This window comes from Dongia sp. P2_B8, assembly GCF_056404715.1.
In genome coordinates this window covers 288,358-1,058,565 of record NZ_JBFUDM010000001.1, presented here as the reverse complement: position 1 = coordinate 1,058,565, position 770,208 = coordinate 288,358, and the positions used below count along the sequence as shown (strand labels likewise).

General features: G+C 60.4%; 712 protein-coding genes, 12 tRNA genes, 1 other RNA gene, 2 pseudogenes and 1 riboswitch (1 of these 728 only partly in view). Of the genes and pseudogenes, 317 read left to right on the top strand and 410 right to left on the bottom strand.

Annotated elements, in window-relative coordinates; all coding sequences use genetic code 11:
* The 3 genes from AC1DWZ_RS04890 to AC1DWZ_RS04880 all read right to left on the bottom strand — a co-directional run.
* The coding region (locus AC1DWZ_RS04890) for a GTP-binding protein (RefSeq protein WP_368413296.1) at positions 1-149 on the bottom strand (149 nt) is incomplete at its 3' end.
* Between the two features lie 89 nt (positions 150-238).
* Positions 239-312 (bottom strand) — tRNA-Gly (locus AC1DWZ_RS04885).
* 103 nt (positions 313-415) lie between these two features.
* Positions 416-501: transfer RNA gene (locus AC1DWZ_RS04880), tRNA-Tyr, on the bottom strand.
* Positions 502-662: 161 nt separating this feature from the next.
* Here AC1DWZ_RS04880 and rlmB point away from each other — a divergent pair.
* The 3 genes from rlmB (at position 663) to AC1DWZ_RS04865 (ending at position 3,191) form a co-directional block, all read left to right on the top strand.
* The gene (gene rlmB / locus AC1DWZ_RS04875) at positions 663-1,547 is read left to right on the top strand and encodes a 23S rRNA (guanosine(2251)-2'-O)-methyltransferase RlmB (RefSeq protein WP_477167732.1); all 885 of its coding nucleotides are present in this window, start codon (positions 663-665) and stop codon (positions 1,545-1,547) included.
* Between the two features lie 28 nt (positions 1,548-1,575).
* A complete protein-coding gene (locus AC1DWZ_RS04870; RefSeq protein WP_477167731.1) occupies positions 1,576-1,998 on the top strand; it encodes an EF-hand domain-containing protein in 423 nt (140 codons plus the stop codon).
* 128 nt (positions 1,999-2,126) lie between these two features.
* Positions 2,127-3,191 carry a Fe(3+) ABC transporter substrate-binding protein gene (locus AC1DWZ_RS04865; RefSeq protein ID WP_477167730.1) on the top strand — a complete coding sequence of 355 codons (1,065 nt, stop codon included), beginning with the start codon at positions 2,127-2,129 and terminating at the stop codon, positions 3,189-3,191.
* 102 nt (positions 3,192-3,293) lie between these two features.
* On the opposite strand, the gene AC1DWZ_RS04860 is transcribed toward AC1DWZ_RS04865, so the two are convergent.
* Entirely contained in the window at positions 3,294-3,515 is a 222-nt protein-coding gene (locus AC1DWZ_RS04860) for a hypothetical protein (protein WP_477167729.1), read from the bottom strand.
* Positions 3,516-3,722: 207 nt separating this feature from the next.
* On the opposite strand from AC1DWZ_RS04860, the gene AC1DWZ_RS04855 reads away from it, so the two are divergent.
* The 3 genes from AC1DWZ_RS04855 (at position 3,723) to AC1DWZ_RS04845 (ending at position 5,475) form a co-directional block, all read left to right on the top strand.
* Positions 3,723-4,616: a phytanoyl-CoA dioxygenase family protein gene (locus AC1DWZ_RS04855; RefSeq protein WP_477167728.1), complete on the top strand. Its 894-nt coding sequence runs from the start codon at positions 3,723-3,725 to the stop codon at positions 4,614-4,616.
* 27 nt (positions 4,617-4,643) lie between these two features.
* Entirely contained in the window at positions 4,644-5,102 is a 459-nt protein-coding gene (locus AC1DWZ_RS04850; protein ID WP_477167727.1) for a CoA-binding protein, read from the top strand.
* A gap of 109 nt (positions 5,103-5,211) precedes the next feature.
* Positions 5,212-5,475: a hypothetical protein gene (locus tag AC1DWZ_RS04845; RefSeq protein ID WP_477167726.1), complete on the top strand. Its 264-nt coding sequence runs from the start codon at positions 5,212-5,214 to the stop codon at positions 5,473-5,475.
* 6 nt (positions 5,476-5,481) lie between these two features.
* On the opposite strand, the gene AC1DWZ_RS04840 is transcribed toward AC1DWZ_RS04845, so the two are convergent.
* Complete coding sequence (locus AC1DWZ_RS04840) at positions 5,482-6,552, bottom strand: transglycosylase SLT domain-containing protein (RefSeq protein WP_477167725.1); 1,071 nt, start codon at positions 6,550-6,552, stop codon at positions 5,482-5,484.
* Positions 6,553-6,857: 305 nt separating this feature from the next.
* On the opposite strand from AC1DWZ_RS04840, the gene AC1DWZ_RS04835 reads away from it, so the two are divergent.
* Positions 6,858-8,411 carry a PAS domain-containing sensor histidine kinase gene (locus AC1DWZ_RS04835; protein ID WP_477167724.1) on the top strand — a complete coding sequence of 518 codons (1,554 nt, stop codon included), beginning with the start codon at positions 6,858-6,860 and terminating at the stop codon, positions 8,409-8,411.
* A 6-nt stretch (positions 8,412-8,417) separates the two neighbouring features.
* Here the strand turns inward: AC1DWZ_RS04835 and AC1DWZ_RS04830 are convergent, their stop codons facing one another.
* Positions 8,418-8,591: a hypothetical protein gene (locus AC1DWZ_RS04830; protein WP_477167723.1), complete on the bottom strand. Its 174-nt coding sequence runs from the start codon at positions 8,589-8,591 to the stop codon at positions 8,418-8,420.
* Positions 8,592-8,849: 258 nt separating this feature from the next.
* Between AC1DWZ_RS04830 and AC1DWZ_RS04825 the strand changes: the two genes are divergently transcribed.
* Entirely contained in the window at positions 8,850-9,329 is a 480-nt protein-coding gene (locus AC1DWZ_RS04825) for a PAS domain-containing protein (protein ID WP_477167722.1), read from the top strand.
* A gap of 63 nt (positions 9,330-9,392) precedes the next feature.
* Here the strand turns inward: AC1DWZ_RS04825 and AC1DWZ_RS04820 are convergent, their stop codons facing one another.
* From AC1DWZ_RS04820 to AC1DWZ_RS04790, 7 genes are all read right to left on the bottom strand, one after another.
* On the bottom strand, positions 9,393-9,824 hold the full coding sequence (locus AC1DWZ_RS04820) for a CBS domain-containing protein (RefSeq protein WP_477167748.1): 432 nt from the start codon (positions 9,822-9,824) through the stop codon (positions 9,393-9,395).
* 133 nt (positions 9,825-9,957) lie between these two features.
* Positions 9,958-10,965 carry an SMC-Scp complex subunit ScpB gene (gene scpB / locus AC1DWZ_RS04815; RefSeq protein ID WP_477167721.1) on the bottom strand — a complete coding sequence of 336 codons (1,008 nt, stop codon included), beginning with the start codon at positions 10,963-10,965 and terminating at the stop codon, positions 9,958-9,960.
* Positions 10,958-11,860 (bottom strand): segregation and condensation protein A, encoded by a 903-nt coding sequence (locus AC1DWZ_RS04810; RefSeq protein WP_477167720.1) that lies wholly within the window; start codon positions 11,858-11,860, stop codon positions 10,958-10,960. The genes scpB and AC1DWZ_RS04810 overlap by 8 nt, the downstream gene beginning before the upstream one ends.
* Positions 11,860-12,480, bottom strand: a complete 621-nt coding sequence (locus AC1DWZ_RS04805) for a site-2 protease family protein (RefSeq protein WP_477167719.1) — start codon at positions 12,478-12,480, stop codon at positions 11,860-11,862. The genes AC1DWZ_RS04810 and AC1DWZ_RS04805 overlap by 1 nt, the downstream gene beginning before the upstream one ends.
* A 75-nt stretch (positions 12,481-12,555) precedes the next feature.
* Positions 12,556-13,560: a beta-N-acetylhexosaminidase gene (gene nagZ / locus AC1DWZ_RS04800; RefSeq protein ID WP_477167718.1), complete on the bottom strand. Its 1,005-nt coding sequence runs from the start codon at positions 13,558-13,560 to the stop codon at positions 12,556-12,558.
* A 23-nt stretch (positions 13,561-13,583) separates the two neighbouring features.
* Positions 13,584-14,798, bottom strand: coding sequence for an SPOR domain-containing protein (locus tag AC1DWZ_RS04795; protein ID WP_477167717.1), 1,215 nt, complete (start codon positions 14,796-14,798; stop codon positions 13,584-13,586).
* Between the two features lie 129 nt (positions 14,799-14,927).
* Entirely contained in the window at positions 14,928-16,124 is a 1,197-nt protein-coding gene (locus AC1DWZ_RS04790) for a deoxyguanosinetriphosphate triphosphohydrolase (RefSeq protein ID WP_477167716.1), read from the bottom strand.
* Positions 16,125-16,355: 231 nt separating this feature from the next.
* Between AC1DWZ_RS04790 and erpA the strand changes: the two genes are divergently transcribed.
* Positions 16,356-16,697 carry an iron-sulfur cluster insertion protein ErpA gene (erpA, locus tag AC1DWZ_RS04785; protein ID WP_477167747.1) on the top strand — a complete coding sequence of 114 codons (342 nt, stop codon included), beginning with the start codon at positions 16,356-16,358 and terminating at the stop codon, positions 16,695-16,697.
* Between the two features lie 16 nt (positions 16,698-16,713).
* Positions 16,714-17,508 (top strand): exodeoxyribonuclease III, encoded by a 795-nt coding sequence (gene xth, locus AC1DWZ_RS04780; protein WP_477167715.1) that lies wholly within the window; start codon positions 16,714-16,716, stop codon positions 17,506-17,508.
* Positions 17,509-17,766: 258 nt separating this feature from the next.
* Here the strand turns inward: xth and AC1DWZ_RS04775 are convergent, their stop codons facing one another.
* Positions 17,767-18,492 (bottom strand): phosphocholine cytidylyltransferase family protein, encoded by a 726-nt coding sequence (locus tag AC1DWZ_RS04775; protein WP_477167714.1) that lies wholly within the window; start codon positions 18,490-18,492, stop codon positions 17,767-17,769.
* A gap of 250 nt (positions 18,493-18,742) precedes the next feature.
* Here AC1DWZ_RS04775 and AC1DWZ_RS04770 point away from each other — a divergent pair.
* Positions 18,743-18,818, top strand: a tRNA-Asn gene (locus AC1DWZ_RS04770).
* 135 nt (positions 18,819-18,953) lie between these two features.
* On the opposite strand, the gene AC1DWZ_RS04765 is transcribed toward AC1DWZ_RS04770, so the two are convergent.
* From AC1DWZ_RS04765 to AC1DWZ_RS04750, 4 genes are all read right to left on the bottom strand, one after another.
* Complete coding sequence (locus AC1DWZ_RS04765) at positions 18,954-19,631, bottom strand: glutathione S-transferase family protein (RefSeq protein ID WP_477167713.1); 678 nt, start codon at positions 19,629-19,631, stop codon at positions 18,954-18,956.
* A 95-nt stretch (positions 19,632-19,726) separates the two neighbouring features.
* On the bottom strand, positions 19,727-20,563 hold the full coding sequence (locus tag AC1DWZ_RS04760) for a MerR family transcriptional regulator (RefSeq protein WP_477167712.1): 837 nt from the start codon (positions 20,561-20,563) through the stop codon (positions 19,727-19,729).
* 128 nt (positions 20,564-20,691) lie between these two features.
* On the bottom strand, positions 20,692-21,465 hold the full coding sequence (locus AC1DWZ_RS04755) for a class II glutamine amidotransferase (RefSeq protein WP_477167711.1): 774 nt from the start codon (positions 21,463-21,465) through the stop codon (positions 20,692-20,694).
* Between the two features lie 16 nt (positions 21,466-21,481).
* On the bottom strand, positions 21,482-22,054 hold the full coding sequence (locus AC1DWZ_RS04750) for a cysteine dioxygenase family protein (protein WP_477167710.1): 573 nt from the start codon (positions 22,052-22,054) through the stop codon (positions 21,482-21,484).
* Positions 22,055-22,348: 294 nt separating this feature from the next.
* On the opposite strand from AC1DWZ_RS04750, the gene AC1DWZ_RS04745 reads away from it, so the two are divergent.
* On the top strand, positions 22,349-22,783 hold the full coding sequence (locus AC1DWZ_RS04745) for a hypothetical protein (protein ID WP_477167709.1): 435 nt from the start codon (positions 22,349-22,351) through the stop codon (positions 22,781-22,783).
* Between the two features lie 71 nt (positions 22,784-22,854).
* A complete protein-coding gene (locus AC1DWZ_RS04740; protein ID WP_477167708.1) occupies positions 22,855-23,211 on the top strand; it encodes a DMT family transporter in 357 nt (118 codons plus the stop codon).
* On the opposite strand, the gene AC1DWZ_RS04735 is transcribed toward AC1DWZ_RS04740, so the two are convergent.
* The 19 genes from AC1DWZ_RS04735 to AC1DWZ_RS04645 all read right to left on the bottom strand — a co-directional run bounded on the left by AC1DWZ_RS04735 (position 23,208) and on the right by AC1DWZ_RS04645 (position 42,594).
* On the bottom strand, positions 23,208-24,470 hold the full coding sequence (locus AC1DWZ_RS04735) for a type III PLP-dependent enzyme domain-containing protein (protein ID WP_477167707.1): 1,263 nt from the start codon (positions 24,468-24,470) through the stop codon (positions 23,208-23,210). The genes AC1DWZ_RS04740 and AC1DWZ_RS04735 overlap by 4 nt on opposite strands.
* 115 nt (positions 24,471-24,585) lie before the next feature.
* A complete protein-coding gene (locus AC1DWZ_RS04730; RefSeq protein WP_477167706.1) occupies positions 24,586-25,509 on the bottom strand; it encodes a phosphotransferase in 924 nt (307 codons plus the stop codon).
* 10 nt (positions 25,510-25,519) lie between these two features.
* Positions 25,520-27,940, bottom strand: coding sequence for a GcvT family protein (locus AC1DWZ_RS04725; protein ID WP_477167705.1), 2,421 nt, complete (start codon positions 27,938-27,940; stop codon positions 25,520-25,522).
* A gap of 37 nt (positions 27,941-27,977) precedes the next feature.
* Positions 27,978-28,775 carry a DeoR/GlpR family DNA-binding transcription regulator gene (locus tag AC1DWZ_RS04720; protein ID WP_477167704.1) on the bottom strand — a complete coding sequence of 266 codons (798 nt, stop codon included), beginning with the start codon at positions 28,773-28,775 and terminating at the stop codon, positions 27,978-27,980.
* Positions 28,776-28,791: 16 nt separating this feature from the next.
* Positions 28,792-30,762 (bottom strand): ABC transporter permease, encoded by a 1,971-nt coding sequence (locus AC1DWZ_RS04715; RefSeq protein ID WP_477167703.1) that lies wholly within the window; start codon positions 30,760-30,762, stop codon positions 28,792-28,794.
* 14 nt (positions 30,763-30,776) lie between these two features.
* Positions 30,777-31,856 (bottom strand): quaternary amine ABC transporter ATP-binding protein, encoded by a 1,080-nt coding sequence (locus AC1DWZ_RS04710; RefSeq protein ID WP_477167702.1) that lies wholly within the window; start codon positions 31,854-31,856, stop codon positions 30,777-30,779.
* 87 nt (positions 31,857-31,943) lie between these two features.
* Positions 31,944-32,924, bottom strand: coding sequence for an ABC transporter substrate-binding protein (locus AC1DWZ_RS04705; protein WP_477167701.1), 981 nt, complete (start codon positions 32,922-32,924; stop codon positions 31,944-31,946).
* A gap of 238 nt (positions 32,925-33,162) precedes the next feature.
* Positions 33,163-33,504 carry a Grx4 family monothiol glutaredoxin gene (gene grxD / locus AC1DWZ_RS04700; RefSeq protein ID WP_303983823.1) on the bottom strand — a complete coding sequence of 114 codons (342 nt, stop codon included), beginning with the start codon at positions 33,502-33,504 and terminating at the stop codon, positions 33,163-33,165.
* A 55-nt stretch (positions 33,505-33,559) separates the two neighbouring features.
* Positions 33,560-34,486, bottom strand: a complete 927-nt coding sequence (gene rarD / locus AC1DWZ_RS04695) for an EamA family transporter RarD (RefSeq protein WP_477167700.1) — start codon at positions 34,484-34,486, stop codon at positions 33,560-33,562.
* Positions 34,487-34,507: 21 nt separating this feature from the next.
* On the bottom strand, positions 34,508-34,744 hold the full coding sequence (locus AC1DWZ_RS04690) for a BolA family protein (protein WP_298684412.1): 237 nt from the start codon (positions 34,742-34,744) through the stop codon (positions 34,508-34,510).
* Positions 34,745-34,764: 20 nt separating this feature from the next.
* Positions 34,765-36,969 carry a phosphoribosylformylglycinamidine synthase subunit PurL gene (purL, locus tag AC1DWZ_RS04685; RefSeq protein WP_477167699.1) on the bottom strand — a complete coding sequence of 735 codons (2,205 nt, stop codon included), beginning with the start codon at positions 36,967-36,969 and terminating at the stop codon, positions 34,765-34,767.
* Positions 36,966-37,655: a phosphoribosylformylglycinamidine synthase subunit PurQ gene (gene purQ, locus AC1DWZ_RS04680; RefSeq protein WP_477167698.1), complete on the bottom strand. Its 690-nt coding sequence runs from the start codon at positions 37,653-37,655 to the stop codon at positions 36,966-36,968. The genes purL and purQ overlap by 4 nt, the downstream gene beginning before the upstream one ends.
* A gap of 3 nt (positions 37,656-37,658) precedes the next feature.
* Positions 37,659-37,901 carry a phosphoribosylformylglycinamidine synthase subunit PurS gene (gene purS, locus AC1DWZ_RS04675; protein ID WP_477167697.1) on the bottom strand — a complete coding sequence of 81 codons (243 nt, stop codon included), beginning with the start codon at positions 37,899-37,901 and terminating at the stop codon, positions 37,659-37,661.
* A gap of 116 nt (positions 37,902-38,017) precedes the next feature.
* A complete protein-coding gene (purC, locus tag AC1DWZ_RS04670) occupies positions 38,018-38,782 on the bottom strand; it encodes a phosphoribosylaminoimidazolesuccinocarboxamide synthase (protein ID WP_477167696.1) in 765 nt (254 codons plus the stop codon).
* Positions 38,783-38,944: 162 nt separating this feature from the next.
* Positions 38,945-39,913, bottom strand: coding sequence for a nickel/cobalt transporter (locus AC1DWZ_RS04665; RefSeq protein WP_477167695.1), 969 nt, complete (start codon positions 39,911-39,913; stop codon positions 38,945-38,947).
* Positions 39,910-40,500: a DUF1007 family protein gene (locus AC1DWZ_RS04660; RefSeq protein WP_477167694.1), complete on the bottom strand. Its 591-nt coding sequence runs from the start codon at positions 40,498-40,500 to the stop codon at positions 39,910-39,912. Before AC1DWZ_RS04660 ends, AC1DWZ_RS04665 begins: the two co-directional genes overlap by 4 nt.
* A gap of 6 nt (positions 40,501-40,506) precedes the next feature.
* Positions 40,507-40,797 carry a hypothetical protein gene (locus AC1DWZ_RS04655; protein ID WP_477167693.1) on the bottom strand — a complete coding sequence of 97 codons (291 nt, stop codon included), beginning with the start codon at positions 40,795-40,797 and terminating at the stop codon, positions 40,507-40,509.
* A gap of 38 nt (positions 40,798-40,835) precedes the next feature.
* Complete coding sequence (locus tag AC1DWZ_RS04650; protein WP_477167692.1) at positions 40,836-41,765, bottom strand: metal ABC transporter solute-binding protein, Zn/Mn family; 930 nt, start codon at positions 41,763-41,765, stop codon at positions 40,836-40,838.
* Positions 41,766-41,844: 79 nt separating this feature from the next.
* Positions 41,845-42,594: an NRDE family protein gene (locus AC1DWZ_RS04645; protein ID WP_477167691.1), complete on the bottom strand. Its 750-nt coding sequence runs from the start codon at positions 42,592-42,594 to the stop codon at positions 41,845-41,847.
* Positions 42,595-42,731: 137 nt separating this feature from the next.
* On the opposite strand from AC1DWZ_RS04645, the gene AC1DWZ_RS04640 reads away from it, so the two are divergent.
* On the top strand, positions 42,732-43,061 hold the full coding sequence (locus tag AC1DWZ_RS04640) for a DUF1476 domain-containing protein (protein ID WP_477167690.1): 330 nt from the start codon (positions 42,732-42,734) through the stop codon (positions 43,059-43,061).
* Positions 43,062-43,065: 4 nt separating this feature from the next.
* Here the strand turns inward: AC1DWZ_RS04640 and AC1DWZ_RS04635 are convergent, their stop codons facing one another.
* Together AC1DWZ_RS04635 and purB are read right to left on the bottom strand one after the other, a co-directional pair.
* Positions 43,066-43,920, bottom strand: a complete 855-nt coding sequence (locus AC1DWZ_RS04635) for a GNAT family N-acetyltransferase (protein ID WP_477167689.1) — start codon at positions 43,918-43,920, stop codon at positions 43,066-43,068.
* Positions 43,886-45,184, bottom strand: a complete 1,299-nt coding sequence (gene purB, locus AC1DWZ_RS04630; RefSeq protein WP_477167688.1) for an adenylosuccinate lyase — start codon at positions 45,182-45,184, stop codon at positions 43,886-43,888. Before purB ends, AC1DWZ_RS04635 begins: the two co-directional genes overlap by 35 nt.
* Before the next feature lie 183 nt (positions 45,185-45,367).
* On the opposite strand from purB, the gene AC1DWZ_RS04625 reads away from it, so the two are divergent.
* Together AC1DWZ_RS04625 and AC1DWZ_RS04620 are read left to right on the top strand one after the other, a co-directional pair.
* On the top strand, positions 45,368-47,332 hold the full coding sequence (locus AC1DWZ_RS04625) for an oxidoreductase (RefSeq protein WP_477167687.1): 1,965 nt from the start codon (positions 45,368-45,370) through the stop codon (positions 47,330-47,332).
* 6 nt (positions 47,333-47,338) lie between these two features.
* Positions 47,339-48,388, top strand: coding sequence for an AbrB family transcriptional regulator (locus AC1DWZ_RS04620; protein ID WP_477167686.1), 1,050 nt, complete (start codon positions 47,339-47,341; stop codon positions 48,386-48,388).
* Here the strand turns inward: AC1DWZ_RS04620 and AC1DWZ_RS04615 are convergent.
* Positions 48,368-51,769, bottom strand: coding sequence for an acyl-[ACP]--phospholipid O-acyltransferase (locus AC1DWZ_RS04615; protein ID WP_477167685.1), 3,402 nt, complete (start codon positions 51,767-51,769; stop codon positions 48,368-48,370). The genes AC1DWZ_RS04620 and AC1DWZ_RS04615 overlap by 21 nt on opposite strands.
* A 115-nt stretch (positions 51,770-51,884) precedes the next feature.
* Between AC1DWZ_RS04615 and AC1DWZ_RS04610 the strand changes: the two genes are divergently transcribed.
* Entirely contained in the window at positions 51,885-53,903 is a 2,019-nt protein-coding gene (locus AC1DWZ_RS04610; RefSeq protein ID WP_477167684.1) for a molybdopterin-containing oxidoreductase family protein, read from the top strand.
* Positions 53,904-53,965: 62 nt separating this feature from the next.
* Here AC1DWZ_RS04610 and AC1DWZ_RS04605 read toward each other — a convergent pair whose 3' ends face one another.
* The 3 genes from AC1DWZ_RS04605 to AC1DWZ_RS04595 all read right to left on the bottom strand — a co-directional run bounded on the left by AC1DWZ_RS04605 (position 53,966) and on the right by AC1DWZ_RS04595 (position 59,472).
* Positions 53,966-56,440: a GcvT family protein gene (locus AC1DWZ_RS04605; RefSeq protein WP_477167683.1), complete on the bottom strand. Its 2,475-nt coding sequence runs from the start codon at positions 56,438-56,440 to the stop codon at positions 53,966-53,968.
* 10 nt (positions 56,441-56,450) lie between these two features.
* Complete coding sequence (locus AC1DWZ_RS04600) at positions 56,451-57,314, bottom strand: phosphotransferase (RefSeq protein ID WP_477167682.1); 864 nt, start codon at positions 57,312-57,314, stop codon at positions 56,451-56,453.
* A 193-nt stretch (positions 57,315-57,507) separates the two neighbouring features.
* Positions 57,508-59,472 (bottom strand): methyl-accepting chemotaxis protein, encoded by a 1,965-nt coding sequence (locus AC1DWZ_RS04595; RefSeq protein WP_477167681.1) that lies wholly within the window; start codon positions 59,470-59,472, stop codon positions 57,508-57,510.
* A gap of 378 nt (positions 59,473-59,850) precedes the next feature.
* Between AC1DWZ_RS04595 and gcvA (AC1DWZ_RS04590) the strand changes: the two genes are divergently transcribed.
* Entirely contained in the window at positions 59,851-60,825 is a 975-nt protein-coding gene (gcvA, locus tag AC1DWZ_RS04590) for a transcriptional regulator GcvA (protein WP_477167680.1), read from the top strand.
* Between the two features lie 375 nt (positions 60,826-61,200).
* The gene (locus tag AC1DWZ_RS04585) at positions 61,201-61,431 is read left to right on the top strand and encodes a hypothetical protein (protein WP_477167679.1); all 231 of its coding nucleotides are present in this window, start codon (positions 61,201-61,203) and stop codon (positions 61,429-61,431) included.
* A 137-nt stretch (positions 61,432-61,568) separates the two neighbouring features.
* Here the strand turns inward: AC1DWZ_RS04585 and AC1DWZ_RS04580 are convergent, their stop codons facing one another.
* Positions 61,569-62,630 (bottom strand): alkene reductase, encoded by a 1,062-nt coding sequence (locus AC1DWZ_RS04580; RefSeq protein WP_477167678.1) that lies wholly within the window; start codon positions 62,628-62,630, stop codon positions 61,569-61,571.
* Between the two features lie 105 nt (positions 62,631-62,735).
* On the opposite strand from AC1DWZ_RS04580, the gene AC1DWZ_RS04575 reads away from it, so the two are divergent.
* Entirely contained in the window at positions 62,736-63,617 is an 882-nt protein-coding gene (locus AC1DWZ_RS04575; protein ID WP_477167677.1) for a LysR family transcriptional regulator, read from the top strand.
* 188 nt (positions 63,618-63,805) lie between these two features.
* Positions 63,806-64,735: a transcriptional regulator GcvA gene (gene gcvA / locus AC1DWZ_RS04570; protein WP_477167676.1), complete on the top strand. Its 930-nt coding sequence runs from the start codon at positions 63,806-63,808 to the stop codon at positions 64,733-64,735.
* Here the strand turns inward: gcvA (AC1DWZ_RS04570) and AC1DWZ_RS04565 are convergent.
* The 11 genes from AC1DWZ_RS04565 to AC1DWZ_RS04515 all read right to left on the bottom strand — a co-directional run bounded on the left by AC1DWZ_RS04565 (position 64,732) and on the right by AC1DWZ_RS04515 (position 77,279).
* A complete protein-coding gene (locus tag AC1DWZ_RS04565; RefSeq protein ID WP_477167675.1) occupies positions 64,732-65,646 on the bottom strand; it encodes a ferritin-like domain-containing protein in 915 nt (304 codons plus the stop codon). The genes gcvA (AC1DWZ_RS04570) and AC1DWZ_RS04565 overlap by 4 nt on opposite strands.
* A gap of 226 nt (positions 65,647-65,872) precedes the next feature.
* Complete coding sequence (locus AC1DWZ_RS04560; protein WP_477167674.1) at positions 65,873-67,480, bottom strand: GMC family oxidoreductase; 1,608 nt, start codon at positions 67,478-67,480, stop codon at positions 65,873-65,875.
* Positions 67,480-68,388, bottom strand: a complete 909-nt coding sequence (locus tag AC1DWZ_RS04555; RefSeq protein WP_477167673.1) for an NAD(P)-dependent oxidoreductase — start codon at positions 68,386-68,388, stop codon at positions 67,480-67,482. The genes AC1DWZ_RS04560 and AC1DWZ_RS04555 overlap by 1 nt, the downstream gene beginning before the upstream one ends.
* Before the next feature lie 31 nt (positions 68,389-68,419).
* Positions 68,420-69,619, bottom strand: coding sequence for a fumarylacetoacetate hydrolase family protein (locus tag AC1DWZ_RS04550; RefSeq protein WP_477167672.1), 1,200 nt, complete (start codon positions 69,617-69,619; stop codon positions 68,420-68,422).
* Between the two features lie 25 nt (positions 69,620-69,644).
* Positions 69,645-70,562 carry an SMP-30/gluconolactonase/LRE family protein gene (locus tag AC1DWZ_RS04545; RefSeq protein WP_477167671.1) on the bottom strand — a complete coding sequence of 306 codons (918 nt, stop codon included), beginning with the start codon at positions 70,560-70,562 and terminating at the stop codon, positions 69,645-69,647.
* Positions 70,563-70,588: 26 nt separating this feature from the next.
* Complete coding sequence (locus AC1DWZ_RS04540; RefSeq protein ID WP_477167670.1) at positions 70,589-71,548, bottom strand: ABC transporter permease; 960 nt, start codon at positions 71,546-71,548, stop codon at positions 70,589-70,591.
* Positions 71,545-72,483, bottom strand: coding sequence for an ABC transporter permease (locus tag AC1DWZ_RS04535; protein WP_477167669.1), 939 nt, complete (start codon positions 72,481-72,483; stop codon positions 71,545-71,547). Before AC1DWZ_RS04535 ends, AC1DWZ_RS04540 begins: the two co-directional genes overlap by 4 nt.
* A gap of 2 nt (positions 72,484-72,485) precedes the next feature.
* A complete protein-coding gene (locus tag AC1DWZ_RS04530; RefSeq protein ID WP_477167668.1) occupies positions 72,486-73,955 on the bottom strand; it encodes a sugar ABC transporter ATP-binding protein in 1,470 nt (489 codons plus the stop codon).
* Positions 73,956-73,973: 18 nt separating this feature from the next.
* Positions 73,974-74,987, bottom strand: coding sequence for a substrate-binding domain-containing protein (locus AC1DWZ_RS04525; RefSeq protein WP_477167667.1), 1,014 nt, complete (start codon positions 74,985-74,987; stop codon positions 73,974-73,976).
* 118 nt (positions 74,988-75,105) lie between these two features.
* Entirely contained in the window at positions 75,106-75,885 is a 780-nt protein-coding gene (locus tag AC1DWZ_RS04520; RefSeq protein WP_477167666.1) for a FadR/GntR family transcriptional regulator, read from the bottom strand.
* Between the two features lie 389 nt (positions 75,886-76,274).
* Positions 76,275-77,279: an NADP-dependent oxidoreductase gene (locus AC1DWZ_RS04515; protein WP_477167665.1), complete on the bottom strand. Its 1,005-nt coding sequence runs from the start codon at positions 77,277-77,279 to the stop codon at positions 76,275-76,277.
* A 196-nt stretch (positions 77,280-77,475) separates the two neighbouring features.
* Between AC1DWZ_RS04515 and AC1DWZ_RS04510 the strand changes: the two genes are divergently transcribed.
* Positions 77,476-78,363, top strand: a complete 888-nt coding sequence (locus AC1DWZ_RS04510) for a LysR family transcriptional regulator (protein WP_477167664.1) — start codon at positions 77,476-77,478, stop codon at positions 78,361-78,363.
* 74 nt (positions 78,364-78,437) lie between these two features.
* Here AC1DWZ_RS04510 and AC1DWZ_RS04505 read toward each other — a convergent pair whose 3' ends face one another.
* Together AC1DWZ_RS04505 and AC1DWZ_RS04500 are read right to left on the bottom strand one after the other, a co-directional pair.
* A complete protein-coding gene (locus AC1DWZ_RS04505; protein WP_477167663.1) occupies positions 78,438-80,573 on the bottom strand; it encodes a mechanosensitive ion channel family protein in 2,136 nt (711 codons plus the stop codon).
* Between the two features lie 41 nt (positions 80,574-80,614).
* Positions 80,615-81,532, bottom strand: a complete 918-nt coding sequence (locus AC1DWZ_RS04500; RefSeq protein ID WP_477167662.1) for a LysR family transcriptional regulator — start codon at positions 81,530-81,532, stop codon at positions 80,615-80,617.
* 123 nt (positions 81,533-81,655) lie between these two features.
* On the opposite strand from AC1DWZ_RS04500, the gene AC1DWZ_RS04495 reads away from it, so the two are divergent.
* The 9 genes from AC1DWZ_RS04495 (at position 81,656) to AC1DWZ_RS04455 (ending at position 91,372) form a co-directional block, all read left to right on the top strand.
* Positions 81,656-82,354 carry a pirin family protein gene (locus AC1DWZ_RS04495; RefSeq protein ID WP_477167661.1) on the top strand — a complete coding sequence of 233 codons (699 nt, stop codon included), beginning with the start codon at positions 81,656-81,658 and terminating at the stop codon, positions 82,352-82,354.
* 54 nt (positions 82,355-82,408) lie between these two features.
* Complete coding sequence (locus AC1DWZ_RS04490; protein ID WP_477167660.1) at positions 82,409-83,728, top strand: Nramp family divalent metal transporter; 1,320 nt, start codon at positions 82,409-82,411, stop codon at positions 83,726-83,728.
* A 120-nt stretch (positions 83,729-83,848) separates the two neighbouring features.
* Positions 83,849-85,240, top strand: coding sequence for a sigma-54-dependent transcriptional regulator (locus AC1DWZ_RS04485; protein ID WP_477167659.1), 1,392 nt, complete (start codon positions 83,849-83,851; stop codon positions 85,238-85,240).
* Positions 85,233-87,245 carry a sensor histidine kinase gene (locus AC1DWZ_RS04480; protein WP_477167658.1) on the top strand — a complete coding sequence of 671 codons (2,013 nt, stop codon included), beginning with the start codon at positions 85,233-85,235 and terminating at the stop codon, positions 87,243-87,245. Before AC1DWZ_RS04485 ends, AC1DWZ_RS04480 begins: the two co-directional genes overlap by 8 nt.
* 255 nt (positions 87,246-87,500) lie before the next feature.
* Positions 87,501-89,153: an OFA family MFS transporter gene (locus AC1DWZ_RS04475; RefSeq protein ID WP_477167657.1), complete on the top strand. Its 1,653-nt coding sequence runs from the start codon at positions 87,501-87,503 to the stop codon at positions 89,151-89,153.
* Between the two features lie 139 nt (positions 89,154-89,292).
* Positions 89,293-89,616 (top strand): hypothetical protein, encoded by a 324-nt coding sequence (locus AC1DWZ_RS04470; RefSeq protein ID WP_477167656.1) that lies wholly within the window; start codon positions 89,293-89,295, stop codon positions 89,614-89,616.
* Positions 89,617-89,807: 191 nt separating this feature from the next.
* A complete protein-coding gene (locus AC1DWZ_RS04465; protein WP_477167655.1) occupies positions 89,808-90,311 on the top strand; it encodes a hypothetical protein in 504 nt (167 codons plus the stop codon).
* A 228-nt stretch (positions 90,312-90,539) separates the two neighbouring features.
* Positions 90,540-91,004, top strand: a complete 465-nt coding sequence (locus AC1DWZ_RS04460) for a lipocalin-like domain-containing protein (protein ID WP_477167654.1) — start codon at positions 90,540-90,542, stop codon at positions 91,002-91,004.
* A 113-nt stretch (positions 91,005-91,117) separates the two neighbouring features.
* Positions 91,118-91,372, top strand: a complete 255-nt coding sequence (locus AC1DWZ_RS04455; protein WP_477167653.1) for a hypothetical protein — start codon at positions 91,118-91,120, stop codon at positions 91,370-91,372.
* A 146-nt stretch (positions 91,373-91,518) separates the two neighbouring features.
* Here the strand turns inward: AC1DWZ_RS04455 and AC1DWZ_RS04450 are convergent, their stop codons facing one another.
* Both AC1DWZ_RS04450 and AC1DWZ_RS04445 read right to left on the bottom strand, forming a co-directional pair.
* Positions 91,519-91,656, bottom strand: coding sequence for a hypothetical protein (locus AC1DWZ_RS04450; protein WP_477167652.1), 138 nt, complete (start codon positions 91,654-91,656; stop codon positions 91,519-91,521).
* A 190-nt stretch (positions 91,657-91,846) separates the two neighbouring features.
* Positions 91,847-100,762, bottom strand: a complete 8,916-nt coding sequence (locus AC1DWZ_RS04445; RefSeq protein WP_477167651.1) for a type I secretion C-terminal target domain-containing protein — start codon at positions 100,760-100,762, stop codon at positions 91,847-91,849.
* A gap of 354 nt (positions 100,763-101,116) precedes the next feature.
* On the opposite strand from AC1DWZ_RS04445, the gene AC1DWZ_RS04440 reads away from it, so the two are divergent.
* The 4 genes from AC1DWZ_RS04440 to AC1DWZ_RS04425 all read left to right on the top strand — a co-directional run bounded on the left by AC1DWZ_RS04440 (position 101,117) and on the right by AC1DWZ_RS04425 (position 104,178).
* Positions 101,117-102,043: an OmpA family protein gene (locus tag AC1DWZ_RS04440; RefSeq protein WP_477167650.1), complete on the top strand. Its 927-nt coding sequence runs from the start codon at positions 101,117-101,119 to the stop codon at positions 102,041-102,043.
* Positions 102,044-102,203: 160 nt separating this feature from the next.
* Positions 102,204-102,617 (top strand): response regulator, encoded by a 414-nt coding sequence (locus AC1DWZ_RS04435; RefSeq protein ID WP_477167649.1) that lies wholly within the window; start codon positions 102,204-102,206, stop codon positions 102,615-102,617.
* Between the two features lie 288 nt (positions 102,618-102,905).
* Positions 102,906-103,097 carry a hypothetical protein gene (locus AC1DWZ_RS04430; RefSeq protein WP_477167648.1) on the top strand — a complete coding sequence of 64 codons (192 nt, stop codon included), beginning with the start codon at positions 102,906-102,908 and terminating at the stop codon, positions 103,095-103,097.
* Between the two features lie 307 nt (positions 103,098-103,404).
* Positions 103,405-104,178, top strand: coding sequence for a hypothetical protein (locus AC1DWZ_RS04425; protein WP_477167647.1), 774 nt, complete (start codon positions 103,405-103,407; stop codon positions 104,176-104,178).
* A gap of 37 nt (positions 104,179-104,215) precedes the next feature.
* On the opposite strand, the gene AC1DWZ_RS04420 is transcribed toward AC1DWZ_RS04425, so the two are convergent.
* The 6 genes from AC1DWZ_RS04420 to AC1DWZ_RS04395 all read right to left on the bottom strand — a co-directional run bounded on the left by AC1DWZ_RS04420 (position 104,216) and on the right by AC1DWZ_RS04395 (position 109,832).
* Complete coding sequence (locus AC1DWZ_RS04420; protein WP_477167646.1) at positions 104,216-105,358, bottom strand: hypothetical protein; 1,143 nt, start codon at positions 105,356-105,358, stop codon at positions 104,216-104,218.
* The gene (locus AC1DWZ_RS04415; RefSeq protein ID WP_477167645.1) at positions 105,355-105,894 is read right to left on the bottom strand and encodes a DUF4365 domain-containing protein; all 540 of its coding nucleotides are present in this window, start codon (positions 105,892-105,894) and stop codon (positions 105,355-105,357) included. Before AC1DWZ_RS04415 ends, AC1DWZ_RS04420 begins: the two co-directional genes overlap by 4 nt.
* A gap of 301 nt (positions 105,895-106,195) precedes the next feature.
* Positions 106,196-106,271, bottom strand: a tRNA-Glu gene (locus tag AC1DWZ_RS04410).
* 161 nt (positions 106,272-106,432) lie between these two features.
* Positions 106,433-108,283, bottom strand: coding sequence for a dihydroxy-acid dehydratase (gene ilvD / locus AC1DWZ_RS04405; protein ID WP_477167644.1), 1,851 nt, complete (start codon positions 108,281-108,283; stop codon positions 106,433-106,435).
* A 147-nt stretch (positions 108,284-108,430) separates the two neighbouring features.
* Positions 108,431-109,471, bottom strand: a complete 1,041-nt coding sequence (locus tag AC1DWZ_RS04400) for a threonine aldolase family protein (protein WP_477167643.1) — start codon at positions 109,469-109,471, stop codon at positions 108,431-108,433.
* Positions 109,472-109,544: 73 nt separating this feature from the next.
* Positions 109,545-109,832: a hypothetical protein gene (locus AC1DWZ_RS04395; RefSeq protein ID WP_477167642.1), complete on the bottom strand. Its 288-nt coding sequence runs from the start codon at positions 109,830-109,832 to the stop codon at positions 109,545-109,547.
* 47 nt (positions 109,833-109,879) lie between these two features.
* On the opposite strand from AC1DWZ_RS04395, the gene AC1DWZ_RS04390 reads away from it, so the two are divergent.
* From AC1DWZ_RS04390 to AC1DWZ_RS04360, 7 genes are all read left to right on the top strand, one after another.
* Positions 109,880-110,860 (top strand): RluA family pseudouridine synthase, encoded by a 981-nt coding sequence (locus AC1DWZ_RS04390; RefSeq protein WP_477167641.1) that lies wholly within the window; start codon positions 109,880-109,882, stop codon positions 110,858-110,860.
* Between the two features lie 182 nt (positions 110,861-111,042).
* The gene (gene rpoH, locus AC1DWZ_RS04385; protein WP_477167640.1) at positions 111,043-111,939 is read left to right on the top strand and encodes an RNA polymerase sigma factor RpoH; all 897 of its coding nucleotides are present in this window, start codon (positions 111,043-111,045) and stop codon (positions 111,937-111,939) included.
* Between the two features lie 132 nt (positions 111,940-112,071).
* On the top strand, positions 112,072-113,388 hold the full coding sequence (locus AC1DWZ_RS04380) for an NAD(P)/FAD-dependent oxidoreductase (protein WP_477167639.1): 1,317 nt from the start codon (positions 112,072-112,074) through the stop codon (positions 113,386-113,388).
* A 263-nt stretch (positions 113,389-113,651) separates the two neighbouring features.
* The gene (locus AC1DWZ_RS04375; protein WP_477167638.1) at positions 113,652-114,731 is read left to right on the top strand and encodes an ABC transporter substrate-binding protein; all 1,080 of its coding nucleotides are present in this window, start codon (positions 113,652-113,654) and stop codon (positions 114,729-114,731) included.
* 36 nt (positions 114,732-114,767) lie between these two features.
* Positions 114,768-115,616 carry an ABC transporter permease gene (locus tag AC1DWZ_RS04370; RefSeq protein WP_477167637.1) on the top strand — a complete coding sequence of 283 codons (849 nt, stop codon included), beginning with the start codon at positions 114,768-114,770 and terminating at the stop codon, positions 115,614-115,616.
* Positions 115,613-116,437: an ABC transporter permease gene (locus AC1DWZ_RS04365; RefSeq protein ID WP_477167636.1), complete on the top strand. Its 825-nt coding sequence runs from the start codon at positions 115,613-115,615 to the stop codon at positions 116,435-116,437. Before AC1DWZ_RS04370 ends, AC1DWZ_RS04365 begins: the two co-directional genes overlap by 4 nt.
* Before the next feature lie 8 nt (positions 116,438-116,445).
* Positions 116,446-117,549, top strand: coding sequence for an ABC transporter ATP-binding protein (locus AC1DWZ_RS04360; protein ID WP_477167635.1), 1,104 nt, complete (start codon positions 116,446-116,448; stop codon positions 117,547-117,549).
* 13 nt (positions 117,550-117,562) lie between these two features.
* Here AC1DWZ_RS04360 and AC1DWZ_RS04355 read toward each other — a convergent pair whose 3' ends face one another.
* The 5 genes from AC1DWZ_RS04355 to AC1DWZ_RS04335 all read right to left on the bottom strand — a co-directional run bounded on the left by AC1DWZ_RS04355 (position 117,563) and on the right by AC1DWZ_RS04335 (position 122,551).
* Positions 117,563-118,060 (bottom strand): hypothetical protein, encoded by a 498-nt coding sequence (locus tag AC1DWZ_RS04355; RefSeq protein WP_477167634.1) that lies wholly within the window; start codon positions 118,058-118,060, stop codon positions 117,563-117,565.
* 17 nt (positions 118,061-118,077) lie between these two features.
* Positions 118,078-120,111, bottom strand: a complete 2,034-nt coding sequence (locus AC1DWZ_RS04350; protein ID WP_477167633.1) for a protein kinase family protein — start codon at positions 120,109-120,111, stop codon at positions 118,078-118,080.
* 163 nt (positions 120,112-120,274) lie between these two features.
* The gene (locus tag AC1DWZ_RS04345) at positions 120,275-120,862 is read right to left on the bottom strand and encodes an NAD(P)H-dependent oxidoreductase (RefSeq protein WP_477167632.1); all 588 of its coding nucleotides are present in this window, start codon (positions 120,860-120,862) and stop codon (positions 120,275-120,277) included.
* Positions 120,863-120,961: 99 nt separating this feature from the next.
* On the bottom strand, positions 120,962-122,002 hold the full coding sequence (locus tag AC1DWZ_RS04340; RefSeq protein WP_477167631.1) for an alpha/beta hydrolase: 1,041 nt from the start codon (positions 122,000-122,002) through the stop codon (positions 120,962-120,964).
* Between the two features lie 75 nt (positions 122,003-122,077).
* Positions 122,078-122,551, bottom strand: a complete 474-nt coding sequence (locus tag AC1DWZ_RS04335) for a DUF992 domain-containing protein (protein WP_477167630.1) — start codon at positions 122,549-122,551, stop codon at positions 122,078-122,080.
* A 194-nt stretch (positions 122,552-122,745) separates the two neighbouring features.
* Between AC1DWZ_RS04335 and AC1DWZ_RS04330 the strand changes: the two genes are divergently transcribed.
* Genes AC1DWZ_RS04330 through AC1DWZ_RS04320 form a run of 3 tightly spaced genes read left to right on the top strand, consistent with a single transcriptional unit; the run spans position 122,746 to position 125,889 of the window.
* Positions 122,746-124,179, top strand: coding sequence for an aromatic amino acid lyase (locus AC1DWZ_RS04330; protein ID WP_477167629.1), 1,434 nt, complete (start codon positions 122,746-122,748; stop codon positions 124,177-124,179).
* Positions 124,176-124,634, top strand: coding sequence for a MaoC family dehydratase (locus tag AC1DWZ_RS04325; protein WP_477167628.1), 459 nt, complete (start codon positions 124,176-124,178; stop codon positions 124,632-124,634). The genes AC1DWZ_RS04330 and AC1DWZ_RS04325 overlap by 4 nt, the downstream gene beginning before the upstream one ends.
* Positions 124,635-124,689: 55 nt before the next feature.
* On the top strand, positions 124,690-125,889 hold the full coding sequence (locus AC1DWZ_RS04320; protein ID WP_477167627.1) for an MFS transporter: 1,200 nt from the start codon (positions 124,690-124,692) through the stop codon (positions 125,887-125,889).
* Here the strand turns inward: AC1DWZ_RS04320 and AC1DWZ_RS04315 are convergent, their stop codons facing one another.
* From AC1DWZ_RS04315 to AC1DWZ_RS04300, 4 genes are all read right to left on the bottom strand, one after another.
* The gene (locus tag AC1DWZ_RS04315) at positions 125,890-127,185 is read right to left on the bottom strand and encodes an adenylosuccinate synthase (RefSeq protein ID WP_477167626.1); all 1,296 of its coding nucleotides are present in this window, start codon (positions 127,183-127,185) and stop codon (positions 125,890-125,892) included.
* Positions 127,186-127,201: 16 nt separating this feature from the next.
* Entirely contained in the window at positions 127,202-128,350 is a 1,149-nt protein-coding gene (locus AC1DWZ_RS04310; protein WP_477167625.1) for an ATP phosphoribosyltransferase regulatory subunit, read from the bottom strand.
* 177 nt (positions 128,351-128,527) lie between these two features.
* Complete coding sequence (locus AC1DWZ_RS04305) at positions 128,528-129,331, bottom strand: PhzF family phenazine biosynthesis protein (RefSeq protein WP_477167624.1); 804 nt, start codon at positions 129,329-129,331, stop codon at positions 128,528-128,530.
* A 36-nt stretch (positions 129,332-129,367) separates the two neighbouring features.
* Positions 129,368-129,595 (bottom strand): DUF1127 domain-containing protein, encoded by a 228-nt coding sequence (locus AC1DWZ_RS04300; protein ID WP_477167623.1) that lies wholly within the window; start codon positions 129,593-129,595, stop codon positions 129,368-129,370.
* Positions 129,596-129,707: 112 nt separating this feature from the next.
* Here AC1DWZ_RS04300 and AC1DWZ_RS04295 point away from each other — a divergent pair, with 112 nt between their 5' ends.
* Genes AC1DWZ_RS04295 through AC1DWZ_RS04285 form a run of 3 tightly spaced genes read left to right on the top strand, consistent with a single transcriptional unit; the run spans position 129,708 to position 132,206 of the window.
* Positions 129,708-131,105, top strand: coding sequence for an aminotransferase-like domain-containing protein (locus AC1DWZ_RS04295; RefSeq protein ID WP_477167622.1), 1,398 nt, complete (start codon positions 129,708-129,710; stop codon positions 131,103-131,105).
* Positions 131,106-131,109: 4 nt separating this feature from the next.
* On the top strand, positions 131,110-131,877 hold the full coding sequence (locus AC1DWZ_RS04290) for an AzlC family ABC transporter permease (RefSeq protein WP_477167621.1): 768 nt from the start codon (positions 131,110-131,112) through the stop codon (positions 131,875-131,877).
* Positions 131,874-132,206 (top strand): AzlD domain-containing protein, encoded by a 333-nt coding sequence (locus tag AC1DWZ_RS04285; protein ID WP_477167620.1) that lies wholly within the window; start codon positions 131,874-131,876, stop codon positions 132,204-132,206. The genes AC1DWZ_RS04290 and AC1DWZ_RS04285 overlap by 4 nt, the downstream gene beginning before the upstream one ends.
* 17 nt (positions 132,207-132,223) lie before the next feature.
* On the opposite strand, the gene fabZ is transcribed toward AC1DWZ_RS04285, so the two are convergent.
* From fabZ to rpsB, 11 genes are all read right to left on the bottom strand, one after another.
* Entirely contained in the window at positions 132,224-132,685 is a 462-nt protein-coding gene (fabZ, locus tag AC1DWZ_RS04280; RefSeq protein ID WP_477167619.1) for a 3-hydroxyacyl-ACP dehydratase FabZ, read from the bottom strand.
* 94 nt (positions 132,686-132,779) lie between these two features.
* The gene (locus AC1DWZ_RS04275) at positions 132,780-133,349 is read right to left on the bottom strand and encodes an OmpH/Skp family outer membrane protein (RefSeq protein WP_477167618.1); all 570 of its coding nucleotides are present in this window, start codon (positions 133,347-133,349) and stop codon (positions 132,780-132,782) included.
* 51 nt (positions 133,350-133,400) lie between these two features.
* Positions 133,401-135,644 (bottom strand): outer membrane protein assembly factor BamA, encoded by a 2,244-nt coding sequence (bamA, locus tag AC1DWZ_RS04270; RefSeq protein WP_477167617.1) that lies wholly within the window; start codon positions 135,642-135,644, stop codon positions 133,401-133,403.
* Between the two features lie 187 nt (positions 135,645-135,831).
* Positions 135,832-136,968, bottom strand: coding sequence for a M50 family metallopeptidase (locus tag AC1DWZ_RS04265; RefSeq protein WP_477167616.1), 1,137 nt, complete (start codon positions 136,966-136,968; stop codon positions 135,832-135,834).
* A gap of 65 nt (positions 136,969-137,033) precedes the next feature.
* On the bottom strand, positions 137,034-138,260 hold the full coding sequence (locus AC1DWZ_RS04260) for a 1-deoxy-D-xylulose-5-phosphate reductoisomerase (protein WP_477167746.1): 1,227 nt from the start codon (positions 138,258-138,260) through the stop codon (positions 137,034-137,036).
* A complete protein-coding gene (locus AC1DWZ_RS04255) occupies positions 138,257-139,156 on the bottom strand; it encodes a phosphatidate cytidylyltransferase (RefSeq protein WP_477167615.1) in 900 nt (299 codons plus the stop codon). Before AC1DWZ_RS04255 ends, AC1DWZ_RS04260 begins: the two co-directional genes overlap by 4 nt.
* The gene (gene uppS / locus AC1DWZ_RS04250; RefSeq protein WP_477167745.1) at positions 139,140-139,811 is read right to left on the bottom strand and encodes a polyprenyl diphosphate synthase; all 672 of its coding nucleotides are present in this window, start codon (positions 139,809-139,811) and stop codon (positions 139,140-139,142) included. Before uppS ends, AC1DWZ_RS04255 begins: the two co-directional genes overlap by 17 nt.
* Positions 139,812-139,908: 97 nt before the next feature.
* A complete protein-coding gene (frr, locus tag AC1DWZ_RS04245; RefSeq protein ID WP_477167614.1) occupies positions 139,909-140,466 on the bottom strand; it encodes a ribosome recycling factor in 558 nt (185 codons plus the stop codon).
* 26 nt (positions 140,467-140,492) lie between these two features.
* Positions 140,493-141,299, bottom strand: a complete 807-nt coding sequence (gene pyrH, locus AC1DWZ_RS04240) for a UMP kinase (RefSeq protein WP_477167613.1) — start codon at positions 141,297-141,299, stop codon at positions 140,493-140,495.
* A 184-nt stretch (positions 141,300-141,483) separates the two neighbouring features.
* Positions 141,484-142,404: a translation elongation factor Ts gene (gene tsf, locus AC1DWZ_RS04235; protein ID WP_477167612.1), complete on the bottom strand. Its 921-nt coding sequence runs from the start codon at positions 142,402-142,404 to the stop codon at positions 141,484-141,486.
* Between the two features lie 104 nt (positions 142,405-142,508).
* A complete protein-coding gene (gene rpsB / locus AC1DWZ_RS04230) occupies positions 142,509-143,291 on the bottom strand; it encodes a 30S ribosomal protein S2 (RefSeq protein WP_477167611.1) in 783 nt (260 codons plus the stop codon).
* 373 nt (positions 143,292-143,664) lie between these two features.
* Between rpsB and AC1DWZ_RS04225 the strand changes: the two genes are divergently transcribed.
* Both AC1DWZ_RS04225 and AC1DWZ_RS04220 read left to right on the top strand, forming a co-directional pair.
* Positions 143,665-144,189 carry a cytochrome P460 family protein gene (locus AC1DWZ_RS04225; RefSeq protein WP_477167610.1) on the top strand — a complete coding sequence of 175 codons (525 nt, stop codon included), beginning with the start codon at positions 143,665-143,667 and terminating at the stop codon, positions 144,187-144,189.
* 24 nt (positions 144,190-144,213) lie between these two features.
* Positions 144,214-144,720 (top strand): DUF6130 family protein, encoded by a 507-nt coding sequence (locus AC1DWZ_RS04220; protein ID WP_477167609.1) that lies wholly within the window; start codon positions 144,214-144,216, stop codon positions 144,718-144,720.
* Between the two features lie 134 nt (positions 144,721-144,854).
* Here the strand turns inward: AC1DWZ_RS04220 and AC1DWZ_RS04215 are convergent, their stop codons facing one another.
* The 8 genes from AC1DWZ_RS04215 to AC1DWZ_RS04180 form a co-directional block, all read right to left on the bottom strand.
* Positions 144,855-145,142: a GIY-YIG nuclease family protein gene (locus AC1DWZ_RS04215; RefSeq protein WP_477167608.1), complete on the bottom strand. Its 288-nt coding sequence runs from the start codon at positions 145,140-145,142 to the stop codon at positions 144,855-144,857.
* Between the two features lie 128 nt (positions 145,143-145,270).
* Positions 145,271-148,705 (bottom strand): DNA polymerase III subunit alpha, encoded by a 3,435-nt coding sequence (gene dnaE, locus AC1DWZ_RS04210; protein ID WP_477167607.1) that lies wholly within the window; start codon positions 148,703-148,705, stop codon positions 145,271-145,273.
* 210 nt (positions 148,706-148,915) lie between these two features.
* Positions 148,916-149,644 (bottom strand): hypothetical protein, encoded by a 729-nt coding sequence (locus AC1DWZ_RS04205; protein ID WP_477167606.1) that lies wholly within the window; start codon positions 149,642-149,644, stop codon positions 148,916-148,918.
* 197 nt (positions 149,645-149,841) lie between these two features.
* Positions 149,842-151,737 (bottom strand): PhoX family protein, encoded by a 1,896-nt coding sequence (locus tag AC1DWZ_RS04200; RefSeq protein WP_477167605.1) that lies wholly within the window; start codon positions 151,735-151,737, stop codon positions 149,842-149,844.
* Positions 151,738-151,844: 107 nt separating this feature from the next.
* Positions 151,845-152,546 (bottom strand): ABC transporter ATP-binding protein, encoded by a 702-nt coding sequence (locus tag AC1DWZ_RS04195; RefSeq protein ID WP_477167604.1) that lies wholly within the window; start codon positions 152,544-152,546, stop codon positions 151,845-151,847.
* A gap of 7 nt (positions 152,547-152,553) precedes the next feature.
* Positions 152,554-153,801, bottom strand: a complete 1,248-nt coding sequence (locus AC1DWZ_RS04190) for a lipoprotein-releasing ABC transporter permease subunit (protein ID WP_477167603.1) — start codon at positions 153,799-153,801, stop codon at positions 152,554-152,556.
* A complete protein-coding gene (proS, locus tag AC1DWZ_RS04185) occupies positions 153,798-155,114 on the bottom strand; it encodes a proline--tRNA ligase (protein ID WP_477167602.1) in 1,317 nt (438 codons plus the stop codon). The genes AC1DWZ_RS04190 and proS overlap by 4 nt, the downstream gene beginning before the upstream one ends.
* A gap of 120 nt (positions 155,115-155,234) precedes the next feature.
* The gene (locus tag AC1DWZ_RS04180) at positions 155,235-155,627 is read right to left on the bottom strand and encodes a hypothetical protein (protein ID WP_477167601.1); all 393 of its coding nucleotides are present in this window, start codon (positions 155,625-155,627) and stop codon (positions 155,235-155,237) included.
* Positions 155,628-155,842: 215 nt separating this feature from the next.
* On the opposite strand from AC1DWZ_RS04180, the gene AC1DWZ_RS04175 reads away from it, so the two are divergent.
* Complete coding sequence (locus AC1DWZ_RS04175) at positions 155,843-157,204, top strand: hypothetical protein (RefSeq protein WP_477167600.1); 1,362 nt, start codon at positions 155,843-155,845, stop codon at positions 157,202-157,204.
* Here the strand turns inward: AC1DWZ_RS04175 and AC1DWZ_RS04170 are convergent.
* The 18 genes from AC1DWZ_RS04170 to AC1DWZ_RS04085 all read right to left on the bottom strand — a co-directional run bounded on the left by AC1DWZ_RS04170 (position 157,191) and on the right by AC1DWZ_RS04085 (position 175,044).
* Complete coding sequence (locus tag AC1DWZ_RS04170) at positions 157,191-158,858, bottom strand: ribonuclease J (protein WP_477167599.1); 1,668 nt, start codon at positions 158,856-158,858, stop codon at positions 157,191-157,193. The genes AC1DWZ_RS04175 and AC1DWZ_RS04170 overlap by 14 nt on opposite strands.
* Positions 158,855-159,628 carry a type III pantothenate kinase gene (locus AC1DWZ_RS04165; RefSeq protein ID WP_477167598.1) on the bottom strand — a complete coding sequence of 258 codons (774 nt, stop codon included), beginning with the start codon at positions 159,626-159,628 and terminating at the stop codon, positions 158,855-158,857. The genes AC1DWZ_RS04170 and AC1DWZ_RS04165 overlap by 4 nt, the downstream gene beginning before the upstream one ends.
* 34 nt (positions 159,629-159,662) lie before the next feature.
* A complete protein-coding gene (locus tag AC1DWZ_RS04160; protein WP_477167597.1) occupies positions 159,663-160,400 on the bottom strand; it encodes a biotin--[acetyl-CoA-carboxylase] ligase in 738 nt (245 codons plus the stop codon).
* On the bottom strand, positions 160,397-161,836 hold the full coding sequence (gene nuoN, locus AC1DWZ_RS04155) for an NADH-quinone oxidoreductase subunit NuoN (protein ID WP_477167596.1): 1,440 nt from the start codon (positions 161,834-161,836) through the stop codon (positions 160,397-160,399). The genes AC1DWZ_RS04160 and nuoN overlap by 4 nt, the downstream gene beginning before the upstream one ends.
* Positions 161,837-161,854: 18 nt before the next feature.
* Positions 161,855-163,375 (bottom strand): NADH-quinone oxidoreductase subunit M, encoded by a 1,521-nt coding sequence (locus AC1DWZ_RS04150; RefSeq protein WP_477167595.1) that lies wholly within the window; start codon positions 163,373-163,375, stop codon positions 161,855-161,857.
* An 8-nt stretch (positions 163,376-163,383) separates the two neighbouring features.
* On the bottom strand, positions 163,384-165,339 hold the full coding sequence (nuoL, locus tag AC1DWZ_RS04145) for an NADH-quinone oxidoreductase subunit L (RefSeq protein ID WP_477167594.1): 1,956 nt from the start codon (positions 165,337-165,339) through the stop codon (positions 163,384-163,386).
* 1 nt (position 165,340) lies between these two features.
* On the bottom strand, positions 165,341-165,652 hold the full coding sequence (nuoK, locus tag AC1DWZ_RS04140; protein ID WP_477167593.1) for an NADH-quinone oxidoreductase subunit NuoK: 312 nt from the start codon (positions 165,650-165,652) through the stop codon (positions 165,341-165,343).
* Complete coding sequence (locus tag AC1DWZ_RS04135) at positions 165,649-166,266, bottom strand: NADH-quinone oxidoreductase subunit J (protein WP_477167592.1); 618 nt, start codon at positions 166,264-166,266, stop codon at positions 165,649-165,651. The genes nuoK and AC1DWZ_RS04135 overlap by 4 nt, the downstream gene beginning before the upstream one ends.
* Before the next feature lie 28 nt (positions 166,267-166,294).
* Positions 166,295-166,783 (bottom strand): NADH-quinone oxidoreductase subunit NuoI, encoded by a 489-nt coding sequence (nuoI, locus tag AC1DWZ_RS04130; RefSeq protein ID WP_298684211.1) that lies wholly within the window; start codon positions 166,781-166,783, stop codon positions 166,295-166,297.
* 12 nt (positions 166,784-166,795) lie between these two features.
* Entirely contained in the window at positions 166,796-167,875 is a 1,080-nt protein-coding gene (nuoH, locus tag AC1DWZ_RS04125; protein ID WP_477167591.1) for an NADH-quinone oxidoreductase subunit NuoH, read from the bottom strand.
* Positions 167,868-169,934 (bottom strand): NADH-quinone oxidoreductase subunit NuoG, encoded by a 2,067-nt coding sequence (gene nuoG / locus AC1DWZ_RS04120; RefSeq protein WP_477167590.1) that lies wholly within the window; start codon positions 169,932-169,934, stop codon positions 167,868-167,870. Before nuoG ends, nuoH begins: the two co-directional genes overlap by 8 nt.
* Before the next feature lie 12 nt (positions 169,935-169,946).
* Positions 169,947-171,230: an NADH-quinone oxidoreductase subunit NuoF gene (gene nuoF / locus AC1DWZ_RS04115; protein WP_477167589.1), complete on the bottom strand. Its 1,284-nt coding sequence runs from the start codon at positions 171,228-171,230 to the stop codon at positions 169,947-169,949.
* 4 nt (positions 171,231-171,234) lie between these two features.
* Positions 171,235-171,861, bottom strand: a complete 627-nt coding sequence (nuoE, locus tag AC1DWZ_RS04110; RefSeq protein ID WP_477167588.1) for an NADH-quinone oxidoreductase subunit NuoE — start codon at positions 171,859-171,861, stop codon at positions 171,235-171,237.
* Positions 171,858-173,036: an NADH-quinone oxidoreductase subunit D gene (locus AC1DWZ_RS04105; RefSeq protein ID WP_477167587.1), complete on the bottom strand. Its 1,179-nt coding sequence runs from the start codon at positions 173,034-173,036 to the stop codon at positions 171,858-171,860. The genes nuoE and AC1DWZ_RS04105 overlap by 4 nt, the downstream gene beginning before the upstream one ends.
* Positions 173,036-173,683, bottom strand: coding sequence for an NADH-quinone oxidoreductase subunit C (locus AC1DWZ_RS04100; RefSeq protein WP_477167586.1), 648 nt, complete (start codon positions 173,681-173,683; stop codon positions 173,036-173,038). The genes AC1DWZ_RS04105 and AC1DWZ_RS04100 overlap by 1 nt, the downstream gene beginning before the upstream one ends.
* 50 nt (positions 173,684-173,733) lie before the next feature.
* Positions 173,734-174,303 carry a NuoB/complex I 20 kDa subunit family protein gene (locus AC1DWZ_RS04095; RefSeq protein WP_477167585.1) on the bottom strand — a complete coding sequence of 190 codons (570 nt, stop codon included), beginning with the start codon at positions 174,301-174,303 and terminating at the stop codon, positions 173,734-173,736.
* 5 nt (positions 174,304-174,308) lie between these two features.
* Positions 174,309-174,674, bottom strand: a complete 366-nt coding sequence (locus tag AC1DWZ_RS04090; protein ID WP_477167584.1) for an NADH-quinone oxidoreductase subunit A — start codon at positions 174,672-174,674, stop codon at positions 174,309-174,311.
* Positions 174,675-174,967: 293 nt separating this feature from the next.
* Positions 174,968-175,044, bottom strand: a tRNA-Asp gene (locus AC1DWZ_RS04085).
* A 366-nt stretch (positions 175,045-175,410) separates the two neighbouring features.
* Here AC1DWZ_RS04085 and AC1DWZ_RS04080 point away from each other — a divergent pair.
* Together AC1DWZ_RS04080 and AC1DWZ_RS04075 are read left to right on the top strand one after the other, a co-directional pair.
* Positions 175,411-176,526: an efflux RND transporter periplasmic adaptor subunit gene (locus tag AC1DWZ_RS04080; RefSeq protein ID WP_477167583.1), complete on the top strand. Its 1,116-nt coding sequence runs from the start codon at positions 175,411-175,413 to the stop codon at positions 176,524-176,526.
* 11 nt (positions 176,527-176,537) lie between these two features.
* On the top strand, positions 176,538-179,642 hold the full coding sequence (locus tag AC1DWZ_RS04075; RefSeq protein WP_477167582.1) for an efflux RND transporter permease subunit: 3,105 nt from the start codon (positions 176,538-176,540) through the stop codon (positions 179,640-179,642).
* Here the strand turns inward: AC1DWZ_RS04075 and AC1DWZ_RS04070 are convergent.
* Complete coding sequence (locus AC1DWZ_RS04070) at positions 179,563-180,039, bottom strand: 2,4'-dihydroxyacetophenone dioxygenase family protein (protein ID WP_477167581.1); 477 nt, start codon at positions 180,037-180,039, stop codon at positions 179,563-179,565. The genes AC1DWZ_RS04075 and AC1DWZ_RS04070 overlap by 80 nt on opposite strands.
* A gap of 16 nt (positions 180,040-180,055) precedes the next feature.
* Positions 180,056-180,931, bottom strand: a complete 876-nt coding sequence (locus tag AC1DWZ_RS04065) for a DMT family transporter (protein WP_477167580.1) — start codon at positions 180,929-180,931, stop codon at positions 180,056-180,058.
* Positions 180,932-181,086: 155 nt separating this feature from the next.
* On the opposite strand from AC1DWZ_RS04065, the gene hutU reads away from it, so the two are divergent.
* The 7 genes from hutU (at position 181,087) to AC1DWZ_RS04030 (ending at position 188,184) form a co-directional block, all read left to right on the top strand.
* Positions 181,087-182,763, top strand: coding sequence for a urocanate hydratase (hutU, locus tag AC1DWZ_RS04060; RefSeq protein WP_477167579.1), 1,677 nt, complete (start codon positions 181,087-181,089; stop codon positions 182,761-182,763).
* A gap of 13 nt (positions 182,764-182,776) precedes the next feature.
* The gene (hutI, locus tag AC1DWZ_RS04055) at positions 182,777-184,000 is read left to right on the top strand and encodes an imidazolonepropionase (protein ID WP_477167578.1); all 1,224 of its coding nucleotides are present in this window, start codon (positions 182,777-182,779) and stop codon (positions 183,998-184,000) included.
* On the top strand, positions 183,979-184,599 hold the full coding sequence (locus AC1DWZ_RS04050; protein WP_477167577.1) for a HutD/Ves family protein: 621 nt from the start codon (positions 183,979-183,981) through the stop codon (positions 184,597-184,599). Before hutI ends, AC1DWZ_RS04050 begins: the two co-directional genes overlap by 22 nt.
* Entirely contained in the window at positions 184,596-185,387 is a 792-nt protein-coding gene (gene hutG / locus AC1DWZ_RS04045) for an N-formylglutamate deformylase (RefSeq protein ID WP_477167576.1), read from the top strand. The genes AC1DWZ_RS04050 and hutG overlap by 4 nt, the downstream gene beginning before the upstream one ends.
* Positions 185,388-185,689: 302 nt before the next feature.
* Positions 185,690-186,121 carry a hypothetical protein gene (locus AC1DWZ_RS04040; protein ID WP_477167575.1) on the top strand — a complete coding sequence of 144 codons (432 nt, stop codon included), beginning with the start codon at positions 185,690-185,692 and terminating at the stop codon, positions 186,119-186,121.
* A 64-nt stretch (positions 186,122-186,185) separates the two neighbouring features.
* Positions 186,186-187,559: a PepSY-associated TM helix domain-containing protein gene (locus tag AC1DWZ_RS04035; protein WP_477167574.1), complete on the top strand. Its 1,374-nt coding sequence runs from the start codon at positions 186,186-186,188 to the stop codon at positions 187,557-187,559.
* A gap of 175 nt (positions 187,560-187,734) precedes the next feature.
* Complete coding sequence (locus AC1DWZ_RS04030; RefSeq protein ID WP_477167573.1) at positions 187,735-188,184, top strand: PAS domain-containing protein; 450 nt, start codon at positions 187,735-187,737, stop codon at positions 188,182-188,184.
* Positions 188,185-188,260: 76 nt separating this feature from the next.
* On the opposite strand, the gene AC1DWZ_RS04025 is transcribed toward AC1DWZ_RS04030, so the two are convergent.
* Positions 188,261-189,622 (bottom strand): formimidoylglutamate deiminase, encoded by a 1,362-nt coding sequence (locus AC1DWZ_RS04025; RefSeq protein ID WP_477167572.1) that lies wholly within the window; start codon positions 189,620-189,622, stop codon positions 188,261-188,263.
* A gap of 93 nt (positions 189,623-189,715) precedes the next feature.
* On the opposite strand from AC1DWZ_RS04025, the gene hutC reads away from it, so the two are divergent.
* Positions 189,716-190,441, top strand: a complete 726-nt coding sequence (gene hutC, locus AC1DWZ_RS04020; protein WP_477167571.1) for a histidine utilization repressor — start codon at positions 189,716-189,718, stop codon at positions 190,439-190,441.
* Between the two features lies 1 nt (position 190,442).
* Here the strand turns inward: hutC and AC1DWZ_RS04015 are convergent, their stop codons facing one another.
* Positions 190,443-191,213 carry a hypothetical protein gene (locus AC1DWZ_RS04015; RefSeq protein ID WP_477167570.1) on the bottom strand — a complete coding sequence of 257 codons (771 nt, stop codon included), beginning with the start codon at positions 191,211-191,213 and terminating at the stop codon, positions 190,443-190,445.
* 341 nt (positions 191,214-191,554) lie between these two features.
* On the opposite strand from AC1DWZ_RS04015, the gene AC1DWZ_RS04010 reads away from it, so the two are divergent.
* Together AC1DWZ_RS04010 and AC1DWZ_RS04005 are read left to right on the top strand one after the other, a co-directional pair.
* Positions 191,555-191,629 (top strand) — tRNA-Thr (locus tag AC1DWZ_RS04010).
* Positions 191,630-191,739: 110 nt separating this feature from the next.
* Positions 191,740-193,008 carry a sugar-transfer associated ATP-grasp domain-containing protein gene (locus AC1DWZ_RS04005; protein WP_477167569.1) on the top strand — a complete coding sequence of 423 codons (1,269 nt, stop codon included), beginning with the start codon at positions 191,740-191,742 and terminating at the stop codon, positions 193,006-193,008.
* Positions 193,009-193,033: 25 nt separating this feature from the next.
* On the opposite strand, the gene AC1DWZ_RS04000 is transcribed toward AC1DWZ_RS04005, so the two are convergent.
* From AC1DWZ_RS04000 to AC1DWZ_RS03970, 7 genes are all read right to left on the bottom strand, one after another.
* Positions 193,034-193,774 (bottom strand): substrate-binding periplasmic protein, encoded by a 741-nt coding sequence (locus AC1DWZ_RS04000; RefSeq protein WP_477167568.1) that lies wholly within the window; start codon positions 193,772-193,774, stop codon positions 193,034-193,036.
* Positions 193,775-193,934: 160 nt separating this feature from the next.
* Positions 193,935-194,075, bottom strand: coding sequence for a DUF1127 domain-containing protein (locus AC1DWZ_RS03995; protein WP_477167567.1), 141 nt, complete (start codon positions 194,073-194,075; stop codon positions 193,935-193,937).
* A 337-nt stretch (positions 194,076-194,412) separates the two neighbouring features.
* A complete protein-coding gene (locus tag AC1DWZ_RS03990; protein ID WP_477167566.1) occupies positions 194,413-194,988 on the bottom strand; it encodes a biotin transporter BioY in 576 nt (191 codons plus the stop codon).
* Between the two features lie 148 nt (positions 194,989-195,136).
* Positions 195,137-195,211: transfer RNA gene (locus AC1DWZ_RS03985), tRNA-Lys, on the bottom strand.
* Between the two features lie 125 nt (positions 195,212-195,336).
* Positions 195,337-195,846: a pantetheine-phosphate adenylyltransferase gene (coaD, locus tag AC1DWZ_RS03980; protein WP_477167565.1), complete on the bottom strand. Its 510-nt coding sequence runs from the start codon at positions 195,844-195,846 to the stop codon at positions 195,337-195,339.
* Entirely contained in the window at positions 195,839-198,676 is a 2,838-nt protein-coding gene (gyrA, locus tag AC1DWZ_RS03975; protein ID WP_477167564.1) for a DNA gyrase subunit A, read from the bottom strand. Before gyrA ends, coaD begins: the two co-directional genes overlap by 8 nt.
* Positions 198,677-198,925: 249 nt before the next feature.
* Positions 198,926-199,132: a hypothetical protein gene (locus tag AC1DWZ_RS03970; protein WP_477167563.1), complete on the bottom strand. Its 207-nt coding sequence runs from the start codon at positions 199,130-199,132 to the stop codon at positions 198,926-198,928.
* 145 nt (positions 199,133-199,277) lie between these two features.
* Between AC1DWZ_RS03970 and AC1DWZ_RS03965 the strand changes: the two genes are divergently transcribed.
* Positions 199,278-200,213, top strand: a complete 936-nt coding sequence (locus AC1DWZ_RS03965; RefSeq protein WP_477167562.1) for a LysR substrate-binding domain-containing protein — start codon at positions 199,278-199,280, stop codon at positions 200,211-200,213.
* Here AC1DWZ_RS03965 and AC1DWZ_RS03960 read toward each other — a convergent pair.
* Both AC1DWZ_RS03960 and AC1DWZ_RS03955 read right to left on the bottom strand, forming a co-directional pair.
* Complete coding sequence (locus AC1DWZ_RS03960) at positions 200,210-201,286, bottom strand: hypothetical protein (protein WP_477167561.1); 1,077 nt, start codon at positions 201,284-201,286, stop codon at positions 200,210-200,212. The two genes, AC1DWZ_RS03965 and AC1DWZ_RS03960, sit on opposite strands and share 4 nt — an antisense overlap.
* Positions 201,287-201,481: 195 nt before the next feature.
* Positions 201,482-203,809, bottom strand: a complete 2,328-nt coding sequence (locus AC1DWZ_RS03955) for a Tex family protein (protein ID WP_477167560.1) — start codon at positions 203,807-203,809, stop codon at positions 201,482-201,484.
* A gap of 157 nt (positions 203,810-203,966) precedes the next feature.
* Here AC1DWZ_RS03955 and AC1DWZ_RS03950 point away from each other — a divergent pair, with 157 nt between their 5' ends.
* The 5 genes from AC1DWZ_RS03950 to rpmG all read left to right on the top strand — a co-directional run bounded on the left by AC1DWZ_RS03950 (position 203,967) and on the right by rpmG (position 209,452).
* Positions 203,967-204,278: a cupin domain-containing protein gene (locus AC1DWZ_RS03950; protein WP_477167559.1), complete on the top strand. Its 312-nt coding sequence runs from the start codon at positions 203,967-203,969 to the stop codon at positions 204,276-204,278.
* Positions 204,247-206,697, top strand: a complete 2,451-nt coding sequence (gene rnr, locus AC1DWZ_RS03945) for a ribonuclease R (protein WP_477167558.1) — start codon at positions 204,247-204,249, stop codon at positions 206,695-206,697. Before AC1DWZ_RS03950 ends, rnr begins: the two co-directional genes overlap by 32 nt.
* Before the next feature lie 166 nt (positions 206,698-206,863).
* Positions 206,864-208,465 (top strand): S41 family peptidase, encoded by a 1,602-nt coding sequence (locus AC1DWZ_RS03940; protein WP_477167557.1) that lies wholly within the window; start codon positions 206,864-206,866, stop codon positions 208,463-208,465.
* 2 nt (positions 208,466-208,467) lie between these two features.
* The gene (locus AC1DWZ_RS03935; protein WP_477167556.1) at positions 208,468-209,175 is read left to right on the top strand and encodes an NUDIX hydrolase; all 708 of its coding nucleotides are present in this window, start codon (positions 208,468-208,470) and stop codon (positions 209,173-209,175) included.
* Between the two features lie 109 nt (positions 209,176-209,284).
* Positions 209,285-209,452: a 50S ribosomal protein L33 gene (gene rpmG / locus AC1DWZ_RS03930; protein WP_298684146.1), complete on the top strand. Its 168-nt coding sequence runs from the start codon at positions 209,285-209,287 to the stop codon at positions 209,450-209,452.
* A 63-nt stretch (positions 209,453-209,515) separates the two neighbouring features.
* Here the strand turns inward: rpmG and AC1DWZ_RS03925 are convergent, their stop codons facing one another.
* Both AC1DWZ_RS03925 and AC1DWZ_RS03920 read right to left on the bottom strand, forming a co-directional pair.
* A complete protein-coding gene (locus AC1DWZ_RS03925; protein WP_477167555.1) occupies positions 209,516-210,346 on the bottom strand; it encodes a 3-oxoadipate:acetyl-CoA acetyltransferase in 831 nt (276 codons plus the stop codon).
* A gap of 23 nt (positions 210,347-210,369) precedes the next feature.
* Positions 210,370-211,233, bottom strand: coding sequence for a phytoene/squalene synthase family protein (locus AC1DWZ_RS03920; protein ID WP_477167554.1), 864 nt, complete (start codon positions 211,231-211,233; stop codon positions 210,370-210,372).
* A 110-nt stretch (positions 211,234-211,343) separates the two neighbouring features.
* On the opposite strand from AC1DWZ_RS03920, the gene AC1DWZ_RS03915 reads away from it, so the two are divergent.
* Complete coding sequence (locus AC1DWZ_RS03915) at positions 211,344-211,928, top strand: urate hydroxylase PuuD (RefSeq protein WP_477167553.1); 585 nt, start codon at positions 211,344-211,346, stop codon at positions 211,926-211,928.
* A gap of 199 nt (positions 211,929-212,127) precedes the next feature.
* Positions 212,128-212,748 (top strand): superoxide dismutase, encoded by a 621-nt coding sequence (locus tag AC1DWZ_RS03910; RefSeq protein ID WP_477167552.1) that lies wholly within the window; start codon positions 212,128-212,130, stop codon positions 212,746-212,748.
* A gap of 152 nt (positions 212,749-212,900) precedes the next feature.
* Here the strand turns inward: AC1DWZ_RS03910 and AC1DWZ_RS03905 are convergent, their stop codons facing one another.
* From AC1DWZ_RS03905 to AC1DWZ_RS03880, 6 genes are all read right to left on the bottom strand, one after another.
* On the bottom strand, positions 212,901-213,281 hold the full coding sequence (locus AC1DWZ_RS03905) for an Mth938-like domain-containing protein (RefSeq protein ID WP_477167551.1): 381 nt from the start codon (positions 213,279-213,281) through the stop codon (positions 212,901-212,903).
* A gap of 28 nt (positions 213,282-213,309) precedes the next feature.
* Positions 213,310-214,254 carry a protein translocase subunit SecF gene (gene secF / locus AC1DWZ_RS03900; protein ID WP_477167550.1) on the bottom strand — a complete coding sequence of 315 codons (945 nt, stop codon included), beginning with the start codon at positions 214,252-214,254 and terminating at the stop codon, positions 213,310-213,312.
* Positions 214,255-214,272: 18 nt separating this feature from the next.
* Positions 214,273-215,832: a protein translocase subunit SecD gene (gene secD, locus AC1DWZ_RS03895; RefSeq protein ID WP_477167549.1), complete on the bottom strand. Its 1,560-nt coding sequence runs from the start codon at positions 215,830-215,832 to the stop codon at positions 214,273-214,275.
* Positions 215,833-215,924: 92 nt separating this feature from the next.
* Positions 215,925-216,317, bottom strand: coding sequence for a preprotein translocase subunit YajC (gene yajC, locus AC1DWZ_RS03890; protein WP_477167548.1), 393 nt, complete (start codon positions 216,315-216,317; stop codon positions 215,925-215,927).
* 148 nt (positions 216,318-216,465) lie between these two features.
* Entirely contained in the window at positions 216,466-217,812 is a 1,347-nt protein-coding gene (locus AC1DWZ_RS03885) for a lytic murein transglycosylase (RefSeq protein WP_477167547.1), read from the bottom strand.
* An 89-nt stretch (positions 217,813-217,901) separates the two neighbouring features.
* On the bottom strand, positions 217,902-218,651 hold the full coding sequence (locus tag AC1DWZ_RS03880) for a TSUP family transporter (RefSeq protein WP_477167546.1): 750 nt from the start codon (positions 218,649-218,651) through the stop codon (positions 217,902-217,904).
* A gap of 115 nt (positions 218,652-218,766) precedes the next feature.
* Here AC1DWZ_RS03880 and AC1DWZ_RS03875 point away from each other — a divergent pair, with 115 nt between their 5' ends.
* From AC1DWZ_RS03875 to AC1DWZ_RS03865, 3 genes are all read left to right on the top strand, one after another.
* Positions 218,767-219,654 (top strand): LysR substrate-binding domain-containing protein, encoded by an 888-nt coding sequence (locus tag AC1DWZ_RS03875; protein WP_477167545.1) that lies wholly within the window; start codon positions 218,767-218,769, stop codon positions 219,652-219,654.
* Positions 219,655-219,746: 92 nt separating this feature from the next.
* Positions 219,747-220,643, top strand: coding sequence for a DMT family transporter (locus AC1DWZ_RS03870; RefSeq protein ID WP_477167544.1), 897 nt, complete (start codon positions 219,747-219,749; stop codon positions 220,641-220,643).
* A 3-nt stretch (positions 220,644-220,646) separates the two neighbouring features.
* Positions 220,647-221,888, top strand: a complete 1,242-nt coding sequence (locus tag AC1DWZ_RS03865) for an MFS transporter (protein ID WP_477167543.1) — start codon at positions 220,647-220,649, stop codon at positions 221,886-221,888.
* On the opposite strand, the gene AC1DWZ_RS03860 is transcribed toward AC1DWZ_RS03865, so the two are convergent.
* The 4 genes from AC1DWZ_RS03860 to AC1DWZ_RS03845 are packed head-to-tail and all read right to left on the bottom strand — an operon-like array spanning position 221,864 to position 224,264.
* A complete protein-coding gene (locus AC1DWZ_RS03860) occupies positions 221,864-222,307 on the bottom strand; it encodes a DoxX family protein (protein ID WP_477167542.1) in 444 nt (147 codons plus the stop codon). The genes AC1DWZ_RS03865 and AC1DWZ_RS03860 overlap by 25 nt on opposite strands.
* Positions 222,298-223,062: an HvfC/BufC N-terminal domain-containing protein gene (locus AC1DWZ_RS03855; protein WP_477167541.1), complete on the bottom strand. Its 765-nt coding sequence runs from the start codon at positions 223,060-223,062 to the stop codon at positions 222,298-222,300. The genes AC1DWZ_RS03860 and AC1DWZ_RS03855 overlap by 10 nt, the downstream gene beginning before the upstream one ends.
* 4 nt (positions 223,063-223,066) lie before the next feature.
* Positions 223,067-223,945, bottom strand: coding sequence for an MNIO family bufferin maturase (gene bufB / locus AC1DWZ_RS03850; protein WP_477167540.1), 879 nt, complete (start codon positions 223,943-223,945; stop codon positions 223,067-223,069).
* Between the two features lie 28 nt (positions 223,946-223,973).
* Positions 223,974-224,264: a BufA1 family periplasmic bufferin-type metallophore gene (locus AC1DWZ_RS03845; RefSeq protein WP_477167539.1), complete on the bottom strand. Its 291-nt coding sequence runs from the start codon at positions 224,262-224,264 to the stop codon at positions 223,974-223,976.
* Positions 224,265-224,462: 198 nt separating this feature from the next.
* Here AC1DWZ_RS03845 and AC1DWZ_RS03840 point away from each other — a divergent pair, with 198 nt between their 5' ends.
* From AC1DWZ_RS03840 to AC1DWZ_RS03830, 3 genes are all read left to right on the top strand, one after another.
* The gene (locus AC1DWZ_RS03840) at positions 224,463-225,014 is read left to right on the top strand and encodes a sigma-70 family RNA polymerase sigma factor (RefSeq protein ID WP_477167538.1); all 552 of its coding nucleotides are present in this window, start codon (positions 224,463-224,465) and stop codon (positions 225,012-225,014) included.
* Entirely contained in the window at positions 225,011-225,649 is a 639-nt protein-coding gene (locus tag AC1DWZ_RS03835; protein ID WP_477167537.1) for an NrsF family protein, read from the top strand. The genes AC1DWZ_RS03840 and AC1DWZ_RS03835 overlap by 4 nt, the downstream gene beginning before the upstream one ends.
* Positions 225,650-225,868: 219 nt before the next feature.
* Positions 225,869-226,528, top strand: a complete 660-nt coding sequence (locus tag AC1DWZ_RS03830; protein WP_477167536.1) for a Crp/Fnr family transcriptional regulator — start codon at positions 225,869-225,871, stop codon at positions 226,526-226,528.
* 4 nt (positions 226,529-226,532) lie between these two features.
* Here the strand turns inward: AC1DWZ_RS03830 and AC1DWZ_RS03825 are convergent, their stop codons facing one another.
* Genes AC1DWZ_RS03825 through AC1DWZ_RS03815 form a run of 3 tightly spaced genes read right to left on the bottom strand, consistent with a single transcriptional unit; the run spans position 226,533 to position 228,641 of the window.
* Positions 226,533-227,138: a CDP-alcohol phosphatidyltransferase family protein gene (locus tag AC1DWZ_RS03825; protein WP_477167535.1), complete on the bottom strand. Its 606-nt coding sequence runs from the start codon at positions 227,136-227,138 to the stop codon at positions 226,533-226,535.
* Complete coding sequence (gene pssA / locus AC1DWZ_RS03820) at positions 227,138-227,932, bottom strand: CDP-diacylglycerol--serine O-phosphatidyltransferase (RefSeq protein ID WP_477167534.1); 795 nt, start codon at positions 227,930-227,932, stop codon at positions 227,138-227,140. Before pssA ends, AC1DWZ_RS03825 begins: the two co-directional genes overlap by 1 nt.
* Before the next feature lie 22 nt (positions 227,933-227,954).
* The gene (locus tag AC1DWZ_RS03815) at positions 227,955-228,641 is read right to left on the bottom strand and encodes a phosphatidylserine decarboxylase (RefSeq protein WP_477167533.1); all 687 of its coding nucleotides are present in this window, start codon (positions 228,639-228,641) and stop codon (positions 227,955-227,957) included.
* Between the two features lie 208 nt (positions 228,642-228,849).
* On the opposite strand from AC1DWZ_RS03815, the gene AC1DWZ_RS03810 reads away from it, so the two are divergent.
* The gene (locus AC1DWZ_RS03810; protein WP_477167532.1) at positions 228,850-229,320 is read left to right on the top strand and encodes a hypothetical protein; all 471 of its coding nucleotides are present in this window, start codon (positions 228,850-228,852) and stop codon (positions 229,318-229,320) included.
* 22 nt (positions 229,321-229,342) lie between these two features.
* On the opposite strand, the gene AC1DWZ_RS03805 is transcribed toward AC1DWZ_RS03810, so the two are convergent.
* Positions 229,343-230,518, bottom strand: coding sequence for a LysM peptidoglycan-binding domain-containing protein (locus tag AC1DWZ_RS03805; protein WP_477167531.1), 1,176 nt, complete (start codon positions 230,516-230,518; stop codon positions 229,343-229,345).
* A gap of 354 nt (positions 230,519-230,872) precedes the next feature.
* On the opposite strand from AC1DWZ_RS03805, the gene AC1DWZ_RS03800 reads away from it, so the two are divergent.
* From AC1DWZ_RS03800 to AC1DWZ_RS03790, 3 genes are all read left to right on the top strand, one after another.
* Positions 230,873-231,457, top strand: coding sequence for an LOG family protein (locus AC1DWZ_RS03800; RefSeq protein ID WP_477167530.1), 585 nt, complete (start codon positions 230,873-230,875; stop codon positions 231,455-231,457).
* A 175-nt stretch (positions 231,458-231,632) separates the two neighbouring features.
* Positions 231,633-232,847: an NADP-dependent isocitrate dehydrogenase gene (locus AC1DWZ_RS03795; RefSeq protein ID WP_477167529.1), complete on the top strand. Its 1,215-nt coding sequence runs from the start codon at positions 231,633-231,635 to the stop codon at positions 232,845-232,847.
* Positions 232,848-232,851: 4 nt separating this feature from the next.
* Entirely contained in the window at positions 232,852-233,391 is a 540-nt protein-coding gene (locus tag AC1DWZ_RS03790; RefSeq protein ID WP_477167528.1) for a peptidylprolyl isomerase, read from the top strand.
* A 64-nt stretch (positions 233,392-233,455) separates the two neighbouring features.
* Here AC1DWZ_RS03790 and AC1DWZ_RS03785 read toward each other — a convergent pair whose 3' ends face one another.
* From AC1DWZ_RS03785 to alaS, 9 genes are all read right to left on the bottom strand, one after another.
* Positions 233,456-234,133 (bottom strand): TenA family protein, encoded by a 678-nt coding sequence (locus AC1DWZ_RS03785; protein WP_477167527.1) that lies wholly within the window; start codon positions 234,131-234,133, stop codon positions 233,456-233,458.
* Between the two features lie 3 nt (positions 234,134-234,136).
* The gene (thiD, locus tag AC1DWZ_RS03780) at positions 234,137-234,964 is read right to left on the bottom strand and encodes a bifunctional hydroxymethylpyrimidine kinase/phosphomethylpyrimidine kinase (RefSeq protein WP_477167526.1); all 828 of its coding nucleotides are present in this window, start codon (positions 234,962-234,964) and stop codon (positions 234,137-234,139) included.
* The gene (gene thiE / locus AC1DWZ_RS03775) at positions 234,961-235,605 is read right to left on the bottom strand and encodes a thiamine phosphate synthase (protein ID WP_477167525.1); all 645 of its coding nucleotides are present in this window, start codon (positions 235,603-235,605) and stop codon (positions 234,961-234,963) included. Before thiE ends, thiD begins: the two co-directional genes overlap by 4 nt.
* Positions 235,602-236,411, bottom strand: coding sequence for a hydroxyethylthiazole kinase (thiM, locus tag AC1DWZ_RS03770; protein ID WP_477167524.1), 810 nt, complete (start codon positions 236,409-236,411; stop codon positions 235,602-235,604). The genes thiE and thiM overlap by 4 nt, the downstream gene beginning before the upstream one ends.
* Before the next feature lie 76 nt (positions 236,412-236,487).
* Positions 236,488-236,588: riboswitch (TPP riboswitch) on the bottom strand.
* 78 nt (positions 236,589-236,666) lie between these two features.
* A complete protein-coding gene (locus AC1DWZ_RS03765) occupies positions 236,667-237,638 on the bottom strand; it encodes a PrsW family glutamic-type intramembrane protease (RefSeq protein WP_477167523.1) in 972 nt (323 codons plus the stop codon).
* Between the two features lie 2 nt (positions 237,639-237,640).
* Positions 237,641-238,132 (bottom strand): DUF2628 domain-containing protein, encoded by a 492-nt coding sequence (locus tag AC1DWZ_RS03760; RefSeq protein ID WP_477167522.1) that lies wholly within the window; start codon positions 238,130-238,132, stop codon positions 237,641-237,643.
* Positions 238,133-238,237: 105 nt separating this feature from the next.
* Positions 238,238-239,212, bottom strand: a complete 975-nt coding sequence (locus AC1DWZ_RS03755; protein ID WP_477167521.1) for a PrsW family glutamic-type intramembrane protease — start codon at positions 239,210-239,212, stop codon at positions 238,238-238,240.
* An 11-nt stretch (positions 239,213-239,223) separates the two neighbouring features.
* Complete coding sequence (locus AC1DWZ_RS03750) at positions 239,224-240,012, bottom strand: PrsW family glutamic-type intramembrane protease (protein ID WP_477167520.1); 789 nt, start codon at positions 240,010-240,012, stop codon at positions 239,224-239,226.
* 26 nt (positions 240,013-240,038) lie between these two features.
* The gene (gene alaS, locus AC1DWZ_RS03745; RefSeq protein WP_477167519.1) at positions 240,039-242,711 is read right to left on the bottom strand and encodes an alanine--tRNA ligase; all 2,673 of its coding nucleotides are present in this window, start codon (positions 242,709-242,711) and stop codon (positions 240,039-240,041) included.
* A 224-nt stretch (positions 242,712-242,935) separates the two neighbouring features.
* Between alaS and moaA the strand changes: the two genes are divergently transcribed.
* Positions 242,936-243,961, top strand: coding sequence for a GTP 3',8-cyclase MoaA (gene moaA / locus AC1DWZ_RS03740; RefSeq protein WP_477167518.1), 1,026 nt, complete (start codon positions 242,936-242,938; stop codon positions 243,959-243,961).
* Positions 243,962-243,964: 3 nt separating this feature from the next.
* Here moaA and AC1DWZ_RS03735 read toward each other — a convergent pair whose 3' ends face one another.
* Complete coding sequence (locus tag AC1DWZ_RS03735; RefSeq protein WP_477167517.1) at positions 243,965-244,528, bottom strand: molybdopterin-guanine dinucleotide biosynthesis protein A; 564 nt, start codon at positions 244,526-244,528, stop codon at positions 243,965-243,967.
* A gap of 113 nt (positions 244,529-244,641) precedes the next feature.
* Between AC1DWZ_RS03735 and AC1DWZ_RS03730 the strand changes: the two genes are divergently transcribed.
* Positions 244,642-245,421 (top strand): NAD kinase, encoded by a 780-nt coding sequence (locus tag AC1DWZ_RS03730; protein ID WP_477167516.1) that lies wholly within the window; start codon positions 244,642-244,644, stop codon positions 245,419-245,421.
* Between the two features lie 70 nt (positions 245,422-245,491).
* On the opposite strand, the gene AC1DWZ_RS03725 is transcribed toward AC1DWZ_RS03730, so the two are convergent.
* Positions 245,492-248,380, bottom strand: coding sequence for a beta strand repeat-containing protein (locus tag AC1DWZ_RS03725; RefSeq protein WP_477167515.1), 2,889 nt, complete (start codon positions 248,378-248,380; stop codon positions 245,492-245,494).
* Positions 248,381-248,780: 400 nt separating this feature from the next.
* On the opposite strand from AC1DWZ_RS03725, the gene AC1DWZ_RS03720 reads away from it, so the two are divergent.
* Together AC1DWZ_RS03720 and AC1DWZ_RS03715 are read left to right on the top strand one after the other, a co-directional pair.
* Entirely contained in the window at positions 248,781-249,548 is a 768-nt protein-coding gene (locus AC1DWZ_RS03720; protein WP_477167514.1) for a response regulator, read from the top strand.
* On the top strand, positions 249,545-251,548 hold the full coding sequence (locus AC1DWZ_RS03715; RefSeq protein WP_477167513.1) for a hybrid sensor histidine kinase/response regulator: 2,004 nt from the start codon (positions 249,545-249,547) through the stop codon (positions 251,546-251,548). The genes AC1DWZ_RS03720 and AC1DWZ_RS03715 overlap by 4 nt, the downstream gene beginning before the upstream one ends.
* A gap of 27 nt (positions 251,549-251,575) precedes the next feature.
* Here the strand turns inward: AC1DWZ_RS03715 and AC1DWZ_RS03710 are convergent, their stop codons facing one another.
* Positions 251,576-252,469, bottom strand: coding sequence for an N-formylglutamate amidohydrolase (locus AC1DWZ_RS03710; protein ID WP_477167512.1), 894 nt, complete (start codon positions 252,467-252,469; stop codon positions 251,576-251,578).
* Between the two features lie 109 nt (positions 252,470-252,578).
* Between AC1DWZ_RS03710 and argE the strand changes: the two genes are divergently transcribed.
* Positions 252,579-253,739 (top strand): acetylornithine deacetylase, encoded by a 1,161-nt coding sequence (gene argE / locus AC1DWZ_RS03705; protein ID WP_477167511.1) that lies wholly within the window; start codon positions 252,579-252,581, stop codon positions 253,737-253,739.
* A gap of 11 nt (positions 253,740-253,750) precedes the next feature.
* Here argE and AC1DWZ_RS03700 read toward each other — a convergent pair whose 3' ends face one another.
* The gene (locus AC1DWZ_RS03700) at positions 253,751-254,101 is read right to left on the bottom strand and encodes a hypothetical protein (RefSeq protein ID WP_477167510.1); all 351 of its coding nucleotides are present in this window, start codon (positions 254,099-254,101) and stop codon (positions 253,751-253,753) included.
* Positions 254,102-254,112: 11 nt separating this feature from the next.
* A complete protein-coding gene (locus AC1DWZ_RS03695; RefSeq protein WP_477167509.1) occupies positions 254,113-255,087 on the bottom strand; it encodes a DMT family transporter in 975 nt (324 codons plus the stop codon).
* A gap of 263 nt (positions 255,088-255,350) precedes the next feature.
* On the opposite strand from AC1DWZ_RS03695, the gene speB reads away from it, so the two are divergent.
* On the top strand, positions 255,351-256,337 hold the full coding sequence (gene speB, locus AC1DWZ_RS03690) for an agmatinase (RefSeq protein ID WP_477167508.1): 987 nt from the start codon (positions 255,351-255,353) through the stop codon (positions 256,335-256,337).
* A gap of 24 nt (positions 256,338-256,361) precedes the next feature.
* Here the strand turns inward: speB and AC1DWZ_RS03685 are convergent, their stop codons facing one another.
* Entirely contained in the window at positions 256,362-257,285 is a 924-nt protein-coding gene (locus tag AC1DWZ_RS03685; RefSeq protein ID WP_477167507.1) for a DMT family transporter, read from the bottom strand.
* A gap of 230 nt (positions 257,286-257,515) precedes the next feature.
* Between AC1DWZ_RS03685 and AC1DWZ_RS03680 the strand changes: the two genes are divergently transcribed.
* The 8 genes from AC1DWZ_RS03680 (at position 257,516) to AC1DWZ_RS03645 (ending at position 263,942) form a co-directional block, all read left to right on the top strand.
* Entirely contained in the window at positions 257,516-258,823 is a 1,308-nt protein-coding gene (locus tag AC1DWZ_RS03680) for an NAD(P)/FAD-dependent oxidoreductase (RefSeq protein ID WP_477167506.1), read from the top strand.
* Between the two features lie 10 nt (positions 258,824-258,833).
* Entirely contained in the window at positions 258,834-259,250 is a 417-nt protein-coding gene (gene hisI, locus AC1DWZ_RS03675; protein ID WP_477167505.1) for a phosphoribosyl-AMP cyclohydrolase, read from the top strand.
* A gap of 128 nt (positions 259,251-259,378) precedes the next feature.
* A complete protein-coding gene (locus tag AC1DWZ_RS03670) occupies positions 259,379-259,573 on the top strand; it encodes a hypothetical protein (RefSeq protein WP_477167504.1) in 195 nt (64 codons plus the stop codon).
* 64 nt (positions 259,574-259,637) lie between these two features.
* Positions 259,638-260,264 carry an arylformamidase gene (gene kynB, locus AC1DWZ_RS03665; RefSeq protein WP_477167503.1) on the top strand — a complete coding sequence of 209 codons (627 nt, stop codon included), beginning with the start codon at positions 259,638-259,640 and terminating at the stop codon, positions 260,262-260,264.
* Positions 260,261-261,502, top strand: coding sequence for a kynureninase (kynU, locus tag AC1DWZ_RS03660; RefSeq protein ID WP_477167502.1), 1,242 nt, complete (start codon positions 260,261-260,263; stop codon positions 261,500-261,502). The genes kynB and kynU overlap by 4 nt, the downstream gene beginning before the upstream one ends.
* Before the next feature lie 94 nt (positions 261,503-261,596).
* Positions 261,597-261,839 (top strand): Lrp/AsnC ligand binding domain-containing protein, encoded by a 243-nt coding sequence (locus AC1DWZ_RS03655; protein WP_477167501.1) that lies wholly within the window; start codon positions 261,597-261,599, stop codon positions 261,837-261,839.
* Between the two features lie 38 nt (positions 261,840-261,877).
* A complete protein-coding gene (locus AC1DWZ_RS03650) occupies positions 261,878-263,203 on the top strand; it encodes an ABC transporter substrate-binding protein (protein WP_477167500.1) in 1,326 nt (441 codons plus the stop codon).
* Between the two features lie 76 nt (positions 263,204-263,279).
* Positions 263,280-263,942 (top strand): haloacid dehalogenase type II, encoded by a 663-nt coding sequence (locus tag AC1DWZ_RS03645; protein WP_477167499.1) that lies wholly within the window; start codon positions 263,280-263,282, stop codon positions 263,940-263,942.
* Here AC1DWZ_RS03645 and AC1DWZ_RS03640 read toward each other — a convergent pair.
* The 6 genes from AC1DWZ_RS03640 to AC1DWZ_RS03615 are packed head-to-tail and all read right to left on the bottom strand — an operon-like array spanning position 263,939 to position 270,018.
* On the bottom strand, positions 263,939-264,886 hold the full coding sequence (locus AC1DWZ_RS03640; protein WP_477167498.1) for a branched-chain amino acid ABC transporter permease: 948 nt from the start codon (positions 264,884-264,886) through the stop codon (positions 263,939-263,941). The genes AC1DWZ_RS03645 and AC1DWZ_RS03640 overlap by 4 nt on opposite strands.
* Positions 264,886-265,776 carry a branched-chain amino acid ABC transporter permease gene (locus tag AC1DWZ_RS03635; protein ID WP_477167497.1) on the bottom strand — a complete coding sequence of 297 codons (891 nt, stop codon included), beginning with the start codon at positions 265,774-265,776 and terminating at the stop codon, positions 264,886-264,888. The genes AC1DWZ_RS03640 and AC1DWZ_RS03635 overlap by 1 nt, the downstream gene beginning before the upstream one ends.
* A gap of 10 nt (positions 265,777-265,786) precedes the next feature.
* Positions 265,787-266,491: an ABC transporter ATP-binding protein gene (locus tag AC1DWZ_RS03630; protein WP_477167496.1), complete on the bottom strand. Its 705-nt coding sequence runs from the start codon at positions 266,489-266,491 to the stop codon at positions 265,787-265,789.
* A complete protein-coding gene (locus AC1DWZ_RS03625; protein WP_477167495.1) occupies positions 266,478-267,254 on the bottom strand; it encodes an ABC transporter ATP-binding protein in 777 nt (258 codons plus the stop codon). Before AC1DWZ_RS03625 ends, AC1DWZ_RS03630 begins: the two co-directional genes overlap by 14 nt.
* Positions 267,255-267,273: 19 nt before the next feature.
* On the bottom strand, positions 267,274-268,773 hold the full coding sequence (locus AC1DWZ_RS03620) for an SDR family oxidoreductase (RefSeq protein ID WP_477167494.1): 1,500 nt from the start codon (positions 268,771-268,773) through the stop codon (positions 267,274-267,276).
* Between the two features lie 12 nt (positions 268,774-268,785).
* The gene (locus AC1DWZ_RS03615) at positions 268,786-270,018 is read right to left on the bottom strand and encodes a dienelactone hydrolase family protein (RefSeq protein WP_477167493.1); all 1,233 of its coding nucleotides are present in this window, start codon (positions 270,016-270,018) and stop codon (positions 268,786-268,788) included.
* A gap of 217 nt (positions 270,019-270,235) precedes the next feature.
* On the opposite strand from AC1DWZ_RS03615, the gene AC1DWZ_RS03610 reads away from it, so the two are divergent.
* A complete protein-coding gene (locus AC1DWZ_RS03610; RefSeq protein ID WP_477167492.1) occupies positions 270,236-270,502 on the top strand; it encodes a hypothetical protein in 267 nt (88 codons plus the stop codon).
* Between the two features lie 12 nt (positions 270,503-270,514).
* On the opposite strand, the gene AC1DWZ_RS03605 is transcribed toward AC1DWZ_RS03610, so the two are convergent.
* Positions 270,515-271,411 (bottom strand): LysR family transcriptional regulator, encoded by an 897-nt coding sequence (locus AC1DWZ_RS03605; RefSeq protein WP_477167491.1) that lies wholly within the window; start codon positions 271,409-271,411, stop codon positions 270,515-270,517.
* 117 nt (positions 271,412-271,528) lie between these two features.
* Between AC1DWZ_RS03605 and AC1DWZ_RS03600 the strand changes: the two genes are divergently transcribed.
* Positions 271,529-271,954: a DoxX family protein gene (locus AC1DWZ_RS03600; protein ID WP_477167490.1), complete on the top strand. Its 426-nt coding sequence runs from the start codon at positions 271,529-271,531 to the stop codon at positions 271,952-271,954.
* Between the two features lie 65 nt (positions 271,955-272,019).
* On the opposite strand, the gene AC1DWZ_RS03595 is transcribed toward AC1DWZ_RS03600, so the two are convergent.
* The 3 genes from AC1DWZ_RS03595 to AC1DWZ_RS03585 form a co-directional block, all read right to left on the bottom strand.
* A tRNA-Arg gene (locus AC1DWZ_RS03595) sits at positions 272,020-272,096 on the bottom strand.
* Positions 272,097-272,114: 18 nt separating this feature from the next.
* Positions 272,115-272,423 carry an ETC complex I subunit gene (locus tag AC1DWZ_RS03590; protein ID WP_477167489.1) on the bottom strand — a complete coding sequence of 103 codons (309 nt, stop codon included), beginning with the start codon at positions 272,421-272,423 and terminating at the stop codon, positions 272,115-272,117.
* Between the two features lie 178 nt (positions 272,424-272,601).
* Positions 272,602-272,678: transfer RNA gene (locus AC1DWZ_RS03585), tRNA-Pro, on the bottom strand.
* A gap of 269 nt (positions 272,679-272,947) precedes the next feature.
* Between AC1DWZ_RS03585 and AC1DWZ_RS03580 the strand changes: the two genes are divergently transcribed.
* A complete protein-coding gene (locus AC1DWZ_RS03580) occupies positions 272,948-273,241 on the top strand; it encodes an HU family DNA-binding protein (protein WP_477167488.1) in 294 nt (97 codons plus the stop codon).
* Between the two features lie 106 nt (positions 273,242-273,347).
* Here AC1DWZ_RS03580 and AC1DWZ_RS03575 read toward each other — a convergent pair whose 3' ends face one another.
* From AC1DWZ_RS03575 to AC1DWZ_RS03545, 7 genes are all read right to left on the bottom strand, one after another.
* Positions 273,348-275,795, bottom strand: a complete 2,448-nt coding sequence (locus AC1DWZ_RS03575) for a response regulator (RefSeq protein WP_477167487.1) — start codon at positions 275,793-275,795, stop codon at positions 273,348-273,350.
* Positions 275,796-275,911: 116 nt separating this feature from the next.
* On the bottom strand, positions 275,912-276,982 hold the full coding sequence (gene flhB, locus AC1DWZ_RS03570; RefSeq protein WP_477167486.1) for a flagellar biosynthesis protein FlhB: 1,071 nt from the start codon (positions 276,980-276,982) through the stop codon (positions 275,912-275,914).
* A 15-nt stretch (positions 276,983-276,997) separates the two neighbouring features.
* A complete protein-coding gene (locus tag AC1DWZ_RS03565; protein ID WP_477167485.1) occupies positions 276,998-277,759 on the bottom strand; it encodes a flagellar biosynthetic protein FliR in 762 nt (253 codons plus the stop codon).
* Between the two features lie 9 nt (positions 277,760-277,768).
* The gene (fliQ, locus tag AC1DWZ_RS03560; protein ID WP_477167484.1) at positions 277,769-278,029 is read right to left on the bottom strand and encodes a flagellar biosynthesis protein FliQ; all 261 of its coding nucleotides are present in this window, start codon (positions 278,027-278,029) and stop codon (positions 277,769-277,771) included.
* A 38-nt stretch (positions 278,030-278,067) separates the two neighbouring features.
* The gene (fliE, locus tag AC1DWZ_RS03555) at positions 278,068-278,379 is read right to left on the bottom strand and encodes a flagellar hook-basal body complex protein FliE (RefSeq protein WP_477167483.1); all 312 of its coding nucleotides are present in this window, start codon (positions 278,377-278,379) and stop codon (positions 278,068-278,070) included.
* Between the two features lie 19 nt (positions 278,380-278,398).
* On the bottom strand, positions 278,399-278,806 hold the full coding sequence (flgC, locus tag AC1DWZ_RS03550; protein ID WP_477167482.1) for a flagellar basal body rod protein FlgC: 408 nt from the start codon (positions 278,804-278,806) through the stop codon (positions 278,399-278,401).
* 42 nt (positions 278,807-278,848) lie between these two features.
* The gene (locus AC1DWZ_RS03545; RefSeq protein ID WP_477167481.1) at positions 278,849-279,256 is read right to left on the bottom strand and encodes a flagellar basal body rod protein FlgB; all 408 of its coding nucleotides are present in this window, start codon (positions 279,254-279,256) and stop codon (positions 278,849-278,851) included.
* Positions 279,257-279,612: 356 nt separating this feature from the next.
* On the opposite strand from AC1DWZ_RS03545, the gene AC1DWZ_RS03540 reads away from it, so the two are divergent.
* From AC1DWZ_RS03540 to fliP, 4 genes are read left to right on the top strand one after another with little or no spacing between them, the layout of a single operon-like run.
* The gene (locus AC1DWZ_RS03540) at positions 279,613-279,894 is read left to right on the top strand and encodes an EscU/YscU/HrcU family type III secretion system export apparatus switch protein (protein WP_477167480.1); all 282 of its coding nucleotides are present in this window, start codon (positions 279,613-279,615) and stop codon (positions 279,892-279,894) included.
* Positions 279,891-280,256, top strand: a complete 366-nt coding sequence (locus tag AC1DWZ_RS03535; RefSeq protein WP_477167479.1) for a hypothetical protein — start codon at positions 279,891-279,893, stop codon at positions 280,254-280,256. The genes AC1DWZ_RS03540 and AC1DWZ_RS03535 overlap by 4 nt, the downstream gene beginning before the upstream one ends.
* 51 nt (positions 280,257-280,307) lie before the next feature.
* Positions 280,308-280,703 carry a flagellar biosynthetic protein FliO gene (locus tag AC1DWZ_RS03530; protein WP_477167478.1) on the top strand — a complete coding sequence of 132 codons (396 nt, stop codon included), beginning with the start codon at positions 280,308-280,310 and terminating at the stop codon, positions 280,701-280,703.
* Positions 280,700-281,467, top strand: a complete 768-nt coding sequence (gene fliP, locus AC1DWZ_RS03525) for a flagellar type III secretion system pore protein FliP (RefSeq protein WP_477167477.1) — start codon at positions 280,700-280,702, stop codon at positions 281,465-281,467. Before AC1DWZ_RS03530 ends, fliP begins: the two co-directional genes overlap by 4 nt.
* Positions 281,468-281,483: 16 nt before the next feature.
* Here fliP and AC1DWZ_RS03520 read toward each other — a convergent pair whose 3' ends face one another.
* From AC1DWZ_RS03520 to AC1DWZ_RS03490, 7 genes are all read right to left on the bottom strand, one after another.
* Positions 281,484-285,200, bottom strand: coding sequence for a tetratricopeptide repeat protein (locus tag AC1DWZ_RS03520; RefSeq protein ID WP_477167476.1), 3,717 nt, complete (start codon positions 285,198-285,200; stop codon positions 281,484-281,486).
* A gap of 166 nt (positions 285,201-285,366) precedes the next feature.
* The gene (locus AC1DWZ_RS03515) at positions 285,367-286,029 is read right to left on the bottom strand and encodes a protein phosphatase CheZ (RefSeq protein WP_477167475.1); all 663 of its coding nucleotides are present in this window, start codon (positions 286,027-286,029) and stop codon (positions 285,367-285,369) included.
* Between the two features lie 39 nt (positions 286,030-286,068).
* The gene (locus AC1DWZ_RS03510; RefSeq protein WP_477167474.1) at positions 286,069-286,455 is read right to left on the bottom strand and encodes a response regulator; all 387 of its coding nucleotides are present in this window, start codon (positions 286,453-286,455) and stop codon (positions 286,069-286,071) included.
* A gap of 122 nt (positions 286,456-286,577) precedes the next feature.
* Complete coding sequence (locus tag AC1DWZ_RS03505) at positions 286,578-287,327, bottom strand: MotE family protein (RefSeq protein WP_477167473.1); 750 nt, start codon at positions 287,325-287,327, stop codon at positions 286,578-286,580.
* A gap of 9 nt (positions 287,328-287,336) precedes the next feature.
* Positions 287,337-287,813, bottom strand: coding sequence for a DUF6468 domain-containing protein (locus tag AC1DWZ_RS03500; protein ID WP_477167472.1), 477 nt, complete (start codon positions 287,811-287,813; stop codon positions 287,337-287,339).
* 23 nt (positions 287,814-287,836) lie between these two features.
* On the bottom strand, positions 287,837-288,916 hold the full coding sequence (gene fliM, locus AC1DWZ_RS03495; protein ID WP_477167471.1) for a flagellar motor switch protein FliM: 1,080 nt from the start codon (positions 288,914-288,916) through the stop codon (positions 287,837-287,839).
* A 53-nt stretch (positions 288,917-288,969) separates the two neighbouring features.
* Positions 288,970-289,503 (bottom strand): flagellar basal body-associated FliL family protein, encoded by a 534-nt coding sequence (locus tag AC1DWZ_RS03490; protein WP_477167470.1) that lies wholly within the window; start codon positions 289,501-289,503, stop codon positions 288,970-288,972.
* Between the two features lie 356 nt (positions 289,504-289,859).
* Between AC1DWZ_RS03490 and flgF the strand changes: the two genes are divergently transcribed.
* From flgF to AC1DWZ_RS03465, 5 genes are all read left to right on the top strand, one after another.
* Positions 289,860-290,603, top strand: a complete 744-nt coding sequence (gene flgF, locus AC1DWZ_RS03485; RefSeq protein WP_477167469.1) for a flagellar basal-body rod protein FlgF — start codon at positions 289,860-289,862, stop codon at positions 290,601-290,603.
* Between the two features lie 49 nt (positions 290,604-290,652).
* Positions 290,653-291,438 (top strand): flagellar basal-body rod protein FlgG, encoded by a 786-nt coding sequence (gene flgG / locus AC1DWZ_RS03480; protein ID WP_477167468.1) that lies wholly within the window; start codon positions 290,653-290,655, stop codon positions 291,436-291,438.
* Between the two features lie 11 nt (positions 291,439-291,449).
* The gene (flgA, locus tag AC1DWZ_RS03475; RefSeq protein WP_477167467.1) at positions 291,450-292,472 is read left to right on the top strand and encodes a flagellar basal body P-ring formation chaperone FlgA; all 1,023 of its coding nucleotides are present in this window, start codon (positions 291,450-291,452) and stop codon (positions 292,470-292,472) included.
* A gap of 11 nt (positions 292,473-292,483) precedes the next feature.
* Positions 292,484-293,263 carry a flagellar basal body L-ring protein FlgH gene (flgH, locus tag AC1DWZ_RS03470; RefSeq protein ID WP_477167466.1) on the top strand — a complete coding sequence of 260 codons (780 nt, stop codon included), beginning with the start codon at positions 292,484-292,486 and terminating at the stop codon, positions 293,261-293,263.
* A gap of 155 nt (positions 293,264-293,418) precedes the next feature.
* Positions 293,419-293,982, top strand: coding sequence for a nucleotidyltransferase family protein (locus AC1DWZ_RS03465; RefSeq protein ID WP_477167465.1), 564 nt, complete (start codon positions 293,419-293,421; stop codon positions 293,980-293,982).
* Positions 293,983-294,024: 42 nt separating this feature from the next.
* Here AC1DWZ_RS03465 and dksA read toward each other — a convergent pair whose 3' ends face one another.
* Both dksA and AC1DWZ_RS03455 read right to left on the bottom strand, forming a co-directional pair.
* The gene (gene dksA, locus AC1DWZ_RS03460) at positions 294,025-294,441 is read right to left on the bottom strand and encodes an RNA polymerase-binding protein DksA (RefSeq protein ID WP_298683957.1); all 417 of its coding nucleotides are present in this window, start codon (positions 294,439-294,441) and stop codon (positions 294,025-294,027) included.
* A gap of 166 nt (positions 294,442-294,607) precedes the next feature.
* Positions 294,608-295,039, bottom strand: coding sequence for a flagellar assembly protein FliX (locus AC1DWZ_RS03455; RefSeq protein WP_477167464.1), 432 nt, complete (start codon positions 295,037-295,039; stop codon positions 294,608-294,610).
* Positions 295,040-295,348: 309 nt separating this feature from the next.
* Between AC1DWZ_RS03455 and AC1DWZ_RS03450 the strand changes: the two genes are divergently transcribed.
* From AC1DWZ_RS03450 to AC1DWZ_RS03440, 3 genes are read left to right on the top strand one after another with little or no spacing between them, the layout of a single operon-like run.
* Positions 295,349-296,512 (top strand): flagellar basal body P-ring protein FlgI, encoded by a 1,164-nt coding sequence (locus tag AC1DWZ_RS03450; RefSeq protein WP_477167463.1) that lies wholly within the window; start codon positions 295,349-295,351, stop codon positions 296,510-296,512.
* Entirely contained in the window at positions 296,512-296,832 is a 321-nt protein-coding gene (locus tag AC1DWZ_RS03445) for a rod-binding protein (protein ID WP_477167462.1), read from the top strand. The genes AC1DWZ_RS03450 and AC1DWZ_RS03445 overlap by 1 nt, the downstream gene beginning before the upstream one ends.
* On the top strand, positions 296,832-297,269 hold the full coding sequence (locus tag AC1DWZ_RS03440; protein WP_477167461.1) for a hypothetical protein: 438 nt from the start codon (positions 296,832-296,834) through the stop codon (positions 297,267-297,269). Before AC1DWZ_RS03445 ends, AC1DWZ_RS03440 begins: the two co-directional genes overlap by 1 nt.
* A 67-nt stretch (positions 297,270-297,336) precedes the next feature.
* Here AC1DWZ_RS03440 and AC1DWZ_RS03435 read toward each other — a convergent pair whose 3' ends face one another.
* Positions 297,337-297,777: a hypothetical protein gene (locus AC1DWZ_RS03435; RefSeq protein ID WP_477167460.1), complete on the bottom strand. Its 441-nt coding sequence runs from the start codon at positions 297,775-297,777 to the stop codon at positions 297,337-297,339.
* Between the two features lie 623 nt (positions 297,778-298,400).
* Here AC1DWZ_RS03435 and AC1DWZ_RS03430 point away from each other — a divergent pair.
* Positions 298,401-300,635: a flagellin N-terminal helical domain-containing protein gene (locus AC1DWZ_RS03430; protein ID WP_477167459.1), complete on the top strand. Its 2,235-nt coding sequence runs from the start codon at positions 298,401-298,403 to the stop codon at positions 300,633-300,635.
* Between the two features lie 152 nt (positions 300,636-300,787).
* Here the strand turns inward: AC1DWZ_RS03430 and AC1DWZ_RS03425 are convergent, their stop codons facing one another.
* On the bottom strand, positions 300,788-301,957 hold the full coding sequence (locus tag AC1DWZ_RS03425) for a tetratricopeptide repeat protein (protein ID WP_477167458.1): 1,170 nt from the start codon (positions 301,955-301,957) through the stop codon (positions 300,788-300,790).
* Positions 301,958-301,997: 40 nt separating this feature from the next.
* Positions 301,998-305,420, bottom strand: coding sequence for a tetratricopeptide repeat protein (locus AC1DWZ_RS03420; RefSeq protein WP_477167457.1), 3,423 nt, complete (start codon positions 305,418-305,420; stop codon positions 301,998-302,000).
* 391 nt (positions 305,421-305,811) lie between these two features.
* Between AC1DWZ_RS03420 and AC1DWZ_RS03415 the strand changes: the two genes are divergently transcribed.
* The 5 genes from AC1DWZ_RS03415 (at position 305,812) to AC1DWZ_RS03395 (ending at position 310,631) form a co-directional block, all read left to right on the top strand.
* Positions 305,812-308,109 carry a flagellin N-terminal helical domain-containing protein gene (locus AC1DWZ_RS03415; protein WP_477167456.1) on the top strand — a complete coding sequence of 766 codons (2,298 nt, stop codon included), beginning with the start codon at positions 305,812-305,814 and terminating at the stop codon, positions 308,107-308,109.
* The gene (locus AC1DWZ_RS03410; protein WP_477167455.1) at positions 308,072-308,485 is read left to right on the top strand and encodes a flagellar biosynthesis repressor FlbT; all 414 of its coding nucleotides are present in this window, start codon (positions 308,072-308,074) and stop codon (positions 308,483-308,485) included. The genes AC1DWZ_RS03415 and AC1DWZ_RS03410 overlap by 38 nt, the downstream gene beginning before the upstream one ends.
* Positions 308,486-308,559: 74 nt before the next feature.
* Positions 308,560-309,021: a flagellar biosynthesis regulator FlaF gene (locus AC1DWZ_RS03405; RefSeq protein WP_477167454.1), complete on the top strand. Its 462-nt coding sequence runs from the start codon at positions 308,560-308,562 to the stop codon at positions 309,019-309,021.
* A gap of 23 nt (positions 309,022-309,044) precedes the next feature.
* Positions 309,045-309,890, top strand: coding sequence for a hypothetical protein (locus AC1DWZ_RS03400; RefSeq protein ID WP_477167453.1), 846 nt, complete (start codon positions 309,045-309,047; stop codon positions 309,888-309,890).
* 12 nt (positions 309,891-309,902) lie between these two features.
* Positions 309,903-310,631 (top strand): hypothetical protein, encoded by a 729-nt coding sequence (locus AC1DWZ_RS03395; protein ID WP_477167452.1) that lies wholly within the window; start codon positions 309,903-309,905, stop codon positions 310,629-310,631.
* Between the two features lie 69 nt (positions 310,632-310,700).
* Here AC1DWZ_RS03395 and AC1DWZ_RS03390 read toward each other — a convergent pair whose 3' ends face one another.
* A complete protein-coding gene (locus tag AC1DWZ_RS03390; RefSeq protein ID WP_477167451.1) occupies positions 310,701-311,279 on the bottom strand; it encodes a methyltransferase domain-containing protein in 579 nt (192 codons plus the stop codon).
* 208 nt (positions 311,280-311,487) lie between these two features.
* On the opposite strand from AC1DWZ_RS03390, the gene AC1DWZ_RS03385 reads away from it, so the two are divergent.
* The 18 genes from AC1DWZ_RS03385 to AC1DWZ_RS03300 all read left to right on the top strand — a co-directional run bounded on the left by AC1DWZ_RS03385 (position 311,488) and on the right by AC1DWZ_RS03300 (position 335,792).
* On the top strand, positions 311,488-312,270 hold the full coding sequence (locus tag AC1DWZ_RS03385) for an FkbM family methyltransferase (protein WP_477167450.1): 783 nt from the start codon (positions 311,488-311,490) through the stop codon (positions 312,268-312,270).
* Positions 312,254-312,985 (top strand): 2OG-Fe(II) oxygenase family protein, encoded by a 732-nt coding sequence (locus tag AC1DWZ_RS03380; RefSeq protein WP_477167449.1) that lies wholly within the window; start codon positions 312,254-312,256, stop codon positions 312,983-312,985. Before AC1DWZ_RS03385 ends, AC1DWZ_RS03380 begins: the two co-directional genes overlap by 17 nt.
* 251 nt (positions 312,986-313,236) lie before the next feature.
* Positions 313,237-315,510, top strand: coding sequence for a flagellar hook-basal body complex protein (locus tag AC1DWZ_RS03375; RefSeq protein WP_477167448.1), 2,274 nt, complete (start codon positions 313,237-313,239; stop codon positions 315,508-315,510).
* A gap of 27 nt (positions 315,511-315,537) precedes the next feature.
* On the top strand, positions 315,538-317,247 hold the full coding sequence (gene flgK, locus AC1DWZ_RS03370; RefSeq protein ID WP_477167447.1) for a flagellar hook-associated protein FlgK: 1,710 nt from the start codon (positions 315,538-315,540) through the stop codon (positions 317,245-317,247).
* Between the two features lie 16 nt (positions 317,248-317,263).
* Positions 317,264-319,816, top strand: coding sequence for a hypothetical protein (locus AC1DWZ_RS03365; protein WP_477167446.1), 2,553 nt, complete (start codon positions 317,264-317,266; stop codon positions 319,814-319,816).
* A 10-nt stretch (positions 319,817-319,826) separates the two neighbouring features.
* Complete coding sequence (locus AC1DWZ_RS03360) at positions 319,827-321,560, top strand: flagellar hook-length control protein FliK (RefSeq protein WP_477167445.1); 1,734 nt, start codon at positions 319,827-319,829, stop codon at positions 321,558-321,560.
* Positions 321,561-321,584: 24 nt separating this feature from the next.
* Positions 321,585-322,283, top strand: a complete 699-nt coding sequence (locus tag AC1DWZ_RS03355) for a flagellar hook assembly protein FlgD (protein ID WP_477167444.1) — start codon at positions 321,585-321,587, stop codon at positions 322,281-322,283.
* Between the two features lie 159 nt (positions 322,284-322,442).
* On the top strand, positions 322,443-322,754 hold the full coding sequence (sciP, locus tag AC1DWZ_RS03350; protein ID WP_477167443.1) for a CtrA inhibitor SciP: 312 nt from the start codon (positions 322,443-322,445) through the stop codon (positions 322,752-322,754).
* Positions 322,755-323,023: 269 nt separating this feature from the next.
* Positions 323,024-324,706, top strand: a complete 1,683-nt coding sequence (fliF, locus tag AC1DWZ_RS03345) for a flagellar basal-body MS-ring/collar protein FliF (RefSeq protein ID WP_477167442.1) — start codon at positions 323,024-323,026, stop codon at positions 324,704-324,706.
* Between the two features lies 1 nt (position 324,707).
* On the top strand, positions 324,708-325,724 hold the full coding sequence (gene fliG, locus AC1DWZ_RS03340; RefSeq protein ID WP_477167441.1) for a flagellar motor switch protein FliG: 1,017 nt from the start codon (positions 324,708-324,710) through the stop codon (positions 325,722-325,724).
* A gap of 16 nt (positions 325,725-325,740) precedes the next feature.
* The gene (locus AC1DWZ_RS03335) at positions 325,741-326,547 is read left to right on the top strand and encodes a FliH/SctL family protein (protein ID WP_477167440.1); all 807 of its coding nucleotides are present in this window, start codon (positions 325,741-325,743) and stop codon (positions 326,545-326,547) included.
* Positions 326,548-326,550: 3 nt separating this feature from the next.
* The gene (gene fliN / locus AC1DWZ_RS03330) at positions 326,551-326,892 is read left to right on the top strand and encodes a flagellar motor switch protein FliN (protein ID WP_477167439.1); all 342 of its coding nucleotides are present in this window, start codon (positions 326,551-326,553) and stop codon (positions 326,890-326,892) included.
* A 22-nt stretch (positions 326,893-326,914) separates the two neighbouring features.
* Entirely contained in the window at positions 326,915-327,766 is an 852-nt protein-coding gene (locus AC1DWZ_RS03325; protein WP_477167438.1) for a motility protein A, read from the top strand.
* A gap of 14 nt (positions 327,767-327,780) precedes the next feature.
* Positions 327,781-329,178 carry a sigma-54-dependent transcriptional regulator FlbD gene (flbD, locus tag AC1DWZ_RS03320; protein ID WP_477167437.1) on the top strand — a complete coding sequence of 466 codons (1,398 nt, stop codon included), beginning with the start codon at positions 327,781-327,783 and terminating at the stop codon, positions 329,176-329,178.
* 92 nt (positions 329,179-329,270) lie between these two features.
* Positions 329,271-331,388 carry a flagellar biosynthesis protein FlhA gene (flhA, locus tag AC1DWZ_RS03315; RefSeq protein ID WP_477167436.1) on the top strand — a complete coding sequence of 706 codons (2,118 nt, stop codon included), beginning with the start codon at positions 329,271-329,273 and terminating at the stop codon, positions 331,386-331,388.
* A gap of 144 nt (positions 331,389-331,532) precedes the next feature.
* On the top strand, positions 331,533-332,534 hold the full coding sequence (locus AC1DWZ_RS03310; protein ID WP_477167435.1) for a flagellar biosynthesis protein FlhF: 1,002 nt from the start codon (positions 331,533-331,535) through the stop codon (positions 332,532-332,534).
* Between the two features lie 10 nt (positions 332,535-332,544).
* A complete protein-coding gene (locus tag AC1DWZ_RS03305; RefSeq protein WP_477167434.1) occupies positions 332,545-333,363 on the top strand; it encodes a nucleotide-binding protein in 819 nt (272 codons plus the stop codon).
* A 2-nt stretch (positions 333,364-333,365) separates the two neighbouring features.
* The gene (locus AC1DWZ_RS03300) at positions 333,366-335,792 is read left to right on the top strand and encodes a hypothetical protein (RefSeq protein ID WP_477167433.1); all 2,427 of its coding nucleotides are present in this window, start codon (positions 333,366-333,368) and stop codon (positions 335,790-335,792) included.
* On the opposite strand, the gene AC1DWZ_RS03295 is transcribed toward AC1DWZ_RS03300, so the two are convergent.
* Positions 335,789-336,214, bottom strand: a complete 426-nt coding sequence (locus AC1DWZ_RS03295) for a hypothetical protein (protein WP_477167432.1) — start codon at positions 336,212-336,214, stop codon at positions 335,789-335,791. The two genes, AC1DWZ_RS03300 and AC1DWZ_RS03295, sit on opposite strands and share 4 nt — an antisense overlap.
* Positions 336,214-337,596, bottom strand: coding sequence for a flagellar protein export ATPase FliI (gene fliI, locus AC1DWZ_RS03290; RefSeq protein WP_477167431.1), 1,383 nt, complete (start codon positions 337,594-337,596; stop codon positions 336,214-336,216). The genes AC1DWZ_RS03295 and fliI overlap by 1 nt, the downstream gene beginning before the upstream one ends.
* 303 nt (positions 337,597-337,899) lie before the next feature.
* Here fliI and ctrA point away from each other — a divergent pair, with 303 nt between their 5' ends.
* Positions 337,900-338,613: a response regulator transcription factor CtrA gene (ctrA, locus tag AC1DWZ_RS03285; protein ID WP_298683855.1), complete on the top strand. Its 714-nt coding sequence runs from the start codon at positions 337,900-337,902 to the stop codon at positions 338,611-338,613.
* Positions 338,614-338,821: 208 nt separating this feature from the next.
* Here the strand turns inward: ctrA and AC1DWZ_RS03280 are convergent, their stop codons facing one another.
* The 6 genes from AC1DWZ_RS03280 to AC1DWZ_RS03255 form a co-directional block, all read right to left on the bottom strand.
* Positions 338,822-339,691: a CheR family methyltransferase gene (locus AC1DWZ_RS03280; protein ID WP_477167430.1), complete on the bottom strand. Its 870-nt coding sequence runs from the start codon at positions 339,689-339,691 to the stop codon at positions 338,822-338,824.
* Positions 339,692-339,702: 11 nt separating this feature from the next.
* Positions 339,703-340,875, bottom strand: coding sequence for a protein-glutamate methylesterase/protein-glutamine glutaminase (locus AC1DWZ_RS03275; protein ID WP_477167429.1), 1,173 nt, complete (start codon positions 340,873-340,875; stop codon positions 339,703-339,705).
* Between the two features lie 59 nt (positions 340,876-340,934).
* Positions 340,935-341,300: a response regulator gene (locus AC1DWZ_RS03270; RefSeq protein WP_477167428.1), complete on the bottom strand. Its 366-nt coding sequence runs from the start codon at positions 341,298-341,300 to the stop codon at positions 340,935-340,937.
* Positions 341,301-341,621: 321 nt separating this feature from the next.
* A complete protein-coding gene (locus AC1DWZ_RS03265) occupies positions 341,622-342,038 on the bottom strand; it encodes a chemotaxis protein CheW (protein WP_477167744.1) in 417 nt (138 codons plus the stop codon).
* A gap of 83 nt (positions 342,039-342,121) precedes the next feature.
* Positions 342,122-345,094, bottom strand: coding sequence for a chemotaxis protein CheW (locus tag AC1DWZ_RS03260; protein ID WP_477167427.1), 2,973 nt, complete (start codon positions 345,092-345,094; stop codon positions 342,122-342,124).
* A 174-nt stretch (positions 345,095-345,268) separates the two neighbouring features.
* The gene (locus AC1DWZ_RS03255; protein WP_477167426.1) at positions 345,269-345,907 is read right to left on the bottom strand and encodes a histidine phosphotransferase family protein; all 639 of its coding nucleotides are present in this window, start codon (positions 345,905-345,907) and stop codon (positions 345,269-345,271) included.
* A gap of 13 nt (positions 345,908-345,920) precedes the next feature.
* Here AC1DWZ_RS03255 and AC1DWZ_RS03250 point away from each other — a divergent pair, with 13 nt between their 5' ends.
* On the top strand, positions 345,921-346,109 hold the full coding sequence (locus tag AC1DWZ_RS03250; protein ID WP_477167425.1) for a DUF3553 domain-containing protein: 189 nt from the start codon (positions 345,921-345,923) through the stop codon (positions 346,107-346,109).
* Here the strand turns inward: AC1DWZ_RS03250 and arfB are convergent, their stop codons facing one another.
* The 4 genes from arfB to AC1DWZ_RS03230 all read right to left on the bottom strand — a co-directional run bounded on the left by arfB (position 346,110) and on the right by AC1DWZ_RS03230 (position 348,130).
* Positions 346,110-346,529, bottom strand: a complete 420-nt coding sequence (gene arfB, locus AC1DWZ_RS03245; RefSeq protein ID WP_477167424.1) for an alternative ribosome rescue aminoacyl-tRNA hydrolase ArfB — start codon at positions 346,527-346,529, stop codon at positions 346,110-346,112.
* Positions 346,530-346,603: 74 nt separating this feature from the next.
* Positions 346,604-347,485, bottom strand: coding sequence for a bifunctional methylenetetrahydrofolate dehydrogenase/methenyltetrahydrofolate cyclohydrolase FolD (folD, locus tag AC1DWZ_RS03240; RefSeq protein WP_477167423.1), 882 nt, complete (start codon positions 347,483-347,485; stop codon positions 346,604-346,606).
* On the bottom strand, positions 347,482-347,799 hold the full coding sequence (locus AC1DWZ_RS03235; protein ID WP_477167743.1) for a DUF167 domain-containing protein: 318 nt from the start codon (positions 347,797-347,799) through the stop codon (positions 347,482-347,484). The genes folD and AC1DWZ_RS03235 overlap by 4 nt, the downstream gene beginning before the upstream one ends.
* 37 nt (positions 347,800-347,836) lie before the next feature.
* The gene (locus AC1DWZ_RS03230; protein WP_477167422.1) at positions 347,837-348,130 is read right to left on the bottom strand and encodes a YggT family protein; all 294 of its coding nucleotides are present in this window, start codon (positions 348,128-348,130) and stop codon (positions 347,837-347,839) included.
* Between the two features lie 217 nt (positions 348,131-348,347).
* Between AC1DWZ_RS03230 and AC1DWZ_RS03225 the strand changes: the two genes are divergently transcribed.
* The 4 genes from AC1DWZ_RS03225 to AC1DWZ_RS03210 all read left to right on the top strand — a co-directional run bounded on the left by AC1DWZ_RS03225 (position 348,348) and on the right by AC1DWZ_RS03210 (position 352,210).
* Positions 348,348-348,423: transfer RNA gene (locus AC1DWZ_RS03225), tRNA-Ala, on the top strand.
* Between the two features lie 126 nt (positions 348,424-348,549).
* A complete protein-coding gene (locus AC1DWZ_RS03220; protein WP_477167421.1) occupies positions 348,550-349,986 on the top strand; it encodes a sensor histidine kinase in 1,437 nt (478 codons plus the stop codon).
* A 225-nt stretch (positions 349,987-350,211) separates the two neighbouring features.
* A complete protein-coding gene (locus AC1DWZ_RS03215; RefSeq protein ID WP_477167420.1) occupies positions 350,212-351,042 on the top strand; it encodes a type I restriction enzyme HsdR N-terminal domain-containing protein in 831 nt (276 codons plus the stop codon).
* A 91-nt stretch (positions 351,043-351,133) separates the two neighbouring features.
* Positions 351,134-352,210 (top strand): hypothetical protein, encoded by a 1,077-nt coding sequence (locus AC1DWZ_RS03210; protein WP_477167419.1) that lies wholly within the window; start codon positions 351,134-351,136, stop codon positions 352,208-352,210.
* A 186-nt stretch (positions 352,211-352,396) separates the two neighbouring features.
* Here the strand turns inward: AC1DWZ_RS03210 and AC1DWZ_RS03205 are convergent, their stop codons facing one another.
* On the bottom strand, positions 352,397-353,206 hold the full coding sequence (locus AC1DWZ_RS03205) for a tetratricopeptide repeat protein (RefSeq protein WP_477167418.1): 810 nt from the start codon (positions 353,204-353,206) through the stop codon (positions 352,397-352,399).
* Between the two features lie 425 nt (positions 353,207-353,631).
* Here AC1DWZ_RS03205 and AC1DWZ_RS03200 point away from each other — a divergent pair, with 425 nt between their 5' ends.
* From AC1DWZ_RS03200 to AC1DWZ_RS03190, 3 genes are all read left to right on the top strand, one after another.
* The gene (locus AC1DWZ_RS03200; RefSeq protein WP_477167417.1) at positions 353,632-354,312 is read left to right on the top strand and encodes a DUF1062 domain-containing protein; all 681 of its coding nucleotides are present in this window, start codon (positions 353,632-353,634) and stop codon (positions 354,310-354,312) included.
* Between the two features lie 83 nt (positions 354,313-354,395).
* Positions 354,396-354,734: a hypothetical protein gene (locus tag AC1DWZ_RS03195; protein ID WP_477167416.1), complete on the top strand. Its 339-nt coding sequence runs from the start codon at positions 354,396-354,398 to the stop codon at positions 354,732-354,734.
* Positions 354,735-354,775: 41 nt separating this feature from the next.
* Entirely contained in the window at positions 354,776-355,096 is a 321-nt protein-coding gene (locus tag AC1DWZ_RS03190) for a hypothetical protein (RefSeq protein ID WP_477167415.1), read from the top strand.
* Positions 355,097-355,122: 26 nt separating this feature from the next.
* On the opposite strand, the gene AC1DWZ_RS03185 is transcribed toward AC1DWZ_RS03190, so the two are convergent.
* Complete coding sequence (locus AC1DWZ_RS03185; RefSeq protein WP_477167414.1) at positions 355,123-355,797, bottom strand: gamma-glutamylcyclotransferase; 675 nt, start codon at positions 355,795-355,797, stop codon at positions 355,123-355,125.
* Positions 355,798-355,999: 202 nt separating this feature from the next.
* On the opposite strand from AC1DWZ_RS03185, the gene AC1DWZ_RS03180 reads away from it, so the two are divergent.
* Positions 356,000-356,662, top strand: a complete 663-nt coding sequence (locus tag AC1DWZ_RS03180) for an HAD family hydrolase (RefSeq protein ID WP_477167413.1) — start codon at positions 356,000-356,002, stop codon at positions 356,660-356,662.
* On the opposite strand, the gene AC1DWZ_RS03175 is transcribed toward AC1DWZ_RS03180, so the two are convergent.
* Both AC1DWZ_RS03175 and AC1DWZ_RS03170 read right to left on the bottom strand, forming a co-directional pair.
* Positions 356,659-357,186: a PAS domain-containing protein gene (locus AC1DWZ_RS03175; RefSeq protein WP_477167412.1), complete on the bottom strand. Its 528-nt coding sequence runs from the start codon at positions 357,184-357,186 to the stop codon at positions 356,659-356,661. The genes AC1DWZ_RS03180 and AC1DWZ_RS03175 overlap by 4 nt on opposite strands.
* Before the next feature lie 85 nt (positions 357,187-357,271).
* Complete coding sequence (locus tag AC1DWZ_RS03170; RefSeq protein WP_477167411.1) at positions 357,272-358,129, bottom strand: LysR substrate-binding domain-containing protein; 858 nt, start codon at positions 358,127-358,129, stop codon at positions 357,272-357,274.
* 105 nt (positions 358,130-358,234) lie between these two features.
* Here AC1DWZ_RS03170 and AC1DWZ_RS03165 point away from each other — a divergent pair, with 105 nt between their 5' ends.
* Positions 358,235-358,915: an ureidoglycolate lyase gene (locus AC1DWZ_RS03165; RefSeq protein ID WP_477167410.1), complete on the top strand. Its 681-nt coding sequence runs from the start codon at positions 358,235-358,237 to the stop codon at positions 358,913-358,915.
* A gap of 36 nt (positions 358,916-358,951) precedes the next feature.
* Here the strand turns inward: AC1DWZ_RS03165 and betC are convergent, their stop codons facing one another.
* Both betC and AC1DWZ_RS03155 read right to left on the bottom strand, forming a co-directional pair.
* Positions 358,952-360,481, bottom strand: a complete 1,530-nt coding sequence (betC, locus tag AC1DWZ_RS03160) for a choline-sulfatase (RefSeq protein ID WP_477167409.1) — start codon at positions 360,479-360,481, stop codon at positions 358,952-358,954.
* A gap of 64 nt (positions 360,482-360,545) precedes the next feature.
* Positions 360,546-360,794 carry a GlsB/YeaQ/YmgE family stress response membrane protein gene (locus AC1DWZ_RS03155; RefSeq protein ID WP_477167408.1) on the bottom strand — a complete coding sequence of 83 codons (249 nt, stop codon included), beginning with the start codon at positions 360,792-360,794 and terminating at the stop codon, positions 360,546-360,548.
* Positions 360,795-361,009: 215 nt separating this feature from the next.
* On the opposite strand from AC1DWZ_RS03155, the gene AC1DWZ_RS03150 reads away from it, so the two are divergent.
* Positions 361,010-361,591 (top strand): PRC-barrel domain-containing protein, encoded by a 582-nt coding sequence (locus AC1DWZ_RS03150; protein ID WP_477167407.1) that lies wholly within the window; start codon positions 361,010-361,012, stop codon positions 361,589-361,591.
* Positions 361,592-361,646: 55 nt separating this feature from the next.
* Here AC1DWZ_RS03150 and AC1DWZ_RS03145 read toward each other — a convergent pair whose 3' ends face one another.
* Both AC1DWZ_RS03145 and AC1DWZ_RS03140 read right to left on the bottom strand, forming a co-directional pair.
* Positions 361,647-362,948, bottom strand: coding sequence for a sensor histidine kinase (locus tag AC1DWZ_RS03145; RefSeq protein ID WP_477167406.1), 1,302 nt, complete (start codon positions 362,946-362,948; stop codon positions 361,647-361,649).
* A gap of 276 nt (positions 362,949-363,224) precedes the next feature.
* Complete coding sequence (locus AC1DWZ_RS03140) at positions 363,225-363,998, bottom strand: ABC transporter ATP-binding protein (RefSeq protein ID WP_477167405.1); 774 nt, start codon at positions 363,996-363,998, stop codon at positions 363,225-363,227.
* A 245-nt stretch (positions 363,999-364,243) separates the two neighbouring features.
* On the opposite strand from AC1DWZ_RS03140, the gene AC1DWZ_RS03135 reads away from it, so the two are divergent.
* Entirely contained in the window at positions 364,244-364,798 is a 555-nt protein-coding gene (locus AC1DWZ_RS03135) for a hypothetical protein (protein WP_477167404.1), read from the top strand.
* A 24-nt stretch (positions 364,799-364,822) separates the two neighbouring features.
* Positions 364,823-367,639, top strand: a complete 2,817-nt coding sequence (locus tag AC1DWZ_RS03130; RefSeq protein ID WP_477167403.1) for a [protein-PII] uridylyltransferase — start codon at positions 364,823-364,825, stop codon at positions 367,637-367,639.
* 6 nt (positions 367,640-367,645) lie between these two features.
* On the opposite strand, the gene AC1DWZ_RS03125 is transcribed toward AC1DWZ_RS03130, so the two are convergent.
* Positions 367,646-370,183 carry an ABC transporter permease gene (locus AC1DWZ_RS03125; RefSeq protein ID WP_477167402.1) on the bottom strand — a complete coding sequence of 846 codons (2,538 nt, stop codon included), beginning with the start codon at positions 370,181-370,183 and terminating at the stop codon, positions 367,646-367,648.
* A gap of 2 nt (positions 370,184-370,185) precedes the next feature.
* Positions 370,186-370,863 carry an ABC transporter ATP-binding protein gene (locus AC1DWZ_RS03120; RefSeq protein WP_477167401.1) on the bottom strand — a complete coding sequence of 226 codons (678 nt, stop codon included), beginning with the start codon at positions 370,861-370,863 and terminating at the stop codon, positions 370,186-370,188.
* A 22-nt stretch (positions 370,864-370,885) separates the two neighbouring features.
* On the opposite strand from AC1DWZ_RS03120, the gene AC1DWZ_RS03115 reads away from it, so the two are divergent.
* The 4 genes from AC1DWZ_RS03115 to thpR all read left to right on the top strand — a co-directional run bounded on the left by AC1DWZ_RS03115 (position 370,886) and on the right by thpR (position 374,425).
* Positions 370,886-371,521, top strand: coding sequence for an arylesterase (locus AC1DWZ_RS03115; protein ID WP_477167400.1), 636 nt, complete (start codon positions 370,886-370,888; stop codon positions 371,519-371,521).
* Positions 371,518-372,675, top strand: a complete 1,158-nt coding sequence (locus tag AC1DWZ_RS03110) for an FIST signal transduction protein (RefSeq protein ID WP_477167399.1) — start codon at positions 371,518-371,520, stop codon at positions 372,673-372,675. Before AC1DWZ_RS03115 ends, AC1DWZ_RS03110 begins: the two co-directional genes overlap by 4 nt.
* Positions 372,676-372,699: 24 nt before the next feature.
* Entirely contained in the window at positions 372,700-373,740 is a 1,041-nt protein-coding gene (locus tag AC1DWZ_RS03105) for an NADP(H)-dependent aldo-keto reductase (protein ID WP_477167398.1), read from the top strand.
* A 121-nt stretch (positions 373,741-373,861) separates the two neighbouring features.
* Positions 373,862-374,425, top strand: coding sequence for an RNA 2',3'-cyclic phosphodiesterase (gene thpR / locus AC1DWZ_RS03100; RefSeq protein ID WP_477167397.1), 564 nt, complete (start codon positions 373,862-373,864; stop codon positions 374,423-374,425).
* 25 nt (positions 374,426-374,450) lie between these two features.
* Here thpR and AC1DWZ_RS03095 read toward each other — a convergent pair whose 3' ends face one another.
* The 3 genes from AC1DWZ_RS03095 to AC1DWZ_RS03085 all read right to left on the bottom strand — a co-directional run bounded on the left by AC1DWZ_RS03095 (position 374,451) and on the right by AC1DWZ_RS03085 (position 377,702).
* The gene (locus AC1DWZ_RS03095; protein ID WP_477167396.1) at positions 374,451-375,680 is read right to left on the bottom strand and encodes a multidrug effflux MFS transporter; all 1,230 of its coding nucleotides are present in this window, start codon (positions 375,678-375,680) and stop codon (positions 374,451-374,453) included.
* A 162-nt stretch (positions 375,681-375,842) separates the two neighbouring features.
* Positions 375,843-376,331 (bottom strand): hypothetical protein, encoded by a 489-nt coding sequence (locus tag AC1DWZ_RS03090; protein WP_477167395.1) that lies wholly within the window; start codon positions 376,329-376,331, stop codon positions 375,843-375,845.
* Positions 376,332-376,463: 132 nt separating this feature from the next.
* Positions 376,464-377,702 (bottom strand): MFS transporter, encoded by a 1,239-nt coding sequence (locus AC1DWZ_RS03085; RefSeq protein ID WP_477167394.1) that lies wholly within the window; start codon positions 377,700-377,702, stop codon positions 376,464-376,466.
* 125 nt (positions 377,703-377,827) lie between these two features.
* Here AC1DWZ_RS03085 and AC1DWZ_RS03080 point away from each other — a divergent pair, with 125 nt between their 5' ends.
* Positions 377,828-378,607, top strand: coding sequence for an AraC family transcriptional regulator (locus AC1DWZ_RS03080; RefSeq protein ID WP_477167393.1), 780 nt, complete (start codon positions 377,828-377,830; stop codon positions 378,605-378,607).
* Here the strand turns inward: AC1DWZ_RS03080 and AC1DWZ_RS03075 are convergent.
* From AC1DWZ_RS03075 to AC1DWZ_RS03030, 10 genes are read right to left on the bottom strand one after another with little or no spacing between them, the layout of a single operon-like run.
* Positions 378,604-379,470, bottom strand: a complete 867-nt coding sequence (locus AC1DWZ_RS03075) for a phytanoyl-CoA dioxygenase family protein (protein WP_477167392.1) — start codon at positions 379,468-379,470, stop codon at positions 378,604-378,606. The two genes, AC1DWZ_RS03080 and AC1DWZ_RS03075, sit on opposite strands and share 4 nt — an antisense overlap.
* Positions 379,470-380,108 (bottom strand): hypothetical protein, encoded by a 639-nt coding sequence (locus tag AC1DWZ_RS03070; protein WP_477167391.1) that lies wholly within the window; start codon positions 380,106-380,108, stop codon positions 379,470-379,472. The genes AC1DWZ_RS03075 and AC1DWZ_RS03070 overlap by 1 nt, the downstream gene beginning before the upstream one ends.
* 21 nt (positions 380,109-380,129) lie before the next feature.
* Complete coding sequence (locus AC1DWZ_RS03065; RefSeq protein ID WP_477167390.1) at positions 380,130-381,350, bottom strand: phosphopentomutase; 1,221 nt, start codon at positions 381,348-381,350, stop codon at positions 380,130-380,132.
* 14 nt (positions 381,351-381,364) lie between these two features.
* A complete protein-coding gene (deoA, locus tag AC1DWZ_RS03060) occupies positions 381,365-382,684 on the bottom strand; it encodes a thymidine phosphorylase (RefSeq protein ID WP_477167389.1) in 1,320 nt (439 codons plus the stop codon).
* A complete protein-coding gene (locus AC1DWZ_RS03055) occupies positions 382,681-383,481 on the bottom strand; it encodes a purine-nucleoside phosphorylase (protein WP_477167388.1) in 801 nt (266 codons plus the stop codon). Before AC1DWZ_RS03055 ends, deoA begins: the two co-directional genes overlap by 4 nt.
* Positions 383,478-383,870, bottom strand: a complete 393-nt coding sequence (locus AC1DWZ_RS03050) for a cytidine deaminase (protein WP_477167387.1) — start codon at positions 383,868-383,870, stop codon at positions 383,478-383,480. Before AC1DWZ_RS03050 ends, AC1DWZ_RS03055 begins: the two co-directional genes overlap by 4 nt.
* A gap of 2 nt (positions 383,871-383,872) precedes the next feature.
* Positions 383,873-384,847: an ABC transporter permease gene (locus AC1DWZ_RS03045; protein WP_477167386.1), complete on the bottom strand. Its 975-nt coding sequence runs from the start codon at positions 384,845-384,847 to the stop codon at positions 383,873-383,875.
* On the bottom strand, positions 384,840-385,970 hold the full coding sequence (locus AC1DWZ_RS03040; RefSeq protein ID WP_477167385.1) for an ABC transporter permease: 1,131 nt from the start codon (positions 385,968-385,970) through the stop codon (positions 384,840-384,842). The genes AC1DWZ_RS03045 and AC1DWZ_RS03040 overlap by 8 nt, the downstream gene beginning before the upstream one ends.
* Positions 385,967-387,568: an ABC transporter ATP-binding protein gene (locus AC1DWZ_RS03035; protein ID WP_477167384.1), complete on the bottom strand. Its 1,602-nt coding sequence runs from the start codon at positions 387,566-387,568 to the stop codon at positions 385,967-385,969. Before AC1DWZ_RS03035 ends, AC1DWZ_RS03040 begins: the two co-directional genes overlap by 4 nt.
* Before the next feature lie 21 nt (positions 387,569-387,589).
* A complete protein-coding gene (locus AC1DWZ_RS03030) occupies positions 387,590-388,582 on the bottom strand; it encodes a BMP family lipoprotein (RefSeq protein ID WP_477167383.1) in 993 nt (330 codons plus the stop codon).
* Between the two features lie 273 nt (positions 388,583-388,855).
* Between AC1DWZ_RS03030 and puuE the strand changes: the two genes are divergently transcribed.
* Genes puuE through AC1DWZ_RS03015 form a run of 3 tightly spaced genes read left to right on the top strand, consistent with a single transcriptional unit; the run spans position 388,856 to position 391,271 of the window.
* The gene (gene puuE / locus AC1DWZ_RS03025) at positions 388,856-389,770 is read left to right on the top strand and encodes an allantoinase PuuE (protein ID WP_477167382.1); all 915 of its coding nucleotides are present in this window, start codon (positions 388,856-388,858) and stop codon (positions 389,768-389,770) included.
* 11 nt (positions 389,771-389,781) lie between these two features.
* Positions 389,782-390,783 (top strand): allantoicase, encoded by a 1,002-nt coding sequence (alc, locus tag AC1DWZ_RS03020; RefSeq protein WP_477167381.1) that lies wholly within the window; start codon positions 389,782-389,784, stop codon positions 390,781-390,783.
* On the top strand, positions 390,780-391,271 hold the full coding sequence (locus AC1DWZ_RS03015; protein WP_477167380.1) for an ureidoglycolate lyase: 492 nt from the start codon (positions 390,780-390,782) through the stop codon (positions 391,269-391,271). Before alc ends, AC1DWZ_RS03015 begins: the two co-directional genes overlap by 4 nt.
* Here the strand turns inward: AC1DWZ_RS03015 and AC1DWZ_RS03010 are convergent.
* From AC1DWZ_RS03010 to miaA, 15 genes are all read right to left on the bottom strand, one after another.
* On the bottom strand, positions 391,268-392,749 hold the full coding sequence (locus tag AC1DWZ_RS03010; RefSeq protein WP_477167379.1) for a sensor histidine kinase: 1,482 nt from the start codon (positions 392,747-392,749) through the stop codon (positions 391,268-391,270). The genes AC1DWZ_RS03015 and AC1DWZ_RS03010 overlap by 4 nt on opposite strands.
* A gap of 51 nt (positions 392,750-392,800) precedes the next feature.
* A complete protein-coding gene (locus tag AC1DWZ_RS03005) occupies positions 392,801-393,559 on the bottom strand; it encodes a response regulator transcription factor (protein WP_477167378.1) in 759 nt (252 codons plus the stop codon).
* A 17-nt stretch (positions 393,560-393,576) separates the two neighbouring features.
* Positions 393,577-394,257 (bottom strand): hypothetical protein, encoded by a 681-nt coding sequence (locus AC1DWZ_RS03000; protein ID WP_477167377.1) that lies wholly within the window; start codon positions 394,255-394,257, stop codon positions 393,577-393,579.
* Between the two features lie 303 nt (positions 394,258-394,560).
* Positions 394,561-395,079, bottom strand: a complete 519-nt coding sequence (locus tag AC1DWZ_RS02995; protein ID WP_477167376.1) for a PAS domain-containing protein — start codon at positions 395,077-395,079, stop codon at positions 394,561-394,563.
* Positions 395,080-395,198: 119 nt separating this feature from the next.
* Positions 395,199-395,274, bottom strand: a tRNA-Lys gene (locus AC1DWZ_RS02990).
* Positions 395,275-395,398: 124 nt separating this feature from the next.
* Positions 395,399-396,559, bottom strand: a complete 1,161-nt coding sequence (rodA, locus tag AC1DWZ_RS02985) for a rod shape-determining protein RodA (RefSeq protein WP_477167375.1) — start codon at positions 396,557-396,559, stop codon at positions 395,399-395,401.
* A gap of 45 nt (positions 396,560-396,604) precedes the next feature.
* A complete protein-coding gene (mrdA, locus tag AC1DWZ_RS02980) occupies positions 396,605-398,527 on the bottom strand; it encodes a penicillin-binding protein 2 (RefSeq protein WP_477167374.1) in 1,923 nt (640 codons plus the stop codon).
* Between the two features lie 9 nt (positions 398,528-398,536).
* The gene (locus AC1DWZ_RS02975; protein ID WP_477167373.1) at positions 398,537-399,055 is read right to left on the bottom strand and encodes a hypothetical protein; all 519 of its coding nucleotides are present in this window, start codon (positions 399,053-399,055) and stop codon (positions 398,537-398,539) included.
* Positions 399,052-399,969, bottom strand: a complete 918-nt coding sequence (mreC, locus tag AC1DWZ_RS02970; protein ID WP_477167372.1) for a rod shape-determining protein MreC — start codon at positions 399,967-399,969, stop codon at positions 399,052-399,054. Before mreC ends, AC1DWZ_RS02975 begins: the two co-directional genes overlap by 4 nt.
* A 146-nt stretch (positions 399,970-400,115) precedes the next feature.
* Positions 400,116-401,159, bottom strand: coding sequence for a rod shape-determining protein (locus AC1DWZ_RS02965; protein WP_298683713.1), 1,044 nt, complete (start codon positions 401,157-401,159; stop codon positions 400,116-400,118).
* Between the two features lie 349 nt (positions 401,160-401,508).
* A complete protein-coding gene (locus AC1DWZ_RS02960; protein ID WP_477167371.1) occupies positions 401,509-402,054 on the bottom strand; it encodes a PAS domain-containing protein in 546 nt (181 codons plus the stop codon).
* A 128-nt stretch (positions 402,055-402,182) separates the two neighbouring features.
* A complete protein-coding gene (gene ilvC, locus AC1DWZ_RS02955) occupies positions 402,183-403,202 on the bottom strand; it encodes a ketol-acid reductoisomerase (protein ID WP_477167370.1) in 1,020 nt (339 codons plus the stop codon).
* 51 nt (positions 403,203-403,253) lie between these two features.
* Positions 403,254-403,733 carry an acetolactate synthase small subunit gene (gene ilvN, locus AC1DWZ_RS02950; RefSeq protein WP_477167742.1) on the bottom strand — a complete coding sequence of 160 codons (480 nt, stop codon included), beginning with the start codon at positions 403,731-403,733 and terminating at the stop codon, positions 403,254-403,256.
* A gap of 125 nt (positions 403,734-403,858) precedes the next feature.
* Positions 403,859-405,619 carry an acetolactate synthase 3 large subunit gene (locus AC1DWZ_RS02945; protein WP_477167369.1) on the bottom strand — a complete coding sequence of 587 codons (1,761 nt, stop codon included), beginning with the start codon at positions 405,617-405,619 and terminating at the stop codon, positions 403,859-403,861.
* A 94-nt stretch (positions 405,620-405,713) separates the two neighbouring features.
* Entirely contained in the window at positions 405,714-406,682 is a 969-nt protein-coding gene (gene miaA, locus AC1DWZ_RS02940) for a tRNA (adenosine(37)-N6)-dimethylallyltransferase MiaA (RefSeq protein WP_477167368.1), read from the bottom strand.
* Positions 406,683-406,710: 28 nt separating this feature from the next.
* Between miaA and serB the strand changes: the two genes are divergently transcribed.
* A complete protein-coding gene (gene serB, locus AC1DWZ_RS02935; RefSeq protein WP_477167367.1) occupies positions 406,711-407,616 on the top strand; it encodes a phosphoserine phosphatase SerB in 906 nt (301 codons plus the stop codon).
* 41 nt (positions 407,617-407,657) lie between these two features.
* On the opposite strand, the gene AC1DWZ_RS02930 is transcribed toward serB, so the two are convergent.
* From AC1DWZ_RS02930 to hflK, 3 genes are all read right to left on the bottom strand, one after another.
* Positions 407,658-409,157: a DegQ family serine endoprotease gene (locus AC1DWZ_RS02930; protein WP_477167366.1), complete on the bottom strand. Its 1,500-nt coding sequence runs from the start codon at positions 409,155-409,157 to the stop codon at positions 407,658-407,660.
* 187 nt (positions 409,158-409,344) lie between these two features.
* Entirely contained in the window at positions 409,345-410,241 is an 897-nt protein-coding gene (gene hflC, locus AC1DWZ_RS02925) for a protease modulator HflC (protein ID WP_477167365.1), read from the bottom strand.
* On the bottom strand, positions 410,238-411,395 hold the full coding sequence (gene hflK, locus AC1DWZ_RS02920; protein WP_477167364.1) for an FtsH protease activity modulator HflK: 1,158 nt from the start codon (positions 411,393-411,395) through the stop codon (positions 410,238-410,240). Before hflK ends, hflC begins: the two co-directional genes overlap by 4 nt.
* Before the next feature lie 182 nt (positions 411,396-411,577).
* Here hflK and AC1DWZ_RS02915 point away from each other — a divergent pair, with 182 nt between their 5' ends.
* The 4 genes from AC1DWZ_RS02915 (at position 411,578) to AC1DWZ_RS02900 (ending at position 417,323) form a co-directional block, all read left to right on the top strand.
* Positions 411,578-412,699 carry an Mrp/NBP35 family ATP-binding protein gene (locus tag AC1DWZ_RS02915; RefSeq protein ID WP_477167363.1) on the top strand — a complete coding sequence of 374 codons (1,122 nt, stop codon included), beginning with the start codon at positions 411,578-411,580 and terminating at the stop codon, positions 412,697-412,699.
* A gap of 21 nt (positions 412,700-412,720) precedes the next feature.
* Positions 412,721-413,140, top strand: a complete 420-nt coding sequence (locus AC1DWZ_RS02910; protein WP_477167362.1) for an OsmC family protein — start codon at positions 412,721-412,723, stop codon at positions 413,138-413,140.
* Between the two features lie 120 nt (positions 413,141-413,260).
* Positions 413,261-415,225 carry a sensor histidine kinase gene (locus AC1DWZ_RS02905; protein ID WP_477167361.1) on the top strand — a complete coding sequence of 655 codons (1,965 nt, stop codon included), beginning with the start codon at positions 413,261-413,263 and terminating at the stop codon, positions 415,223-415,225.
* Between the two features lie 127 nt (positions 415,226-415,352).
* Positions 415,353-417,323 (top strand): sensor histidine kinase, encoded by a 1,971-nt coding sequence (locus AC1DWZ_RS02900; protein ID WP_477167360.1) that lies wholly within the window; start codon positions 415,353-415,355, stop codon positions 417,321-417,323.
* Here AC1DWZ_RS02900 and AC1DWZ_RS02895 read toward each other — a convergent pair.
* Positions 417,320-418,081 (bottom strand): tetratricopeptide repeat protein, encoded by a 762-nt coding sequence (locus AC1DWZ_RS02895; protein WP_477167359.1) that lies wholly within the window; start codon positions 418,079-418,081, stop codon positions 417,320-417,322. The two genes, AC1DWZ_RS02900 and AC1DWZ_RS02895, sit on opposite strands and share 4 nt — an antisense overlap.
* A gap of 175 nt (positions 418,082-418,256) precedes the next feature.
* Between AC1DWZ_RS02895 and AC1DWZ_RS02890 the strand changes: the two genes are divergently transcribed.
* Positions 418,257-418,652: a YkvA family protein gene (locus AC1DWZ_RS02890; RefSeq protein WP_477167358.1), complete on the top strand. Its 396-nt coding sequence runs from the start codon at positions 418,257-418,259 to the stop codon at positions 418,650-418,652.
* Here the strand turns inward: AC1DWZ_RS02890 and AC1DWZ_RS02885 are convergent.
* Together AC1DWZ_RS02885 and AC1DWZ_RS02880 are read right to left on the bottom strand one after the other, a co-directional pair.
* The gene (locus tag AC1DWZ_RS02885; RefSeq protein ID WP_477167357.1) at positions 418,649-419,551 is read right to left on the bottom strand and encodes a DMT family transporter; all 903 of its coding nucleotides are present in this window, start codon (positions 419,549-419,551) and stop codon (positions 418,649-418,651) included. The genes AC1DWZ_RS02890 and AC1DWZ_RS02885 overlap by 4 nt on opposite strands.
* The gene (locus AC1DWZ_RS02880; protein WP_477167356.1) at positions 419,548-420,570 is read right to left on the bottom strand and encodes a DMT family transporter; all 1,023 of its coding nucleotides are present in this window, start codon (positions 420,568-420,570) and stop codon (positions 419,548-419,550) included. Before AC1DWZ_RS02880 ends, AC1DWZ_RS02885 begins: the two co-directional genes overlap by 4 nt.
* A 132-nt stretch (positions 420,571-420,702) precedes the next feature.
* Here AC1DWZ_RS02880 and AC1DWZ_RS02875 point away from each other — a divergent pair, with 132 nt between their 5' ends.
* A complete protein-coding gene (locus AC1DWZ_RS02875) occupies positions 420,703-422,664 on the top strand; it encodes an acetoacetate--CoA ligase (RefSeq protein ID WP_477167355.1) in 1,962 nt (653 codons plus the stop codon).
* Entirely contained in the window at positions 422,661-423,860 is a 1,200-nt protein-coding gene (locus AC1DWZ_RS02870) for an aminotransferase (protein WP_477167354.1), read from the top strand. The genes AC1DWZ_RS02875 and AC1DWZ_RS02870 overlap by 4 nt, the downstream gene beginning before the upstream one ends.
* A gap of 182 nt (positions 423,861-424,042) precedes the next feature.
* On the opposite strand, the gene AC1DWZ_RS02865 is transcribed toward AC1DWZ_RS02870, so the two are convergent.
* On the bottom strand, positions 424,043-424,621 hold the full coding sequence (locus AC1DWZ_RS02865; protein WP_477167353.1) for a L,D-transpeptidase family protein: 579 nt from the start codon (positions 424,619-424,621) through the stop codon (positions 424,043-424,045).
* A complete protein-coding gene (gene thyX, locus AC1DWZ_RS02860) occupies positions 424,618-425,553 on the bottom strand; it encodes an FAD-dependent thymidylate synthase (protein ID WP_477167352.1) in 936 nt (311 codons plus the stop codon). The genes AC1DWZ_RS02865 and thyX overlap by 4 nt, the downstream gene beginning before the upstream one ends.
* 133 nt (positions 425,554-425,686) lie before the next feature.
* Between thyX and ssrA the strand changes: the two genes are divergently transcribed.
* The 6 genes from ssrA (at position 425,687) to AC1DWZ_RS02830 (ending at position 428,961) form a co-directional block, all read left to right on the top strand.
* Positions 425,687-426,054: a transfer-messenger RNA gene (gene ssrA / locus AC1DWZ_RS02855) on the top strand.
* A 77-nt stretch (positions 426,055-426,131) separates the two neighbouring features.
* On the top strand, positions 426,132-426,683 hold the full coding sequence (locus AC1DWZ_RS02850; protein WP_477167351.1) for an SspB family protein: 552 nt from the start codon (positions 426,132-426,134) through the stop codon (positions 426,681-426,683).
* Between the two features lie 496 nt (positions 426,684-427,179).
* The gene (locus tag AC1DWZ_RS02845; protein ID WP_477167350.1) at positions 427,180-427,395 is read left to right on the top strand and encodes a hypothetical protein; all 216 of its coding nucleotides are present in this window, start codon (positions 427,180-427,182) and stop codon (positions 427,393-427,395) included.
* Between the two features lie 149 nt (positions 427,396-427,544).
* Entirely contained in the window at positions 427,545-428,129 is a 585-nt protein-coding gene (locus AC1DWZ_RS02840; protein WP_477167349.1) for a TetR/AcrR family transcriptional regulator, read from the top strand.
* Positions 428,126-428,425, top strand: a complete 300-nt coding sequence (locus tag AC1DWZ_RS02835; protein WP_477167348.1) for a hypothetical protein — start codon at positions 428,126-428,128, stop codon at positions 428,423-428,425. The genes AC1DWZ_RS02840 and AC1DWZ_RS02835 overlap by 4 nt, the downstream gene beginning before the upstream one ends.
* Positions 428,422-428,961 carry an EamA family transporter gene (locus AC1DWZ_RS02830; RefSeq protein WP_477167741.1) on the top strand — a complete coding sequence of 180 codons (540 nt, stop codon included), beginning with the start codon at positions 428,422-428,424 and terminating at the stop codon, positions 428,959-428,961. Before AC1DWZ_RS02835 ends, AC1DWZ_RS02830 begins: the two co-directional genes overlap by 4 nt.
* Here the strand turns inward: AC1DWZ_RS02830 and AC1DWZ_RS02825 are convergent.
* The gene (locus tag AC1DWZ_RS02825; RefSeq protein WP_477167347.1) at positions 428,953-429,417 is read right to left on the bottom strand and encodes an MmcB family DNA repair protein; all 465 of its coding nucleotides are present in this window, start codon (positions 429,415-429,417) and stop codon (positions 428,953-428,955) included. The two genes, AC1DWZ_RS02830 and AC1DWZ_RS02825, sit on opposite strands and share 9 nt — an antisense overlap.
* Before the next feature lie 118 nt (positions 429,418-429,535).
* Between AC1DWZ_RS02825 and mtgA the strand changes: the two genes are divergently transcribed.
* A complete protein-coding gene (gene mtgA / locus AC1DWZ_RS02820) occupies positions 429,536-430,261 on the top strand; it encodes a monofunctional biosynthetic peptidoglycan transglycosylase (RefSeq protein ID WP_477167346.1) in 726 nt (241 codons plus the stop codon).
* Positions 430,262-430,290: 29 nt separating this feature from the next.
* Positions 430,291-430,890, top strand: coding sequence for a putative metalloprotease CJM1_0395 family protein (locus tag AC1DWZ_RS02815; RefSeq protein WP_477167345.1), 600 nt, complete (start codon positions 430,291-430,293; stop codon positions 430,888-430,890).
* Positions 430,891-430,897: 7 nt separating this feature from the next.
* On the opposite strand, the gene AC1DWZ_RS02810 is transcribed toward AC1DWZ_RS02815, so the two are convergent.
* The 5 genes from AC1DWZ_RS02810 to AC1DWZ_RS02790 are packed head-to-tail and all read right to left on the bottom strand — an operon-like array spanning position 430,898 to position 433,755.
* Entirely contained in the window at positions 430,898-431,164 is a 267-nt protein-coding gene (locus AC1DWZ_RS02810; protein ID WP_477167344.1) for a hypothetical protein, read from the bottom strand.
* 9 nt (positions 431,165-431,173) lie between these two features.
* Positions 431,174-431,410 (bottom strand): hypothetical protein, encoded by a 237-nt coding sequence (locus AC1DWZ_RS02805; RefSeq protein WP_477167343.1) that lies wholly within the window; start codon positions 431,408-431,410, stop codon positions 431,174-431,176.
* The gene (locus AC1DWZ_RS02800; RefSeq protein ID WP_477167342.1) at positions 431,407-432,822 is read right to left on the bottom strand and encodes a radical SAM protein; all 1,416 of its coding nucleotides are present in this window, start codon (positions 432,820-432,822) and stop codon (positions 431,407-431,409) included. Before AC1DWZ_RS02800 ends, AC1DWZ_RS02805 begins: the two co-directional genes overlap by 4 nt.
* The gene (locus AC1DWZ_RS02795; protein ID WP_477167341.1) at positions 432,731-433,546 is read right to left on the bottom strand and encodes a prolipoprotein diacylglyceryl transferase; all 816 of its coding nucleotides are present in this window, start codon (positions 433,544-433,546) and stop codon (positions 432,731-432,733) included. Before AC1DWZ_RS02795 ends, AC1DWZ_RS02800 begins: the two co-directional genes overlap by 92 nt.
* Positions 433,547-433,554: 8 nt before the next feature.
* A complete protein-coding gene (locus tag AC1DWZ_RS02790; protein ID WP_477167340.1) occupies positions 433,555-433,755 on the bottom strand; it encodes a heavy-metal-associated domain-containing protein in 201 nt (66 codons plus the stop codon).
* Positions 433,756-433,917: 162 nt separating this feature from the next.
* On the opposite strand from AC1DWZ_RS02790, the gene AC1DWZ_RS02785 reads away from it, so the two are divergent.
* Both AC1DWZ_RS02785 and AC1DWZ_RS02780 read left to right on the top strand, forming a co-directional pair.
* Entirely contained in the window at positions 433,918-434,499 is a 582-nt protein-coding gene (locus AC1DWZ_RS02785; protein WP_477167339.1) for a PadR family transcriptional regulator, read from the top strand.
* On the top strand, positions 434,496-434,822 hold the full coding sequence (locus AC1DWZ_RS02780; protein WP_477167338.1) for a DUF2218 domain-containing protein: 327 nt from the start codon (positions 434,496-434,498) through the stop codon (positions 434,820-434,822). The genes AC1DWZ_RS02785 and AC1DWZ_RS02780 overlap by 4 nt, the downstream gene beginning before the upstream one ends.
* 2 nt (positions 434,823-434,824) lie before the next feature.
* Here AC1DWZ_RS02780 and AC1DWZ_RS02775 read toward each other — a convergent pair whose 3' ends face one another.
* A complete protein-coding gene (locus AC1DWZ_RS02775; RefSeq protein WP_477167337.1) occupies positions 434,825-436,411 on the bottom strand; it encodes a peptide chain release factor 3 in 1,587 nt (528 codons plus the stop codon).
* A gap of 109 nt (positions 436,412-436,520) precedes the next feature.
* Positions 436,521-437,411 (bottom strand): DMT family transporter, encoded by an 891-nt coding sequence (locus tag AC1DWZ_RS02770; protein WP_477167336.1) that lies wholly within the window; start codon positions 437,409-437,411, stop codon positions 436,521-436,523.
* A gap of 276 nt (positions 437,412-437,687) precedes the next feature.
* Between AC1DWZ_RS02770 and ybaL the strand changes: the two genes are divergently transcribed.
* The gene (gene ybaL, locus AC1DWZ_RS02765; protein ID WP_477167335.1) at positions 437,688-439,382 is read left to right on the top strand and encodes a YbaL family putative K(+) efflux transporter; all 1,695 of its coding nucleotides are present in this window, start codon (positions 437,688-437,690) and stop codon (positions 439,380-439,382) included.
* 3 nt (positions 439,383-439,385) lie between these two features.
* On the opposite strand, the gene rsfS is transcribed toward ybaL, so the two are convergent.
* From rsfS to AC1DWZ_RS02720, 9 genes are all read right to left on the bottom strand, one after another.
* Positions 439,386-439,718 carry a ribosome silencing factor gene (rsfS, locus tag AC1DWZ_RS02760; RefSeq protein WP_477167334.1) on the bottom strand — a complete coding sequence of 111 codons (333 nt, stop codon included), beginning with the start codon at positions 439,716-439,718 and terminating at the stop codon, positions 439,386-439,388.
* A 322-nt stretch (positions 439,719-440,040) separates the two neighbouring features.
* On the bottom strand, positions 440,041-440,679 hold the full coding sequence (locus tag AC1DWZ_RS02755) for a nicotinate-nucleotide adenylyltransferase (protein ID WP_477167333.1): 639 nt from the start codon (positions 440,677-440,679) through the stop codon (positions 440,041-440,043).
* 2 nt (positions 440,680-440,681) lie between these two features.
* A complete protein-coding gene (locus tag AC1DWZ_RS02750; protein ID WP_477167332.1) occupies positions 440,682-441,965 on the bottom strand; it encodes a glutamate-5-semialdehyde dehydrogenase in 1,284 nt (427 codons plus the stop codon).
* A gap of 9 nt (positions 441,966-441,974) precedes the next feature.
* Positions 441,975-443,117, bottom strand: a complete 1,143-nt coding sequence (proB, locus tag AC1DWZ_RS02745) for a glutamate 5-kinase (RefSeq protein ID WP_477167331.1) — start codon at positions 443,115-443,117, stop codon at positions 441,975-441,977.
* A 31-nt stretch (positions 443,118-443,148) separates the two neighbouring features.
* The gene (gene obgE / locus AC1DWZ_RS02740; RefSeq protein WP_477167330.1) at positions 443,149-444,213 is read right to left on the bottom strand and encodes a GTPase ObgE; all 1,065 of its coding nucleotides are present in this window, start codon (positions 444,211-444,213) and stop codon (positions 443,149-443,151) included.
* Complete coding sequence (locus tag AC1DWZ_RS02735; RefSeq protein WP_477167329.1) at positions 444,210-444,644, bottom strand: bleomycin resistance protein; 435 nt, start codon at positions 444,642-444,644, stop codon at positions 444,210-444,212. The genes obgE and AC1DWZ_RS02735 overlap by 4 nt, the downstream gene beginning before the upstream one ends.
* Before the next feature lie 102 nt (positions 444,645-444,746).
* Positions 444,747-445,019, bottom strand: coding sequence for a 50S ribosomal protein L27 (gene rpmA / locus AC1DWZ_RS02730; protein WP_477167328.1), 273 nt, complete (start codon positions 445,017-445,019; stop codon positions 444,747-444,749).
* A 33-nt stretch (positions 445,020-445,052) separates the two neighbouring features.
* Positions 445,053-445,367 (bottom strand): 50S ribosomal protein L21, encoded by a 315-nt coding sequence (gene rplU / locus AC1DWZ_RS02725; RefSeq protein ID WP_477167327.1) that lies wholly within the window; start codon positions 445,365-445,367, stop codon positions 445,053-445,055.
* 185 nt (positions 445,368-445,552) lie between these two features.
* Positions 445,553-446,575: a C45 family peptidase gene (locus AC1DWZ_RS02720; RefSeq protein WP_477167326.1), complete on the bottom strand. Its 1,023-nt coding sequence runs from the start codon at positions 446,573-446,575 to the stop codon at positions 445,553-445,555.
* A gap of 140 nt (positions 446,576-446,715) precedes the next feature.
* Between AC1DWZ_RS02720 and AC1DWZ_RS02715 the strand changes: the two genes are divergently transcribed.
* Positions 446,716-446,805 (top strand) — tRNA-Ser (locus AC1DWZ_RS02715).
* Between the two features lie 20 nt (positions 446,806-446,825).
* On the opposite strand, the gene AC1DWZ_RS02710 is transcribed toward AC1DWZ_RS02715, so the two are convergent.
* Positions 446,826-447,842 (bottom strand): acyltransferase family protein, encoded by a 1,017-nt coding sequence (locus AC1DWZ_RS02710; RefSeq protein WP_477167325.1) that lies wholly within the window; start codon positions 447,840-447,842, stop codon positions 446,826-446,828.
* A 502-nt stretch (positions 447,843-448,344) separates the two neighbouring features.
* On the opposite strand from AC1DWZ_RS02710, the gene AC1DWZ_RS02705 reads away from it, so the two are divergent.
* Positions 448,345-450,450: a putative bifunctional diguanylate cyclase/phosphodiesterase gene (locus AC1DWZ_RS02705; protein WP_477167324.1), complete on the top strand. Its 2,106-nt coding sequence runs from the start codon at positions 448,345-448,347 to the stop codon at positions 450,448-450,450.
* Positions 450,451-450,563: 113 nt separating this feature from the next.
* Here the strand turns inward: AC1DWZ_RS02705 and AC1DWZ_RS02700 are convergent, their stop codons facing one another.
* The 11 genes from AC1DWZ_RS02700 to AC1DWZ_RS02650 form a co-directional block, all read right to left on the bottom strand.
* The gene (locus tag AC1DWZ_RS02700) at positions 450,564-451,265 is read right to left on the bottom strand and encodes a tetratricopeptide repeat protein (RefSeq protein WP_477167323.1); all 702 of its coding nucleotides are present in this window, start codon (positions 451,263-451,265) and stop codon (positions 450,564-450,566) included.
* A complete protein-coding gene (locus tag AC1DWZ_RS02695) occupies positions 451,201-452,046 on the bottom strand; it encodes an SDR family oxidoreductase (RefSeq protein WP_477167322.1) in 846 nt (281 codons plus the stop codon). Before AC1DWZ_RS02695 ends, AC1DWZ_RS02700 begins: the two co-directional genes overlap by 65 nt.
* Positions 452,043-452,696: a TenA family transcriptional regulator gene (locus tag AC1DWZ_RS02690; protein WP_477167321.1), complete on the bottom strand. Its 654-nt coding sequence runs from the start codon at positions 452,694-452,696 to the stop codon at positions 452,043-452,045. The genes AC1DWZ_RS02695 and AC1DWZ_RS02690 overlap by 4 nt, the downstream gene beginning before the upstream one ends.
* A complete protein-coding gene (locus tag AC1DWZ_RS02685) occupies positions 452,686-454,248 on the bottom strand; it encodes an AMP-binding protein (protein WP_477167320.1) in 1,563 nt (520 codons plus the stop codon). Before AC1DWZ_RS02685 ends, AC1DWZ_RS02690 begins: the two co-directional genes overlap by 11 nt.
* Positions 454,245-454,868: a thermostable hemolysin gene (locus tag AC1DWZ_RS02680; protein ID WP_477167319.1), complete on the bottom strand. Its 624-nt coding sequence runs from the start codon at positions 454,866-454,868 to the stop codon at positions 454,245-454,247. Before AC1DWZ_RS02680 ends, AC1DWZ_RS02685 begins: the two co-directional genes overlap by 4 nt.
* Positions 454,869-455,186: 318 nt before the next feature.
* Complete coding sequence (locus AC1DWZ_RS02675) at positions 455,187-455,633, bottom strand: periplasmic heavy metal sensor (RefSeq protein ID WP_477167318.1); 447 nt, start codon at positions 455,631-455,633, stop codon at positions 455,187-455,189.
* Positions 455,634-455,663: 30 nt separating this feature from the next.
* Positions 455,664-456,128: a hypothetical protein gene (locus AC1DWZ_RS02670; protein ID WP_477167317.1), complete on the bottom strand. Its 465-nt coding sequence runs from the start codon at positions 456,126-456,128 to the stop codon at positions 455,664-455,666.
* Positions 456,100-456,717, bottom strand: a complete 618-nt coding sequence (locus tag AC1DWZ_RS02665) for a sigma-70 family RNA polymerase sigma factor (RefSeq protein ID WP_477167316.1) — start codon at positions 456,715-456,717, stop codon at positions 456,100-456,102. Before AC1DWZ_RS02665 ends, AC1DWZ_RS02670 begins: the two co-directional genes overlap by 29 nt.
* Positions 456,718-456,754: 37 nt before the next feature.
* A complete protein-coding gene (locus tag AC1DWZ_RS02660; protein ID WP_477167315.1) occupies positions 456,755-457,201 on the bottom strand; it encodes a flagellar protein FliS in 447 nt (148 codons plus the stop codon).
* Positions 457,202-457,228: 27 nt separating this feature from the next.
* A complete protein-coding gene (gene fliD, locus AC1DWZ_RS02655) occupies positions 457,229-458,905 on the bottom strand; it encodes a flagellar filament capping protein FliD (RefSeq protein WP_477167314.1) in 1,677 nt (558 codons plus the stop codon).
* A 124-nt stretch (positions 458,906-459,029) separates the two neighbouring features.
* Positions 459,030-459,860 (bottom strand): flagellin, encoded by an 831-nt coding sequence (locus tag AC1DWZ_RS02650; RefSeq protein WP_477167313.1) that lies wholly within the window; start codon positions 459,858-459,860, stop codon positions 459,030-459,032.
* A gap of 275 nt (positions 459,861-460,135) precedes the next feature.
* Here AC1DWZ_RS02650 and AC1DWZ_RS02645 point away from each other — a divergent pair, with 275 nt between their 5' ends.
* The 6 genes from AC1DWZ_RS02645 to AC1DWZ_RS02620 are packed head-to-tail and all read left to right on the top strand — an operon-like array spanning position 460,136 to position 465,622.
* On the top strand, positions 460,136-460,846 hold the full coding sequence (locus AC1DWZ_RS02645) for a flagellar hook assembly protein FlgD (protein ID WP_477167312.1): 711 nt from the start codon (positions 460,136-460,138) through the stop codon (positions 460,844-460,846).
* Between the two features lie 33 nt (positions 460,847-460,879).
* Positions 460,880-462,154: a flagellar hook protein FlgE gene (gene flgE / locus AC1DWZ_RS02640; protein WP_477167311.1), complete on the top strand. Its 1,275-nt coding sequence runs from the start codon at positions 460,880-460,882 to the stop codon at positions 462,152-462,154.
* Between the two features lie 23 nt (positions 462,155-462,177).
* On the top strand, positions 462,178-462,477 hold the full coding sequence (locus tag AC1DWZ_RS02635; RefSeq protein WP_477167310.1) for a hypothetical protein: 300 nt from the start codon (positions 462,178-462,180) through the stop codon (positions 462,475-462,477).
* A gap of 16 nt (positions 462,478-462,493) precedes the next feature.
* The gene (locus AC1DWZ_RS02630; protein WP_477167309.1) at positions 462,494-462,931 is read left to right on the top strand and encodes a hypothetical protein; all 438 of its coding nucleotides are present in this window, start codon (positions 462,494-462,496) and stop codon (positions 462,929-462,931) included.
* 35 nt (positions 462,932-462,966) lie between these two features.
* Positions 462,967-464,703 carry a flagellar hook-associated protein FlgK gene (gene flgK / locus AC1DWZ_RS02625; RefSeq protein ID WP_477167308.1) on the top strand — a complete coding sequence of 579 codons (1,737 nt, stop codon included), beginning with the start codon at positions 462,967-462,969 and terminating at the stop codon, positions 464,701-464,703.
* 16 nt (positions 464,704-464,719) lie between these two features.
* Positions 464,720-465,622, top strand: a complete 903-nt coding sequence (locus AC1DWZ_RS02620; RefSeq protein ID WP_477167307.1) for a flagellin — start codon at positions 464,720-464,722, stop codon at positions 465,620-465,622.
* Here the strand turns inward: AC1DWZ_RS02620 and AC1DWZ_RS02615 are convergent.
* Genes AC1DWZ_RS02615 through AC1DWZ_RS02605 form a run of 3 tightly spaced genes read right to left on the bottom strand, consistent with a single transcriptional unit; the run spans position 465,600 to position 468,567 of the window.
* On the bottom strand, positions 465,600-466,742 hold the full coding sequence (locus AC1DWZ_RS02615; RefSeq protein ID WP_477167306.1) for an NAD(P)/FAD-dependent oxidoreductase: 1,143 nt from the start codon (positions 466,740-466,742) through the stop codon (positions 465,600-465,602). The genes AC1DWZ_RS02620 and AC1DWZ_RS02615 overlap by 23 nt on opposite strands.
* Positions 466,739-467,461 (bottom strand): methyltransferase domain-containing protein, encoded by a 723-nt coding sequence (locus AC1DWZ_RS02610; protein WP_477167305.1) that lies wholly within the window; start codon positions 467,459-467,461, stop codon positions 466,739-466,741. Before AC1DWZ_RS02610 ends, AC1DWZ_RS02615 begins: the two co-directional genes overlap by 4 nt.
* Before the next feature lie 5 nt (positions 467,462-467,466).
* Entirely contained in the window at positions 467,467-468,567 is a 1,101-nt protein-coding gene (locus AC1DWZ_RS02605; RefSeq protein ID WP_477167304.1) for a type III polyketide synthase, read from the bottom strand.
* Positions 468,568-468,808: 241 nt separating this feature from the next.
* On the opposite strand from AC1DWZ_RS02605, the gene AC1DWZ_RS02600 reads away from it, so the two are divergent.
* Positions 468,809-469,102 carry a DUF1330 domain-containing protein gene (locus tag AC1DWZ_RS02600; RefSeq protein ID WP_477167303.1) on the top strand — a complete coding sequence of 98 codons (294 nt, stop codon included), beginning with the start codon at positions 468,809-468,811 and terminating at the stop codon, positions 469,100-469,102.
* On the opposite strand, the gene AC1DWZ_RS02595 is transcribed toward AC1DWZ_RS02600, so the two are convergent.
* On the bottom strand, positions 469,092-470,276 hold the full coding sequence (locus AC1DWZ_RS02595) for an MFS transporter (RefSeq protein WP_477167302.1): 1,185 nt from the start codon (positions 470,274-470,276) through the stop codon (positions 469,092-469,094). The two genes, AC1DWZ_RS02600 and AC1DWZ_RS02595, sit on opposite strands and share 11 nt — an antisense overlap.
* 79 nt (positions 470,277-470,355) lie before the next feature.
* On the opposite strand from AC1DWZ_RS02595, the gene AC1DWZ_RS02590 reads away from it, so the two are divergent.
* Complete coding sequence (locus AC1DWZ_RS02590; protein ID WP_477167301.1) at positions 470,356-470,853, top strand: Lrp/AsnC family transcriptional regulator; 498 nt, start codon at positions 470,356-470,358, stop codon at positions 470,851-470,853.
* On the opposite strand, the gene AC1DWZ_RS02585 is transcribed toward AC1DWZ_RS02590, so the two are convergent.
* On the bottom strand, positions 470,825-471,610 hold the full coding sequence (locus AC1DWZ_RS02585) for an SDR family NAD(P)-dependent oxidoreductase (RefSeq protein WP_477167300.1): 786 nt from the start codon (positions 471,608-471,610) through the stop codon (positions 470,825-470,827). The two genes, AC1DWZ_RS02590 and AC1DWZ_RS02585, sit on opposite strands and share 29 nt — an antisense overlap.
* A 304-nt stretch (positions 471,611-471,914) precedes the next feature.
* Here AC1DWZ_RS02585 and AC1DWZ_RS02580 point away from each other — a divergent pair, with 304 nt between their 5' ends.
* Positions 471,915-472,997 carry a magnesium transporter CorA family protein gene (locus AC1DWZ_RS02580; protein WP_477167299.1) on the top strand — a complete coding sequence of 361 codons (1,083 nt, stop codon included), beginning with the start codon at positions 471,915-471,917 and terminating at the stop codon, positions 472,995-472,997.
* Between the two features lie 101 nt (positions 472,998-473,098).
* Here AC1DWZ_RS02580 and AC1DWZ_RS02575 read toward each other — a convergent pair whose 3' ends face one another.
* Positions 473,099-473,257 (bottom strand): hypothetical protein, encoded by a 159-nt coding sequence (locus AC1DWZ_RS02575; protein WP_477167298.1) that lies wholly within the window; start codon positions 473,255-473,257, stop codon positions 473,099-473,101.
* A gap of 101 nt (positions 473,258-473,358) precedes the next feature.
* Here AC1DWZ_RS02575 and AC1DWZ_RS02570 point away from each other — a divergent pair, with 101 nt between their 5' ends.
* From AC1DWZ_RS02570 to AC1DWZ_RS02555, 4 genes are all read left to right on the top strand, one after another.
* A complete protein-coding gene (locus AC1DWZ_RS02570) occupies positions 473,359-474,723 on the top strand; it encodes an aspartate aminotransferase family protein (RefSeq protein ID WP_477167297.1) in 1,365 nt (454 codons plus the stop codon).
* A 32-nt stretch (positions 474,724-474,755) separates the two neighbouring features.
* Positions 474,756-476,138 (top strand): glutamine synthetase family protein, encoded by a 1,383-nt coding sequence (locus AC1DWZ_RS02565; protein WP_477167296.1) that lies wholly within the window; start codon positions 474,756-474,758, stop codon positions 476,136-476,138.
* A gap of 208 nt (positions 476,139-476,346) precedes the next feature.
* Positions 476,347-476,544, top strand: a complete 198-nt coding sequence (locus AC1DWZ_RS02560) for a hypothetical protein (RefSeq protein WP_477167295.1) — start codon at positions 476,347-476,349, stop codon at positions 476,542-476,544.
* Positions 476,545-476,556: 12 nt separating this feature from the next.
* Positions 476,557-477,213: an O-methyltransferase gene (locus AC1DWZ_RS02555; protein WP_477167294.1), complete on the top strand. Its 657-nt coding sequence runs from the start codon at positions 476,557-476,559 to the stop codon at positions 477,211-477,213.
* A 7-nt stretch (positions 477,214-477,220) separates the two neighbouring features.
* Here the strand turns inward: AC1DWZ_RS02555 and AC1DWZ_RS02550 are convergent, their stop codons facing one another.
* Complete coding sequence (locus AC1DWZ_RS02550) at positions 477,221-477,685, bottom strand: DUF192 domain-containing protein (protein WP_477167293.1); 465 nt, start codon at positions 477,683-477,685, stop codon at positions 477,221-477,223.
* 152 nt (positions 477,686-477,837) lie between these two features.
* Here AC1DWZ_RS02550 and AC1DWZ_RS02545 point away from each other — a divergent pair, with 152 nt between their 5' ends.
* From AC1DWZ_RS02545 to AC1DWZ_RS02530, 4 genes are all read left to right on the top strand, one after another.
* On the top strand, positions 477,838-478,455 hold the full coding sequence (locus AC1DWZ_RS02545) for an SRPBCC family protein (protein WP_477167292.1): 618 nt from the start codon (positions 477,838-477,840) through the stop codon (positions 478,453-478,455).
* A 310-nt stretch (positions 478,456-478,765) separates the two neighbouring features.
* Positions 478,766-479,245, top strand: coding sequence for a (2Fe-2S)-binding protein (locus AC1DWZ_RS02540; protein ID WP_477167291.1), 480 nt, complete (start codon positions 478,766-478,768; stop codon positions 479,243-479,245).
* Between the two features lie 3 nt (positions 479,246-479,248).
* Positions 479,249-481,636: a xanthine dehydrogenase family protein molybdopterin-binding subunit gene (locus AC1DWZ_RS02535; protein WP_477167290.1), complete on the top strand. Its 2,388-nt coding sequence runs from the start codon at positions 479,249-479,251 to the stop codon at positions 481,634-481,636.
* Positions 481,637-481,648: 12 nt separating this feature from the next.
* Entirely contained in the window at positions 481,649-482,446 is a 798-nt protein-coding gene (locus AC1DWZ_RS02530) for an FAD binding domain-containing protein (protein ID WP_477167289.1), read from the top strand.
* A 60-nt stretch (positions 482,447-482,506) separates the two neighbouring features.
* Here the strand turns inward: AC1DWZ_RS02530 and AC1DWZ_RS02525 are convergent, their stop codons facing one another.
* The 3 genes from AC1DWZ_RS02525 to AC1DWZ_RS02515 all read right to left on the bottom strand — a co-directional run bounded on the left by AC1DWZ_RS02525 (position 482,507) and on the right by AC1DWZ_RS02515 (position 489,622).
* Positions 482,507-484,600 carry a methyl-accepting chemotaxis protein gene (locus AC1DWZ_RS02525; protein ID WP_477167288.1) on the bottom strand — a complete coding sequence of 698 codons (2,094 nt, stop codon included), beginning with the start codon at positions 484,598-484,600 and terminating at the stop codon, positions 482,507-482,509.
* A 76-nt stretch (positions 484,601-484,676) separates the two neighbouring features.
* Complete coding sequence (locus tag AC1DWZ_RS02520; RefSeq protein WP_477167287.1) at positions 484,677-486,350, bottom strand: bifunctional metallophosphatase/5'-nucleotidase; 1,674 nt, start codon at positions 486,348-486,350, stop codon at positions 484,677-484,679.
* 29 nt (positions 486,351-486,379) lie between these two features.
* On the bottom strand, positions 486,380-489,622 hold the full coding sequence (locus AC1DWZ_RS02515) for a YhdP family protein (RefSeq protein ID WP_477167286.1): 3,243 nt from the start codon (positions 489,620-489,622) through the stop codon (positions 486,380-486,382).
* 163 nt (positions 489,623-489,785) lie between these two features.
* Here AC1DWZ_RS02515 and AC1DWZ_RS02510 point away from each other — a divergent pair, with 163 nt between their 5' ends.
* From AC1DWZ_RS02510 to AC1DWZ_RS02500, 3 genes are read left to right on the top strand one after another with little or no spacing between them, the layout of a single operon-like run.
* Complete coding sequence (locus tag AC1DWZ_RS02510; protein ID WP_477167285.1) at positions 489,786-492,752, top strand: bifunctional [glutamine synthetase] adenylyltransferase/[glutamine synthetase]-adenylyl-L-tyrosine phosphorylase; 2,967 nt, start codon at positions 489,786-489,788, stop codon at positions 492,750-492,752.
* 11 nt (positions 492,753-492,763) lie between these two features.
* Complete coding sequence (bcp, locus tag AC1DWZ_RS02505; protein ID WP_477167284.1) at positions 492,764-493,231, top strand: thioredoxin-dependent thiol peroxidase; 468 nt, start codon at positions 492,764-492,766, stop codon at positions 493,229-493,231.
* Positions 493,231-494,028: a ferritin-like domain-containing protein gene (locus AC1DWZ_RS02500; protein WP_477167283.1), complete on the top strand. Its 798-nt coding sequence runs from the start codon at positions 493,231-493,233 to the stop codon at positions 494,026-494,028. The genes bcp and AC1DWZ_RS02500 overlap by 1 nt, the downstream gene beginning before the upstream one ends.
* On the opposite strand, the gene dapB is transcribed toward AC1DWZ_RS02500, so the two are convergent.
* The gene (gene dapB, locus AC1DWZ_RS02495; RefSeq protein WP_477167282.1) at positions 494,021-494,839 is read right to left on the bottom strand and encodes a 4-hydroxy-tetrahydrodipicolinate reductase; all 819 of its coding nucleotides are present in this window, start codon (positions 494,837-494,839) and stop codon (positions 494,021-494,023) included. The two genes, AC1DWZ_RS02500 and dapB, sit on opposite strands and share 8 nt — an antisense overlap.
* A gap of 196 nt (positions 494,840-495,035) precedes the next feature.
* Between dapB and AC1DWZ_RS02490 the strand changes: the two genes are divergently transcribed.
* The 6 genes from AC1DWZ_RS02490 (at position 495,036) to AC1DWZ_RS02465 (ending at position 502,391) form a co-directional block, all read left to right on the top strand.
* Positions 495,036-496,424: an aspartate aminotransferase family protein gene (locus tag AC1DWZ_RS02490; protein ID WP_477167281.1), complete on the top strand. Its 1,389-nt coding sequence runs from the start codon at positions 495,036-495,038 to the stop codon at positions 496,422-496,424.
* Positions 496,425-496,431: 7 nt separating this feature from the next.
* Complete coding sequence (gene hemA / locus AC1DWZ_RS02485) at positions 496,432-497,649, top strand: 5-aminolevulinate synthase (protein ID WP_477167740.1); 1,218 nt, start codon at positions 496,432-496,434, stop codon at positions 497,647-497,649.
* Between the two features lie 217 nt (positions 497,650-497,866).
* On the top strand, positions 497,867-498,961 hold the full coding sequence (locus AC1DWZ_RS02480) for an ABC transporter ATP-binding protein (RefSeq protein ID WP_477167280.1): 1,095 nt from the start codon (positions 497,867-497,869) through the stop codon (positions 498,959-498,961).
* Positions 498,962-499,145: 184 nt separating this feature from the next.
* Complete coding sequence (locus tag AC1DWZ_RS02475) at positions 499,146-500,195, top strand: ABC transporter substrate-binding protein (RefSeq protein ID WP_477167279.1); 1,050 nt, start codon at positions 499,146-499,148, stop codon at positions 500,193-500,195.
* 76 nt (positions 500,196-500,271) lie between these two features.
* On the top strand, positions 500,272-501,513 hold the full coding sequence (locus AC1DWZ_RS02470) for an ABC transporter permease (protein ID WP_477167278.1): 1,242 nt from the start codon (positions 500,272-500,274) through the stop codon (positions 501,511-501,513).
* Between the two features lie 5 nt (positions 501,514-501,518).
* A complete protein-coding gene (locus tag AC1DWZ_RS02465) occupies positions 501,519-502,391 on the top strand; it encodes an ABC transporter permease (protein ID WP_477167277.1) in 873 nt (290 codons plus the stop codon).
* Between the two features lie 13 nt (positions 502,392-502,404).
* On the opposite strand, the gene AC1DWZ_RS02460 is transcribed toward AC1DWZ_RS02465, so the two are convergent.
* Complete coding sequence (locus AC1DWZ_RS02460; protein WP_477167276.1) at positions 502,405-503,292, bottom strand: LysR substrate-binding domain-containing protein; 888 nt, start codon at positions 503,290-503,292, stop codon at positions 502,405-502,407.
* Between the two features lie 121 nt (positions 503,293-503,413).
* Here AC1DWZ_RS02460 and AC1DWZ_RS02455 point away from each other — a divergent pair, with 121 nt between their 5' ends.
* The 3 genes from AC1DWZ_RS02455 to AC1DWZ_RS02445 all read left to right on the top strand — a co-directional run bounded on the left by AC1DWZ_RS02455 (position 503,414) and on the right by AC1DWZ_RS02445 (position 507,734).
* On the top strand, positions 503,414-504,622 hold the full coding sequence (locus tag AC1DWZ_RS02455) for a M24 family metallopeptidase (protein ID WP_477167275.1): 1,209 nt from the start codon (positions 503,414-503,416) through the stop codon (positions 504,620-504,622).
* A gap of 92 nt (positions 504,623-504,714) precedes the next feature.
* The gene (gene ggt, locus AC1DWZ_RS02450) at positions 504,715-506,481 is read left to right on the top strand and encodes a gamma-glutamyltransferase (protein ID WP_477167274.1); all 1,767 of its coding nucleotides are present in this window, start codon (positions 504,715-504,717) and stop codon (positions 506,479-506,481) included.
* A gap of 65 nt (positions 506,482-506,546) precedes the next feature.
* Positions 506,547-507,734, top strand: a complete 1,188-nt coding sequence (locus AC1DWZ_RS02445; protein ID WP_477167273.1) for a class I SAM-dependent rRNA methyltransferase — start codon at positions 506,547-506,549, stop codon at positions 507,732-507,734.
* A 24-nt stretch (positions 507,735-507,758) separates the two neighbouring features.
* On the opposite strand, the gene AC1DWZ_RS02440 is transcribed toward AC1DWZ_RS02445, so the two are convergent.
* The 7 genes from AC1DWZ_RS02440 to AC1DWZ_RS02410 form a co-directional block, all read right to left on the bottom strand.
* Positions 507,759-507,941: a hypothetical protein gene (locus tag AC1DWZ_RS02440; RefSeq protein ID WP_477167272.1), complete on the bottom strand. Its 183-nt coding sequence runs from the start codon at positions 507,939-507,941 to the stop codon at positions 507,759-507,761.
* Positions 507,942-508,002: 61 nt separating this feature from the next.
* Positions 508,003-509,412 (bottom strand): sensor histidine kinase, encoded by a 1,410-nt coding sequence (locus AC1DWZ_RS02435; protein ID WP_477167271.1) that lies wholly within the window; start codon positions 509,410-509,412, stop codon positions 508,003-508,005.
* Positions 509,409-510,842 carry a dihydrolipoyl dehydrogenase family protein gene (locus AC1DWZ_RS02430; protein WP_477167270.1) on the bottom strand — a complete coding sequence of 478 codons (1,434 nt, stop codon included), beginning with the start codon at positions 510,840-510,842 and terminating at the stop codon, positions 509,409-509,411. The genes AC1DWZ_RS02435 and AC1DWZ_RS02430 overlap by 4 nt, the downstream gene beginning before the upstream one ends.
* Complete coding sequence (locus AC1DWZ_RS02425; protein ID WP_477167269.1) at positions 510,835-511,554, bottom strand: TVP38/TMEM64 family protein; 720 nt, start codon at positions 511,552-511,554, stop codon at positions 510,835-510,837. The genes AC1DWZ_RS02430 and AC1DWZ_RS02425 overlap by 8 nt, the downstream gene beginning before the upstream one ends.
* A complete protein-coding gene (locus tag AC1DWZ_RS02420; RefSeq protein ID WP_477167268.1) occupies positions 511,551-513,491 on the bottom strand; it encodes a CHASE2 domain-containing protein in 1,941 nt (646 codons plus the stop codon). The genes AC1DWZ_RS02425 and AC1DWZ_RS02420 overlap by 4 nt, the downstream gene beginning before the upstream one ends.
* Before the next feature lie 18 nt (positions 513,492-513,509).
* Positions 513,510-514,157, bottom strand: a complete 648-nt coding sequence (locus AC1DWZ_RS02415; protein ID WP_477167267.1) for a FecR family protein — start codon at positions 514,155-514,157, stop codon at positions 513,510-513,512.
* 179 nt (positions 514,158-514,336) lie between these two features.
* On the bottom strand, positions 514,337-514,873 hold the full coding sequence (locus tag AC1DWZ_RS02410) for a hypothetical protein (RefSeq protein ID WP_477167266.1): 537 nt from the start codon (positions 514,871-514,873) through the stop codon (positions 514,337-514,339).
* Positions 514,874-515,200: 327 nt separating this feature from the next.
* Between AC1DWZ_RS02410 and AC1DWZ_RS02405 the strand changes: the two genes are divergently transcribed.
* The 3 genes from AC1DWZ_RS02405 to AC1DWZ_RS02395 all read left to right on the top strand — a co-directional run bounded on the left by AC1DWZ_RS02405 (position 515,201) and on the right by AC1DWZ_RS02395 (position 516,943).
* Positions 515,201-515,809, top strand: coding sequence for a hypothetical protein (locus tag AC1DWZ_RS02405; RefSeq protein WP_477167265.1), 609 nt, complete (start codon positions 515,201-515,203; stop codon positions 515,807-515,809).
* A gap of 87 nt (positions 515,810-515,896) precedes the next feature.
* Entirely contained in the window at positions 515,897-516,280 is a 384-nt protein-coding gene (locus tag AC1DWZ_RS02400) for a helix-turn-helix transcriptional regulator (RefSeq protein ID WP_477167264.1), read from the top strand.
* A gap of 66 nt (positions 516,281-516,346) precedes the next feature.
* Positions 516,347-516,943, top strand: a complete 597-nt coding sequence (locus AC1DWZ_RS02395) for a hypothetical protein (protein ID WP_477167263.1) — start codon at positions 516,347-516,349, stop codon at positions 516,941-516,943.
* A 232-nt stretch (positions 516,944-517,175) separates the two neighbouring features.
* Here the strand turns inward: AC1DWZ_RS02395 and AC1DWZ_RS02390 are convergent, their stop codons facing one another.
* Positions 517,176-517,562: a hypothetical protein gene (locus AC1DWZ_RS02390; RefSeq protein ID WP_477167262.1), complete on the bottom strand. Its 387-nt coding sequence runs from the start codon at positions 517,560-517,562 to the stop codon at positions 517,176-517,178.
* A gap of 971 nt (positions 517,563-518,533) precedes the next feature.
* On the opposite strand from AC1DWZ_RS02390, the gene AC1DWZ_RS02385 reads away from it, so the two are divergent.
* Positions 518,534-518,785, top strand: coding sequence for a hypothetical protein (locus AC1DWZ_RS02385; protein ID WP_477167261.1), 252 nt, complete (start codon positions 518,534-518,536; stop codon positions 518,783-518,785).
* A 291-nt stretch (positions 518,786-519,076) separates the two neighbouring features.
* Here AC1DWZ_RS02385 and AC1DWZ_RS02380 read toward each other — a convergent pair whose 3' ends face one another.
* The gene (locus tag AC1DWZ_RS02380) at positions 519,077-520,024 is read right to left on the bottom strand and encodes a LysR substrate-binding domain-containing protein (protein ID WP_477167260.1); all 948 of its coding nucleotides are present in this window, start codon (positions 520,022-520,024) and stop codon (positions 519,077-519,079) included.
* Between the two features lie 120 nt (positions 520,025-520,144).
* On the opposite strand from AC1DWZ_RS02380, the gene AC1DWZ_RS02375 reads away from it, so the two are divergent.
* The 3 genes from AC1DWZ_RS02375 to AC1DWZ_RS02365 are packed head-to-tail and all read left to right on the top strand — an operon-like array spanning position 520,145 to position 523,636.
* Positions 520,145-521,497, top strand: a complete 1,353-nt coding sequence (locus AC1DWZ_RS02375) for an LLM class flavin-dependent oxidoreductase (protein WP_477167259.1) — start codon at positions 520,145-520,147, stop codon at positions 521,495-521,497.
* Between the two features lie 35 nt (positions 521,498-521,532).
* On the top strand, positions 521,533-522,162 hold the full coding sequence (ssuE, locus tag AC1DWZ_RS02370; protein WP_477167258.1) for an NADPH-dependent FMN reductase: 630 nt from the start codon (positions 521,533-521,535) through the stop codon (positions 522,160-522,162).
* Positions 522,163-522,175: 13 nt separating this feature from the next.
* Positions 522,176-523,636 carry an aromatic amino acid lyase gene (locus AC1DWZ_RS02365; RefSeq protein WP_477167257.1) on the top strand — a complete coding sequence of 487 codons (1,461 nt, stop codon included), beginning with the start codon at positions 522,176-522,178 and terminating at the stop codon, positions 523,634-523,636.
* A gap of 202 nt (positions 523,637-523,838) precedes the next feature.
* Here AC1DWZ_RS02365 and AC1DWZ_RS02360 read toward each other — a convergent pair whose 3' ends face one another.
* The 3 genes from AC1DWZ_RS02360 to AC1DWZ_RS02350 are packed head-to-tail and all read right to left on the bottom strand — an operon-like array spanning position 523,839 to position 526,271.
* Positions 523,839-524,441 carry a hypothetical protein gene (locus AC1DWZ_RS02360; protein WP_477167256.1) on the bottom strand — a complete coding sequence of 201 codons (603 nt, stop codon included), beginning with the start codon at positions 524,439-524,441 and terminating at the stop codon, positions 523,839-523,841.
* Positions 524,438-525,868: a hypothetical protein gene (locus tag AC1DWZ_RS02355; protein WP_477167255.1), complete on the bottom strand. Its 1,431-nt coding sequence runs from the start codon at positions 525,866-525,868 to the stop codon at positions 524,438-524,440. The genes AC1DWZ_RS02360 and AC1DWZ_RS02355 overlap by 4 nt, the downstream gene beginning before the upstream one ends.
* A 4-nt stretch (positions 525,869-525,872) precedes the next feature.
* Entirely contained in the window at positions 525,873-526,271 is a 399-nt protein-coding gene (locus tag AC1DWZ_RS02350; RefSeq protein WP_477167254.1) for a helix-turn-helix domain-containing protein, read from the bottom strand.
* Between the two features lie 48 nt (positions 526,272-526,319).
* Between AC1DWZ_RS02350 and AC1DWZ_RS02345 the strand changes: the two genes are divergently transcribed.
* Positions 526,320-526,838, top strand: a complete 519-nt coding sequence (locus AC1DWZ_RS02345; RefSeq protein WP_477167253.1) for an NADAR family protein — start codon at positions 526,320-526,322, stop codon at positions 526,836-526,838.
* A gap of 21 nt (positions 526,839-526,859) precedes the next feature.
* On the opposite strand, the gene AC1DWZ_RS02340 is transcribed toward AC1DWZ_RS02345, so the two are convergent.
* The 7 genes from AC1DWZ_RS02340 to AC1DWZ_RS02310 form a co-directional block, all read right to left on the bottom strand.
* A complete protein-coding gene (locus tag AC1DWZ_RS02340) occupies positions 526,860-527,897 on the bottom strand; it encodes a PfkB family carbohydrate kinase (RefSeq protein ID WP_477167252.1) in 1,038 nt (345 codons plus the stop codon).
* Positions 527,884-529,803: an HAD hydrolase family protein gene (locus AC1DWZ_RS02335; RefSeq protein ID WP_477167251.1), complete on the bottom strand. Its 1,920-nt coding sequence runs from the start codon at positions 529,801-529,803 to the stop codon at positions 527,884-527,886. Before AC1DWZ_RS02335 ends, AC1DWZ_RS02340 begins: the two co-directional genes overlap by 14 nt.
* Positions 529,804-529,912: 109 nt before the next feature.
* Positions 529,913-530,974 (bottom strand): hypothetical protein, encoded by a 1,062-nt coding sequence (locus tag AC1DWZ_RS02330; protein WP_477167250.1) that lies wholly within the window; start codon positions 530,972-530,974, stop codon positions 529,913-529,915.
* Entirely contained in the window at positions 530,967-532,916 is a 1,950-nt protein-coding gene (locus AC1DWZ_RS02325; protein WP_477167249.1) for an ORC-CDC6 family AAA ATPase, read from the bottom strand. Before AC1DWZ_RS02325 ends, AC1DWZ_RS02330 begins: the two co-directional genes overlap by 8 nt.
* 3 nt (positions 532,917-532,919) lie before the next feature.
* A complete protein-coding gene (locus tag AC1DWZ_RS02320) occupies positions 532,920-534,044 on the bottom strand; it encodes a phosphoribosyltransferase-like protein (RefSeq protein WP_477167248.1) in 1,125 nt (374 codons plus the stop codon).
* 121 nt (positions 534,045-534,165) lie between these two features.
* A complete protein-coding gene (mug, locus tag AC1DWZ_RS02315; protein ID WP_477167247.1) occupies positions 534,166-534,744 on the bottom strand; it encodes a G/U mismatch-specific DNA glycosylase in 579 nt (192 codons plus the stop codon).
* 195 nt (positions 534,745-534,939) lie between these two features.
* Positions 534,940-535,623 carry a glutathione S-transferase family protein gene (locus AC1DWZ_RS02310; RefSeq protein ID WP_477167246.1) on the bottom strand — a complete coding sequence of 228 codons (684 nt, stop codon included), beginning with the start codon at positions 535,621-535,623 and terminating at the stop codon, positions 534,940-534,942.
* Between the two features lie 106 nt (positions 535,624-535,729).
* Here AC1DWZ_RS02310 and AC1DWZ_RS02305 point away from each other — a divergent pair, with 106 nt between their 5' ends.
* Together AC1DWZ_RS02305 and AC1DWZ_RS02300 are read left to right on the top strand one after the other, a co-directional pair.
* Positions 535,730-536,356, top strand: a complete 627-nt coding sequence (locus AC1DWZ_RS02305; protein ID WP_477167245.1) for a DUF7002 family protein — start codon at positions 535,730-535,732, stop codon at positions 536,354-536,356.
* Between the two features lie 412 nt (positions 536,357-536,768).
* Positions 536,769-537,347 (top strand): TetR/AcrR family transcriptional regulator, encoded by a 579-nt coding sequence (locus AC1DWZ_RS02300; protein WP_477167244.1) that lies wholly within the window; start codon positions 536,769-536,771, stop codon positions 537,345-537,347.
* Between the two features lie 19 nt (positions 537,348-537,366).
* Here AC1DWZ_RS02300 and AC1DWZ_RS02295 read toward each other — a convergent pair whose 3' ends face one another.
* The 4 genes from AC1DWZ_RS02295 to AC1DWZ_RS02280 all read right to left on the bottom strand — a co-directional run bounded on the left by AC1DWZ_RS02295 (position 537,367) and on the right by AC1DWZ_RS02280 (position 540,956).
* Positions 537,367-537,867, bottom strand: coding sequence for a DUF1993 domain-containing protein (locus AC1DWZ_RS02295; RefSeq protein ID WP_477167243.1), 501 nt, complete (start codon positions 537,865-537,867; stop codon positions 537,367-537,369).
* A gap of 48 nt (positions 537,868-537,915) precedes the next feature.
* A complete protein-coding gene (locus AC1DWZ_RS02290; RefSeq protein ID WP_477167242.1) occupies positions 537,916-539,190 on the bottom strand; it encodes a thiolase family protein in 1,275 nt (424 codons plus the stop codon).
* A gap of 66 nt (positions 539,191-539,256) precedes the next feature.
* The gene (gene yghU, locus AC1DWZ_RS02285; protein WP_477167241.1) at positions 539,257-540,105 is read right to left on the bottom strand and encodes a glutathione-dependent disulfide-bond oxidoreductase; all 849 of its coding nucleotides are present in this window, start codon (positions 540,103-540,105) and stop codon (positions 539,257-539,259) included.
* 41 nt (positions 540,106-540,146) lie between these two features.
* Complete coding sequence (locus AC1DWZ_RS02280) at positions 540,147-540,956, bottom strand: isocitrate lyase/PEP mutase family protein (RefSeq protein ID WP_477167240.1); 810 nt, start codon at positions 540,954-540,956, stop codon at positions 540,147-540,149.
* 131 nt (positions 540,957-541,087) lie between these two features.
* On the opposite strand from AC1DWZ_RS02280, the gene AC1DWZ_RS02275 reads away from it, so the two are divergent.
* Complete coding sequence (locus AC1DWZ_RS02275) at positions 541,088-542,857, top strand: transposase (RefSeq protein ID WP_477167239.1); 1,770 nt, start codon at positions 541,088-541,090, stop codon at positions 542,855-542,857.
* 82 nt (positions 542,858-542,939) lie between these two features.
* On the opposite strand, the gene AC1DWZ_RS02270 is transcribed toward AC1DWZ_RS02275, so the two are convergent.
* From AC1DWZ_RS02270 to AC1DWZ_RS02255, 4 genes are all read right to left on the bottom strand, one after another.
* Positions 542,940-543,362: a growth inhibitor PemK gene (locus AC1DWZ_RS02270; RefSeq protein ID WP_477167238.1), complete on the bottom strand. Its 423-nt coding sequence runs from the start codon at positions 543,360-543,362 to the stop codon at positions 542,940-542,942.
* Positions 543,363-543,368: 6 nt separating this feature from the next.
* Complete coding sequence (locus tag AC1DWZ_RS02265) at positions 543,369-543,638, bottom strand: type II toxin-antitoxin system prevent-host-death family antitoxin (RefSeq protein WP_477167237.1); 270 nt, start codon at positions 543,636-543,638, stop codon at positions 543,369-543,371.
* Positions 543,639-544,066: 428 nt separating this feature from the next.
* Entirely contained in the window at positions 544,067-544,510 is a 444-nt protein-coding gene (locus AC1DWZ_RS02260) for a DUF411 domain-containing protein (protein ID WP_477167236.1), read from the bottom strand.
* Between the two features lie 15 nt (positions 544,511-544,525).
* Complete coding sequence (locus AC1DWZ_RS02255; protein WP_477167235.1) at positions 544,526-545,161, bottom strand: cation efflux transmembrane domain-containing protein; 636 nt, start codon at positions 545,159-545,161, stop codon at positions 544,526-544,528.
* A 72-nt stretch (positions 545,162-545,233) separates the two neighbouring features.
* Between AC1DWZ_RS02255 and AC1DWZ_RS02250 the strand changes: the two genes are divergently transcribed.
* Positions 545,234-545,656, top strand: coding sequence for a MerR family transcriptional regulator (locus AC1DWZ_RS02250; RefSeq protein WP_477167234.1), 423 nt, complete (start codon positions 545,234-545,236; stop codon positions 545,654-545,656).
* Positions 545,657-545,659: 3 nt separating this feature from the next.
* Here the strand turns inward: AC1DWZ_RS02250 and AC1DWZ_RS02245 are convergent, their stop codons facing one another.
* Complete coding sequence (locus tag AC1DWZ_RS02245; RefSeq protein ID WP_477167233.1) at positions 545,660-546,061, bottom strand: hypothetical protein; 402 nt, start codon at positions 546,059-546,061, stop codon at positions 545,660-545,662.
* A 149-nt stretch (positions 546,062-546,210) separates the two neighbouring features.
* Between AC1DWZ_RS02245 and AC1DWZ_RS02240 the strand changes: the two genes are divergently transcribed.
* Both AC1DWZ_RS02240 and AC1DWZ_RS02235 read left to right on the top strand, forming a co-directional pair.
* A complete protein-coding gene (locus AC1DWZ_RS02240) occupies positions 546,211-547,788 on the top strand; it encodes an efflux RND transporter periplasmic adaptor subunit (RefSeq protein WP_477167232.1) in 1,578 nt (525 codons plus the stop codon).
* Positions 547,785-550,907 (top strand): efflux RND transporter permease subunit, encoded by a 3,123-nt coding sequence (locus AC1DWZ_RS02235; RefSeq protein ID WP_477167231.1) that lies wholly within the window; start codon positions 547,785-547,787, stop codon positions 550,905-550,907. Before AC1DWZ_RS02240 ends, AC1DWZ_RS02235 begins: the two co-directional genes overlap by 4 nt.
* A 269-nt stretch (positions 550,908-551,176) precedes the next feature.
* On the opposite strand, the gene AC1DWZ_RS02230 is transcribed toward AC1DWZ_RS02235, so the two are convergent.
* From AC1DWZ_RS02230 to AC1DWZ_RS02215, 4 genes are all read right to left on the bottom strand, one after another.
* Complete coding sequence (locus AC1DWZ_RS02230) at positions 551,177-551,467, bottom strand: DUF1272 domain-containing protein (protein WP_477167739.1); 291 nt, start codon at positions 551,465-551,467, stop codon at positions 551,177-551,179.
* A 136-nt stretch (positions 551,468-551,603) separates the two neighbouring features.
* A complete protein-coding gene (locus AC1DWZ_RS02225; RefSeq protein WP_477167230.1) occupies positions 551,604-551,852 on the bottom strand; it encodes a DUF1272 domain-containing protein in 249 nt (82 codons plus the stop codon).
* A gap of 46 nt (positions 551,853-551,898) precedes the next feature.
* The gene (locus tag AC1DWZ_RS02220; RefSeq protein ID WP_477167229.1) at positions 551,899-555,033 is read right to left on the bottom strand and encodes an efflux RND transporter permease subunit; all 3,135 of its coding nucleotides are present in this window, start codon (positions 555,031-555,033) and stop codon (positions 551,899-551,901) included.
* A 5-nt stretch (positions 555,034-555,038) separates the two neighbouring features.
* On the bottom strand, positions 555,039-556,343 hold the full coding sequence (locus tag AC1DWZ_RS02215) for an efflux RND transporter periplasmic adaptor subunit (RefSeq protein ID WP_477167228.1): 1,305 nt from the start codon (positions 556,341-556,343) through the stop codon (positions 555,039-555,041).
* 309 nt (positions 556,344-556,652) lie between these two features.
* Here AC1DWZ_RS02215 and AC1DWZ_RS02210 point away from each other — a divergent pair, with 309 nt between their 5' ends.
* Both AC1DWZ_RS02210 and AC1DWZ_RS02205 read left to right on the top strand, forming a co-directional pair.
* Positions 556,653-557,174, top strand: coding sequence for a TetR/AcrR family transcriptional regulator (locus AC1DWZ_RS02210; protein ID WP_477167227.1), 522 nt, complete (start codon positions 556,653-556,655; stop codon positions 557,172-557,174).
* Positions 557,175-557,248: 74 nt separating this feature from the next.
* A complete protein-coding gene (locus AC1DWZ_RS02205) occupies positions 557,249-557,452 on the top strand; it encodes a hypothetical protein (RefSeq protein WP_477167226.1) in 204 nt (67 codons plus the stop codon).
* A 134-nt stretch (positions 557,453-557,586) separates the two neighbouring features.
* Here AC1DWZ_RS02205 and AC1DWZ_RS02200 read toward each other — a convergent pair whose 3' ends face one another.
* The 3 genes from AC1DWZ_RS02200 to AC1DWZ_RS02190 form a co-directional block, all read right to left on the bottom strand.
* On the bottom strand, positions 557,587-557,736 hold the full coding sequence (locus tag AC1DWZ_RS02200) for a hypothetical protein (RefSeq protein ID WP_477167225.1): 150 nt from the start codon (positions 557,734-557,736) through the stop codon (positions 557,587-557,589).
* 161 nt (positions 557,737-557,897) lie between these two features.
* Positions 557,898-559,079 carry an alkene reductase gene (locus AC1DWZ_RS02195; RefSeq protein ID WP_477167224.1) on the bottom strand — a complete coding sequence of 394 codons (1,182 nt, stop codon included), beginning with the start codon at positions 559,077-559,079 and terminating at the stop codon, positions 557,898-557,900.
* Positions 559,080-559,122: 43 nt separating this feature from the next.
* Entirely contained in the window at positions 559,123-559,896 is a 774-nt protein-coding gene (locus AC1DWZ_RS02190) for an SDR family NAD(P)-dependent oxidoreductase (RefSeq protein ID WP_477167223.1), read from the bottom strand.
* A 110-nt stretch (positions 559,897-560,006) separates the two neighbouring features.
* On the opposite strand from AC1DWZ_RS02190, the gene AC1DWZ_RS02185 reads away from it, so the two are divergent.
* The 8 genes from AC1DWZ_RS02185 to AC1DWZ_RS02150 all read left to right on the top strand — a co-directional run bounded on the left by AC1DWZ_RS02185 (position 560,007) and on the right by AC1DWZ_RS02150 (position 565,779).
* Positions 560,007-560,528: a TetR/AcrR family transcriptional regulator gene (locus AC1DWZ_RS02185; RefSeq protein ID WP_477167222.1), complete on the top strand. Its 522-nt coding sequence runs from the start codon at positions 560,007-560,009 to the stop codon at positions 560,526-560,528.
* A 32-nt stretch (positions 560,529-560,560) separates the two neighbouring features.
* Entirely contained in the window at positions 560,561-560,836 is a 276-nt protein-coding gene (locus tag AC1DWZ_RS02180; RefSeq protein WP_477167221.1) for a hypothetical protein, read from the top strand.
* 59 nt (positions 560,837-560,895) lie between these two features.
* On the top strand, positions 560,896-561,570 hold the full coding sequence (locus AC1DWZ_RS02175) for an antibiotic biosynthesis monooxygenase family protein (protein WP_477167220.1): 675 nt from the start codon (positions 560,896-560,898) through the stop codon (positions 561,568-561,570).
* A gap of 14 nt (positions 561,571-561,584) precedes the next feature.
* On the top strand, positions 561,585-562,793 hold the full coding sequence (locus AC1DWZ_RS02170; protein WP_477167219.1) for an MFS transporter: 1,209 nt from the start codon (positions 561,585-561,587) through the stop codon (positions 562,791-562,793).
* 306 nt (positions 562,794-563,099) lie between these two features.
* Positions 563,100-563,789, top strand: a complete 690-nt coding sequence (locus tag AC1DWZ_RS02165; protein WP_477167218.1) for an isochorismatase family protein — start codon at positions 563,100-563,102, stop codon at positions 563,787-563,789.
* Positions 563,790-563,929: 140 nt separating this feature from the next.
* Entirely contained in the window at positions 563,930-564,718 is a 789-nt protein-coding gene (locus AC1DWZ_RS02160; protein WP_477167217.1) for a type 1 glutamine amidotransferase domain-containing protein, read from the top strand.
* A gap of 39 nt (positions 564,719-564,757) precedes the next feature.
* On the top strand, positions 564,758-565,237 hold the full coding sequence (locus tag AC1DWZ_RS02155) for a DUF4437 domain-containing protein (RefSeq protein WP_477167216.1): 480 nt from the start codon (positions 564,758-564,760) through the stop codon (positions 565,235-565,237).
* Positions 565,238-565,386: 149 nt separating this feature from the next.
* The gene (locus AC1DWZ_RS02150) at positions 565,387-565,779 is read left to right on the top strand and encodes a nuclear transport factor 2 family protein (RefSeq protein ID WP_477167215.1); all 393 of its coding nucleotides are present in this window, start codon (positions 565,387-565,389) and stop codon (positions 565,777-565,779) included.
* A 223-nt stretch (positions 565,780-566,002) separates the two neighbouring features.
* Here AC1DWZ_RS02150 and AC1DWZ_RS02145 read toward each other — a convergent pair whose 3' ends face one another.
* The 5 genes from AC1DWZ_RS02145 to AC1DWZ_RS02125 all read right to left on the bottom strand — a co-directional run bounded on the left by AC1DWZ_RS02145 (position 566,003) and on the right by AC1DWZ_RS02125 (position 575,861).
* Complete coding sequence (locus AC1DWZ_RS02145; protein ID WP_477167214.1) at positions 566,003-569,263, bottom strand: error-prone DNA polymerase; 3,261 nt, start codon at positions 569,261-569,263, stop codon at positions 566,003-566,005.
* A 106-nt stretch (positions 569,264-569,369) separates the two neighbouring features.
* Positions 569,370-571,139 (bottom strand): UvrD-helicase domain-containing protein, encoded by a 1,770-nt coding sequence (locus AC1DWZ_RS02140; protein ID WP_477167213.1) that lies wholly within the window; start codon positions 571,137-571,139, stop codon positions 569,370-569,372.
* Positions 571,132-573,192, bottom strand: coding sequence for an ATP-dependent nuclease (locus AC1DWZ_RS02135; RefSeq protein ID WP_477167212.1), 2,061 nt, complete (start codon positions 573,190-573,192; stop codon positions 571,132-571,134). The genes AC1DWZ_RS02140 and AC1DWZ_RS02135 overlap by 8 nt, the downstream gene beginning before the upstream one ends.
* Positions 573,193-573,751: 559 nt before the next feature.
* A complete protein-coding gene (locus AC1DWZ_RS02130) occupies positions 573,752-575,272 on the bottom strand; it encodes a Y-family DNA polymerase (RefSeq protein ID WP_477167211.1) in 1,521 nt (506 codons plus the stop codon).
* Entirely contained in the window at positions 575,187-575,861 is a 675-nt protein-coding gene (locus tag AC1DWZ_RS02125) for an ImuA family protein (protein WP_477167210.1), read from the bottom strand. The genes AC1DWZ_RS02130 and AC1DWZ_RS02125 overlap by 86 nt, the downstream gene beginning before the upstream one ends.
* 289 nt (positions 575,862-576,150) lie before the next feature.
* Here AC1DWZ_RS02125 and AC1DWZ_RS02120 point away from each other — a divergent pair, with 289 nt between their 5' ends.
* The 3 genes from AC1DWZ_RS02120 to AC1DWZ_RS02110 all read left to right on the top strand — a co-directional run bounded on the left by AC1DWZ_RS02120 (position 576,151) and on the right by AC1DWZ_RS02110 (position 578,048).
* Entirely contained in the window at positions 576,151-576,567 is a 417-nt protein-coding gene (locus AC1DWZ_RS02120) for a hypothetical protein (RefSeq protein WP_477167209.1), read from the top strand.
* 263 nt (positions 576,568-576,830) lie between these two features.
* Complete coding sequence (locus AC1DWZ_RS02115) at positions 576,831-577,220, top strand: ABC transporter permease subunit (protein ID WP_477167208.1); 390 nt, start codon at positions 576,831-576,833, stop codon at positions 577,218-577,220.
* Between the two features lie 3 nt (positions 577,221-577,223).
* Positions 577,224-578,048 carry an ABC transporter permease gene (locus AC1DWZ_RS02110; protein WP_477167207.1) on the top strand — a complete coding sequence of 275 codons (825 nt, stop codon included), beginning with the start codon at positions 577,224-577,226 and terminating at the stop codon, positions 578,046-578,048.
* A gap of 42 nt (positions 578,049-578,090) precedes the next feature.
* Here AC1DWZ_RS02110 and AC1DWZ_RS02105 read toward each other — a convergent pair whose 3' ends face one another.
* The 7 genes from AC1DWZ_RS02105 to AC1DWZ_RS02075 are packed head-to-tail and all read right to left on the bottom strand — an operon-like array spanning position 578,091 to position 588,862.
* Positions 578,091-580,124: an oxidoreductase gene (locus AC1DWZ_RS02105; RefSeq protein WP_477167206.1), complete on the bottom strand. Its 2,034-nt coding sequence runs from the start codon at positions 580,122-580,124 to the stop codon at positions 578,091-578,093.
* The gene (locus AC1DWZ_RS02100; protein WP_477167205.1) at positions 580,121-581,368 is read right to left on the bottom strand and encodes a Tm-1-like ATP-binding domain-containing protein; all 1,248 of its coding nucleotides are present in this window, start codon (positions 581,366-581,368) and stop codon (positions 580,121-580,123) included. The genes AC1DWZ_RS02105 and AC1DWZ_RS02100 overlap by 4 nt, the downstream gene beginning before the upstream one ends.
* A gap of 6 nt (positions 581,369-581,374) precedes the next feature.
* Positions 581,375-583,843: an FAD-dependent oxidoreductase gene (locus AC1DWZ_RS02095; RefSeq protein WP_477167204.1), complete on the bottom strand. Its 2,469-nt coding sequence runs from the start codon at positions 583,841-583,843 to the stop codon at positions 581,375-581,377.
* Positions 583,844-583,862: 19 nt separating this feature from the next.
* A complete protein-coding gene (locus AC1DWZ_RS02090) occupies positions 583,863-585,158 on the bottom strand; it encodes an aromatic ring-hydroxylating oxygenase subunit alpha (protein WP_477167203.1) in 1,296 nt (431 codons plus the stop codon).
* Positions 585,159-585,204: 46 nt separating this feature from the next.
* Positions 585,205-586,215 carry an ABC transporter permease gene (locus tag AC1DWZ_RS02085; protein WP_477167202.1) on the bottom strand — a complete coding sequence of 337 codons (1,011 nt, stop codon included), beginning with the start codon at positions 586,213-586,215 and terminating at the stop codon, positions 585,205-585,207.
* Positions 586,212-587,729: a sugar ABC transporter ATP-binding protein gene (locus AC1DWZ_RS02080; RefSeq protein ID WP_477167201.1), complete on the bottom strand. Its 1,518-nt coding sequence runs from the start codon at positions 587,727-587,729 to the stop codon at positions 586,212-586,214. The genes AC1DWZ_RS02085 and AC1DWZ_RS02080 overlap by 4 nt, the downstream gene beginning before the upstream one ends.
* Positions 587,726-588,862 carry a sugar ABC transporter substrate-binding protein gene (locus AC1DWZ_RS02075; protein ID WP_477167200.1) on the bottom strand — a complete coding sequence of 379 codons (1,137 nt, stop codon included), beginning with the start codon at positions 588,860-588,862 and terminating at the stop codon, positions 587,726-587,728. The genes AC1DWZ_RS02080 and AC1DWZ_RS02075 overlap by 4 nt, the downstream gene beginning before the upstream one ends.
* Before the next feature lie 229 nt (positions 588,863-589,091).
* On the opposite strand from AC1DWZ_RS02075, the gene AC1DWZ_RS02070 reads away from it, so the two are divergent.
* The 4 genes from AC1DWZ_RS02070 to AC1DWZ_RS02055 all read left to right on the top strand — a co-directional run bounded on the left by AC1DWZ_RS02070 (position 589,092) and on the right by AC1DWZ_RS02055 (position 592,412).
* Positions 589,092-589,871: an IclR family transcriptional regulator gene (locus tag AC1DWZ_RS02070; RefSeq protein ID WP_477167199.1), complete on the top strand. Its 780-nt coding sequence runs from the start codon at positions 589,092-589,094 to the stop codon at positions 589,869-589,871.
* Between the two features lie 3 nt (positions 589,872-589,874).
* The gene (locus AC1DWZ_RS02065) at positions 589,875-590,531 is read left to right on the top strand and encodes an HAD-IA family hydrolase (RefSeq protein ID WP_477167198.1); all 657 of its coding nucleotides are present in this window, start codon (positions 589,875-589,877) and stop codon (positions 590,529-590,531) included.
* Positions 590,532-590,682: 151 nt separating this feature from the next.
* The gene (locus tag AC1DWZ_RS02060; protein WP_477167197.1) at positions 590,683-591,651 is read left to right on the top strand and encodes a GlxA family transcriptional regulator; all 969 of its coding nucleotides are present in this window, start codon (positions 590,683-590,685) and stop codon (positions 591,649-591,651) included.
* A 320-nt stretch (positions 591,652-591,971) separates the two neighbouring features.
* Positions 591,972-592,412, top strand: coding sequence for a hypothetical protein (locus AC1DWZ_RS02055; RefSeq protein ID WP_477167196.1), 441 nt, complete (start codon positions 591,972-591,974; stop codon positions 592,410-592,412).
* Positions 592,413-592,448: 36 nt separating this feature from the next.
* Here AC1DWZ_RS02055 and AC1DWZ_RS02050 read toward each other — a convergent pair whose 3' ends face one another.
* On the bottom strand, positions 592,449-592,757 hold the full coding sequence (locus AC1DWZ_RS02050; RefSeq protein WP_477167195.1) for a DUF433 domain-containing protein: 309 nt from the start codon (positions 592,755-592,757) through the stop codon (positions 592,449-592,451).
* A gap of 96 nt (positions 592,758-592,853) precedes the next feature.
* Here AC1DWZ_RS02050 and AC1DWZ_RS02045 point away from each other — a divergent pair, with 96 nt between their 5' ends.
* The 6 genes from AC1DWZ_RS02045 to AC1DWZ_RS02020 all read left to right on the top strand — a co-directional run bounded on the left by AC1DWZ_RS02045 (position 592,854) and on the right by AC1DWZ_RS02020 (position 598,806).
* Positions 592,854-593,621 (top strand): SOS response-associated peptidase, encoded by a 768-nt coding sequence (locus AC1DWZ_RS02045; RefSeq protein ID WP_477167194.1) that lies wholly within the window; start codon positions 592,854-592,856, stop codon positions 593,619-593,621.
* Positions 593,622-593,732: 111 nt separating this feature from the next.
* Positions 593,733-594,569, top strand: coding sequence for a metallophosphoesterase (locus tag AC1DWZ_RS02040; protein WP_477167193.1), 837 nt, complete (start codon positions 593,733-593,735; stop codon positions 594,567-594,569).
* A 122-nt stretch (positions 594,570-594,691) separates the two neighbouring features.
* Entirely contained in the window at positions 594,692-596,749 is a 2,058-nt protein-coding gene (locus AC1DWZ_RS02035; RefSeq protein WP_477167192.1) for an ATP-dependent helicase, read from the top strand.
* A 143-nt stretch (positions 596,750-596,892) separates the two neighbouring features.
* Positions 596,893-597,615, top strand: a complete 723-nt coding sequence (locus AC1DWZ_RS02030) for a hypothetical protein (protein WP_477167191.1) — start codon at positions 596,893-596,895, stop codon at positions 597,613-597,615.
* A gap of 3 nt (positions 597,616-597,618) precedes the next feature.
* On the top strand, positions 597,619-597,963 hold the full coding sequence (locus tag AC1DWZ_RS02025; protein WP_477167190.1) for a hypothetical protein: 345 nt from the start codon (positions 597,619-597,621) through the stop codon (positions 597,961-597,963).
* A gap of 141 nt (positions 597,964-598,104) precedes the next feature.
* Positions 598,105-598,806, top strand: coding sequence for a Tn7 transposase TnsA N-terminal domain-containing protein (locus AC1DWZ_RS02020; protein ID WP_477167189.1), 702 nt, complete (start codon positions 598,105-598,107; stop codon positions 598,804-598,806).
* Here the strand turns inward: AC1DWZ_RS02020 and AC1DWZ_RS02015 are convergent.
* Positions 598,787-598,999: a hypothetical protein gene (locus AC1DWZ_RS02015; protein ID WP_477167188.1), complete on the bottom strand. Its 213-nt coding sequence runs from the start codon at positions 598,997-598,999 to the stop codon at positions 598,787-598,789. The genes AC1DWZ_RS02020 and AC1DWZ_RS02015 overlap by 20 nt on opposite strands.
* Before the next feature lie 45 nt (positions 599,000-599,044).
* On the opposite strand from AC1DWZ_RS02015, the gene AC1DWZ_RS02010 reads away from it, so the two are divergent.
* The 5 genes and pseudogenes from AC1DWZ_RS02010 (at position 599,045) to AC1DWZ_RS01990 (ending at position 605,769) form a co-directional block, all read left to right on the top strand.
* The gene (locus AC1DWZ_RS02010) at positions 599,045-601,042 is read left to right on the top strand and encodes a transposase family protein (protein ID WP_477167187.1); all 1,998 of its coding nucleotides are present in this window, start codon (positions 599,045-599,047) and stop codon (positions 601,040-601,042) included.
* A gap of 1 nt (position 601,043) precedes the next feature.
* Positions 601,044-602,063 (top strand): TniB family NTP-binding protein, encoded by a 1,020-nt coding sequence (locus AC1DWZ_RS02005; protein WP_477167186.1) that lies wholly within the window; start codon positions 601,044-601,046, stop codon positions 602,061-602,063.
* Between the two features lie 245 nt (positions 602,064-602,308).
* Positions 602,309-602,677 (top strand): annotated as a pseudogene (locus tag AC1DWZ_RS02000) (TniQ family protein); the annotation flags it as partial.
* Positions 602,678-602,878: 201 nt separating this feature from the next.
* The gene (locus AC1DWZ_RS01995) at positions 602,879-604,150 is read left to right on the top strand and encodes a hypothetical protein (RefSeq protein WP_477167749.1); all 1,272 of its coding nucleotides are present in this window, start codon (positions 602,879-602,881) and stop codon (positions 604,148-604,150) included.
* Positions 604,151-604,263: 113 nt separating this feature from the next.
* A complete protein-coding gene (locus AC1DWZ_RS01990) occupies positions 604,264-605,769 on the top strand; it encodes a TniQ family protein (protein ID WP_477167185.1) in 1,506 nt (501 codons plus the stop codon).
* An 821-nt stretch (positions 605,770-606,590) separates the two neighbouring features.
* Here the strand turns inward: AC1DWZ_RS01990 and AC1DWZ_RS01985 are convergent.
* The 3 genes from AC1DWZ_RS01985 to AC1DWZ_RS01975 form a co-directional block, all read right to left on the bottom strand.
* Positions 606,591-607,409 carry an alpha/beta fold hydrolase gene (locus AC1DWZ_RS01985; protein ID WP_477167184.1) on the bottom strand — a complete coding sequence of 273 codons (819 nt, stop codon included), beginning with the start codon at positions 607,407-607,409 and terminating at the stop codon, positions 606,591-606,593.
* A 121-nt stretch (positions 607,410-607,530) separates the two neighbouring features.
* On the bottom strand, positions 607,531-607,827 hold the full coding sequence (locus AC1DWZ_RS01980) for a TetR family transcriptional regulator C-terminal domain-containing protein (protein WP_477167183.1): 297 nt from the start codon (positions 607,825-607,827) through the stop codon (positions 607,531-607,533).
* A gap of 96 nt (positions 607,828-607,923) precedes the next feature.
* Complete coding sequence (locus tag AC1DWZ_RS01975; protein WP_477167182.1) at positions 607,924-609,102, bottom strand: NADH:flavin oxidoreductase; 1,179 nt, start codon at positions 609,100-609,102, stop codon at positions 607,924-607,926.
* Between AC1DWZ_RS01975 and AC1DWZ_RS01970 the strand changes: the two genes are divergently transcribed.
* The gene (locus tag AC1DWZ_RS01970) at positions 609,092-609,484 is read left to right on the top strand and encodes an HTD2 family dehydratase (protein ID WP_477167181.1); all 393 of its coding nucleotides are present in this window, start codon (positions 609,092-609,094) and stop codon (positions 609,482-609,484) included. The genes AC1DWZ_RS01975 and AC1DWZ_RS01970 overlap by 11 nt on opposite strands.
* Positions 609,485-609,655: 171 nt before the next feature.
* On the opposite strand, the gene AC1DWZ_RS01965 is transcribed toward AC1DWZ_RS01970, so the two are convergent.
* Genes AC1DWZ_RS01965 through AC1DWZ_RS01935 form a run of 7 tightly spaced genes read right to left on the bottom strand, consistent with a single transcriptional unit; the run spans position 609,656 to position 616,398 of the window.
* Positions 609,656-610,711 (bottom strand): ABC transporter ATP-binding protein, encoded by a 1,056-nt coding sequence (locus AC1DWZ_RS01965; protein WP_477167180.1) that lies wholly within the window; start codon positions 610,709-610,711, stop codon positions 609,656-609,658.
* Between the two features lie 13 nt (positions 610,712-610,724).
* On the bottom strand, positions 610,725-611,669 hold the full coding sequence (locus AC1DWZ_RS01960; protein ID WP_477167179.1) for an SIS domain-containing protein: 945 nt from the start codon (positions 611,667-611,669) through the stop codon (positions 610,725-610,727).
* Positions 611,670-611,683: 14 nt separating this feature from the next.
* Positions 611,684-612,535, bottom strand: coding sequence for a carbohydrate ABC transporter permease (locus tag AC1DWZ_RS01955; protein ID WP_477167178.1), 852 nt, complete (start codon positions 612,533-612,535; stop codon positions 611,684-611,686).
* Positions 612,535-613,437, bottom strand: a complete 903-nt coding sequence (locus AC1DWZ_RS01950; RefSeq protein ID WP_477167177.1) for a carbohydrate ABC transporter permease — start codon at positions 613,435-613,437, stop codon at positions 612,535-612,537. The genes AC1DWZ_RS01955 and AC1DWZ_RS01950 overlap by 1 nt, the downstream gene beginning before the upstream one ends.
* Positions 613,437-614,681 carry an ABC transporter substrate-binding protein gene (locus AC1DWZ_RS01945; protein ID WP_477167176.1) on the bottom strand — a complete coding sequence of 415 codons (1,245 nt, stop codon included), beginning with the start codon at positions 614,679-614,681 and terminating at the stop codon, positions 613,437-613,439. Before AC1DWZ_RS01945 ends, AC1DWZ_RS01950 begins: the two co-directional genes overlap by 1 nt.
* On the bottom strand, positions 614,678-615,613 hold the full coding sequence (locus tag AC1DWZ_RS01940) for an N-acetylglucosamine kinase (RefSeq protein ID WP_477167175.1): 936 nt from the start codon (positions 615,611-615,613) through the stop codon (positions 614,678-614,680). Before AC1DWZ_RS01940 ends, AC1DWZ_RS01945 begins: the two co-directional genes overlap by 4 nt.
* Positions 615,613-616,398, bottom strand: a complete 786-nt coding sequence (locus AC1DWZ_RS01935) for a DeoR/GlpR family DNA-binding transcription regulator (RefSeq protein ID WP_477167174.1) — start codon at positions 616,396-616,398, stop codon at positions 615,613-615,615. The genes AC1DWZ_RS01940 and AC1DWZ_RS01935 overlap by 1 nt, the downstream gene beginning before the upstream one ends.
* A gap of 113 nt (positions 616,399-616,511) precedes the next feature.
* On the opposite strand from AC1DWZ_RS01935, the gene AC1DWZ_RS01930 reads away from it, so the two are divergent.
* From AC1DWZ_RS01930 to AC1DWZ_RS01905, 6 genes are all read left to right on the top strand, one after another.
* A complete protein-coding gene (locus AC1DWZ_RS01930) occupies positions 616,512-617,771 on the top strand; it encodes a D-tagatose-bisphosphate aldolase, class II, non-catalytic subunit (RefSeq protein ID WP_477167173.1) in 1,260 nt (419 codons plus the stop codon).
* Positions 617,772-617,925: 154 nt separating this feature from the next.
* Positions 617,926-618,456 carry an RNA polymerase sigma factor gene (locus tag AC1DWZ_RS01925; protein WP_477167172.1) on the top strand — a complete coding sequence of 177 codons (531 nt, stop codon included), beginning with the start codon at positions 617,926-617,928 and terminating at the stop codon, positions 618,454-618,456.
* A gap of 87 nt (positions 618,457-618,543) precedes the next feature.
* Entirely contained in the window at positions 618,544-619,551 is a 1,008-nt protein-coding gene (locus tag AC1DWZ_RS01920) for a FecR family protein (RefSeq protein WP_477167171.1), read from the top strand.
* A 161-nt stretch (positions 619,552-619,712) separates the two neighbouring features.
* Positions 619,713-622,136, top strand: a complete 2,424-nt coding sequence (locus AC1DWZ_RS01915; protein ID WP_477167170.1) for a TonB-dependent siderophore receptor — start codon at positions 619,713-619,715, stop codon at positions 622,134-622,136.
* Positions 622,137-622,154: 18 nt separating this feature from the next.
* Complete coding sequence (locus AC1DWZ_RS01910; RefSeq protein WP_477167169.1) at positions 622,155-623,282, top strand: PepSY-associated TM helix domain-containing protein; 1,128 nt, start codon at positions 622,155-622,157, stop codon at positions 623,280-623,282.
* Positions 623,279-623,452 carry a hypothetical protein gene (locus AC1DWZ_RS01905; protein WP_477167168.1) on the top strand — a complete coding sequence of 58 codons (174 nt, stop codon included), beginning with the start codon at positions 623,279-623,281 and terminating at the stop codon, positions 623,450-623,452. Before AC1DWZ_RS01910 ends, AC1DWZ_RS01905 begins: the two co-directional genes overlap by 4 nt.
* A gap of 40 nt (positions 623,453-623,492) precedes the next feature.
* Here AC1DWZ_RS01905 and AC1DWZ_RS01900 read toward each other — a convergent pair whose 3' ends face one another.
* A complete protein-coding gene (locus tag AC1DWZ_RS01900) occupies positions 623,493-624,257 on the bottom strand; it encodes an SDR family NAD(P)-dependent oxidoreductase (protein WP_477167167.1) in 765 nt (254 codons plus the stop codon).
* A gap of 108 nt (positions 624,258-624,365) precedes the next feature.
* Between AC1DWZ_RS01900 and AC1DWZ_RS01895 the strand changes: the two genes are divergently transcribed.
* Positions 624,366-625,253 carry a YicC/YloC family endoribonuclease gene (locus tag AC1DWZ_RS01895; RefSeq protein WP_477167166.1) on the top strand — a complete coding sequence of 296 codons (888 nt, stop codon included), beginning with the start codon at positions 624,366-624,368 and terminating at the stop codon, positions 625,251-625,253.
* 79 nt (positions 625,254-625,332) lie between these two features.
* The gene (gene gmk, locus AC1DWZ_RS01890; RefSeq protein ID WP_477167738.1) at positions 625,333-625,938 is read left to right on the top strand and encodes a guanylate kinase; all 606 of its coding nucleotides are present in this window, start codon (positions 625,333-625,335) and stop codon (positions 625,936-625,938) included.
* Here the strand turns inward: gmk and rsmA are convergent.
* From rsmA to AC1DWZ_RS01875, 3 genes are read right to left on the bottom strand one after another with little or no spacing between them, the layout of a single operon-like run.
* Positions 625,922-626,875 (bottom strand): 16S rRNA (adenine(1518)-N(6)/adenine(1519)-N(6))-dimethyltransferase RsmA, encoded by a 954-nt coding sequence (gene rsmA / locus AC1DWZ_RS01885; protein ID WP_477167165.1) that lies wholly within the window; start codon positions 626,873-626,875, stop codon positions 625,922-625,924. The two genes, gmk and rsmA, sit on opposite strands and share 17 nt — an antisense overlap.
* The gene (locus tag AC1DWZ_RS01880; RefSeq protein WP_477167164.1) at positions 626,872-628,143 is read right to left on the bottom strand and encodes a peptidylprolyl isomerase; all 1,272 of its coding nucleotides are present in this window, start codon (positions 628,141-628,143) and stop codon (positions 626,872-626,874) included. The genes rsmA and AC1DWZ_RS01880 overlap by 4 nt, the downstream gene beginning before the upstream one ends.
* A 58-nt stretch (positions 628,144-628,201) precedes the next feature.
* Positions 628,202-630,397 carry an LPS-assembly protein LptD gene (locus tag AC1DWZ_RS01875; protein ID WP_477167163.1) on the bottom strand — a complete coding sequence of 732 codons (2,196 nt, stop codon included), beginning with the start codon at positions 630,395-630,397 and terminating at the stop codon, positions 628,202-628,204.
* Between the two features lie 311 nt (positions 630,398-630,708).
* On the opposite strand from AC1DWZ_RS01875, the gene AC1DWZ_RS01870 reads away from it, so the two are divergent.
* From AC1DWZ_RS01870 to AC1DWZ_RS01855, 4 genes are all read left to right on the top strand, one after another.
* Positions 630,709-632,208: a leucyl aminopeptidase gene (locus AC1DWZ_RS01870; RefSeq protein ID WP_477167162.1), complete on the top strand. Its 1,500-nt coding sequence runs from the start codon at positions 630,709-630,711 to the stop codon at positions 632,206-632,208.
* An 8-nt stretch (positions 632,209-632,216) separates the two neighbouring features.
* The gene (locus AC1DWZ_RS01865; protein ID WP_477167161.1) at positions 632,217-632,687 is read left to right on the top strand and encodes a DNA polymerase III subunit chi; all 471 of its coding nucleotides are present in this window, start codon (positions 632,217-632,219) and stop codon (positions 632,685-632,687) included.
* Between the two features lie 177 nt (positions 632,688-632,864).
* Positions 632,865-633,518: a TadE/TadG family type IV pilus assembly protein gene (locus tag AC1DWZ_RS01860; RefSeq protein WP_477167160.1), complete on the top strand. Its 654-nt coding sequence runs from the start codon at positions 632,865-632,867 to the stop codon at positions 633,516-633,518.
* A gap of 44 nt (positions 633,519-633,562) precedes the next feature.
* Positions 633,563-634,117, top strand: coding sequence for a hypothetical protein (locus AC1DWZ_RS01855; RefSeq protein WP_477167159.1), 555 nt, complete (start codon positions 633,563-633,565; stop codon positions 634,115-634,117).
* A 104-nt stretch (positions 634,118-634,221) separates the two neighbouring features.
* Here the strand turns inward: AC1DWZ_RS01855 and AC1DWZ_RS01850 are convergent, their stop codons facing one another.
* Together AC1DWZ_RS01850 and AC1DWZ_RS01845 are read right to left on the bottom strand one after the other, a co-directional pair.
* Positions 634,222-636,003 carry a pilus assembly protein TadG-related protein gene (locus AC1DWZ_RS01850; protein ID WP_477167158.1) on the bottom strand — a complete coding sequence of 594 codons (1,782 nt, stop codon included), beginning with the start codon at positions 636,001-636,003 and terminating at the stop codon, positions 634,222-634,224.
* A gap of 141 nt (positions 636,004-636,144) precedes the next feature.
* Positions 636,145-636,720, bottom strand: coding sequence for a pilus assembly protein N-terminal domain-containing protein (locus AC1DWZ_RS01845; RefSeq protein ID WP_477167157.1), 576 nt, complete (start codon positions 636,718-636,720; stop codon positions 636,145-636,147).
* Between the two features lie 171 nt (positions 636,721-636,891).
* On the opposite strand from AC1DWZ_RS01845, the gene AC1DWZ_RS01840 reads away from it, so the two are divergent.
* Positions 636,892-637,710, top strand: coding sequence for a tetratricopeptide repeat protein (locus AC1DWZ_RS01840; RefSeq protein ID WP_477167156.1), 819 nt, complete (start codon positions 636,892-636,894; stop codon positions 637,708-637,710).
* A gap of 17 nt (positions 637,711-637,727) precedes the next feature.
* Here the strand turns inward: AC1DWZ_RS01840 and AC1DWZ_RS01835 are convergent, their stop codons facing one another.
* The 9 genes from AC1DWZ_RS01835 to AC1DWZ_RS01795 form a co-directional block, all read right to left on the bottom strand.
* On the bottom strand, positions 637,728-638,693 hold the full coding sequence (locus tag AC1DWZ_RS01835) for a type II secretion system F family protein (protein WP_477167155.1): 966 nt from the start codon (positions 638,691-638,693) through the stop codon (positions 637,728-637,730).
* Positions 638,694-638,702: 9 nt separating this feature from the next.
* The gene (locus tag AC1DWZ_RS01830) at positions 638,703-639,713 is read right to left on the bottom strand and encodes a type II secretion system F family protein (protein WP_477167154.1); all 1,011 of its coding nucleotides are present in this window, start codon (positions 639,711-639,713) and stop codon (positions 638,703-638,705) included.
* Positions 639,706-641,133 carry a CpaF family protein gene (locus tag AC1DWZ_RS01825; RefSeq protein ID WP_477167153.1) on the bottom strand — a complete coding sequence of 476 codons (1,428 nt, stop codon included), beginning with the start codon at positions 641,131-641,133 and terminating at the stop codon, positions 639,706-639,708. The genes AC1DWZ_RS01830 and AC1DWZ_RS01825 overlap by 8 nt, the downstream gene beginning before the upstream one ends.
* 44 nt (positions 641,134-641,177) lie before the next feature.
* On the bottom strand, positions 641,178-642,383 hold the full coding sequence (locus AC1DWZ_RS01820; RefSeq protein WP_477167152.1) for a CpaE/TadZ family protein: 1,206 nt from the start codon (positions 642,381-642,383) through the stop codon (positions 641,178-641,180).
* The gene (locus AC1DWZ_RS01815; protein WP_477167151.1) at positions 642,384-643,052 is read right to left on the bottom strand and encodes a CpaD family pilus assembly protein; all 669 of its coding nucleotides are present in this window, start codon (positions 643,050-643,052) and stop codon (positions 642,384-642,386) included.
* Positions 643,053-643,065: 13 nt separating this feature from the next.
* A complete protein-coding gene (locus AC1DWZ_RS01810) occupies positions 643,066-644,526 on the bottom strand; it encodes a type II and III secretion system protein family protein (RefSeq protein ID WP_477167150.1) in 1,461 nt (486 codons plus the stop codon).
* A 45-nt stretch (positions 644,527-644,571) separates the two neighbouring features.
* Positions 644,572-645,525: a Flp pilus assembly protein CpaB gene (gene cpaB / locus AC1DWZ_RS01805; RefSeq protein WP_477167149.1), complete on the bottom strand. Its 954-nt coding sequence runs from the start codon at positions 645,523-645,525 to the stop codon at positions 644,572-644,574.
* A 260-nt stretch (positions 645,526-645,785) separates the two neighbouring features.
* Complete coding sequence (locus AC1DWZ_RS01800; protein ID WP_477167148.1) at positions 645,786-646,280, bottom strand: A24 family peptidase; 495 nt, start codon at positions 646,278-646,280, stop codon at positions 645,786-645,788.
* 206 nt (positions 646,281-646,486) lie between these two features.
* Positions 646,487-646,678, bottom strand: coding sequence for a Flp family type IVb pilin (locus tag AC1DWZ_RS01795; protein ID WP_477167147.1), 192 nt, complete (start codon positions 646,676-646,678; stop codon positions 646,487-646,489).
* A gap of 299 nt (positions 646,679-646,977) precedes the next feature.
* On the opposite strand from AC1DWZ_RS01795, the gene AC1DWZ_RS01790 reads away from it, so the two are divergent.
* Positions 646,978-648,834 (top strand): hypothetical protein, encoded by a 1,857-nt coding sequence (locus AC1DWZ_RS01790; RefSeq protein ID WP_477167146.1) that lies wholly within the window; start codon positions 646,978-646,980, stop codon positions 648,832-648,834.
* Between the two features lie 141 nt (positions 648,835-648,975).
* Entirely contained in the window at positions 648,976-649,905 is a 930-nt protein-coding gene (locus tag AC1DWZ_RS01785) for a diguanylate cyclase domain-containing protein (RefSeq protein WP_477167145.1), read from the top strand.
* 25 nt (positions 649,906-649,930) lie between these two features.
* On the opposite strand, the gene AC1DWZ_RS01780 is transcribed toward AC1DWZ_RS01785, so the two are convergent.
* Positions 649,931-650,872, bottom strand: a complete 942-nt coding sequence (locus AC1DWZ_RS01780; RefSeq protein WP_477167144.1) for a LysR substrate-binding domain-containing protein — start codon at positions 650,870-650,872, stop codon at positions 649,931-649,933.
* A gap of 121 nt (positions 650,873-650,993) precedes the next feature.
* Here AC1DWZ_RS01780 and AC1DWZ_RS01775 point away from each other — a divergent pair, with 121 nt between their 5' ends.
* The 3 genes from AC1DWZ_RS01775 to AC1DWZ_RS01765 are packed head-to-tail and all read left to right on the top strand — an operon-like array spanning position 650,994 to position 657,034.
* Positions 650,994-652,532, top strand: coding sequence for a trimethylamine methyltransferase family protein (locus AC1DWZ_RS01775; protein ID WP_477167143.1), 1,539 nt, complete (start codon positions 650,994-650,996; stop codon positions 652,530-652,532).
* Positions 652,533-652,546: 14 nt separating this feature from the next.
* Entirely contained in the window at positions 652,547-654,961 is a 2,415-nt protein-coding gene (locus AC1DWZ_RS01770) for a GcvT family protein (protein ID WP_477167142.1), read from the top strand.
* 33 nt (positions 654,962-654,994) lie between these two features.
* On the top strand, positions 654,995-657,034 hold the full coding sequence (locus AC1DWZ_RS01765) for an oxidoreductase (RefSeq protein WP_477167141.1): 2,040 nt from the start codon (positions 654,995-654,997) through the stop codon (positions 657,032-657,034).
* A gap of 118 nt (positions 657,035-657,152) precedes the next feature.
* On the opposite strand, the gene AC1DWZ_RS01760 is transcribed toward AC1DWZ_RS01765, so the two are convergent.
* The 4 genes from AC1DWZ_RS01760 to AC1DWZ_RS01745 all read right to left on the bottom strand — a co-directional run bounded on the left by AC1DWZ_RS01760 (position 657,153) and on the right by AC1DWZ_RS01745 (position 661,975).
* Complete coding sequence (locus tag AC1DWZ_RS01760) at positions 657,153-657,425, bottom strand: hypothetical protein (RefSeq protein WP_477167140.1); 273 nt, start codon at positions 657,423-657,425, stop codon at positions 657,153-657,155.
* A gap of 187 nt (positions 657,426-657,612) precedes the next feature.
* Positions 657,613-660,015, bottom strand: a complete 2,403-nt coding sequence (locus AC1DWZ_RS01755) for a GcvT family protein (protein ID WP_477167139.1) — start codon at positions 660,013-660,015, stop codon at positions 657,613-657,615.
* A gap of 204 nt (positions 660,016-660,219) precedes the next feature.
* The gene (locus AC1DWZ_RS01750) at positions 660,220-661,290 is read right to left on the bottom strand and encodes an alkene reductase (RefSeq protein WP_477167138.1); all 1,071 of its coding nucleotides are present in this window, start codon (positions 661,288-661,290) and stop codon (positions 660,220-660,222) included.
* A gap of 187 nt (positions 661,291-661,477) precedes the next feature.
* On the bottom strand, positions 661,478-661,975 hold the full coding sequence (locus tag AC1DWZ_RS01745; RefSeq protein ID WP_477167137.1) for a hypothetical protein: 498 nt from the start codon (positions 661,973-661,975) through the stop codon (positions 661,478-661,480).
* A gap of 168 nt (positions 661,976-662,143) precedes the next feature.
* On the opposite strand from AC1DWZ_RS01745, the gene AC1DWZ_RS01740 reads away from it, so the two are divergent.
* The 9 genes from AC1DWZ_RS01740 (at position 662,144) to AC1DWZ_RS01700 (ending at position 669,774) form a co-directional block, all read left to right on the top strand.
* Complete coding sequence (locus tag AC1DWZ_RS01740; protein ID WP_477167136.1) at positions 662,144-662,497, top strand: DMT family protein; 354 nt, start codon at positions 662,144-662,146, stop codon at positions 662,495-662,497.
* 67 nt (positions 662,498-662,564) lie between these two features.
* The gene (locus tag AC1DWZ_RS01735) at positions 662,565-662,984 is read left to right on the top strand and encodes a cytidine deaminase (RefSeq protein WP_477167135.1); all 420 of its coding nucleotides are present in this window, start codon (positions 662,565-662,567) and stop codon (positions 662,982-662,984) included.
* Between the two features lie 94 nt (positions 662,985-663,078).
* On the top strand, positions 663,079-664,167 hold the full coding sequence (locus tag AC1DWZ_RS01730; protein WP_477167134.1) for a COX15/CtaA family protein: 1,089 nt from the start codon (positions 663,079-663,081) through the stop codon (positions 664,165-664,167).
* A gap of 10 nt (positions 664,168-664,177) precedes the next feature.
* Positions 664,178-665,314, top strand: coding sequence for a CobW family GTP-binding protein (locus tag AC1DWZ_RS01725; RefSeq protein WP_477167133.1), 1,137 nt, complete (start codon positions 664,178-664,180; stop codon positions 665,312-665,314).
* Between the two features lie 203 nt (positions 665,315-665,517).
* The gene (locus AC1DWZ_RS01720) at positions 665,518-666,681 is read left to right on the top strand and encodes an ABC transporter substrate-binding protein (protein ID WP_477167132.1); all 1,164 of its coding nucleotides are present in this window, start codon (positions 665,518-665,520) and stop codon (positions 666,679-666,681) included.
* A gap of 72 nt (positions 666,682-666,753) precedes the next feature.
* Positions 666,754-667,785: an ABC transporter ATP-binding protein gene (locus AC1DWZ_RS01715; protein WP_477167131.1), complete on the top strand. Its 1,032-nt coding sequence runs from the start codon at positions 666,754-666,756 to the stop codon at positions 667,783-667,785.
* 10 nt (positions 667,786-667,795) lie between these two features.
* Positions 667,796-668,737 carry an ABC transporter permease gene (locus AC1DWZ_RS01710; RefSeq protein ID WP_477167130.1) on the top strand — a complete coding sequence of 314 codons (942 nt, stop codon included), beginning with the start codon at positions 667,796-667,798 and terminating at the stop codon, positions 668,735-668,737.
* Positions 668,727-669,563 carry an ABC transporter permease gene (locus AC1DWZ_RS01705; protein WP_477167129.1) on the top strand — a complete coding sequence of 279 codons (837 nt, stop codon included), beginning with the start codon at positions 668,727-668,729 and terminating at the stop codon, positions 669,561-669,563. The genes AC1DWZ_RS01710 and AC1DWZ_RS01705 overlap by 11 nt, the downstream gene beginning before the upstream one ends.
* Positions 669,538-669,774 (top strand): cold-shock protein, encoded by a 237-nt coding sequence (locus AC1DWZ_RS01700; protein WP_477167128.1) that lies wholly within the window; start codon positions 669,538-669,540, stop codon positions 669,772-669,774. Before AC1DWZ_RS01705 ends, AC1DWZ_RS01700 begins: the two co-directional genes overlap by 26 nt.
* 217 nt (positions 669,775-669,991) lie before the next feature.
* On the opposite strand, the gene AC1DWZ_RS01695 is transcribed toward AC1DWZ_RS01700, so the two are convergent.
* Positions 669,992-671,686: an ABC transporter substrate-binding protein gene (locus AC1DWZ_RS01695; RefSeq protein WP_477167127.1), complete on the bottom strand. Its 1,695-nt coding sequence runs from the start codon at positions 671,684-671,686 to the stop codon at positions 669,992-669,994.
* Between the two features lie 355 nt (positions 671,687-672,041).
* Here AC1DWZ_RS01695 and ribB point away from each other — a divergent pair, with 355 nt between their 5' ends.
* From ribB to uvrC, 4 genes are all read left to right on the top strand, one after another.
* The gene (gene ribB, locus AC1DWZ_RS01690) at positions 672,042-673,121 is read left to right on the top strand and encodes a 3,4-dihydroxy-2-butanone-4-phosphate synthase (protein ID WP_477167126.1); all 1,080 of its coding nucleotides are present in this window, start codon (positions 672,042-672,044) and stop codon (positions 673,119-673,121) included.
* A gap of 4 nt (positions 673,122-673,125) precedes the next feature.
* The gene (locus AC1DWZ_RS01685) at positions 673,126-673,899 is read left to right on the top strand and encodes an SDR family oxidoreductase (protein WP_477167125.1); all 774 of its coding nucleotides are present in this window, start codon (positions 673,126-673,128) and stop codon (positions 673,897-673,899) included.
* A gap of 167 nt (positions 673,900-674,066) precedes the next feature.
* A complete protein-coding gene (gene folB, locus AC1DWZ_RS01680; protein ID WP_477167124.1) occupies positions 674,067-674,474 on the top strand; it encodes a dihydroneopterin aldolase in 408 nt (135 codons plus the stop codon).
* 545 nt (positions 674,475-675,019) lie between these two features.
* Positions 675,020-676,891 (top strand): excinuclease ABC subunit UvrC, encoded by a 1,872-nt coding sequence (gene uvrC / locus AC1DWZ_RS01675; protein ID WP_477167737.1) that lies wholly within the window; start codon positions 675,020-675,022, stop codon positions 676,889-676,891.
* A gap of 13 nt (positions 676,892-676,904) precedes the next feature.
* Here the strand turns inward: uvrC and AC1DWZ_RS01670 are convergent, their stop codons facing one another.
* Positions 676,905-677,411, bottom strand: coding sequence for a PAS domain-containing protein (locus AC1DWZ_RS01670; RefSeq protein ID WP_477167123.1), 507 nt, complete (start codon positions 677,409-677,411; stop codon positions 676,905-676,907).
* A gap of 447 nt (positions 677,412-677,858) precedes the next feature.
* On the opposite strand from AC1DWZ_RS01670, the gene pgsA reads away from it, so the two are divergent.
* The 6 genes from pgsA to AC1DWZ_RS01640 all read left to right on the top strand — a co-directional run bounded on the left by pgsA (position 677,859) and on the right by AC1DWZ_RS01640 (position 682,368).
* A complete protein-coding gene (gene pgsA / locus AC1DWZ_RS01665; protein ID WP_477167122.1) occupies positions 677,859-678,422 on the top strand; it encodes a CDP-diacylglycerol--glycerol-3-phosphate 3-phosphatidyltransferase in 564 nt (187 codons plus the stop codon).
* A 5-nt stretch (positions 678,423-678,427) separates the two neighbouring features.
* Positions 678,428-678,940, top strand: a complete 513-nt coding sequence (mobB, locus tag AC1DWZ_RS01660) for a molybdopterin-guanine dinucleotide biosynthesis protein B (RefSeq protein WP_477167121.1) — start codon at positions 678,428-678,430, stop codon at positions 678,938-678,940.
* 2 nt (positions 678,941-678,942) lie between these two features.
* Positions 678,943-679,341 (top strand): TfoX/Sxy family protein, encoded by a 399-nt coding sequence (locus tag AC1DWZ_RS01655; RefSeq protein ID WP_477167120.1) that lies wholly within the window; start codon positions 678,943-678,945, stop codon positions 679,339-679,341.
* Positions 679,338-680,543 carry an MFS transporter gene (locus tag AC1DWZ_RS01650; protein ID WP_477167119.1) on the top strand — a complete coding sequence of 402 codons (1,206 nt, stop codon included), beginning with the start codon at positions 679,338-679,340 and terminating at the stop codon, positions 680,541-680,543. The genes AC1DWZ_RS01655 and AC1DWZ_RS01650 overlap by 4 nt, the downstream gene beginning before the upstream one ends.
* A gap of 57 nt (positions 680,544-680,600) precedes the next feature.
* On the top strand, positions 680,601-682,001 hold the full coding sequence (fumC, locus tag AC1DWZ_RS01645; protein WP_477167118.1) for a class II fumarate hydratase: 1,401 nt from the start codon (positions 680,601-680,603) through the stop codon (positions 681,999-682,001).
* A 133-nt stretch (positions 682,002-682,134) separates the two neighbouring features.
* The gene (locus AC1DWZ_RS01640) at positions 682,135-682,368 is read left to right on the top strand and encodes a ribbon-helix-helix domain-containing protein (RefSeq protein ID WP_477167117.1); all 234 of its coding nucleotides are present in this window, start codon (positions 682,135-682,137) and stop codon (positions 682,366-682,368) included.
* 9 nt (positions 682,369-682,377) lie between these two features.
* On the opposite strand, the gene AC1DWZ_RS01635 is transcribed toward AC1DWZ_RS01640, so the two are convergent.
* Positions 682,378-686,646 (bottom strand): AsmA family protein, encoded by a 4,269-nt coding sequence (locus AC1DWZ_RS01635; protein WP_477167116.1) that lies wholly within the window; start codon positions 686,644-686,646, stop codon positions 682,378-682,380.
* A 176-nt stretch (positions 686,647-686,822) separates the two neighbouring features.
* On the opposite strand from AC1DWZ_RS01635, the gene AC1DWZ_RS01630 reads away from it, so the two are divergent.
* Positions 686,823-687,011 (top strand): DUF4169 family protein, encoded by a 189-nt coding sequence (locus tag AC1DWZ_RS01630; protein ID WP_477167115.1) that lies wholly within the window; start codon positions 686,823-686,825, stop codon positions 687,009-687,011.
* A gap of 63 nt (positions 687,012-687,074) precedes the next feature.
* Here AC1DWZ_RS01630 and AC1DWZ_RS01625 read toward each other — a convergent pair whose 3' ends face one another.
* Together AC1DWZ_RS01625 and AC1DWZ_RS01620 are read right to left on the bottom strand one after the other, a co-directional pair.
* A complete protein-coding gene (locus AC1DWZ_RS01625; protein ID WP_477167114.1) occupies positions 687,075-688,382 on the bottom strand; it encodes an MgtC/SapB family protein in 1,308 nt (435 codons plus the stop codon).
* A gap of 4 nt (positions 688,383-688,386) precedes the next feature.
* Complete coding sequence (locus tag AC1DWZ_RS01620; RefSeq protein WP_477167113.1) at positions 688,387-689,133, bottom strand: COQ9 family protein; 747 nt, start codon at positions 689,131-689,133, stop codon at positions 688,387-688,389.
* A 247-nt stretch (positions 689,134-689,380) separates the two neighbouring features.
* Here AC1DWZ_RS01620 and AC1DWZ_RS01615 point away from each other — a divergent pair, with 247 nt between their 5' ends.
* Together AC1DWZ_RS01615 and AC1DWZ_RS01610 are read left to right on the top strand one after the other, a co-directional pair.
* Complete coding sequence (locus tag AC1DWZ_RS01615) at positions 689,381-689,701, top strand: hypothetical protein (RefSeq protein WP_477167112.1); 321 nt, start codon at positions 689,381-689,383, stop codon at positions 689,699-689,701.
* 192 nt (positions 689,702-689,893) lie between these two features.
* Positions 689,894-690,220, top strand: a complete 327-nt coding sequence (locus tag AC1DWZ_RS01610) for a hypothetical protein (RefSeq protein WP_477167111.1) — start codon at positions 689,894-689,896, stop codon at positions 690,218-690,220.
* Positions 690,221-690,286: 66 nt separating this feature from the next.
* On the opposite strand, the gene AC1DWZ_RS01605 is transcribed toward AC1DWZ_RS01610, so the two are convergent.
* Entirely contained in the window at positions 690,287-690,844 is a 558-nt protein-coding gene (locus AC1DWZ_RS01605; protein ID WP_477167110.1) for a peptide deformylase, read from the bottom strand.
* Positions 690,845-691,050: 206 nt separating this feature from the next.
* Here AC1DWZ_RS01605 and rpsU point away from each other — a divergent pair, with 206 nt between their 5' ends.
* From rpsU to AC1DWZ_RS01580, 5 genes are all read left to right on the top strand, one after another.
* Positions 691,051-691,254, top strand: a complete 204-nt coding sequence (gene rpsU / locus AC1DWZ_RS01600; protein ID WP_298685845.1) for a 30S ribosomal protein S21 — start codon at positions 691,051-691,053, stop codon at positions 691,252-691,254.
* Positions 691,255-691,499: 245 nt separating this feature from the next.
* Complete coding sequence (locus AC1DWZ_RS01595; RefSeq protein WP_477167109.1) at positions 691,500-692,276, top strand: hypothetical protein; 777 nt, start codon at positions 691,500-691,502, stop codon at positions 692,274-692,276.
* Positions 692,263-692,430 (top strand): hypothetical protein, encoded by a 168-nt coding sequence (locus tag AC1DWZ_RS01590; RefSeq protein ID WP_477167108.1) that lies wholly within the window; start codon positions 692,263-692,265, stop codon positions 692,428-692,430. Before AC1DWZ_RS01595 ends, AC1DWZ_RS01590 begins: the two co-directional genes overlap by 14 nt.
* Before the next feature lie 112 nt (positions 692,431-692,542).
* Positions 692,543-693,061, top strand: a complete 519-nt coding sequence (locus tag AC1DWZ_RS01585; RefSeq protein WP_477167107.1) for a Panacea domain-containing protein — start codon at positions 692,543-692,545, stop codon at positions 693,059-693,061.
* Complete coding sequence (locus AC1DWZ_RS01580) at positions 693,024-693,443, top strand: hypothetical protein (RefSeq protein WP_477167106.1); 420 nt, start codon at positions 693,024-693,026, stop codon at positions 693,441-693,443. Before AC1DWZ_RS01585 ends, AC1DWZ_RS01580 begins: the two co-directional genes overlap by 38 nt.
* On the opposite strand, the gene AC1DWZ_RS01575 is transcribed toward AC1DWZ_RS01580, so the two are convergent.
* A complete protein-coding gene (locus AC1DWZ_RS01575; RefSeq protein WP_477167105.1) occupies positions 693,440-694,300 on the bottom strand; it encodes an IS1595 family transposase in 861 nt (286 codons plus the stop codon). The genes AC1DWZ_RS01580 and AC1DWZ_RS01575 overlap by 4 nt on opposite strands.
* Before the next feature lie 124 nt (positions 694,301-694,424).
* On the opposite strand from AC1DWZ_RS01575, the gene AC1DWZ_RS01570 reads away from it, so the two are divergent.
* Positions 694,425-694,871 carry a PAS domain-containing protein gene (locus AC1DWZ_RS01570; protein WP_477167104.1) on the top strand — a complete coding sequence of 149 codons (447 nt, stop codon included), beginning with the start codon at positions 694,425-694,427 and terminating at the stop codon, positions 694,869-694,871.
* Between the two features lie 66 nt (positions 694,872-694,937).
* Positions 694,938-695,477 carry a PAS domain-containing protein gene (locus tag AC1DWZ_RS01565; protein WP_477167103.1) on the top strand — a complete coding sequence of 180 codons (540 nt, stop codon included), beginning with the start codon at positions 694,938-694,940 and terminating at the stop codon, positions 695,475-695,477.
* Here AC1DWZ_RS01565 and AC1DWZ_RS01560 read toward each other — a convergent pair.
* The 6 genes and pseudogenes from AC1DWZ_RS01560 to AC1DWZ_RS01535 form a co-directional block, all read right to left on the bottom strand.
* Positions 695,474-696,508: a S66 family peptidase gene (locus AC1DWZ_RS01560; RefSeq protein ID WP_477167102.1), complete on the bottom strand. Its 1,035-nt coding sequence runs from the start codon at positions 696,506-696,508 to the stop codon at positions 695,474-695,476. The genes AC1DWZ_RS01565 and AC1DWZ_RS01560 overlap by 4 nt on opposite strands.
* Complete coding sequence (locus tag AC1DWZ_RS01555; RefSeq protein WP_477167101.1) at positions 696,505-697,722, bottom strand: FAD-dependent oxidoreductase; 1,218 nt, start codon at positions 697,720-697,722, stop codon at positions 696,505-696,507. The genes AC1DWZ_RS01560 and AC1DWZ_RS01555 overlap by 4 nt, the downstream gene beginning before the upstream one ends.
* A gap of 8 nt (positions 697,723-697,730) precedes the next feature.
* On the bottom strand, positions 697,731-699,086 hold the full coding sequence (locus AC1DWZ_RS01550) for an NAD(P)(+) transhydrogenase (Re/Si-specific) subunit beta (protein ID WP_477167736.1): 1,356 nt from the start codon (positions 699,084-699,086) through the stop codon (positions 697,731-697,733).
* Between the two features lie 54 nt (positions 699,087-699,140).
* Positions 699,141-699,500, bottom strand: a pseudogene (locus AC1DWZ_RS01545) (NAD(P) transhydrogenase subunit alpha part 2); the annotation flags it as partial.
* A gap of 9 nt (positions 699,501-699,509) precedes the next feature.
* Positions 699,510-700,655, bottom strand: a complete 1,146-nt coding sequence (locus tag AC1DWZ_RS01540) for a Re/Si-specific NAD(P)(+) transhydrogenase subunit alpha (RefSeq protein ID WP_477167100.1) — start codon at positions 700,653-700,655, stop codon at positions 699,510-699,512.
* 161 nt (positions 700,656-700,816) lie between these two features.
* On the bottom strand, positions 700,817-702,175 hold the full coding sequence (locus AC1DWZ_RS01535; protein ID WP_477167099.1) for an ABC1 kinase family protein: 1,359 nt from the start codon (positions 702,173-702,175) through the stop codon (positions 700,817-700,819).
* 174 nt (positions 702,176-702,349) lie between these two features.
* Between AC1DWZ_RS01535 and AC1DWZ_RS01530 the strand changes: the two genes are divergently transcribed.
* Positions 702,350-704,326, top strand: a complete 1,977-nt coding sequence (locus AC1DWZ_RS01530; RefSeq protein ID WP_477167098.1) for a methyl-accepting chemotaxis protein — start codon at positions 702,350-702,352, stop codon at positions 704,324-704,326.
* Here the strand turns inward: AC1DWZ_RS01530 and AC1DWZ_RS01525 are convergent.
* The 5 genes from AC1DWZ_RS01525 to AC1DWZ_RS01505 all read right to left on the bottom strand — a co-directional run bounded on the left by AC1DWZ_RS01525 (position 704,323) and on the right by AC1DWZ_RS01505 (position 710,288).
* Positions 704,323-705,849: a trimethylamine methyltransferase family protein gene (locus AC1DWZ_RS01525; protein ID WP_477167097.1), complete on the bottom strand. Its 1,527-nt coding sequence runs from the start codon at positions 705,847-705,849 to the stop codon at positions 704,323-704,325. The genes AC1DWZ_RS01530 and AC1DWZ_RS01525 overlap by 4 nt on opposite strands.
* Positions 705,850-705,862: 13 nt before the next feature.
* Positions 705,863-707,929: an oxidoreductase gene (locus tag AC1DWZ_RS01520; RefSeq protein WP_477167096.1), complete on the bottom strand. Its 2,067-nt coding sequence runs from the start codon at positions 707,927-707,929 to the stop codon at positions 705,863-705,865.
* A gap of 104 nt (positions 707,930-708,033) precedes the next feature.
* A complete protein-coding gene (locus AC1DWZ_RS01515; RefSeq protein WP_477167095.1) occupies positions 708,034-708,930 on the bottom strand; it encodes a trypsin-like serine peptidase in 897 nt (298 codons plus the stop codon).
* A gap of 3 nt (positions 708,931-708,933) precedes the next feature.
* Complete coding sequence (locus AC1DWZ_RS01510) at positions 708,934-709,752, bottom strand: trypsin-like serine peptidase (protein WP_477167094.1); 819 nt, start codon at positions 709,750-709,752, stop codon at positions 708,934-708,936.
* A gap of 62 nt (positions 709,753-709,814) precedes the next feature.
* Positions 709,815-710,288, bottom strand: a complete 474-nt coding sequence (locus AC1DWZ_RS01505) for an RrF2 family transcriptional regulator (RefSeq protein WP_477167093.1) — start codon at positions 710,286-710,288, stop codon at positions 709,815-709,817.
* Positions 710,289-710,498: 210 nt separating this feature from the next.
* On the opposite strand from AC1DWZ_RS01505, the gene pyrF reads away from it, so the two are divergent.
* The 7 genes from pyrF (at position 710,499) to AC1DWZ_RS01470 (ending at position 717,115) form a co-directional block, all read left to right on the top strand.
* A complete protein-coding gene (gene pyrF / locus AC1DWZ_RS01500; protein ID WP_477167092.1) occupies positions 710,499-711,245 on the top strand; it encodes an orotidine-5'-phosphate decarboxylase in 747 nt (248 codons plus the stop codon).
* A gap of 41 nt (positions 711,246-711,286) precedes the next feature.
* The gene (locus AC1DWZ_RS01495) at positions 711,287-712,081 is read left to right on the top strand and encodes a hypothetical protein (RefSeq protein ID WP_477167091.1); all 795 of its coding nucleotides are present in this window, start codon (positions 711,287-711,289) and stop codon (positions 712,079-712,081) included.
* Positions 712,081-712,728, top strand: a complete 648-nt coding sequence (locus AC1DWZ_RS01490; RefSeq protein WP_477167090.1) for a phosphoribosylanthranilate isomerase — start codon at positions 712,081-712,083, stop codon at positions 712,726-712,728. Before AC1DWZ_RS01495 ends, AC1DWZ_RS01490 begins: the two co-directional genes overlap by 1 nt.
* A gap of 119 nt (positions 712,729-712,847) precedes the next feature.
* Entirely contained in the window at positions 712,848-714,074 is a 1,227-nt protein-coding gene (trpB, locus tag AC1DWZ_RS01485; RefSeq protein ID WP_477167089.1) for a tryptophan synthase subunit beta, read from the top strand.
* Positions 714,071-714,898, top strand: a complete 828-nt coding sequence (gene trpA, locus AC1DWZ_RS01480) for a tryptophan synthase subunit alpha (RefSeq protein ID WP_477167088.1) — start codon at positions 714,071-714,073, stop codon at positions 714,896-714,898. Before trpB ends, trpA begins: the two co-directional genes overlap by 4 nt.
* 31 nt (positions 714,899-714,929) lie before the next feature.
* Complete coding sequence (gene accD, locus AC1DWZ_RS01475; protein WP_477167087.1) at positions 714,930-715,790, top strand: acetyl-CoA carboxylase, carboxyltransferase subunit beta; 861 nt, start codon at positions 714,930-714,932, stop codon at positions 715,788-715,790.
* 5 nt (positions 715,791-715,795) lie between these two features.
* Entirely contained in the window at positions 715,796-717,115 is a 1,320-nt protein-coding gene (locus AC1DWZ_RS01470; protein ID WP_477167086.1) for a bifunctional folylpolyglutamate synthase/dihydrofolate synthase, read from the top strand.
* A gap of 3 nt (positions 717,116-717,118) precedes the next feature.
* On the opposite strand, the gene AC1DWZ_RS01465 is transcribed toward AC1DWZ_RS01470, so the two are convergent.
* From AC1DWZ_RS01465 to tsaE, 7 genes are all read right to left on the bottom strand, one after another.
* The gene (locus AC1DWZ_RS01465; RefSeq protein ID WP_477167085.1) at positions 717,119-720,286 is read right to left on the bottom strand and encodes an adenylate/guanylate cyclase domain-containing protein; all 3,168 of its coding nucleotides are present in this window, start codon (positions 720,284-720,286) and stop codon (positions 717,119-717,121) included.
* 131 nt (positions 720,287-720,417) lie between these two features.
* Positions 720,418-720,738 (bottom strand): thioredoxin TrxA, encoded by a 321-nt coding sequence (trxA, locus tag AC1DWZ_RS01460; protein WP_477167084.1) that lies wholly within the window; start codon positions 720,736-720,738, stop codon positions 720,418-720,420.
* Positions 720,739-720,890: 152 nt separating this feature from the next.
* Positions 720,891-724,472 carry a double-strand break repair helicase AddA gene (addA, locus tag AC1DWZ_RS01455; RefSeq protein ID WP_477167083.1) on the bottom strand — a complete coding sequence of 1,194 codons (3,582 nt, stop codon included), beginning with the start codon at positions 724,470-724,472 and terminating at the stop codon, positions 720,891-720,893.
* Positions 724,469-727,531, bottom strand: a complete 3,063-nt coding sequence (addB, locus tag AC1DWZ_RS01450; RefSeq protein ID WP_477167082.1) for a double-strand break repair protein AddB — start codon at positions 727,529-727,531, stop codon at positions 724,469-724,471. Before addB ends, addA begins: the two co-directional genes overlap by 4 nt.
* A 31-nt stretch (positions 727,532-727,562) precedes the next feature.
* Positions 727,563-728,309: a nucleotidyltransferase family protein gene (locus tag AC1DWZ_RS01445; protein WP_477167081.1), complete on the bottom strand. Its 747-nt coding sequence runs from the start codon at positions 728,307-728,309 to the stop codon at positions 727,563-727,565.
* A 3-nt stretch (positions 728,310-728,312) separates the two neighbouring features.
* Positions 728,313-729,341, bottom strand: coding sequence for an aminoglycoside phosphotransferase family protein (locus tag AC1DWZ_RS01440; RefSeq protein WP_477167080.1), 1,029 nt, complete (start codon positions 729,339-729,341; stop codon positions 728,313-728,315).
* Positions 729,338-729,859 (bottom strand): tRNA (adenosine(37)-N6)-threonylcarbamoyltransferase complex ATPase subunit type 1 TsaE, encoded by a 522-nt coding sequence (gene tsaE, locus AC1DWZ_RS01435; RefSeq protein ID WP_477167079.1) that lies wholly within the window; start codon positions 729,857-729,859, stop codon positions 729,338-729,340. The genes AC1DWZ_RS01440 and tsaE overlap by 4 nt, the downstream gene beginning before the upstream one ends.
* A gap of 124 nt (positions 729,860-729,983) precedes the next feature.
* Between tsaE and AC1DWZ_RS01430 the strand changes: the two genes are divergently transcribed.
* The 4 genes from AC1DWZ_RS01430 to AC1DWZ_RS01415 all read left to right on the top strand — a co-directional run bounded on the left by AC1DWZ_RS01430 (position 729,984) and on the right by AC1DWZ_RS01415 (position 736,409).
* A complete protein-coding gene (locus AC1DWZ_RS01430) occupies positions 729,984-730,997 on the top strand; it encodes an NAD(P)/FAD-dependent oxidoreductase (RefSeq protein WP_477167078.1) in 1,014 nt (337 codons plus the stop codon).
* A gap of 161 nt (positions 730,998-731,158) precedes the next feature.
* Positions 731,159-732,433 carry an ATP-binding response regulator gene (locus AC1DWZ_RS01425; RefSeq protein WP_477167077.1) on the top strand — a complete coding sequence of 425 codons (1,275 nt, stop codon included), beginning with the start codon at positions 731,159-731,161 and terminating at the stop codon, positions 732,431-732,433.
* An 8-nt stretch (positions 732,434-732,441) separates the two neighbouring features.
* Positions 732,442-735,858 carry a PAS domain S-box protein gene (locus tag AC1DWZ_RS01420; RefSeq protein ID WP_477167076.1) on the top strand — a complete coding sequence of 1,139 codons (3,417 nt, stop codon included), beginning with the start codon at positions 732,442-732,444 and terminating at the stop codon, positions 735,856-735,858.
* Entirely contained in the window at positions 735,855-736,409 is a 555-nt protein-coding gene (locus AC1DWZ_RS01415) for a response regulator (protein ID WP_477167075.1), read from the top strand. The genes AC1DWZ_RS01420 and AC1DWZ_RS01415 overlap by 4 nt, the downstream gene beginning before the upstream one ends.
* Positions 736,410-736,418: 9 nt before the next feature.
* Here the strand turns inward: AC1DWZ_RS01415 and AC1DWZ_RS01410 are convergent, their stop codons facing one another.
* From AC1DWZ_RS01410 to AC1DWZ_RS01370, 9 genes are all read right to left on the bottom strand, one after another.
* Positions 736,419-738,740, bottom strand: coding sequence for a sensor histidine kinase (locus AC1DWZ_RS01410; RefSeq protein WP_477167074.1), 2,322 nt, complete (start codon positions 738,738-738,740; stop codon positions 736,419-736,421).
* A gap of 136 nt (positions 738,741-738,876) precedes the next feature.
* Positions 738,877-740,172, bottom strand: a complete 1,296-nt coding sequence (gene ahcY / locus AC1DWZ_RS01405; protein ID WP_477167073.1) for an adenosylhomocysteinase — start codon at positions 740,170-740,172, stop codon at positions 738,877-738,879.
* Between the two features lie 210 nt (positions 740,173-740,382).
* Positions 740,383-742,212 carry a phosphoenolpyruvate--protein phosphotransferase gene (ptsP, locus tag AC1DWZ_RS01400; RefSeq protein ID WP_477167072.1) on the bottom strand — a complete coding sequence of 610 codons (1,830 nt, stop codon included), beginning with the start codon at positions 742,210-742,212 and terminating at the stop codon, positions 740,383-740,385.
* Complete coding sequence (locus AC1DWZ_RS01395; protein ID WP_477167735.1) at positions 742,202-742,483, bottom strand: HPr family phosphocarrier protein; 282 nt, start codon at positions 742,481-742,483, stop codon at positions 742,202-742,204. Before AC1DWZ_RS01395 ends, ptsP begins: the two co-directional genes overlap by 11 nt.
* A 12-nt stretch (positions 742,484-742,495) precedes the next feature.
* Positions 742,496-742,918 carry a PTS sugar transporter subunit IIA gene (locus tag AC1DWZ_RS01390; protein WP_477167071.1) on the bottom strand — a complete coding sequence of 141 codons (423 nt, stop codon included), beginning with the start codon at positions 742,916-742,918 and terminating at the stop codon, positions 742,496-742,498.
* A gap of 108 nt (positions 742,919-743,026) precedes the next feature.
* A complete protein-coding gene (gene rapZ, locus AC1DWZ_RS01385) occupies positions 743,027-743,992 on the bottom strand; it encodes an RNase adapter RapZ (RefSeq protein WP_477167070.1) in 966 nt (321 codons plus the stop codon).
* A complete protein-coding gene (locus AC1DWZ_RS01380) occupies positions 743,989-744,474 on the bottom strand; it encodes an HPr kinase/phosphorylase (protein ID WP_477167069.1) in 486 nt (161 codons plus the stop codon). The genes rapZ and AC1DWZ_RS01380 overlap by 4 nt, the downstream gene beginning before the upstream one ends.
* 11 nt (positions 744,475-744,485) lie before the next feature.
* The gene (locus tag AC1DWZ_RS01375) at positions 744,486-746,324 is read right to left on the bottom strand and encodes a stimulus-sensing domain-containing protein (RefSeq protein WP_477167068.1); all 1,839 of its coding nucleotides are present in this window, start codon (positions 746,322-746,324) and stop codon (positions 744,486-744,488) included.
* A gap of 24 nt (positions 746,325-746,348) precedes the next feature.
* Positions 746,349-747,044, bottom strand: a complete 696-nt coding sequence (locus AC1DWZ_RS01370) for a response regulator transcription factor (protein ID WP_477167067.1) — start codon at positions 747,042-747,044, stop codon at positions 746,349-746,351.
* 166 nt (positions 747,045-747,210) lie between these two features.
* Here AC1DWZ_RS01370 and AC1DWZ_RS01365 point away from each other — a divergent pair, with 166 nt between their 5' ends.
* The gene (locus AC1DWZ_RS01365) at positions 747,211-747,660 is read left to right on the top strand and encodes a pyridoxamine 5'-phosphate oxidase family protein (RefSeq protein WP_477167066.1); all 450 of its coding nucleotides are present in this window, start codon (positions 747,211-747,213) and stop codon (positions 747,658-747,660) included.
* A gap of 67 nt (positions 747,661-747,727) precedes the next feature.
* On the opposite strand, the gene AC1DWZ_RS01360 is transcribed toward AC1DWZ_RS01365, so the two are convergent.
* The gene (locus AC1DWZ_RS01360) at positions 747,728-748,465 is read right to left on the bottom strand and encodes a corrinoid protein (RefSeq protein WP_477167065.1); all 738 of its coding nucleotides are present in this window, start codon (positions 748,463-748,465) and stop codon (positions 747,728-747,730) included.
* Between the two features lie 367 nt (positions 748,466-748,832).
* Here AC1DWZ_RS01360 and hutH point away from each other — a divergent pair, with 367 nt between their 5' ends.
* Entirely contained in the window at positions 748,833-750,359 is a 1,527-nt protein-coding gene (hutH, locus tag AC1DWZ_RS01355; RefSeq protein WP_477167064.1) for a histidine ammonia-lyase, read from the top strand.
* 4 nt (positions 750,360-750,363) lie between these two features.
* Here hutH and AC1DWZ_RS01350 read toward each other — a convergent pair whose 3' ends face one another.
* Positions 750,364-750,870 (bottom strand): PAS domain-containing protein, encoded by a 507-nt coding sequence (locus AC1DWZ_RS01350; protein ID WP_477167063.1) that lies wholly within the window; start codon positions 750,868-750,870, stop codon positions 750,364-750,366.
* Between the two features lie 204 nt (positions 750,871-751,074).
* Here AC1DWZ_RS01350 and AC1DWZ_RS01345 point away from each other — a divergent pair, with 204 nt between their 5' ends.
* Complete coding sequence (locus AC1DWZ_RS01345; protein ID WP_477167062.1) at positions 751,075-751,662, top strand: TMEM165/GDT1 family protein; 588 nt, start codon at positions 751,075-751,077, stop codon at positions 751,660-751,662.
* On the opposite strand, the gene AC1DWZ_RS01340 is transcribed toward AC1DWZ_RS01345, so the two are convergent.
* The 6 genes from AC1DWZ_RS01340 to AC1DWZ_RS01315 form a co-directional block, all read right to left on the bottom strand.
* Complete coding sequence (locus tag AC1DWZ_RS01340; protein WP_477167061.1) at positions 751,659-752,144, bottom strand: PAS domain-containing protein; 486 nt, start codon at positions 752,142-752,144, stop codon at positions 751,659-751,661. The genes AC1DWZ_RS01345 and AC1DWZ_RS01340 overlap by 4 nt on opposite strands.
* 28 nt (positions 752,145-752,172) lie before the next feature.
* On the bottom strand, positions 752,173-752,781 hold the full coding sequence (locus AC1DWZ_RS01335) for a DsbA family protein (protein WP_477167060.1): 609 nt from the start codon (positions 752,779-752,781) through the stop codon (positions 752,173-752,175).
* A gap of 95 nt (positions 752,782-752,876) precedes the next feature.
* On the bottom strand, positions 752,877-753,680 hold the full coding sequence (locus AC1DWZ_RS01330; protein ID WP_477167059.1) for a 2-keto-4-pentenoate hydratase: 804 nt from the start codon (positions 753,678-753,680) through the stop codon (positions 752,877-752,879).
* A gap of 233 nt (positions 753,681-753,913) precedes the next feature.
* Complete coding sequence (locus tag AC1DWZ_RS01325) at positions 753,914-754,372, bottom strand: hypothetical protein (protein WP_477167058.1); 459 nt, start codon at positions 754,370-754,372, stop codon at positions 753,914-753,916.
* Between the two features lie 720 nt (positions 754,373-755,092).
* A complete protein-coding gene (locus tag AC1DWZ_RS01320) occupies positions 755,093-755,767 on the bottom strand; it encodes a hypothetical protein (RefSeq protein ID WP_477167057.1) in 675 nt (224 codons plus the stop codon).
* Positions 755,764-756,633: a hypothetical protein gene (locus tag AC1DWZ_RS01315; protein ID WP_477167056.1), complete on the bottom strand. Its 870-nt coding sequence runs from the start codon at positions 756,631-756,633 to the stop codon at positions 755,764-755,766. The genes AC1DWZ_RS01320 and AC1DWZ_RS01315 overlap by 4 nt, the downstream gene beginning before the upstream one ends.
* A 309-nt stretch (positions 756,634-756,942) precedes the next feature.
* Here AC1DWZ_RS01315 and AC1DWZ_RS01310 point away from each other — a divergent pair, with 309 nt between their 5' ends.
* The 4 genes from AC1DWZ_RS01310 to msrA all read left to right on the top strand — a co-directional run bounded on the left by AC1DWZ_RS01310 (position 756,943) and on the right by msrA (position 763,334).
* Positions 756,943-757,755 carry an ImuA family protein gene (locus AC1DWZ_RS01310; protein WP_477167055.1) on the top strand — a complete coding sequence of 271 codons (813 nt, stop codon included), beginning with the start codon at positions 756,943-756,945 and terminating at the stop codon, positions 757,753-757,755.
* Positions 757,637-759,217 carry a Y-family DNA polymerase gene (locus AC1DWZ_RS01305; protein ID WP_477167054.1) on the top strand — a complete coding sequence of 527 codons (1,581 nt, stop codon included), beginning with the start codon at positions 757,637-757,639 and terminating at the stop codon, positions 759,215-759,217. Before AC1DWZ_RS01310 ends, AC1DWZ_RS01305 begins: the two co-directional genes overlap by 119 nt.
* Positions 759,218-759,227: 10 nt before the next feature.
* The gene (locus tag AC1DWZ_RS01300) at positions 759,228-762,575 is read left to right on the top strand and encodes an error-prone DNA polymerase (protein ID WP_477167053.1); all 3,348 of its coding nucleotides are present in this window, start codon (positions 759,228-759,230) and stop codon (positions 762,573-762,575) included.
* Between the two features lie 99 nt (positions 762,576-762,674).
* Complete coding sequence (gene msrA, locus AC1DWZ_RS01295) at positions 762,675-763,334, top strand: peptide-methionine (S)-S-oxide reductase MsrA (RefSeq protein ID WP_477167052.1); 660 nt, start codon at positions 762,675-762,677, stop codon at positions 763,332-763,334.
* On the opposite strand, the gene AC1DWZ_RS01290 is transcribed toward msrA, so the two are convergent.
* The 3 genes from AC1DWZ_RS01290 to otsB are packed head-to-tail and all read right to left on the bottom strand — an operon-like array spanning position 763,331 to position 767,271.
* Entirely contained in the window at positions 763,331-764,695 is a 1,365-nt protein-coding gene (locus AC1DWZ_RS01290) for an alpha,alpha-trehalose-phosphate synthase (UDP-forming) (protein WP_477167051.1), read from the bottom strand. The genes msrA and AC1DWZ_RS01290 overlap by 4 nt on opposite strands.
* A complete protein-coding gene (locus tag AC1DWZ_RS01285; protein ID WP_477167050.1) occupies positions 764,680-766,473 on the bottom strand; it encodes a glycoside hydrolase family 15 protein in 1,794 nt (597 codons plus the stop codon). Before AC1DWZ_RS01285 ends, AC1DWZ_RS01290 begins: the two co-directional genes overlap by 16 nt.
* 30 nt (positions 766,474-766,503) lie before the next feature.
* Positions 766,504-767,271 carry a trehalose-phosphatase gene (gene otsB / locus AC1DWZ_RS01280; RefSeq protein WP_477167049.1) on the bottom strand — a complete coding sequence of 256 codons (768 nt, stop codon included), beginning with the start codon at positions 767,269-767,271 and terminating at the stop codon, positions 766,504-766,506.
* 223 nt (positions 767,272-767,494) lie between these two features.
* On the opposite strand from otsB, the gene AC1DWZ_RS01275 reads away from it, so the two are divergent.
* The gene (locus AC1DWZ_RS01275; protein WP_477167048.1) at positions 767,495-767,998 is read left to right on the top strand and encodes a PAS domain-containing protein; all 504 of its coding nucleotides are present in this window, start codon (positions 767,495-767,497) and stop codon (positions 767,996-767,998) included.
* Between the two features lie 5 nt (positions 767,999-768,003).
* Here AC1DWZ_RS01275 and gloB read toward each other — a convergent pair whose 3' ends face one another.
* Positions 768,004-768,807, bottom strand: coding sequence for a hydroxyacylglutathione hydrolase (gloB, locus tag AC1DWZ_RS01270; RefSeq protein WP_477167047.1), 804 nt, complete (start codon positions 768,805-768,807; stop codon positions 768,004-768,006).
* Between the two features lie 104 nt (positions 768,808-768,911).
* On the opposite strand from gloB, the gene AC1DWZ_RS01265 reads away from it, so the two are divergent.
* Positions 768,912-769,664: a class I SAM-dependent methyltransferase gene (locus tag AC1DWZ_RS01265; RefSeq protein ID WP_477167046.1), complete on the top strand. Its 753-nt coding sequence runs from the start codon at positions 768,912-768,914 to the stop codon at positions 769,662-769,664.
* Between the two features lie 26 nt (positions 769,665-769,690).
* On the opposite strand, the gene AC1DWZ_RS01260 is transcribed toward AC1DWZ_RS01265, so the two are convergent.
* On the bottom strand, positions 769,691-770,208 hold the 3' portion of the coding sequence (locus AC1DWZ_RS01260; RefSeq protein ID WP_477167045.1) for a LysR substrate-binding domain-containing protein. Its footprint extends 388 nt past the window's final position; only the last 518 of its 906 coding nucleotides appear in the window; its start codon lies off the right edge, out of view; its stop codon occupies positions 769,691-769,693.

The following is a 770,208-nucleotide window of genomic DNA, read 5'->3' as shown; positions in this document are numbered from 1 at the left end:
ATCTGGTCATAGGCCGTGAACGTCGCACCGCCCGTCTCCGCCAGAACCTTCGTGATCGCCGCCGTCAGCGACGTCTTGCCGTGGTCAACGTGGCCAATCGTGCCAACGTTGCAGTGCGGCTTGTTACGCTCAAATTTAGCCTTCGCCATGTCCGTACAATCCTAAAAACCAGAATTGAAATCGTTTCTTTAACTACTTTGCCGTAAACCGGTCACAGACCGATCCACCGCGAAACTTTTGGAGCGGGTGACGGGAATCGAACCCGCGTAGCCAGCTTGGAAGGCTGGAGCTCTACCATTGAGCTACACCCGCCCGCTCACTAGCGAGTTCACACCCGCCAACACCTCGCAACACCGTCCTCGCGCCACCACCCGTAAGCACATGCCAGAACTGGCAAAATGCCTGAAGGGCAGCTTGGTGGAAGGGGTAGGATTCGAACCTACGTAGGCCGAAGCCAACGGGTTTACAGCCCGTCCCCTTTAGCCACTCGGGCACCCTTCCATCGCGCTCGACTCCGCTCAGCGGAGACGCGGACTTATGAGCATTTAACCAACCGTGTCAACTTGAAATCACAGCAAAAACTCCCGTTCGCGCCGATTTCGATTCCGGCCCGAAGGGAGTTAGGGTAAAGCTCTTGTGTCATTCAGATCATAGAGTCCGCCATGTCCCCGCGCAAGCCGCCAAAGACCCCAAAATTCACCTCAGATAAGTCCGAAGGCCGGCGGTCCGGGAATTTCCCAGGAAGTGCGTCCCGAGGAGGTCGGAATCGCGAAGATCAACCGCGCCGCGGTGAAACAAAATTACCGCCTGAACCGTCCGGGAATAACACCGGCGGGCCGGGGGGCTATTGGATCTTTGGCCATCATGCTGTCGAGGAAGCACTTAAGAACCCGAAGCGCCGAATCCATCGCCTGGTCGCCGCCGGCGACGCCGCTGCGGCGTTAGGACGCGGCGCCGGAGCCCCCGCCACCGAGACGGTCGAGCGTGACCTGATCGACAAGCTGGTCGGCCGCGATGTCGTCCATCAGGGCATTGCCGCCCGGGTTTCGCCCCTGCCAGAGACCTATATCGACGAAATCTGCGATCTGGGCCGCGACCGCGAGAACGCCTGCGTGGTGATCCTCGACCAGGTCACAGACCCACACAATGTCGGCGCCATCCTGCGTTCGGCCGCCGCATTTGGCGCGCTGGCGATCATCCTCACGGAGCGCCACGCTGCGCCCGAAAGCGGGATTCTCGCCAAATCCGCTTCCGGCGCTTTGGAACATGTGCCGCTGGTGCGCGTTACCAACCTCGCCCGTGCCATGGAAGAGCTGAAAGCGGCCGGCTTCTGGTGCATCGGCCTCGCCGCGGAAGCCAAGCAGACCCTTTCCAGCATCAAATCGGGTGGTCGCGTGGCGCTTTGCCTCGGTGCCGAAGGTGCCGGCTTGCGCCGCCTGACCCGTGAAAACTGCGATCTGCTCGTGCGCCTGCCGACCGCGGGGCCGATCGATCACCTCAACGTGTCGAACGCCGCTGCGATTTCGCTCTATGAATTAGCGCGCTGACCGACGCCTCTTGTTCAAGGAATTTGGGATGAAGACTTCATGGCTCCTCGCCGTCCTTGTGGCGATGATCGCTGTCGGCCCGGTGCTGACCAAAACGGCACAAGCACAGGCCCCGGATTTCCGCAGCGCCTATTTCAACCGCCTCGACCAGAAGAAGACCGGCGGCTTTACCCTGGCCGATCTGCAGCGCATCTCGGCCAAGGAATTTAAGCGGATCGACGACAACAAGGATGGCGGCCTGTCCCTCGACGAATACATCTTCGGCATCCCCTCATCCCGCCAGGATGCCATCGACTTCTTCACCGCCCGCTTCCATCGTTCCGACTACAATGGCGACGGCAAGGTCGACTTCACCGAAGACCAGGCCTATTGCGTCGACCTCGTCACCGCGGCCGACGCCAACAAGGACGGCATTGTGACCAAGGACGAATTCCTGGCCGCCCTGCAATAGCCCCCTCGCCTCAAGTTTTATTGTCCCGCCCTTGCAGCCCTCGAAGGGCCGGACTATATCATCTGCGCATGCGAGTTATTCTTACTTGCATCAGATCCTAGCCGCCTCCCATCGCGAAAGGTTCCCCCATGGTGACGCCCCGCCTCCGCGCATTGTCCCGCCGACAGTTTGCCGCCGCTTCCCTGGGGACGCTGGCGATGCCGCTGATCGGCCGCGGGATCGGCGCGGCAAGGGCTGATGGTGGCGAGGTCAACATCTACAGCGCCCGGCACTACCCCGCCGACGAGACGCTTTACGGCCTGTTCACACAAGAGACCGGCATCAAGATAAACGTCATCCAAGGCACCGCCGAGGAACTGATGGAGCGGGTCAAGCTGGAAGGCGAGAGTTCACCGGCCGACGTCTTCGTCACGGTCGACGCCGGCAATCTGTGGCGCGCGCAGGAAGCCGGTGTGTTCCAACCAACCAAGTCCGCATTGCTCGATGAGAAGATCCCGGCGCATTACCATGAGCCGGAAGGCCACTGGTTCGGTTTCTCGACCCGCGCCCGTGTCGCCGTCTATGACAAGCGCAAGGTGCAGCCGACGGATCTGAGCACCTATGAAGATCTGGCCGATCCAAAATGGAAGGGCCGCCTCCTCATCCGCTCCTCCAACAACATCTACAACCAGTCCCTGCTAGCTTCGATCATCGAACATGACGGCAAGGAAAAGGCCGAAGCCTGGGCCAAGGGCCTGGTGGCGAACTTTGCGCGCAAGCCCGAAGGTGGTGATATCGATCAGATCAAGGCGCTGGTCGCCGGCGAAGGCGAGGTCGCCATCAGCAATACCTATTACTTCGCCCGCATGTTGTCCGACCCGGACGAGTCAGCGAAGAAAGGCCTGGAAAACCTGGCTGTCTTCTTCCCCAACCAGCAGGATCGCGGCACCCACGTCAACGTCTCGGGCGCCGGTGTCGCGACCTATGCTCCCAATCAGAAGAATGCCATCGCCTATCTCGAATTCATGGCGAAGCCGGAAGCACAGGCCATCTTCTCCGGTGCCAATTTCGAATATCCGGTGGTCGCCGGCTCGAAGGTCTCGGATGTCGTCGCAGCGTGGGGCGATTTCAAACGCGATGAAGTGAATGTAGCGGCCCTCGGCCGCAACAATGCTGAAGCTGTGATGATCATGGACCGCGCGGGCTGGCGCTGAGCCGGAACATCACAACGAAAGACGCCGCCGGCATTACCGGCGGCGTCTTTTCATTTTCTGAACCACGCTGCCAATGCAGCGCAGGCTATCGGACAATGGGATTTAGACCGTGATGTCGAGACGGCGCTCGCCGGTGGTGCTCACCGGATCACGCTCGCCACTCTCTTCGACCACTTCGGTCTTCTTCAGATCGGCTTCTTCGGCGACGCGGTTGTTCTGGCGCTGCACGGCATTGCTGCTGGCAGTCTGACTGGATTGCTGAACGCCGGTAAATCTGGCTGCTTCAACGCCGGCAGCGACGGACCCGATTTGGGTGATGCTCATCGCCCACCCTCCTTGGCAAAGTTATACATGCCCCTAAGATGGGCCCTTCAGCGGCGAGCGCAAGCACTATCGATTACGAATTTAATCGAAGTTTAAGTAATTTCATTGCGCCGCATCCCACGGGCGGTCGTCTCGACGGCGCGGGCCAGATGATTATATGCTGGCGGACTGCCGTTCTTAACCATCGCTTCAGCGAGTGTCCAAACCATGTCCCTTGCGCATGCCAAGCCATTGACGGAATTAACTGAAATAGAGCGGCAGGCATTTTGGCGCGATGGCTGCCTGGTGGTGAAAAATGCCCTGAGTGCCAGCGAACTTGCAGCGCTTCAGACCGAGTTCAACGGATGGGTCGCCGAGAGCCGGGCCCATGAAAAACCCTGGGGTGAAATCTCCGACGGCCGGCCGCGCTTCGATCTTGAGCCCGGTCACACGTCCGCCCACCCTGCCCTGCGGCGGGTAAATTCTCCGACCGAGATCTCGACCAACTATGAGCAGGTCATGGCTGCCAGCCGCATACCGGCCCTGGTCGCCGACCTCATCGGCCCCAACGTCAAATTCCATCACGCCAAGATCAATTCGAAATTGCCGGCTGCCGCCACGCAGGTGAAGTGGCACCAGGATTTCCCCTTCACGCCCCACAGCAATGACGATCTGGTGACGGCGCTCTTCTTCGTCGACGATGTGACACCGGAGAACGGGCCGCTCGAAGTGCTGCCCGGCTCGCACAAGGGCCCGCTCTTTGACCTATGGCATGATGGCCGCTTTACCGGCGCCGTCGAAGCCAAGCTTGAAGCTGAGATGATGGCACGCTCGATCCAATGTGTGGGACCAGCCGGCAGCGTCTGCTTCATGCACACAAGGCTGCTGCACGGATCAGCGCCCAACCGGTCGCAGCAGGCGCGGACGCTCTTCATCTGCGTCTATTCCGCCGAGGATGCCGTTCCGCTCTCGCCCAATCCGCTGCCCAGTTCCCATGAAGGTCGCATCGTGCACGGGGAACGCACTGGGCGCGTGCGTTGCGTGGCCAATGAGCTGCCTTTGCCGCAATTGCCTAAGACGGCCTCTTTCTTTGGGCAGCAAGCCGCCACATATGATGGTTGACACTCAATAACCAGAATTGTGGACATAATGACAAAGCCCGCCACGGACAACATTGTCAGCGACGATCTGCTGCGCCGCATCCTGACCGAGACCAAAATCATCGCGTTGGTCGGTGCCAGTCCCAAGGCGGAACGCCCCAGCCACGGGGTGATGCGTTTCCTCCAGCGCCAGGGCTACCGTGTCATTCCGGTCAATCCAGGGCTGGAAGGCCAGACATTGAATGGCGAGCGGGTCTACGCACGCGTCGCCGACATTCCCGAAGCCAAGTTGGGACAGATCGACATGGTCGACATCTTCCGCAATTCGGAAAGCGCGCTGGAACCGTCGCGCGAGGCGATTGCGGTCGGTGCCAAGACTGTCTGGATGCAGCTCGACGTCATCAATGAAACCGCAGCAGCGGAGGCACGCGCCGCCGGGCTCAATGTGGTGATGGATCATTGCCCGGCGATCGAGATTCCGCGTTTGCAAATCGCACGGCGCGCCTGACGTGTCCCGATAAGATTGCGTTCCTCGCATCCGTCCTGCTGCAAAACTTGGCGCTGGTCACCGATTACGTTATTGTGGCGCCATTCGGGGATGAGTTCTGAGGGAAGTAATGACGCGGGTAACAAGTACCGCCAGTGCCAGCGAGCGGCCGACTGAGGCTGAACTTGGCTGGCTTTCAAAAGGCTTGAAGCAGCCGGGCGGCAAGCTGCCGCTGTTCGATGAATGGGGGCAGAAGATCAATGAGCGCACGATTCGCGCTTGTATCGATCACGGCTGGGCGGAACCCTGGTTTACCAACCCGCTGAAGCCGGATTGGCTGGTCTGCAAATTGACCGACGCCGGCCGCCGCGCCCTGGAGACCAAGCACCACTAATCAGCGCTAGATCGCGTAGGCGGACCGAAGCAAATCGAGATGCAACGGATCGTCAGTGCGGTTGAAGAGGCTGCCATCACGGGCCGCGCCCATTTTGGCGGCTTTGGCGAGCCCCTGCCCGTCTGACAGTTCGACTTGGCTGGCATTCTTGTCGCGCTGCTCGTCTTCTTCACGGCTCACAGGCAGTGCTGCCAAGGTCACCAGCATCAGCGGCGATAGCAGGCTGCCGACTTTGCTGAAACCGTTGGTCTCTTTGGTGGAGGTGCCGCTGGTCGTGGTCGCTGCTGTCCGGAACGCCGCCAGATACGCGGCATTCGGGCTGGCCGGCAATGATGTTCCAGTATCGGCAAGCGCCACCAGCGCAGAACCCGCTGACATTGCAACGTCACTGGATGTTGCACCGGCTGGCGCACCTTCCAGCGATGCGTAGGCTTGCATGTCGGCATTCATCGACGCCGCAAACCGGTCATAGATCTCCGAGGCCGTGCGGGCGCGGCCGGTATCGGTATAGAAGACATCCTGATTGGCTGCCGCAGCCTTGGGGAACATGCTGGCGCCGGTCTTGTCCGGGCTGTCTTCCATGTTGCGCAGGAATTTGAGCGCGCCGCTGATTCCGAGGAAATGCGCCATATAGAGATCAGTGCCGTTGATCTCGCGCCCGAGTTTCTCCTGCAGCTTCGCTTCGTTGTCGGCCGCATGTTCGGCCGCCATCGCCGAAGCGAAGCTGGGGTCGCGCCGCAGCTCCAGAATCTCGTTGCGTGTCTTGGAATCTGTGACTGTAAAATGCCCATCCGAACGCCGGCTGATCTTGTCGGCCAGATCGCCCTCGCCGTACTCGGCGCCATGATTTTTGACCACGCCGAGCCAGGTCTGTTCGACGAATTGATAGAGGCCGGCGGCGGACGAGGTCCTGGCCTGTGCTGCCGGGTCGAAGCTGCTTTCGCGATTGGCCTGGGCCATCAGGTAGGAGAAGTCGATGCCGGTCGACTGACTGGCCTGCCTGATCCCGGCTAGGACGTCAGATCGAATGGCCAGATCCTGGCCGTTGACTGTGCTCAGGGTGACCGGTGGGGTCATGCCAATGCCCTCCCTACCGGCAGCCAGCAAAAGCACGGCCTGGGCGTTGCCGGGGACATCATTGGGCGCGTTTCAACCAAGCATGCCTCTGCGACGGCATTTTTTGCCCGGCTAAATCCTGCGATGGTCCCGATCACGACCATGGAAATGCTGCTTTCCGCCTAAGTAATCGTTGATGAACAGTCCATAATGGCAAGCTATGAGCAATCGGCATGCCAGATACCGGATAGCGGCAAATCGTTGTCCATTTTCGCGGTGTGGATGTACCATTGGCAGATAATTAAGAACTTAATCTCAGAGGCGCCGTGACCCCCGAAGACTTCCACCGCATCGTCTTTGAGAGCGTCGATATCGGCATCTATATGACAGCCGACGCCGGTCGCCTGCTGACTGTCAATAATGCGCTGGCAACCATGATGGGCTTCGGATCGCCGGCAGACATGCTGGCGGAGGAGGACGCAGCCCGCCTTTACGCCGATCCGGCACAGCGCGGCCGGTTGCTGCGGGCGATCGCCAAGACCGGACGTCTGGCCAATGAAGTCAGCGAAATGATCCGGGTCGATGGGCGGCGATTGTGGATCTCGGAATCCGCCTCCATGCACCCGACGACAGACGGCCGGTCGGTCCTGATCGGCACCGTCATCGACATAACCGCTTTGGTTGAATCTCAGCAAGCACTGCGCGGTGCCGAGGAACGCTATCGCAGCCTGTTCGAAAATGCGATCGACGGCACGTATATTTCCAGCCTTGACGGTCGCATGATCAACGCCAACCAGGCGCTGGCCCGCATCAATGGCTACGAGACGCCTGAAGAGTTGATTGAGGCGGTCAACGACATTGCGGTCGAATGGTATGTCGACCCAAAGCGCCGCGCCCAATTTGCCGAACGTGTCGAGCGTGATGGCACGGTTCGCAATTTCGAATCTGAAATATACCGCCATAAGACACGTGAACGGATCTGGATCTCAGAGAATGCGCGCCTTGTGCGCGACGCCATTGGTCAGCCGAAGCACTATGAGGGCACGGTCGAGGACATCACGGAGCGCAAGAGCTTCGAACGGCAGCTGATGATTGCACGGCGCGAGGCGGAAACGTCTAACAGGGCGAAGACGGAATTCTTGGCCAGCATGAGTCATGAATTACGCACGCCGCTCAATGCCATCATGGGCTTTTCCGAGTTGATCGGGCTGATGACGCGCCAGGAATCAGGGGCGAACCGCGTCAATGAATATGCCAACGACATCCATGCCAGCGCCGGCATCCTGTTTCGTCTGATTGAAGAAATCCTCGATTATTCGAAGCTGGAATCAGGCAAGGCGCATATCGAAGAGAACCAGGTGGACTTCGCCGAGATCATCAAGCAATGCATCACCATGGTTTCGGCGCGGGCGCAGAAAGGCGAAATCGATCTCACGACGGCGCTGGCCGCCGACCTTCCTCTCGTCCGCGGCGATTACCGCCGTCTTTTGCAGATCGTGCTCAACCTGCTGACCAACGCCGTCAAGTTCACGCCACCCCAGGGATCGATCACGGTCAAAGCCGGATTGGAACCGGACGGTAGTCTGGCGCTCTCTGTCGCTGACACGGGTATCGGCATCCCGACAAAGGACATCGACCGCGTCTTTGAGCCCTTCGTGCAGGTCAATCGATCAGCATTCCACCAGCGCGAGGGCACCGGTCTGGGCCTCGCCATCTGCCGCAGCCTCATTGAACTGCATCAGGGCCGAATTGAGATTTCCAGCCGCCCGGGCCAGGGCACGACTGTGCGCGTCATGCTGCCGCCAACCCGAATCCTGGGGCGCGCAACGGCGATAAGTCAGCCGGACACATTCCGACAGAATGTGCCGACTGACCGGTAGATGGATTTACTTGCCGTGGGTGCCCCAGGGGCCGGCATAAGGATGCAAGGTATCCGTGCAATAGCCTGCGTTCGTGATCATCCCATTGCCACTGCAATTCGTATCGAAAATACGGCTTTCGGCGCATGCTGTGAGCAACAGCAAGCCCGCCACAAGAATCAGGTGCGAACGCTTAATCATTTAATCCTCCAAAATAGACTTTGACGCCCCCTACTCATCAACCGCGCTGACCGCGCAGATGCCGCCAAGGGCGCCGGCCGTATGATTGGCGAGAACATGGGTAACAACGTGCTTTACTTTGGAAAGTTGCGTCCCGGATGAAATTGTTCGGGGAGCATGGTACAATAGGAATATTTATTGTTGGGTTTTGTTAATTAAGCGTGAGGGATTTGCGGCGATAGTTTAGATTCGTTCCGAGCTAAAGGCGCCGATGGCTGCATGACTGAGATCGATACCGACCTGCCCTTTGATATTCCCGAGCCGCGCTTGCGCTCGCTTTACAGTTATTGGCACAGCAAGATGCATGGCGAAGCTTTGCCGGCGCGGACCGATATCGACCCGCTGGAAATGAAGCAGTGGCTCGGCAATCTGATGCTGATCGAATTCCATGGCGACGTGGAGAGCTACCAGATCCGTTTGGATGGCACCAATCTCGAGCATTATTACGGAACGCGGCGCACGGGGTTCGGCGTAGAGAAGCTGACATCGGACGATGAGCGGGAATTGCTCATGTCACAATACAGCACCGTTCTCCACGACAAGCGCCCGGCCTATTACGAAGCCGACTTCACCAACAGTGATGGTGTCTTCTCGCGGCAGGCCAAACTGATTCTGCCGCTCTCGGCGGACAAGGAACGGGTCGACATGGTTCTGGTCGGCATTTACTTCCGCGCCACGGACCAGTCAGACTCTCTCTAAGCTCTAAGGGCCGGTCACGTCCGAGATCGACCGCAAGGTCACCCCCCAGAAGCAACCTCAGGGCTAACCTCTGGCAATGTAGTCGCGCAGTGACTCGGCTTCGCGCTCCGCGTCCTCGACCCGCCGCTTCACCACGTCGCCGATCGAAATCATGCCGATGATGCGTCCATTGCTGCGCACCGGCAGATGCCGGAAGCGCCGCTTTGTCATGACGGCCATTGTGCTCTCCACCGAATCCTCTGGCGCGCAGCACAGAACGGTGGTCGTCATCATGGTACTGACTTGGCGCATAAGCACGGTTGCACCTTCGCGGGCAATTTGGCGGACGATATCGCGTTCCGACACGATGCCGATCATCTCGCCTTTTGTATCGAGGACAGGAACAGCGCCGATATTCTCGCGTGTCAAGATTCCGGCCACATCGTTCAGGCTGTCAGTCTCTTTGACAGAAATGAGCCGATCCGGCTTTTGCTTGAGGATGCTCGCAACAGTCATCGCAGCCACCTCTTTTCTGCGGCTGATTTGTCAGCCGTCAGCTCAGAGCGTAGCGCGCTTTCTGACTAACGCAATGTTTTTGCAGTTGCGAAGAGATGTGATTGAGAGACTGTCGTGCGAAAAGCCAGCAAACTCAGGTGTTTCTCACCGTGCGGCCAGCACCCTGCTCATCATCCGACTCCTCGTCGGACTCGCCATCCGGGTCGGCATCTTCGGCCCCGTCTTCGCCAGCATCCCCGTCTTCCCCAGCGTCCCCGTCTTCCCCATCGTCGTCTTCGTCGAGGTCATCGTCCTCGTCACCGGAATCATCTTCATCAGAATCATCCGTCCCCGACTCATCGCCGGTATCGGTCGTCTCTTCTGCGGGGGCAAAGATGCCGGCAGCAGCTTCCTCTTCAACCCGCGCCAGCAGCTCGGCTTCATATGCGTCGTCCGCCACAGCCTCGCCTTCGGGGTTAAGCTTGGCAACAGTGGCGCCTTCTTCATCGAGTTCCAAAGCCGGTTCACCGCGCAACTCGATCGCAGCAGCAGCCTCGTCCTCTTCGCTGCCGTCGCCGCGCAGCATCTGGCTGGCAGAGCCACCCTGGGTGCCAAGCGTCGAGATAGCCGAGCGCGCATCGAGGAGGCCCGAGGCCCGCAATTCCTCGACGCCGGGCAACGCCTCGCAGCTCTCCAGGCCAAAATGTTCCAGGAAGCCCGTCGTGGTCCCCCAGGTGACCGGCCGGCCAGGTGTCTCGCGGCGCCCCTTCGGCTTGATCCAATCCGCTTCAAGGAGCGAATCCAGGGTGCCTTTGGAGATCGCCACGCCGCGGATCTCTTCGATCTCGGCGCGGGTGACGGGCTGGTGATAGGCGATGATGGCAAGCGTCTCGACCGCGGCACGGGTCAGTTTGCGCACGACCTTGCGTTCGATCGACATGCGGTGCGAGAGGTCGGGCGAGGTGCGGAACGCCCAACGGTCCTCGAATTGCATCAGCATCACGCCCCGGTTGGCGTAATGCTCTTTGAGCTCCGAGAGCAGACCCTTGACGTCGGCATCTTCCGGCAAGCGATGCGCCAGGACCTTTTCGGTCAAGGGCTCGGCGGCTGCGAACAGCACGGCTTCCAGGAACCGCAGGGTTTCGAATCTCTCTTCACTCATGATTGGTCACTTCACTCGCAGGGGCGTCCAGGCGCGGGTCGGCCCGCTTCATGTAGATCGGGCCGAACAGCCCGTCCTGGCGCAAATTGATGATGCCCGATCGCGCCAGCTCCAAAGAGGCGGCGAAGGTCGCCGCCACGGCGGCCCGGCGCTGCAGGGGCTGGCGCAGGCCTTCCGGCAGGAAGTTCTGCAGGATGGTCCAGTCCAGCGTGCGGCCGATAATGTCGCCGATGCGCTTCAGGGCATCGTCCATAGAAAACAGGTTAAGCGGTTGAATTTGCAGCATTCCATCCCGCTTGCGGCCAGGATGCGTGCCATAGGCCTTCAAGAGCTCATAAAGCGACAGCTCGAAGACCGGGATATCCACCACCTTCAACGGCTCGGGGGCACCACGCAAGAAAGTGTCCCGGCCAAGCTGCGGCAGGTTGAGCATCGCCTGCCCCGCCTTCTGCATCGCCTCCAGGCGCTGCAGCTGGAAGGCCAGGGCAGCTGCCAGCTCGACGCCGGTGGGCTCGCCATCGGCCGGCGGCTCCGGCAGCAACAGGCGTGACTTCAGGTAAGCCAGCCACGCCGCCATGACCAGATAATCGGCAGCCAGTTCCAGGCGCAGCTTACGGGCATGGTTGATGAACGACAGATATTGGTCGGCCAGTTCCAGGATCGAGATCTTCTTCAGATCGACCTTCTGGTCCCGCGCAAGCGCCAGCAGGATGTCGATCGGCCCTTCATAGCCATCGAGGTCCAGCCGCAGCTCGGCATCGTCATTGGCCGCCACCGGCTGCTCAGCCTCGCCGGCAGCGTCCGCCATCGGCTCGTCCGCAGGCGCACCTGTCTCATCGGGGACAATTGGTGTCTCCGGCGCTTCCGTATCGTCGTCGGCGATCCAAGACGCCATCAGCTATTCAGCCCCGCTAGGTTTGCAACAAGTCGCACGAGATAGTCGGAAGCCGGCCCCAAAATCCAGCCCAAAATATTGAGGTTCATGCCGAATTGCCGGCCGACATAGGGTAGCAGGATGATCAGCCCCAGCAGAATCGGCRTGCCATACCGCTCCGTCCGGTAGTAGGGGCGCGCCAGGGACGGCGGCAGCAATCCGGCCAGCACCCGCCCGCCATCGAGCGGCAGCAAAGGCAGCATGTTAAAGACGGCCACATGGAGCAGCAGCGCCGAGATGATCGCCAGCGCCAGGTTCGTGCCCGGGCCAGCGGCCGCCACCAGCATGGTGTCGCGGCGGAAATTCTTCAGACGCCGAAAATTGACCGGAACAGGCTTTGCATAGCCGAACATGAACGGGGCATGGAAGAAGAACAGCGCCGCCGGCAGCAGGACAGTGCCAATCGGGTCGACATGCTTCAGCGGGTTCATCGTCACCCGGCCCTGCAGATAGGCGGTATCGTCGCCCAGCTTCCAGGCAGCAAAGCCGTGCGCTGCTTCATGCAGGGTAATGGCGAGCAACACAGGCAGAATCCATGTGGAGGCCACCTGGATCATGCTGCCGAAATCGGCTTCGTTCACAATGAAACTCCTAGAATGAGCGGTCCCGCCGATATGGGCATCAGCCCGCGTCAGATCCAGGCTAATCGTTGAATATCAAGCCATTAAGCTGGAGAGTTCTTCCGCGAGGTCAGCCCGGTCGAAGTCCGGGTCAGCGTTCAACCGCCGCTGCCCCTGTTCATATCGGGCGAGTCCGACCGCTGACAAGGGCTTTGCCCCACGGACCACCCGCTCCATCTCAGCCATATCGCCATTGCAGTGGAGGACTACGTCGCAGCCGGCTTCCAGGCTGGCCTGCGCCAACTCATCGAGCCCGCCCTTGAGCGCCTTCATGGAAAGGTCGTCCGAGAGCAGCAGGCCGGCGAAGCCGATCTCGCCGCGGATCACCTCGGCGATCACTGTGGGGCTGAGCGTCGCCGGCAGGTTGGCATCCAAACTTGTATAGACAATGTGCGCAGTCATCGCCCAGGGGATGTCGTTAAGTGCCCGGAAAGGCACGAAATCCGTTTCCGCCAAAATATCGAAATCCGTGTCCACACGCGGCAGGTCGAAATGGCTGTCGACCGATGATCTGCCATGCCCCGGGATGTGCTTGATGATCGGCATGACGCCGCCAGCCATCAGCCCTTCCGCCGCCGCGCGGCCAAGATCGGCCACCAGATAGGGATCAGTGCCATAGGCGCGGTCACCAATGATATCGTGGGCCCCTACCGCACGCACATCCACCAAAGGCGCACAATCGACATTTAGCCCAAGTTCCCGGAGCTCGCCGGCCATCAGTTCGTGGTTGAGGCGGACTGCCTGCGCCGCCCGCGCCCGGTCCTGGGTGGCGATCAGGCCGAACCGGTCAGCAGCCGGCGGGTGCCGCCAATGGGGGGCCTTCAGCCGCGCGACGCGCCCACCTTCCTGGTCCACCAGGATCGGTGCATCGGGCCGGCCGATTGAGGCGCGCAAATCCGCCGTCAGCTTCTTGACCTGCGCCGGCTCCACCAGATTGCGGGCGAAGACGATGAAGCCCAGCGGATCATGCGCCTTAAAGAAGGCCGCCTCCGCCGCCGACAGCTCAGGACCGGCGCAGCCCAAAATCGCTGCCAAAGGCATGAAACTCTCCCCGATGTACCGCTTTAATTAGCGACGATACACGCCTGATTTTCTTGTTTTAATTTGGCACAAACCTGCTTGGCGCTGGCCTTGTCCTGCAACGGCCCTGCCTGGATCCGATAGAATGTCTCGTTAGCCGATTTGTTGAATTTTTCAACATGAAGCGTGAGGGCGCCGAGGACATCGGGATGTGCCTTCTGGATGCGCGCCCATTCCTTCTGGGCAGCCGCTTCAGTCTTGACCGCCGCCAGCTGGACACGCGCCGATCCACCAGCAGCAGGTTGAACGGATGCTGTCTGTGCTGGCGCCGCTTCAGTGGCAGGTGCCGCCGGTTCGGCTGGCGCTTCAGATGTAGCCGCAGGTGCTGCGTCCGTGCTGGCGGCCGGTGCCGTGTCGGTGCTGGCCGCAGGTGCGGCTGAAGCATCGGCCGTCGGTTCGGTCGGCGCAGGCACCGCTGGGATGGCGTCAACCGCAGGTGCCGGCACGGATGGGATGACATTGCCGGTATCGCTGGTTGCCGTCGTCGCATCCGGACTGGGGGCTGCGACGGCGGGCGCCGGTTCCGGCACCACTGGCGGGGTGGCCGGTTGCTCGGGCGCCGGCAAAACGGTCTCACCCTGCGTGGGGGCGGTCGAGTTCTCGCCGTTCAGAATGGCGACATCCTGGTTGGGGACCTCAAGGCCGCCTTCGTCGGCTGGCTTCACCTTTTCCGGAGCGCTGTCGGCAGTGATCACCGGCACCGGCTGGTTGCCGGAATCGCCACCGCTCAGCAGCCAGAAGGCGCCAAGAGCAATGACCAGGACGCCGCCGGCCAGCAGCCGATTGCGCAGCCGGCGTCGGCGATGAGCTGCTTCGGCATCCGCATCCGGCAGGTCGGCCAAAGGCGGCGGCGTGGTGCCGATGCCGGAAAGAAGGTCCGGCTGGTCGGCAGGCTTGAGGCCCGTCATGCGCGCAAACGGCGTCTCGGCGCCCCCTTCACTGCCGCCATTCTGATTGAGTGCCATGCTGGGATCGGGCGCCTCCAAGCCGGGACCAATCTCAAATAGAGCTTCTGGCGAGGTCAGGATCGGATCGGCAGCGCGACCGGTCTGATTGGGGGCCGTCGCATTGGGAATCGGCACAAACGGCGGTTGCTGCGATCCGGTAGGTGGTGTTGGCGCCAGCTCACCCCGCAGGCGGCTGAGGGCAGCCGCAACATTGGCCTGTATCTGATCTGGGCGGGGTGGTTCCGTCGTCATCTAACGCTATCCTTGACGCCATATCTTGGCCGACGGCGAAACGCCGCCGCAAGGCTGAATCAAACCAGTTCCAAGCCGAGTCGGTCAAGACAAAGCCCTGTGATGAGCTGGGTTAAAGCCAAGATTCGCTTAGGATTTTTCTGAAACAACCGGGTCGGGACCGAGCAGCCTGACATGGGCTTCCAGGGCAAATTTGTCGGTCATGCCGGCGATATAGTCCGCCACCACCCGCGCCTGCTGCCAGCGGTCGGCGTGGCCGGCCTCCTTCGACCATTCCGGTGGCAGCAAATCCGGCTGATCGAGATGCAGCCGAAAGAGGTCCGTCACCACTTCCTTGGCATGGGCCATGGTGCGGTTGATGCGGTCGTGCCGGTACATGCGCTGAAACAGGAACTTCTTGAGGCCGATATCATGGCCACGCATCTCCGCCGAAAAAGCGATGATAGGTTCGTCGCGATTGCGGACATCGGCCGGAACCCGCAGGTCGGCAGCAGCAATCCGACGCTGACTTTCCGCAAGCACATCGCTCACCATGACATTGATCATGCGGCGCACCGCTTCATGGATGAGGCGCGTCGTCTCCAGGCCGGGATAGAGCTTGGCCACATCGGCAAAGACCGGTCCGGCCAAGGGCACATCCTTCAGATCCTCGACGGCAAAGAGCCCGGCCCTGAGCCCGTCATCGATATCGTGGTTGTTGTAGGCGATGTCGTCAGCCAGCGCGGCAACTTGGGCCTCGGCACTTGCGAAGCCATCCAATTCCAGCGGCCATTGCTTGTCGAAATCGGCGATGGTCTGCGGAACACCATGGGCAAGACTGCGCGCCCCTGCCCGACTGCCCTTCAACGGCCCATTATGCTTGACGATGCCTTCCAGCATTTCCCAGGTGAGGTTCAAGCCATCGAACTGGGCATAGCGCCGCTCGAGCGAGGTCAGCACCCGGAACGTCTGTTCATTGTGATCGAACAGTCCGCCGAGTTCGACCAGGCAAGCATTGAGCGCCTCTTCGCCGGCATGGCCGAAGGGCGGATGGCCGAGATCGTGGGCCAGTGCCAAGGCTTCGGCCAGATCCTCGTTGAGCCCGAGGACGCGGGCGATGGTGCGGGCGATCTGCGCCACTTCCAGACTGTGGGTGAGCCGGGTCCGGTAATGGTCGCCTTCGTGATACACAAAGACCTGGGTCTTGTGCTTCAGACGCCGGAAGGCGGCCGAGTGGACCACCCGGTCGCGGTCGCGCTGATAAACCGAGCGCATGGGGCTTTCGGCCTCGGCGATGAGCCGGCCGCGACTCTGATCCGGGTCTGAGGCGTAAGAGGCAGTATGCATGCGGCGACCGTATCAGGCGTGTTCCGGCCAAGCCACTAGGATTGGATGCGGCCGTCCCGGACCGGCCGTGGCCCTTGTTCGTCCAAGGAAATTTGCCAATCGGACGGAAAAACACAATTGGTGTAAGGGCATAGATGACAGCCATGCGCTTCCGGCGTTTGACTTTCCGGCATAACGCCCTAAATACTGCCCTAACGACTTAAACCAGCCGAAGTGACGTCCATGGGCAATATGATCGACGCGCCGCAWCAGGTGACTGTCAGCGAGAATGCCGCCAAGCGGATCGCCACCCTCATCCAGATGGAGGGCGATGCCGATTTGATGCTGCGCCTGTCTGTGTCGGGCGGTGGCTGCTCGGGCTTTCAATATGGCTTCTCGTTCGACAAATCCCAGCAGCAGGACGATCGGATCTTCGAGCGCAATGGCGTGAAGGTCGTGATCGACGATACCTCGCTTGAATTGCTGGCCGGCGCCGAGATCGACTTCGTCGAAGACCTCGTCGGCGCCTCGTTCCAGATCAAGAATCCGAACGCCTCATCGAGCTGCGGCTGCGGCAATTCCTTCTCCGTCTGATCCCGATTAGCTCCCTGTGAAGATCGCGACCTTCAACGTCAACTCGCTGCGTGCGCGCATCGCGAATGTGTTGGAGTGGTTACGCGACGAAAAGCCGGACGTTGCCTTGCTGCAGGAAATCAAATGCAGCGACACTGAGTTCCCGCGGCTCGAGATCGAAGCGCTCGGCTATCACGCAGCGGTGCTCGGGCAAAAGAGCTATAACGGCGTCGCCATCCTGTCGCGGACACCTCTCACCGTGGAACATAAGGGTTTGCCGGGTGACGAGACCGATGAACAGGCGCGCTACATTCAAGCAATCGTCGACGTGCCGGATGGCAAGCGCTGGAAGAAAGTGCGTGTCGCCACCATCTACCTGCCCAACGGCAATCCGGTCGAGAGCGAGAAATATCCCTATAAGCTGGCCTGGATGGAGCGACTGCGCCATCACGCCGCTGAACTATTGAAGCTCGAAGAGCCCACCGTGCTGGGCGGCGATTATAACGTCATCCCGACCGACAAGGATGTCTACGATCCGATCGGCTGGGCGGGCGACGCGCTGGCCCTGCCCCAGACCCGCGCCAAGTTCCGCGAAATCCTCAATCTCGGCTACACCGAGGCCTTCAAACTGCTGCACCCCGAAGGCCATCGCTATACCTTCTGGGATTATCAGGCCGGTGCTTGGCAGCGCGATCATGGCCTACGCATCGATCATCTGCTGCTTTCGCCGCAAGCTGCCGACTGCCTGGAAGCGTGCGACATCGACAAGAAGCCGCGCGCCAAAGACAAACCCAGCGACCACACGCCGATCTGGTGCGAACTGACGCTGTAGGCGCTTCTGTCGGGAACGGGATATCACCGTCATGGTCGGCGAAGGTCGACCATCTCCGAATTTCCAGCCGTCACCACGACGAGCGAGGATGTGGCCCTGGTATCATTCCATTTAAATCGTCATCCCCGGGCTTGACCCGGGGATCAGGTGCGACGAGATGCGCTGTTCATCGGTTGCTCGCAGATCCCCGGATCAAGTCCGGGGATGACGCATCTTGTTAGGACAGATTGGATGTGCCGGTGATGCCGAAACGATGTGTTAGAACTCCGTCACCAGCTGCGAGACGCGTTCGTGGTCGGCGGGGAAATCGACTTCGCCCCAGAGTTTGCCTTCGATGCTGCAGGTTTCGACCTGGTGATGTTCGGCGATCTGGCCAATGGCGCGGAGGTACCACCACTTCACGCCTTCCGGCGTGTACATCAGCGTGTCCAGCGTGTCGGTGAAGAGCTTGGGGCCGTCGCCGCGAAACAGCAGCATGCCGATCGATTCACCGTTGGTGCGGTCGGCTGCCAAAGTCTTACCGATCTCAAGCAGGCGCGTACCCTTGAGATGCACCTTCATATCGTCGGAATCGTAGGATTCTTTCTTGTCGATGGTGACGGTGATCGGCGCCTTGGGGCTCGCCATCAAAGTCTGGAAGATCGTCGGTTCAATGACGGTGTCGCCATTGAGGATGACGAAATCGCCCTGCATTTCATGACGCGCCATCCAGCAGCTCGCGAGATTGTCGGCGAGTTTGTAGAACGGGTTGTAGATGGTGCGGATCTTGAGTTTCGGGCTTTCCAGCTTTTTGAGGAGCGCCACGACATCCTGCGCATGGTAGCCGACCACAACCGCGATCTCGTCGACGCCGCCCTGGGTCAGCGCCCAGATCTGCCATTCGATCAGCGTCTTGTCGCCCAACTGGAGGAGGCATTTCGGGCGGCCTTCGGTCAATGGCAACAGACGCGAACCCTGGCCCGCGCTCAAAATGACGGCCTTCATGGAAACTCCGATGGCTAGCTGTGCCCGTACCGGTCGCCCGGGCATCTGGATGGCGCCGGAGAATCGTGAATGTCAGGGCCGCTGTCAACCCCCGCGACCCCTGGATGTGACAATTCGCTGCGCCAAAAAGGACTGCCGAATCAGGCCCTTGAGGATATTGCAGCGGATGAAGAAAGCTGTTTGCAGCCGGCCGAACCTTCTGCTATATGCTGGCCCAACGCGCCGGGCTGTGAGGTTCAGGCAGTGTTATTCCTCGATAGCTCAGCTGGTAGAGCGTCGGACTGTTAATCCGCAGGTCGCTGGTTCGAGTCCAGCTCGAGGAGCCAATTCGGAACGAAGCTGCGAAAGCGCATCGGTCCACACGAAAGACGCCCCCGGCCGCGCATAGCGTCCGGGGGTGTTTTGTTTCGGCGGTTGGCGTTGCAAGCGGTCGTCGGGGGGGGGAACCAGTCGAGCCCCGCTCAGTTCAGGAAGCTGCGATCCAGGCCCATCTGTTCAACGAACGGCCTCTCCTGCGCTACCGCCCGCTGAAAAATCTCCAGATCAACAATGCCTGCCAGATAGCGTGACAGTTTCGGATAGTTGTCCGCTGGAATCGAAAGGCCGAGATAGCGGTAGGTCAGCAGATTCGAGGCCACCGCCAGATCCGCTAGCGTCAACGAAGAGCCGACAAGAAAGGCACCCTCGATCTGTGCTTCCAGATAGCTGAAGATCTTCGGCCGCACCTCGTTCAAGACCGTGTCGACGAGCGCCTGGTCGGTCGCGACCTTCTTGATACGGGGCGCCACCACTATCTGGTGAAATAGCGGGCGCACGACGTCCCGGAACATGGTCCCGCCAGCATAGGCATCGAACCACAGAGCTCGACCGCAACGTTGGGGGTCCGCCGGCAGGATCGGCGCCGACGGATGCTTGCGCTCAAGATAGAGGCAAATCGCCGTTGAGTCGGCCAGGGTGAATTCGCCGTCCTGCATTGCCGGAATGAGCCCGGTCGGACTGAGCGTATGCCAATTGGCCGGCGGATTGTCGGGAATGACCGGAATCACGGCCTCGAATTTGTGATCGAGACCCTTATGCATCGCGGTGACAAGTGTCTTGCGCGTATGCACCGACAGGGGCACACCATAGATCGTCAGCATGTCGTCTCCTTGTGAAATCACGGAAAAATGCGCGAGCGCGACCTCACAGGCGCGCCGTGTCGCGCCCGGTTGGATGATCAAATTGTGTTGGGGAGTTACGCGGCCGGTCGAACCGGAAACTGGATCTCGACCAAGGCACCCTCGAACCCGGGCGGCCCCGTCACGGACTCCAGAAACACTTCACGGCAGGGTCCGGCGATCTCGAAATGATTGGCCTCTATCCATGTGCCGATCGCACTGAAGGAGGTGTGGCTCTGGGCGTTCGTTCCCTGGCGAACGATCGTCGCCATCATGTCCACCGCCGGCAATTCGCCCGCCCGCAGCACAAGATCACCGCCGACCCTGACGTTGGCGTTCGTTGGGCGGGTCAGCGAATAGCCAATCTCCAGATCGAGCAGATCCGCGTCGTTCTCGCTTCGCGATACCACAATAAGCTTGTCGCGCAAGGCGGGCCGGATCTGCCTGGCGCCATCCTCGGCAACGCACCGTACCATCCGCACGGCCTCATCCATGCCGTTGCAGCTGTATCGCACCGACAGGAATGGGATCGCAGAGACGGATTTGGTCACGACGTCATATCCGTCGATACCACCGTCCTTGTCGATTTGGGCGATCCGCGATTCGATATGTCGCAGGCGATTCTCATCTTCGCGCAGGGCTCTCTCGACCTCGGCCCGCTTCAGGGTGAGCATGCCGCGCAGCGCCGATGGTGAAATATCGTCCTTCAGCAGCGGCCCGATCTGCTCCAGAGACAGACCCAGTTCCTTGAGCGCCAAGATACTGTTGAGCCGCGGCAACTGCCGAATGCTGTAGTATCGGTAGCCGGTCTGGTCGTCAATATGCGCCGGTTGCAATAGCCCAAGCTGGTCATAGAACCGGAGCTGCCGGCTCGACACCTGGGCGATCTGCGCGAATTCACCGATCCGAAACATTTCCTCTCTCCCGCTTGAAACCCTGCCTCATCCGGGCATCGGCCCGTCGGGAAGTGGTGTACAGGCTTGACGCAGCGTCAAGGTCAAGGGGAAAAGTTCTAACTGTGGCCGGTCTGCGTCAGATGGAGTCAGAGCGGCCTGAACGGGACCATGTCGACGCGGACATTGCGTTCGGTCACCAGCATCTGCCCGGCCGGGACTTCGTGCCAACAGCGCTGATCGTCGTCGAGCGGTTCCGAGACGATCAGCAACTGGTCATCCTCATAGCGCCAATAGAGCGAAGGCGGCGTTTCGTCGGTGGCAAAGCGAATGGCATAGATCGCAGCACCATCCGTGACGACGGAGGTGAAACGCAAGGCATCGGATACGTCGGCCTGTTTCATGATCTCAACCACGGCGCCCAGCGTGCGCTGGATGGCGTTGACCGGATCCTTGTCGAGCCCCATCGAGAGCATCAGATAGAAGATAAGTTCGCTGTCGGTCGTGCCCAAGCGATGGACGTAGAAGCTGTCGTCCACCAGAGCTTCGATGCGCCGGCGGATGCGGTCATAGCCGCCGATCTGTCCGTTATGCATGAACAGCCATTTGCCATGGCTGAACGGATGGCAATTGGCGCGGGAGGTTGCAGTCCCGGTCGAGGCGCGCACATGTGCCAGGAACAGACCGGAGCGGATCTGATGCGCGATCGAACGCAGATTGGCATCGTTCCAGGCCGGCAGGATGTCGCGATAGGTGCCTGGCACAGCGCGTTCCGCATACCAGCCAATGCCAAATCCGTCGCCATTGGTGGTGACATGGCTTTGCCGGGCCCGCATACTTTGATGGATGAGCGAGTTTTCGGTCTCGAAGATCACGCGGTCGAGATAGATGGGATCGCCGCAATAGGTCAGCCAACGGCACATGGATTACTGTTCTCCCTCATCCGGCACTTTCATAATGCGGGACCTCGATCAGGCGCCGTGTGCCGGCGTCGACATCGTAGATATGAAATGAATCCATGTTGCGCCCATAGAGGTGAAGACTGACGCAGGTCTCCCGCTCGGTCGGCACGCCGGTCATGTGGATGTGATCAGGATTGGGCACAAAGCTTGAGATCGCCGACGGACACAGCAGGGTGACACCGCCGCGCTTCAGGCCGATACCGCTGTTGCCGTGTATCTCGCCCGCAACGGACATATAGGCGCGTTCCTCCAGCATGCCGCGGACGACACCAACGACACCCCAGCTGCCATGATCATGCACCGGCGTCCACTGCCCGGGCAGCCAGACGAGGGCGAAGAGCGACAGGTCCCCCTTTGGACAGAGGTAGATGGCATTGCGCGCGTAATGGTCTGGGTCCGATCTGAAATGCTCGTCCGACAGAAATTCGTCAGCGTCCGCGATCAACGCATGCATCAGCGGCGCGATGGCCGTGACCCTATCATGCGCCTGCCCCATTGAAGCGACCACGGCATTACACTGCTCGACGAACCTGCTCAGAGACTCATGCATCACATACCCCAGTTCAATACTGACCGACGCGCCTTGGTCTGCTTGGCCGGCCGGGCAATCCAGCCTCGATCCTTCGGATCTCCGCCCTCACCCAGGCGCCGTACCCAGGCCCATTCCGTGCCTAGCTCGCCATCTTTGCCGGGCAATTTGAAGAACCCGGCCGATTCACGCAAGCTTATATGTAAAATAGTTAACGCGATATCAAAGGGATAACGCGCCCCATCCCCTGGGCGATGTCTGGCATGGGACATGCTTCAGAGAACGGCAGAAACCCAATCTTTCGAGGCCACCGCCATGCGCTTAGCCCATCTACCCCTCCTGCTGCTGCTTGGCACGGCGGCCTGCACCTCGACCAGCCTGCTGGCCAAACCCGATATCACGGCCCGGCTCGACCAGACCCCGGATGTGATGGCCAATTGCCTTGCCGGCAGCCTTGCCAACGAGTTCCGCGGCACGGAGCCCGACCTGCTGTTCTTCGGCCCGAAAGCCGAAATCAGTGTCTATGCGCCGCGCGGTGGCCTCATTGCCTTTGTCACCGTGGAGCCGCATCCCAACAACAAGTCGATCGTGAAATTCTATAACGGCGATCTCTATTGGCCGACCCATCAGGTCAGCGGTGTCTTCCCGGACATGGCGCGCGACAATTGGCACCGGGCCGACGCCGCGATCAAAGCCTGCGTCCCCGTCTCGGCCCAGGGCCCCGGCGGCGCCACGACACCAGCCTCCTGACCCCGCTTATCTTGCAGCTTGCGCCCCGATCGGTCAGGATCGCGCGTCAAGCACAGTCGGGGGAGAGTGCCGTGATCGGCAAAGAGATGCTGGCCGCCTTGGGCCTTTACGTGGCGATCCTGTCTTCCGGCCAATTGCTGTTCAAGAAGGCGGCACTCAGCACCGGCACCATCAGCGGTCTGGGCGACGTGCGGCTGCTCATCGCCAATTACTGGCTTTGGGCAGCGCTCATTCTCTATGGTATTGCTACCGTGTTGTGGGTTGCCATCCTGCAGCGCGTACCGCTGTCGACGGCGGTGCTGTTCAATGCGCTCTGCTTCGTGCTGGTGCCGCTGGCAGCAGCCGCCTTCTTCGGCGAAGGGCTCGGCTGGCGTCACGCCGGCGGCATCGCCCTCATCGTCACGGGACTGGTCGTTGTCGCGCGCTAAATCAGCGCGTGGCCTTCCTGCATGACCGAAACATCAAGCCGATCGTCAGCCCCTGAAACGCCATAAACCGGGATGGCCGGCAGGCTGTTATAGACGAAGGGTGTCGAGAAATAATAGGCGGCGGTGTCGTGCAACATGACGAAATCGCCCGGCTCCAGCAGCGGCAAGGCGCGGGCATGGGCCACGATATCGCCGGCGAAACAGCAGGGGCCGGCAACATCCTGAACGACCTTGGGCCCCTTCTTCGGGCGCGCCTGACTGTCCAGAGCACTCACGCGGATCTTCCACAATTCCGGCATGAACACAGTGCGGGTCGCGACCTGCGCCCCGGCATGGGTGATGGCGATGGGATGCCCGCCCTGTTCCTTGGTGTACTCCACGCGCGCCAGAATGAACCCGGCCTTGGCGAGAACGGACCGGCCGAATTCCGTGACGATCTTAAACTCACCGGCAAAGAGACCTGGAACGCCGGTACGCAAAGCGGCCACATAATCGCCAAAACTGGGGGTCGCGATGTCGCTTGCGAAATTGACCGGCACGCCGCCACCAATGTCCAATGTCGTGATCTGCTTGCGACCGAGTGTTGAATTGATCTCCTGCGCCAGCGCGAACGTCTTGGCGATCCCAGCCGCGATGAGGTCGAGCGGGCAACCTTGCGAGCCCACATGGGTATGAAGGCAGGTGAGCCAGGGACGGCTGGCATAGGCATCGATGATCTGCTGGCGGTTGTCGCCATCTTCGAGGCCAATGCCGAACTTGGAGCTCAATGTCGCCGTGCTCATAGCGGCGATGCTGCCCGTCCCCACCTGCGGATTGATGCGCAGGCCGATGATCGAGCGCGATGTGCCCTTGGCGAGCCAGGCATCGACCCGCGCCAGTTCCTGGAAATTGTCGATGTTGAGAGTGGCACCTGCCTTAAGCGCAGCGTTGATCTCCCAGTTGGTCTTGGCCGGGCTGTCGAAGACGATTTCCGGCCCGCTGAATCCTGCCTTGACGGCTGCCTCAAACTCGCCGGGGCTCGCTACCTCACAGCTCATGCCCCAGTTGCGGATGAGATTGAGGACGGCAGGCATGGTGTTTGCCTTGGCGGCAAAGGCATGCTGGAAGAAATTGGGGAATGACGAGCGCAGATCGTCGATCGTCGCGCGCAAAGCATCTGTATCGATGATGCCGATCAAAGGGGCCTCTTCGACCAGCAAACCATCCTTGAAGGCGCGCGCCGCAATGGCGGCCTTGCGCGGTGAAACAGTGTCATCCATCCCGGGAATTCCTTGAGGCGCGTGTCTAGAACAGCGTCATAGAGACCGGAAAGACGGCGGAAAGGCAACCCTGTTGACGTAATCGCAGCCTTGCAGGGAGGGCATGGCAGCGGGCTTACCCGTCAATCGTGGCCTGGATGTAGCGACCGAAATCCGAGGCACCCATCAGCTTCTTGCAGCGCTCGAAGCGGCCTACGGCATAGGCCCAGAAATCGTCGGCCGGATTCTGGTTTACGTGCTGGATAATGCCCCACAGGGTCCAAAGGAGGTCGCACATGGCCTTATAGAGCACCATGCGGCCGCGATCGCCCGCCGGGACACGGCCATCGAAATAGGCTTCCAACAAGGCAGCGTCTTGATCGGACCCAAAACTGGCTTCGACTGACAAATCGCCCAGATCCCACATCGGATCGTTGTTGCCGGCATATTCCCAATCGATCACATAGACCATCTCGCCATTGTCGAGGAAGTTCTCGGCCAAGGGGTCGCAATGGCAGGGTGCTGACGGCAGCGGCCGGGCGGCCAGCGCCCGGCGCACGCTCTCGGCCTCGTGTTTCACATCATGATAGCCGTCCGGCAAAGGCGCATCCTTGCGCGCCAGAATCTCCAGATAGTCGTCGATCATGTGGAAGAGCTCGAACCGGTTGAGAAACGGCTTGCCCGACACATGAACCTTGCGCAGGGACTGCGCCGCCCGTCGGACCGATCCCAGATCCTTGAAGCGTTCGCTATTCATCGTCTGCGCGCCGTCGATATAGCCGGCAAGCTGCACCCCATCTGACTCATCGAAGAAGATGAGCGGGGCGTTGACGCCGATATCGGAGGTCACCCTCGCAGCATGTGCTTCGTTCTTGCGCGATATGTACTCGCCCGTTCCCTCGCCGGGAATGCGCAGGACAAACTTGCCCTTGGGAGTCCCTAGCAGATAGTTGCGGTTGGTAAGGCCACCCAGCCGTTCGGCACTGACCTCATTGACATCGAGGTCGGCCAATAACGGAATGCGCCGAAGCGTCTCGCCAATGATCGTCTCGTCCACCATCCATGCCCCCTCAGGCCTTCAATCGCTCATTCTTCGGATCGTAAAGCGGGCCGTCATGGCGTGTCGCTGGCGACTGCTCGGTAAACGATTCCACGACGAAGCCCTGCGCTGTGCTGAGCGTCGTCGATAGATAGGCATAGGCAACCGACTTCCCAAGCGTGTAGCTGAAATTGCCGCTGGTGGTGACGCCGACAACCTTTCCATCATGGATCACTGCCTCGCCGCCATAGAGTGGCAGCGGCTTATCAAGCGTGAAGGTACAGAGCTTTTGCTTGACGCCCTCGGCCTTCTGCGTTGCCAGCACGTCGCGACCGATGAATTCGCCCTTCTTCAGGTTGACCCGGAAACCGAGCCCGGACTCATAGGGCGAATAGTCCGGCGTGATATCGCTCGACCAATAGAGATAACCCTTCTCCATGCGCAGACTGTCGATGGCGCGGTAGCCGACATCGCGGATACCGAACGCCTCACCTGCTGCGCGCAACACGTCATAGATGTGTGCCGCATATTCCGTGGGCACATGCAGTTCCCAGCCCAATTCGCCGACATAACCGATGCGGATGGCCAGTACCGGCGCCGCCCCCACGGTAATCTGCCGGCAGGTCGAGAACGGAAAGGCCGCGTTCGAAACATCCTCCTCGACCACCAGCGCCAGAACGTCGCGCGCCTTCGGCCCACAGATATTGATGACGGCACGGCCGGATGTGACGTCGACGATCTGTACAGATCCGTCCCGCGGCAGATGACTCTCGATCCATTGCCGGTCGTGAAGGCCGAATGCACTGCCCGTCACGAAATAGAAGCGGTCCTGTGCAATGCGCGAGAAAGTCAGGTCGCATTCAATCCCACCCTTCGCGTTGCACAGCTGGGTGTAGATCGTGCTGCCGACCGGCTTGTCCATGTCGGAAACGGCGAGCTTCTGCAATGCAATGGCAGCACCCGGCCCGATGACCTCGAACTTGGCAAAGGAAGTCTGGTCGATGAGCGCCACCCCTTCTCGCACCACCTTGTGTTCGGCGCCGACATGAGCAAACCAATTGGTCTTGGCCCGATCGAAGGCGGGCTCGTCAGCCGGCTTCACGCCAGCCGATGCGAACCAGTTCGGCCGCTCCCAACCACCGCGGGACCCGAACACGGCACCCCTGCCCTTCAACGTCTCATAAAGCGGCGAGCGGCGGATGCCGCGCATCGTTTCATGCTCGTCACCCGGCCGGTGCAGTTTGTAGTGATGACCATAGAGCTCGACAGCGCGCGGATACATGAAATGGCGCGTGTTGTGATGGAAGTTGAAGCGACGCACGTCGAGCGGCCACAGGTTGAGGCTGGGCGCACCCTCGACGATCCATTCGGCCATCATGCGGCCGGCGCCACCACCGGCGGCGATGCCATAGAGAAAACCCGCCGATACGAAGAAATTGTCGAGCTCCGGCGACTTGCCCATGACGAAATCGGAATCAGCCGAATACGGAATTGGCCCATTGATCAACTGCCGGACGCCCACCGTGTTGATGATCGGCGTGCGCTTGCCGCCCAGCTTCGCCAATAATTCGAAGCGCTCAAAATTGCCGGGCAGCAGTTCCTGGGCGAAATGTTTCGGGATGCCACCCGGTGCAAAGGGCAAGGTGTCCGGCTCATAGCCGCCGATAACCAGGCCACGAACTTCCGGCTTATAGTAGACCAGATGATCGGGATCGCGCATGGTCGGCATGCGCTTAGGAACATCCGGCAAGGGATCGGTGATCAGATACTGATGTTCGACGGCGAAGCTGGGCACCCGGATGCCGGCCATCTCGCCGATCTCGTGGCCCCACATGCCGGCGCAATTCACCACCAGATCGCAGGTCCACTCGCCCTGATCGGTCTTGACGCCGACGACACGACGGTTTTCCACCGTCATGCCGGTTACGCGTTCGCCGACGATGATACGGGCACCTTTATCCTTGGCGCCCTTGGCAAGTGCCTGACAGATACCGGCCGGGTCGATATAGCCATCGGAGGGGATGTAAACCGCAGATCGCACATCCTCAAGGCTCATGATCGGGAACAGATCCTGTGCCTCCTGCGGCGACAGTTCCTGCATCTCAAGACCGAAGCTCTTGGCCATGGTGAGCGAACGCTTGTTCTCCATCTCACGTTCGGAGGAACAGGCCAAACGCAGGCTGCCATACTTCTTCCAGTCGATCGCCATGCCGGTTTCGGCTTCGAGCTTGTCATAGAGTTCGACCGAATGGCGCAGCATGCGCGTGACATTGCGGGACGAACGCAACTGGCCAACGAGCCCCGCCGCATGCCAGGTGGCACCGTGGGTAATGCCACTCTTCTCGAGGATCACCACATCCTTCTTGCCCATGCGGGTGAGATGATAAGCAATCGAACAGCCGATGATACCGGCACCAATGATCAAGATTTCCGCGTGTTGCCGCCCGGTCATCGTGCTACTGCGCTCCGCATTGGAAGGATATTTGGGTTCAGGTCGGGTCGGTCACAAGAATTTCAACGTCATGCTGCTCCAGCTCGTCGCCAAGCTCCCCGCTGGGCTTCTGGTCGGTCACCAGCAGATCGACGTCGGCAAAGCTGACGGCCGCCACCAGGCAGCGGCGGTTGAACTTGCTGCAATCCGCACCAACGATGACGCGTTCCGCGTGTCCGATGACTGACCGCGAGACATCCGCTTCGCACAGATGGTTGTCCATGACACCTAATTTGGCATCCAAACCGGCAGCGCTGATGATCGCGGTCTTGACCATGAATTGCTGCAAGAAGGCGATTGCCGCCGGTCCAAAGGCGGCGCTGTCATCGGCGCGCAGTTCGCCGCCGGCGAGATAGACGCGGTTGCCTTCGCCGGTGCTGAGATGCTGGGCAATCGGCGCCGAATTGGTGACCACGGTCAGATCACGTCGGCCTTTTAGAGCCTGCGCCACGTAGATGTTTGTGGACCCGGTATCGAGGAACACCGATTCTCCATCGCTGATCTCGTCGGCAATGGCCAGGGCAATACTCTGCTTGCCGCCCATATTGTCGAGCATGCGGCGCTGCAGCGGCTGGTCCTCGCTGCGGTCACGCCAACGCACATTGCCGTGACTCTTTTCGACGAGGCCCTTTGCCGAAAGAAGGCGCAGGTCGCGCCGGATCGTCTCGCCGGATACATCGAGTGCTTCGGCCAATTGCGTTACGGCCAATAGCTGGTCCCGACGCAAGACCTCCATAATCCGCGCCTGACGGCTGTTGAGCCGCAGATCCGATAGGCCTTCCAGTTCTTTTGACATGATCTAATCCCGATTCCTAACCATGATGAACGACGCTGCTCAGGCCCAGGCGCTGGCGCAGCCGCGTGGCTCCAGCAGCAACCAGACGATCGAGCACGATACCGAGAAAAGCCACGCAAAGGCCAGCAACGATGCCCCGGCCTGGGTCGGCTTTCGTAAGAGCAATATAGACTTCCTGGCCAAGATCACGCGTCCCGACCAGCGCGGTGATCACCAGCATGCTGAGTGCCAGCAGGATAACCTGGTTGATGCCCAGCATGATTTCCGGCAAGGCTAGCGGTACCTGTACCCGCCACATGATCTGGCGCGGCGTTGAACCCATGGCTCTGGCCGCCTCGATCACCTGGGGCGAGACATTGCGCAAGCCATGGGCCGTGTAGCGAATGGCCGGTGTCACAGCAAAAAGGATGATGGCAATCATGGCGGTAACATCGCCGACCCGGAACAGCATCACCACCGGGATCAAATAGACGAAGGTCGGCAGCGTCTGCAGCGTATCGACAAGAACGGTAATGACACGATTGGCCCAGTCGCTGCGCGACGCCCAGGCCCCGATCGGAATGCCGATAAGGGCGGCGATGACAGCAGAGATGGCACAGAGATAGATCGACACCATGGCCTTTTCCCATTGCCCGGCTACCAGAATGAAGGCAATGAGCAAGCCGACCAGGAGTGCGAGCTTGCGACCACCCAGTTGAAACCCTGCCAGTACCAGACCCACCAGGATGGCAATCCAGGGCGCCACCAGCAGAGCCTGCTTGACCGGATTCATCAGCTGCAACAGCAGCCACGTACGGACAGCCTCGATCGCATCGAAGAAATTGACATTGAGCCATTTGACGAATTCGCTGAGCGTGTCGCCAAGAGTGATCACCATCGACTTCGGCATGTCAGCGAATGCTGGAACAAAGAGGCTGAGCAATGTGGTCAACACCATCCAGGCGAAGGCAGCCAAGAGATATGGATGACGCTTGTGAAAGGGCAGCCCTGTGGAAGATGGCAGCGTGTGCCCGTCGGCAGCTGCCTGACTAATCCGGTCGAGTGTCACCGCAATCGCAACGATTGCCATGCCGGCTACGGCGCCGCGGCCGATATCGCCCTGGCGCAGAGCCATCAGCACATCGTAGCCGAGCCCGCCTGCGCCAATCATCGACGCGATGATCACCATATTGAGCGTCATCATGATGACCTGATTGACGCCGACCATCAGCAAGGGCCGGGAGGTCGGTAGCATGATCCGCCACAGCTTCTGGCGTGGCGAGCAGCCGGCCATGTCACCGAAATCAAGCACATCCTCGGCAACCGATTGCAGTGCAAGAACTGTCGCCCGCACCATCGGCGGCGTCGCGAAGATGACGGTTGCAACCAGCGCCGGTACTGGCCCCGAGCCGAACAGTAGCAGGATCGGCACGAGATAGGCAAAGGACGGCATGGTCTGCATGAGGTCAAGGCTCGGCTGCACGATCCAGATCGCAAACCGCCGATGCCGGAAAGCCAGAATGCCGAACGCCAATCCCAGGGCAACGGCGATCGGCACGCAAATGACGACGGCCGCCAAAGTCAGCATGGCGCCGTCCCATTGCCCGAACAGCGCGATATAGAGGAAGCAGCCAAAGGCCGTCAGCGCCGTGCGGTGGCCACCAAAGGCATAGCCAGCCAGTGTCACGGCCCCGATGATGCCGACCCAGGACAGACGCGGGAACAAGACAGCATCATTGGGTGCCAATACGCCTCTGGCGAGGATGGCGATGGCAGCTCTCAGTGGTACGTCAAGAATGGCGGCCAGAGCACGCGTCAGAAACTGGATATGCGCCACCAGCCACTTCGCCCCGATGCCAATCCATTTGGCGAAGTTGAGTTCTAGCTGGTCGGGATATTTGACCAGCGGCGCCAGACTGTCGCGCAGCAACCACAGGAGGACCGCTGCGACAAGAAATCCCAGCCAGATGAGCAGCCAGGGCGACCGCTGCTCTTTAGTACCTGCCATATCAGCGCTGACGCTCACTGCCGCGACCCACGCTCAAGCAAAATGTCGAGCACGGCCTGGGGAGTTATCTCGCCCACCACGACACCTTCCGTATCTACGACAGCAAATGGTTTCCCGGAGCCGATCACGCGCGGTGCGATGGCCACGATCTTCTCACGTAGACCGACTTGACCAGCGACCGCCTCCCCGCTGGGCGGTATCATGATACGCCCGGCACTGACCACCTTGGCGCGGTCGACGTCGCCGGTGAATTCGGCGACATAGTCGGTCGCCGGATTGAGGACCAGATCTTCCGGCGTCCCCAATTGCACGACCGCTCCATCCTTCATGATGGCGATCCGATCGGCCAGGCGGATGGCTTCGTCGAAATCGTGCGTGACAAAGACAATCGTCTTTTTCAGGACGCTTTGCAGGCGCTGCAATTCGGTCTGCATCTCACGGCGGATAAGTGGATCGAGCGCCGAGAAGGGTTCGTCGAGGAACCACAGTTCGGGGTTGGCGGCAAGGGAACGGGCGATGCCGACCCGCTGCTGCTGACCACCCGATAGCTGGCGCGGGAAGCTCAGTTCCTTGCCCTGGAGACCAACCAGTTCGAGCACTTCGCGCGCCCGCGCCTGGCGCGCCGATTTGCCGATTTTCTGCAGCGACAAAGGAAAGGCGACATTGTCCAGCACGGTGAGGTGCGGCAGCAGCGCAAAATGCTGGAACACCATCCCCATCTTGTGGCGGCGGAGTTCGATAAGTTCCTGCGGATTGGCCTCCAGCAGATTGCGGCCTTCAAACAGCACGGCGCCGGCGCTGGGTTCGATCAGACGCGACAGGCAGCGCAACAAGGTCGATTTGCCCGAACCGGAGAGACCCATCAGCACAAAGATCTCGCCCTCCAGCACATCGAGCGAAACATCGCGCACCGCGGCCATCAAGCCGCGTGCCGTCAGCTCTACCGGGGAGAGGTTTTGCAATGTTGCGATCTCGTTGTCTGAGAAACGACGCGGACCACCGCCGCCGAACATTTTCCAGACATGGCGGCAAGACAGCTTCACGGTCGCAGCCTCAGCCGCATCACCGGATTGCGACTTGCTCAACACATCCATGGGCGCCCCACCCTGCACCATATTGATCCCGGAAAATAAACGGCCGGGCCGCCTTGAGAGCGACCCGGCCAGTTTAGGGAATCGAGCCTACTGGGCCCACTGCTTGATCTTGTCCTGATTGGCTGCGATCCAGGCGTCCGCGACCTCATCCAACGATTTCTTGTCGAGATCGACCTGGCCAATGAGCGTGTTCATCTCGTCATCGGTGAAGATCATGTTCTTGGCGATCTTGTGCGCGACCGGCCATTTCTCGGCAAAACCCTTCCAACTATATTTGTAGATCTCCCCATGCGGCTTGCCGCAATCATAGGCCTTGTCCGGATTGATGCCCCAGGCCGGGTCGCTGTAGCATTCCGGTGTCCATTCCGGGAACTGCACCCACTCACCCTTGAACTTTGCCGGTGCCCAATGCGGCGTGTAGATCCACAGGATGATCGGCGCCTTGCGCTGATAGGCGGATTCAAGCTCAGCGAACATGGCGGCGTCCGTGCCCGCATGCACCACTTCGAAGGGCAGATCGAGGGCTTCGACACGTTCGTCGTCAAACCCGCCCCAGGTCACCGGGCCACCAAGATAGCGGCCTTTAGGTGCCGTTTCGGGGGTTGAGAACGCCTCGGCGCAGCCTTTCAAGGCTTCCCAGTTCGGCAGGCCCGGGCATTTTTCCTTCATATATTCCGGGAACCACCACTCTTCCTTGGCCTTGGGGCCGATCGGACCAAGGTTCTCAGTCTGGCCGCTTGCATCGGCATCGGCCATCGCCTCGCGGCCCGTGGTGTCCCAATATTCCATGCCGATGGTGAGGTCGCCGGTCCGCAAGCCGGTCTGGATGCTGGCGAGGTAATCCGACGTCACCAGTTCGGTGCTGTAGCCATAGGATTTCAGGATCTTCGACAGGATCGTCGCGTTGAGATTGACACTCGTCCAGTCGAACAGCGCGATCTTGATGGGGTCGCTGCTTTCCGGCACCTCGGCTGAGGCCGGCATTGTTCCAAAACCTATTGTCCCACCGGCGCCCAAGGCCAAAGCCAATGCGGCACCCATCGCCTTGCGGCGGAAGGTCGTAATCATTGCACGTCTCCCGGTCTGCCTCTGGGCCCCGTTTGGTCGGAGCGCTATGTATTGGTGCAAAAATTTAGCCACAGGCCCGAACGGGTCGCAAGTCAATTGTTCGAAATTCGTGGAATCTGTGTTGATTTGACCAAAAGATCAACATCCGCACATGAAAAAGCCGACCCGCAGGATTTCCCACGGGCCGGCTTCGAAATCAGCGTCACCCAACCGGGCTGCACGCTCTATGTCATCAGGATCAGGCAGCCTGGCTGGTGCTGACGCCCTTATCTTTCAGCAACTGCTGCAGTTCGCCCGATTCATACATCTCACGGATGATGTCGCAGCCGCCGACAAACTCGCCCTTCACATAGAGCTGGGGAATGGTCGGCCAGCTGGCGAATTCCTTGATGCCCTGACGCAGGCTGGGGTCTTGCAGAATGTCGATGCCTTTAAACTTCACGCCGACATGGCTCAACACCTGCACGACGGCGGCGGAGAAGCCACATTGCGGGAACACCGGGGTGCCCTTCATGTAGAGCACGACGTCATTGCTGCCGATATCGTCGCGAATCCGGTCAAAAACGGGGTTGTCACTCATGGGCGTCAGATCCTTTCTGCCTTTGCTCGCGATATGGCGGCAATCAGTTGGAAAGTCAATTGTCGAGGCCGAGAACTGGGTCAGCCGGCACCAGGGTATTTTGCCGCCGCCGGACCCAAGGCGCCAGTGAGAATACCGCGAGACCCAGCCAAATAGCTCCAAAAGTGACGGCGTGAACCGGGGTAAAAGCCTCGCCATAGACCAAAACCGCAAGGCTGACCTGCACGGTAGGATTGAGATATTGCATGAGGCCCATCAGCGTCAGGGGTAAGCGGTTCGCCGCCCCCGCAAAGAAGAGCAGCGGCACGGTGGTAATGAGGCCGAGGCCTGCCATGAGCAGTTGGCCGTGCCAGTCGGCCCCCAAGAAATGACCCTGCCCGCTTTGCTCAAGCCAGATCGCGTGCGCCAGCGCCAAAGGAAAGAGCAGCAGAGTTTCGGCAAAGAGGCCGAGCATGGCCGGCACTTTGAGAACCTTGCGGCAGAGACCATAGATCGCAAAGGTGCCGGCAAGGGATAAGGCAATCCAAGGCAGCCGCCCGAAGGCAAAGGTGGTCAGGCCGACGCCGATGCAGACGATAGCGAGGCCGGCGAACTGGATACGGCTCATCCGCTCCTTGAACAGCCAGACGCCGAGCGCCACGCTCAGCAGCGGACAGATGAAATAGCCGAGACCGGCTTCCAGGGCCTGACCATCGGCCACCGCCCAGATGAAGATCAGCCAGTTGGCAGCGAGAAAGATCGACGACAGGAACAATCCCGCCAACTTCCGGCGGTTGCCAAAGAGCGCTGCGATCTCACCGTGCGGAACCAGGATCGCGGTGCCCAAAGCCGTCAACGCCAGCGACCAAAGGATACGGTGATCGAGCACTTCCGGCGACGACATGAAGGACGTCTGCCGGAAGTAGAGCGACATCATGCCCCAGCAAAGATAGGCACCAGCAGCATAGGCAAGGCCGAGGCGATCAGCCTGTTGTCGTGGCATGATGAGCGCAGCTCAAACCTTTCAGGCGGCGGGCGCCGAGGTCTGCAGCGCCAGGGCATGCAACTCGTCACCCATCTTGCCCTTCAAGGCAGCGTAGACGATCTGATGCTGCTGCACGCGCGACTTGCCGACGAAGGCCGACGAGACGACTTGCGCGGCGTAATGATCACCATCGCCGCGCAGATCTTCGATCGTGACATCGGCATCCGGCAGGGCTTCCTTGATCAACCGGGCGATTTCGCTTGCTTCCATGGCCATGGCAAATAACTCCCGTGATCTTACGCCGCGCCCATCAGGGTCGGCAAAAAGGCTTCGTGCGACTGGCGGAGATCGCTGATTGGCATCTTGCGCCCGTCGAGTACCACGGCATCACCACCCGTCTCGCCGACGAGCGAGACGGGCACCCCAGCTGTCTTCGCCTTGGCTTCGATGGCTGCGGCATTGGCCGCGGGTACAGCAATGACGTAGCGCGCCTGATCCTCGCCGAACCAATACCCATGACTGGGTATATCGGTTTGCGGCGTCGTCAGTTTGATACCGACATTGCCAGCCATCGCCATTTCAGTGAGCGCCACCAGCAGGCCGCCATCCGACACGTCATGGCAGGTGACAACCTCACCCGCCGCGATCAATCCTCGGACGAAATCGCCATGACGGCGCTCGGCGGCAAGATCGACCGGCGGCGGTGCGCCCTCCTCGCGGCCCTGGGTTTCACGCAGGAAGATCGACTGGCCGAGCCAACCCTTGCTCTCACCCAGCACCAGCACAGTTTCGCCAGCCTGCTTGAAGGCCACCGTCGCCATGCGGTCGACATTCTTCATCAGGCCGACACCACCGATGGTCGGCGTTGGTAGAATGCCCTTGCCGTTAGTCTCGTTGTAGAGCGAGACATTCCCGGAGATGACCGGATAATCAAGTGCGCGGCAGGCATCCGCCATGCCTTCGATCGAGAGCGCGAACTGGCCCATGATCTCCGGCCGCTGCGGGTTGCCGAAATTCATATTGTCGGTGATGGCGAGCGGCGTCGCCCCTACCGCCGTGATATTACGCCAGCTTTCTGCCACCGCCTGCGCGCCGCCCTGTTTCGGATCGGCAAAGACATAACGCGGCGTGCAATCGGAACTCATGGCAAGCGCCTTGCCCGGCACACCCGGGACGCGCACGACGGCTGAATCGCCGCCAGGACGCTGCGCCGTCTGACCCATGACCAGATGATCATACTGTTCCCACACCCAGCGACGGCTGGCGAGATCAGGCGAGCCGATCATCGTCTTCAGCGCACCGAGAAGATCGTTCGGGGCCGGCACGTCCTTGGCATCGATCACCGACTGCGCCGGCGTCGGAATCCAGGGACGCTCATAGATCGGCGCCTTATCGACCAGCGGTGCTACCGGCATGTCGGCGGCAACCTGCCCGTCCTTCTTCAGGACCAGGTGGCCGGTATCGGTGAGGACGCCGATCACGGCAAAATCCAATTCCCATTTCGTGAAAATGGCCCGCGCCTTCTCCATTGCCGCCGGCTTCAGCACCATGAGCATACGCTCCTGGCTTTCCGACAGCATGATTTCATAGGCGGTCATGCGCGTTTCGCGCACCGGCACCTTGTCGAGATCGAGCTCGATGCCAAGACCGCCCTTCGACGACATTTCCACTGACGATGAGGTGAGGCCGGCAGCCCCCATATCCTGGATGGCGACGATGGCATCGGTCGCCATCAACTCAAGGCAGGCTTCCAGCAGCAGCTTCTCGGTGAACGGATCACCGACCTGCACGGTCGGGCGCTTCTCTTCCGAATCCTCGGTGAATTCGGCAGATGCCATGGTGGCACCGTGAATGCCGTCGCGCCCGGTCTTGGCGCCGACATAGATCACTGGATTGCCGATGCCGGCAGCAGCCGAATAAAAGATCTTGTCAGTATCCGCGAGACCGACGGTCATCGCATTGACCAGGATGTTGCCGTTATAGCTGGCGTGGAAATTGACCTCGCCGCCCACGGTTGGCACGCCCATGCAATTGCCATAGCCACCGATGCCGGCAACGACGCCGCTGATCAGATGGCGCGTCTTGGGATCATTGGGTTCACCGAAGCGCAAAGCATTGAGATTGGCAATCGGCCTGGCGCCCATGGTGAAGACGTCGCGCATGATGCCACCGACGCCGGTTGCCGCCCCCTGATAGGGTTCGATGAAGCTCGGATGGTTATGACTCTCCATCTTGAAGATCGCTGCCTGTCCGTCACCGATATCGATGACGCCGGCATTCTCGCCAGGGCCTTGGATGACCCAGGGCGCCTTGGTGGGCAGCTTCTTCAGATGCACACGGGATGATTTATAGGAGCAATGCTCCGACCACATGACCGAGAAAATGCCAAGCTCGGTCATGCTGGGCTCGCGGCCCATGATCTCCAGCACCAATTTGTATTCGTCGGCACTCAGGCCATGCTCGGCAACGATCTCCGGGGTGATTTTGGTCTGCACACTCACGACACGGTCTCCACGAGGCTGTGGAACAAGGCCTTGCCGTCGGTCGAGCCGTGCAGCGGTTCGATGGCGTTCTCAGGATGTGGCATCAGGCCCAGCACATTGCGCTTCTTGTTGAGGATGCCGGCAATGTGCCGGGTCGATCCATTGGGATTGTAGTTGCTGTCGAGACGGCCTTCCGGACCGCAATAGCGGAAGGCGATCCGGTCTTCGGCCTCTAGCTCATCGAGCGTCCGGGCATCGGCGAAGTAGTTGCCGTCATGATGTGCCACCGGGATCGACAGGACCTGGCCCTTTTTGTAACCGGAGGTAAACCGCGAATTGCTGGTCTCGACGCGCAGGCCGACATTGCGGCAGACGAATTTGAGATTGGCATTGCGCAGCAGCACGCCCGGCAACAGGCCGGCCTCGGTGATGATCTGGAAACCGTTGCACACGCCGATGACGGCCACGCCCTGCTCGGCCCGCGCCTTCACTTCGCGCAAGACCGGCGAGTTGGCGGCGATGGCGCCGCAGCGCAGATAGTCGCCATAGGAAAAGCCGCCAGGGACCAGCACCAGATCGACCTTGGGCAGCGAGGTGTCACGATGCCAGACCATGATCGGCTCGCTGCCAATGGCCTGGGTCAGTGCCGCCTTGGCATCGTTTTCGCGATTGGAACCGGGGAATACGACGATTGCCGCCTTCATGGCTCAATCCACCAGATCGATGGCGTAGTTCTCGATAACGGTGTTGGCCAGCAGCTTGCCGCACATCTGATCAACCGCCGCCTTGGCCTTACCCTTGTCGCTCTCCTTGAGATCGACCTCGATATACTTGCCTTGACGCACGTCATCGACATTGTTGAAGCCAAGGGCATGCAGAGCGCTGGCGATCGCGCGACCCTGCGGATCGAGGACACCGGATTTGAGGGTGATGTGGATGCGAGCCTTCATAACGATCCCTTTGTCGCAAGAAATTCAAAACAGAACCAAAAACACCTGTCGCGAATGCCAAGTGCCGCGAATGATTGGGGCGCCAAACAGGCGCCCCAGAAATCCGGGCCAAAGCCCTATTGCATCGTACTTGGGCCTTTCATGTCGCGCGGCCCACCCTCCGGCAAGATGCCAAGGCGGCGCGCGACTTCCTGATAGGCTTCCTCGACATTGCCGAGATCGCGGCGGAAACGATCCTTGTCCAGCTTCTCGCCGGTCTTGACGTCCCACAGGCGGCAATTGTCGGGGCTGATCTCGTCAGCAAGGACGATGCGCATTTCTTCATTCTCATAGAGCCGGCCGAATTCGAGCTTGAAGTCGACCAGACGCAGGCCGACACCCAGCAGCAGGCCGGTGAGGAAATCGTTGATACGGAGCGACAGCGCCAGCATCTCGTCGAGATCCTGGGGCATCGCCCAATTGAACGCGGTGATGTGTTCTTCCGACACCCACGGATCGCCGAGCTCGTCGGACTTATAGTAGTATTCGATGATCGAGCGCGGCAACTGCGTTCCCTCGGCGATGCCAAGGCGCTTGGCAAGGGATCCGGCCGCCACATTGCGGACCACGACCTCAAGCGGGATGATCTCAACTTCACGCACCAATTGTTCGCGCATGTTGAGGCGGCGCACGAAATGGGTCGGAATGCCGATCTCGCCCAGCTTCACCATCAGATATTCGGAGATGCGATTGTTCAGCACACCCTTGCCGGTGATGGTGCCCTTTTTCTGATTGTTAAAGGCGGTCGCGTCATCCTTGAAATATTGCACCAGCGTGCCCGGCTCCGGACCTTCAAACAGGACCTTGGCCTTGCCTTCATAAATGCGGCGGCGGCGCGACATTCGCGGGTTCTCCAATGCTACTCGCCGCGGACGGATCGACTCATGTCCGCCGCGCGATCGAGATTCGGCCTTCTTCTAGCAGCATGGGCCCGGCAATACAATGACAGCCGCCCCCTGGGACAACGCTACGCAGAACTTAAATTATTATTGTATATCAATATATTATAAAGAATTCTGCGTGACGAAGCTGGCCAGCAGCAGAATGCTGCCGATGCCGATGACGAAAACCGGCCCGGTGAGGGCCAGCCAATGACCTGCCCGCCCTCCTTCCGGCAACCGCAAAGCCACCTGCTGGCGCAAAAGGATGCTGATTACCCCTAGTCCGGCCAAGGTCAAACCCATGCCGAGCGCGATGGCAGCTGCCATGGCGATACCGGCCAGGATCAGGCCGTTTGCCACGGTGAATAGCAGGATCAGGATCGCCCCCGAGCAAGGCACAAACCCAGCCGCCATGGCGAGGACCCGCTGTTCCAGTGGCGCGCGCCGGTTCAGCCAACTGGTATCGCCTGCATGGCAGACATGCCCGTGTCCATGATCACGCCCATGATGGTGCTCCTCGTGGTCGTGGTCGTGGTCGTGGCTGTGCCCACCGCGCAACCAGTCCCGCAGCATCATCAACCCGATTAGAATGATGGCGCTGTAGCTTGCAACCCGCAGCCACAGGAATTCGTTGGTCGGCGATACCAGGCTCTTCGAGAGAATGAGATGGGCGACGCCGACAATGACGATGGCGCCCATGACATGGCTGACGGCGATCCAACTCGCCATCGCAACCCCACGCCAGGGTCGCGCCGCACGGCCCAGAAAATAGCCGATGACCACGGTCTTGCCATGGCCGGGCCCCAGCGCATGGAACACGCCGTAGAAGAACGCGACCATCAGGCCGCCCCAAAGTGCGCTTCTATCCTCGCCGCGCTTGATCGCCATCAGGCGGTCGTTGATGGCGCGGTTCACGGTCCGCTGCAGGCTGACGAAGGTACGGCCGATCGTCGTCACGATACCGCCGGATGCTGGTGTCTCCACGGACGCGCTCGGTGAGGTGGGCTTGGCGAAGGGCGAACCCGTCTCCTGTGCCAGTGCTGCTGTCGTCAGCGCCATGAACAGGAACAGGATGGCGGCAATGATTTTCATTTGCATGCGATCGTTACAGTTTGCGGGATGACGAAGCCACCGAAATAGGCATGGTCGGGATCGTCAGCGACCTGCGGCGCGCAGCCGGCATGGCCCTCGCCTTCCAGTGCCACCGGATCCTTTTCGGCCAGCAGAACTTCGACGTAATATTCATGATCATAGATGGACACTGTCACCTTCTGCTGATGGGGATCGACAGGTTCCGGCAGATGGTAGGTGAAGACAAATCGGGCAGCGCCATCGAGGATATCGGCTTTGAAATCGGCCGGTTCCAATTTGCCGAGATCCTTGCCGCCCACATAGGCATAGGTGAAATAGTGGAACTCGGTGAGGTTCGGCAGCGTGCCATCTTTCACCTGCTGACTCTCGGCGGCCGAGAACTGCTTGTCGCCATCGGTGTCGAACTGACTGAGCAGATCCTCGGTGAAGATCTCGTCAAAGCGCCAATCCGTGCGGAACCCGGTGACCTTGCCATCCGCAAAGAGAAACGTCAGGCGATTGTCGATAAAGACATGGGGATGCGCCTGCGCCGCCTGAGCCCCAGCGCACAGCAAGACCAACCCCGCCAGCCATGAAAAGCCACGCATCAAAAATCAGAAACTGATGTCGGGAGAAACCTGAAACGCGCAGCGGCAGAAAGGACAGACCACGGTCTCGGTATAATTGGCGGGCTTTGCACCACGTTTGATTTCATCATCCAGCAGCAACCTTGCGTCTGCAACCAATTGCGTGTGCGAGGACAGATTGCTGCAGGCCATCGATAAGGCTTTGAGGTCGGAAGGTGCCATGGGTTCGGTCGACAAGGCGACTGCTCGCACCGCGCCCAATCCCAGCAAGGACGTGGCGGCGGCGGCCCCCAGCAGAATGCCTCGTCTCGACAGCATGACCCGCTCCTCAGTCAAATCGACGCTGGAAAGCTATGTTACTTTAAGGCCTTGAGCAATTCACTTTGGTTATGGCGATAGAGCGACAAGAGGTCGCTGGCGGGGCCGTCCGGCCCCGACAAAGCGTCAGCGTAAAGATCCCCACCGACCGCAATCCCGGTATCGGCCGCGAGGCTTTCAATGAAGCGCGGATCGTTCATGTTTTCGATGAAGACGGCGTTGATCTTGCCCGCCTTGATCTGCTCGACAATGTTTTTCAGATCCTGCGCCGATGGCTCCGATTCCGTGCTGACGCCCTGCACCCCGATGAACTCGATGCCATAGGCGTGACCGAAATACTGAAACGCGTCATGGGACGTCAATATGCGCTTCTTATCTGCCGGCAGCGCCCCAATCGAGGCCGTGAGGTCGGCATCCAATGCACGGAATTGAAGCTTCAGGGCATCGGCATTCTGCTGGAACGTCGCCGCCTTGGCCGGGTCGACCTTGATAAGGCCAGCTGCAATATTGTCGATATAGGTGAGGACCAGTTTTGGGTCCTGGAAGGCATGCGGGTCGACCGAGTCGTGGTCGTGATCGCTGCCAGCTGCATCGGCAGCGTGCTCCTCTTCTTCTCCGGTCCAGGCCAGCGGTTCGATCCCCTTGGTCGCTTCGACCAGTTCGCCCTTGAAACCGGCGGCTTCGGTCAACCGCTGCAGCCACGGCTCGAAGCCAAGGCCGTTGGCCACCAGAAGCTTCGCCCCCGCCACAGCGCGCTGCGCATCAGCCGCGGGCTCGAACACATGCGCATCTTCATCGGGTCCGACCAGTGTGGTCAGCGAAATGGCATCGCCGCCAATGCGCTGGGTGAGGTCACCGACGATGCTGAAAGTGGCGACAACGGGAATCTTGTCTTCGGCCCAGGCGCTCATATGCGTCACCAAGGCAAAGGATAGGGCCAGAAGTCCAAATGGCAGGCCGCGGGGCATGTTTTGTCTCTATTTGTTATGTTATACTATAACAATACATATCCAAAGCATTCCGGCCGGGCAAGCGCAAAAGCACAGCTCAACTTAAATCGACGTCAATCCATTCCTTGCTTTCGGGCCGGCCGCCCAGGAACCGCCACCTCGCCCCACGGTCGGCATGATTGACCGATGGCACGGCCATCAAGGACGAGGAAACCGTGCCAAAGCCGGTATTGGACACGATGTGCATGGCGTCGAACACGTCCCCACCCGGCTCATATTCGCGCGATTGCAGCAAGGCGGCCCAGGAATCCCACTTTCCCGTTTCCGGCTCAGGAATCTCGGCCTGCTGCCAGCGGGGGAGATAATGCCGGGTACGGCGGCTGTTCGAATCATTGAGATCCATGGCGGTCAGCATGGAAATGCCCGGCGGCAGCGAGCTTGCCTCGATCTGGCTGCCCGTGTTGCGAAGCCAATAGGCGTGGGTGTTATCGGCCACCACCATGTTGAACGGCCGATAGGCTGTGGCATCCAGTTCCCGCAGCATGGCGACCGCCGCCTCGGCATCGGCAAAGTCGAGGGCGTCCAGAACTAGCTCGCCGCGGGAGCGCTTGCCGGCCTGTGGTCCCAGGGTATTGCGCCGGTTGAGGATGCCGGCGATCACCCCGAAATCATTGATTCCCAGCCAGGAACCGCCGGCCAGCTGATCCCGGCCGGCCACCACCTCAGGCCGGTCCGGCCAGTGGCGGGCCGGGGGAGTCCAGGGCCGCTCATGCATTTCGTCGCGGTTACTGGCGATGAGAATCGGCCAATCATGGTCCGGCCGGGAAAGGATTATGACACTGCACATGGGCCCAGCCGGGGGTAAGCGGTGAAGATCATGAACTGGCAAAGACAGTTCCTATTAGACTTGACTGTGGCGGCACGGCCAACCATTTTTCAGGCGAGTTGCCACCGCCAAAGAACCATTCAAGGGATTGCAAGGGTATGACCACTTTCGACGAGCGCGAAACCGCCTTCGAGAACAAGTTCAAGCATGACAAGGAGTTGGAGTTCCGAGTGACCAGTCGCCGTAACAAGCTGCTGGGCCTTTGGGCAGCTCAGCTCCTGGGCATCGACGGTGCCGATGCCGAAGTCTATGCCAAGAGCGTGGTGGCGTCGGATTTCGAGCAACCGGGCGACCATGATGTGCTGAAAAAGGTGCTGGCCGATTTCCACGCCAAGAATGTCGACATCAGCGAACACCGCCTGCGCAAGCATATGGACGAATTGCTGGCGACCGCCAAGCAGCAGATCATGACCGAAGTAAAGTCCTGATGTCTCAGAAGTGACGGATTAGCACCGTTACTTGCTTCTCGACGTCGAAATGACAGCGGCGATAGAGTTCTATCGCCGCTGTATTCGTATCCACCACCGTCAACGTCATTGGTGCGCCACCGGTGCCATGCGTCACCAGGCGACGCCGCGCCTCGTCCATGACAAGGCGCCCGATGCCACGGCCCTTCTGTTCACCTGACCGCACCACGGCGTTGATGTAATTGTCAGGCTCCGTGTAGCGCAGCAGGCCGATCCCCTGCCCGTCTTCGATCAAGATGCGGGCACGGATGCCGGATTGCTGCAGATAGCGCCTGATCTCCTCCGGCTTCGGCACGAAGGCGCCCGGCACATCCGCAAAGCCCGAGCTCAACACGCGGATATACTCCTCGACCCAATCAGGGGAGGCGTCGTGCCAGACAGCACCTGTCGGCAGCGGCGCGTCAGGCCCCCAATCGGCATTGTGGCAGATCATGTCGCAATCGCTGTAGAAATGCCGGTAGCCGAGTTCCTCAGCCAACGCCTTGTGTGGCAACCAGATGGGTGTCAACGCCAGTTCGTTGGCCCGGATACCCAGTGCCGTCGCGCGCAGAGCCAGTTCATGCAGGACATCTGAAGCAAGTACCGGCGTCATTTTGCCATCGGCAAGGCCGACGACCTCGAACGGAGCAACACCGTTCTCACCGACGATGGAATCAAGGAGAACCGCAACCAGGCCACGCTCGCGCCAGTCGATAATAGCCTGCGAGCCTGAACTCAGTCGGCTCAAGAACCGCGGTGCATCGGTGTCAGGGACTGGATGCGCCGCGCAAAAGCCGATCAGCGTTTCAAGAGCGGCCGAAGACGCGCTGGAAGATGTCATCGACATGCTTGAAATGGTAGTCGAGGTCGAAGCAAACCTCAATCTGCTTGGGGGTCATGCGTTTCATGACTTCGGCATCGGCCTTCAGCTCCGTCAGGAAGTCCTTGCCCTCCAGCCACACCTTCATCGCATTGCGCTGCACGGCCTGATAGGAATCTTCACGGCTCATGCCGGCCTGTGTCAACGCCAGCAGGACGCGTTGCGAATGCACCAGACCACTATAGCGGTCGAGATTGGCCTGCATCGTCTCCGGATAGATGATCCACTTCTCGACCAGGCCGACGAGCCGGTTGAGGGCAAAATCGAGCGTGATGGTGGCGTCCGGCCCAAACACGCGCTCGACCGAGGAATGGCTGATGTCGCGTTCGTGCCACAGTGCCACATTTTCCAAGGCCGGGTTTACGGCAGCCCGCACGACACGGGCAAGACCGGTGAGGTTTTCCGAGAGCACCGGGTTCCGCTTATGCGGCATGGCGCTGGAGCCCTTCTGGCCCGGCGAGAAAAATTCTTCCGCCTCGCGCACTTCGGAACGCTGCAGATGCCGTACCTCGATCGAGAGATTCTCGACTGAGCTCGCAATGACACCCAGCACCGCAAAGAACATGGCGTGGCGATCACGCGGGATGACCTGGGTCGAGACGGGCTCGACCTTCAGCTCCATCTTGCGCGCGACATGGGCTTCGACGCGGGGATCGATATTGGCAAATGTTCCGACCGCACCCGAGATGGCACAGGTCGAAATATCGTCACGGGCCGCCACCAGGCGCTGCTTGGCGCGAGCAAAGGCTGCGTAATGCGAGGCAAGCTTCAGGCCGAAAGTCGTCGGTTCGGCATGGATGCCGTGGCTGCGGCCGATGGTCGGTGTCATCTTGTGCTCAAAGGCGCGCTTTTCCAACGCCTTCAGCAGCCGATCGAGATCTTCCAGCAGAAGGTCCGCCGCCTGGCGCAGCTGCACGGCCAGGCAAGTGTCCAAGACGTCGGACGAGGTCATGCCCTGATGGACGAAGCGCGCCGACGGGCCGACATATTCCGCAAGATTGGTCAGAAAGGCGATGACGTCGTGCTTGGTTTCCCGCTCGATCTCGTCGATCCGCGCCACCTCCCATTTGCCCTTGGCCCAGATTTCAGCCGCGGCTTCCTTCGGGATAACCCCCAATTCCGCGAGTGCATCGCAGGCGTGCGCCTCGATCTCGAACCAGATGCGGAAGCGATTCTCCGGGTCCCAGATTTTGGTCATTTCGGGACGGGAATAGCGGGGGATCATGAGAACCTCATAAGGGAAGCGTGATTGGCGCCAAATCAGCGGCAAAGCTCCACAAAGTCAACCTCGTTTTGCCGCTTTCAGGCCAAATCCCGTCAAGATCGCCCTTCAAAGCTGTGTGCAGCCGGGATAGGTTCCCCAGGACAATCCCAGCCAGTTCCCGCCAGTTGAGCAAACGAGCCGAACATGACCGCCAATACCGCCCGCCTGTTCCAACCCTTCGACATCCGTGGCTGCCGCATCAAAAACCGGATCTTTTCCACCGGCCACGACACCACGATGCCGACCAAGGGCGTGCCCAACGAGCCACTGGTCGCCTATCACAAGGCGCGCGCCGAGGGCGGCGCCGGCCTCATCATCATGCAGGTGGCCGGTGTCCATGAGACGGCGCGTTATACCTCGCACCTCATCATGGCAACGACCGACGATTGCATCCCGGGCTACGAGGCCGTGGTCGCCGCCTGCAAGCCCTATGGCACCAAGATCTTCAGCCAGCTGTTCCATCCCGGCCGCGAGATCATGGAGAGCCAGGACGGAACGGCACCTGTGGCTTATGCGCCCTCCGCCGTCCCCAACGAGCGTTTTCATGTCATGCCGCGGCCGATGTCGAGGCGCATGATCAAGGAGATCATCGACGGTTATGCGTCCGCTGCCGACCGCCTGCACCGCGCCGGCCTCGACGGTGTCGAGATCGTCGCCAGCCACGGTTATCTGCCGGCACAATTCCTCAACGAACGCACCAATCTGCGCACCGACGAATATGGCGGCAGTTTCGAGAACCGCCTGCGCTTCGTCAAGGAAGTGGCGGAGGCGATCCGTGCCAAGGTCGGCCCCGACATGGTGATCGGCCTGCGTATCAGCGGGGACGATCATGACCATAACGGCCTGCAGGAAAGCGAAAGCCTTGCCGCCATCATGGCCCTCGATGGCGTGATGGACTTTTTCAACGTGATCGCCGGCTCATCCGCCACATTTGCGGGCGCCATTCATATCGCGCCACCGATGGCGTTTGCCAACGGCTATGTGGCACCCTTCGCCGCCACCGTGAAAGCCAAGGTGAAGGCCGCCGTTTTCGTCGCCGGTCGCATCAACCAGCCACAAGATGCAGAGAAGATTCTCGTCAGCGGTGCCGCCGACATGATCGGCATGACCCGCGCCATGATCTGCGATCCCGACATGCCGCGGAAGGCCGAGGCCGGCAAGCTCGACGATATCCGCGCCTGCATCGGCTGCAACCAGGCCTGCATCGGCCATTTCCATCTCGGCTATCCGATCTCCTGCATCCAGCATCCGGAGACCGGGCGCGAACTTACTTACGGCGCTAGGAAGCCGCTGCTCAAAAAGAAGAAGATCCTCATCGCCGGTGGTGGCCCCGGCGGCATGAAGGCTGCAGCCGTGGCCTCCGAGCGCGGCCATGAGGTGATCCTGTGCGAGGCCGCCGACCGCCTTGGCGGCCAGGCACTGCTGGCACAAATGCTGCCCTCCCGCGCCGAGTTCGGCGGCATCATCACCAACCTCACACGCGAAGTGCAGATCGGTGGCGCCGAAATCCGCACCCGCACCAAGGTGACGCGCGCCCTCGTCGAGGCGGAGAAACCGGATGCGGTCATCATCGCCACCGGCGCCCGGCCGCGCGGTGCACTGCAGGCCGGCATCGAAGGTGTCGAGAGCGGCCATGTGGTGAGTGCCTGGGCCGCGATCCGCGACGAGGTCAATATCGGCAGCTCCGTCATCATCGCCGATTGGCGCTGCGACTGGGTCGGCTTGGGCCTTGCCGAAAAGCTCGCCCGCTCCGGCTGTCGCGTGCGCCTCTGTGTCGACGGATACATGGCCGGCCAACGCATCCACCAATATGTCCGCGATCATTGGGTAGGCGAACTGCACAAGCTCAATGTCGAGATCATCCCCTATGCCAGGCTTTATGGCGTGGATGGCGACACTGCCTACTTCCAGCACGCGACCAGCGGCGAGCCGATCATTTTCGAAGGCGTTGATACGGTCGTGGCCTCGCTGGGCCATGACAGCCAAAGCGAACTGGAGGCTGAACTGGACGGATGGAACGGTGAACTCCACGTCATCGGCGATTGCCTGACCCCGCGCACGGCCGAGGAGGCCGTGCTCGAGGGACTGAAAGTCACGGCGGAGATCTGATCCCGGATGCAATTGCCCTTCTCGCCACCCACGCGCGCGCGCATCCTCTGCCTCCTCCTCGGTGCTGCCGGCGGCTTCGTGTTCCAGCTGCTACATCTGCCATTACCCTGGATGATGGGGGCAATGACCTTCACCACCGTCGCCGCCATGGCCGGTATCCGCATTGCCCTAATGCTGCGTGTCCGCATGGTCTTTGTTGCCGTGCTGGGGATTATGCTGGGAAGCGCCTTCACGCCGCAGATCATCGATCATCTGCAGTTCTGGGCGATCAGCTTTTTGTGGCTCGGCCTCTATGTGGTCGTGACCACCTTTGTTGTACGGCTCTATTACACCCGTGTTGCAGGCTATGACCCTGTCACGGCCTATTTCGCCGCGGCACCCGGTGGGCTTTCGGAAATGATCATGGCCGGCAGCGCCTTTGGCGGCGACGAGGCGCGAATTTCACTGGCCCATGGCGCCCGCATTCTGGTCGCGGTCTTCGTGCTTTCCTTTGGCTATCGCTGGTTCGGCGGCTATGCCCCGCCGGCAGGCGGCATCATAGCCAGCACAGCCCCGATCGACTGGCTGGATGTCCTGTGGCTGCTTGGCGCCGGCATCGTCGGATTCTTCGGGGCGCGCATGTTGCGGCTGCCGGCCTATGCTCTGGTCGGGCCAATGATCGTCAGCGCCGCGCTCCATGTCCTTGGCATCACTGCCTCGAAGCCACCGGCAGAGCTCGTGGCCGTGGCGCAGATCGTGGTCGGCTCAATGATCGGCGCGCGGTTCACCGGGTTGCCGCTGAGACTCGTGTTACGCGGGATCCTGCTGGCGATGGGCGCCACTTGCCTGTTGCTGCTGGTAGCTGTCGGCTTCGGCCTCGTGGTAGAGGCGACCGCCGAGATGCCGTTCGGCTCCGCCCTCCTCGCCTTCGCGCCGGGGGGGCTTGCGGAAATGAGCCTCATCGCATTCGCACTCGGCGTCGATGCCGCCTATGTCTCCAGCCACCATGTCGTGCGTATTTTCATGATTGTGGTCGCAGCTCCCCTGGTCTTCCGTCTATTGAGCCACAAGCGTTAGCGCCATCGTCTTCAGCCGTTTGAGATCGGTCTTGCCGGTGCCCAGCACCGGCAGTTCCTCGATGCGGTGGAGGTCCGCTGCTTTCGGCACCCAGATCTTCGGCAGGCCGGAACTGTTGAGGCCCTGCCAGACCAGCTCCGGCGCCATGCTTTCATCGGCGATATAGAAGCCGACCAGGCGTTCGCCCTTGGCCGCATCCGGCACGGCGGTCACATTGGCACCATTGATGCCAGGGATCTGCAGCATGGCTTCCTCGACCTTCAAATGCGGCACCATCTCGCCGCCGATCTTGGAGAAACGCGACAGGCGGTCGGTGATGCGGATGAAGCCGTCCTCGTCGATCACCGCGATATCGCCGGTGACATACCAGCCATCCTTGATGACCTCGGCCGTTTTTTCCGGATTGTTGAGGTAGCCCACCATGCGGCCCGGCCCCTTGAGCAGCAGCAGCCCCTCCGAACCTTCCTTGAGGTCGGCCAACGTGTCGGGATCGACGATCCGGGCGGCGACACCGGGGACCGGATGGCCGACCGTGCCCGGCTTGTGCCCGGTCTGGTTCTCGCCCCCTTCCATGACATTGGGTACGTTGACCGAGACCACCGGCCCCATTTCGGTAGCACCATACCCTTCGAGCATGTCGAGGCCGAACTTCTCCTTGAACGCCGCGGCGAAGTCAGGCCGCAGCCGTTCCGCTCCCACCACGACATGACGCAGGCTGGCAAAATCCTCCGCTGGACAAATGCGCAGATAGGCTTGGCAGAAGGTCGGCGTCGAGATGAGGATGGTGGCCTTGTATTTACGAATGAGGCCACCGATGGTTTTCGCATCCAGCGGATTGGCGTGATAAACGGCGCCGAGCCCAACCACCAGCGGCAGGCACAGTGTCCCGGTGAAGCCGAAGGAATGGAAGAACGGCAGTACGCCAATCACCCGGTCGTCCTTCTGCACCCACAGGATCTGGGCAATGGCTTCGAGGTTCGAAACAACATTGTGCTGCGAGAGCATGACGCCCTTAGGTTCGCCCGTTGAACCGGAACTGAACATCACCGTGCACAGATCGTCGACCGATTGCCCGCGCGGTCCGGCGAAGCGTACCAGCAAGGATGTCGGTGTCAGCAGCGTCGCCACATACATGATCATCTGTGCGGCCTTGCTCTGCTGCCCCAGCAGATCTTCGACGAAGATCATGTCTGGGCGCTCCGCAAGCTTCGCCTTGGCCAGGAAAGTGCGTGCCGACACGATCGTCTTGATGCCGCATTGCTTGATGGCTGAGTCCATCGCCTCGGCGCCGATGGAGAAGTTGAGGTTGACCGGCACCTTGCCGGCCAGCATCAGGCCCATGTTGACGAGCGCCGCCGCAACCGAACTCGGCAACAGGACACCAACCATCTTGTCCGCCGGCCGCTCGCGGGCAAACCAGCGGCCGAGCAGCCGCGATCCGGTCAGAGCCTGGCCGAAATTCAGCTCGCGGCCCAGCGAGTCAGCAAGGGCCATGCGGAACCAGCGCTTCTTGGCCGACTGGATGAAGCGGTTGGCAACAAGATCATCGGGCCTGCGGCGCACCCGAAAGGCATCGCCACCCAACTCCAGCAACTTCTGCCGAACCTGCCAGGCCTTGGTCGTGGATGGCAGCGGTTTGCCGAAGGTGATGGTCACCGGATAGAACAGGCGGCTCGGCCATTTCCAGAAGAACCTGCCGTCCTTGAAGCTGAAGATCGAGCCCCAGACCTGGTCGAGATGGACCGGGATCACGGGTGTCTCGATCCCATCGATGATGCGCTCGAAGCCCCGCTTGAAGGGCAGCATGTTGCCAGTGCGGCTGATCGCCCCTTCAGCAAAGATGCACACGACGTGACCGCCTTCCAGTTCGGTCCGCGCCTTCTTGATCGGCTCCAGCACCTTGCCGCCACCCGTCGGAATGGCCCGCATCATCTTCAGGAAGCGGCCGAGACCCGGAATGTTGAAGAAGGGCGCATAGACCATGAAGCGCACGAATCGCTGCACGCAGGAACCAACCAGCAGCCCGTCGACGAAGGAGAGATGGTTGCACACCAATAGGGCCGGGCCGTTCAACGGCACGTTCTCGGCGCCGACAATGCGGATACGATAGATCGAATGTGCCAGCAGCCACAACACGAAGCGGATGAAGAAATCCGGCAGCAGGAAGAAGATATAGCCAGTCACCAGGAAACTCAGCACACCGCCAACCATGATGACCTGGTCCGGCGTCAAGGCAAGCACGCTGCCCAGCACCAAATTTGTGCCGAACGCCAGGGCGATCGCGAGGAAGTTGAGGAAATTGTTGGCGCCGATGATGCGCCCACGGGATGCAAGGGCCGATTTCTGTTGTAGCATGGCATTGAGCGGTACGGTGTAGAAGCCGGCGAAAAAGCCAAGCGACGCGAGGCAGGCAACCGCCGACCATGTATGGTCCATGGTCAAGAGCAGGATCGCCGTGACGCCCATGCCGACCGATCCGATTGGCACCAGCCCGAATTCCACCTTGTGTCCAGAGAGCCGCCCGGCCACCAGGCTACCGATGCCAATGCCGATGGCGACGGCCGCCCACAGGCCACCAGTCGCACTCTCGCTGAGTCCCAGCACCGTGGTGCCATAGAGCGGGATAGAGATCTGGACCAATGCAGCCAGGAACCAGAACCATGAATTGCCGAGGACCGTCAGCATGAGGCGTCGATCGCCCAGCAGTTCCCGCATGCCCGACCCAATGCCGGCAAGCGGACTGGCGCTGAAGGTGGGTTTTTCCTGCGGCACCGGTGTCCGCCCGATGCCAAATGCGGCCATTGTGCCGACAACGGCAATCACCAGCGGCACGATGCCCATGATGAGCGGATCATGCCCAACCGTCTGATAGAGCGCACCGCCGGCCCAGGTACCAATGATGATGGCAAGGAAGGTGCTCATCTCAATCAGCGCATTGCCGCGCGACAGGTCGGACGGCGGCAGCAGTTCCGGCAAGGAGCCGTATTTTGCCGGACTGAAGAAGGTTGAATGCGTCGCGATCAGGAACATCACCACCATCATCAGGGTGAGGTCCTGCTGCAGGAAGGCATAGAGGCCAAGCAGCATGGCGACGATTTCGACCGACTTCGTGATGATCAGAACCGACCTCTTGGAATAGATGTCGGCCAGCTGGCCCGCATAACCTGAGAAGGCTAGAAAGGGCAGCACAAAGAGGACGCCGATGATCGTGATATAGGTGTTGGCGAGCATGCCCTCCGGCTGCTGCCGGGCGAGATCGATCGCGAAGAAGGTCACGACGTAGCGATAAAGATTATCGTTGAGGGCACCCAGAAACTGGGTCAACAGCATCCAGGCAAAGCCCGGATCGAGCACCAGACGCATATAAGAGCGGTCGTTCATACTTTTGCTTCCCCCAATTTCTCCTACAAAATCAGGGTTCGGGGACCTCAAAGTCAAGGTGCGCAACGCGAGTCTTGTTCACATTCGCCCGCTTCCACCCTAGACTGTGTGGATCATGACCCAGAAAACCATCATCAAGACCACCTGCCCGCGCGATTGCTACGACGCCTGCGGCATCGCCGTCGTCAAATCCGAGGATGGTCGCGTCAAGGTCCTGGGCGACCCTGACCATGCGGTGAGTCGCGGCGCGCTGTGTGGAAAATGCGCCATCGCCTATAACGGCGCCTATCTCGACCCAAAGGCGCGCCTCACCCAGCCCTTGCTGCGCAGCGGCCCCAAGGGCAGCGGTCAATATAAGCCGGTCAGCTGGGACCAGGCCGTCCAGATCATTGCAGAACAGCTGCAGCAGATCGTCGCCGAAAGCGGCCCGGAAACCATCTGGCACACCCATTATACCGGCACCTGCTCGGCCATCGCCGGCGGCTTTCCGCAGCGCTTCTTCCACAAGCTTGGCGCCAGTGAGGTCGATCCGGACAGTATCTGCAATGCCGCCGGGCACGCAGCCCTCAACTATCTCTACGGCACCTCCAGCGACGGCTTCGATCCGCGCATGGCCAAGGATGCCGCCTGCATCATGGTCTGGGGCGCCAATCCCTCAGCGTCTGCCCCCCATCGACATAAATACTGGCTCAAGGAAACGCCGGCCAAGGTGATTGTGATAGATCCCGTGCGGCATGAGACGGCGGACCAGGCCGATCTCCATCTGCAGCCCTTCCCCGGCTCCGATGCGGCCCTAGCCTTCGGTCTGCTGCATATCCTGGTGCGCGAGAAGCTGATCGATCAGGCCTTCGTCGCCGCCCATACGATCGGTTGGGAAGAACTGGCACCCACGATCGCCAGGGCCGATCCGGCCTGGACCGAAGCCGCAACGGGCGTGCCGGCCGCCGATATCATCGCCGCCGCCCGGATCTATGGCAGCGGTCCAGCCTTGCTGTGGCTGGGCCAAGGCCTGCAGCGCCAGCCCATGGGCGGCAACATCTTCCGCGCCATCGGCCTGCTGCCGGCAGCGACCGGCAACTTCGCCAAGCCCGGCGCCGGCCTCCTCTATCTCAACGGAGGTGCCCGGCGCGGCATTGATGGCGACTATCTCGAAGCACCGCATCTGCGCAGGAACGAGCGCCAGGTTGTCAGCCATATGGACCTGGTCGATCTGCTGCGCGACCGTAGGCGCGCCCGCGCTTTGTTCACCTGGAACATCAACATCGCCGCCTCCAACCCGCGTCAGGCGGATCTCCGCGACACGCTCAACAGCGACGATCTGTTCCATGTCGCCATCGATCTTTTTCCCACCGACACGGTTGACCATGCCGATCTCATTTTGCCGGCAGCCTCGTTCCTGGAATTCGACGATCTGGTCACGTCCTATTTCGACCTCACCGTCTCGCCCCAAGTTGCAGCGCAGGCGCCCATGGGCGATGCCTTGCCCAACCAGGACATCTTCCGCCGCCTCTCAAAGGCGATGGGCTACACCGATACAGAATTGTTTGAGCCCGATGCGGCGATCCTCGACAATCTTACCCAGCAGCTTGGTCAGAAGAATTTCGCGGCGCTGAAAGAAACCGGCACTGTGCAGCGGTGGGCCAAGCCGGTGACTCAGTTCCCCGATCTCAAATTCCCGACTGCGTCAGGCAAGATCGAAATCGCCAGCGATGCCGCCGAGGCTGCGGGCTTGCCGCGAGTCCCGACGGCACATGTCGACAAGAAGCCGGCCGGCACCAAGCTGCGGCTGCTCTCCCCAGCCTCGAAATGGCTGATGAACAGTTCCTATCACAACGATCCCAAGATCGGCGCCAAACTCGGCCTGCAGAACGTCACCATGCATCCGGATGACGCCGCCGCCCGCGGCCTCGCCGAGGGGCAGCATGTACGCGTTTCGAACGCTACCGGCGCCATCGACATGGTCGTTGAAATCGCGACCACCCTCCCCCGCGGCGTAGCACTCGCCGCCAAGAGCCGCTGGCCGAAACTCATCGCCGGGGGCTTAAGCGTCAACGCCCTCAACCCCGGCACCAAGAGCGACATGGCGGAAAGCTCGAGCGTGCACGGGATTGAAGTGGAAGTGCGTCCGCTCTAACACCACACCCGAACAAACGCCCCCTCACCCTGACCCTCTCCCGCGAGGGGAGAGGGGGCGGCTCAGGATTTAACCCGCGCCATCTTCGGGTCATAAAGCGGCTGCAGGCTGACCTTGGCCGGATAGCGCTGGCAGGCGATCTCCAGTTCATAGGTGCCACTGAGCACATCCTCGGCGCTGACGCCGTTCTCCTTGTCGCGCACATAGCCGATGCCGATATTGGTACCGAGCGTGTAACCATAGCCACCAGACGCCAGCCAGCCGACTTGGCGCCCGTTGCGGAAGATAGTCTCGCGGCCCAGCAGCACGACGCTCTGGTCATCGACCGTGAAGCAAGCCAGCAGCTTGGGCAGCTTCTTTTGCGCCCCACCTTTCTCCAACTGCGCCGTCAACGCCTCGCGGCCCAGGAACGGCGTGTTGTTCTTTAGCTTCACCGCCCAGCCCATGCCGGCTTCCAGCGGCGAATGATCCGGCGTGATGTCCGACGACCAGGCCCGGTAGAATTTCTCCAGGCGAAGACTTTCGATGGCACGGTAACCGGCATTGGCAATCCCATGCACCTGCCCCGCCGCCCACAGGGCGTCGTAGACGGCTACCATGGTTTCGACCGGAATATGCAGCTCCCAACCCAATTCGCCGACATAGGTCACGCGGAGCGCCCGCACATTGGCGCCGGCAATCGCAATCTCCTGTGCCGTGCCGAATGGGAACGCGGCATTGGAAACATCACTCGGCGTCACCGCCGCCAGCACGTCACGCGCCTTCGGCCCCATCAACGACAAGACGCCGTAGCCCGATGTCACATCGATCAGGCGCGCGTCCAATCCCGCGGGAATATGCGACGAGATCCAGTGGAAATCGTGGGTCGCATAGCCGGTCCCCGTCACGATATAGTAGGCATCCTCCGCCACACGCGTGACCGTGAGATCGCATTCGATGCCACCACGCTGGTTCAGCATCTGGGTATAGATGATCGTTCCCGGCTTCTTGGCGACATCGTTGCTGGCGATCCACGACAGAGCGGATTCGGCGTCGCGTCCGACCAGCATGAACTTTGCAAACGAGGTCTGGTCGATCAGTACCACCCGCTCGCGTGCAGCCTTGTGCTCATTCCCCACATGCTCGAACCAGTTCTGGCGTTCGTAGGAATAGGCATCCTTCGGCTCAACGCCCTTGGGGGCAAACCAGTTCGGCCGCTCCCAGCCGAGCTTCCAGCCAAAGACGGCACCCTGCTCCTTCAGCTTGGCGTAAAGCGGCGAGACGCGTACCGGCCGCACGCTTTCCAATTCCTCATGCGGCCAGGCCATCGAATAATGATGGGCATAGGCTTCGAGTGTGCGCGTCAGCACCCAGTTCTTGTCGCGATGCACCGACCCGAAGCGGCGGATATCGACCGGCCACAGATCCATCGGCGGCTCGCCACCGGCGACCCATTCGGCCAAAGCGCGCCCAGCACCGCCGCCAGACGCGATACCGAAGGCGTTGAAGCCCGCGCCGACATAGAAGTTCTTCACTTCCGGGGATTCACCGAGGATGAAGTTGCCGTCCGGCGTGAAACTCTCGGGTCCGTTGATCATCTGTTTGACGCCGGCGGTCTCCAGTGTGGGGACGCGCGCCAGGGCCTGTTCCATCAATTGCCCGAAATGATCCCAATCATTATCCAGCAGCTGGAACGCAAAATTGCCCGGCAGCGCAAAGCGGTCTTTCCCCGGCAGCCACGGGATCGGGTTATGCTCATAGCCGCCCATCACCAGCCCGCCCACCTCTTCCTTGAAATAGATCAGGCGGTCTGGGTCACGCAATGTTGGCAAATTCTTCGGCACGCCGGCCATGGCTTCAGTGACGATGTACTGATGCTGCACCGATTGCAGTGGGACATTGACGCCCGCGAGGGCCCCGATCTCCCGCGCCCACTGGCCGCCGCAATTGACGATGACGTCAGCGGCGATGCGACCCTTATCCGTCACCACCGCGACCGCGCGGCCCTTGACCACCTCGATGCCCGTGACGGCTGTTTCCTCAATGATCTTCACCCCGGCCAATCGCGCGCCCTTGGCCAAGGATTGCGCAATGTCAGCCGGATTGGCCTGGCCATCGGTCGGCAGGAAGGCAGCCCCTACCACATCGCCGATATCCATGATCGGCCACAGATCCTGCGCTTCCTTGGGCGACAGCAGATGCATCTCCAGCCCGAACGAATGCGCGGTTGTCGCCTGGCGTTTGATCTCCGTCATGCGCGCCTGGTTGCAGGCAAGGCGCAACCCACCATTCATCTTCCAGCCAGTGGCAAGGCCCGTCTCGGCCTCCAGCTTGTTGTAGAGCTCGACAGAATATTTGAGAAGCTGCGTGATGTTGGCTGAGGTCCGCAGCTGCCCCACCAGACCCGCCGCATGCCAGGTCGACCCGCTCGTCAGCTTGTGCCGCTCGACCAGCACCACGTCCTTCCAGCCGAGCTTGGCCAGATGATAGGCGGTCGAGCAGCCGATGATGCCGCCGCCAATGATAACGGCGCGCGCGGAAGTCGGCAAAACACTCATAAGATACTCCTCACATATTCCGGAAATCGCCGAGGGCGCGCTCGAAGCGCGCCAGATTCTCGGCTGTATAGGCCGCATAGTCGAAATCCAGCGTGGAATGGATTTCGGAAATCATGCTCCACATGGTTTCGCGCAGCAGCGATGCACATTTCATGGCGTGATAGCGCCGCAGCAGGTCGGCATCTGCCTTGCGCTCGAAATAAGCTTCCAGCAAGTGCGTCTCGTCGCCGGCCGGCACTTCATTGTTGGAGCAGAGATTGGCAAGATCGAAGAGTGGCGAATTGAAGCCTGCATAATCCCAGTCGATCAGCCACAGCTTCGATCCGGCATCGATGAAATTCGTCGGCAACAGGTCATTGTGGCCATAGACAATCTCGACCGCCCCCACCGCCTGTTCCAATTCTGCGGCAATTCCCAGCAAGCGCGGCAGCGTGGCGATATGACGGCTGTTCCCCGCTTCCAGCGAATGGCCATAGTCGCGCAGCACATGAAACACCCAGAAGATCAGCGCCGGACCGGTCACATGGAGCGGCATCTCGCGGTGGCATTTGCGGATGAGCGGCAGAATGCGCGCCAGCATCTCGGGCCGGCGGACGTCTTCGGCACTCAGCGTCTTGCCGTCGATGAACTCGAACACCAGGGCGCCGGGTGCTGCATGCACCACCTTGGGCGACAGGCCGCAGGCAGAGGCAGCTTGGCTCGCGGCCAGTTCGTTAAAGCGCATCACGCCATGGACGGGAATGTCGTCGCCGATGCGCACGAAATAGCGCCGGCCCGCATCATCGACGCGAAAATTGGCGTTGGTGATGCCGCCCTTGATGATTTCAGGCAGGACCTTGCCCGACCAACAGGTCAGGGCCTGAACCCGTGCCATCGCCTCCTGCATTGCCCGCCCCCTTGCATGCACTTTTGCCCATCATTCGCCACTGATCGACACAAATGTCAACAAGGAAGGCGCAACAATTGTTGATTCTATGTTGCAATTCCGCAAGAGCATACAAATTCGGCCGCCACCAGACTGAATTTGATCATCGTTTCAAACGGTTACACGCTGCAGCAAAAGACCCTCAGAGCACCTTAACGTTGCTGAGGAAGCCTTTCACCAGATGGTCGAGCTGCGCCGATTGCCGGGCCAGTTCGCCTGCCGATGCTCGCACATTGGTAGCGGCTTCATTGCTGGCCCGCGCCGCATCGCTGACCAGCGAGATATTCTGGGTCACCTCCTCCGTGCCTTTCGCCGCCTCCTCGACATTGCGGGCGATCTCGCGGGTCGCCGCCGTCTGTTCCTCGACGGCAGCCGCAATTGTCGCCGAAATCTCGTGACTGCGCTTGATAGTGTCTGAAATCTGGCGGATGGCTGTGACCGCGGTGCCGGTCGAACTCTGCACATCACCGATCTGCTGGCCGATTTCCTCCGTCGCACGGCCGGTTTGTTGCGCCAGATTCTTCACCTCGCTGGCAACGACAGCAAAGCCGCGGCCCGCCTCGCCAGCCCGCGCTGCCTCGATCGTCGCATTGAGCGCGAGGAGATTTGTCTGGTTGGCGATGTCCTGGATCAAGGTCACGACCTGGCCGATGCGGTCGGTGGCTGCCGCGAGGCCGGTTACGACACTGCTGGTCCGCTCCGCCTCCGCCACAGCTTCCTCCGCCACCTTGGTCGACATGGTGACCTGGTTCCCGATCTCGCCGATCGACGCGTTCAGTTCCTCCGTGGCTGCCGCCACCGTCTGCACATTGGTCGACGCTTCGGTGGCGCCAGATGAAACGGCCTGGGCGCCGGCACTCACCGATTGTGCGGATTCCGCCATGCTCTTGGCCGTTCGCTCCATTTCCTCGACCGCATGATTGACGGTCCCCAAAGCAGCCGCGACATCCCTGTCGAAGCTCCGCGTCAGTTCCTGCATCCGCTCGCCGCGTTCCACCTGCTGGCGTTGTGCGGCGGCCTGTTCCGCCGCAAGTCGCTGCGATTCCAGCATCGAGTTTTTGAACACCTCGACACTCTGCGCCATATGCCCGATCTCGTTGCTGTAGTCAGTTGCCGGGATCGCGACGTCCTGGCGGCCACCGGACAAGGCGAGCATCGCCTTGGTCATGGCAGAGATCGGGCTCACAATCCTGCCGCCGATCATGGCTGCCACAATGACAGCGATGATCGCCACGACCACGATCGCAATGGCGATCCAAAGGCGGGTCTTGGCACTCAGCTTTTCAGCTGCATCGCTGGCGGCCAGGAATTGCTCATTGATGCGACCGATCATGTCGGTCACAAGGGGATCAACCTTGGCAAAGGCTTCAGAAAGCTTCTTCTCGTCATCGATCAGTTTGAGCCGTGTCGCCGCCACCGACTTGAAGTCATTGGCATAGCCTTCCATCAACGACTTGATCTGGTCACGATCTGCCGCTGGAATCGATGTCGCTTGCAGGTCCGCGATGAAGCCTGCCGCGGTCTTGGCATGGGTATCGACATATTTTGGGTCCAGCCGCAGCAGGAAGTCCTTTTCTGCCCGGCGCAACATCAGCATTGTGATCGTCAGCTTGTCCTGCGACAGGGCTTTCAGCCGGTCCTCGACATCGTGCACGGATTTCCGCAATTGGCCGCGCAGACCCAGTTCATCATTGAGGCCGATGGCAATCCAGTCCGCGGTCGTCGCAGCAAATGCCTGCTGATACTCACCGACCCCAGCACGAACGGTTGCCACCGATTCCTTATAGCTACCTTCTGCGTCAGCCGCTTCGAGCTTGGCGAGATGCTCATCGATCGCCTGCATGACCTCCGCATGCTGCTTCACATATTTCTCGTCAAGCCGGAGCAGGAAATCCTTCTCGCGCCGCCTGGCGTTGAGGAATTCGTATCGCAGATCCTGCGCGACGACATAGATCTCCGTCGCATGGTTGGCGCGGGCCTGCTCGGCACCACGGGCACCGTCAGCGATCAGGTAGTAGACCAGTATGCCGAGGAACCCGATCAGCGCGACCAGGCTGACCAATTGAATCTGCCATGAGATTTTGAAGCTTTTGAAGACAGCGGCCATCCATCCCTCCTGCCCAACTCATTTCCCACCGCGCTATGCGGGTGATCTACGGTCGTGGTGTGGCTGGCGCCAATGCTTCGGCCCCCATTCTTCTACCGGGGCCGGATCGTCCAACGCCAGCAAGCGGTCGCACTGCGGCTGTGGATTGCTTGAGTATTTCAGTTAAATGCTGCCGAGGTGTTAACGGCTTGATCAGGCTTACTTTCCCAGCCTCGTTGCAATATGGGCAGGATGTCCTGTCTTAAGGTTACCTTGCGCCTCACTTAAGATACGCTCAATTGTCTATCTATCCGATAGAGATTAAATCTGCTTCTGCCGACGCGACTTTTCCACGGGCTGAGTCCTGGATCCAAGACGTGTTTCAGAGGGAGAGCAGATATGTCGCGACCAATTCGACGACTTCCATCATTGAATGCCTTGCGCGCCTTTTGGGCGGCTGCCCGGCATGGCAGCTTCGTGGCCGCGGCGGAAGAACTCCATGTCACCGCCTCGGCCGTCAGCCTGCAAGTGCGGCAGTTGGAGGATGAGCTGGGTCAGAAACTGTTCGACCGCACGCCACGGGGCCTCGCATTGACCGCCGATGGTGCGCAGATCCTGCCCGGCGTGAACGACGCCTTTGCGCGCCTGCAGGAAACGCTGATCGACGATCAGGCCGGCGCTGACCAGCAGATCCTGACCTTGTCGGTAGCCCCCTCCTTTGCCACCAAATGGCTGCTGCCGCGTCTCGACAGTTTCTGCACGCAATATCCAGCCTTCGATGTGCGCGTGATGGCGACGCATGAACTCACCGATTTCGCCAAGGAAACGATCGACCTCGCCATTCGCTATGGGCGCGGTGGCTATGCCGGTGTTGCCAGTGAACTGCTGATGCGCGAAACCGTTTTTCCCGTTTGCGCCCCGCGTCTGCTAGAAGCCCATGCAGATGCCGACCTTCATCATCTGCTGCGCACCCTGCCGCTCCTCCATGATGACAGCCCGGACCAGGACGACACCTGCCCCGATTGGAAGAGCTGGTTCAAGGCAGCCGGCATCCTCGATGTCGAAGCACAGCGCGGGTCACGCTTCAACCAGTCGATCTTTGCCCTGGAGGCAGCCGCCAACGGCTTAGGGGTCGCTCTCGCAAAATCGTCACTGGTGCAACAGGACCTGGCCACCAACCGCTTGGTGCGCCTGGGCCATGACGATGTGCCGATTGAATTCGCCTATTTCCTGGTCTATCCGCCGGAGCGCAGCAAGCGGCCGGCGATTGCCGCCTTCCGCAAATGGATTCAAGCTGAGATCAACGATCATCAAGGCAAGGCTACAAGCGCCCAGCGCAACCACCGAGGAATACTCGATCTGGCGCAGAGTTAATCTCGTTTGTGAGACTCACCTAGCACCTTCTACCATCCACTTACTGACAACGGACTAACAACATCCGGTCTAGTGAATAGACCCGCGGCATTTGACGGGAGCAGCTTGCACCGCGACATCAAAGCTAAAGCGCCACGACGCAAGTCGTGGGTTCCCCTTGTGAAAGGAGTACCCGATATGAGTCTGCAACGAACGCCAACCAAATCTCCGGCCATCTCTTCGGCCAAATCTCCGCATCGCATCAGCATGTGTTGCAGCACTGGAACCTGTTGTTGAACAGGCCGTTACCAGGTTCGCGAACCGAAGCATTTGCTTCATCTTGCTGTCATTGATCCCGGCTTAGAACTCGCGTTGAAGCCGGTGAGGAGGTTCCCCGTGTCCAACTTGTCTAGCGTTTCCATCAGCCGCTCGGCGGCCAACGAAAATATCCCCGCTTTTGCGATCGAAATTGGCGATGTCTCCGCAGGGCTCGCCCTCCGCGAACGCGGTGGTTTCAGCTTCGTCGCGGCCGATCCGCGCTTTCGCGTGCTGGATGGCAGCCGCTTTCGCCGCCTGGCGCAATTGGAAGAAGCCGCCCGCAACCTGGCCCGGGTCAGCGGCGTCTGAACCAATCTCGGTCAGCTACCTCATAGAGAAATAAAAGAGCGCAAGCCTTCCAGGTTTGCGCTCTTTTATTCATGACATCATGCGCCAAACAAGAGCATTGCTGATCGTCGGCAATTTATAATCAGGCCTGAAAAGACTTAAGCTGGGCTCAAGGCGGGGTAGTCAGTATAACCCTCCTCGCCCGCCGTGAAAAAGGTTGCCTTGTCGGGCACATTAAGTACCGCACCCCCACGAATGCGCTCGGGCAGGTCCGGGTTGGCAAGGAAAGCGCTACCAAATACCACCGCATCTGCACGCTTGCTATCCAGCAAGGCTTCGGCAGTCGTTTGATCGAGGCCACCACCGACCAGGTAGGCACCCTGGAAACGCGGCCGTAGTAGCGCGTGGTAGTCGACCTCGGTCCCAAAAAGTGCCACGTGCAGATAGGCCAGCTTGAAAGCCTTCAAATGGTCGACAAGATACGTATAGGTTTCCTGCGGTGTCGCGTCGGAAACGTCGTTGTAGTTCATCTCTGGCGATATCTTGATGCCGACACGATCACCGCCGGCCTCCGCCACCATCGCCGCCAGTACTTCCAGCACGAAGCGCGCACGATTGGCGATAGAACCGCCATATTCATCTCGGCGCTGGTTGCTGCCGGATGAGAGGAATTGTTCGGGCAGGTAGCCCGATGCTGCATGTAGCTCGACCCCGTCGAAGCCAGCGGCCAGGGCCCGTCGGGTGGCCGCGCGATATCCGGCGACAACTTCAGCGATCTCCGCAATGCTCAGCGGGCGCGGTGTGACGAAATCCTGCTGGCCGCTGGCTGTCCAGGTTTGACCAGCAGCTTTCACCGCCGACGGCGCCACCGGTAGCGCACCCTCCGGCAACAGCGACGGGTGCGAGATACGCCCACAGTGCATGAGCTGCATGAAGATACGGCCGCCCCGCGCATGGACGGCCTCCGTCACGCGCTTCCAGGCGACCACCTGGGCCTCGGTTTCGATACCCGGCGTACGTACATAGCCCTTGCCCATCGCCGTGGGATAGGTGCCCTCACTGATGATCAGCCCGGCGCCAGCGCGTTGGCGATAGTAGGTGGTAGCCAGATCGCTGGGCACACCAGCGTCGTCCGCGCGCGAGCGTGTCATGGGCGCCATGACGAGACGGTTGGAAAGTTCAGTGCCGCCGATGCGGACCGACGTGAATAAGCGACTCATCTGGTGGTTCCTCCTGGAGATGACTGGAACAGAAGGTAGGTCTTTCATATCATGGTATAAATATGTCAAAATGGAACTCATTAATCCATTAATGGCGCAATAAGCATGGAACTTTTGAACGACATGGCGTTGTTTGTCGAAGTCGTGAAGGCCCGGAGCTTCCGCAGGGCGGCCGAGGTAATTGGCATGCCGAACTCGACATTGTCCCGACGGATCAGTGTCCTTGAGAAGGCAATCGGGCTGCGCCTCCTGCACCGGACGACGCGCAGGATCGAATTGACCGAGGCCGGCCAGCTCTATTTCGACCGCAGCAAGCGCATCGTCGACGAAGCGCGCCTTGCACATGAACAGCTTGGCGAGATGCTGGCGCAACCGACCGGCATATTGCATGTTTCTTTGCCGGTGGATTTTGCGACGACTTTCCTGGCGCCCAAGATGGCCGAGTTTGCCCGGCGCTATCCCGGCATCAGCTTCGAATTCGACCTGACGCCCCGGCGGGTCGATCTGGTAGCCGAGCCATTCGATGTGGCGATCCGCATGGGCGAGCAGCCAGATTCGAACCTGATCGCGCGCCAGTTGGCCCGACTTCCACGCTATCTGTACGCCTCGCCGAGATATCTCGAACTTTCCGGTGAGCCGCGCGAGCCAGCCGATCTATCGCTGCATGAGTGCCTGCGCATGCGCACGGCGGGGGCCGACCGATGGACACTGCTTGGCGCAGCGGGAACGGTCGAGATTGCTGTCAGCGGCCGGTTCCTGCTCAACAACGTCGGCATGATCCGGCGCTTGGCGACACTCAGCCTGGGTATCGCTGTGCTGGCGGAAGAAATTGTCGCCGAAGATTTAGACGCTGGCCGGCTGCGTCGCGTGCTGCCGCAATGGCAGGCCGCACCAATCCCTGTCTATGCCGTCACCGAGACACGCCTGCTGCCGGCCAAGACCCAGCGCTTCATTGAGTTCTTGCGCGAGTGCTTGCAGCAACCTTAATAACGCCCGCCCCTCACCCTGCCCTCAATTCTCGACCTTAGAAGCCTGGAGCTTAAGTCTGGAGCATCGCAAATATGCTGCTCGCCCGGCCCTAAGGGCGCCCGTAGATCGTCTCTTGACAGGAATTTCAATACCGAACTAAATTGATAGGGTAAATAGATAATCAGACGGTGACATGAGAGGTTTTGATGTCGGAGAAGACCCGCCGCCTGCCGCCGTTGAACTCCTTGCGCGCCTTTGCCGCCGCCGCCGAACGCCTCAGCCTCGCGGCGGCCGCCGAAGATCTGCATGTCACGCCCTCTGCGGTCAGCCTGCAGATCCGCCAGCTCGAAGATCATCTGGGTATTCCCGTTTTCATCCGTACCGGCCGCGGCCTGCAGCTGACCAATGAAGGCAAGGCAATTCTGCCTGGCATCCTGGAGGGCTTCGATCAACTGCGCATGGCGCTGTCGCTGATCGGTCCGCAGGGCGAAGAGAATGTGCTGACATTGTCCGTCGCCCCCTCCTTCGCCGCGAAATGGTTGTCGCCGCGCCTCGACGCCTTCACCCAAGCCCATCCGAACATCGATATCCGCATTCTTGCGACCGACCAGTTGGTGGACTTTGCGGTCGATGATGTCGACATCGCCATACGCTATGGCAGCGGCGTCTATCCGGGCCTGACCTCGGAGCATCTGCTGGCCGAACGCGTGTTCCCGGTCTGCGCACCGCAATTGCTGGAAGGGGCCGCCGACCATCCACTCGACATCCTCCGCAGCCAGACACTGCTCCACGACGACAGCCCGGATCAGGACAAGACCTGCCCGGACTGGCGCATGTGGCTGCGCGCCGCGCGGATCAGCGGCGTCGATTGGCGGCGCGGCCCCAGGTTCAATCAATCGAGCATGGTGCTGGAAGCAGCGGTCGCCGGGCGCGGCGTGGCGCTGGCCAAGGCGACCCTGGCCGCGGCGGATCTTGCCGCCGGTCGCATCGTGAAATTGGCCGAAATCGATCAGCCGGTCGAATTCGCTTATTACCTGGTCTATCCGGCCGAACGCCGCCAAAGCGCCAAATGCACGGCCTTCCGCGAATGGGTCAGCACGCAGGCAAAGGCGGCTGCAGAAGGCGGCACGATTTAAGCCTTCATCAGCTTCAACATCAGGCCGATCAACCGCGGCATCATCATCGGCCGCAGCAGGCGCGGGTCGTAACCTTTCATGCGCCGGTCATTCTCTCGCAGGCACAGGTCGAAAAAGGCGCGCTTGGTAAAGCCGCGCGCAACACTCGTTGCCCCCGACGTCAGGAAGTTTGACTTCACATTGTTGCGCCGGTGCCGCGTTTCGATCGCCATACCGATGCGTGAGGCAAACTGTTCACCGATCGCGACCAGGCATTTGAGGTCGAACCACGTCCGCCGCACCACGTCCAGCTCCGCGCGGCGATAAGCGACATAATTGACGAAGAACATGATGTGCCGGGCTTCTTCCTGGATCACCGGCTCGAACGTCTCGACCAGTGCCGGTGGGAAGAAGCCTGAACTGCGCGCCATGTCGAAAAGGCCGAAGGCAAAGAACGAGTTGATGCACTCGCCGAAGCCCGTCCGCAGGAAGCCGAATTCAGGATTGCGCGGCGGCAGGTAGACCGGCTCCGGCCCCAGCTCGATCCTGTAGAAGGTCAGCATATTGTGAAGGACTTCCTTGTGCCGGCGCTCTTCCGCGGCATTCAAGGTCAGCGCTTTGGCGATCTGAGGGTCCTTGAGGATATTCGCCTGCCACTCCATGCGCAGCGAGGCGCGCCCTTCGATGGCGACAGCGGTGTCCCAGAACGGCAATCCGGCGAGCCGCGCCAGTTCCTCGTCCGACAGGTTGGGCCAAGGGATCACGGCCGGCTTATAGGGATTGTATGTGTCCGTCAGCAGTCGGCAGAACGCATCACGATGCGCGGGACTTCCCGGAACGAGGCCGCCTGTGTCCGGGTACGACCAATTGTAATATGGCGTCGGATCATATTGCGTCATGTCGAGCATGTTGGCTTCCAATTCCGTTCTCAACGGGACCGTCCGCACCCTGCCCGGCTTGTATCTCCCCTCGATACGCAGCCGGCGTCCACTTGGTTCGGTCTGACTTGCCGAGGCCGCTTATGCCACGGCGCCAAAGCCCGGACAAGAACCCGCAATGCCGCATGTGATGGTGCTCACGCAACGTGGCCCGGTCAGTTATGTGACAAACTGGCGCAGGCCATTTGCCAATACGAAACACAGGATATCAAAGATGAGGTCAGCCGGCTCTGATCATGTCGGCCGCCTTTTCCGCAATCATGATGACTGGGGAATTGGTGTTGCCGGAGGTGATGTTGGGCATGACTGAGGCATCGACCACCCGCAGCCCGGCCAGCCCATGGACCCGCAGGCGCGCATCGACCACGGCCTGGGAATCCGCCCCCATCCTCGCGGTGCCAACCGGGTGAAAGATGGTGGTGCCGATATCCCCTGCCAGTCGCGCCAAGGCCGCATCATCGACATGTTCGGCGCCCGGCTTGTATTCGCTTGGCACAAAGGCGGCCATGGCTTTGGTCGCCATCAGGCGGCGGGCATGACGAATAGACTCAGCCGCGACGAGCCGGTCAGCTTCCACAGATAGATAGTTGGGATCGATCGCCGGCATTGCCTGCGGATCGGGCGATGTGACCTTGACCGACCCGCGGCTGAGCGGCCGCAGATTGCAGACCGACATGGTGATGGCCGGAAAGCGGTGCAAGGGTTGGCCAAAAGCATCCAGTGACAGCGGCTGCACATGATATTCGAGATTGGCAGTGGCAAGGCTCGGATCGGATTTGGCGAAGATGCCAAGCTGGCTCGGCGCCATGGTCATTGGCCCGCGGCGGCGCAGAACATAGTCGGCCGCAATCTTCGCCTTGCCGAACAGATTGCCCGCCATCTGGTTGAGCGTGATGGCGCCTTGGATCTTGAAGATCGTGCGGATCTGCAGATGATCCTGAAGATTGGCGCCAACGCCGGGTAATTCATGCACGGTTTCGAGGCCCGCATCGCGCAGCACATCACCGGGACCGACACCGGACAGCTGCAAAATCTGTGGCGACCCGATGGCACCGGCTGACAAGAGTACCTCAGCCGCCGCACTGGCATAAGCTGCTTCGCCTTCGACCCGGCATTCGAGGCCCTGGACGCGGTGGTCTAATATCCGCAGGCGCTCGACCGTGACGCCGGTCATGACTTTGAGGTTGGGACGCGATAGCGCTGGCCGCAGAAAGGCTTTGGCCGTATTCCAGCGCACGCCGCGACGCTGGTTCACCTGAAAATAGGACGAGCCTTCATTGTCGCCGCGATTGAAATCATCAATCTTGGGAATGCCGATTTCGGCCGCTGCATCGCGCACGGCATCGAGAATGCTCCACTGAATACGTGGCTGCTCCACTCGCCATTCCCCGCCGCCATTGTGCATGCCAGGTTCAGGCGCATAGTGGTTTTCCGATTTGAGGAAGTAAGGCAGCACATCGTCCCAGGCCCAGCCGGTATTTCCCAGTTGCCGCCAGCCGTCATAATCCTGCGCCTGGCCTCGCATATAGATCATGCCGTTGATCGATGAACTGCCGCCCAGCACGCGGCCACGCGGGTAAGGCAGGATGCGCCCATTGAGACCAGGTTGCGGCACGGTCTTGAGGCCCCAATCCGTGCGCGGATTGTTCATGCAATAGAGATAGCCGACCGGGATGTGGATCCAGATGTAATCGTCTCGGCCGCCGGCCTCAAGCAGCAGGACACGCGTCTTCGGATCGGCCGACAGGCGGTTGGCAAGCACGCAGCCTGCCGAACCGGCGCCGACGATGATGTAGTCCCAGGTGCCGAGATCGCGGCGTTCCAACACTACTTGCCCTTGGACATCGCCTTGTCGCTGAGGTTTGTCAGCACATCGATTATTTCCGGCACGTAGTTCTGGCCGAAGCCGGCACCGCTCGCCATGGTGTAAGTCTGGTGAATGGCGGATGATACGAAGGCGGTCATCGGCAAGGCTTCCGCCATCTGCAGGAAGTACCGCACGTCCTTTTGCGCGTTGGCGATGGCGAACTGCAGCTGCGTGTTGTCGCCGTCGATCTGATAGGCCGCGAGGCGCTGAAACATGACGCTGTTGGCACCACCCGCCGTCACGATCTGCCGCAACGCGTTGAGATCGACCCCGGCCTTCTTCGCCGTGGCCAAGGCTTCCGCCGTCACCGCCGCGTAGCCCAGCGACAACATGTTGTTGATGAGCTTCGCCTTGTGACCGGCGCCGACACCACCACAATGCACGATCGTGTCGGCAAAACAATCCAGCACCGGCCTGACTTCCGCCAAGGTTGCGGCATCACCGCCGGTCATCAGGCCGAGCTTGCCGGCTTCGGCTTCCTTCGGCGTCCGGGTCATTGGGATGTCGACGAAGCGCCCACCCTTGGCCGTGATTTCCGCGGCCAGCGTCACCGTCGATTCCGGCTGCGCGGTGGTGCAATCGGCGATGATCGTCCCTGGCTTCAACCCGGCCAGCAAGCCATCGGCGCGGCGCACGATATCTTCCATCTGCACCGAATTGCCGACCACGGTGATGACCATGTCGCAACTGGCCGCCAGCTCCTTCGGGGTCTTGACCTCCTTGGCGCCCTTGGCCAGCAGATCATCGACCGGCCGGCGGTTGCGATGGGCCAGCACCGATAGCTTGAAACCCTTGGCAAGGATGTTCTTGCCGATGCCGTGCCCCATCAGGCCAACGCCGATCAGGCCGACATGTTCGATCTTCGCCATGCAATCCTCCTCGTTAAGCTGTCACATCGTCTTATGAGCTGCGGCGCCCCAGCAAGCCGCGCCGCGCCAGATTGTCCATCAAGGCCCCGGCACCGAAGGTCCAGGGGGGAATGTCGTTGGTATAGCGGACCCGGTTCACGAGAGCGCCGAGCTTTGGCGTCGCAATCGTCACGATGTCGCCGATCTTGTGCGTGAAGCCCATGCCCGGTGCGTTGCGATCCTTCACGGGCGCAAACATGGTACCGACATAAAGCACCAGGCCATCGGGATATTGATGGTTCTTGCTCAAGGTCTGGCCGGCAAGATCGGTGACGTCGCGGCTGATCTGCGCCATCGAGGATTTGTCGTCGAGCACGAACTGATCGAGCCCGGCAACCTTCACCGTCAGTTCGGCCTGACGCAGATCGTCGATCGTAAACGTCGCATCGAAGAGCCGGATGAACGGCCCCAGCGCCGCCGAGGCATTGTTGTCCTTGGCCCGCCCCAGCAGCAGCGCCGAACGGCCTTCGAAGTCGCGTAGATTGACGTCATTGCCAAGTGTGGCGCCGACGATCTGGCCGGCCGGACTGATCACCAGCACCACCTCCGGCTCCGGATTGTTCCAGCTCGATTCCGGATGAATGCCGACGTCGAACCCGGTGCCGACCGCCGACATCGGCTGCGATTTCGTGAACACCTCGGCATAGGGTCCGATACCCACTTCGAGATATTGCGACCACATCCCACGCTCGATGAGCGCCTGCTTCAGCTTCTCCGCCTCGGCCGAGCCCGGCTTGATGCGGCGGAGATCGCCGCCGATCTCCTTGGCGATCACCTGGCGGATGCCTTCGGCCGCAGTCGGATCACCCTTGGCGCGCTCCTCGATCACGCGCTCCAGCATGCTGGCAGCAAAGGTGACCCCGGCCGCCTTGATCGCCTGCAGATCGATCGGTGCCAGCAGGTAGGGCTGCCCAGGATCGCGCCCGTCCGGCGGCGTGTTGGCAAGGCATGCTTCCAGGCTGCACAGGATGGGTGCCTTCGCCGCCGCTTCCTGCGCCGCCTTGGTCACATCCGGCTGCGACAGCAGGCTGGCCATGGTCGGATAGACGGCGGACAGATCCTTGAGGTCCGCGCCACTTACCAGCACGACGCTGGGGCCGGCCGGATTGCCCGGGACCCAGGCGCGGCCGATCAACGTGCCGGCAGTACCATCGCTCGGCAGGACGTTGGCGGAAGTCAGTGCGATATCCATAACAATTCCTTATTGGCCGCGGCGCCTACGGCAGCTGTGCACCGCTGACGCCCACATAAACAGCATAAAGCGACGAGGTCGCCGTGATGAACAGGCGGTTCCGCTTCTCGCCCCCAAAGACGAGGTTGGAAACCATCTCGGGCAATTTGATCCGCCCCAGAAGATCGCCAGCAGCGCTATAGCACAAGACGCCATCCTGCGCGCTGGTCCAGACATTGCCCTCGGTATCGACACGGAATCCGTCCGGCACGCCATGTTCAATGACAGCGAAGACGCGCGATTTCCCCAGCTTGCCATCCGCCCCCACATCGAACGCCCGGATATGGTGCGGCCCGTTCTCGTCATGTGAGCGGCCGGAATCCGCAACATAGAGAATCTTCTCGTCGGCTGAGAAGGCAAGGCCATTGGGCTTCACGAAATCATTGGCAGCGATGGTGACAGCGCCGGTCTGGCCGTCGACCCGATAAACATGGCAGCCATCCTGCTCCGGATCGGCCTTCATGCCTTCGTAATCGCTGAGGATTCCATAGGTCGGGTCGCTGAACCAGATGCTGCCATCCGACTTCACCACAACGTCATTGGGTGAATTCAGCCGCTTGCCATTGTATTTGTCGGCCACCACGGTGATGCGGCCGTCCGCCTCGGTCCGCGTGACACGGCGCGTCAGATGCTCGCACGTTATCAAGCGCCCCTGACGATCGCGTGTATTGCCGTTGGAATTGTTGGAAGACGGGCGGAACACGCCGACCCCCAGGCCCGGTACCCAGCGCAGCATGCGGTTCTCGGCGACGTCACTCCAGATGAGGTAATTCCCATCATTGAACCAGACAGGCCCCTCCGCCCAACGGCAACCTTCATAGAGCCGCTCGACCTTGGCGATCGGCACCGTCAAAGAACGGAAGCGCTGATCGTAATATTCATAGGCGTCACTGACCATCGACATGATCGAATCCTTTCTCTATCGCTGCCCTATCGCTTCTGGTCGCCGCTACCCGCCATGGTAATGACGGCAATGATGATGAGCCCGGTCATGATGAGCCTGATACCGGCGCTGGCGCCAAAGGTGTTCAGCATGGTGACCAGCAGATACATGAACAGCGCAGCACCCCAGATGCCCGGCACATTGGCACGGCCACCAGCGACCGAGGTGCCGCCGATCACCACCACGGCGATTGAGGCCAGCAGATATTCCTCGCCCATGTTGAGCGACGAGCCGCCGGAGAAGCCCGAAAGCAGCAAGCCGCTCAAACCCGCCAGCACTGCGCTCAAGACATAGGTCGCCAACCGGGTCCGCTCGACCGGGATGCCAGCCAACCAGGCTGCGCGCATGTTCTGACCCACGGCGAGGACCGAGCGGCCATAGAATGTCCGTGCCAGCACAATCCCCATGACCGCGGTAAAGACCACGCCGCAGATGGAGAGGATCGGAATGCCGTAAATCTCCGCCGTGGTGAAATCGGCCAAGGCCGGCGGCGGCTTGATGCGCAGGCCCCTGCCATAGGCGATGGCCGTCGACTGCACCAGGAAGCTTGCCGACAGGGTGGCGATGATCGGCGGAATCCGCAGCAGGCGGATGAGCCCGTAGTTGAACAGCCCCACAGCAATGCCGACACCCAGCGCCACCGCAAAGCCTGTGAGGATCATGCCATCCTGGGTATCCATGATCTTGGTGGTGATGGCGCCTGACAGCGCCATGGTGGCCGGGATTGACAGATCGACATTGCCCGGCCCGGTGGTGATGACGAACATCTGCCCGATGCCGACGATGATGGTGAAGGTGGCAAAAGAGAGAGCCGCGGTCAGGATCTCGCCCCCACCATGGCCGCCGGTGAAGAGGATGGTCGCGATCCAAACTGCGGCCGTCGCCACGAAGGACCAGATCCAGGCCCGTGTGCGGAGATAATAGAAGATGCTGCCGACTGAGGTCATCGCCGTTCTCCCCGGCTGATAACCGCGCGCAACGCCAGCACGATGATGAGGATGGCTCCTTGCGCGCCGATCTGCCAATCCGGCGAGATGCGCAGGAAAATGAGGAACGACCCGGTAAGCGTCAAGGTCAGTGCACCCAGCACCGCCCCCATGGGCGACACCCGGCCGCCGACGAATTCCGCACCGCCCAGGATGGCCCCGGCGATCGAATAGAGCGTGTAGCGGTCGGCAATATGCGCATCGCCTGATGTCGTGAGACCGATCAGCGACAGGCCGGAAAGCACGCCGAAGAAGCCGGCCAGGGCGAACATCACCATCTTGATGCGCAGCATCGACCAGCCGGCGCGCGCCAGGGCCTTTGGGTTCCCGCCGGCTCCGCGCAGCACGGCGCCGTAGGAAGAATGCATGAGGCCGGCCTGGACGATGACCGCAATGACGATGGCCGCCACGATCGGAAACGGAATGCCGGGGATCTTCAGCGCCATCAGACCCTTGATCACATCCGGCGACTTGCCGCCCGGCGTCGGCAGAATGAGGACCGCGATCCCCAGCCAGACGAAGGACATGCCCAAGGTCACGACGATCGAGGGCAGATTGCGCAACTGGATGAGCGCCCCCATCGCCGCATAGATGGCAATGCAGCCAGCCAACAGCAACAGCCCCAGCACCGGCGCGTCATGCAGAAAAGTAGCACCGATACAGGCGACCAAGCCCACAAAGGCGCCGATCGACAGATCGAGATCATTGACCGTGATCACGAACATCTGCGCCAGAGTGGCAAGCGCGATCGGCACGGCATATTGCAGCATCAGATTGAGGCCGAAATAGCTCATCGCATTGGGTTGGATGGTGAAGATCGCTGCCAGCAGCACGCCCAGCGACAAGGCCGGCAGAGCGCCGCGCAACGTTTTGGCCGTCAAATATTGTCGCAGCATCGTTACGCCGCCTCATGGAACGAGGCACGCAAGACACGCTCTTCGGTCAGTTCGGATTGCGGAATATCGTCGACGATCTGGCCGTTGCGAAACACATAGACATGATCGCAATTGCTCAGTTCCTCGATCTCCGTCGTGTACCACAGGAAGGTACGGCCATCCCGCGCCTCCTGCTTGACCTGTTCATAGACCTCAAGCTTGGTGCCGACATCGACACCGCGCATCGGATCGTCCATCAGCACGATCTCTGCATCCGAGCCGAGCGCCCGGGCAAACAGCGCCTTCTGCTGGTTGCCGCCCGACAAGGACAGGATGTTGTGGTTCATGTCCGGTGTCTTAATGCGCATCCGCTTCTGCCAGCTCTCCGCCATCGCCCGTGTCGCCCCACCATCGATCAACAGATGCTTCACCAGACGGCCCAGGGAACCGACCGTGACGTTCTCGGCAATCGACCAGAGCGGGAAGATGCCGTCGCTCTGGCGGTCACCGGCGATGAGGGCCACCGGCGCCGACACCTTGGTCTCCGTATAGCGTTTGCCGGCATTGGCAAATATCTGCAACAGCATCCGCGTCTGGCCATGGCCGGCAAGGCCGGCGAGGCCGACAATCTCGCCCTTATGGGCCATCAGCTTGCGGTCGTCGATCTGCGCCGCCGGCCGCGCCTCGATCATGGCCGTTGTCGACACGCGGCGCACGGCGGTTGCGCCTCGGTGAGCGGCCTTGGCCTCCGTCACAGTACCCATGGCGGCAACCAGGGAATCGCGCGTGAATTCGCTGGCGGCGCGTGCCGCGACAACGCCACCATCCTTCATCACCACGATCCGGCTGGAACTTCCCAGCACCTCGCCCAGCATGTGCGAGATCAGAATGACGCTGAGCCCGCCTTGCACCTGCCGGCGCACGAAGCTCAGCAGCTGCTCGGCGGTAACGGCATCCAGCGACGATGTCGGCTCATCCAGGATGACCAGCCGCAGCGGCGCATCAGTTACCGTAAAGGCTCGGGCGATCTCGACCATCTGCCGGCGGCCGATCGGCAGATCGCCAACGATCTCGCCCGCCAGAATGTCATGGCCGGGAAAAATCTCATCGAGCTTGTCCTGGATCAGCGTTGCCGCCCGCTTCTTCCAGCCGGCGCCTTTGAGCGGCCGATGAAAGATCCGGGCATTCTCCGCCACGGTCAGATTGGGGCACAGCGACAATTCCTGGAACACGCAGCGGATGCCGTGATGATGCGCGATCGCCACGGAATATTCCTGCAGGCCGGTGCCGCCGACCGCAATCCGGCCGGTATCAGGTTCAAGCGTGCCGGCAAGCACGGCCATCAAGGTCGACTTGCCGGCACCATTGTGTCCTACCAACCCCAAGCACTCGCCTGTCGCTACCACCAGATCGACGCCTGCCAACGCGCGCACGGCGCCATAGCTTTTGGCCACACCCGTCAGGTTGACGATCTCTCCGGTAATATCGGTCATGCTTGTGCTCGAGATTTCTTATTTACCGGCGATGACCTTCTGGGCATCTTCCAGCGAGTATTCGACGTTGGCGACACCGCCCTTTTCCGTCGTCTCCAGGCTCTTCTCCAGATCGGCCTGGTTGATCTGCAGGAACGGCACGGTGAGATCCTTCGGCACGTCCTTGCCATCGAGGATCTGCTGGGCGACCCAGAAGGCCAGCGTCGAGACACCCGGCGCGATCGAGACCGACATGGTCTCATAGCCGTTGGCGTCCTTCTGTTCCTTCCACCAGGCGAGCTCATCCTGGCGGTTACCCATGATGATGAGCGGCGTCGGGCGGCCGGCAGCCTTGAACGCCTGGGCTGCGCCATAGCCGTCACCACCCTGAGTCACCACAGCCTTCACATCGGGGAGTGACGGCAGCACACCGGCGACGGCCTTCTGTGCCACTTCCTGCGCCCAATCGCCATGGACCGAGCCCACAACCTTGAAGTTGCTGTGCTTGGCGACACCGGCCTCGATGCCGGAATGGATGGCGTCGTCGACGAACACGCCGGCAAGGCCACGGATTTCAAGGAGATTGCCGCCGTCGGGAATGCGGCCGGCCAGATAGTCGAGCTGAATGGCGCCCATCTGCTTGAAGTCAACAGCGATCCGCCAGGCACAGGGCTCTGACACGATACCGTCGAACGACACGACGATGATGCCGGCATCGCAGGCCTGCTTCACGGCACCGTTGAGCGCATCGGGCGAGGCGGCGTTGATGACGATCGCGTTGTAACCCTGCAGGATCAGGTTCTGGATCTGCGCCGCCTGTTCGGTCACTTGGTTTTCCGAAGTGGTGAAGGCCGAGGCTTCGGCAACGACACCGTCCTTGACGGCCTGCCCGGCCACCTTCTCCCAGCTCTTCAACATCGCCTGGCGCCAGGAATTGCCAGCATAGTTGTTGGAAAGGGCGATTTTCGACGCGGCAGTATCGGCCATGGCGGCACCGGCACTCATCACGAGGCCCAGGGCAGCCACAGACAGCAGTTTCAATCGAAAGCTCATGTCGTTCCTCCAAGTCTTGCATTGTTGGCCATCTAGAACGCCCCACCGTCACGTCGGGGTATGCAGCCGGCGAGATGGCGACACCGGCCTCCAAAATATCGTCAGCGCCAAACGTCAGCTATTGCGGTCCCGCTCCCAGCGTTCTTTCCTGGCGCTTTGCCTTTGCGGCGTCGCGCTTTGCCATGAATTGTTCGATATCCGTCCAGGTCTCGTCGATCAACGCCGCCATCGCCCGGCGTGCGCCTGTCGCATCTTTCGCCTGAATGCGCTCCAGCACGTCGCGGTGTCGCGGCAGCGATTGGTTGCGCGCATTCTCAATCTGGTTGGAAAGCTTGAAGCTGAACAGCAGCGCAGATTCGATGACATGCCCGGTCGAGGCGATGAACGGGTTGCCGGTCGCCTCAAGAATGCTTTGATGGAACCGCAGATCGTGAACGATATGCTCAGGCGTATCCTCCGGGCAGGTTTCCATGCCGGCAAAGGCCGCGACGATCTTTGCAAGTTGTTCGGGGGTAGCACGCTCTGCCGCCATGGCGGCTGCTTCCGGCTCCAGGACCCGGCGCATTTCGGCAAGATGAATGGCGTATTGCTCGGCCTCGCGCGAGGCGAAGCTCCAGGTCAGGATATCTGGGTCGAGCATGTTCCATTGTTCACGCCCGCGCACGCGTGTGCCGATCTTCGGCCGCGCATCGACCAGGCCTTTGGCAGCCAGGACCTTGATCGCCTCGCGCATGACCGGACGGCTGACCTTGAACTCGTCCGACAGCGCATTTTCACTGGGCAGAATGTCGCCCGGCATAAAAACGCCGCACAGAATCCGTTCGCCGACTTCGTGGAGAATCTGATTGTGTATGCTGCGTCGCAAAAATGGACGCCGTGTGTCGCCCTTGGTGAGCACGCCATTCCCCTCCCTCAGAATGGCCGATCTGGCACCAAAAACCTCCCCGGCTCCTGGAAAATCGGCAGCGACCATCGTTCTTTTTGCATGCGCGAAGGCATCGCCACGCCTGCGCAATTTTTGTCATACAATATGCTTTATTGCCCTCGGCGGCAGCAGAGTCAAGACACCGCAGACGGACTTCCTGCGGTCATGCCTCGGCTGGTATCGCGCGTCGGATGATAAGGCCACGCGGCGCCATCATCGCGCCACAGACGGTAGAGCCATCAAAATGACTTTGGGTTCACGGATCGGCAGTAATGGATGCATGCCAGTGGTTTTTGACTGAGCAGCACGCAGTTGGGTGAAAGCCCCCAAACTCTCCCTGATAAGGCGCTGAGGAACCCTTCTTACAACCTTACCAACTGTTTGCCGAAGTTCTCGCCCTTCAACATGCGCACCAACGCCTGCGGAGCTGATTCAATTCCGTTTAGAACATCTTCCCGTGTTTCCAGCAGCCCCTGCTTGTACCAGTCGCCCAACTCGGCTCTGGCAATGGCATATTCGGCCTCAAAGTCATCCAACAAAAAGCCTTCTATTCTCGCGCGCAGAATAAGAATTCGGCGCAAATGCCTCAGGCCGATATCCGGTTGCCCAAATCGGTCTGCCAACGCAACAGTGCCAACAACGACAACGCGGCCAAAAGTATTCAGATGTGCCATTGCGGCATCATGGATGGGTCCCGCTGTGTTATCGATGAAGACGTCAACGCCATTCGGGCAAATTTCCAAAATCGACTTGGCCAGATCGACCGCCGTCCTATGATTGACTCCGGCACGATATCCCAACCCTTTGCACCACTCGACCTTTTCGTCAGTCCCGGCGACCGCAACCGGGTCATATCCCTTGATACGCGCGATTTGTCCCGCAATCTGGCCGACGGCGCCAGACGCTGCGGAGATCAACACCGTGTCGCCCGCTTTCGGTCGGGCTGTCCTTAGCAGTGCAAAGTAAGCTGTCAGTCCAGGCATTCCCAAGCACCCCAGCGAGGTCTGCACCGGTGCCAGACTTGAATCGAGCACAGTGGCGGTTCTTGCAGGAAGGACCGTTTGGCTCTGCCAAGCGAAGTAATCGGACTGAACAATATCACCGACGCGAAATCCCGGAGCCTCGGAGACAAGAACTTCACCGACACCACCGCCCAGCATGAGATCGCCAATTTTCAGCCCGGCGGCATAGTTCTTTGCCGGGCTGATTCGTCCACGCATATACGGATCAACCGACAGCCAAAGTGTCCTGACGAGAAGTTCACCCGGTCCCGGATTTGGGAACTGACGGTGTTCCAGGGCAAAATCGTCGACGCTCGGCATCCCTGATGGAAATCTTTTGAGTGACCAGCTTTGGTTTTCTGTCATGTCATGCCTCTAAATCGCCGCACATGTCTGGAGAAAGAATAATCCCGCTGTTGTATCCGATGCTATATTGCCGTTCCGGATTTACTGTCCGCTTCCGCGGACAATCATTTTTGGGAAGCAAGTTGCAGTCATCGATGAGCGACAGAGTGCCGACATAGTAAAAGCAGGTGGCAAGCATATGGGAAACCTAGATGACATGATTCTCCTGGCCGAGGTCGCGGAGAGCAACAGCTTCACCGAAGCAAGCGTCAGGCTTGGCGTGCCCAAATCGACAATCAGTCAGCGCATTGCGCAGCTTGAGAAGAGGCTTGGCTTGCGATTGCTGAATCGATCTACGCGCCGCGTCAGCCTCACCAGCAATGGACAGGTATTTGTCGAATATTGCCTTCGCGTCCGAGCAGAAGCGGCCTCCGCAAAGGTGGCGATGGTCAATCTGAAGGAAAGACCGTCTGGATCAATCAGAATCACGTGCCCGGAAGTCACGGCATCTTATTTCATGCCCCGATTTCTCCATGGCTTTGCCAAACAATTTCCTAATGTTGAAATCGATGTGATAGCAACTAATGAGAATCTGGATATCATACGCGAGCGTATCGACTTCGCGTTCAGGGTCGGGCCGGTCGCCAGTCGCGATCTCATTGTTCGCAAGATATCGCCGATCAAGCGCCTTCTCGTGGCGTCGCCCAGATATCTAAGATCCGGCGAACCTCTAACGCAGCCGGATCACCTCCCGAAGCATAAGTGCCTCGTTCACGAAGCTCACGCGACCTGGCTTTTCTCGAAGGGGATGAAGAGTTCCAAGATAACTCCACCTGTCTCTATGAAAAGCAATTCAATCGGTTTCCTGCTGCAGGCGAGCATAGCTGGGAATGGTCTGGCAGTATTACCTGCCTATGCGTGCGCACCATATATATCGGCTGGTATCCTTGTTGAATCATTGCCGCAATGGCGAATTCCGGCACATCAGATGATCATGGTCTCGTCCCACGTAAAAAATCTCTCAAGGGCGCTCGCGGCATTCCGCGGATATGTAGATACATATGATTTTTCACCCATGTCGTCGGGCACAGAGATGACGCAATAAGTATTGCATCGACTCTTCAGCTTGAACTGCTGAGCGATCGATGGGGTCAGCAAGCCGCCAGCCGCAACTATGACTTACGCTTCGTTTGGTGCCGGTGCTGCCAGATCGAGCACATGCTTGGCAGCTGCCGATGCAACATGTTCGCCGCCACCTGCCACCTGCACGGTCGGCTGCGCGAAATTGATGCCGTTCGCATTGAAGGTGGTACGGATCAACGCCAACGCCTTGCGCCGGATGACGAACTGCTCGCCCGGCTTGGTCATCATCTTCATGCGGATCTGGATGGCATAGTCGCCGAACTGCTCGACGCCCTGCATCTTCAGTGGTTCCATGATGTGCGGTGCGTATTCGGGATCGGCAGCAAGCTGCTTGCCCACTTCCTTGATCAGCTTGCGGGCCTTTTCCAGATCGGTGTCGTAGGTGACGCCGATGGTCATCTTGTCGATCACCCAGTCGCGGCTCATATTCTGCACGGCACCGAGTTCGCCGAACGGCACGGTATAGAGCGGCCCGCGATGGTGCCGCAGCTTGACCGAACGCAGGCTGAAGGATTCGACCGTGCCCTTATAGCTGCCGCTCTGGATGTACTCGCCGATGCGGAAGGCATCGTCGAGCAGGAAGAACATGCCGCTGATCACATCCTTGACCAATGTCTGCGCACCGAAGCCGACCGCGACGCCAACTACGCCGGCACCGGCGATAAGCGGCGCAATCTCGATCCCCATGGCGGAAAGCACCATCAGGGCAGCGATCACCAGGATGATGACGAAGAGGATATTGCGCAGGATCGGCAGCAGGGTCCGCAGCCGCGCCTGACGGCGAATCTCCTCGCTGTCGACATGGGCGCCATGCTGGGCAACGGTGAGCTTGGAATCGATCACGGCCCGCACGAAATACCAGATGAACTCTGCAACCAAGGCAATGACGATGGCACTCAACAAGCCACGCATGAGCCGCGTTGTGAGGTTGTCTCGCATGGTCATGGCCACGAGATCGATGTGCCAGGCTTTTGCCAGCAGCAGTGCCGCCGCAATGATCAGCAACGCGCGCAGGCCGCGCTCCAGGCAGACTTCAATGACGCCTGGCAAATTGCCCTGCGACGTCACGGCACCGGCTGGTCGCAGGACATGGTTCACCGCCCGCCTTTGGCCGCGGATCGCTGCTGGCAAGGCGACGGCCGCCACCAGAAGCCAGAATGTCGGCATGGCCGACGCTACCCAAAGCAGCCACAGGACAACAAAATAGGCGGTCAGCAGCCAGTTCGTGAGTCGTCGATGCTCATGGCCCGCATCCTCCGTCGGATGTAGGGATGCCGGCGGTCGCCGCCAGCAGGCCTCGATGCCGATCGCCAGCAGCATGAGGCCCAGCACATAGGCGATGAGAACGCGCGAGCTGAACGACAGGCCCAGCGTCCCCAGAAGACCGACCGTCACCCAGCCGATCGCCAGCCAGCCGACGGCAAGGCAGATGCGGCGATACCAGAACCAGGCAGCCGCAGTGTTCATGGGGACGAGACGGAACCGCTCGCCACCAGGTGCCAGGATGAAGCGGCCGAAAACCAGCGTGATGCGCAAGACCAGGAAAGCTGTCAGATAGCCAAGGACAATCTCGCGCAGCAAGGGCGGCCAGGTGAAAGCAAGGAAGGCGCCCACAGTGCCCACGGCAAAGACGATCACCAGCCCCAACCCGAAGCACATGCGGATGCCGGCCGCCCGCAGGCGATCGCCGACCGTGTTGAGCGGCACGGTGATGATCCAGCGCTGCAGCGGCCGCGTCGCGCGCCGAAAGATCCATTCGAGCAGCGAGCCGAGCGCCAGGAAACCGAAGATCAGCGAGAACACCTGCAAGATGCCCCGGTCCTCAAATTCCAGTATCAGGATGGTCCGCGCGCGGGCAAATTCGTCGGGCATGAGCGGCACGGTCGCAATCAGGCTGGTGATATGCCTGCGGATATCCAGCAGCCGCTGGTCCATATAGCTGCTGGGCGTCATGTCGGTGATGGCAGGTGCTGCTTCGGCCGGTGCGCGTTGTGCCGCCACCCAATCGCGAATGACAGGATCATCCAGCAACTTCAACAGTTCCTGCACCTGCGGCGGCGCCCCAGTCGCCGGCATTGTTGTTGCCGGCGTATCTGTCGACTGCGCAAAAGCGGGCGCTGCGCTTAGCAAACCTGCCAGCAGTCCGATCAGCAACATGAACCGGCGCAACATTCGCAATCCCCTATCGACTCTAGCAATCCATGCCAGTCAATTTACACATTATGCGCCCATGGCGCCTTGGCAAAACGCCGGCTCAGGAAATCCATCAGTACCTCGACACGGGCCGGCCGGATGCCGCTGGGTGGCGTCACCAGGTTGAGCGCAATCGGCCGCGGCGCCCAGTCAGGCATGGCGGTTTCCAGGCTGCCATTGGCCAGATCGCGCCAGACTAGGAATTCCGGCTGTAACGCAAGGCCGAGCCCGGCCCGCAGCACCGGCATCAACGCATCGGCATTGTTGACCCGCAAAGGTGAACGCACGCTGACGGCATAATCGCCCTGCTGCGGGTGGAAAAACTGCCAGGCATCGCGCGACCGGCCCAGTGTGTAGAACAGCGCCTGGTGCGCACTCAAATCCTGCGGATGCTGTGGGCGGCCATGCTGCTTGAAATAGTCCGGTGATCCCACCAGCAGGATCCGCACCTCGCACAAACGCTTGGCGATCAACGATGAATCGACCAGTGTCGCAATGCGCAAGGCGAGATCGTAATTCTCGCTCACCAGATCGATCTGGCTGTCGCTGAAATTGAGATCGATCGCAATCTCCGGGTAAAGCGCGAAGAAGTCCGGCAATGCCGGCGCCAGATGCGCGATGCCGAACGACATGGGGGCCGCCATCCGCACGAGGCCGGAGGGCAGCATCGACCGGGCCCCCATATCGGCTTCCAGCGCCAACCCCTCCGCCAACATCCGCTCCGCCCGCTCCATGGCGAGGCGCCCGCTGTCGGTCAAAGACAGCTTCCGGGAAGTGCGATGGAACAGCGGCGTGGTGAGCATCGCCTCCAGCCGCGAGATGGCTTTGGAGACGGTTGCCTTGGAGAGGCCCAGGTCCACGGCCGCCCGGGAGAAGGATCCCATATAGGCAACCTTGGCGAAAATCGCCCATGCTTCAAAGTCAGGAATGCGTCGCATTTGCACATTTTGGCTGTTTTAAGGATAGATCAATATCAGAAACAATTCGTTTCGTTAATTTCTATTTTAAAGCCACCGGCGATGCACCATCTTTTCGTCATCAGTCACGAAAGGACCCACATCATGATCGAACGCAGACCCTTTGACTCCCTTGGCGCCGCCAACCATGGCTGGCTCGATGCCAAGCATCATTTTTCCTTTGCCGACTATTACGAACCGGACCGCATGGCCTGGGGCGCGCTCCGGGTCTGGAATGATGACACCATCGCCGCCAACAGCGGCTTCCCGGCCCACGGACATGCCGACATGGAGATCATCACCTATGTGCGCGAAGGTGCCATCACGCATCAGGACAACCAGGGCAATCAGGGCCGCACGGTTGCGGGCGATGTCCAGGTGATGAGTGCCGGCACCGGCATCCGCCATTCGGAATACAATCTGGAAAGCAGCACCACGCGCATCTTCCAGATCTGGATCATGCCGAACCAGCGGGGTGCTGCACCAGCCTGGGGAGCCAAGCCGTTCCCGAAGGGCGACCGCTCTGGCCGTTTCGTCACCTTGGCCAGCGGCTATGAAGCCGATGTCGATGCCTTGCCGATCCGCACCGACGCCCGCGTCCTGGGCGCCACGCTGAAGGCCGGCGAGACGGCGGAATATGCGCTGGGTGATCAGCGCCACGGCTATCTCGTGCCGTCGAAAGGCGTCGTCGAGGTAAACGGCGTCAAGATCGGTACGCGGGACGGTGCTGCCATCCAGCACGAACCGGTCATCCGCGTCACCGCGTTGGAAGATGCGGAACTGGTGATGGTCGATTCTGTCTAAGGCGGCTATCGCCCGCGCTTGATATCGGAAGGGGGCTGGGTCAAATTGCCGGGGATGTTCAAACTCCCCACCACAGCGACCGCCCCCTTCTGCCCGTCTGAAGTCCGCGGCTCCATCTTCATCGCGCCCTCGCTGCCGTTCTGGCAGCGGGTGATGAAGTTCGCCGGGCCGGGATTACTGGTCTCGGTCGGTTACATGGATCCCGGCAATTGGGCGACCGATATCCAGGCCGGTTCGCAGTTCGGCTACGACCTGCTGTTCGTCGTCCTGCTCTCAAGCCTTGCCGCCATTGTCCTGCAAACGCTGGCCCTGCGATTGGGCGTCGTGACCGGCAAGGATCTCGCCCGCGCCACGCGCGATGCTTACTCCCCGATGGTCGCCAAATTCATGTGGATATGCGCAGAGATCGCGATCATCGCCTGCGATGTCGCGGAAGTGCTCGGCTGCGCGCTGGCGCTCAAGCTGCTGTTCGGCATTCCGCTCGAATGGGGCATCGTGCTCACCGGCCTCGATACGATCATCGTGCTGGGGTTGCAGGGGCGCGGGTTCCGGCGGTTGGAGGCGATCGTCCTTGGCCTCATTCTCACGATCGCGATCTGCTTCCTGGTGGAACTGGTCCTGGTCGGTCCGGATTTCGGCCTGATCCTCGGTGGCCTCGTTCCGTCGACGACGGTCGTCACCGACAGCGGCGCCCTCTATCTCGCCATCGGCATCCTTGGCGCGACGGTGATGCCGCACAATCTCTATCTGCATTCCTCGATCGTGCAGACGCGGCTGATGGGCGAGAGCGTGCCCGCCAAACGCGCCGCCATCAACCTCGCCACCCTCGACGTCGGCGTCTCGCTCTCCCTCGCCTTCCTGATCAATGCGTCGATCCTGATCCTGGCGGCGGCAGCTTTCCACCAGACCGGCGCCACCAATGTGGCCGATATCGACGATGCCTATCGCCTGTTGGAACCGATTGCCGGCACGGTGATGGCGAGTGTTCTGTTCGGCGTCGCCCTGTTCGCTTCCGGCCAAAGCTCGACATTCACCGGCACCATCGCCGGCCAGGTGATCCTGGAAGGCTTCCTCAACCTCAAGATCCCCTGCTACCAGCGGCGCCTGATCACCCGGGGCCTTGCCCTCGTCCCGGCGTTGGCAGGTGTGTTGTGGATGGGCGAGCATTCAGTCGGCAAGCTGCTGGTGTTCACGCAGGTGGTCTTGAGCGCGCAACTGCCCTTCGCGATCTACCCGCTGATCAGGTTCACCAGCAACAAGACGATGATGGGCCCTTTCGCCAGCAAGCTGCCGCTGCGGTTGCTGGCATGGCTGCTGTTCGTGGTGATTGTCGCGGCCAATCTGTGGCTGATGGTCCAGATATTCGGTGAATAATTTTCCGGTACCGAATTCCCTGGCTGCAGCACCCGGTATTGCGTTTGCTTCCCCGTCCGCCCATGATTGACGAAATAAGCAAGAAGCCGCGCATAAAAGCTGATCCGGGGATGGAAAGACGTGACCGCACAGGCACCACGCAAAACTCAAGATCCGCCGCATGATCCTGAATTCGGGCCATGGCTGGCCCAGGCGTCGATCCTGATCGTCGATGACGAGCCGGGCATGCGCAATTTTCTCAGCCGCACGCTAGGCCCGCGCTGCAAGCGGCTGGAGGAAGCTGCCGACACTGAGGAAGCCAGCCGCAAGCTGGATGCCCAGCATTTCGATGTGGTCATTCTTGACAATATCATGCCGGGCAAGACCGGCGTGGAATGGCTGGCAGAGCAGCGCGCCATCGGCTTCTTCGCCAATGCCATCCTGATGACCGCCTTTGCCGACCTGGAAACCGCGATCCAGGCCCTGCGCGCTGGTGCCGTTGACTTCGTCCTCAAACCCTTCCGCTCGAACCAGATTCTCAACGCCGTTGCGCGCTGCCTCGACCGGACCCGCCTGCAGCGGGAAAATTATGTCTTGCGGTATGAGCTGCGCTCGACCTCCGACCACATTCTGCTGCGCGAAAGACTGATCGGCCAATCACCGGCGATCAAGCAGGTGCGCGACACCATCGCCCGCGTGGCGCCGCTGCCGACGTCAGTGCTGCTCACCGGCCAGTCCGGCACCGGCAAGGAGGTCGCGGCGCGCTCTCTCCACGCTTTGTCGGACCGCGCCGAAAAACCGTTCGTTCCAATCAACTGCGCTGCCATTCCACCCGACATGATCGAAAGCGAATTGTTCGGCCACGTGAAGGGTGCCTTCACGGGCGCTGCCAATTCCCGCGAGGGGCTCTTGATGCATGCCCAGGGCGGCACCCTCTTCCTCGATGAAATCGGCGAATTGCCGCTCAACCTGCAGAGCAAGCTGCTGCGCGTGATCGAGGATCGCCGCGTGCGTCCGGTCGGAGCGGAGCGCGAAGTGCCGGTCGATTTGCGCTTCATCTTCGCCACCAATGCCGAGCTCGCGGCAGAAGTCGAGCGTGGCCGTTTCCGACCGGACCTCTTCTACCGCCTCAATGTCATGCAATTGCATCTGCCACCGCTCAAAGACCGCGGCGACGATGTGCAGGAGCTCGCCACTTTGTTCATGGGCAAGCTTTCGCAGCAGCTTGGCATGCCGCCCGTCGCGATCGATGCCGCGGTGCGCGCGGCGCTCGCCCGCTATGATTGGCCGGGCAATGTGCGTGAGCTGCGCAATCTTATTGAACGGTCCCTGATCCTGGGCGAGTTTCCGGATGAATTCAGCGGGCAACGCATCGGCAGCGCCGCCGCGACCCCGGAAAGCCTGCAGGATATCGAACGCAGGCACATCATGGCCGTATTGCAGGCAACCAACGGCAACCGGGTCGAAGCCGCACGTCGCCTGGGCGTGTCGAGGAAGACCATCGATCGCAAATGCGCGATGTGGAATGTCTGAGAAGACGCCGGCCCTATCACCCGTCCGTCCCGCGCGCTCCATTCGCTACCGCCTGCTTGCCATCGCCCTGCTGCCGACCCTGGTCATTCTGCCATTGCTGCTCGGCATCACCATCGTTCGTTGGAATGCCAAATTCGATTCCCTCCTGATCTCGAAGGTTCATGGTGACCTCACCATCGCCCATGAATATCTGGCGCGTATTCTGGAGAACACCGGCGATCATGTGCGAGCGCTCGGCAATTCAGCCCTCTTCCGCGACGTCATGGCCGGCAGCGATGCGGCTGCCATACCGGGTTTCCTCGAACAAAGCCGTCAGGAGCTCGGTCTCGACTTTCTGTATCTGATCGACGGAGACGGCCGTGTCATCGCGCCGGTACCGGCGGCATTCAAGGCTGACTGGCCCGTCATCAGGACCGCTTTGGCCGGCGCCTCTGCTACAGCTATCGACATCTTTAGTAACGCCGATCTCATGGCGATCTCGCCGGCCTTGGCACACCGCGCGCGGCTCGAACTGGTGCCAACGCCCAATGCCGTTCCGACGAACCGGCACGTGGAAGACCGCGGCATGGTGATCCAATCAGCAACACCTGTCAGCATCGGCAAGTCGCCCGGCGCGGTGCTGGTCGGCGGCACCTTGCTCAACCAGAACCTAGTCTTCATTGATACCATCAACGATCTGGTCTACCGCGAAGCGAGCCTGCCAGAGGACAGCCAGGGTACCGCCACACTCTTCCTGGACGATGTCCGGATCAGCACCAATGTCCGTTTGTTCGAAGATCGCCGCGCCCTTGGTACCCGCGTGTCCGCGGCGGTGCGCGACACGGTGCTGGGCACCGGCAAGGTCTGGCTCGACCGCGCCTTCGTCGTCAACGACTGGTACATCTCGGCCTATGAGCCGATCACCGACAGCTTCGGCCAGCGCGTCGGCATGCTCTATGTCGGCTTTCTGGAGACACCCTTCCGCGCCGCCAAATATGTGACGCTGGCCATCATCGCCGCAGCCTTCCTCGTAGTAACCGCCATCAGCGTACCGCTGTTCCTGCGCTGGGCACGCGGTATCTTCAAGCCGCTGGAACGCGTCACCGATACGATCAGCACGGTGGAGAGCGGCGATCTCGGTGCCCGCACCGGTCTCACCGATGCAAGCGACGAGATCGGCCGCGTCGCGGTCCATCTTGACGGCCTCCTGGACCTGGTCCAGGAGCGTGACCGGCAGCTACGCGCCTGGAACGAGGAACTGAACCACCGCGTTGAAGAGCGAACCAGTGAGCTGCAGCTTGCCAACCGCCAGCTGGAGGCCACCACCAAGCAGTTGATCATGTCGGAAAAGCTGGCCGCGATCGGCGAGATCACGGCCGGGGTCGCCCATGAGATCAACAACCCGATTGCCGTCATGCAGGGGAATCTCGAAGTGGTGCGCAATCTCATGGGCGACCGTGCCGACATCGCCCGGACCGAATTCCGCCTGCTGGACGAACAGATCCACCGCATCAGCCAGATCGTCACCCGCCTGCTGCAATTCGCCAAGCCCGAGGAATATGCGGGCTATGTCGAGCGGCATGCACCTGCCGACGTGATCTCCGATTGCCTGCCTCTGGTCCAGCATCTCCTCAACAAGGCAGCGATCAAGGTCGAGCGCACGCACCTAGCAACGCGCCTCCTCCTCATGAACCGCACCGAGCTGCAGCAAGTGCTGATCAACCTTATCGTCAATGCCATCCATGCCATGCCCGATGGCGGCACGCTGACGCTCCGTGATGTCGACCAGGACCGCGACGGCAAAGCCGGTCTCCTCATCGAGATTGCCGACACCGGCACCGGCATGGCACCTGACATCCTGGCAAAGGTGTTCGATCCCTTCTTCACCACCAAACGGCGCGAAGGCACTGGCCTCGGCCTCTCGATCAGCCAGACCCTGGTGACACGCCAGGGCGGCAGGATCGCGGCGGAGAGCACACTTGGCCGGGGCACCAGCTTTACCATCTGGCTGCCGGAAGCGCTCTGACCCGGACACGATGATCCCGCGGGACATCTTGTCCAAGCATCTTGGACAAGATGTCCATTCGCCGGATCGATGACGACATAACCCTCTGAAATCACGGCGCTTCCATTCTGGCACGGTGCTTGCGGTTAAAGCTTTGTCATCGTGGGGGAGGTCGATGGCCATCAGGGCAAAGGCACGCCCGCAATCCGTCTCAGCACGTCAAAAACATCAACATAAACCGGCCAGGCAACACCTGGCGGATGGGAGAGAAGCAACATGTCAACTGCCAGTGAACCATTTGCCGGCGGCTTCGGGGGACCAGGCATCCTCGACCGCGAACGCATCATCGCCAAGCCGGGCTTCAATCGCTGGCTGGTGCCGCCAGCCGCCCTCGCCATTCATCTTTGCATTGGCATGGCCTATGGCTTCAGCGTGTTCTGGCTGCCGCTTTCGAAAGCCATCGGCGTCACGCAACCCGTGGCCTGTACCGAGCTCACCCTTCTCACTGCCCTGTTCACCACGAGCTGCGATTGGCGCGTCGCCGATCTGGGGTGGATCTATACGCTGTTCTTCGTGCTGCTCGGCTCCTCGGCCGCCATCTGGGGTGGCTGGCTTGAACGTTCCGGCCCGCGCAAGGCCGGGGTCGTTTCGGCGATCTGCTGGTGCGGTGGCATCGCTCTTGCAGCGATCGGCGTGATGACACATCAGCTCTGGCTGATGTGGGTCGGGGCCGGCGTCATTGGCGGGATCGGGCTGGGTCTTGGCTATATTTCTCCGGTCTCGACCCTCATCAAATGGTTCCCTGACCGGCGCGGCATGGCGACCGGCATGGCGATCATGGGCTTCGGCGGCGGTGCCATGATCGGGGCACCCTTGGCCGACATGCTGATGACCCATTTCAAATCGGCGGAATCCGTCGGTGTCTGGCAGACTTTCTTCGTGATGGCCGCCATCTACATCGTGTTCATGATGGGTGGCGCCTTCAGCTATCGCCTGCCGCCTGCCGGCTGGAAGCCGGAAGGCTGGACAGCCCCCGCCGCCCAGAAGACCATGATCACCACCCGCCACGTCCATCTGCGCGATGCCCACAAGACCAAGCAGTTCTGGCTCATCTGGGCCGTGCTGTGCCTCAACGTCTCTGCCGGCATCGGCGTCATCGGCATGGCGTCCCCCATGTTGCAGGAGATTTTCGGCGGCCGGCTGATTGGCTTGCCCGACCTCACCTTCACGCAGCTCGATGACAGCCAGAAGACCGCCATCGCCGCGATCGCCGCGGGTTTTGCCGGACTTCTGTCCCTGTTCAACATCGGCGGGCGCTTCTTCTGGGCCTCGCTTTCCGACCGTATCGGACGCAAGAACACCTACTTCACCTTCTTCGTCCTCGGCATCATCCTCTATGCGCTGGCTCCCACAGCCGCGCATATGGGCAGCCAGGTGCTGTTCGTCGCCATCTTCTRCGTGATCCTGTCGATGTATGGCGGCGGTTTTGCCACCATCCCGGCCTATCTTGCAGATATCTTCGGGACCCAGTTCGTGGGGGCGATCCACGGCCGTCTGCTGACGGCCTGGGCCACGGCCGGCATCATCGGTCCGGTCGTCGTCAATTATATCCGCGAGTTCCAGATCAATGCCGGCATCCCACGCGAACAGGTCTATGACTTCACCATGTACATCCTGGTCGGCATGCTGGTCCTGGGTCTCGTTGCCAACGCCTTTGTTAAGCCACTGCCGGAGAAATGGTTCATGTCGGAGGCCGAGGTCGCGGCCCTGCAGGCCAAGTCTGCTACCCAGCAGAACGTGGCATCCGGCTCCTTCGGCATCGGCAGAGGTGGGCTTGATGGCAAAGCCGTCATCGCCTGGGCCGTGGTTGGTATCCCGATCCTGTGGGGCGTCTGGGTGACCCTGAAGAAGACCGCCGCCTTGTTCTAAAGAATGTGCCTGCTCCCCTCTCCGGTTTCCCCGCCGGGGAGGGGCTTTCCATGTCTCCGAAAATGCGCGGCATGTGGGAACCAAACCGCATCAGGTGACATACCCCCAGATCAAAAAAGACTCCTGGGGAGGATGCGTTATGGGAATCCGTCGCGCGCTGTGCGTCATGCCCGCCTTGATATGGGCAGCGAGTGCTCCGGCGCTGGCTGGCGAACGCCCCGAGCGACCCACCTTCCCCACCCCCGCCAATCCCGGCACCAGCAATGTGGCCGAAGCCACCGATGAGTCGGACGGCACATTCCCCGCCGAGACCGCCCGCGCCTACATCCTGGCCGCTGGCTATTCCAGCGTGACGGACCTCAAACCGGTTAACAATTTCGTCTGGCGCGGCACCGCCTATAAGGATGGCGCCACCTTCAATGTGGCTGTCGACTATACCGGGACCGTCGTCGGCGCCAACTGACACCGTCAATGCGCATCGGCATCCTCGAAAAATAGGGAGGATTCCCGATGTCCCCCTTATCTCCTGCCATTACTTTGCCGCTGGACTGGAAGCACCTGCAACAAGGCTGATCTTCACAGTGGGAGGAGCGCGCCGCATGGAGCGTGCGCGATCGTCCTTGCGCGTCAATGACCATCATCTGGAGAGAGACATTGAACACACTTTCATACGCTAAGCGTCTTGCGGCCATTTCGGCGCTTTTCATCGGCACAGCTTGTGCCGTGGCGGCGGGCGGCAAGACGCTGCCGGACAATGTGCGTGCGGCAAACGACCGGTTCAAGGACGTGGCGGTCGCGGTCAAGGAAGGCTATGCGCCGATCCCATGCGCCAGCGGCATCGAGGGCGGTGCGATGGGCATCCATTACGTCAATGCCAACCTCATCAACGATACTGTCGAACTCGCCAAGCCCGAAGCCGTGATGTACGAGCCGATGAAGGATGGCAAGCTCAAGCTGGTCGCCGTCGAATATATCGCCACCAAAGGCCCAGCGAGCCTCCAGGGGCAGCTCTTCAGCTTCACGAACACGCCCAACCGCTATGGCCTGCCCGCCTTCTATGAACTCCATGTCTGGGCCTGGAAGGACAATCCGACCGGCCCCTTTGCCGACATGAACCCGCACGTCTCCTGTGAGAACGCCATGGACATGGCACACTAGGGATCGGCGTCGCGGTCATCGGGCCGGGGCGTCGCTCCCAAGACGGCGTCCTGGCCTGACGCCCGCCTGCCGGTGTCCAGTTGCCCGGCAGGCGGGCCCAACGGCGCCGAGCCCCCAAATACTCGGCGCCGTTGCCATGTTTGTTTTGCCATGTTTGTTTTGCTGGCTTGCAGCACGTCAACGGCGCAAATTGCGGCCAAGGCAATACAGGTCACAGGATCGACCCTCATGACACCCACCAAAGCGACCGGCGGTGCGCCCCTCTCCACGGCGCTGCCAGGAACATGGCAGCTCCTGTCGCGTATTGACGTGACAGCCACCGGCGAGCGGCGACCCGAGCCCTCACTGGGTGAAGATCCTCAAGCCATGCTGATCTACGACCGCAGCGGTCACTTCGCCGCCCAGTTCATGCGGCGCGACCGATCCGGCGACGTGCCGGAGGGCCCGAGCACGGGCAAGAACAACAGCCGCGCCCAGGGCGGCTACGACGCCTATTTCGGGACCTACACGATCGATGACGAAACGGGCTCCGTGACACAGCATCTGCAAGGTGCCCTCTCACGCGAAAATGTCGGCCTCACCCTCACCCGCGCCATGGTGGTAGATGGCGACACATTGGTGATCAAGCTTGAAACGGCGGCAGCCGACGATACAGCCGTGACCCGCACGCTGACCTGGCGGCGGGTCGGTTAACGATCGGCCGCGGCTTGCTGATGGAAAGATGCGAAGGAATCATGGGAACCAAGCGCGCCTGGTGCGGTTTGCCTTCAGGATTATTTGACTGAGATCACCTGAAGGAGGCAAGCATGACCAAAGGTTTCGCGATCGGCTCGGCAATGGCGTGTCTGTTGATGGGCGCTTCCCCTGCCCTGGCCGACGGCTCCGCCCCGTCCGATACTTATCACGTTCGCGACCTGCATTGCGCCGTCGGTGGCGCCGCAGCCTGTGCCAGGCCCAGCAGCCCGGCGCCAGCGCAAGCCGTCTCTCTGCCCGCGACGCCATCGGAAACCGCCGGAGACATTCCGCCGGGCACCAACGGCACCTCGACCCTTGCCAACTAAATCGATGTGAGCGCCGGCGGCACCGCAGAAACAAGGCGGCGCTGCCGCGCTAAACCATTCGAGCCTGCCTCCCCATTAAAGGAAAGCATTTCAGGCGGGACACTGCGCCGCAGCATGGGCGCGTTCAAGAACCGCAGTCGGCCGCATCAGACCAGGTAATTGACCGCAGACGCCAGCAGGCAGGCGGCAGCAAAGAGCGATACGATGCTCCAGGCACCGCCAATCGCATGGTGGTCGGCTTTGGATTCATGAAGAACTTCATTGTAGCTGTCCGGGGTGAACATGGCGCCCTCCGAAGAATGAACCTGGGCTATCAATTGGGAACGCCAGCAAAAGGTTCAAGACCGGCCGCCAGTAATCGTCAGCAATGTGCGCCCCGTCACATGCCCCCGCCAACCGACTGATTTCATAGCATCTCAATGAGAATATTAATTAATTTGGCACCCTGCCGGCGCGAGACGCCGGCCCCCGACATTACGTTAGGACAAGGTTGCCATCATCGACATAGTTGCTGACCGTTGCGCCCCCGATGCTGGTGAGAGTGGCAATCGAGACGAAGTTGCTGCCGCCGATGGCGCCGTCCGCGTCGACTTGCAGGATGGTGTCGCCACCGCTGGTCACGAAACGAACAAAGTCGTTGGCATCCGAGGTCTCTTCATTAAAGCCCACCAGCAGGTCGCCAATATCCAGGCGATCGGCGCCAACCCCGCTCTGGAAGTCGGTGATCGTGTCACCTGCCTCATCCAGCTCGTTCCACAGGAACGTGTCAGCATCGACACCGCCGGACAGGATATCGCTGCCAAGGCCACCCAGCAGTGTATCTTCACCACTCCCGCCGGTCAGGTCATCATTACCCTTGCCACCGAGCAATGTATCGAATCCATCGCCGCCGGAGATCGTATCGTCGCCGTCAGCGCCATCCAGTTCATTGCCACCAATCGATCCGGTAATGTCATCTGCAAAGGCAGAACCGACGACATTCTCGATACTGCTGAAGCTATCGCCAGCCGCCTCACCACCAGCATTGTTGTTGTCATTGTTGAGATCAACCGTTACGGCCGCAGAATCAACATAGCTGGCCGTATCGGTACCGCCGCTGCCGTTCAGGTAATCGCCACCAAGGCCGCCGGTCAGGACATTGCTGCCGTTATTGCCGGTGAGCGAATCGCCATGAATTGAGCCGGACAGGTTCGCGATGCTGATCAGTATGTCGCCTTCGGCATCGCCACCGGAATTGTTCATGCCGTTGCCAAGATCGACCGTGACCGCCGAATTTGATGCCGCGTAGCTTGCCGTATCGCTGCCGCCGCTGCCATCGAGGATGTCGGCGCCAGCGCCGCCTTCCAGCACGTTGGCGCCGGCATTTCCGGTCAGCGTATCGTTGAAGGCGGAACCCGTCACATTCTCGATGCCCGACAGTATATCGCCCGACGGATCCCCTACGCCCGTCTGCACAACCTTGGACAGAATCACGCCGACACCGCGAGACGACGTGACGTAGCTCACCGTATCAAGGCCGTCGCCGCCCTCAAGGATATCCGCGCCGGTGCCACCGATCAGTATGTCGTTGCCCGCACCGCCCTGCAGCGTGTCGTTGCCGCCAGCGCCCAACAGGATATCGTTTCCACCGGCACCGTCGATCGTGTTGGCAAGGGCATTGCCGGCAAGTATGTCTATCTTGGCTGACCCAAGGAGGTTTTCGATGTTGGAAAGGATGTCACCGGAGGCCTCGCCGGCGCTGACTTGCGCACCGAGGTTGGCAAGATTGACCGTGACCCCGAGGGTCGAACTGGCATAGCTCGCCGTATCGATGCCATCGGAGCCGTTCAGCCTGTCCGCGCCAAGACCGCCGCTCAGAACATTGTCCGTACTGTTGCCGGTAAGATTATCGGCGTTGGCGGAACCGGTCAGGTTCTCGATTGCGCTCAGCACATCGCCCGCTGCGTCACCGGCGCTGATCTGGGCAGTCAGCACCGCGAGATTGACGGTGACGCCGACGGCGGAGCTGGCATAGCTTGCCGTGTCACTACCGTCGCCGCCGTTGATGACATCGGCGCCGGCACCGCCTTCCAGCACGTTGGCCAGGCCGTCACCGATCAGCCGGTCTTTAAGAGCCGTGCCGATCACGTTCTCGATGTCGACGAGCCTGTCGCCGGCAGCATCACCACCACTGCTTTGAACGCCGGTCAGCGTCAGATCCACCGTCACCGCAACGGCCGATCCGACATAGCTCGCCGTATCCGTGCCGCTGCCACCATTGACGACATCGCCGCCGCTCCCGCCCCGCAACACATCGTTGCCGGCGCCACCCAAAAGCGTGTCGTTGCCAGCCAGCGTGGTGAGCGTGTCATCGCCATTGCCGCCGGAGAGTATATTGACCGCATTGTCGCCTTTGAGATTGTCGTCGAAAGCCGACCCGGTCACGTTCTCGATGTTCGAGAGCAGGTCGCCCGCCGCGTCGCCGCCGGCATTATTGGCATTGTTGCCGAGATCGACCGTCACGCCTGCCAGCGACGCCGTGTAATCTGCCGTATCCATGCCGGCACCACCATCGAGCGTATCGGCATCGAGGCCGCCGGCCAGAGTGTTGGCTGTGGCATTGCCGATGAGCGTATCGGCATGGTCCGAGCCGATGATGTTTTCGATCCCCGACAGGATGTCGCCGGAAGCCTCGCCCGCACTGGCCTGGGCACCGATCAGGCTAAGATCGACCGTCACACCAGCTGTCGATTTAATGTAGCTCGCCGTATCGATACCACCGCCGCCAGTCAGAGTGTCGGCCCCGTCGCCGCCCTTGAGGAGATCGTTGCCACTGCCACCGATCAGGACATCGTCGCCGGCACCGCCGATGGCTGTGAGCGCGCTTGCCGTCTCCTGCGCACCGTTGAGGATCAGGATGTTGGCGCCGGTCAGGCTGCTACCATCTACGATCAGTCCCGCTGTGTTGGACGCATTGTTGAGTGTCAGCTGATAGGTGTTTCCATCGGTCAGCACGACTGCTTCGACATTCACCATGGTGTTCGTGCCGAACGCCATGCCACTGGCATAATCGCCAGCCAGCCGCATCGCGTCGTTGCCCGCACCGCCGTCAATGTGATCGGCCGAGGTCAGGAAGCCCGCCATCAACACGGTATCCGAATCTTCACCGCCCAACACCGTATCGAGGCCGGCCCCCGCCACCAACGTGTCGCTTCCGGTACCGCCGGAGAGCGTGTCATTGCCGAGCCCTCCCTCAAGGCGATCGCTATCCGCGTTGCCGGCCAGGGTGTCCGCGCCGCTACCGCCCATTAGGATATCGCGGCCGCCGCCACCGATCAGCGTGTCAGCCCCGGCGCCGCCGATAGCATTGAGTATCGCGTTGTTTTCGCTGGCACCGTTAACGATCAGCTTATTGGGCCCCGTAAGCGCACTGCCGTTGACGGTGAACGCGCCCGTATTGGTCGCATCATGCAGGGTGAAGTTGTAGCTGTTGCCATCGGCAACAACAATTTCCTCAACCTCGGTAAGTGTCGACGCATTGAACACTACGCCAAGTGAGTAATTGCCATCGAGCGTCAACTTATCAACGAGCGATCCACCACCGTTGATGTGATCCTGTGCGGTGAATCCGTCGGCAAGAACCAAGGTATCCTCGCCAGCGCCGCCCAGCAGCGTGTCGTTGCCACCACCAGCGACCAGGACATCGTTGCCGAGACCACCAGCAAGGACATTGGCGTTGCCATCGCCGATGAGCAAATCGTGATCGTTGGAGCCATTTATGTTTTCAATGCTGATGAGAATGTCACCATCAGCGTCGCCGCCGGCATTGTTCGCATTGTCCGTAAGGTCGACGGTAACCGCCGACGACGAACCCTCGTAATCCGCGGTGTCGTTACCAGCGCCACCATCCAGCGTATCGGCAGCCTCACCGCCGATCAGCAGATTGGCACCGGCATTGCCGATAAGCGTGTCGGCATTGTCCGAGCCACGCAGATTTTCGATTGTCGCCAGAATGTCGCCTGAAGCGTCACCCGCGCTGATCTGGGCCGTCGTAAGATTGAGATTCACCGTGACGCCGGCCGCCGACCCGGCGTAGCTCGCCATATCGGAACCACCGCCGCCGGTCAGCTTGTCCGCGCCAGCACCACCGGTCAGGACATCGCCGCCGCCGCCGCCGGTCAGGATATCCGCACCAGCCCCGCCGGTTGCCGTGAGCGAACTCTCCGTTTCGGCCGAGCCGATCAATGTCAGGCTGTTGGTCCCGGTGAGGGCGCTACCATCGACGGTCAGCCCACTATCACCGTTGCTGAGCTGGCCGAACGTATTTGTCGCATTGCTCAAGGTGAGCTTGTAGCTGTCGCCGTCCCCTAATTCGATGCTCTCCGTATTGATGAGGGTAGTCGCACCAAACGTGACGCCCTTCGTCCCATAGACAGCGCTCGCACTGAGTTTCAGCAGATCGAATCCGGCCCCGCCATCCAGTTTGTCCTGCGCGGTCAGATTGTCATTGAGCACCAGAGTGTCGCCACCGGCATCGCCGCGCAGGATATCGTTGCCAGCGCCGGCGATCAGCAAGTCGAAACCACTACCGCCGATCAGCGTATCGTTTCCGGCGGCACCATTGAGGTCGTCGTCGCCGGTGCCACCATTGAGCATGTTGCCATTGCCGTCGCCGGTCAGATCGTCGCCGAAATCCGTACCGATGACATTCTCGACATTGATAAGAGTATCACCGGCTGCCTCGCTGCCACTATTGTTGACATTGTTGCCAAGATCCACCGTAACGCCGGTCTTTGACTTGTCATAGTCGGCCGTATCGATTCCGCCCCCGCCGTCAAGCGTATCCGCGCCGAGCCCGCCAATCAGGACATTGGCGCCACCATTGCCGGTCAGGACGTCAGCATGGATCGATCCGCGCAGGTTCTCGATAGAAGCCAGAATATCGCCCGACGCGTCGCCGGCACTGACCTGGCCCGTGAGCAGAGAGAGGTCGACCGTCACGCCCACTGTCGAACTCTGATAGGTCGCGGTGTCGATCCCACCGCCACCCGTCAATTTGTCGGCACCAAGGCGGCCATCCAGCAGATCGTTGCCGCCGCCACCCGTCAATATGTCGCCACCGCCGCCGCCAATGGCATGAAGCGCGCTTTCGCTCTCGGCCGAGGCGATCAAGGTCAGGATGTTGGCGCCGCTCAGACCGCTGGCATTGACGGTCAGCCCGCCCTTCAGCTTGTCAGGCACATCTTCAGTGATTTCGCCAAATGTATTGGTCGCGTTGTTGAGAGTCAGCTTGTAACTATTGCCATCGCCCAGCAGGATATTTTCGGTGCCGACCAAGGTGGTCGCACCGAAGGTGATGCCGGTCGCGTAGGCAGCACTCGCGGAGAGGTTCAGTATATCGCCGTCTCCAAAGCCGCCATCCAGTTTATCGAGCGCCGTGAGATCACCGTTCAGGAACAATTTATCGTTGTCGCTACCACCATACAGTATGTCGTTCCCGCCGTCGGCGGTCAGCTCATCTTCACCGCTGCCGCCATATAGAGTGTCGTTGCCGCCACCGCCGTGCAGCACATCATTGGCGCCCCCACCATCAAGAATATTGTTGTTGCCATCACCGGTGAGACCGTCAATGAAAGCGGTCCCGATCAGGTTTTCGAAATTGCTCAGCAGATCAACATTGCTGGCAAGGTTGGCACTGACGCCCCCGATCGAGCCGGCAAAGCTCGCCGTATCAATACCGATGCCGCCATCCATCGTGTCGGCGAAATCCCCGATCAGCATATCGTTGCCGGTGCCGCCCAGCAGAATATTGTTGGCACCGTTGCCGTGCAAAACATCGTCGAAGTTGGAGCCGGTCAGATTGTCGACACCCGACAGCACGTCCCCCGCCGCATCGCCGGTGCTTCCTTGCTGGCCTGTCACGTTGAGGTCAACGCTGACACCCATAGTCGAGTTGGTATAGAGGACGGTATCGGTGCCAACGCCGCCGATCAGCATGTCGGCCCCGGCACCACCCTTGAGGATGTCATCGCCGATGCCGCCGTCCAGCCAATTGGCTTTGGCGTCACCGGTCAGGATGTCGTCGAAATCGCTGCCGAAGACGTTCTCGATGCCGGAGAGCTTGTCCCCGGACGCATCACCCGTGCTGACCTGTGCCGTCGTCAGGTTGAGGTCGATCTTGACACCGGCGCCGGAGCCAAAATAGGTGACAGTATCGCTGCCTTCACCGCCGGTCAGTATGTCCGCCCCAGCGCCCCCTTCGAAGATGTCGCTGCCACTGCCACCGATCAGCGTGTCGGCGGCGGCACCACCGATCGCCGTCAGGCCCGCCAACTTCTCGCTCGCGCCGCTTAGATAAAGCGAGTTGGTTCCGGTCAGCTGACTGCCGTCAACAAACAAGCCGTCGCTATTATTGGCATCGTTGAGGGTCAGCCGATATTTGTTGCCGTCGGCGAGGTCGATCTCTTCGACATTCACCAAGGTGGTCGCGCCAAAAGTTATCCCGCTGCTATAGGCGGCGCTGGCGGTCAGCGACAAGGTATCGGTGTCGGCCCCGCCGTCGATCTTGTCGGCTGCGGTGAGATTTCCTTGCAGCAGGAAAAAATCGTCGCCGGCGCTGCCCAGCAGCGTATCGACGCCGGCGCCGGCCGCGATCGTGTCGCTACCGACATTGCCATCAATCGTATTTGCATTGTCGTCGCCGGTCAGCAGATCAGCAAAGGTGGAGCCGATGATGCCCTCGATATCCGCCGCCAGCTTGTCGCCCGACGCCTCCCCGGCGCTGACCTGCGCCACGTTATCCAGTGTCAAATCGACCGTGACGCCAGCGACCGAGCCAGTGTAGCTAGCCAAGTCGATGCCGGCGCCACCTATTAATGTGTCGGCACCAAGGCCACCTGTCAGGACGTTGGCGCCACTGTTCCCGGTCAGCTTGTCGTCATGGTCGGAGCCGCGCAGATTCTCGATCGCCGACAGAATGTCACCGGACGCATCGCCGGTGCTCGTCTGGGCCGTGAGCAGCGCCAGATCGACCGTGACGCCTGCAGCCGATCCGGCATAGCTCGCCGTATCGATGCCACCACCGCCGGTCAGCTTGTCGGCAGCCGCGCCGCCCTCCAGCAAATCGTTGGCATTGCCGCCCGTCAGCACATCGGCGCCAGCGCCACCGGTTGCCGTGAGAGAGCTTTCAGTTTCGGCCGAGCCGATGAGAGTCAGCGCATTCCCGCCGGTGAGGGCACTGCCATCGACGGTCAGGCCGCCGGTGTTGGTCGCATTGTTAAGCGTCAGCTTGTAACTGTTGCCGTCGCCAAGCTCGATCGTCTCGGTGTTGATGAGCGTGGTGGCGCCGAAGACAAGGCCTGTGGCATAGGTCGCACTTGCACCGAGCTTGAGGATATCATCGCCGGTACCGCCATCGAGTTTGTCCAGCGCCGTGAGGGTCGCCCCTTCGGCAAAGGTGTCGTTGCCCGACCCACCGAGCAGGATGTCATTGCCGGTGCCACCCGTCAGCGTATCTTCGCCGAGGCCGCCGAGCAGCTGATTGGCAGCGCCATTGCCAACCAGTGTGTCGCCGTAATTCGACCCCAGGATGATTTCGATATTGCTGAGCTGATCGCCAGCCGCGTCCCCCGCATTGTTGGCCGGGTTGGTCAGGTCGACAGTTACTGCCGCCGTGGCATCGGCATAGCTCGCGGTATCGTTGCCGGCCCCGCCATTCATGGTGTCGGCACCCAAGCCGCCGATCAGCAAATCGGCACCGCCACCGCCCGTCAGCGTGTCGTCGCCGGCACCACCCAAAGCGGTCAAATTGCTGCTGGTCTCGGCCGAGCCATTCAGGATGACGGCGCTGCCGGCGCCAAGTGCGCTGGCATCCACTTTCAGGCCGGCATTGTTGGTCGCATTGTCGAGCGTCAGGCTGTAGTCATTGCCGTCGCTGAGGGCGATCGTTTCGACATTGGTAACCGTCTTCGCGCCGAACACGATGCCGCCGCTGTAATCACCATCGAGGCGCAGCACATCGACGCCGGTGCCGCCATCGACCTTGTCGGTCGCCGCAAGATTGCCTTGCAGCAGGAACAGATCATTGCCTGCATTGCCGAGCAGCGTATCGGTGCCGGCGCCAGCGGTCAGCGTATCGTTGCCGGCACCGCCGGTCAGTGCGTCATCGCCGGCGCCGCCGATGGCCACAAGCGGCATCAGCTTTTCCGCGGTACCAATCAAGAGGAGGTTGTCGCCGGCGCCGAGCGCGCTGCCGTCGACGGTGAAGCCGCTGATATTGGTCGCATCGGCGAGGGTCAGTTTGTAATCGAAGCCGGCGCCGAGCGTGATCTTTTCGATATTGTAATAGCCGACCGCCATGCCCGCGGCGTAATTGCCCTGCAGCGCCAGCGTATCCAACCCGTCGCCGCCATCGATCTTGTCGGCCGTCGTCCAGCTGGCGCCCATTTGCAGCGTATCGTCGCCGTCGCCACCGAACAGAACATCGTTGCCGGCACCGCTCACCAGCAGATCATCGCCGGCGCCACCTTCGAGCTTGTTTGCGCCGGCCGTGCCCGTGAGCGTGTCATCGAGAAGAGATCCAACGACATTCTCGATACCGGACAGGATATCGCCTGCAGCGTCACCAGCCCCGCCCTGAGCACCTGCCGCCGTGAGATCGACAGTGACGCCGACACCGGAATCAGCATAGCTCGCCGTATCGTTGCCAAGGCCGCCGGTCAGCGTGTCGGCACCGGCGCCACCGATCAGCAGATCATTGCCACCACCGCCGATCAGCGTGTCCGCCCCACCGCCCCCGATGGCCGTCAGGGCATTGGTCGTTTCGGCCGCGCCGTTGACGACAAGGCTGTCGCCGGCGCCAAGCACATTGCCGTCGATGGTGAGCGCCGTCGCATTGGTCGCGTTGTTGAGGGTGAGATCATAACTGCTGCCGGTCGCAAGCTCTATGCGCTCGACATTGAGCATCGTGGTGGCGCCGAAGGTGACACCTGCCGAATAGTCGCCATTGAGCCGCAGGGTATCGTTGCCGGCGCCGCCGTCCAGGCGATCGTCGGTCGTGAGATAGCTGTCAAAGACGAGAACGTCGTCGCCGGTACCACCCTTGACCGTGTCGATGCCGTCGCCGCTCACCAGCTTGTTGGGGCCGCCATTGCCGGTCAGGATGTTGTCGAGATTGTTACCGGTACCGTCGATCGCCGCAGTACCAGTCAGGGTCAGGTTCTCGACATCGGCCGAGAGGACGAAACTCAGCGAACTGTTGACGGTATCGGTCCCTTCGCCCGGCGCCTCGATCACCACATCGTCGCGATGATTGACGGTATAGGTGTCGTTGCCGGCGAGCCCGGACATCTTGTCCGCCAGGACCGTACCGGCCAATTTGTCATTGCCGGCGGTTCCGATAACCGTTGCCATCTATCCGCTTCCCTTTGCCGGGCTCGACGAGCCGCCAATTCGAGCAATTGTGTCGCGCAGAAATTGAAATTTAATGAAGTATTACCGTCGGCTGCCCCCCGGTCAAAGACTGAAAAGTTTCAATATTTTAGGAGAATCTTAGCTTTCCCCCGTTTCCGCCGTTTCTGCGCGCCAGATGCCGGCCGCGGGCTTGGTCGCGACTCGCTGTTGCCGTGGGCAGAGGGCGCCGGGCCGGCTCCCAAGGCAACAATAGCCCCGCCCCGTGGAACAAAGCCGATCCTGCCTGGTTTACACGGCCGGACAGCAATCGCCCCCGGCTGGCGGTATTGGCTTCACGAGACACAGGAGAATCCGATGAAACGCATCATGGCTTTGTGGGTGGTTGGCCTTATCGGATCGACGGGTGGCGCCATGGCGGAGGAAGCCGCCCTTAGCCAGGTCGCACAAGCTGACGCCGGCCGCTTTGTCGTCCATTTCCCGTTCAACAAGTCGACCCTGGATGCCGACGCACTTTCCGTGATTGCCGCCGCGGCGCAGGAATTCCAGCGCACCGGATCGGCGCGTATCTCGGTGCGCGGCCACACCGATACCTCGGGCAGCAGCGCCTACAACCAGGCACTCTCGGAGCGCCGCGAGCAGGCGGTGGCGGGCGAACTCATCCGCCAGGGTGTCCCGGCCGATGCCGTCACCAGCGAGGCCCTGGGCGAAACCGATCTTGCCGTGCAGACGCCTGACGGCGTGAAGGAAGCTGCCAACCGGCGTGTCGAAATCTCGGTCGAGCAGCCGCTGGCCCCGGTCGCCGCAGCACCTGCTCCGGCACCAGCCCCCGCCCCTGCGCCGGTCGAGGCCGCGGCACCCCTGCCGCAGAAACACAATCGGATCTTCAGCGTCGGCGGTTTCTACGGCTTCAACCTCGAGGACGAAGCCGGCCATACCAGCCAACTCGCCGGTCTCAACTTCGCCGTCGATGTCCCGGTCCTGCCATGGCTGTCAGTGGGTGCCGAGCAGGCCGGCTTCTATCATTTCGACACCCCGAATGACGGCTTCGGCGGCCGCACCGTCGCCAGCCTCGACTTCACCATGGGCGACGATGATTTCCGCCCCTATATCGGCGGCAATATCGGCTATCTCTACGGCTCGGGCTTCAACGATGATTTCATCGCCGGCCCGGAAGTAGGCCTCATGGCCGGCCCCTTCCTCGCCAAACTCGCCTACGACATTCCGTTCAACCGCGACATGGACGAAGGCATTATCAACACGACAATTGGGATCAGGTTCTGAGCAACTCAATATGTGATTTGCTGAGGCAATTCGCCGACACGTGGCCGAAATAGCACACCTCTCAACGGCGCTTCTAACCGGATTTGGCTGAGATCATTGTCGGAGGAATAAATCGCACCCCACGCGCGTTCTCGATCGTGAGCTATTTCTTCGGAACACCATGATGCGCGTGGATTTTCAGAACCCGGTCGAACAAACGGCACGCATCCTCGTCGTTGACGATGACGCGGTGATCCTCCAGCTGGTGAAACAGGTGCTGGACGGCGCGGGTTATCTTTGCACGACCTGCAGTGGCGTCGAAGACGGGCTTTCTGCCATGCAGAACACAACGTTCCATCTGGTGCTGACCGACATCCTTATGCCGGATCGCGAAGGTATCGAGTTTATCCGCGAAATCCGCGCGACTGCTCCAGCGCAACCCATTGTGGCGATGTCAGGCATCGACATCGCCAAATACGACGCGCTGAACATGGCTGGCCATCTCGGGGCAACGGCTACGCTTCCGAAACCGTTCCGGCAGCAAGAACTGCTCGATTTGATCGGGGGGCTTATAGGCCCGGCAGCCGCAGCCTAGCCATCTGGTTCCTGGCACCCAGCAGGACCGAAGGTACCTCCACGACGATGTCAACCGACCCTAAACTGCGTGGTGCCATGCAGATAGACGCGCTGTGCCGCGGGGGCTGCCGCGGCACAGCGCCTTATGGCGCCGGTTCAGATTGGGGGGACGATTCCGGCGCCTAATAATAGAACGAAGAAGCCCGGCAAATATTCCCAACTTTTTTCTAGCCGCCTCAAGCCATGAAGAATGCCACGGCGCGCTCGGCCAAGCCGCGGCTCAGCGCGCGGGCAGAAACCTAGGGGGATGACTCTCCGCGCCTATATCGGCGGCAATATCGGCTATCTCTACGGCCCGGGCTTCAACGGCGATTTCGTGGCCGGTCCGGAAGTAGGCCTCATGGCCAGCCCCTTCCGCGCCAAACTCGCTTACGACATCCCGTTCAATCGGGACATGGATGAGGGGACTATCAATACGACGTTTGGGATCAGGTTCTAAGCAACTCAATATGTGATTAGCGGAGACAATTCGCTGATACGGGGCGGGAATAGTTCCTCCTGTTAATGGCGTCCCCAACGGGAGTGTACCGCAGGGGAACATCCAACTCATTGATTCAATTCAACACATGATCGGCGAAGATGTACAGTAATGTGCACACTTTTGGAGCAGGATGTCCAACGCATCTGCGCGGGGGCGCACCTGTCTTTCGCTACTGTCCATATAGTTGTATAGAATGTGGCATTTCTCGCTGTTTAGATAGTCGAGTCAACACAAAGTCGCGCGCTGAGTTTTGGGGGCACTGAAGATGGGCATCAATACGAGCCGTGAATTCATTAGCGAATTGAAGGCCCGCCCTGAGAATTTCTACATCGTCCACTATTCTTGCCAGAGCCTCTACGACGACAACGAGGCTCTGTCTCCCCGCATCACATCTATTGCTGTCACGCATTTCCCCACAGAGCAGACGGTGAGTTTCTCAACCCACTCTATCGCGGAGGAACTCCATATCGCGCGCGAACAAGTTCGTGAACGCTTTGACGACGTTGAGCGGCAGTTGCTCCGTGAGTTTTATGCGTTCGTTCGCGATAGACGGGATAAATACTGGGTCCATTGGAACATGCGAAACCTCACCTACGGTTTCGAACATCTCGAGCATCGCCATCGAGTTCTAGGCGGGGCCGATGCACCCGTAATTCCAGTCGAGCGACGGCTCAATTTGAATGATTTGTTGACGAATCGATATGGCAGCGACTACGCGGCCCATCCGAAGCTAAAATCTCTTATGGAATTGAACGGAGGAAGTCACCGACACTTCTTGACAGGCGAGCAAGAGGTGCAAGCGTTTCAGAACAACGAGTTTATTCGTATGCATAACTCGACCCTCAGCAAGATCGGGTTCTTTCATCAAGTCATACGAAAACTCATTAGTGGAAAGCTTAAGACTGCGTCGCGTGGAATAGGCGTGACATTGGATCGGATATTCGAGGGTCGTACCGCCAAAGCGATTGGCTTGGTAGCGACAGTGATTAGCATCCCGATGGCCGCATGGCAGGGCTACTTATGGATTTCGGCAACCTAAGGTTCCTCGGCGTGCGGTGATTGGCCCACTTCAACACTCATTTCGTCAGGTCGCCGGGAGCTATAATGCCGAACTCCGTGACATCCATGAGCCGCCTCGGTTGGCGGCCAGGCTGCAATTTTCCCTTGAGGCGGATGAAAGCATTGGCGTCTTTGTGGGCTTGGTGGGCCCTATCGTACTTGTCGGCGTCAAGGGAAGTGCGAGCGCGCACCGTGTCATCGAACTCATTCGACATAAGTGAGAGAACTACCTCGCCCGATCGACGGCCATCTTCTCCCATATCTCCATTCAATTCTTCAACAGTACCAACAAAGACGCTCTCGAGAGGCTTCTCCGCTTTGCGAAGCTCCTGTTGTACCTCCGCGATCCTCGGGAAATACTCGCGCTTAATCTCTTGCACCTTCTTGAGATCATCGCTAACCGCGCGGGTTAGTGACCAGGACACAGAAAAGCGAACTGAGTTGTTGATGCTCTCATCGTGAAGATTCACCAAGGCTTCACAGAAGTTTGCCGAAATCTGCGGACTTTTATCTGCTTTGATACCTTCCACAAAATTTTGCAGCGCGTCTGTTTCAATAGCAAAAACTAGCTCGTCAATACTTCGCGCAATCGTCTCCGTGGTGCGACGAGCAAAGTTCGTGTCTGCAAAATCATCCCCCAGCGCCAATTGAGCGGACGGGTCATCAAGTGGACATGATACTTTAAAAACGAAACTTCCCTCTTCCGTATGGCCAAATCGTGACGCGGCCAGCAGGCTATGTGCCTCGGCTTTGGAAAGCCTCGGATGGTGTAACCGGGGTGTGATCACCGTACAAGCGGCCGATAAAAGCATCTGCTGAGCACTCGCCAGTGCGTCCGATGCATACGACAACGGAAGCACTACACTGTCATTCCGATTAGTCACAATCGAGAAACGGAGTGTATCCGATCTAAGGCCGATGATGCTCGCGACAAGCATCTGCACCTTAATTCTCTCAATATCAGCCACCTTAGTGAGTGCCAGCAATACGGTCTCATCAAAATCGATGGTGGTATTATCTATCGGAATTACGATCTGCCGCCGTTCGTATTCCGGATTTGAGAGAACATACAGGCGATCCAGAGCAACAGCTTTATCGAGTTGCTGCCACCCTCGATATCGAAGGTAATCACGTATCTCTGTAGGAGTCGGCAGGATCATGACGGAATCACGTAATCAGGGACGGAAGAGTTGGCGACTTGCCGGACGAACTCAGTCAAACTCTCAGGCGTAACAAGATTAACCTTGGGAAGGTATATAGTTTGACCTGACTTGTTGTCCGATTCAGGTGCCCCACGCAAGCTACACCAGTACGCGCACTTTTTCAGTGTCATTTGGTCAGGTGTCAGCTTGAGCCACTCTTCTGGCTTTCCGTCCAAGAATAGAACGACAAGAATACGGGGAGTGCTCGTCTGACTGCGGAGGTCATCGTATCGCTGCACCCCCGCCAAGAAGTAAGACCAGTGGTTGCTGCTCTCCCCCGGCGCTTTTACTGTCGCCTTCAGCTGGACTTTAAAATCCACTTCTGTCTTGTAACTCGGAGGGAAAGACCCCCACGCCGTGATCGTGGCATCAATGCCTGCATTGTCCAAATGTCTGGAGGCCTCGCTACAGCTCATGCCAGCCTTAGCGGCCACCGCCCGCAAATAGCAGTAGCTAAGATCCGCTTCGATATCGTTTTCGCTCAACGGCTTCACGATAGCCCATCTCCGATTCGTATACGGGTATGCCCTTATACTCTTTCTAACGAAAGATGAAAACGAACCATGAGCTTTCCGCCTGGGGGCGCAGGGAAAAGACCCGCAAGAGCGGGCCTCCCTGGTTTCACTCGGCGTTAAAAGGGGATGCCTCTATTTTTGGACAATAGGTTCAGAGCTTCAAACATAAGCTCGAGGATTTTTGCGTCCTCTTCCGCCGCCAACATATTCTGACGAACGCCACGCCGCGTCATCGCTGCAAGATGCAGCGCTAATCGACCAGTAGGATGCAAGTAAGATTTGGCGTCCCCAACGGGATTTGAACCCGTGTTACCAACGTGAGAGGCTGGTGTCCTAGGCCACTAGACGATGGGGACGCAGAGGCCGGCGACTTGTGGCTGTCGCGGCGGCCGAACTCTTAGAGGATCGGCGGGTTTCGATCAAGCCTGATCTAACGGACTGGTCCGATTGGGATATTTCGGGTACCGCCCAGCCCTGCGCCACCCTACCCTATCTCGCCCGCCTTATCCGCTTGGCCCTACCTCACCTGATCCACATCGCGGATGGCGCCCCGCGCCGCACTGGTGGTGAAGGCCGCATAGACCTTGAGCGCATCAGAGACCTTGCGGTTCCGCTTGTGCGCCGGCTTCCAGCCCGCGGCACCCTTGGCGTCCATCGCGGCGCGGCGGGCGGCCAAGATGGCTTCCGGCACGGCGAGGCTGATCGTGCGGTTGGGGATGTTGATCTCGATCCGGTCACCTTCCTCGACCAGTCCGATGAGGCCGCCTTCTGCGGCTTCCGGCGAGACATGGCCGATCGAGAGGCCCGAGGTGCCGCCGGAGAAGCGACCATCGGTAATGAGCGCGCATTCTTTGCCCAAACCCTTCGACTTCAGATAGCTCGTGGGATAGAGCATTTCCTGCATGCCGGGGCCACCGCGCGGTCCTTCATAGCGGATCACCACCACGTCGCCGCTCTTCACGGTGCCGAGCAGGATGCCGGAGACGGCATCGTCCTGGCTTTCGAACACGCGCGCGGGGCCTGCAAAGACATGGATGCTTTCATCGACGCCCGCGGTCTTCACGATGCAGCCTTCGAGGGCGAGGTTGCCCTTCAAGACCGCAAGGCCGCCATCTTTGGAGAAGGCGTGCTCGCTGTCGCGGATGACGCCCGTGCTGCGGTCGAGATCGAGTTCGTCCCAGCGCCGCGCCTGGCTGAACGCGGTCTGCGTCGGGACGCCACCCGGTGCTGCCATGAAAAAGCGCTGCACGGTCTCGCTGTTCGATTGACGGATATCCCAGCGTGCCAGTGCTTCGCGCATGGTGCCGGCATGGACCGTCGGCTCATCGCCATGCAGCAGGCCGGCGCGATCGAGTTCGCCCAGGATGCCCATGATGCCGCCGGCACGGTGCACATCTTCCATATGCACATCCGATTTCGCCGGCGCCACTTTGCACAAGCACGGCACCTTGCGCGATAGGCGGTCGATGTCCGCCATGGTGAATGCGACGCCCGCTTCGTGTGCCGCCGCCAGCAGATGCAGAACCGTGTTGGTCGATCCGCCCATGGCGATGTCGAGGCTCATCGCATTCTCGAACGCCTTGAAGCTCGCGACACTGCGCGGCAGCACGCTGTTGTCATTCTCTTCGTAATGGCGCCGCGTGATGTCGACGATGAGACGCCCGGCTTCGAGGAACAGGTTCTTGCGGTCGGCATGGGTGGCGAGCGTCGAGCCGTTGCCGGGCAGCGACAGGCCCAGCGCCTCGGTAAGGCAGTTCATCGAATTTGCGGTGAACATGCCGGAGCAGGACCCGCAGGTCGGGCATGCGGAGCGCTCGATAGATTGCACCTCGGCATCGGTGTATTTGTCGTCGGCTGCAGCCACCATGGCGTCGACCAGATCGAGCGCCACTTCCTTGCCTTTGAGCATGATCTTGCCGGCTTCCATCGGGCCACCGGAAACGAAGACCGCCGGCACGTTGATGCGGAGCGCCGCCATCAGCATGCCGGGGGTGATCTTGTCGCAATTGGAGATGCACACCATGGCGTCGGCGCAATGGGCATTCACCATATATTCGACGCTGTCGGCAATGAGCTCGCGCGACGGCAGGCTGTAGAGCATGCCGTCATGACCCATGGCGATGCCGTCATCGACCGCAATCGTGTTGAACTCCTTGGCGACGCCCCCCGCCGCCTCAATCTCGCGCGCGACCAGCTGCCCCAGATCCTTGAGGTGCACATGGCCGGGCACGAACTGGGTGAAGGAATTCACCACTGCGATGATCGGCTTGCCGAAATCGCCGTCCTTCATGCCCGTGGCGCGCCACAGGCCGCGGGCGCCGGCCATGTTGCGGCCGTGGGTGGTGGTGCGGGAACGATAAGCGGGCATGGCGTGGCACTCCTGGCAATAGATGGCGCGCGGGCTGAAGTTGCCCGGATTAATTCATAGGGAGAGATCGATCACAATTGCGGTTTCGCCATATGGACCGACGCTGGGTGCAGGTCTAGGCCACCCGGGTCAGGCGGCCCCCTCTAACTAAGCAGCTCGGGCAAGGCCACTCGCCGTCTGGATGAAGCTCTCCACATCCTTGGCTTGGGTGGCAAAGCTGGTGACCAGGCGGATGGTGCCAGGGGCCGCCCCCGGCCAATCATAGAAATCGAAACCGGCTTTGCGGAGCCCCGCCACAATGTCTAGCGGCAGGCGGATGAAGATCTCATTGGCCTCGACCGGGTGCAGCAGATGGACGCCGGGGAGCGTCTTGAGACCACCCACCAGGCGTTGCGCCATGCCGTTGGCGTGGCGTGCCAGCGTCAGCCACAGATCGTTCTCGAAATAGGCATCGAGCTGGGCCGAGACGAAGCGCATCTTGGAGATGAGGTGCCCTGCCCGCTTGCGGCGGAACTCGAAGCTCTCGGCCAGCGCCTTGTCGAAGAACACCACCACCTCAGCCGCCAGCGCCCCGTTCTTGGTGGCACCGAAGGAGAGGACATCGACACCGGCCTGCCAGGTCATCTGCGCCGGCGTCACGTTGAGATGCGCCACCGCATTGGCAAAGCGGGCGCCATCCATATGCAGCTTCACCTTGTGGCGCCTGGCGATCTCGCCGATGGCGCCGACCTCGGTCGCGGTATAGGCGGTGCCGCATTCGCTGGCCTGCGTCAGGCTGATGGCTGCGGGTTGCACATGATGCACATCGCCCGCCCGCGCATTGTCGAGCGCGTCCGAGACCGATTTGGCGGTGAGCTTGCCACCCGCGCCAGCAATCGGCACCAGCTTGGCGCCGCCGGTATAGAATTCCGGGGCGCCGCATTCATCGACCATGATATGCGCTTCCGGATGGCAATAGATCGCCCCGTAAGGCGGCGTCAGGGTGGAGAGGGCCAGCGAATTGGCGGAGGTGCCGGTGACGACCGGGAAGGCCCTGACCTCACGCTCGAAGATCTCCCCGAGGCGCTGCTCGACCCGGGCGGTGATCGCATCGGCGCCATAGGAGGGCATCGCCCCCGCATTGGCCTTGACCAGGGCTTCCATGATTTCGGGGGTGACGCCGGCCACATTGTCGCTGCAGAAGTTCATGCTTTTGCTCTCAGCTAATCGATTAGCTAATCGTTTAGCTAAACGATTAGCCCAGGGTCCCATTGGGGAGGAATCAGGGGTTTTTGAGTTCGAACCGACCGACCAATTTGCCGCTCTTCATATCCGCGATCAGCACCTGCCGGCAATCGTCCCCATCAGGCACCCCGGGGCCACCGATCGAGAGGATAAGGCGATCCCCCTCAGCCGCCATCTGCTCGACCCGGCAGCCGTCCGGGACCGGCAGGTTGGCGAGGTCGAAGCCGGATTTGCCGATCCTGTTGGCGCCAAAGGCGATCAGGATGACGGCCGCCGCCAACAGCAGAACGGCAAAGCCGATCACCAATGTCTTGAGTACCAGCATCTGCCGGGGTACTTCCCTGCTGACATGATCCATATGGCACCCAATCAATGACCGACCACCCCACCCCCCTCCAGCTCAGCATTCCCGAGGAAGCAGCCGGCGAACGCCTTGACCGGGCGTTGGCAGCGCTTGTCCCCGAGATGTCGCGGAGCCGCATCAAGGCCTTGATCGAAGGGGGTAATCTCCGCTTTGGCGAGACCGGCGCGACCATAGACGACGCCAGCTACCGGGTCAAACCGGGCCAGGCCTTTGCCCTGCATGTGCCCGACGCCACCCCGCCGGTGCCGATCGGGCAGCATATCGACCTCGACATCCATTATGAGGATGCCGACATCATCGTCATCGACAAGCCGGCCGGCATGGTGGTGCATCCCGCCCCCGGCAATCCGGACATGACCCTGGTCAACGCGCTCATCGCCCATTGCGGTGACAGTTTGTCGGGCATCGGCGGCGTCAAGCGGCCTGGCATCGTTCACAGAATAGATAAGGATACCAGCGGCTTGCTGATCGCCGCGAAGAACGATGCGGCGCACCACGCGCTCTCCGAGGCGTTTGCCGCCCATGACATCACCCGCGCCTATAAATGCGCCGTCTGGGGCCTGCCCAGCCCCAAGGCCGGCACCATCGAGACCATCATCGGCCGGCATCCCGTCCACCGCCAGCGCATGGCGGTCGTCGAGCGCAAAGGGAAAGAGGCCGTTACCCATTACCAGGTCGAGCAGGTCTACGGCCTCGGCGCCTCGCTGGTCGAATGCCGGCTGGAGACCGGCCGTACCCATCAGATCCGGGTGCATATGACCCATATCGGCCATCCGCTCATCGGCGACCAGACCTATGGCCGCGCCACCATCGCCCGGCGCGCACAGCTTTCCGACACCGCCCGCGCCGCCGCCAAAGCCTTCCCGCGCCAGGCACTGCACGCCGCCATTCTGGGTGTAACCCATCCCCGCACCGGTGCGTATATGGAGTGGGAGTCGGAGATTCCCGCCGATCTCGCCGCTTTGCTGGAGCAGCTGGGAACAAAGTAACCCTTTGATTTGTTATACAAATCAGCAGGACTTGAAACGCGAAATCGTTAACCTATCTTAATTATATCGATAACCGACTTGTCCAGTGGGACTTGGGATAGGCTTTAGGGACGCGAAACTGCCTTAAAGCCGCCAAGATTGGACTCCAGAGTCGGCGGATCGAATGGTGGATTGGGGATAAAATGGCAACTGCAACGACGACACTTCCCGCCCTTGTTGGCGAGAACAGCCTGGGCCGGTACCTCTCGGAGATCCGCAAGTTCCCGATGCTGGAACCGACGGAGGAGTTCATGCTGGCCAAACGCTGGCAGGAGCACCAGGACCCGGAAGCAGCGCACCGCATGGTCACCAGCCATCTGCGTCTCGTAGCGAAGATCGCCATGGGCTATCGCGGCTATGGCCTGCCCATGTCGGAAGTCATTTCCGAAGGCAATGTCGGCCTGATGCAGGCTGTGAAGCGCTTCGACCCCGACCGCGGCTTCCGCCTGGCGACCTATGCCATGTGGTGGATCCGCGCCGCCATCCAGGAATACATCCTGCATTCATGGTCGCTGGTGAAGATCGGCACGACCGCCTCGCAGAAGAAACTGTTCTTCAACCTGCGCCGCGTCAAAGGCCAGATCAAGGCGCTGGAAGAAGGCGACATGACGCCCGAGAACGTGACCGAAGTGGCAACCCGCCTCAAGGTCAGCGAGAGCGACGTCATCGACATGAACCGCCGCCTGATGGCGCCGGATCATTCGCTGAACGCCCCCTTGCGCATCGATGGCGAGGGCGAATGGCAGGATTGGCTGGTCGACGAGACCGAGAGCCAGGAGACCCGCGTTGCCGACGACCAGGAATTCGGGATGCGCAAGAAGCTGCTCGACAAGGCGATGCTCTCGCTCACCCCGCGCGAGCGCAAGATCCTGGTCGAGCGCCGCCTGAAGGATGAGCCGACGACACTCGAGGATCTCTCGACCGAGTTCGGCATCAGCCGTGAACGCGTCCGCCAGATCGAAGTCCGCGCCTTCGACAAGATCCAGCGCGCCATCCGCAAGCAAGCGATCGACCAGAAACTGATCGGCGAGATGGCGTAAGATCCGACGCCACATACGGAACGCAGAAAGGCGGGCAATAGCCCGCCTTTTTGTTTGTGCCGGTCATCTCTTGCGCGGCACCCTGCGTGCATGACAGGTTTCCAGCGCACATGATGTCGGGAGCTTTGTGCCGTGCCGAAGATCAACCTGCTGCCTGCTGACGATGAGACCAATGGGTGGCTCAAGCGATTGCCGGCGCGGCAACCGCAGCCTGCCCTGCAAGGAACGGTGAAGGCCGATTGGCTGGTCATCGGCGCTGGATATGCGGGGCTCGCCGCGGCGCGACGGCTGGCGGAGAACCGGCCGATTGATCATATCGTCGTCGTCGATGCGCGGTCTGTCGGCGATGGCGCATCCGGCCGGAATTCGGGTTTTGCCATCGACCTGCCGCATCATACGAGCGGCGATCTGCGGAATCTTGATGGCGCGCGGCGCGCCCTCCGGCTCAACCGCATGTCCATCGCCTATCTGGACCGCATCGTGACCGAGCATGGCATTGACTGCCAGTGGAGCCGTCGCGGGCAAATCATGGCCGCCAGCGCGCCGCTTGGCCAGCAACAGCTGCTGCATTTCAGGGAGATGCTGGAGGCGCTCGAGGAGCCTCATGAAATCCTCGATCAGGATGCCTTGGTGGGCCGACTTGGGACACGATTCTACAACAACGCCGTGCGGACGCCCGGCACGATCCTGATGCAGCCCGCAGCACTGGTTCGGGGCCTCGCCGACACCCTGCCAGCCAATGTGACGCTCCATGAGAACAGCGCCGTGCTGGCCATCGAGTATGGTCGTACGATTGTGGCGACCACGAGCGACGGCGAGGTGCGGGCGGACAGGCTGGTGCTCTGCGTCGATGGGTTCGCGCCACAATTCGGCATCTATCGTCGAAACTTGTTCGGCTTGCGCATCTTCGCCAGCATCACGCGCCCCTTGAGCGACATTGAACGGCAGAGCCTGGGCGGTGACCCAGAATGGGGAATCTTGCCAGCGGCACGCTTCGGGGGTGGCACGCTTCGGTATACGCAAGACGGCCGCCTTTTGCTGCGATCCTCCTATGCCTACCAACCCTCCATGAAGGCGGATTCCGAGACCAATGAAAAAGTCTCGGCCATCCATCGCCGGCAACTTGACGCGCGCTTTCCATTGCTGCGGGAGGTGCCTCTGGAAGCGACCTGGTCCGGATTTTTGTGCATGTCGCAGAACTTCGCGCCAGGCTTCGGCCAGCATGGCGAGAATGTTTTTTCGGCCGTGTGCCAGAATGGCGTTGGCGTCACCAAGGGAACGCAAGCGGGCATACTGATCGCCGATCTTGCTTGCGGGATCGACAATCCGATGATCGCCGATCTGGCCGCGCTCGGCCAACCCAGCACGTTGCCACCGGAACCGTTGCTGGGCCTGGGGGTGAGAGCGAACCTGCTTTGGCAGAGTTGGCTGTGCAGGACGGAACGGTGAGTTTACAGCCATAAGAACTGGGCACTGTCGACCATATGCTGCATGACGGTGGCGTCGGGAAGCGACTTACATCGACTGCAAGCGAACTAACATTAGGCAATTGGATATATACCGCCGCCGTCGTCGGGCCGAATGTTGCACGAGACAAGGTCGCAGCACTCGGCAGGGATCGCTGGCCATCGGCCGCTCCGTGCCCGGCCTATAAATGTTCCGGCCTATCAGCATCGTTCGTCTTAACACCAAAAATAAGAAGGGATGCCAATATGTTACATCTCACGCGCAGGCAGGCTTTGGCAGGAACGGCAGCGACGGCTGCTGTCACGATTCTGAGTGGTACCTTCGGCGCCGGGCGGCGTGCCGCCGCGGCCACGGACATTACGGCCGTCGAATGGGGCGGCGACGTCGTCAATGCAATGAAAGAGATCGAGGCGAAACAGGATAAGGTGAAGGTGAATTGGGTCCTGCACCAGGGCGGTTCCGGCGCCATCCTGCCCAAAATTAAGGCAACCTGGCCAAACGTCGAATATGATTATGTGGCCGGCTGGGAAGGCTCCTTCAGCGGCATGATGAAAGAGGATTGGCTGGTTCCGGTCAGCACCGACAATGTGCCGAACCTCGCCGACATCCCGCAGAAGATCATCGTCAAGAATGCCAAGGGCGAAGGCATGGCGGTGCCACGCGCCGTCGGCGGCATCTATTTCGCGTATCGCAAGGATATCAGCCCGATCGCGTTGAAGAGCATCGACGATCTGTTCGACCCGAGCCTCAAGGGCAAGATCTGCTGGCCAGGCCCTACGCAGAGCATGATGCTGCAGCTCGTCGCACTCGCCCTCCATGCCGGCGGCAACGAAAAGAACATGGAACCAGGCTGGGCGCTGATGAAGAAGCTGGCAGAGTCCGGCAATATCGGCCGCATCGCCGTCACGGATACCGACTTCACCACGTCGCTCACCAGCGGCGAAACCGCACTCGGCTTCTATTCCGAGCCGCAGCTGACGGCGGTCGCTAAATCCTTCCCGGTTGAGCGCCTGACCAAGCAGGAAGGCCTGCCGACCTTCCTCTATCAAAGCGGCTTTGCCGTCTTCAAGAACCGGCCGAACCTCGATGCTACGCTGGGCTTCATCAATCATTGCATCAGCCCGGAGATGAGCAGCCTCTATGCCGAGATTGCCGGCGAAGCGCCGCTCAACGTCAAGGCGAAGACACCCGACGCACTGAAGCATCTGGCCTTCACGCCGGAAGAAATGGACAAATACGTCTATGTCCCCGACTTCGACGTGGTGCTGTCGCAGCAGGATGCCTGGACCAAGCGCTGGGAAAACGACATTGCGCCGCTTCTCTAACAGCTCGCACGCATCTGGGTTGGAAGGCCGCGGTCCATGAAGCCGGACCGCGGCGCCCTTCCCCTGCTGCTGCCTGCTGGAATCGTCTTCCTGGCGTTCTTCTTCCTGCCCATGGCTGGCCTGTTCATCGAAAGCTTCCGGCTTTACATACCGGGCAGCATCGGCTCGTCAGCCAATGCACCTTTCACGCTGAACAATTACGCCGAATTGCTGACACCGTCTTTTGCCAGCTTCTTCTTCGAGACGCTGCGCATCAGCCTGCTTGCGTCCCTGGCGGGTCTGCTGTTCGCCTTCCCGCTTGCCTATTGGATGACGCGCATCCTGCCAACGCGCTGGCAGGCGCTCGCGATAGGTTTCTTCATCACCCTCATGTTCCTCAGCGTGCTGGTGCGCACCTATGCGCTGGAACTCACCTTCGGTGCCGTCGGGCCCTTGCGGCCAGCCTTGCTGGCACTCGGCATCTCGCCCAACGGCCGTACCTATATCGAGTTTCTGGTCGGCGGCGGCCTGCTGCATTACATCGTCCCCATGGCGACACTGACCTTGCTGGGGACGATCCAGAATGTCGACCCGCGCTTCCTGGAGGCGGCACAAGCGCTGGGTGCACCGGCCTGGCGGGCACATTTGGGAATCACGATACCGCTGTGCATGCGCGGCCTGCTGGCAGCCTTCCTCTTCGCCTTCACCTTTTCCATCAGCGCCTTCGTCATCCCGATGATTCTCGGCAAGGGCCGCGTCCTGTTCATCTCCAACCTGATCTATAGCCGCTTCAGCGAAATCGCCGACTATCCCAGCGGAGCAGCAATCTCCATGGTCCTCTTCTTCGTGGCCCTGGCCATCGTCTATGTGCTCTCGCAGCAGGTCGCCAAAAGGTGGAATACATGAGCGGCCGGCTGATCGACGACGGATTGCGGCTGGTCGGCCTGGTGCTGATCGGCGTCATCATCCTGTTCCTGCTGACGCCTATCGCCGTCACGATCATCATGGCCTTCGATGCCCGACCCTATCTTGGTCCGCTGCCACCGCCAGCTTTGTCCTTTCGCTGGTTCACGCAGTTCTTTTCCGACGACTATTTTTTGCGCGGGCTGGGTACCAGCGTGCAATTGGCAATCTTCTCCGTCGCGATATCGTTGTGCGTCGGTGTCGCAACCGCCTTTGCGGTCGAGCGTGTCGGCTTCCGCGGCAAAGAGATGTTGAAGTCGCTCTTCCTGTCGCCTCTTCTGGTGCCGCCGGTCGTCACCGGCTTCGCCCTGCTGCTGTTTCTGTCGCATCTGGGGCTGATCAACGGGTTTGCGCGCCTGCTCTGCGGCCATATCATCATGACGGTGCCTTATACGATCCGGGCGACGCTGGCTGGCCTGGCGGGGATCGATCGGTCGCTCACCGAAGCAGCGCTCATCCTTGGTGCCACGGAGCGTCGGGCGTTCTGGGACATCACCTTCCCGCTCGCCCGCACCAGCATCGTGAGCGGCGCCATCTTCGCTTTCGCCGTGTCCATGGACGATGTGGCGGTGTCGATCATGCTGACCGATGCCAAGACCTATACGCTGCCGGTCGCGTTGATCAGCAGCATGCGTGCCAATTTCGACCTCACCATCGCGGCGGCCTCGGTCATGCTGATGCTCCTCACGCTGGGGTTGATCGTCATTCTTGAAAAGTTCGTTGGCCTCAACCGGGTCATCGGCCAGGGCGTCTTTCGGTCATAGTGGAACCCATGCAGAAAGCAAACGACACGGTTATCTCGTTCAGCAATGTCATCAAACGGTTTGGTGCGACCGCTGCCGTCGACCGCGTCAGCTTTACGGTCGGAGCCGGCGAGACGGTTTCCCTGCTGGGCCCCAGCGGTTGTGGCAAGACGACAACCTTGCGCCTGGTCTCGGGCTTCGAGGAGCCGGACGAAGGCAGCATCGAGATTGCCGGTGAATCGATGATCGGCAAACGGCCCTATGAACGGAATGTCGGCCTGCTGTTCCAGCATTACGCCCTCTTCCCGCATATGACGGTGGCGGAGAATGTCGCCTATGGGTTGAAGCATCGGCGCTGGCCGAGGGCCGAGATCGGCGACCGGGTGAAGGAAATGCTGCGGCTTGTCCGGCTGCAAGGCTTTGAAGACCGCCGTCCCGGCCAGATGAGCGGCGGCCAGCAGCAGCGCGTAGCACTTGCCCGCGTGCTAGCGACGCGCCCCAAGCTGGTCCTGCTCGACGAGCCCTTGTCAGCGCTCGATGCCAAGTTGCGTGAAGAACTAGGTCTTGAGCTGAAACAGATCCTGACATCCGTCGGCTCGACGACGATCGTCGTCACCCATGACCAGGACGAGGCCATGAGCCTTGCCGACCGCATCATCGTGATGAACCGCGGCCGCATCGAGCAGCAGGGCACGCCGGACGAAATCTATATGCGGCCGCAGACGAATTTCGTGGCCTCGTTCATCGGGCGTACCAACTGGTTTCACGGCACGATGACGGCCGTGGAGAATGATGGCTTCGCGCGCCTTGCCACTGCTGCCGGTGCGTTGCTGGCCGTCAAGAACCCGAACCCTCTGGGTGACGGAAGGTGGAGCATCTGCGTTCGGCCGGAACGGATCCGCGTCACGCACGCGCCAGCCAATGCGGATAGTCCTGGTGACAACCGGCTGCAGGGCGATGTCGTCGACATCGTGAACATGGGTGCCGAGTTTCACTACATCATCGAGAGCCCGGAGGGTCGCATCATCGCGATCGAGCCCAACCGTGAGGGACCGCGCGTTCAAAAGGGTGATCGCGTCCATCTGCAGTTTCGGGCCGAAGATTGCGTCGTACTGGCGCAAGATCGCGCCTAGAGGGCAGAAGCGATCAGGTCTCGCTCTCTTCCGCCACCACTTCCTTCACACCGTAGACGCCGCGAACGGCTTCGCCCCATTCCTTGACCAGACGTTCCTGATCACCGGTGACACGGCGCGTGCGGATCGCGGTTTGAGTACGGGCCAGCTGGCCGACGATGACCGGCATCATACCGAAGATGACCCAACCCATGCCGGCGCCAAGCAAGGCGCACAGCCAGCCGAAGCTGTTGCTCAATACGATGGGTACGTCGCTGAGCATGTTACCCATTGCCATGATACGATTCAGGAAATAGAGACAGCCCACGAGATTCATGGCGCCGACGGTGATCGAGAGGCGTTTGCCATAAGAGGTATCGACGACCCGCGCAACAATGGTCGGCAGCATGGCGGCCGTCATGACGATGCTTGTCGGCAGGAAGAAAAGCGCCACAACCAGTATCGGCGCAACCAGAATCCAGGGCTTGAAGCCCAAGGAGGTGCCGGCATTGGCATTCGCGTTATCGCTCATCTCGGGTCCTCCTTTCCTTAAAATAGCGCCGCAATGACGCCATAGGCGGCAAGGCAGGCACTGCTGGTCAAGGTTGCGGTGATGGCCGCAGCGCGCTGGGCAATGCCACGCACGCGCGCCGTATCGGTCAGGCCGCCATTGGCAAGCCACGAACGACCGCGTTCGAGATTGGCATATTCCTGCATGGCGCGGGCAAAACCATCACTGTCGGCACGGCGCAGCTGGCCATCGCCATCCAGCAGCAGCAGCATCTCGTCGAAGCGACAGCCCTTGGCATGGGTGGCGATCTGCTCGCGGATATGATCGCGCATGGCGGTATTGTGGAAGGATGCAATGACCGGCTCCAGCATCTCGACGATCACCTGCGCCAGGCGTGGCAGATCGTAATTCTGGTGCACACGCTGCACGATGGCGATGAGGCGGAGAACCGCCGTGCGATAGCCGATCTCGTCGGCCTTATTGGCCAGGCCTACCAGTTCACTATCCATCGACCGCTTCATGCTGGTGGCGATGAAAGCGGCGATGTGCCGGTCCATGGGCAACGTGCCGTGCGGGGCACCAGGAATGGCGGCATCGATCGCCGGCAGCAAGTCAGCTGACGCCACCACGTAATAGTCGGCGATCAGCGCCGATTTGCAGGGCGTACCGCGGTCGAGCTCGTAGAGGACGCGTTCGATACCGTATCCTGGGCCCGGCCGGTCGATGACCTTGTCAATCATTTCCAGCGAGCGGCGCATCTGCATCTGCTCTGGCCGCAGGTTCGGCTGTTCCTCGACCCAGGCATGGGGCAGGCGCGCATGCATCATCTCGGCAATCTGCTGCACCTTTTCCGGCCGCTCGAAGTAATGCGACAGCATGGAGCCCATGCCCGTGAGACCGGTGCGGACGTCCTTGTAGCAAAGCGGCAGATTGCCACCCATCATGATAATGTAGCGCGAAACGGTACGGTCGCGGATGCCAGATTGCGGGCCGTAGGCGTTGGCAAGGCCGATGACACGCGCCATCTTGTCGGCCGCTTTCTCGTCGCCAAAGCCGCGCTTGAACCAATTGTCGAAATCCCCGCCGGCAATCAGCACCATCGCTTCGTTCCAATGCCGGGACATGGCATGGGCGAGCGCCGGTCGGTTGAGATACTCGCCACCACAGAATTTCAACGGCCGAGTTGAGCGCTGCGGGATGCTGGGCAGGACGGGACTGAAATGCGCACCGGTCATCCAGCCTTCGAGATGCTTGATGGTCCAGCGGTCGGAGACCTTGTCGCTCAACAGGCCACGAAACATCTCGGCCAGACCCGGCGCCAGCTTCTCGCCGCCAGCGAGCGTCGAGAACGAGCCCTGATTGATCTTGGCATTGATGATCTGCTCGTCAGAGAGATGGGCGACCGGATCCCGACCGAGAAACAGCATGAGCGCAGTGGCGCCGATGGCGTAGAGATCGTCGGCAACCGAGCCGATGCCGCGCCCGATGGGGTCGGAAACCGCGTTGTCCACCGTCTCACAGGATGCCGGCTGGCCGGTGCCGGGCGGTGAAGCCAGGCAATCGCCGAACATGATGTCACCGCCCTTGCCGCTTTGGTAATACATGTTCTGTGGGCGGATGGCGCGATGGGGACAGCCGATCAGGATAAGATCGCGCAGCAGATGGATGGCCGGCTGGATGAAGGATTTGATCAGCTGGGCTTCTGTCATTTGCGGAATCTGCCCATCGGTGCCGACCAGCCGCTCGCCGGCCGGGATCGAATAGATGAAGGCCGGGCGCCGGCCCCACAGCACATCGCCACCATCGATGCCGACCGGCCAGTCGACGATGGCCGCGGACAATGGCCACGTGAGGTAAGCGCCGGCAGGGTTGCGGGTGGGTGCAATGGAAAGCCCCCGGATCGCCAGATGCCCCGGCGAGATAAGGGCATAGACCTTGCGCGAGGTATCGACGCGATCGGTCGCGACATAGGCCTCGGCCATGCCGCTGTCATAGGCCGGCAGGCGCTGACTCGGCTGAATCTCAAACCGATCGCCCATCTCGACGGCTTCTTTGACACTCAACACAGCCACGCCCAATAGCTCCCCATCCAGGCAAAAACTGCCGCCCAGGACACGGATTCCCGGCGGGTCGATATCATCAATGCAGTTTTGATGCCGGAGTGGTTAATAAGGGGTTAGGGCGTGCCGAAACGTCCCTCTTTCGTGGGCCGTGGCCATAAAGAAAGACCCGCGGTTAAAGTTTGCTGCCGACCAATTCCCTCACCTCCCCCAACCACGCGGCACGCTGATCGGCGGAACTGCCAGCCATCGGGCCGTACATGCGGCGGGTGACGTCATGGACGCCGCAGAGGGGAAAGACGCAGCGAGTCCAGATATCTTGGAGCGGGTCGCCGAAAGCATCGCGTTCGCGATCCGATGGCGTGTTGGAGGTGTTGAAGACAAAGGCAGCGCGGGCCTTCAGCAGACCGATGGGAACGCCCTCATAGCCGGTGCCAGGTGTATAGCCATAGGCGGTATCGAGGCGCAGCACGCGGTCGATCCAGCCTTTGAGGATAGCCGGCGGCTGGCCCCACCAATTGGGATGGAAGATGAGGATAAGATCGGCTGCGACGAGATCGGCGCAATGCTGTTCGACCAACGGGTCCGTAGACCCGGTGTTGCCGGCCTCGCCTGTCGGCTGTATCGGGTTGAAGCTCTCGGCATAAAGATCATGGACCGTGATGGCAGCGCCTTTGGCCAACAGCGCCTCGCCTGCCGCAGCCGCCATGGCCTGGCTGAAGCTGGCGGTGCCGGGATGTGCGACGATGATGAGGGCCTGCACGATGGATCTCTCTCCCTGAGGTGGCGGGAGAAGATGGCGTGAGACGGACAACGGTGCAAGCGCTTCAGGCTATTTCACCCGGCCCGATTTCACTTGGCCTTATTTCGCGAGGTCGAGCCGGTAATAGTTCTGTGCCTGGCGGTAGGTGCGGTTGGGCAGCGCCGCCGTGTCAGCGCCCAGCATGACGGCGCAAAGATCATCGCGCACCTCCGGGACCAGGCGGTAGTATTGATGCCATTGCGGATCGAGGCGGGCGCGGTTCTTGAGTTCCGGGTTCGCCGCCGAACAATTGACGAAGCTGATATTGCGGTTGCGGAAGCTCGGCTTGTCGGCCGGCCCGTCGATGCCAAGGCGCCCCACGCCATGCACCGAGCGGCTGATGGTGGTGAGCGGCAGATCCTGGTTGTTGTAGTAGAGAGTGAGATGGCCGCTCAAATCCGGGAGCCAGCGCAGGCCGCCGGCACTTGAGAGCGCGTCGGCATCCTCGTCGGAGGCCACCAGCAGTGAGCAGTCGATGAGGCCGACGAAATCAGCGACACTCAACTGGCCGGGCGCCGTGCCGATCGCCGCCTGCAGCCCGGCATGAAGGAAGTGATTGCCCATGCTGTGCGCCATCAGGGTGACCCGGCGCTTGGTGGATTTGGCACGGTACGTCTTGATGAGCGGCAGCAGCGCCAGGAGGAAGCGGCGGAACGCGCCACCGGAAGCACCGGCATTGTGGTAGTCTGTGCGATAGGCGTCGAGACTGAGGCTGCCCAGCGATGGCCAACTGAAAGCGATCACAGTGCTGCGCAGCTTGGGCTTGCCGCGTCCATACCAGTCGCCGAGATAGCCAGCGCGCATGATGGCCTCACGGAAGCGGTAGTCGAAACCGTGCAAGGAGATGAGGAGATGATCGGCGCCGGTGTCGACGATCTCATCCTGCAGCGCGCTGGAGAAATCGTCCCTGGCGAGCGCGTCGATGGCGAGATTGGAATTGCCGAGCTCGCTCTCATCCTTGACCGACTGCAGGATCGCGCGGCCGAACATCAGGGCGCCGTCGGTGTTGAAATCGGTGCCGAAATTGTTCGGGACCGCACTGGCGATCACATTACGGTTGGTGGCGAAATAGACCGATACGGGCTTGATTGGCATGGCCATGATGGCCCCCTCTTCTGCACTTTCAGCCAGAAGCAATCATGCGCCCGCTTGGCGACCTTGCCCAGATACGCCCGATTACTTGCCGGGGGCCAGGGTTAGCTTGGCGACCCCGGCAGCGATGTTGACGCCGACACTGCCGCTGACGCTCACCGGCTGCAGCGCGATCTGGCTGTTGCCGCCACCGAAGAGGGCGTTGGCACCGACACCCAATCCCGCCGCCACATCGGCCCCGGCACCGCCATAGGTGCCGGCCAGCGCGCCGCGCGCGATATTGCCCGGCGCCACGACGCCCCAGAACATGCGGGTATCACGGGTAAAGCCGATATCGAGACCATAGCGCTTGATCTCGCCGTGATAGTTCTCGGACGAGCCGTCCGCGCGCTTGAAGACGCAGCTCATGGCCTTGTCGGAGCCGATAAGATAGCCGACGCTGCCGCTGACCTGGCAGTCGAGGACACCAAGATTGACCCCGCCCTCCGCCCAGGCAGGCGCCAGGGCCGGCAGTGACAGAGTTGCAGCCAGCAAGGCTGATATCAGGGTTCTGGTCATGGTCGGCAAATCCTTTGACGGGGCAGAATCGCGCACCCAACACCCATCCTGCCGGGAAGTTTCCACGCGTTCCTGTAATATTCCTGAATAGCCCAATTCCCTAGTCTTTGGAGGGGAATGATAGCGCGATCCAGCGCTGATTTCTTTAGCGGAATGACCTAAAAGAAATCGTTCCCATCAAAGAGGGTCTTGGAATGTCGCTGGAATTGAACGCGCGCGCCGATATCACCCTGGATACCTACCGGCGCGTGGCGTGGGAGAAACAGGCGGTACGCCTGGGGTCGGGTGCCATGGCCCAGATGACCAAGGCACGCCAGGCGTTCATGCACCTCCTCGACACCGATCCCAATGTCACGATCTATGGCGTGACCAGCGGCTATGGCCAGCATGCCAACAAACGCTATGAGGGCGAGGCGCGGCGCAAGCACGCCCAGCGGCCACCTCGCAGTGCGGCGGTTGCCTTCGGCCCGGCTGCGCCGGAACGCGTGGCGCGCGGTATCGTCCTGTCGCGCCTCGCCAATTTCATCGAAGGCCATGCCGCGGTGACACCCTCTCTCGCGGAAGCCGTTGCCGGCCTCCTCGACGGGGACCAATTGCCGAAAGTTTCCATCGCCGGACAAGGTGGGGCTGGCGAGATCCTGTGGATGGCCCCGCTCATCATCGACCTGGCCGAGAAATTCCCGCTGGGAGAGAAAGACGCACTGTCGCTGATCAACGGATCACCGGCAGCGAGCGCCCTCATCGCCGACGCCGCCATTGCCATGCGACGGCGGCTGGATCTTGCCGAGCGCGTGTTTGCGCTGTCGGCCGAGGCGATCAAGGCGCCGCTCGAAGCCTATGATGCGGCGTTCGAGGATCTGTGGGGCGATCCTTACGAAGCTGCAGCGCTGCAGCGCCTCCGCTCATTGCTGGCAGGTGGTGCCAAAGAACGCCGCCCATATCAGGCGCCGGTTTCCTATCGCATCCTGCCGCGTGTCCTCGGCCAGTTGCGGCGCGCCGTGGCGCAAGCTGAGGAAATTGCGCAATCCTCGCTGCAATCGGTGACCGACAATCCGGTGTTCCTGGCAGCGGATGCACAGCATCCGCTGGGCCGCGTCTACAGCAATGGCGGCTATCACAATGCGCGCGCCTATCCGGCACTCGATAATCTCGCCGCGGCCTGCGTCGATCTTTGTATTCTCGCGGAACGGCAGAACACCAAGCTCCTGGATGGGCGCTATTCGCTGCTGCCCGATCAGTTGCAGGCGGCGGAAGATGCTTATATCGGCATCGTCGGTTTCGTCCAGGTCGGTTATGCGGAGCAAGCGCGGCGCGCAGCACAGCGCACCTTCCTGCCCGGCAGCGAGGCCGGCGGCTTCGGCCAGAACGACGTGGCGCCGATGACCGGCCTCGCCTGGTCGGCGCAGGAACAGGTGGGCACTTGTCTGGAAGCAGCCCTCGCCATGCTGGGGGCCGTTGCCTCGCAGGCCTTCCACATGACCGATCGCACGGCGCCCCCCGCCTTGCAGGCAACGCTTGAGACGATCCGGGCGGACTTCCCCGTCGTCACTGCGTCGCGCGTGTTCGGGCCCGATCTGCAGAAACTTGCCGCCACCTTTCATGCCGATATCTATGCGGGGGCCCAATGACCGACGATACACTGCTCTATCTCGAAGACCTCACGGTCGGGCAACGCTTCACGAGCCCGACGCATGCCCTTGATGTCGCGCAGATCAAGGTCTTTGCCAGCCAGTTCGATCCGCAGCCCTTTCATCTCGACGAAGAGGCTGCCAAAAAGACGTTCTTCGGCGGCCTTGCTGCCAGCGGCTGGCATACTGCGGCACTCACCATGAAATTGCTGGCAGCGACCAAGCCCGGCATTGCTGGGGGATTGATCGGTGCTGGTGGCGAAATCTCCTGGCCGCAGGCGACACGGCCGGATGACGTGCTGCAGGTGACCAGCGAGATATTGGAGGTCAAGCCATCCCGCTCGCGGCCCGAGCGCGGCATGGCGACGATGCGCAGCGAGACCCGCAATCAGCGGGGCGAGGTCCTGCAGATTCTCGTCTCAAAACTGGTCGTGCCGAAAAGGCATGTTACTTGAGCACGCCCACAGCAAGCTGCTGACGCCATTTCTTAGCTTCAGGATCCAGAGAGCCATGTCCAGCACCAACCTCACCAAGGCCACCCAGCCCAGCCTCTGCTCGCAACGCGCCATGGCCCTGTTCGCGGGGTTGAGTCTTGCCGCCATCCTGGCCGGATCCAGTGCACCTACGCCGCTCTACCATCTCTACCAGGAGAGCTGGTCGCTCTCGCCGCTGATCCTGACGATCATCTTTTCGGTCTATGCATTCACCTTGCTGCTTTCGTTGCTCACCGTGGGATCGCTGTCCGATTACATCGGCCGGCGCCCCGTCATTTCTGCCGCCCTGCTGCTGAGCGCCGTCTGCATGATCTTGTTTATCGAGGCGCAGTCGGCGACGTGGCTGATCGCGGCACGCGCGGTGCAGGGCTTGGCCACCGGCGCCCTCACCAGCACGCTGAGTGCCACCGTCCTTGATACCAACCGCGACAAGGGCCCGCTGATCAACAGCATCACACCCTTCCTCGGCATGGCCGCAGGTGCCCTGGGATCGAGCGGTCTGGTGGCGTACGGCCCGGCGCCGATGCAACTGGTCTATATCGTCCTGCTGGTGCTCTTCATCACGCTTGCGCTCCTTGTCTGGCAGATGCCCGAAACGTCGAGCCCGATGCCTGGTGCCTGGGCCTCCTTGCGGCCACATGTGGCCGTGCCACCGCAAGCAAGGCGGCCGCTGCTGATGGCAACACCCGTCAATGTCGCATCCTGGGCGCTGGGTGGATTCTATCTCTCGCTGATGCCGTCGCTGTTTCGGGTCGCAACTGGCCTTACCTCACCGCTGCTCGGCGGCAGCATCGTCGCCGCACTGACGCTGAGCGGTGCCGTCTCCGTGCTGGTGGTGCGGCAATGGCCGGCACGGCGGATCGTCATCACGGCGGCGATCGCTCTTACCTTGGGCGTTGCAGTGACGTTGACGGGTGTCCACCTGCAACTGGCATCACTCATGATATTGGGCACGGTCCTGGCCGGGCTGGGGCTCGGCGCCGGATTCTTCGGCGCCTCGCGCAGCATCATGCCGCTTGCCGAGTTACATCAGCGCGCCGGCCTGCTCGCCGCCTTTTATGTGCAGAGCTATCTCGCCTTCAGCGTGCCCGTCATCCTGATCGGCCTTGCGGCACCACATCTGGGGCTGCCCGTCGCCACCTATCTCTATGGCGCGGTGATCATCGGGCTCGCCATCGCCTCACTGGCGGCAACACTGATGACGAAACCGCGCTGATCAATCCGCGAAGGGATCGGTGACCAGGATGGTGTCGTCGCGCTCCGGGCTGGTGGAGAGCAAGGCTACTGGCACTTCGATCAGTTCTTCGACACGGCGGACATATTTGATCGCTGTCGCCGGCAACTGCGCCCAGGAGCGGGCTCCCTGGGTCGATTCAGACCAGCCTTCCAGCGTCTCATAGACCGGCTTGGCGCGCGCCTGCAGATCGGATCCCGCCGGCAGATAGGGATAGGGCTTGCCGTCAATTTCGTAGCCGGTGCAGATCTTCAGTTCCTTCATGCCGTCGAGGACATCGAGCTTGGTGAGGGCGATACCGCTGATGCCGGCCACCTTGGCGGCGCGGCGCACGAGGGCGGCATCGAACCAGCCGCAGCGACGCTTGCGTCCAGTGACGGTGCCGAATTCACGGCCGCGCTCGCCGAGCAGCTGCCCGATCTCGTCAGTGAGTTCACTCGGGAACGGGCCAGAGCCGACGCGCGTTGTATAGGCCTTGGTGATGCCGAGCACATAGCCGATAGCCGAGGGACCGAGGCCAGAGCCAGTCGCCGCCTGCCCCGTCACCGTGTTCGACGAGGTGACGTAGGGATAGGTGCCATGGTCAACGTCGAGCATGACACCCTGGGCACCTTCAAACAGGATGCGGTCACCGCGGCGGCGCGCAGTGTCGAGCATTTCCCAGACGGGCTTCACGAAGGGGGCGATCTGCGGGGCGATCGCGCGAAGCTTCGCCAGCAATTCTGCACCATCGACGGGCTGGGCGCCCATACCCTTCAACAGCGCATTGTGATGGCGCAGGAGGATTTCGACCTTGGCATCGAGGCCCTTGCTGTCGGCGAGATCACAGACGCGAATGGCGCGGCGCGCCACCTTGTCTTCATAGGCCGGGCCGATGCCACGGCCGGTGGTGCCGATCTTGGCGGTACCTTCGGCAGCACCTTCGCGCAACATGTCGAGCTGGCTATGGAGCGGCAGGATGAGCGCGGCATTTTCCGCGACGACGAGATTGTCCGGCGAAATGGCGACGCCCTGACCGCGCAGGCCGTCGATTTCCTTCACCAGGTGCCAGGGATCGACCACGACACCATTGCCGATCACCGAGAGCTTGCCAGGACGCACAATACCCGAGGGCAGCAGCGACAGCTTATAGACGACGCCGCCGATGACCAGTGTGTGGCCGGCATTGTGGCCGCCCTGGAAGCGCACGACGACGTCAGCGCGCTCGGAGAGCCAGTCGACGATCTTGCCTTTGCCTTCGTCGCCCCATTGCGAGCCGATTACCGCTACATTGGCCATGATATTCCTCTAGAGATCAGTTGCCGGTGGCCACGGCGCGGCCATCCTGCAGAAAATGAGAGCAACGCAGACGCTTGGCTTCAGTCTTGGCGTCAGCAGCGTGGAGACCTTGTACCGTGACCCAGCCTTCTTCGCGCAGCTTCAGCGCTGCCTTGACATCGGCGTCCATCGGCATGAAGACGCGCTTCGGCTCGGCCGGCATCGGCAAGCTGGTAAGCAGCGTGTCGAGATAGAGCGAGAAGCCGGTCGCCGCCTCGCCCGCATGGTTGACATATCGGCCACCACGGCCGAACTCGCCGCGCACGCCACGACCAAGAAAAGTGAAGGCGATGCCACTGTGATATTCGAAACCGCGATGATCGGTAGCATCGATGGTGAGAGTAAGATCGGGGGCCGCTTTTCGAATCAACGCCACGGTTGCTGCAAGATTGGCCCGCACCTCAGCGCCCTGGCTGGGCAGGGTCAAGGCGGCCAGAACCGGCAGCGCGGTCTCGACCGGCCCCACGGCGCGCAACAGACCGAGGAGCATCGGCGCCTGATCACCGGCGAGTTCAGCCACCTTGGCCGTATCCTTGCGGTCGAGCGCGGCAATAAGGTCGGCGCGGCGCTGTGGGGTCAAATCACCCAGAATGCTCGGCGCCAGGCGCGGTACATTAAGATCAACAGCGAGACCGGGGACACCGAGGCTGGTCAGGGCTTCGACCGCCAGCAGGACAACTTCGGCATCTGCAGCGGCACCCTCGGCACCGATCAGTTCCACACCGACCTGGCCCAGTTGGCGTTCCGGGCGCATCTGTTCGCCCTTCAGGCGCAGCACCTGGCCAGCGTAAGAAAGGCGCAACGGACGCGGTGTGTTCTGAAGACGACTGGCGGCAATACGGCCGACCTGCGGCGTCATGTCGGCCCTGAGACCCATCATGCGCTGCGAGACCGGATCCATCAGGCGGAAGGTGTGGGCAGCCATCGCCTCGCCAGGCCCGGCCAGCAGCGAGTCTTCGAATTCAATGAGCGGCGGCTTGACCCGCTCATAGCCCCAGCGGGCGAAGCTTGCCACCAGGCGTTCGACCATGACGGCTTCGAATCCTGCTTCCGGCGGCAGACCGTCACCAAGGCCTGCGGGCAGCAAGAACTTTTCACCGGCGTTATTTGTGGGCGCGCTGGTCATGGGTGGCTCGGCTCGGCAAATCCGGGGGGCAAACCCCAAGCCGATACCGCGCGTGGTGGATGAGACCACATGGCATGACCGCTTGGGCAAGGGCTATTAGCGCAAAGCCTTCGGCGGTGCAAGAGCGACAGGTGTCGCGGCGCGGCCCAAACGGCCGCACCGCTATCTGCCAACCTATTAATTTACTTCGATTTCTCCGGATAGCACACAGACCGCATGGCCGGCGATTTTGAGCCGATCGCCAGCAAGATTGAGCCACAAATCGCCACCCCGCCGAGAGACCTGCCGGGCATGGAATCGCTGGCTGCCCGTTAGCTGCGCCCAATAGGGTGCCAGCACGCAATGCGACGAACCGGTGACCGGATCTTCCGGAATGCCATGCAGTGGTGCAAAGAAGCGGCTGACGAAATCGACCCCCTCCTCCTTGCCATCGGCAGTAATGATGAGATCCCGGCCAAGCGCCTCGATCGCTGCAAAATTGGGAACGGCAGCGCGTACCGCCGCAACATTGGCAAGGCGCGCGAGATAGGAATCATAGATTGGGCTGACCACGACATCGATCGGCGCCTGGCCAATGGCTTTGGCAATGCGATCAGGCATGGTCGTATCTTTATTGGCTTCAAAGCCAATGACCGGGAAATCCAGTTCCAGGCGATCGTCTCCGACGTTCACATGCAGCGGCCCCGACAGACTGTCGAAGCGCATTTGTGTGATCGTCGGGTCGATCAGCCGATTGAGGACAAAAGCTGAGGCCAAGGTGGCATGGCCGCACAGCTTTACCTCGACTGTCGGCGTGAACCAGCGCAGATGATAGCCACCCTCCTTCGGTACGAAAAAGGCGGTCTCAGCAAGATTCATCTCGGCGGCGATCGATTGGAGTTGCTGGTCAGGTAGCCAGGTTTTGAGCGGCATCACCCCAGCCGGATTCCCGGCGAATGGTTTGTCGGTGAAGGCATCTACCTGATAAATCGGATGTTTCATGTTCCAGCACTCCAATTTCTTGTCAGTTCCGTCGCCTCATCGCCAGAAAGGGCGCGAGACTTCCGCTTCGACATCGCAACGGGTCAAACCGATATCTTTCAGCATGTGGTCGTCCAGAGCGGCCAAGGCCTTGCGCTGACGGTAGTTCTCCAGGCAATCGAAGAGAAAGGTCACGACGAGGCGCAGAGCGGTGGCTTCGCCGTGGGACTTAGGTCGGCCGAAGATGGGGTCGCTGCCGATCGACGGCGATTTGTATCGAGACATTTCAGTCAATCCTTCTGTCATATTTGGTTGCGTCTTGTACATTGTTCAGCATTGTACCCGCGCCGCCATAATTGTTTTGACAATGCTTGAAGTCAATCGATACATTGTCACCATGACAAACTGGCAACCTGACATCACGACTTTTCCGGGCCCGCGCTATCTCGCGATCGCTGATGCGCTGTCCGAAGACATCCGCCAGCAACGCATGGCGCCAGGGACGCGCCTGCCGACCCATCGCGAACTTGCCTTCCGGCTGGGTGTCACGGTGGGGACGGTGACGCGGGCTTATGCCGAGGCCGAACGCCGCGGGCTCATCGGTGGCGAAGTCGGCCGCGGCACCTTCGTGCGGCCCGATGTACGCCGTCGGCCGGAAATGCCTGCTGAGCGCGAGGCTGAGATCGAAGCCGGCGGCTTCGTCGATCTCTCCATCAATTTCCCGACGCCGCGCGCCAATGACGCTCTGCTGTCCAATGCCCTGCAGCGCATCGCGGCACGCCCGGGCATCGATTCACTCCTCGATTACCACCATCATGTCGGTATGCCGCGCCATCGTGCGGCTGGTGCGCAATGGCTGAGCGAGCAGCGCTATCCAGTGCCGGCCGAGCGCGTGATCGTGACTGCCGGCGGCCAACATGCGATGACGGCGGCGCTCGGCGCCATCACCGAGCCGGGTGATGTGGTGGTGACTGAATGCGTCACCTATCCCGGCCTGCGGCGCCTCGCCGACTTTCTGCGCATTCGGCTCCATGGCGTGCAGATGGACCATGACGGGGTCGATGTCGATGCCTTCGAAGCGGCCTGCGTCAATCTGCGACCCAAGGCGTTCTATTGCGTGGTCAACATGCATAATCCGACCGGTATCGTCGTGTCGGTCGAACGTCGCCGGGCACTAGCTGAAGTAGCGCGCAAGCATGGCGTCAAAATCGTCGAAGACGATGTCTATGGTTTCCTCCTCGGCACACGCAATATCGAGCCTCTGTCCGCGCATGCGCCGGAACTCGGCCATTACTTCACCAGCGTCTCCAAATCCATGGCGCCGGGATTGCGCGTGGGATATCTCGCCATTCCGGAGGGCGCACTCGACAGCTTTGCACAAGTGGTGCGCTCGACCACCTGGATGGCAGCACCCCTTACCGCCGAGATCGCTGCCGATTGGGTGGAGGATGGCACCGGCATGGACCTCGCCGAAGCACACCGGATCGAGGCCATCGCACGACAGCGCATGGCACGGCGTATCCTGAGCGATGTCGAGATCTGCGGCGATGAATCCAGCTATCACATCTGGCTGAAACTACAGGAACCCTGGACCGCCGATGGCTTTGCGCTGCAGGCGCGCCTCAAAGGTGTCGGCGTCTCGCCCGCCACCATCTTCTCGCTGACACGCAATGCGCCCAATGGGGTGCGTCTGTGCCTCTGTGCACCGGCCGACCGGCGCATCCTGGAAAATGCGCTGCAGCGAATTGCGGACATCCTGCGGACGCGGCCCGGCGGCTCTTACGGAATCGTGTGATCTGATGAGCGATATGGTGAATACCCGCCGATCTCCAATCGGTGCGGAGTTCGGACGCGGCTTGCTTGCAACCTTGCCGCTGATGATCTCAGCCATTCCCTTTGGCGTCATCTTCGGCACGCTGGCGACCGGCGCCGGCCTGTCGCCGCTGGCCGTCATGTGCATGTCCCTCTTCGTTTTCTCTGGATCAGCGCAGTTCATCGCCATACTGCTGCTGGGAACTGGCTCGCCACTCGGCGTCATCTGGCTCGCGACCCTGATCCTAAATCTCCGGCATCTGCTTTATGCAGCGACCCTTGTCGATCATGTGCGCAAACTGAATCACGGCTGGCGGTTCTGCCTGGCTGCCTGGTTGACCGACGAGACCTTTGCCATCATGGAGCGGCGCTACCGCGTCGACAGCGATGGTCCACATGCACATTGGTACTATCTGGCCTCCTGCCTCGGCATGTATCTCAACTGGCAGTTCTGGACCTATATCGGCATCGTGCTCGCCACCGAGTTCGAAGAGATCAAGCATTGGGGTCTGGAATTTGCGATGGCGGTGACCTTCATCGGCATCGTCATGCCTGCCTTGCGCTCCCGCCCCTTCTGGGTGGCAGCGATCGTCGCGGGGTTGGTGGCAACCCTTGCCAACGGCCTGCCCTTCAAGCTGGGCCTGATGCTGGGCGGTTTCGCGGGGATCGCGGCCGGCCTTGGCGTGCAGGAATGGGCGCGGCACAAGAACAAGTCCGAAGCTGGCAATGTCGATATCGAACGGAGCGCATCATGAGCGAGCTTGAGATCGCGCTGATGATCGGCGGCATGGCACTGATCAACCTTGCCATCCGCTGGCCGGTCTATCTTTTTGCCGATCACGTCCGCTTTCCGCCGCTGGTCGAACGCGCCCTCGCCTTTGTGCCGGTAGCAGTGCTCACGGCAATCATCGTGCCGGCCGTCCTCTATCCCGGCCCTGGCGACATCCAGCTGAGCTGGCGCAACCCCCATCTGGTGGGAGCGATCGTCGCCGCGGCGGTGAGCTGGAAATGGAAGAAACTGATGCCGACGATCCTCATCGGCATGGCGGTTTTCTTCGTGGTGCGTTGGGTTGCTGGCGTCTAGCACCAGAAATTTGAGAACTAGCGGTCGCGGATCATCGCAGCGAAGGTCGCCTCAGCCACGACTTGGCCATCGACCTTGGCCACGCCGACGAAGCGCCAGACCGGACCACGGGCGCGATCCTTCTTCACTTCGAGACGCAGCTGATCGCCCGGCGTCACTGGACGGCGGAATCTGCAATCGTCGATGCTCATGAACAGGACGATCTTGCCCTCGGCTTCCGAGCCCAGGGCATGGACGGCAATGACTGCCGCAGTCTGCGCCATCGCCTCGACGATGAGCACGCCGGGCATGACCGGCGCCCCTGGAAAGTGGCCCGGGAAAAAGGGTTCGTTGACCGTCACATTCTTGATGCCCGTGGCGCTATCTCCCGACACGACATCAATCACGCGATCGATCAACAGGAACGGGTACCGATGCGGGATCATGCGCATGATCGCCGCGATATCGATAACCCCACCTGTCGGCAAATCCTCCGCCATCCCTATCCCTTTTTCCCGCAATTCCGCCAATTAGCCGCCGTCATGGCACGCTGGCGACCGGCCCGCGCGCCACCTCGTTCATATCAAGGTTCGCTTACATTTTGACGGCAGGCAGAACCTTGTTGAGCTGCGCCAGAGCTGAATCGCTGATATCCCAGGCCTGGGCACTGACGATGACGACAGATTTGTTAAGAACCAACGTCAGCCGCTTCTGTACGGCAATGTCGCCGATGACCTTCTGCAGGGTCTCGAAGATCTGCTTCTGAGCCGCGTTATAAGCCCCTTCGAAAGCCTTCTGCTTCTGTTCGGCGCCCTGGCGCCAGGCATTGAGCTTACCCTGGAAAGCCTGCGCCTTTTGCTGGAACTCGGCCGGCGCCATATTGGCCTTCTGCGCATTGAGCTGGTCGTTTTCAGCACGCAGCTTCTTTTCCTCGGCCAGGATGTCCGCCTGGTTCTGCTTGCGGCGCGCATCAGCCTGCTTCTTCAGCGACTGGCCCGCGGTCGACTTCGCAACCACCTGTTGAACATTGACGATGCCGATTGCGACCGGAATCTGGTTGGGGGCAGGAGCCGCTTCCTGAGCCATCGCCGGCTGGGCGCTGACAAACGTCATAGGTGTCAAGGCGATCATAGCCAGACCCAAGGCCGTCGCGGCCTTTGTCATCAATCGAATTTTAAACACGCGCATAACTCCACTGAACGAAACGATTAAGACCTAGAAGGATGTACCGACACTGAAACGGAACCATTCCGTCTTGTCGTAATGTTCCTTCAAGAGCGGATAGGCGAGATCGACGGCGATCGGTCCGAAGGGCGACACCCAGGTCACACCCACACCGGCTGACGCACGCAAGCTCGCGTCGTCCTCTATTCGAATGTCGATATCGTTGTCGAGATCGGTACCGGTCAGCATGCCGAAATCGGTAAAGGCGCGGCCACGAATGTTGAATTCTTCCGGCAGACCGAGAGGGAAGCTGGCCTGCAAAGTACCGTCGATAATGTACTGGCCGCCCAGCGAATCATTCTTTTCGCCGTCGCGCGGACCGACGCCCGAACTTTGGAAGCCACGCAGGTTCTGGCCACCCAGCGAGAAGGAGTCGGTCACACGCAAATGATCGCCAAACAGCGGCTGAATCTGACCGGCTTCGGCCGACAGCCCGATCGAGACATCGTCGTTGATCGGATAGAAATAACCGCCGCTGACGATGTTCTGCAGAGCTGTGACATCACCGCCGGCACCGACAAAATCAGTCGACAGGCTGAGGAAATAGCCGCTGCGCGGATCGTTCACATTGTCGCGGCGATCATAGATGAGATCCGAACTCAAGGTCGAGCGGATGGTATAGCCCTTCTCGTCCCGGATGGCTTCCGAGAGATCGTCATCGACGTCGGAGATCTTGTCGACGCTTAGGCGATAGCCAAGTGTCTGACGGAGATACTCGGTCAACTCGTAACCCATGCGCAGGCCAAAGCCGGATTGCGACAGATCGTAATTGTCGCCGCGCACGTCGTTGTAGCGGCGGTGGAAGAGATCGACACCGGCCGACAGATCCTTGTCGAGGAAATAGGGATCGGTGAAGCTGACGTCCACCTGGGAACGCTTGCCGGAGAGAGTGAAGTTGGCGCGCAGATCCTGGCCCTTGCCAAGCAGATTGCGTTCGCGCAGGCCAATATTGCCCAACGGACCGTCAGCGGTCGAGAAGCCGGCACCAAAGGTCAGTTCACCGGTGGATTGTTCGGCCACCTTCACCTTGACGATCGTCTTGTCAGGCGCACTGCCCGGCGTCGTCTGGATGTCGACCGCTTCGAAGAAGCCGAGATTACGCAGACGCTGCTCGGTGCGCTTCATCTTGGCGGTTGAAAAGGCATCACCCTCTGCCAAGCGGAATTCACGGCGGATCACCTTATCCTGGGTGCGCACATTGCCGGTGATCTCGATCCGCTCAACGTAGACCTTGGGGCCTTCCTGGATGTCATAGGTCAAGGTCAGGATATGGTTTTCGGCGTCGCGCTGGATCCGCGGGCGCACATCGACGAAGGCGTAACCCAGGCTGCCCACGCGATCGGCAATTGCCTGGACCGATTTGTCGACCAGACTCGCATCGTACCAATCGCCTTCATTGGTCAGCACATCACTCCACAGTGATTGCGGGTCCAGATCTTTCAGCGTGGATTTGATATCGACCTTGCCCAGCTTGTAGCGCTCGCCCTCTTCCACAGTGAAGGTGATGAAGAAAGCCTCCTGGTCCGGCGACAATTCCGCGACAGCAGAGACGACACGGAAGTCGGCATAACCTTCGGACAAATAGAATTTGCGCAGGTTTTCCTTGTCGACCGTCAGGCGATCGGGGTCATAGGTGTCGCTCGTCGAGAGGATGCGGTAGAAGGCGCTTTCGCGCGTGATGATGATGTCGCGCAGATCGTCATCGTCGAACACCTTGTTGCCGACGAAATCGATGCGTTCGATTTCCGTGGCATCGCCTTCATTGATTTCAAAGACGAGGTCGACGCGGTTCTGGTCGAGCTTGATGACCTTGGGATCAACCGTGGCGGCAAAGCGGCCATTGCGGCGATAGAGATCAAGCAGGCGCTTGACGTCGGCCTGGACACGCGCCTGGGTATAGACGACGCGCGGGCGCAGCTGAATTTCGGTTTGCAGCTGATCGTCTTCGAGCCTGTCATTCCCTTCGAAGGCGATCCGGTTGATGATCGGGTTTTCCGTGACCTGGACGATCAGCGACCCACCTTCACGGCGGAAATTCACGTCGGCAAAAAGGCCGGTCGCGAACAGATTCTTAAGCGCCCGGTCGATGGCCTTGGCGTCGAACGGGTCGCCGGGGTTGATCGCCATATAGCTGCGCACGGTATCGGGCTCGATACGCTGGCTGCCCTCGATGCGGATTTCCTGGATCGGGTCACCAGCACTGATCGACTGGGCTGCGGCCGGCCGGATACCCATGCCCGGCACCAATATGGCCGACAACAACAAGACGGCGCACAAAAGCAGCCGGGGTGTCGTTGGCTTGGAAGCTCCGGCCTGGGAAGCTCCGGGCTGGGAAGCCACGGGCTGGGAAATCACAGGCTTGGCAATCCCCGTCCGGGCGCAAAGCAGCGTACGCAAAAGAGCCATTTTACGCATCATCCGATCAGGTGAAAAGCCAACGGAAATAATCGACTACTTTCAGATAAACCAAGTCGTTCCATGTGGCAAATAACATGAGGCTAAGTACCATGGCGAGGCCGATTTTCAGGCCCCATTCCTGGGCTCCCTCGCTGAGCGGACGACCACGTACGGCTTCGACGGCATAATAGGCCAAATGCCCCCCATCCAGCATCGGCACCGGGAACAGGTTAATCAGACCCAGATTGACCGACAGCGTTACTGCCAGCATCACCAACGAAAAGAAGCCAAACTCGGCCATTGCCCCGGAAACCGTCGCAATTCGCAACACGCCGCCAATTTCACTAGCCGGTCGGACGCCCGACACCATCTGCCAGATACCTGTCAGCAAATTGACGGTCATATCGTAGATATCCACCGTCGCGTCAGACAGAGCCTCCAGCGGACCCAAGGCGATAACCGGCCCAGGCCGCTTCGAGATGATTCCCAAACGGGCCGTCCGCGCCTCTTTCCCCAGAAAATCCTTTTCGGTGATGATCTGCGGCGTCGCCGTAATGGCGATCTTGGCGCCATTGCGCTCGATAATCAGGGCCAGCGGCTGGTCGAGATTCATCAGGATGGTCTGTGCAACATCCTCGAATGTCTCGACCTTCGTGCCATTGGCCTCAACGACCCGGTCACCCGGCAGAATGCCCGCCTGGGCGGCCGCAGATCCCACCACCACCTCGTCAATGACGGGCGCACGATAGGTCTTGCCGTAGCTCACATACAAAATGCCAAGCACCAGGATCGCAAAGATGAAATTGGCGGCCGGGCCAGCAACAACGATGGCGGCGCGGCGGCCAACACTTTTGTGCATAAAAGAAACCGCCCGGTCTTCCGCCGACATCACGACCGGCTTTTCGCCACCCTCCAGCTCGTTGGGGGCCTGGCCGAACATGCGGACATAACCACCCAGCGGCAGCAGGCTGAACTTCCAGCGCGTCCCATGGCGGTCGGTAAAGCCAAACAGTTCGCGCCCAAAGCCGATCGAGAAGACCTCGACCCGGACACCGCACAGGCGAGCGACCAGGAAATGGCCGAGTTCGTGGATGAACACCAAAGGCGTCAACAGAACCAGAAACCAAAAGCCGTTGCGCGAGATGTCCGCGACGATATCCATGCCAGCTCCGCTTCCTATTCTTCCAGACCGTTTTCGGCCACAGCCAGTCGGTTAATGAGTGCCGGTTAATGAGTGCTGTTCTTGCGCCGGGCGGCGACCTGGGATTTCGCTGCAATGCGCGCTTCCCCATCGGTTTCCAGAACATCATCGATGCTGGCGAGCGAACCGGCTGGCAATTGTTCAAGCACCGCTTCGACCACGGCGGCGATATCGGTGAAACGGATACCACCTTCCAGGAACGCCGCCACTGCAATTTCATTGGCAGCGTTGAGAATGGTTGGGGCCCGGCCACCCGCCTTGAGTGCTGCCCGAGCCAGACGCAACGCCGGAAATCGCACAGGATCAGGGGCTTCGAAGGTAAATTGCGCAATCTTGGCGAAGTCGAGCCGGGCAGAAGGCGCTTCAATCCGATTCGGCCAGCCAAGTGCGAAGGCGATCGGCGTCCGCATATCCGGCGTGCCCAGCTGAGCCAGGACCGATCCGTCACGATAAGCGACCATGGAGTGGATGACCGATTGCGGATGCACCAGGATCTCGATCTGGTCTTCAGGCAGGCCGAACAGATGATAGGCCTCGATGAGCTCCAGGCCCTTGTTCATCATGCTGGCGGAATCGACTGAGATCTTGGCGCCCATCGACCAATTCGGATGCGCCACGGCCTGGGCCGGCGTCATGGCCGACATTTCCTCGGCCGTCTTGGTGCGGAACGGACCACCCGAGGCGGTGAGAATGATTTTCTCTATCGCCTCGATGCGATTGAAATCGAACACCTGGAAGATGGCGGAATGCTCGGAATCGACCGGCAGCATGGTGGCCTTGTGCTTGGCCACCTCCTTCATCATCAGGCTGCCGGCGCAAACCAGCGTTTCCTTGTTGGCAAGGCCAATGAGGGCACCACGGCGCACGGCGGCCAGTGTCGGCTCAAGGCCGGCGGCACCGACGATCGATGCCATGACCCATTCGGCAGGACGCTGGGCCGCTTCGATAACCGCAGCACGGCCGGCCGCCACTTCGATTCCCGTGCCGGCAAGGCCGGCCTTCAAGGCGTCGTAATTGTCCGGATTGCCGCTGACGACAAAGCGCGGCTTCAGACGCTTGGCCTGATCGATGAGGAGGTTGACGTTGTTGTGGGCGGTCAGCGCCTCGACCCGGTAGGCGCCGGGGTTGCGCTCGATCATGTCGATCGTGTTGCAGCCGACCGAGCCGGTGCAGCCTAGGACCGTGACACTGCGGGGTTCAATTGCCCGGGCTTCAACTGGGGGAGCGCGCAGCTCCGTGACCGTTCCGCTCATAACCATGAGAGCACACTACCTTCGCCAAAATAGTCCAACGCCGCCACGGCAACCGATACCGCGAGCAACCCATCCACCCGGTCAAGCACGCCCCCATGCCCCGGGATTATATGGCTGCTGTCCTTCATGCCAAAGCGCCGTTTGAAGGCGGATTCGAGAAGGTCGCCGACCTGCTCTATCACAGCCAGCGCACCGCTCAAAATCATTAATTTCCAAATGCTTGGCAGGTGCAACAAAAGCCCGAAAATGAGCCCGACCAGAGCTGCAGAGGCCATCCCGCCCAACAATCCCGCCCAGGTCTTGTTGGGTGAGATGCGCGGCGCCAGTTTAGGCCCGCCAATCGAGCGGCCGGCAGCATAGGCGCCGGTATCGGTGGCGATCACCAGGGCAAGGATCCAGGCCAGGAGCAGAATGCCCTGCCCGGTCACCGGATCATCGCGGACCCAAAGCATGGCCATGGCCGGCGTCGCGACATAGAGGATGCCGAGTCCGAACCAGAGCGACCTGCGCCCGTGGGCAGGCAAACTGACCAGAACCGCCAGCATGGTACCGACAAGAATCAAGGCCCAGCCGGGCACGTCCAGCGCAATCACTTCCGGAAAGCGATCCAAGCACAGGGTGATCACGACGATCGCGATCGACAGCAGGCCGGCAGGCGCCAGGTTGCTGACGGGGATACGGGCGGCGGGACTGGGGTCCGATGGACCACGCCGCCTGCCGGCAATGCGTGCCCATTCCCAGGCCATGACGCCGGCGAACAGGATCACGAACAGGTCGAACCAGGGATGCCCCAGATAGACGGCGATGAGAACCAGCGGGATCAGGACCAGGGCTGAAAGAACCCGGGTGGCAAGATTGCTGGCTTTTTTCGGCGGTGCGCTATTCGGCGGCGCCATAGCGCCGGCTCCGACCCAGGAACTCCGCAATGGCGGATTTCAGATCTTCCTGGCCGAAATCGGGCCAGTGCTTGTCGACGAAAACGAACTCGGCATAGGCGCATTGCCACAGCAGGAAGTTGCTGATGCGCTTCTCACCGCTGGTGCGGATGAGGAGATCCGGGTCAGGCATGCCAGCAGTCAGCAGGAAACCGCCGAAGCGCTCCTCATCGATCTCGCCAGGCTGGACATCGCCGCGCTGGACCGCTTCGGCGAGGCGCTTGGCGGCGAGCACGATTTCGGCCCGGGACCCGTAGCTCAGGGCAATGGTCAACGTCAGCTTCTGGTTGGCAAGAGTCCGAGCCTCGGCCGCTTCGATCAGCGCCACGACATCGGTGCCAAGGCGCGAGCGGTCGCCGATGATCTGCACGCGGACGCCATTCTGATGCAGCTCTTCGATCTCGCGCCGCAGATAAAGCTTCAGGAGCCCCATCAAATCGTCGATCTCAGCTGCTGGCCGCTTCCAGTTCTCCGACGAGAAGCCGAACAGCGTCAAATATTCGACACCGCAGGTGACCGCTCCCTTGACCGCCTGGCGCACGGCTTCGGCACCGCTGTTATGCCCCACTGTCCGCGGCAAGCCACGCGCCCGCGCCCAACGGCCGTTGCCATCCATGATGATGGCCACATGACGCGGCGGTCGCCCGGCGCCGTTGGCAGCGTGCAGCTCGGCTACCGGCAGGGGTTCAGTTATGAGGCGCGGCTGGCTCATGTCAGACCTGAAGGATTTCCTTTTCCTTGATAGCCAAGGTTTCGTCGACCTTCTTCACATGCTCGTCGGTCAGCTTCTGCATCAAGTCGGCGAGCTTTTTATGCTCGTCTTCCGTGATCTTATGGTCCTTTTCCTGCTTCTTCAGGAAATCCATGCCGTCACGGCGCACATTGCGAACAGCGACACGGCCCTGCTCGGCATATTTATGGGCGACCTTGGTGAGTTCCTGGCGGCGCTCCTGCGACAATTCGGGAAGCGGCACGCGGACGGTACTACCGTCGGCGGCTGGATTGAGGCCGAGACCGGCATCGCGGATCGCCTTTTCAACGGCGCCGACCATGCTCTTGTCCCAAACCTGGACCGAGATCATGCGCGGCTCAGGCACACTCACCGTACCGACCTGATTGAGCGGCATGTTGTTGCCATAAGCGCTGACCTGGACCGGATCCAGAAGGCTCGCCGAGGCGCGGCCGGTCCGCAATCCGCCGAATTCCTTGCGCAGCGCTTCAAGCGCCCCATCCATACGACGTCTGAAATCATCCAAGCGCGGATCACTCATAGGAAACCCTCTTCTCGCGTTTAGCCTTAAAGCTTCTCAAGCCTATTGCCGATCACGGTGAAACGGCCGCGGTCCTGCAGGACTTCGGCGAACATGCCCGGCGAATGGATCGAGAAGACGATGATCGGAATGCCGTTGTCTCGCGCCAGTGCGATCGCGGTCGCATCCATGACCTTGAGATCGCGCGCCAGAACTTCCTGATGGCTGAGCTGCTGGTAGCGCTCCGCATCCTTATGCAACTTGGGATCGGCACTGTAGACACCGTCGACCTTGGTCCCCTTAAGGAGCGCCTGGCAGCCCATTTCCGAGGCGCGCAAGGCAGCGGCCGTATCGGTGGTGAAATAAGGATTGCCGGTACCGGCGGCGAAAATCACGACACGGCGCTTTTCCAGATGGCGCACGGCACGACGGCGGATATAGGGCTCGCACACCGACTGCATCGGGATGGCGGAGAGGACCCGTGTGTCGACACCCAATTGTTCGAGGGCGTTCTGCATGGCGAGCGCATTCATGATGGTGGCCAGCATGCCCATATAGTCGGCCGAGGCGCGCTGCATGCCTTCGGAGGCGCCGGCGATGCCGCGGAAGATGTTGCCACCACCGATAACCAGGCAGCATTCGACGCCCAAATCATGGACCGCTTGCACTTCCTTGGCGACGCGGTTGACCGTGGCCGGTTCCAGGCCATAGTCACGCTGGCCCATCAGGGCCTCGCCGGAGATTTTCAGGAGAACGCGCTTGTAAAGCAGGCCGGATGGCGATGCCGATGGCGCATGTGCGACGTGGGGTGGCTCACCCTTTGCGCCCGTCGACGATGCACCTGCATTGGACATTCGCAATTCTCCCCCGCGGTGTTGACTGGGCATCTCTTGTGATCCTCGCCCCGCTTTCTGTCGAAAGTTGGGCGCCGGGCGGGCAATGCCAAGGTTCCCAAAGGAACGACATTGCCCGCCGAACTATACCCCGATTCGGCAATGCAGGAAGCACCCCCAAATCAAGATTGGTCGAAACGTAACCTTAGGCGCGGAGCTGGGCTGCAACCTCGGACGCGAAGTCCTTTTCTTCCTTTTCGATACCCTCGCCCAGCGCCATGCGGGCAAAGGCAGTGAGCTTCACCGGAGCGCCGATTTCCTTGGCGGCCTTCTCGATGACCTGCTTCACGCGGCTTTCGCCGTCGATGACGTAAAGCTGTTCAAGAAGGACGACATCTTCGTAATACTTGCGCAGACGACCTTCGACCATTTTGCCGATGATCTCTTCCGCCTTGCCCGAAGCCCGGGCCTGCTCGGCCAGGACCGAACGCTCGCGCTCCAGCAGGGCCGGGTCGACCTGGTCGATGCTCAGCGATTGCGGGTTGGCAGCGGCCACATGCATGGCGATCTGCTTGCCCAGCGCCTGCAGCTTGGCCGCGTCACCGGTCGATTCCAGCGCCACGAGGACGCCGATCTTGCCCATGCCGGGGGCGGCCGCATTGTGGACATAGGACGCCACGACACCGTTCGGCACCGACAGGCGGACCGAGCGGCGGACATTCATGTTCTCACCGATGGTGGCGACGAGATTGGTGACCTTCTCGGCGATGGTGCCGCCGTCCGGGTGCTTGGCGGCCTTCAGGGCCTCGACATCGCCATGGGCGAGTGCGGCCTTGGCAGCAGCTGACACCAAGCCCTGGAACTGCTCGTTGCGGGCCACGAAATCGGTTTCCGAGTTCACCTCGACCAGTGCGCCGGTCTTGCCATCGGCGACAGCACCGACCAGACCTTCGGCAGCGACACGACCGGCCTTCTTGGCGGCAGCGGCGAGGCCCTTCTTGCGCAACCAATCGATTGACGCTTCGACGTCACCATTGTTCTCGGCCAGCGCCTTCTTGCAATCCATCATGCCGGCGCCAGAGGCTTCGCGCAGCTCTTTCACGAGCGCAGCAGTAATCTCGGCCATGGTCTCTTCCTTCCGTCTAAATTCGGTATCTTCAGGGTGTTTAAATGTGGCAATGGGGTCCGGGGCATTCAAGCGCCCCGAACCCCATTCAACGCCAGAACGTCTTAGGCTGACGCGGTGTTTTCGGTGCCTTCGGCAACCGGCAGCTGTTCAACCGGCAGCTCTTCGGATTCGCCGATATCCTGGCCCGAAGAAATCGCTTCCTGCTGCAGACCGTCGAGCACTGCGCCCGAGAACAAGTCGCAATAGAGCGAGATCGCGCGGATCGCATCGTCATTGCCCGGAACCGGGAAATTGATGCCTTCCGGCGAGGAGTTGGAATCAAGGACGGCCACGATCGGAATGCCAAGCTTGTTGGCTTCCTTCACCGCGAGCGATTCCTTGTTGGTGTCGATGATCACCAGGATGTCGGGCTGACCGCCCATGTCCTTGATGCCGCCGAGCGCACGCTCAAGCTTGTCGCGATCGCGGGTCATCATAAGGAGCTCTTTCTTGGTCAGACCGACCGTGTTGGTCGAGAGCTTCTCTTCGATTTCGCGCAAGCGCTTGATCGACTGCGAGATGGTCTTCCAGTTGGAGAGCATGCCGCCCAGCCAACGATGGTTGACGTAATACTGACCGCAACGCTTGGCGGCTTCCGCGACCTTGTCGGCGGCAGCGCGCTTGGTGCCGACGAACAGCACGCGACCACCGGCCGCGGCGACGTCGCGCACGGTCTTGATCGCCTGCTCGAGCATCGGGGCGGTGAATTCGAGGTTGATGATATGAACGCCGTTACGAACGCCGAACAGATAGGGAGCCATCTGCGGATTCCAACGACGGGTGTGGTGACCAAAGTGAACGCCAGCTTCCAAGAGCTGACGCATGCTGAATTGTGGCAGCGCCATTATAAAAGTCCTTTTCCGGTTGAGCCTCTGCGGGTTTTGCGGCCCTTTTCGGGGGCCACCGGAGCGAAGTCTGACGGGATGTCTCCCCACCAGCGCGCAACCCGCATGCGGTTTTTAACGGGCGTGTCGTACAGGGTTGGGCCGGAAATGGCAATAGGCAGGTAATATTTATATATTGCAATATGTTATGCCTCACGCATCGACGTTTGGGTTGGGCTTAGGACAACGCGCCAAATAATTCTGTCAGAGCTGGTTGATTTCGACCGACGTACATTATATATATCGTATCCGATTTAAGCGCACACGATTATAAAATAACTGGCTCGTGGCGCGTCGCAGTTAGCTGGCGACGCCACTCTGAAGGAGGCACACGATGAAACAGCTTGCCGGCACAATCGCCATCATGATTGCACTCGCTGGTGCTGCGGCCTATCTCACGCCCGCCTCCGGCGAGGCGGAGGGCGAAGCCGCCCCGATCTTCGGCATCAAGATTCCTGACGGGTACCGGGACTGGCGGCTGATCTCGGTCGCCCATGAGGAAGGCAAGCTCAACGACCTCCGCGCCATCCTCGGCAATGACATCGCGATCGACGCTTATCGGGCGGGCAAGCTCCCCTTCCCGGATGGCACCATCCTTGCCCGGCTGGCCTGGGATTATGAGCCGTTGGCGGAAAGCAAGGAGGCGTTTGGCCAGGCCCAATCCTTCGTCGCCGTGCATCCTAAGAACGGCGTGCAGTTCATGGTGAAGGATTCAAAGAAATACGCCGCGACCGGCGGCTGGGGTTTCGCGCATTTCAACGAGGGCAAGCCGGCGGACGAGAAGGTTCACAACACCTGCTTTGCCTGCCATCAGGCCGTGACGTCGTGCGACTTTGTTTTCAACAGTTATGCCCCTTGATGGCGCCTCAGAGGAGAGAATCACATGACCAGGATCATCAGGACATTTGCCGCGGTCGCTCTCGGCGTTGTGATCGCCCTGGTTGCCCTTACAGAGGGCGCCTATCTCATTTCCTGCGCCTTTGCCGACACCCCGAGCGCTCAGAGTGCGAGCAGCACCGGTGCTGCTTCGTCATTGCTGCCCGTTGCGAACGAGCCGGCACCCAAGCTGACCGTGGAAGCACCATTGCCAGGCCCGCTGGCAAGGGGTGCTGTGCTGGTCCCCTACCGCGTGGAGAATCTGCACATCCTGCCGGTGCTGGGTGAAGCCGCCAGCGACGTCTCACCGCGGGTCGGTCATCTCCACGTCACCGTCGATGACCTGCCCTGGCGTTGGGCCGAGTTCGACAATGTCGGCACCATCGTTGTGGTCGGCCTGCCAAGCGGGCCACACAAATTGCTGATCGAATTGGCGGGGCCTGAACATCATGTCTACACAGGAAAGACGGTGGCGTTCACTGTGCCGGAGACGGCGGCACACATGCATTGCTGAAGGCCTCATTGTCATGCCCCGCGCAGGCGGGGCATCCGTGAGTTGCTGTCTTCAGGTGCCGACAAACTCGTGGATGGCCCGCCTGAAGCGGGCCATGACAATGGGGGGACGCAAGGGGCCGCGACGTGGGCGGTTCAGCCAAACAGGCTGTTGAACAAATCATCCCAGCCAGGATTGTTCTGCGCGATCAGCCGCACCTTCCAGGCGCGGGGCCATTTCTTGAAGCGCTTCTCACGCTGGATGGCAACTGTGATATCTTCGTGGGGCTCGAAGTAAACAAGGCACTTGAGATTGTAACGCTTGGTGAAGCCATCGATCTCGCCAGCCCGATGCTGCGCCACCCGACGGATGAGGTCCGTCGTCACGCCGACATAGAGCGTGCCGTTCGGGGCATCGGTCATGATGTAGACAGCGGCGTACATACCGTATTCCTCACTTGTCATGCCCCGCGAAGGCGGGGCATCCATGAGTTGCTTTCTTCATTCGCCGACAAACTCGTGGATGGTCCGCCTGAAGCGGGCCATGACACTGAGGAAATGGCGAGAGCAGCCTACGTATCCATCACCTCGGCCACACCTTGTATGGCGCGAATAGCGCCCCGCACGGCGGGTGAAACGGCAATCCGGTCCTTAAGGGTGATGTCGACTTCCCGCTTCTGTTCCGGGATATCGAGCACCAGTTCAATCTTGCCCTTGCCCCTGCCCGCTTTACCCAAGATCTGGCGGATCGATTCCACGGGGCCCGGGTCCTTGAGGAAGATTTTCAGGCCGGCGGCAGTTGCCGCCGCTGCCTGATCGAGGCTGGAGACCTCGTTCACCATGAGGCGCAGGCCACCCTCTTCGTCCTGGCGGCAATCGACATTAAGGAGGAGCGCCCTGCCCGGTTCCAGCATCTCGCGCGCCTGGTTGAGGCGTTCTGAGAAGATCGTCGCTTCATACATGCCGCTGGCGTCGGTCAGCTGGATGAAGGCAAAGCGATTGCCCTTAGCCGAGGTACGTTCCTGCTTGCCGACGACGAGGCCAGCCACACGGGCACGGCTCGCCCCACGCGCTTTCAGCCATTGTGGCAGATCGACAAACGACACGACATCGAGACGCTTCAGGCTGGCGCCGTAGGAATCGAGCGGGTGCGCCGAAAGATAAAAGCCGATCGCGCCAAATTCATGCTGCAGCCGTTCCATCGGCAGCCAATCGGGGATTGGCGGCAAGATCAGGCGCACCTGGGTGGTTTCTGCAAACATGCTCGATTGGTTGCTGCCGCGTGATTCATGGGCAGCCTGCGCCTGTCGCAGCATCTGCTCGACACTGTCATGCACCTGCCGGCGATTGGGATTGATGCTGTCGAAGGCGCCAGCGAGGACCAGGTTTTCGACCTGGCGCTTGTTGAGACCCTTGGGGTCGATGCGTTCGCAGAAATCCTCAAGGCTCTTGAACGGGCCACCTTCTTGCCGGGCTTTGACCATCGCCTCGACTGGCCCCACGCCGACATTCTTGACGGCACAGAGGGCATAACGCACGGCCAGGCTGCCATCGGGCTGCTGTTCGACGGCAAAAGTCGGTTCCGATTTATTGACGTCGGGTTGCAGCAGCTTGATGCCGAGCCGGTTGAGTTCCTGCCGGAAGACATTGAGCTTGTCGGTATTCCCCATGTCGTAGGTCATCGACGCCGCGAAGAACTCGACCGGGTAGTTCGCCTTCAGCCAAGCCGTTTGATAGGAGACCAGCGCATAGGCTGCGGCATGGCTCTTGTTGAAGCCGTAGCCGGCAAATTTGTTGACCTGGTCGAAGATCTCGGCGGCTTTGTCAGCCTTGACCTTGCGCTCGACGGCACCATCAACGAACAGTTTGCGCTGGGCTTCCATCTCCTCCTTGATCTTCTTGCCCATGGCACGGCGCAGAAGATCGGCGTTGCCGAGACTGTAGCCGGACAGGACTTGGGCGATCTGCATCACCTGTTCCTGGTAGATCATGATGCCGAAGGTTTCCTTGAGGATGCCTTCCAGCGACGGATGCAGGTAATCCGGCTCTTCGCGTCCGTGTTTGCAGTTGATGTATTTGGGGATGTTATCCATCGGGCCCGGGCGATAGAGCGCCACGACCGCGATGATATCTTCAAATCTGTCGGCCTTCAGCTTGCGCAGAACATCGCGCATGCCGGAACTTTCCAGCTGGAACACGCCGGTTGAATCACCCTTAGCCAGCATCTCGAACGTATTGGTATCATCGAGCGGCAGATGATCGATATCGAGCTCGATACCGCGCTTCCTGAGCAGGTGATCGGCCGTGCGCAGGACCGAGAGCGTCTTCAGACCGAGGAAGTCGAATTTGACCAGGCCGGCCTTTTCGACATCCTTCATGTTGAATTGGGTAACCGGCATGTCCGAGCGCGGATCGCGGTACATCGGCACCAGTTCATCCAGCGCCCGGTCGCCGATCACGACACCCGCTGCATGAGTCGAGGCATGCCGGTAGAGGCCTTCGAGCTTCTGTGCGATCTCCATCAGCCGCTTGACGCTCGGATCCTCATCCATCGCGTTGCGCAACTGCCGCTCGCCCTCGATCGCCTCCTTGAGCGTGATCGGGTTTGCCGGATTGTTGGGAATGAGCTTGGAGAGCCGGTCGATCTGGCCATAGGGCATTTGCAGCACGCGCCCCACGTCGCGCACCGCCGCACGGGCCTGCAGCTTACCAAAGGTGATGATCTGGCCGACCTTGTCGCGGCCATAGCGCTCCTGCACATGGCGGATCACTTCTTCGCGGCGGTCCTGGCAGAAGTCGATATCGAAGTCGGGCATCGAGACGCGTTCGGGATTGAGGAAGCGCTCGAACAGCAACCCCCAGCGCAGCGGATCGAGATCGGTAATGGTGAGCGCCCAGGCAACCACCGAACCGGCGCCGGAGCCACGACCTGGCCCCACCGGAATCCCCTGGGCCTTGGCCCATTGGATGAATTCGGCGACGATCAGGAAGTAGCCGGGAAAGCCCATCTGGATGATGACGTTGAGCTCGAAATCCAGGCGCTCGTAATAAGGTTTGGCGGCTTCGCCGGACAGGCTCATCACCGCCAGGCGTTCGTCCAGCCCTTTGCGTGCCATGTCGCGCAGGACGTCGTCTTCGCTTTTGCCATCGGAGAAAGCCGGCAGGATGGGCTTGCGCGCGGGCGGCATATAGGCACAACGCCGTGCAATCACCAGCGTGTTCGCGATGGCTTCGGGGAGATCGGCAAACAGGGCCACCATTTCCGACCCGGATTTGAAGCGATGCTCACGCGTCACTTTGCGGCGGTTAGTTTCCGCAACATAGGTGGCACCCGCGATGCACAGCAGCGCGTCATGGGCAAGATACATGCCCTCGTCGCTGAAATAGACGTCGTTGGTCGCGACCAGCGGCAGATTGTGGGTGTAGGCGAGATTGATCAAGCTTTCCTCAATGCGCGCCTCATCCTCCACACCATGGCGCATCAGCTCGATATAGAAGCGCCCTGGATAGAGGGCGGCGAGCCGCGTCAGCGCGGCCTCGGCGGCGGCATCTTGACCCTCCAGCAAGAGCCGGCCGATAAGTCCCCTGGGCCCGCCGGAGAGTGCAATCAGTCCATCCGTATGCTGCGCCAGGTCGGCAAAGGAAACCTGCGGCGATGTCCCCGGCTCATTCTTGAGGTAGGCGTCGCTGGAGAGCTTGGTGAGGTTGGCGTAGCCTACCTCGTTCTGCACCAAGAGGACCATCTGGTCGGGGGCTGGAATCTGCGTTTGATGAGGATCGCGATCCCGCGCCAAGCCCAGCTGGCAGCCGATGATCGGCTGAATGCCGGCATCCTTGGCAAGGCCGGAAAATTCCATCGCCCCGAACAGATTGCCGGTATCGGTGACTGCCACCGCCGGCATGTGGTTGCGGCGACACAGATCAACCAGCTGCTTGTTCTTGATGGCGCCTTCCGACAGCGAATAGGCGGAATGGACGCGCAAATGGACAAAGTCAGCGTGCGACATGTGGTTATCAGCGGAGTCGTGGGCGGGTCGCTGGGACTCTAAGCGAGGGACTCGGGTGGCGCAAAGAAAAAGCCCTCCGTTGACAGGACGGAGGGCCTAGTGAAGCCGAGGTACATCGTTCGGGGGACAACCTCGGCGTGACCCGGGCAGGTTTGCCGGGACGGGAAAGGAAAGAAGAAGCGCGTCAGAACAAGTTATTGGAGGCTTGCGTTACTGCCAGGGCTCAGAAAACAGAGCAGCAAGCCCGGTCGGCATCTGTTCAGCTGCCGGCGCCCCGAAGCCGTAGCTCATCGGCGCATCATGCTCGGCCCAAGCAAAGCGGCGCGATTGCGGGTAGCGGTGCTGGCCGATATTGGGCGGGGTCAAATCGAGGGCCAGCGGTTCGTTGCCGCCGGTCGACATCATGCGCAGACCGCCTTCCGCGCGGAGCGGCGACAAGGCGAATATCTGGCGCAGAGGTGTTGCACCGAGGCGCTGCGCTTCTGCGCGTACCTGGGCAACATCGGTTGCCGTGCGCACCGGGACCCATTCCAGGATGCCGTTGGCAGCAAAACGTGCTGCCGCCACTTCACCTGAAGCGATCAACGCGCCAAGGCTCAAATGGCGCTGCAACTCGCGTGCTGCGATGACGCGGTAGAGGAAAATCTGCGCGCCAACGTCGACGGCGTAGGCCAAGCCGTTAGGCATGTCGAACAAGGCCATGCCAATGCCCAGGCGCTGCCGCGCCAAACGCTGCCAGGCCAGATCGACATCATGGCCAAAAGAGGTATCGCCCATATTGTGGTCGAGGGAGGCCGGCAGCCCCGGTCCGTCCATCTCTGGTCCATCAAACCAGCGGTCGCGACGGAGAGCCACAATTTCCGGCAGATCGGGCGACAGGCCGATCGCCGGGCTGACCGATTTATTTTCAATCCCGATGACAGATGATTGAACAGTCATGGCGGCACCTCTTTGATCCTGCGATGCACCAGCCACCAGCGGTTCTCCGCCATCGGGCCGGGCATCCTCTCTGGAGAACAATCTCGCTGATTCCGGTTGCGTGCTGCTTGCAGCTAGATGACATATCGATGACGCCGAATTAAAAACGCCCGGCGGGAGGATCCGCCGGGCGCTCATCACGATCGGAGAGACGGCGATCAGCCGCCGATATCGCCGCCATCCTGCTTGGTGATGGCAACCACCGAGGGACGCGGCAGGCTGTCACCGAAATCCGGCCAGCGCGTGGTCAGCTTGTCGGTGTTCTCCGAATCCTCGGCCGGATGCTGAACGGAGACGAACAATGTCTTTCCATCCGGCGTGAAGGCCGGACCGCACATTTCGGCACCCGTTGGACAGGCGAAGAAGAAGCGCGGCAGCGCGCGGCCGTCACCCATCGTGTCAGCACCATAGAGACCGTCGGCGATGTCGAAATCTGTGGCACCGTCGCTGGCGATCCAGATACGGCCTTTGGGATCGAAGGCGATATTGTCGGGGGCGGCAAACCAGCCATTCGCGCTGATCCCCGGATTGTACTTGGCGCCCTCTTCCGGCTTCGCGGGATTGCCCGCCAGCAGGAACACGTCCCATTTGTAGCTGTCGGCGGCATGGTCGGCATCCTTGCCTTCGCCCGGCGGCAGCATCTCGAGAATGTGGCCGTATTTGTTTTCGGGCCGCGGGTTGGCGGCATCGACCTCGTCGGCCTTGCGATTCTTGTTCTTGGTCATCACCGCATAGACACGGCCATTGACCGGGTTGGGCTCCATATCCTCCGGACGGTCCATCTTGGTGGCCCCTACCTGATCGCCGGCGAAACGCGCCTTGATGAAGATTTCCGCTTGGTCGGCAAAACCGTTTTCCGCCGTGAGGCCGTTCTGGCCGTGGATCAGCGGGATCCAGGTCAACGTACCGTCATCGTTGAATTTCGCGGCGGAGAGCGTGCCCTCGTCGAGTAGCTTCTTGTTAGCGGCACGGTCGTCCGGGTTGAATTTGCCGGCGCTGACGAAGCGGTAGATATGCTCGTAGTAATCATCATCGCCGGTATAGACGACGACGCGGCCGTCCTTGTTGACGATCGAGGTCGCCGCTTCGTGGCCCATGCGGCCCAGCGCCGTGCGCTTCACCGGTGCTTCGTCCGGGGCGTAGGGATCGATCTCGACCACCCAATCGAAGCGATTGGGTTCATTGGGTTCCTTGTCGAGCACGAAACGGTCGTCGATGCGCGCGAAGCCGTAAAGGTCGCTGCCGTCATAGAGATAGCGCTCCAGCAGCTTCGGGTCACCGCCCTTGGCCGGGTCGCCACCGAAGGTATCGGAGAGGCCTTCCTCGCAGGTGAGGATCGTGCCCCAGGGGGTGACGCCACCGGAGCAGTTGTAGCCGGTGCCGAAGACCTTGGTGCCCGTCGGATCGGCCGAGGTCTGCAGCAGCTTATGCCCCGCGGCCGGACCCGAGATCGCGATCTCGGTCGTGCCGGTGATGCGGCGGTTATACTTGCTGTCCTTCACCACCTGCCACTTGCCGCTTTCCTTCTTGATCTCGACGATGGAATGCCCCCAGGCCTGTTGCACCGTCTTGATCTGTTCCGGCGTCATGTTCTTGCCAGCATCGTCTTCGGTGAGGCCCGGGAACATGATGTGCGGATCGGGATATTCGTTGTTGACGCACAGCAAACCATGATCGCTGCTGTTCGAGCCGAGCGGCAGCGGTAGATAGCCGATGAAGTCGCAATTGTAGCCGAACTGCTTCGCCTGGGTATCGGCGCTCTGGCCCGCGGCATCAAGTTCGGCGCCGCCGAAAAGGATCGCTTCGCCCCAGCGGACGAGAATGTCGGCGTTGTAACCTTCCGCGACATGATGGGTCTCGTCATAGATCTTGGTGAGCTCGGGGAATGTCAGCGTGGAGCCAGTCGTCGCTGCCAGGGCACCCGGCAGGCGCAGGGTGAAGGCCGATGCCGCCGCGGCGCCGGCAGCACCGAGCAACATCGCGCGGCGCGAAAAGCGCGCAGAGACCAGATCGGCATAAGTGGGTATCGACTGCGTGCGTGACGTCTCCGTCATCGAAGCCTCCTCTTTTTCTGAAATGAGAGGGCGGCTATAGCCACGGGCCATGACTGGCCTGCGGCGGTTCGGTGAAGGAATTGTGACGGCGAAATTGCGCTGCCAGATCAGCCTGCTACCAGTTCCCCATCGCGCAAGGTGACGACCCGGTCCATGCGTCCGGCAATCTCGAGATTGTGAGTCGCGATGAGAGCCGCGACCCCAAAATCGCGCACCAAATCCCCCAGCATGGCAAAGACATCTTCAGCCGTGTGATGGTCGAGATTGCCGGTGGGTTCATCCGCCAGGAGCAGTTTCGGCTCGTTGGCCAGCGCCCGGGCGATGGCAACGCGCTGCTGCTCGCCACCGGACAGTTTGCCCGGCCGATGGTCAAGACGCTTGCCGAGGCCCACGCGGGTCAGCAATTCCTTGGCGCGCGGCGTTGCCGCCGAGCGGGATTTGCCAGCAATCATCTGCGGGATGATGACATTCTCCAGCGCCGAAAATTCCGGCAGCAAATGATGATGCTGATAGACGAAGCCCATCGTGTCGCGGCGGATCGCCGTCTTGGCATCGTCGCCCAGCGCCGTCATGGTTTTCCCAGCGATCACGATCTCGCCGCCGATCGCCTTCTCCAACATGCCCGTAATGTGCAGCAAGGTGGACTTGCCCGATCCCGACGGGCCGATCAGCGCCACCATTTCGCCACGCCGTAAGGTGAGATCAGCATTGCGGATAACTTCCAGGACGCCTTCCGCCTGCGGGAAGCTCTGCCGGATACCCCGGAGTTCCAGAACGGTATCGCCATTGTTGGCGTGACCCCTACTCATAACGCCCCTACTCATAACGAAGGGCCTCCACCGGATCGAGACGTGCAGCCCGCCAGGCCGGATAGATCGAGGCCAGCAAGGTCAGGACCAGCGACATGGCGGAAATCAGCGCTACTTCCAGGGGATCGACGATTGCCGGCAGCTTGGAGAGGAAATAGATCGTAGCGTTGAATAGATTGGTGCCGGTGATGTTCTCCAACCCGCGCCGGATGGTCTCAATATTGTCAGCGAAGGCAACACCCAGCAGGCAGCCGAAGATCGTCCCCACGATACCGATGCTGGCGCCCGACAGCAGGAAGATGCGCAGGATCATGCCCTGCGTCGCCCCCATGGTGCGCATGATGGCGATGTTCCGCGCCTTGTCCTTCACCATCATGATCTGGCCGCTGATGATGTTGAAGGCGGCAACCACGATGATCAGGGTCAGTATCAGGAACATGACATTCCGCTCAACCTCCACGGCCGTGAAGAAATCGCGGTTGGCTTCCTGCCAGTCGCCGATATGATAACCGGGACCAATCGAGGCAATGATAGCGTCTTTGACGTCAGGTAGCTGATTGATGTTCTTGGCCATCACTTCGATATTGGTCGCCCCCTGCCGTACCTTGAAATAGATCTGCGCCATTTCCAGGTTCGAGAAGGCGATGGTGTTGTCATACTGATACATGCCGACATTGAAGATGCCGACGACCTTAAAGGTCTTCATGCGCGGAATGTTACCGCCGACCGTCACGTTGATGTCGGGTGAAATGGCGGTCACTTCCGTGCCGATACCGGCCCGCAGGGCGCGCGCCATGGCTTCGCCAATGATGATACCATCACGATCGCGCAATCCATCGATCGTGCCGGCGACCATGCTGTCGGCGATCAGCTTCTTCAGTTTCAGATCTTCCAGGCGGACGCCGCGCAGAACGGCACCAACGCCACCATCTGCACCGGTTAAAAACACCTGACCTTCGACAATCGGGGTGGCCGAGGCAACGCTCGGCAAGGCACGCAGGACGTTCGTCACCTTGGCGTAGTCCGTGACCGGCCCGCCATTGGCACTGATCGAGAGGTGAGCGTTGAATCCTAAAATCCGGTCAAGCAGTTCGGCTCGGAACCCGTTCATGACTGACATGACAACGATCAATGTAGCGACGCCAAGGCCGATGCCCAGAAGCGAAAACAAGGCGATGACCGAGACGAATCCTTCCTGGCGGCGCGCGCGCAAATAGCGCATCGCCACCAGGCGTTCGAAGGCCGAGAAGATCATGCGCCGAGCTTCTTCAGCGCCGCTTCGGCGGAAATCTCTTCGGTCGCGCCGGTCTTGCGGAGCTTGAACTCGACCTCGCCCTTGGCGGCGCCACGGGGACCGATCACGACCTGATAGGGAAGGCCGATCAGATCCATCTGCGCGAACTTCTCGCCCGCGCGAACGTCGCGGTCGTCATAGAGGACGTCGATGCCGGCCTTTTGCAGCTTGGCATAAAGGTCATCCGCCATCGGCGTGGTCACTGCGTCGCCGGCCTTCAAATTGATCAGGCCCACTTTGAACGGAGCGACACTCTCCGGCCAGATGATGCCCTTCTCGTCATGGCTGGCTTCGATGATGCCACCCACCAGACGCGAGACGCCGATGCCATAGGAGCCCATATGCACTGAGATGGTCTGGCCATCCTGCGTCTGGACCTGCGCCTTCAGCGGATCGGAATATTTCGTGCCGAAATAGAAGATATGGCCGACTTCGATGCCGCGCGCTTCGACTTGGCGATCCTTTGCCAGTGCGCCGAACTTGGCAGCATCATGCTTTTCGTCGGTGGCGGCGTAATCGGTTGTCCATTGCTGCACGATCGGTTCGAGATCGGCGTTGTAGTCGACATCCATGGAAAGGACATCGCGTTCGATGAAGCTCCGATCGCAGAACACCTGGCTTTCACCAGTATCAGCCAGGATGATGAATTCATGGCTGAGATCGCCACCGATGGGACCGGTGTCGGCCGCCATCGGAATGGCCTGCAGGCCCATGCGTGCGAACGTGCGCAGGTAAGCCACGAACATCTTGTTGTAGGCACGTTTGGCACCGGCCTTGTCGATGTCGAAGCTGTAGGCATCCTTCATCAGGAATTCGCGGCCGCGCATGACCCCGAAACGGGGGCGTACCTCGTCGCGGAACTTCCATTGGATGTGGTAGAGCATCTTCGGCACATCGCGGTAGCTCTTCGCGGAATTGCGGAAAATCTCGGTGATCAGTTCCTCATTGGTCGGGCCGTACAGCATCTCGCGATCATGGCGATCGGTGATGCGCAGCATTTCCTTGCCGTAATCGTCATAGCGGCCGCTTTCTCGCCACAGATCGGCCGATTGGATGGTCGGCATCAGGACTTCCTGGCAGCCAGCCCGGTCCTGCTCTTCGCGGACGATCCGCTCGATGTTTTTCAACACCTTGAAACCCATCGGCAACCAGGAGTATATTCCTGCACTCGCCTGTCGCACCATGCCGGCGCGGAGCATCAGGCGATGCGAGACGATCTGGGCTTCCGAGGGGTTTTCCCGGAGGGTCGGCATGAAAAACTGGCTGGAACGCATGGAAGGGCCTTGCTGAATAAAGGAGTGTTAGTGGGACCGCTGATTGGCGGGGGACTTTAGGCAAAGCGCCAGCACCTGTCCACAAGCCTGGGCCGCCCAGAAGGGTTGGGCCCGGCTAGGTCACTGGGATGGGAATTGCTCGCGGCAGAGCTGCTCGAGGGCTGCTGTTTCCGGGTCGCCCAGGAGCTGGCCTTCGTAATAGACCTGATTGCCTTTGACCGTGACCACGCCGACCTGCGCCTTGGCGTTCCAGAGTACGGAATTGGTCGGAATGTGGAAGCGGTCCTGGATCAGGATCTCTATTGGGATGACGATGGTTTCAGGCGGTTTGATCTGGTACCCGCCGCCGAGATCGGCCGGTGCCACGGGGTTGCCGCGCACGTCCACCCCAGGCTGGTACTCGACGCCAGGGGCCTGTCGATAGGTTACCAGTTGATCGCAGTCCCGGCGTGTAACGGCCACGTCGGCGGCTGCTGGAAAAGCCCCGACGAAGCAGGTAAGAATGATTAGCATCACGTAAATTTTCGCGAATCGGGATGGGGCGCGAAAACCGGCGTTGCCGCATCGATCGTTACCGGGGCGCTGGCTGGGTAGAGACGACATGGCCGCATCTTAGCAGTTTGGCAGTCGAACGGCGAATAACGCTCTGGTGAGAACGTCTATTCTATAATTTTCCGTCGTTTCGCGGGTGAATTTGGCCCCGGAGTGGCACAGCTGGAGACATCGGGATGGTGGGTCCCATATCGGACGAACCAGCGACCAATGCGATGATCCGCCTCCGCCAGATTGGGCTGGCGACGGTTGGCTTGGGTGTGATGATCGCCGACTGCTTGCCCATCTTGCGGCCGGAGCTCGCCCCGCAGCCAATCCCCGTTGCCATTGCCTGGCTGGCCCTGGCCTTCCCGCTCCTGGTTCCCGCCACGATTATCGACCGCCTGCCCCTCTTTCACGCGATCGCCCGGCGCGACCTGTTGGTCGGGCCTGGCATCATCTTGGCGCTGGTTCTGTTCCCGGCCTTCACGGCCATGGGATGGATCGGCATTGGCTTCGTTGCAGTGGTCACCGCCATCGCCCTGGTTGACCATCTGGTCGCCTGCATCGACCGCTATGGAATCGACCTGCTATGGCTCTGGATTCCGGCCATCGTGTTGGCAGGCATTGGCATCGCTCATTTTGTGGCACAGCCGACGATGGAATCAGCGTTCGGGATCTGGGTCGGCGTGCTGAATGCGCCGGGTTACGATACCGATCCCAACATCGTCACCCTGATTGTCGCCTTGCCGTTCCTGGTCGCATGCTTGGCCATGGCTGGGACGCTCATCGGCGGGACATTGCGCGAGCACAGCACGACCACGATCGTGCCGTTGCTGATGGCCCTGTTCCTGGCAATCACACTGCCAACGTTGGGCCTTGGTCCCAGCAGTCTCTTGAACGGGACCATGCTGCTGGCAGCCGCCGTGCTGGCCCTGGGTATTGCCCCACTCTTCGTCCTCGCCGCCGACGAAGGTGCCGAACCGCCAGCGCCGGAGGGCCTGATCTGGGGCTTTGCCTTGGCCCTCGTCCTTATCCTGTCGCTGCTGGATTCCGCCATGGGGCTGACCTGGGCCATTGTGTTGCTGTCCTGGATCAATCGGCACTATGGATTCCGGGCGCGGTTCTTCCAAATCATACTGGGTGCTTCCCTGCTGATCTGGGCCATCGTCGAGACCTTCATGGGCGGCTGGCAGATGCTCGCCGACGCATCACCCTTCAGCCTGCCCTTCGTCATGGCGCTCTGGGCGGAAGGACGGACGGCGGTCATCGTCGGCAGCCATTTGATCGTCATCGCCACCTTGATGCTGACGGCGATCGGCTTCCAGCGCGGCGCTGTCGACGTGCGCAAATACGCCATCCTGACGCTGCTGGTGGCTCTGGTCGCGATCGATTTCCTGGTGCTGATCCTGGGACTCCCCGAGACGCAGGCCCTACGTTTCCTGGCCGCCTCAGGCTGGCTCGCCATGCCCTTCCTGATGGCCGAGATGCTGGCACTGCTGCCGGCGGGGCCGATCGTCTATCTGTTTGGTGGGAAACGGTCCTTCACACGCGGATGACGTGGATCTTGGTCACCGGTTTCTTGTCGAAGGCCTTCTGATACCAGCGGCGGGCGGCCAGACGTGCCGTCTCACCTACCTCGGCATCATCGCCACGCTTCGAGGGCGGCATCGCGTCGATGGCGGAATCGATTGCATTGCTGATCTTGGCCATAGCAGCTTGCGCCTCATCGCCTTCCAGCAATCCATCGAGCGAGACCCGGGGCGGTGTCAGCAACCGGCCGCTTGGTTCGATGACCACTGACGCCATGATGACGCCATTGTAGCTCATGCGATGGCGATGGCGGATCGCCTCGCTGTCGGCAGAGACCAGAGCCTTGCCATCGAGCGCCAGACGCCCTGCCGGAACCCGTGCGATGATTTCAGCAGGTCCCGGTGCCAGGCGGATGAGCGTGCCATTTTCCGGTGCCAACGCTTCTGGCACCTGGCAGGCCCGGGCGAAGACGACATGTTCCTGAATATGGCGCGCTTCCCCATGGACCGGCAGCGCTATGCGCGGACGCACCATGTGATACATCTCGGCCAATTCATCGCGGGCGGGATGGCCGGAAACATGCACATCTTCGTCGCGATCGGTAATGATCTCGACACCTCGCCTGGTGAGGTCGTTATGCAGCCGGTTGATGGATTTTTCATTGCCTGGGATGACGCGCGAGGAAAAGATCGCCGCATCACCGGCTTCGAGCGAGACTTGCGGATGTTCGCCCCGCGCGATGCGGGTCAGCGCAGAACGCGGCTCACCCTGGCTGCCGGTGCAGATCATCAGGATGTTCTCGCGCGGGAAATAGCCGATATCATGTTCTGTCACGAATTTCGGCAGGTCCGTCAGATAGCCATTCTCCTGCGCCGATTCCAGCATGCGCCACAGCGACCGGCCGATAAGCGCACAATGGCGGCCATGCGCTTCCGCGACCCGGGCGATCGTTTCGACGCGGGCGAGATTGCTGGCAAAGCAGCCGACAGCGACACGGTTCTTAAGTCCCCCCACCACTTCCATCAACGAATCGCGCACATCGGCTTCCGAACCAGAAGTACCCTCGACAAAGACGTTGGTGGAATCGCATACCATGGCCAGAACGCCGCCGTCGCCGAGGCGGCGCAGCGCTGCCACATCGGTGGGTTCGCCCACCAGCGGCTCAGGATCGAGCTTCCAATCGCCCGTGTGGAGCACCGCGCCATGCTTGGTGCGGATGACGACGGCATTGGGTTCGGGAATCGAATGGGTGAGCGTGATCAGTTCGACGTTGAAGGGGCCGATATCACGGCTGCCCGACATTGGGATGATCGTGATCGGCGCCTGCACCTCCAGCCCGACCTCAACCAGCTTGCGCCGCAACACCGACGCCGTGAAAGGCGTTGCATAAAGTGGGCAGCGCAGCCGCGACCAGAGGTAGGGCACGGCACCGATATGATCTTCATGGGCATGGGTCAGCACGATGCCGACCAGATCGGCTGCGCGTTCGGTGATGAATTGCGGGTTCGGCATGACGACGTCAATGCCCGGCGTGCTGTCGTCGCCAAATGAGATGCCAAGATCCAGCATCAGCCATTTGCCGTCATGGCCATAGAGGTTGAGGTTCATGCCGATCTCGCCGGACCCGCCCAAGGGCAGGAACAGCAATTCGTCGGGACCTGGTTTGAACGGATCGCTCATGCGCGGTTGCGGCGATAGATTTCGACCAACCCGCGCATGGTGATGTCGGGGTCGAGATGCGTGATGACAGGTGTCTGACCGTGGAACAAGGGTGCCAGGCCACCTGTGGCCACGACATCCAGCGGGCCGCCGAATTCATCCGCGATGCGCTTCACCATTCCCTCCACCAGGCCGACATAGCCCCAGAAGATGCCGGATTGCATCGCCTCGGTCGTACTCTTGCCAATCACGCGCCCTGGCCGTTCGACCACGATCCTGGGCAGCATGGCCGTGGCACTGTGCAGTATCTCGACACTGAGCACGATGCCGGGCGCGATGGCGCCGCCGATATAGTTGCCGTCCTGGTCGACCACGTCGAAAGTCGTTGCCGTGCCGAAATCGACGACAATCAGCGGCTTCATATAGGTAAGATGGCCACCCACGGCATTGGCCAGGCGATCGGCCCCAACGGTCGACATCGGGATGTCCATCTTGACCTCGATGCCGAGCTTCACCGACGGGTCACCCACCACGAGCGGCTTGGTACCGAGATGCGTCTCGCACAGCATGTTGAGATGGAACAAGGATTGCGGCACCACGGTCGCAATGATCGCGGCATCGATCGACTTCAGCGACAGGCCCTTCATCGTCATCAACTGATTGAGCCAGACGATGTACTGGTCCGCCGTTCGGCCGGCCTCGGTCTTGATGCGCCAGTCGCCCACGGACTTGGCGCCGTCATAGACCGAGAACTTCACATTGGTGTTGTTGGCGTTGATCGCAAGCAGCATCGGATTATCCCCAGCACGTCCTAACGGGCGCATTCTAACGTTGAGGCACGAATATATCACCGGCGGCAATCCGGCGTTTGGTACCATCGGCCAATGCCATGATGAGCGTTCCGTCCGCCTCGATGTCGTCGAAGAGGCCGGATATTTCTTCCTGCTCCAACCGCGCCAGGACGGTTTCGCCGAGGCCCGTGCAATGCGCCAGCCACTCGGCGCGGAGAGCAGCAAACCCATCCCGTTGCCAGAGAATGAGAAGCGGTTGCAACTCAGCCAACAACAGATCCAGGGCCTGATCCGGCGTCAAGCCGGGACCTCCGGCAGCGACAAGATCCGTGGTCGGATAAAGGCTCTCCACCGGATGGTGGCGCAAATTGACGCCCATCCCCAGCACCAGCCAATCGACCTTGCCACCTGTGATCCCACCGGATTCCAGCAGAATGCCGGAGATCTTGCGGCCATCAACCAGCACGTCGTTCGGCCATTTGTGCAGCACCGGGACCGGCACGATGGCCCGCAACAGACGACCGAGAGCAATGGCAGCGACAAAGCCCAGCGTTGCGGCCTCAGCCGGCGACTTTCCCGGCCGCAGCAACAGCGACACATAGAGGTTGCCTGGCTCCGAGACCCATTGACGACCGCGCCGACCACGCCCAGCAGTCTGCAGATCGGATCGCAGCACCAACCCGGCCTCTGCCCCGATAAGCGCCCGGCGTTTCAGCTCTTCATTCGTGCTGTCGATCTCCGCAACCGTTTCGACGCGGAAGATCAGGTTCATTCGGCGAAGAGCACACTCGCGGCATTGGCCGAGAGGTCAAAGAACGGCGAGCCCGCCAGGAAGCCAAAGGTGATCACAAAGACGGTTGCGATCAGCACCAGGCGCAAGGTCGGAGAAATGCGATCGAAGGCCTCGGTCGGCTGGTCGAAGAACATCACCTTGATGATGCGGATATAATAGAAGGCCGACACCACGCTGGCCAGGACACCGATCACGGCCACCAGGTTGAGGCCGGCCTGGATCGCCGCCATGAACACAAACAGCTTGCCGAAGAACCCGGCGAAGGGCGGAATGCCAGCCATCGAGAACATGAAGATAGCAAGCGCATATGCGAGGCCCGGCTGCGACCGGCTGAGACCAGCCAGGTCGCTGATCTCCTCGACCGCTTCACCTTTGCGACGCATGGCAAGAATGACGGCAAAGGCGCCAATGGTCATGGCGACATAAATCGCCATATAGGTGAGCAAGCCGGAAATGCCCTCCTGCGTGCCGCTGGCCAGGCCGACCAGGGCATAGCCCACATTGCCGATCGACGAGTAAGCCATCAGGCGTTTGATATTCTTCTGGCCGATCGCAGCAACGGCACCGAGGATCATCGAAGCCACGGCAATGAAGATGATGATCTGCTGCCACTGGCCGACGAGATCACCAAACGGCCCCACCAGCACACGCGAGAACAGCGTGATTGCGGCGACCTTGGGCGCTGCGGCAAAGAAGGCTGTGATCGGTGTCGGCGCACCTTCATAAACGTCCGGCGTCCACATGTGGAATGGAACTGCCGAGACCTTGAAGGCAAGACCAGCACACAGGAAAACGATGCCGATGATAAGCCCCAGCGATGCCTCGCCGGTCAGGGATGCCGCGAGAACCGAAAAGCTGGTCGAGCCGGTAAAGCCATAGATCAGCGACGAACCGTAAAGCAGCATGCCGGAGCTCAAGGCACCGAGAACGAAATATTTGAGACCGGCTTCCGTCGACTTGATCGTGTCGCGCCGGATTGCTGCCACGACATAGAGCGCCAGCGACTGCAGCTCAAGGCCCACATAGAGCGAGATGAGGTCGTTGGCCGAGATCATCAACGCCATGCCGAGAGACGCCAGCAGCATCAGCAACGGCAACTCGAACCGAGCCATCCCTTCCCGCTCGGCATAGTCCAGCGACATGGTGATGGCCAATGCCGCAGCACCAAAGGACAGCACCTTGGCAAAGCGCGCGAAATCGTCAGCGATGAACAGGCCGTGGAACGCCAGACCGTCGGCCGAATCCGAAATAGTAAGGATAATCGCAACGACCAGGGCCACGATGCTGGCCCAGGCTATGAGGCGGGTATGCCGATCGCCGAGCGAGACGCCGATGACGAGCAAGGCCAGGGCCGCTATGGCAAGGAAGATCTCCGGCCGGGCGAGACCAAGATTGAGATCGATGAACGAATTCATGGCGGAACTGTCCTTGCCTTACTGATTTGTCGCAGCGGAATCCGCTGCCACCGCGTCCATGCGCGGGCCGTAATTCTGGATGAAATCGGTCACCGTCGGCCCGAAGATCGAGGTGAAGCTGATGGGATAGATACCCATCCAGAACACCAGCAGGAGCAACGGCGCGAAGATCGCCTTCTCGCGCAGCGAGAGATCAAGCATGTTCTTGAGGTCTTCCTTGACCAACTCGCCGAAAATGATGCGGCGATAGAGCCACAGCATGTAGGCAGCGCCCAGGATGACACCGGTCGCGATCAGCAACGCCACCCAGGTATTGTCCTTGAAGACACCGACCATCACCAGGAATTCGCCGATGAAGCCACTGGTACCGGGCAAGCCGACCGAGGCCATGGTGAAGATCATGAACACAGCCGCGTATTTCGGCATGCGATGTACGAGGCCGCCATAGCGCGCGATCTCGCGGGTGTGCAGCCGATCATAGATGACACCCACGCACAGGAAGAGTGCGCCCGAAACGATGCCGTGAGAGAGCATCTGGAACAACGCACCTTCAAGACCCTGCTGGGTCATCGAGAAGATACCAGCGGTCACGAAACCCATATGCGCCACGGATGAATAGGCGATGAGCTTCTTCATGTCCTCCTGCGCCAGGGCGATCAGCGACGTATAGATCACTGCCACCACGCTAAGGCCATAGACCAGAGGCGTGAAATAGGCGGAGGCCTCAGGCAGCATCGGAATCGAGAAGCGCAGGAAACCGTAAGCGCCCATCTTCAACAGCACGCCGGCCAGAATCACCGAACCGGCCGTCGGCGCTTCGACGTGGGCATCGGGCAACCAAGTGTGGACCGGCCACATCGGCACCTTGACCGCGAAGGATGCGAACAAGGCGAGCCACAACCATTTCTGGATCGAGGGATCGAAACTATAGGCCATCAGCAACGGAATATCAGAGGTGCCGGCGATGCTGTACATGGCCAGGATCGCCAACAGCATCAGCACCGAGCCCGCGAGCGTGAACAGGAAGAACTTGATCGACGCGTAGACGCGGCGCGGACCACCCCAGATACCGATGATCAGGTACATCGGGATGAGGACGCCTTCGAAGAAGATGTAAAAGGTGATGAAATCGAGCGCACAAAAAGTGCCGACCATCAGCGTCTCAAGGCCGAGGAACGCGATCATGTATTCCTTGACCCGCTTCTCGATCGCTTCCCAGGAAGCCAGAATGCAGATCGGCGTCAACAACGTCGAGAGCAGCACGAAGGTCATCGAGATACCATCGATGCCCATGTGATAATTGATGTTGAGCAACGGCAGCCAGTCGATCTTTTCCTCAAACTGAAAGCCGACGGTCGTGCGATCGAAGTTGAACCAGATCACCAGCGAAACGGCGAAGGTGATGAGCGAGGTCCACAGCGCGATATAGCGTGCGTTGCGGGCAACCGCCCCTTCATCACCCTTGAGGATGAGAATGAGTGCTGCGCCCACTAGCGGCAGGAACGTCGTCAGGCTGAGGATGGGCATGCTGCCGCTCATCACGTCTCTCACTTACCAAAGGCAAAAATGTACCAGCTGACCAAGGCAACGATGCCGATCAGCATGACGAAAGCGTAATGGTAGACATAGCCCGACTGGAGCGCGCTGGCGCGCTTGGCGAACCAGGTCCCGGTCAGCCAGGCGAAGCCATCGACAGCACCATCGACCACCGCGCCATCGCCCTTCTTCCACAGGAAGCGGCCGAGCGCCTTGATTGGGTTGACGAAGATCGCGTCATAGAGCTCGTCGAAATACCATTTGTTGAAGGACATCAGATACAGCGGCCGCAGTGCCGTGGCGATCGCCGATGGCAGGCCCTTCTGCACGAGATAGGCATAGGTCGCAAAAAGGATGCCGATGATACCCGCCGCCAGCGGCAGCAGTTTCACCCAGAGTGGGACATCATGGGCATGATGCGGCACTTCGTTGGTAGCGGCAAAGTGGATCGCCTGACCCCAGAAATGCTCCATGTCAGCGCCAACAAAGCCTTCATGCCAGATGAAGCCGGAGAAGATGGCGCCGGCCGCCAGTACGAAGAGCGGAATCAGCATCACCTTCGGGCTTTCATGAACGTGATGCATCACGTCATGGGAGGCGCGCGGCTTATTGTGGAAGGTCAGATAGATGAGGCGCCAGGAATAGAACGCGGTCATCACCGCACCGACGATGCCGAGCCAGAAGGCATACATGCCGACACTGCTATGCGCGGCGAAGGCCGATTCCAGGATGCTGTCCTTGGAATAGAAGCCGGCAAAACCGAACACGCCGGGGATACCAACACCAGCCAGCGCAATATTGCCGATCCACATCAAGGTATAGGTCGTGGGGATGAGCTTGTAGATGCCACCCATCTTGCGCATGTCCTGCTCGCCCGACATCGCGTGAATGACCGAGCCTGCGCACAGGAACAGCAGCGCCTTGAAGAAGGCGTGTGTGAACAGATGGAACATGGCGGCGCCATAGGCCCCGACGCCAGCAGCAAAGAACATGTAGCCCAGCTGCGAGCAGGTCGAATAGGCGATCACCCGCTTGATGTCGTTCTGGGTAAGCCCCACCGTCGCCGCAAAGAAGGCTGTCGAGGCACCAACCACAGCCACAACTTCCTTGGCATAGGGCGCGTATTCGAACATTGGCGACAGGCGGCAGACCATGAAGACGCCAGCTGTCACCATGGTAGCGGCGTGGATGAGGGCCGAAACCGGGGTCGGACCTTCCATGGCGTCCGGCAGCCAGGTGTGCAGGAACAGCTGCGCCGACTTGCCCATGGCGCCCACGAACAACAGCAGGCACAGCGCCGTCAGCGTGTCGACCTCATACCCTAAGAAGTTGAAGGTCGGCGGTGTCTGTCCAGCAATGACCGCATCGAAGATCGGCTTGAACTCGACCGTATTGAAGACGAGGAAGCAGCCCATGATCCCCAGCGCAAAACCGAAATCGCCGACGCGGTTGACCAGAAAGGCCTTGATGGCGGCCGCATTGGCGCTCGGCCGGTCGAACCAGAAGCCGATGAGGAGATACGAGCTGAGGCCCACCCCTTCCCAGCCGAAGAACATCTGAATGAAATTGTCGGCCGTCACCAGCATCAGCATGCAGAAGGTGAACAACGACAGATAGGCCATGAAGCGCGGCACCGATTTGTCGTGGTGCATGTAGCCGATGGAATAGATGTGGACCATGGTCGAAACGGTCGAGACCACGACCAGCATCACGGCCGACAGCTGGTCGATGCGCAGCGCCCAGGCAGCCTTGAAGGTCCCGGTCTCAAACCAGGTAAACAGTTCCGTGGTGCGCACGTTGCCGTTGCCGGTCACATCGAAGAAGGTGATCCAGGAAATGACCATGACGGCCAGCATCAGGCCGCAGGTGATCCATTGCGCGGCATGATCGCCGATGCGGCGATTGCCGATTCCGGCGATGAGTGCGCCCAGCAGCGGAAGGGCGACGATGGCGACGTCGAGATTCATGTCAGCCCTTCATCATGTTGACGTCCTCGACGGCAATCGAGCCGCGAGTCCGGAAGAAGACCACAAGGATGGCGAGGCCAATGGCAGCCTCAGCCGCGGCAACCGTCAGGACCAGCATCGCAAAGACCTGGCCGGTGAGGTCACCGAGGAAATGGGAGAACGCCACAAGGTTGACGTTGACCGAAAGCAGCATCAATTCGACCGACATCAGAATGATGATGACGTTCTTCCGGTTGAGGAAGATGCCAAAGATACCGATCGTGAACAGGATCGCCGAAAGGGTCAGGTAGTGCTGGATACCGATGGCACTCATTTGACACCTCCCGAGGCACCTTCGCCGGTCTTGACCTTGGTGAGCTGGACCGAGCTGCGATTGCGATCAACCTGATCGGCGATGCGCTGGCGGCGGACGCCGATGCGTTCGCGGTGCGTCAGCACGATGGCGCCTATCATGGCGACCAGCAGAATGAGGCCCGACACCTGGAACAGATAGAAATACTGGGTGTACATGATGTTGCCGAGAGCTTCGGTATTGGTGACCTGCTCGATGGCCGGCGTCGGCGCCGAAGGCGCCGCCGTGCCAAGAGCCGTACCGCCCACCACGAAGATCAGCTCGGCCGCCAGAATGACACCGACCACCGCGCCGATCGGCAGATAGCGCACGAATCCCTGGCGCAGCTCGACGAAATTGATGTCGAGCATCATGACGACGAACAGGAAGAGCACCGCGACGGCGCCGACATAGACGATGACCAGCATCATCGCCAGGAACTCGGCGCCGATGAGGACGAAAAGGCCGGCAACGTTGAAGAAGGTCAGAATCAGGAACAGCACCGAATAGACCGGATTGCGGTTACCGACCACCAGCAGCGCCGATACGACGGCGACCGCGGCAAAGACATAAAAGGCGATGGTCTCGACGATCATCTAGCTGTTCTCCCCCACCCTATCGCGATCAACGATAAGGCGCGTCGGCGGCGATATTGCCGGCAATTTCCGCTTCCCAGCGCTCGCCGTTCCGCAGCAGCTTGTCCTTGTTGTAGAACAGCTCCTCGCGGGTTTCGGTCGCAAACTCGAAATTCGGTCCCTCGACGATGGCATCGACCGGGCAGGCTTCCTGGCAGAAGCCGCAATAGATGCACTTCGTCATATCGATATCGTAGCGGGTCGTCCGGCGGCTGCCGTCATCGCGCGGTTCCGCCTCGATGGTGATGGCCTGCGCCGGGCAGATCGCTTCACAGAGCTTGCAAGCGATGCAGCGCTCTTCGCCATTGGCGTAGCGGCGCAAGGCGTGCTCACCACGGAAACGCGGACTGATTGGCCCCTTTTCATAGGGGTAGTTGATCGTGACCTTCTCCTTGAACAGGTAGCTGAAGGTCAAGACCATGCCTGAGAGCAGTTCCTTGAGGAGGAAGCTGTTGAGCGTGCGGCTAATGGCGGACATTTGGGCAGCTCCTCAATTGCTGGCCGGCGCGGTGGTATCCACCGCAGGGGCTGGCATCAACATCTCGCCTTTCCTCGGCAGGCGATCGGTCGCGAGCAGGAAGCCCGCGGTCAGGATCACCATGATGAGGGACAGCGGCAAAAAGACTTTCCAGCCCAGACGCATGAGCTGATCATAGCGATAACGCGGGAACGTGGCGCGCACCCAGACAAAACTGAAGGCGATGAAGCTGGCCTTGGCGGCAAACCAGATCCAGCCTGGGACCCAGGTGAACGGCGCAATATTGAAAGGCGCCTGCCAACCACCGAGGAACAGGATCGAGGTCATGGCGCTCATCATCCAGATATTGGCGTATTCGCCGAGGAAGAAGAGCGCGAAGGTGAAGGCTGAGTATTCCGAGAAGTAACCAGCGACCAGTTCCGATTCCGCTTCCGGGAGATCGAACGGTGGACGGTTGGTTTCGGCCAGACCCGAAATATAGAACACCACGAACATCGGCAGGAGCGGCAGACAGAACCACAGATTGGCCTGCGCCTTGACGATGTCGTTGAGGTTGAGCGACCCCACGCAAAGCAACACGGTCACCAGCACGAAGCCGATCGAGACTTCGTAGGAGACCATCTGCGCTGCGGAGCGCAGCGCGCCCAGGAACGGATATTTCGAGTTCGAGGCCCAGCCGGCCAGCACGATGCCATAGACGCCCAGCGACGAGATGGCGAAGAGATAGAGGATGCCGACATTGAGGTTGGCCAGCACCACGCCGTCATCGAACGGAATGACCGCCCAGGAAATGAGCGACAGCACGAAGGTGATCATCGGTGCCACGACGAAGGCCACGCGGTWGGCGCCCGACGGAATGATCGTTTCCTTGAACAGCAGCTTCACGCCATCGGCGATCGGCTGCAGCAGGCCGAAGGGGCCGACCACGTTCGGGCCGCGGCGGATCTGCATCGCCGCCATGATTTTGCGTTCGGCCAACGTGAGGTAGGCGACGGCCAGCAACAGCGGCAGGATGATGAGGACGATCTTCAGCACCGTGAAGATGGTGGTGCCGAGATAGAGCCCGAAGGTCGATGTAAAAAACTCAGCCATGGGTGCCCGTCTTTCCGCCCGCAGCCGGCTGCACGAAACGTTCGGTGCATTGCGCCATCGTCGCCGAGGCGCGGCTGATCGGATCGGTCATGTAATAGTTGCTGATGGTGGGTCGGAAATGATCGCGCCCGACTTCACCCTGGCTGCCAAAACTCGTCCAGGCCGCAGGTTCAACCACGCCCAGGCGCTGGAAACGCGGGAATGCCTGATAGAGCTTGCGGCGCAGCTGCTCGATCGTGTCGAAGCCGAGCTTCTTGCCAACCGATTCCGACAGCGCGCGCAGGATGCTCCAATCGGCCTTGGCATCGCCCGGTGGGAAGATTGCGAGGCGACCCAGCTGTGCACGACCCTCAGTATTCATATAGGTGCCGTCTTTTTCCGTATAGGCGGCACCGGGCAGCACGACATCAGCGCGATGCGCGCCACGGTCGCCATGATGGCCCTGGTAGATGACAAAAGCCGAACCCAGTCGGTTGGTATCGATCTCATCGGCGCCCAGCAGATAGACGATCTCGATCTCGCCCTTCTGCGCACCATCGAGGATGCTGTTGACGTCACGGCCACCTGCTTGCGGCACGAAGCCGAGCTCCAGACCCGCGACACGAGCGGCTGCCGTCTGCAGCACGTTGAAACCATTCCAGCCATCGCGCACGACATTGGCACTGTCGGCGATCTTACGGGCAAGGCCCAGGACTGCAGCACCATCGGCACGCGTCAGCACGCCTTGGCCGACGATGATCATCGGCGCCTTGGCGTTCTTCAGGGCTTCGGCAAAACTGCCGCTGCCACTCGCAATCTGGCTCAGCGTCTCGGCCCCGGCTCCCAGCATCTCGACCGGATAGGTGAGATCGCCGACCGCACCCACCGACGCGACCTTGAGGCCGCCCTTCAGGTGCCGCTTGCGGATGCGGGCGTTCAGCACCGGCGCTTCCCAGCGCGGGTTGGAGCCGACCAGCAAAATCACATCGGCCTTGTCGATGCCGGCGATGGTGCTGTTGAAAAGATAGGACGCGCGGTTGCTCGCATCGAGTGCTGCGCCATCCTGGCGACAATCGATATTGGGCGAGCCCAGTGAGACCATGAGTTCCTTCAACGCGAACATGCTTTCGGCATCGCACTGGTCGCCGGCGATGGCAGCCATGCGCTTGCCGTCAACACCTTTGGCGCGGGCGGCGATGGCGGCGAAGGCCTCACCCCAGCTCGCAGGTTTGAGCTTACCATTCTCGCGTACGAAGGGACGATCGAGGCGCTGGCGCTTCAACCCGTCGACCCAGAAGCGGCCCTTATCCGCCAGCCACTCTTCGTTCACATCTTCATTGAGGCGCGGGAGCACGCGCAGCACTTCGCGGCCGCGGGAGTCGATGCGCACATTGACGCCGACAGCATCCGATACGTCGACCGATTCCGTCTTGGTCAGTTCCCAGGGACGCGCCGTGAAGGCATAGGGCTTCGAGGTCAGCGCACCGACCGGGCAGAGATCGATCAGATTGCCGGACAGTTCCGAGGCAATGCCCTTTTCGACATAGGTTGTGACTTCCAGATGCTCGCCGCGCGAGACGCCGCCCAGCACTTCGACACCGGCGACTTCGGTCGCAAAGCGGATGCAGCGCGTGCATTGGATGCAGCGCGTCATCTCGGTCTTCACCAGAGGGCCGAAATCCTTGTCGGTAACAGCGCGCTTCTCTTCCTGGTAGCGCGAGAAACTCTTGCCGAAGGCCACGGCCTGATCCTGCAGATCGCACTCGCCACCCTGATCGCAGATCGGGCAATCGAGCGGATGGTTGATCAGCAGGAATTCCATGACGCCCTTGCGGGCCTTCTGCACCAGCGGACTGTCGGTCTTGATCACCATGCCCTCAGCAACCGGCATGGCGCAGCTGGCGACAGGCTTGGGCGCCTTCTCCTGCTCGACCAGGCACATGCGGCAATTGCCGGCGACCGAGAGGCGTTCATGGTAGCAGAAGCGCGGGATTTCCTTGCCGGCGAGCTCGCAGGCCTGCAGGACGGTAATGCCTGCTGGCACTTCGATCTCGATCCCGTCGACAGTCATCTTCGGCATAATCTTGGATCCCTATTCGGCCGCTTGACGGCCACGGAAGTCGCGCATGCGCTGCTCGACCACCGGGCGGAAGTGACGCATCAAACCTTGGATCGGCCACGCTGCGGCATCACCCAGCGCGCAAATCGTGTGGCCTTCGATCTGCTTGGAGATTTCCAGCAGCATGTCGATCTCGGAAGGATCGGCATCACCCTTCACGAAGCGGGTCATGATGCGGAACATCCAGCCGGTACCTTCGCGGCACGGCGTGCACTGGCCGCAGCTTTCATGCATGTAGAAATGTGCAAAGCGCGTGATCGCTTCGATGAGGTCGGTCGACTTGTCCATGACGATGACCGCCGCGGTGCCGAGGCCAGACTGCACCGCCCGCAGTGAGTCAAAATCCATCAGCACATCGTCGCAGATCGATTTGGGAAGCATCGGCACGGAAGAGCCGCCGGGGATGACAGCCAAGAGATTGTCCCAGCCGCCGCGCACGCCACCACAATGCTTGTCGATAAGTTCGCGCAGCGGAATACCCATCTCTTCTTCGACATTGCAGGGCTTGTTTACATGACCCGACACGCAGAAGAGCTTGGTCCCGACATTCTTCGGTCGGCCAAGGCCGGCAAACCAGGCTGGGCCACGGCGCAGAATGGTCGGCGTCACGGCAATGGTTTCGACATTGTTGACCGTGGAGGGGCAGCCATAGAGACCGACCGCCGCCGGGAATGGCGGCTTCAGGCGTGGCTGGCCCTTCTTGCCTTCAAGACTCTCGATGAGACCGGTTTCTTCACCGCAGATATAGGCGCCGGCACCGCGATGCAGGATGACATCGAAATCATAGCCTGACCCGCAGGCATTCTTGCCGATCAAACCGGCCGCATAGGCTTCGTCAATCGCATGCTGGAGGCGCATCGCCTCCTGGTAGAATTCGCCACGGATGTAAATGAAGGCCGCGGTGCAGCGCATCGCGAAACCGCCGACCAGGCAACCTTCGATCAGCATATGCGGATCAAAGCGCATGATCTCGCGGTCCTTGCAGGTCCCGGGCTCAGACTCGTCAGCATTGACGACGAGATAGGACGGACGCCCGTCGGACTGCTTGGGCATGAAGGACCATTTCATGCCGGTCGGGAAGCCGGCACCGCCACGGCCACGCAGTTCCGACGCCTTGATGTCATCGATGATCTTATCTGGCCCAACTTCCAAAAGTGCCTTGGTATTGTCCCAGATGCCGCGACGGCGCGCGCCGGCAAGGCGCCAATCGTCCTGGCAATAGATATTGCGGAAGATGCGATCCTGGTCCTTAAGCATCGCCTTACTCCTCCACGCCGACAAAGGTCAGCGGAATGTCCTTGAGCGTGGTCGGGCCACCTTCAGCCATCGAGCCGCGACGGCCATTCTGCGGACCCTTCTTCGGCTGGTGGCCGGCCGCGAGCTCGTCGAGCACATGGCCCAGCGTTTCCGGCGTCAGATCTTCATAGAAATCGTCGTTGATCTGCACCATCGGCGCATTGCAGCAAGCGCCCAGGCATTCGACTTCCATGACACTGAACAAACCGTCCTTGGTCACTTCCTTGAAGCCGACGCCAAGTTTCTTGTGAAGAAAATCCGACAGCCCATCCGATCCGCGCAGCCAGCACGGCGTCGTGCGACACACCTGGATCAAGTATTTGCCCACCGGCTTCAGGTTATACATCGTGTAGAAGGTCGCGACCTCGTAGACGCGAATGGGCGCCATGTCGAGGATGCGGGCGATCTCGTCCATCGCTGCGCGTGGAATCCAGCCATGCTGGCGCTGCGCCAGATCGAGGAGCGGCATCACCGCCGACGACTGGCGACCCGCCGGATATTTGGCGATGAAGGCGTTGGCCTTGGCCATATTCTCCGCGGTGAAGGCGAAGCTTTCCGGCTGGACCACATCCGTCTCTGTAGAAGCACTCATCTGTCGATCTCGCCGAACACAATGTCGAGGGAGCCGAGGATCGCCACTGAATCCGCCAGCATGTAACCCTTACACAGGAAATCCATGGCTTGCAGATGCGGGAAACCCGGCGCGCGGATTTTGCACCGATGCGGCTTATTGGTGCCGTCGGAAACCAGATAGACGCCGAACTCGCCCTTGGGGGCCTCGACGGCGGTATAGGTCTCACCGGCCGGCACGTGATAGCCTTCGGTATAAAGCTTGAAGTGATGGATCAGCGCTTCCATCGAATGTTTCATTTCGCCGCGGCTGGGCGGGGTCACTTTATGGTCGGTCGAGCTCGCCGGGCCGCCGGGCATCTGCTTGATGCACTGCTGCACGATCTTGAGGCTCTCGCGCATCTCGGCGACACGCACCAGGTAGCGATCGTAGCAATCGCCGTGCTTGCCGACCGGGATGTCGAATTCCATCCGGTCATAGACCATGTAGGGTTGCGATTTGCGCAAATCCCATGGCACGCCCGAGGCGCGCAGCACGGGTCCGGTAAAGCCCCAGGCGATGGCGTCTTCGGCCGACACCGGGCAGACATCGACCAGGCGCTGCTTGAAGATGCGGTTATTGGTGAGCAAGCCTTCCATGTCGTCAACGACCTTGGGGAACTTCTCGCTCCACGCCCAGAGATCATCGAGGAGGCCGGCCGGCAGATCCTGATGCACGCCACCCGGCCGGTAGTACGCCGCATGCAGGCGCGCGCCGGAAACACGCTCATAGAATTCCATCAGCAGTTCGCGCTGCTCGAACACCCACAGGAATGGCGTGATGGCACCAACATCCATGGCATAGGCCGGGATGTTGAGCAGGTGATTGAGGATGCGCGTAATTTCGTCGAACATGACGCGGATATACTGGCCGCGCAGCGGCACTTCGAGGCCCAGCAGCTTTTCGACGGCAAGCACGAAGGCGTGCTCCTGGCACATCGGGCTGACATAATCGAGGCGATCGAAGTAAGGAATGGCCTGGGTATAGGTTTTGTATTCGATCAGCTTCTCGGTGCCGCGATGCAGCAGACCGATATGCGGATCGACGCGGCGCACGACTTCGCCGTCCATCTCCATGACCATGCGCAACACGCCGTGGGCCGCGGGATGCTGCGGCCCGAAATTCATGGTCATTGGTTTGATATGCGTTTCGGCCATCAGTTTGTCTTCCCAGCCGGCGCTTCGCCAGCTTTAGCTTCGCCAGCCTTTTCATCACCCGGCAAGACGGGGCGCGGCTGCAACATGCCTTCCCAGGGCGACAGAAAATCGAACGAGCGGAATTCCTGAACCAGCTTCACCGGTTCATAAATGACCCGCTTCTGCGTTTCGTCGTAGCGGACTTCGACATAGCCGGTGAGCGGGAAGTCCTTGCGGAACGGATGCCCCTCGAAACCGTAATCGGTGAGGATGCGCCGCAGATCCGGGTTGCCGTCGAAGAAGATGCCGTAAAGGTCATATGCCTCGCGCTCGAACCAGCCGGCCGCCGGATAGATTGCGACTGCGCTGGGGATCGCATCATCCTCGCCCAGCGCCACTTTCACGCGGCAGCGGCGATTGAGGTTGAGGCTCAACAGATTGTAGACGACGTCAAAACGCGCTTCGCGGTCCGGATAGTCGACGCCGCAGACATCGACCAGCATCTTGAACTGGCATTTGCCGTCGTCGCGCAGAAAGCCCAGCACGCGCTCGATGCGCGCAGCCGGCACATAGACCATCAATTCACCGAGAACGACTTCCGTGCGCAGCACGGCGTCACCGAGGGCGGCTGCGATATAGTCGCCAAGCTCGCGATAGACATCTGTCATGATGGTATTGTCCCTACCCTTCCCCTAAGTACGACCCCACGTTCGGCGCGTCAGCGCGCGATCGTCGATGTACGTCGGATCTTCTTCTGCAGCTGCAGAATGCCATAAACGAGCGCCTCGGCCGTCGGCGGGCAGCCCGGAACATAGACATCGACCGGCACGATCCGGTCGCAGCCACGCACCACGGCGTAGGAATAGTGATAATAACCGCCGCCATTGGCGCAGGAGCCCATGGAAATGACCCAGCGCGGCTCGGCCATCTGGTCATAAACCTTGCGCAGGGCCGGGGCCATTTTGTTGGTGAGCGTACCGGCAACGATCATCACGTCCGATTGACGTGGGCTGCCGCGCGGCACGACGCCGAACCGGTCGAGATCATAGCGCGCCATATAGGCATGCATCATTTCAACCGCGCAGCAGGCCAGACCAAAGGTCATCGGCCACAGCGAACCGGTGCGCGCCCAGTTCACCAGCTTGTCCATCTGCGCGACGACAAAGCCCTTGTCCTGGAGCTCGTTTGTCACGTCGGTCAGAATCTGGTCCTGGGCTGGGCCGGGACGCAAGATACCACCGGAATTAGCTGGCACCGCGCCCATGACAGGCACTGAGGGCTGGCTCATTTGGTCTACTCCCATTCCAAGGCGCCCTTTTTCCACTCGTAGATGAACCCTACGGTGAGGACGCCGAGGAAGATGATCATCGACCAGAAACCGAACAACCCGATATTGCCGAGCGAAACAGCCCAGGGAAACAGGAAGGCGACTTCCAGATCGAAGATGATGAAGAGGATCGAGACGAGATAGAAACGAACATCGAATTGACGGCGGGCGTCGTCGAAAGCCTCGAAGCCGCATTCGTACGGCGACAGCTTTTCCGAATCAGGGTTCTGCTTACCGAGCACGAGGGACGCCGTGACCATCACCAGCGTCAGGGCCGAAGCAATGATCAGGAAGATCAGGATCGGCAGATATTCTTTGAGTAGGTCGTCCATCCCTAGATGCTTTCCTACGCTCCATCACCCAATTCGGTCCCAGGGTCGCCTTGGCCTTGTCGGCCGGAAGCTGCCCGGGTGCATCCGCGCACCGGATTTGCAGGCGTCCTTTACGCCAATTTTTCGCAGCGCAAAAGACCCTGATCGCGACMAAAATCACGACTCCGGTCTGGCCGCACTATAAAGAGGTTAATTCGGCCAAGGAAGGGCAAAAACCACCCTAAAACGCCGTGAATTGCCCGCGGAACGACGCGCAACCAGTTGATATTTCATTAATTTTCGGGAAAGGGAAATGGCGCGAGTGACGGGACTTGAACCCGCGGCCTCCGGCGTGACAGGCCGGCGCTCTAACCAACTGAGCTACACCCGCGCAAGACAGGATCGAAGTCCCTGATCGGGCTCGTCTGTTCGGCGGGGCAGCATGTACTGCAACCCTGCGGTAGCTGTCAACACGAATGACAATTTTATACCCCAGACGCGTCCGGAAGGGCCTGTTTGCCGTACCGCATGATGCGGCGCAGCACTTTGGCCCTTCGGCAGCGCGGCATTTTGGGCGTATGCTGTTTGTCGCGCAGGGTTTTGAGTTCATCGCCGTGTCATGGTTGGCGCCTATTTCGAGTCGCCCGCCAATATGCTGGTTTCGCCACCGATCCCGCCAAGGCACACCAGCATAGCCAATTCGCCTGCAAAGCTGATTCCTTTGGATAGCCAACCGATTTGGACGACTGATTACCCAATGAAAACGACCAAACGACGCTCACCCTGGCCACGATTGTTTGCCCTGCTGGCGCTCGGCGCGCTCGGGGCCGGCCTCTACTGGGGCCGCGACCATTTGCCGGCCGATCTCGTGCCGACCGGTCTCCTGCCCAGCTCAGCAGCGTCGCAAGCGCCTGGCGCACCGGCCAAATCGCCGCCTGTGTCCGTCTATGTGGCCAAAGCCACATCGGAGACCCTGGTGCGCCAATCGCGGTCCGTGGGCACCCTCACTGCCTCCGACACTGTCACCGTCAGCCCCGAGATCGCCGGGCGCATCGTCAGCGTATCCGCAGCTCAAGGCGACAAGGTCGCCAAGGGCGATGTGCTGGCTGAACTCGATACCGCCATTTACCGCGCTCAGGTGGCGGAAGCTGACGCCAAGACCAAGCTTTGGCGCGCCAATGCCGAACGCACCAACAATCTGATGTCCAAGGGCGCCGGCACGCAGAAATCCGTCGACGAGGCGACCTCGGAGCTCGGCATCGCCGAAGCTGCCCTCAACCTTGCCCAGGCCAATCTCGCCAAGACCAGGATCACTGCCCCTTTCAGCGGCACGCTCGGCCTGCGCATGGTCAGCGTCGGGGAATATATGAACCCCGGCCAGGCCATCTTCACCTTGAGCCGCATCGATCCACTTTATGTCGATTTCTCGGTGCCGCAGACGGAACTCGCCATCCTAAAACAGGGCACCCCCGTCAGCATCCGTACTGACGCCTTTCCTGACGAGGACTTTGCCGGCAGGATCCTTGCCATCGATCCCAAGCTCGACGACGCCTCCCGCGCCGTCTCGGTGCGTGCCGAGGTTGCCAACGCCGATGGCAGGCTGAAGCCCGGCCTTTTCATCGAGGTCGAAATCGATGCCGGCAAGATCGACAATGCCGTCGTCGTGCCCGAACAGGCCCTCGTGGCGCGCGGCGACCGCGTCTTCGTCTATGCGCTGGTCGACGGCAAGGCTGAAATGAAGCCCGTCAAGACCGGCCTGCGCCAGGCAGGCAAAGTACAGATCGTCGACGGCCTCGCGGTCGGCGAAACCGTCGTCACCGATGGCCAGTTGAAGCTGCGCCCCGGCGCCGCTGCCGTCCCGGTTCAGCCGTAAGGTCGCCTGGCATGCGCCTTCCCGAACTCTGTATCCGCCGTCCGGTCTTCGCCACCGTCATCAATCTTGTCATCCTGTTGATCGGCGTCATCGCCTATCAGCGCCTGACCGTGCGCGAATATCCGGACATTGACGAGCCGGTGGTCAGCGTATCGACCACCTTCCGCGGCGCCTCCGCGGAAATCATGGAACTGCAGGTGACGCAGGAGCTGGAAGAAAGCCTGTCCGGCATCGAAGGCATCGACTTCATCAAATCCGCCAGCCGGTCTGAATCGTCACGTATCAGCATCGTTTTCCGTCCCAGCCGCGATATCGATTCCGCTGCCGCCGATGTGCGCGACCGTGTCTCCCGCGCACGCGGCAAGCTGCCCGACGATATTGAAGAACCGGTCATCGCCAAGGTCGAAGCCGACGCCCAGCCGATCATCTGGATGGCCTTCACCAGCGATCTCGATTCGTCGTTACAGATTTCCGACTATGTCGACCGCTTCGTGAAGAACAAGCTGCAGACCTTGAGCGGCATTTCCGAAGTTCGCATCTTCGGCGAGCGCAAGCCGGCGATGCGGGTCTGGCTGAAGCCGGAACGCTTGGCCGCCTTTCGCCTGACGGTTCAGGACATCGAGGATGCGCTGCGCGCCCAGAATGTCGAAATGCCCGCCGGCACGATCGAAAGCCAGTCGCGCGAATTCTCGGTGCTCTCCGATACCGGGATCTCCACGCCCGAAGAATTTTCCGCCATCATCGTCAAGAAATCGGAGCGGGCCCTGGTCCGCTTGGGCGATGTGGCGGACATCGAGCTCGGCGCCTACGACGATACGATACGGACGCGCGTCAATGGCAAGGTCGGCGTCTCACTCGGCATCATCAAGCAGTCGACCGCCAATCCGCTCGACGTTTCTGCTGAAATCCGCGCCAATCTACCCGCCATCCAGGCGAGCCTCCCCAGCGGCATGAAGCTGGAGATGGCTTATGATTCCTCGACCTTCATCCAGACCTCGATCGACAATGTCTATCACGCTATTTTCGAAGCGGTGGTGCTGGTCCTCCTAGTCATCATCTTCTTCCTGCGCTCGATCCGTGCGACCTTCATCCCACTGGTCACCATCCCGCTCTCCCTGGTCGGTGCCTGCGCCGTCATGTATGCGCTGGGCTTCAGCCTCAACACGCTGACTATGCTGTCCTTCGTGCTGGCGATCGGCCTTGTCGTCGACGACGCCATCGTCATGCTGGAAAACATCCACCGCCATATCGAAGAAGGCGCCAGTCCCTTGCGCGCAGCGTTGGTCGGCAGCCGCGAGATCGCGTTTGCGGTACTCGCCATGACCATCACTTTGGCTGCCGTCTATGTGCCGGTGGCACTGCAGAGCGGTCGTACCGGCAAGCTGTTCACGGAATTTGCGCTGACCTTGGCTGGTGCTGTCCTGGTCTCCGGTTTCGTGGCGCTCACTTTGTCGCCGATGATGTGCGCCAAATTGCTGCCGGACCGCGAGCATGAAAAGCATGGCGTGATCTATGGCGCCATCGAATATCTGCTGACCAAGCTGACCGATGGCTATGCCGCGGCACTGCACCTCTGCATGGCGGCGCGCTGGCTGGTGGTCCTGTTGGCGCTGATCGTGGCTGGCTCCGCCTACTGGCTGTTCATGGGATTGAAGCAGGAACTCACGCCGGTCGAGGACCGCGGCATCCTCTTTGCCTCCGTGACCGGACCTGAAGGTGCGACGCTGGAATACACCACCAAATATGTCGAGAAGATGGAAAACATCTTTTCCAAGGTGCCCGAGCTCAACAGCTATTTCACCGTCGTCGGCAATCAAAGCCCGTCCCAGGCCATGGCGCCGCTGCGCCTCAAATCCTGGGAGGAGCGTGGGCGCACCTCCAAGGAAATCGCCGCATCCCTGCGCAAGCCATTGTCGGATCTGCCCGGCGTCAACGTCTTCGCCAACGTGCCGCCGTCGCTCGGCCAAAGTCCGAATTCCAAGGCTGCGGAACTGGTGGTGTTGAGTACCGGCAGCTATGAGGAGCTGGACGAAGTCGTGCAGGCGATGCTGAGTGCGGCACAGGACGATCCCCGCCTGCTCAACCCGGATTCCGATCTCAAACTATCCAAGCCGGAAATCCGCCTGACCGTCGACCGTGACAAGGCGGCTGATCTCGGCATCAATGTCGAACGCATCGGCACCACCATCGAATCGCTGCTGGCGGGGCGTGACGTCACCCGCTTCAAGCGCGACGGCCGGCAATATGACGTCGTGGTCAAGGTTGACGATCGTTCGCGCTCGACCCCCGATCAGGCGAAGCTGATCTATGTGCGCGCCGCCAGTGGCGCCATGGTGCCGCTCTCCAACCTTGTGACGCTGCGCGAGACGGTCTCACCCAAGGACCTCAACCGCTGGAACCAGTTGCGCTCTGCCACCATCACCGCCAATGCGGCACCCGGCTATACCTCAGGCGATACGCTGGCTGCCTTGCAGGCCATCGCTGACAAGATGCTGCCGACGAACATGCAAGTCGACTATTCCGGTCAGTCGCGAGAGCTGCGCGCTTCGAGCCAAAGCGGCTTTACCGTCTTTATCCTGGCGTTGGCCTTCATCTATCTGGTGCTTTCGGCGCAGTTCGAAAGCTTCCGCGACCCCTTCATCATCATGCTAACCGTCCCGCTCGCCATGACCGGTGCTTTGATCGCCATGCATCTCACCGGCGGCACACTCAACGTCTACAGCCAGATAGGCCTCGTGACCCTGATCGGCCTCATCACCAAGCATGGCATCCTGATCGTGGAATTCGCCAACCAACGCCGGGCGACCGGATTGGGTTTGGCAGAGTCGGTGATCAGCGCTGCCGTCCTGCGCCTGCGCCCGATTCTGATGACCACCGGCGCCATGGTGCTCGGCACCATTCCACTCGCCCTGGCCGAAGGTGCCGGTGCTGAATCGCGCCAGGCCATCGGCTGGGTGATCGTGGGCGGCCTCAGCTTCGGCAGCTTCTTCACCTTGTTCGTGGTGCCGGTCGCCTACACGCTGATTGCCGCCCGCTTCAGCGAATCAATTGATCAGCAATTGTCTGATCCAGCCCCGATTGCGCCAAATGCTCGCGAAAGCGCGCTAGCCGAGTGAACACGTCCTCGAAGCCGATCTGGTGGCCGGCAGCGTCGGTATAGACCAGCGATCCGCGTGTCACGAAGAAGGTGCTCATGCCGCGCTTGTCGTCGGCATAGAGCGTATGTACCTCGCCCGGCGGCTCGTAGATGAAGCTGCCGGTCTCGGCCACCCAATCATGTTCCAGATAGCGCCACGCCCCTTCCAGCACGAAGGCATGGACCGGCGCCGTGTGGTAGTGGCAGGCAAGGCTGCCGCCTGGGCTGACCTTCAGCACATTCGACCAGGCCCCGTTCGAGCAATCGAACATCAGCGGCCGGAACTGCACCTGGTCGGTGATCGGCACCCACAGCGGATCGTCCTCGGACACATGCTGCACGATCTCGGTCATTTCGTTGACGCTGCTGAACTTCATTGGCTTGCCTTCTTGATCAGGGCTGGCTGGTGGCGGGTGTGGCGCGGCGGATGGTGACGACGGCGATGGCGCCCAGGATGAGCGCACCGCCCCAGAATACACTCGCCACCGGCACTTCGCCATGGACCAGCCAGACCCAGAACGGATTGAGAAACGCGTCGGCGAGCGAAATCAACACCATCTGGACGGCCGGCACATAGCGCGCACCGCGCATATAGAGCACCAGCGGCAGCGCCAATTGCACCGTGCCCATGCAAGCGAGAATCAGAAAGTCATGGAGACTGATCGGCTGCAGGCCGACGGTGAGGCCCACCACCGCAAAGATTCCGAATCCACCCACGATCAGCGACGGCGCCATCTCGACCGAGTGATAGCGCCGCAAGGTGACGCTCTGCCCGGCAAAGCAGAGGGCGACCAGCAGGGCGATCAACGACCCATGCAGCCCACTGATCGAGACACCGCTTTCACCGAAGGCGACGATGGCGACACCGGCAAGCGCCACGAAGATCGCGATGAAGACCATGAGGCGCGTCCGCTCGCCGAGCCAGACCCACGCCAGCATGGCGGCAAAAAGCGGCGATGTGGCAGCGACGCAGGAAACCGCTGCAACACTGGTCAGCTGCATGGCGAGGATGTAGAGCGAGGAGCCGATGCCGAAGAAGCCAGCGGTAGCAATGAGAGCCAAAGGCTCTGCCTGCCTGAAATGCGAAACGGTGTCGCCTCGACACCGAACCAGCATCCACAGCAGCAGCGCACAGCTCATGCTGGCGCCGCGATAGGCGTTGAAGGTCCAGGGATCGACGGTCGGCACATAGCGGACGAAGACGCCGCTGAGGCTCCAGCCGATCGTGGCACCGATCGCCAGCAGCACGCCCTTCATTTCATTCGACATTTAGCCCCGCCCGCCCCTGTTAACCACCACTTTATACATCCGTTGTTCGAGTATCCAGCCTTGCCGGCAACCGCCCTCATGGCTGTTGTCGGGACAAATCCGCCATGCTATTGTCCATACATGTATATACAAGTTAACGCGACGGGGTGCTGACCATGAATACGACCACGCCAACCACCAACCAGCGGATCATCCGGGCCCCGCGCGGGACCAAGCTCAACGCCAAATCCTGGGCGACCGAAGCGCCCTTGCGCATGCTGATGAACAATCTCGACCCCGAGGTCGCCGAAAATCCCGGCGAGTTGGTGGTCTATGGCGGCATCGGCAAGGCCGCGCGCAACTGGGCCTGCTTCGACAAGATCGTCGAGACGCTGAAGAAGATGGAGGGCGACGAAACCCTCCTCATCCAATCCGGCAAGCCGGTCGGCGTGTTCCGCACCCATGAGAATGCCCCGCGCGTGCTGCTCGCCAATTCCAACCTCGTCCCGCATTGGGCGACCTGGGAGCATTTCCGCGAGCTGGATGCCAAGGGCCTGATGATGTACGGCCAGATGACGGCCGGCTCCTGGATCTATATCGGCAGCCAGGGCATCGTGCAGGGCACCTACGAGACCTTCGTCGAAGCTGGCCGCCAGCATTACGGTGGTGATCTCAAAGGGCGCTGGATCCTGACCGGCGGCCTCGGTGGCATGGGTGGTGCACAGACCTTGGCCGCCACCATGGCCGGCGCCTCGATGATCGCGGTCGAATGCGAACCCTCGCGCATCGAGAAGCGGCTTGAAACGCGTTATGTCGACGTCAAGGCGAACACCCTTGATGAGGCGCTGGCACTCCTTGAGAAAGCCAAGAAGGACGGCAAGGCCATTTCCATCGGCCTTCTCGGCAATGCCGCTGAAATTTTCCCGGAGATCTACAAGCGCGGCATCCGTCCCGACATGGTGACCGACCAGACCAGCGCGCATGATCCCTTGAACGGCTATCTCCCTGCCGGCTGGTCGCTGGCCAAGGCCGCCGAGATGCGCCAGAAGGATCCGGCCGCGGTCGTGAAAGCTGCCAAGGAATCGATGAAGATCCAGGTCCAGGCGATGCTCGACTTTCAGAAGATGGGCATCCCCACCTTCGACTACGGCAACAACATCCGCCAGATGGCGAAGGAAGTGGGGCTCGAGCACGCGTTCGATTTCCCGGGCTTCGTCCCGGCCTATATCCGCCCTCTCTTCTGCCGCGGCGTGGGACCCTTCCGCTGGGTGGCCTTGTCGGGCGAGGCCGAGGACATCTACAAGACCGATGCCAAGGTCAAGGAACTGATTGCCGACGACAAGCATCTCCACAATTGGCTCGACATGGCGGCAGCGCGCATCAAGTTCCAAGGCCTGCCAGCGCGCATCTGCTGGGTCGGCCTCGGCCAGCGCATGAAACTCGGCCTCGCCTTCAACGAAATGGTGCGCAAGGGCGAGCTGAAGGCGCCGATCGTCATCGGCCGCGATCATCTCGATTCCGGCTCGGTCTCCAGCCCCAACCGTGAGACCGAAGGCATGAAGGACGGGTCGGATGCCGTCTCCGATTGGCCGCTGCTGAACGCCCTCCTCAACACCGCCTCGGGTGCCACCTGGGTCAGTCTCCATCACGGCGGTGGTGTCGGCATGGGCTTCTCGCAGCATTCCGGCATGGTCGTCTTGTGCGATGGCTCGGAAGAAGCCGACCGGCGCCTCCGCAACGTGCTCACCAACGATCCCGGCACCGGCGTCATGCGTCATGCCGACGCTGGCTATGAAAGCGCCATTGAATGTGCCCACGAGCAGGGGCTAAATCTCCCCATGCTGAACAAGTAGAAAACGGCACCATATGACCTGGGACGTTCTGCTGACGGATTGCCGTGCCGCCACCATGGCGGTGACCGGCCAGCCCTATGGCGCCATCGACGATGCGGTGGTGGCGCTGTCCGGCGGCAAGATCGCCTGGATCGGCCGGCGTGCTGATCTGCCGGCGGGCGATGCCAAAGAGACCGTCAAGCTCGGCGGCCGCTGGGTGACGCCTGGCCTCATCGATTGCCATACCCATCTGGTCTATGGCGGCGACCGTGCGGCGGAATTCGAGCTGCGCCTCAAAGGTGCCACCTATGAGGAAATCGCCAAGGCCGGCGGCGGTATCGCCTCGACCGTGAAGGCAACGCGCGCGGCCAGCCTCGACGATCTCGTCGCCTCCGCCGGCAAGCGCCTCTCTGAGCTGACCACGGAAGGTGTGACGACCATCGAGGTCAAATCCGGCTATGGTCTCGATCTCGAAAACGAACGCAAGCAATTGGCGGCAGCGCGCAAACTGGGTGACACAAATCCGGTGACCGTCCGCACCACCTGCCTTGCCGCCCATGCCCTGCCACCGGAATTCGCCGGCAACAGCGACGGCTATATCGACCGCGTCTGCAACGAGATCCTGCCGGCGATCGCCAAAGACTCTCTCGCCGATGCGGTCGATGCCTTCTGCGAAAAGATCGCCTTTTCGACCGCCCAGACGCGCCGTGTCTTTGAAACAGCGCGGCGGCTTGGCTTGCCGGTGAAGCTGCATGCCGAACAGCTTTCCGACCAGGGCGGCACGCAACTGGCGACCGAATTCAATGCCTTCTCCTGCGACCATCTGGAATATGTGAGCGAGGCTGGCATCGAGGCGATGGCCAAGGCCGGCACGATCGCCGTCCTGCTGCCTGGCGCCTTCTATGCCTTGCGCGAAACCAAACTCCCGCCCATCGACGGCTTCCGCAAAGCCGGCGTGCCGATTGCCATTTCCACCGACCATAATCCCGGTACGTCACCCACCTTGTCGCTGCTGCTGATGCTGAGCATGGCCACGACCTTCTTCCGCATGACGCCGGAAGAAGTCTTGCTCGGCGCCACGCGCCATGCCGCCAAGGCGCTGGGCCTGCAGGACAGCCATGGCATGCTGAAGCCGGGCATGGCAGCCGACCTTGCCGTCTGGTCGGTCGAACGGCCGGCGGAACTCAGCTACTGGTTCGGCGGCAATCCCTGCGCCGGCATCTTGAAATCCGGCACATGGGTCAAGCGATGCGCCTGAAACTGTTCGGTCCCGCGGATTATCGCCGCATGCCGTGGAAAAACGGCGGCGGCTCGACTCTCGAACTGCTGCAGGATCCAGCGCCCGACGGTGGTTTCAACTGGCGCCTCAGCATTGCCGACGTCGCAACGCCTGGCCCCTTCTCGACCTTTGATGGCGTCGACCGCCAGATCATGCTGGTGAGTGGTCACGGCATGGTGCTGAGCTTCGATCAGGAAGCGCCGCCGGTCGTCATCTCCAAGCCTCTGCGGCCACAGGCCTTCAAAGGCGAGTGGAAGACGGATTGCCGCCTGATCGATGGTGCCATCCAGGATTTCAACGTGATGGTAAGCCGCGATTGGGGCCATGCCGCCGTCAACGGCTTTGATCTCGTCAAGGATCAACGCCTGACGCTGGCGGTGGCGCCCATGACCCTCCTCCATCTGCTGACCGGTTCCGCCGAGTGCAATGGGCACAAACTGCAGGACGGCCATACAATCCGCCTCGACAGCGAGACGACGGAAACCGTGGCACTCACCGTGACCAGCCCCAAGGCACGGCTGATCGTCGTTTCCCTGAAGGCGCATGGACCGCAAGCGCATGGACCAGAAGCCGCATGATCATCCAGGCCTACGACTTCATCCCCGGCCCCTCGCCGCTTCTCATCAGCATGCCCCATGTTGGCATCGAGCTGATGCCGGAAGTGGCAGCCGGCCTTGCGGATCCGGCCAAGGGCTTGTGCGACACGGATTGGCATCTGCCGATCCTTTATGATTTTGCCCGCGAGATGGGGGCCAGCCTGCTGATCGCGCGCTGGTCGCGCTTCAACATCGACCTCAACCGCCCTTCCGACGACAAGCCGCTTTATGCGACTGCGACCACCGGCCTTTATCCGGACGTGCTGTTCGATGGCCAGCCACTCTTCCGACAAGGCAAGGCTCCCGACGCCACCGTTCGCGCGCAGGCCCTCGACGAGATCTGGCATCCCTATCACAACCGTATCGGTGCGGAACTCGCCCGCATCCGCGCCGAGCACGGCCATGCCGTCCTCTTCGATGCCCATTCGATCAAGGGGTTTGTGCCGCGCCTGTTCGAGGGCGAGTTGCCGGACTTCAACATCGGTACCAATGCCGGCGCCAGCTGCGCACCGGAACTGACGGCCCAACTTGCGCAAGCCTGCGACGCCCCCGGTTACACCCACGTGGTCAACGGCCGCTTCAAGGGCGGTCACATCACGCGCTTCTACGGTCGCCCGCAGGAAGGCATCCACGCCATCCAGCTGGAACTCGCCCAACGCACCTATATGCGCGAAGAGCCACCCTTCGACTATCAGCCCGGCCTCGCCGTCCGCGTACAACCGGTCCTCGCCCGCTTCGTCAAGACAATGGTGAATTGGCGACCGGCTTGATTTTCGGCCACCCATATTTCCCAATTTCATACCATCATATTCATGCCGTCATCCTCGGGCTTGACCCGAGGATGACGAATTGAAAAACGGCTTATCCATAACGCTCTCCGGCCGAGCGCGCGGAAACACCCCCTCACCCTGACCCTCTCCCGCAAGGGGAGAGGGAATGAGACCCGCTGGCAAATCTAGCCTGGCCTAGAGATCTTGGTGAAAATGCGTGGCACAAGCCCCTCTCCCCTCGCGGGAGAGGGGTTGGGGTGAGGGGGCTTGCAGCGCTCGATGTGGCCGCGTAAAAACCCACCATGCGCGCATCCAACTTCCTATCAGCTCTGCGCCGCCGGTCGCTTTGGCCGGTGCTGGCGCTGGCTTATGCGCTGCTTGCCCAGTCGATCCTGGGCAATGCGGCGGCCAACAGCCATGCCTTCGCCATGGCGCAGCACGAGGCCCTGGGGCTTGGCATGCTGTGCCTGGAAGATGGGCGCATTGTCGTTGCCGATCCCGGCAAGACCGCGCCACAGGACCAGGCACCGGAGGGCGATTGCCTTGCGTGCAAGATCGCCTGCGCAGCCGCTGTCGGCATGCCGGTCCTGCCGCAGCCCGACGCCGTGGCTGCGTTCATCATCTATCCGACGCAATCCATCGTATTTTCTCCACGGCCCGACACGATTCTCGCGCGGCCGGCCCGCTTCCAATCCGACCTCGCCACCCGTGCACCCCCAGCTGTCCTGATCTGAGCCATCTCGCATCTCGGTCAATCGCGCATGCTTTGCTGCGCGCTCTCAGCTATGGGAATTTGTCATGTCCAATACCAATGCTGCGGCACCATCGCCGCTCTATCGCGCCGTCTGGCGCTGGCATTTTTATGCCGGCCTGCTGGTTATTCCGTTTCTGCTCAATCTTGCCATCACCGGTGGGCTCTACCTCTTCAAGGATGAACTGAACGACCTCATCTATGGCCACTACCTGAACATCGCGCCCCAGAACACGCCTCCATTGGCGCCGTCGGCCATCGTTGCCAAGGCGTTGGCGGCCGTCCCCGGTACGATGAAAAGCTACTTACCGCCGGATACCGCGCATGCCGCGGCAATTGTCGGCATCAAAAGCGCAACGGATGGCAGCGTGCGGGTCTACGTCAATCCCTATACCGGCGATGTCCTCGGCCATTTCGCAGATGGTGGTGCCGCCAAGTCGCCGATCATGCAGCTCATCCGAAAGATCCACAGTCTCGACTATTTCGGTTGGGTCGCGAACCGGCTTGTCGAGCTGGCCGCCGGCTGGTCCATCGTCCTGGTGGTGAGCGGCATCTATCTCTGGTGGCCGCGCAACAAGGGTGTGGGCGTGTTTAAGATCCGCGCTGGTTCCACCAAGCGCCCGTTCTGGCGCGACCTCCATGCCGTGACGGGGATCTATACCGGCGCCTTCATCCTGTTCCTGGCTTTGACCGGCCTGCCCTGGTCGGGCTTCTGGGGTGCCAAGCTGAACCTCTATGCCGATGCAGCCGGCCTTGGCTATCCGCCCCAGTTCTGGAACGAAGTGCCGCCGTCGACGGTGCCGATGAAAGATGCCATGACACAGACGTCGTGGAGTCTTGAAAACGTGCCGATGCCAGAATCATCTCCAACATCATCTCCAACATCGACGCCAGGCGTGGGTGCCAATATCGGGCTCGACAAGGCCGTAGCCTTGTTCGACGGTTTGGGTATCCGCAAAGGCTACGCCGTGGACCTGCCCGCCGGTACGACGGGCGTCTATTCAGCCTCGGTCTTTCCGGATCAGGTCGGTTTCGAACGTGTCATTCACCTCGACCAATATACGGGCAAGGTCCTGTTCGATGGCGGCTTCAAGGAATTGGGGCCGGTCGGCAAGACCGTCGAATGGGGTGTCAGTGTCCATATGGGCCAGGAATACGGTCGCCCCAACCAGCTCCTGATGGCGGCTGCGTGCCTTGCGATCGTGGCCATGTGCCTCTCCGCCATCGTCATGTGGTGGAAGCGCCGTCCGCAAGGATCGCTGGGGGCGCCGCGCTATCCCAGCGACTATCGCGTCGCCCGGGGCGCCGTCGCCATCCTGGCGGTCCTGGGTATCGCGTTTCCCTTGGTCGGCCTGTCGATCATCGTCGCTTTGGCGATCGACTTCATGATGCCAAAGGCTTTGGGAATTAAAGGCGCTTGATACGTCTTGGCGGGACCGGCAGTTGCGCTCGCGATTGCCGGTCCCGCTGCAACGGGGCTGGTTTCCCGCAGCACGGGGAACAATCGCCAACGGTGTTCGTTAACTGCGGAGGATGCCCTTCATATTTGCTCAAGGATTCGCTCCGTATCGTGTAGATTGAGGAGTGACTGAAAATATGAACCCTGTCTTGCGTCGCATTGCCGACTATATGGCGGACCGCAAGGATCGATCGGCCATCGACCCGGTTGAGATCGGCCGCGATCTCCTGCCCCATCTTTATATATTGGAAATCGACCGAAACGGTGCTGCTGGGCCTGTGCGGCTGCATATCCGTTTGTCAGGCACAGCACTTGACCATGCATTTGGCCGCAGCGTGCGCGGCCATTATCTGGAAGATTTCCTCCACGGCGCCCACAGCGCGGAGGTTCTCAAAGGATTCCACGATTGCGCTCAGGATCTGGCGCCGCGCTGGATGCGCCAAGTCGTCGAAATTGCCAATCGGCCACCCCGTTATGTCGAAGGCGTCGCCTTCTACGTCACGCCGGAGCTGATTTATGGTGGTTTGATCCTCGGCGAAGTCTCGGGTCAGAGCAGCGCCGCCAGTTTTGAAAGCCGCAGGCTCTAGGCCGCGGGCTCGCACCGCCAGCAACGACGGTATGGCCGTTCCCCAGATGCACGCGTCACGCTGAAGCTGCCATCGCCTAGATCGCGGCCTTGACCGCCGCTGCGAAAGCCCTGCCCGCCTCGATCTCGTCGGCATGACGGCCATCCTGGATGACCCATTCGCCGCCGACCATGACGTCCTTCACTATGCGGTTGAAGCCGGCGAACAGCCAGCGGCCCAGGATATCATCGCCGCTGACATGAGCCAGCAGCGGATGCTGGCCGTCGAGCACCACGAGATCGGCCCTGTTGCCAACCGCAATGGCGCCCATCTTCTGACCCAGCGCCTGAGCGCCGCCTTGCAGCGATGCACGGTAGAGATGCCCTGCGACATGCTTGTTGGGGCCATAGAGCCGATTGCGGCGCTCATGCTTCAGGCGTTGGCCATATTCCAGCCAGCGCAATTCTTCAACCACGCTCAAGGACACATGGCTGTCCGACCCGATACCAAGCCGCCCGCCTTCGGCCAGGAAATCGACCGCCGGAAACAGACCGTCACCAAGATTGGCTTCTGTCGTCGGGCACAGACCAGCTACTGCGCGGCTCTTCGCCATTGCCGTTACTTCATCGGCCTCCGCATGGGTCGCGTGGATGAGGCACCAGCGATCGTCGACCGCGACCTTGTCATAGAGCCATTGGATCGGCCGCCGCCCGCTCCAGGCGACGCAATCGTCGACCTCTTTCTGCTGCTCGGCGATATGGACATGGACTGGTCGGCCATCGCGGCTGCTGTCCATGACCGCCTGGATTTCGTCCAACGTCACCGCGCGCAGCGAATGAAAGCAGAAGCCCAATCGCCTGCCGGGCGCAGCGCAATCCTTGGCCAGGATGTCCTGCAGCTTCAGATACTGATCGATCGAATTGATGAAGCGGCGCTGACCATCGCTGGGCGCCTTGCCACCGAAGCCGCCATGCGCATAGAGCACCGGCAGCAGGGTGATGCCGATCCCGACACTGTCGGCGGCACTCAGGACCCGGCGCGACATTTCGGCCAAGTCCGCATAGGGTTTGCCGTCCAACCCATGATGCAGATAGTGGAACTCGGCGACTGCCGTGTACCCACCTTTCAGCATGTCGATATAGAGGTAGCGGGCAATGTCTTCGACCTGTTCCGGCGTCAGGCGCCCGACCAGCCGATACATCAGGTCCCGCCAGGTCCAGAAACTGTCTTCCGGGTTGAGCGCTACTTCCGCCAGCCCCGCCATCGCCCGCTGGAATGCATGGGAATGGAGATTGGGCATGCCTGCCAGAACCGGCCCCTGGGCCCGGTCAATGCCTGCCACCGGGGCGACACCCGGTTTGACCGCCGTTACCGTTCCGGCGGCGTCGAATTCAATGAGGACCTGCTCGGCCCAGCCTTCGGGCAGCATGGCAAGGGGGGCAAAAACCGCTTTCGGCATTGGGGCTTCCCGACTGGCTGTCTATACATGTATATATATCTTGGATTTTGGCGCGCATGTCGAGTCCAGGAACCGTTTAATATCAAGGGCCCGATGAACCAGGAAATCGTTCCGCATTACCAGCGCGTGAAGCGCATGATCGCCGACCGGATCAAGGCTGGAAGCTGGAATCCGGGCGACCGTATTTCGTCGGAAGCCGAGCTGGTGAAGGCACTTGGCGTCAGCCGCATGACCATCAACCGGGCCTTGCGCGAGCTCACTCTGGAAGGCGTTCTGACCCGGGTCCAGGGTGTCGGCACCTTCGTCGCCATGGCCAAGCCCCAGGCGGCCTTGTTCGAGGTGCGCAACATCGCTGAGGAGATTGCCGAGCGCGGCCATCAGCACCGCGCCGAGGTGCTCGGCCTCAAAGCCGTCGAGGCGCCGGACGAGATCGCCGCTGCCTTCGGCCTCAAGCCCGGCCACCCGGTCTTCCATTCCATCATCCTGCACCGGGAGAACGAGCTGCCGGTCCAGCTGGAAGACCGCTATGTCGACCCGCGCTATGCTGCCGACTATCTGATCCAGAACTTCGAGAAGCGGACGCCCTTCGTCTATCTCACTGAAATTGCGCCAATTTCGGAGGCCGAGCATACGATCGAGGCCGTGCTGGCCACCGCCTGGGAGCGCAAACTGCTGAAGATCGACGCAGGCGAGCCCTGCCTGCAGCTGATCCGCCGCACCTGGTCGGCGAGCCGGCCGATCAGCCATGTCCGGCTGATCTATCCGGGCAGCCGCTATCGCCTGTCGGGCCGCATCTCGCCGCCCAAACGAGACAGTTAAGTTAGGCCCTGATCACCAAGAGGGTCTGGCGGATCCCGTCGATCTCCCCCTCCACCAGCGCTTCGAAGCTGATCTGAGCGGTCGGCGCGTGTTGACGCGCGATCTTCTCAAGGAGTGCCCGCGGGCTGGCCCAGGCGAGGCCGGAGAGCTGACGACGCTCCGCCGTTTCCGGAAAATGCACAAGGGCGATGCTGCCGGGCGACATCAGCGACACGATATTGCCGATATACCCATCGAGGCGCGCTTCCGGCACCTTCGAACAGACATGCCAGGAGCCGATCAGGCGCGGCTTGTCAGCACGCACCTTGGCCAGCGTTTCGGGGTTGATGACACCGAGCCTGGGGGCTTTCTGCTGCACCCAGGCTGGATCCATCGCTTTAAGGCCGAGCTTGTAGAATTCGTCAGTGATATCGACGCCCCAGAACTTGCCCGGCTCAAGATAGTCGATAACACTGCGCCCGAGACGCAGAGAGCCACAGCCATAATCTACTGCAACATCATTCGGTTGCAGGCCGAACTTCTGCAAAAACGCGAGCAATTCGCCATGCTCGCGCACAGGCCGCGACGTCGATCCGATGGCCGGATGGCCGCTGCCCGCGTTGATCTTCTTCATCACCGCGTGGACGTAATAATCCTCATATGGCGCAAAGGGATGCGCGAGGCGCCATTTGAGATAGCGCTTGAAATTGCGCCATGATCGCTTGGCGGTGAACTCGTGTGCCACGTCGGAAACCCCGTATTTCTCTATCGCAGCCCAAATCGGCTGCTTCATCAGGGCCGGGAACCTAACGAGATTCCCCAACGGCGCCAATGCTGGAATGCCGTCAGGCGATATCGCACCAACCTGTCATTTAGCTGACAGCCGGGTTCGGGAGGGGGCGCGGGGCGGCCAGGGCGGGCCGGGGGCAGGACTGTGACCCCCATCACAGACGCCCTGCCCCGATCCACCCTATGTCTGATGCATGAAGCGGGGCTCACCCAACCGTCCCCATCTCCGCTTCAGATCGCGGGCGCCCGATGCCATCCCCATCGGGCGCCCGCACTCGTTTTGCCGCCCGAAACACTTGCTCTCGACCGCCTGCCGAGGTTAAAGAAGCCGGTCTTTGCGGCCGTGCCGGCGTAGCACAGTGGTAGTGCAGCGGTTTTGTAAACCGAAGGTCGGGGGTTCAAGTCCCTCCGCCGGCACCATTTTCGCCCCTCAACTGGCTGCAGATCGCCGCTGCTCAAGGCCCTCGCCGATTATACGAATCTGATAGCGTAGCCAGCAAAGCTGCCTTGCGGATTGGAATGGTGGGGTCATGAAGTACAAGGGCGTCAAAATTACCGTCCAGAAATATCCGCCGCCTCTGCCGCTTGCCTGGGCGTTCCTGTCCATCGGCCAGGGCCGCGCGGCGCAACTGCACCGGGCGCATTTCAAGGCCATTTGGCGCAGCTGCACCTTCCTTGGCGCCTGCCAGATGGCCGGACTGCTTCTCCTCTGGCCGATTCTCATGGCGCCAAAGATCATCGCGGCGACGCAGCGCAATGGGGAGATGGTCCGCAAACGCACCGGCAAGAGCAAGCTGCGCCAAGCATGTGAGCAGCTCTGGTTGACCGCCAGGTACGGTTTCCGGCCTCATTATTATTATATTTTCGAACTCTTCCTGCCCGAAAACCGGCGCAACGCCGGGGACTATGTCCATCGCTATGTCGTGAAGGACAGTCTCTATCGGATGCTGAAGCAATCCATCGTCTCGCCGCTCACCGACAAGCTGGGCTTTGCGGCGTACTGCAAGGAGCGCGGCCTGTCCGTGGCCGGCATCGTCGCGTCTCTGGTGGATGGCAAGATTGAAGGCGGCACCTTTGCCGGATTGCCGGCGAAGGATCTGTTCATCAAGCGCACACGTGGCCGCGGCGGCGCGCGTGCCGAGCTATGGCACTATGAAGATGGCGTCTATCGTCAGCAATCCGCGGCGAATGCGCCGGGCAACGGCCTGGACGGCGATGCCCTGATGGCGCGTCTCCTCGACCTTTCGCACCGCGAGCCATTTCTTGTTCAGGAGCGGCAGGTCAACCATCCCGACATTAGCGACCTTTCACCCAGCGCCCTTGCAACGGTCCGCTTGCTGACCTTTGTCGATGAAAATGGCGGCATCGAGCCGGTCCGAGCACTGTTCCGCATGGGCCGATCCGCCGACAGCATCGTGGACAATTTTCACGCCGGCGGTGTCGCGGCGCCCGTCGATCTCGGCAGCGGAGCCCTGGGGCCGGCCACCGATTTCGGCCTGTCGCCCAGTATCGGCTGGATCGACCGGCATCCGGCCACCGGCGCACAGATCACCGGCCGGCGCCTGCCGCAATGGGATGCCGTGCTGGCTCTGGCCAAGGACGCCCACCGTCATTTTCGGGACCGGGCGATTGTCGGCTGGGACATCGCCATCACCGCCGATGGCCTGTCGATCGTTGAAGGGAATGGCGCGCCCGATGTGGACAATATCCAGCGCCCCCACAAGACCCCGCTGGGGCAGTCACGGTTTGCCGAGCTGATGATGTGGCACGTGAACAGATTTGAGCAGATGGCTAAATGAAAGCGGTGCCGCCAATTTTCGAAGGCTATTGCTGCCAATCCGATAAACCGTAGTGGCCGAGGATTTCTGCCAATTGTCCGGATTTGCGCAGATCGCCAACCTCGTCGCGCAAGGCACCGACCAGGGCCTGGGCATCGGCGCGTTTGGGTGAAATGGCCAGATAGAGCGGCAGTGAGCCCAGGCAGCCGGCGTTGACCAGTTCATCCGCATGACCGAGCTTCGCCGCCTCCATCAACAGCACCGCGCGGCTGTCCAGAACCGCATCCACACGGCCGACAAACAGCAGCCGGAGATTGCGCGAGGAAGCTGTGTCCCCGGCCGTCGTCATGACGCGTCCATTGGGGGCATCATTGGCGGCGATGTAGGCGTCGATCTCACCCTCGTCATGCGTGTAGCCGGAGACGGCACCCAGCAGGACATGCGGCAGCGAGGCAACGCCCGTATAGCGCCATGGATTGCCCGCCGTCACAAAAAAGCAATCGGCATCGACCCCCAATATGTCGGACAGGATCAAGCCATCGGATTCAAGCGTGGTGGCACCGACGGCCACATCGACGCTGCCCGCCCGCACTTCGGACATCGTGCGATCCCAGGGCATCAGCTGATAGTCGACCGTCAACCCCAGCCGCGCCAATGCGCGCTGCGCGATTTCGATCATGTAGCCGGGATACTGTTCCGTGGGATCGCAATTGTAGGGACACCAGTAATCAGCGCGGAACCGAACGGGATCAGCGGTGGCGATCCGTGGCAGCACGACCAACAGCATGCACAAGACCATGCCGAGCCGCATTTGGCGTGATGGAGAACAGCGCATCGCCAATCTCGCCTTCGATGCCGCGCCGGGCCCATCTGAGCCCAGCCAATGCCTGAGCACAGTGTACCCGAAAACCGCTAACACAAGACTAATTGCGGGAATTGGTGGGATGTCAGTTTCGCCAGAAGGGTTTGGCAACCTCAAGCTCGGCATCAGCGCGGGAAAGCCCGATATCTGCCAGCATGCGATCGTCGAGACGACCCAAATCCGCGCGCCTTGCGCGGCGCTCGCGCCAGATGGCAAGCCGGATCATTAAAAGTGTTGCCCCGGCCAGAATCCGGGCCAGGAATCGTGCCGCGACATTCCGGGAACGGGATCTGGTTCTGACCCGGCTGCGGGTCATGAAAAAGGAAGAACTCGCCATCATTATCCTCATGCTCTCACGCGCTGGCGTTCGCATGTGGGGCGGCTGTTGGAGCCGCCTGCTATGCCAGCTTGATCATCTGAAGATAGAAGCCGGTTTATCCGCCGACGATGAACCGGATCACAGGCGCATTCACAGGGGCGATTGAAAAAAGCCGGGGCCGCTTTTCAGGGCGGCCCCGGCCATACAGATCGGATTCTGGATCGGACTTCAGATCGATTGGGACCTACCCCCGGCGGGCAAAGCGCCACAGCACCGGCAGGGTCGCGCATGCGAGCGCAACCTTGATGCCCTCGCCCGGCAGGAACGGCAGGAGGCCGGCGCTCACCGCCTTTTCGGGGCCGAACAGGATGGCGAGCCAGCCGGCACCCAGGGTGAGGATGACAGCCTCACCCACCAGGAAGGCCATCAGCGTGGTGAGGACCGAGCGGCCATGGCCGCGATCGGCAAACCAGCCGACGATAGCGGCAGCAAACAGGAAGCCGGTGAGATAGCCCGCGGTCGGCCCGGCCATATAGGCAAGGCCGGCACCGGTCGCAAAGACCGGCAGGCCCAGCGCCCCTTCGATGAGGTACGCAAGGATCGTCGCACTGGCCAGGCGCGCGCCAAAGGCGGCACCGATCATCAGCACGACGAAGGTCTGCATGGTCATCGGCACGGGCCAAAAGGGCACCTTGAGATGGGCGGAGATGGCGAGGAGAACGGTGCCGGCCAGAACCAGAGCGGCCTTGCGCGCGTTGCTGCCGGCAAAGCCGGACCAGAGCGTTTCGACCAATGTCGGGTTCATCGGTGTCACGTTCATCTCAGGAACTCCTTGATAGGAAAGCTTGGGGAATGGAAAAGCCGGCGGCCCTGGCAATGCACGCATGCAGCGGTGGGCGAGTGGCTCGTCACAGCGGGGGCACGTCAAAGCGGGCGGCACGACAAAGCGGAGAACATCAAAATAGAAGTGGTGAGCCGGGCGGGGTTCGAACCCGCGACCCTCTGATTAAAAGTCAGATGCTCTACCGCTGAGCTACCGGCCCTCACCATATCTGCGGCGGCGATGAAATCCCATTATCCGGGGTAAAAAGCAAGCTTCCATCGCGGCGCGGCAAATGGCTGGCCGCCGTGGCAAATCTTGAAAATAACTTACTTTAAAATCAGTTAGTTATCGGCCTGACTGAAATATCCGCTTGAGATGCTCATTGACCCGCGGCGAGACGAATTCATCGATTCGACCGCCCAGACGTCCAATCTCCTTGATAAAGCGGGAGGAGATAAATTGCTGCCGCTCCGACGCCATGAGGAACACCGTCTCGACATCGGGGTCGAGGCGCGCATTCATCCCGGCCATCTGGAACTCATATTCGAAGTCAGAGACGGCCCGCAGGCCACGAATGATGAAATGGGCACCCATCTGCTCGACGAAATGCATGAGCAGATTGTCAAAGGCGCGGACCTCGATCTTGGCCTGGTCGAGCCCGTTCTTGGCGTCGGCCACTTCCGCCCGCATCAGGTCCATCCGCTCCTCGATCGAAAGCAGCGGGCCTTTGCCGGCATTGGTCGAGACGGCGATGATCAGCCGGTCCGCAAGCAGGCTGGCACGGCGGATAATGTCCACATGTCCATTGGTCACGGGGTCGAAGGTGCCGGGATAGACCCCGATCCGGTTAGCCATTCTCATTCTCCCCATCGCCCGTTTCGGGCTCCGCTACTTGGGCGCCTTGGTCGACGCCGTTGGCTTCTGTGGATTCCGCGTCAGTGGCACCTTCCGCGTCATCGCCCTCATCCTCGATATCGGGCATGTGAGCGACGGCAACGACCTGCTCGTCACCGGCGACCTTGAACACCGTGACACCCTGGGTCTGGCGGCGGGCAACACGGATGTCATGGACCGGGCAGCGGATCATCTGGCCGCCATCGGTCACCAGCATGATCTGGTCGCGCTCGCTCACCGGGAAGGATGCCGCCACGGTGCCATTGCGGGGCGAGGTTTCGATATTGGCGATCCCCTGCCCGCCGCGGCCCGTCACCCGGTATTCATAGGCCGAGGTGCGCTTGCCGAAGCCCTTGGCCGTAATGGTCAGGATGAGCTCGTCCTTGCTCTCCAGCTCGGCCAGCCGTTCCGGCGTCAGGGTGACGGCGTCCGTTGCCGGCGCCTCGGCTGCGATCGCATCTGCTGCGACCTCGGCTGCCGTGTCGGGAGCCCCCTCCTCGGCCTCGGCACCCTCGCGGCGCTTCTGGGCGGCGTAGCGCAGATAGGCGTCACGTTCCTCGGTCTCGACCTCGATATGATTGAGGACGGACATGGAGACGACATTGTCGCTGGCTTCCAGCTTGATGCCACGCACGCCGACGGAATCGCGGCCGGCAAAGACGCGAACGTCGGTCACCGGGAAGCGGATCGCCTTGCCGCTGCGGGCGGCCAACAGGATGTCGTAATCGTCGGTGCAGACGGCGACGCCGATCAGCTTGTCGCCCTCTTCCAGCTTCATCGCAATCTTGCCATTGGCCTTCACGTCGACGAAATCGCTGAGCTCGTTCCGCCGCACATAGCCGCTGGCGGTGGCGAACATGACATGGCTGTTGCGCCAGCTTGCCTCGTCCTCGGGCAGCGGCATGAGGGTCGAGATAGTTTCGCCCTCGCCCAGCGGCAGCATGTTGACCAGCGCCTTGCCGCGCGCCTGCGGGTTGCCCAAAGGCAGGCGGTAGACCTTGGTCTTGTAGACCATGCCCTTGGTGGAGAAGAACAGGACCGGGGTGTGCGTGTCGGCCACGAACACCTGGCTGACGAAATCCTCGTCCCGCGTCGACATGCCGGAGCGGCCTTTGCCGCCGCGACGCTGCGCCCGATAGGCCGAGAGCGGCACGCGCTTTATATAGCCGCCATGAGTGACGGTGACGACCATGTCCTCGCGCTGGATCAAGTCTTCGATGTCGTGCTCGAATTCGGATTCTTCGATCGTCGTCTTGCGGGGCGAGCCGAACTGTTCCTTGATCAGCAGCAGATCGTCGCGCAGGATCTTGAGGCGCTTGGGGCGGCTTTCCAGCGTTTCCAGATGGTCGACGATCTCCTTCGCCAGCTCGTTGAGTTCATCGGCGATCTTGTCGCGCTCAAGCCCCGTGAGGCGCTGCAGGCGCAGATCGAGGATGGCCTTGGCCTGGGCTTCGCTGAGGACGTAGGTATCGCCCTCACCCATCGGATGCTCGGGATCGTCGATGAGGCGGATGAGCGCCCCCACGTCGGCGGCCGGCCAGGCGCGCGACATCAGGCGCTCCTTGGCGACGGTCGGATCGGGTGCCGTGCGGATCGCCTGGATGACTTCATCGATATTGGCAACGGCGATGGCGAGACCGACCAAGACATGGGCGCGTTCGCGCGCCTTGCGAAGTTCGAAAATCGTGCGGCGCGTGATCACTTCTTCGCGGAAGGCCACGAAGGCCACCAGGATGCCCTTCAGCGACAGCATCTCCGGCTTGCCGCCATTGAGCGCCAGCATGTTGACACCGAAGGAGGATTGCAGCGGCGTGAAGCGGAACAGCTGGTTGAGGACGACCTCGGCCATAGCGTCGCGCTTCAGCTCAACGACAACGCGAACGCCATCGCGGTCGCTCTCGTCGCGGAGATCCGAGATGCCCTCGATGATCTTTTCGCGGACGCATTCCGCCATGCGCTCGATCATGCGCGCCTTGTTCACCTGATAGGGAATCTCGGTGATGACGATGGCGTCGCGATCCTTGCGGATTTCCTCGATATGGGTGCGGCCGCGCATGACCACCGAGCCACGCCCCAGATGATAGGCCTCGCGGATGCCGTTGCGCCCCAGGATGGTGCCGCCGGTCGGAAAGTCGGGACCCGGCACATGGGCCATCAATTCGTCGATGGTGATGTCGTTATTGTCGATATAGGCGCAGGTGGCGTCGATGACTTCCGAGAGATTGTGTGTCGGAATGTTGGTCGCCATGCCCACCGCGATGCCGCCGGCGCCATTGACCAGCAGGTTGGGATAGCGGGCCGGCAGAACCACCGGTTCCTTTTCGCGGCCGTCGTAATTGTCCTGGAAGTCGACGGTTTCCTTGTCGATATCCTCCAGCAGCGCCTCACCGGCCTTGGAGAGGCGGGATTCCGTGTATCGCATGGCGGCGGGCATATCGCCGTCCATGGAGCCGAAATTGCCCTGGCCATCGACCAGCAGCACGCGGAGTGAGAAGTCCTGCGCCATGCGGACCATGGCGAAATAGATCGATTGGTCACCGTGGGGATGGTACTTGGCCATCACCTCGCCGACCGCGCGGGCGGACTTCTTGAAGCCGGCGGAGGAGGAGAAGCCCCCCTCGGACATGCCATAGAGGATGCGCCGATGCACCGGCTTCAGGCCGTCGCGCACGTCAGGCAGCGCGCGGCTGACGATCACGCTCATCGCGTAGTCGAGATAGGAGCGTTTCATCTCCTCTTCGATGTTGATCGTCGAGATATCGAATCCGGGTGTCGTCGGCGTCTCAGTCACTTTGAATTATGCCTTATAGGTCAATACTTTATCTTGAGTCGCGGGATCCCCCGAAACCGCGTCGCGAAGATAGCAGATCGGCCCCCCGGTCACAACAAATGCCGGGCGCGGAATGTTGTAAAAAATCCAATAAAAACAAAGGCCCGCCGCGATCTTGCGAAAGCGGCAGGCCGGAGTCAGGGATGTTAGGGAGATTCAGGGTCGGATCGGGGGCGATCCGGCCCGTTCGGGAGGTCCTTTCGGCAGCCGTCAGGCGGCCTTGGGGCCCCCAAAATCACGGCCGAACTTGTTCGTGTCGTAGGCGTAAAATTCAGCCGGAGCGCGCATCAGGAAGTTCGCCGGGGTGCGCAACAAGCCCATGTCCTGCAGCAGATGGTCGTCGCAATCCGACAGGACCACTTCCAAGCTCGGCGCGATCGCCTTGGCACGGCTGCGGAGGAACAAACGGGTCAACATGGTAGGTCTCCAATTGTTTAGCTGCTCTCTGTCGCAAGGACCGGCCATCCGGTTCATGCCGCTCTGCAGCATCGATCTCATTTCCCTAAAATAGGGCGTTTATGGCCGCTTGACACGCGATATGTATTAACGATTATGTTTAGCTATGCTAAATCCTCCCCTCCCCAGCTTCACCCGCAGGATGGTCGCCCTGCCCGGCCTGCGCGCCTTCGAGGCCGTGGCGCGCCTGGGCAGCGTCCGTCAGGCCGCAGCAGAGCTCAACGTGACGCCGGGCGCCGTCAGCCAGCAGGTGAAGGCCCTGGAGGCTGAGATCGGCCGGGCGCTGGTGCAGCGCCAGGGGACCGGCATCGTGCTCACCCGCATGGGCCAGGAGGTGAAGGACGACCTCACCGCCGCCTTCCGCCTGCTGGGGCGCGTTTCCGATCGCATGCGGCAGGGGCTGAAAGGCCTCTCGCTTCGCCTGCGGATCGAGGATCCGGCCCTTGCCGCCAACTGGCTGCTCACCCGCCTGCAGCGCTATCGCGCGCGGCCGGACAGTGTCGACGTGGTGCTGGAAACAGCGACCCATTGGGCACAGCTGGAACCGGACGCATTCGATTTCGATATCCGCTTCGGCCTAGGCGACTGGCCGGACGTGACGGCGCACCGGCTCTTCGCCGATGAAGTGTTTCCGGTCTGCAGCCCCCGCATCCTGGAGAAGCATCCCCTCCACGAGCCGCGTGATTTGCAGCACCACACGCTTCTGCATCTCGATTGGACCGGGCAAGCGGTCATCTGGCCGGATTGGCCGGCCTGGCTGCGCGCGGCAGGCGTGCCGGATGTCGACACGTCGCGCGGCATTCATTTCACCGATTTCGCGCTGTGCCTGCAGGCTGCAGCTGCGGGACAGGGTGTGGCACTCGGCACCACCGGCGCGGTCGCCGATCTGCTGACGGACGGGCGGCTGGTCTCACCGTTCGAGAAGAGCATTGTCACACCGTTTGCCTACTACCTGGTGCACAGCCCGGATGTGTTGAAACGCCCGGAGGCACAGGGATTGCTCGACTGGATTTTGGAGGAAGCGCGGGCGACGGAGATTTAGAGCTGTGCCATCAGTTTTGCCGCAAGCGGTGCCGCACTTTCAGGCTGCAATTTCGGCCAATCTTCATTCAGCAACGCTTTCAGGGCGGCCGCCGTCTTCTCAGTGAAGATCACCGTGCCGTCCTTCTCAATGGCGGTAATGCCGTCAAAGGCAAGCGCTGCCGCGTTGATGCTGAGCGCATGTTCCAGGGTCCATTCCGGCGGCAAATCGATGATGGCGCCCTTGCGGCTGATGGTAACCGGATAGCCACCCACAAGGCCATTCGGCGATGGCGCGTGCAGTGAATAGGGCTCTTCGCTGAGAAGTGCCGCCAGCACGTCAAGACTGGCCGACGCGGTGATGCGGTTGACGTCGAGGTCATGAACGACCGGCATCTTCACGCTGCGCAGCTTGTCCTTCACGGCCAGCGAAATATCGTGGCCATGCCACAACACCTGCAGCAGGAACGGTGGCAGTTCCTTGACCGCCTCGTCCCGGTAGAACAACGACGAAAGCGCGTGCGCGCCCACCAGCTTGATGGTGAGTTCGGAGATCGGCGCGTTGGTATGCTGGGCGGCGAGGAAGCGGATCTTTGGCAGGCATTCGCTGATGTTGCCGATGCCGATCGTGGGACCAGCACCGGTCATGTGCAGGATGGCGTTGACCACGTCGGGATAGGTGCCGGTGACCCAGGGGCAGTGCAATTCCGACTTCTCCCAGGCCGCGCGCAGACTGAGCATGGGTGCCAGATGGCAGGCGAGCCAGCCGGCGAAGGGCAATGATTTCAGCTTCGCGTTGCCGCTGGCAGCGACCTTCCACCAGGGCAGCAAGGTGGGTGCGGCAAACATCAAATCCGGCTGGATCTTGCGCAAGATGTCGGCAGCATTGGGTGCGTTGAAGTCGAACGCAACGACGTCGATGCGCGGATACTCACCTTCGAGCGCAGCGCCGATCCGCGCCGCATTCGCCTTGGCGCGGGCATGCGCCACATCGCGGGTCGCCAGGATGATATGCGGGAATCGGCCGTCTCGGGCCGCAGCTTCCAGCACAGCCCCGGTCAGTTTCCCCAGCGATATCAGCAGCAGCTTGCTCAACCGACCTCCGACTCCGCCAGAAAGGGCGGCCGGTCGGAGCGTAACGAGTCAATGTTACGTTGGCGAGAGGAAGGCCCCTCACCCCAACCCCTCTCCCCAGAGGGGCGAGGGGCTTTGTGGCAAACTCGCTCGAAACTCCCTCGCCCCGCCCGCCGACGAAGGTCGGCATTCGCCTCCGGGTGGGGAGATAGAGTCTTACTTCTTATTGATCCCAGCTTTTGCAAGCGCCGCTGCCATGGCGCCGCCGAACGGGGAGTCTGGTTTGGCGGCCGGCTTGTTGTCCTGCATGAACTTGCGTTCACCCCGGGCCATCGGGCGGTCCTTGGGTGCTTCGGTCTGCTGGCGGGCGGCGGGTGTGTCGCCGGAGCGCATGGTGAGCGAGATGCGCTTCCGTTTGATATCCACTTCCAGCACGCGGACGCGCACCACATCGCCGGGCTTTACCACCTCGCGCGGGTCCTTGACGAAGCGGTCGGCGAGGGCCGAGACGTGGATCAGTCCGTCCTGATGGACGCCGATATCGACGAAGGCGCCGAAGGCCGCGACATTGGTCACGACACCTTCCAACTGCATGCCGGGTTGCAGATCCTTCATCTCCTCGACGCCTTCCTTGAAGGTCGCCGTCTTGAATTCCGGCCGGGGATCACGGCCCGGCTTTTCCAGTTCCTTGATGATGTCGGTGACAGTGGGAACACCGAAGGTCTCATCGGTGAACTCCTCCGGCTTCAGCTTGCGCAGCAAGGTGCTGTCGCCGATGACGGCGCTCATCTCACGGCCCGTCACCGCCATGATGCGGCGTACGACCGGATAGGCTTCAGGATGCACCGACGACCGGTCAAGCGGGTCCTCGCCGTCGCGAATGCGCAGGAAGCCGGCAGCCTGTTCGAACGCTTTCGGCCCCAGGCGCGGCACGCTCAGCAGCTGCTTCCTTGAGGCGAACGGTCCGTTGGCATCACGGAAGGCGACGATGTTCTGAGCGAGGCTTTCCCCCAAGCCGGAGACACGCGCCAGCAACTTGGCCGAAGCGGTGTTGATCTCGACGCCAACGGCGTTCACGCAATCCTCGACCACAGCATCCAGTGCCTTGGAGAGCCGGAATTCCGCAATGTCATGCTGGTACTGGCCAACGCCGATCGATTTCGGATCGATCTTCACCAGTTCGGCCAGCGGATCCTGCAGGCGGCGGGCGATCGACACCGCGCCGCGGATGGTCACATCGAGTTCCGGCAGTTCCTTGGAGGCATATTCCGAGGCGGAATAAACCGAGGCGCCGGCTTCCGACACCATCACCTTGGTGAGCTTCAGTTCCGGATGCCGCTTCATCAGATCGTCGGCAAGCTTGTCGGTTTCACGGCTGGCTGTTCCGTTGCCGATGGCAACCAGTTCGAGCTTGTGGCGCAGACAGAGGGCCGCGAGGATGGCGATCGATTCATCCCATTTGCGCATCGGTTCGTGCGGATAGATGGTGGCGAATTCCAGCACCTTGCCGGTGGCAGCGATGACCGCGACCTTGCAACCCGTGCGGAGCCCCGGATCGAGGCCGAGTGTCGCACGGCCGCCGGCCGGCGCCGACATCAGCACGTCCTTGAGGTTGGAGGCGAAGACCCGCACGGCCTCGTCTTCCGCCGCCTGGCGCAGCCGGCCCATGAGGTCGAGTTCCAGGCTGAGCTTCAGCTTCACGCGCCAGCACCAATGCACGACGTCGACCAGCCAAGAATCCGCCGCGCGGCCTTGGTCGGCGATGCCGGCACTTGCAGCGATGGCACGCTCCGCCTCGTTCAGGGCCTTGCGATCTTCCGGTTCATCGATGGCGAGATTGAGTGCGAGGATTTCTTCCTTCTGCCCGCGGAACATCGCGAGCGCCCGGTGCGACGGCACCTTGTTGATCGGCTCCGCGGCATCGAAGTAATCGGAGAACTTGGCGCCCGACTCCTGCTTGCCTTCCATGACCTTGGAGACGAGACGCGCCTTGTCCCACATGAAATCACGCAGGCGACCGAGGAGGTCGGCGCTTTCGGCAAACCGCTCGGCGAGAATATCGCGCGCACCTTCAAGGGCCGCCTTCACATCGGCCACGCCCTTTTCGGCATTTACATAAGCGGCAGCCTCTTCCTGAGGATTGCGTTTGGGCTCGGCCAGCAGCAGGTCGGCCAATGGCTCCAAGCCGGCTTCGCGGGCAATGTGCGCCTTGGTGCGGCGCTTCACCTTGTATGGCAGATAAAGATCTTCCAACCGCGCCTTGGTGTCGGCCACCGCGATCTCACGCGACAGCTCGTCTGTCATCTTGCCCTGTTCGTCGATGCTCTTGAAGATCGCAGCCCGCCGATCTTCAAGTTCGCGCAAATAGGAAAGCCGCTCTTCCAGCTTGCGCAGCTGGATATCGTCGAGGCCGCCGGTGATTTCCTTGCGGTAACGGGCGATGAAGGGAACGGTGGCGCCACCATCGAGCAGTTCAACCGCGGCCCGGACCTGCACATCGCGTGCGTTCAGTTCCTCGGCGATTCTTGCCTCGATGGATTTCATGCGGTCTCTCCCGAATCGGTCTTGGGTGGCCCCGGAGTCTAGGCGGGGGCGAAAGGCGGGCCTTGTAGCGGAGGCATGAGTAGGGTTCAATGGCTTGACTTGACGATAAGCCTTGCTCTAGCCCGCCAGCCAGTTGATTCTACGGAAAGATCACATAATGCCAGCAAACGCCACCTCCTCTCGCCCCGCAGCCGTCGGGACGGTCCAGGTCGATAATGAGCGAGTCCTCGTCACCGAATGGCGCTTTGCACCAGGAGCCGAGACGACCTGGCACCGGCACGGCTATGATTATGTCGTCGTGCCGATGAAAAACGGCCGCCTGCAGATCGACGATGGCAAGGAGCAGCGCATCGTCGAACTCGTCACCGGGAAGTCCTATTACCGCCCGGTTGGCGTCGAACACAATGTCATCAACGCCAACGATTACGAGTACGTCTTTGTCGAAATCGAATTCAAAGCCCCCCAGTAGCGGTGCTGAGGGCAAGCCTGCAAAACCCAAACCGTCGCGCGGTCCACGCAAGGATTCGCGCGCGGCGCGGAAAGACAAGGCGCGCGCCGCCGAAATCGGCGGTGGCAAGGCGGTGCCCTTCCCGACCAAGGAACAGGTACTGGAATTCATTCGCAGCTCGCCCGTGCCGGTCGGCAAGCGTGAGATCGCGCGCGCCTTTCATCTGCGCGGACAAGACCGCATACCCTTAAAAGCGCTGCTGAAGGAATTGGAGCAAGGCGGGTCCGTCGATCGCGGCAAGGCACGACGCCTGGCGGCGCCGGGGGCCCTGCCGGAAATAGCCACGGTGCAGGTGATCGGCCCAGATGCCGATGGCGATATCTGGGCGCGGCCGATCGATTTTCCGGAAGACGACGCCGAACCGCAGATCATCATCATTGAGGACAAGAAGCTCGACCGGCCTTTGGCGGCCGGTGACCGCGTGCTGGTGCGCCTGGCACGGACCGACGCCGATATCTATGAAGCACGGCCGATCCGGCGCCTGCAAAGCCGCGCCGAGCGCGTGGTGGGCGTGTTCGAGAAAGGCCCGCACGGCAGCGGTCGCCTTATTCCCACCAGCAAGCGGGTCAAGACCGAGTTCACCGTCGATCCCAAGGACACCGGCGGCGCCAGGCCCGATGAGATCGTGGTCGCGGAGGTCGAGCCGGCGCGCCGCTTGGGGACTCCCAAGGCACGCATCGTCGAGCGCATTGGCAAGATCGGTGAAGCGAAGTCGGTCAGCATCATTTCGATTGCCGAGCATCATATCCCGTTCCAGTTCCCGCCCGCTGCCTTGGAGCAGGCGGAAACCGCAACTGCCGCACCGCTTGGCAAGCGCACCGATTTGCGCCAAGTGCCGCTCGTCACCATCGACGGTGACGATGCTCGCGATTTCGATGACGCCGTCTGGGCAGCCCCTGACGACCATGCAGATAATCCCGGCGGCTGGCGCATCATGGTCGCCATCGCCGATGTTGCCTGGTATGTGCGGCCGGACGATCCGCTCGACCGCTCCGCGCGCGATCGCGGCAATTCGGTCTACTTCCCCGACCGTGTCGTGCCCATGCTGCCGGAAGAACTCAGCAACGGCTGGTGTTCACTGCGGCCCCATGAAGACCGCCCGGTGATGGCGGTCGAAATGGTGATCGATGCCAACGGCAAAAAGCTTCGGCACCAGTTCATGCGCGGCTTGATGCGCTCGGCAGCACGGCTCACCTATGAGCAGGCGCAAGCCGCCATGGATGGGCAACCCAATGACCTCACCGGCCCGTTGCTCGATCCCGTGATCAAGCCGCTCTATGGTGCGTTCCAGTCCCTGCTGAAGGCGCGCGAAGCCCGCGGTACCCTGGAACTCGATCTGCCGGAACGGCGCGTCTTCATCAGCAAGGAGGGTCAGATCGATCGGATCGAAGCCCGCCAGCGGCTCGACAGCCACCGCCTGATCGAAGAATTCATGATCGCCGCCAACGTCGCGGCGGCAGAAGCGCTGGAGAAAAAACACTGGCCCTGCATGTACCGCGTCCATGACCAGCCGGATGCGACGCGGATCGAAGCGCTGCGCGAATTCCTGGCCTCGCTGGACTTCAACCTCGCACGCGGCCAGGTGTTGCTGCCCAAGCATTTCACGCAGCTGCTGCAGAAGGCCAAGGACACGCCCTACGCCGAGATGATCAGCACGCTGGTGCTGCGCTCCCAGGCACAGGCGGTCTATGCCCCGGACAATCTCGGCCATTTCGGCCTGGCGCTCGCCCGCTACGCGCATTTCACCTCGCCTATCCGGCGCTATGCGGATCTGCTGGTGCATCGTGCCCTCATCGGCGCCTTCGATTTCGGCGAGGGTGCCCTCGATAAATCGGCGCTCGTTGAGTTTGCAGAGACCGGCGTCCATATCTCCGGCACCGAGCGGCGTGCGGCAGCGGCGGAACGCGACGCTGTCGACCGCTACGTCGCGGCCTTTCTTGCCGACAAGGTTGATTCGGAATTTGCCGGGCGCATTTCCGGCGTGGCGCGCTTTGGCCTTTTCATCAATCTTCGGGAGACCGGTGCGGATGGCATCATTCCCATCTCCACTCTGCCGCAGGATTTCTACGATCACGACGAGCAGCATCATGCGCTGGTCGGGCGCCGGTCGGGTCGCGTTTTCCAACTGGGCCAGTCCGTGACAGTGCGGCTGGTGAGCGCCGATGCGCTCACGGGCGGAATCACGCTGGAGATGCTCTCGGCAGAACCCTTGACCGAAAGGTTAGATCGTTTCGCCGGCCAGACGTCCAAGCGCCAGGCGTTCAAGAGTGGCGGACAAAAGCGGCCGCAACAGGGTCGCCCAAAGAACTTGCGCCTGGGAAAGAAAGGACCCGGGTCGGGCAAAAAAGGAAAAAAGCCCGCAAATAAAGGTAAGAAGTGACCCCGATTGTCATAGAATCGGGTGTCGCAGCCCCTAGCCTAGGACAGGAATTCTGCTAGATTGGCGCAGAACAAGGGGTTACCGGGCGACGCGATCGGGGCAGCGTGTCGGCACTGGAAAAGTAGCGGATACCAACTGATTGAGTGCGTTTCGTCCTGAAGGTGGAGTGACCGGGTGGCCTGGCAAGCAGGTGGCACGCCGGCTAGCGTTTATACCGCTTCTCCTGGGGCTTTACGCCTGTGCGAGCCCCTCCAGCAGATCACCGGAAGATGCGACCGCGGCCCTCGACCGGGACATGCTGGAAACTGGCCTTTCCGATATCGAATCGATCTATATCACCAAACAGGACATCCCGAAGCTGACCCTCACGGGCATGCAGCAACTGTCCAGTCTTGATCCGGACCTCACGGTTGATGGCGACAGCAACGATTTGAGGCTGCTGCTGAAGAAAACCGTGATCGAGACGGAGACGCTGGAAGACGGCGAAGATGCCACCGGCAAGCAATGGGGTAAGGCCGCAGCCAAGATCCTGCGCGAGGCGCGGGAAAAGTCACCCAAGATCGCCGCCGCCGGCAATGAAAAGATCTATGAAACCGTCTTTACCGGCATCGTCGGCAAACTCGACGGTTTCTCGCGCTATTCCGGCACAGATGCGGCGCGGGAAGACAAGGCCTCGCGCGATGGATTCGGTGGGATCGGCATCCGCATTTCCGTCGAAGACGGCGAAGTGCGCATTACCGCCATCATGCATTACACGCCTGCGGAACGGCTTGGCCTCAAAAGCGACGACGTTATCCTGAAGATCGACGGCAAATCGGTCGAAGGCCTGACGCAGCAGCAGGTCGTCAATGAACTGCGTGGTGAAGTCGACAGCCGGGTCGTGCTGACCATCCTGCGCGACGGCAAGGACGAACCTTTTGACATCGGCATCAAGCGCGCCCACGTCGTGCCGGAAACCGTGAGCTATCGCCGCGAAGGCGACACCGCCTATTTCCGCATCTTCAGTTTCAATTCGGAAACCGCCAACAGCCTGAAGCGCGAGATCAACGACGCCAAGGATGAGATCGGCAAGAAGATCAAAGGCTATGTGATCGATCTGCGGAACAATCCGGGTGGCTACGTCCCGCAATCGGTGGCGACAGCCAACCTGTTCCTGGATGAAGGCCGCATCGTGTCGATCCATGGCCGCCATCCCGACAGCCATCAATATTTTGAAGCGACCGATGGCGATATCACTGGCGGCAAGCCGATCGCTGTCTTGATCGACGGCAATTCCGCCTCGGCGGCCGAGATCGTCGCGGCGGCGTTGCAGGATAATGGCCGCGCGGTGCTGATCGGTTCCAATTCCTACGGCAAGGGCACGGTCCAGAACATCAAGCCGCTGCCCAATCAAGGCGAGATCAAGCTGACCTGGGCACGTTTCCATGCGCCCTCCGGCTATACTCTCCATCATCTGGGCGTGTTGCCGACCATCTGCACGTCGGGCAAGCACAATTCAGACGATCTGCTGACCGAGCTGCGCATGGGCGAACTGCCCAAGGTGCCGACGGTGAAGCGCAATGCCGCGAAGCCCGACGATACCAAGGCCTTGGACGCGTTGCGCCAGACCTGCCCTGCCCGCAAAAGCGAAGATCCGATCGATCTGGAACTGGCGCTGAAGCTGATCGAGCAGCCGAGCCTTTATGCCAATGCCGTCGAACTTGCCGATCCGCCGGAAGGCGCACAGGTCGACGACGCCGCGGAAGCCCAGCTTCCCTTCGTTCCCTGAACTTGGCCGATCGACCGGCCATAGCGCGACGGCATCCGGTAAAGCCGGCGGACGCTGCGGGCCTGGTTCTTATCCGCGCCCCCAAATCCGGCGAGGCTGAAATCCTGATCGGCCGCCGGCCGTCCCGGATGGGCTTCCTGCCGGGTATCCATGTCATGCCGGGTGGCCGCGTCGATCCGCCCGACGCGTTGCCGAGCGGATTTCCCGGCGCCCCCCATCCCGCCGTCGCCGCAGCACTCAGCGGCAAACGTCCCCCGATTGCCTTCCTCAACGCGGCCTTGCGGGAGACTTACGAGGAGACGGGGCTTTTGGCTGGCCGGCCTTACGGCGGACCATCGGCCGAGCATCCAACCCCCTTCTGGCAGGCATACCGGTCGGGGGGCCTGGCGCCGGACTATGCCGGGCTGGATTATCTGTGCCGGGCGATCACCCCGGTAACCTCGAAGCGGCGCTTCAACACCCGATTCTTCCTGGGCGACGGGAATCACGTCGCCGGGACCCTGGCCGGCAATGGGGAGTTGGAGGATCTGGCTTGGCGAAAGGTGAGCGAATTGGCCGATCTCACCCTGGTTGACGTCACCCAATATGCTCTGGAAACTGCCTTGGCTCGTTGGAGGGCCCGGACGGCAGTTGGCATGGAGGCAGCTAAGCTATTGAATTATCGAAATGATGTCATGACGCTGCGTAACCAGCGGGCAAAGTGCCGTTAACCAAACCTGCTTTGTCCAGAATGGGCGCCCCATTAACTTGACATTCGGCGTTTCCCCGCTATTTTGCGCCATCCTTTTGCAGCGACACGCATTTTATTGAGAGACGGCCATGGCCAAGTCAGCAACCATCCTCGTGAAACTCGTCAGCACAGCTGACACCGGTTTCTACTACGTGACCAAGAAGAACCCGCGCTCGACCACCGAGAAGCTTGAATTCCGCAAGTATGATCCGGTTGTGAAGAAGCACGTGGCCTTCAAGGAAGCCAAGATTAAGTAATCTGGCTTTTCCACGACGCTATTTGAACGGGGCGCTTCCCATCGGAAGCGCCCCGTTTGCATTTCAGGCCGCTTTCAAGCCCAGCAGCGCCCGCGCTTCGGCCGGGGTCGCCGGATGGCGATCATACTTCCCGCAAAGATCGGCGACACGCTTGACCAGTTCGGCATTGCTGGCAGCGAGGCGGCCCTTCTCGAAATAGATATTGTCCTCAAGCCCGGTCCGCACATGGCCACCGCGCTTCAAGGCCCAGTGATTGGCGTCGAGTTGGAGACGGCCGATGGCCGCTGCCGTCCAAGTGGCGCTCGGCATCATTTCCGTCAGCTCTTCCAGCATAAAGTCGACGATCTTCTCCCGCGCCGGCAAGGCGCCGGGAATGCCGAGCACGAACTGCACATGGGCCGGGCCCTTCAGCAAACCGCGATCGACCAGCACCTTGGCGTTGTAGAGCATGGCGAGATCGAACAATTCGCATTCCGGCTTCACATCATATTTCAGCATGTCATTGGCGAGCTCGTCGATCAGCTGCGGCGGGTTCTCATAGATGATGGTCGCAAAATTGACCGAGCCGGTGGCAAGCGATCCCATGTCGGGCTTCAGCGCCAAGGCAGCTCCCCGCTCCGAGGCTTCTCGGCCACGGCCGCCGGTCGAGAATTGGATGATCATGCCGGGGCAATGCTTGGCGATGCCCAGCTGCACCTGCCGGAACTTCTCGATGTCCGACGACGATTTGTCCTGATCATCGCGCACATGGATATGAACGAGGCTGGCCCCCGCCTCATACGCCTCATGCGTGCTTTCGATCTGCTCGGCCGGCTGTGTCGGCAAGGCGGGATTCTGTGCCTTCGAGGGTTGGCTGCCGGTGATGGCGACGGTGATGATCGCAGGTGTGCTCATGATCTTTTGTCTATTCCCGCTTGCTAGATGCGCCCCAGCCAGCGCGCCGACATGAGGCGCCAGATATTGAGGCCGGAAGGCGCCGTACTGCCCGCCGCGAAAGGATCGTAGCTGTGCCGGCGCAACCGCTCAAGCTGTGCCACCGCAAGACGTCCGGGAAAGAGTGCTGGCGTCGTCGATCGTGGCAGTCGCTGCTTTCGCGCTGCAGCAAGAAGCTCACCAGCGCGCAAGACGAGCCCCTCGATCACGGGTTGAATGGCAACACCTGGCTTCAACTCCAGCAGCAGATCGGGCGACAGACCAGCCGCCGCCATCTCGGATGCTGGCAGGAGGATGCGGCGATGGTGGGCAAGATAAGGCGTCGCCCGCGCAATGCCGATGAGGCCATAGGCCGTGCCAGCCGACCGTGCCGCCTGGCGCCAGGGCGCGTGCGGTTCCTGGACACAGGTTTCCAGCGCCAATTCGCACAGGGTCCCGGCCGTAGCCGCGGCGTAGGTTTCCAACTCGGCCAGGTCCGCAGGCTGCTTCGCCTCGACATCGCGCTCACGCGCATCGATGAGACCATTCAGAAGATCGAGACTGAGCCCACGTCGGTTGACGATACCAGCCAGATCCTGCACCAGATGATGGCGATGATCGCGGCCAGCCGCCACGTCACCCAAGGCATCGCGCCACCATTGCAGGCGAATGAGACCCAGCATCGCTTCCGAGACCTTGTCAGCAATCCCGGCAAGTTCCGCATTGAAGGCGTAGAGGGTGACCAGATCCGGGCGCAACTGCGCCGGTGCCGCCAGCGCACAGAGGTAGCGGTCCCGATCGGCGCGCTGCAGCGCTTCGAGTTCGCGGGCGAGGTTGCCTTCGGGGCGTGTTTCCCTTATCGGTTCCACAGTATTCCCATAATTTTCCAATGGATTAGGGGGAATCAGTTTCTATGGCCAGGGCCATCCTATAGAATGCGTCCCATAGCCACACCGCTTTTGCTTTGGAGGGGTTAGCAATGAGCAAAATTCTCGAGAATCTACATAGGACGTTGGCGGCCGGCGTGGTGCTGGCCATCGTCGTCTTCGTCATCGTCAATCTGAGCGGCTTTGATGCCGGTCCCTATTTCGCCTTCCTGTTCCGCCTGATCCATGTCTGGTTCGGCATCCTGTGGATCGGCCTGCTCTATTACTTCAACTTCGTGCAGATTCCGTCGATGCCGAAGATTCCTGACGAGCAGAAGCCGGCCATCGGCAAGGTGATCGCCCCCACGGCGCTCTATTATTTCCGCTGGGCGGCACTGGGCACGATCGTGTTCGGCCTGACCACAGCCGGCCATAACGGCTATCTGGTCGAAGCGCTGAGCTTCCAGACCGGCTTCCGGACCATCGGCATCGGCATGTGGCTGGCGCTGATCATGGGCTTCAACGTCTGGTTCATCATCTGGCCGAACCAGAAGCGCGCCCTCGGCCTTGTCGAAGCCGACGCCGACACCAAGAAGAAGTCAGCCCGCATGGCGATGTTGACCTCGCGCGTCAACACGATGCTCTCGATCCCCATGCTCTATTGCATGGTGGCGCAGCAGCAGGCGATCGGCGTCTGATAAACGCGGCTTAGCTTTCTGATAAGACTTGCCAATGAAGCGGGGTCCTTCGGGACCCCGCTTTTGTTTTGCGCGCTATTTGGCCGCAGGCGATTTGGGAACCATGGGCCAAGGGAGCGGTTAGGTTTGGACCAGCAGCCAGTGCCGTCGAGATGGCGGCCAGCCGTGCTGCCTATTCCTGCAGCAGAAAGGTCCCATCATGGCCCAGATCACGCTTCCCGAACTTCCCTACGCCATGGACGCGCTCGCGCCGCATATCTCGAAAGAGACGCTTGAGTTCCACTATGGCAAGCATCACAAGACCTATGTCGAGACCCTCAACAAGCTGATCGCCGGCACCGAGTTCGAAGGCAAGTCCCTTGAGGAGATCGTCAAGAAATCCTCCGGCAAGATCTTCAACAATGCCGCCCAGGTGTGGAACCACACCTTCTATTGGAGCAGCCTGGCGCCAAAGGCCGGCGGCGAGCCGGATGGTGTGCTCGGTGACGCCCTGAAGCAAAAATGGGGTCCGTTCGACACTTTCAAGGCCGAGTTCGGCAAGGTCGCCGCGGACACGTTCGGGTCCGGCTGGGTCTGGCTGGTGCAGACACCGGATGGCTCACTCGATCTCAAGAACACCAGCAACGCGCAGACGCCGCTTACGACCCAGGACAAGCCGCTTCTCACCTGCGACGTGTGGGAGCATGCCTATTACATCGACTACCGCAACAAGCGCCCCGACTATGTCGGCGCCTTCTGGAACATCGTGAACTGGAAGTTCGCCGCCGAGAATATGGGCAAGGGTGCCGCCGATACAGCCGGCATTCGCAAGGCGAGTTAAAAATAGACTCTCGCGCACCATTTAAAAAATCCGTCATGCCCGGACCCACTTTTGAATCAAGAATGGCCGGGCATCCACGCTCTCAACTGCACCAGCGGATCCCCGGGTCTTCGCCCGGGGATGACGCGTGAAGAAGCAAGTGATTGCTGGGCTTAAACCGCGATCAAGGCTGCCGCAACCCGGCGGCCTTCGGCCATCAGTACGTTGAATGTGCGCGCCGCAGCGCCGGTATCCATAGGTTCGATCACGATACCCTCTGCCCGCAGGGTCGCGCGCAGATCGCGTGGGATCATGGCGAGGCGCGGGCCGCAACCGACCAGCAGCAATTCAACCTCGCCGGACTTGGCGGCCTGGGAGATCGGCGCCAATGCGGCGACCGTCAGGCCGGCCATATCCGTCACCCGCCAGGGCAGCGTCTGTCCTGGAAACACCAGCACCGAGCCTTCATGCAAGATGTTGGCAATGCGAAAGCGACCATCACCATAGGTCTCGATGATCTGGCGACCGGCTGGTATCAGGGGCGTCACATCCATGAAGCCCTCCTTCAGAAATCGATCGGCGTTACGCCTTCTGCACCGTGGCTTCGGCCGGCTTGCCCTTATCCGACCCGATATTGCGCAGGTTCATATAAAGCAGCATCGGCGACGCCACCCAGATGGTCGAATAAGTGCCAATGATGATGCCCCAGATCATCGCGATCGAAAAGCCGCGCATCGCCTCACCGCCCCAGATCGCCAGAGCCACAACGGAAAGCAGCGTGAGGCCCGAGGTGACGGTGGTACGCGCCAGCGTCTCGTTGAGTGCCTGGTTAATCAGTTGGGCAAGCGGCATGGTCTTGTAGCGACGCAGGTCATAGCGGATGCGGTCATAGATGACGACCGTGTCGTTGACCGAATAGCCGGCGATGGTGAGGACCGCGGCAACCGTGGTGAGGTTGAACTCCAAGCCTGTGAGTGCAAAGAAGCCAACCGTGGTCACGCAATCATGGAACAGCGCCATGACGGCATTCAGGCCGAACTGCCATTCATAGCGGAACCAGATATAGGCCATGATGCCGAGCAACGCGAAGATCGAGGCCCACACGGCGCTGCTCTTTAGCTCGTCGCCGACCTTGGGGCCGACCGATTCCGTGCGGCGGTACTGCCAGTCACTGCCCAACGTATCCTTGACCTTGGCGACAGCCGCCTGGGTTCCGACTTCGCCACCGTCCTGTTGCGGAATGCGAATAAGCACGATGTCGGGAGCGCCGAATTCCTGCAGGGAAATTTCGCCGAGATCGAGATTGTCGAGCTCGCTGCGCATGCTGGCAAGATCGGCCACAGGGGTCGAGCTCTTCACTTCCATGATCACGCCGCCGGCAAAGTCGATGCCGAAGTTGAGACCCTTGGTGAAGACCAAGGCGAAGGACCCCAGCACCATGATCACCGAGATGATGAAGGCAATCTTGTGCGGGCGCATGAAGTTGATGCGCGTGCCGGAGGGAATGAGGTGGAGCGGTTTGAACATTTTTCTAATCCCTTGGCTCTACAACGGCAGCGCTTTGGGGCGCGCCTGGCGCAGCCAGATCGACGTCATCAACCGCGTCACGACGACGGCGGTGAAGACCGAGCTGACGATGCCGATGAGCAGCGTGATGGCGAAGCCCTTGATCGGCCCGGAGCCGAAGGCGAACAGGAACATGGTCGAAATGCCGTGCGTCACGTTGGCATCGAAAATGGTCGCCTGCGCCTCGCGGTAGCCGGCTTCCATCGCATTGACCGGCGACCGGCCGTTGCGCATTTCCTCACGCACGCGTTCCAGGATCAGCACGTTGGCGTCGACCGCCATGCCGAGCGTCAGAACCATGCCGGCAATGCCCGGGAAAGTCAGCGTGGCGCCGATGGCCGAAAGGAAGCCCAGCATCAGCACGCCGTTGAGCACCATGGCGACATTGGCAAAGACGCCGAACAGGCCATAGAGCACGACCATGGCGACGGCGATGAAAGCGATGGCAATGAGGCAGGCGCGCTTGCCGGCTTCGATCGAATCCGCGCCGAGATCGGCACCGACCGTGCGTTCTTCCAGCACCGTGAGCGGCGCCGGCAAGGCGCCGGCGCGCAGCAGGATGGAAAGATCGCGTGCTGACTCGGTGGTAAAGTTCCCGCTGATGATGCCGCTGCCGCCGAGGATCGCATCGCGGATGACCGGCGCGCTGATGATCTGGTTGTCGAGCACGATGGCAAAGCGCTTGCCGACATTGGCCTTGGTCGCATCGCCGAATTTGCGGGCGCCAACCGAGTCAAACTTGAACTGCACCACCGGCATGCCGCCTTCGAAGCCCTGTTGGGCATCAGTGAGGCTTTCGCCAGACACCATTACGGGCTTCTTGATCCACAATTTTTGTCCGGGGCTGCCGTCTTTTTCTATGAGAGGCAATTGCACCGACGTCGGCGGCGCAGTGCCCGTCGATTCAGCAACCTCGTCCACCATCTTGAATTCCATCTTGGCGGTAGGACCGATAACAGCCTTCAAATGCTGGGCATCCGTGACACCTGGCACCTGGACCACAATGCGATCTTCGCCTTGGCGGATGACGGTGGGCTCTTTGGTGCCTGTTGCATCAATACGCTTGCTGATGATTTCGATCGACTGCTCAACTGCGCGCTTCTTGATATCGCCGCGTTCTGCATCACTGAAATATACGCTAACACTTCCATCATCAGCGATGTCCAGTTGCATGCCAGTACTGGCTTTCAGGAGTGCCGTGCGCGCAGCATCAAGCGCACTGAGATCACGCAATTTGAAGGTAACGCGATCATCCCTCACACTGAGATCGGTATAGCCCAGCTTCGCGCTGCGCAGATTGCTGCGAATCTCGTCTTCCACAGCCTCAAGCTTGGATTTGATCAGGGCTTCGGTGTCGACTTCATAAAGCAGATGCGAGCCGCCCTGCAAATCGAGGCCGAGGCTGACCGTGCGCGCCGGCAGCCAGGATGGCAGGTTGGCGATATGAGTCGCGCTGAACACGTTGGGCAGCGCGGTATAGAGACCGAGCAGCAACACCGCCAGGATCAGCGTGATTTTGAATTTTGAGAACTGCAGCATATCGCCCTATGTCCTTGACGTGGCTCGGTGTGGCCCGGCCGCTTTAACAAGCAGATGGCCCGCCAATGCCTGGCAGGCCATCATGCATATGTTCAGGCGTCGTTGGCGCCTTCGCTCTTGGCTTCCGCCTTGGTTTCGACAGCCTTGCCGCCCTTGCCAGCCGGCAGTGTGCGGTTGAGCACATCCTGGATGGCCGAGCGCAGCACGCGCACTTTGACACCGCTGGCGATTTCGACTTCGACGTCATTCTCGCCATCGGACGCCTTGGTGATGACGCCGAGGATGCCGCCATTGGTGACGACCTTGTCGCCCTTCTTCGCAGCACTCACGAGTGCCTTATGTTCCTTCATGCGCTTCTGCTGCGGGCGGATCATCAGAAACCAGAACACGACGAAAATGAGGACCAGCGGCAAAAAGCTGGTCAGCATGTCAGCACCACCCGGCGCGGCACCCGCCGCCTGAGCGTAAGCTTCTGAAATGAACATGAAATCTCTCCCTGCAAATTTTGACCGTCAGGGTACGGCAAACCGCCCCAACCTTCCCGAAAGGCGGGACTATAACCATCGGGGACGGAAAAGCAATCGAGCGCTTTTCCTTGTTTTATAGATGGTTAGCCAGAAACTTTGGTGGGTATCAACTGCCCGCGCGGCGGCGCAGTTCCTCAAGCAAAGCCTTGGTGGCGAATCCATCAGCCGGGAGACCGACCTTTAACTGGAAGACGCGGATCGCCTTGCGACTTTTCAACCCGATGACGCCATCGACATTGCCGGCCAGCAAGCCGCGATCGACCAGACGTTGCTGCAACTCCTCCCGCTCGTCGAGGGAGAGCAGCGGTTCGTCCACCGGCCATGTGCCTTTGATAGCCGGGCCGCCCATGACGCGCTGGCCAAGATAAGCAACCGCGAGCGCATAGGAGGTCGAGTAATTGTATTTGAGGATGGTCTTGTAATTCTTGGTCACCAGGAAGGCCGGGCCGTTATAGCCGGCAAGGACCAGGATGGACGTGCCACCTGGCAGAGCCGGCAAAGGCTGGCCATCGATGGTCTTCACCCCGCGCTGCTGCCAGTGGCTGACCGGCTTGTCGATGTCGAGTTCGGCTTCCTGATAGGGGAAGCCCTTGGGCAGCTTCACCTCGAAGCCCCAGGTGAGGCCGCGCTGCCAGCCATCGCGCACCAGATGATTGGCGGTCGAGGCGAACACGTCAGGCATCGATGTCCACAGATCCGGTGCCCCCGACCCGTCACGATCGACGGCGATGGTCAGGTAGTTGGATGGCAGGAACTGGCTGTGGCCCATGGCACCGGCCCAGGAGCCGATCATCTGTTTGGACTGCACCTTGCCGCTCGCCACAATTTTGAGCGCCGACATCAGTTCCGTGCAGGCGAAGTCCTTGCGGCTGGTGCCATAGCCGACATTGCTCAACGCCTCGAATACATTGACGTCGCCAAAATTGTTGCCGAAATCGGTTTCGATGCCCCAGATGCCCATCAAGGTTGCGGCGCTGACGCCGTAGTCGCGCTCGATGTCAGAGATCAGCCCGCGCACTTCGGGCAGCTTGTCCTGGCCACGCTGGACCCGTTCGGCTGAGACAGCACGATCGAGATAGGTCCAGACCGGTGTCACGAATTCCGCCTGCTTGCCGGCGCGGTCGCGGATCTTGGGGTTTTCGGTGACGTCGGCAAAGGCGGTGCGGATGACCGGCTCCGGTTCGCCCTGATGCAGCGCGTAGGCGCCGAAACGTGCTACCCATTCCGCATAACTCGGCGTCGTTCCGGGGCAATTCGTCTGCGTGATCTGGGTGAAATCGGGCACGGCGGGTGCGGTCGCCGCAGGTGCTGGTGCCGGTGCGGCCGGTGCCGTCGCAACGGGCGGCTGTGTGGGCTGAGCGGCGCAGCCGGACAGAAAGGCCGTCAACAAGGCGGCCGAAACCACCCTGCCAGCCCGCCCCTTTGCTTTCGCCTTGCCTGACGCCGCGTTCATGAACTGCCCTCGCACCTTTCGAATCATGGCGTGAGGATACGGGGCAATCGTTAAAATGTCACCGCCAGACAGCTGCATCAGGAAGGCGACTACATCAACAAGACGACACCACGCGCCAGGTAAACGCAGCCAACCGTGACGCCCAGCCGGCGTGTCCACATCAGGAACGCCTTGTTGGTCAGGCGCTCGAGCGCCAGCCGCGCCAAACTCGTGCCGGCAACGGCGCTGACAACGGAGACACCGAATACCCAGATGGGAATTTCGGTGTTCACATCGGACCGGGTCGCGACCAGGGTGAAATAGGCCAGCCTGAAGACATGGCCGATCAGCTGCGAAACGGCCTTGGTGGCGACGATCTGGCGCCGGTCGAGATCGGTGCGGAAGAAGAAGATGTCGACCAGCACGCCGGCGACACCTGAGAGCAGTTGGATGCTCATCACCAGGAACCCAAGAATGGTCGAGGCATAAGGGCGGCGGATATCCGGGGCGATGCTGGGCGGCACCATGACGGCCAGGATCGGCACGATTCCAAGGCCGACATAGACCCAGGCTGTCGGCGGCTGGAAGCTGATCCATGCGAAAATGCCAAAGGCAACGCCCGACCCGAAGATGTAGCCCGGCATCACCCGCCACAGAATGAGGCGGTGCCACAACAAGGCGCGCCAGCCGTTCGAGGTCATTTGCGTCACGGCATGAAGGCTCATCGCCGCCGGCACCGGCAGCACGATGAGCAGCAAGCCCATGAGGATGAGGCCACCCAGCATACCGAAGATGCCGGACAGGAAGGATGTGCTGACAACCGCGAGAATGACGGCCATCAAGGTGGCGGCGACGGACACGGGTCTGGTTCCCCCAAGGGCCGATATGGCTCGCCTCTATTTGCCGTCCAGCCCACTTTCCCCGCCATCAGCAATATGACAGACTAGCCCAACTTTTTATTGGGCTAGTCTGGACATGATGCCGTCACTCAAAGGATTAAAGGCCGTCGAGGCTGCGTTGCGCTTGGGCAGCTTTGTTGCTGCCGCTGGCGAACTCAACGTCACGCAAACCGCCATCAGCCGCCTGGTGCGGCTGGTCGAGGGCCAAATCGGCCAGACCCTGTTCGAGCGCCATGCCAATTCGCTGATCCCGACACCGGCCGGGCGCAGCCTGGCGCCCTTGCTGGATGATGCCTTCCGGCGCCTGGAAGCAGCGGTCGACAGCGTTCAGCGCAACACCCTGCCCGGCTTGTCCGTGGCCGCGGGGCCGACCTTTGCCATGCGCTGGCTGATCCCGCGCCTGCAGCATTTCCAGCGCCAGCATCCCGGCATCGAAGTCCGGCTGGTGACGGCGATCGACGATCATGTGACGTTGCGGCCGGATTGGGCGGCAACCATTCGCCTCAGCACCGCCCCCCTGCCCGGCCTCATTGCCGAGCCGCTGTTCAGCGCCTCGTTGTTTCCGGTCGCGGCCCCTGCCCTGGCCGAGAACATCAAAAAGTATGCCGACCTGCAGCACCATACGCTTTTGGAAGTTGCGCATGCGCCAAAGGAATGGCCGCGCTGGCTTGCGGAAAGCGGGCTTGATCCGGCACGGTTCCGGCGCCGTCTGTCCTTCGATTACTCAACCTATGCCATTCAGGCGGCTTTGGATGGGCTCGGCATCGCCTTGGTGCGCGCGCCCTATGTGCAGGACGATCTCGACGCGGGCCGTCTCGTTCGGCTGTTCGACCTCGCCTTGGTCGACCCCGGCAAGGCCTGGCACCTGATCTACCGGGCGGAAACATTGAATGACATCCCATTCACGGCCTTCCGCAGCTGGCTCCTTGCCGAGGTGCAACGCAGCACGCGTGCCGGCAGCTAAGCTTGCTGCATATCAGCCATGAGGGTGCGCACCCTTGCCGCCCGTGTGGCGCCCACTATGCTGCGGATCGATCTTTCGGGGGATAGAGTTTCATGTCGGAGAACGCGGCTTCCTTGCATCGCAAGGGAACCTTCCTGGTGGTTGCAGCAGCGGTGTGCTGGAGTCTGGGCGGCCTGATCGCGCGACAGATCACGACCGAGCCTTGGGTCACCGTCGGCTGGCGTGGTGCCATCGCCGCTGTGGCATTGCTGCTGTTCCTGCTGATCCGTGACGGGCGTCAGACCTGGGGCCATTTCCGCAATATGGGGCCGGGCGGTATTGGTGTGGGCATCTGTTTTGCAACCGCGTCGATCTCCTTCGTCATTGCACTTCAGCATGCGACGGTCGCCCTCATTTTGGTGGTGCAATCGACGGCACCGCTCATCGCCGGCCTGCTGGCCTGGGTCTGGATGCGCGAAAGCCTTGGCTGGCCGCGTATCCTCGCCATGTCCGTGGCACTCAGCGGCATCGTGCTGATGGTCTCCAAGGCGGAAGGTCATGCCGATATGCTCGGCATGACCCTGTCCGGTGTCATCGCGGTGAGCTTCGCAGTCGCCACCGTGCTCACGCGGCGCTACAGCCATGTGCGCATGACACCGGCCACCTGCCTTGGCACTGCCATCATGGGCATCATCGGCTTCAGCATTGCCGGTGCCGAGGCACTTGCCGTTTCCACGAGTGATCTCTTCTATCTGTTCCTGTTCGGTGCCGTGCAGTTGGCGATCGGGCTCATTCTTTTCACCTTCGGCGCGCGCCTGATCCCGGCTGCGGAAGCAGCACTCATCTCCCTCGTGGAAACGGTGCTCGGCGCCTTCTGGGTATTCCTGTTTCTCGATGAGAATCCCGGCGTCTATGCGCTCTATGGCGGCGCCCTGGTGCTGACTGCCGTTGCCGGTAATACGCTCTACGACCAGCGCCGTGCCGCCCGCCAGCCGTTGAACGTTGCCTAGATCATGACTCCTGTCACCCGCGGCATCCTGCTCCGCGCCCTTGGTCCCTTCGCTGCCGGTTATTTCACCTCCTATCTCTTTCGCGTAGTGAATGCCGCCATCTCCGATGACCTCATCGCCGAGCTTGCGCTCAGCAAGACCGATCTCGGCGTGATGACGTCGATGTATCTCTATGGCTTCGTGCTGTTTCAATTGCCGCTGGGCCTGCTGCTCGACCGGTTCGGCCCACGCCTGGTGCAATCCTGCCTGCTGCTGCTGGCGGCCTTGGGCGCCGCCTGGTTCGGCCTTGGCGAGAGTACCGCGAGCCTAGCCGGCGCGCGCCTGCTGATCGGCATCGGTCTCGGCGGCAGTCTCATGTCGGCCTTCAAGGCCAATGCGGTGTGGCTACCCCCAGAACGCCTGGCGCTTGCCAATTCCACGGTCGTTACCTTCGGCGGCCTCGGCTTTCTGGCCGGGACCTACCCCGCCAATCTCGCGGCCGATCTCATTGGCTGGCGCGCCTTGTTCGGCGTGCTGGTGGTATTCACGCTCGCTGTCGCCGCGGCGATCTTCTTCCTCGTGCCAAAGCGCGATGACGATCACCGGCCGGTTGCCTTGGGTACGCAGCTGCGCGGCTATGCAGGTGTGTTCAAGGATCCGATCTTCTGGCGTGTCGTCCCGATGGTGGCCACCATTTCCGGCACCTTCATCGCGACCCAGACGCTGTGGGCGACCCGCTGGATGACTGACGTGCTCGGCTTCGACCGACACGCAGCCGGCCAGCAGCTGATGATCCTGGGGCTGGCCTTTGCCATCGGCTCGCTGTCGACCGGAATCATTGCCGACAAGGTGCAGCGGCGCGGCATCGGCACTAAAGTCGTCCTGGCAACGGCGTTTGGCCTTTTTGCGGCTGCTCAGCTTGCAATGATCTTTGCCCTGCCCGTGCCCTTGCCGCTGATCTGGATCGTCTATGGTTTCACCGGCCAGGCTGCCAATCTCGGCTATGCGACGCTCGGTGCGCATTTTGGCCGTGACCTTGCTGGGCGCGCGCAATCCGCCGCCAATTTGATGCTGTTCCTCGCTTCGGCTTTTTTCCAGTCTTCGATCGGCTGGGCCCTAGACCATTTGGCAACCGATCCCGCGACGACAACGAGCGGCAATTACGCCATCGCCTTCGGTGTCCTGCTGATCCTGCAACTCGTGGCCTTTGGCTGGTATGTGGCCGGCCGCTACGCGGTACCTCAACGCAGCATGCCGGTACTCTGAGCCGAATAGGTCTTCAGCACATAGTCGGCCGAGAAGCTGCCGGCACCATATTTGATCAGGAAAACGAGCGACGCGGCCCAGACCGCGTGAGTATCGAACGCACCTGGATAGACAAAGATCTCAATCACCAGGGTCATACCGAGCAATGCCAAGGCCGCAAAGCGCGTGCCAAGGCCAATGAAGAGAAACAGCGGCATGGAAAGCTCCATCCCCATCGCCAACGGAGCGGCGAGTTCCGGTGGAAGGAGCGGCAGGCGATATTCGTCCTGAAATAGAAATAGAGTGTTGCCGTTGCTCCAGCCGTCCAGCTTGAGCAGGCCCGAGCGCAGAAAGACGGCGCCAATGCCGACGCGGGCCAAGAGACTGATCAGGTCATTGGGTGTCCGCGTGAAGATATCAATGACGCGCCTTAACAGCATGGTGATTGTCCGTTGATGGCTGGCATGAGACGGAAGCCGGAGAAAACGCTGGCGCGAAACAGCATCGCCAGCGTGGCGGCAAGATCGAACTGCCGGTGACCGGCATGCGCTTGCGCCGTGGCATGGCCGAGCGTGGCGCCTTGCTGAAGCTGTGCCATGAAGATATCGGCACCGTTCACCAATGGCACGCACACGACGTGATCATATGGCCGAACGAGCAGGACGGTTTCGCCTGGGGCGTCGGCCGGAACTGCCTTGGTCACGGCATCGAACGTATTGGTGCGCCAGATCGAGAATATGGGAAAGGGTGACGCCATAATATGGCACGTCGGATGCAAGTTGAAAGAGAGTCGATCCATGTCCGCCACGTCAAGTAAACGTAGCTCAGCCGCATCCAGCGGCTGAGCGTCGGCGCCGTGCTGCGCCAGATGACGTTGCCATTCCACCTCCGCCACCGGGCCAAGATATGGCAGATGACGGGCCGGTTCGAATGCCGAAATGAAGTCCGGAAATTCGGCCCCATATTGCAGCAATACCGGCGACCGCGGCGGCGACAGTTCCACAAAGATGCGGGCGCATTGCGCAAAGAAGTCATCTCCAACCAAGCGCCGGACCACGGGAAAGCGTGCCTCCAAACTCTTGATCAGGCCGGCATAAACATTGTTCCGGTAGATCCTGAAGTTGCGCGGCGGCAAGATACCTTGCGGCACATCGCGTCCAGTCGCCCAAATCGCTCCGGCAAATGCTGCTTCCATCTGGTCAGGCAACGGCACGATTGCACTCCTGCTGCAGAATCCGGTCGGCCGATTGCGCCTCGGCCAGCAGATCCGTCCAAGCTGGCATGTCCTGATCCCACTCGATCAAGGTTGGCACCGGGCCTATTTGCCGGATCATCCGGTGGTAAAGTTCCCAGACGGCATCACAAACAGGACTGTTGTGCGCGTCGATCAGCAGCACCTGTCCACATTCATCCGACTCCGCGAGATGACCCGCCAGATGTATTTCCTGAACATGCTGCCAAGGAAATGTATCAAGATAGCTCATCGGATCACGTCCGAAATTGATGCCGGAAACATAGGCGTTGTTGATGTCGAGCAGCAGGCCGCAGCCGGTCCGATTCGCCAATGCCCGCAGAAACTCGGTTTCAGTCATGTCACTGCTGGAAAACTGCACATAGAGAGATGGATTTTCGATCAGGATCTGCCGCCCCAACTTCTCCTGCGTTTCGTCGACGTGATCGGCCAGCCGGTCAAGCGTCAGCTGCGTATAGGGCAACGGCAGCAGGTCATTGAGAAACCGGCCGCCATGGCTCGACCAAGCGAGATGCTCTGAGAACAAGGCCGGCTGATAGCGATCGATGAGCGCACGCAGGCGTACGAGATGTTCAGTATCCGGCCGCGCCTCCCCGCCCAATGACAGGCCGACGCCGTGAAACGAGAGCGGATATTGCGCACGAATCTGCGTGAGAATCCGGTGCTGCGGTCCGCCCGCACACATATAGTTCTCGGGATGCGCCTCAAACCACCCAAGCGGTGCTGGCGCAGCGAGAATGTCGGCATAGTGCTCCGGTCGCAATCCGACCCCGGCAGATGCCGGGATCGGGTGCTTGCCGTCCACGCTAAGGGAACGAAGTGTCATCACAGCTGACAAACTGCGATGGCGTCGGTCACGAGCCCATCGGCATCAAGCTGCCGGCGCGCTCCGTGCCGTCGGGCAACTTCACCATCGTGGTTTCGCAGGTGCCCTTGGGAACAGCCATCCAGGCGTCCTTCTCATAATCGGCCTTGGATTGGCCAGCGCAGGAATTGTTGCCAGCAGAAGCGCAGTCATTCTTCCCCGCCATGGCGATGCCGAAGCACTTTTCCTTCGCGTCATCGGCAGCCGCGGGCGCGGCAGACAAGGCCAGCGCGGTCAACAGGGAACCAGCAATGGCAAGACTGATAGTACGACGATCCATAGTCATTTCCTCCTGATGTCATGGGCCTTCATTGGCCCTACCGAGACCCATTCGGCACCTTCGCCAAGGTTGTTACAGTCGACATGACGGGCCAGCCCGGTTTACCGTTGGCGTAGCCTTCTTCATGATGCTGTCCCGGCCCGTAACAGTTCCGGCGTGTAACAATGAAGACCGGTCGCCGTATGAGGGGATACAGGTGTGAGTGAATTGGAAGACGATCTGGCCAGCTTGATGCGCGCGGCCCAAGCGGGCGACGCGGCGGCCTATCGCCGTTTGCTTACCGACCTGGCCGACATGCTGCGCCGCTGGGTCAGGCGGGAGCTTTCGCGCCAGGGGTACGAGGTTACGGAAGCCGAGGATATCGTGCAGGAGACGTTGCTGGCCATCCATTTGAAGCGGGCGACCTGGGATGCCGACCGGGCCATCCTGCCTTGGCTGCGGGCGGTGACGCGCCACAAGCTGATCGACAATTTGCGCCGCCGGGGACGCCGGATCATGGTGCCGGTCGACGACATGCTGGAGATCCTGGCCGCCCCCGAGCCCGAAGAGACCCTTTCCAGCGAGGCGCTGGACCGGCACCTCGCCACCCTGCCGCCGGGTCAGTCCCAGGTCGTGCGGGCCATTTCAATCGATGGACTGTCACCAGCGGAGACTGCAAAGCGGCTGATGCTCAGCGAGGGCGCCGTGCGCGTCGCCTTGCATCGCGGCCTTGCCGCCTTGGCAGCAGCGGCGAGAAGGAGCCAGTCGTGAAGACCGATGATCTCATTGGCAGCCTCGTTGCTGACCAGGACCAAGCCTCCATATCGGTGCGCGGCATGTTGTTCTTGGCGCTGCCCGTGGCGCTCGTGGCTGCCGTATGCCTGTTCAGCGCGATTCTCGACATGCGGCAGGATTTTGTCGCCGCCCTCGCCAGCTGGCGCTACCTGCTCAAGATAGCGACCGCAGCATGTGTCGCGTTCTTTGGCCTTTGGCTGCTGTTCCGCATGACCCGTCCGCAGCACGCCCCACGAGACGACATCAAGCTTGTGCTTCTCGCACTACTGCCATTGGCCCTTGGCCTGATCGCTGAGTTGGCGGCATTGCCGGCGGATCAATGGTCGGCGAGCGCCATGGGCTTCCGGCCGCTCTATTGCCTTGGCCTGGTGCCACTTATTGCCGCCATCCCGTTGGGGGCGACCTTGCTGGCGCTGCGGCGCGGCGCACCGCAATCACCGATGGCGGCGGGTGCCGCGTCGGGTTTTGCCGCCGGCGGCATCGGCGCCTTGATCTACGCCTTCCATTGCAACAACGATTCGCCCTTCTATGTGGCGATCTGGTACCTGTCGGCCATCGGGATCGTCACGCTGATCGGCGCCGGAATCGGCCGGACCTGGCTGCGCTGGTAGGCCGCTCCTCGTTCACGATGAGTTCCAGGCAGCACTCTTATCCACCACCCTTATTCCGCTGCTGCCGTTATCTGGTGCCGGCGGGCAGGATTTCATGGTCGTCCTGTCTTGCACGGCCGGTTGGCGGAATGACGCCTTTCGACTATGCTGCCGACCATGGGAACGACTCAGACACAATCCGTTGAACGCACCTTACGCGCTTTTGCGCTGCTGGAGGGCATGCCCGAGGCCGAGCTGAAGACATTGGAAGCCCGGTGTCGCTGGCGCAGCTGTGACAAGGGCCAGACCGTGCTCGACAAGGGTGCGACCTCAAAGGATGTCTTTTTTGTCCTCCGGGGATCGGTCGCCGTCGTCACCTTCTCGCCATCCGGCAAGGAAGTGACACTTGCTACTGTAAAACCCAGTGAATCTTTCGGTGAGCTGGCCGCCATCGACGATCAACCACGATCCGCCAGCGTGACCGCGATTGAGAAGTCGGAACTGTGCATCATGCCGCCGGAAGTCTTCATGGACCTGGTGCGTACCAATGCCCTGGTATCCTTCCGGCTGCTGCAGCGCATGGCGCGCATGGTCCGTCAAAGCGGTCTGCGCATCATGGAATTGTCCACCCTCCAGGCGGCGCAGCGTGTCTATGCCGAACTGCTCCGTATGGCCCAGCCGGAAGCTGCCGTCCCGGGCCTTTGGGTGGTACGGCCTCTGCCGCCAATGCATGAGATTGCCGGCATCACCAGCACCACGCGCGAGACCGTCAACCGCGCTGTAAGCCAGCTCTATCCCAGCGGCCTGCTAAAGCGCAAAGGTCGCAACCTCTATCTGATGGATAAGGGAAAGCTCGAAGAGCTGGTGCAGACCTTGCAGGCTCACCACAGTCACAAATAGGCATTCACGATCGCAGCGCTCGCAGGGTTGTCGCCATCCGGGTGACGGTGGTTAGCCAGCACAGGGCACCGAAAATCCAGGCCAACGACGCAAAACTCTCTGGCCAGACCAGCATCGCCGCAAAGATCAGAATAGTCTCCGTGCCCTCGGTCAACCCGCCGAGATGCGCGAAACCTTTTCTTTGCGCGGCATCCGGCGTCCAGCGCCGCTGCGCGGCGACAATGGCGTGAGCCAGGAAACTGGAGCCCGTGCCCACGAAGCTGAAGATCAAGAAAGCACCGGCGACGGCATCCATCGGCCGCGCCACGGTGAAGGCAAAGACGAAGCCTGCGTAAAAGAGAAAATCCAGGACGATATCAAGATAGGCGCCACGATCGGTCCCAATCATGGCGCGCGCCACGGCGCCGTCCAGGCCGTCACACAGTCGATTGAGCAGAAGCAGGATCAAGCCGGCAATGTAGCTACCGGTGGCCACCGCCACCATGGCGGCAAGACCGATGGCAAAGCCGGTCCAGGTGACCTGATCAGCGCCGATCCCGCGCCGCACCGCGTGAGCAGCCAGTTGATCAAGGAAGGGGTCGATGCGCCGGCGAACGACGCGATCGAACATCAGTCCTGGTCCGTTTCAACCGGCGCGGTGACAGGTGCCACGATGGGACGCTGTGCCTGCAGGCGGCGCTGCGACCGATACGCCACCGGCAGCGTGCAGAGATAGGCCAGCAGGGTGAAAAACAAGGTCGCCCAGGGAACGCTCACCAGCAATGAGGCATAGACCCCGACGAAGATCATGGTCGGCAGGACCCATGCCTGCGTCACACGTACCCGCTTGAACGAGAAGGTGGGCAGGCGGCTGACCAGCAGACCGGCAACGCCGATCAGGAAGATGCCGACGAAGGCCGGGGCACGCAGGAAGTCGGCGCCATATTCCAACCAGGCGATAAGCGGCATGAGGACCAGGCCGGCACCGGCGGGGGCCGGCACACCGGTGAAGAAGCGGCTGGTCCAGGCCGGCAAATCGGCATTGTCGAGCTTGGTGTTGAAGCGAGCGAGACGCAGCGCCATGCAGGCACTGAAGGCCAGTGTCAGGGCCCAGCCGAAGCCCTTTACTTCCTGCGTGCTCCACAGGAACATGATCATCGCGGGTGCAACGCCGAAGCTCACAAAGTCGCTCAAAGAATCAAGTTCAGCGCCAAACTTGCTGGAAGAATCCAGCAGGCGCGCGATACGGCCATCGAGCGCATCAAAGATGGCCGCGATCAGAATGGCGAGGACCGCCAGTTCCCAATGCCCGAGCAAAGCCTGGCGAATACCGGTCAGTCCCGCACATAGCGCGGTGATCGTCAGCATGTTGGGGATGAGCCGGTTGATCGAATGGTCGCGCAACCTGTTGCGTCTGATCCTCACCGCATCCTCCTCACAAATGGTTTCAGCGCATCTCGCCGAGGCGGGCCGCTTCTTCCGACCGCAGGTCGGCAAGGACGGTTTCGCCAGCGACAGCAATCTGGCCGACGGCAACCAGCGGCTGCACACCGTCCGGCAGATAGACGTCAACGCGGCTGCCGAACCTGATCATACCGTAACGCTCACCGGCCCGCAGCTTTTGTCCCGGCCTGGTCCAGCACAGGATGCGCCGCGCCACCAGACCGGCGATCTGCACCACGCAGATATCCTGGCCGTCCGGTGTGCGCAGGTGAAGCGAACTCCGCTCATTCTCATCACTCGCCTTGTCGAGCGCCGCGTTCAGGAATTTGCCGGCGCGATAAGCGCTGCCGATCACGTCGGCATCGACGGGCGCGCGGTTCACATGAACATTAAAGACGTTCATGAAGACACTGATGCGGGTCCGGGGCCGTTGGTCGAGCCCCAGTTCCGCGGGTGGCACGGCGGGCTGGATCATCTGCACAACGCCATCGGCCGGGCTGATTACCAGACCAACGCGGTTCGGTGTCACACGATCAGGGTCACGGAAGAAATAGACACACCATAGAGTGAGGACCACGCCAATCAGTCCCAACGGCTCCGCGAGCCACCACAACAAGGCTGTCACAACCGCAAATCCGGCAATAAAAGGCCAGCCGGCGCGATGAATGGGGCAGAGAACTTTGGGCGTCAAAATTGTCCCTCACTGGATCCGTGCCGGGAACCCGCCCAAATGCGCATTCCGTCGGCTAATCTCCTGATTTGCCATATAATGACGAACACGTCACGGATCAAATCCCGCGTCACAATGGCACTTTTTCTGCACCGGCTGGTTCAGTTTTTACACATCGTTAAGCGGAACGACCTAGCATCGCGCTCTAAGACAGAGAGGATTCGCGATCGTGACCCTGGATACCCTGCCGATGTTGGCTACCAACACGCTGCCAGCCGGTGTGGACCAATTGCATTTTGATGCTGCCGGCGCCGTGCGCATCGGCCGTGGCGGCGGTTTGGTCGAATTTGCGTTCCGCTTCATGGATGTACGTTTCGTCGCCATTACCCGCCAGATTCAGTCCGGCCCGATCGTCCAGATTTCCGGCGAGATCGCGCCCCTGCCTTATTCCGCCGAAGGCGTTGCGGTCCGGCGCTCAACCATCGCTATCATCGATGCCAGCCAGGATTTGGCGCACACCCGCCTGGCTGTCAGCAAGCAGAAGACCATCCTGTGCGTCGGCAAGGCGCCAATCGTATCACCCTCGACACCCATTGATCTGATCGCCGCAACAGCCAGCGTCATGCTCGAAGTGAAGCCGTTCCTGCAGATCCTCGCCGAAATCCTGCCGAGTTGGCCGAAGTCGCCAAGTCAGGAATAACGGCCAGCGATGACGGGCTGCCCTATTGCGGCAGTTTCAAGACCTGCCCGGGATAGATCAGGTCCGGGTCGCGCACCCGTTCTTTGTTCGCCTCATAAATGACGCTGTAACGCAGTCCCTCGCCATAGGTACGGCGGGCAAGGCGCCATAGCGAATTGCCCGGTTGCACGACGACCTGCGCACCCTCCGGCGTCAATGTGGCAAAATCCGGCTGTTCGATCGGTTGAACGATACGCGCAATGACCTTGCCCGCCGCATCAACCTGGTCGACCCGCAATTCATGACGGCCGATCGGCAGATTCTCGCGAGGTACGAAGCCCCAGCGCCCCTGGGCGTCGACATCCGCGGATCCCAGCAGCCGATCGTCGAGATAGAGCGCTATTTTACTGTTAGCCGGCGCGCGGCCAGCCAAGGTCATACGGCCTTCCTTGTCGAAATCGATGATGTCGAGCGTCGGTTCATTGGTGGCACCAACCGGCGCATCCTTCGCCGAACCGGTGCTCGGCATATTGAGGATTTGGCTGGGACCATCGCCGTTCTGCGGCACCGACAGTGCCAGTGCGCCAGCCGGCGCGGTAACCGCATTCCCAGCAATATCCTTGGCCGGTGCCGGTACGACAACGATCACCATGCGCTCGGACAAAAGCGGTGCTGCCCCTTCGCGGTCCATCTTCAAGGTGAATTTGTGCTCGCCCGGGGCCACGGAGCTGTTGGGTAACAGGACCCAATCACCGCGGTCATCAGCCATGGCTTCGCCGATGGGCTGGCCGTCATCCAGCAGGGTAATCTTGGCGCCAGGAGCCGCGCGGCCGGCAATGACGGCATCCCCGTTCGGGTTGATTCTGACAACATCAAAACTTGGCGCCGCCACTTTACTTGCTACGTCAGGGGTCGCGGCCGTATTGGCGACTACCGTCGCTGTGGTGTTGGTTCCTGGTGCAGTCGTTTGCGTCGCAGCCGTCGCCGGCGCTGTGGTGGCACCGGCATTGGTTGCCCCAGCGTTTGCGGCCCCAGTGGTTGCTTCCGGGGTCGCTTGGTTATTGGCCGCAGGCGCCCCCTGCTCCGTCGCGGCAGGGGTACCAGGCGTGTCGGAATCGGTCGCGTCGTCACCCTCCTGCTGGGCGACCGCATATATTAAACCGGCTGCGACCACCACCACCGCGGCGCCCGTGACACCGATCAAAGCCAGTCTAGACATCTACCTTCCCCGTTTTGCCACCCGAAGCCCGACCCCTCAGGCCATTCCCGACCCAAGCTAAACCCATGTCCTGCCTCAAGCAATCGCCCCGCAGGCCGCAGGCGCGCAGGAGGCCGGGCAGGATCCAGGCCCCAATGGTCATTGAACTGTCGTCAAAGCTGGCTCATATTAGGTGTTAATGATCATCTGTTTTCCCGCCTACCGCTTGGGCGTTCCTGCCCGACGTACCCTCCCTTCCAGCGAAACCGCGGATTGTCGCGGCCAGTCTAGAGATTGGCTGGCTAGAGATTGTCTGGTCGATTGTTTGCTGGCCAAATATCTACCAAGTGAAATTAACAGGAGTAACAAATCGGAATGACTCCGATCTCATCCCTTTGTGTCTATTGCGGATCGTCCCGAGGGACCAATCCGACTTTCATCCCTCTTGCTAAGGAACTTGGCCGCGAGCTGGCAGAGCGCAATATCCGCCTCGTCTATGGCGGTGGCCGGGTTGGCCTGATGGGCGCCTGCGCCGATGGTGTCATGGCGCATGGCGGCAAAGTTGTCGGCATCATCCCGCAACATCTGCAGGATCGCGAAATCGGCCATAGCGGCCTGACCGAGCTCAAGGTCGTCGACAATATGCACACGCGCAAGCGCATGATGTTCGACCTGTCGGACGCCTTCTGTGTGTTGCCCGGTGGCCTCGGCACGCTCGAAGAATTGTTCGAGGTCGTCACCTGGCGGCAACTTGGCATGCATGACAAGCCGATCATCGTCCTTAATCTGGACGGTTATTGGGACAATCTCATCGGCATGATCGACGGCATCATCGACGACGGTTTCGCGCAGCCTGCTGCCCGGCAGTATTTCTCGGTGGTGAACTCGATCGGCCGCCTGTTCGACATGCTGGCCGCCCCGGCCGACACCCAGGAACCAGATCACCCAGAACGGATCTGAATCTGGCCGGATCCAACCCCTCGGCGAACTGGATTTAGCGTATTCATACGCCTGACGCTGTTATGGCGGCGGCGGCTGGCGCCAAATTCCTTCAAATACGCCACCTTACCCACTAGACTGCGGCCCGAATTGCGCCCCGCGCGCTGGTCGTGCCCTGCAGAAGGAAATCCGCCACATGGCAAAGATTAAGGTCAAGAACCCGATCGTCGAACTCGACGGCGACGAGATGACCCGCATCATCTGGTCGTTCATCCGCGACAAGCTGATCACGCCCTATCTCGATGTCGACTTGAAATATTATGACCTCAGCGTCGAGATGCGCGACAAGACCGACGACAAGATCACGATCGACTCCGCCAATGCGATCAAGCAATACGGGGTCGGCGTCAAATGCGCGACCATCACGCCGGACGAAGCCCGGGTGAAGGAATTCAACCTGAAGCAGATGTGGAAGTCGCCCAACGGCACGATCCGCAACATCCTGGACGGCACCGTGTTCCGGCAGCCGATCATCTGCAAGAACGTGCCCCGCCTGGTACCCGGGTGGACACAACCCATCGTCGTCGGCCGTCATGCCTTTGGCGACCAGTACCGCGCCACCGATTTCGTCGTGCCCGGCAAGGGCAAGCTCACCATCAAGTTCGAGCCGGCAGATGGCAGCGCGCCCATCGAAAAGGAAGTGTTCCAGTTCCCCGGCGGCGGCGTCGCCATGGCGATGTACAATCTGGATGAATCGATCCGCGGCTTCGCCCGCTCGTCGTTCAATTATGGCCTGACGCTGAAGTGGCCGGTCTATCTCTCGACCAAGAATACGATCCTCAAGGCCTATGACGGTCGCTTCAAAGACATCTTCCAGGAGATCTTTGACGCCGAATTCAAAGAGTCCTTTGCCAAGGCCGGCATTACTTATGATCATCGCCTGATCGACGACATGGTAGCGTCTGCGTTGAAATGGTCCGGCGGTTTCGTCTGGGCCTGCAAGAATTATGACGGCGACGTGCAGTCCGACACCGTGGCCCAGGGCTTCGGTTCGCTGGGCCTGATGACCTCGGTCCTCCTCTCGCCTGACGGCAAGACGGTGGAAGCGGAAGCCGCACACGGAACAGTCACGCGTCACTACCGCGAACATCAGAAGGGCAAGGAGACATCGACCAACCCGATCGCCTCGATCTATGCCTGGACCCGTGGCCTCTGGTATCGCGGCAAGTTCGATGGCACCCCGGAAGTGCAGAAGTTCGCCGAGAATTTGGAGAAAGTCTGCGTCGATACGGTCGAATCCGGTTTCATGACCAAGGATCTGGCGCTGCTCATCAGCCCGGACCAGAAGTGGCTCTCCACCACCCAGTTCCTCGACAAACTCGACGAGAACCTCAAGAAAGTGATGGGCTGATACAATGTTGAAACGACTTCTGCTCGCGCTGGCGCTCATTGTCGGCATCAGCGCACCGGCTCTCGCCCTCGACCCGGAAAACACGCTCTATCTCGATCTGCAGGGCGGGCGCGTCACGATTGAACTGCTGCCACAGGTAGCGCCGAAGACGGTGGCACGTATGAAGGAACTGGTGCGCCAGGGCTTCTTCGACGGAACGCCGATCCACCGCGTCATTCCGGGCTTCATGGCACAGATGGGTGACCCGACCGGTACCGGCACCGGCGGTTCCGGCCAGAACCTGCCCGCCGAGTTGAGCACGTTGAAGCATGAACGCGGGACCGTTTCCATGGCCCGCGCTCAGAGCCTCAACAGTGCCGATAGCCAGTTCTTCATCTGCTTTGCCCCGGCCCCCAATCTCGATGGGAATTACACCATCTGGGGCCGCGTGGTTGACGGCATGCAATTCGTCGACCGCATCAAGGCGGGTACGGAGGAAGAAAACGGCATCGTCATGATGCCTGACCATATCAAGAAAATGCAGGTCGCCGCCGACGCGCAGTAGGTGATCGCGATACGTCGCCACAAAGGCGGTGTGTGGCATGACCACGCACCGCCTTTTTCTTTGCCTATCGAAATCGCCGTGCCGGCCAGTCTTCCAGGCGATAGGCAGCATCCCAGAACATCCATTCGAATTCGACCGAGCGCTGGAACAGAAGCAGCATGCGTTGCCGCAGACCGGCGCCGGCATCGGCCGCTGCCACTTCCGCGGCCGCTTCAGCCGCCGCTACACTTGCCTGGAATTCGGGCGCGGCGTAGGTATCGATCCATCCCTGGAACGGGTTGTTGGCAGCTGCCCACGCCGCGATGTGGAGCCCAACCTCAGCATAGATGCTGAAGCAGGGCAGGATCGCGGCCAACAATGTTTCATAGGAACCCGTCTGTGCTTCGGCCAGCATGAAGCTGGTATAGCCAAGGCAAGTCGGCGAAGCTTCGGCCCGTATCATGGCATCCTCAACGACACCGAACGTGGCAAGATAGTCGCGCTGCATCACCTGCTCGAACAGAACGGCGCCGGTTGCGGCCTGGTTGAACTGGACGATTGCCGCCGCATTGGGCGCCTTCGCAGCCAGCGCCGACAGCGCGCGTGCGTAGGCGGTGAGATAAAGCGAATCTTGAATGAGGTAATACTGAAAGCGATCCTGACGCAGGGTCCCTTGTGTCAGTTCCTGGTTGAACGGCAGATCCTGGATGGCCCGGCGCAGTGAGGCCGTCATCGCGCGCGCCTCTTCAAGGAACGATGGCATGATCTATTCTCCCGACCGGCGGCCGTCATGGGGCTGCCATAGATGATGAAAGTGATGAACCGGGCCGTGCCCATGCCCGACGTCGAGCATCGCACTCGCGGCGATGGCCGCTGTCACATAGGCCTTCGCTGCCTGCACAGAAGCGACGACATCGCCCCGTTGCGGCAACAGGGCCGCAATGGCAGCCGACAGGGTACAGCCCGTGCCGTGGGTGTTCGCCGTGTCGATCCGTGCCGCATCCAGCCGCGTTGCGACATTCCCTGCGAGCAACAGATCCGGACTGAATGCACCCGGCAGATGACCGCCTTTGAGAAGCACGCCGGCCATGCCGGCGGCGGCAAAGCGGTTGGCCGTTTCCGTCATCTCGGCCCAGTTCGTCGCAACGGGCCGACCCAGCAAGGCAGCAGCCTCCGGCAAATTTGGTGTGACGATGCTGGCGAGCGGCATCAAATCATCGCGCAAGGCCGTGACGGCGGCTTCGTCCAGCAGGCGATGGCCACCCTTGGCAACCATGACCGGATCGAGCACGATCCAGCGCGGCTGCCAGAATGCCAATCGCGCGGCGACGACTTCAATGATCTCGGCATTGGCCAACATGCCGATCTTGACGGCATCGATCCGGATATCCTCGAACACCGCGTCGATCTGTTGCGCCACAAAACTGGGCGCCACCCATTCGACGGCCCGGACGCCGCGCGTATTCTGTGCCGTCAAAGCTGTTATCACGGATGCACCATAGGCTCCCAAGGCCGAGAAGGTCTTGAGATCCGCCTGGATTCCGGCGCCGCCGCCGGAATCGCTGCCGGCAATGGTCAGGACGTTGTGAATCATTTTTGCGCCTCCGTCACCAGGTGCCGAAGGTGGCGGGCCGCTTGTTCCGGATCGAGTGCAGTACAAATCGCCGAGACGACCGCCACCCCGTCCGCACCCGCCCGTACAACAGCGTCGGCATTTGTTTGGTTGAGACCGCCGATGGCAACGACCGGCTGATCGATCTGCTGACGCAGATCGCGAAACCCTTCAATGCCAAGAGCTGGTGCCGCATCAACCTTGGTGCTGGTTGGAAAGACCGGTCCCAGGCCGACATAGTCGACGGTGGCTGGATCGATGCTGGCCAGTTCGGTTGCGCAGGTCACGGAGAGACCGATGATCTTGTCATTGCCCAGCAGGCGCCGCGCAACAGGCACCGGCATATCAGCTTGACCGACATGGACACCATCAGCCTTGGCAGCCAACGCAATGTCGACATGATCGTTGATGACAAAGGGAATACGGTGATGCCGCGCCATCTCGCACAGGGCGAGCGCATCTTCCAGAAGCTGTCGCAGATGCGTCCGCTGGCCGCGCAATTGCAGCATCGAGACAGGCCCCTTGAGCGCTGTCTTTACCGTCGCCACAAGGCCTCTGGCCCCACATTGCGTGGCGTCCGCCACCAGATAAAGCGACAGATCGAACTTCCTCTGCGCGCTCATGTCAGTTTCACCAGGGCAGCGATCATCGCGCCGTCCAGATGGTAGAGCGCGTCCAGAAAGGCCGTTTGAAAGGAGCCCGGACCAATTTTCGCACCACCATTCGCCATAACAATATCGCCAGCAACACCCATGGCCGCCATCGCTTGGACCGCCGCATCAAACGGGTCCTCAAGGACCGCGAGATAGGCACCGGTGAGTGCACTGGCGGTGCAGCCCATGCCGGTCACTCGGCTCATGATCGGGTGGCCGTTGCCGATCCCGGTCAGGCGCGTGCCATCGGTGACATAGTCGACAGCGCCACTCACCGTCACGACGGTAGCGTAGCGATGGGCCAACTCCTTGGCCGCATCGATCGCGGCGTCCGATGCGGCCAAACTGTCGACACCTTTGCCGCCTGCGGATTGGCCCGCCAGGGCCATGATTTCGGAGGCATTGCCCCGAATGACGGCGGGATGGGCCTCCAGCAATTCCACCGCGAGCCTGGTGCGGTAGCCAAGCGCGCCTACTGCAACGGGATCCAGTGCCCAGGGCGTCCCCGCCTGCTGCGCACTGAGGGCCGCAAGGCGCATGGCCGCCGCCCAGCTCGATGACATGGTGCCCAGATTGATGACGACCGCACCGGCGACGGCGGCAATTTCGGCCACTTCCTCGGCGTTTTCGACCATCGCCGGCGACGCACCCAGGGCCAGCAGAGCGTTGGCGGTCACGTTGGTCACGACCAGATTGGCGATATTGTGGATAAGCGGCGCCGTGGCACGGATATCGTGCAATGCCGTACTGAATTGATGGGATGATTTGCTTGCCATTGATGTCTTAGCTCCCTTGTTCAGCAAAGGGGGAAAGACACCAACTGACAAATAACCGCTTCACGGAGAGGTCGCTTGCCGGGCGGTGCAACGATCCCTTCGCTGGCATGATCCAGATCAGGTTCTTCGGGTATGATCTCAGCCCGTCACATTTGACGGACACCCCGCGTTACAACGTCGGCCAGTCTATGGAAAAGTGGCGCCCTGTCAAATCGGCAGTCGACGGGCCTTACCAGCCCTAGAGCAAGTACGAGATCAAATGCCGGCCCGCGCTCTCTGTATGTCGCGCAGCACAATGATACCAAAGGCCAAGGGCAGTAGACCGAAGGTGGTCAGGGCGAGCGGCGCATCGAATCCGATGACGTCGCCAAGGGGCGCCATCAGAGCAACCAACCCGCCAACGATGACCAGCAAGCCCCCCACCAGCCCGAAGAGCATGCTGGTGCCCTGCGCGACAAAACGAATCCGCCGGGAGACAGTGACGCCTGACTGCCAAAGGTCGGGAACGGTCGCGCCACCATGCCTCGCTGCCAGTATCGCCGATATAGAGACGATGGTAACTGCCGCCAGCAGGGCAAGATTGGCCAACAGCACCGTGGGATCATCTGCCGGCAGCCCCTCCTCCAACCAATCAATGTAGAACAGCGGCCAATCGTAGATACCATGAAGAAAGATCGACGCGACGACACCGCAGGTGAGCAGCCATCTCTTCCTCGCTGCATAAGCTTCAGCCTGAGCCAGAAAGCGGCCCATCACGATGCCGCAGGTGGTGTGCATCGGCACAGCCATCATTGCCCGCGTAATGCCAACCGAGAGCCAATCGTCGCTGCCGTCGAAGACATAGGCGATGTTCTCGATGGCGGCGAAGCCGAGCCCGACGATGATGGAAGTCGCGAAGATGCTCTGTGGTTGCTCACAGTCTTCATGCCGGCGAATGATCATCCAGACCAGGATGAATTTCGCGACTTCCTCCGGAATGGCGGCACCGAGAAAAGCCTCGCCAAAGGAAATGAGGACACTGCTGCCGAAATGACCGGCAATAGCCATGCCGATCAGACCAAATCCGGAGGCGAGCAATGTTGCGATGACGCCGAGCCCAAGCGCTTCTGCGAGGAGTTCGACACTCAGATAATGCCGAAACCGCCAGAAGAAATAGGCACTCAGAACGATCGCAGGCGACAACGCGACGGCCAGGAGAATGAGACTGCCGACCGCGCTGTCCGCCATTGTCAGCCGTTCGGCAGGAACAGAGCAACCAATGGAAGGGCCGTGATAAGACTGCCAATGACCGCGCCGGTAACACTGGTGCCACCAGCCTTTTCAATCAGTCTTAAACGCTGCGCTTCGTCGGTCGCTCGCTTGTTGATCTTGTTGATCTTGCGCTGGGCGAATGCCAGATAGAGCGGCTTCCCGCTCATGGCGAAGGCTACTGCAAATGCCCCCGCACCGCCGGAACCCTTAAATGGAACCATGGTGACGATCACCGTCACAATCGCCAGAACAACGGCGATGTAAAGATGCATGCGCCTGTACATGAACCAGGCAACGGGAACGAAGAAAGCTGGCCAGCAAAAAGCTATGCCGCGTCGCTTCTCCTGTTGTCGATCGAACAGTGCGAGATAGGGTCCCGCATTCTTGCCGATGAAGAGTTCCAAATCGTCGCGATATGTGCGCTCGACGATCGCCTCGACCGCCACCGGTTCGCCACCAACGTCCGTCATTCCCCCAGTTCCACTATCTGTGCATTGCAATCCCAGACAAACTACCTAGACGAGTGACGAGCGCCAGGCAACCTGTGTCCTGCCGGCATCCCCCACTATTATGTGCTACCGCCGTGGCGCGCGCGGCCAGCGGGTCGCACGTTCATAGGCTTGGTCTGGCACTTTCCGAGCCATCACGATGCCAAAGGCCGCGGGAAATGTCGCGATGACCACGAGCCAGGCGCCATCCATCAGATCGACGGACAATCCCTTGGCAACGCCGAGGGCAGCAAGTGCTGCGGCACAGAAGATCAACGTTCGGCCGATCCAGCGCCACGGCCGCAGGCTGGCGACATCAGGTGGATAAAGATCGATGTCGGGCTGCGAGCGAAGAAACACTTCGATCATCTCCATGCGGCCAGCCCAGATTGCCGCAGCAGCGGAAATCAGCATGGTGGCGACATAGAGACCGACCAGGATGTGGCGCACGGCAAGCGGGTTGGCGAAATTCAGTTCCCAAACCGCGTCCAACGCCATGAGCGGGAAATCATAGAAGCCATGCGCCAGGATCGGCAGGCCGAGTGCCAGGACCAAGGCAGCCGGCGCCAGAATATCCTTGCGCCACCACCAAGCCAGGAACACACCCATCATCATGCCGTCGATCGTATGGCCGGGAACCGCGAGCGCTGCCCGCAGCAAACCGGTCGTCATCCAATCGGTCGCATTGGCCAGGTAGAGAAGATTCTCGAGCATGGCAAAGCCGAGGCCCACAAGCGCCGCACCGCAGAAAAGGTCGCCACCGGAATCGCAGTCCGGATGCCGGCGGATGTAGAACCAGACGATCAGGAACTTCGCCACCTCTTCCGGGATGGCGGCACCGATCCAGGCCTTGGTCACAACTGCCCAGACTCCTTCGGTGGGGAAGCCCAGACGCTGCAGCAGGATCGAGAAACCGAGCGCCAGCGGAGCCGAGATCATGCCACCGATCACGGCTTTGACACCCAGTCCGAGCCCAAAGCGATGACGGAAATGCGTGAGGAAGAAAGCGATCAGGAACAATGGCGGCACGACAGCCGCTGCGATCGTCAGAAAGAAATCCATGCTGCCCCTCGCTAGTGTCGCAGCCGGCGGCGCATGACGAAGATGCTGACGACGGCCACACCGATGACGGTCGGGATCAGCAGCAGCGCCAGGATGAAATGTGGCAACAGGTTTTCGATTTCGGCCGGCCCCAAATCCTTGCCCCGATCGAGCATCGTCAGGACCGGCACGATCAATCCCCAATCGACGGCAGTATGCCCCAGAACAGCTGCAGCGAAGCCGGCCAGGGCAGCAGCCCAGTTCAGCCGCGGGGTGTCAGCCATCCTTGCAAAGAAGAACCCCATCAGGCAGCCGAGCGAGGCATGCAGCAGGCTGGCAGCGATGGACCGTACCAGCGGCACAATGAGAGGATGGCCGATCTCGTTGACAACCATTGTCGTCACGGCGGTATTGAGACTATAGCCGATATTCTCGACCGCGGCGAAGGCAAGCCCGCACAGGATGGGCAGCCGGAACATGGTCGCCCGGTCGACCTGCTGGTGAAAAACCGAGAAGTGACGCAGGAGGAAGAAAGCGCCTAGGACGGCGAGCGACTTCACGAATTCCTCCGGCAGACCTGCCATCGTCAAGCTGATGACGAACGCATCCCCCAGCCCGGCATTTTCCGGCAGCTGGAGCTGATCCTTGATGCCATTGATGCGATAGAGCAGAAACAAGGGCACCGGCGACAAGGCACCAAGACCCAGCGCAAGGACCACGACGCGCCACGTCATCCTGAACGGCAACAAACGCTGCGCGATCCAGACCCAAAGCGCCGTGATCAGCAGGATGATGACAATGGCGGCGATGTTCAGGCCCATGATGACATCGCCGCCTTTGATTTTGCTTAAGCTGCTTTGACGCGGTCGCGCAGCAGGTTTTCAATAGCGCTCAAAGCTTCCTTGGCGCGCGCGCCATCGGGACCGCCGGCCTGGGCCATGTCTGGGCGGCCACCGCCACCCTGCCCGCCAATCGCCGCTGCGGCGGCCTTTACCAGATCGACTGCGCTGAAGCGGCTGGTGAGGTCGTCGGTGACGGCCACGACGATCGACGCCTTGCCTTCAGCCGTCGCCACCAACGCAACCACGCCGGAGCCCAACTGTTTTTTGAACGCGTCCGCCATGCTTTTGAGTTCCTTGGCCGGGACACCGTCGAGAACACGCGCCGACAGTTTCACGCCTCCGACATCCAGGACCTCGGAGGCACCACCGCTGCCACCGGTCGCAATCTGCTTGCGTGCTTCGGCCAGGTCCCGCTCCAGCTTCTTGCGTTCCTCAATGAGGCTCACGATGCGGGCCGGCAGCTCCTGCGGCATGGCCTTGATCGCCGCCGCCGCTTCCAGCAACTGCTTCTGCTGCTCTGCCACAAAATTTTCCGCCGCCGCACCAGTCACGGCCTCGATCCGGCGCAGGCCGGCGCCGACGGCACCTTCCGACACGATCTTGATGAAGCCGATATCGCCCGTGCGATGCACATGCGTGCCACCGCACAGTTCGGTCGAAAATTCCTTCGCTTCTTCCTCAGCGCGGCCACCCATCGAAACGACGCGCACTTCTTCGCCGTACTTTTCACCGAACAGCGCCATGGCGCCTGCTTTGATCGCGTCGTCGGGGGTCATCAGATGCGTCGCCACGTCGGCATTGGCGCGGATGCGACGGTTCACTTCATGCTCGACCCAGGCGACATCCTCAGACGTCATGCCCTTGGTATGGGAGAAGTCGAACCGCAAGCGGTCCGGCGCCACCAGCGAACCTTTCTGGGTCACGTGTGTGCCGAGGCGGCGGCGCAGCGCCTCATGCAGCAGATGCGTCGCGGAATGATGCGCGCGCAGGCCAGACCGGCGCGCATGGTCGACTTTCATCTCAACCGCATCGCCGTTCTTCAGAGCACCCTTGGTGACCTTGCCCAGATGGACATGGAGGTCGCCGAGCTTCTTCTGCGTATCGGCAATCTCGATTTCGGCACCACCCGCTGAAATCAGCTTGCCGCCATCGCCCATCTGGCCACCCGATTCGCCATAGAATGGCGTCTGGTTGGTAATGATCGCGACCTCGTCACCAGCTTTCGCCTCAACGACTTCGGCACCGTTCTTCACGATGGTCAGGACCTGGCCTTCGGCTTTCTCGGTCGAATAGCCGAGGAAATCCGTGGCACCCAGGCGCTGCCGGATCTCGAACCAGATCTTCTCCGTCGCCGCTTCGCCGGAACCGCCCCAGGCAGCACGGCTACGCTCGCGCTGCTTTTCAAGTTCGACATTGAAACCATCGATATCGACCTCGATCCCACGATCACGCAGGATCGACTGCGTAAGATCGAGCGGGAAACCGCGGCTGTCAGAGAGCGCGAAGGCCACACTGCCGGACAGCTTGCCGTCCTGGGTGAGGCCGGCTTTGGAGCCGATAGCGTTTTCCAGTTCTTTAAGACCAGTATCGAGCGTCTGCTTGAAACGCGATTCTTCCAGTTTCAGGGTTTCGGTGATGGCGCTCTCGGCACGACCCAGCTCTGGATAGGCAAGGCCCATCTCGGTCACAAGGGCCGGCACCAGCTTCCACATCAGCGGATCCTTGCAGCCCAGGATATGCGCATGACGCATCGCCCGGCGCATGATCCTTCGCAGCACATAGCCACGGCCCTCGTTCGAGGGCATGACACCGTCGGCAATCAGGAACGCGCTGGAGCGCAGATGATCAGCAATGACCCGGTGGCTGACATTCATCGGGCCATCAGGTTCGGTATTCGAGGCATGGGCCGACGCCTCGATGAGCGTCCGCATAAGGTCGATGTCGTAATTGTCGTGCTTGCCTTGGAGCACCGCCGCTAGGCGCTCCAGCCCCATGCCGGTATCGATCGAGGGGCGCGGCAGACCGACACGCTCGGTCTTCGTCACCTGCTCGAACTGCATGAACACCAGGTTCCAGATCTCGATGAACCGGTCGCCATCGGCATCCGGCGAGCCCGGAGGGCCACCAGCGACCTTGTCGCCATGGTCATAGAAGATCTCCGAGCACGGACCGCAGGGGCCGGTATCGCCCATCGCCCAGAAATTGTCCGAGGTTGGGATGCGGATGATCTTCGAATCCGACAGGCCCGCAATGCGCTTCCACAGACCATGGGCCTCATCATCATCGACATAGACGGTGACGGTCAGCTTGTCCTTGGACAGACCGTATTCCTTGGTAATCAGGTTCCAGGCGAGCTCGATCGCGCGTTCCTTGAAATAGTCGCCGAAGCTGAAATTCCCCAGCATTTCAAAGAAGGTATGATGCCGGGCGGTATAACCGACATTCTCCAGATCATTATGCTTGCCACCTGCCCGGACACATTTCTGAGCGGTCGAGGCGCGGACATAGTCCCGCTTTTCCTGGCCGGTGAACACGTTCTTGAACTGGACCATGCCCGAGTTCACAAACATCAAGGTTGGGTCGTTCCGCGGCACCAGGGGTGACGAGGGCACGATTTCATGTCCTTCCCGGCGGAAGTAATCGAGGAAAACGCGGCGAATATCGTTGGCGGTCTGCATCGTCTGGGTCCGGAACTCTTACCTGGGCGCAAAAGGGGCCGCTTTTGCTGCGGCGCGAGGGGCGATTATTTAGAGTTTTTCCAGTCTAAACAAGGCATTTGAGGTCGCCAGACCCCGGTTTCCCGCGGTTTCGACGGGCGCCCGGCGCATGGCTGGACCAGCATGGTTAAATCCCTGTCGGTTTTGAGGAGGAAATATCCCGAGGAGCACCCTATATTCGATGCATGAACAGCCCGCTCGCCAGTTCCAGTGCCCCGATGATCGACCCCTTCGGTCGCAAGATCAGCTATCTGCGCGTCTCAGTGACGGATCGCTGCGACTTCCGCTGCGTCTATTGCATGGCCGAGGACATGACCTTCCTGCCCAAGGCAGAAGTCTTGAGCCTTGAGGAACTAGACCGGCTGTGCAGCGCCTTTGTCGGCCTGGGGGTCAAAAAGCTCCGCCTGACAGGTGGCGAGCCGCTGGTCCGCAAGGGGATTATGCAACTCATTCGCAACCTTTCGCGGCACCTGGAAACAGGTGTTTTGGAGGAGCTGACCCTTACCACCAACGGCAGCCAGCTCGGGAAATACGCCCAGGAACTGGCCGACTGTGGCGTCCGCCGGGTCAATGTCTCGGTGGATTCCCTCGATGCCGACAAGTTCACCCGCATCACCCGCTGGGGCAAGCTGGAGCCGGTGCTGGACGGCATCGCCGCTGCCAAAGCGGCCGGCATCAAGGTCAAGCTCAACACGGTCGCCCTCAAAGGCGTCAACGACGATGAGTTCTATCGCCTGGTCGAATGGTGCGGCGAGAACGGCCACGAGATCACCTTCATCGAAGTGATGCCCATGGGCGATATCGGTGGCGAGAACCGGGTCGACCAGTTCTATCCGATCTCGCTCCTGCGCAGCCATCTGGCCAAACGCTGGACCCTGCAGGAGAGCGGCCATAACAGCGGCGGCCCAGCGCGGTATGTGACGCTGGGCGAGACCGGCCAGCGGGTCGGTTTCATCACCCCGCTCACCCACAATTTCTGCGAATCATGCAACCGCGTGCGGCTCACTTGCACAGGTACGCTCTATATGTGCCTGGGCCAGGACGATGCCGCCGATCTGCGGGCACCGTTGCGCCAGAGCGAATCAGACGAGCTGTTGCTGGCCTCGATCCGCGAGGCGATCAATCGCAAGCCGAAAGGCCATGATTTTATCATCGACCGGCGGCATAACGGCCCGGCGGTTGAACGCCATATGAGCGTTACGGGCGGTTGATCTTCAGTCGATGATGACCTGATGGCAGAATTTCTTGCCGTCGGAAATGGTCACCTGGTTGAACCCCAGCAATTTCAGCAGATCGAAGAACGTCGCCTCTTCCGGCTGGGTATTCTGCTGGAAGAAGGGGGTCGACCGGGCGATCAAGGTCATGCTCGCGAACAAGGCGCGGGCGCGGTAGATGGTGTCGAGCGAGCCATCATGGAGACCGGTGATGATCAGCTTCTGCGCATCGTCGCCCTTGGCAAAAATCGCATAGTCCGGGGCATATTGGCCGGAGACCAGTTGCCGTGCCATGCCGATGACGAAGCCTTGCCGCCGGATCTTGTCGCTATCGGGCAGCGTCACAACCCGGCTGGTGTAATGCTCCACTGTCTCCGGCGTCGGGTAATAATAGCCTTCATGATGATCGCCGACCTCATCCTCGCCGGTGATCTCAAGGGCGATGGGCTGCTGTCCGGGATCTTCCTGCACGACCTGCGCATGGGCCGGCAGCGCCACCAGGGCCGAACCCGTCTGGACCGCAGCAACGATCCCACAAAACAATGCCAAGTCGACCCAACGCATCGCAGCCCCCAATCGCCCCAATTTGTGGCCTAGACTGCAATTTGCGAGCGGCTTTGGCAAGCGCCGCCACCCTCGCTATACTGCCGCCGCCCGCAGACCGGAGCCAGAATACCTTGAACAAGATCAATACCGTCCCGAGCATCGCCTTCGTCGCCGCCGAATCGCCCGATGCCAGGGCCGCTTTCGCCGACCTTTCGTCCCGATACGGTGCCGGCGACCCGACCCAGGCGGATGTTGTCGTGGTTCTAGGTGGCGATGGCACCATGCTACGCGCACTCCACGACACCATGAACCGCCGTGTGCGCATCTTCGGCATGAATTGCGGCACGGTCGGGTTCCTGATGAACCGCTACGACACCAACGGCCTGGTCGAGCGCATCCAGCGAGCGGAACAAGTCATTCTCCATCCATTGCAATTGACCGCGAAGACCAGCGACGGCCGCGAACAGCGCCTGGTGGCGATCAACGAAATTTCGCTGCTGCGCGAAACGGCACAAGCCGCCAAGATCAGCATTGAGATCGATGGCCGCGAGCGGATGAACGAGCTGGTGTGCGATGGTGTGCTGGTGGCAACGCCTGCTGGCAGCACGGCTTATAATCTGTCGGCCCACGGTCCTATCCTGCCGTTGGCGTCCGGCGTCCTCGCCTTGACACCGATCAGCGCATTCCGGCCGCGCCGTTGGCGCGGCGCCATCCTGCCACAGCGCGCGAAACTCCGCTTCATCATCCGCGAACCGGATCGCCGCCCCGTGAGTGCCACCGCCGACTTCAACGAGATCCGCGAAGTGACCGAGGTGACGGTCTGCCAGGACCAGAACACTGCGCTCTCATTGCTGTTCGACCCAGAACATCATTTGGAAGAGCGCATCCTGCAGGAGCAGTTCCAGGCGTAACGCGGAAACAGCCCTGCCGGTTGGCAGATTGACGCCAACCGGCAGGGCTGCGTTCCATCCGTTTAGATCCTTAGGTATGCGTGATTTGGGTCATGGGATCGGAAACCAGATCCGAGAGGCTGTCGATGGCCCCGGTCCCGATGCCCGTAAAGGTGACCGTGCCACCATTCATCAGATATAGCACAATATCCTTTCCTGCGCCGTAATCGACGACGCCGGCAGCGATGTCCTCAAACTCGCCCCAATTACCATCGCCATCACCATCCCCAGACATGCTGAAATCAAGCTTGTCCATGGTCCCGTCAAAGTCGGTGATGATATCGTTGGCCAAAAGAGCGCTGCCACTCGTGCCTCCAACAAAGCCGAACGTGTCAGCACCGGCGCCACCCGTCAGTATGTCATTTCCGTCTCCACCCGCCAGATAATCGTCTCCCCCGTTTCCAACAAGAATGTCGTTACCACCGTTACCGGAAAGAATGTCCTTACCTGAATTGCCTGTAAGGGCGTTGATCCCTTCGTTGCCGTGTATGAAGTTCCCGGACGCATCAGCTGTAGCATTCAAATTTGCTGTCCCAAGGAGATAGAGTCCTTCAACATTGTCCCATATATTCGCGACGGAGAAATTTACATAAGCAACGTCATTACCTTCGCCGGACGCTTCAACGATGCTGTCGCCAGCATTATTTAAGTGATAATAGTCGCTGCCCTTGCCACCTGCAAAAGTGTCGTTGAACGCACTCGACCAGATCTGATTGTTGTCGTCGGTACCCGTGAAGTTCACGACTGACGCAGCCTTGCTGAAATCATAGTCTTCGACATTTGCGAAACCGTGCGACAGCGCGATCGTCGAAATAACCTTGTCAATTCCCTGACTCGAATTTTCCACCGCGACGTCGCCAACATTATCAACATAGAAGATGTCGTGGCCGTCTCCGCCCGTCATCGTGTCGGCACCCAGGCCACCATCGATAATGTTGTTGTTGGCATTTCCAAAGATCATATTGTTGAGCGCGTTGCCCGTGGCCTTGACCACCATTCCGGCCAGATACAAATCTTCGACATTAAGGAGCGTCGCCAGGCTGAAATCAGTGGTGGCAATGACCTTGTCATGCGTACCTTCACCGGCGAGCTCGGTGATCTTGTCGCCGGCATTATCGACATAATAGGCGTCGTTACCGGCGCCGCCCTTCAAAGTATCGGCACCGGCCATGCCATCCAGCGCATTGTCCAATGCATTGCCGATGATGATATTGTTCAGATCATTCCCGGTACCGGCCATGACGCCGGACTGAATGGTCAGGTTTTCGATATTGTCCGCCAGAGTGTAGTTTACACCGGCAAACACTGTGTCGATGCCTTCGTTATCTTTCTCCACCACCTTGTCGCCGGGATTGTCCACGAAATAGGTGTCGTTACCTTTGCCACCCTGCATGGTATCGGTGCCGCCTTTACCGTCGAGAATATTGGCACCATCATTGCCGGTAAGCGTGTTGCTGACGGCGTTGCCGGTGGCATTCAGCGCGGTGGTTCCGGCCAAACGAATATTTTCAATATAGGCGCCGTAATTGGCAAGGTCGGCACTGAAGGTCGTGACGATCGTGTCCGTGCCTTCCCCGGTATTCTCGATAACGACATCCTGCACACTGTTGAAGTAGTAGGTGTCGTCGCCCTTGCCGCCGGCCAGCTTGTCAATGCCCGTGCCGCCTTTGATCACATTGGCGAGATCGTTGCCTGTGAAATTAATGGCAACCGCCAATTTGCTGAAGTCATAATTTTCGACATCGCCGAACGCAGTGGCGAGAGCGATCGAGCTGACGATCGTGTCAGTTCCCTGACCGCTCGATTCTGCGACCGTATCAGCGAGATTGTCGACATAGTAGGTATCGTCGCCAAGACCGCCCGCCATCTTGTCAGCACCAGCGCCGCCGTCGATGATATTGTTCTGACTGTTGCCGTTGATCGTGTTGCCCTGGGCATTCCCGGTCGCCTTGATCGCTGAACCCGTCAAGGCAACGTGTTCTACATTGGCGAGTGCTGCCAGGCTGAAGTCGATCGAGCTATAGACCACATCCGCGCCTTCACCGGCGTACTCGACCACTTTGTCGCCGATATTGTCGACATAATAGATGTCGTCGCCAGCGCCACCCTTCATGGTATCGGCGCCCGCCCCGCCATCAAGCTCATTCTTTCCTTCATTGCCGATAAGGATATTTTTGAGCTCGTTTCCCCAACCGATGATGTCGCCAGCGCCAGCAGCGAGCGTCAGGTTCTCGACATTGCTGGACAGGGCGTAGTTGGTCGTGCTGATGACCGTGTCGACCCCTTCATTGGCTTTCTCGATAACGCCATCGAAGAAATTGTCGGCAAAATAGGTGTCGTTGCCCTTGCCCCCGGCCATGGAGTCGACACCACCCTTACCGTCCAGGATATTGGCGCCGTCATTACCCGTCAGGGTGTTGCTGACCGAATTGCCGGTGGCATTCAGTGCGCCGGTACCGAGCAGGTGGATATGTTCCACATTGGCGTAATTGGCGAGATCCGCGCTGAAGGTGACGGCGATCGTATCCGAGCCGCTGGCAGCATTCTCGAGCACCACGTCGTTCGCGCTGTTCAGGTAATAGGTATCGTGCCCTGTGCCGCCTGCCAGCGTGTCGACTTTGGCCGTACCAATGATCACATTGTTGAGGCTGTTGCCGGTGAAATTGACCGGCCCGACCACTTTGCTAAAATCGTAGTTCTCGACATTGGCAAACCCGCTTGAGAGAGCGATCGTCGAGATGATCGTGTCGGTGCCGGCGGCGCCCGCTTCGGTGACCGCATCGCCGAGATTGTCGACGTAATAGACGTCGTCGCCAAGGCCGCCTGCCATGATGTCGGCTCCGGCGAGACCGTTGATCGTGTCATTGAGAGCGCCGCCCGTGAGAAAATCGGTACCGCTAGAACCGAGAATGCTGGCCACTTTATCCTCCAAAACCGGACCGCCCGAGAGGCGGGCCCTTGCTGTTTCCGTTGAGCTGGAAACTAGGAGGGTGATGTTTCTGTCGGATTTCGCCGGAAGCGGTTTTCCGTTTCAATTGTTTCAAAAAGTGGATTTTTTGTGGAATTTGGATGATCGAACGTGATTTTCATCACATGTTTCGTCCAATCGCACCGCTTTCTTGTGGTTTTTTGAAGCCTGCAGGATGGTCGAGGCAGCGCGGCGGTCATAATCGCGATCGTCGCAAGGCGAATTCAGCCTTCAGTATTTCTCCATATTATCAATAGGTTATCAGGATTTCGGACGATGCTGTCATGATGATGGAATCTCCGTTTATCCGACTGTATCTTCGGTGCGGGGGGACTCGTGGCTGTGGGGATTTATGCGTGAAATCGCCGGGACTGTGTTCCGTCAGATCATCGTCGTCGATGACGAACCCGGTCTGCGCGACATGGTCGGGGAATATCTATCGAAACATGGATTTGCCGTCCGCACTGCGGAAAGCGGCAAAGCGTTGGACGAGCTCCTCACCGAGCTGTCGGCGGATCTGGTATTGCTGGATGTAAATCTGGGCGCGGAAGATGGTTTTGCGATCGCCAGGCGGTTGCGCGCCAGCGAGCCGGACATCTCGATTATCATGCTGACTGCGATGGGAGAAGTCATCGACCGAGTGGTCGGCCTCGAGCTTGGCGCCGATGACTATGTGACCAAGCCCTTCGACTTAAGAGAATTGCGCGCTCGCATACAAAGCGTCCTTCGGCGCAGCGAAGGTGCAAGAAGATCTCAGTCCCTTGAAGGCGCGCCAACTGAAGAAAAGGCCTCTCAAGGCATTCCTTTCGGCGCCAAGTGCCTCGACCTGGCCAAGCGCTGCCTTGTCGATCGCCATGGCAAGGAAGAAAAGCTGACAGCAATGGAGTTTGACTTGTTGCAGGCCTTTGCCCGCAATCCCAACCGTGTCCTGACCCGGGAACAATTACTGGATCTCGCCCATCAGCGCGGCTTGGATCCATTCGACCGCAGCATCGATATCCGCGTGACTCGTATCCGCCGCAAAATCGAAGAACAACCCGACAAGCCTCAAATTATCAAGACCGTCCGCGGTAGCGGCTACATCTTCCTTCCGCTCAAGACCACGGGAACCAGCGCATGACTGAAAAGCTCGATCAGGTCACGGCCGGCACTCTCCAGGCCGACGATGTGCCGTTTCGCGCGCTTCTCGACGCCATTCCCGCCCGCGTTTATTTCGTAGGGCCAGATGGTCGCCATCTCTATGCCAACCAGGAATACGCCAATTTTCTTGGGCGACCGATGTCGGACATTCTCGATCACACTGGCCAAGAGGTTTTCGGTGAACCCGCCTGGCGGCAGTTAGGCCCCTTGGCCGACAGGGCCATGGCGGGTGAAACCGTCCGCTGGGAGGGCTGGTTGACCTTCCCGGCAGGCGAGCGATATACGCAGCGGGTCTATTCGCCGCATTGCCGGCCCGATGGTTCAGTTTCCGGCTATTTCGTATTTGTACGCGACATCACCGAGTTGAAGGCTCAAGAACGCGAGCTGACAAAAAGTCTCGAAGAGCTCCGTAAAAGCGAAGCCATCAAGGCCGCGATAGTCGATTCGGCGCTCGATTGCGTGGTCGTGATTGACGAAGACGCGAATGTCGTCAGCTTCAATCCGATGGCGGAAAAGACTTTCGGCTACGCAAAAGCCGAAGCGATTGGCCGGCCAATCGCCGAACTCATTATTCCACCGCATTTGCGGGACCGGCACGCTGCCGGCATCGCCCGGTACCTGAAGACCGGTGAAGCCACCGTCCTCGGTCGCCGCGTGGAGATCGAGGCCATGCGCGCTGATGGCAGCATTTTTCCGGTCGAGTTGGCGATCTCCGACGTCAAGACGGCGGGTGCCCGCCTGTTCACAGCCTATCTGCGCGACTTGACGCAAGTGCGCCAGGCAGCAGAAGAAATCGAGCGCCAGCGCGAAGCGTTGCATCAAAGCGAGAAGCTCGCAGCCCTCGGCTCGATGTTGGCCGGCATYGCACATGAATTGAACAATCCATTGTCCATCGTCATCGGGCATGCCCTGATGCTGGATGAAGAAGCAAGCCAGGAGGGCTCCAGCGTCCCCCTGGCCAAGATCGCCGAGCGCGCAGCAAAGATACAAGACGCCGCCGAGCGTTGCGGCCGGATCGTGCGCACCTTCCTGTCCATGGCGCGTCAGCACAAGGCACAGCGACAAGAAACACATCTGGCTTCGCTGATCGAGGGCGCTGTCGAACTTCTTGCCTACGGCTTGCGCACGGGCGGCATCGAGACGACCTGCGACATTCCCAAGGACCTGCCACCGCTCGTCGCCGACGGCGATCAGCTTCATCAGGTCTTCGTCAATCTCGTCATCAATGCCCAGCAGGCTTTGCATGATGCGCCCATGCCGCGGCTGCTGACCGTGAAAGCGCGACACGACGAACGCAGGCGAGAGCTTGTCACCACGATCACCGACAATGGACCGGGCATACCAGACGCCATCCGCAATCGAATCTTCGATCCGTTCTTCACGACCAAGCCGGTTGGCGTTGGCACCGGCGTCGGACTTGCCATTTCGCGCGGCATCGTCGAGGCGCATGGTGGCACGCTGACCTTGCTCACCGCGGAAGGCAGGGGCGCCACATTTGAAATACGTCTGCCTCTCGGGGAAGTCGGCAGTCATGTTGCCGGAACAAATGGCACCGGCGGTATCAAAGACGATCCGAAGGAGCCACTTATTCGCCGCCGCGCACTGGTTGTGGATGACGAAGAGGGCATCGCCTCGGTACTTTCGGAAATCCTTTTGCGTGATGGCTTCCATTGTGACATCGCAGGAAACGGCCGTGAGGCACGGGCCCTGCTGACGAAATCACCGTCAGGTTCGACCTCTTACGATGCGGTGCTTTGCGACCTGCGCATGGCAGAGGAAGATGGGCCGACATTTTTCAGCTGGCTGCAGCGGGAACGTCCTGAACTCGTCAATCGTATCGCTTTCGTGACCGGCGACACCCTTGGCCCGGCCGCCAGCCGTTTCATCGCGGAATGTGGACGGCCGGTCGTCGACAAACCTTTCCAACCGTCCGAGATCCGGCGGCTGGCAGCTGCACTAGCCGCAACGACAGATATCTAACCTGTCCGGCGGCGGTCGGCGCGAGGCTCAGCCCGGTAACGTCGCAGCATCAGGGTTGCCAACCTGCTCGTTCGCGAAGGCGCAGATGTCGGCAATGAGCTTGTCGATATTGGCTTTCAGCGCGCTGAATCCATGATGCTTTTCAATCCGGTCCTCATCCATATAGAGGCCACGATTGACTTCGATCTGTAGGGAATGGCGACCTTCCAAGGGGCGCCCGAAACGCTCGATCAATTCGGCGCCCTTGAAGGGGTGATTGATCTGCACGGAATAGCCCATGCCCTTGAGCCGCACCGCCACGAAGTCGGTGAAGGCGGGATCGCAGCTCTCTCCTTCCCGATCGCCGAGCACAAAATCGTCGCGTGGAATGCTCTTGCCTTGTTGGCGACCGGTAGTGCGCATGGAATGGCAGTTCACATGCCAAACCGCGCCATAGGTTGCAACCCGCGCGTCCAGCATAGCTTCCAATTCGGCATAGTAAGGGCGGTGATAGCTTTCGATCCGCCCCATGATTTCCATCACGGTCAGGGGTCGATCGTAAATATGCACGCGGCCCTTGATGAGCCGGCGGATGAGGCCCAACCCCATCTCCGACTTTTCGCTGGCTCGGACCGGCCGCGGCCATGGCTCGCTCAGCATGTCGATATCGATCTCGTCCTCATGCCGGTTGGGATCGATATAGGCGCGTGGGAACAAGGCCTTCAGGAACCCGGCGCCGGCGCCGGGTGCGTCTTCATAGAGATCGTCGACAAAGGCGTCCTCAGCGCGCCGCAACATTTCCCGCGGCACGACATGGTCGAAATCGCCGGGATAGTCGTAACCGCTATGAGGTGAATCGAACACCACAGGAGCGGGTTTGACACCCTCCTCTGGCTCATAGCGGACAAGAATGCCCGGCAAATGTGTGGTGCCTTGCGCCAAAACGATCCCCAGTCATCCTTGCCATTCTGTGCTTCCCCGGTATGCTTTCCCTATCGGTTCGTCAATACTGCTTTGAAATCGACCGTCGGTTATCCTTGGGAGTTCTATCTTGGCGCCACGCCCGCAAAGCCTCGACCTCATCCGCCGTTTGGTGGCGTTCGACACGACCAGTCGCAATTCGAACCTGGAACTGATCGATTTCCTGCGCAATTACCTCGACGATCACGGCATCAAGAGTGAACTCATCGCCGATGTGACCGGCCAGAAGGCCAATCTTTATGCCACCATCGGCCCGGACGACCGTGCTGGCTACGCCTTGTCCGGTCACACCGATGTCGTGCCGATCGATGGCCAGGATTGGTCGAGCGATCCATGGACGGTGAAGGAAACCGACGAACGCCTCTATGGGCGCGGCACCACCGACATGAAGGGCTTCCTCGGCGTCGTTCTCGCGGCAGTCCCGGAGCTTGCCAAGCGCAAGCTCACAACGCCTGTTCATTTACTTTTCTCCTACGACGAGGAGGTCGGTTGCCTCGGCGTTCGCCGCGCGCTTGAGGTGATCAAGGATATGCCGGTGAAACCGAAGGGTTGCGTCATCGGCGAACCGACCTCGATGAAGGTCGCCATCGCCCATAAGGGCAAGACCAGCCTGCGCTGCCATGTGCACGGCCTGGAATGCCATTCATCGCTCGCCCCTAAAGGCGTCAATGCGGTGGAATATGCGGCCGAACTTATCAGCTATCTTAAACGCATGGGTCGACGCTTTGCCGCACAAGGCCCCTATGACCACGATTACGACGTGCCCCATACCACCGTCCACACCGGCATCGTCAAAGGCGGGACGGCGCTCAACATTGTGCCCAAGGATTGCAGTTTCGATTTCGAGTTCCGTTATCTCCCCGTCCAAAACCCGGCCGATCTGGTGGCCGAGGTAAAGCGCTTCGCCGATGAGGAGCTGGCTAAGGAGATGCGCGCTATCAACGGCGAGTGCGGCTTTTCCTGGCAACCGATCTCTGCCTTTCCCGGCCTCGATACGGCGGAAGATGCCGACATCACGGTGCTGGCCAAGGCGCTGACCCAGGCCAATGGCACGATCAAGATCGCGTTTGGCACGGAAGGTGGCCTCATTCAGCAGATCGATATCCCGACGGTCATCTGCGGCCCGGGGTCAATCGAACAGGCCCACAAGCCCAATGAATGGGTCGCACTCGACCAGATCGCGCAATGTGAGGCGTTTCTGGAACGGTTTGTTGCAAGAGTGAGCGCCTAAACGCCCTCTCCCTACAGGCTATGTTTCTTGCGCCAATCGACCGGATAAAGCGCATAGCAGACGATCGCCTTTTCACCTTCATAGGTGATCGGCGTCTTTTCCGGCAGCCAGATGACATCGCCGGGGCCAGCTTCAATGACGCCACCCGGATGCTTCAAGCGAAACCAGCCTTCGATGACGATGATCATTTCGTCATAAAGCACTGTCCAATCGATCGAGCAGCCATCGAACTTGGCAATGCCGACGCCCATCGTGCTGGAAAGATCTGGTCCGACGAGGCGGCTGATTTCCGCCGTGCCCGGCGGTCCGCCATAGGCTTCGAACCTCATCTCGGCGCGCTTATAGTGTTTCACGTCCGCCATATCGCTCTCCTTCAGGTCAGGTGGGCAGATTGCAGCGCAGGATCCGGTTTCTTCGATTTCAGCATCTGCAGTTCGGACATCACGATACCGGCGATGACGAGAATGCCGCCGATGATCTGCATGAAGGTCGGCTGCGTGCCGGTGATCGCGAATATGCCGATGGACACAACCGGCACCAGATTGAGATAGAGGCTCGCAACCACGACGCCCGTGCGTTTCACGCCGAAGTTCCATAGATAGACACCAAACGCAACCAGAACGATGGTCATCCAGGCCAGGACAAACCAGTCCGTGACCGTTGCCGGCAAGGGTGGCGGGAAATGTGCGAGGCCCAGCATCGCAGCAACGGTAAAGATGACAACCAAGCCTACGCCACCGGTACTCATCGTGACGGTGGTGATGCGCAGTTGCGACCAACCGAGGCACCATTTCTGCGCAGCGCTCGAGTACCATGACCAGCAGCCAAAGGCGGCGACCATCAGAACTTCACCGCCGCGGAAATCAAACATGGCTCCCGCCCCGAAATGCACCGTGGCCAGGGCGCTGCCGACAATAGCCAATGCAATGGCCGGCAACATGCGCCGATCGACGGGGGCCCTGAACACAAGGCGATCCACGACAGCGGCAATGGCCGGTGAGGTCGCGCTCAAAATCGCGGCGGTAATCGGGTTGCAATGATAGACGCCGATCGTAAAGAGCGTCGCATAACAGCCAATGCCGATGATTCCCAGCGGCCAAATTCGCCAATCCCCACCTTCCCCGGCCCCACCTTCCCCGGCCCTACCTTCCCCCGCGCCGTCCACCGAAGGTTGGCGACGCTCCAGCAGCGATAGAGCCGCCCACATGACCGGCAAGGCACCGATATAGCGGAAGGCTGCGAGAAAATAGGGATCCCAACGCTGCAGCAGATGGGCCACCGCGGGCACCATCGTGCCCCAGAGCAATGCAAGCAAAGCCAAGCCGAAATAGCCGATCCATTTCGCCATGATTTGGTAACAATCCGACTCGAGGTTGCTGGGAAAGCGCTGTCAAAATCATGGCTCGACACTATCTGAAAGCTTGCTTATGGTCGTCACGCTTGTGATGCGGAGCGACCAATTCATGAGCTGGGCCATGCGAGACAGAACCACATAAGAGACCACCCGCATAGACGACCACTGGGGGAGACCCCCAGCACGCCGGAAGCGAACCTAGGCGACCATTAGGGGAGACCCCTAAATGATGAAACCCCAGGATACGGATTTTTTCCATGCATGAAGATGCAATCGACGACAGCGATATCAAGATCGATGGTGCGATATCGCGCAAGAGCCCCTATGGCCTCGCCTACGAACCGACCTTTGCCGGCGTGCTGTCTTTCATGCGCCGCAACTACAGCAAGAACCTGAAGGGTGCGGACCTGGTGATCAGCGGTGTTCCCTTGGATCTTGCCGTCACCCATCGGCCCGGCGCGCGCCTAGGACCGCAAGGCATTCGCCTGGCATCAGCCGAAGTTGCCAGCCTGAAGCCATATCCTTGGGGATTCGATCCGTTCGAGAATCTTGCCGTGATCGACTATGGCGATTGTTATCTCGACGTTCACAATCCGATGACGATCCATGATGCGATCGTCGACCATGCCCGCCATATCTTGAAATCCGGCGCACGCATGCTGACCTTCGGCGGCGATCATTACGTCACCTATCCGCTGCTGAAAGCCCACGCCGAGAAATTCGGCAAGCCGCTGTCGCTCATTCACTTCGACGCTCATTGCGACACCTGGGCCGATGACGCGCCGGACTCGCTCAACCATGGTTCGATGTTCTACAAGGCTGTGAAAGACGGCCTCATCGACCCCAAGCATTCGGTCCAGATCGGCATCCGCACCTGGAACGACGATTTCATGGGCATCAATATCCTCGATGCCGCCTGGGTGCACCGCCATGGCACGGACGCGGTCATTGCGGAAGTGAACCGGATCGTCGGCGATCGGCCCGCCTACTTTACCTTCGACATCGACTGTCTCGACCCGGCCTTTGCGCCTGGCACGGGGACGCCGGTGTCAGGCGGCTTGTCCGCCGCGCAAGGACTGGCCATCATTCGCGGCTTCACCGACCTCAATCTGGTCGGGATGGACGTGGTTGAAGTCGCACCCGTCTATGACCAGAGCCAGATCACGGCGTTGGCAGCAGCCCACATTGCCTGCGATCTCATCTGTCTGTTCGCCAAGCGCAAGGCCGACGGCAAGTTGAAATAGGCAGCAGACTGCAAGCGCGGCCCTTTACGTCAAGACCAGCGGGCGCCGTGCTTGCAGGATGCGCCATTCGGAATAGACGATGCCCACCAGTACCAGGACCCCGCCCATGAGTTGCTGTGTGGTCGGGTGCGCACCTTGCAGCAGCACCAGGATGGCAATCGCCACCACAGGCGTGAGATTGATGTAGAGCGACGCGGTCACCACGCCTACGGCGCGGACGCCAGCATTCCACAGTATAACGCCCATCACCATCACGGTGACGATATACCAAAGCAGGCTGAAGCCTTCGATCGGTGCCTGTGGCCAAGCAGGCGGGAACGTGGCGCTCCCGGTCATCGACAGCACCAGATAGAGCGCCGTCATAGCCAGGCCTGAAGTCGCCATCGTCACAAACGTGATGCGGACCTGCGACCAGTCCGGACACCAGCGCTGCGCCACTGTCGAATACCAGGACCAACAGATCACTGAGAGCAGGATCAACACTTCGCCACCGCCAAAGCTGACGCCATTTCCTCCGGCGCCGGGATCAACCGATGCCAAGGCGCAACCGGCCGCACTGGCAATGAGGCCTGGCACCATCAGCCGGTTGAATGGCAGCCGGAAAAAGACGCGATCGGTGACGGCTGCAACAGCGGGCCCGGTCGCCGTGACGATAGCAGCCAATACCGGGTCGCTGAACTGGACACCGACCGTGTAGAGCACGGCAAAGCCGCCATTGCCTAAAATACCAAAGGTCCATATCCGCCAGGCAGCAACATGTGTCGGCTTTGGCCGACGCCGGTCCGTCCACTGCATCAGAAGCCACAAAAGCGGTGCCGCGCCCAACGAACGCACCGCGACCAGGAAATAGGGATCCCAACGCACCAGCTGGTATTTGGTCAACGGGATCATGCCGCCCCAGAAGAGGGCAACCAGCAGCAGCCCACCGACACCCATCCAGCGCCCCATTATGCCCCCAAAAGCCCACAACCGCCCCAGCTTGGGGTGCGGCACTGTCCCAGAGACACCGCAAGCCCGTCAATCGCTACCGCCGCATGCCGACTGTGTTTCCCTGGCATGGCCACCAAGAACGGGCATGGCCCCCAAGAATGGCCATTTCGGACATGGCGGCAATTGACAGGCTCGGCCGCAGGCTCGACATTCGCTGCCACTGCGAAGCCGCACCCTAGGAGATAGTCTTGGATCAACCGAACGCCCTCCCCGCCTCTGCCGACGTCGTGATCATCGGCGCCGGTATCCAGGGTTGCGCCAGCGCCTATTACATGGCCCAAGCGGGCATGAAGGTTGTGCTGATCGATAAATCCCGTGTCGCCGGCCAGCAGAGCTCGCGCGCCTGGGGGTTCGTGCGGGTGCAGATGCGCGACCCCGATGAGATCCCATTGATGGTTGCCGGCAAAAAGCTATGGCGTGGCCTTGAGGCAGAACTCAACACGGACCTCGAATGGAATGAAGGCGGCGCCCTCTATGCCAGCGGGTCGGCCGCCATCATGGCCTATCGCGAGAAATGGTTCGAGACGGCACGGCCGTTCGGCCTCGATACGCGGTTGTTGAGCGCCGCCGAGATCGCCAAGCGGCTGCCAGGCCTCGCCACACCCGTTGTCGGCGGCCTCCATACGGAAAGCGATGGCCACGCCGAGCCACGCAAGGCGGCCCCTGCCTTTGCCCAGCGCGCGCGTGAACTGGGTGCTATCATCCTCGAAGGCTGCGGCGCGCTGGAAATCGAAACTGCCGGCGGACAGGTCACCGGTGTCGCGACGGAATGGGGCCAGGTGAAGGCCAAGACCGTCCTACTTTGCGCCGGGGCCAGTTCGTGGCGTCTGCTGAAGAAACTGGGTGTGCTGCTACCGCAATCCTATGTCCGGGGTTCCGTCGCTCGCACCAACATCCTGCCGCATGTCACCGAGGCCGCTTTTGTCGGCGACGGCATCGCCTTCCGCAAGCGGCGCGATGGTTCCTTCAACATCGCTTCCAGCATGCATGGCGATGTCGACGTCAGCCTGGATCACTTGCGCCTTACCTCCTGGTACTGGAGCGCCTATCTGGACAGCGCCAAGGGCCTCACGCTGCATGTGCCGGGCCCGTTTCTCAAAGATATCTGCCAACGGATGCCCTGGCGCGCGGAAGCACGCCATTTTGCGATCCATGAGCGCGAACCAATGATTCATCCGCAACAGGAGCGGCTGCAAAATGCCGCGCGCTTGCTGGAGCGTGCCTTTCCCGGCATCGGTCGCGTCGGCATCGCCGAGCAATGGGCCGGCAATATCGACACGTTGCCGGACGGTATTCCGGTGCTCGATACGCCGCCGGCGATCCCTGGGCTGATCGTGGCGACGGGTTTCTGCGGCCATGGTTTTGCACTGGGGCCGATCGTCGGTAAGACCATGACAGCCTTGGCACAAGGGACCCAGTCAGAATTCAACCTGCGGCCCTTCCGCCTGTCGCGCTTTGCCGAGGGTGATGTGAAGCAACCTCTCTCGATCTGGTGAGGAAATAGTCGTGACAGAATCGATCGCCGAATTGACCACCGCAACCGCGACCTTCATCGATGGTTTGACCTTCGATGCCGACGGACTGATCCCCGCCATCGCCCAGCAGCATGACAGCGGCGAAGTCCTGATGATGGCGTGGATGAACCGGGACAGTATCCGCGAAACGCTCCTCGGCGGTCGCGTGGTCTATTGGTCGCGCTCAAGGAAGGCGCTTTGGCGGAAGGGCGATACATCGGGCCAGGTGCAGCGGTTGATCGAGCTACGCGTCGATTGCGACCAGGACTGCTTGCTGCTGCTGGTCGACCAGATCGGCGTGGCCTGCCATACCGGCCGCCGGAACTGCTTTTTCACCGCCATACGGGACAACAATCCCATTGTGGTCGCAGATGTCGTCGTCGATCCGGCAAAACTCTATAAAGCTTGAGCTCAATGCATCAGGCTTAACAGGTTGTTAAACGCTTGGGGCTAGATCATAAAACGACGGCAACAGGTTGATGTTGCACAGGTTGACGTACCGCAGTTTGACGTTTCACTGGCCGTCGGAGAAGGACAATGTCCCGCAAGGAGAATGAGCAGCGCGCGCTCGATATCGTCGCCGGTCGTGGTGACGCTCCCGACGCTGGCGGTTCCAAACCAGGAAAATCCGGCCTCGGCATGATAGAGCTTGCTGGTATCGCCCTATGGCTGCTGGTCTTGGTCGGCGGCGCCTTGATTGCGGTCTATCATTTCGTGCTGGCGCCAAAATAGGCTGACTTGCCGACACGCGTTCCCTCGCCTAGGCTCTCCTGCCTATCACAAGCCCTGGCGACGCATGCTCTACGACATTTCCCAGACACTCCGTAACGACCTGCCCGTTTGGCCCGGCGATACAAAATTCGATCTTCGCCGCACCTGGGCCATGGGCCCCGGTGTCCCGGTGAACGTGTCGGCCTTCACCCTTTCGACTCACAGCGGCAGCCATGCCGACGCGCCGTTTCATTACGATGCCGATGGCATCGCCATTGATGCCGTTGATCCGTCCATCTATCTCGGTCCGGCGCAAGTGGTCGACGCGCGCCGTGCTGAGGGTGTTGTTACCAGCGACCATGTCCTGCCGCAGCTGCAGCCTGGCATCACGCGCATCCTCATCCGTACCTACAATCAAGCGCCACAGCAGACATGGGACGAATCCTTTGCCGCCATTGCAGCAGCCTTGGTGGAAGATGTCGCCGCAAAGGGCGTGCGGCTGATCGGTGTCGATACACCGTCGCTCGACCCGCAGACGTCAAAGACGATGGAGGCACATTTGGCGGTGGCGCGCCATGGCCTAGCCATCTTGGAGGGGTTGGTGCTCGATGCCGTTCCCTTCGGGATCTATGAACTGATTGCCCTGCCCTTGAAGATCGCCGGTGCAGATTCAAGCCCGGTTCGCGCCGTTCTCCGGAGTCTTTCAAGATGAGTTTGATCGATCGCGCCCACTGTCTGGCGCTGGATGCCCAGGATCCGCTGGCCTTCACCCGCGCCCGTTTCGATTTGCCCGACGGGACCGTCTATCTGGATGGCAATTCACTTGGCGCACTGCCGAGAGCAACCGCCGGCCGCATCAACGACGTCATTCGTACGCAATGGGGCCGCGACCTCATCACTGGCTGGAACAAGCATGGCTGGGTCGACCTGCCGCGCCGCCTCGGGGCGAAACTTGCCAAACTCATCGGCGCCGCGGCGGATGAAGTGGTCATTTGCGATTCCACCTCGCTCAACGTGTTCAAGCTGCTAAGTGCCGCCTTGTCCCTGCGCCCGGACCGGCAGGTCATTCTCTCCGATACCGGCAATTTCCCGACTGACCTCTACATGGCGCAGGGATTGGCACAGCTGCTGGGCAAAGCGCATCGGCTGGAGCTGGCAGCGCCAGAGCATGTCATTGATCGGATCACACCCGACGTTGCCGTGGTGATGCTGACCGAAGTCGACTACCGCACCGGCCGCAAGCATGACATGGCGGCGATCAACGCCAAGGCCCGTGCGGCCGGTGTGCTGACATTGTGGGATCTCGCCCATTCCGCCGGCGCCCTGCCGGTCGACCTCAACGGCACCGGCGCGGATTTTGCGATCGGCTGCGGCTATAAATATCTTAATGGCGGACCAGGTGCGCCGGCCTTTCTGTTCGTGGCCTCGCGCTGGCTCGATGCCACTCAACAGCCCCTGTTCGGTTGGTTCGGCCACGCGGCACCTTTCGCTTTTGAAACGACTTACCAACCGAAGACCGGCATCGACCGCTTTCTGGTGGGCACCCCACCCGTCCTCAGCATGGCGGCGCTGGAATGCGGCCTTGCCACCTTCGACGATGTCGACCTCACCCTCCTTCGCCGCAAATCTATCGCCCTGGGCGATCTGATGATCCAGCTCGTGGCACAGGAATGCGCGGGCCTCGGCCTGACCCTTGCCAGTCCGGCAGATGGCACCCAGCGCGGCAGCCAGGTCAGCTATGCCCACCCCGAAGGATATGCCGTGATGCAGGCCCTGATCAGCCACCGGGTGATCGGGGATTTCCGCGCGCCGGACCTGATCCGCTTCGGCTTCACCCCGCTCTATACCCGCTACCAGGATGTCTGGGACGCCGTTGCGACCCTGAAAACCGTACTGTCGACCGCAGAATGGCAGGAACCGGCCTTTAGCCGCCGCGCTGCCGTCACCTGAGCCACGCGCACCCATCTGACTTGCGGGGCTGGATTTTGGCCGCCGGGCGGGGCAACATGCGCCAGGATCGACCAGGATATGGGAGTTAAGCTTCATGCGGCCAATTTTCGTCATGGTGAAATGCGATCCAGGCAAGTCCTATGACGTCGCCGAAAAGGCGCTCGATTCCGTCCAGCAGATTGCCGAGCTCTATTCCATTTCCGGCCAGTATGATCTGCTGGTGAAATGCTATCTGCCCAGCGACATGGATGTCGGCCGCTTCGTGACGTCGGAGCTGCAGACCCTGCCCCATGTCAAGGATACGCTCACCATCATCACCTTCAACGCTTTTACGTAATCCAGAACAATCGCCACAAGGACAGGGGGAACTTTGACATGACCACCAGGATCTCGCTCATGAAGCGGGTAAGCATCGCGGCACTTTTGGCGTCGGGTCTCACCCTCGCCGCCTGCGGCGAGAAAAAGGAAGAACAGGCAGCCGCCGGCAACGAGACAGCAACGGCACCCGCCGCGGCTACCAATGAAGCTGCCACGACAGCGGCGGCACCAGCTGCAGCACCGGCCGGCGACACCAAGGTGGGTATCCTGTTCGATGTGACTGGGCCCATCGCCAGCTTCATCCCGCCGATGATGGATTCCGTGAAGCTCGCGGAAAAGGAAATCAATGACGGTGGCGGATTGCTGGGCGGCAAGATGGTGACCGTGATCGGCGACACCACCGGTTCCACCCAGGGTGCCGTTGACGCCGCGACCAAGCTGGTCAATGTCGAGAATGTCCCCGTCGTGGTGGGCGCCCTGATGTCCGGTACGACGCTGGCAGCCGCCAATGCCGTCACCATTCCGTCGGGCGTGCTGCAGATTTCGCCGACCGCGACGTCGCCCGACTTCACGACCTTGGACGACAAAGACTATGTCTTCCGCATCGTGCCGTCGGACGCTTATCAGGGTGTCGTGCTGGCGAAACTGGTGCTCGATCAGGGTATCAAGAAAGTAGCCCTCACCTATGCCAACAACGACTACGCGACACCTTTGGCGACCGGGTTTGCCGCGGCTTACAAGGCTGGCGGCGGGACTATCACCGCCGAGGTTAAGCATGAAGAGAAGCAGCAGAGCTATGCGGCTGAACTCGGCACGCTTGCCAAGGACAAGCCCGAAGCCTTGGTGCTGATCGCTTATGCTGGCGATTCCGGCACCACCATCGTCAAGGAAGCGCTGGAGAACGGTCTCTTCACCCGCTTCATCGGCACCGACGGCCTGCGCGATAACAAGCTCATTGAGCAGATCGGTGCCGACAACCTCAAGACCTCCTTCTTCACATCGCCGTCCGCACCGGAAAGCGATGCGTCGAAAAAATTCGAGGAACTCTATACCGCTGCCTATCAAAGCTCGAAGGACAAGATCTTCATCGGCCAGACCTATGATTCCGTCATGCTGGCCGCCCTTGCCGTTGAGAAGGCCGGCTCAACCGATCGCGTCAAGGTTCGTGATGCGCTCCGCGAAGTCGCCAACGCACCGGGCGAGAAGATCCTGCCCGGTGAATGGAAGAAGGCCAAGGAGTTGATCGATGCCGGCAAGGATGTCGATTATTCCGGCGCCACGGGCGAAATGGAATTCGACGCCAATGGCGACATTCCAGGCGTCATCGGCCATTTCGTGGTTGATGGTACCGGCTACAAGCAGGTCGGGTTGGTGACGCCGTAAATCGCAAGGCACTGAATACGTTATGGCCCGTGGTGATCTGATCGATCGTCGCGGGCCATTTTCTTGAGGAACATCGATGGCGCTCAAGGCAATCCTGTTCGACGCTTACGGAACCCTCCTCGACATCCATTCGAGCGTTGCGCGCCATAGCGGCAGGGTCGGTCCTGCGGCTGCGACGGTGTCGGCTTTGTGGCGGCAGAAGCAGCTGGAATATACCTGGACGCTAACGCTTGCCGGTCACTATCGCCCCTTCGATGAGCTAACTGCCGAGGCGCTCGATTTCGCGCTGGCGCAGCATGGTCACACCGATCCAGCCCTGCGTCAGGCTCTGTTGGCGAGCTACCAGGAATTGGTGCCGTTCCCTGACGTGGCGACGGCATTGGTTGAACTGAAGGCGACGGGCCGCGCTTTAGGCATCCTCTCGAATGGCACATCCAGCATGCTGCAGGCAGCCCTCACTGCCGCCGGCATTGCCGATCTGCTGGACCCAGTGCTATCGGTTGACGTGCTTCGCCTCTACAAGCCGGATCCGCGTGTTTACGCCATGGCCGCCAAGAGTCTGAATCTGCTGCCGCACGAGATCGGTTTTGTCTCGTCCAATGCCTGGGATGCGATGGGCGCGGAAAGCTTTGGCTTCCAGGTGTTCCAACTCCGGCGGCAGGTGACCCCGGAGGAGTATCGCTTATCGGACAAGACAATAGAAATCGGATCCCTCGCGGAACTCATCGGCAGGGTCTAGCTATCGATCCGGCGCGGTGGCCTTTCCGGCAACACGCCCTTGGCGAAGCGCTGCAACACCACGATCAACATCACGCCGATGAGCAAAGCCCGCATATAGGACGAACGCGTGATCCATTCTGCCGGCAGCCGGTTGGTCAACAACTCGGTGCCCGACCAGATCAGCCAAACGAGGCAGGCACCCAGCAAGGCGCCCCGATTGTTGCCGCTGCCGCCGATGATCAGCATGACCCAGACCAGGAACGTGGTGAGCAGCGGTTCCGTGGCGCTGGAGCCGATGAACTTGAAATACATGGCAGAGAGTGCGCCACCCAATCCCATAACCATGGCACCAATGACGAAGGCTTCGAGACGAAAACGCACAACGTCCTTGCCAATCGCGGCAGCTGCCAATTCGTTGTCGCGGATTGCCCGCATTACACGTCCCCATGGGGACGCCCAGGCACGCTCGGCAGCGAAATAAAGGACCAAGACTACGCCCAGGACAAAGGCAAGGAAGACCAGATTTCCCCAGGGCTGACCCAGGCTTTCAAACGGCCGCGGCACGGTGGAGATTCCCATCGTGCCATTGGCCAGCCAATCCTCGTTCTTCAGCACCAGGCGAATGATCTCGGAAATGCCGATCGTCGCCATGGCAAGATAATCGCCTTTGAGGCCGAGGCAGATCCGCCCGATCGGCCAGGCAATGAGGCCCGACAGCAGCATCGCAATCGGCAAAGCCAGCAATGGCGACCACCCGAACCCACCCAGATAGTGCGGGCTATCCGGCGAGGTAAGAATGGCGGTGGTATAGGCACCGACCGCGAAGAAACCGGCAATGCCGGCATTGAACAGGCCGCCAAATCCCCATTGCAGATTGAGCCCCAGGCACAACACACCGTAGATACCGATCATCGTTGCCAGCGAGATGGCATACATCAGGAGACCGAAGAACTGCATGTCCATCACAGCACCCGGCCCTTGAAGATGCCCGTCGGTCGCCAGACCAGCATGCAAACCATGACAAAAAATGCAACCGCGTTCTTATAGGCCGGCGCCACCAGCGGGTCGTCACCGATCCAGGGATACGTTGCCACTTCCTGCGCCACGCCGATCGCCAGTCCACCGAGGATGGCGCCATAAGGCTTGCCGATACCGCCCAGGATCGCCGCAGCAAATAGCGGCAGGAGCAGATCCCAGCCGACACTGGGATGCAGTTTTGAATTAATCCCGGCAAAGACACCCGCCGCTGCCGCGAGCCCGCCACCGATGAGCCAGGTCCAGCGCACGACTCTCTCTGTATCGATACCGGAGATCCGCGCGAGATCAGCATCGTCGCTCATGGCCCGCATCGCCTTGCCCATGCGGCTGTGGCTGAGGAACCCATGCAGGGACGCGGCAATGGCGATCGACACAGCAATGATGATGATATGCTTTTGCGCCATGCGGAAATCGCCGATCAGCTGAATCGGCTTGCGAATACCTGTTTCGTAGTTCTGAACATCGACGCCCCAGAACAACTGAATGAGCGAACGGACGACCAGCATGACGCCGAAGGAGGCGATCACGATGATGATGCCGGGGCTGCGCCGGAACGGCTTATAGACCACCCGGTCGATCGCCACGCTGGCAAGCGCACCGCCGACGGCCGCCATCGGCAAGGCGAGATAGACCGACCAGCCAAAACTGGCGACCAGGCTATAGGCGAGATAGGCCCCCAAGGTCATCACGTCGCCATGGGCAAAATGGGCAAAACGCAGAATGGCGAAGATCAGCGAAATTCCAACGGCCCCCAGCGCATAGATGCAGCCTACGGCTATGCCGGGGAAGAAATAGAGATTGCAGAAATCAGCCAAGGCTTCCAACTCAACCACCCAAAAATGACTGACCGATTTCGGGATTGGCGAGCAGAGTGTCGGCCGTCCCGGTAAATCGGTTGCGCCCCGTCGCCAGCACATAGCCACGATGGGCAATGGCGAGGGCCTGCCGCGCGTTCTGTTCCACCAGCAGAATGCCGATACCGGCCTTGTTCACAGCGATAATCCGATCGAAGATCTGCTCCATTACCAGTGGCGACAGACCCGCCGTCGGTTCGTCCAGCAGCAGCAGTTTGGGTTCTGTCATCAAGGCGCGGCCGACCGCCACCATCTGGCGCTGCCCACCTGAGAGCTCACCCGCCGGCTGGCCGGCCTTTTCCTTGAGGATCGGGAACAGCGTGAATACCTGTTCCATCACTCGCGCCTGTGCCGCGGGCTTCAGGAACGCGCCCATTTCCAGATTCTCGCGCACTGTCAGCGTACGGAAGACATTGCGCTCCTGTGGCACGTAACCCATGCCATACGCCACCAGATCGTTGGGTGCGGCGCCGGTGATATCCGTGCCATCCAGGATGACTTTCCCGGCGCGCAGATTGACGAGGCCGAAAAGCGCCTTCATCGCCGTCGATTTGCCGGCACCGTTCGCCCCAATGATGACCACAATCTCATGCGCCTCGACGACAAGATCTATCCCGTTGAGGATGTCCATGCCGCCATAGCCGCCGACCATGCCGGTTGCATCAAGCAGCGCCATGACCGACCTTTCCGCCACCGAGATAGGCTTCGATGACGTCGGCGTTCGCCCTGATTTCCTGCATTGAGCCCTGCATGAGTACGCGGCCCTCCGCCATCACGATCACCGGTGAACACAGGCGCGCGATCAGGTCCATATCATGCTCGATGACGAAGAAGGTATAATCGTGATCGCGATTGAGCCGTTCGATTTCGCCGGCGATCTCGGAGAGCAAGGCACGATTGACCCCGGCGCCGATTTCATCGAGCAGCACGACCTTCGGCTGCCACATCATGGTGCGCGCGAGCTCGACCAATTTCTTCTGGCCGCCGGAAAGATTGCCGGCCAGTTCATGTTTCACATGATCGATCCGCAGCTGGGTCAGCACCTCTTCCGCGCGGGCGCGGATCTTGCCCTCCTCCGCCCGGACAGCGGACCAGCGCAGCCAGGCATTGAAGACACGCTCGCCGGACTGCCCGGCCGGCACTGCCATCAGATTTTCCAGCACGGTCATGCGGCCGAATTCATGGGCGATCTGGAAAGTGCGCGCGAGCCCCTTGCCGAACAGCCGATGCGCTGGCCAGCCGGTGACGTCCTCGCCATCGAGCTTGACCGTTCCCTGATCGGGGGACAGCAGCCCGGCGATAATGTTGAATAGAGTCGATTTGCCAGCGCCATTCGGCCCGATCAGGCCCGTGATCGAACCCCTGGCGACCTGCAAGCTGCAGCCATCGACGGCACGAATCCCGCCGAAGCGCTTGACGATGTTGTCTACGATGATCATGCCCGTTGCTTGAAGCAGCTCATGCCTTCTTGCGGGCTGAGGATTCCGCCGGCAGATAATTGGCAAAATCATCTTCGATCGCCTTTGCGTCGAAGGCGATGCCGTTGAAAACGCCCGACGCCATGCCGCCCGGATAAACCTGCTCCATCCGCGCATGCAGTCCTTGGATGAGGGCTTCGGCCACCTGCAGCGGCCGCATCTTCATGCCTTCAAAGCCGGGCGTCATCGGCGTATCGACTGCCCCCGGCAGCACCCCCATGACGTGGGTTCCTTGTTGGCGCAATTCGGCGCGCAACCCTTGCGTCAGCGAAAGCAAGGCTGCCTTTGAGGCAGCATAAGTCGACATCACCGGCAAGTTGCTGTGAGCGATGACGGTAATGAGATTGACCAGGCCGCCACCGCCATTCTTGGCGAGAACGGGCTGGAAGGCACGCGAGACAGCGAGCGTGCCGAGATAGTTGGTTTCCATCTCACGCCGCGCATTGTCGAGGGCATCGCTGCTGAACAAGCCTTCATTCGAGTTCCAGCCGGCATTGTTGATCAGCAGCGTCACGTCCTTGCATGCGGCCGCCGCTTTGGCGACACTGGCTGAGTCGGTTACATCGAGTTGAACCGGTATCAATTTATCCGGCGCCACCGAGGTCAGCGTGCGCAGGCTATCAAGCTGCCGCGCACCGCAGTAGATCTTGGTGGCACCCGCACGGAGCAAAGCGCGCACCGTCTCGCTGCCGATACCGCCGTTGGYGCCGGTCACCAAGGCGACCGCGTCTTTGACAAGGTCCGGCCCTGAACCCATGCGCGCCTGCTTCACCGCGCCCTTCGCAGGTTCCTGGATCAGGCTCTGGTCATAGGCCAGCACCACCCATTGGAATCCCTGCGCACGCCGGTCGACAGCAAAGCTAGCATAGGGCGTGAAGATGCCGCAGGTTTTGCCGGCCCCTTTGGCCGCCGCCAACACGGACTGCACGGCCGCTTCATGCTTCGGGCCGAACTCGGGAAACGTGCCGATCGACATCGCCAGGTCGAAAGGACCGATGAACAGCATGTCGATGCCCGGTACCGCCGCAATCTCGGCAGCATTGGCGACAGCTGTCGCCGTCTCAATCATGACCGCCACGATGATCTCGTCATTGGCGCCGGCCATGTAGGATTTGTAATCCAGCATCGGCCGCGTGCCGCCGCCGGAACGCCCGCCTTGTGGCGGATATTTCGCGGCCCGCACCACAGCGCGCGCCTGCTCAGCGGTATCAACCATGGGGACGATCAGCGCCCGCGCGCCAGCATCCAGCACCATGCCGATGGCATGATCACTGCTATCAACGCTGCGCACTGCCGGGATCGTACGATGGCGGACCAGGCCAATGGCATATTCCAGGCTGAGCCGATCCCACAGCCCGTGCTGCATATCGAAGACAATGCAATCCGGTCCGGATTCCGCCAGCAACTCAGCGACCGATGGCGAGCCAAGTGTCGCCCAGTGGCAGGTGATGCAACCGCCGGCGGCAAGCTTGTCTTTCATGGGATTACTCATTTACTTGCCCGCACTTTCGGCCCAGCGTTTCATCAAGGTATTCGACGGCAGCGTTTCATCGACCAGTTTCCTAGCCGTCTCGACACCCGCAGTCGGCAAATTCTTCGGATCGATCAAGCCGATTTGAACCAGCACCGATGCCTGGTCCCAATAAATATGCTCGTTATAAAGCTTGTCGCCGCGGAAGCAGATGATGGCGACCAGCGGAATCTCGACATATTTGCCGGTCGGTTTTACACCCGGTAACATCCAGTCGATCTCGGTATCATGGGTGAAGCAGAACAGCATCTCGTCAACCAGCCGATCGGCACCGACCGTGCGCGAGATGGGGATGAGCTTCGTGTCCTTCGGGTTGCCGTTGACGAAATGGTGCTGGTAGAAACGCGCCAGTTCCTTCTGCCCGACACCACCGGTCATTGTGGGCACGTGATTCACATAAGGCTCGTCGACCATGGTCTTCATGGTCGCTGCCACATCACGGGCTGCGAACTCATGATAGCAATGAGCATCCCACAGCGCGGAGAGATCGTAGCGTGGGCCAATGGCCTTGCGGAACAAGGCAATCGAGCGTGAATGCGCAAGAGTTGCGGCTGGCTTGTTGTAGTGATCGCCCATGGTGCGCGCGAAGGCATGATCGACGCCGGGATAGGTATAGATCTCGATCTCCGCGCGGTCCTTCAGCGCGGTTGTGATCTGCTCGCGGGCTTCGGCGCCGCAATACTGATCTAGCTCGGCGAAATGCAGGACGGTCGGACATTTGATGTTCTTCGCTTCCCCCAGCGCGCCCTCGATGCCAACGCCGTAATAGCCGACGGCCGCATCCACATCGACCCGGCACGCGGTGAGATAGGCGAGCTTGCCGCCCAGGCAATGACCAAGCACACCGACCTTGCCGGTGCATTCCGCGCGCGCGCGCAGAGCCTTCACCGTGGCTCCGACATCCTTGATTCCCTGGTCGACATCGAACTTCTGAAAAAAGCCAAAGGCCTTCTGCCATTCTTCAGGCGAGTAGCCCATGTCGACATTGGGCTCCATGCGCCAGAAAAGGTCGGGGGCCAGGACCACATAGCCTTCCTCGGCGTAATAATCGGCTGTTTCGCGCACATAGGCATTGATGCCGAAGATTTCCTGACACAGCACAATGCCAGGCCCCTTGCCCGATTTCGGCACTGCAAGATAGGCACGGAACTGACCGCCATCTGCTGCGTTAACGGTGATGTAGGTGCCGGCCATGATGTTGTCCCCTTCGGTCTACCTTGGCGATTGCTGCACGAAAACTGCCCGATCAGCCACATCTTGGCAACTATATGTACGATTTTAGCTGCTCAATAAGAGTCAGGACGGTTTCGCGCGCAACCAGCAGTCTGTGACGCCTTGTCGCTGCTGCGCTGCAGCGTAGAAACCCCATATATGACGCCTGGAATCATGGCTCATTGGACGGAATGAGAAATTGAACAAGTCGCCTATCTATGCGGCCGGCATTGATGGCCGTGCCAACAATGGCGCGGGCAATGCCCAGGAAACTGGTCTGCAAGATGGCCTGCTGCGCCCGGAACCCAAGCTTGAAGAACCCGGCTCGACCCAGGGCGGGTTGGCGCTGCTCGGCTTGACCTTTGCTGGCCTCGCCCTCATCGCGATCTATATCAGCACGCCGATCGATTCCCCCGAATGGCCGGATTGCCCGATTCAGGCGCTGGGCAGCTGCGGCGAGAAATAGGCCGCGTACTCCTTAGACCCCCGCCAACAACCGCCGCCTCTTGCGCAATGCCGCCGACATGAAATCGATGAACGCCTTGATCCGGGCGGCCCGTTTGAGATCCGGATGCGTCAATATCCAAAGATTGGTCGAAAAGAGCGGATCGATCGGCTCCAATCGCCGCAGTGCAGGGCTGCTGTCGCCGGCAAAGCAGGGCAACAGCGCGACACCTATCCCTGCTTCGGCTGCGGAAACCTGCGCCAGCAGTGAATTACTGCGATAGGCAAAGATCGGCTGCAATCCACGGAGACGATAGAAGCCGCCAAAGCGGAGCGTCTCCGCCCCATCCTCCCAGCCGATCCACGGCAGGCTACCGACCGTCTGGCCCGCCGCCACGAGCGCTGCCAGCGGCGCGGCCCCATAGAGCGTCATGCCAAGGGGACCGATATTGATTCCGGTCATTGCCTCGGGTGCTGCAGCTGTCGGGCGCAAGGCGATATCCGCTTCGCGCCGCGACAGATTGAGAAAGCGGTTATCGACAATCACCTCGAGCTCGATCTTGGCATAGCGTTCCCGGAACGCGGCGAACATCGGCAATAGCAGCCGCTGCACCATGTCGTCAGGTGCTGTCACGCGGATCGTGCCGGTGAGGTTGAGATCACCACCAGCCATCCTGCGCTCTGCTGCCAGCGCCTGGGTCTCCATCGCTTCCGCGGCCGCCAGCGCCACTTCCCCCACCGCCGTCAACCCATAGCCACTGCGGTGCCGGTCAAAAAGACGCGCGCCCAGCCGGGCCTCCATCGCATTCACCTGGCGGAAGACCGTGGCGTGATTGACGCCCAGTGACCTCGCCGCCGGCGCCAATCCCCCAGTTCGGTGGATGGCCAAGACGACCCTGTAATCGTTCCATTCCAGCGTATTAGCGGACATATCTGTGCATTTTTGCAATACTATCTGGCCAATCATGCGGAGTTTATATCTGCAATTCAACAGCAGATATTGGTTTCACACCACCATGCCCCCTTCGCACCCATAAGGAACACAACCATGATTGATCAAAAATACGCGCCACTCGCGGCTTTCCTCCTCCGCGTCTCTCTCGGAATCATGTACTTCGCCCATGGCTTCATCATGAAGTACCTGACCTTCACACCGGCCGGCACCGCACAGTTTTTTGAATCCCTGGGCCTCCCCTCGGCTCTCGCTTATCTCACCATCGCTGGCGAGACCTTCGGCGGCATCGCCCTCATCCTCGGCATCAAGTCGCGCATCGTTTCGGTCGCGCTGCTCCCGATCCTGCTCGGTGCCATCTGGGTCCACAGCGGCAATGGCTGGATCTTCAGCAATGCCAATGGCGGTTGGGAATACCCGCTGTTCCTGATCGTCATTTCCGGTGTCGTGGCCCTGTTGGGCAGCGGCGCCTATGCGGTCGACAATCTGATCGGCAAAGCGGCCCAGCCCGCCCGCGCCTGATCGCACATCACGCGAAAGGGCGGCAGCGAGAAACTCGCTGCCGCCCTTTTTCATGTCCAAAATCCTGGCGACCCCGGCGTGACTCGAACACGCAACATCCTGCTTAGAAGGCAGGTGCTCTATCCGGTTGAGCTACGGGGTCCAACTCGTACTGCCGACTTCAATGCGTCCAGCGGCCGATGCGGTCGAAGCGGAAATTGTCGGCATATGCCTTTGGCATCACGTTGCGCTGCTGCGGCTTTTCGATCTCATAGGCAATGCCTTCGCGCATCGCATAGGCCACAGCTTCTTCCTGCGTGGCAAAGGTGAGGCGCAACTGACGGCGCGTATCGTTGCTTGAGGTCCAGCCCATCAAGGGATCAGCCTCGCGCCGAGACTCCGGTGCGTATTCCAGCACCCAATCGCTGCTGCGACCCGACCGACCTGATTGCATCGCCGACTTCGCCGGCTGATAGATTCTCGCGACCATCGCCTGACCTCGCTCCTCAGTTCACCCCATCTCGCCAGCCGTCGATTCGGCCCGGGGCAACATATCCAGGCCATAAAACCACTGCCTGGCTCCACAATTCCTATGTCGACTGTCCGGTAAGTTCGGTGACGACAATCTCATTAAAGCTTGAAAGATACCGTTAAAACGGTCCGCGGAATGGTCGGGGTGAGAGGATTCGAACCTCCGACACCCTGCTCCCAAAGCAGGTACTCTACCAGGCTGAGCTACACCCCGATCCCGCAAAATCAAGCATTTCCAGCCGTTTTATCAAAGCCCACAGAAACTGCAACGGGCGTTTTTATGACGAGCTGGACCGATACCCAACGGGGCCGGCAGCACATCTTAATGCGGCACCAGCCCGTTTGGCAGCCCGTCATTGCGCTGCAGAAAGGCCCGCGTCAAGCGGATTTCTGTCGTGCCAGCCCTGCTTTCTTCATTTGCGACTCATTCCCACCGTCGTTATGCTCCCGCCTTGGGAATCACCCGTGACAGAGGGGCTTACAATGGCGACCGCACCACAAAAGACCATAACGTTGAAGCAGCTCGGTACCGACCTGGCCGAAAAGCATGAACTCTCGAAGAAGCTGGCGAATGAGGTCCTTGGCGATCTCGTTGGCTTGATTGGCAAGCATCTGAAGAAGGGCGACAAGATCCGCATTCCGGCTCTTGGCATCTTCCAGGTGCGCAAGCGCCCGGCGCGCATGGGCCGCAATCCGGCGACCGGCGAAGCCATCAAGATCAAGGCCAGCAAAAAGATCGCCTTCCGTGCTGCGAAGGAACTGAAGGAATCGATCTAATCGATTTCTGAAAAGGTCTGATGGCTTGCGATAACGCCGCGCCCCACCCGGGCGCGGCGTTCTCATTTTGGGCACTCAATCCAGTATCTCTTTCAAGTCCAAGCGGTCAGTCGAGCACCTCTTTCACCTTGGTCGCCAGCTGTTTCAAGGTGAACGGCTTCATCAGAAAATGCGCTTCCTCGCCAGCATCGATCTTGCGGCGAAAATCGTCTTCGGCATAACCGGAGATGAAAATGACCTTCAAATCCGCGCGCCGTTGCCGCACTTCCTTGATCAAGGTCGGACCGTCCATCCGCGGCATCACGACATCGCTGATGATGAGGTCGATGTCCTGGAGCTGTTCGTTGATAAGTTCCAGCGCGGCTTCGCCACTGCGGGCTTCCAGCACCTTGTAGCCCTTGTTGCGCAGGGCCCGGGCCGAGAACAGGCGCACCGCATCCTCATCTTCGACCAGCAGAACGGTGCCGATGCCAGTGAGATCCCGGGGCTGGTCTTCGGCATGGTCGGCGCGGGCCGCCTGGTCGGACAGGGCCGCATGCTGGGGCAGATAGATGCGGAAATTGGTACCCTTGCCCATGGTGCTGTCGACAAAGACAAAACCGCCGGTCTGGCGAACGATGCCGTAGACGGTGGAGAGACCGAGGCCAGTACCCGACCCCACCGCCTTTGTCGAAAAGAAAGGCTCGAAGATACGGTCCAGGATGTCGGCCGGAATGCCGGACCCGGTGTCGGCGATTTCGATGAGCACGTAGGAACCGGGCGGCATGACCTCAACGCCGCGGCTGATCGGCTCGGCCGTCGTCACGTTGCGCGTGCGGATCAGCAGCCTGCCACCCTCGAGCATGGCATCGCGGGCGTTGACGGCCAGATTGATGATCACCTGCTCCAATTGGCCGGCATCGACGCGCACGAATTTGAGATCGCGCCCATGCTCCATCATCAGCTCGATATTCTCGCCAATGAGGCGCCGCAGCAGGTGCGAAAGCTCGGCCAACACGTCGGTCACGTCGAGCACGCGCGGCTGCAGCGTCTGCTGACGTGAAAAAGCCAGCAGCTGGCGCACCAGATTGGCAGCACGATTGGCGTTCTGCTTGATTTGCATGATGTCGGCAAAGGATTGGTCGCCGGCCCTGTGGCGCAGCAGCAGCAGATCGCAGAAGCCGATCATGGCGGTGAGCAGATTATTGAAATCGTGAGCGATGCCGCCCGCCAGCAGGCCGACCGCCTGCATTTTCTGCGATTGGGCGAACTGCGCTTCCAGGCGCTTTTGTTCGGTCGCATCGATGAGATGAACGATGAGGCCGATGGCCCGCCCCCGATCCTCCCGCCGCGACGCGTAGATGGTGACCGAACGCTGCTTTTCACCGATGAGGCGCACGGTCAAGGGCTGGCCCGCTCGCCCCTCGGCCATTACCTGGCCCAGATGTGCCTCGGCCGCCGCACGCTCTTCAGGCTGCACCAGATCGACAAAGCGAGCCTGGGCCCATGCGGCGCCGATCAGCAAATGCTGAAAGGCCGGGTTGGCCTGCTCCACCCGCCCCTTGTCGTCGAGGAGCAGGATGCTGGCTGGCGCTTCCTCAAAGAAACGTTGGAAATACTGTTCCGATACCTGCAGGGCGCTTTCCAGTTCACGCTCGCGGCTAAGATCGTGCACCACCGAGCGCGTGCGTAGTTTTGGCCCATCCCCTTTGGGTGATTGCACGACCGCGATATCGTGGCGGATGAAGGCCTGGAACGATCGTTCATTGGGTCCACGCAAGGTCACTTCACCACTGCGCGCCTGGGAATCGCGGAACGGGCTATAGGGCAATCCGCCCTGCGGCAATTGATCGGCCACCAGGTCATGGAGATTCTGGCGATAGCCACCTTCATTGTCGGGCAGCAACCCCAACCAGCTCGCGAGTGTCGAATTGACAAACAGGAAGCGCCCATTCTCGTCGACCGAATAGAAGCCGATCGGCGCGTGTTCGATGAGGTCAGCAAATTTTTCGTGGTCAGAGCGGATGAAATCCTCGATCTGGCGCTGCGCCGTCACCATTTCGGCGCCCCACAAGACGAAGCCCGGGAAGCCATCGACGCGGCGACCGGAGACATCAAACCAGTCGGTCGTACCGTCGCTCAGTGGGATTTCGATTTCGGTCCGCCCGCGGCCTCCTTCCGCCACGGTCAAAATCAGCTGGCGCAGGATTTCGGCCGCATCCGAACCAGGACTGACCCGTGCCAGGAGCAGTTCGGCGAGCGGCACCTTGGCCCCATCGAACAGGCGGTCGAAGGCGTCATTGGAAAGGACTACACGACCCTGCGGATCAACCAGCTGCCGGGCGCGCGTCGTTGCATTGAGGCTCCCCAGCAACAGATTGCGGCGGCCGATCGCCTTGAACCACAGGGTACCCAGAACGGCAATGCCAGCCAGCAGAGCGATGATGAGAACAATGGCCCAGGCCGGCAACGACGCGCCCGCATCTGCGGCGCCCGCCTGGGCAAAGGCCGGCCCGCAGGATATCAGCGACCCGGCAAAGAAGATGCCGACTGCCCAATTTCTCCGAAAAACCATGCCCCACCCCAAAAACCGCCACCCGCTACCTGAAGTGACGGCAGAGTGTAGCCGATCCACCCTCTAAATCCAGCGGCCGGCTCAATCGAGCAGCGAGGCCAACGCTGTTTCATCCGTCAGAAACGGCGTTTCTTCAGCTTGAAGATATAAGAAATCAGTTCTGCCACGGCCTTGTAGTATTCCGGCGGGATTTCCTGGTCGATATCGACCGCGGCATAGAGGCCGCGCGCCAGCGGCGGATTCTCGATGATCGGGACTTCGGCCTCTTCCGCCACCTCGCGGATGCGCTGGGCGACCTTGTCGGTGCCCTTGGCCACCACCTTCGGTGCCGCCATGGCGTTCTGGTCGTACTTCAGTGCAACAGCGTAATGGGTCGGGTTGGTCACGACCACGTCCGCATTGGGCACCTCGCCCATCATGCGGCGACGCGCGCGTTCCATGCGCAACTGCCGCAACCGGCCCTTCACCAGCGGATCACCTTCGGTCTGCTTGTATTCATCCCGCAGATCCTGCCGCGACATGCGCAACGTCTTCATATACTCGTAGCGCTGATAAAGAATGTCGGCGGCAGCGATCACCCCCATCACGGAAAAAACGCCGATAAGGACGATCTTCACTTCCTTGTTGATGGCTGCCACCAGCTGCCCCATGTCCATGCCGATCAGCTGATGCAGGTCACCGACACTCGGCATGACGAAATAGCCGACCGCTGTCGCAACCAGCGCGATCTTCATGACGCCCTTCAGCAACTCGGTGACCGAGCGCAACGAGAAGATCCGCTTGAAGCCGGCCAAAGGCGAAATCTTGTCAAGGCGCGGCATCAGATTGTCGGCCGACCATAAGAGACCGAACTGCAGATAGCTGGCGCCGAACGCTGCCATGAAAGCCAGAACCAATGGGGCGATGCCAGCCAGCAGGACCAGCCCCAGCAGCCGCCAAGCTGTATGTACAAGATGCCCGAGGTCAGCCGGAATCTGGTCCGGCGATTCGAGGAATGGCGTCGACATGTTGGCGATTTCACGGGCGGCGTGACCGCCGAACAGCAACACGGCCAGGGTGAAGGCCAGAATCATCAGGAGATGGTTGAATTCCTGCGATTTCGGGACATTGCCTTCATTGCGCGCTTCATCCAGTCGCTTGGATGTCGGGTCCTCGGTTTTTTGTGAGTCATCATTGTCTTCTGACATCGCGGATCCCCTGCCCTATTCCGTAAAACCGGAAAGATGGTCGCGATAGACTTCGAGAAACCAGATCATGGCGGCCGAGATCGTCACGGCCATCAAGCCGAAGCCGACCAGCAACTGCAGGGGCATGACGACGAAGAAGACTTGCAAGGTCGGCATCAACCTCGCGATCAGGCCCATCCCGACAACAAGCACGATGCCATAAACCAGGAACGGCGCTGCCATCTGCAGGGCGAGCAAGAAGGAATCAGCAGCGACGCGGGCGATCATGTTCGCCATATCTTCGAGCTGCGGCAGTTCGCCGGGATGGAACAGGCCATAGGTGCCTGCCAGTGCACGCAGGGTCATATGGTCGAGATCGGTAGCAAAGATGAGTACCACTGCGGTCGCTATCATGAAATTACCGGTGACAGCGCCCTGTTGCGCTGTCGTGGGATCGCTGGCAAGGGCGTTGGCGATGCCGATCTGCAGGGCGATCACCATACCGGCCGACAATGCCGCCATCAGGATCAGGCGACAAATGACCCCGAAAAAGAGCCCGATCGTCACCTCACCCACGACCAGGACCGCCATGGCAGCCGGCTGCGGCGGCAGGACCGGGATGAGGTCCTTGATCATCGGCATCAGGACCAGCGACAACAGCAGCGCAAATGAGAGACGAGAACGGACCGCGACATAGACTTCGCCAAAGCCCGGCAGCAGGGATACTGCGGCACCGATCCGCGCGAAAATCAGCAAGTACTGAAAGAGTGATCCGGTCAGGAATTCTTGGATCGACATCGACCGGCCCTAACCGCCGGCCCGCGCCATGACCTGCTCGGTAAAGTCGGTCAACGCATGCAACATGAACGGTGCCAGTAGCAGCAGCGACACGAACACGACGATAATCTTCGGGACGAAGGTCAGCGTCGCTTCCTGGATCTGGGTCAGTGCCTGGAAAAGGGAGATGAGCAGGCCGACGATCAAGGAGATCAGCATGATCGGCGCGCCGACCTTGAGGGTCACGATCACGGCGTCACGGGTAATTTCGAGAAGCGCTGCCTCATCCATGGCAGGATCCTAGCACAGAAACCGTTGGATCTGATGGATCAGATCGGCATCCGCATGATTTCCTGATAGGCGGAAATAACGCGATCGCGCACCGCCGTTACGGCCTGCAGGGTGACTTCGGCCGCCGAGACGGCCGTCACCACGTCGGTCACATTGGCCTGACCGGCAGCCGCCAGCATGGTCTGCTTTTCGTCGCTTTTGCCAGCCTGGATAGAATCCGTCTTGATGTTCTGCAGCAGCTCGCCAAAGCTGGGGCCGGCGGTATCGCGCGCCTCAAGCCCGCTGCCGCCCAGGGCCTTGGTGGCAGCATTATAGGCATTGACGGCATTGCTGATAATCGGATCGGCCATGGTCTAAATCCCTTTATCGCTAGCGCAGGACGTCGATGGTGCGCGATAGCATGCTGCGCGACGCCTCGATGACCTTGAGGTTGGCTTCATAGGATCGCTGCGCTTCCCGCATGTCGGTCATTTCGACCAGCGAATTCACATTCGGCAGACTGACGTAACCGTCCTTGTCCGCGGCCGGATTGCCAGGCTCATATTTCTTGCGGAAATCGCTGGGATCGGTGCCGACCTTCGATACCTTCACCCGGTCAAAGCCCATCTCGCGATCAAGCTGGTTCTTGAAGGTGATGACCTTACGGCGATAGGGGTCCGCACCCGGCGTTTCACCCACTGAATCGACGTTGGCAAGGTTTTCCGCGATGACCCGCAACCGTTCGCCCTGCACACGCATGCCAGCGCCCGAGATGAACATCGTATCAAACAGTTCCATAAGACGCTCCTAGCACACTATTCGCCCGGCCCATCGCCGGAATCAGCCGCCGCTGCGGCCAATGGCGGTTTTGAAAAGATCGAGGTGCTTGCGGTATAGGTTAACCACCATGTTGTAATTCATCTGGGTGTCCGAGACCTTGATCATCTGTTCTTCGATCACCACGGAATTGCCGACCGGTGCCGATTCATAGGTCTTCTTGGTCTTCTTGGCGTCGAACTCGCCGGCCGGTGCCACGGTGCCGACCAGATGTTTCTTGCTGGTCCGAACCGGCTCGACCGGTGCCAGCTTGCGCATCTCCGCCTCGAAATCGATCGGCTTGAGATCCTTTGGCTGATAGCTCGGCGTATCGGCATTGGCGATGTTCTGCGACAGGACACGGGTTCGCTCAGCGAGCCACCCCATGCGCTCAGTCAACCGTTCGAACAATGGGATGTTGGTGAAATCCATCCGCTCCGCTCCCTCGCCCGCTGCGCCAAAAGTCTGCTCAAATCTCTGGCCGTGCAGGATTAACGCGATTCTCGGCCGCAGGCCTTAAGATCCCGTTAAATTACCTAAAATGCTACGAAAAATCTCGGCAAATTGGGTGCATCCACCCTATAGCCGTGTGAGCATGGAAGAACGTATTGATTTCGCATCATATTGGGCATCAGTTAAGGGCTCGTTAAGCAAACTGCCACATAGTATAAAAAATGTAGCGCCATCCCGGGGACCCCAGAATCACCCCGAAGGAGCAAAGAATGGGCCCCAGCGACGAGGACGAGATCGGCCCCCGCCGCCCCCGATGGCAAAAGCCAAAGGATCGGGTGCCTGTTGCCGTTGCTCTCGACCATAAACCCAAGCAAGGCGGTCAACCCAATAGCCGCGCCCCTCGCGTGGTTGCTACCGGCCGTGGCAGTGTTGCGGAACAGATTTTGGAAATCGCCTTTGCCAAGGGCATCCCGGTCCGCGAAGACCCGGACCTGGTCGAACTGCTGGCGGCCGTCGAGCTCGAAGCGGAAATCCCCGTCGATGCCATTGCGGCCGTGGCCGAGATCCTCAGCTATATTTACCGCGCCAACGGCCACGCCCAGGACGACACACCGTGAGCAAACCAACCGCCCTGCACGAACATGAAGATCTGGCCACGGCGATTGCCGAACTATCGGCCATGATCAACGATACCCGCGTCATGGCCGAAGCAGGTCAGCTGGTTGAACTCGACCTTCTCGCCATGCGCATCGCCGTGCTGTGCGATGCGGTGGCGTCGCTCTCCGTTGATGTGGCGAAGCCGCTGCGCCCGGCCCTTGAGACCTTGATGGGCGAATTGGACCGCCTGGACTATTCCCTGCGCCGGCAGAATGTCGACCTTTCACTGGACCTCGAGCAAGCCGACCGGCGCCTGCGCGCGCAGCTTGCTTATGGCGCTTCCCCGCGCAAGGATCCCGGCAATACTTCCGGCCGCAGCTGATTCTCAGAGAACAAGGTTGAACCGGGCCAGCAGGACGAGACAGGACCATACATGACGTTCGATTCCTATCTGCAGTTCGTCTTGGCGCTCCTGCTTGTTCTCGGCCTTATCGCCCTTCTGGCATGGGCCCTGCGCCGCTTCGGCCTTGGTGGCGCCATGCGCGCGGGCTCCCAGCGGCGCGTGCAAATCGTCGAGGCAACGCCCATTGGGCCGCGCCACCGGCTTCTGCTGGTGCGGCGCGACCGGGTCGAGCATCTGCTGCTGTTGGGGCCACAAGGCGACATCGTGGTCGAAAGTGGCATCACGCGGGCTGACTTTGATCAGGAACTGGCGCGCAAGGATGCTGCCGGAAAACCACCTATCCGCGATGTGATCCGGCAGGAACCGCCACCCTTGCGCGGCCCCGCCGATCTTTCGCTGCCCCAGAAAGACGATCGCAGATCATGACCCAGCGCCCCTATAGACGGTTCCTGCACCTGAGCGGCTTGGCGCTGCCTATCCTGTTGCTGATGGCAGCACCCGCTGCCGCGCAAAGCCTCAATCTTGACCTCGGTGGCGACGGGCCGAATGGCGGCACGACGGGTCGGATCATTCAACTCCTGGCCCTCATGACAGTGCTGTCGCTGGCGCCGGGCATCCTGGTCATGGTGACCAGCTTCACCCGCGTCATTATTGTGCTGTCCCTCCTGCGCTCGGCCCTGGGTGCGCAGCAGACGCCGCCCAACATGGTGCTGACCAGCCTCGCCTTGTTCCTGACTGTGTTCATCATGGCCCCTACCTTCCAGAAGGCCTATGACGATGGCGTTGCCCCTCTGATCGCCGAAAAGATCACTGAAGAGCAGGCCTTGCCGCTGGCGGTGGCACCCTTCCGCACCTTTATGCTGTCGCAGGTGCGCGAAAAGGACTTGGCCTTGTTCATGGACATGGCCCAGGTCGACGAAGTGGCGACCCCGGAAGAAACGCCGCTCAAAGTGCTGGTGCCAGCCTTCATGATTTCCGAACTGCGGCGCGCCTTCGAGATCGGCTTTCTGATCTTCCTGCCCTTCCTCATCATCGACATGGTGGTGGCATCGGTCCTGATGTCGATGGGCATGATGATGCTGCCGCCGGTGATGATCGCGCTGCCGTTCAAGCTGATCTTTTTCGTGATGGTCGACGGCTGGTATCTGGTGGCTGGCAGCTTGGTGCGCAGTTTTGGCACCGGCGGATGATTAGCGCGGCAGATGGTCAGGGGGCCGCTGGGCCGGGCGGTGACGACGTATCCGGTTCCGTCTCTGGAGCGCTCAGGCTTTCTTTCTTCAATCGCTCACGATAGTCGTCGACGAAAGCTCCCAGTTGATCGACGCTCTTCATCGCTGCACCGATGCTGTCGGCGAGGCTGCTGGACGGCGATGTCAGCGTGGCAAAAGCTGTCGCATAGGGGCCCTTCGCCATCGCTTCGCCATGCGCCTTGCCCAACATGCGCAATCCGGCGCGATCATTGGCCTGCGACAAGGCAACCGCCTGGTTGAGGATGAGCGGTGCCAGGACGGTGGTAAATTGCTGGTCCCGCTTGGCCGCAGCGGCGCCGTCATCCGCTACCTCTGCCAAGGCGGCGGCGGGATCTGCCGTCAGGTCCGGCGGCGGCCTTAGTGACGGATCTTCTTCCTGCAGGCGTGCCGTTTCGCCGGCCACCAGATTACCGAGGGCGGTGGCCGCGGCTGGCCATTCACGCATGCGCCAACTGAGATCCGCCTTCAGCCGCAGGCCATCTAGGCTATTGTCGTCGCGGATCAGCGCCATGCCCTTCAACGTGTCGCCAGTCTCGAACAGCGCCCGCCCCTGCAGGCGGCGACGCTGGGCGACGAGCTCCGGCGGTATGTCCGGCACCTCGCTGGCCTTAATGGCATCGAGCGCATCGTCCGGTTTGCCGTCCAGCAATTCAATGGCCGCGAGCCGCGTGCCTGCCTTGGCCTTGTCCAGGCCGCTCAGCCGCTTGGCGACCTGATTCTGCAGCAACCGTGCAGCACCATCCAGCAGATCGACCTTCACCAGACGGTCGGCCAAGGCCGTGACCATCCTGTCACCGTCTGGCCCGCTCGGCGTCAATTCGCGGAACTCGTCATAAAGTGCCACCGCCGTCAGCGGCGCCAGGCGATCGGCCTTGTCGCCGAGATAGAGATCGTGGAACGCCTTGGCCATCGCTTCGGTGGCAAGCTGCGCCTTCGGATTCCTCGGGAAGTTCGTTGCCGCCTGGCGCAAGGTCACCAGCCCTTTTCGGGGCTGGTCGGAATCGACATAGAGCTGGCCCAGGCGCTGCAGCAGATCGAACTCGAAATCGGTGCCGCGCCAGACGAAGCGCAGTGCCTCCAGCTGTTTGGCGGCTTGCTTCGTATCGATCTTCTTCTCGGCAAGTTGCAGTTCCGTCATGTCGAACTGCGAACGGGCATGGACTTCATCGACCGGGCTGTCGGCCAGGGCAGCCCAGGCCTTGATCGCCTCATCTTTCTTGCCACCCTGGACCAATTGGAGCCCGGTGAGATAATCGGAATAGGTCCGCTCTTCCGCATTCGGCATATCGACCTTGATCGTATCCAGGAAGGCCTGCGCCCCTATGGCATTGCCCTCGCGGATCAACGCTTCGGCGGCAGCACGGCGGATCAACATGCGCGCTGGTTTCGGGTAATCGTCGAGCGATGGAATGGCGCCGCCAAACACTTTGGCCGCAGTTGGCCAATCCCGTTCCAGGGCGGCGACATAACCGCGGAACAAGCCAGCCTCGGGGACATCGCGCAGTTCCGGCCGTTCCAGATCGACCAGCGCCTCCGCAGGGCGGTCTGCCAACGCCAGGGCAGCACCGCGCAATGTCAGCACATCCTTGTCACCGTCCTCGGCGCGCTTATCCAGCATCGCCAAATCATCGAGGGTCTCCGGGTAGCGGCCATGGGCGAAGTGAAACTGGGCGAGCGCCAGCCGGGCCAGCGGCTTGTCGCTGTTCGATGCTTCATCGACGGCTTCGCGCAAGGCCACTTCATCGCTGCCGAAATTGGCCTCGCCACCGCGGCGCCAAGCTGGCTGGTCGAAGATGCCGACCACGGTTGATTCCATCGCCGGCGCACCGGTGTGCGCGGCCTCGGATGCCGGCGCCCCTGGCGTTGGCGCGGTCGCTGCCTGCTGTGTCGCCGGCGCCCCCGGCTCCGCAGGCGGCGGCTCCGTTTCGGAAATCGGCTTCGGGACCACAGGGCTGGCACCACCACCAGGCACTCCGTCAGTGGTGACAACGACACCGTTGGGCAGGGCTTCTACCCGGGTGCGATCGCTGATCGGCACCACCACAACCCCCTGGAAGCTGGGCAGGACGCGGAAATCCGGCCATGCGGCACCATCGGCGATGCCGGCACCCGCCGCCAGCAGCGGCACCACCGAAATCATGTCGCCAGCCTCCGGGTCGCGCAGGTTGATGACCGGTCCCGGGCGTGTCGCCTGCAGCAGCAATGAGGCACCGCCATTGGCAAGCGATTCACGGCGCTGGTCGATGCCCTTGGCCGGACGCAGATCACGCCCGCTGCCAAGACTGATCTGCCAATGCCGCCCGTCGCCGGTGATCTTGGCGCCCACGTCACCGCCATCGCCGAGCTTGTCGAGCGATGGCAGGCGCAAGACGGTCGCGTAAGGCGTCTCCACCCGCGCCAGGCCCGTGAGTATAGGCGCCGCTTTGACGAGCGCCGGCAGGTCGACCGGTCCGGGCCGGTCGAAGGCCAGCCACAGCGCATCACCGCGTTTGAAGACGGCAAGGCCCGTCGCCTTGGGAAAGGTGAAGTCCAGGGTGGCCCCATTTTGTGCAGGCGCCGCCAGCGCCGCGATCTCGACCGGTGCCGGGGGCTGTGCTGGCTTGGTCACCGCTGGTTCTTTGGTGATTATGACGGGCGGCGCAATCTCAACCGCCGGCGGTGTTGATGGAACCGGCGCGGTATCAGCAATCGGTGGCGCGGATTGCAAGGCCGGTACTGATGCGCTGGGGCGCGGCGCGGGTGCGGGTTCAGCCTCCAGCTCGGGCGCCGGTGCGGCTGCAGTTGCAACTGGCGCAGGTTCAGGCTGCGGTTGCGGTGCTGGCGCTTCGGCAGCTACAGGTGCCGCGGCAGCGGCCTGCGGCTTGCCGTCCACCAGATCGACCACGATCGTGCTGCCGTTGCGGAAGGCGTTGAGCCCGACATTGGGCAGCAACCGCATCTCCAAGGCGAGATTGCCCTGCGCTGTCGACATCGCCGTGACGCCGCGCAAGCGCGGCGGCAGGCGCGTTGAAACATCCAGCCGACCTGGCTTGGCAAAGCTGAGGATGGCCCTGTCACCTTCCTGGCGCAGCGTGAAGTCAACGCCGGGCCAATCGATGGCGAGGCGCGAATAGCCGCTATGTTCGCCACCGCGCAGCTTCAGCTTGGGCCCGGTCGTGGGCGCTGCAGGCGCCAGCGGCCCCGCGTCAGCGGCGACAGCAGGCGCCTCGATGTTGGCCGGTGCCTCGTCTTTTGCCGGAGCCTCGGCCTTCGCGGGTGCTACTTCCGGTAGCTTGGATGCGGCCTTATTGGGCAATACCGCTTCCCCCGGCTGCGCCAGATCCAGCAGCAGGCGGCTGCCGGCCCGGTCGAGGCGATAGGTAACCGGCTTCTTCAAGGTCAGCGTGAGGGTCTTGCCATCGGCACTCAGCGCAGCTGCGCGGATATAGGCTTTGAGATTGCGCCGGGTTGCTTCTGGGTCGAGTGCCACGGCCCGGTCGAAACGCAAGGTCATCGCCTTGTCGTCGAGGACGATGTCGACCTGCGGTGGCTTGGCCTTGGCCCAGTCCAGGGTCAGGCGGCCAAAATCATCGAACAGCTGCCCCGTCGCGCCAATAGCGTCGGTGGCCGTATCCTGGGCAACGTCCTGCGCCGCCGCCGGACCGGCCATGACGGCCAGGGACAGAGCGACCAAGTACAGGAGCCGCCTTAGCATGGCGGCCGACTCCGAGAGGACCCTAAACATCCACAGAAGATAATCGGGATTGGCAGCATTCGCCACCCAAGCGCCATACCGGTATCGAGGGGGCAAGGTCTTGCGCCACTTGGCATTCCTGGCCCGGCAGCAGCTGGCCGAAAGGTCAGTCGAAGCTGGCGAGCAGCGCGTCGATTTCCGCCTGCTTGGAGGCATCGTCCGGCAATTGCGGACCGTTAAGGAGATCGGCGTCCGTGGGCGCCTTCTTCACTTCCTCAGCCGATTCATCCGATTCCGGATGCGCCTGCTTGTATTTCGCGATTTCGTCGCCGAATGCCGACACCAGGGCTTCGACCTTTTCCTCGATATGCTTCAGCGTATTCACCACCTTGGTGATGCGCTGTCCGGTGATGTCCTGGAAATTGCACGCCTCATAGACCTGCGTCACAGCTTCATTCACCTTGTCGCCGAATTCGCCGGGCAATTCACCGGCAATGGATTCAAGGCTTTCCATGGCGCCAAGGATCGAATTGGTGGCTTCTTCCGTGGCGCCAACGATGGCATCGAGCTCATCGGTCGCTTTAGGCAAATGCCGCGCGGTGATTTCGTCCGGACGCAAGGCGGCGATTTCCGACTTGGCCGAATGGATGTATTTGGAGAGAGATTCCAGCTCCGTGAAGAGCTTGAGATTGCCGTCGGAAAGGTCGCCTTCCATGGTCGCCAGCAGGCTGGAAACGACATCCGCGATCTCATCGCGGCTGACCGTCTGCATGCGCCCTTTGAGAGCGCTCAGGCGATGGACAAGCTCTGGTGGAACTGTTGCAGTCATACCGGCCCCCATAGTAACTGGCCCCCTTTTCAAATCGGCTCAGAAATTGCCGAGAACGGTAACCAGTTTGGTCTTCAGCGTGGCGGCGTTGAACGGCTTGACGATGTAGTTGTTAACACCCGCTTCCTTGGCAGCGATCACGTTCTCGGTCTTGCTCTCGGCCGTGATCATGATGAAGGGCAAATTCTTCAAACGGGAATCTGCGCGCACTTCGCGCAGCAGCTGGATGCCGGTCATCGGCTCCATGTTCCAATCGGAAATGACCATGCCGTAATCCTTGTCGCGCAGTTTCTGCAGCGCCATGGACCCGTCAGTGGCTTCGTCCACGTTATTGAAACCCAATTGCTTCAATAGGTTACGGATGATGCGGAGCATCGTCTTATAATCATCGACGATGAGGACTTGCATATTCAGATCGACCGACATCAGTTCCCTCTCACTCCAACTCTTTTCCGTTTATGAAGCAGATTTGCCCCGTCAGCGGCTTGAATCTGCAGGAAATAGGTTAAACCGGGGTTAAGCGCCAGAAACAAATTGGGGCGCCTAAATCACGGTGTAAATGGCAGCGTTTTCTGCTGCGCGAGCTCAAAAGTCAGTTCCTTGACCTTGGTCGGGGAGACCAAGGCGAGGATAGGTGCTGCGCGGCTGGTTTTCATCCGGCTGACCAGGTCCGCCAGAAGGTCCATGTCCATCTCTTCGAACACCTGCGCGGCATCCTTCGGCTTCATTTTTTCGTAGGTCTGGACCAGCGTCTGGAGCTGCTGTTCCTCCGCATCGGAGCGCTTCTTCAGCAGGTCTTCGACCGTCGACTGCAGGGCTTTGAGCTCGGCCATCTTCTGGTCCATGCGCTGCTCGGCCGCGACCACCATGGCTTCGCGCTCATCCAGCTGGCGGGATTTCAGTTCCAGCTCCTCGCGCCGCTTGGCCAGCTGCTGGAGGACCTCAACCTCCTCATCGGTATATTCGAGCGGATCCTTGGTCGGTGCTGGCGTTGCCGCGGCACCCTCCGGCGCAACACCGCCTTCCGGGGCAGCTGCTGGCTCGGTCGCGGTCGCATTGGCCGCAGTGGCGGGGGTCGGAGGCTGGGTTGCCGCGGCATTCTGTGCGGGTGCCGCTGGCTGAGCCGGTGCCGACTGCGCCTGGGTCTCTGTCCCGAGACCGACCGAGATGGTCTGCCACATGTCGCCCACGCGAATGGTGATGACAAGTGCCATCACGCCGACGAGCACGGGCAAGAGACGCAGCCGCCTGCCGCCTTGGCGACCAATCGTTGGCTGAGGTGCGGGTTGCACGGACATCAAGAGTTCCTAACGAATGCGGCCAAGGGCAGACAGCAAAGCCTGCGTCTGCGCATCCTGCGCGACGCGGGGGTCACTGTCGGCGCGCGGGCGCGCTTCCTGCGCGGGTGCCGTTGACGGCGATGGGTTCGATGCAGGCTGGCGCGATGCACCCAGCTGCCCTTCAAGCTTGTCGGCTGCGTTCTCAGCGCGCGCGATCAGCATCTTCAAATCGTCGCTGCTGCGCTGCAATTCGCCGACCACGCTTTGCGCCCGCTCGATGCGTGTCGCGAGATCCTTGGCGACGCCATCGGCCGTGCCGCGCAAATCGGCGAGCGACCGGTCGGCATTGGTGGTCGCTGTGGAGAATTCCTGGATCAGTTTCTGAAAGCTATCGCGGTCGTTGCGCAGATCGCCGAGGCGGCGGAGCAGCCGCAGCACATAGACCAGCGTCACCACCAACAGGGCGACCAAGATAAAATCGGTGATGAGGCCGAGCGACATCATAGGGTTTGCGCCTGCCTACCCAACTATTTGATCAATCGATCCTGGAGCTTGACCGCAATATGCTGACCCTTGCGGCCCATCTGGCCACGGAATAAGCGTACATCGCCGCAGCGCAGCTCGATCATCGAATCCGGAGTCACCTCAAGGTCGAGGCGGCTGCCCGGTTTCCAGTTCAGGACTTCGTTGAGCGGCACTGACACTTCGTCAAGCACCGCGTTGATATTGACGTCTGTCTGCCACAATTCGCCAGAAAGATGGGTTTCCCAGATGGAATCGCGGCCGAATTTTTCGCCCATGAACATCTGCAGCAACAGCTCGCGCACCGGTTCAAGGGTGGCGTAGGGGAGCATCAGTTCCAGCCGGCCGCCGCGATCTTCCATGTCGACGCGCAGCCGCGCCAGAATGGCGGCGTTGGCTGGACGGGCAATGGCGGCAAAGCGCGGATTGGTCTCCAATCGTTCAAAGCGGAAGGTCACGGGCGATAGCGGATCGAAGGTCGCCGTGAGGTCGTTCAGCACGACATTCACCAGCCGCTCGACCAGATTGCGTTCGATCGTGGTATAGGGCCGGCCTTCGATACGCATCGCCGCCGTACCGCGACGGCCGCCCAGCAGCACGTCGACGATCGAATAGGTAAGCGAAGAATCGACCATCAGCAGGCCGTAATTGTCCCATTCCTCGGCCTTGAACACACCCAGCATGGCTGGGAGCGGGATCGAATTCAGATAGTCGCCGAAGCGGATGGCCGTGATGTTGTCGAGGCTGACCTCGACATTGTCCGAGGTGAAGTTGCGCAAGCTGGTGGACAGCATGCGCACCAGACGATCGAACACGATCTCCAGCATCGGCAGGCGTTCATAGGATACCAGCGCGCTGTTGAGCATCGCCTGGATGCCCGATGTCTTTTCCTCGCCCGCCTCGCCTTTGGCGATGCCGAGCAGGCTGTCGATTTCATCCTGATCGAGGACGCGGTTGGACATCGGCCCCGTCGGGGCCGCTCCGTCCGCAGCAGCAGCGTCGTCGTCGCCATCGGCCATGTCGCCCCAGGCGGCAGCCGCTGCTTTCTCTTCCTCGGACAGTTCTTCTTCAGGATCGTCGATCATTCTCTACCTCGATCCGCGCCGGGACTCCGCAATGTCGGCGCTGATTGTCCATCTTATTGCTGAACCAGCATTTCCTTAAAGAGGATATCTTTAACCTTGGCCGGTTTGGCGGCTTCTTTGACCCGCAACAGCAATTCTTCACGCAGTCTTTGAAGGCCGGCAGCACCCTGCACATCCTCGGGCCGCAGGCTGCGCAGATAGGTCACGATCTCGTTCTCGATTCGCGGTTGAATCTCTTCAACCACTTTCTGCTCTTCCGGCGATCCAACTTCCAGGACCATCGTGGTCACCATGAAAGGCTGCTTTTTGCCGGTCATGATCAAGTTGGCCTGCATCTTGGGCAACTCGACGAAGACCGGCACATGGCCCTCTTCCTCGGTGGCTTCCTCTTCAGCCGGCGCTTCGCCCTCAGCAGCGTGGGCGTCTTCCTTCTTCGGCTCTTCCTTATTGAACATCAGGAAAGCCGCCGCCCCACCGCCGCCCAGAAGCAGCAGGGGCAGGACGATGAACAGCACCAACTTTTTGCCGCTCATCTTCTTGGATTTGGCTGCGCCCGCTGCGCCGTCGTCTTCGGCCTTTTCCGCCATCGTCCCTCAACATCCCGTTGAGCCGATCTGCGCCGGTGAAGGCTGCCGATCCGGCTTCCATTGCAATGGCCCATGACGTCCAAACGCACCCCAACGGGGCATCGCAAGGATTTTGGTCCGGCCGCTCACCGATAAACTAGGGGTTGATGGTTAACATCCAGTGAACCGCAAGAGAAGCCAGGAACGCAGATCGTGCCGGGCGCTGGCCCCTTTTCCGCCCGGCATTTTATGCACAGGGCTACCCAATATCCAATTAATGCATTGAAATACCTACATTTTTTTATTGGCACAAAGTCTGCATTAAGGAAATCACCAGCCGCAGAGCTGGAAGTAACTGACCCTTTGAGGGCACCGTCATGGAAACACCGACTTACATCGTGCTGTCACGACAGCTCGGTTTGGAGCGACAGCTGAATATCGTGGCCAACAATCTGGCCAATACCAACACCCCCGGCTTCAAATCCGAGGGCATGGTGTTCAGCGAGTATCTGATCAAGGCCGAAAAGCCAACCAAGCTGTCCTATGTGCAGGATCTCGCCAGCTACCGGGACCTCACGGAGGGCAWTCTGCAGGCCACTGGAAACGACCTCGATGTCGCGATCCAGGGCAAGGGCTATTTTGTGGTGCAGACCCCCGATGGCCCCCGCTACACACGCAACGGCCGCTTCCAGCTGAACGCCGCCGGCGAAGTCGTCAATAGCGAGGGCTTTCAGGTGATGGCGGGCGGCGCGCCGCTCATCGTCAACACCGATGACGGCCCGATCAATATCGCCGGCGACGGCACCGTTTCGGCGGATCGCACCCAAGGCGGCAACACACCCGTCATCTACGGCAAACTCGATGTCGTGGCTTTTGCCGACAACAGCGCCTTGAAGCCCGGCAGCGGGACCCTGTTCGAAAGCGACCAGGCCCCGGCGGCAGTCGACGTCGCCGATTTCAAAGTGCAGCAGCGCATGATCGAAGGATCGAATGTCCAGTCGATCCGCGAGATGACCAACATGATCTGGGTGCAGCGCAATTATCAGTCTGCGCAGAAATTCCTGGAAGGCGAGCATGAACGCATGCGGCGCGCCGTCAACTACATCATCCCCAGTTCTTAAAGCCCAGTTCTTAAAGCCCAGTTCTTAAAGACGGGCGGGAGAGACAGTCATGAGATCCTTGACCACAGCCGCGACCGGCATGTTCGCCCAGCAGATGAACATCGACGTCATCGCCAACAATATCGCCAACGTCACCACGACGGGCTTCAAGCGTAGCCGCTCGGAATTTGCCGATCTGCTCTATCAGGACTATCGTCGCGTGGGCACGCAGTCTTCGGATACGGCGACGATCGTGCCCGCGGGTGTCCAGATCGGCGTCGGCGTGAAGGCCGTTGCTGTTTACCGGGTCAACGAACAGGGATCGCTGGTCCCCACCGACAACCCGCTCGACATCGCCATCAAGGGTCGCGGCTACCTGCAGGTGACCCTGCCGGACGGCACTACCGCCTATACCCGGGATGGCACGCTGCGCCTTTCCAATGATGGTACGCTGGTGACACAGGACGGCTTTGACATCGTGCCCAACATCACGGTGCCCAACAATGCGACCGACATCACCATCAACGGCAATGGCCAGGTCGAAGTGACGATCCCCGGCCAGATTACGCCGACACTGCTCGGCCAGATTCAGATGGCGACCTTCATCAACGATGCCGGCCTGAAGCAAAGCGGCGACAATCTGCTGCTGGAAACCGAAGCCTCAGGCGGGCCTACCACAGGCAATCCGGGTGCCGTCGGCTTCGGCCTGCTGCAGCAGAATTTCCTGGAACAATCCAACGTGAACATGGTGAGCGAGATGACCGATCTCATTGCCGCACAGCGCGCTTACGAGATCAACTCCAAGGTGATTCAGGCCTCGGACGACATGATGGCGACTGTCAGCAACATCCGTTGAGGAGGCGTGCCATGACCTACCGATCACTGACCCGCCGTTCGCGATTGCGCTCATCCCTTCTCGCGTCGGGGCTCCTCGCCTTTGGCCTCATCGCCGGCAGCCTGCCCGCCGGGGCCGACAGTCTCGACGGCACGGAAGCCAGCACCGAAGGCCTGAGCCTGCGCAGCAATATCATGGTGGATGACGACGTCGTGCGCCTTGGCGACCTGTTCATGGAATCGCTGTCGGTTGGCGACACGCCGATCGCACAGGCTCCCGGACCCGGCCAGACACTGTCCTTCGACGCCCGTTTCCTCAGCCAACTGGCGCGCGCCTATCATCTTGATTGGCGGCCCGATTCAAAGTTCGAAAAAGTGCTGGTCGGTCGCATCAGCCACAAGGTCGAAGCCAGCACTGTGGTTGAAGCCCTGTCGGCCGCCATTAGCGCTCGTGCCGCCAATGATGCGCGGATGGAATTGGTGATCGATGGCGGCGATGTCGAATTCACCTTGCCGACAGATATCACCGCGTCGGTCGGCGTGCAGAGCCTGCAATATGATCCGAACAGCCAGCGTTTTGCCGCCCTTCTGGTGGTGCCGGCCGATGGGCCTACGGCATTGCAGCGGCGGGTTTCCGGCTCGATCTTCGAAACCATCGACATCCCGGTCCTCAACCACGCCGTGGGCGCTGGCACGACGGTCCAGGATGCCGACCTGCAATGGATTTCAGTCCGCACGGACCGGCTGATCGGCAATGTCATCACCGACGCACGGCAAATGGTCGGCATGACCACCAAGCGCCCCTTGCGCACGGGCCAGATGCTGCGCGGCAGCGACCTGGTGATGACACCTGCCGTCCGCAAGAACAGCCTGGTGACACTCGCCCTGCAATCCGGGCAGATGAGCCTCACCGTCACCGGCAAAGCCCTGGAAGACGCGGCCGTCGGCCAGGCCATCCGCGTCGTCAACGTCAACAGCAAGAAAGAGCTGATGGGCATCGTCCAGGATTCGAGCACGATCCTGATCCCGGTCGCCGGCCAGCTCACTTTGAATTGAAGGAGGCCACCATGGCCCGTTCTAGATTGAGATTGCAACGCAGCCTCACCATCACCCTGACGATCGCCACCTTGCTGAGCGCCGGGATGTTGAGTGGTTGTGGCAACATGATCGACCGCGTCGCCGGCATCGGCAACGAGCCCAAGATGGATCCGATCGAGAACCCGACCAAGGACCCAAACTATCAGCCGGTCAGCCTGCCCATGCCGTCCCCGATGGCCGACGTGCGGCAACCGAATTCGCTGTGGCGCCAGGGCAGCCGCGCCTTCTTCAAGGATCAGCGCGCCGGCAAGGTGGGCGATATTCTCACCGTGGTGATCGAAATCGACGACGAGGCGAAGCTTGCCAACAAGACCGATCAGGCACGTGACGGCAGCAACAGCGCCGGTCTCGACAATCTGCTCGGCTACGAAACGATGCTGGCCGACATCTTTCCCGACGGCATCGATGCTGGCAATCTGGTCAACTCCGACAGCGCCTCCACGACCACCGGCTCCGGTGCGGTCGACCGGTCGGAGGCCATCAAATTGCGGGTGGCCGCAGTCATCACCCAGGTCATGCCAAACGGCAATATGGTGCTGGCCGGAACCCAGCAGGTGCGGGTCAATTACGAGCTGCGCGAGCTCACGGTGGGTGGTGTGATCCGCCCCGAGGACATCTCCAACGTCAACGAAATCCCCTATGACAAAATCGCCGAGGCCCGTATCGCTTATGGCGGCAAGGGCACGCTCTCGGATCAGCAACAGCCGCGCTACGGACAGCAGGTCTACGACATCTTCTTCCCGTTCTAAGCAATCGATCCCACAGGCCATCGATCCCCTGGCTTTTGCGACGTCGGCGCATCCGGCAACGGCCGCACCGACGCAGAGTTCATGACGGCAACTTTCCCTTCCATCCACCAGGATGGAAGGGTTCTTTTTTCCTGCAGCGCCGTTATTGTTCCGGCATGACCGATCTCGTCACCGCTGCCCTTGCCAATCCGATCAATCGCGCCATCCTGACGCGCTTGCCGATGCTGGGGATTCCGGATGCCTGGCTGGTCGCAGGCAGCCTTTATCAATCCTATTGGAATGCGCTGAGCGATCGGCCGGTCACGGCCGGCATCAAGGATTACGATATCTTCTATTGCGACCCCACTGACCTCTCCTACGAAGCGGAGGATAAGGTGGTGCGCCGGGCGGCTCTGGTGTTCGGTGACCTCGATGCGCTCATCGACATCAAGAATCAGGCGCGGGTTCATCTCTGGTATCGGAGCCGCTTCGGCAGCGACTACCCGGCGGTTACATCTTCACGGGAAGCGATCGGCCGGTTTCAGGTGCGATGTACCTGTGTCGGCCTGCAGCCGCGGACCGAGGGCAGTTTGGATCTGCACGTGCCCTATGGGACCGACGAACTCACCCGCGGTGCGTTGCGCGCCAATGCCAATTGTCCGGACCAGCGCGGGATTCGCGCCAAGGCCGAGAGCTACCAGCAAAGATGGCCCTGGCTGACGATCGAAGATGGTGGCTGAAAACGGAAAACTGATCGACCGATGGATTAATCAGAGGGTCGATCAATCGTCGCGATGTGTGCGCTCCATGCGCTCGTGGCGCTCTTGCGCCTCAAGCGACAGGGTGGCGATCGGGCGGGCTTCCAGGCGCTTCAGGGAAATCGGCTCACCGGTCTCCTCGCAATAGCCATAGGAACCATCTTCGATGCGCCCCAGCGCTTCGTCGATCTTGGAGATCAACTTGCGCTCGCGATCACGGGTGCGGAGCTCCAGCGAACGGTCCGTCTCCAGCGAGGCCCGGTCGGCCAGATCCGGCTCGGACAGGCTTTCTTCCTGAAGATGGCTCAGCGTTTCACCGGATTCCCGCAGCAACTCGCCCTTCCAGGCCAGAAGCTTCTGCCGGAAGTATTCGAGCTGCACCGGATTCATGAAGGATTCTTTGTCGGTAGGCCGGTAATCGGGCGACAGCAATGGCTTCATGCGTGGTCTCGACTTGTCGTTGCCACTTCGCCCCGAAGACGTGTGAATCGGGAGCGAATTTGGCGCGGAGTATAGGCAAAAGGCCGTTCCCCGCAAGCGCGATTTATCATGCGAGCGCAGTCACAACACATTGAAATAATTATATTCTTGAGAAGAGGCCCGAGGATCAGCGACTGAGCTTGGCCAGTTCGACCGCTGCACGTAGCTCGATCTCGTCGAGAATCGCGGTGAGCTGCGGATCGTCAATCTGCTCGCGCTTGGCCCTGACCATCTGGGCCAGCTGCTCGAGCCGGTCTTTCGGAATGGCCCCCATGAGAAGGCCGATCCGGATCTCCTCCAGGAAGTCGAGCATCTTGATGCCGCGATCGCGGGCGCGCTGTTTGGCCTTGCCCTTGGCGGCATCGGGCGTTTCCTGGACGGCGAGGACCACCGAGAGCGAACTTACGCTCAGCGCCATCGAGACATGCTGGCCCTGGCCGGCATGGCTTTCCCCCAACGCCTTGGCGAAGTCCCCGCCGGAGGCAGTCGAAGACGGTCCACCAACACGACGATTGGCGGCGACCGGCTTGGGGGAAACTGGATCGATCTTTATGGCCACAAACTCACCTGGATCGGGACGTCCGATTCACCTTCATATAGTAGCATGTAGGACTAACAAAAGATTAAAGGAATTAACAACTTGGCATGAAATTGGCTCCCTGCTCCGGCGGCAATTTCTGCCGCCTTTGTACCAACCGGCAGGGTTGGCAGCCGGGTTTGCCGGAAAGATCTCGACGACATGGGCCACGTCCATCACAGCGTCAAGTTCAATGCATTGATTTGAAAAGATAATTTTATAGAACCTGGATGGCACGGAACTCGCATTAACCGGCTTGGACAAAGTTCCAACCCTGGATTCAAGCGAGCGATGACGAAAAATCTTCATATCCGCCCCGCTTCATGGCGCCGCCAGCTGACGAGCCTGGTCACGGTTTGCGCTCTGGTACTGACAGCACTCATCCCGGCCGGCCCTGCCGTCGCCCTATCCCGAATCAAGGATATCGCCGAATTCGAAGGCGTCCGTGAAAACCAGCTGGTGGGCTACGGCCTGGTGGTCGGCCTCGACGGCACCGGCGACGACGTCAAAAAGAAGTCGCCGTTTACCCGTGAAAGCCTGATCGGCATGCTCGAGCGCTTGGGCGTCAAGGTCAACCAGGCCAACGCCGACCTCGAAACCAAGAATGTGGCCGCCGTCATGGTGACCGCCACCCTGCCCGCCTTTGCGCGCCAGGGATCGGAAATCGACGTGACCGTCTCGTCACTGGGTGACGCATCGAGCCTCCAGGGCGGGACCCTGCTGGCAACGCCGATGCTGGGCGCCGATGGCGAAATCTATGCTGTAAGCCAAGGTCAATTGACCATTGGCGGCTTCAAGGTAACCGGCGCAGCCGAAACCGTCGTGCGTGGCGTGCCCACTTCTGGACGCATCACACGCGGCGGCATCGTGGAGCGCGAAGTTCCGTTTGATTTCTCGCAATTGCAGTCGCTTAAGATCGCTTTGCGCAACCCGGACTTCACCACCGCGCGGCGCGTCACCGACGCGATCAACGAGTTCGTCGGTGCCGGCACTGCCTTCGCACTCGATTCCGGCACCGTACAGCTGAACGTCGCGCAATATGGCGGCGAACCGACGGCACTCCTCACCGATATCGAACAATTGCCCATCGAACCGGACCAGCAGGCGCGCGTCGTGATCGACGAAAATACCGGTGTCGTGGTGATCGGCCAGAATGTGCGCATCAGCAAGGTGGCGATCGCACAGGGCAATCTCACAATCCGCGTCACGGAAACGCCGCAAGTCTCTCAGCCGTCACCATTTTCGTCGACCGGCGTCACCACTGTCGTGCCCCGGACCAACATCGACATTCAAGACGATCCCAATCGCAAGCTGGCCGTGCTGAATGACGGTGTCACGCTGGAAGAATTGGTAGCCGGTCTCAACTCACTGGGCGTCGGCCCTCGCGATCTCATCTCGATCCTGCAATCGATCAAGACCGCCGGCGCGATGCAAGCCGACATGGTGGTGCAGTGATGGCCGATCTCAGCACCGCACCTTTGATGCTCGACCCCAGCCTGACAGCAGGAACAGGCCCAGCTCTTAAGCCGGCATCGCGCGATGCCGCCGGCATCTCCAAGGTGGCCGAGGATTTCGAAGCCTTCTTTGCCGGCCTGGTATTCGACCAGATGTCCTCGGACATCGAGCCGGATCCTGTCGTCGGCGGTGGTGAAGGCGAATCCATGTTCAAGTCGCTTCTCAATCAGGAATTCGGCAAGAGCGTCGCGCGCACTCATTCCCTTGGCATTGCCGACATTGTGCAACGTCAATTGCTGCAAATTCAGGAGGTTCAGTGATGGACAAGACAACGCGGATGACGGAACTGCTGGCCATCACCTCGCAGCTGATCGGCTGCATGGAGCGCGAACTGGAACTGATGCGCAGCCTGAAGCCGACCGAGCTCAAGCAGTTGCAGATGGACAAGGTCGCCCTGGCCGATGCCTATCAAGCCTTCACCATGGCCTTAAAGGAACCAGGTGAAGATGTCAGCGCGGTGAATGCAGCCCTGCGTGACGAACTCACCGAGGCAACGGAACGCTTCCAGACCTCTGTGCAGGATAATCTGCGCGCCCTCAAAGCGATGCGCGATGTCAATGAGCGCGTCATGCGAGCGGTCGTTCAGTCCCTGGACGATAAGCGCGCAGCCGTCACAGGCTATAATAACCGTGGCACCATCACGAAATCCCGGCGCCAGACCCCGGCCTGCCCAGTCGCTGTCCAGCAGCGGGCTTGATCAACAGACAAGCAAACGGCGCCGCACACATCGTTGCGGCGCCGTTATCATTTCATAGAAGCGGAAGTCAGATCGTGAGATCGACCCGGCTGGTCCCCGAACCGCCACCGGGCAGGGCTGGGGCTGATGGCACGGACGGCGCGGTCGCCACGACCGCCACCGTAGGCGTACTGGCACCATTGTTGGTCGGTGCCGGCGACGCCGGCAAATCGATTCCTGTCGCAACGTCAGCCTTCGCAGGCGCTACTACCTTCGCAACACCGCTATCGGCAGCATTCTTGGCCACGCGCTCGCTATCAGCGTATTTGCGCAAATAATATTCAGACGGGAACTGCTGGACGACCTCGCCAGTATCCGGCTTCTGCCGCAGCAGAACAATCTTGCCGAAATCCTGGCGGTAGGAAAATTCGAAACTGTTATAGCGGAAGGCCTGCAAGGTCTCCGGAACAACCTGATCCGCCGGCAAACTGGCCGCAACGTCAGGCGTCCCAGCGGATTCTGCAGACAAGACAGCGGCAGCCGACGACGCCCGCACAAAAAGCGGGGCGCCACCACTTACCGAACTGACTGTCTGCGATCCATTTACCATTCAGCAATAACCCTCAACTATGGTCCCCCTGCTCGTGTAGCGATCGGGTTAATCGCCAATGGGGGTCTGCCAAATATGAGGTTTTAAGTTCACGTCGGGCTGCAAAAGACTGACAGACCGCGACCAACTTAAAGTTACCCAGATTCCAGGATATGTTTTACTGGCAAAATATGCAATAGGCATAACGGCCTATACACACTCCCATGCACGCCTTTGGGACTCCTGTCGCCCAACGATCAAAGCATCGCCAATATTCGAACAACAGCAATATTGCGCACCGGCAATATTGGCCCGCACGGCCAGCGCCGCAGGCCGAATGCCGCGCATCCATGCAGAAAATTCCGCCTTTGGCAGACCGATCTTGCCACACTCGGCAGACCTTACATAGCGTGACCACACTCAAAAACTCTATTTTATTCATATAAATCAATAAATTATCAACTGGCACAATAGCTGCATAAACCCTCCCGAGACGTGGCGAATGGCGCCGCAGGTGGTCAAAACGACCGCCGAAGTCGCAATACACATTCGGGAGAACCCAGATGGCGACCAACGACATTCAATTAACCGGCGGTATCCGCAGCAATCTTCTCTTGTTGCAGCAGCTCTCCGGCAAATTGGACAGAACCCAGCAGCGGCTGGCGACCGGCAACAAGATCAATGGTGCGATCGACGGGCCAGTAGCCTATTTCGCCTCAAAGGGTCTCAATCGCCGTGCCGATGACCTCGCCACGTTGAAGGACTCGATCAACCAGTCGGTTTCGACCATCAAGGCAGCCGACACCGGTATGACCAAGATCGAGACCCTGATCGAACAGGCAAAGGGTCTCGTAACTTCGGCCTATCAAAATCTCGGCAGCGACGCCAATTCGGTGGCGCTCCGCAAATCTCTCGCTGAGCAATACAACACGCTGCTGCGTCAGATCGACAAGCTTGCAGAAGACTCCAGCTATCAGGGCAAGAACCTGCTGCTCGGCAGCGGCCTCCGCCTCGATGCGACGTCCTCTTCCAAGAGTGCTACGAACGCGCTCCCCGGCGTCACCGCCTCACGTGTCACCAACGTGACCAAGGTCGATGACTATGTCATCGATGTCGAGGGCAATGGCCAGATCACGGCCAATGCCAGTGACATCGCCGACACCGAGCGCGACCGTGGTATCAGCAACCTGGTGGTCAGTGGCTTCCAGAGCAAGACCTCCGGCAATCTCGATGAAATCACGATCCGCTATACCGGCGGCAAAGGCAAAGCCAAGACCTTCACCATCACCGAAGGTGATGTTGCGGTCACCAAGACCTTTAGCTTGCAGCAGTGGCAGGACGCAAAGTCCACCGGCCAGGTGCTCAACTTCGACCACCAGTTCGCCAGTGGCACGCATGTCAATTTCGACATTGATTTCGACCAGATCGACGATGTTGCCGATACCAACGGTCTTGGCACCTCGACCATCGAAAAGCTGGTCGATCTCGGAGTCGACGTCGCCAACTTCAATGGCGTCGGCCAGACCATCACCCGCTCGGCCAACAATCTCCTTGGCCAGCAGAAATTGGCAGACGGCGAAAACAGCTGGAATTTCGACACCGGCACCCCGCGTCTGACAATCGACGAGCGCACAATCCTGCAATCCTCAGCCTATAGCGCGGCAATCGGTGAATCCTATGGCCGTGCCGCCAGTGGCATCGTCGGAACGCCCGTTATCTCGGCAACCGGCATTTCCAACGACTTCACGTACAACATCACGGCGGCGGGCGACCCGACGAACTTCAACTTCACGACGGGCCACTTCGACATCTATACCGTCACGGCAACGGGACCGTTTTCAACGGTCGCCCTGTCGGTCAGTGCCGATGGTGTGGTCACGTTCAGCTCGATCGCCGACAACGGCCAGAGCGTCGATATAAATCTGCTGCGCAGCGGTCTCAATGGCATTACCGTCGCCTCGGCGTCGGATGCAGCCCAAGCCAATGGCACCGAGAATGTCACTGGTGGTGCAGTTTCAGCCGGCAATATCGCGCTGACCAGCATTTCCGGCATGGCCGACAACCTGGCGCACAAGATCACCGTCAACGTCAAGACCGACGGCTCGGCGTCCACCTTCATCCTGGACGACGGCTATGGCGGCAAGGCACTGATCACGGGCGATCTCAACGCCGCCCAGGTGCTGAGCTTTGTCATCAGCGGTGGCGTCAACAGTGGTGCCATCGTCCAACTGACGGTCGGCGGCACGTCGTTGCGTGCCGACGCCGAGGCGACGCTCACCTACAACGCGATTGGCGCCTTCACAGCACCGGATGAACTGCGTTTCGACGTGCGTGTGGCGCAGACCGGATTTACCGCGGCCCTCAACACGATCCAGGTCACGGACGGTACCGAGCAGAACAACCTTACGGTTCAGCTCAATGAGACCAACACCAACCAGGTGACAGTGGTCAGTCGCAACGTCAAGACGGACGGACAGGGATTGGCGGTCGATTTTGCCCAGAACGACTGGCTCGATCGAGCGGACATCGACAATGCCGCGGCCATGATCGACGCGGCCAAGATCAGGCTGCGATCTACCGCCTCAGCGCTCAACAACAACCTCGATGTCATCACGACCAGGCTTGAATACACCAAGGAATTCATCGACGTGCTGGCGGAGGGCGCCAACAAGCTGGTGCAGGCCGACCAGAACGAAGAAGGCGCCAACATGCTGCAGCTCCAAACGCGACAGCAGCTCGGCACCATCTCGCTCAGTCTTGCCAATCAGGCGCAGCAGGCCATCCTGCGCCTGTTCTGAGGGCCGATCCCCCGATCGGCGCTTAGCAAAGCCGGCCCAGCGATTCGCTCCCGCTGGGCCGGCATTACTTCGACGGCCAGAGTTCGCAGACAAAAACGGCGCCCTGCTTCCGCAGGGCGCCGTTTTTCATATCTCCAATGAACGCGTGATGCTCAGCCGATCTTCAGCACCGTCAGATCGACGATTCCGGTCGCCGGATCTGCTTTGACAGGTTTCTGGGCCGGCTTCGCACCTTTTGCAGCCGTGCCATTGAGCGGCTCGTCATCAAAGGTGACCATCAACTCGGCAGTCGGCACCTCTGTGGGCGTAGCACCATCGCCCAGATGAAAGTCCCACATGACGGGTGATTGTTTTGCCGCCGGCGCAATCGTGGCGCCGGCGGCCGGGGCCTGCGCTTGTTCGACACGGCGGAGGAGATCAGCAGCGCCACCATGGCCTGGCGCCATGTCGACGGCACGTCTTGCCGCGACCTTTGCTTCTACAAGATCGCCCTTCTCCAGGAGCAACTCACCCAAATGCTGCCACGGGCCCATCGCCCGATGATCGATCGACGTCGCCCGACGCAGCCAGCGCAACGCTTTCTCGATCTCACCCGTTGCTGCCAGGGCACGGCCGTAGTTATGGGCGACCGTCAAATTATTCGCATGGCTCTCGGCCGCGATCTCCAGATGCCGCAAAGCATCCGTGGCTCGACCTTGCGTCAACAGCACTGCACCCAGATTGGAATGCACTTCACTGTCATCCGGCGCCTTGTCGAGAATCTCGGTCAGTCGCTTTTCGGCGGCATCGAGACTGCCGGCATTCATCAAACAGTTGGAAAGTCGCTTCAACGTGACGACATCATCTCCCTTGAGCTTCAGAGAGCGTTCGTATGCCTCCTGAGCCCCGACGAAATCCTTTGATTCCATCAAAGCATCGCCAAGACTGTCCCACGCAATTCCGTAGCCAGGATCGATTTCTACCGCGTGCCGTGCTGCATCCGCAGCCTTCTGGTACTGCGCAGCTGCGTTATAGCAAACTGCAAGATTCTGCCAATAGAGGGCCTCGCGCGGCTTGAGTTGAACCGCCTTGCATAGAGAGTCGATGCCTTCCACGGCACGCCCAGCCCGCGCCAGCGTCATGCCCAACTGATGGCAGGCTTCGGCATGCGCCGGATTGGTTTCCAGAATCTGCCGGAGGGCCATCTCCGCCTGAGGCCATTTCTTAGCCTCGGCATCCGCCATGGCACGGGCGATGATCATGTCGATGGTCTTGTCCGAGGCGCCCGAGATATCGGCGGTCCGGATCTGTTTGGCGGCGGTGCGCCGTTCCTTACGATTCATTTTGTCACCTCGCGGCACGCCCAAACGATGGCGCCGATTTCTACGTACGCACGGCCTTGATCGCCGCAGCAACCAATTCGTCGACCGTACCGTCCGCGCCCTGGAAGACAGTACGCAGCTTTTCATACCACATTTGCCGGTTGGTGTCCGATCCCCAGCACCAATGGTCGATCACCGAAACCACCTTGATGACTGGCTTTCCGAGCAGGGCGGCCAGATGCGCCGTGACGTCATCCACGGCAACCACGGCATCGAGTGCCGCCAGCTGGGCAAGATAGGCCGAAAGATCTCCCTTGGCCCGCGGGTCGATGATCATGTCGCGACCGGCAGCGGCGAATTCGTTAAGCTCGTCATCTTTGGCATCACGCTGGACGTTGACGACACCGAGGTTCTCCAAGTCGAACAGCGGGAGCCAATCCTGCAGCGCCGTCTTCGCTGCACCCTCGCCGCCCCGCCAGGACAGGCCGATCAGTTTCTTTTCCGGCATTACGGCCCGATAATCTGCCTGGAACTGGTTGGCCAAGTTCAGGTCCGGCTTCAGAAGAGGCACGGCGCCGACAGGGAATTTGCCCGCATCCGCCCGGTAACGTGCGGCAAGATCTCCGAGACTGCTGACAATCTGGGCACGCTCGTCAATCAACCCCTGCGGGGTCGAGAAGCCCGCAGGCACCAGCTTGATCTTTGGATAGGCCGCCTGCAGCAACGGCAACGCAGTGGGTTCGCATTCGACCAACAGGCTGCGCGCTTCCTCGGCAGCTTCGGCCAGGAGGGGGGCGAACAGCAATTGTTCGGCCAGCGACCGTTCAGCCCGCAGGAACACACGCGTCCGCCGCAAATGCCCGCCTTCCCAGGATTTCGGATATTTCGCTGGGTCGATGGTTTCGAGATGCCGTGGCAGCAGGCCCGGCCTGACGCCGAACCGCCAGCCCCAATGTGGCCAACCCTTCGCATAGTCGCCGCTGCGCAGATTGGCCTCTGCCAAGCCGACATGCGCGATGGCTGACGTCGGCGCAAAGGCCAAGGCCTTTTCGAAATTGCTGCGCGCCAGATCCCATTCGCCCTGGGCGGCCTGGAGCCGCGCCAACTGAATGCGCGAGAAAATATGATCCGGCTTCTGGCGTAGAACGCGCGCGTAGAAATCGGTGGCCTCGCCCAGCCGGTTCTGGCTGGCAAGAACGCGTGCCAGGCTGATCAGCGCACCTTCATTCTCCGGATGTTGCCGCACGGTATCGCGCGCGAGCTTTTCCGCCTGCCGCGTTTGGCCGACGGCGTCGAGAGCAACGGCCAGATCCGCCTGCAATTGCCCGCGTTCCGTTGCCAATTCGACACCCCGCGCCAGAATGCCGACGGCTTCCTCGGCCCGACCGACCGCGAGGGCCGCAAGGCCGATGCCGCGCAAGGCGATATCCTTATGCACGCCCGCCTCCAGCAGCATGCGGCAATAATCTTCGGCCTCGTTAAGGCGGCCATAGCGAAGCAAGGTCTCGGCACAGCGCTTGAGCATGGCGACATGAGCGGTCGCCAGATCTGCTCTGTCGACGTCGCGCAGCTGTGCCGCCATCTTGTCGATCAGCGTTTCCCAGACGTCGCCCTTTTTCTGCCGGTAGAGATTGAGGCTGTCATACCAGACAGACTTCATGCCCTCCGTCATCCAGCGCCAGTCGGAATTGATCGGCAGCATTGCCCAGACCGGTTTGCCGAGCGCAGCGGCATAATGAATGGCACTGTTGTCGACGGAGATGATCAGATCCATGGCCCCGACCTGGGCCGTAAACGGATCCATATTGCCCATCGGATTGATGGTGTTGTCGACCAGCACCTCAATGCCATACTGCTCCTTCATCTCGGTGACGTCGGTCGTGACGTCACCATATTGCAGATTGATGAAAGCAGCGTTCTGATTATTGAGGATTGGCAACCAGTTGAAGAGCTCGAGGGAGCGCGCTGCAGCACTGTCGCGGTTGCCGGAGCGCCAGGAAATGCCAACCAGCAATTTGCCCGGGAACCGCGCCTGATACTTCTTGCGCAGTTTGCCAAGCCAGTCTGGGCTGGGAATGAGAAAACCCTCGCGGCCAGGTAAATCGCGATAATCCAGCTTCATGGCCGGCACCAAATCGGCGGCAGCAACCTTTGCTTTGACCTCATTGCTGCGCCAACCAGCAGGAAGCGTGTTGCGCTCCAGCACCTCAAAATCCGGGAAGCTGCGCTGAAACAGCGACACCTGCCGGCTGTTCACCTCAAATACAATATGCCGGCAATGATCACGGAGGGGCAGCATCTGCCCGCCATACATCACATGGTCACCAACGCCCTGCTCGGCATAAACCGCCAGCTTGCCGTCGCGGATCGGCTCGCCCTGCCAATCCGGCACAGGCAATTCCCATCTGTCGCCAGCCCCCTTGCGCCCCCAACGACTGTCCATTTCGGCGGAAGCCGCAGCGAAATGACCCAGTCGGAAATTATTGAGGCAGCGAGACATGCGCAGATTCTGATTATCCGGCAGGCGTTTTGTCATTTTGTCGAGAATGAGCTGCGCGGCATGGAAATCGCCGTCACTCATGATCGTCTGCAGCAGCAAGCCTTCCGCATCCCCATCGCTGGGATAGGCCTGGAGATATTCCTGGATCATCTGGGCCGCGACCTCATAGCCGTCGGCCAAAAGGTAGATCTCCGTCAGCTTCTTCAGATCTTCCAGATTGCCGGCAACCACCATTCCCGTCAGTTTCGTACGCGTCCGCGCAGCCAGATCGCCGTCGCCCTGAATGGCAGCCAGCCGCTCCAGCACCACATTGGCCTTGATGGAATCGGGGTCGAGTTCCAGCGCCCTGTTAACGGCGGCATTGGCCTTGTCCAGCTTTGAACCCTGCTTCATGCAGCTCCAAGCCAGATAGCAGTACATGTCGGCTTCAGTGTCCGAGATGGCGAGGATGCGTTCGCACAGTGCCTCAACCTCGCGCAGCTGCCGCATCATGATCCGGCAGCGCAGCAGATTTGCCAGGATGGCCAAGCGGTGGGGTGCCTTCAGCAGCGCTCTCTCGTAAATCTTAATGGCTGAAAGCGCATGCTTGGCATTGAACAGCATATCGCCAAGGCCTTGATAAGCGTCCATATTTTCTGGATTTGCTTCGATCGCACGCCGGAACAGAAGCTCCGCTGGGCCCCGCTTGTCGTCATCGCGTTCGATGACGGCCAGATTGTAGAGAGCCGTCGCGTGCCGCGGATCGAGCGCCAGTATTTCTTCGAGCGCCGTGCGCAGCTTTTTGCGCTTGCCATGTTCATGGGCCGAGGTCGCGACGAGGAGGAGCTTGTTGATTTTCTCCTGGACCTCCGGGCTTGGTCCGGGCTTTCCAGCAGCCTGCCCGCCGAGCTCGGTAGTCGGAATCGGCCCCCCGCTATGAGAGAGGGCACCTTTGGGCATGGCACCACTGCCGGTAAAATCCAGCAGATCAATCAAGCCGGTCATAACGCTGCGCTCCTGGGCGGACATCAATCCCTGCCTTCATGCATGTTTTGTACCATTTTCCATCCATTCCAGGGCTCAGATGTTAACATCTTGTTAATCCTAAGTCTTTGATGAATCGGCAGTATTTTCCGTCCAGCCATTCTTGCCTAGGCAACAAATGCCGAGCCGGGCACTTTTTGCCGAGCAACCCCAGGCCTCACCCCCTGCAAAACGGCCAAATTGCTGGATTTACGAAAAAATTGCCGACTGGCAGGGAAATTGCTTCCCATTACGAGCCGCCTGCAATCCGCAGTGGCCGACGAAACAAAGTTTCGCCGCTTACATAGGTCTCCAAAGGAGCACTTAAATGGCTAACGAAGTCCAACTTAATGCTGGTATCCGCAGCAACCTCTTGCTGCTGCAGAACACCACCGTGAGCTTGGAGCGTACTCAGCTCCGCCTCGCGACCGGCAACAAGATCAACAGCGCCCTCGACGGCCCGGCGAGCTTCTTCGCCGCGAAGGGTCTCAACCAGCGCGCTGGCGATTTGAACGGCCTCAAGGACGGTATCGGCCAGGCGATCAGCACGATCAAATCCGCCGACACCGGTATTACGAACATTGAAAAGCTGGTCGAACAGGCCCGCGGTCTCACCACCCAGGCCCTGGGCCAGTTGGGCAATGACTCCTCGTCGGTGTCCCTGCGCAACAGCCTTGCCAGCCAATACAACAGCATCCTTCGTCAGATCGATCGTCTGGCCGCGGACTCTGGCTATCAGGGCAAAAACCTGCTGGTCGGTTCCGGCCTCTCCATCGATGCGACGGCCTCCTCGAAGGTCAATGTCAATGCGCTCGCCGGTATCAGCGGCGCGCGCGCGACCAATGTCGTTTCGGCCGACAACTACAATATCGAAGTGACTGGCGACGGTGCCATCTCCGGGTCGTCGAACGATATCGCGGAAGCTGAACGGGATCGCGGTATCTCCAATCTTCAGATCGCCGGCTTCGCCTCGACCAATGCCGCCAACTTTGACGACATCCGGATCAAGGTCAGCGGTGGTCAGGGTAAGGACAAGACCATTACCGTGACGGAAGGTTCGGCGACGGTTACGCAGACCTTCACGAACTCGGAATGGGACATTGCTCAGGCGAACGGCACGACGCTGAAGTTCTCGCATTCGTTCCAGAGCGGCACGAATGTCTCCTTCGACATCGACTTCGACGCGATTGAAGACACCCCCGACACCGCCGGCGTCGGCACGTCGATCATCGAAAAGAACGTCAATCTCCAGGTGGCAATTACCAACGAGAATGGCGAGAAGATCACTCGTGACGGCCTCAGCCTCCTCGGTCAGGGCAAGGTCTCTGATGGTGAAAACGCCTATGCCTTTGATTCGGGCACGGCGCGCGTTACCGTTGATGAACGCCAGATCCTGTTGTCGTCGAAATTCTCGGCGGCGGTCGGTACGGCATACGGCACCGGTGGCGGCACCATCGTCGGCACGCCGACGATCGGCACGGCAACTCCGGTTAGCGTGGACGAAACCTTCGCGCTGACGGGTTCTGCGACATCGTTTGACTACGCCACCAACAACTTCCAAACGTTCACGCTGGCCCTCGCCGGTGATAACGGGACGTCGGTGGCCGGTACCAGCACGATCGTTGCCACCGATACTGAAACCTCGTTCGACGGCGTCGGTGCTCAGGCCCTGAACTTCACCCTCAATATCAACCTGGGCGAAGTTAAATACGCAGTCACGGCGGCCTCGGCCACCGCGGCTGAAACTTCGGGCACCGTCGTGGGAACGGACATCTCGTTCGGTACCACGAATATCGCCTTCGGCGGCGCCGGCAGCTTTGCCGACGACACCGTCACCAGCGTGAACATCAAGATCATTGCCGCCAACAGCACGTCCGCGACCTTCCAATACACGGACGAGTTCGGTGGTACGGCTTCGGTCACCATCACGCTCGACGGCTCGCAGCACATTGTTGCGGCTACCTCTCAGATCGCCTTCAGCATCACCGGCGGCATCAACAGCGGCGCTGTTATCAGCTTCGCTGCGGCGGCTTCGTTGACTGAGGTAAATCTGGGTGCAACTCTGGACGTCAAAGTTCGCGGTGCGTTTACCGCGACCCGTGATGTTCAATTCGACGTTCGTGCCGCTAATACCGGCTCCAGCGCCGTGCTCACCACCAAGCAGGTGACCGATGCATCTGATGCCAACAATCTGGCGGTGCAGCTGAACGAGACCAACACCAGCAACGTGACGGTCGTCAGCCAGAACGTCCAGACCAACGGTCAAGGCCTGAAGCTCGACTTTGCACAAAACGGGTGGAACGACAGAACGGATATCGATGCTGCGGTTAAACAGCTCGATGCCGCCAAACTGTCACTCCGCGCGGCATCGTCGAACCTCAGCACCAACCTCAACGTCATTCAGACTCGAGAAACCTATACTGCTGAGTTCTCGAACGTTCTGATTGAGGGTGGCAATAAGCTGGTCCAGGCGGACCAGAACGAAGAAGGTGCGAACATCCTCACGCTGCAGACAAGGCAGCAGTTGGGTACCATCTCGCTTTCTCTCGCCAACCAGGCGCAACAGGCCATCTTGCGATTGTTCGGCGCCCCGTCCGTCCCCAAGGATCGATTGACCACCGGAGAGCTGCCGGATGTTCGATGGGATCTTAAGTGGCGTACAGGTACCTGAAGTCATTGGGAGGCCTGAATTGCCGCTTAAATTTACCCTTCGCCCCGGCGAAAAAGTGATCGTTAACGGTGCCGTCATCGGGCGTGGTGAAGAGCCGGGCAGTTTCTATCTCTTTAATAAGGCGAATTTCCTGCGTGGCCGCGAGGTCATGAAAGATGGTGCCGCCGACACGATCGAGAAGAAGCTCTATCTTGTTATCCAGCTTATTTACCTCTTCCCGGAGAATGCCCCCGAAAATCTTGTGAAATTCGAGGCCATTCTGGCGGAAACCATGCGACACCGGTCCGACGATTTGGAAGCCTTAACGGAAGTGGCACGCTTGGTGCATAGCGGTGACTACTACCGGGCTCTCAAGGCGACGGCGAAGCTCTTCTAGGGTATATTAGAAGAACCGAGCAGTCGGCACTTCCCGCTGAATAGCCGGCAGGAAGGGGCCACGGAGGGAAAGTAATGAAACCGGCGACTGGTTACGCAAGTCAACCGAAGGCAATGGATCCGCGCAGCACCGAAGCTTGGGCGCTGGCGGAAGCGTCGCGGCGCCTCATATTGGCAGCGCGCGTGACCGACGATAAGGGCGAAGCCATGCGAACGGCTTTAGTGCTCAATCAGCGCCTGTGGTCGATTTTCCAGGCTTCCTTGATCGATCCGGCCTCCGAGCTGCCCAAGGAAATACGTGACAACGTCTTGGCACTGTCCGTTATGGTCGACCGTCATCTGATGGCGCGCCTCGGCGACCTCGATGGCAGCAAGATTCAGCCCATCATCGATATCAACCGGTCGATTGCTGAAGGATTGTCGATGACGCCGGAACTGGCGGCTGACGCCAATCCGGCACCCGTCGTCCCGGCGCAGGCAACACCGGCACCAGCGACTGGCAAGCATGCGCAGCCTTTCATGAATTTGACGGCGTAAGGCCGTCCGCGGAGACTGAGGCTATGGCTACAACACCTATCAGCGCAAGTGCGGCAGCCGCCAAGGCACAGGCAGAGCTGGTGGCAAAGAATGCAGCCATCTTAAAGCAGGCTACCGCCGATACCGCGGCCGCCATTGCCGCAAGCAATGAAAAGGCGTCAGGGTCGGATACCGATCTCGCTGCTCTCAATGCCCAGATCACGGCCGAGGTCGACCAGATCAAGCTGCAGCAGTCGATCACGCCCCAGGAATTCGAGAAGCAGACCAACGACGTCAAGATCGATAACAATATGACGGCGCGGGACATCGGCGTCCTGCGCAAGAATGACAGCCGGCTCAATCTCTTCAGTGCCTTATCAACTGGCGATGCCGTCGATGTCTTCCGTTTCAAGGTGGCGACAACCGGCAATGTCAAATTGGGTACGTTGATCGCCGACCCGACAGATAAGGAGCTGTTCCGCGTCCAGCTTTTTTCCAAAAGCAGCGGCCAGTTGATTGCTGATCAGGATCCGTCGTCCGGTGATGCCTACGCTGCATATCAGAAGCTGGAAGCTGGTACGCTGGAGCTCAACCAGGGCGACTATGTCATGCGACTCTCGCGCCTGGGTGGCCAGGACCCGCAGTCCAAGAACGAAATTCAGTATGCGGTGCAGTTGACGCAGGGCGTTTACAAGAACGACTACGATACGATCGAACAGGGCACTTCGACTTCCCAGGATGCCTATGGCTTTGCCACCAGCCTGGGTGTCGCCACAGACAATTTGGTCAGCAGCCTCAGCTCTGGCTATTCCTTCATCTCCAATCTGCCGGCCATCGGCACCTCAGCCACCAGCAAGCTTAACGGCGTCCTCTACGACTCTTTGTTCTAATTGGATAATTTGATGTCAGGCCAGACTTACGAACAACCGTTGCGCATTTTCATCGGCTACGATCACCGTCAGGCGGTCTCTTATAACGTCCTGCAGTTCAGCATCCTGCGCCGTTGTTCAAAGCCCATTGCGATCACGCCGCTGGTGCTGCCGACCTTGCCAATGACTCGCCAAGGGCTCACCCCCTTCACATTCAGCCGTTTCCTGACACCATGGCTGTGCGGCTATCAGGGCTGGGGCATGTTCATGGATATCGACTATCTGTGCCTTGCCGATATGGCCGAGCTCTTCGCCCTCTGCGACGACCGCTATGCCGCCATGGTCTCGAAGAACGTCAAGAAATTCGAATGGGCATCGATGATCATGTTCAATTGTGGTCATCCCGCCAATCGGATCCTGACGCCGGAATATGTCGAGGATCCGAAACAGGCGCGCGCACCCCATGGCCTTGACTGGCTGCCCGACAATCTGGTTGGCGATCTGCCGCGGGAATGGAATCACCTGGTCGGCTACGATCCGCCGCGGACGGACGCCAAGCTGGTGCATTACACCCAGGGCATGCCGATCTTCGAGGAAACCAAGGGCAGCGAATACACCGCCGAATGGCTGGCCGAGCATCAGGCTTCCAACCAGACCAAGACCTGGCAGGAACTGATGGCTCATTCCGTACATGCCGCCAAGACAGCCAGCGGCCGCAAGGTCGCGAAATTGCATCACGAGGCGATCCTGCCGCCTGCTTGAGGATATCAAAGACACAAACGAAAAAGGCCCGAGATCTTCTCGGGCCTTTTTCTTTGTTGTAACAAATAGTTAGACTGGCTCAACCAGAACCGGCTTCTCCGGCTTGCGCTCGACCAGCACCCAGAAGCCCTGCGGCATCTTCTGGAACACCGTGAGGTCGAAGCGCTCCATGAATTTCGGCAGCCACCAGCTCGGCGGCTCCTGGATGAGATGCGCATTGCGGCCGTCGGGCAGTACTTTGATCGCCGGCCCGGTATGGACGGTGAAGAACCCCCGCTTCATGACCAGCCGCTTCAAATGATCGAGCACGTTGTCGAGATAGTTTGGCTCGATATGCTCCAGCACATCAATGCAGCAGACAAAACCGCAGGGCGCCGGCTCGGCTGCCCATTCCGGTCGCGCCGGATCGTAATGATGGATATTGAGCGGCGTGCTGAACATCGGCCGCAAGGTTTCGCCAAGGCGTCCCTTGCCGGCGCCGTAATCGAGGAGCTCGGTAGTGCCTACCTGCTGCATGATTTTGGCAACCACCGGCGCATACTGCACTGATGCGACACCATAATGGGGATTCTCATGCAGCTTTTCCTGCATGCGGCGATATTCTTCGCTGATCTGCCCGCCGGGATTAGCCGCGCCTGGGGTTGCCATGATTTCGCTCCATCTCACTGGCCATCTTAGTTGTGCACAAGATTAGCAGTTTCCATGCCATCCTGCGCCCAATCGGGCCGGAATGCACCATTAACCGTCTATGGCACGGATTATGCTCACAGTTTCTGGACATTTCCTTAATGGCCACCTACCGTCAGGAACTGGGATGATACCGATGCTTGCAGATGCGGACACGAGGCCGACCACCATGCAAATCGATCCGCGCGTCATCGACGCCGTGAAAAGATACGACGCCGGCATGCCGGTGATTGCCATTCCCTATAAAGGCAAGAAGCTGCGCTATGCCTTGCCCGGCAAGACACCGCTGTGGCGCGTGCAGACCTTGTTCACCAAGGAACCTTCCACCATCGAATGGCTGGAGGCAATCGAACCTGGCGCGGTCCTGCTCGATGTCGGCGCCAATGTCGGCATGTATACGGTTTTCGCCGCAGTCATGCGCGACGCCAAGGTCTTTGCCTTTGAGCCGGAATCGCAGAATTACGCCCTGCTCTGCCGCAACCTGGTCGCCAACAATCTTTCCGACCGGGTCACCGCATTTTGCTGCGCCCTCTCCGACGAAGCCAAATTCAGCACCATCCATTTGTCCGATTTCACCATTGGCGGGTCTTGCCACAGCTTCGACGCCTCGGTCGACTTCAAGCTGGAAGAGCGCAAGTCGCCCTTCGTGCAGGGTTGCTTCTCGGCTAAGATCGACCAGTTGATCGCCGACGGGCTGATGCCGGTCCCCAATCACATCAAGCTCGATGTCGACGGTTTCGAACACAAGGTCATTGCCGGTGCTGCTGCGACGTTGCGCCATCCTGACGTACGTTCGCTCATCATCGAAATTAATCCGCATCTGCCTGAGCACCGCCAGATTCTGGATGACCTCGCGGTGCTGGGATTCCATTACGACCCGGCACAAGTTGCGATCGCGGCTCGGACCGAGGGGGCGTTTACGGGAGTGGGCGAGTATGTTTTCCGACGTTAAGCTCCATCTGATCTACAAGATCGCCAACACTCAGATCCGCAGCTATCCGTTCCCGCACATCTACGTCGAGGACATTTTCCCGAAAGAATTCTTTGCGGAATTGCAGCGAAATCTGCCGGACAATGACGGTTATACCGTCCTGGTTGACAGCGGGCGGGTCGGAACCGGCTATTCGCGGGCACGCCTGTCACTGTTCCCGTCCGACCTCGACAAAGCCAATCTAAGCGCCGCGCAGCGCGATTTCTGGCGCCGCGTTTTTGACACGCTGGGGGATGGCGAGTTCGTGAACTGCGTCTTCGACCGCTTCCGGCCGCAGATCGAGCAGCGCTTCGCCAGTGCCGGCGGTACCAAGCGCGGCCTCAAAGTCTGGCATGAAACGTTCCTGATGCGCGATCTCGACACCTACTCGCTAGGGCCACACACTGATAATCCCAGCAAGCTGGTCTCGATGCTGTTCTATCTGCCCAAGGACAATGCCGCCGAAGAACTCGGCACCGCTCTCTACATTCCCAAGGAGCGCGGCTTTACCAATGAAGGCGGGCCGCATCTCGACTTCAAGAACTTCGATCACGTCATAACAGTGCCCTATGCGACCAACGTGGTCGCCGCCTTCCCCAAGACGGCGGCATGCTTTCATGGCGTCGAGCCGGTCAAAGGCGCCAACAAGCAGCGCGACATTCTGTTCTTCGACCTCAAGGGCAAATTCAAGGACTGAGCACGCGACAAGACGCGTCGATATTCTGGCGGCGGCAATCCAACGATGCCGCCGCCATTTTTGTATCTAGGAAAATCTCGTCCTAGCACCCCGGCAAGCCTTGCGTGCGGCACGACGTCAATTGCCGCCCTCCGCTTCTCACCATTCCCTATACCTCTGATACATATCAATAAAAATGCCTCGCAGTTGTTGGCCCGCAACTTGCTTTAACAGCTCAACGAACAGCTTTATCAGCGACAAGAGGCAGCAAGATGAGCATCCTTGGGGCAATGTTTACGGCGGTTAGTGGTGTAAACGCCCAGTCCAAATCTCTCGGACATATCTCGGACAACATCGCCAATTCCCAGACAACCGGTTACAAGAAGGTCGATACGCGCTTCGAGACGCTGATCACCGTCTCCAACGCCAACCTGCATCAGCCAGGTGGCGTCGTGGCCTCCCCCTACTTTGCCAATTCGCTGCAGGGTAACGTCAATCAGACGCAGACCCTCACCAACATGGCTATCAGCGGCCAGGGCTTCTTCGTGGTGAGCCGTCCTGAATCACAAACGGCCAATCAGACGCTGTTCAACGATCTGCCTTATTACACCCGCGCCGGCGACTTCGAAGTGAACCGCGACGGCTATCTGGTCAACAACGGCAATTACTATCTCAATGGCTGGGCGGTCGACGAGACCACCGGCATCGCCGACACGGCGACACTGGCGCCGATCCAGATTACGCAGACGATCGACGAACCAACGGCCACCACCGAATTGGAATTCGTCGGCAACCTGCCGGCCAGTTCTGTCGTGAACCCGACGCCTGCCCTCGCGCCTACCAATATCAAGGTCTATGATGCACTCGGCAATCCGCATACCGTGTCGCTGGTCTGGGCCAAGCGCGCCGACAATCTGTGGAAGCTCGACATCGTCGCCGCGGACAGCACGCTCGATCCGGTGTCCGGCACCCTCGTCGGTGTCAACGATCAGGCCATGGCGGTCGCCAATACCACGGCCAACGTGCCGGCGGTCTCACAGGTTGATACCGTCACACTGCCGTCCGACGGCCTCGCTTTCGGCCAGTCGCTAACCTTCACCATCGGCTCCAATTCCGTCACCGTGACGGCACCGGTCGGCGGCTACAGCCAGTCGACCGTGGGCTCTGCGCTGATTGCCGCCATCAATGGCAATCCAGGCCTTTCGGCACAGGTAACCGCCGGCAACCTCACTGCTACCACCTTCGACGTTTCAGCGGATGTTGGCGGCACACCCTTCACGCTGACCCTGGGGGGCAGCGGTTCCGGCCAGACCGATACTGTCACCATCCCAGTGACTGGTCTCGCCGCCGGCGACACCATCAGCGCCACCATCAACGGCACGCTGATCACCTATACTGCGGTCGGCGTCGAGACCGCGCAGACCGCACGCGACGGCCTCATCGCCTTGATCAACGCCAACGTGACCGTCAATGGGCAGGTCACGGCGTCACCTGGCGCCAGCAACACGATCCTGATCGACGCCGATGCCGCGCAGGGCACCTTTACCAACGTTGTCTCCGACACCCTGACGGTAGGCGCCCTGACTCTCGCCACGGCAACCGGCGCTTCCTCCGTGAACACCACGGCCAACGGCCTGCCGACCGCCCAGGTCGATACGGTCACGCTGAGCGGCACCGTGGGCCCGGGCGAAATCGGTGATACCTGGACCGTCAACGTCGGCGCGCAAACCGTCTCCTATATCGCCAACGGCACCGAAACCAGTCTCAACGACGTTGCCATCGGCCTTGCGGCACTGATCAATGCCAATTCCTCGCTCGGCGTCAGTGCCACTGCCCTCGGCGGCACGGTGCAATTGACCGCCATCAACGCCGGCACGGCCTTCAGCTCGACGGTGAGCGCTTCCAATGGATCGACCAATTCCTTCATCGACGTGCAGTTCGGCACGACGGCGGCCACGGCCGGCAAGCTGGTGGGCATCAGCAACGCCTACAACATCAACGGCAACGCCACCACGCCGACGGCACAGAGCGCCAATGACGATGCCATCATCACCTTCCAGGTCGACTATGGCGTTGGCCCGCAGGTGATCGAGCTCAATCTCGGCAAGTTCCAAACCACCGAAGGGGCAACGCAGTTCGCTGGTCAGACGATCGATGTGCGCCGCTTCACCCAGGACGGTGTACCGCAAGGCATCTTCAAGGACCTCAACATCCGCGACAATGGCGATGTCGAACTCAACTACGACAACGGCCGCAGCCGGATCTTCTTCAAAATTCCAATCGCCCAGTTCTACGACGGCAACACCCTGAAGCGCGAAGGTGCACAGGCCTTCACCGAAACATTCGACAGCGGCTCGGCACGCCTCTCGGGTGCCGGTGAGAACGGCTCAGGCACATTACGCGGCTCGGCCGTCGAAGGTTCCAATGTCGATATTGCCGAAGAATTCTCAAAGATGATCGTCACGCAACGCTCTTATTCCGCCAATACACGCGTCATCACCACAGCGGACGAGATGTTGCAGGACATTATCAATATCAAGCGGTAAATAAAGAACAGATCGGGATAGGCAGTCATGTCACTGACAGGCGCCCTCAACGCCGCGGTCTCCAGCCTGCGGGTCAATCAGGCCAGCATCCAGGTGCTGTCGGCCAACATTGCCCATGTCAACGACCCCAACTACACCAAGAAGACGCTCAACCGCGAATCCCTGGTGTTTGGCGAATCGCAGATCGGCAGTGTCGGCGTCGCCTCCTATTCGTCCGCCGTCAACGAAAGCCTGCGCAAGCAGATGGAAAGCCTGATCGCGCGCAACGGCACCAGCGGCGCGCAGGACGACTATATGACCCGGATCCAGCAGCTGCTGGGGACGAGTTCCGACCAGGCCGCCCTGCCCAATCTGTTGTCGCAGTTCACCGCGGCCTGGCAGACCTTGCAGGCGACCCCGGAATCAAAGGCGGCACAGACGGCGGTGATCCGCTATGGCGAGCAGCTGACCGAGGAGATCAACCGGGTTGCCGCCGGTATCGATTCCATCGACGGCGCTGCCAAGGACGATGTCACGCAATCGGTCGGCCAGCTCAACAGCCTGCTGGAGCAGGTGTTCGAGCTCAATGTTAAACTGCGCTCCACCGCCGAGGGCGGCACCGAACAGGCCGAGCTCATTGACCAGCGCGACCAGCTGGTGCGTGAAGTGGCGAAATATGTCGACGTGCGCACGATCGAGCGCGACAACGGCGCCATCGCCTTGTTTACGCCGGCTGGCCTCAGCCTGGTCGACGGCCCACCCTCCAATTTCATTTATGACGGCACCAACATCTTCCGCAGCGAGGACACGACCACCCCGGTCGATACCCTGCTGCGCGACGGCAAGATCCGCGCCCTTCTCGACTTCCGTCTCGACAACAGCGGCAAGGCCCTGCCGGTCAGCTCGGATCCGGCGACCGAAGTCATCCGCAAGATGCGCTCGCAGCTTGACGCCGTGGTCAAGGCGCTGACTTCGACAGTGGGCTCGACATTCAGTTCCGCCTATGATGCTGCCGGCCAGTCCTTGCGTATCGAAGCCTCGTTCCAGACCACGGTCCAGGCGCAACCCAATTCAGCACAATATTCGACCGTCAACCTGACTGGTGACCTGCGCGCCGGCGACGTTTTTGAGGTCGAGATCAACGGCCGTATCTTCAGCTATACCGCGCAGGCCACTGACGCCACCCTTGATGCCATCGCCAGCAAGCTCGCGGCCCTGGTCAATGGCGATACGACATTGGGTGTCACCGCCATTGCCGGTGCCTCCAAGTTCCAGCTGGTGGGCAGTGCGGCCGACACACCGTTCTCTGTCACCACACGGGTCAATGGCGAATTGCCTGAACTCAAAAGCGGCTTTTTCACCGGCACCGACCGCTTCAGTTTCCAGGTCAATCAGTCCCTGCTCGACGGCACTCAGCAGCTGAAGAAGAATTCCGCCTCGGACGTGGTCAATGCCCTCAACAGCACAGACCGCACCTATGTGGCAGCGGGTCTCACGATCAGCGGTGTCTCCTATAAGGGCATGCTGGTGGGCCTGACCGGCACCGCTATCGCCAACGCCAAATCGATTGCCGACCAGGCAAAATTCGATACTGAGAGCCTGTCCCAGACCGAGCAGCGCTATCAGGCCGAAGTCGGCGTCAATCTTGATGACGAACTCGCCAATCTGCAGGTCCTGCAGAATGCCTACGCCGCATCGGCAAGGTTGCTGACCGTGATCCAGACATTGTTCGACACGTTACAGGCCGCGGTCAGATAGGGTTGAGGATTAGAAGATGAGCATCAACGCCTATAGTTCCTACGCCGCCTATCTCGGCAACGCAGCCGGCTTCAAGAGCCTGCAAAGCTCGCTTGCCCTGCTCACGCAGCAGCTCAATACCGGCAAGAAGTCGACCAATCTGGTGACTTATGGCGTTCAGGGTTCGCGTCTGCTCGATCTTCGTGCCGAAATTCAGCGTCGCGAAGGCTATCTCGACGCGATCAAGGCCGCCACTCCCGACGTCAAAGCCTATGACAAGGTCTTTGATAGCATGGAGAAGATGGCCAGCAACATGTACAGCGCGTTCCTGAGCCCGCTCACGGACCCGCCGACGACGCAGCAGAACAAGATTACATTCGGCAACGATGTCGGTGATATCGGCGATGTCGGCGACATCTATAAGGTGACGGTGGACGGCAAGCTCTACTCCTATGTCACCAGCGGCCTGGAGGGCAGCCTCGACGATATCGCCGGCAATCTCACCGATCAGATCAATGCCGAGCCCAATACCAGAGTCGTCGCCAAGGTGGTCAACAGCCAGATCATCATCACGGCCAAAGAAATCGGCATTTCGTATAACGTCGCGGCCAGTGTCACCAACGTGACGGGTGGCGCCGACAACGAGGTGACCGCGGAACAGACCCGAGCCGGCAAGATATCCCCGATCGTCGGCCAGATCGACAGCGCCATGAGCCAGTTGCAGGCGCTGCTCAACGAACAAGTCAACGACCGCTTTCTGTTTGGCGGGGTGACCTCCAACGACAAGCTGCCGGTGGTTGATCTCGACCGTCTCCCGGATCCCTCGGGCAGCGCCAATTCGGCAACTTCGTCCACCGTTCAGCAATTGGCGGCGGGTACGACGGTGCAGCAGGTCCGCATCAGCACCGATTATCTCGGCGCGCTGCAGTCGGAAACCTTCACGATCAACGCCCAGAACTTTACATTCAATGGTCCGCTAACGGCTCAGGAACTGGCCGACCAGCTCCGCACGGCAATCAATGCCTCGGTCCCGTTGACCGGCGTCGTGACCGTGAGCGACGTTGATGCCAAGGGTCTGACCATCACGGCAACGACCCCTGGTACGGCCTTCAGCACGACCATTACCGGCACCGATCCGACGCCGTCCAAGGCGACGACGGTCCAGCCGAATATTCCGATCGGTGCGACGCAGGTCGACCTCATCCAGTTGGCAGGCCCCGTGGGCACGATCAACGAGACCTATAGCGTCACCATCATGGACCCGCCGACTAATACCTTGCCGGTGACCATTTCCTATAAAACGACCGGCGACGAGACCAGCCTCGACGACATCGTCAATAAGCTCATTGACAAGATTACGGCCTATCAGCCGCCCTTCTCCGTCACCGTGACGGCGCCGGGCAATGGCCAGATCCAGATCGCCTCGAGCACCGCCTTCGAGTCTCATGGCGCGGTGCAGGATGCGGCGACGATCAAGACCACCCAGCGCACGGTGGTGCCTGTGGCGCAGGAAGACCAGATCGCGCTTCCCGGGCCGTTCGGCGATGCCGGCGACATCTACACCATCAACTTTACGGCGCCCGTGGGCGGCCCGTTCAGCGTCACGACGACGTCCGCTGACGATGAAAAGTCAGTGGCACAGAAATTCGCTGGCTTGATCAATGCCGGCGGGTTCGGTGTCACGGCTTCCATCAAGAACAATAAGCTGGTGGTCGAATCCGACACGCCGGGCACCGCCATGACCTATACCGCCGTGCTGACGACCGACGTCGGCCAGGTCAGTGCCGCCCCCGTCATCACCACGAATGTGGCCAATATTCCCGCCGGCCCCTTGCCGCAGATCGACACGGTCAGCCTGTCCGGTCCCGTTGGCCGCAAGGGTGATGCCTTTGAGCTGACGATCAATGGCCGTACCGTCCGCTATACCACCACGGGCAGCGAACGCGACATGGACGCTATCGCCATCAATCTGGTGGCTCTGGTCAACGCTGCGGTGCCCAGCATGGGCGTGACCGCAAACGCCGGGGCCACGGGCACAGGCGCCTTCACGATCACATCGAACACGCCGGGCGTTGAACTGACCACGGCCCTTGAGGTCATTCAGCCGACTGTCGTCACAAATCCGGTGGCGCCGATCTACAACGAGCATCAGGAAACATTCGATTCGGCCAATGCCTGGGAACGCGGCAAGCTCACGATCGCCGACCAATTGACCATTCGCAGCAGCTTTTCGGCCAACGAGGCGGCTTTCCAGAAGCTGCAGCTGGCGCTGCGCTATGCGAAGTCGGCGGTCGAGGATATCGACAATTACCAGGCTAAGATCGAAATCGCCCGCGGGCTCACCAATGATGCACTGACGGGGATCCGCGCGCTGCATGCCGATAACACGGTGAATGATGCGCTCATCTCGGCCACGACCTTGTCGCATCAAACGTCGATCAACCTCTATACCGACGGCACTGCCCAGATAGAAGAGGTCGACAAGAACGAGGTTGCCGCCAAGATCGACGTGGCGCAGACCCAATTGCAGGCGATCTTTGCCGTGATGGGCACCACCAACCAGATCTCTCTCGTGAATTTCCTGGCTTGAGGACCGTTGCATGGACACCAATCGGATCGACAATCTTTTCGGCCTCACCAGCAAGACTGCAACCGCCAGATTGGCGGATAAGGATGTTGGCGCAAAAACCGGTGGCTTCGCCGATCTTTTGTTCGGCGTTATGAGCCAGCGCGCCGACAACCTGGCGCTAGATCAGATCAAGGCAGCCACCAACACAACGACCGCCTCATTGCGCAGCGGCCGCGGCCTGCCCAGCAGCAGCCCGAACGCGGGCCAGCGCAACGATCTGACGGCGCCGCTGTCGCGTCAGGACCGTCACATCGACCGCGATCGTGTCGCCAGCGGCAAGAGCGACGATTCCGCAGTAAAGACCAGTCAATCGCTGGACGACCGCCCCGCCACCCCCGTTCGCACAGACCGCAAGCAAGACGCCATCACCAAGCGCGGCTGTGATGACCAACAGGTTGACGACGTCGCTGAAGGCGAAATGCTCGACACCGGCAGTCAGGTCGACGCTGCGACCGAAACTGATCTGCCTGATGACTCGCAGGATGCGGGCCTCGGCACTGATGGTGGCGATACCGGCGCCGACGGCGGCAAGCGTGACGAACCCGATCAAAGCGCAGAGCCGCAGGCTGGACTCGCCCTGGTCGCCAGTGCTGTACCCGTCGACGAAACGGTCGTGACGCGCGAGATCGGCACGGACGTTGTCCCACAGGTAAACCCCACCACCCCGGATACGGCGACGAAGCCGTCGGCTGATATCGGTGAAGCTGCAGCACTTGCTGCCACTGCCTCCCTGCCCGACATCGCCGATATCGCCAGCAGCGGCCAAGATGCTGCGCCAGAATCCTCGATTGGTGCATCCGCCAAAACGGATGAGGCGGCAGATACGGCCAAGCCCGCGGTTACATTTGCAGCCACGGTCGCCTTGGCAACGTCTGGCGATCTCGATGCCACCGACGCTGAGGCCCAGAAAGTCGCCCTCACCGCCGATAACGAGCGCCAGCTCGAAGATCCGGGCAATCTTTTTCGCCGCAATAACAATGGTGGCCGCAAAACCGCATCCGTCGGCCAGGGGGCCACCCAGGGAACCAATGGTGGTGCGCATCCCGGCGCCCAGAACAATGCGCAGGCAACACCCGATCTTCACGCCGCAGTAACCCAGGCCAGTGCCGGCAGTACTGCCGGCAGCGCAGCAACTCTCAGTACGGTCGCGCCGATTGGCTTCGATTCTGGCCTTGGCACCTCCACGGGCCTCCCCGGATGGAACCTCCATCTGGCCCAGGGCAGCGCGATCAGGCGCGGCGACTTCGTGGCCAGCCTGCGCCAGCACCTGCAGAATTTGCCGGTCCACGATCAAGTGGCGCTCAGCATTCAGCGCTCGCTCCGCGACGGAAACGGCAGCATCACGTTGCAGCTTTCACCGACCGAGCTCGGCCGGATCCACGTAAAGCTCGATATTGACGAGGAAAACAACGTCCAGGCCTCCGTCATGGTCGAACGGCCGGCCACGCTCGATCTTTTGCAACGCGACATGAAGGCGTTGGAACGGGCCTTGCAAGAGGCTGGTCTGAAAGCTGGCCCGGGTGACCTTTCCTTCAGTCTCCAGGGTGGCGATCCGGAAGCTTTTGCCCGTGACTTCGGTTCCGGCAACGGAACTGGTTCAGGGGGCAGCGGTCTGGCGGCGGACAATGGCGCCGATGACCTGCCTGCCACCACAGCAGCTCCGGTGATCGCGACCGGCGACGGTTGGGTTGACGTTCAGGTCTAGAATTGAGCATTGGAGAGTAGCGCGATGGATATCCCCAGCATCAGCCAAACATTGGCTGACAACACGGCAGCCGCTGCAGCCAACGCCAGTACCACCCCGGACGCGCTCGGCGGCCTTTCCGATACCTACGACAATTTCCTGACCCTGCTGACCACGCAGCTCCAGAACCAGGATCCGCTCTCACCCATGGACACCGCCCAGTTCACCCAGCAGCTGGTTGCCTTCTCCTCGGTCGAGCAGCAGATCAAGTCGAACAAGAATCTGGAAAAGCTGATCAACCTGCAGGGTGCGACCAACGCCTATTCAGCGGTCAGCTTCATCGGCACCGACGTCGCGATCGACAGCGACAAGGTCATGTTGCAGGACAAGCACGCCCGCTTCGATTACACGCTCGATAAATCCGCGACCAAGGCAACCCTCACCATCCGCGATAAGAACAACCAGGTCGTCATGATCACCGAGGCGGACCACAGTGTCGGCACGCACCCGGCGCAGTGGGATGGTACCGACGTCTTCGGCAATCAGCTGCCAGATGGCCAATATACGGTCGCCGTCAGCTACGAGGATGCCGCCGGCAAGCAGTACACGGCACCTATCACCAGCTACGGCACGGTTGATTCGGCCGACATCGTGGATGGGGCCGTTTATCTCAATGTCGGCACCATTCGTGTGCCGCTGGACAAGGTCCAACACATCACCAAGCCGGTGGCCGACGACGCCTAAGGCGATCAAACTATTGTATTTTCAATGGATTTTATCGGTTTTGCCGACATCTAATGAGCGCGATCGATAGCCTGTTTAGGACTTTTTTAAATGGCCTTGGCGTATGAATGGTCCGAACCGAGACCAGACAAACGGGAGATCCCCCCCAGGATGCCCAGCATGGCCATGGCAGAATTGAGACCAGCACAGAACAGCCTGATTGATGCTCAACCCAAGAGCATCGACGATTTGCCCCCACCAGGCACCCGCCGGTGGGTGATCCGTCGCAAGGCGGAGGTGGTCGCTGGCGTCCGCGCCGGCCTGATCAGCATCGAAGAAGCCTGCAAACGCTACTCACTCTCAGTCGAAGAGTTCCTTTCCTGGCAGCGCGCGATCGATCGCCATGGGCTTCGCGGCCTGCGGACGACGCGCATTCAGGATTATCGTACTATCGATCGTGTCGAGCCTGAGGATGAATCCCCACACTCGTGAGTGCTTGAGGTAATATTCCTTAATGCCTGTGGATTGCTGAAGAAATATTAACCATATCAAATAGCTAGCTAGGCAGAATCTTCTCAGGTTCTAGGCAATTTTTTCCGCCGTTAATCTCTCTTTAAACCCTGGTTCCTATTCTGACACTCGTTTCCGACATGGTTTGGAGCCGAACTCAAGCAATTCGACGAAAATTTTAGTATATAAAATTTTAGTCGAATTCGTGCGGCCGAGTCGGCAAAAGCTGCCTACAGGAGCGAGTGGCTAACGTGAATCCCTTTATGCAGACGTTGCGCAATCTTGGCCCTGTGCGACTTGCAAGTCTCGCCGCGGTGGCGCTGGCGCTGATTGCCTTTTTCGCCTTTATCGGCACGAGACTCACCACGCCGGGCATGTCCTTGCTCTATGGCGGGCTGGACGCGACGGATTCTGCCGCCGTCGCTGCCAAGCTCGAAGAGACCAAGGTGCCTTTCGAGGTGAAGGGCGACGGCGCCCAGATTTATGTGCCAGACGATCAAGTCGGCCGTGTCCGCCTCGCCATGGCGGGCGAAGGGCTGCCCAATGGCGGATCGATCGGCTACGAGATCTTCGATCGCGCAGACTCCCTCGGCACCACGAATTTTGTCCAACAGATCAATCAGTTGCGTGCATTAGAGGGTGAACTTGCGCGAACCGTCCGCTCGCTGCGCCAAGTAAAGGGTGCCCGCGTCCATCTGGTGATGCCCAAGCGCGAACTGTTTTCCCGCGACAAGGCCGAGCCGACGGCGTCGGTGGTGGTAACCCTGCAGGGCACGCTGGAAAAGGAACAGGTTGCCGCGATCCAGCATTTGGTCGCCTCCTCCGTCCCCGGCATGAAGACCGCCAATGTGTCGGTCATCGACGATAAGGGCCATCTGTTGGCCAAGGGTGGTTCCGAAGACGAACTGACCTCGGCAAACGCCGACGAGATGCGCCGCGCCTTCGAACTGCGCATGACCCAGGCGATCGAGGAATTGCTGGCCCAGACACTGGGCGCCGGCAAGGTGCGCGCCGAGGTCACCACCGATCTCGACTTCAATCAGGTTACCACCAACACCGAAAGCTTCGATCCGGATGGCCAGGTCGTCCGCTCCACCCAGACAGTGGACGAGAACGAGCAGAGCAACGAAAAGACCGCCAACAACAACGTCTCAGTTGCCAACAATGTGCCCAACCCGCCGGCTGCAGCAGGTGGCGGCGCCGGCGATACCAGCAACAGCACCACTCAGCGTACCGAGGAGACCGTCAATTACGAGATCTCCAAGAAGGTGCAGACCGAAATCAAGCATAGCGGCGACGTGAAGAAGCTGTCGGTCGCCGTGCTGGTCGACGGCACCTACACCATCGCCCCCGACGGGACCCGCGCCTACGCGGCCCGGCCGCAGGCCGAGCTCGATCAGATTTCTGCCCTGGTGAAATCCACGGTCGGCTTCGACGCCCAGCGCGGCGATGTCGTCGAAGTCATCAACATGCAATTCGCCGAGCCGGAAGTGACCGACGAAGGCGTCAATATCCTTGGCCTCGACAAGGCCGATCTGATGCGCATCGCCGAACTGGTGGTGCTCTCGCTGGTCGCCGTCCTGGTTCTGCTGCTGGTCGTGCGTCCGCTCCTCAACCGCCTGCTGGCGATCCCGGGAGCCGCTCCCGAACAGTTTGCGATCGCGGGTCCGGGTGGCGCTGCCCTGCCGCCGGGTGCTGCGGCCGCCTTGGCCCTCCCCGGTTCGGTACCGGATTTGGCGGCGCTGACCAGTGGCCAGCCGACCAGCATGGGTGAAATCACCAACATCGCCAATGAGATCGAACAAATGATCGACATCAACCAGGTGGAAGGCCGCGTGCGTGCCTCGTCTCTCAAGAGGATCGCCGACCTGGTTGACCAGCACCCGGAACAGGCAGTGAATATCATGCGTCAGTGGATGTACCAGGAAGCCTGACATGCGCAGCAAGGATGATTATAGGTCCCTGACCGGAACGCAAAAGGCCGCCCTCCTGCTGATGTCGGTGGGTGAAGAGAGTGCGTCCAAGCTCTTTGCCATGATGCACGACGACGAGATCCGCGAGATCTCGCAGACCATGGCCAATCTGGGCACGGTCAGCGCCACCGTGGTCGAGCGTCTGTTCGTCGAATTTGCCGATGGCATCTCCTCGACCGGCTCGCTCACCGGTACCTTCGAATCGACCGAACGCCTGCTGATGAAGGTGCTCGACAAGTCGAAGGTCGACCAGATCATGGAAGAAATCCGTGGTCCGGCCGGTCGCACGATGTGGGACAAGCTTTCCAACGTCAACGAAAGCGTGCTCGCCAACTATCTGAAGAACGAGTATCCGCAGACGGTTGCCGTCGTTCTCTCGAAGATCAAGTCGGATCACGCCTCGCGCGTCGTTGCCCTGTTGCCGGAAGCCTTCGCCATGGAAGTCATCATGCGCATGCTGCGCATGGAATCCATCCAGAAGGACGTGATCGACGACGTCGAGCGCACGCTGCGCAACGAGTTCCTCTCCAACCTTGCCCGCTCGTCGAAGCGCGATGCCCACGAACTGATCGCCGAGATCTTCAACAATCTCGATCGCAACACCGAACAGCGCTTTGTCACCGCCCTCGAAGAACGCAACCGCGATTCCGCCGAGAAGGTGAAGTCGCTGATGTTCACCTTCGAAGATCTCTCCAAGCTCGATCCGGGCGGCGTGCAGACTTTGATGCGCGGCGTCGACAAGACCAAGCTGCCGATCGCCCTCAAAGGCGCGTCCGAAGGCCTGCGAGACCTGTTCCTGTCCAACATGTCGGAACGCGCCTCGAAGATGCTGCGGGAAGACATGGCCGCGATGGGACCGGTGCGCCTCAAGGATGTCGAAGAAGCGCAGATGACGATGGTCAACCTCGCCAAGGAACTGGCGGCCAAGGGCGAACTGATCCTGGCCGACAGCAAGGGCGAAGACGAACTGATCTATTGATCTGGGGAACAGTGGTTTGAAAACGGTGCGCAAATTTCTCTTCGAGACCGACTTCGACGATGCCGACCCGGCGACGTTGCGGACGCTTGCGCGCAAGGCGAAGAGCGAAGCAGCGGCTGTCGTCGAACCCCCGCCCCCGCCGCCACCGCCGCCGGAACCGACTTTCAGCGAAGCGGAGATGGCCGAAGCCCGCACTACAGCGCATGCCAAGGGCCTGAAGGAAGGCATTGCCAAGGGCCGTACGGAAGCCCAGGCCCAGATCGAAGCGCAGATCGGCGCGGTTCTCGCAACGCTCAACGCGCAGATTGCCGCAATGAAGAGCGACCTCTCCCAGGACCGTGCCGCGATCCTCGGCGAAGCAGCGACGCTGGCGCTGGCCATGACCGGCAAGATGCTGCCGGAATTCACGCGCCGCGGTGGTCTTGCCGAGGTCGAGGCGGTGATCGAACGCTGCCTTGTGGATCTGCGCCGCGAACCGCGCCTGACTGCGCGCGTGCCGGCCGGCCTGCTGCCGGATCTCGAAGCCAAGATCGCATCGCTGGCGGCTGGCAAGCATTTCGAAGGCCGCATCAATCTGATTGGCGATGACAGCCTGGCCGACGCCTCCTGCAGCATTGAATGGGCCGATGGCGGCCTTGAGCGCCATAGCGATGCCATTTGGCAGCTGGTCTCGGCGGCGCTCGATCGCTGCCTGACCCTGCAGGACATCACCCCTGCCCCCGCGCCGACATTGGCAGTGGCGGCGGATACCGCAATTCCGGCTGACCAGGCCGGGTCTGAAAATGTCGGCAGCGACCAAAGCAACCGACCGACCGAGGAGTGAGTCATGGGCGACGAAGAGAACCTGCAATTGCAGGAATTCGATGAGCAGGCTGCCGGCAGCCCTGATACCACTGCCGAAGGCAACCGCGTTCCGACCAACGCCAAGGAACTGGATGCCGTCTATGACGTGCCGGTCCAGGTCTCGGCCGTGCTCGGCCGTGCCACCATGCAGGTAAGCCAGCTCCTGAAGCTCGGCCGCGGTGCCGTGGTCGAGCTCGATCGCAAGGTCGGCGAGGCCGTCGACATCTATGTCAACAACCGCCTGGTCGCGCGCGGCGAGGTCGTCGTCGTGGAAGACCGGCTCGGCGTGACCATGACCGAAATCATCAAATCCGATCGCGGCTGATTAGGCAGCAGGAACAGCAAGCATGTCCGACACAGCCAACGAGCCGATCCAGAACTTCACCGCCAAGAGCGACCAGCCCTTGCGGCTGGAGCCGGTGCGCCAGGGTCTTGATATGGCGACCGTGATGGGCCTGCTGGGTGCCCTGGCGCTGATCGGCATCGCGATCGTGCTCGGCGGCAACTGGCTGGCCTTCGTCGACGTGCCGTCGATCCTGATTGTCGTGGCTGGCACCTTTGCCATCACCACCGTCTCCTACTCCTGGTCGGAAGTCATACAGGCACAGCCGCTGATGGCGCGTACCCTGCTGAAGCGCAGCCAGACCCCCAATGAAGCGGCCGCCAAAACGCTGCAGCTTGCCGAACGGGCACGGCGGCGCGGCCTCCTCGCCATGCAGAACGAACTTTATGGCCTGAAGACCGATCCCCTGCTGTTGCGCGGCATGACCATGCTGGTCGACGGCATGCCGATCGAGGAAATCGAGCGCAACCTCACCTTCGAAACCCATGCCATGGCGCAGCGCCATCAGCGTTCGACCGGCATCCTGCGCCGTGCGGCTGAAGTTTCACCAGCCATGGGCTTGATCGGCACCCTGATCGGTCTGGTGCAGATGCTGGGCTCGCTCAATCAGCCGGAAGGCATCGGCCCGGCCATGGCGGTTGCCTTGCTCACCACCTTCTACGGTGCCGTGCTGGCCAATGTCATCTTCCTGCCGATTGCCAGCAAGCTCGAACGCAATTCAGCCATCGAATTGCTGATCAACCAGATCTTCATCCTGGGCGCCCTGTCGATCGGGCGGCAGGAAAATCCGCGGCGACTGGAACTGGTGCTGAACACCATTCTGCCAGCCAGCCAACGCGTCAAATATTTCGATTGAACGGAGACTAACCGATGCGACTTCTCATCGTCGGATCCCTTGATGGCCACATCACCCTGGCTGGCAAGATTGCCATCAGCCGGGGCGCCAAGGTGGCGCATGTCGACGATGTCGACCAGGCCATGACCGCCTTGCGCAACGGCCAGGGTGCCGAGCTGATCATGTTCGATGTCAGCCTCGACATTCACCGCATGATCGACAGCCTGAAACGCGAGCGCATCAGCATTCCGGTGGTGGCCTGCGGCATCGGCACCTCGGCTGAAATCGCCGTCCGCGCCATCAAGGCCGGCGCCAAGGAATACATCCCCCTACCGCCGGATGCCGAACTGATCGCCGCCGTCCTTGCTGCCGTCACCGAAGAGAGCTCGGCCTTCATCTTCAGCGACCCCATCATGAAGGCCACGCTGAAGCTTGCGGACCAGGTAGCACCGTCCGATGCCAGCATTCTCGTCACCGGCGAAAGCGGTACCGGCAAGGAAGTGATGGCGCGCTATATCCACACCCATTCCAAGCGCTCCAACAAGCCGTTCGTGTCGGTCAATTGCGCCGCCATCCCGGAGAACCTGCTGGAATCCGAATTGTTCGGTCACGAAAAGGGCGCCTTTACCGGCGCCATTGCGCGCCGCATCGGCAAGTTCGAGGAAGCGACCGGCGGCACCCTGCTGCTCGACGAAATCAGCGAGATGCATCCGCGCCTGCAGGCAAAGCTGCTGCGCGCCGTCCAGGAACGGGTCATCGACCGTGTCGGCGGTTCGCAGCCGGTCCGGGTCGATATCCGCCTGATCGCTACCTCCAACCGTGACATGCAGGAAGAAGTGCGCAAAGGTACCTTCCGCGAAGATCTTTATTTCCGCCTCAACGTCATGTCGCTGGAACTGCCGCCACTCCGCGAACGGCCCGGCGATATCGCCCTGCTGGCCGAGCATTTTGCCCATAAGTATGCAGCCGCCAACGGCGTGCAGATCGACTCCATCGCACCGGATGTTCTCGACACGCTGCGTGCCCACGAATGGCGCGGCAATGTGCGCGAGCTTGAGAACACCATGCACCGCGCAGTCCTGCTGACCCACTCGCCGATCATCGAGCAGGACGCCATCATGCTGACCGGCGGCCGGGGCCTGCCCGCGGTGGGTGCCGGCATGATTGCCGCCAGTTCACCCACCGACAGTGCTGTCGCCAAGGCTGCCGCCGTAGCGGCTGCGGGTACCACGGCGCTGGTCGGCCGTACCGTGGCCGCGGTCGAGCGCGATCTCATCATCGACACGCTCAGCCATTGCCTCGGCAACCGGACCCATGCCGCCAACATCCTCGGTATTTCGATCCGGACGCTGCGCAACAAGCTCAAGCAATATAATGACGAGGGTTTTGCCGTACCGCCCGCCCATGGCGAAAGCGAAGCTGCCAGTGCCTGATCGTGCTGTGCCTTATCGTGCTAGGACTATGGATTTCCACGCCTGATTGCCCGCTATTGTTTGAATAAGTTGTGATGAAGGGGTAGCGGTCGATGACCGACACGACGACGGGGAATAACAACGCGGGCGGCGCCGGCATGGGCGCGCTCGGCCAGGCCATCAAGTTCATGAAGCGCGGCGAGATTGCGCTCGCCCTGGGCTTGGTCTCCGTTCTCTCGGTGCTGATCTTCCCGATGCCGGCCTGGCTGCTGGACATCTCCCTCGCCTTCTCCATCACCGTCTCCATCCTCATCCTCATGACGGTGCTGTTCATCGAGAAGCCGCTCGACTTCTCGAGCTTTCCCACGGTCCTGCTGCTGGTGACGATGCTGCGCCTGGCGCTGAACCTTGCTTCCACCCGCCTCATCCTGACCCATGGCCATGAAGGCACTGACGCTGCCGGCCACGTGATCCAGGCCTTTGGCGGCTTCATCATGAGCGGCAATTACGTCATCGGCATCATTGTCTTTGCCATTCTCGTGCTGGTGAACTTCGTCGTCATCACCAAGGGTTCCGGCCGCATCGCCGAAGTGTCTGCGCGCTTCAGCTTGGACGCCATGCCCGGCAAGCAGATGGCGGTCGACGCCGACCTCTCGGCCGGCCTCATCGATGAAAAGGAAGCCAAGCAGCGCCGCAAGACGCTGGAAGACGAAAGCAACTTCTTCGGTTCCATGGACGGTGCCGCCAAGTTCGTCCGCGGTGACGCCATCGCCGGCCTGATCATCGTCTTCATCAACGTCATCGGCGGCATCATCATCGGCGTGGCGCAAGAAGGCCTCTCGATGAGCGAAGCGGCCTCGACCTACACGCTGCTCACCGTCGGTGACGGCCTCGTCTCGCAGATCCCGGCCCTGATCGTGTCGACCGGCGCCGGCATGCTGGTGACCAAGGCCGGCGTCTCCGGGTCGACCGACAAAGCGCTCTTCAAACAGCTGTCCGGCTATCCGGCAGCGCTTGGCCTTGCCGCCTTCCTGATGTCGCTCCTCTCTCTGATGCCTGGCATCCCGACCGTCCCGTTCATGAGCCTTGCCGCTATCACCGGCACCATGGCGTTCCTGGTCATGCGCCATCAGCACAAGGTGGTGGCCGAAGCGGCGCAGGCGGTGGTGACCGAACAATCCCATGTACCCGTGGCAGAAGAGCCGATTTCGACCGCCCTGCAGCTGGACGCGATCCGGCTCGAGCTCGGCTACGGCTTGCTTGGTCTCATCAACACCGAACGCGGCCATCGCCTGACCGACCAGGTGAAGGCGCTGCGCCGGCAATTGGCGGGCGAGATGGGCTTCGTGCTGCCGGCCGTCCGCATTCAGGACAATCTGCAGATCAACGCCAACTCCTATGTCATCCGCATCAAGGAGATCGAGGCGGGCCGCGGCGATCTCCGCCCCAACATGATCCTGGTCATGGATCCGCGCGGCGACAAGATCAACATGACCGGTGAGGAAACCACCGAGCCGACCTTTGGCCTCCCCGCCATGTGGGTCGATCCCAGCGCCCGCGAGGAAGCCCTGTTCCGCGGCTACACCGTGGTCGATCCGGCAACGGTCATCACCACGCATCTCACCGAGCTGGTGAAGGACAACATGCAGGAACTGTTGTCCCACGCCGAAACGCAGAAGCTGCTCGATGAGCTGCCCAAGGAGCACCAGAAGCTGGTGGCCGACATGATCCCCGGCCAGATTTCCGTGGGCGCCGTGCAGCGCGTGCTGCAGGCACTGCTCACCGAACGTATCTCGATCCGCGATCTCGCCAACATCCTGGAAGGCGTCGCGGAGGCCGTCGGCTATTCGCGCAATGTGAACGCCATCGTCGAACATGTCCGTGCGCGGCTCGCGCGCCAGATATCCGATGCCGCCACAGACAATTCGGGTGTCATCCCGCTGGTGACCTTGTCGCCGGAATGGGAACAGGCCTTTGCCAATGCCGTGCGCGGCGATGGCGAGGAACGTCAGTTGGTGATGGCGCCCAGCGAATTGCAGCAATTCATCCAAAGTGTCCGGCAGACCTTCGAGCGCTTCGCCATCATGGGCGATAGCCCGGTCCTGCTGACCAGCCCCGGCATCCGCCCCTTCGTACGCTCGATCGTGGAGCGTTTCCGGCCGGCGACGACCGTCATGTCGCAGAACGAGATTCACCCGAAGGCAAAGATCCGCACGCTCGGCCAGATTTGACCATGCGCAGACTCGTTCAGGCCTCATCTAGATCGTCATCCCCGGACTTGATCCGGGGATCTGCCGGCAACATTTCGGCAACAGAAGCTGATCCCCGGGTCAAGCCCGGGGATGACGATTCTTTAACGACAAGACACACCTGACATGCGTCTCAGGACCTTCAACGCACCCAGCATCAAGGACGCCATGGCGCTGGTGAAAGCAGAGCTTGGCCCCGATGCCGTCATCCTGAACACCGAGCAGATCGGCAAGGCTTTCAAGATCACGGCCGCCTTGGACCGCGAGGCGATCCTGGCCCAGCCACGCGGTGTCCAGGCGAGCGGATCCGGGGCCCTCGATCCTCTCGATGCCATCGCCCAGGCGCTTGAATTTCACCGCGTGCCGGCGGCTCTTGCCGAACGCCTGACCCATCAGGCGGCGACCGTGCTGATGGAAAATCCCCACCAGGCACTGGCCGCCGCGTTGCGGTTGCGCTTTCCGAGCCAGCCACTGACCGAGCGCAAGCCTGCACGACCGGTAATGCTGGTGGGCCTGCCAGGTGCCGGCAAAACTGCGACGCTTGCCAAATTGCTGGCGCGCGCCAGATTGCGCGACTGGCCAGCCATCGCCATCACCTGCGACGTGGTGAAGGCCGGCGCTATCGAACAATTAGGCACCTATACCAAGGCCTTGCAGGTGCCGGCCTATCGCGCCAAGGATGCCGCGACCTTGAAGCGCGCGGTCGAGCAGGCACCAGCCGGTGCCTTCGTGATCATCGACACCGTGGGCAGCAATCCGTTGGACAGTGGCGACCTTGCCCATGTCAGCGAGCTCGCCGAAACGGTCAAGGCCGAAATGGTTCTGGTCATGGCCGCCGGCGGCTGCCCGGTCGAATCCGGTGAACTGGGCCAGCTCTTTGCCGAAGCGGGGGCCGTCCGGCTCATCCCCACGCGGATTGACGCGGCGCGGCGCTACGGTGGTATTCTGGCGGCTGCGGAAGCAGGCAGGCTGTCCTTGGCGGAATTCGGTGTTTCGCCGGAAATCGCCAGCGGCCTGGAAATCGCCGGTGCCGAACGCCTCGCCGAATGGCTGCTCCAGACGGTGATGGCCGTACCTAAATCGTCGGCACGCGACCTGCCTTTGCAAGCAAATGGAATTCGATCATGAGTGAATCGGCATGAGTGAACAGGGTCAATCCGCCACCAAGCCAGTCAACCTCGCCAAGGAGGCGGCGACGATTGGCGGCGCCATCGCCATCGCCTCGGGCAAGGGTGGCGTCGGCAAGACCTGGCTTGCCATTTCGCTGGCCCAGGCCCTGGCGCGCGGTGGTGACCGCGTCGTGCTGTTCGATGGCGATCTTGGCCTTGCCAACGTGGATATCCAACTGGGCTTGACCCCGGCCATCGACCTCGGCACAGCACTGGACAGGCAATTGCCCCTGGCACGGGCAGCAACGCGCAGCTCCGCCGGTTTTGATGTGATCGCCGGCCGCTCCGGTTCCGGTAGCCTTGCCAACATGCCGCTGCACAGGCTCAACATACTCGGCGCCGGCTTGCGCGATGTCGCCACAAACTATGACCGGGTGGTTGTCGATCTGGGCGCTGGCATCGACCGGCCGGTGCGCCTGCTGGCGGCCCTGTGCGCCACCATCATCGTGGTCGCCAACGACGAGCCGACCACGCTCACCGACGCCTATGCCTTGATCAAGATGCTGACGGCCGACCAGGCGACCTCCAAGATCGGCATCGTCGTCAACAGTGCCCAGGATGTCATCCAGGGCGAACAGACCTATGCGACCCTGTCCAAGGCCTGCCAGAACTTCCTCAAGATCAACCCGCCCCTGTTCGGCATCATCCGCCGTGATCCCAAGGTGAAGGACGCGATCCGCGCGCAGACACCGTTGCTCACGCGCCATCCCGGCACCATCGCCGCGCAGGATGTCGAAGCGCTGGCTGGCTATATCGTGGCCAGCCGGGCGCGCAACGCTCCCAACTAGATATGAGCGACTTCCTCAACCCGCTTGGTGGCCGCTTCCTCGGACCTTCCGGTCCGGTGGCTACCAGTTCGGTGCTGGGGACGGTGCCGGATCCACCGCGCGGCTTTCGCCAGCTCGATCCGGGGACCATTATCAAGGGCGTCGTGCTGGGCCGTGAAAGCGATGGCCTGACCGCCATCGCCACGGACAAGGGCACAGTCCGCGTCGCCAGCAATGTGCCGCTGCAAGCTGGTGCCCAGGTCACCCTTGAAGTGCGCCCGGCCGGCGATCGGCTGCAGGTGCTGATCCTTGCCAACGATACGCCGCAGCGCGGTGCATCGAGCAACACCACGGTTGCCGCCAGTGCGGCGGGGGCGCAGGCGGCACAAACCGCCGCCAGCCAGCCGCATGCCACAACGGCAGCCCAGACCGCGCAGCCGCCTGCCCTGCCGCCAACCTCGGCACCCGGCCCGGATGCGCGCGGCCCAGACCCCCGACCCGCGGACGCCAAGGGGCAGGCGCCTAACGTGCCGGCCGCGACGCAGGCGCGGCCGGATCAGCCGAGCATCCAGTTCGTTGGCTCGAGCCTCCGTGCCGTCGTAGTGCAGGCTTCGCCTTTGCCCGCTGATACACCTGCGCCACAGCAGGCACAGCCGCCTGTGCCGCAGGTCGCGCTGTCCCCCTTGCCGCCTATACCGCAGCCGCTGCCGCCTCAGCAGCAGGCAGCGCCTCAGCCGATCCCGGAACAGCCGACACAGCCACCAGCACAAGGTCCGCAGATTCCGGCGCCACAAAATCCCGTGCCCCCAATTGCCAGCCAGGCGCAGCCACCACAACCGGCACCGCCCGCGGCGCTTCCAACGACCGCCCTTCCACCGGTGTCCGCCCCCACGACGACGCAGCCCACCGGGGCAATTCCCACGGGGGCAATTCCCACGGGAGCAATTCCGACTGGAATAGTTCCCACGGGCACTTTGCCGACTGCCCCAGCGCCGACGGCTCCCGTGTCATCGACACCTGTCACAGCCACGTCGTTGCCGACGTCGTCGCCAGGAATCCCGATCCCCGCCAACGTCGTAACACCGGCACCCTCATCGGCCGCGACTCTGCAGGCAGCGTTGCTGGGGGTGGGAGCCGAGAAGAAGGTGACCAGCGGCCCACCGATCACAACCGCCTATGCACCCTCGACCGTGGCACCCGCGCTGGCCGCCCAGGAATATGCCGGCCACGATACGCCACTGCCGCGGACGCCAGGCCAGCCTGCCACCGCGCCGGAGACATCTCAGCCCAGCGGGCTGAGCGGTCAGATCCCCGCCAGCACAGCCTTCGGCACTGACGCAAAGCAGCGCATTCTGGCACTCTTTGCCAGTGCTGCTGCGACACCCGGCGAAAAGCCCTCGCCCATTACAGGGCCGGAGAACTTGCTTGGCAAGGCGGCGCCGTTGCCGTTGGGCGCCGAACTCAAGCTGCGCGTGCTCGCCGTCCAGATGCAGCTCGACCAGGAAATCGAATTCGATCCCATCGCGACCGATCCGCATGATGCGAAGGGCCAGGTGATCTTCGGTCGCGTTGTCTCGATCACACCGGCAGGGCACGCCGTCATCCATACGCCTTTGGGCGATATCATGCTGCAGAACCGTTCCAGCCTTGCCGTGGGCGCGCGGCTCGCGCTGGCGATCGACACGTTGGACGTGGCCCCGCCGCCGTCCGGCGTCGCAATGCCGGTGGTACAGACACCGCAGCAGGCGCTCCTCACTCTGGCACAAAGCTGGCCGACGCTGGCGGATCTCATTGCGATTTTCCAAGGTGCCGGCAACGGCCAGACCAGGGCTGACAATCTCGATCCCGATATGGCTCGGCAGGCATTGGCGATGCTGCCCCATGCCGGCAACAAGCTCGGCACCGGCATGATGAATGCCATGGCAGCATTGCGGGCGGGCGATATCGGCAAGCTGCTGGGACCACTCTTCGCAGCAAAGGGCGCCGGCGCCGAGCGCGAGGAAATGGTGCGGCGTTTGCGCGGTGAATTTTCGCAGCTCTCGGCGCTTGCCCAGGATCGGCCCGAGGTCGACTGGCGTGCCTTGTTCCTGCCGGTGATCGACGATCAGGGTCGCGTCACCCAGGTCAACCTCTTCTATCGCCGCCCGAAAAAAGGCGAAGCCGAAGACCGGCCCGGCGGCGGCACCGGGACGCGTTTCGTGGTCGAGGCGGATTTTTCACGACTTGGTCCGTTTCAACTCGATGGCTTGATGCGCAAGCAGCGCTTCGACCTGATGATCCGCAGCCGCGCCCGGCTCAATGACCGCATGCGCCTCGATATCGAGGCGATCTATGAAGAAGCGCGTGGCCTCACCGGCTTTACCGGCAGCATCGCCTTCCAGACGGTGGATGAGTTCCCCGTGATCCCGCTCGATGACCTCAAGCGCAGCACACCGACCGTAACGGTCTAGCTGTCCCGTTTTGCTTTGCGGCGGTGCTGCTGCAATCCCATCTCGTCGGTCTCGATCTGCTCACGCCGCGCCACCGCCTGGCGCTTGCGTTCCTGCCGGTTCTGGATGGTCTGCTCGGTTTTCTTGATATCGCCGAAGGTTTCGGCAATTTCCTCACGCACCCGGTCAAGTTCCAGGGTGACGTCAGCGACCGACTGCTCCAGCCGGTCGCGGCGCTTGGCCATCATATCGCGATAGGGCGGCAGATGGCGACTGGCTTCGAGGTCGGTCCGCGCCACCTCGATTTCCCGCGCCACCTCGTCATCCAGTTTGGCGATATCACCCTGCAGCCGATCGATGAGCCCCACGAGATCGGAGGCCTGGCGCCGTTTTTCGTCGAGCGTCCATTTCTGCAGCCGCAGGAGTTGATTGAGACCGTTCATCAGCCGTCAGCCTCGACCGTGGCGGTATCGAGCGGTGGCGTGTCGTTCACCACACCCACGATCTGGCCGAGTTGCGCATAACCATGGGCAAGGTCCGAGCGTTCCTCACGCCTTTGGCCGAGGAACTTCTCGATCTCCGGATAGAGCTGGATCGCGGCATCAACCGCTGCATCGGTGCCACGGCGATAGGCACCCAGGCGAATTAGTTCCGCCATGTCCTCATATACCGACATGTGGCGCCGCGCCTCACGCACGACGGCATTTTCGAATTCGTTGTTGCAGCCCGGCATGGTGCGCGAGAGCGACCGCAGGATATTGACGGCCGGATAGCGCCCGCGCTCGGCGATCGAGCGTTCCAGCACGATATGCCCATCGAGAATGCCGCGACAGGCGTCGGCAATCGGTTCGTTGTGATCGTCGCCTTCGACCAGCACAGTGAACAGTCCGGTGATCGAGCCCGACCCCACCACGCCAGGGCCAGCACGCTCCAGAAGCCGCGGCAGCTCGGCAAAGACCGATGGCGTATAACCTTTCGAGGCCGGCGGTTCGCCGACCGACAATCCGATCTCGCGCATCGCCATGGCAAAACGGGTGACTGAATCCATCAGGCACAGTACGTCTTCGCCCTGGTCGCGGAAATATTCCGCAAGTGCCAGGGTCATCTGCGCCGCCTGCCGCCGCAGCAACGGCGATTCATCGGAGGTCGCCACCACCACCACGCTGCGCGCCAACCCCTCCGGCCCCAGCTCGTCCTCGATAAATTCCTGCACCTCGCGGCCGCGTTCGCCGATGAGGCCGATGACATTGATGTCGAGCGAGGTATAGCGCGCCATCATCGACATCAGTACCGACTTGCCGATGCCCGACGCCGCGAAGATGCCAAGCCGCTGTCCCTTGCAGACACTGGCGAAGGTGTTGATGGCCTTGATGCCGAGATCGATCTTGCCGCCAACGCGGGCGCGGGTATGGGCAGGTGGCGGCTGGTTGCGGATGCGGCAAGGCTCGATGCCCTGCGGCAATGGCCCTTTGCCGTCAATGGGTTCGCCGAAGGCATTCACAACGCGCCCCAGCCAGGCGCGTGTCGGCCGCACCACCGGTTCGCCATCGACCAGCAGCACCTTGCTGCCCAGGCCGACACCTTCCAGCGAGCCATAGGTCATGGCGAGCGCGCGGCCGTCGCGGAAGCCGACGATCTCGCACGGCACGTGGCGCGCATTGCGGTCGATGAGCGCACAGCGCGCGCCGATCGAGAGCGCGCTCTCCATGCCGCTGATCTCCACCAGCATGCCAACCACCGCGGATACGCGCCCATAGATGCGCGTCTCGGGCACACGCTCGAGCTCGCGATAGAAGGCGTCAAATCCCTGTACGGTTGAGCTCATCCCGAACAATTCGCTCCGCTTGTGCGCCGGACCCTGGAACTGCGCTTCGCTGGTCCCGATCAGCCGCCCCCACACTACCGTCCCGTCATTAAATAAGTGGTTAAGACAGTCTTTATGCCTCTCCACCCCTCGAAATTTCGGTTAACGCGCTGTTCCTACAGTATAATAGGTTGAAATTCCTGAAGCAACTTCCTTCACAAACCACCTTCAAAGTTAACGCCAAGCGCTTTACATAAGCTGTAATTAATGGTTAAGATTCACATATCAATCGGCTTAGGTCGAGAACCGAATGAGGTCCTTGCCATGCGCGTGCTAGTCGTCGAAGACGATTCCAACACCGCCCAAAGCATCGAGCTGATGCTGAAAGCCGAGGGCTATATTGTCGACACCACCAATCTCGGCGAAGACGGATTGGAAATCGGCAAGCTCTATGATTACGACATCATCATCCTCGATTTGATGTTGCCGGACATCGACGGCTATGAAGTGCTGCGCCGCCTCAGGGCCGCGCGCATTAACACCCCCATCCTGATCCTCTCCGGTCTGTCCGAGCTCGATAGCAAGATCAAGGGGTTGGGCTTCGGCGCTGATGATTACCTGACCAAGCCTTTCGATCGCCGCGAACTCATTGCCCGGCTTCAGGCGATCGTCCGCCGTTCCAAGGGCCATTCGGATTCCGTCATCAAGACCGGCCGCCTGACCGTTAACCTCGACACCCGTACCGTCGAGGTCGAAAGCCAGCCGCTGCATTTGACCGGTAAGGAATATGGCATCCTGGAACTTCTCTCCCTGCGCAAGGGCACGACCCTTACCAAGGAAATGTTCCTCAACCATCTCTATGGTGGGATGGACGAACCGGAACTGAAGATCATCGACGTCTTTGTCTGCAAGCTCAGGAAGAAACTCAGCACCGCGACCGGCGGCGACAATTACATCGAAACCGTCTGGGGTCGTGGCTATGTCCTGCGCGATCCGGAAGACAGCACCCTCCCCGCCAAGACGGCCGAGAGCGCTTAAAGCGTTCCCTGATTCATAAAGTCAAACGACGCGATCCCCGGGCTCAGTCCCGGGGATTTGTTTTTGTGGAAACCGAATTGGTCACGGCAGACCGGGCGTAGTTCCCTCCCCCAACCTGGAGGAAGGTTAGGGGTTGAGAGAGCAGGAACGCATAGACGCGCGCAATCACGCTCGCCACTTCAGTCCACAATGAAAGAAAAGAACTTGCTTACCGCGGCGCTGCCGGCGCCACGCCTGGCGTACCGAACGCGGTCGGCGCCTTGATGCCACCGGTGAGGCCGTAGATACCGCGCTGGCCGGGCAGCAATTGGAACTTGTCGGAAATCCCGAGCACGGTTTCGGCACCGCCCAGGAACAAATAGCCATCTTCCGGCATTTGCTTGGCGATGCCAGCCAGCACCTTGGTCTTGGTTGGCTGGTCGAAATAGATGAGCACGTTGCGGCAGAACACGATGTCGAACTTGCCGAGTGGCGCCGGGTCGTTGAGCAGGTTCCATTCGCGGAACTGCACCTTGTTACGGATCGCGTCGGAGATTTTCCAACGATCGCCGGTTTGCTGGAAATACTTCACCAGCAAGGTAATGGGCAGGCCGCGCTGAACTTCGAACTGCGAATAGAGCCCCTCTTTCGCGCGCTGCAGGATTTCACCGGAGAGATCCGTGCCCAGGATCTCAATCTTCCAGCCCGCAAACTGCGCACCCATTTCCGAGAGGATCATGGCCAGGGAATAGCCTTCCTGCCCCGAGGAGCAGGCGGCCGACCAGATGCGGATGGTCTTGGCACCGGCGCGCGACTTGAGGAGTGCCGGCAGGCAGATTTGCTTGAACTGGTCGAACGGCTTGGTATCGCGGAAGAAGAAGGATTCATTGGTGGTCATCGCTTCGACCACATCGCGAATGACTGCTTCGTCATTCTTGGTGCGAATGAGGCGCACGAGATCGTCGAATGTGGCCAGCTTCCACTTGCGCGCGACCGGCAGCAAGCGGCTTTCCAGCAGATATGCCTTGTCGTTGGTCAGCAGCAGGCCTGACCGCGTTTTCAAGATCTGGCAGATGAAGTCGAAGTCCGTAATCGTCATCGACGTTCGCCTCATGCCACGCTGCGGGTGATGGCCTTCTTGACGAAAGCCCCGATATCCGTGAGCGGCAAGACAGCCGAACACAACCCAGCGGTCGCAACCGCCCCGGGCATGCCCCAGACAACGGAACTAGGTTCGTCTTGAGCGATCACCGTTCCCCCGACATTGGTTAGTTCCTGCGCCCCCTTAAGTCCATCCTGCCCCATTCCCGTAAGCATGACAAACAAAGTCTTGTTGCCATAAGCCTTTGCGATGGAGCGCAACATAGGATCGACAGCCGGGCGGCAAAAATTCTCAGGCGGATTCTTATTCAGGCGCACGACGCGTTGCGCAGAATTTCCCTCGATCACCATGTGGAAGTCGCCCGGAGCGACATAGATTCGGCCAGGGACGACCGGTTCGCCATCTTTCGCCTCGGCCGACGGCATGCCCGCGGCCTGACCCAGATGTTCGGCGAGAATGGTGGTAAAGGTTGCCGGCATATGCTGCGTCACGAACACCGGCAGATGTGTGATCTTGCCGATCGCCTGGAACACCTTGAACAGGGCTTGCGGCCCGCCCGTCGACGAACCGATCGCCAAGCAATCCGGCTTCAGCAAGGGCGGCATGTCGCGCAACTTGATCGGCTGACCGCCATAAAGGCGCTTGGGCGCTGTAGCGGCAGCAGCACCGGGCTCGGCCGTGGGCGACGGGGCAGCAATGCCGCGTTTGCGGCGGCCGGCCTGCGCCCAGGACTTCACCTTCTCGACCAGATCTGTCTTGAAATCCGTGGCAGCAGAAATAGCGCCGGTGGTCGTGGGCTTCGGCACATAGTCCGACGCCCCCAGCGACATCGCCTTCATCGACACCGAGGCGCCCTTCAAGGTCAGCGTCGAGGCCATAATGACCGCAACGCCCGGCTTGGTCTGAAGCAGGCGCGGCAGCGCTGTGATGCCATCCATCACCGGCATTTCGATGTCGAGCACGATCACTTCGATATCGGTATCGGGCCGGCCCAGCGCATCGATCGCCAATTGGCCGTTGCCGACAGTGGTGACGACCTTGATGGTAGGGTCGGTTTCCAGTGCGCGCGTGAGCAGCCCGCGGATGACCGCGGAATCATCCACCACCATGACGCGGTAAGGACCGGCTTGTTTGCCGCCATTTGTGCTCGTGCTGGCTGCTGCCGCCTTGAATGGTGTCATTACGCGAACCTACCCCAATCTGCCTTCACAGCCCGTCAGTCTTCGCAGTTTGGGCGCAATCACAACAACCCGACCTGGGAGAACTTCGACTCGATAATCTCGCTGTCGAACGGCTTCATGATGTATTCGTTGGCGCCGGCTGTGATCGCTTCTTGGATATGCTGGATATCATTTTCGGTGGTGCAGAACACGACGATGGGAATCTGACCGCCATCCGACTTGCGCAACAGGCGGAGAAATTCGATGCCACTCATGACGGGCATGTTCCAGTCGAGCAAGATGGCGTCCGGCATGACCTTGACGCACTCATCCATGGCCAGCTTACCATTCTCGGCTTCGACCACCTGAAAGTTGAGACCCTCCAAAATCTTTCGGGCCACCATGCGGACGACCTTCGAATCGTCAACGACCAGACAAGACTTCATTCAGATACTCCGTTCGTCGAACGCAGGCCGTTAAGTTGATCACAACCAGGCCTTACAACTTGCAAGCACTCTCATCTCTATCAATAGTCAGCCCCGACGGGGTCCGTCAATCGTTGTACAGGGTTTTTTAGCTGAATTCGGGTTATCGAAGGGGAATCCCCTCTCATACCCACGCTTTCCGCCCCAGTACATTTGCCCGATATTTTTACCTTGGCACTTTTACCTAGTACCTAGGCCCCTAGCCCCGGTCAGTTGCAATCAGGCCCGCCGGGCCTGATTGGTCGCGATCCCCGATTGGTCTCAATCTCTGACACGCGCCGTCTAAGCTACGTCGGCGCGGTTGAAGTCAAGCAGCGAGCCCACGCTGAGCACGACCAGCAACGACCCGTTGAGGCGATAGATGCCGTCTGAAAACTCGCGCAGGCGCGCGCTCAGGGTCGGCGGGTTGCGCTGGTAATCGCGCGAGTTGAGACTCAATACTTCGCCGACACTGTCGACCAGCAGGCTGTAAAGTTCGTTTTCGTGTTCGACCACGACCGACATCGCCGCCTTGCCACCTTCGCGGGTCGGCAGGCCCAGGCGTGGGCGGACATCGATCGCCGTCACAATGCGACCGCGCAGATTGAGGCTGCCGGCAACTTCCGGCGGCGCCAACGGCACGCGGGCAATATTCTGCGGGCCCAGCACGTCCTGCACGGTGAGGACCGGAATACCAAACATCTGGTCGCCGATCGACATGGTCACATAGTCGCGCTGCTCGCCGCTGTTGGTGGCGCTGCTCGATGTGCCGAAATCGCTATCGACACCATTCTTTACACCGCTCATGCGGCACCTCGCACTTCAGAAAGAGCTTCGTTGAGGGTATGCACCAGGCCTTCACGGTCATACTTGGCGACATAATCGTCGAACCCGACCTGGCGGCCCTTGGCCAATTCCTTCGGGCTGGCGTGAGACGACAGCGCAATGATTGGTGTCGTCTGCCAGCGGCCGCTCTTCTTGACCGCTTCGCAGAAGGCAAAACCATCCATGCCCGGCATCTCGATATCCGAGATGATGAGATCGAACTCCTCGCCGGCTTCAGCCAGAGCCAGGGCCTTGTCGCCGCTATCGACCGCGGTGACCGAGAACCCGGCCGCCGACAATTGCGGCGCCAGCAAATTGCGGAAGAAGGCACTGTCATCGACCATCAGCACGCGCTTGGTCGCATCGCCCGTCGCGTCGGCGCGGCTGGAGCCGAACCAATCGGAGAAGGCCTGCGACAGGAAGAAGCCGGTATCGATGATGTCGGTCGCCTGCCCCGCGATGATGGCACTGCCGATACGGCCCGGCGTGTCCGCGGCCAGATCGACATTGAGCTTGGCTTCGACGATATCGACGATCTCGTCGACCATCAGGCCCATTGAATGTTCCCGATCCGAGAATACCAGCACCGGCTGGCGACCTTCGGTCGCGGTCAGGTCCGGATAGCCTTCGAGCGGCACCAGCGGCATCAACTGCCCGCGATACTGCACGACGAGGCGATCGTTCGAGCGCTCGATGGATTTCCGTTCGATTTCTTCGAGACGCGCGACCAGCGCCAGCGGAACGGCCTTCGGCGCACCGGTACCGGCACGGAACAGCAGCAGCGGGACGGCTTCGTCGCCATGAGCACGGCTGCGGAGCGCCTGCTTCTCGGCGGCATCGGCGTCGCCCATGCTGATCTGGCCCGAGGTCGCTGCAATGCCGTTGGGATCCAGGATCATGATGACCGACCCGTCGCCCAGAATGGTATTGCCCGAGAAGACCTCGATATGGCGCAGGATCGGCGCCACCGGCTTCACAACGATTTCTTCGGTGTCGAACACGCGGTCGACCATGATGCCGAACTGATAGGTGCCGACCTGCGTCACGACGATGAAGGTATCGTCGCTGCTACGGTCGGATTTGGCTTCCAGCTTCAGCTTCTCGCGCAAGGAGACCAGCGGCAGCAATTTGTTGCGCAAGCGCAGGACCGGAGTGTCGTTGATGCGCTCGACCTTCAACTCGCCGGTCGGGCTCGCCCGCACCAGCTCGACGACGCTGATCTGCGGAATGGCGAAACGCTCTTCAGCGCATTCGACGACCAGGGCCGAGACGATGGCGAGGGTCAGCGGGATCTTGATCGAGAAGCTGGTGCCCTTGCCCTCGACCGAGCGCAGTTCGATGGTGCCGCCGATCTTTTCGATATTGGTGCGTACCACGTCCATGCCGACACCGCGGCCGGAGACCGAGGTGACCTTGGCGGCGGTCGAGAAGCCGGCCTTGAAGATGTACTGCTGGATCTGCTGATCCGACATGTTCTCCAGCTCGCCTTCGGTGGCGAGGTTGTTCTGAAGAATCTTCGCCTTGATCTTGTCAAGAGCGAGGCCCTTACCGTCATCGTTCACTTCGATGATGATGTGGCCGCCTTCGTGATAGGCGTTGAGGGTGATCTTGCCCGTTTCCGCCTTGCCGGCACGGCGACGTTCCTCGGGGATCTCGATGGCATGATCGGCCGAGTTCCGCACCATGTGGGTGAGCGGATCCTTGATCATCTCAAGGACCTGGCGATCAAGCTCGGTATCCTGACCGATCATGATCAGATCGATCTTCTTCTTCAATTCGTGGCTAAGATCGCGAATGATACGCGGCAGCTTGGCCCAGGCATTGCCGATCGGCTGCATACGCGTCTTCATGACGCCTTCCTGCAGTTCCGACGTAACATGGTTCAGGCGCTGCAAGGGGGCGGCGAATTCGCTGTCCTTGTGCTTGCGCAGAATCTGCAGGACCTGGTTGCGGGTCAGCACCAATTCGCTGACCATGGTCATCAGGTTCTCAAGCAACTCGACATTGACGCGAATGCTCTGGTTGGCGATGGCCGATTCCTTGGTGTCGCCATCGACCGGGGCTTCCTTCTTCGCCGGCGCCGCTTTGGCGGGCTTCACTTCAGCGACGACCGGTGCAGCTTCGACGATTTCAGCAGCAGGTGCCGCCGAGCCGGTCGCTTCTTCCCGGCCGGCATAGATCATGCCCATGACCATCGCAGCAATCTGCTGCGGGACTTCAAGGGTGTTGAGCGCCGCCTGCAAGTGACCGCAGAAGGCGTCGAATTGCGCATCCGACATGGCACGGCCGGCCAGCGGATTGGGGGTATTGGAATCCGGACCACCGCACAGCTTCGCGAGATACTCGCGCATATGGCCTTGCAGGTGGTCGATGCTTTCGCCGTCGAACACGCTCTTGACCCGGAGATCGCCTGTGATGCGCATGAACATCACTTCGACCACGGCGTCGACCGTGCCCATGCCACCGATCTGTTCGTAGATCGTGGCACCTGCCTTGGCAGCAGGTGCTGCAGGAGCGCTTGCCGCGGGGGCCGGTGCAGCAGCAGCGGCGGCTGGTGCCGGAGCAACCGCCTTGCCGCCGTCGGCGAAGGCGTTGAGGCTCTTGATGAGTTCCGAATCGTCGCCTTGCGGCTCAGTACCGGTCGCTTCCAGATCGCCCATGATGGTGCGGATCCGGTCGAGACAAGCCAAAATCAGGGTGACTGCCTGGGCCGTGACCTCAAGCTCGCCGTCGCGCACTTTGCCGAGCACGTTTTCGCCGGCATGGGCGACCGATTCGAGCCGCGGCAATCCGAGGAAGCCGCAGGTGCCCTTCACCGTGTGAACCAATCGGAAAATGTTCGACAACAGATCGATGTCGTTCGGGTTCTGCTCGAGCTTGACCAGCTCGACATCCAATACGGCGAGGTTCTCGTTGGTTTCGGTCAGAAACTCGCTCAACAGATCGTCCATGGCGCCTGCCCCACTCCGTTTGCCAAATTGGCCAGCGATACACCAGCCGGAAGGCCGATTTCGCGTCCCAATCCTTGGCGAAAAGGATTAATATTGCGTGAAGCTGCACGGCCTTAAGTAAAAGTCTGATATTTTTAGCGAATCCACCCCTGCTAGCGTGTCTTTGAATATTTTTTAGGCAGCCGGCGTCGCCAGAAATTCAAGCCGGCCAGCATTGCTCTGGCCAATCTCGATCTTCATCCCGATACGCCGCGCCAGGAGGCCGGTGAGATAGGCCAGCACGTTGCGGGCATCCAGGTTTCCCGTGCCGGCATCTGCCGCCAGCAGGGCCTTGTATTCCTCAGCCAAAACAATCTGCTGCCCTTCGGCAATCAGCCTGAAACTGGCCCCCGGCCCCTCGCCATCCAGCACCAAGAGCAGGTCGCCCCCCCGGGCCAGAGTCTCCGACATCAGGATGACCGCGATGAGCAGCAATTTGGGAAAGCCGGTCGCCAGGGCGTCGGGCGACATGGCCGGCACCCCGCCCAGGGCCACCCGTCCGCCTTCCAGGAAATCCCGCGCCAGCTTGATCGCCTCGCCGAAGCCGAAACTGGCTTGGTTGCCGGCATTGCCCAGCGCGCAGCGATAGGCCTGGAGGAGGATGCTGGCACGCCTTGCCGAGCGGGCGGCAAGCGCCCTCGCTTCGACCACCAGATCCGGGTCCTGCTCGTCCTCCAGCAGTTCGAGCCCGTTATTGACCGCGCCGATGGGGCTGATCAGATCGTGGCACAGGCGCGAGCAGGTCAGTTCCAGGACGGCGAGATCAATTTTCATGTAGGCTCTCTATATGGCCGAATCTCTGATGCCGACTACTCTCGCCCCTGGCGGCTTCGTACGCAACCCGAACCATTTGGAATGGGGTCTCGGGCGCATACAAACCGTGCTGGGCGCACGCGTCACGGTGAATTTTGAACATTTGGGCAAGGTCGTGCTCGACCTCAAAACCGTCGCCCTGATCGCGGCTGAGCCAGAATAGTTAGTCGTCAGAACGCGACGTGCGCAGGCGCTTCACATCGCCGCGCTTGGCCTTGCTGTTCATCCGCTTCTCTTGCGAGGATTTGGTGGGCTTGGTCTTGCGCCGGGCCTTGGGGACAATGGTCGCCGCCCGGATGAGCTCGAGCAGCTTTTCCAGGGCGTCGGCCCGGTTCATTTCCTGGCTGCGATGGCTCTGGGCGGTAATGACGATCTCGCCACCCAGGGTCAGGCGCCGGCCAGCCAGTTTCATCAGCCGCTCGCGCACCCCTTCCGGCAGCGAGGGTGAGTTCCTGGCGTCGAACCGGAGTTCGACCGCCGACGAGACCTTGTTAACATTCTGCCCGCCCGGCCCGGAGGCGCGGATGAAGCTTTCTTTGATCTCGCGCTCGTCGAGACGTATGCGGCTGGTGACGTCGATCATGATGGGCCGCAAACTAGCAAAAAACGCCCAGCTAATCGATTAGCTAATCGTTTAGCTAAACGATTAGCTGACCCTTATTCCGGGATTTTGACCCCGTGCTGGCGGCAGGCAGCAGTGAGCGTGCTGTGCAGCAGCATGGCGATGGTCATTGGCCCCACCCCGCCCGGGACCGGGGTGATGGCACCGGCGCGGCCGATGCAGGATTGGAAATCCACGTCGCCCACCAGGCGGCCTTTGCCGTCCTTCTCGACCCGGTTGATGCCGACATCGATGACCACGGCACCTTCCTTCAGCCAGTCGCCCTTGACCATTTCCGGCCGGCCGACGGCGGCGATGACGATATCGGCGCGGCGCACCTCGGCCGGCAGATCCTTGGTCTTGGAATGGGCGATGGTGACGGTGCAGCTCTCGTTGAGGAGGAGCTGTGCCATGGGCTTCCCCACGATATTGGAGCGGCCGATGACAACGGCATGCTTGCCGGCAAGATCCCCCAGCCGGTCTTTGAGCAGCAGCAGGCAGCCATAGGGGGTGCATGGGACAAGGCCCTGGCCGCCGGTCGCAAGGCGGCCGGCATTCACCACATGGAAGCCGTCCACATCCTTATCGGGATCGATGGCGTTGATGACGGACTGGGCATCGATCTGCTTCGGGAGCGGCAGTTGCACCAGGATGCCGTTGACCTTCGGGTCTTTGTTCAACTGGTCAATGAGCGACAGCAAGGTCGCCTGTGAGGTGCTGGCATCGAGCTTATGCTCGAAGCTTGCCATGCCGGAGGCCTTGGTCTGCTCGCCCTTGTTGCGCACATAGACCTTGCTGGCCGGGTCCTCGCCCACCAGCACGACCGCAAGACCCGGCGTGAAGCCATTGTTCTTCTGCAGGCTCGCCACCTGGGCCGCGATCTTGGTGCGGATCTTTTCGGCGAAGGCCTTGCCGTCGATGATCTTCTGGTCGCTCATGGTGCAATCGCCCCGTCTTCAATGATGTCGTCTTTGATGGCCGCCGCCAGCCACGCGTCAAGTGCTCGGGCCAGGGTTTCCGGATGGCCCCGAATGTCCACCAGCTTGCGCCGGTCTTTTGCCCCCGCGGCGACCGAAATGGCCGCTTTTGCGACAGGGAGGTGTTTCGCCAGCAAGGCAATGACCGCCGCGTTGGCCTTGCCATCCTCCGGCGCCGCATTGATGCCGAACTTCAGGGCGACACCACCTTCCGGCAGATCGACAAAGCCCTGAGGCCCCGCGCGGCGGGATTTGGGCGTCACCTTGAGCCGCAGGCGGATACCGTCCGCCAGCGGCTCATAGCAGCGGGCATCAGTAATAGGCGTAGCCCACGATCAGCTTCTGGATGAAGCCCAGCAGCAGGATGGCAACCAGCGGCGACAGATCGAAGCCGCCAAAACTGGGCAGGATCTTGCGAATCGGCGCCAGCACCGGTTCGGTCACCGCAAAGCCGAAGCGCATCAAGATGCTGACCAGCTGGTTGCGCGGATTGACGACGTTGAAGCTGACCAGCAGGCTCAACACGCAATAGACCACCAGGATGAAGATGTAGATGCTGATCACCTGGAGGAGGAGCCAGATCAGACTGCTGAAAAGCGGTTCCATCGAATTCTCGCTATAGAGGGCCAATTGGCTGGCCCGATGGTTGGGTCTTGGGGTTGGTTTGGGCCGGAAAAGGACCCTAAATATGGCGATCCACCCCCGGCAAGGCAAATATGCGGCAAAGCGCCTTATTTTCAAGCCGTTAACCCAGGCTTGACAGCGCCCCTCCCCCCAACCATATTCCCGCCCGTTCCGGCCCCGCGCCGGAATCCCAGCGGGTGGGCCCGTAGCTCAGTTGGGAGAGCGCCTCGTTCGCAATGAGGAGGTCGTCAGTTCGATTCTGATCGGGTCCACCAATTAAACTGAATTCCTAACCCCACATCTATTTTCCGCCTCGCGCCGCGCCGTCAGCTGCGAGCCCTTGGCACTTGGCGAACCATTGCACTAGCATCCAGCCTTGGCCATGGATCGCAGGCAATCGGATGCCTCTTCCGCTCGAAGCCTTTCTGCCGCTGAGTTCCGGCATCTCGGTTGCAGTTGTCGCTGCGACGTTCTTTATCCTATGGCGGCTGCAGAGCCAGTTTCATCTGGCTAGCTTCGGCATCTCCTTCCTGTGCGTCGCGACCGTGCAGATGATGCGCGGCATCGATACCGGCATCGTGCATCTGCCCTGGCGCGGCATCGTCGCGGATGCCGTGTTCATTGCCGGCGTGGTGTTCCTGCTGGCCGGCTGCCTGGTGCTTGCCAGGCGTGCCGTGCCGTGGCCGCTTCTGCTCTGTGCCAGCATGGCGCTCTATGCCACGACCCAGATCGTGGCGCTCACGCTCCACATTCCCGGCGTCGTCTACGTCCCGTCCCTGACAGCACTTGCCTATCTGCTGATCACCTATCTGTTCCTGACGCGGCGCGTCGATATCGGCAATACCACGCTCGGCCTTTTGTTCGCGTTGCGCGGGCTGGTCAACATACCCTGGCTGGTGGTCAAGGATCCGGTCCATTTCCTGATCCACGCCGCCGATCTCATCCTCATTCTGGCGACCGGCCTTGCCTTGATCGTCACCGAACTCGTCCGTGCCCGCCAGCTGGTCGAAGCCGGCAACGCGCGGCTGCGCCGCCAGGCCGACGATCTCTATGCCCTCAATGCACGTCTCAAGGAGGAGCACGCCCATGCCGTCAGCGCCAATCTCGCCAAGTCCGAGTTCCTGGCCAATATGAGCCATGAACTGCGCACGCCCTTGAACGCCGTCATCGGCTTTTCCGACGTGATCGCCGAACAACGCTTTGGCGCGATGGCCGAGCGCTATGCGGAATACGGCCGCGATATCCGCAGCGCCGGCCAGCATCTCCTTGGTATCATCGACAACCTCCTCGAAATGTCACGCATCGAGGCCGGCAAGACCGAGGTGAAACTGCGGCCCGTCAGCATCAAGGATGTGACACGGAGCGCGCTCACCATGACCCAGCACAAAGCCGTGGCGCGCGACATTGACGTCGCCGTCCACATCGACGATGCCGCAGACCGGATCGTGGCAGATGAACAGCTCTTGAAGCAGATCCTGATCAACCTGCTCTCCAACGCCATCAAGTATAACAAGCCAGGCGGCAGCGTGCGGCTGCGCGTCACAGCGGGCAGTCCTATCGCAGACGCCAGCCAGATGAATGGTCAGAAGATCGGCGATAGCGTCGAGATCAGCGTCGAGGACACCGGCATCGGCATCAATTCGGACGACCTCCACACAATCTTCGAACCCTTCGCCTTCGCCGGCTCAAGCGCCACCAGGTCACATGGTGGCATCGGCCTCGGCCTCTCCATCACCAAACGCCTGGTGGAGCTACACCGCGGCGAGGTCACCATCGACAGCGAAGAAGACCGCGGCACGAATGTCCGCGTGTGGTTGCCGGTGGGTGGGGTGGGGTGACGGAGTTGCTGCGCTCGATACCTTCGCTCGCTACATCGCCAGAGTTATGAGGTGGGTCGAGAGCGAGCTGATTGGCGACAGCATCGGAAATAGAGAGTATCATATTCAATAAACAACTAACCGTTGACTAATATCCTTCTTCGGGAGCAGGCTCTTTCCTGGGAGCCACTGCGACACCACGCGTCTCATGCTGGCCGCCGCAGGACGAAAATGGGGGAGATAGCCATGGCGGTACCAAAGAAGGCACTCGACCGTATTGCCGGTCAGTTGAAGCGTTATCAGAACGTACTCGCCGCCGCGAAAGCGCGCGATATCAGTGAATCCGATACCGTCGTCATTATCGCCGACATGCTGTCGGACATCTTTGGCTATGCCAAATACACTGAGGTCACGACCGAGTTCGCCATCCGTGGCACTTATGTCGACCTTGCCGTCAAAGTCGGCTCAGAAGTGAGGTTCTTGATCGAGGCCAAGGCCATCGGTGTCGATCTCAAAGACAATCACGTTAAACAAGCCATCGACTACGGCGCCAATCACGGCGTTGAGTGGGTCATCCTGACGAACGGTATTGTTTGGCGCGTCTATAAGATTCACTTCAAGCAGCCGATCGATAAATCAGTCGTTTTCGACCTCAATCTGCTCGATGTGACCGGTCGCAGTCCATCGCTATTGGACTGCTTCGGTAACCTAAGTCGCGAAGGCTTCACCGCTAGTTCCATGGCTGCGGTCTTTCAGCAGCAGCAGGCCACCAGCAAATTTTCGCTGGCAGCGGCACTGATGACTGAAACGATGATTTCTGCTTTGCGCCGCGAACTGCGCCGAGCTTTTCCTGGTCTCAAGGTCGAAGAAGAGCAACTGCTCTGGGTTCTGCAGAACGACGTTCTCAAACGCGAGGTTGTTGATAGCGACGAAGCAAAATTGGCAGTCACGGCATTAAAGAAGGCCATGCGATCGGCTGAACGCGGGAGAGAGAAGAGTTTGTCCGCCGCAGCAACGGACCGAGATGAATCCAGCGCAATGGCATCTGTAACGGGGCTCTCAACCACTCCAGCGTAAGTCTCGCCTAAGATTTCAGCATCGAATTCCGCAATATTGTTTATTCCGCATTAATTTGACGACACATACTCCATGTTAGGAATAGCTGGAAATGTCGCCCCTATCGCGCGCTGCGCAGGAGTTTGCTAAGCGATTTGCGGCAGATCATGCGACGCCCGTTGGAACCGCCGGCTTTAAGTTGAGTCGAGAAGGCTTGTTTGACCATATGGCGCCAGGTCAAGTTATTCTGGAGGCCAGCAGCGGCGGCCAAGTAATCAGAGTCGAACGAGAGGACATACCTGCCTTAAGTTATTATCACTGGTCACCAGGAACAGGCAGTCGCGTCGCAAAAATCGACCTGAGAAAAACTTCAGCGTCTGTGTTCCAGATTGTGATGAAATGGCATCCGAAGAGAACACAACTATGCGTGATCCCTATTGGCTTGCCCGACGCAGAGGAATTGACTCAAGAAGGCCGACCTACGACTCGATCGTATCGCGTGAATAGGCAAAATGAGATTTTCCAAATAGGCGATGACAATGTCCAAGTGATCGAATTCGAACTCGAAATTGACGGAGCGCTGGTATTTCTTCCCACGGCACTAGAGAAATGGAATGCAACCAAATCAGCTTGCGAAACGCTTCAGAAAGGAAAGTCGGACGAGGGATATATTTTTGACAATATAATGCGCAACTCAATCGTTACAAAGCTCGTCACAGGATTTGAAGTCTATTGTAAAACGCGCTTTGTGGARCTTGAGCAAGAAGGCATTTCCCCCAACATCAGTGCATTGGCCAAAGCCATACGGTTCAGCTCAGAGAGCGATCAAACATTTATTGGCGAAAGCGAAAATATTGCGCGCGCGCAGAACATGTCCATTCTTGATCTTTGGATCAATGAGCAGCGCCGGATAAATTTCCAGAACTTCGCCAAAGTGAGTAACGCATTCAACCGAGCATATGACTTGAAGTTCTCAAGCATGGGAATTGGCAACGACGTTGTTTCCGACCTCAAGATCCTATTCAACCACAGACACCGCGTTGTTCACGCCTCGCCTCAAACTACACTGAAACCGCAAAATGACCCTACAGTGGGCCTGGCGCTTCACAACCGCGCAATATCAACATTTGAAAAATTCATCGAAGCCTTGCACAAGGCAACTCTCGATCTCGGGGTTCGTCCCGAATAGCATCAGAAAATGCTCTAAGTACTTCAGTTCAACTATGCAGCATAGAGCCGCCAGAACCAAAGAAACCTGCGCTGGATACGAAGACACTGACTGCTCTTCTTGAAACCATACCTCACCAGATATCCAACTGATTTCGGCGAACGCCAGATTTTTCTCAATGTCTGACTATCCGTAACATCAACTCCTTCACTCCCCACCCCTCACCCGCCACTCCGCCGCCAGCCGCTTGGCCTCCGCAACCTGTGACGGTGTCATCAGCCGCGCCGCGAGGTCGCTGCTCAGCACCGCGTCCTGGTCACCACCTTTTGCTGCCAGCGTGAACCACATCAGTGCCTGCACGTAATCCTGGGGCACACCTTGGCCGTCGGCGTACATGGCGCCGAGATTGTTCTGGGCGGTGGGGTGGCCTTGGTCGGCGGCGAGGCGGTACCAGTGGAGGGCATCGGCATCGCTTTGCGCAGTGCCGCGGCCGAAATCGTACATGGCACCGAGTTTGAACTGGGCCTTGGCATAACCTTGCTCCGCTGCCAGCCGGTACCAGGTGACGGCAGCCGCGTTGTCTTGAGGCACGCCATTACCGTTGGCGTACATGATGCCGAGGTTGAACTGGGCCGCGGGATAGCCCTGGTCGGCGGCCAGGCGATACCATTTGCCAGCCATGGCGTAATCCTGCGGCACGCCCTGGCCCAGCCGGTAGAGCTGGCCGAGATTGAACTGGGCCGCGGCATAGCCCTGGTCGCTGGCAAGACGGTACCATTTCCGCGCCTCGGCATAATCCTGGGGGACGCCATTGCCGCTGCCATACATGACGCCGAGATTGTTCTGGGCACGGGCATTGCCCGCCTCGGCAAGCGGCTGGAACAGTTTGAGGGCGGTTGCGAAGTCGCCGCTGGTATAGGCGGCGAAGCCGTCTTCGATCTGATCCGCGGATACGCTGCCGGCCATCCCCCAACACAGCACCAGCGCAAGAGCCGCACCCTTGATCGCCTGATTCATCCCTCACCCCACCGCGCGAATATGTTGCCGACTCTTGAAGATCGGCACACCTCCATTCGGCCCCTTACTTTCTGGTTGCCAGCCCCGACTGGCGCCTCTTATATTTGCACCTGCGACGCTCTTGTCGAACCTTTTCTTGAGGCCACTTTGCCTAAGATCTGACCGATCTCAGTGAACCCCGCGCTCTTCAGCGCCCTGACCTCATGTGTCGGGTGCTGGGGTTTTTGTGCTGGTGGCGGTGGGCTGGGATCGGTTGTGGCAAGATTGCGCCTCTACCCAAGGGGCGAAGCGGCACCCCACGCACCCTTGATCCAGTTGGCACCCGCTTCGCCCCATAACCCTCCTCCGCCAAACCGACTTCCATCATCTAGAGTCTTTCTAGGCATCGCTCTCCAGCACTTCCGGATCGGAAGGCTGCCTGCGTTATGTCCTTTGAAACCTGCGACCCCGTCGCCCATCTGCACCTCGCCCATCTTCAAGTCCATGTTGCCCCCGCTACCGAGCCGCATATCCGGCGCTATTGCGCGCGGTGCAAGGGTCAGCAGCCCTTCCGGAGCAGCGGCAAGTTCCGCGTCAATGCCAATGGCAAGGCGCTGGATGCCTGGCTCATCTATCGCTGCGATGCCTGTGACGCGGTCTGGAACTATCCCATCCACGAACGGCGCACCGCGCGGAGCTTCGATGTCGCCGAACTTGAGGCCTTGATGCAGAACGATGCGGCGATGGTCCGCCGCCATGCCAGCGATGCGCAGGGGCTGCGTGCAGCGGGCGCCGAGATCGTGCCAGTGCGCGAGGTTGCTCTCGTCCGCACACTCCTGCGGCCGGTGACACAGGAGAGCGTTGCCATCCTGCTCTCGGTCGATGTGGCCCCTACGTGTCAGGTGAGGCTTGACCGTCTCATTGCCTGGGCTTTGTCGGTGCGCCGCCAAGAAGTCCTGGCGCTTCACGCGCGCGGCATGCTGCAGCTTCGGCCATCCTTGCCCAGAGCTTTCAAGCGACCGGCCAGCGACGGGCAGCAGGCGTGGCTTACCTTGAGCGGCTTTGAGACAAGCGTCGACCATTTGCAGGAGAACGGCCATAAGTCGGAGATTCTCCGCGCTGAGTGACGAGATATCCGGTTTATCGCGGGTGTTTCGGCGGAACATCCCCACCCCAGCCCCGTTGGTATGGGAAGAAGTGGAGACTCATCATGCGACGACAGAAGAGCCTATCTGCGGCGGCACTGGCAATCCTGCTCGGTGTCAACCTGCTTGGCGCGGGTGCCGCAGTGGCGCAAAGTTCAACCGTGCAATCCAACCCGAGTGCCGGGTGCGCAGCCGGATCGAGTGCGTCTTGCACGCAGCAATCCGACCCAACGCCTGTTGACGACCGGTCGGGCACGCTCAAGCCCAATACCGGTACAGAAACCACGGAGCCGGACAACAGCTCCGGCGGCGGTGAGGATTCTGCCCCGTTGCCGTCAGGCGGCAACAATGGCGACGCAGTCGTTCCTCTGACGGGCACGAGTTCGGGCGCCAGCGGCAATTAGTTCGTTGCTGTTCCCGACGCGATTCTTGAAGGAGACGTGCAATGAAGATCAGATATGGACTTTCCGTCATGGCGCTTGCAGCGCTGGTGGGCGGTAGTGCCCCAGCGCTGGCGCAGCAGGACAACACACCGACCGACCCCACGGCACCGTCAGGTGCTGGGTGTACCGGCTTTCCGGGCGACCCGATTTCCTGTCCACGGAACCAGCAGAACACGACCATTCCGGAAGAGCCGAGCGCGCCGGACGTCGATACGCAGTCCGGGCAGCCGGAAATTCAAGGAACGCCGGATGCCGATGATCAGCAGCAATTGCCGAACGGTGCCAGCCCCGACAACGGAGCCAGTAATCCGACAACGCCGTAGCGGCGTTGGTCGGCGGCGCGCGTCGGTTAGCTGCGCCGGCTGATCCGTTCCGCTACCAGTTCCTGCAGGTCCCAAAGGTGGCGGTCATGGATACCCTTGGCCTCGAGATGCGCCACCGTGTTGTAGAGATATTCAGCGCAGGTTCCCCAATGCCCGCAGGAGCGACTGACGATGTCCGCAACCTCGTCCGGCGTCAGCTTGCCTGTATAGGCCTTGGCCTGGCGATTCATGACGAAGGCGATGGCGCGCACCGGGCCATCTTCGGTGGTGACCGTGATCCAGCGCGGTTGGCAGTTGGGCGGCTTCACGGTAAATTCACGGCGGAACAGTTTGTCGACCTGCGCGGGGAGATCTTCGCCAGGCAGCTGATAGAGCATGCCACTGCATTGGCCGCCGCGGTCGAGGGCCATCATCAGGCCGGGCGCTGCCCGTGTCGCGCGGAAGCGGTGGATGCGGAAGCAGAACGAGCGGTGCCAGCCGCGCGCCGTCCCGCGCTTTTCCGCAACGTGCGGAACTTCCGGCTTCCAGATCAGCGAGCCATAGGCGAAGAGCCAGCAGGGTGTGCCCGTATCATGCGACGAGAGCATGTGCTCGACGATCGCCGCATAGTCTTCGTCGCTGTGATAGACGAGGCCGGGATCAGGCCCCTCATCCGCCAGCACGCGGTGCACCCGCGACACTAACTCCGGCGTGAGGCTCATATGGCGTACAGGCTTCAGGACCAACCCCAATCGACGCGAAATGTGGGCGGAGCCTAATCGGCCGGTCTGCGTCTGGCAACAAGCAGACTGCATAAAATGCACAAGACGCGCGTTTCCCGGCCGGGTTATGAGTGAAGGTGATGAAATCTCACGCCAGACGTGAGGTTAACCACGGCATTCCCTTACTCTTCAGGATATTTTGATGACGACCGCCTTGCTGTTCGACCTCGATGGGACCCTGGTAGATACCGATCATATCCATCTTGAGGCCTTCAACCTGCTGTTCGCCGAACATGGCATCAATGTCGATCGCCCGACCTATACCGCCAAGATCATGGGCAAGCCCAACAGCGGCATCGCCGAGACCTTCCTGCCGCATCTGCCGGCCGCGGAATCAGCAGCTCTCCTCGCGCGCAAGGAAGCGACCTACCGGTCGATGGTGGGTGCTATCGATCCCATTCCCGGCCTGATCGAACTTCTCGACTGGGCTGCCGGCCGTAAGATCGCCTGTGGCGTCGTCACCAACGCGCCGCGCGCCAATGCCGAGCTGGTGCTGAATGCGCTGGGCATCGCGGCGCGGTTCCAGGCCGTGGTGATCGGCGACGAGCTGGCGCAGGCAAAGCCGCATCCCCTGCCCTATCTCACGGGCCTTGAGCGGCTGGGGGCCACGGCGGCCCGCTCGATCGCCTTCGAAGACTCACCGTCGGGCCTGCGCGCCGCCTATGACGCCAATATCCCGGTCGTGGGCATGATGACGTCGCTCGGTGAAGCGGCATTCCTGGAGATGGGGGCGACACTGGCTGTGAAGGACTATCGCGACGCGCGGGTGCGAGCGCTCATAGAACGGCAGATGGTGCCGGCTTAACGCTTCTCAACCGGCACGATGGATTCGCGCTCCAGGAGATTGAGCGGTTCATAATCTTCCGTGGCGATGCATTGCGTGACCAGTTGATCATCATTGGCCAGCGGGCAGATGATGAATTCGATCCAGCGCACCGAATTGCCATGCACCAGCCAATGCGAGAGGCCGATGCCGGGCGCCTTCGCCGCCGCGACCTTGGCATAGCAACCGGCATAGTCGAAGTTGTCCTCATCCTGGAATTGCAGCTCGTCGGCATACTGGCCGGTGAAATCGAATTTCGCGAATTCGGCAATGGCCGTGCCCACCAGCCGATAGCGCACGCGAAACGGTGCGTAGCTGATATCTGTCATCATGATGTGCGGCAACAGGGTCGGAATGTCCGCCGGGTCGATATCCGCCCGCCGCGGCATGCGCCGCCCGCGCAGCCGTGTCAGCCAGTAATCGAGCATATCCCGGTTCCGCGGGGCGCGGCAGCGAAGATCCGCCATTTCTGTGCGGCCCAACAGGCGAAACCTTGATTCCGGCATGGCATTCCTGTTCCAGAGCGGGACGCGGTTCGCACACCGCAGTTGCAAATAAGGTAATTAGTCGCAGTCCTTATGGCAATGGACCCTATCCTGCCGCAAGGTCGATGAGCGCCTGCACCGTGCGGCGGCGGCGGCGCGGCTTGAGATAGACCAGCATGTTCCGGTTGGAGGCACGCAGCTCGCGGAGCGGCACCACGACGCTGCGCGGATCCTCGTTCTTTTCCCGCGCGAAGATGAACCCGATGCCGATCTTGCGCGATACCGCCTCGATCATCGCCTCGCGGCTGCCGACCGTGAGGATCGGATGAAGTGTCAGCCGCAGCTTCTTCAAGCGACGCTCCAGCGTGCGCTGGGTGTTCGACCCATGTTCGCGGAAAATGACTTTTTCAGAGATTATGTCCTTGAGCCCGATATCCGGACGCTTGGCCAAGGCGTGGCCGCGCGGCACCAGCAGCATCATGTCCTGCTCCGCCACCGGGACATAACCCACCCGTACATCCTCAGGCGGGTTGGCCAGCATCGCCACATCGACCGCCGATTGCTGCAAGGCATTCCAGGTCTCGGTGGCATTGCCCAGCACCAGCTCCAGGGTAATGCCGGGATAGAGCTTGCGGAAACCGGCCACCAGGTCGAGGGCGAGATGTGGCCCATCGGCACCAAAGCGCAAATGCCCGCGCTGCAGTTTCAAGGAAGCGGTCAGGAAATCCTCGATCTCGGCCTCGACGCTGAACATCTGGCGGGTGAGAGCAAACAGCGCCTGCCCCTCCTGTGTCAGGCCCAGTGCGGCGCCGGCGCGCTGGACGAGGTCGGTGCGATAGGCACGCTCGAGGGCTGCCACCTGAAGCGAGACGGCGGGCTGGGTAACCCCCAGCATCTGGGCGGCACGGGAGAAGCTGCCCGCCCGCGCCACCGCATCGAAGGCGCGCAATTGGCTGTAGCTCATGATTGAGGTATAAGTTTCATGATAATTTAAAGTCATGATTTCAAATTGGATTAATGTCAAGGATGGGCCGAAAGTGAGCCTCCCATTCTGCCGGAGGAGTCTGCCATGACCGCGCTCGTTGCCCCCAACCTGAAGCCACTGGCCTCCACCATGCCGGACATGCCGGTACACAAGATCCCCCTGGTGCTGGSAACGCCTGAGAATTTGAAGGGTTACGGCGAGATCATCGAGCATCCCGATGCGCGGGCGGTCGAGATCGTGCGCTGGCCGTCGCTGGGCTGGCGCCAGGTGGAACCCGGCACCGGCGATCAGGGCGGCACGACCGAGGGGGAGTTCGCCTTCAAATGGCATGGCGACGTGCTGCGCGCCCGCAACGAGGCCGTGAATGACGATTACGTCCTGGGTTGGAGCTGCCTGCCATCCCAGGCGCGGGAGGATCGCCAAACGGCACCGCGCGAGGATCTGCTGTTGTGGCGCTGCAACTATCACCCGGACGGCGGACAGCTGTTCTTTCCGTTGGAACCCGGCCCCTTCGTCACGACATTGGCCTTGCCGGGCGACGACATCACGCCAGAAAGCTTCGTCGCCTTCTGGTCCGATGGTGGCACCGGGCTTTATATCCACCCCAATGTCTGGCACGAGGCGCTGTGCCCGGTGAACGACAGCTTCCGCTTCTTCGGCCGTCAGGGAAAGGTGCATGCCCGCGTGGGATCAAACTTCCCCAAGGAATTTGGCTGCTACCTTTCCGTTCCCCTACGCAAGGATGCCGCGCGGGCAAAGCTCTAGACTTCCCCGTCTCATGGTTGACGTCAGGGCCTATGCTTATGAGCGCTTCGGCCGCCGCAGGATCGCGTCGGGATCGGGGAGATCGGCGCCGTAATTGCGGTAATAGGCTTGGGAAGCGTCCTGGCGCGGTTCAAAGTCCCAGGGCGCAATGCGACCCTTCACCAACGCATCATGCACCAGCCGGCGGCGGCGCTGGCTTTCCAGTACGCGGGTCTTGAGATCGTCAAAATCCCAACGCGTTTCAGCTTCGCTGATGAAGCTCGCAACCTCGGCAGAGCATGAGGGGTCACGCACGAGATTGTTCTCTTCCAGCGGGTCGGCCTTGAGATCGAACAGCATCGCCCCATCATCGCGGGCGTAGGTGAATTTGCGGTCACCGCGCCGGATCATGATGGCCGGTTGTTCATAGCCTTCGCCCATATATTCGCCGCGGACCTCGCCCATTGGCGGCGCCTTGCCGGTGAGGCTCGGCCACAGGCTGTGCCCGTCGCCGGTGAGATCGGTGAAGGGACTGGCGGCAAGATCGGCAAAGGTCGGCAGCAGATCGAGATGCGAAACCGGCGGAGCAACGCGCCGGCCCTTGCCGATGCCGGGGCCGGCAAAGACCAGCGGCACGCGGACAGCGCGCTCGAAGAAGGTCATCTTGTACCAGAGGCCGCGCTCGCCCAGCATGTCGCCATGGTCCGACGTGACGATGACAATCGTGTTGTCGAGCGCCTCCAGCGTTTTCAGCGTCTCGACGAGACGCCCCAGAAGATCGTCGCAATAGCTGACCATGGCATAATAGGCATGGCGCGCGCGGCGAATTTGCGCGTCCGAGAGCGGGATCTCACCGCGGTCATAGAGCTGGTACAGGCGCTTGCCCACAGCATCGCGTTCCTGCACCGGCTTAGGCTTCACCGCCGGCATGTCGATGGCGGATTCATCATAGAGGTCCCAGAATTTGCGCAAGCCCTGATAGGGATCATGGGGATGCATGATCGAGAGTGTCAGCATGAACGGCCGGCCGTCAGGGCGATCGGCATTCTGGTGCAGCCATTGCTTCGCCTTGAAGGCCGCATCCTCGTCATATTGTAGCGAGAGCGAATAGTCGCATGGGCCCGCCTCGGCCACCGATTGCAGCGTGTGATACCAGGGCTGCACCGCATCCGGATGGTCCCAGTCCGGCGTCCAGCCGAGATCGGAAGGCGAAAGATCGGTGGTGAGGCGCTCTTCATAGCCATGCAGCTGGTCGGCGCCGGTAAAATCCATCTTGCCGGAAAGACAGGTGCGATAGCCGGCGCGCCGTAGCAGATGCAGGAAAGTCGGGATGCTGGAGGGCAATTCGCTGGCATTGTCGAAAGCACCAAAGCGCGATGGCAACTGCCCGGTCAGCATGCCGAAGCGCGATGGTGAGCAAAGTGGCGCCGCGCAGTAGGCGTTTTCATACAAGGTGCCGCGGGCAGCCAGCGCATCGAGATGCGGCGTCTTGACCAGTCTGTGACCATAGGCCGGCAATGATAGTGCTGCCAACTGGTCGAACATGACGAAGAGGATGTTGGGTTTCTTGGAACCAGACTCAGTCATGATGCTCACATGACGCGGCGGCAGCGCCCGCGTCTTTCAAAATGTTAAGACGCGGGCGCAACAATCAGGCGCGGAAGCGGCGATAGATAAAGAGCAGGATCATGGAACCGATCACGGCAATGATGAAGCTCCTGATATCAAAGCCCGTGACGCCACCGAAGCCGAACTGCGAGGCGAGCCAGCCGCCCAGGAGCGCCCCGACAATGCCGATCAGGATGGTCACGATGAGACCGCCAGGGTCGCGTCCCGGCATGATGAATTTAGCGACGATACCGGCGACCAGGCCAAACACGATCCACGCTAACCAGCCCATGTGAATTCTCCCCGCTTTTTGTAAATGTTGCCTGCAGACACTAACGAATATTCGGATATTTCGCCACTCGTTGCTGCCGGATTTCGTCTTTCACGGGATTGTCACGGCTATTTCGCCCATCCATGGGAACGATGCCCCAGGCGGACCATTTCCTTTAGGAGCTGAGCGGCCCCGAACCGCCCGTTCGTGACTAAAATCAGTGAAGGAGAAACGTCATGATGAAGCGCATCGCCTTGCTAACAACCGTCGCCGCTTTGGCGTTCGGTCCGGGCGCCTTGTCGAGCGCTCAGGCGGAGGATGCCACGACTGTGACACCGCCCGCGACGACCGACACAGCCCCCGCCACGTCCAGCGATAGCGTGGGCACGGTGGCGGTGGAAGCACCGGTGACACCACCACCCAGCGAGGCCGTCATTCCGGCGCAGCGTGCTAACGAAGTCCGTGCCGAAACCCTGATCGGCGCCACCGTCTTCAGTCCGGAAGGCGACAAAGTCGGCACGGTGAAGGACATCCTGTTCGATACCAACGGCAAGGCCACTGGCTTGGTCCTGTCGGTTGGCGGGATCATGGGGTTGGGTGCTAAATCGGTCGGCCTCACCTGGGACGAGGTCGACGTGCAGCCAGAACCGAAACTGCTGCAGATCAAATATACCGAGGATCAGCTGGAGGCCGCACCGACCTTCAAGACCCAGGAAGCGCAGCAGGCTGAGGCCGACGCGGCACGGATGCAATCGCAGCAGCCGGCGGCGCCACTTACCCCGGCACCGGCGCCAGCAGCACCAGCCACGACTGAATAAAGATATCCACACGATACTGCCACAGCTCCGGCGAAGATTCTTCGCCGGAGCTTTTTTATTGCTTCAGTGTTCGCTGCGGTGGGAATGAGACGGTAACCGTCGTGCCCTCGTTGGGCACGCTGGTGACGGCGATCTGACCACCATGGGCCTCGACCAATTTCTTGGTGATGGCAAGACCCAGTCCCGTACCGCCATAGCGGCGCGATACCTTGGCATCGACCTGATAGAAGGGCTGGAACAGCTTTTCGAGCGAATGCGGCGGAATGCCGATGCCGCTGTCGCTGATCAGAATCTCGATACCACCTTGTGCATTGAGCTTGGCCACGACCTTGGCTTCGCCACCGGGCGGGGTGAATTTGACGGCATTCGAGAGCAGATTGAGGACAATCTGCTTCAATGCCCGCTCACCACCCAGCAGCGGCGGCAAGTCGGGGGCAATATCCATGGTGATATGTACAGAACCTTCGGCGGCGCGTTGCTCAACCAGACGCTGGCTGAGCGCCACGACGGCTGGAACATCGATCTCGTGCTCTTCAAGATCGATGCGGCCGGATTCCAGCTTGGCCATATCGAGAATGTCGTTGATGAGTTGGAGTAACAACTGGCCGCTGTCATAAATGTCGACAGCATAGTTCCGATACGTGTCGAGATCGGCGCCGACGCGTTGATCCCTTATGACTTCGGAGAAGCCGAGAATCGCGTTTAACGGGGTGCGCAATTCATGGCTCATATTGGCCAGGAATTCGGATTTGGCACGATTGGCAAGTTCGGCATCGTTCTTTGCAGTAATGAGATCTGCCTCGAAGCGTCGCTGTTCCGTGATGTCGAAGCCGATGCAGACCACAAGTGAAATCCGACCTTTGGGATCCTTCAGGGCAACGTTCGACCAACGCAGCAGGCGGCGTTCGCCAGTGCGGCTCACCCAGTAATTCTCGTTGATGATCGGATACTCGTCAGCGCGCCGGCCGCTGGTAATGGTACCGATGCGCTCGAATTCAGCACCTGGTAGGATCGTGCGCCAGACTTCCGGATCAAGCAGTTCCACCTGGCTAAAGCCGGAGAGCTTCTCTGCCGCCTTGTTCGCACGCAGCAGCTTGCCGGAAGATTCGTAGACCGTGATCACGGCATCGACGGAGTCGAGGATCAAGGAGACAAAGGCCTCCTCATAGACGGGTGCGTTCTTCCTGAGGCTGACCGCCCAACCGCAAATACCGACATTGACCGAAAGAACGGCGCCAACAACAACGGTCAAAACCCACACGCTGCCAGGCGTCTCAGCATGATCGGCAATTCCCAGCCAGGCAGCGAAGGCCACGAAACCGGACAGGTTGGCCACCAGCATGATGGATGCAATCATTCCCCGGCGCCGCAGGAGCATTCCTCCCGTGTTTGCTGCCCGCCTCGCCCTCACGCGGTCAGCCGCCCGTCTAATTTCTCAGCCCTGTCCAATCTCTTGCTTTGGGATAGATCACACATAGCTGGGGAGCCCCGTTCCTGGATTGGAAAGAAGTGTCCGTCACAGTGGTTAACAAACTGTTCACCAACCGGAAAATCCCGCGCCGATCTCAGCAGTTAGGGCAAAGAAAAGGCGGGCACCATGGCCCGCCTGACACGTCCGCAATCTGTCCGCCAATCACTTGTGATGGGCGGTCTGCAGAAAACCCTTCAAGCGGTCAGAACGCGGATTGGCGAAAACCTCTTTCGGGTTCCCCTCCTCCTCGATGCGCCCCTGATGCAGGAAGATGACCTTGTTGGCAACTTCGCGGGCAAAGCCCATTTCGTGGGTCACGACCAGCATGGTGCGGCCTTCTTCGGCCAGCTGACGCATGACGCGCAGCACTTCGCCGACCAGTTCCGGATCAAGCGCCGAGGTCGGTTCGTCGAACAGCATCACCTTGGGCTCCATCGCCAGCGCCCGCGCGATGGCAGCGCGCTGCTGCTGTCCGCCGGAAAGATGATTCGGATAGTGATTGCGCTTGTCTACAATGCCGACCTTGGCCAGCAATTTCTCCGCCCGTTCGATGGCGTCCTTGCGCGGCAGCTTCAAGACATGGATCGGCGCTTCGATGACATTCTCCAGGATCGTCATATGCGACCACAGGTTGAAGCTTTGAAAGACCATGCCGAGGCTGGAGCGGATGCGGTCGACCTGCTTCCAGTCTTCCGGGGTGGCATGCCCGTTCTTGAGCGGACGCATGCGGATGAGCTCGCCGCTCACCGTGACCTTGCCGGAATCGGGTGTTTCCAAAAGATTGATACAGCGCAGAAGCGTACTCTTGCCGGACCCGGACGAACCGATCATGGCAATGACGTCACCAGTATGTGCCGTTACCGAGACGCCCTTCAATACCTCCAACTCGCCGAATCGCTTGTGCAGATCTTCGACTTCGAGCGCAGATTGCGCCATTTAAGCCCCCTTGCCTGTCCCTGTTCTGGGTCGCGTCATTTTTGACGGAGCCGCGTTACCCAGCCCCTGGGGAAAGATAAACCCACTTTCCCAGGCGCCGCCAAGGAAAAATCAACTTTTCCACTGCATTCTTGCCCTGATCATCCGGTCGAATCCGGCGCGAGGGCGCCATTTGACTTGGAAAGTTGAGTTCGCCAAAGTCGCTGGGCGATCGAACTTAAGCAACTGAATCGGGAAAAACAGGAATGAATGCACTGAGCACACCCCGCCATCTGCCCATCTGCCGGCTGTTATCGATCGCCATCCTTGCCCTGGGTGTGCTGCTGTTCGGCCAATTGCGGCAAGCTGACGCCGACGAAGTTGAATGCAGCTCGATCCGCCTTAACCTCTCTGGAGACGGCTACGATCTCACCTGCGAAACGGATAATGGCGCCGATGTGACCTTTGAGTCGCTGGAAGCCAGCGCCGCGGATGGCACCCATTTTCTGGTGATCGGCGATCTCAAAACGAATTTCCGCTACATCTTCCCGGGCGGCAGCAGCCTGCGCAAGAATCTCACCGATGCATTCGAATCCCTGGATGTCGAAGACTGGCACACAGGCAAGTCGATCGCCGGCCTGACAACATCGGAGTTCAACAGCGACTACAAGACCATCCCATCAGCCTGTGTCGGATTCCAAGGCTATTACGGCCATGAACGAGGCGGCTGGCGCCGCCATGTCATCGGCTTCGGCTGCAGCCGGATCGGCAATCGGGATCAGGTTTATGACGCCCTGAAGCGCGTTAACTTTCCTGAGTAAGTCTCTTCCTGCTACATTGCGTACATGACTGACATCGACACCCAACGCGCCATCATCGACCGCCGCAAGCTCATGGCGGAGCTGGAGGCGCTTGCCGACCGTTCGCCGGACCGGACCAATCCCGGGCCAGATCTGGTCGACATCCTGAAGCGCCATCTGCAGGCCGGCCGCGACGAGATCCAGAAACGGTTCTTCGAAAACGGCCGCGGCGCCCAGGCCGGCCTCACCAGTGCCCATGAGGCAAGCTTCCTGGTCGATCAGCTGTTGCGCGCGTTGTTCGATTTCACGACGCTCAAAGCCTTTCCTCTCGGCAACCCGACGGTGGCCGAGAAACTGACGCTGATCGCGGTCGGCGGCTACGGCCGCGGCGAACTTGCCCCCTATTCCGACATCGATCTCCTGTTCCTGCTGCCCTACAAAATGTCGCCCTACTGCGAACAGGTGGTCGAGTTCATGCTCTACCGCCTATGGGACCTCGGCCTCAAGGTCGGGCAGGCGACACGCTCGGTCGAGGAATGCGTGCGGCAGGCGGAAGCCGACCTCACCATCCGCACCAACCTCCTTGAAGCGCGTTATGTCTGGGGTGACCAGGATCTTTACGAGCAGTTCAAGACGCGCTTCCAAAAGCAGGTCGTGAAGGGCCACGGCGAGGCTTTCTACCAGGGCAAGCTTGCCGAGCGGAACATGCGGCATCAGCGCAATGGCGGATCACGCTATACGTTGGAACCCAATATCAAGGAAGGCAAAGGCGGCCTCCGCGACCTACAAACCCTTTTGTGGCTGGCACGGTTCGTGTGCGGCGTCGACAGCATGCAGGCGCTGGTCGACCAGGGCATGCTGACGGCGGCCGAGCGCGCCACCTTCGACAAGGCGCAGAACTTCCTGTGGACCTTGCGCTACCACCTCCATTATCTCACCGGACGTGGCGAAGAGCGCGTGACCTTCGACCTGCAGCCGGAGATCGCGCGACGGCTCGGCTATACCGATCATGCCGGCACCAAAGGTGTCGAGCGGTTAATGAAGCACTATTTCCTGATCGCCAAGTCGGTGGGTGGCCTCACCCGCTATGTCTGCGCGGCGATTGAGGCAAAACTGTTCAAGAAGCCGATGCTGCGCATGCCGGCCTTGGGTATCCTGCGGAAGGAATTGGGCGGATTCCCGATCGAGGGCGGCCGCCTGACCATTCCACGCGCTGATCATTTCGCAACCCATCCGATCGACCTGCTGCGCATCTTCTCCATCTCGCAAAAGCATGATGTCGAGATTCATCCGACCGCCATGACTGCGATGTCGCATTCGCTGCGCCTGGTCGACCGGCTGCGCGACGACCCTGCCGCCAATGCCCAGTTCATCGAGATGCTGATTTCGGAAAAAGGGCCCGAGCTCACGCTGCGGCGGCTGAGCGAAGTTGGCATCCTGGGACGTTTCATCCCCGATTTCGGCCGCGTCGTCGCCCAGATGCAGTACGACATGTATCACTCCTATACGGTCGACGAGCACACCATCTTTGCCATCGGCATCCTTGCGCGCATCGAACAAGGCGAGCTCAAGGACGAGGCGCCGATCGCCAGCAAGGTGGTCAAGGAGGTGCTGTCGCGCCGTGTCCTCTATCTGGCTGTCCTGCTGCATGACATCGCCAAGGGCCGCGCCGGCGACCATTCGGTACTGGGTGGGGATGTCGCCGAGAAACTGTGTCCGCGCCTTGGCCTCAGTGCCGAAGAGACGGAACAGGTGGCCTGGCTGGTGCGCTATCACCTGCTGATGAGCAACACCGCCTTCCGCCGTGACATCGACGACCCGAAGACGATCGCCGATTTTGTCGACCTCGTTCAGTCGCCCGAACGCTTGCGACTGCTTCTTGTTCTCACTGTAGCAGACATCCGTGCAGTGGGTCCCAAGACCTGGAATGGCTGGAAGGCGCAGCTGCTGCGCGAGCTCTATCACCGCGCGGTCAATCTGATGCTGGGCGGCCTCAACACGGCCGAAGAAGACCGCGCGGCCTCAGCCATCACGATCCTGAAGCAGGAACTGACCGACTGGTCGGAAGCAGACCTGGAACTGCATGCAGCACGCGGGCATCCGGCCTATTGGCTGGCTTTCCCGCCGGCGGCACTTGGCCGCCAGGCGCGCATGATCCGGGCGGCCGAGGTCGACCAGCGGCCCTTGTCGGTCGAATTCAATGTCGACCGATGGCGCTCGATGACCGAGGTCACGATCTACACGGCCGATAGACAGGGCCTGTTCTCGCATCTCGCTGGAGCGATGGCCTTGTGCGGCGCCAGCATCGTCGATGCACGCATCTTCACGCTGCGCAACGGCAAGGCGCTCGACACCTTCTTCGTGCAGGACAGCGAGGGCGGGCCGTTCGACCGGCCAGCGCGCCTTGCCAAGCTGTCATCAACCATCACCCGTGTGCTCGAGGCCCCGGAGCAGACCCTGGCGCAGTTGCAGGAACTGCCACCGCTTGCCAACCCGGCGGCGCGCAATTTCCCGGTCATTCCGCGCGTGCTGATCGACAATCGAGCGAGCGCCACACATACGGTGGTCGAGGTCAACGGGCGCGACCGCCGTGGTTTGCTTTATTACCTCACGGCAGCGCTCACCAAGCTCAACCTGCAGATCTCCAGCGCCAAGGTCTCAACCTTCGGCCATCGCGCGGTCGACGTGTTCTATGTGAAGGATCAATACGGCCTGAAGGCGGAGAATGAAGGCCGCATCAAGGTCCTGCATACCGCGCTGATGGCCGTGCTGGCGGAAGCGGAACCGGAGACCGCCTTGGAATCGCGTGCGATCACGGTCGATTCCTGGCCGCCCGTCGCCCCCTCCTCCGCCGCGCAGTAGACCGTTCTATTCGTTGCGCAGGTAGGGTGCCGCCCTGGCACCCAAGGCCCGCCATGATCCCGCAAAGCCGAGACCCAAGGCCAGAATCAGGCTGAGGGCGATGATGCCAAGGATCAGCGGCAGGTCGAAGGTCCAGCCGCTTTCCATCACCTTGGTGAGGAAGAAATAGGCACCGACACTGCCCACGCCCAAGGCGAAGATGGCACTGAGGCCCGCCAGTACCGTGAATTCGGTGAGATAGCCCAGCGCCACATCGCGCCTTGTGCCCCCCAGCATCTTCAGCAGGACAGCTTCGTAGATGCGGCGCTGCTGGCCTGTCGCCATGGCACCAGCCAGCACCAAGGCACCGACGACGAGGGCGATGCCAGCCGCGGCACGCACGGCCCAGCCGACGGCATCGAGGATGCGAGTCGCGGTCGAGATCGCATCCTTGACGCGGATCGCCGAGATGTTGGGATAGCGCGCCGCCAGTTCCGTCACCAGGGCGCTTTCCTTGTCGGGATCGACACGGACCGTTGCAATGTGGGTCTGCGGTGCCCCGGAAATCATGCCGGGCGAGAACACCATGACGAAATTGATGTCGAGCCTGGCCCAGTCGATCTCGCGCAGATTGGCGATCCGGCCGGTGAGCTCCCGCCCCAGGATATTGACCGTGAGATGATCGCCGATCTTGAGGCCGAGGCCGCGTGCGGTTTCAGCGTCGAGCGAGATGAGGGGATCACCGCTGTAATCCGCCGGCCACCACTCCCCTTCGACGATTTTGCTGCCCTCGGGCGGCAGGGCAGACCAGGTGATGCCCCGATCACCGCGCAGGACCCAGGCGATGTCGGCCGGCGCCTGTACTTGTTCCGAGGGCGTGTCGTTGATCTTGACGATACGACCGCGCAGCATCGGCACATGTTCAAGGCCACTGGCACTGGGATAGTTGGTGATTTCCCGGGCGAAGCTGTCCAGCTGATTAGGTTGGATATCGATGAAGTAGAAGCTTGGCGCCTGGGCTGGCAGCGTCTCCTCGATATCGCGGGTGAGGCCGCGCTGGATGAGGCCGACCGCTACCAGGACCGTGAGTCCCAGGCCCAGTGAAATGACGATGCCCGCAGCCGGCGCCTGCGGCCGCACCATGGCCCCGAGCGCGAAGCGGATCGCCTGCGGCCAGGCATTGCGCTGGGCCCGTTCGCGCAAGACACCCGCGAGCTTCCGAATGCCGATCGCCAGCAACCGGAACAGGGCCAAGGCTATGAGCGAGGCAATGATGAACCACATGCCAAGCATGCGGTCTTCGCTGCCAAGCAGCACCAGCCCGGCCAGCACCACGCCGATGAGCCCCAATGGCACGGCATCGATCCGCCGGACGGCGCCGAGTTCCAGCGCCAGGGCCCGAAACAACTGGGCCGGCCGGATGCGCTGGGCGCGTAGCAGCGGCAGCAAGGAAAAGCAGGCAGCGGTCAGCAGTCCGACAGCGGCCGCAAAGACCAGCGGCACGGCATAAAGGCCGGGCAGGATGCGCAGGCCATAGGAGCTCAAGGCCGATTGGGCGGCAAATGGCAGCATGATTCCGATGCCAAGGCCGATGACGATGCCGATCCCGGCCATGACCAGGATCTGCAGGCCGTAAATCGCGAACAGCAGGTTCGACGTGGCACCGAGGCAGCGCAGGATGGCAAGAGACTGCGCACGACTTTCGAGATAGGCGCGGACGGCATTGGCAATGCCGATACCGCCGATCAGCAAGGCCGCGAAACCCAGGACATTGAGGAACTGCGCCGTACGGTCGATGAAACGGTTGGCACCGGACGCAGCGTCGCTGAGGTCACGGATCCGCCAGCCGGCTTTGGGCAGATCGGCGCGCAATTTGTCGAGAAAGGCCGGGCCATCGAGACCCGGCGCATAGGCGACGCGATAGAGATGATAGACCAGGGCACCCGGCTGCAGCAGGCCGCTGCCATCGAGGGCAGTGGGCGCCACCATCAAGCGCGGTCCCAGCGAGAAGCCACGGAGGCCTCGATCAGGTTCGAATTGCAGCAAGGCGGTCAGGCGATATTGCGCCGTGCCGATGGTGAGCGTGTCGCCGATCTTTAAGCCCAACCGATCTGCCAGTGTCGGCTCGGCAATGGCACCGTAGAGACCGTCGCTGCCCTTGGCCAAGGCATCTGCCAGGGGAATGGCTGGGACCAGTTCGGGAGCACCATAGAGCGGGTAGGCACTATCCACGGCCTTCACCTCAGCCAAGGTCGGCGCCACATCGGCTTTTGCCACCTTGACCATGGCGCGGAGTTCCATGGCATGGGAGACACGACCCCCTGCCGACAGAGCCGCCTGCTCGGCCGGATCCGCTTCGCGGTAGGCGAGACGGAATTCGGCATCGCCACCGAGGATCGCCCGCGCATCGGCCGAGAAACCTGCTTCGATCGCGGCCGACAAAGAGCCCACGCCAGCGATGATGCCGACACCCAAAGCGAGACTGGCAATGACGATGCCGAAACGCTGGAAGCCACCGCGCAGTTCGCGCCGCGCGAGATTCATCGCGAGTTTGAAGGTCGCCATGTTCAGGCCGCGAGCCTTTCATCGCTGACGATGCGACCGTCGGCCATGCGTACGGTGCGGTCGCAGCGCTTTGCCAGCAGCGGGTCATGGGTGATCAGCAGCAGAGTCGCCCCCACCTGTTCCCGCAGGCGGAACAGCAATTCAATGATGCGGCCACCGGTCTCAAGATCGAGATTGCCGGTGGGTTCGTCCGCCAGCAGCAATTGCGGGCGCGGCGCGATGGCCCTGGCAAGTGCCACGCGCTGCTGTTCGCCACCCGACAGCTGAGAGGGGTAGTGAGTGAGGCGGTGGCCCAGGCCGACCTCTTCCAACGCTTCCGACGCGATGCCGAACGCGTCCGGAACACCGGCCAGTTCCAGTGGGATAGCCACGTTTTCCGTGGCCGTCATGGTGGGAATGAGATGGAAGGATTGGAAGACGATACCGATCTGGCGGCGGCGGAACAGCGCTAAAGCGTCCTCGCTCATGCCCGAAATATCGGCATTGTTGATGCGGATTCGGCCGGAACTGGCACTCTCCAGCCCTGCCAGAAGCAGCATCAGGCTGGTCTTGCCGGAGCCGGATGGGCCTACCAAACCGACGGTTTCTCCCGCCGCGATAGATAAATCTATGCCGTTAAGGATATTGACCTCGCCGGCCGCGCTACCCAGTTTAAGGGCAACCTGAGATAATTCGATCATGCCTTCCTGTTCCGGATTCCCCATGTACCGACGCTTTGCTGTCGCCCTTGCCCTTGCTGTCACGCTTATCGCCACCATTTCCGGCGCTGCCTGGGCAGAACCGGTACGAATTTTGGCCTTTGGCGACAGCCTGACGGCCGGTTACGGGCTGCCTGAGGGGGATGGATTTGTCCCCCAATTGCAGCAAGCCCTGGAGAAGATGGGGCGTGAGGTCACGGTAATCAATGGCGGCCTGTCCGGCGATACCACCGCAGGCGGCCTGTCGCGCCTCGACTGGATGCTGGCCGAGAAGCCGGATGCTGTGATTCTAGAGCTCGGCGCCAATGATATGCTGCGCGGCCTCAGCCCGGACGAAGCCCGGGCTAATCTGGATGCCACCATCGGGCGCATCAAGGCGAGTGGCGCCAAACTGCTCCTGGCCGGCATGCTCGCACCACACAATTTGGGGGCCGATTACCAGGCGCGTTTCGATGCCATCTATCCCGATCTTGCCAAGGCCCATGGAGTGGCGCTCTACCCCTTCTTTCTCGAAGGTGTGGCTGCCCGGCCGGAGCTCAACCAGCAGGATGGCCTGCATCCGACCAAGGAAGGGGTAGCAGTGATCGTCGGCAATATCCTGCCCTATGTCGCCAAGCTGCTGGACGCCCCGCATTCATGAGCGCAAGCCTTCCCGCCTTTGCGAGTGCCCACGCCAGCGGTGCGCATTGGGCTGACATCACGCGCGCTTGCGTCACCCAATTGGGACCGATGCCGCGTGAGGGTGCACAGGATCACACCCACCTGGGATTTGTGTACGTCACCGACCATCTCGCCAACGACCTTAGCGCGATTGTCGACCAGCTGCGCCTGTCGACGGGCGTCGAGCACTGGGTCGGTACCGTGGGCATCGCCATCACGGGACAGACGGCTACTGCAGCGGCTGAGGAATATCTCGATGAGCCGGCCATCAGCCTGATGGTGGGCAGTTTTGGGCCCGACAGTTTCCGCCTGCTGGAGCCGGAGCTAGGCGGCGCCGGCAGCCGTCTCCGCGCCTTGCAGCCCTGGACCAAGGCCCGGCATCCTGCCGTGGCTCTGGTTCATGGCGATCCGCGCAACCCGCAGATGATCAATCTGGTCCGCCAACTGACCGGCGATTCCGGCCTGTTCCTGCTGGGGGGCCTCACTTCCTCGCGCGGTGGCATGGCTCAAGCCGCCGGCACGGTTGGCGAAAGCAGCCTCTCGGGCGCGCTTCTTGCCGGCGATGTGGCGCTGGTCACCGGCCTCAGCCAGGGCTGCTCGCCCATCGGGCCGCAGCATGTCATCACCAAGGCGCAGGATAATATCATCATGGAGATTGACGGGCGCCCGGCGCTCGATGTCTTCAAGGAGGAAATCGGGGAAGTCCTGGCGCGCGATCTACGTAAGATTGTCGGCTTCATCTTTGCTGCCCTGCCCGTCGCCGGATCCGATACCGGCGATTATCTGGTGCGAAACTTGACGGGTATCGACAGCAACAGCGGCTGGATCGCGATTGGTGCCGAAGTCGCTGACAATGATCCCATCATGTTCACGCGCCGTGACCGCAATTCCGCCCTCGCCGATCTCGAACGCATGCTGGAGCGCTTGAAGCAGCGCATCGACCGGCCGATCCGTGGCGGTCTCTATGTGTCCTGCATCGCGCGCGGCCCCAATCTGTTCGGCCCGGATGCAACCGAGACCAGACTCATCGCCCAGCATCTGGGGCACTTTCCATTGACCGGCTTCTTCGCCAATGGCGAGATCAGCCATGATCGCATCTATGCCTATACAGGCGTACTCACGCTGTTTCTTTGATCCATTTCGTTTAGGGGAATTTCCATGGAATACCGTCGTCTTGGCCGCAGCGATGTCGAGGTCAGCGTCATTTGCCTCGGCACCATGACCTGGGGCCAGCAGAATACGGAAGCGGACGGCCATCAGCAGATGGATCTGGCGCTCGATCGTGGTGTCAATTTCTGGGACACTGCAGAGATGTACGCCGTGCCGCCGCGCCAGGAGACATACGGCGCCACGGAAACCATCATCGGCAGCTGGCTGAAATCGCGCGGCAAGCGTGACAAGATCGTGCTGGCCAGCAAGATCGCCGGTCCCGACAAGCGGTTTCCCTACATCCGCGACGGCCAGCTACGGTTCGACGCCAAGAATGTCACCGCTGCGGTGGACGGAAGCTTGAAGCGTCTGCAGACCGACTATATCGATCTCTATCAACTGCATTGGACGGAGCGGACGACCAACGGTGCCGCGCGCTTGGGCTATGTACACCATCCGGAGGAGACGTTCACGCCCTTTGCAGAGACATTGCTGGCCCTGCAGGACCAGGTGAAGGCCGGCAAGATCCGCATGATCGGCCTTTCCAACGAAACGGCCTGGGGTGCGATGCGCTGGTTCTCTGAATCGGAACGCTTGAACCTGCCGCGCATGCAGTCGATCCAGAATGCCTATTCGCTGCTCAACCGCAGCTTCGAGGTCGGCCTGGCCGAAGTGGCATTGCGCGAGGATTGCGGATTGCTCGCTTATTCGCCGCTCGGCATGGGGATCCTGTCGGGGAAATATATCGGCGGGGCGGCGCCGGCCAGTGCGCGGCTTAATCAGTTTCAGCAGTTCGTGCGCTATCGTGGGCCGATCACCGAAGCGGCGGTCGAGAAATATGTCGGCATCGCCCGCAAGCACGGCCTCGACCCGGCACAGATGGCGCTGGCTTTCGTCAATTCGCGGCCCTTCGTCACCGCCAACATCATCGGCGCCACGACTTTGGCGCAGCTGGAATCAAATATCGCCAGCATCGACATCAAGCTGTCACCAGAAGTGATTAACGAAATCGAGGCGGTTAACAAAGAGCACACCTATCCCTGCCCCTGATCGACTCCGCATAGGCAGAATCCTCATATCTAAGGGTGCGGGTGATGGCATGGCCAGGGCCGGAGATCGCTGGTATGATTATTCTACGTTCGATTCGGCCGTTTTTTCCGGCAGGTGAGTGATGCGCCTTTTCGTGGCCATTTCGCTGCCCGACCAGGTGCGCTGGCAGTTGCGCCTGCTTTGCGGTGGCCTGCCCACGACCAAATGGGTGCCGCCGGAGAATTTCCATATCACCCTGCGTTTCCTGGGCGAGCTTGATGGCCGCGAGATCGATTATGTCGACGCGGCCCTGTCCGGCATTCGGGCACCAAGCTTCAATCTGCGTCTGGCTGAAGTCGGGCATTTCGCCAGCGGCGGTCGCGTCAAGACGGTTTGGGCGGGTGTCGCCAAGGAACCAGCGCTTGCGCATCTCCACGACAAGGTCGAGTCGGCGGTGGTGCGAGCTGGCGTCGATCCGGACGGGCAGAATTACCGACCGCATGTGACCCTCGCGCACCCCAAGGACCCACCGCCGCACAAGGTGCAGCAATATCTGGCAATGCATAACCTGTTCCGCTCGGAGAGCTTCGAGGTCACGCATTTCACGCTCTTTTCGAGCCACATCGGCGGTGAGACGCCGATCTACCACGCCGAGCGATCCTACGAGCTGTCGTCGAATCTGATCCGCTACGCCGCCCAGCGCTGAATGCCTGAGGGCAAGTGCCGAAAGATCAGTGCGGGGCCGTTTGAACGCGGCCGTAATCCGCCCAATATTTGGCGCCGAGCGACAGCACACCCAATATCGCAAACCCGATGCAGAGCGGCAGGACCGTGCCCTGATAGGCATGGCCGATGATGGCGCCGGTGCCCACGGAAATGAAAGTCGTGACGGCGCCGATCACCGCGGCACCGACGCCAGCGATGTGGCCAAGCGGCGCCATCGCCAGGGCGTTGAAATTGCCGAACAGCAGACCGACCATGAAGAACGTCGCCATCATATAGGCCATGAACAGCGCGAAAGGCGGCTGTCCGGCAAAGAAGATGGCGACCATGGCGAAGACCACCGACATCACCGTATGCGCCCACAGGGCACCGCCGGAGAGCCGGTGCATGCCAAAGCGCATGACAAGCTTGGCATTGACCAGCGAGGCTGCGCCCAGTGTCGCTGCCAACGTGCCAAAGCAGAGGGGAAACAATTTTCCCATGCCGTACATCTCCTGGAAGATCTGCTGGGACGAGGTGAGGTAACCGATAAAGGCGCCGAACACCAATCCTGTCGCCGACATGTAGCCGAAGGCCACACGGCTGCGGAAAGTTTCCGCCATGGCACGCAGGACACGCACGAAGGACAGTTCCCGGCGACGCTCGACAGGCAGCGTTTCTTCCTGGCGCAGGGCAAACCAGATCGTGGTGATCATACCGAGTGCCAGCAGCATCCAGAAAATTGCGCGCCAGTGTGCCACCAACAGGATGCCCTGGCCGATCGAAGGGGCCAGCACCGGCACCAGGATGAAGACCGATGTCACCAGCGACATGATCCGCGCCATCGCGCGCCCCTCATAGCGATCGCGCACGATCGCCACGATGACGGTACGCGGGCCGGCGGTGCCGAAGCCCTGGAGAAAACGTCCGACCAGCATGGTGTGGAAATCCTGCGACAGCAGGCAAATAACGCTGCCCAGGAGAAAGATCCCGAAACCGGCATAAATGACGGGCTTGCGGCCGACACTGTCCGAAATCGGGCCATAGAGAACCTGCGCGATCCCGAAACCGGCGAACAGGATCGTAATGACCATCTGCCGGTCATTGGCGTTGGTGACGCCCAGGTCGCGCCCAATGTCGGGCAAAGCCAGCAGCATCGTGTCGATCGACAGGGCGACGAGCGACATGGTCAACGCCATCAACACCACAAACTCTATCCGCGGGCGTTGCTGGTTGCTTTGGATCGATGCGTCGGTCACGGCAGTCTCGGCCCCATTCTGAAAAGCAGTGGGCCGCCGGACATGCCGGCGGCCCACAATTTCATCTTGCGATGCGCAAGCTATATCCCGGCAAATGGCCCGGTGCCAGCCGTGAGACCGAATAGGTGCTATGCAGCCAAGGATGTGGCCGGGTCGTTAACCCTACTCCGCCTTAACCCGCTTCATCGTGTAGATCATGTTGTCGAGGGCAAAGACGGCAACATTGGCATCGATGATGTCGAAATCCATGCTGATATCGGCGTCGTCCGCGATGCAGCCCATGCTGAGCTGAAGAATGTCGCCGCCCTTGAAGCCCAGGTCCGCAGCCTGGCGCACGGGATCTGTCAGCCCGCCTTGGAATAGATATTCCGGGGGCACTTTCGAAACCTCGTACTGCGCCTTGTCGCAATTGAGAAAGGCAGGGCCCTGCACGGAATCAGCCATGAAGGTGATACGACCCTTGGCGATCTCTTCGTTGATGAAGGGCTTGTCGGTACCGTTGACCCAGGGGGCCGGCTGAACGTCGACCACGTCCCAGGAGCCAGCGAAGGCTTCCTGCGCTTCCGCCGGTCCGGCCTTCAGAATGGCACCGGTTCCGGCAGCCGCGATCGCCGCCCCGATGAGGGCAATCGCTATCTGAACTCGCGTCATGTCTCAAATCTCCCGCCAGCCATCCAGCCGGCGCTCAGTTTCTTGTCCCCTGGGAGGTTTTTAGCGCGTGGTGGTACCGAGGGCAACGGCGCACTCTGTGCGCGCCGTCACGCGATAGTCACATTCACGGCATTATCGGCGGGATTTGGCCAGTGCGCGGCCGGATTTCAGATTCGGCAGGAAGGCCGCCATCAACCCCAAGGCCGGCAGGAAGGCACAGAGATTGTAGACATAAGTGATGCTGGTGAGATCCGCGAGCTTGCCCAGAACGGCAGCACCGATGCCGCCCATGCCGAAGGCGAACCCGAAGAAGAGGCCCGACACCATGCCGACCTTGCCCGGAATCAACTCCTGCCCGTAGACGATGATGGCGGAGAAGGCCGACGACAGGATCAGGCCGATCGGAATGGTGAGAATGATCGTCCAGGCGAGGTTGGCGTGCGGCAGCGCCAGCGTGAACGGCAGGACGCCGAGGATGGAGCCCCAGATCACGACCTTGCGGCCCAGGCGATCGCCGATCGGTCCGCCAAGAATGGTGCCCAGCGCAGCGGCACCCAGGAAGATGAACAGATAGATCTGGGCATGCTGCGTTTCGACGCTGAAATGGTTGATCAGATAGAAGGTGTAGTAGCTGCTGATGCTGGCCATGTAAAAATATTTGGAGAACAGCAGACCAAGCAGCACAGCGATGGCGACGCCGACCTGACGTCGCGACAGACCGGTCGGCACCGCTGCTTCGCGCGGTTTGTTGGCTCGTGCGGCGCGATGCGCCTTGTACCAGATACCGACACGTGCCAGCAGCACGACAGCGACAAGCGCTGCCAGCGAGAACCAGCCGACGCTGCCCTGGCCATAAGGTGCGATGGCATAAGCAGCCACCAGCGGACCGATGGCGGAACCGACATTGCCGCCGACCTGGAACAGCGATTGAGCGAAACCGTGGCGCCCGCCAGAGGCCAGCCGCGCGATGCGAGATGATTCCGGATGAAAGACTGACGAGCCCATGCCCACCATCGCGGCGGCAACCAGCACCAGTGCGTAGCTGTTAGCGAAGGCCAGCAGCAAAAGTCCCATCAGCGTGAAACTCATGCCGATCGACAGAGCAAAATTCTTCGGCCGCTTGTCGGTATAGATGCCGACCAGCGGCTGCAACAGCGAGGCCGTGATCTGGAAGGTCAGCGTAATGAAGCCGATCTGCGTGAAGCTCAGATCGAAATCCGCCTTCAGCATGGGATAGAGCGCCAGGATCAGCGACTGCATCATGTCGTTGAGCATGTGGCAGAAGCTGATGGTGAAAAGGACGACGGTCCCGGACCTATCCGAGGAATGGGCGGCAGGACGGGGTGTCATCGCAAGGGTCTCGGCGCTCACAATTCTTCTCCAAATGAGGTCCCGGAACGGGCTCCAGCATGGGCCTGGGGGCTGGACGATCTCAGAATACAGCGTAGGATGGGGCCTGCATTCCATAATGGGTCATTAACTTTCGAGATTGGGCCATGGTTCGTAATGTTCATGGGTGGGAGCTGGATACCGCCATCCGTCCGGTGATCGCCTCCGGCAACGATTATCCGGCGGATCACGAGATCGCACCGCATCACCATGCGCGCGGCCAGCTGCTCCACGGCGTTCCCGGGGTGATGACAGTCCGTACCGAGCACGGAGCGTGGGTGGTGCCACCCGATCAAGCGGTTTGGATCCCGCCCCATATCGAGCATTCCGTCCGCATGATGAGCGATGTGGAGACACGCTGCGTCTTCGTCGACCCGCTCCATGTCGATGGGCTCCCTGAGAAATGTCAGGTACTCAGCGTCTCGCCACTCATGCGCTGTCTGATCCAGGCTGCGGTCGATCTGCCGCTCGACTATGCGCTCGAAGGGCGCGAGGGCGAGATCATGGCGCTGCTGCTCTCCGAGCTCCGGTCCTTGCCCGTGCTGCCACTGTCCCTGCCCTTCCCGTCCGACCCGCGGCTTGGGCAGCGTTGCCAGGCGTTTCTCAGTCAGCCGCAAGCGCATCAGACAATCGATGCATGGGCCGAGGCGTTGGGTATGAGCCGCCGCACCTTTACGCGCTACTTCAAGCGGGAGTGCGGTGTCAGCTTCGCGGCCTGGCTGCGCCAAGCTTGCCTCTTTGCGGCACTCCCGCGCTTGGCTGAGGGCGAAGCGGTGACGACGATCGCGCTCGACCTTGGCTATGAGAGCCCGGCCGCCTTCACCACCATGTTCCGCAAGACCTTGGGCTTTCCGCCCAGCCGCTACCTCACGGCCGCCGCAGCCTAGAAGCCGCGCAACGGCAGATGAGGCGCACGCCGCAGCCAATTGTCGGCGGGATAGGCACTCGCCCCATCGATGACATGCAGCGTGTAGGCATGGCGCGACCGCGTCGAGCGGTTGGCCGAGCTGTAATGCGGGATGAGGCCGTGCAGGACGACCAGCGAGCCCTTCCTGGCATCGAGCTTAACTGCGGGCCTGTCCGGCCAAGGTGCCTCATCCAACGTGTCGGTGACCAGGCCATCATCCCCAACGCGCCGGAAGCGTTTGCGCAGCGGACCGCGATGGGCGCCAGGCATGGCCAGCATGCCGCCATTGCTGCTGTCGGCATCCTCGAGTGCGAACCAGAAGCCGATGCAGCTCATCGGGTCGGTATAGAGATAGGTGGAATCCTGATGCCAGGAGACCTCGCCACCAATCCCCGGCTGCTTGAAGATATACATCGACTGCAACAGCAGTGGGTCCTGGAACAGGCCCTTGGCCAAGGCCGCCAGTCGCGGCTGGCGGGAGAAGCTTGAGAAGACCGGATCGAGATCATGCATCGCATGGCCGATCTTGTTTACAGCAAGACGCTTGGGCCGCGTGAGATTGCCCTCGGCATCCACAGCCTCTTCCTCGAGGAAAAAGCGGATAGCATCGCCCGATTCCTGGAAATACCGATCGGCCGCATGTGCCACCGATTGGGTCGAGAACACCGTACGATGAGCACTGATGTCAAAATCGTCGACCAGCATATTGGCGCGGTCGATCAAGCGATCGCAGAGTTCGTTCGAGGCAAAATCCTCGATCAGCAGATAGCCATCCTCGGCAAAGGCCGCGCGCATCTCCACGCTAAGGCCAGCGTCGCTAGGCTTGAATCGGCGTGGCGACATCAGCTACCAAGCCTTTCCAATTGTCTGAGGACGTAGTCATTGTAGGAACGATCCCAGTAGCAAATGACCGCCAGCGTAGGATCTTTGCCTTCCGGGCAACCCTTCAGCGCCTCATCGTCTACCGACAACAATCGTTTCGCCTCGCGGTTGGCACAGGGATAAAAGACGTCATCGCTTGCATCGCCGGCAGGGTCACACGTGCCGTGGATTTTGGTGAACCAGGACACAAACAAGTCGTTTTCGTTCAACTCAAAAGTTGCCCAATTACCTCGTGGCGACCGTCCAGTCAGTTCACTGATATACGTCCAGTATCCAAAATCCAGCAGGCAAGCTGCGGTCAGGCGGCTGCCGGCAATGCCTGCACAGTCTTTGGCGCCGGCCTGCGTATCCGGCCAAACCGTCAGCAGCTTCCCATGCGCGCAGGCGCCAATTTGAAGGGCCGTGGCACCGTTTGCCACGCAGGCGTCGTTGATAGGGCGCAATGCGGCATTCGCCGCTTCGGTCGCGGCAGTGCTCCAAACATAGTTGACCTGGCTGGATTCCCGCACCTTGGTCGTCGCCGTACTGCCACTCGACCCACCTGACGTCGTACAACCCGCTAAAACCGACGCCACGATGATCAATAGCCCCCAATGCATCACACTTTCCTCACTCGACCGTTAAAAGCAGGCTCTGCCGTGAACCAAAGGCGGAATGCCAAGATGTCCCGCGATGGTCTGCCCCATATCGGCAAAGCTCGCGCGGCGACCGAGCGAGCCTTGGGGTGCTGCGGGACCGAAGAACAGCACCGGGACATATTCACGCGTATGATCGGTGCCGCCCGATGTGGGATCGCAGCCATGATCGGCCGAGATGAGGGCAAGATCACCGGGGCGCATGGCGGCCAGGAATTCCGGGATGCGCTGGTCGAACGCTTCCAATGCCGCCGCATAGCCAGCGACGTCGCGGCGATGGCCGAACAATGTGTCGAAATCGACGAAGTTGGCGAAGGTCAGGCTGCCATCCGGCGCCTCCTTCATCAGGTCCAGGGTGACGTCGACGAGAGCTGCATTGTCCTCGCCCTTCACCTTCCGCGAGATGCCGCGATGGGCAAAGATGTCAGCGATCTTACCGACCGAGATCACCTCGCGTCCCGCATCCGTCAGGCAATCGAGCAAGGTTGGCTCCGGCGGCGGCGTGGTGAGGTCGCGGCGATGCGAGGTGCGTTTGAACTGGCCGGATGTCTCACCCAGGAACGGCCGCGCGATGACACGGGCAATGCGCATGGGCTCCAGCAGGCGCTTTGCCACGGCGCAGATGTCCAGCAGGCGCTCAAGGCCGAAATGCTCTTCATGGGCTGCAATCTGGAACACGGAATCGGCTGACGTGTAGCAGATGGGCTTGCCTGTGCGGATATGCTCCTCACCCAACCGGTCGAGGACTTCGGTGCCTGAGGCATGGCAATTGCCGAGGATGCCGGGCAGCTCGCATTCCGCAACCAGCTGTGCCACAAAATCTGGCGGGAAACACGGCTCGGCCTTGGTGAAATAGCCCCAATCGACCGGCACGGGACAGCCGGCCATTTCCCAGTGACCGCTCGGTGTATCCTTGCCGGCGGAAAGCTCGGCCGCGGCGCCATAGGCGGCCGTGACCGTATCGATCTCCAGCCCGACGGGGACATTGCCCGTCGCCAGCTCTGCCGCGCGACCAAGACCAAGGCGAGCAAGATTCGGGAGCTTCAGCGACCCTTGTCGCAGCCCGGGCCGATCAGCCTTGCCGGCGGCGCAGAAGGCGGCGATATGACCCAGCGTATCGGCACCAACATCGCCAAAATGCGCGGCATCGGGTGCCGCCCCGATACCGAAGGAATCCATGACCAAGATGAAGGCGCGTTTGCTCATGCCGGCACTCTACTCTATCGCAGCTCTTCGATCACGATCGGACCGATCTTGGTCGCATGGCCGGTGGTGCGGACGGCGCGGCGAAGCACTTTCATGGCAGCTTCGGCTGCCTCGTCGCTTGCCGCATGTACCATGGCGATCGGTCGGTCCGCACCAATCTCCTCACCCAACCCAACAATGTCGGTCAGACCGACACGATGATCGATGCCGTCGCTGGGACGCGTCCGTCCACCGCCCAGCGCCACCACTGCCATGCCGATGGCGCGCGTATCCATGACGCGCACCTGCCCGGCGTCCTCCGGCAGGCAGGGCTTGATCACGGGGGCCACCGCCAGATGCCGTTCAGGATGGTCGAGGATATCGGCCGGACCACCGAGGCCAACCACCATGCGCTGGAAATGTTCCGCAGCCAGGCCGCTCTCAAGTGCACGTTCCGCAAGACGGCGGCCTTCGCGGGCGTCATGCGCCTTGCCACCAAGCACCAACAGCTCTGCCGAGAGTGCCTGCGTGACGTCAAGGAGGCGCGGTTCGGTCGTCTCGCCCTTAAGACAGCGGATCGATTCCAGCATCTCAACCGCATTGCCCGCCGTACGCCCCAGGACCTGATTCATGTCGGTGATAAGCGCGCTGGTCTTGACGCCGGCACCGTTGGAAACACGGACGATGGAATCTGCTAGCTCACGCGCCATTTCCAGCTCCGCAGCAAAGGCACCGGAGCCGGTCTTCACATCCATCACCAGACCCTGGAGGCCGGCCGCCAGTTTCTTGGAGAGGATTGACGCCGTGATGAGTGGCACAGATTCGACCGTCGCCGTCACGTCGCGGATGGCATAGAAGCGCCGATCGGCAGGCGCCAAATCGGCGGTCTGACCGATGATGGCGCAGCCCGCCTCCTTCACCACGCGACGAAAGGTATCGAGATCAGGTGCCGTCTGATAGCCCGGAATAGCGTCGAATTTATCGAGCGTACCGCCGGTATGACCGAGACCGCGGCCAGAAATCATCGGCACATAGCAGCCACAGGCGGCAACAATCGGGCCAAGGATAAGTGAAGTCTTGTCGCCCACGCCACCGGTCGAATGCTTGTCGACGATGGGCCCATCGAGCTTCAAGGCACTCCAGTCGAGCACGATGCCGGAATTCATCATGGCGCGGGTGAGCGCCACACGTTCGGTCATGTCCATGCCGCGGAAGAAAACGGCCATGGCAAAGGCCGCGATCTGACCTTCGCTGACGGCACCGGAACTTATGCCGGCAACAAAAAATTCAATCTCCTCCGGCTTCAGGCGCTGCTGGTCGCGCTTCTTGCGGATGATTTCCTGTGGCAGCATCATGATTGGGATTCCAAAAAAGCCAGCAGCAATCGAGTGAGCTTCTCGGCAGCTACCCCCATCTGCGCCATCGTATGTTCGTGGCTCAATTGTTCGTCGCTCATCCCGGCACCCATATTGGTAATGGCGCTGACAGCCAGGACCTTCATGCCAAAATAGCGGGCGAGAATGACATCCGGCACTGTCGACATGCCGACGGCCTGAATGCCAAGGGTGCGCAGCGTGCGGATTTCTGCCGGAGTTTCGAACTGAGGTCCGGCAAGCCAGGCATAGACGCCCTCATGCAGGGCAATGTCGAGCTTGTCAGCACACGCCATCAACTGCTGGCGCAGATCGGCATCGTACGCGCCGACCATGTCGACAAAGCGCCTGTTCGTCGCGATGCCAAAGAGCGGCGATTCCTGTACATAATTGACGTGATCGTTCAAGACCATCAGGCCGCCGGGCCCCACCTCCGGCATCAAGCTACCGGCAGCGTTGGTGAGGATGACACTGTCACAGCCCAAGCCGTGCAGCGTTTCAATGGGCGTCTTCATCGCCGCAGCGTCGCCGCGTTCGTAATAGTGAATGCGCCCCTGCAGCACGGCCACATTCACCTTGCCCAGCCGACCCAGCACCAGCCGCCCGGCATGTCCGCTGACCCCCGATTGTTCGAAGCCCGGCAGGTCGGCATAGGGTAACACGATCTGATCGCGCACCTTTTCGGCAAACTCGCCCATGCCGGAACCCAGCACCAGACCGGTCTGGGCACGGAACCCCGGTGCCTTGCGTGCAATGACATCTAACGCTGCATTACTCATCCAAGGTTTTCCTGGGCAAATGCCGCTGGCAGCAACTCACCAAGCTTGAAGCTCCGCCGCAAGCCTTCAGCACCACAGATGTGAACAGGCGTCTCGGCGGTAGCGAATTCGGCGATGCGCTGGCGGCATCCTCCGCAGGGTGTCGTCAGTTGATCCCCGGGGCCGATCACCGCGATTTCGCGAATCTTCGTCACGCCCGCAAGCACCATCGCCGCGATCGCCGAGGTTTCAGCGCACCAGCCTTCCGGATAAGACGCGTTTTCAACATTGCAACCGGCATAGATGACGCCATCGTCACCCAGAATGGCGGCACCGACTTTGAATTTGGAGTTGGGGACATATGCCTTGGCCATCGCCTGGCGCGCGGCATCGAACAAACGGGGATCCATATTCATCGTTCCTTGATATAGGGCAGGCCAATGGCCTTGGGTGCGATGGCCTTGCCGATGAAGCCGGCCAGCAGCACAACAGTGAAGAGATAAGGCAATGCCTGAATGAGCGGTACCGGTACCTGGCCGAGGCCCGGGACGGCGACACCCTGCAAGCGGATGGCAATGGCATCGAGGAAGCCGAACAGCAGGCAGGCAAAGAAGGCGGGCCATGGCCGCCATTTGCCGAAGATCATGGCGGCCAGTGCGATGAAGCCCCGCCCGGCCGTCATCTCCTTCTGGAAGGCGGCATTCTGCGAGATCGACAGGAAGGTGCCGGCAACACCGCATAGCAGGCCCGCCAGCATAACCGCCGAGTAACGCAAGCGCACGACCGAGATGCCGGCAGTGTCGACCACGGCTGGCGCCTCGCCCACCGCGCGCAACCGCAAGCCGAAGCGCGTGCGGTAAAGCGCAAACCAAACGATCGGCACCAATGCCACGGCAGCATAGGTGAGGATGCTGTGGCCGCTCAGAACGTGGAAGTAGATCGGGCCAATCACTGGCACATCACGCAGGGTATCGGCCCCAGGCAAGGTGATGGGCATGAAGCGCTGTCCCGGCGAGAGGTCCGGCGTATTGCCACCGCGGCCGAACCAGGCGTGCCCCAGCACGACAGTGAGACCCGCCGCGGTGATGTTGACGGCAACACCCGACACCACTTGATCTCCACGATGAGTGATGCAGGCAAAGCCATGCACCAAGGACAACATGACGGCGACAGCAATGGCTGCCAGCAGGGCGATGATTGGCGAGCCGGTTTCCGCGGCGACCGTGGCAGCGGCAAAGGCAGCCGCCAGCATCTTGCCTTCAAGGCCGATGTCGATGACGCCGGAGCGTTCCGAGAACAGGCCGGCCATGGCGCAGAAAATCAATGGCGTCGCCATGCGGATGGTGGCGGCGACGGTCGATAGAGCAAGAGCGAGCGTGTCATCCATGGGAAGACGCCTCCACCGGTCGCATAGCCATCAGCCACAGATAGAGGCGTTCGACCCAGGGCCGGTTCATATAGGCAAGCGCGCCTGAAAACAGGATGATCAGGCCCTGGATGGTGATGATCATCTCGCGCGTGATCGTGGGAATTTCAAACGCGAGTTCCGCACCACCCTGATAAAGTGCGCCAAACAGAATGCTGGCCAGAATGATCCCGAAGGGATGATTGCGGCCCATAAGCGCCACCGCGATGCCGGTAAAGCCGGCACCCGCCACGAATTCCAGCAGCAGGCGGTGCTGCACGCCGAGAATTTCGTTGACGCCGACCTGCCCGGCAAGCGCGCCAGAAATCGCCATCGCGATCAAGGTCACATGCGCCGGCTTGATACCGGCATAGATCGCGGCGCGTGGCGACAGGCCGGTCGCACGGATTTCATAGCCAAGACGCGAGCGCCAGATGAAGATCGTCACCAGACCGCAGCAAACCAGCGCCCAGATGAGCGAGAGGTTGAGTGGTGTCGAGGGAATCTTGATTCCGAACCAGCCGAACACAGCCGACATTTCCGGCAGCGTAGCAGCATCCGTGAAAATACGGCTTTGTGTCGACATCTGGCCAGGATCGCGAAATACGTCTACCAGCAGGTAGACCATCAAGGATGCCGCCAGGAAATTGAACATGATGGTGGTGATGACGATATGGCTGCCGCGATAGGCCTGCAGATAGGCTGGCACGATAGCCCAAGTGGCGCCGAACACACCGGACGCGATGATCGCCAGCGGCACCAGAACGGGCGCCGGCAGAACATGATCGAAGGCAAGGGCCACCACCCCGGCGCCGAGGCCGCCAATGACGGCCTGCCCTTCTCCACCGATGTTGAACAGGCCAGCATGAAAGGCCACAGCAACCGCAAGACCGGTGAAGATGAAACTAGTCGCGTAATAGAGCGTATATCCCCAGGCATAGCCGCTGCCGAAGGCGCCCTTCACCAGGAAGACGATGGCATCAAAGGGGTTGGCGCCGATCGTCCAGAGAATGAGACCGGCGACAATGAGCGCCAGCAGGACGTTGAGCACCGGCAGCAGGCCGATCTCGATCCAGCGCGGCAACTGGCTCGGGCGGGTACTCATGATGCCACCGCGGCTTGAGACTCGTGACTGCCGGTCATCATCAGGCCCAATTGGCGTTCGTCGGCCTTGTCACCGGCGATCTCGCCGACGATGCGGCCCTGGTTCATGACCAGGATACGGTCGGCGAGCGCCAGGATCTCATCGAGCTCGACAGAGACCAGCAGGACAGCAACGCCGCGGTCACGCAAGGTAACGATCTCCCGGTGGATGAACTCGATGGCACCGATGTCGACCCCGCGCGTCGGCTGGCCGACGATGAGGATGCGCGGCTGGCAGGCCATCTCACGCGCCAGAATCAGTTTCTGCTGATTGCCGCCGCTGAATTTGCTTGAGCCCAGTTGCGGCTGCGGTGGCCGGACGTCGAAATCCTGCATCATGTTCTGGCAGCGGGCGGTCATGGCTGCGCGGTTGAGCAGGAAGCGGCCACCGAGATCGGCATCGCGCTGATAGCCAAGTGCTGCGGATTCCCAAGCTGGGAATCCGGTAACCAGGCCCAGGCGGTGCCGGTCTTCCGGCACATGAGCCAGACCCAGTTGCCGCATGGTCGCAGGATCGCCGGGCCGGTCGGCCGAAATGATCACCTTGCCGAGCCGGATAATGCCGGAACTGGGCGCCCGGATCCCGGCCAGAACTTCGAGAAGCTCGCTCTGGCCGTTGCCGGAAACGCCGGCGATACCGACGATCTCGCCAGCCTGCAGGGAGAAATTGAGATCTTGCAGGCGCGTGACACCACGATCATCGACCAACGATAGATGCTCGACTGTGAGTTCCGCAGCCTGTGGATCGGCCGCCGTCTTTTCAAGCTCCAGCCGGACCTTGCGGCCGACCATCAGTTCGGCAAGTTCATTGGCGTTGGTGTCGGCCGTGCGGCGGTCGGCCACAACCTCTCCAGCCCGCATCACCGTGACATGGTCGGTCACTGCCAGCACTTCCTTAAGCTTGTGCGTGATGAGCAGCACTGTCACACCACGCGCGGTCAAGGCGCGCAGGATGCGGAACAGCTGATCGGTTTCCTGCGGCGTCAGCACGCCGGTCGGCTCATCGAGAATGAGAATGGAGCAATGCCGGAACAGGGCCTTCAGAATCTCGACGCGCTGCTGATCGCCGACCGGCAGGTCACCGATGCGCGCGTCCGGGTCGACGATGAGGCCGAACTCCTGGGCAAGGCGCATGAGTTCAGCCCGCGCCTTGTCGGCCCCCTCCTGCAGGAGCGCGCCGCCTTCGGCGCCCAGCATCACATTTTCAAGAACGGTAAAGCTGTCCACCAGCATGAAATGCTGATGGACCATGCCGATGCCAGCCGCAATGGCGTCAGCCGAACTGCGAATGGTGACGGGCTGTCCGTCAATCTGGATGGCGCCGCTATCAGCCTCATAGAAACCGTAGACGATCGACATCAAGGTCGATTTGCCGGCGCCATTCTCACCGATGATGCCGTGAATCTTGCCCTTTTCGATGCGCAAGCAGACATCGCGATTGGCCTGGACGGTGCCAAAACGCTTGTTGATGCCGATCAGCTCGATAGCAGGCGGCGGCGCCCCGTTGGACGCCGCCGCTGTCTCTATCGCCCGATCCGGCCCGGCCGGGGCTGGTGGCATGGATCTAAGACAATCTGAGGGTTAGTAGGTGCAGGCGTTGTCGGTCATGTAGTCATGCACCTTGATCTTGCCGGCAATGATGTCGGCCTTGGCGCCTTCGACCTTGGCGGACATGTCCGGCGTGATCAACGCCTTGTTGTTATCGTCGAGCGCCCAACCCACGCCATCGTGCGCGAGGTCCATGACGGTGACGCCAGCCTTCCAGCTGCCGTCCTTGGCGGCCTTGGCCGAATTGTAGACGGCAACGTCGACGCGCTTCACCATCGAGGTCAGCATGGTGCCCGGATGGATGTAGTTCTGGTTGCTGTCGACGCCGATGGCGAACTTGCCGGCATCCTTGGCAGCCTGATAGACGCCCGTCCCGGTGCCACCGGCGGCAGCGAAGATCACGTCGACACCCTGGTCGAACTGGCCCTTGGCCAATTCGGTTCCCTTGGTCGGATCATTCCAGGCCGCTGGCGTGGTACCGGTCATGTTCTCGGTGACGGCCACATCCTTGTTGGCGAATTTAGCACCCTGCTCATAGCCGCAGGCGAAGCGGCGGATGAGGGGAATGTCCATGCCGCCGATGAAGCCGACCTTGGCGGATTTGCTGGCCATCGATGCCAGAATGCCGACCAGGAACGAGCCTTCATGCTCGTTGAAGACGATCGACTGCACGTTGGGCAGCTCGACCACCATGTCGATGATGGCAAAGTGCTTGTCGGGGAATTCCTTGGCGACCTTGGTCAGCGCATCAGCCTGGCTGAAGCCAATGCCGATGATAGGATCCGCACCCTTCTCCGCCATGCGCCGGAAAGCCTGCTCGCGCTGGGCATCGGTCTGCACCTCGAATTCGAGATAGGCGTCGCCCGTCTCGGCCTTGTACTTCTCCATGCCATTGAAGGCGGCTTCGTTGAAGGATTTGTCGAATTTGCCGCCGGCGTCGTACACGACGGCCGGTTCAGCCGCGGCAGTGCCGGCCGCGAACATGAGGGCCATCGCGGTTGCGGCCTGCAACACGAACTTGTTCATTTCATATCTCCCAAAATTGGCCTTTTGGCCGTTTCTTTTAGCCAGTCCAGATAACCGCAATCGATTGGCCATCTGCCCTAGGGGGATAATGCTGACCCTTTGGACAGGAATCAACCTGGATATCCCCCGGATTGGTCAAAGATGAGCCACCCCAGCAGTATTTTCAAAGAAAGATTGGGAGAGTTTCGCCCGCCGGCCGCGCTCCCCAACAGGCGGGCGGGCCGGTGTAAGCTGGGCGTGGCGAAACAAGCATGGAATCGGGGGACGCGGCCGATGGCGGCAGGGAAATATCCACGGGATCTCATCGGCTATGGCAACCGGCCGCCCCGGGCCGACTGGCCCGGCGACGCCAGGGTCGCCGTGCAGTTCGTGCTGAATTACGAAGAAGGCGGCGAGAATAATATCCTGCACGGAGATGCCGCCTCGGAGGCGTTCCTGTCCGAAATCGTGGGCGCACAGCCCCTGCCCGACCAGCGCCATATCAGCATGGAATCGATTTATGAATATGGCAGCCGGGTCGGTGCCTGGCGGGTGCTCGACCTGTTTCACCGCCACAAGCTGCCGCTGACCGTCTTTGCCGTCGGCATGGCCGTCGAGCGCCACCCGGAGATCATCCGGGCGATGCACCAGGCCGGCCACGAGATCTGCAGCCATGGCTATCGCTGGATCAACTACCAGAATATCGATGAGGTGACGGAGCGCGATCATCTGCAGCGCGCCATCGGCGCCATCAAGGCCGTGACCGGCGAACGGCCGCTCGGCTGGTATACCGGCCGCACCGGCCCCAATACCCACCGCCTGGTCGCCGAAGAAGGTGGCTTTCTCTACAATGCCGACGATTACAGCGACGATCTGCCATTCTGGTCAACCTTGCACGGATCACCGCAATTGATGGTGCCCTATACGCTCGATGCCAACGATATGCGCTTTGCAACACCGCAGGGCTTCAACAGCGGCGATCAATTCTTCAGCTACCTGCGCGACAGTTTCGATGTGCTCTATGCGGAAGGTGCCAGGACCCCGCGCATGATGTCCATCGGCCTGCATGCGCGCCTCGTGGGCCGGCCAGGGCGATTGCTGTCCCTGGAGCGTTTCATCGAACATGCCGCCGGGCATGACAAGGTGTGGATCTGCCGGCGCCTCGACATCGCGCGTCATTGGCGCGAACATCACCCCTATCGCGGCTAGGAGCCCTCTTGATGAACAGTTCGGCCACAGACCAGCACCCGTTCGGCGCCTCCTTTATCAATCTTCTGGATCCGCGGCTGGGGGCAGCGGCGCTCTCTTCTAGCGACGATTTCTTTGCGCCCAAGGAGCGAATGCTCAACCCCGAGCCAGCCATATTCATTCCCGGCAAGTATGACGATAACGGCAAATGGATGGATGGATGGGAAAGCCGCCGCAAAAGACAGGAGGGCTATGACCATTGCATCTGTCAGCTCGGCCTGCCTGGCCGGATCAGCGGGTTCGACATCGATACCAGCCATTTCACCGGCAACTACCCGCCGGCGGCGTCGATCGATACCTGCAACATCAGCGGCACGCCGGATACGAAGACCATCTGGACGACGATCGTGCCGGCAACGTCCTTGAAGGGGGACAGCCATCACTTCGTCCCGGTGACCAATGACAATGTTTTCAGCCATATCCGGCTCAACATCTATCCCGATGGCGGTATCGCGCGCCTGCGCGCCTATGGCCGGCCGGCGGTGGATTGGCAGAAAATCGACCGCAAACAGCCGGTCAATCTGGCGGCGATCGAGCTTGGTGCCTATGCCATCGCCTGTTCCGATCAGCATTACGGCACACCAATGCGCCTTCTCTATCCTGGTCGCGGTGTAAACATGGGTGATGGTTGGGAAACGCGCCGGCGGCGCGAGCCGGGCAACGATTGGAGCATTATCGCCCTGGGCACGACCGGCCACATTTCAAAGATCGAGATCGATACCGCGCATTTCAAAGGCAACTATCCCGACCGCTGTTCCATCCAAGCGGCGCTGGTCACCACGTCAACCGACCAGTCGGTGGTTACGCAATCCATGTTCTGGCGTACGCTGCTGCCGGAACAGAAGATGGCGATGGACAAGCAACATCTCTTCACCAGCGAGATTGCCGATCTTGGCCCGATCAGCCATGTGCGTCTCAACGTCATCCCCGACGGCGGCGTATCGCGTCTGCGCCTGTGGGGGCAGCCTGCATGAATATCAGAATCGAGGCCCTGACACGTGTGGCCTTCACACCGTTCGGTGATGTCATCGATTGCGAAGGAGCCGCCAAGCATTACACGATCAATGAAGGCTATGCCGAGCGCTACCACGACCTCGCCAAGATCGACGTGGCGGTGGAAGACGGCAGGCCGCTACTCAATATTTTCCGCGCTAAGCCCCGCACGCTGCCTTTGCGAGTCACCATGATGGAGCGGCATCCGCTCTCGTCGCAGGCTTTCGTTCCGTTGAGCCCGCGCCCGTTCCTGGTGCTGGTCGCGAGGCCTGGCACAGCACCTGCAGCAGCTGATTTGCGCTGTTTCCGAACCCAAGGATCGCAGGGTGTCAATTATGCGAGGGGTACCTGGCATCACCCGTTGATCGCCGTCGACAACACGCAGGACTTCCTGGTCATCGACCGCGGTGGCTCTGGCGACAATTGCGACGAGATCGCCTTTACCGATGAGATCTTCGTGATCGGCTAGCTCGCCAACGGCAGGCTCAGCGTCACTTCGAAACCACCTTCCGGGCGATTGCGCGCCGAGACCCGGCCGCCCATCAGCTCGATATTCCGCCGCACGATGGCGAGGCCGAGACCAAAATGTGGACCGCCCGACGCACGTGCGTCGGCGCCATTGGTTTGTGGCCGGTGCGAGACATGGCGCTCAAAAATCGCCGGCAACAAATCGACCGGCACACCCGGTCCCTGATCGATCACCGCAAGGCGCGCGCGGCCGCCGCCCTGCTTCAGTTCCAGGCGCACGGTAGAACCCGGCGGCGCAAAGCTCACGGCATTGTCGACCAGATTCTCAATTGCCGTCTCCAGGGCTTCTTCGCTCGCTGCCACTTTGATGCCGGGCTCAACATTGGCGACGATCTTGACGTTGCTGCCATGGGCTTCGGCAAAGGCACGCGCCGTATTCTCGACCATCGAAGACAGCTTGATAGGCGCTGCCGGCGCATCGATCATTTCTGCGATCGCCTCGTCGATGCGCCGCGCTGAGGCCACGAGATCTTCCATCCGCTCCAGCGCGCGCTCGATTGTCTCCACAGCACGCTTGGCACGGTCGTCATTGGCGGAATTGGCGACGCGCCGGATCGGCTCGACCGCCTGCGCCATGGCGGCAATCGGCGCCTTCAAGGCATGAGCGTTTTCTTCCGCCGCTTCGCGGATCGACCGGGCCGATGTTTCCAGCGTGGTCACCAGGCTGTCGAATTCAACCGCCACCGGCTTCAGTTCCGGCACGGGTGTCGCGTTGGCAAAGCTGATCTGGCGCCGTCCAGGCGCACGACGGATGAGCCGTGCGAGGCGTGCAAAGCGCCGCAGTCCGAGGGCAACGGAGACAGCGACCGCCAGGATGAGCAACGCCATCATGGCGTAGAAGATGCCGGCCCAGCGCACTTCCGGCGCCGACGCGAAGGGACGGGCCAATGTGGTGCCGGCCGGATCGCTTTCGGCGTAGGCGGTGATCACCGCCCAGCAACCAACCTCGGTATGAAAAGGTGAGATGGATGTCAGGATTTCGATCGTGCCGGTGGGGCCTGTGAAACTTTGGCTCAAGCTGCGATTGCCGGCACAGCTTTCCTCGACCTTGCCCAGAATGCCCGTGGCGACCAGCGCCTGTCGCTCGGCATCGAGATAGGCAGCATCGATCGTCGGAAAGGCAGCGACATAGTAAAAACTCTGCTGCTCGCCCACGGGACGCATCAGCAGTTTGATACGCAGGCTGCTGGTCCCAAGCCGCGCCACCCAATCGGCCGCCGCCACCGGCGCCTTGGCGCCCTCGGCGCGCAGCGCCAGCTCCAGGCCCTGCGACAGCAAGTAACCCTGGTTCTGCAGGTTGCTGAGCAACAGCTGCTGGCGCTCTTCATCCACGGTCGCGAAACGGCCATAGAGAATCATCGGCACGCTCAGGAACACCAGCCCGAGCAGCACCAGTTTCACCAGAACCGATCCGAACAACGCCCGCAGAATCCCCTCCCCGATCAGGCCCCCAAAACTAACGTCGCAACCCTATGCGTCCCTGCCCGCCGCACGCCAGCGATAACCGAACCCCGGGAAATTCTCGATGGCATCGAAACTGGGATCGACGGCAATAAATTTTTGACGCACGCGTTTGATCAGCGCGCGCACATTGGCCCGGTACCCATCCGGGCCCTGACCAGCCGCAAAATTCTCACCGCGCAGCGCATCATAGATCTCGCGGTAGCTGACATCCCGGCCGGCCCGAACCATCAGGGCCACGGACTTGAATTCACCCAGAGTGAGACTGACCGGCCGCTCCTGCCAGGTGACGGCATGGGACCCGGCATCAAGGACCAGGGGACCCGTCTGCAGCAACCCATCGGGCGAGCCCTGCACATCGCCCTGTCCTTCGATCAACTCGGACCGGCTGAGCGCCAGTTCGATGCGGCGCTGCAGGATGGCAAAGCTGCGGGTCTTGCCGACGAAATCGATGGCGCCGGCCTTGAGGGCCGCTTCCTCATAAATGACATCGTCCAGTGAGGTCAGGAAAATGGCCGGTGTCATCAGGCCGATCTGCCGCAGGCGTTGCAGCAACTCAAGGCCGGTAAGACCGGGCATTTTCCAATCAAGGATCAACAGGTCGACCGTGGTTTCCGGCACCACGCTTTCAGCACTCAACGCTTCCAGGGCGACATCCGGTGCCGAATACTCGCGCACGGCAAAGCCAGCCTCGGACAGATTGCCGACCAGCATGGGGCGGAACAGATCGTCATCGTCGACGACGACAATGCGGGTGGCCTCAGGCATGGTTCTTCATCCGATCGTCATTGCACATGATGCGCCGCCTTCAACGCCTTGTAGCAGCTTTGGGTAGCATCGTCTTCCGTCCAGGGCGGCATCATCTCGTAGCTCAAGGCGCGCCGCTGATTGTCGGCGACATCGAGGAAGAAATAGACGTCGAGCGAACAGATGTCGGTGCGGTAGGTCCAGACCGTGCCAGTTCCCTCGCTACGCGTTGCAACCGGCTTGCCCAGAATCCTGACGATGTCGTTCTCGGCCTTGCTCTTGAGCTCGTCCGGCGAGGCGACGCCGACCGGCTCCGGTTCTGCCTGGATCACCTCAGGTACAGCGGGCAAGGCAGCGACGTCGCCGCTCGTTGCAGTTGCGTCGGCATCCTTGTCCGGCACCTCCGTACCCGGGGCCTGTTGCGTGATCGCCTGGAGATGCCCGTCCGGCGCCGTCAGGTCGGCATTGGTGTCGCCTGGCGCCGCGGCCGCTTCATCGGCGGTCTCCGGCTCCGACAATTTGGGCGACGCGGGGGCTTTTTTCTGGGTCTTCGGCTTGAGGCGCGGAAGGACGGGTTCTTCTGGAGGAATCGCTTTGACCACTGGTTTTGCCGCAACAATGACTGGTTGCTTATGATCCTGCCCGGCGCCGGCGCAGGCCGAAAGCAGCATTGCCGCGACAAATCCGTTAACAAGCTGCGAGATAAACCGTGATGTCATGCTTCTACTCTTGGCGCCGCTTGAAGTGTTTTTCTGGCGGATTAGGGTCTGCTGATAGCCGCCAATGCCTATCGATACAAGATAGTGATCATGGCGTGGCGGCAGGGCAACACTAGAATGTGGCGATTTGAGGGACCCCAGCCCTCGTTAATACATGACGGCCAGCTCAAGTTGACCAGATATCACAGAAATCACACCATGCAATGCCCTTGCCGGCAATAGGTTCCCCAGCATTAGGTTCCCAGGCCGTTTGGCTGGCGCATGAGGTACGGGCGCCTGGCCCCGCCTGTGGCCCCTGCCAGGCTATCTGTCGGGTGGCACCATTCTCAGGACCGGAGCGGACCAAGTGACCAACTGCGTCTCCGGGGTAATATCGGTGTAATCCTCAATCGACAGGCATTGGCGGATGACCCCGTTGACGCGCAAGGGAAACAGGCCAAAGCCGATCTGCTTCGTGTAGCCGGCATGGGATTTCCATTCGTAAAGGCCATGGAAGGGCATCCCCGTTCCGACACATTGGCGGTAGCAATCTTCCAGATAGCGGATCGCCGCTTCCCCATCGCCATGGCGGAATTCGTCGAGATAGCGGCCGGTGAGGTTGAGGCCCGTCTGTTCGTCAACTCGTGTTCCCGTCAACCGATAGCGGACACGAAACGGCACTTCGGTGAACTCAACAATCATCAGATAAGGCAGCAGCCGCTTGATCGCCGCCGGCTCGACCAGATGTCGTTCCGGCGCCACACCATCCGCCAGGCTCTGCCAATAGGCGAAGAGCTGCCGCATGTTCGGAAGCATGTCGATTTGGTCTCGGGCAAGCGACATGGGGTGAACCCTGCAATTCTGCTGCTCGAGACTAACAGAGTCGGCGCGCAACTGCATGGCACTGGAAAGCCGCCAATTGCGCGTCGGACGACATCTTCAGACTTATTTCGCGGAAAGAATGGTGGGCGCAGTAGGACTCGAACCTACGACCCGCTGATTAAGAGTCAGCTGCTCTACCAACTGAGCTATGCGCCCGCGCGGCCAGTCACGGCCTTCACCGGAAGGTCCGGTCGGCGCGCGGTATAGCAAACGCCCTGCGGCCTGTCGATAACAAAAATTCACCTGTCGGATCTGGCACTTACCCCACTGTAAGCAAGGCTTAATTTTCCTCGCGCCCAGTTCGGCCGATCTTGGCGTCGCGGTGCACATAGGCTGACATCATCAGGCCGAATCCGGCCAGCACCGTCATCATCGCCGTGCCGCCGTAGGAAATCAGCGGCAATGGGACGCCGACGACCGGAATCAGCCCCATGACCATGGCGGTATTGATGAAGAAATAGGTGAACAGGTTGAAGCTGAGCCCGAACGCCATCATCTTGCCGAACTGGCTGCGGCATCTGAGCGCAATCACGACACCATAAAGCACCAGCATCGAATAGAGCGTGAGGAGGACGATTCCACCGACCAATCCCCACTCTTCAGCAAACATGGTGAAGATGAAGTCAGTCTGCCGCTCCGGCAGAAAGTCGAGATGGCTCTGTGTCCCCTGCAGGAAGCCTTTGCCCCAGACACCGCCCGAACCCAGTGCAATCTTCGACTGGATGATGTGGTAGCCAGCCCCGCGCACATCCGATTCCGGGTCGAGGAACGTCAGAATGCGGGCCTTCTGATAGTCGTGCAGCAGATCGGAATTCCAGGCGAAATAGGCGCCCACAATGCCGACTGCAATGATGATGGCGAACTTCCACCACCGCACGCCGGCAGCAAAGAACATCGCTCCACCGACGATCATGAGAGTGACGGCGGTGCCGAGATCTGGCTGTTTCATGACCAACCCGGCGGGTGCTACCGCAAGCAGGGTCGGCGGGATCAGGACCCAGGGCTTGCCGACGGCCTCCCAATCCACACCGTGGAAATAGCGCGCAAGACTGAGCACCAGCGCGATCTTCATCATTTCCGACGGTTGCAGCTGGATGAAGCCGAGATTGATCCAGCGCTGCGCGCCCATGCCGATCTCGCCCAGAAATTCGACATAGACCAGGAGAATGAAGGCGACACCGTAGAACACATAGGCAAAGCGCATGTAATAGCGCATATCGATGAGCGCCAGGATCAACATGCCGACGATGCCAAGGGCGAAGCGCTTGATCTGCGCGTTCATCCAGGGTTCGGCGCTGCCATGGGCGGCGGAATAGAGCATGGCAAAGCCAATCGATGCCACGGCCGTTACCAGCAGCACCAGGCTCCAGTTCAATTGCAGCAGCTTCTCGCCGAGCGAGACCTTCTTCTGCTTGTTGCCCATTGGCGTCATGGCGAACATGTCAGACGCTCCCGCCCATTAGGCCCACTGAGATAGGATTGGGCATCATGGCATTTCCCGCCTGCCGCCTTCGTCATTGGGATTGCGGCGTGCCGGATCGCGGCGCTGGCATTCAATCAGAATGTCGCGGGCAATCGGCGCAGCAAAGGTCGACCCGCCACCGCCATGCTCAATGACGACCGAGATCGCGTAACGCGGCTGGTGCACAGGGGCAAAGGCAACGAACAGCGCATGGTCGCGCTGCGGCCAGGGCAAATCCTCGTTCTTGCGCACACCCGTCGCGCGTTCCGACATGGTGATGCGCCGCACCTGGCTGGTGCCTGTCTTGCCAGCCATCTCCATGCCAGGAATATCGATGCGGCGGCGATAGGCCGTGCCGCGCTGGTCATTGGTGACCAGATCCATCCCGCGCCGGACGATGGCGAGATGGTCTGGATTGACATCCATCTTGGGTGCCGCCGCATCGGCTATCTTGGCGTTAGCCGCCAGCACGTCCGGATCTGTAGAGCTGGCGCCGTTGGATGCGCCATAGCGCTTGAACAAACGCGGCGTCACAGCATAACCGCCATTGGCCACGCGTGCCGTCATGAGGCAGAGCTGCAAAGGCGACGCCTGAATGAAGCCTTGGCCGATACCAGCCACCAGCGTTTCGCCCGGATACCATTTCTCGCCCAACGTCCCGATCTTCCAGGCTTGATCCGGAATGGTTCCGGGATTTTCACCCGGCAGATCGACGCCGGTCAGTTTGCCGAGACCGAATTTCCGTGCCGTTTCGGCAATCGCATCGATACCCACGCGCTTGGAGATGTCGTAGAAATAGACGTCGCAGGAATGCTTCAGCGCATCGGCCATTGACACATGGCCGTGGCCTTCCTTCTTCCAGCAATGCAACCGCATCGGTCCGAACGTATAGAAGCCCGGGCAAAAGACGCTGAAATTGGGGCTGATCCCCGCTTCCTGCGCCGCGATCGCGGTTACCAGCTTGAAGGTCGAGCCCGGTGCGTAGCCGTCGGAGATCGTCTTGTTGGTCAGCGGACGAAACATGTCGGCATTCAAGGAACGCCATTCATCGCCGGAAATGCCCCGATAGAACGAGGCCGGATCAAAGCTCGGCGTCGACGCCATCGCCATGATCTCGCCGGTAAAAATATCCATCACCACGGTCGAGCATGATTGCTCGGCAGCGATGCGCTGCTGGGCAAATTCCTGCAAGCCGATATCGATTGTCGTGACCAGATCGGCACCAGCCTTGCCCTCGACCCGCGACAGCTGGCGAATGATGCGGCCAACCGAATTGACCTCGATCTCGCTCTTGCCGGCAGAACCACGCAGCGATTTGTCATAGGTTTTTTCAAGGCCGTTGCGACCGATCCGGAAGCCCGGCAAGGTCAGCAACGGATCGGGATCCGCAGCAACCTCCGGCTCCGATGCCGTCTGCACATAACCCAAAATGTGCGCGGTCAGGCCGGCAAAGGGATAGTAGCGCTTCTGATCTTCCTCGATCGAAATGCCCGGCAGTTCCGGCAGATTGAGCTCGACCTGACTCATCTGTTCCCAGGACAGATCTTCCTTGACCGGGATCGGCGTAAAGGCGCGGTTGCGCTTCAATTCGCGCATCACCTTCGTGCGCTCGCGTTCGGAAAGCGGCACCAGGCGCGCAAAATCGCCCAAGGTCTGTTCCAGATCCTTGGTCTGTTCAGCGACCAGGATGGCGCGATAATTTGGGAAGTTGGCCGCAAGCGGCACGCCGAAGCGATCGAGAATGAGACCACGGGACGGCGGGAGCAGCCGCAGATTGATGCGGTTCTCATCCGCCAGCAATCGATACTTCTCTGACTCAACGACCTGCAGATAATAAAGCCGCGCGATGAGCGTGCCGACGAGTGTTGCCTGCATGCCGCCCAGGATCATCGCCCGGCGCGAAAACACCTTCGCCTGATTCTGAGCCTGTTGCTTGTTACCAGCCATGACGCATTCTCAATCTGTCGGCAGCAAACGCCGCTCGATCCACGCAAAGACATAGGCCAGCGGCGGGTAGCACACGAATTCCAGCAGGAAGAGGTTGAAGGCCTGGCTGGGATTGACCAGCGTCTCTTGCAGGAACGAGACCAGGATCCATGTCAGCAAGGTAGCGCCGGCAGCGACCACGCCGAACAGGCCCCAGATCAGCAGAAACGGCATGCCGATAAGTGCCTTGCGCTGCCACGTTGCGACACCGTGGACGATCAGCAGAACGAGAAGGCCGACACCAAAGGGCGCCAGCGTCATCAAATCGTGAATGAGGCCGATCGACAGCACGCCCCACATGCTCATCAGGCCAGGCTGATGCAACGACCAGAAAAAAACCGAGATCAGAACCAGTGCTGAGGCGATCGTGCCGAGCCGGGGCATGTGCCAGGAGAGCAGCGCCACGAACAGCAAGAGCACCGTAAGACCAACCGGCAGAGCTGCACGCCAGGCAATATCGGCCTGTTGGCCAAGGGTCGGCCTGATCACTCCGCCGCCTCGGACGGGACCGATCCGGCCTTGCTCGGGTTGAGCGCTTTGGTCGTATCGACACCAAGGTCATTGAGCAGGATACCGGGCAGGCTGTAATCGATAAGGCGGATGTTTTCGAGCCGGCTGAAATCGACATAGGGCCGGACCTGCACATGGCCGCCCGTGGCCGAGATGACTTCCCCCACCGGCAGGCCCGCCGGAAAGACGCCACCCTGCCCAGACGTCACCAAGCGGTCGCCGACTTTGACGTCGCTGTCACGCGACAGATAGAGAAGCTCTGGAAGATCGGAGTTGCGCCCAGCAAGCACGGCCTGGTCGCGGCTGCGTTCCGCCACGACCGGTACGCGGGCGTTAATATCGGTGATCAACAGGATGCGGGCAGAACGGTCGCCCACCTCCAGCACACGCCCGGCAAGGCCAGCGCCAGTTACCGCGGCCTGCCCCTTGGCAACGCCAGCCTTGCTGCCGCCCAGGACGATCAGGGAGCGCACGAAGCTCGATGACGTATCGGCAACGACGCTGGCGGTGACAAAGCTGACCTTCGGCCCCGGCTGGAAGTTGAGGAGACCACGCAGGTTGGCGTTCTCGGCCTGCAATTCGCGTGCGACACGCTGCCATTCGAGCAATGTGTCGTTCTGCATCTTGAGAGCTTCGTTTTCGGCTTTGAGAGCGAAGTAGTCGCGCACGTCGCTTGCGGTTTCGCGGGCCGCATCGATCGGCCTGGAGACGGCGTTGATCATCGGCGCCGTAATGTCCATCATCATCATGCGAACGCGGCTGACCAGAACAGAGTCCGGCTTGCCGATCAGCATCAGACCGAAGGCAAAGGCGACCAAAAGAACAAAAGTGAAACGATGGGTCCATGAGCGGGTCGCTGCTGCGGCCCCGATCGATCCCATACGCTTGTTCACCTATGATTCCTCCCAGAACTAAGGAGATCGCCCGTGACTCCTTGGGCAATCAATCACTTAGGGCATTTTTCCACAGGCGGGGTTAAAGCGCAATTAATAAGCGGGTGTATTTCCGTGAGAAATCACTGAACTTCCCGTCATCAACCTCAATACATGTTTATGAGGACGTGCCGATGCGCCTTGATATCTTCAAGGCAACGGCCGGTGCCCAGTGCCACGCAGGAGAGCGCGTCGTCGGCGATCGAGACCGGCAGACCGGTCGCATGACGCAGGACGAAGTCGAGATTGGCCAGCAGCGCGCCACCGCCGGTGAGCACGATGCCTTTGTCGACGATGTCGGCAGCGAGTTCCGGGGCCGTGTGTTCGAGGGCCACTTTGACGGCCTCGATGATGGCACCAACCGGTTCGGCCAGGGCTTCCGCCACCTGCCGCTCGGTGATCACCAGTTCCTTGGGCACGCCGTTCATCAGATCGCGGCCCTTGATCTCCATGACGCGCCCTTCCCCGTCTTCCGGCGGGCAGGCGGAACCGATTTCCTTCTTGATACGCTCCGCCGAGCCTTCGCCGACCAGGAGGTTATGGTTGCGGCGGATATAGGCGATGATGGCTTCGTCCATCTTGTCGCCACCGACACGCACCGAACGCGAATAGACAATGCCGCCAAGGCTCAGAACCGCCACTTCCGTGGTGCCGCCGCCGATATCGACAACCATCGACCCAGTCGGTTCGGTCACGGGAAGGCCGGCGCCGATCGCGGCCGCCATCGGCTCTTCAATCAGGTAAACCTTGCTGGCGCCTGCGGATTCAGCGGATTCCTGAATGGCGCGGCGCTCGACCGCGGTCGAACCCGACGGCACACAGACAATGATCTGCGGACGGGCAAAGCTGCGGCGGTTGTTGTGCACTTTGCGGATGAAGTGCTTGATCATCTCTTCGGCCACTTCGAAATCGGCAATGACGCCGTCGCGCAGCGGCCGGATGGCCTGGATGTTGCCGGGCGTGCGACCCAGCATCAGCTTGGCTTCGTCACCGACTGCAAGGACATGCTTCTTGCCCTTCACATCGGCGATCGCCACCACGGACGGCTCGTTGAGCACGATGCCACGGCCTTTGACGTAAACCAGCGTGTTTGCAGTACCGAGGTCGATCGCCATATCGGCGGAGAACATGCCCATCAACTTCGAAAACATCAGTACCACCTGCTTGCCGCACGACACGGCGTTATTGTTCTTACCGCACGCCCGATCGGGCACGCCCTGGAGACAGACATATCCACATTCCCCTGGAGTCAATCGAAAGCTTGCAGCCGGTATTTTGGCGAAGCCCTGATTTAATGGGAATATTCCTTGGATTTATCATGCCTTAGCGGCCCAGAACACGCCCGACTCCGGAACCCTGCGGGGTCCGGTCCGGGCTTGCTTTTACCGCCCGACCGTAACCGGGACAAGAGGATTTGTAATGGAATTCCAAACGAGTGCCGGCCCTTTGTGTGTTTCCGCACACGAACAGCTGCTGGGTTTCAGCAAAATCACCCAGGCATCACAAGACGCAGCGGAGTTCATCAAGAGGCTCTGATCGGGTGTCGAAAGGTGTATCCGCCACCCCACCCGTCTCTGCCCGGGTCCTTGGCAAAAACGACGCCAGAATCATGTCAACAATCACTCCATCCTGGGCGAGCGGCAGGCCCAGTATTTTAACGTAATAATAGTCTTCGTTGACTTGGGTGAGCCGGCTGGCCAGAAAGACCGGCCGCCCGGTAAGCGCGATTTCCTCCAGCGCCGAGGCCACTGGCCCGGTCCGGTCCGGCGGCCCGAATTCATCGAAATACATACCCGTCACTTCGCGGCCAACCAGTTCAATGAAACCGGTGGCGGCCAGGCGAAACTTGAAGCGGATCCGGCCCCTCTGGCGCTCGACCTCGAACAGCAGCATGTGCTTCAAAATTGTCGGCGGCAGCTCGGTAGGGTCGAAATCGGCGCGTGAAGGCAGCCTGCCGTCACGCAGCTTCGCACGCCACAAATCATACATGGCGGTGAATTCCGGCTCCGCCGCCTCGGGTGGCAGTGGAGCAAAAGATGCAAACATGCGCCCCTCACCTCGGCATAGCTGGATATTGGCACATCAGTCTAGTTCGGATGTGGTCGCCAGAAAAAGCAAAAGGGCGGCACCCTGAGGCACCGCCCTTTGCCGATCTCGAGCCGTCTTGCGGCAGCTCAGTTCTTGGTCTTGTCGACCAGTCGGTTCTTGCCGATCCACGGCATCATCGCACGGAGCTTGGCGCCTACTTCTTCGATGCCGGCTTCGGCCTGGCGACGACGCGTCGCCTTGAAGCTCGGCTGGCCCGCTGCGTTCTCGAGCACGAAGTCGCGCACGAAACGGCCCGACTGAATGTCTTCGAGGACGCGCTTCATTTCCTTCTTGGTCTCGTCGGTGATGATACGGCCACCGGTCACATAGTCGCCATATTCGGCGGTGTTCGAGATCGAATAGCGCATGTTGGCGATGCCGCCCTCATAGATCAGGTCGACGATCAGCTTCACTTCGTGGAGGCACTCGAAATAGGCCATTTCCGGGGCATAACCGGCTTCAACCAGGGTTTCGTAACCGGCTTGGATGAGGGCCACGAGGCCACCGCACAGCACGACCTGCTCGCCGAACAGATCGGTTTCGCATTCTTCGCGGAAGTTGGTCTCGATGACGCCCGAACGGCCGCCGCCGATGGCGCTGGCATAGGAGATGGCGAGTTCAAGTGCATTGCCGCTGGGGTTCTGCGCCACGGCCACGAGGCACGGAACGCCGCCACCCTTCACATATTCGCCGCGCACGGTGTGACCCGGGCCCTTCGGCGCGATCATGACGACGTCGAGGTCGGGACGCGGCTCAATGAGCTTGAAATGGATGTTGAGCCCGTGTGCGAATGCCAGCGCCGCACCTTGGCGCATGTTCGGCGCCAGATCTTCGGCATAAAGCTTCGCCTGCAATTCGTCGGGCGTCAGGATCATGATGAGGTCGGCCCACTTCGCCGCCTCAACCGTGGTCATGACTTCCAGCCCTTGCGACGTTGCCTTGGCCGCTGAAGCCGAACCCTTGCGCAAAGCCACGCGCACGTCCTTGACGCCACTGTCTTTGAGGTTGAGCGCATGGGCATGGCCCTGGCTGCCGAACCCGACCACGGCAATCTTCTTGCCTTTGATCAGGTTCACATCGGCGTCACGATCGTAATAAACACGCATGGTCTTTCCCTTTCAGTAAAACAAGTCAGCTCCAGCTTTCAGGCTGGAGGATTAGTTGGCATCGCTGCCGCGCTTCATGGCGACGATCCCGGTGCGCGACACGTCAGCAAGCCCCAAAGGCTGCATCAGACCGATAAAGGCATTGAGCTTCTCGGTCGAACCGGTCATTTCGAAAACAAAGGATTCAATGGTCGCATCTACGACACGGGCGCGGAAGATGTCGGCGATGCGCAGCGCTTCGACGCGCTTGTCGCCAGTGCTTGCCACCTTCACCAGCGCCATTTCACGTTCCAGCGACGGGCCTTCGACGGTGAGGTCAGTCACACTGTGCACCGGCACCAGGCGCTGCAGCTGGTTCTTGATCTGCTCGATGATCATCGGGGTGCCGGAAGTCACCACGGTAATGCGCGAAACGTGTTGCGCCGCATCAACTTCGGCCACCGTCAGGCTCTCGATATTGTAGCCACGACCTGAAAAGAGACCGATGACGCGGGCGAGGACACCGGCTTCGTTGTCCACCAGCACCGACATCGTATGTCGTTCGATCGTTGTATCTTTCACGCTTCCAGACTCCCCGCCCAGCTTTGCGGTGCCGGCGACTTCAGCCGGCACGCCCGAGACAATTCCCAAACTACGACGCTTTGCATCACTCATGATCAGACCAGCACCATGCCCTCTTCCGAGACCGGCCGGGCAGACTGGTCATCGGGACCGAGCAGCATTTCATTATGCGGCGCACCCGACGGAATCATCGGGAAGCAGTTTTCCTTTTCATCGACGCAGACATCGACCATGACCGGTCCCTTGATGTCGATCATCTCCTTGATGACGCCATCGAGGTCGGCTGGCTTTTCCGCCCGCAAACCCGAGGCGCCGAAGGCTTCGGCGAGCTTCACAAAGTCCGGCAGCGCGTCGCTGTAGGATTCAGAATAGCGGCCACCGTGCAGCAATTCCTGCCACTGGCGGACCATGCCCATCCACTTATTGTTCATGATGAAGATCTTCACCGGCAGGCGATACTGCACCAGCGTCGCCATTTCCTGGATGTTCATCAGGATCGAGGCTTCACCGGCGACATCAATCACCAGCGATTCCGGATGCGCCACCTGCACGCCATAGGCTGCCGGCAGGCCATAGCCCATGGTGCCAAGGCCACCCGAGGTCATCCAGCGATTGGGCTTCTCGAATTTCAGGAATTGGGCGGCCCACATCTGGTGCTGCCCGACTTCCGTCGAGATGTAGAAATCCTTGTCCTTGATCGCGGCGTAGAGCCGCTCAAGGGCGAATTGCGGCTTGATGATGGTGTCGTGCGGCTTGTATTTCAAGCAGTTGCGACCGCGCCATTTGTTGATCTGGTCCCACCAGGCGGCCAAAGCCTTCTGGTCGGTCTTGATCTGGCGCGCTTTCCAAATGCGCATCATTTCTTCGACCACATGGCCGACGTCGCCCACCACTGGAATGTCGACGCGGACACTCTTGTTGATCGAGCTGGGGTCGATATCGACATGGATCTTCTTCGATCCCGGCGAGAAGGCATTCAAACGGCCGGTAACCCGGTCGTCGAAGCGCGCGCCAATATTGATCATGACGTCGCAATCATGCATCGCATGGTTGGACTCGAACATGCCATGCATGCCGACCATGCCGAGCGACAAGGGGTCGGATGCCGGGAAGGCGCCGAGGCCCATCAGGGTCTGCGTGCAGGGAAAGCCGGTCAAGCGCACGAAATCGACGAGCATCTTGCAGGCCAGCGGACCTGAATTGACGCAACCACCACCGATATAGAACAGCGGCCGCTTGGCCGTGGCCATCAGTTCGACGGCTTTTTCCACCTGCGACCGGTCCGGTTTCTGCACCGGGTTATAGGTGCGGTGGCGCTGGCCGGCATGGTTGACGTACTCGTACTTCGCCTGCTGCACATCCTTCGGCAGATCGAGCAGCACCGGACCGGGCCGGCCCGAACGCGCGACGTAGAACGCCTCATGCACCTTGCGCGACAAATCCTCGACCGACTTCACCAGGTAGTTATGCTTGGTGCAGGGCCGCGTGATGCCGGTCGTGTCGGCTTCCTGGAAGGCATCGTTGCCGATGAGATGTGTCGGCACCTGGCCCGTGAGGCAGACGAGCGGAATCGAATCCATCAGCGCGTCGGTCAGGCCGGTGACTGCATTGGTGGCGCCGGGGCCGGAGGTGACGAGCACAACGCCGACCTTGCCAGTCGACCGGGCATAACCTTCCGCCGCGTGAACCGCCGCCTGCTCGTGCCGCACAAGAATGTGTCGCACCTTGTTTTGCTTGAAGAGGGCGTCATAGAGCGGCAACACGGCCCCGCCTGGGTAGCCGAAAATTACCTCAACCCCTTGATCAATCAGTGCTTTGACGATGATTTCTGCACCGGTGATAGGTTCTGTCGCCATGATCTGATCCTCAGCCTGCGCCCCCTTGGGCACAAAGAATTCCAATCGCAGGGCGATTTTCGCGCTGCGGTGGCCGGACCTTAGTGTTTGATAACTAGAGGGTCAACAGGAAATCGCGAATTTTGTGGCGCGTTTCTGCCGTATAACTTTGCGAAAATTTCATAGCTGGCAAGTCAGGCGATATAAAATTTGCATTTGGCACTTGATGCCGAAACCAAGTCAGTTGGCGCTTGGCATACCGCCGGGTCGCCTGCTGCGCTGCGAGGATAGCGGTCTCGAGCGGTACCGTGCCACCCGCGGCGGCAGCCAGTTCCGGATAGCCCAGCGCCTTGCGCCCCCCGGCGACAGCCTTGCCCGGCAGGCGCTCCGCAGCAGCCACCTCATCCAAGGCGCCGCGCGCCACCATGGCCCGGAAGCGGCCATCGACGGCCTCATAGAGTGTGGCCCGATCCGGGTTGATGACCAGATTGAGAAAGCGATGGATTGTGGGCGCCACCGGTGGCTGTTCCTGCCACCAGGAAAGCGGCTGCCCAGTGGCTGCCAGCACCTCCCAGGCGCGGGCAACACGTTGCCGATCCGTGGGCTTCAGGCGTTCGGCACTGAGTGGATCCCGCTCGCCCAGGAGCGCATGGACCGCTGGAGCGCCCTTCTCGGCCACCAATGCCCGTGCGGTCTCGCGGATATCGGCCGGGATTTCCGGCATCGGACTGAACCCTGTGGTCAGCGCCCGCAGATAGAGCCCCGTGCCACCGACCAGGATCGGCACATCGCCGGCTGCCAAGATTGCGGCGATTTCGCCCGCAGCCAAGCCAGCCCAGCGCTGGGCATCGCAGGCATCGTCGAGATCGAGGAAACCATAGAGCCGGTGCGGCACGCGTGCCTTGTCGGCTGCATCCGGCTGGGCGGTCAGGATCGGCAAGTCACGATAAACCTGCATCGAATCCGCGTTGATGATGATGCCACCCAACGCTTCGGCAAGATCGACTCCCAAAGCTGATTTGCCGCTGGCCGTGGGGCCTGCGATGATGACGACCCGGCCCATGTCAGCCGGCTTGTCCTTCACAGCCCTTTCCTCTATACGCCCAACCGTCATGAATCTCGTACTTACCCTCATATCGGCGCCCGACGCTGCACGGCTTACCTCGGCCCTGCTGCAGCAGGTGTCCTCTGCCCTCACCCGTGCCGGCGCAAACGTCGGCGCGCCGGTCTGGCTCGACCCCGGCCTTGCCTGCGATCTCGGCTTTGCCGGTCTCGATCCCACCAGTGCCCAGAATATCGCCCATGCGATTATCGGTGGCGATGCCGTCGATTGTTATGCCCAAGCCGCGGCCGGGCGCAAGAAGCAGCTTCTGCTATGCGACATGGACGCCACGATCGTGACGGCCGAAACGCTCGACGACCTCTCGGTCTTTGCCACAGACAAGGCGGAGATCGATGCCCTTACCCAGAAATCGGTGAAGGGCGAGATCAATTTCACGCAGAGCCTGGTGGCGCGGGTGGCGCTCTTGGCCGGCCTCACCGAAGCCGAATTCGCTGCCGCCTACGCCAAGGTCGAGCTATCGCCGGGGGCCACGACGCTGATCCGCACCCTGCGCCGCGATGGCTGCTACACCGCGTTGGTCTCCGGGGGCTTCCGCTATTTCACCAGCCGGGTGGCTGCACGGGTCGGCTTTGACATCGACATCTCGAACGATTTCGAGTTCGCCGACGGCAAGACCACCGGCAAGCTCATCCCCCCCATCGTCGATCCGGACGGTGAGTTCGGCAAGCTTGGCCGCCTGCGCCATTTGACGACAGAGTTAAAGTTAACGCCCGAGCAGACCGCCGCCATCGGCGACGGGTCAAACGACATTCCGATGCTGAGTGCGGCGTCCCTGGGCTGCGGCTATCGCGGCAAGGCGAAGGTCAAGGCAACCATCGGCTGCCAACTCAACTACGCTGACCTCACCGGCCTGCTCTTCTATATGGGCTATCGCCGCGCCGAGTTTGTCGACTAGGGCAGCCGGCAGCACCCCGGTCGGGTGCCGCCGCATCCATCCTATTTCTTGCCGATTTTCACGGCGACCCATTGGAAATCGCCGCTGCGATTGATTAGCAAAGTCACCAGGCGATAGCCGTTTTCCTGGGCCGATTTTACGCGGTCGCGGACATCGGCTGGCGAGGTGACAGCCTTCTGATCGACCTCGGCAATGACGTCGCCTGGGCGCAGATCCTTTTCGGCCGCCGGGCCGTTTTCATCAACGGTGACGATCACGACACCCTCGGCATCCTTGGGCAGATCGAATTTGGTGCGCGCAGCATCGTCGAGGCTGCCCACGTCGACACCCAGAAGGTCGATATGATCGCCCTTCTCCGGCGCCTGTTCCGGTTCGCCTTCCGGCTGTGTGGTCTGGAGCGCAGCCTCGGCCTTTTCGTCAAGCTCACCGAGTTCGACCGTGACCGTCGTCTTGGCACCCTTGCGCCAGATGGCGACCGGCACCGATTTGCCGAATTGCGAATCAGCCACCAGGCGCGGCAGTGCCTTCATGTCCGCAACGTCGCGGCCGTTGAATTCGAGAATCACATCGCCTTGACGGATGCCGGCCTTGTCGGCGGGGCCACCGGTGGAAACGCTGGAGACCAGGGCACCCTTGGCCGTTGGCAGGCGCAAACCTTCGGCCAGTTCCGGGCTCACTGTCTGGATGCGGACCCCCAGCCAGCCGCGCCGCGGATGGCCGAATTCCTTGATCTGGGCGATGACGCCCTTGGCGAGATTGGAGGGGATCGAAAAGCCGATGCCGACCGACCCGCCGGAGGGCGAATAGATCGCCGAGTTGATGCCGACGACCTCGCCATCCATGTTGAACATCGGACCGCCAGAATTGCCGCGGTTGATGGAGGCGTCAGTCTGGATGAAATCGTCATAGGGACCGGCATTGATATCGCGCTGGCGTGCCGAGACGATGCCGGCCGTGACCGTCCCACCGAGGCCGAACGGATTGCCGATCGCCAGCACCCAATCGCCAATGCGCAATTCGTCGGAATCGCCCCAATTGACCGCCGGCAAGGGCGTCTTGCTTTCGACCTTCAGGAGGGCAAGGTCGGTTTTCTCGTCCCGCCCGACCAGTTTGGCTTTCAGTTCCTGATTGTCATGAGTGATGACCGTGATTTCCTCGGCACCCTCGATCACATGGTTGTTGGTGACGATATAGCCGCTGGCATCGATGATGAAGCCGGAGCCGAGCGAGGTGGCCTTGCGCGGCTTGGGCTTTTCGCCATCCTGCCGGTCCAGGAACTCGCGGAACATGTCGTCGAGATCCTGAATCTGGCTGTCGGGCGAGACCATCTGGGTGGTCGAGACGTTGACCACGGCCGGGAGCGACTTTTCAGCAAGATCGGCAAAGCTCTCCGGGGCCGACCGGGCAGAGGCAAGCTTCAAGCCAGCGAGCAGGGCCAGAAGCGCCACAAACAGGGCCAACCCGACCAGGCGGAATTCCTTGGCGCCCCATATCGGCCGTGCCGCTGCTACGGCCCGCGCGCGCGGCCTGTTCCGGTTCATATGCATCGCCCTGTTCATCCTCGTCATGCTTGCCGGCCCCTTCATGGCCCCGCCATCCTATTGCGGATTACGGTCAGCGGCCGGATTTGGTTACCCACTATAACGCAAAAACCGACCGGGCAAGCTGCCCGATCGGTCATTGCCGACACATCAACAATGCTGATGCGTGATGGTTTCCATTGCTTGTTTACTGGGCAGGCGCTTTCTTGGGCGCAACTCCTACCTCGCTGCCGAAAAAGCGGAAGAAATCGCCCGTCGGCGACCCGACATAGGTGGTTGTGTCGCCTTTGAGACCTTCCTGCATCGCCTGCATCGAGCGGTAGAAATCGAAGAACGCCGGATCGCGGCCAAAGGCCTCGTTATATATGCCGATCGCCGCCCCCTCGCCCTCGCCGCGCAGGATTTCGGATTTCTTGCGCGCGTCCGCAACAGCGACCACCCGCAACTTATCCGCTTCCGCACGCTTCTCACGGGCGGTACGAGCGCCTTCCGCGCGGATGAGCGCTGCTTCCTGCGCTCGCTGCTTGCGCATGCTGTTGAACACCGCTTCGCTGTTCTGGGCCGGCAAGTCGACACGCTTGAAGCGAACGTCGACGATCTTGATGCCGTAGGGTTCAGCCGCCTGGCGCGTGAGCTCGCTGCGAATCTGCCGCATGATGTCGGCTCGCTTGGGCGTCAATGTATCGACCAAGGCAACGTTACCGATCGTGCTGCGCAGGGTCGAGCCCAGCACGCTGCGGATCTGGCTTTCCGCATTCGTGTAGGTCCGGCCCACCTGATAGAATTTCAGGCTGTCGACGATCTGGTAGCGGACGAAGGCGGAAATGACGACGCGCTTCTGGTCGCGCGTCAGTAATTCCTGCGCCGGCGCATCGAAATTCAGCACACGGCGATCCAGAATGACGATCTGGTCGGCGACCGGGACTTTCAACTTCAAACCCGGTTGTTCGATCACGGCCTGCGGGTTGCCGAAGCGCAAAACGATCGCGCTTTCTGCCTGCTGCACGACGAAAGTCGAGCTGTAAGCAACTATCACTGCCAAAATGATAGCGATCACGCCCAGAATGAACTTGCCTTGGCTCATTGCGAAGCTCCCGTATTGCTACCGGAAGCCGGCGCGGATGGATCGGTATTGGCGTCGGGCGCCTGCGGACGCGTTTTCAGCAGTTGATCGAGCGGCAGATATGGCACTGCACCGCCGGTACCAGACTGATCGATCAGAACCTTATTCATGCCACCGAGAATGCCTGCCATCGTTTCCAGATAGAGACGACGCTCCGTGATATCCGGCGCCTGCTTGTACTCGTCATAAACCGAGATGAAGCGCTGCGCGTCACCCTGGGCGATGGCGACCTTCTCGGCCTTATAAGCTTCCGCCTGCTGAACGATCTGGTAGGACTGGCCTTTGGCCTCTTCCGTCACCTGGTTGACATAGGCCTGGGCATCGTTGATCGCCGCCTCGGCATCAGCCTTGGCCTTCTGCACGTCGCGGAAGGCGTCAATGACTTCACTTGGCGCATCGACCTTTTGCAGTGAGAGTTGCTCGATGGTGATGGCGCCGCCCGCTGCACCTGGCATGCGGTAGGAATCGATCATTTCCTGCGCCAGGTCGCGTGCCTTGAGCTCAATCTGGCCACGGCCTTCGGTGATGGCGAATTCGAAACTCGACTGACCGATGATCTCGCGCAAGGCGGCCTCGGCTGCGTTCTTGACGCTGTCTTCCGGATCGCCAAGGCCGAATAGATATTGTTCAACATTGTTGATGCGCCACAAGACGACGGCACGGACATCGATGATGTTCTCATTGCCGGTCAGCATCAGGCTTTCTTCCGGCACATCCCGGTCAGACCCGCTGGCGGTTTCGGCCCGAAAGCCGACTTCAACACGGTTACGCGTAGCCACATCCGGCGTGAAATGATCGCCAATCGGTACCGGCCAATTCCACCGAAGCCCCGGCGTGGTCTGGCTGACAAAGCTGCCGAACAGCATGTTAACGCCAACCTGGCCCGGATTGACGACGTAGAAGCCAGTGACCAGCCACAGCACCACGGCAGCGACACCAATCAGCGTCAAAGCCCGCCCGGAGCCGAAACCGCCCGGCAAGATCGATTTCATACGATCCTGACCGCGCTTGATCATTTCTTCGAAATCCGGGGGCTGATTGCCACCACCGCCGCTGCCGCGACCCCAAGGGCTTTGTCCGCCGCCCCAGGGACCGCCCTGATTATTCCACGCCATAAGGATCCTCAAGACTGGTCAAGATGAGACCGCTGCCGGCCAGCGCCCTTTTATTGGTCGCGTCAAAGCCTTATATGACAGCCGCCGCACCACCGCAATCAAAGGGCCATAAGAGAATCGGTCCTTTTCAACGATTGGATGGCGCGCGCATCATATCGGGGCGGGAAGAGGAAATTTCAAGCATGGCCAACACCACCGAAGCGGAAATTCGCTCGATTTTATCGACAATTACCGCCCCCGATGGCGGAAACATCGTCGCCCGCGGCATGGTTCAGGGCCTGGTCCTCCGCGAAGGCCATGTCGGGTTCACAATCGAGGTCGACCCCGCCCTGGGCGACAAACTGGAACCACTGCGCAAATCCGCCGAAGCGGCCGTCTTGAACCTGCCCGGAATCCTCTCGGTAACAGCCGTCCTCACAGCACATAAGGCGCCGGCAGCCGCGACCGCCCCCCAGCAGCGCCCGGCCGCACCTGGCCCGGGTCAAAAGCCCGGCGGCGCCAAGGCCCTGGTTCCTGGCGTCAAGCACATCATCGCCATCGCCAGCGGCAAGGGTGGCGTCGGCAAATCCACCACCGCCACCAACCTCGCCCTCGCCTTCACCACGCTCGGCCTCAAGGTCGGCCTGCTGGATGCCGACATCTACGGCCCGTCGCAGCCGCGCCTCATGGGTTTGAGCGGCCGGCCGGAAAGCAAGGACGGCAAGACGTTGGAGCCCAAGCAGAGCTTTGGCGTCAAAGTCATGTCAATGGGCTTCCTCATTGAGGAGGACACGCCGATGATCTGGCGCGGCCCGATGGTCATGAGTGCCATCACCCAGTTGCTGCGCGAAGTGAATTGGGGCGAACTCGACATCCTGGTCTGCGACCTGCCGCCGGGAACGGGCGATGCGCAATTGACCATGGCGCAGTCTGTGCCGCTCTCCGGTGCTGTGATCGTCTCGACGCCGCAGGATATCGCCTTGCTCGATGCCAAGAAGGGCCTCAACATGTTCCGCAAGGTCGATGTGCCGGTACTGGGCATCATCGAGAATATGAGCTATTTCAGCTGCCCCAATTGCGGCCATCGCACGGATATTTTCGCCCATGGCGGCGCCCAGCGGGAGGCGGTGAAGTTCGGCGTCGACTTCCTGGGCGAAATCCCGCTCGACATCAAGATCCGCGAAACATCGGATGCCGGTCAGCCGATCGTGGCCAGCGAACCGACCTCACCGCATTCCCTGGCCTATGGCGAGATCGCCGCGAAGGTCTGGAACAAACTTGAAAAAACACCGCAGCGCGCCGCACCGCGCATCGTGCTGCAATAGAAGAGCGAATGGGGATAAGGCATGAAAGCCCGCGTGAAATGGATCGAGAACAATACTTTTCTGGGCGAGAGCAATAGCGGCCACGCTGTCGTCATGAGCGCCTCTACGACGCCGGGCGGTGCCACCATCGCCCCGTCACCGATGGAATATCTGCTGCTGGGGACTGGCGGCTGCACGTCGGTCGACGTCATCATGATCCTGCAAAAAGGGCGCCAGGATGTGCGCGGCTGCGAATGCCGTCTGGAGGCAGAGCGTGCTGCCACGGACCCGAAGATTTTTACCAAGATCAACATGCATTTCGTGGTGACCGGCAAGGATCTGAAGCCCGATACCGTGCAGCGGGCCATCGACCTGTCGGCCGAGAAATATTGCTCCGCGTCGATCATGCTGGGCAAGATGGCCGACATCACCCACAGCTTCGAGATCGTTGCTGCCGCCTGATGTTCCGCACCCTACGCATCCGGGACAAGGTGCAGGGGCGTTTTACGCGCCACAGTTGACAGTCGCGAGTACCCCTGCGCCAATAAGAGCCTTGCCGAATGTCGCGGGGTCGATGGGGCGGTGGCGCGGCCAAAACTGAAATCCGTAGCGGTTCTTGCAGCCGCTGTCGCTGTTGCGGCGCTTGTCTTTGTCATAGGCGAATTTGCCTATCGGCAGGACCTTGCCCAGGCAGCGGAGGCGCGGACCCGGAATCAGTTGGAGGCGCTGGCCCACAGGTTCGCGACCGAGATCGCGGCCGGCACTGATCTTGGCCTCGGCCTTGCCGCCGTCGTGGCTGCAGAACCCGCCATCAGCGAGCGCAAGTTCAGCAGCATTTGCCATACCATCCTGACGGCGCAGCCCAAGGTGCGAAACATCGCCCTCATCGTCRGCACGACTGTCAAATACAACTGTCCCTATGGCGCCCCACCGATGGCGATCGATCGCAACCTGCGCAATTCGGAAGAACCGTGGGAATCATTCGAGCGCCTTGTCCGGTCGGAGGACGCCGTCGTCTCCGGACCATTGCATTTGCAATCCAGCGGCTGGCTGGTCGTGGTGCGGATACCCATCCGCATCAAGAATGACACCGGTTCACTCAAATATTGGGGCGCCATCAGCCTGCCCCTGCGGCTTGACGGCCTGCTCAGTCAAGCCGGCATCATTGATGCCACCAAGGACCTTGATCTTGCCATCCGCGGCAATCGGCAATCGATGCGGGCGCCTGAGGTCATTTTCGGCAACGAGCAGGTCTTCGCCAACGATCCGATCGAAGTTGCCATCCCCCTGCCGGAAGGGCAGTGGTATCTGGCAGCACCACCGACCGTCATGACCGCAAATGGCGAGCAGACATTGCAACGACTGTTCATGATCATTGCCGCGGTCTTTTGCGGCGGCATCGTTCTCGTTGCGGCACCCTATGTCGATCGGCGGCGACGGCTGGAGACGGAGGTCAACCGCAACCGTGATCTCCTGCGCGCATTGATGCGCAATTCGCCCATCGCCATGTATGTAAAGGACCTGCAAGGCCGATATCTCGACCTCAACGAAGAAGCATTCCGCGCCTATAGCATGAACGGGCGCGAATTTCGCGGCCGCACAGCCAAGGATTTCGTGAAGCCGGAACTCGCCGCTCAATTGGTGCAGGACGATGCGCGCGCACTGCAGGGCGAAGTCGTCCGGACAGAGCGGCGATCCGACGATTCCAGCAAATACATGTGGGAGCGCGAGATCAAATTCCCGGTCATCGACGCGAGCGGCAAGCCTATAGCCATTGCCGGCTACGTGCTCGACATCACCAATCAGAAGCAGGCGGAATCCCGCATGCTGGAGGCGCTGCGGCGCGCCGAATCCGCCAACCGCGAGAAGTCGCGCTTTCTTGCCACCATGAGCCATGAATTGCGGACACCACTCAATGCGATCATCGGCTTCTCGGACGTCTTGCGGCGCGAGATGTTCGGGCCGATCGGCAACGAAACCTATCAAACCTATGCGACGGACATCCACAAGAGCGGGCAATTGCTGTTCGACTTGCTGGGCGGCATCATCGATCTGTCCGCAGTCGAAGCTGGCCATCTCGACATCAAGTCGGAAGCACTGACTCCCGACCAGGTGATCGGCGATTGCCGGGCGATCCTCGAAGCTCTGGCACGAGAACGTGGGCACACTCTCATGCTCCAGGTCAACGCCAGCGAGGCATGCCGGGGCGACCGGCGCCTGATGCGACAGGTCATCATTAATCTGACCAGCAACGCCGCAAAGTACACCCGCAAAGGCGGCAAGATCGAGGTTTCTGTCGAGGCTTCAGGCGATGAGATATTGTTCCGCGTCAGCGACAATGGGATCGGCATGGCGGACGGCGATATCGAACGGGCGTTGCAGCCCTTTACCAGGTTGGGCGACCCGATGCGCGCAGAAGTGGGTGGTTCTGGCATCGGTCTCGCACTGGTGAAGCGCCTAGTCGAAGCCATGAACGGTACCCTGACCATCGACAGCACCCTTGAAATCGGCACGACTGTCGAGGTCCGCCTGCCCCGCGCGCTCTGACGCAAATCCGGATCTCGATGGCCCACCCAGCCTGCCGGGCGCGCCGCCTTTTGCACGGCTGGTTGACAGTCGTCCCGGCCCCTGCCCCAATGTGCTGTCAGTTTCATCCTGGGTCAGGATCGATCACGTGACACTTTCCGCCCATCGCAAGCATGTTCTGATCGCGCTCACCGCAATCGCCATTTCGGCCGCGGTATTTTTGGCCGGCGAGCTTCTCAATCATTATCAATCCACCAAAGCTGCGCGTACCGAGTTGGAGAGCCAGCTCGACAGGCTGGCAAACGGGCTGCGCACCGAGATTGATTCCAGTGTCGATTTGGGGCGTGGCCTTGCCGCCGTCATTGCCGCCCGTCATGGCATTTCTCAAGCTGAATTCATCGAAGCCTGCGAGACGTTGCTGGCGCAGGAGCCGGAAATCCGCAACATCGCCCTCGTGACCGGCTCGATCATCACAGCCAATTGCCCGATGCCGCAGAACAACGCCTCGCTCGGATTCGATCTGCGGCAGCGCGCAGACCAGTGGCCGTCTTTTGAGCGCATGCAGCGTTCCGGTGCTCCGGATATTTCCGGCCCCGTCAATCTGGTCCAGGGCGGCTGGACGATCATCGCCCGGGTGCCAATCTTCTTCAAGGAAGCCGGACAGAAATCCAGCTATTGGGGGGCACTCAGCCTGCCACTCAAGATCGAAGGATTGTTCACCCAAGCCGGCCTGGTCGAGGCGGCACGGAGTTTGGACATTGCGGTCCGCGGCAATCACAATGCGTCACTGGCACCGGAAATCCTGTTCGGGGAACCTTCGGTATTTGCAGGCGACCCGGTTGTCGTGGCGGTTCCCTTTCCCGACGGTGCCTGGCACCTTGCTGCACGCATGCCTACATTCAGCCGGATATTTCTGGCCAATCCGGCCGCGCACGTTGCAGCTGCCATCATCGCCCTTATGTGCGGTCTGCTGTTCTTTGTCGTAGCCCTCTATGCCGACCGGCGCCACCGGCTCGAAACCGAATCCAATCGCAACCGTGACCTGCTGCGTGCCTTCATGGAGAACTCGCCGATCGCGATGTATGTGAAGGATCTCGATGGTGGTTATATTGATCTCAACGCCGAGGCGCGCACTGCCTTCGCCATCGGCGACCGTCCCTACCATGGCCATACGGTGCGCGAATTTTTCGGCGAGGCCTTGTCCGGCGAACTGGCCGCGGAGGATGTCCGCGCCAAGTCCGGCGAAGTGGTGCGCAGCGAACATCATACCGGCCAGCGCCAGGCGTATCTCTGGGAACGCGAGATCAAGTTCCCCGTCCTTGACGCACACGGGAAAGTCATTGCCATCGGCGGCTACGTCTTCGATATCACGGCGGCCAAGGAGGCTGAGGCTCGCCTCATTAGGGCTCTCCGCGCCGCCGAAGAGGCCAACCGTGCCAAATCCGAGTTCCTGGCAACGATGAGCCATGAATTGCGTACACCGCTGAACGCCATCATTGGTTTTTCCGATGTCCTGCGGCAAGAATTGTTCGGCGCCATCGGCAATCCGACCTACCAGGCCTATGCCAAGGATATCCATACCAGCGGCCGGCAATTGCTGGATCTGCTGGGCGGCATCATCGATCTGTCAGCCGTCGAGTCCGGTCATATCGAGGTCAAGCGCGAATCCCTCTCGACCGGCGACCTCATCAACGATTGCCGTGCCATCGTTGAAGCCCTGGCGCATGAACGACAACACGCGCTCAGTTTTGTCGACAATGCCCGGCATGCCTGTTGGGCCGACCGGCGCCTGCTGCGGCAGGTGCTGCTGAACCTCGCCAGCAACGCCACCAAATATACCCGCAAGGGTGGGCGCATCGACATCTCGACCCGCGATGAAGAAGAGATGGTCATCTTTCGTGTCGAGGATAACGGCGTCGGCATGTCGCTGGAGGATATCGAGCGCGCGATGCAGCCCTTCACGCGCCTTGGTGATCCCATGCGCGCGGAAGTGGGCGGGTCCGGCATCGGCCTGGCACTGGTCAAGCGGCTGGTCGAAGCGATGCACGGCAGCCTCACCATCACCAGCGAGCCCGGCATCGGCACGGTCATCGATGTCGGCATGCCGAAAGCGCGTTAGGGCTGCTTGAAGAAGCCTTCGGGCAACTCGGAGATGTCCGGGGGCACAATCGGATCGGCCTTGAACTGCAACGAGCGTTTTTGCGCCGCTTCCAGCTGCGCCGTCGTCAGCTGCGCTGCCACCTTGTCGCGCAGTTCCACCATTTCGCGGCGCTGCTTGCCTTGGGGCAGCTGAGCTATGGCGATGTTGTACCACATATAGGCTTTGCCGAGATCGATCGCGGTTCCGTCGCCGCGCTCATACATCTGCGCGGTCGGCGCGTAGGCGGCAAAGCATCCTTGGTCTGCCGCCTTCTCGAACCACATCAGGGCCGTGCGATAGTCGAGCGGCACGCCCTGGCCAAAGAAGTAGACATTTCCCATCAGCCATTCGGCGACCGGGTGCCCCACTGCCGCGAGCTTGGCGAAGATCGGCACCGATTTCGGAAACTCGCCATTCATGTAGGCGGTCCAGGCTGTGTCGGTCCCCTTTTCGAGCGCGTCCCATTTGTAGGGAATGTCCTCGACCACCACGACATGCTTGCAGGCCAGCCGCTCGTCGGCTGGGAGGGCTGGTGTCGCAGCCGCAACGGAAGGATCTTTGATGACCGATGGCGGTGGCGCTGCCGGGGCAGTCCCCTGCGTTGTTTCTGGGGCAGCCACTGGACCATTGGCCGGCGGCAGGGGCGTGCCCTGCTGCGCATTTGCCAAGCCGACCAAGGCAGCGGCAGCCAACCACATGGAAAAGGGGGCAATGGTGATGATTCGTGTGAATTTCATGGCCAGGACGTTAACATTGCCGGGTTAAATTAGCATTATCCGGGCCAATTGGGCTCACAATCCGTTTATCGAGCCAAAATCGGACAGTGCCAAGCCGATATGGCCTTGCGAGGCCAGCCCACCCACCCCATTTCGAATTTTCCCCATTTTAACATCCGGGGATAGGGAGCGTGGCGTGGCAGATCTGCCAAAATCCGACGTTGAAGAGCTCGTGGAAGAACTCGACAGGACGATCGATTCCGACAAATTCGAACGGGACCGCGCGAAGGTCGAGCAGGGGTTCTGGCCAAAACTGCGCCGGATCGCCAAGCGGGTACCCTTCCTGAACGAACTCTTGGCAGCCTATTACTGCGCCCTGGATCCAGCCTCACCGCTGCAGGTGAAGGCAGTGCTGATGGGGGCGCTGGCCTATTTCGTCCTGCCGCTCGATKCCGTGCCCGACTTCCTCGCCTTCTTCGGCTTTGCCGACGATGCGGCTGTGGTCTATGGCGCGATCAAGATGGTAGCCAAGCACATCACGCCGGAGCACCGTGCCAAGGCCGAGAGCGCCATTGCCAAGCTGGACACCTAGGTCGGATTTGACCGGCTGCCCCCGCGCCCGACGCGGGCCTCGCGCTGGGCAATGTAGATCGTGCTGCCGATGATCAGGCCGGCCCCGATCAGGGTCCAATGGTCGGGCAGTTCGGCAAAGACGGCGAAGCCGATCATGCCGGCAAAAAGCAGCCGCAGATAATCGAAGGGAGCGACCACCGAGGCTTCTCCCGCTTTGAACGCCAGGATCCACCAATATTGCGACAGGGCGCCGGTGATGCCGATGATAATGAGATAGAACCATTCAACCGGTGCCGGCCATTCCCAGTAATAGATGGCGGGCGGCGCCACCAGCAACGTGCCGATGAGGCCGTAGTAAAACAGCATGACGAGCGGCGTTTCGCTGGCCGGCAGGCGTTTGAGGATGGTGATCAGGAGTGCGATCGATACGGCGTCGCCCAAGGCCAGCAGGGCCCAGGGGTTGAAGGTGTTGCTCCCTGGTTGCATCATCACCAGCACGCCGACGAAGCCGACGAGGGTCGCCGCCCAGCGCCGCCAGCGCACGTCCTCCTTGAGAATGATCACCGCCAGAATGACGGCAAACAGAGGCTTGGTGAAGCTGAGCGCGGTATAGGTCGCCAGCTCCAGCTTCGCGATACCGATATAGGCGCAGACCATGGCGACGAAGCCGAGCATCGCGCGCAACGTGTGCGCCTTGATGTATTGGGTGCGCAGCGAGCCCAAGCCCGCTTTAGCGACAAAGGGTGCCAAGGTCAGGAAACCGACGAGCACGCGGAAGAAGGTGATCTCGAAGATGCTGACATGCGCCTGGCCCGCTAGCTTCACAAAGGCTGCCATCACCGAGAAGCCGAGCCCGCACAGCGCCATCCAGATGCAGCCCCGCGCATTGCCAGAGAGATTGAGAAAGCCCGCCCTCATAGTTCGTCCCTGGATTTGGCTGCCTGGGTTGCAACCGCCTCGGTTGCCTTGGAACGGCGCAGGAGGGCTTCGCGCTGGGCGATGTAGAGACCGGCCGCGATGATCACTGCCGAGCCCACCCAGAACCAATGGTCCGGCTGCTCGCCGAACCAGACCATGCCGATGCCGGTGGTGAAAATCAGGCGCGAATAATCGTAGGGCACCACGGCCGAGGCATCGGCAATGGCAAAAGCGCGCGTCCAGCAAAGATGGCCCAGCGTCCCGAAGAAGCCCAGCGCAATCACAAAGGGCCAGGCTTCGAGGGTCGGCCAGGACCAGTAGAACAGGGCCGGCACCAGGGCCAGCGGGGTCGAGAGCAGCACCATATAGGTGACGATCGCCTGCGAGCTTTCGCTGCGCGACAGGGTTTTGACGATCACTGTGCCGGTGGCCGTCAGGGCCGCACCGATGATCGCCAGGATTTCGCCCAGGCCGATGCCCCCGGTCGACCCAGGCTGCAGCACGATCATGACACCGGCAAAGCCCAGCAGCGTCGCCGTCCAGCGCCGCCGCCGCACCTTCTCCTTCAGGATCAGCACGGCAAGGATCGTCGCAAACAAAGGCGCCGTGAAGCTGAGCGAGGTCGCATTGGCGATCGGCATATAGCCCAGCGCCGTAAACCCGCACATCATCGAAATGACGCTGATGCTGGAGCGAAGGAGATAGGCGCCCAGGCGCCCGGTCCGCAGGCGGCCGAAACCATGCCGCCACAGCCAGGGAACCATGAACACGAAGCCGAAGAAATTGCGCCAGAAAACGATGACGAAACCGTGCAATTCGCCCGACAGATGCTTCACCGTGGCGCTGAGGCAGGCAAAGAATACACAGGCCGCCAATGCCAAGAGAGCGACCAGCATATGTTCCGGCAGGCCGCTTCTCTTGTGGTCGGAACTTGTCATGTGTATGTCGGGAATCGTCTTGCCAGGAAGGGCGCGCCCCCAGAAGATGCGCAGCAGCACAGTACGGGTCGCATCGCGCAATAAAAAGGCTCGACAACGCGGCCAAGCCTTGCAATTTCCGCAGGTCGGGTCAGGTTAAGCCATGCTGCAGTGCGGCCGTGCCGAAATATGGCCTCGGATGTCAGCACCGGGCGCTTGGAAGAGGATTTGAGGATGGACGATCTATTGTGGCAGCCGAGCGATTCCGTCGTCGCTGCCGCCAACATAACCAAATTCCGCACCCAGGTGGCCCGCGACTGGCAGATCAGCCTCCATGACACTGCCGCCTTGTGGCAATGGTCGGTCGATGAAATCGAGAAATTCTGGATCTCGCTCTGGCGCTATTGCGAGGTGATCGGCGATGGGCCGGGCCAGGTGGCGCTGGTCGACGGCGACAAGATGCCGGGTGCCAAATTCTTCCCCGACGCCAAGATCAACATCGCCGAAAACCTGCTGCGCTTCTCCAAGGCCGGCAGCCAGCATGACGCCCTGGTCTTCTGGGGCGAGGACAAGGTCAAGCGGCGCTTGAGTCACGGCGATCTCCACGACCGGGTCGCGGCCCTCGCCGCCCATTTCCGGGGCATCGGCCTCAAATCCGGCGACCGGGTCGCGGGCTTCGTGCCCAACATGCCGGAAAGCATCATCGCCATGTTGGCGGCGGCGTCCCTGGGGTGCGTCTGGTCTTCCTGCTCCCCGGATTTCGGTGTCCAGGGTGTGCTCGACCGGTTCGGCCAGATCGAACCTCGCATCCTCATCACGGCCGACGGCTATTGGTACAATGGTAAGAGCCATGATTGCCTGGAGCGCGCGGCCGAATTCCTGAGCCAATTGCCAAGCGTCGAGGAAGTGCTGGTCATTCCCTATATCAGCGAGACACCAGACGTCTCGAAGCTGCCCAATGCCCGCAACATCGACGACGTGATCGCCGCCAATATCGGCGCGGCATTGCAGTTTGAGCGCGTGCCGTTCAATCATCCGCTCTACATCATGTTCTCCAGCGGCACCACGGGTGTGCCTAAATGCATCGTACACGGCCAGGGTGGCACGCTTCTCCAGCATCTCAAGGAACATCGCCTGCATTCCGACGTGAAACATGGCGACCGCGTGTTCTATTTCACCACCTGCGGCTGGATGATGTGGAACTGGCTGGTCTCCGGCCTCGGCTCCGGCGCTACACTGCTGCTTTACGATGGTTCGCCCTTCGCGCCCGATGGCAACATTCTCTTTGATTTTGCCCAGGCCGAGAAATGCACCTTCTTCGGCACCTCGGCCAAATATATCGATGCCTGCCTGAAAGCCGGCATCGACCCGATCAGGACCCATGACCTCTCCGCCATGCGCACGGTCGGCTCGACAGGTTCGCCGCTCGTACCGGAAAGCTTCGATTACGTTTATGAGCACATCAAGAAGGACGTCTGCCTGTCCTCGCTGTCCGGTGGCACGGACATCGTCTCCTGCTTCATGCTCGGCAATCCCGCCGGCCCCGTCTGGCGTGGCGAGATCCAGATGCGCGGCTTGGGGTTGAAGGTCGAAGTCTGGGACGAGAACGGCAAGCCGGTGAAGGGCGAAAAGGGCGAACTTGTCTGTACCCGCCCCTTCCCCTGCATGCCGATCGGTTTCTGGAACGATCCCGGCGACAAGCGCTACAAGGCCGCTTATTTCGAGCGCTATCCTAACATCTGGCACCATGGCGACTATGTCGAACTGACCGAGCATGACGGCATTGTCGTCTACGGCCGGTCGGATGCCGTCCTCAATCCAGGCGGTGTCCGCATCGGCACGGCAGAGATCTATCGTCAGGTCGAACAGCTGCCGGAGATCCTGGAAAGCATCGTCATCGGCCAGGATTGGCACGGCGACGTGCGCGTCGTGCTGTTCGTGCGCTTGCGCCCCGGCGTGATACTCGACGAGAAGCTGGAAAAGAAAATCAAGAACCAGATCCGTGCCAATACGACGCCGCGCCATGTGCCGGCAAAGATCATCGCGGTGACCGATATACCGCGCACCAAATCGGGCAAGATTGTGGAGCTTGCCGTGCGCGATGTCGTGCATGGCAATGCTGTGAAGAACAAGGAAGCGCTGGCCAATCCGGAAGCGCTCGATCTCTATGCCAATCTTGCGGAGTTAAAATCGTGAGCCTTGCCGCCAATCCCTGGCTCGCTGCCGTTGCCATTCCACCCATCGCAGAAGCGCAGGGCTGGATCGAAGGTCGCCAGTTCCCGGCTGAGAAGCCGCTCATCGACGTTTGCCAGGCGGTGCCGGGTTACGCGCCGCCCGACGTGCTGATCGCGCATATGGCCGAGGCGCTGAAATCACCATCGACCCATCGCTATACCGATATCAATGGTCTCGAAGATCTTCGGGCGACCCTCGCTGCAGATATCAATCGCGTTTAYGGCCCAGCCGACCGCGCAGTCGTGGCGGCCGACAATGTTATGATCACCGCCGGCTGCAACCAGGCTTATTGCCTGGCGACAGCGGGCCTCGCCAAAGCCGGTGACGAGATCATCCTGCCGCTGCCCTATTACTTTAACTACCAGATGTGGCTCGACATGATCGGTGTCACGGCGCGCCATGTCCGCTTCCGCCCGGAAGCAGGTGGCCTGCCGGATCTGATGGAAATCCGCGAGGCGATCAACGCAAAGACCCGCGCCCTCGTGCTCATATCGCCGAATAATCCGACCGGCTCCGTCTATCCGGCGGAGTTCCTGCAAGCCGCCCTGCAGCTATGCAAGGAAGCCGGGATCGCGCTCATCCTCGATGAGACATACCGCGATTTCATGCCGCATGATGAGGCGCCGCATAGCCTGTTCCGCACCCATTGCTGGGAATCGAACCTCATCCATCTCTACAGCTTCTCGAAAGTGTTCTGCCTCACTGGGCACCGCGTCGGCGCCATCGTTGGCGATCCGAAGCTGCTCGATCAAATCGGCAAAGCAATGGATTGCGTCGCCATCTGCGCCCCGCGCATCGGCCAGATTGCCGCAAAGCATGGCCTGGAAGCGCTGGGCGATTGGCGGCACGGCAATACCGGCCTCATGCGCGACCGCTTGGCAGCCCTGAAGACCGCCTTCGCGCGCAACGATCTTGGCTATGAGGTGGTGAGTGCCGGCGCCTATTTCGCCTATCTCAAGCACCCACATCGCGGAAAGCCTGCGACAGCCGTCGCCAAACGCCTTGCCGACAAGCAGAACCTGCTGGCTTTGCCAGGCTCCATGTTCGGCCCCGGCCAGGAAGATTTCCTGCGTGTGGCGTTCGCCAATGTCGATGCGAAGGCGATGCCGGAGATTGCCGCAAGGTTGGCAGCGGATGCTGCGGATAAGGCTTGGTAAGTTGAGCCCCCTCACCCTGACCCTCTCCCGCAAGGGGAGAGGGGATGAGATCTGCCGGCAATATGCGATATCGCTTTTAGATCTGCACGAGAGAGCGTGGCACTAGCCCCTCTCCCCTCGCGGGAGAGGGGTTGGGGTGAGGGGGCAAGCGACAGCTTCCGCCCATTCTGTTGTCGGAAAATTTACGGTCGAATCTCGATCGGCGTGCCGAGGGCCACTGCCGACCAGATAACATCCATGGCAAGATTGCTGACGCCAATGCAGCCGTTGGTGAGCGGCGAGCGGGTGAGCCAGCGCCACCAATAGCGCTGACCGTGGATCATGATGCCGCCGCCGGCATCCTGGCCGTTGGCCACGGCACGCGCCGCCTGTTTCTTGTTGGGATATGACACCAGCAATGACCGATGATGGGTCGAGGCATCGTTGCCCCAGATGAGCTTGTAGGTGCCTTCCGGTGTCCGTTGATCGCCTTCGCGACGCTTTTGGCCGACTGGATTCTTGCCCAACGAAACCGCCGTCGTCCAGACCGCCTTGCCGTCGCGCAGCAACGAGAGCGTCCGCGCGCTCTTATCGACCAGCACCTTGTCAACCGGGCCGATGAAAAGCGCCATGATTGGTCCCGGCAGCGTGTTGAGCGCCATCAGGACAAACGCCAGAATCATCGCGGCGAGCAGCGCCCGACGCCGCCAGCCGGCGCGCTTTGCACGCGCCCGCGCCGGAACGTCCCGCCAATCTGCTATGTCGAGAGCGATGTCCGTCATGCTTTGTCGAGCAGCGCCTGCAGTTCCGACCATTCGCGGCGCGCAAGGCCGCTGGTTTCCTGCGTGACGTTTTCGCCAGCGAGACGGCGCTTCACCACGGCGAGCGCATTCTTCGACAAGGTCACCGAATTCAGACGATGCTGGATGAAGGCCTCATAGGTCATCGGCACCCAACGCTTCAGCATGTCGAGCATGGCTTCGGCATAGACGCGGATTTCGTACTGCGCATGGGCATCGGCACGCAGCGACAGGAAATGCATGAAGTTGTTTAGGTCAATCTTCCAATACCATTGGGTATAGAAGTTGAGGCTGAGATTCATGCGCGCCAGTTCGCGCGCCAATCCAGGCCGGTTGGGATCGATCGGCTCGCCTGCTTCGGTCTCGTTCAGCATCTCGGCGTAATGATCGTAGACCTGGGTCGAATCCTGCTTCAGCAAATCGAGCACGCGCTGCGCTTCGGCACCTTCCAGGACGTCGCCGCGACCCTGGCGGTTGACCGAGGATTGCGCCGCCAGATGTTCCGGCGCCGGAATGTAGAATTCACGGTCGAGGATCGAATAGCGTGCCGAATATTCGTTCACATTGGCCGTGCGGTGACGGATCCATTGCCGCGCGACGAAGATCGGCATCTTCACATGGAACTTGATCTCGCACATTTCGAACGGCGTCGAATGCCGGTGGCGCATCAGATAGTGGATGAGACCCTGATCTTCGCTGACCTTCTTGGTGCCGCGGCCGTACGAGACGCGGGCCGCCTGCACCACCGCATTGTCATCACCCATATAGTCGATGACCCGGACGATGCCATGATCGAGCACCGGCACGGCCTGGTAGAGGATTTCCTCCAGAGCCGGCGAAACGGCCCGGCGCGTCGGAAAAGACTGCGCGCGCTGTTCGTCGATCGCCGCCAATTGCTCGGGTGATAAAGGCATGCCGGATCCCGCCTGCTGATAAATGCACCGGAAGGGCTGATTCGCCGCCCTCCCCCAGCCGAGGCCGGTCGCGCGTTTTACCGGGAACCGGTCTTGAGGACAAATCCGAACTTATTAACGATCCCTTGCCGCGGGACTTTCACATCCTGACGGGCACGCCTATATTAGGGATGTCGGGAAACCGACTATGGCGATAAACGCCTTGTGAAATAAGCGTTGCGGACCCGGGGGCGGTACCCGGCGCCTCCACCATAAACCCTTGCTGTTCAATCAGTTACAGATTGGCAGCCAGGTCTCATGGGGGCGAAACAGGATCGACGTGCGCGGTAAAGACATGGCTTTTGCTCGGTATGATACCCGCCGTTATCGGGTCAAACCTAGAGATGCCAACGACAACGTTGCATCCGATCTTCGTATGGCTGCCTAACATCCCTAACGGGCTGTAAGTAGCTTACAAAGAACGCGGTACCAGGGGGGCGCCGGGCAACAGAAAGCCCCCCACCTGATTTCCGGCGCCATTTGACGGCGTGGGGGCAGTATCGCCGGGTCAGGCTTTAGAGGGGAGATGGGACGGCGTTATGGCGAAAGATTGGCTGCGGTACGACCAGATGGTGGAAGACGCCCTGCGCGGCGTCGTGCGGCGGGCGTTGACCGAGGCTGCGGTAAGCGGCCTGCCCGGCGATCATCATTTTTATGTCACCTTCCGCACCGACAATCCGACCGTGCGCATTCCCCAGCACCTCAAGGCCCAGTATCCGCGCGAAATGACCATCGTGCTCCAGCACCAGTTCTGGGGCCTCGAAGTGACCGATGACAGCTTTACCGTCACGCTGAGCTTTGGCGGCAAGCACGAACCGCTGTTCATTCCCTATAACACCATCGTCAGCTTTGCCGACCCGTCGGTGAAGTTCGCACTGCAATTCGATTCCGGCGAAAACGGCGCCGAGGATGAATTGGAGAATGAGGATCTCGATTCGGGCGAGCCAACATTGGCCCTGACCAAGCCGGACATTAAGCCAGCCCTGCCCGACCAGCGGCCGACGGCCGCAAAGGCCGACGGCGATGCGGGCACCACACCTGCCGGCACCGGCACGGTCGTTGCCCTGGATGCCTTCCGCAAGAAGCAGTAGGCCGATAAGCCACACTTCCGCGATAAATTTGCATCGATACATTTTCACCGCTTGACGCGAGTCAATCGGCTGCGTATTTTCGCCGCACCTCTCGAACAAGGAGGAGGACCGTCGAATGAATTATGTCACCCGAAAGAGCTGCCAAGCAGCCTGAGATTCGATATCGGCCGGCGCGCCGGTGCCGTGTCCCTATTACCCTTGTTCCCCGGAAATCTCGTTCAACTCTAACCGCGTAACGTCGGACCTGATCCGTCGCTGATCGATTCCTCACCGTGAGGATGTTGTCAGCGCCAGAGCGTTTCCGTCACTTTCCGGATCCATCAAGGCAATAGCACGTCACTACCGCTCGATCTCTGAGCGGCGTCGAACTGACATCGAATCTCAACGTAGAAACCCCAGCCTTTGATGCCGGCCGTTCGCTTCCTTTTAGGTGCGTTCGACGGAACGGTGGAACTTTGCCTGCATCAAGGCGACATGAAGAAGAAGGAACTTCGTTATGCCGATCCAACTCAATCTCTGGTCCCTGATGCTCGGCCGTTGGCTGAACCGTTCGCGCGACAGCAATGGTGTGACCACCGTCGGTATAAACCCGGCGGCATGGGACCGCAGCGATGGCGACAAACCGAGACGCGGCCAGGCGCCGCCGCTTGATATCAAGTGGCTGTCGCCACACCTGCGTCGCGATATCGGTGTCGATTTCGATCGTGCCTAAAGCAAGGTATTCGGGGACGAGGGCGACCTCGTCCCCGGATCCTTGCCGGCCGGGACCGCATTTCCGGGCCTGGCTTTGGGTATTGACGGCAGACATCGTTGGGCGCAAAGTGATGATACAGACCTGTCTCATCACATCGAATTTTCCTCATGGCTCCAACCGACTCAGGTACCAGCAAGCGTCAACACATCATCGAAACGGCTTACGAGCTGTTCAAGCGGAGCGGCTATCACGCCACGGGGATCGACCGGATCATCGCCGACGCGAACGTCGCCAAGATGACGATGTACCGGAATTTCCCCAGCAAGGATGGCCTCATCGTCGAGGTGCTGCGCTATCGGGCAAAGCGGTTTGAGGCGCAACTTGATCGTCTCGCGGAAGCGGCGGCAACGCCCGGGCAGAAAATAGCAACAATCCTCGACTGGCATGAGCGTTGGTTTCAGCGGTCGGATTTTCATGGCTGCCTGTTTGTGCACGCCTTGGCGGAATTTAGCGATCCCGGCCATCCGGTGTTTGAAGCTGTTGCCGAACAGAAGAACGGCTTCAGGCGACGATTGCGCCATATTCTCGAAGCGATGCTGCCGCATGATCGCGCCGAGAGTGCAGCGGCGGCCCTGTTCATGCTCGTGGAAGGTGCCACCCTCCTTGCCCAGATGGGGCAAGGCGCCGATGCCATTGCGAATGTGCGAAAGGTGGCGTCCGGCATCCTCGACATGCCGCATGGCCTGCAGTGAGTGCCATCGTCATTTCTTTGGCACTCTTTGCCGCAATCCTGCACGCGACATGGAATGCTGTTCTGCGCACCGGCGCCGACAGGCTATGGACCGTCACCGTGATGACCTTTGCGATGACAATCGTCGCCATGCCGTTTGCGGTCATACTGCCCCTGCCACCTGCTTCAGCGTGGCTCTATCTCCTCCTGTCGTCATGCTTGCAGGTTGGCTACAGCGTCTTTCTGGTCGCTGCCTATCGGCATGGCGAGCTGGGGCAGGTCTATCCATCGTCAGGGGCAGTGTTCCTTTGCTCGTGACACTGGGCGGCTTTGCGCTGGCCGGCGAGCACCTCACCATCCTGCCGATATTGGGCATCGCTCTGGTCGCACTCGGCATCATGAGCCTTAGCTTTGGCAAGGGCCGCGCCACGACAACATCCATCCTGCTAGCACTCGCCACGGGCCTGTTGATCGCCAGCTACACGACGGTCGACGCGATCGGCGTGCGCGAGGCAGGCAATCCGGCTGTGTATGCGACCTGGATCTGCCTGATCTACGGCACTCTTTTGCCAACGACCTTTGTCGTCATGCGCGGCAGGATCATCGTGGATATCCGTTCGCCCGAGACGTTGAAGGCGATGGCAGGTGGCGTGGTTTCGCTGCTGGCCTATGGCGCCGTCATCGCGGCATTCGCACTTGGCCCCGTTGGCCCCATCACCGCGCTGCGGGAAACCAGCGTCGTCTTCGCGGCCCTGATCGGCCGGTTGTTTCTGGGCGAAACCCTGACACCCATGCGCGTTACCGCCTGTGCCGTCGTTACCCTGGGGGCCATATGCCTCGGCTATTCAAACTGAATCACCACTGACACGCGCCAGGCGCTGGCTCGCCGTCAAGGCAATCTGCAGAATCTGCGCGCGGCGGCGATTGCCGTTGAGAGGGGTCGGTTTTGATTCACGGACGATAGCGCCGCCATGCCGGTCGGCGATGATGAGGCCGTAATCCGCGGGCAGGATGTCCCGCGGGAAGTCCGGTGCTACGGCAAAGAAAAAACGGTCGCAGAAATCCAAATATTCCGGCCATTTCTGGTCGGATCTAAAATCGGCCCGGCCGGATTTGATCTCGACGATGATGATCTCGCCGGCATCATTGAGGGCCACGATGTCAGCTCGCCGCTTCACCCGCAGCGGAAATTCCTGCAAGGCCGCATAGCCCAGATCCGCAAACAGGCGCATGACACCCCGGGCGATGCCGGCGGCAATCAACGGATTCGTGGTGCTGTTGTCTGGGGCGGGAAACAGGCTGTCGGGCATGGCGAAATCTCCTGAAGGGTCGAGCTTGCCTTCATGTTCCCGTTTTGTCCAGACGCCCATTGGCTTGCCTGACACGGGTTAGCCAGATATCCAGGGCGGCGTGATATCGAGGGGCGGCATGATCCAGGCGGAACCTATAAAGCGACAAAGCTGGCTGCGCCGCGCCTGGCGTTTCCTGGTGCGCGCCATCGCCCTCTTTCTGCTGGCTTCCGTGCTGATGACGGCGATCTATCGCTGGGTTCCGCCACCGGTCACCTTGCTCATGCTGTGGCGCGTCGTTGAGGGCAATTGGATTCACAAGGATTGGGAATCCTACGACAACATCTCGCCCAATCTGGTGCGCGCCGTGATCGCCGCCGAGGATGCCAAATTCTGCGAGCATGACGGCTTCGACTGGGAATCCATCGAGAAAGCCTGGAAACGGAACCAAAAGGCCAAGCGCATCCGTGGCGGCTCCACCATCAGCAACCAGACAGCCAAGAACGTGTTCCTGTGGCCCGATCGAACCTATGTCCGCAAGGCGGCGGAGTTCTATTTCACCGGCCTCATCGAGCTCATGTGGACGAAGAAACGCATTCTAGAGGTCTATCTCAATGTGGTCGAATTCGGCCCCGGCATATATGGTGCCGAGGCTGCGGCGGAAGCCCATTTCGGCAAATCGGCGAAGGATCTCAGCCGCCGTGAAGCCGCCTTGCTGGCAGCCGTCCTGCCCAATCCCATTCGCTGGTCGGCTTCGAAGCCTTCGGGCTATATCCGCAGCCGCGCCGGCACGATCCAGGCCCGCATGAACGATGTGGCAGATCCGACCAATGATCCCTGCGCCTATATGATCCGCACCAATTAACCAAGACAGATCACGAGCAAGGTCGCAAAATGGCGGCCATGCCCACGATCGGCAGTGTCGTCAACAATGGCCAAGGCCAAGTAATCGCCAAGGTGCCGGGTGGCGCACCCGGAACCGAGAGCTATGTCGTCCGCAAATTGGACGCATTGGGCGAAACGACCACCCCTGCCAGTGCAAGCCAGTTATCGGAAGCTGACCGCCGCGTCATTGCGGAATTGCAGCAGCGCGACCGCGAAGTCCGCAATGAAGAACAGCGCCATGCCGCAACGGCGGGCCAGTTCGCCGGCGTGCCGCAATACACTTACAAACGCGGCCCCGACGGCAAACTCTATGCCGTCGAAGGCAGGGTGCCGATCAACGTCAATGTTACCGGCTCAAAGGAAGATCAGGCAAAGGCCCTGCGCCGCGTGCAGGCGGCGGCAGTGTCAGTGCAATCGCCGTCATCCGGAGATACGACGGCTGTGGCGGGTGCCGCCGCGGCACTCGTCGCACAACAAGACAGCACACAAACATCCGAAGCGGATCGCCGCAGGCAAGCGTTGAAGGCCTACCAGCAATCGCAAGAGACACAGAAGGCTGCAGCGCTTGCCGAAAAAATCTTCGGGGCGAATGCAGATCGACACATCTAGAAGGGCACTATTTTTTGTGGATGGCCTTCCACAGCCATTGGCAGAGCTTTAGCCCGGCAAGTGTGAGACCCAGCGGAATACCGACCAAGAACAAGATGAATATGAAAGTACCGACGCTGTAATGCCCGTCCCCAAAACCTAGAACACACCCACCGGCAAAGAGCAGGAACAGACCCGAAGTTCCGGTAACGACGACACTGATCACGAACATCAACCAGTAAAAGGCGTTGCCGCTGCCCGCGCCAATATGGCCCTGATGAGGGTCCTGTTCCATAAAGACCCTCTACTCTTTCAATCGCTTCAGTAGATTCCACGACACATAAACCGCACCCAAGCCAAACAGGAAGGGTGGCCCGCCGAGCAGCAGCGCCAGCGCTCCGTCGCTTCCCGCCGACAACAGGATGCAGCCGCCGGCGCCAAGCATGGCGATGCTGCCGGCGATAATCATGATCCAGCTGACGACCTTCAGGAAGCTGCTCGGGTCACTCGGCTTCTGCTCCCATTCTTGTTCTTGGCTCATAATGCCCCCTTCACCTTTGCCATGGCACGCCCCGCCGCCAGCCGCCCCTCTAATCCCGGGCGATAGAACAGATTGTAGGTGTCGAACGGAATGATCTTTCCATCCGGCGTCACGAAATGAATGCAGGAGCGCTTCACCTGGCCGGTGCAGAAATTGAACCGGTCGAGAAACTGGATGCCGAGGACGCGAAAGACGCGGTCATAGCCCAGCATTTGCGGCAGTTCGATGTCCGGCAGGCAGCACAAGAGTGATTGCAATGCTGGCCCGGCATTGATGCCCGCCGTCGATAGGGACATCAGGTCGAACAGCCGCTGCTTCAAGGCCGGATGCTTCTCATAGGCGATGGTGTTGGGTCCTTCGCGCAGGATTTCCTCGCGCGGCAGCAACCTGGTGATCGGCGTCAATTTCTCGCCGTCGCGCAAGGCATAACCAATGGTGATGGATTCCGGATTGCACGGCAGCGGAATGATATCGTCTGGTGCGAACTGATCAAACTGGGTGAGAATGCCGCTGCGGATATCCGACAGCACAATCCGGTTCTGCTTGGCGTCGAACCCTTCATTGCGCCCGGCATCCTGCACCGGCTGGAAGGTGACACCGCGCACGCAGCGGTATTTTAGCGCATGGCGGATGATGTCGCCGATCTCGCCATCATTGACACCCCGCTTCAACACCACGACCAAGGTGGTGGCGATGTTGTGCCGTTCGAGATTGTCCAGTGCCTGGGCCCTGATCGCCCTGAGATCGGCGCCGCGGATATCCATCAAGGCGTCGCGCTTCAAGGAATCGAATTGCAGATAGACTTCGAAGCCCGGTGCGAACTCAGCGAGCTGCGCCACGAAGTCCGGCTCCTTCGCGAGACGCAGGCCGTTGGTGTTGAGCATGATATGACGGATCGGCCGCTGCTTTGCAGCGCGAATGATGGCGAGAATGTCGGGATGCAAAGTGGGTTCGCCGCCACTGATCTGCAACAAATCCGGCTCGCCCTCACTGGCCACCAGCGCATCCAGCATTTTCTCGATCGTGGCGAGATCGAGCTGTTTCGATTTGTGCGGTGCCGAATCGGCAAAGCAGACCGGACAGGTCAGATTGCAATGCTCGTTGATCTCAATGAGAGCCAGGCAGGAATGCTGCTCGTGATCCGGACACAGGCCGCAGTCGAACGGACAGCCATATTCGGTGCGCGACTGGAAGGCTTGCGGAATGTCGCCTGGCTTCAGCCAATCCCGCTGCTGTCGAAAATAGGTTGCGTCGGTCGAAACCAGAGTCTTCTGCACACCATGCACATTGCAGCGCTTCTGGTAATAGACGAGGTCGCCTTCAATGAGGATCTTGGCCGGCACCGGCAGCAGGCAGGTCTCGCATAGCGAGGTCGTCTGGCCGAAGAATAGGTACGGTCTGAGGTCGCGCATGTTGCTGCCCTGTTGTTTTAACCGCCATGACTCGGCCCGTCCGCCAAAGCATGAAGGCAGCGTAGAGGATGAGAAAAACCGCGCCAATCTGAAATACGGTAAGAACGTTCACAATACGCCCATAGGGCTTCAGGAACTCCAGCAGGAAGCGGTCGACAGCAAACCAGAGCACAAAAACATAGAAACCATAGGCAGAAGCAGCCCGCGGCTGCCGTCGCGACCAAGCAAAGAAGGCAGCGGCGAAAACGAGCATCGCAGCACTTTCATAGAGCTGCACGGGGTGCCTTGGAATGCCATCGCCGAAATCCCAGGCCCAAGGCAGGCTCGTCGGCGTGCCGTAGGTAAAGTCTGCAATGCCGGCCAGGAAGCAGCCGATCCGCCCGACGGCGAGACCGAGCGTCAAGGGCAAGACAAAGACGGCGCCGGTCGAACCACGTATGCCGCGCAGTAGCTTGAAAATCTCAATCCCGAGGATACCGCCGAGCACTGCGCCGAACACGCTCCGGCCGATGCCCGGGGTGCCGGAAATGACCAGATTGAGCGTGCCCAGCCAATAGGCGCCAAGGGCGGCGGAGACGACCAGAACAGACCAATAGGATCGGCCGCGGCCCGTATCAACCGAGAGTCCGACCGGCCGCAGATAGTGGCGATAGAGCCACCAACCGGCAGCACTGCCCGCAAAGGCTGCCAGCAAATCCGTCAGCAGATGCAAACCTCCGGGCACGGAATCTGTCAGGCCGCGTCGCCCACGACGTCGTAGCCGGCATCCTCGATCGCCGCCACGACCTTGCTGCGGTCGGCAGCGCCGGTGACTTTTACAGCACCGGCCGTCACGTCCACTGCGACTTCGGCACCAGGCGCAACCTCAGCCAGCGCCTTCTTGATTGAACTGGCGCAACCGCCGCAATGAATGCCTTCAACCTTCAAATTCAACACAGGGATCTCTCCAGGTCTGATGCTTCGATAACCTCAATATGGATCTTCCCATCATAGGAAGGTCAAGGCTTAACGAAATTTTCTCCGCACCGGATCTTGAATCAGATCATATTCAGATATATCTGATGTCAGATATATCGAAATAGACGAGAGGTATTTATGTTTTTCAAACACTTAAAGGAATGTAGCGATAAGCGCTTCGCCCGGGACGAGTTTGGCGGAGGGCGGTTCTTCGGTCATCGCCATGGCTTTGGCGGCAGGTTCGGTCGCGGCAAGTTCGGCCGGATCTTCGATCATGGTGACCTGCGCTATGTGATCCTGCAGATGATCGCCGAGAAGCCGCGTTATGGCTATGAGGTCATCAAGGCGATTGAGGAGAAGCTCGCCGGCGCCTATACGCCCAGCCCCGGTGTCGTCTACCCTACCCTCACATTGCTCGAGGAAACGGGCTATGCGACCGTCAGCGAGGTGGAGGGCAATAAAAAGCTCTATGCCATCACCGACGCCGGCAAAGCGTTCCTTGCCGAGAACCATTCCATCATCGCCGCGATCTTCGACCGCATCAGTGAGACTCATGCCGCCCATGGCGGCGGCCCCGCGCCGCAGATTCTGCGCGCGATGGAAAATCTGAAAGTGGCCATCCGCCTGCGGCTGTCACGGGGCCCACTCAATGATGAGCAGACCCGCGCTATCGCCGCCGCCATCGACGCAGCAGCACATATGATCGAGAGCGTGAAATGATGGTGATGATGATGGCCGAATCCGTCGCGACCAAATTCACCGCAGTGGCCCGTGTGGCAACGACCTCGCCCGGGCGTTATCTGGGTCAATTGTGCAAGCATTTTGCCCACAAGCTGCCAGCCACACATGATGCCGAGACGGGCCGGATCGAATTCCCGTTCGGTGTCTGCGAATTGGCGACCGGCAAGGATTTGCTGTGCTTGTGCGTCTCCGCCATCGACCTCGAGTCACTGCAGCGCCTGGAAGACGTCATCGGCAGCCATCTGAGCCGTTTCGCCTTCCGCGAACCGCTTGAGATCAGCTGGACCCGTGACGAGATCTGATCTTACTGGGCCTGTTCCTTCACTTTGAGGAAACGCAGCTTCGGGTGATCCTTTTCCGCCCGATCCAGGTGCCAGGCGTTGCGCGCCAGGAACACATGATCGCCATTGTGATCGCGCCCCACGCTGGCCCGCGTCTCGTCGAGGAAGGTCTTTAGCGCCACCGGATCGTCGCTTTCGATCCAGCGGGCGGTATAGAGGCTGGTCGGCTCGAATCGCACAGGCAGACCGTATTCGGTACGGATACGGTCTGCGAGGATTTCGAACTGCAGCGCGCCTACCACACCGACGATATAGTCGGTGCCGATCTCCGGGCGGAACACGCGGGCAGCACCCTCTTCTGCCAATTGTTCCAACGCCTTGCCAAGATGCTTGGCGCGCAAAGGGTCATCGGCCCGCACTGCCTGCAGATGTTCCGGCGCGAAGCTGGGGATCCCCACGAATTGCAGCGGCTCACCCTCGGTCAGCGTGTCGCCGATCCGCAAATTACCGTGATTGGGGATGCCGAGAATATCGCCGGCATATCCCTCTTCCGCGATCTCGCGATCCTGGGCCAGGAACACCACCGGGTTGTGAAGGTTGATCTGCTTGCCCGAACGGACATGCAGCATCTTCATCCCGCGCTCGAATTTGCCGGAGCAAAGACGTGTGAATGCGATGCGGTCGCGATGCTTCGGGTCCATGTTCGCCTGGATCTTGAACACGAAGGCGGTGGTCTTTTCCTCGGTCGGCTCGACCATGCGCGTCGCCGTCTTCTGCGGACGCGGTGGCGGCGCCATCTCGGCAAGACCAGCCAGCAATTCGCCGACGCCGAAATTGTTGACGGCGGAGCCGAAATAGACCGGCGACAGATGACCCTCGCGATAGGCGGCAAGGTCGAACGGCTTCATCAGCCCGCGCGCCATCTCGATGTCGTCCCGCAAGCGCTGCACCTCGTCGGCCTTGAGATTGGCATCCAGCTTCGGGTCATCAATACCTTTAATTTCAACAACATCCTCGTCCTGCTTGCCACCACGCTCGAATAGAATGAGGCGATCCTTCATGAGATCGTAGCAGCCGCGGAACGTCTTCCCCATGCCGATCGGCCAAGAAGCCGGCGTCACGTCGAGCGCCAGCTGGTCCTCGATTTCGGACAGGAGATCGATCGGGTCGCGGCTTTCGCGGTCCATCTTGTTGATGAAAGTGACGATCGGCACGTCGCGCAGGCGGCAGGCAGCAAAGAGTTTCAGCGTCTGGGCTTCGATACCCTTGGCGGCATCGATCACCATGACGGCGCTGTCGACGGCGGTCAGCGTGCGATAGGTGTCTTCACTGAAATCCTCGTGGCCGGGCGTGTCCAGGAGGTTGAACGCGCAGTTCCGATACTCGAAGCTCATGACCGAGGCAGTGACCGAGATGCCCCGCTCGCGCTCGACCTTCATCCAGTCGGAGCGCGCGCGACGCTGTTCGCCACGCGCCTTGACGGCGCCGGCCAGCTGGATGGCACCACCGAACAGGAGCAGCTTTTCCGTGAGCGTGGTCTTGCCGGCGTCGGGATGCGCGATGATCGCAAAGGTCCGGCGCCGGGATACTTCATTCGGCAGGTTGGCCATAAGTCTCTCGGGGTGTCTCTCGATTGCTGATTTGTGCGCAATCTAAGCAATTCGGGCGGATTTTCCACCCAAATCAACGCCTCATGGTCGATTTGCAACCATTTGATTTTCAGGCTTTTTTCGAACTCACCAGCATGACACCGCCCAGGACGAACGCAGCACCGATCATCTGTTCGATCGAGACGTCTTCGCCCAGGATCAGCCAGCCGAAAAAGATGGTGGCGACAGGGCCGATCGACCCCACGATCGAGACCTTGGAGGCTCCTACCAGCTGGATGGCCTTGGCGGTCAGGAAGATCGGCAGGATCGTGGAAAGGCCCGCCATGCCCGCCGCATAGGCATAGACCTGCCAGGGCTGCTGGATGGCCTCAACCAGCGGGCTCGCGATCAAGAAATGAATCATGACGGAGATCGCCGCAACACTGGTGGCCAGGGCCGCAAAGCGTGTCGAGCCCATGCGGCCCATCATCTGGCCGCTGCCAACAAGATAGACGGCATAGCTGATCATGCACAGGAACACCAGGCCACCACCGATCAGGGTGGCACGGTGGTCGCCGGTGATCTCGATATCATGCAGGAACGCGATGCCGATGCCGAGATAGGACAATGCCATGGCAGCGAGCGCACGCTTGCTGATGCTCTTGCCGAACATGAAAACCGAGATCAGCACGACCACGGTTGGGTAGAGGAACAGGATCAGTCGCTCCAACCCCGCCGAAATATAGGCAAGCCCCAGGAAATCGAGCAGGCTGGAGAGGTAATAGCCGACGAAACCGAGGAAAATGATGTTGAGCCAGTCACGCGGTGTCAGCGCCAGTTCCGAATTGCGGCCAGTCCACCAGGCGGCTGCCAGCAGGACCGGCAGGGAAAACGCCATCCGCAACGCCAGAAGCAGCACGGCATCAACGCCATAGAGATAGGCCAGTTTGACGAAAATGGCTTTCATGGAGAAGGCGGCGGAGGCGAGAAACGCCAGCAAGACGCCGCGATTGGCGAGCATGATTTGGTCCGATGCGAAACGCGTGTGGTTGCACAAGAGCCTAACCAGCCGCACGAGTGCTGAGTAGCGCGAAACCATCGGCCCAGCGGCCGGAATTCGCATGGCGGGCGCCCATCACTTACCCCCTCTCCCGCAAAGGGGGAGGGGATTTCCTTGTTACCGACAAGCATTGGCAAGGGTTGATATCCGCCCCCTGAATCACCATATAGGTCAAGGGCTTGATATGGGAATCCGCCCCCCTCACCCTTCCTTGCAACGAACTCGCGACGTGAATCCATGCCCCACGCCACGCCGCTCATTGCCACCATTGTCGGCAGCCTCGCCCTGGCCTTTGTGTTCGGCACGCTGGCACATCGCTTACGTATCTCGCCGCTGGTCGGCTATCTGCTGGCAGGTGTCATCGTCGGGCCCTTCACGCCGGGCTATGTTGCCGACCAGGACCTGGCGCCCGAGCTCGCCGAAATCGGCGTCATCCTGCTGATGTTCGGCGTGGGTCTGCATTTTTCCCTGAAGGATCTGCTGTCGGTGAAGGCCATCGCCATTCCTGGCGCAATCCTGCAGATCGCTTTTGCGACATTGCTGGGCTGGGGTCTCGCTTGGGCGCTCGGCTGGCCGATGGCGGGTGGCCTGGTTTTCGGCCTCGCCCTCTCGGTTGCCAGTACGGTCGTCCTGCTCCGAGCTCTTCAGGAACGCCACGCCTTGGAAACGGACCGTGGCCGCATCGCCATCGGCTGGCTGATCGTCGAAGACCTCGTCATGGTGCTGGTCCTGGTCTTGCTGCCTCCCTTTGCCGCTGCTTTATCCGATGGTCAGACGGCCGGTGGCGGGGCCGATTTCCTGATGCCCCTGCTGATCACCCTGGGCAAGGTCACGGCCTTCATCGTGTTCATGCTGGTGGTTGGGCGCCGGGTCATTCCCTGGGTGCTGCACTACATTGCCCACACCGGCTCGCGCGAGCTGTTCCGCCTGGCGGTCCTGGCGATTGCGCTCGGCGTCGCCTTTGGTGCCGCGACCCTGTTCGGCGTGTCGTTCGCCCTCGGCGCCTTCTTCGCCGGCATGGTGCTGGCTGAATCTGAGCTCAGCCACCGTGCCGCCGAGGAATCGCTGCCGCTGCGCGACGCGTTCGCCGTTCTGTTCTTCGTGTCAGTGGGCATGTTGTTCGATCCCACGATCCTGCTCAGGAGCCCACTCCTGGTGGCCGCAACCTTTGCCATCATCGTGTTCGGAAAATCGCTCGCTGCTTTCGTCATCGTGCGGCTGTTCCGGCATCCGACCGGGACAGCCTTGATCATCTCGGCAAGCCTTGCGCAGATCGGTGAATTTTCTTTTATTCTTGCGGCCCTGGGTGTCGACCTGCAACTTCTGCCACAAGAAGGCCGCGACCTCATTCTGGCTGGCGCCATCCTTTCCATTCTGGCGAACCCACTCCTGTTCACCGCCATCGACTGGTTGAAGGGTAAGCGCCAAGCGGTGCCGGAAGCCGCCTTGAACGCAGACCAGCTTGTCAAAACGACGCTGGCCGATCACACCGTCATCGTGGGCGGTGGCCGCGTCGGCAATGCGCTCATCGCCTATTTGCGAGAGGCCAAGTTGCCGTTCCTGGTGATCGAAGACCGTGCAAATGCGCTGCGGCGCCTGCGCGCGGACGGTGTCGAAGTGATCGCTGCCAATGCGGCGGATCCCGATGCCATTGCCGCCGCCAACATGATCGGCGCGAGGCGGCTGTTCGTAGCCATCGACAATGCGTTCGAAGCCGGCCAAGCGGTCGAACAAGCGCGGGCGGCAAACGGGTCGCTCGAAATCATCGCGCGTGCTTTTTCCAGCGACGAGATCGAACACCTCAAGCTCCACGGCGCCGACCGCATCGTGGTCGGCGCGGAAGCCATCGCGCAGGGCATGCTGGGCAAAGCCTTCGGCGGTCAGGCCGGCGCTAGCTCACCCGCCCAGGCCCCAACTCAAACAGCTAGCTAAGCGTCAGCCGACAGCCTGCAGCGTTTCCGGTTCCGGCTGGTCGATGCCCCACATCTTTTCCAGGCTGTAGAGCTTTCGCACGTCCGGCCGGAACAAATGGATGATGATATCGTTGCCGTCCACCAGCACCCAATCGCCTTGGCTGATGCCTTCGATACCAATCGGCTTTGCGCCTGCCTTGCCGAGCTTTTCGGCAATATGGTGCGCCATGGCAGCCAATTGGCGTGTGTTGCGCCCGGTGGCAATCACCATGTAATCGGCAATAGCCGATTTGCCGGACAGATCGATCGTCACGACGTCCTCAGCCTTGTCGGCATCCAGCGACTTCTCAACCATCTTGAGAAGATTTCGCGACCACTGATCAATCGGCCTTGAGGCTGCGGGCGCAATCGACTTCGCGCCAACGGCCTTCACTGCGGGCTTCTTGCCAGCAGTTTTTGGCTTCGCAGTCTTGGATTTTGTGGCCACCTTGGACTTCGCGGTCGTCTTCTTGACCGCGGCCTTAGCTCCCTTGGGAGCGGTCGCCTTCTTCGGCGCGGCCTTCTTCGTGGCGGGTTTGCTGGTGCCGGTCGATTTAGCTGCGGTCTTCCGGCCAACCGCGGTGTTCTTTTCGGAAATGGCGTTAATCCTCCTAGAAGCCGGCGTTATAGATCAATTGTCATCGGGGCGTCGCCGGCTCTGCCACCCCGAGGCTTGGCACTCTTGGACCCATCTCGCCCCAAAGCCGCCTGCGGCGGATTTCGGTGGCAGATATCGGATTCAATCGATGATGCACAAACGTCCACGCCGGCGGTGGCGACGTAACCAGCGTTCGGGCTGCTTGCTCCCGCGCCCGAAAACAGGCGAATCGCCGTGCCGCTTTAGCGGCCAGTGCACGATAAGTATATGTCGGACGGTCAAAAACCGCAATTGGCACAAGATGAAAGATCTGTTGCCAGTCCTTCCATTGGTCCATGTTGCCAAGATTGTCGGCCCCCATCAGCCAGACGAAACGAAAATTCGCGAACTTGCGGGTCAGGTGCCGCAGCGTGTCCGCGGTATAGCGGGTCCCAAAATGACGCTCGATATCGGTCACCTTGATGCGTGGGTGATGCGCCACCCGTTTCGCTTCGGCCATCCGGGCGGCAAACGAAGCCATGCCGTTGGTGCTTTTGAGGGGATTCTGCGGCGCCACCATCCACCAGATCTCGTCGAGGCCAAGATACGCCAAGGCAGCGAGACTGATATCCCGGTGACCGTCATGGGCCGGATTGAACGAGCCGCCCAGGATGCCGATCTTGCGCGCGACCGTGCCCACGCTTAGGGCCGTACCTGGCCGTCGCCGCGCACGATGTATTTATAGGAGGTGAGCTGCTCGGCTCCCACAGGTCCTCGCGCGTGCAGTTTGCCGGTCGAGATGCCGATCTCGGCGCCCATGCCGAACTCACCACCATCGGCGAACTGGGTCGAGCTGTTCCAGATAACGATGCCGGAATCGATCTCGTTCAAGAAGCGCGCCGCAGTGGCGGCGTTCTTGGTGATGATCGCCTCAGTATGGTGCGAGGAGTGACGCTCGATATGCTCGATGGCGCCGCTCACGCCATCGACCACGCGGACTGACAGGATCGCGTCGAGATATTCCGTGTCCCAATCTTCCGGTGACGCGGCGCTGACGCGCTTGTCGAGCGCCTGGATTGCGGCATCGCCACGAAGTTCGCAGCCGGCCTTGATGAGGTCATCGAGGATCGGCTTCGCGAAGGTGAGCGCCGACCGGTCGATCAGCAATGTTTCCGTGGCGCCACAAATTCCGGTGCGGCGCATCTTGGCATTGACCGCGATCTTGCGCGCCATCTCAGGGTCCGCTTCGCCGTCGACATAGGTATGGCAGATGCCATCGAGATGTTTCAGCACCGGAATGCGGCTTTCATTGGCCACACGCTCGATGAGGCCCTTGCCACCGCGCGGAATGATGAGATCGATGCTTTCGGTCATGCCCAGCATGATGCCGACCGCAGCACGATCGGTGGTGGGCAGGCGCTGGATCGACGCCTTGGGCAGGCCGGCGGCGCAGAGCCCCTCTTGCAGGCAATCGAGAATGGCGGCGGCGCTGTGTGCGCTCTCCGAGCCACCGCGCAAGATGGCGGCATTGCCGGATTTGAGACACAGGCCAGCAGCATCCGCTGTCACATTGGGGCGGCTTTCATAGATGATACCGATGACGCCGAGCGGCACCGACATGCGTTCGATCTTGAGGCCATTGGGGCGGTCCCAGGCACCGAGCGAACGTCCAACCGGGTCCGGCAACTGGGCGACTTCTTCGAGGCCGGCAGCCATGCCTTCAATCCGCTTGGCATCGAGCAGCAGGCGATCGAGTAAGGCGCCGCTGAGGCCGCGCGAGCGCGCCGTATTCATGTCGCGCTCATTGGCAGCCAGGATCTTTGGCGCCTGCACGCGAATTTCCGCGGCCATGGCTTTGAGGGCCAAATCCTTCTTGTCACGGGGCGCCTGGGCGAGCTTGGCCGAAGCCACCTTGGCCGCACGGCCAAGCGCCAGCATCTCACCCATCAACGCATCGCCACCAACGTCTTTCTTGAGCGCGGTCATATCGTGTCCTTAGCTAACGACCAGATCATCCCGGTGGATCATCTCATCACGGCCGCGATAGCCGAGCAAGGCCGCAATCTCCTTCGATTTGTGGCCCATGATGAGCTTCGCGTCGGCAGCGTCATAGGCGGCAAGACCGCGGGCGATCTCGTTGCCCTGCCCGTCCACCACAAGTACCGCATCGCCGCGCTCGAAACGCCCTTCCACCCGGACGATCCCGGCTGGTAGCAAGGAACGCCCACCCTTGAGTGCCGCCAGGGCACCGTCATCGACCACCAGCTTGCCCTTGGCCTTCAGCGACCCGCCGATCCAGCTCTTGCGCGCGGTTTTGGGACCGCTCGCAGGCAGGAACCAGGAACAGGTGCCGCCATCGAGAATTGCCTGCAGCGGATTCATCTTCTTACCGCTGGCGATGACCATGCGGCAACCAGCCGACATGGCGATCCGGGCCGCAGCGATCTTGGTGACCATGCCACCCGAGGAATAACCGGCGGGTGCGACACCGGCCATAGCTTCGATGTCGGCAGTCACTTCCGTGATCTCACCAATGAATGCCGCCGATTTGTCCTTGCGCGGGTCGGCGGTATAGAGACCGTCGATGTCGGACAGCAGCACCAGCGTATCAGCGCTGATCATGGCACCGACACGGGCGGCCAAGCGGTCATTGTCGCCAAATCGGATCTCGCTGGTAGCAACTGTGTCGTTTTCATTGATGACGGGTACGGCACCCATCTGCAGCAAGGTCGCCAATGTGGAACGGGCGTTGAGATGCCGCCGTCGCTCTTCCGTATCGTCGAGGGTGAGCAGCACCTGGGCCACGGTGATGCTGTGGCGTGCCAGCGTTTCCTGATAGGCATGGGCAAGGCGAATTTGGCCAGTCGCTGCAGCTGCCTGTTTTTCCTCGAGCCGCAGGACGCCGTCGGTCAGGCCAAGATGACGACGGCCAACCGCAATGGCCCCCGATGATACCAGCAGCACTTCCTTGCCCTGCTCGCGCAAGGCCGCCACATCGTCAGCCAGCGCATCGAGCCATTTGCGGCGAATGCCGCCAGTCTCATCATCGACCAGCAGGGCGGAGCCGATCTTGACAACAATGCGCTTGGCGCTGGCGAGAGATCGTTCTTTCGACTGTGTCCGTTTCTTGTCGCTCATATCGGCGCACCCCTTACGCTCTACCAGCCCCTTACGCGTCGGCGTCGATTTCGATGCCCTGGCTCATATCTTTCTGCTCGGCTGCTTCACGTGTCTTGTCGGTGTCGATGATGCCCAGCATCGTGCGCATCAGTTCCTTCACGTTGATACCGGCAGCGCCCGACACACGGTAAACAACCTGTCCCTTCTTGAGCTTCGCCGCTTTCTTGAGAGCGGCAGCCTTTTCTTCGATTTCTTCCTCGGTCAAGGCATCGCATTTGTTGAGGGCAACCAGTTCCGGCTTCGCCGCCAGCACCGAACTATAGGCCTTCAGCTCCTTGCGGATCGTCTTATACGCGCCGGCCACGTCTTCCTGCGTCCCATCGATGAGATGGAGCAGCACGCGGCAGCGCTCGACATGGCCCAGGAACTTGGTGCCAAGGCCCGCACCTTCATGGGCGCCTTCAATGAGACCTGGAATGTCCGCGAGCACGAATTCGCGTTCGTCGGAATAGACGACACCCAACTGCGGCTTCAGCGTCGTGAACGGATAATCCGCGATCTTCGGCTTGGCGCGCGAAACGGCGGCCAGCATCGTCGACTTGCCGGCATTTGGCAGGCCGACAAGGCCGGCGTCGGCAATCAGCTTCAGGCGGAGCCAGATCCAGCGCTCTTCACCCGGCCAGCCTTGGCCAGCGAGGCGTGGCGCCTGATTTGTCGAGGTCTTGAAATGCGCGTTGCCGAAGCCGCCATCACCGCCACGGCATAGCACGATGCGCTGACCCGGCGTCACCAGATCGAACAGCAGCGTTTCCTTGTCTTCATCGAAAATCTGCGTGCCGACCGGCACCTTCATGACGATGGTATCGGAATCGGGACCGGTGCGATTCTTGCCACTGCCATGATAGCCGCGGCGCGCCTTGAAATGCTGCTGGTAGCGATAGTCGATGAGCGTGTTGAGGTTGGCCACGACCTCGACAATGATGTCGCCGCCGCGACCACCATTGCCGCCATCCGGGCCACCGAACTCGATGAACTTCTCGCGCCGGAACGAGACGCAGCCAGCGCCACCGTCACCGGACTTCACGAAAATCTTGGCCTCGTCGAGAAACTTCATTGTGTTGGTCTTTCACCAAGATGCTGGCAGAAGCGCAGCAAATATCCGTCAGGGTCCTGCACCAGGAATTGGCGCTGACCGGTCTCATACTCACCGACCCGGTACCAGCGATCGGTGGGCTCGCGAAAGAACGCGATGCCCGCGCCGCGCAGTTTGCTCGCCAGCACCTCGAGATCATCGATCTCGATCTGCAGGTTGATGCCACGGCCGAACGGCGGCTGCATGTCCCCGGTAAACCAGGAACCATCATCATCCATCTGCTCGATCATGATCTGGGCGCGCCCGCGCTGGAGATAGGCAAAGCCATGCTCCGGCCGATCATAAAGGCAGCCGAAACCCAGAAGATCGACATAGAACGCCCGGCTGCGCGCAAAATCACGGCAGATCAGCTCCGGCACCAGGGCGTTGTAATCGATGTCGCTCGGTTTCATGGTCGCTCGAAATCTTCAAAAACGAAAAAGGGGAATGGCGTTTCCGCCATTCCCCTTTTAACTCGTTCAGCGAATGGCCGCGCCCTTAGGGGCGCAAATGGCTCACTCGGCTGCCGGGAGAGCCACAGGCAGCACCGACACGAAGGTGCGGCCGCCAGTGCCGGTCTTGAACGTCACACGGCCCGCCGCGGTGGCGAACAGGGTGTGGTCCTTGCCGATACCGACGTTCTGGCCGGGGTGAACCTTGGTGCCGCGCTGACGGACGATGATGTTGCCCGACGCGATCACTTCGCCACCGGCCTTCTTCACGCCCAAGCGGCGGCCAGCACTATCGCGACCGTTGCGCGAGCTACCACCGGCTTTTTTATGTGCCATTTGGAGTTCTCCCTAATTCGATCAGGCGGGCCGTTAGGCCGCCTTGATGCCTTCAATCTTGAGCACCGTCACGAACTGACGATGGCCGCGCTTGCGGCGGTAGTTGTGGCGACGGTTCTTCTTGAAGATCAGAACCTTGTCGGCCTTGCGCTGCTCGAGCACCTTGGCCGTCACCGAAGCGCCAGCCACATTGGGCGCGCCAACAGTGATGTTGCCGCCTTCGCCGACCATCAGAACTTCACCCAGTGTAACGCTCGCACCTTCTTCGGCCTCGAGCTTCTCAACGAGGATGATGTCGTTGGTAGCGACCTTGTATTGCTTGCCGCCCGTCTTGATCACTGCAAACATAATTGCCGTCCTAGAGGCGGGTCGCGGGGGTTGCCCACGCAGCGCCATTTCATGCCAAAAGCTTCGGGCCGCCGAAGGGCGACCCGTTCGAGGTGGGAAATAGACGTTATCGCCCCCGCCTGTCAACCGGATTCGCGGCAGATAATGCGCGCGCCGGCCACTTTCGCCAGGGCGATCGGAAGACCTTAAGTCCTTGGTTTCAGGCCATCAAGTCGCAAAACCTGGGTAGCCGGCACAGCGCTTTGCCCGGCCTGCTCCAGGCCCAGCACGATAAAGGTGCCGGCCACACAATCCGCCATGGCCGCTAACCGGCTGAATTTATTAAGAATCGGATATTGCAGCCAGTCGAAACCATTGGGCAGGGCCGTCAACCCGGTCGCAATATTGCAGGCATCCCGGAAACGGCCAGCGCTATCCACTCCCCGCAACCAGCCCGCCGGCCAGTCCGGCGGCGAATCCGGCAGATTTGGCCAATGATTGGCGATCGCGACCGGACCGGGCCGCAGCCGGGCTCTCGTCTCAAGACGCTCGATCACAACGGACTGCCCATCTGCGCCGGCCAGACTGAACAAAGCCGGGATCGCCAGCTCCGTATCCCGCAACATTGTCAACGCCTCGTCAAAATTTTCCGCTTTTTCAAAGACCTGCCTTAAAAGATGGGTTGGCGGCAGAGCCGTCCGGCGATCGACGTCAAAGCGCTCCAATACCCAATCCAGGGGTTTAAGCCCGGTCCGCCGCCGGATCGGCGGCTGATTGTAGGAGGCAGCAAAGCGCCCAGGCGCCATGCCGGTCAAAACGCCCACGAATCCAGGCCATGTCGCCTGCCACCAGGCTCCGACATGTGCATTATGGCGCGTGACAGTCAGCGTCGGGCCCATGCCATGAAGCGGCCAATCCAAGGTTCGCATCAGCAGGCCGCCATGGATGATGCTGGAACAGGCCCATTCTGTGCTGATATTGAGCGCGTGAACGCCGGAAACCCCAGCCGCCGCCGCGATCCGGTCGACCTCTTCCCTATAAGGTGTCACATTCCGCGCGATCCAGGGCTTGGAGCGCCCATCCATCCAGGCCTGGACCGGCGCCGTGGTAAGTGCCCGCCCGGCAGCCGCCAGCAGCCGGACCTTTTCCGGTGCCAAGACCGCCAGATGGTCGAGGCCGTGGGATCCCAGGTCGATCACCGGAATCTGCGGCAAGGCACCTTGTTCCATGGTTTATACCCCTCCCCCGGGCGTTCCGACCGTGAGGATCGGCGTTAACCGTCAACCGGGTCAAGCCGGGCTTGCGAATACTGATTCACTTCGCTAGGTTCCGCGCGCATCAAACGGCCCGGATCTTCCGGATCCCTTGCGGAGGGGTGCCAGAGTGGCCGATTGGGACAGTCTCGAAAACTGTTGTACGTGCAAGCGTACCGTGGGTTCGAATCCCACCCCCTCCGCCACTAAACTTCTCATAAACTTCTCAGAGCCCAATCAGGGACTGCACTTGCCTTGAGAATAGGCCGAGAAATTTCGCCGCGATCGAACAAGCTGTGATCGCCGAGACGAGCAGTATCAATATGTAGAGCGCCTGCCTTTCGGAGAGATATGGAATGCCATCCAGCGCGGTGGTGATCGCTCCAAAAGCGAGCAGATGAGAAAAATAGATAAAGAACGATCGTCTGCCGAGGTCCGCCAACCACTCAAGCTGAACAGGATCATCGTCCCTGCTTCGCCACCAAAACAGCAAGAGCAATGACCCAAGGATACTTGAAGCCTTCAACTGCGATGAGGCAAACACCGGCAAGCCGACGCTGACCAACCACCACGCCTCAAGAAGTCCCAGCCCGATGCAGGCGAGCCATGCTGCGCAATACACCCAGTGGCTTGCTTTCAAAACCGTGGCCTGTCCGCGGGCGGCCAGAAATCCAAGATGATAAAATGGGTACCAAACAATAAACGGTATGGCGAAGTACGGGAATGTGGCGAGCTTAGGGCTGAATCCGCTGAACTGTATTGCATAGGTCAAAGAGAGACCGGCAAGGGTTCCCAGAAATATCACCCCGAGATGCATTCTGGCGCTTTGCAGGTGGGCTATAAACGGCGTCAGCAGGATCATCTGGGCGAGGACAATGATAAAGTACCCGATCCCGATCCCCTGTCCGAGGGCGATATCGAGGACGATTTTTTTCAAAGAGAAAAAGTCTTGGCGCTTCAGCAACAGCAGATAGATCAGCGTCCAGACGAGGTAGGGTACCAGGATCCGAAGGAGCCGCGGCCAAACGTAATGCCAATAGGATCCGATAGGTTTCGAACCGGCAAAATATCCGGCTATTGCCAGGAAGGCTGGGACAGCGAAGTCGACGAACTGGCGTAACACGGTCCCGACGACAAAGTTTTCGCTGCTCACAGGAAATGCTATCGCCGCGTTAGCGGCGTGGATGGCCACGACAGCAACAACAGCAAAGCCTCTTGCCTCGTCCCAATAGATATTCCGCATCGACGATTCCCTCGATGGCCGGATCTTCTCGCCAAAACGAGCATAATTATTTATTTTTCTATTTTTACATGCGATTTTTACAATACGAAGATGATCAAGAGAGGAACCAGCATCAGGAAATGGTAGGTGTCGGGAAATCGGCCGTAAGTATTACGAACGTCTAACCGGCGATCTGATATCGAGTTCCACCTTCGCCGCTATTTCTCCAGCTCTAAAAGAGACATGCCACTGATATCGATGGCGACTAGGTACTTTCCGAGCCTCGCTTTTAAAAATTTATAACTACATATTAGCTACTACTAATAATCACGACGCGGCAGGCGACTGAGCTTCGCTGGTCTCGTGCGATCTCGATCGGCTTGGCTTGGCCCTCCTCCGTGCCGGTTGACCCGACACGTCGATCGACCATTCCTTAGAACATACCCTGGTCGTTCGCCCCGAGAACTCGCTGCATCCTGCCGTCAAAGTCCGAGCTACGCGAAGCTCAACGGAGTGCGCCGATATGTTCAACCCAGTTCTCATCCTGACGGACCGTGCTGCCGATGCCACCCATCTCACCAGCGCCTTGGTAAATGCCGAGGACGGCGGTTTCGAAGTTGAATGGGAACGCAGCCTATCCGCAGGCCTCAAAAGAGTCGGCAAGGGTGGGCTCGACGCGATCATGGCGGACTTGTCTTTGTCCGATAGCGCTGGTGTCGCCACCTTCGATCGCTTACAAGCCGTTGCCTCCCAAACTCCCATCATGATCTTGAGCGCAACCGGTGACGAGAATTTGGCGAGAGAAGCAGTGCGGCGTGGCGCACAAGGCTATTTGTCGACAAGTCAATTCGATAGCAATCTGGTACCGCAAGCCATGCGCAGCGTCATTCAACGCAGCTTGATCGAACAGGATTTGTACAAGGAGCGCTCCCGCGCGGACATCGCGCTCAATTCAATCAGTGACGCCGTCATCTGTACCGATGTGTCGGGCAATGTCGACTACCTTAACATCGCGGGCGAACGCCTGACGGGCTGGTCGCGGGAAGACGCTCGCGGACACCCGATCAGCGAGGTCTTTCATATCATCAACGGGATCACCCGTGAACGGCAGCGGAATCCGGTCGAACGCGTACTGCAAAACGACGAACCTATGGGACTGGAAGCTGACACCGTGCTGGTTCGGCGCGATGGAAGCGAAGCCGCCATTGAAGATTCCGCCTCGCCCATCCATGATTGGAATGGCCGCCTGACCGGCGTGGTGATCGTGTTTCATGACGTCACGGCCACGCAGGCCATGACTATAAAGATGGCGCATCTAGCTCAACATGACTTCCTGACCAACTTGCCCAACCGTGTTTTGCTCAATGATCGCATTGCACAGGCAATTCAGTCGGCAAAACGGCGGAAAACGCAGCTTGCCCTTCTATTCGTTGATTTGGACAATCTGAAATACATCAATGACTCACTGGGGCATGCGACGGGTGATCGATTGCTGCAATCGGTCACGCAGCGCCTGATCAACTGTGTGCGCAGCTCGGACACTGTCAGCAGGCAAGGCGGCGACGAATTCGTCATCCTGTTGGCAGAAAGCAGGTATGAGAAGAATGCTGCGCTGACCGCTGAAAAGATCCTGGCAGCACTGGCTCTACCGCATGAGATTGCCTTGCGTGAACTGCATGTCACAGCCAGCATCGGCATCAGCGTCTATCCAGCGGATGGAAAGGATGCTGAGGCGTTGATCAAGGCCGCGGATACTGCGATGTACAGTGCTAAAGAAAAGGGGCGCAACAACTACCAATTCTTCAGAAATGACATGACCGTCCGTGCCGTCGAGCGGCAACTTATCGAGGCCGGGTTGCGGCACGCGCTGGAGAAGCAGGAGTTTGTCCTGCACTACCAGCCCAAGATCAATCTCGGCACCGGCGCAATCACCGGCGTCGAAGCCTTAGTGCGCTGGATGCATGCCGACTGGGGACCGGTATACCCTGCGCGCTTTGTGCCGATCGCCGAGGATTGCGGCCTGATCGTCCCGATCGGCCGCTGGATTCTGCGCGAAGCCTGCACGCAGGCAAAGCGGTGGCATGATACCGGGTTCGCGCCGATATCCATGGCTGTCAACATTTCTGCTCTGGAGTTTCGCCACAAGGCCTTCCTCGAAGGCTTGCGCACCATTCTCCATGAGACCGGCTTGGCACCGGGATATCTGCAACTCGAGATCACCGAAGGTGTCCTAATGCACGATGCCGAATATAGCACGGCGATACTTCAGGAACTGAAGGTAATGGGCGTGCAGTTGGCGGTGGATGATTTCGGCACTGGCTATTCCAGCTTGAGCTATCTTCGCCAATTTCCCCTGGATGTTCTGAAAATGGATCAGTCATTCGTTGGTGAGATAGAGTCGACCACACACAATGGCATCATCGCCAGTGCCGTGATCAGCATGGGGAACAGTCTCAAGTTGAAGGTCGTCGCTGAAGGCATCGAGAATCAAGTACAGCTGAGTTTCCTGAAGGATCGGCACTGCGAAGAAGGACAGGGTTTCCTATTCAGCCGCCCTGTAATTGCCGATGAGTTCACGGCATTGCTTGCCAGCGGCATTTCAAGTTACCGGCCGGGAGCCCAAGCCTGATGGCAGTTGACTACGGCGGCAAGCTACCGGCGCGGGCCGGTTCGACGCAATCTATGTCCTAATTGATCTTGCCCGCATGCGCCAACCTGGCAAGTTGCGCAGCCCATACGACGCTAGTCCACGAGCTTCGCCATCGCGACGGCAATGTCCTGGCGGCGGCCGGCATCTGCGTCGGGGCGATCAGGCCTCGGGGCGGCAGAAAGAGCCCTTTCCAGATATTGTTTTGCCTTGCCCTTCTCTCCCTGCTCGATCAGGTAGTCGGCATAGAAATAATTTTCGTCGATGCCGGTCGGATTGAGCGCCAGCCCCTTAGCGAGATAATCGGCAGCCTTGTCATCATCGCCAAAGCCAAGCGGCCAACCGGGCACCTTGTAGTAAAGCGCCCCAATGGAGGTATCGATGCCACCACCCAACGCCTTTTCATCGATCTTGGCGGCGGCTTCCAGCGATGTCAGTGCCTGCTTGGCCAAATCGAGCGCACCCAATCCACCTTTGGCGCCAGCATAAGTGCTAAGAATGATCCCACGCCAGGCGAGCAGCGACGCCGACTGCGGGTATTGCTTCACTGCATCCTCAGCAGCTGGCACGAGTGCCTTGAATGCAGCTTCCCGGTCCTTCTCCGGCACCTGGTAATTTGCAGTCGCCCATTTATGCTGCAGATCCAAAAGCAGGATGGCAGGATCCTGACCTGCTGATGCAGCCCCAGCTCCCGCGAGAAGCGGAACGACAAGTGCGAAGCACTGCGATAGATTACGGATGTTCATGTCGGGAAGTCTCCTCTTCAGATGAGTACCCGGCAGCGGTGCCGGGTGCATGAATCATGATCTGCCGGCTTGTGTCGATAAGGCTGCGGTCGACCAAGCGGGGCAGCAATGCATTAAGTTTGGCGAATATGCGCTCCGGCCAACCGATGATCGTTTCGGAGCGCTGTGCAAGAATCGCCTCCACGATGCGCCGTGCCACTACTTCCGGCGCGTCCATGGTCATCTTGGTCGCCCGCGCCATACGATCGACGGCGCCGTCGTTAAAGCCGGTTCGCGTGTAGCGCGGCGCCACGTAGACGATGCTGATGCCGCTGCCACGCAACTCGCGGCGCAGCGCCTCGGAAAAGCCACGCAGCGCAAATTTGCATGCGCTGTAAACCGGAAAACCAGCAAAACCGATGCTCCCGAAGACCGACCCGATATTGACGACAATGCCGCGATGGTTCTTTTGCATGCCGGGTAGCACGGCACGAGTCATACGGATCGGGACTCCGATGTTCGTCTCGATCAGACTCTCGATAGCCAGATCCGGCATGCCAGCAAAGTGCCCGAACCAGTTCACGGCGGCGTTGTTGACGAGAATATCGATCGGTCCGTTGCAATGCGATGCCCGGCGAATCAATTCATCGAAGTCCGTGCTGCGATCTAGAGAGACGGCGATTTGCGTCACCATCACACCCGACACACGCAATGCATCTCCCAACGCGGACAATCGCCCCGGATCGCGTGCGATCAGCGTCATGTCAAAGCCCAGCGCGGCTAGCTGGCGCGCAACCGCGGCGCCGATACCGCCGGTCGCGCCAGTCACCAGCACATGCATCCGATCCTTCACGCTGCCGCCCTATCGACACCGCGGAAGACGTCCGCATAGAGCCGGTAGAACGCCTTTGCCGCATGTACAACGGCATCTTGGTCTTCGCGCCGATCGAGGCGATTGATCAGACTGGCGAATACTTTCGTGTGCTCGATGTCGAGCGTGCCGTGAGAGGTCAGGTAGGTGAAGGCGTTGGCCGGCAGCTGCAGCGCGTTGCGCAACACGTCTGCGGCCCGGCTTGCCAGCTGCACGCTGGTCCCCTCGAGCACATGAGCCATGCCGAAGAAGATTACCGGATTCTGCCGCTGGATCCCGTCATAAGCATAGGAAACCATCACTTCGGTGGCGTGACTGGGTGCGCCATGTCGGACCTCGGCCGAACTTCCGCCGGCATGATCGATGTCAGCAAGGATCCATTCATCGTGACCTGCCTCTTCTTCGATATAGTCAACGATGGCATTCCGCAGCCAACTCAGATTGTCCGGCAAGCGCGATCCGCAAGTCATCAGGAGCGGCACAGTATGGCGCACATGATGATAGGCCTGAGCCAGAAACTCGAGATAGTTGGCGCGCGTAACATTGCCGTGCAGGGCGTTCTGAATCAGTGGAACAGCGAACAAGGCCTGTCGCTCGGTTTCGGTCTGGGCGATCAATTCTTCATGAAACATGGATAAGTTCCTCTTGGTACAAGCGGTCAAGGCGATCCTGATAGAGTTCGGCAATCTGCTGTCGGCGCAACCGGCCGTTCCAGGTCAGCAAGCCATTGCTGGGCAGAAAGGGCTGATCGGCCACCAGCCAGTCGCGGATGCGCGCGTAATCCGGCAGGCGAGCGTTCACCCGCTCGATATCGGCCGCCAGTATGTCTCTCCAGGTAGTGGCATCTTTGGCGATAACCTCGGGATGCGGCACGATGATTGCGGCATTCCACGGCCTCGCCTCACCAAAGACGGCGGCCTGCGCAATGGTCGGGGCTGCGCTCAATTCGCATTCAACCCAATCCGGCGCCACGTTACGGCCGAAAGCCGTGATAAACATGTTCTTCTTGCGGCCCGACAGATAGAGGTAGCCATCCTCGTCAAGGCGGCCGATGTCACCGGTAGCGATGGGCTCGACACCGAACATCGTCACACCACCGTCCGCCTCGAGATAGCCGGCCGCGCCTGCCCCGGCCACCATCACCTCGCCATCATCGGCCAGCGCGATACTGCAATGGGGCAAGACCCGACCAACGCTTCCCGGCCGACTATGTGTGCGAGTATTCAATGTCACGACAGAGCCGCATTCTGACAGGCCATAGCCCTCGAAGACCGGCAATCCCAGTGCCCGCGCCTGCAAAACGGTGCCATCCGCCAAGACGGCGCCGCCCACAGCGACATGGCGTAAATAGTCCGGCTGCCAACCGGCATTCCTTGCCACGGTGACGAGAACGTCAAGAATCTGCGGCACCGTCACGATACTGGAAGGCCGGTGCCGGTCGAGCGCCCCTATAAGCTGCATCGGGTTCAATCCCGACGAACCAGCGAAGCCCAAAGATGCCAGCGGCAGCGCACAGATTTCGGCGCCCGCCAGAAGCGACACGTCAATGCCGGCAATATTCTCCAGCAGGGCTGGGTACGGCAGAATGCTGAGATGCCGATCGTGGTCATCGCCTTCCGTGGCGCTCAACAATGATTGTGCAACTTGGTCAATGACTGTGTCGCTGAGGCAGACACCCTTCGGTCGGCCGGTCGTGCCGGACGTGAAGGTCAGCTTGCGGGATCCGGGTGGCAATGGCGGCCGGCCGATGCCGGCACTCTGCGCCAGTCCGAACAGATATACATTGTGCAGCTGGGACTCCTCGCCCAGAACCTGCCGCGCCGTCTGCAACATGGCACCTACACGTTCACCGAGCCGGTGCGGGGAATCGGTTATGACCAGGTCGACGCCGACACGGCGCAGCACATGCTCGATCTGCTCGTCGGAGAAATAGGCTGGCAGCGGGACGACGATGCACCCGGCTTGCCGTAGAGCAAGATCTGCCACAATCCAGGCAAGACCATTGTCCATGAAAAGGGCGCATCTTTGCGCGGTCGTCGCGGTGAGGATGGCAGCTGCATTGATGACCATCCGATGCAAATGACGATAGCTGACGCTGCCGTCCTCCGTGCGGACGGCTATATCCTCTGGGCGCTTCAGTGCCCAATGCGCCAAGGCGGCCAGTGCGTCTGGAAATGTCATCATGCGGACCGCCACGTAACGGGGCCAGCCTGAGTCGCTGTCTCCAGCATGCGATAGCCGTTGCGGATATCGCCGGCCATGACCTGCGGAGAGGCTGCAAAATAGTCACCCCATTTGGCAAGATCCGCGGGATCGAGCCGGCTTGGCTCCGCTGCGGCCAGGGTTACGGGCTGCAGGCCAAGCCGTAAGAATGCAGCACGTAAAGCAGCTACACCGGTGAAGACTACCCAATGAAAATCAGCGTAATAGAGATAGCGCGTCAACGTCACGATCATTGACCGGGCATTCCCCGGCATCGCAGCTAAATTTCCGACCTCGATAATGTGTGACCGCGCGACAGCTCTGCGTGAAAATGAAGCGATCGCATGCTCGACCGGTTGATCGAGATACTGTTCCATATACAAGCGTTCCTTCGCTGCCTCACGCAGCCCGAATGCACAGACCAAATCACCGCCAGCATCGGTCATCGTAAAAAGACGTGGCATCAATGTATGGAGATCGGCACCAAACGACTTCCGAAACCTGCTCCTGATCAGATTTTCAGTAGCGTGACGCTCCGGGCCCGTACATTCGTGAAGAACTGCGCCTTCAACGCTTTCCGGCCATCTCGGCAAAGCTGTCATTTCCCTGTCCTTATCTTTTCTTGACGGAGACACTGAGCATTACTCTCCGCACGACGCGACATCTGCAGATCGATGCTGATGGGCTTTGCTCGATGCACGTCGGCACTTAAACGCAACATGCTGACGACAGACTGTCGCCTATGCTGCGACGCAACGGCGCGTTCTGCGTAAATGCAGTGGCTCACGGAAAGGTGATCACAACGGCATCATGTGGTTGACGCGCGTCACCACCACATCAGCTACCTTGCAAATCCTTGACTGCATAGGGGCCGGCGGCTCGTTGAAGAGTCACTGCGCAAGAGAGGCCCGCGCGAGCGATCAGATGCGACCGCGTTCCGTAATGCGCCGCCGATCGTCAGCCGATAGCTTCCCGGCAGTCCGCAGAAAGAAATCTGACATGGCTGAGAAGAATTTGTCGGCAGCTGCCTTCCGACTATCGAGGGCCTGCCGATAGGCTGTTTCGTCAAGTGGGTCTGCGGCGAAGACTCGCATCAGGTCCCGTTGCGTGTTGTTGAATGCTTCAAACAATGCATCGAGCTGCGGTTCCGTCTCGTCATAGGCTTGCAGCAACTCATGTCGGCCGGCATCCGACAAAGATTCCGACAAGCGTTCGATCATGAAGCGCGGCGGTGGCGGCGTGAGAAGCGGCGGCGGTGGGGGTCGAAAGAAATGCGGCGCCACGGCAGCGCCCAGCAAGAACATATTGACCAGCACGGATGCCAGCAGCCACTTGGCCGCATTCTTGCCGCTGAAAAGATCATGCATGGGATCGACCTGGACGCAAAAGAACTGGGATCAGAGGTAGAAGACGTCGGTACACAGCATAAAGACACCGGACACGTCATAGACGGTTTGCGCCGGCATCACCAGCCAGCCCGATGCCAGCCCGACGATACCGACGGCCGCATAGAGGGCGACCTGCCGCAAGCCGAACGTCCAGACAGATGCCGCCCCACCCTGTACCTCGGTAGAGGCGGTGGCCGCATCCACCGCACGCTGGCGCGCGAAGATCCGCTCAGCGAGGCCATTGTCGCTGGGGGCGGATGGCCGGGCCGCCAGAAATTCGTCAACCAGCCGTGCATCGGCCAAAGCCTCTCGGGCAGCCGGCGACACCGCCATCAATTGCTCGGCACGCAGTCGCCTTTCCGATGGCCAGTGGCCTAGGTCGCCACCAAACTGGTCCAGATCGGCTTCAAATTCATCGAGTGTTGCGGTCTCATGAGTTGGCCCCTCATGAGTCGGGGAAGGCTTGCTGCACATTGAGGCGGTCCCGTTTTAATTGGTCCCTGAGGTTCTGTCGGCCCCTCTTTAGGAGCGACTCTGCGGCCTGTACCGAGATACCCATCGCCATAGCAGTATCCTTCACACTATAGCCTTCGTGATAACTCAGAAACAAGGCAACATATTGTGACCCTGGCAGCAAGGCCATGGCGTCTCTCAACCGACGCATGACATGACTGCGATAAATGCGGGTCACCGCATCGGCTTGGTCGTCGGCGGGCTCGTCGATGGTGTCCATGGCAACGTCCCGGCGCTTTCGCCGCACGTCCATGCATCGATTAAAAATCACACGGAACAGCCAAGACGTGAACTTGGCATGGGTTCGTTGCCATTTGGCACGCTTCACCCAGATCTGCAAAAAGACGTCCTGGACGATATCCTCGGCCAGCGAGGCTTCTCCCAGCAGCCGAACGGCCAGGCGCTGCGCCCGATAGACGTGTCGTGTGACCAGTAGCCGAAATGCCGGCTCGTCGTCCTGGCGCATCAAATCGAGCAAATCTTCATCGGGCATCGCATTGTCCGGCGCGCCAGCGCGATTGCTGGCCGTCAGCATGGTGTTGCCCGCCAATGTCGCGGTATCCACACCCAGGCGCGCATCAATGGACCTAGAGAACGACATTGATGTCTCTGGGCGCAGCAGCCAGGGACGTTGTCACCCCGCCTGCCGGCGTCGGCAGATGGGCCGAAACCTTGCGCCAAGCATCGCGCATGGCACGGATTTGGCGGAGTAACCGCGCCACGGCTGCTGCTGGGTCGTTTCGCCGCGGAACGGCCAGAATCTGAAAGTTCATGGTCAGATAGAAGCGCTGCAACGACGCTTTCAGAGCCGCGTCCTGGCGCGGATCGAGAGCTGCGTGCAGGCCAAGCGTCAGGCGCGATGCGTCCTGCAACAGTCTAAATTCAGCATCGAACCGACCAGCCGCCCGCGCTTCCTGTGCCTGCAGCAGGTCGACCACGATCGCGTCATAAACCGCAATAACCACGTCAAGGACACTCGAACCCGCATGCGCCGATCGATAGGCGCGCGCCGCTACACCCGACCCTAGCTTCATTCCCGCCCCCCAAGAGTCACTTCTCGCCTAATCGTCATTGTCGGCCAGCAGGATCGCCAATTGTTCCCGCAACCGGCTGGCGGCATTAATCTGTGCTTCAATGCGTGCGTAGTATTCCGTCAGCCACGCCCGGTAGTCTTCGGTTCGTTGCTGAATATTGCTGACCTCTGTTTCCATATCCGTAATGCTGTCATTCAAGCTATCAACCAGCGTCGTAATCCGTGATCCGTCGGCGCCAGCATAGGTCCCGGCATAGTCACCGATTATGTCTGAAAATTTCTGCGCCATTCCCCGCGTAATCGACACGTTTACTGATGCAGATTCCGCGCCAATGTAGGCAAAAACGATCCCCTCATATTCAGTTCCCTCGGCACCTTCTATCCGGTTGCCGGTAACGGTAAACAGGCTGGTATCACCGGCAATTCCAGCACTTGTGATGTTTCCATCCGCGTCAACCGTGATGTCGAGGGTAAATTCTGCCGACCCGCCGGTCGAACCGTTATCGATCACGGCGAGCTTGCTGGACGACGTCTCAGACTCAAATCGAAACAATGCCTCGACGGTATCGAGATCTGATGCCAGCGCATCAGCCAAGGCGGTGCTATCGATCGTCAACTTGTTTTCTTCATCCAAGGTGATGCCGATCATCGCCAGGACCGCACTGTCATCACCTGCACTGGCCGATAACAATGACGAGAGATCGTTGCTCAAGCTACGTACCAAGGCGTCGCCATATAGAACGGCAGTATCAGCTGCTTCACCATCCGACGTGACCTCCTGCTGCGTCAGGACAAAGTCGCGGACGGCGTTATAGGCGTCGACAAAATCCGAGATTGCCGTATTGATTCCGCTGAGATCGGCACCGATATCCAGCGTGATCGTTGTGTCTTCATCGCCGGCGTAGAGATAGAGCGTAACGTTATCGATAAGATCATCTATTTCGTTGCTGGATCGCGTCACAGAAACGCCATCGATTGTGATGACCGCCGCCTGAGCGACCTGCAATTCATTGCCGATCTCGCCGCTGCTGGTCACCAGCCCCAGAGATTCAAGGACGGTACCGTCAGTGTCGCCAAGCGAGATTGCCTTATTCGTTTCGCTTGCCGTCAGAACCAGCATATAGGAGGCGTCAGACAATTTGAGTATGGAGGCCGCCACGCCGGTATCGTCGCTCTCCGCGTTGATGGCTTCGGCAATCTCGTCCAGCGACATATCGCTGGCAATCTCAATCGACACGGCATCATTGTCACCGGCGGCCAAGCTGAACGTTCCTTCCAGGCCCAGCGCGTCTGATCGACTGGAGCTGTTGTCGGCCGCAATCTTGTGGGCGGTTGCGACCTGCTCGACAACAATGCTGTAGCTGGCAATTTCGGCATTGGCACTGACCGATGCGCCCATGACGTCGGTCGCATCCGATGCCCCGGTGGCGCTCAACGAGACCGATCGCTCTTCAAACGCATCCGTTTCCGATGACGAGGCAGGGTTGCGCAGGGCGTCCGCCGCGTCCGACAGCGTCAACAGCAGCGACTCCAATTCCTCATAGGCGCTGACCTTGGCTTCGGCGGCCGTGACCTTAAGCTCGATCGTATCCGACGCCGCCTCGCGGACGGCAACCGCATTCTCAATCAGCGTCTCGGTATCGAGGCTGGCGGTTGCCGACGTTACGGCAGAAACGCCGCTGGTGGCACCAGAAATGACCGTCATGATCGTACCTTCCTAGAGTGCCCTGCTACCAGTTTTCCACCAACGTGCGATCTGGATAGGCGAGCTACACGGACTGAAGATTGGAATTTCAACCTGCATCGCCCACCTATCCTGATCACTCGCTCTACTGCAGCAGCTTCGACAGTCTGGTTGACATGTCGTTGGCATGGCTCAGCGCCGAAATGCTGGCATCGGTCAGCACTTCGGAAGTCGTGAGGTTGGACTGCTCCTCGGCCACATCGGCATCCATGATGGCCGATTCAGCCGAGCTCAGATTTTCGATTGAAGTGTCGATCATCTGGCCGCGATAGTCGAAGCGCGACATCTGAGCACCGATGCTGGCTCGAGCGGACAGCACCAGATCAACCGCGGCATCGATGGCTGCCGCAGCGGTGGTGGCATTGGCTTGGCTCGTGACATCACCCGTCAAGCCCAGGGTCGTCGTATCCAGCGCATCAATGTTCACCGTCAGCACGTCAGTCGTGGCGTCCGTTCCCAGCAGGAAGGAGACGCCAGTGCCGTTGGAGAAATCCGATGTGCCATCGAGCAGTGATTCACCGTTGAACCGCGTACCGGTCGCGATACTGTCGACTTCGGAGACCAGTTCCTGGAATTCGGAGTCGATATAGGCGCGTTCGGTATCGGTGACCGCACCTGAAAGCGACTGCGCTGCCAACGTCTTCATACGCTGCAGAATATCCGAGATCCTGGCAGCGCCGCCGTCTGCGGTCTGCAGCACCGAGGCGCCGTGAGCCGCGTTGGTTGACGCCTGCTGCAGCACTGTAACGTCGGACTGCAGGCCGATGCCCACTGCAAGACCAGCAGCGTCATCGGACGCCTTGGTGATGCGTGAACCGCTCGACAATTTGGCGACTGAACTCGATTCCTGGGCTGAGTTCAGGTTGAGGTAACGTAAAGCGGTGTTGGCCGCTGTGTTGGTACCAATGACAGGCATGAGATATCTCCACCCGTTTGAGAGGGAACCTGCGCCGGCCGTTTAGCCGGTCGCGACCATCAGAACGCCCCGGTCTGAGCCACGGGCTCATTCAAAGTGCGGGCTGACTACAGATTGAACGCGGCATGGTGCGGAACCGGGCGCTCATAATTTAGACAGGCGCCAAATAGAAATGTGCCGGTAGAAATGTGTCTGAATAATTCGCAAGAAACTGCGCCCGATATTGCGCGGAGCCGCGTTTAACCTGCAGTCAATCCTGCAGCGGAGGCGTCGCAATGTCGGTCAGCAGCGTGGTTACATCGCTTACGAACGCAACAGCTGTCTCCAGCTCAAGCAGTTCCTCGTCCTCATCTTCATCGACGACCAGCACGACGTCGTCGGACTCGACCACGACACTTTTCGACAATTACGAGGCGTTCCTGACGCTGCTGACGACCCAGTTGCAGAACCAGGATCCGCTTGACCCGATGGATACATCGGAATTCACCAACCAGCTGGTGCAATATGCGGATGTCGAACAGTCCATCAAGACGAATGATACGCTTGAGAGCCTGCTCAGCCTGACATCCTGGAACACCAACACGCTGGCGCTGAGCTATGTCGGCAAGACCGTCGAATACAGCAGCGATTACAGCACACTGGAAGATGGCGCGGCGAACTGGAGCTACGATCTCGAGGACGATGCAAAATCGGTCTCGATCTCAGTGAAGGATCAGAACGGCAACACGGTCTACACCACGACCGGCGAAACGGGTGCTGGTGCCCACGAGTTCACCTGGGACGGCACCGACAGCGATGGCAATGCGCTGGACGACGGCACCTATTCACTCTCGGTCACGGCTGTCGGCGCGGATGGCGCTGAAGTTACAGCGGATATCACCAGCATCGGCACCGTGTCCCGGGTCGATACCTCCGGCGATGAGATCGAACTCTATATCGGCGATCTCGCCATTACGTCCGACATGATCACGGCCATCAAAAGCTAAAGACGCCCCCACAATCCGTCGCGGAGAAGCACCATGAGCCTAGGTAACGCCATCAACACCGCCGTCTCGGCTCTCAATGCCCAGAGCCAGGCCATTTCCATGATTTCCGACAATATTTCGAACAGCAGCACGGTCGGCTACAAGGCTACCAGCGCCAGCTTCAGCTCTCTGGTGACGCAGAATTACAGCAGCTCTTCCTATGCATCGGGCGGTGTATCGGTCACGGACAACCGCAATGTCGGCCTCCAGGGCCTCATCGAAAGCAGCACGGTGTCGACCAATCTGGCTCTGGATGGCGGCGGCTTCTTCGTGGTGGGCCAGGTAGGCAATAATGGCCAGGTAGATTATGCCTACACCCGAAATGGGGAATTTTCTGCCGACAAGAACGGCAATCTCTCCACCACCAGCGGCTACCAATTGATGGGATATCGCGTTGATTCGGAAGGGAATCCGATCAACGGCGACGTTTTCAGCGTCGATGACCTCTCCGCCATCGATGTCGACATCGTTTCCGGTTTGGCCCAGGCCAGCAGCACCATAACCCTGTCAGCCGGCCTGCCGGCGGACGCCGCGGTCGGCGATACGGTTTCGCTCGACGCGCAGTTCTTCGACAGCCTCGGCGTCGCCCATGAAACGACCCTGACCTATACCAAGACCGGCACGAACGAATGGCAGATGACTGTCGGCGATGCCGTGGACCCGGACGACGCCACATCGATTACCGGCACCGGCACCAGCGCCACCTATGACCTGGTCTTCGATACGTCCGGTACGCTCAGTTCTGTCTCGCCATCGCCGGTGGAGCTCACCTTCACCGGCATGACGTCGGGGGCTGCCGACGTCACCCTCACACTCGACATCCAGGATTCCGGCAGCCTCACGCAATATGCCGCCCAGGATGGCGATATCGACATCGAACTCTATTCCATGGACGTCGACGGTGCCAAATATGGTCTCTATACCAGCGTCGAGGTCGACGACGATGGCCTGGTGACGGCCAATTTCGACAATGGCCTTAGTCTTGCCATCTACAAGGTACCGGTCGCGACATTCGCCAATCCGAATGCCTTGCAAGCCTTGTCCAACAACGTTTTCCTGCCGACCGTTGATTCCGGCGGCTATGTCCTCAAGGATGCCGGCGAAGGCGATGCGGGGCTCGTCCGCTCATCCTCCGTGGAATCCTCCACCGTCGATATCGCTGATGAGTTCAGCCGCATGATCATCGCACAGCAGGCTTACTCCGCGGCATCAAAGGTCGTCACGACGGCCAACGACATGATTCAGACCCTCATGAGCGCCATTCGCTGATCGCGGCGGAAAGGATCCCTGACATGACGCGCGCCAGCACATCCCTGCCGGACAAGGCACGCCTCAACCGCCTGCTGGCGCAAGCCAAGCAGACCGAAGTGATGGTCATTGTCGAGACCCGTGAACTGCAGCGCCTGCGCGCTGAGCGATCGCCCTGGACACAGGCACGCGAAATCCGCGCCCGGAACCTGCTGGGCGAAATCGACGAATGCCTCAAATCATTGCGCGATGGCCGGCGTGACCTGCTGCTGCGCCTCAAAATGATGTCGCACGCTGTTGAGGCCGCTCGTGCCTACTCGAAAATCGGTCACGCCACACGCTGACGAAGGGAGATCCTCAATGGCCTTCTATGACAGGATTAACGAAACAGCTGATGCCTTGGACAGCTTGCAGCAGTTGCTGGTCCAGGATTTGGCGTGCCTGCAGGCAGGTTCGGCGGCCGCCATGCGGGATGGCCACCGCAAGAAAATGATCGCCACCACGATCGTGCGGGAAGAACTCACGAACCTGTTTCAGGCCATGTCCGAACAGGCAGAGAAAGACGAATTGCCCGACGTCCCGGGCCTGCGCGAGCGGCTGGGAGAACTCGTGACTCTGGCCGAACAGCACCGTCGTACGCTGGCAGGTGCCATCGATGCGACCAAGGAACGGATAAATGTCGTGGTCGACGCTCGTAGACGGGCGGCGGCCCCTCATGAAACCTATGGCCCCAATGCTGCCATCCGACCGGGGCCCGTCAGCCGTCATGCGCTGACCATGAGTTCACGCAAAGTCTAGCCGCCGGTATTCATGAGCAAAGACAGGCAATCGCCATGAGCTTGACCAGCGCACTCAACATCGCCGCTTCAGGCATGCGGGCAACGCAGACCGCCATTTCGGTGACGTCGAGCAATATCGCCAACGCCGATGTCGACGGCTATACCCGCAAGACAATCGTCTCGCAGACAGTTGTCGTCAGCGGTGTCGGCAGCGGTGTCACTCTTTCCGACATACAGCGGCAGGTCGATGCTGGGCTGGAGCGCCGCACCAACGCCGCGCGCAGCCAGAGCGGCCTCACGGACGTACTTTCGGACTATCTCGGACAATTATCCAATGCGCTAGGGACGACCACCGGTGATGATACCATCGCCAGCGCCATCACCGATCTTGCCACATCCTTGCAGAGCCTGTCGCTGACGCCTGACAGCGCCAGCGAGGCCCAAGCAGTCGTTTCCGATCTTACCGATCTGGTTGACCGCGCCAACGACCTCACTGATTCCATACAGGATCTGCGCAGCGACGCCGACAAGGCCATTGCCGACAGCGTGGATACGGTCAATGCGTCGTTGCAGCGTCTCGACGATCTCAACGACCAAATTCTGCGGGCGCAGGCGAGCGGCGCGTCGACAGCCGATCTTGTCGATCAGCAGATGCAGGAAGTGTCGATCCTGTCCGAACAGCTCAGCATTTCCTATTTCAGCGACGGCAATGGCGCCATCTCCATCTATGGGCCAGGCGGCAGCATCCTGCTTGACGACACGGTCCACGCCCTGGATTTCACGGCCGCCGCCAGTATTGATAGCAGCAGCTCCCTGTCGAACGGCACGCTTGCCGGCATTACCGTGGGTGGCAAGGACATCACCGGCTTCGTCACCAGCGGCAAGGTCGGCGGCCTCCTGGATGTTCGCGATGACGTCCTGCCCGCCCAACAGGATATTGTCGACACATTGACCGACGGCGTCATGACCGTCGTCAATCAAGCCCAGAACAGCGGCACCTCCCTACCCCCGCCCGACAGCCTGACCAGTTCTGATGCCATCGACGGCACCCAGGCACTTGGCGGTAGCGGCACATTGCGCGTTGCCGTGCTGGACGACGATGGCTTCGTCCAGTCCTTTACCGACCTCGACCTCTCGATCTATGCGACGGTCGACGATCTCATTGCTGCCGTTGACGGGATTGGCGGCGTTACCGCCGCCCTCGGTACCGACGGCAAACTGACGATATCAAGCGACGATGCCAGCCTTGGCATCGGCATCGCGCAAGTTTCCGGCGGGATCGGCACGGACAATACGAGCGTCTCGATGGCGCTTGGCCTCAACGATCTCATCAGCCAGGATGCGGCAGGTCATCTGTCGCTGCGTAGCGATATCGCCGCCGACCCCTCCCTGCTGGCGCGCGGCATTCTGTCGACAGATAGCGGCCTAGCCGTGGGCGATACCGGCGTCACCAGCAGCGATTCATCGGTTATCACCGCCATGACCGACGGTTTCAGCAACAATCAAAGCTTCGCCGCGACGGGTGGCCTCAGTGCGGTAAAGACGACGCTTGCTGGTTATGCCAGCGAATTCATCGCTCATGTTGCGGTGCTAAGCGACGAAGCTGCGGCCACGGCGGACATCAAGGCCGGCGCCCTCTCCAGCCTGTCCAGCAGCCTTGCCAACGGGTCCGGCGTCAATCTCGACGAAGAAGCGGCAGAACTCGAAATCCTGCAAACAAATTATCAAGCGGCGGCAAACGTCATCTCCGTCATCCAGGAGATGTACGACGTGCTGTTGAACATGGTCTAGAGACAGGGCTGCGGATATGGATCGGATTTCCACCTTCAACCAGCAACGCCAGTTCATCACCCAGACGCTGGAAGTGCAGAAGCGCTATGCGGTCGAACAGACGCAGGAATCGACCTCGGTGAAATCGCTGACGTATGACGGATTGGGCGCTGACTCACGCACGATCATCAGCCTGGAATCTGATGTGAAGCTGGCGGATCAATATGTCAGCAGCGGGACAATCGTCTCAACGCGCGTGCAGAGCGCCTACTCGGCCGTGACGTCGATCAGCGATATTACGACGCAGGCGCGAGCCTGGCTCTCTGCCCTGGTATCAGGTGCGACTGATGATATCAGCGGCGCCAATGTCCAGGCCCAAGCCTATCTCGACCAGGTCGGCTCCCTCCTCAACACCAAGGTGGACGGCTATTATGTCTTTGCCGGCACGGTTTCCAATGCTGCGCCGGTCGATCTTAGCGCCTATGTCGCTGCGGATGCCACGACCGTAGATACAAGTTACTATAACGGCGCACAGTCGTTCGCATCCTACGAAGCAGCTCCGGGCCTGACCATCGAATATGGCGCTCGGGCCGATTCGAGTGGCTTTGAAAAACTGCTGCGCGCCCTCAGCCTTGCGGCAAATGCCAGCGAGAATCCAGCTGATCTCGACACCATGCAGGACGCCTATGATCTGCTTGATTCGGCCATTGACGATATCTCTGTCGAACAATCACGCCTTTCGGGCATCGCCAACAGCGTCGACGACGCGATGGATCGCAACGTCGATTTTCAGCTTTATGCGGAATCCCTGGTGGATGATCTGAAGAACGTCGATGTGGCAGAGATCACGGCCAAATTGGCTGCCACGGAACTGCAGCTTGAATCGTCCTATGCGGTCTTGAAGACACTGCAGTCGATCAACCTGCTCGACTATCTCTGAACTGCGGGGGCCGAGCCGCACTTGGCAGGCGTGTGATCGCAGCAGCGCCCCGCAGAAGAGATGGAACCGCCCCTGCCAAGGCCATGGCGACAGCCTGCCCACCAACATTCAGCATGCCGGCCGATATCAGGCCGGCGTGACGAATTTGCGGGCCGATTTCCTGGCGCATGCGATGGTGATAGGCGTGAGCGTCGCCGCCGGCGAGATAGATTTCGACCGCCGCATATGCCGTGTGCAAGGCAATCGACATGCCGTCCCCGGAAAAGGATGGTGTCACTGCCATCTGGTCGCCGAGCCGGAAAAGGCGGGCCGGGTCGTCTGATTTTGGTTCATGCACGAAGCCATAGGGAATTCGGGCTATGGCCAGGGGCCGCTCCAGCTGATCGATGGCGCCGTCCAGGCGTGTATGCAGATGCACGTTCTCCGCCATCAACTCGGCCAACAGGCGCTGCCAGTCATGATCGGCAGACGCGAAACGTTCGCGTCGCACGAGGAGGCAGAGATTTGCGAGATTGCCGTCGACCATCTGCAGGCCGGCATAGCCACCGCGGAACAGGGCGATTTCGACAACCTGCTTCAAGGCATGCTGCTGCAATGACGTCAGATGGTAGTAGCTCTTCAAGCCGATGAGATCATTGGGGCGCGGCGGCATTTCGCGTGATGCCCCGCGCACGTCATGCTTGCCGCTGGCAAGGAAAAGTGTGTGCGACCTGATCTCGCCAATCCCATCGACAAGCAGGCAAAGCTTGTCGGCCACATTGATTTCGCGAATTGCATGGCCACGCCGCACGTCGACACCGAGCGCCGCCGCGCGGCTCAGCAAGGCTTCGTCCAAGACATGCCGCGACAGGCCGTAGCCAAGAAACGGCAGTTCCGCTGCCGCCGCCTTGGTCCGCCGCGTCAACCGCATATGCGTGACGGGCACCGCCCCCAGGGCAACAAGGTCTATCCCGAGGTCGGACAGAAACCCCTGTGCCTCGCAACTCAGAAACTCGCCGCAGACCTTATGCTTCCCCTGGCTTTCACGCTCGATCAGCAGAACCGGTCGCCCCGCACGCGCCAGCAGGCAGGCCGCAACGGATCCAGCCAACCCGCCACCCGCGATGACGACCGGAATCATGGAACCGTCCCCGCCCCGGGCGGCCGCACATGGCCCACGCAGTATCGGAATGGCATATGCCATTTGATGTCGCCAGAAACGCCGGCCTCGATCAACAGATGCTCCCAGTCTTGGCGCTGGAAACTGCGGGCGATCGAGACCGGTCCGTCGTGCCGTACGAACCGGTGCCAACCCATCAAAGCCGAGAACGCGCGAAAGAGATGATAGGGCAAGGGATGCCGGTGGAGATCGTTGACAAACCAGCCGCGGCGCGCCTGCTGTTCCATCCAGCGCAGGAATACGACGATCTGCGCGTCAGTCATGTGATGCGTGACCAGCGAACTGATGATGAAGTCGAAACGTTGATCCTTGGCGATGTCGAAGATATCGCCTGTCTGGAAATCAATTTTCATCTGCACCGGTGTTGCCTGCCTGGCTGCGACGGCGCTCAGGGGATTGAGGTCCATGCCATGCAAGTTGACGGTCAATCCACGCCGCCGGCTCCATCGCCAGATGGCGCGCAACATGTCGCCGTGGCCAAAACCCACATCCAGGACCGATATCGTGCTGCCGGGCGGCGAATGGCGCGTGGCCCTGGCAAGCCACGCCAAGGTGGGCGGCCGCGCCATGGTCAGGGTATTGACCACTGACAGATCAGCGAGGCATCGCGCGAAATCCTCTGCCGTGACGGTTTCTGTATCCATCAGTTCGGTGGCGCGGCTGCGTTGGGTAAAGTCCATGGTACTCACCCGGCGACCGAGAATCGCGCGGTCTCAGCCACCATGCCAGGACCGAATGCCATAATCATGCCGCGGGCGCGCTGCAGGCCAGCGCGCATCATGCGTGCAAGCACGAACATGACTGTGGCCGACGACATGTTGCCATAGTCATGCAGCACGGCACGGGAATGCGAAAGCGCATCGGCCGGTAGCGACAGGCCGGATTCGACAGCATCGAGAATGGTTCGGCCACCTGCATGCACAGCCCAGAGATCAATGGCCTGCGTCCCCTCGCCCCGGAGAATGCCCGTCGTATCCGACCGGCCCAACTCCTGGCGCAATGCCTGACTGATTCGGTTCGGCACCTGGCCGGAGAGATGCATATCGAACCCCTGATCACCGACCTTCCAGGTAATGAGATCCTCGGATTTGGGAATGATGACGGACCTGAAATCCTCCAATGCGATGCCCACGTCGTCGGCCGTTATCAGCGTGGCGGCACAGCCGTCGCCAAACAGCAGGAAGGACAGCACTGATTCCAGATCCGTCGTTTCCTGGAGATGCAGGGAGCTAAGCTCAAGGTTGATGACCAGAACACGTGCGGCAGGTTCCGACCGCACGATATGATGAGCGGCGCGCAGGGCTGGAATGGCTGCAGAGCAACCCATGAAGCCGATCATGGTTCGCTCAACCGTCGACGCGAGGCCGAGCCGCTCCGCCAAGAGCAAATCGAGCCCCGGCGCGCTGAAGCCGGTGCAAGAGGCGATGATCAAATGGGTGATGCTGGCTATATCCGCCGCGATATCCAGCTGCTCAATGGCCTGCAGCGACAGCTTCAAGGCTTCCGGCGCATAGAGCGCCATGCGCTGCGCCGTGGTTGGAAACGACCCCCACGGATAGAAACCGACAGCATCCACCGCGCCACTTTCGGGCGACCCTATGGGCAAAAAGGAGAACCGATGCGCGATACCGCTGCGCCGCGCTGCACGATCGAACAGCCGCCTTTTGACATCGTCCCCCAGCATGGCGCTGGCATGCCCCACAAATCCGGCATGGATATCGTGGGGTGGTGTGGCGAGGCCAATGCGGTTGATATACGCCTTGGCAATTGAGGGGTTGATCGTCACTTAAAATGTACCTCTCGATCGTTTATGCCCGCACCACCCGATCATTCATACGCAGCTACAGGACAAACCTTTCAGCCTTGGGACAAAATAGCGCGGCAACGGCACGGCCCGGCGATTCCAGGCCCGGTATTAGAGGTTGGACATAGTCTAATGTTGCCACCGAGAAAGCGAAGTGGTTCACAATTCCTGTCAAATCACAAACTGTTGTGCCACCCGGCAATCACCCCCGATGGAGACAGAAATGCCAGCTTATTGCATCGTTTACGAACATATCGACGACCCGGAAATGTTCGAAACCTACCGCTCCCAGGTTATGCCAACGATTAACGCTTATGGCGGGCGCTTTGTCATTCGGGGCGGGAAATTTACCGTTCTGGAAGGCGAGATGCCCTTTGAGCGGATCGCCATGCTGGAATTTCCAACGCGCAAGGCGGCAGAAGACTGGTACCACTCGCCGGAATATCAGCGGATTCTGCCCTATCGCCTGAAGTCGACGCGCTGCCAGTTCCTGATCGTCGACGGGTTTACCGGCTGACGGCGACCTGCCGCTTCAGCAGCAGCGCCACCAGAAGAGCAGCGATCCATAATGTCGCCGCCGCCGCAAAGGAGACGGTGGCAAAACCCGCCTGTGCATAGACGGTGCCAAAGACGGCGCCGCCAAGGCCGACGGCTACATAGGTGATGAAGGAGAACAGCCCCATGGCCGTGCTGCGCGTGGCGGCTGGAGCAGAGCCGATGAAGGACACCAACACGTTCATGCACACATGATTGGCGAGGCCCCAGGCAAAGGGGAACATGATGACTGACCAGAAGGACTGCATGGCGAATGGCAACAGGACATAGTTGACGCCGACCGCGAACAGCGAGAACGCCATGATCCTTACCGGCCCCATGCGATCCAGCCAGCCATTGCACAGGATCGCCGCACCAAACCCGACACCATAGGAACAGGCGACGACACCGCCCAGCCAGGCTCCCGCTTGATGCAGGTGACGGACATGATCGCCGATGAAGGTATAGGTCTGATAGAAACCGATCATGTAGGCAAAGGTGGCGACCAGGCACAGCTTCATGCCCGGCACTTGAAAGACGTGCGCATAAGCAACGCGCTCGGTGGCGATTGTGCCGCTGCTGCGCGGGATCATGCCGACCAGCGCCACCATGCCTGCCGTGATGGCGGCAATCAGCGCAAAGGTACTGCGCCAATCGATGAGGTCGGCCAGGAACGCAGCCAGCGGGATGCCGCCCACCATCGCGATCGACCAGCCGAAAATGACCCGCCCCACGGCGCGCGAGCGCATCTCGGGCGGCGACAATTCCGCAGCCAGCCCATAGGTGGCTGGCAGAATGATGCCGGCGGCAAGGCCGGTGACGAACTGGCCGACCACCAGCACCCGCCAATCCCAAGCGGTCCCGCACAGGGCCAGGCTGAGGGCCATGGTGGCGAACGCGCATTGCATGGCCCGCGCCTTCCGCCATTGGCCAAGGCGCGGGGCGGCCAGCAGGGCAGCCAGCGCCACACCCACGCCATAGCCGCCCGTGGCGAAGCCGATCTCCCGCGGCGAGGCCTGCAAATCAGACGCAATATCAGGCAAAAGGGGCGACAGCATCAGCGCTTGGATGCCCACCGCTGCGATGGCGCACATCAAAATGGTCAGGCTGGCACTGGCCGATACGGGCGCCTTGGACATCATCGTCACATCAGACATTCTACCGAACCATGTAATATTTATATCGCCAAACTCGGTATCAGGTTAGATAATAGAGCGCAATCGACGAATTTTACGCATGAACCTTGTTCGAAAAGCCGACAAAATGGATGCAACCGACCGAAAACTGTTAGCCCTGCTGGCCGACGACGCCACCATCGCCTATCGCGACCTTGGGGAAAGACTCAGTCTCTCCGCCCCCTCGATCTTCGAACGTGTCAAAAAGCTGAAGGCGCAGGGGATCATCAAGCAGACCACGATCGCGATCGATGGTGGGGCCATCGGCCGGCCGCTCATGGCCTTCGTCCACGTGATGACCGAAGGGTGGGGCAAGACGCCGGAAATGATGGCGCTTGAGGACGATCCGAGGGTCGAGGAAATCCATGCCGTCGCGGGCGACACCTGCATGATCCTGAAAGTGCGCTGCGAAAGCACCCGCGCGCTGGAGGAACTGCTGAAGCGGATCTACGACATTCCCGGCACCAAGGGCACGCGCTCCTACATTGCCCTCAACACCTATCTTGAGCGCAATGTGCGGGCGGAGCTGGTCAGTAATAGCCTTCCGACGGTCCCTTGAATTCCTGGAGCGAATTGCCGCCATCGACCACGATCATCTGGCCCGTGATATAGGACGCACCTTCGCTGGCCAGGAAGGCTGCCGTGGCAGCGATTTCCGCCGGGCGGCCGGGCCTGCGGGCGGGGGTATGATTGCCGGCGACGATCTCCTCCTTCGAGGAAGAGCCGGTCTCGATCCAGCCCGGTGCCACCGCATTCACCGTGATGCCCTTGTCGGCAACCTCGATCGCCAGGGACCGTGTCAGGCCGACCATGGCGGCCTTGGCCGTGGAATATCGGGTGCTGCGCGGATTGGTGACAAGCGGGCCTGTGACCGAGGCGATGTTGACGATGCGGCCATATTGCCGGCGCAGCATCTGCGGCAGGATGGCCCGGCTGACGTGGAAGCAGGTGTTGAGGTTGATGTCCATCGAACGCAGCCATTCGTCAGGCGAGATCTTGTGAAAGAGCTTGGACTTTTCCGGCTTGCCGGTCTGGACCATGCCGGCATTGTTGACCAGGATATCGATCTTGCCGAGGGCCGCATTGACCTCGGCGACCAAATTCTCGGCCGCGGCGGGATCGGTCAAATCGGCGATCAGGGCAATATGCTGCCTCTTGTCCCCAAGATCCCGCAATCTTTCGTGGATGCGCTTGGTCGTTGACGTGATGGCAACCCGGGCGCCTGCGGCCGCCAGGGCCCGGGCCGTCGCAAAGCCGATCCCATCAGCACTGCCTGCTCCTGTTACCAGGGCGATCCGCCCTTTCAATGTCGTCATGGTAATCCCCCATCCCCCTGCGACATCGCTGCCGCACCTTTTCAATTGACAGCCTCAAGGACCAGTCCTACCACACCAAGGATTGGTGGGCACTATCCCCGGCCTGCCAAAACAAGGAATTGTCACATGAACCGGGCACAATCCACTGCCGCAGAGCCTCCTAGTACGCGCTCAAGCTGTGCGGCAAGGACCATCATCGACCCGGTCTCATCCGCAAGCACAGGTCCGCGCTAAGCGCCATCGCCTGTCCTTGCCGATGCCTTCGGGTTGAACGTCGTAATTCGTTTTACCCTCGGAGGCAGGAATGATCACCGCCTATGTCCACCAAGAAGGCTCCCTGAACAAGATTGTCGTGAGCGGTCTTGCAGCACGCCCTGTCGTGACCGATTTGCCGGCAGCCGACATGCTGCCCAGCCGCCTGCAGGAAGCTGCCGACCATGCTGTCGAGACGCTGCCGCGCGACGCCGTCTGGGTCGATCTGCTGGAGCCGACACCCACTGAAATTCATGCGGTCGAAACGGCCTTCGCGATCGAAGTACCGACGCGCGAGGAAATGCATGAAATCGAGGCCAGCAGCCGTCTCTATAGTGAAGGCGATAGCGTGGTGATGACGGTCCCGGTCCTCCATAAGGCCGCCACGGATCATCCGGAGAGCGGTGCTGTCACCTTCATCCTGACGCCAACCACCCTGATCACGGTACGGTTCGTCGATCCCCTGCCCTTCCCCGTCTTTGCCCGGCGCGCCTTGCGGCATCCCAACATCGCCGCCGGATCACAGCCGATCCTGCTTGGCCTGCTGGAAGGCATCGCCGATCGACTGGCCGACGTGCTGGAACTGGCGGCAGCCGACATGGAGCAGGTCTCGCGGGAAATTTTCTCCAAGCAGACCGGTGCCATGGGCGCAAGATCGCGCAGCAAGGGGACCAGCCCGCAGAAGAGCAGCAGCCTGCAGGAAGTCTTGCGACGCATTGGCCGCAATGGCGATCTCGCCACCAAGGCGCGGGACAGCTTGCTCGGCCTTAGCCGCGTGGTGCTCTTTCTCAATGCCCAGAACAATATGAAGAAGGACGCCAAGACGCGTCTCAAGACTTTGTCGCGCGATGTCGCCTCGATCGCCGATCACGCCACGTTCCTCGCCGGCAAGATCAACTTCCTACTCGACGCAACGCTAGGCCTGATCAACATCGAGCAGAACGCCATCATCAAGATCTTCACGGTGGCAGCCGTGGCTTTTCTGCCGCCGACCTTGATCGCAAGCATTTACGGCATGAATTTCGAAGACATGCCGGAACTGCATTGGCAACACGGCTATCTGGTCGCCATCGGCATGATGGTGCTCTCAGCGGTACTCCCCTTCTGGTATTTCCGCAAACGCGGCTGGTTGTGAGCCAAGCCGCGTTCGCGGCATTCTGAGCAATCACCGCCTTCGCGGTATTACGGGCGTTTACCGCCTTCGCGGTATTGCGGGCGTTTGCCGCCTTCGCGGTATTACGGGCGTTTACCGCCTTCGCGGTATTGCGGGCGTTTGCCGCCTTCGCGGTATTGCGGGCGTTTGCCGCCTTCGCGGTATTGCGGGCGTTTGCCGCCTTCGCGGTATTGCGGGCGTTTGCCGCCTTCGCGGCGGTGCAACAGCTCGTTTAGCCTCAAGGACTTAGGTCCGCCCCTTGCTATTCCCCCTGGGCAGTCGCTATCAATGGCGCCTCTTTGGCCCGGTCGTGGCCGCAGCAGAAGGACAGAGTGCACGCATCATGGAATTATCGGAAGCCGGCTTGCCGAAAGCGCAAGTCGAGGCAATGACAAAGCGAGAAACCGACCGCTACATCCAATCCAACCCGATTTCGCAACAGCTGGGCCAAGATGCCCGCGCTAATTGGATCAAGGGTGTACCGCATCATTGGATGCTGGATTGGTCGACTCCCTTTCCTCTCTTTGTCGCCGATGCCAAGGGTGCAACGCTCACCGACGCCGACGGTCATTTGTATGACGATTTCTGCCTGGGTGATACCGGATCGATGTTCGGCCACTCGCCGGAACCGGTGGCAAAGGCCATCGCAGCGCAGGCATCACACGGCCTCACCTATATGCTGCCGACCGAGGACATCGTCGCTGTCGGCAAGCTGCTCGAGCAGATGTTTGGTCTACCACTTTGGCAGGTGACGACGACCGCGACGGATGCCAATCGCTTCGTTATCCGCTGGTGCCGCGCCATCACCAGGCGCACCAAGGTGCTGGTCTTCCACGGCGCCTATCATGGTGCTGTCGACGACACGTTCGTACGCCTGAAGAACGGCAAAGCCATTCATCGACCCGGCCTCATCGGACAGGTCTATGACCTCACGACCCATACCAAGGTGGTCGAGTTCAATGATGTGGCGGCGCTGGAAGCGGCCCTCAAGGATCGCGACGTCGCCTGCGTCATTACGGAACCGGCGCTCACCAACATCGGCATGGTGCTGCCGCAACCGGGTTTCCTCGACGCACTGCAGGATCTTTGCCGCAGGACCGAAACCTTGCTGGTGATCGATGAGACGCACACGATTTCGACCGGTTATGGCGGCTATACCCGCACGCATAATCTGAAGCCGGACTTCCTCACGCTGGGCAAGCCCGTGGCCGGTGGATTGCCGACCGCCGTTTTCGGCTGCACTGCCGCGATTGCGGCTCGCATGCGCGCAGCAGAGCAGGAAGCAGGACCGGGCTATAGCGGCATGGGCACGACGCTCTCGGCCAACGCCCTGCAGTTCAAGGCGATGCGTGCCAATCTCGAACATGTCATGACACCGGCGGCTTACGACCATATGCTGCCGCTGTCGGAGAAACTTGCCCACGGCATCGAAGCGGAGATCCGCAAGCGCAATATCCCCTGGCATGTCTCCAATGTAGGTGCCCGCGCCGAGTTTGTCTGCGCACCCAACCGGCCGCGCAACGGGACCGAAGCGCAGGCCGCCATGCATGGTCCGGTGGAACTTGCAGTCCACCTCTATCTGCTCAATCGCGGCCTGTTGATCGCCCCGTTCCATAACATGACGCTGGTCAGTCCCGTGACGACGCCGGCGCAAGTGGAGCGGCTGATCGCGACGATTGGCCAATGTCTTGATGAACTGGCTGCCTGAATAGGCGCCGCTTTCCGTTTTTGGGGGTTACCATGGATATCAATGTCAACAGCATCGCCGAATGCGATGCCTTCCTTGCCGCGCATCCTGAGGTGAAGTTCGTCCAGATCTTCTTCACCAACCAGTCCGGCGTGCCGCGCGGCAAGAATCTGCTGCGCCAGGACATCCGGCCAATCTATGAATTTGCGCGCTTCCTGCCCGGCACCATGCTGGCGCTGGACATCACCGGCGAGGATGTCGAGGAATCCGGCCTGGTCTGGGCCGATGGCGACGCGGACCGGCTGGGTAAGCCCGCACCGGGCGGCCTCACCTTGGCCCCGTGGCTGGGTGATGATTTTGCCCAGATGATGCTGTCGGTCTATGAACTGGACGGGACACCTTGCGATGTCGACCCGCGCCACGTGCTGAAATCGGTAATCGACCGGTTCAAGGAGTTCAACCTTACGCCGGTCGTTGCCTGCGAGATGGAGTTCTATCCGATCGACCGGCAGCGCCGCGCCGACGGCACGCTGCAGCCACCGGCCTCCGCCGTGACTGGCAACCGGTCCTGGGACATCCAGGCCTATGGCCTGCGGGAGCTCGACGATTTCGAGCCCTTCTTCCGTGATGTCTACGCCATGGGCGAGACGATCGGCCTGCCGCTGGAATCCGCCATTTCGGAATATGCGCCGGGCCAGATGGAGCTGGGCCTCCGGCACCGCGCCGACGCGCTGCAGGCCTGCGACGAGGCGGTCAAATACAAGCGGCTGGTCAAGGGTGTCGCCGTCCGCCATGGCTTTGAAGCAACCTTCATGGCGAAGCCCAACAGCGACATCGCCGGATCAGGCATGCATCTGCATGTGAGCCTTGCCAATCCAGACGGCAGCAATGCCTTTGCCAGCGACGACCCGGCCGGTACGCCGCTCCTCCGCCAGGCAGTTGCCGGCATGCAGGCCATGTTGAACGAGTCGATGGCGATCTTCGCTCCGAACGCCAACTCCTATCGTCGTTTTCGGGCCAATTCCTATGCGCCGGTCGCCCCCACCTGGGGTATCAATAATAGAACGGTGAGCTTCCGCGTGCCCGCCGGTCCGGCAAAATCGCGCCATATCGAGCACCGGATCTGCGGCGCCGATGCCAACCCCTATCTGGCCGTCGCAGCCATGCTGGCCGCGATCCATTGGGGCCTGAAGCAGAAGCTCGATCCCGGTGCGCCGGTTGAGGGGAATGGCTACGCCAAGGCCCAGGAAATGGGCCTAACCATCCCCACCAACTGGCAGGCGGCGATCGACCTCTTCACCCAATCGTCCCGCATGAAGAGCTATTTCGGCGACCGTTTCCATCATGTTTTCGGAGCGGTCAAACAGGCTGAATATGACCGCTTCAACGCCCGGGTGACGGAACTCGATTACGCGTGGTATTTGCGCAACGCTTGAGCGGCTGCGAATTAAGGTCACAGCCGAGGCTCCACGCGACCTTGTTCGGGTCGGGTTCAGATGCTACGTTCCCGCCCGAATCAAGGTCATAGCTGCTAAGATCCCGGTGAGTCGGGGGGCCAAATCGGCCAGTGGCCGGCCACATCACGATCGCTGCCAGACGAGCGCTAAAGATATGGGCCTGTTCAGTTCTAAAAAAGACAATCGGGTGACGGTCGGCGCACGCTACAAGTCGGCCGATACAAACCTGATCACCTGGGAAGTGGCTTCGATCTTCAATGGCATCGACGGCACGCCCTATGCGCATATCTTTTGCATCCAGGATCAGTCGCGCCGCAAGACGGTGGCGCAGAGTTCACTGGAATCCGGCGTCCAATACGTCCGCTTGCCCAATCGCGTACCTTAAGCGCCCACACCCATGGGCAAGCAGCTTCAGGTCACTGAACGCCTTTATGACTATATCTTGCAGTTCGGCTTCAGGGACGATCCCCTGCTGAAGGCATTGCGCGAGGAAACGGGCAAATTGCCCGCCAGCATGATGCAGATTTCGCCCGAACAGGGCCAGTTCATGGCCCTGCTGGCCCAATTGATGGGCGTCCGCAAGGCAATCGAGATCGGCACCTTTACCGGCTATTCCAGCCTGTCAGTCGCCCGGGTGCTGCCCGCGGACGGGAAACTGGTGTGCTGCGACATCAGCGGGGCATACACCGCCGTCGCCCGGCGCTATTGGGCCAAGGCGGGGGTTGCCGACAAGATCGAGCTGCGCCTGGCACCGGCCCTGGAGACTTTGGCCGGCCTCAAGCAGACCGATGGTGCCAGCTTCGACATGGCCTTCATCGACGCGGACAAGACCAATTACCCGCATTATTACGAGGCGATCCTGGAGCTGCTGCGCCCGGGCGGCGTCCTTCTCATCGACAATGTGCTGTGGGGTGGCGATGTGGCCGACCCGGCAGCCAAGGACGCCGAAACCTTGGCGCTGCGCGAGCTGAACAGCTTTGTGGCCACGGACAGCCGCGTCGATTTCTGCCTGCTGCCGATCGCCGACGGGCTGACCATCGCCCGGAAGCGTTAACCCAAAGTCAGGGCGTCGGCGCGACCGGTTGCGGCGGCCATTCGACCAGATCGCCGGCTTTGATCCCGAGCTGCCCCGCCGACCCGCCCAGAATTTCCAGAACCGCCATCGCAGCCCCTTCCGAGCTGATTGGACTGGTATCGAAGGGCTTCGCCATCGCCGCGACATTCAGGATGCGGCCCTTCCCGTCGATGAAGATCATGTCGAGCGGCAAGGGCGTGTTCTTCATCCAGAACGCCACCGGCTTCTCGACCGGATACAGGAACAGCATGCCTTCATTGGCACCAAGATGTTCGCGAAACATCAACCCCTGGGCCCGCTCATCCGCCGTGTCGGCGATCTCGGCTTCGAATTTATAGGTGCTGCCACCGGCATGGATCAGTACCGGCACCTGGTCGGCGGCAAAAGCCGGCCAGCCAACAAGCACCAGCAAGCCGATCAGAATTATTCGCAACTGAAGAAAACGCCGCACGCGATCCTCACTGGCAGAGAGCTATTATGGAAGCGCTAGATTGCCGGGCCACCCTTGATTTGTCGATGCCTCCTCTTGATTTATGGCGCCCGTTGACAAGATGTGGCGGCCACGCCTCTATGTTGGCGTGATGTCAGGCAGGAGATCGCGTCATGGATATTTCCGGCGAATACCCGATCAAGGCACCCCGCGCCATTGTGTGGGCTGCACTCAACGACCCTGACATTCTTAAAGGCGCCATTGCCGGCTGCGAAGAACTGGTCCGCGATGGCGAAGGCTTCACGGCAACGGTGGTGGCCAAGGTTGGCCCCGTGAAGGCCAAGTTCGGCGGCCGCATCACCCTGTCCGATGTCGATCCGCCCAATGGCTATACCATCACCGGTGAAGGTCAAGGTGGCGCCGCCGGCTTCGCCAAGGGCAGCGCCAAGGTCGCGTTGACGGAAGATGGCAGCGGCGGCACGATCCTGAAATATTCCGCCGGCGCCCAGATCGGCGGCAAGCTGGCACAGATCGGATCGCGCCTGATCGAGGGCACCGCCAAAAAGATGGCGGATGATTTCTTCAGCGCCTTTGCCGCCGCCGTGGTGGCACAGCCGGGTGTTTCATCCGCCGAGACGGTCGTCGAGGGTGCCACAAACGCGCCGATGCCGGCTGCCATGGCAACTGCGACTGCGCCGGCCCAGGAACAAAAAGGCCTGCATCCCGCAATCTGGATCACTGGCCTGGTGGCGGTCGTCGGCGCCGGACTCTATTTCTTTGTGAAACGCTGACATTCACACTGCAATGTCGATACGCCGCCAAGATTAAAACATATGCGTGGCCGACGCATGTTTTGCACGATTTGGGCAGTGAATTCTGACGCATCGCAGCAATGACCACTTAATAGGCAGCACCCTTCAGCTGCCTGCGACAAAGCCGCTCGCCCGCGCGCTGAAAACCTATTCCCTGATTCTAGACCTTGACATTCAATTGGGCGCGCAAGCTTAATTCTCTCATCGATCTCGGCGACCGGATTTAAATCCGGCAAAACGCAAAAGGCAGCTAGTGGCGGCAAGCCACAGCAACTCAGGGAGGATCGTTATGCCCACCGTTAAGATGACGGTGAACGGCAAAGCTGTTTCGGCGGATGTCGAAGCGCGTACATTGCTCGTTCATTTTCTGCGCGACACACTCACCCTCACCGGCACCCATGTCGGCTGCGACACAGCACAATGCGGCGCCTGCACCGTGCATGTGAACGGCAATGCCGTGAAGTCCTGCAACGTTCTTGCCGTTCAGTTGGATGGCGCGCAGATCACCACCATCGAAGGTCTCGCCACCGGCGATACGCTGCACCCGATGCAGGAAGCCTTCCGCAATAATCATGGACTGCAGTGCGGCTTCTGCACGCCCGGCATGGTGATGAGCGCCATCGACCTGGTGCAGGGCAAAGCCAATCTCAGCGAAAGCGAAATTCGCGAAGGACTTGAAGGCAATATCTGTCGCTGTACCGGCTACCACAACATCGTCAAATCCGTGAAAGCGGGCGCTGAAGCGATGCAAGCCGGAAAAGGGAGATAAGCCATGGCTGACTCTGGACAAGCGACCGGCATCGGCCATTCTCCCAAGCGGAAAGAGGATTTCCGTTTCCTGACGGGCCGCGGCACCTATACCGACGACATCAACCGCAACGGCCAAACCTACGCCTACATCCTGCGCTCGCCCCATGCCCATGCCGAGATCGTCAAGATCGACACGGCCAAGGCGAAGGCGATGCCTGGCGTGGTCGCGATCTTCACCGGCGCCGACTATGACAAAGGCGGTGTGCCCTGCGGCTGGCAGATCCATAGCAAGGACGGCAGCCCGATGATCGAGCCGCCGCATTTCCCGCTGTGCAAGGACCGCGTCCGCCATGTCGGCGACCAGGTTGCCCTCATCATCGGTGAATCGCTGGCGCAGGCGCGCGATGCCGCCGAGGCAGTCGATGTCACCTACAAGGAATTGAAGGCGATCGTTTCGACGGGCGGCGCCGACAAGCCGGGCGCTGCGCAAGTGTGGCCGGATGCCAAGAACAACACTTGTTTCGACTGGCATATCGGCGATAAGGCGGCGGTGGATGCGGCCTTCGCCAAGGCTCACCACGTCACCAAGATCGACCTCATCAACCAGCGTCTGGCGCCCAATGCGATGGAGCCACGGGCGGCGGTGGGTGAGTATGACCGGGCGACCGGCGAGTACACGCTCTATACGACCAGCCAGAACCCGCACGTCATTCGGTTGCTGATGGGCGCGTTCGTGCTGCAAATTCCAGAACATAAGCTGCGCGTCGTGGCGCCGGATGTGGGTGGCGGCTTCGGGTCGAAGATCTTCCATTATTCCGAAGAAGCACTCGTCACCTGGGCGTCCGAGAAAGTGCGGCGGCCGATCAAATGGACGTCGGACCGGTCGGAAGCTTTCATCACCGATGCGCAGGGCCGCGATCATGTCAGCCATGCGGAACTGGCTCTCGACAAGGACGGCAAGTTCATCGGCTTGCGCGTCAATACCATCGCCAATATGGGCGCCTATCTTTCGACCTTCGCCCCCTGTGTGCCGACCTACCTGTCGGCAACGCTGCTCGCCGGCGTCTACACCACGCCAGCCATCTATGCCGAGGTGAAGGCAGTCTTCACCAATACCGTCGCGGTCGACGCCTATCGCGGCGCCGGCCGGCCGGAGACGACCTATCTCCTCGAGCGACTGGTGGAAAAGGCGGCGCGCGAGACCGGTATCGACCGCGTCGAATTGCGTCGCAAGAACTTCATTCCCAACGATGCGTTCCCCTACCAGACGCCAGTCGCCCTGCAATATGACAGCGGCGATTATGGCGCCACCCTCGACATCGCCTTGAAGCTTGGCGAATGGAGCGGGTTCGAGGCGCGGCGGGCGGAAGCCAAGACGCGTGGCAAGCTGCGTGGTATCGGCATCTCGACCTATCTCGAGGCCTGCGGTATCGCGCCATCGGCGGTCGTCGGGTCGCTAGGTGCCCGTGCCGGTCTCTATGAATGCGGCTCCATCCGCGTGCATCCGACAGGCTCCGTCACGGTCTTTACCGGGACGCATAGCCACGGCCAGGGTCACGAGACGACCTTTGCGCAGCTGGTCTCGGATACGCTCGGCGTGCCGTTCGACAGCGTCGAAGTCAGCCATGGCGATACCAACAAGATTCCCTTCGGCATGGGAACCTATGGCTCGCGCTCGCTGGCGGTCGGCGGCTCGGCCATCGTCAAGGCGATGGACAAGATCATCACCAAGGCGCGGCGCATCGCCGCCCATCTGATGGAAGCCTCGGTGGCCGACATCGACTTCAAAAACGGTGAGTTCACCGTGAAGGGGACCGACAAGAAGGTGACCTTCGGACAGGTCGCGTTGACGGCCTATGTGCCGCACAACTACCCGATCACGGAGCTGGAACCTGGGTTGGAAGAGACGGCATTCTACGATCCTCTCAACTTCACCTATCCGGGCGGTACGCATATCTGCGAGGTCGAAATCGATCCGGAGACGGGCGTCACCCAGGTACTGAAGTTCACGGCGGTCGACGATATCGGCCGGGTCATCAATCCGATGATCGTGGAAGGCCAGGTGCACGGTGGCGTCGTCCAGGGCATCGGTCAGGCCCTGCTGGAAAACTGCAGCTATGATGAGGTGACGGGGCAGCTCCTCACCGGCTCCTACATGGATTACACCATGCCGCGCGCCGACGATGTGCCCAACATCACGGTGGCCAACCACGCAACCATGTGCACACACAATCCCTTGGGTTCGAAGGGTGTCGGCGAAGTGGGTGCCATCGGCTCACCGCCGGCAGTGATCAATGCCGTCCTTGATGCGCTGTTGCCGGTGGGCGTCACCGACATTTCGATGCCGGCGACCCCCCACAAGGTGTGGCAGGCCATTCAATCCGCCGGCAAAGCCAAAGCGGCAGAGTAAGGGAGGAAGCACATGCATAATTTCGCATTCCACAAACCGGGCTCTGTCGCTGACGCAGTGAAGGTGATCGGCGGTGCCAGTGACGGCAAGATCATCGCCGGTGGCCAGACCTTGCTGCCGACATTGCGGCAACGCCTCGCTGAACCCAGCGATCTCATTGATCTCGGTGCGATCGCCGATCTCAAGGGGATCAAGGTGGAAGGTGACGGTGTTACCATCGGCGCCATGACCACCCATGCCGAGGTGGCGAGCTCTGCGGCCGTGCAAGGTGCCATCCCTGCCCTCGCACACCTTGCCAGCCTGATCGGCGACCGGCAGGTACGGCGCCGCGGGACCATCGGCGGCTCGGTCGCCAATGACGACCCGGCGGCAGACTATCCCGCCGCCGTGCTCGGCCTCGGTGCCACAGTGCGGACCAACAAGCGCGAAATCAAAGCCGACGATTTCTTCCAAGGCATCTTCACGACAGCCCTGGAGGATGGTGAGATCATCACGGCGATCCATTTCCCAAAACCGGAAAAAGCCGCTTACGAGAAGTTCGTGCAGCCGGCCTCGCGCTTTGCCTTGGTGGGCGTTTTTGTTGCCAAGACCAAGGGTGGCGTGCGCGTTGCGGTGACCGGCGCCGGCCAGGAAGGCGTGTTCCGGGCCAAGGAAGTTGAAGCAGCTCTTGGTGCCAATTTCAGTGCCGATGCCGCCAAGGGTGCCAAAGTTTCGGCCGATAGCCTCAACAGCGACCTCCACGGTTCAGCCGCCTATCGCGCTCATCTGGTGAGCGTATTGGCGGGGCGGGCAGTCGCTGCGGCAAAATAGGGATTTTCCTCCGACCAAGCGGAAGCGGGCGGGACCTAGGTCCCGCCCGTTTTCTTTGGATCAGCTGGCACGCACCTTGGCGATGAACGCGTCCACTTCGCGCCGCAGCGATTCCGACTGCCGCGACAATTCAGACGAGGCGCCAAGGACCTCGCCGGCGGCACCACCAACTTCATTGGCGGCCTGATTGACGCCGCTGATATTGCGAGCCACTTCGTCGACGCCAGAGGCTGCCTGCTGGGCATTGTTGGAGATTTCCTGCGTTGCGGCCGATTGCTCCTCAACCGCGGCAGCGATACCCGAGGCGATCTCATTGATCCGGGCAATGGTGGACCGGATGTGCCCCATGGCGCTTGCTGCCGACCGCGTTACCTGCTGCATGCCGCTGATCTGGACTGAGATGTCCTCCGTCGCCTTGGCGGTTTGGCTAGCCAGATTCTTGACTTCGGACGCCACCACGGCAAAGCCCTTGCCTGCCTCGCCAGCGCGGGCGGCCTCGATCGTCGCATTGAGCGCCAGCAGGTTCGTCTGACTGGCAATGTCGTTGATAAGCTGGACGATGCCGCCGATCTTTTCCGCCGCCACAGCGAGACTCTCAACCGTTTCGCCGGTTTGGGCAGCTTCATCGACCGCCGATTTCGCCACGGTCGAACTGTCTGCAACCTGCCGGCTGATCTCAGTGATCGAGGAGGAAAGTTCCTCTGCCGCCGCGGCCACCGTCGTCACATTGGCCGAAGCCTGGGTGGTCGCCGCCGCTACCGCCGTCGATTGGCGGGTGGCTTCTTCCGCGGTGCCGGACATGGACGTGGCGCTCGATTGCAATTCCGTTGCCGCAGACGACACACCTTCGACCACACCCTTGATCGCGGCTTCGAAGCCGTCGGCAAGGTCCAGCATGGCCTTGCGCCGCTCATCGGTGATGCGTTGCTCCGAGGCCTTCTGTTCTTCGCGCAACCGATCGACCTCGATCAACTTCTCCTTGAAGAAATCGATCGCGCGCGCCATGACACCGAGCTCGTCTCGCCGGGCTGTCAACGGAACATCAAGCGCCGTATTGCCACCAGCCAACCCCTCGACCGCGCCGGTAAGAGCGCGCACCGGCTTCACGGCGAGATAGCGGACCAGGAAGGCAACGATGATGCCCAGCGCCAGGACGATGACCGCCGCGACGATCAGCACTGTGTTGGTCAGCGCATTGACCGGCGCCTGCATCTTGTCCTGGGGCAGATTGACCATGACCGACCAGCGGTCGGTCGAGAGGCCAGCCGTCACCGGCATGAAGATGCGCGTGACATCGGTATCCAGCGATTTCGAATGATCCGCCATCTCCAGACGCTCACCACCCTTGATCGCGGCGAGCGCACCGCTAAGTGTATCGGATGTCTCGCTGATCGGCTTGCCGAGTGCCTCGACATTGCTATAAGCAGCCCATAGACCGCCGTTCGAAATGAGCGACACTGAGCCGGTCTCAAACGGTGTCATCTTGCCGAGCAGGCCATTGAGGCCCTCAAGCAGCAGATCGATCCCGGCCACACCAATGACCTTGCCATCGACGATAACCGGCACCGCAGCGCTGGTCATCAGCACGTCCTTGCCGTTGACCTTGTAGAGATAGGGTTCCAGCAATTGTTCCTGACCACTGTTACGGGCCAGAAGATAGTAGTCACCGGCCCCCGGCGTTTCGTAGTCGGTCAGTGCCGTCAAGCTCGCGCCGTCGCCGTCCCGCGCTATGTAAGGAACGAAGCGGCCGGTCGCATCATGTCCTTCCGCCGACACAAAACTGGCATCCTGCCCGTCAAAGGCATTGGGTTCGAAAGCGACCCAAGTGGCCAGCAGGTTCGGATTGTCGGCCAGCAATTTGCGCAAGGATGCAAGAACACTGGCGCGGCTGGCGGATTTGCCATCGATCTGTCCAACGACGTTCGCAGCCGTCGCACGGGCGGACGCGAAAGCGCCCGCAATCACGTTCTCGACCTTGTCGGTGGCCGACGTTGCCACCGCTACGCCCAGATCGTTGCTGAGCTTGCTCACGGTCGCGCTGCTTTGCGACACTGTTACCCAGGTGGATAGGCCGAGGCCAAAAAGAAGGGCTGCCAGGATCGGCAGCAGTATTTTTATAGCCAGCGAGCCGCCGGAAGAACCTTTGGTTATCACGGTGTTTCACTCCCCTGAAACAATATTTATTACAGGGAATGTCCGCCTTAACCCTTAATAAGTCATGAATATGACCCTACGACCGCCGACAGACGCGTCCGGCGGGTGCTGCTGGGAAGCTCCCGGCCTTTCCGGCAACGTAATCGCGAAAAGCTTCGAGATCACCACCGCCCTGCACCAGATGCCGGCCTTCTTTGAGAATTTCGAACCGGTCGCCGCCTCCACTCAGGAAATTGTTCACCGCAATCCGGTAGGTGGCGTTCGGATCGATCAACTTGCCATTGATCTGCATGGTTTCCGTCAGGATCCTGTCGCCTTCTGCCCGCTGATCGTCATAGCAATAGGCAAAACCTTGCGAGATCTGCAGGATGCGCGGCTTGCGATCTTCCGGCTGGCCGACCCATTGCTGTTCCAGCAACAGCTTCAACTGTGCGCCAGTAACGTCCATCGCAACCAGATTATTGCCGAAAGGCTGCACGGCGAAAAGATCGCTGAGGCTGACCGATAGCCCCTTGGTGGGATCGCTGGGCAGGTCCTGGCGAATGCCGCCAGGATTGGTAAGCGCGATCACGGCACCAAGATCCTTGGCCGCGGCCAGTTGAGCATCCGCAATCACGTCGCCCAGGGCGGATTCTCCTGTCGCATCTCCTTTGCGTGAGAGGGCCGCCTGCAGGGTCGCCACCTTCTGCGCGCGCATGGGCGCCGTTGCCACGTCAGCGCTCTTCAATTCCGCAAGGATCGCTGGATCCGGCGTGAGGTCGTGCGTGACAGGAAGATTCCGCGCTGACATGGCCACGATATCGCCACTGCTGGGATCGAGCGAAAGATCGATGACGCTCAGCATCCGCCCATAATTGCCAGCCTGCGTTACGAGCCGGCCATTGAGGTGGCATGCATAGCTTTGGTGCGTATGCCCTGAAATGAACAGATCAATCTCCGGGTTGGCCTTGGCAACGATATCATTGAGCGCACCGTCGACACCGACGCAGTTTCCGCCATCGAGAGATACATCGGCGTTGGCGGTCGACCCTTCATGAAGAACAGCAACAATCGCCCGCACGCCTTTTGCTTTGAGTTCATCAGCATATCTGTTCAGCGTCTCGGCCTCGTCAAGGAAGGTCAGGCCGGCAACGCCGCTTGCCGCGACGATACTTGGCGTCTCTGTCGTCACCACACCGATAAAGGCGATCTCGACACCGTCAAATTCCTTCACGACATAGGGTGCGAATAGCGGCTTGCCACTGCTGGCATCGACGACGTTCGCCGCCATATATTGGAAAGCCGCACCCTTGAAGCGACCGTCAGGGCAAAAAAGGAGCGTAGCGCAGTCGCCTATCGATTTGCGTATCAGTTCGCTACGGCCATAGTCGAATTCGTGATTGCCAACGACGTTGAGGTCGAGCCGCATGCTGTTCATGATGCGTATGGTGGGCTCGTCCTTGAGCAGGGCCGATAACATCGGACTTGCCCCCGTAAGATCGCCGGCACTGACCAGCAGATTGTTGGGATGGCCGGCACGCTGCTGCGCCACCAGGCTCGAAAGATAGGCAGCACCCCCCGCCTCAACCATCTCTTCCTTGCCATCCTTGATGACAGTGACCCGACCTGGACTGGGATCAGCGGACTGGATGTTGCCGTGAAAATCATTGAAGGCCAGCAGCCGCAGTGGAATGGGCGCGGCATGCTGATCGACATCAGCACAACCCAAAACGAACAACGCAATACCCACAAGAAAGTGATGCTGTCGCATGACTCTGTCTCCTTGGATCTGCCGTTCCGTCAGTTATTGTTGTGCATCTCGTCCGGCGCCTTGGTTCCTGGCGTCTTCGGTTTCGCCGGCACCGTACCGTCACCCTCATCATCGTCAGGAAGCTCTGTACCATCGTCGGTAAAGAGATCGCGGACGAAGCCCGGCGCCAGGGCGGACCATTCATTGACGTCGATCTTGGGCTCTTCGAGATTGCCGGTAATGGCGTAGGTGGCGGCAAACAGTCCTTCACCCTCACCGCCCTGAATGATGGGCCCAATGAGCGGAATGTTGCCGAGCACGCTGTTGATCGCGTAGGCCGGTACCAGGGTCCCCTTGAGATTGATCATATTGCGATCGAGATCCACCTGCCCCTGCGCGGTCATGCCAACCGACGGTCCCGCACTGCGAAATTTCTTCAGCTCGATGTTTCCGCGTGTCTTCGTGAAACGGCCCTCGGCGCCACCGAACAGGAAGCCCTCGCCGGTCACGGCATCAACCACACCGGTAATCGTGGCAACAGTCAGGAAACGTGCAACAAAGGGTGTGTTGATGACGCGGAATGATGACATGGCAATTTTGCCGCGCAGCGGCCGCCAGGGCTGATTGTCTTTCACCGTGCCGGTAATCGACAGTGTCCCGCCCTTGATGGAGTCATAAAGACCCAACACGCGCAACGCCGCGCCGCCATCCTTGGTCGAAATGGTGAGTCCGTGCTGCCCCGCCTTGGAGGGGCGATAGTCGAAGATAATCGGCTCGCCGCTCGGCAGTGCCGCCTGGAAACTGACGACATCCCACCAATAAGGGTCGTGGATCGCTTCGATCGTCGCATTGGTCAACTCGCGCCCAGGTCCAAGGCGGAGGTTGGCCAACTGGCCCTTCAGTGTGAAAGGACGCTGCTGTTCGGGACCTGTCTCGGCCAGTTCTTCCGGTGTCAGCGTGGTGCTGTCGCCACCCATCCACGGTTCGGCATCCAATGTGCCGCCGCTCACGGTGACCAAGGTCCAACCCTGCTTCAGCTCCGCGTCAAAGCCAACAAGATGCGACGTGCCGATCTTGAGGTCCGGCAGCGTCACGCGGGATATGGATCCGTCGGCAGCGAATTGCAGGGCGCCACCCGTGACCAAGTCTGCAGTGCCAATCATGAAATGCGGCATGGCCACCGGCTTGTCGTTCATCATTTCCAGGGTCAGTTCGGCACGCCCCGGCACCGCCGCCGCCTTGCGCCATTTGGCGGCCGGCACATCAAGGATGGCGTTGGTAAGGTCAAAGGCACCGTCAAGTGTCGCCCGGCCACCCGGAAACTTGGTGTAGGTCACATCGCACTGACAGCTGCCTTCGACCCAAGGCCGGTAGTCGAAGCCGAGGGACGCCAATTGTTCGGACGTGGCCGCGCCATTGACGTGGAGCTTTTCGTCAAATGCAGCATCGTCTGAAAATGTCTGACTCCAATCGAGCACGATGGGCATTTCAGCAAACCTGATCGGCCCGGTGATGTTCATGCCCTTTTCATCGAGATTGAGCTTCAGCACACCTTGCGTCACATCCTTGCCGAAGCGGATCTTGGCGATCTTGACGTCGTTCAATTCTGCCGCGACCTTGACCTTCACTTCCGCGAAAGTGAGCTTCTTGGCTGCCGGGAAATCGAACAGGATATTCGCTGTAGCCGAGCCGCCGGCTGTCTTGGGATCGATGCCGAGTTTCTTGGCGTATCCCAGCCGCGGATGATCGAGCAGTTCCAGCGCATCCTTCAATGGAGCTGCAACATCGCCACCTATTTTGATGAACTGATCCTCGACATCGAGGCCGGTAATCACCAGATCACCGCCCTTCACCTTGATGTTGCCGACTTCGCCACTGATGATCTTGGCACGAAACGTCTTGGCATCGAACTCGGCCGTTGCCACACCCTTGGTGATCGGCGGCATCGGCCGCAGATAATGCACGGTCATGTCGCTGGTCTTCAGGATGCCTTTCAGAGCTTCAACCTTGGCTCCCGTGGCATCGAGCGGCAGGCGCAAGGCCAAATCCGCGCTGGCCTCATCGACCATGCCGTCTGGAATATTCGGCACCACCCAGGCGCGGGTATCGCTGGCGACAGTTTCCGGCCAATAGGGATCGAGCAATGTTGCCGGCAATTGCGTGACCTTGACGCTGGCGTTCAGCAACGGCGCCAGCCCGTCCTTGGCCTTGCCGCTGAAGGCACCTTGCCAATCAGCCTTCGCCGTGATCTTCGGCCCGCCGATGTCGAGATCAAGCGCGTTGATCGACATGATATCATTGTGACGATCCAGCCTGCCCGTGACCGACAGGCTGGTAACCGGAATCGGCATTTTTGTCAGGCTGGGCAGATCGAGCGCGCCGGCACCGCTGAGCAAGACAAAGTCTACCTGTCCGATATCGCCAAGATGATCACTGGCAATCTGGATCGATGTTTGCACTTTGGCGGTCACGGCGAGGTCGGCTGTCGACAGTTCCGCAAGTGCCGGCTCGACCAACCCCAGAGAGGAGAGCTGGAGCGAGCCTACGGTCGCATCGATGCCGAGCTTGTCGGTATCGCGGCGATAGTTCAGTTTGGCGCTGACGATCGCCGGATCGCCGAATTGCGGCAGTGCTGCGAACAGATCGCCCACCAACCCGCCGACGTCGCGCCGTGCCTCGGCACCAAAATTGTCAGCCTGCCAGGTCAGTCCGGTGACATGGTCGATGATCTGGACGCTGCCGTTGAGAATGGCTGCTGAGGTGAGATAGCCGGTCGGCTTGGAGCGGTCGGGCGGCTCCAGCATATCACCGGCGAGCAGCATGAGCGCTTCGAAGCTGCCGTCGGAATCCTTGGTCGATGGCGCACTGGTGACGCCGCCTGGACCAAAGGCCAGCGAACCGTCGGCATTGCGGATCAAGGTGAGCTTGGGACCGATGATTTCGATCTTGGACGGCGCGACCAACCCCTTGAGGAGCGCGCGCGCACTGAAGGTGATGGAGACTTCCGGCAGATTGGCAAGTTCGCGCCCATCGAGATCGCGGACCCGCAGGCCGATTGCCCGGACATCGAGAGCGCGGTCCCAACCGGCCCAGGTCAGCACGGTATCGTCGATGGCAATCCGATAGGGTTGATCGGCCCGGATCAGCGCCTGTTCGACATAGGTGGACAGAAAGCGCAGGTGGACTGGCCCTTCCTGCGTCAATCGCCAGGTCAAGAATGCAAGAATAATGGCGGCGCCCGCCAAGGCAGCCCCGAGAATTTCGAGAGTAATCTTTGTCGTTCGACGAATCACGCGCGGTCAGCTCCGGTCAGCATGCGGTACGGCCTGTAACAACGTCTGGCTGCAACAACACCTGCTAATGCCAACGGTTTCCATGCAAGAATCCAACCATTGACTTGACCGGAACCAGTTGCTTCAGCAGTCTCTCGGTTTCCCCGCTGACAATAGCCAGACAATGCCCCTCGCAACCATTGCCGCCATTGATGCCACCAAACTGCCGCGCCCGAGCGACCAACGGCAGGTAGACCTTCATCTTGAACAATTGACGCAAAACCTGCCGCCTGAGGCAATGGCCATGCTGGCCAACCCCACGGTACAGGCATTGCTTGCCGCCTTGTTCGGCAATTCTCCCTTCCTCGGCCGGTGCCTGTTGGCTGAAACCGACGCATTTTTTCAACTTTTAACGCAGGATATCGATTCTGTCTTTAACAATGTCGTGACCGGCATCACACCCAAGGCATTGGAAAGCCTGGATGAAGTCGCGTTGATGACAGCCTTGCGGCGGGCGCGGCGGCAGGTCGCCCTCATCGTCGCCACGGCCGATATCGCCGGTTTGTGGCCATTGGAAAAAGTAACGGCAGCACTTACTCAATTTGCCGAGGCGGCACTGCAGGCAGCTATTTGTCATCTGCTGCGCAATCTGGCGCGCACCAACGAAATCGAGCTCCCCTTCCCAGACGAGCCGGAACGTGACAGTGGCCTGATCGTGCTGGGCCTTGGGAAACTCGGCGCCCGGGAACTAAACTATTCCAGTGACATCGACCTCATCCTGCTCTTTGAGCGTGAGAAAGTCCGCTACACGGGCAGGAAGACTGCTCAAGAATGTTTTGTGCGGTTGGCGCGCAATCTGGTGAGGTTGCTGCAGGATGCGACCGCGGATGGCTATGTCTTTCGTATCGATCTGCGTCTGCGACCAGATCCGGCCTCGACACCGCTGGTCATTTCCACCCTCGCCGCGGAAACTTATTACGAAGGCATGGGGCAGAATTGGGAACGCGCAGCCATGATCAAGGCGCGCGTCGTTGCCGGCGATATCGTCGCGGGCGAGATGTATTTATACCGTCTCCGCCCCTTCATCTGGCGCAAGCATCTGGACTTTGCGGCCATCCAGGACATTCATTCAATCAAACGGCAGATCTATGCCGTCAAGGGCCATCGTCACGTTGCTGTCGCCGGGCACAATATCAAGCTCGGCCGCGGCGGCATCCGCGAAGTGGAGTTCTTTGCCCAGACCCAGCAATTGATCTGGGGCCGCCGCGCCAAGGAACTGCGCAAGCGTGCGACCTGTGCTGCTATCGAAGGCCTCGTCCAGGTCGGCAAGTGCAGCCGCCAGGTCGCTGATGAACTCATTGCCGCCTACCGCTATCTGCGCCAGATCGAACATCGGCTGCAGATGATCGATGATCAACAGACCCAGACCTTGCCGGATTATGGTCCAGCCTTGGACCGCGTCGCCATCTTCAGCGGCCATGCCGACACAGCGGCATTTGAAGCGACCCTGCGGCACCATTTGGGCCGGGTCGAAGATCATTACGCCGAACTATTTGAAGAAGCGCCGACCTTGGGAGCCGTGGAGGCCGGCATCGCCGGCAGCCTGGTCTTTACGGGGACCGAAGATGATCCCGAGACGGTGCACAATCTCGAACGCATGGGCTTTCCTGACGGTACCGCCGTGTCGGCCCAGATCCGTGCCTGGCATCACGGACGCTACCGCGCGACGCGCAGTGCCCGCGCCCGCGAATTGCTGACGGAGCTGATGCCACGATTGCTGACCACGCTCGGTCAGACGGCGGACCCCGACACGGCGTTCCGCCGTTTCGACGATTTTCTACGTGCCTTGCCGGCCGGCGTCCAGTTCTTCGCCTTGCTCTATTCCAACCCTGCCTTGCTCGATCTCATCGCCGAAGTGATGGGCACAGCACCACTGTTGGCCGAGCAACTGGCCAGACGCCCAGCCCTGCTCGACGGCGTGCTGGCAGCCGGCCTCTACGACGCCAATGCCGATCGCACCATGCTGGCTGCCGATCTCGACCGCCAGCTGGATCTGGCACCCGATTTCCAGGAGGCCTTGGACGTCTTGCGCCGCTGGACCACGGACCAGCAGTTCCAGATCGGCGTCCGTATCCTGCGCGGCACGCTGGATGGCGATTTGGCCGGGCCATTGCTATCGGACGTGGCCGATTGCGCGCTCGCGGCTTTGTTTCCCCTTGTTGCTGCCGAGTTCGAAATACAGCATGGCAAATTGCCAGGGCGCGGCATGGTGTTTCTGGCACTCGGCAAGCTCGGCAGCCGTGAAATGACGATCACGTCGGACCTCGATCTGGTCTTCATCTATGACATACCCAGCGACGTCGCCGATTGGGACACGACCTTGTCGAACGGACCCAAGCCTTTGGCGCCGATCCAATACTATGCGCGCCTCGCCCAGCGCCTGATCAACGCCATCACGGCACCGACGGGCGAAGGTCGCCTGTTCGAAGTCGATATGCGCCTGCGGCCTAGCGGCAATTCGGGACCAATCGCCAGCGGCCTGGGGCCATTCGAGAAGTATGAACTCAGCGAAGCCTGGACATGGGAACATATGGCGCTCACCCGGGCACGTGTGATCGCCGGCGATCCGCGCCTCGCCGAAGACACGATGGCCATGCTTTGCCGCGTACTGCGCCAGAAGCGCGATCCGGAAAAGCTCCGCATCGATATTCTCGATATGCGCCGGCGCATGGCGCAGCAATATCGCACGGATGACATCTGGGACTTGAAGCATTGTCGAGGCGGCCAGGTCGATATCGACTTTATCTCGCAGTATCTCGTCCTGAAACATGCTGTGGATTTCCCAGAGATCATCGCCGGTGATCCGGTCATCGCCCTGGCGCAGGCCCATCTGTTGGGTTTGATCGACCCCGTGACCGGGGACCGGCTGATCTTTGCCGCCAGGCTATGGCACCGGCTGCAGCAAGTGATCCGGCTTATCGTCGGCGGCAAGCTGGAAGAAGAAAAGCTAGGACCGCCAGCCCGCAAGCATCTGGCCCAGATCGTGGCAGAACCTGACTTTGGCGCCTTGAAGGCGCTGGTCATGGAGCAGGAGGCTACTGTTTTCGCCTGCTTCGAGGCTATATTCGGCATAGAACCAACGAACGATTGAGGGAGACCCCCATGGCACTCGATATCGGCAGCAAGGCGCCGGCCTTTTCCATGAAGACCGACGGTGGCGGCAAGGTCAGCCTGAGCGAACTCAAGGGCAAGAATGTCGTCCTTTATTTCTACCCCAAGGATGATACCAGCGGCTGCACCGCCGAAGCCTGCGGCTTTCGCGACAAACTGCCAGCCTTCAAGAAGCTGGATGCCGTCATTATCGGCGTCTCGCGCGATTCCGTGGAAAGCCACGACAAGTTCAAGAAGAAGTACGACATCAACTTCGCCCTCGGTTCGGACGACAGCGGCAAGGTAACCGAGGCCTACGAGGTCTGGGTCGAAAAGAGCATGTATGGCCGCAAATATATGGGCATCGAACGCGCCACATTCCTCATCGACGGCAAGGGAATCATCCGCGGCCTCTGGCGCAAGGTAAAGGTGCCGGGCCATGTCGAGGAAGTGGCCAAGGCTATCAAAGAACTCGACTGATGTTGGATCTGGCCCAGGAAGCCGTCGCCATTCTGTCGACGGCCGACGCGTCGGCAAAGGCCAAAGCGGCGCGTGCGCTCGGGGCTGCCTGGCGCGATGGCCGGGCCGCTTTCCAGGGGCCGGCACGGCCACCTTCTCGGCCGGCAAGACCCGCACATCCCGAACTGCGCCGTCCTGGCGACATGCCTAAGCGCAAGGCTGGCGGCAATCTAGAAAAGCGGGTGGCCCTCCTGCATGCGCTGGCGCATATCGAACTCAACGCCATCGATCTCGCCTGGGATCTCATCGCCAGGTTTGGCAGCCATGATCTGCCGCGCTACTTCTTCGACGATTGGGTCCGTGTCGGCGATGAGGAAGCTTTGCACTTCACCATGCTGGTCGCTCGGTTGGGCGAACTTGGTGCCAGCTATGGCGACCTGCCGGCCCATGACGGATTGTGGCAGTCGGCGGAGGAGACGGCGCACGACCTCCTCGCCCGCCTTGCTGTCGTGCCCTTGGTGCTGGAAGCGCGCGGGCTCGACGTGTCGCCCGCCACCATTGCCGATCTGCGGCGCGCCGGCGACGAGGAATCGGCAGCCGTCCTCGACATCATCTATCGCGACGAAATCGGACATGTCGCCGCCGGCAAGCGCTGGTTCGATCATGTGGCGCTGGGGCAAGGCCACGATCCGGCGACGATCTGGCAGCATTTGGTGGGTAAGCACTTCCGCGGCCGGTTGAAGCCGCCCTTCAACCGCGCCGCCCGTGACGAAGCCGGCTTTGGCGCCGCCTTCTACGAACCGATCGCTCTCATTTAGCCGGCAGTTCACCAAACAGCAGATTGTCCAGCCCGCGCACCAGGCCCTTCAACGCCACGACACGGCGCGCCGCCAGCAAAGTGCCGGCAACATAGGGGCCGGCCGAGGTGCCGGCATCGTGGCGGATGGTCAGGCGTTCGCCATCCTTGCCGAAGATCGTCTCGACCGCGAGGACGTAGCTCGGCAAGCGCACAGCATGGACGCGACCGCCGCCGACATCAGCACCGCGCGCTTCCTGCGGACCGATAATGTCCTTGATCGGATAGCCCGGCAGGCTCTTCTGGATGGCGCCCATGCGTTCGGCGAGTTCCCGCGCCGTGCCGGAGGGCACGTCAGGCTTGGTCGATTTGGCGTAATCGATGATCTCGTAGTCCGGCACATGCTGCGCCGCCAGCAGCGAGAAACGGGTGAGCAGACTGGCGGTGATCGAAAAGTTGCCACTCGCCACGACGCCCAGACCTTGCTTCTCCGCGAATTTCGCAATCTCGTCATAGTCGGCGGCAGCAAGACCTGAGGTGCCGATGACGGCCGGCACACCCAATTCCAGCGCCTTCAGGACATTTGCTTTCACTGCCGAGGGGTGCGTGTAGTCGACATAGACGTCCGTCGGGTGCGCCTTCAACGCAGCTTCAACACTGGACGTCACCGCAAGCCCCAGCGCGTCCAGGCCGGCGAGCGTGCCCGCATCCTGGCCGGCGGCCTTACGGGCAACGGCACCTGACAACGACAAGTCGGCGGCGGCAGCCACTCCCGCGACGAGCGCCTTTCCGGTCCAACCGGTGGCGCCCCCGATACAAATGCGAAGCGACATGACTAACCCTTTCAAAAAAGTATGATTTTTACCTCAAGTGCGACCGCATGCCCCACGGCGTTTGGCGGGTCCAGGCTTTGACTTCGGTCGAGCGACAGAGGATATTGCCATATGCGTCATAGAACCAGCCGCCAAGGATGGCAAACGGCTGGTCTTTTTATGTTCAGAACATCCTTTACGTTGAAACAGGAAGATCATGACCGCCAGACCCAATTCGCTCGCTGCGCGTGACGGTGCCTATCACTTCCACGGCTATACCAATGCCTTGAAGAACGAGCAGGATGGCGGCTTCGTCGTGACCCGAGGCGACGGTCCCTTCGTCTACACGGAAGAAGGCAAGGAATATTTCGACGGACTTTCGGGCCTATGGTGCTGTTCGCTGGGCTTCGGCCCGCAGCCACGACTGGTCGAGGCGGCGAAGAAGCAGATGGAGACGCTGCCCTTCTATCACACCTTCACGCAGAAGGTGGCGGCACCCGCGGTCGAGCTGGCGGAAAAGCTGGTGCAACTGGCTCCTGTGCCGATGTCGAAGGCCTATTTCTGCAATTCCGGGTCGGAAGCCAACGATACGGCGGTCAAGATGGTCTGGTATTTCAACAACGCGCTGGGCCGGCCGCTGAAGAAGAAGATCATTTCGCGTGTGAAGGCTTATCATGGCGTCACGGTGGCAGCAGCCTCGCTCACCGGCCTGCCGGCCCTGCACAATCAGTTCGACCTGCCGATCGCCGGCATCCTGCGCACCGACTGCCCGCATTACTACCGTTTCGGCGAAGCGGGAGAGACGGAAGAGGCGTTTGCGACGCGCTGTGCCGACAATCTGGAAAAGCTGATCCTGGCCGAAGGCCCGGACACGATCGCCGCCATGTTCGCCGAGCCGGTCCAGGGTGCCGGCGGTGTCATCATCCCGGCCAAGACCTATTGGGACAAGATCACGGCGATCCTGAAGAAATATGATATCCTGCTGGTGGCCGACGAAGTCATCTGCGGTTTCGGCCGTACCGGCAATTGGTGGGGCACGCAGACCTTTGGCCTGCAGCCTGACATCATCACGATGGCCAAGCAATTGTCTGCCGGCCAGTTGCCGATCGCTGCCATCCTCATCAACCAGCGTGTCTATGAGGGACTGCGCGATCAATCGAACAAGCTTGGCGGCTTTGCCCATGGCCTGACCTATTCCGGTCATCCGGTCTCGGCAGCCGTGGCGCTGGAGACCATCAAGATTTACGAAGACCTCAACATCGTCGACCGGGTCCGAAGCCTGGCACCCTTGTTCAAGCGCGAGATGATGGCCTATGCCGACCATCCGCTGGTGGGCGAAGTGCGCGTCACTGGCTTGGTGGGCGCCATCGAACTGGTCAAGGACAAGAAGACTCATGAGAGCTTCGATGCCAAGCTGGCCGTCGGTCCGACATTGGTAAACAAATTTGCCCATGAGCATGGGCTGATCATCCGCCCGGTGATTGACTCGGCCTGCTTCTGTCCGCCGCTCATCTCGACGGAAACGCAGATCACGGAGATGTTCGGCCGCTTCGGGCGGGCGCTCAAGGATACGCACGAATGGCTGAAGCGTGACGGTCATGCCTGAGTCAAAGATAGACTTCCAGGCCCTGTTTGCGACGCGGCTCGATGCCTTGAAGGCAGAAGGCCGATACCGTGTCTTTGCCGATATCGAGCGCATCGCGGGCCAGTTCCCCAAAGCGCTCTATCGCGCCACGCCTGGTGGCATGCCGACCGAAGTCACCGTCTGGTGCAGCAACGACTATCTCGGCCAGGGCCAGGACCCCAGCGTCATGGCGGCCATGCAGGCTGTCATTGCACGGACCGGCACCGGCGCCGGTGGCACGCGCAACATTTCCGGCAACAGCCACGAACTGGTCGAGCTGGAACGTGAGCTCGCTGCCTGGCACGGCAAGGAAGCTGCCCTCACCTTCACCTCAGGCTTCGTCGCCAATGAAGCCGCGCTGAGTGTGCTGGCGCGCCAGATCCCGGATTGCATCGTCTTTTCCGATGCCTCGAACCATGCCTCGATGATTGCCGGCATCCGCAACAGCCGCGCCGAATATCATATCTTCCGCCACAACGATGCCGACCATCTGCGCGAATTGCTGGCGGCGGCACCGGCAGGCAGGCCGAAGCTCGTGGCATTCGAAAGCGTCTATTCGATGGATGGCGATATCGCGCCCATCGCGGCAATCTGCGACGTCGCAGCAGAATTCGGCGCCCTCACCTATCTCGATGAAGTGCATGCGGTTGGGCTCTACGGGGCGACAGGCGCAGGTGTGGCGGCGCGCGAAGGCATCGCCCACCGCCTCGACGTCATCCAGGGTACGCTCGGCAAGGCCTTTGGCCTGATGGGCGGTTACATCGCCGGCTCAGCCCTGCTGGTCGATTTCGTGCGCAGCTTTGCGCCGGGCTTTATCTTCACCACGGCCCTGCCGCCGGTCATCGCCGCCGGCGCACGCGCCAGCCTTGCACGCCTCATCGCGGCGGACGGCTTGCGTGTCCGCCATCAGGCCCATGCCGCCCGGCTGAAACAGATGCTGGCCGAAGCCGGCCTGCCTGTCCTGGCCAGCGACAGCCATATCGTGCCGCTGATGGTCGGCGATGCCGACGCTTGTCGGAAGGCCGCACAGCTTCTGCTGGAGCGCCATAAAATATATGTCCAACCGATCAACTTTCCCACCGTGCCGCGGGGGACGGAACGCCTGCGCCTGACGCCGACGCCCTATCACGATGAGGCATTAATGCATACATTGACGGCCGCTTTGCGCGATGTGTGGCGCGAGTTGTATTTGCCGCTTGCCGCTTAAGGTTGTCGTGCGCCGCGAGTGATAGCAGCACGAAATATGAGCATCAGCGTTTTGCATTTGACTCATTAAGCTCCGTTGCTTTAAACGCGAATGGCGGGAAAAATTCCGCGATCGCGAAGGCGCTCATTCGGGCGCACTTGGCGGTGATAAAAAATGACAAAAAACAGCGAGTGATGTGACCTGTCAGGGTTACTCAACGGGGGCTAATTAAAGGACGATGGGAACGACCAACGATCCGTTTGTCACATTTACCGATGTCCAGAAAACCTATGACGGCGAAACTCTTGTCGTCAAAAATCTCAATCTGACGATTGAGCATGGGGAATTCCTGACCCTGCTGGGTCCATCCGGTTCTGGCAAGACGACGACACTCATGATGCTGGCCGGGTTCGAGGTTCCGACCCATGGCCGCATCGAAATGGGCGGAGCCGAAATCAACAATCTGGCACCGCACAAGCGCAACATCGGCATGGTGTTCCAGAACTATGCCCTCTTCCCGCACATGACGGTCGAGGAAAACCTCGCCTTCCCGCTGCAGGTACGCAAGATCGCCAAAGACGAGACCGCCAAGAAAGTCCAGCGCGCGCTCGAAATGGTGCAGATGCCGCAGCTGGCCAAGCGCCGGCCGGCACAGCTGTCCGGTGGCCAGCAGCAGCGCGTGGCACTTGCCCGGGCCCTCGTCTTCGACCCGAAGCTGGTCCTGATGGATGAGCCCCTGGGCGCGCTCGACAAGCAGCTGCGCGAGCATATGCAGATCGAGATCAAGCATATTCACGAACGGCTCGGGGTCACGGTCGTCTATGTGACCCACGACCAGTCCGAAGCCTTAACCATGTCGGATCGGGTCGCCGTCTTCAATGACGGGATCATCCAGCAGTTGGCCAAGCCCAGCGATCTTTACGAGCGGCCGGAAAATTCCTTCGTGGCCCAGTTCATCGGCGAGAACAATCGCCTGAGCGGCAAGGTCGCGACCGTCAACGGCAAGTCCTGCGGGGTCTCCATCTCCGATTTCGGCATGGTCAGCGCCATTCCTGTCGGCGTCCAGAGCGTTGGCAGCCCGACCACCTTGTCCTTGCGCCCGGAGCGAGTCCGTATCAACCCGGACGCCAGCGCCTATGCCAATCAGTTCGATGCCGAGGTGCAGGAACTGATCTATCTGGGCGACCACACGCGCTGCCGCGTCTCGGTCCTCGGCAATTCAAACTTCATCATCAAGGTCGCAAATTCCGAGGGCATCCCCAGTTTGACGCCAGGCCAAAAGGTCCGGGTCGGCTGGAAGCCGGAAGATTGCCGCGCCCTCGACGCGTACTAACGCAGAATTGTTTGGACCGCCGTCCGCAGTGGTCGTCAAAATGCGGCTGCTGCCACGTTCAGTAAATGATTACCGGGCCCAGTCTTTGTGCCGCTCCGGCAGGGACCCGGGAAAGTTGGGGACAATCAGGAGAGGCTCCGCACAGTCAAATAAGCTGGCGGGCAAACAGGGAAGGTAGACGGATATGAAATTACAACTTACGACCATGGGCTTCGTCGCTGCGGTTATCACCGCTGGCGCGATCGCCCCGGCAGCTGCAGAAGGTACGCTGACAGTAACGTCATGGGGCGGTGCCTACTCCGAAAGCCAGCGCAAGGCGTACTACGAGCCCTGGATGGCGGAGACCAAGAACAAGCTGGTCGAAGAAGAATATGACGGCGAGCTCGGCAAGCTCAAAGCCATGAAAGAGGCCGGCAGCGTCACCTGGGACGTGATCGACGTCGACTCAGCGCACGCTCTTTCGGGCTGCGATGAAGGCCTCCTGGAAAAGCTCGACTACAGCAAGATCGCTGACCAGTCGAAGTTCTTGCCCGGTACGGCGTTGGAATGCGCCATTGGCACGATCGCCTATTCGACGATCTTTGCCTTCGATACCTCCGTTCTGAAGGACGCTCAGCCGACTTCGCTCGCTGACCTGTTCGACACCAAGAAGTTCCCCGGTAAGCGCGGCCTGCTGAAGAAGCCCTTCGGCAACCTGGAATGGGCACTGATTGCCGATGGCGTTCCTGCCGACAAGGTCTATGAGACCCTGGGCACGCCGGCTGGCGTCGATCAGGCGTTCAAGAAGCTGGACACCATCAAGAAGGACGTCGTCTGGTGGGAAGCCGGTGCACAGCCGCCGGAACTGTTGGCCAACGGCGAAGTCGTGATGACCAGCGCCTGGAACGGCCGTATCGGCAATGCGATCAAGGAAGGCAAGCCCTTCAAGATCGTTTGGGATTATCAGGAATTCGATTGGGATTTCTGGGTGATTCCGGTCGGCACCAAGAATCTCGATCTCGCCTATGACTTCGTCAAATTTGCCAGCGACCCCAAGAACATGTCGCAGCAATCGAAGTACATCGCCTACGCGCCGACGCATGTCGACGCCATCGGCCTGGTCGATCCGGCGATTGCCCCGACCCTGCCGACCTTCCCGGACAACATGAAGACGGCCATTCCGACCGATCTCGCTTTCTGGGCGGATAACAACGAAGAGCTCACCAAGCGTTTCAACGCCTGGCTGGCTCAGTAACCGACCGCGACGCGTGCTGGACGGCATCCGCCGTTCAGCACGCGCCTTTTTTCCTTTCGATGAGTGATCCTGTCATATGGCCGCAGTTGACGTTCCGGGCATCCTAACCATCGACGGTGTTCCGCTTAAAGCAAAGCTGGCACGCGCCGACCGAACCCGGAAGCTACGGGCCCTGGGCCTGGTCCTGCCCCTCTTCCTCTTCATCCTCATCACGTTTCTCATTCCGCTCGCGGTCATGACCTTCAAGAGCGTGAAGAACAGCGAGACCTTTGGTCGCCTCGACCACACCAAGGAAGCCCTGGCCGATTGGGATCAACAGACCCTTCCCGGAGAGGCTGCCTTTGCAGCACTCGCCCAGGACCTGCAAGACGCGCAGAAAAAGCGCTTGGCGGGCGAAATTGCCAAGCGGATAAACTACGAATTTGCCGGCGCGCAGTCGAAATTCAAGGCAATCGCGCGCAAGGTCGAGAAGATGCAGGCGGGCCCCTACAAGGAGGTCTTCGTCGCCACCGACCCGGTGTGGAGCGATATCAAATTGTGGCGCATCATTCACAGCGCGTCACAACGGTTTACCCCCTATTATTGGCTGTCCGCCCTGGACCTGCGCCAAGGTGCTGACGGGATCGAACGAGCGCCAGTCGACCAGGCGGTCTTCATCGACGTTTATGGCCGCACTTTCTGGATCGGCGGCATCGTGACGTTGCTGACGCTGATCCTCGGCTTTCCCGTTGCCTATCTGCTGGCGACGCAGCCGGTTCATCGTGCCAGCATCCTGATGATCTTTGTGATGCTGCCGTTCTGGACATCGCTGCTGGTCCGCACCACGGCCTGGTTCGTGCTGTTGCGGACCGAAGGACCGCTCAATGATCTGGCTCAGATGATCGTCGGCATGCGTTTCGACATGATCTTCACGCGCTTCGGCACCATCCTCGCGATGACCCATATCCAGCTGCCTTTCACCTTGCTGCCGATCTACAGCGTCATGAAGACAATCCCGCCCAGCCATATTCGCGCTGCGAGATCCCTGGGCGCCGGGCCATTTCATGCCTTTTGGCGCGTCTATTATCCGCAGACCATTCCGGGCATCGCTGCCGGCTGCCTGCTGACCTTCATCCTGAGCCTCGGCTACTACATCACGCCGGCGCTGGTCGGTGGACCGCGTGATCAGATGGTCAGCTACTACATCTCCTACTACATGAACAACGTCATCAATTTCGGCCAGGCCTCGGCACTTGGGGCAACGTTGCTGATCATCACGATGACGCTCTACTGGGTCTACAATCGCCTGGTTGGCATCGACAACATGAAACTCGGTTGACCGGAATGAGCATGCTCCCCCTCCTCGGCCTGCCGCCCTATGCCTCGACAACGGAGAGGCTATGGCGACTGTTCTTTTTCGTGTTCTGCGGTGCCGTGCTGCTGTTTCTGATTGCGCCGATCCTGATCGTCATCCCGATCAGCTTCAACGACACGTCGTTTCTGTCATTCCCGCACGGCAACTGGTCGCTGCGCTGGTATGAGGAATTCTTCCAGAGTGAGCGCTGGAACCAGGCCATCGAGAACAGCATCATCATCGCCTTCTTCAGCACGATCCTGTCCACGACGCTGGGGACTGTCGCCGCACTCGGCCTGTCACGCCCCTATTTCCCGGCCCGCGCCCTGATCATGGCCGTTCTGATTTCGCCGATGATCGTCCCGGTCGTGATCACCGCGGCGGCCGTCTATTTCTTTTATGCCAACCCGCTGGGCATCGGTGACGAGCCGCTTTTCGTCCTCAATAACACGCATCTTGGCGTCATCATGGCACACACCCTTCTTGCGACACCGTTCGTCGTGATCACGGTGACGGCCACTTTGACCGGCTTCGATCAATCCATGATCCGCGCCGGTGCCAGCCTGGGCGCCACGCCGACGACGGTCTTCCGCCGCGTAATCCTGCCGCTCATTTCGCCCGGCGTCATCTCCGGGGCGCTGTTCGCCTTTGTAACGTCATGGGACGAAGTGGTGCTGGTGCTGTTCATTGGCGGTACCGACCAACGTACGCTGCCGCGGCAGATGTTCAGCGGCATTCGCGAAATGATCAGCCCCACGATCACGGCGGCCGCGACGGTGCTGGTCGCCGTCGCCGTCCTCATGCTGCTGGTCGTGGAATTGCTGCGCCGGCGCTCGGAACGTCTGCGCGGTATCCGCACCTAATTGCCAGAGGGGCCTAATCCTCTGCGGCCTGCGCACGGTCACGTGCCATCAGAAGCTGGGCCACAAGCAGATCTGTCAATTTGTTGACAGCCTCACCCGGCCCGTCGATATGACGATAGACCGCCATGCTGACATGACCGAGTTCCGGCAGATCTGTCCTTTCCAGGATCGACAATTCAGGCGGCACCGTCGACCGCGCAACGGCCGTGACACCCAGGCCGGCCTTGACCGCAGCCACCATGCCGATATGTGATTCCGTCGTCATGACAAACCGAAACGCCCGCCCCGCCGCCGATAGCCTGTCCGACATCCTTTTGCGATAGATGCAGCTCTCCGGCTGGGCGATGATCGGAACGACTTCCTGCTGGAACGGTTTTTTGCGGGCATTCGCAGCACCGACCCAGACCATCTCCTCCTGCCAGATCTGACTGGCTCGGGCGTCCGGCTTCTCAGCCGTCATCGCGATGACCAGGTCGAGCGTGCCGCCATCGAGGGCGGCGAGCAAGGCAGCGCTCAGTTCGCAGCGGATATCGAGGGCCACGTTGGGCTGTGAATCGGCAAAGCGCGCCAGCGCCTTTGGCAGCAGGCTCTGTGCAAAATCGCTGGGAATGCCAACGCGTACCGGCTGAATCGACCGGGCGCTGGCAAGCTCGCGCATTGCCTCGTCACGCAGGCGCAGAATCCTGCGCGCGTAGGGCAGCAGGCTTTCACCGGCCTTGGTCAGCTTGATCGGGCCTTTGTGACGCTGCAGCAATTCCTGGCCCAATTGGTCTTCAAGCCGGCGCAGTTGCAGGCTGATGGCCGGCTGGCTTCGCGCCAGAGCCGCCTCGGCGCGCGCAAAACCGCCTGCATCAATGATGCAAACGAACGTATCCAACAGATCCAGGCTGAACTGCTTCATGACCATAAATTTGTATATCAAATGATATGATTAGATCAATAAATTTTCTAAATACATCAATTAGGCCTAATTTCCCCGGAGCGGCATCTCGGCAACAACTGCGGCTCAGGAGAACAGGATTATGAATCTCGAAGAGACAAAGATCATCCGCAACGGCACGCCGGTGCCACACACATTCTCCGAGGCCGAGTATGCGCGGCGGCAAGCGCAGCTGCGGATCGTGATGCGGGAACTAGATATTGACGTGGCACTCTTCACCTCAATTCACAACATCAACTATTACAGCGATTTTCTCTATTGTTCCTTCGGTCGCAGCTATGCCCTCGTCGTCACGCAAGACGATGTCGTCACTGTCAGCGCGAATATCGACGCCGGCCAGCCATGGCGTCGCACGATTGGCGCCAACATCGTCTATACCGATTGGCAGCGGGACAATTACTATCGCGCCATCAAGCGGATCGCCCCTGCTCCGAAGCGTCTCGGTGTCGAATTCGACCATCTCAGCCTCGACAAGAAGAGCAAGATCGAGAGTTTCTTTCCCGGCACCACGCTGGTCGACATCTCCCAGGGCTGCATGGGCCAGCGCATGATCAAGTCCGACGAGGAAATTGCCCTCATCCGGCATGGCGCCCGCATTGCCGACATGGGCGGCTTTGCCTGTGTTGAAGCCATGGGCCGGAATGTGCCGGAATATGAGGTCGCCCTGCATGCGACACAGACCATGGTGCGCGAGATCGCCCGCACTTTTCCACACGCTGAGTTGATGGATAGCTGGACCTGGTTCCAATCCGGGATCAATACCGACGGTGCCCACAATCCGGTGACATCGCGCAGAATGCAGAATGGCGACATCCTGTCGCTCAACTGCTTCCCGATGATCTCCGGTTACTACACCGCCTTAGAACGCACGCTTTTTCTGGATCACGCCAGCGATGCGCATCTCAAAATGTGGGAGATCAATGTCGAAGTGCATCGCCGCGGCCTTGAACTCATCCGGCCCGGTGCGCGCTGCAAGGACATCGCCCTCGAACTCAACACGATCTACGAACGCCACGGCCTTCTCGCCAACCGCACCTTCGGCTACGGCCACAGCTTTGGCGTCCTATGCCATTATTATGGCAGGGAGGCGGGGTTGGAACTACGCGAAGATATTGAAACGGAGCTGCGGCCGAACATGGTGGTGTCGATGGAGCCGATGATCATGATCCCGGAAGGCCAGCCCGGCGCCGGCGGCTATCGTGAACACGACATTCTCGTCGTCACCGAGACCGGCGCCGAGAACATCACCAAATTCCCGTTCGGACCTGGGCAGAACATCATTCGCAAATAGGCATATCGACCGCCCCCGGGCGGCGGTCTGCCGGCAATCGGTTGCGGGGGCGCATTCCATTCGGTAGCTTGGCGCCGAATGATGGATTGCTCATGCTGACAAAGATAAACGTCCCCGGACCAGGGCGGTGGCAGTTTGCCGCCCTCGCTGTGCTTGCCATCTCTTTGGCGGCCTGTACGCAACCAGCGGCCCGGCGGCAAGCCGACGAAATTGCGTCGCATGTCGCCCATGGCGACCGTCAAATGGTCGCGGTCGCGCACCCCGCGGCCGCCCAGGTCGGGCTCGACATTCTGCGGCAAGGCGGTTCGGCGATCGACGCCGCCATTGCCATGCAGATGGTCCTCACACTGGTCGAACCGCAGGCTTCAGGCATCGGTGGCGGCGGCTTCCTCCTCAGCTATACGGCAGAGGGCAGAAAGCTGGAAAGCTATGACGGCCGCGAGAAGGCACCGGCGGCTGCCACCAGCGACATGTTTCTGGGCGCGGACGGCCAGCCACGTTCCTTTAAGGACGTTATGCCAGGCGGGCTGTCGGTCGGTGTCCCGGGGGTCTTGCGCATGCTGGAACTTGCGCACATGGAGCATGGCAGGCTGCCTTGGCGCGATCTCTTCCTGCCCGCCATCCGCATGGCCGAAGATGGCTTCGAGATCTCGCCGCGCCTCGCCCGCCAGATTGCCGGCGACGAACTCCTGGCCCAGCAGCCGACGACCAGATCCTATTTCTTCGATGCCGACGGGAAGCCGCTGGCCGCAGGCACCAAGGTCCGCAATCCGGCGCTGGCAAGAACATTGCGGTCGATTGCCGAAGGCGGCGCCGACGCCTTCTATAAAGGCACCATCGCCAATGCGATCGCACAAGCGATCGGCACGGCAACGCCGCACAAAGGACAGATGACACCGGAAGATCTTGCTGCCTACCAGGCGCAGAAGCGGCCGGTGCCCTGTCTCGACTATCGCGACAGCAAGGTCTGCAGCATGGGGCCGCCTTCATCCGGTGGCCTTGCCGTTCTGCAGATCCTGGGCACCTTGCGCCGCTTCGACATGAGCCGCCTCGCGCCCGACAGCATTGTCGCAGCACATGTCATCACAGAAGCCAGCAGGCTCGCCTTTGCCGATCGCGAACGCTATGTCGGCGACCCGGACTTTGCACCTGTCCCCGTCGAGCGCCTATTAACGCCGGAATATCTTGCTGGCCGGTCCGGCGAGATCGACCTCGATAAATCCATGGGTGAGGCAAAGCCGGGGCGTCCCGCGGATTCCGCTTTGCTGGGCGAGATGCCATCGGTATCGCGCATGCCGGAGCCGCTCTCCACCAGTCATATGGCTGTCGTCGACCGCCATGGCAACGCGGTCAGCTTCACAACCTCGATCGAGGGGACGTTCGGCGCTCATCTGATGGTCGGTGGCTTCCTCCTCAACAATCAGCTGACTGATTTCGCCTTTTCCCCGGCCGCCAAGGGCTGGCCGGCCGCCAACCGGGTCGAGGCCGGCAAACGGCCGCGCTCCTCCATGGCGCCCACCCTGGTGTTCGACCGCAAGACCGGCGACCTGACCGCAGCCCTGGGATCACCCGGTGGCCCCAACATCATCGGCTATGTCACGCAGACGCTGATCGGCCTCATCGACTGGCACCTGGACCCCTACGCCGCCATCGCCGCCCCCCATGTACTCAACCGCAATGGTCCGACGCTGGTCGAAGCGGAGCACGACCTGGACGCGCTGGTGGCCGGGCTCAAGGCCCTGGGACACAAGGTTAAGGTGCAGGAACTTGAGAGCGGTGCTAATGTCATCGTCGTTCGCGACGGGCAATTGATCGGCGCCAGCGACCCCCGGCGCGAAGGTGTCGCCCTGGGTGATTAACCCATCCGGGCGTGTGACGCACCCGTCCCACCCACCTATCAGACTGAAAAGACAGGATTTCTTTTATGACGAAGCGGCCCACGATCCATTTGAAATCGGGCGAAGAACGCCGTGTGCTTGGCGGCCACCCCTGGGTCTATTCGAACGAATTACAGGCCGGGCCGGAGCTGAAGGCGATCAAGCCCGGCACCATCGTCACCCTGCGCCAGGCTGACGGCCGGCCCATGGGCCTGGCCTTCTTCAATCCCAAATCGCTCATCAGCGGCCGCGTCATCACCCGCGACCACAGCGTCGAGATCGACGCGCAATTCTGGCAGCGCCGTCTCGAACGCGCGCTCAAATTGCGCGAGCGCCTGATCGGCGTGCCCTATTATCGCCTCGCCCACGCCGAGGCCGATGGTTTGCCTGGCTGCGTCATCGACCGTTACGGCGATGTAGTGGTGATCAATGTCTCGACTGCCGGCATGGACGCCGAGATCGACAATCTGGCCGCGGCAGTCGACAATTTGCTGAAGCCCAGCGTCATTCTGGTGCGTGGCGACGGCCCGGCACGGGTGCTGGAAGGGCTCGAGCCGATCACCCGCCTCATCAAGGGAACGCTCGACGGCCCGGTCGAGATCGAAGAAAACGGCTCTCGGTTCCTGTGCGATCCGCGCGAAGGGCAAAAGACCGGCTGGTTCTTCGATCAACGCGACAATCGTGCCCTGATCGCGCGCCTCGCCAAGGGTGCCAAGGTTCTCGATGCCTATTGTTACATGAGCGGATTTGGCAATCAGGCCCTGAAAGCGGGGGCCGCCAGCGTGCTGGCGCTGGACGCCAGCGCCCCGGCACTGGAACTCGCGCGCAAAGCCGCCGATATTAATGGTTTCTCGGCACAGCTTGAGACCCGCCAGGGCGACGCTTTCGACGTCCTGCCGGAACTGGCGCAAAGTGCGGCCCGCTTCGACATCGTCGTGGCGGACCCGCCCGCCTTCGTCAAATCGCGCAAGGATTTCAACCAGGGCTCCAAGGCCTACCGGAAACTGGCGCGTCTGGCCGCAAGCTGCGTCGGCAAGGAGGGCATCCTGATGCTGTGTTCCTGCTCACACAACATGCCGGCAGACGAGTTGATCAAGCAGGCCGATCGCGGCATCCAGGAAGCTGGGCGCTCGGCGCGGCTGCTCTATCATACGGGTGCTGCACCGGATCATCCGGTCCATCCCGGCCTGCCGGAAAGCGCCTATCTGAAGGCACTCACATTTGCGATTGAGTAGCAGGCGCAGCAAAAAGACGGCGCTTCAATGCGCCGTCCGGCCGCCTTTTGCAATGGCATAGAACAGGATGCCGATGCAGAAAACGCTGAAGCCGATGCCACCCCAATAGGGCGTGCCGTGACCGGACCGGCTCGCGACATAGAGGGCTGCGACGGCGAACAAGGCGACCAGGGCCATGAATATGCAGCGTTCGATTTCGGCCTTCATCTGATCCCCCCTCTGTGCAATCCATTGTAAGGGCTCTTTTAACCCAAAACCTGCCGGCTTTTCAATGCGAACCGTTCGCAGATGCCGGCAGATCGAGAACGAAGACCACACCCTCCGCATCGCTGCGCAGCAGTTGCAGATCGCCACCCTGCCCGCGCATGAGCTCCCGGGCGATGGCAAGGCCAAGCCCGGTACCGCCGACACGCGCTGATCCTTTGAAGGGTACGAACAGATTTTCGACCGCCTTGGGCGGCAGGCCAGGGCCGTCGTCGGTGACCCGGATTTCGAGCCCATCCGGCCGCGGTTCCGCCGTGACCGTAACGTTGTGGGCGCCCATCTGCAGGGCGTTTTCGCCAAGATTGCGGATGACCCGATAGAGCTGGCCGCGATCGGCGCGCACCATGATCGAATCCGGCAAGGCATTCAACCAGGCCCGGTCCGGTCCGATGAACTTGGCCAACCCCTCGCCCACCTCATCGACCAGTTCGCCAAGCGCGAAGATCTCAAATTCCGGCTTCGGCGGCCCTTCGCGCGTGAAGTTGAGCGTGTCGGAACAAAGATCGACGGCACGGTCGAGCGAGCGCAGCAAGGCCGGTGCCGCCTTCCTGACTTCCGGGTTGTCACTTTCCGCCAGCCGGTCGGTGATGAGGCGCGCCGTCGCCAGGATGCCACGCAGATCGTGGTTGATCTTGCTGACCGCCGTGCCCAGGGCGGCCAAGCGCGCGCGCTGCTGCAGGGCCAGCCGCACCTTCGTCTGCATTTCGGCGAATTCCCGCTCGGCAACGCCGATTTCGTCGCCCCGCGTGGTGGCGCCAAAGCCACCTTGCATTTCTTCCGGATCCTGCCGGAAGGCGACCATGCCGCCGGTCAGGCGCCGCATCGGCCGGATGATCAGCCATTGCAAGGCGCCGAAGACCAAGGCCGCGGTGATCAGCGAAATCACCACGGACAAGCCGAGTACCCGCCAGGAATAGGCGATCATCGCCTGCCGCAAAGGCCATTCGTCGAGCACGACGTCGACCACGACATCGGCAGCACGTGGCGAATAGCCTTTGACCCGGAGCACGCGATTGCGCGGCTGGGTCAGCGTCTCGATCCCGTCTTCAAGCAATTGGATAAAGCCACGATCGCTGAGGTCGACGGTGCCATCGACCAGCAAGGGCGGCGTTGTCCCACGCAGAATGAGGTTCTTGCCGTCGCTGCCACGCAGGCCGATGAGGCGCGCACCGACATGCGTCAGCAGCCGCACCTCCAACTCCGGATCAATCATGTAGTCCGGCGTTGCTTCCAGGGCGAGGATGGCGAGATGCGCCATGTTGAGTTTCTCTTCCAGCCAATCCAGCCGGTAGCGCGCGATGGAGGGAGCATAGATCAGCACCTCGCTCACCAGCACGAACAGGATGGTGAGGAACAGCACGCGGGCCGAGAGGCCGCGGCCAAAAGTCGGCAGTTTGATATCGGCGTCGTTCATGGCAGTCGCATCAGGCCGCGCACCAGCGCGCGGACACCTGGGCTGAACAAGCGCGGCGTATAATAGTTGCCAGCGACCCGTTTCGAAATTTCAGAGAGCGTCGGATAGGGCAGCAGGAGCCCCGCCATCGCCGAGAGCTTGAGGCCGCGGCCGATCGCAAGGCACCAAGGTGCCAGCAGCTCGCCAGCATGGGGGCCGACGATGCCGACACCCAGAATCTGCCCGTTGCTGCGCAGCACGATCTTGATCAGGCCATCCGTGCGGCGTTCGGTCCGGGCCCGATCATTCGCGGTAAAGTCCAGCAGTTCGACCCGCACATCCTTGTACCGCGCCCGAGCGGAGATTTCGGAAAGACCAACATAGGCCAGCTCCGGATCCGTGAATGTTGCCCAGGGCAGGATATCGTTGTTAACCTTGGCCGGCAGGCGAAACAGGATGTTGCGCAGCACGATCCCGCCATGATAACCGGCGACATGGGTGAAGGCCGAGCCACCGGTGCAATCGCCAATCGCAAAGATCTTCTTGTTGCTGGTGCGCAGTCTGGCATCCACCTTGATCGCCGCCCCGCTAAGGTCAACGCCGGCTTTGTCGAGGCCGAGATTTTCCGTCCGCGGCCGTCGCCCCACCGCCAGCAGCAAGTGCGTGCCCGTGACGGCTTCCGTCGCGCCATCATTCTGCGCCAGATGAACCTTGACGCCGCTCTTGGCTTTTTCGACGCGCACCACATTGGTGCCTTCGCACAAGCGGATGCCATCCTTGATCAGCGCCTGGCGCACATAGGCGACCAGATCCGGATCATCCTTTGGCAACAAGCGCACCATTTCAACCAAGGTCACCTTGGCGCCGAGCCTGGCCTGCGCCTGCGCCAGTTCAACGCCGATCGGGCCACCGCCAATAACGATGAGATGTTCGATCGGCTGGGTCACTGAAAAGATCGTCTCGTTCGTCAGGAACTTGACCTTGTCGAGACCGGCGATGGGCGGCACCTGCGGTATCGATCCGGTGGCGATGACAAAGCGCTTGGCCGCAATACGTCTGCCGCCAGCCGCCACCGCATCGGGGGCCGTAAAGGCGGCGTGGTCACGGATCACCGTGACGCCAAGTCCCTCGAACCGCTCCACGGAATCATGGGGTGCAATGCCGGCGATGACATCGGTGATGTGCTGGGCGACGCCCTTATGGTCGATCTGCGGTGTGGCAAAGGAAATGCCGAACCTGGAAGATGTTGCTGCTGTGCCAGCAGCATGGGCTGCTGCAAGCAAAGATTTTGATGGAATGCATCCATGGTTGAGGCAATCGCCGCCCATGGCGCCGGCCTCAACCAGCACCACTTTGGCACCCATTTGTGCTGCACCCGCCGCCACGGTGAGGCCGCCGGAGCCACCGCCGATCACACAGATATCCGGGGTCAGATCGACATTCTCAGTCATGGCTGCTTGTCCGCCCAGCATTGAGGCGCTTGATAAGAATGGGCAGCGCCGACAAGGCCGCCAATCCTAGCAACCCGATGACGATGCCGGGCGACAAGGCAGCTCTGACGTCGCCGCCGGCCCCCACCGCATCACCGATCCCGGTGCCGATCAGGGCATAGACATAGGTGGCCGGCACGATCCCGAAAAAAGTCGTCACCGCAAAGCAGCGCAAGCTGACGCCGAGAAAGGCCGGCACCAGATTGACCACGAAAAACGGAAACAAGGGCACCAGGCGCAGGATCAGCATGTAACTCCAAGCATTGCGTTGAAAGCCTGCTGTCAGCTTTGCCATCCACGGCCCGGCCCGCGCCCGCAGCAGGTCGCCCAGGGCGGAACGGGCGGCCAGAAACAGGATCACTGCACCGGTTGTGGCCGCTACAACGATGTAGCATGTCGCCGCCAACGCGCCAAACATGAAGCCGCCAGCCAAAGTCAGGACCACGGCGCCAGGCAGCGAGAACGCCACCACCAGAACATAGACGCATATGAAACCGATCACCGCCTGCCAGTAATGGGCCTGGACGAGATCGGTCAGATTCTGGCGCTGATGCTGCAGTTCATCAAAGTTGAGCCAGCGCGCACCACCTGCCAAGAAGAACGACATGAGACCGAGCGCAATCACCGCCAGCGGCCACAAGCGCCAGATGGACCAGCCTGTCTTGTCGGTCATGTAAGATCGGTACAGTTGGCAGCCGACCAATAGGTGATCGGCTTATCGCGCCCGCGCACTGGCTGCGCATTGTGCGGCCACAATCCCTTGATCAGATCCTCGCGGCCAAGGCTGCGAACCTTTGTGACCATGTCGTCCGACACCACCAGGATGGTGCCGGTGGCTTTCGCCGCGGCTTCCAGGCGACTGGCGACATTGACAGTATCACCCGCCGCCGCCACCTGCGACTGATGGCGGCCACCCAATTGCGCCATTGCCACCGGACCATAATGCAAACCGACCCGGGCCGGATTGTTCGGCTGCCAGCGCGCCAGCCGCAGCAGCATATCGCGCGCGCAAGCCAAGGCCAGCGCCGGATCGTCATCCCTGGGCTGCGGCAAGCCCCACAAGGCCATGGCACCATCCCCCAAGAACTGCACGACGATGCCTTGATGCGCCGAGACGACCTCTTCCAGCTGGCTGTGGAACTCCTTCAGGAAATGCGCCGTGTCGGCGGGCGAGCGGCTCTCGCTGGCATGGGTGAACCCCTGGAGATCGACGAAGAGGACCGCCGCCATCTGCTCCCGTTCGTCAAACACCGGCGTCGTGCGATCGGCCAGCGTGTCGACCATGGTCGGCGGCACATAGCGCGCGAGATTGCCGCGCTGCCGCTCCACTTCGCTGCGCAGACGGCGCTCATAAACCATGCGCGCGATGGTGCCCAGGATGGCGCCGCCAACGATGGCGAGGCTGGGGCCTGCCATGGCAACCCAGCGATGGTCGACCACAAACATGATCTGGCATACCGCCAGCCAGCTCATCAGCAGGAGAAAATTGAACCCGATACCCCAACGAGGTCCACGGCTCTTCAAGCCAAGATACCAGGCGAACATGGCCAGGATTGGAATGAGGAGTGCTTCAAAGAACCGTTGCTCCGGCGTCCGAATGATGCCGTCATCATGAAGAAGATTCGCAATGCCCGTCGCCAACACTTCGACGCCAGGGAGATTCAGCTGGTAGGGCGTTATGAATGCGTCACCCAGTGACGTCGCCGAGCCACCAACCAGGACGACCCGATCCTTCAAAAGTGGATGCGGGATACGATCTTCCAGTAGATCAAGCAGCGAGTAAGTTCGGAAAGTACCTGTGGGGCCAAGATAATTGAGCGTCAGGCCGTATCTATGATCCAAGTATACTTTGCGCGATCCGAGAATGAGATCGCCATTCTTATCGATAGCGAGTGATCCCTTCGATAGATCCAGTTGGAGAGCAGCCACCATAAACGAAAACGACGGAATGAAGAGATCGCCATATGCGATGACTGGGTACTGCGCACGTGTTTGCCCCGCGTCGTCAGACTGCTGATTGACGTGGCCGACAGCTGCCACCGCTTCAAATTCGGGCAGTGGCCGTAGCATTCCGTCTGCAGCCAAGGACGTAGTGTCCTTGAAGGCCCGCGACGTGGCGCCTTTGAACGCCGGAAGCCCGATTCTATCTGCATTGTTCGCCGGAGCTCCCACCGGCGAACCATTATTAAACAGCATCGCCATTGCAAGTACGGCCTGGCTGCGGCGCTTAAGTGCCCGCACCAAAGCACGGTCGCCAGCCCCGCCGGCATCCGGTTCATGCTCGGACAGAATGATATCCAAGCCAATTGTCTTGGCGCCAGCATCATTCAGCCGATCAATAATCTCAGCCAACGTGGCACGTGGGAATGGCCATTGCCCCAGTTTTGCAAGAGAGCGGTCGTCGATAGCAATGATGGCAATGTCGTTGGGAGGCGGCTGCGGCCCCCGCAATCTGAACCGCCAATCCAGCGTCAAACCCTGTTCGATCGCTTCAAGTCGAGGGTCGGCGGATATGTGCAGAACCGCGATGCCCAAACCGAGCACAAGCGCGAAAACGGCGCTTAACCAGCCCCGCTTCGCTTTCTTTCTGCCCTCCCCCGGGGCGGCCATTGGATGTTTTGCGCCGGCTTAAGGGAACGTCACCCGCGCCATCGCCGCATCACGTCGTTTGGCACCCCAGGTCCTCGCGACCAGTTCGACATATTCCTTGGTGACATCGACGCCTTGGCCCTGGCGCAGGATGATGGTGCCGGCACCCATTCGGCTGGAGACCGCGACACGGCCTTCGGCCACGAAGACTGAGCTTTTATCCGGCAACGCTTCGACCAGATATTCGGTGCCACGCACCGACGCAACCGCCGTCGTCGTGCGGACCTCGAACCGGCCCCAGGCTGTCGCCTTGTTGACGGTCATCCGGGCGATGCCGGAGATAAGATCAAGAAGTGCCACCGATTCACTGGCCTCCGGCGCAAAGAAGGACACGGCTACCTCACTGTCCGGTCCCACGGTCAAGACAGACCCGTCGGTGAAAGTGACTTCCGCCTTGCCGTCGGCACCCGTGCGGATGGTATCGGTCACGAAAATCTCGCCACCGACGCCAGCAGCGGTCTCGGCGCCGCTGCGCAAGACTGCAACTGCGCCAGCCGAGCGCGAGACATGCCCCGCGAGAGCGTCTTGCGCCCAGGCGGGGTTTGATCGGGCGAGGCCGTAAAGGACCGAGCCGGCAATCGCCGCCACCGGCATGGTCTGCAGAAAATCACGTCTTGTGAAAGCCATCTTCATCTCCTTGCGCGGGCCGCCGCCTTCGGAAAGCTCGACTTTGCAGGCTAGGTAGGTTGCCACAAAGCCTCAAGCGGCATGATGTGAATGATGTAGGGGGCCATCCCGCACCCGCTGTGAACCGGGTCACGATCTGGCAGTCGCCAGACCGCCTCCTCCATAAGCGATTGTTTCCATTAAGATAAATCTATCGCAGGAACGTCGCATCCAACCCAGGCGGCATAATTCAGCAAATCGAGATTGGCAAAAAACGCGGCGGACTCGGCGCTGTCGGGACCCTCCATCGTCCGAATATGCCCGATCAGCGGCAGGAGGCGTTCCAAATCTTCCGGGGATTCCTTCAGGTCCCCCGCATATGCCAGCAGCCGCAGATTGGGATTGCCGACGGCAGCGCACAAAGCCTCGAAAGGAGCGGCGGCCATCTCCACCAGCAGGCGGAGACCGGCTGCTGCCAGCATCGTCCCCGCATAGCCGAGATTGGCGACCAGCGTCGCTGACAAGCCCTCGTCAGCCCTGCAGCTCACCCGGTCGCATGCAAAGCGGCGTGCATGGTCGATGGCCATGGCAAGCCCGTTGCGGAATTCGGCCTCGTGGCCCGGGCGGGCGGCGAGTCCGGATCTGTCGCCCTCGATCAACACAACCCCAAGGCTCCTTTTATCCAGCGCCTGCTTCAGCATCGCCAGATCTGGGCCGTGGGGGATTTCCAGCGCCACGCCGCGGAATCCGGCCGCTGCGACCGCCGCCAGCGTTGAGTCTCGGGCGGGCCCCGTGATGGCCGGACGGGCCAGATGGGCGGCAAATCGGGGCATGGATACGCTCGCAGGGGGCAGGAGTGAGGAAACCGGGACTTCACCAAGCCCATGGCCTAGACCAGTCCAGGCCAAATTGGCAAATGCCAGCAGCTTGTATAGACAGGGATCGACCGCCCGGTTCTTCTAGGTTGGGCTTCTCATGCCGGGCTTCTCAGGCTTGATTTGGGCCGCTAAACTGCAAAAAGAGACCGGGCCCGATTGGCGGGCTGCGATCGGGGGAGATTGACCATGAATGTACGCGGCCTGCTCATCACTGCGCTGATGGGCGCCACCCTTCTTGCGGGCTGCGAGGCCTGGACTGGCGGTGCCAGCCAGCCCGTCCAGCCAGTGGCGCCGGCCGTCGTCTCCAGCGTTCCCCAGGCCCCGGCCATGATGAACGTCGCCCAGCCGAACGAGCTTATCGGGTCCTGGCAGCTGGTGCAGCTGCCGCCCAGCTTCATCCAGCCGAGCCGGCCGACCTCGCCCTTCAGCAACCCCTGGCAATGGTTCATCATCAGCCCGATGGATGCGACCGGCACCGGCAGGATCGGCGTCGTCACGCGTGCAGACCCGCCCAAGGTGCCGGTCAATGACCAGATCCTGGCCGACGCCTGGGCAGCCTCGCCGATGTACGATACTTACCGCATGGCCGGTGGCGCCATGTCGATCACACCGGTTGCCGTCACCGGCTGGTCGGCCCAGGGAACGCAGACCTGGCGGGTCTATAGCGTGACCAATGCCGGCCTGATGCTCGGCATGCAGGCCGTGCCCGGCGACATGCTGATGGTGCTGACAACCCCCGACAACAAGCCGCTCTACTACCGGATGCTGCGCCGCATCCCGCGGGTGCAGCCGTAAGCATGTGTTGTTCACACTGTTCAGACTGAAATAAGTGCGATTTTGGACCCATTAGTGACTCATTGAACTCGAAATACTGACTCAGTGATGGCCGGACGAGCGACGAAGCCTCTTTCGAAGCGTATTGGTCCGTCGCAGTTCAACGCGAAGAGGCTCGGTGCAGCCATTCAGATCCTGCGCGAAGGCCGTGGTTTGAATCCCAGTCAGTTTGCCAAGCTGAGTGGCCTCACCCGCCAGGCCGTAGCTGTTCTTGAGAAGGGTTCGGTTGAGCCGACGATCTCGACACTCGAGAAGGTGGCGGGGGCCACCGGTCTCACGGTGATCGATGTCGTGGCGATGGGCATTGGAGCAAACGATCCAACAGCACCCAAAATTCAGTCGATGCTAGGAATCGCTCGAAAGCTCGACGACCGGTCACTCGATCTTGCGGTATCTCTGTTAGCCGCCCTCGCCAAGCATCACGAAGGGTAGCTCCCGTATACAATTTGTTAACGAGCTCCCCATAGGTTTCTCTGAACCAAAAGGAGAAACTATAAAATGTTATTCAATTCCGAGAAACAGAAGACCCGAAGCTTTCTCAGCGGCAACGCGTCTTCGGAACATCCACGGCAACCCCGACCCGCCTCGAGTGCTGTTCGCACCATCTGGAAGGACGGCCTGACCGATGTCCTTCACAGCGTCATCGCGCGCTATGAGCGAGATCGGAAGGCAGACGCGGCGCCCTTCACTGAGCCTCTTCCGCTCATCGAGACCGCATTGCACCTCAAGGTGCGACGGGGTTCTGACAGCTCGGATACAGGCTGGTTCATCGAAACGGTCGATACCGGCACGCGCCTCGCCATCTTCGGATGGGGTGAGGGTGCCGAAGAGAGCCTGGTTACCATCGGCACCAACGGTCGCCAAATGACGGCTTTCGCGGTCCTGGCGCGGCGCCTTGGTATCAAAGAAATGAAGACGACTCCCGTCAAAACAGAGGCCATCGACGAGGATCGTTCCGCCCACGGATCTTTCTGGGACCCAGTTGGCGCGTTCACAGGCCATGAAGCTATGGCCCGGGCCAAGTATCTGGCGCAATTCGGCCTAGCGCCGGGAGATGTGACGATTGAGGCTTTGCACACGCGCGGTGATTCTTGAAATCGACGGCGATCGAACCGACGGCGACTGGCTCGTGGGTTGGGAGATTTCGCGCGCGATGCCCATTCGCAAGGTTTCCAATTTTTTCGGCCCTTTCACTTTGTTTGAAGGCGCCGGAATAATGAAATTTGATTCTCCATTTGTGGCGGGTTGGCGTAGGTCTCTTTTCACGCAACGCCTCGACCCTCCTGCCGCTTCGTCCCCAAATCGATCGCAATTGGTCAGCACTTCATCATTTCTTCGATTTCGATTTCGGCAGTTCCGTGAGGCGCTTCTCGATCGCTACAAGGCGGTCATCCAGTTTATAATATTGCTCCAAAGCTAAAGCGGCCGAATCCGCCGCATTTGCCTTCTGAGATAGTGCGAGCATGTTGTTGCCCAGACGATCGACCAGCAAGCGCAAAGCAGTGAGTTCTTGAGAGGTAACCTCTACGGGACTTTCGAGTTGCACTTCAGTCACCGCCTTCGAAGCTCCCAGCGAGGTTAGCCCCGCCAGAGTCGCTGCTGCCAAGTATGCAACAACCGCTGACGCGGCCAGCACATGCGCACCCTTAACGAGCTGACGGATCTGCCGCGAAAGCTTCGCCGTGTGAAGTCGAGTATCTTCGGTCGAGAACAAAACTTCGTGTCGTGCAACTCAACATACGTGGCCCCCATGTCCTGCATCACGATTCGCAGTCACACGACCAGTCATTAATGAAAAATAAACATTCTGAAACTAGGAATTGGTGCCTTATCATTAGAAGAAACGGCCGCCATGAGTTCGCTCCACGCTTTCATTTACGACCCATTGGTCCACACATTCTTTTTCGCCCCTGTTATTGCACTTCTTCTGGCATCCCCTCCAAAGCCGAACCAACTTTCTCGCGAAGAGCTGCATATCCTTGTAACTCTTTCGACGAAACACAAACCTCAGAGAGCCCAACCAGCGGATGAGTTTGTAATACTCTCAGCGCTGGGGATCGGTGTCTTTTTCGTCGCTTTAGGATACCTACTCTATGGGAGTGACATCATCCTGGCGTGCCTGTGCATCGTTTCTGCGGCTTGCGGGATCGCTATACTTCTAACTTGCGTTGCAATCTACCGCGGCTACGGACGATCAGCCTCCTGGATTCTACATCTAGGCACGACGCTCATCTTAAGTGCGATAGCACGGTATATAGCCGGACTACACAAGAGTCTGCCGGGCGAATGGACTCAGTTCGCAACCTATCTCCGAGAACGCCCAAATAAGTGGGAGGCTGTTGTCGCGTTTTGGCGCGCCACCCCCCTCGACACGATCATCTCATTTTCTAGCTTTGGCACTGGCACCCTTGCACTACTAATCCTGAGCATGATCGCGGCTGGCCGTAGTCTTCATCTGATGGCTATTCTAAAGAACGCGGCAGTCCATAATTCAGACCTAGCCCTCCAAGCGCAACTTGTCACAAGCAATTTTGTTGGCTTTCCTGCCTTTGTCTGGGCAATGGCTCTCGCTCTCATTGCCTACTTAGGAGTAACCGACTCCTGGGCCGCCTTCTTAAAATTCTCTTAGAGAGCGGTTGCGCGTCGTTCTTGTCGATTCTATCTGGGAACTGATAGGAGGACAAAATGACGAGGAAATTATCTATTCCCGCGATATGGCTTGTTATGCTTCTGACCGTAACAGGGGTCGGCTTCTTCACGGCAGCATTGACAACATCCATAGACCCCAACAATCTTGCACCGCGTCTTGTGACACTCTCGAGCGGGTTGCTGATGTTGTCAGCTCTCGTTCTTTGTGTCTCCGCGGGACTGCGCGCGGTTTCGCTCTACCTCGGCGTAGCGTTGGCATTTCTTGCAGTATCTGTTGCCATGCTTTGATTCTGAACGAGGTGCTAGTCACTTCGCCTACTCAACCCTGGCGGGCCCTGCTGGCCTGGTTTGAGGACTACAACACAGTCCAGCCACACCACGTGCGTGGCGATACCGCCAGCTATCTGCGCCGCCATCAGCGATCCGAACAAATAACGAGCTGGGCCCCCTACGCAAGCTGAGGACTCCGCTTCCCGCCCTTTTGCCCCGCGACTGAGATCGAGTGCGCAACGGATTCTACTTCCGAATGGGTAAGTTAAGCGGCTCAGGTCAAAGCGCCGATGCTAACTTGACCACGAGTCACGATCGAGAGAAAGCCTCTCCAGCTTGATGAAGAATTGAGGACTCGGTGCATGCCCGACACTCTTCGAGAAACCATGCATTGAAGGCCCCGACGACCGCCCGGTGCCGACTGCGTTGGGGAATTGTGATGTGATATGAGCTTGGCAGCCTCAAGGGCATGCCGACCACGATCAAGGACCCCTTCTCCACATCGGTCGAGCAATAGAGACCCTGCGCTAGTGCGATCCCGAGGCCGCCTCGAGCGAGGTCGAGAGCAGCCATCGATGAATTTGCCGTCACTCCCCGCCGCACTTGTGGACGAGCGGCAATCCCCATCGCTTCGAACCAGCTGAGCCAGGACGGAAATGGCGCGTTCGATGGCCCCCAATCCGTATGGACCAGGTGCTGCGACAAGAGCTTCTCTGGCGTATCGATTGGGCCATGCTCCAAAAGATAACCGGGTGAGCATACGGGATAGACGGCGTCGTTCCCGACGCTGATAGCTTCGCTTCCATAGTTCAGCGCCCCATAGGACAGCCGGAGATCAATGGAGTCCTTATCGAAGGCGACCGGGTCCTCCTCGGCGCGGAGGAAAATATCGACCCAGCCATATTCCCGAACGAACCTTGGTAGCTTCGAGGAAAGCCAGCCGATCGCTGCCGATGGAGCGACGGACACTACAAGGGTGGCGACGGGATCTTGTGACGCCAGTTCCCGCGAGACCGACCGCACCTCGCCGAACGCTTGCGTCAACCTGGGGAAGATTTCGATGCCGGCTTCTGTCAGTTCGACGCGCCGGTGAACTCGGTGGAAGAGCTTTCGCCCAACCTGCTCTTCGAGACCTCGAATGAGCTGGCTGACAGCCGCCGCAGTAATCGAAAGCTCCTCAGCAGCCGCAACGAAGCTCCCGGTTCGGGCTGCTGTCTCAAATGCCTGTAGGCCACGAAGCGAAGGCAGAACCGACATGGGCCCTCCTATGCATAAGTTTATCTTTCCGATTTTGCGGAATTACTTCGTTTTGGAAAGAGAAATCTTCCGCTAGCGTCGACATGTCGGCTGAAGCAGCCAATGGAAGCGGAGAGCACGGTGTCACGTGGGCAGATGATCTTGGCGGCCTTCTTCTTTAACCCGCAAGGGGACTACCGGGTGTCCTGGCGGCATCCCCGGGCACCAGGGAAGGATTATCTGGATTTCGACTATTACCGCCGCCTCGCGGAGATCGCCGAGCGGGCAAAGATCGACGCCGTTTTCATTGCCGATCATCTCGGTATCTGGAATGGCCTTGGAAGCGGTGTCGCCCACTTCTCCAATCCCCGCCTGGAACCACTTTCCCTGGTCTCGGCCCTTTCGGCCGTCACCAAGGACATCGGCTTCATGGTGACCGGCTCAACGTCCTACACGGAACCCTTCAACACCGCCCGCATCTTTGCCTCAATCGACCATCTGAGCGGCGGGCGCATCGCCTGGAATGTCGTCACCTCGGGGCTTGAGGAGGAAGCGGTCAACTTCGGCCTCGATGGAAACGTCGATCACGGGCAACGCTATCAACGCGCCGCGGAATATCTGGAGGTGGCGAAAGCTCTCTGGGACAGTTGGGAAGATGACGCCGTCATCGTCGACAAGGAGACGGGCATCTTCGCCCGCCGGGAAAAGGTGCATTTCATCAATCACAAAGGCCCTCATTTCAAGGTTCGAGGACCACTCAACGTCCCACGGCCGCCCCAAGGTCATCCCGTCATCGTCCAAGCCGGCTCTTCCGAGGCGGGAAAGAACCTTGCCGCCGCCCATGCGGAGGTGCATTTCGCGATCCTCAAGAACATCGAAGAAGGGCTCGCTTACCGCGCTGAGATGAACGCGCGTCTGGCCAAATTCGGCCGCGATCCGGACGGTTTCAAGCTGGTGCCGGGTATTGTGCCCATTGTTGCGGCGTCGCGGTCGGAAGCGGAAGAAAAGCAGGCTTATCTCGAATCGTTCCTGGTCGATGCCATGGCGGTCGATCTGCTTTCGACCTGGGCCGGCGTGGATCTCTCGACATTTCCGATCGACGGACCGATCCCTGAGCTCCCGAAGGCTGCCAACTTCAATGGCTGGCATACCTGGCTGAAGCTCATCGGCGATGACACAAACAAGGGGCTTTCGATTAAGCAGCTGGCGCGAAAGGTCAGCGCCACGGGATCCGTCCCTCTCCTCACCGGCACCGCCAAGGACATCGCTGATGAACTAGAAGCCTGGTTCGTCTCCGGTGCCGCAGATGGTTTCAATCTCATGTTCCAGCTTCTACCCGAGGACTGGGAGAATTTCATGCGATTGGTCGTGCCGATCCTGCAAGAACGCGGCCTGTTCAGGAAAGTGTATCAGCCGGGCACCCTTCGGGATCGCCTCGGACTGCGCCGCCCAGTGAATATTTTCGCCACAAGTGGTTTGGCCGACCGCCAATAACTGCGCCAGCAAGATCCTCAATTGGGAGACAAGCAATGAGTGCTTTGAAAGTGTTGGCAATTTCAGGAAGCCCGTCGCGAACGTCAAAGACGGCCCATTTGGCTGATGCCATTCTTCGCCGAATGGAGCTGGTCGGCATCGAGGCGGAGCACGTGATGGTGCGGGATCTCGATCCCCAGGCCTTGCTTGCGGCAGACACCTCGGAACCGTCCATCACGGATTTCATTGATAAGGTGGCACAAGCGCACGGCATCGTCATCGCCACACCCATCTACAAGGCGTCCTTCAGCGGCCTTCTCAAATCTTCATTGGACATCCTTCCGCAATTCGCCTTCGCCGGTAAAGTGATCATGCCTATCGGCTCGGGCGGGAGCCTCGCTCATGTCCTCGCCCTCGATTATGGGCTCCGACCAGTTTTGCAATCCCTGGCCGCCCGACACATCGTTCAGTCGCACTTCGTCCTCGATGCCGACTTGGCGCGGAACGGGTCCGTCTCGAATTGGGAAGAGCCACATCTCATCGGTTTGCAGCATGCAATCGCGAATTTCCTCCACTCCCTCACCGATGATGTGCTCGCAACCCCGCTCGGTCATCCGAAGCCAGAGCGGCATATCGAGGCGAGATCGAGCGTGAACTCTTTTGAAACGGCACATTGCCAAGCATAACAGTGAGAAAGACATGCAGATCGAAATCAACTTTCGAACGGACCTCACTCTTGATCTCTTCCATCGCGTGGCATGGCGCGGGTCAAGCGTGCGACTGGGCGAAACCGCGAAGCGAGCGATGACTGAAAGTCGAGAAGCTTTTCTCAACCTCATCAACAACGACCCCTCTGTCACGATTTACGGCGTAACGAGCGGGTATGGGCAGTTCGCCAACCAACGCCTTACCGGTGAAGCAAGGTTGAAGCACGCCCGCAAACCGCCGCGAGAAACGGTCACTGCCTTTGGTCGAAAGGCGCCGGACCGAGTGGCACGTGGGATCGTGCTAGCGCGGCTCGCGAACTTTATTGAAGGACACGCGGCGTTGTCGCCGGACCTCGCGGTGAAAGTGGCCAGTCTACTGGATGAGAGCAAACTCCCATTAGTCGCGATCGATGGTCAGGCCGGCGCTGGCGAGGTGCTCTGGACGGGGCCTCTGTTCGTCAAGATTGCTGAAGAGTTTCCGCTCGCGGAAAAGGATTCCCTCTCCCTGATAAACGGCTCGCCTGCTGCAAGCGCGCTCATCGCCGATGCGACCCTTGCGATGCGGCGGCGCCTTGAACTGGCAGAGGCTGTTTTCGCTCTCTCGACGGAGGCTATCAAGGCCCCCTTGGAAGCCTATGCGGAGGAGTTCGAGACGCTTTGGAGAGATCGCCATGAAGCGGCTGCTTTACAGCAACTGCGCAAACTATTGCAGGGCGGCGAACCGGACCGTCGTCCATATCAAGCGCCCGTTAGCTATCGGATCCTTCCGCGCGTCATAGGGCATTTCCGCCACGTGATTGCAGAAGCCGAGAAAACAGCATCGAACTCCCTGGCCGCCGTGACCGATAATCCCGTTTTTCTCCGCCCTGATCCCAATCGAGTTGACCCTCGCCATCCATACGGCAAGGTCTATAGCAATGGCGGCTATCACAACGCCCGGGCATATCCGGCGCTGGACAACCTCGCCGCGGCCTGTGCCGATCTTTGTGCCTTAGCGGAGCGCCAAACGACCAAGCTCCTCGACGGACGCTATTCCCTCCTCCCCGATCAACTCTCCGGGCCGGATGGGGTTTACGTCAGCGTCCTTGGCTTTGTGCAAGTAGGCTATGCCGAGCAAGCCAAGAGATGCGCCCAACGAACGTTCCTTCCCGGGAGCGAAGCCGGCGGATTTGGCCAGAATGATGTTGCGCCCATGACCGGCATGGCTTGGATGGCTCAGGAAGAAGCCGGCCGATGCCTTGAGGCTGCCCTGGCGATTTTAGCCGTTGTCGCGTCACAGGCCTTCTACGTAACGAACCGGGATGCACCACCTGCACTCCGGTCATTCCTGGAGAGGATCAGGTTCATTTTTCCGCCCGTCACGGATTCTCGGACTTATACCGATTCTCTGGACGCGCTGGCGTTCGATTTTCAGACTGCCGTCTATCAGGATGACGAACCAATCACAGCATAGCGAATAATCTTACCGCAACCGGCCGATAAACAAGCGTTGAGCCGGTCTTCTGAAAAACCGCACGATGCTGCGATCATGATATCGGCCGAGCCAAGCATACTTGGCGCGAATGTGGGGTGTGGGTGCCGAAGCGAAGGCCGTGACAATCGCTTGCTTGTGATAGACCGCCCACTCCCGAGAAGAGAGACCATTGGATTCGCACTCATAAAGACAGTTTGACAGGTAGTCGATCATCAGGCGATTTGCCATTTGGGAGGCGCGTGGACCGTCCAATGAGACGATCTACGGGGTCGGGCTTTTCGAAGTAGGATCTTCGCTGCGGGTGGTTTTTCATGTGTCGGACGAACTCACCTGACAAGGTGATGATTGGCGCTGACGCATCTTGCTCGAGATGATAGGCGTTGATCAGCGCGGGACTGATCAATCGATCCTTACGGCGATACCAAATACCAAGATCGACCCCACCTCGAAGAAAGATTCCATTCACTGCGGCTTCTCCCTGGCCTAGCGCCATCGAATGCAGCTCGTTCAGGAAAATATCCAAATCACCCTCATAGTCCGAGAGAGCGGAGTCGGTTGGAACCGATAGGACGATGCAGTCCGAAAAGGCGGAAACCTTCTTTGAAACGATGCGATGTGAGGCCCGATCGACCGGGTCGGTGGGTTTGTGTCCGAACCATCGCTGAACGCGCATTAGATCCTGATCCAACGCGAACACGTCGGCGCGCGTCTTCAAGGATTGCACGCGCTCCGAGAAACCGAGCAAATCGATAAATCCGACCATCGCGAGCTTGATCGCGCTCATATCTTCTCTCGGGATCGCCGTCGAGGCGTCGTCAAGACATCAGACAATTTCAGCGCAGGTCGATCAGCTGGAATGACGACCGTCCGCGAGCGGAGGATCGATGTCTCGTAATAGCTTGCGCATGATATTTCTCCCTCTATTTCGAACCAATGCGTCGCTTCAGGCACTAGATTGCGAGACAATGGATGCGTAGCGAACGGATTGTGAAAGACCTCGAGTTCGGCCGTCCATGGTTCAAATTTACACGGCCACAGATCTCGATACTCCTCGCTTGTAATGTCCAGACAGAAGGGAATTCCTTTCAAAGCTCCTGGTGTCCTGTCCCAAATCTCCCCTATGCGCATGTATCTGTATTTTCCCGATGTGCCGGCAGCTGAAATGGGCACCCGATAGAGTTTTGCAATCGAACAGGCGTTCGTGAAGATGACGGCGGAAAGTCCGCTGTTACCTGGATTGGCAAACAAGCCGGCCGCAAATTTCGTTCTCCCTTTCAGTCGCGCGGCTGCGTATGGAACAGCTTGACGCTTGCCGTCGATGATTTTTGTCTTGGCGCCTTTTCCATAGAGATAGCCAATGAGGCTCTCTCGACTCCACAACATCGACCCGGCCTCTTGGAAATCCGCAATCGCGATTACAAAGACCTTTCCTTTGACATGGAGGAGTTCGTCGTAACGCCGGTCCAACTTGTTACCGATAGTCTTAGCAAAACGCACCGCCGCTCGGCCGAAGAAGCGATCGTCCCGCTTCGTCGGCATCGGTTTGACAGGTGCGTTGACATGCTCATAAGGAATTGTCGGATTGGCCGTCACGGCTTCAATCCAAGCTTCCTCCCCTTCCCTGGTCTCAATCCGGAAATCGGGTGATTCATGTGGCTGGGTCACCAACAGCCCCTGTTCACGCAGTGAGGCAAGAAGCTGGGCTTCCCACATTCTCGTATGGAAGTTCCTCGTCTGACAGTCACTCACCCAGTTGTCGTCCGGCCGCGGCAACGCCAGATAGAGCTGATTGAGTGTCCAAGCGGCCATATGGTGAACGGGCCGCTTCAGAACCTCGAACGTCGCGCTGAGTTTGCGTTTGCCCGTGTCAGCCAGGCTGGCTCGCCTGGCCACACCAGGTGGCAACGGTTCGGGCGCCGCCCCGGCCTTCATTGCCATTCTCATGCGCCTCCGCGCAGTAGTGGCCGCCGTATATCCGGACTTCTCAGCCGTTGCAGTCCAGACCTGATCGATCCGACGTCGCATGACGAGATAGCCGTAGGTGCCGTTCCAACTATTCTTGGTAAGAACCCCACACGCCCGGTCATCTCCGGTGCCCCAGGCACCGATCGGCATATCGTCGCCAAAAGCATGGCCGCGCGGGAGGGATAGCGCATAGATATCAAACTGGAACTGCGGCAACTTCCTGATCGATGTGTCGCCGCTCGCCATAACGTCACCGGACCTTTTTTCTTCCGGCGGACGTTTCGGACTTAGTGCGCCGATTGCTCGGTGGAGAGGCGGCTTGCAACTCCGAGACATTCCGCAAGAGCCTCGTAATCCGCTTAGCTCCGTCTTGCGATCCGTCCCAAACATTGAGAACCGCCGCCTGCAATTGCCGCTCGAGGGCTTCGTCGCCTGAAAGGGCAACCTCCGCCACCGGTAGGCCGAGCACCTTGCAAACTTGCACGACATTCTGACTGAGGGTCTCGAATTCGCCGTTGCAGATGCGGCTCACGTGGCTGCCGTGGACACCGGCGATGCGACCGATTTCTGCATAGGATTTGCCGGCTTTCCGCACCGCTTTCGGCAGTTCGGCCTTCAAATGTGCGAGCTTTTTTTGTTGATTCTTCATGCAAATCTGCATATATAATTTCATGCAAATCTGCAAGGAGCATTTTCGATGCCGGCTGCGAAGGAAATTCGGTTCTACCGGGCTAGCGAGAAACCTCATGGGGCTTTCAGCAATCTCTTTCGACGTGAGATCGAGTTTGAAGGTCGGACCTACATGACGTCAGAGCATGCTTATCAGGCCGGTAAGGCGCGAAAGCCCCAGGTCGTGGAATGGCTGATGGCAGCGCCCTCGCCCTCGCTCTTGGCAATGGCGGCTCACGGCCTTTATTACTGGGATATCGCACCTGGCTGGTCGACGAGCAAGTTCGACCGAATGCGCCGCGTGCTCCGTGCCAAGTTCACCCAGCACGACGATCTTCAGCGCCTACTCCTCTCGACAGGCGAGGCCAAGCTGATCGAGACCGCGACGACGGACAATCCCGTCAACCGCCTCTGGGGCGAGGTCAATGGAGTCGGGCAGAACATGCTTGGGGTAATGCTGATGGAGCTCCGCGACGAGCTTCGCAGCGAAGCCGTGACGTCTAGGCCCAGGAAGACCCAGAGGCTGCGCCTTCAGGCTGCGGAATAGATCGTCCGGGATATCCGCTTGTTACGCCCGGAGATAACCACGGATATCTTCGAATAGATCCAGTTGCGCGAGCGCGACGGCACTGGCCAGCACTTCTCTCGCAAAGCCGACGCCACGTCGGCTGAAAAGCCCACGAGCCCCTGCAAAGGCGCAATTCGCCGTCGCCAGGCGCTGACCGGCGATGACGCCTGGGTAAAGATCGTCGATCGAGAATTCGAGGCGTGGCCGCGCCTCAGACCCGAGTAGCCAGTCGATCACGCCGACGCTGACCATATCGCCAGAACCACAGGTATCCCTGACGATTGGCGCCGGAATGGCATCACACCATCTCCGCGATGTGTCCTGCCACAGTTCAAGACCGGCACTGCCATGGGTAACAATCGTCACGCCGCCCTCGCGCAGCTCGAAATGCTGCAGCTCTTTCCCGATCCGATCTGCCGAGACCTTCAAGATCGAGGTGAGCTTCAACGCGCGCGCAAAAAGATCTGCGTCGTCAATCTCGGAGGGCTCGAAATAAATGAACGCACCGCCTGCCTCGGCCTTCTCCATCGCTTCCAGAATGGAGTCCGTCAACCTGTCTGAGTAGAAGATAGAGCACCCATGAAGAAGCGTATCGGCCTGACGCACCTGCGCCTTATCGATCGGCGCATATTTCGGCAAATGCTCGGACGTCTCCGGACAGATGAAACTGAAGCTGTGCTGTCCTGAATCCATGTCGAGGACCTGAGCGAGGATCGGAGATCGGAGATGGTTGCTCCGATAAATGTAGCTGATGTCCGCACCGGCTTGCCTGAATTCATTGACGAGCGTTTCGCCCGCTTCGTCTTCACCCAGCGCAAGGAGTGGCGCCACCTTGTGCTCAAGCATCGCGAGTGAGATGAGGACATTGCCGCAGGACCCGCCAAGCGCCTCCATACGCGGCTGATCGCCGGCATAGATGCGGTCGAGGACGGTAAATCCTGTGCCCGCGACGTCGACAGCCCTCTGGTTCATCTCACTCTCCCAATTCCTCGTCTGGCATACCCCGTTCAGGGGTGGCCCGCAATCAATCCTCGGCAAGGATCAGTCTCGCTTTGCCGGCCTCCGGCACCAAGCAACGCAAAATCTGTAACAGCGCTTCCGGCCCAATCCGGTGTTCTCCGAAAATCGACCAGCAGACCTCCGGCCGGTCGCACACATGCTCAACGCTAATTCCATATTCACTCCCAAGGAGAACGTGATCGTTGCCGCCTAGTTCCCCCCTATCTCCTACAGATAGAATCGCAGCGTCGGCTTCGCCAATCTGATCGCACATGGCCCTGATCACGTTTGTCTTGCAGGTGCTGGCAAGCGTGATATCGAACGAGTGTCCAGAGCGAACGACCTTCACACCGCTTTCGTCACCGAATCTGGCTCGAAACAACGGTGGGAAACTGCCAGGGTTGAAAAGCTGCGAGAGCTTCAGAGAAATTTGGACGGTGCTGTCGTCGACTTTCTTGGGAACGCCGCCGTCAAACAGCGCTGCGTGCTCATGGAGCCACGCGATGACCTCGCCAATTTCATTGGCGCGGGCAGGCTTATCGACCTCGATATCGACATCGAGCGACCTCAGATAGGCACCGTTGTAATAGCCGATCAGGAAGCGCTCCTGGTGAGTCGGCTTGACGCATTTCCGGAGCGTTTGGCCGACGGAACCACCGCGGCCGGTCGCAAGCGCGATCGCGATACCGCCTTCGATCAGCCTTTCCAGCTCATCGAGGATTTCCTGTCGCGGCGGGCTTTCCCTTTCCTGATCAGTAATGATCGTGCCATCGTAATCCAGAACCAGGCCCGAAAAAGCGGCTTGGTCCAGTTTCGCCTTGAATGATGCATGTGCCGCCGCAAAATCCACGCTCCTCGCGGGCGAAGAATCATACGTCGCCACGGCCCGCAGCTTGTGCCGCATGGGCCGGCTCAATCGCCGCGACAATCGCTCCAGCGAGCTGGCCTCATAGATGTCACGCGCGAACGGGCCAATGCCAGGCCGGCCGGGATCTATCCCTCGCGCGAAACCCATAGCCTCAATGAGGCACAATCCTTGAAGCAATCCTGCAAACACGTCGAACCGGCCACAATTGCCAAAGTCATACTCGATGACGCGAAGGCTTTCGGGAAAGTGCTGTTTGATATCGCTCCACGCCTCTCTGGTTTCGATGCCGGTCATAGCGAAGACCCAGACGTCGTCCGGGCGTTGTGCGAGGAGAACGTGGCGGCCATGAGCGAAATTACGGAAGTCAGTTCGCTGGACCGCGCAAAGCGCGATTTCCCAGACCGACGTTTCGATCAGAGTTGCGAGCGTGCCAAGGCGAGGGTCCGCCAGCAGCACAATCGTGTCCGATGCTTTCAATCCTTTGAAGCGATCTGCCAAGCTCTCGCGGTATGAATGGTCAAGAAGGCGCTCGACACAACTCCGCACCTCACCTACCTCAAGTGCCGCTCCGTCCACCGATTGTGCACTCGCCAGGAGCAATGCGATGGCCGTCGCGAGCAAAGAATGCGTTGCAAGGAAGCTGTCCTTCTCTGACCAAGTCGGCAAGGAAATGATCGTCGTATTCGCCGCTTCCGCCCCTTCGAGCGCGAGCCTGCTGGTCGAATTCGTCGTGACGACGATGATCTCCCCAGCTCTGCGATCGCGGGCACTCTGCAGTGTCGCGATAACGTCGGAATTCTCGCCGCGGCCGCTGAACAGCCACACCTGCGCGCCCGCAATGTCGCCGCTGCCCAGGACAAAGGCGAGCGGCGTCTCAATCATCGTCTGCGCCCGCTGCAGACTGCTCCGGCAATGCGCTAAGAATTCCGCGGCAATCGCCGAGCCACCGGATCCGACGGCAATTGCCGGCCGACCGGCGCCGCGGCGCAAGGCCTCCGTCAAAGCAATGAGGTCCATGTCGAGGACCAGCCTCGCCGTTTGCTCGAGCTCGTTCAGCTTTTCACCGAAAACGGACATGCCAAGCCCTTCCGACGGCGCCGCTGCATTGCCTATTATATGTTCTTATTTTGTTCTCCTGCAATGCATTTCCCTCTCCTTCCGGCTCATTAAAAAATTATGTTCAATATCAATTTGATAGCCAAAAATGTGACTGATAGAGGTCTTCTTTGCCAAGTGCAGCAATATTGGAACAGGAATAGCGAACGGCCTCCAGATACGACACACGAATAATCTGGTCCATTGCGGCCATCAGGGCGCCTACCGCCAATGCCTTACTGCCGAACGGTGAGATGACGAGCTGCGATTTGTCATCGAAGATCGCCTTCCGATCCCTATTCACGCGGCAAAGCGATCGATAGAGGTCGTGCGGATCGCTCCCCGATGCATAAACGATGTCGCGCGCATCGACCTCCCACGTCGAGCTGAAATGATCGGCATACTCAAACATGAGATCGTCTGCTTCCAGCAGATGATCGGTTGGAAACGGAAGGATCGGGCAAGTCTGTTTTGGATTCACCGACGCATGAATGCGCGCCAGGGGCCCCTCCAATCCCGCCGCCAACTCGGGCAACCAGAGCGTTGCACTATCATTCCCGCTACTGCTCACCAATCCGCCATTGCCGCTAAAGCCAGGTGGGATTGTCGGCTGTTCGGCAAAATCGGTATCCACACGCGCAGCTCCATCTCTTGCTGAGGCAACGAGAAGATGCAATTCGAACTTGCCCGACTTTGCCCAGTCCCACAGAAAGGCAGCAATCGGAAAGGAAGCGCCGATTGACATCGAGCTGGCATCAAGAAAGACGTCTGTGATCTCTGAGAAATCGAAGGTCCGAAGCAACTCTACGGCGCTCTTTCCCGCGATGACGTGACCGTCGGTGGCGAATATGTTGAGATCTTTCAGGTCAACTGTCACCAGCGTTTTGATCTTGTCGATGTTGGCTTCCGCCGCCCGCGATAAGGCCGGTTCATCCTGCGGCCGTCGTTCCCGGATCAGGAGACACGGCTGCTCACTTCCGAGGACCGATCCGAAAAGTGTGGGGAACTCCATGCAGCGGGGATCAAAGCCAGCAGCGGCAATGAGCAGCGACTTTCTGTTGGTGTCTTTAAGATAGGCCCTCAGAAAGCCTCCGATTTCCACTGCCTCATAGTGACGAGGACAAGAGAACCAGCGCGCCTGCGCATCAGTCATCACGCCCCTCCCCCTCGACGGTTTGATCATGTTCACGTTCTGGAATTTCGATGAACCGAGTCAGCTCATGCGCAGATGACTCAATGAATCCACCTTTCTGGAGCGTCAGCCCATATTTGAGTTGGACGGCGCCGCCAAGTTCGATGATGCTCCAGAGCTTCTTCTTTACAGGCATTTTGACCATGACGCTGCATGCGTTGTAGGCAATCGCATATCGAAGGACTTGCGCCAGCTTCGGATGACTACGGGGGATATTCTCATACTCCTCCTGCGGAATGCCGAAGCCGATGGCCCCGGCTCCCAACGGCGCATTTGCCATGAGACTCTTCTCCCGACAGGTCTTGCCCATCTCCTCGACAAGGCGATACACAAGGCCGTGCTGAGGAAAATTCCAGTCGGAGATGATCTTTGCTCCCGTCTCACGTAGTGTGCGGTGCTGCCTCGCCGCGTCCAGTGCCGTAACGGTCTGATTGCTGATGAGGCGTTGCTCCAAAAAATCGACCAGGACGGACGCTAGGCGAAGAAACTGTTCCGCATTCTCGCCAGCTGCGTCGCTCACAGAGTCAATGCCGTAATAGAAGGGGCGGTTGAATGCATGCATCAACTGAAGGCGCGCGCCATGAGCTACCGCAGAACTTGCCTTTGGTCCCTTTTCAGGCGCATCATCCTCAAACTCATCAAACAGGCCGCGTTGTTTGCGACCGACAAAGCGCGCGAGCAGAATCTTAGCCATCTGGGCCTGGATATCTGGCCCAACATCGTCCGATACCGCCGCATCGGCGTAGTTCCGCACGTCAGTCAATACGTCCGCATACACCTTTTCACCGACACCGTTTGCCTCAGCAAACTTCTCGTTCGCGCGGACGATTTGGTCAAGTTGCTGCCGAGTGAGGCTGTGCGGCGCAGTCTCGAGCAGGCTTTCGAGATCCATCACGTTCCGGCGCTGGAACAATGGCATGTTCCGGATGTAACGCTTCGACATATTCCTTGCCATCGTCCGGAAGTCGCGCTTGCTGGTCTGACGCACTGATTGTTGAAGCCAGATTTCGGTCACTTCGCGCGCCCGGTCGGTTCCGGGCATGTCATTGGTCTCACGGGGCGGCATCAAGGCAGTGTCAACGTCAAGCGCATCGATTCTGGTCATGATCCAGCGCGCGATATTGAGCTCTCGGCGACGCAACCAATCGGTCAACGCCGCCAGCTGCTCCTTCTGCAAAGCATGTGCGTCGTCGAGGATGACGAGCGGCCTAAGCTTGATCCTTGTCTCTGCGCGAAGAATCGAGAAATGAGTCAAAATATCGAACGGGCGGTAGGGATCTTCAAGAAGAACGCCGAGACTCTCGATCGGCGGCGGGACGAGTGCTGCGGTTGCCCGATAAATCTCCCGCTCCACTTCTTCAGCGCGTTTCCGAAGGCCCGAGGCCGTTTCAGCGGCTGCTTCGACTGCTGCCGCGTGAGACGTCTCAGCGAGGTGAACATTGATGGTCGAGATGTCGTGTCCATCTGCCGCTATATCCCGCAGCCAGAGCAATACGGCTCGTGCCTGCACCATCATAAACAGTAGCTTCGACTTGATCTCCGGCGGGTAAGGGAGTTCCCAGTAGTCGCGATATTCGGCTTCCATTGGAATACGGCACGCCGCGATCGCCGGCGCACCGTTTTCCACCGCGCCGCAATCTCCGAGAGCCTGCTTCAATTCGCCATAAGCTTCGATCTTCGAGCTTTTCAGGATCGCCGAAATGATGCCAAATCGAAATAGGGATGCAATCGTGGTCTTGCCACTGCCAGGCGTCCCGCGGATGGCGACCAGCCGATCGAATGCCACCCCTTGCCTCACCACCGGTTTGATGAAAGTGAGCAAAGGGTCTGGCGTAACAGTCGCGAGGAACACGGCCTCGTCTTGCATGAATTCGGAGGCGCGCTTCTTAAACGGATTGAACATGCTCTATACGTGCCTCTGTCGGCGCTGGAACAAGGGACGCATCGCCCGCCCTCCGCCGGCGCCATCGGAATATGCCCAGATTAGAGGCAATGAGTTATTCGGCGTATTGTGTTCAAGCACCAATGTCAGCCCACATTCCTTGTAACCCCATTTGATGTCCTTGCTGGTGCCGCCACCTGCAGTGTTGTGATCGGTCTCGATATCCTTCGAATAATATTTCTCCACCAATCTCTTTAAGACCGTTTCAGTCCCATCCACCTTTATTTCTTTCGGCAGCAGCCATCCAAAGGAAAACTCAATGCTAACTTTGTTCCCGAGTTTCTTCTGCAATAGCCCCTCGGCCGCAGGCTTCAGCCTATAGAGGTTATCCCTGGCATCGAGCGAACCAATGTAATGATGAACATAGATGACGACTTCGTCGGCGAGACGCCAGTCGTCATCCTGGTCCGGAAGACCACGTAGGAGTTTGACGAGCTTGCCCTTGAAGCCATCCACCGCTTTCTCATCTTCTCGGAAGAAGGTTGTGCCGGAACCAACAAAGTCATCGACGAGAACAATGCTTGAGAACGCTGATTCCTCGGGAAATTTGTTCTTGAAAGTATCTGCGAACACGTCCTTCCATTTTTGCTTATCCATCTCGACAGACGGCAGCATCCGTTCGTGCGTGAGGATGCCCATGTTGGCCCTTCGCAGGGAATCAAGATGTGCACCTTCGCTCATGCCGACGATCAGCGTGCTTTGCAGCAAGCAATTGAAATCCTCCGATCCTTGGGGATTGGCCATGATTTCGTATGGATTCACACCTGTGGCCTTTGCCGCTCGATGCACCAACACCGGCTCGATGACCCTCGGATAAAAGGCTTCGACCAGGCGCCGCATCTCAACTGAGCTCACATATTGCAGATGGGAGCGCATGAACTCATAAGCCGGACGGCGGTCCTCCTGATCGAGGTTCCGTAGCCATTGGATGAGGCTGCCTGTAAACCGCGCACCTGCGACAAAATCCGAGTAGGCATCGAACTTGAAGCGCGACATCAAGCGAATCCATTTGAAGCCAGCTTCCGCCTCCTTTTCGGTCCAATCTAGGAGTTCAGCAATGATCCTCAGCTCCAAATTGCCAGATGACATCCAACCTCCCCTGAATTTGACTCCATCTTATCCGATTCCCTGAATAATTGCACCGATATGTGCTGGCAGGTGGCTTCCAGATTCGCTCGCTTATGCCAGCTATCTGGCGCTCGTTGAATTTCTAGGGGGCGGTTGCGTTGGACGATCCTAGCGGCGGAAATTGCTGCCGAAGGTCCCTATACAATTCGACCATATCAGTAAGCGAGAATTTGCGATTACGGCCGCTGGGGTTCGGCAACACCCATACCCTCGCTTCAGCGAGTTGGGTGCTCTGCTCGCCCCAATCAATGTGCCGCTTGTCCATGATCTCAGAGATAGCGCGCTTTCCAAGAAACGCGATTACGCGCGGTCGATAGCGCAGGATCTTTGCGCTAAGAGTTGGCCAAGCAGCTCGGATCTCCGTGGCGCCAACTTCATGGGCTCGCCTCGTTGGCCGGCCCACAGCGGTCGTCAAGCCGTAGCCGAATTTGAGGAGCTCCCGCTCGTCTTCGGGCGCGAGCTGTCGATCCGTGAAACCGGCCAAATGAATCGCCGACCAGAACCGATTGCTGGCGCTGGAAAAGCAATGACCGCCGTTTGCCATATTCCCGGCAGGATTGATTCCACAAAAGACCACATCGAGGCTCGGGGCGAGGATATCGCCGATCGCGTCTATTGCATCTGGCAAGTTAGTAACCCCCAAACGGTGGCCCGCGGTCATCTCTCGAAGATGCCATCTCCTTTGCCTTTTCCGGTTCTGCGGGGCACATGACGAAACGCCAGGCTGCCACGGGCGCCTTGACGACGACGGCGAACAACGCCTTTAGAATGAAATTAAGTCCTCTGGTGAGCATGTGACGCTCCTTCGATGTTGGACACTGGATAGAAAATGTGAGCCGGAGGCCGTCGTCCGGCCCTACTGCTTGATCCGCGCGAGATCTTCCGGCAACAATTCTTGCCCAGTCCGGTTCTTCACGGCTGGCAGTTCCGATACGCGGCGGTGCCAATTGTCGAGCGCTTTCAGACCCCGGACCATGAGGCCGGTCGCTTCGGCAGAATAGATCCCTGCGAAGAGCGTAATGTCAGGCATGGAGAAGGCGTCGCCCGCGAGGAATGGTTGGTTGCGTAGCAGTTTGTTGAAGTATTTGAGGCCTTCTTGCACCTTTGCAGCCTCCCTGTTCGCCCATTCCGTGCGAGCCTTCCACTCTGGTGCTTTGTAAGCCGGCAATACGTCGCCCCAGCCAGGCGTGCCGTAGTGAAAGTAGATACCCCAGGGATCGATGACATATGCCTCAGCGCGCCGCTGCATCATATGGATGGTCGCCTTCTCGAGAGCCGTGCGGCCCGTCAGCACCGGGTTGCCATCAAGGTTGTCCAGATATTCTGTGATCGCCGTGCTTTCGGAAATGCATGTGCCATCTTCAAGCTCCAACACCGGCACCAAACCGGATGGATTCTTGGCGAGGAAGGCGGGCTGCTTATGCTCGGCACCGATAAGATCAACCGACACCCACTCGACCTCCGACTCCACACTTTTATGTGCGACAACCACTCGAACACGGATCGAATTAGGAAAACCGGAGCGGTCGTAGATCTTCATACTCAAAGCATATCCTCAATTTTGTCTATCTATCGATAGGTAACTATGATAGTAGATGGTATACCTCCGGCCTGGAGTCAAATACAATCTATCGATAGGTAGTTTTTTGAAGAAACGTGCTCTTAATCGCCTATTTCATCTGGCCGAAGCCTCGAACTGGCCGTCCATCCAACGACTTGGATTGATGAGCACCCGACTCCTGCTAGACCACACCAGGAAGACGTCAGAGATCTCGCTACGAAGTCATCGGCCTGAGAGCATCCAACTTTCGAAAGCGGTTACCATCCGCGACCAAAAGCCCATGCCCCCGGCAAAGCTCGCCACCGCACTCGGCGACGATCTTGTGCCCGAGGATTGGTATGAACTGCTCAATGGCTTCGTTTTCTTATGGCCCGATAGAGATCGGTTGATGCGCCATCTCAGAGCTTGTCAGAACCGAGCTCAGATCCTGCTCACTTTTGACGCAGCTGCCATCATCTCTGACTTTGGTGATCAGGCGTATCTTTCGGCGATCAACACTGGCAATGCTCGACGACGACCGGCAATGCGGGATCGGAGCACATTTGTGCCGATAAGAACGTGGCTTGAAGAAGGCTTCCCAAAGCGCAAACGGACGACGCCACCTGCCGAGTTTGTCCTCGCCTGCCCGCTACCGGCCGTGCACCCTTACCTCCTCGAGATCAAGCATATCGCGCCCACTCTCATACCCGAAGAAATTCGTCATATGCGTTGACGATGAAGAGTGAATAGATCTCAGCGCATTCGTCTGTTTCGATCGATACACGGACACCAGACGCCCCAGCAGTCCGAGCTCGGGCGGATGCTGCCTGCCAGGCATCGTCCAAGGAGCGATGCTTCGCGACCACACTGCCATTGACGAGCACGCGAAAATTCCTTTGCACCTCTCCGGGGAAACCAATCATGGCCGAGGGCGATGTTTCATATGCCGTGTTTTTCAAAGAACGCCTCCTTGTTACGCCCTATTGAAGGCAGCGATCCGCTGACGCTTCTCGGAATCTGCCCGGTTCGGAGCGCCTTTGGGCCGCGCCGCGGACCAAATTCATCTATCACCTGATAGAATAATGGGCATTGTATTTAGGTGTTACAAGGTCTATCTATCAGGAGATAGTTGTAAGGAGACTCTTATGAGCGACGCTGCCAATGCCATCATGGATGCTGCCGAGCGGCGCATCCGGAAAGGCGGCTTTAATGGCTTCAGCTTTCGCGAGATTGCCGTCGATGTGGGCGTGAAGAGTTCTAGCGTTCACTACCACTTCCCGACCAAGGAGGACTTGGCCGCGGCCGTGGTTCGTCGCTACACGCAGCGTGTCGCCGATCAGATCGACCGGGAACTCGCGACTGGCGAAGATCCGGTGAAGGTTTGGACGAAAGCCTTTCGGGGCACACTCTACTCAGTCGATCGGATGTGTCCGTGCGCCGTCATGGGATCCGCCACCGGAGACCTACCGCCAGAAGTCGCCGTTGAAGTTCAGAAATTCTTCAAGATGTGCCTGGAGAAGCTGACCAAGGAAGGTCTTTCCTCGGAGCGGGCCGCTGAATTGCTGGCGACGATCACAGGCGCCTTGGTCGTCTCCAATGCGCTCAACGATCTCTCGAATTACGATCGTGCCACCGGCGAACTCGTAAGGGCAATTGAATCGGTGCGCAAGCCGACCGCAGGCCCAGCAAAAAAGACGCGCACCGGTGAACGTCGGCGCGCGTAAGTGGGCAGATACTGCTGCTTCACGCGATATTGAGTGGCCCGAGATAATCCATCTTGCCGACGTCGACACCGTTATGCCGCAGGATGGCGTAGGCCATGCAGACGTGAAAGTAGACGCTCGGAATGACCATCTGCGCGAGGTAATCCTCCCCACCCATCGTTCTCCCAGGCGTCCAGCTGAAACTCACTCTGCGCTCACTGGCACCTTCGTATTCTGGCTCCGGAATGCTCTCCAGGAATGCAATCGTCTTGTCGATGCGCGCGCGAATGTCGTCGATCGTTTGTTCGTCATCGACAAACTGTGGCGGCTTCTTCCCGGTTAACCAGGCCGCCGCACCCTTTGTGTAATCAGAGGCGCTCTGGACCTGGTAGATGAAAGGTTTCATGTCTGGCGCCAGGCGGCTCGACATCAAAACATTAATATCATAACCCTTCTCCTTAGCATGTCGTTCGGCCTTATCGAGCCAGACGTCGATACTCTTCATTGCTTGAGCGCATTGCTGGACCATGCGGTAATACATCTTATCCTCCGTGCAACTGCCCGACGCTCAGGCAGTGGCTTGATGTTGTTAGCTGTTTTCAAGCAGAGCGACAGCGCCCTGACCGCCGTCGGCGCAGACACTGACAATGGCCCTCGACCCGACCGGCATTTCCGCGAGCTCCTTTACGGCCTGACTCAGATCTCGCGCGCCCGTCGCTCCGAAAGGATGACCGATGGCCACCGAACCGCCATTCGGATTCACGCGCTCCCACGGGAATGCACCGAAATCCCGGGAAATGCTGGTTCGCTCGCGGATCCAGTCGGGCTTTTCTAGAGCGGCAATATTGGCCAGAAGTTGTGCTGCGAACGCTTCGTGGATTTCCCACAAGGCGACGTCGCCGAAAGTAAGTCCGTTGCGGTTCAGGAGCCGGGGAATGGCAAACGACGGTGCCATCAACAGGCCATCCTTCTGAAAATCGACAGCTGCGATCTCAAAATCGAGAAGCCGCACGTGAGGGACGCTTCCTGGCAGTCGCTTGCGGCCTGCTGCCGATACGACCCACAGCCCAGCCGCCCCATCGGTAATTGGCGATGAGTTCCCAGCCGTCAGCGTGCCTAACCCACTCGTGCGGTCGAAGGCCGGTTGGAGCGACGCAAGCTTTTCGAGCGATGTATCGGCACGGGGATTGGCGTCTTTTTCGAGCTCCGGCAGCGAAATCACGAGATCGGCAAAGAAGCCACGCTCCCACGCGGCGAGGGCCCGCTTATGGCTCTGATAGGCCCAGTCATCTTGGTCTGCCCGCGCAATGCCCCATTCGCGGGCGGTCTCTTCCATGTGATCGCCCATAGTCCGTCCCGTTATACGATTGGCCCAGCCCTTGGCCGGTAATACAAAGTCGTTTGGCCCAAGGCTGCCTAGAGCCGCAATCGCTTCAACGGGATTCTTCACGAACAACGCCCGCAGCCGGTCGCTGGCCGCCGCCGTAAGCCCGATCGGCGCTCGGCTCATGACCTCGCTCCCGCCTACCATCACCACGTCCGTGCCCGAACCGATCATGCCGGCTGCCGAGAAAGCCGCTGTCATACTTGTCGCGCAAGCGAGAACCGCGGAATAGGACGGCACGGAAGGATCGAGTTTCGCATCGAGCCAGATCTCGCGCGCAAGATTGCTCCAGCCCAAGCTCGGGATGACCGTGCCCCAGACGACCAGGTCCGGTCGTTGGTTGGCCAGCTGCTTGGACATGGCCTGGACCACCGGTATCGAGAGTGTCAGCGCGTCATAACCTGAGAGCGCGCCACCACCGCGACCGAACGGCGTGCGCAAGCCAGCTGCTAGAAATACATCCTCGTGGAACCGGGTCATTATTTATTCCTCTGTTAGCACCAATGACGTGAGTGCCGGCGCAATTTCAACGCCGGACGCGGTTCGTCACAAATCGAGATCTTCCGGACCGTGACGCTCCACGACGCCGCCGGGATAGGTGCCTTCTTTTCTGTTCACCCGCCGTCCACGGATGACTGCTGGTCTGTTCATGATGGTCTCGGCCCAGCGCACGACATGACGATATTCTTGTGTCGCCAGAAACTCGGGCGCATCTTTGTATGAGAAGTCCATCACCAGACCGCCATACCACGGAAAGATCGCGATATCGGCGATGCTGTAATCTGCTCCGCTGATGAACTCCGTCACCGCAAGTTGACGGTCCAGCACATCCAATTGGCGCTTCACTTCCATGCTAAACCGGTCGATCGCATATTCGATCTTGACCGGCGCATAGGCAAAGAAATGCCCGAAGCCGCCACCCAGATAGGGGGCGCTCCCAACTTGCCAGAAGAGCCAATTGAGCGCCTTTGTTCGGGCTGCTCGTTCTGTTGGCAGGAGGGCCCCGAACTTCTCGGCCAGATAGAGCAGGATCGACCCGGACTCGAAAATGGAGACGGGTTCCGGCTCGCTGCGATCGACCAGGGCCGGGATCTTTGAGTTCGGGTTGATCTCGACGAAACCGCTTCCGAACTGATCGCCTTCGAAAATGTCGATGAGCCAGGCATCGTATTCCGCGCCTGAATGTCCTTGCGCCAGCAATTCCTCCAGCATGATGCTGATCTTGACGCCGTTTGGCGTGCCTTGCGAGTAGAGTTGCAAGGGATGGCCTCCAACCGGCAATTCACGATCGAAGAGCTTCCCGGCGGAGGGCCGATTGATGTTGGTGAACGTGCCGCCATTCGGCTTGACCCAACTCCACACCTTCGGCGGCACATAGGCAAAAGATCCAGTCATTTTGCTTTCTCGCTCTCTCGAAATGTTTGCTGGGAGCGACCTTAAGCGGCAAAGACTGCTTGCGCGCGTCGTTCCAGATCACTCACCGCCTCAATATAGGGAATGGCGCCATAGCTGATGCGCGCCACACCGAGTTCGGCCAGCTGTGCACTAGGCGAAACGCCGCCCATGACCATGATGTTGAGTGGCAGGGCCTGGCTCTGCGAAAGCTCAGAGATGATCTTGTCGTTCTTGAGACCTGGGACAAAAAAGCCCGATGCGCCGGCTGCGGCGTATTGCACACCGCGCTCAAGAGCGTCCGCCACGAAAGTGGCATGGTCGCCCTTTTGAAAGAAAACATCCGTGCGGGCATTGAGAAAGAGATTAAGCCCTTTCTTCTCTGCGGCTTCACGAATGGCGGAAATTCGCTTTGCTTGCTTTACCGCCGGATAAAGCCCGTCACCATGGACGACCCGATCTTCGAAGTTGATGCCGACGACGCCCAGATCGATCAACCGCCCAACATTCAATGCGACTTCCTTCTCGTCGTCGCTGTAGCCACCTTCGAAATCCACAGTCACCGGGGCGTCAATTGTGTCCGTGATGCGCGCGATAATGCGCTCGACAAGATCCATTGGAATTGCTTCGCCGTCTCGGTATCCCTGTGCTTCGGCAACGGCCCAACTGCTGGTCGCGACTGCCTTGGCACCCGCTTTGAGTGTCGCGTGGGCGGAACCAGCGTCCCATGCATTGTAAAGAATGAGCGGCGATCCCTTCACATGGAGCTCTGCAAATTGCTGTGCCTTCTGGGCCTGATTCATCTTTTCTCTCCACTTCATGTAACTGCGCTGCTCGCTGCCGGTTGCTATCACCTATGATCTATCTATCGATAGATTTATTTACAAAAAGTAAGCTGTTCACCGAGCCGTTCCAGTAAGGTGTGGTAAATTAACCATTCCGTAGCAATAATCCCCGTAATCTCCAGAGGTTACGGGGATTTGCTTTGCCTAAGATATCTTCTGAGGAACCCGCCAAGCGGCGGCCGCGGCTTCCGCCGCCTTGCAACGGCATAGAAGTCAACTTCTGCCGCAATCCGCGCTGCGTCAATTTCGGCCGACCAGATCGATACGATTTGCCAGCCAAGAAGGGGCGCCGATCGCAAGGCACCGTCCATCTCTATACTATCGTCAATGCCATGGCCGATAAGGGCATACGCTGCAATGCCTGCAATCAGTTCACGCGAATACGCTCGAACTTCGGCATCGCCCAAGAGTATTTCCGGATCGCCAAGTATCTGCTGCCGAGTTTCGGTCCAAAGTGTGCGACGCCTGGTTGCTCTAACATCTACGGCATCGACGAAGACCCGTCTCTTTGGCGACCCCATGGACGAACGCCATCTGGTTCTCAGCGGTATCAGTGCAAGGTCTGCTCGCGGACGCTGTCCGTTGGTCGTTCGACACTGAGACATCGAAAGTCACATGAAAATCGAGAGATCTTTCTTGCGCTCATGAACGGAATGCCGATCCGCCGCATCATGAAGGTGCGTGAGATCGGTGCTGGCACGCTCTACGGGAAGATTGATTTTCTGCATGCGCAATGCATGAAGTTTGCTGCCGAGCGCGAACGGCAATTCGAAGGCATGATGTTCCCGCACATGCGTCTCGCGACAGACAAGCAAGACTATCACGTCAATTGGGTTTCTCGGAAGGAGCGCCGGCCGCTCCGGTTCTCAGCATTCGCAACAGCCCACCTCGATAGCGGCTACATCTTTGCGCTCAACCTGACTTACGACCCAGACATTGATACAGCCACGGCGCAGATCCAGACGATGGACTTCGGAGAGATGACAACGCAACCGGAGTATCGGCGCCACGCCCGGTTGTGGCTGCCTAGTGATCACAAAGCGGCACAGTCCAATTCAGCAAAGCTGATCGAGGCCAACGTCGAAGGTGGAACCTTAGGTGAACGAATAGACCGACTGTATGCCGCGTTTGAGGCGCTGGGCAGGGAGGAATTCGTCGACTGGTTCGAAAACCTCCCCAAGAAGGGCGCGCAGGTCCGGAAGGACTACGTTGCGGCTGCACATTTCAACCTCATAGCAGGCATGCTCCATGAAGCGCCCGGGCTGACGTTTTACATGGACCTCGATGCCGAATTGCGCAGCGCCGTCATGTCTATCTTCCAGGCGCGAATTCGTAGCGGGACGACGGATGTCTTCTACGTGAAGATCGCCAAGGAAATGTCGATCGATAAGAAGCGAGCCATCGTCGGCCGCATCAAACGTCATCTCGATCGCGTAGCTCGCATGTATCCTGAGAAATCGCCTTATGAGATCCGACGCATGCTGATTGTTCGGCGTATCATGCGAATGGAGCGCCATGGTCGCTACGACGACCTCTGGCTGAAGCATCCGATCCCATCGATGGCAGAACCAGACAAGCAGGTAAGCCATCTCACGAATTTCGGCGATCGCAGCAATCTCGAATTCGCATACGAATACGACCGCGCTTCGCTTCATGCGGTCGACCGATTCTTCATGCAAATCCGACGCGGCATCTCATTTGCCGAACGGCCGATTTCCACTGCTAACACCGGCCGTCGTGTCTGGTATGGCAAGCACGCTTACAACCCGGTGATGCTGATGAAACTCATCGAGATGTATCGCATCGTCTTCAACTATCACGAACTCGGCGCGGACAAACAGACACCGGCGATGCGCCTCGGTCTCGCCAAGGGCCGCGTAAAACTCGAAGACATCATTTATTTTCAGTGAGCGGGCGCTGGTTAGAATTCATGCGTTTTCCCCATTAGATGGGGATTTTGCAGTATTTTTAACACCGCCACGCGCAGCAGCGCTAATCGCGCGGCGTTGGCCGCGTGCTGGCCTGAACGATCCGTGCCACGATCTCGGCATGCAGTGCCGGCGGCAGGAAGCCGTAGTCGAAGGTGCCGGGTGGTGCGTTTGGGATTGGGTGCAGATCGAAGCCCGGCCAGGCAAAGGTATTGAGGTCCGTGACGACGACCCAAGATTTCTGCTCATCGAGCCCGAGATGACGTTTCACGCGCGGCGGCAGCTCAACGCCTTCCGAAGGCGGTGCCGGCGGTGAATGCGTCACTGGAGCCACGACGACCGAAACAACGCCAGCATCGTCTTTGACGGCTACCACGATCGCGCAGGGGCGCTGCTTGGAACCTGCATCCGCACCGGCGGCATACTCGTTGCGCCAGAGATAGTCGTAGCGAATGACAAGGCCCGCCTCCGGCTTGGGCAGCGGCACGCCGGACTATTTCTGATCGAGCAGATTGTCGAGATGCGCGTGGCGCGGTTCCATGCGGGCGTCCTTGACCGCCGCGAGAAGATCCTGCGGCAATTCGCTCGGATGGTAGCTCTTCCGGGATTCAGATAGGATGCGCTGAAAGCGTTCGAACTCGTCGGCCGAGACGAAGTAGCCCGTCGTCTTGCCATGACTCTGAACCTGGATCGGCTCGCGCTGCGCGCGGCGCTGATATTCGCCGAAGTTTCGGCAGAACTCGGTAGCAGGAACGGCAGTCATTCGTCTCTCCTCTTGCTTCCTGTAATTTGCGCATTTTGCGCAAAATATTCAAGTGCTAAGGAGTCGAAACTCGCAATTTGCGCAATTTACATATTTTCGGCTGACGCAGTGCTTCAGCGCGGTGTGGCGGCTCGGAATTGATGTTTATCCATAATATATTCAGCTAAACATCGAACCCGGTAACCCCTTGAAATCCTGGGCTTGCGGTTCAACTATTTATTCACCGATACCTCAGGACGCCGACTATTTGTGCAAAACCGTCTTGGCCATATTTCCCGTCAATGATGGAGAGCGCCTAGCGTTTTCAAACACCAACACAGATTTGCGAACGTTTCTGCACGCCCGTGAGCGTTTTCGCACCCCTAGTCCAGGGTCAAATCCGTTTCGCATGATCCGCTCTCCATCGCACCGCCATTCTCGTGTCGGGACTACTCAGTAAAAAACACCTTGGGCATGCCATCGCCAATGATGAAGACGACCAATGGTTCGGTCTTCTCGCCACCCATGCCAGGCGAACCGGCTGGCATGCCAGGCACAGAGATACCTTTGATGGCCGGCTTCTCGGTCAGCAGCTTGTCAATGGCCGCGGCCGGCACATGGCCTTCGATCACATATCCGTCAGCCAAGATGACGTGACAACCGGCCATCTGCTCAGGCACGCCGAGCTCTGCACGCATCTCCGTGAGCCTCTCCGATTCACTGATCTCTACAACGTAGCCATGATCGCGCATGTAAAGTGCGTGATCAGCACAGCAGCCGCAATTCGGATCCTTGATCAGCTGCAACTTCGTGCCCGCCGTGGCAACAGCGAACAGTTGGTGCGGCGCCAGTGTCAGGGCGACGGACATCGCAAGCATGGATCGACGTTTCATTTGGCGCTCCTGTGATCAGACCTGGGATATTGGTTCGCCAGAGCTCAACTCACTCCGTGCCTGTCGAATAATCTGCCAGCCACCGCTGATGCCAAGGACGGCCATGATCATCGCGACAACAAGGTCCGGATAACCCGTCCCGGTGCCGAACACACCGGCGGCCGCGGCGACCACGGCGATGTTGCCGATTGCATCGTTGCGCGAGCAGATCCAAACCGACCGCATGTTGGAATCACCCTGCCGGAAGCGATAGAGGATGAGGGCGACGCCGGCGTTCGCAGCCAGCGCCAAAATGCCGACAATCCCCATGACCTCGGCTTGTGGCAATGTTCCGGCATAGGCATGCCAGCCTGTCGAGCCAAGGACCCACAGACCTAGCGCGAGAAGTCCCCAGCCCTTTGCCAAGGCTGCACGGGCCCGCCAGGCAAGGCCCAGACCGGCTACGCCCAGACTGATGGCGTAGTTGGCGGAATCCCCCAGGAAATCCAGGGCGTCGGCCTGCAAGGATGCAGAGCCGGCAGCGGCGCCAGCAGCGATCTCGCCGGCGAACATGGTGGCGTTGACGATGAGGGCAATCCAGAGCGCCCGGCGCCAGGCGGGGCCGACCTTGGTTTCGCTGGCGCAACTGTCGTGTGAGCAGCAACCTGCCATGATGACTTCCGATGGTTGAAGTGAGCCACTTGGCGCCTTATATGGACCCTATAGTCACTAGAGGGTCAAGATATGACAGCCCGAATTTCGATCGGCGAGCTCGCCAAGGCGACCGGAACCAAGGTCGAGACCATCCGGTATTATGAGGGCATCGGCCTGCTGTCCAAGCCCGCCCGGACGGCCGGCAATTACCGCAGCTATGCGCCAGATCATTTGACGCGGCTGGGCTTCATTCGTCGATCCCGCGACCTTGGCTTCTCGCTCGATGAAGTGCGCGATCTATTACGCTTATCCGACGATCGGGGCCGATCATGTGACGAAGTTGACACGATCGCCAAAACGCATCTCGATGACGTCGAGCGCAAGATCGCGGACCTGGAGAAGCTGCGGAAGGAACTGAAAGGCCTCATTAAGCAGTGCCATCGCGGCACCATTGCCGAATGCCGGATCCTCGACGCGTTGGCCCCTGAGGCTGTTCGTGTTTCTCAGCCGTAACAATCAGATACCTCTGCCGTATATGATCCAGGGAGCCCCGTGACGCGACGAGGCGTCGCATCGGGTGAAGATTTCGGGTTCGCTTTCCAGGGGCTGGACCAATATATTGACCATGATGACGCGCAAACTGTTCATGTCCTTGCTTTTGACACTGGCTATGGTCCTTTCGACCATGGGCCCGGTCGGCGTCAGCGCATCCGAGCCCATGGATTGCGCCGGCATGATGGCCGGCATGGACTCAAAATCCGCCCCTGACGCACCGAAGGCACCGAGCTGCATCGACAAAGCCGGCTGCCTGTTGTTTTGCGCGAAGTTGCCGGCGCCCACCAGCGTGGTGTTCGGTTCGACCTGGTCCAAGAGCTCGTTCGCGACTGCTGATGCCGGCGGCATGAACAGCGTCGACACCAAGCCCGATCACAGCCCTCCCAAGCTTATTGCCTGATCGCTGATCCACACGCCGCGCAAGCGGCTCTTGTGGATTCGGTGTCGTGCGTCGGTTGCGCACGACAGAGAACCGTCTTGCCGATTTGATCGGCTAAACGACAGGCTTTGTCATGAAAAAACCAAACCGCGGCCGCCGCGCGTGGCCGCTCACGATTGCTTTGTCACTACTTATCGCAGCGACAGCATACCTCAACCGAGGTCACCTTCCGAGCCTCCAGGCCTTCGCTCAAGAGAGCGGCAATGCCGCGCCAACGACGGACGCGGCGAAAGGCAAGATTCTCTATTACAAGGATCCGATGGGCGGCCCTGAAACATCACCTGTCCCGAAGAAGGACTGGATGGGCATGGATTTTCTGCCCGTCTACGAAGGCGACGCTGCGGCACAGCCAGATGCGGCTCCCGCAGCGCCCGCAAGCGGCCAGGGCAAAATCCTCTACTACAAAGATCCCATGGGCGGACCGGATACCTCGCCCGTCCCGAAGAAGGATTCCATGGGGATGGACTATCTCCCGGTCTATGAGGGCCATGAGACACCACCCAAGCCTCGATCGCAGGTAACGCCGGCGGCCGACAAGGGCAAGGTCGTCTACTACCGCAATCCTATGGGCTTGGCGGACGTGTCACCGGTGCCGAAGAAGGATTCCATGGGGATGAACTACATCCCGGTCTACGAGAACGAGGCAGCCAGCAGCAATGTCGTGCAGGTCAGCCTCGACAAGGTGCAAAAACTGGGAGTCATGAGCGAGCCGGCGGTTTTCCGCCGGCTCGTCCGCGCCATTCGTGCCGTCGGCACTGTTCAAATCGATGAATCCCGGCAGGTAATCGTCACCAGCAAGTTCGAAGGCTGGATCGAGAAGCTGCAAGTCACCAAGACAGGTGACACCGTCAGTCGCGGCGATTCCTTGCTGGAGATATTCAGCCCGACCCTGCGGATTGCCGAAAGCCAGTATCTTTCGACCCTGAAAAGTAGCCCAGAACTGGCCCGGACAGCGAAGGATCAGCTGCGCAACAAGGGCATGACCGACGAGCAGATCATCTCCCTGGAGGGACAGACCACGCCGCCCCGAACCATGACCATCTCGGCGCCCTCGGGCGGCCAGGTCATCGAGAAGCAGGCCATTTTGGGGATGCGCGTCGAAGCCGGTGATCCGCTCTATCGCTTGGTCGATCTCAGCCATGTCTGGGTCGTCGCCGAAATCCACGAGCAGGATCTTGCATTGATGCGAAGCGGGCTGCCCGTCGATATCGCCTTCGATGCATTCCCAGGCAAGAGTTTTTCAGGAACCGTCAGTCTCGTCTACCCGATGGTGGCAATGGACACGCGCACGGCGCAGGTTCGGATCGAGATGGATAACAAGGAGGCGTTTCTCAAACCTGGGATGTTCGCCAATGTCTCGATCGCGGGTGATATGCAGACCGCCGAGATGCTGACCATTCCGGAAAATGCCGTTCTCGACGATGGCCTTGAGCAAACGGTCCTGATCGATCGTGGTGAGGGCAAATTCGAGCCACGGTCAATCGAGATCGGCAGCGGTGCCGATGGCTATGTCGCCGTGACCAATGGCCTCGTGGCAGGCGACAAGGTGGTCGTCAGCGCCAACTTCTTGATCGACGCGGAAAGCAATCTCCAGGCAGCGTTGCGCGCGTTCATGACCAAGCAGACGAGTGCCGCGGAGCCGACGCCATGATCTCCGCCGTTATCCGCTGGTCGAGCCGCAATATTCTCCTGATCTTGCTGGGAACTGTCTTCATTGTTGGTGCCGGTATTTACGCCGTGCGGCAGATTCCGCTCGATGCCATCCCGGACCTCTCCGACACCCAGGTCATCGTCTATACGGAATATGCCGGCCAGGCGCCGCAGGTAGTGGAAGATCAGGTTACCTATCCGCTGACGACGGCCATGATCAGCGTGCCGCGGTCGAAGGCCGTGCGTGGCTTTTCCTTCTTCGGTGTTTCATTCGTCTACATCATCTTTCAGGATGGCACGGATATTTACTGGGCGCGCAGCCGGGTGTTGGAATATCTCAACTTCGCCCAGAAGAACCTGCCCGCAGGTGTGACACCGTCACTTGGCCCGGATGCGACCGGGGTGGGCTGGGTCTACCAATACGTCGTCGAAGGCTCAAACCGGACTTTGGCAGAACTTCGCACGATCCAGGATTGGTTTGTTCGCTATCAAGTCGCCAAATCCGAAGGTGTTGCCGAGGTCGCCAGCGTCGGCGGCTTCACCCAGCAATACCAGGTCATCGTCGACCCAAAGCGATTGCAGGCCTATGGCCTCTCACTCGGAGATATCAAGAATGCCGTTCGCGACAGCAATATGGATGTCGGCGGTCGAACGGTCGAGCTGACGGAAACGGAATACGTGGTGCGCGGCCGCGGCTATCTGAAAGGCATCGATGATCTGCGCAAGGTCGTCGTCAAATCTGCCAGTGGCACGCCGGTCATGTTGCAGGACGTCGCCCGCATCGAAATGGGGCCCGACGAACGCCGCGGCATCACGGAATTAAATGGCGAAGGCGAAGTGGTCAGCGGCATCGCTCTGCAGCGGTTCGGCGCCAACGCCCTAGATGTCATCGATAATGTGAAAGCCAAGCTCGCCGACATCGCCAGCGGTCTGCCCGACGGCGTCACCATCAAGTCCGTTTACGATAGATCAGAACTGATCCAGCGCGCGATCGAAACATTGAAGCATACGCTCATCGAAGAGAGCATTGTCGTTGCCATCGTCTGTTTCGTCTTTCTACTGCATGTTCGGAGCGCCCTGGTCGCGATCATCATGCTGCCGGTCGGCGTCCTCATTGCCATGATCGTCATGCATGCATTCGGTCTCAGCTCCAATATCATGAGCCTGGGTGGGATCGCGATCGCCGTTGGCGCCATGATCGACGCGGCCATTGTCATGATCGAGAACGCGCATAAGCACCTCGAACGGGCCAAGCCAGGTGAACCTCGCATCGACGTGTTGATCCGAGCCACGACGGAAGTCGGGCCGGCGCTGTTCTTCAGCCTGCTCATTATCACAGTGTCGTTCCTGCCCGTCTTCACGCTGGAAGCGCAGGAAGGTCGCATGTTTCAGCCGCTCGCCTTCACCAAGACATTCGCTATGGCCGGCGCCGCCTTTCTATCCATCACCCTGGTGCCGGTGCTGATGATCATCTTTGTGCGTGGGAAGATCGTTCCCGAGGCGCGCAATCCCATCAACCGGCTGCTGATCTGGATTTACCGGCCGGTCATCCGCCTGGTGCTCAAGGCGAAGATCCTGACGATCCTCGTCGCCCTTCTGATTCTGGCTGCAACAATCTATCCGATCCGCCAGCTTGGCACCGAATTCATGCCGACCCTCAATGAGGGGACGCTCATGTATATGCCGACCACCTTGCCGGGCCTCTCGGTCACCAAGGCCGGTGAACTGCTGCAGACCCAGGACAAGATCATCAAGACCTTCCCGGAAGTGGCCAGCGTCTTTGGCAAAGCTGGCCGCGCAGCCACGGCGACCGACCCGGCACCGACTGAGATGATCGAAACCATCATCAACCTGAAGCCGCAGTCCGAATGGCGGCCGGGCGTTACCATTGACAGTCTGATCGCGGAGATGGACAGCGCGCTGCAGTTACCGGGCGTTAGTAATGCCTGGACGATGCCGATCAAGGCGCGCATCGACATGCTCTCGACCGGGATTCGGACGCCGATCGGCATCAAGATCATCGGTTCGGATCTCACCAAGATGGATGCGCTGGCGCGGCAGATCGAGGCGGTCGTGCGTCAGGTGCCAGGCACGAGCAGCGCCTATGCCGAACGCGTGGTTGGCAGCTACTACCTCAACATCACGCCGGACCGGGATGCCTTGGCACGCTATGGCATCACGATTGCCGCCTTCCAGGACACCCTGGCCATGGCTCTGGGCGGCGAGACGGTCACGACGACTGTCGAGGGTCGCCAGCGGTTCAGCGTCAATCTGCGCTATCCGCGCGCCCTGCGGAGCGACCCCACGGCAATCGGCCGGCAAGTCCTTGTCGACAGTCCCACGGGTGCGGCCATTCCGCTGGGGCAGGTTGCCAAGATCGAGCTTTCGCAGGGCCCGTCCACGATCCGCACGGAGAATGCGCTACTGGCGCTCTACGTCTACATCGACATTCGTGGCCGCGACATTGGCGGCTATGTGGCGGATGCCCGCAAGGCCGTCGCCGACAACGTCACCTTCCCACCGGGCTATTTTGCTGTCTGGAGCGGCCAGTTCGAGTATCTGGAGCGCGCGGAGAAGCGCCTGCAGGTTGTTGTGCCGGTAACGCTGCTGATCATCTTCCTGTTGCTCTACCTTAACTTCAGGCGCCTGACCGAAACACTTATCGTCATGCTCTCACTGCCATTCTCGCTGGTTGGCGGATTCTGGCTCATGCACCTGCTGCACTTCAATATGAGCGTCGCGGTCGCCGTGGGTTTCATCGCGCTGGCGGGGGTCGCTGCGGAGACCGGCGTTGTGATGTTGATCTACCTCGATCAGGCCATGAAGGAGCGGCAACGGCAGTGCGAGAGCGAGGGGCGCCAACTTGCCGCTGCCGACATCTACGCAGCGATCATCGAAGGCGCGGTCGAAAGGGTTCGGCCAAAGATGATGACCGTTGTGGCAATTATGGCCAGCCTGTTGCCTATTCTGTGGAGCACCGGCACGGGATCAGAAGTCATGCAGCGTATTGCCGTGCCAATGATCGGTGGCATGATTTCATCGACATTGCTGACGTTGATTGTCATCCCGGCTGTCTATGCGCTGATCAAGGGTTGGAAACCGACTATGACCTCGCACTGAATCCAGCAGTTCGAGATTTCGAAACGAGCGGCCCGTGCTAACGAAAAGCGGCGGCAGATTATCAAGCTGCCGCCGCTTTCCTACCCGGCCAGATAAATAACTGAACTTCGCATCGGCGCCTTTTTGTATTCCTAAGTCATTGACTCAGATGAATTTAGAGTTCTCTATAGGTTCTCATTCACCACACCTATATTGAACGGCTCGAGCTGTTCACTGGTCATCGTCAAGGCTGAGCGGCGGAACAATTGCTCTTCCCTGGCACCGAGGCCTTACGACCAATACCACCATCGATCTAGGGGCGATGACCCGACGATCCCGGCGCCGCCGAGGTCAACGGGATGATCATCATCGTGCATCTGCCGATGGTTCGTAGAGATCTCGTTCGGCCTCTCCGCTATGCGTCGCGGGCGAGAACGCAATTCATCGCCGCAAGCAGCGCATCTCCCACGAGGCACCCGCCGCGCGCAATCGGCGCAGTAGGTGCACTCGAAACTGCAAATCATCGCATTGGGTGAGCTTGGCGGCAGATCTCTGCCACATCTTTCGCAGTTCGGGTGCATTTGAAGCATGAGACGTTCCTCTGCAAGGAGGCCTGCCCCATCCGGAGAAAGGATGGGGCAGGCTATTACCGGTCTTCACCCACCAGCCACGGAGACCTTGAAGACCGGTTTCACCGGCATGTATCGCGCCGGAAAGTCATGTTGATCGACTGCATCCACCGGTCTTCCGGACACGTTCCGTCGATGCTGGATGCTTCTCCAACATCGGGGCTGGCCTAATCGGCCTCGGCTGTAGCTCTCCGCCGCAATTCGGGCATCGGCCGCCGATCACCTTTTCCACACAATCTCTGCAAAAAGTGCATTCGAAGCTGCAGATCAAGGCATCGCGGGATTCCGGTGTCAGGTCCTTGTCGCAGCATTCGCAGTTCGGTCTTAGCGCCAGCATGGGAAGCTCCTCTTGAAAGCATCGGACAGAACAAATCGAATGCCGGTCATGTCACCTTCCTCCGCCCGCCGAGATTGCGGACCAAGGTATAAAACGCCGGCGTAAAGGCGAGACCGAACACGGTGACACCGACCATGCCGAAGAAGACGGTAGTGCCAAGCGATTGCCGCATCTCGGCACCGGCCCCATGGGCAACGACCAAGGGCACCACACCCGCAATGAAGGCGAGTGACGTCATCAGGATCGGCCGGAGGCGGGTCTTTGCGGCATGCACCGCGGCCTCTTCTGCCGGAATGCCGTCATCGTCCTGCCGTTGCTTCGCGAACTCCACAATCAAAATGGCGTTCTTTGCTGCGAGACCGACAAGCACCACAAAGCCAATCTGGGCCAAGATGTCGATCGGCATATGGCGCATTTCCAAGCCGATGGCCGAGGTGAGCAGGCACATGGGCAGGATGAGGACGATCGCCAGGGGAATCTTCCAGCTCTCATACTGCGCGGCGAGCACCAGGAAGACAAAGAACCCGGCTGCCCCGAAGATTGCGAGTGTTGGAATACCCTGCTGCTCCTGCTGATGAGCAAGATCCGTCCATTCGAACGCAACACCCTGCGGCAAGACCTCCTTGGCGATGTCGGTGAGCCGCTTCATCGCCGTGCCGGAGGAGGTTCCCGGCGCGGCAGCGCCCATGACTTCGGCTGCCGGATAGAGGTTGTAACGCGGCACGCGATAGGGTGCGGTCTCATTGCGGAAGTTCGCGACCGTCCCGATTGGCACCATTTCGCCGGTGGCGTTACGCACTTTGAGGCGCGCAATATCCTCGGCCGACTTCCGATATTGCTGGTCGCCCTGCACGATTACCTGATAGGTGCGACCGAGATAGTTGAAGTCGTTCACGTATTGGGAACCGAGATAGAGCTGCATGGTCGAAAAGACGTCCATAGGAGTGAGCCCCACCTTCTCCGCCTTCAAACGATCAATATCGGCAAAGACGGTTGGTGCACCTGCATTATAGAGGGTGAAAACACCGGCAAAGGCCGGGTCCTTGTTTGCCGCAGCCACCAGCGAATTGGTCGCCTGCGCCAGGGCCTGGGGACCTAGCCCTGCCCGGTCTTCCAACATCAGCTTGAAGCCACCGGCAGCACCGAGACCTTGGACGGCCGGCGGCTGGATCACGATAACGAATGCGTCCTTGATCACCGACAAACGTTTGCGCAGCTCCTGAACCATGGAGGCCGCATTGATGCCTGGAATGTGCTTCCCGTAGAGGGACGGCAATGATGTGAAGACCGTCCCTACATTAGGCGCGATCGTCGAAGTCGTGACATCGAACCCAGCGGTCGGCGAAGTATGCTCCACTCCTGGTGTATCGAGCGCGATCTCGTTGACCTGCCGCACCACGGCGTCCGTGCGTGAAAGGCTCGCTCCCGCCGGCAGCATCACGACAATCGCGAGATAGCCGATATCCTGGTCCGGAATATAGCCTGTGCTCATCCGCGACATCTGAAAGCCGGTAAAACCGATGAGGCCAGCATAGACAGCGACAACGATCATGGTGGCGCGCACAAGCCTGCTGGTGACCTTGCCATAACGCGAAGACAGCCAATCGAAGCCTACATTGAAATAACCAAAGAGCGTCTTGATTACGCCCGCAATTCCCCGCGGCCCGGCATGGCCGTGATGCGGCTTCAACAGAACCGCGCAGAGGGCCGGGCTCAACGTGAGGGACACAAAGCAGGAAATGATCGTTGATGCCGCAATGGTGATCGCGAACTGCTTGAAGAACAGCCCGGATATCCCGGAAATGAACGCTGACGGGATAAACACGGCACAGAGTGTCAAAGCGATGGCGATAAGAGCCGTCGACACCTCGTCCATCGTGCGATGTGCGGCCTCTCGCGGCGACATCCCGAGTGCCATGTTGCGCTCGACATTCTCCACGACCACGATCGCGTCATCGACCACGATACCCACCGCCAGCACGAGACCGAACAACGAGAGATTGTTGATCGACGCTCCAAAGGCCGCCAACACCATGAAGGTGCCAAGGAGCGAGACCGGGATGGCAACCACCGGAATGATGGTCGCACGCCAACTTTGCAGAAAGAGATAAACCACCAAGACGACGAGCAGAATGGCCTCGAAGATCGTAACGATTACTTCCTCGATTGATTGGCTGACGAAGGTGGTCGGATCATAGATGTTGATGTAATCCATGCCGCTCGGGAAGCTCTTCTTGAGCTCGGCCATCTTATCCCAGACAGCATGTTCGACCTCGACGACGTTGGCGCCCGGCGTCGCGATCACCCACCACGGCGCGGAGATATGCTTATCCGCATAGGCAATCGAGCCATAGTCGACGGAGCCGAGTTCTGCTCGGCCAATGTCACTGATCCGTGTAACACGACCCTGATCGTCCGATTTGACGATAATGCTCGCGAACTCCTCAGGCGTCTTGAGGCGTCCTAAGGCTTCCACGTTGATCTCGTAGGCAGCATCGCTCTCGGTCGGCGGCTCGTTGAGAACGCCGGCGGAAACCTGCGCATTTTGAGCGCGGATCGCAGCAAGGATCTCATTGGCGCTGATATCAGACGCCGCGGCTTTGTCCGGATCGATCCAGATCCGCATCGCATATTGCCGCTCGCCCAGGAGCCAGAAATCGGCAACACCAGGCAAACGGGCGATCTCATCCCGGACGCGAAGCATATAATTGGACATATATTCAGCGCTGCGAGAACCGTCCGGAGAATAGACGTGAACGCCCAAGAGCAATGCCTGGATTGTCTTCTTGACCTGGACACCCTGAAGCTGGACCTCCTGGGGCAAGCGCGCCAGGGTGTCCTGGACGCGATTTCGAGTCAGCATCAGTGCCGTATTGGGATCCGTGCCGACCTTGAAGATGACGGTGATGGCCAAGGCGCCATTGCCCGTGGACTGACTGCTGATGTAGTCCATGTTTTCGACACCGTTGACCGCCTGCTCCAAGGGCGTCGCCACGGTCTTGGCCACTGTCTCCGCCGACGCGCCAGGGTAATTTGTCGTAATCTGGACCGTCGGCGGGACGATGTTGGGATATTGGGCGACCGGCAGAAAGAACATGGTCGCCACACCGAAAATAACGATGAAGGCATTGATCACGACCGCGAAGCGCGGCCGTTCGATGAACGTATGAGCGAGTTTCATGGCTGTTAGTCTCGCGCCGCCTTGAACTCGATTGAACCTTGCGCAGGCGCCACCTTGGAGCCCGGAATTGCCGTCGGGATTCCGTCAATCACCACCCGATCCGAAGAAACCAATCCTGCCTCGATGACCCGGAGGCCACCACGCATCTCGCCGATGATCACCTTCTTCGGCGTCACAACGTTGTCGGCGCTAACAGTCAACACCATGTGTTCGGACTGGTCGGGGAGGACGGCGGCATCCGGCACCAACATGGCGGGCCTAGGCGCCGACAAAGCCAGGCGGACACGAGCGAAACCACCCGGCGTCAGCATGAGGTCGTCGTTTTGGACCGTGGCGCGAGCGTGAATGGTGCCACTCGAGCGGTCGATGCTGTTATCAATAAAGTCCAGAGTCCCTTCCCGGGTGAATCCTTCCTCGTCGCTGAGAGCGATCTCGATCTTGTTTGAGACCGGCCCGCTCTTTTGGGCGCGTTCTCGCTGGAACTTCATATAATCGGCTTCGCTCATATCGACATTGAGATAGATCGTATCGAGCGAGACGATGGTGGCAAGGAGCGTCGTCGGGCTGGTTGCGGCCCGGCTGCCGGCGACCAGGTTGCCCGCGGAAACCAAGTGCGCTCCGATGCGCCCGGTAAAGGGAGCATAGATTCTGCAGCGTTCGAGATCGAACTTGGCATCGCGGATCGCCGCTTGGGCGTCGTCAACAGTGGCCTGGGCAGAGCGCTGCTCTTGCGCCCGCTGATCGACCTTCTGCTCGCTACCGGCGCCGGTCTTGCTCAGGGTCTTTGCGCGAACGATTTCGCGGTTCGCAAGTTCCAGTTGGGCCTGGGCAGTCTTCAGCTGCGCCTGAGCGCGACTCAATGCAATCTGATAAGGCTCGGGATCGATCGAAAAGAGGAGATCGCCCTTCTTAACGATATCACCGTCCTTGAAGCCGATTTCTGTGAGTGTGCCACCGACCTGGGCGCGTAGCTCAACCTTATCCACTGCCGAGAACTGGCCAAGAAATTGAAGCCTCGATTGGATATTGCGCTCGAGCGGTGCACTGACGTTGACCGAAGGCGGGGTTGGTGCGGCCATCGCTTGCGGGACGGGAGGCGCCCCGAAATAGGTTACGCTGACCGCACCACCAGCGATGATCGCCAGCACAGCAGCCGTTCCCAGGAGAGCCTTCAACCGGCTCTTCCTCGTCGGCACAGTTTCAGTCGTCTCGGTTTCCCGCGAATTGTTGAGCGTCGTATCGTTCTCCGACTCCCCTTCCGTGGTATCGTTGCGGATCTCGACGTTCTCGTAGTTGCTGGTGTCTTCCATCTGAGGTCTCCCGGTTGGCTGGCTGGTGTTTGGCTGACGAAGTCTATCTATCGATAGATTGACGATTCAACAGTTAGGCCTCTTCGGCAGCATCGTCAAGACCTATCTACTGATAGAGTGAATATTTTGCGGGAGAGATGTCCACGCTTCCCAGATCACACTAACTATTTGGTTTTTAATAGATTTTATTCATGGAGCAGCGCCGCGATCTCTTAGATGAAGTTATTCTATCGATCAGTAGATCGATATTTGATTGCGAAATGCCTGAGTTTGGCTTATTTATGTTTGAGTAGCTGAGAGGAGGTATTCATGACCGACATCGCTAAGGACATCATGGATGCGGCAGAGCGGCGCATGCGGATCGGTGGCTTTAGCGGATTCAGTTTCCGCGAGATCGCAGCTGATGTCGGCATCAAGAGCTCAAGCGTCCACTATCATTTTCCGACCAAGGACGGTCTGGCGGCCGCCGTCGTGCGCCGTTACACCCATGAAGTCGCCGAGAAGATGGAGCGCGAATTGGAGCTCGATCCCGATCCGGTGCGAATCTGGACCAAAGCATTCCGCGGCACTCTGCTCTCGCCCGGCCGCATGTGCCCCTGCACAGTATTGGGCGCGGCCACGCTGGATCTGCCGCCACTCGTGACGGCAGAGGTCAAGCGCTTCTATCAAATGTGCTTGGAGAAGCTCGTTGCCGGTGGACTCTCGGAAGGTGCTGCGGTCGAATTTTACTCCACCCTGACCGGTGCCATGGTGGTAGCGACCGTTCTTGGCGAGCCGGCGATCTTCGACCGTGCTACCAATGGATTCCGGGACGTGCGCGTTGCTGCCTAGATAGTGCTGATATAGGCAGCTCTATGGCGACGTCACGCGCCCTCATTCATGTTTGCCGAATTCGGCTGCAGTGCATGCAGCAACCGCAAACATTCGATATGGATGAGTTTCTACCGGAGCTTGGCACGATCCGGTGTGAATTTGTGAGCAATCTCCAGCAGGCGAGCGCCGATCGCAAAAAAGCCTGGTCGGCAATGACTGCCGAACTCACGGCAAAATTCGAGGCGCGCCGCGCCGACTGTCTACGCTGGCGTCGGGATAACCCAACGCCAGCGTAGCCGCGGTAACTCGGCGGCCAGCCAACCCTACCTGGAGGCGATGCTTGCCACCGCCCAAGGGGTCCGCAAGAATCGGTAGAGAGCAAGAAGGCAGGACTGCCCCACCCACAACACCGCTTTTGGAAATCCGCCCACTATGCGTGGCCCAGACGCCAGGCGATTTCGAAGCTGCTCTCCGCGGTGTTCTCGGCGAGGGCCTCGCCCTCCCTTTTCTCAAGGAATGCCGCCATCGGATCTCGGCTTTTCCGCTCCTCGGTGACATTCTTACGCTTTATCTCGCTCATTTGGTCCTCCTTTGGATTCAGTAGGGGTTGTAATGCCTCTCGTCACTCGCGAGAGGCGGTCGCAGCCCTCCAAGCGCCCTTTGGGGGTCAGCGCTCGGAGGGCCGCTAGGCACTGCCCACGATCCCGCAGTGCCGTCTCGTTATCGGGAAGTGCCGTCTCGTTATCGGGAAGTGCCGGTATCTCCCGACATCTCCAATTTGCTTAAGGTCGCGACCTCGCCGTTCACCTTCGGATATGGATCGAAATCCGTGTATCCGCGCGCATCGAAGGCGTAGAAGGTGCTGCGATCGTAAGGTGTGAGCGGCAGATCGTGTTCGATGCGGTAGGGAAGATCCGGGTTTGACGTGAAATGACGACCGAACGACACGAGGCTTGCGATTCCGCTATTGAGAGCGGTCTCCGCAGTCTCAGGTGAAAAGCCGCCGGCGGCGATGATGGTGCCGTCGAAGATCTTGCCGAGCTGGAGCGAGGCGACGGGATTCTGCCCCTCGGCAACCGTATCGGCGCCGCTGATGCGGGGCTCGATCACATGGAGGTAAGCAAGATCGAATTCATTAAGCCGCGCAGCAAGGTGGCCGTAAAGACCGTGAGGATCGCTATCTCCCATGGCTGCAAAGACACTGCTTGGTGATATCCGGACACCGATCCTTTCCGAGTTCCAGACCCCGCTCAGGGCTTCGAGGATCTCGAAAAGGAAGCGAGCGCGATTTTCGAACGACCCACCATATTCGTCGGTCCGCTTGTTGGAGCTGTCGTGCAGGAACTGCTCGACGAGATGCGCGTTGCCGGCAAGAATCTCGACACCATCGAAACCGGCCCGTTTGGCATTCTCCGCGGCGACCCGATATTGCTCGATAATCTCTTGGATACCAGCCTTACTCAGAGCCCGATGCGGGGATGGCTGAACGAAGCCCTCCGGCGCGGAGACGACGATGCTCTTGTTCTCCCAATAACTTGGATCGACGGACGCTGCCACCGGATCAATATCGATGAGCTTCGTGCTGGTTGCTCGGCCGGCGTGGGAGAATTGGACGAAAATCACGCCGCCTTTCGCGTGAACAGCATCCGTGATGCGCCGCCAGCTCGAGATCTGCTCCGCACTGTAGAGGCCGGGCCCGGTGTGATAGGCCCGCGCTGAGGGCGACACCGCCGTTGCTTCGGTAATGATCAATCCGCCATCCGAGGCGCGCTGGCTGTAATATTCAAGCATCAAATTGCTCGGGACAGCGCTCGGCCAATGAGCACGCAATCGGCTCATCGCCGGCATAACAACCCGATGCTTCAAGCTGACAGCACCGAGCCTCACGGGCGTGAAAAGCATCTTATCAATCTTGATCGACATGAAGGGTCTCCTTCGCGGTGTTTTTTGGGAAGTTCGGCCGGACTCACTGCCGGCCGGCCATCACGCCGCCATCGACTGGCAACACGACGCCCGTGATGAAGTTGGCGGTATCCGAGGCGAGGAAAAGCAGCGCCTCCGCCGCATCAGCCGCCTGACCGTTCCGTCCCAATGGGTGGAACGAGTTGAAGGTCGGCAGAACTGCCTTTACCTGCTCCGGCGACAGGAAGGTGTCGTAGACGGGGGTTTCAATGACTGCCGGGGCAATCCCGTTGACGCGGATCTTGTCGGGTGCCAGTTCGAGGGCGAGGTTCTTCACCAAGGCGTGGACGCCGGCTTTCGCAGCGGAATAGGCCGAGGAAGGCGTCGCACCGATGGCCTGCAAGCCCCACATCGATCCGGTATGAACGATTGCCCCACCTCGCCCACCGATCTTGATCGCCTTCGCGGCTGCCTGAGCGGCGAAGAAGCTTCCCTTCAGGATATTGTCGAGAAAGCTGTCATATTCCGCTTCAGTGATCTCCAGAAATGGCTTCGGCGCGAAAATGCCGGCATTGTTGAAGAGCACATCGAGACGGCCGAAGCGCTGCACGGCCACGTCCGCCAGTCTCCTGCCGGTGATGGGTTCCGCCACGCTGCCGACATGCGCCACAACGCGCGCGCCCGTAGGATCGATCTCGGCTGCGGCCATGGTCGTCTTCGTCGCGTCGCGGCCATTAATCACCACCGAACCGCCTTCGGCGACAAACCGCTTTGCGACCTCTTTCCCAATTCCAGAGGCCCCACCGGTCACGATCGCCACCTTGTCACTGAATCGCATAACTTTCTTCTCCCGATTAATTTATCTATCGATAGGTAGACGCCCAAATAATTAGTGCTGGATTTTTGCGATGTCAAGGTCTATCTATCGATAGAGAGGAGACAAGCTCTGTGTCGGACACCGCCGAAAAACTGATGGATCTCGCGGAAGCTCATATCCGAAACGCCGGCTATGCAGGTTTCAGCTTCCGCGATCTCGCCGAGCAGATGGGGATCAAGAGTGCCAGCGTGCACCATCATTTCCCCACCAAGGCCGCCATGGCCGCCGCCGTTGCCAGGCGTTATGGCGACCGCTTCATGTCCGTCGTTGCCAAGCAGCCCAATGAAACGGCCGAACAGGCGATAACGGCCTACCGTTCTGCTTTCCGAGCTGCACTCGACCGGGATGGTCGAATGTGCCTCTGTGGCGTGCTTGGCGCAGAGGTTGGCGGCCTATCACCGGAGGTCGCCGATGAAATTCTCTCATTTTTTCGCCGTTGTATTGACGATCTCAGCCAGAGAATCGGCGGTGGCGGCGCGGAAACTCGCGCCTTCCATATCATGGCGACGCTCGAGGGCGGGATGATGCTCTCGCGCGCCTACAAGGACATCGATGCCTTCGATCAGGCCGCCGCGCGGCTGGACGTCGCCTAACAGCACCTTCGAGATTCGAACGAGGATAGAAATTGGCTCAACGACCGACACTGAATGCAGAGGCAGCGACGGAACTCCATAACCGCCTTGCCAAAGAGATCATCGCGAAGATCGCCAAAGAGCCGATTGCCGCTGGCGGGACGATTTCGGATGCGCTCTTTCTCTGTGAATCGGTTCTCGTCGGTGTCTTGATAGAATTTTCACGCCTCGGTAATGACACGCAGCTCCTCGATCTTATCGTTACCAGGGTCAAGGATCGGCTGGCAGATGTGCGCCTCACTAATGTCACCCCGAGGGGTCATGGATAGGGGTGCCGAGCGATCGGTTGGCCCCACGTTTTTGAACGACAACAAAAAAGGATGTCACCATGTTTTCGGTCATCTTCGAAGTTCACCCCAAATCCGAACAGTGGGATGCTTACCTTGGCTATGCCAAACTCCTTCGCCCCGAACTGGAGCGGATTGATGGATTCATCGACAATATTCGGTATCGCAGCCTCACCCGTGAGGGTTGGGTGCTTTCCTTATCGAGCTGGCGTGACGAGAAGGCTCTCGTGCGTTGGCGCACGCAAAGTGTTCACCACCAGGTGCAGGAAAAAGGTCGGACCGAGGTGTTTCACGATTACCATTTGCGTGTCGGAGAGTTGACTGCCGACAGTTCCCTTCCCGCCGACGACCGACTACCAGAACAGCGTTTTGATGCGACGGAAGTAGGTGAAAGCCGGATCGTCACTATGGTCGACGGCCGCCTCGCGGCGGAACAAGTGAAGGAGACCGGTGCCGGGGGTGTCGCTGGACTCCTGGGTCTCGATCGGGCCGCACCTGGACTGGTGGACTGGGATGTCTTCGATGCCGTGCTGACGCCGGGAGACGCTATCCTTCTGCTTTCCTGGAAGAGCGATGCGGATGCTTCAGTTTATGAGGCCGGTCGCGCCAACAAAGGCGATCTGCGGATCCGGCGGGTTCGCGTCATTCGCGACTATGGCATGCGCGATCGTTGGGAAGCGCCGCAGTTCTATCCCGATGTCGGACATGGTTCTTGAACAGGAGGACGGCCGTGGCTGTCGCTGAAAACCCTACCGCCGTGAGCACAGGTGAACGGCGGGCATTGGGACGCATCCCAGTTGCCCTTTTTGCCCTCTCAGCCGGCATCCTCATTGCGAATATCTTTGCATCACAGACCTTGACCGGCCTCATGGCGCAATCGGTTGGCGTCAGCCAATCGATGAGCGGCTTGGTCGCAATGATCCCTTTTCTCGGCTATGCAGCTGGCCTCTTCTTCCTCGTTCCGCTAGGCGATCTCCTGGAAAACCGTGGACTTGTGCTGAAGATGATGGCCGTCGCTGTCCTCTCTGCGCTTGGCATCATCGTCACCACCAATGCGGGCCTATTCCTGGCGCTCCTCTTTACTCTGGGAGCCGGCTCGTCCTGTATTCAAGTCCTCGTTCCCATTGCCGCCGCGATGGCCCCCCAGGAACAGAGGGGTCGGGTGATTGGTGACGTCATGAGCGGGCTCATGGTCGGCATCTTGTTGGCGCGGCCCGCCGCCAGCTTTCTCGCCGGAATATGGGGCTGGAAGGGATTTTATGCGGCGAGTGCGGTGCTCATGGCCCTTCTCGCCTTGCGACTGGCCTTTAAATTGCCAGTCCGGAAGCCAACGCAGACAACATCCTATCTTAAACTGATCGGATCACTCTGGCATTTGTTCATGTTTGAACCTGTCCTCCGTCAGCGAGCGGTATCTGCCGCTATTGTCATGGCGGCCTTCAATTTCTTCTGGACGACGATCTCCTTCGTTCTGGGTGGTGCGCCTTTTCACCTAAGCCAGACGGCGATCGCCCTCTTCGCCTTGGTTGCTGCCGGCGGCGCTATCGTCACGCCTTTTGTGGGCAGGTGGTCGGATCGTGGTTTCGGTAACCGTGTTACCGCACTCGCCCGTCTCGCAGTGATTGCCGCGTTCGGGCTGGCCGCCATAGGCGGCACAACGGGCATACTTCCAACTTATCTTCTGTTGATCATCCTCGGTGCAAGTGCCCTTCTCCTCGATATTGGGACGGTGGGCGATCAGACCGTTGGTCGATATATGATTAACCAGTTAAACCCGGAAGCCCGAGGCCGGATCAACGGTATCTTCGTCGGCGTGTTTTTCATAGGCGGCGCGATTGGCTCGGCGATATCTGGCGCTCTGTGGTTCGTCGGCGGCTGGGAAGTCGTCTGCGCCGGTGGTGCAGCTCTGGGGTTAATCGCCTTCCTTATGCGAAGGTGATTTCGCCCGAGCGTGGTCAAATACAAGGCCCACTCACAGCGACGAACGATCTGCGGGAATTCACACCTTTCGAACCCCGGAAAGACTGAGTTGCCATTCGCTCCCTTCCTACTTTCGCCCCGGCCTTCAGGACAAAGCCCAAGCCAAGTCAGCGGGCGTATGTTCGCCCCTAAATGCCATTTCGACACGATTTCATTTTTTTCGACCTATCGATAGATAGCTATTGACTCAATCGGCGTCCGCACCTAGTTTATCAACATATCTACCGACCGATAGATAGTTCACGAAGTAAGCGGAGATGAAGTCATGTTGTTCGAGCACAAAGTTGATATGGACATCAATGCGGACCGGACCGCGCTGGTCCTGGTCGATATCCAAAACGATTTCCTCACTTATGGCGGCAAGTATTACGTCATGATTGAGGAGCTTTTGAAGAGCAACAACGTCAACGCCAACTTGGAGACGCTCCTCCAGACCGCCAAAGGTCATGGTTACCCAGTATTCATGTCGCCGCACTATTTTTTTCCGCACGATCACAAGGGCAAGACTCGTCTAAGCCCTATGGAAGACCTTGCCATTGGAGCCGGGGTCGTGGCGCGCGAAAGCCCACTTCATACGCATGATGTGCCCGGCAGCGGAGCAGACGTCCCTGAGCGCTTCCGGAAATATATGGAAGACGAGAACACGACTATCGTGTCCCGCCACGTCACCTACGCCCCGACCAACGACCTTGCGTATCTACTGCGCCGCCGAAAAATCGAGACGGTCATCATGGCGGGCCCAGTTGCCAATCTGTGCCTTGAAGATCACATGCGCAATCTCATTCGCGATGGCTTCGAAACGGTGATGGTTCGCGACGCGGTCGCAGCCGCCGCGAACGAGGAAGGCGCTGGCTATGACGCCGCAATGATTAACTGGCGCTTCATGGCTAACGCCGTGTGGAACACGGAAGAGACGGTGCGTCGTATGATTGAGGCCGCCAAGGCCACAGCCTGACATCGTCCGGCCCAACAGGGCCATCTGCAAAAGAAACATGACCGAAAGCGGCAAGACAAAATGGTCTTGCCGATAGGTTCGGTCGCATCCGTTTCGCAATAACGACCAGCATAATTGTCTTTAAATCACAGGAGAATATCATGAGCAAAGGTTCCATCCTCGTTATCGGCTCCAACGCGACCCAGTTGGAAGCGCTCGGCGGCGGCACGATCACGATAGGTCAATTCTTGAACGAGACCGCCGTCCCTCTAATGGCGATCGTGGCTGCGGGTTACGATTTCGTTCTTGCGACTCCCACTGGCGAAAAGCCGCATGTGGACAAGGACTCCGACGCGCTAATCTATTTCGGACAAGACGAGGAAGCTCGCACTCGCGCTCGTGACTTCTTCAATAACTTTCCAGCAATGAACGACGTTCGCACGATTCGCTCCGTGATCGACACCGGCCTCGATCGATTTGCTGGCGTCTTCTTCCCGGGTGGTCACGCGCCGATCGTCGATGTGATGCAAGATCCAGACGCAGGCGAAGTTCTGCGTTATTTCCACGGAGCGAATAAGCCGACCGCGGCGATCTGCCATGGTCCGATCAGTGTCCTGGCTGCGCTCGAGAATGCGCGTGAGTTCCGCTCGGCCCTGATCGACGGCAATAAGGTGAAAGCGCATGAGCTGGGCAAAGGTTGGCTGTATTCCGGTTACCGTATGACCGTCTTCTCGCGCAGTGAGGAGGAATATGCCGAAGAGAATGTCTTCCACAAGAAGCTCATCTTTAACATGCCCGATGCGCTTGAAGCAGCTGGCGCCCAAGTCATCAATGCCGACAATTTCACCTCGTTTGTCGTTGTCGATCGGGAGCTGATCACCGCCCAGAATCCAATGTCGGATCACGAGCTTGCCACGAAGTTTATCGCGGCGCTTGAGAGGGCTGCCTGACGGTAACTCTAGTCAATCTAAGCACTTCGGAGACACGTTATGAAGCTACGTTCATTGGCGCTCGCGGCCATCGCTACGTTGGCCCTCGCTACAAGCTCTCAAGCTCAGGATAGCGGCGGCTATCCTCCCCTAAATGGGGGGACTTCCGTCGTCAATCCTGCGAGCCACTACGTTTTTCAGGATACGGGCGCCCGCGGCATCGACCCAAAGACAGGCATACAGGTGTCCAACGTGTGGGGCGATGTGACCAAAGGGGCTCACGGTGCCTTCTTTCTCTTTGATCCGGGATTCGTCAGTCCTGTCCATACGCACACCTACGATTATTACGCTGTCGTCATCAAAGGCACCCTTCAAAATTATCAACCTGATCAGAAACCCTTAGATCTGGGGCCTGGCTCGTATTGGTATCAAAGGGGCAAAGAGGCACACACGACTGCTTGCGTCTCCAAGGATCAGTGCGAAATCTATATCGTCCAAGCGTCGGAGTTCGACGCGCAGATCCCACCCAAGACCGAATAAGGCATCGTCAGGCCTACATCGACCAGCCGGCTTCTTCGCAATTTCACGAGTCTCGCAGAGAGATTGGACGCCGGGCCGGCTGGGGATCTCTGTTCACTGTCTCATTGCATCGTCCGTGACAGCCCACTAACGCCACACAGGAAAAGAACATGACTACCGAAAACATTGCCGAGCAAAACAAGAAAACAGTTCTGGCCTTCTACAAGGAAGCGCATTTCGATGGGGACGTTGATGGAGCGATCGCCCGTTATGTTGGCGACACCTACACTCAGCACACTGCGGCTGCCGAAGATGGCGTAGAAGGCCTGCGTGCTTTCATCAACAGCTTTCTGGCTGCCTTTCCCAACGCAAAGGGCGATATCCGGCGCGTGATCGCCGATGGAGACATCGTCGCGGTGCATGCGCATTGGACTGGCCTGGTCAGCGAGAACGGTGACGTCGGCGTTGATATTTTCCGTGTCGAGAACGGCAAGCTTGTTGAACATTGGGACGTATATACCCCTGTCCCCACTTCGTCGAAGAACCGCCATAACGTCTACTGATGTCCGGAAGTGGAGTCGGCCACTGTAATGCTGAATCAGGTATTCACGACTTTTGGCGTCTCGCGTATGAGAGAGCCTTTCAGAATCCCGCCGACTGGCCGCTCCACAATTCCCGACAGCGCACACTGTGCGATATTTGAGCTCGAGATTCATTGCTGAGAGATTTAAGTTTTTCAAATCGTCACAAGCCATTGCCTTTAGATCAAATTGAGCCCTCGTGGGATCAGTGAAAGTTCCGGACCTTCATCTTGATCGTGTCGAGTTCCTTGACCGGCTCGTAGAGATCTCGGGACCGTGGTGCCTTAGCATGTGGATCTCGATAATCGTAACCAGGGCTACCGGTCCGCGCCTCGTCCCCTCTTCCGTGCGGCAGCTTGAATCCGTCTTCTCGCTTGCCGACAGCAGAGAGCATCGACGACATGTCGGTGAGCCATTGCGCCACCAGATGCACGACGACCCCCTCCCGCTGTATGCGACCCTTCACGCTCATCATGGCACTGCCGAGAAGCTCTCGTCGCTGCTTTTCGAAGACGTTCGGCCACACAACGATATTGGCCGATCCGCTTTCATCCTCGAGAGTAACGAACATGACGCCCTTTGCGGAACCAGGCCGCTGACGCACCAGCACCAAGCCAGCCGCCTCAAGCCATTTGCCGTCCTGGGCTCGCATCGCCTCGGCACAGGTGACGATCTTGGCTGCCTTTAACTCACCGCGCAGGAAGCTCACCGGATGTGCCTTGAGGCTCAGTCCGACGTGGCGGTAATCCGCCACCACCTCGGCACCGGCGGTCATCGGCTTCAGGATAATCTCCGGCTCATCGACCTCCGGCACAGCCTGCCGCTCGCGTTCGGCCGCCGCGGTGAACAATGGCAACGGATCCGAACGAAGACCTTTCATCGCCCAGAGTGCATCACGCCGCGGTAGATGCAGAGATTCCCGGAAAGCATCCGCCTCGGCCAAGGTCTCCAGGGCCGAGACTGGCACGTTCGATCGCTGCCAGACATCCTCGATCGAGGTAAACGCTTGGTCGTTTCGAACGTTGATGATGGCTGCGGCATGAACATTCGAAAGACCGCTTACTCTCCCCAAACCGAGGCGAACAGCAAATCTGTCATTGCCAATAGGCTCTAACGTGGATTCCCAGCGGGAGGCATTGATACAGGCCGGTCGGACCTCGACATTGTGCTCTTTCGCATCACGCACGATCTGCGCCGGCGCGTAGAAACCCATCGGCTGACTATTGAGGAGTGCGGCACAGAACACTTCCGGATGCCAGCATTTCATCCAGGATGACGCATAGGCTATGAGCGCAAAGGACGCGGCGTGACTTTCCGGGAATCCATAGGAGCCGAACCCTTCGAGTTGACTGAAAGTGCGCTCAGCAAAATCCCTTGTGTAGCCATTACTTACCATTCCTTCGACGAGCTTATCGTGGAACTTTGAAACGCCGCCCGTGTGTTTGAAGGTCGCCATGGAACGCCGGAGCTGATCGGCTTCACCCGGCGTGAAGCCGCCGCATTCGATCGCCACCCGCATCGCCTGCTCCTGAAAGAGCGGCACACCCAAAGTTTTTCCAAGCACCTTCTCCAATTGCGGCGTCGGATAATCGACCTTTTCCTTGCCATCACGGCGCCGTAGATAAGGATGCACCATATCGCCCTGAATGGGGCCGGGCCGCACAATGGCAACCTCGATGACCAGATCGTAGAAGGTTCGCGGTCGCAATCGTGGCAACATCGACATCTGCGCCCGGCTCTCGATCTGGAAGACCCCGACGGTATCTGCCTTCCGGATCATGGCATAAGTGCGCGGGTCTTCAGCCGGGATGGTGGCAAGATCAAGCTTGATGTCCTTATGTTGGGCCAGAAGGTCAAAACTCTTCTTCATGCAGGTCAGCATGCCCAGGGCCAAGACGTCGACCTTCATAAACTTCAGGACATCAATGTCGTCCTTATCCCATTCTATAACCTGGCGGTCTTCCATGGCAGCCGGCTCAATCGGCACCAGTTCATCCAACCGGTCTCGCGTCAGCACAAAGCCGCCTGGATGCTGAGAGAGGTGTCGAGGAGTTCCGTGAAGTGCGTGAGCAAGCTCAATCGCAAGCCGTAGACGCCGATCGCCAGAATTGAGGTTTAGGCCTTCGATATGCTTTTGCTCGACTCCCTCGGACCAACCCCAGATCTGGCCGCTGAGCATCTTGATGAGATCTTCCGTCAGCCCGAGCGCCTTACCTACATCCCGAAGAGCCCCCTTGGCCCGGTAGCGGATGACAGTCGAGCACAGCGCCGCATGCTGGCGACCATAAGTCTCGAAAATCCATTGCATGACGATCTCGCGCCGCTCGTGCTCGAAGTCGACGTCGATGTCCGGTGGTTCTCTGCGTTCCTCGGAGACAAAACGCTCGAAGAGCAGGTCGTTACGTCCGGGGTCGATCGACGTAATCCCCAGAACGTAGCAAACAGCGGAGTTCGCCGCTGATCCCCGTCCCTGACACAAGATGTCCTGGGAACGAGAAAAGCGGACGATGCTGTTCACTGTCAGAAAGTAAGGGGCGTATTCCAGTTTGGCGATGAGGCCAAGCTCATGCTTCAACGCCCTTGTCACCTCATCCGGTATACCTTCCGGGTAGCGCTGTATTGCGCCCTCCCAGGTAAGTTTCTCCAAGGCCTCCTGGGCTGTGAGGCCCGGCATTGTTCGCTCTTCCGGGTATTGGTATTCCAACTCAGAGAGTGAGAACTTGCAGCGCTCCATGATCTCCATGGTCCGGCTGACGGCCTCTGGATAGCGGCTAAATAGGCGCGCCATTTCCGCCGGCGGTTTCAGGTAGCGATCGGCATGGCGTTCCCGCAGGAAACCGGCCTCGTCAATGGATACCCTATGCCGGATACAGGTAACCACGTCCTGAAGGATGCGCTTTTCCGGCAGATGGAAGAGCACGTCATTGGTGGCGACCGTCGACACCTTAAACCGGTGCGCGAGGTTGGAAAGCTCATAGAGCCGCATGGCATCGTTCGGCCGCCGCCGCAATGTCAGCGCCATGTAACCGCGATCGCCGAAGATTTCGTGAAGACGCCTTAATCGCTGACCGCAAATTTCGTCCGCGTCCTCAGGCAGAAGGACGGCAATCAGTCCTTCCTGATAGGCGACCAGGTCTTCCCAAGTGAGCGCACATTTTGCCTTGCCGGCGCGCTTCTTCCCTAGCGATAGCAAACGACAGAGCCGAGAGTATGCTGGCCGATCTGTCGGATAGACCAGGATTGAGAGTCCCTCTTCCAGGTCTAGCCGACATCCGACGATAAGGCGGACCCCCGTCGTCTTGGACGCCTCATACGCTCGGACGATGCCTGCGAGCGAATTCCGATCGACGATGGCAAGTGCCTCGATCTCCATGGTTGCAGCCGTGATGAACAGTTCCTCACAGGACGATGCGCCTCGCAGGAACGAGAAATGGCTGGTGCATTGAAGCTCGGTGTATCTCGACATCTGGCGGATAGAACATTTTGAATGTTCTATCTATGTTCTTTATCGCGGCAGGAGTCAAATGCCCCATTAAACAATTGATACAAATCGCTTTCTTTTGACGGAAACCTCACTCAAATCCTGCTGCATCCCCGCGCGGGTCTCCTGGCAATGCAATGACGTTCTCAGTGCCAAACCACGTTATGAGCTGCGTCATCGCCCTTGCACTGAGCAGCTGTGTAAACAGGAGGGCCAATCGGACTTTCGGTCGAGAGCATGCCACATAGAACAGGTTACGATTATTCTCAAAAGAATCGTTTTTGTCAGCGGGTGCTCCGCCATCAAACCATTCGAGCATCTGGCCAAAGTTATACTTGTTCCAGCCACGGCCGACGATCACCAGAACATTCTCGAATTCAGCGCCCTTCACGCCATGTTTGGTAGCAAACGGAGTGTGTCCGTCGATAAAGCGATCGAGTGCAATAAGCTCAGCATATGGAACCGCGCGCAGCTTTCGCAGACAAGTGACACGGCGGGGCTCGCCTTCCATTGGTTCCGGACCCGCATTATGCAGGCGCCGTTCTGCTTCCTCCACTGATTCCGGGAGGCGCAAGTGTGGCTGCGCTGCAATGAAATCGACCACGTCCCCGATGGTCCCCGTTATTCGCAATGTGATCAACGTATTCATCGCATTCGCCCATGCCACCTTATCGGCATGCGCACGGATTTTCGGCTTGCTTGTTCCGAAGTATTCGAACATTTCCCCGTAACGCTCCGCGTCAAAAGCAGCGCAAGCCGGCTCTATGTGGTCAGCCAAAAACTTGATGTGCGGATCGTCCTTCTTCAGCCAAGGATCATTGATCTGACCGTAGATTGGTGGGATGCTTGAATACCCTTGCTCACGTGCAATAATATTATGTGTAAGCATGAGAATCTTAGTTTTTTCTACTGAGAAATCCCATCCCTCGATCGCAAGCAGATGTTTGACACGTATGAAATACGCTCTCGCTGCCTCGGGAGTTGTATCGCCAGTCCAGTGCCCGCCTTGACCACCCCGCCGGACACCTGGCCAGAGATTGGTGTGGAACACGCGAGCTTCACCTGGCAGTGCTGGATCGCGCACCATTTGAGGTAACGCTGGCCGCATACTGTTCAGCAGCTGCACAATTGGAGCGGTGGATCTAAAGTTCGCGTTTTTATCGATGACTTCCAAAGATTCGTGCTCGACCAGGCCACATCCGTCACCATAAATTTTCTGCCAATGATCGCCGAAGAGCCCGATTTGCAGTCCGTGGCCGTTTAAAAACCAACGCTTTATCGCATCGACGAAACGCGAGTCGGTGTCCTGGTATTCGTCAATTAGAATTATGGGATATCGCGCCGATAGGACTGAACGAAATTTCGGGTAAGCGAGCGCTTGAACCATTAGTTCCACCACGTCGTCATGCCGAAGTGTAACCTGATGATCGACAATGCTCCGATATCCCAACTCGTAATGAACCCGACGATTCCCGATACCGCCAGCAGGCTCAAGGCGCTCTGCCCAACCATCGATGCTGGGAACGAGTTGGCGTAACGTCGATTGGAAATCTTTTAAAATCGACCAACAAAACCCGTGGATGGTCTCAGGACGCACCGCTGGATGTGCTTGAACGCGCGAGGTGATCTCATCCTTCGCGACATTCGTGTAGGTGATGCAGCCGATCTGTTGGCCGCGACGAACAAGCTCGGCCCCACGACGTTCGATTAGACGGCCAAGAGCCTTATCGAGAGAGTAAGTTTTCCCCGCGCCCGCGCCCGCCTCAAGACGAAAATTACGACCGTTTTCGAGGCAGGCAAACATTCGCTCAAGAGCAATACGTCCTGCGAGATCAGCAGGATTTTCCGCTTTCTCAGGCATTGTCGCCAATATCCACGATGCCATGGGCGTTCGCACCGACCTCAGCAGCGACTTGCAGTGCTGTGTTTGCAGTCAGAGGGTCGCCTTCAGCTAGCCAGCGCAGTCCCTCGGCGATATAGCGCGGGACGTTCCAGTCGCTTTGCCCAATTGCATGCTCTAGCGCGAAAGCAGTTTTCTTCTGATCGCCCGCAAGCTCGTAGGCTGCGAGAGCCGGGTCGCCGTCTCCGGGGGGAAAACGCGTGGGATTGGCGAGGATAAACGCATCTTCGAAACTCCGTCCACATGGCCCGCCGGCAACTGCCGGTATCTGAAAGGCTATGCGACGAATGCCGGACGTTTTATCTGCTTCTGTTTTCTCCAGAAGCGCCTCCGGTGAAACGTCATCTCCAAACCACGCTTTTAGGCACCCATTGCTTGTAAAAATTCCCTCAGAGACAGGGACCGCGACTCTATTTCCTCTTTCGTTCGGCTTCACCGTATCTATATCGGTGATTACAAGTGTGCGCAGTTCGAGGAAAGATAGTAAATCAAAGAAACGGTGTGCGTATGCACCACCCACCTCCATTACCGTGACGTATTGGCTCGCGAGTTGCGGATGGTCGGGGACAGATGCATCGGTTTTTCGGATCATTGCCGGAAGTAAAATACGTTCAGACGGTCCCTCAACGAGGACCGCCTTGTCGGCAAAGAATAGATCACATCGTGTCAAAGTCAGATATTGATGGAGGAACTCACGATCTGGTTCCGAAGCACCACCCATCCCCTTGCGTAAATCTTTCACGACTGAACGGCGCAGGCCATTCGCTGCGGTCACGGATAAAAAATAGCGCATGGTCTCGAAGCGTGCTTCGTTGGCCATGTGTGGAGAATGAGTGCTGACAACAAACTGAACGGGCCATGGTTTGTTCGCATTGAGCTGCACAACGAAGGTATTGATGATTTTCTCAAGTTGGCGAATGAAAACCTCCTGCATTTGAGGATGCAGATGGGCTTCAGGCTCCTCGATGAAAATGAGATGAACTCCTGGCGACGCAGGCATAGCTTGATATTCTCGGAAGAACCGCAGCAATTGAAGCAGCATGTAAACCAGATTTCGCACGCCAAGACCGTTGTAGGTCTCGGGTAGAGTCGTGCCGTTGACTCCTACGTATCGAATCTTAGTGTGATCATTAAGAAGTTTATCGACGTCGAAGCTAGTCTCGGTAACCAAGCCCGGATCGGCTAATCCCGGATAGCCGAAAAGATCGAAGGTTGGTAGAAGAGACGTAAGATTCGCGTTGAAGCCCGCGTGTAAATTCTCTTGGATCTGCTCGACGGCCGCTTTGAGTTGCTCTGCGGTCGTTCGCTTTTCGGGATCCAATGGATCGGTGAGAGCCGACTGAAAGAGCACCTCCACGATCTTGCCTAGAACATCTCGTTCGCGATGTGTGTCGTCATCTAATCCTCTTTGAGCATTGATAAAGCCGCCTCGGATCAGTGCCGTGAGTGTCTTGTGCTCTAGAGGTTTTCGGTTGGTTGTGTCATTCGGGTCGACAGCCTCCAACGATGCCGAATATGCACCTGCCAACCGGCTACCGATCGCGCGGAACAGATTAAGCCTATTGATCGCTACATCGTCACTGATTGCGATGTCCGCGAAGAGAACGTTCGGCGCAGTAGGGAGAGGCCCGAAGGTCAATTTTAGGCGCACCTCGGCGCAGTTCGGATTAAGATCAATAATACATTCGCTTAGAGTGCCGAGATCAGGAGATTCGATATCATATGCAATGTCCATGACAACTATGATCGACGGCAGCAATGCAATCACGTCGGATGCCGAATGCCCGGCCTGGAAGGCTTCAAAAGCTGTCCAGAATGACTCATGACAACCTAACGAAAAATCCTCTATCCGAAACGATGGCGACTTCTCACCAAGGAGTCTGCGGAACAATTCTGCAATGGATGTTTTCCCGCTATTGTTTCGTCCCACTATGAGCGTAGTGCGCTTCTCTAAGCCTACCTCGACGTGTCGCAGGAGTCGGAAGTTCTCGATTTCAACTTCCTTAATCCACATCAAACTGCTCCAAATGATCCACGCGCTATGAGTTTCTGCACAGATACCGAACATCTCCGAGTTGCATATAGATCTTCTCACATCTTTAGAGAGAGTCAATTATCGCGAGAACCCTGGGGAGTATCCTGGAAGACTCCCGTCTCGATACTGAGAGGTAGTAAATTTTTCGCATGACTTCCTCGATCGACATCACGCGCTCTGCAAAGCTGTTATGCGACCAATATGGCCCTGACGCTGACCTAGTAGCGGTAGAGCGAGCCGATGAGCTCCTCGAGCGGGGAGAGCTTGAGGGATATGCAACCTGGAAGGCAATCGCGCGAGCAATCGTCGAGATTCAGTCGACAATACCGAGAGACACAGACGTCATCCACTAAGATACGGATTTTCCATCAATTTCATTTCGAAGTTCATGAAGCGTGGACCGCAGTTGATTGAGATCACGCCGTGTTTTGCGCAGCCTTATCGATAAATAGACGACAACGATAAATGTGAGGCAGATAAATATGTCCATACCGGTTTCCTTAATCACTCTCTGATGCCCCGGGTTTCGGAATGTTGATCATCCGAACGTTCCATGCATGAACCATTGCTGCGATCCGGTATCGGCATGTTCACCGTCACCGGCTCGATATAGCCAGTAGCGTTCGCCAGCTTCATCTTCGACCTGAAAATAATCGCGAACAGTCGCCAACTCGGCATCGCGCTTCCACCACTCTCCAAAAACTCTCTCTGGCCCATCAGCACGCTTCACCTTTCGGCGCACGCCGCGCCAAGTGAAAGTGACTGGCGGCTGATCCGGCAGCAATGCCATCGCCTCAATGAGTTCGGGCCGAACGAGTAACCGAGTTGGCCGAGGCCAGTGCTTAGGCCAATCCTTGCCAGCGTCTAGAGATAGCGGTGCGACCCGCGCCACCGATCGCTCCGGAACGTCGCTATCAACTGGCGCAAACCGGTAAAGCCGCTTCTCACCAATACGATTGGTTAGTGTGTCGACGAGCCCAGAGATATCCACTTCAGGATCGGCGGTCAGAGAAGAGATCACCTGCTTAGCGCCCATGGGTTCAGCCAGCGTTGCCGACAACACCATGAGCTCGATGCCAAAACCAGGATCGATGGTTTCAACCTTTTCGCACAGCATCCGCGTGAGGCGCTTGATGTCCCGGGTCGGCAGCGCCATGCCGATGCGGATCGCTTGGTATCGGCTATCTACACGATGGCAGATCAAATCGAGGCGCTTGACGCCCAGCCCCTTTACTTCCAAGGCGGCACAGAGCTCCGGCACAAGCTGAGTGATATAGCGCTCAATCGTTTCGGCGGCGGCAATTGGCTCAGCGAATGGTCGCTGCACGGCGACAATATCTTCTGGACGAACCGGCGTAATGGGCTCACTGATCTTTCCGGTCACCTGATCCAACCGACGACAAACTTCCGGCCCAAAGCGCAGGGCCAACGGGGCTCTAGGCCGGTTCAGAAGTTCGCCAATTTGTTCGAAGCCGACTTCACGTAGCCCCCTGATCACATCCTTCGACAACCGCAAGGCTTCGGTGGGCAGACGTGAGACAGCGGCTTCGTTCCCACCAAACGGCACAATGATGTCGGGTTTCACGTGATACCGCGCAAGCGCGTGAGCGGCGCCCCAACTGTCGGCAATAGCCGCACGGACGGCGAATCCCGTATCACGAAGCTTAGCCATCAAGTTCCTCAGCATGGCCGTTTCCCCACCGTGGAGATGATCGGCACCCTCGGTATCGATGACGATTCCGTCCGGCGCATCGGTCGCGACCATCGGCGAATAGCGCAATGCCCAAGCGGCAAGCCGTTCCAAACCCTCCGCGTCTGCCTTAGGCTCGGCATTCATCGTGATTAGGCCCGGAACCAATGCCTGCGCCTTCGTGGCCGGCATACCGACATACAGTCCTCCCTCCTGAGCAGTGTGATCAGCAGCCAGAACGACACGGCGGCGGCCGTCCTGGCCGAGGAGGACCAACGGCGTGTCAGGCGACGGCGCCGCGGCCCCAAGCTTCCGCCGCACCCTGTCCGTGGACCAGGTCGGCAGGAAGACGGAGACGACCCTTGGCATCGCAGGCCTCCACTTCAAAATCTGCACTCTCTCCCGCCCGGCAGCGGATGAGTTCCACTTGCCAGCGCGCACGTCCCACACCCGGCACCGGAAGCGGTTCCGATGGGATCGTCGTCACCCGCCAGCGTGTCACCGAAGCCGTCGGTTGCCCAAAATCGACCGCTTCCGCCTGACGGCGCCAGCGGCGAATGGCGATGCCGATCGTGTTGTGCTTCTCTGCCGCCAACTGCAGTCGCCGAGATGCTGTCATCGGGAGACGCGCAACCTCACAGACAACTGCGCCAAGCCCACCATGAGAGAGACCCTCTTCAAAACACCCGAGCAGGGCCTTCTCGTCACCGGCCTCGACATAGATGACGCGGCCTGGCGCGAGACCAGCGAGTGAGATTGCCGGCGCAAAAAGATCCTGACGCGCGACGCACCACAACACCTTGCCCTTCGTGCGGGCAGCTATTCCCGCTGAGAAAAGCGCGGCCGCAGCACCATCGAGCGCTCCATTGCCGCCGCCCGCCACTTCGTGAAGCGCGCCCAAGGCGAGTCCGCCGCCGGGCAAACGCGCATCGATCTCGTTCACGCCAAAGGGCAGCACCTGGCGGCCAGCTCCTTTTCCGCCCTCAAGGCGCTCAATTTGAGCCCGAAGCTTAGCAATTGCAGGGATCGTGGCCGCTTCAGACATTTGGTTTTCCGAGACTTACCACTTGAGGTTGGAATTGACACGTTCTATCTTTGTTCTATTGTGATGCCTGGAGTCAATGAAGTCTTCAGCCGCTGTTGCGAGTGGAGACAGGTGGGGCTTCGTGCCGGCCGAAAACGGCGAGGAAAGTCAGAGGGTTGGTCTCGATTGGGCACGCGTTCCCAATCGTAAAATGGAGGAACTTATGTCCGATTTTTACGAGACGCCCAACCAGCCGCGAGAGGTTCTCGTCGCCGGCTACCTTACCTACTGGCTCGCCCGCGAGAAGGACGGCGATAGCGTGGAGGAGAGCTACGCCGCGGCCAGCGAAGCCATACTTGGCCTGCTGACGCATCTCGATCTCGGCGCAGCGCGCTTAATTGCCCGCGACATCATTGAATGGTCCCAGAGCCCGGAAGGCATGCAGTTCGCCGAGGGCATCAGCGAAGAAGAACGCGAAATAGCAGAGCATCGATACTTCGCTTGGGCGGATGGCATGGACTTTTGCGACGTGACGCAAGCGGCCACCGGAGATGTTCCATCGGGGCTAGCCGACAATCAAGAGGCACGCATAAGCGTGACCGCGACCGAAGACACACTCGATGTCGGAGGCCAGCAGTGATGCTTAAGATAACAATCGACGTATGGCCTCATGGAAATACTACGGGCTCGCTCTCATCGAGCGTTCGTCAGTCCTGACAGACAGACAGCGAGCCTGGCTGGAAGCCGATACAAAGTCAGAATTACGCAATTCGTGGCTAGCGCTGCTCGGTCCTTGTGACAGGCTTAGATCAGCCTCACTTTGCACGCACGGGATCAGATGCTCGGCAAGCTGCGCACACCTGAAGAATTGCCAACGTGGACCGCGACAGACCTTCGCCGTAAGTGGAGCGAGTTTGTTCGCGACCTGCGCAAACACAAGTTTATAGCCATTGTCGACAAAGGTCAGATTCTCACCGTTGCCGTCGAACCAGATCGCTCGGCGCTCCGCCCTACCGGGCGTTTCTGCGGGTTTATCTCCCGCTCTGCGCGCCAGGCATCGCGGCGGGCTCCCTCCTGGTCTTCATCCAGGCCTTAGGGGTCTATGTGACGCCTGTCCTGCTCGGTGGCCCGGACGACCAGGGTATCGCTGGCTACATTGGCTTCTACGTCCTCAAAACAGTGAACTGGGGTATGGCAGCGGCGCTATCGGTGCTACTCCTTGGCGCGACCGCCCTCCTCTTTGCCGCCTTTGCCAAGATCTCGTCCTTCGGCACCGCGAGAAAGGCGGGCTAGATCATGTCTCGTATTCCGTATGCAACCTTGGGCCAGCGCCTCACCCGCCGCATTCTGGCATGCACCACTATCCTGACATGCCTCTTTCTGCTGACCCCAATCCTCGCCATCGTCCCGCTATCGTTCAGCTCAGGATCGTTCTTTCATTTTCCTTTGCCCGGTCTGAGTTTGCGTTGGTATGAACAACTATTCACGGCTCCGCCCTGGCTGACCGCCCTAGGGAACACGATGTTCATCGGCGTCATCGCCATGGTGTTGGCGACTTTCCTCGGAACCTTGGCTGCCTTTGGCCTGTGGCGATGCCGGCTTCCCGGTCACAACGTCATCCGGGCAATCCTGATCTCACCCATGGTAGTGCCGGCGATCGTGGTTGGTGTCAGTTCCTACTATGCCTTTGGCGCGGTTGGTCTCAACAACAGCTACACTGGGTTGATTCTGATGCACACGATCCTAGGCAGCCCCTTCGTCGTCGTGACGGTCTCGGCATCGCTCGAGAGCTTCAACGAGGGGCTTCTCCGCGCAGCCTCGAGCCTCGGCGCACCGCCCGCAGCTGCATTCCGTTACGTTGTCCTACCGATCATTCTGCCAGGCGTCATGAGCGGCGCGGTGTTCGCGCTCGCAACCTCCATCGATGATGTCATCGTGGCTCTATTCGTCGCCGGACCTCACCAGCTTACTCTGCCACGGCAGATGTTTCTGAGCTCGAGCGACAACTTCGAACTGACTATTACCGCCGCCGCGTCGTTGATGCTGCTGTTTTCGATGGCGCTCATGGGTGCCGCCGAGCTCCTGAGACGCCGAGGTGAACGTCTTAAGCACCGCCCGTGAGCCGATTCAGGCAGCGACCTTCGCCGAACCTGGACTGCCTGGCTAAATGAACAGGACCGGCGTCTCTCGCTTCATGAGCGAAGCGTTGGTAGACTTACCCAGGTAGTTGCGCGCTGCCAAATGGCCAGCGAAGACCGCCGCCTGGATCGTTCCAGGCGCCGAACAGTCGCCAACGCGCGTATAGTGTGGTCCTTCGAGATCCTCAAACGCCGGATTGGGGAGCCGCGCCGTCACACTAACGAGTGTCCGCCCCTTGATACCCGCCATGACGGCCCCAGTGTCGGAACGCGAGAGCGTGAGCTCCTGCCCATCCCAGGCATCTGCCTGGGCATTTTGGTAGATTTTCACGCCAGCCGTTGCGAGGGCTTTGATCACACGCGGTTGCTCCAGCGTGTAAGCCATCCAACCCGCGATCTGGGGTAGCGGACAGACAAGATGCACTTCAATACCTTGTTTCGCCAAGTGCGCGGCGAGAACGTTGCCCATATAGTAGTGATCGTCGTCGTAGATGATAACGGGACCATCTACTGAGTGACCGCTCATGATGGCGTCCGGGGTGAGGGATGCGCCAGCAAACCCCGGAATTTGGTCAAACCGGGTTCGCCCGACGCCATCGTCCCGCCAATGGCCTCCTGTTGCGACAAAGACGTGATCAGCCTCAAAGGCAGCGACGTCGTCGCTCGTCAGCTCGTGCCCGGGATATATCATGACGTTCGCCATCTGAGAAAGCTGATAGAGGCGAAAGTCCCGCACGCGCGACCAGGCTCCAAGTCCTGTTAGCGCCGACTCTGTTGAGACGCGCCCCCCCAGTTGCTTGCTGCGATCGGCGATCGAGACTTCGTGTCCGGCTTTTGCAAGCACTAACGCGCATTCTAGCCCGGCGGGCCCACCGCCAACGACCAGGACGCTCTTCGGATTGACGCTTCGATCAATGATCTCCGGATGCCAGTCGCGGCGCCACTCTTCGGAGATCGTCGGATTCTGGGTGCAGCGGAGAGGGACTGAATAGGCGTCCGACGCCACACACATGTTGCAACCGATGCACTCACGAATATCTTCGATGCGCCCCTCCTTGATCTTGTTCGGAAGAAAGGGGTCCGCAATCGACGGCCTGGCCGCACCGATTAGGTCGAGGACGCCTCTGCGAATCTGAGATACCATGAGGTCCGCTGACGTAAACCGTCCCACGCCGACGACCGGCTTGGTCGTGACCTGTTTAACAAACGATGTGTATTTCTCTTGATGGCCCTCGACATCGAACCTGGACGTGCCGGAGTCTCGGCTCCAACCAGCGACGTTGACGTCCCAAAGATCGGGCACCTCGGCGAGCAATTCCACAGCTGCCCTGCCTTCATTGTCAAAGGTGATGGGGCTTCCGGGTTTGAAATCATGCACTGCCATGCGGATGGCGATCGCAATTTCGCCGTTCGCTTCCTCGACGCTGTCTTCGAGAACTTCGCGAAGGAGACGAATGCGGTTCTCGAACGAGCCGCCGTATTCATCCGTCCTGAAATTGTAGAGCGGCGAGAGGAAGTGCCAGAGCAGTGAGGCATCGTGGGCCGCGTAGACATAGGCAATGTCATAACCGGCCTTCTTTGCTCGAGCGACGGCCGCCCGGTGGCTCTTGCGGAAGTTGCGAATGTCCTCCCGGTCCATTGCCTTGGCTTGAATCGGTGCATCCGGTTTCAGAATCGGCAGGCATGAAGGTGCAAACACGGATTGGCCAGTTGCGATGTTTCTAGACCGGAGACCGGTGTGACCGAGTTCAATGGCTGTCAGGCTGCCAAAGGCTTTGACCTTCTCCACCATCCGCGCATGGGATTTTACATCTGTGTCGTCCCAGAATTTCTCCATGGGCAGATTGGAGATGTCCGATGTCGGGTCGATCTCCGCGAGCTGCATGGAGACAACACCCCAGCCGCCTTCCGCCTTCATCGCCCGCATGCCGATCGATCCATTCGGCATGAGTGGAGAGTGGCCGGTTGCGTGGGGCACCGCGTAGAAGCGATTGGGTGCCGTGACCGGTCCGATCTTTACCGGCTCGAAGAGGATGTCGTAGCGCGGATCGCGCGTCATTTCTTGCCCCGCGTAACGATGCCGCTCTCCACCCAACCATCGAAGATTTTGAGGACTTCCGCGCAGAACTCCGGATCGTTGATATGGCAGTCGATCTCCGTCAATTCGATCGGCGGCTTGATCGCAGAGCGCATCTCGTCGAGAAACGCCTCCAGGCCTTCAGGATCATTTGCCGGCTGTCCTTCCCGGTCCCACTCCTCGATCCCTCGACTGGTGAGGATCACGTGCACCGGCGCTTTTGCCTCCCCGAGACGGGTGGAAATCTCGATGGCCAGTTGCCGCCTTTCCTCGGGCGTGAGCGCAGCGGAGGCGAACAGGCGATTGTGGGCGTGATAGGGCCTGCCGACGAACCGTGCCGGCACGGCCTGCCAAGCCGCAAAATCAATGAGATCGGCAGATCCGGGTGAAAACAGCTGCGGGATACCGGCACGGCCCGCCGACAGCAGCCTGTCTCGCCCGCCATTGATGATCGAGCCGACCATCAGATTACCTAATTCCGGCGTCGCAAAATCCATCACCGCGGCAAACGCGCCGGCGGCCGCCAAGCCCTCAAACGCCATGCCCCCCATACCGGTTGCGTGGAAGATCGCTACCTCATAGCCCCGCTCCTCGAGGGCCGGCTTGAGGGTCTTCATGAAAGAGAGACACGAACTTCCCAGGCTCATCATGCCAATAAGCGGTCGATCACCGGCTGGACGCTCTACCGCCCGTGCCGCACCGAGGACCGCGCCGGCCGCCTGGCTAAGCGAGGAACGGCAGATTGAGTTCAACCCGTAGAGGCCACCCGCCCACAAGATCATCTGGATATCTGGGGCGAGCCGATCCGCCGGGATGATGGGGGAGAAGGAGATCGTAGAGATGATGTATTTTGGGACGCCCATCGGGAGGGCCCGAGCGCAATCCAAGGCAAGATCGGTGCCCATGCTGCCACCCAGGGCGATCAGGCCGTCGAACTTTCCATCCGCATAGAGCTGCCGGACAAGTTTCACCGCTCCGTCGGCCATGATCTGCATCGCCGAGTTCTCGTCCCCAGAATTCGCGACTTGGTCAATCGTGGATCCGGCCGACGCGGCCACGGCATGCTTCGAGAGGCTCACCTTCTCACCCGTGTCGCCGAGGACGCTAACGTCCATTGTGAGGGTCTGGCCACCCTGCTTCTCGATGCAACTGATGAGATATTTCAGCTCATCGGATTTCGTGTCGAAAGTCCCGATCACGAGAATTGTCTTGTCCGCCTTGCTCATCGCCCATCAACTCCGCATTTTCGAGCCACTCGGATCATAGAATGGCTCGAGCTTGACCTCGGCTCCATACCGTTGACCCGCAATCTGGAGCTCAAAGCCCCCATCTTCCAACCAAGCCTTGGACACACCCTTTTCGTTGTGGAGGGTCGCCATACCAAGGGCGCGCCCCACCCGGTAACCCCAGGCACCGGATGTTACGTGACCCACTAGAGTGCCGTCCCGCCAGATGGTCTCATTTTGGCTAATAAAAGGCCCGTCCGGATACTTACTCCCGGTCACCGCCAAGGTGACTGTTCGGTGGCGCGTCGGACCGCCTTCCGCCTTCTGCGCTCGCAGTGCTTCGCGGCCAAGGAAGTCATCGCGCTTGTCCAATTTGACGGCAAACCCTAGGCCGGTTTCGAAAGGCGTATCTTCCTCGGCGATGTCGTGCCCGAAATGACGAAAGGCCTTTTCCACGCGGCAATGATTCATAGCAAACATGCCCGCATGCCTCATTCCAAGCGGCGCACCCGCCCCCGAAATAGCTTCGTAGGTAGAGGCAGTGAACTCAGTTGGAATGAGCAGCTCAAAACCGAGCTCACCAAAGAAGGACCGGCGGACCGCCCAGGCCCGACCATAGCCGACATCGATTTCCCGCGCCGCGCCGAATGGGAACGCGTTGTTGGATAGCACGTCCGCAGATACTCGCTGGAGGATCTCGCGAGATTTCGGACCATGGAGACTCAGCAAGCTATAGCCCGACGTGGCATCAAACACCTCCGCTTTCCAGTCCGTGTCCATGTGCCGGAGTATCCATGCTCGGTCTCTGATCTGGCTGGGATGGCCGGTCACGATGATGAACTGTTCCTCCCCGGTGCGGGTTGCGGTTACATCCGCCTCGATACCACCTCTGGCGTTAAGGAACTGGGTGTAGACAGAGGTTCCGACCTCAACATCCATCTCCGCACCGCAGACCCTGTTAAGGGCCTTGGCCGCGTCACGTCCCTGAACAACGAGCTTTCCATACATCGATTGATCAAACAGGATCGCGGAATCCCGGGCCGCCAAGCACTCCTCCTCTACCCGCGAGGACCACCCGTGGTGCCAAAGTGTCGGCTCAGTCGGCCACGTTCCGCTCTCAGTATCAAAATACATCGGCACTTCCCAGCCAATGCGTTCTGCAAACACTGCACCCTTGTTCTTGAGATCAGTATGAAGCGGCACTCGGCGGACACCCCTTGCCGTCTCGATCTGGCGACCAGGCCAATGCAGACCCCAATGCAATCCCACCGCTTCGCCGACACGCTCCTTGAGATAGTGCGCGTTACTTTGGAAGGGGTGTGCCCGCACCGTCAGAAGCGATGACATACCGCGCTTCGGCATCCCCTCAATCATCCATTCGGCCATTGTGAGGCCGGTGCCGCCGGACATCAGGATTCCGTTTGAATTCATGCCGGCCGCAATCCAGAGACCCTTCATTTCAGGGGCGGGGCCAAGATATGGCCGCCCATCCGGCGTAAAACTCTCAGGACCGCAGAAAAAGGTCTTGATGCCCATATCTGCCAAGGCTGGCATACGGCTGAAGATCGTCTCAAGCACCGGTGCGGCATGGTCCATATCGAACGGCAGTTCGTCGAACTCGAAGCTTTCTGGAATGCCGTCCTGCCCCCAGGGTTTGCCACGCGCCTCGAAGCCACCGATGAGGAGCTTTCCCGCGTCTTCTTTCCAGTAGCTGCGCTCCTCCAAGACGACCAGGCCCGGCAGCGTCTTCGGTAAGCCATCGATGGCCTCGGTCAGCACATAGAAGTGCTCCGCTGCGTGGAGTGGAACCGTCACGCCGTGCGCCTTGGCAAAGCCGTGGGTCCACATGCCACCGGCCAGGAGGACTTTCTCGGTGGCAATAACGCCGTCCTCCGTCTCAACACCGATCACCGCGCCGTTTCGCGTCAGGATACGCGTCGCCTTCGTCTCTTCGAAAATGCGAGCGCCACGCTGACGTGCACCCTTCGCCAGAGCCTGTGTCACATCGAGAGGATTGACCTGCCCGTTGGATGGCACGAAGAACCCGCCAATCACGCCTGTGTAATCCACCAGCGGCCATTGAGCCTGAAGTGCCGGGATGTCCAAGAGATGGCTCTCGATCTCCATCCGCCGCGCATGATCGTGGTTCCGCCTTAGCTGCTCCATGCGGATGTCGGACAGGGCGAGGTGAATCGTTCCATTCTGTTTATACCCGGTTCCCTGACCCGTCTCTTCCTCCAAGTCAAGGAAGAGTCTCGCCGTATACTTTGAGAGCTCGGTCTGTGCCTTGGACTCGCGAAGTTGGCCGACAATCCCCGCCGCGTGCCAGGTCGTGCCCGATGCAAGTTTTTTGCGCTCCAACAACACCGCATCCGCAACGCCACGCTTCGCCAGATGATAGAGAGTAGAGACACCGATAATACCGCCGCCGATGACGACAACGGAGGCGGTCGCCGGCAGTGCTTGTTTAGTCATTTTGAAACCTTGACTGTCGTTAGCTGACTCTTGCGTGAACTCGCGCCACATCCCCGTCCGGAGACTGTCCTTGCGAAAGGCAGGCTATGAGCTTGGCGACATACCAGGCCCCGAACTCCGCGATTCGTTGCTCTTGCTGGGAATAGCGCCCCGGCTCATAGGCGCGTGACAGGACGCCAAGCTGATTGTTCTCGGTGATGGTCTTGTCTTCGGCGAGCGTAATGTCCCAGAGCTCCATCAAGCGGTCGACTTCGTAATCCCGCCCCTCTTCGGCGGCTCTGTCGACCAGCCAGATTGCCTCGATATCAGTCGATAGCGGCCCTACAGGAATGAACCTGAAGATGATCGCGTGATCATTGTTGAGCAGGATGGTGTTCACGATGTTGAATGTAATCCCGGTTTGCCCGCCATCATATTGATCGAAGTCGCCCATCAGTTTGGCGATTGGCTTCCCGTCGACGGTCTCGGTCTTTGAGTCCTGGCCTATCGGTAGCCTATTCGCAGATTGAAAGTAGGCACTCTCCGGACCATCGGCGAACATGCCCGTGAGGTAGCCTTTTGCTGCGGTCTGGGCCTCCCAGGCCCGAAGTGTCCCAGCATACTGTTCCGCCAGCTTCTCTTCGGCCGAACCAGCACCGGCTCCAAAGGCTAAGAGCTTCAGATTGTCGTGAATTGAGCAATAGGTTCTATGCGCTGAACGGCAATGGTAACATTCATAGAAATTCTCCACACAGAGCTTCCAGTTCGCCGCGGTGGGATAGCGGCGTCGGGCCGCCACCTTCGCTCGACCGGTGCCGTGCGGGACCAGGAACGGAAGCGTCGGTGAAATGAAGGGCCGAAACTCCGGTGGGTTCCCCTTGGACAAATTCAAGAAGATCAGACCATGCGCGACGTTTACGTGACATGGATGTAGCCCCGCGCCAGCCCGGTCAAAGTCGTCCGCCATATGGTTCGCAGCCCGAAGTTTTCCGTCGAGATCATAGACCCAAGAATGGTAGGGGCACCTGAACGCCTTCGTCGAACCCGCGTGGTCCAGGCAGACGCGCGACCCGCGGTGACGGCAGACATTGTAGAAGGCCCGCACGACGTTGCCGGTATCTCGAACAACAATGATGCTCTCCGATCCCCACTCCGTAACGAAATAGTCCCCGCGTTTTGGAATTCTGCCCTCGTGATCTATCAGGAGCCACTGGGATTGGCCGAGAAGGTCCACATCCCGCTGATAGACCTCTTCGGCGGTGTAGAGCGACTGGGGAAGACTGTAGCCTGACCGCCAAGCGGAGGCCGCGAAGGCGATGTCTGTCTCGCTGCTCATGAGATGTGGTCCTTCATCAAACTGCGACGTTCGGTTCTCTGCGATGCTAACGCCGGCTTCGCCCGAGGAAGCGCGCCAAGCTTACACCCAGGATCAGTGCGCTACCATTGACGAGGTCATTGACATAGACATCAGCGCCGGCAAGATTGAGGCCGCTGTTGAGTGTCGCCAGGAAAATGACGGCGACGATGACGCCCGCCACATTGTATCGTCCCGGCAAGATGGACGCGGTGCTGAGAAATGCGGCGGCGAGTGCCGGCAGCGTGAAGGTCTCACCGACACGAGGATTGGCGCCACCGGATCGGGCGATCTGCAAGAAGCCGGCGAGACCCGCGAGCAGGCCCGACAGCATGAACACTTGCAGTTGCGTCCGGCCGACATTGATGCCGACCAGTTTGGCAGCCGAGAGATTGGAGCCCATCGCATAGAGGTGCCTGCCGAATGGCGTGAACGAGACGATGTAGGCGCTCGTCAAGGCGATCACACCAAGAGCAAACACTGGTAGCGGGATTCCAAGAAATGCACCGGATCCGAACGATGACAGCGCATGCGGGATACCGCTGACAATGCTGACGCCTTTGGTAAGCCACACCACGACTCCGTGGATGATGATCGACGTGCCCAAGGTCGTGATCAGCGAGTTCACACCAGCCTTGGCAATCAAGAGGCCGTTAATGAATCCGACTGCTGTCCCGGTCAACGCTGCCACCGCAATCGCCAGCGGCCATGGAACGCCGGCGACCATCGCACTTGCTGCCGTAATTGACGACAATCCCAGCGTCGCGCCGACGCTGACATCGAATTCATTCGTGATGAGCGGAAGAAATGCGGCGAGAGCGACAATTGCCAGAACAGCTTGATTGCCAATGACAATGCGAAAGTTCGCCGTCGTCAGGAACATCTCGGCCGTGACCGGCCACAGCGAGAAGAATACCGCGATGAGAAGGGTAAACCCAACCAGAGTATAAGCTTCGGCCCATCGCGAAAGCGATGCCATTGGCGCCTTCTGGCCGCTGCTTTGTTTGGCTGTGTCTGTGAGACTGGCTTGGTCGTTCATGCTACTTTCCTGGCGTAAGCCGCATCATGAAGGCGTTTCGAACTGAGGTCACTTCCCGCGAGCTCAGTGACGATGCGGCCGGCATTTAGGACGATGACGCGATGGCAGAATGTGGCGAGCTCAGCGAAGTCCGACGAGACGATGATCGCCGTCGCACCACGGGAGGCGACGTCCGCGATGAGCCCATGGATATCCGCCCGCGCACCGATATCGACGCCCTGGCTGGGTTCATCCAAGAGAAGGAGCTTGGGGTTTCTTGCCAACCAGCGGCTCATGATGGCCTTCTGCTGATTGCCTCCGGAGAGCTGGTTGATCTGGAGATCGACATTCCGCGGCTTAAGCCCCACGCGATCTGCCAGAAGATTGGCGTCATCTCGCTCGCGTTGCCGATTGATCCTGAAGCGCTCCCAATACTCCCGAATGCGCGCGATTGACATATTGTTCGCAATCGTCAGGCCTGGGAGCAGCGCATCAGCAATGCGATCTTCCGGCACATAGGCTATGCCTTGCGCCATTGCAGCGTTTGGCCCCGCAGTCCGAACGTCTACGCCATCCAAACGGATAGTTCCGCCGTCGCGTTGTCGGATTCCGAAGATGGAGCGCAACAGCGTGCTACGCCCGGATCCCACCAACCCGGCAATCCCAAGGATCTCACCTTTGCGCGCCTTGAAGGAGATTCCCTTGAGGGGTCCGACGGTCAGGTCGTCGATCTGGAGAAGTATTTCGCTCGAATGCGGCGGCAATGCGCGCAGATCAAGCGCACCGCCTCCAGAAATGAGAAGAACCAGGTTTTCGTGAGAGATTTCGTGTCGCGAGAGGCGTCCCGCGACCTTGCCATCCCTTAGGATCGTTACCGCATCGGCGAGGTCCATGACCTCTTCTAATCGATGCGTAACGATGATGATCGTCTGGCCCGCAGCCGCAAAACGGCGCAGCGCGTCACTGAGGCGCAATACCTCGGGGGCCGATAGGCTTGCCGTCGGCTCATCCAATATGAGGATACCTTCAGAGCTGTTCTCCTGGTCTTGGAGCGCCCTCGCGATCGCCACCATCATTTGTGTAGCCGGCCGCAGCTCCTCGAGCGCTTGATCGGGATCCGCATCAATCTCGAAGCGCGCTAATACCGCTCTGGCTCTCTCGCGAACGCGAGACCAAGAGATCGAACCGGCGACACCTCGCTCGAATCCGCGTCCAAGCGACAGGTTCTCCGCAACAGTCAGAGTTGGAAATGTCGAGGAGTGTTGATGCAGGACGTGAACGTCATGCGAGGCCGAGGCGGACGTCGAAAACTCCCCAGCGGAGTATGTCACCTGGCCGAGGCCAATGCTTCCGCTTGAGGCTTTTTCTACCCCGGCCAAGATACGTATAAGTGTCGATTTTCCAGATCCATTGCCGCCGAGTAAAGCGTGGATTGTTCCACGCTCTACTTCGATGTCGATGTTGTCCAGGGCACGGGTGGAGCCGTAATTCTTAGAGAGTCCGTGCACCTGGACAGCAATCGGGTAGCTGCTCATTGAGCGACGCCCCAGGCCTCCTTGAAGGCAGATCGGAAGTCGATGGATGCCTCGAAGGCACCGACGGTTCCGGCATTATGGTCCTTATCGTAGACCTGAAGGCCCGCCCCGGAGCTTACCGGCGGCTGGTTCTGGAAGATGCGGTTGAGATTGTCGACGGCCGAATATCCCTCCCACACACTGGGAATGCCCACGCCGGCGGTCACCTGCTTGCTTCCCGCGCGCACCAGATTCATGGTCGCCTCCTGCCCTTCCGCAGCGACAACGATGACGTCACGGCCGGATGCTTCGATGGCGGCGCCCATGCCGCTCAAGACAACCGAGTCAGCAGGAACCGCAATTCCGTTGGCTTTGGGAAAGCGCAAAAGCGATTGTTCCGCGAGCTGCTGCAGCTGTGGGCCTTGAAAGCCGTAGCTGAAGTTGACTTCGTGGACGACGCAGTCGGCGCAACGCTTGAGCTCGTTGATCGTCGCCTCGCTGTTGAGCTTAGAAATGAGGACCTCGTCACTCACGAAGACGATGACCTCTGCTTTCCCGCCTGTTTTTGCGATCAGGTAATCGGCCTGCCATTTGCCATACTGCTTCACCCAGTCGATGACGTTGCCCTCGACATAAGAGACAGTGGCGTCGAAGAGCGGCTTTTCGGCCGGATCGGTGATATTGCAATCAGCTCCCTCGATGCCGAGCACCTTGAGGCCGGCCGCGCGAGCCTCTTCCAGAGGCGCTTTGATACCGGCGCAATCCGCGCCGGCAATGACAACGGCGTCATATTTCGCGGCAATTGCTTGCCGGATGCCGTTGCCCATCGTGGCGGGATCGTATTTGCCATCGAACGTTGTCGTGCTCCACCCGAGCAACTCGCCGGCCTCGGTGATGCCCTGCGCCTGGGCGGCGCACAGGCTGACATCCTGGCTGCAGGAAATAACCCAGATCTTCTTGTCCTTTACAGGCGCGGGCGCATCTGCCTGCGGCTTCTGGTAGGTGCCCTTATAGAGTTCGTCCAGGGTTGGAAAATCGTCAGCATTCGCGCTCGATGCGAACATCGTCGTGCCCACCAGGGCAAGCAGCGCCAGTCGGCGGCCCTTCGCTGCCGTGATGGACGTGGCGCGGTATCCCTTCAATTTCTTAAGCATCGTCATCTCCCTCACGGCGGTGCCGGAATGCCTCCCCCGGTCAGCGCCTCAGCCACACGATCCCCCGCCGCTCATGTGCGCAGGGGCGTTGCGAACTCGCCGTCGGCTCATTTATCGGTTCACTATTATCACCGACGGTGATAATATGTTGTTCTAAGGGCCGAGACCTGTCAATGTCTTTCTGAGGCATTGGGAGGCCGGCTATGGCCGAAGCCGATGTGGGGTTCACGTGCAGACCGTCGATAAAGCAATGCGAATACTGAGCTTTTTTACTCCGGGACAGCCGGAGATAGGATTGAGCGAGCTTGCGCGAATTGCCGAATTGGATAAGGCAGCAACCCGTCGCTTTCTCGTCTCGCTCGAGAAGCACGGGTTCATTGAGCAAAACGCGGCCACCAAGAAGTATCGACTTGGCTCGGCCTTCCTGCGCTTTGCGCGGATTCGAGAGGCCACCTTTCCCCTCGCCTCGATTGTTCAGCCGGTGCTCGATCGCCTGGCAACGACGTTGGGCGAGACAGCCCACGCCTCCATTGCGTCAGGCGATAACTTGGTCACGATCGGCGTTGCGGAACCCCAACGATCGACCAGGGTTTATGTCGACCCTTCCCAGCTACTGCCCATCCACGCTACGGCGTCGGGCGTTGCCTACTTGGCGTTTGCACCAGAAGAAGCTCGAGAGCTTTACCTTCAGACAGCGCAGCTCGAACGCCACACAAATAGCACCGTCACGTCGGTCGCCGAACTCCGTAAGCGCGTCAAAACTGCGATGGAGGAAGGCTTCTATATGGCTGACCGCAGTTTCGAGGATGACGTGATCGGCATTGCGGCGCCGGTCTTCGATTGGTCCGGTCAGTCGTTCGGTGCGATCTCGGTCGCGTCAATCGCCTCTCGAATGACCGACGAGACCCGTGCGTTGATCGCATCTTCAATTGTTCAGGCAGCCGTGGAGATCACTCGCTCTACCGGTGCCGAACCTCATCCATCATTACTTCGCGAATCAAAGGACTGACTTATGCCAGGGCAGCAAAAGGCACTCGTGCTCGATTTCGGTGGTGTTATCTCCCTTACTGAGTTCGAAACACACCGCACAACTGAAGAGACACTTGGTTTGCCGACGGGAACACTGACGTGGCGAGGTCCTTTTGATCCCTCAACCGATGTTCTCTGGCGCGCGATGCAGGCCGGCGATATCACCGAACGCCAGTATTGGATCATCCGCACCCGAGAGATTGGCGCGCTCATCGGTGAAGAATGGACGTCTCTCCCCCAATATCTGCAGCGTGTCGTGGGCGATGATCCGATGTCGAGCATTCGGCCTGAAGCGATCGATACGATCGGCAAAGCAAAATCTGCCGGTGTCCGATTGGCCGTCCTATCCAATGAATTAGATCTCTTCTATGGCGATGGTTATCGCGCTTCATTGCCTTTCATGTCTTCATTCGAAGCAGTGATCGATGCCACTTATACGAAAATTCTCAAACCGGATCCGCAAGCCTATGGCTTCGTCACGACGGCACTGGCAGTGGAACCCTCGGATTGCGTGTTTGTAGACGATCAGCCCAAGAATGTTCGGGGCGCCGATGAGTTCGGAATGAAGGCTGTTCAGTTTGACGTTACCGATCCCAAGTCGGGTTTCGATCAAGCACTCTCCCTCCTCGGCTTGGGGTGAGGCGCCGCGTCACCTCTGAACCAAGGCGCAGGAAGGTTCAGAACGAATTCTTCCGAGCGTCCAGCACGGCATTGACGTCTCGAAACGGAGTCTAATCGCGCGAATCATGGGACCCGAACGTATTTCCACTCAAGGGGCGCAGACGCCTGACATGCCCCTTGCGATCGACTATCTCGACGGCGCCATCGAAGTCGCGATCCTCCTGCTCCCCGGCTTCGAGTTATTTGATCTCGCGGCCACGACCGATATTCTTGCGGCCACTCGCAAACTGGAGGGAGTGCCGAGGATAAGGTTTTGGACGATCGGGCTCACGCGCGAGCCGGTGATTGCGGGAGACGGGTCGTCCATCTCACCGCACAAGTCCATCGCTGACAAATGTGCAGCGGGGAACATAATCATCCTCGGGAGTCGATCAACATCACCGCGCGCCATTTCAGCCGCGGCTCGGTGGGTCCGATCGATGGTAAAGCCGTTCACGCGAACCTATGGAATAGGCCTTGGCGTCGTCGCGATGGCGGAGGCAAATCTTCTGGACGGCGTTACCACGGCGATGGACTGGCGCCTTATCGATCAGTGGCAAGATGCACATCCAGAAGTTCGATTCCAAGACCGGACATGGATTCGTTCGTCTCGGGTCGGAAGCTGCCTAGGGTTTGAAGCAACGATTATGCTGTGGCTCGAATTGATAGGCGCGCAGTTTGGAAGGAACGCAGCAAAGGAGCTCGCCCATGCACTCAACTACCCATGGTCTGACTTGAGCCGTGGTGAGGGGGTTCAATGGCCGGGGGCCCCTGTCTCACATCCGGCAATTCGTCGGGCAATTCATAGTATGAAGCGGCACCTCGAAAAGCCTCTTGGTCTTGAGGAACTGTGCGAGGCCGCCGGACTGAATACCGCTCGCACATTGGAGCGGCTCTTTCGCCAGCATACAGGCAAGTCCCCAATGCAGCTGTATCGTCAGTTCAGACTCGAATATGCCCGCCACCTGCTGGCGAACTCCGATCTTTCGATCCAAGAGGTCGCTCTGGCCGCAGGCTTCAAAACTCCATCGCATTTCGGCCGCTCTTACAAAGCGTGCTTTTCTGCGAGCCCCGGTGCGTGGCGTCAGGACATGCGGTAAACCGGCCACTGAGAACTACCTAGGACTATCTGTCATTCGCCGAAATGTCTTTGCCTTAGAAGGATCGTCGAATGAGGCTGAAGAGCCCGGGCACCTCACCTCTTTGTCACTGCCGCAGGCATGGAAGGAACATGGCGCGCAGCAGCTCGTGCACGAAATGCTGGATATGGCACTCTCACCGAGCGTTCGTCAGTCCTGACAGACTGACAGCGAGCCTGACCGGAAGCCGATACAAAGTCATAATTACGCAATTCGTGGCTAGCGCTGTTCGGTCCTTGTGACAGGCTTAGATCAGCCTAACTTTGCACGCACGGGATTAGATGCTCGGAAAGCTGCGCACACCTGAAGAACTGCCAACGTGGACGGCCACAGACCTTCGTCGGAAGTGGAGCGAGTTTGCTCGCGACCTGCGCAAACACAAGTTCATCGCCATTGTCGACAAGGGGCAGATTCTCACCGTCGCTATCGAGCCAGAAACATATCGCCGCATTCAGAAGGCAGCGACCGCCCGTGAAAAACGGACGAGCCGCATTCAACTCCTTGCAGCATTTCAGATAGCCCGGGATACCCTTGCCAACATCTTGAACGTCGAACCTGTTGCGAACGAGAGGATCGAGCGCTTGGCGGACATCTATATTCGAGAGCTACGAAATTATCTTCGGCCACTTGGCGGGGAGCTGGAGATCCAAGCACGGATCGGAAGTGAAAGCTTCAAGATCGATAGCTTCGAGGACGTTCTCTCGAACAATAATCGCACTTGAGGAGCGTGGCCGCATCGCGGAATGACCCGCTTCGGCCTACTGCCTAGGCCGGCGAGAAACAATCGACGTGCGCAGCGGCGGTTGGTTGCGCCAACTAGGCCCAGTGAGTTCAGGACGCTGGTGTTTTGCTGCATAGACGACGGCAAATTCAACCAGTTCTGCGGTCAACGACGGGTATTCCGCCAGTATGCAGTCCAGCGCCATACCTGCGCTTCTCATATCGGCTACCATGAAGACTGGCATGCGCGTGCCTTTCAGGACAGGTTCACCACCCACGATCTCCGGATCCTTGACAACAGCGGCGCGAGCCCGCGCGAGCAGTCGCCCAGTCATATCCTCAGGCATTGGAACGCCTCCAGGCACACCTCAAACCCAACTTCGGCACAATTCATTCCGTAGTTTGATTTGAGGTTGCCCAGACCCCAACACGTTTTATACCTTATGAGAAATTCCCAGGTCGACCAGCCAAGGCAAGGTGAGATGTGTAACCTCTATTCGGTCACAAAGGGTCAAAAGGCGATCATGGAAGCTGTCGACGCCATGATCGACAGCACGGGGAATTTGCCGCCAATGCCTGGTGTGTTTCCCGATTATGCCGCGCCAATCGTGCGCAACACCGCTAAAGGCCGCGAGCTATGCCTGGCTAGGTGGGGAATGCCCTCGTCACAAAAGGCTCAACTTGAGGCGACACAAAAGCGAGCCGATAAACTCCGGGCCAAGGGAAAGGAGTTCGACTTCAACGAGCTTCTTAAGATGGAGCCCGACAGCGGAACGACCAACATCCGCAATACGAAAAGTCAACACTGGAAGCGCTGGCTTGGGCCGGAGAATCGTTGTGTCGTGCCATTCACCAGCTTCTCCGAGAATGAAGATGCCCCCGGTGGTGGTCGACAGCCGGTTTGGTTTGCGATCGACGAAAGCCGGCCACTGGCATTCTTCGCCGGCATTTGGGCGAACTGGACGTCAGTGCGCAAAATTCGAGAAGGGTTAGTGACGACAGACCTTTATGGGTTCCTGACGACAAATCCAAATGCGGAGGTTGAAGCGATTCATCCGAAGGCAATGCCTGTCATCCTGCGGACGCGAGAAGAAATCGAAACGTGGATGATCGCCCCCGCAGACGACGCTCTGAAGCTGCAGCGCCCGCTACCAGACGGAAGCCTTACAATCGTGGCTCGGGGACCGAAGACAGACAGCGCGCTCGCTTGATAACTTCTCGAAGGCAAGCTGTCACACCACCCCGAGTATTTCTGCGGCCTCGACCCCGCCTGCCGCTAATTCCGGTTTGAAACTTGGATCTCCCCTCTCCAGTCTCGGCGAATGTTTATCGATATCGAACATTGGCCATGGCAACCGGCACCGGCGACCGCGGATCGCCCTCTATTCGCGATTGGTGACGTTCACGGACGCAATGACCTCTTGACCGCGTTGCTGGATGCCATCCGCAACCGAATAGAGGTCGATAACCTAGCGAGCAGTCTGGTCGTGCTGTTGGGGGACTATATCGATCGTGGCCCGCGAAACCTGGCAGCGCTGAACACCGTCTTCGATGCTGCACAGCACGACAGGCTGGAGCTTGTCCGATTGCCAGGAAACCATGAGCAGATGTTTCTCTGGTTTCTCAGTGAAACCACGAACTTGCAAGTGCCCCTTCAGCTTTGGTTTAAGAATGGTGGCAAGGAATTCGCGGTTGAGCTCGGCTGGCAGATGCGCGAGGCATTGGCAGAACCCGCGCGCTTCCAGCGAGAAGTGATAGATGCGCTCGGCTCATCGTTAATTGATCGCCTCTCGGCGCTTTCGAACCATTTTCGATCGGGCCAATACCTCTTCGTTCACGCCGGCATCCATCCGTTGATTGGTCTGGCCACCCTGAACAGGGATTGGCGCCGCGTGCCATATGGCATGAGGGCCGAGGATCTCGACCCGCTGTGGATCCGGGGTCCCTTCCTCACCCATCATGGTCCTTTCGAGGATGGCGTTATTGTGGTGCATGGCCATACGCCAAAAGATGAACCGGAATTGCTACCCAATCGGATCAACCTCGACACCAGGGCGTATGAAAGCGGCCGGCTGACGGCTCTTCAGATCCTCGGCGACCAAATGCGTATCATCCAGGCAGTGGGCGATCGACGCGAGAAGGCTAGGGGATGGCTGTGATCGGGCTGTTCGCGCCAGCAAGTAATTGATATATTTTGCTTATTTCTTACGTGTGTTTCGTATTGGCCTGGAACATAATTAGAACATAGACTGCCTGTCTAACTAATCCTTAGGCGGCAGCAATGAGCGCAGACGACTCAAAACCTTATCTCGAAGCGCTCAATGCGGAGCAGCGCGAAGCTGTTGAACATGGTGACGACGGCGACGATCGCCCTCTCCTCGTCCTCGCCGGCGCCGGGTCCGGCAAGACTAATACCCTTGCCCACCGGGTGGCCCATCGCGTCGTGAAGGGCGCCGATCCAAACCGGATGCTCCTCCTCACCTTCTCTCGTCGCGCCGCCCAGGAAATGAGCCGTCGTGCCGAAGCGATCGTGGCTAAGGCGACCAATTGCTCCTTACGGCTTCCGTGGGCCGGCACGTTTCACGCTATCGGCGCCCGATTACTGCGCGAGTTTGCCGTTCAGCTCGGACTTGAACCGCGCTTTTCCATTGCCGACCGCGGCGACGCCGCAGACCTCATGAACCTACTCCGGAACGATCTCGGATTCTCCGGCAAGGAATCCAGATTCCCGATGAAGGCTACGTGTCTGTCGGTCTACTCCCGTGTCGTGAACACCCAAGGATCAATCGACGAGATCTTGCGCGATGACTATCCCAAGTTCCGTCACTGGCAAGAGGAGCTGAGAGCGCTCTTTGCGGCATACGTGGACGCCAAGCACGCTCAGGCAATCCTGGACTACGACGATTTGCTGCTCTATTGGGCTCAGGCGATGATCGTCCCCGAAATCGCGCAGGCAGTATCTGGCAAGTTCGACAATATTCTCGTCGACGAGTATCAAGACACCAACAGCCTACAGGCGACGATCCTCCATGGGTTGCGGCCATCGGGCAAGAACCTCACGGTTGTCGGCGACGATGCGCAGTCGATCTATTCCTTCCGTGCAGCGACCGTTCGGAACATCTTGGACTTTCCCCGCCAATTCGCCAATGAAGCTCGCGTGGCTCTGCTCGAGCAGAATTACCGTTCGACGCGCCCAATCCTCGACGCCAGCAATGCCGTGATTGGTCTCGCACGTGAGCGCTTCACCAAGAACCTATGGTCCGCTAAGACAGGTGGCGACAAACCATCCGTCGTTATCGTGGACGATGAAACAGCCCAAGCGGAATTTGTGGTCGAGCGTGTTCTGGCAAATCGTGAAAACGGGCAAGCCCTCAAAGACCAGGCCGTCCTCTTTCGTGCCGGAGACCACAGCGATCGGCTCGAACTGGAGTTGACCCGGAGGAATATCCCTTTTGTCAAATTCGGTGGTTTAAAGTTCCTCGAAGCAAGCCATGTGAAGGACGTCCTGGCGATCCTGCGTTGGGCCACGAACCACAGAGATACGGTCGCGGCGTTCCGTGTCCTTTTGTTGTTTCCAGGTATCGGCCCCGCGACCGCCAGGAAGCTCGTTGACAAGCTGTCGCAAACGGACGATCCCGCCTACGTTCTTGCCCGTTTCAAGATGCCGGCCGCAGCGTCGCAGCTATGGCAAGAGTTTCACGCCACCTATTCATCACTTCGCACCCAGATTTCCGGTTGGCCGGTCGAACTCGAAGCCGTCGCCCGATGGTATGCTCCGCTCCTACAAGAGCAATACGAAGACGCACATGTGCGCGAAGCTGACCTCCAGCAATTGGTTCAAATCGCCAGTGGATATAGTTCCCGCGAGCAATTTCTCACTGATCTGACGCTAGATCCGCCCGACGCCATGAGCGACGAAGCCGGCGTTCCCTCGAAGGACGATGACTATCTCATTTTGTCGACGATCCATTCTGCAAAAGGCCAAGAGTGGCGTTCGGTGTTCGTCCTCGCTGTCGTCGACGGCTGTATCCCATCCGACCTTGGCACGGGAGAGCAAGATGACATCGAGGAGGAGCGCCGCCTTCTCTACGTCGCCATGACCCGTGCCAAGACCAGCCTACACCTTGTCCAGCCGCGGCGGTTCTACACCCACAATCAGCATCGGCTCGGCGATCGCCATGTGACGGCATCGCGGACCCGGTTCATTCCCTCGTCAATCCTTGACCACTTCCAGCAGGAATACTGGCCACCGCGCCGATCCCTCGACGAGGTGATTCAGGCGATCTCGCAGACGCAAGTCGTTGATCTGAAAGATCGGGTAAGGGCGATGTGGCGTTAACAAAGAGACAATTATCAATTTACTGAATTTTTGTTGTCCATTTTATTTTCCATTGTGTCTATTTCATTTGTCATCGAGCCGCCAGTGAGGCATTGGCGACCTCGCTGAACACAACACACATAGCGATTTCTTCATGGAGATCGATGATGACACCTGCCGCATATCGGGCCCGGGTCGAGTTGTTGCGCCAGAAGCACATCTTCATGAGCGGACATACGCTCGACAGCGACGTCATGCCAGGCTGGCTGCCCATCATCGAACGCCTTTGCACAGATATCGAGCGGTTGCTCTCGGAAATGGAAAAGCGGGCACTTCGCCTTATTCAAATCAAGGAGAAGCTCGGTGAACTCGCCTTCTATACTTCATTCCTCACGGATGCTCCCGTCGGCTCTGCAGACGCGCGCCTGATCGACAGCCAACCCCGCATCAAGAAATACTTCGATCTTGTAGATGCGGCTCGCCGCCAGTCCATCCACGCTTGCTTCATGTGCGGCGAAGCCGCGCAATTGCGGGAGGTTCGAGATACCTTCATTCCGCTTTGTTTCAATCACCGAAACACTCACTTTCGACATCTCGACTTTGCGTTCGAACAGGTTACTGATCGCGTCTTTCTGCCACCTTCGGCAATCCAGGTCGCCGGCCGTTTGCTGCAGCATGTCGATCAATTGCGCGCAATCGGTTTCGCCGAGCTCGCGATCGCGCCTTCGCTCGATGACCTCATCATCTTCCGCTTGGCCTCCAGGGATCCCACCTCGCTGGCGCCTGACTCCGCTCTCATAGCGTCGAGCCTCGCCAGATGGCCCCTTGACCCCGCCATTCGTCTTTCCCTCAGCGATAACGTCGTCTGGGTGTTTCAGGAGGCATAGGGCATGGCCACAGCGCTAGCTAACGATTGGTTCGTTGTTGAGGTGCTTTGGCGAGGCCTGAGCGACGAGCGGGTTTTTCACCTCAGTGGCATCTCTACCGGGCACCGCCATATCCCGAACGGCCATCGGTTCATATCGACGCCACTTCAGTGGCTAGATCAAACGAACCAACAAGCCCAGACGCGAAACACTCTCTACCGACTTGGCCCTGAGATCACCGCCGAAGATGTTCGCGCGGTCGACCTCCAACGTATCAAAGACTACCTCGATGGGCTTTGGATTCCGCCCAAGTCTTCACGGCTCGTGCTGACGATTCCGCGGTCACTTGCCAACCGAAATCGAACCTGACTCGATTTTTTTGAGTCGCGCCAAGCGCTTGACTCTCCTGCAGATCTTGGATCGCCGGCACAGATTTTCCACCGCCGTGACTCCCGACGGCCGTTCATCGAGTGAATCTCTTGCACATCGGACGAAGGAGCAAGGATCGAAATGACAAAAGCCACCGCGAAATCCAATTTACCAAAGCCCGCCCGCCGGCGAAAGGCCTCACCGAAGTCCGACTTCGCACGGCCAGTGAATATCAACCGCAGCGAACGCGGCATCGGACACGTCCAGTGCCAAGTTACGAACACGAGTCAGGTCTATCACTCGTCGCTCGAACGAATCTTCGTTCTCCTGTTCGGCCTTCACCCTGACTGCACGGACCTTCGCACGCAGCCCGAGACCATCACCTACAAGCTTGGCGATGTCGATCACCGCTACACCGCCGACTGCCTGGTAAAGCTCGATGGGAAGCCGGCCTTCCTCGCCGAGATCAAGCCCGAGCGCGACATTCGCGATCCCGACAACGCTGAGAAGTGGGATGCCATTTCCAAAGCCGCCAGCGCCATGGGCCTTGGCTTCAAGCTTTTCTCGGATACCTACCTCCAACAAGAACCCCGGCACAGCACCGTCCATCGGCTGCAAGCTTACCGATCTAATGCTGTGGACGGCGCCATCAAAGAGCTGATTGATGCGGCGCTGCTCGAGGGCGGTCCGCAGACCATGGGCGCTTTGCGAGATCTCGCGATGGATAGCCTCCTGGTCCGCGACACAATTCTAACGCTCATGATCAAGCGGCACCTGACGACCGACCTAAATCAACCGATCGACGACACCAGCATCATCCGCTTCACCCGCAAAGTGGAGTGAGGATGCGCATCATGAAAGCAAGCACAGCGATAATCCGCCGCACGCCTTCCGGGCGCCCCACCACCTTCTTGGCTTCCGACTTGACCACGCGGATGCCGGTCTGGCTCCAACTCGGGCGACGAGCTCGTCTCCAGATCAACACCCGACCGAGAATCAATCTCGCGACCACGGTCGAAATCGACGGCACCAACATTGACGTCACTCCATCACCCTCCCACAACAGTGACAGGACATCGCTATGAAACGCACCTGCGTGATTGCGCTCGACGAAGGCACCGAAATCACTGACAACGGGCACGTCTACGTCTTCATCGAGACGACTAAGATCGGCAAGCACCTCTTCCAATCGGACAGCACGAGGGCAATCCTGCAGCTCTCCGATGCCGAGGTCGAGAGAGCTTTTCTCGAGCACCGGCTGACAACTCTTCCGAAATACCACCCGACCGATCCAGCATGGCTCAAGCGTAACATGAGCCGCAGCATCCGGAATCAACCCAAATCCTACATCAGCGAGACCGATCGCCGTCTGGACTATGTGACGGCAATCATCGGCGCCGGCGCCCCTCGGCAAGCCAATCGGAGCTGGCGTCCCGTCATCCGCCGCGTCGCTGAGCAACGGGCGAAGACCGGCATCGAGAAGATCCCGAGCTGGACGACCGTTCGCCGCTGGCTGAACCGATACAACCGCCGCGGCCGAGACGTCCGAGCGCTCATTCCCGGCTATAACGGCCGGGGCCGCGCTCCCCTCCAGCTCAGCCCCTCGCTCGAGGCGCGCATCGGAAGGGAAATTCGCCGCTTCATGGATCCGAGCCGTCCAAGCATGGCGGCGGTGATCCGTCGTGTTCAGCACACCATTCGGATGGCCATCCAGCAGGAGCCCGGCGCCGCGGGCTGGGCCGTGCCCTCAACTAATCTCGTCAAGCGCCGTATCAAGGCCCTGTGCCCCTATGCCGTTGCCGAAGGGCGTTACGGTAAGCGGCATGCCGAGCGGATGTTCCGCGAGGTCAAGCCCGGCGAAATCGCCCGCTATAGACTCGAAGTCGTCGAACTGGATCACACCCAGGCCGACATCATGATCTTCGACGACGAGAACAGAGTCTATCTCGGTCGTCCCACGATCTGTGCCGCGATCGACAAGCGCACGCGCGCGCTCGTCGGCATCTACATCGGCTTCGAGCCGCCGGGAGAATATACGCTTCTGCAGTGCATCCAGAATATGCTTGAGCCGAAGCACTACATGAACAAGGAATTCCCGGGCATTAAGCTGCCGTGGCGCGTCTACGGAAAGCCCACTGTGCTCGTGCTCGACAACGCAATGGAGAACCATGGCGAGACCCTACGCCACGTTGCGGCCGCGCTCAATATGGACGTGCGCTACGCTCCTGTTAAGTGCCCGCAATTCAAGGGCACCATCGAACGGTTTCTCGGCACCCTCATGCGCAACGCTCTGGCCTTTCTCCCAGGGAGAACGTTCAGCAACGTCGTCGAGAAAGGCGACTTCGATCCGGCAAAGGATGCCTGCATGACGCTGCGCGACTTCCGGCGGCTCATCCACATGTGGATCGTCAGCGAATACATGCCGTCGTTTCACACGGGCGTCAACGGCGTTCCCGAGCTGCTCTGGCAGCAGGAAGTCGAGGAGATGCCGATCCGCATCACCGAGATCAACTCCAAAGACCTCGTCCGGCATTTCGCGCACACGAAGATCCGGCACGTGGATCGCCTGGGCATCCGCATGAAGGGTCTGCGCTTCAATTCGAACGAGCTCAACCAGATCGCGCGCCTGCCGGAAGAGCATCGCGACGTTCTCGTGACAATGCGTCATGACAACGTCGGCGAGATAACGGTTACCCACCCCATCACCCACGAAGAATTCCGAGTGGTGTCCCGCCTCGTTGAACCGCGCGGAATGTCGATCTACCAGCACAAGCGGATCTGCGAGGAGATGAAACGTCAGGGAGTCAAGATCATGAACGATCTCACCTACCTCCAGGGGAAGGAGGACTACTACGCGATGATCGACGAGATGCTCGAGGATCGGCCGCGGACTAAGAAGGAGCGAAACAAGCTCGTTCGCGACTTGGGCGGTGAGCGCGTCGCTCAACCGACGACGTCTGCATTCGATCTCGACGTCGACGATGACATGTTCTCGCCCTCTGAGCCGGACGGTGCGGGTGACTCGGATATCGCCTACCTGCCCAGCGCCGACGATTACGATGCGACGGTGGTGGACTGACATGACCGATATCCTCGCGCCAGACTCTTCTTCGATGATTCGCGCGATCTCGGGCTCTGGGCCGGCATCTGCCGTCCAAATGCCCGGGCACCTGTTCATCCACTACAACAGGGCAAAGAAGGTTCAGCGTCATCTCCAGCTCTTCGAGCAGGGCATGATCGGCGGCCCGAAGCAACGCACGATGTTCATGTTCGGACCCACGGGAAGCGGCAAGTCTCAGCTGATCAAGTTCGCGTTTCCCTCTGCCCGGCGCAAAATTCGCCGAGTAAAACGAAACGGGGAGGACAAGAATGTCCTTGATGTTCTCCTCATCTCGGCGCCCGGGAACGGGACGGCAAGGAGCATCCTTGCTGAGATTTTGCTGCAACTCAGCATACCCACGCGAAAGTCCGAGAGCGCACAGGAGTTGCTTCACCGGGTCAAAGCTATTCTGGGCGGCCTCGAGACATCCCTTCTCGTTGTGGATGAGATGCAACAATTTACGTCCAGCGACTATCCCGTCTCGGACATGATCAAGAACCTGACGGATGGGCTCCCGTGCCGGTCTCTTCTGGTCGGGCTTGCTGATCTCAACGAGTTCGCGAAACTGAATCCACAGCTTGCGCACCGTCTTGCGATTCCGATCGCCCTACCTGCCTTCGAGTGGCGCAGCCAAAGCGACCAGACAGACTTTGTCGGCCTGTTGAAGCAATTTCAACGATATCACCCCATTGCCTTCGCCGAGGTCGACATCACGAAGGACGCCCTCCCGAAGACCCTGCACCACGCCTCACGCGGCCTCATCGGCGAGCTGACGGCGATCCTTGCGGACGCCATAAGCTTTGCGAGGCTTCACCGCCGCGAGACGATCAAACTGGACGACCTGAAAAAGGCCGTGAAGAAGATGCTCAAGTCGTTCGAAGGTCGTGACAATCCGTTCGAGCTTGAGGTATTGCCGGCGATCTCCCCGGCCGCCCCGCTGCACTCCGGCATCAACGTGAACGGTGTTCGCAATAGGCGCGCGATCAAGCGAGGGAGGTAATATGGACCCGTTACCTATAGTTTCCCTGCTCCCTGGCGAAACCCGCGATGGTTATCTTGATCGGCTGGCCAGCGCCTACGCCCTCACCGGCAGCGAAATCCGTGGCCGCCTGGGACTCGACGTCGCGGAACTCCGCCTCAACGGCAAGTGGGCGGCGCCTGCGATCTCGCCAGCCACCCAATTGCACCCCGGGAGCGCTGTGATGGGTGTTCGCCACAGGCGGGTAGTCCCACAAGGGAAGTGAGATGGGGTCGCTACCCATCCATGTCTCTCCCCTTTTGGGAGAAAGCCTATATGGCTACCTCGATCGGCTGGCCAGAGCCAACGCCCTCTCAGGCGGCGAAATCCAAAGCCAGATTGGGCTCGACGTCGCAGAACTTCGGCTCGATGGCGACGTCGGGCGAGTCCTTTCTCAGTTCATAGGACTCAGCCAGCCCTCAATCGATCCCCTCCTTTGGATCCGAGATGGGCCGGTTTTGCGTATTCACGGCGGATCGATACCGAGGTGGCTGGTTCACCGATATCACTCACCTGTCTGCCTCATGTGCCTCGCTGCGGACATGCCCCATCTTGCCGCCTGGGATTTCCGGCCCGTCCGCCGATGCAATATCCATGGGACCACGCTAACGGACCGGTGCCCGAAGTGCGAAGAGCCGCTTTTAAGGAAGCGGCCAGACTACCGTTTTTGCCCCCGATGGCATGACTTGCGAAACTCCAGCCTCGCGCCTGGGCTGGCGCCGGATTCGGAGGAGGCCCGCCTGAACTCGGTTCTGTATCAGATAATCGAGGGGCACACCCCTCGGCTGCCGTCCCCGTTGCACCATCTCGACGTCGCGGATATTGCCCTTCTGTCACGCCTATGCGGCTCTCTGAAAATTGGACAATACGATCAAGTTAAGCGCACTTGGTCCGGCAACGATCGCGAAACCTGCAACAATGGGTTTTCTGTTATCGAACAGTGGCCATCTGCGTTCCGGGCCTTGCTTAAGCGTCATCTTCGGCAAGGCACGCGACCGATCCCATTACTCGATATTCCGGCGAACGAGTTTCTTAAGGAACGGATGAGGCGTGAACACGATCGCCCTTACGCGGCGCTGATCGGCGCCGAGATATGGAGCTATGCGCGCTCGGTTGGGGTGATCCCTAGCCCGGGAACCTTCGGTTTCACACCCCCGGACTTCGACGACCATTACATGTCAGCTACCAAGGCCGCCGAGGCGATGGAGGTCGGCCTCGACATGCTCTACCGGATTGCCAAATCTGCACGATGGCCCGGATGGAAGCAGCTAAATCGGAAATCTGCTGCGTGGCTGCGGCACGCGGACGTGGCTGATTGGCGCCGCGCCAACGCCGGCAAAATCACACTCCTGCACGTCGCACGCCGGTTCCGAGCGGATACGCGAACCATAATGGACATCGTCAGAGCGGGCTGCTTTGGACGTGCCGCGATGAATCGAATTCCATCTGACGCCCGGTCCAGGTGGTTTGCCACACGGGACGAGATCGACGCGTTCGTTGAACGCATCCGAATGGAAGTATCTCGGTCATCGCCGTTCGTCGCCGAAAGGACCACTTGGCGCAGATTCGCGGCAAAGGGCACGCGCGATCTGATGACGCTGGGCACAGCCATTGCCGGAGCCTTCAATCGGCCCGGGACGATCGCGGGATGGAAGGAACCGCGCGTCGTGGATATAGAATTTGACCTCGCCGAGCTTAGAGTCCTGCGTCGAAACGCCAGCGACCTTCTTAGCTTCAAAGACATACACCGTGAGTATGCCTTGCCTCTAGCCTACCTGCGCGAGGCCCAAAGATCCGGATTGCTGCGGTCCATCCGAAAGCCGACGCGGACGCGCACCCTGCGCTTCAGGAGGGCCGCAATCGATGAATTCGCTACTCAATATACCTGCCCGTTACTACTGGCTAAAGGCTGTGGGATCACGGCAAAGGCGGTTGCCAATGAGATTCAACGTCGCCGGATTCAACCGATCAATCATGGTCGCGGCCGAGCGCCCGCAATCTATGACCGGGGAGCACTTCTCGGGGCGTCGTCCCTCATCGCCGGCCTGGTCGGCGATGATCATGCGTAATTCAACCCTCCAAACAAATTAGTTCGTCCTCAACGCAACGAATCTTGCGCCACGGAGGACGGTGATATGTCAGCGGCCCCATATGGTCTTGGCAATTTTGCCGGAGGCCGACGGTGTCCTACCCAATTTATATTCCGATCCAACCTGGCGAAAGCCTCAATGGCTTTGCCCATCGCCTCGCGCGAGCCAACTCTCTTCCGCATTTCAGTGTTCTGACCGACGACATTGGCCAACACTACGACACGCCGACGCTTTCGGTCTTGGCCATCGCGGCACTCGCGGAGAAGGCGGACGTGTCGGCCGCCGATCTCGTGAATCGACAGCTCACCAAAGCTCCGTCATCAAAGAGTGGCTCGGTCACTCTGGGTGGGGCCGAGTTTCAGCAGGACATGGTCCGCATTCGATGTTCGCGGGTTTGCGCGGAATGTGTTGCTGAAGGTCGTCCGCATCTACTGAACTGGCAGTTCAACGCCCTTACGCACTGCCTGCTGCATCGCGCGCCTTTGATAACGCAGTGTCCAACTTGTGCGACCGATCTGACGTGGCGCCGTCGGCGTTACGACCTTTGCCGCCGCGGCCACGATATCGGCACTTCTCCGCCGGCTATTGACCGAGATTTGGATCTGACCGGCGCCATGTTCGTTGACGACATGCTCAACAAACAGCGCGAAAAGCCGTCGCAACGCTCGCGTTGGCGAAAGGGGATGCCCCGGCTCGACTGCCCTCAAACAATCATACTGCTGACCTTCCTGGCGCAGATCGCGCTTTTCGATGAGTCGAAGTTCCCGAGCCAATTGCGTTTCCATCACCCAAGCAACCCCGCGTTTCTCAGCGTCGGCCTTGACCTTGCACGCGAGTGGCCGAAGCGCTTCCTCAGGCATATCACCGCGCGTGTGGAACCCAATTCACCGGAGCTCTTACCGGCGCCGAAGCGGCAGTGGATTGCCAAGCGCTGCGCGGCGAACGCTTGTCCCGCCGAACGCCTGATCCTCGCCGAGCTTGACGCCCTTGCCCAGCGTCTTGGGCGACTGCCGGTCGCTGGCAAAATTGCTCGGTTTAGCACGCGCGATACGACGCCTGCGGGTTTCATCAGGCGACAGGATTTCGTCCGCGAAGCTGGAATGTGCGTGACCGCCGTGGACGCGATCTTCGGCAAACAGAATGATCAGTTCACAAAACCGGGAAAGGGCGCCGGCCCGTCTCTGATTCCTGAAAAACTCGCCGCACAGTTCATCAAGAACAAGAAGGCACCTCACGCTTCCTACACCGCAACGGCACGGAGGTTTATGGTGAACAACGACCTGGTTCGGGATATGGCTGAGTGCGGCCTATTTGGCGACGATGCCAAGTGGCGACATCAGCATTGTCCCTGGCGTGGGCTCTATTTGAACGAGGTCGAAGGCTTTGAGAACTCGCTGCGCAGCGCGCTCATCGAGACATTCCCCGACGGAAAGCTCATCTCGTTGCACACCATCAACGAGGGGCCCGGCTCCAACAAGAAGATCGTGTCGCTGTTGAAGGCTATCATCGTCGGAGAGCTTCCGGCCTTCGGCAGTTACCGACGGCTTTATTCTCCACGGATCAAACTCGATGACTGGCGAGATTTCCAGGCGTTATAAGTCGGGTCCAATCTGCCGTCGCCCAGCCTGAATTCGGTCTTCCTCAAGCGATCTTGTCCGCGGGGCTGTTCCAGGGCTAGCTGGCTCAAGTAACACTCAGCGCTGACACTGCAGCAGGCCGTGACTCCCAAGCCGGAGACGTGGTCCGCCGCCCTGCGCCGAGACCGCCCTTTAATCGTCGCCAGCTCTTTCCGACCTACCAATAGTTTCCAGTCAGCTGGACGCTACGCGAGCAACCGAGCTCCGGCGCTCCGTAGTCGGTTCTGAATTGACCGATGGAACCTTAGACAAAAGCCTTCGTCGGCTGTCCTGGGCCTCCCTAGCGGCTGGCCCTTTTGACCTGTGCAAATTTCCAGTTAATCCCGGCGAGGATGTTCAAGTGTGCGCACATTTCGGTCTCAACGATTCAGGGCTAACTCGCTAACAGTGAGAATCTCGGCGCTACTTCAATGAGGTAGCGACTACAAATCTCAGATCACAACACACACCGTTGATCGTGCAAGCTCGGGAGTGAATGCTCACATTGATCTTGCAATGGTGTCCGAAGAGGATCGAGGGACAGGCTTAGGCCGGCACCTCGAGGCTTTGTCTTTTACCCCGGCACGTTCGCTTGGTTACGAGACCGCTAGCACAACCATTTCCGCGAAGAACAAGGCAACGGGAGCTACATTCAAGCGATTTCACGCAAGGACCATTGGCGAGACAGTGGCTTTAAAGCGTTTGAGCTTCTTGTTCGTTCCTTCGTCACGACGCCGAAACCCGCCCCCCTCAACTCACAACCCGAAATGTTCACCATAGACGACAATGGATGAGCGATGCCGTCAGGACCTTATGAACGAGAGCAGGTCCGGGTTGAGGACATCCGCATGTGTGGTTAGCATGCCATGTGGATAGCCGGGATACGTCTTCAACGACCCGTTCTTGAGCAGGTCAACCGCACGCGGCACTGAACTTGCGAACGGGACGACTTGATCAGCCTCGCCATGCATCACCAGCACCGGCACAGTAATCTTCTTGAGGTCTTCGGTATAATCTTCGAGCCAAGAGTCGACCGTCGCGTAGTGAGCGAGGGCACCGCCGGCCATGCCTTGGCGCCACCAGTTCGCAATGATCGCCTCCGAAGGCTTCGCGCCATCGAGGTTGTAGCCGTAGAACGGGTTCTCAGGCACGAAACGGTAGAACTCCGCCCGGTTGCCCAGCACGCCTGCCCGGATCGCTTCGAACCACTCTGGCGGCTGACCGGCCGGGTTGTCTTCGCTCCTGTACATATTCGGCGTCAGCGAAGCGACCAGCACCGCCTTCGCGACCCGCTCCTGGTGGCGAGCGACATAGCGAGCCACCTCACCGCCGCCCGTCGAATGCCCGATATGGATCGCGTCGCGCAGGTCGAGGTGTTCCGTCAGGGCCGCGAGGTCGGCAACCCAGTGGTCCATGTCGTTGCCGGTGCTGGGCTGGTCGGACCGACCGTGGCCGCGCCGGTCGTGCGCGATCACCCGATACCCGTGATGAAGGAAGAATGTCATCTGAGCATCCCAGTCGTCCGCTGTCAGCGGCCAACCGTGGCTGAAAACGATCGGCTGACCTGATCCCCAATCCTTGTAGAAGATGTTTACGCCGTCTGTAGTAGTGATCGTGGACATTGAATCGCTCCGTGCTCTAGCCGCGGACAAACCTCATCACTCACTGGCGCGGCGTTCCAGCGAGAAACTTGTAAAATAAACCGGTCGGATATTTACCGGTCAGAATCGTTCAGGCGAGCGACTACGCAAGGAGGCACGGCAACACGCAGCGCTGGAAGTTGTCGAACGGCCCCCGACCGCGTTCGACCTTCGCCCGCATGACGGCCCCTTCGAACGCGTCGATCAGCGCGGCGGCATGGTGCTTGGGATCTTTCCCCGGAGTGAGCTCCCGTCGCGCCTGCGCATCGCGCAGGCAGGCGGTCAGGGCGACCGACCATTCCCGGTACACCTTTGCCAAAAATTCTACACGCGATTTAGGCTTCGCCCGCGGCGGATGGATGAGGGCGCCTTCGAAACCCTGGCCTAGACGCGTGCACAACCGTCAACGGCGTCATCGACGAAGACGCCATAACCCAAGCTGGCAGCCTATCGACAAGGATGTCGATGATGCTACCGACTAGCATGGCAAACGGGGTCAGACCAACTCGGCAAGTGTGGTGGCGTCAAAGTTCGTCAAGCTGGTCCAATCGCTCTTCTGGACCTTCACTGCCCAGTTGGGATCGCCTATTAGTGCCCGACCAACAGCAATGAGGTCGAACTCATCTCGCTCCATCCTCTCAATTAATCGATCAATACCCGTGGTCCTCGATCCCTTGCCCGCAAGGGCGTTCGTGAAATCGTCATTCATGCCAACCGAACCGACGCTGATTGTGGCCGCTCCAGTCAGCTTCTTGGCCCAGCCTGCGCAATTGAGGCCGTTTTCCCCGTCGATTTCCGGAAATTCCGGATCCCAAAAACGCCGCTGCGAGCAATGCAGAACGTCGACGCCTGCTTCTACCAGTGGCAGCAGCCAATCGGTCATTAGCGCCGGTGTCTCGGCGAGCCGGACGCTGAAGTCCTGTTGCTTCCATTGACTGACGCGAAGGATGATCGGGAATGCTGGACCGACCGCTTCGCGCACCGCAGCAACGATCTCGGCAGCAAAGCGCGACCGCTGTTTGATCGTAGCGCCGCCATAGCGATCTGTGCGCAGGTTAGTGCCGGACCAGAAGAACTGGTCAATCAGATAACCATGCGCACCATGGATTTCGACCGTATCAAAGCCCAGTCGCTTAGCATCCGCCGCTGCCTTGGCAAACGCCACGACAGAATCCGCGATGGCTTCCTCACTCATCGCTTCGCCGCGGGGCGCATCCGGCGCATCCAGCCCAGACGGGCTTTCGACGGGGGCCTCAGGTTCCCATTCGGTATAGCGGGCAGCACCGGTATGCCAGAGCTGCGGCCCCATTTTGCCGCCAACGCTGTGAACGGCATCGATGACGCCCTTCCACCCCGCCAGTGCCGATTCTCCGTGGAAGAAGGGGATGTTGGGATCGTTGCGCGATGCGGGCCGATCGATGACGGTTCCTTCAGAGAGAATCAAGCCCACCTGCCCTTCCGCGCGCCGCCGGTAATAGGCGGCATTTGCCTCGTTCGGAACGCCATTCGGCGCGAAGGTGCGGGTCATCGGTGCCATGACGATGCGGTTTTTGAGTTCAAGCGACTTGATGGCGAGAGGGCGAAACAATGTACCGGCATCGGCGAAGGGCATGAAAAAACGGCTCCACTGTGAGGGACGGTCATCTAAGTATATATAATCTCTGGTGTCGAGCATCGACCCGAAAGATGGGCAACCGGGCCAGCTTTGCTTCGTCGGCGTGCGGCGTGAATTGTCGACGGGGCGCGGGACTGACATCCGCGAGCGGTCGGCCATGACCTTTAACGGCCATCGTTTCCACTATGACCACCCTTACGCTACCGGCGTCGAGGGTTATGCTGGGCTTGTCGTCCACGGCCCGCTGCAGGCGACCCTGCTCTACAACCTCGCGGCCATGCTCGGTGGCCAAGCGCCAACCTGGTTCCGCTACGGGGGCAGAACACCTTTGATTGCCGGAGAATACTTCAAGGTGCGCGGCAGCCGACTGCCCGGCGGCAGCGCGACCTGCTGGACCGAGAACGCGCACGGTGACGTCTGTATGGAAGCCGAGGCCACATAGTGAACCTGATCGTGGCGCCGGCAATGAGTAGAATCTATCGAACGCATGGACTTAATCGGTTGCGGCCTCCAGCGTCGCATTACCGCGACGCCCAACATCCATAGCCAGCTTGCAGATTGGCGGGGCAGCGTCTGCAGGGCCGGGTGCTGGCATTACTCTGCAGAGTGCGATTCAGCCGATGCGAACCCCGCTCACCGCGTCGAAAAGATGCTGCTTATCTGCGCGAGGTTTCAGATGGATCTCGTCCCCCTTTGAAAGACCTGGCCTGTCTGTGAAAAGTGCTGTGACAATCAATCCGCCGACGTCGCATATAATTAACGTGGCATGACCTGTCCTTTCGACGGCCGTTACCCGCACGCCGATGGCCCCTTCAGTCTCTCTGGGGACGATATCCAGATGTTCCGGCCGTATGCCCCAGATGACCGCTCCTTCCATCGCCGCAGGCGCCGGCAGCTGAATATCGCCGGCCAGCATGATGTGTCCGTCCCGCGCCTGACCGTTGAGCAAGTTCATCGCCGGCGACCCGATAAAGCCTGCAACGAAGGCATTTGCCGGCCTGTCGTAAAGATCGAGTGGCGCACCCGCCTGTTCAAGCTGCCCAGACCTCAGGACGACAATCCGGTCTGCCATCGTCATCGCCTCGACCTGATCATGTGTGACGAAAATCGACGTAGATTGAAGACGGTCGTGCAAAGCGCGGATTTCCGCCCGCATCTGCACACGCAACGATGCATCAAGATTCGATAGCGGTTCATCGAACAAGAATACCGCCGGCTTTCGCACGATGGCTCGCCCCATCGCCACGCGCTGACGTTGTCCGCCCGACAATTGTTTCGGATAGCGGCCGAGATATTCGGTCAGGCCCAAAATGCCAGCTGCTTCGGCAACACGTGTCTCGATCTCGGACTTTGGTGTCTTCCGAACCTTCAGTGAAAAACTGATGTTCTCGCGTACGGTCATGTGCGGATAGAGCGCGTAATTCTGAAAGACCATGGCGAGGTCGCGCTCTTTCGGTTCAACCTCGTTGACGACGCGGCCCGCAATAGAAATTGTCCCGCCGCTGATATCCTCCAGCCCCGCGATCATGCGCAACAGCGTCGATTTTCCGCAGCCTGAGGGGCCAACGAGAGCCACGAATTCACCATTGGCAACGTCCACAGTCACACCATGCAATACCTCTACACCATTATAGCTTTTGATCAGATTTTTGAGTGAGACCTGGGCCATGAAGAGGGCGCTCCTACTGCAGAACCACCACTTTGGTCAGATGACGAGGCTCTGCTGTATCGACGCCTTTTTGATTGGCCACCCGTTCGCCAAGAATCTGAAGGGCCGGGAAGAGTTCAAGCGCACGCGCGGCGCCGGTTCGCACAAGGGGGATCGATAGGTCGCCAGGCCCGCCCAGGCCAATAACCTTGGCCCCTTTGCCCTGGACTTCTTTGGCAACTTTGGCCTCCTCGTCAGCCGTGTCGTGCGAGTAGAGGATGACGACGACAGACTGGTCGTCGACCAGGCTAATCGGCCCATGGCGGTATTCAAGCGGATGAAAGGCGTGACTGAACGTGATCGACATTTCCTGCAGCTTGAGAGAGCCCTCGGTCGCCATGCCATAGAGTGTGCCGGCACCCAGATAGACGAAATGCGTCCGCCCTCTGATCAGTGGTACAACGCCCTCTGTGGCCCGGAGCACGGCCTCGGCTTCGGCGACCGGACCGAGCTCGACCCCCGCCATGCGCAGCCCCACCAGCAGCATCAACGAGGCAGAGGCCGTCATCACGATCCCTTCCTGCTGATGCGTCGGGAGATAGACGGCGATGTCGGCCATCTTCAGAATGGTTGTATCCGGTTCGCAAGAGATCGCGATTGTCTTCATCCCTGCCCTGCTGGATGCGTCGATCGCTTGCACTGTCTCTGTCGTTGTGCCGGATCGGGACAGTCCAATGACGCAGACATCCGTTCGGTTTGCCAGATATTGATCCATCCGCCGTGCCCATTCAGCACCGGGTACGGCAATGGCATTGCGGCCATTGCTATTGAACGCCGTCGCAATGCTTTGCGCGAGGTAGAAGGATGTGCCGCAACCGGTGACAACCACCGTCTTGCCGGGCACTTGGGGCAAGGCCGTGGTCAACGCCTTCTGCCAGAAGGGGAACTGTTCTTTAATGACTTTTTCGGTCAAGTTCATTCTCTTCATTTCCTTTATTTGCTCGCGCCGGCCATCAGGCCCTGCACGAGGAAGCGATTGAGAAAGATCACCAGCAAGACAGGCGGAACGATCGCCAAGATTCCGGCCGCATTCATCAGGCCGTAATCCACATAGTTGCGAGTGACGAATTCCGGAATGAGCACAGTCAGAGGCTTGGTGTTAAGTGTCGGCGAGAACACCAGAGGCACCATGAATTGGCCCCATGCCGAGAGAAATGTCAGGATTGCGGTTGCCACGAGTCCGGGACCTGCGAGCGGCAGCACGATTCGGACGAGTGTGTAGAGCTTGGAAGCGCCATCCAACCAGGCAGCCTCCTCCAACGACAGCGGCATGGCTTTATACACACTGCGCATCAACCACAACGCCAGCGGCAGAAACGCCGACACATATATCAGTGTCACGCCGGTATAGGTGTCGACCAGCCCTGCCGCGATCATGATCCGGTAGAGCGGAATCATCACCGTGTAAGCCGGGACACCAAGCGTTGCGACCGTCAACACGAAGACCAGATCGCGGCCAGGAAAACGCAAGCGGGCAAAGGCCCAGGCGCCAAAGGCGGCGATCCCGACCGTCACGACCGTGGCTGCCAGCGACGTGAGAAAGCTGTTCAGAAAGGCCCGCGAGAATTGCGGCCAAACCGATTGCACCTCATTGCCTTGGCTGGTCGAGGTCGCACCAAAGAGCTTCGCATAATGCTCAAACGTCACCTGCTTGGGCCAGAGTTGGAGCTGCTCGCCAACCAGCGCATTCGGCGGTGTGAACGAGGTTGCCAACGCCCAATAGACCGGACCCAGCGACCAGATCAGCAGCACCGCCACCGCGGCATAGAGTCCGAGGCGCCGCATCAATCGAAACTCGTTTCTTTGTAAACGCGAAATACATAGACCGACGACACGGCCAACGATGCGACCATCGCCAGAATCGACAGAGCCATGCCAAGCGAGAACTTCATGTTCTGGAACGCCGACATATAGACCTGCACCATGATGCTGCGCGTTCCCATCGAGCTGCCATTGAGGATCCAGGCTTCGTCGAAGAGGTTAAACGCGAAGACCGTCGACTGGCAGAGCGCTATCGCCAAGCCGCTGGCGATCAACGGGAGGGTGATCGCCGTGAACTGGCGCCAGGGCGATGCGCCGTCGAGCCTGGCGGCTTCGTAGAGATTTGCAGGGACGGACTGAAGCGCCGCCAACAGAATGATCGCGGTTAACGGCATCATGCGCCACGCATGCACAACGGAAATCAGGAACAAACCCGTGAAGCGATCGTTGAACCAGACTTGGTTTTCGGAAATCAGACCGATGGCGCGGAGCAGGCCATTGAGCAGCCCGTAGCTGGGATTGTAGATCCATAGCCAGATGATCGCGTTGACGACCGGCGGCAGGCACCAGGGAAGAACGACGGCAGCCAGTAGCCATTTGCGACCGATGCGTACCTTGTTCAGCACTAGGGCCGCACCTAATCCGCCGAGCGTCTCGATAGTGACCGCAATTAGGACATAGATGAATGTATTCACCCAACTGCCCAACACATTGCTGTCGAACATTAGGGTAACGTAGTTCTTAAACCCAACGAAGGGTGTGCCGGGCCTCATGGGCTCGATGCGAAAGAAACTGTCTACCACAGTGATGATCAAGGGCAGGATCACGAGCCCGCCCATGATCAACGTCGTGGGAGCCGAGAGGCCCAGCCCAAGCCGCGCCTCCCGTCCCGGAAAGAAGCGCTTCAGAATGAAGCGATCGGACATTACTGCTGTGCTTCTTTGGCAGCGACTGCGATGGCAGCGACCGCCTGGTCGACAGATACTTCGCCCTTGGCCGCGGCGTTCAGATTGTTGGCAACCGCGGCGGAAAACTCCGGATACCAGCCGGGTGCACCGCCAGCAAAGAGCGGCTGCACCAGGGCGGCCTGGGCGATGAGCACATCACCCTGCTTGAGTTTGCCTTCCTTGTTCAGCTTTTCCAGAACCGAGATGCGCGTTGGCAAGTTGCCGAGCTTCACATAGTTGTCGACCATCGTATCGGGATCGAGCATCCAGTTGATGAAGGCATGGGCCGTTTCCTTGTCTTTGGCAGAGACCGGGACGCCGAGAGCCCCGGGGAGACCAATGGTAACCGACTTGCCGCTGATATTCGGGACCAGAGCCGCCGCCGCATCGTTCGCGACCTGCGACTTTGAGGCATCGGTGTAGACGGCAAGGTTGCCGGCCCACCCGGCCACATCGAAGGTGATCTTGCCAGACTTGAAGAGTTCCTGGATTTCGACATCCTTGAGCGATGTCGATGCGGGATCAATGAGCCCTTCCTTCAGCGCAGTGATCTCAAAGGCTATTGCCTTGTAGCCGGCACTTGCCGGATCCGTGAACAGCGGTTTGAAATCCGCATCGAACAAGTCGCCGCCGAATGCCTTGGTGAGCAGGTACCAGGCCGTGGCTGAGCCTTCGGTTGCCGAAAGCGGCAGGCCGATCGGATATTCCACACCGGCCTTTTCCTTGACCGCTTTCGCAGCCGCCAGGAGATCGTCCGGCGTCTTCGGCGCTTCGGCGATTCCGGCCTTTGCCAGATGTGCCTTGTTGTAGATGAGCACACGGAAATCGTTGTTGTAGGGGACGCCGATCAGCTTGCCGTCATAGGTAAAGATGGATGTAGTTGGCAGATCGGCCTTCAGATCCTCGGTCAGGATGCCCGAGAGATCGTCATACCAACCAGCACTGCCGAACTGGCCGACCCAGGACCAATCCATTTCCGTGGCAGAGGCAGGCGCCGTGTTCGCCACCATCGAGGTGACGATCTTGGTTCTGATCTCGTCCCACCCCAGCGTCTGGATATCGAGCACGCCGCTTGTCTTCGCAGTGTATTTGTCCGTCATCTCCTTGGGCAACGTGACCCAGGGTGGCAACAGGACGGAAAGCGGTTCTGCCGCGATCACGGCAAGAGGAACAACCACGGCGCTCAGAGCGACGACGGTTGACAACAATGCACGACGTTTCATTTCGCCTCCTTTAGGTTGGTTTCTGGTGATGCATTAAGTGATTGGATAAATCGGGTATCGATTTCCCAGCCCGCCAAACCGGCGGCGCGCCAAATGGACCCGCCCAGCGGTGACAGCTTCGGGCTCTGCGGTTGACCTAATAATCGGGCTGTTTCTTCAAGGACCAGGGGAGATCGGAAGACGCTTCCGGCATATGACCAGTCGAGCAGCGGCTGGCCCAGCTTTCGCCGCACTGCCTCTGCGTGATCGGCGAGGCATCGCGCTGCAGCCTTCAAGAGATAGATGGCCGTCGCATTTCCAGCCTCGGCGATCATGCTCACATGTTCGGCCAACGCCGCATAGGCCGCGCGCGTATTTTTCTGCCCATAAGCCCAGCCAATCAGGTCTTGCGCATCAATCCCGCAGGCATCGAGCACCGCATTGGAAAACGTCGCAGCATCCCTGCGGCCGTCGAGCCCCTGTGACGTCAGCGAAAGGGCCTCACGCCCGATCCAATAGGCGGAACCCTCGTCGCCAAATGCTTCACCCCAGCCACCAACACGCAGGCTTTCGCCGGAAGCCTTTGCCCAGGCCATGCTGCCGGTTCCGGCAAGCACGAGCACGCCACCCGCACCAATGAACGCGCCGTCGTAAGCCACTTCGACATCATTCAAAACCAGATGCCGGCAATCGAGCACCGATCTTGCGGCATTGCGCTGCATATCGGTGATTGCTGGTACTTCTCCATGAAAAGGTAGGCCAAGAACGGCAGCAGCAGGTTTCGCGCCCTCGCACAATGCGGCAACAGCTTTGGCGAGATTTTCCGCCCATTGATCTTCCGTCATCGGGTCAAAACCCGGACCGGTCCATTGCCCAAGAATGCGACCGCTTCGATCGGCCACAGCGGCAAGTGTCTTGCTGCCTCCGGCGTCCATCCCCAGAATGATCGCCATCAGGCCGCGGCCTCATCCGGCAGTTCCGCCTTGCGCAAATCAACGCCAGCGGCCTCAATCCGCTCGGTCCATTCCTGGGGCAACGTGTCATCCGTCACGACTGCATGCATGTCGGACAAGGGCGCTACTTTATATGTCAATCGCTGGCCGAACTTGCCGGTATCGGCAAGAAGAATGCGCTGCTCAGCCCGGGACATCATGACGGAGTTGAGTCGCGCCTCGCTCTCGTCGACCGAACTGATGATACCGTCTTCCGCAATCGCGCCTGCGCCCAGGAACAATTGCTTGAACCACAATCGATCAAGCATTTCCTCCGCCAACGGCCCGACGACCGACGAATTCTCCTTACGCAACTGACCCCCGAGAAGGGTCACCTTGACCCCGGTCACATCGATCAGCATTTGCGCAGCGGGCAGGCAATTGGTGAAGACGTTGAGGGGCACCGGATTGACGCGGATACGCCGGGCGAGCTGCAAAACCGTGGTGCCGGAATCGAGAAACACCGAGGAACCGGGCTGCAACATGTCGTAAGCAAGATCGCCGATCGCCCGCTTGGCCAAGAGTGCGTGAGCCTCCCGCTGTTCGAATGCCACTTCGACGTCAAATTGATCGGCAAGCCGCGCGCCACCATGCGTGCGGACGACAACGCCCTGTTGTTCGAGTTGGGCGAGATCGCGACGCAGCGTCGGTATGGAGGCACCGACCGCCTGAGCAATGGTGTCGATCGACGACGGTCCCTTTGAAAACAGGAACTGGCGGATGGCCTGGGCACGTTCAATTTTCATGGAGGCACGGTATTTTTGTTCAGTATTGATCAAAAACTACAGCCAAATTGACTATTGTCAATCATATTTATGATCGTTATTGATTGTTTTCGAGAATACACAGGGAGAGCCCGATGTCCACGAAAGCACTGCTGTCGCTGCCCCGCCTCTATCGTCAGGGCACGGCCGCCGGCATGGCCTCGATCTGTTCGGCACACCCTGCTGTCATTCGGGCGACATTGGACCTCGGACGGGAGATGGGGCGGCCAGTCTTGATCGAGGCCACCTGCAACCAGGTCAATCAAGACGGCGGCTACACCGGCATGACACCGGTCGATTTCCGCCGCTTCGTCGAGGATATTGCCGACGAAACCGGCTTCGATCGTGCTGGCTTAATCCTTGGCGGCGATCACCTTGGGCCCAATCCATGGAAGCATCTCGCCGCCGATCAGGCTCTCGCCAAGGCCCAAGCGATGGTCGCGGCATACGCAGCGGCCGGGTTCGAGAAGATACATCTCGATTGTTCGATGGGGTGCGCTGACGATCCGCCTGCCCTCGACGACGAAGCGACGGCCGGCCGCACGGCAATGTTGGCTGCCGTCGCGGAAGAGCACAATGTTGCGCAGCCAGTCTACGTCATCGGCACGGAAGTGCCGACACCGGGCGGCGCTCTCGAAGAGGTTGAACACCTGCAGGTGACATCGCCGGATGCGGCGAGGTTGACGGTCGAGATTCACAAAGCTGCTTTCGAGGCCCGAGGACTGCACCATGCTTTCGAACGTGTCATCGGCCTCGTTGTTCAGCCTGGCGTCGAATTCGGCAATCAAAATGTGGTCGCCTATGTACCGCTTGCGGCCAGCGCATTGTCACAAAGCTTGCATAGGCTCCCCAATCTGGTGTTCGAGGCTCACTCCACGGACTATCAAACGCCGGAAGCACTTGGGGCTCTGGTCCGCGATGGGTTTGCCATACTCAAGGTTGGACCCGGCCTGACATTCGCTTTCCGGGAGGCGCTTTACGGGCTGGATATGATCGCCGCCGAACTCGGCAATACCCCAGCGAAACTTCGTCCCGCGATGGAGGCGTTGATGAAGAGCGAGCCCGTACATTGGGAAAAATACTATCCCGGCACGCCGGACGAGCAGCGGCTTCAACGACATTTCAGCTACTCCGACCGCATCCGCTATTACTGGGCCCATCCTCTGGCGCAAAAAGCCGTCGCGGATTTGATGGCCCGGCTTGGCGAAGCGCCTCTGCCGGAGCCGCTCATAAGCCAGCATCTTGCGGCAGCATGGCCGGAAGTCATGGCCGGCACCACCAGCCCCACCGCCCCCGCCTTGGTGCAGGCCGCGATCCGGCGGGTGCTCAGAACCTATGCTGCCGCCTGCGGATAACATGCGGTCGATTAGCGTTTCTAATCATGTACTTGATGGATGCGCTGGGCCTAGGCTTCGAGTTTGATGGAAAGTTTGTTGCGAACCATTCGCATTTCTAATATGAGGTCCGGCAGGTTCTTCCCCGAATGGGTTTCCCGGAGCGACTCTGCCGTTGAATGGCTGGAAAGACAGGGTTTCGGCACTCTTCGTTGCGCACCGGGCCCGGCTTGAATCGCTGGTCGCGCGCCGGACGGGCCGCCGTGACCAGGCCGGCGACTTGGTGCAGGAATCATTTGCGCGCCTGATCGCGGCTGGCAGTTCCGGGTCGGTCGAACAGGATACGCGCATGCTTTACACGATCGCGCGCAATGCCACGATCGACAGCAATCGCAGCATCCGCCGTCGCCATAATGCGCTCGCCAGTCTCGTCCCCGAGCAATTTCCGCAGCAGGCACCCTCGCCCATCGAGGCATTGGAGGCGCGCGACACACTGGCACAATTGGCGGCAATCCTGCAGACCCTGCCGCAACGCAGCCAGGACGTCTTCATCCTGCGTCGTGTCCACGGCCTTTCGCACGCCGAGATCGCCCGCGCGCTCGGCGTCTCCGTCAGCACCGTGCAAAAGCATTTGCTGCGCGTACTGCGGACCTGTTCGGCCAAGATGCCCCAAGCGCTGAGCTATGAGCCAGGGGACGAGGTATGAAAATGACAATGCGGGTTTTGCCATGTGGAACGTCTCAAGGTTATGAGCGGAGCGCATATTTGCCCTCTGCGGAACTGGAGACCTCGCGTGCCTAACACCACCACATCATCCGTCACGGCCGAGCATCGCAGACAGGCGGCGGAATGGCTTGTGCGTCTCGACAGCGGTCAGGCGACTGTGGAGACGCTGGCAAAGTGGCGGGCGGCGGACCCGCGCCATGATCAGGCATTCGCCGAGCAGCTCGACCTGTGGGACAATCTGAGGGGGGCGGCATCACTTGTCGCCAAGCAGCAGTCCGCCCGTCTTTCGACTTTGGCCACGAAGGGCCGCCGCCATTCCAGTGACCCTGCGTGGGCGACCCGCTGGTCCTGGCCGGTACGTCTGGCCGGTGCAGCCGTGGCAGGCCCAATCCTGGCTTTCGCCCTTTGGATCAGCGCCCCCGCCCTCCTTGGCAACCTGGAAGACCTGGCAGCCGATGCGGCGACCGCCCCAGGAGAGCGGCGCATAGTTGCCTTGCCCGATGGATCGCAGGTGGAGCTGGCCGGCGACAGCGCCATCTCGCTCCGCTTTGACGACCAACGGCGCGCGGTCACCTTGCTGCGCGGCGAGGCCTTCTTCGATGTCCAGCCCGGTCAAGCACTGCCCTTCACGGTGGCCGCAGGCGTTGGCTGGACGCGTGTGATCGGTACGCAGTTCAATGTCCGGCGCGATGCCGGCCAGGTCATCGTTACGGTCGCCAAGGGTAAGGTCGCCGTGGGTGCCACTGGCAGCGCGCAAGAGACATTGTTGACAGCCGGCACTCAAGCCGTCGTGAGCCAAGGCACTGCCGGTCCGGCGCAAATCGTCGACATTGACCGCTTCCTCGCCTGGCGCCACGACCGCGTCGTCTTCTATCGCCAGACACTGGCCGCCGTGGTGTCGGAGCTGAATCGGCAGAGTTATGGCCGCATCGTCATCCTGCGCCCGGAATTGCGGGATCTGGTCATTTCCGGCGCCTTCCCCACCAACGATATTGAGCAAACACTGGCCGCCATCACCGACACGCTGGGCCTTCAGACAGCGGCCCTGACACCCTGGGTTCATTTCCTCTATTGAGCGCCCGGCATCGGGCCAAGAAAAATTAGAGAAAGGCAGGCGGCTTTTGCAACGCCAGTCGTTGAACAGTATGGGAATGCACGGCCGGTGCCGCGCAAGGGGGAAGGCATAGCCATGTTTCAGCCAGCCGACCGGAAATTTTCGACTGGTGGAAACATATGTTGGGATACGGACGATATGGACTGCGACGGCGCTATTTTTCGTATCTTCTTGGCACGGCCGGCCTGCTGGGGATAAGTGCGGCAGCCGGTTACGCCGAAGAAATTGGCACGCCGTCCGTCCAGCTTGCCCAGCCAGAGACGTTCAAATTCGACCTGCCAGGACAGGCATTATCCGAGGCGCTGACGGACCTGGGCGCGGTGACAGGGTTGCGCGTCCTTTACACGGTCGCTCTGCCAGACGGTCTACAAACACAGCCGCTGACCGGCAGTTTCACGGCCGAACAAGCCTTGCAGCATCTTCTCGCAGGTTCCGGCTTCACCTATCAGTTCACGAATTCAACCACTGTCACATTGATTGCGGTGACTGTGGATGGATCAACTCTCGCACCGCTCTCGGTGGAAGACAGTGCCACCCAGGAGACGGCCTATAGCCCGATTGACGGATATGTCGCGAAGCAGAGTGCCACCGGAACCAAGACCGACACGCCACTCATCGAAACCCCGCAATCCATTTCGGTCATCTCGGCCGAGCGGCTGGCAGCACAAGGTGTCAGCGACCTCGGCCAGGCGCTGCGCTATACCGCCGGCGTCAACGGCGAGCAATATGGCGCCGACAGCCGCGGCTATGGCCTGACGATCCGTGGCTTTGGTGCGTCAGATACCGGTCTCTACCGTGACGGGCTGCAACTTCGCGGCACCGGGTTCAGTTCCTTCCTGCAGATCGATCCCTATGGCGCCGAACGCATCGAAGTGTTGCGTGGCCCGGCATCGGTTCTCTACGGGCAGAACAATCCCGGTGGCATCGTCAACATGGTGACCAAACGCCCGCAAGACGAAGCCAAGCATGAGGTTTCGATCACCGGCGGGGACCCCGAACGCTATCAGGGCCAGTTCGACCTCACCGGCCCGATCGATGAAGATGGGACCCTGCTCTACCGCATCACCGGTCTCGGCCGCGATGGCGATACCCAGGTCGATTTCATCGATCATGAGCGCTACTTCATCGCCCCGTCGCTGACCTGGCAGCCCAATGACGACACGACCCTGACCTTCATCAGCCACTATCAGCGCGATGAGACCGGCTGGTCGATGCAATTCCTGCCTGCCGATGGCACCGTCCTCAATAACAGTTTCGGCACGATTCCCAGCAACCGCTTCGTCGGCGAACCGGATTTCGACAAATACGACGTCACGCAATATTCCGCCGGCTATCAGTTCGAACATCATTTCGACGATACCTGGACCGTCCGGCAGAACCTGCGCTACAGCCATCTCGACAATGAACAGGAAGGAGTCTTTGGAAACGGATTAGTGGACGAACGCACCCTCGCCCGCTACGGCGATTCCGGCAAATCGAGCCTGGACAGCATCTCCGTCGACAACCAGTTGCAGGCCAAATTCGAGACCGGCCCGCTCAGCCACACGACCTTGTTCGGCGTCGACTTCCAGCACTATGATTATAGCGATGTCGGAACGAGCTATACCGTCTCGGACCTCGACATCTTCGATCCTGATTATGGCAGTCCGATTGTGAATGACGGAGTCTATCAGGATACCGATATCACCCAGCGTCAGATCGGCCTTTATCTACAGGACCAGGTCAAGATCGACAAGAATTGGAACTTCGTCTTTGGCGGCCGCTACGATTGGGCCAAGACTCATTCCGACGACAATCTGGGCGGCCCCGACAGCACGCAGAAAGACAGCGCCTTTACCGGCCGATTAGGTTTCGTCTATGTCGCCGACAACGGCCTTGCCCCCTATGTCAGCTATTCCGAATCCTTCGTGCCGCTCATCGGAACCAACCCCGACGGCACGCTCTTCAAGCCCGAAACGGGGCGTCAGTATGAAGTTGGCGTCAAATATCAGCCTGAAGGCTGGGACAGCTTCATCGCTATCGCGGCCTTCGATCTCCGCCGACAGAATGTGCTGACGCCCGACCCATCCGATCCCGTCAACAGCCAGGTTCAGACCGGGGAGATCATGTCCCGTGGCGTCGAAGTCGAAGGTGTCGCGAGCTTCGATTTCGGCCTGGATCTGATCGGCGCCTATACCTTCCTCGATGCCGAAATCATCAAAAGTAATGTCGACGGCGAAGAGGGGGAGAGGCCCGGCGCCGTGCCGAAACACATGGCGTCGCTCTGGGCCGACTATACCATTCCGACCGGTGACTTCGCCGGATTGGGGCTCGGTGCCGGTGTGCGCTATATCGGCTCGACCTACGCCGGCGCTCCGAACACACTCAAGGTGCCCGGCGTAACGCTCGCCGATGCCACCATCCACTATGAGATCGAAAACTTCCATTTCGGCCTTAACGTCAGCAACATCTTCGATACGGAATATGTCGCTTCCTGTTTCGGCGAATCGTCCTGCTTCTATGGGGAACGGCGGCAAATCCTGGGGACGCTGCGTGTCACCTGGTAGACAGAACGGCAAGATCGCATGCTGACATCGCTGGCCATTCGCCGCTGGCATGCCGTCCACAAATGGACCAGCCTGATCTGCACGCTGTTCCTGCTCCTGCTATGCCTGACCGGCTTGCCGCTGATTTTCTATGAGGAAATCGAACACCTGACCGGACGGCATCCGGTTCCTGCTACACCATCGGGACCGGCCGATACTTTTTCGCGATATCGCAATCTGGACGATATCATTGCGCAGGCCCTGAATGCTCGACCGGGTGAGGTTGTGCAGTATGTGAGCTTCGACGAGCATGAGCCGATCGTCTATGTCACCTCGGGCGTGAGCCCGGATGCGCCGGATGAGGACAGCTTCGTCCAGCCATTCGACTGGGCGACTGGCGCTGCGATTGCTGCGCCGCCCTTCGACGAAGGCATCATGTGGTTCCTCTACCGCCTGCATGCCGACCTTTATCTCGGCCTCGGCGGCGCGTTGTTCATGGGTGTGATGGGTGCGCTTTTTGTCGCCTCGACCGTTTCCGGAATCGTGGTCTACGCCCCCTATATGCGTAAGCTCGATTTTGGGACCATCCGACGCAGCCGGCATCCACGCCTGACATGGCTCGACCTTCACAATCTCCTTGGCATCGTCACTCTTGCCTGGACCATGGTGGTGGGGCTGACAGGTATCATCAACACCCTCTCTGTGCCGCTCACCGATCTCTGGCAGAAGGATCAGTTGGCGGAAATGGTGGCGCCCTATCGCGATCAGCCGCTGATTGCACGTCTGGGATCGGCGCAGGCCGCCTTCTCAACGGCATTGGTCGCTGCGCCGCACATGAGACCTTCTTTCATCGCCTATCCGGGCACACCCTATTCCAGCCGACACCATTACGCCGTCTTCATGACCGGCAACACGCCTCTCACAGCCAAGCTCTACACACCCGTCTTGATCGACGCCGAAATTGGTACATTGATCGAGATGCGCGCCATGCCCTGGTACATGCAAACCCTGTTTCTATCGCAGCCACTGCATTTCGGTGACTATGGTGGCCTGCCATTGAAATTCGCCTGGGCTGCGCTCGACCTTATGACCATCGCTGTCCTGTTGAGCGGCATTTATCTCTGGCTGAAACGACATCGCAACGCACCGGCAGCGGCAACGCCATGAAACCGCGGCACTCCTTGCTTCATGTCTTTGTAATCCCCGCTCTGCTCGCGCTGCTGACCTTGACCGGCCTCGTGACGGCCCTGGTGGCAGAAGGGATTGCGGATCATTTCTCGTCGGCAGCGTTGACCCTGCCAGTGCTGGTGTCGGCCGTCGCGATAGGTCGAAGGTAAGCCACGGCGCCTGCAGTAATTCGCCCGTCTGGTTTTGCGGCTACCGTTTCTTTGGCGCCGCACGTACCAGGCGGTCGGTGATGATTGGCGACAGCACGCCCAGCAGCCAGGCAATGAAGGCCGTTGGCCAAGGAAAGGCAATACGCGCCTTGTTGCGTGCAAGGCCGCGCCGGATAATACCGGCGGCACGGTCCGGGCGCATCAGGAACGGCATCGGAAAATCGTTCACATCGGTCATCGGCGTCGTCACAAAGCCCGGCATGATCACACTGACACCAATCCCGTGCTTGGCGAGATCGCCCCGCAAGCCCTCACCCCAGACTTTCACGGCCGCCTTCGATCCACAATAGGCCGGTGCGCTCGGGAACCCGCGATGCCCAGCCAACGAAGCCATGATGGCGATCTGGCCGCCCCCGGATGCCTTCAACAGCGGCACGGCCGGCAGCACCGTATTCAAGACGCCATCGACATTCACTGCAAAGATCGCCCGCACCTGCGCATCGCTCTCGCTGCCTGCGGACGTACCGCCCGAAATACCTGCATTGGCGATGACCAGATCGAGAGAACGCAGCTGATTGGACCTGTCGACCCACGCCTTCATGTCAGTTGCCGAGGTGACATCGACGACCGAGACGGTAACATCCGCTCCGGCGGCCCGGCAGGCCTGTGCCACCGCTGCCAGCAGGTCCGCCCGGCGCGCGCCCAGATGCAGATGGACCCCGGGCCTCGCATAGGCTGTGGCGAGCGCGGCACCCAGCCCAGAACTTGCGCCGGTAATCAGAATCGACTGGAAATTCCTGCTCATTTGGCCTCTTTGTCCGTACGGTGCCGACATTGTTCCGGCACCCTAGCGCCAGCTTGCCAGCAAGCGGAGCTTCCTTGATGATAGCGGCACTTTACAAGGGGGTATGCCGTGTCGATTGCCAGCATGACCGGATTCGCGCGCACCAGTGGCGCGGTCGGGGATTTTCTATGGACCTGGGAGCTGAAGGCCGTCAATGGGCGGTCGCTCGACGTGCGCTGTCGGGTGCCGCAAGGTTTCGAAGCGCTGGATGGGCTGGTCCGCCAGGCTGCCGCCGACCAGCTGAAGCGTGGCAATATTTCGGCCAACCTCACGGTCGACGACATTGCCAGCCGGGGGCGTCTGACCGTCAACCGCGCAGCGCTGGACCAGATCCTGGTGCTGGTCACCGAGATGCAGGACAAGCTGGATGCGCGGGCACCCAGCCTTGATGGCCTGCTAGGGCTGAAGGGCGTGCTGGAAATTGAAACGCCGCCGGTCGAGGCCGATATCATGGCCAAGCGCCAGCAGGCGATCGAGGCGGGCCTCCGTCAGGCGATGACGGAGCTTGGCGCCATGCGGCGGGTTGAGGGGGCGCGATTGGGCCAACTGGTCCTCAGTCATCTCGACGAAGTGGAGCGGCTGCGTGTGGCCTCCGCCGCCACGGCGGGCGCCCAGCCAGCCAATATCCGCCTGCGGCTGGAAGAGCAGTTGAAACAATTGATGCCGGACGGCGTGCCGGTCGACCCGGAGCGGCTGGTGCAGGAACTGGCGCTCATCGCCAGCCGCGCCGATGTCCGCGAAGAGATCGATCGCCTGGCGGCGCATGTCGCTGCCGCCCGCGATCTGATTGCCAAAGGTGGTGCCGTCGGCCGCAAGCTGGACTTCCTGTGCCAGGAATTCAACCGGGAGGCCAATACCCTCTGTTCCAAGGCCGCCGATCTCGCCTTGACCAATCTCGGCATCGAGCTTAAGGCAGCGATCGAGCAGTTGCGTGAGCAAATCCAGAATATCGAGTGAGAGCCGACCCTTGCCCAGATCCACAACTCATAAGCCAGGTGACAATTCCGGCTTCATCGACATCCAGCGGCGTGGCTTGATGCTGGTATTGTCGTCGCCGTCGGGCGCCGGCAAAACGACCATCTCGCGTCGCTTGCTGGAGCTTGAGCCGCAGATAGCCTTGTCGATCTCGGCCACCACACGGCAAAAGCGGCCAGGCGAGACGGCTGGCATCGACTATCATTTCGTCGATGCGACCGAGTTCAACCTGATGATTAATCGGGGTGAGTTTCTGGAGTACGCCAAGGTCTTCGACAATTACTACGGCACCCCCAAAGCCCAGGTCGCCAAGGAAATCGCGCTTGGCCGCGATATCCTGTTCGACATCGATTGGCAGGGAACGCAGCAGCTGGCTCACAATGCGCGTGAAGATCTGGTCAGCGTCTTTGTGCTGCCGCCCTCGACGCGGGAGCTCGAGCGCCGGCTCCACACCCGCGCCCAGGATAGTGCCGAGATCGTGGCCAAACGCATGGCCAAGGCATCAGATGAGATGAGCCATTGGGCGGAATACGACTACATCATCGTCAATCATGACATCGATTCCAGCGTCGAAAATGTGCGCGCCATCCTGCGCGCCGAACGTCTGCGGCGGCAACGGCAGATTGGCCTCACCGATTTCGTGAAAGGCCTCAGAGAGGGTCAGTAGTCTTAGCCGTCGTCGCGCCGGGGCTGCGGCGTTCTTTGAAGGCGCGCGCCAAGGCACAGAATTGCTCCACCGACAATTCCTCGCCGCGCGCGGTCGGCGCAATGCCGGTGGCGGTGAGAATTTCCTCCGCCTGCGGCGATACTTGGCGCAGAGACTGGCGCAGCATCTTGCGACGCTGGCCGAAAGCGGCTGCCGCCACCTTCTCCAGCATCTCGGCATCTGCCGGATATAGCGGCTCGGCGCGTGGAATAAGCTGCACCACCGTCGACGTTACCTTGGGTGGTGGCGTGAAAGCGCGCGGCGGAACGTCGAAGAGGCGCTTCACCTCGGCCCGCCATTGTGCGGCAATGCTGAGCCTGCCGTAGTCCTTGGTGCGCGGCTTGGCGATCAGGCGATCGGCCACTTCCTTCTGAAACATCAATGTGAGGCTGGTAAAGGCCGTGCCAGCCTCCAACCAAGCCAGCAGCAGGGGGGTCGCCACATTGTACGGCAAGTTGGCGACGATCCGGCGTGGTGCCTGGCCGAGCGTCGAGGCGTCGATCTTGAGAGCATCGCCGCCAATGACCTGCAGTCGCCCTGGATAGGTATCGGCAATTTCGGCCAGCACCGGCTGAAAGCGGCGGTCGCGCTCGATGACGATCACCTCGCGCGCGCCATGATCCAGCAGCGCCCGCGTCAGGCCGCCGGGGCCGGGTCCGATTTCAATGCAGGTGCCCGTATCCAGCGGCGCTGCCGCCCGCGCGATACGACCGGTCAAGTTGAGATCGAACAGAAAATTCTGCCCGAGTGCCCGATTGGCGCTCAGCCCATGCTTGGCAATGACGTCGCGTAGCGGTGGCAAGGGCGATGCTGGTGGTGGGAACTGCCCAGCGCCCGGCGTTCGGACACCTGGAACTGAGCCGATTTCATCATCATCGTCCGGGTAATTCCCGGTCATAGCCGGATGTCGATCACCGCAGAACGCCGCAGATCCGAGAGATAGCCACGTGCCAGCGTATCGAGCCGCTGCCGGCCCAGGCGATCGGCGACACCAACGCGCGAGAGAGCCGCTTCGTCGCCACCACCGCGGCTGCACACGACATAAATGCCAACGCCACGATTCGTCCGGATGGGCGGGCTCGGCTCACCAATCGGCTGGTTAAGGGCATAGGGCTGCACTTCGGCCGGCAGATCGCTGACCAGCACATTCCCCAAGGAACGATGAATGCCAGGCTTGGCATCCGGCGCCACGCTGTTGATGTCGGCACAGGACTGAATGCGTGAGATCAAGGGATTGGCCTGCGAGATGGCCTTATTGACCTCGGTATCAGCAGCGTTGGTCGGCAAGGACCATAAGATCTGCTCCATTTCGACCGTGCCGGCGGAAACTGTCCGCGCGTCAATCACACGGGTCGATTTGACCTGCACAACATAATAGCCGCCAGCCCCGCGGACCGGCCCCCCAACCTGCCCCGGTGGCAATGATTGGACCAGCTGCGCCACCGGCGGATCGAGCATGTCAAGCCGCACCCACCCCCAATCGCCGCCACGCATGGCGCCTTGATCCTGCGAAAACTCCGTCGCCAAGGCGGCAAAGTCGGCGCCCTGGTCCAATTGCTCCTTGAGGCGTTGCGCCGATTGCTGGACGCTCGCCTCATCACCGCCGCCGGACGTCAGGAAAATCTGCGACAGGCGATATTCGGTCTGCCCCTGCGCTGCTTGCAGCGACGCCAATGCCTCGTCAATTTCCTCATCCGTAATCTTGACCTGGCTGCGCAGGCGGCGCTGGACCAGGCGGGCCCAACCGAGCTCAGTCTTGATCTGATCGGCCAGGACATCGATGAGGATACCGTTCTGGCTCAGCATCTGCGCGAATTCATCGGGCGACACGCCATTGCGCTTGGCCAGATCATCGACGCGCCGCTGGACCTCGGCAGCCGACACCGGAATATTCTGGCGCTTTGCTTCCTGCGCCTTCAGGCGTTCATCGATCATCGTCCGCAGCAAGGTCGGCAGCAATCGCTGCCGGGTTTCCGGCGTGTCGTTCAATTTTGCGGACACCATGGCAAGGCGCATGCGCATGAAAAGGTCGAGCTCGGTGACGACGTCTTCATTGACGACCGCGACTATTTTGAGCGCGTCCTGCGCCGGCGCCGGCGCCATGGACTGGAACATAGCTATCAGCAGGCCCAAGACACCCAGCAAGGTCGCGCAGAACTTTGTCATTCTTTTCGTCATAGCGGTATGTATCCCAAGCCCGGGCTGCTCTAGGGGCCGATCGCCGTTAGAAATTGGATCCGATATTGCCAAGGTTCGTGAAGCGGAACTGCACCATGGCAGTGAAATCACCACTCGAATCCTCTTCGTCGCTTTCCGGCGAATAGGAAGCACTCAGCAACATGCCAAAACACTCATCCTGATATTCAAGCGATGAACCGACGGCAATGAGATCTGAATCGTGAATATCATAGGTGCCCGCGGTGCCGACCGCCCAGAACTCGCCAAGCTTTGCCCGGACGCCGGCACTTACCTGCTCTTCTTTGCTGTTCTCGACATCGTTCTCGATCTGGATGTAATGCAGATTGACCCGGAACTCTTGCGGACCGGCGGAGATTCCAAGGTCCTGCCTATTCATATCAAGGTCGTCGAGATCAAGGCGGAAACGATAGGACATGTCGAGCCAGTCGGCCGGAACGACGGCGATGCGGCCGACCAGATCGGACAGATCATCGTCAATACCGCTGCCATCGCGCAGTTCGTCATGGTCATTCCAGAAGCGCAGGCTTTGCCCGAGGAACACGTCAGCGTAGCCACCTTCCGGGAAATAGCCCATCCATTCGAAACCATAGTTCAGGCGTGATCCTGAATCGACCCGGTCAAGACCGGAGAAACGATCTGCATCAAAGACCTTCGTATCGTCCCACTCGAAAGCACGGCTATCCTCATTGGGAATTTTTCCGGTGTTACAGCAATCGGGCGCCAGCACAAGTTGCGCGATAGGCTGAAATACCTGGGTAACGGTCGCTCCCGGATGCACAAACGGGTAACGCCATTTGAAACTGGCTTCCGGGAAGAAGCGTCCTGCAACACCGTCTGAGTCGGCGTTCTCGCCGGTAACATCGTCGGAATCGCTGTCGACGTCGTTGGTGACGTAAAGATCGCTCTGAAAGGAAAGTTTCAGCTCATAGATATCACCGATCGAGCTGGTATAGGGCAGCGTCCAGCTCGGGCTGACCGAGAAGCGCAACGAGTCCCGTTCCTTCTCCCGGACGATGTTCATCACATTGGCATTGAGACCCCAATAGGCGCCGTAGCTGCCGGGTTCGCCGACGAAATTGTAGTTCAGCGACGGCAGTACCATCGGCGCATTGTCGGAATCAAAATCCTTGTCGGTCGACTGAAAGCCAATCGCGCGCGCGTCAAAATATGACCGTCCGAAAAAGCCTTCTGTCCACAATTGGTTCTCCAGCCAGTCGGGCGATCCCATGTGATATTGGCTGAGATAGCTTTTGTCAGTTGTCAGCTTGCTGGTGAAACCCCAGCGCCAATCCCGGTTGATTTCGAACAGGCCATCGCCCTCGATATGGCCGCGCAACTCGTTGTTCTTGACCACCGAGGTGTCTTCGTTGCCGACACGGTCCTCATAAGTGCCTGAGAGCTCCAGCCGGAAAGCGCCGTCACGCACCCGCTGCCGGTATTCGAGATCGCCGACGCCGCCGGCCGAATCCGGCTTGCCGCCAAGGCGCAGGATGGGGGTGACCGTTACATCCTTGTCAGGTCCGAGCGTCACAAAATAAGGCTGCGCGTATTGATAGCCCGCGCGCCCGGAAGATACGGAAAAGCGCGGCTCCAGCAGCCCCGACATGCGCTCAACGCCAGGTGCGGGATGCTGGAAATAGGGCGTCCAAAAGACCGGAAGCCCCCACATTTCCATCCAGGCGTTATGATAGGTGATGGTCTGGGCATCATCATCCTGCACGACGTCGCGCGCTTTCACCTGCCACAGGGGCTGCCGGGTCGGGTCGGTTTTACAGGGCTCGCAAGGGGTATAGACGGCATTCTTGAGGATCATCTTGCGGCCGCCGACACGCTGCGCGGTCTGGGCGGCCATGCGGGACTTGTCCTTGAACAGGCCCTTGAAACCCTGAACGATGCCGTCGTTAAAATCTTCGCTGACATCGGCATAGTTGCCAAATAGCGTATCGCCATTGGGCATCAGCATGGCGACGTTGCCGTTGGCGGTCACCGTCTTGGTGCGCTCGTTATAGGTTAACGTATCTGCCATGATGATCTTATCGCCGCGCTGCGCCTCGACATGGCCGCGCGCAACATAGATACCGAAATCCTCGTCATAGCCGACTTCGTCAGCCACCAGATGGACGGTGTCATCGGCCTTGGCGACATTCACCGTCCCCACGGCAACAAGAGTGCCGTAGAGGGCAGCGCCGAAGGCTGTTCCCAACAAATCAAACCGCGCCAAAGTCGCTACCCCCAAACCGCCCTGCTGAATATTTTAGGCTCCGGCCTTTGGCCAGCCGGGAACCGGCGGCTAAAGTAGCATGCCGTGACCATTCGTCCACAGATTTCAGTAGGTTGGCACATTTCAGCCCCAACGCAGCGGCATTGGCGGCGCAATTGCCTTTGTGCTAAGGCTTGGATCTGTGTCATCCGGCGAATCGTCCCCGAGATGGGCTGACGCGACGCCGCATTCAGGCAGTTCTCGCCAGCCGCGGCGACCCTTCCCAGGGGTGGCGACACACGAGAAACTGCGAAAAAGCGGGAGAAATCAAGATGAAGGTCGCGTTTGCCAAACCCGAGCTGCCCAGCCAGGGCGCTTATGTTGTTGGTGTGTTGGAGGGGCGCAAACTGACCGCCGCCGCCGCCCAGGCTGAAAAGGCCACGAAGGGCGCCGTGTCGCGCGCGCTCAATGCCAGCCGCTTCAAGGGGGGCCATGATGAACAACTTATTGTGCTGGCGCCGCAGGGCCTGGACGCCACTCGCCTGATTCTGAGCGGTTTTGGCAATCCGGCCAAAGTCGACGCGTTCGGCTACGAAGCTATCGGCGGTCGACTGGTGGCAGCCCTCAACGGCGCCGGCGAGCGCGAGGCCACGATCGCCGTCGAAAGCCCGGCCGGCAGCAACCTGACCGAAACGGAAATCGCGGCGCGCATTGCGACCGGCGCGCGGCTGCGTGCCTATCGGTTCGACAAGTACCGGACCAAGGAAAAGCCTGAGCACAAGCCGACCTTGAAGAAGCTGACCATCACGGTAAGTGACCCCGCGGCTGCCAAGAAGGCTTTCGATCCGCTCGACAAGATCGTCGATTCCGTGATTGTCACCCGCAATTTGGTTTCCGAACCCGCCAACATCATCTATCCGGCCACCCTCGCCAAGGAAGCCGCGACACTTGCCGAACTCGGCGTCACCGTCGAGATCCTCGGCGAAAAGGAAATGAAGAAGCTCGGCATGGGCGCCCTGCTCGGCGTCGGCCAGGGATCCGACCGCGAAAGCCAGCTGGTCACCATGCAATGGAATGGCGCCGGCGACGCCAAGGCCAAGCCGATCTGCTTCGTCGGCAAGGGCGTCACTTTCGATACCGGCGGCATTTCGATCAAGCCGGCGGCCGGCATGGAAGACATGAAATGGGACATGGGCGGGTCCGGTGTCGTCATCGGCCTCATGCGAGCCCTTGCTGCCCGCAAGGCCAAGGTCAATGCAGTGGGCGTTGTCGGCCTCGTGGAAAACATGCCGGGCGGCAATGCGCAGCGCCCTGGCGATATCGTGACCTCGATGTCCGGCCAGACCATCGAAGTGCTGAACACGGATGCCGAGGGTCGTCTGGTGCTGGCGGATGCCCTCTGGTACGCGCAGGAAAACTTCCGCCCCCGCGCCATCGTTGATCTTGCCACCCTGACCGGCGCCATCATGGTGGCGCTGGGCACCGACCATGCCGGCCTGTTCGCCAACGACGACGATCTTTCCGACAAGCTGATCGCTGCCGGCAAGGCCACGGGCGAGCTGCTGTGGCGGATGCCGCTGGCGGCCTCCTACGATCGCCTGATCGATTCACCTGCTGCGGATATGAAGAATATCGGCGGTCGCTATGGTGGGTCGATCACGGCGGCCCAGTTCCTGCAACGCTTCATCCAGAAGGGTACGCCCTGGGCGCATCTCGACATTGCGGGCGTCACCTGGAGCGAGAAGGATCGCCCGACCACGCCCAAGGGAGCAACGGCTTTCGGTGTCCGACTGCTGGAGCAATTGGTGGCCCGGGAATACGAAGACAAGTAAGCCGGAAGATGGCGGAGATCCGCTACTACCATCTGACACGGTCTAGGCTGGAGGAGGCGTTGGTGCGCCTCCTCCGCCGCGTTCTTGACCGCCAGGACCGGGTTGTGGTCATGGCCGGCTCAACTGAACGGGTCGAAGCGCTCAACGCCCATCTATGGTCCTTCGATCCGGCAAGCTTCCTGCCCCATGGCTCGGCCCGCGACGGCAACGCGGCCGATCAGCCCATCTATCTGACAGCGACGCCTGAGAACCCTAACGGTGCCAAGCTGCTGATGCTGTGCGACGGGGCCGAAGCGCCGGCCGCCACAGATTTGGCGGCGCATGGCTTTGACCTTGTCTGCGCGCTGTTCAACGGCCATGACGAAGAAGCGCTGGCCACGGCGCGAGCAAGCTGGCGGACCTATCGCGATGCGCAGCAACAACTTGTTTACTATCAGCAAGATGACGACGGGGCCTGGGTCGAAAAGGCCCGCCACTAGGCGCCATTTTTCTTACATCATTGTGCAGGCACTGTCGTTCTGACGGTGCCACCCCTGGACATGCTCCGGCGTTGGCCTATCCTTATGCAGTAATGAAAAGTTAGCTGCTCAGCGCGTATTTTAAGTGCCTGACCGCCAAGGCTTGTCGCGCGGCATGACGACAGAATTGAAGACAAAATGCGACTAATTGAATCTATCTGCAAACGCTTGTGCGGAAGCCTTCGGCTTGGTGACCGGGGTGTTGCGGCAATTGAAGCAGCCATGGTCTTTCCAGTGCTGACCGTGATGACCTTTGGCATCGTCGAGGTCGGGATGATCATGGCGACGCAGGTAACGCTCGAAGGTGGTCTCAAGGAAGCGTCGCGCTATGGCATCACGGGTCAGGGCGCGACCGAGGCAGAGCGCATTGCCAATATCAAGGCTGTCCTCCAGTACCATACGATCGACCTGGTCGATTTCGACGAAGCAACCTTCGTCGTGAAAACCATCCCGAGCTTTTCGCTGGTCGGCAAGCCGGAGCCGTTTGTCGATGCGCCGGAACTTGACGAAGACGGACTTCCAACCGGATGCCATGACGACGCCTATACGGATGCGTGCCAGGCTGCCGGCGACAAATTCCTGCTCGATTGCAACGGCGACGGGGAATGGCAGAATGTCTGCGGCACCGACGGTGCAGGTGCTGCCGGCGAAGTCGTCTCGTACACCGTCACGGTCCCATGGCACCTCATGACCCCCGTCTTCGATAGGATCTTCGGCCAAGGTGAGGATCGCATACTGCCGTTGTCGGCGACAATCGTCGTCCGCAACGAACCCAATCTTTACAATCAGTAGCATCGTCGCAAGGACAGCTTATGCCTGTACCCGGCAAACTCCTCATGACAGACAGAAAGGCCGATCGTGACCGCGGTTCCATGGCGCTCGAAATGGCCTTGTTTCTGTTTTTCTTCTCGACCTTGTTCTTAGGTACTTTCGAGGTGCCGCGTTACTTGATCATCGGGCAGAAAATGGAGCGTGTCTCGGCTTCGGTTGCTGATCTGGTCGCACAGATCGATCCTTCTCTCGGCGCCGAGCAAGCCAAAATCGACGATCTGTTCCAAGCCGCCAACGCCCTCATGCAGCCATATGATTTGGCGACCGACGGCCGCGTGATCATCACCTCGATCGCCAATCCGACGGGTGATGCGGAAGAAATCATGTGGCAGCAGATGAGCCCCGGCAGTTTCGATACGATCAGCAAGATCGGCGTAAAAGGTGCCGCCCCAACTATGCCGGGCGGACTGATCGTGCGCGAGGGCGAGAACATCATCGCCGCTGAGATCGTCTATCACTACACGCCGCTCTTTGCGCCGCTGATCTACGACGAACGGAACATCTATACGCGTTCGTTCACCCGCCCCCGCTTCACCAACCTCACCGCCACGCCAAAGTGATCCAAGAAAAATAGCGGGGCGCCATCCGGTGCCCCGCTATCATTATGGCTCTCCGGCACAACCGTCGCTCTCGTGCGGCGTGCCGCAATTCTCGTGCCGCAATCCTACTGGGCCAGCCTCAGCACCGACAGGCTGGCGGCGATTTTCTGGAACGCCGTCTGCAGACCCGCGGAGTCACTGGCCTGATAGTAATAGGGTGCCGCTGTCTCGGTCGCCACCTTCTGAAGAAGGGTCTTCAAGCTCGCGCTCGGCTCGTCATATTGCACGACATAGATCTTCACGCCCTGGGCCGGATCCGCACCCTTGATGTTGCTGGCCAGCTTCAGCAGGCGATTGTTGAGGTTGTTGTTAACGCCGGTCGAAATGATGCCGTGCTTGTTGGTCGTGCCAGCGCCTGAATCTGGACCAAACACGCCTTTATAGGCATCCCCGTTTTCCCCCGTGATCGCACCGTCGGTCAGCAGCACGATGGCCTGGGTACGGGTGAACGGCGTCACCGACTTCGCCTGGCTGAACGGCTCACCCGACATCAGCACTTCCCAAGCCCAATACAGGCCCTGTGGCGCGTTGGTGTTGCCGTCGGGCTTCGACGTGCCGGTATAGAGGCCGTCGATGGCGTCCAACACCAGCTGCTTCGACGCAGCGTCCTTGACGCCCTGCAACGGCAGAATACCGTGGGTCAGCGATTTTGTGCAGTCGCTGCCGGTCGCCGAACCCTGGCTGGGATTACCGACGACCCAATAAGCTGGTTGAGCCGGGACGCTAGGCCGCGTTGGCGTTCCATCCCACGGTCGATCGTTGACGTTGGCAAGATTGTCGTTCCAGTAAGCCTGATCACATTGTTTTACCGTGTTCTTCCATGTCGTGCCATAGCTGTTGTTATTGGGGTAGCTGCCGCTGACTGGCTCGCCTTCCAAAGGCGGAATCGGCTCGAACGCCATCCAATCCTTGGTGCCGAAGCGCCCGTATCCAAGCTTCAGGTCGGCATCGTTGCTTTCATCATTCGGCACAGCCGGTGTGCTGCCATTTGCGGCCCGGTAATCATCGATATAGCGCGCGTAAACGGCGCCAGTCCAACCAACCGGTGGCTCGACCAGCATTCTCACGCCAGAAACATTGGTCATCCACACATGATCCTGCGGATCCCCGGTCACTGGATTGACGAAAGACGTCACCATCAGCTTCGTATTTTTGGTTTTATCATATGCCTGGTTGTTGACGGCGGCGTTATACCGGACATTGACCTTGGCGTTCCAAGGCACCATGCCGATGTTCAAGAGATCGTAATTGACCCCGGCAATGGTAACCGTCTTCGCATTGGGGTCGGCGTAGAGCGTATTGACCAGCGTCTTTGCCGCCGTTTCCGCAGCTTCAATCTTGGTGCAGGGATCGCACATGGACCCGGACATGTCGATGGCGATCACCACATCGAGCCCATTCAACCCGCGCACCGCCGTCGCCGAGGCGCCCACGGTAATGGTCTTGAACCCCAGGACCGACATCAGCGTGGAATCGATCGTAGCCTTCGCAGTAACCTTGACCGTATTGGCGCCGCTATTGGTCGTGTCGATATGCGGACCATCGACGACCGCATCAAGATCGCCGCTCGGGAAGTTGGCGGCAAAGAACATGTTGATATCGTCGGTGACATGATCCCCGCCAAGCGCTTTGGCACCCGCCAGAGCCGACGCGTCAAGCGCCTGCGAAAGCCGTGCCTTGACCATGTAGCCGCGCGCTGCGTCGACAGCCATGCCGGCGCAGCCGATAAAGACGGTCAATGAAAGACCGACCCAGATCGCCACTGAACCGCGTTGGTCACCCCTGAACTGCTTCAGGAACACCGCCAAGCGGCGGCATCCGGACATGCGATCATTAGGCTTGCGCATTATAGCTTCCTCGCATCAACGACAACACACGTCTCACGCCGCCGGCATCGGCGCCGCTCAGTCTTGGTCTTGGTATCACTCTGGACGCACAGCCAAATCCCTGCGGGGATCGACATGTGCGACGCTATTCAGGGACGGCGCTCAATAAGGCGCAACAATCGTGCCGACATTGCTACCTGCACTGCTGGCGCCCTTGCCCGTCGCACGAGTCATCTCGCTGATATCCTTGGCAGCTTGTGTAGCCGCCGCATTGGCTTCGTTCTGCGACTGAATGTTGGCATCGATCTGGCTGCCGATGGTCCCGCCACCGGCCGGCTTGACCGAGGAATATTTCGTGCCGCCCGGGCCAAGCACCTGGACGCAGCGCGACAGGCAGGTCCAGCTGCGCTCGCTGATCGTGTCGGCCCCGACCGAAATGATCGAAACCTGGCGATCGTCCTCCGGCATGACAACAACAGGCGCGTCGAACAGCACTGTATTGTCAGCGCCGATCACCATCATGTTCGTTTCGCCGGGCACCTTGCCGAAGACGACGATCTGGCCAGAAGCCTCGACGGTGACGTCGATGACGCTGGGATCGCCAATGATGATGCCGCTGACTCCGCTGCCGAACGACATGATCTGCGCCTTGCGCCACGTCACCGACACGACGTCGCTCGCACTTGCCGCTGAGATCGCCATTCCGGCCATCAGGACCGCCAACATGATCGCGCGCATGAAGCACCTCAATCTCTGCCTGGCCGTTGCCGAAATGCTCTTGCCAGAATTATCCCGTATGGTACTGCCAATTCAGCTTCGCCTCAACGAAATTTCCTATGTAGTAGTTGGATTTAGCTTGGATTTGTGCGAAACTGCTTGAATATTGCGGGACATCGTGGGGACCAGGAAATGACAGTAGCCAAAAGTTCTTTCCGGTTGCTTAAGCCGGTAACGACACAAACTATTGTGGTCGCCTGTGTCGTAGCCCTCCTCGGTGGGTGCGAAGCCATGAAGAACAACGGCGCCGGCAAGACCGAGGCGTCGGCGCAGGCGACCAGCAAGGCCAACGAGCTTGACCCGCAGATCAAACAGGCAGCCCTGCAGGCTGAAGCCCAGAACAATTATCTGGAGGCGGCGCAGCACTATCAGACATTGCTGGCCCGCGACCCTGAGAATCTGGATCTCGCCATGGGATTGGTGCGGAACCTGCGCTTCTCCGGCAGCACGCCGCAGGATATCGATATTCTCAACCAGCTCATTGCCAAGTATGGCCGGACACCGCAATTGCTGACCGAACTCGGCAAGTCTTACGTATCCGGTGACAAGATGAACCTGGCCATCCCGCTGCTGCAGGAGGCCTGCGCCATGCCGGGCGCGACCTGGGACGCCTTTTCGACGCTGGGCGTTGCCTATGATTATCAGGGGGAGTTCGACAAGGCGCGCGCGGCCTATTCACAGGCGATGCTGCTCTCGCCACGCAATCCTGACATCCTGAACAATCTGGCCTTGTCCCAAGCGCAATCCGGCGATCTTGAGGGGGCCATTCAGACCCTGGGCCAAGCCGTCGACCAGGCAAGCGCCTCGCCCCAGGTGCGGCAGAACCTGGCGCTCATGCTGGCGTTGCGCGGGGACGTTGCGGGCGCCGATCGGTTGGCTCGGAAGGATCTGCCCCGCGACCTAGCCGACCTCAATTCCAAATATTACCAATACCTGGCCGGCAGCGACTGAAAACGATAGGCGCGCTGCTATTTGAATGTCGCCGACACTTTGATGGCGATCGGCCCGATAATGACGATGAACAGCACCGGCAGGAAGAAGACGATCATCGGCACCGTCAGTTTCGCCGGCAGGGCCGCGGCCTTCTTTTCAGCAGCCATCATGCGTTCTTCACGATTTTCCAATGAGATCGTGCGCAACCCGACGGCGATCGGCGTACCGTATTTTTCCGCCTGAAGCAGGGTTGTCGCCAGTGATTTGAAGCTGCGCAGACCGACCCGCATCGCCAAGTTCTCAAAGGCCTGCCGCCGGTCACCCAGGAACGCCAGTTCCGCTGCGGTGATACCGATCTCCTCGGCCAATTCGGGCGACGTTTCGGCCATCTCCTCGGTCACCTTCTGGAAGGCAGCCTCGATCGACATGCCGGCTTCCACGCAAATGACCATCAGATCCAACGTATCGGGGAAAGCCCGGCGCAAGGCGGCCTGGCGCTTCTGGATGGAATTCTTCAGCCACAGGATTGGAAACACATAGCCAAAGGCCGCAGCCGCGATCGCGACACCGAAATGAAACGACGAAGATTTCTCCGGCAAGGCGACCGAGATGTAGAAATATCCACCAATCAGCAGGAGGATCGGCCCCGCGATCCGCGCAAAAATGAACCGGACCGGTGTCGAAGGATGCCGCCAGCCGGCCTGCTGCAGTTGCAGACGCAGATCCTTCGCTTGCAGCAGATTGTCCATTTTGAACAGGTTGATGATGGCGCGCATCATCCCTTCCTGGCGTGTCGGCATCAAGCGCTTGCGCTGCTGAAACTGCTCCTGCTGGCGGACGCGCAGTTCCTCGCGCCGGTCAGAAACCGACTTCAGGCGATTGGCGAAGCTGTCGCGCGTGACGAACGGCAAGGCCACCGCCATGACCGAGGCAAAGGCGGCCACGAAGGAGATCAGGATGATCACCGACGGCAGGTTCATGCCAAATTCGATTTCTTCCATGGCGCACCTTCAAATATCGAAATGGATCATCTGACGCATGACCAGACAGCCGATCAGCATCATCACGATACCAATGCCGATCAGCAAATTGCCGGTCGACGTCGTGAAAAGCAGCGAGATGATATGCGGCTGCAGCACCGCAAGGCCACCGCTCAAGATGAACGGCAGCGATCCGATGATGCCGGCCGATGCCTTGGCCTCGCTCGACATGGCATTGACCTTGTCACGCATGCGTTTGCGTGACCGCAGCACATCCGAGAGTTTGGCGAGCGTCTCGGCAAGATTGCCGCCAGTCGATTGCTGCGTGATGAGCACGATCGTAAAGAACCGCACTTCCGGCGTCGGCACACGGTCGGATAGGCGCTGCAGCACATCACCCATGGTCATGCCCAGCCGCACGCCCTCGTTGACCAGCGTAAATTCCGGACCAATCGGCGCCGGCATTTCCCGCGCGACGATGTTCAGGCATTCACCGATCGTGAGGCCGGAGCGCACACCGCGCACGATGACATCGATGGCGTCGGCAAAATAGGCCGTGAACTTCCCTTTGCGCCGCTTGATAAGATAGTTCAGAACCAATTTCGGAAGACCGAACAGGCCGATCGGCAATGCCACCAGCCATAACAGTGGTGGCGCGCCCATAGCCCAGGCGGCTGCGACCGCGAGCAGGCCGGAAACAGCCGACAACATCATGAAACGCCCCGGCGATATACTAAGACCGGCATGGACCAACGCTTCGCGCAGCCGGGCGCCACGCCGACGCTGCCGCAACTCTTCGGCCTGTTTTAGTTTGGCGACGACCTGTTTCTTGCGACCCGAGAGCTGCTGTTCGTTGCTGTTCTTGGACTCGCTCACCGCCTGCGGCCCGGTCCCGACCACTGACGCAATCCGCTTCTTCATGCGGGCGCGCGGCGCACCCAGCACGGCGACCGTCGCCACGATCACGAGTATCAGTGCTATCGCCGTTGTGACCGCGAGAATAAGGATCTGCGGCAGCAGGCTGGCAAATTGGCTAGACACTGCTCTCCTCCATGACGTCCGCCAGTTCGCGCTCCTTGCCGAAATAGCGGACCCTTTCATAGAAACCTGGCCGCAGGCCTGTCGACCGATGCCGGCCGACGATCCGACCCTGCGCGTCCTCGCCCTGAATTTCGAATATGAACAGATCCTGCAGCGTGACGACATCGCCTTCCATGCCGACGATCTCGCTGATATGGGTAATTTTACGCGAGCCGTCGCGCAAGCGGGATGCCTGGACGATGACGTTCACGGCACCGGCAATCTGTTCGCGTACGGTCTTGGCCGGCAGCGTATAGCCGCCCATGGCGATCATGTTCTCGACACGCGATATGCATTCGCGCGGGTTGTTGGCATGGATGGTACCCATCGAACCGTCATGACCAGTATTCATGGCTTGCAGCAGATCGAATGCCTCGGGACCGCGGACCTCGCCGACGATGATGCGTTCCGGCCGCATACGCAGGCAGTTGCGTACCAGGTCGCGCATGGTGACTTGGCCTACGCCTTCCAGGTTCGGCGGCCTGGTCTCCAGGCGCACGACATGTGGCTGCTGCAACTGTAGTTCGGCAGCGTCTTCGCAGGTGATGATGCGTTCGTTGCGGTCGATATAATTGGTCAGGCAGTTGAGCAGCGTCGTCTTGCCGGAACCGGTACCGCCGGAAATGATCACATTGAGGCGGCAATGGCCGATGATTTCCAGCAGGCGGCCGCCAGCATTCGAGATGGTGCCGAACTTCACCAGCTTGTCGAGTGTCAGACGGTCGCGCTTGAATTTTCGAATGGTGAGGGCCGGGCCATCGATGGCCAGCGGCGGCGCGATCACATTGACGCGTGAGCCATCCTGCAATCGTGCATCGCAGATCGGGCTGGATTCGTCGACACGCCGGCCGACTGCCTGCACGATCCGCTGACAGATATTCATCAATTGCAGATTGTCGCGGAACTTGACGTCGGTCAGCTGGATGAGTCCGCCGGTCTCGATATAGACCTTGTCGCAGCCATTCACCATGATGTCCGAGATGTCGTCGCGCGCCAGCAACGGCTCCAGCGGCCCAAGGCCCAGAATATCGTTGCAGATATCGGTAATGAGCTGTTGCTGCTCGACCGCCGACAACATCAAATTGCGCATGTTGATGATTTCGCCGACGATCTCACCGATCGCCTCGCGGACGGACTTATGATCCAGCTTGGCAAACTCGCCGAGATCGACGGTCGCCATCAGGTCGTTGAAGACGCTGACCTTCACCTCGCTGAGACGACTGTCCATTTCCGCAGAACGCGTGTTCGGCGCCATGGAAACGGATCCGCTCGACGCCGTCGCCGTTGCAACCGGCAATGCCGCCTTCTCGGCGGCAGCATCAGGCGACGCAGCGACCTTGTCGCTCGATGATCCAATAGGCGTATTGCGCTTGCCGAACATGCCAGCTTTCCCGGCTCGTAGGTTACCCGACTGCTACCGCGGGATCATTTGGCGTTCTTGGCCGGCCGTTTCAGCCAGTTCAAGAGCTTTGGCGCCGACGACGGGCGCGCGGTGCCGCCCTTTCGCCCACCAAGCTGTTGCGTGAACTGCCGGAGCTGTTCATTGACTTTGTGCGACTTCGCCCCTTCGCCAATCATTTGGCCGTTATTGGCGAGCTGGGCAAAGAGCGTCGGATCAAATCCGACCGTCAGGCTTGGTGCGACCCCAAGCGTATCCTGGAAGTCCTTGGGCGACAATTGGTTCCGCTTGGCCACATCCGCCTTGTTGAGAACCAGACGGTTGCCGGCCGAGCCACGCCGGCCCTTGAGCCAATCGAACATCAGTTTGGCGTCGCGCAGGTTGGCGAGGTCGGGGTTCACCGTGACCACCACCTCGTCGGACACCAGCAAGGCACTGTTGATCCAGCCATTCCAGCGCCGCGGCAGGTCCAGAATGACATATTGCGCCATGGACCGGCAGATATCGATCAACCGCTCGACCGCCTCGACCGAGGGGTCGTTCATGTCCTTGAGCGATCCGGCCGTCGATAGAATGGACAAATATGATCCATGCTCGGTCATGAAACGCTCAACCAACACACTGTCGATCCGGTCGGCTTCGCTGAGAGCCTCGAAAACCGCCTGCTTGGGATCGAGGTTGAGTGACAGCGCCATGGTGCCGAAATTGAAATCGAGGTCGATGGCAATGACCTCTTCCTGGCTGGCATTGGCCAAGGTCCAGGCAAAGTTGGCGGCCAACATCGAACTGCCGACACCACCGCGTGCACCCATGAAGGAAATGACGCGGGCCTTTGGCGTGGAACTGGCATCCTTGACGCAGCTGGTGATCGCAGCCGCGATGTCAGCGGTCGTGATCGGCCCAACCAGATACTCGCTGACCCCCTGATTGATCAGGCGCCGATAGGCCTGGACATCGTTGACCGTGCCAATGACAATAACCTTGCGCCCGGGCTCGACGACATCGGCCAGCGCTTCCAATCCTCTATGGATATCGTCCGAGCTGCCATTCTCCTCGACGATAATGAATTGCGGACTCGGATTATCGACATAGTGCTTGGCGGCACGCGCCATGCCGCCGAAATGGATCGACATCTTTGTCTTGACGAATTCACGCTCGCTGGTCAGTCCCTCGAGTGCTGCCTCGGTATCCTTTGAGAGGGGGAATGCCTCAACACTGAAGCGATAGTTCACTTACAGCCCCCCGGTCGTGGTCGCAGGCGCAATAGCAGGCGTCTCACCCGAAGCGCCGATCTTTGCGCCGAGGATATATTTGCCAACGACAACATCCGATCGCGCGGCCAGACGCCCAGTGCCCGCTTCGGCATCGATCAGATCGCGCGGATTGACGACCATGGCCGCTATGTTGCGTTGTATGGAACAGCCGTAATTATAAGTATTTTCGTTGACGGGCGTAAATTCCGGCCGGTCCTTCCAGGTGCCACATTCGTCTGCCAGGGCGACATAGATGGGAAACTGCATCACGGCACGGCCATATTTGGCAGCTTCCACGTCCGTCGCATAGGTCAGATGGATGGCATTTGCCGGGACACCGCGGCTGACCAGCACCTGCGTCACATCATTGGCGAAGCTGGTTGCCAAAGGATCGCTGGCAGATGTGGCGCCAACTTTTATTTCAACGCCACCGGCGGCCCGCTTGCCAAAATCACTGGTGAATTCATTGATCGCCGGCACGTCGGCGACCTGAACATGACCACCCGCACCCGGTTCCAGGATCAGCAGCGCAGAGCGCACCTCAACCTTGATCGGATGCTGTTCGGCATAGTCGTAATCTTTGATATTGCCCTCGCAGGCAGCGAGGCACAAAGCGGACAGAAAGAGGATAACCATATGGCGCGTCATGACACGGCACCTCCTAACGAATGATGTAGCCGATCGGCCCTTGCAACTGGGGTACCTGTTGCTTGGCCGCACCATGGCGGTTCGTATAAATGTTCTGCAGATGGCCCAGCAGATACATGTCGAGATCGCCGGCCGGCGCAAACCCGTCGGTCGGCAGTGACAAGATGTTGGGGTCGGTCGCCTGCACGATAAAGGCACGCGCCACGATCACCAGCTCTGATTCGCGCTGCTGGAACGAGGTCGAGCGGAACAATGTCCCCAGGATGGGAATGTTCATCAGCCCCGGCACGCCGCGCATCGCGTCGGTAATTTCATTGTTCAGCAACCCCGCCATCATGATGCTGCCACCACTTGGCAGCTCGACTGTCGAGGTCGCACGCCGGACAATGAAGCTGGGCAGCACGATGTCGCCGATCGACACTGAGTCAGTGAAGTTGGCAGCGCTGACTTCAGTGGCAATCTTGAGGCTGATCTTGCCCTTATCGAGCACCACCGGCAGGAAAGTCAATGACACGCCAAACGGCTTGAACGTCACGGTAACCACGCCATCGTCGGTGGCCGTCGGGATGGGAACTTCGCCGCCCGCCAGCATCGTTGCATATTCCCCGGAGACGGCGACCAGGTTCGGTTCGGCAAGCTTGTTGGCCAAACCGTGCTGCTCCAGGATCCTGACCGTCGAATCGATGGCCCCTGGCCCGTCGATAAACAGCGCACCTGCGGGTGCTGCCGTCAGCGCGCTCGCGGTCACCAGCGGCGTGAGACCGCCGCCGATAAGGGCCGAGGCGCCGCCGGTAACACCGGTAATGGCAAGATCGCCGATCGTTGTCGGGCTGATGAGGTTTTCCAGCCCCAGCTCCTTGAGGGCGGACTTCTGCACTTCCGCCACGGACACCTTGATCAGGACCTGCTGCTCCGCACCGAGCCTCATCATATTGAGGATCTGCTGGTCGGTGGTCACAAAGCGGCGGGCGATGCTGGTTGCCTGGCGCGATGCCAGATCGGAACTTGCCGTGCCGTTTAGCACCAGCGAGTCACCAGCGCCGGTGACTGTGATCCGTTCATCGGGCAGAGCATCCTGGATGGCAGATTGTGCGGCCCCTGAGTCAGGATGGATCGAGATCTGGAAATGGTCGATCATCTTGCCCGCACCGTCGAGCAGGAAAAGATTGGTCGAGCCGACCGTCTTGCCGGCAATAAAAAGGCGGGTTGGCGACCGGACGATGACGTCGGCGACGTCAGGATTGCCGACGATGATATCGCGCACCGGCTGGGCCAGCGTCATCTCGCGCGTGTTGTTGATCGATAGCTCGATACGCTTATCCGCCGGCGGCACATCCGCCTGGCCGGCAGGCACAACCGTGCCGGGCAGGGTCGGAAACGCCTCTTGCGCGTCGGCACTATGCAAGCCGACAGTTCCGCCGACAACGATCACCAAGGCAGCTGCGAGGCAGCTGCCTGTGACCAACGATCGCAACGAACGCCCCTGTTTCATTTTCGCCCGATCATCATCGCCCGTCCATCATTGTCCAAGGCTTTGTACCGTTACGGCTCCGCCGCGATTGATCGTGATCGTTTGCGTCGCCAGCTTCTGCGGCACGACCGGTTGATCGTCCTCAGCCGGCATCGCAAACAAGTCCGAGTTGGAACCGCCGCGCATCAGATCGTCGAGCACCTTGCTGGTGCTGCGGTCGGTCACAAATATCGGCGCCTTTTTATCTGCTTCGCTGGCAACGTCATTACGTGCCCAGCTGCGCAGGGCCAGGATGATCTGCCCCATCTGCGATGCGACGAGAACCTTCTGCGCCTGCTCCGACGTGACTTCCATCGTCACGTTCTGCGAATTTATCCCGGGGCCCGTCCCTTCGGGCTTGGTCAGCGACTGGTTGACGGCGATGACTTTGATATCGCGCAGAATAGCTTCGGCGGCGGTCTGCTTCAGGAGATCCAGGCCGACATCCTCGGGCACACCGGCAAGGTCGCGCACATTGCTGACCAGGAAAACATCGACGTGATCGTTGGGCAGGATCAGGCCGGCAGCACCTGTCCGGGGCGATACGTCGATCGTGACCGTCCGCATGCCAGGCGCCAGCACCGCTGACGTCACGCCCGCATCGCCGCGCTTGACGATGGCAGCTGTCGAAAATGGTTCGCCCAACATGATCTGGCGGCGCGCCATGGTGTCCCGGAATCCGGCCAGCGGATCTTCGCCGGCCGCGCTCTTGACGACAAAGCGCGGATCAAGAACCGATTTCGGCCATTGTTCCCAGCGAAAATCTGTATCCACCAGCACGTCGCCCGGATTGATATCGCGGGCCGCCACCAGGACTTCCTCGACCCCGCCCACTGCAACTTCTGGCGTCACCTGCGCCGGCTGCTGCTGCTGGACCGAAGCCAGAAAACGGGTCGCCAGGAAGGCCGTCAGGACCGCTGCCCCCAGCGCCACCACGATCAACACGATCACTATCGGTCGCATGAGGCCCCTCTTTTCTGGCCCGCTGACTCAACCCAACGCCAAGTCGCTTCATCCCGCGCGATTCATTTCGCCGCGACAGTTCCCCGTAAACCATTATTACCAATTTTTGGTTAAGAAGCCAATTATTTCGCCCGGTTTCGGTCATGCTGCAGTGCGATTCAACGCTTTGAGTCAAAACGTTGCGCCATCTTTTGAACATTTAACAGGAAGTGAGGCCGTTAACGTGTCGAGGACGCCCGGGCGGTGCCTCCCCGGCGGCCTCAGGAGCCGGCAAGTGCCGCCAGAGCCTGGCCCAGCTGGGTGCGCCGGATCCAGAAATCGACCCCGGCGGCGGCAATGGCGACGCCATAGGGCAAATGGCGCTTTCCGTCCGTCAAGCCATAGCCTGGCCGCACCTTCGAGAGCACCAGGATGATGACGCCCAGCACACCGCCAAAGAGGCTGGTCATGACCAAAAATCGCATGAAATCAAGATTGAAGCCGACCCAGAGGATGAGGCTCGCCAGCCATTTGACATCCCCGCCGCCCAGCATCCGAAAGCGAAAGGCGAGCATCCCCAGCAACAGCATGACGATGGCCGCCAGGATATGCAGCAATATCGGAGGGAGCGAGGGCAGAGACAGTGCCAGCCACGGCAAGGCGACCAAGGCGGTGCTGAGTGTCAGCCAATTCGGCAACCGGAAAAACCAGACGTCATGGGCCGCGCCCGTGATGAGGAGGCCCAGCAGAAGAACTTCGCAGGTCGCAACAATCATGATCGGTTAGGTCCCCGGGGCGGAAATGGCGCGTCCGCTACGGATATCGCCTCGGACCGCTGCCCGCCATCGCAATCTGGCCCGCCATCGCAATCTGGCCCACAGTCCCAATTTGGTCAGCGCCGATTTCGGCTGCAGGCAAAAGAAAACGCGCCGCCCGTTTCCAGGGCGGCGCGCTCCTAATCAAGCAAAGTTCGTCAGTTAGCTTAGTTGTTGGCTTCCGCCTTGTTGGCGGCATTTTCCATCTGGGTGCCGATGACCTGGAACATACGGTTCAGACCGTTACCAGCCATCTGGGCACCGACGAAGATCGCCAAAGCAACGAACGCGGCGATGAGGCCATATTCAATGGCGGTCGCGCCGGATTCTGACGTAAGAAGTTTGCGGAACTTGTTCATGAGCTCGTCTCCAACTTTAAGAGTGCGTTGCAACCTCGACCGCGATTTAGTCTCGCAATCGGTAATTTTTTTTGGCGCCTCATAACGTCATCCATGGACGCGGGCACTAGAAGGCATCATCCAACGCGACTCATGGCTTCGCAAGTCATTCGAAGCTGACGCCTCTACAATATCGTGTGCGTATAGGCCATGTCCGGTCTCTTTTTTGCCGCTTATGGCTGGGCCGCACACCTTGGCAATACTTTGTTAATGATTACCGGACGGAATTACCGCCACGCACAAACTGGATATTGTCACCGATGGAATCGACTTACAGCCGCTGGCGCCTCTGTGCCGACACCCTCGTCATATCCRCAGCGGCGATCGCCCTGCATGTCGCCCTGGCCCGGCAAAGCGGCATCATCAGTGACGGCGGATTGCGGGACACCGACGCCTTCATGCGCCTCATTCGGGTGCAGGAACTGTGGCAGACCGGCGTCTGGTACCAGCACATAACATCCACGCTCGGCGCGCCCGAGGGATTGTCGCTTCATTGGACGCGGCCGCTCGACATTCTCATTCTGCTGCCAGCCATGCTTCTGCATCTCGGCGGCATGGGCATCGAACGGGCCATCTATTGGTCAGGCGTCGCCGTCTCGCCGGTCCTGCAAGTGGCGGCGAGCCTTGCCGCCGCCTTCTATGCCAAGCAGATCTGGGAAAAGCATGGCGCCTGGCGTGTTGCTGCCCTGATGGTGCTGTTCAACGGCGCCGCCATCTCCTACTGCATGATCGGTCGCCCGGACCATCACAGCCTCGGCCTGTTCTTGACCGTCGTCGCAGCGGGCCAGGCTATTCGCGCCGTACTCAATCCCAACGATGCCGGCAGCAGCTACCGAGCCGGTGCCTGGGCCGCGGCCGGGGTCTGGGTCAGCCCGGAGGCATTGGTCGGCGTCGCCCCATCGCTCATCGCCTTCGGCGTGCTTTGGCTCACGGCAAGATCCGCCGACGCGCCAACGCCGCCGGGACTGGAATGGGTGCGCATCGGCCGCCGCTTCAGTCTCGGCATGGCCGCCACGATCCTCATCGCCATCCCGATCGAGCAAGCGCCCAGCAATTGGCTGGTTCCGGAATATGACAAGATATCCGTGTTGCACCTGCTGATCGCACTTACGGCGGCACTCGATTTCAAGCTCGCGGAAATGATGCCTTGGACCGGCTGGCGTCGCTTCATCGCCGCCGCCGCCGTGGCGTCTCTCTCCGGATTGTTCCTGACATGGCTCTTCCCGCATTTCTATCTCGGGCCGCTCGGCAATGTGACGGATCAGACGGCAAAGATCTTTCTCGACGACGTCAAGGAAATGAGCCCGCTTTGGCCCGTCAACCGGGCGTCTACAGATATGTTCTTCGGCATCATCGGCAACTCCCTGGCTGCCTTGCCCGTCATTCCCTATTGCCTCTGGCGCTGGCGGGGAAAGCCTGCCTTCCCCGTCGCCGTGCTGCTGTCGCTGTCCTATCTCACAGCCTTGCTGGGCGCCCTGCTCCATCAACGCCTGGCCGTGCCGCTGGCACCCTATGGCGCCCTGCTGGGCTGCGGCCTGTTTGCAATGCTCTGCGATCTGGCCGTCAACATGAGGCGCCTGACGCAGACGCTCATGCGCGTTGCCGCCTGCATCATTGTCGTGTTTGTCGGACAGCTCTGGCTGCTGGCCGGGAGCGCATCCAACGCAACCCCGATCACGAAAGATGCCTGCGAACCCAAGCCCGTTGCCGACTGGCTGAACGCCAATCGCCCCGGCATTGTAACGGTCGAGCCCATGGGGGCAGAACGCCACACGCCCATCATCTTCACGGAATCCATCAATTACACGCCGGACCTTGCCTATCGTACGCCCTATCGCTTTGTCGGCGGCCCTTACCATCGCGGCTTCGGTGACATAGCCGACATGTTCAACGCCTCAACCGGTACCGATGACGCCACCGTCCACGGCATCATCACGCGGCGGCAGGCCGCGTTCGTGCTGGTCTGCATAACCGAGGTGCCAAAGGTGATCGGTGAATCGGCACCCAATTCGTTGTATCATCTGTTGCTCAGAGGGGAGCCACCGGCTTGGCTGCAGCCGGTGCCCATGGGACCCGAGGCAAGCCACGAATTTCGCCTGTTCGCCGTCAAACGCTGAACAGATCGGGCTTCGATCTAGGCGGCACCACTTTTCGGTGGTAAAAGATTCTGGGGGACGCGGTTGCGACAACGACTTTCGATGCCGGGTTTCTGGTGTCGCCGGATTTCTGGTGTCGACTGAGCGGAGACAAGGGGCGAAATGGCGCGCGAAAAAGATCTGATTCTGGTGGTCGACGATTCGCCTACCAATTTGGCGATTCTCAATGTCGTCCTTCGCGATGGCTATCAGGTCATCACGGCCAATAATGGGGCGGACGCGCTGACATTGGCCGCGGCCGAGGAACCGGACCTGATCATCCTCGACATCATGATGCCGGGCATGGACGGTTACGAGATCTGCGACCGCTTGAAAGCCAATCCGTTCACCCGCGATATTCCCGTGATGTTCGTGACCGCGATGGATCAGGAACGCCAGGAGGCCAAAGGTCTTGCTTTGGGCGCCGTCGACTATATCGCAAAGCCCGTGAGCCCACCCATCGTGCTCGCCCGTGTGCGCAACCAGTTGGAGCTCAAACGGCAGCGCGACTATTTGCGCCGGCTCTCAGCCATTGACGGCCTCACCGGGATCGCCAACCGGCGCGCCTTTGAAGAGGATTTCGATCGCGAATGGCGGCGCTGCCTGCGCCTCAAGACGAGCATCTGCGTCTATCTCACCGACATTGATAATTTCAAATCCTATAACGATGCTTATGGATATCTCGCCGGCGACGATTGCCTGCGCATCCTGGCACAGGCATTGTCGAAGGCGATCATGCGGCCGGGCGATATCCTTGCGCGCTATAGCGGCGAAGAATTCGTTGGCCTGATGCCGGACACCGATGCTACCGGTGCTGCCATCGTCGGTGAACGACTGCTCAATGCGACGCGGGCGCTATCGCTGCCCCATACACATTCCGGCACGGCGTCGATCGTCACGATATCCATCGGTGCCGCCGTCTGCCGCCCTGGGCCTGCGAGTGACCGCGCCGCCCTTTTCAAACTGGCTGGCGACGCGCTCTATGCCGCCAAGAAGGGCGGCCGCAACCAGATCCGCGTGTTCGAAATGCCCGATGCGGTGACAGCCGTCTAAGCTCGGAATCGTCTGGGCCAGGAATTTAGCTGGGATTCCCGCGTACCGGCCAGGTCGGTTCCGGTATGGCGGGATTGCCTGCCAGCCAATCGCGCACCATCTCGGCCTCGGGCGCCAGTGCGGTGCCATGCGACCAGACGATATGGAAGGCAAGGCCCGTCACCCAGGACCGGTCGAGCGGATGCACAAGAAGCCCGCGCGCAACCAGATGATCTGTCTGGTGACGCCAGCCCAAGGCGATACCCTGCCCCTCCAACGCCGCCCCTACCACCAGCGCATAATCATTGAGGTGCAGGCCTGAATCGTCGGGCGCCAGGCGCTCGCCGGCGGCGCGGAAGTAATCGGCCCAATTGGGCCGCGGACGGAACGGTTCGTCGAGATGGATCAGCCGCTGCCGCTTGAGATCGGCAACCATCGTAATATTGCCGGCACGCTCAAGATAGGCCGGACTGCAGATCGGGATGATGGCTTCCTCCACCAGCTTCACAGCATGGCAGCCCGGGTAGCGGCCATCACCGCGCCGGATGGCGAGCGAAATCCCCTCGGCATCGAGATCGATATCCTTGTCCGTGGTCTGCAGCCGAAGATCGATGCCGGGATTGTCCTGGCGAAACCGCGCCAGGCGCGGCAGCATCCACCAGGAGGCAAAGGCCGTGGAGCAGGATAGCGTCACATGAGTGCCGCTCTGATGGCGCCGCAAGGTCTCGGTCGAGCGCCGCAGATGCTCGAGTGCCAAGGTGACGTCCTGGTGATAGCGTCGACCGTCCTCGGTCAGGCGGACCCGCTGATGCTCGCGGCGAAACAGGGGCAGCCCGAGGGCGTCCTCCAGCTGCTTGATGCCATAGCTGACCGCGGCCTGGGTCATGTTGAGTTCCCGGGCGGCCTTGGTGAAACTGGCCAGCCGCCCGGCCGCTTCGAAAATGATCAACCCGTTCAAGGGTGGCAGTTGAAGGCGCAGTGAGTTCATAAGTAAATTCTATCAACTTCCTCATTTTTTTCCAGGATTACATACGATCCGCACCAGCTAGCATGATTGACCACCTGATCGACAGCTAAGCTGCCAGGGGAGCCCAGGGGAGCAGAGTGACATGAGCGAGCCAGCAGAGAGCCCTCAACCCGCGGCAAAGCCACGGAACCGCAGCCGCGTGCGGCCGACCGTGGCCGCTCCCACCTTCCTGCGACGCCAGATTCCCACCTACGCCATGCTACAGCCGGACGGCCTCGACCGGCTCCATGCCCAGGCCGAGCAGATCCTGGCGGAGATCGGCGTCGAATTTCGCGGTGATGACGAGGCGCTGAGCCTGTGGCGCAAAGCCGGCGCCAAGGTCGATGGCGTGCGGGTCAAATTCGAGCCCGGCCATGTCGTCGAAATCATCCGGAAGACCACACCCAGGACGTTCATCCAGCATGGCCGTGATGGCAACCACGCGGTCGAGATCGGTGGCGATGCCGTGGTGTTTGCGCCAGCCTATGGCTCGCCCTTCGTCTACGACCAGGAAAAGGGCCGCCGCTACGGCTCGCTCGAAGACTTCAAGAATTTCGTCAAGATGACCTGGATGTCGCCTTGGCTGCACCATTCCGGCGGCACCATCTGCGAGCCCGTAGATGTGCCGGTCAACAAGCGCCATCTCGACATGGTCTATGCCCATATCAAGCATTCGGCCAAACCCTTCATGGGGTCGGTGACGGCGCCGGACCGTGCCGAAGATTCGATCGAGATGTGCCGCATCCTGTTCGGTGCGGATTTCGTCGACAAGAACTGCGTCATCCTCGGCAACATCAACACCAACTCACCACTGATTTTCGACGGCGTCATGTCGATGGCGCTCCGTGCCTATGCCCGCGCCAACCAGGCTGCCGTGGTGGTGCCCTTTATTCTCGGCGGCGCCATGGGCCCGGTCACCACAGCAGGCGCCATCGCCCAGGCCCATGCCGAAGCCATGGTCGGCGTGGCGCTGACCCAGCTGGAACGGCCGGGCGCGCCGGTCATCTATGGCAATTTCCTCTCGTCGATGTCGCTCCGCTCCGGCGCCCCCACCTTCGGCATGCCGGAACCAGCGATGGCCTATCTCGCCATCGGTCAGTTGGCGCAACGGTTGGGCGTGCCGCTCCGCTGTGGCGGCTCCCTCACCGCGTCCAAGGTCGCGGATTCACAGGCAGCACAGGAAAGCGCTGATTCCCTGTGGCCGGCTTTGCTGGGTGGCGCCAACTTCATCCTCCATGCCGCCGGTTGGCTGGAGGGTGGGCTGGTCATGGGCTACGAGAAATTCGTGCTCGATTGCGATCATCTCGGCATGATGCACAAGCTCTTGGCCGGCCTGCCAATGGATGAGAACACATTGGCCATGGATGCCTTCCGCGAGGTCGAGCCCGGCAAGCACTTCTTGGGGTGCGCACACACGATGGCAAATTACACGACCGCCTTCTACGACGCCGATCTCGCCGACAATGACTCGTTCGAACAATGGCGCGATGCTGGATCGCGGCCCGCAGATGTGCGCGCCGACAAAAAATGGCGCGCCCTTCTGGCCAGCCACACAGATCCCGCGATCGATCCTGGCATCGACGAGGCTCTCAACGATTTCATGAACCGCCGTAAACAATCCATGGCGGATGCCTGGTACTAATAGGACCCAAGATTATGGAAACGCATGCAAAGGTCGTCATCATCGGCGGTGGCGTGGTTGGTTGCTCGATCCTGTTCCACCTCGCCAAATTCGGCTGGAAGGATGTCATCCTGCTGGAGCGCAGTGAGCTCACCTCAGGCTCGTCCTGGCATGCGGCAGGGCAGATCCACACCATCTCGTCAGACCCGAATATCTCGCGCCTGCAGGGCTACACGATCAACCTCTATAAGGAGATCGAGGCAACCTCCGGCCATTCGGTCGGCATGCATTCGACCGGTGGTTTCTATCTCGCCTCCAACCAGACTTGGTACGATTACCTGAAGCGTGAGCGCTCGAAGGCCCGCTACATGGGTCTCGACCAGGAATTCATCAGCGTCGAGGAAGCCGCCAGGCGCCATCCGCTGATCGACCCCAGCCGCTACATCGCCGCCCTCTGGGACCCGCTTGATGGCGATATCGATCCCTCCGGTGTCTGCTACGCCTATGCCAAGGCCGCCAAGGTGCACGGCGCCAAGTACTACACGCACACGCCGGTGATCGAAACCAGGCAGCGCCCGGACGGCAGCTGGGACGTGATCACCCCCAACGGAAACATCAATGCCGAGATGATCGTCAATGCCGGTGGCCTCTGGGCGCGTGAAGTCGGACACCTCGCCGGCATCCATCTGCCCGTGCAGCCGATGGAACATCACTATCTCATTACCGAAGCTATTCCGGAGATCGTCGAGCGCGGCGAGGAACGTCTGCCGGCCGGCATCGATTACGAAGGCAATATGTACTTCCGCCAGGAACGGCAAGGCATGCTGCTCGGTACCTACGAACCGCGGGCGACCGCCTGGTCTGTGAAGGGCACGCCGCAGGATTTCGGCCATGAATTGCTGGAGCCGAAGCTCGACAACATCGCCGAACGGTTGGAGCTTGGCTTCCAGCGCATCCCGGCTCTGGGTCGCGCCGGCATCAAGAATGTGATCAACGGGCCCTTCACCTTCGGACCCGACGGCAATCCGATGATCGGCCCGGTGCCGGGCATGCGCAATTACTGGGTCGCAGTCGGTGTTATGGCAGGCTTCTGCCAAGGCGGCGGCGTGGGCCTCTGCATGGCCGAATGGATGATGGACGGCGAGCCGTCGATCGATGTCTGGGCCATGGACGTAGCGCGCTTCGGCAATTTCGCAACGCCGGAATGGGGCACCATCAAATCGTCCGAGAATTACGAACGCCGCTTCGTGATGACCTTCCCGAATGAAACCTTGCCCAAGGGCCGCCGCCAGAAGACCACGGCACTCTATGACCGGCTCACCGCCAAGGGTGCGGTCTGGGGCCAGGGTTTCGGCCTGGAGCACGCCTTGTGGTTCGCCGATGGACCGGCGGATGCCCATGAGCAACCGACCTTCAACCGACCGCGCGCCCATGACTATGTCGCCCGCGAAGTGAAGGCCGTGCGCGAAGCGGTGGGCGCCATTGAAATCGCAAACTTCGCCAAGCACGAGTTCAAGGGACCGGGTGCCCGCACCTTCCTCGACCATGTGCTGGCCGGCCGCCTGCCGAAACAGGGTCGGATGTCGCTGACACCGATGCTGACGCCCAAGGGCAAGCTCTACGGCGACCTCACCGTCGCTTGTCTGGGCGACGAGCATTTCATGCTGTTCGGGTCGGGCGCCATGCAGGAAGCCCATCGCCGCTGGTTCGAGAAACATCTGCCGGCGACCGGCGTTACCTATCGCAACATGTCGGACGATCTCCACGGCATTGCCCTCTCCGGTCCCAAATCACGCCAGCTGCTGGCGCGGCTGGTGCGGGAGGATGTCTCAAACGAAGCGCTGAAGTTCCTCGACATCCGCCGGACCTTTGTGGCCGGCGTCCCGGCCATCCTCGCCCGCGTCTCCTTCTCCGGTGAGCTCGGCTATGAGATCTATGTGGCGCCGCCCTATCAGTTGCGCCTCGCCGAGGCGATCGAGGAGGCTGGTGCTGATCTCGGCCTCCGCTGGTACGGGGCCCGCGCGCTGATGAGCCTGCGGCTCGAGAAGAATTGGGGGGTCTGGACCCTCGACTATCGCCCCGACTTCACGGCAGCCGAAAGCGGCCTCGATGCCTTCATCAACTGGAACAAGGATTTCATCGGCAAGGAAGCCGCGTTGGCGCAAAAGGCCAAGGGTCCGGCCAAGAAGCTGGTGACGATGGTGGTGGCAACCAAGGATATCGACGTCACCAATGACGAGGCCGTCATGGTCGGTGACAAGGCCGTGGGTTACGTCTCATCGGGCGGCTATGCCCATTCCGTCGGCAAGTCGGTGGCGTTCGGTTATGTCCCGACCGATTTGGCCAAGGCCGGCACCAAGGTCGAGATCGAGATCAATGGCGCGCGTTTTCCGGCTGAAATCCTGGGGGCACCACTCTACGATCCCAACGGCGGCAAGATGCGCGCCTGATACGATTAGACAAAGCCACACATCGGAGTGCCAATGGCCGATCCTTTGCTGCAGCCCTATCAGCTCAAACACCTCAAGCTGAAGAACCGGATTTTCTCCACTTCGCACGAGCCAGCCTATTCCGAGGCCGGCCGACCGGGGCTCCGGTACCAGCTCTATCACGAGGAGAAGGCCAAGGGCGGGGCCGCCATGACCATGATCGGCGGCTCCTCGGTGATCGCCAAGGATTCGCCCCAGGCCTTCGGCAACCTCTATGTCCATGACGATGCCATCATCCCGGACTTCAAGGCACTGGCGAAGCGCGTTCATGCCTATGATTGCGCGGTGATGTGCCAGATCACCCATCTCGGCCGCCGCACATCGTGGAACAAAGAACATTGGTTGCCCATCATCTCGGCCTCCCACGAGCGCGAGCCCGCCCACCGCGGCTTCCCCAAGATGATGGAGGATTTCGATATCAGCCGCGTGGTGAAGGCCTATGGCGCCGCCACCAGGCGCTGCCGCGAGGGCGATCTCGACGGGGTCGAGATCGAAGCCTATGGCCATCTCTTCGACGCCTTCCTCTCGCCCCGCACCAATTCGCGCGAGGATAATTACGGCGGCAGCCTGGAAAACCGCATGCGCTTCGGCATGGAGGTCCTCGCCGAGATGCGGCGGGCCGCCGGACCCGACTTCATCATCGGTGTCCGCATGGCGGTGGATGAGGCTGCCGATGGCGGCTTTGGCTTCGCCGAAGGTATTGAGATTGCGAAGCGTTTGCACGAAGAAAAGCTGGTCGATTTCATCAATGTCATCGTGGGCACGATCGACACGGATGAAGCCCTCTCCCACATCATCCCGCTGATGGGGACGCCGGCCGGGCCCAATTTTGCCAAGGTAAAAGCCGCCCGCGCAGCACTCCCCGGCCTGCCGATCTTCCACGCAGCGCGTATCAACGATCTAGCTACCGCGCGGCATTGGGTTGCCGACGACGCAGTCGACATGATCGGCATGACTCGCGCGCATATGGCGGACCCGCATATCGTCGCAAAGATGATGCGCGGCGAGGAAGACCGCATCCGCCCCTGCGTCGGCGCCGGCTATTGCATTGACCGCATCTATCAGGGCGGCGAGGCCCTGTGCCTTCATAATCCGGCGACCGGCCGCGAAGAGACGATGCCCCATGTCATCGTGCCCAGCGATGGACCCAGGAAGAACATCGTCATTGTCGGCGCCGGTCCCGCCGGCTTGGAAGCGGCGCGAGTTTCGGCGCTGCGCGGGCACAAGGTGACGGTGTTCGAGGCAACCGACCGTGTCGGTGGCCAGATCGCGATCGCCGCCACAGTGGGGCGCCGCAAGGAATTGGTCGGCATCACCGACTGGCTCTATGCCGAGGCGCAGCATGCCGGCGTCCAGTTCCGCTTCAATACCTATGCGGAAGGCGCCGATATTCTCGCAGAGCAGCCGGATATCGTGATCATCGCCACGGGCGGTACGCCCAATACGGCACCGTTCAGGCAAGGCTCTGACCTCGCCATTTCCACCTGGGACGTGCTCTCTGGCCAAGTGGCGCTCTCCGACGACATTATCCTCTATGACGATGAAGCAGGGCACGAGGCGCTGTCGACGGCCGAGTTCCTGACCAGCAAAGGCATCAGATTCGAATTGATCACGCCGGAAAGGATGATCGGTGCCGAAGTGGGTGGGCTCAACTATCCGGCCTACTACAAGGCGTTCTATGCCGGTGGGGTGAAGCTCACCATCAATCAGCGCATGACGAAGATCGCCAGGGATGGCAACCAGCTGGTAGCGACCTTGTTCAATGCCTATGACAAATCCACATCCGAGCGGCGCGCTCAGCAGATCATCGTGGCGCACGGCAATCTGCCGGCGGACACCGTCTATTTCGATTTGAAGGAACAGAGTGTCAATCGCGGCGAGATCGACATCGACAGCTTCATCGAGGGTCGCCCGCAGGCGCTCAAAGCGAACGCAGCGGGATCCTTCCAGCTGTTCCGCATCGGCGATGCGGTCTCCGCCAGAAACATCCACGCCGCGATCTATGACGGCTTGAGGCTGTGTAAAGTGTTCTGAGGTTGCCCCCCTCACCCCAACCCCTCTCCCCAGAGGGGCGAGGGGCTTGCGACCGAACTCGCCAGGAGCTCCCTCGCCCCGCTCTTGCGGGGAGAGGGCTGGGGTGAGGGGAACTTGCTTACGCCGCCGGCTTCACGCCGAGGGTGTTCAGCGCTTTGGTGAGATCGAGAATACCGGCAGCGTCTTTGCTGGCATGGCACAGCTTTTCGCCGGACATGGCATCTTTTTGGGCGACCGTGAACTTGGCGTTGCTCTTGTGGGTCTTCGCCACATCATTCCACTGGCTGATCAGGGCAGTGCACTTCTGTGCGGGTGTGGTGGTGGCGGCCATGGCGGTGCCGGAAACGAGCACGGTGGCAGCAAGGGCGCTCAGCAGCAAACGGGTCTTCATGACGAATCTCCTAGTCTCGGATGTCTGTCGAGCGGTGGTCGGCCGTCTTGTTGATCGGTCTAGGCCGTCGCTCGTGAGGAAGAGATTGCCCCCATCCGGTAACGCGAAAATGTCGCGTAAAGGGCTAAAATGAAACGGCGCGTGTCGCCACGCGCCGTTGTCATAAATCGTTACAATTTTCCCGCTCTTAGCTGCGCAGACGCGCCGAATTGGGATCGAACGGCGCTTCCTTGAGGCGGGTTGCTGGGACCCGGTTGCCCATGACTTCGATTTCAAAGCTGTCACCGCTCATCGGCAGATAGGCCAAGGCCAACTGCTTGCCGGTCCAATGGCCGAAATAGCCGGAAGTCACACGGGCAACCGCCTTGCCGCCTGCAAAAATGGGCTCGGCGCCCATGATATCGAGATCCTTGGCAGCCACCTCGAGCAGCGAAATCTTGCGAGTGAGCGGTTCCTTGAACTGTTTCTCCGCCGCCGCCCGGCCGATGAAATCGCCCTTGTCGAATTTCACGAAGCGGCCCCAATCGGCTTCGGCCGCATTGTAGTCGGCGGTGAAGTCGCGGCCCCAGGACCCATAGCCCTTCTCCATGCGCATGGCATGCAATGCGCGGACACCGAACATCTTCAAGCCATGATCCGCGCCAGCCGCGCGCAGCCGTTCATAGACATGGATAAGATTCTGCGGCGCCACGTAGATTTCGTAGCCCAGTTCGCCAGTAAAACTTGCCCGGATGACCAGAGCATCGGCCAGGCCGACATGGATCTGCCGGGCATGGAGGAAGGGAAAGGCTGCATGGGCAAGATCGGTTTCGGTCAGTTGCTGCAGCACGTCGCGTGCCTTGGGACCGGTCAGCGACAGGCCTGCATAGTCGGCTGTCACGTTTCTTATCTGGGCGCGCTCGCCCTTGAGATTGGTCCGCAGCCAGCGTGTGTAATAGGTCTCCGCCGTGCCGGAGCCGATCATCAGGAACGTATCATCCCTGGTACGTGTCACCGTGAGATCGCCAAAGATGCGGCCGGTCGGCGAGAGCATCGGGCACAGCACGGTACGCCCGAGAGCCGGCAGCTTGTTACTCACAATGCGGTCGAGGAACTTGGCGGCATCGGGACCCGTGACCTCGATCTTGCCGTAGCTCGACGTTTCCCAGATGCCGACATTCTCGCGCACGGCCTTCACCTCGGCCGCCACATGCGGGAAGGCGTTGGAACGGCGATAGGTCGGTTCCTCCTTGGGCTCGACGCCCTTGGGCGCATACCAGAGCGGATATTCCCAGCCGAAGGCCGCGCCGAACAACGCACCCTCGCTCTTGAGATACGGATAGATGGGTGAGGTCTTGAGCGGCCGCGCCGCCGGCAATTCTTCATTGGGGAAAGTCATGGTGAAGCGGCGGCGATAGTTCTCGATCGTCTTCTCAATGGTGAAAGCACGATTGTTGTGCGGGCCAAAGCGCGCCACGTCCATGGCGAACACATCCATACCCGGCTCGCCGTCGATGATCCAATTGGCAACCACCATGCCGACGCCGCCGCCCTGGCTGAAGCCGGCCATCACGCCGCACGCCGTGAAATAATTGGTGAGGCCCGGCACCAGGCCCACCAGCGGGTTGCCGTCGGGGGCGAACACCATCGGCCCGTTGATGGTGCGCTTGATGCCGCCCTTCTCCAGGCACGGGAAGCGCGTCATGGCAAATTCCAGCGCCGTCCAGATACGGTCGACATCCTCCTGCAGCAATTCGTGGCCGAAATCCTGCGGCGTGCCCTTCAACGCCCAATGCCGGCAATCATGCTCATAGGTACCGATGAGGAGGCCCTTCTGCTCCTGCCTGAGATAGCTCTCGCCCTCGAAATCAATGGTCATCGGGATCTCGTGATCCAGCGCCTCAACCTCGGGAATGGCGTTGGTGACAATGTATTCATGCTCCATCGGCAGGATGGGGAGATCGATGCCAGCAAGGCGCCCCACTTCGCGCGCCCACAGGCCGCCGGCATTCACCACATACTCGGCTTCGATCGTGCCTTCCTTGGTCACCACCAGCCAATGGCCGTTGGGCTTCTGCTTCAATTCGATGACCGGGTTGCGCAGCGAGATCGTGGCACCCTTGTTCTTTGCCGCCTTGGCATAGGCATTGGTGACGCTGGAGGGATCGACATGACCGTCGGCAGGATCGAACATCGCCTTGGTGAATTTGGATGTGTCCACCAGCGGATTGATCTTCTTGACCTCGTCCATGGAGACTTCGCGGAGGCCGATGCCAAGGTAATGTGCCTTGGCAAGTTCCGTCTTGAAATAGTCCGCGCGCGCCTCGGTGCCGGCGAGATAGAGGCAGCCTACCCGGTGGATGCCGCAGGACTGGCCCGACTCCCGCTCAAGCTCGTCATAGAGCTTCACGGTATAGGCCTGCAGATGCGACATGTTCGGGTCGCCATTGATCGTGTGCATGCCACCCGCGGCGTGCCAGGTCGAACCCGAGGTCAGCTCCGAGCGTTCGACCAGCATGACATCGGTCCAGCCGCGCTTGGCGAGATGGTAAAGCACGCTCACACCAACCACGCCGCCACCGATGACGACGACCCGCGCCTGCGATTTCATGATCCCGAGATCCTTTTGCGATCAGATAGATAGGTTCAGCCGCGCCCAACGGCCGCAATGACCCTAACTATGCCAAGGCACCTCTGGCGGAAAAGCCTGGAAATCTCATAAATCGGGTGAGTTTTGTGTTGGAGGGGCACTATTCCAGCAAAGAAAAGCCCGCGGTGTTCCCACCGCGGGCTTCCTTGCGTTAGCGCCGGAAGATCAGGCGTCGACCAGATTGCCTTCCAGAGCCGGATAGTCGGTATAGCCCTTGGCCGTACCGCCATAGAAAGTGCTGGCATCCCATTCATTGAGCTTGGCGCCAGCCGCAAAGCGCGCGGGCAGGTCCGGGTTGGCAATGAACAGTTTGCCGAACGCCACGGCATCGACCGCGCCAGATGCGATCGCCTGCTCGGCACTTTCCTGGGTGAAGCCTTCGTTGGCGATATAGACACCGCCAAAGGCCTTCTTCAGCTGCGGCCCGAGGCTGTCCGGCTTCTGCGCTTCCCGGGCGGCGATGAAGGCCAAGCCGCGGTTGCCGAGCTGCTCGGCCACATAGCCGAAGGTCGCCGCCGGATTGGAATCGCCCATGTCATGAGAGTCGCGGCGCGGGGCGAGATGCATGCCGACGCGGCCCGGACCCCAGACCTTGAGCACGGCATCGGTCGCCTCCAGCATCAGCCGGGCGCGGTTTTCGATCGACCCGCCGTACTTGTCGGTGCGCTTGTTGGTGCCGTCCTGGAGGAACTGGTCGAGCAGATAGCCGTTGGCACCGTGCAATTCGACACCGTCGAAGCCGGCCTTCTTGGCATTCTCGGCCCCCTGCGCATAGGCCGCGACGATACCCGGCAATTCATCGAGTTCAAGGGCACGCGGCGTCACATAGGCGCGTTGCGGGCGAACGAGGCTGACATGACCTGCGGGCGCAATGGCGCTCGGTGCCACGGGCAGATCGCCATTCAGGAAAATCGGATCGGAAACACGGCCAACATGCCAGAGCTGCGAGAAGATGCGGCCGCCAGCATCATGTACGGCTTTGGTGATATGGCGCCAACCTTCGACCTGGGCATCCGACCAGATGCCGGGCGTGTCGGCATAGCCGACACCTTGCGGCGTCACCGACGTGGCTTCGGTCAGGATGAGACCGGCTGAGGCGCGCTGGACGTAATAGTCCCGCATCAAATCGTTGGGCACCCGGCCATCGCTGGCCCGGGAGCGTGTCAAGGGTGCGAGGACGACACGGTTGGGAAGGCGCAGATCACCTACGGTGATCGGATCGAGCAGCTTGGACATGGGCGGATACCTGTCTGTGATGGGTGGGACAGGCAGCCCCCGGTGTGACCAGTCGCCTTCCCCTGCCTAACAAGCTAGGAAGCCTTCATGCACTGCACAATGCGCGCTGGCAGAGGGGGTGCATTGCTCTGTGTGCAAAGCCTTAATTTACACAAGGTCTGTGCGCAATTTATAGGCAGGCGTATGTCTAGTCGTAGTTAAGGGTGACAATTCGGCCGTCATCTGACGTAACGACAGCTATCCCTGGTCCATTGCCCGGACGCTCCTCAAACCGAACCGTGCCGCGCGTGCCGTCTGAGCAGAAGAAGTAGCCGGTCGCCGTGAGTTTGGTGGCGGTGCGCGACTGCGGCGTCCCGGAATAGACGCAGGCCGTCCCGATCTTCATGGATTGATCGGACGTGCCATCCAATCGTCCGCCGCAGGTGGAATTTCCGGTAATCCGGCGTTCAGCGACGAATTCGACGCGCCCCAAGCATTTTGCGGAATAATGGTCCGGTAACTGAGCCAGCATCTCGTTCGTGTTGGGTTCCGTGCTGGCGGCGGCGTCGGAACCGCCAGGCGCGGCCGTGTTTGATGGGGCGCTTTGTGCGCAGGCAGCGAGAGCAAAAGCAGCGGCCAGAAGGATATATAAGGTGGCTCGGGCGAACGGGGGCCGAACAAACGGGGCGTGGGTAGCGCGCAGCATCGATGGGCTCCAGTTGCATAGATTCACACTCATACAGCCAGAGGCTACCTAGGCAAGTTTGCAGAGGCAATGGTCCGTTGCCGGCTTTATCGTCCTGAACTAGAACTTGCTGGAATCGCCTGACAGCTATCCCCCACATACCGAAAATCAGAGACCGAGGATCATCACATGCCGTCATTCATGACGCCGCAACTGACACCCATCATCTTGCTGGCCATTTCGAACGTCTTCATGACATTCGCCTGGTACGGTCATTTAAAATTCACCTCGAAGCCGCTCTGGATCGTGATTATCGCGTCCTGGGGCATTGCCTTCGTCGAATATTGTTTCGCCATCCCCGCGAACCGCATCGGCCATTCCGTCTATTCCGCCGCCGAACTGAAAACGATGCAGGAGATCATCACTCTCCTTGTGTTCTGCGTCTTTTCGGTCGCCTATCTTGGCGAAGCGATCCGCTGGAACCATCTGGTCGGCTTCGCCCTCATTGCCGCGGCCGGCTTCTTCGTCTTTCACAAATGGTGAGCGATTGCCGGAAGTGAGGCCATGCGGCATCATGCAGCGACCGTCCACTGCCTGAACTGGAACGACTTTGTCCTCCTTATCACCGGCCGACCTTGAACTGATGTCGGCAGCGACGGATTTCATCCGCAGCCGCTATCAGGAAAACCGGCATCATATCGGCGCGGCCGTCCGGGGGGCGTCCGGACGGATTTATCTTGGCCTCCACCTCGATACCTATGTCGGCCGTTGCTCGGTTTGCGCCGAAGCGGTGGCCCTGGGCAGCGCCCTTTCAGCCGGCGAAACCGGGATTGAGGCCATCGTCTCTGTCCGCCACCCGCGGCCAAAGGAGTTGCATGCCGAGCCCAAGGTCGTCTCGCCTTGCGGTATCTGCCGGGAAATGCTGACCGATTTCGCGCCCGGAAGCGCCGTGATCATGGCTCGGCAGGGCGATCTCAAGCGCGTCCCGGTGGCCGATCTGCTGCCGGAAAAGTACCGCCGAGAGCTCTGACGCGGGACAAAATCGGGCCATTTGGTCGCGGCGGAAGGGGTCTTTCCTTTTACCACGGCGGGACTATGCTCCGGCGCCCGAAACGAGAGCCACCATGAGCGACATTCTGACCAGCGCGCCCCCTATGCAGATTGCCGGCCAAAGCCGATCGGCGCGCCGCAGCGTCGGCCTTTGGCTGCTGATTTGCTGCCTTATGATTGCCGTCATGGTGCTGCTGGGCGGGATTACACGCCTCACGGATTCCGGCCTCTCCATCATGGAATGGAAGCCGATCATGGGCGCCTGGCCGCCTTTGACGGATGCGGCCTGGGAAGAGGTCTTCGCCCTTTACCGCCAGATTGCCGAATATAAGCATGTCAACCCGGGCATGACCCTTGAAGCCTTCAAGGGCATCTTCTGGTGGGAATATCTGCACAGGCTGTGGGGGCGGTTGCTGGCCGTCGCGTTCCTGCTGCCGCTGGCCTGGTTCCTGATCCGCGGCCGCATCACCCGCCTCGAGGTGCCGCGCCTCATCGCCCTGTTCGCCTTGGGTGGGCTGCAGGGCTTTGCCGGCTGGTACATGGTGGCTAGCGGCTTCCAGGACCGGGTCGATGTCAGCCAGTACCGCCTGGTCATCCATCTGATGCTGGCATTAGCGATCTTTTCGCTGATGCTTTGGTACGCGCTCGATTATCTCGACGACGCGCCGCTCGCCGGCGACCGGAGCACCGCCGTCGACCTCGTGCGCCACGCCAAGTGGATGAACATCCTCATCACATTCCAGATTGCCCTGGGCGGCCTAGTCGCAGGTACCGATGCAGGTTTTGTCTATAACGACTTTCCGCGCATGAACGGCCACTGGCTGTCGCCGGACCTGTTCCTCATGTCGCCCTGGTGGATCAACTTCACCGAGAATCTGGCAATGGTGCAGTTCCAGCATCGCCTAGTCTCGGGCTTTGTCGCCATCGCCGTCATCAGCTTCCTGGTGCGGCTGCGCAGGCGCGACGTCGATGCGGTCATCAAACGCCGTGGCCTCACCCTGCCCTTTGCTTTGGCTGCGCAGGCGTTCCTCGGCATGGCGACCTTGATCCTGGTGGTGCCGATCCCGCTTGCCATCCTCCATCAATTAGGCGCGTTCGTGCTGCTGGGCTGCGGCCTCGTCGCACAGCATGCCCTTTCGCGCCGCGCCAGGGTTCCGTTGTGAGTATCCTGGCGTGAATGACACTGGTCAACAGCAGGCGGCGCCCGAGCGGCTGCCGGTTTCCGTCATCACCGGCTTCCTCGGCAGTGGCAAGACAACATTGCTGAAATACCTGCTGGCGCATCCGGACATGGGTGAAACTGCCGTCATCATCAACGAATTCGGCGATGTCGGGCTTGATCATCTGCTGGTCGAGAAGGCCGATGACGATACGGTCCTCCTCGAATCCGGCTGCCTGTGCTGCACGGTGCGCGGCGATCTCATCGATGCGCTGCGCCGCCTGTTCAAGCGCCGGCATAAGGGCGAGATCCCAGCCTTCAAGCGCGTCGTCATCGAGACCACGGGCCTTGCTGATCCGGCGCCGATCCTCCACACGCTGATGCAGGACCCGGTGCTGACCTCGGTCTATCGCCTGGACGGCGTCATCGCCACGGTGGATGTGGTCAATGGCGAGATGCAAATGGACCGGCAGATGGAGTCCGTGAAGCAGGCCGCGGTCGCCGACCGGCTGCTGCTGACCAAATGCGATCTCAGCGACGATAGCAAGATTGCGGCCCTGCAAGGGCGCCTGCACCGGCTCAATCCGGCGGCGCCCATCCTGCGCGTGGCCAGCGGCGTTGTCGAACCCAGCGCTCTCTTCAACGCCGGTCTCTATAATCCGGAGAGCAAGAGCCTCGACGTGCAGCGCTGGCTGCGGGAAGAAGCTTACACCGTGCCGCACGACGATCATGCGCATCATCATGATGAGCATGACCATCACGGTCATGATCATGGGCATGGGCATGGGCATGATCATGGGCACAGGCACGGGCATGGCCTCGACGTGAACCGGCACGATGCCCATATTCGTGCCTTCTGTGTCATCCGTGATGAGCCCCTGAACTGGGGGCGCTTCTGCGCCTGGATCGATATGCTGACCACGACCCAGGGCGCCGATCTGCTGCGCATCAAGGGCCTGCTCAATGTCGCTGGCGAGGCGCAGCCAGTCGCCATCCATGGTGTCCAGCACCTGTTCCATCCGCCGGTGCTGCTGCCCGGCTGGCCCAGCGACGACCGGCGCTCGAAGCTGGTTTTCATCACCCGGGATCTTGATCAGGCAGCGATCACCGAATCCCTGAATGTCTTCCTGGACGATTCCACGGCGGCCTGATGCCCCAAAGCGGGTGCAGCAAAGATCGGAATTGTCCAACTGCGCCATGAACTAACCGGCAATCGCCGTTTTTCGGTTTTGCTATCCCAGGAACATTGCTAGTTTTCGCCTTGATCGAGGGGAAACGTGGCGGCCTGGGCAATGTTCTGCCTGGGCATAGCGCCCGCCTCCCCTCCGTCGTCAACAAGAGGGAGGGGTAAAAAATGACCTTTAAATGGACGCTGGCCGGAACGAGTGTGGCCGCAGCCTTGCTGCTGGGCGCCGTCACTGCCCAGGCCGAGCCGCTGCAAAGCATCGGTGCGGGCGAAGGCGAAGTCGCCATCGTTGCCTGGCCGGGCTATATCGAGCGCGGTGAATCCGACAAGAATTACGATTGGGTGACCGGCTTCGAGCAGGAGACCGGCTGCAAAGTCACCGTGAAGACCGCCGGCAGTTCCGACGAAATGGTCTCGCTGATGAATGGCGGTGGCTTCGATCTCGTCACCGCATCGGGCGATGCATCGCTGCGCCTGGTGAAGGGCGGCACGGTGCAGGAGATCAACACCGGCCTCATCACCGATTACAGCAAGGTCGATCCGCGCCTGCAGAACGCCCCGTGGCACACGGTCGACGGCAAGCATTACGGCGTGCCATGGCAGTGGGGGCCGAACGTGCTGCTCTATAACGCCAAGGTGTTCGAAAACGCACCGCAGAGCTGGTCGGTGGTGTTTGAAGAACAGACGCTGCCCGACGGCAAATCCAACAAGGGCCGTATCCAGGCCTATTACGGCACCATCTATCTCGCCGATGCGGCGCTCTATCTGATGGTCAACAAGCCTGAGTTGGGCATCAAGGATCCTTATGAGCTCACCCAGGCACAGTTCGACGCCGCCGTCGACCTGCTGCGTGGCCAGCGCAAGCTGGTGAACAAATACTGGTCCGACGCGGCTGCCCAGGTCGACGACTTCACCAACGAGGGTATCGTCGCCTCAACCAGCTGGGCCTACCAGGTCAACACGCTGCGTGGTGCCGGCAAGGTGCCGGTTGGCTCCGTTGTGCCGAAGGAAGGTGCGACCGGTTGGGCCGACACGACCATGATGGCCACCGAGGCACCGCACCCCAACTGTGCCTACAAATGGCTCAACCACTCGCTCTCGAACGTCGCCCAGGCCGGTACCGGTTCCTGGTTCGGCAGCGTGCCGGCGGTGCCGGCCTCCTGCAGCGATGCGATCCTGACTGAAGGTGGTTGCATCGCCAACGGCTCGCAGCTCTTTGCCCGTATCCATTTCTGGAAGACGCCGGTCAAGGATTGCGCCAGCCAGGGCGGCGAATGCGTGCCCTACAAGGATTGGGTTGCCGCCGTTCAATCGGTTCAAAGCGGCCAGTAATCCATCCGTCAGCCGATCGGGGCGGATCAGCGATGATCCGCCCCATTTTTATACTGTGATACGGAAGTCATCATGATGCCTGCCAGCGGAACTGCCGCCGTCTCGTTCCAGAATGTGTCGCGCCATTACGGCGCCGTCAAAGCGGTGGATGCCGTCAGCTTCGATATCCACGATGGCGAATTCTTTGCCATGCTGGGTCCGTCCGGCTCCGGCAAGACCACCTGCCTGCGCCTGATCGCGGGGTTCGAGCAGCCGACCGACGGCCATGTCATCGTGCACGGCGTCGACATGACCGGCGTCCCGCCCTATGACCGCGACGTCAACACCGTGTTCCAGGATTACGCGCTGTTCCCGCACATGAGCGTGCTGGATAACGTCGCCTATGGCCTGATGATCCGTAAAGTGTCCCTGGCCCAGCGCCGCAAACAGGCTGAGGAAATGCTGGACATGGTGGCGCTGGGCAGTTTCGGCGGCCGCAAGCCATCGCAATTGTCAGGCGGCCAGCGCCAGCGCGTGGCCTTGGCCCGCGCGCTCGTCAACCATCCCAAGGTCCTGCTGCTCGACGAACCGCTAGGTGCCCTCGATCTCAAGCTGCGCGAGCAGATGCAGGTCGAGTTGAAAGCCATCCAGCGCCGCGTCGGCATCACCTTCATCTATGTCACCCACGACCAGGGCGAAGCGCTCTCGATGAGTGACCGTGTTGCCGTCTTCAACCAGGGCAAGATCGAACAGTTGGCAAGCCCCACCGAACTTTATGAATCGCCGGCAACCACCTTCGTTGCCGGCTTCGTCGGCGTCTCCAATCTTCTGGAAGGTGCGGCTGCCAAGGCGGTGACGGGGGCAGAGCAGGCCTGCTCCATCCGCCCGGAAAAAATTCATCTTGAGCAAGTCGGGTCGGCGGCACCGGCCAATGCGATGAGCGTCAAGGGGCGTGTGAGCTCGGTTCTCTATCTTGGTGCCAACACCCGCTATGAGGTGGCGCTGGAAAGCGGTGGCGAGATCACCGTCGCGGTGCAGAACCGCGATGCGCATATCGAGCCCGTGGAAGGCGATACAGTGCAATTATGGTGGGAGGCGCGTCACCTGATGCGCTTTGCCCGCTGAGGATGCCATCATGAGCACAATTGCCGACCAGCCGCGGGCGCGCTCGCTCAGCAACACGCTGTCGACCATTCTTTATCGTCGGCCGCGCCTGGTCCTGACCCTGCTGCTGGTGCCGCCCCTGCTGTGGCTTGGCATCATCTATCTGGGGTCGCTGTTCACTTTGCTGGCACAGAGCTTTTTCTCGATCGACGATTTCACGGCCCAGACTGTCTATGAACCGACGCTCGCCACCTATGCGCGCCTGTTCACAACGACCAATCTCAGCATCATCTTCCGCACGGTAGCGATGGCCAGCGTCGTGACCGTTATTTCCGGCATCATCGCCTTCCCGCTCGCTTATTACATCGCCCGCTTTGCCAGCGGCCGCATGAAGGCGATCTTCTATGTTGCCGTCATGCTGCCGCTCTGGTCGAACTATCTGGTGCGCGTCTATGCCTGGAAGCTGATCCTGGCAAAGGAAGGCGCCATTCACTGGGTCATCAATTCTCTGGGATTGGGTCCGGTGCTGGACTGGATCCTGACCCTGCCGGTGGTGGAAGGTTCGTCACTCTCGACCTCCTATATCGGCACGACCTTGACCTTCGTCTATATCTGGCTGCCTTTCATGGTGCTGCCGATCCAGGCGGCACTGGAACGCGTCCCGCGCTCGCTGCTGGAAGCCTCCAGCGATCTCGGCGCGCGACCCAATGAGACGTTCCGCAAGGTGATCTTTCCATTGGCCATTCCCGGCATTGCCGCCGGCTCGATCTTCACCTTCTCGCTCACTTTGGGCGACTACATCATTCCGCAGCTGATCGGCTCATCGCGGCCCTTTATCGGCCAGGCGGTCTATCAATTCCAAGGCACGGCCGGCGACATTCCGATGGCCGCGGCCTTTGCCATGGTGCCGATCGTGATCATGGCGGTCTATCTTGCCATCGCCAAACGTCTGGGAGCCTTCGATGCGCTCTAAAGCAAATCAGGTATCTGACCGGAGCAAAGGCCAGGCCGGCTGGGGTCTCAAGACTGCGGCCTGGTTCGGCGTGCTCTATCTCAACCTGCCGATCCTGTTCATCATTCTCTATGGCTTCACCACCGACGACGCCAGCTACTCCTTTCCACCGCCAGGCCTGACCACCCAATGGTTTGCCGTCACCTGGGCGCGGGCGGATTTCTGGGATGCGCTGTGGCTGTCGGTCCAGGTGGCCTTCGCCTCCATGGCAATCGCAATCGTGCTCGGCACCTTTGCCGCAGCCGCCATGTACCGCTTCAAATTCTTCGGCAAGGAAGCCGTGACCCTGCTGATCCTGCTGCCGATAGCGCTCCCTGGCATCGTCACCGGCATCAGCCTGCGCTCAGCCTTTGCCCTGGGCGACGTGCCGTTCAGCTATTTCACCATCGTGCTGGGCCATGCCACTTTCTGTATCGTGGTCGTCTACAACAATGCCATCGCAAGGTTGCGCCGTTCGTCACCGGCCCTCATCGAAGCCTCGATGGATCTTGGCGCCGACACGTTCCAGACTTTCCGCCATGTGATCCTGCCCAACCTTGCCACCGCGCTGCTGGCAGGCGGCATGCTGGCCTTTGCCCTCTCCTTCGACGAGATCATCGTCACGACCTTCACTGCGGGCCAGCAGGAAACGCTGCCCATCTGGATGTTCGGTGAGCTCAGCCGGCCACGCCAGCGCCCGGTCACCAACGTGGCGGCGATCTTCGTCATGATCATCACCTTCGCCCCGATCCTCGCAGCCTATTACCTCACCAGGGACACCGATGACGTCGCCGGCAGCGGAAAATAGACCGGTCACCGGTGTCGTGCTGTGGTTCAAGGCACAGAAGGGCTATGGCTTCGTGAAGCCGGATGATGGCGGCGCCGACGTGTTCGTGCATGTGGCGGAACTGGCGGCATCCGGTCTGACGGAGCTGCAGGAAGGCCAGCGTATCAGCTTCCGCCGCGACACGCATGGCGATGGCAGGTTCTTTGCCGTGGGGATACAGCTGGTCGGTTGAGAGATACCCCCCTCCCCCGCCCTCCCCCTCAAGGGGGGAGGGAGAAGACAAGCCAGGTCTCTCGACGCACTCGTTGCAGTCCTCTCCCCCCTTGAGGGGGAGAGTTAGAGAGGGGGGTACGCCAGCAACAGGCTCGACCTCTCCATCCCACTCATCCTCACAAAGAAAAACGGCCCGGGAAATTTCCCGGGCCGCTCCTCATCTCAGTATGTTGGGGTTACTTGTCCCACCACATGTTTTCGCAGAAGTAATATTCCGTCGGGTGCGGCAGGTAGCCCATCAGCTGCTTGTCGAAGGGCTGGTAGCTCTGGCGCCAGAGCGGCTGGACGATCGGGCCTTCTTCCTGCATCAGGTGCTCGATTTCCTTGATCACACCCTTACGCGCTTCGATATCGACGAGGCCTTCCGCCTTGGTCAGCAATTCGTCGAATTTCGGATTCTTAAAGTTGCTTTCGTTCCATGGCACGCCGGTCCGGTAGGCAAGGCCCAGCACCATGATACCGAGCGGACGATGGGTCCACACGGTGAAGCCGAACGGCACCTTGGTCCAGACGTCCCAGAACTGGGCCGAGGGCAAAACGGTCAACTTCACGCGGATGCCGGATTCAGCCCATTGCTGGACCATCGCCTGGCAGGCCGTGGGCTCCCAATCGGGATCCTTCTTGGCGTGGAGTTCGATGTCGATACCGTCCGGATAGCCGGCTTCGGCGAGCAGCTTCTTGGCGGCAGGAATATCCTGGGCCATCGGCATGTCGACGAATTCCGGATGTACCGGCGAGACATGGTGATGCTGCGCTGGAGTCCCGAGTTCGCCATAGGCGATCTTGGACACGGCAGCGCAATCGATCGCGAGGCGCATGGCCTTGCGAACGCGGGGATCATCGAACGGCTTCTCGTCGCAATGCATGCGGGCAACCGCCGTCTGCGCTGTGTTGATCTTGTGCAGTTCGATATGCGGCAGCTTCTGGATGCTGGGATAGACCTTGATATCCGCATCATAGAGACCGTCGACCTGTTTCGAGGCCAAGGCCGCGAGCTTGGTCGCCGGATCGTCGCCGAGATCGATGAACTGCACTTCATCGAGATAGGGACCTTCGCCCCAATATCCCTGACGCGCCTTCACAACGGCCTTCTTATTGGTTTCAATTTCGGCCGGTTCGAACGCGCCGGTACCGATGGAACCAACGCCCCATTTGCCATCGTCCTTCGGATGCAGGATCAAGGCCGGGTAGTGGAACAGGTTTTCCGGGATCGCCAAGGTCTCGACCTGGCCGTTGAGCCGGATCGTATAATCGTCGACCTTCTCAATCGCGTTGGCGTCCCAGAGCTCGGTCGTCTTCTTCGGATTGCCGGCTTCGTCTTTTTCGCCCGTCTCGATTTCCTTCAGCATGAAGCCCTGGAGGAGACCCAGCACTGACGAACCGACATTGGGGTCGACCCAGCGCTTGATGTTCCAAATGACGTGCTCGGCATTGAGCCCGTCACCATTGGACCATTTAATGTCCTTGCGCAGACGCAAGGTCCAGCTCTTCAGATCGTCGCTCGGTTCCCAGGCCTCAAGCAGGATCGGCACCGTGATGCCATCGCCCTGGGTACGGGTCAGATAATCATTGCACTGGCGCACGATATTCGAGTCATAGACCCAGGAGAACGTTGCCGGATTGTCGAGTGCCGGGACGCGTGCGCCGATACGAAGTGCGCCACCCTTTTTCGGCGTCTGCGCGCGGGCAGCACCGATCATGTCACCGCCCAGCACCTTGCCGGCGATGGTGTAAGCCGCCGCTGTCGACATGCCGAGCAACGTCGCCGTCCGCAAGAAGTCGCGGCGACCGATATGCCGCTGCTCCAGCGCCTCAACTAGCCGGGGGATCTCCGGATGATAGCCGTCGCCTTTGCCAGATCGAAAAGTCATTATAAACCTCCCTGTGGAAAAACTTCCCTGTGAGGCACACACCTGGGTGGCGCATGCCGGCCGCATCAACCGCCTTTATTTTCGGAACGCCCACCCTGGTTCGTCCCACTTTATCTTGGTGGCGGTATCTCGTTAATCTTAGTTGCAGACAGTCTCGACCGAAAATCATTCCATCGTCAATCGCCCATGCGAAAATCGCATCATGACCTGAGCCTGGATCATCAGGCCCATTGCCGATCGGAAACCGCATTGGTATGGGATTGGCCGACCGTCCCTTAAATGAGCTAGGCTTGCGGCAACCGCCGGGACGCGCTATTGCCCGGATTATCCCCGAAATTCTGCCCCGCGAGGCCACATGTCCACCAAGCTTAACAAAATTGAAGACGCCATTGCCGATATCGCCGCCGGGCGCCCGGTGATCGTGGTTGACGATGAGGATCGCGAGAATGAAGGCGATCTCATCATGGCAGCCTCGAAGGCCACACCCGAATATGTCGCCTTCTTTGTCCGCCACACCAGCGGCATCCTGTGTGCGCCCCTGACCCAAGCCGATGCGCGCCGCCTGCACCTCTCACCCATGGTGGCGGACAATGCGGCACCCCACGCCACCGCCTTCACCGTGTCGATCGATTACAACAAGGATTTGACCACCGGCATTTCGGCCCAGGAACGCTGCGCCTGCGTGCGGGCTCTGGCCAATCCGAATGTCGCGGCCGAGGATTTTGTCCGGCCCGGACATATCTTCCCCCTGATCGCCCGCGAGGGCGGCGTCCTCATTCGTTCGGGCCATACGGAAGCGGCGGTGGACATGGCGCGCCTCGCCGGCCTGCCGCCGGTCGGGCTCATTTCGGAACTGGTCAATGATGACGGCTCCGTGAAGCGGTTGCCCGATATCATGACCTTCGCTGCAGAGCACAAGCTACTGGTGGTGTCGATCGACGATCTCATCGCCTACCGTCAGCAGCGTGAGTCCCTGATCACCCGGACGTCGGAAGGCTATGTTCAGACGGCGATTGGATCGGCCCGGGCCGTGGTCTATTCCACCGCCCTGGATGCAGCACATCATATCGCCGTCATTTACGGCGATATCGGCGATGGCCGAGACATCGTCATCCGCCTGCAACAGGAAGAAGCCGTCAATGACGTGTTCGACCCCGAGCATGGCAGCGTCATGCGCGCCTTGAAGAAGATCAAGGCCGCCGGGCGCGGCGTCATCGTCTATCTGCGCGAAGGTGCGGTGGGCGTCACGCCGACGGCGCCGCATCCGGCCGGCAGCCAGGCATCCCGCCTGGAACAATGGCGCGAAGTGGGCCTCGGCGCCCAGATCCTCAAGGATATCGGCGTGAAGTCGATCCGCGTGCTCGCCACCAAGGAGCGGCAGTATATGGGCCTTTCCGGCTTCGGCGTCGAAATCCTCGGCACGGAGCGGCTCTGATCCCATGGTGACGTCACAGGTTGCGCAAATAGCTTTCGTGACTGGTGGTGCCAAGCGCCTCGGCCGCGCCATCGCACTGAAACTGGCTCAGAACGGCTGGGACGTGGCGATCCACTGCCACAGTTCGACCAAGGACGCCGAAGCTACGGCCAATGACATCCGTGCCCTTGGCCGCCGCGCACTGGTTCTGCAAGCCGATCTTGGTGTTGAGGCCGAGGTCGAGCAGCTTATCCCTGCCATCAACCGCGATCTTGGACCCCTGACCTGCCTGGTCAACAATGCCTCGGTCTTCGAGATGGACAAGGTCGACACCGCGACGCGCGCGAGCTGGGATAAGCATATCGAGACCAATTTGCGGGCACCCCTGGTGTTGTCGCAGGCTTTCGCGCAGCAATTGCCGGCCCAGGCAAACGGCAACATCATCAACATGCTGGACCAGCGGGTGTGGAAACTGACGCCCTATTTCCTCTCTTATACCGTGGCCAAGATGGGCCTCTGGACCCTGACACGGACTCTGGCGCTGGCACTGGCGCCCAGGATCCGGGTGAATGCCATCGGGCCCGGCCCGACCCTGCCCAGCCCGCGGCAATCGGACGAGCATTTCGCGGCGCAGTCGGCCGCCATGCCGCTGGGTCATGGTGCCACACCGGATGAGATTGCCGCAGCCGCCCTCTATATCCTGTCGTCGCCGTCCATGACGGGCCAAATGATTGCATTGGACGGCGGAGAACATCTCGGCTGGCAGGTTCCCAACAAGGGGTTCCAACCTAAAGAATAACCCCACTTATTAACGGGGGCCGAAAGAATAGCCAGGGTGCTGGCGAAGGCCTATAATGGCGGCTACGCATATGGGCCCCAGGGTGCGGCCCTCCCATCTACCCCCATCGCCCCAGAGCGCGGCGATCGGCGTGGTGACCCAAAGTTGATTGAGGAGGTCCAGGGACCATGAATCCATTGGAAAAGGTCACGCCCTTGCCGAATGTCGCCCCCGCCCGGACGATGCGCGTCTTCATTCGCGATCTGGTTTTGCCCTGCAGCATCGGCATTCATCAGCATGAACGCCTGGCGCAGCAGCGCGTACAGATCAACGTCGAGCTGACCTGCACCGAGCATCCCGCCATCAATGACGATGTCGATAATGTGGTCTGCTATGCCACCGCCGTCATGGGAATCAAGGCTGTGGTGGCCGATGGGCACATCAATCTGGTCGAAACCCTGGCCGACCGGGTGGCGGATGTCTGCCTATCCGACCACCGGGTACTCAGTGCCAAGGTGCGCATCGACAAGCTGGATGTGTTCAAGGAGGCATACAGTGTCGGCGTCGAGATCGAGCGTTTCCGGGCCGGCCGTTGAGAGGGTGACGAATCGGAGCCCAGACAGGCATTTTCTGGGCAGGTTTCAGGTAAAAAAAACCTGACCGATTCACCAAAAGTTAAGCCTTTCAGGACTCTACCGACTGATTCCTGAGCCAAGTTGTTCACAACGCCGCTCCCGAGTCCGAAGGCCCCCAGAGAGTCAAGACTGAATCCCGATCATGACCAACTTGTTGCAAGTCGTTCAGTATAAAACACGCTATTACAATGACTTGCAGTTTATGCCTATTTTTTGTGCAGAAACTGAGAAGCCCTGATTCTAGGACCAGTCGGAGAAACCTACCGGCGATATCGACAGACTTATCCACAGAAATGGTGGATATCCCCGAAGTTACCTGATCAGCGCTGTCATGCTAGCTTCGGCCCCCGCGATCCGAGGCCCTGCAGCGACCGAATCAGGGCAGCAATAATCCGTTTTACGACAAGCCGATGGGCATGATTGACGACCCTGAATCTCCGCTTCCCGACGAGGCGGATTTGGACGATACCGAAACACCGGAACAGCTCGGCCAGCGGCCCCGCGGCATGAGCCGGCTTGCCCATGGCGCAGCCATCATCAAGGCCAAGGTCCGCACCCTGCCCGCCTCCCCCGGCTGCTACCGGATGATTTCGGCTGGCGGCGAGGTGCTTTACGTCGGGAAGGCCAAGGACCTCCGGAAACGGGTCACCTCCTATACCCTGCCCAATCGCCAGCCCAACCGCCTGCAGCGCATGATCGCCGAAACGGCGACCATGGAGTTTGTGACGACCCATACCGAGGTCGAGGCACTGCTGCTGGAAGCCAATCTGATCAAGCGCTACCGCCCGCGCTTCAATGTGCTGCTGCGGGACGACAAAAGCTTTCCCTATATCCTGATCACCGCCGACCATGAGGCGCCACAGATCAGCAAGCATCGCGGGGCGCGCAATCGGCCGGGCCAGTATTTCGGTCCCTTTGCCTCGGCAGGTGCCGTCAACCGGACCATCGTTGCACTGCAGCGCGCCTTCCTGCTGCGCCCTTGTTCGGATTCGATCTTTGCCAGCCGGACGCGGCCTTGCCTGCAATATCAGATCAAGCGCTGCTCGGCGCCCTGCGTCGGCCGGATCACACCGGAGGCCTACGGTGAACTGGTCGAGGAGGCCCGCGACTTCCTCACCGGCAAAAGCGACAAGGTCAAGCAACGCCTCGGCGCCGAGATGCAGAAGGCGTCGGATGCGCTGGAGTTCGAGCTGGCCGCCAAGCTGCGCGACCGCTTGCAGGCCTTTGCGCTCATCCAGAGCCGCCAGGACATCTATCTCGATGGTGTCGAGGAAGCTGACATCATCGCCGCCTATCATGAAAGCGGCCACACCTGCATCCAGGTGTTCTTCTTCAGGAACCACGGCAATTACGGCAACCGCGCCTATTTTCCGGCCCATGACAAGACCACCGAACCGCCGGAGATCCTGGCAGCCTTCATGGCGCAGTTTTATGAGAACAAGACACCGCCGCGGCTCATCCTGGTCAATGAGATGCCAGCCGAACTCGAACTGCTGACCGAAGCGTTGACGCTGCGTGCCGGGGCCAAGGTCGAGATCCTGGAGCCCAAGCGCGGCGACAAGCGCAAGCCCGTCGAGCATGCCATGATGAACGCCAAGGAAGCCCTGGCGCGACGCATGGCGGAAAGCGCCTCCCAGGCCAAGCTGATGACCGGCATGGCGGAGATCTTCGACCTGGAGACACCGCCCAAACGCATCGAGGTCTATGACAACAGCCATATCTCCGGCACCAATGCCTATGGCTGCATGATCGTGGCGGGGCCGGACGGCTTCATGAAGAACCAGTATCGCAAGTTCGGCATCAAGCCAGCCAATGAAGAGGCGGGTGAGGCGCCGATCGAGCCTGGCGACGATTACGCCATGATGCGCCAGGTCCTGACCCGGCGCTTCACCCGTGCGCTCAAGGAAGATCCTGACGACACCCATGCCAGCTGGCCGGACCTGGTGCTGATCGACGGCGGCCAGGGGCAGCTCAGCGTCACCATGGAGGTCTTCGCCGAACTCGGCATTGATGATGTCGCGGTTGCGGCGATCGCCAAGGGCCCGGACCGCAATGCGGGGCGCGAACGTTTCTTCATGCCGGGGCGCGAGCCTTTCGGCCTCGATCCTAAACACCCGGTGCTTTATTACCTGCAGCGCCTGCGCGACGAAGCACATCGCTTCGCCATCGGCACTCATCGCGCGAAGCGCTCTGCCGACATTGCCAAATCACCGCTCGACGAGGTCACAGGCATTGGCGCCAAGCGCAAGAAGGCGCTCCTCATGCATTTTGGCTCAGCCCGCGCCGTGGCTCAGGCAGGACTTACGGATCTCGCCTCTGTTCCCGGCATCTCGGAAACGGTCGCCAAGATCATCTACGACCATTTTCATCAGAACTGAGCAGGTGCGGCCCTCATCGCATGATGAGGGAATCCGCGATGCGCGGCCGGAAATCGATGGAATGCGTGTAGACCAGGATCATATTGACCGTGATGCCATCCTCTGAGAGTGGCAGATAGACGGTATCCTCCTCCTCGTGCCAATTGTCGGGCGTCACATAAGGATCCCGGAAACAGAAGGGGCGCCGCTCCCTGACAACATATTCATAGGTGGCAAGACCTGCCTCCTCGCTCTCCGCGTAAAAGGCTTCGCTGACGCAAAGGCCGGTCGGATCGGAGCCGCGGCCGGCAACTTCATGGGTGCCCACCAGCCGATAGACGAAACGGCGCGCATCAGGCACGACATCGACCAAGGTGATGCAAGGCAGGTAGGATTTGAGTTCGAAGGGATCGATGTCCGCGCGCCGCGGCATCCGCTGGTCACCGCATTTTTTGCGCCAATAGGCGACAATGGCGCCAACACTCTCATGACTGGCAGCGATTCTGTCGTCGACTTCGGCCTCGGTCACATCCTCGTACATCGACCCGAAACCTCCGAATGCAGATATGACGACCGGCCAAACGAACAGAAATATTGTTCCACAAACACGCCTGGATGTGCAGTCATTCTTGGCAATCATATCTGTGGCATCCGGTTCCCCGGACCTGCCGAGGCCCGCGCCGGCAGTGAAAATAGATTGTCCCGATGCAAAGGCCCCATCCCGCCGGATCTGGGCAGTTGAAGTGTGGATCGCGCCAACCGCTTGGAATGGTGTGATTTTGCAGGCCCTGCTGGGCACTTTGGCTTTGATCCGGTGTTGAGCCCGGGTGCCACCGGCTGAAAGGATCACTTTTGGGCGATGTGCCAGGGTTGCCTTGCGTCTCAATGCTTGCGCCCCTGTGACACCGGAACACCTTCCTGCTATGGTCCCCTGCAGTCACAATTTCCAGGTCACCGCCCCGAATTTGCAACCACGCTGAAAGCCGTCATGCCGAATATTGCCAATATCCTGACCCTGTCGCGGATCGCCGCCATCCCGCTGATCGCAGCCCTGCTGTTCTTCGAACAACCAGTGTTCCGTTGGGCCGCGTTGGTGCTCTATGCCGTGGCCTGCATCACCGATTTCTTCGACGGCTATATCGCGCGTCGCATGGCGCAGGTGTCGGCGCTTGGCCGCTTCCTTGATCCTATCGCGGACAAGCTGGTTGTCGGAGCCATCCTGATGGCGATGACTGCGACACAGCAGATCAATGGCTGGTCGGTGCTGCCGGCCCTTATCATCATGTGCCGCGAGATCATGGTGTCGGGCCTTCGGGAATATCTGGCCACTCTCAAGATTGGTGTGCCGGTCAGCCTGCTCGCGAAATGGAAAACGACCCTGCAGATGGTGGCGCTGGGCTTCCTCATCGTCGGCGATGCCGGGCCGGATTGGCTGCCGGTCACGATGATCGGTGACGCCTTGTTGTGGATCGCTGCCGTCCTTACCGTCATGACCGGCTATGACTATCTGCGCGTTGGCCTCAAGCATATGGCCGACGGGCAATCGATCTAACCGCGATGCGCATTCTCGGAATCGCTGGCTGGAGCGGTGCCGGCAAGACGACATTGCTGGCCAAGCTGATCCCGGCACTCACCGCGCACGGCATCCGCGTATCGACCCTGAAACACGCCCATCACGGCTTTGACGTCGACACGCCGGGCAAGGATTCATATGTCCACCGCGCTGCTGGTGCCGCCGAGGTGATGGTGGCATCGGCCAAGCGCTGGGCGTTGATGCATGAACTGCGCGATGCGCCAGAATCATCTGTCGCCGACCTCATCAGCCACATGACGCCGGTCGACCTGCTGCTGATCGAAGGGTTCAAGAACGAACCGCATGACAAGGTTGAGATCTTCCGCGCAGCGAACGGGAAGGCGCTGCTCTCTGCCGCGGACCCCACCTATGTCGCGATCCTCAGCGACGGACCGGTACCGGATACGAAACTGCCCGTCATCGACCTCAACGATACCGCCGCCATCGCCAACTTCATCCTGGCGCATTGCCAGCTCATCCCCATGAAGGTCAGCTGATCATGGCATTGGCCGCGGACAAAACCCTGATCGCGGCCATTGGCAACAAGCTCACCTCGCTGGGGCCGTTCCTGGCGCGACCGATGTTCGGCGGCTATGGCCTTTATATCGACGGACTGATCTTCGGCCTGCTTGCCTCTGGCCAGGTCTATCTCAAAGTCGACGAGCGCAACCGCAGCGCCTTCGAGGCAGCGGGCAGCACGCCCTTCAGCTTCGAGACCAGCCGCGGCGAAACCACGATCACCAGCTATTGGCGCTGCCCCGACGATGTCCTTGCTGATGCGCGCAAACTGCGTGCCTGGGTCAACGGCGCCTTGATTGCCAGCCGCAACGCCCGCCAAAAGAAACCGGCGCGCAAGACCACGCGCAAATCATCCCGGCAGCGCAATCCGTTCCTATGACGACGCCTGCCACGTATCGCCCCACTCTTTATTTGGGTGTGGCGCTGTGTGCCGCCTTGCTGGCCAACATGGCGGGCTTCAGCGTGTTTGCCGCCCTGCTGCCCACCATGCAGGCCGCCTGGCATCTTTCCAATACCGAAGCCGGCATCATCGAAGGTGCCTTTCTCATCGGCTATCTGGGTTCCGTTCCCTTCCTGGTCGCCATGACCGACCGGCGCGATGCGCGGGCGATCTATCTGTTCAGCACATTGCTGGCCGTGATCGGCAATCTTGGCACGGCCTTCCTGGGTGACGGCATCTGGACTGGAATCTTGACGCGCCTCTTCGCCGGCATGGGCCTCGCCGGCACCTTCATGCCGGGTCTCAAACTGCTCACCGAGCGCTTGAGCGGGATTGGCGGCAACCGTGCCATCGCATTCTACATGGCCACCTTCAGCCTCGGCGCCAGCCTTTCGACGATTCTAGCCGGTCTCGTCGGCCATCGTTTCGGCTGGCAGGCACCTTTCATGGTGGCCGGTGCCTTGGGCCTGCTGGCCATTCCCCTCATCCTCACCAGCACGCGGCCGACCCGGAAATCCACCGAGGCGCATCCATCGCTGTGGCGGCGCCTCGCCATGGCGCTGCGCAACGACGCGGCGCGCGGCTACTCCCTCGCCTACGGCCTTCACATGTGGGAACTCTATGGCTTCCGCTCCTGGCTCATCGCCTTCCTGGTGATGGCCACCACCGGCAGCGTGGCGGCATCCGCCGACAGCAGCCTGACCAGTTGGGGTGGCCTGGTGCTGTTCCTGGGCCTGCCCGCCAGCGTAATCGGCAATGAGATTGCGCTGCGTATCGGCCGCCGCCGTTGGCTCGCCTTCATCATGCCAGCCTCAGCGGTATTGAGCCTGGTCATCGGCTGGAGCGCCACCTGGCCGCTGGCGGCCGCGCTGGCCCTCCTGGCGCTCTATACGGTCACGGTCAGCGCCGACAGCGCCACCCTGACGGCGGGCGCCGTGGAGAGTGCGCCGGCGGAGCTCAAGGGCGCCACCATGGCCCTCCATACCCTGATCGGCTTTGCCGGCGCCTCGTTGGGGCCATTGGTCGTGGGCCTCGTCCTCGACCTGTTCGGCGCCGACACGCGCCTGGGCTGGATCGTGGCCTTTGCCGCCATGGGACTGGTGGCCGGGTTCGGTCCCACTTTGATCCGCCGCCCTTCCTAACGGCAGGGAAAATCGCTAGAACGGGGCCATATTATCGTTTTGACGAGGAGATTGACGATGGCGAAGAAGCCGGCAACGCGTACCGAAACCGATTCCATGGGCCCGATCAACGTGCCGGCGGACAAGCTGTGGGGTGCCCAGACCCAGCGCAGCCTGCAGAATTTCCGCATCGGCGGCCAGCGCATGCCGGCGGGCGTCATCCGCGCCTTCGGTACGCTGAAGCAGGCGGCAGCACTTGCCAACATGAAGCTCGGCAAGCTCGACAAGAAGCTCGGCAAGGCGATCGTGGCCGCCGCGGGTGAAGTGGCCGACGGGACCCTTGACGATCATTTCCCGCTGGTCGTGTGGCAGACCGGTTCCGGCACCCAGACCAACATGAACGTCAACGAAGTTCTGGCCAACCGCGCCAATGAAATGCTGGGCGGCAAGCGCGGCGACAAGAAGCCGATCCATCCCAACGACCAGGTCAATTATGGCCAATCGTCGAATGACAGTTTCCCCACTGCCATGCATATCGCGGCCGTCCACCAGATCGCCAACGAAGTGGTGCCGGCGCTCGATCATCTAGCCGATGCGTTGGAGCAGAAAACCAAGGAATTCGCCAAGATCATCAAGATCGGCCGCACGCATCTGCAGGATGCGACGCCGGTGACGCTGGGCCAGGAATTCTCGGCCTATGCCGCGCAGATCCGCTTTGGCATCGACCGCATCATGGCGACGGCACCGCGCCTCCTCTCCGTGCCGCAGGGTGGTACCGCGGTCGGTACCGGCCTCAATGCCGCCAAGGGCTTCGACAAGGCCTTCGCCAGCGAACTCGCCAAGCTGACGGGGCAGAAATACAAATCGGCTGCCAACAAGTTTGAAGGCATGGCGGCCCATGACGTGTTTGTCGAAATCTCGGGCGTCTACAACGTGATCGCCGTCTCGCTGATGAAGATCGCCAACGACATCCGCCTGCTGGGCTCCGGCCCGCGCTCGGGTCTTGCCGAAATCAACCTGCCGGAAAACGAGCCCGGTTCGTCGATCATGCCGGGCAAGGTCAACCCGACCCAGGCCGAAGCCATGACGATGGTCTGCGCACAGATCATGGGCAACAATGTCGCTGTCACGGTCTCAGGCTCGAACGGTCATCTTGAGCTCAACGTGTTCAAGCCGGTGATCATCCACAATGTGCTGCAATCGGGCCAGCTGATCGCCGATGCCGCCCTGAGCTTCACCGACAATTGCGTCGTCGGCATCACGCCCAACCTGCCGCGCATACAGCAGTCGCTGGAGCAGTCGCTGATGCTGGTGACGGCGCTCAACACCCATATCGGCTACGACAATGCCGCCAAGGTCGCCAAGAAGGCGCATAAGGAGGGCACCAGCCTCAAGGAAGCGGCCCTCGCGCTGAAGCTCCTCACCGCCGACCAGTTCGACAAATGGGTCCGTCCGCAGGACATGCTCGGCCCGAAGTGAGCTCCGCACGCTCAAAGCGCCCCTCACCCCGACCCTCTCCCCACTTCGTGGGGCGAGGGAGTTCTGACCGAGTTCGTTTGAGGGCCCCTCGCCCCGCTTGCGGGGAGAGGGGTTGGGGTGAGGGGTTGTCTACTTGACCTCACCCACCGCCCTCAAGAAGCGCTCCGTCAACATCGCCGGTCACAGCACGTCGGTGACGCTGGAGCAGGCGTTCTGGCTGGCGCTGAAGGATATCGCCGAAGCGCGGCAAAACTCCGTCGCTGCGATCATCGCAGACATAGATCGGGCGCGCGGGGAGGATCCCGGCGCGCCCAATCTTTCCAGTGCCATTCGCGTCTTCGTGCTGCGCGCCCAGCAGGCGCGCTGACGCCATCGTCTACTGCGCGGGCGCTGCGGCGCCGGGTTCAACCGGTGGGACCACCGCCGGATCAGTGGGCACGGCATTTTCTGGTACAGCTTCAGCCGGTGCTGCTTCAGCGGGTGCTGCTTCTGCGGGCGCCGCTTCAGCCGGAGCCGCCTCTGCGGGTGCAGCTTCGGCAGGAGCGGCTTCAGCCGGTGCCGCTTCGACCGGGGCTGCTTCCGCAGGTGCTGCACCTGGTTCAGCCGCCGGCGCTTCTTCGGCCGGGGCAACCGTGGCCGGTGCCGCTTCCGCAGGTACCGCCTCTGCCGGCGCCGCACCAGGTTCAGCAGCCGGTGCTGCCTCAGCAGGAGCGACCTCAGTTGGTGCTACCTCGGCGGGGACGGCATTGGCGGGGGCCGCCGCGCCGGGCTCGGTTGCCGGTTCTGCAGCAGCCGGTGCGGCCGCCGCATCCTTCTTCTTTTTCTTGCTGCCACCCAGAAGATCGCCGACGCCGGGCACCTGATCCAGGAGCCCGCCCGCCGGTGCCGCCGCAGCGCCTGGCTCGCCCGTCGTCGTGGCATTGGTGCCGGTGCCGGTAAGCCCCGGAATGGCGCCGATGCCCGGCAGGTTGAGACCCGGCACCAGGCCGCTGGCAGCGCCAGCGGCGCCTGCCGCCCCATTGCCGGAGAAGGCCGGCGTCGGTCCGTTGACCGGGCCGGTGAGATTGATGCTCATGAAAGCCTGTTCGGCCTGCTGGCCGAAGAGATCGACCAGCATGTTGAGTGCCCAGGCGCCAAGATCGACTTGGCCCTTGGCGGTGCCGCGCGCCTTCGGATTGGCGAAGGCAAAATCCTGCGTATCGAGGACACCTTGGGCGACATTGAACGTGCCGGAAAGCTCGTTGTCGACGCCGGTATAGGAGCCGATGACCCCATTGATACTGTCGGCCACACCCTTCACCTGCTTGACCTTCTGGCCAAGCACGCCAAGCAAAGCCGAGCCTACGGTCTGTTCGACCTTGCCGATGATCATCATCGTGCCGCCGAGATCACCCTTGCCGGTGAGTGAGCGCACGATCGCCGCCTGGCTCTCGCCGGCACCGGTGAGGTCGAGGTTGAGCGAGAGCGGACCCTTGAGCTGATTGCCGGCGATGCCGCCACCCAGCAACTGACCAATCTGGATCTTGTCGACCGCGATCTTGGCGGCGATCTGCGGCGTCGTGCGCGCGTCGACCGAGGTGCCGGACAGATTGAAGGCACCGCCATAGATGTTGCCGGTCAGCGTGCTGATGTTGAGAACACCATCCTTCACCGTGAGCTTGGCCACGATATTGTCGATGCGCTGGTCAGGCATGATCAGCGAATCCGCCTTGAAGTCGACGTCGGCGTCCTGGCCCTTGAGGGCCGAGAGGTCGAGCGGTTCATTGGACCAGGGCGCACCGCCGCTCTTGGTCGTTGTCGTGGCCGGTGCCGCGGACTTGCCGCTGCTTGGCCCCATGAACGGCACCAGATTGACCGTGCCGCCGACGAGGTTCGCCTTGATCATCGGCTTGGCACCCGTGGCGTCGTAGTCGGCATCGCCGGTCAGGCTGGAATCGCCCCATTTGAAATCGAGCCCGCTCACCGCCGCCTTCTTCGTCGTGCCGCTGGCCTTGGCCTGCAGCGCCAGCGGCCCGGCCTTGGCACCCGAGCTCGGCATGTCGGCAAGCGCCAGCAGCTGGGTGAATTCCGGATGATTGGCCTGAAGGGTGATGTCGAAGGCCATCGGATCGGCCTTCGCTTTGATGTTGCCGGCAAGTTTCGCCGTCGCCCCCGCCGCCTGGAGACCGAGATCGAGGTTGAGATCGTCGGCACCACCTTTGAGCACGCCCTTCACAGCGAGCGTGCCCATCGCTTGCGCCTTCGGTCCGGCAAGGCCGGCAAGCTGCAGCAACGGTGCCGGACGGTCGGCGCGGAGGTCGAGCGTGGTATCGACCAAGGGTGTCGCGGAAATCCCGGTAATCTTGCCCGAAAGCTTGCCGGCACCACCGATCCCGCTCATGGCCAGATCGATGTCATAGGCCAGATCGTCCGTGCCGCTTTGCGCGTTGCCCTTGAAGCTCACCGATCCGAGATTGTCGGCAGCCTTCAACTGTGTTGCTTGATCGGCACCGCCGCCACCCAGGGCTACCAATGGCGCCAGCTTGTCGATCTTGATGTCGAACACAGAATTGACGCGCGGGATGCCACCCGCCAGCAGCCCGGCTGCACCACCCTTGGCAGTCCCGTTGAGACCGATGCCGCTCATCTTCATGGCAATGTCATAGGAGACTTCGTCGCCGCCACCGGACGCCTTGCCCTTGAGGTCGAGCGCACCCAGTTTTCCTGCGGGTGCCGCACCCGCCATCTGCGCGAGCTTGCCCGCGTCCTTGGCGGTCACGTCGAAATCGAGATCGAAGCGCGGATTGCCCTTGAGTTCGACAATCTGCCCCTTGACGGCACCCTTGCCGCCCATGAGATCGCCAACCGACAGATCCTCGATGGTCAGCACACCGCCGGCAAGACCGATCAAGGCGTGCAGTTTTTTGACCTGCTGCTCGTTCATGGTGAGCGCACCGGCGCGCAACTCGATATTGGCATCGAGATCGCCCAGCGGCGCCAGGGCCTTCAGCGGATTGCCACCGACATCGGCCGGCTTGCCCGTCGTGGCGGCGGTCGTGGCAGCCGCTTTCTTCGGCATGTAGCCATCCAGATTCATCTGGTCGACCGACAGGCCGACGCCAAACGCCATGCGCTGGCGCTGTTTGCCGTCCGGCAGCGCGACGGTGATACCGCCGGCGATCTTGGTGGAATCAAGTTTGGCCGCGAGGTCGGCAAGCGCCACCTGGGTCGGCGTGAACGTGACGCGGCTGTTGAGCGCAAAGGAACGGAGGCGGTCGCTAGGCACGGAATCGACCGCGCCCTTGGCGAAGGCGTCGATGAGCGCGCGGAGATTGCCGGCATTGAGGTCGAGCCCGCCGGCAAAGGCCGGCTGGCCGTTCTGTGCCTGCAAGGTGCCGCCCAGCTTGACCTTGGTGGCACCCGGCAGCTGCGCCGAAAGCTCCGTGAGGTTGAGTTTGGCATCGGCCAAGGCCGCCACGACCTTCACCTGGTCGATGGCATTGCCCTGGTACACCACTTGATCGACCGTGACCGTGGCATTGGCATTGATAGCGGCCGGCAACGAGAATGTGCCTGGCGCTGCAGCACCCTCGGCACCGGCGGCAGGCGCTGTTTCGGCGGACTCAGCGGCTTTCACCGGCATCAGCTTGTCGAGATCGAGGCGGCCCATGGCGAGATTGGCATCGACCGTGGTGACCTCGCCCATCTTGGCCGAGACCGAACCCTTGGCCGTCATGTCGCCAAGGCTTGCCGTGAAGTTCTTGAGATCGGCGGCACTCTTGCCAGCGACGATGTCGCCATCCAGTGCGAAGCCCTGCGCCAGCGGCCCCTCTTCCGCCTTGCCACCCGACAACACCGCGATCAGCTTGGCCACGGAATCGCCCTTGCCGGTGAGCTTGCCGATGACGATCGGCTGGTCCGCAGTTTCAGCGGCCTTGAGATTGGCATTGCCGGAGAAGCCGATGCTGGCACCGGCCTGTTCGATCTTCAGCGTCAGGTTGATCGGCATCGGCTGCGCGGGATCGAGCCGCCCCACATCGACGTCGAAGCCGACCGGCATACCCATGGCCGTAACGCCACCGGTGGCCTTGAACGGCCCCTGCAGGCTGCCCAGCGACAGATCGACATTGAGATCTTCGACGCGTTGCTCGCTTGCGGTCGTGAGGTCGCGATAGACCAGCGTGCCATCGGTGATGCTGGCGCCTTCGATGGACAGGTCGAACTTGCTGCCGCCACTTTCCGCGCCGACATCGGGTGTCGCCGCTGCGTCGGCCGCAGGCGGGGTGATTTCCCAATTGCCTTTGCCGTCGGGCAACTTCTCCAGCACGATGGTCGGGTTGACCAGTTCGATGCTCTTGATCTCTGCCTTGCCGGAGAGGAGCGGCATCAAGGCGACCTTCACCTTGACCTTGTCGATCTCCGCCATGTTGGCAGCGGAGCCCTCGGCGGCATTGCCGAATTTGATGCCTTCGACCGAGACTGAGGGGATCGGCAGCAAGGACAGCGAGATATCGCCGTCGATCACCAGATCGCGGCCGGTCGCTTCCTTGGCCTTCTCGGCGATCAGCCCCTTATAGCTGTTGAGGTTGATAAAGAATGGGGCGACCAGCAGCAGGACGATGATGACGGCAAGAATGCCGCCGCCGATCTTCAGCGCTTTTTTCATAACCGCAGTCTCCCAGTCTATGGCCGGCAGGGTCCTGGCGATACATTCGGACCGGTCGGCATCTCTATGATGAGGGCCGCTTGAACACAGCCCCGCTTGGCGCCATTATCGCCTTTGGAGTGAAGATGGGGCAAGGTTGGAATATTGCCCCGAAGTGACAGTTCCGTGAGGTCGAATTGGCCGAGATCGTCAATCTCAACCGTTTCAAGAAAGCCAAGGCGCGCGACTCGGAAACCCGCGAGGCTGCGGAAAACCGCGTCCGATTTGGTCGCAGCAAGACCGAAAAGGCCAATGACCGCCGCGAACAGGAACGCCGCGCGCAGCTTCTGGCCGGCAAGGAACTGACGCCCAAGGACGAGAAATAACACTGTGCGGCCAAACCGACTGGAACCGGGCCAACTGGAAGCGGGCCGGCTGGAACGAGGCGGTCAGAAGATGGCCTGCTGCAACAGGGCACCCAGGCCGGCCGCCACAATCATGGCCATGAGCGCCACGACACTCCAGCGTGCAAATGTGCCCCCGGCGCGACTTGCAATGATACTCTTCACCAGGATGCTGGATGCCATGGCGATCAGGATCGCGATCACGCCGCGCATCACGTCCGATTCCCCCGTTACATCACGCGCCACCGACAAGGTGATGGCATCGAGATCGGCAAGGCCCGTGATGGCCGCCAGAACATAGAGCCCAGCCTCGCCGAACTTGTCGCTGAGCAGCTGCTCCAATATCTGGATGACGGTCAGCAGCAATGCGAATTTGATCGCCTGGGTCAGTTCGAACGGGTTGGACAAGGCCATTTCGTCAGATGCCAGCTTGCTGTGCCGCGCGCTGTACCAGATGAAGGCCACGAACCCGGCAGCGACAGCAGCCGCCAGGCCCAGCGGCAGGGCAAGCGCACTGGCCAAGGTCGGCGCCAGCACCGCCGTCAGGATAAGAACCCGGAGAGCCATCACCGCATTGGCAAGAATGGCGCCAGCAGCCAGCATGGGCCCCTGCGCCGGCTTGTCGCCGGCAAGCCGTGCGAATGCGATGGTCGTGGCGGTGGAGGATGCCATGCCACCGAACAGGCCGGTGGCCAGCACCCCCAGGGTCGCCCCCAGCGCGCGGATCGCGAAATAGCCGATGAAGGACAGGCCCGAGATCATCACCACCAGCAGCCAGGTGCTGCGTGGGTTGAAGGCGCCATAGGGGCCGTAACTCTGGTCCGGCAGAACCGGCAGAATGACCAGAGAGATCACCAGAAAGCGGACCGTCGCCTTCAGTTCGGTTTCGGTGAGCTTACCGACCAGGCGGTGTAGGGTCGGCTTCAAATAAAGCAGCGCCACGACGATGACGGCGGAGGCGACCGCGAGTTCGATGGCGCCGGTCGACGCGAGGAGACCTAGCAGCATCGTCGCCAGCGCAGCCACCAGGGTGGTCATGTCCTCGTTGAGCGTGGTGGTGCCGTTCTTGCCGCCGGTGCGGCGATCACCGACCAGCAGAAGGCTAAGCCCCAGCACGGCCGCCGGCGCCAGCCACGGACCCAGCGTGTTTTGCAACGATCCGGCCAGCCCGCCGAAGAGGCCTATAAGGCCGAAGGTCCTGATGCCCATGCGGGCATGATCGTCGGCATCCTGCTTGCGCCACTCGCGCTCCAGGCCGATGAGCAGGCCGATAGCCAACGCCACCACCAGTTCCGTGGCAAGGCGCAAGTCGAACTGACTGAAATCGAAATTCACAGGCGGATCTGCGTTCACGGTCCTAGCTGCGGCGGCGGCGGCGCGGCTTCATACCGAGTGGCAGTCCGGCACCACCAGGCGCAAGTGGACTGGTGCCCGCCGTAAACAGGCTGAGCGGGTTCGGCAGCCGACCAAACATTGCCTGCATTTGCCCTTTGATCTGCGGGATCTTCATCACCTCGCCGATGCGGCGGTCGAGGAACTGCCAGCTTGCTGCCTGCCCCTCGCTCTTGTCACCCAGCCAGTAAAGCAAAGTGGTGGAATAGACCGCGGCCAGCAGCGCACGTTTGGTATAAAAGCTGAAATCAGTCGATTTGTCGCCGATCGCCAGCCAGATCGCATCCACCGTGCCATAGAGCAGCTTCGGCCCCAGCGGCGCATTTTCCGGCAGCAGCAGGAACGACATGCCGGCGCGAATAGCTTCGCGGTGAGGTGCCGCCAGTTCCAGCCGCAGCCGTACCGCGCGCGTGATGCGGTCGCGGATTTTGCCGCCAGCCTGGTCCTCGCGCGCCATCGCGGCGATCATCCGCGCGTCCTGGCGCCGATGGTTGAAGGCCAGCACTTCCGCCATGCCGCCCGGAAAGGCGTTGAGCGCTCGCGGCAGATCAATCCCCGCATCGTCGGCACCGGCGCGCAGCGCCGCATCCGTCCAGCCGTCAAAGGGAACGTGCGGCATGATCGCTTCCACCAGAAGCTCCCGGTCCGCCTGCCAATCGTAAGCCGGCGGCGGGGTCAACGTGGCGCCTTCATCACTGTTTCCCGTGGACACGTCCAAAACTCCAATTCTGCTGCGCCAGTTCTGCCGCATCATTTTTCATATGCCCCATTTTGCCATGGTAGCGCCGGGATAGCCACACCCCCGGATAGCCACGCCCCGGCATCCACCCGAAACGCCACAGAAGAACTTTGTGATCTCGTTCACAGGTGCCGCTAACCGGAACGGCTGGCACGCCGACAGATCGGGCATGGGCAGGACGCCCATACAACCGAAACAAACGACGAGACAGGAGATCATCATGAACAAGCGTTTGACGTTGATTGCCGTGGCCGCCCTGACCGGCTTGGTCGCTTTTGCCAACACAGCCACTGCCGAGAATGACTTCAACTACACCTGCAAGAAGGGTTACGTGACGGTGAAGTCGAAGACCCCCTGCTATGTCGGTGCCTATAGCATCTCTGTACCGGGCAACCATGACGCGGCCGCTGCCGAGCACAGCACGGGCAAGGAGGCACAAGGCAAGAAGGGCGGCGGCGCCAACAAAGGTGGCCCCAAAGACCTCAAGGACAAGCCGAAAGGCGGATTCGACAACAAAGGCCCGAAGGATCTCAAGTCCTGACATCGACCATCGTTATCGGGGCGGCTCGATCGTGGGCCGCCCCGGCTGCCTGTGAGGCCTTCTTGCTGTGAGGCCATCTTGTGAAGCCATTCACAGCCGCCATGCGTCGGCCGCGCTATCTCCTGTCCATGCCAAGCGCAAGAAGCGCGACGGCGAGGGGAATCGACCCCGTTATCGACAGGAGACAAGAACATGAGTTTGCGCATTTCATTGCTCAGCGCCGTCGCAGTGGCGGCCCTCTTCTCACACAATGCCGCCCAGGCCGACGGCTTTCAGTATTCGTCCTGCAGCAAACAGCTGTTCACCGGCCAGCCTTGTGCCGTGAACACCAACGACCGTTCGCCGACGTCGCGCGGCATCCGTGACCAGGACAATGACCATGGCAGCGACAGGAACAAGGACAATGGCAAAGACAACGGCAAGGACAAGGAAGGTCCCGGCGGCGGCAACGGTGGCGGTGGCGGTGGCGGTGGCGGCGGAAATGATGGTGGCGGCGAAGGCGGCGAGCGCGGCAGCTAACGGCTGATCACTGTTTCGCATCACCCATCCAAGCGACGGGCGGCAGAGATGCCGCCCGTTGGCATCTCAGTCTTCCGCTTCCTTGTCCTCGAAGCGGCGCAGTTCTTCGACGAAGCCCAGACTGGTCATATCGCGCATGCGCATCGGATAGAGGATGCCGTCCAGATGATCGCATTCATGTTGGACCACGCGGGCATGAAATCCTTTCGCCTCGCGCTCGATCACACTGCCATTGGGCGCCAGTGCCCGGTAGCGGATATGACTATAGCGCGGCACGGTCCCGGCCAGACCCGGGACTGAGAGGCAGGCTTCCACCCCCTCCACCATGTCCTCGGCAAGCGGCGTGATGACGGGGTTGATGAGGGCAGTAAGCGGAATGCCCGCCGGCGGCTGGCCGTCGATCTGGTCCTCCGCCGCGAGTCTTGCCCCCGGGACATGGAAAATGACCACCCGCAGTGGCACGTGAACCTGCGGTGCTGCCAGCCCGGCGCCACCGATATCGGCCAGCGTATCGATCATGTCGTTGATAAGTTTATGAATTTCCGGATTCGTCGGATCCGCTACCGGATCTGCGACCCGTTTCAGGACCGGATGTCCCATGCGCGCTATTTTAAGGATCGCCATCGCCGTTTCTTTCGCTATTCCCCAGGAATATGGCCATAAAACATGGGTTTAGGAAGGGGTCATCACTTGACCCATTTGTGCGGCAGGGCTTCACAAGCGGAAAAGGCTGTGGTAGAGCATCGCCCGAGACGGGCTTCCAGAGGGACGCCCGAATAAGTCTTTTGTTTTCGTGTTACTCCATTCGGCGAAAGGAGCCGTGGCAAACCGTGCAAGTTCTCGTCCGTGACAACAATGTCGATCAGGCCCTGCGCGCGCTCAAGAAGAAGATGCAGCGCGAGGGAATCTTCCGGGAAATGAAGATGCGTCGTAACTATGAGAAGCCGTCCGAGCGCAAGGCGCGGGAGTCGGCTGAGGCGGTGCGTCGTTACCGGAAGCTGATGCGCAAGCGCATGGAGCGCGAGGGCTTCTAGTCCTTGAGCTTCCAGCTGCCCTCACAGGCGGCTGCTATCGACGAGAGAACGCATTTTGCTATCGCCCTGCCGGTCCTGCCGGCGGGGCGATGACTTTTCAGGATCTGTTGATCCCAGGAAATTCAGGAACGGGGATTCTGGCCACTAACCTTTTGCCTTGACTATTTGTTCTTCTTTTGTTTCACGTGAAACAAAAGGCAATTATCCCCTCGACGTACGGAACGGATTTCCGCTATGATTGAGGAATGGACTGGTCTGGAAAATTTTGGGCAATCATTGTGCTTGTGGCCGGCGTTGTGTGGGCTGCAATGAGTACGACTGTTTCAATTGCTTTACAGAACCTCTGCACGTGGGCTGGCAAGCACGAGGCGTTCTGCAATTCTGATATTGCCCCCGTTATACGGGACTATGTTTTCCTGGCGCCCACTGTTCTGATCGTCGGTGGTCTTTTGTGGCTATTAGGGCCTGTTTTTCGCCGTAACAAGATTCAGGTGGATGCACTTGCACCACAGCCTTATCAGGCAATAGGAACACACCACACAGGCGCTCCGCTCTCCTACTCGCCTGTTATAGATGCGGCCAGACAAGTCAAAGCCGAATCCATTCGTGATGCGTTGGAAAAGATTAAAACGCCGAAGCGCGATGTCTGGCTCTCGGACGCGATATGGCGTGCCTACAAAGGGAAATGGGAGCCTCGCCCCGCCGATCTACCAGAAGATCCGGGCGTTTTTCCGGCGGTACTCGAAATAACAAAACTTATGCGCCAGTACGCATTTGAAGGTCGTTTGGATATATGGGCCAAGGAAAATGGCGATTCATTGTGGAAGATTATTCCGTCGCATTTTTGGGGTGAGCACCAACTGAATTATCTGATGGTATTTCAAGATGCCCCCGAAAGACTTACCGCTGACAGCATTAAGGCTTTTAATTTTGGATCGAACTGGAGAGAGTTTATGACCAGCAAGATTCAGGTGGACGCCATCTGGCGCGATCAAGAGAATAAACAATATGTCTCAAGGTAAGCATCTCAGCCTAGAAGAAGCGCGGAAGCTCAAGAAGCTCGACCGCTTTGCCAAGGATCATCAGTCGGAGGGCGACGCAGAGGCATTTGATGCGCTTCTAGAGGCTATGGCGAAGGGCAAAAAGCCAGCTACAATTAAAAATGAAAAAAGTTAAATATAGAACTACTTTTCAATGATTCTCTTGACAAAGTTCTGTATTTGTCCAATCTAACATCTACAGTTTGAAGACCGAATCTGGTGCTCTTGCGATTGCTTCGAGGTGTTCTATGGCCCACCGCGCGACCGCGATTGCAAATGAGTTCTTGGGGTTGCCCGGCGCAGCCGAAAACATCACTCAAATGCAGTTGCAGAAATTAGCGTATATCGCTCATGGCTGGAATCTGGCGATCAATAATGCGCCATTGATTTCCGAGCCTGTCGAGGCGTGGGATTATGGCCCCGTCTACCGTGATCTATACGACCACACAAAGTTTTTTGGGAAACAGCCTATTGGGCGACAAATTACGCCTGACGACGACGACATGGCGCGGTTTTTTCTTAAAGGAAAAGAGCGCAATACCCCACCGTATCGCTCACAGCTATCAAATGCAGAACGAGCGGTTATCCAGCATGTTTGGCGTCGATATGGATCTCTGAGTGCAATTCAATTGTCTAGCCTGACGCACCAACAGGGCACTCCATGGTTCGAAACATATACGAAAAAGGGTAAGAACAGCGTCATTGATGAGGCCTCAATAAAACGGCACTATGACGAACTTGCCCGCCGAGCCCAAGCCGTCGCTTGATCCTGCTATCATTGAGAAAGCCCCTGTTGATCTAGGATCGCAGGCGGGCAACGCTTTGTCTGCAAGTGATCAAGAATATGTTGAGTTAATCGCCAAGTTATCTGCCAGAGCAAACGCAGCGGAATCCGAGGTTACGCGCCTCGCTTCTGAGAGAACCATAGAAACAGTCAAAGCCAAAATGATGGAGCCGTACGCGGCTAAAGTCTTTTGGTTTGTTGTTGGCTACTGCTTAGTGGTTGCGTTGATTATTGTCGCACATGGACTTCGCTGTTTAGATTTGCCGGAAACACTGCTTGGCATTATCGCCGGAAGCACAGCGGTATCTGTGATTGGCCTGATTGGGATAGTCGTTAGTGGCCTATTTGGTCAGTCAAAGGCCTAAAACGCCGCAAGCAAACGATCAAACATCACATGATGCTGGTGGCGGTTATTCCAGCGGAATTCAAACTCGACCAGATACTTGGGCAGATGCTTGGTTGAGACGTGTATATGCGTGCCACGGATTGACCGCTTAAGGATGGCCCAGAAACCCTCAATTGTGTTTGTGTGAACGTCGCCACGCACGTATTCGTCGGCGCGATGGCTGACGGTGGCGTGGTTGTAAGACTTGCCCAGATCACGATAGGCCGGAGCTTCGTCGGTCGAGATCGTGCTGCCCGCCTGAACCAGGGCTTCGACAATCGGCTCCAAGGTTTCAGTGCGGCTGTTCGGCACAACGGCAGTCACAAGCTCGCCACCACGTTCCACAGCGCCGAACACGATGGCCTTACCGCGCAGGCCCGTACCACGGCCTTCGCCGTCATTGCGACCACCGATGATCGTTTCATCGGCTTCGACGTGACCGGACAGAGTGCCCGTGCCGTCCACATCGCCCATGTACTTGCGGATTTCGTGGGCCATGCGCCACGCTGTCTTGTAGGTCACGCCCAACTGGCGCTGCAGTTCCTTGGCCGGAACGCCATGCCGAGAGGTGGTAAAAAGGTACATGGCATAAAACCACTTCTGCAAAGCCGTGCTAGACTTGGCAAATGGGGTGCCGACCATCGGGTGAACATGATGGCCGCAGTTCGGGCAGCTATAGGCCGGGACTTTGGTAAGACGGGAGAAGTTGCCCTTCTTCCAGCATTTGGGGCATTCAATGGTCTTACCAAAACGAACTTCCATTAGATGATCCAAGCAAGCCGCGTCATCCGGGAAGCGGGCGAAGAACTGTTGGATCGTTAGCGGTTTGGGTTTCATCTTGGCGTCTCCTATATGAGACAATATAAGAACGAAGCTTACGTACGTCAAGGGGATAATCACCAAACAAAACACGTTGGGGAGCGTGGACGTGAACATAGGGATGGATCAGGAGCCGATATGGTTGGCGACGGCCAGTGCCGTCATACGCGAACTCTATGCCTATTGGCGGGCCAGATGTCGCGATGGCCGACCGCCGCGCCGGGCGGATATCGACCCGATCGAGATCCCCAAACTCCTCCCCTACCTCACCATCGTCGAAGTCGTGCCGGACGCGCGGCGCTATGTCTATCGTCTGGTCGGAACACGCGAAGTCGAGGTGCGTGGCAACGATCCCACCGGCAAATCGGTGGCCGAAGCCTTCTATGGGCCATCGGTGGCCGATGGGCACAAATTCTACGACAGGGTCACGGCGACCATGGCGCCGGCCTATGACGATTCCCCCTATATCAGCCAGGATGGCCGCTACAACGACGAAGAGATGATGTTCCTGCCTCTCTCCGAAGACGGTGTTGCGGTGAGCCGCATCCTGGTTATCTGCCGGACCAGCCTGACCGAAGAATTCTCCTGAGCTGCTTCCCGGTTGTTGACCGGCTGGTTGCGTGCCACGATCCCCACTCCATTGGTGGCAGGCACAATGTCCGATCACGACAAAGACGCGACCGCGACACCCCTGGAAGAACCGGGCCTGGAAGAACCGGGGCTGATCGAGCCTGTCTGGCTCGCGAAGGCCGGCCTGCAAGTGCAGCACATGTATCGCTATTGGCGCGCGAAATGGCAGGACGGCCACTTGCCCCGACGCGCCGATCTCGACCCGGTCGACATTCCGCGCCTGCTTTCACATCTCATCCTGGTCGAGGTGGTCGACGATGCCAGACGCTACGTCTATCGCCTGGTCGGCACCAAGGAGGTCGAGATCCGCGGCCGCGATCCTACCGGCCAGTCGGTGATCGAAGGCTTCCTCGGCCCTTCCCTCGAAGACGCCCTCTCCTGGTACGACCGCACGGTCAGCCAGCGGATGCCGCAATACGACAACCGGCCCTATGTCTCGACCGATGGCCGCTGGGTCGGCGATGAAACCTTGTTCCTGCCGCTCTCCGATGACGGGACGCACATCAACCGAATCCTGGTGTTTGCCGCGTCGGCGCCAAATAAGCACCCCTTCCGGAAAACCTAGCGCAGCCAGCTCTCGATCAGCTGAAACGCCAACGGTGCGCAGTCGATCCGCGCCTTGACGCCCAGCGGCAGAACCATCTGCGGATCAGTATGGCCGAAATCCATGTTGGCGATGATCGGCAGGTCAGCGCGGCCGAACTCGTCGCGGATCACCGTGAGTGCTGCCTGCTCGAGGGCCAGCTTGTCGGCATCGCTGTACCGCGCGGCACGGCCCAACAGCAGGCCGGCAACGCGGCCCCACAGTCCCAGCATGCCGTAGCCGCGTAACATCGCCTCGACCGTTTCGACCGACGGCGCTTCCTCGGACGTCTCGAGAAACAGGATCTTGCCGGTCCAGAAATCGGGGGCCGGCCAGAACGGGGTCGCCCGTACCATTTCCAGCACGTCGATGCAGCCGCCGAACAGCGTGCCTTCGACGGTGCCGCGCCCCTGCAGCAGGCGCCAACCTTCGTGCGATTGCGTCTCATTCACCTGCCCCGCCTTGGCCGCATGCCGCCAGTCGGGATAGCCGTCGCTGTACTTGGCATAGGGCTGATAGCGATGCTGATCCGCCGGCACGAACAGCATCTCGCGGAGATGGATCGCGTATTCCGGCATCGCTGCCATCTGCGCAATGCCCGCCATGACCGACGGTCCATGCAAGGTCACAAGCCCCTGCAGATTGCAGAAGACGTGCACGGTCGTGGTGTCGGAGTAACCCAGCAGGATCTTCGGATTGGCCGCGATCACCGCTGGATCGAGGTATGGCAGAATCCGCACACTGTCATTGCCGCCGATGGAGGCGATGACGGCCTTGATGTCGGGATCCGCAAAGGCGCGGTTGATATCGGCGGCGCGCAACTCCGGATGTGCAGCGAGTTCCACCGCCGGCATGCGTGCCGTCGGATATTCGACAACGCGCAGACCCCAGGCCTGCAGCAGGGCAATGCCCAGATCGTAGATATGCGGAAACACGCTCGGCCCGCCCCAGGACGGCGAGACGATGGCAACGGCGTCATCGATGTGCAGACGTTCCGGCTTGCGGTAGATCATCGCACAAGATTGTCAGGTCTCGCCGCCGTGAACAAGCCCGTGCCGAGGCCGGCAAAGGTCTCGAACATGCGCCGCTGCAGCCAGGGAAGATGATCGATCCAGGGCATGGCCATATCCCGCAGATCGGCCAGCAGCCTTGCATCCGATTGAAAGAGCGGCGTGAGCACGCGGCTCATCATCTGATAAAAGCGGATATGCCGCCCGCGCGCATCGGCGTAGGCCGCCTGTGCCGTCGGCAGGTCCACGCTGCGCCCCAGGGCGTCGGTCAAGGCAGCAGCATCCAGCATCGCCATGGTGACACCGGCCCCCAATTGCGGGCTGGTCGAATGGGCCGCATCGCCGATGAAGACGATACCGGCCGCAAACGGATTGCGTAGTGTGAACTGCGCATAGCGCGCCAGGGCGAATGGCGAAAAATCCGAGACACCCGCCAGCAGCGCTGCGGCTTCCGGCCAAATCGCCGCCACCCGATCGCGCCAGGGTTCGAAGCCGGCCTTAAGCAAAGTCGGATGATCTTCCGGCTTCAGGCTCCAGAACAGCGTAACCAGCGGCGTCTCTTTGTCCGGCAGGTGACCAACCGGCAATACGCCGACCATGTGCCGGGCGGCGACATAGCGTTGCAGCAGCATGTCGCGGGCAAAGCCGGTGTTGGGCAGGCTCGCCCAGATGGCGCCGTAACGATAGGGACTGGGCGGATTTACTGCGCCGGTCATGCGGCGGAGATGCGAATTGACGCCGCTTGCATCAACAACGAGATCGGCTGCCGGCAAAGCGCGGCCATCCTGGCTCACTGGCCGCACGCGCCCACCGGCCAACGGAATGACATCGGTGATCTCAGTGCCCGTCTCCAGCACGATTCCGCGCTGCCGCGCTGCCTTCAACAGGACGGCAAAGATAGAGGCGCGGTGGATGCCAAGACCGAAGAGCGCACCAGGCAGCTTCTGATAGTCGACTTCAACCAATTGCCGCCAGTCGGGCGCTGTCCATCCGCGGAAGCGCGTGATGCGACTCCCCAATGCTTCCACCTCAGTACGGCAGCCGATGCGCTCCAGCGCCAGCAGGCCGGCCGGTTGCAGCATGAGCCCGGCACCCACCGGCCGTGCTTCAGCGAAGCGTTCGTAGATGATGGGCCGGTGACCCGCATCGGCCAAAAAACAAGCGGCTGCGAGACCTGCCGGTCCGCAGCCGCTGATGGCAATTTCAAGACGTTGCAAGGCGAGGTTTAGTGCCCGAAGGCCTTCACCACATCCTCGCACATCTTCTTCGCATCCCCGAACAGCATCATGGTGTTGGAGCGGAAGAACAGCTCGTTATCGACGCCGGCATAGCCCGACGCCATCGAGCGCTTGATGAACAGAACGGTCTTGGCCTGCTCGACATCGAGGATCGGCATGCCGAAGATCGGGCTCTTGGGGTCGGTCTTCGCGGCCGGATTGGTGACATCGTTGGCGCCGATGACGAAGGCAACGTCCGCCTGCGCGAAGTCGCGGTTGATGTCCTCGAGCTCGAACACCTCATCATAGGGGACGTTGGCTTCGGCGAGGAGCACGTTCATGTGCCCCGGCATGCGGCCTGCCACCGGATGGATGGCATAGGTGACCTTGACGCCTTCCTTCTTCAGAAGATCGGCCATTTCACGCAAAGCATGCTGGGCCTGCGCCACCGCCATGCCGTAGCCGGGCACGATGATGACCGAGGCTGCGTTCTTCATGATGAAGGCCGCATCGTCAGCGCTGCCGGCCTTCACCGGACGGTCCGCAGCCTTTGCCCCCCCAGCTGCAGCGGCACCACCGGAATCGGTGCCAAAGCCGCCCAGGATGACGTTGAAGATCGAGCGGTTCATGCCCTTGCACATGATGTAGCTGAGGATGGCGCCGGATGAACCCACCAGCGCGCCCGTGACGATGAGGAGCGGGTTGGAGAGCGTGAAACCGATGCCGCAGGCAGCCCAACCGGAATAGGAGTTGAGCATGGAGACGACGACCGGCATGTCGGCGCCGCCGATGGGCAGGATGACAAGGAAGCCCAGCACCAGCGAGACGACAACCAGCGCCCAGAACAAGGGCTGCGACTGGCCGAGGATCAGTGCCACGATGAGTGCCACGATGGCGATCCCCAAGGCCGCATTGAGGAAATGCTGCCCCTTGAATACGAGCGGCGCACCAGAGACGAGGCCCTGCAATTTGGCAAAGGCCACGATCGAGCCGGTGAAGGTGATGGCACCGATGGCGACACCGAGACCCATTTCAATAAGGCTGCCGGGGTGGATGTCGCCCGGTGTCCCGATATGGAACTCGACCGGCGCATAGAAGGCAGCAGCGGCCACGGCGACGGCGGCAAGACCCACCAGGCTGTGGAAGGCCGCGACCAGCTGCGGCAAGGCGGTCATCTGGATGCGCCGGGCAATGACCGTGCCGATCGCACCGCCAATAACCAGCGCCACGATGATGCCGACGTAAGAGGAACCGGCCACGCTGGGCAGCGCCAGGGTGGTGCCGATCGCAATCACCATGCCAACGATGCCAAAGCGCAAACCACCTTGCGACGTTGCCGGGCTGGAGAGCCCGCGCAAGGACATGATGAAGCAGACCGAGGCGACGAGATAAAGGAAGGCTGCGAGATTCTGGCTCACTTACTTGCCCCCCTGCTTCGGCGTTTCTTTTTTCTTGAACATCGAGAGCATGCGGTAGGTCACCATGAACCCACCGAAGATGTTGACCGCGGCCAGCGCCACGGCAACCAGCCCCATGCCCTGGCTGATGCCAAAGGCCGCAGCACCCGAAGCGATAAGCGCACCGACGATGATCACCGAGGAAATCGCGTTGGTGACCGCCATCAAGGGCGAATGCAGGGCGGGCGTCACGCGCCACACCACGTAGTAGCCGACGAAGCAGGCCAGCACGAAGACCGTGAAGAGCTGCACGAAAGGTACATGATCGGCCGGCGCCAAAGCAGCGGCGACATCGGTGACCGTTATTGTTTCATCCATGGCAGTATCCCCTTAAGCCTGGAAGTTGGGATGGATCACCTGGCCGCCCTTGGTGAGGGCGACGCCTTTGACGATCTCATCTTCCCAATTGATTTTGAGCTGCTTGCTCTCTTTGTCGATCAGCAGCGWCACAAAATTAAGGAGGTTCTTGGCATAGAGTGCCGTTGAATCCGCCGAAAGACGGCTGGGTACATTCGCATGGCCCACCAGCTTGACGCCGTGCTTCTCAACGACCTTGCCCAATTCCGAGAGTGGGCAATTGCCGCCCTGCTCGACCGCGAGATCGACGATGACCGAGCCGGCCTTCATCGACTTCACCATCTCCTCGGTCACCAGCACCGGTGCCTTGCGGCCAGGGATGAGTGCTGTGGTGATGACGATGTCCTGCTTCTGGATGTTCTCAGCGATGAGCGCCGCCTGCTTGGCCTGATAGGCCTCGCTCATCGGCTTTGCATATCCGGCGGTCGTCTCCGCCTGCTTGAACTCGTCATCCTCGACGGCCACAAAGGTGGCGCCGAGGCTTTTCACCTGCTCCTTCGAGGCCGGCCGCACGTCGGTTGCCGACACGATGGCCCCCAGGCGCCGCGCGGTCGCGATCGCCTGCAATCCTGCGACCCCGGCACCCATCACCAGCACGCGTGCTGGCGCCACGGTGCCGGCCGCTGTCATCATCATCGGGAAGGCGCGGTTGAATTCGGCCGCGGCATCGATCACCGCCTTATAGCCGGCGAGATTGGCCTGGGAGGAGAGCACATCCATCGACTGGGCGCGGCTGATGCGCGGGACCAGTTCCATGGCCATCGCGTCGACGCCAGCCGCGGCGTAACTCGCCACCTGCTCCTTGGCACCGTGGGGATTGAGGATGGCGATGAGCGTTGTACCCTTGGGCAATTGCGCCAGTTCATCGGCACCTTCGGCCGCCGTCATCGGTCGCTGCACCTTGAGGACCACATCGGCCCCCGCCACGGTCGCGGCGGCATCGGCTGCGATCTTGGCCCCAGCGGCCTCAAAGGCGGCATCAGAGATCGAGGCGGCCACACCCGCCCCAGTCTCGACCACCACCTCGGCGCCAAGGCCGATATATTTCTTCACCGTCTCCGGCGTGGCGGCGCAGCGCTTCTCTGCCGCGCGCCGTTCCTTCAGGATGCCGATCTTCATGCGCTCCCCAATCTTCTCTGGATCTAAACCGTTGAACCGGCTGAATTAATATTTGGGAATCGGGACACGCATCACCCCCGCGGCCCCCACCCCAAGCGGCGCCAAGATTGCCCGCGGATGCGAGATGAGACAAGCGGCTTTAAGGATGAAAGTGGGAGGATTTAGAGGCCAACCTCCTTCAACGCCGCCTTCTGCCTTTTGGCGAGCGCCTTGACGTCGAAGTCGGCGATGAGCTCGTGGAACAGCTGGTACCAGTTGATCTCGGCCTTCAAATGCAGGAAGACCGAGCCCAGGCCGATGGCGGCACGGTCCATGAAGACGAATTCCTTGGGCGGGGTCACCGGCCCCAGGCGGCGGAGATCGGCATGGACGTTCTCAGCCACCTCGCGGCCATAGATGCCGCTGCTCTCTTCCTGGATCTTTCGGGTACGATCCTCCAGCAGCGGGCCATAGACGAACTTGGCCCAGCGGTTGAGGACGTCGATCACTTCCTTGTTGAGGCCCTTGAAGCCCCAGCTTTCATAGGCATGGACAGCCATGTCCCGGTCGCCGCGCTCCAGCGCCCAATAGAGATCGATGACGCCCTTCACGAACTTCGCATCGAAGATGCGGATGCAGCCGAAATCCATGAGGTTGACGGCCCCGGCGTCCTTCGATTTCTGTGGCCGCACCGTGTAATTGCCGAGATGCGGATCGCCATGGATGATGCCGTATTCATAGAACGGCACGTACCAGGCGCGGAACATGTTGTAGGCAACCTTGTTGCGAAGCTCCACCGACGGCTTCTTCTCCAGGAAGGTCATCAGCGGCTCGCCCTCGATCCAGGTCATGGAGAGAAGCCGCCTGGTGGTGAGGTCGAGGAGCGGTTCGGGGAGATGGACCTCCTTCTCTCTCGCCAGCATCAGCCGATAGAGCGCCATGGCCTTGGCCTCGCGCTCGTAATCCAGTTCCTCGCGCAGCCGGTCGGCGATCTCGGAATGGATATGCTCGGTGGCAATGGCGCGGTCGTAACGCTCATAGAGCCGGAAGATCAGCTTCAACTGCGAGAGGTCCGCCTCGACCGCCGATTGCATGTCCGGGTATTGCAGCTTGCAGGCCAGCTTGCGGCCGTCGAGCGAGACAGCATGGTGCACCTGCCCCAATGACGCCGCCGCTGCCGCCTCATGGCCGAATTCCTTGAAGCGTTTCTGCCATTGAGGGCCGAGTTCCGCCGCCATCCGCCGCTTGACGAAGGGCCAGCCCATGGCCGGTGCATTGGCCTGCAGCTGGCGCAGCTCCTCGACATATTCCTTCGGCAGCGCATCGGGGATGGTGGACATGATCTGCGCCACCTTCATCAGCGGCCCCTTCAAGCCACCCAAGGCCGCCGTGAGGTCGGAGGCATGTTCCGCCTTGTCGACCTTGATGCCGAGATAACGCTGACCCGCGACACGCGCCGCCAAGCCGCCCATCGCGCGGCCGACCTTGGCGTAGCGCTTCACGCGACCGGAAAGGGAGTTAGCTTCGTTGTCGTTCGCCATATGGTCTCTCTGCGCGTCCTTCATAGGGATTGGATCATAGCGGAATTACTTGGGCGATAGGAGTGAAAGCCGCCAACAGTATGAAAGTTTTAATCAAATCCTCGCTACCTTCATTCTGCGCACGACCATCCAAATACGCCCGCAATCGAGACGCATTTCGAGAGGGGATATTCGATGTCGCTGGAAACCAAGCATAGCAAGGCCGGCTTCAGCCTCAAATTCATTCACAAGATTCTGCTGGCCGCGTCCGCGCTGGTGATCGTCACATTCGTGGCATTCACCTTGTTCATCGATTTCCAGCAGCGAAGCGCCATCCGCACCAGCCTCGAGGGCCATCTGCGCGACGTCGGCGGCCTCACCGCAACCAGTATTGCCAACTGGCTCAATGGTCGCCTGCTGCTGATCGAGAACGTCGCCCAGACGCTGGCCAACGACGACAGCCAGCCCAACGTCGACCGGACCGTCCAGCAGAAGGTTCTCGGCGACAGTTTCATGTTCACCTATTTCGGCAGCACCGGCGGCAAAATGACCATGTGGCCCGACAGTGAACTGCCAGCAGGCTACGACCCGCGGCAGAGGCCCTGGTACAAGGACGCCATAGCTGCCAAGGCCAGCACGCTGACCGAGCCCTATATCGATGCCTCGACCGGCGGGCTGATCGTGACTGTGGCCACGCCCTTGTTCCGCGCGGCCGAGGAAGTTGGCGTGGTCGGCGGCGATCTCGATATCGGCAAATTGACCGAGATCGTGAACAGCCTCGATCTCGGCGGCATCGGCTATGCCTTCCTGGTCAATGGCGAGGGCGTCGTCATCGCGCATCCGGACAAGCAATGGACGTTGAAGCCGATGTCGGAGGTCTATCCCGGCAATCCACCAACCATCAAGGACGGCATCAACGAGGTCTCGCTGGCCGAGGGGAAGCGGTTGTTCGCCTTCTTTCCGATCCCTGGCCTGCCCACCGTGAAATGGTATGTCGGCCTCGCCATCGACAAGGATAAGGCCTATGCCAGCCTGACCGAGTTCCGGGAGACGGCGATCATCACCACCGTGATTGCCGTCGTCGTCATCCTGATCCTGCTCGGCCTCCTCATCCGCCAATTGGTCTCGAAGCCGGTGGTCGCGATGACCGGCGCCATGAAGCGGCTGGCCGATGGCGACAAGAGCATCGTGGTTCCCGGCGCCGGCCGGCGCGACGAAATCGGCGCCATGTCGGCAGCCGTCACGATCTTCAAGAACAATGCGCTGGAGATGGAGCGGCTGGCGGAAGAACAGGACCGGGCCAAGACGCGCGCCGCCGACGAGCAACGGGCAGCACTTCACAGCATGGCCGACATGTTCGAAACGAGTGTCGGCGGCATCGTGAGTTCGGTCGCCAATGCCGCCACCGACATGCAGAATTCCGCGCGCAGCTTGTCGGCCACGGCGGAAGAAACCAATAAGCGCGCGATTGCCGTCTCTGCCGCGGCGGCCGAAACCACCAGCAGCGTGCAAAGCGTTGCTGCGGCGGCGGAAGAGCTTGCCGCCTCGATCACCGAGATCGGACGGCAGGTCACGCATTCCACGCAGATTGCCGGGGACGCCGTTGCTGGCGTGGACCGCACCAACGCCACCGTCAAGAGCCTGGCCCAGGCGGCGCAGCGTATCGGCGAGGTGGTAAGCCTTATCCAGAGCATCGCTGCCCAGACCAATCTGCTGGCCCTCAACGCCACCATCGAGGCGGCCCGCGCCGGCGATGCCGGCAAAGGCTTCACGGTCGTCGCCTCCGAGGTCAAGGCGCTCGCCAATCAGACGGAGGGAGCGACCGGTGAGATCAGCAATCAGATCTCATCCATTCAAGGGGTGAGCAGTGACGCCGTCAAAGCCATGGACGGCATCAGCAGCACGATCCAGAAGATCAGCGAGATCGCCAGCGCCATCGCCGCCGCCGTGGAGCAGCAAGGTGCTGCGACGCAGGAGATCGCCGGCAGCGTGCAGCAGGCGGCCGATGGCACCAACGAAGTCTCGATGAACGTCTCGGCGGTAACGCAGGCCTCCGGCATGGTCGGTGATGCTGCTGGCAGGTTGCTCAATTCAGCAAGCGACCTGTCGACACTCGCCGGTCAATTGCGCCAGGAAGTGCAGACCTTCCTGGCACGCGTCCGGGCCACCTAGCTGCGCGCGTGGATCTCTGTCTTGCGCCTGGCGACGAACGCTTCAAGTTCTTCCGCCACGGCCGGGTCAAGGGGCGGCTCTTCATAGGTGCGCAGGAGATCCTTCCAGATCAAATGCGCGCGCTCCGTCCCGGTCTTGGCGCCGCTTTCCGACCAATTCTCGAAATTCCGCCAATCGGACAGCATCGGTTCGTAGAAGGCATGGTCGAAGCGCGTGAGAGTATGCTGCGCCCCGAAGAAATGCCCGCCCGGTCCCACTTCCTGCATCGCGCTGAAAGCCAGATTGTCTTCATCCACTTTGAGAGGATCGAGGAAGCTGCGCATCAATTGCAGCATCTCGGCATCCAGGATCAGTTTCTCGAACGAGGCGGTGAGACCGCCTTCCAGCCAGCCTGCCGCATGCTCGATGAGGCTGACCCCGCCCATGATCGTGCTCCACAGTGACATGCCGCCTTCATAGGCAGCCTGCACGTCGACGCAGTTCGACGCCGTCACATTGGACGAGCGGAACGGCACGTTATAGCGCCGCGCCAATTGGCCCGAGGCCAGCTGCGCCTTGGCATATTCCGGTGTCCCGAAAGCAGGCGCCCCGGTGCGCATATCGACATTGGAGGTGAAGCCGCCATAGAGCACCGGAGCACCCGGTGCCACGATCTGTGCCAGCGAGATGAGTGCCAGCGCCTCGGCATTCTGCTGTGCCAAGGCACCGGCGATGGTCACGGGGCTCATGGCACCGGAGAGCGTAAAGGGCGTCATCGCCACCGGCTGGCCGGCGCGCGCCATGGCGCAGAGCCCCTCGCCCATCGGGATATCGAGCCGCAGGGGAGAGTTTGAATTGACGATGGTAAGGGTCGCCGGATTGGCACGCAGCTGCTCACGCGTCTGCCCCAGCGTGATCGCCAGCATGTCGATGGCATCTTCCACCCGGTAGCCGCCCAGCGCCCAGCATTGCCAGTTTTTGTCGGTGTATCTGATGGCCGCGAGATAGAAATCGAGATGCCGAGAATCCGCCGGCAGATCGGTGGGTTCGCAGGGACAGCCGCCTTCCTGGTGGATGACGTTGAGTGATTGCACGACCTTGATGTAGTCGCACATGTCCTGGTAATTGCCGGCGCGCCGGCCGCGTTCGATATCGTGGGCGAAAGCCGGACCGCCGGTCGCAGCAAAAATCATGCTGCCATCGCCGATATGGAGGTTCTTCGCTGGATTGCGCGCCTGCAAGGTGAAGCTGGAGGGCGCGGTCTTGATCTTTTCCTCGATCATGGCCGGATCGAAGCGCACGCGCTGATTGGATTCATCGACCGTGGCACCCGCCGCCTTCAGCAGGTTGCGGCTTTCGTCATGCATCACCTCCATGCCGATTTCGGACAGCAGGCGCAGCGAGGCGACATGGATCGATTCCAGTTCGTCGGCGCTGAGCAACGCGATCGGCGGATAGCGGTTGACGACCTTGCCGAAAGGCATCTGGCGGGGGCCGGTCAGGACCGGGCGGCGCTCGCGGCGCTTGGTGGCTTCGCGTGACATGGCCTTGATCCCTCTATTTCACAAACACGAGTTCGCGCTTGAACGGGAATTGATCGGGATCGATCGCCTCGCCGAACTCGCGCGCCGCTTTATGGCCGGCATAGACCGCGTGCACGATGGCACCCGGCACGTCGGCGTCGCCGATATTCTTGAGCGTCACGATGCCAGCCTGGGCGCGACCCGCCTCATCGGCCTTCAATTCCAGGAACAGTGCATCGTTGGAAATGCGCGAAGTGACGCTGACCAACGTTGCAGCGACGATGCGCTTTTCCGTGCCGGTATAGTTGCAGGCGAAAGTGCCGTGATCGCCCTGCCAGCCGATGAGCTTGTGGGTGAGGACCGGCTTCACGCCGAGTTTCATCAGCCTGGCCTGGGTCTTGAACTGCTCGTCGGTGAAGACCGACCAGGTGGCGACATCGGTGCCCGGCGTCACCAGCGTGACGTCATGGCCCTCGAGGCGCAGCTTCTCGGCAATGACGGCGCCCATGTAATATTGGTCATCGTCATAGACGATGATGGGACCAGCCACTTTCTTCCCCGCCATGATGTCGTCGGGGCTGAGCACGTTGGCGGCATCCATGCCTGGGACCGACACATAGACGTTATGGCCGACCCCATCGCGCCGCCAGGCGGCACCGGTTGCCAGGATGATGTGGCGATAGTCGGACTCCAGCAGCGCTGCCTTGTCCATCTGGCTTTCACGGAAAATCTCGACGTTCGGCAGCTTGGCGATCTGGCCCAGGCGATAGTCGCGCACCCGCGCCCAGGCGGACAGGCCCGGCAGTTTCGGCTCGAAATTAAGCCGGCCGCCAAGTTCGCGCGATGCATCGGCCAGGGCCACGTCGTAACCACGCTTCGCCAGGCTCATCGCGCATTCGAGGCCGGCGGGACCGGCACCGACGATCAGCACCGGATCGTCGCCATGACCGCTCTTCGAGTTCATGATCTCAGGATGCCAGCCGCGGCGATATTCCTCGCCGATAGTGGGATTCTGCGTGCAGCGCAGCGGGACGCCGGAATTGTTCTGGGCGCGGCAGATGTTGCAGCCGATGCATTCACGGATATCGTCTTCCCGCCCCTCGTCGATCTTGAGCGGGATGAACGGATCGGCGATGGAAGGGCGCGCTGCGCCGATGAAATCGAGGATGCCGCGCTTTACCTGGTCGACCATGGTATCGGGCGAAGTGAAACGGCCGACGCCAACCACCGGCTTGGTGGTGAGTTTTTTCACGAAGCTGGTGAATTTTTCCTGATGCGCCTCGGCGCCGAAGCGCGAGGAGAGCGAGTCATTGTCGACATAGGAGACGTTGACATCCCAAAGGTCCGGCAACTCGGCCAGCAGCGAGATGACAGCCTCGCCCTCTTCCGCTGCCTGGACACCGTCCGGGCCCATCAATTCATCGACCGCGAGACGGACGGCAACGGCGCAGCTATCACCGATCGCCTCCTTGGTATCCTCGATCATCTCGCGCAGCAGGCGCGACCTGTTCTCGATCGATCCGCCATATTCATCCCGTCGCTGGTTCCAGCGCTGGGTGATGAACTGGAACGGCAGATAGCCATGGCCGGCATAGACATAGACGATGTCAAAGCCGGCGCGCTTGGCCCGCTTGGCGGCCTGCACCTGCCATTTGCGGACATTACGGATATCTTCCCGGTCCATGGCGCGGCTCTGCATCGGAAAGACCGCATGCTGGCTGGAGCCGGAGGGCGACATCGGCGTTTCGCGGCTCCAGCGGTTGGGGCTGTGATTGCCGCCGTGCCACAGTTCAACGCCAGCGAGCGCACCATGCTTCTTGATTTTTTCGACGGTGAGCGACTGGGTCTTGACGTCGTTCTCGTCCCACAGCGCGCAGAGGCGGTAGGGCGCATCTTCCGACGACCAGTGCATCGAGCAATATTCGGTATTGATGACGCCCCAGCGGCCTTCCGATTTCAGTTCCCGAAGGCGCGATACGGAGTGTGGCAGGTCGTATCCCATGCCGGTGCAATGCGGCACCTGATAGAAGCGGTTGCGGGCCGTCACCGGCCCGATCTTCACGGGTTCGAACAGGATGTCGTAACGAGGATTGCGCGGCACCGTCAGTCTCCCCAGCAACGCCGCTGGATCAGCTCCCCGCAGCGCCTAGTTTCTTACGTTGTTTCAGAAGGTTGATTAAGCTGTATACAGCTTGCGGCGAAGAGTCAATCGCGCCTGGCGCCAAAGCCATCCGGACGGGGCCGCACCGGGAGCTCGGCCGGGTCGGGAAAAAAGACCGCCACGTCCGCCAAAGTCACAAGGGCAGCGTCAACTGGCAGGGCGCTGATCAGCCCGTCCTTGAGATAGGGCGCCACGCTGGCCACGTTGACGGCATAGGAGAGGCCGGTCTTCGCGTTCAATCCAAAGGCGGCAAAAACACCGATGAGGCTGGGCCTGCCTGCCTTATCCAGCAGGATCACCGGTCCGCCGCTATCACCTAGGCGGATGATGCAGGTCGTTACCAGCACGCTCTGTTCGTAGACCGGCATGGCGTCCATGGGTTCGACGATCGTGCAGTGACTATGCTGCTTCAGCGACTTCATGCTGCCATAGCCATAGCCGGCGGTGAACAGCCTGGCACCACCCGCCAGCCGTGCCCGGATGTCGGCAGAGGTGAGAGGGGCGAGCGGGATTGGCAGCACCTTGGTCACGGCCGGGCTGATGGCGACCAGGGCCCAGTCCGCCGCGACCTGTTCCAACCCCTTGAGGCGGCCATCGTGAATGGCACCGCCCTGCGCGCGGAGTGCTATCCCCTGTGTCGCCTGCAGGTCAGGCTTAGCCCCGAAATTGGGTTCGAAGTGCAAGCTGGCGGGATCGGCCGGCACCGCCAATTGATGCAGGCAATGCGATGCCGTCAGGATGACGTCCGCCGACACCAGAATGGCAGTACAAGGATCAGCCCCATCGACCAGCAGTTTGCCGATGGCGGCCGTCCAGGGCATGGGCGCCGGCGCTGTGACGGTGGGTGGCACAGCCGGCTGCCGCGCAGCACATCCAGCAAGGCAGGCCGCCAGAAAAAGGGCGATGAGGCCAAGGCGGCTGGAAGGTCTGCCCCGCGACATCGCTCAGGGTGTCGATTTGGCTGTGGTATCCGCCCCGATCTTGTCGGCGAAATAGACGGACGCCGGACCGAAGCTGGAGAAATCCTTGCCGCCATGGGCACCCCAGAAATTGGTCACGACACCCACCACATGATGCTGGCCAGTGGGATCGGTGAGCAGGATGGGTCCGCCGCTATCACCGGGAATGACGTCGCAGCTGTTGACGATGACGTCGTGACCCGTTTCCAGGATTTCTTCGGCATCGCGGATGAGATTGCAATTGTCGCGCATCTGCAACCGCTTGCCGGAAAAAGCGCCATAGACGCCATAGCCGGCGTGCGACAGTTTGCTGCCCGTCTTCATGCGCTGGTAGATGCCGCTGACGTCCAGCTTTTCGACCTGAAGTGGCGCCACATAGTCGATCGGCGGTGAAATGCGCAAGGCCGCCCAATCGTCTTTTGGCGCGCCGCGCAGCTTGCCGCTGGTATCCGGCGTGATCGGCCAACCCATGGCGAGAACTGTCGTAACCTTGACCGGCTTCAACCGTTCGCGCCCGACATCCAATGCCGGGGTAAAGGTGAAGTCGGTGATCTTGGTGGCGTTGCCGCGGCCGTAAAGGCAATGCGAGGCCGTCAAGATCACGTCGGGACGGATCAGCGTCGCCGAACAGGACCCATCCTTTGCATCCAACCGGCCAATCGCCGCAGACCAGGGCAAAGGCGCACTCGGCCGGTCGACGGTGCGGATGGGAGTCGCACAGCTTGTCAACAACGCGGCGAGGGCCAGGATCGCCATTCGGCTGGATGCAGAAGCGGCCAGCGTCGGGAGCGGTGATTTCTGCATCAAGGGTTCCTAGCGAGATGGGGTCGACGGAAGGACATGCGTATCTATGTCTGAATGGGGCGTCAGGCGCGTCCGGCCGCGCGGCGCTTGCCGGGATCGGCGATGGGAATCGCCAGCAAGGCGGCAAAGGCCGGCCGGTTCTTGAGGACATCGGCCAGCGTGTAGCGGTCGAGCACCTTCATGAAAGCTTCCAGTGCCTCGTGCAAGATGCCCGTCAAGCCGCACACAGGAGCAATCGGGCAGGTATTGTGTTCGACATCGAAGCACTCGACGATGGTGAGATTGCCCTCGGTCAGGCGCACGGTCGCACCAATATTGATTTGCGCTGGCGTCAGATTGAGGCGCATGCCGCCACGCCGGCCGCGCACCGTGTCGATGATGTTGAGCTTCCCCAACTTATGAACGACCTTGGTCAGATGGCTTTCCGAGATGCCGTAGGCGCCGGCGATCTCCTCGATCGTGACCAGTTCATCTGGCCGCAGCCCCAGATAGATCAGGGTCCGCAGCGAATAGTCGGAGAACTGGGTCAGTTGCATCTTGCGCACCATAGGCCTTGTTCGGGCAGAGCTTATCGTCTTGCGGCAGCGGTTGGAAGGCTGGTTTCACAGCCACTGCGGAGGCTAAAATACTGAAAATCCGCGTCAATCCGCCACCCCGGCCGCCGCCCCGGGTGACGCTGGCGATATTATAGGTTAAAAGCCAGCCGGGATGACCCGGCAACGGGCTTACAGTCAAGGAGATCCAGCGTGGGCAGCAAAGGGCAAGTTCTGGCGGCACTCGACACCGTCTCCGTCAACGAAGCGGTGGATTGGGCGCATCGTCTGGATGGCGCCGTGGCCGGCGTGAAGCTTGGGTTGGAATTCTTTCTGGCCAATGGTCCGCTGGGCTATCGGCGCATCTCCGCGACCGGCTTTCCGATCTTCCTCGACCTGAAACTCCACGACATTCCCAATACCGTGGCTGGCGCCTTGCGGGCGATCGTGCCCTTGCAGCCGCATATCGTGACTGTCCATGCCGGCGGCGGCAGCGCCATGATGCAGGCAGCGCGCGATGCCGCGGCCGAGAACGCCGACGCGTTGAAGGTACGCCGCCCCAAGATCGTCGGCGTTACCGTCCTCACATCGCTCGACGACCAGGATCTCGGTGCTGTCGGCCAGAACGCGCCAGTCAGCGACCAGGTCAAGCGGCTGGCACTGCTGGCCCGCAGCGCTGGTCTCGATGGCGTGGTTTGCTCACCCCATGAGATCGAGGCGCTGCGGCGCGAAGTCGGCGAGGATTTCCTGCTGGTGGTGCCGGGCGTGCGTCCCGATTGGGCAGCCAGCGGCAAGCAAGCGGGCAGCGATCAGAAACGCGTTCGCACGCCAGGCGATGCTGCCAAGGCAGGTGCCGACTATCTCGTGATCGGTCGACCGATCACCCAGGCTGCCGATGTGCGCGAAGCTGCCTGCCGCATCGGCCTTGAGATCGACACCGCCCTTGGGGCCAAGGCCTGACCATCGTTGCCCAACACTCTTGCAAGAATCCCGTTGCGCCCATGAATCGCCCAAGCCAGCCATATCTGCAGCCCTTTCCCCTGGCCATTGCCGCCTGTCGCCGTGTCTGGGCAGAACGGGATGATTTGCTGCGCCTGGGAATCATACCCTTCGTGCCCCTCTATTTGCTGTTCCACGGGCTCGAAGCGACCCAGGCCACGATGTATGAGGAATTGCGAAAAGGTGTCGGTGCGGACCCGTCAGTCCTACTCGACATGATCCTGCGCATGACCTTGTCGAGCCTGGGTCTCATCGCTGTGATCTCCGTCTTCAGCGTCAATTGGATCCGCCAGATAACGATGGGGCACGTGGCAGTACCGGGTCTCGGCCTCAGCCTCAGCCTGCGGCATCTGAAGTTTGCTTTGGTCATGGTGATGCTGGTGGCGATTTCTTTCGGCGCCTCCCTGGTCATCAGCATCGTGCTGTCCTTGGTCGGCCTGGCGACGATCGCCTTATTCGGTTCGATGCTGGTGATGGTGGTTGGCTATCTGGCGCTTTTCACGCGCCTGTCACCAGCCTGGATCGGCATCGCCCTTGATGCGCCGATGCCATACAAGACCGCCTGGGCACGGACCAAGGGCCAGGGTGGGCGGCTGGTCGCTGCCTTGATGATCCTGGCGTTCCCGGCCTTTGCCGCACAATCCCTGCTGGCGCTTCTGTTTGCCGGCCTCGGTCTCTTGCAGGCGGCACCGCTTGCCTTCAGCGCTCTCTCATCGTTCATTTCGCTCGCCTATATGGCGGTGCAGGTGACGCTCTTCGTGCTGGCCTATCCCCGCTTCGTCTCGGAGACCGTGTGATGCCGGTCGATGTCAAGATCTGCGGTCTGAAGACACCGGCCACAGTAGCGGCGGCGATCGATGCCGGTACCTCCATGGTGGGCTTCAACTTCTATGCAAAGAGCCCACGCTACCTGACGCCGGCGCTGGCCGGTGAGTTGGGCAAGCTGGTGCCGTCAAGCGTCACCAAGGTCGGTCTCATCGTCGATGTGAGCGACGAGGTCATTGCCGGCATTCTTGCCGCAGCGCCGCTCGACCTGTTGCAGCTTCATGGCCATGAAACGCCGGCGCGGGTGGCTGAGATCCGGACCCGTTTCGGCCTGCCGGTGATGAAGGTGGTGAGCGTCGCGGACGCTGCAGATATCGCCACCGCGCATGATTACGAAACGGTGGCCGACCGCCTGCTGTTCGATGCCAAGCCGCCCAAATCCATGGCCAACGCCTTGCCGGGCGGGAATGCCCTCTCCTTCGATTGGGCGTTGCTCAAGGGCCACAGCTTCAATTTGCCCTGGATGCTGGCCGGCGGGCTCAATGCCGGCAATCTCCGGGAGGCGGTGACGCGAACCGGGGCCGCTGCGGTCGATACATCGTCTGGGGTCGAGGATCGCCCTGGCGAGAAAAATATAAATAAAATCAAAGAGTTCATAGCGTTGGCGCAGAGCCTCTGAGGGGCTCTGCGGGTGGCGTTAGGGCTTTGACCTTTGCCCGCTGCTATGGTTGATTGCGCCCTTCGAGCGAATCTACTTGTTTTGACCCGATTTTCCCCGCGTTTCGGAGCTTTGATCCCGTGAGCACAGCCGCCGCCACCCCTCCCAATTCCTACCGCACCGGGCCGGATGAACATGGCCGGTTCGGCATCTTCGGTGGCCGGTTCGTGGCCGAGACGCTGATGCCCCTCATCCTCGAGGTGGAGGCGGCCTATAACGCGGCCAAGATCGATCCGAAATTCGCCCAAGAGATGGATTATTACCGCGCCCATTATATCGGCCGGCCGAGCCCGCTTTATCTTGCCGAACGCCTCAGCCGTGAGTTGGGTGGCGCCAAGATCTACATGAAGCGCGACGAGCTCAACCATACCGGCTCGCACAAGATCAACAATTGCATGGGCCAGATCCTGCTGGCCAAGCGCATGGGCAAGACGCGCATCATCGCCGAGACCGGCGCCGGCCAGCATGGTGTGGCGACGGCGACCGTGTGCGCGCTCTTCAACCTGCCCTGCACGGTTTATATGGGTGCCACCGACATCGCCCGCCAGCAGCCTAACGTCTTCCGCATGAAGCTGCTGGGCGCCGAAGTCATTCCGGTGCATAGCGGAACGGCAACGCTCAAAGATGCGATGAACGAGGCGTTGCGCGATTGGGTCGCCAATGTCGAGAACACTTTCTACATCATCGGCACAGCTGCCGGCCCGCATCCCTACCCTTCCATGGTGCGCGACTTCCAGTCGGTCATCGGTGTCGAAGCGAAGGCGCAGATACTGGAGGCCGAAGGCCGCCTGCCCAATACGCTGGTCGCCTGCATCGGTGGCGGTTCAAATGCCATCGGCCTGTTCCATCCCTTCCTCGATGATCGCGAGGTCGAGATCATTGGTGTCGAAGCCGGTGGCGATGGTGTCGAGACCGGCCGTCATGCCGCCTCGCTCACGGGCGGCCGCCCCGGCGTGCTCCATGGCAACCGCACCTACCTGCTGCAGGACGGTGACGGCCAGATCATCGACGCACACTCCATTTCGGCTGGCCTCGATTATCCGGGCATCGGGCCCGAGCATTCCTGGCTCCACGAAATGAAGCGCGTGAAATATGTCTCAGCCACCGATTTGGAGGCGCTCGATGCCTTCCAGATGCTGGCCAAGGTCGAGGGTATCATTCCGGCCCTGGAACCGGCCCATGCTCTCGCTTATGTGCAGAAGCTGGCGCCGACCCGCCCCAAGGACCATATCATCATCATGAATCTGTGCGGTCGCGGCGATAAGGACATCTTTGCCGTTGCCGAACGTCTGGGAACGAAACTATGAGCACGCGGATCGAACGCCGCTTCGCCGATTTGAAAACGGCGAAACGCGGTGGCCTGGTGGTGTTTGTGACTGCCGGCGACCCCACTTACGAAGTGTCACGCGAAATCATCCTCAGCCTGCCGAATGCGGGGGCCGACGTGATCGAGATCGGCATGCCGTTTACCGATCCAATGGCGGATGGCCCCGCCATCCAGGCATCGTCGTTGCGCGCCCTCAAGAACGGCCAGAACATGCCCAAGACGCTGAGCCTGGTGCGCGAATTCCGCGCCAAGGACCAGAAGACGCCGATCGTGCTCATGGGCTATTACAATCCGATCTATTCCTATGGTGTCGAGAAATTCCTGAAGGACGCCAATGCCGCCGGGGTCGACGGATTGATCGTGGTCGACCTGCCCCCCGAAGAAGACAGCGAATTGTGCTTGCCGGCGCTGAAGGCCGGCCTGAACTTCATCCGCCTTGCCACCCCCACGACTGACGACAAGCGCCTGCCGACAGTGCTCAACAACACGTCAGGCTTCGTCTATTATGTCTCGATCATGGGTATCACCGGCACCCGCACGGCATCCGACGTCGATATCACCGCTGCGGTCGGCAGGCTGAAGCGCCACACCGATCTGCCGATTGCGGTTGGTTTTGGCATCTCGACGCCGGAACGCGCTGCGGCGGTTGCCAAGGTCGCGGATGCTGCCGTGGTCGGTTCCGCCGTGGTCAACAAGATCGCCGCCGAGATCGGCAGCGACGGCAAGCCCGGACCGCACGCTGCCCAGGCAGCACTTGACCTTGTGAAGAGCCTCGCCGCCGGCGTCCGCGCCGCCAGGGCTTAAGTCGTTACTGGCCTGATCGGAGAACAACAAGATGAGCTGGCTCACCAATTTCGTCCGGCCGAAGATCCGCAAGCTGGTCCAGAAGACCGATGTCCCGGAAAATCTGTGGGACAAATGCCCGGCCTGCGGCCAGATGATCTTCCACCGCGAGCTTGACGCCAATCAGCGCGTTTGCACCCATTGCGGCCATCACATGCGCATCGATGTGAAGACGCGCCTCGAACTCATGTTCGACGAGGGCAAGTATGAGCGCATCGAACTGCCCAAGGTCGCCATCGACCCCCTGAAGTTCAAAGACCGCAAGCGCTATGCCGACCGCCTCAAGGAGGCGCAGGCCAAGTCCGAGGAGCAGGATGCCATCGTCGTCGCCTATGGCACCATGGCCGGGGCCGACGTGGTGGTAGCCGCCTTCAATTTTGAGTTCATGGGCGGCTCCATGGGCATGGCGGTGGGTGAAGGTCTGGTGGCTGCCGCGGGCCTCGCCGTGAGCCGCAAGGCCGGGCTCGTTGCTGTCCCGGCGTCAGGTGGCGCGCGCATGCAGGAAGGCATTCTCTCGCTTATGCAGATGCCGCGCTCGGTCATCGCCGTCGACCAGGTCAAGGAAGCCGGCCTCCCCTTCATCGTCCTGCTGACCGACCCCACCACGGGCGGCGTCTCAGCTTCCTTCGCCATGCTGGGTGACATACAGATCGCCGAGCCCGGCGCCCAGATCGGCTTTGCCGGCGCCCGCGTGATCGAGGAAACCATCCGCGAGAAGCTGCCCGAGGGCTTCCAGCGCGCCGAGTATCTGCTCGAACACGGCATCATCGATCTCGTGATTGCGCGCAAGGACCTGCGCGAGCAGATCGGCCGTGTCATCTCGCTGCTGACCAAGAGGCCGGCTGCGGCCTAAAATTCATGGCGAAAAGTCCGACCAGCGACATCGTTCTCGAACGTCTGACCAAGCTGCATCCCAAGCTCATCGACCTGGAGCTTGAGCGGACGCAGCGCCTGCTCGCGGCCGTGGGGCACCCTGAGCGCCAATTGCCCCCGGTGATCCATGTCGCTGGCACCAATGGCAAGGGCTCGGTCATCGCCTACCTGCGGTCGATCCTGGAAGCTGCCGGCTACCGCGTCCATGTCTATATCTCGCCGCATCTGGTGCGCTTTCATGAACGCATCCGCTTGAACGGCAAGCTCATCGACGAGAATTTGCTGATTTCGCTGCTGGAAGAATGCGAGCATGCCAATGGCGGCGTGCCGATCACCTTCTTCGAGATCACGACCGTGGCGGCCTTCCTCGCCTTTACGCGGGAACCGGCCGATATCGTGCTGCTGGAGACCGGCGTGGGCGGCGAATTCGATGCCACCAATGTGATCGACCAGCCGATCGCCACCGTGCTGATGCCGATCTCCTTCGACCATATGCAGTTCTTCGGCAACACCCTCACGCTCATCGCCAAGGCCAAGGCCGGCATCATGAAGCAGGGCCGCCCGGCGATCGTCTCGCCGCAGCCCGATGAAGCTATGGCCGTGTTCGAGGCCAAGGCCACCGAACTCAACGTGCCGATGCATCGCTTCGGGCGCGAATGGCAGTGCGACGGCGATTTGAAGAATGCCTTGCGCTTCACCGACAGCCGCGGTCCGCGTGTCTATCCGGCACCCGGCCTTGCCGGCCGGCACCAGTTCCGCAATGCCGGTTGCGCCATCGCCGCCACGGCGGTCCTCGATGGTTTCAAGATCACCGACGCTCATATCGCGGAGGGCCTGCGCAACGTCACCTGGCCCGCACGCATGCAGCACCTGGTCAAAGGCCCACTGGTCGACATGCTCCCAAAAGACGGCAAATGGGAATTGTGGTTGGATGGTGGGCATAATGCCGAAGCCGGCGAGGTCATCGCCGCTATGCTGGCCGATTGGCGTGCCCAGGACGGCAAGCCGGCACATCTCATCTTCGGCATGCTCAACACCAAGGACCCGGTCGCCTTCCTGAAGCAGTTGGCGCCCCATGCCGAGGATATGGCGGCCGTCGCCATTCCAGGCGATCACGCCAGCCTGTCGGTCGAGGATTGCGTCACCGCTGGCGCCGAGGTCGGGCTGCTGAGCCAAGGCTATCACTCCGTCGAGGCCGCCTTGCGCGCCCTGGTCGATGCCCATGGCGGCAGCACTGAACCGCGCCGCGTGCTCATCTGCGGCTCGCTCTATCTGGCCGGCACCGTGCTCGCCGAGAACGACTGAGCGTCAGTCCGGAAAGCTGAGCCGGAAGTCCTGTTCCTTTGCCAACGCAGCCAGCGTCGCGAGCTGCTGGCGGGCCCTGCCATCCGACGGGTTGCGCGATAACCGTGCCAGCAAGCGCGCCCGGTCGACGATCATGTCGACATAGGGCAGCGGGTCGGCTGCCGTGAATTGCGCAAGATCGCCAGCATAGCGTTCGACCCGGTCCCATTCACCCACGCGCATCGCCCAATCGATCGCAAATCCCCGGAAGAAGATGTGATTGTGCGCCATGTTGGTCTGGCGCAACAGATCCTCGCCCCGGTTGATCGCCTCGTTCGCCGCCGGTTGCGCGCCCAGGATATTGGCGCGGATACTCATGATCAGGGCGCCGGCGAAACCGACACCCGTTTCCAACGATAGCGCTTCGGAACGTTGCGAGAGTGCCTCCGCTTCCGCCACCTCGCCCGCATCCATCAGGCTCATCGCCAGGATGATGGCGGTAATGGACTCGTAGCGCCTCGCGCCGATCTCGATGGCGAGATTCATGGCGGCCCGTGCCGATATCGCCGCCTCCTTCCAACGCCAGGCCGCCATCAGGATAAAGGCCGCAGATTCAAGACCGAACATTTCGCCAAAGCGATCGCCGACGCGAAGACCGGCAAGGCGTGCGGCTTCGACATCTTTCAGGCCCTCATCAAACCGGCAATAGAAGACATGGCAATTGCCGATCATGCCGCGGTTGGGCGGCAGGATGCGCAGCAGGCCGGCCGCCTCTGCGGTCTCGACCGAAGCTCTGAAATGCTGCTGTGCCAGCCCATAATGGCCCTGCAGGTAATAGGCATCGCCAAGCCCACTTTCCGCCCGCGCCAGCCATTCCGGTTGACCTGCCCGCCGCGCCGCGTCCAGTGCCACGGTATGTGCAGCCAGGCAATCATCCGCTAGGCCGCGTGCAAAATGGAGATTGCCGCGGAGATAGCTGATCTCGGCCAGGAGGGCGGCCTGGTCTTCGGCAGTAGCGATCGGCTCGGCCGCGGCGAGGCAGGCCAGGGCCTTCTCGATGTCGCCTAACTGCCGGTCGCAGGCAGCCAGGCCGATCAAGATGCAGCAGCGATCAAGTGGTTCCGGTTCGGCGCCCAGCGCGATCTCAAAGGCATTGCGCGCCATCTGCGCCTCGCCGATGTCGAGGTGGCGTCGTCCGGCGGCCAGGCCCAGCTGACACCGATCCCGTGCGCTGCGCGCAAGGGCCAAGCCGCGTGCTGCCAGCCGGGCGGCGCGATCGAGGTGATGGAACGACGCTTCGTGCTCGGCGGCGCGGCGATAAGCATCGGCCGCCTCTTCGACCTCGGCCCGGTCGAGATGTTCGGCATGGAGGATCGGGTCCTCCGCCACATAAAGGTCTGCCGCCTTGCGGTGGAGCGCGCGACGGCGCTCCCGGGTCAGCGCGGAGTAGATCCCATCATGGATCAGCGCATGAGCGAAGAGGAAGCCGCCCGGCACCGGGCGCAGAAGCTGGCGCCGCAGCATGGAGGTCGCATCGACATGCGCGCGGTCCAGCAGTCGTGCCAGATCCGCGCCACTGAACTGCTGCCCCAGAATGGAGGCCGCCTGCAATGCCGCGCGCTCGCTTTCCGGCAACTGGTCGAGGCGCGCCAGCACAACATTCTGCAGCGAATCCGGCAGGTCGTCGGCATCCCCGCTCAAGCGGTTGCGCAGCAATTGCTCGAGAAAGAGCGGATTTCCCTCCGCCCGCGCCACGCAATGGTGGGCAAATTCGTCGAGCGTGACAGCAATATGCCGCGACATCTCCAGCGCCTCGCCTTCCGAGATCGGCGCCAGGTCGATCGTGATAACGTGACCGACGCGCAGATTGGCACGCCAGCTGGCATCGATCGGATCCGGATCGATACGACTGGTCATGAGCAGCATGGCAGAGGCTGCCGCCACACAATCCGCTATGACGGCCAGGGTCGCCATGAAATTGGCATCGGCCCAATGAATATCTTCGATCACCACCAGCATGGACTGCTTCGCTGCCGCAGTAATTAGCAAGGCAGCCAGCGCCTGGGCCCGGACGGCATGACGGTTCGCGTGGCTCATTGCTTCCAGCCGCCGCTGCTGGTCTGGATCGAGCGGCCGATCAAGGAGAGATGCAACCAGCGCCAGCTGCAATGGATCGAGATGGTCAAGACCGCCGGACACTTCCACCAGGGCGCGGGCCAATTGCCGGTGTGGATCACGCTCGGCGCCGGCACCAAAATCGAGAATACGCACGACGATCGCATGGAAGCCGCGTCGGCGGGCATGGCGTATCACTTCTTCCGTCAGCCGCGACTTGCCGATTCCGGGGACACCCCGGATCAGCAGCGCAGCACCTTTGCTATCGTTCCGGCAGGCAGACAGCATCGTATCAATCTGGGCAATCTCGGACCGGCGGCCAACGATGGGGCGGTGGCCCTTCTGGGCGACCAGCGGTGCGCCCACACGGTAGACCGCGACCGGGTTCGGCAGCCCCTTGATCATCTGTTCGCCGCACGCTTCGGTCTCATGGCTTTGGGTGAGGTGCTGGGCGATTTCCGACGATATCAGGGTCTCGCCCGAGCCAGCCAGTTCCATCAGCCGGGCGGCGAGGTTGACGGCTTGACCGACGACCGTATAGGTGCTGTGCGCGGCGCTGCCCAGGCCACTTGCCAGGACCTCGCCCACTGCCACGCCGATATGGACTGACAGTTCCTGGCCGATTGTGGCCGACAGGCCCGGCATCGCCTCGTGGATGGCCTGCGCGGCGCTGACGGCACGTTGCGGGTCGTCGCCATGCGCCACCGGCGCGCCGAACAGGGCCATGACATTGTCGCCCATATGCTTGTCGATGCGCCCACCGAACTGCAGGATGATCTCGTCGGCCATGGCGAAGAAGCGGGCCAGCAGCGCATGGGTCTCTTCCGGGTCGACCCTTTGCACCAGCGCGGTATAACCAACGAGATCGACGAACATGACGCTGACCGGACGTCGTTCCGCCGCCTCCTCGGTTACCGGTGTCTGGCGGCGAAGGTCGCGGCCGCAACCGCCACAAAAGGCATCGCCGCTGTCATTGGCAAATCCGCATGCAACGCACGCGCGCGGGAGTGCTGCGCCGCAAGCAGCGCAGAATTGTCGTCCCGCTTTGTTTTCGACAGCGCAGGCAGCACAACGCATGGCCTGTCCCAATTTTGCAGCACATCCGTGCAGACACTAGATTGCGCCTGACGCCACCGACCGGCAACCGGCAAAAGAAAACCCCGCCGCGGCAGGGCCGGGCGGGGCTGTCGATCGCGATGGATGCGCGGTCAGATGACCGAGTTCACCCAGTCGAGCAATTTGCGCTTCGGTTCGGCACCGACCTTGGTGGCCGCAACCTGACCGTCCTTGAACAGCATCAAGGTGGGCACGCCACGGATACCATATTTCTTCGGCGTCGCTGCGTTGCGGTCGATGTCGACCTTCACGACTTTCAGCTTGCCGTCCAATTCCTGCGCGATCTCTTCCAGCGCCGGTGCAATCGATTTGCACGGGCCGCACCATTCCGCCCAGAAGTCGACCAGCACCGGCTGCGTGGACTTCAGGACGTCGGTGTCGAAGCTCGCGTCGCTAACGTGGGTCGTGCTCATCCCGTCTTCCTTCCCAAAGGACTTGCCAAGAGTATCGGCCGTCCAATTCTACACATGAACGATGCTTATTAGTGAAGCTTCGTATGGGGTGAATCTATGGACGCCTGGAGGCAGCGTCAAGGTGAGGCAACCGCACAAATCGGCAGGGCTGCTCAGGACGCATAACTCTCCAGAGCCGCATCCGGGATCGCCATCAGCCGTGGCTCGGCGCTCCAAAGCAGATAGCAAGAGACTGTATGGTTTGGATAAATTCCCATGATCGCAGCGCGGTAAAGAGCCAGCTGCCGGAGATATTGTTTTGAGACCTGCTCCGGCTGCATGGCTGGCGGTCGGTTACTTTTGAAATCGACGATATGGCAGTCGGTTGCCGTCACCAGCAGCCGGTCGATCTGCCCGCTGACGACCTGGCTGCGTCCGTCTTTTCCCAGCAATTCAGCGACGATCGGTACTTCGGCGCGCGACAGAGGCGTGAAGACATGGGCGAATCGCGGATCTTCGAGAACGGCCATGACCTCGGCCACCAACTCGTCCAAGGCGGCATCCGTCGCCAGCAATCCGCTCGGCCGGTTGATGGCGCCGAGCCAACGCCGCGCCGCGCTGCGCCGTTCGGCGACAGGCAGATCGGGCAACAATTGAAAGAGCTTGTGAATGACCAAGCCGCGTTGAAAGCGGAAACCCTGATCACGCCCCAAGGGCGAGAGCAGCGGACCGCCGCTCTCTGCCGTTCCGGCCTCGCTGCTGGGGCGCGAGGGAATGAGCGGGCGCGGCGGATCGGGTTCAGCTTCCGCCGGCTGCAATGCCCAATCCAGGTAGGGCAATGTGAGGTCGAGCGGCAAACCGGATTTCGCCGCCATGTCGCGTGGTGCGTCCTGCTGCGGCGTCGTCACCTGCAGCCAATCGCCATCCCACCCTTCTTCGCCACGCCAATCGCTGGCGCCCTGGCGCAGGCCAGGATCACCCAGCCGCAACATGTCAGTGAGCGCGTCCGACACATGATCGTGCCAGCTCGCCTGGGCCGAGTTCCGGTCGCCACGCCAGCCGCACACATAGAGCCGATCTTCAGCGCGTGTCAGCGCCACATAAAGGAGCCGATTCTCCTCCTCCTGCCCGCGCCGGTCAACTTCGCCCCGTGCAGAGGCAGTGACCTCAACATCGAGCTCGCGCCGTGCGACCCAGACGGGAATTTCCAACGCCGGCAGATCCATCCTTTCGCCCAGCCAGAAGAGACCCGGCCGGTTCGGCTTCTGCCGCCTTTGTTCAGCAACGAAGACGATCGGCGCCTGCAGCCCTTTGGCGCCGTGCACTGTCATGATCCGCACCTGCCCGCCGCCATCGTCGCTGAGTTCGCGCTTCACTTCCGCCTCGCTGACCTCGAGCCAATGCCGGAAGCCTTGCAGCGACGGCGCGTTGTTCTGCTCGAAGCCAAGAGCAAGGTTGAGGAGTTCGTCAATCGCCTCGCCGACCTGCAGGCCAAGACGTGCGAACAGAAGCTTGCGTCCACCGCCCGCGGAGAGGAGATCCGCCAGCAATTCATAGGGGGTCAACCGGTCGGCACGTGCGCGGTAATCGCTGAGGCGATCATGAATGGCGCGGTGACGTGGTGACTTGGCGGCTACCCGGCCCAACTCCTCCCACAGGCTCGAGGTTCCGCGCTCCACGCAAAGGTCGAACAATTCGGTTTCATCCAAGCCAATGAGCGGTGACTTCAGCAAGGCTGCCAGATTGAGATCATCTTCCGGCAACAGCAGGAAATCGACGAAGGAGAGAATGTCCCGCACCGCAAGCTCGGATAGCAACTTCAACCGGTCGATGCCGGAAACCTCAACCCCTTGCGCCTTCAAGGCCCTCACCAAAGCCGGCACGAAGGCGTTGCGCGAACGCACCAGCACCAGGATATCCCCGGCACGGATCGGCCGTCCGCGCGCCGGCAGGATCTCACTGCTGCGGATCAGCGCCGCTACCTTCCCGGCGATGGCAGCAGCCAGTCGCGTGATTGGATCTGTCGGATTGGGATCGATGGCCGGCGTCGCCCAGGGCAACGGGATCGTGGCATCCAAGGGAATGGAAAGCGGCCAGACCTCGACCAGGCCGGCCGCACCACCGCGCGATGCCAAATGCTGTATCGGCCCGGCTCCTGGCTCCATCACGCCCTGGCTGGCATCGCCGGCGAAGACCCGGTCGACGACGGACAGGATCGCGGGGCTGGAGCGGAACGAGACATTCAACTTGATGTTCTCGAACGGTGTCCTGGTGTCCGTCTTGTCATGCGGACGCGTCAACTGCGTATCGAAATGATCTCGCGCATCCAGAAACGCGCGCGGCTCAGCACCCTGGAAGCTGAAGATCGACTGCTTGAAATCGCCGACTGCGAAGATCGAGCGCGGCTTCTCCGCAACCTTGCTGGCCTCCGCGCGTCGTTCCGCACCTTTGCCGGAGATGAGTTCCTCGGTGAGAGACTTCAGAATATCCCATTGCACCGGGCTCGTATCCTGCCCCTCATCGATCAGCACATGATCGATACCGCCATCGAGCTTGTAGAGCACCCAGGGAGCAATCCCGGGCCGCGCCAGCAGATCGCGCGTGGTCAGGATGAGATCGTCGAAATCGAGCGCCGCCGTCAGCGCCTTCAGGCCTCGGAACCGTTCCATAAGATCGAGACCCAATGTCATCAGGGCGCTTGAGTCGGCCAGAATCTCGACAGCATGCAGTTGCGCAACGATCTGGGTCAGCCGCTCGGCCTCCCGCGCCATGACTTCCTTGGCATCGGGCATGATCTTGACCGCCTTGGCCGTCGCCAGATTCTTGCGGACGTCACCTTCCTTGGTGAAAAACACAGCAACATAGGCATCGAAACTCGCCGCGCGATCGGCAACGGCCCCGGCCAACCAAGACGCCATCACATCGGCGCGCTTGATATCGGTCTCCGAGCCCGACAGCAGAGCCGCAACGACGGCACGTAACGCTGTACCATCGAACGCCGCCTCGATCACCGCCTTGGACAGGATCGTTTCGCGGCTGCTGTCCGGATCGATGCGCAGCAGGCGCGCCAGGGCATGGCGATAGCCAGCAATGCCGCCCATGCGCCGCTGCAGGGCAATGAGCTTGGCGCGTTGGCCCAGGAGATCGCCCAGCACCCGGTCACTGGTGAATTCCCCAGCGCGCTCGGCAAGATGCCCGAGAGCCGCGGCCAAGGCAGGATTGGTGCCCGTCCTTGCTGCACTCAGCATCGCTTCGCGTGCATTGAACAGCAGCGCATCCGAATCCCGCTCTTCAATCAGGCGGAAATGCGGTGCGATCCCCGCTTCCAGCGGAAAGCGGCGCAACAGCGATTGGCAGAAGGCATGGATGGTCTCGATCCGCATGCCACCCGGTGCATCCAGCACCTTGGCAAAGAGACCACGCGCACGCGATTTGAGCGGGGTCAGGCCGACATCAATACCGACCAGTTCCCGCAACTGTCTCTGGAGATCGGCATCCGGTATCGAGGCCCATTCCGCCAAGGTGGTCGCAACACGGTTCGCCATTTCCGCCGCACCCGCCTTGGTGAAGGTGAGGCACAGGATGCGCTCCGGCCTTGCCCCTTCCAGCAGCAGCCGCAACACACGGTCACGCAGCACCTTGGTCTTGCCGGAACCGGCAGACGCCGAGACCCAGGTCGACAAAGCGGGATCCGCTGCGCGGCGCTGGTCACGGGTAGCAAGCGCGGTCGGCGATTCTGATGTGCCCGCCGTCATGCCTCGCCCTCGTTCGACCATTCGGCATAACGGGCGAGATGGGCATAATCGTTGAAGACGAGGGCAAAGGATTCACGAGGTGCTGCCATGTAGGCGGCATCGTCGCTGCTATAATACTGCACCAGTTCCATGAGCCCCTGATAGGCGTCATCAGCCAACACCATCGGGTCGGCATCGGATTTCGTTTCTGGATCCTTGATGGGTACGATTGTAGATCCATCGCGGCCACCTTTGAGGTGCCAGAACTCCAACCCGGCAACCAGCGTTGCTGGAATGTCTTTAAAACCGCCTTGCCAGGCGATCGCGGCCTCCAACGGCAGTTGCGGCGAGAAACCAAGGACAACATCGCGCGGATTGGGCGGCCGGCCGGTCTTGTAATCAATGATCACCAGTGCGCCATCGCGCCGCACATCCAGGCGATCTGCCTTGGCGGTGAGCGTGAAGGGCGGCGACACTTTGTCGAGTATCATCTCACCCGTGCTCTCCGTCACGATGCGCGCAAGATTGCCTTCACGGGCACGCATTTCCGCAACGAACCAGCTTGCCATCTGGCAAAAGCGCGGCCACCAGAACGCCCAGACGGCGGGTCGCGACATATGCTGCTGGAATTCCTCCTCACCCACCTTGATGAGCCGCGGTTCAGCATCCGGCGGCAATGGCAGCGGGTTGTCCCGCAGGAAGCGATCGAGAATGCCATGGAACAGATTGCCAAGATCGGCCGCACCGGCATCCTGATCCAAGGGGTCGAGCGGCTTCAGCTTCAGGATGCGCCGCGCATACAGCACATAAGGATCGCGCATCCATTTTTCGATGTCGGTGACCGGCAACCGATCCGGCCGGTATCTGGCGCCAGGCTTCGGTGCCGGACGGCCGATCGCAGCAACACCTGTCAGCCAATCGAGCCGCGCCTGCCAACCGCGATATTGGCTGGGGCCATCGATCGGCTCGACGATGCCCAAGGCACGGAGGAAAGCGTCAAGGCGCAGCAACCAGCGCGACGGCACGCTCGGCTTGCCACCGACGCGTTGCGCGCGCGTCATCACCACGCGCGGTGCACCCAATGCCTGCTGGAAGTCATGGGCCGCGAGACCGATCTTGCGTTCCAGCGAGGGCAGGCCGAACTTTTGCCGCATCGGACGGCTGAGCCAGGGATCGATCGCCACATCGCCGGGCCAGATACCTTCGTTGAGGCCACCCAGCACCATGAGATCGACTTGTTGCAAGCGCGCTTCCAAGGGGCCCCAGATGAAAAGGCGTGGGTGCAGGCCAAAGCGCGGCCGCACGTCGACGCTGGTCATCAATTCTGTGATCAGCGCCGCGTAGCTGGCCGCATCGATCGATGCCATGCCGCGCGCTGCCTGCAACATCTCAGACGCAAAACCGGCGAGCGCCTCGCCCGCCTCGCCTTGCCACAGAAAAAGACTGCCCTCCCCTTCCGGCCGCGCCGCCAAGGCTTCGGCGAGGCGGATATGCGCGGAGAGCCTGTCGGCCAAAGGCATAGGCTGATGCCAATCCGCAAACGCCGACAGCAAATCGGTAAGCCGGTCGAGGATCGCGCGCACGGCCTGTCGATCCGCCCCTTCATGAAGTTCGGCCGCGGCAAAAGCCTCTTCCAAACCGTTCAAACCCGGTGCGGGCCGTGGCCCGCGCAGAACCTTGCGCTCCAGCACGCGTACCTGCTGCTGAAAGGTCGCGTGTGGCAGGCCAGCCGCCGCCAGGGGATGTTTCAGCAGGGCCAGAAGCGGCACCGGCGCCAGCTGTTCCGCCATGGCCTCGGCAATCAGGCGAAAGAACAGGCCAGGGCTTGTCATCGGCAAGGGCGTGCCGGCGGAATCATCGATGACAATGCCCCAGCGCCGCAGTTCCGCAGCGACCCGGCGCGCAAGGCCACGATCTGGCGTCACCAGCGCCGCACGATAAGGCGCCGGCTGCGCCACGGCCTCGCGCAATCTCAAGGCGATGATGCCAGCCTCTTCCTGCTCCGTGCGGCAATCGATGCGCTGCACGTCGTGCCAGGCCAATTGCGCTATTCCCGTCGGCTTTTTCAAGGCATCGGCGATGGCGGGCCAATCGCTCGTCACGTCCGCCGGCAGCAAAGCGGCACTGACGATGCGGTTGCGGGTCGGCGGTGCTGACCGCTGCGGTCCCTCTGGCAGGGTATGCGGCCACGACCACACGGCATCCGGTGTGATCTCCAGTCGATCCAGCAAGTGCGCCAAGCCGAATTGCGGATGGGCAGGATCCAGGACGATCTCGTCCCAGATCTTATTGTCCGCCGTGCTGTCGAGGCCCGGCAGGACCACAAGACCCTGCGGCAGTCCGGCAATGGTGGCGATGAGATCGGCGCTGGCGGGGATCGAGCCGGTCGAACCCGCCGCAATGATGGGATGCTGCGGTGGCCGTTCACGCCACAGGCGGCACTGCCGTTCCAGCAGCATGTTGCGGCGCTTCGCGGCGTCGACAGCGCCTTCGCCTTTGAGAATCTCCGGCCAATTCTGCTGCAGGATATCGAGAAACTGGAGGGTCAGCTGCCAATGCGCGGCCAGTTCCTCGGGCGCCAGATTGCGGATGTCGGCAAAATCAAGCCGCTCGGTTTCGACCTGATCGAGAAGACGCGCAAGTTCGGCCGCAAGCCGTGCCGCCTGGTCGAACGAYATGTCGCCACCGCCCGGCAAGGTCGCCGCCGCTGCCTTCTGCACCAACTGCGCCAAGAGCAGATGCCGCCGCATGGCCGGCATGGAAGGCGGCAATTCATCGCCGAGGCCTTCGCCCAACGAGAGATCGAGCGCGATGCCCTGCAGGCCCAGCTCGCTCTCGTCAAGATCGCCGAGCGGCATCAGGCGCGGCAGCATGAGAGCGCGACCGCCACTCGCCCCCAAGCGCAGGAACGCTTCCTGCACCGCACGGCAGGCACGACGATTGGGCAGCAGGATGGTGATGGCACTGAGGCTGAGCGGATCGCCCGCCGTTTCGCGCAGCAATCCGAACGCCAACGCATCGACGAAGCTGACGCCGGTCGGAATGCAGCAAATGCGCGAATCGCGGTCGAACAACCCCATGAGCCCACCTATTCCGGGAGGGGAGCTTGGCCTAGAATCTGATGCCGTGGAAGCTCAAATGCCGCTCGACATCAAGGAGGTGCTGCGGTGTCGAGACGTGATACCACTCGCCGTCATGGCGAAGACCGAAGAGGCGGTCTTCCTCGATCGCCCGGTCCCACACGACATTGGTCGAAAATGCACCTTGCGGCGGATCGCGGAACAGGCGCGGATGGCAGATCTGGATGCCGGCATAGAGGAACGGCGCCACGGCCCAGGAGTTGCGGCGGCGCACGCGGCCTTCCTGGTCCATGGTGAAATCGCCCTTGCCGTCATAGCCTACGGCAGACACCGTTGGCTGCAACAGCAGCAGCGCGTCCATGCGCGCATCGTCCCAGTTCGCCGCGAGCCTTTCCAGCGCATCGGTCTTGCCGTTGAGCCAGATGATCTTGGCGTTAACGGCATAGAACGGTTCATCGCCCAGCAAGGGCAGCGCTTTGACGATGCCGCCACCGGTTTCCAATATCTCGCTTTCCTCGGAATAGACGATGTCGAGATCGCGCCGACCCTTGAGATGGTCCCGGATCTTCTCTCCTAGATGGTGGAGATTGATCACCACCCGCTTTACCCCCACCGCCTGCAGCCGGTTGAGCACGACATCGAGCATCGGCACGCCCAGCACCGGCACCAGCGCCTTGGGAACCGTGTCGGTATAGGGCCGCAGCCTTGTGCCGTAACCGGCTGCCATGACCATGGCGGTACGCGGCACTTTGACGTGGGAGTTGGGCAAAATCGACATCCTCTATTCGGTCTTGAGAGCGACGCGGTCGGCAAGTGGCAGATGCCGCGCATACCAGGCGGCAACCGGGGCCATCACCGGGTGCTGAATGTCATGCGCGATCAGTTCCCATACCCGCGGCATGAAGCGCTGGTACCAGGGTTTGCCATCGCGCTTCAACAACCGCGCGAAGGTGCCGGCGATGCGGGTGTTGCGTTGCGCGCCGATGATCGCATAGGCCGCCATGTAAGCATTGCGATCGAGTGCCGGATTGGCCGCGAGATAGCGCTCGATCATCCGGTCCATCAGATCCCAGGGCACATTGCGCCGCACGTCTTCCAGCAGGGACACGAGATCGAACGTCACTGGCGCCAGCACCGCATCCTGGAAATCAAGGAGGCCACAGGCAGCGATCCCCTTGCGGTCCTTGAGAACGAGGAGGTTGTCGACGTGAAAATCGAACAAGGCGATGTTCTTCGGTGCCTTCTCGCGTTGTGGCAACACCTGGTTCCACGCGGCCACGAAGTCGGCACGAACATCGTCCGGTGCCGGGACGCCGAAATGCGCCGGCCAATACCAGTCCAGCACCAGCTGTACCTCACGGAGCGCACGGGCATCTTCAAAGACCGGCAGCGTATCGAGCTCCGCCTGCGGCATCACCCCATGCAGCGCGACGAGCGCATCGGTCGCCAGCGCATAGAGCTCTTCGGCATTGCCGCCGGCATCGAGCTCGCGGGTATAGGTCTGGTCGCCGAGATCTTCCAACAGCAGGAAGCCAGCTTCGGCATCCTCGGCATAAATCTCCGGCGCGCTGAAGCCGAGGCCCTTGAGCAGGCGGCCGATACGGATGAAGGGGCGCACATTTTCCATCGGCGGCGGCGCATCCATCAACACGGCCGTGCGGCCATTCAGGTTCAGCCGGTCGTAATGGCGAAACGAGGCATCGCCGGCCAGCAGCCGGATGTCCGCCTTGCCCCACCCGGCCTGTGCCAGGAACGCATCGCGCCGTGCCAGGCGCGCTGCGGCATCGGCCGCCATCGTCGATCCGTTCATATCCCCGCAACTCCCCCGCTCAGCGACGCCTTCAATGATGCCAGGCGCGCCGCCCATTCCGTTCCGCCCGCCAGGGTCAGGCGGCGCGACTCGGCATCCTTGCCGGGCGCCAGAGTCACGTCCAGGCGCTTGCGTGGCAAGAGAGAGCCCAGCCGGTCCGGCCATTCGATCAGGGAAACACCACTGTCAAAGGCCTCTTCGATGCCGACCTCATAGGCCTCTTCCGCCCGTTTGAGACGGTAGAGGTCGAAATGCCAGATCTCGGCCGGCGCGCCGGCAATGGTCGCGGGATAGGTCTGCACCAAGGTAAAGGTCGGGCTCGGCACCGATTCTTGGGTCTCCGCGAGGGCGCTGATAAAGCCGCGGGCAAAAGTGGTCTTGCCCACCCCCAGATCGCCCCACAGCGCCAGAATATCGCCGGATCTGACGATTTGCGCCAAAAGACCCGCGAACCGTCCGGTTTTGTCCGGATCGGCGAGAGTGATTTCGAGCAGAATATCTGGCGCGACTGGCTTCATGGCGTCGGTTTGTAGCCGCCCGGCGACCTCACCGCAACGGCCATTGCAGTGCTGGATTTGCCCATTGATTACAATGTGCTAAAGGATGCCCCGCGGGATTGATCGGGGAATTTTGGAGGGTGTCATGAGTGCAGTTCAGCAAACCGATGTCGTGATCATCGGCGCGGGGCCGGTCGGCCTGTTCGCGGTATTTGAATGCGGCATGCTGAAAATGCGCTGTCATGTCATCGACGCGCTTGAGAGCACCGGCGGCCAATGTGTCGCCATGTATCCGGAAAAGCCCATCTACGACATCCCAGGCTATCCCGCGATCGACGCCGCAGCCCTCATCCAGAAACTTGAGGAACAGGCAGCGCCCTTCCACCCGACTTATCATCTTGGCCAGCAGGTCGAAAAGCTGACCCAAACAGGTGACCGCTGGCTGGTGGAAACCAATACGGGCACCAAGATCGACACCAAGGCCGTGATCGTGGCGGCCGGCTGCGGCGCCTTCGGCCCCAACCGCCCGCCGCTCGATCATCTCGCCGAATATGAAGGCAAGAGCATCTTCTACCTGGTGAAGCGGCGCGAGGATTTCCGCGGCAAGCGCATCGTCATCGCCGGCGGTGGCGATTCGGCGCTCGACTGGACGATCTCCTTGGCCGACCTCGCTGAGAAGATCTATGTCATCCATCGCCGCCCAAAATTCCGCGGCGCACCGGAATCTGTTGCCCGCATGGAGGCGCTGGCCAAGACCGACAAGGTCGAGCTGGTGGTGCCCTATCAGTTGCACAGTCTGGAAGGCCAGTCGGGCCAACTCTCGGCCGTCAATGTCGCGACCTTGGAAGGCGATATCCGCCGGCTGGATGCAGACACGTTGCTGCCGTTCTTCGGGCTCGCCATGGATCTCGGCCCTATCGCGCAATGGGGCCTCAATCTTGAGCGCAACCATATTGCGGTCAACCCGCAGAACTGCGCCACCAGCGCGCCCGGTATTTTCGCAATCGGTGATATCGCTACCTATCCCGGCAAATTGAAGCTCATCCTGTGCGGCTTCTCGGAGGCAGCCATGGCTGCCCATGCGGCGCATCCGTTGGTCCATCCGGGCGAAGCGCTCCATTTCGAGTATTCGACCTCGAAAGGCGTTCCGGGTAGTTGATCGTTGCGGCAGCGTCACGCACTAGGTACCATTTCCCACTACTCCCGATGCGTGACCGGCATTTATTTGGCGTTAACATTCTTTTGCCAAGGTGATGAAAGACCAACATTTGTTCGGTCGGGCGACGTTGCCTAACGTATTGTCAAAGCAGGGTTTCCACCTTGAATACGGCGGTCTCACGTCAGAGCGATACGAAAGCGGACTCCGACGACGATTTCGGCGAAGACCCGACGCGTCCGGCACCTTGGCAAATCCTGATCGTCGATGACGATCCGGACGTTCACCTCACCACCGAATTTGCCCTTGGGAATGAGATCATCCAGGGGCGCAGCCTCAAATTCCTGCACGCCCATTCGGCGGCCGAAGCTGAGCGCATCCTGGCGGCCCCCAACGACATCGCCGTGATCCTGCTCGACGTCGTCATGGAATCGGATGATGCCGGGTTGCGCCTGGTCCGGACCATTCGCGACACGCTGGGCCTCATCGTGCCGCGCATCATCCTGCGCACCGGCCATCCGGGCTATGCGCCCGAGCATGATGTCATCCGCGATTACGATATCGACGATTATCGAACCAAAGCCGAATTGTCGCGCGCGCGCCTGTTCACGTCGGTCGCCACGGCCTTGCGCGCCTTCGATCGGCTGCGGCAGCTGCAGGAGGCCAATCAGCGCCTCGAACGCCTGACGCGCGACCTGGAAATTCTCAACATCGATTATCTTGAGCAGCGCGAGGCCGCCTTGGCCGCCGCCTTGGCAAAGTCCCGCTTTCTCAACAATGTCAGCCATGAACTGCGCACCCCGCTCAACGCCATCGTCGGCTTCAGCGAACTGTCGTTGCGCGCAGTCAACGAGCATCGCCCCATTCCGCAAGCCTATCTCGAAGACATTCTGGAAGCCGGCCGGCGACTTTCGTCCCTGGTCGATGACATTCTCGACTTCAGCCAGCTTGATGCGCGCAAGCGCCAGCTGGTCTGGGAACCGGTCTGTATCCAGGAGCTGATCGACTATCAGCAAGAACTCTATATGACGGAAGCGACCAGGATGGGGCTGAAGCTCGACGTCGTTACGGGCGACAAGGGCTTGCATTGCGACCTCGACCGAAGCTCGCTCAGCAAGGTCCTCGGTCATATCATTGGCAACGCCCTGCGCTATTCGCCGCGCGGGCAAACGATCGGGATCGGCTGGGGTCATAGCGACGGTGCGCTCAGTATTTCGATCAGCGACCGCGGTCCAGGCATTCCCAAATCGATCAAGGAAAATCTCGATGAGCCCTTCTCGATCGGCCAGGAAGTCCTGACCAAGGATGCCAGTGGCTTGGGGCTGGGCCTGACCATCTGTCGGCACCTGATGACCATGATGGGTGGCCGTATCATGATTCAGGATCGTGATGGCGGCGGCACGCACGTCAATCTCCTTCTCCCTGCTGCCGCACATTAGAGATGGCGGTGAGCACCGCGCCCACAACTTCCAGCCTGCCCGACGCCGTCTCCGCCGAGACGGTGGCATTTCTGGCCGAATTGGCACGCCTGCCAGCCATTCAGAATGGCGATGTCGAGGCGGTCGCATCCCTCATCTGCGAACGCTGTCTCGGGCTGACAGATGTCCGCTACATCAGTGTCTGGATGCTGGATCCCGATCAGGCCATGCTTCGCAGCATCGCGCGCTATGACCGAACGACCCGCAGTTTCTGTGCCGAGATTGCGATATCGGGCAGCGATGTCACCGAGGAGCTCGCCATCCTGCGCAATGCCACGCAGATTGCCAGCGACGACGCCCTGACTGATCAGCGACTTGAGGGTGTCCGCGAAAGCTATCTGCGGCCGCAGGGAATCACGGCCGTCCTCGAACATGTGATCCGGGTATCCGGCAAAGATGTCGGCCTGCTCAGCCTCGAGCAGACCGGAAAGCCGCGACCGTGGAAACCAAGCGATTCAGCGCTGACACGCGGATTGTGCAGCTATCTCGCCTTGACGTCGGTCAATCGGCAGAAAATCGCGCTGGAGCAGCAGGCGGCTGAAACTTCCGCCCTCCAAGCGGCGATCCTCGAAAACGCCGCTTATGCAGTCATTGCGACGGACGTCGATGGTCAGATCACCTTCTTCAATCGGGCCGCTGAAAAGATGCTTGGCTACCAGGCGGCTGAGCTGGTCAACAAAACCGGTCCGATTTTGTTTCATGATCCGGAAGAAGTCATCGCGCGCGCAAAGATCCTGTCAGATCACATGCAACGCAGTATCGCCCCTGGCTTCGAGGTTTTTATCGCCAAGACCTTGGCCGGTGAAGCCAATGAGGACGAATGGACCTACATTCGCAAGGATGGCAGTCGCCTGACCGCCCTCCTCTCTGTCACCGCCATTCGTGACGCCCGCGGCCAGGTCACAGGTTTCCTCGGCATGGCGTCCGACGTTACCGAACGCAATCGTGTTGCCTCCCGCCTGCGGCAATCCGAGGATATTCTGTCACGCGTCCTCTTGCAGTCGCCGGATGCCATTCTGGTCACCGCCTTGGATAGTGGTCGCATTCTCGACGTCAATCCGGGGTTCGAGCAGATTACCGGCTATCGACGCACCGACGTGATCGGCAAGACGACCGTCGATCTTTCCATCTGGGTCGACCTTGCCGAACGCAATGAAATGCTGCGGCAAGTGCGCGCCCATGGCGAAGTGCGTTCGATGCCAGTGCAAATCAGCCGGCATGGCGGAGATAGACGGCAATGCATCTTGTGGGGACGCATTTTCGAATATGCTGGCGAACAAGCCCTTCTAACCTCAGTTCACGACGTCACCGATCTGCGCGAGGCTGAGCAGGCGGCCAGCGAATCTCGGCGCATGCTGCAGGCCGTGCTGGATGCCGTGCCATCTCACGTCTTTTGGAAAGACAGGAATTCGGTCTATCTTGGGTGCAATCGCCAGTTTGCCTTGGACAACGGCTTTACCGACCCGGCTGAGGTTGTCGGCAAGACCGACTACGATCAATTGAGTGGGCATAGCCCGGAGCAATTGGCAGAGAACGAGACCATCCTTGCAACAGATCGGCAATTGGTCGCCAGCAAGCAGCCGGCTGCACCGCGCACCGCGCTCTTTGTGAAACCCGACGGCAGCGTCCGTTGGGTGAATGTTGCCAAGACTCCGTTGCTCGATCAGGATGGTGACGTCATCGGCATCTTGGGCGTTCAACACGATGTCACCGAATTCCTGGAAAGCGAAAAATCAGCACGCGACTCACAGCAAATGTTGCGGTCGGTACTGGACACAATCCCGTCAGGCGTTTTCTGGAAGGACCGGAATTCCGTCTATATCGGATCGAACCGGCAGTTTGCCAAAGACGCCGAACAGGGCGATCCAGGCAACATCGTGGGCAAGACGGACGCCGACATGATTTGGCGGGACAATGCCAAGACGCTTGTCGAGGATGACCGGCAAGTCATTGCAACTGCGCAACCTATTCTGGACCAGATCAGCTCATACGCTGCAGTAGACGGAAAGATTCGATGGTTCGAGACTGACAAGGTACCTCTCATCACGGAAGCTGGCGAGGTCAAAGGGGTTCTTGGCGTCCAGCATGACATTACCGAACAGTTGCGCCGTCAGGAGATCGTGCGGGCCGGAGAGGAGAAATTGCGTGCTCTCTTCACCCTCAGTCCATTCGGTATCAATCTTCAGAACATGGACGGCCGGTATCTAGAGGTCAATGCCGCCTTCCTGGATATCGTCGGTTACGATCTCGAAGAGATTAAAAAGCTGACCTGCTATGATCTGATCCCTGACGAATATCTGGATATCGAACCAGATCGACTGCGCGCACTGCGCGAAACCGGCCTCATCCCGGCCTATGAAAAGGAATATCGGTGCAAGGATGGCTCCCGGGTCCCCGTGTCGACCACCACCGTTCTGGTTCCCGGGCTGGATGGCGAACACTATAAATGGACGATCGTGGAAAATATTACGGAAAGACGGAAAACCGAGGAAGCCCAGCGGCGCCTGAATGATGATTTGGAGCGGCTGGTCACGGAGCGAACCTTCGAATTGAAATCTGCCATGGAAGGCTTGATGCGTGCCGAGAAACTGGCATCGCTCGGCAGCCTGGTGGCAGGTGTCGCCCATGAGATCAGCACGCCGGTCGGCAACGCCAGCCTCGCCTCTTCTACTTTGGTGGGTGCCATCGGCGAGTTTGAGCAGCAAATGGCCGGCAAGCTGTCGCGCTCGATGCTGGAAAGTTTCGTCAAGCAGATCAAGCTCGGCGTCGATATCGCCAACCGGAATATCGAGCGGGTCGCTGGCCTTATCCAAAGTTTCAAACAGGTCGCGGTCGACCAGACCAGTTCCCAGCGCCGCCAGTTTCAGCTCACGGAAGTGGTTGATGAAATCCTGACCACGATGCACCCCAGCCTGAAGCGCCGTGCCGTGACGACAACGGTTTCGGTACCGCCGGATATTGTCCTCGATTCCTATCCGGGTCCGCTCGGGCAGGTCTTGACCAATCTCATCAACAACAGCCTGCTTCACGCCTTCCCCAGCGATGCATCTGCCAAAGATAAGGTGTCCGTCAAGGATCGACCGCGGACCATTCGCATCAAGGCGGCGCTCGTCGACCACACTCATCTGCGCCTTGAGGTCAGCGATGACGGCAGCGGCATGGCGGCATCGGTCCTGGGGCGTATTTTCGACCCATTCTTTACCTCCAAACTGGGTCATGGCGGCAGTGGCCTGGGTTTGCATATCGTCCACAGTATCGTCGCCGACATGCTGGCCGGCACCATAGCAGTCGCAAGCGAAGTCGGTGTCGGCACGACCTTCACGATCATCATGCCGTGCAAGACGCCAGTGTCTGCAATGGCCGAAGCACAGGGGATGTTGGCATGACCGACGAACCATCCTTGCCAACGACCGAGATCGACGGGACAGCGCGCTGGGTACTGTTGCGCCTGAAGCCGCACAAGGACGATGACGCGCTCGATTTTCTGGCCGAGGACGAAACCGACGCAGCGGCTGGCACCGTGTTGCCCTGGTCGATCCTGGTGGTCGATGACGATGCCGAGGTCCACCGTGCTGTCGACCTTGCTTTGATGATGGTCAAGGTTCATGGCCGGCCGCTCCAGCTCAGTCACTGCAACTCAGCCGCCGAGGCGCGCACGCTGTTGTTGGAGGGCACGGAGGCGATCGATCTCGTTCTGCTCGACGTCGTCATGGAGACCGCCGATGCCGGCCTGACCTTGCTGGATGAAATCCGTGCACTTCCCGCGATGCGCGGCTTGCCGGTGCTGTTGCATACCGGCCAGCCCGGTCACGCACCGGAACGGATCGTGCGCATGCACTATGACATCAGCGGTTATCTCACCAAATCGACGGTAACACGACAGACGCTGATCGATGCGCTCGGCATCATTCTGGGTGGGGCGAGGCTTAGCTTTTAGTCCGGCCCATCAGCGTGTGACCGTGGCGGCCAGCGGCAAGGCACAGACGATGCGCCGTCCCTGTGGTCCGGTTTCGGTCAACAGACGTCCGCCATGCAACTCGATCAAGGTACGCGCCAACGCAACACCAAGGCCGCGCGTCGAACTGCGTGCCTGCGACGAATCGGAGTCCGGCCCGACATCGACGCCGAAATCGTCCTGCGCTCCCTGCACCGCAACGCCGATATCCATTGTTTCCTCGCCGCGCGTTGCCGATACCACGATGGTGCGGCCACCGGGGGCAGCGCCGATCGCCGCGCTGAGCAGATTGCCGAGCGCCTGCTTGAGGCGCTGCGGGTCGGCCCGGATAGCACCGATATCGGGTGCCACTTCAATCAACAAATCGATGTTGCGACTACGGGCGCGCTGCTGGAACAGGCGGGCGATGGATTCCGTCAGCTGGCGCACATCGACCATGGTGGGTTCCAGATGGATATAACCGGCCTCGATCGCCGCCACATCGATCACGTCGCCGATCATCAGGATCAGGTTCTGCGCTGAATCGAGGATGGCCGAGGCATATTCCAGCTGGCGCTCGTTCATGTCGCCGAAATATTGCCGTGCCAGCAATTCGGCATAACCGATGATGGCATTGAGCGGCGTGCGGAATTCATAGGAAACGTTGGCGATGAATTCAGACTTCAACCGGTCGGCTGCCATCAGCGCCTCGTTGCGCTCGGTGAGGGCTCGCTCCATGTTGATGCTGTCGGTGACATCCGTATATTTGAACAGGCGGCCGCCGTCGGCGAGCGGTATGGCGGCGATGTCGATGATCTTGCCGTCGACGCGCTCCAGGCGCCAGTTCTTGACCTCGCGCTCGGCGACGTCGGTGACGATGCGCCGGCGCAGATCCTCCCAATTGGGCCGACTCTCGAAGAACGGCTTCACCGCCTCGACGATATGGCGCACATGCGGCTCGCCCTCGACGGTCTCCGCCTTGAGGTTCCACAAGCGCACGAAAGCCGGATTGTAGAGCTTGAGGCGCGCATCGCCGCCGAACACGGCAATGCCTTCGAAGAGATGATCGATGGTTTCCTTCTGCACTTCGATCAAAGTGTTGTAGTTCCGCTCCAGCGCCAATTTGTCGGTGACATCCTCGAAAGTCAGGATGACGCCACCGAACGGGTGGGGTGAGGCCAGCATGCGGTAGGTGGCACCGCTCGGCACATGCATGAGATCCTCGAACGGCGCGATCACCGACATGATCTGCCGGCTCCATTCCTGTTTGAAGGACCGGAAATCCGCCTGTTCCGGGATCTGCCGCCGCTCGCGCAGCATGTCCAGTACCTGATCGACCAAAGGCTCCTGGCGCAGAAAGCCGGCATCGAGGTTGAACATTTCGCGGAAGGCCGTGTTGAAGAACTTGACGCGCTTGTCGGGGCCGAAGATGACGATGCCGGTACCCAGGGCCTGCAGCACATCGTCATGGGCGGCGATGTGGCGTGCCAGCTCGCCATGGCTTTCTTCGAGCTGGGTCTGGTCGAGGGCAAAGCCGATGACCGAGCCGTCCGGCAGCGGCACTTCGGTCAGGTCATAGAGCCGCCGCTGGCCCTTCACGACCAATTGCTGGCTTTCCGATTGCGCAAGGCCCACCCGCTGCGCGCGCTTGGCCAGCGCCTTGGCCGCGGCATTGATCTCGCGCCGCTCGCCGATGACGCGCTCGACCGGCAGATCGTAGATATGGGCAAAGGCCGGGTTGCACCAGGCGATGGACAGTTCGGAATCGCGCCGCCACACCGGGTAGGGCAGTTGCTCAAGAAGTTGTGCAAGTGACCCGGCCGTCTTCAAGGCATGGCCAGCGGCCTGCTCGACCGGCTCCACCACGTCGCTGACATCGCTCAGCCACAGATGGCAGGTCTCACCGGAACGGTTGCCGACCCAGCGCAGGCGCATGCCGACGGTGGGGGCCGGCACGAAGGAGAAGCCCTGCCCCTCTTTCTCCAGCGCCATGATGGCAGCCAGCAATTCCACCTGGTCCGCCGGCTTGATGCGCGCTACCAGATCCATCCGGGTACAGTCGCCGGCCGGCAGGCTGAGCCAGCTGCGCGCCTTCGCATCTGCCGTGGCGCGGCCGCCTTTGGGCCAGGAAACATGCGCAACCGGCGCCGTCGCCCATTGCGCTGCACTCTCTGTGGCAGCTGCGTCGGCGGCCACGGCTTGGGCCTCTAGGTCGCTGACCTGCCGTGCCAGCACCGCCTTCGCCTGCGTCAGCTGCCAGGCATAGGCAGCGGCAGCGATAAACCCGCCGCCCAAAACCCCAAGGCCCATCCAAAGCTGCAGCGAGTCGCTCATGAGACGACACTTTACGAGTGCGCGATTCCGGTGACAAGCCGCCCGTCCGGCACCGCTCAAAGAGAAAGGGCGCCCGACCCATCGGCCAGACGCCCTTTTCAACCTTCGCCCCTTTCAACCCTGGATCATCACAGCATCAGTAGCGGTAATGCTCCGGCTTGAACGGACCGGAAGCGGCGACGCCGAGATAGGCAGCCTGCTTCTCGCTCAACTTGGTGAGCTTGGCGCCGACCTTTGCGAGATGCAGGAAGGCCACCTTCTCGTCGAGATGCTTGGGCAGCACATAGACTTCGTTCTTGTAGGCCTTGTGGTTGTTCCACAGCTCGATCTGCGCCAGCACCTGGTTGGTGAAGGACGCCGACATGACGAAGCTGGGGTGACCCGTGGCGCAGCCGAGATTGACCAGGCGGCCTTCGGCCAGCACCAGGATGCGGCGGCCGGTCGGGAATTCGACCTCATCGACCTGCGGCTTTACATTGTGCCACTTGAAGTTCCGCAAGCCGGCGATCTGAATTTCGCTGTCGAAATGGCCGATATTGCAGACGATGGCCCGGTCCTTCATTTCGCGCATATGATCGACGGTGATGACATCGACACAGCCGGTGGCCGTGACGAAGATGTCGCCGCGGGTGACGGCATCTTCCATGGTCGTTACTTCATAGCCTTCCATCGCCGCCTGCAACGCGCAGATCGGATCGGCTTCGGTCACCAGCACGCGGCAGCCGGCATGACGCAGGCTTTCGGCCGAGCCCTTGCCCACGTCACCGAAGCCGGCAACGACGGCGACCTTGCCGGCCATCATGACGTCGGTGGCGCGGCGGATGGCGTCGACCAGGCTTTCGCGGCAGCCATACTTGTTGTCGAACTTCGACTTGGTGACACTGTCGTTGACGTTGATCGCCGGCACCTTCAGCGAACCGTCCTTCTGCATCTGATAGAGGCGGTGGACACCGGTCGTGGTCTCTTCCGAGATGCCCTTGATGTCCTTGAGGATGTCCGGATGCTTGTCGTGGAGGAGAACGGTGAGATCGCCGCCGTCATCCAGCACCATGTTGGGCTTCCAGCCACCGGGGCCGGTGACCGTGGCGTCGATGCACCACCAGAATTCCTCTTCCGACATGCCCTTCCAGGCGAAGACCGGAATGCCCTTGGCGGCGATGGCCGCGGCGGCGTGATCCTGGGTCGAGAAGATGTTGCAGGACGACCAGCGCACTTCGGCGCCGAGGTCGATCAGTGTCTCGATCAGCACGGCGGTCTGGATGGTCATGTGCAGGCAGCCGGCGATGCGGGCGCCTTTGAGCGGCTGCTTCTTGCCGAATTCCGCCCGCAGCGACATCAGGCCCGGCATTTCAGTTTCGGCAATCGCGATCTCCTTGCGGCCCCATTCTGCGAGGCTGAGATCTTTCACCTTGAAGTCATTGGCGGCGGCCATAAGAGGGTCTCCATCAGATAAGGATTTATTTATATGCGCCGTATAGCAGGCCGCCGTTCCAGCGGCAAGCGCTGCTTTTGCCAATCCTATACGACTATTAAATGGTTGATCAGATTATAGAAATTAGACATAGCGCAAGGCTAATAGGCCCATCGGCTGTCGGGAAAAGGGGAACCGCCGCCCAGGAGAATGGGTCGATTCCAGCCGCGATCAGACCGCGAGCGCGTTGAAATCGTCGAGCAGCATGGCAATCCGCCCGGTATCCCATTGGTCCATGATGAGGCGCGCACAGCGGGTCGCCGCCAGATAATCGATGTTCCGGATACGCTGCTTCACACGCGGCAGATTGACCGGCGCCATGGAGAGATCCTGGATGCCGAGGCCGAGCAGCAGCGGTGCAAATTTCGGATCGCCGGCAATCTCGCCGCAGACGCTGATGGGAATGCGGGCGCGGAGCGCAGCTTCGGTCGCGAACTGGATGAGGCGCAGCACCGCCGGATGCAGCGGATTGTAAAGATGCGCCACCTGCTCCTCGCCACGGTCGATGGCGAGCGTATATTGGGTGAGATCGTTCGAACCCACGGCGAAGAAGTCAGATACCTGCGCCAAGGCGTCGGCGGCCAGTGCCGCGCCGGGCACCTCGATCATGACCCCCATCGGTGGCAGCGGATCCGCCATTCTGACACCGCGCCGCTTCAGGCGCTTGGCAACCTGCAGCAGGATCTCGCGCACCTGCTTCACTTCCGAGAGCGACGAGATCATCGGCAGCAGGATGCGTGTCGGCCCAAAGGCGCTGGCGCGCAGGATTGCCGCCAGCTGCGTTTCCAGCAACGGCCGCTCCTGCAGGCCCAAGCGAATGGCGCGGAGGCCCAGCGCCGGATTGGCCGTCTCGCCCAGCCGGTCGCGCAAGGACGGCGCCAGCTTGTCGCCACCCACGTCGAGCGTCCGGATGGTGACGGGCTTCCCCTCCATGCCCTCGACCAGCGCGCGGTAGGCCTCGGTCTGTTCATCTTCGCTGGGCAGATCGACCCGGTTCATGAACAGGAATTCGGAGCGCAGCAGGCCGATACCCTCGGCACCCGCCGCCAGCGCCATGTCAAGCTCGCGCGGCAGCTCCAAATTGACCAGCATGCCGATGCGCTGGCCATCGCGCGTGATGGCCGGCAGCTTCTTCAAGCGCGCGAGGATTCGTTCGGTCTTTTCCAGTTCCAGCTGGCGGCGATGAAACTCATCCAGCCGCGCCGACGTCGGATTGATGAAGATGCGCCCGCCCGCCCCGTCGATGATGACCGTGTCACCGGTCCTGACCGCATTGGTAAGGCCGGCAAGGCCGAGGACGGCCGGCAAGGCCAGCGAGCGCGCCATGATGGCGGTATGGCTTTCGGCACCACCCAGCTCGGTGGCAAAGCCATGAATGCGCTTGGGATCGAGAAGGGCCGTATCCGCCGGCGTCAATTCTTCGGCGATGACCACCGCCCCTTCTGGCAGATGCTTGAATGCCTCGAACGGCGTCTTGGTCAGGTTGCGCAGCAGCCGGTCGCCCACCTCGCGCACATCCTTGGCGCGCGCCGAGAGATAGGGATCGTTGAGATGTTCGAAATCATGAGCGACAGCGTTGATTTCCGCCTGCACCGCAGCTTCAGCATTCTGCCGTGTCTCCAGGATGCGCTTTTCGACGCCGCGCACGACGCGCGAGCCGGACAGCATCTGCAAATGCGCATCCAGCAGAAATTCGAGTTCTTCGGCGGCAGCACCGTGCAGTTCGGCGCTCTTCTTCTTCAGCTTGCGAAGCTGGCGTTCTGATTTCGCCAGAGCGTCTGCGAAACGTTCCATTTCGGCAGCGACCGCGCTCTCGGCGATTTCATAATCGGGCACATTGACGACGCCGATCTCGACCACATGCGCTTCGCCGATCGCGATGCCGGCGGAAACGCCTAGCCCTTCGAGCAGAATCTCGCGTGCAACAGAGTTTTCGGGCGCGGCTTTATCCGTCCCGGATTTTGACTGGCGACGCGGCGGGCGCGGCCCATCATTCTTCATCGAATTTTCGTTCGATAAGATCGACCAGGGCGTCGATCGCCGCCTTGGCATCTGTACCATCGGCACGGATTTCCAACTCGGACCCGATGCTGGCGGCCAGCATCATCAGCCCCATGATCGAGCCACCGCTCACATCCATCTCGCCCTTGGCGACGCGGATGTCGGAAGAGAAAGCACCGGCCGTCTTCACGAATTTGGCCGCGGCACGCGCATGCAAGCCCTTTTGATTGGAAATCTGGGCGCGGGCAATGAGTGTGTTAGGACCCGACATCATCGCTCCCGCCTAGCATTCGCTAGCTTTGAGCAGCTGCGACGCCACGTTGATATATTTGCGCCCCGCTTCCTGTGCCGCTGTGACGGCACCGGTCAGCGGCAGCGTACCCCGCACACTGGCAAGTTTGATCAGCATCGGCAGATTGACCCCTGCCACCACCTCGACATTCGCCTTGTCGAGAGTCGAGATCGCCAGATTGGAAGGCGTCCCACCGAACATGTCGGTGAGCAGCACCACACCCTTGCCTTGATCGCATTTCGCCACGGCGTCGAGAATTTCCCGGCGGCGCTGTTCCATGTCATCTTCCGGACCGATGCAGATCGCCGCGGCGGCGCTCTGTTTTCCAACCACATGTTCCAAGGCGGCGAGAAATTCGGCGGCAAGATTGCCATGCGTCACGAGGACGATGCCGATAAGTTGTGTTTGAACCACGCATACCCCCAATTCAACGAGCCGTTCCGGTCAGCACGCACCGGATCATGTCCGGGCGGCGACCCATGCGGCCAAAATCCCAAATCTCTCGCACCGGACGCAGATCGCTCATGCAAGAGGCCGACCCACATCCCGATGCCGCAGCGTGACCGACCGGCCGCGTTCCCGCAGCCATTCGGCCAACCGGCCGGCGACAAAGACCGAACGATGCCGGCCGCCTGTGCAGCCGATGGCGATGGTCAGATAGCTCTTTCCTTCGCCCTCATAGCCCGGCAAGAGGGGCCACAATAAGGAAGTCAGGGCCGCAAAGAAACCGGGGAAAGCAGGGTCCGCCTCGATCGCCCGCCCAACCGCCGCATCCTCTCCCGAAAGAGGCCTAAGTGCCAGATCATAATAGGGATTTTCCAGAAACCGCACATCGAAAACCAGGTCCGCTTCGCGTGGCAGGCCCTGCTTATAGGAAAAGGATACGATCGTGAGCGCCAGATCCGGGCGGGCGGCGAGGCCGAAATGCCCGATCAGCATGGTCTTCAAATCGCCGATCGCCGTGTCGCTGGTGTCCAGCACCAGATCCGCTTCCGCCCGCACGGCGCGCATCAGATTACGCTCGCGCCGAATGCCGTCGCTGACCGGCCGGTCCTGCGCCAGCGGATGACGTCTGCGCGTTTCGGTATAGCGCCGGCGCAGAACTTCATCGTCGCAATCCAGAAACACCAAGGTGACGCGGAAGCGTCGATCGGCCTTCAACCGCTGCACCAGATCGATGAACCCGTCGCTTGAGAAACCGCTGGTGCGTGAATCGATGCCAAGGGCAATCGGCTTGCTGAAATCCGGCAAGGCCGTTTGCGCCAGCCCATCCACCAGATGCGGCAGCAGATCGAGCGGCAGATTGTCGACCGCTTCGTAGCCGATATCTTCAAGGCATTTCAGCGCCGTCGAGCGCCCTGCTCCAGCCAGGCCCGTGACCAGCAGGATGTGGCGCCGTGTCGAGCGGGCCGACTTTTCCTGCTGCTCTGGCTCCGGCTGCGATGAACTGAGGCTGGTCATGGTGATGTTCGTTCCGGTCCCTTTCATTCCCGGCCCATTATAAGGCCCGGCCCGCATTTGACCGCAAGCCGCAGCTTGGCAGTGGCCGAGACCGCGAACGGATCCAGCGCCAGCAGCGGGATGGCGACACCAAGATAATCGGCTTCGCGGGATGCTGGAAGCCGGTCGATGGAATCCGGGGCCGCCATATCGATTACCCACGCCAATGCTTTGGGCTCAGTCACGTGCGGCACCGGCACCAGGCCCAGACCGCGCGCCTCGATCCGGCCACGCAGGTCCGCCGGCATGGCCGCGGGAGCACCAACGAACACCAGCTCGCCACGGCGCTGCAACTCCACCTGCTCGTCGCTGATCAACCGGGCACCTTCATCGATCAGGCGCAACGCCAGATCCGACCGTCCACTGCCGGATCGTCCGCGCAGCAGAATAGCCTGATCATTGATCGCCACCGCCACGCCGTCGATCCGCAGCCTTTGCCCGCTCGCGTCGCTTGTCGGCATGTCGCTCATTGGCATGCTGCTCATGCCACCAGCAGGGTCACAATGAAGCGCGCACCGACGATGCGCGCCTGGTCGTCCACGCGATTCTCAGCCCGCAGCGCGCCACCATAGGCCTCGACAATCTGCTTCGAGATCGAGAGGCCGAGGCCCGAATGCGTGCCGAACTTCTCGCCTTGCGGCCGCTCGGAATAGAAACGCTCGAAAATCGCGGTGAGCTTGTCGGGTGGAATGCCAGGACCATCGTCTTCCACCGTCAGCACCACCTGCCGGCCGGAACGCCGCACGGCGAGGAGGATCGTACCCTCGGGCGGGCTGAACGAGATGGCATTGGCCAGGAGATTGCGCACAACCTGACCCAACCTGCCCTCCGTTCCCAGGACAGCGAGATCATCATCTTCCGGCAAACGCGTCTTCAGGCGCGCGGCAGCTTCCTTGCCGGTCGCGGCATGAATGTCAGCCATCGCCAGCACCATGTCGCGCAATTTGACCGGCTCAGCTTCCGCCCGCGACATTTCCGCATCGATGCGCGAGGCGTCCGAAATGTCGCTGATCAGGCGGTCAAGGCGCTGCACGTCATCAAGGATGATGCTCATCAACTTTTTTTGCTGCTGCGGATCTTCAACCCGGGCCACCGTTTCCACGGCACTGCGCAAGGATGTCAGGGGATTCTTGATTTCATGGGCGACATCGGCGGCAAAACCTTCGATCGCATCCATGCGCCGCCACACGGCTTCCGTCATGTCGCGCAAGGCGCCGGAAAGATCGCCGATCTCATCTCCGCGCGCCGAAAGATCGGGGATGGTCTTCTGCCGCCCCTTGGCGCGGCGCACGCGGTCGGCGGCATCTGCCAATCTATGGATCGGCAAGGCGATCGTGCTGGCGAGATAAAGCGACAACAGGACGGTGACGCCCAGTGCGATACCGGACACGCCAAGAATGGTGAGGCGCGTATCGCGCAGGGTCGATTCGATATCATCACCTTGCTTGGTCAGCAGCAGGGCGCCAAGTACCTGGCGATAGCGCTGGACCGGCACGGCCGCGGAAAGGATCATCTTGCCCTTGCCGGCATCGCGCACGAAGGTGGCTGAATCGCCGCCCATCGCCTTGACGACTTCCTGATAGTCGGCAGCATTCTGTACGGCCGCTTCCTGATAAGGCTGCAGGATGCGGCTGCTGGGCAGGCGGTCGAAGATCCAATCATAGGCGCCGGCAACCCATTTCCAGACCATGCCGGCATCGGGATCGAGCGGTGGCAGGGGTGTCACCGTGACCACGCCGCCAGGGCCCGACAGCAGGAAACTGTCGGCGATCAGGGTGCCGTCCGGTGTGAACAGGCGTGCACGCGTCTTGGAAACGTCGACCAGGCGCCGGATCGTCTGGCGCGAAATTTCCGGCACCAGCTTTTCATCGCCCAAGGGGCCAGTGACGACGCCGCTCGCCGCCAGCGCGCCGGAGAACAGCGACCCTTCGGTCTTCAGCAATTCCAGTTCGGATTGCAGCAAGCTGTCGCGATAGGTCGGCAGGTACAGGAGACCCAGCACCGGCACCAGCAGCGCCATGATGTTGAGCACCAGGATGCGGCGGGTGAGCGGCGACTGCCACAGGCTACGGCGCGACGCTGGCAGGCGCTTGGATTTCGGCTTCTCCTCAGCGGGCGCTATCGACGTCGCGGGGACCGGCCGTGATGCCGGCGGTACCGCCGGGCTGAAATCGGGTTCGCTGCGCTTGGGTGCCACATCTGGTCCCGACCCACGGCGGCGCCAGAAGCCTTTTGGAGATTCGTCCTTGGCTGCCGCCCGTCCCGAAGACAAAGGCAAACGCCAGCGGTCGAGCTCGTCGCTGCGCGAGGCCTCGCTCATCGCCGGCGTCGCACAGCGTGCATATCAGTTCTCTTTGTAGCGATAGCCGACGCCATAAAGGGTCTCGATATGGTTGAACTCGCCGATCACGGCTTTGAATTTCTTGCGCAGCCGCTTGATATGGCTGTCGATCGTCCGGTCATCGACATAGATGTTTTCGCCATAGGCGGAATCCATCAGCTGGTCGCGGCTCTTCACATGCCCCGGGCGCTGCGCCAGCGCCTTCAGAAGCAGGAATTCGGTGACCGTAAGTTCGATCGGCTGCCCGTCCCAGGTGCACAAATGGCGCGTGGGGTCCATCATCAGCGGGCCGCGCAGCAATGCCGCCTCGCCGGTCTGGGCAGTGGAGTTGCGGCTTTCCTCGCGGCGCAGGATCGACCGGATGCGCTCAATGAGCAGGCGCTGCGAGAACGGCTTCTTGATGTAATCGTCAGCACCCATGCGCAGGCCCATGAGCTCGTCGACCTCATCGTCCTTCGACGTCAGGAAGATCACCGGCAGTGCCGAGGTCTTGCGCAGTTTTTCCAGAAGCTCCATCCCATCCATGCGCGGCATCTTGATGTCGAGGACAGCAAGATCCACCGGCTGGCTGGCAAGCCCACGCAGCGCCTCGGCCCCATCGCTATAAGTGCGCACGGCGAATCCCTCCGCCTCCAACGTCATGGTGACGGAGGTCAGGATGTTTCGGTCGTCGTCAACCAGCGCAATCGTCTGTGGCACGGGGCCCTCCTAGGCGTGGGAACAAGTATAGAATTCAGCAGGCCTTGCCAAGATTGACGCCAATGATGACAGAAATGGGGCGCAATCGGCACAATTGCTAGGCCGCTCAAGGATTTGCGTAGATTGTGGCAAACTCAGTGCAGCGCCTTATTGAAGCAGGCAAGAAATGACCGAAACGATTGATCCAAAAGACGAAATTCGCCGGTTGATGAACCTCCCCAAGGCCTATTTCGGCACCCTGGCGGCGCGCGAGGGCGGCAAATATCCTTTCGTCAGCCTCGTGGTGCCGGCGCTGGATGCTGAAGGGTGCCCTCTTTTGCTCCTCTCCGACCTCTCGGATCACGTGAAGAATCTGAAGGGTGACTCGAAGGTATCGCTGCTTTTTGACGGGACCGAAGGCCGCAAGGAACCGCTGACCGGCCCGCGTGTCACATTGCTGGGCGACATTGCCGTGACGGAAGACGCAGCCGCGCGCGCCGCCTACCTCGCCCGCCATCCGGAAGCCGAGCTCTATGTCGGCTTCGGCGATTTCCGCTTCTACCGCCTGACGGTTCGGGAAGCCCTGCTGGTGGCGGGCTTCGGCAAGATCCATCGGTTTGCCGGCAGCGATCTCTAGCCACCGAAAGAAAAACCCCGCTACCTGGCCGGCAGCGGGGCTTTTAATTCAGCAGATCCGTTCGGGATCAGGCTTTTTTGGCGAGCACCGAACCCTGGCGCTTGGCCATGAAGGCCTTGGCGGTTTCGACGGCCACGGCCGCGTCGCGGCAATAGGCATCGGCGCCGACCGAATTGGCGAAGGCTTCGTTGAGCGGTGCGCCGCCGACCAGCACGACATAGTCGTTGCGGATGCCCTTTTCGATCATCGCATCAACGACGACTTTCATATAGGGCATGGTGGTGGTGAGCAGCGCCGACATGCCGAGAATGTCCGGCTGATGCAGTTCGATGGCTTCCAGATACTTCTCGACGGCATTGTTGATGCCAAGGTCGATCACTTCGAAGCCAGCGCCTTCCATCATCATCGAGACGAGGTTCTTGCCGATATCGTGGATGTCGCCCTTCACCGTGCCGATGACCATCTTGCCGACCTTGGGCGCGCCGGTTTCGGCGAGCAGGGGGCGGAGGATGAACATGCCGGCCTTCATGGCGTTGGCAGCCAGCAGCACTTCGGGGACGAACAGGATGCCGTCGCGGAAATCGACGCCGACGATGCGCATGCCTTCGACCAGCGCCTTGGTCAGGATGTCATAGGGGGTCCAGCCACGGTCGAGGAAGATGCGGACCGCCGTTTCGATCTCTTCCTTGAGACCGTCATAGAGGTCGTCATGTACCTGCTGAACAAGCTCTTCGTCATTCAGCGTCGAAAGGTCAAGATCACCGTCATTGGCCATGGTCACACCTTCGCCTGTGGCATGTTGCATTCTGGAACCGGCGGCGACTGTGCACTGCCGATCCTAATCTCTCGTTAAGAGCCGGCGACAACCTGCCCGCTCATTCGAAATTTCGCAACAGGCGTAACGGCTTTCCGGAAATGGAGGCCGTGCCGCCGCGACACCCACTATCCGGGTAACGACAGGCTTTTCGCGCGAGCGCGTCATCCGCGGTCGATCAATCACCGGGTATCATCAAAGCAGGAGAAGAATTCATGTGAGTGCCCGAGGTCACTGCGCGCCCTCGGGGAGGCCCCCTCAGAGACAAGGTTGCGAGTCGCGTCGGCAACTTGTATATACAAGATAAGACAAGTGGGCGAAAAGCATGCCCGGAACGGCCTAATTTTGGAGATTTGTCATGGGAATGACTTTCACTCTCACCCCCGGCGACCTGTCCCTGGCAACCCTGCGGCGGGTCTGGCGCGAGGGTGAGCAGCTGGCGATCGACCCGAAGGCATTCCCTGCCATCGATGCGTCCGCCGCCACGGTCCAGGCCATTCTCGACCAGGGGAAGACCGCCTATGGCATCAACACCGGCTTCGGGTCCCTTGCCCATACCCGCATCCCCGACGATCAGGTGACGGAATTGCAGCGCCGCCTGGTGCTCTCCCACGCCGCCGGCACCGGCCCGCTGCTGGGTGACGAGATCGTCCGCCTGATCATGATCTTGAAGATCAACGGCCTGGCGCGGGGCTTTTCCGGCATTCGGCGCGAGGTGATCCAGGCGCTGGTGACATTGCTCAATGCGGAAGTCTATCCGCTCATCCCCTCGAAGGGATCGGTGGGTGCGTCGGGCGATCTCGCACCGCTGGCCCATCTCTCGCAGGCATTGCTGGGTGTGGGCGCCGTGCGCCATCGCGGTGAGGTGCTCCCAGCCACCGAGGGCCTGGCGCGCGCTGGCTTAAAGCCGCTGACCCTGGCCGCGAAGGAAGGCCTGGCCTTGCTCAACGGCACCCAGGTCTCGACGGCGCTTGCCGTCGCCGGCCTGTTCGCCGCCGAGGACGTATTCCTGGCCGGGCTCGGCAGCGGGGCGATGACGACCGATGCCACGCTCGGCAGCGACACGCCGTTCGATCCGCGCATCCATGCGATCCGCGGCCAGTTGGGGCAGATCGAGGTGGCCGCAGCCTTGAAGGCCTTGATGGATGGCAGCCCGCTCCGTGCCAGCCATGTCGATTGCGACCGCGTGCAGGATCCCTATTCCCTGCGCTGCCAGCCGCAGGTCATGGGCGCCATCCTCGACACGTTGCGCCATGCCGCGGGCGTCATCGGCCGCGAAGTCAATGCGGTGAGCGATAACCCGCTGGTCTTTGCCGAGCAGGGCGACATTCTGTCGGGCGGCAACTTCCACGCCGAGCCCATCGCCATTGCAGCCGATTGCATCGCCATTGCCGTGGCTGAAATCGGCGCCCTTTCCGAACGGCGCATCGCCATGCTGACCGATTCCCGTATGAGCAATCTGCCGGCCTTCCTGGTGCCGGAGCCCGGCCTCAATTCCGGCTTCATGATCGCCCATGTGACGGCGGCCGCCCTGGCTTCGGAAAACAAATGCCTCGCCCACCCGGCCAGCGTCGATTCCCTGCCGACCTCGGCCAATCAGGAAGACCATGTCAGCATGGCAACCCATGGCGCGCGGCGTCTGCTCGACATGACCGACAATACCGCCGGCATCGTCGCCATCGAGATCCTGTGTGCCGCGCAGGGCATCGACCTCAGGCGTCCGGTCGAAACCAGCCAGCCCCTGCGCCGGGTCATGGAGACCTTGCGGGCCAAGGTTGCCTTCTGGGATATCGACCGCGAAATGGCCCCCGATATCGCCGCTGCCAAGGATCTGGTGAACAGCTCGCTGTTCCACGAGATCACACCGCTGCGCGTGGTGGCTTGAGGGACTATGACGGCTGGGATTTCGGCTCGACCTTCAGCACGTGATCCATCTCGGTGAGGCTGAGGTTGAGATGCTCGTAGGCGATGGTGTGATCAACCGTCACACCATCGTTTGAGAGGGGAAAGACAGCAACCCAATAGGGCCGGTCGAGATCGGCCGTGCGGAACAGGCAGGTGCCGCCAATGGGCTGCTTCTCGCGCACGATCTCCTCATAGATTGCCAGCCAATCGGTATCGGTTTCGGAATCGAAACGCAGTTCGTCGAGATAGCGGCCGGTGAAATCGAAGCCGGCGCTGCGGGCGCAGGCCGTGCCAACAATGGTATATTTGACCCGAAGCGGCGCGTACTCGATCCGCGCCATGATGATCTGCGGCAGCAATTCCTTGATCTCGGCGGGATCGATATCAGCGCGAGACGGCATCAAGCGGCCAGCCCGCTTTCCCTGCCAATAGGTCTCCAACCGCGAGAGCGGCTCTGATTCCAGATCGGCAATCTGCGCAGCGCGGATCATGCAGCCCTGCCCCCGTTAAACCGCTTACGTAGCCAACTATCCCCTAAGGTGCCGACGACCGCAACCAACCCGATTGTTAGGATCAACCGCCCAACTGATTTTCGGGCATTGGCGCCATTTTGCCACGGCTGGGCCATGTTGCGGCCTGGCACCGGCTCGGTTAGAGAAGGCCAGCCTCTTTTCAGCACCGGATGCCAGCACATCATGCAAGCCTTCCTGGTTTCGACCGGTCTCGTCGCCCTGGCCGAGATCGGCGACAAGACCCAGCTCCTGGCCCTGGTCCTGGCCTCGCGTTTTCGCCGGCCCTGGGCGATCGTGGCCGGCATCCTGGTGGCAACCTTGGCCAATCACGCCCTGGCCGGCGCCCTCGGCCGTTGGGCAAGCGTCTTCCTCATGAACCATCTCGATCCCAATTGGATCCGCTGGGGTCTCGCCGCGGGCTTCGTTGCCATGGCCGCCTGGACCTTGATCCCGGACAAGCTCGACGATGACGACAAGCCGCAGAAAAGCTCGGCGGGCGCCTTCGTCACCACGTTGGTCGCGTTCTTCCTGGTGGAGATCGGCGACAAGACCCAGGTGGCGACCGTGGCACTGGCCGCGCGCTATCCCGATCTCGTTGCGGTGGTGGCCGGCACCACACTCGGCATGATGCTGGCCAATGGGCCGATCGTGCTGCTGGGCCATAAGCTTGCCGACCGGCTGCCGACCAGCGGTGTCCGCTACACGGCAGCAGCCTGCTTCCTGCTGCTTGGCATCTATCTCGCGATGGGGTCCGGCCCCATCGCTGGCTAGCGATCGCCGACCACCGTGAAGGTGATCACCATGTTGACCCTGTGTCCGTCTTCGGAGAGCGGCAGGAAGATTGTTTCCTGCGAGACCTGGAAACCGCCGGCGGCCGCATAGCGCGCCCAATCATAGACCATCCAGCCACCGTCGATGGTGAGGTTGTAGTTGCGCAGCGCCTCTTCCTTGCTGACGGCAAAGAATGCGTTTGCGACCTCATGGCCGGCATGGTTGAAGCCGCGCATCTCGACCTCGACCTGGCCCACCAGCCGGTAAACCAGCTTGCGCGGATTCTCGAAGACATCGATCAGCTGAATGCCGGGCAGCCAGTTCTTCATCTCGATGGGATCGAGATCGCGGCGGGCCGGCATCTTGCGCCCTTGCCGCTTGCTATCCCAGTAAGCAAAGAAAGCGCGCGTATCCGCGGTCGCCCGCAGCCGCATCTCGGTGACATCCGTGGTGCGCGGATAGGGTTCGAAGAAGCTGCTCATGAGGCGATGCTGAGATGATCGACGCGCCTCAAGCAGCGTCCTTGGCCAGATGATGCTGCAGCAGGATCAGCCGGTCATTGCCCCAGAAGACCTCGCCATCGACGACAAAGGTCGGCACACCGAAGGCCCCCGCCTCGACCGCAGCTTCGATGGTGCGGCGATGCAGCGCGTCGGTTTCCTTGTCGTCGATCAACGAGACGAGCTTGCTGCCGTCGAGCCCGGCTTCGTCGGCCAGGCGTATCAAATCATGGTCGGTGATGAGTGTCGCGCCAGCACCGAAGGCTGCATCGAACAGGCGGCGCGAATAGGCACCGACATCGCCGACGCGGGCGGCCGCCACCGCCGCCATGTTGATCCGCCGCCAATCAATGGCCTTCCAGCTCGGCTCGCGATAGGGGATGTTGTAGAAAGCGGCCCAGCGCGCCGCATCTTCCGACCGGTATTCGGGGAGATACTGCACCGACACCGCCTGATCCTTGAACGGCGTCAGGCCGCGGGCGCGCATCAGATCCTCACTGAGCAGCGGCCGCCAGCGAATGGCAACATGCCCGATGGCTTCCAGACGCTGCACCTGGCTTTGTGCCAGATAGCAATAGCGGCTGCCGATCGCATAGTAGAAGTCGACGATACGCGCCATGACGGGACGTCTCCGGCAAGTGAAGATCGGATGACAGATCTAATCTTTGGCTTCTGGGCGAAGAAGGTCAAGAGGCTGGCCGCGACCGTGCGCCTTCAAGAAAGCGTGACCGAAACCTGGCCGAGCCCAAGGAATTCCGCCATGATCGCATCGCCCGGCGCGATCTCCAGCGGCGTGATGCAGGTGCCGGTGGTGATGATTTCGCCAGCTTTCAGCCCGCTACCACGCATCACCCGCTCATTGGCCAGCCAGGTGAGCGCCAATCTCGGATCACCCAGGGCATTGGCACCCTTGCCCTCGGCAGCAATCTGCCCGTTCTTCAAAACGCGCACCGGTTGATTGGGAAGATCGATCTCCGCCCAGCTTTTGACCCCGGGGCTTTTGACCTTGGGACCGAGCACAAACCAGGACGCGAAAGCATCGTCGGCAACGATCTGCGCCGGGCCGATCGTGTCGAAGGGCTCGAAACGGGCATCGGGAATCTCGATGGCAAGATGGAGATCGGCGACGGCCGCACAGACCTCGTCCATCTCATACTTGCCTGTACGAGGACCGAGATCGCGGCCCATACGGAAGGCGAATTCCGCCTCGACCACGCGCATCTGCAAAGGTGCTGCCGGCAGGCTGGCACCATCGCGCAAGACGAAATCAACAAACAATCTTCCTGCGAGAGGCTCAGTGACACCGATATGCTTTTGGCCGGCGGCACTGGTGGCCGCAATCTTCCAACCAAAGATCGGCTGGCCAACAAATGCTGCCATGGCATCCTGCACGGCATAGCCATCGGCAAGGGTCGCCGGCTTGCAATCCGCCGGCAAGGCCGACAGGCGACTTTGCGCGAGGCGCGCGTCCCAGAGAATGCTAGCTGCTTTGTTGATTGCTGCCGCGTTCATAGCCATGTGCCCCTCTCATTTTGCAACCGCATCATAGTTGGCCAGCCTGCATCCGGTGACAAAAACGAGGCGCGCAAAGATGTGGGCAAATTAACATTTTTTCTGTTTTGCGAGAGTCCTGCGGAAAATACCACTCCGACTCCTATTTTTCTCGTGACCCTGATTTTTCTCGGATTGGGAAGTGGTAGGAGGTACAAGTTCAGCGGGTCTCGAAAAGGCTACGCTAGTGGCAACACACTTTATGGGATGCCGGGATACGCAAACGGCAATGCGCCGCCCACCTTCAGAAATCCTGGTTGAAATGTATTCTTTCCTTCGGCGGCTGCGAATACCTCGATCTTCTCGGTGGTAATCATCACCGCCTTGAAGGCCTGCCGAAATGTGACGAAATGGCCGGTCATTTGGCTATCGGCTGATGCCTTGCTTGAATAGGTAAATTGAGTGGACACTTCCTTTCGACCCTGTCGCAGCGTGTCGGGCGGCCCCAACATGGTCAACATATCGGTCGGAAGGGTATCTGTTGCTGGGTCGTGGTTGGAGTACCAGCGAACGAAGACACCACCTTGCTGCGGAATAATGCGCTTAGTTGATTCATAATGAAGCGCGAAAGCAAGCTTGGCGACGAACAACAGCATCGCGCTAGAGACAAGCGGCCCACCAACCCACAGTATCGCGCCGCCTCTTGAGGATTGACGCATCACTGCTTCACCGTTGGGACCGATGACTGTATCTCTGTGCATCTCAGCGATAAGGCCTGGGTGGTTCGAATGAACCTCACGCAGGAGCTTCGCTACCTCTAGTGCTCCGGCCTCTGTCTCGGGGTCTGGATAATGTCTGGAGATCAAGCTGGCGACCTGTTCAGCTAAACTACTACCCCGATTGCAAGCTTCGCAACTGGCGAACTCCAGGCCTTTGGGTCGCTGCCTGAATTCGAACATTGTGCGTGGTGGCATGTGGTCAAGTGTCACCGCTGGTGTGTCGCCACTGCAGTAAATACAAGAGGGGCACGCACCTAGAACTATTTCCCGGAGTTGCTGCTTCCGTTTGGCCTGTCCCATCGTGGCCGCCTTTATGACTGCGCGAAATCGGGGTCAGACACCAATTTCATGCAAATTACCATACGCCCGGTTCGGACTGTTGCCGACATCGTAGAGCACCTTTAACTCGCGCGTCAGCCCTTCGGTCGATGACATGGCCGATCTCGTGGCTGTAGACGCCGGGAAGTTGGTCCGGCGTCAGCTTGATCACTAGCCCCCCAAGACCGAAGAACAGCGTGGCGATATCGTCGTCTCGGCGCAATGAAAAGTCCCGTCAAGGCGGCCGCTCCTGCCTCAAGGGGCAGCGCAATAGCCGACGCTATCCTCGTATAGCAGGCAGTGAGTGCCACCAAGCTTGGCAATTTGTCGAAGTGATGCCGTCTATTTTCGTCCGGCGAGCTTCTTGTAGTCGTCGTAAGACCAAAGCGTTCCGGCACTGTCCACCATACCGTTTTGGGGCAACTGACCGATCACGTCGTTGTGCAGAGCACGTTCTCCATCCCAGACATAGATATCGCCTGTCGAATAATCTTTGGCCGCCCGCGCTGCACCACTCACTGACGCTTGACGAAATTCCGCCTCTGTCGGGTTTCGAAAAATATCGACCATTCCACCGCCCTTTGCCCATGATGGTGCGCGAATAAAATTATACCACATTCCGGCGCTGTTGGCTGGCAAGGTTGCCCGCGCTACTGGCGTGCCACCACCCATCACCACTAGAGCAAGGTTCAGCGCGTCCTCATCCGATATCGGGTAGCCATCTGCGGCAACACCGGGCGCCATGAAGGCCCGGGCTAGATCGTAAAGCGCTTGCGGCGCCGTCCATCGCGACACGTCCCAGGTCGGCGCCCCATCGACACCCCTTGGATCCGGTAGCAAGATCGTGCGCGGTATGTTCGGGGACATGCCAAAGACGCGTTCGACTTCCGCTTCCACCGGCGTCCTCGGACGTTTGGCTGGGGCGGCGCCGGACGTGCCGACGGCACCGGCGGCGGCACCTTCATCGACGCTGGCAGCAGCGGCTCGCCTGAGATTGTCGACATCGACCTTCTTCAAGTCGATCGGAACGCCTGCCTTGGCAAAGGCTGCATCGACACGCGCCAGGAGGTCGATGCAGCCTTTGCCAACAGGGCCTCGTTTTTCTGGCTTTTCTCGATGGCGGAAATGAGTTGCGGCAGGCGATTTTCAATCGCGGCAGTTTGCAGGATCGGTGTCCCGGCATCTGCGGCGGATTTTGACGAAGGTGCCGCAGACTTCTTCTTGCCATAACTCTGCGCCACCGCCTCATCGATCTCTGGATCATTGTCGTTGGTGACTATGGGCGCCACGTCGCTTTGGGCTGCGGTCTTCTCCGCCGCCAGCTTGCGCCGCAGGGCCTGGATTTCAGCGCTTTCTGCCGTGCCTTCGTTGGCAGCGTAAAAATAGCCGTCGTCATAGCCGCGGTAGATGCCGGGGATGCTAAGCGGGATGTCGCTGCCGTCGGCTGCCTTGGTGACTTGTTGCAGGCGTTGCTGCATCGGCATGGGCAGGGGATCGCCGTCATGCGCCTTGGCGGGGTCGATGCCGAAATTGGCGTAGTGGAGATTGAGGGCGTGGGCCTCGGCACTGTCCGGGCGCCCATGGGTCGTGCGGGGGGCATGGGGCCGGCCGAGGGGATGCTGGAGCGGCACCTTGGTCACGTCGACCAATTGTTCGACCGGTTTCGCCACCGCCCCCAGATAGACATCGAGCGCGTCCTGCCCTTGCGCCTGGTTGGCAGCGACGGCTGCTGTGGCTTTGTAGAGACGGCCGTCGATTTCGAAATGCCGGTCATCCGGTTTGCGGCCGGTGTCGCGGAAGGCTTTCTGGGTCGACCAGCCTGCCGGTTCCGCCTCCGCCCAGCGTTCCGGATCGATGCCCCGGTCATGGAGATGCTGGGCCAATTTTAGCTTTTGAGCGTATTCTTGCGTGATCTTTTCCGGCGCAAGCTGTTGTGATTCTTCGCTCTTTCGCGTGATACTTGCTGCACTGTTACTCGGTATTGGTCGATTCATCGCTGGACCTCCCACGGCTTGTTGTTACGTAAAATACAACACGCTAAAAGCCTAGGTCAACCACAATGTTCGTTATATGTTCTCATTCCTTGACTCTGCCGCCAATGAGAACAAAAAGGGGGTATGAACGACAACCGCCCCCTGCCTCGCCGCACGCTCCCTGCTCCGCCAGCCGCCCCTCCGGCGGGGTTGGCTGCTTTGCGGCGGCAGATCGCGTTGCTAGAAAAGGCGCCACATGGTGGGGCAGCACCTACCGGCGGCAACCTCCGTTGGGGACTTGCTGCCCTCGATGCGCATCTGCCGGGTGGCGGTCTGGCTGCGGGGGCCTTGCATGAGTTTGCCGGCCACGGGCCGGATCTGGAGGAAGCGAGCCTTGCTGCCGCCGCGGTCGCTCACCTCATCGGCCGCGGGCAATGTGACAATGGGCAGCGTGACAAGAGGCAGGGTAGCTTCCTGTGGATCGCCCGGCAGCGCGATCTTTATGCTCGCGCCTTGCCAGCACAGGGGCTCGATCCCGACCGGCTGCTGCATCTCCGCGTGAAGCGCAACGAGGATGCGTTGTGGGCGATGGAGGAAGCGTTGCGCTGTGCCAGCCTCGGCGCCGTGGTGGCGGAACTCACCACACTCGATCTCACGCAAAGCCGGCGCCTGCAATTGGCAGCGGAGAAGAGCGGTGTCCCTGCCCTGGTGATCCGTCGCGGTGGCCGCATCGATCAGCTGCGGCAGCTGGCGGCGCAACCGATCGCAGCCCTGACACGCTGGCGCATCGGCCCGGCATCCTCTCTGGGCGTCGCTGCTTTCCCGCATCCCGCTTTACCCGGCCCATCCCGCTGGCAGATCGAGCTGTGGCGCTGCCGCGGTGGGCGACCCGCAACCTGGCTGGTGGAGGAACATGATGATGGATGGCGAGAAGCGGCGATTCCTCAGCCTGTGGCTGCCCCGCTGGCCGACCGACCGCTGGTGGCGGCGGTATCGTCAACAGCGCCAGGCCCCAAGCGCGCAGCCGGCTGAGATGCCGCCGCTGTTGCTGGTGTACAGCAACGGCAATCTGCGCCTGGTGCATGCGGCCGACGATGTCGCCCTGGCGCGTGGCCTCTTTCCCGGCCAGCGCCTGGCGGATGCCTTGGCCTGCGTGCCGGAGGTGCTGGTGGAGCCGGCCGATCCCGAAGGCGATCAGGGCGCCCTCCATCAGCTGGCGCAATGGGCAACGCGCTTTTCGCCGCACGCGACACCCGATGCACCCGATGGCCTGGTCCTCGACATCAGTGGCTGCGGCCATCTGTGGCAGGGCGAAGACCGGCTGATGGCCGATGCAGTGGCACGGCTGACCGCGCAAGGCTTTCATGCGCGCGGCGCCATCGCCGGCACCATTGGTGCCGCCTGGGCGAGTGCACGGTTTGGTGGGGACCGCTCCATCATCCCACCGGGCAGCATATCGGCAGCGCTCGCTCGCCTGCCGGTGCGCGCCTTGCGGCTCGACGAGGGCACGGCCGTAGGGCTCGATCGCCTCGGCCTGCGGCGGATCGGCGATCTTTATCCGCTGCCGCGCGCGGATATCACCAAGCGGTTCGGCGCGCATCTCCTGGAACGGCTTGACCAGGCTTTGGGATATGCCGCGGAAAGTCTCTCGCCCCTGGCGCCCACGCCCGATCACCGGGTCAGCCTGGTCTTTGCCGAACCGATCGCGCATGCGGAAGCGATCGCGGAGGCGAGCGGGATATTGCTTGACCGCCTGCTGCGCGACTTGGAGACGCAGGAACTGGGTGTGCGGCGCCTCGGCCTCATTGCTCATCGCCTGGACAATGAAGCGCCAGGCCTCATCATCGGGACAGCGCGGCCCAGCCGCGATGCCAAGCATCTGCTCCGCCTCCTCACCGAGAAGCTGGACATGATCGACCCAGGTCCCGGCATCGAGCGCATGAGCTTGAGCGCCCTGGTCTCGGAAAAGATAAATGCGACCCAGGTCGATTTCGAGCGGCGCCAGGCCGCGGTGGCCGCGGCCGACCTTGCCCCTTTGGTCGACCGGCTGACCAATCGCCTCGGCGCCGGCAGTCTTGGCGTACCCCGCGCCATCGCCAGCCATGTGCCGGAACGTGCCGTCGCCTTCATGCCACCCTTGCAGAAGAAGCAGCCGCCCAACGATTGGGGGACGGATCTGCCACCGCGCCCGATCCGCCTTCTGACACCGCCGGAGCCGATCGATGCCATCGCCCCGGTGCCGGATGACCCGCCGCTCTCCTTCCGCTGGCGCCATGTGCAGCACCGCATCGCCAAGGCCGAAGGACCGGAACGCATCCGGCCGGAATGGTGGCAGGCGACAGATGACAGCCCAAGATCTCACGAGGGGGATACGCGCGATTATTACCGCGTCGAGATCGAGGATGGCCGCCGCTTCTGGCTCTATCGCAGCGGCCTTTACAGCCAGGAGACGACGCGGCCGCCGCGCTGGTTCCTGCATGGCATCTTTGCATGAGGGGATTCGCATGAGAGGTGGCCGCACGCATGAGCGGAAGGTCCTGCCCTTCCCGGCGGCGGCTGGCGCTGCCGATCGGGAGGCGCAGGATGTCGCCATCGATGCCGGCTATGTCGAGCTGTCAACGATGACCAATTACAGTTTCCTGGAAGCAGCCTCCCATGCCGATGAACTGGCACTGACCGCAGCAGCACTCGGCATGACGGCACTCGGTATCGCCGATCGCAATTCATTGGCCGGCATCGTGCGCGCGCATGTCGGCTGCAAGAAAGCAAACATCCGCCTCATCGTCGGCTGCCGCTTGAGCTTCCGAGACGCGCCGGACATCCTCGTCTATCCCATGGACCGCTTGGCCTATGGGCGGCTATGCGAATTATTGACCTTGGGCCGCAGGCGGGCGCCGAAGGGCGACTGTCATCTCGACTATGCGGATTTCGCGGTGGCGAAGGAGGGTTTCCTGGCAATCGTTGTGCCGTCCCTACCACCTGACCCTCTCAAAGCCTTCCTCCACCGCTTCCGCGCTGATTGCGGTGAGGCCGGCTACCTCGCCCTTACCCATTTCTACCGGGGTGACGATGTCAGGCGGCTCCGCACCTTGCAGCAGATCGCCGATGAGGTGGGGTTGCCGACCATCGCCATCAACGAGGTGCGCCACCATGCCCCGGCGCGCAAGGCCCTGTTCGATGTGCTGACCYGCGTGCGCCATCATTGCACCATCGACAATGCCGGATTCCTGCTGGAGAAGAATGCCGAGCGGCATCTGAAGCCGGGAGGCGAAATACGCCGCCTGTTCCGCGGCCTCGATGATTCCGTTGCCCGCACGGCCGAGATCGCCGCGCGCTGCACCTTTTCGCTTGATGAATTGAAATACGAGTACCCGGAGGAAGTGGTCACGCCCGGGGAAACGCCGCTGGAGAGTTTGAAGAAATTCACAGCAGCCGGGGCAAAGTGGCGTTATCCAAATGGTGTCACGCCAGACATTCAGCAGAAAATTGATCATGAACTGGCGCTGATCGAGGAACGGGATTACGCACGTTATTTTCTGACCGTTTACGACATCGTGCATGAGGCCGAGAGGCGCAATATTCTGCATCAAGGTCGCGGCTCCGCTGCCAATTCAGTCGTCTGTTATTGTCTCGGCATCACCTCCATCGACCCGATCGAAAGCAACCTGCTTTTCGAGCGCTTTATCAGCATGGCGCGGGATGAACCACCCGATATCGATGTCGATTTCGAGCATGAACGGCGCGAAGAGATCATCCAATATATTTATAAGAAGTATGGCCGCGACCGTGCCGGTCTCGCCGCGACGATCATCTGCTATCGCTCGCGTGCGGCCCTCCGCGACGTGGGACGCGCCCTCGGTATCTCCGACGATATCATCAACCGCCTGTCGAAAACCGTCTGGGGCTGGTCGGACGAAGGGCTGACGGACAATCAAATCCGCAATGCCGGGCTTGATCCCAGCGACCCTCGCCTGAAGCTTGCCGTGACATTAGCCGGCGAGCTCATTGGCACACCGCGTCATCTGTCACAGCATGTGGGCGGCTTTGTTATTTCCAAAGGACCGCTTTCCAGCCTGGTGCCGATTGAGAACGCCACGATGGCAGACCGCACGGTCATTCAATGGGACAAAGACGATCTCGATGCCGTCGGATTGATGAAAGTGGATATCCTGGCGCTTGGGATGCTGAGCTGCATTCGTCGTGCCTTCGGCTTCATCGAAAAATACTATGGCGAAAAATGGACCCTCGCCACCGTTCCGCAGAACAACCGGTTGACCTATGAAATGCTCTGCCGCGCCGATACCATCGGCGTGTTCCAGGTCGAGAGCCGCGCACAGATGTCCATGTTGCCGCGCCTCAAGCCGCAGAAATTCTACGATCTGGTGATCGAGGTCGCGATCGTGCGGCCGGGACCGATCCAAGGCGATATGGTGCATCCCTATCTGCGGCGGCGGAATAAACTGGAAACAGCCGATCCCCCCAAAGAGGAATTGCGGCCGATCCTCGACAAGACTGAAGGCGTCCCCCTGTTCCAGGAACAGGTCATGAAAATCGCCATCGTCGCAGCCGGCTTCACACCCACGGAAGCGGACGAGCTGCGCCGGGCGATGGCGACCTTCAAAAAGGTCGGCACGATCACGAATTACCGCGACAGATTTGTCAGCGGCATGCTGAAGAATGGATATAAAGCCGATTTCGCCGAAAACTGTTTCAAGCAGATTGAAGGCTTCGCCAATTACGGCTTTCCGGAAAGCCACGCCGCGAGCTTTGCACTCCTGGTTTATGTTTCTGCCTGGCTGAAATGCCATTACCCGGCAGTTTTCGCGGCAGCCTTGCTCAACAGCCAGCCGATGGGCTTCTACGCGCCGGCGCAGATCGTGCGCGACGCGGCCGATCACAGCGTTCGCATAAAGGGTGTCGATGTCAATCTCAGCCAATGGGACAATGATCTGGCGGTCGTTGGCCGTGGCCTCCGTGAGCATGCCTACGCCGAGGATTATGATACCAACCGCCACCTCGCCGCACACGGTCCGATCATGCGTCTCGGCTTCCGCCAGATCGATGGCGTGAAGCTCGACGATATGATGCGTCTCGTCGACGCGCGTGGCGGTGGCTATACCAGCATCGATGATCTATGGCGGCGTGCAGGGCTGACGCCAAAGACGCTCATCCGCCTCGCCGAAGCCGATGCCTTCCGCTCACTCGGATTGGATCGCAGGCAGGCCTTGTGGGCCGTAAAAGCCCTGGGCGAGGCACCTTTGCCGCTCTTTGCCGAAACAGAAGCCGATGACCTGCAACCGGCCTTACTGCCGGAAATGCCACTGTCGCAACATGTGGTCGAGGATTTCCAGACCCTGCGCCTGTCGCTGAAGCGCCACCCGCTATCCTTCCTGCGGGCGGTGCTCGAGCGGCGCGGTGTCCTGTCCTGCAACAAGCTCAGCAAATTGAAGAATGGCCAGCGTGTGTTCGTGGCTGGGCTGGTCCTGGTGCGGCAGCGGCCGGGAACCGCCAGCGGCGTCATCTTCATGACGCTGGAGGATGAAACCGGTATCGCCAATCTGGTGATCTGGCCGCGCATTTTCGGCGAAAGCCGCGCCATCGTCATGGGCGCAAAGCTAATGGCCTGCGTTGGCAAGGTGCAGATCGAAGGCAAGCCGCCCCACCAGGTCGTCCATGTGGTGGCCGACCGGGTGATCGACATGACCGACCTGCTGACCACCCTGCATGAAGGCAAAGGTCCGGCCCTCATCCCCCCCACCGCCCATGCCGACGAGGTGACCCATCCCAATGGCGGCGATCCACGGCAACGTGAAAAGCCCGGCCTTGTCATCCGTAGCCGTGATTTTCACTGAGAATCCTGCCCGAAAAGCATGAATATGATAGTTTCCAGGGGATTGGCGATCGGCTGGCGGCACCCCATATAAGCGCCATCGCCCATCTGGAGGCCCATCATGTTCAGTTTTGCCCGCAAGACCATCGAGATGCCCAGTGCCGACACGGCCCTACCCGGCCGCGCCACGGCCATGCAATTGCCCGACCCTCACCTCATCACGGGCCACAAGATGACACCGCCCTACCCCGCCGGCCTGGAAGTCGCCGATTTCGGCCTGGGCTGTTTCTGGGGTGCCGAGCGCAAATTCTGGCAGGTGCCAGGCATCTATGTCACCGCCGTCGGCTATCAGGGCGGCTTCACGCCCAACGCCACCTACGAAGAGGCCTGCAGTGGCCGCACCGGGCACACCGAGGCGGTGCGCGTGGTGTTCGACCCGGCCAAGGTGAGCTACGAAACACTGCTGAAGACCTTCTGGGAAAGCCACAATCCGACCCAGGGCATGCGCCAGGGCAATGATGTCGGCACACAATATCGCAGCGCCATCTACACCCATTCGACGGCGCAGCAGGATGCGGCACTGGCCAGCCGCGATGCCTATCAGGCAGCTCTTGCCAAGGCGGGGGTGCGCGACCCGATCACGACCGAGATTGCCGCGGCACCGCCCTTCTATTTTGCCGAGGATTATCACCAGCAATATCTCGCCAAGAATCCAGGCGGCTATTGCGGCCTGGGCGGCACGGGCGTGTCCTGCCCGATTGGCGTCGGGGTCAACGCTTAGGCGGCAAGGGCTGCCAGGAAGTTGCGGCAATAGGCTTCGGCCGTGCTCGTGAAGACGCGGGCACGGAGCCGCGCCATCCGGTCCTGGCGCTCGTCGAGCGGCATGATCAGCGCCTGATGCATGGCCTCGGTTATTTCATCGGGGTCGTAAGGGTTGACGATCAACGCCTCAGCCAGATCCTCGGCAGCGCCCGCAAAGCGCGAGAGCACGAGAACGCCTGGATCATTGTGATCCTGTGCCGCGATAAATTCCTTGGCCACCAGATTCATGCCATCGCGCAAGGGCGTCACCAGCCCAACCCTTGCTGCGCGATAGAATCCGGCCAGCATGGCGCGGCTCATGGGCCGGGTCATGTAACGCAACGGCACCCAGTCGAACTCGGCAAAGCGCCCATTGATGTTGCCGGCCTTGCGGTCCAGTTCGCGGCGCAAGGCCTGATATTCCGAAACATCTTCGCGGCTTTTGGCCGCGACCTGCAGGTAGCTCACCTTCTGCCGGTGTTCCGGAAACTTTTCCAGCAACTTCCCGAACGCCGTGAAGCGGTTCGGCAAGCCTTTGGAATAATCCAGCCGATCCACCCCGATCACCAGCGCGCGGCCTACCAGGCTGGATAACAAACGGCGCGTCTCAGTCGACCGTTCAGCCTTGGTCGCCATCGCGGCAAAGGCCCGCGCATCGATGCCGATGGGATTGGCAATGGCACGCGACGAGCCTTCGGCGGTCACCAGCACGCCATTGGCGTCCGGCTCGATGCCCAGCACCTGCTTGACCGCATCCAGATAATCGCGGCGATGCTCTTCCGTCTGCAGGCCGACGATATCGTAGGCCAGAAAGGCGCGCAGCAGCGTTTCACCCTGCGGCAAGGCCGCAAACAGGCTGGCCGGCACGAAGGGAATGTGCAGGAAGAAACCCAGGCGATTGCGAACACCCAGGCGGCGCAACTCGGCACCCAGCGGGATCAGGTGATAATCGTGAATCCAGACCACATCATCGGGCTGCAACTCCAAGGCCAGGGCCGCAGCAAAGGTACGGTTGACCGAGAAATAACCTTCGAGATCCTCGCGCTTGAAATCGATAAGGCCAAGACGAAAATGCAGCAGCGGCCACAAGGTCGAATTGGCATAGCCGACATAGAAGCGGTCGTAATCCTCCTGATTGAGATCGATGGTGGCGTAGGTGACGCCCTCCGCCTGAATTTTGCGGACGGGATTATGCGGCGATTTCGAAATGTTGCCACTCCAGCCGAACCACAGGCCGCCATCCTTCAACGCATCGGCGATGCCGATGGCAAGGCCACCAGCGCGTGGGCCGCGTTCAGTCGGCAATGGTACCCTGTTCGAGACGATTACGACGCGCGCCATAGACCCTCCTCCCAGCTCCGGCTCAAGCGCATGGCGGAGAGGATCATGCCAACCATAGAAAATGTCTGCGGAAAATTGCCCCAGAGCGTGCCGTTGATCCCGTCGAGATCTTCCGACAACAGCCCCAGATGATTGCGCTTGGCCAAGATGCGCCGGAACATTTCCTCGGCCTGTGGGCGACGACCGACAGCGACCAGCGCATCGATGAACCACCAGCTGCAGACCAGGAACGCCGTCTCAGGCTTGCCGAAATCGTCGGCCTCGTCATAGCGCATGATGAAGCCGTTATGCATGAGGCGCTTCTCGATCACATCCAAGGTGCGCAGAAAGCGCGGATCGCTGTAAGGCAGCAGCCCGATCTCCGGCAGCATCAGCACGGCCGCATCGCAAACCTGTGAATCGAAAGCGCCAGCCAGCCAGCCGTCGGTCGCTGACGTCGCGCGCTCGAGAATGGTGGTGCGCAAGTCGGCAGCCAGCTTCAGCCAGCGATCGCGATCCGCCGTTTCGCCCACCCTGCCGGCGATGAGGCCAAGCCGATGCAAGGCCGCCCAGCACATGGCAGCAGAGTGTGTGTGCACACCCGTGCGCTCGCGATACTCCCAGAGACCGGCATCGGGCGCCAAGGCGGACGCCGCAGCCAGATCACCGATCGGGCGCAATTGGCGATAGAGATCGAGATCACCGATGATGGGCAGCCGCTCGTCATAGAACATCTGGGCAGCGGTCAGAATGATCGAACCATAGCCGTCATGCTGGCGCTGGACCACGGCTGCATTCCCGATGCGGACCGGACCCATGCCCTGGAATCCCGCCAAGGAGTCGGCGGTGCGCTCTCGCACATCGCTGCCGGGCACGATCGGATAAAGCGGTACCTCTGGTGAGAAACCGGCATTCAGTACCGCGTTCAAGATGAAGCGTACGTGAATTTCCATGGTGCGCGTGGCGCCCAGCCGATTGAGCGCGGTGACGGTGAAATAGGAATCGCGCAGCCAGCAATAACGATAATCCCAATTGCGTCCGGAATTGGCTGCTTCCGGGACGGATGTAGTGAGGGCCGCAACGATGGCACCGGTATCCTCAAAGGTGCACAGCTTCAAGGTGATGGCAGCACGGATGACGGCTTCCTGGAAGTCGAACGGTACCGCCAGATCGCGCACCCAATCGCGCCAATAGGTGATTGTCTGGTCGAGGAAATCGCTGACCAGGGCCTGTGGCGTCTCCGGCACCGGATCGTCGCCGCCGAAGATCAGATTGACCGGCCGGTCGAGCATGAATTCGACCTCGTCGGCAAGATAGCTGACGGGCATATCGGTTGTGACGCGCAAGGTCGCATCACCCGCAATGAAGCGCAGATGATTGCTGCCGACCACCACCCGCGGCGCGGTCGCGCCATAATCGAAGGTCGGCCGCACGCGCACCGTGACGTTGCAGCGCCCTGCCACGGGTTCGATGCGGCGGATCAACATCGGCGGACAGAAGAAACGGCCAAAGCGCATGAAGCGCGGGGCAAAATCGGTGACCCGGCAGATACCGCCGTTGGCGTCGGTGAAAATGGTCTCCAATACCGCCGTGTTGCGATGATAGGTCTGCGTCGTGGTCACTATGTCGCGAACGACAATATCGGCAAAACCACTCGCGGGCTCGACACCATTCACCAGGGCGTTGAACAGCGGGTCACCATCAAAGCGGGGAAAGCAGAACCATTGATGCCGGCCGCCAAGATCGACCAGGCTGGCGACCGTTCCGTTCCCGATGATACCCAGATCCAACTGCGCCATTCAGATACCTGCCATTCAAATACCAGGCACTCATATGCCTGTTTGCATTGTGCTGCCCTCGCAGGCAGCAAGATCCGTCAACCACGCGCGCACCCGCGCCGGTTCGCCGTCAAAAGCTTCCGGGACCCGCAACCCGATCCCGTCCAACTGATGCGCCATGCTGATCGCATCTTCGTCGGTCACGTCGTCGCCGATGAAGAGCGGGCGGCGCCCACGAAAAGGATCCGCAGCCATCAGACTGGCAAGCGCGTTCCCCTTGTTGATCGACCGGTGCCGCAATTCGCGCGCCAGCAAGGCCGGCAACACCTGGAACGCAGCGTCGACCTCGATGAAACTCTCAAGCAGTGCCATGACCGGAATTGCGGCACCAAGATTGGCGCGGTAGTGAACAGCAACACCGTGGGACTTTTCCTCGACCAGGACGCCCGGCCAATTTTCCGACTGCGCATGGATGATCTCGCGCCAATGTGCCGGCACGACCGTCTCCGGTCCGGCTTCCGCTATGTCACCACTTGGCAGGCGCAGGACGGCCCCATGTTCACCCCCCGCCGCCACTAAAAGTGGGTGCAGCAGGCGGTCGATGGTGCGGAGCGACCGGCCGGACAGGATCGCCATCGCCCCCGAGAGCCGCGTGCGGAGTGCTGCCAGCGTCTCGACCAGGTGCTTTGGAACGAAGACGGAATCAGGCGACGCCGCAACATCAAGCAGCGTGCCATCCAGATCCAGAAACAATGCCCAATCGTTGAAGTTGATCAGATCGGGCTTCGGGGGAAGGTTGTGGCCTCGCTGCAACATCATCGAAAAATATTATTCATAGCCATACCAAGGGGTTCATCGGTGCAAGCCATTGAAAAACGGCTTATCCGGTTCTAAACACCAGATTCGGAGGCCGGTTCCCCTTTGCCGCCCCAGGGATGCCATGGTCGCGACGGCAAGTGCCTGTCCTGCTTTCGCCTTTGGTTTTCCGCGGCCCTCGGTTACCCTGCCTACAACGCCAAGATGTAAGGTCCGACCCCGTCTGATGACAGCAACGTCCCCCACACCGGGTCTTCTTCATATGGCCAATGCCACGGCGGCCGATGCATTACGGAATGGCAATTATTGCGACGATATCGTCGCCTTCCATAATTTCTGGACGGCCAAGTGTGGCGGGCGCGTGATGCCGGCACGGCGCGATTTTGACCCGGTGGAGATGATTGCTTTCCTGCCTGGAATCGCCCTGATCGATGTGGTCGAGGACGCACGCTGTTTCGTCTATCGCCTGCTTGGCACGCGCGAGGTCGCCATGCGCGGCAGAGATTCCACCGGCAAGGGCGTTGCCGAGGGCTTCTTTGCCAGCTCCGCCGAGACCGCGCTCGCCTCTTACCGCGATGTGCTGCAGCGGCGCGCACCGCGCTTTGAGCAACGCCGCTTCATCACGCCGGACGGCCGCATCGGCAACGAACAGACCGTCATCCTGCCTTTGTCGGAAGATGGGCAATCAATCAACATGATGATCGCCTATACCCATCATTATCTGATCTAGCCGACCTAGAATTTGTCCTTGGCCGCGCGAATGGCGCCCAGCACATCGGCGTCAGTTGCCCCGGCACCGCCGAAACGCTTGCGCAAATCGGGCTGATCGGCGCGCAGGAACGGATTGCATGCCTTCTCGACACCGAGCGTCGAGGGAATGGTGAAGCGCCCAACAGCGCGTGCCTGCGCAACCTCCGCGACCTTGGCCGCCAGCGCGGCATTCTCCGGCTCGGCGGTCAGTGCAAAGCGGCAATTGGACTGCGTATATTCATGGGCGCAATAGATACGCGTCGCATCGGGCAGCGCACGCAGTTTCAGCAGCGACGACCACATCTGCCCCGGCGTGCCTTCGAACAGCCGACCGCAACCGATCGAAAACAAGGTGTCGCCGCAGAACAAGGCCTGGTCCTCGGCAAACCAATAGGCGATATGGCCGCGCGTATGACCGGGCACGAAGAACACCTGCGCGTGACGGCCGCCGAAATCGGCACCGCTCGCCTCATCGACCGCGATGTCGAGACCCGGAATGCGGTCACGATCATAGGCCGGCCCAATGACGGTGCAGCCCGTCTCGGCTTTCAAATCGAGATTGCCGCCGACATGGTCGCCGTGATGGTGGGTGTTGAGAATATGCGTGAGATGCCAGCCCTGTTCCGCGCAGGCAGCGAGGACCGGCGGCGCCTCGGCCGGATCCACCACGGCGGTGGCTTGGCTCGCCGGATCATGGATCAGGAAGCCGTAATTGTCCGACAGCATCGGGAAAACCACGATCTCCAAGGGCATCGCATTGATCGGCTGGGCGGGTGCGGTTTGCGGCATCGAGCTCGTTCCAATCACTTGGGGCCAAATCACTTAAAGGCTGACGATAGCAGCGGATATGCCATAATCAAAGCCAGCAGGATCAGGAACTGGCGGGTTCACGCGTGTTTCAGGATGTGGTCGATCTCCGGGACTTTTACCAGACGCCGCTGGGCGCGGTGACGCGCCAGCTGTTGAGGGCGCGCATCCGTGAAATGTGGCCCGATGTGCGCGGTCAATCGGTACTGGGGCTCGGCTTTGCGACACCCTATCTGCGCCAGTTCCGCAGCGAGGCGGAACGGGTGCTGGCCATCATGCCGGCCGGGCAAGGCGTCGTGCATTGGCCGTACAATGAGCCCAACCTCACCGCCCTTGCCGACGAGACCGAATTGCCGCTGCAGGATTATTCGGTCGATCGCATCCTGATGGTGCATGGGCTGGAAGGATCGGATCATCCCGGCGACATGCTGCGCGAAGCCTGGCGCGTGCTTGCCGGTGGTGGCCGTCTGCTGCTGGTCGTTCCCAACCGCCGCAGCCTGTGGGCGCAGCTGGAACGCTCGCCCTTCGGCTTCGGCCAGCCCTATTCCGCCGGTCAATTGTCACGCCTGCTGCGCAATCATTCCTTCACGCCGCTCCGGACCGCGCGCAGCCTGTTCTTCCTGCCCCTGCGTAATCGCTCCTGGTTGCGTGCTGCCCCTGGCTGGGAGACATTCGCCCGCCACGCCATGCCGGGCCTTGCCGGCGCCATCCTGATCGAGGCCACCAAGCAGGTCTATGGCGCCATGCCCGTGAAGAGCCGGCGTCGCCACATGCCGGCCATGGTCCCGGTGACGACGACCGCCACGCGCAGCCTGTCACGCCAGAATTTGCGAAAGTGACGGCGCCGGTTTTCTCAAAACAACCCTTAAGCACGTACCTTTGTGCCACGCCCCGAAGGCGGCGAGACCAGGCCCGTTGCCAACGTCTCCAGCAGGGCTTCGCGTAAACGCTCCGTGGCTGGTGGCGGGTTCTCCATGCCTGTATGGAGGAAGAGATCGATCGAAGGCATCATCACCGGCAATCCGCTCTCGGTATCGAGAAGGCGCAGGCGTGATGGAATCCCCTCCGCCGTACGTGGTGTGACGCCGAGGCCAGCTTCGACCGCCGCATAGAGGCCGGCAAGGCTCGGACTGTTGAAGGCGATCCGCCACGGCATGCCGGCAGCATCCAGGGCCTCGATGGCGCGGGTACGGAAAGTACAGGGCTGCTTGAAGGCAATGAGCGGCACCGGTTCGCCGGGCACAAGGCGATAGTCGCTGGCGCCGATCCAGCGCAGTGGAATCTCCGCAACTTTGCGGCGGCGCGGACTCGGATAGTCACCCCAGCATAAGGCGAGATCCAACTCGCCCTTCTCGACAGCCTCGGCGAGATTGACGCCGCGCT

What these genes read in the sequence shown, in the direction of transcription:
- AC1DWZ_RS04305 (WP_477167624.1), bottom strand. Translation starts at nt 129,331, where the DNA reads ATGAAACATCCGATTTATCAGGTAGATGCCTTCACCGACAAACCATTC.
- AC1DWZ_RS04705 (WP_477167701.1), bottom strand. Translation starts at nt 32,924, where the DNA reads ATGATTACGACCTTCCGCCGCAAGGCGATGGGTGCCGCATTGGCTTTG.
- AC1DWZ_RS02140 (WP_477167213.1), bottom strand. Translation starts at nt 571,139, where the DNA reads ATGCCTGAGAAAGCGGAAAATCCTGCTGATCTCGCAGGACGTATTGCT.
- addA (WP_477167083.1), bottom strand. Translation starts at nt 724,472, where the DNA reads ATGACGGCGGGCACATCAGAATCGCCGACCGCGCTTGCTACCCGTGAC.
- AC1DWZ_RS03140 (WP_477167405.1), bottom strand. Translation starts at nt 363,998, where the DNA reads ATGGCGCAATCTGCGCTCGAAGTCGAAGATCTGCACAAGCGATTCGGC.
- mtgA (WP_477167346.1), top strand. Translation starts at nt 429,536, where the DNA reads ATGATCCAGGCGGAACCTATAAAGCGACAAAGCTGGCTGCGCCGCGCC.
- AC1DWZ_RS03590 (WP_477167489.1), bottom strand. Translation starts at nt 272,423, where the DNA reads ATGGTCGCGAGAATCTATCAGCCGGCGAAGTCGGCGATGCAATCAGGT.
- AC1DWZ_RS01975 (WP_477167182.1), bottom strand. Translation starts at nt 609,102, where the DNA reads ATGCTCGACACCAGAGATTATATATACTTAGATGACCGTCCCTCACAG.
- AC1DWZ_RS01565 (WP_477167103.1), top strand. Translation starts at nt 694,938, where the DNA reads ATGTCCGATCACGACAAAGACGCGACCGCGACACCCCTGGAAGAACCG.
- AC1DWZ_RS02405 (WP_477167265.1), top strand. Translation starts at nt 515,201, where the DNA reads ATGAATGTACGCGGCCTGCTCATCACTGCGCTGATGGGCGCCACCCTT.
- secD (WP_477167549.1), bottom strand. Translation starts at nt 215,832, where the DNA reads ATGCTGCAGTTCTCAAAATTCAAAATCACGCTGATCCTGGCGGTGTTG.
- AC1DWZ_RS04260 (WP_477167746.1), bottom strand. Translation starts at nt 138,260, where the DNA reads ATGAGCGGAACGGTCACGGAGCTGCGCGCTCCCCCAGTTGAAGCCCGG.
- AC1DWZ_RS04430 (WP_477167648.1), top strand. Translation starts at nt 102,906, where the DNA reads ATGACTCTCCGCGCCTATATCGGCGGCAATATCGGCTATCTCTACGGC.
- flgK (WP_477167308.1), top strand. Translation starts at nt 462,967, where the DNA reads ATGAGCTTGACCAGCGCACTCAACATCGCCGCTTCAGGCATGCGGGCA.
- AC1DWZ_RS03545 (WP_477167481.1), bottom strand. Translation starts at nt 279,256, where the DNA reads ATGGATTTCACCAACATCCCATTGTTCGAACGGTTGACTGAGCGCATG.
- AC1DWZ_RS04620 (WP_477167686.1), top strand. Translation starts at nt 47,339, where the DNA reads ATGCAATTGCCCTTCTCGCCACCCACGCGCGCGCGCATCCTCTGCCTC.
- AC1DWZ_RS04855 (WP_477167728.1), top strand. Translation starts at nt 3,723, where the DNA reads ATGTCCCTTGCGCATGCCAAGCCATTGACGGAATTAACTGAAATAGAG.
- AC1DWZ_RS03855 (WP_477167541.1), bottom strand. Translation starts at nt 223,062, where the DNA reads ATGGAAGCAGCATTTGCCGGAGCGATTTGGGCGACTGGACGCGATGTG.
- AC1DWZ_RS03155 (WP_477167408.1), bottom strand. Translation starts at nt 360,794, where the DNA reads ATGGGCTGGTTAGCGTGGATCGTGTTTGGCCTGGTCGCCGGTATCGTC.
- kynB (WP_477167503.1), top strand. Translation starts at nt 259,638, where the DNA reads ATGCTCTACGACATTTCCCAGACACTCCGTAACGACCTGCCCGTTTGG.
- AC1DWZ_RS02300 (WP_477167244.1), top strand. Translation starts at nt 536,769, where the DNA reads ATGAGCGACGCTGCCAATGCCATCATGGATGCTGCCGAGCGGCGCATC.
- AC1DWZ_RS01395 (WP_477167735.1), bottom strand. Translation starts at nt 742,483, where the DNA reads ATGTCGGGTCCTAACACACTCATTGCCCGCGCCCAGATTTCCAATCAA.
- AC1DWZ_RS04435 (WP_477167649.1), top strand. Translation starts at nt 102,204, where the DNA reads ATGATGCGCGTGGATTTTCAGAACCCGGTCGAACAAACGGCACGCATC.
- AC1DWZ_RS04150 (WP_477167595.1), bottom strand. Translation starts at nt 163,375, where the DNA reads ATGAGCGGCAGCATGCCCATCCTCAGCCTGACGACGTTCCTGCCGCTA.
- AC1DWZ_RS01795 (WP_477167147.1), bottom strand. Translation starts at nt 646,678, where the DNA reads ATGAACAAGTTCCGCAAACTTCTTACGTCAGAATCCGGCGCGACCGCC.
- AC1DWZ_RS02210 (WP_477167227.1), top strand. Translation starts at nt 556,653, where the DNA reads ATGACCGACATCGCTAAGGACATCATGGATGCGGCAGAGCGGCGCATG.
- AC1DWZ_RS02650 (WP_477167313.1), bottom strand. Translation starts at nt 459,860, where the DNA reads ATGCCTGTCATTGGTACCAACACAGCGGCCAACACCGCTTTACGTTAC.
- AC1DWZ_RS04040 (WP_477167575.1), top strand. Translation starts at nt 185,690, where the DNA reads ATGCGCGCATCCAACTTCCTATCAGCTCTGCGCCGCCGGTCGCTTTGG.
- AC1DWZ_RS04000 (WP_477167568.1), bottom strand. Translation starts at nt 193,774, where the DNA reads ATGCTGTTGGTCGTGCTGCCACGGATCGCCACCGCTGATCCCGTTCGG.
- AC1DWZ_RS02660 (WP_477167315.1), bottom strand. Translation starts at nt 457,201, where the DNA reads ATGAAGCTAGGGTCGGGTGTAGCGGCGCGCGCCTATCGATCGGCGCAT.
- sciP (WP_477167443.1), top strand. Translation starts at nt 322,443, where the DNA reads ATGGCCATGGCAGAATTGAGACCAGCACAGAACAGCCTGATTGATGCT.
- AC1DWZ_RS03700 (WP_477167510.1), bottom strand. Translation starts at nt 254,101, where the DNA reads ATGGCGGACGTGAAACACTATAAGCGCGCCGAGATGAGGTTCGAAGCC.
- AC1DWZ_RS03580 (WP_477167488.1), top strand. Translation starts at nt 272,948, where the DNA reads ATGGCGACCGCACCACAAAAGACCATAACGTTGAAGCAGCTCGGTACC.
- AC1DWZ_RS04540 (WP_477167670.1), bottom strand. Translation starts at nt 71,548, where the DNA reads ATGACCTCAGTCGGCAGCATCTTCTATTATCTCCGCACACGGGCCTGG.
- gloB (WP_477167047.1), bottom strand. Translation starts at nt 768,807, where the DNA reads ATGCCGCAAACCGCACCCGCCCAGCCGATCAATGCGATGCCCTTGGAG.
- AC1DWZ_RS04440 (WP_477167650.1), top strand. Translation starts at nt 101,117, where the DNA reads ATGAAACGCATCATGGCTTTGTGGGTGGTTGGCCTTATCGGATCGACG.
- AC1DWZ_RS04795 (WP_477167717.1), bottom strand. Translation starts at nt 14,798, where the DNA reads ATGACGACGGAACCACCCCGCCCAGATCAGATACAGGCCAATGTTGCG.
- AC1DWZ_RS02145 (WP_477167214.1), bottom strand. Translation starts at nt 569,263, where the DNA reads ATGTCGAGATACACCGAGCTTCAATGCACCAGCCATTTCTCGTTCCTG.
- AC1DWZ_RS01755 (WP_477167139.1), bottom strand. Translation starts at nt 660,015, where the DNA reads ATGAAATCGCAGGCGCGGGTCGTCGTCATCGGTGGCGGCGTGGTTGGT.
- AC1DWZ_RS03630 (WP_477167496.1), bottom strand. Translation starts at nt 266,491, where the DNA reads ATGGCGCTGCTTGATGCAACCGGCATGGTCGGCGGCTATGGCGGCATG.
- AC1DWZ_RS01780 (WP_477167144.1), bottom strand. Translation starts at nt 650,872, where the DNA reads ATGAACTCACTGCGCCTTCAACTGCCACCCTTGAACGGGTTGATCATT.
- AC1DWZ_RS04745 (WP_477167709.1), top strand. Translation starts at nt 22,349, where the DNA reads ATGCGCTTAGCCCATCTACCCCTCCTGCTGCTGCTTGGCACGGCGGCC.
- AC1DWZ_RS02720 (WP_477167326.1), bottom strand. Translation starts at nt 446,575, where the DNA reads ATGGAACAAGGTGCCTTGCCGCAGATTCCGGTGATCGACCTGGGATCC.
- AC1DWZ_RS04460 (WP_477167654.1), top strand. Translation starts at nt 90,540, where the DNA reads ATGACACCCACCAAAGCGACCGGCGGTGCGCCCCTCTCCACGGCGCTG.
- AC1DWZ_RS01655 (WP_477167120.1), top strand. Translation starts at nt 678,943, where the DNA reads ATGGCATTGGCCGCGGACAAAACCCTGATCGCGGCCATTGGCAACAAG.
- rplU (WP_477167327.1), bottom strand. Translation starts at nt 445,367, where the DNA reads ATGTTTGCAGTGATCAAGACGGGCGGCAAGCAATACAAGGTCGCTACC.
- nagZ (WP_477167718.1), bottom strand. Translation starts at nt 13,560, where the DNA reads ATGCCTTTGGCAGCGATTTTGGGCTGCGCCGGTCCTGAGCTGTCGGCG.
- AC1DWZ_RS04265 (WP_477167616.1), bottom strand. Translation starts at nt 136,968, where the DNA reads ATGGATATCGTCGCGGACATCTCGCGCAACGGCTTTTGGTTTCTGGTT.
- dapB (WP_477167282.1), bottom strand. Translation starts at nt 494,839, where the DNA reads ATGTCGCTTCGCATTTGTATCGGGGGCGCCACCGGTTGGACCGGAAAG.
- AC1DWZ_RS03925 (WP_477167555.1), bottom strand. Translation starts at nt 210,346, where the DNA reads ATGAGCACACCTGCGATCATCACCGTCGCCATCACCGGCAGCCAACCC.
- AC1DWZ_RS03450 (WP_477167463.1), top strand. Translation starts at nt 295,349, where the DNA reads ATGACGAAAAATCTTCATATCCGCCCCGCTTCATGGCGCCGCCAGCTG.
- nuoN (WP_477167596.1), bottom strand. Translation starts at nt 161,836, where the DNA reads ATGAATTCGTTCATCGATCTCAATCTTGGTCTCGCCCGGCCGGAGATC.
- AC1DWZ_RS02475 (WP_477167279.1), top strand. Translation starts at nt 499,146, where the DNA reads ATGAAATTACAACTTACGACCATGGGCTTCGTCGCTGCGGTTATCACC.
- AC1DWZ_RS04615 (WP_477167685.1), bottom strand. Translation starts at nt 51,769, where the DNA reads ATGAACGACCGCTCTTATATGCGTCTGGTGCTCGATCCGGGCTTTGCC.
- AC1DWZ_RS03605 (WP_477167491.1), bottom strand. Translation starts at nt 271,411, where the DNA reads ATGTCCGCTAATACGCTGGAATGGAACGATTACAGGGTCGTCTTGGCC.
- AC1DWZ_RS02555 (WP_477167294.1), top strand. Translation starts at nt 476,557, where the DNA reads ATGGGCAAGCAGCTTCAGGTCACTGAACGCCTTTATGACTATATCTTG.
- AC1DWZ_RS03490 (WP_477167470.1), bottom strand. Translation starts at nt 289,503, where the DNA reads ATGGCGGAAAAGGCCGAAGACGACGGCGCAGCGGGCGCAGCCAAATCC.
- gcvA (WP_477167680.1), top strand. Translation starts at nt 59,851, where the DNA reads ATGTCGCGACCAATTCGACGACTTCCATCATTGAATGCCTTGCGCGCC.
- AC1DWZ_RS04375 (WP_477167638.1), top strand. Translation starts at nt 113,652, where the DNA reads ATGTTACATCTCACGCGCAGGCAGGCTTTGGCAGGAACGGCAGCGACG.
- AC1DWZ_RS02085 (WP_477167202.1), bottom strand. Translation starts at nt 586,215, where the DNA reads ATGAACGACCAAGCCAGTCTCACAGACACAGCCAAACAAAGCAGCGGC.
- AC1DWZ_RS01530 (WP_477167098.1), top strand. Translation starts at nt 702,350, where the DNA reads ATGTCGCTGGAAACCAAGCATAGCAAGGCCGGCTTCAGCCTCAAATTC.
- AC1DWZ_RS03115 (WP_477167400.1), top strand. Translation starts at nt 370,886, where the DNA reads ATGTACCGACGCTTTGCTGTCGCCCTTGCCCTTGCTGTCACGCTTATC.
- folB (WP_477167124.1), top strand. Translation starts at nt 674,067, where the DNA reads ATGAATCCATTGGAAAAGGTCACGCCCTTGCCGAATGTCGCCCCCGCC.
- AC1DWZ_RS04755 (WP_477167711.1), bottom strand. Translation starts at nt 21,465, where the DNA reads ATGTGCCGTTGGCTGACCTATTGCGGCGATCCCATCTATCTCGACCGC.
- AC1DWZ_RS03300 (WP_477167433.1), top strand. Translation starts at nt 333,366, where the DNA reads ATGAGCGACTTCCTCAACCCGCTTGGTGGCCGCTTCCTCGGACCTTCC.
- AC1DWZ_RS01840 (WP_477167156.1), top strand. Translation starts at nt 636,892, where the DNA reads ATGACAGTAGCCAAAAGTTCTTTCCGGTTGCTTAAGCCGGTAACGACA.
- ribB (WP_477167126.1), top strand. Translation starts at nt 672,042, where the DNA reads ATGTCCACCAAGCTTAACAAAATTGAAGACGCCATTGCCGATATCGCC.
- AC1DWZ_RS04030 (WP_477167573.1), top strand. Translation starts at nt 187,735, where the DNA reads ATGAACCCTGTCTTGCGTCGCATTGCCGACTATATGGCGGACCGCAAG.
- nuoF (WP_477167589.1), bottom strand. Translation starts at nt 171,230, where the DNA reads ATGCTTAAGGACCAGGATCGCATCTTCCGCAATATCTATTGCCAGGAC.
- AC1DWZ_RS02540 (WP_477167291.1), top strand. Translation starts at nt 478,766, where the DNA reads ATGCCCACCGTTAAGATGACGGTGAACGGCAAAGCTGTTTCGGCGGAT.
- AC1DWZ_RS02930 (WP_477167366.1), bottom strand. Translation starts at nt 409,157, where the DNA reads ATGAACCGGAACAGGCCGCGCGCGCGGGCCGTAGCAGCGGCACGGCCG.
- AC1DWZ_RS03400 (WP_477167453.1), top strand. Translation starts at nt 309,045, where the DNA reads ATGGCTACAACACCTATCAGCGCAAGTGCGGCAGCCGCCAAGGCACAG.
- AC1DWZ_RS02415 (WP_477167267.1), bottom strand. Translation starts at nt 514,157, where the DNA reads ATGGCTTTCACAAGACGTGATTTTCTGCAGACCATGCCGGTGGCGGCG.
- puuE (WP_477167382.1), top strand. Translation starts at nt 388,856, where the DNA reads ATGGCGGCAGGGAAATATCCACGGGATCTCATCGGCTATGGCAACCGG.
- AC1DWZ_RS04515 (WP_477167665.1), bottom strand. Translation starts at nt 77,279, where the DNA reads ATGACAGAAAACCAAAGCTGGTCACTCAAAAGATTTCCATCAGGGATG.
- AC1DWZ_RS04470 (WP_477167656.1), top strand. Translation starts at nt 89,293, where the DNA reads ATGGGAATCCGTCGCGCGCTGTGCGTCATGCCCGCCTTGATATGGGCA.
- uvrC (WP_477167737.1), top strand. Translation starts at nt 675,020, where the DNA reads ATGAGCCGGCTTGCCCATGGCGCAGCCATCATCAAGGCCAAGGTCCGC.
- proS (WP_477167602.1), bottom strand. Translation starts at nt 155,114, where the DNA reads ATGCGTTCCAGCCAGTTTTTCATGCCGACCCTCCGGGAAAACCCCTCG.
- AC1DWZ_RS02965 (WP_298683713.1), bottom strand. Translation starts at nt 401,159, where the DNA reads ATGTTTTCGAAGTTGATGGGCATGTTCTCCGCCGATATGGCGATCGAC.
- AC1DWZ_RS04765 (WP_477167713.1), bottom strand. Translation starts at nt 19,631, where the DNA reads ATGCTGACGATCTATGGTGTGCCCCTGTCGGTGCATACGCGCAAGACA.
- AC1DWZ_RS02325 (WP_477167249.1), bottom strand. Translation starts at nt 532,916, where the DNA reads ATGTTCAATCCGTTTAAGAAGCGCGCCTCCGAATTCATGCAAGACGAG.
- AC1DWZ_RS01285 (WP_477167050.1), bottom strand. Translation starts at nt 766,473, where the DNA reads ATGGCGCAGTTGGATCTGGGTATCATCGGGAACGGAACGGTCGCCAGC.
- AC1DWZ_RS04575 (WP_477167677.1), top strand. Translation starts at nt 62,736, where the DNA reads ATGGAACTTTTGAACGACATGGCGTTGTTTGTCGAAGTCGTGAAGGCC.
- AC1DWZ_RS01870 (WP_477167162.1), top strand. Translation starts at nt 630,709, where the DNA reads ATGAAGGTCGCGTTTGCCAAACCCGAGCTGCCCAGCCAGGGCGCTTAT.
- AC1DWZ_RS02355 (WP_477167255.1), bottom strand. Translation starts at nt 525,868, where the DNA reads ATGGCGAGCGGCGACACATCGATCAGGAAGTTGCCGCAGTTCCAGTTT.
- AC1DWZ_RS01945 (WP_477167176.1), bottom strand. Translation starts at nt 614,681, where the DNA reads ATGAAACGTCGTGCATTGTTGTCAACCGTCGTCGCTCTGAGCGCCGTG.
- AC1DWZ_RS04090 (WP_477167584.1), bottom strand. Translation starts at nt 174,674, where the DNA reads ATGGACGACCTACTCAAAGAATATCTGCCGATCCTGATCTTCCTGATC.
- AC1DWZ_RS02235 (WP_477167231.1), top strand. Translation starts at nt 547,785, where the DNA reads ATGATCTCCGCCGTTATCCGCTGGTCGAGCCGCAATATTCTCCTGATC.
- AC1DWZ_RS03970 (WP_477167563.1), bottom strand. Translation starts at nt 199,132, where the DNA reads ATGTTGACCCGTTTGTTCCTCCGCAGCCGTGCCAAGGCGATCGCGCCG.
- AC1DWZ_RS04175 (WP_477167600.1), top strand. Translation starts at nt 155,843, where the DNA reads ATGGTGGGTCCCATATCGGACGAACCAGCGACCAATGCGATGATCCGC.
- AC1DWZ_RS01550 (WP_477167736.1), bottom strand. Translation starts at nt 699,086, where the DNA reads ATGTCCTTGCGCGGGCTCTCCAGCCCGGCAACGTCGCAAGGTGGTTTG.
- AC1DWZ_RS03105 (WP_477167398.1), top strand. Translation starts at nt 372,700, where the DNA reads ATGGAATACCGTCGTCTTGGCCGCAGCGATGTCGAGGTCAGCGTCATT.
- AC1DWZ_RS02840 (WP_477167349.1), top strand. Translation starts at nt 427,545, where the DNA reads ATGGCTCCAACCGACTCAGGTACCAGCAAGCGTCAACACATCATCGAA.
- AC1DWZ_RS04100 (WP_477167586.1), bottom strand. Translation starts at nt 173,683, where the DNA reads ATGACAGATGTCTATCGCGAGCTTGGCGACTATATCGCAGCCGCCCTC.
- AC1DWZ_RS03220 (WP_477167421.1), top strand. Translation starts at nt 348,550, where the DNA reads ATGCCTCTTCCGCTCGAAGCCTTTCTGCCGCTGAGTTCCGGCATCTCG.
- AC1DWZ_RS04325 (WP_477167628.1), top strand. Translation starts at nt 124,176, where the DNA reads ATGACCGACGATACACTGCTCTATCTCGAAGACCTCACGGTCGGGCAA.
- fliG (WP_477167441.1), top strand. Translation starts at nt 324,708, where the DNA reads ATGCGCAGCAAGGATGATTATAGGTCCCTGACCGGAACGCAAAAGGCC.
- AC1DWZ_RS02295 (WP_477167243.1), bottom strand. Translation starts at nt 537,867, where the DNA reads ATGTATTACCGCATGGTCCAGCAATGCGCTCAAGCAATGAAGAGTATC.
- AC1DWZ_RS04205 (WP_477167606.1), bottom strand. Translation starts at nt 149,644, where the DNA reads ATGACTGTTCAATCATCTGTCATCGGGATTGAAAATAAATCGGTCAGC.
- hutI (WP_477167578.1), top strand. Translation starts at nt 182,777, where the DNA reads ATGACCTGGGACGTTCTGCTGACGGATTGCCGTGCCGCCACCATGGCG.
- AC1DWZ_RS02265 (WP_477167237.1), bottom strand. Translation starts at nt 543,638, where the DNA reads ATGACTGCCGTTCCTGCTACCGAGTTCTGCCGAAACTTCGGCGAATAT.
- flbD (WP_477167437.1), top strand. Translation starts at nt 327,781, where the DNA reads ATGCGACTTCTCATCGTCGGATCCCTTGATGGCCACATCACCCTGGCT.
- AC1DWZ_RS03765 (WP_477167523.1), bottom strand. Translation starts at nt 237,638, where the DNA reads ATGGCGGACAGCGCGGTCGGCAGTCTCATTCTCCTGGCCGTCGCGTTG.
- flhB (WP_477167486.1), bottom strand. Translation starts at nt 276,982, where the DNA reads ATGTCAGAAGACAATGATGACTCACAAAAAACCGAGGACCCGACATCC.
- AC1DWZ_RS01305 (WP_477167054.1), top strand. Translation starts at nt 757,637, where the DNA reads ATGATGATGGATGGCGAGAAGCGGCGATTCCTCAGCCTGTGGCTGCCC.
- AC1DWZ_RS04735 (WP_477167707.1), bottom strand. Translation starts at nt 24,470, where the DNA reads ATGGATGACACTGTTTCACCGCGCAAGGCCGCCATTGCGGCGCGCGCC.
- AC1DWZ_RS04490 (WP_477167660.1), top strand. Translation starts at nt 82,409, where the DNA reads ATGTTCAAACTCCCCACCACAGCGACCGCCCCCTTCTGCCCGTCTGAA.
- kynU (WP_477167502.1), top strand. Translation starts at nt 260,261, where the DNA reads ATGAGTTTGATCGATCGCGCCCACTGTCTGGCGCTGGATGCCCAGGAT.
- AC1DWZ_RS03035 (WP_477167384.1), bottom strand. Translation starts at nt 387,568, where the DNA reads ATGCCACCAGCCCCGGCCGGGCCGGATCGGGCGATAGAGACAGCGGCG.
- AC1DWZ_RS04480 (WP_477167658.1), top strand. Translation starts at nt 85,233, where the DNA reads ATGTCTGAGAAGACGCCGGCCCTATCACCCGTCCGTCCCGCGCGCTCC.
- AC1DWZ_RS02545 (WP_477167292.1), top strand. Translation starts at nt 477,838, where the DNA reads ATGGATATTTCCGGCGAATACCCGATCAAGGCACCCCGCGCCATTGTG.
- AC1DWZ_RS02435 (WP_477167271.1), bottom strand. Translation starts at nt 509,412, where the DNA reads ATGAACGACGCCGATATCAAACTGCCGACTTTTGGCCGCGGCCTCTCG.
- AC1DWZ_RS02055 (WP_477167196.1), top strand. Translation starts at nt 591,972, where the DNA reads ATGCTCGGAAAGCTGCGCACACCTGAAGAACTGCCAACGTGGACGGCC.
- fabZ (WP_477167619.1), bottom strand. Translation starts at nt 132,685, where the DNA reads ATGGCGGAGGATTTGCCGACAGGTGGGGTTATCGATATCGCGGCGATC.
- AC1DWZ_RS03915 (WP_477167553.1), top strand. Translation starts at nt 211,344, where the DNA reads ATGAGCAAAATTCTCGAGAATCTACATAGGACGTTGGCGGCCGGCGTG.
- thiD (WP_477167526.1), bottom strand. Translation starts at nt 234,964, where the DNA reads ATGATTCACAACGTCCTGACCATTGCCGGCAGCGATTCCGGCGGCGGC.
- AC1DWZ_RS04870 (WP_477167731.1), top strand. Translation starts at nt 1,576, where the DNA reads ATGAAGACTTCATGGCTCCTCGCCGTCCTTGTGGCGATGATCGCTGTC.
- AC1DWZ_RS01365 (WP_477167066.1), top strand. Translation starts at nt 747,211, where the DNA reads ATGACCGAAACGATTGATCCAAAAGACGAAATTCGCCGGTTGATGAAC.
- pgsA (WP_477167122.1), top strand. Translation starts at nt 677,859, where the DNA reads ATGCCGAATATTGCCAATATCCTGACCCTGTCGCGGATCGCCGCCATC.
- AC1DWZ_RS04310 (WP_477167625.1), bottom strand. Translation starts at nt 128,350, where the DNA reads ATGACCAGCGCGCCCACAAATAACGCCGGTGAAAAGTTCTTGCTGCCC.
- AC1DWZ_RS02520 (WP_477167287.1), bottom strand. Translation starts at nt 486,350, where the DNA reads ATGCGACAGCATCACTTTCTTGTGGGTATTGCGTTGTTCGTTTTGGGT.
- AC1DWZ_RS03070 (WP_477167391.1), bottom strand. Translation starts at nt 380,108, where the DNA reads ATGCATTGGGGGCTATTGATCATCGTGGCGTCGGTTTTAGCGGGTTGT.
- AC1DWZ_RS01615 (WP_477167112.1), top strand. Translation starts at nt 689,381, where the DNA reads ATGAACAAGCGTTTGACGTTGATTGCCGTGGCCGCCCTGACCGGCTTG.
- AC1DWZ_RS04635 (WP_477167689.1), bottom strand. Translation starts at nt 43,920, where the DNA reads ATGACATCTTCCAGCGCGTCTTCGGCCGCTCTTGAAACGCTGATCGGC.
- AC1DWZ_RS01935 (WP_477167174.1), bottom strand. Translation starts at nt 616,398, where the DNA reads ATGAAAATTGAACGTGCCCAGGCCATCCGCCAGTTCCTGTTTTCAAAG.
- AC1DWZ_RS01595 (WP_477167109.1), top strand. Translation starts at nt 691,500, where the DNA reads ATGGACTGGTCTGGAAAATTTTGGGCAATCATTGTGCTTGTGGCCGGC.
- AC1DWZ_RS03050 (WP_477167387.1), bottom strand. Translation starts at nt 383,870, where the DNA reads ATGGATCCCCGTTTGTTCGATGCCGCGCGCCAGGCGATGGCCAAGGCA.
- AC1DWZ_RS04220 (WP_477167609.1), top strand. Translation starts at nt 144,214, where the DNA reads ATGACCAGGATCATCAGGACATTTGCCGCGGTCGCTCTCGGCGTTGTG.
- AC1DWZ_RS03670 (WP_477167504.1), top strand. Translation starts at nt 259,379, where the DNA reads ATGTCCCGCAAGGAGAATGAGCAGCGCGCGCTCGATATCGTCGCCGGT.
- AC1DWZ_RS02645 (WP_477167312.1), top strand. Translation starts at nt 460,136, where the DNA reads ATGTCGGTCAGCAGCGTGGTTACATCGCTTACGAACGCAACAGCTGTC.
- AC1DWZ_RS04750 (WP_477167710.1), bottom strand. Translation starts at nt 22,054, where the DNA reads ATGCATGAGTCTCTGAGCAGGTTCGTCGAGCAGTGTAATGCCGTGGTC.
- AC1DWZ_RS02310 (WP_477167246.1), bottom strand. Translation starts at nt 535,623, where the DNA reads ATGAAGATCTACGACCGCTCCGGTTTTCCTAATTCGATCCGTGTTCGA.
- AC1DWZ_RS02040 (WP_477167193.1), top strand. Translation starts at nt 593,733, where the DNA reads ATGTTTATCGATATCGAACATTGGCCATGGCAACCGGCACCGGCGACC.
- AC1DWZ_RS02260 (WP_477167236.1), bottom strand. Translation starts at nt 544,510, where the DNA reads ATGAAACGTCGATCCATGCTTGCGATGTCCGTCGCCCTGACACTGGCG.
- gmk (WP_477167738.1), top strand. Translation starts at nt 625,333, where the DNA reads ATGCTGGTATTGTCGTCGCCGTCGGGCGCCGGCAAAACGACCATCTCG.
- AC1DWZ_RS01965 (WP_477167180.1), bottom strand. Translation starts at nt 610,711, where the DNA reads ATGGCCCAGGTCTCACTCAAAAATCTGATCAAAAGCTATAATGGTGTA.
- thiE (WP_477167525.1), bottom strand. Translation starts at nt 235,605, where the DNA reads ATGAGCGCGCAGAGGAAGTTCGATCTGTCGCTTTATCTGGTGGCGGAC.
- AC1DWZ_RS01880 (WP_477167164.1), bottom strand. Translation starts at nt 628,143, where the DNA reads ATGACAAAGTTCTGCGCGACCTTGCTGGGTGTCTTGGGCCTGCTGATA.
- nuoL (WP_477167594.1), bottom strand. Translation starts at nt 165,339, where the DNA reads ATGAATCTCGACGTCGCCATCGTCGCCCTTCCGCTGCTGGGCGCACTC.
- AC1DWZ_RS04455 (WP_477167653.1), top strand. Translation starts at nt 91,118, where the DNA reads ATGACCAAAGGTTTCGCGATCGGCTCGGCAATGGCGTGTCTGTTGATG.
- AC1DWZ_RS04530 (WP_477167668.1), bottom strand. Translation starts at nt 73,955, where the DNA reads ATGACCGATATTACCGGAGAGATCGTCAACCTGACGGGTGTGGCCAAA.
- AC1DWZ_RS02020 (WP_477167189.1), top strand. Translation starts at nt 598,105, where the DNA reads ATGACAAAAGCCACCGCGAAATCCAATTTACCAAAGCCCGCCCGCCGG.
- AC1DWZ_RS03110 (WP_477167399.1), top strand. Translation starts at nt 371,518, where the DNA reads ATGAGCGCAAGCCTTCCCGCCTTTGCGAGTGCCCACGCCAGCGGTGCG.
- speB (WP_477167508.1), top strand. Translation starts at nt 255,351, where the DNA reads ATGCATGAAGATGCAATCGACGACAGCGATATCAAGATCGATGGTGCG.
- AC1DWZ_RS04015 (WP_477167570.1), bottom strand. Translation starts at nt 191,213, where the DNA reads ATGAAGCAGCCGATTTGGGCTGCGATAGAGAAATACGGGGTTTCCGAC.
- AC1DWZ_RS04275 (WP_477167618.1), bottom strand. Translation starts at nt 133,349, where the DNA reads ATGACAAAGGCCGCGACGGCCTTGGGTCTGGCTATGATCGCCTTGACA.
- AC1DWZ_RS01510 (WP_477167094.1), bottom strand. Translation starts at nt 709,752, where the DNA reads ATGCAGAAATCACCGCTCCCGACGCTGGCCGCTTCTGCATCCAGCCGA.
- flgG (WP_477167468.1), top strand. Translation starts at nt 290,653, where the DNA reads ATGAGATCCTTGACCACAGCCGCGACCGGCATGTTCGCCCAGCAGATG.
- proB (WP_477167331.1), bottom strand. Translation starts at nt 443,117, where the DNA reads ATGAGCGACAAGAAACGGACACAGTCGAAAGAACGATCTCTCGCCAGC.
- AC1DWZ_RS04860 (WP_477167729.1), bottom strand. Translation starts at nt 3,515, where the DNA reads ATGAGCATCACCCAAATCGGGTCCGTCGCTGCCGGCGTTGAAGCAGCC.
- tsaE (WP_477167079.1), bottom strand. Translation starts at nt 729,859, where the DNA reads ATGAAGCCAGTCGCGCCAGATATTCTGCTCGAAATCACTCTCGCCGAT.
- AC1DWZ_RS02120 (WP_477167209.1), top strand. Translation starts at nt 576,151, where the DNA reads ATGTCCGATTTTTACGAGACGCCCAACCAGCCGCGAGAGGTTCTCGTC.
- AC1DWZ_RS03295 (WP_477167432.1), bottom strand. Translation starts at nt 336,214, where the DNA reads ATGAACGGTCTCAATCAACTCCTGCGGCTGCAGAAATGGACGCTCGAC.
- AC1DWZ_RS03875 (WP_477167545.1), top strand. Translation starts at nt 218,767, where the DNA reads ATGATGCCGTCACTCAAAGGATTAAAGGCCGTCGAGGCTGCGTTGCGC.
- AC1DWZ_RS02015 (WP_477167188.1), bottom strand. Translation starts at nt 598,999, where the DNA reads ATGTTGGTGCCGTCGATTTCGACCGTGGTCGCGAGATTGATTCTCGGT.
- AC1DWZ_RS02470 (WP_477167278.1), top strand. Translation starts at nt 500,272, where the DNA reads ATGGCCGCAGTTGACGTTCCGGGCATCCTAACCATCGACGGTGTTCCG.
- AC1DWZ_RS02360 (WP_477167256.1), bottom strand. Translation starts at nt 524,441, where the DNA reads ATGAGCGCGATCAAGCTCGCGATGGTCGGATTTATCGATTTGCTCGGT.
- AC1DWZ_RS01765 (WP_477167141.1), top strand. Translation starts at nt 654,995, where the DNA reads ATGGCCGATCCTTTGCTGCAGCCCTATCAGCTCAAACACCTCAAGCTG.
- AC1DWZ_RS03445 (WP_477167462.1), top strand. Translation starts at nt 296,512, where the DNA reads ATGGCCGATCTCAGCACCGCACCTTTGATGCTCGACCCCAGCCTGACA.
- AC1DWZ_RS03205 (WP_477167418.1), bottom strand. Translation starts at nt 353,206, where the DNA reads ATGAATCAGGCGATCAAGGGTGCGGCTCTTGCGCTGGTGCTGTGTTGG.
- AC1DWZ_RS01750 (WP_477167138.1), bottom strand. Translation starts at nt 661,290, where the DNA reads ATGTCCAAGCTGCTCGATCCGATCACCGTAGGTGATCTGCGCCTTCCC.
- AC1DWZ_RS04825 (WP_477167722.1), top strand. Translation starts at nt 8,850, where the DNA reads ATGACTGAGATCGATACCGACCTGCCCTTTGATATTCCCGAGCCGCGC.
- AC1DWZ_RS02535 (WP_477167290.1), top strand. Translation starts at nt 479,249, where the DNA reads ATGGCTGACTCTGGACAAGCGACCGGCATCGGCCATTCTCCCAAGCGG.
- AC1DWZ_RS03045 (WP_477167386.1), bottom strand. Translation starts at nt 384,847, where the DNA reads ATGGATGACACGCTCGCTCTTGCTCTATCGACCGTCGCCGCCACCATC.
- AC1DWZ_RS03720 (WP_477167514.1), top strand. Translation starts at nt 248,781, where the DNA reads ATGCGTGAAATCGCCGGGACTGTGTTCCGTCAGATCATCGTCGTCGAT.
- AC1DWZ_RS03200 (WP_477167417.1), top strand. Translation starts at nt 353,632, where the DNA reads ATGTCCTTTGAAACCTGCGACCCCGTCGCCCATCTGCACCTCGCCCAT.
- AC1DWZ_RS01730 (WP_477167134.1), top strand. Translation starts at nt 663,079, where the DNA reads ATGAGCGACATTCTGACCAGCGCGCCCCCTATGCAGATTGCCGGCCAA.
- AC1DWZ_RS03650 (WP_477167500.1), top strand. Translation starts at nt 261,878, where the DNA reads ATGACCACCAGGATCTCGCTCATGAAGCGGGTAAGCATCGCGGCACTT.
- AC1DWZ_RS01335 (WP_477167060.1), bottom strand. Translation starts at nt 752,781, where the DNA reads ATGGCGCGTATCGTCGACTTCTACTATGCGATCGGCAGCCGCTATTGC.
- AC1DWZ_RS01350 (WP_477167063.1), bottom strand. Translation starts at nt 750,870, where the DNA reads ATGATCCGCGCTGCGCAGATTGCCGATCTGGAATCAGAGCCGCTCTCG.
- AC1DWZ_RS03355 (WP_477167444.1), top strand. Translation starts at nt 321,585, where the DNA reads ATGGATATCCCCAGCATCAGCCAAACATTGGCTGACAACACGGCAGCC.
- AC1DWZ_RS01430 (WP_477167078.1), top strand. Translation starts at nt 729,984, where the DNA reads ATGAGTGCAGTTCAGCAAACCGATGTCGTGATCATCGGCGCGGGGCCG.
- tsf (WP_477167612.1), bottom strand. Translation starts at nt 142,404, where the DNA reads ATGGCCGAGATTACTGCTGCGCTCGTGAAAGAGCTGCGCGAAGCCTCT.
- AC1DWZ_RS02190 (WP_477167223.1), bottom strand. Translation starts at nt 559,896, where the DNA reads ATGCGATTCAGTGACAAGGTGGCGATCGTGACCGGTGGGGCCTCTGGA.
- rpmG (WP_298684146.1), top strand. Translation starts at nt 209,285, where the DNA reads ATGGCCAAGTCAGCAACCATCCTCGTGAAACTCGTCAGCACAGCTGAC.
- AC1DWZ_RS03995 (WP_477167567.1), bottom strand. Translation starts at nt 194,075, where the DNA reads ATGATCCGGCTTGCCATCTGGCGCGAGCGCCGCGCAAGGCGCGCGGAT.
- AC1DWZ_RS02320 (WP_477167248.1), bottom strand. Translation starts at nt 534,044, where the DNA reads ATGTCATCTGGCAATTTGGAGCTGAGGATCATTGCTGAACTCCTAGAT.
- fliQ (WP_477167484.1), bottom strand. Translation starts at nt 278,029, where the DNA reads ATGGATGAGGCAGCGCTTCTCGAAATTACCCGTGACGCCGTGATCGTG.
- AC1DWZ_RS02200 (WP_477167225.1), bottom strand. Translation starts at nt 557,736, where the DNA reads ATGAGCGAGATAAAGCGTAAGAATGTCACCGAGGAGCGGAAAAGCCGA.
- AC1DWZ_RS03565 (WP_477167485.1), bottom strand. Translation starts at nt 277,759, where the DNA reads ATGTCGATCCAAGAATTCCTGACCGGATCACTCTTTCAGTACTTGCTG.
- AC1DWZ_RS01440 (WP_477167080.1), bottom strand. Translation starts at nt 729,341, where the DNA reads ATGAACGGATCGACGATGGCGGCCGATGCCGCAGCGCGCCTGGCACGG.
- AC1DWZ_RS02775 (WP_477167337.1), bottom strand. Translation starts at nt 436,411, where the DNA reads ATGGCCAACCTGCCGAATGAAGTATCCCGGCGCCGGACCTTTGCGATC.
- AC1DWZ_RS03405 (WP_477167454.1), top strand. Translation starts at nt 308,560, where the DNA reads ATGAAACCGGCGACTGGTTACGCAAGTCAACCGAAGGCAATGGATCCG.
- AC1DWZ_RS02425 (WP_477167269.1), bottom strand. Translation starts at nt 511,554, where the DNA reads ATGACCGACAAGACAGGCTGGTCCATCTGGCGCTTGTGGCCGCTGGCG.
- AC1DWZ_RS04300 (WP_477167623.1), bottom strand. Translation starts at nt 129,595, where the DNA reads ATGTCTCGATACAAATCGCCGTCGATCGGCAGCGACCCCATCTTCGGC.
- AC1DWZ_RS03500 (WP_477167472.1), bottom strand. Translation starts at nt 287,813, where the DNA reads ATGATGTCGCTCGGCCTCATCACCGATTTTATCTTGGTCGCCCTGTTG.
- AC1DWZ_RS04340 (WP_477167631.1), bottom strand. Translation starts at nt 122,002, where the DNA reads ATGGCCATGCCAATCAAGCCCGTATCGGTCTATTTCGCCACCAACCGT.
- AC1DWZ_RS01445 (WP_477167081.1), bottom strand. Translation starts at nt 728,309, where the DNA reads ATGTCGATTTTGCCCAACTCCCACGTCAAAGTGCCGCGTACCGCCATG.
- AC1DWZ_RS02570 (WP_477167297.1), top strand. Translation starts at nt 473,359, where the DNA reads ATGGAATTATCGGAAGCCGGCTTGCCGAAAGCGCAAGTCGAGGCAATG.
- AC1DWZ_RS02780 (WP_477167338.1), top strand. Translation starts at nt 434,496, where the DNA reads ATGATGGTGATGATGATGGCCGAATCCGTCGCGACCAAATTCACCGCA.
- AC1DWZ_RS01560 (WP_477167102.1), bottom strand. Translation starts at nt 696,508, where the DNA reads ATGATCTACCGCAAGCCGGAACGTCTGCACATCGATGACGCCGTTGCC.
- AC1DWZ_RS04495 (WP_477167661.1), top strand. Translation starts at nt 81,656, where the DNA reads ATGATCGAACGCAGACCCTTTGACTCCCTTGGCGCCGCCAACCATGGC.
- AC1DWZ_RS01835 (WP_477167155.1), bottom strand. Translation starts at nt 638,693, where the DNA reads ATGGAAGAAATCGAATTTGGCATGAACCTGCCGTCGGTGATCATCCTG.
- AC1DWZ_RS03190 (WP_477167415.1), top strand. Translation starts at nt 354,776, where the DNA reads ATGAAGATCAGATATGGACTTTCCGTCATGGCGCTTGCAGCGCTGGTG.
- AC1DWZ_RS02080 (WP_477167201.1), bottom strand. Translation starts at nt 587,729, where the DNA reads ATGAGCAGCTACCCGATTGCTGTCCAGGTGCACGGACTCTCTAAGAAT.
- AC1DWZ_RS03250 (WP_477167425.1), top strand. Translation starts at nt 345,921, where the DNA reads ATGGCCGAATCTCTGATGCCGACTACTCTCGCCCCTGGCGGCTTCGTA.
- AC1DWZ_RS01705 (WP_477167129.1), top strand. Translation starts at nt 668,727, where the DNA reads ATGCGCTCTAAAGCAAATCAGGTATCTGACCGGAGCAAAGGCCAGGCC.
- AC1DWZ_RS02430 (WP_477167270.1), bottom strand. Translation starts at nt 510,842, where the DNA reads ATGACTGAGAATGTCGATCTGACCCCGGATATCTGTGTGATCGGCGGT.
- AC1DWZ_RS04660 (WP_477167694.1), bottom strand. Translation starts at nt 40,500, where the DNA reads ATGCGTGGCTTTTCATGGCTGGCGGGGTTGGTCTTGCTGTGCGCTGGG.
- AC1DWZ_RS02075 (WP_477167200.1), bottom strand. Translation starts at nt 588,862, where the DNA reads ATGCTTAAGAAATTGAAGGGATACCGCGCCACGTCCATCACGGCAGCG.
- AC1DWZ_RS04425 (WP_477167647.1), top strand. Translation starts at nt 103,405, where the DNA reads ATGGGCATCAATACGAGCCGTGAATTCATTAGCGAATTGAAGGCCCGC.
- AC1DWZ_RS03905 (WP_477167551.1), bottom strand. Translation starts at nt 213,281, where the DNA reads ATGGATGTGACGCCCCTGATACCAGCCGGTCGCCAGATCATCGAGACC.
- AC1DWZ_RS02635 (WP_477167310.1), top strand. Translation starts at nt 462,178, where the DNA reads ATGACGCGCGCCAGCACATCCCTGCCGGACAAGGCACGCCTCAACCGC.
- AC1DWZ_RS03230 (WP_477167422.1), bottom strand. Translation starts at nt 348,130, where the DNA reads ATGGAACCGCTTTTCAGCAGTCTGATCTGGCTCCTCCTCCAGGTGATC.
- AC1DWZ_RS04135 (WP_477167592.1), bottom strand. Translation starts at nt 166,266, where the DNA reads ATGATCGTCGAGACCATCGCCTTTTATGTCTTTGCCGCGGTCGCCGTC.
- AC1DWZ_RS01290 (WP_477167051.1), bottom strand. Translation starts at nt 764,695, where the DNA reads ATGGCGCGCGTCGTAATCGTCTCGAACAGGGTACCATTGCCGACTGAA.
- AC1DWZ_RS03385 (WP_477167450.1), top strand. Translation starts at nt 311,488, where the DNA reads ATGCAAATCGATCCGCGCGTCATCGACGCCGTGAAAAGATACGACGCC.
- AC1DWZ_RS03360 (WP_477167445.1), top strand. Translation starts at nt 319,827, where the DNA reads ATGGACACCAATCGGATCGACAATCTTTTCGGCCTCACCAGCAAGACT.
- AC1DWZ_RS02995 (WP_477167376.1), bottom strand. Translation starts at nt 395,079, where the DNA reads ATGTCGCTTGCCCGAGACCAAATCGACATGCTTCCGAACATGCGGCAG.
- frr (WP_477167614.1), bottom strand. Translation starts at nt 140,466, where the DNA reads ATGAGTGATCCGCGCTTGGATGATTTCAGACGTCGTATGGATGGGGCG.
- AC1DWZ_RS01490 (WP_477167090.1), top strand. Translation starts at nt 712,081, where the DNA reads ATGCCGGTCGATGTCAAGATCTGCGGTCTGAAGACACCGGCCACAGTA.
- mug (WP_477167247.1), bottom strand. Translation starts at nt 534,744, where the DNA reads ATGACCGCGGGCCACCGTTTGGGGGTTACTAACTTGCCAGATGCAATA.
- fliE (WP_477167483.1), bottom strand. Translation starts at nt 278,379, where the DNA reads ATGGCCGATCCGATTATCAGCAATGCCGTCAATGCCTATAATGCTGCC.
- AC1DWZ_RS04065 (WP_477167580.1), bottom strand. Translation starts at nt 180,931, where the DNA reads ATGTCGAATGAAATGAAGGGCGTGCTGCTGGCGATCGGTGCCACGATC.
- AC1DWZ_RS02710 (WP_477167325.1), bottom strand. Translation starts at nt 447,842, where the DNA reads ATGCGGAATATCTATTGGGACGAGGCAAGAGGCTTTGCTGTTGTTGCT.
- AC1DWZ_RS04535 (WP_477167669.1), bottom strand. Translation starts at nt 72,483, where the DNA reads ATGCTGCGACAATATTTGACGGCCAAAACGTTGCGCGGCGCTCTGCCG.
- msrA (WP_477167052.1), top strand. Translation starts at nt 762,675, where the DNA reads ATGTTCAGTTTTGCCCGCAAGACCATCGAGATGCCCAGTGCCGACACG.
- AC1DWZ_RS03215 (WP_477167420.1), top strand. Translation starts at nt 350,212, where the DNA reads ATGGCGGTACCAAAGAAGGCACTCGACCGTATTGCCGGTCAGTTGAAG.
- AC1DWZ_RS03390 (WP_477167451.1), bottom strand. Translation starts at nt 311,279, where the DNA reads ATGGCAACCCCAGGCGCGGCTAATCCCGGCGGGCAGATCAGCGAAGAA.
- AC1DWZ_RS02060 (WP_477167197.1), top strand. Translation starts at nt 590,683, where the DNA reads ATGCCCCTTGCGATCGACTATCTCGACGGCGCCATCGAAGTCGCGATC.
- AC1DWZ_RS02910 (WP_477167362.1), top strand. Translation starts at nt 412,721, where the DNA reads ATGAAAGCCCGCGTGAAATGGATCGAGAACAATACTTTTCTGGGCGAG.
- AC1DWZ_RS01955 (WP_477167178.1), bottom strand. Translation starts at nt 612,535, where the DNA reads ATGCGGCGCCTCGGACTCTATGCCGCGGTGGCGGTGCTGCTGATCTGG.
- AC1DWZ_RS02155 (WP_477167216.1), top strand. Translation starts at nt 564,758, where the DNA reads ATGAAGCTACGTTCATTGGCGCTCGCGGCCATCGCTACGTTGGCCCTC.
- AC1DWZ_RS01815 (WP_477167151.1), bottom strand. Translation starts at nt 643,052, where the DNA reads ATGACGCGCCATATGGTTATCCTCTTTCTGTCCGCTTTGTGCCTCGCT.
- AC1DWZ_RS02705 (WP_477167324.1), top strand. Translation starts at nt 448,345, where the DNA reads ATGTTCAACCCAGTTCTCATCCTGACGGACCGTGCTGCCGATGCCACC.
- AC1DWZ_RS02680 (WP_477167319.1), bottom strand. Translation starts at nt 454,868, where the DNA reads ATGACAGCTTTGCCGAGATGGCCGGAAAGCGTTGAAGGCGCAGTTCTT.
- AC1DWZ_RS02675 (WP_477167318.1), bottom strand. Translation starts at nt 455,633, where the DNA reads ATGCATGATCTTTTCAGCGGCAAGAATGCGGCCAAGTGGCTGCTGGCA.
- AC1DWZ_RS01960 (WP_477167179.1), bottom strand. Translation starts at nt 611,669, where the DNA reads ATGAACTTGACCGAAAAAGTCATTAAAGAACAGTTCCCCTTCTGGCAG.
- AC1DWZ_RS02130 (WP_477167211.1), bottom strand. Translation starts at nt 575,272, where the DNA reads ATGCCAAGGGTCGTCTCCGTCTTCCTGCCGACCTGGTCCACGGACAGG.
- flgC (WP_477167482.1), bottom strand. Translation starts at nt 278,806, where the DNA reads ATGGAACTGTTTGATACGATGTTCATCTCGGGCGCTGGCATGCGTGTG.
- purB (WP_477167688.1), bottom strand. Translation starts at nt 45,184, where the DNA reads ATGATCCCCCGCTATTCCCGTCCCGAAATGACCAAAATCTGGGACCCG.
- AC1DWZ_RS02580 (WP_477167299.1), top strand. Translation starts at nt 471,915, where the DNA reads ATGATCACCGCCTATGTCCACCAAGAAGGCTCCCTGAACAAGATTGTC.
- AC1DWZ_RS04865 (WP_477167730.1), top strand. Translation starts at nt 2,127, where the DNA reads ATGGTGACGCCCCGCCTCCGCGCATTGTCCCGCCGACAGTTTGCCGCC.
- AC1DWZ_RS02250 (WP_477167234.1), top strand. Translation starts at nt 545,234, where the DNA reads ATGACAGCCCGAATTTCGATCGGCGAGCTCGCCAAGGCGACCGGAACC.
- AC1DWZ_RS03365 (WP_477167446.1), top strand. Translation starts at nt 317,264, where the DNA reads ATGAGCATCAACGCCTATAGTTCCTACGCCGCCTATCTCGGCAACGCA.
- AC1DWZ_RS03380 (WP_477167449.1), top strand. Translation starts at nt 312,254, where the DNA reads ATGTTTTCCGACGTTAAGCTCCATCTGATCTACAAGATCGCCAACACT.
- AC1DWZ_RS02865 (WP_477167353.1), bottom strand. Translation starts at nt 424,621, where the DNA reads ATGACGGACATCGCTCTCGACATAGCAGATTGGCGGGACGTTCCGGCG.
- AC1DWZ_RS02785 (WP_477167339.1), top strand. Translation starts at nt 433,918, where the DNA reads ATGTTTTTCAAACACTTAAAGGAATGTAGCGATAAGCGCTTCGCCCGG.
- AC1DWZ_RS04555 (WP_477167673.1), bottom strand. Translation starts at nt 68,388, where the DNA reads ATGGCGAAGATCGAACATGTCGGCCTGATCGGCGTTGGCCTGATGGGG.
- hflK (WP_477167364.1), bottom strand. Translation starts at nt 411,395, where the DNA reads ATGGCGTGGAATAATCAGGGCGGTCCCTGGGGCGGCGGACAAAGCCCT.
- AC1DWZ_RS04170 (WP_477167599.1), bottom strand. Translation starts at nt 158,858, where the DNA reads ATGAGCGATCCGTTCAAACCAGGTCCCGACGAATTGCTGTTCCTGCCC.
- AC1DWZ_RS02010 (WP_477167187.1), top strand. Translation starts at nt 599,045, where the DNA reads ATGAAACGCACCTGCGTGATTGCGCTCGACGAAGGCACCGAAATCACT.
- AC1DWZ_RS02805 (WP_477167343.1), bottom strand. Translation starts at nt 431,410, where the DNA reads ATGAGCCAAGAACAAGAATGGGAGCAGAAGCCGAGTGACCCGAGCAGC.
- AC1DWZ_RS02090 (WP_477167203.1), bottom strand. Translation starts at nt 585,158, where the DNA reads ATGAGCAGCGAGACAGACATCGCCTTCGCGGCCTCCGCTTGGCGGTCA.
- AC1DWZ_RS04605 (WP_477167683.1), bottom strand. Translation starts at nt 56,440, where the DNA reads ATGAGTGTTTTGCCGACTTCCGCGCGCGCCGTTATCATTGGCGGCGGC.
- AC1DWZ_RS02845 (WP_477167350.1), top strand. Translation starts at nt 427,180, where the DNA reads ATGCCGATCCAACTCAATCTCTGGTCCCTGATGCTCGGCCGTTGGCTG.
- purS (WP_477167697.1), bottom strand. Translation starts at nt 37,901, where the DNA reads ATGAAGGCTCGCATCCACATCACCCTCAAATCCGGTGTCCTCGATCCG.
- AC1DWZ_RS04595 (WP_477167681.1), bottom strand. Translation starts at nt 59,472, where the DNA reads ATGGCCGCTGTCTTCAAAAGCTTCAAAATCTCATGGCAGATTCAATTG.
- AC1DWZ_RS01360 (WP_477167065.1), bottom strand. Translation starts at nt 748,465, where the DNA reads ATGCAACATGCCACAGGCGAAGGTGTGACCATGGCCAATGACGGTGAT.
- AC1DWZ_RS02530 (WP_477167289.1), top strand. Translation starts at nt 481,649, where the DNA reads ATGCATAATTTCGCATTCCACAAACCGGGCTCTGTCGCTGACGCAGTG.
- cpaB (WP_477167149.1), bottom strand. Translation starts at nt 645,525, where the DNA reads ATGCGACCGATAGTGATCGTGTTGATCGTGGTGGCGCTGGGGGCAGCG.
- AC1DWZ_RS03410 (WP_477167455.1), top strand. Translation starts at nt 308,072, where the DNA reads ATGTTCGATGGGATCTTAAGTGGCGTACAGGTACCTGAAGTCATTGGG.
- AC1DWZ_RS02600 (WP_477167303.1), top strand. Translation starts at nt 468,809, where the DNA reads ATGCCAGCTTATTGCATCGTTTACGAACATATCGACGACCCGGAAATG.
- AC1DWZ_RS03325 (WP_477167438.1), top strand. Translation starts at nt 326,915, where the DNA reads ATGTCCGACACAGCCAACGAGCCGATCCAGAACTTCACCGCCAAGAGC.
- AC1DWZ_RS04190 (WP_477167603.1), bottom strand. Translation starts at nt 153,801, where the DNA reads ATGATCTTCTCGGCCTTCGAACGCCTGGTGGCGATGCGCTATTTGCGC.
- nuoG (WP_477167590.1), bottom strand. Translation starts at nt 169,934, where the DNA reads ATGCCGAAGATGACTGTCGACGGGATCGAGATCGAAGTGCCAGCAGGC.
- AC1DWZ_RS03395 (WP_477167452.1), top strand. Translation starts at nt 309,903, where the DNA reads ATGTCAGGCCAGACTTACGAACAACCGTTGCGCATTTTCATCGGCTAC.
- AC1DWZ_RS01685 (WP_477167125.1), top strand. Translation starts at nt 673,126, where the DNA reads ATGGTGACGTCACAGGTTGCGCAAATAGCTTTCGTGACTGGTGGTGCC.
- rpmA (WP_477167328.1), bottom strand. Translation starts at nt 445,019, where the DNA reads ATGGCACATAAAAAAGCCGGTGGTAGCTCGCGCAACGGTCGCGATAGT.
- bamA (WP_477167617.1), bottom strand. Translation starts at nt 135,644, where the DNA reads ATGGGTATCCGGCCGGCCGCAGCCCAGTCGATCAGTGCTGGTGACCCG.
- AC1DWZ_RS01635 (WP_477167116.1), bottom strand. Translation starts at nt 686,646, where the DNA reads ATGAAAAAAGCGCTGAAGATCGGCGGCGGCATTCTTGCCGTCATCATC.
- AC1DWZ_RS02615 (WP_477167306.1), bottom strand. Translation starts at nt 466,742, where the DNA reads ATGATTCCGGTCGTCATCGCGGGTGGCGGGTTGGCTGGATCCGTTGCG.
- AC1DWZ_RS02175 (WP_477167220.1), top strand. Translation starts at nt 560,896, where the DNA reads ATGTTTTCGGTCATCTTCGAAGTTCACCCCAAATCCGAACAGTGGGAT.
- AC1DWZ_RS03950 (WP_477167559.1), top strand. Translation starts at nt 203,967, where the DNA reads ATGCCAGCAAACGCCACCTCCTCTCGCCCCGCAGCCGTCGGGACGGTC.
- AC1DWZ_RS03600 (WP_477167490.1), top strand. Translation starts at nt 271,529, where the DNA reads ATGATTGATCAAAAATACGCGCCACTCGCGGCTTTCCTCCTCCGCGTC.
- AC1DWZ_RS04510 (WP_477167664.1), top strand. Translation starts at nt 77,476, where the DNA reads ATGATTCTCCTGGCCGAGGTCGCGGAGAGCAACAGCTTCACCGAAGCA.
- flgH (WP_477167466.1), top strand. Translation starts at nt 292,484, where the DNA reads ATGGCCCGTTCTAGATTGAGATTGCAACGCAGCCTCACCATCACCCTG.
- ybaL (WP_477167335.1), top strand. Translation starts at nt 437,688, where the DNA reads ATGCCCCACGCCACGCCGCTCATTGCCACCATTGTCGGCAGCCTCGCC.
- AC1DWZ_RS01710 (WP_477167130.1), top strand. Translation starts at nt 667,796, where the DNA reads ATGAGCACAATTGCCGACCAGCCGCGGGCGCGCTCGCTCAGCAACACG.
- AC1DWZ_RS02350 (WP_477167254.1), bottom strand. Translation starts at nt 526,271, where the DNA reads ATGAAGAATCAACAAAAAAAGCTCGCACATTTGAAGGCCGAACTGCCG.
- AC1DWZ_RS03075 (WP_477167392.1), bottom strand. Translation starts at nt 379,470, where the DNA reads ATGTCGCCACGCCGATTCAAGCCTAGCGACGCTGGCCTTAGCGTGGAG.
- AC1DWZ_RS01670 (WP_477167123.1), bottom strand. Translation starts at nt 677,411, where the DNA reads ATGTACGAGGATGTGACCGAGGCCGAAGTCGACGACAGAATCGCTGCC.
- bcp (WP_477167284.1), top strand. Translation starts at nt 492,764, where the DNA reads ATGGCACTCGATATCGGCAGCAAGGCGCCGGCCTTTTCCATGAAGACC.
- AC1DWZ_RS03965 (WP_477167562.1), top strand. Translation starts at nt 199,278, where the DNA reads ATGCTAAATCCTCCCCTCCCCAGCTTCACCCGCAGGATGGTCGCCCTG.
- AC1DWZ_RS03645 (WP_477167499.1), top strand. Translation starts at nt 263,280, where the DNA reads ATGGCGCTCAAGGCAATCCTGTTCGACGCTTACGGAACCCTCCTCGAC.
- hutG (WP_477167576.1), top strand. Translation starts at nt 184,596, where the DNA reads ATGATCATCCAGGCCTACGACTTCATCCCCGGCCCCTCGCCGCTTCTC.
- mobB (WP_477167121.1), top strand. Translation starts at nt 678,428, where the DNA reads ATGCGCATTCTCGGAATCGCTGGCTGGAGCGGTGCCGGCAAGACGACA.
- AC1DWZ_RS02465 (WP_477167277.1), top strand. Translation starts at nt 501,519, where the DNA reads ATGAGCATGCTCCCCCTCCTCGGCCTGCCGCCCTATGCCTCGACAACG.
- AC1DWZ_RS03510 (WP_477167474.1), bottom strand. Translation starts at nt 286,455, where the DNA reads ATGTCGGTCGATCTGAATATGCAAGTCCTCATCGTCGATGATTATAAG.
- AC1DWZ_RS04295 (WP_477167622.1), top strand. Translation starts at nt 129,708, where the DNA reads ATGACAAACTGGCAACCTGACATCACGACTTTTCCGGGCCCGCGCTAT.
- AC1DWZ_RS02065 (WP_477167198.1), top strand. Translation starts at nt 589,875, where the DNA reads ATGCCAGGGCAGCAAAAGGCACTCGTGCTCGATTTCGGTGGTGTTATC.
- AC1DWZ_RS02395 (WP_477167263.1), top strand. Translation starts at nt 516,347, where the DNA reads ATGTTATTCAATTCCGAGAAACAGAAGACCCGAAGCTTTCTCAGCGGC.
- AC1DWZ_RS03195 (WP_477167416.1), top strand. Translation starts at nt 354,396, where the DNA reads ATGCGACGACAGAAGAGCCTATCTGCGGCGGCACTGGCAATCCTGCTC.
- AC1DWZ_RS01580 (WP_477167106.1), top strand. Translation starts at nt 693,024, where the DNA reads ATGACGAACTTGCCCGCCGAGCCCAAGCCGTCGCTTGATCCTGCTATC.
- AC1DWZ_RS01465 (WP_477167085.1), bottom strand. Translation starts at nt 720,286, where the DNA reads ATGCGTTGTGCTGCCTGCGCTGTCGAAAACAAAGCGGGACGACAATTC.
- AC1DWZ_RS03430 (WP_477167459.1), top strand. Translation starts at nt 298,401, where the DNA reads ATGGCGACCAACGACATTCAATTAACCGGCGGTATCCGCAGCAATCTT.
- alc (WP_477167381.1), top strand. Translation starts at nt 389,782, where the DNA reads ATGAACAGTTCGGCCACAGACCAGCACCCGTTCGGCGCCTCCTTTATC.
- AC1DWZ_RS02945 (WP_477167369.1), bottom strand. Translation starts at nt 405,619, where the DNA reads ATGGCGACAGAACCTATCACCGGTGCAGAAATCATCGTCAAAGCACTG.
- AC1DWZ_RS03530 (WP_477167478.1), top strand. Translation starts at nt 280,308, where the DNA reads ATGACGTTCGATTCCTATCTGCAGTTCGTCTTGGCGCTCCTGCTTGTT.
- AC1DWZ_RS02195 (WP_477167224.1), bottom strand. Translation starts at nt 559,079, where the DNA reads ATGTCGATCAAGATTGATAAGATGCTTTTCACGCCCGTGAGGCTCGGT.
- AC1DWZ_RS03255 (WP_477167426.1), bottom strand. Translation starts at nt 345,907, where the DNA reads ATGAAAATTGATCTCGCCGTCCTGGAACTGACCTGCTCGCGCCTGTGC.
- AC1DWZ_RS01900 (WP_477167167.1), bottom strand. Translation starts at nt 624,257, where the DNA reads ATGAGCAGGAATTTCCAGTCGATTCTGATTACCGGCGCAAGTTCTGGG.
- purC (WP_477167696.1), bottom strand. Translation starts at nt 38,782, where the DNA reads ATGTCGCGCCGCCGCCGCATTTATGAAGGCAAGGCCAAGGTCCTGTTT.
- AC1DWZ_RS02825 (WP_477167347.1), bottom strand. Translation starts at nt 429,417, where the DNA reads ATGCCCGACAGCCTGTTTCCCGCCCCAGACAACAGCACCACGAATCCG.
- AC1DWZ_RS02445 (WP_477167273.1), top strand. Translation starts at nt 506,547, where the DNA reads ATGACGAAGCGGCCCACGATCCATTTGAAATCGGGCGAAGAACGCCGT.
- AC1DWZ_RS04655 (WP_477167693.1), bottom strand. Translation starts at nt 40,797, where the DNA reads ATGCTGTCGAGACGAGGCATTCTGCTGGGGGCCGCCGCCGCCACGTCC.
- AC1DWZ_RS03800 (WP_477167530.1), top strand. Translation starts at nt 230,873, where the DNA reads ATGACTCCGATCTCATCCCTTTGTGTCTATTGCGGATCGTCCCGAGGG.
- AC1DWZ_RS04810 (WP_477167720.1), bottom strand. Translation starts at nt 11,860, where the DNA reads ATGGCGTCTTGGATCGCCGACGACGATACGGAAGCGCCGGAGACACCA.
- AC1DWZ_RS01275 (WP_477167048.1), top strand. Translation starts at nt 767,495, where the DNA reads ATGACAGCAACGTCCCCCACACCGGGTCTTCTTCATATGGCCAATGCC.
- AC1DWZ_RS03625 (WP_477167495.1), bottom strand. Translation starts at nt 267,254, where the DNA reads ATGATCATCGTAGACAACATCGTCAAGCGCTTCGGCGGGATTCGTGCC.
- AC1DWZ_RS04330 (WP_477167629.1), top strand. Translation starts at nt 122,746, where the DNA reads ATGTCGCTGGAATTGAACGCGCGCGCCGATATCACCCTGGATACCTAC.
- AC1DWZ_RS01860 (WP_477167160.1), top strand. Translation starts at nt 632,865, where the DNA reads ATGCGACTAATTGAATCTATCTGCAAACGCTTGTGCGGAAGCCTTCGG.
- AC1DWZ_RS01855 (WP_477167159.1), top strand. Translation starts at nt 633,563, where the DNA reads ATGACAGACAGAAAGGCCGATCGTGACCGCGGTTCCATGGCGCTCGAA.
- AC1DWZ_RS01940 (WP_477167175.1), bottom strand. Translation starts at nt 615,613, where the DNA reads ATGGCGATCATTCTGGGGATGGACGCCGGAGGCAGCAAGACACTTGCC.
- fliP (WP_477167477.1), top strand. Translation starts at nt 280,700, where the DNA reads ATGACCCAGCGCCCCTATAGACGGTTCCTGCACCTGAGCGGCTTGGCG.
- AC1DWZ_RS04370 (WP_477167637.1), top strand. Translation starts at nt 114,768, where the DNA reads ATGAAGCCGGACCGCGGCGCCCTTCCCCTGCTGCTGCCTGCTGGAATC.
- AC1DWZ_RS02025 (WP_477167190.1), top strand. Translation starts at nt 597,619, where the DNA reads ATGGCCACAGCGCTAGCTAACGATTGGTTCGTTGTTGAGGTGCTTTGG.
- AC1DWZ_RS02885 (WP_477167357.1), bottom strand. Translation starts at nt 419,551, where the DNA reads ATGAGGGCGGGCTTTCTCAATCTCTCTGGCAATGCGCGGGGCTGCATC.
- AC1DWZ_RS02895 (WP_477167359.1), bottom strand. Translation starts at nt 418,081, where the DNA reads ATGAAATTCACACGAATCATCACCATTGCCCCCTTTTCCATGTGGTTG.
- AC1DWZ_RS02165 (WP_477167218.1), top strand. Translation starts at nt 563,100, where the DNA reads ATGTTGTTCGAGCACAAAGTTGATATGGACATCAATGCGGACCGGACC.
- AC1DWZ_RS03465 (WP_477167465.1), top strand. Translation starts at nt 293,419, where the DNA reads ATGACCGATCTCGTCACCGCTGCCCTTGCCAATCCGATCAATCGCGCC.
- AC1DWZ_RS01985 (WP_477167184.1), bottom strand. Translation starts at nt 607,409, where the DNA reads ATGTCCACGATCACTACTACAGACGGCGTAAACATCTTCTACAAGGAT.
- rodA (WP_477167375.1), bottom strand. Translation starts at nt 396,559, where the DNA reads ATGTTCGCCATGACGCCAATGGGCAACAAGCAGAAGAAGGTCTCGCTC.
- AC1DWZ_RS01375 (WP_477167068.1), bottom strand. Translation starts at nt 746,324, where the DNA reads ATGAGCGAGGCCTCGCGCAGCGACGAGCTCGACCGCTGGCGTTTGCCT.
- AC1DWZ_RS04820 (WP_477167748.1), bottom strand. Translation starts at nt 9,824, where the DNA reads ATGACTGTTGCGAGCATCCTCAAGCAAAAGCCGGATCGGCTCATTTCT.
- AC1DWZ_RS03870 (WP_477167544.1), top strand. Translation starts at nt 219,747, where the DNA reads ATGTCGGAGAACGCGGCTTCCTTGCATCGCAAGGGAACCTTCCTGGTG.
- alaS (WP_477167519.1), bottom strand. Translation starts at nt 242,711, where the DNA reads ATGCAGACCGCCAACGATATTCGCCGCGTTTTCCTCGATTACTTCCGC.
- fliD (WP_477167314.1), bottom strand. Translation starts at nt 458,905, where the DNA reads ATGACGGTCATTTCTGGTGCCACCAGCGGCGTTTCTGCCGTAACGTCG.
- serB (WP_477167367.1), top strand. Translation starts at nt 406,711, where the DNA reads ATGAATCTCGTACTTACCCTCATATCGGCGCCCGACGCTGCACGGCTT.
- AC1DWZ_RS03030 (WP_477167383.1), bottom strand. Translation starts at nt 388,582, where the DNA reads ATGAACAAGTTCGTGTTGCAGGCCGCAACCGCGATGGCCCTCATGTTC.
- AC1DWZ_RS03150 (WP_477167407.1), top strand. Translation starts at nt 361,010, where the DNA reads ATGATGAAGCGCATCGCCTTGCTAACAACCGTCGCCGCTTTGGCGTTC.
- AC1DWZ_RS04360 (WP_477167635.1), top strand. Translation starts at nt 116,446, where the DNA reads ATGCAGAAAGCAAACGACACGGTTATCTCGTTCAGCAATGTCATCAAA.
- AC1DWZ_RS01695 (WP_477167127.1), bottom strand. Translation starts at nt 671,686, where the DNA reads ATGACTTTTCGATCTGGCAAAGGCGACGGCTATCATCCGGAGATCCCC.
- AC1DWZ_RS04080 (WP_477167583.1), top strand. Translation starts at nt 175,411, where the DNA reads ATGAAAACGACCAAACGACGCTCACCCTGGCCACGATTGTTTGCCCTG.
- fliM (WP_477167471.1), bottom strand. Translation starts at nt 288,916, where the DNA reads ATGATCGACGATCCTGAAGAAGAACTGTCCGAGGAAGAGAAAGCAGCG.
- AC1DWZ_RS04545 (WP_477167671.1), bottom strand. Translation starts at nt 70,562, where the DNA reads ATGTCGATGGTCAGTGACGCCTATGAATATTACGATCAGCGCTTCCGT.
- AC1DWZ_RS04005 (WP_477167569.1), top strand. Translation starts at nt 191,740, where the DNA reads ATGAAGTACAAGGGCGTCAAAATTACCGTCCAGAAATATCCGCCGCCT.
- AC1DWZ_RS03375 (WP_477167448.1), top strand. Translation starts at nt 313,237, where the DNA reads ATGAGCATCCTTGGGGCAATGTTTACGGCGGTTAGTGGTGTAAACGCC.
- AC1DWZ_RS03735 (WP_477167517.1), bottom strand. Translation starts at nt 244,528, where the DNA reads ATGCGTTGGGTCGACTTGGCATTGTTTTGTGGGATCGTTGCTGCGGTC.
- coaD (WP_477167565.1), bottom strand. Translation starts at nt 195,846, where the DNA reads ATGGCTAACCGGATCGGGGTCTATCCCGGCACCTTCGACCCCGTGACC.
- AC1DWZ_RS02420 (WP_477167268.1), bottom strand. Translation starts at nt 513,491, where the DNA reads ATGGCCGCCCCGGGGGAGGGCAGAAAGAAAGCGAAGCGGGGCTGGTTA.
- AC1DWZ_RS03695 (WP_477167509.1), bottom strand. Translation starts at nt 255,087, where the DNA reads ATGGCGAAATGGATCGGCTATTTCGGCTTGGCTTTGCTTGCATTGCTC.
- yghU (WP_477167241.1), bottom strand. Translation starts at nt 540,105, where the DNA reads ATGACTGGATCTTTTGCCTATGTGCCGCCGAAGGTGTGGAGTTGGGTC.
- AC1DWZ_RS03845 (WP_477167539.1), bottom strand. Translation starts at nt 224,264, where the DNA reads ATGGATCGTCGTACTATCAGTCTTGCCATTGCTGGTTCCCTGTTGACC.
- mrdA (WP_477167374.1), bottom strand. Translation starts at nt 398,527, where the DNA reads ATGGCTGGTAACAAGCAACAGGCTCAGAATCAGGCGAAGGTGTTTTCG.
- hutC (WP_477167571.1), top strand. Translation starts at nt 189,716, where the DNA reads ATGAACCAGGAAATCGTTCCGCATTACCAGCGCGTGAAGCGCATGATC.
- AC1DWZ_RS03090 (WP_477167395.1), bottom strand. Translation starts at nt 376,331, where the DNA reads ATGACGCGAGTTCAGATAGCGATTGCCCTCATCGGGGCGGCGATCGCG.
- AC1DWZ_RS03685 (WP_477167507.1), bottom strand. Translation starts at nt 257,285, where the DNA reads ATGGGGCGCTGGATGGGTGTCGGTGGGCTGCTGCTGGTTGCCCTCTTC.
- AC1DWZ_RS03065 (WP_477167390.1), bottom strand. Translation starts at nt 381,350, where the DNA reads ATGAGCAAACGCGCCTTCATCTTGGTCATGGATTCCTTCGGTATCGGG.
- AC1DWZ_RS03120 (WP_477167401.1), bottom strand. Translation starts at nt 370,863, where the DNA reads ATGATCGAATTATCTCAGGTTGCCCTTAAACTGGGTAGCGCGGCCGGC.
- arfB (WP_477167424.1), bottom strand. Translation starts at nt 346,529, where the DNA reads ATGATCGACGTCACCAGCCGCATACGTCTCGACGAGCGCGAGATCAAA.
- AC1DWZ_RS02490 (WP_477167281.1), top strand. Translation starts at nt 495,036, where the DNA reads ATGACCGCCAGACCCAATTCGCTCGCTGCGCGTGACGGTGCCTATCAC.
- AC1DWZ_RS01745 (WP_477167137.1), bottom strand. Translation starts at nt 661,975, where the DNA reads ATGCTGCGCGCTACCCACGCCCCGTTTGTTCGGCCCCCGTTCGCCCGA.
- uppS (WP_477167745.1), bottom strand. Translation starts at nt 139,811, where the DNA reads ATGGATGGCAACGGCCGTTGGGCGCGGGCGCGTGGCTTGCCGCGGACA.
- AC1DWZ_RS04355 (WP_477167634.1), bottom strand. Translation starts at nt 118,060, where the DNA reads ATGAGCGATAACGCGAATGCCAATGCCGGCACCTCCTTGGGCTTCAAG.
- AC1DWZ_RS04225 (WP_477167610.1), top strand. Translation starts at nt 143,665, where the DNA reads ATGAAACAGCTTGCCGGCACAATCGCCATCATGATTGCACTCGCTGGT.
- AC1DWZ_RS02035 (WP_477167192.1), top strand. Translation starts at nt 594,692, where the DNA reads ATGAGCGCAGACGACTCAAAACCTTATCTCGAAGCGCTCAATGCGGAG.
- AC1DWZ_RS04070 (WP_477167581.1), bottom strand. Translation starts at nt 180,039, where the DNA reads ATGAAGTTCAGCAGCGTCAACGAAATGACCGAGATCGTGCAGCATGTG.
- AC1DWZ_RS02810 (WP_477167344.1), bottom strand. Translation starts at nt 431,164, where the DNA reads ATGGAACAGGACCCTCATCAGGGCCATATTGGCGCGGGCAGCGGCAAC.
- AC1DWZ_RS04335 (WP_477167630.1), bottom strand. Translation starts at nt 122,551, where the DNA reads ATGACCAGAACCCTGATATCAGCCTTGCTGGCTGCAACTCTGTCACTG.
- AC1DWZ_RS03830 (WP_477167536.1), top strand. Translation starts at nt 225,869, where the DNA reads ATGCCCGAGGCCGAGCTGAAGACATTGGAAGCCCGGTGTCGCTGGCGC.
- rpoH (WP_477167640.1), top strand. Translation starts at nt 111,043, where the DNA reads ATGGCAACTGCAACGACGACACTTCCCGCCCTTGTTGGCGAGAACAGC.
- AC1DWZ_RS03420 (WP_477167457.1), bottom strand. Translation starts at nt 305,420, where the DNA reads ATGACCGGCTTGATTGATCTGCTGGATTTTACCGGCAGTGGTGCCATG.
- flgK (WP_477167447.1), top strand. Translation starts at nt 315,538, where the DNA reads ATGTCACTGACAGGCGCCCTCAACGCCGCGGTCTCCAGCCTGCGGGTC.
- fumC (WP_477167118.1), top strand. Translation starts at nt 680,601, where the DNA reads ATGGCGAAGAAGCCGGCAACGCGTACCGAAACCGATTCCATGGGCCCG.
- AC1DWZ_RS04505 (WP_477167663.1), bottom strand. Translation starts at nt 80,573, where the DNA reads ATGTTGCGCCGGTTCATGTTGCTGATCGGACTGCTGGCAGGTTTGCTA.
- AC1DWZ_RS02230 (WP_477167739.1), bottom strand. Translation starts at nt 551,467, where the DNA reads ATGCACCCGAACTGCGAAAGATGTGGCAGAGATCTGCCGCCAAGCTCA.
- fliN (WP_477167439.1), top strand. Translation starts at nt 326,551, where the DNA reads ATGGGCGACGAAGAGAACCTGCAATTGCAGGAATTCGATGAGCAGGCT.
- AC1DWZ_RS01345 (WP_477167062.1), top strand. Translation starts at nt 751,075, where the DNA reads ATGCAAGCCTTCCTGGTTTCGACCGGTCTCGTCGCCCTGGCCGAGATC.
- AC1DWZ_RS03310 (WP_477167435.1), top strand. Translation starts at nt 331,533, where the DNA reads ATGCGTCTCAGGACCTTCAACGCACCCAGCATCAAGGACGCCATGGCG.
- AC1DWZ_RS03000 (WP_477167377.1), bottom strand. Translation starts at nt 394,257, where the DNA reads ATGACATCACGGTTTATCTCGCAGCTTGTTAACGGATTTGTCGCGGCA.
- AC1DWZ_RS01700 (WP_477167128.1), top strand. Translation starts at nt 669,538, where the DNA reads ATGACGTCGCCGGCAGCGGAAAATAGACCGGTCACCGGTGTCGTGCTG.
- AC1DWZ_RS01930 (WP_477167173.1), top strand. Translation starts at nt 616,512, where the DNA reads ATGTCCACGAAAGCACTGCTGTCGCTGCCCCGCCTCTATCGTCAGGGC.
- deoA (WP_477167389.1), bottom strand. Translation starts at nt 382,684, where the DNA reads ATGATGCTGCCACAGGAAATCATCCGCAAGAAGCGCGACCAGCAGCGC.
- flhA (WP_477167436.1), top strand. Translation starts at nt 329,271, where the DNA reads ATGACCGACACGACGACGGGGAATAACAACGCGGGCGGCGCCGGCATG.
- AC1DWZ_RS01760 (WP_477167140.1), bottom strand. Translation starts at nt 657,425, where the DNA reads ATGAAGACCCGTTTGCTGCTGAGCGCCCTTGCTGCCACCGTGCTCGTT.
- AC1DWZ_RS01865 (WP_477167161.1), top strand. Translation starts at nt 632,217, where the DNA reads ATGGCGGAGATCCGCTACTACCATCTGACACGGTCTAGGCTGGAGGAG.
- AC1DWZ_RS03425 (WP_477167458.1), bottom strand. Translation starts at nt 301,957, where the DNA reads ATGAATCGTAAGGAACGGCGCACCGCCGCCAAACAGATCCGGACCGCC.
- rsmA (WP_477167165.1), bottom strand. Translation starts at nt 626,875, where the DNA reads ATGACCGGGAATTACCCGGACGATGATGATGAAATCGGCTCAGTTCCA.
- AC1DWZ_RS03005 (WP_477167378.1), bottom strand. Translation starts at nt 393,559, where the DNA reads ATGCCTGAGGCCACCCGCATTGTCGTCGTCGACGATGACGATCTGTTC.
- AC1DWZ_RS02915 (WP_477167363.1), top strand. Translation starts at nt 411,578, where the DNA reads ATGGCCAACACCACCGAAGCGGAAATTCGCTCGATTTTATCGACAATT.
- AC1DWZ_RS01575 (WP_477167105.1), bottom strand. Translation starts at nt 694,300, where the DNA reads ATGAAACCCAAACCGCTAACGATCCAACAGTTCTTCGCCCGCTTCCCG.
- AC1DWZ_RS03040 (WP_477167385.1), bottom strand. Translation starts at nt 385,970, where the DNA reads ATGAGTACCCGCCCGAGCCAGTTGCCGCGCTGGATCGAGATCGGCCTG.
- AC1DWZ_RS02345 (WP_477167253.1), top strand. Translation starts at nt 526,320, where the DNA reads ATGCCGGCTGCGAAGGAAATTCGGTTCTACCGGGCTAGCGAGAAACCT.
- AC1DWZ_RS02590 (WP_477167301.1), top strand. Translation starts at nt 470,356, where the DNA reads ATGAACCTTGTTCGAAAAGCCGACAAAATGGATGCAACCGACCGAAAA.
- AC1DWZ_RS02670 (WP_477167317.1), bottom strand. Translation starts at nt 456,128, where the DNA reads ATGTGCAGCAAGCCTTCCCCGACTCATGAGGGGCCAACTCATGAGACC.
- AC1DWZ_RS03750 (WP_477167520.1), bottom strand. Translation starts at nt 240,012, where the DNA reads ATGGGCCTGAACATCGCCGCCATTGTCATCATCCTGCTGATCACGGCG.
- AC1DWZ_RS02510 (WP_477167285.1), top strand. Translation starts at nt 489,786, where the DNA reads ATGCCCCTCGCAACCATTGCCGCCATTGATGCCACCAAACTGCCGCGC.
- AC1DWZ_RS02735 (WP_477167329.1), bottom strand. Translation starts at nt 444,644, where the DNA reads ATGAAACCGAGCGACATCGATTACAACGCCCTGGTGCCGGAGCTGATC.
- AC1DWZ_RS03015 (WP_477167380.1), top strand. Translation starts at nt 390,780, where the DNA reads ATGAATATCAGAATCGAGGCCCTGACACGTGTGGCCTTCACACCGTTC.
- flgA (WP_477167467.1), top strand. Translation starts at nt 291,450, where the DNA reads ATGACCTACCGATCACTGACCCGCCGTTCGCGATTGCGCTCATCCCTT.
- AC1DWZ_RS02480 (WP_477167280.1), top strand. Translation starts at nt 497,867, where the DNA reads ATGGGAACGACCAACGATCCGTTTGTCACATTTACCGATGTCCAGAAA.
- AC1DWZ_RS04730 (WP_477167706.1), bottom strand. Translation starts at nt 25,509, where the DNA reads ATGGTGGACGAGACGATCATTGGCGAGACGCTTCGGCGCATTCCGTTA.
- AC1DWZ_RS04830 (WP_477167723.1), bottom strand. Translation starts at nt 8,591, where the DNA reads ATGATTAAGCGTTCGCACCTGATTCTTGTGGCGGGCTTGCTGTTGCTC.
- AC1DWZ_RS04025 (WP_477167572.1), bottom strand. Translation starts at nt 189,622, where the DNA reads ATGCCGAAAGCGGTTTTTGCCCCCCTTGCCATGCTGCCCGAAGGCTGG.
- AC1DWZ_RS01740 (WP_477167136.1), top strand. Translation starts at nt 662,144, where the DNA reads ATGCCGTCATTCATGACGCCGCAACTGACACCCATCATCTTGCTGGCC.
- AC1DWZ_RS02440 (WP_477167272.1), bottom strand. Translation starts at nt 507,941, where the DNA reads ATGAAGGCCGAAATCGAACGCTGCATATTCATGGCCCTGGTCGCCTTG.
- AC1DWZ_RS01825 (WP_477167153.1), bottom strand. Translation starts at nt 641,133, where the DNA reads ATGTTCGGCAAGCGCAATACGCCTATTGGATCATCGAGCGACAAGGTC.
- dnaE (WP_477167607.1), bottom strand. Translation starts at nt 148,705, where the DNA reads ATGTCGCACGCTGACTTTGTCCATTTGCGCGTCCATTCCGCCTATTCG.
- AC1DWZ_RS03055 (WP_477167388.1), bottom strand. Translation starts at nt 383,481, where the DNA reads ATGAGTAATGCAGCGTTAGATGTCATTGCACGCAAGGCACCGGGGTTC.
- AC1DWZ_RS02400 (WP_477167264.1), top strand. Translation starts at nt 515,897, where the DNA reads ATGGCCGGACGAGCGACGAAGCCTCTTTCGAAGCGTATTGGTCCGTCG.
- rarD (WP_477167700.1), bottom strand. Translation starts at nt 34,486, where the DNA reads ATGCCACGACAACAGGCTGATCGCCTCGGCCTTGCCTATGCTGCTGGT.
- AC1DWZ_RS02100 (WP_477167205.1), bottom strand. Translation starts at nt 581,368, where the DNA reads ATGAGCAAGGCGGACAAGACAATTCTCGTGATCGGGACTTTCGACACG.
- ctrA (WP_298683855.1), top strand. Translation starts at nt 337,900, where the DNA reads ATGCGCGTGCTAGTCGTCGAAGACGATTCCAACACCGCCCAAAGCATC.
- AC1DWZ_RS02565 (WP_477167296.1), top strand. Translation starts at nt 474,756, where the DNA reads ATGGATATCAATGTCAACAGCATCGCCGAATGCGATGCCTTCCTTGCC.
- accD (WP_477167087.1), top strand. Translation starts at nt 714,930, where the DNA reads ATGAGCTGGCTCACCAATTTCGTCCGGCCGAAGATCCGCAAGCTGGTC.
- AC1DWZ_RS04650 (WP_477167692.1), bottom strand. Translation starts at nt 41,765, where the DNA reads ATGCCCCGCGGCCTGCCATTTGGACTTCTGGCCCTATCCTTTGCCTTG.
- AC1DWZ_RS01720 (WP_477167132.1), top strand. Translation starts at nt 665,518, where the DNA reads ATGACCTTTAAATGGACGCTGGCCGGAACGAGTGTGGCCGCAGCCTTG.
- folD (WP_477167423.1), bottom strand. Translation starts at nt 347,485, where the DNA reads ATGAGCGACCAGAAGATCATCGACGGCAAGGCCTTCGCCGAAAAGATC.
- AC1DWZ_RS04195 (WP_477167604.1), bottom strand. Translation starts at nt 152,546, where the DNA reads ATGAGTAGGGGTCACGCCAACAATGGCGATACCGTTCTGGAACTCCGG.
- AC1DWZ_RS03825 (WP_477167535.1), bottom strand. Translation starts at nt 227,138, where the DNA reads ATGTTCGATCGCGTCGTTCGCCGGCGCATCGACCCCTTCCTTGATCAA.
- AC1DWZ_RS02050 (WP_477167195.1), bottom strand. Translation starts at nt 592,757, where the DNA reads ATGCCTGAGGATATGACTGGGCGACTGCTCGCGCGGGCTCGCGCCGCT.
- AC1DWZ_RS04715 (WP_477167703.1), bottom strand. Translation starts at nt 30,762, where the DNA reads ATGGCAGGTACTAAAGAGCAGCGGTCGCCCTGGCTGCTCATCTGGCTG.
- ptsP (WP_477167072.1), bottom strand. Translation starts at nt 742,212, where the DNA reads ATGAAGAATGATGGGCCGCGCCCGCCGCGTCGCCAGTCAAAATCCGGG.
- AC1DWZ_RS02365 (WP_477167257.1), top strand. Translation starts at nt 522,176, where the DNA reads ATGCAGATCGAAATCAACTTTCGAACGGACCTCACTCTTGATCTCTTC.
- ggt (WP_477167274.1), top strand. Translation starts at nt 504,715, where the DNA reads ATGCTGACAAAGATAAACGTCCCCGGACCAGGGCGGTGGCAGTTTGCC.
- rapZ (WP_477167070.1), bottom strand. Translation starts at nt 743,992, where the DNA reads ATGAAAGGGACCGGAACGAACATCACCATGACCAGCCTCAGTTCATCG.
- AC1DWZ_RS02770 (WP_477167336.1), bottom strand. Translation starts at nt 437,411, where the DNA reads ATGCTCGCCAATCGCGGCGTCTTGCTGGCGTTTCTCGCCTCCGCCGCC.
- ahcY (WP_477167073.1), bottom strand. Translation starts at nt 740,172, where the DNA reads ATGGCCGCCGCCAATGACTTCAAGGTGAAAGATCTCAGCCTCGCAGAA.
- AC1DWZ_RS02045 (WP_477167194.1), top strand. Translation starts at nt 592,854, where the DNA reads ATGAGAAATTCCCAGGTCGACCAGCCAAGGCAAGGTGAGATGTGTAAC.
- AC1DWZ_RS03125 (WP_477167402.1), bottom strand. Translation starts at nt 370,183, where the DNA reads ATGGCGACCTTCAAACTCGCGATGAATCTCGCGCGGCGCGAACTGCGC.
- AC1DWZ_RS04690 (WP_298684412.1), bottom strand. Translation starts at nt 34,744, where the DNA reads ATGGCCATGGAAGCAAGCGAAATCGCCCGGTTGATCAAGGAAGCCCTG.
- AC1DWZ_RS02240 (WP_477167232.1), top strand. Translation starts at nt 546,211, where the DNA reads ATGAAAAAACCAAACCGCGGCCGCCGCGCGTGGCCGCTCACGATTGCT.
- thyX (WP_477167352.1), bottom strand. Translation starts at nt 425,553, where the DNA reads ATGCCTTTATCACCCGAGCAATTGGCGGCGATCGACGAACAGCGCGCG.
- AC1DWZ_RS01850 (WP_477167158.1), bottom strand. Translation starts at nt 636,003, where the DNA reads ATGCGCAAGCCTAATGATCGCATGTCCGGATGCCGCCGCTTGGCGGTG.
- pyrH (WP_477167613.1), bottom strand. Translation starts at nt 141,299, where the DNA reads ATGTCCAATGCAGGTGCATCGTCGACGGGCGCAAAGGGTGAGCCACCC.
- AC1DWZ_RS03185 (WP_477167414.1), bottom strand. Translation starts at nt 355,797, where the DNA reads ATGAGCCTCACGCCGGAGTTAGTGTCGCGGGTGCACCGCGTGCTGGCG.
- AC1DWZ_RS03615 (WP_477167493.1), bottom strand. Translation starts at nt 270,018, where the DNA reads ATGGCCGGCACCTACATCACCGTTAACGCAGCAGATGGCGGTCAGTTC.
- AC1DWZ_RS02290 (WP_477167242.1), bottom strand. Translation starts at nt 539,190, where the DNA reads ATGACCCGGTTCCACGAGGATGTATTTCTAGCAGCTGGCTTGCGCACG.
- hutH (WP_477167064.1), top strand. Translation starts at nt 748,833, where the DNA reads ATGGGAATGACTTTCACTCTCACCCCCGGCGACCTGTCCCTGGCAACC.
- dksA (WP_298683957.1), bottom strand. Translation starts at nt 294,441, where the DNA reads ATGAAGCCATTGCTGTCGCCCGATTACCGGCCTACCGACAAAGAATCC.
- AC1DWZ_RS02380 (WP_477167260.1), bottom strand. Translation starts at nt 520,024, where the DNA reads ATGTCGGTTCTGCCTTCGCTTCGTGGCCTACAGGCATTTGAGACAGCA.
- AC1DWZ_RS04710 (WP_477167702.1), bottom strand. Translation starts at nt 31,856, where the DNA reads ATGGATGTGTTGAGCAAGTCGCAATCCGGTGATGCGGCTGAGGCTGCG.
- AC1DWZ_RS01380 (WP_477167069.1), bottom strand. Translation starts at nt 744,474, where the DNA reads ATGAGCGACATGCCGACAAGCGACGCGAGCGGGCAAAGGCTGCGGATC.
- AC1DWZ_RS04420 (WP_477167646.1), bottom strand. Translation starts at nt 105,358, where the DNA reads ATGATCCTGCCGACTCCTACAGAGATACGTGATTACCTTCGATATCGA.
- obgE (WP_477167330.1), bottom strand. Translation starts at nt 444,213, where the DNA reads ATGAAGTTTCTCGACGAGGCCAAGATTTTCGTGAAGTCCGGTGACGGT.
- moaA (WP_477167518.1), top strand. Translation starts at nt 242,936, where the DNA reads ATGAACAGCCCGCTCGCCAGTTCCAGTGCCCCGATGATCGACCCCTTC.
- AC1DWZ_RS01775 (WP_477167143.1), top strand. Translation starts at nt 650,994, where the DNA reads ATGAGCGAGCCAGCAGAGAGCCCTCAACCCGCGGCAAAGCCACGGAAC.
- AC1DWZ_RS03170 (WP_477167411.1), bottom strand. Translation starts at nt 358,129, where the DNA reads ATGAGCTACAGCCAATTGCGCGCCTTCGATGCGGTGGCGCGGGCGGGC.
- AC1DWZ_RS01505 (WP_477167093.1), bottom strand. Translation starts at nt 710,288, where the DNA reads ATGCAACTGACCCAGTTCTCCGACTATTCGCTGCGGACCCTGATCTAT.
- AC1DWZ_RS01590 (WP_477167108.1), top strand. Translation starts at nt 692,263, where the DNA reads ATGTCTCAAGGTAAGCATCTCAGCCTAGAAGAAGCGCGGAAGCTCAAG.
- AC1DWZ_RS03280 (WP_477167430.1), bottom strand. Translation starts at nt 339,691, where the DNA reads ATGACGATTACGGACTTCGACTTCATCTGCCAGATCTTGAAAACGCGG.
- nuoE (WP_477167588.1), bottom strand. Translation starts at nt 171,861, where the DNA reads ATGAGTGCTTCTACAGAGACGGATGTGGTCCAGCCGGAAAGCTTCGCC.
- AC1DWZ_RS01785 (WP_477167145.1), top strand. Translation starts at nt 648,976, where the DNA reads ATGGCGCGCGAAAAAGATCTGATTCTGGTGGTCGACGATTCGCCTACC.
- AC1DWZ_RS04180 (WP_477167601.1), bottom strand. Translation starts at nt 155,627, where the DNA reads ATGCTAATCATTCTTACCTGCTTCGTCGGGGCTTTTCCAGCAGCCGCC.
- AC1DWZ_RS03270 (WP_477167428.1), bottom strand. Translation starts at nt 341,300, where the DNA reads ATGAAGTCTTGTCTGGTCGTTGACGATTCGAAGGTCGTCCGCATGGTG.
- AC1DWZ_RS02610 (WP_477167305.1), bottom strand. Translation starts at nt 467,461, where the DNA reads ATGGACTTTACCCAACGCAGCCGCGCCACCGAACTGATGGATACAGAA.
- AC1DWZ_RS04665 (WP_477167695.1), bottom strand. Translation starts at nt 39,913, where the DNA reads ATGAAAATCATTGCCGCCATCCTGTTCCTGTTCATGGCGCTGACGACA.
- AC1DWZ_RS02595 (WP_477167302.1), bottom strand. Translation starts at nt 470,276, where the DNA reads ATGTCTGATGTGACGATGATGTCCAAGGCGCCCGTATCGGCCAGTGCC.
- AC1DWZ_RS04610 (WP_477167684.1), top strand. Translation starts at nt 51,885, where the DNA reads ATGACCCAGAAAACCATCATCAAGACCACCTGCCCGCGCGATTGCTAC.
- AC1DWZ_RS03885 (WP_477167547.1), bottom strand. Translation starts at nt 217,812, where the DNA reads ATGAACGCGGCGTCAGGCAAGGCGAAAGCAAAGGGGCGGGCTGGCAGG.
- AC1DWZ_RS04550 (WP_477167672.1), bottom strand. Translation starts at nt 69,619, where the DNA reads ATGGATATCGCACTGACTTCCGCCAACGTCCTGCCGAGCGATGGTACT.
- scpB (WP_477167721.1), bottom strand. Translation starts at nt 10,965, where the DNA reads ATGAGTGAAGAGAGATTCGAAACCCTGCGGTTCCTGGAAGCCGTGCTG.
- trpA (WP_477167088.1), top strand. Translation starts at nt 714,071, where the DNA reads ATGAGCACGCGGATCGAACGCCGCTTCGCCGATTTGAAAACGGCGAAA.
- AC1DWZ_RS01525 (WP_477167097.1), bottom strand. Translation starts at nt 705,849, where the DNA reads ATGTCACGCGAAGCCACCAAGCGCCGCGAGCGCCGCCCGGTCCTGACC.
- AC1DWZ_RS02105 (WP_477167206.1), bottom strand. Translation starts at nt 580,124, where the DNA reads ATGACGCGCGATCCGCGCTACGACATCCTCTTCGAGCCGGTAAAGATC.
- AC1DWZ_RS01770 (WP_477167142.1), top strand. Translation starts at nt 652,547, where the DNA reads ATGGAAACGCATGCAAAGGTCGTCATCATCGGCGGTGGCGTGGTTGGT.
- AC1DWZ_RS01845 (WP_477167157.1), bottom strand. Translation starts at nt 636,720, where the DNA reads ATGCGCGCGATCATGTTGGCGGTCCTGATGGCCGGAATGGCGATCTCA.
- AC1DWZ_RS02225 (WP_477167230.1), bottom strand. Translation starts at nt 551,852, where the DNA reads ATGCTGGCGCTAAGACCGAACTGCGAATGCTGCGACAAGGACCTGACA.
- AC1DWZ_RS04640 (WP_477167690.1), top strand. Translation starts at nt 42,732, where the DNA reads ATGACCACTTTCGACGAGCGCGAAACCGCCTTCGAGAACAAGTTCAAG.
- ilvD (WP_477167644.1), bottom strand. Translation starts at nt 108,283, where the DNA reads ATGCCCGCTTATCGTTCCCGCACCACCACCCACGGCCGCAACATGGCC.
- AC1DWZ_RS03990 (WP_477167566.1), bottom strand. Translation starts at nt 194,988, where the DNA reads ATGAACGTGACACCGATGAACCCGACATTGGTCGAAACGCTCTGGTCC.
- AC1DWZ_RS04215 (WP_477167608.1), bottom strand. Translation starts at nt 145,142, where the DNA reads ATGTACGCCGCTGTCTACATCATGACCGATGCCCCGAACGGCACGCTC.
- AC1DWZ_RS02255 (WP_477167235.1), bottom strand. Translation starts at nt 545,161, where the DNA reads ATGGCAGGTTGCTGCTCACACGACAGTTGCGCCAGCGAAACCAAGGTC.
- AC1DWZ_RS04395 (WP_477167642.1), bottom strand. Translation starts at nt 109,832, where the DNA reads ATGCTGGTACTCAAGACATTGGTGATCGGCTTTGCCGTTCTGCTGTTG.
- AC1DWZ_RS02815 (WP_477167345.1), top strand. Translation starts at nt 430,291, where the DNA reads ATGGCGGCCATGCCCACGATCGGCAGTGTCGTCAACAATGGCCAAGGC.
- nuoK (WP_477167593.1), bottom strand. Translation starts at nt 165,652, where the DNA reads ATGAGTGCCATCGGTATCCAGCACTACCTGACCCTTTCGGCGATCCTG.
- AC1DWZ_RS03180 (WP_477167413.1), top strand. Translation starts at nt 356,000, where the DNA reads ATGACGACCGCCTTGCTGTTCGACCTCGATGGGACCCTGGTAGATACC.
- AC1DWZ_RS03080 (WP_477167393.1), top strand. Translation starts at nt 377,828, where the DNA reads ATGGTTCGTAATGTTCATGGGTGGGAGCTGGATACCGCCATCCGTCCG.
- AC1DWZ_RS04625 (WP_477167687.1), top strand. Translation starts at nt 45,368, where the DNA reads ATGACCGCCAATACCGCCCGCCTGTTCCAACCCTTCGACATCCGTGGC.
- AC1DWZ_RS03175 (WP_477167412.1), bottom strand. Translation starts at nt 357,186, where the DNA reads ATGCCGGAATCAAGGTTTCGCCTGTTGGGCCGCACAGAAATGGCGGAT.
- AC1DWZ_RS02205 (WP_477167226.1), top strand. Translation starts at nt 557,249, where the DNA reads ATGCAGCAACCGCAAACATTCGATATGGATGAGTTTCTACCGGAGCTT.
- AC1DWZ_RS02385 (WP_477167261.1), top strand. Translation starts at nt 518,534, where the DNA reads ATGACGAGGAAATTATCTATTCCCGCGATATGGCTTGTTATGCTTCTG.
- AC1DWZ_RS02585 (WP_477167300.1), bottom strand. Translation starts at nt 471,610, where the DNA reads ATGACGACATTGAAAGGGCGGATCGCCCTGGTAACAGGAGCAGGCAGT.
- AC1DWZ_RS04390 (WP_477167641.1), top strand. Translation starts at nt 109,880, where the DNA reads ATGACCGACCACCCCACCCCCCTCCAGCTCAGCATTCCCGAGGAAGCA.
- AC1DWZ_RS01650 (WP_477167119.1), top strand. Translation starts at nt 679,338, where the DNA reads ATGACGACGCCTGCCACGTATCGCCCCACTCTTTATTTGGGTGTGGCG.
- AC1DWZ_RS03265 (WP_477167744.1), bottom strand. Translation starts at nt 342,038, where the DNA reads ATGTCGATCGGCGACCAGATGTTTGGTATTCCGGTCCTCACCGTGCAG.
- AC1DWZ_RS02875 (WP_477167355.1), top strand. Translation starts at nt 420,703, where the DNA reads ATGGACGATCTATTGTGGCAGCCGAGCGATTCCGTCGTCGCTGCCGCC.
- AC1DWZ_RS01715 (WP_477167131.1), top strand. Translation starts at nt 666,754, where the DNA reads ATGATGCCTGCCAGCGGAACTGCCGCCGTCTCGTTCCAGAATGTGTCG.
- AC1DWZ_RS04840 (WP_477167725.1), bottom strand. Translation starts at nt 6,552, where the DNA reads ATGACCCCACCGGTCACCCTGAGCACAGTCAACGGCCAGGATCTGGCC.
- fliI (WP_477167431.1), bottom strand. Translation starts at nt 337,596, where the DNA reads ATGAGCTCAACCGTACAGGGATTTGACGCCTTCTATCGCGAGCTCGAG.
- AC1DWZ_RS04160 (WP_477167597.1), bottom strand. Translation starts at nt 160,400, where the DNA reads ATGAACCTGATCTTCCGCGTCGAAACGGTTGCGGAGATCGACAGCACG.
- hutU (WP_477167579.1), top strand. Translation starts at nt 181,087, where the DNA reads ATGAATACGACCACGCCAACCACCAACCAGCGGATCATCCGGGCCCCG.
- AC1DWZ_RS02030 (WP_477167191.1), top strand. Translation starts at nt 596,893, where the DNA reads ATGATGACACCTGCCGCATATCGGGCCCGGGTCGAGTTGTTGCGCCAG.
- AC1DWZ_RS02690 (WP_477167321.1), bottom strand. Translation starts at nt 452,696, where the DNA reads ATGTTTCATGAAGAATTGATCGCCCAGACCGAAACCGAGCGACAGGCC.
- flgE (WP_477167311.1), top strand. Translation starts at nt 460,880, where the DNA reads ATGAGCCTAGGTAACGCCATCAACACCGCCGTCTCGGCTCTCAATGCC.
- AC1DWZ_RS02135 (WP_477167212.1), bottom strand. Translation starts at nt 573,192, where the DNA reads ATGTGGATTAAGGAAGTTGAAATCGAGAACTTCCGACTCCTGCGACAC.
- AC1DWZ_RS01905 (WP_477167168.1), top strand. Translation starts at nt 623,279, where the DNA reads ATGAAACCGCGGCACTCCTTGCTTCATGTCTTTGTAATCCCCGCTCTG.
- otsB (WP_477167049.1), bottom strand. Translation starts at nt 767,271, where the DNA reads ATGATGTTGCAGCGAGGCCACAACCTTCCCCCGAAGCCCGATCTGATC.
- AC1DWZ_RS02685 (WP_477167320.1), bottom strand. Translation starts at nt 454,248, where the DNA reads ATGATGACATTTCCAGACGCACTGGCCGCCTTGGCGCATTGGGCACTG.
- AC1DWZ_RS04285 (WP_477167620.1), top strand. Translation starts at nt 131,874, where the DNA reads ATGAGCGAGCTTGAGATCGCGCTGATGATCGGCGGCATGGCACTGATC.
- AC1DWZ_RS04775 (WP_477167714.1), bottom strand. Translation starts at nt 18,492, where the DNA reads ATGAAGGCCGTCATTTTGAGCGCGGGCCAGGGTTCGCGTCTGTTGCCA.
- rpsB (WP_477167611.1), bottom strand. Translation starts at nt 143,291, where the DNA reads ATGGCGCTGCCACAATTCAGCATGCGTCAGCTCTTGGAAGCTGGCGTT.
- AC1DWZ_RS01535 (WP_477167099.1), bottom strand. Translation starts at nt 702,175, where the DNA reads ATGGCGAACGACAACGAAGCTAACTCCCTTTCCGGTCGCGTGAAGCGC.
- AC1DWZ_RS03640 (WP_477167498.1), bottom strand. Translation starts at nt 264,886, where the DNA reads ATGGACATGCAGTTCTTCGGTCTCCTGATGTATGCCATCTCGCTGGCA.
- AC1DWZ_RS03910 (WP_477167552.1), top strand. Translation starts at nt 212,128, where the DNA reads ATGGCCCAGATCACGCTTCCCGAACTTCCCTACGCCATGGACGCGCTC.
- AC1DWZ_RS01910 (WP_477167169.1), top strand. Translation starts at nt 622,155, where the DNA reads ATGCTGACATCGCTGGCCATTCGCCGCTGGCATGCCGTCCACAAATGG.
- nuoI (WP_298684211.1), bottom strand. Translation starts at nt 166,783, where the DNA reads ATGTCCGCCATTAGCCGCACGCTCAACAGCTTCCTCCTCAAGGAACTG.
- AC1DWZ_RS01495 (WP_477167091.1), top strand. Translation starts at nt 711,287, where the DNA reads ATGAATCGCCCAAGCCAGCCATATCTGCAGCCCTTTCCCCTGGCCATT.
- AC1DWZ_RS03755 (WP_477167521.1), bottom strand. Translation starts at nt 239,212, where the DNA reads ATGGATTTCTTTCTGACGATCGCAGCGGCTGTCGTGCCGCCATTGTTC.
- AC1DWZ_RS04035 (WP_477167574.1), top strand. Translation starts at nt 186,186, where the DNA reads ATGTCCAATACCAATGCTGCGGCACCATCGCCGCTCTATCGCGCCGTC.
- AC1DWZ_RS01330 (WP_477167059.1), bottom strand. Translation starts at nt 753,680, where the DNA reads ATGGCTATGAACGCGGCAGCAATCAACAAAGCAGCTAGCATTCTCTGG.
- AC1DWZ_RS01950 (WP_477167177.1), bottom strand. Translation starts at nt 613,437, where the DNA reads ATGTCCGATCGCTTCATTCTGAAGCGCTTCTTTCCGGGACGGGAGGCG.
- betC (WP_477167409.1), bottom strand. Translation starts at nt 360,481, where the DNA reads ATGACTGAGTCTGGTTCCAAGAAACCCAACATCCTCTTCGTCATGTTC.
- bufB (WP_477167540.1), bottom strand. Translation starts at nt 223,945, where the DNA reads ATGACACTTCGTTCCCTTAGCGTGGACGGCAAGCACCCGATCCCGGCA.
- AC1DWZ_RS04790 (WP_477167716.1), bottom strand. Translation starts at nt 16,124, where the DNA reads ATGCATACTGCCTCTTACGCCTCAGACCCGGATCAGAGTCGCGGCCGG.
- AC1DWZ_RS02215 (WP_477167228.1), bottom strand. Translation starts at nt 556,343, where the DNA reads ATGGAAGACACCAGCAACTACGAGAACGTCGAGATCCGCAACGATACC.
- ilvC (WP_477167370.1), bottom strand. Translation starts at nt 403,202, where the DNA reads ATGCGTGTTTATTACGATCGTGACGCCGATGTGAACCTGATCAAAGGC.
- AC1DWZ_RS02220 (WP_477167229.1), bottom strand. Translation starts at nt 555,033, where the DNA reads ATGAAACTCGCTCATACGTTCATCGAACGGCCGCGCTTCGCGGTCGTG.
- AC1DWZ_RS02150 (WP_477167215.1), top strand. Translation starts at nt 565,387, where the DNA reads ATGACTACCGAAAACATTGCCGAGCAAAACAAGAAAACAGTTCTGGCC.
- AC1DWZ_RS04720 (WP_477167704.1), bottom strand. Translation starts at nt 28,775, where the DNA reads ATGTCAAAAGAACTGGAAGGCCTATCGGATCTGCGGCTCAACAGCCGT.
- AC1DWZ_RS03145 (WP_477167406.1), bottom strand. Translation starts at nt 362,948, where the DNA reads ATGATTGCATCCATCATGCTGGTGGCCAACCTGTCCGGTTTCGTGGCC.
- thiM (WP_477167524.1), bottom strand. Translation starts at nt 236,411, where the DNA reads ATGGCAAGCAAATCATCCCATCAATTCAGTACGGCATTGCACGATATC.
- AC1DWZ_RS03955 (WP_477167560.1), bottom strand. Translation starts at nt 203,809, where the DNA reads ATGAAATCCATCGAGGCAAGAATCGCCGAGGAACTGAACGCACGCGAT.
- ilvN (WP_477167742.1), bottom strand. Translation starts at nt 403,733, where the DNA reads ATGTCGGTGCTGGTGGACAACGAAGCCGGTGTCCTCGCCCGCGTCATC.
- AC1DWZ_RS03440 (WP_477167461.1), top strand. Translation starts at nt 296,832, where the DNA reads ATGGACAAGACAACGCGGATGACGGAACTGCTGGCCATCACCTCGCAG.
- AC1DWZ_RS04400 (WP_477167643.1), bottom strand. Translation starts at nt 109,471, where the DNA reads ATGAACTTCTGCAGCGACAATGTGGCCGGCGTCACCCCCGAAATCATG.
- rsfS (WP_477167334.1), bottom strand. Translation starts at nt 439,718, where the DNA reads ATGGTTGAGAAGTCGCTGGATGCCGACAAGGCTGAGGACGTCGTGACG.
- AC1DWZ_RS04315 (WP_477167626.1), bottom strand. Translation starts at nt 127,185, where the DNA reads ATGGCCAATGTAGCGGTAATCGGCTCGCAATGGGGCGACGAAGGCAAA.
- AC1DWZ_RS02460 (WP_477167276.1), bottom strand. Translation starts at nt 503,292, where the DNA reads ATGAAGCAGTTCAGCCTGGATCTGTTGGATACGTTCGTTTGCATCATT.
- AC1DWZ_RS02800 (WP_477167342.1), bottom strand. Translation starts at nt 432,822, where the DNA reads ATGCGCGACCTCAGACCGTACCTATTCTTCGGCCAGACGACCTCGCTA.
- AC1DWZ_RS03130 (WP_477167403.1), top strand. Translation starts at nt 364,823, where the DNA reads ATGACTGACATCGACACCCAACGCGCCATCATCGACCGCCGCAAGCTC.
- AC1DWZ_RS03655 (WP_477167501.1), top strand. Translation starts at nt 261,597, where the DNA reads ATGCGGCCAATTTTCGTCATGGTGAAATGCGATCCAGGCAAGTCCTAT.
- AC1DWZ_RS04165 (WP_477167598.1), bottom strand. Translation starts at nt 159,628, where the DNA reads ATGCTGCTTGCGATCAACGCCAACAACACCAATGTGAAGTTCTCGGTC.
- AC1DWZ_RS02330 (WP_477167250.1), bottom strand. Translation starts at nt 530,974, where the DNA reads ATGACTGATGCGCAGGCGCGCTGGTTCTCTTGTCCTCGTCACTATGAG.
- AC1DWZ_RS04760 (WP_477167712.1), bottom strand. Translation starts at nt 20,563, where the DNA reads ATGTTTCGGATCGGTGAATTCGCGCAGATCGCCCAGGTGTCGAGCCGG.
- AC1DWZ_RS03135 (WP_477167404.1), top strand. Translation starts at nt 364,244, where the DNA reads ATGAATGCACTGAGCACACCCCGCCATCTGCCCATCTGCCGGCTGTTA.
- AC1DWZ_RS04365 (WP_477167636.1), top strand. Translation starts at nt 115,613, where the DNA reads ATGAGCGGCCGGCTGATCGACGACGGATTGCGGCTGGTCGGCCTGGTG.
- AC1DWZ_RS01325 (WP_477167058.1), bottom strand. Translation starts at nt 754,372, where the DNA reads ATGCGTCAATCCTCAAGAGGCGGCGCGATACTGTGGGTTGGTGGGCCG.
- AC1DWZ_RS04050 (WP_477167577.1), top strand. Translation starts at nt 183,979, where the DNA reads ATGGGTCAAGCGATGCGCCTGAAACTGTTCGGTCCCGCGGATTATCGC.
- AC1DWZ_RS01585 (WP_477167107.1), top strand. Translation starts at nt 692,543, where the DNA reads ATGGCCCACCGCGCGACCGCGATTGCAAATGAGTTCTTGGGGTTGCCC.
- AC1DWZ_RS01605 (WP_477167110.1), bottom strand. Translation starts at nt 690,844, where the DNA reads ATGGCGATCCTTAAAATAGCGCGCATGGGACATCCGGTCCTGAAACGG.
- AC1DWZ_RS04255 (WP_477167615.1), bottom strand. Translation starts at nt 139,156, where the DNA reads ATGGCGCCGCCGAATAGCGCACCGCCGAAAAAAGCCAGCAATCTTGCC.
- secF (WP_477167550.1), bottom strand. Translation starts at nt 214,254, where the DNA reads ATGTTCAAACCGCTCCACCTCATTCCCTCCGGCACGCGCATCAACTTC.
- AC1DWZ_RS02455 (WP_477167275.1), top strand. Translation starts at nt 503,414, where the DNA reads ATGAATCTCGAAGAGACAAAGATCATCCGCAACGGCACGCCGGTGCCA.
- AC1DWZ_RS02960 (WP_477167371.1), bottom strand. Translation starts at nt 402,054, where the DNA reads ATGTTTGCATCTTTTGCTCCACTGCCACCCGAGGCGGCGGAGCCGGAA.
- AC1DWZ_RS02095 (WP_477167204.1), bottom strand. Translation starts at nt 583,843, where the DNA reads ATGACTAAACAAGCACTGCCGGCGACCGCCTCCGTTGTCGTCATCGGC.
- AC1DWZ_RS03575 (WP_477167487.1), bottom strand. Translation starts at nt 275,795, where the DNA reads ATGGTTTTTCGGAGAAATTGGGCAGTCGGCATCTTCTTTGCCGGGTCG.
- AC1DWZ_RS03275 (WP_477167429.1), bottom strand. Translation starts at nt 340,875, where the DNA reads ATGACACCATTCAAGGCGGCAGCAGCCAGCACGAGCACAAATGGCGGC.
- AC1DWZ_RS04725 (WP_477167705.1), bottom strand. Translation starts at nt 27,940, where the DNA reads ATGACCGGGCGGCAACACGCGGAAATCTTGATCATTGGTGCCGGTATC.
- AC1DWZ_RS02700 (WP_477167323.1), bottom strand. Translation starts at nt 451,265, where the DNA reads ATGCACCCGGCACCGCTGCCGGGTACTCATCTGAAGAGGAGACTTCCC.
- AC1DWZ_RS03760 (WP_477167522.1), bottom strand. Translation starts at nt 238,132, where the DNA reads ATGACGGACGTTGGTGGCGAACCGGTGGCGGTCGAGGCGATCGTCGAG.
- AC1DWZ_RS01415 (WP_477167075.1), top strand. Translation starts at nt 735,855, where the DNA reads ATGACCGACGAACCATCCTTGCCAACGACCGAGATCGACGGGACAGCG.
- AC1DWZ_RS04850 (WP_477167727.1), top strand. Translation starts at nt 4,644, where the DNA reads ATGACAAAGCCCGCCACGGACAACATTGTCAGCGACGATCTGCTGCGC.
- AC1DWZ_RS04095 (WP_477167585.1), bottom strand. Translation starts at nt 174,303, where the DNA reads ATGAGCCAGCCCTCAGTGCCTGTCATGGGCGCGGTGCCAGCTAATTCC.
- AC1DWZ_RS02620 (WP_477167307.1), top strand. Translation starts at nt 464,720, where the DNA reads ATGGATCGGATTTCCACCTTCAACCAGCAACGCCAGTTCATCACCCAG.
- rlmB (WP_477167732.1), top strand. Translation starts at nt 663, where the DNA reads ATGTCCCCGCGCAAGCCGCCAAAGACCCCAAAATTCACCTCAGATAAG.
- AC1DWZ_RS02500 (WP_477167283.1), top strand. Translation starts at nt 493,231, where the DNA reads ATGTTGGATCTGGCCCAGGAAGCCGTCGCCATTCTGTCGACGGCCGAC.
- purQ (WP_477167698.1), bottom strand. Translation starts at nt 37,655, where the DNA reads ATGAAGGCGGCAATCGTCGTATTCCCCGGTTCCAATCGCGAAAACGAT.
- AC1DWZ_RS01800 (WP_477167148.1), bottom strand. Translation starts at nt 646,280, where the DNA reads ATGATTGTTGCGACCTGCGAAGTTCTTCTGCTGGGCCTCCTCATCACG.
- AC1DWZ_RS04645 (WP_477167691.1), bottom strand. Translation starts at nt 42,594, where the DNA reads ATGTGCAGTGTCATAATCCTTTCCCGGCCGGACCATGATTGGCCGATT.
- AC1DWZ_RS04845 (WP_477167726.1), top strand. Translation starts at nt 5,212, where the DNA reads ATGACGCGGGTAACAAGTACCGCCAGTGCCAGCGAGCGGCCGACTGAG.
- hflC (WP_477167365.1), bottom strand. Translation starts at nt 410,241, where the DNA reads ATGAGCCAAGGCAAGTTCATTCTGGGCGTGATCGCTATCATTTTGGCA.
- AC1DWZ_RS02160 (WP_477167217.1), top strand. Translation starts at nt 563,930, where the DNA reads ATGAGCAAAGGTTCCATCCTCGTTATCGGCTCCAACGCGACCCAGTTG.
- AC1DWZ_RS01470 (WP_477167086.1), top strand. Translation starts at nt 715,796, where the DNA reads ATGGCGAAAAGTCCGACCAGCGACATCGTTCTCGAACGTCTGACCAAG.
- thpR (WP_477167397.1), top strand. Translation starts at nt 373,862, where the DNA reads ATGCGCCTTTTCGTGGCCATTTCGCTGCCCGACCAGGTGCGCTGGCAG.
- AC1DWZ_RS01410 (WP_477167074.1), bottom strand. Translation starts at nt 738,740, where the DNA reads ATGAGCGACTCGCTGCAGCTTTGGATGGGCCTTGGGGTTTTGGGCGGC.
- AC1DWZ_RS03305 (WP_477167434.1), top strand. Translation starts at nt 332,545, where the DNA reads ATGAGTGAACAGGGTCAATCCGCCACCAAGCCAGTCAACCTCGCCAAG.
- AC1DWZ_RS04525 (WP_477167667.1), bottom strand. Translation starts at nt 74,987, where the DNA reads ATGAGCTTTCGATTGAAACTGCTGTCTGTGGCTGCCCTGGGCCTCGTG.
- AC1DWZ_RS03515 (WP_477167475.1), bottom strand. Translation starts at nt 286,029, where the DNA reads ATGACTGCAACAGTTCCACCAGAGCTTGTCCATCGCCTGAGCGCTCTC.
- AC1DWZ_RS03805 (WP_477167531.1), bottom strand. Translation starts at nt 230,518, where the DNA reads ATGTCTAGACTGGCTTTGATCGGTGTCACGGGCGCCGCGGTGGTGGTG.
- AC1DWZ_RS03505 (WP_477167473.1), bottom strand. Translation starts at nt 287,327, where the DNA reads ATGTCCGTGCAACCCGCACCTCAGCCAACGATTGGTCGCCAAGGCGGC.
- AC1DWZ_RS04445 (WP_477167651.1), bottom strand. Translation starts at nt 100,762, where the DNA reads ATGGCAACGGTTATCGGAACCGCCGGCAATGACAAATTGGCCGGTACG.
- yajC (WP_477167548.1), bottom strand. Translation starts at nt 216,317, where the DNA reads ATGTTCATTTCAGAAGCTTACGCTCAGGCGGCGGGTGCCGCGCCGGGT.
- grxD (WP_303983823.1), bottom strand. Translation starts at nt 33,504, where the DNA reads ATGAGTGACAACCCCGTTTTTGACCGGATTCGCGACGATATCGGCAGC.
- AC1DWZ_RS02335 (WP_477167251.1), bottom strand. Translation starts at nt 529,803, where the DNA reads ATGTCCGTTTTCGGTGAAAAGCTGAACGAGCTCGAGCAAACGGCGAGG.
- AC1DWZ_RS04320 (WP_477167627.1), top strand. Translation starts at nt 124,690, where the DNA reads ATGTCCAGCACCAACCTCACCAAGGCCACCCAGCCCAGCCTCTGCTCG.
- gcvA (WP_477167676.1), top strand. Translation starts at nt 63,806, where the DNA reads ATGTCGGAGAAGACCCGCCGCCTGCCGCCGTTGAACTCCTTGCGCGCC.
- AC1DWZ_RS01610 (WP_477167111.1), top strand. Translation starts at nt 689,894, where the DNA reads ATGAGTTTGCGCATTTCATTGCTCAGCGCCGTCGCAGTGGCGGCCCTC.
- AC1DWZ_RS04450 (WP_477167652.1), bottom strand. Translation starts at nt 91,656, where the DNA reads ATGTTCACCCCGGACAGCTACAATGAAGTTCTTCATGAATCCAAAGCC.
- AC1DWZ_RS04580 (WP_477167678.1), bottom strand. Translation starts at nt 62,630, where the DNA reads ATGAGTCGCTTATTCACGTCGGTCCGCATCGGCGGCACTGAACTTTCC.
- AC1DWZ_RS02750 (WP_477167332.1), bottom strand. Translation starts at nt 441,965, where the DNA reads ATGACCGCGCTCAAGAAAGACGTTGGTGGCGATGCGTTGATGGGTGAG.
- AC1DWZ_RS02630 (WP_477167309.1), top strand. Translation starts at nt 462,494, where the DNA reads ATGGCCTTCTATGACAGGATTAACGAAACAGCTGATGCCTTGGACAGC.
- AC1DWZ_RS03860 (WP_477167542.1), bottom strand. Translation starts at nt 222,307, where the DNA reads ATGCTGTTAAGGCGCGTCATTGATATCTTCACGCGGACACCCAATGAC.
- AC1DWZ_RS01515 (WP_477167095.1), bottom strand. Translation starts at nt 708,930, where the DNA reads ATGTCGCGGGGCAGACCTTCCAGCCGCCTTGGCCTCATCGCCCTTTTT.
- AC1DWZ_RS03790 (WP_477167528.1), top strand. Translation starts at nt 232,852, where the DNA reads ATGTTGAAACGACTTCTGCTCGCGCTGGCGCTCATTGTCGGCATCAGC.
- AC1DWZ_RS04075 (WP_477167582.1), top strand. Translation starts at nt 176,538, where the DNA reads ATGCGCCTTCCCGAACTCTGTATCCGCCGTCCGGTCTTCGCCACCGTC.
- ssuE (WP_477167258.1), top strand. Translation starts at nt 521,533, where the DNA reads ATGAGTGCTTTGAAAGTGTTGGCAATTTCAGGAAGCCCGTCGCGAACG.
- AC1DWZ_RS04105 (WP_477167587.1), bottom strand. Translation starts at nt 173,036, where the DNA reads ATGGCCGAAACGCATATCAAACCAATGACCATGAATTTCGGGCCGCAG.
- AC1DWZ_RS04600 (WP_477167682.1), bottom strand. Translation starts at nt 57,314, where the DNA reads ATGGCACGGGTTCAGGCCCTGACCTGTTGGTCGGGCAAGGTCCTGCCT.
- AC1DWZ_RS02005 (WP_477167186.1), top strand. Translation starts at nt 601,044, where the DNA reads ATGACCGATATCCTCGCGCCAGACTCTTCTTCGATGATTCGCGCGATC.
- AC1DWZ_RS04500 (WP_477167662.1), bottom strand. Translation starts at nt 81,532, where the DNA reads ATGCGACGCATTCCTGACTTTGAAGCATGGGCGATTTTCGCCAAGGTT.
- AC1DWZ_RS02850 (WP_477167351.1), top strand. Translation starts at nt 426,132, where the DNA reads ATGGCGAAAGATTGGCTGCGGTACGACCAGATGGTGGAAGACGCCCTG.
- AC1DWZ_RS01340 (WP_477167061.1), bottom strand. Translation starts at nt 752,144, where the DNA reads ATGAGCAGCTTCTTCGAACCCTATCCGCGCACCACGGATGTCACCGAG.
- AC1DWZ_RS02110 (WP_477167207.1), top strand. Translation starts at nt 577,224, where the DNA reads ATGTCTCGTATTCCGTATGCAACCTTGGGCCAGCGCCTCACCCGCCGC.
- AC1DWZ_RS03795 (WP_477167529.1), top strand. Translation starts at nt 231,633, where the DNA reads ATGGCAAAGATTAAGGTCAAGAACCCGATCGTCGAACTCGACGGCGAC.
- AC1DWZ_RS03260 (WP_477167427.1), bottom strand. Translation starts at nt 345,094, where the DNA reads ATGGACGATCTGTTGAGCGAGTTTCTGACCGAAACCAACGAGAACCTC.
- AC1DWZ_RS04290 (WP_477167621.1), top strand. Translation starts at nt 131,110, where the DNA reads ATGAGCGATATGGTGAATACCCGCCGATCTCCAATCGGTGCGGAGTTC.
- trxA (WP_477167084.1), bottom strand. Translation starts at nt 720,738, where the DNA reads ATGAGCACGACCCACGTTAGCGACGCGAGCTTCGACACCGACGTCCTG.
- AC1DWZ_RS03785 (WP_477167527.1), bottom strand. Translation starts at nt 234,133, where the DNA reads ATGCCATCGTTCCTTGAAGAGGCGCGCGCGATGACGGCCTCACTGCGC.
- AC1DWZ_RS03865 (WP_477167543.1), top strand. Translation starts at nt 220,647, where the DNA reads ATGACTCCTGTCACCCGCGGCATCCTGCTCCGCGCCCTTGGTCCCTTC.
- AC1DWZ_RS04200 (WP_477167605.1), bottom strand. Translation starts at nt 151,737, where the DNA reads ATGACGGAGACGTCACGCACGCAGTCGATACCCACTTATGCCGATCTG.